We start from the raw sequence: 922,746 nt of genomic DNA, 5'->3' as shown, positions 1-922,746 counted from the left end.
TTTAACCAGCGGTCATTTTGCCAAAATTGACAAGTGGCGCGAGGATATGGCGTATGAACATACTAAAAATAGACGCCCGGATTTGCTAAATGAGTCATAAAGTCCAAAGTCTTAAAGTTATAAGTAAAAAACATTCGTAATCTTTCGACTTTCGACTTGTAACTTTCGACTTTTTTTGTATTTTTGCACCCGAATTAGACTAACCTCTGGCGAGATCCGTGAATGTTGCTCTATATAAAAACCATAATTATAAGATATCATGGCAGATTTAATGAAATTCGTTCAAACCGAATTAGTTGCTAAAAAAGATTTCCCTGTTTTCGGAGCTGGAGATACAATCACAGTTTACTACGAAATTAAAGAGGGTGAAAAAACAAGAACTCAGTTTTTTAAAGGAGTTGTTATTCAAAGAAGAGGTTCTGGTAACACAGAAACTTTTACTATTCGTAAAATGTCTGGAGCTATTGGTGTTGAGCGTATCTTCCCAGTAAACTTGCCAGCTTTGCAAAAAATTGAAATCAACAAAAAAGGAGCTGTACGTAGAGCTAGAATTTTCTACTTCAGAGAACTTACTGGTAAAAAAGCTAAGATTAAGGATAAAAGAAGATAATTTATTATCTCTTTGTTATAAAAAACTCGTCTCAAGTAATTTGAAACGAGTTTTTTTTTGTTCTTATAAGTTAAAATAATAAAACTGCAATTTTTTAATATCAAAACCACCGATTTGATAATTTTAAGTCGCCGAAATAACAATCTGCTAATTTGAGTATTTATCCGGAAAACTACACCGTTTTCGGACTGATTTTATTATATTTGCTCCGCTCATTCTGAGCCAAATATACCTTTTACATCGCTCACCCTTGGCGATACGATTATAAAAAAAAAAAAAAAAATGACACAGAATTCTAAAATTTATTACACCTTAACCGATGAGGCGCCATTGTTAGCGACTTATTCTTTTTTACCTATTGTACAAGCGTTTACAGCTACAGCTGGCATTGCAATCGAAACCAGAGATATCTCGATAGTAGGTAGAATTTTGTCCAATTTTCCTGAAGTTTTAACAGAAACTCAAAAAACGGGAGATGCTTTGGCAGAATTGGGCCAATTAGCGACACAACCTGAAGCTAACATCATTAAATTACCAAACGTTTCTGCATCAGTACCGCAATTAAAAGCGGCCATTGCAGAATTGCAATCTCACGGTTACAAAATTCCTGATTTTCCAGAAGAGCCTCAAAACGACGCTGAAAAGGAAATTAAGGCAAAATATGCTAAAGTTTTAGGTTCTGCTGTTAATCCGGTTTTACGTGAAGGAAACTCTGACCGTAGAGCGCCAAGAGCAGTAAAAAACTTTGCAAAAGCAAATCCTCACTCAATGGGTGCATGGTCTGCCGACTCAAAAACAAAAGTAGCTTCGATGCCAAACGGTGACTTTTACGCCAGTGAAAAATCGGTAACAGTAGTAGAAGCGAATGATGTAAAAATAGAGTTTGTTGCAAAAGACGGTACAACTACTGTTCTTAAAGCAAGTACGCCGCTTAAAGCAGGAGAAATTATTGATAGCTCTGTTTTAAGCGTAAAAAAATTAAAATCTTTTGCTGCTGGAGCAATCGCTGAAGCAAAAAAAGAAGGTGTTTTACTTTCTGTCCATTTGAAAGCGACGATGATGAAAGTGTCTGATCCAATTATTTTTGGTGCTATCGTTGAAGTTTATTTTGCTGATCTTTTCAAAAAATACGAAGCTTTATTCAATGAATTAAACATTGATACCAGAAATGGTTTGGGAGATATTTACGCAAAAATCGCTGGAAGACCTGAGCAGGCTGAAGTAGAAGCTGACATTACAAAAGCAATCGAAAACGGACCAGCACTGGCAATGGTTAATTCTGAAAAAGGAATTACAAACTTACACGTTCCATCTGATGTAATTGTTGATGCTTCTATGCCAGCAATGATTCGTACTTCTGGACAGATGTACAACAAAGAAGGAAAACAACAAGATACCATTGCTGTAATTCCAGATCGTGCTTATTCTGGAATTTATACGGCAACTATTGATTTCTGTAAAAAACATGGTGCTTTTGATCCAAAAACAATGGGAAGTGTTCCTAACGTAGGTTTGATGGCTCAAAAAGCTGAAGAATATGGTTCTCACGACAAAACTTTCCAAATGACCGGTGATGGCGTTGTGCGTGTAGTAGACAATAAAGGAACTGTTTTAATGGAGCAAAATGTTGAAACTAATGATATTTTTAGAATGTGCCAGGCTAAAGATGCTCCTATTCAGGATTGGGTAAAACTAGCCGTAAACAGAGCACGTTTGTCTGATACTCCTGCCGTTTTCTGGCTTGACGAAAACAGAGCGCACGACAGAGAATTGATTACCAAAGTTCAGAAATACCTAAAAGACTACAATACAACCAACCTCGACATACGTATCCTAAACCCAGTGGCTGCCACAGAATTTACTCTTGACAGAATTATTAAAGGTTTAGACACTATTTCTGTAACTGGAAACGTTCTGCGTGATTATTTAACCGATCTGTTCCCTATTTTAGAATTAGGAACTTCTGCAAAAATGCTTTCTATCGTTCCTTTAATGAATGGTGGTGGATTGTTTGAAACGGGTGCTGGAGGTTCTGCCCCTAAACACGTTGAGCAATTTACAGAAGAAGGTTATTTGCGTTGGGATTCATTAGGAGAATTTTTAGCTCTTGGCGCTTCATTAGAGCATTTAGGACAAAGTTTAAACAATTCTAAAGCAATTGTATTATCTGAAACTTTAGACGAAGCCAACGATAAATTCCTTGCAAATGATAAATCTCCAGCACGTAAAATAGGTCAGATTGACAACCGTGGGTCTCATTTTTACCTTGCTTTCTATTGGGCTCAAGCTTTGGCGGCTCAAAACAAAGATGCTGAATTGAAAGCCATTTTTACTCCAATTGCAGCTGAATTCGAAGCTAACGAAGCTAAAATTGATGCGGAATTAATTGGGGCTCAAGGAAAACCTCAGGAACTGGGTGGCTATTACCAGCCAAATCCTGAATTAGTAAGTAAGGCAATGCGTCCTAGCGCAACTTTTAATGCAATTCTTGCTGAAATTAAATAAATATCAACACGTGTTATTATACTACTTTAAGAAAGGCAACCCGCAATGGTTGCCTTTTTTTATCTTAACTAATGTTTAACAATTGATTTACGGAAATATTTAGTAAGAATTCTTAACTATGTCAATCAAAACCACGACAATGATAACAAACAAAATTGCCGCATTTCTTATTATTATTTTCACCACTGTGACTTCCTTTTCTCAGGAAAAATTCACTTTAAGTGGCACTATACAAGACTTTAAAAACAACGAAACCTTAATTGGTGTAAATGTTTACATTCCATCTCTAAAAATCGGTACTACAACCAATGAATACGGTTTTTATTCGCTTACTGTTCCAGCTGACGAATACCAGATCGAAATTAGCTATTTAGGGTATCAAACCATTCAAAAAACAATCATTTTAAATCAAAATACCAAGAATAATTTTGCTTTAAACGAAGGTGGTGAAGAATTGGAGGAAGTTGTTATTACCGATAATAAAGGTAAAATCAATATCAAATCGCCCGAAATGAGTATCAACAAACTCTCTATTTCGTCCATAAAAAAAATGCCTGTAGTGATGGGAGAAGTTGACGTTTTAAAATCAATTTTATTGCTTCCAGGCGTTACCAATGCTGGCGAAGGCGCATCAGGTTTTAATGTTCGTGGCGGTGGTGCAGACCAAAATTTAATTTTGCTGGACGAAGCTACAATCTTTAATTCTTCTCACGTATTTGGTTTTTTCTCAGTTTTTAACCCCGATGCCATCAAAGATTTAAAATTATATAAGGGTGGTATTCCTTCTCGCTATGGCGGAAGAGCTTCTTCTGTTTTGGATATTTACCAAAAAGACGGAAACAGCAAAGAATTCCATGTAAATGGTGGAATCGGATTGATTTCGAGCAGAATTCTTGCCGAAGGCCCTTTGGTAAAAGACAAAGGTTCTTTTTTAATTGGGGGAAGGGCTTCATACGCTCATTTGTTCTTGAAATTTTCTGAAGATCAAAAAGACAACTCGGCTTATTTTTATGATTTGAATACTAAGCTGAGTTACAAATTAAACGACAATAACAGTTTGTACTTATCGGGTTATTTTGGTCGCGATGTCTTTAGTTTAAATAAAAGTTTTACCAATATTTATGGAAATTCAACACTAAATTTACGTTGGAACCACTTATACTCAGACAAACTATTCTCGAATTTATCATTGATTTACAGTGATTATTATTACGGACTTGATCTGGATTTTGTGGGATTTACATGGGATTCGGGCATTAAAAACTACAACATCAAGTATGATTTTAAGAACTATATTTCGGATAAATTCAAATTAAATTATGGTCTAAATGGTATCTATTATGAATTTAATCCGGGGACTATCAAGCCTAGCAATGACGAATCTGGAATCAATCCCGATCAATTGGATAAAAAATATGCTTTTGAACCAGCGGTTTACATAGAAGCTGAAAATCAACTTTCGACCAAAATTACCGTTTCGTACGGACTGCGTTACAGCTTGTTTTATCGTCTGGGTGCTTCGACAATTAATTATTATGAAAACTATAGTCCGGTGACTTTCAACCCTGAACTTCAGATTTACGAAAAAGGAATTCCTACTTCTACTCAATATTTTAGTAAAAACAAATCGATAAAAAGTTACAATAACTTAGAACCCCGATTTTCAGTTTCATATCAGCTCAATGATGATCAGGCTTTAAAAGCCAGTTACAATAGAATGGCGCAATATCTTCAATTAATTTCGAATACCTCATCGCCTACTCCGCTTGATGTCTGGATGCCAAGTGATAATTATATAAAACCACAAATTGCAGATCAGGTAGCTTTTGGATACTTTAGAAACATCAATGACGGAGCCTATTCTATCGAAGCTGAAACCTATTACAAAAAAATTCAAAACCGACTTGATTATATCGATGGGGCCGATTTGATTGCAAATGATGCTATCGAACAAGTAATTTTAAACGGCAGAATGCGTTCTTATGGTTTAGAAATTATGTTTAAGAAAAATGAAGGCAAATTAAACGGATGGATTTCGTACACACTATCAAAATCTGAGCAGCAAACACCGGGAAGAACTCCGCAGGAAAGTGGCATCAACAACGGACAATGGTACAACTCTGCTTATGACAAAACCCACAACCTTGCCATAACATCCTCTTATAATTTGAACGAAAAATGGTCTTTTGGAGCCAATTTTGCTTTGCAATCGGGACAGCCTGTAACCTATCCGAACGGCCAATATGAATATTTAGGAATTACGGTGCCGAGTTATGGGTTGCGTAACGAAAATCGTTTGCCAGCCTATCATCATTTAGACGTTTCGGCTACCTTGACACCCAGAAAAAATAAGGGCAGAAATTGGAAGGGCGAATGGGTATTTAGTATCTATAACCTGTATAATAGACAAAATGCCGCTTCGATCAATTTTCGCCAGAACGTAGACACAGGTGATAATGAAGCCGTAAAAACATCTATTTTTGGTGTAGTTCCTGCCGTGAGTTATAACTTTAAATTCTAAAAAAACACTTTCTATCAAAAGAAAATAAATCATATTGTTATGAAAAAATTACACTTATTAATTGTGCTTTTTATGGCTCTTTTCTTTACCAATTGCGAAGAAGTAGTAGATATTGATCTGGATGCTGCTCCACCAAAATTGGTTATAGAAGCAGCAATCAACTGGGAAAAAGGAACGACAGGAACTCAACAAACCATAAAACTAACGACCACAGCTGATTATTTTGAAAACAAAGTTCCAACCGTTTCAGGAGCGACCGTTTTTGTCCGAAACAGCAGCAACCAACAATTCAATTTTACAGAAATACCCGAAACAGGACAATATGTATGCAATAATTTCATACCTGTAATTGGTCAGACGTATACGCTGACAGTGATTAGTAATGGCAATACTTACAATGCTTCTGAAACATTTAAAGCAGTTGCTCCTATTACCCGAATTGAACAAAATAACGAAGGTGGTTTTACTGGACAAGACATTGAGATAAAAACTTTTTACAATGATCCTGCCAACGAAAACAACTATTATTTGTATAAATATCTCTATTCTAACAAAGTAAAATCGAACTATTATGCAGATGAGGATAAGTTTTTTGAAGGCAACGAATTTTTTAGTATTTCTGATGACGAAGACTTAAAACCCGGCGATGTGATTGAGATAACACACATTGGTATTTCTAAACAATATTACAACTACATCACTATTTTGGTTAGTATTGCAGGCAATAGTTCAGGAGGCCCTTTTCAGTCGCCACCAGCAACGGTGCGAGGAAATATCATCAATACAACCGATTCTGCCAATTATCCGTTGGGTTATTTTTCGCTTAGCGAAACCGATTCCAGAAAGTACATCATAGAATAACAGAAGAAAAATGGAAGCCAGAATCGAAAAATTATACGAACAAAAGCTAATTGGGCAATACATTTCGATGAATTTTATAGAAAACAAAACTTTTCAGTTATGGAGTGGCTTTATGCCGAGAAGAAAAGAAATTAAAAACACCGTCAACTCCAATTTATATTCGCTTGAAGTATTTCCCGTTGGACATTTTGATCCTTTTGATCCTAACAATACTTTCCAAAAATGGGCGGCAGTTGCGGTTTCAGATTTTAACGAAGTTCCTTCAGAAATGCATACTTTAGTGATTCCGGAGGGCAACTACGCTGTTTTTACTCACAAAGGTTCTTCAAATGATGCTCAAAAAACCTACCAGGCTATTTTTACAAAATGGTTACCCAATTCTGCCTATATTGTTGACGAAAGGCCTCATTTTGCTGTGATGACTGATAAATACAAAAAAGACGACCCCAATGCCGAAGAGGATATTTGGATTCCGATAAAAAATAAAATTTAAGAATACTTATGTTAATCGAAACTCTAAAATCACTTTTTGACCGAGACCTTAACAAACTTAAAAGCGAAATCGAAGCCTATCAGGACGAAAGCAAAATTTGGGCAATCGATAAAAATATCGCCAATTCTGCAGGAAATATTTGCTTGCACCTCATCGGGAATATAAATGCCTATATTGGTGCAGAAATTGGTAAAACAGGTTACAATCGAAACAGGCCTTTAGAATTTTCATCAAAAGACATTCCCAAATCCGAATTAATACGTAAAATCGAAGATACTATTTCGGTAGTCAACAATGCGCTTGACAGCTTGACAGAAGCTGATTTAGCAGCTAGTTACCCGCAAATCGTTTTTGAAAAAGAAATGACAACAGGTTTTTTTCTGGTACATCTTTCTACACATCTCGCCTATCATTTAGGACAAATCAATTATCACCGAAGATTGGTTTAAGAGAGGTTCTGAGTTTCTGAGAGACTAAGGTTCTAAGTTTTTTTAAAAAAATTAAAGCTTGAAATCGCTTTTCACTGATCAACAATCTAAAATCAACAATCTAAAATCTAAAATCTAAAATCTAAAATCTAAAATCAGCATGTCATCACACCATATAGTTCGCGACGATCAGGAACCGGCCTTAATTATTGCTAATGGCGCGTCCTGCAATAATGAGTTGCTCGGACAGTTGCTCGAATGGTCGCCGTTGGTCATCGTACTCGATTCTGCTATCGAAAGAGTCATTAAACTCGACATCAAAATAGACGTGCTTTTGGGTGATTTTGACCGTGGTTTTGATCCGGAAACCTACAAAACCTCGCAATTTCCAATCGAAATCGTACACGCTCCCGATCAGGATAAAACCGATCTGGAAAAGGCTTTTGACTATCTTATCCAACGAAAAATCCCCGCTGTCAACGTTGTTTGGGCAACAGGAAGGCGTGCCGATCACACCATCACCAATCTTACCAACATTGTCCGATACAGAAATTTACTCAAAATTGTGATTCTCGATGATCACTCCAAAATATTTTTATTGCCTAAAAAATTCGAAAAATGGTACACCGCCAAAACCCCTATTTCTCTTATTCCGATTGGCGTAGTAAACGGTATTTCTTCGACCAATTTGCAATATCCTTTGCAAAATGACACCCTCACAATTGGCTATAGAACCGGCAGCAGCAACGCCGTCGCTCAGGACGGACTCGTAAGTATCTTCCACGAAGATGGCGATTTATTATTAATGGAATGTAATGATTAGAAGCTATTTCCTGCTGTCCGCTGTATCTTTTCCTGGCAAAAAAAGCCAGAAAAAGGATGCCGCTTCCATCACGGCTAGGGCAATCATTTTCATAAATACAATTTCCCAAAAAGGAATGACTATCTTTGCACCCAAATTGATAAAATAAAATGATAGACGATTCTGAAAAAACCAATTTACATCCACGAAATCTTCATCGTTCGCGATACGATTTTGCACAACTTATTTCAAATTGTCCCGAATTAAAAAAACATGTTGCCATCAACATTCACGGCATCGAAACAATAGATTTTAGTGATCCCGAAGCTGTAAAATTGCTCAACAAAGCATTGCTACAGACCTATTATAAAATTCAAAATTGGGACATCCCCAAAAAATACCTCTGCCCTCCTATTCCCGGAAGAGCAGATTACATTCATTATCTGGCCGATTTACTAACAGAAACCAATAACGGCATTCAGCCGGAAGGGGTAAATGTTTTAGGTCTGGATATAGGCACTGGCGCCAACTGTATTTATCCAATTTTAGGAAATGCACTTTACGACTGGAATTTTGTGGGCACCGATATTGACGAAGTTGCTATTGACAATTGTAGTACTATTATCGAAGCCAATCCACATTTAATTGACGCCATCAGTTTGCAACAACAAACAGAATCAAGATTTATTTTTAAAAACATCATTACTCCCGAAGATCGATTCACGTTTACAATGTGCAATCCACCGTTTCACGCTTCAGAAGCCGAAGCCAACAAAAGTACTGTTCGCAAGATTTCAAATTTAAATCCGAAAGAGAAAAAAACAATCAATCCAATTTTGAATTTCGGAGGCCACAATGCCGAATTATGGTGCAATGGCGGAGAAATTGGTTTTGTAACTCAAATGATTTACGAAAGCGCCAAGTATCCCATGCAATGTTTGTGGTTCACGACTTTAGTATCCAAGAAAGAAAACCTTTCGAGCATTTATAAAACTTTAAACAAAGTAAATACTTCCAAAATCAAGACCATTGATATGGCGCAAGGGCAAAAAACAAGTCGTATTGTTGCTTGGACTTTCTTAAGCGCTAATCAGCAAAAAGAGTGGAAGTTGTAATTTTAAATTCTAAAAACAATAAAAATAGAATCTTAAATTTCGAAAAAAACTATTTTTAATGCTTTTAAACTACCGTATACTTAAATAATCTAAAAAGTTTATATTTTTTTTACCTTGAGTAAGAATTTTAATATAAAATTATGTAGTTTTACCATTACAAGAAATTTATTTTTGATGTTTTACAATCTGGCGAACAATACCACTTTAATTTGCAAGCATAGTACAGCATCATCTTTTCCAATAAAGTCGCTATTACAAATGGTTCAGATTCTCATGCCTTAAAGATTCATACCAAAAACAAATTCAAAATCCTCTTCTGATTAATTTATTTATAGTGCCCAAAGCCTATTTTAAATTATTTTTTTGATTTCTATTATTTCAAAACCAAATTAATAACAAACCAAAATTATGAAAAAGGATCTATTCAAAAATGGAATGCTTTTACGACTCAAAAAGGTGTCGCTTTCGCCATTTGCATTAGCCATTATTCTCGCCAACAGTAACAATTTAAATGCAACTGATCTTAAAAACACACCAGAAAACACCGTTCGGATAACTCAAAACAATAAAATTGACCTTGTAAAAGGAAAAGTCGTAGATGAAACTGGAGCTTCCTTACCCGGGGTTAGCGTACTGGTAAAAGGTACACAACGAGGAGCAGTCACCGATATTGAAGGAAATTATACTATTGAAGCTAAAATTGGAGACGTACTGCAATTTTCGTATGTGGGGCTAGAAAGCAAAACTGTGACCGTTACCGGGCCTATTGTAAATGTTACTTTAGCAAGTGGAAGCGGCGAAACTTTGCAGGATGTGGTCATTATTGGGTCACGTAATCCAACCAGAACCGTTACAGAATCTGCCGTGCCAATAGATGTGATTGCGATGAAAGATATTGCCACTCAGGGCGCACAAACCAATTTAAATCAGATTTTGAATATGGTGGCACCTTCCTTTACCTCCAACACACAAACTGTAGCAGACGGAACAGATCACCTTGACCCTGCCCAATTGAGAGGTTTGGGACCCGATCAGGTTTTGGTTTTGCTAAATGGTAAAAGGAGACACACTTCATCATTAGTAAATATAAACGGAACTCCCGGAAGAGGATCGGTAGGAACAGATTTGAATGCTATTCCGTCCTTTGCTCTAGAAAAAATTGAAGTTTTAAGAGATGGAGCTTCTGCTCAATACGGCTCAGATGCTATTGCAGGAGTAATCAATTTAAATATAAAAAAAGACACTAAAAAACTCGATATTAATCTTTTTTCAGGAAGTAATTTCTCAAAAAATGCTAATGATCACAGAGGCGGAAATGATGGAAATCATTACCAATTGGACCTGAATTATGGTACAAATTTAGGCAAAGAGAAAAGTTTTATCAACGTAACAGGAAGTTTGCAATTGCGTGATGCCACAAGCAGAGCTAATGATGCAGCCGGTACTATTTACAATGCTTATAATGCTATTGAACAAAGAGCCTCTGAAGATGGCATCAACATCAATTCTTTGTTCGGAAATATAAGTAATACTCCAAATACAACACAAATAATCAATACGATAAAAGGATATGCGCCACAAGTGAGCTATTTTACAAGTGCTCAACAAACCGCCATAAGTAATGCTACCACTATCCCGCAGTTACAAACTGCATTAAATTTTGATGCAACCGACGGAGAACTGGCTTACAGAAATCTGGAAAGAAAAAATTTTAACATGCGTGTAGGACAATCTTCATTTGAAAGTGTTCAGTTCTTTCTGAATGCTGCTTACCCTATAAACGATAAATTAGAAGTGTATGTTTTTGGTGGTACAAGTTACAGAGAAGGAGAATCTGCTGGTTTTTTCAGAAGGCCCAATCAATCAAGATCCTACACAGGCTTGTATTTGAACGGCTTTTTACCTGAAATACATTCCACTATTAATGACCTTTCTGCTGCTGCAGGACTTAAAGGAACTATTTTTAAAGATTGGAATTTTGATCTGAGCAATACCTTTGGAAGAAATGCTTTTGATTACAACATAGAAAACACTGTAAATGCCACTTTAAGAGAAGGTTCTCCAACAGAATTTGATGCAGGAGGTTTGCGTTTTTCTCAAAACACAACCAATTTCGATTTGAGTAAAAAGTTCAATACTTTAAACGTAGCTTTCGGTGCTGAATATCGTTACGAAATGTATGGCATCAATGCCGGTGTCCCTGATTCGTACAGCCAGTATGACATTAACGGAAATGTCGTTACAGGAACAACACCTGCCAATATACGAGTGACCGATTTTTTTGGTGCCGCAAGACCTGGAGGAGCGCAAGTTTTTCCTGGATATAGAGCCGCTAATGCAAAAGACGAAAAAAGAAATAGCGTGGCCGTTTATACCGACTTAGAATTAGATGTTACTGGAAAATGGTTGCTAAACGGAGCCGTACGTTTTGAAAATTATTCAGATTTTGGAAGCACTACGAATTTTAAATTAGCCACACGTTACAAAATAACAGATAACATCAACTTGCGCGGTGCTTTCTCTACGGGTTTTAGAGCACCTTCTTTACATCAAATTTACTACGAATCGACCGCAACACAATTTACAGGAGGTGTACCTTTTGAAGTCGGAACATTCAGCAATGATTCTCAAATAGCAGGTTTATTGGGTATTCCAAAATTAAAACAAGAAGAATCCAGAAGTGCAAGTGCAGGATTTAGTGCCAAAATACCATCAGCTAATATTACGATCACGGCCGATGCTTATTACATAAAAATAAAAGATAGAGTGGTACTTACCGATCAATTTACTCCAACTCCTGTAACACAGTCGCTTTACGACCAAGCGGGCGCCAATGCAGCTACTTTCTTTGCTAATGCGATCGATACGGAATCAAAAGGAATCGATGTTGTGATTACGAACAAATTAAATTTAAATGAAAATTTGACCTTAAAAAATGATTTGTCAGGAACTTTTTCAAAAACACAGCAGGTAGGTAGTATTCACGCTTCACCAATTTTGGAAGCCGCCGGACAGGTAAATACTTATTACTCTGAATCCTCAAGAATATATCTGGAAGAAGCAGTGCCACGAATAAAAGTGAACTTAACAAATAATCTTACTTATAAAAAATTCGATTTCTTTTTAAGAAATGTATATTTTGGAGAAGTTACAGATCCAAACGTTGCGGATGTAAATGGTGACGGATTTGTGGGCGCCACGATTGTAAATGGTAGAGCTGTAGAAAATGAGCACCCAGTTTGGGGAGGAAAAGTAATTACTGATATGTCTGTAGGCTTTAAAATCACTGATTTTACTAAAATTGTAATTGGAGCTAACAATATTTTTGACATTTATCCTGATAAAAACTTAGGTCCGCAAACCGCCAGAAGAGCCAATGGTGTTGATGCAGGTGGAAACGTAACCTATGCGCCAACCGCAACCGCTATTGATTTGTCTAATCAAAATCAGTTTGTTTACTCACGAAATGTTTCACAATTTGGTCAAAACGGACGTTTTGTGTTTGCAAGATTGAGCTTTAGTTTCTAAGTTATCCCAGAATTAGTAAAATGGAATAACCGTCAGCATTTATTTGTTGGCGGTTTTCTTTTGGATTTTACTTTCGTATAAAAAGAAATCAAACTTGTATCTTTGTAAATAAGAACTTTTACTTTTTAAAATGGAATTTCAAGTAGCCTCAGATTACAGCCCTAAAGGAGATCAACCACAAGCGATAGAAAAATTAGCGCAAGGTGTTCGTGATGGCGAAAAGTACCAGACATTACTCGGTGTTACAGGTTCTGGAAAAACCTTTACCGTTGCCAATGTTATTCAGGAAGTTCAAAAACCGACATTGGTTTTGGCACATAACAAAACGTTAGCAGCGCAATTATATTCAGAATTCAAACAATTTTTTCCGAATAATGCGGTAGAATATTTTGTATCCTACTACGATTATTATCAACCAGAGGCTTTCATGCCTGTTACAGGTGTTTTTATAGAAAAAGATTTATCTATCAATGAAGAGCTCGAAAAGATGCGTTTGAGCACTACATCTTCTCTCCTATCAGGTCGTCGAGATATAATTGTTATTGCCTCTGTTTCTTGTTTATATGGTATTGGAAATCCTGTAGAATTTCAGAAAAATGTTATTGCTATCGAAAGAGATCAGGTGATTTCACGTACTAAATTATTACACAGTCTGGTACAAAGTTTATATGCCCGAACTGAAGCTGATTTTACTCCCGGAACCTTTAGAATCAAAGGTGATACTGTAGAAGTGTATCCAAGTTATGCTGATGATGCTTTTAGAATTCACTTTTTTGGAGACGAAATTGAAGAAATAGAATCTTTTGACGCTAAAACTTCATTAGTTATAGAAAAATTTAAAAAACTAACTATTTATCCGGCCAACATGTTTGTAACATCACCAGATGTTTTGCAAGGGGCAATTTGGGAAATTCAGCAAGATTTGGTCAAACAGGTTGATTATTTTAAGGAAATAGGCAAACATCTGGAAGCAAAACGATTAGAAGAGCGCACCAATTTTGACCTTGAAATGATTCGTGAACTAGGTTATTGTTCCGGAATTGAGAACTACTCACGTTATCTTGACGGAAGAGAAGCGGGCACGAGACCTTTCTGTTTGTTGGATTATTTTCCAAATGATTATTTAATGGTAGTTGACGAAAGTCACGTGACCATTTCGCAAGTACACGCTATGTATGGAGGCGATCGTAGTCGAAAAGAAAATCTGGTCGAGTATGGTTTTCGTTTACCTGCAGCTATGGACAATCGCCCTTTGAAATTTGAAGAATTTGAAGCCATGCAAAATCAGGTGATTTACGTATCTGCAACGCCCGCCGATTATGAATTGCAAAAATCAGACGGAATTTATGTTGAGCAAGTAATTCGCCCAACTGGTTTATTAGACCCAATTATAGAAATACGCCCAAGTTTGAACCAAATTGATGATTTAATTGAAGAAATACAGATTCGTTGTGAATTGGACGAAAGGGTTTTGGTTACCACTCTGACCAAAAGAATGGCGGAAGAATTGGCCAAATATTTAACCAAAGTGAGTATTCGCTGTCGTTACATTCACTCAGATGTCGATACTTTGGAGCGTATCGAAATTATGCAGGATTTACGTAAAGGTATTTTTGATGTCTTAATTGGAGTCAACCTGCTTCGTGAAGGTCTTGATTTACCGGAAGTTTCGTTGGTTGCAATTTTAGACGCCGACAAAGAAGGTTTTTTACGAAGCCACCGCTCGCTCACCCAAACTATTGGTCGGGCAGCTCGAAATCTAAACGGAAAAGCCATTATGTATGCCGATAAAATTACGGCAAGTATGCAAAAAACAATTGACGAAACCAATTATCGAAGAACCAAACAGATTAACTTTAATACGGAAAACGGCGTAACTCCTCAGGCTTTAAATAAAAAAATAGAAAGCGCCTTTACCAAAAATCCTTTGGTAGAATACGAACTAGGTCACACTTTGTCTGTTGCGGCAGAACCAGAAACGAAATATTTACCAAAAGCCGAATTAGAAAAAATGATTCGTGAGAAACGCAAATCAATGGAAAAAGCGGCGAAGGAACTTGACTTTTTACAGGCAGCAAAATTACGTGACGATATAAAAAAACTACAAGAACAATTGCCTTAATTATGCTGTTCCTGAAAAACTTTCAGTAAAAGTTTAGGATCGATGATTGCATTGGGTGCTTTTTTCATTAAATCCAAAATACGCTTGGTAGCCGCAGGATTGAGTCCCATTTGTATTGAAATTTGCTGAATCGCAATGGCTTCTTTTTCGTGCAAAACACCATCGCAATACATGATAAGCGCCAATCTGTAGAATTGTTGGATACGCTGAAACTCAGACTTGATCACTGTGGGTTTGATTTCCTGATGAAATAAATCCTGAAAGGTGACCACATCAATTTGCAGTTCCTGAGCCACTAACCACAAAAATTCGTGTTCTCTCTTATGCAACTTCCCATCAATTGTAGAGAAAGCAATCATTTCGAGAAGCAAACTTATTTTATCGGTTTGGGTATTCATCTGGTTTTTTTATTTTGGCTAAAATATTGTTTTTACTTTTAAAAGACAAATCTTTGAAACGTATATCAATAAAATAGGCAGTATAAAATTCTTAAACGAAAAACAAAAATCACAAAATACTGCATCAAACAACAGAGCTTCATTAAAATTAAATCATTTAACAATTTTAACTTCAATAATCGTTTTTTTTAACTAAAATTGCATTTCAATCTGATCTTTTCAATTCATAAATAGTTATATTTTCTTTTTCACTTTTTTAATATAATGAAAGTATCAACCTATAATCATACAAAAAATATAAAATTCTAAAGGAGATAAATTCTGTAAATAGAATTCTGAATCGGTTTTTAAATTTAAAAAAAATAAAAAATGCAACTAATATTAAGAGAATACAATCTAAAACTAAAACATACTTTTACGATATCAAGAGAATCTATCGATTTTCAGCCGTCGTTAATCGTGGAACTAAAAAGCGATGGATTTTCCGGATATGGAGAAGCCACATCAAACCCTTATTACAAGACGACGGTTCCCGTAATGATGGCAGATTTAGAAAAAATAAAACCTCTGATCGAAGCTACAGAAGACGAAACTCCCGAAGAATTCTGGTCTAAAATACATCCTCACCTAAAAGAAAATATGTTTACTTTGTGCGCTTTAGACCTGGCTTACAATGATTTGTATGCGCGGAAAAAAGGCAAAAAATTATACCAATTATGGAATTACACTACCGAAAACAATCCGATGACGGACTACACCATCGGAATTGCTTCTATAGAAAAAATGGTTTCTAAAATGCAGGAATTGCCCTGGCCTATTTATAAAATTAAATTAGGAACAAAAGAAGACATTGCCATTGTAAAAGAACTCAGAAAACATACCAACGCCATTTTTAGAATTGATGCCAACTGCGGATGGGGAGTTGAAGAAACGATTAATAATGCTGTTGAACTGAAAAAATTAGGCGTAGAATTTTTAGAACAACCTATGAAAGCTGACAATTGGGAGGCTCATAAAGAAGTTTTCAAACACTCGGTTTTGCCAATCGTTGCAGACGAAAGCTGTATCATTGAAGCGGATGTGGCGAAATGCTTCAATCATTTTCACGGAATAAACGTAAAACTGGTAAAATGTGGCGGTTTAACACCTGGAAAGCGCATGATTGAGGAAGCAAAAAAGTTAGGATTGAAAACGATGGTAGGTTGCATGACAGAATCAACCGTTGGAATTTCAGCTATTGCGCATTTGCTACCTCAATTGGATTATGTAGATATGGATGGTGCACTATTACTTGCCCAAGATATTGCAACGGGTGTGACCATAAAAGACGGCATCATTTATTATTCGGAACTTAACGGAACTGGCGTGACTTTACTTTAAATAATGATGAAAGTAACACAATTTCCAGATAGAATCATCGAAATCGACCAAGAACAATATTTGTATTTTGGAGGAACCGCCTATTTGGGATTGCCAAAAAACACCATGTTTCAGGAATTAGTGGTAAAAAACATCCTGAGATGGGGAACAACTTATGGAAGTTCCAGAAGTGCCAACATCAAACTTACTGCTTATGATGATGGTGAGCTTTTTTTGGCTCAACACGTAAAAGCCGCAGCAGCAGTTACCGTTTCTTCGGGAATGCTCGCAGGAAAACTCGTTATGGACGAATTACGAAAAGATACAGCTTGCTTTTTTCACTTGCAGGAGATTCACACTGCTATTAAAACCCCTAATAGTTTACCTGTTTTAATCAATGGTACATTAAATACTCGTTTGCTCGATAATGCTGTTGAAAAAATAACAATTCTTGCCGATGCCGTGCCTTCGCATCAAACAAAAGCAATTGATTTGAGTATTTTAAAAGAAATTTCAAGTTGTAAAGAAATCACTTTGGTTATTGATGAGTCGCATTCACTAGGCATATTGGGAGAAAAAGGCTCAGGAATATACTCCTCTATACACCTTCCTATTCAACGAAAAATTATGCTGGCATCGTTAGGTAAAGCATTTGGCTTGACTGGAGGCGTAATTGCTAGTGATACTTCTTTCATAGATAGAATAAAAAATCTGGATACTTTCGTTTCTGCTGCCGGAATGAATCCTGCTTTTGTGCAAACTTTGGCTGATGCAGAGGAGATTTACAAAATTCAACATCAAAAACTAACAGAGAACCTGAAGTATATAGATTCAAAACTAATCAAAAATGAGAACATTAAATTTGATAAAACGTATCCGCTGATTTATATCGAAATAGAAAGTATCACTGAAGTTCTCAAAGAAAACAACATTATTATTGCCAATTTCAGGTATCAGGAAAACTCCAAAGACATTAATAGAATTGTGGTTACGGCTAATCATCTTAAAGAAGATCTGGATAAATTGACAAACATCTTAAACGCCTTTAATTCGAAATAATGTAAAAGAGTCTACCATGAATTACACAAATTTTCACGGATTGTATTGTTTTTAGAATTTAATTAGCGAAAATTAGTGCGATTCGTAGCAAAAAACAGCTCCCTTGCTCAATAAAATGTAATCAAATTACTTTTAAAACGTACCTTTGTAAAAAATTAAACGATGACAAACAACGATATCTTAAAAAAACTTCGCGTGGCTTTGATGCTCCGTGATGACCAAATAGTTGAGATTTTAGAATTAGTAGATTTTCGAATTTCAAAATCTGAATTAGGCGCTTTTTTTAGAGCTGAAGATCATGAAAATTACATGGAATGTGGTGATCAAGTCTTGCGTAATTTCCTTAACGGATTGGTTATTCATTTGAGAGGAACGAAAGAAAATCCTAAAAACCCAAATGATGTTTTAGCGAAACATAAAGCTGAAATTCCAAAGAAAGAGAGCACAAAAGAAAGACCAGAATTTAAAGCGAGTACCAAAGATTCCGAAAAAGGAAGAGGCGACAAAGCGCCTTCAAAATCAGGGCCCGCAGCCAAAAAGCCTTTCAAGAAAAACAACTCAAAAGCTACTCCTAAAATTCAGGTTGTAGAAAAAGTTGTTTACAAAAACGGGAAGAATAAAAAATAAAGTTTTAACCGCAAAGAACGCTAGGATTTTAATCTGGCATTGAGCTAAACGCAAAGTTTTTTTAGCCACAGATTATCAGTATTAAAAGGATTATTTAAAATCTGCTTTAATCTGTGTAATCTGTGGCTAACTTTTTTCTAGAATCCTTGTATTTTTTTGCGGTTAAAATATTTCAAAAAAAAACCATCCTTTAAGGATGGTTTTATATATAATTGATTTCTTGTTTGATTAAGAAAGTGCAGCCTGAACCTGATCAGCAGCTTCTTGAAACTGAGTAGCTGATAAAATTGGCATACCTGAATTGTCAATCAATTCTTTTGCAATTTCAGCATTTGTTCCTTGCAAACGAACGATAATTGGCACTTTAATAGCATCACCCATATTTTTGTAAGCATCTACAACACCTTGAGCAACACGATCACAACGAACGATTCCTCCAAAAATATTAATCAAAATAGCTTTTACGTTAGGATCTTTTAAGATAATACGGAAAGCCGTTTCAACACGTTTTGCATCAGCAGTTCCTCCAACATCAAGGAAGTTTGCAGGTTCAAAACCAGCATACTTAATTAAGTCCATTGTCGCCATTGCAAGACCAGCTCCATTTACCATACATCCTACAGTACCGTCAAGATCTACGTAATTTAAACCTACTTCTTTAGCTTCAACCTCGATTGGATTCTCCTCACGGATATCTCTCATCTCAGCGTATTTTGGTTGTCTGTATAAAGCATTATCATCGATATTTACTTTAGCATCAACAGCCATAATTTTATTGTCTGAAGTTTTCAAAACTGGGTTGATTTCAAACATAGAAGCATCAGAACCAATGTAAGCATTGTATAATGAATCGATGAATTTAACCATTTCTTTGAAAGCATTTCCTGAAAGACCTAAGTTAAAAGCAATTCTTCTTGCTTGAAAACCTTGCAATCCAACAGAAGGATCTACTTCTTCAGTAAAAATTAAGTGTGGTGTGTGCTCCGCAACTTCTTCGATATCCATTCCACCTTCAGTAGAATACATGATCATGTTACGACCTGTAGCTCTATTCAATAAAACAGAAACATAAAATTCAGAAGTTTCACTTTCACCAGGATAGTATACGTCTTCTGCAACTAAAATTGTGCTTACTTTTTTACCTTCGGCAGAAGTTTGAGGTGTAATCAATTGCATTCCGATGATTTGTCCGGCAATTTCTTCAACTTGTTGTAAATTTTTAGCAAGCTTCACTCCACCACCTTTTCCACGTCCACCTGCATGAACCTGTGCTTTTATAACATGCCATCCTGTACCGGTTTCGGCAGTTAATTGTTTCGCAGCTTCAACAGCTTCAGCTGGACTATTAGCCACAATTCCGCGTTGAATGCGTACTCCGTAACTCGCTAAAATTTCTTTTCCTTGATATTCGTGTATGTTCATAATATAGAATTTGTCTGGTTCTGAAGTTAGTTCAGAATAAAAGTGGGACAAAAATAGCAAAATTCAACTTAAAAGTAAAATCTTTTTCAATTAAAAAAATCATCCTACTTCACATTAAAAGATAATTACTCTTTGAAGAAAATAAATAGTTAAACTATTGCATTCAAATTGTTAACTAAAAAACACTATTTCGTTTGAAATTTAACAAAAATACCAGTAATTTCAATACCTCAGAAAGGTATTTCATTAAAATAATTCAATACATATTGTGATTTTATCATTTCGCAATGCTTTCTACGAAATTATTATCATTTAAGAATCGTTTTTCTAATATTACTACAAAAATGTAAGCCGAATTACATTTTCAATACATTATATTTAACGAAATCTCTATTTTTGTAAAAAAAATATCAAGAATGAAAGTTAAAGAACAAGGGCTTTATCTGCCTGAATTTGAACACGACAACTGTGGTGCAGGATTTATTTGTAATTTGAATGGTATTAAGTCTAACGACATCATTCATAAGGCATTGGATATCTTAATTAAACTGGAACATCGTGGTGCAGTTAGTTCTGATGGAAGAACTGGAGACGGTGCTGGAATTTTATTTGACATCCCACATGCATTTTTTAAAAAAGTATGTGATTTTGAAATCCCTGAAACACGCGAATATGCAGCAGGAATGGTTTTTTTACCGAAAAGTAAAAATCAGGCTTCTTTTTGCATGAATGCTTTCGAATCTACCATTAAGGATCAAAACTTAAAAATTCTGGGTTGGAGAGATGTCCCTGTTGACGTTGAAAATTTAGGGCAAATCGCCGCAGAAAAAGAACCAACAGTTAAACAGGTTTTTGTTAGCAAAAACGGTCAGGAGTTAACAGAACAAGAGTTTAATGCAAAACTTTTTGCAGCTAGAAAAATTGCCGAACACGCTATAAGAGGCTCTAAAACCTCAGAAAGCCACATGTTTTATTTCTCTAGTTTATCGACTACAACTATTATATACAAAGGTCTTTTGATGCCAGAAGACATTAGTAGGTACTATATTGACTTAAAAGATCCGGATTTGGTGACGCGTTTGGCGTTAGTTCACCAACGTTTCTCAACCAATACTTTCCCGTCATGGGAGCTGGCGCAGCCCTTTCGATACATGTGTCACAATGGTGAAATTAATACTCTTCGCGGCAACGTAAGCAGAATGCGCGCCCGTGAAGAATTGATGGAAAGCAAAGTTTTTGGCGCCGATATCAAAAAATTGTTCCCTATTATCCTGGAAGGAAAATCAGATTCTGCTTCTATGGATATGGTGATCGAACTTTTACTAATGACGGGTCGTTCCTTGCCAGAAGCCATGATGATGGTCGTTCCGGAGGCTTGGGAAAAACACCAAACCATGTCTGCAGAGAAAAGAGCTTTCTACGAATTTAACTCTTGTATCATGGAGCCTTGGGATGGTCCTGCTTCTATTCCGTTTACAGACGGTAACGTGATTGGTGCATTATTAGATAGAAACGGATTGCGTCCTTCTCGCTATACCTTAACAAAAAGCGGTTTCGTGATCATGTCATCAGAAATTGGTGTTTTGGATGTAGAACCTGAAGATGTGGTGCAACACGGTCGTTTAGAGCCCGGAAAAATGTTCTTGGTTGACATGAACGAAGGTCGTATTATTGAAGATGACGAAATAAAAAAAGCTATTGTAACCAAGCGTCCATACAAAGAATGGATTGATGCTAATTTGTTACCGTTGGCTAAAATTCCATATACCAACAACCCTACTCCTGTTGAAAAACTTGATTTTCAAACCAGACAACGTTTGTTTGGTTATACTATAGAAGATTTAAAAACCATTATCAACCCAATGGGGAGTCAGGGTGGCGAGGCCATCAGTTCTATGGGTAATGATACACCACTGGCCGTTTTATCTGATCAGCCACAATTATTGTACAACTATTTCAAGCAATTATTTGCTCAGGTAACCAACCCGCCTCTGGATGGTATTCGTGAAGAAATTATTACCGATATCAGTTTAGCAATTGGTGGTGATTTTAATATTTTTGAAATTGAATCTAAACAATGTAAAAAATTAAAAATCCAAAATCCGGTAATTTCAAATGAAGATTTGGATAAAGTAAGAAACATTGACCACGTTGATTTTAAATCGGCTACTATTTCTACTTTATATAAAATAGAAAAAGGAGTTAATGGTTTGGAGCGCGCACTTGAAAAATGTGTTCAAGCCACTTTTAAAGCTGTTTCTGAAGGTTGCAATATTATTATACTTTCAGATAGGGGCGTGAGTGAAGAAATGGCTCCAATACCTATGTTATTGGCGTGTTCTTACATCCATCACTCTTTAAACTTTTTAAAAGTTCGCTCGAAATTCGGCATCATAATCGAATCTGCTGAACCGCGCGAGCCGCATCATTTCGCTTTATTGTTTGGATATGGAGCAAGTGCCATCAATCCTTACATGGTAAACGAAATCATTCACGATCAAGTAAACCAAGGATTTATAACGGGCGTAAAAGCAGATTATGCTATTGTAAATTACAACAAAGCAATAGCAAAAGGCATCCTTAAAATCATGAACAAAATTGGTATCTCTACGTTACATTCGTACAGAGCTGCTCAAATTTTTGAAATTTTAGGTCTCAATAAAACCTTTACAAATAAATATTTCCCATATACCCCTTCTAGAATCGAAGGAATTGGCTTGATGGAAGTAGAAAAAGAAGTGAAGAAACGTTTCCAAAAAGCATTTCCAAATTCTAAGATTGCCAACTTATTGCCTTTGGAAATAGGTGGAATTTACAGATGGAGACGTGGTGGCGAAAAACACATGTTTAACCCCACCACTATTGCAAAATTACAGCAGGCTGTTCGCTTAAACAGTCCGGAAAGTTATAAAGAATACTCTAACATGGTAAACGAGCAAAGCTCAAACCTAATGACTATTAGAGGTTTATTCGAATTTAATAATTTAGATCCAATTTCTATTGATGAAGTAGAACCTTGGACAGAAATTGTAAAAAAATTTAAAACTGGTGCGATGTCTTACGGCTCTATCAGTAGAGAAGCACATGAGAATTTGGCCATTGCCATGAACAGAATTGGCGGAAAAAGTAATTCTGGAGAAGGCGGAGAAGATCCTAAACGTTTCCAGAAAGAAATCAATGGAGATTCTAGAAATAGTGCCATCAAACAAGTTGCTTCTGGAAGATTTGGAGTTTCGATCAACTATTTGACGAATGCTAAAGAAATCCAAATCAAGATGGCTCAGGGTGCAAAACCTGGAGAAGGTGGTCAATTACCAGGAGAAAAAGTAGTGCCTTGGATTGCAGAAACCAGAAATTCTACGCCTTATGTAGGTTTGATTTCACCTCCACCGCACCACGATATTTATTCTATCGAGGATTTATCTCAGTTAATTTTCGACTTAAAAAATGCCAATCGTGAAGCACGTGTCAACGTAAAATTAGTTTCAGAAGTTGGGGTTGGAACCATTGCTGCTGGTGTCGCAAAAGCAAAAGCAGATGTGATTTTGATTTCAGGTTATGACGGAGGAACTGGTGCAGCGCCCTTAACATCATTGCAACACACTGGTATTCCTTGGGAACTTGGCTTAGCCGAAGCACAACAAACTCTAATCTTAAATGATTTAAGAAGCCGTGTGGTTTTAGAATGTGACGGACAGTTGAAAACAGGTCGTGACGTTGCCATTGCCGCTTTATTAGGAGCCGAAGAATTTGGTTTCGCTACTGCTCCTCTTGTTGCTTCTGGCTGTATTATGATGAGAGCTTGTCACTTAAATACGTGTCCTGTGGGTATCGCTACTCAGGATCCTGAATTGAGAAAAAATTTCAAGGGAACTCCAGAGCACGTGATCAACTTTATGTATTTTATTGCTGAGGAATTAAGAGAAATCATGGCACAATTAGGTTTTAGAACCTTAAAAGAAATGGTGGGACAATCGCAAAAATTAAATGTAAACAAAGCGATTAAACATTATAAAGCCAATGGTTTAGACTTATCTTCTATTTTATACAAACCGGAAAAAGCAAAAACGGTTCCGAATCACAATACGACTACGCAAGATCATCATTTAGAAAACGTATTGGATTTTGATATTATAAAAGAAGCGATTCCTTCTATTTACAGAAAGGAAAAAACAAGAGTTACCTTTAAAATTAAAAATACAGACCGCTCGGTAGGGGCTATTTTGAGTAATGAAATCTCAAAAATCTATGGCGCTCAAGGTTTGCCTGAAGACACTATTTTGGTTGATTTTGAAGGTTCTGCAGGACAAAGTTTTGGTGCATTTGCTACCAATGGTTTGTCGTTTAAAATTCACGGAAACTGTAATGATTATTTAGGAAAAGGCCTTTCCGGAGGAAAATTGATTATCAAAGTTCCTCCTACAGCTACCTTCAAACCTGAAGAAAACATCATTATCGGGAACGTTGCCCTTTACGGAGCTATTACCGGAGAGGCTTATATTAATGGAATGGCCGGAGAGCGTTTTTGTGTTAGAAATTCTGGAGCAACTGCGGTTGTAGAAGGAATTGGAGATCACGGATGCGAGTACATGACAGGTGGTACTGTCGTTGTTTTAGGAAAAACAGGAAGAAACTTTGCTGCGGGTATGAGCGGTGGTGTGGCTTATGTTTATGATCCAAATCAAAAATTTGATGCGACTTTATGCAACATGGAAATGGTTGCCTTTGATCCTATCGAAGAAGAAGATGTGACAAAACTAAGAAAACTGATCAAAAACCACTCTTTGTACACCAACAGTCCATTAGCAAAACGAATTTTAGCAGACTGGGAAAATCAACAAAACCATTTCGTAAAAGTAATGCCAACTGATTACAAAAAAGCATTACAAAGAATTGCTGAAGAGAAAAAAATAGAAGAATTAATAGCAGATTAGGAGGTTCTGAGTTACAAAGATACAGAGGTACTAAGTTTGAGCTTTTCAACTTACTTCTCATATCTCATATCTCACAACGAAATTTAATTAAAATGTCATGGGTAAAATAGGCGGATTTAAAGAATATAACAGAGCCGACGAAAGTAATATTGAGGTTATAGAACGTGTTTCGAACTATAATGAATTTACGATTCCGTTAGCAAAAGATAAAATAAAAGAACAAGGATCGAGATGTATGGATTGTGGTATTCCTTTTTGCCACAGTGCTTGTCCGTTAGGAAATTTAATTCCTGATTTTAACGACATGGTGCATCAGGAAGAATGGCAAAGCGCTTTAGAAATTCTGCAATCTACCAACAACTTTCCAGAATTCACAGGTCGATTATGCCCTGCTCCATGTGAGAAATCATGTGTATTGGGAATCATAAAAGAGCCTGTTGCGATCGAAAATATCGAGAAAAACATTATCGAAAGAGGTTTTGCAGAAGGTTGGATCAAACCACAAACTCCCTTAACCAGAACAGGCAAAACTGTTGCTGTTATTGGTTCAGGACCTGCTGGTTTGGCAGCTGCTCAACAATTAAACAGAGCGGGTCATACCGTAACTGTTTTTGAAAGAGATAATGCTATTGGAGGTTTATTGCGTTACGGAATTCCGAATTTCAAATTAGAAAAAGGAATCATCGACAGACGTGTCGCTATTCTGGAAGCAGAAGGAATCACTTTTAAAACCAATGTAAATGTTGGGGTTAACTTTAGCGTAAGCGAATTAAATGCTTTCGATTCTATCGTATTGTGCGGTGGAGCAACAGAAAGAAGAAGTTTGCCAACGAAAGGAATCGAAAGCAAAGGCGTTGTGCAGGCAATGGATTTCCTGACACAGCAAACCAAAGTTTTATACGGAGAATCTATTCCTGATCAGGTAAAAGCGACTGGTAAAGATGTTATTGTAATTGGTGGCGGAGACACAGGGTCTGACTGCGTGGGAACCTCTAACAGACATGGAGCAAAATCTGTAACTAATTTTGAGATTTTACCAAAACCTCCTGTTGGAAGAAGCGAAACTACGCCTTGGCCTTTCTGGCCATTGCAGCTCAAAACGTCTTCTTCTCACGAAGAAGGTTGCGACAGAAACTGGTTAATCAATACAAAAGAATTTATTTCGAATGAAAGCGGCCAATTAGTTGGATTAAAAACTGTTGAAGTACAATGGAAAATGACTCCAGGACAACGACCTGAATTAATCGAAAAAGAAGGCTCTGAAAAAATATGGCCTTGCGACTTGGCTTTATTGGCTTTAGGATTTACTGGTCCTGAGAAAACTTTGAGCGAGCAATTAGGTCTGGAGGTTGACATGAGAAGCAACTATAAAGCAAACAATTATCAAACCAATATTCCTCATATTTTTACGGCTGGTGATATGCGAAGAGGACAATCCTTAATCGTTTGGGCTATTTCTGAAGGCCGCGAAGCTGCACGAGAAGTAGATCTATTCCTGATGGGATCAACCAATTTGCCAACCAAAGGAAATGGAGATCTTCCGAGTTTGTGATTTTTTTAAGGTTCTAAGATACTGAGTCGCTAAGGTTCTGAGTTTTATTTTAAATACTTTAGAATCTTAGCGACTTTTTTTATGCCACAGATTTCGCAGATTAAAATGATTTCTTTGCCACGAATTGCACTAATTTCACTAATGTAGATTGAGTTGATTTTTATGTACCGTAATTAATTCGGGCGATTCGTGGAATTTGTGGGGAAAAATGAAACAATTTTTAACAAAAAACTTAGCAAATCAAAACGCTAGCCGCTTTTTTATGTCACAGATTTCAAGGATTGCAAAGATTTTTTTGCCACGAATTACACTAATTTTCACTTATTACAGAAACGTTAACTAAAAATAAAAATTCGAGTAATTTGTGTAATTCGTGGCGAAAAACTTATTAGCTTAAAACATCAGCAGCTCCTTTTATACCACTAATTACACTAATTACAAAAACGCATAACTCAACTTTAAAATAAAAGTTCGCATAAATTCATGTCATTCGTGGCAAAAAACTTAGTAACTTAGATTCTTAGCAACTTAGCCCCTCAAAAAAAGATTTACAAAAATCTTTTTTAACCAACTTTTTGTTCAAAATTAAACAATTTGTTATAATTTGTTATTTTTCTACAATTAATTTGCAGTTAGTCAAAAGAGTAATAAATTTGTCAAAAATACTTTAACAATGCAAGCAAAAGATTTACTGCAATTAGCAGATCAATTTGGAAGTCCATTATATGTTTATGATGCCGAAAAAATCCAATCTCAATATAACAGATTAACAAAAGCTTTCTCTAAAGTAGAAAACTTAAGAGTTAATTATGCCATGAAGGCTTTATCAAATGTTGCGATTCTTCAATTGTTAAAGAACATGGGGTCTGGATTAGATACTGTATCTATTCAAGAAGTCTTATTAGGTCTTCATGCTGGCTACGAACCAGACAGAATCTTTTTTACTCCAAACGGAGTTTCATTAGAAGAAATTGAAGAAGTTGCCGCAATGGGCGTTCAAATCAATATTGATAACTTGTCTATTCTGGAGCAATTCGGAACTAAATATCCTCAAATTCCAGTATGTATCCGTATCAACCCACACGTTATGGCGGGTGGAAATGCCAACATTTCGGTAGGACATATCGATAGTAAATTCGGTATTTCGGTACATCAACTGCCGCATATCTTGCGAATTGTCGAGAATACCAAAATGAGTATCGTCGGGATTCACATGCACACAGGATCTGATATTCTGGATATCGAAGTATTCTTATACGCAGCCGAAATTTTGTTTGATACAGCAAAACACTTCAAAGAACTAGAATTTTTAGACTTCGGAAGCGGTTTTAAAGTACCTTACAAAAAAGACGATATCGAAACTGACATCGAAGAATTAGGTAAAAAACTATCCAAAAGATTCAACTCTTTTTGTACAGAATACGGCAAAGATCTAACCCTAATTTTCGAACCTGGAAAATTCCTAGTGAGCGAAGCTGGTTTCTTTCTAGCCAAAGTAAACGTAGTAAAACAAACGACCTCAACGGTTTTTGCCGGAATCGATAGTGGTTTCAATCACCTAATCCGTCCAATGTTTTATGGTTCGCAACATCATATCGAAAACATCTCGAACCCAAAAGGAAAAGAGCGTTTTTACTCTGTAGTGGGCTACATTTGCGAGACCGATACTTTTGCAAACAACCGCAGAATCCCCGAAATTACCGAGGGCGATATTCTGGCTTTTAGAAACGCAGGAGCATACTGTTTTTCTATGGCTTCTAATTACAATTCGAGATACAAACCAGCAGAAGTATTATGGATGAACGGTGAGGGAATCCTAATTCGTGCCCACGAAACTTTTGAAGATTTGCTTAAAAATCAAATTCCGTTGCCAGAAACGGCAACAGTTTAAAAATAAAAGAAAAAAGAATATCAATTGTAAAAATCCTGTTTCAACTTGAGACAGGATTTTTTTTGTTTAAAAAATATCTTTATTCCTTTTACCCTTCGTCATCCTAAACATTTTACAATTTTTCTTCATTAGAAATCACGCAAAATCTTCGATCGAAATCCTCAAGATCAACTACTTCAAAACCAATACTATTTTTTTGAGCGTATCCCTCCGGGTCGGGCTTTCGGCTTTATCTTTTGCCTTACTTCGGCGGCAAAAGGATACCGCCTCTATCCCTTACGCGGCAATCGTTTTCATAACGATATAAAATTTCATCAGTTAATTTATTACAAAAAAATAGTACTTTAGTAAAGATAAAATGTATAATTTTTTAATCCAAAGCCAGCAAATTTGGACTATTATGAGCCATTGCATAGTTTATATATACAAGTTAATCATAATTTTATAACGCTACCAAAAACCCAAAAGACAAAAAATGAGTGACCATAGTATTTCGATAGTTCCAAGGCAATCCAGTTATCCAGACAAAAACATCAAAGCACAAGAAATTTTGACTTGGCTGATTTCGCAGGATATTGTCAAACCAACCCTTTCAGATTGTATTTTAAGCAGCAATAATGGTTATTCAATCTCTCATGGTGCAAAACAAGTAACCAATCTTCCAGATGAATTACCGTTTAACCTAATCACCAATGGTTTGGAAATTATTACTGAAAGAAATGTTTTTCATGCGGGTGAAACCGGTATAGACGAATGCATTTGCCCGAACTGCAAACAAAACATTGCATCTGAAGATTGGGACTTCTTAAATGACTGGGCCGAAAATAAAAGCGATACGCTAACGTGTCCTTTGTGCAAGGTTGCGACTGATATTCAGAAATTTTCCTTTTTACCCGTTTGGGCATTTAGTGACTTGGGGTTTACCTTCTGGAATTGGCCGAACTTTACAGACGAGTTTCTTACGGCGTTTCGACATAAATTAAGTGGCGAAATCTTGATAGTACATACCCATATTTGATAGGATCTTAAATGTACAAACATCTCGCAATAAACAGTGACTTACGTAATAGCATTATTTAACTTAACAGGAGTAATTAAGCCTTTTAAAGTCTTTTTTAGGTCTAATCATGAAGTTTTTAGGTTGTTTACCCAAACGTTTAGGTCGAAAGGGTAAACGTTTAGGTTGGGAACCTAAAACTTTAGGTTCAGCACTTAAAATTTTAAGTCCAAGACCTAAAAATTTAGGTTTAAGACCTAAAAACTTCAGTAACGAACCTAAAAATTGGGTGATAACGCCGAAACATTGGGGTAAAATACCTCTTAGCAAAGCACCTCTACCCTTATGAAAACGAGACTTCTAAACTGAGCCCCGATGGCAGCGATATCCTTTTGTGGCGGGGTTCGCCATAAAAGATTTAGCGTACAGCGGGACGAGACGTCATTATGGAAATAAAATTTGTGCTCCTGAAACTTAAAATCATGAGGCAGTTGTATCTCAATTGATCTAAAACTGATATATTTACAGCATTAAAAGTTCCAGTTATGCAAAAAATTACTTTACTATTTTCTATATTATTTTTAACGCTTTATTCTTGTGGGGTAAAAACCACTCAATCACTATTGAGCGATGGTAATTATGACGGTGCTATAGATCGCGCTGTAGAGGCATTGCGCACCAAAAAAGAGTCGAAAGGAAAGCAAGATTATGTGTATTTGCTAGAAGAAGCGTTGGCTAAAGCAAAAGATCGGGATTTGCGCAATCTGGATATGATGGTAAAAGAGGCGAATCCTGCCAATTCAGAACGTATCTACAACACTTACTTGCAATTGAACAACCGTCAGGAGAAAATAAGGCCTTTATTGCCGTTGCCTTTATTGAAGCAGGGAAAAAATGCATATTTTCCGTTTGATAATTATTCAGATCAGATTGTAAGCAGCAGAAACGCGCTTTCTAAATATTTGTATGAGAATGCGTCGGCGCTTTTGAAGTCTAATAATAAGATGGATTTTAGAAAAGCGTATGATGATTTTGCTTATTTAGAAGGTATAAATCCGGGCTATAAAAACACTAAAAAACTCATGGACGATGCGCAGTTTAAAGGAACTGACTTTGTAAATGTGTATGCGAAGAACGAAACCAATATGGTGATTCCGAAGCAGCTGCAGGATGATTTATTAGACTTTAAAACCTACGGACTAAACGATAAATGGACGGTTTACCACAGTGCTAAACAAAAAAATGTTACGTACGACTATAGTATGGTGATCAATTTTAGGCAAATTAATATTTCGCCTGAGCAGATTAAAGAAAAAGAATTTATAAAAGAAAAGCAGGTTAAAGACGGTCTAAAAACACTTCTGGACAGCCGTGGAAAACCTGTAAAAGATAGTTTGGGCAAAGAAATAAAAGTAGATAACTTTAGATTACTACGTGCCAATATTTATGAGTTCAGACAGTTTAAATCGTGCCAGATCACGGCCAAAGTAGATTTTATTGATGTAAGAAGAAACGAGATGCAACAATCGTTTCCCGTCGTGAGCGAATATGTTTTTGAGAATATTTATTCGACTTACAAAGGAGATAAAAGTGCTTGCGAAGACAATTATATGACGTATTTTGACAAACGTTCGGTGCCTTTTCCTAACAACGAGCAAATGGTGTATGATACCGGCGAAGATCTGAAAGCCAAACTAAAAGATATTATTGTTCGCAATAGATTTCGAGACTAAACAGATGCCCCATATTACCCCAAAACCTAAAAAATCATGAAAAAATCATTTCTACTTGCAGCATTCTTACTGCTTATAAGTACTCCTTTGTTTAGCCAGACGATTGCAGACTTAAAATTGAAACCTAAAGAAATTCCGAAGTCTTATGCATTAAGCGATGGGCACAATTGCGTTTCTATTCAGGCGTGTTCTTTTTATAATGATGTCGCCACTTATAACACGCTCGTGGGCACCGTGAAGAAAAAGGAAATTCAGAGTTTTAAGAGCAAGGGCGACAGCGGTACGATAATGTATTTTGAATTTGAAAACCGATTTAAAGGGGATGCTTTTCTGCAAGGACTCCTTTGGGGCAGAGACAAAGAACCAACAGACGCACACCCTGAAGAATACTTGGCCAAAGGAAAGTTTCTGATCATCTGGAGTTTTCACCCGGACAGTCCCATCAAAGAAAAATCGGAAGAAAAAATAGAAGCACTTTTGCAGTAAGTAGTTCAGAACAAAGCAAAAGCTCATAAAAGAACAATAGTGCTTTTTGGGGCGTGCCCCTCCGTAAACTGCGGGTCAGGCTGTCTGCTAAATCTTTTGCTCCAGAAACATCGGTGTACAACAGTAATTGCAGGGTGTCGCAAAAGGATATCGCGCCCATCCTTCACGCGCACTTGGTTTCAGAAGGAATCCAAGGTTATTATTACATCAAACCTGAAAGACCCAAATTTTTATCCCAACCAACCATCACGATCCAAACTCCTGTACTGAATCGCCTCTGCAATATGTGACGAAATGATTTCGGGAGCGGCATCTAAGTCGGCTATAGTTCTGGAAACTTTCAAAATTCTGTCGTACGCCCTTGCCGAAAGATTGAGTCGTTCCATAGCCGTTTTCAGTAATTGTTTTGATGGCTCATCGAGAGCACAAAATTGACGAATTTGCTTGGTGTTCATTTGGGCATTGTAATGAATGTTGGTCAGTTCTTCAAATCGCTGCGACTGCAATTCGCGAGCCGCAGTAACACGCTTTCTAATTTCTACACTACTTTCGGCTTTATTATCATCGGACAATTTCTCAAAAGGTACCGGTGTCACTTCGATGTGTATATCGATTCGGTCTAGCAATGGTCCCGAAATTTTACTCAAATACCGCTGCATTTCGTGTGGTGATGATGTATTGGGTACGCTCGGATCATTAAAAAAGCCACTCGGGCTCGGGTTCATACTCGCTACCAACATAAAAGACGAAGGATAGGTTACCGTAAATTTGGCCCTAGAAATCGTCACTTCTCGATCTTCCAAAGGCTGACGCATAACTTCTAAAACATCCCGTTTGAACTCCGGCAGTTCATCCAGAAACAAAACACCATTGTGTGCCATAGAGATTTCACCCGGTTGCGGATAACTTCCGCCACCCACCAAAGCTACATTCGAAATTGTATGATGCGGGCTCCTAAAAGGTCTTTGATTCATGAGTCCGACTTCTTTTAATTTTCCTGCTACACTATGAATTTTAGTTGTCTCTAATGCTTCCCGCAACGTCATTGGGGGCAAAATACTAGGCAATCTTTTGGCCAACATTGTTTTTCCTGCGCCAGGAGGCCCAATTAAAATAATATTATGACCACCAGCAGCTGCGATCTCCATGCAACGCTTGATACTCTCCTGCCCACGAACATCAGAAAAATCAAATTCGGGAAAATCTAATGTTTTATAAAACTCGGCTCGGGTATCAATTGTAGTAGGTTCTAGCGTGCCCTTCCCTTCAAAAAAATCAATAACTTCTTGTACATTCTCAACGCCATACACGTCCAATCCCGCTACGATTGCAGCTTCTTTTACATTTTGTTTCGGAAGAAAAAATCCTTTATACCCTTCTTCTTTTGCTTTAATGGCAATAGGCAAAGCCCCAGTTATAGACTGCAAACTCCCGTCTAATGAAAGTTCGCCCATAATAATATATTGATCAACTTCTGCCGCTTTTATTTGGTCGGACGCCACAAGAATACCAATTGCTAAAGGCAGATCATAGGCAGAACCTTCCTTTCTTAAATCGGCAGGCGCCATATTGATTGTGATTTTTTTGCCGGGCAAACTATAACCGTTATTTTTAAGTGCTGCCGCGATGCGATAACTGCTTTCTTTTATAGCGTTATCGGGCAATCCTACCAAATGATACCCAATTCCTTTGTCCATATTGACTTCGACGGTAATTGTAGTCGCTTCTACCCCAAAAACAGCACTTCCGTAAACTTTTACTAACATAAAATCTTTTTCATTAAATATTTCTAAATCTAATGAAAAATAATTAAATATAAATAAAATACTACATTTTTAATTCAAAGAATTTATAATCCTACATCTTATACCAAAATCTAAGTTATCACAAACCCACAAAAATATCATTACTTAAACAACTATTAAAAAATAAAAAAGCACAATAATATTGGTTTTTAAATTACCAAACATTATATATTTTTCATATTTTTATCAAAAATTTATTTATTTATATATGAAAAAAGCCCTACTCTTATTGTTTTTGAGCGTTTTTTTAACAAAAATGCACGCTCAAGACTATTTTCCTATTAACGAAAGTGTACACAATAAAAACAGTAATTATACTGCTTTTACCAATGCCACGATCTACGTTACTCCAAATCAAAAGATTGAAAAAGGAACACTACTAATTCAGGATGGTAAAGTTGTTTCGGTTGGAACCAATATCGCAATTCCTAAAAATTCAATTACCATCAATCTGGAAGGAAAAACAATTTACCCTTCTTTTATTGATTTATACACCACTTTTGGAATAGAAAAACCAAAAAGAAATTTAACTGGTGGCCGAAGAGATGCCTCTTACGACACCAAACGAGTTGGATTTTACTGGAACGAAAGTATTCGTCCCGAAACAAATAGTTACGAAAGTTTTACTTATGATCAACCCAAAGCAGACGAATTGCTCAAAGCAGGTTTTGGTGTCGTAAGTACCCATATTCCTGACGGAGTTGCTCAGGGAACAGGCGCTTTGATTGCCCTAAACAATTTTGAAAATAAAGATAGAATTATCTCTAATAAATTGACGAATCATTTTGCATTTACTAAAAGTGCCTTGACCAATCAAGCTTATCCTAGCTCATTAATGGGGATGATGGCCTTATTGCGTCAGATGTATCTGGACCTTGACTGGTACAAAAAAGGAAATGCTGAAAACAAAGATTTGTCTTTGGAAGCTTTGGCTAATAATGAAAAATTAATTCAAATTTTTGCAACCGAAGACAAACTAAACAGCTTAAGAGCCGCTAAAATTGCCAAAGAATTTGGTTTGAATTATATCTTGAAAGGGAGCGGAAATGAGTTTGAAAGAATTGAGGAAATTAAAAACACGAACGCAAAATTCATTATCCCAATCAGTTTTCCAGAGGCTTATGATGTTTCCAATCCTTATCAATCCAACCAAATAGAATTGGCAGATATGCGTTTCTGGAATCAGGCACCAACGAATCTTAAAGTGCTTTCGGACAACGGTGTCGTTTTTGCTTTGACAACTGATAAATTAAAGAAAATAGAAGATTTTAGAACCAATCTTTTAAAAGCCATTAAACTTGGATTTGACAAAACCAAAGCCTTAGAGGCATTGACTACTATTCCGGCTTCTATCTTAGGAAAAAGCAATGAAATAGGAAGTTTAAAAGCGGGTAGTTTTGCGAATTTTGTAATTACTTCTGGAGAATTTTTTGACGAAAAAACGGTTTTATTCGAAAACTGGGTACAAGGAAGCAAATTTGTCATTAATGATATCAACGGAAAAGATATTCGCGGTAATTATGATTTAACAATCGGAAAAGATACCTATAAATGGAAAATAGAAGGAACGGCAGAAGCTCCAAAATCTGACCTTACCACTGCAGATGCTAAAAAAATAAAAAGTACTTTTTCGGTTGCTAAAAACTGGATTTCACTTTTAGTTAAACCTGCTGACACTATAAAATCAAACTACACTCGTTTAACAGGTTTTATAGAAAAACCAGAAATATTGTCTGGAAAAGCCGTTTTATCCAATGGAGAAGAAACCCAATGGACAGCTGTAAGAACCAGTGCTTTTATGGCGATTAAAGATACTTTAAAACCAGAAAAACCGATTGCAATCATGCCAACTACCTACCCTAACGTAGCTTTTGGTGATTCGAAAAAATTAACGGCTCAAACTTTATTATTTAAAAATGCTACCGTTTGGACCAACGAAAAAGAAGGAATCCTTACCGAGACCGATGTATTAATCAAAAACGGAAAAATTGCTGCTGTTGGTAAAAATCTTTCAGACGCAACTGCTACTGTAGTTGATGCAAAAGGCAAACATATCACAAGCGGAATCATTGATGAGCATTCGCACATTGCTATTTCTAAAGGGGTAAACGAAAGCGGTCACAACTCTACCGCCGAAGTTACGATACAAGATGTTGTAAACTCTGAAGATATCAATATTTACAGAGATTTGGCTGGTGGTGTTACTATCTCACAATTATTACACGGTTCTGCCAACCCAATTGGTGGTCGTTCTGCCATTGTAAAATGGAAATGGGGTGCTGCTCCTGAGGATATGTTGTACAAAAACCAACCTAAATTTATCAAGTTTGCATTGGGTGAAAACGTAAAACAAGCCAACTGGGGAATTGATAATCCTACTCGTTTTCCTCAGACAAGAATGGGAGTTGAGCAGGTTTTTATCGATTACTTTCAACGTGCCAAAGAATATGATGAAAGCTGGAAAAAATTCAAAGCCAATTCTAAAAAAGAAAAAGCGCCAAGAGTTGATTTAGAAATGGAGACTTTGGCCGAAATTTTAAATAAAGAGCGTTTTATTACGTGTCACTCTTATGTAGAGTCTGAAATTTTGATGTTAATGAACGTTGCCGAGAAATTTAATTTTAATGTAAATACGTTCACCCATATTCTTGAAGGATACAAAGTGGCCGACAAAATGAAAGCGCACGGCGTTGGAGCTTCGACTTTCTCTGATTGGTGGGCCTATAAATTTGAAGTAAACGATGCTATTCCGTTTAACGGGCCTATTATGCACAATGCTGGAGTAGTGGTTGCGTACAACTCTGATGATGCCGAAATGTCAAGAAGACTAAATCAGGAAGCTGCAAAAGCAGTAAAATACGGTAATATCTCTGAAGAAGAAGCATGGAAATTTGTAACTCTTAACCCAGCAAAATTATTACACATCGACGATAAAGTAGGAAGTATAAAAATGGGTAAAGATGGCGATGTGGTACTATGGAGCGACAATCCTTTGTCTATTTATGCAAAAGCCGAAAAAACTATCATTGAAGGTGTAGTCTATTTTGACATTGAAAAAGATGCCGAAAAACAGGCTGCTATCACCAAAGAAAGAAATATTTTGATCGGACAGATGTTGCAGGAAAAAAATAAAGGTGGCCAAACGCAAACCCCTACTAAAAAAGAGAAAAAAGAGTATCACTGTGACACTCTGGAAGAGTAGAAATTTTATAAAGTCAAAAAAAGATATTATGATAAATAAAAACATATATAATTTGCTGCTCGTATTTTGTGCTTCGGTACAACTAAATGCCCAGCAAATACCCGCTCAGAAACAGACCAAATCGGTTTTGATATTAAATGCAACAGCACATTTAGGCAACGGAAAAGTGATCGAAAATAGTGCTATTGGTTTTAAAGATGGGAAATTAACATTAGTCGCAGATGCCACGATCATCAGGTTGGCGGATAATGCTTTTGACACCACGATTAATGCTGCTGGAAAACATGTTTACCCGGGATTTATTTCTCCAAATTCAACTTTAGGATTGGTCGAAATAGACGCTGTAAAATCATCTGATGACGAAGCAGAAATTGGTGATTTTAATCCAAATGTAAGAAGTATTATCGCTTATAATTCTGAATCGAAAGTAATCGAAACAGTTCGCCCCAATGGTGTTTTGATTGCTCAAATTACGCCTCGCGGCGGAAGCATTTCGGGTACTTCCTCTGTTGTGCAGTTAGATGCGTGGAGTTGGAGTGATGCTATTTTAAAAGAAAATGACGGTATCCATTTAAACTTTCCTGCTACTTTTAAAAGAGGTGGCAATTGGTTTGAACCAGGGATTATCGAACCTAACAAAGATTATATCAAACAAGTTGAAGAAGTAAATACTTTTTTAATAAATGCCAAAGCGTATTCTGGTGCTGCTCCTAAAGAAAGAAACCTGGTTTTGGAAGCAACAAAAGGTCTTTTTGATGGAACTCAGATTTTGTATATTCATGCAGATGAAGAAAAACAAATTATTGATGCTATACAATTGGCAAAAGATAATGGTATACAAAAACTAGTTGTTGTAGGAGGATTTGAAGCTTACAAATCGGCAGATCTCTTAAAAAAGAACAATGTAGGGGTTTTACTAAGACGTGTACACGACATGCCAACAAGCGATGATGAAGACGTGAATTTACCTTATAAAATGGCAAAAATATTGACAGACAAAGGTATTGTGGTCGGACTAGAAAATAGCGGTGATCATGAGCGTATGAGCGTGAGAAATCTTCCGTTTTTAGCAGGAACTTGCGCCGCTTTTGGTTTGGATAAAGAAACAGCTTTGCAGTTGATCACTTCAAATACTGCCCAATTATTAGGGATAGATGCTCTATGTGGTACTTTGGAAACAGGAAAAGACGCTACTTTGTTTATTTCTGAAGGAGATGCTCTAGACATGAGAACCAATCAATTGTCTACCGCTTTTATTCAAGGAAGAGAAATTAACCTTGAAACGCATCAGACTAAACTAAACAAAAAATTTAAGCAAAAATTCAACCAGCAATAGTAGAATTTTTATCTTCTCAAAAAGGCATCATTTGAAAATTTCATCTGATGCTTTTTTTTTGCTTTAATTTCAATAAAAAACAAAATACAACACAAATAAAACTTAAATTAATCTTAAAACTATCAATTATTAGCACAATTAAACCTTAAAACTATTAATAAAATGCATTTTTAGATAAAATGAGATTCACAAAACGCAAAATTTACATCTATTTTAATAATTAGATTCAAAATAGAGGGGTTTAAATTAAAATATTAATAAAAATTAAGGTTAATACCTTAATTTTTATAGGGGTATTGAATGATTTTATATTTTTATCAAAAATTTAAAACTAAATAACTATGCGAAAAATTATTTTAAGCGTGATATTAATCACAGTTTTGTTACTATCTATTTTTTCTATCTCCTTTATTACTGAATCAAAAACATTGGGTCCTCACATCGTCGAATTAAAACTGGACACGGGTGATACTGCATGGATGATTGTTGCAACAGCTCTTGTATTATTAATGACTCCCGGATTAGGTTTTTTCTACGGAGGAATGGTAGGTAAAAAAAATGTAATCAGTACCATGCTGCAAAGTTTTATGGCCATGGTAATTGTTACGGTACTTTGGGTAGTAGTTGGGTTTGGATTGTGTTTTGGCCCATCACTGGGCGGATTCATAGGAGATCCTTCCTCTAATATATTTTTTCAAGGAGTAAGCGCCAACACCGCATGGGAATTAGCGCCGACAATCCCGATGATTCTTTTCGCTTTATTTCAAGCCAAATTTGCTATTATCACACCTGCTTTAATAACAGGAGCTTTTGCAGAACGTGTACGTTTCTGGGCTTATTTGTTATTTATGGTGTTGTTTATATTATTTATTTACGCTCCATTATGCCACATGACGTGGCATCCTGATGGATTATTCTTCGGATGGGGAGTTTTAGACTTTGCTGGAGGAACGGTTGTACACATGAGTGCTGGTTGGGCTGCTTTGGCTGGAGCAATTTTCTTAGGCAAACGTAAAGTTCAAAAAGTAAATCCTGCAAGAATCACTTATGTATTATTAGGTACAGGTTTATTATGGTTTGGATGGTTTGGTTTTAATGCAGGTTCTGCAGTTGGAGCTGGAAGTCTTGCCACACAAGCTTTAGGAACCACTACTATTGCAGCAGCTTCTGCAGCTATGGCTTGGGTTTTCCTTGATAAAATTTTAGGTCACAAATTATCTGCTATGGGTGCTTGTATTGGTGCTGTGGTAGGTTTGGTAGCGATTACTCCAGCTGCTGGTTTCGTAAGTATCCCTCACGCTTTGGCCATTGGAATTATCGCTAGTGTTATCAGTAACCTTGTTGTAAGTAAATTTCCTAAAGGAAAAATTGACGATGCTTTAGACGTTTTTGCTTGTCATGGTGTCGGAGGAATGGTAGGAATGCTACTAACAGGAGTTTTTGCTTCAAATTCTGTCAATTCAATTGTTGGTAAAAACCAAGGACTTATTTTTGGTGATGCTACTCTATTCTTAATACAATTAAAAGCCTTGGTTCTTGTTTCTATCTTTGCATTTGTAAGTTCATACATTTTATTCTTTGTTGTTAATAAAATCACTCCTCTAAGAGTTACCGAAGAAAAAGAAGAATTAGGTTTGGATATCTCTCAACACGGAGAATTCTTATAGAAATAATTTTCGACTTTGCCCTTAATAAAAAAGCACTCTAAATTTCTTTAGAGTGCTTTTTGTTTGAATTAATTTCAACCTTATCTATATTTTTTTCTTCTAAAATTATTCTGAATTATTACAAAAGTAATAACGATTACTTTTAAATTTTATTTTGAAATAATTTATTTAAACTTTGAAATTCCCGTTTTTAACCAGTTTAAATATTCCTCAACTCCAACATAACTGATGGTTGGCGTTGTTACATTTAAACTCTTTCCTTCTAAATCTGTCAAAACGTACAAAGGCTGTGTATTGGTTTTGTATCTGGTAATCATAAAATCGGTCCATTTATCGCCAATAGTTTCTATTTTGTCTCCAGCAGAAGTCACAAATTGCTTCTCTGCAGGCAATGGTCGCTTATCATCTACAAACAAAGAAATGAGCACCACATCATTTTTCAAAATGGATAAAACAGCAGGATCTGACCAAACATTATTCTCCATTTTTCTGCAATTTACACAAGCATGTCCCGTAAAATCGAGCATAATAGGTTTATTAATTGATTTTGCATGCGCCAAACCATCTTCATAATCTGTAAAAACCATAATCCCGTGTGGTCCCAATTCTGCTCCTTTTGGCAAACCTTCTGATGAAGTTACACTTGCAGACGAACCTCCAACCCCAAAAGGACTTTCGCTATATTGTGGCGGTGGCGGAAACGCACTGATTAACTTCAAAGGTGCTCCCCAAAGTCCCGGAATCAGGTACACTGTAAAGGCCAAAGTAACCAAACCTAAATACAATCGACCTACAGAAATATGTGGTAAAGGACTATCATGCGGCAACGTAATTTTTCCGAATAAATACAATGCCAAAGCACCAAAAATAGCAATCCAGATTACTAAGAAAACTTCTCTTTCTAAGAAATGTAATTGCAAAACTAAGTCGGCATTAGATAAAAATTTGAATGCAAAAGCGAGTTCCAAAAATCCTAAAAACACTTTTACTGTATTCAGCCATCCTCCTGATTTTGGCAACGAATTTAACCAACCCGGAAACATTGCAAAAAGCATAAAAGGCAGAGCCAATGCTAACGAAAATCCAAACATTCCTACTATGGGACCAATAACACCATTGGTTGCCGCTTCAAACAAAAGCGATCCTACAATGGGTCCTGTGCACGAAAAAGAGACAATTGCTAAGGCCAAAGCCATAAATAATATTCCAACAATGCCGCCTTTATCTGCTTGCTGATCTACTTTATTTGCCCAAGAATTAGGCAACATTATTTCGAATCCTCCCAAAAATGACGTTGCAAAAATGACTAACAGAACAAAGAATCCAACGTTAAACCAAACATTGGTAGCCAATGAATTTAGGGCATCTGCACCAAAAATCCAAGACACTAAAAATCCTAATGTCACATAGATTCCGATAATCGAAATTCCATAAATAATAGCATTTCTAATTCCATCTGCTTTGGTTTTACTTTGCTTGGTAAAAAAGCTTACCGTCATTGGAATCATCGGAAAAACACAAGGTGTCAGTAACGCTGTAAATCCAAACAAGAAAGCCACAAAAAACACCGACCACAAACTTCTTGGTGAAGCCGGAGAAGCTATTTCAGACTCTGTTGTTGCATTTTCTGCCGTCGCTTTTTCAGGTGTTTTTACAACTGTTTTAGTGGTCGTATTTAAAGTATCTACTACTAAATCTACCGTTTTTGTTCCGTCTGCTTTTGCTTCTGAAACCGTGGTAACTGCATTCATTTTAAATGAAGCAGGGATTGCAATCGAGAATTTTTTATTTAAATTGATACACACTTCTTTACAAACCTGAAAATCAAATTCAACTTCTACAGCTTTCAAATCAGGGTTAGTAATGATGATCTCCTGTTCGATATGAGCCTTATTTTCAAAGTACGTTTCATTTACTCCAAAAACATCATTAAAAGTGGTTTTGGTTTTGCCTTCTTTGGCTTTTCCTACCAAATTATAACTCCCTTTTTGATTTTTAAACACAATTTCTAGCGGAAGAGGCCCCCCATCTGGTGTAAATTGCGAGTACAAATGCCAATCTTTTTCCAGAATACCATCAAAAATCAAAACAGCATTGGTATTCGATTTTTTTTCAATTTTAGCAGTCCATTTAACAGGTTCTAAAATTTGAGCATTTCCTTTTATGACAAAGAAAAATAATAAGAGCACAAAATATCTATTCCAGTTATTTCTCAGTAACACAGCGGAGTATTGATTAAATTTCATTATTGTAATTCTATTTTTAAGATTCTATTTGTACTATTTTCAATTTTAAAACGCTCGTCTTGCCTCATACCAACCACCCAAACTATTTGCTCATTAGAACACAAAAGCCAAGTATTTTCTTTTTCTATTAATGATAATTTTTCATCTTTAAAAAATTTACTGATTTTTTTAGACTTTCCATGCATTCCCAAAGGATGAAAAAAATCACCTTCTTTCCATCTACGTAAAACTAGTGGGTAAGAGATTTTTTCTTCGTCAACAAAGATAACTGTATTTGATTCTAGTGTAATGTCATCTACCTGACCAAACCATAATTTTAAGGGAAAATTAACTTGTGCATCCCCTTCACTAATCTGAAATTCTTCTTTTTCTGACATTTCAGAAATTGGACTCAAAATCAAGCTGTTTCTGTTTTTTAATAATCTAAACTCTGCCGACAGTACCTGTTTCCCAGATTGCCCATCTACTAAATCATAAATATCATTCCAAGCCACGAAACCAAATTCATTGAGCCATTGGTACAAATAAGATTGATAATTGGGCAGTTTTTTTAATTGATTTAAATCGAAATGAATGACATCGCCGACTTCTTTTGCAACTTGCTGATACACCATAATCGTTGCATCTTCGACCATTTCCTGCGATTGCTGCAAATACGATTGAGTTTTCTCAAAAGCTGCCAAAAAATTTGGGTTGATCTCTTTTAGAATCGGAACCAAATCATGACGAATTTTATTCCGAAGGTATTTATTAGAGGCATTGCTGCTGTCTTCTCGCCATTCGACATTATTATCCTGAGCATACGACAAAATTTCAGCTCTGGAGAAAGGCAATAATGGTCTAACAATTCGATCATTTTGCTCGGGAATCCCAACTAATCCTTCTAAACCCGTGCCTCTGCTAAGATTAATAATAAAGGTTTCGAGATTATCATCGGCGTGATGAGCTGTTAGAACATAACCGAAATTCTTGGTTTCCAGAAGCTCATAAAACCAACTGTATCGCAACTCACGAGCAGCAACCTGAGTGGATAATTTATAATCTTTTGCAAAAGATTTGGTATCAAATTGGGTAATAAAAACAGAAATATTGTGGTCATCACAATACGTTTCAATAAAATTTTGGTCACCAAAACTTTCCAATCCTCTCAACTGAAAATTACAATGCAAAACAGCAATTTCATAAGGCAATTGCTGAAATAAATGCAGTAAAACCATACTGTCTAATCCCCCACTTACGGCCAGAAATAGTTTTTGATCCTCCAAAAAAGGAAATCTGTTTACGATGTGATCTTGAAATTTTGAAAGCATTTGATAAATGTAAAAAATTAAATTCGATCTATATTTAAATGAAATGTTAAGCGTGTTGTTTTTTTGCCACAGATTAAAAGATTTACACAGATTTTTTAATCATTTTAATCGTTTAATCTGTGGCTAACTTTTTTTACTGTAAAACCTCATGCATCGCTTTTGCCTTCAATAAACATTCTTCGTATTCATTTTCCGGTATAGATTGAGTGGTGATGGCACTTCCCACAGAAAACGAAACGTATTTATTTTCTTGATTGTACAAAATACTGCGAATGACAACATTAAAATCAAAATCACCTTCCGGCGTAAAATACCCTACCGATCCGCTGTATAAGCCACGTTTTGTTTCTTCCAAATTTTCGATAATTTTCATCACAGAAATTTTTGGGGCACCCGTCATACTTCCCATCGGGAAAGTCGTTCTTAAAACATCAACTGCCGAATATTGTGGATCTAGCTTTGATGTAACCGTAGAAATCATTTGATGCACTTGCAAAAAAGAATAAATTTTACAAAGTTCCGTTACTTTTACAGAGCCTTTTTGCGCAGTTCGCGATAAATCATTGCGAACCAAATCTGTAATCATGATATTTTCGGCTCTTTCTTTTGCATCTGTTTCCAGAATTTTTTTAGATTGTTCGTCTTCAACTGCATTAAAAAAACGTTTCGAAGTTCCTTTTATAGGTTGCGAAATAATATTTCCGCCAGTCTTTTTTATATACCTTTCCGGAGATGCAGAAAGCAAAAAATGCTTATTATTTTTGAAGAAAACCGAAAAAGGTGCCTGAGAAATGGTATTTAATTTTTGAAATTTTTCTACAGGATTTAGTATCACATTTTCGGCAAAAAATTCCATACAAAAATTAGCTTCATACATGTCACCTGCGTGAATGTGATCCAGCATTTTTGAAACTTTTTCTACATAAGATGCCTTAGAAATTCTTTGCTGCACGATAATCGGATTTACAGTTTCAAAAACATCAGAATGATATTGCATAATTTCTTCAAAATCATCTTCAATCTCATCATCACAAAGCAATAAATACTGTATCTCCAACTGATTTTCTTTCAATAAAAATATTTTTTTTGGCTGGAAGAAAAACAAATCTGCAAAATGCAATCCATCATAATTTGAAGATGTCAAGCGCTCTAAATCATTTTTCAGATCATAAGAAAGATAACCAAAAAGCCAATCTTTGGTCGTTTGCTGGTATTGTTTTAAATCTTCAAAAGCATTGTAAAAATCGGTTTTGAGAGCTGTAAAAGCATCTACTGCAAGGATGCAATCAAAACTTGAATAATCTTGCGGATAGGAATTGCTGTCTAAAAAAATGGCTTCACGAAATTGTTGTGACCACATTAAAAGTTGCTGTTTGAACTGCTCGGGATTCGAAATATGCTTATGAATGGAAACTCTCAAGAATAAATAAATTTTAGACCTCAAAATTACGACAAATATTTTCCTTCGTTAAAGTAATCTCAAAAAATCTTGGCACACTTTTTAGTATATCGAATTAATGCCAAATCCTAAAACCAATTTTATCATTTAATTAAAAAATTACTCCTTCTGTCTGATAAAAAATATTTATAAATCACCTAAAAAAACCCTTTTACTAATCCAATTTTAAAACTTTTATGAAAACATTTGCAAAGTTAGGCTTCACTGCCTTGATCATTATCACATTATTATTTTCCTGTAAAAAAGCAGATACCGCCACAGCCGAAGAAAGCGCAGATATCGCTGACGCCATCACGGATAGCACTATAGTTTCTTCCTCGGCCGCAGTGGAAAAAAAGGACAGCAAGCAAAAATTTATTCGTACCGCCGATATTAAATTTAAGGTTAAAAATGTAGCAAAATCAACGTACGCCATAGAAAATGTGGTGCACAAATTTGGTGGTTTTGTTACGTATACCAACCTTCAAAGCACCATTCATGATCAAATAAAAACCAAAATTAGCCAGGACAGCACACTCGAAACCTTGAAATACAGTGTCGAAAATAATATCACGATTCGTGTGCCCAATACACAACTTGATACGGTTATAAAAAGTATTGCCAAACAAATTGATTTTCTGGACTTCAGGGTCATCAAAGCAGATGATGTTTCGCTGAAGTTGTTATCGAATCAACTTTCGCAAAAAAGAAGCGTAGTTACAGCAAAAAGAGTCGAAAAAGCTATTGATACTAAAGGCAAAAAAATAAAAGATATCATGGAAGCCGAAAACACTTTGGCCCGCCAAAAAGAAGAAAACGATACCCGAAAAATAACAGATTTGGAAATGCAGGATCAAATTAACTTTAGTACTGTGACGTTGCAATTGTACCAAAAAGAAACGATTAAACAAGAAATTACGGCCAGCGAAAAAGATAGCGACGACTATAAACCGAATCTAGGCATCCAAATTATAGATGCTTTAAAAAGTGGCTGGTACATTCTTGAAGCCATTTTGGTCGCATTAGTACATCTTTGGCCTTTTCTGTTATTAGGTTTTGGAGGTTTCTTCCTTTATAAAAAGTATGTAAAAAAATAAGCAAAAGTGTTAATAAAGCAGTATTTTTATAGGAAAAAATTCGTTATATTTGATATAGAATTCAATTAATCCTAAAATAGGATTACGCAGATTGTAAAATTCTTAATAAACTGGTTTCAAAAAATGATTTTCATTTTATTAGGAATTTAGGGAATAACGCTTTTCAAAACAGTGCTTTTTAACTTATCTAAAAACCCCAATACTATGAAAATTGCTACAATTGTTGTCCGAGTTTTAATTGGTCTTTTATTATTATTTGCTTCTATTACTTTTTTCTTCAAACTGGCGCCTGAGCCTGAAGCTACAGGAAATTTTAAAGCATTTAATATGGGTCTAGTCGCCTCAACTTACTTATTGCCATTAGCCAAATCAATCGAATTGCTGTGTGGTGTTGCTTTTTTGACAGGGCGTTATGTAACACTCGCTAATATTTTAATTCTACCTATTACGATTAATATTTTGTTTATTAATTATTTTTTGGCTCCAGAAGGATTGCCTATTGCAGCTTTATTATTTTTAGCCAATTTATTTTTAATTTACAGATATTGGGGTAATTACAAAAGTGTCTTTACAGCTTAAATTGTTTCAATTTCAGACATAAAAACCCGACATCAAGAAATGTCGGGTTTCTTGTTTATTGCGCTTTATCATGTTGTACCCAAACAAGATCTGAAACATTATAACCTATAACCTGAGCTTTTATAAGAAAATCTGCTTTTACACTTTCAGGCATTGTCGTTTCACGCGACAAAATCCACATGTATTTTAGATTTTCGCCTACCACCAAGGCATATTTATAATTCTCATCAACAGCAATTACATTATAACCAGCGTAAAAAGGACCAAAAAATGAGACTTTCAGCATACCTACATTGTCTTTTTTGACAAATTTGGCTTTTCCTATGCTTTGTTCCCACTTGTCTTTTCTGACATCATAGCCCTTGTTATCAACTTTTAATGTACCATTATCGTTCAGAGAATACTCGGCAGTTACATTGTTTAATCCTTTTTCGAATTTAAAATCTAGTCTGGCGATTTCATACCATTTACCTAAATATTTAGAGGTATCAAAATTAGTAACTGCGACCGCTTTTTTGGGTATAGTCGTTCCACAAGAATAGAGTGCAATAGCGACTCCTGCTCCTAATAATACAGGAACTATATATCTATTTTTCATAACATTTTCTTTTATTCTAATAAAGGTACCACCTTACTAAAAGAAATATTTTACAGAATTATTTTTATTTTTTACATATTTAAATGCACAAAAAAAACCGCTGGAAAAAATACTTCCAGCGGTTTAAAAATATGATTTAACGTCTATTACACGTGTAAAGCTCTGTTATCTGTTGCAGCCAATGCCGCTTCTTTTACCGCTTCCGCAAAAGTTGGGTGTGCGTGGCTCATTCTTGAAATATCTTCTGCAGATGCTTTAAATTCCATTGCAGTCACAGCTTCAGCAATCAAATCAGCGGTACGGGCACCAATCATGTGAACACCTAAAACCTCATCTGTTTTTGTATCAGCAATGATTTTTACGAATCCGTCTAAATCTCCACTAGCTCTTGCGCGACCCAAAGCTTTAAAAGGAAAGCTTCCTACTTTATATTCTGTTCCGGAAGCTTTTACCTGCTCTTCAGTTTGTCCAACTGCAGCAACTTCTGGCCAAGTATAAACTACACCAGGAATCAAATTATAATCGATATGTGGTTTTTGACCTGCTAAGATTTCAGCAACCATCGTTCCTTCTTCTTCGGCTTTGTGCGCCAGCATTGCTCCACGAACAACGTCTCCTATCGCATAAATATTCGGAACATTGGTTTGCAAATGATCGTTTACTTCTACTTGTCCTCTGTCTGAAATTTTTACTCCAGCTTTGTCAGCATTTAATCCGTCTGTGTAAGGACGACGACCAACAGAAACTAATGAATAATCTCCTTCAAGAGTGATTGTTTCTCCTTTTGCATTTTCAGCCTGAACCACAACAGCATCACCGTTTCTTTCTACTGATTTTACTTTGTGGGAAACATAAAATTTCATTCCTTGTTTTTTCAATACTTTTGTCAATTCTTTAGACAAAGCACTATCCATTCCGGGAATAATTCTATCCATAAATTCTACTACAGAAACTTGCGCTCCCAAACGTAAATATACTTGTCCAAGCTCGATTCCGATAACGCCTCCACCAATAATTACAAGGTGTTTTGGTACTTCTTTTAAGGCCAAAGCTTCTGTAGAAGTAATAATTCTTTCTTTATCAATTTTAATAAAAGGCAAAGAAGATGGTTTAGAACCTGTAGCAATTACAGCATATTTAGTTTCGATAGTTTCCGAAGTTCCATCTGCTTTTGCAACTGCAATGTGTGTTGCATCTACGAAAGAACCTAAACCTGTAAAAACAGTAATTTTATTTTTATCCATTAAGTAGTTGATTCCACCAACGGTTTGATCTACAACCGCTTGCTTACGTGCGATCATTTTCTCTAAATTGATTTTTACATCTCCCGAAACTTCAATTCCGTGGTCTGCAAAATGTGCAATTTCGGCATAATGATGAGAAGAAGATAACAATGCTTTTGAAGGAATACAACCTACGTTAAGGCACGTTCCTCCCAGCGAGTTATACTTTTCTACAATGGCTGTTTTGAAACCTAATTGTGCGCAACGAATTGCTGATACATATCCGCCTGGGCCTGAACCTATAATGACTACGTCAAATGAACTCATAGTTTGTCTATTTTATTTTTAGCGATACAAAATTAAGGAATAAAGTTTTGTTTAAAGTTTAAATCTCAATGTTTTTTGTATGAAATTTTGGTTGGAAGTTTTATAGTAAAGTATAAAAAGGTTTGCTAGGGTTTGTTTTCTGCCACAAAGACTCAAAGGCACAAAGTTTTATTTTGATTTTGAATATTATGAAAGAAGTTTTCACACAGATTTTGCGGATTAAGCAGATTTTTTTGTAAGAAAAATTTATACACAAACTTATCGTCATGAGGAACGAAGGACATCAACAAGTAAATCTACAAAGATTGGTAACATTCTTTTTAGAGCTTCTGGCGAAGATCCTTCGTTCCTCAGGATGACAAAAAGGGCGAAAAAAAAACTTTGAGACTTTGTGGCTGAGAATCTTTGCAGCAAAACCTCAAAAACTTAGCAACTCAGAACCTCCACAACTTAAAAAATAACCGTAGAATTCTTCACTTCATTAATCATAAACATGCTTTGTGTGCTTCCAATGTGTTGTAAGGTCGTGAGCTTGGTTACCAAAAATTCTCTGTAGGCTTCCATGTCTTTTACCAAAACTTTGAGGATATAATCATAGTCGCCGCTTACGTGATGACATTCTAAAACTTCGTTGAGCTGAATGACTTCGCTCTCGAATTTGGTCAGGAATTCTTTGGTATGCTGAATGAGTTTTAGATGACAGAACACGACAAAACCTCTTTCGATTTTGGTTTTATCGACCAGCGCTACATAGTTTTTGATGATGCCTTCTCGCTCTAACTTCTTGATTCGCTCATACACTGCAGTTACCGAAAGATTGAGTTTTAAGGACAATTCTTTGGTAGTTTTTTTGCTGTCGGTTTGCAGTAAAACCAGAAGTTTTTTATCGGTGGCGTCTAAAGTCATTTTTTGAAGTTGTGAGATGAAAGAAAATCTATTTATTGATTTTTTATAGAGTAAATTTAGAATAATAATCTAAACCATTTACTTTTTATTGTTTTAAAATCTAAATATAAAACATCTAGTTGATTATTTTTCTAATATAATGTTATTTTGAATGGATTTTGTTTTGAAAACAAGTGCCCTAGCCCTGATAGTAGTGGAAATCCTTTTGCTTTTTTCTTTAAAAAGCAAAAGATTGAAACGGATAGCAGGAAATAGCTTCTAAAAATTATAAATACTAACCTGAGGATGAGTTAGCTTAGGCTCAGTTCGCTGCGCTCGAGTGCTTCGTTCCTCGCAATGACATAAAAATGAAAGACTTTAACCCAGCAGATAAAATCCAGGATCTGCAATACTTTGGCGAATTTGGTGGTGTAAATCCGTCGATTTCTGATTCTTCGACCTATACTTTTCTATCGGCCAAAACCATGTTTGACACTTTTGAAGGCAACATGGAGGGCTGTTATTTGTATTCGCGCCATTCGTCGCCGAGTAATTTATACTTAGACCAGGCTTTAGCAGCGATGGAAGGCACAGAAACGGCGAATGTTTCGGCCTCTGGAATGGGTGCCATTACGCCTACTCTATTGCAACTTTGCAGCGCAGGCGATCATATTATCTCGAGCCGTACAATTTATGGAGGAACGTATGCTTTTTTGAAGAATTTCACACCTCGTTTCGGAATTGCAACCACGTTTGTAGACATTACAAAATTAGAGGTTGTAGAAGCGGCAATTACCGCTAAAACAAAGGTTTTATATTGCGAAACGGTGAGTAACCCGCTACTGGAAGTGGCTGATATTGCTGGATTGGCAAAGATTGCTAAAAAACATAATTTGAAGTTGGTTGTTGACAATACATTTTCGCCATTGTCTGTTTCGCCAGCCAAATTAGGCGCAGATATTGTGATTCATAGTTTGACAAAATACATTAACGGCAGCAGCGATACGGTTGGTGGTGTAACGTGTGCATCAAAAGATTTTATCAATTCGCTAAAAAATGTAAATTCTGGCGCAAGCATGCTTTTGGGCCCTACAATGGACAGTTTACGTTCTGCGAGTGTGATGAAAAATCTTCGTACGTTGCATATTCGTATCAAGCAACACAGTCATAACGCGCATTTTCTAGCGGATCAATTTGAAAAAGAGGGTCTAAAAACCGTTTATCCGGGACTAAAAAGCCATCCAAGCCACGAACTTTACAAAACAATGATCAATCCGGAATATGGTTTTGGCGGAATGCTGACTATTGACGTTGGAACTTTGGCTAAAGCCAATGAATTGATGGAATTGATGCAAGCCAAAAATTTAGGGTATTTGGCGGTGAGTTTAGGTTTCTACAAAACATTGTTCAGCGCTCCCGGAACTTCTACTTCTAGCGAGATCCCGATGGAAGAACAAAAGGAGATGGGACTGACCGATGGTTTGATTCGTTTTTCTATTGGTTTGGATAATGACATTCAGCGCACTTACGAGATGATGAAAGCTTGTATGATAGAATTGGGGATTTTAAATTAGACTAACTTAGATTTTAGACATCTTAGATTACTAAATTACAATTTTTCACCACGAATTGACAAATTTTTAAAACAAATTAATTTGTGAATTCGTGGTAATTTTTTTTACGAAATCAATATTGTACACCAATTTGTCATTTTGACAAAGGAGAAATCACACAAAATACGAAAAAACATAAAAAAACCGTTCTGATCAATCTCAGAACGGTTTTTTACATATAACTTTTTAGATATAACTTTTAACTTTCAACCTCTTCAACGAAGTTTAATTTACTGTTTTTTCTACTGTAAGTGAAGTAAATAAACAGACCAATTAATAGCCAGATTGTAAAGTAAATCCAGTTCCAAACGCTTAATTCGGCCATCATGTATAGGCAGCAGATAAGTCCTAAAAGTGGAATTAATGACAGGTTTTTTCTAAAAGCCCAAACGGCTAATCCAACCAAAACGATTAAGAAAATCCACATTGGAATTTTGTGTTTGAATAAACTGAACCCTGATTCGTATTTTAGCGAATCATTAATTGGCAATCCATTTACAACCTCAGCATATTTTGCGTCATCATCTTGATATTGACTCAATAAATGCTCTAAATCTGACGTTTCCGAAGTTTTTTTCTGAACGTTGATACTTTGCAAATAATCAAAAACTTTAGTCGATTCTTCTTTATTTAATGATGTTATAATCGTTGTGGCATCGTTGGTCTGTGCTTCATTATTTATAAAAGCCATAGTAGCTTTATTATTATAAGCAAAAGCATAATACAAACCCGCAATCATAAGGACTGGCATGATAAATTTTGAATTTACATACGGTGTTTTGAATTTTCCTCTCGGAATTTCAGGCTTATTTTGCAGTACTAAAACTCCCGCACATACCAACACAAAGGCAAATAAAGTCCCGATACTACATAAATCGGTTACCATTGTTAAATTTAAAAATAAAGCAGGAACCGCTACTACAAAACCTGTTACAATTGTAGCAAATGAGGGCGTTTTGTATTTTGGATGCACCGTAGAAAATTTCTTAGGCAAAAGACCATCTCGGCTCATACTCATCCAAATACGAGGTTGTCCCATTTGAAAAACCAACAAAACGCTCGCCATAGCAATTACGGCACTTACGGCAATAATTCCTGACATCCATTTTAAGTCTAATTTTTCAAAAACAAAAGCCAAAGGATCACCCACATTTAATTGGTTATAAGACACCATTCCGGTCAGAACTAATGCAATGGCAATATATAAAATCGTGCAAATAATAATCGCCCACATCATTCCGCGTGGTAAATCTCGTTGCGGATTTTTACATTCTTCGGCGGTTGTAGAGATAGCATCAAAACCTATATAAGCAAAGAAAACTGCCGAAACCCCTTTTAAAACGCCACTAACACCATTTGGCGCAAAGGGATCCCAATTGGCGGTATCTACATAAAACACACCCACCGCAATCACCAAAAGTACAATACATAGTTTGACAACGACCATTACATTACTGGCATTACGAGATTCTTTCATACCTCTGTAAACCAAAGCTGTAATCAAAACAATGATGAACAAAGCTGGCAAATCAGCCACAAAATGAAAAGAACCAATTGTTGGTGCCGTTGTCCAGGCAGTATAGGAGGCTTGCAAAGAAGCACTTAAATTTTCAAAAGCTTTACCACCCTGCATTAAAGAGGTTGCATCATTATAACCGTTTGAGGCCGTTAAATAATCCATCTGGATCCATTGCGGGAGATGAATTCCACCACTCTGGAGCAGTCCCGTAAAATAATCACTCCAAGATATGGCTACGGTAATGTTTCCTACGGCATATTCCATAATTAAAGCCCAACCGATAATCCATGCTATTATTTCACCAAATGCAACATACGAATACGTGTAGGCACTTCCTGAAACCGGAACCATCGAAGCAAATTCGGCGTAAGCAAAAGCAGCGAAACTACATGCTAAAGCCGTAAACAAAAACAAAAAAATAACCGCCGGACCACCGTCTGCACTAGCTTTTCCGATGGTACTAAAAATACCAGCTCCTACGATAGCCGCAATTCCAAATGCAGTTAAATCTCTCGTTGTCAGGTGTTTTCCTAACACATTATGACCATCTGCTTCGTTCTTTGCAACTTGTTTGAGAATATCTTGTACCGTTTTTTTTCGGAATAAACCTGATAATGCCATGTGTGGTTTTGCTTTTAAAATTAATTTATTTCGGTCTTTAGGGTTTTATTTTGCAAATAATGCAAAAATTATCCTGATTTCAAATATATAAAACGATTTTGTTTTATTCGAATATTTTTTTGATCATAAATTTAACTGATGAAACGGATTAAAACTGATTTTTCGTCACAAAGATTTAAGAAAGAACTGTACAAATTTATTTACTTCAATATTAATGAAGAGTTTACAGATATAAAATGTAACATTTCTCACAAATTGTTTACTAACATTTTAGTATTTAATCTAAAAGGTAAATTTATGAAAAAAATTTCAAGACGTTCATTTGTAAATAAATTTGGAGTTGGAGTTGGTGCTTCGGTTATTATGACAACCCTCCCTTCTTTTTTATCAGAATCGAAAAAAACTACAATCCCTTACACTGGAAAAAAATTAAATATAGCTCTTTGCGGCCTCGGAAATTATGCCACAATGCTAGCAGAAGGAATTCAAGCTTCTAAATATTGTCATCTTGCAGGAATAATAACAGGCACTACTGCAAAAGGTGAAAAATGGAAAACGCAATACGACATACCCGAAAAGAACATCTATAATTATCAAAATTTTGATGAGATTGTAAAAAACAAAGAAATAGACTTGGTTTATGTTGTTGTACCTAATGGTTTGCACAAAGAATTTGTAATTCGTGCTGCAAAAGCAGGAAAACATGTTATTACTGAAAAACCAATGGCGGTTACTGTCAATGATTGTGAAGAAATGATAAATGCTTGTAATCAAAATAATGTTCAATTGGCAATTGGATATCGTTTACATTATGAACCAACTCATCTTGAAATTAAACGATTAGGACAGGAAAAAGTTTTTGGGAAAATCAGATTTATAGAAGCTTCACTCGGTTATAAAACGTATGATAATCTTGACACCAAAACCATTGTAGATAAAAATGACAGAAACGAATGGCGTTTAAACAAAAAATTATCTGGTGGCGGCCCTTTGATGGATTTAGGCATTTATTGTATTCAAGCGAGTCGTTATATTTTAGGAGAAGAACCAATTGCAGTTACGGCTCAATTTGGTACTGTTAATGATAAAAATAGATTTTCTGAAACTGAGGAAAGTATTTCTTGGCAAATGGAATTTCCGAGTGGAGCGGTTGCAAATTGCAATACATCTTGCGGTTACAATATAGACAGACTTTATGCTTCTGCCGATGAAGGTTCCTTTGAATTAACCCCTGCTTTGAGTTACGGACCGTTTGAAGGAAAAACATCAAATGGAGTATTGAAATTTCCTGTAATAAATCAGCAACAAACTCAAATGGATGAAATTTGCAAATTACTCTTAGAAAATAAAAAATTGCCAAATCATATTACTGGCGAGGAAGGAATTAAAGACATTAAAGTAATTAATGCAATATATAAGTCTGCTGAGAGTGGAGAGAAAGTTTTTATAAAATGATTTTTACACAGATCAGAAGATTAAACAAATTACACAAATAGATTATTTTACGCTGATTTAGCAAATAATCTATTTGTATAAATTCGTTTTTTTTTACCTCATCTGCTTACCATTTATCACTTCAAACAACTTCTCAAAATAGTTACAGGATGTTGTGCCTCTCTGCTTGTTCCGTCATAAATTTGATGGCGGCAACTGGTTCCGGCAGCGGCTATTTTTATATTTTCGGCAGTGGCTCTCACTTTTGGAAATAAAGTGTCCTCACCCATTTGCATGCTTACACCATAATGTTCTTTTTCGTAACCAAAAGAACCCGCCATTCCGCAACATCCTGAATTATAAATGGTAACAACATTATTTATTGGCAAGTTCAACATAGCAAAAGTTGCCTCGATAGCACTTAATGATTTTTGATGACAATGACCATGAATTTTAATTTCTTTTTTTTCTGTCGAAAATGAATCTGCTGTAATATTGCCTGAAGTAATTTCGTTTTTGAAAAATTCTTCTATCGTAAAAGTACTTTTTGCTATTTTTTCAGCGGAAGCTTTATCATCTGCCAAACGTAAATACTCGTCTCTGAAGGTTAAGATTGCCGAAGGTTCTATTCCTATCAAAGGAACTTCTGAAGAAACCAGATCTTTAAAAATTTGAATATTTGTGTTGGCAATTTTTTTTGCCTGTTCTAAAAATCCTTTCGATAAATAGGCTCTTCCGCTTTCTTCGTGAGATATAACCAAAACTTCGTAACCCAAGTGAGATAATAACTCAAAAGCATCAATCCCGATATTTACGTCATAATAATTGGTAAATTCATCCACAAATAAATACACTCGCCCATTGGTAAAATTAGTGTTCTTATCCTTTGATTGAAAAGCAGCATGCCACTTCCTAAACGTTTTCCTGGCCAGCAAAGGAACCTCTCTTTCGGGTGCGATTCCCATCGTTTTTTTGACCAAAGACTGATTCGAAATAAAATTTGTAATTGAAGGAAACAAACTTCCCATTTTATTTAGTTTGGCGTTGTGAGCAAAAATTTTATTTCGGGTCGAGAATCCGTTTGCCTTTTGATATTGATATAAAAATTCAGCTTTCAGCGTTGCAACATCCACATTACTCGGGCATTCGCTCGCACAAGCTTTGCAACTCACACACAACTCAAAAACTTCATATAATTCTTTTTGGTCAAATTTATTTTCTTTTTCAGAATATGTCAAATATTCGCGCAACGCATTGGCTCTTGCACGGGTCGTTTCTTTTTCGTTTTTGGTAGCGCGATAACTCGGACACATCGCTCCTCCTGCCGATGGTAATTTTCTGCAATCGCCAGAACCGTTGCATTTTTCGGCGGCACGCAAAATCCCTAAACTATCAGAGAAATCCTGAAACGTTTTAATATTTGGTTCTACTCTACCGGATATCACACGATGGTTTTCATCCATTTTTAAGGCATTGACAATCTTCCCGATATTCAAAGCCGAGTTGGGATCGAATGCCAATTTAATTCGTTTTAATAATTCATAATTGGTGTCGCCAATCATAAACGGAATAAATTCGCCACGTACAATTCCGTCGCCGTGTTCACCGCTCAAAGAGCCACGGTATTTTTTGACCAAAATTGCCACATCGGTAGCAATAGTTCTAAATAATTTGAGATCGGATGTTTTCTTTAAATTCAAAACAGGTCGCAAGTGCAACTCGCCAGCCCCAGCATGCGCATAATAAATCGCTTCTTGACCATGCCGCAGCATCATCGCAGAGAATTCGGCAATATAATTGGGTAAATCACTCAATTCTACCGCTGTATCTTCAATAGAATCGGCCGCTTTATTGTCGCCCACAATGCTCCCTAAAAGTCCGAGACCTGCTTTACGAAGTTCATTGACTTTATCAATATCAGGACCGTAAATTTTTACCAGCGCATAACCAAAATTATTTTTTTCCAGATCTTCAATCAGAGCATTGGCTTGATTTTCGGCATCTTGCCTATCATGAGAAGCGACTTCAAACATCATAATTGCTTTTGGTTCTCCGACCAAAAAAAATCTATTTTTAAATTGCTCACGATTGGTTTTGGTACAATCTAAAATCGTATCATCGATCATTTCGCAAGTGTACAAATGATGTTTCATTGCCACTACCACAGATTCCAGCGATTCTTGAATGCTATGATAATGTGCCACCACCATAATATTATGGGCAGGTGGCAAATCATCTACTTTTAAGGTAACTTCGGTGGTAAAAGCAAGTGTTCCTTCGCTTCCACAAAGTAATTTACCTAAATTTATTGTTGGTTCGGTTCCTCCAAACAAATCCGATTTTAATAAAATATCGACCGCATAACCCGTATTTCTCCTGTGAATTTCGGGCTTAGGAAACTCTTTTATAATTTCTTCCTGCGTAGCTTTATTAGAAAGCTCTTCGTAAATGCTTTTGTAAATTTTATTTTCTAAAGTATCTCCTTTGGTTTTTTCGATAAATTCTTCCGAAGTCAACTCATTAAAAACAACTTCAGAACCATCACTCAAAATGGCTTTTATGGCAACAATTTTATCTCGGGTTACGCCGTAACGAATTGAAGTTGTTCCCGATGAATTATTTCCGACCATACCGCCAATCATACAACGATTAGAAGTCGAAGTATTAGGACCAAAAAAAACGCCATAAGGTTTTAAGAATAAATTTAGCTCATCGCGAATCACTCCGGGTTGTACCGTCACGGTTTTGTTTTCGAGATTGAAAGAAAGTATTTTAGTGAAATTTTTAGAAACATCTACCACAATTCCGTCGCCAACCGTCTGTCCCGCTAAAGAAGTTCCTGCTGTTCGTGGCGTAACCGAAACATGGTGTTTTGCGGCAAACCGAATCAGTTTACTAATATCTTCATTGGTTTTTGGTATGGCAACCGCTTTGGGCTTTATTCTATACACCGAGGCATCGGTAGAATATAGGGTTTTATGTAGGTCATCGTATAAAAGTGTTCCTTCTAAAGATGCTGATAATTGCTGTAACTCCTTATTTATTGACATTATATACTAAATTTATTGCCTAAAACTGGTTAAATACTTGTATTACGAGTACAAAAATACTGTAATTTCAATTGTTAATTGATACTTCATAAAGATTAAAAAAATAACGTTTAAATCCTTTTAAAACCGTAAATTTCGTTAAACTCAAATCTTTAATTTTATCCTGTATCTTTTATTTAGATTTCCAGCATTTAGCTCAAATGCTGTACGATTGTCTCGCATAAACCAACATCTCACTAATGCAACGATCACTTGGTTTTCAATCCTAAATAAATAAAATAGATCCTTTTTACTGAACTTGTTTTTCTATTCACTAATTGCAGAAAAACGCACTTTATCTAGTTTTTTAAATTTCCTTTGATAATAATACCTTTTTTACTTTAAATATTACTACACAAAGACAGATTTACATCTTAAACAATAGCAATCCTGATAGTTATCTGAAGCCATTTGATATGATTATTCTAATTAAAATTTGTCCATATATTAAAAAAAAAGCGTTTAATTCTCTTATAATCGAATGTTATTTTTTACGTAATTATACTGAATAATAATTATTTAAAGTTTAAAAAACAGCTTTTTTATTCTTTTTTTACTTGTCGAAAATGAAATAGGCTATTTTAATTACTCATAATACTCAACTTGTATCTGAATTTTAAAAAAGATACAATAAATTTTAAAAATTTAAGATCCTCAAATCACTATTACTTTTATACAAACAACAATTCTAATTTTAAAAGTATTGTTAATTTATATTGAAAAAAGGCAAATATACTATAAAAATTAAATTTTAATGCAAATAAATGCGTTTTTTAAGCTAATTAAAATAAAATAAAGCACAATAACGCAATTAAGCCTCCAAATTAAGTCATTCTAAAAATTTTAACAATTATAATTTAGTGTTTATTTTTTAAATGCATTTTTTTGCATTATTTAATATTTAAAACAAAAATATTGCATAAAATCGCATTTTATTAAAATTATCTATATATTTGCTTACTAACCATAAATAACTAACATCTTATGAAAAAAATTCTCCTCTTTTCATTGTTGTTTTTTCTCGTACAAATAACATTTGCGCAAACAAAGACAATCTCTGGAATCGTTAAAAACAAGGCCGATGGGATCCCTATACCCGGTGTTACCATATTGATAAAAGGCACAAAGACAAGTGCTGTCACTGATTTTGATGGTAAATATTCGATAAACGCTAACCTAACAGATATCCTTATCATTAGCTATATCGGATTTGAAACAAAAGAAATTAAAGCAACCGATCCAGCATCCAACATCTCCTTATCAGAAAGTATTGAAACTCTGAATAATGTTACTGTTGTGGGCTCGATGGGTATCGTACGTAACAAATCTTCGCTTGGATATTCTGTGCAGGAAGTAAAAGGCAAAGATATTGCAGACACACAACGTCCTAACTTTGCTAATGCTTTGCAAGGTCGTATTGCAGGTCTTACCGTAACGAGTTCGACTGGTGCTCCCGGCGCTTCGGCAGCAATTCAGTTAAGAGGTGTAAACTCATTAAGCGGCAACAACTCTCCTCTGTATGTAGTGGATGGTTTACCCGTAAATAACGAAACATTGAGTCAAGAGTTATTGATTTCTAACGCTCCAAACAGAAATCAGGATTATACTAATAGGGGCGCAGACATAAATCCTGAAGATATTGAATCTGTGGTAATACTTAAAGGCCCAGAGGCAGCAGCACTTTATGGTATGCAAGCGGGTAACGGAGCTATTGTAATTACCACCAAAAAAGGTAAAAACGGAACCGGCAGACTGACCTACTCTAACAACACCCGATTTGAAACGTTGTATCGTTTTCCGGACATTCAAACAACTTATCAGCGAGGTGGTGACGGAATAACCAATACTGATTACCGAAGACAATTTGGCGCCCCTTATGAACCGGGAACACAATTTTATAATAATGTTGAGAATTTCTTCAAAACCGGAGTTTCAAAAACACATAATATTTCTTTTGAAGCTGGTACGGAGACAACATCATACCGATTATCTGTTTCTAATTTAGAACAGGAAGGCGTTACTCCTAATACAGGATACAGTCGCTTGACAGCAAATTTAAATGCTTCTGCAAAAATATCTTCAAAATTAAAATCAGAAGGCACATTCAATTTTACAAAATCAGACAACCAAAAAGCATCCAAAGGAGGAGCCGGAGGCCTTGCTTCAAGTTTTACTACGGGATATTTATTATCACTATTGACTTGGCCTGCCAATGATAATGCTCAAAATTATTTGAATCCCGACGGAAGCAGGCGAAAAATCACTTCCGGTACATTAGATACTGAGACAGATAACCCTTTTTGGGATGTAAATAAAAATCTGGCAGAAGACTTTAACAATCGTTTTATTACCAATGTTGGCTTGATTTATGACCCGTATTCGTGGCTTAACTTAACCGGTCGTGTAGGTTGGGATGTCAATTCTGCTCAGGGTTACAGATCTATTCACCCAGAATCTGCCGCAGGTATTACTCCCGGTGGTTTTATCGAAAGTTATTACGCCAATACCAGTAACCTAAACACCACTTTTTTAGCAACAGGTAAAGCATCCTTTGGTAAATTTAATACCAAATTAATGATCGGTAATGCCATTAATGACAATTATTACAGAATTTTATCTACAACAGGAACCAAGTTTTTTGATCCTAACTTTAATTCTATCAATAATACCGACGCCACTACCCAAAGATCACAGGAAAGAATTATTCAGAGTCGCGTTATTGGTTTTTTCTCCGAATTTAATTTAGATTATAATAAAATTGCTTTTTTAAACTTAACAGGCCGTAAAGACTGGACTTCTGTACTAAAAGATCCTTTTTTCTACCCTTCTGTCTCAAGTAGTTTTGTCTTTACTAACTTACCCGTTTTAAAAGGAAAAGAAATCTTATCCTATGGTAAATTGAGAGCTTCCTATGCAGAAGCAGCCAATATTCCTTCACCGTATTCTTCTGAGCCTGTTTTTACTCCCCAAGGAACCACAGACGGCGGTTATGGGTATGGCGTAACAGGTGCCAACCCAAATTTAGTTCCTGAGTTTCGTTTGGCTTATGAATTTGGTGCCGAATTAAAATTCTTAAACGATCGTATAGGATTAGACGTTACGGTTTACAGCACCAAAACGGTTGACCCGATTTTAAAAAATATGCGTTTGAGTTACGGAACCGGATTTGTTCTTACTTCGGCTAATTTCGGAGATTTAAGAAATGAAGGTTTAGAGATTACCCTGAATGCCTCTCCTGTAAAAGGTGAAAAATTTTCTTGGGATGTAATGGCTAATTTTAATAAAACCCGTTCAAAGGTACTAAACCTTCCTGCTGTTGTTTCAGAATACTATGTATCAGACACATGGCTTTACGGAAACGTACGTGGCGGAGTAGTAGTCGGCGGGCCAACAACTACGCTGACTGGTGTTGATTATTTACGAAATAATGCCGGACAGCCTCTTATTGATCCTAACACAGGTTTTGCTCTTAAAGATCCAAATTTTAAAGTTGTAGGTGATCGAAATCCTGATTTTGTGATTGGCCTTCAAAACACTTTTACTTACAAAAACCTGAGCTTATCTTTTCTATTAGACATTCGAAAAGGCGGCGATGTCTTTAATGGAACAGAGTTTTACTTGTACCAAAACGGATTATCTACCCGAACTTTAAACAGAGATCAAACTATTGTAGTACAGGGAATCCTGAGAGATGGTCTGGAAAATACTGCTAATCCAACGCAAAATAATATTCCGATTAGGCCTATCGTTCAAAACGAATATTACAGATCAGGTGGTGTAGATGCCGATTTTATAGAAAAAGACATCAATTGGCTGCGCATGAGAGACATTACGTTGAGCTACCAAATGCCGTCAGAAGTACTAAAGAAAACATTTATTAACTCACTTTCTTTAAATTTAACCATGACCGACTTGTTTATGATAACAAATTACACAGGCGCAGACCCTGCGGTAAACGGAACAAATGCCTCTACAGGAGGTGCCGGCGGTACTGGTTTTGATTATGGAGCAATTTCGACTCCAAGAGGTATAAACTTAGGATTGAGAATTGGACTTTAATAACTAAAATGATGAAAAACATAAAAAAATATATTGCTGCGTTTGGGCTTATGGCCACAATCGTTTCTTGCGAAAACTTAGAAGAGTTAAACGTAAACCCAAGTTTTCCTGTAGATGTATCTGCAACAGCTTTGATGCCGCCAATCGAGCAACAAATGGCGGTAGGTTTGCAATTTGACAACCGTATTTTAGGAAGATATATACAAAATTTTAGTATTGCAACTGTTAATACGGCGGGATCTCAATGGGACCAATACGGCTATCAGGCCAATAGTGATGTTGGAGGAGAAATCTGGAAAATGGCCTATTTTTCGATAGGACTTAACCTAAGCAAACTTCAGGAAAAAGCCATTGCCGAAGAGCGTCATGACATTACAGGAATTTCAAAAATTATTAGGGCATGGTCGTGGCAGGTGGCCACCGATTATCATTCAGAATTAATAGATTTTGATCAGGTGTTTACGCAACGCCTTTCTTTTGATTATGTAGGTCAAGAAAAAGTATATGCAGAAGTCGTTCGTCTTTTAAATGAGGGTGTATCAGATTTGGCACGTACAGATGGAAATGTTTCGCAAACGTATACCGCCGGTGGAGATAAAATGTACGGTGGAGACAGATCGAAATGGGTGAAATTTGCTTATGGAGTTTTGGCCCGTAACTTAAACAACCAAATTAACAAAGCAAGCTATAATCCTGATAAAGTAATCGAATATTGCGATAAATCTTTGGCTTCAAACGCAGATAATGCTTTAATTAGATACAATGGTACAATAGCTGCCGATATCAATTTTTACGGTCCAGGAAGAAGCAATTTTAATACTTTTCGCCAAACTGATTTTGCCGTAAGAACTATGAACGGAATCATTTTTGGTGGAGCGGTAGATCCGCGTATGTCAAGAGTTTTAGTACCTTCTGTAGGCGCTTCTGAAACGGCGCCTGCATCTGCTACAGCTCCCGATCCTACAAAATATACTTTTAATGGAAATCCTTTAAACACGACCGCTTCTACAGCTGCTACCAACGTGAGTAGGATTCCGAACTTCTGGGGTACTTATACAGTGGGAACTCAAGCTAATCCGGGAAGATATTTATTTAGAGACAAAGCCAATTTCCCTTTAATGACGTATGCCGAAATTCAGTTTATAAAAGCCGAAGCCGCTTTTATAAAAGGTGATAAAGCATTAGCCATAGACGCATACAAAAAAGGAATAGATGCCAGTATCGATTTTGTAAATGCTAATACCGTTGTGAGTACTACTTTCCCTATCACAACAACTATATCCGCTACAGAAAAATCTAATTTTTTAGCGAATACAAATATTGTTCCGTTGGCAAATGATTTGACTTTAAGTCATATTATGCTTCAAAAATATGTGGCCTTATTTGGTTTCGGAATGTTAGAAACCTGGACAGACATGCGCAAATATCATTACGACAACCAAAACATTTACAAAACAATGAGTTACACTCCAAACGGAGGATTATTTGTTGATAATGGAGGTAAAATGCCTTATAGAGTTCGTCCGAGATTCAACTCAGAATATGTTTGGAACTTTGAAGCACTAAAAGCTATTGGCGCTGATAAAGTAGATTATCACACTTTAGAAATGTGGTTCTCGAAACCATAATTCATTAAAAATTTAAACTTTGAATCAATGAAAAATATAGTTAACATCATAAAAAAATCGATCCTTCCACTTCTTGGATTTGTATTGCTTACGGCATGCGATGACGAACACGACTTTACTCCCTATGAAAATTCTGAAATCCCTGCAAATTCTGCCAATGTAAAATTTATTCATGCTGTGGTGGGCCCCAACGGAACCAATTTTTCGGTAAATTATTTCTTAGGTGCAGACAAAATTTCGGGTGCGATGGCTTCTGGAGCTCAATATCCAATACCTGCCAATTATGCTTTGGTAAAATCTGGCACACAACCTTTGAGTGTGCGGACTACAGCCACAACGCCAGTAACGGTTTTTGAAGGAAGCCTTACTACAGAACTCGGAAAATATTACAGTAATTTTCTAGTGGCAACCCCACCATCCGTTACGCCTCCTGTGTATTCTACTTATCAAATTAATGATGATTTATCTGTAGCCAACCTAGACAAAACCAAAGCCTATATTCGTTTTATCAACGTAATAAGCAATACGCCTGCAGCTGGTTACGATTTAGGACTTATTAAAGAAACTTCTCTCGCGGGAACTGCAGCAGGTGCTATCACGACAAAAGAAGTGTACACCTACAGAAATGTAACTTTTAAAGGTGGTGACGAAAAATTTGTTGCCATAGAAGCACAAGTAGGAACTGATAGCAGAGGGTACCAAATACAACTTCGTACAGCTGGCGCTCCTGCCAATCTTCCCGGAGCCACCGTTGTAGCCAATCAAGCCAACTCGGGAACAGGCATTTTTGTGCCGAGAGCAGGTAGAATTTATACCATTTATTGCCGAGGGATTGTCGATGGTTTACCTGCAGGTTCTACAACAAACAAGCCTACCATAAGTTGGTACACCAATAAATAATTGATATCAAAAAGTAAGATTCTCTCTAGAAACTCCTAAAGAGAATCTTAACTTTATATTTTACAAATGTTTAGATTTTCGATTACCAAACCATCACTAAACTTTTCTATCATGTTTCGAATTTTAAAAAAAATCACTCCCCTATTTTTATTATTTCCTATTCTATTATTTTCAAATTTACTACGGCCATCCGAAAATAATAGTATTAGTCCAAATACTGAAATTAAAACGGGTGCTGATCATTTTGAAAAATACCTGCCTTTATTAAAAGACAAAAAAGTTGGAATCGTGACCAATCAAACAGGTCTTTTATCTACAAAAATTCATTTGGTCGATTTTTTATTAGAGCAAAACATAACCATTCAGACCATTTTTGCTCCAGAACATGGCTTTAGAGGAACTGCAGATGCCGGCGAAGAAGTCGTTGACGGAAAAGACACCAAAACTGGCCTGAATATTATTTCTCTTTACGGAGACAACAAAAAACCAAAACCTGAACAATTAAAAAACATTGATATAATTGTTTTTGATATCCAAGATGTGGGTGCCCGATTCTACACTTACATTTCTTCTCTTCATTATGTGATGGAGGCTTGCGCCGAAAATAACATTCCGATGATCATTCTCGACAGACCCAATCCCAACAGAAGCATTATCGATGGACCGACTTTAGAAAAAGAATATACCAGTTTTGTAGGCATGCATCCGATTCCGGTGTTGCACGGCATGACGATTGGCGAATACGGTCAAATGATCAACGGCGAAAAATGGCTGAAAAATGGTGTAAATTGCCCACTTACCGTGATTCCGTGTTCCAATTATAATCGAAAAATGAGTTACCGTTTATTAGCAAAACCATCCCCAAACTTGCCAAATGATCAATCGATAAATCTATATGCCAGTTTGTGTTTTTTTGAAGGAACCAATGTGAGCGTTGGCCGCGGTACCGAAAAACAATTTCAAATTTACGGCTCTCCCTTTTTACCAAAAAGTGGTTTCATTTTTACGCCCAAACCTAATTTTGGTTCTAAAACGCCACCTTATAATGGAGAAATTTGTTTTGGAAAAGATTTATCAAAAACACCAAAACTAACCCGCTTAGAACTTAAATGGCTAATCGAAGCCTATCAAAAATCATCTGATCAATTGAAGTTTTTTACACCCTTTTTTACAAAACTTGCAGGAACAAAAAAATTGCAGGAACAAATTGAGAAAGGAGTTTCAGAAGCCGAAATTCGCAATAGCTGGAAGAATGATTTAGAACAATTTAAGAAAAAAAGAGCCCCTTATTTACTGTACGACTAAACCTTTTTTAGAGTAAAAAACAATGCAAATCATTTTCTTTTTTGGTGAAAAAATACCAGAAAAGCTGACAAACTCGAACCCTAATGAAAAATTATTTTATAAAAATTGTCTTGTCATTCCTGGTACTTTCTTTAGTGATTAACTGTAAAAGTTTCAAAAAAACTATTTCAGATGCTGATCTTGAGAAAGAGATTTTATCAAGAAATCAGGAAATATATACCCAAAAAACAAAGGCCGAAAAAGTTGCTTTTTTTAAAGATACGGATTCTGAAAAAAAGTGGGCAGACAGTATTTATCAACAAATGACACTGGATGAGAAAGTGGGTCAGTTGTTCATGGTTTCGGCATATTCAAACAAAGACAGCCTTCATAGTCAGAAAATCGATAAACTTATTGAAGATTTCAAAATCGGAGCTCTGATTTTCTTTCAAGGCGGGCCGGTTCGTCAGGCAAAATTGACCAACAGATACCAATCCAAGTCAAAAATCCCTTTGTTTATAGGCATTGATGCAGAATGGGGACTAAGCATGCGCCTTGATTCTACCTACCGATATCCCTGGAATATGACTTTGGGAGCTATTCAGGATCTAAAATTATTAGAAGAAGTTGGCCAGCACATGGGCAGCGAAAGCAAACGCCTGGGTGTACACTTTAATTTTGCCCCAGTTCTGGATATTAATACCAATCCTGAAAATCCTATTATTGGCAATCGCTCTTTTGGAGAAACAAAAAGCAATGTCGCCAACAAAGCCATTGCATTGATGAAAGGTGCTCAAACTCATGGTGTATTTTCGACAGGAAAACATTTTCCGGGACATGGAGACACCTCAACAGATTCGCATAAAACCTTACCAACTGTCGCTTTTACAAAAGAGCGAATTGATCTGGTCGAATTATATCCTTTTAAGCGTCTGTTTGATGAAGGAATGGCTTCTGTAATGGTCGGACATCTCAATATTCCGAGTTTAGAAACCACTGAAAACATGCCTACTTCGGCTTCGTATAATGTCGTGACCACCTTACTGCAAAAGCAATTAGGTTTTGAAGGACTTATTATTACCGATGGTTTGGGCATGAAAGGTGCTGCGAACTTCAAAGGGCCGGGAGATCTTGATCTTGCTGCTTTTCTTGCAGGTAATGACATCCTGCTTTGCCCCGAAGATGTGCCATTGGCGGTACAAAAGATAAAGACGGCCTATCATGACAGAATTGTTACTGAAGATCGTTTGGCACATTCGGTTAAAAAAATATTGCATTATAAGTATAAAATTGGGCTACATAACTTTAAACCCATCGGCACCAAAACTTTATATGCTGATCTGAATGCGCCCGAAAATGATGCTTTGCAATATAAATTATTCGAAAATGCCATAACGGTTTTAAAAAATAAATCTGAAATACTTCCGATACAAAATCTAAATCAAAAAATTGCTTACGTAAAATTAGGTGATGATACCAATAGTGCTTTTGTCTCAACGCTAAAAAAATATACAAATGTCACCGAAGTCTCGAATACCAATGTAGATTCTTTAAACCTCGAATTAAAAAAATACAAAACCGTAATTGTCGGTTTCCACAAATTGGACAAAGCATGGGAAAAACACGATTTTAGTGAAATTGAATTGTTTTGGTTGAAAAAAATCGCTGAACAAAACGATGTTATTTTAGATGTTTTTACCAAACCGTATTCTTTATTGTCGATTCCGAATTTTGATGATATAGAAGGGGTGGTAGTTTCGTACCAAAATTCAAATATTAGTCAAATTGTTTCGGCAGAATTGATTTTTGGAGCTGTTAGTGCAAAAGGAAAACTGCCCGTTTCTATCCATAATTTTTTTGATGTGAATGATGGCATAACGAACAAAAAAATAAATCGATTGGGCTTTACATCTCCCGAAAATGAAAACATGAGTTCTGCTACTTTGTCCAAAATTGATGCGATTGCATCAAAAGCGATACAAGGTAAAATGGCACCCGGAATGCAAGTGCTTGTCGCTAGAAGAGGAAAAGTAATTTTTCAGAAATCATACGGAAATCAAACGTATGATAACTCGCCAAAAGTAACCGATACCGATTTGTATGATGTGGCATCCATCTCAAAAATTATTGCCACACTTCCGAATGTAATGCAACTTTATGATCAGAAAAAAGTACAACTGGATACACCGCTCAAAACGATGTTACCTTATTTTTCAGGTAGTAACAAAGAAAATATTCCTTTTAAAAACCTACTTTCGCACTACGCCGGTCTTCAGGCCTGGATTCCGTTTTACAAAGCTACTTTGGATAAAAATAATAATCCGCTGACGAAATATTATAGCAAAACAGCCACTGCTGCATTTTCTACAAAAGTAGCCGATAGTCTTTTTATTCGAAATGATTATCATGATACGATTATGAAGATCATCAAAGACACGCCTTTATCACTAAAAAAAGAATACCGATATAGTGATTTTACCTTTATTATTTTAAAAGAATATTTAGAGCATCAAACTAAAAAAAGCCTGCAATCGTTGACTCAGGAACATTTTTACAATACTCTCGGAATGAATTATACCACCTACAATCCGTTAGAAAAGTTTGATAAAAAGGTAATTGCGCCAAGCGAAATAGACAACTATTACAGACACCAAACGGTTCAAGGCTATGTGCACGATATGGCAGCCGCTATGGAAGGCGGAATTGCAGGACATGCAGGAGTTTTTTCGAATGCGATGGATGTTGCCAAAATGATGCAATTGTTTTTGCAAAAAGGAAATTACGGTGGAATTAACTATTTTTCGCCCGAAACTTTTGATGTTTTCAACACCTGCCATTTTTGTTCTGAAGGAGTCGAAAGAGGTTTAGGTTTTGATAAAAGATTAGGAAAAGACGGCCCAACTTGTCAATGCGTTTCTAAGTCAAGTTTTGGCCACACTGGTTTTACAGGTAATATGGTTTGGGTTGACCCGGAAACAGAAATCGTGTATGTGTTTTTATCAAACAGGACGTATCCCGAAGTTTCCGCCGCTGGAAACACATTGGCCAAAGAAAAGATTAGAGAAGATATACAACAAATTATTCAGGACGCTATTCTGAAATAATCTAAAATATAGTCTAAAACAAGTCGCCATTTATCTTTTTAAACTGATGAATGGCGAACTTGTTTTATAAAACGTTTAACCCCGCATCAACAAAATTCTTGACTTTAGGACTTTTAGGGTTCAAGTCTGTAATTACGGCATGCAACTGCTCTAATCCGCAGACTTTATGCATCATTTTTCCGTTTATTTTATCAGATGTTGCCATCGCAATTACTTTTCCGGAAGCTTTGATCATTTCCTTTTTTACCACAGAAACTTCATAGCCCATCTCTGTAAGCCCTTGATTTTCATCAATACTACTTACTCCCAAAAAGCAAATATCGGCTTTGATTTTTGATAAAACCTGAACCACATCGATACCAATGGTTACCATTGCTTTTTTTTGCAGTTTTCCACCAATAAAAATGAGTTCAATATTGGGATGTTGGGATAACTGCATCGCAATTGGCAAACTGTATGTATAGATTGTAGCCGAAAAATCAATCGGAATCAATTTACAGAAAGATAAATTGGTTGTTCCACCACTCATAATAATTACCTGGCCATCACTTAAAAAAGAAAGCGCTTTTTGACCCACAATAATCTTTTTATCTTCGTTAATTATATTAATATCAAAAACATTTTTGGATTTATCTTTTACTAAAAAAGCACCCCCATATACTTTGTTTATCAGTCCTTTATTGTTTAATTCGTTAAAATCTCTTCGGATTGTGTCTTCAGAAATTTCTAACTCTAGAGCAAGATCAATAGTGTTGATTTTTTCAACTTCTTGAAATTTATTCATGATGTACTGATGTCTCTCGCGTTTCAACATTTATTATAATTTTTTTTCAAATATAAAACTTAATGCGTTATTCTGCACTTTTTAAGAAAGCTATTTTGGCGTAAATTAGCTTCGCCAAAAGTACTAAAAATCGAGCAACATCAATGCGTTTTTATGCATTTTTATATTATTATTTATAATTTTATGCATAAATTTGCAAATTAGTAATAAAGTTTATATATTTCCATTCTCTAACCAATCAAATATTTTTTAATATGAAAAAACTATTATTTATTTTATTTGGAATTATTTTGTTTGCGCAGCCCATTTTTGCACAGACAAAAACGATAACCGGAACGATTATAAGTACGACAGACAATCTCCCTTTGCCAGGAGTTTCGGTTCTTATTGAAGGAACTTCAAAGAGTACGGTAACAGATTTAGACGGAAACTTTAGCATTGCAGCAAACGAAAACGACAACCTGATTTTTAGTTTTATCGGGTTTGCTTCAAAAAAAATTAAAGTTACACAAAATACAGGTTTGCTGAACATTCAAATGAAAGAAGAACTTAACACGCTTTCTGAAGTTGTCGTTCTGGGTTCTACGGTAAGAGCTACCCGAAAAGAGCTAGGAAACGCCGTAACCAGTATCAAAGCAGAAGATTTGGTCAAAGCGCAACCTGGGGGTTTATCCACAGCTTTACAAGGAAAAATTGCTGGAGCACAAGTTTCTCAAAACTCGGGAGATCCCGCAGGAGGTTTTAGCATAAAACTTAGAGGAACATCTTCTATCTTAGGCTCATCCGACCCATTGTATGTTATTGATGGTGTTGTTTTGAACAATGCTACCACAAATGTAACCAACTTGAATGTGTCTACAGGAAACTCAAATATGCAGATTGGTCAAAACAGATCGGCAGATATCAATCCGAACGATATTCAAAGCATTGAAGTTTTAAACGGAGGAGCCGCAGCTGCCATTTACGGATCAAGAGCGGCCAATGGTGTCGTTTTGATTACGACCAAAAAAGGAGTTGCTGGCGAGACAAAATATACTTTTTCGACGAGTATGACGTCTAATAGCATTCGTAAAAAAGTTGATGTAAACCGGTCTAATAAACAATTTATAAGTACTTCTCCTGCCCTATTCCCTATTCAGGGAAATCCTGCAAGTCCAACTACTGTAAATGTCCTAGGAAGAGATCTTGAAACGCGAACGATAGACGTACAACGTTACGATTATCAGGATGCTATTTTTACAACCGGAATTGGTACAGATACTTATTTCTCTGCCCAAGGCGGTGATGAAAAAACCAAATATTTTGCTTCGCTTGGTTATTTGGTAAACGAAGGAATTGTAAAAAATACCGATTTTAAAAGAGCCGGAGCAAAAATTAGACTGAAACATGATTTTAATGACAAACTCTCGGCTACGATGGGACTGAATTATGTAAATTCCAGTTCTAACGAAAAACCAGACGGAAACGTTTTTTGGAGCCCAATAAACGCTATCAATATTACCAATAATACCTATAATATCAGTGCAAGAGACGCTAATGGTAATTTGTTGGCTGTGGATCCCAATAGAATCAATCCTTTGTCAATTATTGAAACATTCAAAATAAAACAAAATACAGACCGCATTATCTCGGATTTACAATTGAATTATACTCCTTTTAAAAACTTCAATGCCGACCTCATTTTTGGTATCGACAATTACAATCAGAGAGGAAACGTTTACATCCCGAGATACCCGTACGCGCCTGTTAACCCTACTTATTACAACGACGGTTATGTTTCTGAAGCAACCAACAGAGTGGTTCAGTTTAATAATGATTTGAATTTAAGATACCTTTGGAATATCAATTCTAACTGGAAAGCCACAACCTTTGGGGGCTACAACATCCAGACCTACCGAGATAATTTTGCCGCTATTGAAGGCCGAAATCTAAAACCTTTTGTCGAAACTATTAATGCTTTTAATACTTTGATTCCGGGTTCGCCAAGTGCCAGCCAATCTAAGTATAATTTATGGGGTTATTATTTGCAGGAAACCATCGGATTTAAAGAAAAATTATATGTTACCATTGCCGGAAGACAAGATGCTTCTACTATTTTTTCCAAAGATAATAGGTCGCAGTTTTACCCAAAAGCAAGTGTGAGTTACGTTCTTTCAGACGAACCATTTATGCAAAACATTGACAATGTATTGAGCACAGCTCGTCTGAGAGGTTCATGGGGAAAATCCGGTAGTTTAACTGCCATTAAACCTTATGCCCGTTTTACAAACTATTCAACAGGAACGCTGCTTGGCAACACCACTTTTACCATAGAAGGCTTTAAACAAGGAAACTTAGACTTAAAACCAGAAAGAAGCGCAACGTACGAAATTGGTGGTGATTTTGGTTTTATAAAAGATCGACTCAATCTATCTTTTAGCTACTACAATGCCGATATCGAAGACTTGTTATTACCAGTACAATTGGCGGCTTCTCAAGGCGCAACCAATACCATTCAAAATATTGGTCAGATGAATAACAAAGGATTTGAATTTAATTTGAAATATGCTTTAATTCAAAAAGAAAAAGTAAATCTTGATGTTTTTGTAAACTATAGTTCCAACAGAAACAAAGTCACAGGATTACCTCAACAACGTTTCAAACTTGACAGTAATCTTGCGGGAGCACCTGTATTTGTTGAGAGAGACCGACCAATTGGTATTTTTTACGGAACTTATTTTGCCCGAAATTCTGATGGCAGCCTGCTTTTAACTCCAACCGGATATCCTCAAACCGAAAAAGGTGATGTAAATACAGGAACACCGCAAAGAGATGCTTCGGGACAACCAACAGGAACGATTCTGAACAAAGAAATCGGAAACCCAAACCCGGATTATATTATTTCGTTTGGAGCTAATTTTAATTATAAAAAATTCGGATTATCGATTCTTTTTGATGGTGTGCAAGGCGTAGACGTTTTTGATGCAGATTACAGAACCAGACAAGGAGTCGGGTCAGGAACAATTGTGGCGCAAGAACTTAACGGTGAGTTGCCTCGCGGTTATATCTGGTCTGTTTATAACGTAGAAGAATTTAGAGTTGTTGACGGAAGTTATCTTAAATTAAGAGAAATTTCACTTAATTATTCTTTCGGAAAATTAAATAGCTTTTTTGATGATTTGACAGTTACAGCTAGTGGCAGAAACTTAATTTCTTGGGATAATTTTACCAGTTTTGATCCAGAAACGAACTCTGGCGGACAATCTTCGGTAGCCAAATATAACTTTGGTACTGTACCAATTCCGAGTTCGTATTCTGTAGCATTGAAATTTCAATTTTAATTTAAAAAGAAAAAAATCATGAAAAAGATATTGATCCCTATATTGAGTGTTACGTTACTTTTTGCTGGCTGCAGCGAAGATTATTTAGACCCAACAAAACCATCACAAGAGTTGGTTATAGGCACAAGAGACGGCATTATTGGTGTCGCAAACGGTTTGCAACAACTTTGGAGTGTAGACAGAATTAGCCCCGTTTATACGACCATTACAGGAAACGGATTTACGACAAAAGAATTGCGATTACTTAATGCCGGAAACGTAGACGAGGGAGAACTTTCTGTGGGAGGCCAAGTATTATCTACCAAAAATGGTGTAGTCAACAACTTGTGGTCACAATGTTTGATTATAAATTCTGAATCTCAAAAAGTACTTGACAATATCAATATCCTGACTGTAGAAAACGAAAAAGCAAGTGTATTTGCTCATGCCTCGATTTTTAAAGCCTTGGCTCTTTCTACTTTAGTCCAGTATTTTGAAAGTGTTCCATTAAAAACAGCAAAAAATGCCTCTTTTAATACGAGAGCTGAAGTTTTGAATACTGCAATCGAAACTCTAAAAGCAACCGAATCTTCTCTTGATAAAGCAACAGGTTTTACAGGATTGGCCAACAGCCTTAATTACAAAAATACCGTTTATGCACTTTTGGCAAGAATCTATTTGATAGCAGGAGATCATGATAACGCCCTAAAATATGCCAATTTAGTAGATTTGAATGTAAAATCTGTTTTTGGTTATGATCAAATTGGTGTAAACCCAATTGCATTTGTGTCGATCACCACCAACAATGTTTTTCAACCGATTGATTTGACTTTGGGATTACCAACTGCTCTGACTCCTGATTCTTCAGACGGAAGATTGAATTTTTACATCAAACCGGGTTCTAATCCTACCACAGCGACAGGTTTTTTTGATACAAATATTAAGTCGATTCCTGTCTATTTACCCGGAGAAATAATGTTGATAAAAGCAGAAGCTTATGCCCGAAAAGACAATGTTCCTCAAGCTATTATAGAACTCAATAAAGTATTGACCAAAACTGCTGCGACAGATGTTTATGGCATTGGCGCCAACCTTCCTCCTTATGCAGGAATAGTTACAAAAGAGGCAGTTTTGGAACAAATTTATAGAAATCGTTGTATCGAAATGTACATGTCCGGTTTAAAACTCGAAGACAGCCGAAGATTTAATCGTCCTGGCGCAGGAGTTACAGGAGCAGAAAGAAACCGTAACTGGTATCCTTATCCGGATTCTGAGAGAAATAACAATACTAATACACCTGCTGATCCATCAGTATAACTCCCATAAAATTGGGGTGGTACACGATTAATCACCCCGGTTTTTTACATTAATAACAATTCATCTATCATGAAAAACCAACATCCTGAAACTGAACAAGAATCTTTGTACAAAGATTTAGATCAAATGAGCGTTCTGGACCTTCTGACTAACATTAATAAAGAAGATCAAAAAGTACCACAAATCATCGAAAAACAAATCCCGAAGATTGAAAAATTGGTAAAAGCAATTGTAAAAAAAATGCAGCTTGGAGGAAGATTGTTTTACATAGGAGCCGGAACTTCAGGCAGAATCGGCATTCTCGATGCTTCAGAATGTCCTCCGACTTTTGGTGTTCCGGATGACATGATTATTGGTATTATTGCGGGTGGCGATACTGCGATTAGAAAGGCTGTAGAAAACGCCGAAGATGATGTGGAGCAAGCCTGGAGAGACTTAGAGAAACACCAGATTTCTAGTTTAGATTTTATTATCGGGATTGCTGCATCTGGAAATACTCCTTATGTATTGGGCGGCCTTAAAAAAGCCAAAGAACACAACATCAAAACAGGCAGTATTTCCTGCAACAGTTCAGGGCTGATTGCTCAGGTGGCAGATCATCCGATAGAACTTGTTGTAGGGCCAGAATTCCTTACGGGAAGTACGCGCATGAAAGCGGGAACTGCCCAAAAACTAGCACTAAACATGATTTCTACGTCGGTTATGATCAAGTTAGGAAAAGTAAAAGGCAACAAAATGGTCGATATGCAATTGTCTAACGAAAAGTTAGTCAAAAGAGCAATAAAAATGATTATGGAAGAACTGCATGTCGAACAAAATCTGGCTGCCGAATTGCTTGAAAAACACAAAAGCGTACGAGCTGTTTTGTTAGAAATGAACAAAAAATAGTAATTTTATAACCACCAATACCCTAAAAATGTCATCAAGTACAATTCTAATTTTTATTGTTGTTTACTTCGGCCTTTTGCTTTTTATATCACACATAATTGGCAAAAAAGGACAAGACAATGATTCTTTTTTTAAAGCAAATAAAAACTCCAAATGGTACTTAGTGGCTTTCGGAATGATTGGTACTGCACTTTCTGGTGTGACTTTTATTTCTGTTCCAGGAGAAGTGGGATCGCCAAACGGAGAACAATTTAAATACTTTCAATTTGTCTTAGGCAATGCAATTGGCTTTATAGTGGTAGCTACAGTTTTGCTTCCTTTATATTATCGAATGAATCTGACCTCTATTTACAGCTATATCGAGAAAAGAATGGGCACAAAAAGTTATAAAACTGCTGCCTCTATTTTTCTGGTAAGTCGCACGGTTAGTTCGGCATTTAGACTGTATCTCGTTATTATTGTTTTGCAACGTTATGTTTTTGATTATTATGGAATTCCGTTTCCGATGACAGTGTTTTTTGCCCTCGCACTTATCTTTTTATACACCTACAAAAGTGGTCTCAAAACCATTATTATTACCGATACTTTACAAACATTCTTTCTCGTAACTTCTGTTTTTATAACCATTTATTTTGTTTGCGACAGCTTGAATCTGAGCGTAATTGAATCTATTTCGACCATAAAAGAAAGCAATTATTCTAAAGTATTTTTCTTTGATGATTTCTTTACAAGCAGGTACCATTTTGTCAAACAAATTTTGGGCGGAATTTTTGTTACCATAGCAATGGTAGGGCTTGACCAGGATTTAATGCAAAAAAACATCAGCTGCAAAAACATCAAAGAAGCACAAAAAAACATGTTTACTTTTACCGCCATTTTTGTTATTATCAATATTATTTTCTTGAGCTTAGGAGCGTTATTGTACATTTATGCCAACCAAAAAGGCATCCAGACACCGATTGATTTTGTATCGGGAAAACCCCGAACAGATTTACTTTTTCCTGAAATCGCTTTAAATCATTTATCAATTGTACCTGCTTTTGTTTTTTTACTAGGAATTATTGCTGCTACTTTTGCCACAACCGACTCGGCTTTGACGGCTCTGACAACCTCTTTCTGCGTTGACTTTTTAGGGATGGACAAATCCGAAAACCTTTCAAATCCTAACAATGTCAAAAAAAGACATTGGGTACATCTCGCTTTTTCAGGATTACTGTTTTTGGTGATTATTGTATTGAACTCTTTTAACGATAGCTCGGTGGTAGCATTGATTTTTAGGGCTGCATCCTACACGTATGGGCCGCTATTAGGTTTGTATGCTTTTGGTTTAATACAAAAATCAAGAACGGTCAACGACAAATTGGTTCCTTATATCTGCATTATTTCCCCTATTCTGACTTATTTTTTAAGTGAAAATTCGAATGCTCTTTTCGGATATATTTTTGATAATGAATTAATAATCATCAATGCATTATTTACCTATATCAGTTTGTTTTTGACCAGTAAAACTTCGAATGAAAAAATATATTTTTAAATCGATTTACGTCTAAAATAATCTATTTTTAACATTTCCAAAATTTCATCTAAAAAGCGATTGCATCAAATTTAATTTCCATGAATAAAAATATTAGCCATCTTTATCAAATTGCGCAAAAAGAATCCCGTAAGATTATCGGACTCATGTCGGGAACATCTCTCGATGGCCTTGATATTGCCTTGTGCGAAATTTCAGGATCTGGACAAAATACAGCCGTAAAACTCCTCGAATTTGAAACGATAATTTATTCTGAAGACATAAAAATTGAAATTCGAAAAGTATTTGCTAAAAAAAATATTGATTTTGAGCAGCTGGTTGTCCTCAACGAATGGATAGGAATTTTGCACGCCAACATGATCAATGATGCTCTGAAAAAATGGAACATTCCTGCATGCGAAGTCGATTTAATTGCTTCACACGGTCAAACGGTATTGCATGCTCCAAAATTTTTGCATCAACTAGAAAAATTTCCAAATGCTACACTGCAAATTGGCGATGGTGACCATATTGCTGTAAAAACAGGTATCGTCACACTCTCTGACTTTAGGCAAAAACACATTGCTGCAGGTGGCGAAGGCGCTCCTCTGGCCGTTTACGGCGATTATTTTATTTTTGGCAAAAAAGGAGAAAATCGCATCATGCTCAACATGGGCGGAATCGCCAATTTTACCTATTTACCAGCATCGTTAAACCCCGAAGAAACTTTTGTTACTGATACCGGAACTGGAAACACTTTAATCGATCTCTTTGTAAAACATAATTTTCCCGAAAAAAGTTACGACAAAGATGCCGAAATTGCTAAAAATGGTAAAGTAAACCAAATTCTTCTTTATCACTTAAAAGACCATGATTTTTTTAGACAAAGCTTTCCTAAAACTATTGGTCCGGAACTTTTTGGCCACGAATATGTACAAAATGCAATGCTAAAAAGCAGTCAAAATTCGATTTCTGTTGAAGATTTATTGGCCACTTTAACTCGTTTTAGTGCTGAAACCATTGCTGAGGCGATTCAGCTAGCGGTAAAAAACACTTCGTATAAAATAGAAGATTTCAAAATTTACATCTCAGGCGGAGGAGCTAATAATCCGTTATTAGTGCGTTGGCTCAAAGAATTATTGCCCTGTCATTTTTATAAAAGTGATGATTTAGGCATTTCCAGCGATGCCAAAGAAGCTGTTTTATTTGCAATTTTAGCCAATGAAACGGTTTCCGGAGGAGCTTTTAATTTTGGAACCAAAAAAGGAATTCCATCTGTCACAATGGGCAAAATTTCACTGCCTGATTAAACAAAACTACTAAAAACTACTTCTAACCACCCAAACCAAACCACAATGAAAGACCGTATCATTTCGATAGATGTTTTAAGAGGACTTACTGTTATTATGATGACTATTGTCAATAATCCCGGCAGTTGGTCGCATGTTTTTCCGCCATTGCTTCATGCCGAATGGAATGGCTGCACACCTACCGACCTCGTATTTCCTTTTTTCGTTTTCATCATGGGAGCCGCGATTCCATTGGCTATTCCGTATAAAAAATTTGATGCCGAAGTTTTTGGAAAAATACTGGTACGATCATTACGAATTATTTGCTTAGGTCTTTATCTGAATTTCTTTAATCGAATTGATATTTTTGAACTCTCAGGAATTCCTTTATTACTAGCCAAATTAGTTTTGACTTTTGCAGTCGGCTATGCCTTGATGGGTAGTTTTCCACAAAAAATAAAAATATTGCTAGTTACTATAATTTTTTCCGGCTTTATAATATTGGCTTACAGCGGTATCGAAGCCTACCAAGACGTTAGGCTTCCCGGTGTTTTACAACGTATCGGAATCGTTTATTTTTTCTCTGCTATCATTTATCTACAAACTTCTATAAGAATGCAATTTATTATTGTTGCGGGATTACTTTTGGGCTATTGGGCACTCATGACCCTTATTCCTGTGCCTAATATTGGGTATGCCAATCTTGACCCCGGAACCAATTTATCGGCTTGGTTAGACCACCTAATTCTCGAGAATCACATGTATATCGAAACTAAAACCTGGGATCCGGAAGGGCTGTTAAGCACCATTCCCGCCATTGGAACGGGTTTACTGGGTGTAATCATAGGTCAAACATTTAACAGCAGTGCATCGCCAACAGAAAAAGCAAAAAAAATGGCGATAATAAGTATAATTTTAATCGTTTTAGGACTACTATGGTCAATGGTTTTCCCAATAAACAAATCCATCTGGACAAGTTCGTATGTTTTATTTGCCGCTGGATTTACAACTCTGTTTCTAACTTTTTTTTATTATATAATTGATATTAAAAACAGGCAAAAAGGAACCCAGCTTTTTGTAATTTGGGGTGTTAATCCTATGATTGTTTTCTTTGGTTCCGGAATCATTCCGCGCATGCTCTCGATGATTACCTTCGAAAATCCGAAGGAAATTGACGCTACCATCAATCTCCAGAATTATCTTTATCAATATTGGATAGTACCTTTTTTTACCAATCCAATGATGGCATCTCTGGCGGGAGCGCTAGTGTACGTGCTGATTTGGTTCGGAATCTTATGGGTTTTCTATAAAAACAAACTCATTTTTAAAGTATAATTATTCACAAAAAAAGAAGAAAAATATTTCAAAATTATAATTTCTTATAGTCCGCTAAAAAAACTATTTTTGATTTCAGTTTAAATAAAGATTACAATGCATAAAAATCAATACCTAATACCTCTAATTCTGCTTTTATTATCCTTTGGATGGAACGTCAATTCGCAAGATAAAAACAGGCATCCTAAAAACGAATTTAGAGGAGTCTGGATTGCCACTGTCGTGAATATTGACTGGCCAAAAACCAATGCTGATGGTGTTGAAAAAGAAAAAGCCGACTATCTGGAAATTCTAGAAACGTATAAAAAACTCAATTATAACGCTGTAATTGTACAAATTAGAAGCGTTGGTGATGCTTTTTACGCATCTGACCTTGCTCCGTGGTCGCGTTTCCTTACTGGAAAAGAAGGACAGGCGCCTAACCCAAATTATGACACACTGGCCTGGATGATTGAGCAGGCTCACGTGAGAGGTTTTGAGTTTCATGCCTGGATGAATCCGTATCGTGCTACTTTCGACTTAAATAAACAACTTTTAAGCGCGAATCATGACGCCAATAAACATCCCGAATGGATGATTGAATACGCCGGAAAAATTTATTACGATCCCGCTTTGCCCGAAGTTCAGGAACATTTAACCAAAATTGTTAAGGAAGTAGTCGACAAATATGATGTGGATGCAATTCATTTTGACGATTATTTTTATCCTTATACCGTACCCGGAAAACAATTTAACGACAGCAACTCATTCAAAAAATACGGAAACGGAATGACTATTGGGGATTTTCGTCGAGCGAATGTGAGCAACTTTGTACACACAATTGCGACAACGATAAAAGCATCAAAACCCTGGGTACAATTTGGCATCAGCCCGTTTGGTGTTTGGCGCAATAAAACGATGGATCCTAAAGGTTCAGACACACAATCGGGACAAACAAATTATGATGATTTGTATGCCGATCCTCTTTTATGGATGGACCAAAAGTGGATTGACTACATTGTGCCACAGTTGTACTGGAGCATTGCACATCCAAAAGTTTCGTATGCAAAATTGCTGAAATGGTGGTCTGAAAACTCCAATAATACTGCTATTTATATCGGAAATAGTTCTTATAAAGTGAGGGCTGACAGCGATAAAAGCTGGAACTTTTTAACCGAAATACCAAACCAAATTGATTTGACCAGAACCTATCCAAATGTGCAAGGAAATGCTTTTTTTAGCGCCAAATCTTTTGTCAACAAAAATTTTGATGTGGTACGTCATTTAGAAGAAAATCAATATAAATATCCTGCATTGCCGACTGCTGTACCCAACTTAAAACAGGTTATTATTGATACTCCATTAGTAAATGAATTTGTCAAAGACAGCACTTATTATACTTTCAACATCAAATATCCTTTTAACACAAAAGTGCGTTATATGGTCGTTTATGGAGCCGAAGATGCTTCAAAACTTGATGTAAATGATGCATCGCAAATTGTTTCCAAAATATTAGTTTATGAAAACACGGGTACTATTTCGTTTTCTTTACCAAAAGAAAAAATGAATCTCTATAAAGTTTGTGCTGTCACATTTATTGATTATTTTGCAAACGAAAGTAGCCCAACTGTTATTGATTTGAACACACCTTTTAAAATAAACCTACCTGTACAAACTGATGAAAACAGATAATCAACCGTGGTTTTGGATTCCGTTGCTCAATTTTGCCTCTGGATTTCCTTATATCATCATAACATCGGTATCGGTATTGATGTACAAAAAATTAGGCATCAATAATGAAGATATTGGCGCTTACACCAGTTTATTGTATCTTCCGTGGGTGATCAAACCGCTGTGGAGTCCTTTTATCGACTTACACGGAACTAAAAGAAAATGGTTTTTGTCAATGCAGTTGTTTATTTCCATCGCCTTTTTAGTAGTTGGCATCACCATTCCGCTCAACTACTTTTTTTTCTTGACTTTAGCGATTTTTTCGGTTGCTGCTTTTGCTTCTGCCTCTAATGATGTTGCAACGGATGGTTTTTATTTATTAGCTTTAAAAAAAGAACAACAATCCCTTTTTCTCGGCATTAGAAATACCTGCTACCGATTAGCGATGCTTACAGGTCAAGGACTTATTGTGCTTTTGGCCGGGTATCTGGAGCATAAATATGGTGACAATACAAAAGCATGGTCGTACACCATGATTGTGGTGAGTATCGTGATGATTTTCCTGACCGTATACAATTTCTTTTCGACACCAAAAATTGAAGAAAACACACTAGCGACAAAGAGTGCAGACGAACAAAAAAACTTTATTTCGGTATTTGCGAGTTTCTTCAAAAAGAAACAAATTGGTTTGGTTTTGGCGTTTATACTTGTTTTTAGATTGGGAGAATCCCAATTGCTTAAAATGTTAACTCCGTTTTTAGTCGATCCAAAAAGTGCCGGCGGAATGGGTTTAGACACCGAAGATGTTGGAGTAATTTACGGTACTTTTGGCTTAATAGCCTTATTGGCAGGCGGCGTTTTAGGCGGGATCGCTATTTCTAAACAAGGTCTTACAAAATGGTTTTTACCGATGATACTTACGATGCACTTACCCATTCTGGGATTTGTTTTATTGTCTCATTTTCATCCCGAATCAATTTATTATATTTACGCAGTAGTTATTTTAGAACAATTTGGTTACGGTTTTGGCTTTGCCTCTTTTATGATGTTCTTAATTTATGTAGCCGAAGGAGAATCAAAAACATCACATTATTCAATAGCAACAGGTTTTATGGCATTAGGAATGATGCTTCCGGGAATGTTAAGTGGTTACATACAGCAATATTTAGGATACGGAAATTTCTTTATCTGGGTATTTCTAGCCACAATTCCGGGTATTATCTTATCACGTTTTTTAATTTTTCCGAAAGATTACGGAAAAAAATCTGAAGAAGTTTAACCCCAAATCAAACATCTCATATTATGGAAATCAACGAAAATTTGCAGGCCGAACGAAACCTAAAAGGAACAGAGTTCGAAAAAACAGGAAATTTTGAAAAAGCAATTGAATTATATGAGGAAAATGTCAGGGAAGGCTTTAAAGGAAATCATCCTTATGATCGATTGGCAACACTTTATAAAAACCAAAACGATATCGATAACGAAATCCGAATCTTAGAAAAAGCCATTATTGTCTACGAAGAAATTACCATCGAAGACAGGATCGAAGGACTGCCAAAACTCTTTCGATTCAAAAACAGATTAGAAAAAGCAATACACACCAGAAGTTTACTATTGAAACAAAAGAAAAGTAAACTCAAATAAAAGACCGTTAGCATATCCTTATCATGATCAATCAAACAGTAGCCCAAAAAGTTGGACAATTTTTTTTTCCGGCTGTTTTTATAAACGATACCGAAGAGCATATTCAGGAAACTGAACGTTTAATTGCAACGCACAATATTGGTGGGCTCACTTTTTTTCATAGTCGTGCAAGTGCCGCTACAAATTACGAAAGCAAGAAAAAAATAGTTTTTAATGACGATAGTTATCAAAAAATAAAAGAACTGATTGTTCGCTATCAAAAGTGTGCTCCTACTCCGCTTTTGATCAGCATTGATGCCGAATGGGGACTAGCGATGCGTATCGAAAAAACGCCTCAATATCCTTACGCAATCACGTTGGGTGCTTTACCCGAGAAAAAATCAAACTTGGTTTATGAGGTAGGAAAACAAATTGGTCTGGACCTAAAAGCGGCCGGAATACACTACAATTTATCGCCTTTGGCAGACATAAACAACAACCCCAACAATCCAGTAATTGGTTATCGCTCGTTTGGCGAAAACAAAGAAAAAGTAGCCAATTTTGCTGTTGAATATTTACGTGGAATGTCGGATGCTGGTATTTTGGGATGCTTGAAACACTTTCCCGGACACGGAAACACCAATGTCGATTCTCACCTGGGATTACCTGTTTTGAATGAAACTTTGGATGAATTAATGCACAACGAATTGTATCCTTTCATTAAAGGAATAGAAAACAATGTCGACTCTATTATGATCGGTCATCTGGCTGTTCCGAGTTTGAATGACGGCAAAAACACATCGGCAACTTTATCACAAAATGTTATCCAGCATCTTTTGCGCGAGCAATTAGGCTATGACGGATTAGTGATTTCTGATGCTCTGAATATGCACAGCGTTTCGATGTTATACCCGACCAAAGGGCAATTAGAATGGGAAGCTTTTAATGCCGGAAACGATGTTTTATGCTTTGCTGAAAATGTCGCCGAAGGAATCGAAGAAATCCTTAAAAATGCAACTGTGGAACGTATCGAGGAAAGCTTCAAAAGAATCTTAAAATGCAAAGAAAAAGTTGGTCTAATAAACGGTACTTTTAGAGCTTCGGGAGAATTAAATTTTGATAATGCTTCTGCTTTAAACCTAGAAATTGCAGCAAATTCAATTACAAAAATAATTGATAACGCAAATCATGATGTTGTTTTTGAGGCACAGAAAAACAATCAATTAGCCAAACTAAGTTTGTACAAAAATATCGAAAATACGTTTTTTGCCACTTTAAACTCCAACTTAAAATCACCGGAATTTGCCTTCGAAAACCTTGAGAAAACTACTGTTTCCAGTATCGAAAAGAATTTAGAAAACTTCGAAACTATTATTATTTCTTTGTTTGTTCCAAAAGCAAAACCCATGAATAATTTCGAAATTGATGATGACGTTGTAAAGCTGCTTTCCAAATTATTACAAACCAAAAAATGCATTGTCTACGTGTTTGGTAATCCGTATGTTTTACCAATTATTCCAAATCTTAACAAAGCTTCCGGACTGATAGAAGTTTATCAGGATTTTGAAGAATTTCAAAAAAATGCGGCAATACAACTTTTAGAAAACAAAAATTGTTTCGGAAAATTACCCGTAATAATTAACATTCAATAAGTTACAAAGCCAACCTTCTTTAACATAGATACAAACTATCATTGAATAAGTATTAATAATCACACACTATTAGAAGTAAGCCTTCTTGTGAACTACTTTTGTACCATATTAAATTTTAACTTAAAACGAAAAATATGTCTTTAGTAGGAAAAAAATTCCCAAGTATTGCAGTAGATGCTATCTCAGAAATGGGTGACAACTTAAAAATCAATATTTTTGAAGAAGCAGTAAACAACAACAAAAAAGTCCTATTGTTCTGGTATCCAAAAGATTTTACTTTTGTATGTCCAACTGAATTACACGCCTTTCAAGCTGCATTACCTGAATTTGAAAAAAGAAATACAATCGTAATCGGAGCTTCATGTGATACCAACGAAGTACATTTTGCTTGGTTAAACACTCCAAAAAACAATGGTGGAATCGAAGGTGTAACCTACCCAATTTTGGCCGATACCAACCGTAACTTAGCTAACATTTTAGGTATTCTTGACATTGAGGCTACCAGCTATAGCGAAGAAACTGATTCTGTAATCATCGAAGGTTCAAATGTAACTTACAGAGCAACTTACCTTATTGACGAAACTGGAAAAATTTTCCACGAAAGTGTAAACGATATGCCACTAGGTCGTAACGTAAACGAATACTTGCGTATGGTGGATGCTTACACACACATCCAGGTAAAAGGCGAAGTTTGTCCTGCAAACTGGGAAGCTGGTAAAGAAGCAATGAGCGCTGATAGAATTAGTACTGCTGAGTACTTGAGCGCAAACTAGCCTTTTATAAAAGGTACAAAGGTTCATTGGTACATAGTAGCAAAGGTTTTTTACTACTATTTACAAAGTTTAAAAACTTTGTTCCCATGAACCTTTGATACTTAAAAACTCCTTAAAAATATGGTAAAGATCAAACAACAAAGTTTTTTTGTTGCGACATTTTACGAAGTTTTAAAAACTTTGTCTCTCTGAACCTTTGCCGCTTTGAACCTTTAAAAAAAAAACAAATGTTAATCGACTTAAACGAAGATACGTTAGCAGATTTAGTTGCTAAAAACGAAAAAGTAGTAGTACAATATTCAGCTTCATGGTGCGGAAATTGTCGTATTATGAAACCAAAATTCAAAAAATTAGCGACAGAAAATGAAGCGATCACTTTTGTTTTGGTTGATGCTGAAAACTCTCCTGAATCCAGAAAATTAGCCAATGTAAGCAACTTGCCTACTTTTGCTACTTTCGTGAATGGAAAACTGGTTGGCGAAACGCAAACCAACAAACAAGAAGTTTTAACCGACTTGGTAAACGCAATTGCTTAATAAATATTCAATATGAAATTACCAGTAATAAAGCAATTGACTCAATTTATCGAAGAAAACGATCAGGATTACATCATAGAAACCATCGAAGTTCTTGAAGCAATGACCGAAATTCCTTCTCTAAAAGACGAAGAATTAGACGTTATCGGCGAATTGATCTCGAACATGTACGGTGCGCTTGAAGTACACAAGATGGTCGTTCAGGGTATAGACAAAAAAGAAGCTCTAAATGCGTTTATGAAACGTGTTTTAGGCGCTATCGATAAATAATTGAGCACTACAAAACATGACCTTATAAAGCGTTTCTTCATCTAGAAACGCTTTTTTTTTATATCTTAAAATCATACTTTGGGCGAGCCACCATTAGAAAAAGGGGCCAATCTACTTTGTCTTCATTCGCCCCTTTCCCTAATGCTGTCGGGCTGTTTGCGCTACTTCGGTAGCCAGCGTCCATCCCTCTCGCAGTCAAAAGCGAGAAGTAAAAACTTTGCAACAAAAACTGTAATGATACATTTTCTCTTTCACCTCAAAAATAACCCGAAACTTTAGGACGACAAAATTTCAATAGATTTTAATTATTAGATTAGAACAAAACCTACACAATTTAAAGGAAATAAATCCGTTTAAATTCATGAAATTAACGTGCCCAGAACCTGTATCAAGACTAATCTTAAAACTCTACTAATTCTGCGCACAACCGCTAATAAATACTTTTAGATTCAAATATTAATCCTTACTTTTGAACCTCATAAAAAAACAAACAAAATGGCTTCAATAACTTTAGGAGGAAATCCTATTCATACTTCTGGCGAATTACCAACTGTAGGTTCTCAACTTGCTGATTTTAAATTAGTACAAAACGACTTATCAACAGCTTCTTTGAGCACTTTTGCAGGCAAAAAATTAGTTTTAAATATATTTCCAAGCGTTGATACAGGAACTTGTGCCGCTTCTGTTAGAAAATTCAACGAAAGTGCAAGTAAGTTAGAAAATACAACTGTTTTGTGTATTTCTAGAGATTTACCTTTTGCTCAAAAACGTTTTTGTGGTGCAGAAGGACTAGAAAATGTAGTAAACCTATCTGATTTTAAAGAAGGATCTTTCGGTAAAACCAATGGTTTAGAAATTCTAGACGGTCCTTTGGCCGGATTGCATTCAAGAGTTGTAATTGTTGTTGATAGTGATGGAAAAATACTTCATGCCGAACAAGTTGCAGAAATTGCAAATGAGCCTAATTACGAAGCAGCTTTGGCTGTGCTCTAAAACCCAATAAATGGAGTTTAAAAAAGACAATACATTTGTTACAGGACGATTAAAAAGCATGACATATGCGTTTAATGGGGCTGTAAAATTGATACGAACAGAACACAGCATCATGGTACAATTCTCACTGGGAATTTTCATGACCATTGCTGGGTTCTATTTTCATATTTCTCAAACTGAATGGCTGTGTCAAACATTGGCTATCGGCTTAGTAATGAGCATTGAAGGATTGAATACAGCGGTAGAAAAAATTGCCGATTTTATACATCCTAATTACCATGAAAGAATTGGATTTATTAAAGATATTGCTGCAGGAGCAGTATTTTTTGCCGCAATGACAGCGATAGCAATAGGTTTGATAATATATATCCCAAAATTTGTATAGGCAAAAGTAAACGCAAGAATGGCAAAAACAACCAAAAAAGAAACTAACAATAAAAAAAACGAACCAAAAGTTGAGGGTCAAAGATCCTGGAAGCTAACCAAACAACACAAATTTGTTGTAGGTTGTCTTTTGGTCCTTTTTTCAGTAGCATTATTAGTTGCATTTATTTCCTTTTATATCAACGGGCAATCTGATCAAAGCGTTGTAAACGAACTTGGAGATCGTTCTCAAACGGTGCAAAATTGGCTCGGAAAATTTGGAGCTTTTCTTGCGGATGGTATCGTATACAAAGGCTTCGGGATTGCTTCCTTTATTTTGGTGCGACTATTTTTCCTTACGGGAATGTTTTTAGCACTGGAACTTTCGACCAAAAAATTAAAAAATATTTGGTTCTGGGATTTATTTGCCATCATTGTTGTTTCTATATTATTTGGATTTTTCGCCACATCTGCTCCCGAACTAGGCGGAACCATAGGTTATGAACTCAATTTATTCTCGCAAGATTACATCGGAAAAACGGGCACTTTATTACTGTTACTTTTTGGTTTGATTGTCTATTTGATCTTTAAAATCAAATTATCTCCCGAGAAAATTCAGTCCTATTTTGATTCAACCAAGAAAGAATTAAAATCAGAATTGAGTGGTTTAAAAACGGCTCCACCAACAGATAGCGCCTATAACTTAGAAGAATTTGCTGTAGAAGACCAGCAGGATGAAGAACTGGACAATATACACCTAAAAACTGATGATACACAATTTGAAATCAATAAAGAAGCTTTAAAACCAACCATTTCAAATTCATCAGAAATTGATTTAAATCCTGTTTTAAAACCGCTTCAAATGAGCATCAATCCTGTAACAGAAACTCCCGTACACACGGAAGAATTTGTTATTGAGAAAAATGAAGAAGAAGATATTATCGAAGAAAATCTTGCTTCACGTTTGGTTGCTGATTTTGGATTATTTGACCCAACTTTGGATTTATCCAACTATAAATTTCCAACATTAGATTTATTAAAAGAATATTCTACTGGCGGAATTACCATCAATCAAGAAGAATTAGAAGAGAATAAAAACAGAATTGTAGATACGCTTCGTAACTATAAAATTGAGATTGCGCAAATAAAAGCCACGGTTGGGCCTTCGGTTACATTGTATGAAATTGTTCCAGAAGCTGGAATTAGAATTTCAAAAATAAAAAGCCTGGAAGACGATATTGCGTTATCACTTTCTGCATTAGGAATTCGTATTATTGCGCCAATTCCGGGCAAAGGAACAATTGGTATTGAGGTTCCGAACAAGAATCCTACAATGGTTTCGATGAAAAGCGTTATTGGTTCGGCAAAATTTCAGGAAGCTGAAATGGAGTTACCAATTGCTCTAGGAAAAACAATTTCGAATGAAACTTTTGTTGTCGATTTGGCCAAAATGCCTCACCTTTTGATGGCTGGAGCTACAGGACAAGGAAAATCTGTTGGTTTGAATGCTGTTTTGACCTCTCTTTTATACAAAAAACATCCTGCCGAAGTAAAATTTGTTTTGGTCGATCCGAAAAAAGTAGAGCTAACACTTTTTAATAAAATTGAAAGACATTATCTAGCCAAACTTCCTGATACAGAAGACGCTATTATTACCGACAATGCAAAAGTTGTCAATACTTTGAATTCGCTTTGTGTTGAAATGGACAATCGTTATTCGTTATTGAAAGATGCGATGGTACGTAACATTAAGGAATACAACGACAAATTCAAATCAAGAAAATTAAACCCTGAGGCCGGCCACCGATTTCTTCCTTATATTATTTTGGTTGTCGATGAGTTTGCCGATTTGATTATGACCGCCGGAAAAGAAGTAGAAGTTCCTATTGCGCGTTTGGCTCAGCTGGCTCGTGCTATTGGTATTCACTTGATTATTGCAACACAAAGGCCGTCTGTAAACGTAATTACGGGTTTGATTAAAGCCAATTTCCCTGCGAGAATTGCTTTTAGAGTAACCTCAAAAATTGACTCGAGAACTATTTTAGACACGCAAGGTGCTGATCAATTGATAGGGCGAGGAGATTTATTATATACTAATGGTAATGATGTAGTGCGTGTACAGTGCGCTTTTATTGATACTCCAGAGGTAGAAAAAATTACTGATTTTATTGGTTCACAAAAAGCGTATGCAACCGCTTATTTGCTTCCTGAGTTCGTTGGGGAAGAAAATGGCATCAATCTTGATATAGATATTTCTGAAAGAGATACTCTGTTTAGAGAAGCAGCCGAAATTATTGTAAATGCACAACAAGGATCGGCATCGCTACTGCAAAGAAAGTTAAAATTGGGCTACAACAGAGCCGGTCGATTGATTGACCAGCTTGAAGCTGCAGGAATTGTTGGCCCTTTTGAGGGTAGCAAGGCTCGTAGTGTAAACATTCTAGACATGAATGCTCTTGATCAATTTTTTAACAATGAACAAAATTAACACCATCATGAAATTAAAAATTCAAGAAATCAAAAACAATTCTATCGCAAACATGACCAAAAAATGTTTTCAAATGGCAATTTTGCTTCTTTTAAGCTTTGGCACGATTCAGGCTCAAGATAAAAAAGCTAAAGATTTATTGGACCAAGTAACTACTAAAATAAAAAGCTACAATAACATTGTTATCGATTTTAAATATACCTTGAACAATGCCAAAGAAAACATCAATCAGGATAGCAAAGGAAATGTTACTATGAAAGGCAATCAATATTTATTGAATTTTATGGGTGTAACCAAAATATTTGATGGACAAAAAACATACACAATCGTTCCTGAGGATGAGGAAGTTACCATCTCTAAAGTAAACGAAAAAGATGATAATGCCATTACACCATCAAAAATGCTTACTTTTTTTAATTCTGGTTACAAATTCAATATGGATATTGTACAAAATGTTAAAGGAAGAAAAATTCAATACATAAAATTAACTCCTACAAGCGCCAAAGATCAAAGAAAAGAAATCCTTTTGGGAATTGATGTGCAAACCAAACACATCTATAATTTGATTGAAACCGGAAAAAATGGTACAAAAACCACTTTAACCGTTAATTCTTTTAAAACCAATCAACCTTTATCAAAAAATCAATTTACCTTTGTAGCGAGTAAATATCCAAAGTACTACATCAATAAATTAGATTAATTACAAGGTTGAAAATTTTAGACAAATACTTACTAAAAACATTTCTGATTACATTTACTACGGTATTTGTAATCCTTTTTTTTATATTCATACTACAGACCGTTTGGCTCTTTATCTCAGAACTTGCGGGTAAAGACCTAGACCTAATACTAGTGGTAAAATTCCTGCTGTTCTCGATGCCTCGAATTATTCCGCTGGTATTACCGCTTTCGGTATTATTGGCCTCTATCATGACTTTTGGAGATTTATCTGAAAATTATGAATTTGCAGCAATGAAATCTTCTGGAATATCACTTCAGAGAGCCATGCGAGTGTTAATTGCTTTTATATTTATTTTAAGCATTGTCGCTTTTTGGTTTTCAAATAATGTGATTCCGTACGCCGAATATAAATTTACCAATTTTAGAAAAAATATTGCTCAGGCAAAGCCAGCTATGGCAATCGCCGAGGGACAATTTAATGATGTTGGCTTCTATAACATTAAAGTAAATAAAAAATCTGGTGAAAACGGTAATATTTTAACGGGAGTTACAATACACGAAAAAGCCAATAACAACGGTGAGAACAAAACCGTTATTAAATCAAAAGATGGCAAACTAGTAAGTAGTGAAAAGTCCAGCATTTTAAAACTAGAACTCAACAATGGTTATTATTACCAAGATGTTACTCCAAAAAAGTACGAAGACCGTGCAAAACTTCCTTTTATAAAAGGTGCCTTTAAAAAACATATTATCAATATTGATTTGTCTGAATTGAATAAAGTAGACGAAAGCAAAGAAAACATTAATGGAACAAGTGCCATGCTTAATGTTAACGAATTAGGGTATACTTTAGATTCATTAAATAAAAGTTTCAAGAATGAAGTGCTTTCCTTTTCAGAAAACATCAATCAACGTGTTGGAATTTCAAAAACCACACGCTCTTTTGCAAAAGATAAGAAGAAAAAATCACTACCAAACAATCTTTTGTCACTTTACAGTAATAGAGAAAAATTGGAAATCATAAAAATGGCTTCCAGTAATATTACCAGTACCGTCTACTCTATAGAATCGACTCAGAAAGATTTAAAAGATAAACAACGCGAGATAAATAAACACCTCACGGCCTTGTACGAGAAATTTGTAATTGCATTTGCTTGTTTTTTAATGTTTTTTATTGGTGCTCCGTTGGGTGCTATCATTAGAAAAGGCGGACTTGGTTTACCGATTGTATTTGCTGTACTGATTTTTATTACATTTCACTTTATCAATACATTTGGAAAAAGACTTTCGCAAGAAGGCGGTATGAGCCCTTTTATGGGTGCATGGATGTCTTCAATTATTTTGTCTCCATTGGCCATTTTACTTACGTATCGTGCCACCAACGATAACGGATTGATTAATTTTGATGCGTTGACGACTCCTATTCACAATTTATTTCAAAAAATTTCCAAAAGGTTTTTTCCTTCTCAAAATCCATAAATAATTATGTCAACAAATAAAATACAACTTAACACCATTGAAGAAGCTATAGAAGATATTCGTCAAGGGAAAGTAATCATCGTAGTCGATGATGAAGACCGCGAAAACGAAGGTGATTTTTTGGCTGCAGCCGAAAAAGTAACCCCAGAGATGATCAATTTTATGGCAACACACGGAAGAGGTTTAATTTGTACACCACTAACAGAAAGCCGTTGTAAAGAACTTGATTTGCGACCAATGGTAACCAATAATACCGATCACATGGAGACTGCCTTTACTGTTTCTATAGATTTGAAAGGAAATGGCGTTACTACCGGAATCTCTGCATCAGACAGATACAAAACAGTTTTGGCTTTGACGGATGAAAATACGAAACCACATGATTTAGCGCGCCCTGGACATATTTTTCCTTTGGTAGCTAAACAAGGCGGTGTGTTAAGAAGAACAGGTCATACAGAAGCTGCAATTGACTTCGCAAGACTTGCCGGTTTTAAATCTGCTGGTGTTATTTGTGAAATTCTAAATGAAGACGGAACAATGGCTCGTTTGCCACAACTTATAAAAGTAGCTAAGAAATTTGATTTAAAATTAGTTTCTATTGAAGATTTAGTGGCTTATCGCATGCAACACGACAGTTTGATTGTCAAAAAAGAAGATTTTGATATCGAAACGCGATTTGGAATTTTTAGGCTAAGAGCTTACGAACAAACGACTAATAAACAAATACATATTGCCCTGACAAAAGGCACTTGGAATAACGGAGAGGCTATCTTAACGAGAATTCATTCTTCTCAGGTAAATAATGATTTATTGGGTACTTTGACCAATAATGCTGAGCAACAACTTGACGATATGTTTAAGGTGATTAATGAAAATGGTAAAGGTGCAGTAATATTCATCAATCAGGACATGCAGGCCGTTAATTTACTGAATAGAATTGCAGAACTAAAAACACTTCAGGCTAGTGGCACTATGCAAGCTCCAAAAGTAGTTATCGACACTAAAGATTACGGTATTGGAGCACAAATTTTGCACGATATCGATATTTCGAAAATCAGATTAGTATCCAATACAGAACAAACCAAACGTGTCGGAATGATTGGCTATGGTTTAGAAATTACAGAATACGTTAACTATTAAGATATGGGGACTTTAGAAGAAAGAATTATAAAATCGGAGACACATATTTTTAAAGCTGTTTTCCCGAGTACTACCAATCATTATGATACTTTATTTGGGGGTACTGCACTCCATCTTATGGATGAAGTTGCTTTTATTTGCGCTACACGATTCAGCCGAAAAAAAGTAGTGACGATATCAACCGGTCAAATTGATTTTAAAAAAGCAATTCCAGCTGGAACATTAATCGAATTAGTGGCAAAAGTAGTGAGTGTAGGTAGAACAAGTTGTAAAATTCACGTTGATATTTTTATGGAGCAAATGTACTCAGAGTTGCGCGAAACAGTAGTTTCAGGAACTTTTTCTTTTGTTGCAGTCGATGAAAACAAAAAACCAGTACCTATTTTAGACGAATTATAGTTACGTAGCATCTATAAGAACTAAATGTAGGAATTTAAGGTTTCTATCGCTTCTGTTTTTATTAAAACATGATGAGTTAGTAACATTGTAAATTTGGATATGCAAACAAAAAGTAGAGAAAAAGTTAAGCTACATTTTTGTACTTAATTAAATTCTTCAATAGTTTTAAGGGTGCATTTTTGCACCCTTAAATTGTTCCTGTTTTACTATTCTTGAAAATTCAAAGAAACTTTTACCCTTGCCCTCACACGATAACCTTAGTGCTCAGCAGGCAACCATTTAGGAGAATTCTCAATGATTTTCTTTCTTAAAAGCTATCACCACATATTCATTGAACTTTTTTTCTCCATCTTGAAATTCAGGCTTTACTTGGACTTCTTGATTGTCGTAAATTTTTTTTTGAATATGGCTTAATGGTTCATTAGTTTGAGAAAATAAAACTTGGATGAACAAAAAACTTACAAGCAAAATTATCTTTTTCATTTTTATCTAGTATTATTTTTTTTAAAACTATTATTCTAATTTATTTAAAGAAAATCCTGCATTCACAATTTCTGTCGAATCTGTCACTTCTTTAGAAAAATCCACAACAATTTTACTAAAATCCTTTGAGGAATAATAAACCCTAAAGTATTTGTTAATCTTTTTCTCCGAATCTTTAGAGCAATGACGATAACTATTTCTATACCAATTATTGTCAATTTTATATGTGAAAAAACTTTCTGTTGTCTTGGGGAAAGTTTTACACAATAGATATTTACAAACAGTCTGTTTTTGATTTTCTTTTATTTCTTTTTGATTTAAGTATCCTTTTACAAATAAGACCAAAAGCCTCAAAATCATACAACCTAGAAGAAATCTATAAAAAATTTTCATATTTAAATTTTATTTACTTTATTTTTTCTCTGGCAATAAACTAGGCGCGACATTCGAAGCAGTTTCTACAGAAAACTTTGCCATTTCACCATACGTTTTTGCTGCCCCTTTAGCAAAAATAGAGCTTGCATTAATTTTGTTACCAAAGCTATTACTTATTAATACTCCTCCTATTTGCAGAGTTGCTTGCTCTAAGCTTTCGGGAGTCAACGGTTTAAAATTTCCCTTTAAAACATCACCAACAGTTAAACTAAAACTCTCGCCAATAATTGCTGGACCTATTCCAGGAAATGCTGATGCCCCAGCCTCAATTACATTAACCTTTGAAAAATCACTTTTATTCGCTATACCTTGTGATACAGTATTTGATACAACTCCAAAAGCAGCTTCACCTACAGTATTGACCCGAAAGCCCATGTAAGACCACCTGTAACTCCTAACGCTGGCAAAGCTAGAATTCCTACAGCCATTGCGACATCTTTTGAGTCTTTTGATGGCCCGTATTCTCCTGAAGAAACATGCTTAGGTAAATTGTTAAATGTTTCGCCTCCCGACAGCACATTTTCATAACGATAAGAGTTATGATTAAACTCTGCCCTAGCTTCTTGCAAAAACATTCCTGTATAATTGGCAAGACTCTGAGCAGTATCTACTTTGTCTGCAAACAAAGTACCAGCACCATCTCTGTGCCAATCAGGAGCCATTCCATCAGGATCAATAAATCTTATAGGATTATTAAATACTTAATTATAAAGGGTTTGTCTTCTCTTTTTTTCTACCAACGGATCAATATTCATCCATCTTCCAATTGCAGGATCATAATTTCGTGCCCCATATTCGTAAAAGTTAAGCCCCAGCTCGTCCTGCACTTCTTTTCCGTTATACTTATACTTGTAAGATCTTACAACTATTTTTACAAGTTTTTACCTGTTAAATATAAAATTTCAATAACATAATTTTAAAGGATAAACTTACTATTTTATTACTCAAATCCTAAAATAAATCTTTAAAACAGCAGTAAAAACAACTAAACTTTTACTGAAACAGATTGTCCGTCTGTTGGGTCTTTTCAGATGGGTTCTGAGTGTCAGATTCTTACTTTCAATATGATTAGTGCCAAAACATTTTACGGAATATAATTTCTCATCAATAAAGTATCTATAGTTTTTCAATCTGTCTGTAAATATCTTTTTAGCCTCAGATAGTTTTAGAGTTTCCAGAACACGGTTCAGCGTTTTATTGGTTCGTTTTCCAACATTAAAACTCACCACATTTTTAGAATTCTTTTCCAATGCATAAACCAGCCAGATATAATTTTTCTTGTGTCTGATATAACTGTACAGCTCATCGACTTCATAATTTTTGCCTTTGCTGATAATAGGTTTGGAAATATTCCTGCAATTGAAACGATTCTTTTCAATAATGTTGTGGCTGATATTTTCAGTATTCTTGCTGTGCTTCTTATTCCTAATCCTTCTTTAGTTAATTGAATAATATTCTGGTTTATATCTCCTTTATAAGCCAGATATGCATAATTTTCAACTCTGGTTTTCCCAAATACTCTGCAAATATATCTTTGATTACCAGACTTTGTCTTTACATACTTTATCATCTTTCGAATATCACCAACACATCTGTAACACCTAGTCTGGTTTGACTCCATTTTTTTCGATTTAAGGCTTTATAAAATAAAAAAACAGCCCAAAGGCTGTTTTAATTTTTATGCGATATTAATATAAATCATTGATAATCTGTAAATATTTTATGTAATAATTAAGCACCAACATATCTGACACATTACCAATTTTACATTCTTTTTCAGTTTGTTACGTCGCTATTTTATAAAAACACCTAATCTGTAACACTACCTAAATTTATAAAAATCTAAGCTGTATAAAGCAAACTTGTAGCGCCCAATAAAGCTGCGATTTCATTATCGGTAGAAACAGAAACCGTTACATTGCTTCCTGATTCTTTTATTTTTTTATTGAAAATAGGCAAGAAAAACTCGCTTGCGTTTGCGATTTTCCCTCCAATGATAAAAGTATCAGTTGCGAATTTTTCTAACCAAGGCATTACAATTTCGGCTAAATCTTCTCCCATTTCTTCAAATGCTTTCATTGCCATTTGATCTTCGGCTTTAGCCAAATTAAAAAGTTCGAGACAATTGTTTAACTTTTTTCCGCTTAAAGCGAAATACTTAGCCAAAAGTCCGCGTGCCGAAACGTAATCTTCGGCAATTCCGTCTTTAAAAGGGAGATTATAAATTTCTCCGTCAGTAGGAACTAATTCACCGGATGCAATAGAAATTCCTTTGTCAATAAAGCAAGCTCCAAGTCCTGTGCCAATTGTGATTGCCATTACTTTTTTAGAAAGATTATCTGAATCTTTAAAAACTTCTCCTTTACCAAAACAAACGGCATCGTTTTCAAAAAGAATTGGAAAATCTGCAGAAAGATTAAGTTTGTTCTGAAATAAATCCCGAACGTTCAAACCATAAAAATGCTCGTATTTGGATTGCCCTTTGATCCAACAAACACCCGCAGTATAATCGAATGGTCCTGGCATACAAACGGCCAATCCTGTAGTTTTTTCTACTTTAGAATTCTCGATAGAAGTTCGAATTGCTTTTTCCCAAATAGTCATCACTTCTGCAACTGGCAAATTAGAATCAAATGACTCTTTGTGCAACGAAAAATCAATCATTTTCATCGCTACTATATCGATAATCGCTGCTGTAATATGTGTGCCTCCAATATCCAATCCAACGGCATATTCTGTATTCATTCTTTTATTTTTTGAATCCTTAAGAAATTTTAAAAAAAGCAACGCTACTTAATTGAAATACTTTCTTAGTGGATTATTTTTTAGTTTTTTACTATTAAATATTTTTATCCTTTAAAATTTCAGGATAGTGAATGCTGGTATGAACAATCATTTCTCCAAATAATGTATTGGCCCAGGCAAACCACTTTCGGGTAAATTTGGTTACATCATCTTTATGGAAAGACTCGTGCATAAATCCTGTATCAGCATTTGTTTTGATCAAATTACTGATACACGCTTTTATTTCTGTTTCATCAACACTTGTAATTGCTCGTAAAACAATACTCATAGGCCAGATCGTATCGGTTCCCGTATGTGGTCCGCCAACGCCCTCGCCTGCTTTTCCTTTATAGAAAAACGGATTATTTTCTGAAAGAACTACTTTTCTGGTATTCAAATAAAGTGGACTATCCGGTTCAATTGCTCCTAAATACGGTAATGACAATAACGAAGGAACATTGGCATCATCCATCATGTGGAAACTTCCGTATCCGTTGACTTCAAAAGCAATGATTTTTCCGAATTTCGGATGTTCGATGATTCCGTTTTCTTCTAATCCTTTTTGAACTTGTCCTTGTAATTCTTTTGCTTTAGCTACTAAATTATCATCTTTTAATGCTGGTAAAGAGAAAATCTCCTGAAGATATCCTAACACTTCAATAGCAAACATATTGCTTGGAATTAAATATCCGAACAGCGTACTATCGTCACTTGGTCTAAAAGTCGAAACGATTAATCCGCATGGTTTTACAGGATAACCATAACCACCCAGAGGCACACCATCAGTTGCCCAACCCGTTACTCTCTGGAAATTATAGGGCCCTTTATCCGTCCAGCGTTGTTGCTCTTTGAAAGTCTGTAAGACCAAAAGCATTGCTTCTTTCCACTTACTGTCGAATAAACTAATATCACCAGTTTCCTTCCAATATCCGTGTGCCAATCGTATTGGGTAACATAAACTATCGATCTCCCACTTGCGCTCGTGAATTCCGGGCTGCATTTTGGTCATGTCGTTTTTCCATTCACTTACCTGATTAAAATCTTTGTAAAAAGCATTTGCATAAGGATCTAGTAAAATACATTTTGCCTGACGATTGATTACTCCTTTTACCAATTCGGCAAGCTTTTTATCTTCTTTTACAAACGGAATATACGGCCATATTTGTGCTGTACTATCGCGCAGCCACATCGCATCAATATCACCCGTAATTACATAGGTATCCGGTTTTCCGTCGATGATTTCAAAATCTACGGTGGTATCTAATGTGTTTGGAAAACAATTTTCGAACAACCACGCCAATTCCGGATTTGCGATTTGTTTTTTGATTCTTACAATAGCGGCTTCGACTGCTTTACTAGTAAATTTTCGTTCGGCTAATGGAGGTCTTTTGCTTACAAAATCTTTAATCGAAAAATTGAAAGTATCTGATTTCATTGCAAAAACATCGGTCTGAAGTGCCAGTAATCCTGCTGAAAAAATCCCTGTGTTTTTTATAAATTTTCTACGTGATTGCATAGTTTTATTTTGAAGTTGAATATGAATATGGATAGGCGCTCGCTGAAGTTCCTCTTTGTAAATTAGGGGAACTAATCATATCAAAATTTAATTCGCCACCTTTTAATACATCAAAATGATTGATATAATTCTTTGTAAATATTACATTATCCCATTTTAATTCCTGAACATATTTGCTCGTTTCTGAATTATTTGGAGCATTTATGACCAGTTGTTTCCCGCTTTCTAATTGTAAAGTAAGTTTCTTAAATAATGGCGCTCCAAGTACATACTCTTCTGTTCCAGGACAAACTGGGTAAAATCCCATTGCCGAGAAAACATACCATGCCGATGTTTGCCCGTTATCTTCGTCTCCGCAATATCCGTCTGGCGTTGGTTTATACAAACGATTCATGACTTCTCTCGACCAATATTGTGTTTTCCACGGTTCTCCTGCATAATTATACAAGTAAATCATGTGTTGAATGGGCTGATTTCCGTGCGCATATTGTCCCATATTCATGATTTGCATTTCACGTATTTCGTGAATAACAGATCCGTAATAACTATCATCAAAAACTGGTGGAGTCGTAAAAACAGCGTCTAATTTTGCGGTGAAATTTTTCTCGCCGCCCATTAAATCAATCAAACCATGTACATCATGAAAAACACTCCAGCTATAATGCATCGCATTTCCTTCGGTAAACGCATCGCCCCATTTAAATGGATTAAAATTTTTCGGAAAGCTTCCGTCTTTATTTCGACCACTCATAAAACCAATTTCAGGATTATAAAGATTCTTATAATTCATCATTCGCTTTTCGTATAAACTAATTTCTTTTTTAGGACGGTTTAAAGCTTTTGCCAATTTCCAGATCGCAAAATCGTCATAAGCATATTCTAATGTTCTGGCGGCATTTTCATTAATCTGTACATCATAAGGAACATAACCTAAAGTATTGTAATACTGCACTCCTTTTCTACCTACTGCATCCAAAGGGCCTTCATTATTTGCTGCCTTTAATATAGCCTCGTACAATTTATTGATATCATAACCACGTAAACCTTTGATATAGGCATCAGCAACTACAGATGCCGAGTTATTACCCACCATTACATTTCTAAACCCAGGGCTTGACCATTCTGGCAAGAAACCGCCTTCTTTATAATCGTTAATTAATCCTTCCTGCATTTCTTTATTTATCGAAGGATAAACTAAATTCAGTAAAGGATACAAAGCTCTAAAAGTGTCCCAAAATCCAGTTCCTGCAAACATATAACCTGGCAAAACTTGTCCGTTATAAGGGCTATAATGTACAATTTCGCCTTTTGCATTTACTTCGTATTGTTTTTGCGGAAAACAAGCGGTGCGGTATAAACAAGAATAAAATGTTTTTAATTGTTCATCGGTTCCACCTTCGGCAGTTAATTTTCCAAGAACTTTATTCCATTCTTTTTTAGATTCGGCAACGGTTTCATTAAAAGAAGAGGCTCCTAATTCATTCTTCAAATTCAATTCTGCTTGTTCAGAGCTAATAAATGAAGACGAAACTTTTACGTTTACTATTTCTCCCTTTTTGGTTTTAAAACCAACTATTGCACCTACATGATTGTCTTTTAATTCTAATTTGTCTTTTTCTAAAACTTTATCATGCCATGTATAATTTGTCGCAAATGGTTTATCAAATTGTAATACAAAATAGTTTTTGAAATTCTCTGGAACTCCGCCACTGTTGCGGGCTGTATAACCAATAATTTTATTTTCTGATGGAATAATTTTAATATAAGAACCTTTATCAAAAGCATCGATTACAATAGAAGATTGCTCGTTTTCAGGAAATGTAATCTGAAAATGTGCTGCTCTTTCTGTTGCAGTAATTTCGGTAGTTACATCATAATCGGCAAGATATACGCTATAATAATATGGTTTCGAAACCTCAGCTTTGTGGCTGAACCAACTTGCTCTTTCTGTTTCGTCAAAAACTAATTTTCCCGTTACAGGCATAATCGAAAACTGTCCGTAATCATTCATCCAGGGCGAAGGCTGATGTGTTTGTTTGAATCCTCTGATTTTTTCAGCCGTATAAATATAAGCCCATCCGTCGCCCATTTTACCCGTTTGTGGCGTCCAGAAATTCATTCCCCATGGTCGACAAATGGCCGGATAGGTATTTCCATTTGAAAGACTATGCAAAGATTGGGTTCCCATCAAAGGATTTACGTATTCTACAGGATCCAAAGTTTTGACTTGTGCATTTACAAAAACGCAACATTGCATTATCCCTAAAAAAATTAAACTCTTTATTTTCATATTCTTATTTGTTATCTTAACAGGCTTTTAAAACCTGTTAGGTATTATGTATTTATTTTGAATTGTTGGCTTTAAAAGCTTTGTCATAGCTTAGTAAGCCTCACCAATCTTTGTCGAGCTGCTTGCGAAGATACCTCGTTCCTCGGGATGACAAAAATGCGCACACTAACTTCTAAAATCTATATTCTAAACTCTATATTCTAAAATCTTAAATCTACTGAGGTCTATCTTCCTTCTTCACTCCAAAAGTTGTCGATGGTTTGTTCCCCATATACAATTTCAACTCTCCGCCTTTTACAATCATATCGTGTGTGATGAAAGATTTTGTATACGGTTTTCCGTTGTACTCTGCTTTTTGGATATAGATATTTGTTTTGCTATTATTTACAGCATTCAATGTAAATGAAATTCCTTCTTTATGATGAATCGTTGCTGTATTGACTAACGGACTTCCTAAAACGTAAATTCCGTTTGCTGGATTAACCGAATAAAATCCCATTGAGGAGAAAACATACCAAGCCGACATCTGCCCTAAATCCTCGTTTCCGCAAAGTCCGTCTGGCTTTGTAGAATAAAATTTATCATCGATTTCACGGATTAGCTTTGCTGTTTTCCAAGGTTGTCCTGCAAAAGCATAAAGATAAGGAATATGATGATTTGGCTCATTTCCTTGTGCATATTGACCGATTAAACCACTAATATCTGGAGAAACTTCTTCGCCTTCGACTTTGTCTGTTAGTAAGAAAAGTGAATCTAATTTGGCTAAAAATTTATCTTCGCTTCCAAATAAATCAATTAAACCGTAAGGATCCTGGGGAACAAGCCATGTGTATTGCCATGCATTTCCCTCAACATAATCATCTTTACGATGCGCCGATGAAAGCGGATTAAATGGTGTTCTCCAATTTCCATCCGTTAATTTTCCTCTCATGAAAGTGGTTTCTTTATCGAAATATAACTTGTACAAATTGGCTCTTTTGGTAAAATAATTATAATCATCTGTTTTGCCTAAAGAATTTGCCATTTGTGCAACGCAATAATCGTCGATAGCATATTCTAATGCGTTCCCAACCGTTTCGAGCATTTTATCGGCTGGAATATATTCTAATTTTTGCACATAATCCATTCCATCACGCGTTTGCATCGCAGTTTTTTTGATGGCTTCGTAAGCCAATGCGGTATCATAATCTCTATAGCCTTTTAAGTAAGCGTCTACAATAACAGCGATAGAATGATTACCATTCATAGTATTGGTTTCATTGCCCATTAAGTGCCAAACTGGTAATCGGCCTTGTTGCTCGTAGATTGCTAAAAATGATTTTACGATATCATTGATTTTATCTGGCTGTGTGATGGTGTATAAAGGATGAAGTGCGCGATACGTATCCCAAAGAGAAAAAGTGGTGTAGTTGGTGAAATTTGCTTTTTCGTATACTTTTTTATCTGTTCCTCTATAATCTCCGTTTGCATCATTAAAAATTGATGGCGCAAACATGGTATGATACAGTGCAGTATAAAAAACTTTCATCGTTTTGTCATCTGCTTTGATCTGAATTTTGTTCAGTGCTGCGTTCCATTTTGAAGTGGCACTTTTTACAACTCCATCAAAATCCCAATTCGGAATTTCGGCTTTAATATTCGCGGAAGCGTTCTCATAACTTACTGGAGAAATTCCAACTTTTACCAAAACCTGTTTGTTTTTTAAAGTTGTAAAATCCAGAACGGCTTTCATTTTTAAGCCTTCACCTTCAATTCCTTTTACTACAGTTTTATCATCATATAGGACAATATTTGAAATTGGTTCAGAAAATTCCATCGTAAAAAAGATACGCTGATCAGCTGCCCAACCTGCAGAATATCTGTACCCAACCAAAGTGGTTTCATTTATTTTTTTGATGAAGGTTTTTACGGGTTTGTCCCATCCTATTCCGTCTGCTAAATCTAATAATATATGATTATCAGTAGTAGAATTGAAAGTATATTTATGAAAACCTACTCTTTCGCTAGCGGTTAGCTCGGCTTTAATTTTATATTTATCAAGCAAAACACTGTAATATCCTGGCTTGGTAACTTCATTTTTATGTAAAAAATAAGAGCCGTAACCTGTAACCATATCTTCTTTTGTACCTTTGATAAGCGGTACTTTTCCAGAGACTGGTAATAACAAAATATCATTTAAATCACCAATTCCAGTTCCGCTTAAATGCGTGTGTGTAAATCCTAGAATTGTATTACTTGCATAATTGTATCCGCTGCACCAATCCCAACCTTCAAAAACATTTACAGGACCTAATTGTACTGCTCCAAAAGGAACATTGGCGCCCACAAAAACGTGTCCGTGACCTGCTGAACCGATATACGGATTTACATATTGGGTATACTCTAAACTATTTTGTTTTACTTTCTTTTGCTGGGAAATGGCTGGATTAGTTAAAAACAAGTTTAAAGCTAAGATTCCGATAAAAGTTATTTTGTTGTATTTTATAAACATATTCTATTTTTTTATTTTACTAGCGTGAATGACCACGGATGGCAAGGGTTAATCAGATTTATACGGATTTTAAAAAAATTAACCGCACAGCGCACAATGACTTACACAAGATTCATAAAGTTTTCACTTTGAACCGTTGAGCCTTTGCTTCTTTGAACCTTTACTTGTACCTTCCTAAAACATCATATAGAGAATAAACTCTAACTTCTGGTTTGATTATCTTCCCTTCGAAGGAAATTGTTTTTTCTTCACCAGCTTTCAAATCCATATAATTATCGCTCCATTTTCCTGTATATCCTTTTATAGAAACATTGACGTATTTAGCGAATTTTGACGCTTTTAAAATCAGTTTGTTTCCTTTTACTTCCCAAGTGATTTTTGGGTCTTCAAGTTTTAAATCTATCGGACGTGTCAAATCAATTTCGGGAGTTTTATCATCCCGATAGGCTTCCTTCATGGCATACCAAGCTGCTTTGGGCTGTCGGTCATAATAATCGGTGACACTCCAACTTGATACTGGCCAGCAATCGTTCAATTGCCAAACTAATGTTCCCATGTTATAAGGCGCTTTTGAACGATGGATTCCTATAATATTTTTCAAAGAATAATACTGCAAACATTGTGTGAGATAGGTATAATCCTCAACGCTCATGCTTTTTATTTTTTCTGATTTAATGAAATAGCGATTCAAATAGGAATCTAATTTCATGAACCCTTTCCCCGCTTTTTGATGTGCCTCTAAAATATCAGAATACAAATATCGATCTTCTGGCAAAGTAAATTTTTCGATAGAAGAATAGGTTGGCATTGCCTGCATTCCGTATTCACTCACAAAACGCCCGGTTTTTTTCTGTACAGCTTCAACATCTTGTAGTCCCCACCAAGTTCCCCAATAATGGCTGTCTCCTTCTGTTATGCTTTTTTCTTTGGACCAATGAAATAATGGAGATGAGCTAATATATGGTCGCTTATTATCTACTTCTTTTACCCATTTTGGAATTGAATCCTGAAATAAACGAACATAATCTTTCCATAATTTAGTTGAATCCTGCTTGGACATTTTCATGCTTTTCTGCCATCCCCAATCTTTAAATGCTTCATCGATTTCATTGTTTCCACACCACAAAACAATACTTTTATGATTACGTAAGCGTTTTACCTGATACTGAACTTCTTTTTTTACATTATCAAAAAAAGCATCATCTCCCGGCACCATTGTTCCTGCAAACATAAAATCCTGCCAAACATAGATTCCGTTTTTATCGCATAAATCGTAAAAATAATCATCTTCGTATATTCCTCCACCCCAAACGCGAAGCATATTCATATTGGCATCTTTGGCCATGCCTATTACTTTTTCGTATTCTTTTTTGGTTACTCTTGAAAGAAATGCATCTGACGGAATATAATTTGCCCCTTTCATATAAACCGGTTTCCCATCTATTTTAAAATAGAATGTTTTACCAAGATTATCAGGTTCTTGTACCAGTTCTATTTTGCGATCGAGCACATACGGTTTTTCAGGAGTTTTTTCGTCATAAGCTTCTAATCGAGGTGTTTTCCAAATGCCGCAAGTCGTAAATTTTGGTCCCCAATCCCAGCCAAAATGATATTGCGCTTTACGTACATAAGCACGCGGATTGTCTGGAATTACAAATGGAAAATCTTTATTGGCAAGCGAATCGACTACATTTTGTGCCGATTGAAATACTATTACCAAATCATTATTACCTGATTTGATTATTTTTTTGACATCTACCCGCCATTGACGAAACATATTATCGGCTTTTAAAACCAACTGATTGTTCAGGTAAACAGTCGCATAAGTATCTAATCCGTCAAAAACTAATTCTGTGTTTTTTTTATTTAGCGTAGCGGGACTTACTTTAAAAGTAGTTTTATATTCCCAATCTTTCTTTTCGATCCAAGCTAACTTTTTTTCATTGTCTCTAAAAAAGGGATCGGGTATCAATTTATTGTTTAATAAATCTGTATGTATTTCTCCCGGAACTGTTGCAGGATACCATTTTACCGTTTTAGTTTCGCGATATTCCCAACCTTTTTGTATCGCAATATTTTGAGCAATTGCCGTAAATGACAAAAAGGCAAAACAAACACATAAAAACCAGTACCTCTTTTTTGTATACTTCATTGTAACTGAATAATAAATATATTTTTTATCGTTTGGCAGTTGGAGAAGGAAAATTGATTTTTACCAGTATCCCCCCTTTCCTTCTCTTTAGGTTTTTATTACAGAATAAAAGTAACTAACAAAATATCCAGAAATGATTTCCCTTTTTTACAGCTGCCTAACTTAATTGTAGATTGTAGATGCTATTGATACTTGAAAAAATTAAAAAAATCCATCACTTTATATGTTCTTTTATAAATAATTCCATCTTTTTCAGCAAAAGCAATTTTATCTTTTACGAAAAAAAGGGGTTTAAAAACATCTGAACATTTTTCTGATATAAACTTCTAATTTAATGAAAATCAAAATAGAAAATAAGCCGGGTGACAGGTATAGCACCCGACTTACTTAAAACTAATCTAACCAAATTAATTATTGTTTATCCCACCAAATTCTGGTTGTCATTAAATCCAACCCTTGGCGTGATATTGCTTCTTTATAATTAGCCGCATTGGTAATCAATTCTGACTGATCATAAATTAATCTTCTTGGTACCGTTCCTTTTGTTTCTCCCGTAGGATCATTTACAGGAACGATAGCCGGATATCCTGTTCTTCTGTATTCTGAAAATGCTTCAAAACCGTTGAACAACAATACTACCCATTTTTGAGTAATGATTTGCTCAATTTTTTCAGCTTCAGTTCCTGCCGTTTTAAAAGGGTGAGCGGCAATATAGGTGTTGTATTCAGTTGTTGTAACTGCTGGTACTTTATCTCCAAAAATAGTTAAGATATTCATTGCTGCTTTTACTCCATCTTCATAATATGTTTGAGCTGATCCGCCAACATTCCAGCCTTTTACAGCTGCTTCTGCCAATATAAATTTTACCTCAGCATAAGACATAATCAAAGTAGGGGCATCTAAACGCAAAACAGTAGACGTATTAGGATCTGAGAACATTTTTTTGTCTCCTCCTGGAAATTCTTTTGCATCATTTGCAAGACCTTGCTGACTTGCTGGCGAGTTGTCTCCTGTAGCTTCTAATTTTGCATAGATTCTCAAACGAGGATCATTGTTGTTTTTCAGAAAATCAATATATGTTTTACTGAATTTTACATTTCCATCTCCTCCGTTCAAATCATTTCTAACCCATGAAGAAGTGATTGGGTTTGTTTTAACTCCTTGTGGACCTGCATCATGTTTTAAAACAAGGCTATCGTCATTTGATGTAAAAACTCCTTTTGCAACAGCTTTTTCAACATATTGCTTTGCTTTTGCAGGATTTACTTTTGATAAACGCATTGCAACTCTCAACATTAAAGAATTTGCTAATTTTTTCCATTTAGTAACATCACTTTGGTAGTACAAATCGGCGTTACCTACAAACGGTTTATTAGCATCTAAAGCATCACCAGCTTCATCTAATTCTTTTAAAAGATCATTATAGATCGCTTCTTGTGTGTCGTATTTTGGAGAAAAAACATTTCCGTTATATCCTTTTCCTGCTTCGAAATAAGGAATTTCACCATAAGTATCTGTTAGTTTTTGAAACATGAATACTTTCATGATTCTTAGAGACTGAATCATATTTGCATTTTCTGGTGTATCTTTTACAACAGAAAGTAACTGAAAAATCTGATTCAATCCTTTACCGTATGATTCCCCAAAAAGAGAACCTGAATATTCAGAAGAATAGGTGTATTTTGAACCAGGACCTCCTAATGAAGAAAATTGCTGTACGATTTGAGCTGCGTAATAATTATTTCCTCTAGTATTAGAAAAATCTTGTCCATCTACATAAATCTCCGCAAGTGTAAACATTGATTTTACAGCTGGATCTGTCAAAGCATTTGGATTCGTATTCAATTCCTCAAATCCCTTATCGCATGAAGTTAATGTCATTGCACCAACAATTGCGATACAAAATATTTTTATAAATTTATTTTTCATTTTTTAATTATTAAAATTTGACATTCAGCGTTACACCATAATTTCTTGTCAAAGGCATAGAGGCTCTTTCAAGACCTTGTGCATTACTATTTGAATAGTTTGACTCTGGGTCAATGTTAGGCACTTTATCATAAATTGTCCATAAATTATGTGCAGAAAATGCAAGACTAATTGATTGAAAAGGCGTTTTTGACAAATATGTTTTTGGAAAATTATAGCTAAAAGAAACGGCTCTTAACTTCACAAAATCAGCATCATATACAAAATTTGATGTTACATCGCTGTAACTTCTCCAGTAATCATAAGCCGAAACGGTTGTGTTTACCGGATTACCACTTACATCTGTACCTGATACGGCGATTCCTCCTTCACGACCTGGAAGTGTAATTTCAGACAATCCGTAACGCGCTCCTAACTGGTTGGTAGCCGAATATATTTCTCCTCCAAATTTAGCATCAACGAAGATTGAAAGTGTGAAATTTTTATAAGAAAAATCATTTGTAAGTCCCATAGATGTTGGAGCAACACCTTGTCCGGCAATAATTAAATTTCCTCTCATGAATCTACCATTTGTATCGATTACAATATTTCCTTGTGCATCTCTTAAATAATCATAAGCTTTAATTACTCCAAACGGCTGTCCTTTTTCTAAAACTACAGAAGCTCTTGCATCTCTGTTTCCTTCTAATGATTTGGTTGTAATTTTATCTGAAAGACTAATCACTTCACTATCATTATATGCAATATTGTAGCCAACATTCCAAGAGAAATTTGGCGTTTTAACCGCTTTTACATTCACAGCAAATTCAACTCCTTTATTCAAGATTTCTCCAACATTGATTTTGGTCGTTCTGTAACCTGAAGCTTGAGATATATCAGCATCTGTAATATCATTAGTTGTTCTTTTGCTGTAGAAAGTCAAATCTGTACTCAATCTATTATTGAAAAATGTATTTTCGAAACCAAATTCGATTGTACTTACATTGTATGGTTTTAAAGTTCTGTTAGGAACCGTTTCGCCATTAACACCTAAAATTGGTTGTCCCTGGGCATCTGTTTGTCCGTCTGGTGCTGTGTAAGTCAATGACAATGCATAAGCATCTGGCAAGGCCCCTCCTACGTTACCCCAACCTGCTCTTAATTTACCGTAAGACATCCATTCTGGTAAACCAATTACTTCAGAATAGATAAAACTTGTACTTACAGATGGGTAAAAAGTACTATTGTTTGCTGGATCTAAAGTAGAAAACCAATCTTCACGTCCCGTTAGATTTACAAACAAAAAATCTTTATATCCTAAATCAGCCGAATAGAAAAGAGAGTTTACTTCACTTTCTGAAAATAATTTTTCTGTTTTGTCTGGTTGTGTATTTCCGTAGAAATATTTGAATGGAACAATAAAATTATTTCCTCTCATTTTAATTCCGCTATATCTGTTGTGTTGACGGTTAGCACCAATGAAAGCATCTAAAGAAAGGTTTTTAGCGATATCTCCCTTGTACCCTAAATAAGCAGAAGCATTGTATTCTGAACGACTTTCTACTCTGTTTTCATAAGATCCTCCAGGATTGTAGTTGATCCCTGTAGGCTCGATTTCTGTATATTCGTAGTTAATGTCATCAATACCAATTACTCCTTTTGCGTAAATTTTATCTGTAATGTTGTAATTTACTTTTGCAGAACCTATAAAACGTTTTCTAAGATCGTGATTCAAATCTTGTTGCGTAGCAAAATAAGGATTGGTTTGATAAGTATTTGCACCAAAATAATCTGATTCGCCACCGTTTTGATCGTATGCATTATTCAACCATCTGATATCTGTTCCCGGAGTTAAAAATGTAGTAGGAAAAGAGGCATTTCTAGGAGAGTCATTCAAGTAAGGTCTGTTCTGACTTTTCTCTGTTATGTACTGCGCATTTGTCTCAATACTTATTTTTTTGTTTACTGCCGAATTTAAACTCAAAGACACATTATTTCTGCCAAAGTTAGTTCCTGGCATAATTGACTCGTCTTTTGTGTTTCCGAAAGATAATCTAAAATTAGTCGATTCATTTCCACCAGAAATAGCTAAAGTATTGCTGTAAGAAAATCCTGTTCTGTAGAAATTTTCAACATTATCTTTCCCGTATGCTCTGTATGGTTTGGTTGTTCCATCGATTGCAAGCGAGGGAGTTCCGTCGTATTTATCTCCCCACGCAAAATAATACGAATCTCTTAGTTCTTGCAAATTAGTAAATCTTGTAGCTACACCATTTACAGGTGCTCCCGCTCCGTATTGATCTTGCCAATTTAAAAGACTTGCAGGTGTATTAAAAGTAGAGTTTGTACTAAAATCTACACCAATTCCTGTTCCGCTTTTACCTTTTTTTGTCGTAATCAAGATAACACCATTTGATCCTCTGTACCCGTAAAGAGCAGAAGCAGCACTACCTTTTAGTACCGACATAGAGGCAATATCATCTGGATTAAAAGAAGACATTCCATCTCCTTTATCTGCTCCTCCGTAAAGACCTGCATTTCCTTGCTGACTGTTATCAATCGGAATACCATCTACAACATACAAAGGCTGATTAAGACCCGAAGCCGAAGTAGCTCCACGAATTACAACACGGCTAGAACCAGATGGCCCTGAGACTGGTGCAGAAACGTTGACCCCAGCAATTTTACCCTGAAGAGCATTTCCTAAGTTAATTTCTTTGTTTTTTGTTAGTTCGTCTCCTTTTATCTCTCCAACGGCATATCCTAAACCTCTCTTTTGTTTTTTAACACCAAAAGAAGTTACGACAACATCCTTTAATTCCTGAGTATTTTCTACCAATACCACCGAAATTTTGTTTTCATTTTGCTGAAGTACTATTGATTTTGGTGCAAAACCTATAGAAGATACATTTAATGTAACTGGACCTTCAGGCACATTCATTTTAAATCGACCTTCTGCGTCTGTAATTGCGCTAAATGGTTTTCCCTGAACCTCGATTGATGCAGCAACAATTCCCTTGTTCTCTGCATCTGCCACTATGCCTGTTATTAATCGGTTTTGTGCAACAGCTCCCAGGCTGCTAAACAATACCATTCCTAACACTGCTAAAATTCGTTTCATAAGCAATTTTTTTTGGTTTATTTGTGTTAAATTGTGTTTTAACGTGATTGTTTTTAATAATTAGTAATAAAATTTGAACTCAGTTTAATATGGTATCTAAAAATCTCCTCCTCTAAATACTATGACTTAACAGCAACGTAAACATTTTTCCTAATTTTAAGAAATCGATCTATTGAACGCGTTAAAAAAATAACTGGTTATCAGTTTAGTCTTTTAAAACTTACTAAAACGATTTAGTAAAATGACTAAAAAAAACGAAACGTTTTTTTTATTTTGCCCTTAGAATCAAACAGATTCCCGGATTATTAATCTGCCTTTTTTAAGGCTTTTTTCAATTTCATATTTCTCCATATCTGTCATCTGACTCATTAATAACTGTATGGATTTTACAGCGATATCTTCAATAGGCTGCCCAATAACAGTGATGGATGGTGTATGTAACTTAAAACTGTCATGATCATCAAAACTAATAACCGAAATATCTTCCGGAATTTTGATTCCCATTTTTCTAAAAGCCTGAAGTCCTGCCAATCCCAAGTAATTGGTTAAGAACAAAACAGCATCAATATTTGGATTTTTTTCAAAAAAACTTACCAATGCCGATATTCTTGTTTCTTCATTACTATGGTATTCCATATGAACTACAAGTGACTCATCATAAATTCCTTTTTCTTTTAAGGCATCTCGATAACCGTCTTCTCTTAATTTCATCTGAACCATTTCAGAAGTACTATTTACGACAGCTATATTTTTACAGCCTTTATTGATCAAAAAATTTGTGGCTGTATTAGATGCTTCATAGTTATCCATCACAACATGACTTACTCTTTGACCCGGAAAATACCTATCGATTAATACAACAGGTTTTTTCAATTTTAAAAGAAGATCTATTTTCTCTTTAAGATTTTGCGTTGGCGTAATAATAAAACCATCCACATTTGCTTGCAAAAGACTATTTATCAACTCCTCAGAACGTTCATCATCTCCACCAGTACTACAATAAAAAACTCTGTAATCTATGCTTTTAGCTTCATCTTCTATAACCCTGGCAAGATCTGCAAAAAACTGATTCGAAATATCTTCCACAATAAGTCCGATAGATCTTGTCTTTCCAGTTCTAAGGCTGGTTGCAATCATGCTGGGTCTGTAGTTAAGCTTTTCAGCAACTTCCTGCACTTTTTTGATTACTGCAGGGCTGATTCCCATTTTCTCGCCTTTATCATTAATGACAAAAGATACAGTAGATATAGACACTTGCGCCTCTGTGGCAATATCCTTAATAGTAATCTTCTTCATTTAGCGAATTAATTTTTTATTAAGTTGTTGTTAATTGTATCACAAATATATATATAAAAATAGTTACTAAAACGATTTTGTAATTATTTTTTTGAACAAATCATTTTTTTTGAACTAATTAAAGATGTAATCCTCAGTAATTATACGTTTTTATTTATTAATCCTTTATTGTGTTCTGTCGCATCTGTGAGAATTAAATATAAGAATTTAAGTAGTTTAAAAGTTAGCTTGCCAATTTACAGAATGATTTAAACATAGACATCCCTGTTCCAACCATTGGATTCTTTCTCAGCATATGCAAAACTTCAATTCCACTTAACGTCCGTTTGGCTGATTCAAAACTTTTAAAACCTAATCCGTTTTGGATGCGCCACTTGATGAAGCGATGGTTCTGTTCGACAATATTGTTGCCATATTTACACTACCGAATTTTAATCTTTGAGAAAGAACGCGTGTTATAAATTTTAATTGCTGCGGTATTAGAACCGCTTTTATCAATGTTTATTAATCGGGGCTGGCTATTATTGATAATTGCTTTAATTAGAAAAGACTGAGCGTTCATTCTTTGTCTTTTTCTGGTCAAAAGAAAGTCAACCGTATTGCCTGATTTATCTACTGCCCTATATAAATAACACCAAATTCCTTTTAATTTTTATAGGTTTCATCCATTCTCCAACTTGCCCCCACTTTGCCTTTTCTCTTCTTCATCTCTGCCTCAATGAAAGGCGTAAACTTATAAACCCAGCGTTGGATCGTGGCATTATTAACAATTACACCCTTAATCTTCATTATTTCTTCAACGTCACGATTGCTAAGAGTAAATCTTAATTTAAAATACACTGCCTGAAGAATGATATATTTTGGATAACAATGACCTTTAGTATTCATTTTTTATTAGTTTTAAAAACCAAAGATAAAACGTAGTCATAGATGCAACAGAGCCGTTATTTTGAAGGAAGTTACCTAGCCCTTGCTATTGTTAACAATTGTCAACTTTTGGTACCCTGTGAGGATACCTAAAACTATAGGGTACCAAATAGGGTACTTGTCGAACCAGATTTAAGGGATAAAATGAAAATAGAATTCATTTGCGAATTGAGTCAACATCAGAGCTTAGGTGTGCTGTAAAATATAAGATTTTGTAAAAAAAGGAAAGTATTGAAATGTAAAAAGCACCTCAATGAGGTGCTTTTCGCGGAGAAAGAGGGATTCGAACCCCCGGACCTGTTACAGTCAACAGTTTTCAAGACTGCCGCATTCGACCGCTCTGCCATTTCTCCAGTATGTTGCTATCATTTTGTGATTGCGAGTGCAAATATAGGGCGCTTTTTCGATTATAAAAATTTTTTTAATGCTTTTTTGAATAAATTTTTAAATAAATTTTCAAGTACTTAATAATCAGTAATTACTAAAAGAATATTTTTGTGTTAAATATTATAATTAGGGTTCTATCGCATTTAGAATACCTTTTATCTTTGGTCTTTTAAAACTAACAAATTTTCACCTTTCATTGAGTCGGAGATGAAGAAGAGCAAGAGCAAAGTGGGGAAAAGTTATAGATTGGATGAAACCTGAAGTATCTAAATCGGTATCCTGACTATAGACTCTAAAAGCAATATTTTCTGAATTTTCATCTACAATTTTTGCTTCAGCAATGATCTCTGCCATTTCAGTGTTTGCTCTTGATGCTAATGCAGGAAAAGCAGAAACTCTGTTTAGAATTCTCAGACGCAAAGAATTGCAATAGTTTTTCCAGCTGACTAAGTCTCCCTAGATAAATATTTGAAGTAACAGTGTATATTCTATTTTCTGTCTGTTCAGCGGGAGACAAAGATGCCATTACTTTTTCTAACTCTCTGTACTGCGTAATAAATTTATAATATCTGCCCCACCTGTCATTTACAGCAGCTCCCGGCACATAACGCCCTGTTGTATTTGTAAATCCATGAGCATGAGTGTAATTTAGAGAAGTTGTTCTTATTACCGTAAAATAATTCCAGTAGGACAAGTCATTTTTTTAAACTTAATGCTGTTATGGAATTATCTTATCATTTCTAAGCTGTGCAAATAACTCAAAAAAAGAATCTTTTGTAGCTTTATAAACTGAAAAGCCCAGCTTTCTACTTCTGGACATATCTGTCATAACTTCTAAAGGGCGGCCAAGGTCCAGATCTGTATGCCACGCTGATGCTAACTGATTTATGTCTTCTTCTATTAATTGCTTATTTTGCGCAATTTCTCTCCAAACGACATCTTTTTTGTCGAGAATGGTTTGCAGTGGTTTTATGGTTCCGTTATAACCTTCAAAATCAATCTCAAACCATTCAGCTATTTTTGGCCACAACCATTTCCATCGAAAAACATCACCATTTGTGATATTAAAAGCCAGATTATAAGCTTCAGAACTAGTTGCAGCCCAGATGATTTGATCTGCCAAAACTTTAGCATCAGTTACATCAGATAAGCCGTTCCACTGTGCTTCAGAACCCGGCCATATAAACGGCAATCCTTCTTTTTTGCAAATACTGGCATACACAGCCAAAGTCGTCCCCATGTTCATTGCGTTTCCTATCGTTTTGCCAATTAAAGTATGAGGTCTGTGTATGTTCCAGGTAAAACCATCTCTGGCTGCAGCAGTATAAACCTCATCTTCCTGCGCATAATAGAAATTCTTTATGTCTAGTCGAGGCTGCTCTTCTCGTAAGGGTGTGTCCGGTAAAGTTCCAGTTGTAGCATAAGCGTCAAAAGGTCCCAAATAATGCTTTAAACCCGTTACGAGCGAAACATGCATTATCGTTTTTTTTATTGATAATACATCTAACAAATTTCGAATCATAGCACTATTAACTCGTATATTTTCGTCTTCTGTATCGTTGCGCATCCAAGTGGTAAAAAATACGTGTGTGGGAGAAATTTCTTTTAATGCCGCCGTCAGCGACTCAATACTTAGTAAATCAGCTGCAATTGTTTGCAATCCCTCAATATCATTTTTTGGTTTTCGCGAAAGCCCGTATACTTTCCATCCGTTTTCTATAAGTTTTGAAGCAAGATTACTTCCGGAAATACCTGTAGCACCTACAACAAGTGCTGTTTTATTAATCAATGTTTGTTGTGAATACATAGTCTGAATTTTTATTCAAATGTAAGACCAACTTACCCATCTTACAGATGATCTAAAACAAGAAATTCAGTTGATAGAGATCAATTATTTGGCAAAAACGATAACATTTTTTTTAAGACGACTTAGGGTTTCAGGCGTAAGTCCAAGAAATGAAGCCAACAGATTCTGAGGAACACGCTTCACCAGATCAGGATTATTAGCCATAATGTATTTGTATTTCTCCTCGGCACTATGAGTATGTGAACTAATTAATCTTCTTTCTTTACTAATCAAACTATTTTGAAACAATAGACGAAAATAGCGATCCATTATAGGAACTTGCAAAGTAAGTTTCTCAAAATCTTCACTGGTGATCAGCAAAACATCGGTCTCTTCGAGTGCATCAATGGTATAAAATGCAGCTTCACCACTAAAAAAACTACTCATATCTGAACTCCACCATCCTTCCAGAGCAAATTGATTGATGTGCTCATTGCCTTTCTCATCGACATTATACGACTTCAAAAGACCTTTGCTTACAAAAGCCAAATATTTACACACATCGCCTTCAACCAAGAGAAATTGTTTTTTCTTTAATTTTTTATGTTTAAAAAAAGTCTTTATTAGCTCTTTTTCCGATGGAGTTAAAGCGACTTTTTCTTCAAGGTGTTTAAAAATGATATCGTACATTATCGTAAATCTTTCTTCATAAATTGATAGCACATAAATGTATGAAAATTATTTTTAAACTGTAAGCTGCAATAATACCACAATTAGCAATTCATCCTGTAGAGCAAAACTAAAACCTATAACCTGCGTTAAAAAATTCTCTGATTCAAAAAGTATTTTTAGAGAATTAAACAATACTCTTTTTTTTATCAATAAGTAATTAAAATTAATTTTTTAATGATAAAAATCATTTATAAAGTAATTGATAATGAGTATCTTTACTAAAGAACCTCCTCACGAATAAAAATAAACAAACGATTTTAACAGAAGCTACAGAAGCCATCAATCAGGAATAAATTTTGAAAATTGATCGCTTATTAAAACCTACAACACCATTTCTCTAATAGTAAATACAGATTTTAGTTGCAAAAAATGAGGTAAATGATTGCTTCATTTTTAATAACTAACGATTTAAAAAAATTACAACTGATACTACTAAATAATCAACTCAACCGAAGATGAAAAAATCAAACGTATTCATTCCTATCATTTTTATAATCTCTGCAGTTATAATTTTGCTCAACAGATATACTGCCTTTTATATCAGTGACTATAGGGTACATTTTTTCTTTTTATTCTTTATGGTATCCTCATTTGTAATCATGATAGGACAATTTTTAAAAAAATTACAAACCAATTGGTCAATCATTTTAGTTTTCATCATTATCGGAATCTTATGTGGGCTCAAGGCTTTTTTTACGTGGGGAGGAGATTGGAAAACACAAACTGTATTGTACAGAAATATTGATAACAAAAACAAAACGATCAATTTTCAGTTGCGAGCAGACCGATTTGCATTCGGCTATAAAAAACGTATTGTAGGCATCTATCATCTAGCGCCATTTATGGAATGGACAACAGATGTAGATACTCTTTATTTGGATCAATCAAAGTGGGAGAAAGTAAATCTACAGCTCAATAAAATGAAACTTAAATAGAAAGTACAAAACTGTTTTAAAAATTACAAAATATTTAATATCAAACAATTAATAAAAAAAATACCCAGACAAACCAAAATACATTTCCCTTTTAAAACAATTACCATGAAAAAAATACTCGTTACCACAGACTTTTCGAATATCTCAAAAGCAGCGATACGATTTGCTATTCAATTTGCTTCTCAGACACCTTGTGAACTTCTATTTTATAATGCAGACAACTCAAGCCACAGTGATCATAAAAAAAACGAGCAAGAAAATAAGCTCAAAAAATTCATACTCTCCATTTACAAAACAACTAAAAAACAAGCGGACAAAGTTCGATTTATAGTAGAAAATCACGTTCATGTAGACAAAGGTATTATTGCATACGCGCAAAAATGCAATGCCGATTTTATTTGTATTAATACGTCGGGCCCGGGAATATTTAATCATTTAATTGGCACTACAGCTTCCAAACTGATTACCACTTCACCGATTCCGCTTCTGGTAATTCCTTATACTTATCGAATGAAACCCATCGATCTTTTATTATATGCATCAGATATTACGAGGATCGGAGTTGAACTTCCATCGGTAAAAAAAATTGCAGCACTTTTTGATGCCAATATAACGATTCACCATTACAATGAATTTATTGATCAAGGTGATTTTAAAAATGATTTTAATATTATATCTCAAAACTATCAGTCAGATAAAGTCTCTTTTTACTTTAAAAAATTAAATATTGAATTTTCCTTACTTAATCATTTGCAGGTAGATCTCCGAAAATTAAAACCATCAATCCTGGTGATGTTTACCAAACAAAACCGCGACTGGTTTGAACGTCATTTCTTATCGAGTAAAACTAAAGAGTTTGGTTTTGACACCAATGTTCCGATACTTGTTTTTAGAAAATAAAGACAAATAAAACAAGCAACACAAATGACCGAAAAAAAGTTTAATACCGATGGCCTGACAACGACTCAAGTACTTGCGGCAAGGAAGAAATATGGCCCGAACATATCTTCTTATAAAAAAACGAACCGCTATACAACTGCTATAATTCGGATGATAAAAGAGCCTATGATGATTTTATTATTAATCGCATCAAGTATTTATTTTATCAGCGGAAAAACTGCGGATGGCTTTTTTTTAACCTCGGCTATTATTTTAATTTCGGCTATATCCTCTTATCAAAATGCACGAAGCCACAATGCTTTGGAGCAATTAAAGGATCTTACAAAACCCAAATGCAAAGTCATTAGAAATGGTCTTGATATTGAAATCAAAACAGAAGAAATTGTGATGGGAGATAGCCTTTTAGTAGAAGAAGGAGTTCTGATTTCTGCCGATGGAATAATTGAACATTCTAATGATTTTTCTGTAAACGAATCGATTCTAACCGGAGAATCTATGGCACTTAGCAAAGATAAATCGACCAAAGACAATGCTATTTATCAAGGAACAACCGTCGCCAGCGGACTAGCTATTGCAACGGTTATCGCTATTGGCAGTGCCACCAAACTAGGAAAAATTGGCAAAAGTCTGGAAGCGATAAAAGAAGAAAAAACGCCATTGGAAATGCAAATTGGCAATTTTGTAAAAAAAATGGCTATTGCTGGTACAGTAGTTTTTTTAATGGTTTGGGCGATAAATTATTTTCATTCCTTTAAAATTTTCGACAGTTTACTCAAAGCCCTTACGCTGGCTATGAGTATTCTCCCGGAAGAGATTCCGATTGCTTTTACCACTTTTATGGCCATTGGTGCCTGGCGAATGATGAAGGAAGGAATTATTGTGAAACAAATGAAGACCGTTGAAACACTTGGCAGTGCCACAGTGATTTGCATTGATAAAACGGGAACCATTACCCAAAACCAAATGAGTCTGGCTAAGATTTTTTCTTTAAAATCGAAAAAAATTACAACGCTGGATGAACCACTGTCTGAGGATGAAAAAAAATTGATTACGCTGTCAATGTGGGCAAGCGAACCCATTCCGTTTGACCCAATGGAAATTGCTTTGCACGAAGCGTACACAAAAATCATCCAAGAAGACGAGCGACCCAATTATAAATTGGTTCATGAATATCCATTGTCCGGCAAACCTCCCATGATGACGCATCTTTTTGAGAATAAATCGGGCACTACCATCATTGCTGCTAAAGGTGGTGCAGAAGCTTTAATGAATATTGCTCCTCTTTCTAAAGAAGAAAAAGAAGAAATTGCAAAAGCCATAGAGGAATTATCGCTGCAAGGTTATCGCATTTTGGCGGTAGGCGAAAGTCATCACTCCGGAAATTATCCCAAAACACAGCAGGAATTTACATTTGACTTTATCGGACTATTGGCTTTTTATGATCCTCCGAAAAAAAATATCAAATTGGTTTTAGAACATTTTTATAAAGCAGGAATAGAGGTAAAAATCATTACGGGCGATAATGCCCTCACCACTTCATCGATCGCTAAAGAAATAGATTTTAAAGGTTATAATAAAAGTATCTCGGGCGATGAGCTCATGAAACTAAGCGATAAAGAACTTAAAAAACGGGTAAAAGAAATTAATTTATTTACCCGAATGTTCCCCGAGGCCAAACTAAAAATCATCAATGCATTAAAATCAAATAAAGAAATTGTTGCCATGACAGGTGATGGCGTAAATGACGGGCCTGCACTAAAAGCATCACACATAGGCATTGCAATGGGTAAAAAAGGTACAGAAATTGCCAAACAGGCTGCCTCTCTCATACTGATAAATGATGACCTTTCAAAGATGGTTCATGCAATAGCGATGGGAAGAAAAATTTATGCTAACATCAAAAAATCGGTTCAATTTATCATTTCTATACATATTCCGATCATCTTTACGGTTTTTATTCCGCTGGCATTAGGTTGGATATATCCCAATATCTTCTCCCCTATTCATATTATTTTTCTTGAATTGGTTATGGGGCCTACGTGTTCGATTGTTTATGAAAATGAACCTATGGAAAAAAATACCATGACGCAAAAACCGAGACCTTTTACCTCAACTTTTTTCAGCTGGAAAGAACTTTCTACCAGTATTATTCAAGGGATAATCATAACAATCGGAACCTTGTTTGTTTACCAATATTGCATCTATCTTGGGTACAATGAAAAAAGTACCCGAACAATGGTTTTTGTTGTTTTGGTATCGGCCAATATATTTTTGACATTGATGAACCGTTCTTTTTATTACTCGATTTTTACCACCTTGCGCTACAAAAATAATTTGGTACCTATAATAATCGCAATAACTGTTTTTATTACCGGTCTTTTACTTTACATAAAGCCATTTGCGGAATTTTTTGCCTTCGAACCTCTAAAAGCATTACCCTTATCTATGGCTATAGGAGTTGGGTTTGTGTCTGTAATGTGGTATGAATTGGTGAAGTTGTGGAAAAGAAATACTAAAGTATCTTCGTAATGATGCGCCTTTTGTAGAATAATTATTCAAAAACAAATTGTTTTATTTTTAGATGTAAAAGGAACATAACTTTTCTAAAATCTTCTGGTACCTATTTGTTTTTGTGTTGTAATGGGCGACCGTACTTTCTTTCTAATAAAAAAATATTAAATCTAATCCAGTTATAAAAGAGCCCTAAAAGCAAAGCCGCAACTCCGATTAATAATACAGACAATCCTAAATGCGAATAAAAAATTCCGCTTACAATTCCGCCAATAAAAAAAAAGCTAATAATACTCAATCGCAACTTTATAGAAACAAACAGCTTTTTTCTATACAGCTTCTCATGATAAAAAAACAATTGCGACAATTCGATTCCGAGATCTGTAAAAAGCCCCGTCAGGTGGGTTGTTCTCACGGTAGCATTAGAGATTTTTGTCACCAGAGAATTCTGTAAACCCATTGCAAACAACAAGATGTAAGCCAAAACATTAGGGCTATCTGCCATCAAACGTGTCCCAAAGACTGCGACTGCAAACAAAATTGCGCTTTCAATAGCGGTTGGAATTACATAACTGTATTTTTCGTTTCTTCGCAAGAGAGACTCTACTATTAGACTTGAAAAAAACGATCCCAGAAAAAAGAAGAAAATATATAAAAAATAAATAAATCCCTGTCTGAAGTCAAGTTTGAAAATTTCATCTACAAAAAAAGCAAAATGTCCCGTAACATTTGTCGTTAATTTTTGAACGGCCAAAAAACCAGCAACATTAACCAAACCCGCAACAAACGATAACAAAGAGGCAATTTTAAGATTGTGCCTCAAATTTCTTTTGTTTCCCTGATGTTTGAACATATTTTTATAATTCTTAATTTGTAATTATTTCCGAATTATAACATACTTCTTCAAACAGAAAACACACAAAGCAGTAGCAAAAAATAATAATGTAACAACTCCCTGACGATCTTAGATTATTTTCTAAAAATTGTTATGGTATCTGTTAAATTTTCTTTGTTAATGAATGCTGTAATAAATTCCTGCACTTCATTGGTAGTCTCAAGAGGTGTTTCAAAAGAGTTGATATGAAATTCATCGTCCTGATCCAAAATATGTATAATTTCTGTATATCCCCTAGAAATTAAACTGCCTTTCAATTTAATTATATTTTGCTGTTGCTGAGCATTTAATTCCTTACGAACTTTTAGTTTTATAGCTTTATCCATAAGAAAAAATTTAAATTAATACCTTTAATTGATTATCAAATGTAGAAATTAATTAAGAGAAAAATCGCATAAAAATCGCTGATTAATATTTTTTTATTAACATTCAAAAAAACATGGAAGCATACTGTCAATTAAACAAAAATAGAGATGATTTTCCTGTGTAAACTATCGATTTTATAAATCAAATGTGCTTCAGCTTTATCCTTTATTTCTAATACTTGCTTTAGTAACAAAATTAATGAGCGTGATCCATATATTCCTGAAATGATTTATTAGGGTCAGAAGTGGCGTATTCATTTTCCGGTTCAGGAATTACATGAATTTTTGAATCGCTTAAAGCAACGATAGCAGAACAAACGTACACCCCAATCATGCCGTCACTATATTTAAAATCTAACAATGTCAATTTTACAATTTCATTGATAGACAATTCATAATAATTGCCGTAGCGGATAATTTTAAAATAAATCTGACTGTTTTCTACTATCTCAAATTGATTGGTTTGAATGTTTTCAAAAACAAAATTATTTTTTACGTCTTTTTCATTAAATCCCCATGCTCTAAATTGAACAAAACCATTCACAAAATCAATTGAGATATAATAACCGGTTCCTTCTTTATCACATTCAATGACAAAACCTGTTTTACCCATTCCTTCAACAGCCAATGTCCCTTCCCAAACAAAATTACTTGACGGTTTTTGAAAACAAAAAACTTCGTAACCGCTACGGCAACCAAATTTCCATTTATTTTCGTTTTCTAATGTAAAATTTGCCGAAGGATTCCCTAATATAGGTACTGGAACGGGCAAGTTTTTTTGAAGAATGGTTCTCTGATACAAAGTTTTCCAATGATGGTAGGTTTTTAACAAAAGCCTACCCGTACTGTCAACTTCCAGCTGTTTTGGCGGAGGTATTACGCGAAGTGTATTGACATTTCCTCCCACAAAATAAAAATTATAAATGAGATAATGTTCTCCCTCTTTTACAATTCTGGCGGCATAATTACCTTGCGGCATCAGCACATTATTATGAAAAGCATGATATTCTCCTTTAAAATCGGGAGCAAACCAATATCGAACTTTAATATCTTCGCGGATAGAACCCAGCAGATAATGCATGCCTTTTATTTCAACCACACAAGGGCACTCAATATCATCGTACACATACGAAACATGCAACGGTTTTTGAAGAACAAATCCTTTTGCCTCACGCTTTGCAACGCCAATACAACCTCTTCTGTAAGTTGGACCTATGGCACTTCGGGCACAAATTAACAAATAATCTTCCCCTTCAAACTGGTATTTATAAGGGTCTCTAAAACTGAGCCACTCGCGAGGATTGTTATCTGAATTTTCATAATAAGGCGCCTGACTTTTTAAAGGCAGACCATATTGATTTTCTTTTGTCCAGTGAATTAAGTCCGGAGAAACTGCTCTTCCAATTTTTTGCATAATTCCTTTATCCTGACGCTTTAGACCCGTATAATACATTTCGTAACCTTCGCCATCCGATTTTTTACTCACATGCATGGTCCAGAGCATATCATCATCCCACTCGCCCGGATCCCCAACAAACAAAGCGTTTTTTACTCTTCTCCAAGACAAGCCGTCTTTTGATATTGCATGTGCAATATAATCGTGATTTGGAATGATCAAATGAAATAAATGATGAACACCGTTTTCATCGATAAATACATCTACATCGCCTATTTCCCAATTACTAAACCCTGAACCTGAATACATATTACTTAATTATTTTATAATGTTTTAATCCTTCTAAAATCCCTGCAGATGCTGCACTTTTTGCTACATAAACACTTTTGGTGGTTACGTAGTCCGCCAATTCTACACTTCTATTTCCTACGATGATACCTTTTACAGCACCTCTAAACATGTCTATGTCGTTTCCTGAGTCGCCGGCCGCAACGACATTTGATAAAGGAATTGCCCATTTACGGCATAAAAATTTTACAGCATTTCCTTTTGAAGCTCTTTTGGGAATAAAATCAATAAACTCCTCATGACTCGGAATAATATTTACTTTGTACCAGCCGGTCCCGAGAACTTCTATTAATTGGGCATGATCGTATTTTTCTTTATCATAATAATACGAAATCTTATATGGATTCTGCGCTTCTTCTTCTTGGATCCGAAGCCAGGGAACGGCTTTTAAACGACTAACAATATCTTCTCTCTTCCAGCGGCCTGACAAAAACTTCGACCAGCCTTTGTCTAGAATATAATCCTTACCGTTTGTATAATAAATTTCGGTTCCTACAGAGCAAATAATAAAATCCGGCAAAGGAAGTTGCTCTTCTTTTATTACTTTTTTAACCAGCCTCAAATTTCTTCCTGATGCGAGAGCAAATGCCATTTTCTCAGAACGATTGATCAAATGCGCTTTTAATTCTTCTAATCCAGGATTACTAAGTTTCGGTTCGATCAGCGTTCCGTCAATATCTGAAACCAATAAATTTTCAACTTTTCTTTTTAATCGTTCAATATTAATATTAGGATAATGCTGTTTTTTGATGCCCGAACCAGAGGATAATGATAAATTTTCATTAACCAAATCTACATAATGATTGACATGTGTGAGCCAACTGTAATGTTTCTGAATATTGATTGCGCCGTTGTTAGAATAATAGCGCCATTGATTCTCATCTGTCAAGATATTGCGCAATGCCTTTTTAATTTGATTCTCGTTTTGTGGGTCTACTAATTCTCCGTTCTGACAGGTCGGAATAATTTCTGACGGCCCTCCGTTTTTAGTAACAACCACAGGAAGACCAGAACTTGCGGACTCAATGACTGTTAATCCGAAATTTTCATGAAGTGCCAGGTTTACAAATACGCCTCTTTTTTCTGCTGCATAACGGTAAATAATAGAGACTTCATTCTCTACATCATGCTTTTTAGGAATTGCCATTTTTCCGTACAAATCATATTTGTCCATCAATAGCAATAAATCTGTTAAAACGTCTTTTTCAGATTCTGGCATTTTGGAAATATCTTTTCGGATGCCAGCAAAAATGACCAAATTGGCGATGCTTTGCAGTTCCTTGTCTTTGCCGTAAACTTCTATGAGTGTATGCAAATTTTTATGACGATCTGGCCTAGAAAGCGCCAGAATAAAAGGCTTGTGCGGATTTATTAAAAATTTAGAAATCGTTTCTGCAACCCAATATTTTCTTTGCTGTTCCTCCATCTGCTTATCCGAATCCTGCTCCTGATGGTAATAAGGAACAAATTTTCTGGTGTCAATTCCCGGAGAAATGGCGTGATATTTCGCCAAATCAAAATTCTTGTACGGTTTATACGTTTCAATTTCCTGCTCTGTAGAAGTCACTATAAACTCTGATAATTCTAAAGTCTTTTCTTCAGCAGCAATTCTCGTAGCAAACTTAAATTTCTTTTCGATTTCCTCTTCGTTCATGTCGCTTTCCAGTAATTTTTTCTGTTTGTGAAAACCCAAAGAATGTCCCGTATGAGCAAAAGGAACATTTAAGATCGTTGATAATTCACTGGCCACATATCCGGCATCACCGTAATGAGAATGTATCCAATTCGGAAAAATATCATGCAATTTGATGTGTTGCACCATACCATTCACGAAAGTGTCCAAACCTTCCCATAACTGCTCCTTTGCTTTGTATTTTTTTCCCAGGAAAGGGATTCTTCTTATGTCTAATTTGTCATTAATAATTTCGACAGGAACGGCATATTCTGAGGAAAGATTTTCATCGTCAATCAATCTGGTAAATAAATGAACATGCTCTACATCTTTATGTTGCGATAAAAATTCAGCAAGCTCATAAACATACTTGGTCTGTCCGCCATTATCTGCATCTCTACCAATCTCTAAACCCGAACCTTTCAAGAGTCCATGAATGTTGATCAATGAAATTCGTAATTTTGTCATCTTCCTTATTTATTTGTTATAATTTTTAAGGTAAGAAAAATAATCGAGAATTACGGTAACGAGCACTTTAAAATTAGCATTACATTAACATTTAAAACCCTTTTAAAACAACTATTTAAAGTGATGATTTTCTGTTTTTGCCTGTTAAAAGTTTTTTAGTTTTTGCAAGAAAAATTTTTTTCAATACACTAATTCATTATTTTTTAGTTGTAATTATATCCTTTCGTACAAACAATTCCTAAAATTAATTTTAACTTAGCTTCAAAAGCTAAAAATACAAATCCGTACATCTCAATTTTAAAGGCTATGAAACAGATTACAGACATCCTTAACCTTAGAGAAGGAGAAGACGACAGAGCAAAAACATTAGAAACGGTCAAAAAAAACATTACGTTTAAAGGAGCCAATCTTTGGATATTGGCGTGTGCCATTATTGTGGCTTCGGTGGGTCTAAATGTAAACTCAACAGCCGTTATTATTGGGGCTATGCTAATTTCGCCACTTATGGGGCCAATCGTTGGTGCCGGATTTGCTCTGGGTATTTATGACTTTTCATTGCTTAAAAAATCCCTCAAAAATCTCCTTACTGCTACTGTTGTCAGTCTGGTGGTCTCAACTTTGTATTTTTACCTAAGCCCTTTTAAGGATGTTCAATCTGAATTATTAGCGAGAACTTCTCCTAATATCTACGACATCCTGATCGCTTTTTTTGGAGGCGTAGTAGGCGTTATTGCTGTAACGCGATCTGAAAAAGGAAATCCGATACCGGGAGTTGCCATTGCCACAGCGCTCATGCCTCCTTTGTGTACAGCAGGTTACGGGCTCGCTACAGCACAATGGACCTTTTTCTTGGGTGCTTTTTATTTGTATTGTATCAACTGTGTGTTTATAGGCATTGCGACATTTTTGATTATAAAATATCTGAATTATCCCGCTGTCAAACAGATCAATGAAAAACATCAAAAACGCGTAAAATACATCATTCCCTTCTTAATCATGATCATGCTGATACCAAGCAGTTATCTTGCCTATTCGCTCTACAGAGAACAACAATTTAAAAAAAATATCACTCTTTTTATCGAAAATGAATTTAGTGAAAAAGGATATACTGTTGTTTATAAAAAAACCGATTTTAATTCTAAAGGTAAAAAACTCGAACTGGCTTTCCTTGATAAGCGATTTTCATTAGTAGAAATAAAGGAGCTAAAAAATAAAATTAGTCATAATAAATACCTTTTGGGCACACAATTACTAATTCGCCAAGACAGTACCGATCGTTTTAACGCCATAAAAGGAGATATCCTGAATCAAATTAAAAGCAGTGAAAATGAAATGAGTCTCAAAGATGTAAAGATCATTAAACTCGAGAAAGAACTGAATAAAAATAAATTTGACAGTCGCCAAATTCTAAAAGAAACCAGTGTTTTATTTCCCAGCATCAACTCTATTTCCATATCCAAGACCGCATTAATCAATAAAAAAGACAGCCTTACCACTATAACAGCCGTTATTTATGATAGCAATAAGTCGTTGAATACGGCCGATAATGAAAAGTTAAAAAAATGGCTAAATGAACGCTTATCTGTAAAAGATGTAGCCCTTTACAAAAAATAATAATGCTCTTAAATTTTTTGTTTTTGTCTTTTGTTATAAAGATTTAAAACGCAAAATCCTGCAATCCCCGCTATTGTTGAAGCTATTAGAATAGCAAACTTCGCTTCATTTTGATGCAAAGGATCTTGAAATGACAGTAGAGCGATAAAAATAGACATCGTAAATCCGATTCCTCCCAGAAGTCCAAGTCCTAAAACATGAAACCAAGTGGTCGATTCGGGAAGTGCTGCAATCTTCAATTTTACAGACAACCATGACATTATAAAAATACCAATTGGCTTTCCTAAAAATAATCCCAAAATAATTCCAAGTCCCAAATTACTGGTTAGCCCATCAATCATAACAGATTCAAAAGTAATATTAGTATTGACAAGGGCAAAAATTGGCATTATAATAAAATTTACAGGACTTGTGAGGGCATGTTCTAATTTTTCGAGTGGCGAATCTGTATCATCTTCATTCGTAGGTAAAGTAATGGCTACAAGCACACCAGCTATGGTAGCATGAATTCCGGAATGATGAATAAAATACCAAATGAAAACCCCGGGTATTAAGTAAAAAAGCAAATTTTTAAACCCCATTCGGTTAAAAATGATTAATAAAACAAATAATGCTCCTGCATAACCTAAATAAAGAAAATGTAAATCTGAAGAATAAAATATAGCAATTACTAAAATTGCGATCAAATCGTCAACAATAGCCAAAGCGGCAAGAAATATTTTTAGCCCCGAAGGGACCTTATTGCCCAAAAGAGACAAAATTCCCAAAGCAAAAGCAATGTCTGTCGCCATCGGAATTCCCCAGCCCTTAGAAGTAAGAAAATCTCCGTTATTAAAAAATAAATAAATTAAAGCGGGTACCAAAACTCCACCAATAGCTGCCAATACAGGCAAAGCCGCCTGGGCAAATGAAGCTAGCTCTCCTTCGACTATTTCTCTTTTTATTTCTAATCCAACCAGAAGAAAAAACACGGCCATCAATCCATCATTGACCCAAAGCAAAATAGGATATTTAAGATGTATCGTACTGGTATTAAAACCCAATTCAAAATTGAGAATCTCCTTAAAACCTTCTGACCATTGCGAATTGGCAATAAGAAGCGAGATAAGAACACAAATTAATAAAAAAATTCCTCCTGCCGAAGACGAGCGGAAGAAGTGAGAAAATATCTTAAGATTGATTAGTTTTGCCATAATTACAAATTTAGTTTTTCAAAAGCATCTTTCCAAACATTACTGCGTGTAATGAAAACCATAACAATAAATTGATTGAAGGAGTACGATAATTTTGTTTAAAATTCGGCCGTTTTGATTCTCTGGAAAAAATCAATATTCCTTCGACTAAAGCATTTTTATTATCAAAGTTTAAAATTGAATAAAAATCGTATTTTAGTTCTGTAAAAATTCAAATAAAAACTTTTATTCTCAAAAAACATGAATCGAATTCTTTTATTACTTTCTGTTTTATTATTGGTTTCCTGCCAAAAACAAACCAACTCTACTACTGCTTTGGTAGATTATTTTAGTTATGACGATTCGACTACTGTTGAATCAGCTGGGGTAAAAATGATTCCGATAAAAACTCCTGTAGGCGATTTTAAAGTCTGGACAAAACGCTTTGGAAGTAATCCGAAAATAAAAATACTACTTCTTCACGGCGGTCCGGCCATGACTCATGAATATATGGAGTGTTTTGAAACATTCTTTCAGCGAGAAGGTTTTGAATTTTACGAATACGACCAACTGGGTTCTTATTACAGCGATCAGCCCAAAGACAGTACTCTCTGGACAACTGAACGTTTTGTAGAAGAAGTAGAACAGGTTCGTAAAGCTATTGGTGCCAATAAGTCTAATTTTTATGTTTTAGGAAATTCTTGGGGTGGAATTCTAGCGATGGAATATGCCTTAAAATATCAAAAAAACCTTAAAGGATTATTAGTTTCTAATATGATGGCGAGCGCTCCAGAATATGGAAAATATGCTGATGAAGTATTGGCAAAGCAAATGAAACCCGAAATTCTGGCCGAAATCAGAGCGCTTGAAGCGAAGAAAGATTTTGCCAATCCGAGATATATGGAATTGCTGATACCGAATTTTTATCACGAACACTTGTGTCGTTTAAAAGAATGGCCTGACGGTCTGAATCGTGCCAGCAAACACGTAAATGGAGAAGTGTACACGATGATGCAAGGTCCGAGTGAGTTTGGGATAAGCGGTCGTTTGAAACATTGGGACATTAAAAACAGATTGAAAGAAATCGCAGTTCCAACCCTGATGATTGGCGCTAAATACGACACCATGGACCCAAAAGCGATGGAAGAACAAAGCAAGCTCGTGCAAAAAGGGCGTTATTTATATTGCCCGAACGGAAGCCATCTGGCCATGTGGGACGATCAAAAAGTGTTTATGAAAGGCGTGATTGAATTTGTGAAAGATGTAGATTCAGGAGGGTTTTAAACTCTTAAATTATAAAATAAAATCGCTATGAAACAAATATCTAACAGCATTCACAAGAGCAAATAAGAGATTCTATTTCGACAACTAAAAAGGATACCATTGCTGGTATCCTTTAATGTAATGTAAGATGTGAAACATTTAGTTTAGCAATAAATAAATAAATTAAGTTAATTACATAATTTGATAAAAACCTTAATACCTCCTTTATTCAAAACATTGAAAGCAGTTATTTTATCATTTTCAATTAAAAAATAAAATAATATCTTTTGCTTTTCTTTTAAAACGAATATTTTTGAAAAATCAGTTTCTAAAAATTCTTTTTGAACTTTTATATCGTTCGATGCTTTTACTATACTTAATTTTGACAAATCCTTCGATTGAATTTCCTCTCTTATGGAAGAAATTCCGTCCTCTATAAATTTATCCAAAGCAGTTTTTTTGTCTACGTTGTCTTTGTTTTCACAAATGTATTGTTCTCTTACAGTAGCTAGTTCAATATTTTTATCCTTGCAAGAAGTAATAAAGTTTCGAATTAATTTATCCTCCTGACCTCGAACATTACAGCTTATAAGGAAAATCATTAAAAATGGTATCATTAAAAATTTCATAATTGGTTTAGTTTGCGTTAGAAAGTGCTATTCCCCCCGTAGTTTTTATAGTAGCCCCTGAAGGTAGTGACATATTTCGAATATCTTGTCCTAAATTACCGGGATTAGTTCCACCACCACCTGGCCACGAACCATCTGTGTTAGGCAAATTTAAACCACCTGCTGCTGAAACTTGTTGGGCAAAATCACTGCAGTTGTTCGTATTTAGATTATATTGAGCTGAATAACTTGTAATTTTTGAAATCACATTTGAGAATTGCGACGCATCTAATGTTTTAGATATTCTAACATCGTACGGGTGTGCGCTATCATTAATAAATGCAGGACTTGCACCTGGAGAAGTGAAAGGGTTTACAGCAGCAGAGGGATAAAAACCGACAACTCTAACAATTCCGTTTTGTTCAATAGCAATAAATGTATGTCCAACATCAGGATTGACTACACCACTATAAGCTGCAGAACCATTTGCAACTGGCTGATCAACATAGACATGAAGTGATCCGCCCGCATTTAAATTAAAACTTTTTAAGTAATCCTGCCTGTCTAATATCTTTTTGGCTTGATCAGGCGCGTTTAATAGGGTATTGGCGGACCATAGAAACATTGGACCTGATATACCTGGCATATATCCAGGTGGCAAAGTTCCTCCCGGCGTGTAATCAGGATACCATGTCCAAGAACTGCAAGTCGTATAAGGACCTACTGTAACCCAATAGGTGCATACATCTCTCTTGGTTCTATTTTGCAGAGGATCAAAATTATGCAAGTTTATTTGTTTTCCATTTTCATATTCACCTGAATACATAACTTTATTTTTATCATTTTGAACCGTTATATATCCCGAATATTCGGTACCGGTTTTATAAAGATTAAATTCCTTATTATTTTTATCAAAAAATTTATTTTTGGTAGTATAATCAACAGCAAATACTTTATACGTTCCTTCTTGACCTTCAATTAAAAGCAATCTCATGTAGGTCTTATATTCTTTGTCCACAACTACGTTTGAAGAGACATCATCTGTCATAAAAAGAGGCACCTCAATTGCTTTTCTGCCTTCTTCATTGATTACAAGTGCATTATCCCAATCTATCAGTTCTGTGTATTGCAATACATCTAAACTGGAATTATTAGACTGAAACCATTTTTTTGCATTTGCAACAGATAGATTTTCACTGTTTGAATTACTTTCTTCCGTTTGGCATTTTGAAAATAGGAAAACCGCGCTCATAAAAAGAGAAAAAGAAACAATTTTTTTTAATTTGTACATCATAGATTTAAATTAATATTTATTAGTCATTTATATGATGCGGTATAAATATGTTTGTCAATTAAGCTTATTATAAACAACAACCTACATCAATGATGAAATGTTACTTATTTATTCTTACAAAAAAAAGATAAATTGTATTTATTTTTAATTAGTATAAATAAACTTAATTTTTTTTACTTATACATTTGTATTAAAGCAAGTTCAATATTATAATACTCTTTATTTTTTTTGAAATTTAATATAGTTGAGTTCTATTAATGAATTTTCCACACATTTTTATTTATGATCTTCTTAACGGAAGGCACTTGACAACGTGGGACAACCAAAAAGTATTTATGAAAAGTGAGTTGTTCCTACATAAACCAATTGCCCTAGCCCCGATAGAAATGGAAATCCTTTTGTGCCGGGGTTCGGGACAAAAGATTGAAATGAATAGCGGGAATTAGCTCCTGAAAAAACTAAAACTTATTTCAATTTATCCATTCAAACCATCAATAACTTCTTTTGCAAGCTGAATACTCTTCAGTTTCGCCTGATGATCAAAAATTGGGCTGGTCGCCATAAGCTCATCAATTCTGGCATATTCAATGAATTTTTTAAGATCAATTGCCAGTTGTTCCGGGCTTCCGGCGAAAGTACAAGCGGTCATCTGATCGACGTGAAAACGTTCTTCTTCGCTCATAATATCGTCTAAAGAAGACACAGGAGGTTGTAAACCTTTACGATCGTTTCGAATTAAATTCAAAAACATTTGATACAAACTCGTTGATAAAAACTGTGCTTCTTCATTCGTATCTGCTGCGATAATATTAACGCAAGCCATTGTTTTTGGTTTTTCTAAAGTGGCAGAAGCCTGAAAATTTTCACGGTAAAACTCAAAAGCCTGAATCATTTGGCGTGGGGCAAAATGCCCCGCAAAAGCATACGGCAATCCATAAGCAGCGGCGAGCGCGGCACTTTCCATACTAGAACCTAAAATCCAAATCGGAACATTAGTGCCTTCTGCAGGAAAAGCGCGCACTTTGGCAGTGGCATTTTCGGCAGAAAAATAATCCTGAAGTTTGGTCACGTTTTGAGGGAAACGCTGTGCTTGCTCAAAAAAGTCCTTTCGTATCGCTTCTGCTGTGGGCTGATCGGTTCCTGGAGCTCTTCCTAAACCCAAATCGATACGGTTCGGATAGAGCGTTTCTAGTGTTCCAAATTGCTCAGCAACAATTAGCGGTGAGTGATTCGGCAACATAATACCTCCAGAACCCACCCTGATTTTTTGTGTTTGACTAGCAATATAACCAATCAAAACTACTGTCGCTGTACTCGCAACATGTGCCATATTATGATGCTCTGCCAACCAAAATCGCTTGTAACCTAGTTCATCTGCGAGCTGAGCTAATTCTTTTGTTTTCTGAAAAGTTGCTGCAGCATTACTATCCTGAGCAATAATAGCGAGTTCTAATATAGAGATTGAAATTGGGTCTTTCATGTTCTGTTTTTCTTTGATACAAAATTAATTCATTTCTGTCGAAGCCTTTTCTTTTGGCTTGTTAATAGATTTATAATGTTTTGAACCCATTCACTCAAAAAGAACAACAATATTATTTTGAAAATCAAATTTTCACAAGAATTTATAAGCAATAAGAAAGTGAAATGATTTTAACCCTAAATTTGTACTTCGAAAGATACATTCGATTTTAGCCTTTCCCTCAAATGATACACAAAATTTTAATAATAGACGACGAAGAAAAACTCAGAAGTCTGCTGGCACGCATTATAAAATCGGAAGGTTTTGAAGTAATGGAAGCCAAAGATTTGAAATCAGGCTTTAAGAAACTTGAACAAACAGATATTGATGTCGTTTTGTGTGATGTGAAATTACCCGACGGAAATGGTGTTGACTTTCTTCAAAACATAAAAACCAGTTTTCCTCTTATCGAAGTTATTTTACTAACTGCTTTCGGAAATATTGCCGATGGCGTTCAAGCTATGAAAAATGGTGCTTTTGATTATATTGTAAAAGGAGATGACAATGATAAAATTATTCCGCTTTTGTACAAAGCGGTCGAAAAAGTACAGTTGCAAAAAAAGGTACAACAGCTCGAAAAACGCATTGGCGATAAATATTCTTTTACGACCATTATCGGAAAATCAAAAGGAATTGAACAAGTGATCGATCTTGCTAAAAAAGTCGCCAAAACCGATTCGACCGTTTTGCTCACCGGCGAAACTGGAACCGGAAAAGAGGTTTTTGCCCAGGCTATTCATGAAAATAGTACGCGTTCTGGTAAATCTTTTGTCGCACTCAATTGCAGTACATTTAGCAAAGAAATTCTGGAAAGCGAGCTTTTCGGACACAAACAAGGTGCTTTTACCGGAGCTTTAAAAGACAAAAAAGGTTTTATCGAAGAAGCCAATGGCGGTACTTTATTTCTGGATGAAATTGGCGAAATGCCGATCGAATTGCAGGCCAAATTATTACGTGTTTTAGAAACCAGCGAATACATTCCGATTGGTGATACGACTCCAAAAAAATCCAATTTTAGGTTGATTGCCGCCACCAATCGGGATCTAAAAACAGAAAGTGACGAACACCGTTTTCGATCGGACTTATATTTTCGATTGAATATCTTTGAAATAAAACTTCCTCCGTTACGCGAAAGAATCAAAGATATTGCTCCTATAACACACTATTTTGTCAAACAATTTTCTGAAAAAACGAATAAAAAAACTTTAACTGTTGAGAGTAATTTTCTTCAAAAACTAGAAAATTATTCGTGGCCGGGTAATATTCGAGAACTCAAAAATGTGATAGAACGCTCGGTTATTCTATGCAATGGCGATGTTTTGACAGCTGATGTTTTGCCCTACGAAATGCAATTTCAGCCTGAAAAAGCAACCAAATCGATGTCGGCATTTTCTATGCAAAGTATCGAAAAATTGCATATTCAAAAGGTTTTAAATTATACAAAAGGAAATAAAGCCGAAAGTGCGCGTCTTCTCGAAATTGGAATTGCTACATTGTATCGAAAGCTGGAAGAATACGGAATTCAATGGTAATCTAAAAATCCAATTACAAAACATTTTACTGATTACATTTTACAATTCAATAACCTTATCATTTCAATAAAAGCTTATCATTTTGATAGGCTTTTTTTATGCCTAATTTTTGGCGCAAAACATCAACCCCTTTATAAACAACACCTTACCCATCACTACCCTTTTTCGGTCTGACTTTTGGCATAAGAGAGAAGAACATAAAAATTCATTCTCATGAAAAATCAAGTCACCTCAATCTACAAACAAGCCGAGCGCTTTGCCGAAATTACCAAAAAATCGATTATTTCAGGTAACATCGTTAGGGCAAAAAAATGTTTGGCACTTGCTGAGCGTTTGTTCATTAACGGAAGTTTCGAAACTAAAAATGCCATTTCGAATGTGTATATTTTTTCAGTTTCTTCTTTTATGGAAATGCGTCACTGCAATATTTCACATCTTTTTCCGCAATCGCTTAAAGCAGAATATATCAAGCAGATTAATACTTCGGGCGTCTAATTAGTAAGATGTTTTCTGCAATATGTTAGATGTCATTTCCTTTTACAAATTACATTTCGCCTCTCACATTATACATTTCACATTTCACTAAAATAAAAATCTATGTTAATTACCATTCTTTTACTCGCATTGGCAGTTTTGCTCTTTGCAATTTGTTTTAAATCAGTTGAATTTTTTGAAAAAATCTAAATCATGATCGCACTATTTATTGTTTCTATCGCTGTTTTCTCCTATTTGGTTTACGTATTAATCAAACCCGAAAAATTTTAAATCTTGTAAAAAGTTATAAGTGAGATGTTGAATGTTACATGTCGGTCTCATTTTACCTCTCACATTTTACAATTAACAAATCACATAATATGAACACAGAATTATTTGGCATCATTAGTATTTTTATCGTTACGGTAGTTTTAGCAATTCCGATAGGAAAATATATTGCTAAAGTTTATTTAAATAACAAAACCTTTCTTGATCCTATTTTCAATCCAATTGAAAAATTTATTTTTAAAATTAGTGGCATCAATTCCACTGAAGAAATGAACTGGAAACAGCACTTAAAAGCACTTTTAAGTGTCAATATGGTTTGGTTTTTCATTTGCTTTTTTATTTTACTTTTTCAAGGATCTTTATTTTTAAATCCTGATAACAATCCATCAATGTCTCCCGATTTAGCTTTTAATACCGCTATTTCATTTTTGGTCAATTGCAATTTACAGCATTATTCAGGTGAAACCGGTGTTTCTTACCTATCTCAAATGTTCCTTATGTTCCTGCAATTTGTTTCTGCTGGTGTGGGGATGGCCGCTGCTGCAATGGTTTTTACAGCTATGAAAGAAAGAACAACCGACAAATTAGGTAATTTCTACAATTATTTTATCAAAAGCTGTACACGTATTTTATTGCCACTTTCGGCTATTGTGGCTGTTGCCCTGCTGTTTAGCGGCACACCCATGACTTTTGAAGGAAAAGATGCTATTACTACCTTACAAGGAGATCATGTCCAAGTTTCCCGAGGCCCTGCTGCTGCTTTTATCGCCATTAAACATATTGGTACAAACGGTGGAGGTTTTTTTGGAGTTAACTCTGCACATCCATTAGAAAATCCTACTTATTTTACGAATGCTGTCGAATTGTGGGCGCAATTAATTATTCCGTTTGCTATGATTTTTGCTTTAGGTTTTTATCTAAAGAAAACAAAATTTGCTTACGTTGTTTTTGGTGTAATGACGGTTGGTTTTTTACTTCTGGTAGTCCCAACGGTGATAAGCGAAATTAACGGTAATCCCGCCATAGAAAAAATGGGAATTGCTCAAACAACTGGATCTATGGAGGGCAAAGAAGTTCGGTTTGGCCCTGCCATTTCAGGCTTTTGGAGTATTGCCACCACGGTAATTTCTACCGGTTCTGTAAACAGTATGCACGACAGTTCGATGCCCGTTTCTGGCACTATGGAATTGCTTGCCATGATGGTCAATGCCTTTTATGGCGGTTGCGGTGTTGGTTTCTTAAACTTTTATATTTTTATCATTCTGGCAGTATTTATTTCTGGTTTGATGGTAGGTCGAACACCTGAATTTTTAGGTAAAAAAATCGAAGCTCGAGAAGTAAAGATTGCTGCTTTTATTGCTATTCTTCATCCCTTATTAATATTATCAGGAACTGCTTTGGCTTCTTATTTTGCTGCAAATGATACCGCAATGGGGTATTGGTTTAGCGGAAACGCTACAGGTTGGTTGAATAATCCTGGACATCATGGATTTTCGGAAATGTTATATGAGTTTACTTCTAGTGCTGCCAATAATGGTTCTGGTTTTGAAGGTTTGGGTGATAACAATCCGTTTTGGAATATTACAACAGGAATTGTATTGCTATTGAGCCGTTTCATTCCAATTATTGGACCATTGGCGATAGCTGGATTACTCGCTAATAAAAAATATATCCCAGAAAGCGCAGGAACATTAAAAACAGATACTACCATTTTTGGAATAATGGTTTTTGCTGTAATCGCCATTATTGCCGCCTTATCATTCTTTCCAGCGTTGGCTTTAGGTCCATTGGCAGAATATTTTACTTTAAAATAATATAAAAGAAAAATGACAACTAATAAATCTACTTCATTGTTTGAAAGTAAGCAGGTAAAAGAAGCCTTAGTGCAATCTTTTGTAAAGCTTAACCCTAAAATAATGTTCAAAAATCCGGTAATGTTTACCGTAGAAATAGGAACTGCAATTATGTTTGTTGTATGTGCCGCCATTTTATTTGGAGCACAAGATCAAGGTAGCTTTGCCTATAATTTTATTGTATTTTTGATTTTACTAGCAACGCTTTTGTTTGCCAATTTTGCCGAAGCTATTGCCGAAGCCAGAGGAAAAGCACAAGCTGATAGTTTAAGAAAAACACGTGAAGAAACTCCTGCTAGACAAATTTTACCCAACGGAGAAATCAAAAATATCAGTTCATCAGAATTAAAAAAAGGAGATGTTTTTGTTTGCGAAGCAGGAGATTTAATTGCTACTGATGGTGAAATTATCGAAGGTTTAGCCACTATCGACGAAAGTGCTATCACAGGAGAAAGTGCTCCAGTAATTCGGGAAGCGGGTGGTGACAAATCATCGGTAACTGGAGGAACAAAAGTGTTGTCTGACAAAATCAAAGTAATTGTAACCTCTGAACCTGGCGAAAGCTTTTTGGACAAAATGATCGCTTTGGTTGAAGGAGCAAGTCGCCAGAAAACTCCAAACGAAATTGCGCTAACTATTTTATTAGCCGCATTTACATTAATCTTCGTAATTGTGTGTGTTACACTAAAACCATTTGCCGACTATGCCAATGCACCTATAACAATCGCTGCTTTTATTGCGCTTTTTGTATGTTTGATTCCAACCACAATTGGTGGCTTACTTTCTGCCATTGGAATTGCGGGAATGGACAGAGCGTTGCGCGCCAACGTCATTACAAAATCAGGAAAAGCAGTTGAAACTGCTGGAGACATTGACGTTTTGCTTTTGGATAAAACTGGAACAATCACTATTGGAAACAGAAAAGCAACGAATTTTTATCCTGCAAAAGGCGTTTCAGAAGAAGATTTTATTAAGTCTGCGGTATTGAGTTCCCTAGCAGATGACACTCCGGAAGGAAAAAGCATACTTGAATTAAGTGAAATATTAGATGTAAAAGGTACCCTAAAAGAAAGCATTTCACATCTTACAGATCACATTTCACAAACTATAAAATTTACCGCAGAAACCCGAACTTCAGGAGTTATTTTAAAAGACGGAACCAATATTAGAAAAGGGGCGCAGGACGCTGCCAAAAATATTGCATTGCAGGCAGGAAATAATTTCCCTGAAGATACTGCACAAAAGGTAATCGATATTTCATCTAAAGGTGGAACACCACTAGTTGTAATTAAAAACAATCAGGTTCAAGGTGTAATTGAATTGCAGGATATCATTAAAACTGGAATGAAAGAACGTTTTGAACGCTTACGCAAAATGGGTGTAAAAACGGTGATGGTTACCGGAGATAATCCGCTTACGGCAAAGTTTATCGCAGAAGCTGCTGGTGTAGATGATTTTATTGCCGAAGCAAAACCGGAGGATAAAATGAACTACATCAAAAACGAACAAAATCTAGGTAAACTTGTTGCCATGATGGGTGACGGAACCAATGACGCTCCTGCCCTAGCGCAAGCCAATGTGGGTGTTGCCATGAATAGCGGAACTCAGGCAGCGAAAGAAGCTGGAAACATGGTCGATCTTGACAATGACCCCACAAAATTGATCGAGATTATCGAAATCGGAAAACAGTTGTTGATGACTCGAGGAACTTTAACGACGTTCTCGATTGCTAATGATGTTGCTAAATATTTTGCTATTGTTCCTGCGCTTTTTATTACCGCAATTCCTGCGCTTGAAGGCTTGAATATCATGCGTTTGCACAGTCCAGAAAGTGCGATTCTATCAGCTGTGATTTTTAATGCCATTATTATTCCGATATTGATTCCACTAGCATTGAGAGGTGTTGATTATAAACCAATTGGTGCAAGTGCCATCCTAAAAAGAAACCTATTGATTTATGGATTAGGTGGTTTGATTGTTCCTTTTATCGGAATTAAATTAATCGATTTACTTGTAACACTATTTATGTAAATAAGTCACTAAGGCGCTGAGGCGCTAAGCTGCTAAGTTTTTTCTTAGTGTCTTAGAAACTTAGTTCCTTAGTAGCTCAGTAACTTAGAAACTTAAAAAAAATGAAAAACATATTTTCAATGATAAAATTCACTCTTTTAATAGTGGTTTTATTCGCAGTAATTTATCCTTTGGCAGTTTACGGAATTGCTCAATTTGCTCCCAATCAAGGAAAAGGAGAAACCATTTCGGTTAACGGAAAAGTAGTTGGTTACCAAAAAATTGGTCAGAAATTTGATCAATCGAATTATTTCTGGGGACGACCTTCGGCGGTAGATTATAATGCTGCGGGAAGCGGAGGAAGTAACAAAGGAGCTAGTAATAAAGAGTATCTTGCTTTGGTTCAAAAAAGAATTGATACTTTTTTAATTGTGCATCCTTACTTGAAAAAATCGGAGATTCCTGCAGAAATGGTTACCGCTTCGGGAAGCGGATTGGATCCGAATATTTCGCCAGAAGGCGCTTTGATTCAGGTAAAACGTGTGGCCAAAGAAAGAAAATTAGCTGAAGCTAAAGTAAAAGCTTTGGTAGAGTCTAAAATTAATACACCAACAGTTATGGGAACTCCAATAATAAATGTTTTGGAATTGAATGTGGCTTTGGATCAATTGAAGTAATTTTTAAGTTACTGAGATTCTAAGTCTACAAGACTCTGATTTTTTTATATACGCATTTTTGTCATCCCTCGTTCCTCGGGATGACAAGCAGACTGGAAAATTGAAATCGAAAAATCAAACTTTAAAATTAATACCTAACAGGTTTTAGAAACCTGTTAGGAAAATAAAAGTACTTTTGCCCCGAGTTTTCTAGCCCCGATAGTAGTGGAAATCCTTTTACTTTTTTCTTTAAAAAGTAAAAGATTGAAACGAATAGTGGGAAATAGCTTCTAAAAAACATACTGATAAAAACTAATGAGGATGAGATTACTTCGTTCCTCGCAATGATCTAAAAATGAAAAAAATAATACTTACTGCTTTAATCGCTTTTGGTTTTAGCAATTTACAAGCACAAGAAGAATCAAAAAATGTCCTTACTTTTTCGGGATATGTAGATACTTACTACAGTTATGATTTTGGAAAACCAGACAATCATGCGCGTCCGGGATTTTTTTACAATTATAATAAAAGCAACGAAGTCAACCTAAATTTGGGGCTGGCAAAAGTGAATTACTCAAAAGATAATATTCGTGGAAATTTTGCTTTGATGGCAGGAACTTATGCAGAATACAACATGGCGGCCGAGCAAGGTTTGTTGAAAAACGTTTACGAAGCCAATGTAGGCGTGAAGATTTCGCAACGCCATAATTTATGGATTGATGCCGGAATTATGCCTTCGCATATTGGTTTTGAAAGCGCAATTGGCAAAGATTGCCAGACTCTAACCCGAAGTATTCTGGCCGAAAACTCGCCTTATTATGAAGCGGGAGTGAAAATTGGTTACACATCAGCATCCGGAAAATGGTACCTGGCTGGAATGTATTTGAATGGCTGGCAACGAATTCAGAAAATAGAAGGCAATCATACTCCTGCTTTTGGGACGCAGATTACTTATAAACCTTCGGACAAAATTGTGTTGAACTGGAGTACTTATGCTGGAAACGAGCAAGCTGATATTGATAAAAAATGGCGCTACTTTAATGACTTTTACGGACAATTAAAATTAACCGATAAAACAAATATTACGGCTGGTGTTGATGTTGGCTCGCAACAATCGGCTAAAAATAGTAACAAATATGATACTTGGTTTTCGCCAGTTCTGATTCTACAATACAAACCAACAGATAAAATTCAGCTGGCAGCTCGCGGCGAATATTACAGTGATGAAAAAGGTGTGATTATCCCAACTGAAACTCCAAACGGTTTTAAAACTTACGGATTTTCAGCTAATTTTGATTACTTAGTTACTGATAATGTTATGTTTAGAATTGAAGCCAGAAATCTTTCGAGCAAAGATGAAATATTTACAAAAGACAATCTTCCAGCAAATACCAATACATTTGTAACGACTTCGTTGGCGATTTCATTTTAATATAGTGAAATGTTTTTTGTAAAATGTAAAATGTCTTCAATACATCTTACATTTTACAAAAAACATCTTACCTCGTAAAATATGGAACAGAAAAATAACGCACAGCACTTTCTCGATTTGATTCAGAAATCAAGAAAAGGAAAGTTTAAAGTTTACATTGGGATGAGTGCTGGTGTGGGCAAGACTTTTCGGATGCTGCAAGAAGCACATTCGCTATTAAAAAACGGAATCGATGTGAAAATTGGTTACATCGAAACACATATGCGCAAGGAAACCCACGAGCTCTTGTTTGGTTTACCTGTGATTCCGCGGAGGACTATTTTCTATAAAGGAAAAGAATTGGAAGAACTCGATGTACAAGCCATTATAAATCTGAGACCTGAAGTGGTAATAGTTGATGAATTGGCGCATACCAACGTTGAGGGAAGCAAAAACGAGAAACGCTGGCAGGATGTTTTAGAAATTCTGGAAGCAGGAATCAACGTGATTTCGGCGGTAAATATTCAGCATATTGAGAGTTTAAACCAGGACGTAAAACGCATTACGGGCATTGATGTTCAGGAGCGAATTCCGGATAATGTGTTGCGCTTGGCGGATGAAGTGGTTAATATAGATTTGACTTCGGAGGATTTGATTGCCCGTTTAAAAGAAGGAAAAATTTATACAGCAGACAAAATTCAGACCGCATTAACTAATTTTTTTAAGTCGGAACAAATTTTACAATTACGAGAATTGGCATTGAAAGAAGTAGCGAGCCAAGTCGTTCGAAAAGTAGAAAATGAAGTTCCTAAGCTCCAAGCCTTAAAGCACGAAAAGCTTCTGGCTTGCATTAGTAGCAATGATAAAACAGCCAAAATAGTCATCAGAAAAGCGGCACGTCTGGCGAGTTATTACAACGGAATGTGGTATGTTTTGTATGTTGAAACGCCACAGGAAAGCAGTACCAAAATAGCATTAGACAAACAGCGTCATTTGATTAATAATTTTAAATTGGCCGTACAATTAGGCGCAGAAGTCATTAAAATAGAAAACAAAAACATTGCAGATGCTATTTTAATGACCGTAGAAGAAAAACAAATTACAACGGTTTGCATCGGAAAACCACATTTGAATTTATTTAAAGTAATTTTGTCTACAACTATTTTTAGAAGGCTTTTAAATCGGCTTTCTTTATCAAATGTTGATCTTGTTATACTTTCGTGAAATGAAAAATGACGTATGTGAGATGTAATATGTTAAATGTAAAATAGATTTTTTAATACCATCTCACATTTTACAAATAACATTTTACACTAATAATAATTAAATTTAGAGGATGAGGTTGCTTCGTTCCTCGCAATGATATCATGAGAATTAAGACCAAATTGAATCTGGGCGTTGGATTGTTATTTATTTTAATAATAATTCTTTCATTAGTGAGTGCTTTTTATATTTTTTCGATAAAAAAAGACACTGAGAATATTCTTAAAGCCAATTACAATACACTGGAATATTCCAGAAATATGCTTTTGTCTTTGGACGAGATTAGAACCAACACAGATAATGATACTGCCATTCGTACTTTTAAAGAAAATCTCCAGAAACAAACGCAAAACATAACCGAAACAGGTGAGCAAAAAGTAACGGATAATGTGAAGGTAAATTTTGCTCTTTTAGAAAAAAATAGGTCGAGCGAAGTTGCTAAAACCCAAATTAGACAAGATATTTTTGCGATTATGAAACTCAATATGAATGCCATAAAGCAAAAGAGCGATATTGCCAAACATACTGCCGAAACAGCCAATTTATGGATTGCTATTGTAGGTACTTTATGCTTTTTGATCGCCTTTAATTTATTGATTAATTTACCGCATAACATTGCCAATCCGATTAAAGAACTGACTTTAAGCATCAAGGAAATTGCCAATAAAAATTATTCGGAGCGCGTGCATTTTACCAATCATAACGAATATGGCGATCTAGCCAAATCGTTTAATACCATGGCACAAAAACTCGAAGAATACAATAGTAGCAATTTGTACAAACTGTTTTTTGAAAAAAAACGCCTCGAAACGCTTATCAATAATATGCACGATCCTATTATTGGTTTAGACAATCAGGGTATTATTTTATTTGTGAATGATGAAGCACTAAAAATTATTGGCCTGAAATCGGAAGATGTTATCGGAAAATCGGCTTCTCAACTGGCTTTATCAAATGATTTGATTCGTTCTCTAATTTTGAAAGAACTTGCAACCGATGCTCAGAAAAAACAACCCATGAAAATTTTTGCCAATGAAAAAGAAAGTTATTTTGACAAAGAAACACTCAATATCACGATAACTCCAACGGGCGAAGAAAATGAAATTAACATTGGGGACGTGATTATTTTGCGAAATATTACCTTATTTAAAGAACTTGATTTTGCCAAAACCAATTTTATCGCAACGGTTTCGCACGAATTAAAAACCCCAATTGCTTCTATCAAATTAAGCCTTCAATTGCTTGAAAATGCCAAAACTGGCGAGATGAATGATGACCAAAAACAATTGGTAGAAAGTATCAAAGATGACAGCCAAAGATTGCTTAAAATTACTGGCGAATTACTGAATTTATCACAATTAGAGACAGGAAATATCCAGCTGAATATAGAAAAAAGTAATCCGTACGCCATTGTCAATTATGCTACCGAAGCGGTAAAAGTGCAAGCCGATCAAAAGCAAATAAAACTCATCATTGATGCTCCTGAACACCTGTCTCAAGTAAAAGCAGACAGCGAAAAAACAGGCTGGGTTTTGATTAATTATTTGTCGAATGCCATTACTTATTCATCTGAAAAAAGCACAATTATCATCCGATTAAAAGAAGAAAACAATCAGATTGTATTTCAAGTAATTGATACCGGAAAAGGAATTGACGCACGTTATAAAGACAAAGTTTTTGATAAATATTTTCAGATTCCGGGAAGTCAAAAATCAGGAACAGGATTAGGTTTGGCGATCAGCAAAGAATTTATCGAAGCCCAAAACGGAACTATTGGTGTAGAAAGCAATTTAGGATTGGGAAGTACTTTTTGGTTTGCACTGAAAATGGAATAAAAATTGATGATTTTGATAAATGAAAGACTAAAATAGAACTCAATTCGTCCCCGAAGTATTATTCTTGATCTCCATCACTTCTCTTTTTACTTCCAAAAGCAAATCTTTCATGCTTTGCGATTCTGTCAATTCGTGTCGTTTATCGCTACGCCCTATATTGCATTCGTATTCCCAAATTTCTAAAATATCCGAAGCTTTCACTTCATAATTAGGATAAAACCGATTGTCTGATTCTAACACCAAAGCATTTTTTTTGTTTTTATTGAGGCGTTTGTATACCATTCCTTCATTTTTGGTAATCAAGATATATGTTTTACCATCCATGACCTCTCCTAACCTTTCGACATAACGCCCGATAATAATACTTCCGTCTTCATGAGGTGGCATCGAATCGCCTTCTACAGGAAATCCTCGGTGTTTGCCCGGTCCTAAAAACGGCAACGAAATTTGCTGTAAACTTTCAATATATTCTGGATCGGCATATCCGTTGAGGTAACCTGCTTTTGCTTTTTGAGATACAATTTCGATATAATTTTCTCCAAATTGATCCACTTGTATTGGCAGAATGAGTCGGTTGCCTTCTAGTTTAATCAAGTTTTCTATATTGATTTTGCGTATATCAACAGACAATAATAAATCGATACTCATGTGAAAATATAAGGCGATTTGCTTTAAAATGTCGTACGGCGCTTCGGAAGTTCCATCTTCGTATTTTACGTATCTTCCTCGGGTAATCTTCAGGTTTCCAGCTAATTTCTCTTGTGATATTTTATGCTTAACCCTCAATGCTCTGATATTGTCTGAAAATAAGGACATAATTAATTTGTTATAATTTGGAACATCAAATATACAAAAAAATGTTACCGTCTGTGTTAATTTTGTAATGTTAAAAAAACTTTTTTTTGAAGTGATTATGAAATTGAGAAGTATAAATACCACAGCATCAATAAAATTATACATTCCGGATGTCAGTTCGGAAGTAAAACTGCCTTTTTTTGACGTTGGTATCAGCGCAGGATTTCCTTCGCCTGCAGATGACTTTATCGAATTATCGATTGATCTCAACAAAGAATTCATCAAACACAAATACACTACTTATTTTGCCCGGGTAAAAGGACATTCGATGAAAAATGCTGGTATCAATGATGGTGATTTGTTGATAATTGATAAAAGTCTGGAACCACAAAACAATAAGATTGCCGTCTGTCAAATTGATGGCGAATTTACCGTAAAACGCATCAGAATAGAAAAAGATATCATCTGGCTTATTGCCGAAAATGAAGATTATCAGCCTATAAAAGTGACTCCCGAAAATAATTTTGTGATTTGGGGAATTGTGATTCATAGTATTAAATCTTTTTAAATAGAAATAAAAAACACGTTTATAAATGTTTGCTTTAGTCGATTGTAACAATTTTTATGCTTCTTGCCAAAGAGTATTTGAGCCGCGTTTAAGAGGAAAACCTATCGTTATTCTTTCTAACAATGATGGCTGTGTTATTTCGCGCTCTGATGAAGCCCGGGCTATGGACGTACCAATGGGTGTACCTGCTTTTAAGTATGAAGCTATTTTTAAAGAAAAAAACATTTTTGTCTTTTCTTCTAATTATCCATTATACGGCGATATGAGCAATCGGGTAATGAACCTGCTTCAAACATATACTCCCGAAATTGAAATTTACAGTATTGATGAAGCTTTCTTGAAATTTTCAGGATACGATTTATTTGATCTGAATACGTTGGGTTTAAAAATGCGAAAAGAAGTAACACAAGGAACAGGCATTCCGGTTAGTATAGGTTTTGCACCTACTAAAGCTTTGGCCAAAGTAGCGAATAAAATTGCCCGAAAATTTGCAGATCGTACTCAGGGTGTTTATTGCATTGATTCTGAAGAAAAAAGAATTAAAGCATTAAAGTGGACTAAAATTGAAGATGTTTGGGGAATTGGAAGAAAACATGCCAAACGTCTGAAATTAAAAAAAATTAATACCGCTTATGAATTTACCCAATTTCCGGATGCCTGGGTAAGAAAAGAAATGTCTGTAGTTGGGCTTCGATTAAAACATGAATTAGAAGGGAAACCGACTTTGGGATTAGAAGATGCCAAAGACCGAAAAATGATCGCCACTACCAGATCTTTCGAAAAAAGGTATACTACTTATGAAGAGATCTCAGAACGAATCAGCACATTTACAGCTTCTTGTGCTGAGAAATTAAGGCGCCAAGATTGTCATTGTAATATGGTAACTGTTTTTATACAAACTAGTTTTTTAAAGAACGAGGAATCACACTATTCGCGAAGTATTACGATCACTACTGATTTTCCAACCAACTCGACAATAGAGCTTAATGAGGCCGCACAAAAAGGATTTAAAGCTATTTTTAAAAAAGGCTATCGTTATAAAAAAGCGGGTGTTATTGTAATGGGTTTGACACCAAATAACGAAACACAGCTTAGTTTATTCGAAGCTTCAAATCCTAAACATCAGCCTTTAATGAGGGCGATTGATAAAATGAACCAAAATTATGGTAACAATAAAATTAAATTCGGTGTGCAATCTTTGGGACGTCAATGGAAAATGAAGCAGAATAGATTGTCTCCCAAGTTTTCTACTTCCCTAAAAGATGTTATTACCGTTAAGGCTTAATCAGAAAAACAATGTATTTCACATTCTACAAATAAGATGAAAAAGCAAGAATATGCCATAGTAGATATCGAAACCACCGGTGGTAACGCTGGTGGCAGCCGCATTACAGAAATTGCCATTGTCATTCACGACGGAACAAGTGTCATCGATCGTTTTGAGACACTTGTTAATCCGGAGAAAGAGATTCCGGCGTCTATTTTTGCATTAACAGGCATTAATAACAAAATGGTATCTAATGCCCCCATCTTTGATACTATTTCAGACAAAGTGTTAGAAATGCTTACCGACCGTATTTTCGTTGCACACAATGTTAATTTTGATTATTCGTTTGTACGTCATCAACTGGAACAAGCGGGATTTAAGTGGACAGCCCGAAAACTTTGCACCGTTCGTGCCGCTAGAAAAATCAAGCCTGGTTTGGGATCTTACAGCTTAGGAAACCTTTGCGGAGCATTAGATATTCCTTTAGAAAATCGGCACCGCGCCGGCGGAGATGCAGATGCTACTGCACTGTTATTTTCCCGATTACTCGAATGGGATAAGGAAGGCGAAATCGAAAAAATGATCAAGAAAACGGCACAAGATCAACGCTTGCCACCAAATTTACCACCCAGCGATTTTGATCAATTGCCAGAGAAACCAGGAGTGTATTATTTTTATAATGAAGTCAAAAAAGTAATTTACATCGGCAAAGCGATCAACTTAAAAAAACGCGTAGCATCTCATTTTACCGGCCATAAAATCAATCCTCAAAGGCAAAATTTTTTAAGAGACATTTACGGAATCTCTTTTGAAATTTGTGCTACCGAATTGATGGCGCTGCTACTAGAATGTGTAGAAATCAAACAGCTCTGGCCAACATACAACAGAGCATTAAAACGCTTTGAACCCAAATACGGACTCTACCAATACGAAGCTCGTAGTGGGTATAAATATTTGGGCATTGGAAAACTGAGTAAATTTCAAACATGTATCGAATCTTTCAATAGTTTGTACGAGGGGATCAATGTACTGCGCAACTTAGCCCAGCAGTTTGAAATTGATCATCGATTCTGCAAATATTGTGTAGCGACAGAAGGGGAAAATATCTTAAACAATACTCTTACCGATTTGCCAGATGCGACACTTCATAACGGAAAAATCGAAAGTGCCATTGATTTTTTAGTAAGCAACAGACCCGATTTTGCTATCATTGACAAAGGAAGATCAGCAGAAGAACGCAGTTGCATTTGGGTAGAAAAAGGGCATTTTTATGGTATGGGCTATTTTACAACCGATGTTGCTCTTACCGATCCATCGGAGGTAAAAAACTACGTTACGCCCTACAGAAGTAACCAATACATCATGCATTTAATCTACACTTATGCGGAAAAATATCCGGGTAAAGTTTTTTTCAACAAACCATTGACAAAAAATAAAGGGAATAATGAAACTATTTAACGACACCGAATTATTTGCGACAGGATTAGGAGGCAAAAAAACATTTGATCTTCCTGATACCGAACTAATTTTGATCGATAATTTCTTTAGCAAAGAAGAGTCTGATCATTATTATGAAATGTTGCTCCATAAAACTAAATGGAGAGAATATGAAATGGAAATCTTTGATAAAACCGTTACTGCGCCAAGAATGATCGCTTGGTATGAGGATAAAGACAATCCGGGAGCAGATCAAAATGGCCCTGATTGGACGTATGAACTCCTTACAATTAGAAGTCGGGTAGAAAAAGAAACACAAGTTGATTTTAACAGTGTCTTGCTTAATTTGTACCGAAACGGCAAAGATGGTGTGGCCTGGCACAGCGATAAAGAGCACAACACAGGCCCCAACCCTATTATTGCCTCGGTCACTTTTGGAGAAACCAGAATGTTCCGGTTGCGCCACAAGTTTCGCAAAGAAATTCCGCAAGTCGAGATTCCTCTGCACCACGGCTCTTTTTTGCTGATGGCAGGAACTACCAATAGTTTTTGGCAACATCAGGTGCCTAAAACGGCACGAAATGTTTTGCCAAGAATCAATCTAACTTTTAGAAACGTTGACAGAAAAGAATAATTTTACTTGTTTTGGTTTTAAAATATTATCTCTACTGCTGTTTCTTTCTGCATGAAGATAAAGTAGAATTTTTCTTCTGCAAAAAGTTAAAATACTCACAGTATGAAGCTTTGATTAGGTAGGCCTTATCTTTTTTACTACTTTTGCAACCCTTTTTTAAAAACACAATACCACAATGACGTACTCAAATAATGATTTAATGCGTTTTTTAGATGCACAAAATAAACTTTATCTTACTGCTTTTTCTGAAATTAAAAAAGGTAAAAAAGAAACCCATTGGATGTGGTTTATCTTTCCTCAGATAAAAGGTTTGGGGAGTAGTGACCATGCTAATTATTATGCGATCGCAGATCTGAAAGAAGCCTCGGAGTTTTTAGAACATCCTATATTGGGTAAACACCTAATAGAGATTTCTGAGTTGCTTTTGACTTTTAAGAGAAAGTCTGCTGATGGTATTTTGGGCGATTTGGATGCACGAAAGTTACGCTCTTCGATGACGCTCTTTTCGTTGGTTGACAATACGAATCCGATCTTTAAAGAAATACTGGAAGCGTTTTTTTCTGGTGAAGAAGACCCACTCACTTTGTCTATTATTAATTCGACTATACCTTCTTCTGCTGAGACTGTGAATATTTAATTTATTCGTTTTTCTCTACATAAGATCTACAAAAAAAGACACTACCTTTTTGCTCTTTGCAAATCTAGTAGTGTCTTTTTTTTGTAAAATAGTATAATGAAAACGAATATCATAGCCCTGATAGAAGGGAAAATCCTTTTTTATTGCTTTTTCTGCAATAAAAAAGATTGGAATGATAGCAGGAAATAGCTCCTGAACAATCTGCCTAAGTACCCGAAAACGTTATTTATTGATTTTCTTTGGGTTTTGTAACATAATATACCGGAATCCCGATGAGCATGATTAAAATTCCCCAACCACAGGTCGAGAATTTGGTGATGAGCAACGAAATGCTGATAGCAGTTGCGACGATGATGTACAATAATGGCAAAAAGGGATATCCGAAGGCTTTGTAAGGTCGTTCTGCGTTGGGCATTTTTTTACGTAAAATGAAGATGCCGTAGATGGTTAAGATGTAAAAAATAAGTACGATAATAATTACAAAATCTAACAAATCGCCATATTTGCCGGTTAGACACAAGGCCGAAGCCCAAATGCATTGAGCCCAAAGTGCCCATTCTGGTACGCTTGCTTTGTTGAGTACTGCTGCTTTTTTGAAAAATAAACCATCGTTTGCCATGGTATAATATACTCTTGCGCCCGCCATGATTAATCCGTTGTTGCAGGCAAAAGTAGAAATCATGATCATTAAGGCAATGATTAGGGTTCCGATATCTCCAAAAATATATTGTGAGGCTACGACAGCTACCCGATCTGATTTTGCTGTGGCGATTTCGTCCAGCGGAATCACGGCCAAATACATTAAATTGGTCAATACGTAAATAATTGTCACGATAAAAGTGCCCAGAAACAAACTGAAGCCTACGTTACGTTTTGGATTCTTGATTTCGCCTGCGATAAAAGTCACGCCATTCCAGGCGTCGCTTGAGAATAAAGATCCTACCATAGCGGCAGAAATTCCGGTGATCAACGCTTTTCCGCTAATGGGCAACCACGAACTGCTGTCGACATTATATGAGCGCGGTGTCCAGGCATTGGCCCAATTGGCATCCCAAACAGTTGCTTTTGCTGCAAGTGTTAGTCCAAAAACAATAAGACCTAACAGTGATAAAATTTTTATGATGGTAAGCACAGTTTGCAAAATTTTTCCGTTTTTGACCCCGCGACTGTTGATGTATGTTAATAAAATAATGGTTAAAATAGACACAATCTGAGCGGCATTGAGTTTGAAAGATCCTAACTGAAATAGTACATTCTCGTCACTTAAAGGTTCGTAAATATAAGCCGCAAACTTTGAGAAAGCGACACCCACGGCGGCGATAGTACCAGTTTGAATTACGGCAAAAAAGCTCCATCCGTACAAAAAGGCAATGAGTTTATTGTACGCTTCTTTAAGGTACACATACTGCCCGCCTGCTTTAGGAAACATGGCACTAAGCTCGCCATAGCTCACGGCAGCAATAACGGTAATGAGTCCTGAGACCAACCAAATAAGGGTGAGCCATCCTGCCGAACCTACTTGTCGGGCAATATCGGCACTCACGATAAAAATACCTGAGCCAATCATAGAACCTACAACAAGCATGGTTCCGTCTAGTAATCCGAGTTCTCTTTTAAAATTGTCTTGGTCGTTTTCTTGCATTTTTCTGGTTTTGGGTTGGTTAAAGATATACTTTTTTTAGAAATTTTAGAAAATATTGTAGTTTTTGACTCTCACGCATCAGATGCAATTGGATTTGTTTGCCTCTGAAGTTACTTTCTAAAAAATATTGGTCACTTCTTTATCGTCACATCTCACTTCTTTATCTTCATGCGACAACTCTTCATAGAGCAGCAGTACGATTTAGAAGTATTGTTTTACAAATTTGAGGCAACACCTAAAGAATGACAACATCACCTAGAATAAAATTGAGGTAGTTAAACGCACTTTCTTTGCTGAAATGTTAAAAAAATGTCTTCTTTTTACAATTGTTTGTTGTTTTTATGCTTTCAAATTTTAATTAAAATAAAAGTAAAAAAAAATAGTTCACCACTTGTAAATGTCCACCCATAACTCTTTATATTTGATAATCAAAAACTTAAAAACATATTCTTATAAAAAAACATTACCCCAAAAACAAATAACCTCCAAATACCCCTCATTATGGAAACCTACACCACAGAATCACGAGTAATCGTAAACCAGCTTCATCAGTATGCCTCTCAACTTATGGTGCGTGAAAACAAATCGGCTTATGAAGCCAAAGCAGCATTAGTAGACAAAGGAATAAGACCCGAAAATGCAAGAATCCTTGTAGAAAATCTAGAAAACCAACTCAGGGAAGTCAAATACGAAAGAGCAAGAAAGAATATGATTTTTGGCGTTATCTGGTTTGCAAGCGGCACTATTGCAACTGTATCTGGTATTGGTTTAATATTCTGGGGAGCCATTTTATTTGGTAGCCTTCAGTTCTATAGGGGTGTTATTAACATGAATTATTAACGAACATAAATAATATAAAAACTTAAAATCAAAAGCTACAAGCCATACTATTTGTGGCTTTTTTTTGTTTAAAATGTTTGGTGTTTTAGTAAGATTATTCTAAGGCAACCCATTATATTTGTGCTTATAAATTAACAAGTAACTACTTTTATGATAAAAATTTTAAAACACATTGTACCAGTTCTGAAACCAAAAATGCTATTTTTTTATTTTCTTTTAGCAACAAATACTTCACTATTTGCGCAAAAAGAACCAGAATTTACTGTGGCTTTTCTAGACAATGATAAGATAGCAAGTGTAAATATTGATGAAAAAAAGTTTTTAGAATCTATCAATGCCATTATTGAAATTTCGAAAAAAGAATTTGCTACTATTGCTGAAAGTCAAAAACTGGCATTTGTACTAGTTGCTCATAAAACGGGGAAACCCACTATGAAATTGTACTCTAATCCTCAAATAAACAACGTTCTTGAAACAAAATTTTTAAACGAAATAAGTAGTTTAATTATAGCAAACACGAAATTGGTTGATTTTCCTATTTTAATATCAATTAACTCTAAATTTGAGGAAACCAACGTTGATTTTAAAGACATTGATCTTCCAAATCAAAAGGTTGTTTCGGAGTATCAAAAAGCAGATTTGAAAACCAAATTGGCTCTTAATAAAAGTTATGCAATCAATGAAGTTTTACCTGTTTTGGCAGCTTATCAAACCATAGTGGATCCGAAATTTGAAGGTGTGAGAAATTTTGGGAATCTAATTGCAACTACTGATTTTAATGCTCCACAAGATGTTATCAAACTAACAGGAAACAACCCCGATTACTGGAGAGCAACAATGGAAATGGAACTCGAAAATCAATTGATTCCTGTGACTAAAATATTCATGTTTATTTCTCAGGGCGAACTAGATTATGCGCTAAAGTATATCGAAATCGTAAGTATGTTCTCAAAACCTGAAACCTATGCCAATGATTATTTAAACGAAATCAAAGGCCGTTTACAATTGTTTCAAGAACAGCTTAATGCTGAAATAAACAAAGGGATTGCCGAACATGACAAAGGAGAATTTGAGAAAGCAGTTACTATTTACAATGGCATTTTAGAGGAATACCCTAACTCTTCTTGGGCAAATTTTGAAAATTTTTACTCGCAAAGTGAGTTAAATAAAAAAACAGGAAATGCAGCTCTAAACAGTATTGAAAATTGGAATCTTAAAAAAGGAAAAGTATTAGATCATAATCCGTTTTATGGTTTACCAATTGGTCCACAAAGCGCCGAAGATGCTTATCTGCTTTATCGAAGAAATTCCTTGAATCAATTGTTTAGAGATAAAGATCAACAACTAAAAGATGTTGACTTATACGCGGATATTGCAATGGACTTGAAAATTTATGATTTTGCGGCGCAACTTTATTGGTTTACATCTAGTTTTAGCGATAAAAAAAACAATTCAATTTATAAATATCTATATTGTTTAGAAAAATTGGGGGTATCTAATTTGAAACAAAATTTTAAAGGTAACTTTGAGAAAGAATTCAAAGCCATTGAAAAAAATAAAGAAAAAGAAATGGTGGGTAGTGCGGCTTTTAAATCGTACTAGACTTAATTTTCTAAAATGATCAACATGAAAAAAACACTCTTTACAGTACTGATTTTGGTAACAAGTGCAGTGGTAACCGCTCAGGAATACAAAAAAGCTATCGAAAAAAGTTTTACCGAATACCTCAATGCGATTGCAAATAAGGAATTTGAGAAATCTCTAGACTTTGTCGTGCCTGAGTTTTTTGACATTTATCCCAAAGGGCAAATGATAGCGGTTATGGAGCAAACCTTTAATAATCCTGCCATTAAATTCGAACTTAAAGATCCTAAAATACTAAAGATTAACGATGCGAAGAAAATCGAAAATAAGTATTATTCGCTGCTGTCGTATTCACATCAAATGAATATGAAGGTAAATGAGGGTGCAGAACAGTCGGAAGAAGAAAAAAAAGCACAAAACAGCTTAATTGCCACTTCGCTAAAAGAAGAATTTGGTGAAGGAAATGTAAAATACAATGATACAACTGGTTTTTTTGAGATTCAGATCGAAAAACAAGTCTATACTATCTCAAAAAATAGCCAAACCGACTGGAAATTTCTGGTTATTGAGAAAAAACAAAAAGCCTTTTTAGAAAAATTATTACCTAAAGAATTGCTTGACACGATTTAAATTTTAAAAACAATGTAATAGTTTTTTACACAACATTCCATTAGAAATATTAAAGAGAAATAATGCTTAATATCGTATTAAGTTATGACACTGTCCTAAAAAGTGTGTAAGTTTAAAAATAACGGGGTTTGACTTTTTAATTAAAGTTGAACCCTTTTTTCAAATATAGTTAAGAACTGATTGAGTATTAATCCCCAATTATGGATTGGCATTGTCCATTTTTTGGTAGCTTCTCTTAAAGCCAAATATACAGATTTTAAAACTGCTTCATCGGTTGGGAATGATAATTTATTTTTGGTGTATTTTCTAATCTTACCGTTTAGATTTTCGATTAGATTAGTGGTATAAATTATTTTTCTAATCTCAACGGGGAAGTCAAAGAATACGGTAAGTTCTTCCCAATTGTCTTCCCATGATTTTACAGCATATGGATATTTACTATTCCATTTATTAGCAAAATCTTCAAGAGAAGCCCTGGCAGCCTGTTTGGTTGGAGCATCATAAATCTGCTTCATATCTTTAGAGAATTCCTTCTTATCTTTCCACACTACATAACGCGCTGAGTTGCGTATTTGGTGCACTACACAGATTTGAGTCTGTGATTCAGGAAATACATTTTTAATGGTTTGAGTAAAGCCGTTTAGGTTATCTGTAGCAGTAATTAATATATCTTCAACACCTCTGGCTTTTAAATCGGTTAAAACTCCCAACCAAAAACTGGAACTTTCATTCTTGCCCAGCCACATACCTAAAACTTCTTTTTTTCCATCTCGATTCAGGCCTACAGCTAAATAAATAGTTTTGTTAATGACCTTAGAGTTTTCTCGAACTTTAAATACAATCCCGTCCATCCAAACAATTAAATAAACAGCTTCTAGTGGGCGATTTTGCCAAGCTATTACATCATTAGAAACAGATTCAGTAATTCTAGAAATAGTGGAGGTTGAGATATCAAATTTATAGACTTCTCTTATTTGTTCTTCAATATCACTAACGGTCATTCCTTTGGCATAAAGAGAGACAATAACATTCTCTAATCCATCAACCATATTTTGACGTTTTGGAATAATCATGGGATTAAAAGAAGCTTCTCTGTCCCTTGGAACCTGGATGTTTGATTCTCCAAATGAAGTTTTTATCTTCTTGTTTGAAAAACCATTACGAGAATTACTTGAAGGCGTCTTTTCGTGTTTCTCATAACCTAGATGAGAATCTAACTCTCCTGATAGAATAGCTTCTATTCCTCGTTTTTGTAATTGGGCAAGAAAACCATTTAGGTCTTCGCCTGTTTTGAATTGTTTTAAAAATTCATCTGATAATAAATCTTCTTTTTTCATAAGACTGTGTAAAAGTTAAAGTTAAAAAAAAATGATGAGTGATTTTAAACCCCATCATTTTTTAACTTACACAGTTAGTGAGACACTACCTAAGTTATTGTAATACGCGGTTTACCTGCGAAAAGTTTCTTTGGTAATACCCTTCTTTAGTTGAAGAAATAATGACGCCACCATGAGTGGATGCGTGTACAAATTTTATTTCGTCTTCCAGAACTTCGATCACCATACCTACGTGGTTAATTTGGCGTCTTCCGTTGGTTTTAAAGAATATTAGATCGCCTTTTTGAGCTTGCTCCGGTTCTATTTTTAAACCTATTCGCGACTGCTCTATAGAAGTTCGTGGTAATTTGATATCAAAATTGCCAAACGTACTGCACATTAATCCAGAGCAATCAAAACCCGCTTTTGAGGTGCCACCTGAACGATAACGAACGCCAATATTATCGGTTGCCTGCCCTACCAATTGCTCTATTAATTCGGAGCTGTTTGAAAATTTATAAATGGTTGTAGAATCTGAATTTTTTTCTGCAGTCTGAGCGATTTCAACTGGTTTGTTTAGAGTGTTTTTTATTTCTTCAGCAGGTTTTGAAGCATTGAAAACATCTGCTTTTTCTTTTGAAGTTTTAATTTTTAAGATGTAACCTACCGGCAATTTCGCCTTTATTTCAGGGTTTTGCTTTTCTAATTCGGCAACTGTCATACCAAATTCTTTGGCAATTTTGTATTTTGTTTCTTTTGGCAACACTTCTCTGGAAACCTCAACATCTTCTGTCTGAGGCTCTATTTTTGTTTTTAAATCGTCTGCATACGTTGTTGGTTTGTCTGAAATTACAACCGCATTTGATGGAATGTTGATTTGCTGTCCCGGTTTTAGACCTTCTGTTTCTATGATTGGATTTGCCTTTTTTAAATCATCAACTGCTACTTTGTATTTTTTGGATATTCCCCAGAGTGTTTCTTTTGCTAAAACCTCATGTGTAGATGGGTTGACTACGGGAATAACATTTTCTCTTGTGGGAGTCAAAACAGTTTGTTGCGTAGTAGGAATTAGTAAAACCGAATGTAATTTCAGAATTTTTGGGCTATTGGGATTTGCCTCAATAATTGCTTTGGGTTTTACACCATATTTTTTTGCAATTACTGTGATATTTTCACCTTTTGAAACAGTATGCTTTGTGAAATTTTCTTGTGAAAACATACTAAAGCTGATAAGAAACAACGTGACGATTAATCTAAAAATCATTTTTTGGGGAAATTTTTTATTATCTAATTTGTGTCATTTATAAACTCAAAAAAGACAATCGTATTACTTGCAGAGCGAATTTAACTTTTTAAAGTAAAAAAACCGATTTTTTTAACACCTTTTTGCCTTAAAATTGCCATTATCGAAACAATGACGTTCATGAGACGTACTGTTTTTAATAAATAATAAGATTTTTTTGACTTTAAAAAAGCTAGTAAGAATTGGAACTAATTTTTGCTGAACAATAAAACTTCTACTGATGGAAGAGTTACTATTGAAAAGCAAAATCCCTAGCCCAGATAGAAGGGAAAATCCTTTTTTATTGTTTTTTCTACAATAAAAAAGATTGGAATGATAGCTGGAAATAGCTTCTAATACAAAACGCCCTGTTTTCACAGAGCGTTTTGAGTATCATTGGATCTTAAAAATTAAGCTTTTCCAGCAGCTATTAGGTTTAATGCTGAACCTGCAACGAACCAGCCAATTTGACCTGCGTTGTAAGTATGGTTGGCCAAAATAATGTCTTTGGTACCATTTGCATGAACAAATTCTAACGATAACGGTTTTCCGGGAGCAAAATCTACTAAATCAATGAAGTTGATCGTGTCATCTTCCTGAATTTTATCGTAATCTGCTTCGTTAGCGAAAGTCAGTCCTAAAAGGCCTTGTTTTTTAAGATTGGTTTCGTGTATACGGGCAAAAGATTTTACCAATACCGCTTTTACGCCCAAGAAACGAGGCTCCATTGCAGCGTGCTCACGAGAAGAACCTTCACCATAGTTATGATCTCCCACAACAATAGATGGCACTCCAGCCGCTTTGTACGCGCGAGCTACCGCAGGAACGGCATCGTAAGAACCTGTTAATTGATTTTTTACCGCATTTGTTTTTTGGTTGAATGCGTTTACAGCACCAATTAACATGTTGTTTGAGATATTATCTAAATGCCCGCGGAAACGTAACCATGGTCCAGCCATAGAAATGTGATCTGTGGTACATTTTCCGAAAGCTTTGATTAATAATTTGGCACCTGTAATGTTTTTGCCATCCCAAGCATCAAACGGAGCCAATAATTGCAAACGCTCAGATGTTGGACTTACCGCAACCTGAACTCCTGAACCATCTTCGGCAGGAGCTTGAAAACCTGGATCTTCTGCGTAAAACCCTTTTGATGGTAATTCGTCACCTGTTGGAGCATCAAGCATTACTTCTTCTCCATCTTCGTTGATTAAGGTATCTGTCAACGGATTGAAACCTAAATCTCCTGCGATTGCCATAGCGGTAACCAATTCTGGCGAACCCACAAAAGCCAAAGTATTTGGGTTACCGTCTGCACGTTTTGAGAAGTTACGGTTGAAAGAGTGCACAATTGTATTTCTTTCTTCTTTTTCTGCACCTTCTCTGTCCCACATACCAATACATGGTCCGCAGGCATTTGCAAAAACGGTTGCACCAATTTTATCAAAAGTATCAATAAAACCATCTCTCTCGATAGTAGAACGTACTACTTCTGAGCCCGGAGTAATCGTAAACTCCGATTTTATTTTTAAGTTTTTAGCCGTCACTTGTTTTGCTAATGAAGCTGCACGAGCAATATCTTCGTAAGAAGAGTTGGTACATGAACCTATTAGACCAACCTGAATTTGTAATGGCCAGTTATTTTTGATCGCTTCTTCTTTCATTTTAGAAATTGGAGTAGCCAAATCTGGTGTAAAAGGACCGTTTAAGTGTGGCTCTAATTCGGATAAATTAATTTCGATAACCTGATCAAAATAGTGTTCCGGATTCGCATATACTTCAGGGTCACCTGTTAAATAAGAGGCTACTTTGTCTGCAGCGTCGGCAACATCTGCTCTATTGGTAGAACGTAGGTAACGACTCATAGAATCATCGTAACCAAAAGTTGAAGTTGTAGCTCCAATTTCGGCACCCATATTACAAATAGTTCCTTTACCCGTACAAGACATCGCAGTTGCGCCTTCGCCAAAATATTCGACAATCGCGCCAGTACCGCCTTTTACAGTTAAGATACCCGCCACTTTTAGGATAACATCTTTAGGAGCAGTCCAACCTGATAATTTACCCGTTAATTTTACTCCAATTAATTTAGGGAATTTCAATTCCCAAGCCATACCAGACATAACATCTACTGCATCAGCTCCACCAACGCCAATAGCTACCATTCCTAAACCACCTGCATTTACAGTGTGAGAATCGGTACCAATCATCATTCCGCCAGGAAAAGCATAATTTTCAAGTACTACTTGATGAATAATTCCAGCTCCCGGTTTCCAGAAACCAATTCCGTATTTATTAGAAACTGAAGAAAGGAAATCGAAAACCTCATTGCTTTGTGTTTTTGCTCTGGCCAAATCGGTTGCAGCATCAACTTTTGCCTGAATCAGGTGATCACAGTGTACTGTTGTTGGAACTGCTACTGTTTTCTTTCCGGCGTGCATAAATTGAAGTAATGCCATTTGAGCCGTTGCATCCTGACAGGCTACACGATCCGGTGCAAAATCAACATAATCAATACCTCTGCCAAACGCCTGTGTTGGGTTTCCATCCCAAAGGTGATTGTACAAAATTTTCTCTGTTAAAGTAAGTGGACGACCAACTATCTCTCGTGCTTTATCAACACGACCAGGCATGTTGGCATACACTTTTTTAATCATTTCTATATCAAAAGCCATAAGATTTATGTAATTGTTTTTTATTATTTTTTTTAATCACCACAAGATACAAAAAAATAGAGAAGCTATTAAAAAAAAGCCCAAGTTTATCACTTGGGCTTTTGAATTATAATTTGACTAATGCTGTACTTATTTGACTAGTAACTTGTGAGAAGGTGCAAACTTAGTTAAGTTAATACCTTCTACCGCAGCCACATATTCGTTAATTGTAGGTGTTCTGCCCAATATTGTAGAAAGTACAACAACCGGTGTAGACGAAAGCAATGATTCTCCTTTTTTACTTGCAGAATCTTCTACAACTCTTCCTTGGAAAAGACGTGTTGAAGTTGCCATTACTGTATCTCCTTTTGCTGCTTTTTCCTGATTACCCATACAAAGGTTACATCCGGGACGCTCTAAGTATAACATATTTTCGTATTCTGTACGTGCTGCACCTTTAGGCAAGCTATCATCAAACTCGAAACCAGAATATTTTTGTAAAACTTCCCAATCACCTTCAGCTTTGAGTTCATCTACGATGTTATAAGTAGGAGGTGCCACTACAAGAGGTGCTTTAAACGCTACTTTACCTTGTTGCGCTTCTATATTTTTAAGCATTTGAGCCAAAATTTTCATATCGCCTTTGTGAACCATACAAGAACCAATAAATCCAAGATCTACTTTTTTGTCTCCTCCATAAAACGATAACGGTCTAATGGTATCGTGTGTGTATCGTTTAGAAACATCATTATTATTTACGTCTGGATCTGCAATCATCGGCTCTGCAATTAGATCAAGATCTACCACAACTTCGGCAAAATATTTAGCATTTGCATCTGGAGTTAAGGCTGGTTTCTCCCCTGATTTAATCTCTGCAATTCTCTTATCTGCTTTGTTAATCAATCCTTGTAGAACATGTTTATCATTGTCCATACCTTTATCAATCATGATCTTGATTCGACCTTTTGCAATCTCTAACGATTCGACTAAAGTATCATCTTCAGAAATACAGATAGAAGCTTTTGCTTTCATTTCTGCCGTCCAGTCGGTAAATGTGAAGGCTTGGTCGGCGGTAAGAGTTCCTAAGTGAACCTCAATAATGCGGCCTTGGAATACATTCTCCCCTCCAAATTGATGAAGCATCTGAGCTTGTGTAGCATGAACCACATCACGGAAGTCCATGTAACTTTTCATTTCTCCTTTGAATGTTACCTTAACAGATTCAGGAATCGGCATAGAAGCTTCTCCAGTAGCAAGAGCAAGAGCCACTGTTCCTGAGTCAGCACCAAAAGCAACACCTTTAGACATTCTGGTATGAGAGTCACCACCAATGATGATGGCCCACTCGTCTATTGTAATATCGTTAAGTACCTTGTGAATTACATCGGTCATAGCGTGATAAACACCTTTTGGATCACGAGCTGTAATTAAACCGAAGTCGTTCATAAATTTCATCAATTTTGGAATATTTGCTTGCGCTTTTTTATCCCAAACCGAAGCAGTGTGACAACCTGATTGGTAGGCGCCATCAACTATTGGCGAAATTACTGTAGCAGCCATAGACTCTAACTCCTGAGCAGTCATAAGACCTGTAGTGTCTTGCGAACCTACAATATTAACTTCTACACGAACATCAGATCCGGCGTGTAACACTTTACCTTGCGTAATACCCACAGCATTTTTGTTGAAGATTTTTTCTACTGCTGTCAGACCTTGTCCTTCGATAGAAACCTCTTTTGATGGAGCAAATACGGTAGGAGTATCGATACCTAGAAGTTTACATGCAAATGTTTGTATTTTTTTACCAAAAACAATTGCATAAGAACCACCAGCCTTGATAAATTCCATTTTCTGAGGTGTGAATGCCTTAGAAATATCTATTAGCTCCTGATCGCCATTATAAAGTTTTTTCTTTTTGGTATTGATTGTAAGAACAGTTCCTGTTGCAACAGAATAGGTTTCTTCCAGAATAGGATCACCGCTTTCATTACGAATAGGGTTACCTTCTGCATCTAATTTTTTAACCCAGTTTTTAAGGTCAATACCTATTCCACCCGTAACATCAACAGTGGTAAGGAAGATCGGAGAAATACCGTTTGTACCTCCAACAATTGGCGCAATATTTACAAATGGAATATAAGGACTTGCTTTTTTACCTGTCCAAAGCGCCACGTTGTTTACTCCTGACATTCTTGATGATCCAACACCCATCGTACCTCTTTCTGCAATTAACATCACACTTTTATCAGGATGTTGTGCTTGAAGTGCTTTAATTTCGTCTTGAACTTCAGGTGTAATCATACATTTACCATGCAATTCACGATCTGAACGTGAGTGAGCCTGATTACCCGGAGATAATAAATCTGTAGAAATATCTCCCACACCTGCAATAAATGTAACTACCTTAATTTCTTCTGCTACATCCGGTAATTTGGTAAAGAACTCAGCTTGTGCATAACTTTCAATAATTTCTTTGGCGATTGTATTACCGCTTTCAAATGCTTCTTTAAGACGATCTGTATCTGCATCATAAAGGTAAACTTGTGTTTTTAGCACTTTTGCCGCTTCTTTCGCAATAGCGATATCATTGGCTAAAGCTAGATCAAGCAATACCTCTATAGAAGGACCACCTTTCATATGCGATAATAATTCAAACGCAAAAGCAGGAGTAATTTCTTTTACTACCGATTCGCCAAGAATAATTTGCTTTAAAAATTTAGCTTTTTCACCAGCAGCACTTGTCGTTCCTGGTATCGTGTTATAAATAAAAAACTGAAGAGAATCTTCTCTGTATTCATTATTCACATCTTTAATTTGAGCAATAATTACACTTAACAATTCGGCACCATCAATTGGTTTCGGGTTAAGTCCTTGTTCTTTTCGCTCTTCAATTTCTTTAATATAATCTTTGTAAATAGTATCAAAAGCCATAGTAAATAGGTGTTTTTATTTTTTTGTTGGCAAATTTAGGAATTAAACCCGACAATTAAAAAGAATATAACAGAACCGAGCTTTTCAAAAATTATTATTATAAAAAAATGAATTTGACTGCGCAATATTACCAAAACCTCAAATTTGTATTAAAAAAATGAATTATTACTAATTTAAAATCTTTTAATTAATAAAGTCGGAATTACAAGTTTTTACCGAAGTAAGAATTTACCTCTATTTACACAAAGAACCTTTCTAAATAATAATTTACAACGTTATAGTTACTCCAAAATCGACTCTTTTTTGCTTTTTCTTTAAGGTAAATAAAACTGTTTACTTGTAAATTTTATTCAAAAAAAGAAAATAAAAAATTGATTTTTAAATTATTCTTATAACTTTGTACTTCAAAGTACTTATAAATACAAATAACTATGAAGAGCAAAATTAAATTTTTTAAAGAATACACGCAACAACCAGGGGTAAAAATAAGTCTTGTATTGAGCATCCTAAGTTCATTCATCCTGATCATTGCTTTGATCGGAAAAAATTTCCTACTCCGTCAATTAGATTCCTTTGGAGCACTTAGTCTGATAATCGAATTTATTTACGGAACCGTACTCACTTTTTTGATTCTAAGAAAAAAGGATAAATATCTGCATCTCGTTCCTTTTCTAATATTAAATTGGTTTATTGGATGTTTTTGTACAAATACTATTATTCCGATTTTCGAAAACCTTTCGGTTTGGGTGTACCTAATAACATTTGCTTTTTGTCTTTCTAATTTTTTTATTTATCGAGATGTCAAAGAAAAATACATTTCTAAAATTTCATATTTTATAAATGGATTATCTTTTACTTTAATACTCTATTTTGCTGTATATCTTATTCCCATTATTCATTATTCATTTATTGGAATGCTTGCCTTAGGATTAGGATTTTATGGCTTGGTTCCTGCAATTGTTTTGGTGCTTCACTCTTATATCATTCTTGGATTTTTTCAAAAAAACAAAAAACATTTTCTTTCTTTCATTGCAGGGTTTTCAATTTTACTAATCAGTTTAGCAGGATTTGCATTTAAATTAAATGCTGAAAGCAATAAAATATCACAAAATACTATTACCCAATCATTTGAAAACAATGATGATTTACCCAATTACATCAAGGTTTCACAAAATTTGAAGCCTAATTTTTTTAATGAAATTCTACTCAAAAAAGATGTCGTTTATATTGGTTCCGAGAACTTTTTTTTATTTGAAGGTTTTAATTCATTTGGAAGCAAAGAATTCAACGAAAAGAAATTACACAATCCGTTTATTAATATTGCCTACTTCTTCTGTAAGGATATCAATTTAAATTATGATGACAGAATAAATATTCTAAAATCAAATTTTGACAAAAGACTTGAAACAGAAGAGCAATTATGGAGTGGCGAAGATTTATTTACAAAAAACATCAAGGAAGACATCAAAATATATCCCAACTCAAGACTTGCCTATACAGAGCTTACCATAGATATTGCCTGCGATAAAGAATCCTGGCAAGACAAGGAAGCTATTTATTCTTTTCAGTTACCTGAAGGTTCTGTTGCCACTTCACTATCACTTTGGGTTAACGGTATCGAACGAAAAGGAGTTTTGACAACCAAAGAAAAAGCGGCTAATGCTTACAAACAAATTGTTGGCGTAGAAAATCGTGACCCGTCATTAATGCAATGGAAAGAAGGAAACAAGGTTGTGGTTAGAATCTTTCCGATCAATATCAAAATGCCAAGAACCTTCAAATGTGGATTTACAACTCCTTTAAAAGTTGAAGACAACCTAATGAAATATCAAAGTCTATCCATAAAAGGTCCTAGTATTGCTAGTGCAGAAACACTGTCCAGAATTCAGATTGTTGGTAATACAAAAATAGAAACCAGTAAAGATTTTGAATTGAACAACAACTACTTCATCAATAAATCTAAGGGATTAGATCGCTGGGAAGCCACAATACCCTTAAATAAAAACCGAATTCAGGATTCTTTCGTTTGGAAGAATAAAGTTTACGAAGTGAAAGACATTCAAAAAACAACTATTCCATTTAAACCTTCTGAAGTTATTCTAGACCTGAATAGTAACTGGACTACTCAAGAAATAAAATCGTTGCTTCATCTTTCTCAGAAAAAATTTTACGTAATCATTGATAAGAAGAAGCAAATTATCAACAAAGAAAATTTCGAATCTATCCAGTTACAATTTAAGAACTTACATTACTCATTATTGCCTCTTTATAAATTAAACAAAAACACTTTAATTGTTACTAAAAGCGGAACCTTTTCTGCCAACTTTGAAGAACTCGAAGATTCTAATTATTTAAAAAAAATAAAATCCCGAACTAAACAGCAGTACCTAAAAGTAATTAATATGTCAGCTGAAATTAATCCGTTTTGGCAAACCATCAAAGAACAAAAATATGTGCATTTCTATCAAACGAGCTTCAAAAACACTTTGCAATTAATAGAAAAGAATCAATTTGTTTTATTTCAATCAGAAAAAAAATCAATAAACATTGAGCCAGCAAACATTTCTATTAAGGAGAATCCAAAAAAACCATCATCAAAAAGCACAGGTTCTAACCACATTTACAGAATGTATGCTTTTGGAAAAGTTCTCGAAGAACAAATTAAAATTCAAAACGACACATTAGCTCAAAATCAATATACAACACTTGCAAAAGATGCCAATATTGTAACGCCTATTTCCTCTTTAATTGTTCTCGAAACTGATGCAGATTATAAAAACAATGGTATAGAAAAAAATATTGACACACTAGGAAATGCCACTATAAACAATGACGGATCAGTTCCGGAACCACACGAATGGTTACTCATTATTATTGGACTAACCACTCTGTTTTTCTATTATCAAAGAAGCAAAAAACAAACTAACTAATGACAATTTCACCGTTAAATAATAAAAAAGCAATTGCTGTATTAGTTTTGGCTTGCCTATTAGTGATGAACTATCAAATCATAGCAACTAGACTTGACAACAACTTTTTTGGTATATTCTTTTCTCTAATATTATTTGTTACAGCGAGTAGGCAAACAACTTTAAAAATGAGCTACCCGCTTTTAGCAGTAATTTTAGGATTAGAATTTATCAGTTACAGATTGCATACCAAAACATTACATTTTCAGGCTTTATCATTATTTATCTGTTTACTTTATTATAGCTTTACCAGAAAATTTTCATTTATAGCCTTTATTTGTCTCTTTTTGTTTTCCTCTATTTTTGACCAATTATTCAATTATTTAACCGTAGAAATCAAACAAGGACTTTGTTATAGTGTTTTTGTAACTTTGAAAAATTTTATTCCGATAAGTAAAATCGAAGGCGTCAATTTTTTTATTGATAATACAAAAGTCACCGTAGATAGTGCTTGTATGGGGCTTTCTATGTTTAAAACAGGATTGCTTACAGGAGCATTTTTACTGACTTTGGAAGAACGAAAACAGCAAAAACATTTCACTATCATTCAAATTTTGCTATTTTGCTGCCTCTTGGTTGTGCTGAATATTATTTCGAATTATTTCAGAATCATCACACTTATTTTGTTTAATTGTACCGAAGAAAATATGCTGCATCACACAATCGGCATCATTTGTTTTGTGTTTTACCAAGTTATCCCGATGTTGTTATTAATTCGATTCTTCAAACCCAAAAGAGAGAAAATCATCAATAACTTATTTTATCCAAAAGTATTACCCATTATCATTACTGGCGGAATACTATTTATTACGAGTTTAGAAATAAAAAATGAGCAAAATCATAACTTACTTGAAAACCTAAATCCAAAATATAAGGCCCAAAAAGGGAGCTGGGTAAACAACGAAGTTTATAAAATTGCAACTCCTGAAAAACTGATATACATTAAAACTCCTATTCACAAACCTTTAATTTGCTGGACAGGAAATGGATATAAAATAATTGAATCGAAAATAGTCACACAAAACAACGAACAAATATGGTTTGTAAAAATGGAGAAAAACAACATTGAATATTATTCTCAATGGTGGTATGAATGCGGTAATAAAAAATATACTTCACTTGTAGAAGTATTGCTAATTAAACTTTTTTACAATAAGCCCGTACGCTTGATTAACGAAACAAGTAGAACATGATTGAATAAAAAAAACCTAACAAAATTTAAAATCTGTTAGGCTTTTCTGCAATGATATATAAGTTATTTTACATCAGTTTCTGGATGATGATTTCCTCCGTAATTCCTTCGGCATCTGCTTTGTAGTTCTTAATAATTCTGTGACGCAAAATTCCGGTTGCGACTGCTTTTACATCTTCGATATCTGGTGAAAACTTACCATTAAACGCTGCATGTGCTTTGGCTGCTAAAATCAAGTTTTGAGAAGCTCTTGGACCTGCGCCCCAATCAAGGTAGTTTTTTACAAATTCATTTGATAATGCATTATCAGGACGTGTTTTGCTTACCAACGTCACAGCATATTCAATAACATTATCTGCCACAGGTATTCTGCGTATCAAATGTTGGAAATCTATAATTTCCTGCGCAGTAAACAACGGATTTATAGTTGTTTTTATATCAGAAGTGGTTTGTTTTACGACCTGAACTTCTTCCTGAAAAGTAGGATATTCTAATTTTACGGCAAACATAAAACGGTCTAATTGAGCTTCTGGCAAAGGATAAGTTCCTTCCTGCTCAATTGGATTCTGTGTTGCAAGTACGAAATAGGGCAAATCTAATTTATGATTTTCTCCCGCAATTGTCACCGAACGTTCCTGCATCGCTTCAAGTAAAGCTGCCTGCGTTTTAGGCGGCGTTCTATTGATTTCATCGGCTAGGATGATATTCGAAAAAATTGGCCCTTTTATAAATTTAAACTGGCGATTTTCATCCAGAATTTCACTTCCTAAAATATCCGAAGGCATTAAATCCGGCGTAAACTGAATTCTTTTAAAATCTAACCCCAAAGCCTGAGACAAGGTATTTATCATTAAAGTTTTAGCCAAGCCCGGCACTCCTATCAAAAGAGCGTGCCCTCCGGAAAAGATACACAGTAGAATTTGGTCTACCACTGCGTCCTGGCCTACAATAATTTTGGCTATTTCAGTTTTTAATTCGTTTCGCTTTTGTACTAAATTATGAATTGCTGCTACGTCAGACATTTAAGTATGTTTTAAAATTAAAAAAGAGTTAGCGCTATGAAATCATAAAACTAACTCTTTTTATTTATTTTATAAAAATTATTTTTTCAACCAATTGTTTGTAAAATTACAGGTTTTATATTCGGCGATGATTTTGATATAAGTATCTTTAATTTTATCATCAAACCATTTTCCAATGGCTTTAATTTGCTTTTCTTTTAAGGCCAACTCTTTAATTTTAGTATAATCTTTAGCGTAATCTGCTGTATGTTCGTCGATTCTGTTGGTCACAGTAATCAGTTTATACGTTTTTTTACCTTTATCATCCGTATTCAAAAGCGGTTGCGAAACAGCATCATCTTTCAAATTAGAAACCTGACTGTATAATGTAGGATCCATTTTGGTCAACTCAAAACGTGTATCTTGTGTGTTTGGGTTGATTAAAGTTCCTCCGTTGGCTCTCGTTTCTTTTTCATCAGATTCTGTTCTGGCAGCATCTGCAAAAGTAATTTGTTTGCTTTCTATTTTTGCTCTAATATTGGTAATTCTTTCTTTTGCTTCTTTCAGTGCGTCTTCAGATACCGTTGGAGAAATTAAAATATGGCGCAATTCTACCTCTTGTCCTTTTATTTTATCAATCATGATAATATGAAATCCAAAAGTCGTTTCAAATGGTTCCGAAATCTCACCTTCTGCCAGACTAAATGCAACATCTTTAAATTCTTTTACAAAAGGAGTTTTACGGGTCATTTTATAAAAACCTCCTGTTGGCGACGAGCCTGGATCTTGCGAATACAAAACCGCTTTGGTGGCAAAACTAGAACCCTCTAAAACATCTTTTCTAATACTATTTAAGCGATCAATAACTTTCTGTTTATCCTCTTTGGATACTTTTGGCTCAACCACAATCTGAGCTACTTCCATTTCGGCACCAAATGTTGGCAATTCTTCTTTGGGAATACTTTTAAAAAAATTACGAACTTCCTCAGGTGTAATTTCTACTGCACCAATGATTTTGTCCCTCATTTCTGAAGCTAATTTTTGTTCTTTTAAAATATCTGAAAAATACGTTTTAAATTCTTCTACCGAATTTTTTTTATAAAATGCTACAATTTTATTGATGTCACCACCCGCTTGCTGCATCATATAATTCAGCCTTTCGTCCATCATACCTCTAATCTCGGCATCACTTACTACAATACTATCCTGAATAGCCTGATGCGCATACAATTTATCTTCCAATAACTTGCCTAGCATCTGACATCTTGTAATATCTTTTACAGAACCTCCTTGAGAACTGATTTCTAAAAATCCTTTGTCAATATCAGAATCCAAAACAATATAATCTCCAACTGTAGCAATAATACCGTCAATTTTTTGCCTTTGCCCTGAAGGAATTTCAACAGGTACTTGAGCCACAACAGAATCTTTAATGATCTCCTGAGCAGAAATAATTGAGTTGAAAAAAAGTAAAAAACATATTGTTAGTACAAACTTATAATCAATAGTTTTTAGCTGTAGTTTTTTTGATAACATTATTTTAAATTTAATTTGAATGTAAAGTCCTTATGATGAGCCAAATTGATTTTTATTTTATGAATGTAAACAAACTTCTTTTTTTTGACTTATTGCGAACAAAAATAACAATTCAAACACATAATACAACAATCCAGAATAGTATTAACAAAAAATTATATAGAAGTAAGCAAATTCAACAATCTGCAAAGGCTTTAATTGCAAAAACTTCGGAAATTAATCTAAAATTTATTTTATTTTCTGCAAAATAATTTATCATTTATCTCTTTCATAAAATCAAATAATCCCTATTTGATAATCAATTGGCTTTTCATTAAAAATAAAAAACTTTTCAACACTACAACGTTTTCGTAAAGAAAATATTTTCTTACAATTAATACAAATTGAAAAATTAACTACTTTAGTTTTTGATTTGTGATTTATATGTCAAAATAATGATTATTCGTCATTTTTAAGAAATGATAATTATCAAAATCATAATTCAGCCATTAATACCTTTACTAACTTAACCAAACATTATTATGAAAAAACCAAATTTTAGATTTTTTGTATTCGGCGCAGCTCTTGCATTTTTCTATTCGTGCGAAACCAATGAAAGTACAGATATTGACACCAGAGCTCAAAGCGAACAATTTGAAGTTATCAATGTTACCACACATGATGGTCAACCATTTAGCACTGGAACAAAATCGTCATCAACAGGCAAATATGTAGCCAATCCTGGTGGTGGCGTTATGATGCAGGCCTTTTATTGGGATGTTCCCGCAGGAGGAAATTGGTGGAATACCGTAAATACCAAACTAACAGACTGGTCAAATGCCGGAATCGGATCTGTATGGTTGCCGCCTGTCTCTAAAGCGCAAAACGGCCCCTTTTCTATGGGTTACGATCCTACCGATTATTTTGATTTTGGAGATTATAATCAAAACGGAACAACAGAAACCCGTTTTGGTTCTAAAACAGAGTTGGTGAGCTTAATTACAAAAGCACACGCTGAAAACATGCAGGTTTATGCAGATATTGTAATCAACCACAACAGTGGCGGACAATCTGAAGCGAATCCTTTTACAGGAACTAATACTTGGACAAATTTTACGGGTATCTCTTCGGGCAAATTCAAACGTTCTGCTGCTAATTTTTATAAAAACAGTTTCGGAAACAATGACGAAGGAGCTTTTGGAGGATTTCCAGATTTATGTCACGCCGATCCTTATGTGAAGGACTGGTTATGGTTAAGAGCGGACGGAGTTGGGAAATATTATAAAAATACCATGAAATTTGATGGCTGGAGATTTGATTACGTAAAAGGTTTTGGGCCGTGGGTTGTAAATGCTTGGAATGCTAATGTAGGCGGTTTTTCTGTCGGAGAATATTGGGATGCCAATGTAAACACACTTGAATGGTGGGCTAATAACGCCAATAGTTCGGTATTTGATTTTGCCTGTTACTATAAAATGAATGATGCTTTTGATGGTAACAATTTAAATGTACTGAATGATGACATGATGTGGAAAAGAAATCCTTACAAAGCTGTAACTTTTGTTTCGAACCACGATACTGATGAAATCTCAGGTAAGATGTTGGCCTATGCCTATATTTTGACTCATGAAGGTTATCCGACTATTTTCTACAGAGATTATGAAGAATGGCTGAATAAATCAAAACTAAATAACTTGATCTGGATTCACAACAACAAAGCGACAGGAAACACCTCTATTTTGTATACGGATAATGATGAGTATATCGCTAGAAGAAATGGTTATAACGGAAATCCGGGACTGGTAGTGTACCTCAATAATTCTGACACTTGGCAAGAAAGATGGATTCAGACAAACTGGGCCAATACTCAAATTAAAGATTTTACAGGAAATTCAACTTGGTACCCTACAACTCAGGGAGACAAATGGGTCAAAATTCAATGTCCACCGAGAGGATATTCGGTTTGGTCAATCAATCAATAATTTAAAAAAAACATAATCTAAGGCTGTCCTCAAAAGACAGCCTTATTTTTTTTAGTATAAAGGATCATTTGTATAAAACAGGGACCTTTAAATTTAAGAAGTGAATATTTTTATTAGCCCGTAATTAATAGTACTTTTGCAACCTATTGATACAAAATATGAGCTTTTTAAAAGAAATACAACGCAGAAGAACCTTCGGAATTATATCGCATCCAGATGCAGGTAAGACAACATTAACTGAAAAATTGTTGCTTTTTGGAGGAGCGATTCAGGAAGCAGGTGCCGTAAAAAACAATAAAATTAAAAAAGGAGCAACGAGTGACTTTATGGAAATCGAACGCCAAAGAGGTATTTCGGTTTCTACTTCTGTACTTGCTTTTAATTATAAAGAAAAAAAAATCAACATTCTTGATACACCAGGACACAAGGATTTTGCCGAAGATACTTTTAGAACTTTAACCGCCGTAGACAGTGTTATTGTAGTGATTGACGTTGCAAAAGGGGTAGAGGAACAAACTGAAAAATTGGTTGCAGTTTGCAGAATGCGTAATATTCCTATTATCGTTTTCATCAATAAATTGGACCGTGAAGGAAAAGATGCTTTTGACCTTATGGACGAGGTTGAACAAAAACTAGGTCTTACGGTAACTCCTTTGAGTTTCCCGATCGGAATGGGGTATGATTTTCAGGGAATTTACAATTTGTGGGAACAAAACATCAATCTTTTTAGTGGTGACAGCCGCAAAAACATCGAGGAAACAATTGCTTTTTCTGATGTTCAAAGTCCTGAACTGGAAAAAATTATTGGTCAAAAACCAGCCGACAAATTACGAGAAGAATTAGAATTGATTGATGAAGTTTACCCAAAATTTGATCGTCAGGATTATTTAGACGGGAAACTTCAACCTGTGTTTTTTGGTTCTGCTTTGAATAATTTTGGGGTTAGAGAATTATTAGACTGCTTTGTAACGATTGCTCCGTCTCCGAGACCCAAAGATTCTGAAACTCGTCTTGTAGATCCTGCTGAAGAAAAAATGTCTGGATTTGTTTTTAAAATTCATGCTAACATGGATCCAAAACACCGAGACCGTTTAGCTTTTATCAAGATCGTCTCTGGTACTTTTGAAAGAAATAAGCCTTATTACCATGTGCGCCAGAAGAAAAACTTAAAATTCTCAAGTCCAAACGCTTTTTTTGCTGAGAAAAAAGAAATTGTTGACATTTCATATCCCGGTGACATTGTTGGGTTACACGATACTGGAAACTTTAAAATTGGTGATACCTTAACTGAAGGAGAAATTATGAGTTTTAAAGGAATTCCGAGTTTCTCACCAGAACATTTTAGATACATTAACAATGCAGACCCAATGAAAGCCAAGCAATTGGACAAAGGTGTCGATCAGTTAATGGATGAAGGTGTTGCACAGTTGTTTACCTTAGAAATGAATAATCGTAAAATTATTGGTACAGTTGGTGCTCTACAATACGAGGTGATTCAATATCGATTAGAACATGAATATGGTGCCAAATGTACCTATGAAAACTTCCCTGTTCATAAAGCATGCTGGGTAAAGCCAGACGATGCCAAAAATAATGAGTTTAAAGAGTTTAAACGTATCAAACAAAAATTCTTGGCGCATGATAAATACGGTCAGTTAGTCTTTCTTGCTGATTCTGATTTTACCATTCAAATGACACAAAGTAAATATCCAACGGTTAAGTTATTTTTTACTTCAGAATTTGAATAAATCTATTTTAAAAGGAAATAAAAAAAGCGCTAATTTTTAAAATTAGCGCTTTTTTTTAGTTTGAATCAATAAACCTTACTAAGTCATCATATTTCAAAAATCAATCTTTTTTAGGTTTGTCTAAAGTAACTCCAAATGGTTGTCTATTAAAATTTATTCGATAAAATGAATTAAAATCGGACTAAGTACATAATATCTCTATTAATTCTCCTTTGGATGCTTTATAAAGCTATTATTAATTAAAAAGAGTAGTACCCGCATTTAATTAGAAAGTAAAAAATCATCATTTTATAGACATAAAAAAAGCCCCATTTCTGGAGCTTTAATTTTTTATGCTTGTCCTGCCGGACCAAAATTAAGCGGTATTGGCGCCTGTTCCGTTTCTTTGATTTCACCATGGGTGGCTTCAAATCTATGAATATTTTCACCAATTGCTCTTAATAATCTTTTAGCATGTTGTGGTGTCAAGACAATTCTCGATTTCACTTTGGCTTTAGGAGTTCCGGGCATTATATTCACAAAATCTAAAACAAATTCAGAAGATGAATGATTTATAATTGCAAGGTTAGAATAAATTCCTTCCGCAATAGTCTCGTCTAACTCGATATTTATTTGCTCTTGTTGTTGTTTCGGATTACTCATAATTTTATTTTTATTCTAAATTCCCTCTTCTCTTAAAGAAAAGAGGGATTTAGATAAGAATTAATAGATATATTCTTCTTTATTAGCCATCATTTCGTTGTAATCGTCTTTAGATCCTACAATAGTATTATCGTATTCTCTCATACCAGTTCCCGCAGGAATTCTATGTCCAACAATTACATTTTCCTTCAATCCTTCTAGATCATCAACTTTTCCAGCTACTGCAGCCTCGTTAAGTACTTTTGTTGTTTCTTGGAAAGAAGCAGCAGAAATAAATGATTTAGTTTGTAGCGAAGCTCTTGTGATACCTTGTAAAACTGGCGTTGCCGTTGCAGTAATTACATCTCTTGCTACTACAAGATTTTTATCGTTACGTTTTAGTAATGAATTTTCATCACGTAAGTCACGAGGTGTAATAATCTGACCTGGTTTTAATACAGCAGAATCTCCAGCATCTTCAACTACTTTCATACCATATAATTTATCGTTTTGAACGATAAAGTCTTTAGTATGAATTAATTGATCTTCTAAGAATAATGTATCTCCTGGATCTTGAACTCTAACCTTACGCATCATTTGACGAATAACTACCTCAAAGTGCTTGTCATTGATTTTTACCCCTTGCAAACGGTATACCTCTTGAATTTCATTTACCAAATACTGTTGAACAGCAGCCGGACCTTGAATTCTTAAAATATCATCTGGTGTAATTGCACCGTCAGACAATGGTACTCCCGCTCTTACGAAGTCATTTTCTTGTACTAGAATTTGGCTTGAAAGTTTAACTAAATACTTTTTAATCTCACCAAATTTAGATTCGATAACAATTTCACGGTTACCTCTTTTGATTTTTCCAAAAGATACAACACCGTCAATTTCAGAAACAACAGCTGGGTTTGAAGGGTTACGAGCCTCAAGCAACTCGGTAATTCTTGGTAAACCTCCTGTAATATCTCCTGCTTTAGAAGAACGACGTGGGATTTTTACTAATACTTTACCTGCTTTAATTTTCTCACCATTCTCAACCATAAGGTGTGCCCCTACCGGTAAGTTATACGAACGAATCAATTCGCCTTCTTTACCATAAACCAATAAAGTTGGAATTAATTTTTTGTTTCTAGCTTCAGAAATTACTTTTTCCTGGAAACCTGTTTGCTCATCAATTTCGACCATGAATGATTGTCCTTGTTCTAAATCCTCGTAAGCAATCTTACCAGTAAACTCAGAAACAATTACACCATTATATGGATCCCATTTACAGATCACAGATCCTTTAGTAACTACCTCACCATCCTTAACAAAGATACTAGATCCGTAAGGAATATTGTGTGTATTTAAGACGATTCCAGTTTTCTCGTCAACCAATTTTAATTCAGTTGAACGCGATACTACGATATCTACCGCATTACCTTCGCTGTCTTCACCCTTAACGGTTTTTAAATCTTCAATCTCAAGTCTACCGTTAAATCTTGTAACAATACTAGATTCTTCAGAGATACCTCCAGCAACCCCTCCAACGTGGAACGTACGAAGTGTTAACTGTGTACCTGGCTCTCCAATAGACTGAGCTGCAATAACTCCTACTGCTTCACCTCTTTGTGTCATTTTTCCGGTAGCTAAATTTCTACCATAACATTTAGCACAAATACCTTTTAAAGCCTCACAAGTTAATGGCGATCTTACTTCTACTTTTTCAATAGGTGAAGCTTCGATAACTCTCATTATTGCTTCAGTAATTTGGTGACCAGACTGAACTAATACTTCATTCGTAAGAGGATTTATAACATCTTGCAATGCAACACGTCCTAAAATTCTTTCTCCTAAAGATTCAACAATTTCCTCATTTTTCTTCAAAGCAGAAACTTCAACACCTCTTAAAGTTCCACAATCTTCGATGTTTACAATAACATCTTGTGAAACGTCATGAAGTCTTCTTGTTAAGTACCCAGCATCGGCAGTTTTAAGAGCCGTATCCGCAAGTCCTTTACGAGCACCGTGAGTAGAAATGAAATACTCAAGAATCGAAAGACCTTCCTTAAAGTTAGAAAGAATCGGATTTTCAATAATTTCTCCACCACCAGCAGTAGATTTTTTAGGCTTAGCCATCAAACCACGCATACCGGTTAACTGACGAATTTGTTCTTTAGAACCCCTCGCCCCAGAGTCAAGCATCATATATACTGAGTTGAAACCTTGTTGGTCTTCTCTAATATTTTTCATTGCTAATTCTGTCAACTGAGCATTTGCAGAAGTCCAAACATCAATAACTTGGTTGTAACGCTCGTTATTGGTAATAAGACCCATGTTATAATTTACAGAAATACCGTCAACTTGCTCTCTGGCATCTGCAATTAATTTAGTTTTTTGTTCTGGAATTCTAATATCACCAAGAGAGAATGATAAACCTCCTCTAAAGGCAAATTTATAACCCATATCTTTCATATTATCCAAGAAAGCAGCAGTAGTAGGTACGTTAGTCACACTTAAAATGTGTCCAATAATATCTCTAAGGTTTTTCTTAGTCAATACATCATTGATATATCCAGCTGCTTCAGGTACTACTTCGTTAAATAATACACGTCCTGCAGTTGTTTGGATAATTTTATACACCAATTCTCCAGCTTCATTAAAATCTTTTGCTCTAATTTTTACACGAGCATTCAATTCTAATTTTCCTTCGTTTAATGCAATATTTACTTCTTCAGCAGAATAGAAAGTTAAGTCTTGACCTAAAATTACATGTTCTGGTGTCGAGATACGTTCTTTGGTCATATAATATAGACCCAAAACCATATCCTGAGAAGGTACTGTAATTGGAGCACCGTTTGCCGGGTTCAAGATATTGTGAGAAGCCAACATTAATAATTGTGCCTCTAAAATAGCCTCTGGTCCTAACGGCAAGTGAACTGCCATCTGATCCCCATCAAAATCGGCGTTGAAAGCCGTACATACTAATGGGTGCAATTGGATCGCTTTTCCTTCAATTAATTTTGGCTGGAAAGCTTGAATACCCAATCTGTGTAACGTAGGAGCACGGTTAAGTAATACTGGGTGTCCTTTAATTACGTTTTCAAGGATATCCCAAACTACAGGCTCTTTTTTGTCTATGATTTTCTTAGCAGATTTTACTGTTTTTACAATACCTCTTTCAATCAATTTACGGATAACGAAAGGTTTGTATAATTCAGATGCCATATCTTTTGGCAATCCGCATTCGAATAATTTCAATTCAGGACCAACAACAATTACCGAACGAGCAGAATAATCCACACGTTTTCCAAGTAAGTTTTGACGGAAACGTCCTTGCTTACCTTTTAAGGAATCAGATAATGATTTTAATGGTCTGTTAGATTCTGTTTTAACAGCAGAAGCTTTACGTGTGTTATCAAACAATGAATCTACAGATTCCTGCAACATACGTTTTTCGTTTCTCAAGATTACTTCAGGAGCTTTAATCTCCATTAATCTTTTCAAACGGTTATTACGGATGATCACACGACGGTATAAGTCATTTAAATCTGAAGTTGCAAAACGACCTCCATCAAGCGGTACAAGCGGACGTAATTCTGGTGGAATAACAGGAACCACTTTCATAATCATCCATTCAGGACGATTTTCGCGATTTAAATTAGACTCACGGAAAGACTCTACAACTTGTAATCTTTTTAAAGCCTCAGTTTTACGTTGTTTAGAGGTTTCATTGTTAGCACTGTGTCTTAGTTGGTAAGATAACTCATCTAAGTCAATACGCGCCAATAAATCCATAATACACTCTGCTCCCATTTTGGCAACAAATTTATTAGGATCAAAATCATCTAAATATTGGTTTTCCTGTGGAAGAGTATCTAAAATATTCAAATATTCTTCTTCAGTTAAGAAATCTAGTCTTTGTAATGATTCTCCATCTGCATTTTTAGCAATACCAGCCTGAATTACTACATATCTTTCGTAGTAAATAATCATATCTAATTTCTTAGACGGAAGACCAAGGATATAACCAATTTTGTTTGGAAGAGAACGGAAATACCAGATATGAGCAATTGGCACAACCAGATTGATGTGTCCTACTCTATCACGACGTACTTTTTTCTCTGTAACTTCAACACCACAACGGTCACAGATGATACCTTTGTAACGAATTCTTTTATATTTACCACAAGCACACTCAAAATCTTTAACAGGTCCGAAGATTCTTTCGCAGAAAAGGCCATCACGCTCAGGTTTGTGCGTTCTGTAGTTGATTGTTTCTGGTTTTAAAACCTCTCCTCTTGATTCTTTTAAAATAGACTCAGGCGAAGCTAATCCAATAGAGATTTTGTTAAATCTTTTTACCGGATTTTTATCCTTATTATTATTTCTATTATTCATCATAGTTTTTACTATTGATTTATTTGCAATTAAAAAATTGATTCTCGTTTTAGTCGAAAGTTTAAAAGTCGAAAGTTAAAAGTCATTTGAGACTTTTAAACTTTAATACATTTGACTTTATGACTTAAACATTACCTCGAGTTACTTCTCTAAACTTCAAACCTTTATTATTTTGAAGTGCTAATTATAAAACATGTAGTTTTTATAAAAAATCGGAACGGTTTACGGGTATAAATCCTAAAAACTCTTTTAAAAAAGTGTTCAGTATTCAGAATTTAGTGTTCAGTTTATCACTGATTACTAAATACTGAACACTGAATACTAAAATACTATTCTTCTAAACGAATGTCAAGTCCAAGACCTTTCAATTCATGCATCAATACATTGAATGATTCAGGTAATCCTGGTTCTGGCATAGACTCACCCTTAACGATAGCTTCGTAAGTTTTTGCTCTACCAATAACGTCATCCGACTTAACTGTTAAGATTTCACGTAGCGTACTTGATGCTCCATAAGCCTCAAGTGCCCAAACCTCCATCTCTCCAAAACGCTGACCTCCAAATTGAGCTTTACCTCCAAGTGGCTGTTGAGTGATCAACGAGTATGGTCCGATAGAACGTGCGTGCATCTTATCATCAACCATGTGTCCTAATTTAAGCATGTAAATTACACCCACTGTTGCTGCTTGATGGAAACGCTCTCCAGTACCACCATCATAAAGGTATGTATGTCCAAAACGTGGCACTCCTGCTTCATCAGTTAATTCATTAATTTGGTCTAAAGAAGCACCATCAAAAATTGGAGTAGCAAATTTTCTACCTAAATTTTGTCCAGCCCATCCAAGTACCGTTTCATAAATCTGACCAATGTTCATACGTGAAGGTACCCCAAGTGGATTCAATACGATATCTACCGGTGTTCCGTCTTCAAGGAAAGGCATATCTTCATGACGAACGATTCTTGCAACAATACCTTTGTTACCGTGACGTCCTGCCATTTTATCCCCTACTTTCAGTTTACGTTTTTTAGCGATGTAAATTTTCGCTAATTTCAAGATTCCAGATGGTAATTCATCTCCAACTGTAATAGTGAATTTCTCTCTTCTTAAAGATCCTTGTAAGTCGTTAAGCTTAATTTTATAGTTATGAATTAAATCATTCACCATTTTATTTGTAGCGTCATCAGCAACCCATTGACCTTTGCTTAAGTGAGCAAAATCTTCTACTGCGTAAAGCATTTTCTGAGTATATTTTTTACCTTTTGGTAAAACTTCTTCACCCAAATCATTCATTACACCCTGAGATGTTTTTCCGTTAACGATCAGGAACAATTTCTCTACCAATCTGTCTTTTAATTCAACAAATTTAGTTTCAAACTCCATTTCTAAAGCCCCTAAAGCATCTTTATCCTGAGTACGTTTACGTTTATCTTTTACGGCTCTTGCAAATAATTTTTTGTCAAGAACTACACCATGTAAAGATGGAGACGCTTTTAATGAAGCATCTTTTACATCACCAGCTTTATCCCCAAAGATTGCACGAAGCAATTTCTCTTCAGGAGTAGGATCTGATTCTCCTTTTGGTGTAATTTTTCCGATCAAAATGTCGCCAGGTTTAACCTCTGCTCCAATTCTGATCATACCATTTTCATCTAAATCTTTGGTAGCTTCTTCTGAAACATTAGGAATATCGTTTGTTAACTCTTCATTTCCTAACTTTGTATCTCTAACCTCTAATGAATAATCATCAACGTGGATAGAAGTAAAAATATCATCACGAACTACTTTCTCAGAAATTACAATCGCATCCTCAAAGTTATACCCTTTCCATGGCATGAACGCAACTTTTAGGTTTCTACCTAAAGCCAATTCACCATTTTGAGTCGCATATCCTTCTGATAATACTTGACCAAGAACTACTCTGTCTCCCTTTCTTACGATTGGTTTTAAGTTGATACTTGTTCCTTGATTGGTTTTTCTAAATTTAATTAAGTTATATGTTTTCTCATCAGCATCAAAACTTACCATTCTTTCTTCCTCAGTACGGTCGTATTTGATAGTGATAATATTGGCATCCACATATTCTACAGTTCCATCTCCTTCAGCATTAATCAATACTCTGGAATCTGAAGCCACCTGACGCTCTAAACCTGTACCCACAATTGGCGCTTCCGGACGGATCAAAGGAACCGCCTGACGCATCATGTTAGATCCCATCAACGCACGGTTCGCATCATCATGCTCCAAGAAAGGAATCAATGAAGCCGAAATCGAAGCGATCTGGTTCGGTGCAACGTCTGTATAATGTACTGCAGAAGGCTCAACAACTGGGAAGTCACCTTCCTCACGAGCAATAACATTGCTTGCTGTAATTTTACCTGTTGCATCCATTTCAATGTTTGCCTGAGCAATCATTTTTCCTTCTTCTTCTTCAGCACTTAAATATATAGGAGTACTTTCTAAATCAACTACACCATTTGTAACTTTACGGTAAGGTGTTTCGATGAAACCCATTCCGTTCACTTTAGCATAAACACCAAGAGAAGAAATCAAACCAATGTTTGGTCCCTCTGGAGTTTCAATCGGACATAAACGACCATAGTGTGTATAGTGAACGTCACGAACCTCAAATCCAGCTCTCTCTCTCGAAAGTCCACCAGGTCCAAGTGCAGATAATCTTCTTTTGTGTGTAATCTCAGCTAATGGATTCGTTTGATCCATAAATTGAGATAACTGGTTCGTACCAAAGAAAGAGTTGATAACCGATGATAATGTTTTAGCATTGATCAAATCGATTGGTGTAAACACCTCGTTATCTCTAACGTTCATTCTCTCACGAATAGTTCTCGCCATACGTGCTAAACCAACACCGAATTGTTGAGACAATTGTTCTCCAACTGTTCTAACACGACGGTTTGATAAGTGATCGATATCATCAATCTCTGCTTTAGAGTTGATCAACTCGATCAAATATTTTACAATGGTAATAATATCTTCTTTGGTAAGCACTTGCTTCTCCATTGGGATATCCAAACCAAGTTTTTTGTTCATTCTGTAACGACCAACTTCACCTAAATTATAACGTTGATCAGAGAAGAACAATTTATCTATAATACCACGAGCAGTTTCCTCATCAGGCGGTTCAGCGTTACGCAACTGACGGTAAATGTGCTCTACAGCTTCTTTTTCAGAGTTTGTTGGATCTTTTTGTAACGTATTGTGAATAATAGCATAATCTGCTTGATTATTATCCTCTTTGTGCAACAAAATAGATTTTACGTTAGAATCAATGATTTCTTCTACATTATCTTTGTCGATAATAGTATCTCTATCAAGGATAATTTCGTTACGTTCGATAGAAACTACCTCTCCGGTATCTTCATCTACGAAATCCTCGTGCCAAGTGTTTAATACACGTGCAGCAAGTCTTCTTCCAATATATTTTTTAATTCCCGTTTTAGAAACTTTAATTTCTTCAGCAAGGTCAAAAATTTCAAGGATATCCTTGTCTCTCTCGAATCCAATTGCACGGAATAAAGTTGTAACCGGTAATTTTTTCTTTCTATCGATATAAGCATACATTACGCTGTTAATATCTGTAGAAAATTCTATCCAAGAACCTTTAAAAGGAATTACTCTGGCAGAATAAAGTTTTGTTCCATTTGCATGGAATGATTGTCCAAAGAAAACTCCAGGAGAACGGTGTAGTTGAGATACTACTACACGCTCAGCACCGTTGATAACAAAAGTACCGCTTGGCGTCATATAAGGTATTGTTCCAAGATAAACATCTTGCACAATAGTTTCAAAATCTTCGTGTTCTGGGTCAGTACAATATAGTTTCAACCTGGCTTTTAAAGGCACACTATAGGTAAGACCTCTCTCTATACATTCTTGAATTGTATAACGTGGTGGATCAACAAAATAATCTAGGAACTCCAATACAAAGTTATTTCTTGTATCTGTAATTGGAAAATTTTCCATGAAGGTATTGTATAACCCTTCGTTGCCTCTTTCGTCAGATTTCGTTTCTAATTGAAAGAAATCTTTAAAAGATTTAACCTGAACATCTAGAAAATCTGGATAGTCAGGAATATTTTTTGTAGAGGCAAAATTCAATCTTTCAGTCTGATTTGTTATCATCAATGGACAAAATTTTGATTAAAAAAAAGTAATTTTTTGTGTAAAAACACAATGTTTAATAGATACCTTCTTTTTAAAATCAACACATCTTTAAAAATGAATCTGTAAAAACCGGTTCAATTTTTTTCTTCGTATTGATCAAAAACTTTTTCGTATTTTAAACTATGTGATAATAAAACTTGTAATATTTTATTATACGAAAAATGGTTTAGGTCATTGAGCGTTCACTCAAGACCTAAACCTAGTTCTTAAAACCGAGTAAACTTATTTAAGTTCAACTACAGCTCCAGCTTCTTCTAATGATTTTTTAAGACCTTCAGCCTCTTCTTTAGAAACACCTTCTTTAACGTTACTTGGAGCACCGTCAACTACATCTTTAGCTTCTTTAAGACCTAAACCTGTAAGTTCTTTAACTAATTTTACAACAGCTAATTTAGAAGCTCCAGCTTCTTTCAATACTACTGTAAATTCAGTTTGTGCTTCTTCAGCAGCACCTTCTCCACCACCAGCAGCAACTACTACAGCTGCAGCAGCAGGCTCGATACCATACTCATCTTTTAATATTGTTGCTAATTCGTTAACTTCTTTAACTGTTAAGTTAACTAATTGTTCTGCGAATTGTTTCAAATCTGCCATTTTTTCTATCGTTTAAAATGATTTGTAAAATTATATTTTGTTTATTGTGCGCTATTTAAGCTGCAAGGAAAATAAATTCCTTACAATAATTATTATGCTTCAGTTTCTTCTTCGCTACCTGCGAATTTATTTTGTAAAGCAGAGATAATTCTTTGAGCTGGTGATTGTAACAATCCAATAAGTTCTCCAAGAAGTTCTTCTTTAGATTTAATAGTTGCTAACGCATCTAATTGATCATCACCAATATAAATTTCAGAGTTAATATAAGCTCCTTTTAATAAAGGTTTAGCTGATTTTTTTCTGAAATCTTTAATTATTTTTCCAGGTGCATTTGCCACATCTGAAATAAATATAGCACTATTACCAGTCAATACTGAAGGTAAATCACCATAGTCATTAGCAGAAGCTTCCATTGCTTTTGCAAGCAAAGTATTTTTTACAACCTCTAATTTAATACCTGCTTTAAAACAAGCTCTTCTCAAGTTTGAAGTTGTTTCTGCGTTTAATCCAGAAATATCAGATACATAAATAATATTTGTACCAGCTAACTGTGCAGTTAAATCTTCAATCGCGATTGATTTTTCTTCTCTAGTCATACTAAAAATTATTAACTACCAATTATACTGCTTTAGGGTCCAATGCAATTGCAGGACTCATAGTGCTTGTAAGGTGAATACCTTTAATATAGGTACCTTTAGCAGCAGTTGGTTTAAGTTTGATTAATGTTTGAATAATTTCGTGTGCATTGTCATAAATTTGCTCCGCTCCAAAAGAAACTTTACCAATTCCTGCATGTACGATACCAGTTTTATCAACTTTAAAGTCAATTTTACCAGCTTTAACCTCTGCAACAGCTTTTGCAACATCCATAGTTACAGTACCTGTTTTAGGGTTTGGCATTAAACCTCTAGGTCCTAAAATACGACCTAATGGACCTAATTTACCCATAACAGCTGGCATCGTGATAATTACATCAACATCTGTCCAACCGTCTTTAATTTTTTGTAAATAATCGTCAAGACCTACATAATCAGCTCCAGCTTCTTTAGCTTCCGCTTCTTTATCTGGAGTAACCAATGCTAATACTTTAACGTCTTTACCTGTTCCGTGAGGTAATGTAACCACACCTCTAACCATTTGATTCGCTTTTCTTGGATCTACACCCAAACGAACTGCGATATCAACTGACTCATCAAATTTTGCAGAAGCTATAACTTTAATTAATGCAGCTGCATCTTTTAAAGAGTATAGTTTGTTCTTTTCAATTTTTGAAGCAGCCTCTTTTTGCTTTTTTGTTAATTTTGCCATTTCTTTCTCTTAATTAAAAAGGAGCATCTCCTGATACAGTTATACCCATAGATCTAGCAGTTCCAGCGATCATGCTCATAGCAGATTCGATTGTAAATGCATTTAAATCTACCATTTTATCTTCAGCAATTGCTTTGATAACGTCCCAAGTAACACTAGCTACTTTTTTACGATTTGGTTCACCTGATCCAGACTTTAGCTTTGCAGCTTCCAATAATTGGACAGCGGCTGGAGGAGTTTTTACAACAAAATCAAATGATTTGTCTTTATACACAGTAATTTGTACTGGGCATATTTTGCCGGGTTTATCTTGTGTTCTAGCATTAAACTGCTTACAGAACTCCATGATATTAACTCCAGCAGCTCCTAAAGCAGGTCCAACCGGTGGCGATGGATTCGCAGCACCTCCCTTAACTTGTAGTTTAACTACCTTACTAATTTCTTTAGCCATTTTTTAAAAAATTTAACACTATAATTATTGGAAGCAATTATAGTGGTTATTATAGATGTAACAAAAATTATACTTTTTCAACCTGCATAAAACTCAATTCTAATGGCGTTTTTCTTCCGAAAATCTTCACCATTACTTCAAGTTTACGCTTTTCTTCATTGATTTTTTCAACCGTTCCGTTAAACCCATTAAAAGGACCATCGATCACTTTTACAGTTTCACCTAAGTTGAAAGGAATAGCGCGAGTATCTGTATTTACAGCTAACTCATCCACTTTACCTAACATTCTATTTACTTCAGAAAGTCTCAAAGGAACAGGTTCTCCACCTTTGATCTCACCTAAAAAACCAATCACACTAGTAATAGACTTGATAATATGAGGTATCTCACCAACTAAGTTAGCTTCGATCATAACATATCCAGGAAAATAGACTTTATCCTTAGACATTTTCTTTCCCTCTTTTACAGTAACTACTTTTTCTGTAGGCACCAAAACTTGGGAAACATAATCGCCCATACCTAATCTGGCAATCTCAGTTTCGATGTAAGCTTTGACTTTGTTTTCCTGTCCGCTTACCGCTCTAACTACGTACCATTTTTTTACATTATTATCTGCCATCACAAAAAAATTATCCTTTTAACCAGTTAAAAAATCCAGCCAAAGCTTTTGCAAAAAATTCGTCTACTCCCCAAGTCGCCAAAGCGAATAAGATTGAAAACACAGCCACAACAATTGTCAATTTTTGAACCTCAGCCCATTCAGGCCAAGTAACATTTGACTTTAACTCTTCGAAAGCCTCTGATAAATAATTAGTAACTTTTGTCATTTGATATATTTTTTATTGCACGGGCGGAGGGATTCGAACCCCCATCAACGGTTTTGGAGACCGCTATTCTACCCTTGAACTACGCCCGTAATTAAAAGCCAGTGATTTCAGTTATGAAAATCAACTGGCTTTTTATAATTTTATAGGATTAACCTACGATTTCAGTCACCTGACCAGCTCCTACTGTTCTACCACCTTCACGGATAGCAAAACGTAAACCTACGCTCATTGCGATTGGGCTTAATAAAGAAACATTGATAGTCAAGTTATCTCCTGGCATTACCATCTCTACACCTTCTGGTAAAGTAATAACTCCTGTTACGTCAGTTGTACGAACGTAGAACTGTGGACGGTAGTTATTATGGAATGGAGTATGACGTCCACCTTCTTCTTTTTTCAAGATATAAACTTCAGCTTTGAAAGTAGCGTGTGGTTTTACTGATCCTGGCTTAATGATAACCATTCCTCTTTTGATAGATTCTTTATCAACACCTCTTAACAATAAACCTACGTTATCTCCAGCTTCTCCTCTGTCAAGGATTTTACGGAACATCTCAACTCCTGTAATAGTAGAAGTTAATTTATCAGCTCCCATTCCAATGATTTCAACAGCATCTCCTGTATTAGCAATACCAGTTTCGATACGACCTGTAGCAACAGTTCCACGACCAGTAATTGTAAATACATCCTCAACTGGCATCAAGAATGGTTTTGCAGTATCACGAATTGGCTCTTCGATCCAATTATCAACAGCTTCCATTAATTCAATGATTTTAGGAACCCAAGCAGGATCATTATTCAATCCTCCTAAAGCAGAACCTTGAACAACAGGACCATTATCTCCATCATATTCGTAGAAAGACAATAAATCTCTAATTTCCATTTCAACAAGCTCTAACAACTCAGCGTCGTCAACCATATCTACTTTGTTCATGAAAACAACCATTCTAGGAATACCAACCTGGCGACCTAAAAGGATGTGCTCACGAGTTTGTGGCATTGGACCATCTGTAGCAGCAACTACCAAGATAGCACCATCCATTTGAGCAGCACCAGTAACCATGTTTTTTACGTAATCCGCGTGACCTGGACAGTCAACGTGAGCGTAGTGACGGTTAGCTGTTTCATACTCTACGTGCGATGTATTAATAGTAATACCTCTTTCTTTCTCCTCTGGAGCGTTATCGATTTGATCAAACGATTTTGCTTGACAGTAACCAGCATCAGACAATACTTTTGTAATTGCTGCAGTTAATGTAGTTTTTCCGTGATCCACGTGTCCAATTGTACCTATGTTTAAGTGCGGTTTGGAACGATTAAAATTCTCCTTTGCCATTTTACTTAATTTTTAATCTTAGTTATATATTAATTCAATTTCCTACTTACTTGAGCCAATGTCGGGAATTGAACCCGAGACCTCTTCCTTACCAAGGAAGCACTCTACCCCTGAGCTACACCGGCAGAGAGTTCTGATTTTAGATTTTTTGAATTTAGATTTCAGTTTTTTTTTTAAAACCCAAAACCTACAATCCGAAATCTCAACTTCTTCTTTTTGTGGGGAGAGCAGGATTCGAACCTGCGAAGTTCACACAGCAGATTTACAGTCTGCCCTCGTTGGCCGCTTGAGTATCTCCCCTACTTTTTTTATTAAAACTCTATGCCTCTTGAGCCGGCGGAGGGACTCGAACCCACGACCTGCTGATTACAAATCAGCTGCTCTAGCCAACTGAGCTACGCTGGCATTATTTGATAAAAAAAGTCCGCTATTTCTAACGGACTGCAAATGTAGTTATTTTATCCTTGAATCAAAACATTTTTTAAAAAAAATTTCAATTATATGTGCGCTCTTATTTTTTCTTTCCTTTTTACCAGTAAACGTTCTAACGATTCTGCCGAAAGCTCTACAGCTTCTTCAAATGTTTTACATTGTTTTTTAACTAAAAAATCATCCCCAGGAACATTAATCTTTATCTCTACAAATTTATTCTCCTTGTCACTCGTCTTCTCAACCTTTAAATACACATCTGACGAAACAACTCGGTCATAATATTTTTCTAATTTGTCCATTCTTTCCTGAACGAAATCGACTAACTTTCTGTCAACATTAAAGTTAACTGCATGAACATTTACCTTCATAATACTAATTTTAGGGTTAAACATTTCAGAATTACTATTTATTTCGAGGATGAGCATTCGCATACACCTTTTTAAGCTCTGCTAAACTATTATGAGTATAAACCTGTGTCGAAGCCAAACTCGAATGTCCTAATAATTCTTTCACTGAATTTAAATCTGCTCCGTTATTTAATAGATGAGTCGCAAAAGTATGCCGAAGCACATGCGGACTCTTCTTTACTTTTTCAGAGACCCTACTAAAGTAAGAATTTATTAATCGATACACAAAAGATTCACTCAATTTTAACCCTTTTTGAGAAATAAAAAAATATTCGTCGTCGATTATATTTTCCATATTCAACCGCTCTCCTAAATATACATTAATCTGCTGCACTATAATTGGCAAAATAGGTATAATTCGCTCCTTGTTTCTTTTTCCTAGAACTTTTATCACACTTGAAGACAAATCGACATTCTGCACGTGAAGCTGAATAAGTTCTGCTCGTCTTATTCCTGTTGTGTACAACAAATCTATTATTAGTTTATCACGTACTTCTTCAAAACCAGAAGGATTATTTATCGTTTGCATTAAATCTGCAAGCTCCTTTTCTGAAAACGGAATTTGAATTGTCTTGGGAGTTTTTAGCGATTTATGTTTCAGCATCGGACTCACTTCTATTTGTTTTGTTTTCAAAAGAAATTTATAAAAAGACTTCAAAGAAGCCATTTTTCTATTTACCGAAACATTCGAAATTTCAGCATCAACAAGCGAAACAATCCAGCTTCTTATTTGGCTATAATTTACTTTTTCGATGTTTTCCTGCTCAAAACAAACCTTATTAAACTCCTCAAAAGCCAGAACATCCGCCAAATAACCATTTACGGTATGGTCGGAATATTTTTTTTCTAATTGAAGATAATCACGAAAAGCTTCTTTATTTGTTTTCATCAAAAGACAGGATTTTTTTTAACAAAGCATCTCTTTACATCTAAATTATCATTCATTAAATTTAAAAAAAAGACATAAAAAAACCGCTAGCATCAAAGTTATAACTTTATGATGACTAACGGTAATTATTTTTGAAAAGCTAGTATTAACTTTCTAAACCATCTCTCATGTTTTGAATGTAAGCCGCTTTTTGAATTTGAGCTCTTTTGATTACAGAAGGCTTAATAAAAGCAGTACGTGCTCTTAATTGACGAACAGTTCCTGTTTTATCAAATTTTCTTTTGTAGCGCTTTAATGCTCTATCGATATTTTCTCCGTCTTTAATTGGTATAATTAACATAATATTGACACCTCCTCTCGTTAAGGGTGCAAAAGTAACTATTAATTATGAATAATGAATAATAAATTTTATTTTTTTTAATGAAATGAGATAAGTAAAAAGTGAGATGATTTAAAAATCATTTTATTACTTTTCACATTTTTACATTTTAAATTTCAATATTACATTATTTTAACAAATTTCTAGAAATTACTAATTTTTGAATTTCAGTAGTTCCTTCGCCTATCGTACACAATTTTGCATCTCTGTAAAACTTCTCAACCGGAAAGTCTTTTGTATAACCATAACCTCCATGTATCTGAATAGCTTCGTTAGCCACCTTTACACATACTTCTGAAGCATACATTTTGGCCATTGCACCCAATGTTGTAACTGGTTTATGTTGCTGCTTTAAAAACGCTGCTTTGTGCAACAACAACTCCGAAGCTTCAATTTCTGTGGCCATGTCTGCCAATTTAAAAGAAATCCCCTGAAAATTACTGATCGGTTGCCCGAACTGGTATCTTTCTTTAGAATATTTCAACGCCGCTTCATACGCTCCTTTTGCAATTCCTAATGATAATGCACCGATAGAAATTCTGCCTCCATCTAATATTTTCATGGCCTGAATAAAACCTTGTCCCACTTCGCCCAACCTGTTGGCATCTGGTACGCGACAACCATCAAAAACCAATTCGGCTGTTTCACTGGCACGCATTCCTAATTTATTTTCTTTTTTTCCTGATGAAAATCCCGGCATCCCTTTTTCGAAAACAAAAGCCGTCATACCTTTTGAATCTCCTTTTTCACCAGTTCGCACAATTACCACTGCAATATCACCAGAGATAGCATGTGTAATAAAATTTTTAGCTCCGTTTACAATCCACGAATCGCCATCTCGTACCGCAGTCGTATTCATTCCGCCTGCATCAGAACCCGTATTATGTTCGGTTAAACCCCAAGCACCAATATGCTCAGCTGTTGCTAATTTCGGAATCCATTTTTTCTTTTGTTCTTCATTTCCAAAAGTCAAAATATGATTAGTGCATAAAGAATTATGGGCCGCGACAGACAATCCGATAGACGGATCTACCTTAGAAATCTCTTCTATAATTGTTATATATTCGTGATATCCCAACCCAGAACCTCCATATTCCTCAGGAACAAGAACTCCCATAAATCCCATCTCTCCTAATTTTTTAAATAAAGGAATCGGGAAAATTTGAGCTTCATCCCACTCCATTATATTAGGTCTTATATTTTTCTCAGCAAAATCTTTTATTGATTCAGCAATCATTGATTGCGTTTCGTTGTAGTCAAAATTCATTTTTCAGATGTTTTTTTTTAGAACTCCAAATATAAACTAATTATTTTTGCTTTTTCAACAGGAAAAGCTTTAATTTTTACCAAATCCTCAATATTTGTGATTTTTCCGTTCATACTTCGATACGTTACTATTTGTTTTGCCAAAGCATATCTAAAATAGGGAAACTGAGACAATTCCTTTAAAGAAGCATCATTTATAGCTATTTTTTTAAATTTTGGAATAGCTGAAACTTTAAAATGTAGATTCAATTCAACTACTACTTCGGGAGAAAGCCCCCAAATATCATTCATCTGTTCCATCGAAACAAAACCTCCAAAACTTTCTTTTTGTTTTAAAATACGAATAGATAATGCTTCTCCTATTCCATAAATTTTCATCAAATCTTCCTGTGTCGCCTGATTAATATCTAAAGTTACTATTTTTTCTTTTTTTAAAAATATCTTCTGATTTGAATCCTTTTTAAACTTTTTTGCTGCATTTCCTTTAGTTACCCAATCAGGAAATTTAAAATAAGGAGAAATTGCAAGAAGTAAAGAATCCGAAACTTTGGTCACTTCTTGAAACTCTTTGGCAGAATTAACATATTTATTTTCTTTTCTAAAGGCTAATAGTCTGTCAATTTCCTGAACTGACATTCCGAGTTTGTATCCTTTATAATCAGAGATAAAATTAGGATTAAAAGTAAATACTTTTGGCTTTTGATTGTATTTCAAACTCTTTAAAACATCAATCTGGTGTTGCAAAGTCATCCATTTTTGCTCATCTGGTGTGATTTTTTCTTTGCCATTAAAATCAACAAAAAAATAAACCAACTGTAAAGAAACGATAACTACCAAAAATAAAAATATTCCTGTACGTTGCTGATTTGTAAACCTAAAATACTGTACTAACGATCTGAAATTCATCTTAAACTACTCTATTATAATTTATTTAAAAATATAAATTAAGAGAAAAAATATTGATTTATTAAGAAAATTAGTAAAAAAATTCACTTTATCATAATTATTTATTCCACCATTAAAGTGAAATTAATTTGATGAATTACAGTACTTAAAGAATATTCTCTATCCTTATTCATTAAAATTTGAACTTTTTATCACTTAAAACGAAATAATTGTTTTTATTTTTTACAAAAAACGATACATTTGGAGCTTAATAACAATAAACCACTATAATAGTATGTCAATAATGCGAGTTAAACCAATATCTGCTTTTGAAGCCGATATGAAGAAAAGTGATTTAAAAAGGGTTTTAGGAAAATGGAGCCTTACTGCCATTGGAGTTGGCGCAATTATTGGTGGAGGAATTTTTGTTCTTACTGGTACAGGTGCATATTATCATGCAGGTCCGGCATTAGCACTTTCTTTCATTATTGCAGGTATTGCCTGTGTATTTGCAGCTCTTTGTTATTCTGAGTTTGCATCGATTTTACCTGTTGAAGGTTCTGCTTATGCATACGCCTATGGTACAATTGGTGAAATTTTTGCTTGGATTATCGGATGGGGCCTTATCCTAGAATATGCGATGGGATCGATGACCGTAGCAGTATCCTGGTCCGGATATTTTAATAAATTGCTTAAAATGTTTCACATTCACCTCCCAGAATATCTTACCACTGATCCTGCTAGTTATACAGGAGAAGGTTTTTCTATGAATCTACCTGCTTTTTGTATCGTTCTTTTAGTTATTTCATTACTTATAAAAGGAACAAAAAGCGCTGCGAAAGCTAATAATATGATCGTGATTCTTAAAGTTTCTGCCGTTATATTTGTAATTATTGCAGGTCTTTTCTTCATTAATACAGCAAACTGGCATCCATTTATTCCAGAAGCTACTCAAATTGTCGAAAAAGAAACTACACACAATGCATACGGGATAGCCGGAATTGTATCAGGAGCAGCAGCTATTTTCTTTGCTTACGTAGGGTTTGATGCCGTTTCTACGCAAGCTGGAGAAGCTATTAATCCTAAAAAAGACGTTCCGTTTGCAATCATTGCTTCTCTACTAATCTGTACTGTACTGTATATCCTTGTTTCTTTAGTACTAACGGGAATGATGAATTACAAAGATTTTAACCCACTAGGAAAATATCCTGAAGCTATAAAAGCTCCTGTTGCATACGCCTTTGATATTGCTGGACAAAACTGGGCCGGTTTTATAATCACTATTGCTGCAACTATTGGTTTGGTTTCGGTATTAATGGTAATGATTATGGGACAGTCAAGAATTTTCCTTGGTATGTCTAAAGACGGTTTAATTCCTGCTGTTTTTTCTAAAGTAAATCCAATTTCAGGAACACCAAAAACCAATTTAATGATCTTGGGCTTTATTATTGCCGTAGTGGCAGCCTTTACGCCGATCAACAAATTAGCAGATATGACAAGTTTTGGAACCCTGTTTGCTTTTACAATGGTTTGTATTGCCGTGTGGATTTTAAGAGTAAAACAACCTCAATTAACTCGTACATTTAAAGTGCCTGCACTACCAATAATTGCAGTTTGTGGCATTTCTATCAACACTTATCTGATGATCAATTTGAGTAAAGATGCCCAATTACTATCACTTGGTTGGTTGCTAATTGGTGTAATTGTATATTTTGGATATAGCAAAAAGAGATCAAGACTTAATAAAACCGAAACTGAAGAATAGTTTCTAAAGATATCATAAAAAACTCCAAATACACATTTGGAGTTTTTTTATAGATCAAAAACTGAAGTTCGTTTTGCACGAATCAAATCTTTAAGGCGAATCCAAAAGGCTAATGTCAGGTAGACACCAAAACCTAAACCTACCGTTACAAACGAAATATAAATAAAAAACAGTCGTACGCTGGTAACCCTCATACCCAACCTGTCTGCCAAACGAGACGATACGTGAAAACCATATTTTTCGAAAAAAAATTTAAGCCGAAGAATTGCAGACATTTTTATAATTTGTAATAAATACAAAAATACAAAATTATCTGATGCTTTATTTACTTATTATTTTTTAAAAGCTCCATTCCTACCACACACTTTAAGCACGCACTTTTATTACAATATTCATTTTTAAGCTGTAATAATGACTGCGTTTCAAAAGCATTTTTAGACTTTATTCCAAATGAATTAAATTTTTCTATAATTGAATTTTTTTCGGGTGCCACTTCATCCAAAAGCATGATCAAATCCTCAGAAATTGAGTCGCCCATTACTTTTGCAAAAGTAAATTGAACAGGAATAATAGTATTGATAACCAATAAATCTATAAATGACTTTGAAAGAAATTTAGCTTTTTTAGGACTTTGTTTATCAAACTGAAAATGATTTTGCCAGTACGATCCGGCCGAAACTTCAAAGACATTATAAATTTCTTTTAAAGACTTTAAAGCTGTAATTTTCGAAAATAAATTTTGCTGTTTATGATACAAATTTACTAATTGCGAAAGGCGAATGGTTGGAAAATTATCGGGACGATGCTTAAAAAACTGGACTGGTTCTACATATACTTTTTCTAATTGGTACTTGTGAATTAGATAAAAATAGCTAAATTTTAAATCTTTAAAATAGACATCTTCTTTCTCTGAATCTAACAAACCTGCAACTCCAAAGAGCAATGATTCGAGATTAACCAGTTCGAAACTTTCTTTTCGGATCATAGAAAATGGAAGGGCTTTTGCAATCTGAAAAAAGGAATTTCCATTGGTATTCAGACCGAAATTCTTAGCCAATAAGCAAAACAAAACGGCTTCCCAATCCTGATTTGTTTCTTTCAACAAATCATAAATAGGTTTTGATTTTCGCTCTAATCGCTCAAAAAACAAACGTTCCAACCAACTTTTAAACACAAATTCATCAATTTGACTAATTTGTTTTTCGCAAAATATCCATGATTTTGGAGTAATTAAAGCCTGATAATTTGAAATAATTTCTGGAGCAACATAATTTTTTAAAACCAAAACTGGAATTTCAGTATTATTTTGCCTAAAAATTTCAGTATCGTGCTCCCAAACAACATGTAAAATTACGCTTTCATAAGCGGTGTCTCGTTCATGATGATGCAAATACCAATCGGAAGATTTTATATGAATTTCAATATTTCCAGCCCATTTCTGATTACCAATATTTATTTGAGCATTAAAAAAGTCTGGTCCGGCGAGTTCTAAGTAGTCCCCTGTTTTAATAATAGTTACCTGCTCATCTTGAGTAGTTCTTAAATTTAAAGTATCAAACTTCTTGAATCTCCAGAGATAGTGAAGAAAATCTTCTTTCATATTATGTTTTATATCCGTTTATAAAACATAAATATAGTAAATTTAATCCTACAAAATTATTTCAACATGTATAATTTTGCACAAGCCCTAGCATCTGATAAAGCCTCGTGATGATTCAATTGTATGTTCATTTCGCGACAGCAATCGCTCAATTTTGTGGGGTTTAAACCTTTAGCCTTGTATATTTTTACGGTACATTCCCAACGTGCAGGAATATGCAAATCTTCATAATGCAAACCATAAAGTGCCATTGATTTACTCAAAACATTTCGATCAAAACTTTCGTTATGTGCCACTACGATTCTATTTTTTAATCTTTTTTCGATTTCCGGATATACCTGCAAAAATGATTTTGCGTTTACCGTATGACTCGGGTAAATACCGTGAACCTGAATCGTAAATGGCGAATAAATATTATTGGGCGGTTTAATTAAGGAAACAAATTCATCAACTATAATTCCGTTTTCTACGGTAACAATACCAACAGAACACGGATGATAAGCCGTTGCGGTTTCAAAATCTATGGCGGTAAAATTCATTCTTTTTTCTTTAAAATAAAAATCCACAAACCCAACTTATACATCAGATTTATGGATTTTAAAGTTACAAATTATGATTTTATTTTATCGATCCAATAATATCATATTTGGTAATAATATGGTGATTTCCGTTTTCTAAGTCTACCAAAACGGCATCGTTTTCTTTGGTAAATAATTTAGAAACTTCTTCGATAGGCGTAGCCAATTTTACAATTGGAAAAGGTTTTCCCATCACCTCTTTTATCGGTTTTTCGGCTACATTTTTGTCGGCTACATAACTTCTGAATAAATCTGTTTCATCTACAGATCCTACAAAACCGTTAATATCTACAACAGGAATTTGCGAAATTTTATATTTACGCATGCGCTCAATCGCGTGCGAAACCAGCTCTTCTGTACGAACAACAATTAATTGTTTGTCTATATGGTCTTTAATAACATCCTCGGCTTTGGTAATATTTTCGTCCAAGAAACCACGCTCACGCATCCAATCGTCATTAAACATTTTACCTACATAACGACTTCCAGAATCATGAAACAAAACAACAACTACATCTTCCGGCTTAAAATGTTCTTTCAACTGATGCAATCCTTTGATACACGCACCAGCAGAATTACCTACAAAAATAGCTTCTTCTAGCGCAATTTTTCGGGTATAAACCGCTGCGTCTTTATCGGTAACTTTTGTAAATCCGTCAATAAGAGAAAAATCAACATTTTTAGGCAAAATATCTTCCCCAATACCTTCTGTAATATAAGAGTAAATTTCGTTTTCATCAAAAATTCCGGTTTCATGGTATTTTTTAAAAACAGAACCGTAAGTATCGATCCCCCAGATTTTAATATTTGGATTTTTTTCTTTTAAATATCTGCCTACTCCAGAAATCGTTCCTCCTGTCCCTACTCCAACCACAAAATGAGTAATTTTTCCATCTGTTTGTTCCCAAATTTCCGGTCCGGTTTGCTCATAATGCGCCAAAGAATTTGACATATTATCGTATTGATTTACATACCACGAATTAGGAGTTTCTGAAGCCAGACGCTTTGAAACCGAATAATAAGAACGTGGATCTGTTGGCTCAACATCGGTTGGACAAACGACAACTTTTGCTCCTACAGCGCGCAAAATATCCATTTTTTCCTTGGATTGTTTGTCAGAGATTACACAAATTAATTTATAACCTTTTATGATCGCTACAAGTGCTAATCCCATACCTGTATTTCCAGAAGTTCCTTCTATAATGGTTCCGCCCGGCTGCAAACGTCCGTCTGCCTCAGCATCTTCGATCATTTTTACGGCCATTCTGTCTTTTACAGAATTTCCGGGATTAAAAGTCTCCACTTTTGCTAATACCAAAGCATCGATTCCCTCGACAATTTTGTTGAGTTTTACTAATGGTGTGTTACCAATTGTTTCTAATATGTTTTTTGAAAACTTCATTTTTTTGAATTTGAAAAATTAACTTTTGAATATTTATTGGAAGAAATTCCAAACCAAACCAAATTGAATTGTAAAATCACGATATGGATTGTTTGGAGCAGAATAATAGTCATCCTGAGAAAAAATAGCATTAAAATGTTCTGCTTTTAAATAAATTCTGGTCTGACGAATTCTTCCATTAACAAAGAAATCAAAGGTTGGATAACCACCAATTTCTTTTCTATTCTGAACGAAAGCTTCGCCTACAACAGGATTATAATCGTTAGCATAATATTTAGTGAAATAATTAAAGATGATTCCAGTTTGTAAATAAAGTGCTTTATTAAAGAAATAATTAGAATAATAAAGTGTATTTCTGGTCACTAAATCGGGCAGATTTAGAATCAATTCAGACTGATCTACTTTTTGATACAACACTGTATTATCTAATGCAAAGCGACCCATTTTAAATTCTCTGCTCGCCTTTACAGACAAATAATTAATTGCATTTGCGTACTGAGCTGGCGCAATAATTTGTGTTTTTGCTAAATCTTCAGCCGCTGTAGAAACATCTGCAAAATACAAATGATCCTTTAGCACCGAATATTGCACCTCTGCATTTAACCAAGGCGTAAAAACATTGGCACTAAGCGTATTGATTTTTTCATTCTTAAAATTATTCGACCAATTATAAGAAACATAACTACTTTGATAGAGATTATAGTTATTATTGGGTAATTTGTTGATATTTCTGTATCTGAAATCAAATTTTATTTTTTCAGTCAAATTATACTTTAATTTAGCATCTAAGTCAGAAAGTGACTGATTTGTAATGGATCTGGTGTATAATAAACGTCCAATCCATTTGTTTTTTTGATATTCGTATTGCCCGCCAACATTATTAATTTGCTGAAACAAATTGTCTGAAACCGATGTACCATCTTCGTTTATAATAATTCGGTCGTACTTATAATTTGACCTGTAATCATCAATAAAAAAATTAAATTTTCCTAAAAGTAAATTTTCATAAGTCAGTCCAGCTTTGTTGTACAATTTTTCAAATTTAGTCTGATCATTAATTGCACTCGCTACGTAAGATTCTCCAAATCGTTGTACCAATCTTGCATCAACAGTTGAAAGTACGGTAGGTTGATTGTATTCAAAAAATTTATTTTCATAATTAAATTGATGCGTTACATACAAATTATTGTTTCCTTGCTTTGGATTTACTCGAAAGGCATGGTCAAAAAACAACCGTTTTCCTTTAAGAAAAGACTGAGCATCGGTAAGATATACTTGTAATCGTTGACGATTATTAAAATCTGCATTTCCACTTTCAAAATCTTCAGGAGTCGTAATTCCTCCGTTTTCTTCATTCAAAATATCCTGATACGCATAATGCGCATTCAAAACATAACGCAAATCGGTAGTAAAATAACTGGTAGTAAATCTAAAATTTCCGGTACTTGCTAATTGATTGATATACTTTCCTTCAGAACGCAAGCCTCTGTAAGCCATTGAAAAGTTAAGATTTTTGGATGTATTCAAGGTAATAAACGAATCTACATTTTGTCCTTTTCCTACTGATGTATTAAAAAACAACTCTGTTAAAGGTGTCGCCGCCGAGTAATAATTAATTTGATTGGCTTCCAGAAAATTAAAGTGCTTGCCTTTGAAACCAATTTCAGGATACGGCGAAAAATCAGTCAAACTGTATTGTAAGATAGTATAGGTCTGTCCAACATTTGAAAAAGGCATTAATCCAAAATTATCCTTTCTCAGATAGTTTTGTCTGTAAGCACTTTTTATCGTCAAAGAAGTATCTACATAAGTAGTATCATGATCTAATGTGATAATCTGATACTGCTCAATTTTTGCCACTAAACTTTTTTTCTTCTTAACAGTATCGGTTATACTCGAATACTGCGTTTTCATATCTAAATTATTTTTAGAAGTTTTTTTTTCCTGAGAGAATAATATAGTAGGAACGGCTAATAGATATAGAAGAAAAAGAATTCTCATTTGACAGCTTTATGTATAGATATTAATTTTAATAAAATTGATGAGGCAAAGGTAAATTATAAAAACGTATAAACGAAAAAAAACAAAATGTTAGTACAAAAAAGTCCCAATTGCTAAAGCAATTGGGACTCTAAAAAATAATATAATATTTATTTTGTATTACCAGTTAGGATTTTGTCCTAGACCTGGGTTTGTATTTAACTCAATTTGTGGTATTGGCCATAAAAACTTATAATCAGTACCTGGAATAGCCGCAACCGGAGTTGTGACAACAAAACTATTTCCTAATACAAAGGCAGCCGCTGCAGGAGTAGCACCACTAGCATATTTTGCAGGAATTCCGTCTATAGCAACAGATGCAATTGGGTCTCCTTGTAATCTATGAATATCTGTCCACCTACGACCTTCTTGTAAAAACTCGATTCTTCTTTCTTTTAGTATAGCCGCCACCATAGTAGCATCTGTAGTGAAAGAAGCAGCTGTATAAGCCTGAGTCGCTGGATTAGCCAAAGATCTATTTCTTACAGAATTCAATAAATTCAATGCAGTAGATAAATTTGACAAACGCGCGTGAGCTTCTGCCATATTCAAAACCACTTCAGCATATCTAATAACCGGAGCAGCATCTGTCCTGTTAGTAACATCTGTATACTTATTAGTATATTTTATACCTGAAGCAGTGTAGATGAATTTTCCATCTTCTCTTCTTTTATCGTCGGCTAACCACCATGTTGTATCTCTCCAAAGAATTGGACTAATACAAACTAAAGCTCTATCTCTTAGCATACTTGGCAAAGCTCCATTTACAGTAGGATTAGCTGTAGCAGAATGTTGAATAGAAAAAATAGACTCTGAATTACTAGTTGCAACAGCACTACTTCCCTGAAACGGAGCATAAGGGTCAGCTGTTAAAGCGAAAGCTCCCGATAACTTATTACCTTCAACAATTACATTTGCCCAATCTCTTTTTTGAAGATAAAGTCTTGTTTTAAAAGCAATTGCAGCCCACTTAGAAGCTCTTCCAACAAGCCTTGATGAAAATGTAGTTGAACTACCTGTCGTTATTAAAGTTTCTGCATCATTTAAATCGGCCAAAACTTTATCATAAACTTCAGCAACAGTGTTTCTTGGTTTAAGTGACTCAGATGTAATTTCTGCACTTGTATTAACACCAACTTCTCTGTAAGGAATTCCAGGATGAGTAGCACCAGCTGTAAAATTATATGGCCTAGCAAAATAAGTAAGCAATTCTAAATGCGTAATTGCTCTTAAAAACTTGGCTTGTCCGATATAATTATCACCAACAGCTTTAGTAATAACTCCTTTAGCAACAGCATCTGTCGTTCCCTCAATCATAATATTACATCTGTTGATCAATCTGTAACCATCAACCCAATAATAAACATTATTAGCTGTTGTTGGATCATAAGTTGCAGTATATGTCAACTCATAAAAAGTAGCCATATTAACAACATCTTCTCCTCTAGTCTCCCCTTGTTGTACAAAGGCAGCTCCCCAAACGTAACCTCTACCACCATTTGGACTATTCGGCGCTGCATTGTATTGTCCAATCGCTGCAGCATTATAAACACCATTCATGTATGTAGCAATCAACGTAGGAGTTGTAAAAGCATCCGGACTTAGAATATTGTTTACTGGTTTTAAATCCAATATTTTTTCTTCTGTACATGAACTCATCCCGAGTACAACTACAGAAAGTAGAATTGTTTTTATTATATTTTTCATATGTTCTTTTTATAAACTTACATTTAATCCAATTGATATCACTTTAGCACGTGGTGTTCCATTAATATCTACTCCAGACGTTTCCATTTCAGGATTTATACCTTTATAGTCAGAAATCAACCAGATATTTTGTCCTTGAGCAAAAATTCTAAAGTTATCTACTCCAATTTTATCCATCAACATTTTAGGCAATGTATAACCTATACTTATGTTATCAAGTGAGATGAAATCACCTTTCTCAACAAAACGAGTACTTGCACTTCCAGTAAGATTTGTAAATGTATTAGTACTTGCATACAATCTTGGTGTCCATCCATCTCCAGGATTGTCAACACTTTGCCATCTTCCTAAAATCTCTGTTCCATTGTTATTAAAGTTTTGATTCATTAACTCTCTTCTAGTAGCGTTGAAAATTTTATTTCCTCCACTAAATCTAAACATGAAACCAAAATCAAGACTTTTGTATTTCATATTAGATGATACAGAACCAAAATAAGTTGGCAAAGTATTTCCTAATATTTTCTTGTCAGCAGTCACTAAAGAAGAGGCACTTGCAGTATTCATAGCAGCCGCAGGATTATTTGGATCGAATGTAAAGTAAGTTTGTGTATTAAGATTACCTTGTACTAAACTACCATTCGCTTTATAATAAACCGGGTTACCGTTTGCAGGGTTAGTTCCCCAATATTCGAATCCGTATAAAGAGTTAATTGACTCTCCTTGTTGTATAATGATATTAGGGGCAATATTGGTGTCTGTAGAAGAACCTCCTACGATAGGCTGTCCTTGATACAAAGCAGTAACTTCGTTTTTAGTAAGTGTCAAGTTAGAAGACAGATCCCATGTAAAGTTTGGAGTATTGATCGCTTTAAAACTTACAGCAAACTCATACCCCTTGTTGTACATTTTACCAACGTTTTGGTTGATTGTATTGTTAGGAATACCAATAGATGGAGGAGTTGGCGCAGCCAAAACTAAGTCATCAATATCATTTTGAAAATAATCAAAAGCAACAGTTAAACGGTTGTTGAACAATCCTAAATCTACACCAAGATCCACTTTAGTAGACGTTTCCCATTGCAATAAAGGATTTCCAAATTGAAAATAACCAATACCATTTGAAGGGCCGTAAGGAGAACCAATTGTAAGGTCTTTTGAAGGATAAGATGCTTGATTTAATACATCAACATTACCAACCTCCGAATAAGAAGCTCTGAATTTCAGATCAGAAACAGTATTACTGATTCCTTGCATAAAGCTTTCTTTAGAAACTGTCCAACCTGCAGAAACTCCAGGAAAATTATAGTATCTAACATCTGATTCAAATTGTGAAATTCCGTCACGTCTAAGAGATCCTTGAATAAAATATTTCTCTCTGAAATTATATGTAAAACGACCTAAATAAGAAATAATACCTTTTTCAGTAATTCCACCACCTGTGTCTTTAGTATTATAACTATTAGTAACAAGATTCTGATCGAAGAAATCACTAATAATATCACTTCCCTGACCCCATAACAATTTATCTCTTGATTTTTGATATTCAGCAACTCCTGTTAAACCAATATTATGATCTTCAGCAAAAGTATGCTTGTAATTCAAGATATTTTGCCAGTTCCATCTTAAAAGATTTCTATTCTCTTGATATAAAATTCCGTTTGAACCACGACCATCTCCATGTACAGGATTCCAATATTGGAAACCATCTGTCATAGCATTATCGGCACTTACTTGTAATTTATAACTCAAGTCAGAAGTAATTTTTGCATTTGCAAAGGCACTTGCAATGATTCTTGTTGTCGTTGATTTGTATTTATTATTATCAAGAGCATAAATAATATTTGTAATATTATCTCCTACTGGAGCTAAATTATCCCATTGACCAACGTTTGCATTATTTGGTGAAAGGTTATAACCTGTTGGATCAGCTGGATCATAAATTGGTGTATTCGGCAATTGTCTAATCGTGTTAAAAATATTACCTGATAAACCACTTGCATTACTATTCAATCCATCATACTCTGTTCTATTAACATTGATATTCGTACCAATACTCAACCATTTATTGATATCTTGATCAATATTAGCTCTAATAGAATATTTTTTCATACTATTTGCTAAGTTGATCCCATCAAAATCAGAAATACCTAAAGATAAATAATATTTTGTTTTCTCAGAACCACCACTAAAATTAAGATTATGAGTAGTTTGAGAAGCATTTCTCAAAACAGCATCTTGCCAATCTGTATTAAATGTATTTCCAACAGCCCATGCTGCTTGATTTCTGTTAGTTCTTTTCTCATTAGAAATAGTCAAGAAATCAGGAGTCTCTAAAAGATCATATTTTTTAGCAGCACTAGCTACACCAAAAACACTTGAATAACTCACTTTTAAAGTTCCTCTTTTTCCACTTTTAGTAGTAATTAAGATTACACCATTTGCAGCTCTAGAACCATAAATAGCTGTCGCAGCACCATCTTTTAAAACATCAAAAGACTCAATATCCTCTGGATTGATATCTGCCAAACCATTTGTAGCTGACACACCACCTACATCACCTGAATAAATAGGAATACCATCTACAACAATTAATGGCTCAGTACTACCAGAAATAGATCCAATACCTCTAATTCTAATTCTTGGAGCAGCTCCAAGAAGACCTGTATTCGTTAATACTTGTACCCCAGTAGCTCTTCCTGCCAAAACACCCTCAAAACTCGGAGTTACTAAATTAGAGATATCTTTTCCTGAAATTTTAGAAATCGACCCTGTAACCTCTTTTCTCTTTTGTACACCATAACCTACAACCACAACCTCGTTCATAATTTGGGCTGCAGATTCCATAGTAAGACTAACAGTGTTCGAAGTACCAACAGTCATTTGTTTGTCACTCATACCAACATAAGTAAAAACCAAAACATCTCCTGTTTTTGCTTTTATTGAGTAACTACCATCAAAGTCTGTATAAGTACTGACCTTTGTTCCTTTTACCACAACGTTAACACCTGGAACAACTCCTGTGCCATCAGAAACAAACCCTGAAATAGTTCGTTCTTGAGCAAAAGAAAACTGCATAGACAACGCTACCAGCAGCGTAAAAATCCATTGTAATTTTAATTTCATTTTAAGTTATTTTGAATTAGTATTCCACAAACATCTTAATTATTTCTTAAATTAACAAACATTTTTAACTTAATTTTTAATAAACTTAAATGGATTCTTTTAGCATATTAATAGAAAGATGGTGTTATTTTTCATTTTAAAGTAGTTTTACTTGTTAAAAAAGACAAATACTCATTTATTTTATTTTTCTTAATCACTCTTTTTTAACATTTAATAAAAATAATAATGAACTTCATAAAAAATAACCTTCTAATTACTAAGAAGATAAAAAAACTACATCTATTTTATTTTTATGATAATTCTTAAACTTTAATAAAAACAAAATAAAAAAATTAGAAAATTTTACAATCTTTGTCTGTAAAAACAAAAAAAGTGCTACAAAAAAAATTTTCGGGATACCTTTTAGAAAGCGGTACTGACGAAGCAGGTCGTGGCTGCCTTGCTGGACCTGTGACTGCAGCTGCCATAATTTTGACTCAAGATTTTGAAAATACAATACTCAATGACAGCAAACAACTTTCTGAGAAAACAAGAGAACTTTTAAAACCTATTATAGAAGAGAATGCTATTTGTTATGCTGTTACCCATTTACATCCTGAGGAAATTGATGAAATAAACATTCTCAACGCTTCGATGAAAGGGATGCAAGAATGCATTTTAAAGCTAAACCAAATTCCTGAATTTATTATTGTAGACGGCAACCGATCTTTAAATGCAAAATTAGGCCTTAAAAACACCTTTGGGAAACAATTTTCTGCGGCTGAAATAGAATTATTAAAATCTATCCCTAACCAAAGCATAATAAAAGGAGATGCTAAATTCCTTAGCATTGCTGCGGCTTCTGTCTTGGCCAAAACCTATCGCGATGAATATATGAATAAAATACATGAAGAATTCCCGATGTACAATTGGAAAAAAAACAAAGGCTATCCAACAAAAGAACATCGCGAAGCCATTCGGCTATATGGCACAACCAAATACCATCGAATGAGTTTTAGACTTTTACCAGAACAATTAAAGTTAGATTTTTAATTTTCTACATTTTCTTTTTTGAAGAGAAATTTAATTTTTTCCTCCCAATCCGAAATACTCTCTTGAGAAGGTCTGTCTGCTCTATCAAAATAAAAATGTTGATTGATCTGTAAGCCACAGTACTTAAAAATTCCAATATCCGAAGTTAGAATCAAAGCTTTATCCATTTCTAAGGTTTCATATTCTGCCTTTGATTTGCCGTGCGAATTAATAATGATGGTTTGTTTGCCAGCTAACAAACCTTTTTGAACCCCTTGATCGTATCGATAAGCAAAGCCGTAACTCATGACACGGTCAATATATCCTTTCATAATGGCCGGCATTCCTGTCCACCAAATTGGGTAAATAAAAATAATCTGATCTGCCCAACTTATAAAATCCTGCTCGATCTTTACATCATTGCTCACCTGCCCTATTCGCTGACCATTCATATCGGCTAAACATAGAATAGGATCAAAATTGATCTCATATAAATCTCTAACGATCACTTCTTGTCCTAATTCCTGCAAATTTTCAACAACAATTTGTTTGAATAAATGATTTAAACTATTTGAATTTGGGTGTGCGTAAATAACTAAATTTTTCATGTTTTCTATTTTTTAAAGATTCAACATAACAAATGTATATCACATCATTTAGGCAAAATTGTAAGAAAACGAAAATGCCTTTCATAAAAAATAGTAAAAATCTAATGGAATCATTTTTGTTAAGTATATCTTACGAAGATCCTGACAACTAAATGGAGTTAAACATTTAAATTCCTTGAATACAAAACCTCTAATCATTCGATAAAGCGGGTAAAAACTATAAATTACAAAATTCGGGATATTAGAAACCTTTAGCAACACAAATATCCTTTTGAAATTTTAAAAACTTCGTTGGAGAAATATTCATGTAATATTTAAAATCATGAATGAGCTGACTTTGATCATAAAAACCACACTGATTGACAATAGCCAACCAATCTGTTTTAGAACCGTTTATGATATTTTTTTGAATTTGTTCCGTTGCTTTCAAAAAGCGTTCATACCGATTAAGCTCTTTAATACTGTAGCCAAAAAACTTCTTTTGATGAAGCTGAATATTCCTCTCACTCTGCTGAGTTGAAGCCGCAATTGCTTTAATAGGATCTAAAGCATCGTCCTTAAAATTCGTCAAAAGTTGTGTTAACCGATTTTGATCTCGTAAATAAGGTTTGCAAAAGTCTAATAAAAAATATACCCTATCCTTTGTTTCAGATATTTTTTTGAGTTCTCCCCATAAAATGGTGAAGCAATTTTCGGGAATTAGCGCATCAGGATGAATGGGCAATGAATGTGTTAAAAGCGCATTACCAAAAAATCTATAAAAAGCATCTTCTTTAAAATTGACTACCAAAATTTGAGAATCCGGTGGCAAAGTATAATCAAATGCCTGCTTTATGGGTCCTAAAACCATACATTTCTCGATTTCGAGAATTGTCTTTTGTTGCGATTGTATCACTACTTTTGTTCCAAAACTAAATACCAAAATCGTCTGGAAACTTGGCAATAATGTTTTTGTTATTGAAGAAAGCGTTTTATTTTCGGCATAATAAAAATGCGAAAAAACAGCTCCAAATTCTGAGGGAACAGCCATTCTATAATTGTTATTTTCTGCCTCGCTTAGCATACTTTTTAAACAAATTCTGCTTCAAACAAATTGGTCAAATGCTTAACAATCTTAACTTTTACTTCCTCTTCATCTACTCTTTCTACACCTAATTCTACTTGTAAAGAAGTCACCGCTTTACCGCGTATACCACACGGAATGATATTATCAAAATACCCTAAATCTACATTCACATTTAGTGCAAATCCGTGCATGGTTACCCAACGCGAAGCTCGCACACCAAGCGCACAAATCTTTCTGGCAAAAGGGGTTCCTACACCTAACCAAACACCCGTTTCACCATCACTGCGCCCACAATCAAGGCCGTATTCTGCTAGTGTAAGGATAATAGATTCTTCGAGAAAACGTAAATATTTATGAATATCTGTAAAGAAATTTTCTAGGTCTAGAATCGGATACCCCACAATCTGACCAGGACCATGATAGGTAATATCGCCACCACGATTGATTTTATAGAAGGATGCACCTTTGGCTTCAAGTTGCTTTTCGTTTAATAATAAATTTTCTAAATCGCCACTTTTCCCTAAAGTATATACATGAGGATGCTCGACCAATAGTAGGTGATTTGGGGTTGGTAAATCGAGTTCTTCTCTTCTGTTTCTTATTTTTAAATCGACTATGTTTTTAAAAAGTTCTTCCTGATATTCCCAAGTAACTTTATAATCTTTTTGGCCTAAGTCTTGAAGTTGAATTTTTTTATTCATTTTAATTATTTTTCAAACTCTACTTCCAAGTTTAGTTTATCCGGCGTTTCCATGTACTCTGTAAAAGGATATTGTATGGTAATTATTTTTCGATCTTCGCTAAATAAAGCGTTTGGATGCGAGACTTTTTTAACCGCTTTCGGAAAATGGTATTTTAGGGTATAACTTGAAGAAGCAAAGATCATTTTAGACATATCGGCAGTGCTATCGACAGGTTTTTCTACTTTTTTCTGCGTATCGATAACCGCTTTTCGTGTAAACTTCTTTCCGTTGTAACTATAACTTAATTTACTAGCATTATTTCCTAAATTTCCGCCAAAAGGCATTGCTGCACTACCTCCTTTTTCGAGTCTTTGCATGGCATTCAAAGCCTGGAGCACATCTTGCAATTCGTTTACATTTTTAAAATCGGTTGAAAGCGTCATTAAAAACTCCTTTTTTTCTGCATTCATTTTGGTATTGACTACAAAATTCTCCAATTTTTTAAGTTCGGCTTGAGCTTCCGGAGAGAGTTTGGCAATGCTGTCTTTTTTTTCTTCGAATAATTGTTTAAAAGTAAACGTTGAGTCAATATTTTTCTTGGCATCTGCTCCCATTTGATTGCCCAACTGATCGCCTGCCATTGCCATTAGAGAAGAACCATCCATATCAACCGATAATTTACCTGTTCCGTCTTTGTTTACATAAATATTTTCGGTAAACGTGCAGCTTGTTAGCGATACGATTGCTAATAACAAACCCAGTACTTTATATAATTTCATAGTTTATTTAATTTTTATACAAATATACGAACTCTATTTCTAATTGCTCAATCGTTGATTTGTTTAATCGATTAATGCTTTTTAAAAAACTATTCTAAAACCACTTCTAAATTAGTGCTTTCAGGATTTTGCATGCACTCCGAAAGTTGAAACTCCAGTTGTAATGACTTTTTATCCATACTTATAACAGCTTTATGATTTGAAACTACTTTTATTTTTCGTGGAAAATGATAATTTAAGACATATTTTTGAACCAATTTTAAAGATTTATACTTTGGATCCATATCGTTAAATTCGTCTTTGCTTTTTTGAAGCAGCTCCTGACTTGTAATCAAAACTGTTCGCTTAAAAACTAATCCATCAAAATCATAGGCTACTTTCCAGTACTCTTTTTCGGCTGTTAAAGCATAATTAAATTTAATGTCATCTGCGTAGTTTTCTGTTTTATATAAATCTGGAATATCAGTGACTTTATTAAATTTTAAAGTAACTGTTTTTCTAAATTCTTTCTCGAAAGAGCTCTTTTTTATATGCACTTTTGTATCGGCATATTTTTGAAACAGCTCTTGCTCCGCTGGCAAATATTTAGAAAAATTTTCCTTGTACTTTATCATGTACTCTTTAAAAACAAAGGTAGTATCCTTAAATTCTTCTTCTTTTGAATAATTTTCACCTGCCAATTGCATATAACTATTTTCATCCCGAAGCTCTGTAATCTCTATCTTTCCCGTTCCATCTGGATTGATATTTATCGTTTCGGTGATCTGGCAACTTGTGAGGAGCATTAGAATTATAAAAGATGGTATGAATTTCATTCTTTTGAAGGTTCTGAAGTTGTGAGTTGCTAAGATATGGAGGTTTTTGTTTTGATTCTACATTTTTTTAAGTCCTGTCTTTGCGAGGAACGAAGTAATCTCACTACTAAAAGACACTTTGCGGATACAGCAATTGAGATTGCTTCGTTCCTCGCAAAGACAAAACACACTTCGATCAAAAAGTCTAATAAAAAACAAAATCTCTACTCTAGCCCCGATAGCAGCGGTATCCTTTTTTGCTTTTTCAGTAAAAAAGATACAAGTGAATAGCGGGACTAAAGGCAATTGAAAACACGAAAATTACTGCTACAAAAAATCTAAAATCTGCATTCTAAAATCTACATTCTTTTCTTTATCTTTGCACTCTTAAAAAAGAGCACAAAATGGCATTATCAGAACAAGAAATCATCCGAAGAGAAAAACTTCAAAACTTACGCAACTTAGGAATCAATCCTTATCCTGCTAATCTTTTTCCAGTAAATCATACTTCAAAGCAAATTAAGGAGTCTTTCGAAGAGGGTAAAAAGGTAGTTGTTGCTGGACGTTTGATGAGTGTGAGAGATCAGGGAAAAGCTTGTTTTGCCGAGCTGCAAGATAGCGAAGGACGTATTCAATTGTATGTGAATCGCGATGTTTTGTGCGAAGGTGACGATAAAACTTTGTACAACACAGTATTTAAAAAATTGACCGATTTGGGTGACTTTATTGGTATTGAAGGTGAATTGTTTACCACAAAAGTTGGAGCACAATGTCTTCGCGTAGACCAATTTACTTTTTTAAGTAAATCTTTGCGTCCGCTGCCTTTGCCAAAAGTAGATGAGGACGGCAAGGTGCACGATGCTTTTAATGACTCTGAATTGCGTTACAGAATGCGTTATGTAGATTTGACGGTGAATGAGCACGTAAAAGAGACCTTTATCAAGAGAACAAAATTGTTTACTGCAATGCGTAAATTCTTTAACGACAGAGGTTATCTTGAGGTGGAAACTCCGGTTTTGCAACCTATTCCGGGTGGAGCTGCAGCGCGCCCTTTTATCACACATCATAATTCGCTTGATATTCCGCTTTACATGCGTATTGCAAACGAATTGTACTTAAAAAGACTTATTGTTGGTGGTTTTGAAGGTGTTTATGAGTTCTCTAAAAACTTTAGAAATGAAGGAATGGACAGAACCCATAATCCTGAATTTACTGCTATGGAAATATATGTAGCCTACAAAGACTACAACTGGATGATGGAATTTGCCGAAGACTTGCTGGAACAATGTGCGATTGCCGTAAACGGAACAAGCGAAGCGACATTTGGTGAACATAAAATTAATTTTAAAGCGCCCTATGCTCGCGTGACGATGACCGATTCTATCAAACATTTTACTGGTTTTGATATTTCTGGAAAAAGCGAAGACGAATTGTTTGAAGCTGCCAGAGGAATGGGAATCGATGTTGATAAAACAATGGGGAAAGGAAAATTGATTGATGAGATTTTTGGAGCGAAATGTGAAGGAAATTATATTCAGCCAACTTTTATTACCGATTATCCTAAAGAAATGTCGCCTTTATGTAAAGAACACCGCGACAATCCTGAGCTTACAGAGCGTTTTGAACTGATGGTTTGTGGTAAAGAAATAGCAAATGCTTATTCTGAATTGAATGACCCAATTGATCAGCGTGAGCGTTTTGAAGATCAAATGCGTTTGTCTGAAAAAGGTGATGATGAAGCAAATGGCGTTATCGATGAAGACTTCTTGAGAGCTTTGGAATATGGTATGCCACCAACATCTGGAATGGGAATTGGTATGGATCGTTTGATCATGTATCTTACTAACAATGCTTCTATTCAGGAAGTTTTATTGTTCCCGCAAATGCGTCCGGAGAAAAAACAAGCATCGATTGAACTTTCTGATGAAGAAAAATTTATCGTAGATTTATTGAAAGGAAATGAAAATAAAATGGATCTTCAGCAATTAAAAATTACGGCTAATTTAAGTGGTAAAAAATGGGATGCGTCCATGAAAAATTTATCTAAACATGGTTTGACCAAAGTTGCTGTTGAAGGTGATTTTAAAATGGTTGAACTTTTGGGGTAATTTATTGTCCTTTAATGATATTTAGAACCCGCCAAATTTTAAAAAATTTGGCGGGTTTTTCATTTAATTTACATAAATTTGATCATACAAAATCATATTATTATGAGCACTTTAGAAATTAAATTAGAAATATTCGATAAGCTCAAAAACATTGAAGATTTAAGTTTACTTGAGAGAATTATAGATTTATTAAAAAATGCAGAAACTTCGGAAGTATATCAATTTGAACAATACGAATTGGATATGCTAAAAGAAAGTGAAGAAGATATAAAATATGGCAGAGTCATTTCTCAGGAAGATTTAGATAAAGAAGATTTAGAATGGCTGTCAAAATAATTTGGACCAAAACTGCAGCAATTCAAAGAAGAAAAATACTAAGTTATTGGACTAAAAGAAACAAATCAGCCACATATCCAAAAAAGTTGGTTATTGAAATCGCACAACGAGTTCATTTTCTTTCTAACAATCCTCATGTTTATATTAAAACAAACTTTTCTGATATCCGAGCCTCAACATTGGGTCATTATAACATTTTCTATAAGACAACCTCAACTGAATTAATTATTATGGCATTTTGGGATAATCGTCAAAATCCTAAGACACTTTCTGAAATTTTAGAAAATAAAACATAGCTATTTACACCAACAAAGCCGCCTTATTATCAATATCATTCCTTGCCAATAAAGATTTTATATTAGCAAAAGTAACCAAAGCAATTTGCGTTAGCGCTTCGTTGGTAAAAAACGCCTGATGCGCCGTTACCAGAACATTCGGAAAACTCATGAGACACTGAATAGCATCGTCCTGAATAATATCATCGGACAAATCTTTAAAAAACAATTTTTCCTCTTGTTCATAAACATCAATGCCTAAATAACCGATTTTCTCCTCTTTTAAGCCTTCAATTACAGAATTGGTTTCTATTAATGCTCCTCTGCTTGTATTGATGATCATGACGTTTTTTTTCATCAAATCAATCGTTTTTTTGTTGATGATATGTTTGGTTTGCTCGTTTAAAGGGCAATGTAGCGAAATGATATCACTTGTTTTAAAAATCACTTCTAAGCTCACAAAAGTTACTCCTAATTGCTCCATTTCGGGATTGGCAGCAACATCATATGCTAACACTTTACACCCAAAACCAAGAGCGATTTTAGCAAATGCTTTACCAATATTTCCAGTACCGATGATTCCAATGGTTTTTCCGAATAAGTCAAAACCTAATAATCCGTTTAAAGAAAAATTTTGTTCGCGAACTCTGTTGTAGGCTTTATGGGTTTTTCTATTTAATGTCAAAATCATTGCCATAGCATGTTCGGCAACAGCCTGAGGCGAATAGGCAGGCACGCGACACACTTTCATTTGGTACTTTTTTGCCGCTTCCAGATCGACATTATTAAAACCTGCACAGCGTAAAGCAATTATTTTTACTCCCTTTTCTGCCAATTGCTTTATAACGGCCTCATTGACAATGTCGTTTACAAATACACATACGGTGGTAGCTTTTTCGATTAAAATAACCGTTTGAGAGTTCAATTGGGTTTCAAAAAACTCTAGTTCAAAACCAAAATCATCATTATATTGGTCGAAAAAAGTTTTATCATAGGGTTGCGTCGAAAAAAAAACAATTTTATTAGGATCTGATAGTGCACTCATAATGATGTTTTGTGGGTTTTCATAATCCATTAAAGTTAAAGCAATTTATTTAAAAAACACCATTCTAATAAAAACTTACCAGATTCGCAGTCAATTTGTTAAAAAAAATACAATTCTGACATATCCATTAAACCAAATGATTTTTATAACATCTAACTGGTATAATCTTAAAAAAACAAATCATGAAAAAATTATTTATTGCAGCTTTACTTTTTGTTGGAATTGCAAGTTTTGCACAAGATACTGATATGGATCAAAAATCAAATAGCGAACCAAGAGAAAGACTGACTCCAGAACAGCGCAACGAGAAACATCTTAAAAAGCTTACTTCAGAATTGAGTCTAGATGCCAAACAACAGGAACAAGTAAAACAATTACTTGCTGAAAAAAGTGCAAAAGCAGAAAAATTCAGGGAAGCGAGAAAAGACCAGAAAGAAGCGGGTACCAAACTTACTACTGACCAAAAGAAAGCTTTAAAAGATGAAATGGTAGCCGAAAAAGAGGCAAATGACGCTAAAATGAAAGGAATTCTAACAGCAGACCAATACACCAAATGGAAAGCCAATCAGGACGAAAACAAGGATAAAATGAAAGAGAAAATCAAAGAGCGCAGAAAAGAAAAAATTTAATACATGGCAATAAAAAAGAGGCACAAAGGCCTCTTTTCTGTTTTTATTCATTTCCCTATTTCGGATTAAGAATTAAATCTATTCTTTTGATAGCATCCTCATAATGGTATTTTGTTTCGGCATTTACAGGTCTTGTTTTGGCAATAGCAAGTGTTGCTTTTAAAGCCGTCAGTTCGCCACGAACCAACGCCCTGATATCCGACTGCGCCACATTATAATATATTGTAGAGCGATCTGTAGGCTTAATTTCCTCGGTCATTAAAAAAGCCATTCTGTCTATATAAGCTCTTTGCAAATTTCTTCTGTAAATCGTTACATTAGAAGGAATACCGGCTTCTTTCCAGATTCCTTTTCGGGTATCTTTTAATAAATCTAGGGCTTTATAATTGTCAGTACCCAGTATTTCAGCATCCATCAACCTGCCGATGCGTCCAAAACTCAATAAGTTATTCAAATGTCTCACTTGTAAACTTCTGAATTTTTCTGTGTAACCTGAAAAATCTGTATTTCTTAGTGTTTTAGTATTTACAATCCAAGTTGGAGAGGCAAAAGCATTGGTTTGCAACCAATTCATCGCTTCGATTTGTTTGGCTTTTGGCACTACATCATACACCGTTCCTGCTTGATTTGGGTTTTTAATATTCTCGTAAACTCCTCCAACGTTGGTCACTACATGCCCTACATACCTACTCCAAACCTCCAATAATTCTCCGTATAATTCGTGCAAATCTCCATAGTCATTTGTCACATCACTTGTCCATTCCGGTAAATGACCTGCGACATACTCTAAGTTTTTAAGTCCATACGAACTTGCTTTCATCGAGTTGTTGCTAATATCTTCTGTTTGTGAAGAAGGATCGAAAGCACTGCTTTGTTTTCCGAATTTATACATCGGATTTGCAGCATTATCCAAAATCCATTTGTCTAAAGTTGGCTTCTCATCCTGTGCAGATTTTGCATTTGGAATCACCCTGTATCCCCAATTGACTGCATATTTATCATAAGCACCCATTTTTCGAATAAAACGAATATTTTTATCTCCGGGTTGTGCAATATAATTAAAACGGGCATAATCCATTATACTTGCCGAAATTCCGTTTTGCTGTGTAAAGTCGCCATTTCTGTAACTTTCTACATCATAAGCGCAGCTAGCACCCATGTTATGAGGAAAACCAAGCGCATGACCCACTTCGTGAGCAATTACCATGCGCATCATATCTCCCATTTCTTCATCGCTCGTTTTTAAAGTTCTGGCAGATGGATTTGCAGCGCCCGTTTCCAGCAAATATCTGTTTCTGTAGGAACGCAAATGGTTGTGATACCATATAACATCACTTTCGATAATTTCGCCTGTTCTAGGGTCTGAAACACTAGGACCAACAGCATTTCTGGTCGTACTGGCCACGTAACGTATTACTGAGTATCGAATATCCTCAGGACTAAAATCAGGATCTTCCTCCTTGGTTGGGGCGTCTTTGGCAAGAATAGCGTTTTTAAAACCGGCAGCTTCAAATGGTTTTTGCCATTCTTCAATACCTAATTTTATGTATTTTCTAAGTTTTTCAGGCGTTGCAGGGTCTAAATAGTACACAATTGGTTTTATCGGTTCTACCAATTCTCCTCTTGCATAAGCATCAGGATCTTTTGGCTCTAATCTCCAACGGCGAATGTAGGTTTTAAGATCTGATTTTAATTCGTTGCTGCCATAATCGTACTGGCTTACCGTAAACCATCCCACTCGAGGGTCTGCTAATCGAGGCTGCATCATTTTTTCCGGCAACAAAACCATCGATTGGTTCATTTGAATGCTAATTGATTCACTCTCCTCTAACATCGAGGGTTTTGAAGCATTGTATGTCATATCCTGAATGACCTCAATATTCATCGGAAAACTTTTTATTCCGTTGATAAAACTTCTTGAATCATCCAAACCTTTTACTTTGTATAATTCGCGCATTTCTGCCGATATTCCGCTGATGGCCTTTACATCTGAACTGTAAAATTTAGTCACATCGATCACCGTATTGGCAGAATCTTTACTAAAAGCAACTATATCAAAAGCAAATAATGTAGGCTCATAATTATTGGCTTTTACCGAAATACTTATTGGCAATGTATCATTTGCAACAGCATTGTATGCTTTTGATTTGATGAGAATTTTGTCCTGAAAACGTTGCCAAACGATTAATTGCTCATTGGTTTCGGAACCCGCATTTACGTAGCCACCTCCTAAATTTGATGGTAATTTAGACAATCGGCTAACGAGCAGCATGTCTTTGTTTAATAACTTATTTGGAATCTCAAAATAGTACTTTTTATCGACTTTATGCACGGTAAAAAGTCCATCGTCAGAAACGGCATCTTTTGTAATTACTTTGCTATATTCTTTGATTGTACCTTCTGGCTTTTTTTCAGGAGCTGCCTGAGTTACAGCTTCATCTTTTTTGGATTTTTTCTTTTTGGATTGGGCAAATTGAGTAGCAGGCAATAGCAAACATGTTGTTATTGCAGTACAAATGAAAAATTTCTTCATTCAGTGGTATTTTAGTAGTTAATTGATAAGCAAAAATAATTTTTGATGCCTATTCTCTACCAAACTGAACTTTTTTTTAACTTTAAATTAACGAATAAAAAAACGGCAATTACAAAAAAGAGGCAATTTCTTGGTAAAGTTTAACGTTGGATCTACTTGAAGATTTTTTACATTTATGTGTTAGCCAATAACCTGTTTATTTTTTAGAACCTTCAGAACTATTTCCTATCAAACAAAAAAATATTATAAAAGGTTTTTAAAATTTACGCAAAGCACTCATAAAAATCTGTTTTACAGCACTAACTTCATACGCATACCATTCTATTTCATACCACTTACCATTTGGAAGAATAACATTCACAGTAAGGGTTTCAGTAAGGGTCGTGGTCCAGTAGGTAATATCATTAAGATCGACACCTTGATTGGCATTTGCAGCAATTGTAGCTTGCACTGCATATCTATTCTCTATAGTTGCCCCTTTACAAGCAGAAGTAAAAGTAACTTTTATAGGATTAGCTGATAAATTAAAGATATAAGGTTTATAATAATTAACATCAACCTTATTGAGTCCTACTCTTATAAGGCCATCTAGTTCTATTAAGCCTGTTGAAGGCAAGTCAGTTGCGTTTGGAACCGTATTGGCCATTGTTTTATAAACGCTCACCCTTTGACCCACGTTTAAGTTAGTACTTTTAACAAAACTTACGTAAGAGCTACCATTCCATATCCAGATGGAGGCGTCAAGACCAAAATAAATATATTGTGTATTTTGAGTCAGTGCACTATCATTGGTAACTGCTGGTAGTTCATCATCAAAAATAGTCGCACTATTGGGATTATCATTATTACAAAAAACATTTTGCCCCGAAAAGTTAGAGACTAGTGCTATCCATTTATTGATATTAAAATTAAAAACATACAAACCGCTTGCTGTCACATCAATTACCTGACCTGAAGGCGAAAAAGACGGTTGTGTTACGTATACAATGGTTCCGTTTTGCGAAGCGCCGTAGCTCTTGGCTTTTAGCTCGTCACCCGTTAATCTGGGGGGCAAAATACCATCTAATTTTGTAGGTACATTAGGTTCACCGGTAACATCAAGAGTGACCTTGGGGTCGGTCGTGCTTATACCAACTTGAGCAGGAGATACAGTTACTATTAACAGTGTAATTAAAAATATAAAAAATTTCATACTGTAAATAATTTATGTTAAACAAAACAACGCTAACAACATCAGAACTGTTTAATAATGAATACGTTACGAAGCTGTTTTATTACTTACAACAAATGTAATTAAAATTTTGTTAAAGTGATTAAAATCTCCAATTTTAACAAAAAATAATAAATTACTTACAGTTTAAATACAAATAATTTCTTCTGCATTTGCCGTGAAATTTGCAAAGGCATTACCTAAAAAAAATCTGCTATGAAAAATATCTAAAGATAATTTTCATAGCAGATTCAACTTATTTTTTATGTTTTTTAAAACGTTTTAGAAACTTTATCAATTGCGTTAATGGTATAATCTAAGTCTTCGTAAGTCAAAGCATCTGTGATAAACCAAGTTTCATAAGCCGATGGCGCTATGTAAATACCCTCTTGCAATAATCCATGAAAGAATTTTTTGAAGGTCTCGTTATCGCCTTTTGCAGCAGTCTGAAAATCTACTACCGGATTTTCATCAAAATGTACCGAAATCATTGAGCCGACGCGATTAATCGTAAAAATTACGTTATTAGCTTTCAAAACCCTGTCGATTCCTGCTGCCAGATAGGCTGTTTTTTCTTCTAAACGGTCAAAAATTGCGGGTTCGTTATTTAGCGCTTTCAACATCGCCAAACCTGCCGCCATAGCCAACGGATTTCCAGATAATGTTCCTGCCTGATAGACGGGACCTAGTGGTGCCAAATAATTCATAATCTCTTCGCGAGCAGCAAAAGCACCCACTGGCAAGCCTCCACCAATGACTTTTCCAAAGGTTACAATATCTGCATTGACATTAAATAATTCCTGAACTCCGCCACGAGCCAAACGAAAACCGGTCATTACCTCATCAAAAATCAATAAAATTCCGTTTGCGGTACACAAATCTCTCAATCCCTGTAAAAATCCTTTTTGAGGTACAATACAACCCATATTACCAGCAACTGGCTCGACAATAATGGCGGCGATTTCGTTTTTGTTGGCTTCAATTAAAGTCGCAACATTATCCAAATCATTGTATTTGGCTAACAAAGTATCTTTTGCGGTTCCCTCAGTAACTCCGGGGCTGTTTGGCGAACCAAAAGTAACAGCACCACTTCCGGCCTGGATCAAAAATGAATCGGAATGTCCGTGGTAACAACCTGCAAATTTGATGATTTTGTCTCTTTTTGTAAATCCACGCGCCAAACGAATGGCACTCATACAAGCTTCTGTACCCGAATTTACAAATCTAATTTTATCAATATTAGGCACCATAGAAACCGCCAAAGCTGCAATCTCTGTCTCCAATTCTGTGGGCATACCAAACGAAGTTCCAAGTTTTGCTTTTTCAATCACAGCATCCACAACCGGCTGATAGGCATGACCCAAAACCATTGGCCCCCATGAGTTGATATAATCGATTAATTTATTCCCATCCTCATCCAAAAGATAGGCCCCTTTTGCACTTTTTACAAAAATTGGAGTTCCTCCTACCGCTTTGAAGGCTCTTACTGGAGAATTTACTCCTCCTGGAATGACTTTTTCTGCTTCAGCAAAAAGCTGGCTACTTCTTTTATATATCATTTTTATATTAGATTTTTGAGCTCTGATTTTAGACTTAAATTATCTACTTAAACCTTGATCTTTTATAAACTCATTAAAATATTTTTGTTCGATTTGTTTTTCTTTTGATAGTTTTTCGATATTCGTATTACTCTGGCCTATTGGCGAATAAAACTGCCATTTCCAAATTGGCCGATGTTTGATAAAAAGATTTCTTTCTAAAAATTCATCATGAACATAAACTCCACAAAATAACCTACCAGCTAAAACCGCTGTAAAAGTAAATATTACAATTGAAATTTTCTTTTTCATGAATGATATTTAACTCGAAATTTTAAAAAAATTAAAAACTAATTTAAAATTAAAAATTACTTGACAATCAGCTTCTGCCCGACTGAAAGTGTAGTATCCGAAAGGTTATTTTTCTGCTTCAAATCATCTACCAACAGATTAAATTTTTTAGAAATCGAATACAAAGTATCTCCTTTTTCTACCTGATACAAAGACGGATCATTACTATTAGATTTTGGACTTGCTGCTGCTGACATTGACTTTTCAAAAGGCTTGTACTCTTTTCCTGTAACCTGACAATCATATTGATGTAAATTGTATCGCTCAATATAACTTATCAATTTATCAGGATATTTGGGATCTGTAGCATAACCTGCTGCTCGCAAACCTTTTGCCCATGCTTTATAATCGTCTTTTTCATAGGTAAACAAAGTGGCATATCTGTTTTTTCCAGCCAAAAACAAAGCATGATCACGATACGATTCTGAGGCTTCTGAATACTTTCTAAAACATTCCTGCGCTTCATCGTCATCATGGCGAACACTTTCTCCTAGCCAATCTTTGTGGCACTTTATACCAAAATGATTGTTGGCCGCAACAGCCAAATCACCTCTTCCTGCACCCGATTCTAAAATACCTTGTGCCAAAATAACACTCGCAGGAATACCATATTTTTTCATGTTTCCCATAGCAATATCCTTATATTGATCTACGTAACCCGTAATCAGATCGGCTGTTACAAGTGTTTTTGAAGTTGATTCTATTACCTCTGTCGTATTATTTAGGGTAGAAGTTCTCGTAACTTTTGCAGTAGGTTTGGTATAAACCGGTTTTTTGGTTGTACGCACTACTTTTGGCTGCTGAACGGGAGCCGTCTTTCTGGTTGTTATTGCCGTAGGTTTACTGGCAGAACAACTTACCAAAATGATGATTGTAAAGAGTGCTATTATTTTTTTAAACATTGCTTTTGAGTATTGGTAATTTCTTATTCTTCAATTTTATGTTCATCCCTTCAATCCCTTGCAAACCGCCTGTGTGAATGAGTAAAATATTCGAATGTTCCGGAAAATATTTCTTGCCTATTAAATTCATAACGCCAAAAACCATCTTTCCAGTATAAATAGGGTCTAAAGGCACTTTGTTTTCTTCAAAAAAAGTATTAATAAATTCAATTAATTCTAAATTTACCTTGCCGTAACCGCCAAAATGATACTCTGTAATCAGATTCCAGTTTTCATTTTCAGCAAAAATACGAATTTCATCTTGTAAAAAATCACCTTTTAATGCCGGAAATCCTAAAATTTTCTGCTTTGGCAACGCGCTGTTTATCAATCCGGCAATGGTTCCGCCGGTCCCTACTGCACAACAAACGTAGTCAAAAACCGCATCTTCGGGCGTCAAAATCTCCTGACAGCCTTTTACCGCCAACTCATTTGTGCCGCCTTCGGGAATCAAATAAAAATCGCCAAACTTCTCTTTTAGTTTTTCTAAAAAAGCTTTTTCGCTTTTTTGCCGATACTTTTCTCTGGAAATAAATTCAAACTCCATTCCGTTTTCCTGAGCAAATTTCAACGTTGGGTTTTCTTCAATTTTACTCAAAATTTCCTCACCTCGAATGATTCCGATAGTTTTAAAACCGTGTTCTTTGCCCGCAAAAGCTACCGCCGCAATATGGTTCGAAAATGCACCTCCAAAAGTCAATAAAACTTTTTTATCTTCGGCTTTCGCCTGAATTAAATTGTATTTAAGTTTTCTAAATTTATTTCCGGAAACAAACGGATGAATCAAATCTTCGCGCTTTATCGTAACCGAAATATTGTTGGGAAGAATAACAGGAAGCTGCTGGTTCAAAATTATTTTTGTTTTGATGTTATATAATTTAAAAACCGAAAAAAAGAACGGTTTTTGAGATAAGAAAGATTGTTTTCATTAGCGTAAGCTTCTCTTTCAAAACTAATGTTACGATAGGCCAAATCCGCTTTTTTGTATTGAATGAAACGAATTAGATATTCTAAAAAATACCAGACAAAAAAAGGAAAAACAAACATTTCGAGTTGTTGTCTCAAATGAATTTTCTCGTGGTTCAAAAGCGTTTTATTTGTGGTATCCAAATCATATTTTACCAGCACAAACGGAAATAGTGTCAAGCCTCGATATCCTTTCGGGATTAAATATTTAGCAACAATCAGAAACATTAGCTGTAAAATTTATAAATTTGTAGAAGCAAAATTGTTTTATTTCACTAAAATAACAATCTATCTGTTATTTATTTTTTAATACAAAAATAGACATTGCACCCCAAAAGGATTATGAAAGAGCAAAGTAATGAAAATAAATTAATCGAAGGAGAAGATTTTTACTATACGCCCGAGGGTTATAAATGTTTTACCGAAAAACATCACCTAAAACGAGGTTACTGCTGTAAAAGTGGTTGCCGCCATTGTCCTTACGGATTTGACAAACGAACAGGTGAAATGAAGAAAATAAAATAATTTGATAATGAGTCAATTTGATCATTTACAAATCTAAAATCAGCAATCTAAAATTATAAATGGATATCCAATCAAGAAAATTCAGGATTAAAATCCACAAGTCTTATCACAGGTCGGATATCCGTTATCCCTAGTTCATTTTTTTAACAGAAATAATCAGATAAAGATTTTCATTAAAGAAGAAAACCTTAGAATCTTAGCAACTTATAACCTTAAAAAAAAATGACTTTCAAAGAACAAATACAACAAGGAATTCCAACAATATTGCCTCCGAAGGCAGCATACGATTTGGCTATTAATCACGCACCAAAACGAAAAGAAATTCTTTCGGCAGAAGAAAAAAAATTAGCTTTAAAAAATGCTTTACGTTATTTTGAAGCTAAACATCACGCCGAATTACTTCCGGAATTTTCAGCTGAATTAGAAACTTATGGACGTATTTACATGTATCGCCTGCGTCCCGATTATAAAATGTATGCGCGACCAATTGACGAATATCCAGGAAAATCATTGCAGGCAAAAGCCATTATGCACATGATTCAGAATAATTTGGATTATGCCGTAGCGCAGCATCCACATGAGTTGATTACGTATGGTGGCAATGGTGCTGTTTTTCAGAACTGGGCACAATATTTATTGACCATGCAATATTTGTCTGAAATGACAGACGAGCAAACCTTAACAATGTATTCTGGACATCCGATGGGTCTGTTTCCTTCGCATAAAGAAGCGCCAAGAGTAGTCGTTACAAACGGAATGGTGATTCCGAATTATTCTAAACCAGATGATTGGGAAAAAATGAATGCTTTGGGCGTTTCGCAATACGGGCAAATGACGGCTGGAAGTTATATGTACATCGGTCCACAAGGAATTGTACACGGAACTACGATTACAGTTTTGAATGGCTTTAGAAAAATAAAGAAAAGTCCTGAAGGTAGTTTATTTGTAACTTCTGGGCTTGGCGGAATGTCGGGCGCACAACCAAAAGCAGGAAATATTGCGGGTTGTATCACAGTCTGCGCTGAAGTAAATCCTAAAATTACCAAAATTCGTCACGAACAAGGCTGGATTAACGAAGTCGTAACTTCGACAGCAGAATTGGTTAAAAGGGTCAATTCGGCGAAAGCCAATAAAGAAGTGGTTTCGATTGCTTATTTAGGGAATGCCGTAGACGTTTGGGAATGTTTCGATAAAGAAAACATTCAAATTGATTTAGGTTCAGACCAAACTTCACTTCATAATCCTTGGGCGGGCGGTTATTATCCTGTTGGAATTTCATTTGATGAAGCCAACGAAATGATGTCTAAAAATCCTGAATTATTCAAAGAAAAAGTACAGGAAACCTTGCGCAGACATGCCGATGCTATCAACAAACATACCGCAAAAGGAACGTACTTTTTTGATTACGGAAATGCCTTTTTACTTGAATCTTCGCGGGCTGGTGCAGCTGTAATGGCAGAAAATAAAATCGATTTTAAATATCCTAGTTACGTGCAGGACATTATGGGACCCATGTGCTTTGATTATGGTTTTGGCCCTTTTAGATGGGTTTGCGCTTCTGGAAAACCCGAAGATTTGCAAAAAACAGATGCTATCGCTAGCCAAGTTTTAGAAGAAATGGCAAAAACGGCTCCAGATGAAATTCAGCAGCAAATGCAGGACAACATCAAATGGATTAAAGGCGCGCAGGAAAATAAATTGGTTGTGGGTTCTCAAGCCAGAATATTATATGCTGATGCAGAAGGACGCATAAAAATCGCAGAAGCGTTTAATCAAGCTATCGCCAAAGGAGAAATTGGAACTGTGGTTTTGGGCCGCGATCATCATGATGTTTCGGGTACCGATTCTCCGTACAGAGAAACTTCTAATATCTACGACGGTTCGCGTTTTACAGCCGATATGGCCATTCAAAACGTTATTGGAGATAGCTTTAGAGGTGCTACTTGGGTTTCTATTCATAACGGCGGCGGTGTTGGCTGGGGCGAGGTAATAAACGGTGGATTTGGTATGGTTCTTGATGGATCTAAAGAAGCGTCAAGGCGTTTAGCATCAATGCTTTTTTGGGATGTGAATAACGGAATTTCGAGAAGAAGCTGGGCTAGAAATCCGGAAGCTGTTTTTGCTATCAAAAGAGCGATGCATGCAGAACCTTTGATAAAAGTAACACTACCAAATGTGGTAGACGAAAGTTTATTTTCATAGGGCATTGTTTATTTAAAATTAGAACATTAAAACTTTAAAAATATGAAAATCTTAAAATTAGTACCGTTTTTTTTACTTTTAATACTAACGTCATGCAGCACTGTTAGTGTTTATTCTGATTACGATAAAAAGGTAGATTTTGCACCTTATAAAACGTATGCTTTTTTTAAATCAGGAATTGACAAAGTCGAAATTTCTGATCTAGACAAAAGACGCATCCTTCGCGCTATTGATGACCAAATGCAGGCCAAAGGTTTTACAAAAAGCGAAAATCCTGATCTTTTAATAAATATTTTTACCAAATCAAGAGAACAAGTTGATGTCAACCAATTTAATGCTGGCTGGGGTTATGGTTGGGGCTTTGGATGGAATCCTTTTATGATGTACGGAGGACAAACTACTGTTTCTACTTCTACTGAAGGTACTTTATTTATTGATTTTATTGATGCTAAAAAGAAAGAAATGATCTGGCAAGGGGAAGGAATTGGTACTTTGACAAAAAACGTTGACAAAAAAGATGAAAAAGTAGCCGAATTTGTAACCAAAATTTTGGCACAATATCCTCCGGTTAAAAAACAATAAGATTGCGAGATTTTATACTACATAAACCGAAATACAATACTATAAAACCTTCCGAATTGGAAGGTTTTTTTATTATTGATTAACCTCAAATTTTTTCCCTTTTGAATACTAAATTTAGTGCCAATTTGAAGAATTCAAGGCAAAAAAAAGACTGCGAGAATATCACGCAGTCTTTTAAAATCAAAAATAAAATTACTAATTAAATTTCCAATTTTCTATTATTGTTTCATAACTTTTTTAGAATAAGATCTTTTACTATCATTGACTTTCACAACATAAAGTCCTTTTGGTAATTTTGAAATTTCCACTTCAGTTTCATTTCCTTCAACAAAGTCAATTGCTCTTTTGAGAACACTCTGACCTGCTACCGAATAAATCTCAACCTGACCAGAACCTGAATTTGGAGTATTGATTTTTAAATAATCATTCGTTGCATTTATATACAAAGAAAAATCAGATGAAGCATTTGCGTCTTCTATCGCAACTTTTTTAGCCGTAGATTCTACCTGTGCCAATTGCCATTGTTGGTTTAACCCGCCTGTATATGACCATACCTGAATATTAGCGCCGTTTGCCGTTGAAACATTTTCTACATCTAATGATTTTCCGCTATTTAAATTAATAATTTTATAATAACCTCCGCCAAGACTGGTAACTATCCATTTAAACTCATTTGAAGCTGAAAATGTTCTTTGCTGTACTTTTACGCCATCAGCAGTGCTGTTATTTTCAGTGGCCAAATACAATCCGCTTGATTTTACAATGATGTAATGATTGCCATTTCCGTCAGGAACAAACTTCCAGCGCTGATTATTTCCTCCTCCGTTGGCAATATCATACTGCTGAATGCGACCTCCACTGGCAGTAGAATAATCTGCAACATCTAATCCTTTGTTGCTGTTTCTTGAAATTATATTATAGTAACCCGGCAAATTTACGACCGGATTTCCCGCTGACCAGTTAAATGTCACCGCAGATGACGCAGGAACTGAATACTCAAATGCTGATGCTCCAGAAACAACTCTAATTGTATTTGCAGATCCTCCCGAATTGTAAACAACAAGTGCAATAGAACCGTCAGGATTTTTAAATCCAGCTGAAACAATTGATCCGTTTGTGCTTGAAGATGAAATTCTTAAAGCCCCTGGTTTGACAAATTTTGAGATTTGACCAATAATATAATAAGCCACATTTTTAGTATAACTTGTACTATTATTAACTGTTACAGCTCCTAAACATGTACTGCATCCGCCAGGAGTACGAGGTCCTAAACTTGGATTGTTCGCTGCATTCCATTCTAAAAGGGTTTTTGCCCAGTTATTGGCTCCTCCAATAACAACATTTTGCATGTGCCATCCAAAATCACCGCTAAAACTTCCTCCAGCGCCCGTATATTGTTCTGTAAAATACACATTTTTATTAGTTGCATTTCGCACCGTTGACATCGCCGAAATACTTCCAGAATACAAATGAAATGCAGCGCCATCAACATAACTGCTGTTATTTAAAACATCAATAGGATAGGCGGTATTATCACAATTATGATCAAACGCTATGATTTTTATATTAGCATAACCAGCAGCTGCCATTTGAGGTCCAAGTTGCGTATTGATAAAATTCTTTTGCTCTGTAGAATTCATTAACATGCTTGGTTCGTTATAAGGGTTTTCAGGTTCATTTTGAGGCGTAATTCCCCAAATTGAAATTCCCTGTGCTTGCATGGCAGCAAAGTATTTTACAAAATATTTGGCATAAGCAGCATAATATTGTGTTTGCAAACTTCCGCCAACCCAAGAATTATTCGTTTTCATCCATCGTGGTGCAGACCATGGAGTAGCTAATATCTTGATATTTGGATTGATAAGTTGTATTTTTTTTATAATTGGAATCAAGTACGTAAGATCTGGTCCGTTGAGACTAAAATTATTCATATTAACATCTCCCGAAGTTTCATTATAACTGTATGAAGAACTACTCAAATCAGAAGCTGCAATACTTATACGAACTACGCTGGCATTCAAACCGGTAATTGGGTTATATAAATCATTTAACAATTGGTTCTGCTGCGTAGCCGCCATTGCGCTAATGACTTCGCAACTTCCTTCAGTAAGTGTGTAGCCAAATCCATCCATAGTTTGATAAGTTGTGGCTGGATTAATCGTAATTGTGGAAGGATTACTTCCTGAATTGGCTCCAAAGCTAACATTAGCCTGTTGCTGCAACAATTTTGTTTGATCTCCAGTCGTCATCCAAGGCGTTACTGTTTGGGCAATGGTTTGAATCGAAAACGAAATCATCATAATGAAATACATTATTCTTTTAAATTTCGTTTGTTTTTGGTTTTTTGGGGTAATTTTGATCATAGTTTTACAATTTTAGATAATTAAATTTTTCTTATTTTTTAAGATTAATTTTATTAATTCACCTCAATATTATGAGAAATTTAATTAAATATGTATTTTTACAACTTAACAAATACACATCATTTTAAAATTTTACCTGTACAAAAACTTATCTAAATATTTTTCAAATAATTGATTTTCAATGTTATAAAAATTAAAAATAGCACAAAAACCTTACCTTATTTTTTTACTATATTCTAAAAAGTTTTTACATCTTTTTTATATCAAAAAAAACAATTTTAGCTCTTAAATTTATTGGTTTTTAAACTTATCTAATTAATATAAAAAGGATACTTATCATTCTGCAAACAGATCGTTAAAGCGTACTTTTGTAACTGATATTAAAACTTCAAAACATGCAACTACAAGATATTGGCAATCTCGAAGACATCACTCTTTTAGTAAATACATTTTATGAAAAAGTACAGAAAGACGATCTCATTGGTCCTATTTTCAATCAGAAAATGATCGGAAGATGGCCAGAACATCTCGAGAAAATGTATCGTTTTTGGCAAACCATTTTATTAGAAGAACATACTTATTCCGGTAGTCCTTTTCCTCCGCACAAACATTTGCCTGTAAATCAAGTTCATTTTGACCGTTGGATGGAACTTTTTACTACTACCGTAGATACGTTATTTACTGGAAAATTAGCCGAAGAAGCCAAAGTGCGAGCTGCAAACATGGCTTATATGTTTCATTATAAAATTGAATATTTTAGAAATCAGGAAAAATAACTTTTTTTACTTATTGCTTAAAGAGGAAATCGCCTTTCCGTCTTTATATCGATTTTGTCCATCTTCCCATACATCATATTCAGAAGCAGATTGGAATGTTTCGGGATTTGCTCCTTTAACAATAGCATTCCGGAAATAAACATTTTTTGTGTCTATGGAGTATTTGTCAGAAATAATTTTGAAACTTGAATACTCCACACCAACGATTTTTTTACAACAATAATAAATGCTATTCTTATCTCTTGAAAAATCATTTTCTATGATTTCAAAACTTTCTGCATCAATTTCAGGATATAAAACGCCTTTATTAATCAAAATATGATCTACAATTACGTTCCAGTAATCAATTTTTCTAATTCTTTTGATAGTATCGAAAGTATGAATTTCAAATTCGGCATTCGTAAAAGCAGAAACAACAGCATTACCAATCTGAGCATAAGACTCATTTATAGGATGAATTTCGCCTTCAATCATTTTGTGTTTTTGGATCACTTCATTTACCTCCAACATTTCTTGTCCCTCGCCTCTGTAACTAATGATAGCATAAATAAAATTGGCATCCACAGCAATCATATCATTTACGGGATGGAAAGTTTTAGGATCACCTTCAATTTTTTTATTTTTATAATAAACCGCATGAGCATCTTTAAACCAATTATTGCGACGATAATCCTTTAAAGACGCATCTAATAATTGATACGTTTTAGGATCAGCACCATCGATGATCTCCAATAAATCAAAGCTCTTCCCATTTGTAATGTAAACATGATCTTTATCTTTAATAATATAAGAATCATCTATTTCAAAAGTATCGTAATCAACAGATTGCTTTCTTCCTTTCCAGAAAATATTGTTTTTATCTTTTCCGAAATCTATATTTATGGGCTGAAAAGTCGCAACATCTGCATCAGATTCAAAATAACCCAATTCAAACCAATTGCCCATAGGCGAATAAACGATCAGGTTTTTTCTGTAATGATGAAAATAGGAATTTGACACTTTTGCATTTATAGGATCTCCAATTTTAAACAAAAAATACCTGATCCCTAAGAGAAATAAAATAATAATTGCCGAAACGATTAAGAAAACTTTCATGATTCTATATTTGTTGTAATGGATACGACTTGTAAAACTACTTATTTTGTTTTATTCTAATACCAATTTTTAATAGAAGAAAAATCTATATTTGATTTTTATCATAAATTAGAGATTGCGCAATAGAATGATCTTATTTTTAAAAATCTATTTTAAAAAAGTTTATTTTAGTACTTGAAATTCGTAATTTTACATTCTCATCCTACAACGATTTCGAAATGAATGCAACTATTGAAACAAATCCGTTATTAGAAAGATTGCCAAAACATTTAAAGCAATTTATCAAACCGCAAGATTATAGCGATTATACGCCAATTAATCAGGCCGTTTGGCGTTATGTAATGCGCAAAAATGTGGATTATTTATCAAAAGTGGCGCATCATTCATACTTGGATGGTTTGCAAAAAACGGGAATCCAGATTGATTCTATACCGAGTATGTATGGCATGAATCGTATCCTGACCGAGATTGGATGGGCTGCTGTTGCGGTTGACGGATTTATTCCGCCGAATGCTTTTATGGAATTTCAGGCTTACAATGTTCTGGTGATTGCTTCCGACATTCGACAGTTGGAACATATAGAATATACGCCAGCTCCAGATATCATTCACGAAGGTGCGGGACATGCGCCTATTATTGCAAATCCTGAATATGCCGAATATTTGCGCCGTTTTGGAGAAATTGGTTGTAAAGCAATTTCATCGCACAAAGATTATCAAATGTACGAGGCAATTCGACTGCTTTCTATCCTGAAAGAAGCCGAAGATACTCCTCAAGAAAAAATAGATGAAGCCGAAAAAGCAGTTGCCTACCTGCAAAATAACATGGGGGAATTGTCTGAAATGGCTCAAATTCGAAATTTGCATTGGTGGACGGTCGAGTACGGTTTAATCGGGACTGTTGAAAACCCTAAAATATATGGCGCTGGATTATTGTCTTCTATAGGGGAAAGTGCATGGTGTATGACGGATAACGTGAAGAAAATCCCTTATGATATATCGGCTGCAAACCAGAATTTTGATATTACACAACTGCAACCTCAACTTTATGTAACGCCTAATTTTTCTCATCTCAGTTTGATTTTGGAAGAATTTGCTAATAAAATGGCTTTGCGTACAGGAGGACTTTCAGGAATTCAGAAACTCATTCATTCTAACGCTTTAGGCACTATCGAATTGAGTACGGGATTACAAATTTCTGGCGTTTTTACCAATGTTATCGAAGAGGAAGGAAAACCTGTTTATATCCAGACAACGGGCAAAACTGCTTTGTCTTACCGTGAAAAAGAATTAGTAAGCCACGGAACTTTGACCCATCCAGACGGATTTGGGAGCCCTATTGGGAAGTTAAAAGGTTTTAATCTCGCAATTGAAGACATGAGCCCGAAAGATTTACAAGCCTACAGTATCGTAGAAAGTAAAACCGTAAAACTAGAATTTGAAGGCAATATTATTGTTGAAGGAGAAATTATTACAGGTTCCAGAAATTTGCATGGCGAAATTATCCTGATTAGCTTTAGAAATTGTACCGTAACTCATGGCGAAAGCATTTTGTTTCAGCCTGAATGGGGTAATTATGATATGGCGATTGGTAAAAAAGTGGTTTCTGCCTTTTCAGGACCTGCTGATGTAAATAGTTTTGACCTAGTAAATGCCGTTCCAAAAACAACAACAATAAAAGCAAAACATACACCGGAACGCGATGATTTGGAAGTTTTATACCATACGGTTCGCCTGATGAGAGAAAGTAAAGATTCTAGATCTCAACTAAAAACTGTTTTCGAAAAACTACAAAATAATCATCCTAACGATTGGTTATTGGCTGTTGAAATTACTGAGCTTTTGAAAGATGCGGATGAGAAACAACTATTGCAGGAAGTATTGGTTTACCTTGATCAATTAAAACAAAAACGTCCGGAAGTAGCGCATTTAATCGCTGGCGGATTGGATTTGATTTTTGACAAGGAAGCTGTTTAAAGCTATAACTTTCATTTCGACAAAGAAGAAATCTTTGCGAGAAGTTCTAAAAAGATTGGACTTTCGTTGCGGAGTTAATAGTGGAGATTTCCTTCGTCGAAATGAAAAGATTGTGTGTAAAAAACCTTTGAGCCTTTGTCACTATGAAGCTTTGTGTCTCTTCTTTTACAATTTTAAATCGGCACTTAATTCTTTTTCTGTTTCGATCACTTTTCCGTTATATTGCAGTTTCCAACCCATTGTATTGGTTAAAATTAAAATTTTTGATAATTCGGTAATTAATCGATTTTGAGCATTGGTTTTTAAAGATGACTTTTCGATTTTCTTAGCCAGATTGGCTTTTACCGATTTGTTGATTTTATTGTAATCTTCTCCAGTAAAAGGATTTAGCTTACTCTGCTCTACATCATAAAACTGAATATCCGGATTAATGCTAATTTCTTCTTTTGGAATATTTAAAATCGTTATCGTTTTATTTTTTTCATCAATATCGTATTTCATTTTATGCAAATCATACGCAACAGTAACTTTTACATTGACCACTATTAATGCTTTTTTTTCAAAAGAAAGCATGTCCATCAAATACTTGGCCTGGTTTTTATAGGTGAGCACTTCAGAAAAATGACCTTCGGTGACAACCAATTTACCAACATTCAGAATTTGTTGCTGAATTAAATTGGTGTTATAATCAATGGTTGAATCGTCTTCTTTTTTGAATTCACAATATTTGAAAGCAAAGACAATACCGACTATAATTACGATTACAACTAAGATTCTTTTGAGCATATTTTGCATTCGATTCAATTTTTAAACTAATTTACTTCTTTTTTAAAGCTAAATGAAGTGTTTTTTAAAATATTCTAAAAAGGATATCCAATGGCGATATTGAGCATTAAGTTTTCTTTTCGCCAAGGGCCACTTCCAAAATCAATGGCATCGATCACCCATCTTTCCCCTTGTGGCAAATACGGTTTTCTTAGCGGGAATGCAAGATCTGTTCTTAAAACCAGGAATGACAAATCAAAACGCAAACCGGCACCTACTCCTACTGCAATATCTTTAATGAAATCTTTAGAAATTTCACCTCCGATTTTATTAGGATCTGCATTCAAAAGCCAAATATTTCCTGCATCTATAAACAAAGCTCCTCTCACGATACTGAACAATTTTGCCCTATATTCTGTATTGAACTCTAATTTTAAATCGCCAGATTGGTCCGGCAAATAATTGTTTACAGTAGGAACATTGAAATAACTTCCAGGCCCCAATGTTCTTGCTCTAAAAGCTCGTATACTATTGGTTCCTCCCACAACAAATTGTTTAGAAGTAGGCAAAACACTCGAATTTCCGTATGTAAACCCTGCTCCTAAAATGATTCTGCTTGCCAGTTCGCTTTCTTTGCCTAGTTTAAGATAATGCCTAAAATCAGCTTTAAGCTTTACAAATTGACTAAAAGGAACATCGAATATTTTTATTGTATCCTGCTTTTTGATATTTGCTCCTGTTACCAAACCTGTAATATTTCCTGCCAAGTCTAATTCGCCATTAAAGTAGAAGGTATTTTTTCTACGTTTTTGCATCGTGTTGGTGTATGTATAAGAATAGGTTGGGCCAAAAATCAATTGTTTTTCTATTATTCTTTTTAAGGATTCATCGGTTTTAGCATCTTCCAAATAGGCAGCGGTGACATTATTTGGACTCACATACGTAATATCGACGACATTCAATTGATGTTCTTTTCTACTGTTTTCTTTCCAAATATACCCAAAAGAGGTTTTGAATGAATTTAAAGCATACAGTTGGGTTCTGTTTTGATATTCGTAACGCAATGAAGCTTTGGTTCTTGGCACAAATTCACTGGAACCTTCCCAATTAAATGGCGAAATAAATCTTGGCCATACCAAACTGGTTTCTGCTCCCAGTCTATAGATATTTTGCCCGTTGTTTTGTCCAGAAAGCTGAAAATCTGCGCCTCCAAAAACGGATACAGTCAGCAATTCTGCGCCTCTAAGCAAATTTCTATTGTTCCAATTGACATTGATTTCTGTTCCCGTATAACTCGCCGAATTCGTTTTTCCTAAAACTTCTACACGAATGAATTTTTTAGGCAAAAGAGTCAGATAATAATAAGAATCTAAGGTGTTCTTCAAACTATCAGAAGTTTTAAATTCATTTTTCACAAAGCTGAATGTTCCCAGATTCACAAAACGATTCAACGTAAGATTATGATCCTTTCGATTATAATAATCTCCTTTTTTAAAGTAAATTGCCCTGTCAAAAACTCGTGGTTTAAAAGTAGCTGCCGTATCGATGATGGTGAAATCTTTATACAACACAACATCTTCTTTTTTATATTTAAGACTGTCTTTTGAAATTGAAAAATTAGGGTAGACAACGACTTTATCAATCTTATAAGCAATAGTCGCTTTTTCCGGTGTCTGCTCTTTTATTTTTAATTTAATGTGTACTTCATAATCGCCTTTTGCGCTATCCACCTGTGCCAAAATATAATCGGGATTAAAATAGTAGAATCCTTTTTCTTTTAATCGGGAATCAATACGCTCGCGCTCAGCTTTTATGACAGTTAGATCGTACGGATTTCCTTCTTTAAGCAAGCTTCTGCGACTTGTTCTGGCTATAGCTTTCCCTAAAGCCGAGGAATCTTCGGGAAACTTGACGCTTTTTATTTTGTATTGTTTTTTGGGCCAAACTAGATATTCTGCTGTAACTCTTTTGTTTTTTGCAGTAGAATCGGCACTGACTCTCGCTTTAAAATAACCTCGGTTTTCTACAAAATTTCGCAGTATTGAGGAGTTATAATCCAGATCAACTTTACTAAAAAGTACAGGCTCTTCACCCACTTTATTTCGTAACCAATAACGAAACCCTTTTTCTTTTTTGGGTTCTCCTGCCAAATTGTAGATCCATAATTTTGGGCGTAATCCTAAAATTTGTTTGTTAGGCAAGGGGCGCAACAAATCCTCTAACTCTTTCTCAAGTGCTTTTCTGTCTCTCTTTTTGATAATAGAATCCTTTACTGTCACAGAAGCTCCCGTGTACAACAATTCGCCTTCAGGCAAATATTTTACATTGCTGCATCCAAAAGCAAAAAATACCAATAGTGCGATACAGTATTTTATAAATTTAAATTCCATATTACTATGTTTTTTGCTCATTTCCTTCAATTTGATCTTCTTTATTTTCTTGCGTTTTTTCTTTTAGTTTTCTTTTTTGTTTCTGCAATTTTTCTTGCCTGATCATTTCTTTTTCTGCCTCACTTCTATGAAAAAGTTCACTAAATTTATTGTAACTCATTGTAATAATAAAAGCAACACCAGTCTCTACAACTTGTCCTTCTACTGCTACCTGATACTCGTTTTTTCGATACGCACGAACCATATAACGCCCATCTTTGGTAAGTTGATAATCTAGGGCCACATCGCCCGCAATATTGGTACTTTGCTCATTGGCACGCTCCTGACCTTCGACTCCAAAACTGCTTCCAACGGTCACTTTCAATCTGTCATTTAAGAGTTTCTTAGAAACACCAACATTCAGATCTGTTCTGTTTTCTCGGGAACCCGACGTGTAATCCTCTGTAGATTCTAAATCAAATTCCAGCTGAACCCCTTTTATTAATTCACCTGCAAAATCATTTAATTGCTGCGAAAGTATTTTACTCACACTTTGTCTCGCCAAAGATTCTGCGCTAGTTCCTCCGCTTTCACTCGCAAACGGATTTTCTCCAATAAATCGATTCAATAACAAAAGTGCAAAAACCTGTTTATTCATTTCTGCCGGCTCCTGACGCAATTGCTCTAATTTTATTCGTGACATATCTACCACATTGGATGCAACGCCATAATTGCCGTCGGGAAGCACAATATCAAAAGTGATTTCGGGTTTCAAAAGTTCTCCGTTCATCTTCAGATGTGTCTGAAACGGAATTTTTTGCTTAAAGGTGTTTTTTTCTGTTGGACTCATGGTGCCCAACTGGTTTCCTAGTAAATCTATTGGCGCTGCTCCTACTTTGTAGATGGCCGTAATATTTAGGTTTGCCATTGTCGGCTCGCCATTCCAGATAATATAACTTCCTTTCTGAATGTCAAATTTGCGACGAATCATATTAAAATTCATCTCATAAGCTCCTTCAGAAAACTCATATTTACCTGTCAAAGTTGTTTTTCCTGAAGGATCGATTCCTCCAGTCAGCTCAGCTTCTCCCTTTAAATTCAAGTAATCACCATTCCCTTTATCAATAACCAAAGTAAGTTCGGCCTCTTTATCTATCGAAATAGCCACACTCACATCCATCCCTTTTAGCTCTGACTGATTGAGTTTATTCTGCATATCGACAGTTTGCTTGAGATAGATATTATCTTCATCAACAAACTCAACAATTCCTTCTCTGTCGGCAATCGACGGATCTGATTGTGGCAACACAACTGTAAATTTGGTCTCCTTATTTATCTTGATCGTTCCCCCTATTACAGGACTTTCTAAAGTTCCTTTTATATTGAGTTTTGTATCTAAAAATAAATCGCCATAAAACAAATCATTATCGGCTGCTTTAGAATGAATCGCTCTAAAATCGTTTCCTTCAACGAGCAATGCAAAATTAAAATTTCTAAAATCAGAAGAACCAATCGTTCCGTTTACGAATAATTCATTATCGTTCTCGTCATAAAACGAAAATTTATCAAACGAAATTACATCGTTTCTAAAAGTGATTTTTTCTTTATTGGTTTTTAGATAAGAGTTAAGTTGCGTAATTCTAAAACCGGCATCATTAAACTGTAATTCTCCCGCTACTTTTGGAGCTGCCGCGTTTCCTGTAACTTTAAAATTTCCAGACAAAAATCCTGATCCTTCTTTGATATTGTCCATACTAAAACCCTGAATACTTTTAATATTCAGATGACTAATATCCAGATTCAAGTCAAAATTACCGGTATCAATTTTATAATCTCCAAGCAGGTTTACATCATTTCCTTCTCCGCTTAAATTAACATTTGCTGCGAGAGTATTGTTTGTTTTATTGTCTACTTTTACCGTTATATTTCCTACGGGTTCGCCTTTAAAAGCAAATTCATCAATTTTTAAATCTGAAGTAAAAGTGGGTTTTGTCAGCACGTTTTCGGCCAAAACAGAGCCGTTTATCAGACCTTGCATTAACAATTTCTCTTTTTTAACCATATTCAAAATGGTTTCAATTTTAAAATTGACAAAATCAATCTGAAGCGGGGCATTATCCTGATTTCCCTGCGATTGTATTTTGAGTTCATTACCCGAATGATCCAGATACAATTTATTAATATACAATCTTTTACCTCCAAATTCAATCGAATTATCAGCATTCAGATTCCATTTGTCATAATTAAGGACAAAATTCTGAGCATCAAATTTTACTGTATTTTTTGCTTTATCACGAAGCAATTCTCCAGCAATAAAATACTGTTGCTGCTCTTTTGTATCTTTCACTTCCAACGCATACGTCAGCTCATTGTTTGCTGCTTTTCCTGTCAGACTTGTATACGGAATTTTTAGAGAACCGCTCTCAATCGTAGCCACACTTAGCTGATAATTTATAGCATCTTCCTTTACTTCTACCTTCATTTTTCCGTCAGAAATAGTAGTATTGGCGTAAACAATTCTGGGAAATGCTCCTTTAATTTCTAAAGAATCTGCCACACTATTGTATTTTCCTGTAATTTTAATAGGTTCCAAACTGGTTAGATTTGGAATTAGTCGAAACAATATCGGATCATTTTCAACACTCAAATTCAACGTTATATTTTGATCGTCTGCAACTGTTTTAGATTTTGGAGTTCCTAAATCAATATACTTTGAAAGCGATTTTTGCAAGCTATTCGAAAGCGTTGTCAATTTGTATTTTCCATCCAATTCAGCCTTTAAAAACTGAGAACTAACTTTGATATTGTTGTGATTATCATCAGCAACGGCAATTATTTTCACCGAATCTAAAACGATGGGTGCTGCGCTTTGCAAAATCTGAATATTAGACAAAAATACTTTTCCGTTAAGAAAATCAGGATTGCTATTGGTAATATCCGCGTCTATGTTTCCGCGAAGTTTCATTGGCCCAGCATGAAGATGCAACTTTTCGAGGTCGGCAATGTCAAGATTGAGCTTCATTTTTCCTGACGGATATTTCTCTTTTGTGTTTCCGCTAGCCACCAAATCAAAATGCAAATTCGGATCCTTCATTCCAGATTTTACTTCAAAAGCACCATTCGCAATGCTTCCTTTTACAGCCAAATCTCGATACGTATATTTGTTAAAAACTGCTTTCTGAACCAAACCATCTAATTCTGCCTGAGCCGTTTTCGGGTCTAAACCTTTCCCTTTCACTTTCGCTTTAAGCGAAATTTTTCCAATAGAATCGTTTTTGATTAATTTTCCCAAATCAAAGTCGAGCAAATAAACGGTTGCGTCATATTTTTCATTTTTCTTGATGCGCTGATCAAACAAAGCATCGACTTTTGCATATCCAAAACTACTGTTTAAAGTCAGATTGGTTTTGAAGTTTTGAATACCGCCTTTCAATTTTCCTTGTAAATTAAATTGAGCTGGCAACTGAATATTGTCCGGAATTGTTCCTTTCGGCACAAAAGAAGTGACATCTTTGGCGGAACTTTGTAACTTTTTAATATTCAAGTCGAAATATGCCTTTTCAATATCTGGCATTCCTTTTATTTTTCCGGAAAGCGAAACTCTGGTGGTTCCAATGCCTTTCATTTCAAATTGCTGAATGTTCAAATCACTGACTTTTCCGCTCAGACGACTATCCAAAAACAAAATTGCATTAGGATTACTCCTGAAAATATCTTGCTTTTGCAAATCCGGAACAAACAATAAAACATCTTTGAAACCTATTTTTGATTGTTTTAAATTGGCGTCTAAAACAAGTTTATCTATGTTTTTAGAAATCGTAGTGATCGACTGGTAACGCAATTTAATATTATCTCTTAACAGCGTTTGAGGTGTACGCAAATACAAATTGTTTAAATACGCATTTTTGGGCCCGTAAAAAAAATCTGTTTTGAGCGACTGAATCGCCAAACCGCTCTTTTCATTTACTGTAAGAGATTTGATATTTCCGGAAATTGTATCATTGCCGTAATATAATTTTTCAGCTTTAAAATTAAATTTATGCAAATCAAGATGACTATAATCTATCCCTTTTTGAGCGGGTTTTGAGTGCATATCATCAAATTTAAAGGCAATGTTTTCTAATTCTGCCTTATTCAATTTTACTTTCCAACCCACCTGCTTAATCGAAGTCGAATCTAAATTGGGCGTTCTTATTTGCTTGTCTTTGGTTCCTAAACGAAGGTTTCCTTTTAGATTTTTTAGTTCGAAAACATCAAAATCCAACAGTTGATTATTCAGATCGATTTTATTAACGGCTACATCAAGATTACCCAATTTTATTCCTGAATCTAATTTTGAATCTTTGTTATCATAAGTAATATCAATTTTGGACAAACTTATTTTGCCTAGTTTTAAATTGAAATCTTTTCTTTTAGAAATGGTATCAACCGCATTAACAGACGCTTCGGCAATTTTCTCGACAGCATCTTGATCCAGAACCAACTGTAACCCGTTTAGATTAATATTCGGGATATCAAAACTCATTTTGTCTAAATCAAATTTCTGGAATTTGGTATCAAAATGTCTTAATTTGACCTTGATATCATTTTTAGAAAAATCGTCTTTAAAATTAAATTTTATATTGTCCAGATTTACATTGACAACCGAAATTGTAAACGGTTTACTGTCCGGATCTTTTTCTTTTTGTTCCTTCGATTCAAATGCTTTTATAATATAATCAAAGTTGAAAACTCCGTCTTTATTTCTGGAAATATTTGCTGTAGTATTTTGCAGGGATATCGAATTTATCTCGAGTTCACTACTAATCAATTTAAACAAATCAATATCGAGTTCCAATGTTTTGCCACTTAAAAGTGTATCTTTATTTTGATCTTCAAAATAAAATCCTTCCAGCACAACTTCTTTCGGAAAATGAATAGCAATTCGATCTAAAGAAACTTTGGTTTTTATCTTTTTTTGCAAATAAGTAATGGCTTTGTCTTTGGCATAATTTTGAATCGACGGAACCTGAATTAAGATCGTTAAAAGTAATAAAAGTGCCGTGATCGAAGCCAAGCACCAAAGTAGCACACGTACTGTTTTTTTTAAATAATGAACTGATTTGCTATTCATACGTGAACAAAAAACATTTAGATTAACGTAAAAGAGTACTGAAAGTACAGTCTTATACAATTTACAAAATTGTAAAAAATAAAATGAAACCTTTTACGTAATTACACTAAGTTGTTTCAAAATTACAATCAAATATAAGAATAATTTTACTTTTAAAATAGTTTAAAATAGTTGTCTAAAATTTGATGTGTGGCCATTGTTCTTCTACTGCACTTATTTTTAAACGCAGTTTTGATAAAAATGCCTGGTGCTGTTCAGAATTCGGGTTAAAACTTCTGTGCGTGAGCCCTTTTTGTATTTCTAAAATTTGGTTCATCGTTGTAAAGGCCGTTTCATCAATAAAGCTTTCGCTGAAACGTTGCCAGATATAATTAATTGCAAGCTGGTTAGGATGCAACATGTCTTCGGCATAAAAACGATAATCACGAAGTTCATCCATCATAATTTCGTATGAAGGAAAATAGTTGAAAGTCGAAAGTTGAAAGTCGAAAGTTTGGTGCAAAGCCGCAAACAAATGCGACTTGCTGCGCTGATTTTCGACAAAACCATCTTTTATATGACGCACAGGTGAAATTGTAAAAATAAAAGTAATATTTGGGTTTAAAGTCCGAATTAAACCAACTGTATTTTGAATACTTTTTTGAATATCATTTACCGATAATAATTCTTTAGAAAATTGTTTTTGCGGTACTTTGTGACAGTTCGCAACGATATTATTGCTTTCTATGTTTCTATAAATCCATGATGTTCCGTACGTGATAATAAGGTGTGTAGCCGAAGATAATTCCGAAGTTATCGCCTTAATTATTTGATTTAAATTCTCTAAGAAATGATCTTTATTAGGATCAGACAACTCAGAATGTACTTCGTAGCAATGCCATAAATCATTGTGAAAAAAAATATCTTTTTCACTAAAAAAATCCTGTTCAATTACTCTTCGAATAATATTCTCTATCGAAACTGAATTGAAGATAATTCCGAAAGGATTTGTAGCATTTTGAAACTTAAAATAGTCAAACTTATCAGCCATATTTTCTGCAAAACAAGAACCAATAGAAACAATTTTTGAATTATAATCAATTGGATTATTCGCTTTAGAAATTGGGATTTGGGTTCTGAATTGCATAAGATTATTTTCTGCAAATTTCGGTTTTTTTTAGAAACAAAAACAGCCGATTAAAATGTAAAACGCATTACTACACTATTTTCCTAATGTATTTAATTTTGAACGTTTTTTTCGGATAAAGCATTACCAAAATCTACTTGCGAAAAATTACATTATTAATAACAATAAATCAACTTCACAAAGCAAAACTATTCACTACTTTTGCATCTTCTATTTTTTTTTATTATACTTGATATGAAATTACTATATTCCTACATAATCAAACATAAAATGTTATTGTTTTTTGCCTTAATTATGGCTACAATCAATATTTGTTTCAGCTTGTCAGACTCTATAATTACAGGTAAATTAATGCAAGATTGCGGCGTTGGACTGCATAAATACAAAGGGAACGAAATGGGTTTTATCAAATCCCTTGCTTTCTGGCTCGGTCTTTCTCTTGGTGCTGCAATGATTTCTAGAATTACCAAAAACTTTCAGGATTATTTTACCAATGTAGTCATTCAGCGGACTGGCGCTCAGATGTATACTGACGGAATCAAAAAATCATTGGATTTGCCTTATGCCGAATTCGAAGACCAACGCAGTGGTGAAACGTTAAGCAAATTGACCAAAGTACGATCTGATTCAGAAAAACTAATTACACTTTCTATTTCACTTGTATTTCAAACGGTTATCGGATTTGTATTCGTCATTCTGTACGTTGCCCGAATTGATTATCGCATTTCGATTATCTTTCTGATAACAGCCCCTATTATCGCTTTAATCAGTTCTTACCTGGGTAAAAAAATAAAAGTGGTTTCTCGAAAAATCGTCAATCAAACCAATGCTTTGGCAGGTTCTACCACCGAAAGTTTGAGAAATATAGAACTTGTAAAAAGTTTGGGATTGACCTATCAGGAAGAGAAACGTCTTAATTTAAACACTTTTAAAATTCTACAACTCGAATTGCAAAAAATTCGTTTTATTAGAAGTTTAAGTTTCATTCAAGGTACAACCGTTCATTTTTTAAGAACTTGTGTGGTTTTTGCTCTGTATTATTTCTTGTTTGGCAACAAAATTATAGTAGGGGATTTACTGACTATGGTCTTTTTTACCTTTTTTATTTTTGGCCCTTTACAAGAGTTAGGCAATTTTATTATTACGCTTAATGAGACCAAAGTTTCAATGGAAAACTTTAAAACCTTGTTGAGCGCTCCAAAAGAATTTCGTCCTAAGAACCCAAAACATGTAGGCGCCATTCAATCGTTACTTTTTTCAAATGTCAGTTTCCAGCATAAAACAGCAAAATTTAAAGCGGTAGAGAATATTAACTTTGAAATTAAACAAGGTGAAACCGTTGCTTTTGTTGGTCCTTCCGGTTCAGGAAAAACAACTCTAGTAAAATTATTAGTGGGATTATATACGCCCGCTGAAGGTCAGGTTCTTTACAACAAGATTGATTCGACCGAAATTGATTTATTAGATCTAAGAAAACAATTAGGATTCGTTACACAAGATGCGCAATTATTCTCCGGAACAATTCGTGAAAATTTATTGTTTGTAAAACCCAATGCAACAGACGAAGATGTATACGACGCTCTAAAAAGAGCCAGTTGTGAAAAATTATTAAAACGTGCCGAAGATGGCTTGAATACTACAATTGGCGAAGGCGGAATTAAAGTTTCAGGTGGCGAAAAACAACGTTTATCAATTGCTCGTGCCATTTTAAGAAATCCGAATTTATTGATTTTTGACGAAGCAACTTCGGCATTAGATTCTATCACAGAAGAGGAAATCAATGCCACTATCCGAAATATATCCGACAAAAACAGAATTACCGTTTTGATCGCTCACCGACTATCTACTGTTATGCATGCTGATAAAATATTTGTTTTGGAACAAGGAAAGATAATCGAGCAAGGCAAACACGAAGATTTAATTCTCGAAAAAGGTTTGTATTACGCAATGTGGAGGCAACAGATTGGAGAGCGCAAGTAGTTTTAGCTTCTAAGTTACTGAGAATATAAGTTGATACGTTTAAACAAACAATTAAACGTACTATTTGTCATTTCGACGAAGGAGAAATCTCCACGAGAAGCTCTACAAAGATTGGATACTCATTGCGAAGATTTCTCCTTCATCGAAATAAAATAAAAAAATTACTTATAAACAAAAACCCGACAAATTTTAAAAATCTGTCGGGTTTATTGTTTAAAATCTTCTAAAGAAATCTCATACTTTTGTAAATCGACCCCCTAGATATTCTTATTTAATAGGTGTACTCGTAAGTCTCGTTTCCACTTACTGATTTAATCAGGTAGTTATCACTATTATAAGAATTTGTATAAGTCGTTGTCCCCTCAATAACAGCTCCTGATTTTTCTATTACTTTTGCAATATTGTTAACTGAGTTAACATCTTTGTCAAAAATATCAGAATCCAATAATGAAGTAAATCCTAAAACATTTCTGAAAGGATTATTCTTAGTATCATATTCAATTATAGTAGTTAAATCGTTAAATTCTGCTTTAACAATATTTCCACTAGCATCTAAAGTAAGTGTACTAGAAGAATCTTGAGTCTCTAATTGCGTTGTAGGATTAATCAAAACAGTAACTGTTGAAATTGTTCCGTTTGCATTATACGTGTATGTTCTTCTTTTATTTAAAGAGTTTGCTGAGCCAACCTGAAAAGAAGACTTTAATTTACCATTATCATAAGTAAAAGTGGTTGTGAAAATACGCATCGCACCTTCGTAGGTTTCCGTATAAACTGCTTTTGTAATTAAATTTTCAGTATAGGTAAATACTGTTTTTTCACCTGTATTGTAAGTCAAACTCACTATTTTGTTTCCATCATAAGAATAAGTAACGATGCTGTTTTCCTGAGGATTAGTCGCATAGGTATACTTTTCTGTTTTAGGTAACAAAACCACATTTTCTTCAGATGAAGTTTTATCGTCATCACTAGAACAAGAAGTTAGCATTAGTGCCACAGCACCAAAAAGGCATAGAATTTTTTTCATTTTTATTAATTTAGTCCTTATTAATTATTGTGCAAATAAAACAAAATCATAACTAAAAACCTACACTAATTGCATATAAAAGCCCGAATAATTATCAAAATAATATATTCGGGCTTTCGTAATTAATGTTTTCTAAATATAAATTTTAGAAATGCATTTATTTAAAAACTTACTTCACAAACTCAACTGCCTTAGCCAAAGCCTCAGCAATTCCTGCAGCATTTTTACCTTTTCCAGATGCGAAGAAAGGCTGTCCTCCCCCATTTCCTTCAATATATTTACCTAATTCTTTGATAACAGCATTTGCGTTTAGGCTTTTGCTTGCTACTAATTCTTTTGCGATATAACAGTGAATGTTTGGCAAATCCTCTTCAATAGATGCTAGAAATACAAAAGAATCTGCTTTTGAACTTCCTAAAGCAGAAGCTAAATCTTTTGTTGAGGCCATACTTAAATCTACTTGTTTTGCAAGGAAATTTACGCCGTTTACTTCCTTAAAATCTTTCTCCAATTCTGATTTCAAAGCGCCTACTTTTTCTTTTAATAATTGCTCTATTTGTTTTTTCAACTTTGCATTATCGTCTTGCAATGAGGCCACAGATTTTAAAACATCTTGCGGATTCTTCAAAGTTTCCTTGATTTCAGCTAATGTATTTTCTTGATTTTGATAGAAATTTTTCACTGCATCACCCGTAATCGCTTCAATACGACGAATTCCAGCTGCAACCGCACCTTCTGAAATGATTTTGAAATGCCAGATTTCTGCCGTGTTTTTCACGTGAATTCCACCACATAATTCTTTGCTTTCGCCAAATTCAATCATACGCACAGAATCACCGTATTTTTCTCCAAACAACGCCATAGCGCCTTTATCCAACGCTTCTTTAATTGGAATATTTCTATGTTCTACCAATTGCAATTGCGATTCAATTTGTGCATTTACACTTGCTTCTACCTGACGTAATTCTTCATCAGAAACTTTAGAAAAATGTGAAAAGTCAAAACGAAGATAATTTGGATTTACCAAAGACCCTTTTTGTTCCACATGAGTTCCAAGAAGGTTTCTCAAAGCCAAATGCATTAAATGCGTCGCAGAGTGATTTTTAGAAGTTGATGTTCTTAAATCAGTATTGACTTTTGCTACAAAACCAGCTTCTATATTTTCTGGTAATTGTTTTGCGAAATGCAAAATCAAGTTGTTTTCTTTTTTTGTATCGATGATTTCGATGGTCTCGTTTGCAGAAACCAACGTTCCTTTATCACCTACTTGTCCTCCACCTTCTGGATAAAACGGTGTATTGTCTAAAACAATTTGGTATAAAACACCATCTTTTTTAGAATCTACTTTACGAATACGTGTAATTTTTACTTCGTTTTCTGTTTTATCATAACCTACAAATGTTTCTACATTTCCTGGTGTTAACACCGACCAATCTTCTGTTGAAACTTCGGATGCTGCGCGCGAACGGTTTTTTTGTTCCTGCATTGAGGCATCAAATTCTGCTTCATTGAAAGACATTCCTTTTTCTTTCAAAATCAAAGCAGTTAAATCTTTAGGAAAACCAAAAGTATCATACAACTCAAATGCTTTTACTCCAGAAACTTCAGTTCCTTTGGTTTGTGCAATTACATTATCTAATAACTGTAAACCTTGATCTAAAGTTCTTAAAAAGGAAGCTTCTTCTTCACGGATTACATTGGTAACCAATTGTTGCTGCGATTTGATTTCTGGAAAAAATTCTCCCATTTGATTCGCTAAAACTTCTACCAATTTATTGATAAAAGGCTCTTTGGTATCTAAAAATGTAAAGCCATAACGAATAGCTCGACGCAAAATTCTGCGAATAACATAACCCGCTCCCGTGTTTGATGGCAGCTGCCCATCTGCAATTGCAAACGCAACCGCACGAACGTGATCTACCACAACTCGAATTGCAATATTGGTTTTGTTTTGTTCTTCGCTGATGTTTTTTACCTCATCAGATGTGTATTTTAAACCCGTAATTTGTTCAACTTTCGCGATAAGCGGTGTAAAAACATCCGTATCATAATTGGATGTTTTGCCTTGCAAAGCCATACACAAACGTTCAAATCCCATTCCGGTATCTACGTGTTGCGCAGGCAGTTTTTCTAAAGATCCATCGGCTTTACGATTGAATTCCATGAATACATTATTCCAGATTTCTACCACTTGCGGATGATCGTTGTTGACCAAACTTTTTCCTGTAACTAATGCTTTTTCAGCTGTTGAACGTAAATCAACATGAATTTCTGAACAAGGTCCACAAGGTCCTTGATCGCCCATCTCCCAGAAATTATCTTTTTTATTTCCAAGGATAATTCTATCTTCATCAATTAATGTTTTCCAAATATCCCAAGCCTCCTGATCAAACGGAACATTATCTTCTTTGCTTCCTTCAAAAACAGAAACATACAGATTTTCTTTTGGAATTTTATACACTTCTGTCAATAAAGTCCATGCCCAATTGATGGCTTCTTTTTTGAAATAATCGCCAAAAGACCAGTTACCCAACATCTCAAACATCGTATGGTGATAGGTATCAAAACCTACATCTTCAAGATCATTATGCTTTCCTGAAACACGAAGACATTTTTGTGTATCGGCGATTCTAGGACTTTTTGGTGTTCCGTTTCCTAAAAAATATTCCTTAAACTGGGCCATTCCCGAGTTATTGAACATAAGCGTTGGATCGTCTTTAAGAACGATAGGAGCCGAAGGAACAATTAAGTGCCCATTGCTTTTAAAAAAGTCTAAAAATTGTTTACGTACGTCTTGTGATTTCATATTTTAATTAGAAATGTGATAATTTGATAATGTGTCAATTAGAGAATTTACTACGCCTGAAAATACGATAATGATACTTTTTTAGTGGAAATTTATACTTCAATACAATAAACTTCACTTTTAAGACATTATCTAATTATCAAGTTGGCACATTATCTAATTTGTTTAATTCTTAAAAAAAAGCGGCGAACATCTGAAACATTTCTTAAATTTGTTCGACTAACTATTTTAACGAGCTGCAAAAATAGGGTATTTTAAAATATGGCGAAAGTAAAATATTATTACGACTCAGAAAATCTGGCTTATACAAAAATAAAAACCAGAAAGAGAGCTAAAATTGGCTACGGGTTATTGTTTTTATTGGCTTCGGCCTTGTTTGGATTTTTGGTTTTTGTACTTTTAATTAACACTCCTTATTTTGAAACGCCAAAAGATCGTTTGCAAACGCGAGAACTTGAAAATTTGAAATTGCAATATGCTATTTTGAATAAAAAAATGGATGAAATTGACGATGTGACAGAGGCAATTGCAAATCGTGACAATAATATTTATCGGGTGTATTTTAATAAAACTGAAATTCCTGATTCGATTAGAAAAGCTGGTTTTAAGGACATCAATAGATACAAAGTATTAGAAGGATACAACAACTCGCAATTGGTTATTAATACGACAAAGCGAATTGATCAATTGTCAAAGCAATTGGCGATTCAATCTAAATCTTTGGATGAAATTTTGAAATTATCGGGTACAAAATCACATTTATTGCTGGCAATTCCGGCGATTCAGCCTGTTCAGAATGAAAATCTGAAACGCATGGCGTCTGGGTTTGGATACCGAACCGATCCTTTCACGAAAGTGAAAAAAATGCACAATGGAATGGATTTTGCTGCCAAGACTGGCGCTCCGATTTATGCAACTGGTGACGGCGTTATTGCAAGAGCTGATAATTCGGCCTCGGGATACGGAAATCATATCGTAATCAGGCATGGTTTTGGATATGAAAGTTTATATGCACATTTGAGCAAATACAACTGTCGGGCAGGACAACATGTCAAACGCGGAGACGTTATTGGTTATGTGGGAAGTACAGGAAGATCAGAAGGACCACATTGCCATTACGAAGTACACAAGGACGGTAAAGTAGTGAATCCGCTGAATTTTTACTACGGAAATATCTCGGCGGTAGAATATGTGGCGATTGCGCAATTGGCAAATCAGGAAAATCAGTCATTAGATTAATACAAAAAAAAACGTTCTCTTTATAAGTGGTGGCGAAAAGAAAAAGAAAAGATAAATGCATATAGAGTTAAAAGAAGGCAAAAGATATTACAGCATTGGCGAGGTGGCCAAAGCATTTGATGTTAATGCTTCGCTGATACGTTTTTGGGACAGCGAATTTGATATTCTGAAGCCAAAAAAGAATGCAAAAGGCAACAGAATGTTTACGCCCGAAGATATTACCAACCTTCAATTGATTTATCATTTGGTTAAAGAAAGAGGTTTTACCCTAGAAGGCGCCAAAACACATTTGAAAGAAGGACAAAAGAAAACATTAGATAAATTCGAAATAATACGTAAATTAGAGACGATAAAAACACAATTAACAGAAATTAAAAACGAATTATAATACTTTAAAATCAATTACATAAAAATAAACTTAAATTAAGCAAACATGAAAAAATGGTTAATCCCTGTAGGAATTATTATAGCACTTATCGCTATTATTGCATTTTGGTCAATCGGAATTAAAAACACAGGTTTAAAATACAATCAGGCTGTCAATAAAGAATGGGGAAATGTGCAAACAGCTTATCAAAGACGTAATGATTTAATTCCAAACTTAGTTAATACGGTTAAAGGAACCGCAGATTTCGAAAAATCAACGTTGACTGCGGTTATTGAAGCTCGTGCAAAAGCTACAGCAGTAACAATTGATCCGAGCAATGTTACACCAGAACAATTAGCTCAGTTTAACCAGGCGCAAAGCGGTGTATCGTCATCATTATCAAGATTATTGGTATCTGTTGAACAATATCCAACGCTAAAAGCAAATGAAAGCTTCTTGAAATTGCAAGACGAATTGGCAAGTACAGAAAATCAAATTTTAACTGGTAGAACTCGTTTTAATGAGGCTGTGCAAGAATACAACGGTTACATTCTTTCTATTCCGAACAAATGGTTCTTAGACTACAAAGAAAAACCCTATTTTGAAGCTGTTACAGGAGCAGACAAACCCGTTGAAGTAAAATTCTAAAAAAAGATTTAATATTTTTGATTAACGATTTTTAATTACAGATATTAATCTGAATCTAAAGTCGTTAATCTTCATTTAAAAATAATTTCAATGTCAAAAGTAGAAGATTTTTTATCCAAAGAAGAAGAACAGGAAATTGTTGAAGCTATTCGTGTGGCCGAAAAAAATACTTCTGGCGAAATTAGAGTGCATATAGAAAAAACAACTTCCAAGGTTCCTTTTGACAGGGCTTTAGAAGTTTTTCATGAATTAAAAATGGATGAAACTCAATTGCAAAACGGAGTTTTATTTTACTTTGCAGTTGCCGATAAAAACTTTATTATCTGTGGCGACAAAGGCATCAATGATCTCGTAGCGGATGATTTTTGGGATTGTACCAAAGATAAAATGAGCGCACAATTTAAATTAGGAAATTTTAAGCAAGGTATTGTAGAAGGTATTTTAAACGCCGGCGAACAACTGAAAAAACATTTCCCATGGTCTACTGATGACACCAACGAATTATCAAACGAAATCTCAAAAGGATAAATAATGAAAATTTCAAAAAACCTCCTATCAAATTCCAAAGGAATTTTTCAGTTTATCTTTTTATTACTTGCGTTTTTTAACAGTAATGGTATTGTGGCGCAATTTACTATTCCGGAAAAACCAAGTTTTCAGACGTCTGTTTACGATTATGCAAATGTTTTGAGTGCATCTGAAAAATCGCAATTGGAAGAAAAACTAATTCGTTATTCAGATTCGACTACAACTCAAATTGTTGTGATTACGATTGAGACTTTAAAAGGCGAAGACATTGGTATTCTCGCACCAAAATGGGGTCAGGAATGGGGAATTGGAGGCACTTCTAAAGACGATAATGGTGTCATTATTTTATTGGCTAAAGCCGAAAAGAAAATATGGATTTCTCCCGGTTACGGACTGGAAGATCGTCTTACAGCTGGAATTGGCGGTGAAATTATTAGAAATATTATTATTCCTGAATTTAAAGGAGGAAGCTATTACAAAGGCCTTGACAAAGGAGCAGATGCTATTTTTGATGTTTTTAAAGGAAAATACAAAGGAGAGCGCAAACAAACCAAAGGAAAAAAATTCCCAATACTTCCCTTTATTTTTATAGTCGTTATTGTACTGATTTTAATCTCCAGAAACAAACGTGGCGGAGGCGGAAATTCTGGTAATAATAATGGCGGAGGTCCTAGCCTTATGGATGTAATTCTTCTAAGCAGTCTTGGTAGAAGCAGCGGAGGCGGTTTTGGAGGCTTCGGAGGCGGATCATCTGGTGGCGGAGGTGGCTTCGGTGGTGGTTTTGGCGGAGGCGGATTCTCTGGTGGTGGTTCTGGCGGAAGCTGGTAACAAAGTTTTGTTTCTGGTTTCTTTTGTTTCAAGTTTTTTAGTTTCGGGTTTTTTTGATCCTCATTTTTAATTTTTACTATGTTATCACATAAAGCAAAATATGCTCTTAAAGCCTTACTTTATCTCGCTGAGCAAGACGAAAATCACATTTCTAGAACCATAGAAATTGCTGATGGCGCCAACATTCCAAAAAAGTTTTTAGAGCAAATTTTATTAGATCTTAAACGAGGCCGTTTTGTGAGCAGTAAGCAAGGAAAATTTGGTGGATATTATCTGATAAAATCTAAAAACGATATTACGTTGGCCGAAATTCATCGTTTGTTTGACGGTGCAATTGCGCTTCTGCCCTGCGCTTCATTAAACTTTTATGAGCCATGTTCTGATTGTAAAACTGAGTCTGAATGCAGTCTGCGTCACGGATTACTGCTTATTCGTGACAAAACTTTGAAAGCAATGGAAGGCATTACAATAGCTTCATTGGTAAAGAAATAAAAAAATATTTTTTTATATTCTACTATTTTTATAGAATTTATATATATTTGCAAAAATAATCAACAGCTATTTATAAATTCAAACTTATGAAAGTACATTACAGTCCATCAGGTGTCTTAAAAAATCTTTTAAAAAAAAATCAAAACAATAATTTGACTCTTGTCAAAAACAATTCATTTATGATGTGTATGTGTTGGTAAAAAAATTTATTTAAAATTCTACTAATTACATATACTTAATATAAAATGAAAACATCTATAAAAAACATATTTACAACTGTTTTATTTTTAACCTTTTCAATTGCATTCGCACAAAATATTGAAGGAGTTGTAACCAATAGCGAAAATCAACCTTTATTAGCCGCAAACATTGTTATTAAAGGAACTACAATAAGTACTATAAGCGATGAAAACGGAAAATTTAGTATCGATACAAAAGGAAAACTTCCGCTAACTATTTTAGTACAATACATAGGATATAAAACTTTAGAAATAGAAGTTACAGCAATCACCACAATTCCTGTTCAAGTAATTTTAGTAGAAGAAAACCAATTGGTAGAAGTAGTCGTTTCTTCCAGAAGACGCATCGAAAAAGTACAAGACGTTCCGATTGCGGTATCTGTTATTACAGGGAAGCAAGCCGAACAAGCAGGAGCTTTTAACGTAAACCGTATTAAAGAACTGGTTCCGTCAGTACAGCTCTATTCATCAAATCCGAGAAATACAGGAATTAATATTCGTAGTTTAGGCTCTCCTTTTGGACTAACCAATGACGGAATTGACCCTGGAGTTGGTTTTTATGTGGATGGTGTTTATTATGCCCGTCCAGCGGCAACTACTCTTGATTTTATTGATGTAGAACAAATTGAAGTACTTCGCGGACCACAAGGATCTTTGTTTGGTAAAAACACGACTTCGGGTGCTTTTAATATCACTACACGCAAACCAAGTTTTAAGTCTGGTGCAGATTTTGAAGTAAGCTACGGAAATTATGCTTTTCTACAGGCAAAAGCTTCTATCACAGGAGCAATTAGTAAAAAACTGGCGGGCCGTATCTCTTTTTCGGGTACTCAACGCGATGGTTTGATTGATAATGTTGCAACAGGCAGAGCGACTAACACGCTAAATAATCAAGGAATTAGAGGACAATTGTTGTACACTCCATCAGAAATAACCAATATATTGTTTGCTGCAGATATTACCACGCAACGCCCTGATGGTTACGCTCAGGTTGTCGCAGGTGTTGCGCCTACAAAAAGAGCTGCATACCGTCAATTTGATGCCATTATTAAAGATTTGAATTACCAACTACCGAGTCAGAATGCATTTGATCGTAAAATTGACCATGATACTCCTTGGCGCTCCGGACAAGATTTGGGCGGTTTATCCCTTACTATTGATACCAAAATTGGAAACGGAACACTGACCTCAACAACAGCATGGCGTTTTTGGAATTGGGATCCATCAAACGATAGAGATTTTACAGGTCTGCAAGTGTTGGCAAAATCACAAAACCCTACAAGACAGACACAAACAACACAAGAAGTGCGTTTTGCGGGTCAAGTAACTTCTACATTAAGTGGTGTTGTAGGTGCCTTTTTTATTGATCAAACATCAACAACAAATGGTACTGAAGAATCAGGTAATGCACAGCGGAGGTTCTCTCAAAGTACAACCAGTAATCAATGGAGTACACCTGGCCTTTTTGAAGGTTATGGCATAAAAACAGATGCCAGCATCAGATCTTCTAGTGCTGCTGTATTTGGTCAATTGGACTGGGCGATAACAGAACGCTTGCATATTTTGCCGGGTGTACGCTATAACTTTGATAAGAAAGATGCAGATTACAAACGCACCACATACGGAGGGCTACAAACTACAGATCCCGCCTTACTTGCCTTAAAAAAATTAGTATATACCGATCAGGCTTTTACATCAAGTACTGATAATACAGACTTTTCTGGAAATTTAACCATCTCTTTCAAAGCCACTGATAAAATCAATGTTTATGCGACATACGCAAAAAGCTACAAACCAGTGGGAGTAAATGTGGCAGGACTTCCGAGTAATTCAGCGGGGCTTCCACTATTAGAACTTGCTGTAATTAAGCCTGAAAAAGTAAATCATTACGAGTTAGGTGTAAAAACGTCTCCTTTTAAAAATTCTATATTCAATTTGACATTCTTTAATACTGATATCACAGATTTTCAAACCAATGTTCAAGCAGCTGAATTGGGTGTAAACCGAGGCTATCTTGCCAATGCCGACAAAGTTCAGGTAAAAGGTGCAGAATTGGATGCCAGCTTTGTAATTAGCTCGCATCTAACAATAAACGGAGCAGTAACTTACGCAGATGGTAAGTATGTAAAATTTACCAATGCACCACTTCCATTAGAAGAAACTGGGTCTGCTGTATCGTTTAAAGACGTTTCTGGATCTGCTTTACCGGGTGCTTCAAAATGGGCAGGATCTTTAGGAGGTGAGCTGTCTGACCAAGCAAGATTCTTTGGTAACTCAGGAAAAATTTTCCTTGCCATAGATTCTTATGCCCGTTCTGAATTCTCTTCAAGTCCTTCTGCTTCAAAATATTTGGTGGTAGATGGTTATGCCTTATTTAATGCCCGTTTGGGGTTCCGTGCCACCGAAGGATTATCGGTTCAGTTCTGGGGACGCAATATTTTTGACAAAGATTATTACGAACAATTATTACCCGCAGGCGGAAATACCGGCCAATACGCAGGTGTATTGGGAGATCAAAGAACTTATGGAATTACCTTAAAATATGTGCTATAAACAATAAAAAAATAGTGTAATTAAGTTAGTGATTAAACGAGATTTGTTATCAGAACATATCTCGTTTTTTTATTATAAAATCACAAAATAAAACTCAAAGTAATTTTAAAAACGCCTTTTGTTTTAGAAATAACATTCTGATTTGCCTATATTCGCAGCTTAAAATGAATTTATTTCTGAATGAAATTTCTTAAAATAATTATTCTCATAATAAGCACGGCTACTTTTTTATCAGCGCAAGCCCAGAAAAAAGTTGATCAACAAACTCTAACATGGATACGTTATTACGCTGTTTTTCCTTTAAATGTTAAGTGGGCGATTCACTCGGAAATTGACAACAGAAATTTTGTCGATCCTATTCGGGAAAATCTTTGGGTACTTAGAATACAAGGAAGATACCGAGCAAATAAAACTATAGAAATGGGTGCGGGAATAACTTATTTTAATGTAAATACACAAGATCCGCATACCGATTTAGATTTTTCTATACCCGAATATCGGGCACAACAAGACGCTACTTTTAATACTGATTTTGCAAAAATTACATTTCACAATCGTTTTCAATTGGAGGAACGTTTTATTCAAAAAGCCAATAAAATGGAGTTACTTGATGATTTTTCATTTTCTTTTCGAATGAGATACCGTTTGCAATCTATTTTTACTCTTTTTGAAAAAGAAAACCAAAACTTAAAAGGCATTATTTCAGATGAAATTATGTTTAATTTTGGAAAAACAAACAAAAGAAATACCTTCGATCAAAACCGAATTTATACTGCATTCCGGTATCAATTAAATCCTAATATTGGTTTAGAATTAGGATACCTGAAAAACTTTCAAAGACGAGCAAGCGGCGTTGATTTTTATGATCGGGATATTATTCGTTTTACGATTCATCATAAAATAAATCGTAAAATTGTAAAAAAATAAACATAAAAAGTGAAACATAAAAACTATTCTTCTCTTTGTTTTCTTTTCCTCCCTTTCTCAGTACCAGCAAAGTTTCCTATTTTATAAGCAAGAGAAAACATCATATATCGTTTAAGTACTGTATTTTCTTCGTCACGAATTGAGGTCGCAGAAATGGTTCTTGTTGCGCTCTGATTCTGATTTAAAACATCATATACCTTTACTTTTAAGAAGATTTTTTTATCGAAAAAACCATAAGACAAACTGGTGTTCCATAGATAAAAATCTTTTTTGAAATCACTTGAAATACTAGAATTAAAAGTATAGCCAAAATCATTGCCAAAAATTAAATTCTCAGGCCAATAGGTTGTAGTTTGCAGATTGATCCTGTGCATAACATTAGAACTTGCATCTCTTGTATAATTTTGATATTTAGTCTCATTGTACGACAAACTATAAGATGGCGAAATGGTGAGCAAATCGCCATATTCGTAGGTAAAATAAGCCTTCGGCACAATCGCAATCGATTGGGCGGTGTATAAAACTGCGTTCGTAAATCCTTTATCGAAAGAATAATTTGCGCTTATCGCCAAACCATATCTCAAAACATGAGCCTCTCGTTTTAAAGATTGATTCCAGTTACCGCCAACAGAAGCCGAGTAAACTCCCGAAATATTGGCATAAGTCGTTGTTCTTTTTCCGCTATCATCATAAATCGAAGTCGAAATCACATCATTAGTATAGTAATCTCCTCTAACATAAACACTATAGCCCGAGCGCGTGCGAAAATCAAATTTTCTAAAATTGAAGTTAGCACTGTTCTTTTCAATCGGATTAAGATTTGGATTTCCAGTTATGGTATTCAGAGGATTCGTCAAATCTAGGACCGGCATTAACTGTTCTGAGGTAGGAAGTGAAGTGCTGTAATCGTATTTAAAGGTCAAAAACTTAGAACGACTAAATTTGTATCGTATCTGGGCGTTCCAAAATGGCAAAGCATACTTTTTATTGAGATCGGTCACATTATTTAAGTATAGCGAATGATTTTCAAAATCAATAATAGAAGTTTTACTGTTAAGATTAAAAGTAAATTTACTTTTCTGCCATGAAATACCCACTTTTGGACTTACCGCATTTTGCTGAGAAATCATGTAATTAGTCAAAGATGCATTGAGATCAGAATACGATTGTGTGGCATCATCAAAATTAAAAGTCTTTTGATCCTTTATTTCATTAGACCAATCAAAATCAGAACCAAATCTTATCCTCAAAGAATCTGTTATTGGCTCTGTATACTCCAAATCCAGAGTATAAGAATCGGAAATATTTCTATTTTTGACATTTTGATTCCGCTCGTCATTCGGCTTATTGTCCTGATAAAAAATAGTCTGCGAAAAATTAAAACCGTCCGTGTCATTTTTTGAATTACTATTCAAAAAAACAAGACTAAAATTACGTGCCTTTTTCTCAAAAGCCTTATTAAAATTAATACTGTTACTAAAACTACTGTTTTTTCCTTCTCTGTAAGATTTTGAGCTGCTTTCATTCAATGCATCACCGTTTTCATCCTCAGAAAAACTAGAAGATAAAGACATATTATTAGAACGAGATTCATTTATTTTTGGAGAAAAGAGAAGCGTTGTCTTGGGATCAATTTTATATTCTAATTCAAAATTTGCGTTATTTCCTGTGTTTTCATTTCGGGAACCTACATCAGAATTGTTTACAATATTTCCTGTTGGCAAAAAACTCACCTGATTTGATTTACTATCGTTTTTAGTAATGGTATTCGAGAAATTATAACTTCCCATCGCCAATAAATCCTTAGTCCAATCATCAGAATAATTTAGACCGAGCAAATTAGACTGTGTGATTCCTTTTCCGCTTCCAGAATTTTTAGTATCATTTTTTGTGTTTCTTCCACCAGACATATTATCAAACACCTCATCCATAGAAAAACCTGTGGCATTGATATTATTTGAAGACCCCAAAACACTGATCTTTTGCTTATTATTGAAAAAATTCATAATCAGGCTGCTTTCATATCGGTCATCAGAACCATATCCGGCTAGCATTTTTCCAAAATATCCTTTATTTTTTTTCTCGTCAATCGTGATATTTATCGAAGAATAATCAGAGGTAGATTCTTGCTTTGAAAGTTCCTCCTTTTTAGTTTTAAAATCAGAAACCTGAATCTTTTTTATAATTTCTGCTGGTAAGTTTTTGAGAGCGATGGCGCCGTCTTTGTCAAAAAAGGTCTTTCCGTTTACCAAAAACTGCGTTACTTCCCTCCCATTTACGGTAACTTTACCCTGATCATCAATATCAAAACCGGGCAACTGTTTCAATAACGTTTCTACATTAGAATCCGGGCGTACTTTATAAGAAGCAGCATTAAACTCAAGAGTATCTTTTTTTATCGTGATTGGAGGAGCTTCACTTTTGATCACTACGCCTGCCAAAGCATTTACATTTTCTAACAAATATATTTTACCGAAATCCTTACTCTCCAAAAGCTGTTTTTGCTCTTCAAAATAAGGCTGATACCCCATATAGTTGATCTTTAAAAAAAGAGGTTTGTCGTATTTTTTGGTTGTTATTCTAAAAGCGCCGTTTTTATCGGTAGTCGCATATTCGATAACGGTAGAATCTTTAACGGTGGTAAAATAAACAGTCGCCAATTCCAGTGGTAACTGTGTATTGATGTCAAGTACCGTTCCTTTGATCACAATCTCATTTTGTGCGTGAGCAGAACAGAGAATAAGACAAAAAGATACGCAAAAATATAATTTGGTCATAAAATGGTTAGTTGTCACTCGTTAAGACCCTAATTACAGTAAAAGGTTTAATTGCATTCTAAAGTTGTACAAAACCTACCATCTATTGTGTCGAAGCAAATTATGATAAGCAAAAAAAATCCCCGACCAGCGGGGATTGTAATTTTATTTTTCTCTAATATAAATATTTATAACTAATAATCAATTAGTTATAAAAATACGGTACAAATAAGGTACAAAAAGATACAAAAAGATAAATTCTTGAAAAGTAATTTAAATGTTGAAAAATGAACCCTAAAAACTTAAAAAAATCCTCGTGCGCGCGTATTGTTTTACTTTTGTTAATTACCCACCCTGCACATACGTTAACAGATAGGAATGAACTTTTAATTTACTGTAGAATATCGCACTATAATTAATTCCTGCACGCGCGAACAGATAGTAAAGAAGTATCTCTTTTTGGTTGTTGCATTTGGCTTAAATCTCAAATTAAAACCAAATTAAACTACATTTTGAACAGATACCCACGAACCATAAAAAAACCGCTCATCTCTGAACGGTTTTAATCAATTATTTAAAATTGTGTAATTATTTTATCTTTTGAATTAAAATTAAATTGATTTCATTATTACACCCCCAATAGACTTGATACTTATCATTTGTTCTCCACGCCATTTTTATAATTGACCATTCTATCAATAATGAGTTACTTAAATTTTGAAAATCACGTAAACCCTCTACACTTTTATCAATCAAAGATTCATCAACCTCAGCCTCCATAATACTTAAATTATAGTGAGATAGTACATTTTTTAACTCATCATAAGATTGCTTGTAGCCAACTGGAGTTTGTTTAGTGGTAAATGTTTCTATTCCCTTATTCAAATACCAGCCATTTAAAATAATTGTAGTTCTTTTTAGTCCTTTATTATAAGAGCTTATCTGACCATTAATTATTCCACAACATAAAAAAAACAGAATTAATAGCGTGATTTTCATTTTTAAAATTTAAAACCACACAAATATAAACTAATTTAAATTAAATTAATAAGGTTTTCCGTAATCAAATAATATTACATCATCAATAACCTTTGAATTATATCGGCTGGAAATTTATCGGCAAGGTTAATTTTATTCATTAGTTTTTGATACCGTTTTGTAGGCTTTCCGTTGTAGTGAGTTTTGAAATGCTTTTTATACTGCTCCTCATAAACCTCATCTTTTAAAAATGCCTTGTCAAAAACCGAATGTAATTCACGTGTCTTTTTAGATTCAATTTGTTTTTCGTAATACAGATAACTAAAAGCCTCACGGTGTAAAAAGTATTTTGAACAATGATATAATTTTCTACAACGTTTACCCGTATTAGGACAAACAAAATACAAAACCTCTCCTTTGCCTAAATTCGAGGGAACAGAAACAAGATGTACATTATAACTTATACTTTCCCCGTCTTGTGTATAGTCAAGTGTTATAAACTTCCTGTATTGACTAATATTTGATTTTATACTAATTCTTGAAGTAATTTCGCCCGAAATACTCCAAGTGATAACGCCCGATTTTATGCCATTATCCAAATAACCCCACTCTTTTAGTTTGGTTAAGCTTACTGTTTTACAACTCTCTATACTCATTTTGCTTTGAATTATGACCTAAATTATTAAGGAACATTAATACTACTTTAAACTACTTTAGTATTTTGTTATAGTTTTTAAAAGTCTATTTTAATCTACTTTAGATAAAAACTCATAGTGCTACCATTGGAAAAAAAGAGCATCAAAGTAAAATACTCTTTATCCCTGTTACGCGTTTCGAATTGTATTATACTCTCTTTAAATTGGTTTTTTTGTAATTTGTTGATTTATTAATCTATTTCCGTTTTTCTTATACTTACCCTTTAGGCTTTTGCTTCTTTTTTTCATTTTATTAGTTTTATGTGTGTTAGTACACAGATACTACACAGTCAAAAACACAGATAACTACCTAATAATCAACAAAAAAACACATAACACAGTTAGAAAGTAAGCCATACTATACAAGAAAATAAATACTGTTTTATTACTAACTTTTTTATTCACGTACGTACTTTAATTTTAAGTGTGTTATCTGTGTTATTGTAGTGTTTTCAAGGGTTGCAAGTGTGTTTGTATGTGTGTTGCATCTGTGTTAACTGTGTTATTTATTTACTTTAATCCATTTTCTTCTATTATTGTACTCAAAATAATAGTCTTTGTTTTCAGTGTTAAATTTACCAACCCACGCATCTATTAATTTTTTAGTGTTTTTTGTGGTAAACATTTTTTCAAATCGCAAAGGATTTTCTTTATCGTTGTACACTCTTAAAAAGTCGGATACTGTAAACTCAAAAGGTGTAGTTCCACTCATTAAAACCGTTATACAATTATGAAATTCATTATGAATTGCATCGTTACTGAAATAAGCCTTATAATTGTCGTTTGTCTTATTGTATTCTGTCTTTATGATTCCCTTTTGCAAATACAGTATAACACATCTAAAAACAAACGAATAAAAACGATTCCATTCGTCAGAGTTCCAATCTTGAAAAAAAGCACACTTAAATTCGTCTTTTGGTGTATGTCTTGTATTATAATAGTTCGTGAATTTGTATTCAATAAAACGCCCATTTGTAGAAGCGTTTTTCTCATCATAAGGAACAACCCAATTTGAAGTAATTACAAACTTTGGAGCATCTTGAAATTTAATTGCTTCAGCTTTCAAACCTTTTCTTTGACAAGATATGTCACCCAAAATATTGGTGTACAAATCATCATATTTAAACCCTGCGGGTACGTCGTCAATAATATAAACATTATGTTTCTTTTCGAGGTCTGCAAATACGTGAGTATAACCGCTGTCAAATTCTTTACCTCCCTTAATTATTGATTCCTGTACTTCTTGAACTGCTTTTGATATTAATGTTTTGCCTCGTCGCCCGTTTCGGGTTTCGTCGTCTGCATCCATATCAGTAAGAACAATACACGGGTTTTTTGTAGCATCTTTGTAATTGTGGCACAGATAACCAAACATAGTCTTAAAACTCTCGATAATGTTTTTATGGTCTTGTATTTCGGGTTCTTTTAACCCTATGGATACCCTAATTAAAAACTGCTCAAACATTCCAACCTCATCGGTATATTTAAACTCTCGGCTTTGTATTTCGTGAGGTGCAAAAAATCCCTTTACATCGGTGTACTCTTTTCGTTTTAATATTCCTTTGTCATTTATTTCGAAATAATAGAAACCGTTTTTAAAAGGCAATCCGAAAGTGTTTTTTGTATCTGTATAGTATTGTAATTCTATGGAGGGAATTAATAAAAAACCCTGCTTAATAACACTAAAATTTTCCCTTGCTATTGTGTCGGCTACTGCATCAAACGAATTACCAAACTCGATAATATTCTCTTTTAAAAATCCAACTATATCGGTGTTATGATTGAAAAAATTAACCACATTATTAGTATCTTTCAATAAAAATATTTTGTCGTCGGGTGTCGAAATTCGCAAAAAATTCTCTTGAATAAAAAAGTCGGCGTACATAGTCGGCGAAGTATAAACTTTGTTGTTTTGGTCTATGGTGTAAAAGTTTACTATTTCATTTTCAATCGGTGGTTTTATACATTCCTTAATTGAAAATTCCACTTTCTCAAATACAGTAGTTTTACATTCCGTTTCTTGTAACACAAAAACGCCGTCGTGTAATCGCACGTAATGAGCTAAATTGTTTTCAACTACAAATCTTTCGATATACTCCTTTTCGTATTTAGAAAAGTCTAAAAATGCACCTCCTTTGGTTTGAAACCTTTCGAGGGTACAAACTTTATCCGAATCATTGCCGTAAATCTTTGATATTTCTTTTAAAATTGTGTTTCGGTCTGCTCCTCCATTGGTAGCGTTTGAATTAAGCAAATAAGCAAACGTTTTTTTGTTGAGAGTATCATAAATATTCGCTCGGTGGTTCGTGTTCAATTCAATATCAATAAACGTCGGGAACGCTCTTTTAATATCGTATTCTTTTACTTCAAAAGGCAATTCCCCACGCAATACGGACGGTATATTTGTTAAGGGGTTGTATTCCCTATGTCCGACGGTTTGCACTCCAAAAGCCTCATCTAAATCGCTTGTATATTCCCCTCTAAATTTCAAAACCATAAACAAAACATATCTTTTGTATGCTTTAATACTAAACGGGTTGAATGTTTCTCCTTTTGCGTTTGCCTCATCTACTTTTTTATAGTATTCCTTTAACTTCTTGAGGTTGTTTCTAAAGTATTTTACATTTAGTTTATACCCTGTGGTAATGTAACACGAAACAAACTTTACATAATCGTTATTTTTTAACGGTTCACTATTTAAAAATGAAACAACCGACAAAAATACTTTATCCCGTTTAGTGTGATGGTTTTCTTTTTTAATCGCATCATAAAACGTAAATGTTTCTTTACGGCTTTTGCTTTCGGTTTGGACTCTCTTTGTAAATTCGGCTTTCCAGTCGCTCATTACATCGGCTTTGTTTTTATCCTCCATAACCTAAAACATTTTTAATTGGCTCGAGTTTGGTAATAAAAAGGCATCATTCCACATACGCGGATTAGTTGACAAAAATTGTACATTTTTAGAATTGGTTACAGGACAATTACCCAAACCAACAACTTTTAAAAGTTTCTTGTTTTCATAATAGGCTTTACATTCACAAAGGTATTTTTGCGGTATTAAAGTGTGCTTTGTAACATTTGCACAAGTCGTAACGTTTTCGAAAAGAAAATCATAAAAACGTTTTCTGTATTCATCTCGAAATACATTTTTTAAATAAGGCAATCCAAAACTTTGGCAAACTTTTATTTGTTCGAGTGGTTCAATATATTTAGATTGACTAACATACTGTTTTAGTTGACTTAATTTTTCATTATATTTGCCCTGTCCGTTTCCGTTCGGGTTAAGGCTGTGTGTATCTGCTGTACTCATAGCCTTTATTGATTTTTAAGATATTGTTCCGCTTTCAAAGATGATTCTACAAGTGTCATTTTTCTTCCTTGCTTTAACCATTCATCAATTTCAGATTTTAAAAATCTTAATTTTTTACCTCCCTTGTTAACTGGAATTTTAGAAGCAAATACCCATCCGTAAACTGTGGCTGGTTTCGGCTTGTCAGGGTGGTAATTACATAATTCATTTAGGTCAAACCATTGGTCAGCTGTTGACTGTGGTTGTCGATTTTTTTGAATTAATAAGGTTTTGAGTTCTTTTACCTCATCGAGTAAGTGCATAAACGCTTTAGGTAGCGTTTCAAGTGTAATCTGTTGTAACTGTTCCATCTTGTTCTATTTAGAATTTGATACAAGAGTAGAAAGTGTCTTTGGTGGGTATCAATGGGGTAGATTAAAACCCCATTTAAACCCCCCAAAAATTTAACATATTTGTTTATATTATCGGATTTTTACAAAGTTGCTCTTTACTTGAAAGTGTTTTTTCAACTGTTTTAGGGGTAAAATTCTTTTGGGTTTTTCCATTAATATATTTGAAATTATCTACTATCCAGTTTTTTAAAACCGTTTTATTACATCCTACAATTATGTCGCTTTCGATTAGTCTTTTAAAATAATCTGTCAATCTGTTTGAGTTGTCTCTGAACAATAATTTTTCTTTAGCTTTACCTCCTGTTTCAATTATTCGCTTTAATTCAGCGTGTTGGGTTGCATCGAAAAAAACATTTAAAGTATCAGTAATACTTTGAATTGATTCAGCTTTAAAACAAGGTTTTGGGGTGTATAGATTTTCGCTTTTGGGGGGGTGTTGAGGTGTATCGGATGTATTGGTTTCTAAATCTTTTATAATTTTTAGCTCATAAAAATTAATTGAACTTTCCAAAGATGTTTTAATATTTTCAAAGTGAGTTTTCAAAGGACTTTTATAAATATCAATAAATAAAACATCATTGAGATTATAAACACAATTATCAAATAATGCAATGCAATAATCTTTAATATCATTTGCTTTTTGAAATTGTTTATTTCTAATGTAATGTTTAACTATTTCGGAATAAAACTTAATTGATTCTAACCTTTGTAAAGCCTTATTTTCTTGTATGTGTATTGATGTAATATAACCTCTGTTATTTGTTTTTTCATAACCGCTTACTGCTTTGTATAACCCAATTAAATCTTCTGCCAAAAAGAGTAAATATTTATTATAAGTACTTAATTTATCTTGTATTTCAGCATCATAACTTTTATTAGCTAAAAGGTTTCGATCTATATTGGTTAACCATTCATTAAAATTATTACCTAAATAAATATTATTAGGCGTTCCGTCTTCATTTCGTTTAATTATTACTTCATCAAAATGATATTGATCGTATGATTTCAAATAAATTTCAATCTCTTTGTTTTGTTGTGAAACTTCGGTTTCAGGTTGTAGGGATTGAGGTGGCAAAGGTTCAATATTATTTTGTTGCTGAATATTTGAGGGGTTTAATAATGTGTACGGCAAAGTAAATTTTGTATGTCCTTGCTTAAAACCTTTAATTGCTTCTTCAATGCTATTAACGTGTATGTCTTTGGTTTCAAAGGACTTAAATTCATTATATTCTGTTTCTTTGAAATAGTCAAAAAGGCTTTTGGTAATTTTGTCTAATTCGTCAAAGAAAAACTGTAAGGATAAAAATGTTTTATGTGTGCTGGTTCTGTATTTAAGATATTGGCTTTTATACTTAAATATTTCGGGTAAATCCTTATTTAAAAAGTTCTCTTTAAGTTGCCGTATTTCTTCTTGAACTCCATTAAAACTATAATTCGGTTCATTATCAAAATTACATACATTCAACTCCTTTGCTTTGGCTTTTATAAGGCTTGCTGTATTGTCCTGTAATATTTTAAACTTCGTTTCTATTTCAGCTTGTACCTCATCATATTTCAATTTATCTTTGAATGTGTTTTTGTGGTTTACTTTTTGGCGTTCCTCATTCAGTAATTCCAGTTCCTTTATTAAATCATTGTTCAGGTTGAAATTATCAATGTTTGAATGTAGGTATTCAATTAATTTAAATAGGGCTTTTATTTTCGGTATTTTTTCATTCGCCTTTTGTTCGAGGAATTTCTTACGCTTATCAATACTATTGATTAAGTTCCTTTTGAAGTCGCAAGGTTCATCTAAAACCTCTTTAAATAGACTAATTTCGTTATAAATAGGTTTCATTAATTCCGAAATTAGATTATCGCAAAGAGTTAATTCTGCTTTAATAAAATCCCGTTCGTTCGTATCAATATTAGAGGATAAATAACCATTAAGTAAAATACTGTACTTATTTTCGTATTCTGAAAAAGTCAATATGTTTTTATGCTTTCTACTATTATATTCCTCTAATAAGGACAGTTGTAAGTATGCTAAAATCATTGAACAATTATAAATACTTACTTTTAAAGGCTTAAACACATCAAAGCCTAAAAACTCCTCAAAAGCCCTTTGAATAGTTAAAGATTTAGTCAGCCGAATATTTTTTGCAACATCAATTTTAGTTCCTAAATAATCAGATATTGAATTAATTTTTTTTCCTTCTAATTGATCTAACATTTCGCATTGAATAGTAAAAAATGTCAAACTAATTTCTTTTGATAAACCAAAAACATTTTGGTTGTTAATTATCCAGTCTTCTTTTATTTGTTGCTTCATTCTGTTTTTTTATGCTTTAAATAGTTACATTTCAAGTTTAATTCTATTTGATGCCGTTCTTTTGGTTTCGTCAATTATTTTAGCGTAAATCTGTGTAGTATTCAAATCCTTATGCCCTAACATTTTTGAAACTGTATAAATATCTGTTCCCATTGATAATTGCAAGGTTGCAAATGTATGTCTGAAACAATGAAACGTTATTTTTTTGCTTATACCAGCATCCAAAATCCATTTTGTTAAATATCTATTATCTCTTTGATTCGTTGCCTGTATAAGGGTAAAAACTGCATCAGTTGGTTGTTTCCTTTCTCCTAACAATTTAAAAGCTTGCTCCGTTATTGGCAAAGTTTCTGAACCTCCAGTTTTCTTTTGCATAAATCTAATTAGATAACCGCTACCCTCAACGTGTTGCACCTCTCCCCAAATCAGTTTTTGAATATCGGAACGCCTTAAACCTGTAAGAGCTGAAAACAAAGCTTGTTTTTTAATTTCAGCACTTTTGCAGTCTGTTTTAACCAGCGTATTAAGTTCTTCAAGTGTTAAGTAGTTTCTTTGTGTTTCTGCTTGTTTAACTGCATTAGTTTTCTCTGCTATATTTTCAGATAAATAACCATCTTTATAAGCTTGTTTTAAAGCTGAACGAAATTTATCATAATATGTCTTAATTGAATTTTCAGACAATTGAACCTTATCACTTTTTTTACTTTTTGTAGTTTCTAAAAATTCTTTAAACCGATCGCAAAACTCGGGGTCAATATCTGAAAATTTTAAACCATTTTTTTTAAAGAGTTTTAAAAAATCACAACTTCCTAACCAAATAAAACGGTTAGACTGATTTTTCTTTTCAGCAAGTTTTTTAAAATAGACTATAAAATCCCCATCCTGTTTTTTATTCTTTTTAATTTGCTCCTGTTCCAGCGTGCTGTATATTTCAGGCTTATTAAATTCACTTTCTTTTTTTTGCCTTATTTGTTCGGCTGTATTCAAAGTATCGGTATTGTGAATTTTATCGAGGGGGTTTCTTGTATTATCAAAAATATACATTCCTAAATATTCCCTACGTGTTAACTCCCCATTTTCTGGGTTTATAACTGCTGGATAAAAATCGAGGTACAAACTTTGACGCCCTCCTGTTATCTTTCTTTTGCGAAGCTTCACTTTTATTGCCATTGTCGAATATTTTTGCGGTACAAATACGGTACAAATATAAACAAAACAAACAAATAGCAACCATTAATAACCAAAACACAAAGCAACAAAAAACCCTTATAATCTTACTGATTACAAGGGTTTAATAAGTTTTGGTATTTATATGTTTTTGTGTGTTATTTTTCTCTAATATAAATATCAATTGGCACTCCTGAAAAATCCCAATTTTCTCTAATTTTATTTTCAAGATATCTTTTGTATGGTTCTTTTACATACTGTGGCATGTTGGCAAAAAACACAAACTGAGGGGTTAGGGTTGGCAACTGCATACAATATTTAATTTTTACATATTTACCTTTTGTTGCTGGTGGCGGATAAGCTTCGATCACTTTCAACATAAATTCATTGAATTTAGAGGTCGGAATTCTTTGTTTTCTGCTTTCGAAAACCTGAACCGTAGCTTCTAAAGCTTTCAACAAACGTTGTTTGGTCAATGCCGAAACAAACAAAATTGGCACATCAGTAAAAGGCATTAATTCTTCTCTAATTTTTGCTTCGTAATCACGTGTAGACATCGTATCTTTTTCTACCAAATCCCACTTGTTTACTAATATCACAACACCTTTCCGGTTTTTCTCTGCCAACCAAAAAATACTTTGATCCTGACCTTCAAAACCACGAGTAGCGTCAATAATCAAAATACAAATATCAGCATGCTCAATCGCACGTACCGAACGCATTACCGAATAAAATTCTAAATCTTCCTTAACCTTAGCCTTACGACGGATTCCTGCCGTATCTACCAGATTAAATTCAAAACCAAAACGGTCAAATTTAGTATCAATGGCGTCACGGGTAGTTCCCGCTATGTCTGTTACCATAAAACGCTCTTTACCAATTAAGGCATTGATAAAACTAGATTTTCCAGCATTTGGACGTCCTACAACTGCAAAACGAGGTAAAACTACTTCTTCCTGAACTGGTTCTGGTTTTACTGGAAAAGATTCGATTAAAGCATCTAATAAATCTCCTGTTCCACTTCCAGAAATACTGGCAAAGGTGTAATATTCGCCCAAACCAAGGTTATAAAACTCCAATGCATCTTTCTCACGCATCGCATTATCTACCTTATTTACAGCCAATAAAACAGGCTTCGTCACTTTACGCAACAAACGCGCCACAACGTCATCCATTGGTGTAATACCTTCTTCTACATCTACCACAAAAATAATAACATCGGCCTCATCGATAGCAAGCTCTACTTGTTTACGAATTTCACCTTCAAATACGTCATCACTTCCGCGAACATATCCTCCGGTATCAATTACAGAAAACTCTTTTCCGTTCCACTCGCTTTTACCGTAGTTTCTATCTCTGGTAACTCCAGAAACCGAATCTACAATAGCTTCTCTTCTTTGTATCAGCCTATTAAAAAGGGTTGATTTCCCTACATTAGGTCTTCCTACTATCGCAACAATGTTATTCATTTTTTTGAATTTTAGATTCTAGACTCAAGGTTTTAGATTTTTAGTTCCCTAATAGCCTAATCACTTGTAATCCAAAATGCTTAATTTTAATTTTTTGCAAAGGTAGGTAAAAAAGTGGCTAAGTCGCTAAGTTTCTAAGTACCTAAGTTTTTTATTGTTTTTATGATTATTTTAAGGAGCTATTTCCAGCTGTCCGCTATATCTTTTCCTGGCTAAAGGAGCCAGAAAAAGGATGTCGCTTCCATCTGGGCTAGGGCTTCAAGGGTTCAAGAATAGTTTAGTTTAAAATTTAAATTTATTTCTCTTTTCTTAACCTGCCCAATATCCTATTTATTTTATAATTTTCTTTTAGTGCTGTTTGCGTGAGGGATAGCAGTGGAAATCCTTTTGTGTAATGAAATGGAACAAAAGATTGCAACGAATAGCCCGACCCGCAGGGGCACGCCCAAACTATATTACTGATTATATCCGAAACGCTTTAACATATTGGCGTTGCTTCTCCAGTTTTTGTTGACTTTTACAACGAGTTCAATGTGAATTTGTTTCCCGAAGAATTTCTCTAAATCGGCGCGGGCATCCATACCTACTTTTTTTAGAGCGGCACCTTTATGACCAATAATGATTCCTTTTTGGGTTTCGCGCTCTACCATGATAATAGAACGGATTCTGATGATATTTTCGTCTTCAAAAAACTCTTCTGTCACGATTTCGACCGCATACGGAATCTCTTTGCTGTAATTCAACAGGATTTTCTCGCGAATGGTTTCGTTTACAAAAAAGCGTTCTGGTTTGTCTGTAAGCTGATCTTTTGGGTAATAGGCTGGGGATTCTGGTAACAACGAAATGATTCTACTGAAAACCTCTGGCACATTAAAATTCTGCAAAGCCGAGATCGGGAAAATTTCTGCGTTGGGTACTTTTGCTGTCCAAAACGCTACTTGTTCTTCTAATTGCTCTTGGTTTGAATTGTCAATTTTATTCAACAATAGTAAAACTGGAATTTTAGCATGAATGATTTTATTAAAGAAAGCTTCGTCTTTTAAGTCCTGCTCGCCTATTTCGACCATGTAAACTAGTATATCAGCATCCTCAAAAGCCGATTTTACAAAGTTCATCATCGATTCCTGCATTTCATAAGCGGGTTTGATGATTCCGGGTGTATCCGATAATATAAGTTGAAAATCCTCGCCATTTACGATTCCAAGAATACGATGACGGGTTGTTTGTGCTTTTGAGGTGATAATGGATAATCTTTCTCCAACAAAGGCGTTCATCAATGTTGATTTTCCAACGTTTGGATTCCCGATGATGTTTACAAAACCTGCTTTATGTGACATTTTAGTATTATTTAATTTGCAAAGGTAGTCATATCAACTCAATACAGAAAATAAAACATTTTTTAATCTTTTGGTTGGATTTCTAGAAAAACGACGTATATTTGCACCCGAAACAACGCGGGATAGAGCAGTAGGCAGCTCGTCGGGCTCATAACCCGAAGGTCACAGGTTCGAGTCCTGTTCCCGCTACTAAGAATTTTATTGAAAATACAAACGCACATCGCGGGATAGAGCAGTAGGCAGCTCGTCGGGCTCATAACCCGAAGGTCACAGGTTCGAGTCCTGTTCCCGCTACTAAGAAAGCTTCAGAGAAATCTGAAGCTTTTTTTGTTTAAGGTAAAAACGTAAAAAATTGGGAGGCTTACTCTGGGGGTTCGATACGTGCTTCCGTCTAAAAGCAGTTTTTCGGGATATATCGAACCTATAACTTGTCGCTTAGTCTCTATATCTCCTTTTTTATAAACGTTTGACAACTTAGAAAACATCTTTAATGCATCTTCAAGATTTCTTGGAGTTGCTACATTTACAGGGACATAAATTTTAAAACTGTTTAAATAAAAATAAACATCTTAGAATTATGAAAAAACGAGTTTACAGTGCTGATTTTAAATCATCAGCAGTACGATTAAGTTACGAGCGAGAAAATATCAAAGAATTAGCAGATGAACTAGGTATCCAGGTAGAGCGTATTTATAAGTGGAGATCCTCTCAAAAGACATTTACTAATCCAAAACCAATTATTCCTAAAAAAACAGAAATAGATTCTTTAGAAGTAAACTTAAAAGACGCTTTAAAGTGACCACAGCTTCTAATCATCGATATCGAGTGTGCAGTAATTATCTCAATAGCAATTTTGCATTAAAATCATTCAATTAGGTTTGGGTGTCTGATATAACCTATACAAGAACAGCTGCCGGTTGGTTTTATCTTACTACATGCTTCGATAGAATTCAGAAAATTGATTACTAAAAATACTATAATCACGCAAAGTATGAGTAGAAAAGCTAATTGTTGGGATAATGCTGTAGCTGAAAGTTTTTTCAAGACCATTAAAGCAGAACTTATCTATCAGCATAAATTCACAACCATTGAGGAGGCTAAATTAGTAGTCTTTGAATATATAGAAGTATGGTATAATAGAAAACGTCTGCATTCTTCTTTGGGATATAAAACACTTAAAAAAATGGAACTAGAATTTTATAAAATCAAAATTGTAGCATAGGTCTTAGAAAATTTGTCCGACTTTTTGTTGCAAGTCCACAAATCTGAATGGTTTATCTTGAAAACAGTATTAAAAATATTTTTTATTTTCCGCAATCCATCAATAAGAGATTATTCTTCCGGATTTATTTCTTTATTAATGAAACAAGACTATTTAAAGCGTACGATTATTCTTAATGGAAGACATAGGCTTTTATTTTTCCTTTTCATGTTTGTGTATTCCATTAATTTAGATATCTTTATTTTCTTAGTTTTTATAAAATCATTTTTGTGAGTACCACTATATGTGCCCCTTTTTTTGGAGAGTTTGGAAATCCTTATTATCAAAGGGCTTAAAATAAGGGTTCGGGATGAGGTGCTTTTTACAGTTCAATACTTTCCTTAAGTTATAAAATTTTTATTTTATTTTAACAATTACTTTTTAAAATAAAAATCCCCAATATTCAAAATAAATCCCCACAACCAATAACGAAAATAAGATTGTTGCATTAACGCTTGTATTTGAAATCGTCTGAATTTTAAGAATAAAATAAAGTATGGAAAGTATTGTAAATAGTATAAAAACCCATTGCATTATAAAGAGATAATTAAATTGATTGAATATTCCGAAAGCAAGTATGTAAAAATTATCCTGAGCCGTGGTATTTACAGCCAAAATAAGTCCGATAATGGTAAAAAAATTTAACAAGGAAGTTATTACAATTAAATACTTTAAAAATTTATTTTGATTTTTATCTTTTCTTTTTGCAATTAGATCATAACAAAAAATGAAAATTGTAACGAATAAAATAACTAGTGCTATAAAAAGCGGGCCAAAAAATAGTAGGTTAAATTCGTTAAGACTTTTGGCGAAACTAGAAATTCCTGCATTAATTTTTACATCTGTAACAAAATGAACTTTATTATCTGATTCTAATTCTTTTGCATCCGGTCTTTGATTTGGATTTTTTACAAATTCTGCAGCAATTTGAACCCCAAGTTTTGAAAAAGCAGGCGTATGACCTGAAATTGGAGCGTTTACCAGAAATCCGTTTTTGAATCTCGCTGCTGTAATTTTACCATTTGAAGCTGGAGTTATAGGATCAAAATTCCCTGCAAATACTAATACTGGTGCCGTTAATGCTGAAAGGTTTGATAAATCATTTACCAATAATTGCTTATTAGCTCCTAAATTCCATTTATTACAAACTATAAAATCTGATTTGTAAAACGAAAGTCCACCTTTTAATTTTTTGTAATCAAGTGCATCTTTATTAAATTCTGAAACAGAATTATTTGGTACAGCCTCATTACAGCTTACACAATAATACTGACCATAATCTAAACCCAAAGCTCCTGAAAAAGCAGCAACCAAAGAACTCAATGTACTTTTATTTCCTTTATTAAATTCAGTTATCAATAACGGTATTACTTCTATTAATCTTTTCTGATATAGTGATTGCTGAATAGCAATTTTAAAATCTTCAGCATTATAGGTAAACTTTCCGCTTGGAATTATTTTATTGTCAACCTTAACTGTAATTGGCTTTTTTTCTAATTTTTCTATGGTTTCAAAATACGTGTTTTCCAGATTTGGATATTGCTTATTACATTTAGGATCATTTTCACAGGAGCTAAAAACCTTTTTAAGACTATTCATATAATTCTCCGTATTATGATTATAATATTGGGCAATATCTGAAATCGAAGAATCGAGAATTAGTGATTTAATATCGTTAGGAAAATCATTTGCATAAACCTGAGCGGTATAAGTTCCATAAGAAACAGCATAAACATTCCACTTATCGTATTTTAAGGCAATTTTTAAAGCATTTAAATCCTTAACAATTGATTTACTGTTATAGGCATTTATATCAATACCTCTGTTTAATAAATCTTGTTTACAGGCTATTGAAGCAATTGTTTTTTGTTGCTCATCTTGCGTACTATTCTGATTTTTTGCTAATATTTCCAAAAATGTTTTTCCTAAGTCCGGGCAAAATTTTGGCAAAGAATTTCCGGTTCCTCTCACATCAAATAAAACAATATCACTGCTTTTCCTTAATGGATGAACCAGCCACGGCCATATTCCTGCAACACCTCCAGATCCTGGGCCACCGTCAATATAAACAACAGGATTTGAATTTGTATTTTTTGAAGTGCTTTTTAAAACTGCCACAGCAATTTTAATGGTTTTTCCTGTTGGTTTATCCCAGTTTTCAGGAACGGTTAAGTACCACCATTTTATATTTTCCTGAGCGAGGGTTTTATCTCCTGGAAAAAAAGTAGTTCTTTTTTCTAATTTAAAGGTATTTGTTTGCGCAAACAAACAAGTTGATGACATAGATAACAATAAAAACAGGATTATTAATTTTTTCATTTTGGTTGAATTAAATTATGGTTTTAAAAGGTGATTTTTTTGAGGTAAATTTCACTAATATCGTTTTTCAGTGAGAGGTAACATTTGTATTTTTCATCTATTTTCACTTCAGTCAAATAGTATTTCTCTTCATTGATTTTAGTGGTATTATCTAAAATTTCAAATGATTTTAAGGGAATTATCAATCCGTGTCCCTGGGCTTTTAAGACCGCTTCTTTTTGAGTCCAATAATCAAAAAAGGCTTCTTTTTTATTCGAAGACAAAACAATTTTATCCCACTCTTTTTGGGTCATTTGAGATTTAAAATCAGCTGTTTCAATGTTCGTTATAATTTCAACATCAATCCCGATTTCATGTTCGTCGCTTAAGGCACAAACCACAATTTCGCCTGAATGTGAAATATTAAAAAGAACTGAATTATCTTCAAAATAGGGTTTATTATACAAGGTTTGTATGATCTCTTTGGCTTCAGGTTTCTGCTTGTAGGTTTCTTTTACTCCTTTAAACAGCAATATTCGTCCCAGAAGCGATAATTGTGCATCTTGCCACCTTTGAAATCGTTTGATTTTCTCTTGGTAATCAGCGGGAAATTGAGGTAAATCATTTTTCAATAAACTTTCATGATTTTCCTCGGACAGGTAAGAATAATAAATGTAAATCAAAAGATATTTTTTAGAGATTAAAATCAAATAATAGAACAAAGTATTTATAAATACTAAAAATTAAAGTCAAAATTGATTTCTTCCAGCTTATTGGTTATTGTTAGCGGATATTCAATTTCTGATATTTTAATCGAAGGTTTTTCTATTATTTGAGATAATATTTTTTTAAAAGTTGTTACCAGAAACGCGATTGTGATTTCTTCGTATTTGTTGTTATATGAAACATTGACTTTGAGATTGTCATTGCTTTCAAAAAAATTAAATAATAAAGGTAATCTGCTGTAATTTGTATCTGCGGGTATATATTTTAGTTCAGCATGATCCATTTTTATAGTTTCCTGAAATGAAAAATCCGGATTTTGATACGTTACCAAAACATCGAACAAAGTTTCTTTTTTGAGTTGCCATGGAAAATCCTGGTAAGCATCCATTAAAAGCATGTTTTTTTGAACCTGATCTAACATACTTAAAAAATCCATACTTTCTTTTAACTGAACACGAAGAGGCAGCGTTTTTACAAACATTCCTATCATTTCAGCAATATCAGATACATTTCTTCCTGAATTGACTGTTCCTATTACAATATCGTTGTGATCGCTAATTTTATAAACAAGCACATTTAAAACAGAAATTACAATATTATGCGGTGTACTTTTTTGTTGCTGAGCAAACTGTTTCAGTACTTTTGTTTCTTCTTTTGTAAATTCCTCATAAAAATGTGATCCATTTTGAAGTTTCTCATCAAGATTAAAATCACTTGTAATCGTTTCTTTTATAACATAACCCGTTAAGTATTTTTCCCAAAAGTGTAAAGCTGCAGTATTTTCTTTATTAGATGATAACCAGGCTGCATAATCTTTAAACTGAATATCTTCTTTTTTAATTAAAATACTCGAATACTCATAATTATGGACAAATTGTTTGGTTATAAATTCTAATGAAACACCATCCATAATAATATGATGTGTACAAAATACTAATGTTGATGTTGTGTCACTGGTGTGTATAAGCATCATTTTTAAAAGCAAATCATGTTCTAAATCAAAAGGAGTTTCTATATAATCCTGAATAATTTGTGCTGCCTTTTCTTTTGTAGTTTGTACTTCAGTTATTGTAAAAGCAGCGGTTTCCTCTTGTTTTATTTTTTGAAAAACATGTCCTTTACTTTCTACAAAATTGGTTCTAAGTATTTCATTTTCGATAATTAATTGTGATAAGACATGATTTATTTTATCAGGAAAAACAGTTCCGTTGATTTCAAAAACAGCTACCATATTATAAGCAATTGACTTTTGAGAATCCTGACAGGCAATCCACAATTCATGTTGCGAAGGCGTTATGCCAAAATCTGTTTTTAGAGACGTAAAAGAAACAATGGTTTTATGATTCGGTTTTAAAGTCGCTAAATAATTCGTCATTAATTCAATAGTAGGATAATCGAAAATCGTTTTTAAAGTAACTTCGAGCAAAAGATTTTTGGCTATTAATCCCGTTAGTTTAACTGCATTTAATGAATGTCCGCCAAGAGCAAAAAAATTATCATTTACACTTATTGCTTTTTTACTGTTTAGCACTTCTGCGTAATATTGAGAAAGTATTTTTTCTAAATCTGAATTTGGCGCTTTAAAATCATCTTCAATTTTATCATGTTCAATGGTTCTTTTTGCTAAATTTTTTCGATCAATTTTTTGATTTGGTGTTAACGGAAACTCGTCTAAAAGAATAATGGTATTCGGAATCATATAATAGGGAAGATTCATTTTTAATACATCCAAAATTTCTTTTGTATCAATTTCTTCTTCCGTTTTTAAAACATACGCAACTAAAAAAGCGTCTTGCTGATTTCCTTTTTTGGCAATAACAACAGCTTCTCTAATTCCGAAAATCTCATTTAAATGTGATTCTATATCTCCTAGTTCAATTCGATAGCCTCTAATTTTAACCTGATTGTCATTTCTTCCTAAAAATTCTATTTCGCCTTTTTCATTCCATTTACCAACATCTCCGGTTTCGTACAGTAAAGTTGTTGCATCAAATGGGTTTTTAATAAATTTCTCTTTAGTTAATGGCTCATTTTTATAATACCCTTTTGCTAATCCGTCGCCGGCGATGTAAATGGCTCCGGAAGTTCCTATTGGCTTTGGCGTTAAAAATGAATCTAGTATGTAGATTTGTGTATTGTGCATGGGTTTTCCAATGTTTGATGCTTCTTTGGAGTCCTGCAGTTTTTTTTGGCTTGACCAAATCGTAGTTTCTGTTGGACCATACATATTCCAGACTTCTAAACTATTGTCTATTAATTTTTCGGCTAGTGCTTCACTTAATAAATCGCCTCCGCAAAGTATTTTTAATCGTTTATCTCCAACCCAATCAGCATTAAACAACATTTGATAAAAACTTGGCGTGGCCTGGATTATGGTAGTCTGTATCTCTCCTATTTTTTGAATAATAGCATTTGGATCTGCTAAAATTTCCTGATTTGCAATGTATAAGGTTGCTCCGGAAATTAAGGGCACAAAAAACTCCAGAATCGAAATATCAAAAGAATAAGTGGTTACCGAAAAAAACACATCTTTTGACTGAACTCCGGGTTCTTTTTGAATACTGATCAAAAAATTAAGCAATGACTGATGTCCAATTTCAACACCTTTTGGGTTTCCGGTTGAACCTGAGGTGTAAATGATATAAGCGGTATCCTGAGGTGAAATTGTTACAGATTGATTTCCTTCAAATGCTTTTATTTCTTCTAAAATAGTTTCTAACGATATGGTTTGTACCTCATCGCTTGTATTTAAGGAATGTTCTTTTTCATTTATAAGAACTTTAATTTGACTATTGTCTATAATGTAATTCAATCTATCCTCAGGGAATGTTGGGTCTAAAGGAATATAGGATCTTCCGGACTTTAGTATTCCTAATAAAACAATGACAATATTGGCCGAACGCCCTAATAAAACCGCAATGGGAGATTTATCCTCTTCGCCATAAGTCGTTATAAAATATGCTGCTATTTGGTTAGATAATTTATGAAGTTCCGAATAAGAATAGGTTTTGTAATCGTCTTTTAAAGCTTCTTTGGAACTAAAATTTTCAACTTGTTTTTCAAATAAATCAAGGAATGTTTTCTCTTTTTGATAATCCGCTTTTGTATTATTAAATGTTTCTAAAACCTCCTTTTTTTCCTCTTTTCCTAAATAATCCAATTCTTTTAATATTTGATTTGGAGTATCTAAAATGGCATGAATTAAATTTTCAAAATGCTGTACCACTTGCGTAATTTGTACCTCATTAAAATAACTTAAATTATAATCAAAATCAATTTTTACATCTTCCTGTTCGTCAAATTCTCTTATATAAAGGGCCAAAGCAACTCGTTCTGATTTATGGGTTAACGGAATTACCTGAGTTTGTGTATTAAGAAAATCATTAGAATAATTTTGTTTTTCGTACGAAAGTGTGATATTGAATAATCTTTCTTTCTCACTAAAAATCTGAAGTTCCTGAATTAGTTTTCCTAACGGAAATCGCTGATGACGATAATCATTTCTTAAGGTATTTTTTATCTCAACAATTAAATCCTGAAAAGAAGCATTAAAGTCTATAGAGATTCTTAAAGGCGAAATCCCCATGAAAAGCCCAACTGTTTTCTTGTAAATTGATTTGCTTCTGTTTAAAACAGGTAAACCTATTGCAAAATTATTATTCTGGTGTTTTCTGCCAAAATAGGCATATAAAATTGCTAGAATTACATTAAACGTTGAACATTTATAAGTTGTTGCCAACTGATTTAACTGATTATAAACTTCTCTTTTAAGAATCAGTTCTTTACGATCACTTTTATTGGTTTGAAAATTATATTCTATTTTATCAAATAAATTTTCAGGTAAAGATTGAAATTTTTTAACCCAATATTTTTTATCCTCATCATAAGACTCAGATTCCTGATAAGCCGCATCATCTTCTGCAAAATCTTTATAACTAAAAGGATAGATTGTTTTAATTTCTTCGTACTCAAGAATCTCGTTGTAATTTTGAACTAATCTCTGAAACATCAGTGACGTTCCCCAGCCATCTGTTATAATATGATGATACACAGAAAATAAGTAATGATAATTTTCCCCGACTTTAACAAGAGTAAAAACATGTAAAAGATGTTCTCCTAACAAATCAAAAGGTTTAGCAAACTCCTCCTGCATATAAGAACTTGCTGCTTCGTAAGGCTTCTGATATTGAGAAAAATCGACAAAACCTAATTCTGAATAATGTTCGTCGACTATTTTTATAGTAACATTTTCCTGTTCATTAATAAGCACACTTCTGTACGCATCATGCTGATTAATAAGTGCATTGTATGCTTTTTTAAAGACTTCTGCATTTATTTCTCCTTTAATTTTAATCTTAGCGCCAATATTATATATGGCTTCGTTAGGATATAATAACTGCTCGAAATAAACATCTTGTTGAGGAAGGGTCAGTTTCATTTTAAAATATTTTTACGTAGAAACAACTAAGCGAAAGAAGTTTCGCTTAGTTGTAAGGAATTGAAGAAATAAGTTTTTTTTTGATTAGATAGTGCTAAAGAAATGCTCTATGCCCAGAATAATTCTTTATTGTATTCTTTTGTTTTATCCACTTTTACTTCGGTATCAATTTTACCGTAGTTAAATTTTATAATTCTGTCTGCCAGATGAAAATAGGCATCATCGTGTGTAACAGCTATAATTGTTTTTCCTTCTGCTTTTAATTTTGGAATGAGTTCTTCGTAGAAAAATTTCCTGAAATAAGGATCCTGATCGGCAGCCCATTCATCTAAAACGAGGATTGGTTTTTTTTCCATTAAAGCAAAAATCAGAGACATTCTTTTCCCTTGTCCTTTAGAAAATTTTCTTCTCGCAGAACTTTCTTTATCATCTGTAATTACTTTATCCAGTTTCATCATTTCCAGTAATTGCCTGTATTCCGGATTATTCTCCACCGTATATTCTTCATAATTATGAGAAAATATATGATCGTCTGTAAATACTGCAGCTATTAAATTTTGATTTTCCTGACTGGATTGGATTTCTTTTCCGTTTAAGAGTATTTCACCTTTAGATGGCGTGTACAAACCTGTAAATGTGTTGATAAAAGTGCTTTTTCCTGAACCGTTTCCACCAACAATAAAGATGATTTCGCCTTCATTTACGGTTAGATTTACAGGGCCTAAAGCAAAAGCTGTATCGTTAAGATTATTGTTGTATGAAAAATGGATGTCTTTGAATTCGATACTTTCAAAGGGCGTATTCGTTACTTCGATTTGTGGTTTTATATCTTCATGTACTTCAAAATCTTTTAAGAAATCCTTGATTCTTTGGTGAGCAACAATAAAACGGGTGTATGTTTGCTGCAGGTTAATCAGGTTGTTTATTGGGCCCGATATGAATAAAACGATCACAACATAAGCAATAACATCTGCCTGATCAAGCAATCCCCATCCTGGTAATAAAAACAAAATTGTCGCAATAATAGCATACAAACCGTATTGGCTAATAAGATTAATAGACAAAAAGGTGTAACTAATTTTAAAGTCTAATTCTCCGGCCTGATCTCGGTTTGGTTTTAAAAATTTATTCATCAAATTTTCAGTTCTGAAGAAACTCAATTTCAATTTCTTAAATCCTTTCATTACATCATCTACATACTTATAATAGTCATCATTGTATTCTCTAAGGCTTACTACTTTTTTAGACATCGAATTGATTACAAACAGATAACACGCTGCAACGGCAATAATTAACACGACAACTATAAGAGCAGAAGTTACAGAAATCGTAAACATGTAGATCAAACAAAGAACCAGCATTAAGACAGAATTTACCGTATGCGTTATTGTATAAGGCAAAAGCCCGAATACTCTTAAATCTTCGACAACGGTAAAGAAACGCTGAGATCCTAAATTTTCTAATTTTATAAGTGATGCCTGAAGAATTTTTGAGAATATCAGTTTTTCATTATCATATAACATTTTAAATGAAAATTCATTTAGTCCTTTCTGGAAAATGATGTTTAACAAATAGGTATACACAATAATGGCGAAAAAAACCATTCCGGTGTAGTCTTGCATAAATGTCTTATTACCAGATAAAGTATTGTTTATAATGTAAACTATTCCGAAGCTAAGAATGGTATTTGGCAATGCATATGCAGCCAGAAAAAGAATATTTTTTACTGATATTTTAAACATCTTAAAAGTTTTTTGTGGTTTATAAAGTTTAAGGAATAGAGATACCTCATTCAAAATGGAGATTCTAAATTCTACTGAAAATGAATCTCCATTTTAAAATTATGAGGAAAAATAAATGTGGATTATTGGGTAAGAATAAAAAAATTTCGAATTACTTAATTCTGCTTTTTTCGTTATCTATACTTGTATTTTCTTTTTCTTGCTTAGAGACTTTATCTCCAAAATTATACGTAAAAGATACTCTAAGCTGTCTCGAATTGGTTAACGTTTTGTAGTCTGCATTTGTATTGACAAGATTGTTGATTACCCCTTTGTTGATGTAGGTTCTAAAAACATCTGTACAAACTACTTTTAATAAACTTCTGCTGGAAAGTTTTTTACTCAGCGTTATATCCAGAAACCAATACGGATCTGTTGTAAACTGAGCCACATATGCTTTGCCTACATAGCGGCCAAAAAGCTCAATCTTGTAATCGTTCTTTAGCTTTACTTGCAATACGGGATCAATTCTGAAATTATAGCCATACGTATGCAATTTGCCATCAAAGAAATTACTTTTAGTATCTGTATAAGATAATTGCACATTGCCGCTAAAGGTTAACCAGCTGGTAAGATTAAAAGTAGAGCTAACACTAAGATTCGTTACTTTTGTGTTTCCTATATTTCCGGGTACGCTGTAATATATGTTGTTTACAATTTCTATCGTTTCCTGAATCTGATCGTCAATTTCACTGTATGCCAAACTAACATTCAGGAGACTTTTATGTCCGTATGAAGCTTCTATAGAATTAGTTATAGAAGGTTTCAAATAGGGATTTCCTTTGTAGAATGTTACTTTATCTACCTGAATAACAACCGGATTTAAATCCTGATAAAAAGGTCTGTCGATTCTTTTTCCGTAATTAATTCCGATCGTATTATTTGCTAGCGAATCTAGTTTATAAGACAGATATAGCGTCGGGAAAAAATTATCATAATCCGTTTTATTCTTAGTTCTGGGTTTTATTTCGTTTCCTAACTGATCACCTTCAATTTTTACGGTTTCATATCTAAGTCCGAGCTGCATAGAAAGTCTTTCAAAACTTGTGTTTGAACTAACATATAATGCTGTAATATTTTCTTTGTATAAAAACTTATTGTTCTGATTGAGGTTTGGAGTTGTAATGTCATTTACGATATCAAAATAAGTACTCTCATTATCTGTTTTGATATAACTGTGTTTAAATCCTGTCTGAAAATTTGTTTTTTTAGTAATCTGATTAGAGTAGTCTAACTTTCCGGCGTAGATATTCACATTAGAAGTTGAACCTCCTACGAGCATATCCGAATAATTTTTGCTTGCATCCGGAAAAAGTATTGAGTTTTTGTATCTCTGATAAGGATCTGAATCGTACAGTAAGTAATCTAAATTGGCAGTAATGTCGCTCTTTTCATTAAATTTATGATTGACGTTTAAATTTATGCCACTGTTAATGAACTTATTACCTGAATCTCCTATTGTTTTTATAATCGAATCGTTGACTTGGGCTGAACTGTTAATGTAATTTCGGCTATCATCTTTATCATTTCCGTTCCAGATCAAACCATTGGTAGAAATTCCGATCACTGTATTTTTTGAAAGATTATAGTCGGCACCAAACTTAATATTTGTCAGTATACCATCTCCAACATTATTCGTTTCCTGTCTGCTGGTACTGCCGGTATCGGTATAATCTCTATTGATATAAAGATCCTGAAAGCGCTTTTTGTAAGCAATGTTTCCTGTCAAAAATATATTATAATTCTCTTTTTTCTTGTTGAAATTAAAAGTGGTATTGTACTCTGTATATTTGTGTTGTCTTACACCCAAAACGATACTTCCGTTTTCTCCTTCTTTTTTACTCTTTTTAAGTTTAATGTTGATGACTCCTCCATTTCCTGCTGCTTCATATTTAGCAGGCGGATTGGTCATGATTTCGATTTTATCTATGTTATCTGAAGATAATCCGCTTAAAAAACTTTCCAGTTGAGCACCAGATAAATACGTTGGGCGATCGTCAATAAAAATGGTTGCATTTGCTTTTCCGTTTAAGCTTACAACACCCTGATCACTTATACTTGTTCCGGGAGCTTTTTTTAATAATTCTAAAGCCGTTATTCCAGTATTAGATTCCAAAGCATCTACATTCAAAATAGTGCGGTCAATTTTGCTCTCGATAAACTTTTTCTGTTTGTATACAATTACTTCGTTTAAACTTTCTTTTTTTATCGATTTAAGAACATCTATAGGCGATAATACTTTTTGTTCGTCTTCTTTTATCGTAATAATTTCCGTCTTAAACGTATTATAGTCGTCATGGACAACTTTAATTTTATAAGTACCGCTTTTCAGGTTTTTAAAACTAAAATCTCCTTTATCCTGAGATAGTTCACTTTTTATTAGCGTTTCCTGTTTATCATTCATCAAAAGAATTGTCGCAAAAATAACGGGCTCTTTATTCTCTGCATCAATAACGTTTCCTGAAATTGATGCATTCGAATTTTGTGCATACGTTGGATTACACAGAAAAATAAGCAGGCATAACAAAGTGATATAATGTATAGGCATATAATTATATTTCATTATTTTTTAAATATATTGAATAAAATCCCTATGAGAATGCAATGAAGCAAACTCAGAATCTATTAGGTTGATAAAATTTAAAGGATATAAAAGATTAGGCTTTGAAAGTATTGAACTATATATCAAGCGCTATAATAAGGAGTATACTAAAGAAAGAAGCTTTAGTACAGAATAAAGACTTTGGTTATTATGCTTTATAGTTTTTGCAAATGTTCCAGTCTGTGTGGTTCTTGATATATTGTTTTTTATATCTCAAATGTACTTCTTCTGTTTGCGTAACTCCGTTTATTATAAATTCCTTATTGTTAAGAATATAGGACAAATCACTAGTGTTTGTAGTTACCAGTTTTTCTTTTAAAATTTGATTACTGATATCATTAATTAGTTTTGTCATACTCTTTTCATTAGGAGATCCTTTTATAGATTTTCCGGTGATGCCCGTAATCGTCAATGGATTTTCTGCTTTCTCCTTTTGATTGCTTTGGGCCATGCATGCACCCGAGATAAAGATCAGAGAAGCAGCAATTAATGCTTTAGTCTTTTTCATAATGTATTAATTTTAGAATTATTATTTTAGTAGTATTCCTGAAAGAATTATTACTTTTTTACTTTAAAATTATAGCAGATACGCCAATCGCTCTTTTCTATGTATTTGCTTTGGTATTTATTAAAAATCTGCGAAGGCTGAATTTTCCCATTAATAACTAACTGATTATCATCTAACATAAATGATAAGTCTTTATCATTGGTTACAATAAGCTTTTCATCAATCATCTGATCGATCATTACATTTAAGGTGGATACTATTTTCTCACCTTCCTTTTCAGACATGGCATTGGCCGTAATTCCTGTAATAGTATAATAACCTTTATCATTTGAACTTTTTGCAGTTTCATTTATTGAAGTTGTATTTATCGAAGTTCCAGGCAAAAGATTAAATGTATTACGAATTTTTAACTGACCAATTGCACCTATTATTAACAAGACAAAAAGAAATACTCCGAAGAAGTGAAATTTTGTTAAATTAATTTTGCTGATATCGTTTTGATCTTCTAATAAAATTCTTTCCACTCTTTCTAATAATACTTCACGATTACCCGAAAAACCTAATGATAAAGCCGGATTTTCTACGTCTATTGCAGCACAATAATACAATGCACTTACATAGTCTTTTTTGTTATGGGTAATTTCTAATACTGCATCATCACAACATTTTTCTCTTTCATTTTTAATGAGATTAGAAAACCAGATAAATGGCAGATTGAAAAAGAAAATGGCTTCTAAGAAATTCTGAACCAAGTTTACAATAGAATCATACCTTTTTATGTGCATCAATTCATGATAAATTACAACTTCGAGCTGATCTTGAGACAATCCTGTTGTGAGTTGAATTGGCACTAAAACAATTGGTCTGAAAAAGCCCAAAACAACCGGTGAAGTAATGGCAGATGAAAGATATACTTTGATATTTTTTTTGATTCCTACTTTGCCGCAAAACTGTAGTATTTTTTGATTCCAGTCTCCGTTTAATTCTATTTTGTTTTTGAGAATGAGTCTTTTTATATTTCGAACTCCCCAAAATAATTTAATCATTTTATAACAAAATATCAAACACCATACTAAGGTTATTTCTAAAGCAAAATCATAGATTTTTACATATAGATTTTCTAAAAACAAGAGTACTTTTGAAATTTGAATGGGTTGAGAACTTAAATTTTCTATTTTCTGAGCCAAATCAGGCAACAGAATGTATTTGTTACTACTAATTCCTTCGTAAAAAGTACTTAAATGACTAATTCCAAAAAAAAGAATTACGGCAACAAATACAAACAACATTAATACTAATACATTATATCTTATCTGCGCTTTAAAATGCGAAGTAAAATGCATAAAAATATAAGCTGCAACTGCCAATAGCATACCAAATACAAAAGAGCTGATAAATATATCGAGTAGTGTTTTATAAAAAGCTTCCATTTTCTCCTATTTAAGTTTATTCCATTTTATCTAATAAATCCTTAATCTTTGACAGTTCTTCTTTTGAAGTTTTTTTGTTTCCCAAAAGCTGGATCATCAAATTTTCCACAGAACCGTCAAATATTCTGTTTAAGAATTTTTCAAGCAAAAAAGTTTTGGTTTCTTCCTGGTTTTCGACTACATGATATACATGCTGCATATTGCTTTTATCTCTGGACAAAATACCTTTGTCATTCATAATCTGCATTAGCTTTAGCGTCGTGGTATATTTAACAGGTCGTTCTTCATTTAATTTATCATTTACAAAACGAACACTTGATTCACCGTATTTCCAAAGAATGCTGAGGATTTCTATTTCTGACTTAGTTAGTTCATTATCTTTACTTTCCATGACTTTTTTATTTTGCTTTATCAAAGGTACGTTTTTTTTCGTACCTACAAACATTCTTATAAAAAAAATTACATTTTGTTGTTATTTTTTTTAGACGCCCTTATTTTACTATAGTTCAGCATTCTATTTAAAATGAAATAATTATTGTTTAAGGCTGGCACAATCGTTAAAACTGGTATCAAAAATTTCAATCAGCCGCTCAACATTATTATGTATAAAAAAATGGTGCCCTTTTAACACATAAGGTTTAAACTCAGAGAGCGTATGTTTTTTCCAGTTGTTAATCTGATCTACATATTTTTCCAAATTTCCCATTACAGCTACAATAGGAGCATTGACAATGATGTTTTCGGCATAAAAATGCTCTTCAACAATTTCAAAATCTGCTCTGAGTATGGGTATTACAAAATCTAATAACTCATCGCTTTGTAATAATTCTTCGGGTAATCCTCCTAATTCATTGAGCATTGCTATAAAATCGGTTCTTTCTAAATCAGATCTTTTCGTACTTGGTATAAGTCCCGGTCCGGCATTTCCGCTTACAATAAGACATTGCGGAGGCGTATTGTTTTTTTCTAATAAATCTGTAACTCCCAATCCTAAAGATGACCCTAAACTATGTCCGTAAATAATAAAAGGTTCTCCGTTAAGTTTATCCGTTATTTGAGAAAAAATATCATTAATAGCCTCTTTATAAGAAGTTAATAATTTTTCTTTCACCCTTTTTCCTCTGCCGGGAAGTTCTACCGGTACCATTTCAAAATCTATATAATGAGACCTTAAGAATTCAAAAGAATAGATACTCCCTCCCGCAAAGTGCAATAAGAATAGTTGCTTTTTTTTCATTTTATTATTTGTATTATTTGTTAGTAAAACCTTGTTTTATATACTAAAACAAGGTTTTACATCAACTAATTTACTAATAGCTTTTAAATTAATTATCTACTAATTCACTTTTTAACTCATAATCATATAGCAATTCTTTTTCTCCAAATAATCTTTCAGCGATAATTCCATTTTCTTTACAGCTGTTTATTAATCTGTTTGATTCTATAATTGCCAAAGATTCTTCGGTATATTTAATACTGCTTATAAATTCTAACCAGGGCTCCATTCCCATTGCGTAGACATAAGCTTCTTTTGGATTAAAAATATCGACCAATGATAAACCTCTGTCGCTATCGCAACCCGCCAAACGTCTTGACTGATCGTCTTCTCTATTGATGTTTTCTGTCATCAAACAGCCATAAAGCCAGCTCAAAGGTGCTCCTGCGCACTCCATACCTAAAAAGAGCACATCTACATCTCCTTTAACACGCTGAATATGCTCGTATAATCGAGGTTCCATTACACGTGAATCTGCTACAAACAAAAAGCTTAATTCATTGATGGCAACGTGGTAACAAGATTTCGCTCTGATATTAAGATCACTATGTTCACCTGTAAACGGAAGTCCGGTAATGGTACAGTTTTCAAATTTTATTTCTTCTAGTTCATCTATTTCAATGACATTTTTAAATCCGATGCTTTGAAACGCCAGTTTGATACTCGGATCTTGAAGTGCGCCGCTTGTTGTTACAGGAACTATGATATTTTTAATTTTATGTCTAAGCGGTAAAAGTGTTTCTAATACAATATGATCCTGATGATTGTGTGTGATCAAAACATAATCAATAACGTCTGGCAGGTCAATATCAGAGAAATGTTCTACCGTAGATTCATAGCCATAATAACTGATTAATGGATCTACAAGAATACTAACATCTTTGGTTTCTATTAAAATACAGGCATGACCCAAATAGCGCATTCTCGCTTTATCTCCGGTATATTTTTTATACGTTGGATGTTCTTTTTTGGTAAAAAAAGTTTTGAATAACTCCATTTGATCTTCTCTAACGCCAAGTTTTTCTGCAACGTCTTCAATAGATCCTGGATTTCTTTTCATTCTGCTTAAGGTATCAATTCCTTTATGATCAAACGGAATATCCAACTGCAATACCTTAGGATCTTCCAATTGTGGTGTGCTTAAACAAAAAGGACGTTCATCATTCAAGGTTTCCCATAAGGAAATAGATTGCGATTGTTTTGAATAAAAAGGGCTGCTATATAATAATGATTCGAAAAAACGAAACGAAACGTTGTTATTTAAATCATAAACCAATTCTACATATCCTTTTAAGATCTCCGGAACTTCTTTGTATAGCGGTTCCAGTGAGGCTCCTTTGGCTTTGGTTTTAAGCATTCTGTCCAATTCTTTTATGGCATCAGATAATGCTATGGCGTTTGCCTGTTTGTCAAGAATATCGGCTTTTAGTTCTTTCACTTCCTCTACTCTTCTTGTTTCGTAGTCCATAAAAGGACCTCCGAGCATTTTAGGGTTTTTAACAGCTGCTTCGTGAATCATAGGAGCCTGAATATAGGAATTCATTATTTTCAAATGTCGCTCTACAATATTCATCGCTGCTGTTGCAGGTGATATTAGATGTGTCCATGCATACCATTTGTCTACTAATGGTCCAATAATAATATTCGGTTTGAAATAATACTGATCTTTGATTTCCATTTTTTTACTAATTTATTTTTTAAGTTGGTTTGATATTAAATTGTTTCTATACTCGTTTTTTCATAAATATTTCTGAATAATTCCAGATAACCTTCAAAATTTTGTTCAGAGAATGCATCCCAATGCGTGCCCGATAAATAATGATGTTTTAAACTTCCGTTTGTGTAATGCTGCCAGTTCTGCATATTGCCTTTATATTGATTATCGGCAGCTTCAAAAGCATAGATGTTGCTGGAAATTTTCCCCTGAAGTTGATACAAATTATTAAGCACCAAATTGTTTTTAAGAAAAGACAAAACATGTTTCTCTTGTTCTTCATCCAGATTTATGACCTTTTTATATTCTAACAGTAACCAATCTGCCTGATGATCCATGTTTTGTAACTCGAGCTGGTCTCCTTCTATAAAAGTAGGTCTGTCTACAAGAATTAAATCTATGTTGCTGTAGTGTTTTTCGATTTCTTTTACTATTTCAAATGCAATGGCAGCTCCCATAGAATAACCAAATACTACAAATGGTTCATCAGTTTGATGTTTACTTTTAATCTCATCGATGAAACATTTTGCCATTTCTTCGATAGATGTACAGAATTCTTCCTGATGCTCTAAACCTTTGTATTGCAGTCCGATTGAATCAAATTCGTTGCTTAAAGCTTTGGCTAAAGGATGATACAAAATCGAACTACCTGTAAATGGCGGAATGAAATAAATTGTGTTATTACGGTTATTAACCTGTAAGTCTATAAGTAACGAATTTGATCTTTCTCCGTCTGCGGCCAGTCTTTTTATGGTTGCTCTGTTATAAATGTCTTTTATAGAAAGATTCAGATCCAGTTTTCTTTTTAGCATCGACTGTAATTTGATTGCTCTTAAACTATGACCTCCAATTTCAAAAAAGTTAGCTGTAACGCTTATTTCTTCTTTAGATAAAATTTCTTTCCATATTTGAAGAATCTTGTCTTCTAAATCATTCTCAGGTTTTACTATTTCAACAGCCTGTGTATCTGAATCTGTAGAAATGGCCAATAATTTTTTTCTATCGAGTTTACCATTTAGCGTAACCGGCAATGTTTCAAGCTTCACAAAATGATTCGGAACCATATATTCAGGAAGTTTCTTTTTTAGAGCTTCTTTAATTCCTTTTACATCCAACTCAAAATTACTCACTACATAAGCAACAAGATCTATCTCATTTGATACCGATTTTCTGGCTAATACCGTTGCAGAATCCAACGTTTCGATTTCTAATAAACATTGCTCAATTTCTCCCAGCTCAATTCTAAATCCTCTAATTTTAAGCTGATTGTCATTTCTTCCTACATAAATGATATTTCCTTCAGAAGTCCATTTTCCTATGTCTCCTGTTTTATACATTTTTTCGCCAGGAGCAAAAGGGTTTGCTACAAATTTTTCTGCTGTTAATTCTGGACGGTTGAGATATCCTCTTGCCAATCCAGTTCCTGCTAAATAAATTTCGCCTGAACATCCTATAGGAACAAGATTATTATTTGCATCCAAAATGTAGATAGAAGTATTCCAAACCGGTTTACCAATTGGAATAACTATATCCTGTTTTGAAGTCATATAATATGTCACATCAATAGAAGCTTCCGTTGGTCCGTATAAATTTTGTATTGGAGTTTCCAGTTTTTCATACCATTTTTTAACGGTATTTAATTGTAAAGCTTCTCCGCTGGTAATAACCTGTTTTAAACTGCTTAGGTTACTAAAATCATACGATTCATCAAATAAACTGTCAATAAAAACATCCAGCATACTTGGTACAAAATGCAGACAGGTTACTTTATGATTTTTTATTAAGGCTTCGATGTTTTGAGGAATATTCACATCTTCATCAGAACATAATACCATTTTGGTTCCCCAGCACAATGGCATGAAAATTTCCCAAACCGAAACATCAAAAGTGAATGTTGTTTTCTGTAAAATGACATCCTGATTGGTGTAATCAAATGCTTCCCACATCCACTGAATTCTGTTTACAACTCCACTGTGTTCCAGTATACATCCTTTAGGGTTTCCTGTAGAGCCTGATGTATAAAGTACATAAGCAATATCTGTAGGCTTATTGATTAATATCAGATTCTCTTTTGAATAATTTTCAGCTAAAGCCTGAAATTCTCCTAGTACTTTTGCATCTATAATCAAAGCACTCGAACTGTCCTGAACGATGTAATCAATACGATCCTGAGGATGTTTAGGATCTATTGGCACATAAGCCCCGCCTATTTTGTGTATCGCTAAAATGGCTGTAATCATCCACTCACTTCTAGGCAATGCTACCGCTATTAAGTCATTTGCACCTAAAGTGTAATTGGCTTTCAGATAATGTGCTAATTGATTTGATTTTTCATTTAGTTCAGAGAATGTGAATTCTTTTTGTTGAAATACCAAGGCAATTTTATTAGGCGAATTTTCTACCTGTTTTGCAAATAAAGCTCCTAGCGTTGTTTCTGAAGGAAATTCATGCTTGGTATCATTAAACTCATGCAGCAAAGTGTGTTTTTCTTTTGCACCTAAATAGTCAACTGATTTTAGTAATTTGTTTGGAGAAGCTATAAATGATCTTAATATCGAAAAGTATAAATCATTTACTTGTTCTACACTTAATCCTGATTTCAGTTTTTTGGTTAATGAAAGACTTGCGTGATACAGATCACCTGTTGTGTTTACATTAAAATCTAAAAATGTATTTGTTTTATTGGCTCCTATTAACGAAACCCTTTCTTCTTCTTTATCGAGATTGTTGTTTTCTTTTATATCGTTTTTTATCATATCGTAAGTATAAAAATCAACGTAGTTAAAATAAACATCAAAAAACGGATTCTCATTACTTTGCTGATTATCAGATAAACTTGCTATTTGTAATAAACTAAGTCTTTCATATTTCTTTAAAGCGATTAGTTTATTTTGAACTTCAATGATAAAATCTTTCACAGTTACTTCATAATCAATAGCAAAGCGAAGCGGAATGGTGTTTAAAAAACATCCTAAAATTTTATCTCCATCTTCGCAGCCTGGCCTGTTGTTGGTTACTAAACCTGTCACAACATCCGGATCAGCATTTAAGATACTTAACATATACAAGTAAGCGCTCAAGGAAACCTCTTTTACAGTTGTACCAAAATTAGATGCCAGCGATTTTAATTCACTTACTTCATTTTCAGACAATATATTTCCGTAAATGCTGCTTACAGGAGTATTGGTAAAGATGTTGAGTTTATTTGAATCTTGTAATTCTTCTTTCCAAAATGACTGAATTTCAGTATCTTTTTTATCGATTTCGTGTTCGATTACATAGTTTTTATAACTGGCTTTTATTTTTTCCGGTCTAAAAGTGATGTCTTCTAAAAGATTGAGATATAAGTTATTTAATTCTGTTAGAAGCATCGAGTCACTCCAACCATCAATAATAGCGTGGTGACATTGAGAAATAAAAACAATAGTATCATTACCAATATTAAAAGAGGCCATTCTGAATAAAGGTGCGCTAGTTACATCAAACGGATTTCCTAATTCTGACTGAAGAAATGTGCCAATAACTTTTTCTTTTTCTTTCAGGGAATTCAGATGAGATAAATCCTGATAAACCACCGGAACCTCAACATTTTTATACACGATTTGAACTTCCTGCTCATAATCCTGCATATTAAAACCTGCTCTTAGAATCTCATGTTTGTCTACCATTAATTGCATGGCCAGCCTGAAAACCGAAATGTCAAAATTGATGAATTGTCTCTGATTAATGATTTGATCGTGATAGATACTGGTTCCTTCATACAATAAGGATTCGTAAACCATTCCTTTCTGAATGTCACTCATTGGGTACAAATCTTCTATTGCTTCAGATTTATTTTCATCTAAAGATTCTAAAACACTGTTTTTTATAGCATCAATATATTCTACAACGTCTTTTCTTGCTTCTATACCATCTGCTTTTCTACTATCAAGTGATTTTTTATTATTGATGATAAAATCAGCTAATTTTGAAATATTATCGTAGGTATAGATATCTGAAATACTGATTTCTAATTGCATTTCGTTATAAATACCGTTAACAATTTTTAATACCTTAATAGAGTCACCTCCTAAATCAAAAAATCGATCGTTTACGCCTATTTTTTCTTTGTCCAAAACGGTTTGCCAAATATTGACTAAGGCAATTTCTTCTTCGGATTGTGGCGCTACATATTCTTCTCCGGTTCTGTTTTCTGTATCACCAATTTCTAATAATGCTTTGATATCAATTTTTCCGTTTGGTGTTGCAGGAAAATTGGTCAGCATAATAAAGTGAGTAGGAACGGCATAACCCGGCAACAAATCTTTTAAATACTGTTTTAAATCTGAAGTGTTTAATGCTTCGTCTGCAACCAGATAAGCATACAATTCATTATCGCCTGATTTGTTTTCTTTTGTTAAAACTACAGCCGATTGTACAAAGCCAGATTGCTCGATAGCATATTGTACTTCGTTTAATTCTATACGATATCCTCTTACTTTTACCTGATTGTCTTTTCGTCCCAGAAATTCAATTTCACCTTCTGAATTCCATCTTCCTAAATCGCCGGTTTTATACATAAGTCCCGATTTCTGAAACGGATCTTTTACAAATTTTTGATTCGTTAATTCCGGATTATTCAAATATCCTTTGGTAACACCATTACCGCCAATGTGCAATTCGCCAATGACACCTACGGGAACCAAATCTTCTTTATCGTTTAAGATATAAATATGTGTATTGGCAATTGGTTTTCCGATGGTTGCCGTTACCGGTTTTCCTTCTTCGTATTTGTGAACACTACTCCAAACCGAACATTCAGTAGGGCCATATTCATTAAATAACTGACAGCCTGCCTGTCCTATTTTACTCTTAAAATGATCTTCAATCAGGCTTATTGGGCAGGTTTCTCCGGCTACTGTAACTTCTTCCAGAGCGGTTTCTTTGCCTTGTAAACCCGTCAAAAGCAATTTATAGTAAGAAGGAACCGTTAATAAATGACTCACTTTTTCAGCAACAATATAATCAGCAATAAAGCTTACATTCGCAATATTGGCATTAGTAGTGATCGCTAATTTTCCTCCGTTTGTTAAAGTGCTGAATATTCCGGCTACTGAACTGTCAAAAGCAAAAGATGACAATAATAAGAAACATTTTACAGGAACATATACCTCATTTCTTGGTGCTAACGAATGCTGTAAATTAGCATGAGTTACTACAACTCCTTTCGGATTTCCTGTAGATCCTGACGTATAAATAATATAAGCCAAGTGTTCCGGTAAAACGTTTATTTCTGGATTAGTTACCGGATCTGCTAAAGTATCCAGCTGCAAATCCATGGCAAATATTTCTCCTTGATAATACGCTAAATCAAAAATATAATCTGATTGTGTCAGGAATACTTTTACGTTGGTATCTTTTAGAATAAATTCTTTTCTTGAAACCGGATAATCAGGATCTATAGGCACATAAGCAGCTCCTGCTTTTAATATTCCTAAAATCCCAATGAACATCAAATCAGAGCGATCCATCATTATACCCACAAAATCATTAGGTTCTATCGTATAATTTTCAAGTAAAAAATGAGCCAGCTGATTCGAGCGTTGGTGTAATTCAAAATAAGTAATCTGAGTTCCTTCAAAAGCAATTGCTATGGCTTCAGGATTTTTGTTCACCTGCTCATTTACCATTTCTAAGACCGTTTTTGATTGGTCATAGTGCATTTGTTTCGAATTAAAACTTAGTAAATGCTGTTTTTCTTCTTCAGATAACCATTTTACTTCTTCTATTGGCAATTCTGTATCCTGTAATAAAGCAGCCAATAAATATTCAAGATGGCTGGCAAATTGTTCAATTTTTTCTGAATCAAATACATCACTATTGTAAATAATACTTGTCGCTAAACCATTTTCAGATTCAACAAAATTAAATACCAAATCAAATACGCTAGAGTGAGGCAATTCGCCCTGGTAAGCGGTAACAGTTAAGTTTTTTAATTCTGTATTAGCAGTATCCTCATTATTCTGAACAATAACCTGCACATCAAATAACGGATTACGACTCATATCCCTTGTAATATTCAGGGATGAAACTAATTCATCAAAAGGATATAACTGATGTTCGTGAGCGCCTAAAACAACTTCTTTTACTTTAGCTAAAACTGTTTTGAAAGTATCATTTTTCGAAAAATTGGTTCTCAACGCCAGCGTATTGACATAAAAACCAATTTGGTTTTCTAAATCGGTGTGGTCCCTGCCTGCGATTGGACTTCCAATTGTAATGTCTTCCTGATTGGTGTAATGGTAAAACAATACATTAACCGCACTTAACAATCCCATAAACAAAGTGGTTTCTTCTGTTTTAAGAAATTCTGCCAATTTATTACTTACTTCGCCTGAAATTATTTTATTATAAACGCCTCCATTATATGTTTTTGTAATTGGGCGCTGTTTTCCTCCTGATAAATCTAAAACAGGCAAATCTCCTTTAAACTGATTTATCCAATAACCTTTATGAAATTCTAATCTGGAATCGCTTAACTCTTTAAGTTGCCATGATGAATAATCTTTGTACTGAACATTTAGCGGAGTCAATGTTACTGATTCTCCGGTTAGGAGTGTATTGTACAGGTATAATAATTCATTTACAATTATACCTAAAGACCAGCCATCACTAATAATGTGATGAATGACATTGCTAAAAATCCAACGATTTTCTGATATTCTGTAGATACTTGCTTTTAATAATTTTCCTGAAGATAAATCAAACGGAGCCATTAAATCTTCAGACAGATATTTATCAAGAACTGATTTCTCTGTTCCTCTCAAATCTATATTTTTTATGGTAAAAAAAACATTTTCAGGCTCAGTAACATACTGCAGTATTTCTCTGTTAGCATCTTCTTTAAAGCTTGTTCGCAGGATTTCATGACGCTTGATCAATTGTATAAACGCTTCTTCTAAAATATCAACATTTAAATCGCCTTCAAAAACATAAGCTCCAGACATGTTGTAGGCAATATTTGCTGCCTTATGCTGGCTTAGTATCCATAAACGGCGTTGCATAAGTGACAGCGGATAGCCATTTTGTTTGGCCAATACGGGAATTTTGCTGTAGCCAGAATGTTGTGCTTCGGCTATTAATTTGCATTGAGATTGCAGACTGGCATGAACAAATAAATCCTTTAGTTTCAGTTTTACCTGAAATTCTTTGTGAATTTTACTGATTAGTTTAGTCGCTTTTAAACTATGTCCGCCTATATCAAAAAAGTTGTCCTCCAACCCTACTTTTGAAATGCCTAAAACGTCTTCCCATATTTTTGCTAAAGATTTTTCAAGTGCTGTAGCAGGCTCTGTATACACTTCTCTTTCATCAAAATTCATTGATTCCGGTAAAGGCAATTTAGACCTGTCTACTTTTCCATTTACATTTAATGGAAAAATATCCAGCACTTCCAGATAATTAGGCACCATATAATAAGGCAGACGTTCTGAAAGCCATTGCTTTAAATTTGAAATATTTACTGGCGCATTTACGGTAATGTAAGCAACCAGTACCTTTTCATTTTCATTGTCCTGATGAACCATCACCAACGAAGAATTTATAGCTTCGTGCTGTGATAATACACTTTCGATTTCTCCTAATTCTATTCTGTAACCACGTAATTTTATTTGGTTGTCTTTTCTGCCTAAAAACTCTACGGTTCCATCTTTAAGCCATCTTCCTAAATCTCCGGTTTTGTACAAACGCTTGTTTCCTTTAAAAGGATGCAATACAAATTTTTCGCGAGTTAGTTTTGGCTGATTAAGATATCCTCTTGATAATCCAGCGCCACCTAAACAAATTTCGCCCATTACTCCTTTTGGTACCAGATTATCATTTTTATCCAGTATATAAATGGTACTATTCGTTATCGGTTTTCCGATAGGAATATTGGTATTATTTAAAGTTCCTATTTTATGAGTCAAAGAAAAAGTCGTATTTTCAGTTGGTCCATATCCGTTTATAATTTCCAAGTGTGGATAAGAACGCTGTAATCGATAAATATGCGCAAAGGATAGTTTATCTCCTCCCGCCAGTATTGTATCTAATCCTTCAAACAATTCTATATTATCATCTATAATCTGATTTAATAATCCCACTGTAAACCACATGATAGTGATCCCTTCTTCTTTGATTATTTTTGATAAATCATGAGGTGACAGTAAGGTATTTTCATCACACAAAACTAATTTTCCGCCATTAAGTAACATGCTCCAATATTCAAAAGTTGTCGCATCAAAAGAAAATGAACCTGTAGATAACAGTGCTTCTTTTCCTGTTAGCTGAACGTAATTATTTTCTTTTACCAAACGAATTACTCCGCCATGTTCTATCAACGCTCCTTTAGGAACTCCCGTAGAACCAGAAGTATACATAACGTAAGCCAAATGAGATGGACTTAACGGGCTACTTATTTTAACATCCGAATATTCAGCCTGCACATTCAAAAAGTTAGCAATCTCTTCTTCTGTTATGACCAATTTACATTTGGTATCTTCTAAAATAAAATGAATTCTATTTTCCGGATAATCTGAAGCTATTGGCACATAAGCACATTTCGCTTTTAAAATGGCTAAAATAGCTATAATCTGCCATTCACTTTTTGGTAATAAAATGGCAATAAAATCTTCATTATCTAATAGATATTGCTTTTCTAAGTAATGAGACAATTGGTTTGAAACCGCATCTAATTCTGAATAGGTAAAAGATACATCTTTATAAACCAGCGCTGTATTTTGAGGCGTTTTTTGAACTTGTTCTGTAAAAAAACTTACAATAGAACTCGTGTCCGGATACTGTTTTTCTGTATTATTGAAATTTTCCAGAAGTTCAAATTGTTCCTCAGAATCCAGGCAATTGATCGATTTTATTTCTTCTGAAGGATTTTTGAGAACTTCAACCAACAGGTTTTCTAAATGATATAAAAGTGTCGAAGCAGTTTCTTTTGAAAAAATATCCCTGTTATACTCTAATTCAACTGTAAATGATGCTGCTTTTTCTACAAATGTAAAAGTCAAATCATATTTACTAACTCTTCTGTCAAGAAACTCATTATACGATAAATCATCTGCTTTTTGATTGAGTTGATTTTCATTTTGTACCGAAATCATAACATCAAATAGCGGGCTACGGCTTAGGTCTCTTTTCACGTTCAGATTATCCAATAATTCATCAAAAGGATAATTCTGATTTTCTATAGCATTCAGGGTGCCAATTTTATTTTGCTGAAAAATTTCTTTAAAAGAATTATTTCCTTCCAATTGCGTTCTAAGCGCCACTGTATTGACATAAAACCCAATTTGATCTGCCAAATCTTTGTGTGTTCTGCCAGAAACCGGACTTCCGATAATAAAGTCTTCCTGTTCTGTATATTTATGCAGCAATACATTTAAAATACTCAGACAGCCCATAAACAGCGTACCTTCCTGCTCCTGGCAAAAAGACTTAAATTGCTGAATTAAAAGATTCTCTATAGTACGTTTTACAACACTTCCGTTGTAAGTCATAATAGCTGGGCGTGGATTGTCTCCAAAATGAGCAAGCGTTGGTAAATCGCCTTCAAGATTGGTTAGCCAATAATTTCTTTCTTTATCAAATTCTTTATCGGCCAATCGCTGCTGCTGCCATACTGCATAATCTTTGTAATGAATTTTTAATGGAAGACCTGAAACGAATTCTCCTTTTCTTCTAAGAATATAATTGTTCAGCAATTCATTAATCATGATATCCATCGACCAGCCATCGCTGATAATGTGGTGCATATTATATGAAAACACCCATTTATTATCTGTAACTCTTACCAGAACTCCTTTAAAAAGAGGTCCTTTTTCCAGATCAAAAATGGTGTTTTTTACTTCTGCCAGAATTGTATTTAATTTAACCTCATCATTATCAACATCAATTTGCTGAAAAGGAAATTCAAAATCTTCAGCAGCTATTATAAACTGTCTAACATCTTCATTTTCTAAAGACTTAAAAACAGTTCTTAAAATCTCGTGATGGTTAAACAAATCCTGAGTCGCCAGCATAAATGCATTGGCATCTAATACTTCTTCAATAACTTGCAGACCTGGTATATTGTATGAGAAATTTGCCATATCAATCTGGCTTAGAACCCACAATCTTTTTTGAGATGACGATAACGGATAATGTTCGCTACTTGGTGCAACAGGAATTTGATTTTTCTCATTAGCCTTATCTTTAGTGTATTTACTAATCAGATTGATTAAATCTTCTTTTTTGGTTTTAATTTCAATTAGTAATTCTTCATTTAAAACACCTTTGGGAGCTTTAATATCAAGTTGCCCGTCTGTTACTTTTACAGTAACATTAAGTTTTTTAAGCTTTGTAAATAAATCGTAGCCCATAATTATGTTTTTTGGTTTAAACTGAATTTTATTGTTAGATAAATTTTAATTTATGCGTTAATGCTTATCAAATAATTCTTTGATATCAGGCATTCTGTTATTTGATTTTATAATTTTCGAGAAAAAATACAAGATTAATTAACTGCTGAATTTTACATATTCAACCTCATCAGCATTATCATCGTAGTTCAATAATTTTTCGATCTCAATAGAAAAAGATTCTATGGTAAGATCGTGCAATAAGGTTAAAGAGGTCGGTTCTATACCAAACTTTTTATAAATCTCATTCTTCATTTTTGCCAATTTCAGACTATTTCCGCCAAGAAAAAAGAAATTATCCTTTACACTTACTTCTTCCAGCATTAATAACTTTTTCCAGATTTCAGTAAGTTTGCCTTCGGTTTCATTTCTTGGTGCGATAAACGTATTTTGAGTCGTCACTTTATCATTCTCCAGCAGGCGTAATTTTTTCGTATCTGTTTTTCCGTTTATCGTTACCGGAATTTCCTTTATGGTCACAAATTTTTCAGGAATCATATAGTCCGGCAAATAACTTCTTAGAAATTCTCTTAGTAAAACAAAATCTATTTTTTCATCAGTATTCAGATAAACTGTAAGTTCTTTTTCTGCCTGTCTAGATTCATTCAGTAACAGAATCGCTTTTTTTACCGATGAATATTGTTCTAATACATTTTCGATTTCTTTTAAATCAATACGATAACCTCTTATTTTTATCTGACTGTTTTTTCTGCCTATATATTTTAAAGTTCCATCTGGCAGCCATTTTGCTAAATCACCCGTTTTATATAACAAAGATCCCGTCTCCGGATCTACAGTATTCGCCACAAATACGCTAGCTGAAAGTACAGGATCGTTAAAATATCCTAAAGCAAGACCACTACCTGCTATATAAAGTTCACCCACAGCACCTTCAGGCATTAACATTTTTTCTTCAGATAAAATATATAATCCTGTTTTATCAATTGATTTTCCTATGCTTACGATATCTTCTTCTTCTAAAAATTGCAAGCTTGAGATAATGGTTGTTTCTGTTGGTCCGTAAAGATTCCAGATTCCTTTGCCATTCAATTTTACCAATTTGTTTTTTAGCTGCTGATCCAGATCTTCTCCCGCAGCCAGAACAACAAGATTTTCTGTGTTTTTCCAGCCTGTATCTAAAAGCATTTTCCATCTTGAAGGCGTAGTAAGCATATGACTTACTGTATTATTTTTAAGAAATTTATTGAGATGGTAAATATCATTTCCTTTATTTTCACTAGTCATTACAACCTGCCCTCCAGTTGACAAAGGCAATAAAACTTCTAATAAGGATATATCAAATATCAGAGGCGTCACTGCAACAAACTTTGTAGTATGATCTAATCCTAATTTCTGAATTAATGACCGTATTACATTTTCGAGTGCATGATGACTTATCATCACACCTTTTGGTTTTCCTGTTGATCCCGAAGTAAACATGACATAAGCTAAATCCTGAGCGTTGATTTCTACGTCTTCGATAGTATCTTCAACAATAGGGAAATTATAAATATCTATTTTTTCGATATCCGGCCAGAAAAGAGACATATGTTCCTCTTGAGATACCAGTAATTCAGGATTTATTTCTTCTATAATTTGATTAATTCTTCTTTTTGGAAAACTGGAATCTATAGGTAAAAAGGCTGCTCCGGTTAACATAATTCCGAGAACTCCCACCAATTGATCTACAGAACGATTTACACATAAAGGAATAATCATTCCTTTTTTTGCTCTTTTTAGCTTTAAATACCGGGCAAAGTTTTCTGCTTTATAGTAAAGTTCTTCATAGGTTAAAGAACTATCAGCATCTGAAACTGCAATATTGTTGGGGTGCAAAAGAGATTGTTCCTTAAAAAGATGTACTATTGAATGCTCATTTCTTTTAGCCGAAACTCCATTTTTAATTTCGTTAAAACTATCCTTCAATTGTGTAATTCTTGGTAATGCTTCAAGCACAGCTGTTTTATCTATACCAAAATCTACGAGACAGGCAATTTCGTCTACTCCTGATTGTACTGCTTTATTTAGTATCGAAAAACTACTTTCAATATTTCCAATAAGGCTGTTTTCTTTCAGGTATTTATTAACCGAAAACAGTAATAATTCTTCGACTGTTTTTGGGTTTATACTTTCAATTAATTGGCCATTTCCATATTCTGAAGCTAATTTACCGCTCATTTCCAAAGACTTTAAAAGGTATTTTTTCATTGATGGTCTTGCCTTTTCGTGCGCTTTTTCTATCGTTTCATCCAGAAAAGTATGTAGCATGAGAACCACTTTATCGCCGTCTTTTTTATGATTGTTCTTTTTATAAGCCTTTCTGTAGACCGCAATTTTTTCTTCTAATTCGCTAAAATTGCCATTAAATAAGCCTGTTAAAATTCCTACACCAATTGCTCCTGCTTTTTCATAAGTTTCTGTAGATCCTCCACAAGCAATCCAGACAGGAAGCTCTTTTTGAATTGGTTTGGGTAATATCCTAAATGGTTTTTCTATAGTATCACTTCCTTTAAAATTTACCGAATCTCCTTTCCACAATGAGCGAACCGCTTTTATACTATCGAATAAAATATTTTTTCGATTATTAAAATTTTCAGGATAGAAAACAAAATCATTCGGATTCCATCCTGATGCAAAACAAAGACCTGCTCTTCCACCGGAAATATTGTCAACTACAGACCATTCTTCTGCAATTCTTATCGGATGATGAAGTCCTGCAACGACGCTTCCAGCTCTTATACTTATATTTAGAGTTTTTGCTGCTATTGCCGCACCTAATACACTTGGGTTTGGGAATGGCCCTCCAAATTCATTAAAATGACGCTCAGGTGTCCAGATAGCACTGTATCCATTATTATCTGCATAAACGGCTCCTTCCAGTAATATCTGATATTGATTTTCTTCTGTTCCGGTGTTTCCAAAATAATAAAGACCGAAATCTAACGTTCCACGATTATTACATAGTGATTTAGTATCTGATTCGTTTCTGCTCCAATCTAATATCTTTTTGCGTTCCGAAGGATTCACGAACTCCATACGTTTTATGGCAATAGCATCATTTGCCAAAATTTGATCCATTAAATATTCTAAATGATCGCCTAAACGTTTTACTGTTTCTTCACGATAGATTCCTAAATTATATTCTATTTCATAAAAAAGGCTGCCATCTTGTAATTCTGAAAAATTGAAAGTAAAGTCATAAGCCGCGTAACCTTCACGGTTTTTTGTAAATTCATTCACCTTTAATCCTCCCTGCAGAAAATCATCTTCTAAGGAGTATGCATTAAAATTTTGCAGGATCACAAATACATCAAATATGGTGTTTCGGCTAGGATCTCTTTCTGCATTAAGCTGATTTACGATTTCTTCAAAAGGATATTCTCTGTGTTCGTAGGCCTCAAAAGAACGAGTATTTACATTATTAAATAATTCTTTAAAAGTATTATTTTCTGAAAAACGGGTTCTTAAAGCAATCGTATCGGCATAAAATCCTACCTGATCTTCTAATTCAGAAAAATCCCTTCCGTATACCGGAAATCCCAAAATAATATCTTTTTGTCCACTGTATTTATAAAACAGTAAATTAAACAAAGTCATCAATCCCGTAAACAAAGTTCCGCCTTCATTTCTGCAGTATGCTTTAAATTGTTTTGCTTTTTTTGCGTCGATATAGCGCCTTTGCATTCCTACTTCAGATTTTCTAACCGCTGGTCTGTTATAATCTTCCGGTAATTGCAGGAGCGGCAATTCGCCACCTAATTGATTTAGCCAATATGCTTTTTCTTTACTTAAATCTAAATCCTGAAGGCGTTTGCTTTTCCATACGGCTACATCTTTATATTGTAATCGAAGTTCCGGCAGCAAATTATTTATTTGCAAAACTTCTTCTTTATAAAAAAAGAGTAAATCACGTATCAGAATATTTAATGATCTGCTATCGCAAATGATGTGATGTATAATAATAAAAAACAACCATTCATCAGTATCCAAACGTATGAGGGAAGCTTTAAAAATAGGACCGGTTTTTAAATTAAATGGTTTTCCTCTCTCTTCTTTTATGAAAGCGCTTAACCTTTGTTCTGATGTATCTTCGTTATTAAAATCAATATGTTTTATAGAAAATTTTAATGCTTCGGCACTTTTGATCCATTGACTTATTTCTCCGTAATCATTTTCTGCAAACACAGTTCTAAGACTTTCATGTCTGACAATCAATTTATGACAGGCTTTATCCAGTGCAGTAACGTCTAAATTTCCTTTAAACCTAAATGCTTTAAACATATTATATGCATAATTATCTCCAGAATTTTGACTTACAATCCATGATCTTGATTGTGATGGCGTTAACGGATAATTATCCCAGTCTTTTGGTGCTAAAGGTATGTTTGTAGTATTTGCATTTTCATGATTATCATCTTGTTTTAAGAAATCAATAATCTCAGATTTACGCTTTTTTATTTCCTGTATCGTAACAGCCGAAATTTCCTCAGTAGCGTAGGAAATTTCTAAATTATCCTCAGATAATTGGATTCTAATATTTTCTTCAGCTAAATAATTTAAAAATTGTAGTGTATCCATACATTAGGTTTCTATAATAGAATAGTAATCCAGAGAATGTTTTTACTATTCTTTAGGTGAAAAATATGAGGCTAAATTTGTTAAAGATGATTTTTATGACAGCATTACATCAGATCATTTAAAAAACTGGCAATCTTACTATTAAAGCACTAAATGGTAATTGTTTTTATTTTTTTATATTGCTTGTTTTTAATCGCTTCGATGGTTTCTATAACCTCTCTAACTGAACTATGTTCCATAAAATCCATAAGCGATAATTCGATCTGCAATTCATTTTTAATTTTATTCAGTACTAACATTCCTTTAAGGGAATCACAGCCAATTTCAAAAAGATCCTTATCTATATCTACTTTTTCTAATCCAAGAAATTCAACAAATACAGACTTAATAACGGCCGAAGTGTTCTCGTTTTTTTTGCTTGCGACAGGCGCTTTTACTTCCGTATTTATTTTTTCATTAGTCTTTTTAATAAAATTAAGACTTTCGGCTGCGAGATTAATAATATGTGGATATTGATTTTTTTCGAATTCATAAACGGGCAGTGAAGTTATTGCCGGATGATTGGCATCATAATTTTTTTTCCAGTTTATATTTTCTCCTTCGAGCCAGAGTTTTTTTAGTATATTTTTTAAAATAAAAGACGCTTTGTCTGTTTTGTCTTTTGATGATAAAGAAATAGAAACATATTTTTCTTTTGTAAAATTCAGAACCGATGCTGTCTTTAAAAACGCTACTAAATTATTACTATCACCTATTTCGAGAATTACAGATGGATTTTGCTGAACAATTTCACTAAATGATTTTGAGGCATTAATGATTAAACTTCTTCTATTTACCCAATATTTTATCGGAGTTAAAATCCCTTCTTTTATAATGACATCTTTAGCCGCTTGTATAAAAGGAATTTGTGCGGCTTTTATTTTCATTTCTTTTTCATCATAAAGTATCATACTGATCACTTCTTCTATTTGTAATATGCCTGAAACACAAGCTGCCGTATATTCTCCTATTCCTGTACCAGAAGTAAAATCGATACATGTTCCGTATGTTTTCAACAGGTTTGCAAAAGTATAAGCTGATAATAATACAAACACTTTGGCCAGGACTTTATCTTCAGATTTAGTGAAAACAGTTGTTTCATTAATCCATTTTTTAAGATTATAACCGCTTAACTCCAGTGCAGCAATATGTTTATCTATTTGATTTCTGTAGTCTTCTTTTTCTTGATACAGATTTCTATAGAATGTGATGTCATTATCATTCATGTCAGGAAAAAACAAGAGTACTGTTTTTTTGTCTTCCGTAATTTTCTCTACATTTTCTTTATCGATTAAAATATCTAAATGCATGATGAGTTCCTCTTTGTTTTTACAGGATATTGCCGCTCTGTAATCAAAATGTTTTCTTCCAGTTTGTAGGGTATAAGCCACTTCATTTAGTGAAACATCTTTTTGATTTTTTAAAAACGCTTTAAATTTTAAAAGATAGTTTTGAAGTGAATCCTTCGATCTGGCGGAAAAAAGAAAAAGTTCTGATGCTTCTTTTTTCACATTTTTATTTTTTTCAGGAGCTTCTTCCAAAACCAAATGAACATTCGTACCTCCTATTCCAAAAGAACTTACTCCTGCTCTAAGAGGATTTTTATTTGTAGATTTCCATTCATGAATTTCTTTTTTCACATAAAAAGGACCTTCGTTAAAATTTATTTTAGGGTTTGGAGTACTAAAATTTATAGTTCCTGGAATTTGGCGATATTTAAGGCTAAGCGCTGTTTTTATAAGGCCTATAACTCCCGCGGCTGTATCGGTATGTCCTATATTATTTTTTACAGATCCAAGTAAACATTTATGGTTAGTATCATTTTCAAAAGCCCTGTTCAGTGCTTCTACTTCAATTGGGTCACCTAATGTTGTTCCTGTTCCGTGCGCTTCTACATAACTCACGCTATCAGCATCTATACCAGCAATTTTATGCGCCATTCTAATACATTCCATTTCTCCTTCGACACTTGGGGCTGTGTAACCTACTTTTCTGTTGCCGTCATTATTGGCTGCACTTCCCTTGATTACCGCATAAATATGGTCATTATCTTTTACAGCATCTTCGAGTCTCTTGAGTATTACAATGCCCAGGCCTTCACTCCCAATGGTTCCTGTTGCTCCTTTATCAAATGCCTTGCAATGTCCGTCTTTAGAATAAATTGATCCTTCTTTAAATTCATAACCTGCCTTATGCTCTAATACTAAAGAAATTCCTCCTGTTAAAGCTAATTTCGCTTCTCCAAATAAAAGTCCTCTGCAAGCCAAATGAATAGCAGAAAGCGAAGATGAGCAAGCTGTATTAATAGAAAATGAGGGTCCTTTAAGATTTAGTTTATAAGAAGTTAAAGTAGGCAGATGATCTTTATTGGTAATAAAATCAAGTGTATGACTATCTAATTTCGTAACATTGTTATTGAGCATAATGTGGGCTTTCCAGGGCGTATCATCTCCACTGCCTACATAAATACTTATTTCTTCTTCTCTGTCTGGAGATGCATACCCGGCATCTTCCAAAGCTTCCCAAGCCGATTGAAGAAACATGCGATGTACAGGACTCATTATAGAAGCTTCGTAGGACGTAAATCCAAAAAATGCTGCATCAAAATTGCCTTTATCCTCTAACTCTGCCACAACAGGAACATGCGTGTTATTGTTCGATTCTTTGAAAAGAAAACCTCTTTTTAAAAGTTCTTGTTCAGACAATTTAGTAATTGATTCTTCACCGTTTAAAAGATTATCCCAAAACATTCTCCAGTCATTTGCTCCCGGTACACGACATGAAATTCCAATTATCGCAATTTCTAAACCTGTATTATTGTTTGCTGCCATATTAAATTACTGTTTAGATTTTCTTAGCTTATTGTCTGTTTGTTTTTTAAAATTGACATGGTTTGATTTACTATATCAACAGACTTGGTGTTTTTTTCGTCTACTTTCTCCAGACCGGGTTCTATATCTTCTTTAATATGGCTTGTAAGTGTTTCTATGTTCGTAAACTGATAAGCGTTTAATACTTTTAGATTTATATTTAATTCTTTATTGATAAGACCTACCATTTTCATCAGACTAATGGAATTGCCTCCTATTTCAAAAAAATTATCTTGTATTCCTATCACTTCTTTTTGGAGTATTATTTTCCATATGCTGAGTATTTTTGTTTCTAACTCATTTCTGGGTAAACTATACGCTGCATTTTTGGTAGTCTCCTGTGCTAAAGCGATTAAGGATTCTTCATTTATTTTTCCGTTACTCAGCATTGGAAATTCTTCGACCTCAATTAATTTTGAAGGAATCATGTAAGAAGGCATTTTTTTTACCAGATAAGCTCTTACTTGTTTTTCCGTTAGTCTTTCGTAGCTCGTGTAAAAGGCAAATAATTTTTCCTGATTCTTCTTATGATCAAACAGAACTATGGCGCTTTTAATTTTTTCATACTGCTGAAGTGCATTTTCAATTTCACTAAGTTCAATACGATAACCCTGCCATTTAATCTCACTGTCTTTGGTTTCTACAGGATCCAGAATTTCTTTAATTTCAGAAAATAAACTATCCGGATTTTCAAGAATTTTACTGTATATGCGTTCAAAATGATTTTTTATTTCTACTATAAAATCATGATCATATTTTTGAGCGTTGTAACTAAACCTTATTACGGTATCATTACCAGGAAGAACCATTAGTACAAAATCATAATTGGATTGCTCGTATGTTTTTACAGCCATTATTCTTAAGGCATCCAGAGAGGAATTATCTAATTCATTTATTAAATTTTCCTGAATAGGATAATTTTCATAAACCATAATGGTATCAAAAAGCTGATGTGTCAAATTACTTTTACATTGTATTTCTGCTAATTGAATGTAATGGTTTGGAATTCCATTGATATATGCTTTTTGATTTTCAATTAAAATATCTTTTATGGCTTTTTTTGAATCAAACTTTATGCGAACAGGAATTGTGTTAATAAAAAGTCCCAGCATTTCTTCTATTCCATCAATTTCAGAAGGTCTTCCGGAAACTACACTTCCAAAAACAACATCATCGGTATTGTTGTATTTAGCGAGTACTATTGCCCAAACCGTTTGCATAAAGATATTTTCGGTAATTCCGGTTTTTTGGCAAAGGGCTTTAAGGGCTTCTTTGTTTTTTTCTGATATTTTATGAAAAATTTCTCCTTCTGTTACTTCACTATTTTGATTCTCAGGATTAAAATGCGGTAATCCTGTATGGGCATTAAATCCTGATAGATATTGCTCCCAGTAAGAAGCCATATTTTCTTTATCTACTTTCATCAGCCATTTTATATATTCTGAATAGCTGGGCGGCGGAGATAATGTAAAAGGTTTATTTTCCAGCAAAGATCTGTAGACATAAAAAAACTCATTGATTAATATCCCTACGCTCCACCCGTCTAAAATAATATGATGGTGACTCCAGATAAACTCAAAAGTATTTTCTCCTAATTTTAGAACCGTTAACCGTATTTGTGAACCTTTGTAAAGATTAAATCCTCTTTCTTTATCTGCTTTTTTAAAATTTTCCAGCGAAAAAGTTTTATTCGCACTTTCATCCTGATACCTAAACCCCGAACGAGTACTTTCTACTACAACCTGCAGGATATGATTTCCTATCGTATTATTAAAACAGGTTCTAAGAGCATCATGTCTGGAAACTATAAAATCAAATGCTTTATGAAGCAATTCTACTTTTACTTCGCCGGAAACCTGATAGCTGGACTGCTCAAAATAAACATTTTTTGAAACATGCCAGTAAAAAAAGATACCCTCCTGCAATGGAGTTAATGGATATATGTCTTTTATTTTCATAGAATAAATACTGTTCGTTTAAGAATGAAACCTATTAGAGTTAGTAATTTGAATAGAAGATTTTCGTTAGATCGTTATGTTGTCACTTTCAACATCTTCCGGCTCTTCTTTATTCGCCCAAATCATGTTATCTATTTCATTAGCCAAACTCTCTAATGTTGGATTGTTAAATAAATCGGTTATCATAATTCTAACATCAAACTGATTATTGATGAGATTAAACATTTTTACTGCTTTTAAACTATGTCCGCCAATCTCAAAAAAGTTATCCTGTAAGCCTATTTTTTCGATTCCTAAAACATTTTCCCAAATCTCCGCCAATGCTTTTTGCGTAGTTGTTTGCGGCAAAATGTATTCTTTTCTGTCTGCCAGTGAGAATTCAATTTCAGGAAGTTTATTTCGATCTATTTTCCCGTTTATATTTAATGGGAATTCATTTAAAAAGACAAAATGACTCGGAATCATATAGTTTGGAACACGAATTCTTAACCAGTCTTTTATAACATGACTTTCGGTGTTTTGATCGGAAACCACATAGGCAATTATGCTTTTTTCGCCTGTTAAATCATCCTTTATGACCACAAGAGCAGAAGTTATAGAATCATGCGTACATAAAATATTTTCAATTTCTCCCAATTCTATTCGATAACCACGCACTTTCACCTGATTGTCTATTCTGCCAATAAATTCTATTGTATTATCGTTTGACCATTTTCCTAAATCGCCTGTTTTGTATAATCTTTCTTCTGAATTGTACGGGTTGTTTAAAAATTTGGCATTTGTTAATTCAGGATTGTTTAGATATCCTCTTGCAATACCATCGCCGCCAACATATATTTCGCCAATAACACCTTTGGGTACCAAACAATGATTTTTATCCATGATATAAACGCTACTATTGCTTATCGGAACACCTATGGGAACAGAGGATTCTATTGGCAAATTGATGGTATGGGTGATAGAAAATGTAGTATTTTCAGTAGGCCCGTAACCATTGATAATGACCAATTCAGGATAAGTGGTTTTTAGTTTCATAATATGATATGGAGATAAAACATCACCACCGCACAATATTGTTTTCAGATTTTGAAACAACGAAATATTTTCGTCTACCAATTGATGCAACCAGCCAGCCGTTAGCCACATTATAGTTACATTTTCGCATACAATTACTTCAGACATATCGTTTGTTGACAATAAGGTATTCTCGTCGCACATCACTAATGTTCCTCCATTTAAAAGCATTCCCCAATACTCAAAAGTAGTTGCATCAAAAGAAAACGAACCTGTAGCTAATAATATTTCTTCTCCTGTAAGATTGATGAATTTGGTGTTTTTTACCAATCTTACTACACTTTGCTGTTCTATTAAAACCCCTTTTGGTTCTCCGGTAGAACCTGATGTATACATGACATAAGCCAAATCATTTGCTTTTGCATATTGAGTTTCAAACTGAGACGAATAGTTTTGCTGTATTTTTACAAATTCTTCAATTAAAGCAACATCAACCAGACATTCGGTATTAGAATCTTTAATAATATAATTAATTCTTTCCTGAGGATAATCTGTCGAAACAGGAACGTAAGCACATCCGCATTTCAACACTGCCAAAATGCTTATCATTTGCCATTCGCTTTTTGGCAAAATAATAGCCGCAAAATCGCCGGTTGTATTCGTATGCTCTTTTAAAAAATTGGCCAGTTGGTTCGCGATCTCATTCAGTTTTTGATAGTTGTAATTTTGGTTTTGGTTTACAAGAGCTGTTTTCTGAGGTGTTAATGCCGCTTGTTTTTCGAACAATTCTATAATAGAAAGCTCTCTCGGATACTCTGTTTGATGACCACTTAGTTCTTCTAATAAATATTTTTTTTCTGATAATGTTAAACAATCAACAGCACTTATTTTCTGATTATTTTTACTGACAACCTGTAATAATATCTGCTCTAAATGATGTAGCAGCGAAGTGATTTTTTGATCAGAAAACACATCTGTATTATATTGCAATGTTATCGTTAGTTGATCTTCCACCATTAAAAAATCTAATGTCAGGTCAAATTTAGAATTGGTGTTATTACCTGTAGCATCATAAGGATTAAGGTCGGATGTTTTTTTGTTTTCTTCCCTAATTGTAACTACTAAATCAAATAGAGGATTTCGGCTGGCATCGTATTTAATATCCAAAGCATTTATTAATTCATCCATTGGAAATTTCTGATGCTCCATTGCCTTCAACACATTGTCTTTAACTTGTGCTAAAATTTCTAAAAACGACGCATTTTCATCAAAACGTGTACGCAATGCAATTGTATTGGCATAGAAACCAATTTGATCAAACAATTCAGGATAATCTCTGTTAAATATCGGACTTCCTATAATAACATCTTCGTAACCTGTATTTTTATTGACCAAAACGTTTGTTATGGCTAAAAAGAACATAAAAAGTGATGCTTCCTGATTGGCGCATAACATTTTTAATTCTTTCAATACCTCTCCTTCTAAAACATTGGAAATTACAGCACCATTATAGGTTCTGATTTTGGGTCTTTTTTTATCTCCCAATTCATTTAAAATTGGTAAATCACCTTCAAATTGCTGCAACCAATACTCTTTGTGAGATTTTAAATCTCCGCTTTTAATTAAATTTTGTTCCCATACAGCATAATCCTTATACTGTATTTCTAAAGGATCAAAATCAGGTTCTTTACCTTCATAATGCTTTTCATATAAAGTATAAAGTTCGTTTACAAAAACATCTGTTGACCATCCGTCAAAAACTAAATGGTGAAAAAGAGCGCTAATAATCCATTGATTATCTTTAAGGCTTATCAATTCAATTTTAATTAACTGACCTTCTTCTAAGTCAAAAGAAACATCACCGCTTTCTTCAATAGCCAGCTGCAAATTTTTTTCTACATCCTGACTTTGTCGCAGATCCTTATGATGAATTTTTAATGGTTTAACTTTTTCTGCCGGAATGATAATTTGTCTTGGTTCTCCGCTTTTTTCGGTAACAAATGCTGTTCTTAAAATCTCATGTCTTAGTATCAGGCTATGCAATGCTTTCGCTAAAATATCTTTGTCTATAAAAATATTTTTAATATCTATTAATCGAATATTGTATGCTTTATTGGCTTCGTCATTTAGTGTACAGATATTCCAGATTCTGTATTGAGAAGAAGATAAAGGATAACTGGCTGCACTTATTGCTTTAGGAATGGAAGTTGTGTTTTTGTTTAATGCCCCATCAATAAATGCAGCTTGTTGTTTTATGGTATGATGTGCATAAATTTCTTTTACAGAAATATGTACATTAAAAGTCGCCAAAATTTGGTTAGAGAGTTTTATCATTTTTAAACTATGCCCGCCCAAATGGAAAAAATTATCATTAACGCCTGTTATTTCCCTGTTCAGAATACGTTTCCATATCGCGGCCAATTTTATTTCTACTTCTGTTTTAGGTTCAACAGATTCTTCTTTTGCATTATTGGTAATTACCGGATAGGGCAATTTTTTAAAATCTACTTTTCCGTTAATCATTAATGGAATTTCGTCTAATTGTATGTAATAATCCGGAACCATAAATGGTGGCACTATTTCCTGAAGAAAAAGAACAATTTCTTCTGTACTTATTGGTTTTACAGCTTTTATGTAAGCTGCAATTTGCTTTTCGTTTTCTGATAGTGCAATTGTTCTTGCAATGGCAAACTCTATATCTTTATGAGATAATAAAGCTTTTTCTATGGCTTCTAATTCTATTTTATATCCTTTAACTTTAACCTGATTGTCTTTTCTGCCTACAAACTCTAGTTTTCCGTTTGGAAGTTTTCTAACCAAATCTCCCGTTTTAAAAAGCTTTAAATTAGGTTTAAAAGGGTTTTTTATAAACTTTTCAGCCGTTATTTCGGGTTTGTTTAAATATCCTTGCGCTATCTGATTTCCTGAAATGCATAACTCACCAATACTGTAAAAAGGACATATTTTTATATTGTCGTCTAATACATAAGCGGCATTATAAACATTGGTTTCGCCTATTACAGCATTTTGAAATTGTTTTACGCCTGGCTGATAAGTTTGGGTGGTGATAAAAACAGACCCTTCCGTTTGTCCGTACAGTACGTGTATGGCGGCGTTAGAAAATACGGTTCTTATTTCTTCTAAAAGCCCCGTAGGTATTTTATCTCCTCCAATAAATATGGCGTTTATATGATTGTATGTATTTTCGTTTTTATTGGTTTTAATATCATCAATGATAGTTTTCATCAAAGTTGGTACTGCATGAAAACTATTGATTAGAGTGAGTTTTTTTGTAAGCTCTGGTATGTCTTTAATTTCTTTGTTAGATAATACAACTGCTTTTCCTTTAGACAATAAAGGATAAAACAATTCAAAAAGAAAAATATCTGATGAACTGGAAGCAAGCAAAGGCATCACAGGTTCCTGATTTAATGAAAAATTTATTTTTGCATTGTTAAACAAAGCGCAAATGTTTCTATGCTCTACAAGTACTCCTTTTGGTTTTCCGGCAGAACCCGAAGTATACATGACGTATGCCAGATCTGAAGGTAAAATATCTATATTGGAAAGAATTAAATCTGTTTTTGGATAGTTTTTAAAACGATTAATCAGTTCTTCGTTGATTACAATACTGCAATTTGCATCCATCAAAATATAATTGACTCTGTCTAACGGCAAATTAACATCTAAAGGAACGCAAACTCCTCCTGCTTTTAAAACGCCCAAAAGCGCGATAACAAGCAAATCGCTTCTCTCTGATTGTATCGCTATAAAATCTCCTAAACGCACTTTACACTGCTTTTTTAGAAAATGTGCAAACTGATCGGCGATTGCATTTAGTTCTGCAAAATTATATTGGTTTTCACCGAAAGTTAAAGCTGTGTGACCTGGTTTTTCTGCTGCTGCAGTTTCAAACATTTCTACTAAAGTATATTCCTGACAATCTATCAAAGAAGCGTGTCCGGACCATAAAAGTAAACTTTCCTTTTCTGATTCATTTAAAAGTTCAATTTCAGAAACAGGTTTTTCGAAATTTTCTACTGCCTGATGTAAAAGATATTCAAAATGTTTTTTTAATGATTCAATATCGTTTTGAATGTATTTTGCGGCATTATAAGTAAAGCGAACTAACGTTTCTTTTCCCGGAACTACAACAAGCGAAAAGTCATATCCTTCGCCTTCGTAAGAGTCGGTTTCTAATAGTTTGATGTTTGCTTTTTTATTTTCAGATGAAAGTTCGCCCGCGATCATTTCTTCAACAGGATAATTTTCAAAAACCATAATATGATCAAATAGCTGTTGGTTTCTGTTGGCATTTAACTGTATCTCTGCAATAGACTGATAATGATACGGTAAACTTTCAATAGATTTTTGCTGCACATTTAGCAAAATTTGTTTTACGGTAGCTTCTTTTTCAAAAAGTACCCTAAGCGGAATCGTATTTATAAAAAGACCAATAATATTTTCTACACCCTGAATTTCTGCCGGTCTTCCTGAAACAATACCTCCAAAAACAACATCGTTAGTATTATTGTATTTTGCCAGTAAAATACCCCAGATGGTTTGAAAAAACACATTTTCGGTAACATTGTTTTGCTGACAAAAGGCCGTTAATTTTTCTCTTAAATCTTTATTTATGGTATAAAAAACTTCTCCCGGTTTATAGGCATTTGTGTCTTGTTTTTGAAAAGGCAAACCTGCTTTTCCCTGAAATCCATCCAAATAATTATTCCAGTATTGTACTGCTTTTTCTTTGTCATTTTTCATTAACCATTTCGCATAGTCTGCATAAGGTTTTATTTTTGGCAAAACATCTTTTTTTCCCTGAAGCAAGCCTTCGTAAATGGTAAAAAATTCTTTGATCAAAATCCCTATACACCAGCCATCCATTACAATATGATGATGACTCCAGATAAATTCATAAATATCTTCATCTGTTTTTACTACCATAAGACGCATTTGCGATCCTTTGGTAAGATCAAAATCATTTGATATATCCTCCTGTTTTAGTGAATCTATGGTATGAAGCGGATTTTCTGTTATATCCAGATATTGAAAATTGGAAGGAACTTCATTTTGAACTACTTGTAAAATATCTTCTCCCACGTTGTCTAAAAAGCAGGTTCTAAGCACATCATGTCTTGCAATCAGTTGGTCATAACTTTCTTTGATAAAATTGATGTCAAGTTCACCTTGTATTTTATAAGATGACTGCTCAAAATACATTGATTTAGAAATTTTCCAATGGAAATAAATTCCTTCCTGTAAGGGAGTAAGAGGATATATGTCTTTAATTTTCATAGCTTTTTTACTAGTATGTTATAGCATTTTATTTAATTCTTCCAAACTACTTATATCTAAACCTTTGTATGTAAAATCAACCGGAGTTAAATGGGTTTCTTTTTCTTCAGAAAGACAGGAAATCAAATATTCTAGTTCTTTTTTATAGCTTTCTTTTAAATTTTCTATGGTTTCATTTTTAAAATAATGTGTATTAAACGAAAGCATAATTTGCAGCTGACCATTAATTAAAATTCCTGATACATCAAGTGTTCCTGTTCTTTCAATGTTGACAGCTATTTCTTTTCCTTTATACTCATCTGTAAATTGAAATATTTGCTCGTCTTTCTTCGATTTTCCTAAATCAAAATCTCCCAGATAATTAAAAGAAACATCTGCTTTTATATTAAAGTCGCATTCTTTTAAGTATTTTAAAATACCAAATCCGATACCTTTATTGGGAATTCTGTGCAGGGTTTCTTTGACTTCGATTAATTGACTGATGTTGTCTTTATTCTTTTTCAGCGCTATCAAAACCGGATAAATTGTGGTAAACCACCCCACTGTTCTGGTTACATCTATCTCTGAATTGATATCTTCTCTTCCGTGTCCTTCCAATTGAATGGTCACATCGTTTACATCGAAATTTTTGCCTATTGCCACAGACAAAGCGGTAATTAAAACATCATTTATGTTGGTTTTGTAGGCTTTGTGTGATTCTGTAAGTAATTTTTCAGTCGTTGAGTGGTCTAGCTGAAAAAGTTTTGTTTCAAAATCTTTATACAGATTATCGCCTTGATAATCAAAGTCTTTAGGCAATTCAGATGTACTAAAACGTACCGTTTCATCCATAGAAGACCAATAAACTTCTTCTTCGATCATGTTCAACGAATTAGCATATTCTAATTGTTTTTCTTGCCAATATTTTAAAGAGTGTGTTTTTAATGGTAATTCTAATTCGTTTCCGGCCTCGTATTGCCCATACAATGTCACTAAATCTTCTAAGATAATTCTCCATGAAACCCCGTCAATAACCAGGTGATGAGAAAGAAGCAACAAATAGTCGATATTTTCTTTTTTCAGTAAAACGGCTTTAAACAATGGTCCTTCTTCTAAGTCGAAAGAAGATTGGTAATCGTCGCAAATTGTATTGAATTGAGTATCATTAACATTCGAATGAACATTCAGCTTGAATTCAAACCCTTCGTTTTTAATTTTCTGAATCCAGGAATTTCCTTCTTCTTTAAATACCGCTCTTAAAGCATCATGATGATCGATTAGTTTTTGAAAAATTTGTGTTAGTCCTTCTTCAGATAACCGCTTCGATGATTTTAACAATACGGATTGGTTAAAATGATTTTGGTCTTGTGAAGTCACTTCGAAGAAATATTTCTGAATTGGCGTAAGTGAAATGATTCCGGTTACAGCATTTTGATCTATTTCCTGTTTCACCAATTTTACATGCAATGCTAATTCCTGTATATTGTCAAACTGCATAATATCTTGAACTGTAAGTGTAAAATCTTTTTGTTTTAGTTTGGATATTATTTGTATTGCTTTTATAGAATCTCCTCCCAAAGCAAAAAAATTATCTTTTATTCCTATGTTTTCTTTTTGCAGTATTTCATGAAATACATTTACCAGAGTAGCTTCTACCTCATTGGTTGGAGCCACATAAGCATCATTGTTTAAGGAATGTTCGTTGGCTAAAAGTAGTAATGCTTTTTTATCAACCTTACCATTTGGCAATAATGGAAATTCATTTGAAATCGTATAATTGCCCGGTAATGCAAATACCGGTAATTGTTCTTTAAGATGTTTTTTCAGGTCTTCGAGATTTATGGCAGAACTGGTTAAAAGGTGTGCTGTTAAAGTACCTTCGCTGTACGTTACTACTGCTCCATCAATACCATTAAAATTTAAAATTGCATTTTCAATTTCTCCCAGTTCCAGACGATTTCCTCTAATTTTGATTTGATTGTCTTTTCTGCCTAAAAACTCCATATTTCCATCTGAAAATCTTTTGGCTAAATCTCCTGTTTTGTACATTTTAGTTCCAAGCTCAAAAGGATTGTCAATAAATTTTTCTTTTGAGAGTTCAGGATTGTTCAGATATCCGCTTGATAAACCTTTGCCTGCAATATGAATTTCTCCAATAAGTCCATCAACAGAAAGTTCGTTATTGTCATTTAAAATATAAACAGCACTATTGGCAATTGCTTTTCCGATAGAAGGAATAAACTCCTGTGTTGGCTCATATACATAATAACTTGCCCAAACGGTACATTCAGTTGGTCCGTATTCATTAAAAAGTTTCGCCTTTTTTAGAGTCGCTGTATTTTGATGCAAATCGACCAATAATTTGGTACATTCTTCGCCTGCAACAATAACATTTCTTAGTCTATTATCGCGCTCACTTAATTCGTTAATCAGTAGTTGATAATAGGAAGGAACTGTCAGTAAGTGAGATACTTCTTCTTCTATAATAATATCAACAATAGTATCAATGTCTGAAACCCTGATTTTAGGGGCAAAAACTAATTTTCCTCCTCCTGTTATAGTTCCAAAAATCCCAGCAATAGAGCTATCAAATGATATTGATGAAAGCAATAAAAAAGCATCAACATCAGGATAAGTATCAAGTCTTGCAATGGTCGAAAACATTAAATTTTCATGATCTATAACTACACCTTTTGCATTGCCTGTTGATCCTGAAGTATAAATTATATACGCAATAGCATCTGGTGTAACCTGAGCCTCAAATTGCGTGCTTTCTGTCGCAAGAGAATCCATTTGAATATCTGTGGCGAAAATTTCTCCCGAATAAAAATCCAGATCAAAAATATAATCTGATTGTGTGATCAGCACTTTTAGCTGCGTATCCTGAATAATATGCTGAATTCTTTGTTTTGGATATTCAGGATCTATAGGTATATAAGCACTTCCGGTTTTTAAAATTCCTAAAATACAAACTAATACATTTTCAGAATTGTTAATCATTAACCCTATAAAATCATTTTTTTTGAGGTCATAATTTGCTGATAAATAATTTGCAAACCTATTCGATTCTTCCTCTAATTCTTTGTAGGTCGACTTTTTATCTTTAAAGGCCAAAGCTATGGCGTTGGGCGTTTTTTGTACGTGTTCCTTAAACAAATCCAATATGGTTTGTTCGGTATTAAAAGAAAGAAAATCCCCTTTAGAAATTTGCAATAGGTGCTGTTTTTGCTGGTCTGAAATATGTTCTAATTTATAAATTTGCTCACTAGGATTATCTACAATTGAAGTCATTATAACAGAAACATGATCTGCAATCTGATGTACTATTTTTTCTGAAAAAACATCTGTATTGTATTGAATGTTTACAACTAAATGATTGTCTTCTTTATAAAAACTAAAAACCATATCGAAGCGACTGGTGCTTAATTTTTCTTCAAATTCATAAGCCCAAACTTTAAGACCTTCTAAACTTTCGCTTTTTTTATGATTATCATTTTCTCCGTAAATAACCTGAACATCAAAAAGCGGATTTCTGCTTGGATCTCTTCTTAATTGTAACTCTTTTACCAATGTCGCAAAAGGAAACATTTGATGCTCATAAGCACCAAGCACTTGCTTTTTGGTATACTCTAATAATTCAAAAAAAGTGTTTTCTTTTTTAAACTGCATGCGCATGGCAAGCGTATTTCCGTAATACCCTATTTGGTTTTGCAAATCATCATCTTCTCTTCCCGAAACAGGAGTTCCGATTATGATATCTTCCTGAGTTGAGAATTTATATAATAGAGTATTGATTACAGTGGTCAATCCCATAAACATGGTGGCTCCATTATCTCTTATCAGCTTTTCAATGGCTTCAGATAATTTCAACTCTATTTTTTTTTCTACTGTACCCCCGTTGAATGTTTGCAGAATAGGTCTTTTTTTATCGACAGGCATAATTAGAACCGGCAATTCTCCGGTAAATTGATTGAGCCAATATGCTTTAAGTTCCTCATACTTTTTACCTTTAAGCTGCTGGTTTTCCCAGTCAGCATAATCTTTATATTGTATTCTTAAAACATTTAGTTTGCTTGCTCTGTTTTGCTTTTTAGAGTTGTATTGCTCCAGGATTTCGGTAATGAATATATTCATAGACACAGCATCTACAATAATGTGATGAATGGTGTAAATAAATGCCCATTTGTTGTACTCTAGTTGATAAAGCTTTGTTTTAAAAAGTGGTCCTTTTGATAAATCAAAAGGAATTACAGAATCTTTAGCAATTTGCTCTTTTAAGATTTCTTCAGCATGAGCTGTATTTTGCAAATCACAATTTTCGATAGAAAAATCAATAATTTCAATTTCTTTAACAACCTGATTGACATTCCCGTTTACATCTTCTTGAAAAACAGTTCTCAAACTTTCATGTCTTAAAACTACTTCATTTAAGGCTTCGTTTAAGGCTTTATAATCTAATGTTCCTTCAAAAATATATCCTCCAACAGAATTATAGGCTACATTTCCTTTTTCGGATTGACATAAGATCCAAAGTCTTAACTGTGATGAAGACAAAGGATATTTTGCATCTGAACTTACGGTAACTTTTGGAATGATGCTCCCTTTGTCATACTTGTATTGATTGATAAAACTAATTAAATCAGCTTTGTTTCTTTTAATTTCATCAATTATGTCTTTTGTTAATACACCAGCGGGTGCCTTAATGTCAAGATTATCGTCTTTTATGTCAATATGAATGTTCTGTTCTTTTAGTTTTAAATATAAATCTGATATCATAGGATGAATTATTAAAGGAAATAAATTGATATTAGTCTTGTGTTGTGAAGGATTTAATAGGAATTAATACGTTAGCACATTTTGCTTAAATAATTCTTTTTCAGCAAATAATCGTTCTGCTACAATACCTCTGTTTCTGCAATCTTTCATCAGCATATTCGATTGTACGATTGGGTTCGATTCGTCTGTGTATTCAACATCAAGAATGTGTCTTACCCAAGGCTCTTCTCCCATGGCATATACATAAACTTCTTTGACATTAAAACAGTTTACCATCTTGATTCCTTCGTCATAATTACTGCCTCTTCCTCTACGACTAAAGTCTTTTTCGCGTTCTTGTTTGGTAGTAAAAATGGGTCCGTAAACCCATGAAGCAGGTGCGCCGTCACATTCCATTCCCATAAACAAAACATCTACATCGCCAATAATTTCATGAACATGTTCGTACAATTCCGGCGATTGATTGCAGGAATCAGCTACAGCTAACAGAGAATATCCATCTAATTCTACGTGATATGAAAGTTTACTGTTGATATGAATATCATGGTGTTCACCAATAAATGGAATTCCTGTAATTTTAATACCATCGATTGCTGTTACGGTTTGTAATTCTTCTAATTCGATAATATTTTCGAATCCAAGATTTCTTAATAATAAGTTTAATGATGGATCTTGTATGGCTCCTCCAATGCTTTTTCCGACAATTATGTTTTTTACTTTATGTCGTATTTGCAGCATGGTTTCCATCAATATATGGTCGTGATGTCCGTGTGTAATTAATACATAATCTATTTCATCAGGCAAATCATCATACGTATATCTTGACACATCAGACTCGTAGGTATAACTCAAAACAGGATCCAGAACTATAGAATGTTCTTTGGTTTCGATTAAGATACAGGCATGACCAAAGTATCTGATACGCATACTGTCTCCGGTATATTTTTCATACTTTTTAGGTGCTGAAGTAGTAAATAAATCTTTAAATAATACCTCATCATTTTTATCAATATTCAAAAGGTTTGCAATGTACTCAAAGGTTTGAGGCTCGCGTTTCATTTTAAACAATTCGTCAATTTTATTAGATTTAAAAGGCAATTTAAGCTCCAGTGCCGCCTCTAGGTTGGATAATCTTGGCGTAGAAAAAATAAAAGGCCTGTCGGCATCTTTATTAATTAAAGACAGCTTTACAGATTGAAAAGATTCTATATAATATGGGCTTGCATAGATCAAAGGTTCGTAAAACCTGAAGTCAGGTCTGTGATGTCTGTCATAATACAATTCTACATAGCCTCTAATTGCCGAAGGAACCTCTTTATAAAGTGGCTGCATCAAATATCCAGAAGCCTTTTTCTTCAATAATTTGTCTAGCTCTTTTACGGCATCAACAAATTCAAAAAGAGGATCTGCTAATTTTTTAGTGTTGATTAAAAGCGCTTCAACTTCAGCAACGTGCTTTTTGTCTAAATCTATAAAAGGGCCACCTCTAAAAGCAGGATCTTTTACGGCTGCCTCGTGTATACTTGGATCGTTTATATACGATTCCATGATAGGAATGTATCTGTTTACTACATTAAAACCCGTCAGAATTGGCGGGATAATATGATGCCAAGCATACCAATTTGAAATCAAAGGCTCTACTTGTACGTTGTTTTTCAGATATATTTTTTGAGTACCCATTTTAGAGATGTTTTATAGTTTTAAAAAAATATGATTAAATTATACAGAGATATTTTCGAAGTCATCGCTGATAGCAACCTCAGCGTTAACGATTTGTGCTTTCTTTATTTCAGCGCTCATTTCTTCCAGAGTTGCATTATTAAAAATCGAAATAAGATCGAGCTTTACGTTAAATTCAGCTTTTATTCTTGTAATCAAATAAGTGGCTTTTAAACTGTGCCCTCCTATTTTAAAGAAGTCATCCAGCAAACCTATTTTATCGATTTCCAGTACTTCTTCCCATAAAGCTGCTAACTGAATTTCAACTTCGTCTCTTGGTGCGAGATAGTTTCTAGAATAATTTTCGGTTATAGATTTATTCTGTAAAAGTTTCTTTTTGTCTATTTTTCCATTTATGGTAAGCGGAAATTCTTTTAAGCTTATAAAATGTGACGGAATCATATATTCAGGAAGTTTATCTTCTAAAAACTCTTTGATTTCATCTGTATCTGCAGCTGCATTCAAAACAAAAAATGCAATGGTTTCCTTAATTCCTAAACTGTCTTCTTTGACTACCACAACCGCATCTTCAATCACTTCATGCTGTTTGATAACCGTTTCTATTTCGCCCAGTTCAATTCTAAATCCTCTCACTTTTACCTGATCGTCATTTCGTCCGGCATATTCAATGGTTCCGTTAGTTAACCATTTTCCTAAATCTCCGGTTTTGTATAATTTTTCACCTTTAGTAAATGGATTATCTATAAATTTCTGATTTGTCATTTCAGTATTGTTTAAATATCCATCAGCTAAACCGGTGCCGCTTATGTAAATTTCACCTATAGCTCCAAGCGGAAGCAATTTTTCATTTGCTCCAAGAATGTAAGTTCTGGTATTTGCAATTGGAGATCCTATTGGGATATTTGAAAGTTCAGAAAGCTGATTATTATCTGTAATTTTATAGATAGTAGCACAAATACTAGTTTCTGTTGGACCATAAGCATTAAAACAAGTTCCGCCAAAATCAAGATATTTCCTAACATCTTCACTCACAGCCGGTTCTCCCGCAGTTACTAACTTTTTTAAATTTTTGATTTTATCAAGCTTTAATAACTTTAAATAAGATGGCGAAATGGTAGCAAAATTAATCCCGTGCTCTTCAATATAGTTTTCCAGTTCTTCGGTGTCTTTTTTCACATCGTCTGTTATGATATGCAATTCTCCACCGGAAGCCAATACGGTAAATATTTCTGAAATAGAAGCATCAAAAGAAAACGAGGCTAACTGAAGGGCTTTTTCTTTATTTTCATTCTCGAAAATTTCTATTTGCGATAGAATGGTATTTGAAATAGCGCCATGTTTTACAGGAACTCCTTTGGGAAGACCTGTTGAACCTGAGGTGTAAATCAAATAAGCCAAATGATCTGCTTTGACAGAAGATGAATCTAAGATATTACTGTACAGTTTTTCCATTGATCTGAAATCATAAATTTCATCAGAATCGATTACTAATTTGCAATCGCTGTTTTCAATTATGTAATCAATCCTTTCCTCAGGATATGCTATGTCAATTGGTACATAAACGCCTCCGCTTTTTAAAACTCCAAGTAACGAAATGACATTCCATTCGCTTCTGTTTAATTTAACTCCAACGAATTGATTTGTTTTTATACCGTATTTTTTCTTTAAATAATTCCCCAGTTTATTTGATAATTCATCTAGTTCCTGATAGCTTATTTTTTTGTCTTCAAAAACAATTGCGGTTTGTTCCGGTGTTTTTGCTGCCTGTTTTACAAAAAGATCAAGTAAAGTATCCGGATAGGTACTGTAATCTTTTGTTGTATTATTGAATACATTTAAGATTAAATTTTTTTCTTCAGAATTCAGGAATGGTAATGCAACCAGAGTTTTATCAGCACTTAATATTATCTGAGTTAGAAGTATTTTTAAATTTGATATTATTCGTACAATCGTTTCCTGAATATATAATCCAGATTTGTACTGAATTTGCCCTTCTAATTGCCCTTCGTTTTCTATGAAGTTGAATACTAAATCAAACAAGCATTTTTTTAGGGTTACATTATCGTATTCAGCAATTTGCAGGTTTTCTATTTCAAGTGCTTTTTTATCAGCTTCTATAGAATTGTCTCTTAATACAAACCAAACATCAAATAAGGGATGCCTGTTGCGACTCATTTTAAGATCTAAATTGAGAACAAGTTCATCAAAGGCAACCATTTGATTCTCTTGTGCATTTATAACACTTTGCTCTACTTTATGAAGTAAACTTATAAAATCACTGTTTTCATCGAATACAGTACGCAAAGGAACCGTATTGATATAAAGTCCGATTTGGTCTTCAAGATCTGTATGTATTCTTCCTCCAATTGGTGTACCAATAGTGATATCCTGTTGGTTGGTATATTTGTATAATAATGTTTTAACCAAAGATAAAAGTCCAGTAAAAACCGTAACAGAATGGCTTTCACAAAATTTTTTGAATTTTGAGAAAGTTTCTTTTTCTATTATAAAATCAACCGAATCTCCCTGATAGGCATTAATTAATGCTCTAGATTTATCTGTTGGAAAGTCTAATACTGGCACTTCTCCTTCAAACTTTTTCAGCCAATGCTGCAGCTGATTTTTATAATCGTCTGTTTGAAACTGATCTGTTTGCCATTGCGCGTAATCTTTATACTGAATTTTTAAATCTGCAGTGGCTAATGCATTATTTCCTTTGACCAAGGTTTGATAATTTGATACAAATTCTTTTGTCAAAACATTCATAGACAATCCGTCGCTGATGATATGATGCATCACGAAAGAAAACATCCATTGATCGTCTTTTATTTGGTATAACTTTAATCGCAGTAAAGAATCTTCTTCCAGATTAAAAGGCTGATCTATTTCCTGACCAATCTTAGCATCGATAACATCTTGAGAATATTGATTTTGTCTAAAATCTACAATCTCCAGGTTCAGTAAACTTTGATTAAAATCTTTGATATATTGTTTAACAATTCCGTTTTCATCTAATCTAAAAACAGTTCTTAAGCTTTCGTGTCTTTTTATTACTGCGAGAAAAGCTTCTCTAAATACAGAAATATTTAAAATTCCGTTAAACGTAAATACTTTATACATGTTCAAAGCCACACTAGCATCGTCTAAGTGAGACAACAACCATAATCTTTTTTGTCCTGACGAAAGCAGGTAATTATTGTTTTCCGGAACTTTTTTAATTTCCTGAAATATGGTGGTATTAGCCTCAGCTATTTTTTTTGCTAGACTTTGGATGTTTCTGTTTTCAAAAATATCTCTCAGGTTAATTTTTACATTGAACTCTTTGTTGATGATATTAGATAAATGTGTCGCACTAAGACTGTGACCGCCAAGTGTGAAAAAATCTTCTACAATACCAATCTTAGAATTGTTTAGCATTTCTTGCCAAATAGCAACGAGTTTTTGCTCTGTATCATTTTGAGGAGCAACATAAGGAACTGTTGTTTTGATACTTATTCCTTCAATACTGCGTAATTTGTTTCTATCAACTTTGCCGCTATTGGTTAACAGAATTTCATCTACCACAACAAAATGAGACGGAATCATATAAACAGGAAGTTTATTTCCTAACCATAAATTAAGTTCTTCCTTAACCAGTTCAGCATTTGCAACAATATATGCTACAAGATATTTATCACCGTTGGTTTCGTGTGTATGATCTAAAACTACCGAATTTGTAATTTGAGGATGCTTGTTTAACGCTGTTTCTATTTCTTCGAGTTCGATTCTAAATCCTCTAATTTTTACCTGAAAATCTTTTCTGCCCAGGTATATTATATTTCCATCTGGAGACCACATTCCAAGGTCTCCGGTTTTGTACATTTTTTCTCCCGCATGAAACGGATTCGCTACAAATTTTTGATTAGTTAACTCCGGATTGTTTAAATAACCAAGAGCCAGTCCTTTTCCGGCAATGCAAATTTCTCCTGTTAAACCAATTCCCTGAATTTCTCCCGAATCACTTAAAATATAAATCTGCGTATTCCAGATAGGTTTCCCGATTGGGATAATTTCGTTGCCTTTTGCCGTATTGAAATACGTAACATCTATAGAAGCTTCTGTTGGTCCATAAAGGTTATAAATTGGTGCGGCAGTTATTTTTGTATACCAATCATTGACTGTTGTTGGGGTTAAAGCTTCACCACTGGCTATAACTGCACGTAGACTCAACAATTTATTTGCTGTTTTTTCGGTATTGGCTAAAGAAGCTATAAATGCATTAAGCATGCTTGGCACAAAATGCAGAGAGGTTACAGCATGAGTTTCTATTAAATTTAAGATGCGGATCGGAGATGAAATATCCTCCTGCTCGCAAAGTACCATTTTGGTTCCCCAGCACAAAGGCATAAAGATTTCCCACACCGAAACATCAAAAGTAAAAGTGGTTTTTTGTAAAATAACGTCGTTAGAAGAATAGTTATATTCGTTCCACATCCAATCTATTCTATTGGTAACACCTTCATGCGTAATCATACAGCCTTTCGGATTTCCGGTAGATCCTGACGTATATAGTACGTAGGCTAAATCAGTAATCTTATTGGTATTCTCAGGATTATTTTTTGGAAAAGAAGCCAATTCTTCTGAAATGTTTTCTAAAGCATCTTCATCAATTAAAAACTTGCATTTACTGTCTGCTATAATGAAATTTATTCTTTCTTCCGGATATTGTGATTCTACGGGAATATAAGTTCCTCCTGCTTTGATTATCGCCATAATCGCAATAATCATGTTTTCGCTTCTTGGTAGTTTAACCACTACAAAATCACCTTGGGTAATATTTTTTACTTCACGTAAATAATACGTGAGCTGATTTACTTTTTCGTTTAATTGTGTAAACGTAAATTCTTTGTCTTTGAAACAAAGTGCGGTTTGGTTGGCTAACTTTTCTGCTTGTTTTTCAAACAAAACATTTAAAGGAGCACAAACCTGATTATCGTATTGAGTGTCGTTAAAATCTACAATCAGTTTTTTCTTTTCTTCCTGATTTAGAAGAAAAAGGTTTTCTATTGTCTCCGTTGGAACAGTCACAATTAAATTTAATAAATGCTCAAAGTGAACTGTCATTTGGTCAATAAAAAAGGCATCGTATAAATCTGTATTGTAAACGATGCTTAATTCTAAATTTTCATCAACCTCAACAAAGTTGAATAGTAAATCAAACTTACTGGTTTTGTTTTCTGTTTCTAAAGCATCAACTGTTAGATTATCTCCAATGGTTTTTACGTTTACATTTTCAGTATTTTGTAAAATCAGGAAGATATCAAATAATGGATTTCTGCTTAAGTCTGTTTCGAGTTTTGCATCTTCTATTAATTTATCAAAAGGATACGATTGATAATTATAAGCTTTGAGCGTTGTGTCTTTGATTTTCTTTAAAAACGATTCAAAATTATCTTTGGGATCTATATTAGAGCGTAATGCAATGGTATTTAAGTACAATCCTAATTGATTGTGAAGCACTTGTGTCTCACGTCCGGCAATAGGAGAACCAACAATAAAATCTGTTTGACTGGTATATTTATAAAGTAATATTTTTAAGGCTGTCAACAACCCCATAAATAATGTACTTTCGTTATCAACACAAATTTTCAGGAACTTCGCACTAACATTTTTGTCTATTTTTCTATAAACCGTGTCGCCGTTATAGGTTTTTAATACAGGTCTTGTTTTACTAAAAGGGAAATCAAGTTTTGGAATTTCTCCAGAAATCTGCGATGTCCAGTATTCTTTATGTGCTGCAAAGTAATCGTCATTGAGTAATTTTTGCTGCCATATTGCATAGTCTTTGTATTGTATGCTTAATGGTTCTTTAGTAATTGTATTTCCTTTTTCTAATGCTATATAATTTTCTAATAATTCGCTTATTAGTACGCCCATAGACCAGCCATCGCTAATAATATGATGAATCATAAAAAAGAAAATCCATTTATGATCAGCGATTTGATAGACGATACTTTTTAGGAGAAAATCTTTTTCTAAATCAAAAGAATAAGACAGTTCGTGTTGTATTAATTCGTTTACGTTTGTTACTGCATTTCTAATATCTATGTTGGCTACCTGAAATTTTACTTCTCCAAAAGGAATTATTTTTTGTGCAACGGTGTTTTCATTGTTTACAAACTGTGTTCTTAAAATTTCATGACGTTCTATAACAAGCTGAAATGCATTTTCTAAAGTTTTTACATTCAGATTGCCTTCAAAAGTATATATAGCCGGGACATTGTACGCTAAATTAGATTCCTGCATCTGACTTAAAATCCACATTCTGTATTGCGAAGAAGATAATGGATAGCATTCTAAATCGGCTGATTTTAAGATTTCCGGCAACGCAGGTTTTAATGACTGCAGGTTTTTATTGCTAAGCAAAAACGCTGTCAGTTCTTCTTTATGCTTTTTTATTTCTTCAATGAGACTATTGTCTATCGTAGATTTTTCTGCAAAAACTTTCAGCTTATGGTCAACTATTTCAAGTAAAATTCCTTCTCCCTGTAATTTATCAATTAATTTTTTCATTGTTTTATTTTAATTTTCAGAGGATAATTTTTCAATTTTAAAGTATAATGTAGGGTGTGACTATCGGGCTTTATATTCTCGAAAGACAGTATTACAGGTCGATATCTATTTCCTGAAGATCTTTTTTGTTTGCCGTTAACTGCTCTTGTTTTTGAATGAAATTAAGTTGTTCGGCCATTGTTTCGATAGTTCTAAATTGAAATACATGTCCGATACTTATTTCAATACCAAAACTTTCCTGAATCATATTGGCTAATTTTACGGCTCTTAAACTATGTCCGCCTATTTCAAAGAAATCATCTGTTATGCTGATTTTTTCGATACCTAGAACTTCTGTCCAAATTTCAGACAGTGTTTTTTCGATTTCGTTTCTGTACGATACATATTCCCTTTCTAGTTGTGCTAAATCAAAATCCGGAAGAAGGTCTTTATCAATTTTTCCGTTTTTATTTAAAATGAAATCATGTACCTGAATAAAATAGGTTGGAATCATATAAAAAGGAAGCCTGTCGCTCAGATAGGTTTTAAGGTCTTTTTTATTTATTTCATCATTTGCCTTTACGTAAGCAATGATAAATTTCTCTTCGACTGCTTCAGCTACTTGTTTTAAAACCACTACAGCTCCGTTTATATCCGGATGAGTGCCTAAGGTTTTCTCAATGTCATTCAATTCAATTCTATATCCGCGAAGTTTTACCTGACTGTCTTTTCTTCCAAAAAATTTAATATTACCGTCTGGCAGCCATAATCCTAAATCGCCTGTTTTATAAACCCTTTCATTGTTTAAACTATCCGGATTAAGGAATTTTTCATGATTTAATTCTTCTGCATTTAAATAGCCTAAAGACAAACCATCACCTGCCAGATATATTTCTCCAATAACTCCTAAAGGGCATAAATGCAAATTCTGGTCTAAAATATAAGCCTTAGAATTGTTGATTGGTTTGCCAATCGGAATATCATCTTCTACTGGCGATGTGATTTTGTATGTTGCCGAAAACGTCGTGTTTTCTGTAGGTCCATAACCGTTAATTAGGTTTACTGCAGGGAAAGTTTGGAGTAATTTACTAATGTGTTTAGATGATAATTTTTCGCCTCCTGCAAGTATATTCGTCAGGTCTTCAAAAAGCATTATATCCTGATCTGCAAACTGGTTTAATAATCCAGCTGTAAACCACATCGTATCTACTTTTTCTGCTTTTATTAATGTCGAAAGTTTTTTTGTATTTAATAAATCTTCTTTATCACATAAGACTAACTTTTTACCATTCAGCAAGGCTCCCCAAAATTCGAATGTAGAGGCATCAAAAGATACAGAGCCTGTGGACAATATGGCGTTTACGGTATTAAAATCAATATAATTGGTGTTTTTAACCAGTCTGGTAACACCTTTATGTGATACTAAAACCCCTTTTGGATTTCCTGTAGAACCGGAAGTATACATTATATAAGCAGGATCTTCAGGCTGATTTTTATTTTGCTGAAATACAGCACTTTCTAAAAAATCTAACTGAACGTCTATCGCGACAATATTTCCATCAAAAAAATCAAGATCAAACATATACTCCATTTGAGTAATGATTGTGTTGGTATCAATATCGTTTGCAATAAATTGTTTTCTAATCTGAGGGCTTTCTACATCAATAGGAACATATATGGCACCTGCTTTTAAAACGCCAAGTATGGTCGCAATAAAAAGCTCTGATTTATCTAAGATGATTCCGATTTTGTCTCCCTTTTTTACTCCATATTCTGTACTTAATAAATGAGCTACTTTATCAGAATTATTGTTTAATTCCTGATAGGTTAATTGTGAGTTTTTATACACAACTGCGATATGATCAGGAGTCTTATTTACCTGCTCCTGAAACGCATCAACAATATCCAGACAAACTTCAGGGTTAAAAACTCCGGAACTAAAGTTTGATGAAAGAAGATTTGTTTCGCCAATTGATAAATACGGAATCGCTGCAATTGTGTGATTTGGATTAACTGCTGCTGCTGCCAATAAGCTTTCAAAATGTTTTTGAATTTGATGAATAAAAACTTCATCAAAAATATCTGTGTTGTAAACTAAAGTAAACTCCAGCCCATTTATTGTTTCTACAAAATTGAAAGAAATATCAAATCGGCTAACAGATGCTTTAATTTTTTCATACAATGCTATTTCAAGACCTTCATTACTTAAAGCATTTATTTTTTTATCTAAATCGGCATTTTGCAAAACAACGGTTGAATCAAACAAAGGATTTCTGCTGATATCATGTGTCAGGTCAAGATCTCCAATTAATTTATCGAAAGGATAAATTTGATGTTCGTATGCTTCCTGAGTCAGCTTTTTTACATTTCGGAATATGTTTACTAAAGAATCTTCCCCTGAAAACTGGCAACGCAATGGCAGTATATTAATAAAACATCCAATTTGTTTTTCTAAGTCGGCATGATTTCTTCCTGTAATCGAACTTCCCAGAATAATATCTTCCTGATTGGTATATTTATAAATCAATACATTTACCATAGATACGAGTCCCATAAACAAAGTCAGGTTTTCGCTATTTAATACATTCTTGAAATTTTGTAAAGTTGTATGGTCAATATTTACAGTAAGACTATCACCATTATAAGTTTTAATTTTAGGACGAATTTTACTTTTTTGAAGATTTAAAACCGGTAACTCGCCAGAGAATTTTTCGATCCAGTAAGCTTTATGAACCTGTAAAGTTTCATCCTTTAATTCTTCATTTTGCCACGCTGCAAAATCTTTGTACTGTATTCTCAGAGGTTTTAAATTTGTTGGAGTATTATTTTTATGAGCCTGATATAAATGCAACAGTTCTTCAATAAAAACCTCCATAGATAATCCGTCACTAATAATGTGATGCATAACGCATACCAAAATCCATTTGGAATCCTGCACTTGCACTAAAGTCACTTTTAAAAGCGGTCCTTCTGATAAATTAAAAACTACCTGAATTAAATTACGAATTGTATTTTCTAATTCATTTTCTGTACGATCTCGCAAATCAATGCAATCAATAGTAAAATTACCATTTTCATGTGATATAATTTGTCTTAACTCCTGGTTTTCATTTTCTTTAAAAGAGGTTCTAAAACTCTCATGTCGTGCTACTATTGTTTTAAAAGCAAAAAATAAGGCAGACTTGTCCAGATTTCCTTCAAAAACATAAGTACTCGGAATTGTATAGGCTTTGTTGGCTTCCTGAAATTGACTTAATGCCCAAAAACGTTGTTGAGATGATGAAACCGAATAACTTAGCTGCTCCTGTAAAGCTTCTATTTCTTTAAAATAACTTTCCTTGGCTAATAATATGGTTTCTGAAATTGCTTTAATATTTCTGTCTTCAAAAACATTACCGATATCAATTTTTACATCCAGGTTTTTATGGATCATTGATACCAGATTCATCGCTTTGATACTATGTCCGCCAATATCAAAAAAATCATCTGTAATGCTTATATACTCTTTATCAAATAGTTCTGTCCATATTTGATATACAGCTTTTTCAATTTCAGTTGTAGGCAAAACCAATTCTCTTGTTACTTCTTTCTTAGATTTTGCCAGTTTGACTAATTCTTTTTCATCTGTTTTCCCGTTTCTGTTTAATGGTATTTGCGGCACTTGGGTAAGATGCGACGGAACCATATATTTAGGAAGTTTTTGAATTAGATAAGAATGAAGTTCATCGGGACTGATATTAATATCTGCAACAAAAAAAGCACTCAAAAATTTAACATCATGAAGGTCTTTGTTTACCAAAATCACAGCTTCGCAAATGGTGCTAAAACTCGTTATTTTACGTTCTATTTCTCCTAATTCTATTCTGAAACCTCTAATTTTTACCTGGTTATCTCTTCTACCTAAGATTTCTATACTACCATTTGAAAGCCATTTGCAGATATCTCCTGTTTTATACAATAAAGATTTTTTTGAATACGGATTTTCGATAAAACTTTTTGATGTAAGTTCTTCTTTATTTAAATATCCCGCTGCAACTCCTTCTCCGGAAACATAAAGTTCACCTGAAATACCAATAGGCTGCAATTTCAAACTTTCATTAAGAATATAACATTGTGTATACGAAATTGGTTTTCCTATCGGAATGTTTTGTGCTTCTTCCAAAACTTCATCTACAGGGTGAAATGTTGAGAAAGTGGTATTTTCGGTAGGACCATAAACGTGTATTAATTTTCCACTTCCGTTATGATTGATGAATTTTCGAACATGCGATACAGAAACCATTTCTCCGCCAAAAAGAATTTTTCTCAATTTACTAAGACTTTCAATATCAGTATCAACCATAGAATTGAACAAGGCAGTAGTCATAAAAACAACCGATATTTCGTTTTGTGTAATGGCCTGAAACAGTAACTCAAAATTTAATACCAGATCTTTCTCCGGAATGTGTAAAGTAGCTCCATTTAATAATACGCCCCAAATATCAAATGTAGAACCATCAAAAGCAGGATTTGAAATGGCCAAAATACGATCCTGAGATTCAATTTTGATGTAATTGGTTTCTTTTACCAGTCTTACAATGCTTTTCTCTTTTACCACAACACCTTTAGGCACTCCCGTTGATCCTGATGTGTACATGATGTAGGCAATGTCTCCTTTAACATTTATGTTTTCCTGATTTGTGTTGGGAATATTTTCTTCATTTAGCATCACATCTGCACTAAATAAAGGAATTGAATAATTAATGATATGGCTTAGATATTCTAATTGAGTTATGATAACTTTAGGCTGGGTATCAGACAACATATAATCCAGTCTTTCTTCTGTAAGATTATAATCTAAAGGCAAATACCCCGCACCGAGTTTTAAGGCAGCAATAAAAGCGAGGATTGTATAATCTGAGTAATCTGTCATTACTCCAATAATATCACCAGATTTAATTCCGTAATCTTCCTGCAGACAATAAGCCAAATGATTGGCTTTGTGGTTCAACTCTGCATAAGTATATTTTTTTCCTTTATGTACTAAGGCTATATTACTTGGCGTTGCCAAAACCTGCTGGTGAAAAACAGTTATAACACTTTCTTCAATTCTTTTTTCAGATTCTCCGGAAAATTCAAGTAATTGCTGTTTTTCAAAAGCTGTAATAAATTCAATTCCACTGATTTTAGTATCAATTATATCGCTTATATTTTCAAGTATATAATTGTAATGATGTGTTAGGTTCTCGATAAAAAAACTGTCGTATTTTGCAGTATCGTAATGGATTGTTATTGATAATCCCTTAACATTTTTATCATCTATTTCCAGGCAAAGTCTTGCCTGAGCCGTTAGCGTATTTTTATTGTTTAGTTCTTTATAGATAAAGGCATAATGAAGATATTCTTCCTGAGTTACTTCAATATTCGAAAATTCATTATGAATTAATTCAAAGGAAATAGCATCATAAAGCAGCGTTTCTTCAATTTCTTTTTTGGTCGCATTTACAATATCTTTTAGCGAATTTTCATTAGATACCGGTGTATGAAAAAATACTACTGTATCTTTTTCGTGTTGTATTTTCTGTAAATGAAAAGGAGATGAAGCCACCCAGATTAGCTCATTATTGGTATATCTTTTTAGTAAAGCATTAAAAACAGACAAATAAATGGTACCAGCTGCAATAGTGTTTCCTCCTGATAATTTATTGACTTTATCTAAACATCGGTCATTTAAAAAAATACTATACTTACCAGAAGGTGTTTGCTCATATTGGCTAAGTAAATGATTGGTATCATTACTGTATTGCTTTATTTTATTAAACCAATAATCTTGTATGATCTTTTTATCTTTCATGATGTCGTATTATTAATGGAATTAAAAACAAAAGGTTTGTTAGATATATTAAATGAGGTAACGATGCTCTAAAAATTTATTTCGATATTTATTCTGGAAGATTCTAATTGCTTTTCGCTTTGGGTTTTAAAACTGTATGAGACTATTTCTCCTGCTGTGTTTTTTGATAATGCTTCTAAAAACACTAAATATCGCTCTACAAGCAAGTCTATCCTATCTCTGCTAAAAAGATCTTTTCTGTATTCAAGGATAAAATTTGAACCGTTTGATATTATCCACAAATCGTATTTAACCTGTTCTGTAGGTATGTTTTGAACTTTTGCAGTAAGATTTTCGTTGATTCTAAATTCATCATGGGCAAGGTCATTCCAGGTAAAACCGGTATTGATAAAATTGGCTCCTCTTTCTCCCCTTTCGAATTCTAAATCTTTTAAAATTAAATCGATAGGATACATTTGATTTTCAAAAGCATTTGATAATTTATCCTGAACCATCTTAATTATAGTCTCGAAATTTTCATTTTGATGAAGATGTAATCTTATCGGTAACAGATTTACATAATAGCCCAATTGATCTTCTAAATTGGCATGAGCACGACCCGCAAACGGAACACCTAATATGATATCTGTTTCTGCTGTTTGTAAGTTTAAAAAGCTAAAAAATGCCGCTAAATGAAATGTAAATTCAGTAACATTGAGTTTTTTAGCGATTTTTTTGATAGACAAATTAGCTTCCGTATTCAGGAAAAAATCTACTTTGCTGCCCTGATTATTAGCGTTCGTTTGTGGCAAATAATCATAATTAAGTTTTAATGGTCTTAAATATCCCTGCAATTCATTCATCCAATAAGTATTGGTAATCGCATTTGTTTTTATTTCATTCTTCAACCAATGACTATACTCTTTATATTGAATAGCCAATGGAGAAGAATCCACAACTTGTTTTTTTAATATTGAATTATAATTAGCACTTATTTCTTCTATCAGAAGCTGTAGTGACCACGCGTCTGATATTATGTGATGGATGACGAATAAAAAGGTATAATGTTCATCACTTAAACGGACTAATTTTGCTTTGAATAATGGTACTTTGAATAGATCGAATGCAAAACCGATTGTTTGCTGAATTTCATTTTCTAATACTAATTCTTTATCCGTATTAGTACTAAAATCTTCATATCCTACTGAAAATTGAAATGCTGAAGATGGAATAATAAACTGTTTGATGTTTTTTTCTTCATCTTCTTTAAAAACGGTTCTCAATATTTCATGTTTTTGGATAACGAGATGAAATGCTTCTTTAAAAGCCTCAATATCAAACTTTCCATAAAAATGATATACTGCCGGAATATTATAAGCGATCTCTTTTCCTTTAAACTGACTCACCATCCAAAGGCTCTTTTGAGCATATGACATTTCATAGGAAGTCGCATTTGGCACAGCATCAATAGACGTGTAATTATTTGAAAACGAATTTTTTATCAGTTCAGCCTGATCTTTTAAAACCGAGTATTCAAATAATTTTTCGAAAGAAACAGCAATCTGAAATTGTTCATTTATTTTATTTATTAACTTACCTAATTTAAGGCTGTGTCCACCTAAATTAAAAAAATCATCTGCTGAACTTATGGTTTCAAGTTCTAAAACATCTTTCCAGATAAGGGCCAATGTTTTTTCGATTCTTCCTGTTGGTGCAATAAGTCCATTATTGATTTCTGTATTTCCATCAATGTCCGGAAGTGCTTCTTTGTCTGTTTTTCCGTTTGGCGAAAGCGGAATAAACGGAACTCCAACATAATATTGTGGAATCATATAGCCAGGCAATATATTTTGCAGGTATTCTTTAAAATCATTTTTAGAAATACCTTCACCTCCGGTGTAATAAGCCGCTAGGATATCAGTGCCTTTAAAATGTTTTACAACAACGACAACTTGTTTTACAGTGTCTGAAATATTTAATAAACTATTTTCTATTTCCTCCAGTTCTATTCTGTATCCTCTTAATTTTACCTGATGATCTTTTCTGCCCAAATATTCGATATTTCCGTTAGGAAACCATTTTACCAGATCGCCTGTATCATACATGATACTGTCTTTGATAAATGGATTTTTTATAAATTTAGTAGCGCTAAGTTCTTTTTTGTTAAGATAGCCGAGCGCAATTCCTTTACCTGATAAATATAATTTACCAACAATACCAAGAGGTGTTAACTGCAAATTTTCATCTAATACATAAGCCTGTGTATTAGCAATAGGTTTGCCTATAGGGATTGATTTATATTTTTTATCTTTTTCTAATTTATAATATGTACTGTATGTTGTATCTTCAGAAGGCCCGTAGAGGTTTCTAATTTCTGCCCTAGTATTTAATAATTCTCTAGCGATATCTACAGGAAATGGTTCTCCTGCTAGATTGATAATGCTTGCATTTTCTAAAGCTGAAAAATCTTCCTCAATCAGACTTCTGATGCTTGAAGGAACTGTGTTGATTAAAACTCTTTTATCCTTTTTTAATTCTTTGCTTATTTCCAGAGCATTGCCTAATATTTTTATCGTTTTTCCAACAGATAAAGTAAAAAACATTTCATAGGCAGAAAGGTCAAAACAATGTGATGTGGCAGCATAAACGATATCAAAACTACCGGTATTAAATTCTTTTTTGGCCCAGTGTAAAAATGCTGTAACATTTTTATGGGTAATAAGAACTCCTTTTGGTTTACCGGTAGTTCCCGAAGTATAAATAACATAAGCCAAATCTTCGGCTTTGTTTATTTTTTGAAGATTTTCTTTGGCGGAATTTTTCTTTTTTAGAAGAAACTCATCCAATTCTTTTTCATCAATTACGACTTTGCAATTGCTGTCTTCTATAATATAATTGATGCGTTCAATCGGATAATTAACATCTATTGGCACATAGGCTGCTCCTGATTTAAGAACCGCTAAAATGACAATTACTAAATATTCATCTCTTTTTAAACGTACTCCTACTAAATCATTTGGTATGATATCATAATTTTCTCGAAGATAATGCGCCAATTGATTTGATTGCTCATGAACTTCTTTGTATGTCAATTGTACATTATTAAAAATCAAGGCACAATCATCTGGCGTTTTATCTGCCTGTAATTCTAACAAATCGACAATAGTAGCTTCTTTTGGAAAATAGATTTCATTTTTGTTGAATGTCTTTAGCAACAATTCTTTTTCACTTTCCTCTAAATATTCTATGGTATCAATCGTAACATTGTCGTCGTTAAAGACAATACTTAAAAGGTTTTCAAAATGTTTGAATATGGCATTAATCCAAAACTCATCGTATATATCTGTATTGTATTCAAGGCTTAAAAGCAGTTCTTCTTTTTTCTCTGTAAAAACAAAACTAAGATCAAACTGAGATGTATTTCTTTTAATTTCAAATGGCTCTACAGCAACTCCTTCCATCGGAGCATTTGCATGTATAGTTTTTAATTGTTCTTGATTTTGCAATACGACCAACACATCAAACAAGGCCGATCTTGAAGCATCTCTTTTTAGATTAAGCTTATTTACTAAACTGCTAAAAGCATAATTTTGATGTTCGTATGCATCGATTAACGTTTTTCTTTGTACTTCTAATAATGCCGAAAAGCTGTCAGTTCCTGTTATTTTGGTTTTAATAGCCAAAGTGTTTAAAAATAAACCAAGCTGATTTTCCAGATCTGGATGTTCTCTTCCTGCTATTGGAGTTCCCAAAATAATATTATTTTGATTGGTATAACGGTATAATAAAGCGTTGACTCCAGCCATTAAAGTCATAAAAGGCGTTACGTTATTCGTTTTAGAAAATTGCTTTAATTTTGATAAAAAAGCTTCTGAAAAGGAATATGTTAGCGTATTACCACTATAGGTTTGTTTTGCTGGACGGCTCTTATAACTTGGTAATTCTAAAACAGGAATTTGTCCTTTAAACACAGATAACCAATATTCTTCTGAATCTAAAACTGATTTTTCGTTTTCCTGAGATTGCATCCATACGGCGTAATCTTTGTATTGAATTGTTATTGAAAAATCAATTGTATTTCCCTGAATCAGATTATTGTAAGTCGTAACAATCTCAGAAATTAATAATTCTAGAGACCAGCCATCTCCAATAATATGCTGCATCACCAAAGAAAGGATATGTTCGTTTTCTTCGGTTTTTAAAAGAGCTGCTTTTAATAATGGCGCATTTGTTAAATTAAAAATGGTAGCTTGTTGCTCATTTAAATATTGAGAAAGTTCTTCTTTACTCTTATTTGAATAATTTTCCTGAATCAGGTTAAATTTCCATTGCCCTTCTTCTAAAATATATTGGCTTATTTCGCCGTCATGACCTGCTTTAAAGTAGGTTCTTAAAATTTCGTATTTAGCAATCAAAAAATTAAAAGCTTTTTCGAGTTTTAAAACATCTACATCGCCTTTTAATTTTACGGCACCATGCATATTATAAGCACTATTACCACCTTCAAACTGACTCAAAACCCACATTTTATGTTGTGACGCTGTTAGCGGATAATAGTTTTGAACCTCGGTTTTAGGAATTGACTGATAGTTTTCTTTTCTTATTTTTTGACTTATTTGTGCAATAGTAGGCGCAAGAAAAAGCTCTTTATAAGAAATCGTACCGTTAAGTCTTTTGTAAATATTGTTGATCACCTGCCCTATCATTAAGCTGTGACCTCCTAAATCAAAAAAGTTATCTTCGATTCCTATTTTTTTAATACCCAGAATTTCCTGCCAAATAGCGACTAATGTCTTTTCTATTTCATTTCCCGGAGCTACATAATTAGCATTTGATAGCTGATGAAGCGGCAAATTTTCGAGAACTTTTCGATCTGTTTTTCCGTTTGGTGTTAACGGAATTTTATCTAAAGCGATAAAATAGTTCGGCACCATATAAGCAGGCAGTTTTTCTTTCAGATAACTTTTTAGTATTTCTTCATCAATACTTTTGTTTTTAGTGAAATAAGCAACTAAGTTTTGTACTGCATTATTTTGCAATACCAGAACAACAACCTGAGTTACGTTTTCTGAAAAAGATAGAATTGCATTTTCAATTTCTCCAAGTTCAACGCGATATCCTCTTAGTTTTACCTGATAATCTTTTCTTCCTAAAAAGTCAATAGTACCATCTGGAAGCCATTTGGCCATATCTCCAGTATCGTACATTAAAACGCTGTCACTAAAAGGATTTAGTATAAATTTTTCTGCCGTTAATTCAGCACGATTAAGATATCCTTTTGATAAACCATCTCCTGAGATGTATAATTTTCCGGCTATACCAACAGGCAATAATTCCAGATTTTTATCTAATATATAAACCTTCGTGTTCGATATGGCTTTACCTATCGAAACAGATGTCGTATATTCTTTTTGTGCAGATAATTTATATGCAGTACTGTAAGTCGTATCTTCAGATGGTCCATATAGATTTCTTATTTCAGCATTTGTATCCAGTAATTTTTTGGAAAGATCAACTGGAAATGGTTCTCCTGCTAAGTTGATTATAGTAGTATTTTTTAAACTATATCCGCTTTCAATAATATGCCTAATACTTGAAGGAACCGTATTGACCAATACTTTTTTATCATGCTGAAGCGCTTCTCCTATTTCTAAAGCATTTTCAAGAATTCTTATTTTTTTTCCGATAGATAAAGGATAAAACAATTCATAAACAGAAAGATCAAAACAATACGAAGTTGCCGCATAAACCATCTCAAAAGCATCTGCATTATATTCTTCCTGAGACCAGTAAATCAAAACAACCGCATTTTGATGCGATATCATAACTCCTTTTGGATTTCCGGTTGTGCCAGAAGTGTAAATAATATAAGCTAAATCTGTGTGATGATTTATTAGTTTAGGATTATCTGTGTTATTAGAATGGTCTGTATCATTAAGATAATTTCTTAAATGATTTTCATCGATCACCAGTTTACACTGACTGTCTTTTTCTATGTATTGAATGCGTTCTTCAGGATAATTAATTTCAATAGGCACATAAGCAGCTCCCGATTTAAGTATTCCTAATAAAACTATTGGTATAAATTCGTTTCGCTCTAATTTTATTCCTACCAGGTCATTCGGCTGAATACTGTATTTTTTTCTTAAATAATGCGCTAATTGATTGGCTCTTTCATTAAGTTCTTTATAAGTCAGTTCTTTATTTTTAAAAATAATAGCCGTATTATCAGGTGTTTTTACTGCTTGTTCTTCAAATAATTCAACTAAAGTTTTATTGGCATAATCTTTCGCAGCAGGATTAAAATCATGAAGTAATTGCTCTTTTTCTAATAACGAAACAATGGCTATTTTATCAACAGTTTCGTTAATATAAAGATCCAGATGCAATAACCAATTTGCATAAGAATTTAAAAAATGATCTGCTATACTTTCTTCTACGAATGAAGAATCATACGAAATATTTAATTCTAATGCTTTATCATTTTTAGTTACTGATAATGAAAACGGAAAATTGTGGTTTGCTTGCGCAGTTTTCGAATTATAGAAAAAACCAAAAAGCGCATATTTAGAAAAGGGAAAATTTTCCTGTAATTTATCTTCGTATTCTGAATAGGAGTATACTTCCTGAACTTCTTTTTTAATTTCCTGCAAATAATACTTAAATGACTTGCCAGACGTTTCAGCATTTTTATACAATAAAGTTATTCCATCGTTATTTACCTTCGATGAAAAAATAAAACTTTCAATTTCAAAATAGCGTTGTAATAAAGCATTAAAAACGGTCAGTAAAACAGTTAATTCTGCTATATTATTTTCATTAGTAAGCTTGCTGAAAAATGAAATACTATTACGATCAACTTGTATACTCTTAATTTTTGGGTTTTCTATCTCAACACTATTAACCAGAGGACTATTTTTAACTTTTTTTATCCAATAGTTCGAAATGCTTTTTTGTTCTATGGTTGTCATTTAAAAATCTTATAATTAGATAAACATTCAACTTCTTCAAAATCTTATGAAGGAATTATTGCAGTACATTTTTGTTGTAAAAAATATTTTCTTTAAAAAATAACTGAAAAACGTGTAATGGTTTTAAAGTCGATTACTTACATAGAAAATATAGATATTCTAAATAGTTCTTTTCTATAAAATAGTAAGTCCCTAAAAATTAATTTGATAAAATTTTATCTACAGTTCTAAAGCTTGTTTTACTAGCTTTAATTTTGTAAATAATAGGAAGGAATGGTAGCGGTGATATTTTTTTGTAGCGAATCGATTCTAACAACAATTTTATTGATATTATTTGTATTTAAAACCTGACATTCTAATCCGCTTAATGCACCGTAAGAGATTGTTTTAAAGTCTCCAACTCTAAAATTTTCAACATTTGTTTCAATCTCAGTTAAATCATTACCTAATAAAATAAGTTGAATTTTTTTAATTTCTTCGTCACTTACTTTAGCATAATCCATTCCAAAACGTATGTACATGCATGCTCCATTAACCGAAAGTGTTTTGTAAAAGTCTAGTGAAGAATTAATCTTTACAAAAATATAAGACGGAAAAAGTAATTTCTGAATATTCTTTTTTCTGTCTGTACGCTTACTCTGAACCTCAATTGTGGGTAAAAAAGCCTTAATAGACAACTGTCCAAGTACATCAAATACTTTTTTTTCATGATGGCATTTTACATATAAAACATACCAACCATTTTGAGCTGATTTCATAAATATTAAGGTTTCTTTAATAGCTACGCTGTTCTCGGTTACGAGAATCTTTATCTAATTACTGGTTTGAAAAACTAAAAAACGCATTAGATTTATCGCTAAATTAATAGGACTCTAAACATAAAAATTACGGACTTTTCAGATAAAAACTACGGACTTTAAATAAAAAACATAAAATATTGATAATGAAATAAATAAACGTGTTATTTTAATATAAAAGAGAATGTTTTAAATTAAAATAATATAAAGATTAACACGGATCCCGTTCTAAATAAGACATAAAAATTTATATCTTTTTAGATCAGTTAATTTCAATAAAACATGTGAAGTTTACAAATTAAAAATTACCGCAGAGAACGTTACGTTTTTTTACTTTTAACTTTTATAAAAAGGCAAAGTTCGCAAAGCTTTGTATTGATATAGCTTTGCGAACTTTATCCTTTTCGAGGGAAAAATAATTAGTAATTATATTTTTTCATGTTTCTCTATAACATTTAGTATTGATCCCAAATTAAGTTAGTTCCTCAAGATTAAATATAACTTCGATTTTTGTTCCTTTTCCTATTTCTGATTCGATATTAAAATAACCTTTTAATGAGTTTGCCCGCTCTCTCATATTACTTAACCCAATACCCTCTTTTTTGCTTTTTATATCAAAACCTTGTCCATCATCAATAATCGACATTTTTAAAAGTCCATTTTTTTCTGATTGAATTTTTACTTCGCAATTTAAAGCACCTGCATATTTGTTTACATTTAAAGTAGCCTCCTGGATAATGCGATATAAATTGATCTTATATACATTTTGAATAATTGACCATTCTAGGTTTTCATCGATTAAATATGTAAATTGAGTATTACCTGTAACGTTTTGATTTTCTACTAAAGTTGATAGCAGAATATTAAAATCATTACAATCTAAAAAAGAATTACGGCTTAAGTCATGTGATATCGTTCTGATTTCATTTTCTATATTCTGAAGTTCAAAAATATATTCTTTTCTTTTTTCGATTATTTCATTTTCTACTTTCGAATTAAAAAATCCCAGATTCATTCGAACACCATAAATTCTATTCATTATTCCGTCATGAAGTTCTTTTGCTATTTTGGATTTTTCATTCTCTTTTGCATTATTTATTTTTTCATGCTGCTCCATTAACAGCAAGTAAATTTCCTCGTTTGCCGATTTCTGTTTCTTTAAAAACTGTAGTTCTTTATTTTTATATTTCGAATATCGCAATATAACAATGATCAGCAATAGAAAAACTAATGCAAATGAAATGGTTAAAATATAGAAGTTTTTCGTCGTCAAAATTTTATTTTCATCTTGAATTCTTGAAGTTTCGTATTCGATTCTTGCATATTTATTATGTGCATTTTTTTGAACAATATTAATACTGTCACTCAAATTAATGTATTCATTTGCATAATAAAAACTATTCTTTTTATCTAATGTATAAAGCAGTTTTAATGACGTTAAAATTTCATTACTATTCTTAATTCGGTTTGCCAGAACATTGGCTTCCTTAAGAATATTAATTGCTCTAAAAGTATCTTTTTGTGTTAAGAAATATTCGCCAATATGGATTTTTTTGTATAGAATATCTGATTCATTTCCGTTGTTTTTTAAAATTTCTAATGATTTTGAAAACATCGCGTAAACATTTCGATAGTCTCCATTTTTCATCTTAGAATACGCTAGATTACTAAGAACATTGGCATATAATCTAGGCCATTTTTCTTCTAAATTATTAGAAAGCAAACCTTGTAATTTTGCGATAGATTTTGAGTATTCCCCTTTTAAATCATAAAGATTACAGATATTGATACTTGATGCGATATAATAATTATTTTCTTCATCTTTATCAATACCTGTAATCTTCATTTTTTCTAAATTATTCAAAGCTTGCTGGTGATACCACAACGCCTTGTCATAATTGGCCAGCTTTTCTAAACATGTCCCCATTAATGTATTGCAGGAATAGATTAACCTCTGATCCTTAGAATCTCTTAAATAATGCAGGGCCTTAGAAATTTCAACTTCGCATTCTGTATAATTTCCGTCATAAAACAAAACATACGCTTTATTAAATAACATTCGTGCCATATTACTATAATCAGATAACTTATAATATAATTTTTCTGCCTGTAAATAATAAAAATAGGCGCTGTCTTTTTTTACACTTCCATAACTATCTCCGATATAATAGAATGCTTTGGCCATTCCCTCTTTATCATTAACCTGTCTTGATAATTTAAGAACCAATAAGCTTACATTCAAAGATTTTTTCAGATTGTTATTATAGTAATACTCAGTAGATAACTTAAAATAAAAGTTTCTAATAACAGAATCATTTTCCTGAACCCGCAATACATTAAATATTGAATCTAAGTATTTTTCTTTTTTTTTGCTTTCTAAATGATTATTGTCAAATGAAAGAGTTGTTTTAATTTTTGAACTCGTTAATGCTGTTTTCTTACATGAAAAAAACATCAGTACCAGAATTAAACAAATTATTTTATAAAGTTTCGTCAAAAGTTTAAGTATTATTTTACAATTTCAAATATAGCGTTTTGAAATAAAAAGACTATAAAATTTAAAAATAATAAAACACTAGTTCTTAAAAATAATATGACAATTAATCTTTTCTTGGTGGTCTTGGAATAATAGGATCTCCCTCAGTAAGATTATTTACTTGCGGAATCGTGTCGTTGCTGATTGAGTCTCTAACTTTTGTAGTTGCATTCAATTTTTGTAATTGGTCTTTTGTTACCGTTTTTGATTGATTGCCGCTATTTGTTTCAACTTGGTAATCATCATTTGTGCATGAAAAAGTTAACAATGCAATAGAAATAATTAAACCTGGAATAAATAATTTGTTTTTCATAAAAATAATTTTAATTTATTGTTAAGACAAAAAAACAACTTACTCCGAATTAAAATGTACGGTAAATCCGTAATATTTCGTTTATTCTATAATAAAAGTAGGATTTCAATTAGCTGTAATTCAACACATAAACTTCATTGTAAAACAATTAAATCCCTATTACGGAAAATCCGTAATATTTCTTACATTTGTTTCAAATCGAATTTAAATAAATTATGAATCTTAATATTTTGATCGTCGATGACCACCCGATGACGGTAGATAGTTATGTTAACCTTTTATCTGATGGGGAGTTTCAAGAAAATATTCCAAACTTTATAAAGAGTCATAATTGTGAAGATGCTTATAATAAAATTATATTTCACCTCAAGCAAAATATTAATATTGATCTTGCTCTTCTTGATATTAATTTACCTCCTTATAAACCATTAAATATCAATAATGGTATTGATTTGGCATTTCTACTTAAAGAAAAACTACCCAATTGTAAAATAGTACTTCTTACAATGCGTAGTGAACCATTGACAGTAGATAAAATAATAAAAGGTATACAGCCTGAAGGTTTTATATCAAAAAGTGATATCAATTTTGAATTATTCCCCGTAATCTGTAAAAACATCATTAATGGTGAAATATTCAGAAGTAATACAATAGTAGAATCACAAAGAGAGCTATTTAAGAAAAATATAAATTGGGATAATCATGACAATCAAATTTTAATCTTAATTTCTGAAGGTGTAAAAACGGTAAACCTTCCTGATTATATACCTCTTTCTATGAGTGCAATTGAAAAAAGAAAAGCAAACATAAAAGATCAGTTACTAAAAGGAAAAGGAAGTGATAAAGATTTAATTGAAAAAGCGAAAGATTTAGGATTATTGTAATTTGTTTTTTATGTGTAAAACTCAGTGATGTTGATGCTGACGTCACCATGAAGCTTAATAAGAAGTGCATTGCCTACATCACAGAATAGCCACCAACCTTCAAAAATGCCGACGCAGTCCTTTTAGAATTTAGGACGCAGTCAAAATAAATAGGATACATATAAAAAGTCCCAATCTCAAAATTTCCGGATTGGGACTTTTTTTGGTAATAATTCCGTTAAGGCATCTTTAACTAATCAACTTTACAGAACGAAACTAAATCTTCATAAGTTCCTACTCTGCGGTAAAATCTTACCTGTCAATAGTTTTTTGACATATCATTTAATTAAAAGATTGGTCTAACTACAGGTGTATATTGATATGTTGCTTAAACATTTATTAAAGATGCAGGGCTTCCTTCAATTCCCACACCAATTTGTCCTCCGACCGAAGTAAATCCCTCAGCAGACAAATTATCTGAATCAACAGTAATTAGTAGTAATTCACGAACTTTGTCATTTAGCACATAATAATAATAATAATAAGGAATTCTATAATTTACAAATACATTATCTCCCAATTGAGAAAAATGGGAAGAAAAATCAGAACACGCTCTTTCATAATTTTAGCTTAGGAATATTCAGTAAACGTTCCAAATCCTTCAAAAAAAAGTTCGACATTTGCTCCGTCGAGGCTTCTAGAAAAGCTTCAGAGAAATCTGAAGCTTTTTTTGTTTAAGGTAAAAACGTAAAAAATTAGGAGGCTTTTATATAATTTACAATTTCTAAGCAACCAAAAAAATGCGCAAAGTTTACAGGAAACTTTGCGCATTTTTTGATAGTAACACTTATAATAACCAGCGCATTACCAAATTGTTATTCTGTCTTTCTTCGGCAAAAACATTTTATCTTTAGGTTGTATATTAAATGCTTCGTAAAAAGGTGAAGTATTCATCAGCGGACCATTAACACGCCAATTTGGTGGAGAATGCGGATTGTTGTTAATCCATAAACGCAGAAACTCGTCTTTCATTTTTACTCTCCATATTTTGGCTATGGAAATAAAAAAGCGTTGGTCTGGAGTAAAACCATCAATTTTTGTATTTCCTTTTCCTTGTTCGGTCATTTTAAAAGCATCATAGGCAACTGCTATTCCGGCAATATCTGCCGTATTCTCGCCAACTGTCATGGCCCCATTAATGTGCAGATCGCCTAAAACAGTGTATGTGCTGTACAAATTGATTACCTGTTGTATTCTTGACTTAAACTGTGCATAATCCTCTTTTGTCCACCAGTCTTTTAAGTTGCCATCCTTGTCATATTGAGCACCCTGATCATCAAAGGTATGGGTTATTTCGTGACCTATAACCATTCCGATACCTCCATAATTAAGTGCATCATCTGCATTATTATCAAAGTATGGAGGTTGTAAAATACCTGCTGGAAACACAATTTCATTGGCAGTAGGATTATTATATGCCGTAACGGTTGGAACCGTTGCATACCATTCTGATTTATCGACTGGTTTGTCCAATTTTGCCAATTCAAATTGACATGCAGCTGTAGCCGCCGAAACCATATTCTCAAAATAGGTATCTCTGGCTATCTGTACACTGCTATAGTCTTTCCATTTGTCTGGATACCCTATTTTCTTAGTCATGGCTGCCAATTTCTCTTTTGCTTTTTGTTTGGTACTTTGACTCATCCATTCCAATTTATCAATTCTCTTGGTATACGCTTTTTGCAAATTATTCACGAGGATTAACATACGTTTTTTGGCATCTTCTGAAAAATATTTCTTTACATACAATTGACCCAATGCTTCGCCTAAGTAATTGTCAACGACATTAGCCATTTTTTCGCCACGTGATTTTTGAACAGCTTGACCAGAAAGCACTTTGGTATACTCAAATGAGGCCTCTACAAAAGGTTTACTTAAATCATCTGCATATCTTTCTAGAGAATTTGCTTTCAGGTAAATTTTCCAATTACTAATAGGGATGGTTTTCAAAAGCTTATTAAGGGCATCATAATAAGCAGGCTGGCCTACATTAATAAAATCGGTTTTAGCACCTAACTTATTTAAAAAAGTAGTCCAGTCTATGTTGGGATGCCTTTTTACAAGATCTGTCACAGCCATTTTATTATAATTTGCCTGCACATCCCGAAGTGCAACTTTTGTTCTATGCGAAACGGCGAGTTGTTTGTCAATATCGTAAACCAAATTAGCATTCTTTTTTGCCTCTATGGCATTGCTGCCTATTTGTTGAAATAATGTCGTAAGGTATTTTTTGTACGCTTCCTGTATCGCAACAGTCGATGAATCTGATTTGAAATAATAATCTCTATCAGGCAAACCAATACCCGTTTGATAGATTTGGGCAATGTTCATACTGCTATTTTTTTCATCGGGTGACACTCCAAAACCTATCATAGAAGGGTTATTCACTTTTACTTCATTCACTACAAAGTTCATTAAAGAAGGTAAATCGCTAATGGCTTCAATTTTGGCAAGTAAGGGTTTAATAGGTGTATAACCGCGTTTGTCAATGGTTACAGTATCCATACCAGATGCATAAAAGTCTCCTACCTTTTGTGCTATACTCCCCTCTGGATTCTTGCTTTTCGAAATACTGTCTAATATTCCTTGCAGGCGCATTCGTTGTGGGTAATTCATAAACATATACGCACCAACTCCAGCTTGAGAGGCAGGTATTGCTACAGAATCATACCATTTGCCATTTACATATTTAAAAAAATCATCACCAGGCCGCAACGTAGAATCTATTCCTGTGATAGCACTATTTTTTTTTCCTTCATGTTTTGAGCACGCTGTAAAAGCTAAGAATGCAATGAAGAGCATTAATGAATTTCTCATAATCTAAATGATTTGTATTAAAATGAACTGAAAAACGTTTGAAAGCAGATATTTTAAAATGTATATCCTTGACATATCTAATTTTAGCAGAACAATATACGAATTCAGTTTTTAATTCTAAAGTTTATCTACTCTATTGTTATAGTGATGAAAGCGTTCTTTTTATCTATCACTCTAGATAAGATTACTCCTCACTTTTTTATATGCCCGACAAACTACACAAAGGCACCCAATCGGGTTACATATACTTGATAAGTCTTCTATTTTTTTTCTACCAATCATTAAGAGGCGCATACAATAATCATATAAAAATCTTTAATACATTGATTCGGTATTGAGATGCATAGCATGACTAAAACAAAACTTCAGAGAAATCTCGAACTTTTATTATTTATGTAGATTTACAAAATAATATCTAATTGAGATTGCGGGTGCGAAGTCAGTAAACATTTGCATAGCTTGCGTGAGAACTCTTTGGGAGCGGGTGTTAAGATCCAGGCATCAACAAATCCTGAGGGCTCAGTAAGATATACTGCCGTTTTTACGTAACTAATAAATAAGCGAAAATGAAAAATACAATTAAAATAATAGCCGCATTTCTATTTTTGATAAGCACTAGCTGTAAAGCACAGCAGATGGTTCAAATACCTGAGGACACCTATAAATTAAAAGCAAATGAGCAGCAGTTCATCAATAAACCTTTGAAAGATTTGTTGAAAGAAATAAAGCCCGAAATAAAATTGGTAATGGGTACAATAGATTCTCCATCTTATTTTTCTTTCCGTTTCCAAAGCAGAGAAGAATTAAATAAAAAGCCATTGGACGGAACTACAATTGGACTATTTGTATATGTAAAAGAACCTTTAGACTGGAATTTTGATAAAAGATCTAAAGGGAAGGAATATGAATGGTCAAAAGAAGATGTCGAAAAATATGGTAATCTTACTGTAATTCGAATTAAAGTAACTGGCAATAAAAAATAGTTTTACCAATCCTCAGTCAGAAAAAAACGACTGAGGATTTTTTATTATATGAAACCCTTCATTTAAATAATGAATATCCTAATCAAAAATACAGACGGAGGTCAAAAAACAGGTCGTTTGGGGTTCCAAGCCCCATCGATGGCGTCATGAGGCCCAAATTTGGGGTGTCGAGCCCCATCGATGGGGTTCCAGACGTCAAAAATGAGGTTCCAGACGTCAAATTTGACGTCCTTGGGGGTCAAATTTGACGTTCCGAACGTCAAATTTGGGGTTCCGAACCCCATCCGAGCACCTCAGCACCCCAAACGAGGGGTTCCGAACCTCAACAGCGGGGTTCGCAACCCCAAAGTTTAGGTACTAGACCCAAACGTTTAGGTAAACAACCCAAAAACTTCATGATTAAACCTAAAAACTATAGCAAAAACACTAAAAACTTAATCACAAAACCGTAACACTTGATCAAAACAGGTATAAATACCTGCTGCCCACTTTTTATTTAGTGGTATACTTGTCTCCAAATAAATAATCAACCATTATGGTTTCTCTCAGAGATGATGATGCAAGAATTGTTATATTTGTTTTGTAAGTAATGAGGTAACTGTGTTGCTTTATTATTAAAACGGAAACATACTATAAAACAAAACTTCGTATATACGCCTTAATTAGAGTAGATTGGAGCCATTTTATGGCTGGTATAAACAAGTTAACTGTTATTTTGAAAAACCGAAATCAATGAGCCAATCGACAACAATTTATAGTATTTCAAAAGAACTTTTCGATGAATTAAAAAATTCTGAAAACAGAAAAGAAATTAAAATACATAATCGAGTAAAAGATTATTATACGTTTCAAAACTCATTTATGGGGATTGAATTTGTTTTGACAAAAGACAAATCTGAAACAACTAAAAATATACTTAACCAAATATTTAATCCGACAGAATATTTAGGAGATTTTGACTTTGAAAATCCAGATTTTGAGGAAATGATGGATTTTATGGAAAGCGGAAATTATTTTCCATATTTAAGTAACGAAAAAGTAACTGAAATTAGTGAAATTATATCTGAAATTAATGAATCAGAATTGAAAGATAAATATAACGCAACTGAACTAAATGAAAACGATATTTATCCAAATGAATGGACTGATGAAAATATCGAAGGAGAATCAAATAATCTAAATCATTTAATAGAAGATTTTTCAAAATTGAAAAAAATTATAACTCAAGCGAGTAAGGAAGAAAATTATTTATTAATCTGTTCTGGTTAAAATAGAAACCGAAGAAAAACAACAGTTAACAGCTAGTAAGCAATAGTCGGGAATTAGGCTTAAAGGAAAAATGGTTTTGTATTTGGGAAATTAGTGATAATCCGAAATAATTGCTTTATTTAGCCCGACCATCGCCTACTAGCAAGACGTTACCAGCAATTTAAAAGACAGACTATAAAATGATAAACATTTCAATAAAGATTAAAATTCCAGAACTATGGAAAGAGGCAGAGTTTAACAAAACTGATTGGGGAACTATTAATCTAATAGTTGGACCAAATGGAACAGGAAAATCATTATTTGCTGACAAATTGCAGGCTGAACTTAACAGACATGGCTATAAAGCAAGAATGTTAAACGCCGAGCGCCTGAGTGGTTTTGAAAAAAGAAGTTATAGTCACTTTGGTTCAAGTAGACTAACTGCTGGGATTAATATATCAGAATTTAAAACCCTTAAAAGTGAAGGAGAACAATTTGGTTTATCATCTTCTGCATTCGTTCTTCTTAAAGAGCATTTAGATATTAGAATAAAAATTGAAGCTTTGCTTTCGGATATTTTTAACAAAACTATTCGCTTAGTTGAAGAAGGTGGTTATTTAAAACCAAAAATACAAGATAACTTAGGAGGTGCTGAATTTGGTTTACAACAAAATGAGTGTCACGGTTTAAAGGAACTAATAACTTTATTAACGTTTTTATATGATGATAGTAAAAACTGTTTAATCTTGGATGAACCTGAGCTCCATCTTCACCCACAGTATCAATCGTTTTTTCTTAGTGAAATTCGCAAATTTGCTGGAGATCCCAAGATCGACCCTTCTAAGAAACTTTTTTTTATAATTACACACTCACCTTACTTTTTAGACCTACGAAGTATTGACGATTTAAAAAGCATCTTAGTTTGCCATTATAATCAACCACCTGACTTTATTGACTCATTGGTCGCACAAGATGAATATATATTAAAAAAATTCTTGCCTCGGTTTAATACATATCACAAGCAGTTTTTCTTTTCACCAAACCCTGTATTTGTTGAAGGATATACCGACCAACAAATTATCACATTACTTTTTGATAAGTTAGATTATAACATTAGCGCATCAGGTTCGAGTATAATTGATGTCGGTGGAAAGGATGAATTAGCAGTATTTTTTCGCCTTTGTAAAAAGTTAAATATTAAAGCTAGAATAATAGCAGACCTAGACGCTTTTTTCAAAGGGAAATTAAGGGAAGTAGCACAAGAGGATGAAAATTGCAATAAATATATTCAAGACAGTGGCTTAGGAACAGACTTATCTACTTTAATTGGCGAATTAGACCGGAAGTTAAAAGAAGTTGCAGATGATTTAGTTACAAAAACTGCAACAGACTCAGATTTAATTCAACTAATAGAATTTCTAAAACCACTTATTTCTGTTCCTGATAAGAGAAATACTGTTATTTTTTCGCAACTAATAGCGCTCCAAAAATTTAAAGAAAAGATTTATTCTGCCGTATCAGCTCAACAACAGACAAATATAAACTACATACTGCCTAAGTTTTCTTTGTTATTAAAGGCCTTCGAGTCCGCTAATATTTTTATTTTTCCAAAAGGCGAAATAGAGCATTATTACACACAATCAGCAATTGACTACTTAAATTTTACTGACAAAGAAAAGAGCACATCTTTTCATTTAGAACGTGATTATATTTTATCAGAACCAGACATCACACAACTTGAAAGTAAATATGCCGACCTGATTTTAATTTTAAAATCTTCAGTTCCCCAAATAAAAGTTGACTTAAGCAAACATCTTAAATTCCAAATAGTCGAGTGGTTACAGACAGTCCAAAGAGCTATTTCAAAAGGAGACATAGCTAACATTAATGGTCTAAAAACTCATGCGAAAATTGATTATAAATTATTCAATCAAATTCTAGAAGTGACGGATTTACAAATTCAAGCCGACAAAAGGTTTGTTTGTAAAATTAAAATAAGTAAATCACTAACAAGCCTAGACAAGGAGATTGATTTTAATGAAATGACAATACCTCATGACTTTCAATTCGAAATATAAACTGCTGGTAACAGCCGTTTCACGCAATTGCGAATTTTGGGTAAGTTCACGTTTACGTTTCGCAAGAATTTTTATCTTTAACGGAAAATAAAAAGTTCCGAAGTTCGCAACTGCGTGAAGCGGCAGAACGTAAGGCTTTTTAATGAACTCCATCGTGAAAAACAGAAAAAATATAATTCGTTTTTTAGCAAGCTTAAGTATGCTGATTTTCTTCTCACCTTTTTTCCAAATGTGTTCTGATAAAAGCATTAAAAGAAGTTCGAGTTTTATTAAATCATATCATAATGCTGAAACAGCGAAAGAAAAAGAAATAGCTTTCGAAAAGGCAAAAAAGGACTTTTCTTTGAGTGGTTATGATTTAGCGATGTCTTTCGAACCCGTTTTATTAAGCTTTACACTCATTATGTTTCTGAACATAACTTTATTAGTTTGTTTTATTAGAAAGCATTACAACCAATTATTTCTATGTTTTTTGAATTTATCTGCTATCCTTTTGTCATTTATTGTTTTAATATTCACATTACCGAATTTGGGACAAATTAGATATGGAATATTTCTATGTTTGATTAACTCAATGTTACTATTTTACTTTGTCTATAAGGAACAGGAAAATGGCACAAAAAAATCTGAATCAGAAAAGTAGAAGAATGAAAATTTAAAATGCTAAAATTCACAAACTGATAATAAAAAAACTATTACAATTACAACGAATTTAAGCAATTGGCTTAATGGAAAGTTCGTTTTGTTGTTGGGATGATTTACTTCGTCAGTTTACTATGACTCGAGCGGCAAATCACTTGTAGAGCCAAAACTTTACTAAAATGTATCCGTTTAAAACTTTCTAGTGTGCTCTTTAGCATATTAAGTACAAATACCTCGTCGCTAAAAGCTAAAAGCCGCAAAGAAACTTTGCGGCTTTTACTAAAATTGCAATTGGGTTTATTATTTTATCGAGACAATTATAAATTCACTTCGTCTATTGGCCTGATGTTCTGCTTCGGTACAAGATACATTGTCTGAACATTGGTTTATAAGTTGGCTCTCACCATATCCTCTGCCTGTTAAGCGACCTGAAGCAATGCCTTTTTTCACAAGCCATGCAATCGTAGATCGAGCCCTTCTTTCTGATAATTCCAAATTGTACTTGGCCGTTTGACGACTGTCAGTATGCGAACGAACATCGACTATCATTTCTGGGTACTGCATCATTACCTCATAGATTTTCTCTAGTTCAAAGGCTGCTTTTTGGGTTATTGTTGCTTTGTCTAAGTCAAAATAAATAGAAGCAATATCCATTGTTTTGGCCAAATCTGTATCAATGGTAACGGGTTTAACTCTTTTTTCGAGCAGAATGTCCAAACTTGTCGTACCAGACTCCCGCTTAATGTTTATAGGGGTTTCTTTGGTTTCATAATCATCTTTTGCGGCTCTTACAGCGTATTTTTTTCCACAATCTACGGTAAATTGGTAAGTTCCGTCAATTCCTGTTATGACTTCCCCTATTATTTTAAACTGATCATCAAGCAGGTTTACTTTGACATTTTCCAGTACTATTTGGCTATCCAAATCACGGATAGTGCCCGATATAGTTTGATCACATTTTAATTTTCTAGTTTCAGTAAATCGATAAATATCATCATAACCAAGTCCGCCCTCTCTGTTTGAAGAGAAAAAACCACTTCTGCTTTTGCCGTTTAACACATATCCAAAATCATCATCTTTACTGTTTACCGGCTCTCCAATGTTTTCTATGGTCCCCAAAGAAGCATCAGTATTCATCTTCGTTACAAATATATCCAGCCCGCCTAATCCTGGCTGACCATCACTAGCAAAATACAATTCGTTGTCTCCAGATACAAAAGGAAATGTTTCGCGTCCCTCGGTATTTATTGCTTGTCCTAAATTTTTTGGCGTACCAAAACTACCATCAGAATTAATAGAAACATTGTACAAATCTGACTGGCCAAAACCTCCCGGGATATCCGAAGCAAAATATAATGTCTTTTCATCTGAGCTTAAAGCCGGATGCGCCACACTATATTCGTCACTATTAAAAGGCAGCTCCATTACATTACTCCATTTTCCGTCAATCAGAGTCGCTTTATATAATTTTAACAGCGTAATTTTCTCGCTGTTTTTCCCTTTCTTTCCGTCTAAAAAATTGTTTCTGGTAAAATACATTGTTTTACCATCCTGTGTAAAAATCGCACTGGATTCGTTAAACTTCGAATTTATACTTTTTTCAAATCTCCTCGCCTCTTCCGGACTACCGTCTGTCTTCCATTCGACTGCATATAAATTGGTAAACGACTGATTGGTCCATTTGAATACTCTTTTACCTATGCCTCCCGTATCTCTGGCGGAAGTAAATACTACTTTATTGTTTAAAAATGCAACTCCATAATCTGAATATATTGAATTGATTCCTGCATCCTCCACTTCAAATCTTCCCGAATTTGCTTTTATCTGCTCCCGATAGTTGGTGTTTTTATTATATAAAACACCTCTCTGATCACTCCCTGCTTTTTTATAAAACTTATCCATGATCTGGTCTGCTTTACTATAATCATTCACCGATTTTAGTGTTTGCGCGTATCGATAGTAATATTCTGGTTCCTGCTGATCATTCATCTCAAACAAAGCTTCATACCATTTTTTGGCTTTTGATAATGCTCCATTAAAATAATAGGCATTACCTAATCTTTGAAACATTTTTTCATCTTTATAGCCTTTATCTGCTACCTTTTCATAAATGGTAATCGCATCGATATAAGCGTACTTATCGTAATTTTTATCAGCATTGGCTATACGCTCTTTTTGCGCAACTCCCTTGATCGTAAAAAGCACTAAAAAAACGGTACAAAGTAATTTTTTAATTTTCATAATCGGAGTATTAAAAGAATCTAGGTGAAGTTATTCGACTGTATTTATTGAGGAATTCAAAACGCAGAAATATTTCATGCGACCCTGAATTAAATCTTCTTAAACTGGTGGTTTCATGATCATATCCATAGCCTATATACAAACCATCTGTAATTTGAAATCCGGCCAAGACACTTACTGCTGCACTCCATCGATATGCAAGCCCAACCACAAATTTGTCATTAAACATAAAATTCCCCGAGAGATCTACTTGTAAAGGAGCTCCTTTGACCATTTTAGTTAATAGAGCGGGTTTGAATTTTATGGAAGGTTCGATATCAATTACATAACCTGCAATGAAATAATAGTTTATTTTATCTTTGTAAATAGCAACATCATTGTCGCTGTATCTATTGGTTTCGATAAAATTTGGAATAGACAATCCCACATAAGCTTTGTCTGAATGCCAATAAACACCCGCTCCGATATTAGGTGAAATTTTAGAATTTAAGCCCTGAAACTGTGGATCTCCTTGATTTTCAGGATTTAGTTTATCAATATCTAAGTTGAATAAATTCGCTGTTCCCTTGATACCAAATGAAAGTTTGAAAGTCTCAGAAGTAGGTACTGTGTATGACAAATCTACTGATAAGCCAGTCTCATTTGTTGGACCTATTTTATCGCTCAACAACGAAACACCTAATCCTAAATTGGTATTGTTTAATGGAGTATTTAATGAAAAACTGCTTGTTTCTGGAGCTCCATCAAGCCCAATCCACTGGGTACGATACAATCCGAAAATGCTCATAGCGCCTCTTGAACCAGCATAAGCAGGATTTACGCTGATAGTATTGTACATGTATTGTGTAAACTGAGCGTCTTGCTGAGCATAACTGCTGATTGATGCAAAAATCACTATCCATACTATTATTCTTGTTCTCATGTGTTTTAGTTTTATATTCCCGGTAGAATAATCCCCAAGAAATTAAATTTATCGGGTTAAGTACAAATAGCCAGATTTCTCTTGTGTTGCACAGTTATTTACATCTTTATATTTTATGATATAAAAATAGGTTCCGGCAGGTAATCCGCTAGACTGACTTATCGTAGCCCGACCTTCGGAAATCCCTTTAAATACTCGATCTACATTATTATAACGGTCTCTTTCAAATACCAAAACTCCCCAACGATTGTAAATTTCTACCGTATTATCAGGATAACATTCAAGACCACCAATGTAAAAAGCATCGTTTAGACCATCATCATTAGGCGAAATTGCATTAGAAACTTTGATTACACATTTTGTAATATCCAGTACTGTGGGTTTGTCTTCTGAAAGAGAGCTGTCATCTGATATATCCGTGACAATTGTATTAAAAGGAGTTGTTCCCTTGACAGTCGCCTGATTTATCACTTTGCCCAGGTTAATATCAGCTTGTGTCAGTTTGTAAATTCCTTTAAATTCAGTCGTATTCGTTTCTGCCACTCCCAAATTAATTGGATCTCCCGTTAGAATTAAACCATCCTTACTATCTGTTACGCTTACATTTGTTAGCGGAACATCACCAAAATTTGTAATTTCAAAACGATAACTCACCGTTTCTCCTACTTGCGCATAACCATCCTTATTATTATCATCAAAAACTACTTTTTTAATCAATCCTATTGAGCAATTATATAATGTTAGCGTTACTGGAGTTCTTACCAAGCTGTTACATCCTGAAGCCAAATCAACAGTTTCTGCATAATAAGTAACTGATCCAACTGAATTTAATATTGGTGAAGCGACTATATTTCCAGCAATAGGAGCATCATACCAAATTACTTGTTTCCCAGCAGGGACAGTAACTGCAGCGGTTAAGGTTTGAATGCTTTTTAAGGCACACTCTGTTTGATCTCCTGCACTAATTGGAGCCTCGATCACATTATTAAGTATCACATTTTGATTTGCTCTGATTACGTTTCCGTGACCATCATCAAAAACCCATGTAACCACAGTGGTTCCTTCTTGTATGATTGGAAAAACAGTTGTAGTAGTTCCTGTTATGGTTCCTGTGCAACCCTTATTAATTATTGGTGCTACCGGCGTTCCACTACATCCTTCAAGTAATAGATCAGCTAAAACGGGTATTGTTGTAGTGCCAGTATTTTTAACAGTTATGGTTTGTATTAGATTAGTAACTAATCCACTGCAATCTTTTAAGGTATAGGTCCTTTTTAGGATATATGGATCATTAATTCCGCCAGATCCGCCATTATTTGAATCTGAAACCGTTACCGTAACACCTCCATTACAATTATCAGCTACATCTGTAATCAAATTTACATCTGCTGTAGGGATTTCAGCAATACATTGTAACGTCACATCAGCAGGAGCTGTTCCTGTTGGAGCTACCGTATCATCAATTGTATACGTGTAAACCCAATTACGAGTATGTCCACTACAATCTGTAAATGTATAAGTGTACGTCACTTCGCCTTCGCATGATGGTGTTGCAGAAACAATTGGCATACTTGGGGTTAAAACATTTCCACAATAATCCTTTACTATTGGAACTATAGGCGCTACGATATCGGAAGCACATTCGACCGTAGCACTTTGATGAGGCGGAATCACAAAATCTAAGCTTTGGATTGTAAATGTCTGGATGAAATCAACCGTATTTAAAATCATATCCTCATCTGCATCCCTCACCTTGTTATTGTTGGTGTCTGCGTATTCTGTTACCGTGTAAGTTCGGATTACATTTCCGTCACAACCCGTATTGGGCGCATTAGAAGCTGTAATTACAATTACACCACAAGATGAGTTTCCTATCACTCCATCAGCGTTTCCTAAAAGCTCGAATTCAAGTTTAGTTAATGATTTGGCCGCTGGCAGTTGCTCATAACATGAAATAGTTGTTGATGAAAATGTTGGATTAGTAACTTTGAATGTACAGCAAACTGGTGCTACTCCTGAAACCACAACACTATTGCAGGCATTAGCATCTTGAATACTCACATTATAATTAGTTCCAGCGGTAATTGTATTTGAAGTCCAATTGTTTCCTGACCATGTACCTGGCGCACCAGTCCCGGTGACTAGATAAGGTGCCGTACCATTTACTACTAGATTTAATGTATACCCTGAACCATCAGTATTACAAGAAGAGTCTAGTGTTCCAACCTGTTTCAAAGCTGCTTTGGCAACCACTGTTGCGTTATTAGAAACATTTCCTGCTGAATCTCGAGCGTTATATTGTATTGCTTTTGGATTTAATATTGTATTGGATAAAAGTGTAAAAGTTATTTCTCCAGAGGTTTCATTCACACTCCAAGTCCCTTCAGAATCAATAGTCATACTAATACTATCTCCATCACTATCTGTAACAATTCCTGTTGCGCCCAGAGGTACAACCAAGTTAACTGTAGATGGAATTATACTTTTTCCTGTCGTATCATTCGATACTACATTTAGTGTTGTTGAAATTGCTCCTTGCTCATAACAATATGAATCGTTAGTAGCGATAGGTAACGGATCTGATGTTTTCGAAACCGTTTCACAAATACAATTATTATCTGTAGAAATAACAGCTATTATTTTTCCTTGTCCGCAAGCGCTTGCTCCAGAAAACGTATAATTCTCTGTTACGGTTGCACCTGCCGCAATTGAATTTGTCATTGTATAGGTAGCCAATAACGATCCGGTTGAATTTCCTGATACATCGGCACAATAAAACCCTATTTTAAGAGGAATATCATTGGTTTGATTACTTGTACTTGTATTGTTAATGGTAATTGAACCTGAGTAATTGTCTGCATTATAAGTTCCTTTAAAACTTGTAATGGCAAATGTGGGATTCGAAATTGTATATTCATACGAGGCACTTCCCGTTTGTATGGCAATATTAGAACAAGCTCCTCCGGGAGCTGAACTACAGCCTACATCTGCAACTTTATCAATTGTCTGTAATAATACCCTATAATTGGAACAAGCTACAGAACTAATTTTTTCGATAGCAAATGAATAATTAAATGTATTACCAGAGGTCATTCCGGCTGGGATCGCTAAATCTATATAACTCTGACCAGCTCCGTTGATAAAAACACCTTTTGATGTCGCGCAGTGAAACGAAGCATTGCAGGCATAAGAGCCGGTGACATATCCATAACCAGGAGGTAAAATAATACGGGCTGAACCTGTTGAACCTGTTGCCATCGATGACACTATTGTGTGTGTTGCATTAAAAACCAAAGGACTGCTGCAATTATTGAAGGACCCGGAAGCCAGTGCCAAATTACTCACCACCAAATAATCCGGAACCACTCCAATTGCATTTATTGGCAATGAGGCAGAACCTACCCCATCGTCTGTGTAAGGCACACCGCAGGAACCATTTGCATTAGCAAAAATATTTATGTTTGAACCCGCCACGAAATCACAATTGGTATTTAGTGAAAAACGCATTCCTATCAATCGTAAATTACTATTTCCTCCGTCATTCAATGTGCCCGGTAAACCTTCAGCAGGATAATCCGGATAAGAACTTAAATATACTGTGGTTCGGGTACCTGCCGTTTTAAAAACAACTGGTTTCCAGTTACCTGAACCAGCCGGATATTCTGCTTGGATAGAACCACTTTCATATGACATTCCAACCGGTAAATCGATAACAAATTTATTATTTACCGTATTTCCTGCACCTGCGGAATTCATCCTATACTCAAATGGTATAGATGTACATAAATTTATTGGTGTCGTAGGTTGCTGGATATTTATAATTTGTATCTCGGCAGTCTGTGGAATAAATGGTAAAGCAATTGTATTGCGATCACAAGTGTACTCGGTCGGGTCTGTTGGAAAAGAAGTACAATTCCAACCTGCATCAACGTTGATCGTTGTGGGAACGCAAGTTGTATAATTAAAGTCTATACGATAATTATTAGTCGCAGCCGTTGCCAAACCTGCCGTACTTAATTTATACCATGTTCCTCCTGAATAATTTATTGAGGTTAAAGCGGTATTGGTTGTCAAATCGACCACCTGAGTAATGGTAACACCTGACACATTAGGAATTGACATCCAAGTATATGGTGCTGTCGTTGTACCCGTGTTAGCTAAACGAACTGTAAAACTTTCTGTTGGTTTTGATACTTGTAATGTCCCCGTTTGATTTGTGAAGGTAACTGATGGTTTTGTTGCTGTATTATAAGGAACAGTCACCGTAAAAGTTTCCGATTTGGCATCTGGATTTGATGAACTCAAATCTTTATAATGATAATAAAAATCTTGAAATTCTCCTGTAATGGTATAATTTTCCGAAGAAGCTGTTGCACAAGTTGGCGACATATCTGCATAATACGACTGATAGTTTAATGAAGGGCGCAGATCATTTACTACAACCGGAAGTTCATATCGATATTGATTCCCTGTTACAGAAGTTGGTATTAAATAAGGTGATCCATCCTGAGCATTTCTAAATCCGACCATAGTATAACCAGCCGGAAGTGTTACTGTATAGGCCGTAATAATAAGTCCGGGACGAATTTCATTTTTATAAAAATTCCCCGAAGGCGCATATTGCCTGTAAATAGTACTTTGAGAAGAAGCAATTCCGCACGCATTTGTAACATTTTGCGAGTAAGGGTTCAAATTAAAGATGGTCCCAACAAGATAAAGTTCAGGAACTCTACTGCCACATGAAATTTCATTATTGTTAATGTCTACATTATAGAAATAAATAGCATTTCCTGTTTGCACATCATTACTTGGTAAAGCATTTGTCGAAACCGTATAATGCGCAACTGTTTCGTACGTATCCCCAGCTAATAATCCACCTGCTGGTAATGTTGCAGTTAAATTCCATCGTATAGCCTGAATACCGTATAAAGGCAAAACTCCTGCAGTGGTAGTTCCTATAGTTGTAAACACAGAACTTGTTCCTGTAGCAACTATCACTCCTGCTCTTTTAATGATTACATCGATACTTAAAGGAGTTAGTTTATCTCCATTACCTCCGTACTTATTAATTGCTGTATAAAGAAATAAATTCGTAGCTGCAATACCATTCTGAACACCAGTAGCCGTAATATCAATTTGATCAAGATATAAAGCTTTTGATAGATCGTAGGTAGAAATAGCGCTTCTTACCTGATGAGTAGACAAGGTATTATCTGTCCATCCTAAAGAATTATCCGCTCGTTCTACTTTTATACTTTTAATATTTGCTCCGCCAACAGTGCATGCATCAGGACAAACAACATTTTTTATAGTGTAGCTGTCGCAAAATACAGCGTTATTACAATTACAACCTGCTTTATTATCGTTGACATATTCAAAATTATAGGGTATTATTAATGAGGCTCCACAAGAGGTACTACAATCAACAATCAAGTCAAGATAGACCATCCCTGGCAAAACATCGGGAGAGACTACTGTCACCACATTACCTACTTGGGTTACTGTTGGTGTTAAAAAAGTAGTCGCATTGATATCTTTCCCATTATTCCATTTTGGATTACCAGTGCCAGAAACAAGAACTCCCGCTGGCAGTGTGATTTTGTAAACCCACTTTTGATTAACATTATAGTTAATAGGATCCATCGCATACCAATTTACAGAAAATCGCATACGAAAAGGTACTCCGCAATCTACATTTGAAGGCGCATAACTATTATCCGCAGTTTGTAAGTTTTCTCCAAAAAAAGTAGATAAAGCAGTATCTCTATCTTTTTCGTAAAGTGAATCTCTAATAAAATTGCTGGTAATTACTGCACTACTGCATATCGTATTATATAAAATTGTGCCGCAAAAGCCATAGTACAACGAACGGCTAATGTTGCATGTTGCATTACAATTCATTGCAGCTGCAATATCAAATGTTATGGAAGCACCAGCTGGTAAATCATCATAAAAACCATCGCCGTCAAGATCGTCAACACCAACTCCCGCCCCATCAGGATCTGAAGTGAATAAATCTTTAAGATTCATACTATAAATACTCGTTCCTACTCCGCCACTATGCGGCACACTATTACCATTGAGTACCGCTGCATTTAAATTTAAGCTTTGAAAATTCATTGCTTGTAATTGCGATCCATCCTCTACACCCTGCCCAATCTCAAAAGCAGCATTATACATTGCTGCAGCGATAGGATTACCGGTTCCAGAATTTTTATAAACAATTTTAAACGAAAACGGCGTACAGTCATTTACATAACCAACTTTAGAAACCGTAAACTGATCGTAATTTGACACGCCCGAAACCATCGTAATACCAACACTGCCTGTTGCCGTTTGACACCAATCTGCCGCAGCAGAACCGCATCCCCATCCTGTAGCATAATTGGTAATAGCATCGCATGTTTTTACAACATAGGTTTCTGTAAAAATTAGTGTCTCACCAAAACAAAAATCACCACCAGATAATTCAGTTGCATTTATTGTATAATAAGAGGTTGTACCGATAGTAGACACTGGCATTATTGCAACACCTCCCAGAGTTAAACTTGTTTGTTTTATTCCGCCGGAAGGATAATCAATAGTAAAATTTACTTCTTTTGTACACCCGTTACCACCATTCGTAATTGTAAAAGATCTGGAATAAGTTTGACCTATAACAGCATTAATTTGTGTTGCAGGTTGCGTAAAACTAAATACAGGATAGAAAACCTGATAAGCAGGGGAAGTACCTATACTCGGTGTCTCGCCCGCAATTGTAGCAGTCACTACATCTTTAAATATAGTTCCTGATAATGCAGTTGTTCTTGCCGCGCAAGTTGCTTTTTTTTCTATGGTAAAAACAATATAATCTCCCGTAGTCAATTGATTGGGTCCTACTATAAATTTTGGCGCATTTGCTGTACCTCCATTTTCTGCAATAGTCAGTCCTAAACTTCCATCGCTTTTCAAAATACTGCCCGAGACATATTCAATACCTACTGGCAATTGAAGGGTCACATTAGCACCAGTAGTAGCTGTAGTTGCAACATCAAGTCGAACTTGTAGTAAGGAAGATGAATTACAAACTGTTAAATTTTGTGGATTCTGTGTGGGTGCGGTTGCATGATTGGGAAAACTAATCAGGAAAGATTGCGCGTTAACATTTACACATCCTAACCAAAATAGTATCAGTAAAGTAATTATAGCTTTCATATTGTGTTGCTTTTTGACTTTAATTTTAGACCTATATAATTCTACTAGTTTTAACCTAATAGAATTGATAATCGTAAGATGAAATCAGAGGAATTTTTATATGCTCAGATTAATAATCAAATCAATTAAAAAATCTTAATTAGAAAAAAAATATCCTACAAAAGTAATTTTATCGAAATCAAAAAAATGTAGGACGCACAAGCCTTCTATGTAGAACTATTTCTACATAAAAACAAAATAAAGAGGAGTGTTTTTTAAGCTATTCGCAGATCATCCAGAATAGAAAATATGGTTGTCGAATCTTTCAGAAAGTAAGGAATGAAGATCCATAAAAAATAAAGGCTACCCGAGATCGAGTAGCCTTTATTTTTCTATAAAAACGGTAATTTACGCCATAAACAATGAGTATTTATTGTAGTTGAATAAAACCTGGTCATACGGAACTAATTTTGGCGCCACTTTTTCTGACGAAGCATCAAATTTGATTCCGTTGTATTTACTAAATAAGTAGATTTCCTTCAAGCAATTGGACAAACTCTGATGAATTGACGTCGAAAATGTTGGTAATTGCTTGTCGCCTATTAACAAGTCTATTTGATAATTTGAACTGCTTTTGGAAAGATTATTTCCAATGATTCTTATCGTAAATTTTGTCGGTTTGCCATGTTGCTCGCCTTGATACTGTACTACCATACTATTATTATTAAAAATATTAATACATTAAATTTTAAAGTCTTTACTCCTATTTTCGCTAAATTCTACCTTAAAGTTATTAAAAAAAAGCAAACTGTTAAAATAGAGAACGTAAAATTATATTATTTTTTAATATGTAATGCAAACGGCCTTACTTTAAAAAATAAAAAAACTCAATTAATCAAGTGATTTTGCACACTTTCTTCTAACATTTGATGAATTGCTTTCGCTAAAAATAATATGTATTACTTCACATTATCAATTTTGAATAATGCTTTAAGATTCATTTTCTAAACTAAAAAATATAATTGGTGAGACATATACAGTAAGTGTTTTTTTTTGTAATCATTTTACTATTTAATAAAACACAGAATTACAACGCTTTTTTTATTAAATTTGAATAGCTAATTATAAAAACCTGATTTTATGGAAATTAACTTTATTGCACTGTTCCTAGCTGCTATTGTAACACTAGTAGTAGGATTTATTTGGTATCATCCAAAAGTTTTTGGAACGATCTGGATGAGAGAAAACAATTTTACCGAGGAAGATCTTAAAAAAGGAAACATGCTCAAGATTTTTGGGCTTACGTATCTTTTCTCCTTAATGATTGCGATGATGATTATTTCATTAGCAGTTCATCAATCCGGAGCTATCGGAATGATTGGCGGCCCAATGATGGTTGAGGGTGCCAAACCTTCTTTTTCAGCTTTTATGGCAGATTACGGAATGGCTTTTCGTACCTTTAAACATGGCGCTCTTCACGGATGCATGGCGGGTCTGTTTCTTGCACTTCCAATTGTTGGAATAAATGGTTTGTTTGAAAGAAAATCATGGAAATATATTCTCATCCATGCCGGATTCTGGATAGTGTGCCTAACGCTAATGGGAGGAATTATTTGTGCTTTAGTATAAAAATAAAACAGTAGAAATCCGTTTGAGAACAATGCTCAAACGGATTTTTCTTAATAATAACTTAAATCAAATGAGTTCTTGCAAATATTATCTAATTTTGAAAAAATTAGCATACATAACCTCTTGAGCACAACTTACTCTTTTAACATATACAATAGCGCTGCATTACTCCCTGTGGACTGGAATTTACTGGCTTCAAGGAATATTTTTATGACTCGAGAATACCTGGAAGTCCTTGAAAAATCGGCTCCTGTAAACATGACTTGCCATTTTATTGGTATTTTCGAGAACGAAAATCTTATCGGAATTGCCTTGGCGCAATTTTTATTTTCAGAAAAATTACAATCTTTTGGAGAACGTGATAAATGCCTCAAAACTTCTGTGCGTAATTTTGCTTTCAAGAACTTTGCTTCACATGTTTTGTTCGTTGGCAACAATATGTTAACTGGCCAAAATGCTTTTTCTATAGCCGAAACCGCTAATAAACCACAAGCCGTAAAAGTGCTTCATAAAGCTATTCATTTCTTAAAAAAAGACTTTAAATCTAAAGGAAAGAAAGTACATATTACCAGTATCAAGGATTTCTCTGCTGCTGAAATTGATTTGCTAAAAGATGAATTTAAAAATAATTACATCTTCTCCACTCAGCCCAATATGATTTTTGAAATTAATGAGAACTGGAACACTGAGCAGGATTATATAGAGGCATTATCTAAAAAATACCGTGACCAATACAAACGAGCCCGCAAAAAATCGGATGGAGTAGAAAAACGAAAAATGTCTTTGGAGGAAATAATTGAGCATGAAAACACTATTTATGATTTGTATTTTCATGTTGCCAAAAATGCTCCGTTTAACACTTTTTTTCTAGCCAAAAATCATTTTAGAACTTTTAAAGAAATACTAAAAGACAAGTTCTTATTTTATGGTTATTTTATTGAAGAAAAGCTAATAGGTTTTAATACGCTAATCAAGAACGGAAACGATATGGACACCTATTTTTTAGGTTATGACGAAAGCATTCAGCGCGAAAAAATGCTGTACCTCAATATGTTATACGACATGATCGCCTATTCTATCAACCAAGGTTTTAGAACTATTGTTTTTGCCAGAACCGCATTAGAAATAAAAAGTTCTGTGGGTGCAAAACCTGTCAAAATGTACGGTTTAATTACCCACAGCAACCCATTTATTAATAAAAAGATGGGCAAAATATTCGATTATCTTGAACCTAAAATAGAATGGCAGGAACGAAATCCTTTTAAATAATTTGTTTGTTAAGGAACCGCAATTTTCATCTGTTTGTGCAAAATATTGATTTCCAAATTGGTTTGTGCGCCACAATACTCGCCATCAATTTGAAAATTGACCGGATTATCTGTTTTTATGGTGGCCTGTTTTGTCGAGATAATTACAATATCATCAGAGTCGATTGGCATATTTCCTGTTATGATTCTTCCCAGCAAAAGCAAATCCAGACTTTTTAAAATAACCAACTCAAATTGTCCATCATTCATTGCGCCATTCGGATTGATAATAACGCCTGTACCATATTTTTGAGAATTGGCAACAACAATCATTCTGGCAGTATGCTCTACTGTTTCGTTATTCGCAACGATCGTTGCCTGAAAAGGTTCTGCAGCATCTTTAAGCGTTGTATAGGCCTGCAAAGCATAACCCCAAAATCCGCGCAGATTGCTTTCTTCATAATTTTTAACCAGATCGGCATTGAGTCCAAGATCACTCAGATGAATACTTTTTTTGCCGTTGATACAAATCATATCTATTTCGATATAATGATGTAGAAAAGCAATTGTTAAGTTCTCTTCAATCGTAACAGGCAGATTCAGGTCTACAGACAATCCATTGGCAGAACCTGCGGGCAAAACACCAATAATTACATCGTGCTCTTCCATGGCTTCAGCCACCATTTTTATGGTTCCGTCACCGCCAGCCACTACAATTCGTGACGGTTGATATTGATCATAAAGTGCTTTTATTTCTTCTAAATCCTGCTCTCCCGAAGTCTCATACACTATCAGGTTGAAATTGTGCGTTACAGCGAATTCGTTTACCGATTCGATCAATTCGGATTTATCCAGATCACCGGAAATAGGATTTACTACAAAAATGATATTCTTTTTCAAAATTTTATGTTTAAAACCGATTAAAATAATTAATTTACAATCTCTATAAAAGTACGTAATTAATGAAACCAATTTTACAATTATATCGCGGTTATGCTAATGGACAAGAATTAATTGTAATGGGACATGTTTTTAAAACCGATTACAGCTATGATTTTCAGAAGAAAAATTTTAAAAATGCTACTTCGGTCATCAATCAATTTAGGATAAAAACGATTAAAAACTTTGATCTTTATCTTCATTATGACGGACAAGAGATTCATACTAAAACCTTAGATGATGGTCATTTTAAATTTTGCATCCCGATTGAAAATGAGTCTCAGTTTGGATGGAATGAATATGAAGTGAGTATGAAATATGAAGAGGAAACAATTAGCTCCACTGGAAGTTTTATCAGGCCTCACAAAGGAAATCTGGGGATTATCTCTGACATAGACGATACTTTTTTGATTTCGCACACCCATAATTTTTTTAAAAAAATCTACATTCTTTTGTTTAAAAATGTGAATGACAGAAAGGTTTTTAAAGATGTTGTCCCCTATTATCAAGCGTTGAGCTCTGCCGGAAGAAACAATCAAGACGAACAAAATGCCTTTTTTTATATTTCGAGCAGCGAATGGAATTTGTATCGTTTTATTGTAGAGTTTACCAAAATTCATGAGTTGCCGAGAGCTGTTATTTTGTTGAAAGATATTAAGCGAGGCATCACCGATTTTTTTATGAGCGGAAGAGGCAATCACGATCATAAATTTGAAAAAATTAAGCATGTTTTAGAATTTTACCCCAATCTTAAATATATTTTATTGGGAGATGACTCGCAACACGATCCGATGTTGTATGAGCGAACTTGCAAAATTTTTCCCTTGACCGTAAAAGCAGTTTATATTAGGCAAACTGGCAAATACCAGAAAGAAGCTATTAAAGTTATTATGAGCAATCTGGAAAGCCTAAACATTTCGGTTTGCTATTTTAAAGAAAGCAGTGAAGCGATTATGCACTCTAAATCGATTGGAATTATTAAATAATTTTTTTTGTGAAAGGCTTTTTTGTGAAAGGCTTTTTTGTGAAATGTAAAATGTTATGGAAACGAAACTTGAAACTTCCTTCTCTAGCCCAGATTGAAAAGGAAAGCCCGGAGCAAAAAAACCTGTATTTCTTGTTGTAAAAAAGCGACTGAAAGAAGCTCTTTTTGCGACATTGGAAATACAGGTTTTTTTGTGAGGACTTGGAATGAAAAGCTGGAAATAGCTCCTGAAAATATTATGCGTTGAGATTATCTATTTCTTCCTGAACGATTTCCCAGTCGAGAAGCAATTGATCCAGATCTTCTTTCTTTTTGTTGTATGCCTTAAAAAATGAGGCATCCTCGATATGTTTGTTGTAATTAGAAGTTAACATTTTATCGTCGTGCTGAATGTCTTTTTCTAATTGTTTGATTTGACTTTCGATTTTACTCAGTCGGTTTTGCAACGACTTTCCTTTTTTCTGATCTTCGTAGGAAGTTTTATTGCTTTCTTTGGGACCCGTTGCTTTGGCGACGTCTTTTTTCTCTACTTCACGCATATTCTCGAGGTTGCGTTGTTCTAAGAAATAGTTGATATCGCCCAAATATTCTTTGATTTTCTGATCTTTAAATTCGTAAACGATATTCGACATTCCCTGAAGAAAATCCCTGTCGTGAGAAACCAACAATAGGGTTCCTCCAAATTTTTGCAATGCAGCCTTTAAAACGTTCTTAGATTTGATATCTAAGTGGTTGGTAGGCTCATCCATCAGTAAAACGTTTATGGGTTGTAAAAGCAGCTTACAAAGTGCCAAACGATTGCGCTCGCCTCCCGAAAGTACCTTTACTTTTTTCTCAACGTCGTCTCCGCGGAACAAAAATGATCCTAACATGTCGCGAACTTTAGAGCGATTTGTGTCCATTGCCGCATCTTCCATGGTTTGCAACAAAGTAATTTCGCCATCAAGATATTCTGCCTGATTTTGCGCAAAGTAACCTAACTGTACATTATGCCCTAGTTTGATACTTCCCTGATACTCAAATTCGTCAACAATTGCTTTGATAAAAGTTGATTTTCCCTGACCATTTTGCCCGACAAAAGCAATTTTACTCCCGCGCTCTACCAATAAATTGATGTCTTTCAGGATGGTTTTGTCGCCATAGGCTTTGGTTACATTTTCTGCTTCTACTACTACTCTGCCCGGTTCTTTTGAAACTGGGAAAGAGATATTCATTACCGAATTGTCGTCTTCATCGACTTCAATTCGCTCGACTTTATCTAATTTTTTAATCAGGGATTGTGCCATTGAAGCTTTTGAAGCTTTTGCACGGAATTTCTCGATCAGTTTTTCTGTTTCCTCAATTTTCTTAGCCTGATTTTTTTGAGTGGCCAATTGTTTTTCGCGAATTTCATGACGCAATTCCAAATATTGAGAATATGGTTTGTTGAAATCGTACGCTTTTCCTAACGAAATTTCGATGGTACGATTGGTCACGTTATCCAAAAACATCTTATCGTGCGAAACAATCACCACAACACCAGGATAATTGCGAAGAAAACTTTCTAACCAGATGATACTCTCGATATCTAAGTGGTTGGTCGGCTCATCCAGCAACAACACATCATTGGACTGCAATAATAATTTTGCCAACTCGATACGCATTCTCCATCCTCCCGAAAAAGTCTCTGTTTGGCTGTTAAAAACCTCTCTTTTAAAACCTAATCCTAAAAGAATTTTCTCTGTATCGCCCACATAATTGTATCCTCCTAAAAGCTCAAAACGATGCGTGTAATCAGACAAGTCTTCTATAATCTGGCTGTACTCCTCACTTTCATAATCGGTTCTGGTTACCAACTGATGATTGATTTGTTCTAATTTTTTCTCAACAACCTTAATATCAGTAAACGCTTCGTACGCCTCTTCTAAAACAGTTCTTCCTTGTTCAAAATCAATATCCTGACGAAGGAAACCCATTCGAACTTCTTTTTCGGTGGCTATTTGTCCTGAATCTGGTTTGAAATCACCCGCCAAAATTTTTAACATGGTTGACTTTCCTGCCCCATTTTTACCAACAAGTCCAACTCGATCACCAGCACCTAAACGAAAAGTTACTTCTTCGAACAAATAAGAACCTCCAAAAGAAACCGATAAATTATGTATATTAAGCATTATAATTATTTTTTTACGTTTAAAGTTTCAGGCTTAGATACCTTAAACAGAGAATGAAAATCGTAAATTTGCTTTATCGAAATAACGATAAATTAAATTTTTTGCAAATGTTAAAAAAAGGATCCAAACTAAATAGTATTTTAACAGGAAGTTGTCCAAAATGTCAAAATGAGAGCATGTATTCGGACAAAAACCCCCTTCATTTGACTAAGGTTCTCAAAATGAATGATAATTGTAGCCATTGTGGCTTTAAATATCAAATTGAACCTTCCTTTTTTTATGGAGCAATGTATGTAAGTTACGGATTGAATGTTGCTGTAGGCGTTGCCGCTTTTATTGTATCTTTTGTATTCTTTGGCGCTAGTATCGGATACGCATTTGTGACCATAATTGCAACCTTGGTTGTTTTATTACCTTTTATTTTACGATTGTCCAGAAACATCTATATCAATATGTTTGTTTCTTACGATCCTAAAGCGGGTCATAAATAACATTCTTCTGGTATTTTTTATGAAATCTCCTAATATCAATTTCAGGGTCTAAAGAAACATTATTTTCAATACTTTCAAACAAAGCTTTTGCCATAGCAGGCCCGAGCATTACCCCACGCGTTCCTAATCCGTTAAGGATGTGAAGTGATTGATGATCGTGATGTGTACCAATGAGAGGTCTCCTGTCTTTTACTGTTGGACGGACTCCTGCAAAATGTTTTACGATCTCAAAATCACACATTAAAATTTCTTTGATACGATCTATAAGTTCCTGCTTTCCTTCTTCGGTAGGTACATCTGTTTTATCTTTCCAATTGTAGGTTGCGCCCACTTTAAATAAGTCATCTCCTAAAGGCAGAATAAAAACACTAGTATTAACGATAACATCTAATTTTAATTCCGGTGCTTTGATAACAAAAAGTTCTCCTTTTGTACCGTCAAGAGGTAAATAATTAAAAAAAGGATTCTTATGCAATCCAAAACCTTCGGCAAAAATGATATGGCGTGCCTTGATCTTTTTGTATTGAATTCCGATATCTAACAATTCAATACAACTACTGTCAAAAAACTCTTGTAACAACAAATTATTAAGCTGTAAGTAATGTTTATAGCTATCTAAAAGCAAAGCTGTATCTACATATCCTGTATGTAAAACTTCTCCGTAATCATGAGGAGAATCAATGCCTTGAAATTTTTTGGAAATTAATTTTGTAGCTAAAAAAGGAGCTAAATTTACTTTATCAGAAGCTGCAAACCAGTTATTTTGCTCTTCGATAGAAAAAAACTTTCTTAGGATGGGAAGTTTAAAATTGAACTTTTTGTTTAATTTATTTTCGATATGATGATAAAAATCGTTCATTATTACCAATTGTTCCTCTGCTTTCCAAACTTCGCTAAAACGTTTTAAAATAACAGGATTATACAACCCGCCAGCAATTCTAGAAGAATTCTGAGACTCATCATCTAAGACTAAAATGGTTTTATTGTTTTTGAGAGCAACTTCCGCAAAAGAAATTCCGGCTAACCCAGACCCGATAATAAGATAATCAATCATTTGTGTAAATAGGTAAAAATAAAAAACTCTTACTACAAAGGTAGTAAGAGTTTTTGTTATTATGTGTTATGAGCAACTTAGTAGTTCCACATATCTTGTTCGAAATTACGAATCTTCTCTTTTACTCTTTCAGATTCTAACAACTGATTTTGTGCATTGTCTTTCATGTACTCTTTAATCTCACGATCACCGTACAAGTTTTCTTCTTTGTAAAGAATTGCATTAAAACGTCTAGAATTTAATATCTGATCGAATGAAATTGGTAATGCTGAATTACTGTCGTTAAAAGCTTTTGCTTCGTGTAAAGCCTCTCTCGCATTTGGAAAGAAAACCCAAAACAACTCGATATAATCCTTTTCGTCACTATTCATTGTATAAACGTCAGGTGTAACAGGACAAATTCCAAGCAAACGATACTTCAATTCACTTTGACGTTTGTCAAAATACCAGTATCCTTTAATTTTGTACTGACTAACATCCTGAGCAGTAAGATCCTGTTTCAAAATGTACTCAGAAGGAACAGTTCTTGTAGCAGCTACAGTTTCATCAACATAAGTAACAACTTTCTTTTTACCAGTACCTGTAACTACTTTTTTCTTCACAACATGTGTTTTGTAGTCATCCGGATATTGATTAATTAGTTCTCTACCAGCATCTGTTGTATCAACACGAGATAATGAACCCTCGATGTCTTTCATAGATTTTTTAGTATTGAAATAACTATCAGTGTATACTTCAGTTATTTTTCCCTTTTTAAGGGCTTTCGTCAAAACGTCATAAAGAGAACGTCTGTCAGAACCAATATTAGCTGTATCTATTGGGAAATATAATGGGAAATTGATTTTTTCATTCAAATCAATGATTTCCCAAGTTGTTTTCCCCATTAAGATATCTCTATCATCTACATAACCGTAAGCCAATGGTCGATCATTGTCTGATATAAGTTGTGCAGGAGTCTTAAGTCCTATCTGAGCAGGTGTTTTTGCATTTAGCAAATTAGATTGCGCATGAGACGCAAAACCTCCAGCGATAGAAACAATAGCTATTAAAAAATTTCTTACTTTCATCATGATATCATTATAAGATATTGAACGTAGTTTTACCTACTTTATTATTGTATTTCGTAAATTACCGGAGCAGTTCTTGGTAATAAATAACTACCAGCTCCAACAAGTTTAGTTTTGATTTCAGAAATAGTAACTTGATCTCCTCTACCTGCTTTTGAAAGTACTGATTTACATTGTGCATTCAATCTGTTACCATTAACAACAACTGTAGGCTGTCCAGCGATTTTCAAATTAAATCCAACAACATCTAAACCAACTTCAAAATCAAAATCAAGTAATTTAGCACCAATAGTAGCAATCTCTAAGTTTGATTTAGGTCCTTTTACAACACCCATTTCTCCTCTGATTGTTCCAGTTGGACCAGGAATACCTTTAATTCTGAATGTTTTCTTATCCGTAACTTTATCTCCATTTGGCAAAGTTCCTGTTACAGAAATTGTAGTTTCTGTACCTGAACCCGGACTCATGTTATATTTTCCTGGTTTACCAGCAGAATTTAAACCTGGAGCACTTGCAACGATCTTATTAGCATCAACTCCTGCAAAAGATACAGAGATAGGGTTAACAACACCTCTATACACAACATTCATTTTGTCTGCAGAAATTGTAGCAGAGTTTGGTCTTGGAACTACAACATACTTACCAGCAAATTTAAGTGGAATATTTTTTCCATCTTCTAAGAACGTAAACTGACCATTAATATCTTGTTCTCCAACTCCTCCAGCGGTCAAAGAGATAACAGCTTGTCCGTTAACAATTTGTCCTGGTCCTTGAAATGAAGTAGGTTTTGTATTTTCGTCATAACGACCCAAAACCACTTTACCTGTAACTTTTTCTCCTTGAAAATAAGCGTTTTTATCCAAAACTACAATTGCCTGATAATTGCTATAAGATGCAGCAGCAACAGCCGCTTTACCTAATGCACTATTGTAAACATCTGTTTCAGCTTTTTTAACATCATTTTGCCAAGTTGAAAGTTTTGCAGCCGAAGCAATTGCAGGGAAACCTTTAAAGTGGTAATCTAAGTATTTTTGTTTTACACCTTCTTTGTTTTTTACATCAGAAACATCAAATTTCTTTTCAATCTCTGCTATAATGTTAGCATATTTTTTGTCTGTTCCTAAAGCAGCTTTCATGTCTGCTTTGTATTTTTGAATCGTAGCAATAATATCGTTACCTTTTTTAGTGTAACCGTCTCCTGTAAACCAGTCGTCGATATTATCACCTCTATCCATTGCCTCATAAGGTAATTTTCCAGTCTCTTTTTCAACTTCAAATCCTTTGATAGATTGAGCTTTTAAAGTACCAATATAATCATAAAATCCTTTTGAGATAGCTTCTACTTTATGAGCAGTTTGTGAAGCAATAATAAATTCTCCTTTTGCTTCAGCAGCTTTTTGATCTAAAGATGTCAATAATGAAGTGTTTGTTGCAATTGAAGAAGTATTAGCATCTTCAAATTTTTCGTTCATCAAACCAAAAGCAGAAATCACTTCTTTCGATACGTTCATTGCTAACATCGCGATGAAAACCAGATACATCAGGTTAATCATCTTCTGTCTAGGGGTTAATTTTCCTCCTGCCATTTTATTTTGTAATTAGTTCTTATTAATAAATTTACTATAATAGTTAAAAACTAATTATCCTTTGTTACTCATTGCAGAAAGCATTCCACCGTAAACACTGTTTAAAGAAGCAATGTTTGCAGTCATTGATTGCATTTGTTCTTTCAATTTAGCAGCATTATCAGCAATTTCACTGTTTGCCTGTGCGTTTCTTGAAGCACTTTCTAATTGAACTTTGTATAAACTGTTTAATGATTCCATTTGTGCAGCAGCCATAGACATTTCTTCAGCATATTTCTTTTGTCCTGCAATAGAATCTACTGTTGGAGAAATTGCTTTTGCAGCTCCTTCAAAGTTTTTGATGCTGTTTCCTAAGCTTGACATTAATTCTCCGTCAATTTTAGCTTCTTTCAACATTGCATCCAATTTTTGAGATAATAATCCCTGAGCATCTCCAGTTTCAACTTTGTCTTCTTTTTTTCTAGCCTGTCCGTTTGCTAATTCTGGGTACACAAGTGTCCAGTCTAGCTCCTCGTCTACTGGTTCAAAAGCAGAAAGAGCAAAAATTAACGCCTCCGTTAACAATCCTACTGAAAGCATAACTGTACCTGTCAAAGGTCCTAGTTCGAAGTGAGTAATTTTGAATAATGCTCCAACAATTACAACTGCTGCTCCCATACCATAAGCGAAATTCATTGCTTTTTTACTTAATAATGCCATAATAATAACTTTTTTTTAGGTTTAATAGATTCTTTTGATTTGGTGGTATTTACGATTTAATTTAGACTTTTATTATATTATTTTTTAGATCCTGTAACTTGAGTACCCATGTAATCTTGTACTGTTCTAAAACCAATGTAACTTCTTGCAGAATCTGCATATTCATGGTCACGAGTACTTACCTGTAGGAAGTAAGCAACGTCTTTCCAAGAACCTCCACGAACCACTTTACGTTGGTTGTTTCCGTCGATAACATTAGGATTCATTGTAGACACATATTCGTAAGCATTAGGATTGTAAGCAGAATCAGTCCACTCAGCCACATTTCCAGCCATATTATATAAGTTGTATCCGTTTGGATCGTATGATTTTGCCTCTACTGTATACAAAGCTTCATCAGCAGCGTAATCTCCTCTGCTTGGCTTAAAGTTAGCCAAGAAACAACCTCTATCACTTTTAGTGTAAGGTCCTCCCCAAGGGTAAGTAGCAGACTCAAGACCTCCTCTGGCAGCATATTCCCATTCTGCTTCAGTTGGTAATCTAAAAGCATTTACAAGGTCACGCCCTTTTTTCTTAGATTTGATATAAGAATTTTTATTTAATGTTCTCCAAGCGCAAAATGCTTTAGCTTGCTTCCATGTAACTCCCACTACTGGATAATCACCGTAAGCTTTGTGCCAGAAATAATCATTGTGCATTGGCTCATTATAGGAATAAGCAAAATCTTTAATCCAAACTGTAGTATCAGGATAAATTGGCACTTGCTCAGTCTTTACAAAGTCTTTTCTTTTTCCAACTTTAGCTTTTGCTGCAGCTTGAATATCCATCCAAGAATAACGGAATTTTAATTTATTTACATCAATTGTTCTTAAACCATTGTATGATTCTTCAATTGGCAAATACATAGAGTCCATTACCTCTGTGTAATATTCATCTGGATACGCTTTTGTATCCTTAATCAATTTTACTTTTTTGTTTAGTTTTCTACCAGCATACGGATCATCTTTTGTACCAACACTATAATAGTTATCGTACATATACTTATCGTAAGCGGTCATTTTTTCAGGATCAGAATCATTAAATGCATAATCAGAAATACTACCTGCATTTTTTCCTTTTCCATCAGCTGGAGCTTTTTGACCTGTTTCATCAGCCAAAATCGCCAAACGAACTCTCATTGTAGAATCTTTTACCCATTCTACAAACTGACGGTACTCACTATTAGTGATCTCAGTTTCATCCATATAAAACGAACGAACCGTTACCGTTTTGGTTGGAGCGTCTTCTACGGCAGCTAAATCAGCGTCTGATTTACCCATGATAAAAGATCCACCTGGGACCAATGTCATTCCATAAGGCTTCTCAGGATGCCATTTGCCTCCTGTAACACCAACTAACTCACCTTTATCACCTGATTTACCACAGCCGATAACCAGTGTTAACATTGCCGCAAATGCAATAAACTTCTTCATATAAATTTGGATTATCTATTCATTATTATAAGTTTGTAAACGTATTTATTATTTACCTAAAAAACAACACTGTTCACAAAATTTATTTCACCGTTCAAAAATAATGTTAAATAAAATAAAAAAAAAATATTTTGTCGATAAACTACCTTTAAAAATCGGTGTAAAACGTTAAATTTTATATTTTGTAATACTTTGTTTACTAAATTATTTTTTGATTTTTTTTAGTCTTCAAAAAAGCAAGATTATACCTATCTTATCTTCATAAAGAATTTTTTCTTTGTGCCTTCCACCATCTTTCTGGCAACTCTTGATTACATGCACTCAGATATTCATCATAAGAACAAGGTAATAACGTGTTTCTTTTCAATTTATTATGACCGTTTGACTCAAAAGGGATCTCAATCCACCATCGGTCTGTCTTGTCACTTTTATAAAATATCAATTCTTCTTCATCTAAAGGAACAATGTACTTTAAATACGTTGCTCGACTACCAAACGGATATTCCTTCGATCGATAATGATATCCTTCGATAAAATACCAAACCATTTGCGAAATAATCACTGTTTCTGGAATAGTACTATTATGATTAAAAATTCCGAAAGCCGAAACTTTATCACTAATTCCTGCATACCTAGCCAAAGAACATATTTCTTTTCCGTTGAAACCATTTGGCTCAAAAGTAATATAATTTCCTGAATCTGATGACTTTACAGCATTTAAATCGACACTAACCAAATCAGCATCTCTAAAAACTGGTTCTGCTAAGGCTATTTTATTGGATATTTCTCCCAAACGATACGCATCAAAAAACAACTTTTCGATCAAATCTATTTCTTCCTGCGAATTATAATAAGTTTGATAACCTATATTACAGTAATTAAAAAGATTATTAGGCTCGTCTATTATAATTTTTGTCAGGTATGAATTGGCCGAAACTGTCTCATTCTCTTTACCAAAATCAAACCTATTGTCTACCGCAACTAAGTTAACCATTTGCTCCAGATCGTCGTAAGCGCGATACATAGCATACGTTAAATCCTGAGAACCTCCTATAACTATAGGAATCACTTTGTTTTTTATCAAAGTACTGGTTACTTTTTTTAATGCAAAATAAGTGTCTTCAACAGAATCCCCTGCCAAAATATCACCCAAATCTGCAATTGAAGCATCCCAGTTTCCCGGAAACATACTGTAAATTTTTTTACGAAAACCATTCAGATTTACTTCATTTACCATGTCGATGTTCCTGCGATCCTCTAAAACTCCTACTATAGCAATATTTATTTTGCTAATATCTGGAAATTGATCCTGCGTATGAAATACAATTTTGCTACCTAACTCTTGTGAAGAAAGCGAATTGATGAATTTTAGAATCCCATCATCTACTGGTTTTAGAAAATCAAATTCCATTTCTTATTTCTTTTTAGCGACTGGCTTCTTAGCGGGAGCTTTTTTAGTTGCTGCTGCTTTTTTGGCTGGTGTTTTTTTCGCCGGTGTCTTTTCTGCTATCATCTTTTGAACTTGATCTAACGTCAACTTTGTCGCATCGACATCTTTACTCAATTCAATTTTGATTTTGCCTTTTGTGATCACCGAACGGCCCCAACGCGCTTTTTCTACCAAAATACCTTCGTCTTCCCAATTGTGAAGCACTTTATCTATATTTTTTTGCAATTTATCTTCAATCAAATCCTGAACATCTTGCTGGGATAAATTGTCAAAATTGTATTTTTTACTTACGTTAATAAAAATTCCATTCCATTTTATGAAAGGACCAAAACGCCCTACACCTTTCTGAACTGACTCTCCTTTGTAAACAGCAATCGGAGCATCTGCAAGCGCTTTTTCATCAATTAATTCTTTTGCTCTTTCTTCAGAAACCCCTAAAGGATCTTCTCCTCTCGGCAAGGATATAAAAACACTTCCGTGACGTACATAAGGACCATAACGCCCGTTGCTTACTTCTACTTCTTCTCCTTTATATTCACCTAAACTTTTAGGCAATAAAAATAAATTCAGAGCGTCTTCTAAAGTGATGTTACCAATATTTTGATCTGCCATTAAACTGGCAAATTTTTTATCCTCATCGTCTGCTTCTCCAATCTGAGCCATCGGCCCAAATTTTCCTAAACGAACAGAAACTTGTCTTCCTTCTGCATTTTTTCCAAGAATTCTCTCTCCGCTTTCGCGCTCAGCATTGGCTTCTACTTCTTTTACATTAGGGTGAAATTTATTGTAGAAATCCTGCATCATAACTGCCCAGTCAATATTTCCTTCGGCAATTTCATCAAAATCCTGCTCTACTTTTGCAGTAAAATTATAATCTAGAATATTTCCAAAATTCTTAACCAGGAAATCTGTCACAATCGTCCCAATATCGGTTGGTACCAATTTACCTTTATCAGAGCCTGTATTTTCTTTCAGCAACTTCTCTCCTACTTTACTGGCTTGCAAAGTAAGTTGTGTATAATTACGCTCCTGCCCTTCAAGAGTTCCTTTTTCGACATAATTTCTATTGATAATCGTAGAAATAGTAGGTGCATACGTAGACGGACGGCCAATTCCTAATTCCTCCAATTTTTTTACCAAAGAAGCTTCGGTGTAACGAGCTGGCGGTCTTGAATATCTTTCGGTTGCTGTAATATAGTTGTTTGCAAGTTTTTCGTGTACTTTCATCGCAGGCAACATTCCTTCTTGTTCTTCTTCATCATCATCGTGCCCTTCAAGATACACTTTAAGAAATCCTTCAAAAAGCAAAACTTCTCCAGAAGCAGTAAATAATTCGCTGTGATTATTGGCTTCAATTTTTACGTTTGTTCTTTCTAACTGTGCATCACTCATTTGTGAGGCCAAGGTTCTTTTCCAGATCAAATCATACAAACGAGCCTGATCACGATCTATATCTACTGTATGACGCGACATATCTGTTGGACGAATTGCTTCGTGCGCTTCTTGTGCTCCTTTGCTTTTATTGGCAAAAGTTCGAGGTTTTGAAAACTCTTTTCCGTACGATTTTATGATTTCGGCTTCAGCAGCGTCCATCGCATCTTTAGAAAGATTGACACTATCGGTTCTCATATAAGTAATAAGTCCCGCTTCGTACAAACGTTGAGCAAGCTGCATCGTAATTCCTACCGGCAAATACAATTTTCTAGCTGCTTCTTGTTGAAGCGTAGAGGTTGTAAAAGGGCCTGTTGGTGATTTTTTGGTTGGTTTGGTTTCTAAATCCGAAACTTTATATTGTGAACCGATGTTTTGTTTTAAAAAATCTTCGGCTTCTTTTTTGGTATTGAAATTTTTTGGCAATTTTGCTTTGAATGCCTTTCCGGCTTCATTTACAAATTCTGCTACTACAGAATAACTGGCTACTGCATTAAAGTTCTGAATTTCACGCTCGCGCTCTACAATCAAACGAACAGAAACTGATTGGACACGACCCGCAGACAAACCTCCTTTAATTTTTCTCCATAAAACAGGAGACAATTCGTAACCCACTAAACGGTCTAAAACACGACGCGCTTGTTGTGCATTTACTAAATTATAATCAATTTCTCTCGGATTATCGATTGCTTTAAGAATCGCCGATTTGGTAATTTCATGAAAGACAATTCTTTTTGTTTTTTTTATATCTAATTTTAGTTCTTCCGCAAGATGCCATGAAATAGCTTCTCCCTCGCGGTCCTCATCACTTGCCAACCAAACCATTTCGGCATTTTTGGATAGTGTTTTCAGTTTACTTACCAAAGCTTTTTTATCTGGAGAAACTTCGTATTTAGGTTTAAAACCATTTTCTACATCTACCCCAATTTCCTTTGATGGTAAGTCGGCGATATGCCCATAACTTGATTCAACCTGAAAATCACTTCCTAGAAATTTCTCTATCGTTTTCGCCTTCGCAGGTGATTCCACTATTACTAAATTCTTTGCCATTGCTCTATTTTTCTGCAACAAAAGTATCTATTTTTTTTAAATTTTGGGTTTTTTTAAATTTTAAAAGTCAAGTAATAGTCGATTTACAAGTTTTGAATACTAATAATCTTATTGTTTTAAAAAAAATATTCTAATTAGTTCTTTCAAATCCAGTACAAAGCAAACCTCTATTTTCAAAGCAAAAAATTAGAGACCATTAGAACTTCTATAATCACTTGATTAAGATGCGCTTTCAATGCATTAGTAAAACTCAGCCACAATCGAGATGAAGTACCATACGTTTTCAAAACCAATTTATTACAGGGAAACTGCCTGAAAATAGATTTTGCAATTGGCCTGATAACCGAGCTTAAATGATCTCGAATAATTCGATCTACTATAAGGTATCAATCTTTGCTTCTTTAGATACCTTTAGAAAAACATTTAAGGACCTGGGAGCACTAATAAATATTCGAGACTGAACCTAAATATAACGCAATCATGATGACTAATATATTTTAAAACTTCTTTGGTTTTGTTATTTTTTTCAACCTGTAGGCCTTCATTATGATTTGTGTCCCTATCTAAAGAACCACTAGACTGCTTACTAACTCCATTCTATAAATGGTTTAAAATTCAATAATAAAAGTACTATATCTGTTTTTATTTAGTTTCTTTATGTTTGTTAAAAGATAAAAAGGTTTTCAAAAAGATAAAAAATAATAAATGAACCGAAAAGAACAATTATCAAAATTAAACAAAACTACAGAATGGGATGTAATCGTAATTGGCGGAGGAGCAAGCGGACTGGGTACAGCACTTGACGCAGCCAGCAGAGGTTACAAAACAATTTTGGTTGAAGCAGTAGATTTTGCTAAAGGAACTTCTAGCCGAAGTACCAAATTAGTTCATGGCGGCGTGCGTTATTTAGAGCAAGGAAATATTTCATTAGTAAAAGAAGCCTTAAAAGAAAGAGGACTAATGGCGAAAAACGCCAGTCATTTAATTAAAAACCAATCTTTTGTAATCCCAAACTACAACTGGTGGGGCGGTTATTTTTACACCATCGGACTCACTATTTACGATCTGTTAGCCGGGAGACTCAGCTTGGGGCGATCAAAATACATTTCAAAGAAAAAAACGATTGAACTACTTCCAACCGTTGAGACAAAAGGCTTGGTAAGCGGCGTAATCTATCATGACGGCCAATTTGATGACTCTCGTTTAGCGATTAACCTGGCACAAACTGCAGTAGAAAAAGGTGCCTGCCTTCTGAATTATACCAAAGTGATAAATTTATTAAAAGACGACAAAAATCAGGTAACCGGAGTTACGGTAAAAGACCAAGAATCTGGAGAGACATATAATATAAAAGGAACTGCAGTCATAAACGCGACAGGTGTTTTTACTAATGCAATCATGAAATTAAACGATACTGTCTATAAAAAATACATTGTTCCCAGTCAAGGAATTCACCTCGTCTTCGACAAATCTTTCTTACCAAGCGACCACGCCTTGATGATTCCAAAAACAAGTGACGGAAGAGTATTATTTGCAGTGCCTTGGCATAATAAAATCGTGGTGGGAACAACAGATACTTTGATAAAAAAACAGAGTCTGGAACCCATTGCGCTGGAAAGCGAAATTGAATTTGTTTTAGAAACAGCACAACGATTCTTGGCAAAAAAACCAACCAGAACTGATGTCTTATCTGTTTTTGCGGGTTTACGACCTTTAGCAGCACCAAAAGAAGAAGGCAAAAGTACCAAGGAAGTTTCAAGAAGCCATAAAATAATTGTTTCTGAAACAGGTTTAATAACCATCACCGGAGGAAAATGGACTACCTACCGAAAAATCGCTGAAGACATTATAGACAAAGCGATTACTGTGCATCATTTACCTAAAAAACAATGTACAACAGAACACATTCCCATTCATGGAAATAAGGCAACAGACACATCAGACCGAGAAAACCATCTATATATTTATGGTTCTGATATTCCTAAATTATTAGAATTACAGAATAACGAAGTCGAATTAAAAGAAAAACTTCATCCCGACTATGATTACACTATGGCAGAAGTCGCCTGGGCAATCCGTCACGAAATGGCCAGAACTATAGACGATATTCTGGCAAGACGCGTTCGTTTATTATTTTTAGACGCAACTGCGGCTATAGCTTCCTCAGAAAAAGTAGCTCAATTATTAGCTAAAGAATTAGGCCATGACAGAACTTGGATTAAAAAACAAGTATCTGAATTTAAAACACTTGCAAAAGGATATCTTTTGAGTGAATTTGAATAAAATACAAAATACTGTTAATTCTTTTTCTGCCATCTTGTCACATTTATAGGTTTTACATTATCTTTGCACTCTGAAATTACATGATGGAAAAGATTATTGAAGAAAGTAAACAAGGCGAAAGTCTTGTTTTGGAAAATAAACCCGAGAATACTAAAAAACTTTTTATAGAAAGTTACGGCTGTGCGATGAATTTTTCGGACAGCGAAATCGTTGCTTCTATTTTATCGATAAACGGATACAATACAACACAAACCCTTGAAGATGCAGATCTGGTTTTGGTAAACACGTGCTCTATTCGCGACAAAGCAGAGCAAACAATCCGTAAACGTCTTGAGAAATACAACGCTGTAAAACGCATTAATCCGAAAATGAAAGTAGGCGTTTTGGGCTGTATGGCCGAGCGTTTGAAAAGTCAGTTTTTGGAAGAAGAAAAAATAGTCGATCTTGTTGTTGGGCCAGACGCCTACAAAGATTTACCTAATTTATTAGCTGAAGTAGAAGAAGGCCGAGACGCTATTAATGTAATTTTATCGAAAGAGGAAACCTACGGAGATATTTCGCCTGTTCGTTTAATGAGTAACGGAATCACAGCTTTGGTTTCGATCACCCGTGGTTGCGATAACATGTGTACTTTTTGCGTAGTTCCTTTTACACGCGGGCGTGAGCGTAGCCGTGAGCCACAAAGTATTATGAAAGAAATTCAGGATTTGTGGGACAAAGGTTTTAAAGAAATCACACTTTTAGGTCAAAATGTAGACAGTTACCTCTGGTACGGCGGTGGTTTGAAAAAAGATTTCGAAAACGCTTCGGAGATGCAAAAAGCAACTGCTGTTGATTTTGATCAATTGCTTGAAATGGTTGCAGTTGGTTTTCCTAAAATGCGCATTCGATTTTCAACTTCAAATCCGCAGGATATGCACGAAAGTGTATTGCATGTAATTGCCAAACACCCCAATATCTGCAAACACATTCACCTTCCTGTTCAGTCTGGAAGTAACCGAATTCTTAAAGAAATGAATCGCTTGCATACGCGCGAAGAATACATGGCGCTGATTGATAAAATTAGAACTATTATTCCGAATGCCTCGATTTCGCAAGATATGATCGCAGGTTTCCCAACAGAAACAGAAGAAGATCATCAGGATACCATGAGTTTGATGGAATATGTAAAATATAATTTCGGTTATATGTATTCGTATTCAGAACGTCCGGGAACTTTGGCCGGAAGAAAAATGGAAGATGATGTTCCCGAAGAAACTAAAGCCAGAAGATTGCAGGAAATTGTCGATCTACAGCAAAAACACGCCTGGTTTCGCAGTGAAGAATTTGTGGGACAAGTTGTTGAAGTTTTAATCGAAAAAGTGTCTAAAAAATCGACAGAAGAATTCTCTGGAAGAAATTCGCAAAGCATTACGGTAGTTTTCCCAAAAGAAAATTATAAAATCGGTGATTTTGTAAATGTAAAGATCACAAGTTGCACCAGCGGAACTTTGAAAGGAGAGGCAGTGGGATTAAGTGAAATGAATTAATTTTTTTTGCCACAGATTAATAAGATTAAAAATGATTTTTTTGTGTTATTTTTCTTATTTTTAAAAACTGTAGTAAAATAAATAATTTATGCAACATTATAGAGAAGCTGAAACGTATACGATTATCGGTATATGCATGGAAGTACACCGAAATCTTGGGCCAGGCTTATTAGAAATAATTTACAAAGACGCTTTAGAAATAGAATTTAAGGAAAATAATATTCTCTTTGAAAGAGAAAAAGAATATTCAATTGAATACAAAGGCAAAATTTTACCTCATAAATTTTGTGCAGATTTTGTACTTAATGAAGACATAATTTTAGAAGTAAAAGCAGTTAAAGAATTTTCAAATGAACATATTGCTCAGATTTTAAATTATATAAAATTATCTAATTCAGAAGTAGGATTGCTTGTCAATTTTCAAACAAAATCACTTCAATATAAAAGATACGTTTGATGAAATTTTAAAAAATCTGTGCTAATGATTTTAATCTGTGGCAAAAAAATTAATACATGGAAACAGTTCAAGCAATAAAACAGCGATTTGAGATTATTGGTAATGATCCGAAATTAAATCGCGCCATCGAAAAAGCCATTCAGGTTGCTCCTACTGATATCTCGGTAATGGTAACGGGAGAAAGCGGTGTTGGTAAAGAAAATATCCCTAGAATTATTCATTCGCTTTCGCACAGAAAACACGGAAAGTATATTGCTGTAAACTGCGGGGCCATTCCGGAGGGAACTATTGACAGTGAACTTTTTGGTCACGAAAAAGGTGCTTTTACAGGCGCTACAAGTACGCGTGAGGGCTATTTTGAAGTGGCTGATGGCGGAACCATCTTTCTTGACGAAGTTGGAGAGTTGCCTTTGACAACACAAGTGAGACTGCTTCGTGTACTTGAAAATGGCGAATTTATAAAAGTAGGTTCATCTCAGGTTCAGAAAACCAACGTTCGTATTGTGGCTGCAACAAATGTCAATTTATTCAACGCCATCGAAAAAGGAAAATTCCGTGAGGATTTGTATTATCGTTTGACTACGGTCGAAATCACACTGCCGCCTTTGCGTGAGAGAAACGAAGACATTCATTTATTGTTTAGAAAATTTGTTGCCGATTTTGCACACAAGTACAAAATGCCACCTTTAAAACTAGACGATAATGCCGTTCAATTGTTACAAAAATTCAGATGGAACGGAAATATTCGTCAATTGCGAAATGTAGCCGAACAAATTTCGGTTCTAGAGACCAATCGTGATATTTCGTTAGCAACTTTACAATCGTATTTGCCTACCGAAGGGTCTAATTTACCTTCTGTAATTAGTGATAAGAAGAAAGAAAGTGATTTTAGCACCGAAAGAGATATTTTGTACAAAGTACTTTTTGATATGAAAAGTGACTTGAATGATTTGAAAAAACTTACTTTAGAATTGATGAAAAACGGCTCATCAAAAGTACAGGATATTAATCCAAATTTAATTCAAAAAATATACGGCTCACAGCAAAACGACAGTGAAATAGATTTTGAAGAAGAGCCAAGAACAGCGGTTATGACGCCGGCGGTTCGCGAAGAAAAGTATCAAAGCGTAGATGATAATAATTATCTTTTTGCAGAGACGATCGAAGAAGAAGAAATTTTACGCTTGGAACAAAAAGAAATCGAAATGATCAAAAAATCATTAGAAAAAAACAAAGGAAAACGAAAAGCTGCTGCTGATGAACTGGGTATTTCAGAGAGAACTTTGTATAGAAAAATCAAGCAATTCGATCTTTAAAAAGAAAAAAACAATATTAAAATCCCAAATTTCAAATTTACTATCTTTGAACGACTTTTTGAAATTCGAATATTGAGATTTGGAGTTTAAAAAAGTAGATTTTACTACAGATTTTTATGAAAAAAATATATTCTCTTATCGCGATTGTTTGCCTATTGATGTTTAACAGTTGCTCTGTTTACAACTTTACAGGCGCTACTCCTATTGATGCCGAAACGTTTCAGGTTAACTTTTTTCAGAACAATGCTGATTTGATTGAACCCGGAATTGATAGAGATTTTACATTGGCTTTACAGGATTTGATCATGAATCAAACCAACCTGAATCTGGTAAGTACTAATGGTGATTTGGTTTATGAAGGCGAAATTGTAGATTACAGAGTAACGCCAATGACAGCAACTGCCGATCAGCAAGCGGCACAAAACCGTTTGACGATTCGTGTAAATGTTCGTTTTAGCAACAGAAAAAAAGAAACCGATGATTTTGAAAAAACTTTCGAATTTTATTATGACTTTGAAGGCACCTCTTTACCAACGGGAAGTGTATTAAACGAAGCCATCAGAACTATTTTTGAAAGAATTACTCAGGATATTTTCAATGATTCACTTGCAAAATGGTAGTTTTAGTTTAACCGATACATCGTTTAGTCGCTGAAGCGAAAAAACATATCAACTATTAAACAAGTAAACAATTTCAACGATTAAACAAAAAGTAATGACTGTAAACGATTATACATACCTAATTAACAAACCTGATACTATTACAGAAATACAGGCGGATGCGTTAGGCACTGTTTTGAATGAGTTTCCGTATTTTCAGAGTGCAAGAGCATTACGATTAAAAGGACTTTACAATCAAAAAAGTTTTAAGTATAATTATGCATTAAAAGTTACCGCTGCACACACTACTGACAGAGCTGTTTTATTCGACTTTATTACTTCTGAAAGTTTTGCCGCTATTCAAAAAGATTATTACGACAAAAAACTAAAAGCTCTTTTAAACATTACTGTTTTTGATAGTACAATTATTTCGCCTGAAGAAATAAAAGAAGTGACCGAAGTACGTATCGATCCTATTGAGCAATCTATTTTAACGTCTATAAAAGAAGCCAACAATACTATTTTTGAAGAAATTGCTGATTCTGTTTCTGAAGAACCGCTGAATAGTACTGAAGAAACAACCTCTGAAGAAGTAAAACCTGAAGAAATAGAGGAGATTGAAGAGACAAAAGCAATTGAAGAATCAGTAAAAATTGCCGAAGAACATCTGGAAATAGGGAAACCTCTGGATTTTACGGTAAACGAAAAACACTCTTTTCAGGAATGGCTGCAATTATCAAGAACACAACCTATTGACCGAACAAAGGAAACCTCAATAAAACAGGAAGCAGCAATTAAACAAATAATATTGCCGGCTGCCATACCTGATATCGAAAAAATTGCAAAACAAATTGCGGACCCTGAAATACTAGATGAGGAGAAAAAGAAAAAAGCAGAAATAATAAACAAATTTATCGAAACCAATCCGAAGATTTCGCCTATTAAGTCCGGCTCACCTACTGTTCCGATTCAATTTGATATTAATAAAGATGACAATTCGTATTTGATGACCGAGACATTGGCCAGAGTGTATTTAGAACAAAAGAAATATACAAAAGCAATACAAGCATATCAAATATTAATTTTGAAATATCCAGAAAAAATTAGTTTCTTTGCAGACCGCATCGCGGATATAAAGATTTTACAACAAAATAACAATAATAATTAAACAATGAGCACATTTTCAATTTTTTTAGTTTTAATCACAATAGTTTGCTTTCTATTGATCGTAGTAATCATGGTACAAAACCCTAAAGGCGGAGGATTATCTTCTACTATTAGCGGAACACAAATGTTAGGTGGCGTACAAAAAACAACAGACTTTTTAGACAAAAGTACTTGGACTTTGGCTACTATCCTAATTGCTTTAATTTTACTTTCAAGCTTAAGTTTTACAGGAACTTTAAGTGATACTGACTCTAAAATTATTGAAAAAACGGAAGCTCCTGCAGCGAATACACCAGCGGCTCCGGTACAACAAGCTCCTGCTCCGGCAACTCCAGCAGCCAAATAATCATCTTACTATAAAATTTAAATGCCAGCCTGTCAAAGCTGGCATTTTTTTTAGGAAAAAATGTCAGTTAAAACAGCATGGCACAATTTCTGAAAGCTAAATAGAGCATTAAAAAACGTATAACTATAATAATATAAAATCATGGCCTTAAACATTAAACCGCTTTCAGATCGCGTACTTATCGAGCCTGTTGCTGCCGAAACCAAAACTGCGTCAGGTATTTTTATTCCGGATACCGCAAAAGAAAAACCACAAAAAGGAACTGTAGTTGCTGTAGGAAACGGATCAAAAGACCATACAATGACCGTAAAAGTTGGTGACACTGTGCTTTATGGAAAATATGCCGGAACAGAATTAAAACTGGAAGGAACTGATTATTTGATCATGCGTGAAGATGATATCTTAGCGATAATCTAAAACAATACGTATTAAGTACTCGGTATTAAGAATTAAGACTATAGTAACTTGAAACAAATTAAACATTAAACAAAAATTAAAATGGCAAAAGATATAAAATTTGATATTGAAGCACGTGACGGATTAAAACGCGGTGTTGATGCATTAGCAAATGCTGTAAAAGTAACTCTTGGACCAAAAGGTCGTAACGTAATCATCGGAAAATCATTTGGTGGACCAACGGTCACTAAAGATGGTGTTTCGGTTGCAAAAGAAATCGAATTAAAAGACCCATTAGAAAACATGGGGGCACAAATGGTGAAGGAAGTAGCTTCTAAAACCAATGATTTAGCAGGAGACGGAACTACGACTGCTACAGTTTTAGCGCAAGCTATCGTAAAAGAAGGTTTGAAAAACGTTGCTGCAGGTGCAAACCCAATGGACTTGAAACGTGGTATCGATAAAGCCGTTGAAGCAATCGTTGCTGACTTGGCCAAACAAGCCAAAGTAGTAGGAAGTGATTCTGATAAAATCAAACAAATTGCTTCTATCTCTGCCAATAACGACGAAGTGATTGGTGAGTTAATTGCTACTGCTTTCGCGAAAGTAGGTAAAGAAGGTGTTATCACGGTTGAAGAAGCCAAAGGAACAGACACTTTCGTGGATGTTGTTGAAGGTATGCAGTTTGACAGAGGATATCTTTCTCCTTACTTCGTAACAAACCCTGAGAAAATGGAAGTGGAATTAGATTCTCCATATATCTTATTATACGACAAAAAAGTTTCTTCTTTAAAAGAATTACTACCTGTTTTAGAGCCGGTGGCACAATCAGGAAAACCATTATTGATTATTGCTGAGGATGTTGATGGAGAAGCTTTATCAACGTTGGTTGTAAACAAATTAAGAGGTGCTCTTAAAATTGCTGCTGTAAAAGCGCCTGGTTTTGGAGACAGAAGAAAAGCAATGCTAGAAGATATCGCAATCTTAACTGGTGGAACTGTAATTTCTGAAGAAAGAGGTTATACTTTAGAAAATACTACTATCGAAATGTTAGGAACTGCTAAAAGAGTTGCTATCGATAAAGACAACACTACAATTGTAAGTGGTGCTGGTGAAGCTGACATGATCAAAAATCGTGTGAATCAAATTAAAGGTCAAATGGAAGCGACAACTTCTGATTATGACAAAGAAAAATTACAAGAGCGCTTGGCTAAATTAGCCGGTGGTGTTGCTGTTCTTTACGTTGGTGCTGCTTCTGAAGTAGAAATGAAAGAGAAAAAAGACAGAGTAGACGATGCTTTGCACGCAACCCGTGCAGCTGTAGAAGAAGGAATTGTTGCTGGTGGTGGTGTTGCTTTATTAAGAGCAAAAGGTGCATTAGCAGGAATTAAAGCTGACAACGCTGACGAGGCAACCGGAATCCAGATTGTGGCTCGTGCTATTGAGTCTCCTTTGAGAACGATTGTTGAAAATGCTGGCCTTGAAGGTTCTGTTGTTGTGGCTAAAGTTGCCGAAGGTTCTGGTGATTTTGGATACAACGCAAAAACTGACGAATATGTAGACATGCTGAAAGCAGGAATCATCGATCCTAAAAAAGTAACTCGTGTAGCACTTGAGAATGCTGCTTCTGTTGCTGGAATGATCCTGACTACAGAATGTGCCTTGATTGATATTAAAGAAGAAAACGGAGGCGGAATGCCAATGGGTGGCGGTATGCCAGGAATCATGTAATCGTTCTTAACTTCTTATACTATAAACGCCAAGCAGAGAATTCTGTTTGGCGTTTTTTTTATTTTGCCACAGATTAAAAGATTACAAAGATTTGTTTGTCACAAATTCCCCAAATTTCTGCGAATTAATTTCCTGGCAACTGTGCTTAAAAATTTGTGCTAATTTCTGAAATTTGTGGTAAACTTTATTAAGCTATTTTCATTAACAGATTAAAAAAATCTCACAGATTAATCCATTTAATCCTTTAATCTGTGGCAACCTTGTCTTTAGTTTAACATTCTCTTTTTTATTAAAAATTAGTTTATCAATATCTTTACGGCTTTATTAAAATTACAAAATGAGAAAATTTACCACGCAACTTTTATCTTTTACCTTTTTACTTCTTTCCACCCTTTCGTATTCTCAAAGCAGCAAAAATTCTTATGTAGTTTTGGTTTCGATGGACGGGTTTCGTTGGGATTATGCAAAAAAGTTTCATCTTCAAAATTTAAAACAGATGGCGCAACTAGGTGTTCATGCCAAGTCGATGCGTCCTTCTTATCCCAGCAAAACATTCCCGAATCATTATGCGATGGTGACAGGGCTTTATCCCGATCATCATGGCATTATAAACAATGTTTTTTATGATGCCGCTCTCAACGATTCGTTCTCGTTATCGTCCAAAGCAAAAAACGACTCTCGCTTTTATGGCGGCAACCCAATCTGGAATGTTGCCGAACAACAAGGCGTGAAAGCAGCTTCTTTTTTTTGGCCAGGCTCAGATCTTGACCAAAAAAGACCTAGTATTTACAAAAATTATGATGGTAAAATTCCATATGAAACCCGAATAGACACGATTGTAAAATGGCTCAGCCTTCCCGAAAAAGAACGTCCTCACCTTGTTACTTTATATTTTGACGAACCCGATCATACTGGACATACTTACAGCCCACTTTCTCCCGAGAATAAAAAAATGATCCTCAAAATGGATAGTATTATCGGGCAATTGACCTCTAAACTAGATCGACTAGCGATCGGGAAAGAAATTAATTTAATTATTGTTTCAGATCACGGAATGGCAGATATCAGCAATGATAAAAAAGTAGCGGTTCTGGATTACCTAAAACCGAGTTGGCTGGGTTACAAAACCGTTATCAACCCGATTATGAGTTTGCAGGCAAAAGCAGGTTGCCAGGATTCTATTGCCAAAGCACTAAAAAAAGTACCACATATTAAGTTCTGGAGAGCCAGCCAACTCCCAAAGCGACTGCATTATGGTACCAATCCTCGTGTGCATGATTTTGTTATCGAAGCTCAAAAAGGATATAGTTTGGTTAGTAAAAATACCCAGAATATAAAAGGAGGAACACATGGTTACGACAACAAGCAAAAAGAAATGCAAGCCATTTTTTATGCCAAAGGCCCTGCCTTTAAAGTCGATAAAGAAATCAATAGTTTTCAGAATGTTGCAATCTACCCTCTTATCGCTCATATTTTAGGTTTGAAAATTGAGCCCGTTGATGGGCAATTAAGCGAAGTACAACAACTACTCAAAGAATAAGATCACACTTTATAGTCCAGTAATGCTTGATAAGGGTTTCCTTCTAATCCCAGAAGCTTGCCAAAAGCAGGTTCTGTTTTATAGCCTTGCTGTTTTAGTTTAATGATTTCTAATCTAAAATTATCTCCTTTTTTCTTTAGAATTTCATGCTCGATGATCATGTGGCGATAACCATTTTGCTTTTTGACCGGAATGTTTTGACCAAAAATTTCAATTTGAAAATTGGCAATAAAGAAGTTAGCAATCACCGACTCTATATTGTCTATTAACGCTTCGCGAATCGTATAATGACTTTTGGTGCTAAAATTATCCTGCAGCTGGGTTATAAAATCGGTTTTGGATTTGTAGCAGCAAATGATATCGAGATCGCTGTTGTCGGTATCGATATTGATCGGGATGGTGCCTACCAAGAGCGGATCAAAGTTAGAGAGAAGTACTAAAACCTGATGTTGAGTCAGGACTTCGAACGCTTTTTGTTGTTTAAAATTTCCGTCTTTTAAGTAATCGATGGTACTAAAATCTATCATGCTACTGCTTTTTAAGCAAAAATATGCGTAAGTCGCTTATGTTGGTCACCGAAAATATTCTTATGAAAATAATTGCCCTAGCCCAGACAGGAGCGGCATCCTTTTGCTGCCTTCTTTAGGCAGGAAAAGATAGAGCGGATGGCTGGATTGGCTACAAATAAAAATATTGCTTTATAATCCAGCACCTATCGCTTGCTATTCTTATATCATAAAATATCTAAAAAACCTTCTTTTTTTAGGTCGAAAAACCAAGGCTCTTGGCTTTAAAACTAGCAAACAGTACCTGACGCGCACTGCTAATTGTTTCTTCGGTGCGGTAGATGCTGCACCAGAATTTTATTTGCAATTTGTATTTTCCATCAGAAATGGCAGTGTAAAAAATTTGCGGTGCTCTTGTATTGTTGATCGACGGCAGGCTTTCGAGGGCTTCTATCACGATGGTATTAATTTCGTCCGGAGTGACTTCACCTGTTATTTCGATGGCTATTTCAACGAGTTTAAAATTGTCGGTATACGTCCAGTTAGTGATGCTTTGTGAGAGTAAATTCCCGTTCGGAATAATGATTTCGGCTCCATTGGGCGCATTGATTTTTGTGGTTCGCAATCCCATCGATTTGACGCGACCTGATTCTGAGCTTATTTCGATAACATCTCCGATCTGAATGGGTTTATCAAAAATTAAAATCACACCCGAAACAAAATTGTTTACAACATTTTGCAACCCAAGTCCAACCCCGACACCTAAGGCTCCTAAAAGGATGCTTAGTTTGTCTAATGGCATTCCGGATGCCGCTACTGCGAGCAAATATCCTGCAGTAAGCACGACAAGCCTGGTAACAAGCAGTTTAGAATGTTGTCGTTTATTAATGTTCTCTTCATTCTCATCATCGATTTCGCCAAAAAAGTATGCAACGTATTTTTGCAGCAGATGCGCTACCCAAATGATGATAAAAAACAGCACAATATTTCCTAATGTAAAGGTGATGCTTCCGATAGAATTAGGACGATTCAGCAGCGATTGAAAAGAAGATCGCAGCGATTCCCAAATATTAAGATTGGAGGCAATTACCACAATCCACATGTAGGTAATCACAATAATAAAAGGTTTTTTGAGGGTATCTGAAAGGCTTTCGTGGTCAAAAATCTTCTCGAGTCCACGTTTTATTCTTGTGGTATAAATTTGCAAAAGAATAATTTCTAAGATTATTTTCAGCAGGACACTAAGCGCGATAATCTGCGTTAAGGCAATAAAAGAGGTCAGGCTAAGCATGTTAGAAAGAGACACTCTTCCAAAAATATTAAAAAGGATTGCCAAACCATTTAGGCCTATAAAAAGGATGCTGGCCCACTTAAAGAATCCTTTGATATAAAGTTCTTCTTTGATCGTTTTTAATTGTACCCAACCATAACGAACACCCAAAATATTGATGATAATCATGATGCAACGCTGCAAAAAACCGATTCCGATAAAGAGATCAACGAAGCAAAGCGTACCAAATAACGCCAAAAGAAAACCCCAGTTTCGGATGGCTACCTTTGACCAATTGTTTTTGAATAAAAGGGTGAGAATTCCCAACAGAAAGAGCTGCAGGAGCTCTATAAACAACGCCGGCGCATATAAATTGCTCACTACTGCAATATTAAGACCAATTACCAATACGGGCAGTAAAACGCCTTTGTTGAGATAAGTAAAACTAAAATGAGACAGATTTTCGTCCAGGCCTTTTGTTTTCAGGTATTTGATGTTGCGCAAAATATACCAAACCAGCAGTCCCATAAAAAAGACCAAAGCCATCAAACCTCCTGCTCGGTAACTGAGGTAATAGACTGCAATATTTTCTTCTATAATTATTTTTGCTTTCAGATTTTGAGTAACTGCTTTGTTAGGAACAGCGTCGCTCGTATTCCATAAAAACGGATATTCTTTTTTAACCATACTTATTCCGGATTTTTCGAGCCTGTTTTCTACCATTACCAGTGCATTAGACACAGCAATCCTTCTTTGTACTGTGAGTCTTTTTTTAGCATTTAAAAGACCCTGATTGTGGGTCATCAGGCTATCTGTACTGAGATATTTACTTTTAAGATTGGCAAATTCTTTTTTGAATTGCTTGCGGCGAATAGTATCTTTTAAGAGACCGATCAGGGTTTTGTCTTTGCGTAGGTCAATTACTCGCTTTTTTATTTTTTCGAGTTTTGTATTGTGCTCGTTAATAGCATTGTTTTGCTCGTCTAGTTCCTGCTGAATCTCGTTGAGCACGATTCGGTACATTTGCTGATTGCGCACATTGGGGTTGGCACCTTTTAGACTCCCAAAAATCTGGTCGAGTTTGCTCTGCGTTCTTTTAATTTCTCCAAACAAACGATACGTTTCCCTCTGAAAATCGGCATCCTTATACGCCGATTCCATTACCTCATCGGCTTTTTCTATGGCAATAAGATATGCACTGTCGGTGGCGGTAGTATCGTTAAATAATTTTGGGCGACTTTCTGTCTTTGGCTTTGTCTGCGAATACGTTATTTGCGCAGCAGGCAATACAACCAGCAAAAGCAGCAAGAGGATGGGTTTTATTTTAAAAATCATATTTTAGAATGTATTAGGGGCCCTCAAATTTATTTATTTCTACCCAATACAACACTAAAATAGGAAATGAATTATTAGGAAAAATAATTTAATTGTAAACATTCTTCCGCTACAGCGAAATCAATAAAATTCAAGAAGCCTGCTGTATCAGGAAAACTGTTCCAGCAACAACACCATACATACTAGTACAAACTTTATCATACCCATTAATCTAAAACAGCACAGCTGTACCCCAGATGATTTAAATACTCTATAATACTTGCTGGCTCCAAATCACTCGCTTCTACACGCAATATTTTATCACAATCTTCTAAATCAAAATTGATTTTATACATCGGGAATTGCCTTTTGATAATTGCGATAATAAAATTTGTATCTTTTTCTTTCTCAACATTTGTTTTAAATACTTCGACCATAATTAATTGTTTTATGATTTTATGATAAATGAAATTTGAAATCACTCTGATAACCAATTACACTAAAACGGATTGTAAGAGAGCCCAAACCTAAAATAACCCTGAGCATCTTCTTTTTGATCGTAAATGTATTTGTTGGTTCGCTCACCTCTTTCGGTGATTCGTGTATTCAAAACATTATTCACACCTGCTTTTAAGGTCCCTATTAATCCTGGCAGGATATGATATTCGTACGTGATACCCGACTTTAGCTCCAACTGGTTCAACTCATAAATTCCGTTGATTGTGGGGCCGTTCAGATTCAGGTAAAAGTTCTCGCTATTGAGTTCTGTACCCAATCCGATGCGGCCATTTTCTAGCAATTGCCTTCTGAATAAAAGTCGTTGCGGGAGAATAAAATCAACGTCCCATTTACTGTTTTCAAATTTATGATTATAAGTAAAAAGCGGTGTAACCGGAATAATTGCCGAAGGATCCAGCATGGCCAGAGCCCCCACTGTAATGGTGGTATTCTGAGTTTTCCTGAGTACCAGATTGGCTGTAAAAAAACCTTTTATACGCTGTACATTTTCGTCATTTCCATCTGCTGTCACGGTTGCATTGTAAACAATCGGTTTGCGAAAAAGTGTTGCCATATACGTAGCGCTCAAAGCGGCCGCCAGATAATGAATATTTTGTATGCCTCTGGAATAAGCAACTGTAGAACCGGCGCTGTAGGTTTCTCCAAAATCGTAGCTTTCGTATTTATAACGCAACGAACCCGTTGCGATAAACCGTTTAGAGTTGGATACATAAAACGGCATGTTAAAAGCTGCTTTAAAGCGTGTATGGCGCTCTATTCTGCCTCTCTCGAATGGTTCGCCAAATAATTTTGAACTAAAATTAGAAGGCCCAAGTTGCTCGTACTGCACATCAAAAGTTCTGGTATTGGGGAACTTATCGGTTATCGCTTTACCAAAAGTTTTCATGGTAGTCTCTTTGTCCTGTGCCACTACAGGCAAAGACAGGCAAACGAAAAATATAATACTAACTTTTACTCTCATAGATGGATAAAAATGGATTTTGATGATGATTGAAACTCCGGACAAATGTAGTCGGCAAGCCTTTATTACAATAGCTATTTTATACTAGTGGCGTATTTTTTATACCAATGGCGTTTGCATAATTGTAAGCGCCAAATGACTATAAATTATAATATTACCTTAATTTTGCCGTTATGACGATTCTTAAAATTTATCAGAACTTTTTCCTCAGAAACCTCATCGTAAACCTGCTTGTCATCGGTATTATCTTTGTTTGTATTTATGATGAAATGAATTATGCCGAAAAAGACTCTCTTGTTTTATTACAAAAAATTTGTATGGGCTACATTCCCATGTATTGTGGCGTAGCCTTTAGTAATCTGTTCATCATCCATAAATTTCTTTTTAGAAAAAAGTACCAAATTTTCTGGGTAGTGTTTATCCTCTACTGGATTTGCTTTTATAGTTTAATGACCCATTACTTTTTTTATGTAGGCTTAGGGAAAACAAAAACATTGTCTATAATATCGCTCATTTTCAACGGTACCTGCTTGTATTTCCTTCATGTTGTGATCATGAAAAAAGTCTCGCAAACAAACAAAGACATCATCAACTTTAAGTCGGAACTATCTTTTTTGAAGCAGCAATTAAACCCGCATTTTTTGCTCAATGCCATGAACAACCTTTACGGAGAAGCCTTGGCAGAACCCGACAAAGTACCCGATAGAATCCTGAATTTATCAGACATGCTTCGGTATCAGATCGAGGCCACCAAAAAAGATTATGTCCTGATAGAAGAAGAAATCGACTTTATCAAAAAATACATCGACTATTATACTTTTCAGAACGAGCGCCTTGCTATTGCCCAGGATTATGAAGGTTCGTTTGACCACATCGAAATTCCGCCGCTATTCTTTTTGCCTTTGGTAGAAAACGCTGTAAAATTCTCTGCCGAAACCACAAATCCTTTTATCACAGTGCATCTAAAAGTAAAAGGCAACGATTTGTCTTTTACCCTAAAGAACAACTTCTTGGTATGTGGCTCGAGACTTTCGAGTACCGGAATCGGAATAGGCAATCTAAAAAGACGTCTGGAAGTACACGGTTTGCATCACGAACTAAGCTGCAAAAAAGATAAAAATACCTTTATCGTAAAACTAAATATATGGGACTTACCTACCGCTGTCTGATCATTGATGATGAGTCGCCGGCGCACAAGGCTCTGGCATCGCATATTTCTAAATTTGAAGATCTGGAGCACTCCGGAAGTGCTTTTAGCGGTATGGAAGCTGTAAAAATGCTCAACGAAAACAAGTACGACATTATTTTTCTCGACATCAATATGCCCTTGATTTCGGGCGTAGAACTTATGGAACTGCAGCCCAACAGACCGCTTACCATTGTTACAACCGCGTATTCAGATTATGCGCTTTCGGCTTATCAAAATGATGCTATTGATTATTTGCTGAAACCTATTTCGCTAGAAAAATTTACAAAAGCCATCACAAAAGCCAAGACTTTTTTCTCTGGCAATTCCTTAAAAAAAGAAAACACAGACGATTTACAATCACTCTCGTACCGCATAAATGGTCAGATGACAGAGATGCTCCTAAGTGATATTATTTTTATCGAAAGTTTGGGCAACTACCTCAAACTTTACAGTACCATACTACGCTCTCCGGCCATTATTTACGGCTCCTTGTCTAGTATTGCCACCGAGATCAACCATGCCCATTTTGTTCAGGTACATCGCTCGTACCTTGTTAATACCCGCAAAATATTGTCGGTAAATGCTAAAACGTTGACCATGTGCAACAGCAAAATTATACCTGTGGGAAGAAAATACGAAATCTTACTCGATAATATTTTTAGACCGTAATCAACCAACCAATTACAAACACAACCCCTACTCCGAAACCACTTTGTACGTAGGATCTTCTATCACGTTTACTGCAATGACAGCCTCGGCATTTTTAAGCAATGCTCTACAGTCTGGACTCAGATGTTGTAGTTCGATTACTTTATTAAGCGCACTGTATTTCTTGGTTAGATTGCTGAGTGCTTCTATGGCCGACATGTCTGAAACGCGACTTTCTTTAAAATCTATAATTACATGATTGGGGTCGTTCTGGATATCAAATTTCTCCATAAATACCGCTATCGAACCAAAGAATAATGGCCCATAAATTTCATAATGTTTACTCCCTTGCTCGTCTATAAAATGTCTCGCACGAATTCTCTTGGCACTTTCCCAGGCAAAAACCAAAGCCGAGATAATCACACCAATTAACACAGCCAACGCTAGGTTGTGCAATAAAATGGTAACCACCGCCACCAATATACCCACAAAAATATCGTGTTTGGGCATTTTGTTGATGATGCGAAAACTCGCCCACTCAAAAGTAGTAATCGCCACCATAATCATGACCCCTACCAAAGCTGCCATGGGCAATTTGCCAATAACGGGAGCACCAAAAAGAATGATGAGCAAAATGGTGAGCGCAGCAACAATACCTGAAAGTCGTGCTCTGGAACCTGCCGAAATATTGACCAGCGTTTGCGCAATCATGGGGCAGCCTCCCATACCAAAAAAGAAACCGTTTAGAATATTCGATCCCCCTTGCGCAATACACTCGCGATTGCTATTGCCTCGCGTGCCTGTAATTTCGTCTACAAGATTGAGCGTCAGGAGCCCTTCTGTAAGCCCTACCGCTGCTACTATTATAGAATAAGGCAGTATGATTTTTAAGGCCTCGAAAGAAACGGGAATATTGGGTATATGAAACGGCGGAAGCCCTCCTTGTACAGAGGCAATATCCTGAACCGTTTTGGTGTCTATATTAAAAACCAATACCAGCGCAAAAACCACCACTATAGCCACTAAAGAAGCCGGAATTGTCTTGGTTATTTTAGGCAAAAGAACCACAATACCTATCGTGACCAGCACCAAACCTGCCATGATAGACAATGGCGTTCCTTGCAGCCAAACCGATTGCCCGTTGACGACTGTTTTGAACTGCTCTAACTGCGACAGAAAGATCACCACAGCGAGCCCATTGACAAACCCAAACATTACAGGTTGTGGTACCAACCGAATGAATTTGCCCCATTTAAAAAGTCCCACAATTATTTGTACTACGCCCGCCAGAGCCACGGCAGCAAATACATATTCTATGCCGTGCGACTGCATCAAGGCAATTAAAACAATAACCGTTGCGCCTGCTCCGCCCGAGATCATTCCGGGTCTTCCGCCAAAGATAGCGGTAAACAAACCTGCAATAAACGCCGCATACAAGCCTACCAAGGGCGGTAATCCTGCCAGAATAGCAAACGATAACGATTCGGGAATCATGGTCATGGCTACTGTTAAACCCGCTAGAATTTCGTTTTTATAATTGACTTTTTGACTAAAATCAAACAGTGGGAAGGCTTTTTTCATAAGACTGTAAATTTAAAAAAAAATATCCTTAAAAACTTTTATAAAACAGTCGCGAGCGAGTAGCCATTTCTCACAAAATATTTGTCTTTTTTGTCATAGCATCCTTTAGTAAAGGAGTACTGATTATCAGTATGTTAAAAAATGAATTCTTACATAAACATTAACAAAAAGTAAGTAAAATAATATAAAAAATGTTTTAATTTTAAACTTTTAAATTTAATAGTAACCTTAAAACATTAAAAACCATGTCTTTAGAAAATTTAAACGGATTACACTACACTGCTGCAGAAAAAGCAGCTATTTTAGCAAGCGTGAGTGCTTTAGAAACCACATTGGCACCCAAATTCAAGAACCTTTCGCCAGAAGAAAGAGCCAAGTACGGCAGTGTCAACGAGCAGAACAAACTCCTGATTAACAAAATCAAGGATTTTAGAACCAGCCAGCCCACGATGAGTAGCCCCGATATCGACTGGATCGAGTTTCAGAACGATTATGACTCGAGAGAGTTTCTGCAAAACATGATCATGCGACTAGAAGGCATTATACAAAGCCTTAAAAACAACAAAATCCTGCACGATTACGACAATTATCAAATGGCGCTCACCGATTATGATTATAGCAAATACAAATCGAGCACCAAAACAGCAGGTTTTGAAGTAAAAGCAAACGAGTTGTCGCAGTTTTTTAATCGAACCGCAACTTCTAAAAAAACCGAAGACCCTACTGAATAAGTACAACCTACATTTATTATTATAAAGCCTTTTGAAATTTGATTTTCGAAAGGCTTTTTTTTTGAATGAATGTTAAAAAAATAGGTCGTTTGGGGTTCCGAACTCCATCGATGGGGTTCTAAGCCCCAAATTTGACGTCCCGAGCCCCATTTTTGGGGTTCCGAACGTCAAAAATGGGGTTCCAGACGTCAAAAATGACGTCCTTGGGGGCCAAATTTGGGGTTCCGAACGTCATTTTTGACGTCTGGAACCCCATCCGAGGAGTTCAGAACCCCAAACGAGGGGTAAATTCGACCATTACTGCATGACAAAACCCCAATGCTCCACCAAAACACGTATAAATACCTGCTTCCCAGTTTTTATTTATCGCTATACTTGCTTAAAATAAATACTACCCCATTATGGTTTCCCGTAAAATTCATAATTACAGATGGTTGATATTTGTTTTTGAAATTAATAAAATCAAACCCTCAATAATGCAGAAAATAATTTTAGCCTTAGTACTACTACTTCTTTTCAATTTATCATCTTGTGGAAATTCGAACGAAAAAAAAATAATTGAAGAACAAAAAGAATTAATAATTTCTATTAAATCTTTGATTGGAAAGAATAAAATTGAAATCGAAAAAATTCTTGGAAAAGCGGAGAGAACTGAAAAAGTAAAGCCTAGCAGAACTCCTTGCTTAGAATCACCTTGTGATAAGTCTTATTATGAATCTGATAAATTTGAAATTGTATTTATAAATAACAAAGCAGACTGGATAACAATCAATGAAGTTTCTAATATTGATAATGAGAAAGATAATATTATACTTTTAGGTTTAGTAGAAAGTGAGCCAAGTTATCAAGGTACCGATAATACATTAAGATGGAAGAATATTGAAAACATAAAAGAAATAACCTTTTTTGATAACGGCTCCGGCAAAATAGACTACATCTACATAAAAGCAGAAACTGAATAAGTTTTTGTGCTTGGGGAATTGTACTATATAGGAAGGATTCTCAATGTGTGTAAACGCCGATAATAAATAATTAAAAAGAGCACACTGAATTTATTGTCTGAGTGCAAACTAAAAATCTGTAATGTTTTTAAAAAATAGACTCTTATATGGAAGAAATAATTAAAGAAATTAGTGGAAATGCCGTTATTCCATTACTAAATGTTTCAAAAAATGGACCAAAAAGAATGGAAGTATTCCATATTAATTGTTGTGAATTAGAAGATTACAATGATATTGATATTCGAGATTCAGAAAAATATAGATCAATGTTTACTGAACTGAAAGAAATGACTGGGCCTTGTTTGTATTACTTTGAAATTACTTCAGACAATTTAACCTCTGAAATAATTAGTAAAATAAAGGACTACTCAAGCACAGAAAATTCAAAATCAATTCCTGCAATAAAAAGTAAAATTCAAGAAAGCAAAATACTTTACGTTGGAAAAGTTAAACGCCATTTTTGGGGAAGACTTATCCAACATTTAGGTTACTATAAAGTAGATAGAACTCAAGGTTTGCAACTTTTTCATTGGTCAAAAGAACTTAACTTAAATATGAAATTAACTGTTTTAGAATTTGAACCCGAAATGATTAATTTAATGGAAGTTTTAGAAAACGAATTAGCCAAGCAATTAAAACCTATTTTAGGAAAACATAAATAACTTAAAAAAAACAGATGGCACAGATTAAAGAGGCAGCGGTGATGGTTTATTATTAAAATAGAAACATACTATAAAACGACACTAAACCTCGCATATACACCACAATATGGATAGATAAATTAAACTTTGTTGCGGGTATATGCAAGTTAGTGAAAATCATAGCGCAGAATCAAGAATCTAATACAATTATAATCGTTTAAAATTAATAATATCAGAAAGAAATTATGTTGAAAAAAATTTGGAGTGATCCTGTCTGGAGTAAAGTGATATCAGCTGTTATACTAGCAGTTGGTGGATTCATTGTTACTGTTATTTATAGCGCAGTAACAAAATTGCCATTAGAACAATCTATAGAATATCTTTGGCAATATAAAATCGAACTTGGTCGAACAGTTATTGGTATTATTCTAATTCTTTTGGTGCTAGCAATAATTCAAAAAATTGCCGAAAAAAGCCCTTCAAAAAGAGAAAAAATGGCATCAAAATTTCATCAAAAATATAAAAAATTTGACGAACCTACTCTACCAATAACTTACAGATTTAATGCATATATTAGTAACTTAACTAATTTTCCTTTTATTTCGGAACTTCGTGTTTATTGTACTAATCATAATGGTAGAGAAAGTCTAATGACTTCATATAATGGATGTCCTGACCGAAATTGCACAAATCATGGACAAACATTCTCAGAAAGTTTATTAAAAAGCCAAATTGAAACTGACCTATTGAAAGAATGGGAAAATATGAACAAATAATAATGACATCAATTAACAGCCATTTTGAGCTAGCTAGAATTTGGTGGAATTAACGTCTCGCGTCAAGTTTTCGTTAAGTCGAAAATTAAAATATCACAAGCCATTAACCACTCAAAACAGCATAACATTGTGCAATATTTTTACGCAAAATCAATAAAGAACTAAATAGTATATAATGGAAAATTTCAAAGCACTCTTTGACTTAACAAAATTACCTGTAAAATTTTTCTTTTTATTTGCAGTTATATCAGGCTTTATTTTATTTGCTGATCAACAACTGCTAAAAAATATTCATTTAGAAAAAATGAATGAATCTTATGGCTGGATTATCGGTTTAGTCTTTATATCTGCATCCGGACTGATCATAGTGAATTTTACAATCTGGTTATTCAATAAAATAAATTATAAAATAAAATTTTTCAAAGTAAAAAAAGAATTTATAGAAAGTTTAAGAACTTTAGATTTACACGAAAAAGCTGTCCTAAGAGAATTTCTTATAAATCAGAAAACATCACTTGATGTACCAATAGATGATCCAACTATTTCTGGTTTAATAAGAAAGAAGATTTTGTTTATTAATCAACCATTTGGAAATGCATTTATTATAAGCGGAATGAATACATCAGTTTCTATTAGCAAATTTGTTGATAAAAACTTAACTCTCAAAGATGTAGATTTTTCAGAAAACCCAACCAAAGAGGAAATATTTTTTTTAGAGTCAAATAGACCTTCTTGGATTGAGAGAAGACCATGGCGAAATTAAAATGTTATAAAAATAACCACAATAGCACAGATTTGCGATCCTTGCCTGCAACAATAAGAACTACTTAAAAAAGTATACTTTAGTTATTGTGAGGACACGAATTGCAACCCTGTTCTAGGTATTTATAAAAACAAAATTATTAACCAAATAAAACAAAAAAAGATGGCAAAATCAAGCGGATTACAAAATGCTCCAAGTTCGACCGGAAATAAATCTGGTGGCAATCGCTCTAATAATCCACCAAGTAAATCTAATGGAAGTTCTGGCAATTCGTCTGGTTCTAAAAATACTTCTAAAAAATAAAACTATTAAAGAGAAATGCCAGGTAGACTTCGGAGAATAATCAATTATTGCAAATAAACTTGATAGCGAGTATTTGCAATAATTCTTTATTTACTAAAATCTTGGTTTTAATTCGTATTTTCGTTTTCGGTACTTTACCCTTATTTTATTATCAACCAAAACCTACCGAACATGATAGACCAACACGAAATAGTTGATCCTGATGATATTGATATTTTTTCGTACAGAAGCATCAGGCGCGCCATTGGTTACTTGGCGATTAGCTTGCCGATACTTTTGCTGAGTTTGTCTTTTATTGCCTTTTTTGATACCGAACCGCAGCACTCGATCAGTCATTATTACTATACCAATTTGAGGGAAATCTTTACCGGAACGTTGTGTGCCGTAGGTTTGTTCCTGATACGCTACAGAGGGCACGATAATGCTTCGTTCTGGAAAAACGACAAGCAACTTACCAATATTGCGGGCATTATGGCTTTGGGTGTGGCCTTTTTTCCGACTACTCCAGATTGCCCTTCGCAAAAAATATATACGCTTATACCCTACAATGCCAACTGGCTCGGAGGATTGCATTATGGTTTTGCAGCCGTCTTGTTTTTGATACTGGCTTTACTGGCAATTAATGTTTTTACGATAGGCCAGAACAACCAAGCCAATGTCCCGAAGAGCATGATTGACGAAAATAATATTTATCGCTTTTGCGGGTATTCGATATTGGTATTTATCGTTGCCATTCCGTTTAAGTTGTTCGATTATGCGACCTTGGTTTTTGAGGCGCTTTCGCTATTTGTTTTCGGTATTGCCTGGCTCGTAAAAGGCCGCGCTTTAGGACAAGTGCTTAAAAAAGAATTGTACCGTGAAAACGTTACTTCAGAAAGGGTATTTGAAGAATAATTTTTAAACAAAAAGAAACTTAGTAGCTCTAAACAGATTATAAACCCTCAACAAAAAAAGCGGCTATTACACGAATTGTGCAATAAGCCGCTTTACTTTTTTAGCGCTTGGATTTTTGTATTGAATCGTACGCTTGGAATGTTTTAGCGGAAAGCAAATCTAAGTTTCAAACCATACGAAACCAATCGCACATCGTTGGCATACGAAGACGAAAGTACCGTATTGTAATCTAACTGCACGGGCTGTTCTGCATTATACTGCACCAGATTTTTGTCGCTGGCTTTGTCATAGATATTGTTCAGTCCGTAGTCTAAATAGAGTCCGATATAAACCGAATTACGGTCGCCAAGGCTTTGCTTTAAACCAGTCTCGAAAGTAGCCGAATACGCTACCTCGGTCGTGAGGTCTTGCTTGGCTGTTTTAAAATTATTGGTACTTGCAAAACCAGCAAACGCTGGACTAAACAACTCGACATTGTATTGCGGATAGTAACCGCTTGTCGTAAGGTTTGACATGGTTGTTTCGTAAGTCCCACTTGTTGCAAAACCTACTTTGGCACCTGCAGCAAGGTATAATTTTGTGGTTCCCGGAGTTTCAAACTGAATTCCGATCGGAATATTGACATATCCTAACTTTTGATCCTCTCTAAAATTGGTTCCTTTGTATCTAAACTGAAACGATTCGTTTTCGTCATCAACAGCGTTGTACTGCCCGTTGATTGCTCCAAATTTTGAAGTAGAACGGTACGTTTGGTATTCTACACCCAGATTAATACTTATGGTTTCGGACAAGTAATAAGCGTAGCGAAGTCCGGCATTAAAGCCATTTCCGTTTACGATTTCTCCCGGTGTATTATACTGTAGAAAAGAAAACGGACCCCCAACGGCAATAGAAAACTCTTGCTTTTTATCCTGACCATAACTGTTCAGGGAAGTTCCTAAAAGTATCGTAATCATGGATATTGATGCTATATAGTGTGTTATATATTTTTTCATCTTACTTTTTATTATGCCAGTACTGCTCAAAAAGCAGTACTGGCAGATTTTATTTATTAACAATTACTTTTAGTGTTTTCGTGATGTTGGCAGTTTCTACCACTACTACATACATATTGCCATCGGCAGGAGGTAATTGTATCTCTGTTTTTACGCTAGAAGATTGTACTGTTTTTATCAATTGACCCGACACCGTATAAAGACTGATGTGCATGTTCTCTAATTCTTCTTCAGGGAAATCTGCTTCTACAGTAATCATTTTTCCTGCCTGACTTGGGTTAGGATAAAGTTTGGCACCAACTGATTTTTGCAACGTGATTTTTGTAGCACACGTTTGCAGCACTTTTCCGTCTTTAGTAGTCATTTTTACACTATAATCTGCAGTAGGATCCAATGTATTGCTAACATCATCTCCAACTGAATAGTATTGTCCTGTTCCTACTAACTGTCCGTTTTTAAACCATTGGTAAGCCACAAATTGGTAACCACCATTGGTTTGAGGATTGTTATTGACAAGAAGCACGTTATTAAATTTCTGCTTCACAATATCAAAGAAGCCAAACGGTTTTTCGACAGTCAAAGTATAGTTTGCAGTTGCTGATCCGTCCTGAGAAGTAACCGCTACATTTTGCGTATAAATTCCCGGTTTAGGAGGCGTAATCATAAAATTAGCTGATGGCGTAATCGTTGCGCCCGTTTGGTTTACAATCGCAATATCCACATTGGTTTCTCCGCATTCCATTACGTACGTTAAACTCGTTGCAGGATTTACATACGTTTGATCACCAATTGTAATTTCCATTACAGATACATCATTATTCTTGATCACGAGGACTTGCGAAACATCTGGTGCTGGAAGATAATTGGCATTACCATCCTGATGCGCCGTAATTGTTATTTGACCCGATGTTAACATCGTAACCAAACCACTTGTAGAAACAGTAGCAGCCGGTGAACCCGAAGTATAAGTATACGTGTAACGTACTGGCAAACCTGAATTAGAAGTAGCATTTAAATTAAAAGTATTGGCTACTCCAAGAGTTCTATCTGCTAGAGGCCCGAAAGTAATTTGTTGCGCTGCTTTATTGATCGTAAGATTTGCAGTAAGCGTAATTGGCGCACAATTTGGCGTACTCACAGACGGAGATACAGTTGCTGTAAGGGTATAAGTACCTGCGTTTGTAGCGCCATTTGCTGTACCTGTTGCAGGAGTTGTGGTATAATTTACGCTAGCTCCGGCAGGAAGGTTGGCTACTTGTACTGTGTGAATAGTTCCATCATAAGTACGGGTAGCATTTCCAAAAGTAACCTGATCTAAAGGAGAAGCAACAATATTGATCGTTTGATTTTGTGTGGTTACATTTCCGTTTCCATCATTATAACTCCAGGTAATTACATAAGTACCTACAGCGTTATAATTTAAAGGACTAACAGTGGTAGCCGATATACTTCCGATACAATTATCAGTTGCAGTAGGAACAGGAATTTCTGTTGATACAATACCGCAAGAGCTGGTAATCGCTGGTAGATTGGTTACATCCGGCACTGGTGCTGTTGTATCCGGAGTCGTTACTATTGTTACTGATTTTGTTACCTGACATCCGTTAGCATCAGTAATGACAACCGTATAAGTACCTGCTGCCAAACCTGTAGCTGTAGCCGAATTTCCGCCAGACGGAGACCATGCATACGTGTAAGCACCAGTTCCTCCTGTTGCAAGAGCAGTAGCAGATCCGTTAGTTTCGCCAGGACATGTTACATTAACCTGTGTTGTTGTAGCATCCAAAATTGAAGGCTCAGTAATAACAATATTTTGAGTCGTAATACAGCCGTTAGCATCTGTAATCGTTACGGTATACGTTCCTGCACTCAATCCTGTGGCTGTAGCAGCAGTTCCTCCTGTTGGAGACCATGAATACGTATACGCACTTGTTCCTCCTGATACGCTTACAGTAGCAGATCCATTGCTTCCTCCAAAACAACTTACATTGGTTTGTGAAGCTATGGTAGTAGTAAGAACATTAGGTTCTGTTAAAACAAAACTTTGAGTAGCCGTACAACCGTTTGCATCTGTAACCGTTACGGTATACGTTCCTGCTGATAATCCTGAGGCTGTAGCAGCAGTTCCTCCTGATGGAGACCATGCATACGTATAAGCACTTGTTCCTCCTGATACGCTTACAGTAGCAGATCCGTTACTTCCTCCAAAACAACTTACATTGGTTTGTGAAGCAGGCGTTGCTACAAGAGCAGATGGTTGAGTCACGGTAAAACTTTGAGTGGCAGTACAGCCATTGGCATCGGTAACCGTTACAGTATACGTTCCTGCAATCAATCCTGTTACAGATGTAGTTCCGTCACCTGTTGGTGTTCCCGGACTCCAATCGTACGTATATCCACCGACACCGCCTGTTGGAGTATTGATAGCAGCAGCACCAGTTGAACCTCCATTACAAGCGATATTCGTTTGTGAAGCAGGCGTTACTGAAAGAGCAGCTGGTTGTGTGATCGTAAAACTTTGAGTAGTGGTACATGAGTTAGCATCGGTAACCGTTACGGTATACGTTCCTGCACTCAATCCTGAAGCTGTAGCAGCAGTTCCTCCTGATGGAGACCATGCATACGTATACGCACTTATACCTCCTGATACACTTACAGTAGCAGATCCGTTACTTCCTCCAAAACAACTTACATTGGTTTGCGAGGCTGGTGTTACGGCTAGAACAGGTGGTTCCGTGATCGTAAAACTTTGAGTAGCGATACATGCGTTAGCATCGGTAACCGTTACGGTATACGTACCTGCACTCAATCCTGAAGCTGTAGCAGCAGTTCCTCCTGATGGAGACCATGCATACGTATACGCACTTGTTCCTCCTGATACGCTTACAGTAGCAGATCCATTGCTTCCTCCAAAACAACTTACATTGGTTTGTGAAGCTGGTGTTACGGCTAGAGCTGATGGTTGTGTGATCGTAAAACTTTGAGTAGCGGTACATGCATTAGCATCGGTAACCGTTACAGTATACGTTCCTGCAATCAATCCTGAAGCTGTAGCAGCAGTTCCTCCTGATGGAGACCATGCATACGTATAAGCACTTGTTCCTCCTGATACACTTACCGTAGCAGATCCGTTACTTCCTCCAAAACAACTTACATTGGTTTGTGAAGCAGGCGTTGCTACAAGAGCAGATGGTTGAGTAACGGTAAAACTTTGAGTAGCGATACAACCGTTGGCATCGGTAACCGTTACAGTATACGTTCCTGCACTCAATCCTGTTACAGATGTAGTTCCGTCACCTGTTGGTGTTCCCGGAGTCCAATCGTACGTATATCCACCAACACCACCTGTTGGAGTATTGATAGCAGCAGCACCAGTTGAACCTCCATTACAAGCGATATTCGTTTGTGAAGCAGGCGTTACTGAAAGAGCAGCTGGTTGTGTGATCGTAAAACTTTGAGTAGTGGTACATGAGTTAGCATCGGTAACCGTTACGGTATACGTTCCTGCACTCAATCCTGAAGCTGTAGCAGCAGTTCCTCCTGATGGAGACCATGCATAGGTATAAGCACTTATCCCTCCTGATACACTTACCGTAGCAGATCCGTTACTTCCTCCAAAACAACTTACGTTGGTTTGTGAAGCTGGTGTTACGGCTAGAACAGATGGTTCCGTGATCGTAAAACTTTGAGTAGCGGTACATGCGTTAGCATCGGTAACCGTTACGGTATACGTTCCTGCACTCAATCCTGAAGCTGTAGCAGCAGTTCCTCCTGATGGAGACCATGCATAGGTATACGCACTTGTTCCTCCTGATACACTTACTGTAGCAGATCCATTGCTTCCTCCAAAACAACTTACATTGGTTTGTGAAGCTGGTGTTACGGCTAGAGCAGCTGGCTGAGTCACCGTAAAACTTTGAGTAGCGGTACAACCGTTGGCATCGGTAACCGTTACAGTATACGTTCCTGCACTCAATCCTGTTACAGATGTAGTTCCGTCACCTGTTGGTGTTCCCGGAGTCCAATCGTACGTATATCCACCGGCACCACCTGTTGGAGTATTAATAGCAGCGGCACCAGTTGAACCTCCATTACAAGCGATATTCGTTTGTGATGCAGGCGTTACTGAAATAGCAGATGGTTGTGTCACCGTAAAATTTTGCGTTCTGGTACAACCATTAGCATCGGTCACAGTACATGTCCAAGTTCCTGCTGTTAAACCTGTAACAGAAGTAGTTCCGTCACCTGTTGGGTTACCCGGCGTCCAGTTGTAGGTATATCCACCAGCCCCTCCTGTTGGAGTATTGATAGCGGCGGCACCATTTGAACCTCCAAAACAACTTACATTCGTTTGTGATGAAGGCGTTACTGTAATAACAGGTGTTTGTGTCACTGTAAAATTTTGCGTTCTGGTACAACCGTTAGCATCGGTCACAGTACATGTCCAGGTTCCTGCTGTCAAGCCAGTAACAGAAGTAGTTCCGTCACCCGTTGGGTTACCCGGCGTCCAGTTGTAGGTATAACCACCAGCTCCTCCTGTTGGAGTATTGATAGCAGCGGCACCATTTGAACCTCCAAAACAACTTACATTCGTTTGTGATAAAGGCGTTACTGTAATAGCAGATGGTTGGGTCACTGTAAAATTTTGCGTTCTGGTACAACCATTAGCATCCGTCACAGTACATGTCCAAGTTCCTGGTGTTAAGCCAGTCACTGATGTGGTTCCGTCACCTGTTGGAGTTCCCGGAGTCCAGTCGTATGTGTACCCACCAGCTCCTCCTGTTGGAGTATTGATAGCAGCGGCACCATTTGAACCTCCAAAACAACTTACATTCGTTTGTGATGAAGGCGTTACTGTAATAGCAGAAGGTTGAGTAACTGTAAAATTTTGCGTTCTGGTACAACCATTGGCATCCGTCACAGTACATGTCCAAGTTCCTGCAGTTAAGCCAGTCACTGATGTAGTTCCGTCACCTGTTGGTGTTCCCGGAGTCCAGTCGTATGTGTACCCACCAGCACCGCCAGTTGGCGTATTGATAGCAGCGGCACCATTTGAACCTCCAAAACAACTTACATTCGTTTGTGATGAAGGCGTTACTGTAATAGCAGATGGTTGGGTTACTGTAAAACTTTGAGTAGTAGTACAACTGTTAGCATCGGTAACAGTACATGTCCAAGTTCCTGCTGTTAAACCTGTAACAGAAGTAGTTCCGTCACCTGTTGGTGTTCCCGGAGTCCAGTTGTATGTGTACCCACCAGCTCCTCCTGTTGGCGTATTGATAGCAGCGGCACCATTTGAACCTCCAAAACAAGATACATTGGTTTGTGTAGCGGGCGTTACCGAAAGAGCTGTTGGTTGAGTGATCGTAAAACTTTGAGTAGCGGTACATGAGTTAGCATCCGTTACAGTTACGGTATACGTTCCTTGGCTAAGTCCTGTAGCTGTAGCAGCAGTTCCTCCAGACGGAGACCATGCATAGCTATAACCCGGTGTACCCCCTGTTGGAGCAACGGTAGCTGTACCATTTGAACCTCCAAAACAAGATACATTGGTTTGTGAAGCAGGCGTTGCTACAAGAACATTTACAGGTTCTGTAATGATAACTGTGTGTGTTGTCGTACAGGCAATATTGTCTGTAACTGTAACTGTATACGTTTGTGCACTAAGACCACTAGCACTTGATGCTGTACCCCCAGAAGGAGACCATGAATAGGTATAAGGTGCTATCCCGCCAGAAGCCGATAGGATTGCAGAACCATTACTGCCTCCCTTACAGGAAACATTGGTTTGAGAAGTTGTAGTAACAATTGTATTAGAAACTGTTAGTGTTCCTGCATTTGAAGTAGCAGAACCTGCACCAGTAGCAACACAGCGATATAAATAACCACTCATTCCAGCGGTTGCCGCTGTAATAGTTAAAGTAGTTGTAGTAGCGCCAGAATAAGGCGCAGCATTTGAAATATTTGTAAATCCGCTACCTGTATTTACCTGCCATTGGTAACTAGTAGCATCATTTGCTGAAATAGAAAAGGTAGTATTACTCCCAACACAAATTGTTCTGTTGGGTGGATTAGCTGTAATGGTTGGCGCTACACCCAGAAAAGCAGCACCTGAAGGCATTGAAAGCGCTGGAGTAGTATTTGAAAGTGTCCAGTTTGCCTGATTCATTACACCAGCTCTTATTCCGGCTGCGTTAGCAAATGGTGCTCCCGTTCCGTTAAATTTACCTGATGTACCTAAAACATTTCCTGCTAAGGTTCCTGTGTAAAAAGAGCTCGTTCCTCCTACCAGACCTACAGGTATTACAGAAGAGTTTGGTCCGTCGGCGCAAGCCAAATCGTCCCAGCTTGCCTGAGATGTTCCAGTACCAGAACTACAATAAAAATAATGCAGTCCAGATATAAAAGTCACACCACTACTTTCAGGAATACCAGTTCCTCCCTGAAAAGCGATAATCTGATCTCCTACAGTCGATAAAGATAATCCGTTTGCAGGAGTACCCTCTGTTAAAGTAACCGTTCCGTTTGTAGTTAATGCAGCGGTATTTGGATCATAAGTAGAGGCCGTAAGACCTTTTATCATAATTTCTGTACCAACTGGAATAGCTGTTCCTGATGTCCAACTAACGGTAGCTTCTGTAGAGAGGGCTGTTTGCCAGACACCAGCTCCAAAATAACCACGGTCTGTAAAACTAATTACTGTACCCGCCGAAATATTGGTAAGAAGCACAAAGGAATAGACATCTCCCGCAGCGGGACTTGGATTGGAATCGTATCCAGTGAAGATAATATCTCCAGCTGACAGAGTCGTTTGAGAGTTAACAATGTAACTCTGTAAAAATATCCCCAGAAACAAGGCGATATTTATAAAATTCTTAATTTGAGCGTAAAAATGTTTCATAGTTAAATAGTTAAATTATAAAGAGGCAAACTGCTCGCCATTTTTTATACCAAAAGCGAGCAACTTGTACCCACTCATAAAACCTTCATCTGTATAAACAGTATTTATACGAAGCTGTGTATTATTGTAACATTGTATAATTAATCCCTTGTTTTCATTTATTTCTAAAATGGTCCCCGGGGAATGTGAATGTTTTGTAACATTTTTAGTAGGAGACACTTCAAGAATACGCATATTCCATCCGCTCCATTGGGTGTAAGCCCCTTTATTCCAAGGATTACAGGCGTTTACTAATGCTTGTATTGATTTTGCATCCTGAGTTTCCCATCGAATACATACATCGCCTGCAGCTGCTTTTTTATAGTAATTTGCGTCTGTCTCGTCTTGAGGCACTCCCTTAAAATTGGTTTGTAACAGTGCTACTGCTTCGGGCACCATTTGCGCTCCCAGATAAGATAAGCTGGTGCAAAGCATTCCGTGAGTGACATTAGCAGCTATTGGCAGCACACGTTTTAGCACTATATTACCGGTATCAATCTCTTTTTCGATCGTATGAACAGTAATTCCAGTTTCTTGCTTTTGTTGACGAATCGATTCAAAAACAGGATCACAACCACGCATTTCAGGTAAAAGTCCGTAATGAAAATTATAAAACAGGTTAGGATATTGTTCTATAATTTTTTCGGATAATTTCCAGGGAAACGTCATTGTAAAAACATACTTGATCTCACTGCTTTCAAGTAATCCCTGTAACTGATTTTCTACTTTTTCTTTTTCAAGCAATATTAAATTGACCCCTGTTTGACATGCAAAAGCCGAACAAAAAGACAGTACCTCATCGTTACCAACAGGTACTCCAATGGTGTGCAATTTATTCAGTCCATATAAGGTTTGCATCGCAGGAAAAGCCATGCGGTTATTACACAAAATAACGATGTCGCGTTGCATGCTCATGATTCGAGACAAGCATAGGCATTAAACCATGAGTTGGACGTTACATTCTGAACCGCCAGAATATGATGTTGCAAACGACTGCGTTCTTCGTCTAGATTTTCGGCTTCTGTGATATGCTCTAACTGACAGTTGCCTGTTTCTTTGTTTTTTGTAACTGTCGCGTAATAAATAGGTGCTGTCGAAAAACCTGTATCAGGATTCATATAGACTTTTCCTCTTGGCGAGTTGATTGTAACAGCGTCTAATGATTTTTCATTTGCAACTTCTATAAACAGAGCAGCTTCCCAGCCTAAAAGCGAGAATATATTGGCTTTGTTTTGTCGGATATTCTCCATGGTTGCAACAAAATCTTTATTTTCTTCGCTAACAATTTTTAGTGACCAAGGAATAGAAGAACTCCAATCATATCCCGGATGAGGTATCTTACTTAGCCAAAATTCTTCTGCTGTAAAACCGCTTCCGTAAATTTTACTGGATATTATACTCTTAAATTTAGATGATTCTCTAAAAAAATCTTCTGCCATATCTCCGCAAAAAGAAGTCAAAAGGGCCGCATCTTTGTTTTCTTCAAGATAACCCGCCAATGGTTCCAAACTAAAATCTGAGCGTTTCAAAGGCGTAATATGATTGTATGTAATAGATCCTCCTTTATCTTCAACTGAAGTTGAATAGGTATAAGGAGGACGATAACCTGCATCGTAAAAAGAACAGGTAAAAGCAAAATCCTTTAGCCCTTCTTCTGCTGCTTTACGAACAATCGCACGGGAACACAGATTACCTTCTAAAGAAATAAAATGAGCGTTTGATAATTTTTGTTGAAAGTTTGGAAAATGATAACCACTATCTAAGACGATCAGTAACTTTCCGGAATTTTCAAAAAGAGGATGAATAAATTCTGCTGTAATAGGATTTATATAAGCAATAATTATATCTGTATTATTGAGTAATAATTGTTCGCAGCAAATATAAATTTCTTCATTTTTGCCGGCCACACCTATGTTCGATGATACGATTTCGTGTTTGCCGTCTACTCCTAATTTTTTTAGAGAAGATTTAAAACCATCCATGATATCAAAAGCCATTGAAGGATAGATTACGGAACGCGTTAAGAGTAAAGCTATTTTCATAAACAATAATTAAAGATGTTTTACAACAAGGCAAATAACCCATTGGAAACATCCAATGGGTACATAAAATTAGTTTCTTGAAGGAAAAATTCCCATCAGGCATATTATATAATTCATCCCTAAATACGGCTGCTGAACTGGTATTGGCTGATTGCCTCCATTAATACCGATGGTAATGGATGCATTGATAGGTCTTAAAGACGTATCAGGTGTTTTTGTAGAATATAGGCCCGCTAAAGCCGCCAAACTATTTCCTGACGGAGATCCGTTATCTCCCTCATCTGAATAAGCCAAAATGGTATAAGAACCGGTTCCCACATGTGTATGCGATGGCAAGTTTGCAATAGTTGCCGTTATATTATTAGACCCTGAAATTTGACCCAATTGATATTGATTGACAGTTCCTACACCTGTACCCATAGGAACACGACCTCGCAAATCCGGCAGTGCAAATGTTTGTACACCATTGCCTCCGTAGGTTGTTCCTAAAAGACTAAATAAGGCTTGGTTTGTATTTATAGCAAGTAGTTGCCCTGCGCAAAAGGCCCAATATTTAGGCTCGAAATTGGGAGCAAATAAGCGAATTTCTGACATTGTTCCTTCCATGATTGATAGTTTTTAGGTTAGTTTCTAGTTGGAAAAATACCCTCAACGCAAATAATATAATTTGCAGATGTATAAGGTTGTATAATACTAAATGGAATTCCCTGACCAGCAGCTGCCAGATTTACAGTTGAAGTTTCAGGTTTTAGACTGGTATCTGCTGTCTCGGTAGAGTAAGCTCCGGTTAAGCCAGCTAATTCGGCATTGGTTGGAGAACCTGCTGTATCTGCCAGACTATAAGCCGGAATTGAAACGGTACCGGTTCCCATGTGGGTGTGTGCGGGCATTTGATTACTGGACATTACAGCAGTTTCTGCACCCCCAACCTGACCCAATATCATTTGCGGAAGTCCAGGTCCTTGACCCGTACCAACCGGAATACGGCTGCGAAGATCAGGAACCTTAAATGTTTGTACTCCGTCGCCCCCATAAGTAGTGCCAATTAGAGTATATAGAGCTTCATTACCTGAAATGCTTAACGTACTGCCATCGCAAAATGACCAAGCCAATGGCGCAAAATTCCCTGCAAAAATGCGGATTTCTCCTATAGTTCCTTCCATAATAATCTTTTAAAGTTTATGATAAATTTGTATGTGTCTACTACTGGCGAGACGGAAATATTCCAAACATGCAAATAATGTAATTCAAACCAAGTGAAGGTTGGTTAAGAGGTAGTGGCTGGCTACTTCCTGCAACACTAACTGCCACACTAAAAGGAGCAGCTTTCATTGCTGTATCCCCTGCAATAGTACTATACATAGCAGCTTTTGCCGCTAAAACATTTCCGGTTGGGGAATTTGAATCTCCCTCATCTGAATAAGCCGAAATTGTAACATTACTTGTACAAACGTGAGTATGCGAAGGAAGCTGAGCATTGGTTAGCGTTACATTGTTTACCCCCGATTTTTGGCCTAAAGCATAATAAGACAGACCCGGTCCCTGACCTGTTCCTAAAGCGGTACGCCCTCTAAGATCGGGTAAAGCAAATGTGTTTTGCCCATCACCACCATAATTAGTTCCTAAAATAGAAAAGAGAGCAGTATTGCTTCTTATTTGAATGAGAGACCCATCGCAATACGACCAATCTCTAGGTGCAAATGTTGCTGCGAAAAGACGAATTTCTCCTATAGTTCCTTCCATAATTTATTCTTTAAATATTAATATTCAATTATTCAAAAGGTAGTTTTTTGTCACATTATTTTTACTATATATACTATGACAGATTTTTAACACAAGACCAAGTTACTTTAAATAAACGGTTCGAAACCAAGGGTATTTACCTGTTTTAAAATGATATATCAAAAAAATTCTTTCATTTGGTTTGTAAAGTTGCTTGCTTCTTCCTGCATTTAGAACTAAAAATACAGATCTAATTGCTCGTGAATGAATAATATGTCACAGAATGGATTTTTCTTGTCATGAGATTGTTCTTTAAAATAATTAAACATGAATAAATAGCGCTTTTACTTTTTGCTGACTACTTTTTCTTTTGATGAAATAATTATTCTATTTGAATAAAAAGGAAAAATAATTGACGTAAATCGGGAAGTAGTAATTCTTTGTTAAGGATATTGTAGTTGGCTAAAAATTATTAAGATCGAAACATTCATATTTCTGAAAAAGCGTACAGGAGGAATAATTGATAAAAGTCGATGCAACTTTCAACAATAAAAAAAGGCTTTATACATCGTTTTACAACTTAGTTGCAATTGGATGGATAAAATCTTAGAAGGATTTAAAAAAAATCAGTAAAAAAAATAGCTCTTAAACAGCTTTTGCTACATTCTGTGTACAAGTATTCTACAAAGGCGCAAAGCAGAAATTCATACAAGAAAATTCGAACGTAATCTAAAAAATACTCATGTTTTCAGGCTTGATCACAAATCCCAAACGTAACATGCTCGTGTGTTTGTTGTAATCAATCAGACTTTCTGTGTAGCCCACAAACCATTGAAGCGTGAGATAATAATTCTGATTTTGGTAAGGCTTCCAGTTGACCTGTGTTTGCAAAGACCCATAATTAAGAAGGCCGCTTCCTTTTCTGAAAACAATATCTGCACTCCACCGTCCCGGAGTGATCTGATAAGTGGTACTCGCTTCGCCATACCCCACATATTTGGTAAGATCTGGATTGTCCTCCTTATCAACAATAGGAATCCATCCTCTCAGCCCCACTGTCCATCGAGGCGAAAGCTGTGATTTTAGTGAAAAAGCAAGCATGTTCCATGTTTTGGAATAAATAGAATCCCTACCGTTTGATTCGTGTTGAAACGAAATCGTTCCATACGTGAGTCTTCCGCCTTTTATATAAAACGGACGGACAATGGCAATACCTGGATTAAAATTAATTTCTGAAAATGGTTTTGAACTTGCATAAATATCCCAAAACGCTTTTTGAGTATACATTATATAAGGAAAAAAACCACCCAATAAAGGCTTTGAACTCAATCGCTGCTTAAAACTTACCTGATATTTTACATCAGCAGATTGGCGATTAATATCTGTATTAAGGGGAACCCCTGTTAGAAAATAATTTTCTTTATGAACAGAAAAACTAGCTTCTGTAAGTAAAGAATCTGCCGCTCTAAAATTTTTGTCATGTTCTAAAAACTGTGAATTTGCTTTCATTGAAAACAAAATACAAAAAACAAATAGGTATTTGAAATACATTTTTACAATTTAAATGAAAGCTTTTTGTAGCTTTTATACTAAGATACGTTATTTTAATGAATAAAAGATCTTAATGACTTCCTATTTGACATTTCAAAATATTTGAAAACATCAAGTACCATATCGAGCTCATTAATTATTTTATATTTAATCAAGAATGCTTATTACCTAACAAAAATATTTAGCAAAAATTATTTTAATAGCAGTAGAATTTAAAAAAAAGAGGAATCATCAAAAAAATAGTGACTAAGATTTAAGTAAATAAAAACCTATTTTCTATTAGATGTTTTTGCATAAAGATGTTAGGATATTTAGTTAATACAAAAAAACACCTGAATATACAGATGTTTTTTGTAATATCATTTTTTAACTTACGCAGTTAGTGAGGCACATAATAATTGATTTTAATTTATTTAATACTAATTCCTGCTTTTAATTATGAAACTATTGAAGAATTAATCAATCAAATTCAATACAAAAATATAGGTTAACTTTTTCTCTACTTTTTGTTTGCATATCCACTTTTCAACTTACACACTTTTTGGGACAGAGTCGCATATTTAAAAAAGCCATTCGAATTTCTTTAAAAAAAATCGGGATTTATTTTTCAAAAAGAATTTCTTTTTCTCCTTCTTTTCCTAATATTTTGACAACCTTTATTATTTCAGCTGTAGAATCATCTATTTCAATCATATACATTCCTAAATTATCTTTATATTTTCCTCTATAAATTAAACTCCATTTCGCTTTTTTTGTTTCCTGTTCATATGATCTATTTATAGAAGTGAAACTTGAAAATAACTCGGCCTCATTATTTTTAAGATATTCAATTATGTCTTCAATTGCAATTTTGAAAGGTTTATCTAAATCAAGTTCCTTAATTAACTTTCCACTTTCGTCAAAATCATACCAAATACCAATCTCACAATCATCTTTAAACATTGGTCCTTTCGACTTTATGTGAGAATTAGTGTGAAACACTTTAGCTATTGTAAATAAAGAGTTTTTTATTTTTGTTTCACTATAATATCCACTTTCTTGATCTCCAAATTCTCTAATAATTAAACCATTAGGCAGTTCATAATTATAATCTTCAGCTTCGTTTTTACTTTCATCAAACCGTTTAATATTAAACGTTTCGGATTCACCTTGTACTAAATTGTTATATTGGTGCTTGTTATCCATTTTATAGTGTTGTTTAATCTTTTCTATTTCCTTTTGATCTTCATTTTGTGATTTACAACTATGAATTACAAAAGCTAAATATATAAATAATACTTTTTTCATTTTTATATTTCTTTTATCGCTCTATCCCATAATTTACTCCATTGCCAATGATACAGACTTATTACTGGAGTATAAGGTGCATAAGCGTCTGAATAATCCATAATATTATCTGTTTTACAAAACTCTAATGTAAAGTCACTATTATTATCAAAAGAATGATATAGTCCCATAGAGTGTAATGTTTCATGCGCTACTGTACTATCTGCAAATCCTATTTTATAAACTAAAATCGTTCTAAAGTCATCAGCTTTATTTATTGATCTACCTATACCGTATAATCCATTTGCATCTTCATTTATAAAATAAACTTTAAAATAATTTTGATACTTTTTATAACTATATGTTTTATATAATTCTGTATTTAAAAATTGATAAATATTATTAATTGAACCGTCAGGAATATTTGGATTAACGCCACCTATGGCATTTGAAACATTATTGAAATTTGTTTTTCTATTTGTAGTTTTTTTAGTCAACGGATTAATATCAGAATCTAATTTTAGTGTAACTGTTTCAAAACGAGGATCAATTAAAGCTTGATTTAGGTATTTTTTTAATTCAACATCTCTTCCTATAGGATTGGATTTCTTTGGTTTTTTCCCACCATTTATATTAGTCCAAACATTAACGAAAAGAACATCTACTTTATATCTGTCTTTGTTTTTAAGTACTTTTAATTTTCCTGCCAGAGACTTCTCTAATTTGCCTTTCGCATCTTTATAGGTTGCAACTACTTTGATAGGTTGGTCAGTACTAAATTCTTTCAGACAGGTTATAGTCATCTCTATTTCGTGTTTACCTACTGCTAATGGAAAAACAGGATTAGATATTTTAAACAATTTAGTATCGTAATCTAATTCTAATTTTTCTGGTTTTTTATCTATTGCTATAACAGTTCTTAATATTGCAACAGTATTCTTAAATCCTGATTTTACTTCTGTTGGTTTTATCGTTCCATCTTTTTGTTTAACCTGTTTTATTATATTTTGAGGATACAAACATAGCCAAGGCACACAATAATTTACCCCTTTCTTTTTTCCGTTTTTATCTTTAACAAAAAAGGTGTGAGGATTAAATTTAGACATTAATTTTTTAAATTCACTATCACTTTGCGCAAGTACACCTCCTTGTGATGCGTATACGCTACCATACTTGCCAATTATTTTTTTATAATATGTGTCTCCAGGGATTTTTGTATCGCCAGTTCTTACCCAATCAAATCCGTAATTGTCACCATTCCAATTATCCTTAGGTCTAAACTAACTAAACATTTTTCATTAATATAAATTGGAACCATTTTAGGCTTGTTAAAGGTTACTCCTTTTTGAGCTCCAGTTACTTTAATAGTCTTCGCAGAATTAATTTCAATATTCTCTTTTGCATAGGATTTTATATCTCCTTCTGCTTTAACAATTAATTTTCCTCCTATATTAGATGTATATGACATGACTAAAAGAAATTAGATTTTTCTGCACTATTTAACTTTACTTCTTTTTGAGAATGCTTTTGTATTTCGCCATTTGATGAATATTCCATACCTTTTTGGCTATTGAATGTTATTTCTTTTTCTGTATTCAATTCTTTATTCCCCTTAATATTCTCCATAAAACTACCCATAACGTTAAGCATACTATCACCCCCAACAGTAGTGTTGAGCATCATCCCAACCATACTTGTTTTATCTGCTCCCGCACTTTCAGTAATATTTATTCTCGCTGAAGTACTAATACTTTGCGAAGCATTAAAATTAATGTTTTCAGCGTTCACAGTAAAATTCTTAATAGCATCGGTTGTAATATTACCTTGCCCATCTTGAAAAATAATACTTCCTGCTTTGTCCTGTGTCAATATAGAACCATCGGCATCGTTGATAACAATTTTACATCCGCTTCGGGTTTGAATTACTTTAATATCGTTTTGTGGCGAGCCATAACCCGAAGATCCATTACCATTGTATTGTGTTCCCATAACATAAGGATTTTGCACATTGTTGCCTTCAAAGCCTATTAAGACTTCTTCGCCTATTTCTGGAATAAAATAAAATCCTTTACCTGCACCTGAATGTGGCTGGATCATGCGTATCCACTCACTTACAATATTGCTGCTTACTCCGTAAAACTGTACTTTTATACGTCCTAATCCTTCGGGATCATTGTTGTCTTTTACTTGAGCAGGCTGGTTTTCTGCTTTTTGCTTATTTCAAGCATTTTTGTTAAATACTCTTTTAGTATTGTATCATTTTCCGGAATATCATACTCAAAATCTTATTTTACACCAAGAGCTTGCTTATAATCTGCATAAAAACGCACTCCATTATCTATTATCACATACATAAGTACCAAGCTGTATTCATTAGATATTGCCTACTAGCGCAATTTTTTAATATTATTTTTCATTATAGTTTACATTTAATAAAAAATATTAATGCAAATCTTTTTGATTAAGAACTAAAATTTCAAGAATTTCATCAACATTTTTAGGCTTTTGGTCGCTAATGGAAAATTTCAGCTTGGATTGATATTTAACATAATTATACATGGTGGCATTAGAAAATATCTCTCTCGTTCCTATGACTGAATCAAATAAAGTTTTCTTGTTTTTGTATAAATATTCATTATCTAAAGCTCTCTCATTTATAGACCTATCTACATTATATATAATATATTTATTGTTCTCCTTGACAAATTTTTTATTAAAGCTATTTTCTCCTAAAATATTCTCCAAAATTCCATTTTCATTATAGTTATAAATAAAATTATAATTAAAAAACTGGTTATCAGTCTGATAGTTTTTGTTTTTTATTTTGGCTTTAATAATTCTATGTGTCGGATTTTCTTTTTGATTTCTCCAATTTTTATTTAATGTTTCTAATGTTTGAGAATAATCGCCATAACCATCTTTTAAAAAGAAAGCTAAATCTAGTATCGATTTTTCATTAAAAATTTTTTGTTTTAAAAAGACGTAATATTGGTTGTTTACTGTATAAATATCATTATTAACAATTATAGTATTCTGTTTGGCAAAAGTAACCTTAACCAAATCACCTTCTGAGCTAAAGAAAGTTATCAATTCTTTATTGCTTTTTTTAGACCAAAAAGAAAACTTTTCAGGTTTTTCTTTTAAATCTTCTTTTAGCTTATAAATTATTATAGTATCATTGCTTTCAGGGAAAATACCAATAAAGTTCATTACACTACTACCATCTCCTGCCAGAGAATCAGTATTATCCATACCATTCTCAACTTCTGATAGTTTGTCTTTATATTTATCCTGAACAAAAGCTATGATAAATTTGCTTTTATTTTTTGATTGATTGTTGCAGAAAGAAAATAATAAACAACTACATACAGCAATATAAAATATATATTTCATTATTGTTTTTTTTCAAGTGTTTCACTAGTTAATCTTGTTTTAGTTCTTTTCCAAAAAATACTTTTACCTGCGTTTATTGTCCCTGAAATGCCATAAGTCTGTTTTACACCAGTATCATAGTAAAAACTACCTGATTTCCAATAGTCTTGATTTTCAAAATCAGCTGCAGGAATTGCATACTTTATTTCTCCAATAATCTTTTTTTGTAAATAGAAGAAATATATTTTTCAATTTCTTTCCATTCAAAGTGAACAATAAATTCTTCATATCCACTATTCCTGTAATTTTCAGTATCAAAAATTGAGAAATCAATCCCAGAAATATTTTCGTTTTTGTTTGCAATTATTTTAAAATTTAATAAAACCGTTGGGTTTATTGACAAAATTATATCCTGATCTTTTAATTTACTTTTAATTTTTTTTAAAAGCATTTGTTGATTTACAAACAAACTTATCCCAATTCTTTTACCATTGTTTAAATCAAAACAATAATATTGAATCGCTTCCCATGGAGAACCATATGATTGAAGACTTATCGATATATTAATAATATTATTTTTATCATAATAAATTTCATAGTGTTCGAATCCTGAATTGGTTTCTCTCAAAGCATCTTTTAAAACACGATTTGACAACGTGTCTTTTTTAGCCTTAATTCTTTGCTCAGGCAAGCATAGTAATGGTTTTTCAAATATTTCATAAGTACTTTGAGTAATAGAATATATTTTATTCTTTACTTTTTCATTATTTAAATTAATTTTCAATTCTTCAATTCTCATAAAATTAGAATCTATGAATATAGAATCCTTTAAAATTTTAAGGTTTTGAGAATATGCTGTAATTGAAAAAAATATAAATAGTACTATTTTAAATTTATTTCTCATTTATTTATAGGTTTTGTCTCTTCTTTTTTTGCAGGATTCTTTTTTTCGTCGTCTTCTAAAATTTTTATTGCTTCTTTATCTTTTAAACCTTTTCTCATTTCTAAATATTCTCTAGCTTCTTTTTTCTGCTTGTCATCACCATTTTCTAGCATCAGCTTATAATGCCTATTAATATCAAACACCCCTTCATTTCTAGCTCTATTATAATTTGCTTCCCTTTTCGGCAATGCATTTTTATCATACCTATTTATTGCTTTAGAAACAGAATCAACATCATCTTTATCTGCATGCTCTTTAGCTGATTTTTTATTGTACTTTGTTCCATCATTCCAAAACCACAATGCAGATTGTGTTGCATACATAGCGTCATCTGATAGCTTAAGATAATTCCCTTTCAATTCAGATCCTTCTTTTTCTTTTGTAAAATCTATTTGTCCTGTAGTATCATCATTGAAAGAATTCTTATTTCTATATTTTGCAAAATTTTCGTAATTTCCTCTGCCGGTAACTTGTTTTAATCCTCTACCTTTAAATTTCCATCCATCTCTACTTAATTCATCTCCATTTCCTAAGCCTCTAGTGTCTCCGGTATATGGAGCATATGCACGTGACATTAAAGGAACACCAAAACAAGAATGCGCTTTTAAATAGATTTTATAATCAATTGTTTTGTCAGCTTTTAACACTTCTTTTAACAATTTATCATTTCTTTTCTTTTTATCTTGAGCATCCTTCTCTCCTTTATACTTTCCATAAAGTTCACTATCAATTACATTAGGCTTCTCATTCAAAAGGAAAGTTTTAAGTTCATCGTTTGTTTTGACTATTTCAATTCCTTTACTATCTACAATTTTAAATATTAAAGTCAATTTATCCTTTAATGAATTAACTATGGTAGAATTAATTACTATTTCTGAAGAACTGAAAACACCCAATGTTATACTTGATGAATATTCTTCGCCTTCTTCAAAAGTTGTAAAACTCGCAGATTCAAGTGCAATTTGTGAAACAAAATGAGCCTTCCTTAAACAAGTGTCTAATCCAAAATCTTTTCGGTATTTATTTAAATATGGTAAAAATGAATCTATTATAGTTTTTTGTTTTGTTGATAATGATTTAACCCCAATCGTTTTTCTAAATAATTCAGCAGTAAACTCTTCTTCACAATGAGTACATTTATAAGTTGATGCTTCACTTGTTGGAGGGCTGTCTGGCTCTCCAACACTTACCCCGTTTTTTGCCGTGATGGTGATTTTTTTTGCAGAATTTATTTCAATATTCTCTTTTGCATAGGATTTTATATCTCCTTCTACTTTAACAATTAATTTTCCTCCTATATTAGATGTATATGACATGACTAAAAGAAATTAGATTTTTCTGCACTATTTAACTTTACTTCTTTTTGAGAATGTTTTTGTATTTCGCCATTTGATGAATATTCCATACCTTTTTGGCTATTGAATGTTATTTCTTTTTCTGTATTCAATTCTTTATTCCCTTCAATATTTTCCATAAAATTACCGGTAACATTGAACATACTATCGCCTCCAACATGAGTACTATGCAACATTCCTACAGTAGTAGATTTATCTGCTCCAGCACTTTCAGTGATATTTACTCCCGCTGCGGTACTGATACTTTGCGAAGCATTAAAATTAATGTTTTCAGCGTTCACAGTAAAATTCTTAATGGCATCGGTTGTAATATTACCTTGCCCATCTTGAAAAATAGTACTTCCTGCTTTGTCCTGTGTCAATATAGAACCATCGGCATCGTTGATAACAATTTTACATCCGCTTCGGGTTTGAATTACTTTTATATCGTTTTGTGGCGAGCCATAACCCGAAGATTCGTTACCATTGTATTGTGTCCCCATTACATAAGGATTTTGCACATTGTTGCCTTCAAAACCTACTAAGACTTCTTCTCCTATTTCTGGAATAAAATAAAATCCTTTGCCTGCGCCTGAATGTGGCTGAATCATACGTATCCACTCACTTACAATATTGCTGCTTACTCCGTAAAACTGTACTTTTATGCGTCCTAATCCTTCGGGATCATTGTTGTCTTTTACTTGAGCAGGCTGGTTTTCTGCTTTTGCAAAAACATGTACATCGGTATAATGTGGCGCCGCAACATCTGCCGGGATTGCCTTAAACTCGCAAGAATAGTTTCCGTGTACCTCAGAATGATGTGTTACCTCAATAGCTATTAACTCATGTTGTACCGTTTGATTTTGTATCGTAAATACTTGACCAAGTCCTATCGGGAAATACGATATTCCGCTATAATACACACTATTGGCATCATTACCTGCAGTTTGCAGTTGGATCATCTCGTCAATTTCCTCCTTGTTTTGGGCATTTACCGTATACACACCACTGCTTAACTCAGCGTTTGTAACCGTTCCTTGATTGTAATTCACATTGGATGCAAAACTATCTTTACTCCCTACAGTGGTTTTTGTTGCTGCGTTCTGAATATTGGACGCATTATTATAATCATAACCTGCTAAGGCTATTTTATGCGAAACCATGTTGGCCTGTATCTTAAAGCTATGAAGTGATGCTCCGTTAATCAGCACTGTTTTGCTGGTTTTGGTCTGGCCGTATTGCATGCGCATACCATCAAAATAAAACCACTGTCCGTAACGTGTTGCCAGTCTTTTTAAAAACTCAAAACTGGTTTCATTGTATTGCAAAATATTCGGAAACTCTTTAAGGTACGTTGATTTTATAGAATCTCTTTGGTAAAATTCTCCTGGACCTTCGGCAAAAATACTGAGTACGATATCATCCATACTACGCTCTTTAAAGGCCCTAGCTTTTTTTATGTCATTGATCACAATACTATGACTAACTCCCGAAACATGCAAGCCTACTGCGCTCCCATGAAGATCAACAGACGAAAGCTCGGTAATAATACCTTTACTCATCAATCTAATTCCGGTTAGACTCTTAAAAGTAAAAATGACTTCATCGCCTAAATAACTTCTCAAGGCTTTTGCCTGATCAGCAGGATTGATGATGGCTTTTCCTGTATATTGCCAAACGAATGAAAAATGATGATGATCAGCCATTTTTTGCGATAGCTTTAAATCATAATACACAACGTTTTGGGTAAAACTGCCTATACTTATATGTACTTGTTCTGAAAAATGTGCCATTTTAATACGGTTTTTTAATTAGCTTTTTTACAATTTAATCTAAAGCGATCCAGTTGTTAGAGAATTTTGCATCTCCAAATGTCAATTCTTTCGCCACCAATTCCATGGTTATTTTCATCGGAACCTCTGTAGTACTTGTAAATTGCTCATCGTAACCCACACAAAATGCTTTTGAAAAAGTAAGTTCTTTCATTTTGCTTAAAGCATCTCTTCTGTAAAAAACTATTTTGCCGTCTTTTGTTAAATCTCCATTTAACATCCATGACAAGAAATGGCTGTTTTGACTTGCCTCAATGATCATTCTTATGATACCGCCCTTCGCATTTCCAGTAGGTTTGCTTGTGGTATCTATTTCTTGTTTGAAACTAATATTAAATTCAAGAACATTATATTCTTCGCCGTCTATATGTAATTTAGATAAAAAACTCATGTGTAGATGTATTAGATTGTTATAAAATTTGACTCCTGCTTATTTGATGTAATCTTTAGCTATAAAACAAAAAAGGAAGTCCAATAAATGGACTTCCTTAATAGTTCAAGCTTAATAAAGTTTGATAAAGTCCAAAGGATTACACCCAAGCATTATCAAATTCTCCTCCACCCATCGAAATTTTACGCGCAGAGATCATAAAAGTTTCCGTTAAAGGATTTTCGCTGTTATGATCAAAGTTTTCTTTGTACTTAACCATGTAAGCTTCTGTAAACTTTAGCTCTTTTAAAGTAGCGTTTGAGTCACGTTTGATGAATTTTACTGAACCATCTTTTCTTTCGAAATTGTTGGTCATCCACTCAAACAATTCAGTACCACCAGTTGATTCTACCTGAATCATAATTCTTCCTCCACGTGTTACCGTAGACGGACGCCCAGAAGCATCTGTTTCTTGAGCCAAATCATAACTCACGTTTAATACTCTGTAATCTTTACCTGCTACTGTTAATGATGTTAAAAACGACATAATGATCTTTATTTAATTATTAATTTATGTCGCAAATATATAAATAAAATCTTATAAATATTATTTTTTTAATAAAATTAAAATTGCATTTTACAAAGCATGCATTATTAAAGAATTAAAAAGGTTTATATTTTGGTTTTAGTACTATTATATTGAAAAAGGATAAAATGAGAGGTGTTTTTTATGGCTATCCTTAAAAATTATACCAAAATTAGAGGCTAATATATGAAAAAACTTCATAAAAATATTTGTAAGAATAAAATTAAATGATATCTCTTTAAAAGTAAACGACTACCAATTGTTTGTAGAGGATGTTTTTAATGGTATCGCAGAAAGAACTTAGAACGAGAACAGTTACCAATGAGCGATTACCTTTAAGATGTTTTTTTATAAATGCCTTAAATATCATTCTATGTTAACGGCTAATATTTCTAAGGTAAGAAATAATTTCTACTCTTATTATCACTGTCGAAAAGGTTGTAGTTATAGCATAAATTCAATACTGGTAAATAACATCTTTTTAAAGAATTTGAAAATTGATATCCTTAAAGTTGAATTTGAAAACCTCAATGTTGGGATTACATCTGATGGTCTTTAGGAAAACACAAAAGAAAGTAGAGATTAGACCCAAATAAAAATGGGACGAAGAAGTGTATGTCTTCTTTGTCCCATCTAGTGACCGCGGAGGGGTTCGAACCCCCAACCCTCAGAGCCGAAATCTGATATTCTATCCAGTTGAACTACGCGGTCAATTTATTCTAAATTTATGATTTTAGAATTCAGATTTGAATTAAATCTGAACTCTGAAACCTATTTTTATACAAGCAATTTCTTAACTATTGTAGAAATGGTTTTTCCTTCGGCAGTTCCACCCAACTGTGCAGACGCCAATCCCATTACTTTACCCATAGATGCTATTCCAGAAGCTCCTGTTTCTGCAATAATTTTTGCAATTACAGCTTCTACTTCAGCTTCGCTTAATTGTGCTGGCAAAAACTTCTCAATTACCGCAATTTGTGCTAATTCTGGTTCTGCCAAATCGGGACGATTTTGCTCTGTAAAGATTCTGGCACTTTCTTTACGAGTCTTTACCAATCTTTGCAATAATTTTATTTCGTCATCTTCTGTAAGTTCTTCTTTAGATCCTGATGCAGTTGCTGCCAATAACATTTCAGATTTGATTGCTCTTAATGCTTCCAGTGCTACGGTATCTTTTGCTCTCATGGCGGTTTTAATTTCGTCCATGATCTGTATTTGTAAACTCATTTTAGTATTATTTAAATAAGCGATGCTTATCGATTAATAGTGTTTTTTGAATATTCTTTAAAAAAAGAAATTCTTTTATTTCTTCATTAGAAAGTCAAATTCTGAAATTCTGTGCGAAGATAAAAAAAATAACCCGAAAATTAAATCCAATTTTCGGGCTATCTCTATTTTGATGAAAGTAAAATTAATCTACGTTGTCGTGCAAAAATGAATTATTTGAACGTAATTGCAAATCGTTATTACTATCTGTCCCTACTGAAATTCTAGAATTAGTTGGCCCTGACTGCGAATTAGACAAATCAATGCCTAATCTTTTGTAAGCAGGCTCTTTTTCGAGCTCATCAATTCTGGAAACATTATTATGAAATTTATAATTAAATTCTTTTAGTTTCTTTCTTCTTTCCTCGGCTCTTAATCTCAAAGTTTCTTCAATCGTCAATTCCATCGGAGAAATGTTTTCAGATGTGTTAGAAGCAACTTCCTGAGCAAAATCGATCTTTGGTTTAAGCGTGATATTGAGTTCTGCCGGAATTACCTCTTCAATAGGTTTTTCAACTGGCTTTGAAGCGATCAGATCGTTCTCTACTTCCATGTACTCTTCCAAAGAATATTTGATTATTCCGTTTTCAGAAAGTTCAGTAACCGGAACAAACTGTACAGGATCGTTTACTTTTATATTACGCGTTTCGTTTGTTAATTCGAATAAAATTTTATTTTCTTCCTCAACAACAGGCTGTTTTTTTACTTCCGGCTCTTGTCTGAAAAGTGGTAAATCAAAAGAAAAAGTAGTTTGTTCTTCTCTTTCCATAAAACGATGTTGCACTGGTTTTACCTCTTCTACTTTGGTTGTTTCGGCAGCTGAAATGGTAAAATCGATATCGGTGATTGGGGAAACAATTTCGAAAGTTACATCCAGATTTTTAATAAATTCAGACATTACCACTAACTCTTCCTGATTGATCACTGGAGCAACAGCAACCGGAGTAGGTATTGTAGGAGCAAACGGTTCTTCCATCAAATCAAAAACAATTTTATCTTCAGATTTAGCAGTAGTTGTCTCTGCGTTCAAATCAAAAGAAGTTAGTGTTTTATTGGTAAGATTATGAACACTTCTTTGTTCATCTTCTAAGGTATGAATGATTTTTTTAGGTTCTGTATTTACAATTTCGTTTTGTTGTTCTACATCAAAACCAGTCGCAATAATGGTTACAGCAATAGCATCACCAAGAGTATCATCTTCACCAACTCCCATGATAATATTAGCATTAAACCCAGCCTCTGCCTGAATGTGGTCGTTGATTTCGCCAATTTCATCCAAGGTAATTTCGTTTGATCCAGAAACGATAAGCAACAATACGTTTTTGGCTCCTGTAATTTTGTTATCATTTAATAACGGAGAATCCAACGCAGATACAATGGCTTCTTTTGCTCTGTTTTCACCAGCCGCAACAGAAGAACCCATAATCGCAGTTCCGCTATTAGACAATACGGTTTTGGCATCACGTAAATCGATATTTTGCGTATAGTGATGCGTTATAACTTCGGCAATACCTCTTGATGCGGTTGCCAAAACTTCGTCGGCTTTCGAGAATCCTGCTTTAAAACCAAGATTTCCGTAAACTTCTCTTAATTTATTATTGTTAATTACAATTAGAGAATCTACTTGCTTACGCAACTTCTCGATTCCTAAAAGTGCTTGCTCCTGACGCACTTTTCCTTCAAACTGAAAAGGGATCGTAACGATACCTACTGTCAGAATCTCTCTTTCTTTGGCCAATTGAGCAATAACCGGAGCAGCACCTGTTCCTGTTCCGCCACCCATACCGGCAGTAATAAAAACCATTTTGGTATTGCGATCCAACATTTTTTCGATATCAGCAATACTTTCGATAGCAGATTGCTGTCCTACATCTGGATTTGCACCAGCGCCAAGACCTTCTGTTAAATTAACCCCTAATTGAATCTTATTCGGAACGGCACTGTTTTGAAGTGCTTGCGAGTCTGTATTACAAACGATAAAATCTACCCCTTTAATACCTTGCTTAAACATGTGGTTGATAGCGTTACTACCACCTCCACCTACACCTATAACTTTTATAACATTTGATTGGTTTTTTGGTAAATCAAATGAAATGCTTCCAAATTCTGAGTTGCTCATCATGTTTTGGTTTTGAAATTCTTATTTAATACATTTTTTACTTCTTGACTTGGGGCAAAAAGTAATCCTTTTCTTTTTTTATTCTAATTTATTCTGCGTTGTCTAAAAAATCTTTGATTTTATCGACATAACGATCAAAAAATGATCTTCTTATTTTGGTCTCCGTAGATTCTTCTTTAACCACATTATTTCTAATTTCTCGTGGCGTTTCTTCGATAATTTCTACTCTTTCAACGTAATTTTCTTCTACTTCGTATCGTTGTTGCTGCACGGGTGGAGCATTTCTGTACACCACTTTTGTCTTCTCATTTACAACTTGCATTTGCACAGCACTTTGTGTACTATTTTCGATACTATTCATTACAAGACCAACCGCCGTTGCAAACAATGGACTAGAGATTTCTTCACTAGAATTACCCGCCAAATGCTCGTTTGGATATCCAATTCTGGTATCCATCCCCGTAATGTACTCTACCAATTGCTTAACATGCTTTAGTTGAGCGCCGCCACCTGTAAGTACAATTCCAGCAATCAATTTTTTGCGCGGATCTTCATGTCCGTATGCTTTTATTTCTGTAAAAACCTGTTCTATAATTTCAACCACACGAGCGTGAATGATTTTAGATAAGTTTTTAAGTGAAATTTCCTTAGGTTCTCTGCCTCTTAGACCCGGAATAGAAACGATCTCATTATCTTTATTTTCTCCCGGCCATGCAGATCCGAATTTTATTTTTAAAAGCTCTGCTTGTTTTTCGATAATTGAACACCCCTCTTTAATATCCTCTGTAATAACATTTCCTCCGAAAGGAATTACAGCGGTATGACGAATAATTCCGTCCTTAAAAATGGCTAAATCTGTTGTTCCTCCACCGATATCAATTAGCGCTACACCTGCTTCTTTTTCTTCCTGACTTAAAACTGCATCTGCCGAAGCTAAAGGTTCTAATGTTAAACCCGACAATTCGATTCCTGAACTCTGAATACATCTTCCGACATTTCTGATAGAAGAAGCCTGACCAACCACTACGTGAAAACTAGACTCTAATCTTCCACCATACATCCCGATTGGCTCTTTTATCTCAGATTGACCATCAATTTTAAATTCTTGGGGCAAAACATGAATAATTTCTTCTCCTGGTAACATAGCAAGTTTATTAACCTGATCGATCAAAAGTTGAATATCATTTTCGCCAATTACTTCTTCCGGATTACTCCTGCTGATGTAATCTGTATGCTGAATACTTCTGATGTGTTGCCCTGCAATACCCACAACGACATCTTTTATTTTGTAACCTGAATTATTTTCTGCTTCAAGTATCGCTTGTTGAATTGACTGAATAGTTTGCGTAATGTTGTTTACAACTCCTCTGGCAACACCCAAACTTTTGGATTTTCCAATTCCTAAAATTTCCAACTTACCATACTCATTCTTCTTGCCTATCATGGCAACTATTTTGGTTGTTCCAATATCTAGACCTACTGCAATGTTATCTTTTCCCATTTTCTATTATTTTGTGCAAACTACTTGTTCCGTAAACCTTAAATCAATCTTTTTATATTTATAAAGCGAACTATCTAAAACAGCTTTCTGAAAAAAGGCTTTATAATTTTCAAATTTTCGTTCAACATTTATCGTTCTTCCAAAATCAATGAAGTAATTATAATTTCTGTTAAACATTTTTAAGCTACCATTAGGCATAATTTGTATTGCAATGATGTTTTTCTTCAAAAACACATCGTCATAAATTAAGCGAAATAAAGTAGCTAAATCTTCGTTATTTTTTTCATTTATGGTTCCCGAAACAAGAGGAACTCTGGCTGTAAAATTATCAGAAAGCGGCATTCTACCACCCTTATAATCAATATAAAACGACCTCTGCCCGTCAAAAAAACGAGCTACAGGAGTCTTCTGTTTTACCACCGCTTTAAGAACCCCATCGATACTTACAAATACATCTGACTTTTCAATCATCTCTTGCGTATCAAGGGTTTTCTCTATTTTATTCAAATCTACTTCATCTTTTCTAATACTTGAAGCATCTCTTTTATTTTCTATCAACAATTTATTAACCGTTTCGGGAGTGACAAAAATTGTATTTTCTCCTACAAAAACTACCGTAGATTTTTTCAATTTCCGATCTCCATTTCGATGTTGAGCAAACGAATACAAAAAAAGTACAAGCCCAAAAATGAGCAGTAATCGAATGTTTGTCCAATTAAATAGTTTCATTTAACAATTTTTTGATTGACGGAACCATTTCTCCAATATCACCAGCTCCTATCGTAACAATTATTGGCGCATCGCTAGCTTTGATGGACGCTAATAAATCTTCTTTTGCAACGATTTTTTTGTTCGAATTTGTCATTTTCCCCAACAACCATTCCGATGTCACACCTTCCATTGGTAATTCGCGTGCGGGATAAATATCCATCAAAAGTACTTCATCAAAAGCAGACAGACTTTCGGCAAAACCATCTATAAAATCTTTTGTTCTGCTAAATAAATGTGGCTGAAAAACAGCTAAAACTTTTTGGTCAGGATATAATTCTCTAACCGCCTGATGCACTGCATTTATTTCTGTTGGATGATGTGCATAATCATCAATATAAACTAATTTTTCGGTCTTAATCTGATACGAAAAACGTCTTCTGATTCCTCTGAATGAAGCAATAGCTTTTGCAATGGATTCTGTCGGTGTGCCAAACGTTTTCGCCATCGCAATAGCCATTAGTCCATTCATTAAATTGTGTTTTCCCGGCAAACCAAAATGCAAATCTTTGATAATTTCTGACGGCGTTTGCACATCAAAAACATAACTTGCGTTTTCTATACGAACATTAAAAGCTTTGTAAACGGCTTCTTCATTTATCGCACACTGAATGCCTTCTAACGGTAATTCTTTGGTTATAAAAAGATTATTCTTATCTTCTACTTTCGATGCAAATTCAACAAAAGAGGCTTCTATAGCTTCACTTGTTCCGTAAATATCCAAATGATCTGCATCCATAGAAGTGATACACGCAATATTGGGATGCAAATGCAAAAACGAACGATCAAATTCATCTGCCTCAACAACCGTTACGGTTTTTCCGCTTCCAATTAAATTCGAATTATAATTCTCTACAATTCCGCCCACAAAAGCGGTAACATCAGCGCCACTTTCAAATAAAATATGCCCTAAAATACTTGAAGTAGTGGTCTTTCCGTGCGTACCTGCAACTGCAAAACAAAACGTATCTTTTGTAATAATACCTAAAACCTCAGCTCTTTTTTTGACCTGATATTCTCTTTCCAGAAAATAATTCCATTCTGAATGCGATATCGGAACCGCAGGCGTAATAATCACCAATGTATTCTCTACGAAATAATCACTTGGAATTAAATTAATATTATCTTCAAAATGAATGTTAATACCGCTTTCAATCAGCTCATTTGTAAGCATTGAAGGTGTTTTATCATAACCAGAAACCTGTTTCCCTATGTTTTTAAAATAGCGGGCCAGTGCACTCATTCCGATGCCTCCGATACCAATAAAATAAACGTTATGTATCTGATTTAAATTCATTTTATTTTTATTTATAAGCGTCTAACTTTCGTTTTTATTTTATAAAAAACTAACTGTTAACCCTTTGTCTTTTTACTTGTTTTTACGTTCAAGAAGCCCTAAAATAAGCTTCTGTTTTTTGATGTCGTTTTATAATTTCGATTAAAACTTACATTATAACAACTTTATAATCTGCGCTACAATATCTTTGGTAGCATTTGGCTTGGCCAACTTTTTTATATTGGTACTCAACTGTTTTTGTTTGCCGTCATCTTTCAACAGGGCTTCAAAAACAATACTAAATTGGCTTTCTAATTCTGATTCTTTCAATAAAATAGCCCCTTTTTCATCTACAATTGCCTGAGCATTTTTTGTTTGATGATCTTCTGCAACATTCGGTGATGGAATAAAAACAACAGGCTTCCCTACAATACATAATTCTGAAACCGATGAGGCTCCGGCGCGCGAAATGATCACATCCGCTGCAGCGTAGACAAAATCCATTCTTTCAATAAAATCAACGACTCTTATATTTTGCTGACTGTGTTTTTTATACTCTTCAAAATACAATTTCCCACATTGCCAGATAATTTGAACATCCAGAGAAAGTAAAGTAAGCAATTCCTTTTCGATTAATTGGTTTACCCTTCTAGCCCCCAAACTTCCGCCTAAAACCAAAAGTGTTTTTTTATTTGGATCTAAGCCATAAAAAGCAATTGCTTCATCTGTTTTACTGTCAATATCTATTAAATCCTGACGAACCGGATTACCCGTTAAAACCATTTTTTCTTTTGGAAAAAAGCGCTCTAAATTCTCGTAAGCAACACAGATTTTATTGGCTCTTCTGCTCAATAATTTATTGGTTATCCCAGGAAACGAGTTCTGTTCCTGAATAACTGTCGGGATTCCTGCTCCTCCTGCTGCCTGCAATAATGGCCCACTGGCAAAACCACCTGTGCCTATCACTACATTAGGCTTAAATTGTTTGATGATGCGTCTTGACTCCAGCAAACTTGTTGCCAATTTTAATGGAAACATCAAATTTTGCAGGGTTAATTTTCTCTGTAAACCAGCAATCCAAAGACCTTTTATTTCGTATCCCGCCTGTGGTACTTTTTGCATCTCCATTTTATCTTTGGCCCCCACAAAAAGAAACTCTGCATCCGGAAATTGTAGTTTTAATTCGTTTGCAATAGCAATCGCAGGATAGATATGTCCTCCTGTACCGCCACCGCTTAATATGAATTTATACTTAGTCATATTTTTTAAAATTATAACGCTTTAAAAACTATCTTTTTTATTTATTTAAAACTGCGTTCATCGGATTTTTAGAAGTATCTTCAATAGAATACATTTCTTCTTCCTGATCGCTTGGTAAATCTTCTTCGCTTAATTCTCTGTCAATTAATCGTTGAAGTGCTTCTTTGCGTTTTTCCTTTTCTATCTGCTCTTCGACAATTTCCTCGTCTTTTTTAGTCACGCTAATTATAATTCCGAGTGAAAAACAGGTCATCCAAATAGAACTACCACCACTACTTATCAGCGGAAGCGTTTGTCCTGTTACAGGCAATAATTCTACCGCTACTGCCATATTAATCATCGCCTGAAATATCATCGGAAACCCGAGGCCGACGACGACTAATTTTCCGAATAATGTATTGGCTTTGTGCGAGGCAATTACAAATCGAAACAAAAGCAATAAATACAAAAGCAAGATCGAAACTCCGCCAACAAGACCGTATTCTTCTACAATAATGGCGTAAATAAAATCGGAAGAGGATTGTGGCAAAAAGTTCTTCTGAACACTTTTACCTGGTCCTAAGCCTCCAAATCTTCCTGACGCAATAGCAATTTTTGCTTTTTCTATTTGATAATCATCTTCGTCTGGTTTGTCTGTGGTAAAATTTTCTATACGGCTTCCCCAGGTTCCTACCCTGCTAAAAAAACGTGATTCGGGAAATGCTTTCGCGATAAGCAAAAAGAAAACCAGCATAACAACACCTGAACCAATAATGAAACTAATATATTTTAAAGGATATTTACCAATAAATGTTAACATAATTACCATTGAAAAAATCAACGCTGTTGTCGAAAAGTTAGCGGGTAAAATAAGTGCTAATGTGATAAAAACCGGTACCCACAACTGAATTAGTGAAGCCTGGAAGGGCTCATTTTCTTCTTTTGTTTTAGACAAATAACGAGCCACAAATATAAACAGCACAATAGCCGCCATTGTAGAAGTCTGAAAAGTGATTCCGATAAACGGCACCTGAATCCAACGACTCGCATTAGCGCCCGCAATTACAGTTCCTTTTAGTAATGTATAAAGCAATAATATCCAAACGATAGGCAATGCAATTTTTGAAATCGCCCTAAAATAATGGTACGGCACTTTATGCACCCAATAAATGATCATGAAACCAATACAAATATGTGCCAAATGTTTGACCAAATAACCTAGTGTATTTCCTGTACCGTGACCTATGTAGGCCAAATTACTACTCGCACTAAAAACAGGCATAAACGAAAACAACGCCAATAAAGCCACGAATGACCATATTACCCTATCTCCTTTTAATTTGTTTACGAGTTGTTTCATTTTAGATTTCTGATTTTAGATTTTAGATTTTTTTAAACCTTCGGTTTTATATTTTTATTAATTCTGTTATTTACTGTTTTTAAACTACTAACGAAAATAGCTGTTAACTGATTTCCTTCTTTCCAAATTATTTCTAACTCTGACTTGTCACTCCAATCTTTTTCTTTTATAATTTCCAACCAAAACAAAGTTTCATCTGCTTCCTCTAAAACGATATTCATTTTAGCAATAAATTCTTTATCACTTCTTGCTCGACAAACTGCTCTATAATTTGCTCCAACAGATGTACCACTTCTTACGATCTGATTTGCAATTACTTTTACAATATATGTTGTCGGTAATTTTTCTGCTAAATCTATTATTGTCAAAGAAAACTTTTTTGTTCTCAACTTCATTTCATCCGTCGTCATAACCCAAAGAACTTACTATATTTTGAATTCAAAGTTTAGAGAAATCTAAAATCTGAACTCTAAAATCTAAAATTATAAATTTTGCACCGCTTGTTTAAACTGCTTTCCTCTGTCTTCGTAATTTTCGAATAAGTCGAAACTTGCGCAAGCCGGTGATAATAAAACCGCATCACCTTTTTCGGTTAAGCGTTGTGCTGTTTTTACAGCATCTTTCATATTATTGACTTCAACCATGATATCTACAACATCACCAAAAGCACTTATAATTTTATGATTATCAACACCAAGGCAGATAATTGCCTTTACTTTTTCGCGAACCAATGACATCAATTCGTTGTAATCATTTCCTTTATCAACACCACCTACAATCCAGACCGTTGGCACATTCATACTATCTAAAGCAAAGAAAGTAGCGTTTACATTCGTAGCTTTTGAATCGTTGATATATTGCACATTCTGAATTTTCAGTACTTTTTCTAAACGGTGTTCAGCACCTTGAAAATTAGATAAACTTTCGCGAATTGTTGCATTTCTAATTTGCATCAATTTTGCTACAGAGCTTGCTGCCATTGCGTTTTTCATATTATGTTTTCCTTCTAACGCAATGTATTCTGTTTCCATTGTAAACTCTTCTTGGTTAATCTTTATTTCCATTTTATTGTCTTTTATAGAAGCCCCTTCATTGAATTCTTTAGACAATGAAAAAGGGATTAATTTTGCTTTTGTTTTGTTACTCTGTAACCATCCTGCGATTGCCTCATCATCTGCATCATAAATAAGGTAGTCGCTCTCCGTCTGATTCATCGTTATTCTAAATTTAGAATTGATGTAATTTTCATATTTGTATTCGTACCGGTCTAAATGATCCGGACTAATATTGGTAATAATGGCAATATCCGGTCTGTAATCTATGATTCCGTCCAGCTGGAAACTGCTTAACTCAAGCACATAGGCATCGTATTTGTCTTCGGCCACTTGCCATGCAAAACTTTTTCCGATGTTTCCTCCCAGCGCTACATTTAGCCCAGCGGATTTTAACAGATGATGGGTAAGCATTGTGGTGGTGGTTTTACCGTTACTACCCGTTATTCCTATTGTTAAAGCTTTGGTAAAAGATTTTGCAAATTCGATTTCCGAAATCACTTTTATTCCAGCGGCAATAAGCTTTTTTACTATCGGAGATTTCTCTGGAATCCCTGGACTTTTCATGACAACATCGGCATTCAAAATCAGGTCTTCGGTATGTTTTTCTTCCTCCCAGTCAATTCCATTAATAATAAGAACTTCTTTATAACTTTCTTTTATCTTTCCAAAATCCGATACAAAAACATCGTATCCTTTTTTCTTTCCCAGAATAGCAGTACCTACACCGCTTTCTCCTCCACCTAAAATAACCAGCCTCATCTATCGTAGTTTTAAGGTCACAATTGATAATATGGCCAACATGATAGCAACAATCCAAAAACGGGTTACGATTTTACTTTCATGGTATCCTTTCTTCTGATAATGGTGATGTAAAGGCGACATCAAGAAAATTCTTCTGCCCTCTCCGAAACGTTTTTTGGTGTATTTAAAGTAAGCCACCTGTAGAATTACAGAAGCGCTTTCTGCCAAAAAGATTCCTCCAAAGAGAACAATTAATATTTCTTTTCGAACTGCAATTGCCAAAACTGCAATGATTCCGCCGATAGTTAAACTTCCTGTATCTCCCATAAAAACTGATGCCGGAAACGAATTGTACCACAGAAATCCGATTAGCGCACCAACAAAAGCAGATATAAAAACCGTCATTTCTCCAGAATTGGGGATATACATTATATTCAGATAATTAGAAAAAATAATATTTCCCGAAACGAAGGTAAAAATCCCGAGCGCGAGGACCGATATTGCAGATGTTCCTGCTGCGAGACCATCGATACCGTCTGTTAAATTAGCTCCATTTGAAACCGCTGTTATGATAAAAATTACTACCGGAATAAAAATTAGCCAAGCCCATTTTTCGTATCCTTCACCTGTAAAAGCCAATATTTCAGCATAATCAAATTCGTTGTTTTTTACAAAAGGAATGGTCGTCGCTGTCGATTTTTCTTCTACAGGAGCAGGCAAAACCACCGTTGTATTGGTTGTTTTATAAATATCTGATCTTCCTGTATCGGTTCTAACAGTCACTGCGGGATTAAAATAAAGCACCGTTCCTACTATTATTCCCAAACCAACTTGTCCGATTACCTTAAAAATTCCTTTAAGTCCTTGTTTGTCTTTTTTGAATATTTTGATATAATCGTCAATAAAACCAATCGTTCCCATCCAAAGAGTGGTAACAATAAGCAATACGATATAGATATTATGCAAACGGGCAAATAACAAAACAGGTACCAGCGTTGCAAAAATGATGATCAGTCCCCCCATTGTTGGTGTTCCTGCTTTTTCATTTTGACCTGCAAGACCAAGCTCACGAACAGTCTCACCAACTTGCTGACTTCTCAAAAAATTGATAATTCTTTTTCCGTAAATCGTTGACAAAAGCAATGAGAGCATCAATGCCAGTGCCGATCTAAAAGTGATGTACTGAAAAACTCCCGTTCCTGGCAGGTCTAATGTTTTGTCTAAATATTCAAATAAATAGTATAACATATATCTTGGTTTATCTGGTTAATCGTTAATTTGTTTATTCGCAAGTTTTTGATTTAATAATTATTCGACTAAACGAATAATCAATTAACCGATTAAACTTTTTTATTTTCCTAATTGTTCTAAAATTTCTTTCACCGTTTCCATATCATCAAAATGATGGCGAACTCCGTTTACTTCCTGATAGGTCTCGTGTCCTTTGCCTGCAATCAGAATAATATCGTTAGACTGTGCCAATTGGCAAGCTGTTTTTATGGCTTGTTTTCGATCGGTGATTCTCAGCATTTTTTTGTAATTCTGCGGTTCTACTCCCATTTCCATTTCATCCAAAATGACTTCCGGATTTTCGTTTCTCGGATTATCCGAAGTTAAAATCGCTTTATCGCTAAGATCTGTAGCAATTTTGGACATTATAGGACGCTTTGTTTTGTCTCTGTTTCCTCCGCATCCCACAACCGTTATCAATTGCTCGTTTTTGGTACGGACATCTTCGATGGTTTTCAAAACATTCTCTAGCGCATCCGGAGTATGAGCATAATCAACGATTGCCGTAATATTACTCTCGGAAATTATATACTGAAAACGCCCTGAAACACTCTCCAAATCAGATAACAATCGCAAAGCCTCAAGGCTATCCATTCCTAATTCTATCGCAGTTCCGTAGATAGCTAACACATTGTATGCATTAAAAGTCCCGATTAGTTTTACCCAAACTTCGTTCTCGTTTACCTTCAATAACAAACCAGACATTTGGCTTTCTAAAATAATGGCTTTAAAATCTGCATAGGTTTTAAGCGCATACGTACGTTTTCTGGCTACAGTATTTTGCAACATTACCGCTCCATTTTTATCATCACTATTCGATAACGCAAAAGCAGTTTTAGGCAACGAATCAAAAAATGATTTTTTTACATCTCTGTATTCTGCAAATGTGGGATGGTAATCTAAATGGTCATGCGACAGATTTGTAAAAATCCCGCCAACAAAATGCAACGCTTCTGTTCTTTTTTGATGAATCCCGTGTGAACTCACTTCCATAAAACAATGTGTTACGCCAGCTTTGACCATTTCATTCAAATAATAATTGATCGTAATAGAATCCGGCGTAGTATGTGTCGCTTTATATTCTATCTTATCGACCATGATTTTTACAGTTGACAGCAAACCAACTTTAAAACCAGCGTTTTCAAACAATTGAAACAATAATGACGCAATAGTTGTCTTTCCGTTTGTCCCCGTTACACCTACCAATTTTAACTTTTCAGAAGGATTTTCAAAAAAATTAGCCGCCATAAAAGCCAATGCAGCATTGGTATCTTGTACTTTTATATAGGTAATTCCTTTTTCTAATTTTTCCGGCAAAGTATCGCAAATAATCGCAGTTGCACCTAACTGAATCGCTTTTTCGATAAAATCATGCCCATCAGAAAGTGATCCGCGAATGGCAACAAAAAGATCGTTTTCTTCTATTTTTCTCGAATCAAAATCAATTTTATGAATGGCAATATCCGTCGAACCCGTTACAGATTCGATAGCTACTTTATATAATATGTCTTTTAATATTTTCACGATAATTCTAAAACTATGGTTGTATTTTTTACAATATTTTGTCCCGCCTGAATCGATTGATTCTTCACTTTTCCTACGCCGTTTACTTTTACCTTTAAACCTAAATTTTCAAGCAAAGCAATAGCATCCATGCCAGGCATTCCTTTTAAATTGGGAATACTCTTGTGTTTTTTATTGACTTGCGCAGTGTAATTATCATAACTATTATCCTGCTTTGGGATTCTTTTTTCTAAATTTTTTATCTGATTTGTCGATGGTGCATCAGTAAATATTTTTTGGGCAATACGCTTAAAAACCGGCCCGGCGACATCTGCTCCGTAATAATTGTTTTTTGCCGTATTAGGTTTATGTACCACCACAATACAAGAATATTTGGGATGATCTGCCGGAAAATACCCCACGAAAGAGGACGCATAATACAAGCCTTCTTTACCTGCTTTTCCGTAATTTACCTGAACTGTCCCTGTTTTTCCTGCCATCGAAAAATCTTTCGAGTATAATTTAGAACCAGTACCTTTCTTAACCACATTTAACAGTACTGCTTTTAATTTTTTGATGGTTTCCGGCGAACAAACCTTTGGGTTAATAACCTCTACATCAAACTTTTTAATGGTTTTATTCCACTCTTTGATTTCTGAAACAAATTGTGGTTTTACCATTACACCATTATTCGCTACCGAATTATAAAAAGTCAAGGTTTGCATTGGTGTTACCGAAACTTCATAACCAAAAGCCATCCACGGAAGTGAAATACCAGACCAACCTTTTTCTCCCGGATACGGAATTACCGCTTTTCCTTCACCTTTAAAATGTAATCCTAAAGTTTTATTCAACCCAAAACTTCTAATATGATCTACAAATTTCTTCGGATTATTTTTATAGTTTTGATAAACTGCCTGGGCCATTACCGTATTTGAAGAAAGTTCGAATCCTCTTGCCAACGATATTTTTCCGTAACCTCCTATGTGCGAATCACGAACAGACCTTCCGTAATACTTAACTACTCCTCCATGTGTATCATAAACAGTACTTGTATCTGCTACTTTATCTTCTAAAATAGCCATTAAATCGACTAATTTAAAAGTAGAACCCGGCTCATGAGATTCTGCTACCGCATAATTGGTCGTTTCATAATAAGAGCCGTCATCTGCTCTTCCTAGATTAGCAATTGCCTTTACATGACCTGTTTCGGTTTCCATCACCACAACACAACCGTGATCGGCTTCATATTCTTGCAATTGTTTCAAGAGTGCATGGTGTGCGATATCCTGAATAAATACATCAAGAGTCGAAATCACATCAAAACCATCCTGAGGATCTACTTCGTTTACATCACGAATAGGTTTCCATTGCCCTTTGGCTATTTTTTGTTTTAAAATTTTACCGTCTTTTCCGTTCAAATAACTTTTAAAAGCCCACTCGATTCCTTTTCCAACCTCTACTCCAGTTGCCGGATCAACTCGATCGTAACCAATTGTTCTCTCAGCAATTTTTCCTATTGGATGCTCTCTTACCGTTTCTTGCTCAATGATTACACCGCCTTTGAATGCCCCTAATTTGAACAATGGAAAACCTTTTATTTTTACATATTCTGTGTAACTTAAATTCCTAGCAATCAAATAATAACGATTTTTATTTGCTCGGGCTTTTCTTAATTCATTCTGAAAATAACTACTTGATTTTCCTAAAACAGATGTCAAAGAATCTGCCAATGGTTTTACATTTTTCTCAAAAGTCTCTGTTTTTGGCGCTTGCGAATCAAAACGAATTTCATAATTTGGAATCGAAGTTGCCAGCAAACTTCCATCTGCCGAATAAATATTTCCTTTATTAGCTGGAATTACAAAATTTCTAACCGTACGCTGTTTGGCTAATTTTCTGTAATAATCTCCCTCAATCCACTGAATATTGGTCAATTTAACGACAATAGCAATTGCCATCACAAAGATGAAAACTGCTACGAGGTAAATTCTGTAGGATATATGTTTATCGTCTACTGCCATATTCTTTTAAAGAAACTTTTTTCTTCTTCTTTTTTAACTTCTATTTTTACAGGAGGCACTGTTGATGGAAAAATTTGCTTTTCGAGCATTTTATCCGATATGGTTGACTCCATTTTTAATTTCATTAATTCAGAGCGTCGGTCTACAAATTCTGACCGCAATTCTTTTACTTCATTGTTCAGTTTGGCTATTTCAAAAACCTTTTGCTCGTATCGCTGCGTATTGGCAATCATTATTATAGCAAGCAGGATGATAAAAACAATGAAACGCCAGTTTTTTACCGCATCATCATTGATAAGAAATCTGGCTTTTAAGATGTCAAATACTCCGCTCTTCATTACAAACTATTTATATTTTTTCGGCAATTCTCAATTTTGCACTTCTTGCTCTGTTATTCATTTTGATTTCGGCATCATCCGGAACAATTAATTTTCCGATGGTTTTAAACGGAACCGAAAAATTCCCATAAAAATCGCGCTCTGGTTCCCCTTCAAACATTCCGTTTTTGATAAATCTTTTTACCAGTCGATCTTCCAAAGAATGATACGAAATCACCGAAAACCTCCCTCCTGGATTTAAAATCTCAAGGGATTGCTCGATAAACTCTTTCAGCACATCCATTTCCTGATTTACCTCGATACGAATCGCCTGATAAATTTGAGCCAATATTTTATTTCGAACCCTTTCCGGTAAGAATTTCGCTAATACATCTTTCAATTCATCTGTGGTTTTGATAGGATGATTTTCTCTTGCTTCTATAATTGTTCTTGACAAAACGGGTGCGTTTTTCAATTCCCCGTAATCCAAAAACACTCTTCTTAAGTTGGCTTCATCATATTCGTTAACCACTCGATAGGCATTTAAATCATTTTTCTGACTCATGCGCATGTCCAAATCGGCATCAAAACGGGTCGAAAAACCTCTTTCAGGAACATCAAACTGATGCGATGAAACACCTAAATCGGCCAAAATTCCGTCAACACTTTTTATTCCGTGAAAACGTAAAAATCTTTTTATAAATCTAAAATTATCATTAATTAAGGTGAACCTTTCATCTGGGAGTGCATTGGCAAGCGCATCTTCATCCTGATCAAAAGCAAATAATTTTCCGTTTGGCCCCAATCTTTTCAAAATTTCTTTTGAATGACCTCCGCCGCCAAACGTTACATCTACATAAATACCGTCGGGTTTAATATTTAAACCATCAACTGTAGGATGAAGTAAAACCGGATTATGATATTCCATTGTCGTCGTCATTAATATTTCCCATTACTTCTTCGGCCAGATCTGCAAAATCCATATCTTCGCCGCTTATTGATTTTTCGTATAAATCTTTATCCCAAATTTCGACAATATTAACTGCAGATGAAAAAACCACATCTTTCGAGATACCCGAAAATGCTACCAAATCCTTCGGAACCAACAATCTTCCTAATGCATCAATTTCTACCACTTTTACACCAGCCGTAAATCTTCGGATAAAGTCATTGTTCTTTTTTACAAAGCGATTTAGCTTGTTGATTTTTTGCATCATCAAGTTCCATTCTTCCATTGGATACAATTCTAAACAAGGCTGAAAAACAGAGCGCTTCAAGACGAATCCGTCCTGAAGAGAAGAAGCCAATTGCTTTTTTAGGGGCGCTGGCATTAGCAGCCTCCCTTTAGCATCAACTTTACACTCGTATGTTCCTACAATTGTGTTCAAGAAAATGTATTAAAATGTTATACAGCAAAAATATAAAAAATATTACCACATTTTACCACTATATACCACTTTGTTAATAAGTTTAACCACTTTTACCCCCAGAATCCTAATTTTTGGACAATCAGAACATTAGCCAATTATTAGTTTATACTATGAATTGCTTAAATAATCGAAAAAAGCTTTCTATATTCTCTTAAAAAAATTAATTTTTGATTATTATTTTAACAGTAAAGAATACTATTCAAAAGTCAAAACACAACTGATTTTTAAGCATTTAATGATCGATAAAAAATTATGTAGTTAAAAAAGGTTTTCAAAAATTCATTTTTATGTATTAAACCCTATATTTGTCGAAATTGAAATTGGCATTAAATTAAATGGATAAACATTACAAAAAAGAAGGTAAATACAGCTATTATGAAGCTGGAGAGGGAACTCCTATCGTTATTTTACACGGCCTAATGGGAGGTCTTAGTAATTTTGACGCAGTTGCCGCCTATTTTCCAACGAAAGGATACAAAGTTGTGATTCCGGATTTGCCAATTTACACCCAGAGCATCTTAAAAACCAACGTAAAAAGCTTTGCGAAATACGTAAAAGATTTTATTACTTTTAAAGGTTTCGACAGAGTGATTTTGTTAGGAAACTCTTTAGGAGGTCATATCGCTCTTTATCATACTAAATTGTACCCAGAGAAAGTTGCAGGACTTATAATTACCGGAAGCTCTGGCCTTTACGAGAGTGCGATGGGCGACAGCTACCCAAAAAGAGGGGATTACGAATACATAAAAAAGAAAGCTGAAGCCGTATTTTACGATCCTAAAATAGCGACTCCGGAACTTATAGATGAAGTATATGCTACGGTAAACGACCGTATTAAACTAATCAAAACACTTACTATTGCCAAAAGTGCAATACGTCATAATATGGCCAAAGATTTGCCAAAAATGACTGTAGATACTTGTATTATTTGGGGTAAAAACGATGCTGTTACGCCTCCAAATGTGGCCGAAGATTTTAATAAATTATTACCTAATTCAACATTATATTGGATAGACAAATGTGGACATGCCGCTATGATGGAACACCCTCAGGAATTTAATACTATTCTTGAAGAATGGCTTACTAAGACCAATTTATAGCATTCAACTTTCGACTTAAGGAGGTTTTAAAACCAAAAAACATGAAAATTAATACCGCCGAATTTATCATTAGTAATTCTGATGTGTCAAAATGTCCCAAAGATTTTTTGCCGGAATATGCTTTTATTGGAAGGTCAAATGTAGGTAAGTCGTCATTGATCAATATGATTACCAACCATAAAAGTTTGGCCAAAACTTCTGGCCGACCTGGAAAAACACAATTGATCAATCACTTTAAAATAAATAACAATTGGTTTTTGGTCGATTTGCCGGGTTATGGATATGCCAAGGTTTCAAAAAAGACAAAATCAGTTTTTCAACAATTTATTACCGATTATTTTGAAACCAGAGAACAATTGGTTTGTGCTTTTGTTTTAATTGATATTCGACACGAGGCACAAAATATAGACATCGAATTTATGTCGTATATGGGCGAAAGCGAGATTCCGTTTTGTATCATTTTTACCAAAGCCGACAAAATTAGCAAGACTAAAGTTGACTCGCATATTGCAGCCTACAAGAAACAAATGATGGCCAACAACTGGGAAGAGATGCCCCAGTACTTTGTAACTTCTTCTACAGAAGGCACTGGAAAAGAAGCTCTTTTAAGCTATATAGACGAAGTAAATCAAGACGTTTTTAAGAATAATAGCGAGTTTTAAATTTTAAAACATCAATAAAAAATCCCAAATTTCAAGCTTTAAAACTGGAATTTGGGATTTTTTAATTATACTAAACTTTGCTTCCTCCAAAGATCAAAATACTTTTCTTTTTTCTCCAAAAGCAAATGATGATTTCCAGATTGTGATATCAATTGAAGTATAGAAGAATTTTGTAGAAAAAAATTTACAGCCTTTTCATTTTACACCATTTTTTATTTATTGAATTTAATACTATAAGAATTGACCACAATAATGTAAACTCCTGATTGACTAAAAGTTAAATTAACTTCTTTTGAATTATTTGTCCCTTTTTGAATTAATTTACCAGACATATCATATATTTTATAGTTACCAATCGTTTTGTTGCTGATTAATTTGTTATCATTTTTAGAATAACCAATAACGAATTTACTATCAGCTTTTTGTTCGTTAGTACTTAAAATAGTTGAAGGTTTTAAAGTTACTTTGTAATCTTCAACCTGACCATAGGCGGGAGTAGTACATGCTCCAGTTTCTTCACTTGCTCTTACTCTGAATCTCAAAGGAGTATTAAGTATTGCTGTTGCAGGTGGAATAATATTCGCAGCCCAAGTAGTGTTTTTAGGTACTTTGGTAACAGAATTTGCTACGAGTTCAGAAGCTTCAAAAGTACCACTGTTGTCATAGTCTATCCAGGCTTGGATATATTGAGAATTTACTTCTATACTAACTTGTAAGGTATAAGTTTGTGCTACCGTAAGATCAGTATATACAGAAGGATTAATACAATTTTGAGAAGAATAATCAATATAAAACTTATGATTAGAAACGCTTCTTGATTCACTCGTATTATTTATACTTCCTAACGAAACTAATTTAGGTCCTTCTGCATAATTAAAAGAAGTAATTGGATCGACAATTATACAAGTTGTAGCTTTCAGCGTCCCTCCGCCAGAATTATCTGCTAAAGGAGTAGCCCCTAAAGATTTGGTTAGATTTTCTCTGTTGGTTAAAAATTGCAAAAGAGCTCTATCTCTTTGTCCTGGAGTAAATTTACTGTTTTGATTGTAGCTCATCATATTGTATTGTATTCCATCATAATTACTTCCTGTACAAGGATTAATAATGGTATTATCTGGAAGAGGATTGAGATAAGCAGTATTAGGAGAGGTATCACAAACTTTGTCATTATCTGTAGTACAATCGTTATTAACAGGACAAACTTTAACCGTAGCATTAGGATCACTTCCCTCAAAAGTATGAATTAAACCTATTGAATGTCCCAATTCATGAGGAAAAATTCCAATATTAAAAAAATCAGTACTAGTAGCTACTTTATAAGTCATAAAGGCATGATAGCCACTATCAGAAGAAAATGGAAAACCCGCAAACCCCGTTCCTCCGTCACCAATAGTATTTACAATATATATGTTATAATATGATGATTCTTTCCAATGTGGAGCAAAAGCAGTAATTTGACTTGCAGTTACACCAGTATCTCTAACACCATTGGCTGAATAATTTGGAAGCTCAGCTGTTGTAGGATAATACCTTTCAATTCCTGTAGTCGCATTACATGTTTCGGTTCTTTTAGCCAATACCAATTGAAAAGGCATTACTGTACCCGCATTAGGTCCTGTTCCTTCTGGAAAAATAGTTCCTCCATACGTTGTAGCCAAGATATTATTGGTATTATCAATCCATGTTTGGACTTGTGCATCCGAAGGATTAAACTGTGTGCCAATGGCCTCGTTGTTAGGAACTATAATGTGTACAACCACAGGAATGGTGTAAATTGTTCCAGTATATTTTCCATTTGCCTCAACTGTAGCACCTTTTGATTTTAAGAACTTTCGGGAATCAACAGAGCGCAATTTGGCTTCATTGGCTTCTCTTTTTTCTTTTAATGAAGGATCTTTTGTTTCTTGTTCTTTTTGCACTTGATCAGTAAGGCAAAAGTTTTTTTGCGCATTGGAGAAAAAAAATGTTCCAAAAGCAATAATGAGTAAATATTTTTTCATGATAATAAATTATAAAAGTCCATAATGAAGTTACTCAAACCCTAATAAAAATAAGAGTTCTTACAAAATTAGTGTTTTTTAATCTAAATTTATAATCTTAAACTTACAAACAAAGATAAGATAAAAAATTGAATTTGATTTTTTTTTGTAGTTAAAATCTTCAAGAAAATAGTGGCAATAAATTAAAACAAAACTTTTTTAAACTACATTTGAAGCCAATCAAATACAATGTATGAAGCATTTAAGACCCGTCCTATTTCTTTTTCTCTTAATTCTATCCTCTTGCCAATCATCAAGCTACATGTTCATGACCGGACAAAGAACAGGAGTTGATTTTTCATCGGGAAAGTGGCTTTTGAATGAATTAGATTGTCCCAAAAATTCTAAAGATAAAATGACTTCAGAATCTTTAGCGTTTTTTAGAAAAAGCTTAGGAGACAGATTGTTTTATATTAATGACGTCAATGGATTATTGGTGACACGAAAAATTCATTTGAATCCTAATCGTGTCAAGCTAAAAGAACTTAAAGACGGAACTGGTTTTGACTTTTTTATTAATATCTCAACCAAGAAAAATAAAAGTGACTTTTCTACCATAGAGCTTTATCAGGATGATAGTGAGTCAGGGAAAAATGAGGCCGTTGTAATTTTGGAAATTTACGATTTGAACTTGCAGCAAATCATTTATTCCCAAAATGTAGTAGGTATCACTCACAAAGGAAATACAAAATCAATGTGGGAAACAGAAAAATCAAGCAAGCTTATAGACAATGTAACATTCTACAAAAATGCAAATAAGTTGATGCTGGGAGCTTTAAAACGAATTTTTAAAGACCTGAAGAAAAGATCGATTAAATAACAAAATAGAAAAATCCAAATTCCAGATTATTTAAGTTGGAATTTGAATTTTTTTTATTTGATTTTAAATTACTTCGTCAGTTCTAATTTTTCAGCGAAATAATCACAAAAATCTTTCATGGTATCCGACATTTTTTCGTCATCGGTAGCACGTCTAAAAGTGTCCGACATAGCAACCAAGGTCTGATGAAAGAAAATTTTCATTTCGTCTACAGGCATATCTTTCGTCCACAAGTCAATACGCATGGTTTCTTTGGCTCTGCTATCCCAAATTGAGAGCATAATCGCTTTGGCTTCTTCAGCTTCTACTCCGCCGTCCTGCGCACTCCACGATAATTTTTCCGGAACGCGGTTTTCGTCTAATTCTATATTGAATCTAATTTCTGAGTTTCTGGTATCTGACATTACTTTTTAGGTTTGTATTTTGATTTTTCAAATATTTCTTTTGCGTTGGTTTTTAACAATTCTGGCAAGGTAGCATTAGTATTTTTCATGTAAGAACGCACAATTTGCCATCCAATCCAGGCGCCAACTCTTCCCGGACTATCATTGTCTATTTCTAAATAAAACTTAGAAAACGGTGCCGGAGTCATAAATCGGGTCGTTAATTTAGGATCTGCGCTAAACAACATTTCACTTTCTATAAAATAACGCCACATATACGATTCATTTTCTTCGCACCACTTTATTTGCTCGGGCGTGTAACCCATTTTTTCTGCATCTGTATACGAAGGCAACAATAAATCTTTGGTATACAATTGTTTTCCTTCAAAAATCATTTGAGACAGCAAAGTCTTATCAGGAAAAGGAGGAATATTTCTGAATGCAAAACTGGCAACCACATCGGGCATGATCTGTCTTTCTTCAAAATTTTGCTTCAAATAATTCGGAAATTCATAAAATTTATGTTCTTTTCCTAAATACAATTCCAATGCAATTACCACAAGATCATCTGCATAAATAGCTTTGGTATTATAATCCATCTCGCCAATAACGGTGATTACTTTTGGCGTTTTGGTTTTTGGAAAATAATATTTCATATGCTGAAACAAGGCATTGAATTCCTGACGAACCGGTTCGAAATTATTGTATTTTTTTTGCACTTCGGTATACACTTCTCTCCAAAGCGGATCCTGCATTTTACTTAGCCACACCGCATCCTCATTTCCCGGAGGAAAAAAGATAGGATATTGTTTTTTTACTTTGGCTAAATCTTCTGGCTTAGCTTCAAAAAAAACTTTATCAAACCGTTCTACTTTAATATCAACCGGAATTTCTTCTACTGCTTTTTCTACTTTAGTTTTTTGATCACAGGACAAAAAAAACAAGCACAGAACCACTACAAAGCGATAAATTTTCATTTTATTTTAATTAGATTTGTGTTGCTATATTGTTAAGTAATTGAATACTTAAAATATTTTTGCAAATATACATCCCTGCATCTTAAAACATGAATTATTATGGCTAAAAAAAGTACTATTCAGACAGAAAAAGTAAATACTCACATTGTAGAGTGGTTAAAAAATTATGCTAACAATGCAAAAGTGAATGGTTTTGTGATCGGAATTTCTGGCGGAGTTGACTCTGCTGTTACTTCTACTTTATGCGCGCAAACAGGTTTTAAGGTTTTATGCGTAGAAATGCCCATCCACCAGGCCGAAAGCCATGTAACAAGAGCAAAAGAGCACATTGAACAATTGAAACAGCGTTTTCCGAACGTTTCGAGTATAGAAACAGATCTAACGGCCGCTTTTGGAGCTTTTAAGGACACAATGCCCGTTACGACTGATGAAGCCAAGATGCATCTGTCTTTGGCCAATACAAGAGCCCGTTTAAGAATGACTTCTTTATATTACTTAGCAGGAATTCATGGTCTTTTGGTAGCCGGAACTGGAAACAAAGTAGAAGATTTTGGTGTTGGTTTTTATACTAAATATGGAGATGGAGGTGTCGATTTGAGTCCGATTGCTGACTTAATGAAATCAGATGTGTATGCTTTAGGAGCTTTTTTGGAGGTTCCGAAATCAATTTTAACAGCAGCTCCTACAGATGGATTATTTGGTGACCACAGAACCGATGAAGAACAATTAGGAGCCAGTTATGATGAACTTGAATGGGCAATGCTTGCCTCGGAGTCAGGAAACACAGCATCTGACTATAAAGAGAGAGAAAAAACTGTCTTTGAAATTTATAAACGTTTAAACACCAACAACAAGCATAAAATGGAGCCAATACCCGTTTGTTTGATACCAAAAACGTTAAAATAATATTTTTAACACTTTTAGAGAATTAATTACAGAATTTATTTATTAATTTTACAGCTCCAAAAACATGATTAATTCTAAAAAAGGTAAAAACTATGATTAAAGTATGTCTAGCAGACAACCATCCTGTGACTCACTTTGGCGTAAAGTCGTATTTTAAAGACCACGATCAGATTTCGATCGTTGCCAACGTAGGAAATTTTTCAATGGTAAAAGATATTCTTCAAACGAAGGAGATCGATATCCTAATTCTAGATCTGGAATTAGAAGGTCTTTCGAGTATATTTGAAGTAAAATCTGTACTGAAAAGCTTTCCAAAAACAAAAATTGTAATTTTCAGTGATCTTGCCGAGCAAATGTACGCTCCCAATGCCATTAAAGCTGGTGTATCAGGATACGTGCACAAAACTGAAAAATTAGAAACCTTAGGTATTTCAATTATCAAGGTTCAAGAAGGAAAAATTATCATCAACGAGACCGTTCGCAAAAACATGGCCCTTATTGCTAAACAAAGCAAGAGCGAACGTTTGTACAGAAAACTTTCTAATCGCGAGATTGAAGTTTTACGTTACCTAAGTGATGGTAAAAAGAACAATGAGATTTCTAAAATCTTAAGTTTAAACGAAAAAACAATCAGTACGTACAAGTTACGATTGTTGACTAAATTGAATGTTACTAACTTAGTAGATTTAGTAAATAAAGCAAAGACTTTAGAGATTATTTAATGGTATCGCGACATTACTCTTCCTAGTTTTTTCGAAAAAGAATTGACTAATTTTGAGTAATCAACAACCATAGACAAAAGCTCTGTATTATCTGAATTATCAGGTTGTATAGAGCTTTTTAATTCTTCGATAATTCGATCGACCAAAAACCATCGCATAGACAAAATCGTCTCAGAAACATACTGACCAATAGAAGCTTGTTTGTCTTTTGCAAAAATATTCTGCCCTTCCCAATTGTGTAACGATACTTTTTCGTCTTCCATCAAAATATCGGTTACTTCCTGAGCAAAATCAGGTTGCAAACGCATTAAATACTGCTCTAAACTAAATTTTTCACTTTGGTTGTAAAACCCAATCAAATCGGTAAAAATATCCCTAAATAAAGCATTCGAAAGCTCTACCTCATCTTCTTGCAAACTCAGATAAATTCTTTCAAAAACTTTATACTCTTTTTTTTCGGTAATAAATTCAATTTCGCCTTCTTCGTTTGCTTTCAAAAGTACGTCTTCAAATTCCTCGGTTTTATCTCCGTAAAGGAGTAATATTTCGATTACTTTTCGTTCTAAACGATATAAAATATCAACTTTTTCTGCGGGTTCTTTTATATACCCAGACTCTCCCGGATAATCTTCCGGCGGCCCTACTCTTGGATCGTCAGGATCTCCTCCAGAAAAACCAGTATTTTTTGGTTTTTGATTTCTATGAACTTCAAAAGGTTTTTGATCCTGCTTTTGCTTTTTATTTGCTTCTGCAATATCTTTTTGAATCAGCTGCGCCAAAGTACTCATCAAAACCTGCTCAGAAATATCCATAATTCTGGCACATTCCTGAATATAAATTTCGCGTTGAATACGATCTGGAATTTTAGAAATACTATTGACCATATCGCGAATCAAATCGGCTTTTTTTATAGGATCGTTTTTAGCATCTCCCATCAAGATAGAAGCTTTAAACTGTATAAAATCTTTACTATTTTCTTCTAAATAAGCTACTAAATCATCATGAGAATTTTTTCTAGCAAAACTGTCCGGGTCTTCTCCATCAGGAAAACTGCAAACTCTTACGTTCATTCCTTCTTCAAGAATCAAATCAATTCCCCGTATAGAAGCACGCAGTCCTGCAGCGTCACCGTCAAAAAGTACGGTTATATTTCTTGTCAGACGATTGATTAACCTAATCTGATCTGGTGTTAAAGCAGTTCCTGAAGACGCTACCACATTCTCAATTCCGGCCTGGTTAAACTGAATGACATCGGTGTAACCTTCTACCAAATAACAATTATTTTGTTTGGCTATTGATTGTTTGGCCTGAAAAATTCCGTAAAGCACTTTACTTTTATGGTAAATATCACTTTCCGGAGAATTGAGGTATTTGGCCGCTTTTTTATCATTGGTTAAAATACGACCTCCAAAACCCAAAACGCGGCCAGACATACTCTGTATAGGAAACATGACACGTCCTTTGAAACGATCAAACGGACGATCTTCTCTCGCAATGGTTAATCCTGTACTTTCTAAAAACTCTAATTGATAGCCTTTTCCTAATGCTTCTTTTGTAAAAGCATCCCAAGTTTCAGGAGAATATCCTAAGCCAAATTTTTTGATGGTTTCGTTGGTAAAACCTCTTTCTTTAAAATAAGAATAACCAATTGCCTTGCCTTCTTCAGAATTTAAAAGGACATCCTGAAAATATTTGGCAGCAAATTCAGAAACCAGATACATGCTTTCACGCACATCTGTTATGGCTTTTTCTTCGTCTGTTTGTTCGGTTTCTTCAATTTCGATATTGTATTTTTTGGCCAGATATCGAATGGCTTCTGGATAGGTAAACTGCGAATGCTCCATTAGGAATTTAACAGAATTTCCTCCTTTTCCAGTACTAAAATCTTTCCAGATTTGCTTGACAGGCGAAACCATAAACGATGGCGAACGCTCATCAGAGAACGGACTCAATCCCTTGAAATTACTTCCTGCTCGTTTTAAATTGACAAAATCACCAATAACCTCCTCTACTCGAGCAGTTTCAAAAACAGTATCAATTGTATTTTGTGAAATCAAAACGTAAAATATTTATTAAAATTGAAAGCCTGCAAAAATACGCAAATCCTTCTTGAAAATTGGAGGATTTTAAATAAAAAAAGTGCCTCTTTTGAAGCACTTTTACAATTAACTAATTCAAACTTGTTTTTTAATTCAAGTCGAAACGAATTCCTAACGAAATATTTTTTTCGTCTACCAGATTATCTTTAAACACAGGATTCAAATCATATTTTAAATACAAACTTGTTGATCCGTACCCGATATACGAACTCAGGCCATAGATAAAATTATTGACATTAAAATCTCCTTTTGTTTTCTCTGTACTTTTCAAATCGCCAGATTCATATTCTAAAATTTGCTTTGATTTTACATTGATTCCCGCGTAACCTCCAAACCCCATTCTAAATCCCTGATGCGTTCTAAAATAGCGCTTATCGCCATTGTGTCCGTCTTTCGAAAAATCAAATTCTAAATGTACCGGCGCAACCAAATACACATTTCTAAAACGAGATTCTTTAAGATGTACAGGGTTTGTAAGCAAATCTGTCTGATCGCCATTGACTACAAAACTTTTATTATCTGTTGGGCGAATATTATTGTACATCACCGAAAGTCCGTATTTGGCATGCAACAAATTATTTTCTTTCAAAATCCTCGAATTGTAAGTCAGCCCCCACTCATAAAAATGTGAACCTGTAAAACGGTACTTAGCATCCTGAAGCTTTCCGTCGACCATCATATTGTTTAAACCTGCCGCAAATACAAATTGCGAAGTAGTTCTGCGCTCGCCACGTATCGAATCGTTGTCTCTATTTTTACTGTTCCAGTTGAAGGTGTAGGAATGTTTTCCATCTTCTGATTTAATTTTTCCCTCTACTTTTTGCTGTACCAAATCGCTGAGTTCGTTTTGCGCCAGCGTAACTTTTTCCTCGATAATAACGGCTCTGGCCTCTGCCAATTCTTTTTTACGCTTATCCGCTTGCTCTTTTGTGATTTTTCCTTCAGACAACTGAACATTGACAGCTTCTACTTCTTCTTTTAATGTTTCTTTCTCTTCTTTGGTAATTTTCTCTATTTTATCGCCAATTTTTTTTGCTTTGGATTCAAATGTTTCCTGACCTAACACTTTACTGACAAATAAAAAAACTAAAATAACGAGGTAAATGGTAAAATTTTTCACGATTGATTTTTTAATGATTGTTGATGATTTGATGATTGTTTGTTCTAATTCTAATTAAAATTGATGTCTAAATTTATTCTTGTTGATTTCTATTGGCCAGCGCTACTTTTACCGTTTGGTAATTTTTATTGACTTTGGTAATTATTTTTTCTCTAAACGAAAGCTCCAATTCGCCATCTACCTGATCGAGTAAATCGTTAGCATTAATTTTTATTTTCGTTTTTGGTTTAGCCAAATGCTCTACCACCATAGGCTCTTTGGCTGAGGATAACAACTGATCTTCACTTTCACTTTTTGAAGTTTCGACCATTGAATTTTGATTGTTAATGGATTGTTTTTCTTGATTGTTTTTGATGATTGAAGACTCCGCTACTTGATTTTGCTCTTTTTTTATTGATTGATTTGAATTTTGGTTTTCTTTTTGACTTGATTTTTTTTCGAATGCCTCTTCTCTGCTCGCTATTGAAATTTTATCTGAATCATTTGTATATAAAACTGGTTTAATAACCGAATCATTTTGACTATTTTCTTCAACAGCGACATTGTTTTTTGGTATTTCTACTGCATCTTTTTTTTGTTGAAAGAAGAAAGTTCCAAGCAATAAAAACCCAACAAGGCTGGCAGCTACATAAAGCCCCCTTTTTTTCGCAGTTGGAAATGATCGAACTGGCGATTTTTTTTCTTCGACAATACTCAACATTGCATCTAGTCGGTCCCAGGCTTTATCGCTAGGTGCTATTGTGCGTTGATTTAGTTTTTTACGGAAATCCTTTTCAAAATTATTCGGTTCCATTATCTTGTTTTTTTAAAATAGTAATTTGTGTTTGCAGCATTTTGCGTGCGTGCGATAATTGCGATTTTGATGTTCCTTCATTGATTCCTAACATCTTGGCAATTTCATTGTGTTTGTAACCTTCAATAGCGTATAAATTGAAAACCATTTTATATCCGTCTGGCAAAGCATCAATTAAAAACTGAATTTGATCTATCGTAAACTGGCTGTCAATTTCATTAAAACTTTCTTCTGTATAAATTTCATCTTCAGCAAATTTTACTTTCTTCTGAACTCTTAAATACGATATACATTCGTTAACCATAATTCTGCGAATCCAGCCTTCAAAACTTCCTTTGTTTTCGAATTTGTTTAAATTGGTAAACACCTTCATAAAAGCCGTAATCATAACATCTTCGGCCAACTGAATGTCTTTTATATATTGTCGGCAAACACTCAGCATCTTCGGAGAAAACCTACTATAAATCTGCTGTTGTGCTTGTCGGTTATTTTCGACAGCCAACTTTATAAGTTCGGTTTCTTGTTGATGTAAATGAATAATTTTCATTAATAAGCGTTCTGGTTTTGGTTTAGTAACAGACTTCTATTAGCATAGACGATTGAAGTTGTAAAATGGTTGCATCTGGATGAAAAAAAATCAATAAAAAATTCAAAAATTCAACTAAAAAAAACACAATACATTGATTTTAAATTAATTAAATCCTTAATTTTAATTTAAAAAAAAACAGCATTCAACTATAACAGAGAAAAAACACAATAAAAAAACCTTGCTATAAAACTATTGCAAGGTCTTTTTACTTAAAATATTTTTAAAAAACAGTCATTTCGAGACGAGTTTTACCATCCGCCACCACCACCGCCGCCACCGCCACCGCCAGAACTTCCTCCACCAGAGCTTCCGCTGCTCCAGCTTCCACTACTACCAGAAGAAGAGGATGAACTTGATGTGCTCGAAGACGTAGGATCAACTCCTGCAGCCTGTACAGAACTTCCAAAGCCTGATAAAAACATTGTTGGTCGCCTATAAAAGTCATCATCATTGCCCTGATACCACTCTGGATTGTATTTTGCTAACTCTAAAACTTCTTCAAATTGTTTTCCCCACTCTAATTCTACTCCTAAAGCTATTGCATAGGGAAATAATTTTTCAAATAATTGTGGTGTCAATTCAGGCGGATTCAACATATTCATTCTATCTTTTTCTGCCGTTTCAAGATAAAGTTTAAATCCTTCTAATCTTTCAAGTGCTTCTGCCCCTTTTTCTGTAAATTTTCCTAAATTCCATACATAAAAGATATACAGCAAGATAACAACAAGCATCACAAAAAATTGAATTGTTTCTAAAAAACCAAGTGACATAAAAAATAGTGCAACTGCTGGTATAAAAATAAAGAAAGCCAAAAGACCTCTTAAAATTTGTACACCTACCGATTCTACTTTTATCGAAAACCAATAAGTCAATCCAGACAATGCGGTAATCAATCCAATATAAAAACCATAATTGATGTATCCTTTGTTTTTAGAAAACATCTCATAAGCCAATCCTGCAATTAATAAGATGGCAAAACCAATCCATTTTTTTCGCGTGTTGTTTTGATAATATTCTTCTAGATTTATCTGCTTCTTTACCGTTTTGAGCCATTTAGAATACGCCCTATCAAAAATCTTATAATTGGAATCCTGAACTTTTATTTTATTTTTTTGCGAAAAACCGACTATTATATCTGATTCCTCTTCACTTAATGTTTTTACTTCTTTATCTAAAATTTCGATTTCATATTTTTTACTGTTAGTAAATATGCCACTTTCTAAAGTCGAAGAAAGTCTAATCGCTCCTTTTACCGCCGTATTTATAAGTGATGCCATGTATATCTTATCCTTCGCTTCTTTAAAATACACATATCCTACTAAAGCAGGTGACCAATTAAAAGGAGGCACAAATTCGGGAATCACCGTTTTTTTAGAGGGATCTTTTCCATGTTTTCTCCAATTAAAAAAGAAAAAAAGCGACATCCCAATTACAAAAACAACCGACCACAGATACATTTTTATCAGTTTGTAATAAGAAGCTGATTTTTGAGTAAAAGTTGGCGGATCTACAATTCCTTTTTCAAATGAGGCGGCAACGGTAAGACCTTCATTTTGTCTAAGATTTACCGCCGAAAAAGTAACAATCGAATTATTTGAATTTAAAGAACCAATACAATTTGAAGCTGTAGATCCTACTGAACCCGTATAACAATGTAAATTTTCGAATTTATTATTTTCTGATGGGAGATACAATTGACACGTTACTTTATCAATAGGAAGATCCCAGCGATTTCCAGTTACATTCCAATACAGCTCATCATAATGATCGAAATATCCAATTTGAAAAGGAACATTATAACTAATTTGATACTTATAAATTCCATTTTCTAATTCAACATCCTTATTTCCGATATAAATTTTCCAATTACCTCCTTCTTCTTTTGTGAAATAATCTTCGATCGACCCATCTTTTTTAATAGAATTTATTGAATATTTTACATCAATTTGATTGCCATCTTTGTCTGGACGAGTGAGTGGAAAAAACCTCAAAAGACCATGTCTGAAAACATTTCCTTCTGCTTTTATGGTTATATTCTCAATAACCTGAATATATCCGGATTTCTCAATTTGAACTTTAACATCAAAATCTAAAATTCTTTCCTGCGCTTGAGACTGATAAAGTATAAATGAAAATAAAACAAAAAATATTTTTTTCAGGAACATATATACAATAATTTAGAACTGAACTTTAGGAGTTTCTCTTTGAGATTCATCTTGTAACTCGAGGAAATTTTTCTTAGGAAAACCAAAAGAATTAGCAACCAAATTACCTGGAAAAGATTCAACAGCGATATTGTATTCTCTTACAGTACCATTATAATAGCGTTTTGAACGTTCGATTTCAGTTTCAATTTCGCTCAATTCTGATTGTAAACTAAGAAAATTTGTGTTGGCTTTTAGGTCAGGATAACTTTCTGCAAGAGCAAAAATTGTTCCCACGGCATTATTAAGTTGTTTGTCTAATTGTAATTTTTCATCAGGATTCTTAACACCCAAAGCTTGATTACGAAGATTTACAATATTACTGAGCGTTTCTTTTTCGTGATTTAAGTATCCTTTTACAGATTCTATGAGGTTTGGAATTAAGTCAAATCGTTTTTTTAAGATAACGTCAATACCGCTCAAAGCTTCTTCGACTTTATTTCTTTTTGCTACAAAACTATTGTAGATCACTATCAGATAAGCAGCAAAAACTACTAGAACAGCAACTATTACAAGTAAAATGGTCATATTTTATTATTAAATTAAAATCAAATTTAACAATAAAAATATTAAATATCAGAATTATTTTTTTCTTTCGATTACGTAGTTGACCATCAAAATAAGAGAGTTCTTAAATTCAGAATCTGGATAATGCTCTAAAAGTGAAAGTGCTTCTTGCTGAAATTCGACCATTTTATTTTCGGCGTAAGCCAAACCATTATGGTCTTTTACAAAAGCAATGACTTCTTTGACGCGTTTTTTATCTTTATTATGGTTTTTGATCGAGTTGATCAGCCACTTTTTTTCCTGCGGCGTACACGTATTTAAAACATGAATTAAAGGCAAAGTCATTTTTTGCTCTTTTATGTCGATTCCGGTTGGTTTACCGATGGCTTCCTCGCTGTAGTCGAATAAGTCATCTTTGATTTGAAAAGCCATTCCGATCAGCTCGCCAAATTTACGCATATTCTCTACCTGAACCTCATCTTCAATGACCGATTTTGCTCCTAAAGCACAACAAGCTGCTATAAGTGTCGCTGTTTTTTTTCGGATGATTTCGTAATAGATATCTTCGGTAATATCAAGTCTTCTAGCTTTTTCTATTTGAAGCAATTCACCTTCACTCATTTCTCGAACAGCCACCGAAATGATTCGAAGTAAATCAAAGTCGCCATTATCTATCGAAAGCAATAATCCTTTCGATAATAAATAATCGCCTACCAGAACCGCTATTTTGTTTTTCCAAAGCGCATTTATAGAAAAAAATCCGCGGCGGCGATTACTATCATCCACTACATCATCGTGTACCAAAGTCGCAGTATGAATAAGCTCAATCACCGAAGAACCACGATAAGTACGTTCGTTTACAATTCCCGAAGAAACCATTTTTGCTGTTAAAAAAACAAACATCGGACGCATTTGTTTTCCTTTTCTGTTGACTATATAATAAGTAATGCGGTTTAACAAAGCCACTTTTGAAGTCATTGACTCGTGGAACTTTTTTTCAAAAAGTTCCATCTCGTTAAAGATGGGCTGTTTTATTTGAGAAGTAATATTCATTTCGGCTTCAAATGTACTACATTAAATAAAAAAACGGTATCTATTTAAGGTTAGTATAACAGTATTTTATGTACTAATATAAAAAAAATTAGTCGCGATTAGTTTGTAAAAAAGCATTACAAACAAGATCGAGACTAGTTCGTAATGCTTTTTTTATCTAAAAATAAAATTATCCTTCTTTATTGGCCAATTGCCCGCAAGCAGCATCTATATCTTTTCCGCGACTGCGACGCACTTTTACTACCACACCAATGTTCTCTAAAGCTTTGATGTAAGCCGAAATAGATTCTTCTGACGCTTGTTGAAACTCGCCATCATCAATTGGGTTGTACTCTATCAGATTGACTTTACAAGGTACATATTTGCAAAACTTAACCAAGGCATCAATCGATGCTTTATCATCGTTAATTCCTTTCCAGACAACGTATTCGTACGAAATTTTATTTTTTGTTTTTTTATACCAATATTCTAAGGCTTCACGCAGTTCTGCCAAAGGGAAGTTTTTGCTAAAAGGCATAATACGCGCACGAATTTCATCGATTGCCGAATGCAAAGAAACCGCCAGTTTGAATTTGACATCATCATCGGCCATTTTTTTTATCATTTTTGGAATTCCCGAAGTCGAAACCATAATTCGTTTAGGAGACATTCCTAAACCTTCCGGCGATGTAATCATGTCGATTGCTTTGATGACATTATTGTAGTTCATCAAAGGTTCACCCATTCCCATAAAAACAATATTCGATAGCGGATGATTGTGATACAAGCGACTTTCTTTGTCAATTGCAATTACTTGGTCGTAAATTTCACCCGGCTCCAGGTTTCGCATACGCTTTAATCGCGAAGTGGCACAAAAGTTACAATCTAGACTACAACCAACCTGGCTCGAAACACAAGCTGTGGTTCTGGTTTCTGTCGGAATTAAAACCGACTCGACTACTAAACCATCATGCAGACGAACGGCATTTTTTACGGTTCCGTCACTGCTTCGCTGCATGGTGTCTACCTTAATATGGTTGATCACAAAATTATTCTCGAGCATTGCCCTTGTGGACTTTGCTACATTGGTCATATCCTCAAAACTGTGAGCACCCTTGCTCCAAAGCCATTCATACACTTGATTACCACGGAAAGGCTGATCTCCATTGGTAACAAAAAAATCACGCAATTGCTCTTTTGACAAGGCTCTAATATCTTTTTTCTCGGTTTGCATGGTGCAAAGTTACAAGTATTTATGGAAACCTTTTTGTTTCTGAAAAAACTTTACAATCAATCTTTATCAATTTGAAAATTTGGCACGAGAATTGTCTTTCAATCAAAAGATAAATAATCTTACAAGTAGCGCTTCAATTTAAATTTTGTATTTTTATTTCTCACCTTAATAACCTTTATATTTTATCAACTAAAAACATTTAATTTATCATGAAAAAACAAATTTTAAGCGTAGCTGTTCTTGCATTATTAGCTTTAGGTCTTCAATCTTGTGGAGACAAAAAAGAAACAAAACCTGAAGACGAATTGACTATTGGGAACAAAGTAGATACTTTGGCAACAGATATCGAAGAAGCTAAAGACACAGCGGTAACCAAAGTAAAAGATGCAGCTGATGACGTAAAAGATGCAACTAAAAAAGCCGCAGATGATGTAGAAAGCGCTGCAAAAAAAGGAGCTGAAAAAGTAGAAAATGCAGCCAAAGCTGTAAAAGACGGAACTGTAAAAACAGCCAAAGAAGTGGATGCTGCTTTGAAAAAATAATTTTTTGAAATCATTATCTGAAACCATTCGTTACGGCGAATGGTTTTTTTTATGGAAAAAAGTGAGCCTATATTTTGTATTTTTGCTTTTCAAAATTTAGAAGATACTACTCATGCATTTTATATCACAAGATCTCGAAGATTATATCGAACAACATTCTGAAAACGAACCCGAATTATTGGCTCGACTGAACAAAGAAACGTATCAAAAAATTCTTTTACCCCGCATGCTGAGCGGGCATTTTCAAGGGCGGGTTTTAAGTATGCTGTCTAAATTGATTCGTCCTGTAAATATTCTTGAAATCGGGACCTATACCGGTTATGCAGCTTTGTGCTTGTGCGAAGGCATGCAGGAAAATGGACAACTCCACACGATTGATATTAAGGAGGAGCTGGTAGATTTTCAGCGAAAATATTTTGATCAATCTCCATGGGGGAATCAAATTTTTCAACATTTGGGCGAAGCGGTACATATTATTCCGAATCTGGATGTGAAATTTGATTTGGTTTTTATTGATGCCGACAAAGAAAACTACCTTAATTATTGGGAAATGATTGTCCCGAAAATGAACAAAGGCGGCATTATTTTGTCTGATAATGTTTTGTGGAGCGGTAAAATCCTCGAACCTGTACACCCAAATGATATAAGTACTAAAGTACTGTTGGAATACAATTTACTTCTAAAAAATGATCCAAGAGTAGAAACGGTTTTACTGCCTATTCGTGATGGTTTGACGGTGAGTAGGGTGCTGTAAAAGTTTCTGAGAAGCTGAGATTCTAAGTTTTTTTATTTTTTTTAATATTTATAAAAGATAACACTGATCTAAAAATGACTGATTTAAACCAAATAAACGCTGAAGGTTTTGCCATTATTAATTCCGTTTACACTGAAAATGAAATAGAAAAACTGATTTCGTTAATTGAAAGTGTTACCGAAAATAATATTGAAAATAATACTAAAAATACCACTTTTAGAAAATCTCAGGACTTATTTGCAATCAGGCAATTTCATAAAGAACTACCTCAAACGTTACCTTTTATTTTTAATCAAAAATTAAAAAGTATAATAACTGAGAATTTTGGAGAAGGCTATTTTATTACCAAATCGATCTATTTTGACAAACCAGAAAAATCAAATTGGTTTGTAGCGTATCATCAGGATTTGACGATTTCGGTGAATCAAAAATTAGAAGTGAAGAATTTTAAAAACTGGACTGTAAAGCAAAACCAATTTGCCGTTCAACCTCCCACGGCAATTTTAGAAAATAATTTTACTATCAGAATTCATCTTGATACAACGACAAAAGATAACGGAGCGCTGAAAATAATCAATAATTCGCATTCAAAAGGCGTTTATAAAGTTGATGATTTAGCAATAGAAAACGAAACAATTTGCGAAGTTGAAAAAGGAGGAATCATGATGATGAAACCATTACTTTTTCATGCTTCAAATAAAACCACGAACAACGAAAGAAGACGCGTCATCCATATCGAATTTAGCAATCAACAACTTCCAAATGGCTTAGAATGGAGCGAGAAAACGGTTCTGAAAAACTGATTTTTATTTTGAAACCTAAAGCCCTAGCCCAGATGGGAGCGGCATCCTTTTGTTTTTTTCTTAAAAAAAACAAAAGATACAGCGGACAGCTGGAAATAGCTCCTGATAATTATCCCGGAAAGTAACGAGGCTTTAGTTTTTGATAAATTTTGAAAAGTGTAAAACCAAAAAGAGCTCCGAAGAAATAACCTGTAAGAATGTCTCCCGGATAATGCAAACCTAAATAAATTCGGCTATAAGCGAAGATCAATGGCCATAAAAATAAGAATCCCAAATACTTGAATTGGTGTCTAAAGATTAAATACAAAAAGGTAGCCACTGCCATAGTGTTGGCGGCGTGACCCGAGAAAAAACTAAAGGAATTTCTAACCTGAACTACTCGGATAATCTTGTTGATATCTGTATTATTACACGGACGTAGACGCTCGAAGGTGTGTTTGAAAAGATTGGTGATTTGATCTGTAAAAGTAAGCAAAACGGCTACGAAAAGCACAATAAACAACAGTTGTTTGGCGCCTACTTTTTTATAAATTACATAAAACATGAGCAAAAAAAAGGGTGTCCAATTGAGCTGACTCGTGATAATGAGCCATAATTGATCGTATTTTTCAGCACCTAAACCATTAAGAAATATCAGTAAACTTGTATCTAATTCTTGTATTTTTTCGAGCATTACATTTGGCGTTTTACAGGTCCTGAGATACTATCTATGTCTTCTTTTACTTGATTGATTTCTGTGGCCGTATCGCCCAAAAGACTGTTGCTATCTCCTAACAAATTTATTTTGGCATTATTGATTTCGGCATTGATATTTCCGGTGATATCGGTCAAAGATCTAGTATCAAGTCCGTTTGATTCGGCTCCTTTTTGTATTTCGCTTTTAATATCATTGGTGGCATTTTTAAGCTGTGCCATTGCCTTACCCATAGTACGTGCAATTTCCGGCACTTTGTCTGAGCCAAAAAGCATGAGTACTACAAACAGTATGAAAACTAATTCTCCTCCTCCTATACCGAACATATCGTTTTTATTTTATGTGTTACAAAGATATTAAATTTTGTTTCCGAGAGTTTTAAAATTTACTTAAAAAAAAAGACTCTTTTCAGAGTCTTTCTAGTGTTATGGTTAGTCAAATTTTGACTTTTCTTCTACTTTAGGCCAAGCGTTGTTGGTTACATCAATATCGGCAGTCATCAATTTTGGATCAATCTGAATGCTCTTAATTGCTTTTGAAGTAGCGTATACTTTTCTGGCAGTGTCATTGTTTTTTCTCCAGATTTGTGCCGGATACTGGAAGTTTTCTTTTGTACCGTCTTCATAAGTAAGCTCTACCAAAATTGGCATAATCATGCCGCCTGGTTTATTAAACTCTACTTCGTAGAAGTATTTTGGCGATTTTAAAGCTGCTTTTTCTTCGGCAGTAAAAGTTTGATTTATATAATCAGACAATGGCTTCAAATCATCTATTTTTAAGGCTTTTTTGTTTGATGCACTCACCTCTGCATTGTCTCCGGAAACTAAATACACAAAAGGGCCTTTGTCAAATCCGAAACGTCCTTTTCTTACTTTTACATCTTTAAGATCAGCAGTTGGAGTTTCAGCAACATAATATTGTTTTACCTCTTTGATGCCTATGTCTACAAAATCTGTTGAATAAAACCATCCTCTAAAAAACCAGTCTAAATCTACGGCCGAAGCATCTTCCATCGTTCTGAAGAAATCTTCTGGAGTTGGATGTTTGAATTTCCAACGGTTTGCATACGTTCTAAAAGCATAATCGAATAACTCCCTGCCCATCACCACTTCTCTCAAAATATTAAGACCTGTAGCGGGTTTTCCGTAAGCATTGTTACCAAATTGTAGAATAGTTTCAGAGTTTGACATAATAGGCTCTAAAAACTTTTGGTCACCACTCATATACGGTACAATATTTTTTGCAGGTCCGCGTCTTGAAGGAAAATTGGTTCCTAATTCCTGCTCTGCCATGTACTCCATAAACGAATTCAAACCTTCATCCATCCATGTCCATTGACGCTCATCTGAGTTAACTATCATAGGAAAAAAAGTATGTCCTACTTCGTGAATCACCACGCCTATCATTCCGTTTTTTACTTGCTCACTAGTCACTCCATTTTCATCAGGACGACCAAAATTCCAGCAAATCATCGGATATTCCATTCCCTGATCTTCTGCAGAAACAGATACCGCTTTTGGATAAGGATAATCAAATGTATGCGAAGAATAACTTTTTAAAGTATGTGCAACTGTCATCGTAGAAGTTTCTCCCCAAAGCGGATTGGCTTCTTTTGGATAAAGTGATTCTGCCATTACTACTTTGCCACCTAATTTTACAGCCATTGCATCATAAATGAATTTTCGTGAAGATGCAATACCGAAATCACGTACATTTTTGGCGCTAAATTTCCATGTTTTTTTCTTTTCAGAGAAACCTTTTTCAGTAACTTCGGCTTCGGCTTGTGTAACGATCACAACTGGTTTATCAAACGATTTCTGAGCTTGCTCATAACGTTTTACCTGTTCTGCTGTAAAAACCTCACTCCTATTTGTTAATTCTCCTGTTGCGTCTACTACGTGATCTGCTGGAGCCGTAAAATTGACATCAAAATTTCCAAAAGGCAAAGCAAACTCTCCGCTTCCCCAGAATTGCATATTTTGCCATCCTTCGACATCATTATACACTGCCATTCTTGGGTAGAACTGAGCAATTACATATAATTTATTACCTTCTTTTTCGAATAATTCGTAACCAGAACGTCCGCCTTCATTTCTATAATTATTAATGTTGTACCACCATTTTATAGCTAAAGAAATTTTCTCTCCTGCTTTTAATGGAGTAGCCAAATTGATACGCATCATCGTTTCGTTGATGGTATACGACATCGGATTGCCTTTTGCGTCTTTTACATATTCGATATTAAAACCACGCTCTAAATCTTTTTTCAAATATTCGCTTGAAAATTTGTCAAGAGGTAAAACCTGATTGATTTTTTCGCTTTCTACCAAACTTGATTGTGTATTGGCTTTGGCTTGGTTTTGGTCTAACTGAATCCATAGATACTCCAGATTATCCGGAGAATTGTTTGAATAAGTAATGATTTCTGAACCATATAATTTTGAGTTTTTATCATCCAGCTCCACATCAATCTTGTAATCTGCTTGTTGCTGATAATAGGCTGGACCTGGTGCTCCAGAGGCCGTACGAAACATATTTGGGGTTGCCAACAAATCATACATTTGACTAAATTTGTTGGTATCATATTTACCTTGTTGTTTTGGGGCAACAGCAGTATTTTTTTCCTGAGCCAGAAGCATAGCAGGAAAAATTAGTAGTAACGAAAGCTTTTTCATAAAAAGTTTTTGGATTTTTTTGAGGCTGTGAAAATAGCAATTAAAATAATAATTTTAACGATTTATTAGTACTTTAACACTTCTTTCCTTGAAGATTCCGTAAACAGAACCGTCTTTTTACCTCCGAAGGCAGTAATATGTGTAATATTCTGTTGTTCAGCATTCCAATCTAGTAAAATAGTATTCGAAATTTCTAAGATATTGAATTTATCAACCGCCGTAATTCTGGCATAACAAACCAAAACATCATCGGCTTCTAATTCTTTCGAGAGAAAGATAACAGATTTTGTTTGCCCGTTTATTTTTATGGCAAAATTTTCTGAAAGATATTTTTTCAACAATTCAACATCGGCATCAGTTTCTTTTTCTGTGCCCAAAAATGTCTTTTTATTGTATTTTTTTTCTATTCCTTTACGCAAATCATCTACAAAAATTCTGGACGTAATTTGAAGCATTTTTTTCTCAGAGGCATAATTAATCTGAAAAACACCCATATAAAATTTATGAAACGAAAAAGCTGAAAACAAAAAAAAGCATAAAATTAGTAAGGGGTAAAAAACAATTTTTCTCATTTTCCCTCAAGTGTAACTTTTTTAAACTCTTGATTTTTGGTAATCATAAAATCCATCAAGTGAAACTGATCCTCAGGCTTTAAATATTTTTTTGACGCAACATCATTCGAACAAAACAATAAAAACAAATCTATTTCATCCTTTTTTAGATTTAATGTTTTACTGTAAAAATCTGATGTAAAATTAAGTTTTGCATATTCAATAAAAGCAACATCACTCATTTCTTCTTCTTTCAGATCTTCACTTTCTTTTTTATGCAAAAGCTTTTTTACATCTTTAAAAATTCGAACAAAATCGGTTCCGTATTTAATGGTCTGATCGGATAACATGGCTATATTTTTGGCCGTCGATTGTTTATCATCTTCAAACTGCGTGTCTATTATACCCTGCGAACCTCCTCTGAATGCTTTTACTTTTAATTCTTTGCCAATAATTACTTCTTTCAGTTTATTATTGACAATGTCCAAATGCACTAAAAAAAGACGATCATCACAATTTTTCTGGGTTAATACAATTTTTTTAGATTGAAAAGCCAAACTCGAAAAAAGCAATGTATCATTGGGTTGAGCCATTATATCAAATAATCCGTTGGAGTTGATAAATGTTTTAATGTTTGCATTAATATTCAGTACATAACCGCTTTCTAAAACGATAGAGTCGTTTACCACTTGCCCGTGCAATGGTTTTCTAGAATTAGTTTGCCCTAATGCAAATTGACATAACATACACAAAAAGAGTACTCCTATTTTATTTTTCATTTTCAATAATTTTAAGATATTGTTGGGCCAAACCTGTAATCAAAAACATACTCATCGTTTTGTTCTTAGTATCCAAAGATACGGCAAATTCAGGATCATTGACACAATAAATTTGAAAGCCTTTTATATAATTTACATTAATTTTAAGTCTTTCTGTATAATATGCCTCATCAAAAAGATACTCTAATTTATGAAAAAGTGCTTCTTTTTTTTCTACTGCAATTTCTTTTTTAAGCATTGATTTGCGTCCAGAAATACTGTTGAGCAAACCATCAATACCGTTTCCGGAAGTGGCTGTGTACAACTTTCGCTCAGCAGGCGTATACGTTTTTTGACCTCTGGGAACAATACCCAAATTTTCGGCATTGATATCTGCATTTTCGTTTACAATAACCTCTTTCAACTCAATTTCTTTAGCTGTCATTTTTATTTGAAAAGAGGTCGCATTTAGATCTTCGGCAGATATTCTGCGCTTAAACGGCTCCAGATTGACAGCAGAAAAAACCAAAACATCGCCTTCCCTGACCAAAATCGAAAACATTCCGTTTGCATCAGAAACGGTAGTATGTTGTGTATTATTATTGATGATATTTACGCCTTCAACCGAAGTAGATTGTTCTAAAATTTGCCCAAAAATTTCTTTGGAATTCGCAGTCTGCCCCAATGAAATTTGAAAAAAAAGTAAAAGTAAAACCAGTAATGTATTATTATTTTTCAATGGCAAGTATTTCTTTGTATTTGACCGCTAATTCTCCGAGCAAAAACTCTGTTGATGTTTTGTTTTTTGAATTCAAAATTACTGTAAACTTATCATTTTCAACAACAAAATATTCAAAGCCTTTTACATATTCGAGAGGAATTTTTAGTACATCTACAAAATGTTCTGTAGAAAACATTTTCTCCAGCAGCTTCATATCAAACTGTTTTTTCTCTACTTTTAATTCTTTTTTAAGCATTGCTGTTCTTCCAGAAAGGAGATTCAAAAAAGAATCTGCAGAGATCGAACCACCCGCCATTCCTCCTATTGATGCTTTTGCATCTAAATCTGTCGCTGTAAATAATTTTCGTTCTGCTTCTGTGTATGTTTTTTGTCCTTTGGGAACAATTCCCAACGAAACGGCATTGATGTTATCATATCTCTTGATAATCACTTCCTGCAGTTGATGAATGACAGGACTTAGTTTTACAATAAAATTCAAATCTGAAAAACTGTCAGGTGTTAGTAAAATTCGGGATTCTTTAAATTGAATCGAAGAAAAAACAAGTGTATCACCCACTTTTGCAGCTATCGAAAAAGCACCAGAAGCATCTGTTATACCCATGACTTCAGTTTGCACGTTTACCACGTAAACCCCTTCTAAATCACCATAATTGGCACTAATTTTTCCCTCAATCACTTCTTGTCCCAACACTAACTGAGTCAATCCTAAAAACAAAACACAAGCAACTTTATTTATCAAAATATAAAAAAATTAGATTTTCTCTTAAAGTTGTAAAAATATCCTAATATCTTCCAAATTTAGTATTAAGAACATGGTAAAAAAATGTTAATTCGTTTTGTTATGCATTTAAAGCAAGTTAAAATTATAAAATAATTCTTATAAAAGGAACAATTGGCATATAAATTGTAAGAAATGAATTATAATAATTTAAATAAAAGAAACAATGAAAAAGACAATTTTATTATTTAGCATTTTAGCTTCCAGTATGATTTTTGCACAGGAGGAAATTAATTCTACCAATTCATGGTTAAAAGCTGGATTGAATGTTGGGATGCCCGTTGGTGATTTACATGATTTCTCATCGGTGGCAGTTGGAGCAGATTTAAGAGGTCAATATTTGGTAACACCGCATTTTGGAATTGGAGGTGCTACCGGTTACACTCATTTTTTTGGGAAAAACGGTGGCGACGATTTTGGCTTAATTCCGGTGGCAGCTTTTGCCCGTTATTACTTTCAGACTGAAGGGGTATTTATTGGCGCAGATTTAGGCTACGGATTTCTTACAAATGCACAAGACAACGCTGGTGGATTGTATGTAAATCCTCAGATTGGTTACCATAACTCTAAATGGAATATTTATGGTTTTTTTCAAAACACATTTGCAGAAAATGATGTAAATATTCAGAATGTAGGTATTGGAGCGACTTATAATTTAAAATTCTAAAATTTCTAAAATTAAAATTCTAAAGGCTGTATCCATTCGATACAGCTTTTTTTATTCCCTCTAATCAAAATTCACGATTCATGTTTTAGTATCTTTGTTTTCGTATTTTACTTAAACCAATTTATACCAGAACATGAAAAGTATTATCATTGCTAGCACATCTACGCTACATGGAGGAAGTTATTTAGAGTATCTTTTACCTACTTTACAACAACATTTTAAAGATTGCAAAACCATTCTTTTTATTCCTTATGCCCGTCCAAGCGGAATTTCTCACGAAGAATATACACAAAAAGTGATAGCCGCTTTTGCGAAAATTAATATCGAGGTAAAAGGAATCCATGAATTTGAAAATCCTCAATCTGCCATAAAAAATGCTGAAGGAATTTTTACCGGAGGCGGAAATACCTTTTTATTAGTTACTCAGTTGTATAAAAATGACTTGATGCAAATTTTATCTGAAACCGTAAAAAAAGGAAAACCTTATTTAGGAACCAGCGCAGGAAGCAATATATGTGGACTTTCGATGCAAACCACCAACGACATGCCTATTATTTATCCGCCAAGTTTTCAAACACTAGGTTTAATTTCTTTTAATTTGAATCCGCATTATTTGGATCCGGAAAATCAGTCTACACACATGGGCGAAACTCGCGAAACCAGAATAAAAGAATTTCATGCGTTTAATGCTATTCCGGTTTTGGGCCTTAGAGAAGGAAGCTGGCTGGAGGTAAAAGGAGAAAAAATCACGTTGAAAGGCGACTTAAAAGCACGTTTATTTTTGCAAAACAAAACTCCCGAAGAATTAGAAACCGGAAGTGATTTAAGTGCTTTAAACTAAAACAAACTCTAAAAGTTATAAAAACAAAAAAGCCTTAAACTAAAGTTTAAGGCTTTTTGAAGAGCGAAAGACGAGGCTCGAACTCGCGACAACCAGCTTGGAAGGCTGGAGCTCTACCAACTGAGCTACTTTCGCATTAACAGGGTGCAAAGATAAATAATAAAATCAATTAAAAAAATAAATTAATTAAAAATCTAGCAAAATTTCAAATTTTATAAAAAAACCGAAACATTTAAGTTCCGGTTTTTAGAGCGAAAGACGAGGCTCGAACTCGCGACAACCAGCTTGGAAGGCTGGAGCTCTACCAACTGAGCTACTTTCGCATTACTGGTGCAAATATAAAAAATAAGTTAAGTTTAAAACAAGCTTTTCAGGTAAAAAATTCAAATAAACTGCGCTATTTTTTATAATCTATTTAAAACTAAAAAGTTATCGCTTATTTTTTTCTCGTCAATTATGAATAATATTAAAGAAATTACCCCAAAAGAAACACATATTGTACGTCATTCTGTTTTAAGAAAAGGAAAACCGATAGAAAGTTGTCACTTTGATGGTGACGATTTAAACACTACACATCATTTTGGTTTGTTTTCTGAAGAAAATCTTACAGGAATTATTTCGTTATTTTCAACTAGCAATGCTATATTTGCAACTCAAAAACAAGCTCAGATTCGAGGAATGGCGGTTTTAGAAACGCATCAAAAAAGAGGAATTGGCGAAGCTTTGGTGAAGCATGCAGAAAAACATTGTATTGAAAATCAAGTAAATACAATATGGTTTAATGCTCGAACAGCAGCAGTAAAATTTTATGAAAAATTAGGCTATCAGGTAGTTGGCAAACCTTTTGATATCAAAGAAGTCGGGGAACACTATTTAATGTATAAAGAATTAAAATATGAATAAACTTTACTTTTGCTTATTACTTTTAGCCATTACCAATTGTAAAAAGGAAGAACCTGTTACAAAAAAAGCACCTTCTATTATTTTAAGTGATGAAAGAAAAGTCCTTATTGATACTGCTGTAATTAACTCTTTTAAAAACGAAAACGTAAAACTTTTTTATCTTTCTTCTGAGAATAAAACAGTTTGGGGAAATCTTAAAAAAAGAAAATTTGTTTTAAATCAGTTAAAAAAATCTGAAAAATTAGGATTAAATCCTGATGATTATCACGTACCGAAACTTATTCAGTACGAAAAAAATATCAGCGGTCTTAATGACAAACAATTAGCTCATTACGACGTTATGCTGACCTATAATTTTGAAAAATACCTGACTCATTTATACAAAGGAAAATTAAACCCTAAATTGCTTTACAGAGATTGGGCACTGGAAGAAAAATCTTTTGATGTGAATACTGTTCTGATAAAAGATTTCAACCAAAATCATCTGGACAGTCTTGTAGAAAAAATTCAACCTAAAACACTTACTTACAAACAATTATTAAAGTCTTTACAGTTAATAGATCAATTTCCTGACGATAACATCAAAAAAATTGAATCGGCAGAAAAAATAACGTTAAACGATACCAATCCAGCATTAATAAACATCAAAAAAAGGCTTTTTTACTGGAAAGATCTCACAGGCCGAAAAGATAGTCTGACTAAAATCTACGACACTAAAACATTCGAATCTATAAAAAGATTTCAGAAAAGACATGGTCTTGCTGCTGATGGTGTGATTGGCGCAGGAACTTTGAATGCTTTGAATTTTACTAAAAAACAAAGAAAACAACAAATTATAGCCAATTTAGAACGCTGGAGATGGTATGCCAATGATTTTTCGAAAAACTATTTTATTATCAATATTCCGAACTACAGTTTAAATGTTGTCGAGAATAATGATACAACTGTGGTACGAAATGTTGTTGTTGGCACCTATAAAAGAAGAACTCCGATTTTAACATCAAGACTAAAGACTGTCGTTTTTAATCCCACCTGGACTGTTCCTCCTACTATTTTAAGAGAAGATGTTGTGCCTGCAATGCTGCGCAACAGAAACTACTTATCACGTAAAAATATTACCATTTACAATAGCGCCGGAGACATTGTAGATCCTTTTGAATGGAATCCTAAAAAACCACATAGTTATCGCTATGTACAAAGTCCCGGCTACAATAATTCTCTGGGATTAATGAAGATATTATTTCCTAATAATTATAGCGTTTATCTGCACGACACCAATCATCGTGACTATTTTGGCAGACATAATCGCTCTTTGAGTTCTGGTTGTGTACGTGTAGAAAATCCGTTGGAATTGGCGCAACACATCCTAAATGACAGCTTAAACAATTGGCCAAAACAAAAAATAGATTCGATTATAACTACCAAAAAAACGACAAATATAAAAATTGCTAAAAAATACAAATTATACCAATGGTACTGGACCGCTTGGAGCGAGAAAGATAAATTGATTTTTAGAAATGATATTTACAATCTTGACGCCGATTTGTACAGCAAACTACGAAATTAATTTCTCTTCTGAAACAAAACTTCTTGACGGATGGTAAATAAACAAACAAGATTTGTTTTTTATTACCTCGATAATTGCATTCGTTAATTCTACAGGAAGAGCCGGGCAACCCTGACTTCTTCCTAAACGTTTGTTACCTCTTATAAAAGATTCAGAGACATAATCAGCGCCATGAATAACGATAGCTCTTTCGCGGGCATTATCATTTACACCTTTTTCTAAACCATCCAAACGAAGCGAAAGTCCGTGTTTCCCTTGGTAAACTTCTCCTGTTGCATAAAAACCTAAACTACTTTTGTTTGATGAATTTTGGTTCGAAAAAACAGAAGCAATTTCGTCTCCGGTATTTTTGCCATGTGCTACAAGCGAGTGAAAAAGAATTTTGTTTGCTACTAAATCGATCACCCAAAGGCGTTTTGTATTTGAGGAAAGACTAAAATCTACCAAAGTGAGAATATCTTTTTGGATAAGACCTTTTTCTTTCAATAAATAAAAACCTTTTAAGGCTTCCGAAAAAGATTTCATTTCAGGAAGTACAAAATGATTAGAATCCATCATGTGATAAATACTTTCGATCTTAGCATCAATTGTCAAATTATCAACTTTTGCGAAGGTATTAGTTTCTAATTTTTTGCTCTCAGAAGTATTTTTAGAATCTGTACCAAACGACAAAAACAAAAATAATAGCGCGGGATAAATCTTATAAATCATTGAATTTCTTTAGGTTAATCTTAGGTTGGGGTTTGGCAAAAGTATAAAAAAAATATAGCCAGCAAAATTAATGACACAAAAAGTGCCCTTTTTTATGAATTTTTAACAATTCAGTAATATAATGAGCTAATTTTATGCTTTTAATAATTGCCTTTGGTGTAATTTTAACAAGCAAAAACTTCCAACAATTTGATTTACAATTAATTAATACAAAAAATCAACTTTATAAATCAACTTTAAAAAGTGCGCCAATTGCTTGCAGATAAAATTCTTCCTTTTCAGCTCTCGTGATGAGTAAAACAATGATCACAATGGTCTCAAAAAAATTTGTTCTTAAGGCTTTAGTTTATTCGTTTTTTTCGTGATAAAAACAGAAAATCAATATCGGATCATTAGCCAATAGAATCTTTAAAATACATTTTTTTGATTTGTCTAAAATATTTCACGATACGAATACCTTCAAAAACAGGATTACAAACAGTATTATCTATGAATAAATTTTAAAAAACAAACACTTCTACAATTAAATTAATATTTTTTATAGGGCTAAATTTCATAAAACATAATTGTCAAAATGCTTTCCTTCACGTTTTATAAATGGCTTATCTTTGTAAAAACTAAAAACTAATGAACAAGAAAGTAATCCTTATGATTTTGGATGGTTGGGGAAAATCTCCTGACCCTAAAGTATCTGCAATAGACAATGCAAATGTTCCTTTTATAAACAGCCTGTACAAAAATTACCCAAGCGCTCAACTTCGCACCGATGGATTAAACGTTGGTTTGCCGGAAGGACAGATGGGTAATAGCGAGGTAGGTCACATGAATCTTGGTGCCGGGAGAATTGTGTACCAGGATTTGGCCAAAATAAATCTTGCGGTAGCCCATAAAACGCTCGCAAAAGAACAAGTGCTTATTGATGCTTTTACTTATGCCAAAGACAACCATAAAAAGGTACATTTTGTGGGATTAGTTTCGGATGGAGGTGTTCACTCACATACGTCTCATCTACGCGGATTAATTGACGCTTCGCAAGAATATGGTTTACAAAATGTTTTTGTTCACGCTTTTACAGACGGTCGTGATGTTGATCCTAAATCAGGCGCCAAGTACATTCATGATTTAGAAGATTATATTAAAGATACTCCTGTAAAAATTGCTTCGATCATTGGTCGTTATTATGCCATGGATCGCGACAAACGTTGGGAGCGCGTAAAATTGGCGTATGATTTGATCGTAAATGCAATCGGAACTCCATCAAAAAATGCGGTCGCAAGTGTCCTTGAAAGTTATGCCAATCAAGTAACGGATGAGTTTATTGAACCGATCATAATGGTCGATGAAAATGAAATTCCGCTGGCTACGATTGTAGAAGGAGATGTTGTGATCTTTTTTAATTTCAGAACAGACAGAGGCCGTGAACTTACTGAAGCACTTTCGCAACAGGATTTTCACGAGCAAAACATGCACAAGCTCAACTTGTATTATGTAACGCTAACCAACTACGACGAAACGTACCAAAACGTAAAAGTAGTTTACAACAAAGATAATATTACTGAAACTTTGGGCGAAGTTTTAGAAAAAGCAGGCAAAAAACAAATACGCATTGCCGAAACAGAGAAATATCCGCACGTGACATTTTTCTTTTCTGGTGGTCGAGAAACTCCTTTTGAAGGTGAATCCCGTATTTTAAGAAATTCTCCAAAAGTGGCAACATACGATTTACAACCCGAAATGAGTGCGTTTGAACTTACAGCTGCCCTTGTTCCGGAACTCAATAAAGGAGAAGTAGATTTTGTATGTCTGAATTTTGCCAATGGCGATATGGTAGGACATACGGGAATCATGAGCGCCGCAATTTTGGCTTGTGAAGCTGTTGATGCATGCGTTAAACAGGTTATAGAAGCCGCTCTTGAAAACGATTATACGACTATCGTAATTGCCGATCACGGAAATTGCGAAACCATGATTAATCCTGATGGTAGCCCAAATACAGCGCATACAACAAATCCGGTGCCGATTATTTTGATCGACAAACACTTAAAAAACATTCAGAATGGCGTGCTAGGTGACATCGCTCCAACTATTTTAGAATTGATGGGGATTCCGCAACCTAATGCTATGACATGTCATTCATTATTGTAGAAAAATCTTTTTTTTTAGATACTTTAAATGAGCTGCTTTTACTATAAGAGCAGCTTATTTTTTACCTAAATAAAAGTTAAAATTTCTATATTGATAGTAATACTATTATATTTGCACTTTAAATAACTTTTATGGAGATTATACTATCAAATTTAAAAATGCAAGTCAACGAAAAGATCTATGTAAAAGATCCCGAAACATCTGCATTGGGAAAAAAAATTCTCGAGCAAAGTATTCTCCTCATTGACGAGATTGGTTTTGATAATTTCACATTTAAAAAATTAGGAGAAAAAATAGGATCTAACGAAAGTTCTATTTACCGCTATTTCGAAAACAAACACAAGCTACTAGTCTATTTATCTTCATGGTATTGGAGCTGGATGGAATATAAATTGGTCTTTAGCACCACAAATATTTTAGATAAAAAAGAAAAACTAAAAAAAGCCATTACCATAGTTACAGAAAAAATAACGCATGATGCCTTAGCAGATCACATTAACGAAGCCATCCTGAATAAAATAATAATTGCAGAATTTACAAAAACACTGCATACTAAAGAAGTTGATCAGGAAAACAAAGAAGGCTTTTTTTTAATATACAAAAGAGTTATCAATCGAATTGTTTTGATTGTCAAGGAAGTAAATCCCGAATATCCGTTTGCAAGATCATTAGTTTCAACTATTGTAGAAGGAAGTTTGCACCAACATTTTCTAACAGATCATCTCAAAACAATTACAGATTGCAATGAAACTGTGACAACAACTCAATTTTACCTCAACCTTGCAGAAAACGCTTTGCGCTAATTATAAAAACAATATGACACCACTAAAAAGATTTTACAACTTACTAAGGCTAGACAAAAAAGATATTTATCAGATTTTTTTCTATGCTATTTTTGCTGGATTAATCAGTTTATCGCTTCCGCTGGGAATTCAGGCAATTATTACTTTTATACAATCCGGAAGAGTTAGTGCCTCTTGGATTGTGCTAATTGTACTTGTTGTTGCCGGGGTTGCGCTTGTAGGCGTTCTCTCTTTGATGCAATTACGAATCACAGAAAACCTACAGCAAAAAATATTTGTGCGTTCCTCTTTTGAGTTTGCTGGTCGTTTGCCAAAAATAAAATCAGTCGAATTATATGGCACTTATTTACCAGAATTAACGAATCGTTTTTTTGACACTATGACCATCCAAAAAGGAACTTCAAAATTATTAATTGATTTTTCGGCTGCTTTACTGCAAATTACTTTCGGAATCATATTACTGTCGCTGTACCATCCTTATTTTATTGTCTTTGGACTTTTATTATTCTTGCTCTTGTACTTTATTTTTAAATTTTCGTACAGATCTGGTTTAGAAACCAGTTTGAAAGAATCTAAATTCAAATATAAAGTGGCAGGTTGGCTACAGGAAATGGCCCGCAATAATTTTAGTTTCAGAAATGAATTAAACTATGATTTTGCCCTTCAGAAAAACAATTCTTTAGTAACTGACTATATCAATTATAGAGAGAAACATTTTAATGTCATCAAAAAGCAATTTACACAACTAATCATCTTCAAGATTATCATTACGGCGGGTTTATTGTCTATTGGAGGATATTTGGTATTGAGCCAGCAGATGAATATTGGGCAGTTTGTAGCCGCAGAAATCATCATTTTATTGGTCATTAATTCTGTTGAAAAGATTATCCTTGGCCTTGAGAGCTTTTATGACGTTTTGACTTCTGTTGAAAAAATAGGCCAGGTAACGGATTTAGAATTAGAAGAAAATACCGATTTGCAAAACGAAATTTGCTACAACAACATCACTTTAGAAACTGAAAATTTAAAATTTAAGTTTCCGGATTCTCCAACCAACACGCTGGATTCTATCACTCTTAAAATAGAACAAGGTGAAAGAATTGTAATTGAAGGGGAAAATGGTTCGGGAAAAACAACACTCATCCGATTATTATCAGGTTTATTAAAACAGAATTCGGGTGCTTTTTATATCAACGATGATACTTTTAGAAAAATAAGTTTAAAACAATATCGCTCGCAAATTGGAAGTATCATTCATAATGAAACCCCGTTTGAAGGAACAATTATAGAAAACATCACTTTTAATAACCCGGCAATACGTTCTGAAGACTTAAAATGGGCCCTTGATGGCGTTCAACTAAGCTCATTTATAAAATTACAGCCAAAAGGTTTAGAAACCTATATTTATCCAGAAGGGAAACAATTATCTTCTTCTAATGCTCAGAAAATCCTGCTGGCACGAAGTATTATTCATAAGCCAAAAGTGCTTTTTTATGAAGATCCGACAGACACGATGGATGAAAACACTGCTAATGAAATTATTGATTTTATCACTTCTGATAAAAACAAATGGACGATTATTGTTTCCTCTAAAAACCCGTATTGGAAAACAAAAGCGACACGAAAAATAACGATGAAGAACGGCATTATATTACTTGATCAAAAAAACAATACGCCATGTTAAACATATCTGACAACAAAACAAAACTACAGCCACTTGATCACTACGAGACTGTAAAAAACCTCAGCAACAGGCCTCATTTCAGAATTTTAAATAAAATAATAATAGGCACATCTATTTTAGGAATCGTTGCTCTTTTCCTGCCATGGACACAAAATATCTCGGGATCGGGTTCTGTGACGACTTTAAAACCTAACCAAAGACCACAATCGATACAGAGTGTTATTTCGGGCAGAATTGAAAAATGGTACGTACAAGAAGGCGATTTTGTAAAAAAAGGTGATACCATTTTGTTTATTTCTGAAATAAAAGAGGATTACATGGATCCTAATTTGGTTGCAAATACCAAAAATCAGGTTGATGCAAAAAAGAATTCGCTGGAATCTTATGATGATAAAGTGAATACGCTTTCGACTCAAATTCAATCTATAGAAAACGAAAAAATATTAAAACTTGAGCAAGCCCGAAACAAGGTCAAACAATCACTCTTAAAAATAAAAAGTGACAGCATGGATCTTGTGGCTGCAAAAACACAATTGAGAATTGCGAACACACAATACAACCGTTCTGTACAACTGAATAAAGAAGGTTTGAAACCGCTGACCGATGTCGAGGAAAAACGATTGAAACTGCAGGATGTTGATGCCAAAATTATTACGCAGGAAAACAAATATCTCACCAGCAAAAATGAATTTATCAATGCTCAAGTTGAAATCAACCGAATTGGCGCAGAATATGCTGAAAAAATATCCAAAGCAAAAAGCGATCAGTTTACCACTTTGAGTAATAAATTTGATACAGAAGCTCAGGTGAGTAAATTAGAAAATCAGTACGCCAATTACAGTTTACGTAACGGAATGTACTACATCAGAGCCGTTCAAAGTGGCTATATCAACCGAGCATTGCAGGCAGGTTTGGGCGAAACTATAAAAGAAGGAACACCAATTGTAACCATTATGCCGTCTCAGTACGATATTGCGGTAGAAACTTTTATCAACCCGATTGATTTACCTCTAATTAAAAAAGGTGAAAAAATACGTATTTGGTTCGACGGTTGGCCTACTATTGTATTTTCAGGATGGCCGGATATTTCCTATGGTACTTTTGGAGGAAAAGTGGTTGCTATTGAAAATTTTATAAGTGAAAATGGTAAATACAGAATCTTAATTGCCCCAGATCCAAACGAAGCACATTGGCCAAAACAATTGAGCATTGGCTCTGGTGCTCAAACAATTGCACTATTGGATACGGTACCAATTTGGTTTGAAATTTGGAGAACCTTAAACGGATTTCCTCCTAATTATTATAAAAGTGGAGAAAAAGTAACTAAAGAAAAAAAATAATGAAACCAATATGTATCGCTTTTCTTTTTTTGGCTTGTACCGTTTTTGGCCAGCAACCCATTTCTAAAGAACTTACCTACAATGAGTTTCTTGGATATGTAAAAAAATACCATCCTTTGGTAAAAAATGCTAATTTAGAAATAAGTAAAGCACAAGCCAATTTGATGATGGCCCGAGGTGGTTTTGACCCCAAAATTGAAGTCGATTTTAGTCAAAAACAATTTAAGGATAAAGAATATTATTCTATTCTAAACAGTAGTTTTAAAATACCAACATGGTACGGAATTGAGTTAAAAGCAGGTTTTGATAATAACGAAGGTGTTTATCTAAATCCTGAAAATACGACACCAAATCAAGGATTAACCTCTTTTGGAATCAGCGTTCCGATTGGACAGGGATTATTAATCAACCAGAGAATGGCTGATGTTCGCAAAGCAAAAATTCAAATAAAACTAAGTGATGCTGAAAGAAAACTGCAAGCCGTAAGCGTTTTGTATGATGCTTCGATTGCTTATTTCAACTGGAAGAAGAACTTTGAGGAAATGAAGCTTTACGATACTTACAACAAGAATGCTGAAATACGTCTGCAAGGAATAAAATCCTTAATTACGCAAGGCGATAAACCTGCCATAGATAGCATTGAAGCGGGAATAATAGTAAAAAATCGAGCATTAAGTCTAGAAGATTCTAAATTAAAACTAGCCAAAGCAAAACTAGAATTGTCTAATTTTATGTGGCTGGAAAACAATATTCCGTTAGAAATTTCTGAAGAACTGGTGCCGGAAACTGCGCTCGAAGCCACATTGCAGGAAACATTAAAAACAAATGATTTATTGCAAAACGATTTTAATCCGGAAACACATCCAAAATTAAATGCTTTGCAAAACAAAATAGACATTTTGAATGTAGAAAAAGATCTGAAGCAAAATATGCTTTTGCCGAAAATCAATGTAGGTTACTCCTATTTATCAGAACCAAGCTACATCGACAATTATCGTTTTGATGATTATAAAATTGGCTTAGAATTTTACTTCCCTTTATTTTTAAGAAAAGAACGAGGAAGTTTGAAATTGGCAAAATATAAAGTTCAAGAAAGCCAATTTGCTCTAGCTTTAGAGAAAACTCAGCTGACCAATAAAATAAATGCCCAAAAAACTGAAATTAATTCGCTGTTAAAGCAAAAAAAGTTAGCAAAAGATCTGGTAGAAAATAATATTACCATGCTGGACTCAGAGGAACGTCTATTTTCGTTTGGAGAAAGTTCTTTGTTTTTAATTAACACGCGAGAGAACAACCTTGTAAGTGCAAAACTGGCTTCTATTGCGCTCGAAAACAGATTTTACATGTCCAATTCAGAGCTTTTTAAAATCATGGCAAATCCTGATTAAAGGTTGCTGTTATTCTCATGAGTGATATGGGTTTATCATAACTCATATCACTTTTGGGATTAAAATACAAAGTGATGATAGACGGACTCGAAAGCATAAATTACGAGCCCGATTAGCCCGCCAACAAGCGTTCCGTTGATTCTGATGTACTGTAAATCCTTCCCTATTTCTAATTCTAATTTTTCAGAAACTTCTTTTCCATCCCAACTTTTTACGGTTGAAGCAATCAAATCTCCAATTACTTTTTTATTATTGATGAGTATCGAAAGCACATCATTTTTAATAAAATTATTGATCTTATGCAGCATCGCTTGATCTTCTTTAATGCCTTTCCCGAAACTCTGAATCAGATTGGAAATATTATTTTTTATAGAAGACTGATCTCCTTTATCTAAATCATCGCTAATAGAAAGTTTTATTTCGTCCCAAATTCCGTTAATGTAATCCTGAACTTCTTTTTTTCCGGCAAAACCTAAAATTACATTATTGATTTTACCCCTCATTTCCTCAGAGTTTTTTACTTTATCGAGAAAATCATACACATATTGGTCAATCTTGGCGCGTATATCGCTTTCTGGATTTTTAGTTTCATTCAAGAAATCATACAAACCATTAAAAACACCTTCTGAAATGCTTTTATCGGCTAAGCCAAAGGTCAAAATTGGCGTTGATTCTTTTACTTTTTTTCGAATTAAATCTTTATTATCGATGAGTTCGTTGCACAAAACATCTATAATATTGGTTAGCATTTGTTCTTTCAATTGTCCTTTTTGCAACGGTTCTAATGACAAAGCTACCCAATCTCCAAAATTAATTGCCTCGAGTTTTTCTTTAAATTGAATTTGAATAAAACGCTTGATATCTTCGTCGTTGATGGTTTTTAAAATACCCGGAATAATATTGACTGCGACCAGATTGGCAATTTTAACAGCATTTTCTTTTTCTGATAACCACTCTGAAGCTTTTGTTGCAAAATTAAATTCTTCTAATTTGATTTCTAATTTTTCACGATTTAGAAATTCTTCCGAAACGAAACTGCCTAGGTTTTCGCCAATTTCGTTTTTCTTTAAAGGAATAATCGCCGTGTGCCAAATCGGGATTCCCAATGGATGGCGAAACAGTGCAACCACCGCAAACCAATCTGCAATTCCACCTACCATTGCAGCTTCGCTAAAAGCCTGTAGCATCGGAATTTTAAAATAAATAGCTACTATAAAAAGCAATACGGCAACGCCTAAAAGCGCCAAGGCATTGTTTTTCATTTTATTCAAAGCCTTTTGTTTGGATATAATTTCGTGATCTGTAGTGGTTTTCATAATTAAAAAATTCATTCTTTCGCTAATTTACGGCTTTTCTGCCAATTAAAATTTGAAAACACTTTTGAGCCGAATGGAATACGTAACATTTAGCGGTTTTTAAAAATTATTTGTTGAAATTAAATTCAAAATCAAAAACAAAAAGAATAATATTAAAATTGTACTTTTGCCAACTGAAAATCCGAAATTATGATTATTGTAAAATCACGTGAAGAAATCGAGTTGATGCGCGAAAGTGCGTTGATCGTTTCTAAAACTTTAGGTATGATTGCTTCTGAGATAAAAGAAGGAGTTACCACATTATATCTGGACAAACTGGCCGAGGAATTTATTCGTGACCACGGAGCGGTACCTAGTTTTCTGGGGTTGTATGACTTCCCAAATTCGCTTTGCATGAGCCCAAACGCCCAAGTTGTACACGGAATTCCGAACAATACACCTTTAAAAAGTGGCGATGTGATCTCTGTAGATTGTGGCGCTTATAAAAACGGATATCACGGTGATCACGCTTACAGTTTTGAAATTGGAGAAGTTGCTCCTGAAACCAAAAAACTATTGCAGGTAACCAAAGAATCTTTGTACGTAGGAATTAGAGAATTTAAAGCCGGAAATCGTGTGGAAGATGTTGGAAATGCGATTCAGAAATACACAGAATCTCACGGTTACGGAGTTGTACGTGAATTAGTAGGGCACGGTTTAGGGCAAAAAATGCACGAAGAACCAGAAATGCCAAACTACGGAAAAAAAGGTCGCGGAAAACTTTTTGTTGAAGGTATGGTGGTTGCGATTGAACCGATGATAAACATGGGAACCAGAAACATCAAACAACTAAAAGACGGCTGGACAATCCTGACTGCCGACGGAAAACCTAGTGCCCATTTTGAACATGACGTTGCTTTAGTAGACGGTAAACCAGAAATTTTATCGACTTTTTACTATATCTATAAAGCATTAGGAATCGAAAGCAACGAAGAAGATGAATTTAGAAAAGTGCCTTTAGTACTATAAATAAAAAACCGAATCTAATCCTGTGAAAAAACTTTTCAAATTAGTACTTAACACTATTCCACGCCCATTATTAATTCGGTTGAGTTATGTCGCTCGTCCGATTTTGGCTCTTTCATTAAAAGGAAGCAAATATACTGACCCAATTGACGGAAAAAGTTTCAGAAGTTTTTTGCCTTACGGATACGGAAAACAGCGTAACAATGTACTTTCGCCAAGCACGCTTTCGCTGGAGAGGCATCGTTTGCTTTGGTTGTACTTAAACGATCAAACCGATTTTTTTACAGCACCCAAAAAAGTACTCCATTTTGCGCCCGAACAAGCTTTTTACAAATTATTTCGAAAGCAAAAAAACCTGGATTACACTACAACCGATTTGCTTTCGCCTTTGGCAGATGTAAAAGCCGATATTTGCAATTTGCCTTTTAAAGATAATGAATATGATGTGATTTTGTGTAATCACGTTTTAGAACACATTCCGGATGATACAAAAGCCATGCAAGAATTGTTTCGTGTTTTAAAACCGGGCGGAATGGCCGTTTTGCAAATTCCACAGGATTTATCACGAGAAGTAACTTTTGCAGATGATACCATTACAGACCAAAAAGAACGTGCTAAAATATTCGGACAATACGATCACGTTCGCATCTACGGTCGGGATTATTTTGACAAGTTAAGAAGCATTGGTTTTATTGTTATTGAAGAAGATTACACCAACAAGATGACGCCTGAAATGGTTGAAAAATACTGTTTGGCAAAAGGTGAAATTATTCCGCTATGCTTTAAACCGGAAAATTAAACACTATTTTCATCCTATAAATAATATAAGTTCATTTAAAAAGTTTTCAATTTATTGCTATTTTGAAAACTTTTTAATTTTAGATAATTTCCTAAATCACCCCCCAACCAAATCTCTCAACTTGGAACCTTCGAAATCATTTCAATTTTGTTTTGACATCGGTTTAGATAAAAACCTGGATACTTATATTCCAACCGCTTACATTCTTGAACATACTGATGAAATTAAATATTTAAATAAAAAAGCAAGTCCGGATGTACTGGAAAGTTTTGGAATTGTTTTTGAAAATTTAGATGCCAGTACAAAAAAAATACTCACTGTTTGCGAGTCTTTAAAATCTGAGTTTATTTTCAAGAAATTCAATGTAAAAATGAAATCGGCAAAAACAATTGCTGATTTGCAAAAAGATGCCAAAATTGAGTTTGCCATTCGCCAGCATTTAAAAACAAATTTGAACATATTTTACACTCTGATTGTAGAAGAAAAATTTCCATTGTCTGTCAATATGGGCGTTGAAAAGGATTTTTATCGATCCCGAGTTGCTACAGCTGCGCTTTATTTAGAACCTCAAATTCAATTCGAAAAACATTCCGAAGGAATTACATACACACTTTCTTTAAAAGAAAACCAAACGTTATTTTCGCCAATGGATAGCAGCATAACTATTCTTTTGGATGAACCTGGCTGGTTGATTATCGACAAGAAATTAGGGCAATTAAAAGACCTTAATGCTAAAAAACTCTCGCCTTTTTTAAAGAAAAAATCAATTGAAATACCCTCAAAACTAGTTGATACTTATTTTAAAAATTTTATTCCAGAAATTGCCAAAAAAATAGACATCGAAGCCACCGGTTTTGAAATCGAGCATCGCGATAAAATTACTTCGTGTACGCTGCAATCTGTTTATGATTTCTTTAAAAACTGTTATTATATCACGCTTTGTTTTGATTATGATGGCTATTTATTTGATGGCAATAAAACAAAAACAAAACATACTTTTGTTGATTTTAGTATTCCAAATGAACCCAGAATAATTCAACACAAAAGAAATTCTGATGAAAATTTGTACACCAACAAATTACTCGAAATCGGACTATCAAAAATTAAAAATGAATTGTTTGGTTGCAGTCGTGATGAAGAAATTCATGATCCGTACGCCAATATTCATTTTATTATTAATCATAAAGAAGCGCTAAAAAATCTGGGATTTACAATAGAAAATTTAAAACTCGAAAGTAAAGAAATCAGTACAGAAAAGGCTATTATTTCCTCTTCTACAGCAACAACAAAAGAAGATTGGTTTGATGTAAAAATAATCATTACCAGCGGTACATTTAGTTTTAGCTTTAGCGAAATTATCACAAACATAAAAAGCAAAGAAAGACTCTTTTTGTTGCCTGACGGCAGTTATTTTCTGATCCCTTTAGAATGGCTCACCAAATACAGTTCGCTAGCCAAATTAGCCAAAACTGAAAATGGAAACCTTCTTTTGCGTAAAAATAATTTTGCAGTTTTGGATGCATTTCCGGAACTAAAAACGACCTCAACTCCAATTTATAATGCAGAATATACTGCCTCTGAATTGCTAAAAGCGACTTTAAGACCGTATCAAATTGAGGGTGTAAAATGGCTTTTAGGACATTTTAACTCGAATTTGGGGGCTTGCCTGGCCGATGATATGGGACTTGGAAAGACATTACAAACCTTAGCCGTTCTGGTTGCCGTGCAAGAGCAATTAGGCTTTACAACGAAGACAACAAACTTTGATTTGTTTCAAAATGAAACTGTTGTAGAAAGAGAACCTCTAAAAACCTTAATCGTTTTACCTTCGTCACTTGTTTTCAACTGGTACAACGAAGCTCAAAAGTTTACGCCGCATTTTTCAAAAATGCAATATGTTGGCAATGACAGAAAACTATTGTCGCATAAGTTGGCTTCATCAGATTTGATTTTTACCAGCTACAATATTGTTCACCGCGATATTGCAATTTTAGAAAAATATAATTTCCGTTATTTAATTTTAGACGAAAGTCAATACATTAAAAACAAAAATTCTAAAATTTTTAAAGCGATTAATCAAATAAATACGGCTCATAAGATTGCATTGAGCGGTACACCAATCGAAAATTCCTTAGACGATTTGTGGTCGCAAATGCAATTTATCAATCCGGATATTTTGGGGAGTTATGCTTTTTTTACAGAAAATTTTAAAATTCCGATCGAAAAAAAGCAGGACGAGAATAGTTTGGCTGAATTAAGAACACTTATTCAGCCTTACATTTTAAGAAGAACCAAAGAACAGGTTTTGAAGGATTTACCAGAACTATCAGAACAAATTTACTATTGTAATATGGATCCTGAGCAGGAGAAATTATACGAAAAAGAAAAATCAAAAGCCCGGAATTTTTTATTAAAAACAGACGGTTCCAGCCCTGACAAAATTAGCATTATCAACACTTTGATGAAGTTGAGACAACTAAGCAATCACCCGAAAATGATCGATAACGAGTCTGAAATTGATTCTGGAAAATATATTGCAGTCACCAATTATCTAGAAAATCTGGTGAAAGGAAAACAAAAAACCATCATTTTTAGCTCCTTTGTTACTAATTTGAGTTTTTACACTTCTTGGTGCAAAGAAAACAAAATTGATTTTTGCGAAATCACAGGGGAAACCAATACCAAAAAAAGAGAGCAGCAAGTAAACCAGTTTCAGGAAAACGAAAATACTTTATTCTTTTTTATCTCGCTAAAAGCTGGCGGCGTTGGACTGAATATTACCAAAGCATCGTATGTTTTGTTTTTAGACCCTTGGTGGAATCCTTTTGCTGAAAAACAAGGAGTTGCCAGAGCGCACCGAATTGGACAATTAAACAAGGTCAATGTTATTCGTTTTATCTCTAAAAATACGGTCGAAGAAAAGATAATCAAATTACAGGAAAACAAAAAGCTGCTTTCGGATTCGCTTTTAGAAGAAAGCTACATCAGCAACGAGATAGAAGCCAATTTAGAATATATTTTAAGCTCTTAATACATTTTATTTTTGAAAGCATTAAAACGCAGCCTCTTCTTACGTTACATAAAATTGTTATATTTACAATCTTACAACATAATATGATGGTAAAATTTTTGTATCAAAAAATACTGCTGCTTTTTATTTTTTCTTCGGCTACTGCTCAGGTAATACAGACCGAAGTTGCTCCACCATACAATATCAAAACAGTGACATTTGTTCAAAACGGCAATAATGTTGTGCCTATTTTTGAGTTAGGTTCTGAATTTGAATTGCAATTTGATGATTTATTTGGCAATGAGGCTAATTATTATTTTGAAATCATTCATTGCGACTATAACTGGAAACCAACCGATATTCTGAAGAATGATTACATCGCAGGAATGGATAATCAAAGGATTATGAATTATTTGAATTCATTCAATACGCTTCAAAATTATTCACATTACAAACTATCTTTTCCTAATCAATTTACGACTCAATTGCGTATTTCGGGTAACTATATGCTGAAGATCTTAAACGAAGACAGAGAAGTTGTTTTTTCGAGAAAGTTATTATTGTACGAAAATCGTGCAACGGTTAGCGCTCAGGTCAAACGAAGTCGAAACCTTAGTAATATTGATCATAAACATAATCTTGATTTTACCGTAAATTCTAACGATATTGTCTTTCAAAATCCTATAAAAAGTATAAAAATATTTTTGATGCAAAATGGAGACTTCAGTACTTCTATAAAAAATATCGTTCCACAATATACTTTAGGCAATCAATTGGTTTATAAATATGATGCCGAAACACAATTCTGGGCCGGAAATGAATATTTATACTTTGAGAACAAAGACATTCGTGCAGTTAGCAATAACATTGGAAAAGTGGGTTTGAATAGTGACATTTACAGCTCTTTTTTATTCACAAGTCCAGCCAGAGCAAACCTTATTTATACCTTAAACCAAGATATAAATGGAAATTTTTTGGTTAAAAACATCAACGGCTCTGATAACGCTATCGAAGCGGATTATGCGTGGGTTTACTTTAGTCTCTCGGCACCCGCTTTTAGACTCAACAAAGACATTTATATCACCGGAATGTTTAATAATTACAATTTGACACCCGAGTACAAGATGGATTACAACTCAGAAAAAGGCAACTACGAAAAAGCAGTCATGATCAAACAAGGTTTTACTAATTTTCAGTTTACGATAGCGGATAAAAATGGACAAGTTGATTACGAAAATGCCATTGACGGAAACTTTTACCAAACCGAAAATGAGTACACTATTTTGGTGTATTACAGAGAAAGTAATGACCGATATGAGCGCATTATTGGAAAAGGGAATGCTAACTCGATCAATATCATCAATTAAAACATTGTTAAAAGGATTTCGATCGAATCATTTTTTTTTGTAAATTTGCAGTTATAACGCACACATATATACTACATTAGTATGGTTTCTCAAATTACAAGAGGCATAAAGATATCGGTTCTAACTAGTTTTGAAGGTACTTACTTCAAGAACTACAAGATTCATTTTGCCTTTAGTTATGTGGTTACCATAGAAAACCACAGCAAAGATTCGGTACAACTAACTTCTCGTCACTGGGAAATTTTCGATTCCTTAAACGACCTAGAAGTCGTTGACGGAGAAGGAGTTATCGGTAAAAAACCCGTTCTTAAACCGGGAGAAAATCATACTTACAGTTCAGGTTGCCTCTTATCATCTCCTTATGGCGCAATGAAAGGTCATTTTAATATGATTAATTTTACGACCACCAAAATCTTTAAGGTAATTGTTCCTACCTTTAGAATGTGTGCTCCTTTTGCCATAAACTAAGGCTTTATTCAAAAACTATCTTTTTTATCGTTATCTTAATCATAAAATTGTCAAATTATTAATTTGTACTTTGTACTTTTGTGCTGCATTAGATTTTTCGTAACAAAACGAATCCTCTTGCTCATAAATTGTCTAATTATCTAATTTTAATAACATGCTAAAAGGATTCTTTCATGTACCAAAAGCGGTAAACGAGCCTGTAAAAAGTTACGCACCGAATTCACCAGAAAAAGCCGCTGTTCAGGCAGCCTATACTTCCATGTGGAACTCTACAATAGATGTTCCTTTGTACATTGGTAGTGAAGAAATTAAAACTGGAAACACTAAAACAATTTCAGCTCCGCACGATCACAAACACATTGTGGGAACCTACCACTTAGCTGAAAAACAACATATTGAAAAAGCAATTGCAAACGCACTTGATTCAAGAAAAGCATGGGCAAATATGGCATGGGAACAACGTGCTGCTATTTTCTTAAAAGCGGCCGAACTTATTGCTGGCCCTTACAGAGCCCGCATTAATGCAGCGACTATGATTGGTCAGTCTAAAAATATTCATCAGGCAGAAATTGACGCTTCTTGCGAATTGATCGACTTTTTACGTTATAACGTAGAATTTATGACTCAAATTTACGGAGACCAGCCGAAATCTGACTCTACAACATGGAATCGTTTAGAATACAGACCTCTTGAGGGTTTTGTTTACGCTATTACGCCTTTTAACTTTACCGCTATTGCAGCAAATCTTCCAGCAAGCGCAGCAATGATGGGGAACGTGGTCGTTTGGAAACCAAGTGACAGTCAAGTTTTTTCTGCAAAAATTATTATTGAAGTTTTTAAAGAAGCAGGTGTTCCTGATGGCGTTATCAACGTTGTTTTTGGAGACGCTCTAATGATTACAGATACTGTTTTGGCAAGTCGCGATTTTGCGGGAGTTCACTTTACAGGATCAACTCACGTATTCAAAGACATTTGGGCAAAAATTGGAGCCAATATTCATCATTATAAAACATATCCAAGAATCGTTGGTGAGACTGGTGGTAAAGATTTTATCATTGCACACCCAAGCGCAAATGTAAAACAAGTGACAACAGGAATTACTCGTGGTGCATTTGAATTTCAAGGTCAAAAATGTTCTGCAGCCTCAAGAGCTTACATTCCGCAAAGTTTATGGCCAGCTGTAAAAGAACAATTGATTACAGATGTAAAATCAATGAAAATGGGTTCTCCAGAAGATTTTGGAAACTTTATTACAGCGGTTATTCACGAAGGTTCTTTTGATAAATTGGCCGGTTTTATTGATCAGGCTAAAAAAGATGCTGACGCAGAGATCATCATCGGAGGGAATTATGATAAATCTGTAGGTTATTTTATTGAACCAACGGTTATTGTAACAACCAACCCAAAATATACTACCATGGAAACCGAATTATTCGGCCCTGTTATTACCATCTACGTATACGAAGATGCAAAATGGGAAGAGACTTTAGAATTGGTAGATACTACTTCTGAGTATGCTTTAACGGGAGCTGTTTTCAGTCAGGATCGTTATGCAATTGAGGTAGCTACAACCAAATTGCAAAATGCTGCGGGTAACTTCTACATCAATGACAAACCAACAGGAGCTGTTGTAGGAATGCAGCCTTTTGGTGGTGCCAGAGCTTCAGGAACTAACGATAAAGCAGGTTCTGCATTGAACTTATTGCGTTGGGCTTCGCCTAGAACAATAAAAGAGACTTTTGTAACTCCGGAAGATTACAGATATCCGTTTTTAGGTTAGTCTTAATGTCAAAAGTCTTAAACTGACTTTGTCAATATACAAAAGCCGAATCTTAATTAAAGATTCGGCTTTTTACTTCATTACTTTCGACTTTAAAACTATCTTTTCTAAGCCTGAAACTTCAATGGCAAATGCACAACTTTTTTAGTTTCAAAAAATTCATCTTCAAAAATTGTTGACAGATCATATAAAGTAGCTTTAGGAAAAGAGGCCAATTCTTCGGTTAAATCTCCTCCTTTTAGGTATAAAATTCCATTTTTTAGGGTATGTTTGTGTTGCTTTTTGATTTTATCATGAATCCAGGAAACAAAATCAGGCATATTGGTCACAGCCCGACTAACTATAAAATCAAAATCTCCTTTTACCAATTCGGCACGTTTTTGCTCAGCTTTTATATTTTTCAATTCTAAGGCATCTACTACGCCCTGAACCACTTTTATTTTTTTTGCAATTACATCAATTAAGTAAAAACGGGTTTCGGGAAACAAAATGGCCAGCGGAATTCCCGGAAAACCACCGCCAGTTCCTACGTCAAGAACAGTAGCTCCTGGCTCAAACTTCATTATTTTTGCAATTCCAAGTGAATGCAAAATGTGTTTGGTATATAAGGCATCAATATCTTTACGTGAAATAACATTTATCTTTTCATTCCAATCATGGTATAAAAAATCTAATTTTTGAAATTGTTCGATTTGAATGTCGTTCAAATCAGGAAAATATTTCAGAATCTCGTCCATTGCTCTATTTTTTTAACAAAAGTACTACTTTACTATTAAAATATTTAACTCAATTTTGTAAATTGAAAATTTATAATAATTACCTTTGAAAACTATTTAATTTTTTTATGAATAATACGGCACCAACATTTGCAAAGCAAGACAATCTAAAGTTTTTCAGAACACTTAACTCTCGAGTAAACAATTACTTTAAGGAAAATAACATCCAAAAAACCGGAAATTGGAAACTTCACCTTAAAGCAGTGATTTTGTTTGCTATTTTCTTAACACCTTATTTTTTAATCCTTACACTTGATATGCCTTTTTGGGGCCAACTATTACTGAATATTTTAATGGGAATTGGAATGGCAGGAATAGGCATGAACGTAATGCATGACGGTAATCACGGCTCTTATTCTTCTAAATCATGGATTAACAAAATCATGGGAGGAAGCATCTATATTTTGGCCGGAAATGTACACAACTGGCAAGTACAACATAATGTTCTGCACCACACCTACACCAACATACACGGTCATGATGAAGACTTAGACGCAGGAAGAATCATTCGTTTTACACAAAATGCCGAATGGCATCGTTTTCATAAATTTCAACATTATTATTCTTTCTTTTTATACGGATTATTGACTTTTAACTGGTCTTTGACTACCGATTTTAAACAAATGAAAAATTATTTAAAAAGAAAATTATCATACGGAACGCCACAAAGTCCTGCCAAATTATGGACAGTTTTGGTGATCACAAAGATTATCTACGCAGTAATCTGGATGGTATTACCAATGGCTTTAGGAGTCTATTGGTGGAAAGTTGTAATCGGATTTTTTGTAATGCATTACACAGCCGGACTGATTTTAAGTATTGTTTTTCAATTGGCACACGTTGTGGAGGAAACCTCTAATCCGGTTCCGAACGAAAATGGAGAAATCGAAAACACCTGGGCAATTCACCAATTGTACACGACAGCTAATTTTGCACCAAAAAACAAAATTGTAAACTGGTTTACTGGTGGATTAAATCATCAAATTGAGCATCATATCTTTCCAAATATTAGTCATGTTCACTACGGGAAAATTGCAGAAATTGTAAAAGAAACTGCACAAGAATGCAACTTGCCTTATTATGAGTTCAAGACCATGAGAAGCGCTATTGTAGCACATTACAAGCATTTGAAAGATCTTGGAATGAAACCTGAACTAGCGTAATTTATCATGACAAAATAGTGTATTGTAGCGATGCATAATTATGCTTTGCTACAAATACATTCAACACAATATTAAACCGCAATTAACTACAAAATGAATCACATTCTTTCGGACAGAATCAACAACTTAGCGACTTCACAAACATTAGCAATGGCTGCTTTAGCGCGCGAATTAAAAGCACAAGGAAAAGATATTATCAGTTTAAGTTTAGGCGAGCCCGACTTTAATACGCCTGATTTTATAAAAGAAGCTGCAAAAAAAGCTATTGACGAAAACTACAGTACTTATTCTCCAGTTGATGGATATCAGGACCTAAAAGAAGCTATCTGTAGAAAATTTAAAAGAGACAACGGATTAGAATACAAACCAACCCAAATCGTAGTTTCTACAGGAGCAAAGCAATCCTTATACAACATTGCGCAAGTAATGCTAAACGATGGTGACGAAGTTATTTTGCCAGCACCTTACTGGGTTTCTTATTTCGAAATCGTAAAACTCTCAGGAGGAGTTCCGTTGGAAGTGCCAACATCTGTAGAAACAGATTTCAAAATTACACCAGAACAATTAGAAGCTGCCATTACACCAAAAACCAAAATGATGTGGTTTAGCTCTCCTTGCAACCCTTCTGGGTCTGTTTACAGCAGAGAAGAGCTTACTGCACTTGCAAAAGTTTTAGAAAAATATCCAAACATATATGTAGTTGCAGACGAAATCTACGAACACATCAATTTCTCAGGAACTTTCTGCAGCATCGGTTCTATCCCGGGAATGCTGGAAAAAACAATCACTGTAAACGGTGTAGCAAAAGCTTTTGCTATGACGGGATGGAGAATTGGTTACATTGGAGCTCCGGAATTTATTGCAAAAGCATGTACAAAAATTCAGGGACAAGTAACCTCAGGAGCCAATTCTATCGCACAACGCGCTACCATTACTGCTGTCGATGCAGACCCAAGCGTATTAAACGAAATGGTTCAGGCGTTTCACAGCCGTAGAGATTTAGTCGTGGGATTATTAAAAGAAATTCCTGGTGTAAAAATCAACGTTCCAGAAGGCGCTTTTTACGTTTTTCCAGACGTTTCTTCTTTCTTCGGAAAAACACTAAGAGGAACCGAAATTAAAGATGCCAACGATTTATCAATGTATCTTTTAGCAGAAGCCAACGTTGCAACTGTAACAGGCGACGCTTTCGGAAATCCAAATTGCATTCGTTTCTCTTACGCAACAAGCAACGACATCTTAAAAGAAGCATTACGCAGAATCAAAGAAGCTTTGGTTGCATAACAACTTACATAACTTTTCTACAAACGGCTTAAGATATAGAGTTTCATCACTTTATACTTTAAGCCGTTTTTTTATGGGGTTGCCTCCGGCCGGGCTGTCCGCTATATCTTTTCCTGGCTAAAAAGCCAGAAAAAGGATACCGCTCCCATCCCTAACCCGAACCAACTTATAAGACATATCCCTCAAAAAGAGATATTGAGTTTCAAAATTTCCATTCTATAATCTTATAAATCAACATTGTAATTCTATAATAAACCAGCCTCCATAAAACCTCATCTTTGTAATAACATTAATTTAAAATTAGTATTATGATACATACAGAGGAAACTACAAAAGAAACAGTGAGCACATTAAACGGATTAATTGCAATACTGGAAGATGGAAAATTAGGTTATACAAATGCTGCCGAACAAGTAAGTAGCCCAGCTATAAAAACCGACTTTTTAGAGTATGCTCGTGAGCGCGCACTTTTTATTGTAGAATTGCAAGACGAAATTAACAAATTAGGAAAATCAACAGACACTGCAGGTGGCGGACCACTAGGAGCTCTACACCGTGCCTGGATCGATATCAAATCTTCTTTTACAAGTGGTGATACCGAGGCCATTATCAATGCTTGTATTACAGGCGAAGAAGCAGCTATCGAAAAATACAAAATGGTTTTAGAAGAAAAAGATCTTCCGACTGGGCAAATTGCAATTGTTTCAAAACAATTAAACAGCATTCAAAATACTTTGATCAAAATTAAAGCAAAAAAATTGCTATCCTAAATCAGTTTTCTGAAACGGTAAAAAACTACTTGATAAACAAATGGATATCAAGTAGTTTTTTTGGCTTACCACTTATTTTCAGTGATAGAAACATACAAAAATAACCTATAATTAATTGAAAATAAATCAGTTAAAAACACAATTCACAAAAATAAAAAATCATGGATAAAAAATACAGCACCACAAACAATGACGAAAAAAGTCAGAAAGAGCGTTTGGGCGACAATGACAATGCGACACAAAAAGACGCTTCAACAACTCCTGATAAAAAAGAATTCCCTATTCCAACCGATTTGATCGAGGATCTGGATAAAGGAAAAATTGATCCTTTGACTGAAGGCAATACCAATTTAGGTTATGAAGAAAAATCGCCACGAAAAAAAGAATTAGACCAAAAAGAACATCTGGATAGAGACGATAAATAATGTGCTTCTATTTTGTGCTTCTATTTTATACAACTATTTCAAAAAAAGTCACTTCAGCATTAGCAAACTCAAATAAATTATAAGAACTTTGCACACTTTTTTCGTGCATTCGCGAAAAGCTAAAGTTTTAAAAATGAAGAAGAAAATTGAGATATTAGCTCCAGCTAAAGATTTGATTCAGGGAATCGCTGCCATAAATAGTGGTGCAGATGCACTCTATATTGGCGCTCCGCAGTTTGGCGCACGGTCTAATGCCACCAATTCTATCGAAGATATTGCCTCTTTGGTACAATATGCACACTTATTCAACGCTCAGGTTTTTGTGGTAATGAATACGATTTTGTACGACAACGAACTCGAAACCTGTCGCCAAATGATTTATCAGTTGTATGATATTGGCGTAGATGCCTTGATTATTCAGGACATGGCAATCATGGAAATGGACTTGCCTCCTATCGTACTTCATGCTAGTACCCAGGCCAACAATCGTGATGCCGACAAAATTAAATTCCTGAAAGATGCCGGAATCAAACGTGTGGTTTTGGCCCGCGAACTCAACTTACACCAAATAAAACAAATAAGCGATTACGCAGATGTTGAACTAGAATTTTTTGTCACAGGCGCTTTGTGTGTGTCGTTTAGCGGAAATTGCTACATGAGTGTCGCTAATGGAGAACGCAGTGCCAATCGCGGTTCTTGTGCTCAAAACTGCCGTTTACCTTACAACTTAATCGATGGAAACGGAGAAACATTAATCAAAAATAGCCACTTACTTTCGATAAAAGATTTAGATATTTCAGACCAAATTCCGAATCTAATCGAAGCTGGAATTTGCTCTTTTAAAATTGAAGGCCGACTAAAGGATATTGTATACGTAAAAAATAATGTCTCGTATCTGCGTCAAAAATTAGATAGCTTTCTAGAAGGAGAAGGAAGCGAAAAATACACAAAAGCTTCTTCCGGAAAATGTACTTTTACCTTCGATTCTTCTTTAAACAGAACTTTTAATCGTGGTTACACCGATTATTTTGTAAACGATAGGCACAACTCTATCGGCTCTTGGGAAAGCCCAAAATCAAAAGGCCAATATATTGGAAAATTGATCCAAACTACCGGAAATGCTTACGAAATAGAAAACGGCGAGTTATTAAACAACGGTGACGGACTTTGTTTTATCAATGAAAATAACGAAGCAGACGGAATTTACGTCAACAAAGCCGAAAACGGTAAAATATATCCAAACGTTTTAAAAGAAATACAACCAGGCACTTTTATTTACCGAAATAACGATGCTGCTTTCATCAAAATTGTAGAAAGAGAAGACAGCGCAGTTCGAAAAATTAGCACAACTTTAGCGTTAACCGAAAACGAAACTGGTTTCGAACTTACTGCAACCGATGAAGACGGAAATATAAGCATCGTGACTTTAGAACATTCAAAAGAACAAACTAAAACCGGCGAATCAATCGAAGAAAACATCAAAATACAACTGGCAAAAACAGGTTTTACACCTTACACTGCCGATGAAATCAATGTGATGTTTTCTCAAAACTGGTTCCTTCCTATTTCAAAAATCAACGAAATGAGAAGAACAGTTTACGATCAACTTACCCAAGTTCGTTTGGCCAACTACAAACGCGAAGAGCACCAATTAGTCAAAACTTCACATCCTTACCCAGAAACCAAATTAGATTTTATGTACAACGTTTCCAACAAAACGGCACGTAAATTCTACGAGCGTCACGGTGTAACCGAAATCGAAAAAGCTTTTGAACTGCAATGGGATCCGGGAAAATCGCGTGTAATGACAACGAAATATTGCATTAAATACGAATTAAAAAAATGCCCTATACACCAAAAAGACATAGTTGGTGTCAAAGTAAAAGAACCGTTGGTACTGAAACAAGGCGAATTAGAATACAAATTAAAATTCAACTGCAAACCTTGCGAAATGGAGATTTGGGAAAAAGATGCAGAATTTGAAATTGAAGAAGATCATCTTCATTAAAATACAAAACCGATACTTTTATAAAGTGTCGGTTTTTTTATTTTGGGCGTGACCACAAGGGTCGGGCTATCCGCTACAAGTCCTAGCTCTTCCTTCGTCAGGCTGTGGGCTTTCCGCTTCTATCCCTCACGCAAACAGCTTAACAAGAACTTTTATTCATAATTACATTTATACAATATTGTCATTTCGACGAAGGAGAAATCTCCACAAGTAACTCCGCAACGAGAATCCAATCTTTGTCGAGCTTCTCACGAAGATTTCTCCTTCGTCGAAATGACAAACTATATGATTACTTCATCTAAAATTAAAGTTGCTATTAAATAAAAATCCGCCGAATCTGCAAAATCTGCGTGAGAATAAATTTCGTTTTTTTATCTTTACTCACAAAACTAAAATCAAATGGGACCGGAAAATAGCATAGCCATATACTCAATTATTGCCGGCGTTTTGGTTTGCTCTATTTTTCCATTTTTAATTTTTTCTAATGCTTTTTTTATCTTACCATTAGAATTGATAGCTGACTTTGGCATTAATGGCAGCACTATTTTCTGGGGAATTATATTTCCATCCTTTATAGTTTTTATATTTTGGAAATCAGGCAAAAATATAAGTTCTTCAATAACTCAAACAACTAAATATGAAGCTTGCTCACAATTTACATTTGAAGTAAGTTCCAAAATAATCATAGCTCTTTTTACAATTTATATTATTGGATCATTACTTAATGGAACGTCAGTTGCTTTGCATTCACAATTTTATTATGAAATTCTATTTTCATTAATAATGATTTTATCCGTGTCGGTTACATTAATTGTATTAACCATTTTTAGTAGTATCATAATTGTAAAACAAAGCTTAAAATCTCAATATTAAACTAAACAAAATGAAAATACTACTTCTAGGTTCAGGCGAATTAGGCAAAGAATTTGTCATTGCCGCACAACGAATCGGACAAACCATAATTGCGGTTGATAGTTACGAAAATGCTCCCGCAATGCAGGTTGCGCACGGTTTTGAAGTCATTAACATGCTCGATGGGGAAGCTCTTGACCGAATTGTTGCCAAACATAAACCCGATTTTATCGTTCCCGAAATAGAAGCCATTCGCACCGAACGATTTTATGATTACGAAAAACAAGGCATTACCGTAGTCCCTTCAGCGAAAGCGGCAAACTTTACCATGAATCGTAAAGCCATTCGTGATTTGGCAGCCAAAGAATTAGGTTTAAAAACAGCCAAATACCAATACGCAACTTCTGCCGAAGAATTGCAAAAAGCCGTGCAGGAAGTCGGAATACCATGTGTGGCAAAACCTTTAATGTCTTCTTCCGGAAAAGGACAATCAACCATTAAAACAGAAAGCGATATCGAGAAAGCGTGGCAATATGCTGTAGCAGGCTCTCGTGGCGATGTAATTGAAGTAATTGTTGAAGCTTTTGTAAATTTTCATTCAGAAATTACACTTTTGACCATTACCCAAAACAATAATCCAACCTTATTTTGTGCTCCCATTGGGCACAGACAAGAACGTGGCGATTACCAAGAAAGCTGGCAGCCTGCAAAAGTCTCTGATGCCGATTTGTATGAGGCGCAGGATATGGCCGAAAAAATTACCGAAGCTTTGGGAGGTGCAGGACTTTTTGGGGTAGAATTTTTCCTGACTGACGAAGGCGTTTATTTCTCTGAACTCTCCCCTCGACCGCACGACACCGGAATGGTTACTTTGGCGGGAACGCAAAATTTTAACGAATTTGAGCTGCATCTGCGCGCCATTTTGAAGTTGCCTATTTTTGAGATTACACTTGAAAAAGCTGGAGCAAGTGCCGTAATTTTAGCATCTGAAGATTCTAATAATCCTACTTTTACCGGAATCGAAAAAGTAGCCGCTTTACCCAAAACCGACTTTAGAATTTTTGGAAAACCAACCTCAAGACCTTACCGCAGAATGGGCGTTGTATTAAGTCATGATACTTTGGGTACTCCAATCGAAAATGTGGTAGAGCGCGCCAAAACAGCTTCAAAATTAATAACCGTAAATTCATAAAAAATGAAAAAAACACTCTTTGTACTATTCCTTTTTATCGGAATTGCAACTAAGGCACAAGACAATAAAACAAAAGAAAAACCTCAAATCGTAGAAGCAGCTTGCGGCGAATGTCAATTTGGTATGAAAGGCAATGGTTGTGATTTAGCCGTTCGCATCAATGGAGAGTCTTATTTTGTTGATGGTACAAAAATCGATCAACATGGTGATGCACATGCGAAAGATGGTTTTTGCAATGCCATTAGCAAAGCTTCTGTTACCGGAAAAATCGAAAACAATCGCTTCAAAGCAACTTCATTTACCTTGATAAAAGAAAAATAATGGCTTTAATTCTCGAAAATATTGCTAAACTAGTTTCGCTAACTCCAGAAGAACAAGCACTTTTTATATCAAAAACTGAAACACATTTTTACAAAGCAAAAACCATTTTACTAAACGCTGGTGAAGTATGCAAACACTCGTATTTTGTGAATTCTGGTATTTTGAGAAGCTTCAATATCAATGATAATATTGTAGAGCATGTTCTTGCCTTTTCTTGCCAAGGATGGTGGATGAGCGACATGTACAGCTATTTTTCGCAAAAACCTGGGCAACTTTTTATCGAAGTTTTAGAAGATGCCGAAGTGGTTTCTATTTCTAAAGAAAATCAGGAACAGCTGTATCTTGAGATTCCAAAATTAGAGCGTTTTTTTAGAATTTTAATCGAAAATTCTTTGGTTGCCAATCAGCAGCGCTTAATGGATAATTTAAGTTTACCTGCTGAAGAAAGATTTGAGAAATTTTGCTCCAAATACGGAACGCTGGTCCATAAAGTACCTCAAAAGCAAATTGCATCTTTCATTGGTGTTACACCCGAATTTTTTAGTAAAATGAAAGCGCGACTTTTGAAGAAATAAAGTTTTGTTTATTTGCCACGAATTTCACAAATTTCCACGAATTATATTGACTCACAGATTGAATTAAAATTCGTGTGAATTCTTGAAATTCGTGGCAACATTTTTTTAATCCTTTTAATCTGTGAAATCTGTGGCAAAAAAAAACACGGCTAAACAGCCGTGCTCTTTATGAATTAAAATTGTTCCACCTCTGTAGAATGCTTCATTGCCGTGGTTGTCGATTTTCCTATAGTTACCGTATTTTGTACAGCATCAAAGTATGATGTCCCAACAAAAGCTTGGTGTTTTACCGCTCTGAATCCGTTTTTCTGCAACGCAAATTCTCTTTCCTGCAATTCAGAATAACCCGCCATTCCGCGCTCTTTGTAAGCTTTAGACAATTCGAACATACTGGTATTTAAAGCATGGAATCCTGCCAAAGTGATGAATTGAAATTTGTATCCCATAGCCGCCAAATCTTCTCTAAAAGTTTCCATTTCTGCCACTGATAATTTTGCCGCCCAGTTAAAAGAAGGCGAACAATTGTAAGCCAACATTTTATCAGGAAACTCTTTTTTCATAGCATCAGCAAACTTTTTTGCATATACCAAATCAGGATTACTGGTTTCCATCCAGATCAAATCGGCATAAGGTGCATAACTCAAACCTCTTGCAATTCCTTGTTCGATACCGCTTTTTACATAGAAAAACCCTTCGTTGGTTTTTTCTCCCGTAATAAATTTAGTGTCTCTTGGATCAGCATCGCTTGTCAATAAATTGGCTGCATCAGCATCTGTTCTTGCTACAATCAATGTCGAAACTCCCATAACATCTGCCGCCAATCGAGCTGCAATCAATTTATTAATCGCCTCTTGTGTTGGTACCAAAACTTTGCCTCCTAAATGCCCACATTTTTTTGCAGAACTCAATTGATCTTCAAAATGAACACCAGACGCTCCTGCTTCTATCATCGATTTCATTAATTCAAAAGCATTTAAATTACCTCCAAAACCAGCTTCGGCATCCGCCACAATCGGAACCAGATAATCTTTTTTATCTTCAACCTCGTTTACTACCTGAATCTGATCTGCTCGCAACAAGGCACTATTTATTTTCTTTACGACCATCGGCACACTATTTACTGGGTATAACGATTGATCTGGATACATTTCTCCCGCCAAATTAGCGTCGGCGGCTACTTGCCATCCACTTAAATAAATCGCTTCCAGGCCAGCATCAACTTCCTGAATGGCCTGATTTCCAGTTAAAGCACCCAAACCAGCAACATAATCCTGACTTTTTAACTTTCTCCATAATTTTTGCGCTCCCATTTTGGCAATAGAATGCTCAATTTGATACGATCCCTGAAGTTTCACTACTTCTGTAGCCGTATAGGGACGTTCAACACCTTTCCATCTCGGGTTCGTAATCCAATCGTTAATCAATTCCTGAATTCTGTCTTCTGTTGTTTTCATAAATAATATAGTTAAGTTGATTAGTAAAGCATTTTTATAAATATTTGTAACAGGGAATCGTCAAAAAGTCAACAAAATCAGTATTTACGACTAATCTTTCTAAAACTTTTTCGGCCAAAGGAAACTGTCTTTTTTCGTAAATTTCCTCACCCCATTCGTCTTTAATTTTCTTAAATTCATCCAAGGCCAATTCGTGATAATACGCCAAATCCAATTTTTGACCATTTTCTAAAACCACATTATTTTGAAGCCATTGCCACAATTGCGATCTCGAAATTTCGGCAGTTGCTGCGTCTTCCATCAAATTGTGTAATGCTGCTGCGCCTTGCCCATTTAGCCAAGAAGCCAAATACAAAACGCCCACATTGATGTTTTTGCGAACGCCATTTTCGGTTATAATTCCAATCGGTGGCTCGATCAAATCTGCTTCAGTAATTTTGCGGTGTTCTCTTTTGATGTGAATTTGATTCGGACTTGGCATTCCAGCATCAAAGATCTCTTTTGCCAATGGCACTAAATCCGGATGCGCGACCCACGTGCCGTCGTGGCCATTGCGAACTTCACGTTCCTTATCGGTTTTCACTTTCGCGAAAGCGACAGCATTAGCCTCTTCATTATTTTTTATCGGAATTTGAGCCGCCATCCCACCAATAGCGTGAATCCCACGTTTGTGACACCTCTGAATTACCAGATTCGAATACGCATTCATAAACGGTGAAGTCATATTAACCTGATCGCGATCAGGAACGATAAACTTCGGATTTTTACGAAATTTTTTGATGTATGAAAAAATGTAATCCCAACGACCACAATTCAATCCTACGATATGTTCTTTTAATTCGTAGATAATTTCATCCAGCTGAAAACTCGCTGTAATGGTTTCTATTAAAACCGTTACTTTGATTGTTCCTCGTTCTAATTTTAAGTAATCCTCGGTAAAATCAATCACCGTATTCCACCAACGCGCTTCTAAATAATGTTCTAGCTTTGGAATATAGAAATACGGCCCAGAATTGTTTTCGAGCAATTTTTTATGATTATGAAAAACATACAAACCAAAATCTACCAGCGAACCCGAAACCGGATTTCCATCAATTAGAAGATGCTTTTCTAAAAGGTGCAAACCTCTTGGGCGCACAATTAAAGTGGCAATTTTATCTTTTAATTCATACGCCTTGTTTTTAACGGCATCTGTATAAGAAATCGTTTTGTTTACCGCATCTATAAGATTCAATTGTCCATCCATCAAATTTTGCCAGGTTGGTGAAGTACTGTCTTCAAAATCGGCCATAAAGGTTTTGGCTCCTGAATTTAATGCATTGATGATCATTTTACGATCAACAGGTCCTGTAATCTCAACTCTTCTATCTAACAAATCTTTCGGAATTTGCCTCGCTACCCAATTACTTTCTCTGATCGTTTTGGTTTCTGAAGGAAAAGTTGGCATCACCCCTTTATCAAACTCGACTTGCTTTTGATCACGTTGTAACAACAACAATTTGCGTTGCGATTCGAATTTTCGATGCAAATCGATAATAAAAGAAATGGCTTCATCTGTCCAGATTGCTGAATAAGAAAGCTTCTTTTCGGCTAAAAATTCCATTGCCGTGTCGGTAATCTCTAATTGGTTTTTCATAGCGGTTGATTTATCTGTTTCAATAATTTTAATAGAAAATTGATGTTCAATACTTTCGACACCACAATATTAGAAAAAAGTTTTTTACAAAACAAGCGAACGTTCGCTAAATGTGTAAAATAATTTTTTGGCGATTATTTTTTTAATGCTTATATTTGATTTATGGACATCGAAAAAGACTATATAAAGCTGATATTTGGGCTCAAACTCAAGCAAATTAGAACGCAAAAAAATCTTTCTCTTTTTGGCTTAGCCAAATTGACAAATCTTTCAAAATCGTATCTGAACGAGATTGAAAAGGGAAAAAAATATCCAAAAACCGATAAAATTTTGCTTTTGTGTGAACATTTGGAGACGAGTTACGACCAAATGGTTTCCCTCAAACTCGACAATAACCTCGCTCCGATTGGCGAAATCTTAAAATCAGGAATTTTGAAAGAGATTCCGCTAGAGCTTTTTGGTATTCAGGAAGCCGATTTGATCGATATTATTGCCAATGCACCTGCAAAAGTCAATGCTTTTATTAGTACCATTATCGAAATTGCACAACACTATAATTTAAGTCGCGAAAGTTTTTTTCTGGCTGCTTTACGTTCGTATCAGGAAGCGCACAGTAATTATTTTGAAGATTTAGAACAGAAAGTAATTGAATTTTCGAATTCCTTTCAAATTAATTTAAATTCGAAAATTAGCATTGAGGAATTAGAAGCTATTCTAAAAGAAGAATACGATTATACCATTAAAGAAATTGCTTTTAAAGATCAGGAAGCTTTGGGCGATTTGCGCTCGATTTATGTACCAAAAAGCAAGACTTTATTGCTTTCTACAGAAATCGACGCGCCTCAGAAAGCCTTTGTTTTAGCCAAAGAAATTGCTTATAATTACCTGCAATTATCAGATCGTTTATTAACGTTTAGCTGGATAAAATTTGACAATTTTGATCAGGTTTTGCATAATTTTTACGCTTCTTACTTTGCAGGAGCACTACTCTTGCCAAGACAATTAGTAGTAGAAAAGATTAATAATTTTTTGAATAATGAAAAACCAAATCCAGAGGAATTTGTTGCTCTTATAGCAAGTTTTGAAGTTTCTCCAGAATCTTTTTACCAGAGGTTGACCAATTTATTACCGAAAGATTTTCATTTGAAAAATTTATTCTTTTTGAGAATGTCTCACAAAATTGGTTCGGATAAATACCGAATAAAAAAAGAGTTGCATATTACCAACCAACAAGAACCGCATGCCAATGAAACCAACGAGCATTATTGCAGAAGATGGGTTTCTACAAAAACCATAGATGAGGCCATTAGGCAAAACAAACCACACTTTTTTGACGCTCAGATTTCGAGTTATGAAAACAGTGGCAATGAATATTTGGTCTTTTCATCGGCTACAAAAGATCCTTTTGTAGAAAATTGCATCAGAAGTATTTCTGTCGGGATTTTGATTAATGCCGCTATGAAAAAGAAATTCAAATTTATTGAAGGGAAACCTTTGGTAAAAAGAATTGTGGGTGTTACCTGCGAAACCTGCGCGGTGAAAGATTGTTTAGAAAGAGCTGCTCCGCCGATTGCGCTCGAAAAGAAAAAACGCCATGAAGATACTGATGCTGTGGTACAACAGTATATTACGCAGTATAGTTAAGGTTTTTGATTTTAGATTTTTGATTGCTGATTGCTGATTTTGTGCGCAATCTTGTCATTCCGAGGAACGAGGAATCTCCGCGAGTAGCTCGACAAAGATTGGCGATTTACGTTATGGAGTTACTTGTGGAGATCCCTCCTTCGTCGGGATGACAGACTGTGTGGTTACTTTGTCTTTTAGTCAATGCAAAGCAACGTTTTTAAAACATTTGCTACTTTGTTACTTTGCTACTTTGTTACTTTGTTACTTTGTACCTTAACCCCTTAGCACCTTTTCTCACATGACTAATTATGAAAATAAAATTTCTAGTGTAGCCCTGATAGCAGCGGCATCCTATTGTTGCGGGGTTCGCAACAATAGATATAGCGGATAGCAGGACGAGAAGTCTTTTGAAACTAAAATTACTGCTCCTGAAAAAATCTTCAACGCAAGACCTCAGCAACTTTCTTAATCTAGGTTAAGTGCCTTTTATTGCTGTTGGTCGTAAATTTGTATCATAAATAATATAAAATACAACATCATGGAAAATATAGTCGTACACAAAGCAGCAACAAGAGGAAATGCCAACCACGGATGGCTTAACGCTTACCACAGTTTTAGTTTTGCAAGCTGGTACAACCCAGAAAGAATTCAGTTTGGAGCACTTCGTGTTTTAAACGATGATACGATTGCGGGCGGAATGGGTTTTGGGACACATCCTCATGACAATATGGAGATCATTACGATTCCGCTTGAAGGAGATTTAGCCCACAAAGACAACATGGGAAACACCGAAATCATCAAAAATGGTGATATTCAGGTAATGAGTGCCGGAACTGGGGTACAGCACAGCGAGTTTAACCCGAATGCCGATCAGCAAACAAAATTGTTGCAAATTTGGTTGTTTCCGAACAAAAGAAATGTAACACCTCGTTACCAACAAATAACATTAGACGTAGCAGACAGACACAACAAATTTTCGCAAATTTTGTCTCCAAATGCAGACGATGAAGGAGTTTGGATTCATCAAGATGCCTGGTTTAATATGGGTAATTTTGATGCAGGTTTGACATCTGAATACAAAATAAAAAAAGAAGGCAATGGTGTTTATGCATTCGTTTTAAAAGGAAATGTAACCATCAACGGTCAGGAATTAAACACTCGTGATGCCATAGGAATTTCTGAAACTGACGTTTTGAACATCAAAGCCAATACAGACGCTGAGTTGTTATTAATGGATATTCCGATGAATTATTAAGTAGCAAAACAACACCTACTTTTTTCTGAAGAAACGATAAATTGCCTGATTTTACAGGTATTTATCGTTTCTTTTTTTATTCCGCTTTCGCTAAAACGACCGAAGAATCCTAAACAACACCGAAACTTTGCATCACGGACGTGAAACTTTACGTCAAGGACGTGAAATTTGGCATCACAGACGTGAAATTTGACGTCACGGACGTGAAATTTTACATCATGGACGTGAAATTTGGCATCACAGACGTGAAATTTGACGTCACGGACGTGAAATTTGGCATCACGGACGTGAAATTTGACATCACAGACGTGAAATTTGGCATCACGGACGTGAAATTTGACATCACAGACGTGAAATTTCACGTAAATTGACACTGTTTCTTTCTATAATGTATCTTACTTCGTTTGTCTCCTATTCAAGCTCATAAAAAAAACTCAGAATTGCTTCAGATAACATACACCCTTTTATTTCTTAATCTAGGTTAAGTGCGTTTCGAATACTCTGATCGTAACTTTGTCCTATCAAAATGAAATAACTATTTAAAAATAAAAATTATGGCAACTACAAAATGGGCAATTGACCCAACACACTCAGAAATTGGTTTTAAAGTTAAACACATGATGTTTACAAATGTTTCAGGAAAATTCGGAACTTACGATGCAACAATCACTACAGATGGTGATAATTTTGAAAATGCTGCTATCGAATTCTCTGGTGATATCGCCTCTATCGACACTGCTAATGCAGACAGAGATGGTCACTTAAGAAGCGCCGATTTCTTTGATGTTGAAAACAATCCAAAACTGACTTTCAAAGCTTCATCATTCAAAAAAATTGATGCAGGAGATTATGAAATAACTGGAGATTTAACTATCAAAGGCATTTCTAAATCAGTAACTTTTCCTGTAGATTTTAGCGGAATCATGACTGATCCGTGGGGAAATACAAAAGTGGGATTGAGCATCGAAGGAAAAATCAATCGTAAAGATTGGGGCTTAAACTGGAACTCAGTGCTTGAAACTGGTGGTGTTTTGGTTGGCGAAGAAGTAAAATTGCACATCGAATTACAATTTGCAAAACAAGCATAATACGCATAATAATAGGTTTAATTTGGTTGGTTAAAAAGCCTGCACTTTTTAGGAAGTGCAGGCTTTTTTTGTTTGCCGTCTTGTCCTAAAAAAAGTTTACCTCGAATTACACAAATTTTCACTAATTTTTTTCTGTAAAAAACGGGATCTTTTCCTGTCCCAGATTAGAAGATTTTTACAGATTCAAAATCAAAATAATCCTTTAATCTGTGGCAAAAAAGTTAAACTAATAAATCGTGGAAATTTTTGTAATTAGTGGCAAAGTTATCTTGAAGTATTTCGAAATTCGGTGGGAGACATTCCGGTTTGTTTTTGAAAAGTGCAGGCATTTTTTTTTAGTTTGCCACAGATTAAACGATTCTATAGATTTAAATCTGTGAAAATCTTTTTAATCTATGGCATAAAAATATTTTAGTCAATAAACGAAAAAATAATTCATGGAAATTTGTGCAATTAGTGGCAAAGTTATCTTGAAATATTTCGAAATTCGGTGGGAGACATTCCGGTTTGTTTTTGAAAAGTGCAGGCATTTTTTTTTAGTTTGCCACAGATTAAACGATTCTATAGATTTAAATCTGTGAAAATCTTTTTAATCTGTGGCATAAAAATATTTTAGTCAATAAACGAAAAAATAATTCGTGGAAATTTGTGTAATTAGTGGCAAAATCATCTTGGAGTATTTCGAAATTCGGTGGGAGACATTCCGGTTTGTTTTTTAAAAAATCTGGAGAAATATGAATAATCTTCGTACCCAACTTTAAAAGCCACTTCATTAACCGCTAATTCTTTGTCGATCAACATTCTTTTTATTTCGAGAATAACACGATCTACGATTACTTCGGTTGCGGTTTTTTGTAAAATTTCGTTGCAGATTCTATTCAGATGTTTCAATGTAATATTTAATTTTTCGGCATAAAAAGAAGGCAGTTTTTCTATTGTGAAATACTGCTCTAAAAGCAATTCAAACATGTTGATTTTAATGTTATACGAATGTACCTGATGCGAATAAGTCTCACTGTATTTACGCGAAATTTCGATATTGATGCAATCTAATAAATTTAGCATCATGTCTACCTGCAATTTGTTGTTTTGAAGATTCTCCTGAATTAACAAGTCAAAATACGGCAAAATTTTAGGTATTTCATTTTTCTTAAAAACAATTTCAGGGCGATTATGTACCGAATGATAAAAATTATAATCGTTGATTTTTTTCTGTCCGAAGTATAAATTATAAAGTTCCTGCGAAAAAATAATTACAAAACCCTCAATATCTTCTGATAAACTCCAGTGATGAATTTGTCCGGGCTGCAACACAAATAAGCTTCCTTGTTTTATTTCGAACTTATCAAAGTCAATTTCGTGTATTCCTGAACCATCCGTAAAAAAAACCATTACATACGAGTCGTGGCGGTGGGGTTCTTCGACAAAACGATGATTTTTTAGATGCTCTTTAAAAGTATTTATATAAAAATCCCGCTGAATATCATTGCAACTGAAATTTTGAAGACTATAAACCGGATACTTTTTCATGAGAATGTCTTTATTGTCCTATAATTAGCGAAGATATAAAAAAGGTTTCAAAGAAATGCTAAATACCTTTGTATAAATAAAATCAACAACATCATGTCGAACGCACTCAGCCATATTTTAAAAAACGAATGTCCTAATTGTCATAAAGGAAAAGTATTTAAAGACAAAAACATCTTCCTTAATTTTGGTCTGCCAAAAATGAACGAGACGTGCAGTCATTGCCACTATAAATTTCAAAAAGAGCCTGGTTATTTTTTTGGTGCCATGTACGTAAATTACGGACTAACCGTTGCGCAAGGTATTGCTACTTATTGTATTGCACAATTTTTTTTCGAAAAAACTTTCGATCTACGAATCATTCCAATTATTGCCGTTGTAATTATCTTACTCACTTCTTTCAATCTCCGATTTTCAAGATTAGCATGGATTTACATGTTTAAGGATTATACGAGCTAAAAAAATACTATTTTTGCCTTTCAATTGAAGCTAATTTTTCAATTATAAAAAATTCAATCTTTAAATTAGACAAATGAAAGCATACGTATTTCCGGGTCAGGGCGCACAATTTACAGGAATGGGCAAAGACTTATATGAAACATCGGCTTTGGCCAAAGAATTATTCGAAAAAGCCAATGAAATTTTAGGTTTTAGAATTACAGATATCATGTTTGAAGGTACTGCCGAAGAACTAAAAGAAACAAAAGTTACACAACCAGCAGTATTTTTACACTCAGTTATTTTAGCCAAAACTTTAGGAGAAGATTTTAAGCCCGAAATGGTTGCAGGACATTCGTTAGGCGAATTTTCGGCATTAGTTGCCAACGGAACTTTGTCTTTTGAAGACGCTTTACAACTAGTTTCAAAACGTGCTTTGGCGATGCAAAAAGCCTGCGAAATTACACCTTCGACAATGGCTGCCGTTTTAGGATTGGCAGATAATGTAGTAGAAGAAGTTTGTGCCTCTATTGATGGTGTTGTGGTTGCAGCCAACTACAACTGCCCGGGACAATTAGTAATTTCTGGAGAGACAACTGCAGTTGAAAAAGCTTGTGAAGCCATGAAAGCAGCAGGGGCAAAACGTGCTTTGATTTTGCCTGTTGGAGGAGCTTTTCACTCACCCATGATGGAGCCTGCAAGAGAAGAATTGGCCGCCGCAATAGAAGCCACTACATTCTCCACACCTATTTGTCCTGTATATCAAAACGTAACAGCAAGTGCTGTTTCTGATGCAAACGAGATCAAAAAGAATTTAATTATTCAGCTGACTGCGCCTGTAAAATGGACTCAATCTGTACAACAAATGATCGCTGATGGCGCTACTTTATTTACAGAAGTTGGACCAGGAAAAGTATTAACAGGCCTTATTGGAAAAATTGATAAAGAAGCGGTTACTGCTAATGCATAATTTGCAGACAAAAACTAGTTTTTCATAGAAAATCTACATAAAGCAAAGTCCTCATAAACTAAATAAGTTTGTGAGGATTTTTTATTTCAGAGCTCTTTTGCTTCGATACAGTAATTATTAATAATACCCGTTATCAAATAATTGTGATCTCTTTTTTCAAAGAAAATATACCAAGTTGTTCGTGTATTCGTTTTATAAAAAACATATTGAGAACCTAAATATTGTAGTGAATGCGGTGATTTTTTGTGAGGAATCTTTTTTACTCTTTCAGGAATTGCATCATAAATATCAGAAACATATTCTTCCGCAGATTCTACAAAACCAAAATATTCTTTTTTATATAAAACTCTAACCAAATCATCAAGATACCGAATAACATCTGGGGTAAAGAAAACTACTATTTTCCCCACCATTCTCTGATTCTTTTAATAGATTCCTCTTTTGCTTCCTCTGGAGTCAATCCTTTAGCAAACTCAGCATCAAAATCAAAAGTATCTGGGTCTATGCCTTTAAATTTTGGTTGTCGAGAATCATATTGTAGTGCAGGTTCTTCAACTTTATTGTTATTATTTTCTTTCTTCTCGTTCATAATCCGTTTCTTTAGATAACGAATTTACAATAAATTCATTACAACAAAAAATCCCAAATAATCAAATGATCATTTGGGATTTTATTTTTTATCTAAAAAGTGCTATTGCAACTCAGACTAAGAGCGAACCTTTTGCTCCCATTTCCAAGCGCTTGCCATTGCTTCGTCTAATGTTAACTCTGCTTTCCAACCTAAAACAGTATTGGCTTTATCTGTATTTGCATACGCTTCAGTGATATCGCCTTCGCGACGTGGCATAAATTGGTAAGGTATTTTCTTTTCGCTTACCTTTTCAAAACTAGTAATAACCTCCAAAACAGAACTTCCTTTCCCTGTTCCTAAATTGAAAGTCTCTACTTTGTGCAAATTCTTTTTATTCAGCAAGCGTTGCAATGCTATTACATGCGCTTTCGCTAAATCGACAACATGAATGTAATCACGAATCGCAGTTCCATCAGGTGTTGGATAATCATTTCCAAAAACAGATAATTCTTTTCGTAATCCTATTCCGGTCTGGGTAATAAACGGAACCAAATTTTGAGGAACACCTAATGGTAATTCTCCAATTTCAGTAGTTTCATGAGCTCCCACCGGGTTAAAATAACGCAACAAAATTGCTCTGATATTAGTAACTTTTGCCGTATCAGTAATTATTTCTTCTCCTATTTGTTTGGTATTTCCATAAGGAGACATTGCAACCTGTACAGGAGCATCTTCTGTAATTGGCATCTTTTCGGCTTGACCGTACACTGTACAAGAAGAGCTAAAAATAAAGCTTGCCTCTGTTTTTTGCTGTAATTCTTGCAACAGATACACTAATGAGCTAATATTGTTTTCATAGTACAACAAAGGGTTTTCGACACTTTCTCCCACCGCTTTTGAAGCTGCAAAGTGAATGACTCCGGCAACATCACTGTGTATCTTAAAGAAATTCTGAACCGCTGCCTTTTCTCTTAAATCTAACTTTTCAAATAAAGGCTCTTTTCCTGTTATTTTAACAATCCCTTTCAAAACATCTTCAGAAGAATTTGAGAGGTTATCGATTATCACCACCTCAAAGCCTTCATTTTGCAGTTCGACTACTGTATGCGAACCAATAAATCCTAATCCTCCTGTTACTAATATTTTCATTTTTAATTATTTAAAAACTCTAAAACAGAATCGGTAATAAACTTAATTTGCTCGTCATCTAACTCGGTGTGCATAGGCAATGCAATTACTTCTTTACAGAGCTGATTGGTTACTGGAAAATCTTCTTCTTTATATCGAGGACTAGCGTACGCTTTTTGGCTATGCAACGGAATCGGGTAATAAATGGCACATGGAATGCCTTTTTCCTGCAAATGCGCTAATAATCCGTCACGTTGTCCATTCAAGATTCTTATCACATATTGATGAAAAACGTGGCAATCACAACTTTCACAAATGGTTGGCGCCCAAATATTTGGATTCACACTCAAAGCCAAGCTGTATTTTCTTGCTGCATCTTGTCGTGCTTTATTATAAGCATCTAAATTAGGCAATTTAGCTTTTAAAACTCCGGCCTGAATACTATCTAAACGCGAATTTACGCCTACTACATCATGATGGTACCTTTCGTACATTCCATGATTTACAATACCTCGCAAGATGTGCGCCAATTTATCATCGTTGGTGAAAATTGCACCTCCATCTCCATAACAACCTAAATTTTTAGAAGGAAAAAAAGAAGTTGCGCCCACGTGACCAATTGTTCCTACCTTCTTTTTAGAACCATCTTTTAAGTTATAATCGGCTCCAATTGCTTGTGCATTATCTTCAATTACATAGAGATTATGCTCGTTGGCAATTGCCATAATGGCATCCATATTGGCTGCACGACCAAATAAATGTACAGGAACAATTGCCTTGGTTTTTGGCGTAATCGCTTTTCTAATTCCGTCAAGCGAAATATTCATATTATTCATATCAACATCCACCAAAACTGGCGTAAGTTGAAGCAAAGCGATAACCTCTACAGTTGCTGCAAATGTAAAATCTGCCGTGATTACCTCATCGCCGGGTTTCAGATCAAGCCCCATCATAGCAATTTGCAAAGCATCAGTTCCGTTTGCACACGGAATAACATGTTTAACACCTAAATATTGCTCTAAATCAGCTTGAAATTGATGAACTAAAGGCCCATTAATATAAGTATTGGTTTCTAAAACCTCTTGGATTGAAGCGTCTACAGTTGCTTTTATTTTTTCGTATTGACCTTTTAAGTCAACCATTTGAATTTTTTTCATTTATCTTTCTTTAATTTAAAACTTTAAGATTTGATTTTACAACCGAATCATTAAAACAAAGAACAAAAATAGTTATTTAATACCTTCAAACAATGAAAATAATCGAAAGAAACGTATTTTAGCCCCAAAAATAAACTCATGCTTTTTCTCTATAATTTAGTTGTTTCTATTGCGTCGTTTTTTCTAAAAATCATCGTACTTTTTAGCCCAAAAATTAAACTTTTTGTTGAAGGCCGAAAAAATGTATTTGCCATTTTGGAAGAAAAAATAAAACCTTTAGATAAGACGATCTGGTTTCATGCAGCTTCACTTGGCGAATACGAACAAGGTCTGCCAGTGATAGAAAAAATAAAAGAAAAACATCCTTCTCACAAAATTATCATTACTTTTTTTTCGCCTTCAGGTTATGAGGTAAGAAAAAACAATACTGTTGCCGATGTCACTGTTTACCTGCCTTTAGATACCAAAAACAATGCAAGCAAATTTTTAAAATTGGCACATCCGGAAATGGTTTTCTTCATAAAATACGAATTTTGGCTGAACTATCTCAACGAATTAAAAAAACTAAAAACACCTACTTATTTGATCTCAGGAATTTTTAGAGACAATCAAATGTTTTTTAAATGGTATGGCGGATTTTATCGAAAAGCGCTTGAAACTTTTACGTGTTTTTTTGTTCAGAATCAAAGTTCGAAAGAAAAAATTGAAGCAATTGGCTTTCATAACGTAATTATTTCTGGCGATACCCGATTTGACCGCGTGGCAGCAATTCTGGAACGAGACAATCATATAGATTTTATATCCGGTTTTACAAACAACAAACCCACTGTAATCATCGGAAGCTCTTGGCCAAAAGACGAAACCCTGCTAATTGAATACATCAACCAAGCTCCCGAAAATATAAAATTTATCATTGCTCCTCATAATATAAAAACAGAACAAATTGCCAATCTTAAAGCTCAAATCACAAAACCAACCGTATTGTTCTCAGATAAAGAAAATAAAAATTTAGCCGATTATACAGTTTTTATTATTGATACCGTTGGGTTATTGACCAAAATCTACAGCTACGGAACGATTGCTTATGTAGGCGGAGGCTTTGGAAATCCTGGTATTCACAACATATTAGAACCCGCAACATTTGGAATTCCGATTGTGATTGGACCAAATTATTCTAATTTTGCAGAAGCCGTTCAATTGGTAGCTATAGGAGGCTGTATGGTTATTGCTAACAAAGAAGAGTTAAATTCTACTTTTGATAGACTGCTTACAGATGAAAGTTTTCTGAAAGAAAAAGGTACAATTTGTAAGTCGTACATTCAAGACAACAAAGGAGCAACAGAATGCATATTAAAAACGATATCCTGAGCATTCTAAAACACCAATACATAGTTTTGATACTAATTTTACAAAAAAAATGCTTTAAAGGAGCTTATTTTAGCTTTTGCGGCTTACCGAATAATCAATCAAAAGGAAAATAAACCGCAACTAAACAAATCAAAAAAGCCAATTGTTTTTTAAAAATTCAACAAAAAATAAATAATACAAAAAATACAATAATATATTGCAATATTGTAGTTTTGGCATATTTATTGATAAATAAGATAATCGTGAGCAACGAAAATATTTTAAAAAAAATATGAAAAAATATTTTACATATTAAAAAATTTATATCTTTGCCACGAATTAATAATTAACCTTTTATAATAAAGTAAGATGAAAAAAGTATTTTTAAGTTTAGCTGTTGTTGCTGTTTTAACTGTTGTATCTTGTAAAAAAGCTGACGCTGCAGCTACTGAAGCTGTAGATTCTACTGCTGTAACTGTTGATTCTGCTGCTGCTGTAGTTGATTCTGCTGCTGCTACTGTAGATTCAGCTGCTGCTACTGTTGATTCAGCTGCTGCAAAAGTTGAAGAAGCTGCTAAAGAAGTAAAAAAATAATTAGAACTTAGTTCTAACGATTTTAAAACCATCCATTGTGATGGTTTTTTTTTATTTGATTAAATCTTAAATTTTAATCAGTTGCAATAAAAAAAGCGTTTTGAAATATTCAGAACGCTTTTTTTTATTCAATCACCTCTTCACCTACCATCTCATCTTCAAAAATCGAATCATTAGAAGAGAAATCCAAAATCTCTGCCTTAGACCCATATTGCACAATTTCTTTTATACCTTTTTGCAAAAGTAATTCTGTTGTGTATTTTCGACTTGTAGCAAAGTGATCGCTACCTAACATCAATTTAAAGAAATATTTCCCTCCTGAGCCTTTAAACTTTAAAAAGCTAGCCGTTTCGATACTTGCTTTAAATCTTTCAATATCCTCTTCACATTCAAACTTCAATTCATAACTCAAACTTGTAAAAATCACTTTTCCTTTCCGAGAAGTAAATACAAATTTATATTCATCATTAAACCTTTTACTAATTACAAAAGCACCCATTTACAGTTGATTGTTGATTGTTGATTGTTGATTGTTGATTGTTGATTGTTGATTGTTGATTGTTGATCCGCGAAATAAATTTACTTCGCAAATTTATTTTTACTAACAACTAAGTTTACACCATAAAAAAAGCCCCTTCAAAAGAAGAGGCTTTAGTACTCAGAGCGGGACTTGAACCCGCACGAACATTGCTGTTCACTGGATTTTAAGTCCAGCGTGTCTACCAATTTCACCATCCGAGCATTGTATGGTTTTGAGCGAAAAACGGGGCTCGAACCCGCGACCTCGACCTTGGCAAGGTCGCGCTCTACCAACTGAGCTATTTTCGCGTTTCAAATTCTAGTAAGAACTGCAACACCAGAGTTGTTCTGTATTGCGGATGCAAATTTAGGACATTTATTCAATTAAACAAGCCTTTTTTCAAAAAAAATTACACTTATTTTATAACCTTCTGATAACCTAAACTTTAAACACTAAAATTATTTCCTAACCAACATTCTTTTTATCTCATTAAGCTTCATCAGTGCTTCTACAGGCGTAATTGCATTGATATCTAAGCTTAAAATCTCCTCTTTTATCTGCTCTAACAACGGATCATCCAAATTAAAGAAACTCATTTGCATCTCGTCATTTGCAGATTTGATTCCGTTTAAAGCATCACTGGAATGATTTTTCTCTAATTTCTTTAAAAGTTTTTGTGCTTTCAAAATAACCGTTTGTGGCATTCCGGCCATTTTTGCCACATGTATACCAAAACTATGCGCACTTCCTCCTTTTACCAGTTTTCTAATAAAAAGAACCGTATCTTTCAATTCTTTTACAGCCACATTATAATTCTGAATTCTTGGCAATGATTCTGTCATTTCATTCAGCTCGTGATAATGTGTCGCAAACAACGTTTTTGCTCTTCCCGGATGCTCATGTAAAAATTCGGCAATAGCCCAGGCAATCGAAATTCCGTCATAAGTACTCGTTCCTCTTCCTATTTCGTCTAATAAAACCAAACTTCTGTCTGAAATATTATTCAAAATTGATGCGGTTTCATTCATTTCGACCATAAAAGTAGACTCTCCCATCGAAATATTGTCCGATGCACCTACTCTGGTAAAGATTTTGTCTACAATACCCATTCTAACGCTGTCTGCCGGAACAAAACTTCCCATTTGAGCCAGTAATACAATGAGAGCCGTTTGACGCAAAATAGCCGACTTCCCCGACATATTAGGCCCTGTGATCATGATAATCTGCTGGCTTTCTCTGTCCAGATAAACGTCGTTGGCGATATAAGGAGTACCAACGGGCAATTGTTTTTCGATAACGGGATGACGCCCATTTTTAATTTCAAGTTCGAAAGTATCATCAATTTCGGGACACACATATTTATTTTCGACCGCCAATTGCGTAAAGGAGCACAAACAATCCAATTGCGCAACCAAATAAGCATTCATTTGAACGGGTTTAATATATGTCGCAATCCAAGCCACTAATTGCTCAAAAAGTTCCGATTCTATTTTCTGGATTTTTTCTTCGGCACCCAAAATTTTAGTTTCGTATTCTTTTAATTCTTCGGTAATGTAACGTTCTGCATTTACTAAAGTTTGCTTCCGAATCCATTCTGCCGGCACTTTGTCTTTATGGGTATTTCGAACTTCAATATAATACCCAAAAACATTATTGAAAGATATTTTTAAAGAAGAAATCCCTGTACGCTCCGATTCTCTTTTTTCTATGCCTTCTAAATATTCTTTTCCTGAAGAAGAAATAGCCCTCAAATCGTCTAATTCTTCATTAATTCCTTTCGCAATGGCATTACCTTTTGCAACTGCAACTGGCGCATCCTGATTAAGCGTTGTTTTGATTTTCTCTCTCAGCAAATCACAACTGTGCAAACTGTCTCCAATAACTCTAACAGCTTCTTGCGGACTCTCGAGTGCCAATGTTTTTATCGGAATGATAGCATCTAATGATTCTTTTAGATACACTATTTCGCGTGGAGAAACTTTCCCTGCTGCGATTTTAGAAATCAAACGTTCTAAATCTGAAATTTGCTTGATTTGATATTGAATATTATGCAGGATTTCAGGATTTGATTTCAGATACGAAACTACATCGTGACGTCCTTTTATTTTATTCGCGTCTTTTAGTGGCAATGCCAACCAACGCTTTAGGAGACGACCACCCATTGGCGACAGCGTTCTATCAATAACATCTAAAAGTGTTACAGCATTTGGATTGTAACTGTGATATAGCTCCAAGTTTCGAATCGTAAAACGATCCATCCAAACATAAGCATCCTCGGCTATGCGCTGAATTGCCGTAATATGCTGCACACGATTGTGTTGCGTTTCGGAGAGATAATACAAAATGGCGCCAGAGGCAATAATACCGTCTTTTAAATCCTCTACTCCAAAACCTTTTAAAGAAATAGTTTGAAAATGCTTGGTGATGATTTCTAAAGCGTAATCTTCTTTGTATATCCAATCTTCGAGGTAAAAACTATGAAAATCTTCTCCAAAAGCTTCTTTAAAATCATTTTTATTGTTTTTTGGAACCAGAATTTCACTTGGATTAAAATTCTGCAGCAATTTATCTATGTACTCTGCATTCCCCTGAGCTGTCAAAAATTCGCCCGTCGAAACATCCAAAAAAGAAACTCCGATACTTTTATTCGCAAAATAAACAGATGCTAAAAAGTTATTGGTCTTGGATTGCAACACTTCATCGTTTAAAGAAACTCCGGGCGTTACCAATTCTGTAACACCGCGCTTTACGATAGTTTTTGTCATTTTGGGATCTTCTAATTGATCACAAATTGCGACACGAAGTCCTGCTTTTACCAATTTCGGCAAATACGTATTGATAGAATGATGCGGAAAACCAGCTAAGGCCGTCTCTGTCTCCGAACCAGCCCCTCTCTTGGTCAAGGTTATTCCGAGAATTTTTGAAGCACGAATTGCATCTTCACCAAAGGTTTCATAAAAATCCCCTACTCTAAAAAGCAGACATGCATCAGGATATTTTCTCTTGATATCGTTATACTGTTTCATTAGAGGTGTTTCTTTTACCACTTTTTCTTTCGCTGCCAAATCTTTGTTTTTTTAATTGAAAAATCAGATAGCGAATTTATGCTATTTTGAAGGAATAATAAACTGCTTCAAAAATTAAAATTTTTAAGGAAAATTTAAGTTCATATTTAAGAATTTTACATAGCTTTGTTGTTAATTAAAATAAAGATTCTAAAAGATGAAAAAAATAATTTTATTTGCTATGATAGCAGTATTAGGAGTAACCACTGCTAATGCTCAAGCTACTAAAAAAACTAAAGTTGCTAAAGTTGAAGGAGCTGGAATGGCTTTTGAAACAGAAACTATCGATTACGGAACTATTGCTCACAATGCTGATGGTAAACGTGAATTTGTTTTTGTAAACAATGGAACTAAACCATTAATTATTACTAACACGCAAGGATCTTGTGGCTGTACAGTACCAACAACTCCAAAAGAACCAATCGCTCCAGGAGCAAAAGGTATTATTGGTGTAAAATATGCTACTGACAGAGTGGGTGCTTTTACAAAAACAGTAACTGTAACTTCAAATGCCCAAGGTCAACCAACAAAAATATTGACCATTAAAGGTACTGTTTTACCAGATCCAGTGAAAAGCTAATCTGAAAGCGCTATAAAAAAACCGAAAAGCTTCCTTATCTTTGGAAGCTTTTTTTTATGACTTGAATGCAACCCCATGAGAAAACTTGAAAACAGTGAACTGGACCGAAAGTCGGTTGAGGATTTTAAAAAATCGACAAAAACACCTCTAATTTTAGTATTAGACGACATTCGCAGTTTGCATAATATTGGTTCTGTTTTTAGAACTGCTGATGCTTTTTTAATCGAAAAAATAATCTTGTGCGGGATCACGGCTACGCCTCCAAACAAAGAAATTCATAAAACTGCTCTTGGCGCCACCGAAACTGTTGCTTGGGAACACCACGAAAATGTTTTGGAGGTTATTGAAAATCTTAAAAAAGAAAACGTTATCACACTAGCCATTGAACAAGTCGAAAGCTCGGTTTTTCTTCAGGATTTTACTGTCGAGAAAAACCAAAAGTACGCTCTTGTTTTCGGAAATGAAGTCTATGGAGTGGCACAGGAAGCCGTTGCTCTTTGTGATGGTTGTATCGAAATTCCACAATTGGGCACCAAACATTCTCTAAATATTGCTGTAAGTGCCGGAATTGTAGTTTGGGATTTGTTTCAAAAACTCAGTTGGCCTAAATAAGAATGTGTTAATTGGATAATTCAAAAAATTATCTAATCGTCATATCAGCCAATTACCTTTTGAATTTCCTCCAAAATAAAAAGATAATCCTCGTGTTTTTTTACAAAATCACGATCTGAAACATCAATGATCAGTACATTCAAGTCGGTTTGGGATTTAATGTATTCTAAATAGCCGTTATTGATTTTATCTAAATAATCGGCTGCTATATTTTGCTCATAATGGCGTCCTCGTTTTTTAATATTTTGCAATAATCGCTCTGTATTTTGATACAAATAAATGTACAAATCTGGCTTTGGCATTTCTTTATAAATAATATCAAATAAGTTGCGGTACAAACGATATTCGTCTTCTGCCAGTGTGATTTTAGCAAAAATTAAGGATTTGAAAATATGATAATCGGCTACAATAAAATCCTTAAACAAATCAAATTGCGCCAAATCATCTGATAACTGCTGATAACGATCGGCCAAAAAAGACATTTCGAGCGGAAAAGCATATCGGTTTTGGTCTTTATAAAATTTGGGTAAAAAAGGATTATCTGCAAAACGTTCTAAAACGGTTTTAGCATTAAAATCTTCGGCGATTTTGTGTGCCAAAGTCGTTTTTCCCGCACCAATATTGCCTTCAAAAGCAATATAATTGAAGGTTTCTAACGGAATTTCCTTTAGCGGGTCTTTCAAATTCTGCACCACACTGCAACTACTATCGTCTGGTGTGATAGCAATCAACTCGGAGACTGTTTTTTGAAAAATAGGATGTTTCCAATCCAATTTTAAATCCTGCATGGGCAGCAAAACAAAATTTCGATTTTGCATCAAAGGATGCGGCACTTTTAATTTCTCCGATTCTATAATTTCGTCATCAAAAGCAATCAAATCAACATCAATAATTCTAGATTGGTAACCTTGTTCGCCCGAACGAATTCTGCCCAGTTGCTTTTCAATTTTCAGAACCTGACTCAATATTTTTTGTGCCGATGCATAACTATGTACAACCAACGCACAATTATAAAATGCATCACTCTCAAAACCCCAGGCTGGTGTTTCGTAAAGCTTAGAAACCTTAATTACAGTTCCCACTCCCTGATGTATCAAATTGATACACGTTTGGATGTTTTCTAACCGATTTCCCTGATTGCTGCCTATTGATAAAACGACCTGATGCTGTGATTTCATAATTAATGCAAATTAACTAAAACTATTTTAGAATTGATCGTATTATTTACTGAGATAGTGATGTATCAACACAAGAAGACCATCGAGCAAGTTGTTTTTATCAGACCAAAAAATATACTTTTATACAAATTATCCGCACTACTAACTTTATTTTCAAGAGAATAGTTCTTGTCTCGAATTAGTCATTCACATTCAAATAACATGTATGGTTCGAAATAATGACTTGTTTTTTACGGTTAAAAATTTCAACATTTTTAGATTATATTTGTAACGAACCAACCTTTTTTGATACTTATTAAAAAAATATATTTATGAAATTTCTTGGAAATATAATCGCCACAGTTATTGGCATTTTTGTTTTTATTATGTTATCCTTTTTTGGTATAGTCCTTATAGGAGCAATTTTTGGAGGAGATGATAAAGTCTCTGTTAAAGCAGATTCTGTGATAGAACTGGATTTAAAGAACATTCAAAATGACTATGCCGGAAAATACAAAGATCCTTGGGTAACGGTTTTCTCCGGCCAAAAAGGAGTTGGTGTAACCGATGTAATCAATGCTATCGAAGCCGCAAAAAAAGATGAAAAAATAAAAGGAATATCAATTCTAAATGACCAATCATCATTAGGCTTAGCGCAATATAAAGACTTGAGAAATGCTTTGGAAAGCTTCAAAAAATCGGGCAAATTTGTTTGGGCGTATGCCAATACTTATTCCCAAAAAGAGTATTATTTAAACTCCGTTGCCAACACTATTTATCTGAATCCGGCGGGAGATTTAGACTTTAAAGGACTTTCTTCTGAAGTGATGTTTTTTAAAGATTTTCAAGAAAAATCAGGTATTCACATGGAAGTTATTCGCCACGGAAAATACAAAAGTGCGGTAGAACCTTTCTTAGAAAATAAAATGAGCGATGCCAATAGAGAACAAATTACGGCACTTCTCAACTCACTTTGGAGTACTGTTGCCAGCGATATTGCAAAAAGTCGTAATATTCCGCTACCAAAACTTAACGAAATCGCCAACGGATTGTTAGCTAGAACGCCCGAAATGGCAAAAGCACAACATTTGGTAGATATCGTAGCTTATGAAGATGTGTATCATAATGACATCAAAAAAGCTTTAAAAGTGACAGGAGATGACGATTACAATAAAATTTCGATCTCAGATTATACTCAAAATAATGTAACAACTGCTTTAACGGATATTTCAAGCGATCAAATTGCGATTATTTACGCTCAAGGCGAAATTGAAAGTGGCGAAGGAGATGTAACCGTGATCGGAGAAGGTGCAATGCGTCGCTCATTGCAGGAAGCCAGAAAAAATGAAGACGTAAAAGCAATTGTGCTGAGAATTGATAGTCCAGGCGGAAGCGCTCTGACTTCAGACTTGATCTGGAGAGAAATTGAAATTACCAAAAAAATCAAACCAGTAGTGGTTTCTATGGGTAACTACGCTGCCTCTGGTGGGTATTATATTGCTTGTAATGCCAACAAAATTTTTGCAGAAAACAATACTATAACGGGTTCTATAGGGGTTTTTGGAGTATTGCCCAACTTTACTTCACTGGCTACTAAATTAGGCGTTAATACGGAACAAGTAAAAACACATGAAAACGCAGCAAATTACAGCCCTTTTGTGCCTGTTGATGAAAAGTTTAAAGCCTTTACACTAGAAGGAGTTGAAAACATTTATAAGACTTTTGTAATGCATGTAGCTGAAGGCCGAAAAATGACTTTTGCACAAGTAGATGCCATAGCGCAAGGAAGAGTTTGGTCAGGTTCTGAAGCCTTAAAGATAGGATTGGTAGATAAAATTGGAGGATTAAATGATGCCATTGCAGAAGCTGCAAAAATAGCAAAAATCAAAAACTATAGTACACAAAATTATCCTGAATACGAGAAAAACTTAGATGATCTTTTGTCTAATTTGTCTTTTGCAAAATCTAAAGAAGCATTTATAAAAGAAGAAATTGGCGAAGAAAATTATATTTTGATAGAGCAAATAAAGAGGTATCAAAACAAAAAAGGCGTTCAGGCCATGATGCCATTTGGACTAAAAATTCAGTAAAATAACATAAAATCATTTATAATCCGTTTGAGTATCAATTCAAACGGATTTTTTTTATTTAACAAAAATAAAATATTTCTTACTTTTTTGTGAAAATTTTATCTTGGAACTCCCGTAAAAAAAGTTATTTTTGTATGCATTAGTATCCATTTAAAACCCCAAAATCCAATATAAATTATGTTTAAAAAAGTTTTAAAAATCGCCGGAATCGTCATAGTGGTGCTTATTGCTGCTTTACTTGCTATTCCATATTTTTTCAAGGATGAAATAAAAGCAAAAATTACAGAAGCCATTAACGAAAGTGTCGATGCCAAAGTAAGTTTTGCAGATGCTGATCTAAGTTTGTTCAAGAACTTTCCAAATGCAACTGTTTCTATCGAAAAATTAGCCATTATAAACAAAGCTCCTTTTGAAGGTGATACTTTGGTTTCATTAGGCGAATTGAATTTAAAGATGAGTATTAAAGAGCTTTTCAAAGGAAAAGAAGAGCCTTTAAATATTCAGGGAATTACCTCCGAAAAGGGTTTGATCAATATTATCTTTAATAAAGATGGTGTTGGAAACTTTGATATTGCGCTAAAAGACCAAGAAAAAACAGCGAAAGAAGAAGAAAGCAAACCTCTTTCATTAAAAATTCAAAATTATAAAATTGAGAATTTTACTTTTAGGTATTTTGATGAAAGTTCTAAGATAAAAATGGTAATTGACAGCCTTAACCACGAAGGAACTGGTGATTTTACCAATTCCAAATTAGACCTGAATACCAAAACGACAGCAAAAGTTTCGCTGGACATGGACAAAGTCAATTATATGAAAAAAATAGCATTGACTCTGGATGCCGTTTTAGGAATAGATTTAGAGCAAAGCAAATATACTTTTAAAGAGAACAAAGCCTTGATAAATCAGTTGCCGCTAGAATTTGATGGTTTTATTCAGATGGTAGAAGCAGGTCAGGTTTATGATTTGAAATTTAAAACGCCAACTTCATCGTTTACCAACTTCTTAGGTTTGATTCCTTCGGCCTATGCCTCAAGTTTAGATGGGGTAAAAACCACTGGTGATTTTACAATTGTTGGTTTTGCAAAAGGACAATTGACAGATACAACGGTTCCTAAATTTAATATTGCGATTGCTTCACATAATGCCTCTTTTCAATATCCGAACTTACCAAAATCGGTTGAGAATATTGTAATTGACACTAAAATCATTAACGAAACAGGAATCCTAAATGATACTTATGTTAATTTGGATAAACTTTCGTTTAAAATTGATCAGGATGTTTTTAGCGCCAAAGCGAATGTTAAAAACATTACGGTTAATCCTTACGTAAAAGCAGCTCTAAAAGGGACGATCAATTTGGCTAACCTTTCTAAAGCTTACCCAATAAAAATGGACAAACCGTTGGCAGGTATTTTGAAGGCAGATGTTACAACAGAATTTGACATGGCTTCGGTAGAAAAAAGCCAATATGAAAACATCAAAAATGCGGGAACAATGAGTTTGTCCGGCTTTAAATACACCGATGAAAACAACAAATCGATGAACATCAGCATTGCTGAAGTTGCATTTGATCCTGCAAAAATTAATTTAAAGAAATTTAATGCTACTACAGGAAAAAGTGATATTGCCATCAATGGGGTATTAGAAAATTTCTATGGTTTTATGTTTAAAAAACAAGAGCTAAAAGGTAACTTTAATATGAGTTCTAACCAATTGGCGGTGGACGATTTTATGACTACCGGAGAACCAGCAACCGAAAAAACAGAGGCCAAGCCTACAGAAGCCATGAAAATTCCGGCTTTTTTAAACTGTACTTTAAATGCTAAAGCTACTACTGTTTTATATGATAATTTAAAGCTAAAAGATGTATCGGGAAGATTGCTTATAAAAGATGAAAAAGCAACCTTAGAAAACTTTAAAACTTCTATTTTTGGAGGAACAATTGGTTTGAACGGAGCTGTTTCTACCAAAACTAAAGTACCGACTTTTGACATGAGTTTAGGATTTAATCAAGTAGATATTGCACAAACTTTTACGCAATTGGATATGATGAAAAAAATCGCTCCGATAGCAGGAATCATTAATGGAAAATTAAATTCGACTATAAAACTAAATGGAAATTTAGATGCTAAGGAGTTAACTCCCGACTTAAAATCGATTTCTGGAGATTTACTTGGGCAATTGCTTTCAACGACTGTAAATGCTAAAAATTCTACCTTGTTGAGTGCTTTAGGATCGAATATCAAATTTCTTGACGTGAATAAATTGAATCTTAACGACCTGAAAATGGCTTTGACTTTTGATAACGGAAAAGTAAACGTAAAACCATTTGACATCAAATACCAAGATATTAAAGCAACCATTGGAGGAACTCACGGTTTTGATCAGACGATGAATTACAATTTAAAACTGGATGTTCCAGCCAAATATTTAGGATCTGAAGCAAATGCTTTTATTGCTAAAATGTCACCTGCCGATGCTGCGAAACTAGAAAACATTCCAGTAAACGCATTGATTACAGGTAATTTTTCGACTCCAAAAATTAGTACAGACATGAAGAGTGCGGTTAGCAGTTTGGCCAGTCAGGTCGCTAATCAGCAAAAACAAAAGCTGACTCAAAAAGGCACCTCAGCCCTGACAGACTTGATCAATAAAAACACCAAAACCAAAGACACCACAAAAGGTGCGGCAACAGAAAAAGAAAAAAAGACCGAGGAAGTAACCAAAAAAGCTGGGGACTTACTAAACGGACTGTTTAAGAAGAAGAAATAAAATAAGCAGGATTAAAAGTAAAAGGCCAATCAAATTTGATTGGCCTTTCTTTTTTAAGTATTAGCTGAAAAGATAATTTGATAGTTTTTTAATTATTCTTTCGTATTTCCATGAATGATCTACTTTCTATACTGCTTTAGAATAGTATTTTAATTTGCCGTTATTCAAAATAGAATCGATAATTTTAAAATAATCTTCCAGAAGAACTGTATTGGTATCAATTCCGATGCTGCAATTATCATACGGCTCGTATTTTTTAAGATTGGATACTGAAAACAATCCTACTGTAGGCGTATGAACTGCGCTTGCCAGATGCATGATCCCGCTATCTGCGCCAATAAACAAGTCGGCATTTGCAATAACACTGCCTATCTCACGAATATCTTTACTATAAAATGTGGGCGCCTGAAAAGCAATTTGCGATACATTTTCGACAGGTAAAATTTCTATGATATTATAAGTATTGTATTCTTTTTTTAATGCTGCATAAAAATCCTCCCACCAATTCTCCGAGAAACATTTAGTACCTGTGGCATAAGTAAAAATACAAATGGTCTTTTTAGATTCGTCTGTCATACTAGCGAGCAACTTTTTTCCTTCTAATAGCTCAGAGGTACTTAATTTTAGATCTAAAGGAGCAATTATCTTATTACTCGTTTTAAGTCCTAATTTTGACAGGTAGTTTCTGAAATTATACACTGGATATTTTGCAATATGATCATAATCACTTTTAGGAGATTCTTCTTCATTGATCAAATCACCGTAAAATTTGTATTTGGCATTAGAAAATTGTGTGGCCAGTCTTCCGGATGAAGAGTTTTGATCTACATTTATTGCCACATCGTATTTTTGTCTTTTTAATGAAATCCAAACACTAAAATATTCTCCTAAACTTTTAAAAGGTTTTTTAGGCAAGTGAATTGTTTTGGCAACATGATCATAATTTTCAAATATAATAGGTGCTAATGTTCCCTTAACAAACAAATCTATTTTACAATTTGGAAACATTTCGCTTACTTCCTGAACAAGAGGCGTAATCAAAAGAAGGTTTCCTAATCGCCCGTTAGGTCTGCAAATCAAGACTCTTTTAACGTCGTTTTTATCGACCAAAAAAATACTTCCATCCAATTTTGATTTCCCAATATTCTTGGTCAGATTGCGCATTACACCTCTTCTAAAATGATTTATTTTGCCTAAAACACTCATCTGTTAAACGATTTTAAAGAATTATATACTCTCTTTTTAAATTTAAAAAAAATAAAATTTAACCTACACAAAGCTAGACTCTTTTTTTTTCTAAAATTAAATTCTTCTAACAAGCAATTATTACAAAATTGTAATCAAATGTATCAATATTTACATTTTCTTATTATTGAAAAGTTAAAAATACGATAATTATCATCGTAACCCAAAAAATATTAGACCGTTAGAAGTAAACAGACGACCATTTACTGATAAAACTAGATGTTGATCGTCACAATATATCCTTCGGAACCACGAATATTAAAAACGGTACCATTTTCAAAAATTAAATATTGCCCTTTAATACCTACCAGTTTTCCCTGAAAAGAAGGTGTTTTGTCTAAATTTAAACTCGCCACTTTACTAGGATAGTTTAAAACCGGATAATGCAATTGGTATACATCCTCTTTTTGGGCATAAAAATATTCCTGAACTTCTGACGGGATCAAGCGTTCTACTTTTGCTTTTTCTTCCAATAAATCAAAAGTTTCAGCGGTATTCTGAAGCATTTTTCTCCAATTGGTTTTATCTGCATAATGCTCCTTGAGTGCTACCTCGGTAATTCCTGCCAAGTAGCGGTTTGGCACCTCAACGATTGCAATTGCCTGAGTGGCTCCCTGATCAATCCATCGAGTGGGCACTTGTGTTTTGCGCGTTACACCTACTTTTATTTCGCTTGACGAAGCCAAATATACCACATGGGGCTGCAGTTGCACTTTTTCTTCGTAAACCAAATCTCGATCTGCAATACCCAAATGTGCAGTACTTAATTCGGGTCTCATAATCCAGTCGCCTACCGCCGGGCTTGAATAAAAACAATCGTAGCAAAAACCTTGTCTGAATATTTTTTTCTTTTTATTGCAATTTAGGCATTGGTAACCCACAAAATTTATTTCGATTTCCTTACTCAATAACTGATTCATATTCAAAAAACTATCTTCGAAAACAAGGTAATATTGAATAGGATCGCCAATTTCGGTTTGCATTTTTGTAAGTACGCCTTGGTATGTCATCTGATTTTAAATTGTTGAATATGAATTTTAGATTCTTCTTCCTGCCTTGAATTTATAAGAATTAATTTCGCTTTTGAATTGGAATCTTTACTAAAATTAAATTGTTTTTTGTAAAAAAATACTATTTTTGATACAATCACAAAGTTAGTATTTGTATATCGATATTCAAATTTTAAATTTCTGGCTTTACTACCTATAATTGAATCAGAAATCTAAAATCTAAAATTTATAATAATCCATGCCTTTATCTATAATCAACTCATTTGCATCTTGGGTTCTCAAACAACGAATTCATCAAATAGAGCTTTTTCTAAAATATCCTAATGAAGTTCAGGAAGAGCTGCTGCATAATTTAGTGCAGTCTGCTGAACACACCATATTTGGAAAACAATATGAATTTTCTTCAATTAAATCGTATGCCACCTTTGCCGAAAGAGTACCTATTGCCACTTACGAAGAATTGCAACCTTTGATCGAGCGTACGCGTCAGGGTGAGCAAAATGTAATTTGGGAAACTCCGATAAAATGGTTTGCCAAATCCAGCGGAACCACCAATGCCAAAAGTAAATTTATACCTGTAAGTAATGAGGCTCTGGAAGATTGCCATTATAAAGGCAGCAAAGATTTGCTTTGTTTGTATTTGAATAATAACGAAGATTCGGAATTGTTTTTAGGCAAAAGTCTTCGCTTGGGCGGAAGCTCTCAAATTTACGAGAACAACAATACTTTCTTTGGCGATTTATCTGCAATTCTGATTGAAAACATGCCTATTTGGGCCGAATTTAGCAGTACTCCGAGTAATAAGACTTCGTTGATGACCGAATGGGAATCAAAAATTGCGGCGATTATCAATGAAACGAAAAATGAAAATGTGACCAGTTTTGCGGGTGTTCCATCCTGGATGCTTGTGCTTATGAATAAGGTGCTAGAAAATACAGGCAAAAGCAACTTATTGGAACTCTGGCCCAATTTGGAAGTTTATTTTCATGGTGGTGTGAGTTTTTCTCCGTACAAAGAACAATACAAAAAAATATTACCAAGCAAAGATTTCAGATACTACGAAATTTATAATGCCTCTGAAGGTTTTTTTGCCATTCAGGACCTTAATAACTCCTGTGATTTATTGCTGATGCTGGATTACGGGATTTTCTACGAATTTATTTCGATGGATACTTTTGAAACTCCAAACCAAAAGATAGTGCGTCTGGCCGATGTAGAGCTCAATAAAAACTACGCGATTGTGATTACAACCAATTCTGGATTGTGGCGTTATTTGATAGGCGACACGATACGTTTTACATCTTTAAACCCTTACAGAATCAGGGTTACAGGCAGAACCAAACATCATATTAATGTGTTTGGAGAAGAATTAATGGTCGAAAATACCGATCAGGCGATCGCCAAAACCTGCGAAATTACCCAAACCGAAGTGATTGATTATACCGTTGCCCCTATTTTTATGCAAGACAAAGAAAAAGGCGCTCACGAATGGATGATCGAATTTAAGAAAAAACCAGCTGATGTTGGGCTTTTCCAGAAAGTATTGGATGAAACTTTGCAAACCTTAAACTCTGATTACGAAGCCAAACGCTACAACAATATGACGCTAAACCCTTTGGTGATTAATGTGGCGCGCGAAAATTTATTTTATGATTGGCTAAAGGAAAGAGACAAACTAGGCGGACAACACAAAATTCCGAGACTCTCGAACCAAAGAGATTATTTGGAGCAGTTGAAGGAGATGTAGGCATACAACTCCACTAACTGTATTATTTAAAAAACTAACGTAAGAGACTAAAAAGGCATAGCACAGTATTGTATTCTTTTGTGCTGTAGCAAAACTGCTAACCCTTTTCAATAACTCTTTATCTCAACAGATTTATAGGCCAAATTTGGCGTCAGCGATGTGAAGTTTCACGTCTGTGATGTGAAATTTGGCGTCTTTGACGTGAAGTTTTACGTCCGTGATGTGAAATTTGGCGTCTTTGACGTGAAGTTTTACGTCTGTGATGTGAAATTTCACGTTTGTGATGTGAAATTTGGCGTGTTGAACAAAAAATGGTGTTATGAATACGAGATCGCATGAGGGATAGGAGTGAAAATCCTTTTGTGCCGGGGTTCGGCACAAAAGATTGTAACGGATAGCCCGACCCGCTTTTTCTGCGGGGCATGCCCATAAAAAAACCTTAGACCTAAAACGATCTAAGGTTTTTGTATTTGATTGTCAAGCTACTTGCGGAGATTCTTCGTCTCTCAGCATGACGTAATTTGTATTATTTAATGCCTTTACATCATGTCGATGTATCGGTCGTGGTAGCCCAATAGGTACAAAACGCCATCGAGACCGAGGCTAGAGATCGAGCTTGCAGCGTTTTCTTTTACTTTTGGTTTGGCGTGAAAAGCGATGCCGAGACCTGCTAAATTGAGCATTGGCAAATCGTTGGCGCCGTCACCAACGGCAATGGTTTGATTGATGTGAATGCCTTCTTTTTCGGCAATTGCTTTTAGGTGTTCGGCTTTTTTAAGGCCGTCTACGATGTCGCCCAAATATTTGCCAGTTAGTTTGCCATCTTTAATTTCAAGTTGGTTGGCATGCACATAATCGATGCCCAGCTCTTTTTGCAAATAGTGTCCAAAATAGGTGAATCCTCCCGATAAAATGGCAGTTTTATAGCCGTAATATTTTAAGGCTTTCATCAAGCGGTGTGCGCCTTTTGTAATAGGAAGATTTTCGGCAACGGTTTGCAACACGTCTTCGCTAAGACCTTCTAGCAGGGCCATGCGTTTTTTGAAACTTTCGTTAAAATCAATTTCGCCATTCATTGCCGCTTCCGTAATTGCTTTTACCTGCTCGCCTACTCCATGCAGCTCGGCAAGTTCGTCAATTACTTCTGCCTGAATTAGGGTAGAATCCATGTCAAAACAAACCAAACGTCTGTTTCTGCGGTAAATATTGTCTTCCTGAAAAGAAATATCGACGTCTAAAGTTCTGGAAATTTCCATAAAACTTGCCGTCATGGCGATCTTGTCTACAATATTTCCTGTTACCGATAATTGTATGCAGGAACGTGGATATTGCTCGATTTCTACCACAGAAGTTCTGCCGGTTAATCGTATAATAGAGTTAATATTCAGGTTCTGATCTGATACTATTTTGGTTACGCCAGCCAGTTGTGAAGCGGCTAATTTTTCGCCCAAAACGGTTATAATATAGCGTTGTGTCGACTGCGATTTTACCCACTTTTCGTAATCATCAATAGAAACTGGAATAAATTTTACTTTAATTTCTAGTTCGTACGCCTTAAACAACAGGTCTTTTAAGACTGGTCCTGAAGTAGAGCCAGCCTGAATTTCGAACAAAATTCCCAACGAAAGTGTGTCATGAATATCGGCCTGACCGATATCTAAAATAATAGCGTCATACGTTGCCAATACGGATGTTAAACCCGCAGTTACCCCTGGTTTGTCGTGACCTGAAACTTTTAGTAAAATAATCTCTTTATCTTCTATCGCCATTTTAGCTGTATTGATTTTTGAAGCGACAAAAATCGACAATCTATTGTTGATAAAAAAGTATATCCTTTGTTTTTTTGTAAACAAAAAGCACCTAAAGATGTACTTTTTGAATTAATTTAACAATTATGTTTCTGTATTAGAATAACATAACTTTTAGATTATTGGTTGGGCTCGTTTTCATCGAAATTAACCATCCAGTTGATTCCGAATTTGTCTTTAAACATTCCGAAATAAGCACCCCAGAACGTTTTATTCATCGGCATTTCGACTTTACCTCCAGCTGAAAGTCCGTTGAAAATTCTGTCTGCTTCATCGGTACTTTCGGTATTGATAGAAACTGAAAAATTATCTCCAAAACCTACTTCTCCAAATTTTGGATGACTGTCACTGCCCATTAAAATTGTATTTCCGACAGGCAGCGAAACGTGCATAATTCTGTTTGAATCTTCCTCAGAAAGTGCTTCATCTCCTTCTTCTGCTGGTGCGTCTTTGAATTTACCGATATACGGAAATTCTCCTCCAAAAACTGATTTGTAAAATAGAAATGCTTCTTCGCATTTTCCGTTAAAAATTAAATAAGGGTTTACTGTTGTTGCCATGATTTGATATTTTTTTAGTTTTTGAATTGTTTTTTACGCTTCTGAAAGTTGTTTTACTATTTCTAATCCTTTTGGAAAAGCTTCTTTAAAATAGTCCATGTATTTTTCTACCACATCCACCTGCGCTATCAAAACAGTAAACTCGCCATCAGGAATCAATCGATAGGTTTCTCTTGCACCACTCCATTTTTTGGTCTCTTCATCGATTGGCAGTTCTTTAAAATCTTTGATTTCGCCAATATGCTTAAAAGCCATGTACTCATTATGGTTTTTCGTTTCTATAATACTATACATTCCTCTTCCGTCTGGAGACATGAAATATATTGTATTGCCTTCATTCCAATCGCTCACTGCGTAAGATCCTTCGCAAAAAGATGTTGTCCATTTTTTGTAGGTCTCATCCTCCCATAAAACTGACCAGACTTTTTCTACTGTGGCCTTGATTCTAATTGTAAAATCTAATGTTTCCATATCTAATTTATTTAGGTATTTTATCAAAATCCATGAATAATATGTTCCAGCGATGCCCTATAATACAATTTAAGTTTAGCTCTAAAAATTCATTACCTCTTTAAAAAACTAATTATTCTCAACGTAGTTTTTAAAATTATCCAAAATAGACTGCCATCCTGAGCGTTGCATTTCTTCCGAATTTTCGGTTTCAGGATCAAATCGCTCTATTATTTCTACTCCATCTGGAGTCTCTTTAAAGGTAATTTCAACTTTTCTTCCGTCGTCTATTCTATACTGAATGGCTTCGTTTTGTTTTACCAACGTATATTCTCCCTCAAAGTCAAAACTCATACTGCCATCTTTAGCAGCCATGTTGGTGGTGAATTTTCCTCCAACCCTCAAATCATTTTCTGCATATTGACTATGCCAGTCGGGAGAAGCAAAACTCCATTTTGTAATATGTTCTGGCAATGTCCAGAACTGCCAAACCTTTTCTATTGGTGCATTAATCGTTGTTTTTATTGTAATCATATTATTTCTATTTAAAAGATTTATTTATTTTTTCGTGGCATTTATCCATTCGTTTATAATTTTTTCTAGCGCTGCTTTTCCACTTTCAATGTCCTGACTGTTTTTAAAAGTGATGATGGCTCTGTCATTTTCTTTCCAGACTAACATTTTACTGTTATTGGCAATCAATTTGCCCTTCGGCTGTTCTTGCTTTTTTGCTCCTCTATGAAAAATCAATTGAATTTGAGTGCTTACAGGCTTTATCTTCATTGTAATTCGGTCATCTTTTTCAAAGCAATAATTTGGTGCATTCCATTTTATATTTTCAGTCAACTTTTTATTTGATGCTAAAATGATCTTTCTTAATTCCTCTATTTCTTCTCTAAGCGGATGGTTAAGTTGGTCTAGAAATTCAGTTACTTCGCCACTTTTAGTGATTTGTTGTGTTAGCGAACTTGCTTCAACATACTTTTTGAAATTATCAATAACTCCCTGGCAAAATTGCTCTTGCTCACTTTCAGGATTTTCTTTATTGGGTTCAAATATTTCTGTGATTTTTACCTGATCCTTTTGGCTTTCAAAGCGAATACTCCCTATTCTGTTGTCGTGAAGTTTGTATGTTATAAGAGAAAGATGTTCGACTTTAGTATAAATCCCTTCATAATCAAAAGAGATCCTTTTATCTTTGGTAGCCATCGTGTATTTGAATTTCCCTTCTGGCCTCAAATCGTTCTCTATGTATGGCGTATGCCAATCATCAGTGGGATTATTCCATTTCTGAATATGTTCCGGAATTGTCCAGTATTCCCAAACTATATCAATCTGGGCATTTACAGTAGTTTGTACAGTTATCATACTTTAAATTTCTTGTTTAAAAAAACACTAATTCATCTGTGGCATCTGAGTTTCATCCATAAAGAAAACCTCCCAATGATGACCATCCATATCCAGAAAAGTGCGATGATACATCCAGCCATAATCCTGCACTTTCATGTATTCTGAACCACCGGCCTTGATAACTTTTTCGATCATTTCATCTACTTGTTCGCGAGTTTCAACAGCTATCGAAATAATAACTTCGCTTGTGGTAGCGGTATTACAAATTTCCTTTTTAGTAAAGGTTTTGTAAAACTCTTCAACCAAAAGCATTACATTACTGTTTTCGCCAATAACCAAACAAGTGCCTTTTTCGTTAGTAAATTTTGGATTGAACGAAAATCCTAATTGGGTAAAAAATGCAATTGACCGATTTAAATCTTTAAAAGGAAGGTTCAGGAAAATTTTTGTTGCCATTTTTAATAAAATTACAAATTATTCAAGACAAATTTAAAATTTCAAAACCGACATTAAACTACATAAAAAGTCAACTTTAGGGTCATTTAAGACAAAATTTATATCTTCGTTACATTCTAAAAACTAAAATCATGAGTAAGAAAGTAGGTTTAATTATTCCGCACGACTATAAATTATTGAGTATTGCAGCCATTTTAGAGGTTTTTGAAACGGCTAATAAACTACATAACGAAAACGAAAAGCCTTTTGAAATAATGACTTTTCAATCGGCTGAGCAAATTAGTCAAAAACAACTCTTTGGATATGAAGTGCAGTCCATTCAGGATTCAGATATAAATTTAGACCTCATTTTGATTCCCGCTTTTACCACCGACAATATGAGTGAGATGATTGCCAAGAATAAAATGTTTATTCCTTGGTTACAAAAGCAACATCGGTCTGGAGCAGAACTGGCGAGTTTTTGTACTGGCGCTTTTTTGTTTGCCGCTTCTGGACTACTTAACGAGAAACTCGCTACTACACATGTTGATGCCTGTAGTGCCTTTACAAAAGCTTTTCCGTTAGTAAAATTAAAATCGGAAGAAACATTAACGGCAGATGGAAGTTTATATACCAGTGGCGGCTCGACCTCAACGTTTCATTTACTGATTTTGCTGGTTCAGAAATATTGCGGAAACGGAATTGCCGTTCAGATTGCAAAGATTTTCTCTATTGATTTAAACCGCTACAAGCAAAGCTATTTCAGTACTTTTAGACCCAATCATTTGCACAACGACAATCTGGTAGCCATGCTGCAGCAAAAAATCGAAAATCAATACAGCACTATTGAAAAACTGGAGGAAATTACCAAAGACATTCCCGCCAGTACCCGAAACATGACCCGACGATTTAAGCAAGTTACCGGAATTCCTCCTATTGAATATTTACAAAATATACGCGTAGAAAGTTCTAAAAAATATCTCGAACAAACCCATCTTTCGATTTCTGAGATCATCGAAAAAATAGGTTACACTGACCCAAAAGCATTCCGAAAGGTTTTTTATAAAATGGTCGGAATGAAACCCATTGAATATCGGGATAAGTTCAGGGTGCAGTAATTTTTTTAGGAGCACATCACCTGGTTTTCAGTAGTACGACCCCTCCTGCTCTTCACTGTATCTATTGTTGCGAACCCCGCAACAATAGGATGCCGTTACGATCAGGGCTAAAGAGAACATTTAGTTTTCATGATTTGTAAAACTAAGAGAAAAGTAGGAAGACGTTTCAATAAAAGACAAAAAATCCTAAAAGCAATACTAACTTCGGCTCTCTTATTTTTCAACTATTCTTTTTTTAACTAATGCAATCACACCTATTGATGATAATATAAAAATTAAAAAAACAAAAAGAAACAAAAAATTAATTCTTTCATAATTGGCTATTAATCCAGTTGTAAACATTGATGAAATTAACAAAATTAAAAAGCAAAAAAACAAAATTTTATAATTTTTACTAATAAAAAAAATAGCTAAAGTAACTAATATAGGTACTACAAGAAATCCTTGCCAAAATATCGAAGTTGAATTACTAAATAGATCAGTAATAAATTGGAGTAAACAGAATAATAAAAAGCCAAAATGTGGAACTCCATTTTCATGAAGTCCTGGTAGCATTAAAAATGAAATTATCGCTATAATTTTTAAAATCTTAATAGTTAAGGACATGTTCTTTTGGTTTTTGGTGCATAATTTGAGTTAGAAGTGTGATTTGGTAATTTTTGTAATATGTTTGAAACTGTTGCTGGAGTGTCGATCCAATTATCACTAACAACTCCCACAGCATTCAATACATCAGTTGCAAAATCTGAACAATTATTAGCATTTAAATCGTACCAACTACTTTGATATTTTTCTGACAAAGAAATAATTTTCTGCAATTGTTGTGGAGAAATTTGCCCTATGCTTCCTTACACATCATAAGCATGTCCACCATTTTCACCCATTATTCCTTGCCCAGAAAATGATTTATCAAATCCATTTTCTGGATAAAATCCATAAAACATTACATTATCACCTTGCGAAATAGATATAAAAGCATGACCTACGTTACCATTTATTAAATTAGTTCTTTCTGCAAAAACAGTTAAGTTTACATTTGGAGATGTGTTTAAGCAGCTTAATAATTTTTTATTTGTCTGTATTTTATGTAATAAAAAATAGTGCCAATTATCAAAAGTGATAAAACAAAATAGTAGTAATTTACAAAATAAAAATTCCCCTTAAAACGAAGTATATAAAAATTTTCAAAAATGTAAAAATAGATAAATGACAAAACACAGATTGTAGCGAAAACTAAATAGTTACTTGTTATTCTTCTTATTTTTAGAAATGAATTTGGTATTAAAGTTTTTATTAAATAAAAAATAGTCGCGATAATAAGGACATGTATTACAAAAAAGAAAGAACTTATAAGATAATAAGTATCGTACAAGTTTATTGTATAAAAATATTGATTAAAGTAAAGGTAGACAAACGACAGAATGCAGATTCTCACAAAAATAAAGGTAGTGTCTCACTAACTGTGTAAGTTAAAAAATGATGGGGTTTAAAATCACCCATCATTTTTTTTTAACTTTAACTTTTACACAGTCTTATGAAAAAAGAAGATTTATTATCAGATGAATTTTTAAAACAATTCAAAACAGGCGAAGACCTAAATGGTTTTCTTGCTCAATTACAAAAACGAGGGATAGAAGCTATTTTATCAGGAGAGTTAGATTCTCATCTAGGATATGAGAAACACGAAAAGACGCCTTCAACTAATTCTCGTAATGGTTTTTCCAATAAGAAGATAAAAACTTCATTTGGAGAATCAGACATTCAGGTTCCAAGGGACAGAGAATCTTCTTTTAATCCCATGATTATTCCAAAACGTCAAAATATGGTTGATGGATTAGAGAATGTAATTATTTCTCTTTATGCCAAAGGAATGACCGTTAGTGATATTGAAGAACAAATAAGAGAAGTCTATAAATTTGATATCTCAACCTCCACTATTTCTAGAATTACTGAATCTGTTTCTAATGATGTAATAGCTTGGCAAAATCGCCCACTAGAAGCTGTTTATTTAATTGTTTGGATGGACGGGATTGTATTTAAAGTTCGAGAAAACTCTAAGGTCATTAACAAAACTATTTATTTAGCTGTAGGCCTGAATCGAGATGGAAAAAAGAAGTTTTAGGTATGTGGCTGGGCAAGAATGAAAGTTCCAGTTTTTGGTTGGGAGTTTTAACCGATTTAAAAGCCAGAGGTGTTGAAGATATATTAATTACTGCTACAGATAACCTAAACGGCTTTACTCAAACCATTAAAAATGTATTTCCTGAATCACAGACTCAAATCTGTGTAGTGCACCAAATACGCAACTCAGCGCGTTATGTAGTGTGGAAAGATAAGAAGGAATTCTCTAAAGATATGAAGCAGATTTATGATGCTCCAACCAAACAGGCTGCCAGGGCTTCTCTTGAAGATTTTGCTAATAAATGGAATAGTAAATATCTATATGCTGTAAAATCATGGCAAGACAATTGGGAAGAGCTTACCGTATTCTTTGACTTCCCCGTTGAGATTAGAAAAATAATTTATACCACTAATCTAATCGAAAATCTAAACGGTAAGATTAGAAAATACACCAAAAATAAATTATCATTCCCAACCGATGAAGCAGTTTTAAAATCTGTATATTTGGCTTTAAGAGAAGCTACCAAAAAATGGACAATGCCAATCCATAATTGGGGATTAATACTCAATCAGTTCTTAACTATATTTGAAAAAAGGGTTCAACTTTAATTAAAAAGTCAAACCCCATTATTTTTAAACTTACACACTTTTTAGGACAGTGTCTTGGTTGGGGGTAGCTGATTATCTGTGTTATTTCAATATGGTTAGGAGGGGTTAATAAAATAATTCTAAAGCTAACATTTTTCACCAAAGCTTCTTGCCAATTTGCTCCATTTTTTCTAACAAAACTAAAACTTTCACAACTAGGAGGAGAAATGTTAGAGGCATTTGGAACTCCATTGGAACCATCTTTATACGTGTATAGTTCTAATCTTTGATTTAAGATATCATTTTTATCATATACACCATCACACGGAAAAGGCATAATAGTAGTTGTTCTTGTTGTCGTAGTACCAAGATAATTAATTGCCACTATTTTTTCTCCAACAGTCCAGACATCAAAGCGAGAAATAGTTTGATCAATAAATACCGTATAATTTCCTCCGCACTGGGGTATTTTATTTGCGCTATCAGATCTAGTCACAAAGGCATTAATACTTTCTGTCAAAACATTCAAATCATCATTTTTGGAAATATTTCTGGCTCGTCCATTATATATTGCTACTAATCCCAAATTTTCTCCGTATTTTTTAAGATGGTCGTCATGAAACCATCAATATGGGAAAGTTTGGGATTCAATAATTTTTTTAATAATAGAATCTTAGTCAGTGATTCTTTTTACAGTTGTCTTTTGAGCTAATATTATCACCCCTATTGATGATAGTATAAAAAGTAGAAACGTAAATAAAAACCAAAAATTGATTCTGGAATAGTTCGTTATTAAGCCGCTTGCATATGTCAATGGTATTAACAAAACTAAAAAGCAAAAAAACAAAATTTTATAACTTTTACTAATAAAGAAGACAATTAAAGCAGCTATTATAGGTATTATAATAAATCCTTCCCAAAATATTACTGTAGAAGCATTACATATGTCATAAAAAAATTGATACAAACAAAGCATCATAAAGGCTAAATTTGGAGTTCCATTTTCATCAAGACCTGGTATAATTAAAAATGAAATGATCGCAATAATTTTTAAAATTTTGATAGTTATTGACATGTTCTTTTGGTTTTTGGTGCATAATTTGCGTTAGATGTGTGGTTAGGTAACTTTAATAATATATCTGCTACAGTATTCGGAGTATCCATATAACCTGTAGTAGAAACTCCTGTTATTTCTAATACTTCTGTTGCAAAATCTGAACAATTATTAAAACCTAAATCGTAGGTGTCATTTTGATATTTTTGTGATAAGTTAATAATTTGTTGCAACTTTTGTCCAGTGATTTCCATCTTTGCAGAAACATCATAATAATGTCCCCCATTTTCGCCCATTGTGCCTGGTCCAGTTATCGATTTTACATTTCCATTTTGTGGATAATACCCAAAGACCATTGTATTATCACCTTGTGAAATAGAAATAAATGCATGACCTACATTTTTATCTAAAATATTTATTCTTTCTGCAAATACAGTTAGGTTCGCGTTTGCAGATGTGTTTAAGCAACTTAAGAATTTTATAATATCTGAAATTGGTATGTCTGGTGGAGGAGGCATTAAGTTTATTCCAGGATTATTTCCACCTCCACTACCTTCTTTATAATTATAAAATTCTAATCTTTGATTTAATATATCTTCTTTATCATAAACGCCATCACAAGGGTAAGGCATAATACTAGTTGTCCTTGTTGTTGTATCACCCAAGTATTTAATTAATATAATTTCATTTCCAACTGACCAAATATCAAAACGTGATGTAGTTTGATCGATAATTACCGTATAATTTCCTCCGCATTGCGGCATTTTATTGGTAGCACCAGATTTGGTCATAAATACATTAATGCTTTCAGTCAAGACATTAAGATGATCGTTTTCTGAAATATTTTTAGCTCTTCCGTTATATATAGCTACTGATCCTAAATTTACACCATTTAAAAGAAATACATTTAATGTTCCTGTAAAATCATTTAGTTTTGTAATGGTTTCGGGATAAGCATTACTCCCTTTATTAGTATATACTTCTAAAAAATAAGAATATAATTTTCCTTGTGACTCGATTGTCGCAATCTGGTATTTTATATGGTTCTCCAGAAAATTAGATTCCAGCGTACTTGCTCTTTTTTCATGAACTTGAATCTCAGCAATTTTAAAATTTCCTATCTGTGTTTCCTTTATAGTTTCCCAATCTACCGCTAGATTTTCAGCAATATTTACGTTAGAAAATTTATTAAAATCTAAATCTTTTTTGGCTTGACTTAGATTGACACTTGTATTTTTATTTGCTAGCTCTTCGTTATTACAAGAAAGTATAAAGAGTGATACTAAAAAACAAATTGCATACTTTAAAATCTGGCTCATACTAATATTAATTATTATTGGTCCAAATATATCAATTTATTCTTGATAAAATAATTTAAAGTAAGAAAAGTTTTATTACAGTAACTAAGCCTGCTCCAATAAAGGAACAGGTTCTTCTAATTATAGTTCTAATTGCTAATTACGAAGCAATTTCCATTCTTTTTAGTAAATTTTTACTTAAAGTTGCGACATGTACTCTGTCTCTCTTGTAAAACTTGGTATTAGTAAATTGTTACTCTTAGTCTTCAATTACAACTGAGGGTTCTACTTTTATATATTCATTTTTGTTGTTAACTAAGAAGATAACATAATCTTGAAGATATTTCATAAAATAAATTTTATTTAATTTTGTTGTTCGATTTTCATTATAAAATCTTGACGATTTTACGTAATCTCGAAGAGAAAGTATTTTTTTTGATTTCAAACTTTTTATTATTTCTAATTCTCTCAAAGAAAAAACTTCACTACTTTCAATATTCTCGTTAACTAAATAAACTTTAGGTGCATATTTTGATTCATATACATAATCATTATCTAGCTTAAAAAAGAGTGTGTCTTTTATTTTATTTTGAATAACTTTATCACCTTCTCTTATTGGATAATATGAATAATATTCTAATACTCTGGGACTAATAAATTCATCCCCATTGATGAAAAATATTTTATATTTATCTGTTAGTGAATCTTTCAATTTTCCATCATCTATTATTTTATTATATTTTCCATCGAGATAAAATTTTCTATTTTCAACATAATCTTTAATAGATAAAACTTTTTTAGGTTTTAATCCTTTAGTTAAAATTCCATCTCCTATAAAATAGACATATCCATTCGTCTTGGTATTAGTCATTAACTGTTTTTGGAATTCGACAATTTCTAAATAAGTTTTGTTTGTAAGATTTGAAGTAATAGTAGGTGATATCGTATAATATTTGTCTATATTAAAAAAAAGGGTGTCTTTATCTCTTTCTTGAGCTTTCATGATCGTCAAAGAAAAGAAATATATTATTAAAAAAATAGATTTATTCATAGTTAGATATTTAAATATTAATTAGCACAAGGGGTTATTCTGCTTAGCATGGCAGCTCTATTGGCAAGATTTATTATTGATGTTTTTTTATCAGCTGGCAAATCGGTCCAAGTATTAACATCATTATCTCTAAGCCCACCCCATGCTAAAGCTTCATAAAAAGCATCACTAGGAACTTCTCCATAATAGGCAATATATTTATTATAATCATCTATAAGTATTGTTTTATGAAACTCTTTTAAAGCTTGCTTCATGCTATTTAGATATACTGAAGCCATTTGGGCATGTTGATTTGCATACATTTCGGACACTAATTTGAAACCCGTTTCTCCTTTATAATATTCGGTAAAGGTTTTACTATGTAGATCAGCATGGATATACTCGTGTAAAATAGTCCTAACAACATCTAAAGCAGAATTTTCATTTGCTTTAGATGTACTGATTTCTATAACTATTAAATTATCTTTCGGAGGTAGAGTTTGCCCGTTAATTTCCAAACCAGTTTTTTCGGAAATCACTTTGTCTTTGGAAACAAGTTTAACATTAAAAGTTGATTTGCCTTCAAAATTAACTAATATTTTTTGCACAAAAGAATTTCCATTTTTAGTGAGTAAATCATTTAAGCATTTTGCTTTCCCTGTTAGCTCATTAAAAATTTGAGGTGCAGCAATTTCTCCATTAGTGCCTCCCGAACTAGCTTTAAAATTATACGATTCTAATCTTTGATTTAAGATATCATTTTTATCATAAACGCCATCACACGGAAAAGGCATAATACTACTTGTCCTTGTTGTTGTAGTACCAAGATAATTAATTGCCACTATTTTTTCTCCAACAGTCCAGACATCGAAGCGAGAAATAGTTTGATCAATAAATACCGTATAATTTCCTCCGCACTGGGGTATTTTATTTGCGCTATCAGATCTAGTCACAAAGGCATTAATACTTTCTGCCAAAACATTCAGAGTATCATTCTCTGAAATATTTCGGGCTCTTCCGTTATATAGTGCTACCGAGCCCAAATTTTGACCATTTAAAAGAAATACATTTAAAGTACCTGTAAAATCATTCAGTTTAGTAATACTTTCGGGATAAATAGTGCTCCCTTTATTGGTATAGGCTTCTATAAAATAAGTATTTAATCGTCCTTCTGACTCGATTGTCGCAATCTGGTATTTTATATGATTGTCCAGAAAATTAGATTCCAGCGTACTTGCTCTTTTTTCATGAACTTGAATCTCAGCAATTTTAAAATTCCCTATCTGTGTTTCCTTTATAGTTTCCCAATCTACCGCTAGATTTTCAGCAATATTTACGTTAGAAAATTTATTAAAATATAAATCTTTTTTGACTTGACTTAGATTGACACTTGTATTTTTATTTGCTACCTCTTCATTATTACAAGAAAGTATAAAGAGTGATACTAAAAAACAAATTGCATACTTTAAAATCTGGCTCATAGTAATATTAATTATTACAATTTCAAATATATCAATTTAATCTTGATAAAATAATTTAAAGTAAGAAAATATTTATTTTAATTCCAATAAAAAAACCTGCTCCAATAAAGGAACAGGTTCTTCTAATTATAGTTGTAATTGCTAATTACGAAGCAATTTCCATTCTTTTTAGTAAATTTTTACTCAAAGTATGTTCAGCATATTCTCTGTCAATTGTTAGTACTTTATCATCTGAACTTGGCAATTCGTACATGGCGTCTGTCAAAATTGCTTCGCATAACGAACGCAATCCACGAGCTCCTAATTTGTATTCTAACGCTTTGTCTACAATAAAATCTAATGCTTCATCGGTAATGCTAAATTCTACTTCATCCATCAAAAACAACTTTTGATATTGTTTGATCAGAGCATTTTTAGGCTGTGTCAGGATGGCACGCAATGTTTCTCTGTCTAAGGGATCCATGTGTGTCAAAACTGGCAAACGCCCAATAATCTCAGGGATTAATCCGAAATCTTTAATGTCTTTCGGAATAATATATTGCAATAAATTGTCTTTATCAATATTGTCTACGTTTTTAGAAGTAGAATACCCAACAGCCTGACGATTAAGACGTTTAGAAATAATACGCTCTACTCCGTCAAAAGCACCACCTGCAATAAACAAAATGTTTTGCGTGTTTACCTCAACAAACTTTTGGTCTGGATGTTTACGGCCTCCTTTTGGTGGCACGTTTACCACTGTTCCTTCTAATAATTTCAATAATGCTTGTTGCACACCTTCTCCCGAAACATCACGTGTTATCGATGGATTATCACTCTTGCGGGCGATTTTATCAATTTCATCAATAAAAACGATTCCTCTTTCGGCTTTGGTTACATCATAATCAGCAGCCTGCAGCAAACGTGTCAAAATACTTTCGACATCTTCGCCCACATAACCTGCTTCTGTAAGTACCGTTGCATCAACAATAGCCAAAGGAACATCTAACATTTTTGCGATCGTTTTAGCGACCAATGTTTTTCCGGTTCCGGTTTGTCCCACCATGATGATGTTGCTTTTTTCAATCTCTACTTCGTCGTCTAATTGCTGCTGCATTAAACGTTTGTAGTGATTGTAAACCGCAACCGACATTACTTTTTTGGTCTGATCCTGACCAATAACGTATTGATCTAAGAAAGCTCTAATTTCTTTTGGTTTCTTTAATATTAAGTCTCCAACTAATTTTGCGCTTCCGCTTGATTTTAATTCTTCTAATACAATTCCGTGTGCTTGCTCAATACACTTATCACAAATATGTGCATTAATCCCTGCAATTAATAAATTGGTTTCTGGCTTCTTTCTTCCACAAAACGAACATTCTAATACTACTTTAGCCATTCTTTTTTAGTTACTAAGTTGCTAAGCTACTAAGTTTCTAAGATTTTTTTCTAATCCCAGAAACTTAGCCTCTTTACACTTTTTATTTTTATATTCTTTTTTAATCTCAAAGAAGAAGCACTCAGAACCTCAGTGCCTTTGTAACTTTGAACCTTAAAAAATTATCCTCTTCTCAACACTTCGTCAATCATTCCGTATTCTTTTGCTTCGTCAGCTTTCATCCAGTAATCACGTTCACTGTCTTTGTGCACTCTGTCAAAAGTTTGTCCTGAATGGTGCGAAATAATATTGTACAACTCATCTTTCAGTTTCAACATTTCACGTAAGTTGATTTCCATGTCAGTCGCAACTCCTTGTGCTCCTCCTGATGGTTGGTGAATCATTACTCTTGAATGTGGTAAAGCCGAACGTTTTCCTGCCGCTCCTGCACACAATAAAACAGCTCCCATTGAGGCTGCCATACCTGTACAAATTGTAGCCACATCTGGCTTGATGTATTGCATCGTGTCATAAATTCCTAATCCTGCGTAAACGCTTCCTCCCGGAGAATTTAGATATATTTGAATGTCTTTTGAGGCATCGGCACTTTCTAAAAATAATAATTGCGCCTGAACGATATTGGCGATTTGATCGTCGATACCAGTCCCTAAAAAGATAATTCTGTCCATCATTAATCGTGAAAAAACATCCAATTGAGAAATATTCAACTGACGCTCTTCGATAATGTAAGGAGTCATATTGGTAGGATTCATCGCTGCTACGATCTTATCGTAGTACATAGCGTTTACTCCTTGGTGCTTTGTAGCAAATTTTTTAAATTCTTTACCGTAGTTCATATTTTTAGTTTAAAAGTTTGAAAGTCCAAAGTCTCAAAAGAGACTTAAACCTATCAAACAAAGTTCATACCTTTTTACACGAGGATGTCAATTTGTCTTCTTTTTTGTTTCATTTTTAAAGTTGCTTTGCTTTTCCAAATAAAACAAAAACTATAAAAGCCTGAAACAAAAAAATGAGCGTCAAAGGAAAATTTCTCTTGACGCTCAAATATAACTATTTTTTATCTTTCAGTATCTGTAATAAAATCTTAAAATTTCAAATAAAAACAACTAAAGTTTTCGTCTGTATTTTTTGACTTTACTACTTTCTTCTGACCTTTATTCAAAATTATTCTCCGTAAGAAGCGGCAATAAATTCTTCATAAGTAACTTCTTTTGTTGTTGGGTTTGCTTTTTCTTTAAAAACTTCCAACAATTTCTCAGCTACAACTTGCTCAGAAAGTCTTTTTACTTCTTCTTGGTTAGACAAAACTCTAGCCACGATTCCTTGTACTTCTTCGTCAGTTGGGTTTGTTTGACCAAATTGAGCCATTTGTTGTTTGATTGCGTTTGTTGTAAATGCTTTCAAATCTTCAAATGTAATTTGGATATTGCTTTGCGCCATTGCTTTCCCTTCAATCAATTGAAAACGCAATCCTTTTTCAGATCTTGCGTATTCTACTTCAGCTTCTTCAGCAGAAAGTTTTTTCTCTCCAACTGTTTGTAACCATTTTTTAAGGAATTCTGCCGGTAAATCAAATTTTGTGCTTTCAATCAGAAAATCCTGAACGTCTAACAATAATTTTTGATCTGCTTGCTGTGCAAATTGCGCTTCAGCATCTTCTTTAATTTTAGCTTTCAAGTCTTCTAATGAAGCTACTTTTCCTTCGCCAAAAAGTTTATCAAACAACTCTTGGTTCAATTCAGCCAATTCAGCTCCGTTGATAGCCTCGATAGTAAAGTTAACTTCAACATCTAAACCATGAACATCATCATGAGCTACTTTTAAGTAATCCATTAATTGGTGATCGTCTTCAAATAAACCTTTTGTGCTTACAGCCACTACATCCCCAACTTTTTTACCTATAAATTGATCTCCGGCAGCTTTGTTGAAAGTTGAAACCGAAATTGTAGTTGTATTATTGATGCCTTTTTCTTCGTTTGAGAAAGTGCCTGTCAAATCTGAATCTGCAGCTACCACTTCTTGTGGAATTGCTTTTCCAAATTGTTTTTGTATGCGCTCTACCTGTCCGTCAATTAATTTATCATCAGCAGTAACGATATATTTTACGATATTATTCTCTGCTTCCAAATTGATTTCGAAGTTAGGAACCAAACCAATTTCGTACTCAAAAGTTAACTCTTCAGCATCCCAATCAAAGTTTTCGTTTTCTTTAGGAAGAGGAGTTCCTAAAAGATTTAGTCTTTCAGATTGAATAAAACGCTCCAAAGCCAAATCAACTACTTTCTTAACTTCTTCTTGTTTAATGGCCTTTCCGTATTGTTTTTCAACAAGATCTTTTGGCACTTGTCCTTTTCTAAAACCTTTAACAGTAGCCAAAGGCATTTTTTCGTTTATTCTTTTTGCTACTTGACCTTTATAATCCATGTGAACAACTGTCATTACAATCGTTTCAGTCACAGCGTCTGTTGCTACTCTTTTAATATCCATCTTCTTCTTTAATTTACATAATAAAATTGGGTTGCAAAATTATAAAATTTTTGCAACCCAACCAAGTTTTTAACCTATTGTATTTGAAGACGTTTAAAACGTGCTTTCTATTTTTAAATTCTTAATCTTCTCCGATAATTGCATTCGCAATCGACTGAAGTACAGACAACACCACACTAAAGATCAATGCCGTCAGGAATGTATCGACATGAAATCCTCCTACGATATGTGTACAAAGCAAAATTATAATCGCATTAATCACCAGTAAAAACAAACCTAAAGTAATGACCGTTACCGGCAAAGTCAAAATAACTAATATTGGTTTTATAAAAAGATTGAGTAATCCTAAAACAATTGCCACAATGATCGCCGTAGTAAAACTAACGACATGAACACCAGGCAAAAAATGACCTATTAGTAAAACCAAAAGCGCCGTAACAACAAGTCTAATCAATAATTTCATATTTTTTTTATTTTAAATTTTTAATAAATGTAATAAAATTTTTAAAAAACAAACTACTCTTTTAAAAACTCTGTGGTTAATTCAAAAAACATTTTAGGATTTTCGGCATGAAGCCAATGACCCGCATTTGGAATCGTTTCGAATTTTGCTTTTGGAAAATGTTGACGAATCGCATCAAAATCAGAATCTGCAATATATCCTGAATTTCCTCCTCTGATGAATAATGTTTCTTTGTCAAAAACCAAACCTTCTGCCAATGCTTTTCCGATAGCCTCTAAATTATTATTAAAAACAGGCAAATTAAATCTAAAAGCCAATTGTCCGGGTTCTTTCCAATATAAATTTTTCATCAAAAACTGACGCGTTCCAAAATCAGGAACATATTGAGTCAAAATAGCTTCAACATCATTCCGGCTAGGTTGTACAGAAAAATCAACGGCATTCAATCCCGCCAAAATATCCTGATGATGTGGTTTATAAAATCTCGGGCCAATATCAGCCACAATCAATTTATCTACAATATCTGAATGTGTCGTTGCAAAAAGCATCGCCACTTTACCGCCCATAGAATGACCAAGAATATCAATTTTTGTTAGTTGATGAGCCTGACAATACTCGAATACATCCTGCACCATCGCCTCATACGACCATTCATCCGAATGAAAACTGCGTCCATGATTGCGTAAATCTAACAAATGAACCTGAAATCCTGCATCAACATATTGCCCTGCAAGGGTTTTCCAATTATCAGACATTCCCAGAAACCCATGCATGATTATAAATGGCTTTCCTTTGCCTTCTATTTTTGAGTAGAGCATAATTACTTTAATTTATTTTAAACTTATCACAAAGGTAAAAAACTTATCCTTGAATATAAGTACGATAATTTTCATCAAATCATTTTATTAAAAAAAAGTCTACATTTTTATGGTTTCCCGTAAATAAAATACAATCGTAAATTGTATATTCGCGTTTTGAAACAAAAAATTCATTTATTTAAAAACCAACCCATGATTAAAAAATTATTTTTATTCTCATTAATTATTTCTCAACTAGCAATTTCATGCTCAAGTGAAGACAGTCCAGAAACTACTCCTACTGACGAAACTTTAGCAGAACAAATTGCTACTATTATGAAACAACCTTACTCAAAATTAACTCCTGCTGAGCAAAAAGTAAAATTAGAAGCAGAAGCTAATGAAATGTTAGTTCAATTAGACAAAACAAAAAGCTCTAGTGCCATTGACGCAATAGAAAATTTAAACACATTATTGGATATTAGCTCTGTTGATATTTTTAACGGAAAAAATGACAATGAAGTTGAAGACATCATCAATGTATCAGGTGTTTATGGTGTTTACACGTGGAATAACGCAGGACAAAAATGGGACAAAACAGCTTCAACTACAGAATTGAAATTTGTTTTCCCTGCTAAAGAATCTCAAACTTCGAATAACGCTACATTTTCAACAAATAGTGTTTCTTCTGACATAAAAGTTGACATTTCAGATAGCTACAATTGGGAAACAAACGTTGAAACAAATGATCATATCTTTTTACCAATATCAGCAGATGCTGTTTTAACGATTGATAATAAAGAAGCTGCAACTTTTAAACAAACTGCAAAATACACTAACGGGAAAGAAGTTCCGAATGAGTTTACATACAAGATGACCTTAAACGACGGTTATACCTGGGAAATGAGTGGTTCAAAAGCTACAGAAAACATTTCAAAAGCTTCTCTTACTTTCAACGGAAAAAATTTAATTTCTTTTAATTCTGGAAGTACTGCAAACATTGATGGTTTAATTGACAACGATGAACTTGTTCAATACAGAGGTAAGGCTAACGGATTGATCCAATTAATGGAGAATTTTGTTATCGTTGCTGATATGGATTTAGCTACTGAAGCAAGTGAAGAAGCTGCATTAGAAAAAAGCTTGCCTAAAGTTGACTATCAAACAAAAACTTATTTTACAGATATCAATGCATACCAGATTAAACTTGCACAAGGAAATGTAGCTAATTTTAATAAAAACTTTAAGTTAATTTTAGTTTCTAAAAAAGATGGTACAAAAATAGCAGATTTAGTTAAAAGAGCAGAAAAAGGATATTCTTATAAATTAATGAGTGATATATGGACAGTAGACCCATCTTACACAAATGGTGGATATTGGAGTTATAACCAAAACGGAGGTACTGTAATTCAATATTATGACGAAAATTTATATTTGAAATTCAGTGACAACACAGAAGTAGAAATGAGTGCTTATTTCTCAGAGGGATTCAGTACTTTTGAAACTAAATTTGAGGATTTCATAAAAGCTTTTGAAAAATAAAAACTTTTAAAAACAACTGTAAAGCCGATTTGATCAAATTCAAATCGGCTTTATTTTTTTGGAGGCGTTTTTACTGTCAAAGTACTTTGTCCATAACCAGCCCAAATTCCAATACCACCTTCTATATTAGACTTTAGACTCGTATTAGATGGATAAATCGGATTTCTACTATTTACAATTTCGTTTTGCCAACTGTTCCAAAAATCTAGAGCATCTTTATTTTGGGTCCTTAATTTTACAAAAATCAAATCTCCATCTGCAAAATAGGGGGTAAACTTGGTTTTAGGAAAAAGCAAGATACCTCTATTTATTTGTGCAGAAACAAAAGCTGTCTGAAAGTTTTTATCATCTAAATTACCATAAAATGAAGGAACAAAAATCGGCTCTTCAACATCAATTTTTGTGGCAATCTGATAATAGTTTTTTTCGTTCATCGGGTCATCAAATTTTACAAAAATATAACCTGTTGTGTCTGTCAGATTTCTTTTAATATACTCGGCACTTTTAAGCTCGACGCTTTTAGGTATAGTGGTAATGGCTTGAACCACTCGATTTAAATATTCTATTTTTAATGAATATTCTTTTCCTGCCTCGCCTTTTAAACTTGTACCAAAATAAACAAACGGCGGCACTCTATTTTTATCGTTCTTGACCCTCAAAACCTCTGAAGTCTCACCGTCAGAAATAGTAATTTTTGCAGATCGAATAACATGATCCAAAACATTTGTAGAATCAACTACATCCGTAATAGGAATACTACTTGACAACAAGACTTGAGCGAAATCGCCTTCCTCAATCCATCCTTCTACCACAATTTTTGATTCATGGCTTAACTGTTGACTAAAATCATCTTTAGAACAACTTATTACTAAAACAAAAAGAAATAATAAATATTTTTTCATCTTTTAAAATTTAAACCTCCAACTTATCGAAGGTAATATTCTGTACAAAACCTTCTTTTCTTGTTTTACAATTACACTGTCTTTATTCTCATTTACCTGAATATTCAAAACAACATAAATCGGATTATCAATATTAAAAGTATTGTAAATCGAAAAATTTAAAGCACTTTCTTTTTTATTTGTTTTGAGAAAAAAGTAATTGACCGAAAGATCTGTTCGGATATAATTTGGCATCTGTGCATTATTATATTCTGAATATTCTTTGACAGGATTATTATTAACAAAATACCAAGAAGTGGGCATTGTAAAACGATTTCCAGAACTAAATATTTGAGTAACACCAAAATTCCATTTTGCGTTAAAATCATACATACCAACTAATGAAATATTATGACGCCTGTCGTATTTAGCAAAATAAGTCTTTCCGTTATTAAGTTCCTCAAAATTTCGATCAGACCAACTTAAAGTATAACTAAGCCAGCCTGTAAGTTTTTTACTGTTTTTTCGAAGCATCATTTCGATACCGTATGCTTTTCCTTTTCCAACAAGTAAATCATTTTTTAGCGTCGTAGTCTCGTTAAACTGCGTTATTCCATAGGGATATTCCAGTAAATCTTTCATAGAACGATAAAAACCTCCCAAAGAAGAAACTAAACTTTTTGATATATTCTGGTTAGAACCAATAGAAAATTCGTTGGAAGACTGTGGTTTTATTCCGTTGGAACTCGCAATCCAAAAATCAGTTGGAATTCCTACACTTGAAGTTGTTATTAAACTCAAATATTGATATTGTTTATTGTAAGATGCATAAAAAGAATAATCATCATTTGCCGCATAATTTAGTATGATACGAGGCTGAAAGTGCAAATAAGAATCTTTAGATCCTGAAGTGTAATAATTAATTCTCAATCCTAATTCTGCAGATAAATTATCCGTTAACTTTGGCTTAATAGTTGAAAAAACAGCCGCTTCATTAGCCTTAATTTTGCTACTCTGAAAAGTATTATTAACATCGGTTAAATTCTCAACATTTATTTTTTGAGGTTGTAAATCATGATGTACATATTGCAATCCAGATTCAGCTGGCATTCCTGCAATTAAATATTGAATTGCATTTTTAAATCCAAAATCTTTAACATAAGAAGCAACTCCAAACTGAATTGTAGCCTGTTCCATACTTAATTCATTTGAATATTGACTGAAATAAAACGAATTCGACATAGTGGTTTTAGACGACAAAGTAGTCTCTAAAGCTGGCGAAACTGTAAAATTACTCCACTTTAATTGAGTATCTAGAGCGAGGTTAGGATCCTTTATTTTTAAAACGTCAGTACTTACAAACGATTCTATTGAGAATAAATTGTTTTTAGAAATTTGAGACATAAAAGATATATTTCCGTCTGAAAAACCATATTTCATATCCTGAACATCATTGTTTTTAGACCCCGAATTCAAAAAGGGGGCAACAATTTCATCAATATACGTTTTTCTTCCTGAAATATACAGTCCTGTTTTTTTAGAAATTGGTACCGCCAAAGTTAATTGAGAAGCTAAAATACCCAAATTGCCTTGGATCATGAATTCCGAAGGTATTTTTTTATTTGGAATCAGTAAGGTTGTAGAACTTAAGCGACCACCATACTTGGCATTTGAACTCGATTTATCAAATTCTACCTTATTAATATGATCCGCATTATAAAAAGGAAAAAAACCTAACAAATGCGACATTCCATAGATCGGAGTTCCATCATAAAGTATGGCATTATGTCCCGGATCTCCTCCTCTAACATATAAATAACCATTTGCATCACCTGAATTTTGAACACCAGGTGTTAGTTGCAAAAGTTTGATAATATCGGTCGTCCCTAACACTGTAGGCACAGATGTCAAGTCTTTTAAATTGAAAGATAATTTGCCTCCAGATAAAGCTGTTATTCCTTTCTTCTTATCGCTAGAAATAACAACTTCTTTTAAAACTGAAACATCATTTTCTAATACAATTGAAATTACTGTATCTTTTTTACAATTAAAATAAATGGTCTTTTGATAATAATCTAAATAGTTTACTATCATTTTAGTATCTCCAAACGGAATGCTTGTTGAAAAATTACCTAAAGTATCTGTAGAGACTGCATAATGTTGATGATGGATATCGAAAGAAATACTTACTCCGACCAGATTTTCGTTTTCATTCGAACGTACATTCCCAATAATACTGGCCTTAGATTGTGAAAACAAACTGGAAGTGCACAGCAAAAAAAAAAGTATAATAGACTTCGACACTTATATTTAAATAATAAAAGTGCGAAAGTAAACAATTATAACCCAAATACATTAGGTTATAATTGTTTTAATTTTACTTCAATTTATTTAAATACATATTCACTACATTATCCAAACCGAGATAAAGAGCCTCTGAAATAAGAGCATGACCAATAGAAACCTCCAATAAACCCGGAATATTTTGTTTAAAAAACTGAATGTTATCTAAGCTCAAGTCATGACCTGCGTTGATTCCTAAACCTAACTCATTTGCCAATTGGGCAGCAGCTACATAAGGATAAATTCCGGCTTTATTTCCTAAAGCATATTCGTGTGCAAAAGCTTCTGTGTACAATTCTATTCTGTCTGTACCTGTTTTTTTAGCTCCTTCAATCATATTCTGAATCGGATCAACAAAAATTGACGTTCTAATACCGTTTCGTTGAAATTCCTGAATAACCTCAGTCAGATAGGATTGATTTTTTACAGTATCCCAACCTGCAGAAGAAGTAATAGCCCCAATGGCATCAGGAACCAATGTCACCTGTGTTGGCTTGCATTCTAAAACCAAATCAATAAAATTATGCTGTGGATTCCCTTCTATATTATATTCTGTATGAACGATCGCTTTTAAATCTCGCGCATCCTGATAGCGAATATGACGCTCATCGGGACGCGGATGAATCGTGATTCCCTGACCTCCAAAATTCTGAATGTCGATCGCAACTTTTAATAAATCTGGCACATTTCCGCCACGAGCATTTCGTAAAGTTGCAATTTTATTGATATTTACACTTAACTTTGTCATATAAGTAGATAATTAATTCTAGTAACATTATATTTGTAACCACAAAAATACAAAGTAAAACGTAGCAGTTTTTGCTATTTTTTGATTATTTTGCATGAAATATCTTCAACCGCTTTATGACAGAAATTACCAATTATATTACCAACGATCTAAGAGCCATTGACAGCCAGGAAACAATAGAGGTTATTCAGGACTTTTTTACCGACGTGAATTTTTCGCATTTTCCAGTTTTGGAGAACGGAATTTTTATTGGAAGTATCGCCGCCGATGATATTGAGACTTTTGATACCGACAAAAAAACCATTGATTACAAATATACACTTGAACGTTTTTTTGCCCGAAATTCGATGATTTGGCTGGATGTTTTAGAAGTTTTTGCAAAAAACCACACCAATACTGTTCCCGTTCTTGACGAAAACAATAATTACATAGGCTATTATGAAATGGAAGATATTATGAAATTTTTTCATGAAACCCCATTTTTAAAGGAGCAAGGCGGAATTATTATCGTTCAAAAAGGAATTTTAGACTATTCGATGAGCGAAATAACACAGATTGTAGAAAGTAATAACGGCAAGATTTTAGGTTGCTTTGTTTCTGAAGCCGATTTAGAAAAAGTACAAATTACTGTAAAAATTGGCTTGGGACCAATGAATGAAATTATTCAGACTTACAGGCGATACAATTACGAAATCATATCCGAACATCAGGAAGATTCCTATATCAACAGTCTAAAAGAACGTTCAGATTACCTAGACAAATACCTTAATATATAATGTTATTTGTTGAATCGGTTAATTGTTTAATCGTTTTGGCAAAAAAGATTACCGATTACACAATTAAACAAAAAAATCGATTAAACATCAGATGAAAGTAGCTATTTACGGACAGTATTATCAAAACAGCACCGAACCCATTATCAAAGATATTTTTCTGTTTTTTAAGACTAATAATGTCGAAATGGTAATAGAAGAAAACTTTCTAAAAATGCTTTACGAAAAAGACCTCGTACAAAAAGAATACAAAACTTTTTCAGCAAGCACTTCGTTAGATAACAGTTTCGAAATGCTGATTAGTATTGGCGGTGACGGAACTATTTTGAGAGCAGCTACTCTGGTGCGGAATTCCGGAGTTCCTATTTTAGGAATTAATGCCGGAAGACTCGGTTTTTTGGCGACAGTACAAAAAGAAAACATTGACATATTTTTGCAGTTTGTCGTTGATAAAAATTACACAACTTCTGAAAGAACGTTATTAAGCCTTACTTGTGAACCCAAAAACGAAGCTATCGAAGAAGGCCTCAACTTTGCGATGAATGAGGTTACAGTAAGCCGAAAAGATACCACATCGATGATTACCGTTGAAACTTATCTGAACAATGAATATTTAAACTCCTATTGGGCAGATGGCCTAATTATCTCTACACCTACTGGCTCTACCGGATATTCTTTGAGCTGCGGCGGACCATTGCTAACTCCGGAAGTAAAAAGCTTAGTCATTACCCCTATTGCGCCTCATAATTTAACAGCAAGACCACTTGTTATTCCGGATAATACGGAAATAAAACTTCGTGTTTCAGGACGAGAAGATCATTATCTGGTTTCTTTAGATTCAAGGATTGCTTCTATAAAAAACGAATCTATTTTAACTATCAAAAAAACAAATTTTAAAATAAAAATGGTCGAAATTCCGGGCGAAACTTTCTTAAAAACACTAAGAAACAAATTGCTTTGGGGAGAAGACAAAAGAAATTAGCCTCTTTTCTATTTAAGCACTTATACGATAATACCCTATTTTCTCGTTCTGCATATATCGAATCAATATTAAATGCCTCAAAATCATATTATAAATTGAAAAAAAAGCACATTTAACCAAAGGAACTTTGATTCGAATCGATAATTATTATATTTGCACGCAATTTTGAATTAAATGAAGAAAATTTTTAATTTATTGTTATGTTTTTTCCCCTTTATCACACTTCAGGCTCAAATCAATGAGATCGGTGTGTTTCTTGGTGGAAGTAACTACGTTGGTGATGTGGGAAGCACCACTTATATCGCGCCGGAAAAATTAGCTTTTGGTATTTTGTATAAATGGAATAAGAGTCCACGTCACTCCTATCGTTTTTCATACACGCAATCCAAAATTTCTGCCAATGACTTAGATTCTAAAGAAACGAGCAGAAATAGAAGAGGTTTTCGATTTGATAATGACATTAAAGAATTATCAGCCGGGCTGGAGTTTAATTTCTTCGATTTTAATTTACACGATGAAAAACCAAAAATCACACCTTATATATATTCAGGATTAAGTGTTTTTAGATACAATGAATTGTACATCACAAGCGGACAGACAAAAATCGATCAAAAATCGACTTCACTTGCTATTCCGATAACTTTAGGAATAAAATCAAATATTAGTCGTGATTTTGTTTTAGGTTTGGAAGTCGGAGCCCGATATACCTTTACGGATAATTTAGACGGAAGCAACCCGAAGAATGATTTTATGGCAGGTAATCGTTTTGGAAACTTAAATAATAATGATTGGTATGTCTTTTCAGGACTTACCTTAACCTACACCTTTGGGGAAAAACCTTGCTACTGCGCAGAATAAAAAATGGATTTAATAGAATCAATAGATAAAACAAACTTACCTAAACACCTTGCTATTATAATGGATGGCAACGGGCGATGGGCAAAACAACAAGGCTTTTTGAGGGCATTTGGCCATGAAAACGGAACAAAGTCTGTAAAAAAAACAATTACTACTTGTGCCAAATTGGGTATTGAGTTCTTAACACTCTACGCTTTTTCGACAGAAAACTGGAATCGGCCAAAATTAGAAGTCGAAGCTTTAATGAAGATTTTGATCAATTCATTAAAAAAAGAGCTCCCAACTTTGATAGAAAACAATATAAGACTTAATGCCATTGGAAATATTGATAAATTGCCAAAAAATGCACAAAAAGAGCTGTTGGATGTTATCGAGAAAACAAAACACAATACAAGACTTACCTTAACACTGGCTTTAAGTTACGGATCACGAGAAGAATTGGTAAATGCAGTGAGAATCATCAGTGATAAAGTTAAAAATAATATAATTTCAATAGACAATATTGACGATTCAATTATAAATGAGCATCTTTACACGCAAAATTTACCCGACGTAGATTTATTAATACGAACAAGTGGAGAACATAGAATAAGTAACTTTTTGCTGTGGCAGATTGCCTATGCAGAATTATATTTTACTAATGTCTTGTGGCCAGACTTTAAAGATCAAGATTTATATGAGGCTATTATTAGTTATCAAAAAAGAGAACGTAGATTTGGAAAAACCAGTGAACAAATTAAATAATTTTTTAGTGTTACAAAAAAGAATACAAATAGTCCTTACCCTAGCTCTTTTGGGTAGTTTTTCACAAATAAAAGCACAAGATAGACTTCCTTTCGATCAAGGGAAAAAATACATTCTTGCAAAAGTTTCTGTTGTTGGTAAAATAAGCTTCAATGAACAAACTGTTGTCACATTTTCCGGACTTCAAAAAGGACAGGAAATTGCAGTTCCCGGAGAAGAAATCAGCGGAGCCATCAAGAAATTAGGCAAACTTGGTCTCTTTGATGAAATCTCTTTTTATGTAAATAAAATTGAGAATGATAGTATTTATCTTGACCTAAACATTGTTGAGCTTCCAAAGTTGAATGAAGTAAAAATGGTTGGAGTTAAGAAAAGTAAAATTGAAGGTCTTATTAAAGACAATAGTTTGACTAAAAACAAGATTGTAAACGAAAACCTGATTACTACGACAAAAAACTACATTGAAAATAAATACAAAAAAGATGGTTTTTACAACACCAAAGTTGTCATAACCACTACTCCTGATACTACTTCTGGAAACCAGGTAAACATGCTCGTACGCATTGACAAAGGCTCTAAAGTAAAAATAAAGAGCATCGATTTTGAAGGAAATACCCAACTTAGCGATAATAAATTGCGAGGTGCGATGAAAGACACGAAACAGAAAAATGTTTTCCGTGTTTTGAAAGCTTCAAAAATGATTCCTGAAAAATACAAAGCAGATTTAGAAAAAGTAATCGACACTTACAAAGAAAAAGGATATAGAGACGCTCGTATTATTTACGATTCTGTATCTTATTTGAAAGATAAAAACATGCTTGCCATAAAAATCAAAGTAGAAGAAGGTAATAAATACTACTTTGGAAACATTAAATTCTTAGGAAATACTGTTTATCCTGACCAATTATTACAACGTTATTTAGGTATAAAAAAAGGCGAGGTTTACAATGGTGTTTTGCTTCAAAAAAGAATTGCAGACAACACAAAACCTGATGCAGATGACATTACCAATTTATACCAAAACAATGGTTATTTATTTTCAAAAATCAACTCTGTAGAGGTAAAAACCGAAAATGATACCATCGATTTTGAAATTAGAGTTACAGAAGGCCCTATAGCTTATTTCAATAAAATATATGTTACAGGAAATGACAAAACAAATGATCATGTTATTTACCGTGAATTACGAACTAAACCAGGAGAAAAATACAGTAAAGAGCAATTAGTACGAACTATTCGTGAGATTGGCCAGTTAGGTTTCTTTGATCCTGAATCTATTAAACCAGAATTTAGAAATGTAGATGCATCTGCTGGAACAGTTGATATTGAATATCAATTGGTAGAAAAAGGTTCCAGCCAAGTTGAGTTGCAAGGTGGTTACGGTGGTGGCGGATTCATTGGTACATTAGGTTTATCTTTTAATAACTTCTCTGCGAGAAAATTATTTGACAAAGAAGCTTACAAACCATTACCAATGGGAGATGGTCAAAAAGTATCTTTACGTTTACAAGGAAGCACGTATTTCCAGACCTATAGTGTGTCGTTTTCAGAGCCATGGTTTGGAGGAAAAAAACCAGTACAGTTTAGTTCTTCTATCTCATACAGTAAACAGTTTCTAAATAATTTTGTTACAAGAGATGTAGACAAAAGTAAAAGTTTTAATATTTTTACTATACAAGTTGGTCTTGCTAAAAGACTTACAGTACCGGATGATTTCTTTGTGCTTTCTCAATCAATCAGTTACCAGCACTATGATTTAAATAATTACAACACAGGATTGTTTACTTTTGGAAATGGAGCTTCAAGAAACTTAGCTTATACTATTGGATTATCAAGAAGTAATAAAGGTATCAACCCGATTTTCCCGACTTATGGTTCAGAATTTAGTATTTCGGCAAAACTAACACCTCCTTATTCATTATTAAATGGTGTTGATTACGGAAGTTTGGGAGACAAACAAGAATACAAAGCAAAAGCAACCAGTTCTTATGAAGATAATAATGGTGTAGTTGTAAATTCTGGCGATTACATTGACACTAACGGGAACAAAGTAAGTACTTTTCAAGAAGCCGCAGCAGATCCTGCAAAGGTCGATCAGAAGAAATATAACTGGTTAGAATATTATAAAGTAAAATTTAAAGCTGATTGGTATACTAAAGTGTATGGAAAATTAGTTTTAAGAACATTAACCGAATTTGGTTTCTTAGGAGCATACAATCAAGAACGTGGTGTTGTACCTTTTGAACGTTTTTATTTGGGTGGAGATGGAATGGCAAACTTTTCAATGGATGGTAGAGAAACTATTCAGTTGAGAGGATACCCTAACAACTCATTAACACCTATCAATACTAATGGTGAGCAAATTGGAGCAACAATTTATAACAAGTTCTCTATGGAATTACGTTATCCGATTACATTAAAACCTTCTGCATCCATCTATGCATTGACATTTGTAGAAGCAGGATCATCGTACCCAGATTTTAAATCTTACAATCCATTTGATTTGAATCGTTCAGCAGGGGCAGGTTTACGTGTATTTATGCCGGCATTTGGTTTATTAGGAATTGATTTCGGATATGGTTTTGACGCCCTTCCAGGATCTGTAACGAATAAAGCTAATGGGTGGGAAACACACTTTATTATTGGGCAACAATTCTAATAATATATTTGGTTAAAAATCATCAAATAAAGTAATGTTATGATAAGACAGTTTTTATTTATATTTTTAGCCTTGATTGTAGCAAATACAAGTCAGGCTCAAACAAGAACGACTAGAATCGGCTACATCGATATGGAATATATCTTGGAAAATGTTTCTGATTACAAAGAAGCAAAAGCACAATTGGAGCTAAAAGCCCAAAAGTGGAAACAAGATGTAGAATCCAAAAAAATTGACATCAATAAGCTGAAAGAAAATTTAAAAGCTGAAAGAGCTTTATTGACAAAAGAGCTTATTGAAGAAAAAGAAACAGAAATTAAATTTCTGGAAACAGAAATGTTAGACTATCAGCAAAAACAATTTGGAGCTGATGGGAATTTAATGAGACAAAAAGCAGCGCTATCAAAACCAATACAAGATCAGGTTTTTACAGCTGTGCAAGATATTGCCGAGGCCAAAAATTATGATTTTATTTTTGATAAGTCATCAGATCTTACAATGCTTTTTAGCAATAAAAGATTCGACATTAGTGATCAGGTAATTCGTTCTTTAAACCGAACTGAGAAAAGAGAGCAACTCTCGAAAAAAGAATTGAAAGAGCAGGAGAAAAAAGAAAATCTGGAGAATGAGTTGGATGAAAATCCAGCAATGGCAGACAGACAAAAAGCACTGGATCAAAAAAGAGCCGCAAGAGAAAAATTGATTCTGGATCGCAAACTGGAACAAGAAGCGAAGAAAAAAGAATACGAAGACAGAAGAAATGCAATAGCAGCAGAAAGAGAAGCGAAGAAAAATGGCACGGTTTCTGAAACAACTAAACCAGAAACAACAAAAACGGATGCGATCGCAAATCCAGATGCAAAAACAACAAATACGGAGCCAGTAGTAAACAAAGCAGAAGAAAGACAAAGACTTTATGAGCAGCGTAAAAAAGAACTGGAAGAACGTAAAAAGAAAATAATAGAAGAAAGAGAAGCGGCCAAAAAAGCAAAAGAGGCCGAAACACAAAAACCTAATACGACCAATAATTAATTAATATTTTAAATGATGATGAAACAAATCAAAACTTTACTAATTGCTGCAGTACTTATTTTATCTGCAAACAATACAATGAATGCTCAGGCTAAAATAGCCCATGTTGATGTAAGCGAGATCATGTCGAAAATGCCTGCAATGCTAGATGCTCAAAACCAATTACAAAAATTAAGCGGTACATACGATGCAGAATACAAAAAAATGGTGGAAGAATACCAAGTAAAAATTAAAAAATACGAAGCTGAAGCTGCAACTGTAACTGAAGCTGTAAATGGAGAGCGTTCTAAAGAAGTGCAAGACATGCAAAAAAGAATTGTTGATTACAGAGACAATGCTCAAAAAGAATTACAACAAAAAGAAAATGATATCGTAAAACCTTTAATGGAAAAAGTTAGAGCTTCTATTCAAAAAGTTGGAAAAGCTAAAGGTTTCCAATACGTAGTAGACGGTTCTTCTCTTTTATTAGCTGATGGTCCAAACCTTACTGCTGATGTAAAAAAAGATTTAGGATTTTAATAAAAGCTTCTTAAATACTGAAAATGGCTCAATACTGATATAGTTTTGGGCCATTTTTTATTTCTATAATTTGATTATTTACTATGCTAAAAAAATAGTTGTATACGAATGCAAACAGCATTGGACTTTTAATTAAATCATGTTTTGTTTATTTTTTCTAAGTACTGCCTTTGAACGACTATAAAATAGTCAAAACAAACATTTTACACATTATATTTTCCTTTTAAAAAAATCAAAATATTGCAATAGAAAAATTAGGATTATTTTATAAAATAATCAATGATTACAATAACTGTAGATTCTTAAAAAGATGTAAATTTGTTCTATGACAAACAACAATCCTATAGGCGTTTTTGATTCCGGGATAGGCGGAACTTCGATATGGAGCGCCATACATGAGTTACTTCCTAACGAAAAAACAATTTATTTAGCCGATAGCAAAAATGCTCCCTACGGTCAAAAAACCAAAAAGGAAATTGTTGCACTCAGCAAAAAAAATGTTGATTTTCTAATCGGTATGAATTGCAAATTAATTGTGGTGGCGTGCAATACTGCTACCACAAATGCGATTAGAGAACTTCGTGCCGATTATGACATTCCGTTTGTAGGTATTGAACCAGCCATAAAACCGGCAGCAACTAAATCTAAAACACAAGTAATTGGAATTTTAGCCACTAAAGGAACACTAAACAGTGAGTTGTTTAACAAAACTGCCGAAATGTTTCAGGAAACCAAAATTATCGAACAGGTAGGTCACGGTTTGGTTCAGCTAATAGAAGACGGGAATCTGTACTCGCCAGAGATGACTCAATTACTAGAATCGTATTTGAAACCCATGATTGATGCTAATATTGATTATCTGGTTTTGGGCTGCAGTCACTATCCGTATTTGATTCCGCAGATAAAAAAAATACTACCAGAACATATTCAAATAATAGATTCAGGTGAAGCAGTAGCACGCCAGACTCAAACTCTTTTGCGCGAAAAAGTTGGGTCTTCTGCTAAAGCAAAAAATGAACCCGTTTTTTACACGAATTCAAATCCTACTGTTTTAAGCGCTATTTTAGACCACAAATATCAGGTAACAGAAAAAGATTTTTAAACGATTATTCTATTTTTCGCTTGACGAACCAAATTCCGTCTAAAGATAAATTAAGAGAGAGTTTATGATAATTTTCTTTGATCAGATTATCCGAAACCGCTCCTTTTTGTCCGTAAGAATACGAAATATTCAAGGCCGAATATGTGTTTTCTATTGGTAGAGTTATTCCAAAAGAAATCGCTGCATTGTTAACTCTTTTCCCATCAACTTCTAGGTAACCCGTATCAAAACTCACACCTGTTCCATATCGAATTCTGTCCCAATAGCTTCTAACATTTTTCTTAGATTTATAACTCAATCCTAAAGCAAACCGGTCTTGATTCACAAAATTACCATACAATTCAGATTGTCTGGTATCATTCCATAAGCTTTTTTCGTAATCGAAAGTTAGATTCAAATTATTTTTGAACCTTTTACTAATACCCACTCCTATTTCTAAGGGCAGATAATAATTGTCGGTATCAGAAACCAAGTCAGATTCTATAACGGTCTCCACTTCATTTGCAATTGTTTGCACATCTTGCACTTTTGACGCACTAATTCGGGCAGGCAACTTAAAAGTAGAGGCGATCGTAAAAGTCGAATCCATTTTGTACTGAGAACCAATAGTAGCCCTTAAACCGTTATAATTTGTTTCCTTACTAATGGTTGTTATCGAATTGGATATTAGATAACTTCTGTCATCAGTTGTATTTCCGAAAAGTAATGAGGCTGATAAACCAACCGCTAATTTTTTATTTAAACGATATCCATACGAAAAATCAAAATTGTTCAATCCGCCGGAACCTGCTGCAGTCAGATAGTAAAATTCCTCACTATTTTGTATGGGCAATTTTAAATTTGAAATTTTAAATGCTGAACTCGAATAAGGCCGCAAAGCCGCACTAAAGCCAGATTTTTTGGTAACTGGAAATGCAAATGCAATATGAGAAAACTGAAAATTATTACGTTTTTCGCTCCTAGAACCGCTTTCGTATGTGGTCGCAATTGCTTTTCCTCCAACATCAAACATAAAATGATTGAGCGGCAAATAGGCCAGAGATGCAGGATTTAAATTATTTAAAGAAACATCAGAGGGCAAAGCGATTCCGGAAGATCCAATGGCGGGAATTGAGCCATAATCAGCATCGTATAAACTCCCCACACCGTATAATGAATAAGGTGAACTTGAAATACTTTGTGAAAATGAGTTTGTAAACATCAAAATGAGACCACTCACGAATGCTATTTTATTTTTCATTTAATAAGAGATGTAATAAATTTTCAATTGAATTTTGTTATTAAGATGTTTCTGATCACCCAGAACAAGTCGGTTTACGCCTTTTGATATCGTTGGCAATGTTAGAATAAGTGAAGCTCTGGAATCTGATTTTTTTAGCATTTCTTTTTGTAGAAAGCTTCCAATACTTATAGAATATTTTACATTTTCATTAAACTCATCCGTCTTTTTGTTTAATACTCCAAAAACTGATTTACCTGCAGAATTAAGTAAATTACCTCCAATTCTATTTAAATTATCAGCGGTGTAAACCCGCAAAGAATCTGATAGCGGATATTGATCTGAATATGAGTTATTAACAGGTTTCAAAATTAATTCGGCATCAACAATAGCACCGTTTTCAGCAATTTGCTTGAGTTGTTTGATGTTTGGAAAATCAATTCGACAAGCTACTCCACTACCCGACTGAATAAATCCCTGATTGCTCGTAAGCCTACTCGATAATTTACTACTGGAAACCGGTAAATTCTGTATTAAAGTTCCCGTTTTATCTAAGGAGATAGAGTTGAATTGTCTCGCCGGAACCAAAATCTCAAAATCTTTGATCAATGATTCTTCTGCACCACTCTGATATTTAGAATAATACATTCTGAGTCTACTGGTTAGATTAAAACCTATAACACTCGAAGAATTTGCCGTAGCAGGCACGATAACAAGCCCTTTGAGGTATTCTGCAAAACTATCAAAATCGGTTATTTCTCTTTTTTTGAATTTTTGAAAAAGTGCTTCACCAAAATCACGATTCATTTTTATATTAATAGAATCTTTTTCTGTTGGGCGTGGTTTATACGAAATTGTTCCTAAACTTTCAGTATCATAAGTGAGCGTCGAATTATTGTAGAATTGATCATCATCTATATTGGGTTTTACTTTTTGAGTCAATCGATGAATATCAAAAGTTTGCACTTTGGTTGTATCTCCGTAATAATAATTATCGTATCTGAGAATCATCGAAATAGAATCTAAAACATAATTGGTAGCCTCCGTATCAGAACCGCTGCCAATATTCAAATTATAAGTATCTGTCGACAACTGAAAATAACTCAATGACTTCACCTTTCCGAAAATAGGGTCATCATAATTTCCAACGAGAATTCGGCTTTGATTTGATGTAACCAGCGAATCAAAATTAATGGTAGACATCTCAACCGTCATGGTATCTATTAAAACCACTTTGTTATTAATCGCCAAATAATCAGATCCCACAACAAACTCTCCAGCATCAGTATCTGTGCCACATGACACTATTGTAAATGCAAAAAACAACATCCATAAAAACTTGTGCATAATCTCCTTTTTTAAACAAATATAAAAGGCACAATTTCGGGCAACACTATAACATATACAGCTACGCCTATTTTGACTATTAACAGACAAAACTCATCTACAACGAGGCTTTGGGAACAAATAACAGACTCAACGCCAAAAAGAGCCATTCTGTCTATCAAATAGCGTCATATATATATCTTCTTTTTTTAAAGAAGACAACCCCACTACTTTTGAAACAATAAAAAATTCGTTTCAGAAATAAATCTAATACACTTATGAATAATTTAAAAAAAGGAATATTATTTGCCTCACTATTTTCCAGTCTGTTTTTTATAGGCTGTAGCAATGATGATGAAGAGGATTTAGTAGGAAACTGGATTAAAAAATCGGCATTTGATGGTCCTGCACGATCTAGTGCTACCAGCTTTGTTATCGGAGATTACGCTTACATAACAACCGGTTATACTGGTGATGTTTATTTAAAAGATTTATGGGCGTACAATTCAAACGGTGATTATTGGGAACAAAAAGCTGATTTTACAGGTATTGGAAGAAGCGCAGCCTCAAGTTTTGAACTAAATGGAAAAGGGTATGTAGGCCTTGGTTATGACGGAACAAACAAGCTGAAAGATTTTTTTCAGTATGATCCGGTTGCCAATTCTTGGTCTCAAAAAACAGATTTTGGAGGAACAGCACGTTATTCTGCAGTTGGTTTTCAAGTAGGCGGAAAAGCTTTTTTTGGTACGGGTTATGATGGAAATTATTTAAAAGATTTTTATCAGTATGATGACAATGCCAACACCTGGACATTGGTAAGTGGTTTCAGCGGAAACAAAAGACGTAACGCAACCGTTTTTGTTATTAATGACAAAGCATATTTAGGAACTGGGGTTAATAACGGAATCAATCAGGAAGATTTTTGGGAATTTGATCCCTCGACAGATGTTTGGACAAGAAAGCGAGACATTGACCAAGATGACGATGACGATTACAGCTACAATGATGATTATGCTATTACTCGCTCGAATGCATCTAGTTTTACAATGAGCGGTTTAGGATATATAGTAGGTGGTGAAGGTCTAAAAACAGTTTGGGAGTACAATCCTACGACCGATTTATGGGAGGAAAGAACAGCTATGGAAGGTGCTGCCAGAACAGATGCTGTTGGATTTAGCATCAACAATAGAGGTTTTTACATGTTGGGCAGAACCGGAACGACTTATTTTGATGATGCATGGGAATTTAAACCACAGGAAGAGCAAAATGATGATGATAATTAATGTAAAAAAACAATTCTTCTGGACAAAAATCCAGAAGAATTTATTCGTTTTATTGGCTGTTTTAGCTTTCGCAGCTTGCTCGAAAAAAGAACCACTACAAATTGCATCTTTTCAAACTCTAACCGGTTGGGGTTATACTATTTCAAATGATAATAAAATTTTAATCAAACAATCTATCATTCCTGTTATTAGTGAGGTTAAGAGTTTTGAATCTGAAGAAGACGCACTCAAAGTTGCCAATCTTGTTGCCGAAAAACTCTCTCAAAACATATCGCCATCGGTAACAAAAAATGATTTAATTTTATTAAAAATAAAATTATAAAATGAACATCGGCACTATTAAAAATACCAGTTCTCATAAAATTCTTTTTCATAGCATTATCTGGGCTTTTTTCATACTGACTTCGTTGATTCAGTTTTACGAAAGTCCCTTTAGAATCAATACTGATTTTTATGCACAATGGATCACTGGAATTTTACTGTTTTATCTGAATTATTTTTATTTGGTACCCGCTTTACTTTTAGAAAAAAAATACTTTCTATATTTTGCTTTTGCATTCTCTTTAATCATGCTTTTTATGATCATCAGGATTAATTATTTTTTTCCTGAATTTAGGCATATCAGACCTCCAAATGCATTGCCTCCCGCAGATATCCAGCGTGTTTTAAAAAAGGCCGGAGTAAGAGCCGTAATGTCGACACAGCCAGTTTTTATTAAGATTGCGCCATCTTTTTTCTATATTTTGATTTTGACGATAAGTGCAATTATCAGAACATTGACCGAGTTTTACAACAATCAACAAAACAAACTGATTGCAGAAACACACAGAACCAATACCGAATTGATTTATTTAAGAAAACAAACCAACCCGCATTTTTTGTTCAATTCTTTGAATAGTATCTATTCTCTAGCACATAAAAAATCAGACTTGGTTCCTGATGCTATCGTCACTTTGTCTGAACTGATGCGTTATATGCTGTACGAAACCGATAATAAAACGGTTGATTTAGAGAAAGAAATCAATTATATACAGAATTATATTGAGTTGCAAAAACTCAGACTTAATAATATTGAAGATATTGTAATTAATGTTCACGGCGATACCCGAAATAAATTTATAGAACCTCTGTTATTGATTTCGTTTGTAGAGAACGCTTTCAAATACGGAACGGATTATAAAGGAGCCGCTCACGTAAAAATTAAGATTTTTATTCTCGATAATACACTCGATTTTTGGATAGAAAATACAATTGAAAGTTACGTGAAAGATCCCGAAAACTCAGGAATAGGATTGGCCAACATTCAGAGCAGACTGGATTTGCTTTATCCTAATGCACACGAACTTACCATTACACAAGATAACCATTATTACAGGGTGCATTTAAACTTAAAATTAGATAAAATTAAAACTTCAATAGATTAAATTACGGAGAGAAATAAAATCTTTGGAACAGTATTTTATGAAAATTTTAGAACTTAATTTACTGATTTCAAACTACTTTTGACCGCGAAAACAAATTTTAACACTTTAATCCAAAACACATGAAGTGCGTAATTATAGACGATGAACCTTTAGCAGTTGAGTTACTGGAAGATTTTGTTGGAAAAGTTGATTCACTAGAGTTGATTCGCACTTTCAATAATGCTATTGATGCAGTCTCATTTATCAATCAAACCAATATCGATTTGATTTTCTTAGACATTCAAATGCCACATTTCTCCGGAATCGAATTTTTGAATACCGTCGAAAAAAAACCTTTGATCATCTTTACAACTGCTTATTCTGATTATGCTGTTGAAGGGTTTAATTTAGGGGCCGTTGACTATTTGGTAAAACCAATTCCGTTTCATCGTTTTTTAAAATCGGTTGTGAGAGCACAACAAACCTTCAATCCAGCGAATGTTCAGGCTATTTCAGAAAGCACTACTGCTCCCGAAATTGACCAGGATTTTATGTTTGTGAGAGCAGAATACGAAAACGTAAAAATGAATTTTTCGGATATTTTATTTATCGAAGGTCTGAAAGACTACGTAAAAATTTATACCACAGATAACAAATTTACACTTACGCTAATCAGTTTGATAAAATTAGAAAATTTGCTTTCCTGCAAAGGATTTTCGAGAATTCACAGATCGTATATTATCAACATCAAACATGTAAAATCCATTCAAAAAAATAAAGTTTTAATTAGCGATAAACGGATTCCAATAAGTGAAAGTTATAAAAATGCTTTTTTCGAAAGAATCAATTTATAGTAATTTAAACTCCAAAATAAAAATTACAAATCCCAATAATGTTTAATTTTTATTGGAATTTGTAATTTTTATTATTTGGGATTCCTTGACTTTATTCTTTAAACCAGCCCGAATACATTACATAATTGTTAGAAATACGCTCGATCTCCCCTGCAAAATCAGATTGATCAATGTCTTTTACTTTTTTGGCCGGAACACCTGCGTAAATACTGCCCGAAGTTACAATCGTATTCTGTGTTACAACAGCTCCCGCAGCCACAATAGCATTGCTTTCTACTACACAATTATCCATGACGATGGCACCCATTCCGATCAATACATTGTCATGAATGGTACAGCCATGTACGATTGCATTATGACCAATTGAAACATTATTTCCAATAACAGTCGGGTGCTTTTGATACGTACAATGTATGATCGCTCCGTCCTGAATATTTACTTTGTTTCCTATCTTAATAAAATTTACATCGCCGCGAATTACGGCGTTAAACCAAACACTACAGGAATTTCCAAAAGTAACATCACCCACAATTGTAGCATTTTCGGCAACATAACAATCCTCTGGAATAAGAGGTGATTTTCCGTTTACAGATTTAATTAGCATATTCTAAAAAATTAATTAATGGCGGGACAATTACAATCGTAACGCTCTTTGGTACAAAATAAATTGATTCCTAAAGTTAATTGATGGTAACCTCCCGTATCAAATTTAACATCTCCCGTAACATTTGAATACGTGTAAGCAAACATAAAATTTTTATAATTTACACCCACTAAAGGGGTAATATATTGCAATTTTTGAGCCGCAACACCACTTCCGGATCTATATTGTGCGCCATCAAAACTTCGTCTGTAAGACAATCCGGCCCAAAGGCTTCCAAAGTTCATGTTTTTGTATGCCTTTAAATTTACATCAAGTGACTTCTCCTTGGTTGTATCAAACAACTGAAATAAAACAGAAGGTTCCCAGGTAATATTTTCTCTTTTACCAAAAACATAACCTGCACTTACTAAAAACTTGCGTACATTATCAGTTTCATAATCTGTATATAACTCTCTTCTGGTCTCTACAAGTCCCTGAATGGTGGCATGGGCATAAAAATCTAGAAAATTATAAGAAGCTCCAAAATCTACATTAAAATAAGAATCTTTTTGGATTGATCCATAAACAATCGGGTCAAAAGTTCCTCCAAAACTGGTTTCATCCAATTGACTCTGGATGATGCCACCACTAATACCAAACGACAGTTGATTTAAATCTATTGCATCACGAGAGAACATAATATGATGTGCGTACGTAACTTTAAATCCTTTTTGCGAATGATACCCGTTTTTATCATTAAAAACAATAATTCCAGCACCCGATCTTTCTCCTAATCTTCCATTAAAACTTAATGTTTGTAAACTGGGTGCATCATCCTGACCAAACCATTGTTTTCTGGCTGTCAATCGAATTTTTGCGCAATTCGCTGCTCCTGCCATCGAGGGATGAATCAAATAATAGTTGTCTGACAAATAATCTGAATATACCGGAATTCCTTCTTGAGAAAAAGAATAATATGATGTAATTAAAAAAATTACGATGAGATTGATTCTAAATTTCATAAAAGAACTTTGTTTGATTCTATTTTTAAACGCTACGAATTAATTTGTCTCGATTAAAGACAAAATCTTAAATATTTTATTAAAAAATCAAATATAGCTATTAGTAGAAAATAACTTTAGTAAATTTGTAAAAAATTACATATCATGACAAAAATCACTATAAAAGAAACTCAAAATCCAACAATACTAAAGTTTGAATTTGAGGATTTTATCACTCAAAATCAGAATTTTGAATTCAAAAATATTGATGAAGCACAAGCATCTCCATTGGCACAACAATTATTCTATCTTCCTTTTGTAAAAACGGTTTATATCTCAGGAAATTTTATTGCCATCGAAAGATTTAGCATTGTAGAATGGGACGATGTAAAAGATGCCGTTGCTGAGCAAATTGAAGCTTTTGTAGACAAAGGCGGTGTTATTATAAAATTGGACGAAACCAAAGCCAAAAAACAACCTATTACGGTTTATGGCGAGACCACTCCAAATCCTTCTGCTTTAAAATTTGTGGTAAGCAGAATGCTCACAAAAAACGCCATCGAATACAAAAATATCGATCAGACAGCTTCTTCGCCTTTGGCAAAAGAATTATTTAAATTTCCTTATGTAAAAGAAGTTTTTATTGATGAAAATTATATTTCGGTAACCAAATACGATGTAAACGAGTGGCAGGAAATAACCCTTGAATTGCGAACTTTCATCAAACAGTTTATCGAAAATGGCGGAACTGTTCTGGATGAAACTTTGATTGAGGTAGCCACCAAAAACGATATTACCAAAGACGAAGCTTTTGATAAACTGGATGTAACCTCGCAACAAATCATCAACATCTTAGAAGAATACGTAAAACCGGCAGTGGCAGCAGATGGAGGAAACATTGCCTTTGATTCATTTAATGAAGAAAACAAAGTGGTAAAAGTAATTTTGCAGGGAGCTTGCAGTGGTTGTCCGTCTTCTACTTTTACTTTAAAAAGCGGAATTGAAAATATGCTGAAAAGCATGTTGAATGACGAAAAAATCACCGTAGAAGCTTTAAATGCTTAAAAAATTCAAAATAAATAGTAAAAAGCGTCTTTATAAGGCGCTTTTTTCATTTATTCATATCTTGCTAATTTTCAATAATTTATTACTCTCATAGTGTCGCAATTTTATAAAAAAATAGCTAATATTGTATTCAAAACCAAAATACTAAAACCATGGGATTATCATCATTTTTTAAAAATTTATTTGGCACAGCCAAAGAAACTGCTACAGATGTAGCACATCAGGCCGAAAATAGCTTTGAAGAAGCAAAAGAGGCAGCTGCACCTTATATTGACAAAGCTGAAGCTTTTGCCGAAGAAACTTTTGCTAAAGCCAAAAAAGCCTCAGAACCCTTATTAGACAGCGCGGTAGAATATGCAAGTCATGCCAAAGATGTCGTAAGCGAATACGTTGAAAAAGCGACAGACTCTATAAGTGATGTTATTGACTCTTTTAAAGATAAAACGACAGAAATTGCAACTGAAACTGCAACAGTTACCAAAGAAACTGTTGCTGACGCAGCAGAAAAAACCGATGAAGCTGCGGACAAAGTTATCGACGAAACAACCGATAAAGAATAAACGCATTATTGTTTCTTATAAAAGAATTGTTTTTATATTTGCAAAACAAATCCAGACCTTCTCTTTTGAGAAGGTTTTTTTATTCTAAATATGTTAAACATCAATCCTAGCCAACTCACCAATTACGCTGATAAATTTATCAATGTGTTAATTGATTATTCTCCTAAATTAATTTCTGCTTTTCTAATATTATTTGTGGGTCTCTATACCATCCGATTAATAAACAGAATTATCAGGAAACTAATGATCAAAAGGAATTTAGACCCTACCCTAACCAAATTCTTGGCCGACATACTGCTTTGGGCACTGCGCATTTTATTATTTGTCACTTTTATTTCGAAACTTGGAATTGAAACTTCTTCGTTTGTGGCGATTTTGGGAGCAATGGGACTAGCAGTTGGCCTGTCTTTGCAAGGATCACTGTCTAATTTTGCTGGAGGAATGCTAATTATTCTTTTCAAGCCATTTAAAGTGGGAGATACCATCGAGGCACAGGGCGTTATAGCAACCGTAAGCGAAATTCAGATTTTTGTAACCAAAATGCTAACAGCCAACAACCAGACGGTTTTTGTACCCAATGGTGCTTTATCAAACGGGAATATCATCAACTATTCTATGCAAGGCGAGAGAAGGGCCGACCTGACTTTTTCTATCTCTTACGATTCTGATATCAAAAAGGCAAAAGACATTTTACTCGAGGTTTTACTTCAAAATCCTAAAGTCTTAAAAGTACCCGCTCCGGAAGTTTTTGTAAAAAACCTTTCTGCCAGTTCTGTCGATTTTGCTGTTAGGCCTTGGGCCAAAAACGAGAATTTTGCAGCTGTGTTTTCACTAACTTTAGAAAATTGCAAAACAGCCTTAGACGAAGCAGGAATAGAGGTACAGCCTTTTACTGTAGGTATGAATAAAACGGTATAAATTATTTTTTTGATGAAGTAGTCATCATAAAATCTTTTAAATAATACGGTTCAAAATAAGCGACATCTACAGTGTCGCTTATTTTGTATTTTTCATAACTGATTTTACTCATTTCTCTGGCAGATGGATACTTGAACTCTTCCAGAAATATAAAATTATCTTTTACTAAAAAAGGTTTGCATTTTTCGGCACAATCACCAACAAAGTAAAGTGTTTCTTCAAAATCACTAAAAGAATTTTCTGTGATAATTTCAGCCTGAACTGCTCTTTCTTTCTCTAAATTCGAATTAAAAATGGCATTGTAAACTTCCATTCGGCGTGCATCCAGCATCGGGATAATTTTTCCCTCGCTAATATTCGCTTTGGAAGCTAAAGTTTGCAAAGTATCTACCGCAATTAGCGGAATATTTAGCGCAAAACACAATCCTTTTGCAGCCGAAACTCCAATTCTGAGACCTGTGTAAGAACCAGGACCCTGACTTACCGCAATGGCAACTAAATCATGCATAGAAATGGCTGCTTCTTTGACTATATCTTCAATAAAAACATGCAATTTTTCGGCATGCGAATAACCTTCTTCTGCAATTTCTTTACATAAAATAGTATCGCCATTTTTGGCAATAGACACAGAACAGTTTTTGGTGGCAGTTTCGATGTTTAGAATAAACGACAATGTATTTATTTTTAGAATTATTGATTTAAAAGCAAACTACTTCTTAGGCGTTTCTGCTTTTTTAAGTTTTACTTTATCTCCTGAGTTAAGATCTTTAGAAACTGTGGTATAAGGCCCAGTAATCACTACATCTCCCGGTTGTAATCCTGACATGACCTCAATATTGGTATCGTCCTGAATTCCGGTTTTGATAATTCTGATTTTGGCTTTATCTCCTACTTTTACAAAAACACATTCGAACTTTTTATCACTTTTCGGAGCTGTCTTTTTATCTTCATCAAGATTGTCAACTTTAAAATCTTTTACCGACGCTGTATCAGCTTTTACAACAACAGAACTAATTGGCACAGCCAAAACATTTGCTCTAGTTTTGGTTATAATATCAACTGTAGCAGTCATTCCAGGTCTAAAAGGAGAATATGTAGACGGTTTTCCTTCTAATAAATCTAAGTAAGATTCTTTTAAAATCCTCACTTTTACCTTAAAATTAGTCACCTGATCAGATGTCAATGTACTGCTTGCCGAATTTGAAATACTGGTAACAATTCCTTTAAATTGTTTTTTCAGATAAGCATCTACTTCAACATTGGCTTCGTCACCGATTTTTATCTTTACAATGTCATTTTCGTTTACATCAACCTCAACCTCCATATTGTTTAGGTTGGCCACTCTCAAAAGCTCTGTTCCTGCCATTTGCTGCGTTCCTAAAACTCGTTCTCCCAGTTCTACATTCAGCACCGAAATAGTACCATCTGCAGGAGCATAAATAGTGGTACGTCCCAAATTGTCTTTTGCCTCTTTTACCGAAGCCGAAGCACTTTGTACTGTGTAATACGCATTTTGCTGAGTCGCTTTTGCTACTTCAAAAGAAGCAATTGCTTTGTCCCAATCTGCTTTTGAGATTACACCTTTATCATACAACGTTTTATTTCGTTCGTAGTTGGCTTTTGCTTCTTTAAAACTTGCTTGAGATTGGGTAAGTCCGGCTCTTGTTCCTGACAAATTAGAAACAGAACGATTGTAACTTGAGGTATATAAATCAGGGTTTATCTTTACTAATAAATCTCCTTTTTTTACAACTTGCCCTTCTTTTACATTTAATAAAGTGATCTCGCCCGAAACTTCCGGCGAAATTTTTACCTCAATTTCCGGCTGAATTTTACCTGTTGCCGAAACTGTTTCAACAATAGTTGAAGCTATTACCTTAGAAACCTCTACTTCTTTTCCTTCATCCTTATTTCCTATCACTCCGGCTTTTGACAAACCAATTAAAGCTACAATAAGGACTACTGCACCCCCGACTAAGAAATAAATTGTTTTTTTTGACATAATAAATTATTTTGTGATAATAGGTACAATTGGAATTCCGAAGTAGAATTCGAGTATTTTAATTTTAAAAATATAATCGTATTTGGTTCTTATAACATCTGATTGCGCATTGGTCAGCAATGTTTGTGCTTGTGTAAAATCAAACGAATTCATTAACCCTACATCATATTTTTCTTTAGCATAATTATAGGCCTGTTGCCTTGCTTCTAGAGTTATCGTTGATGACTCATAAGTATTTAACGCTCCTTTTGCATTTGTAAAAGCAGTATAAACGTTACGTTGCAAATCTAAACTTTTTTGCTCTAAATCTATTTTAGATTTTTCTAAACTTACTTTATTACGCTCTACGTTATTTCGAACTGAGAAACCATTAAAAATTGGAACATTCAACTGAAACCCGAAATTATGCCCTTTATTATCACTAAATTGTTGAAAAACAGGATCTGGACCTCCTAAAATTGGATCGCCATTAGCGTCTACTCCAACAACTTTATCACTATAACTAGCTCTAGTATTAAAACCGTAAAAACCAGAAAGCGTAGGCTGATAAGCACCTTTTGCAATAGCTACATTTTTCTCCGCAATTTCAAGATTAGTCTGTGCCAGTTTTAATTCTGTTCTTGTTTCTCTTGCCTTATTGTAAATATCAATCGGGCTTTGGGCCATGATATTATTTTCATCTTTGGCATTGGTATCATCAATAACATCAAAATCTGCAAATTCTTTTAATTGTAAAAGCTGTGCTAAACTTAACTTTGAGATCAGTAAATTATTTTCTGAAACAGTAATTGCCTGCTGATCTGTTGCAATAGTAGCTTTTAGATCATACAAATCTCCACGTGGAATTGTTCCGGCATTTACCATTTCTTCAGAACGCTTAAATCGTTTTTCATCGATTGACAATTGTTCTTTTTTTACTTTTAACTCTTCTTTATAAGATAAAATTTGAAGAAATGCATTCGCTACATTAAGTGAAATATCTTCCTGCATTTTCAGCAATTGATATTGTGATGCTATAATAGAAAGTTTAGCTCTTCTATAAGTATTTTGAATCTGTAAGCCTTTGTAAATATCAACTCCAGCATTTAAACCTACTGATGAATATTGTGTTGTCTGATTACGCAAAAGACCTGTAGTAACATCCTGATTCAGACCAATATTCCAGGAGTGTGAAGCATTTCCGTTTACAGACGGAAGGTAATTGCCAAAAGCATCTTTTTTATCAATATCAGCATTCTTTACATCTAATTCTGATAATTTTATTGTGATATTATTTTCTATTGCATATCGTACACATTCTTCTAGTGTCCATTGTTTTGTTTGTGCCTGACTCGATAATCCAAACCCAAATAACAGGGCAAAAACAAGACTATTATATTTATTTATTTTCATATATTTTGAATGAAAGCGCAGTAAAAAATACCACACAAATTTAACATTTTTTAAACCAAAAACTCTTTTACAAACCAATTATTTCTTCTCTTCGCCTTCGTTTATCAATCCCTGATTCCAGATTTTAATTTTATCCGAAGCCTTGATTCCGCTTTTAACCTGAACGTAAATTCCGTCGCTAACTCCCAACAGCACATCTTTTCTCTGAAATTTTTGTGGAGCCGTTTCTACTTCCACATAAGGTTTTTGAGTTTTTTTATCAAACTGTATCAATGATTCTTTTATCGCCAAGACTTTGTCTGCTCTTTCTAAAATAATAGAAGCATTTGCACTTAATCCTGCTCTAATAAAAGTGGCGTCTTTATTTTCTAAAGAGGCTTTAATTTCAAATTGTATGGCTCCGTTTTCGGTAACGCCTTTTGGAGCGATATAAGTCAAAACGGCATCAAATTTTTTGTTTTCGATCGCACCAACGGTAATTTCGATTGGCATTTTTTCCTTGATTTTACCAACTTCCGATTCATCAATTTTTCCAATAAAAATCATTCGCCCTACATCCGCAACACTTGCGATGGTGGTTCCTTCATTAAAATTATTACTTTCGATCACCTGATTACCCACTTTTACAGGAACAGCCAAAACCATCCCGTTTACGGTAGAACGAATTAAGGTATTCGCATAACTTCCTAACGAAGAAGTTGTACCTGTTTTTACGATATCTAAGCTTTGTTTGGCCGCTACATAATTTTGTTTGGCTTGTGTATACGCCAATTGTGCAGCATCAAAATCATTGGCAGAAATAACATCTTTCTCAAACAATGTTTTTTGCCTTTTATAAATTTTTTCTTGATTATCTAAAGCAATTTTTGCTGTCTGCACCTGATTTTGTGTAGTACTTACATTGGATACATTGGCAACGACTCTAATTTTGGCTATCATATCGCCAGCCTTGATCTTCTCGCCCGCTTTGATGTACACTTGCTCAATAATTCCTGATATATTTGGTTTGATTAGGACTTCTTCATCAGGTTGAATATTACCAGTAGCAATAGTATTTTTTACAATCGTTTTAGTCTCCGCTTTTTCAGTTTTAAAGACAATTGGCGACTCTTGATTTTTAGCGTACAAATAATACAGCGCGCCACAAAAAACTATCGCGATAAAAATTAAAATGGTTACAGTTATTCCTTTTTTCATTTTGTTTTTGGTTTAATCGATTATTTTTGATTGATAATTTATTCAGTACGTAAAGCGTCAACCGGCTTTACATTAATTGCGGTTTGAGCTGGAATAAATCCTGCCAGCAAACCTGAACCCACTAATATTAGTAACGCCACAAATACAACTCCCAAATCTACACTTGGATTCGCAAACATGGTATTGCTATTGGGGGGCATCGAATCTAGAACCATATTTAAAACAGCAATAATTCCAGTAGCAACGGCAATACCTAACATGCCCGAAATAATGGTTAAAAATATAGATTCTGATAATATTTGTCCACGAATTGCTCCTGGAGTAGCTCCAAGAGCTCTCCTTATTCCTATTTCCTTTGTACGCTCTTTAACTACAATGAGCATAATATTAGAAATCCCGATCACTCCCGAAATCAATACTAATGTTCCTACAAAGTAAGCAATGATTTTTAGAATATTAAACAAACTTTGCACTTTATTAAATTGTTCATACAAATCAAAGTTCCCTACCGCTCTATCATCTTGTGGATTGATAGAATGAAGTGCTTTTATTAATTCTAAAATTTTAGGTTTTAATTCGGTAATAGATTTTTCGTCCTTTGCGGTTAGCGCCATCCAACCTACTTTATCTCCAAAATTAAAAGCTTGCTGGAAAGTAGTAAACGGAATAAAGATGTTTTTTTGCTCCTGCTCAGCATTTCCACCTTGTTGCTTAGAATTGTAAACACCAACCACCATAAAATTGATTCCGTTGATTTTTACATAAGTTCCTACCGCTTCTTCTTCTTTTCCATAAAGCTCTGTGATGACTCCTTTTCCTATTACTGCGACTTTTCTCCTATCAATAATATCTTGTTGATTGACAAAACGTCCTTTTATGATATCCATTGGTTGCTGCTTTATTAGCTCAGGATAATCGCCATATACTGTAAATGCAGCCGTTTTTGTACCACGAACCACATTATTAGTACCATTAAAATCTCCTAGTTGATTTCTTGGCGATACATATAATAAATCTGGCAAAGCTGCTTTTAAAGCTGCCACATCGCTATTTCTAAACTCATAACGACGGGTTTTAGGCAAACCTTTATAGGCTTTTGATGTAGTTTGGCTCCACATAAACATTGTATTGGTTGCGATGCCATCAAAGCCTTTTTTTACACCGTTTTCGAGACCTTTTCCTGCAGCGAGCAAAATCACCAAAATAAATATTCCCCAAAACACACCAAATGCAGTTAATACAGTTCTAAAAACATTGGCCGTTAAAGCCTGTAAAATCTCATCCCAATTATCTTTTTTAAACATAATTATTCGTCTCTAAGTGCTACAATAGGTTTTATTTTTGCTGCTCTGTAGGCAGGGAAAAATCCCGCCATAGCTCCTGCAAAAACGAGTAAAACTAGCGTTGTAAGTGCTACGCTAAAATCGACTTCAGGATTTCTAAAAAATTCGCTTTGCACCATCGGACCGACGAATTCTAACAACAACAAACTGGCCAAAAGACCCACAAAACCAGCAATAGTAGTGATAAAAATTGACTCATGCAGTATCATTCCGATGATAGAAACAGGGGATGCTCCCAATGCTTTTCGAATCCCAATTTCTTTGGTTCTTTCTTTTACAATAATGAGCATGATATTACTTACACCAACAACTCCAGCGATAATGGTACAAATCCCTACCCACCAGAAAAATAGTCTAATATAAAGATTCAAATCATAAAATTGTTTAGCATCTTCTACAGAATTATAAACTCCTATCGCACTATCATCATTGGGTGCAATAATATTTTTACTTTTCAAAAGCTCTTTTACACTATTTGTAAAATTCTTGGACTGTGCCAAAGCTTCGTCATAATTTGCTTTTTTGTTTAGGACAAACATCATTCCGTTTATCTTATCACCTGCGCCATAAGCACGCTGAATGGTCGTCACTGGCATATACAATCTGGTTTCTTCTCTTTCTCCCGAAGGGTCTGTAAAAACACCAACTACTTTAAAATTAATACCATTAACCAAGACTTCTTTTCCAATAGCTTTTCCATCTTTAAATAAATCTTGCTTGACTTTTAAACCAATTGCAACAACTTTTTCGTTGTTTTTTAAGTCGTTATCATTAATAAATCTACCCTCGATAACGGTTCCATTTTCTATAGATAAATAATCAGGACTTACTCCTCGATATTGATAGCTTCCCGCTTCTTTTCCGTAGGTAACGCTGGCTCCCCAAGTAATATTTGTAGACGATTTTCTGTCAATTTGGTCATCGAATTTCTTTACAGGAAGATCATAATCACTATTTCTAAACTGAATTATCCTTCCAGGATTCAGTCCTTTGTATTCTTTTGTAGTCGTATTTGACCAAATTTCGATAATTCCTTCGGCATCGTTTTCAAATTGTTTTTCAATCCCGTTCTGAAGTCCTTTTCCTGCTCCTAGTAAAATTACCAAAATAAAAATTCCAGAAGCCACAGAAATCCCTGTCAAGAAAGTTCTTAATTTATTTTTGGCAATGGCCTCAAAAATTTCCTGCCAGCGTTCGATATTAAACATAAGATGAGGCTCTAACTTGTTCTACCATTTTATCATCAATGATTAGTCCGTCTTTTAAGACTACGTTTCTTTTACACATTGCAGCAATATCAGGCTCGTGTGTTACGATCAAAATTGTTTTTCCCTCGTCATTAATTCCCTGAATCAATTCCATAACTTCATAAGAAGTCTTGGTATCCAAAGCACCTGTAGGCTCATCAGCCAATAAAACTTTCGGATTAGAGGCCAAAGCTCTGGCAATGGCTACACGTTGTTTTTGCCCCCCGGAAAGTTCGTTTGGCAAATGGTGACTATGCGAACCTAAACCTACTTTCTCGAGATATTTCATCGCAATCTCATAACGTTCCTTTCTTTTAACACCTTGGTAATACAGAGGCATGGCAACATTATCAAGTGCTGTTTTGTAATTTATTAAATTGAAAGATTGAAAAACGAATCCCAAAAACTTATTTCTATATTTAGAAGCGATGGTTTCGTTTAATTTCTTAATGGGTGTTTTATCTAAAATATAACTACCAGAATCGGCTTCGTCCAAAATTCCTAAAATATTGAGAAGCGTAGACTTTCCAGATCCTGATGAACCCATGATAGCTACTAATTCGCCCTCTTCAATATTAAAATTAATGCCCTTTAACACATGTAATTCTGAACTACCCATTTTATAGGATTTGTGCAAGTCTTTGATTTCGATCATGGTTTTGTTAAATTTTGAAACAATAATAACATATTAATTAAGAAAAATATGATAACAAAACGTTAATAGTTTTGGAATCTTTAACAATAAGACTACTACTTTGCCAAAATGTTACACTTTATTTAGATGATATATTAATTTTCTTATTTTTGCCTCATCTAAATTATATTCAAAATGTTAAAATATTTTTCATTTTTATCTGTTTTCCTAGTATTCACGATACTTACAGGCTGCTCTACCTCTCAAAAAATCGCAACTTTAAAACCCGAACCAGACGATGCTAGTCCTTTGATATACGACAGTAATCCGTCTTTTATCAATTTACCTATTACCGTAAAACTAAAAGATATTGAAAACCAAACCAACACCATCCTAAACGGATTAATTTATGAAGATAAAAACATAGAAGACGATGATATCGAAATAAAAATTTGGAAATTGGCACCAATCAAAATAGAAAACGACCCTGCCAATCCGAATAAAAAAATAAAAACCATTCTACCGCTAAAAGCCAATATCAAATATAGAATTGGTACCAAAAAATTGGGAATCGCACTTTATGATACCCGTGAGTTTAACCTTAATGGAGTAATTACACTTTCGAGCGAAGTAGCCTTGACCAACTGGAAATTGAACACCAAAACTGTGTTTAAATCTTTGGATTGGAATGAAAGTCCGACCATGACCATATTTGGGAAAAATATGCCTATCACCTATTTAGTAAATCCTGCGATATCTATTTTTAAATCGAAAATTGAAAAACAAATCGATGATGCGATCGAGAAATCAATGGATTTTAAACCGAATGTTTTGTCGGCTTTAGAAAAAATATGTACGCCATTTAAAATGAATGATACTTTTGAGACCTGGCTCCGAATTGTACCTCTCGAAGTATACTCTACAAACGTAAAACTAAAAAATGACTTGTTTTTATTGGACATGGGTATGAAATGCAACATGGAAACTATCGTTGGCAAACAACCCGAGTCTAAATATAACGCTCATAAAATAATTCTAAAACCAATCGATAAAATTCCGAATCAAATTGCCGCGAACATTGCCGCTATATCAACTTACGCAGATGCTTCGAAAATCATGACTCAAAATTTTGCAGGACAGGAATTTGGTTCAGGTAATAAAAAAGTAACCGTACAAAATGTAGCAATTTGGCACAAAGACAGCAAAATGATCATCGCTTTGGATATGATGGGAACGGTAAACGGTACTGTATACCTAACAGGTTTTCCTCAATACAATCCTAAAACTAAAGAAATTTATTTTGACAAATTAGATTATGTTTTGGATACTAAAAGCAAACTACAACGCACAGCGAGCTGGTTAGCTCAAGGTTATATTATCAAAAAAATGGAAGAAAGCTGTCGTTATTCTATTCAGCCGAATTTAGAAGAAGGTAAAAAAAGTATGGCTACTTATCTTAAAAACTACTCACCAATGCCAGGCGTTTTTGTAAATGGAAAAATGGAAGATATTGTTTTTGATAAAATTCAATTGACCAATCAGGCTATTATTGCTTTCATCAAAATAAACGGCACTGTAAATGTGTCTGTTGATGGATTGAAATAAAAATTTAAAGTAGAATTTACTTGAAAAATTTAAATGAAAGAAAACATACTGCTTTTGCTTCAGATAATAACTGTTGATTTTTTTACAGCGTTTGGTCTGTATTCTCTGTTTTTTTTACTCTTATCCATATTTATAAAAAATGTTGTTTTATATAAAATAGATAATGAAGCGATAAAATTTATCTCTTTTGTTGGCGTTGTTTACTTTATAGTGTGGATTATAGGATTATTTGTTTTTTATGCAGAAAGCAACACCGAGGAACAAAACATTATGCTTAACAGAATGTTTGGAAAGTATTGGTTTGGAATTTGGACGCAACCCATTTTATGGTTTTTAGTAACCCAATTATTAAGAGTAAAAAGAATCTACAAAAACATTTTCTTACGGATTTTATTCAGCTTTATGCTTATTATTTCAATCGAAAGATTTATATTACTAACAATATCTTTTCATCGTGATTATCTCCCAAGCTCTTGGACCATATATAATGATTTAGATATTTATCCGTCAAACTTCATTCTTGCTGTGTTTTGCAAAATAATTGTATTCTTTTTCTTTGCTGGAATATATTATGCCATAACAAGCCAATTCAAAATGTTTCAAAAGAAAAAAGCGGAATAAAATTATTCCGCTTTTTTCTTTTTTGATTGGTACATTCTATAAATCAAAACACCTATAACTGCAACAAGCAAATACGGAATCGCCATTAAATATAAAATTCCGTCATTGACTGCTTCTGCTTTTTTTACATTAGAGTCTCCCGCCAGTGAGGCGCGACACATCGCACACTGAGCATTTGATGAAATTGCGAAAAGGAAAATACAAATTCCAAAAAATAACTTTTGAAACTTGAAACTTAAAACCTGAAATCTGTTTTTATTTTTAGTGCGCATAATAAGGAGAGATCATTAAGTAAACCACAACGCCTGTCACTGCAACATATAACCAAAGCGGAAATGTAATTTTTGCAATTTTTTTATGTCTATCAAATCGCTGCGCCAAGGCTCTTACATACGTCACCAATACTAACGGAATGATCGCAATAGACAATAAAATATGAGTAATTAAAATAAAAAAATACACATAGCGAACGCTTCCTATTTTAGCAGTTTCGATTTGATCAAGGGTTCCGTCATGATTCAAATCACCTAACTTAGTCGAATCTGCCGTCATGTGATACGCTACATACATAACCAAAAAAGCAACCGAAAGCGCAATTGCAAAAGTCATGAGATTCTCGTGTAATTTACGATTGCCTCTTTTTATTGCCATTACAGCCCCGACTAAAAAAATTGCAGTTAAACCATTTGTAGCGGCATAAATTGGAGGCAAAAATGATAGCGGCTCAACCTGAATTCCAAAATCTTTTAGTTTTACAGTAAACAAAACAGCTACCACAACTGGTATCAAAATTGAAACTGCGATAATAAATCCATTAAACTTTTTTTCAAGTGAATTATCTTCCATCTTATTCTTGTAATAATATTTTTATATCCTGCTGAATATCTCTTACTCCCTTTTTATCCAAACCGTCATAATACAAAATCGGATTTCCAAAATCATCTTTTCTACAACGAATTTTCCCTTCTTTATCTACCAATGCAAAAAGACCAGAATGCTCGAAACCACCATTTACTTTTGCATTTTCACCAGCATAAAGGTTAAATCCTTTATTTGATAAATCCATAATTTTAGCTTTGTCACCTGTTAAGAAACTCCAATTAGAAGACTTCACACCTAATAATTTTGCATGATCTTTAAGGACCTGCGGCGTATCATGGCTAGGATCAATTGTTATAGAAACAATTCCGAAGTTTGGATTTCCAAAAAAAGTCTTTTCGATTTCCAACATGCTTACATTCATTTTTGGACATATCGAAGGGCAAGTTGTAAAGAAAAACTCCAAAACATATACTTTCCCTTTCAGGCTCTCACTAGAGAATTTAACATTGTTTTGATTCGTTAGTTCAAATTTTGGAGCTGGACCAATTGTCAATAATTTAGCTTCTTCATTTGAGTTTTTAGAATTAACATTATCAAGACGGCTGCCTTTTACAACTTCCCCTTCTTTTACTCTGTCTATAATTTTTGGCACCGCATAAATTCCGAAAATCAAAACGATAAACGAAATCCCGATATAGGATTTATTTTTAAACATTTAATTAAAATTTAAAGTTGCTTTGTAGCATTATGATTCTTTTTCAGGGCTGCACGATATTCATAAAGGATAATTTTGAAATCGTCCAGCATTTCGTTGCTCAACTCAGATGGATGAAATGTATCATACCCCTCTTTATATTCATCTTTTTTGTCTTTATTCTGTTTGTTTGCGCCTTTTCTTCCACGAACATTACGTTCCTTATCTACAATATAAACATAAGAAGTCCCAAGTTTTTGGTTTAATTTGCCTTTTAAATGCAATTGATTATAAAAAGTTTTGATTTCGTCAGGCGAAGCAAAAACAAAATTCCAACCAGAAACATCTGTAAAAGGCGCTAATGCATCAATTACTTTTTGAGCTTGCAGCTCAGAGCCCAAAGGAGCTACTACAACAAACTGAAGGTCTTCAAAACCATGATAACGTTTATAAATTTTTTCGTTTAAATTGAAATAATTACCTCTATTGTCCAAAACATTCGAACCTGAGAATCCAAGAACAGTAATTTTTTTATTCAGCGAGACTTTTTTTCCATCTAATGATTTCCAGTTGCTAAAATCAGCCACTTTTGGCGTTATTACGGGAAGTTTTGTAAAACTATTAACTCCAGAAGCAAAAAACAAATAGGCTACAATTGGAAGTATAAAAAGCGAAAAAAGGACAATATTTTTTTTCATTGTTCTGAGGAAAGATTTGAAATACAAAAATAAAAAAAGCTCCGTTAAACGGAGCCTTTTTTTGAATTAATATCATGTTAAAAATTCCACTTGATGGTAGAATCTTTAAAAACCCCATAAATATAATGCCCTTCTGTTAACAGAATAAACAATAAATATAAAACTAGGAAGATAACCGGCAATACAACAGACCATCTAAGGCCACTTGTTTCGCCTTCCATGTGCATAAATGCCCATACAATATAATACGCTTTGAAAATAGTCAGGATATAAAAAATCCAGTTTAGTAAATTCAAACCAACAAAATGATTAAAGACCAATGATTCAGGCTTATAAATACCCAAAATAACTTCTACTACAGTAACTGCTGAAAGTAATGCAAAAACAAACCAGATTCTTTTTGTATTTGATACGTGCTCGTGTGACATAATAAATAAATAAAAATTAAACTAAGTAGAAAACTGTAAATACAAATACCCAAACTAAGTCGACAAAGTGCCAGTATAAACCAACTTTCTCCACCATCTCGTAACTTTTTCTTTTCTCGTAAGTTCCTAATAATACATTAAAGAAAATAATGATATTGATAATAACACCAGAAAATACGTGGAATCCGTGGAAACCTGTAATAAAGAAAAAGAAATCAGCAAACAACTTACTTCCGTATTCATTTCTAGTTAGGTTTGCTCCTTCTACAACATATTTTGCCTGACTTAAACGAGCTTCAGAATCAGCTCTATTTAAGATCGTTTTTTGTTTCTTTGCAGTAAGAACTTCTGTTCGTATTAGTAATTCTGGATGTGCTTTAAAACCTGCCTGAACTTCTGCAACAGAATATGTTGGTTGCGTTTCGGCATCTTCCATAAACCAAGTACCATGACTTCTTGTCAAGGACTCTCTTTGCTCTGGTAATTTTACTGCAAATTTCTCAATAGCAACTCTATTTCCTGATGCATCAACAAATTGCAACAAACTTCCTCCTGCTGTTTCAATTGCTCCATATTCTCCTTTTATGAAGTTTTTCCACTCCCAAGCTTGTGAGCCAACGAAGATTAAACCTCCAATAATAGTAAGAAACATATAGATGGCTACTTTTGTTTTTTTCATGTGATGTCCTGCATCAACCGCCAAAACCATTGTTACAGATGAAAAAATCAAAATAAAAGTCATCAAGGCCACATAAAGCATTGGTTGCGGACTTCCGTGCATAAACGGAAAGTGCGTAAACACCTCATCAGCAATTGGCCAAGTTTCGATAAATTTAAATCTAGAAAAACCATAAGCAGCCAAGAATCCAGAGAATGTCAAGGCATCAGACACGATAAAAAACCACATCATCATTTTACCATAACTTGCTCTTAATGGCTCATTGCCGCCTCCCCAAGTTTTTTCTTCGTTATTTGCAGTAGTAACTGTCGCTTCCATAAAAGATATTCGTTAAAAAGTTCCCAAATTTACGTTTTTTTCTTATTTAAAGAAATATAAAAATAAAAATAAATAAACCCACAATAAATCTAGAAAGTGCCAATACATTGCACCTAGTTCTATACCAAGAGTTTGAGTTGAATTGTATTTTTGTTTAAAATGATTATAAATTACAATTAAAAGAGAAATTAATCCTCCAGCTAAGTGTAATAAGTGCGTAACCGTCACTACGTAAAGAAAAGTTGTAGTAATCGAACTACCCTGACCCGTAAAATAATAACCGCTTTTTACAATTTGTCCAAAACCTACAAATTGTAAAATCACAAATAAAATCCCTAAAGCCAAAGTTCCCAAAAGAAATCCTGTGGTAGCACTCCTCTGGTCTTTTTGAATTGCTTTTTTGGCCAAATAAAATGTAACACTACATCCTATAATAACCAATGTACTCCAGTAAAAAGCAGTTGGCAATTCGAAATTTTTCAACCAATCTGCTCGTGACTTGCTTACTACAAATGCGCTTGTAAGCCCAGCAAACATCATGGTCATACTTACCATGGCGAATAACAAAATCAGCTTTGCTGACTTTGCTTTTCTCACTTGTTCCTCACCTGTTGTCATTGTCATTTCCATAACTATCTTAAAAATTTATCTACTATATATACTATTTGCAATAGCGAAATATACGAAACACTCACCAGCATTAATGTTCTTGCCGCTTTTGACGTTTTTAACTGATACAAACGAACTGCGTAAAATAACATCCATAAGCCCAATAAAAAAACCAAAACAGCTGCAACTGGCGAAATAAATAATTGCCCTGTATAACCTAAAACCGGCAATAAAGAAGCGATTATCAACCAAACCGTATATAAAATAACCTGCAAAGCGGTTCCTTTATCTTTTTTTCCTGTGGGAAGCATAAAAATATTAGCTTTTTCATAATCTTCAAACAAAAACCAGCCAATAGCCCAAAAATGAGGAAACTGCCAAAAAAACTGAATCAGAAATAAAGTTCCTGCTTCAATACCAAATTCCCCCGTAGCTGCAACCCATCCTAACATAAATGGAATAGCGCCAGGAAAAGCGCCCACAAAAACTGACAACGAAGTTACTGTTTTTAATGGTGTATAAATGCTTGTGTATAAAAATATAGAAATTGCAGCAAACATTGCCGACTTTGCATTGATTGTATAAAGAAGTGAAATACCGATAACAGTAAGCAAAATTGCCACAAATAAAGCAATATTTGAAGACATTCTGCCTGAAGGAACAGGGCGATTTTTGGTTCTGTCCATCAAAATATCGATGTCTTTTTCGATCACCTGATTGAATGCATTTGAAGCACCAACCATACAATACCCACCCACCATCAAAACTACTAAAACGCCCCACTGAAAGGGATTCTCTTCATTGACACCCAATAAATATCCCGCAATCGAAGAAAACAAAACACTAATAGCTAAACCTGCCTTAGTGATTTCTTTGAAATCGTTAAAAATTGATTTTATTGAAATTGTATTTTGCAAAGTATCCAATACGGTGATGATTTGTATGTTTTTTTGTGGTGCAAAGGTACAAATTAGATTAGAGAAATTCGAGCTATAACTTTAGATTTTTTCTAATAAAACCATCACAAAATAAGAACTTGCCAATCTTTAACACAATTATTTAGAAAAATCTTATTAATATAGACTAATAATCAAAATACCAATTGAAAATATCAGAGCGAAACCCTAAATTAAACCATGTGGTGTTTTGTTTAAAAGTTGTTGCAGTCTGCTGCATTGGGTCGAAATTTCTGTAAATAAAACTTCCAAATAATTTTAAATTCGTTGCCGGATTGATCAAATAACCTGCCTGAACATCGGCTATAAAAATATTTGCTTTATTTCCTTGCCCAACTTTTACTCCTGTATCACGCGGACGTTTTTCATCATAATCTTTATAAATATTTCCTCCGTAATTAAAACTATCTTCTGTCGTATCAAAATCCAAACCTCTGGTTCCAACGGTTAATTTAGCATCGGCAAAATACCTGCCTTTATGATATCTAGCAATAGTTACCAGTTCTTTAAAATTACCACCCCACTGATGTCCTAAACTTTGATTATTATGTGCATAATTGGTAATTACTGCACTGTGCGAATACACATACGGGCGTACATGATTGTACTCTAGTTGTAACAAAAGGTCTTTTACATTAAAAGCATTAAAATACTTTGCTCCTAATTGATATCCGTACTTATTTTTCCAGCTGTTATCACCTGCTTTTATGTCTCCGAACGAAAATTCATCAATTAAAAGTTGCGCATAAAGATTAACATTATTATTCCATTTGTATTTTGACGAAATTCCTAAAAGCGCATTACCACTTCGTGAAGAAGATGCAAATTCAACAGAACGATAAAAAATAATGGGATTTACAAAGTTAACATCAAATCCTCTATTGTTTTGATTGGACCAAACTACCGATTCAAAAAAGCCTAAATTTAGCTTGTTCGAAACATTCCAGCTCAAATAATGATTGGCCATAAATTTTGTTGCATAAGTTCTCTCTACTGTAACATCTGGACGAACATCTTTAAGCCACATATACGTATTGGTGTATTTTATTTTCCAAAAAGTAGTATTGATTTTAAAATACGGATAAGGACTCGCTCCGTCACTTTCTAACAAAGAGCGGTATCCATCACCAATAAAATTCCTTCCGTAACCCAACTGCAAATCAAAAGCTTTACTCGGAGCAAAAGTAATATTGGCTTCTGCCAAAGGAAAATCGTACGAATCGGTTTTAAATTGTTTTGCAATTCCCATTCCTGGAATTATAGCCGGATTTCCTCCAGAAGGCTTAATCGATTCGGCATAATCATTAAAATATCCTGCAAATCGGCCTTGACTTTCAAAAATAGTGGTAGTAAAATTAATTTGTTTTCCAATTCCTCCTCTAAAATTAAGAGCGCGTGTATTTACATACGTCGAAGCATCAATATCAGAAGCTTTACCCATTTGCAAATCAAAAATAGGATTCAGCGTCAGCCAATAATCTTCACCCTCGATCTGCACCATATTCTCGTTCCAGAATTTTCTTCCTAACCAACCCGAAGTCTTTTTTTGAAGAGACTCATTAACCGCTTTCAAATTATAATATTTAGAAACTTCCGCATAAGTATAAGGCTTAGAAGCCGTATGATTATTGCTCCCAACCTGATTCATAGCTCCATCAAACTGGGCATAATAACTGTGCGAAAAAGGGATATTCAAATGACTTTCAAATTCCAGATTGGTATATTTCTTGTAAACCAGACTATCCAATTCTGTCATGGGTTTCTCTAGTGGTTTTTCTATCAAAGAAGCTGCCAACGCTTCTGCCGCAATTTGTTCGGCACTTTTAAGAGGCAACTCTATCGAAATAGTATATTTTGAGTATGTCGGTTTTCCGTTATAGGTAGAAGGTTTAATTTTTGGAAAATTTCCAAAAACACGTTTTGCTTCTTCGGCTAAGGCATCATTTGCGGCATTGACATAAATCACTTTAAACTCGCCATTGACATCGACCTCAAAAAGCACTTTTACTTCTCCTTTATAATCTGCTTGTTTTAAATTATCAGGTATTTGAAAATTATGATATACAAAATCCTGAACTTCTTTATAAAAGCAATTTTCCAAATTCTTAGCCTGCAAATTCTCGCAATTAGAGAAAACCGGAAATTGCTCCGAGGTAAAACCAGGCTGTATTGCAGTATTATTTTTTTCCTGCGAAAAAGTAACTGTAGAAAACAGTAGCAGAATAGAAGCAAAAAAAATCTTATTCATGTAAAAATAGGTATTTATTTAATAGGTATTTGTGGCATTGCCCCCACTGGCTATTGCTTTTGCCGCAGAAGTTCCAATTCGCTTTACTCCAAGGCGAATCATACCGATCGCTTCTTCGTATGAGCGAACTCCTCCAGCCGCTTTTACAGGCAAAGGAGAGGCATTCTCTAACATCATAATTATCGTTGGAACAGTCGCTCCATTTGGCATTCCGCTTTGAGTTTCATAAAATCCAGTGGAGGATTTCACAAAAACTGAAGCATAATTTTCTTCTTTAAAATTTGAAATTACTACATTTTTAATCAACGCAGACAACTGAATAATTTCTTTATCAGTCAACGCAGCCACTTCAATAATCCATTTTACGGTTTTATTGTTGGCCAATCCAATTTGAGTACAAATTAAAATTTCTTGCTTTACTAAAGCGATATCCCCATTTTTGAAAGCCTCATAATTACAAACAAAATCCAGATCATCGGCGTCGTTTTCGATGGCTTCGTTAGCTTCCTTGATTTTCGTCTCAAGATCAGATTTGCCTTCTGGAAAATCAATTACAGTTCCTACCAATACAGATGAATTTGCTTTTAAAATCATTTCTTTGGCCAAAGTCACTTTGTCAGGCCGAACCATGACCAACTTAAAACCCTCGCTGATAGCCTCCCCAACAGCAGCCTTCACAACAGCAGTATTTTCTGCTTCGGTAAGACCAGCCTGAAAAGCAGTTTTTAAGTATGTTGAATCTAAATATGATTTGACATTCATGATTTTGAAATTACATGCAACTGGCACAAAAATACATTTTAAATCGTAAAAAACACCGATTCTAAAACTAGAATTTACGCCAACAAAAAACCCACCGAAGTGGGTATTTGTTTTATATTTTGTTTAGTTGCTTTTTGAAAATGATCGCTACAAAAATAGCACACATTGCTCCTAAAGTATTCGCCAAAACATCTGTTACATCTGAAGCTCTTGTTGTGGTGTATACACCTTGCATGATTTCGATCGTTATCCCAAATAAAACCGAGAATATAAACGAAACCAAAAAGGCTTTTGCATCGTCAGCGCCTTTTAATTCCTTTTTAAAAAACAAAATCCATGAAATTGTAAATCCAAAATGAAAACAAAAATGCACAATTTTGTCAATGCTGGGGATATTAACCGCAGGAATATTACTTGAATCTGTCAAACAAAAATAAGCGATAACTCCCGAGACAATTAATGCCCAACACAGGAGGAATAATTTATGCACCGATTAGCGTTTTGTAAGCCTCATCAGATAACAAAGAATCGATTTCAGATGCGTCTGCAATTTTTACCTTAATCATCCATCCTGCTCCGTAAGGATCAGAATTTACAGTTTCAGGCGCGCTTTCTAAACTGTCATTAAAAGCAATAATTTCTCCGGTTAAAGGTAAAAACAAATCTGAAACTGTTTTTACAGCTTCAACTGTTCCAAAAACTTCATCTTTATCAAGTTTCTGATCTAAAGTTTCTACTTCAACATATACTATATCTCCTAACTCTTTTTGAGCAAAATGAGTAATTCCTATAGTTGCAACGTCTCCTTCGATGCTAACCCATTCGTGATCTTTTGTGTACTTTAAATTTGATGGTATGCTCATAATAGTATGTTTGAAAATTGATAATTTAAATTTTAAGCCACAAATGTAATAATCTTCTAATGAAATTTACTTTAGAAAATCAAAATTAATTTCCGAAATTATAGCGAAGTGTAAATCCAGCTCGAATGTTGGTCAACGGAAAGGAAGTTGAGATTACAGCTTTTGAAAACGAATGATCATAATAAAATATGGCGGTTAGATTTTTACTAAAAGAATAATCTGCCGTAAGTTTTAGTGACCAAATATTTTGTCCTGCCGCCAACTGATTGTTATTATAGTCTAAATATCGCACCAGAGTTTGATTATTTCGATAGGAAAAATCAGCTTTTATATTAATATCACTTTTTATAATTCCGGTTGGATTATCTGCCAAACGCGAAGAAAAAATCACATCTTTAAAACGATATCCAAGCCCCACGATATACTCAAGCCCTTTTACTTCGGTCAATAAATTATTATCAAAACTCATTGATAAAGCTCTATCTTTTTTCACTTCTGTCAAAATTCTTAAAGAACCTTTTAGCTCCAAATCTACTCGAAGCAGCGGACTAAATTGTTCTACCAGATTGACATTTGACATGATTGTTTTATTATAAAAATTATAATTTACGTCCTGATTAGTTGGTTTTCCAACATTTTCATCATAATCAAAATTAGACCTAAATTGATTAATTGTATAGGATGCTCTGTAATTGTGCTGCAATGAAAAACGCTTAAATCGATCTTTGAAAAATTTATAACGCATCAATCCGTTGTATTTTATACTCCAGTTAGGAATAGGAAAACTTTTAAAAATTCCTGTTGAAGCACTAGAAGCGCTACTTCCCGAATAAGCTGCCAAAAAAGACGGCAATAAAACGGCCTGATTGCTTTTTCCAAAACCTACTGGATATCCTTCGTTAGAAGAATAAACCTCTCTTTTCTTTTTATCTGGATCATTATTTGGATCGACAGGATCTGCTGGAATTGGGTTTGCAGCATCACCATATCTCGGAATTGGATTACCCGTACCATAATAATCTTCGGCCAAACGATTTGCAATTACTAGGCGATTTTGTCTAAAATCATCAAATGCCGCCGATTGAATTTCATCACTTTTAGAAAATGCCGTTTTGATCAATACCGTCGAGATAGAAAACATTCCATATGTATACGGCGACAACGGAAGATATTCGCCATTTATGACACTATATTGCTCAGATGAATTTTGAGAATACGTCCTATCCATCGTCAAATCGACTTTAAAATCCGGAAACAGATCTATGTTGGTCGTTACTTTTAACAACTTATTATTAACCTGCGTAAAATTCTGATTGAAATTTTCATAATTCGTCAGCCAGCCATTTTTAGCCGCTTCGTAACGCACATCGTCCTGACTGCCAAAAACAAATCCTAAATTAGGTTTTGATGTCCCTAAAAAACCTACACCCGGGATATAACCCGGCAAAACTGTTCCGCTATTTTCGGTATAATTTACTTGAATGCTTTTTATACTAGTCAAGACACCAATCACACCATCATAAAATGGGCTCTTTTTGGCCACAATATTATTATTTGTATTCACCACTTTTTCTCCTGGTTTTGGAGGTGCGGTAGGTTTTGGTTTTGCCGCTTTTTTCTGTCCAGGTGTCAAACCCAAATATTTGTACAACGTATTCATATTTAAAGTAGTTGTCAATGTATTGGAATTGGCATTCTGAATCGTATTCCCTAAGTTGTAAGCTGTCCCATTTTCATCAACAAACTCTGATAAAGCTGATGATGATCGTTGCCAATTATAATCTGCCGTATATGAATAGGTTGCTTTTACAAAATTAAAAATTGGAATTTTATTAATTGGAATTTCATAATTCAGAATCAATTGTTGGGTATGCTGATTAGGAGTTCCGATATCCCAGTAATCATCCCAAATATTAAAATCTTCTTTTGGAGTATTATCATCATTCAAATAATTTTTCACAATATTATTAGATGCTGCGGTATAGTTTAATTTTAAAGATTTAGTCAGATTAAAACCAAAGCCATATTGATAATTAAAAGCAAAATTTCGGCGGTAAAGCGGATCAAGACCAATTCCCTGCACGTCTTCAACCTGTCTAAATTGCTGACGATTGCTTTGTCTTAAAATATTTGTATTGAATGATATATTTGAAGGCAAATAATTGATATTAAAATCACTCAGCATTTTCCAATACTCGCTTTTCTTCATGAATTTAGTTTCTTTAAAAGGAGCTATTTCTTTTGGCTGAAACGTATATGCATAATTTACTGCCGAATTGGATTGCTCGTCTTCGTAGTTTTCTACTTCATAATCATGGCGCTCAACCTGATTATACGATTGAGAAAAAGTAAAATTCTCAACATCGTAAACATGTGGTTTTTGTTCTGGCGCTCTGTCTTTTCTAACCCCTATAAAATTGATGCTTTTACGTTTGGTATAATCAATTGCTCTGGTTCTGATGTTGTCTTTTTCTGCCTCATCTGTAGTTTCTCTCAACAACTGCTTAAGCTTGATATCCTGATTAAAAGGATCGTATTCCGGCGTTATAATCTCTTCTCCAATAGCATAATTAAACGGCAAATTGATCCCCCATTTTTGAGGCAGCAATTTTCCTAAATTCATATTGGTTACAATGTTGTATTGTTGAATATCTTCACGATCTCTTTCATTTGCACCTTGCTCCAAAGATCCGAAACCAATAGTGCTTTTTTTACCTGTAGCAGAAACAGTTGCAAAATCGGCCATATTGGTATCGATATTCAAAATAGCAGCCATACCGCCTTTGTTTTCCATGTCGGCCAGACGAAGTTCGTTAAACCAAACCTCCCCTTTTATATCTTTATGGTCTACATTACTTTTTATTCCGACCATTAAATTTCGAACCAGACCAAAATTTGGATTTCCTTTTATACCCAGTCTCAATTTATCATCTCCGTCAGATCCTGTGTCGTCTGGATAATAAATTCCGTCAAGCGGAAGTGTACTAGGATCAATACTCATTGCCTGAATTTTCATTTTGGTTAATAACTCCAAAAGCAAATTTATTTCGTTTTCTTCTGGCCACACCTGCTCCGCACTAATATTACATGCGCCACCTGTAGAAGTCATTTTTAATGGAATTTCGACTTGATAGAAATTCTGTGTAAAATCATTACCAAAACGAATAAAACCGACCATTTCATTATCACCAACAGCAGCTTCTCCTGCTAATGATTCTGCGTGTAAAAACATTTTTAGTTTTTTGTACTGACGCATATCAATACTTACATTTTTAAAAACTGCTCTGGAATCCTGAGGTTGCAGACCATTTCCGGCAACTCTCAAGGCCAATGACTGCTCGTTTTGATTGATTATTGTGTTATTATTATACAATTGTTCTCTTTGTACTCCCGGAGGCGTAACATAGTTTACAGGACATTTTGTATTGTTCTCCTGAATATTTACTGCTTGTACATCAAAATCGGTGTCGTCATCATCTTGATTTACATCCGAAGGATCAAGAGCAGTAGTATATCTTCTCCACTCGCCTCTTACCAGATCTAATGCTCCAAAACGGGCGGTTACCTGCTCAGTAAATCCTGTCATAAACATTCTCATGAATCGAATAGACCTAAAATCTGATATATTTCCAATGACATTCTGAGGTTGCGAAACAGGAATTTTAAATTGAATCCATCTTGCGGTAGTGGTATTTCCGTTAGGCAATTCTACGTCTGAAACTTCTCTGATATCAGTAATATAATTTTGCCCCACATTCATACCTGGTCTCAAATCAATACTATACTCATAATACGCATTGATTGTATTCATTGTATTATCGCGATTAATATCTTCAACATCAGGTAAAGTCGTTGCACCTCTGTTGGCCGCATTTATATCTACAGCAGAGTTGCCATCAAGACCATTATAATTTTTATAGCGCTCCTGAACTCCTCCGTTAGCATTCAAATAATACGTATAATCATCACCTGCGGGATCTGGATCAGAGGCGTAATTACTGTAAACAGCTGCTTCTTTAGCATTAGGCAAACCATCAAGTCCGACATCCTGATTGGATCTGTTGCCCGCATTATTATCAAATGCATAAATTAAAGATTGCGAAGCAGGAACATCTCCCCAAAGTGGCCGAGGCGTTACCAATAACTGATCGGGTCCCAGACCGTTCTCGTATTGCTTTCTTCCATCTTTTAAAATATCTTCGGAAACTTCACCTAAATTAAAATAAATTTTACCTGTATTGGATGGCTCAGTAGCACCGTTTCCTACATAAGGATCTAAAACCCAAAACTGAATATATTCAACATTACTTTGCTCAAAATTAGTCGAATTTAAAGCTCTCATAATACCACCATATTTTGAAGTAGCCGTTTCACTGCCAAAATTAGGATTATCATTATAAGGCCCTCTGTCTGAAGGATAATAACTCAGATCAAGGGTATTTATAACTTGTATTTGTCCTTGTGCAATGTCTGTATTTGGATATAGTTCCCTGCTGTAAACCCTTCTGGTTGTATTGAATGACAAGTCATCATTTGTAATTCCGGATGGTTTACTGGTATAAAATACAGGATCTATAGAATACCAAGCCAATTTTGCTCTTTTATACCCGTACTCTAAAGTTTCGGATTGCGCATTAAAAGTATTATCTCCAACAGAATTAATATAAGGTGTTGATGCCAGACTCCAGGCAAAAGCAGATCGCATATCGATAGTCGATTGTGAACCCTCAAAATCATCTACATAAATAGTAGATTCTCCCTGAAAATCTGCTGCTTTTGGGGCGTCTGGTTTTAAGAATGCTATTTCTCCTCTTATCGAAAGATTAGAAGGAACATCAGTATCTATATTTGGTAATTTATTAACCAATCTTGTCAAAAACGGAACCTCTGTAGAGTAATTTCCATTAAAACCAAAAATAGTATTATTTACAGATTCCTGTCCATAACTTGATTTTTGGGTAAAAGGTTTTTCGGTCATTTTTAAATACGTACCACCAATAACAAAATTATCAGAAATTTTATGTTCGATGTTAAAACCCATAAATCTTCGGGTTTGTTGTCCGAAGATAGAATTATTTTCTAACGAAACCTCTATAGGAGTATTAGACGCCTGAAGTGCAGGATCTAATATCTGAACTCTTCCTAATTGATAATTTACGCTATAATCAACTCCTTCAACCAAAACTCTTCCGCCGGCAGTAACTACAACAGACCCTTGTGGCACGTTGAAAGCTCCAATTGGAATCCCGTCACTGCCCGTTGACTTGTATTTACCTCTTAATAAAAATTTATTTTTATCACTATCCTGCAGCGCTCCGGATTGTGTGTTTTTGTACATGTTTCTAAACACATACTTTCTTTGGTTAGCATTATAGGTTGTTGGATCGCTGTAGTTTTCCCCCATTCCGGAGTTCTGCAATTTTTCGAATAATAATTCTCCAAAAGGTTCTTTTCGGGTAAAAATAATTCGCCCATTCTGAGCGTCTACTGTGATCCCCGGAAGATAATCAAAGAAACCGTCTCCCCCAACTTGTGGATCGTTATTGAAATTTAATTTATCCAAATTAAAAACTTTCAATAAGGGCGTTTCTTCTACTTTATTATCTGGCGTTGGGTTTGCCGGAAAAGGACTTCCTGCTACCGGACTAATGTAATTGATAGGAGAGGGATCACTGTAAAGAATATTAAACCTAAAATCTTCGGGTTTGATTTGATACGCTCCCGGGATTTGATAAATATTTTTCATCATCAAATTCCAAACTGGATTTTTGACATTGGTCAAACTGCTTTTAAGCATTTTTAAAATCAAACTCTGCGTAATTACCGCTTGATTATTATTAGCCGTATTTCCTGTTACAACCGTTGCATCAACTCCATCACTACCAAACTCTCCCACCTGAAAAACTTCTCCGCCAATAGTATATTCATACGCAACTGCAAGGATTTCATCATTCGCCAAGCGTTGTTGCAGCGAAACATATCCTAACTGAGGATTAAAAGTAAATTCGTTTGAAGTTAATTTTCTGGCATTTTCTAAGATAGAATAATCGGTTCCTTCGTTAACATTACCATTTGTAAAACCACTTTTTGCGGTCACAATTTCTCGAATGTTGGCATTCAGAAAACCTCCATTCCCTATTAAATCAGGGTCGTATTTATTATTCGAATTGTCTGTAGGAGAACTAACCGGTTTATTAAAAAACCCTGTAGACGGATTAATAACTACTACTTCTTCATCTGGAACTCCAGTATATTGTGCCTCACCCAAATCCTGAAGAGCAATAATATTACGTAAATTATTACTGGTTGTACTTACCCTATTTTGTTTATTGGTCACCCAAACTTCTATTCTGGTAATCTGAACGCGGCTGTCTATAAAAGGATAATTCTTGAGCGATGCATCGTACTTATTTCTAAAATATTGTGATAAGAAAAAGTGTCGATCATTATCATAATCAAGAGCAAATAAATCAAAATTCTGAATTGTACCGCCTCCTTCTGCAACTACACTTTTGGTCTGTGATTTTTGCTCCGAAAATACTCCTGTAACGGTAGTTCGGCCAAATTGCAACTGGGTTTTTACCCCAAATAAGCTTTGTGCGCCTCGAATCAAGGTACTGTTCAAAGGCATACTCACATTTCCAACTTCTACTTTCTGAATAATATCATCCTCAGAAGGTGTATATTCTAATTTAAAAAGGTTTTGAAATGCAAAAGTGGATTGTGTATCATAATTAGCATTTACTGCCAATCGAGTTCCAACTTTACCCATTAAACTCATACTGATTCTTTGATCAAAATCAAAAGTAAAACTAGAGCGATTTCTTGGAGAAAAAGCGGGATTGTCTTGCTTGGTATAACGCATTCCTAAATCCATTTCAACAGAACCGGTAGGTTTTACATCAATAGTGTTGCTCCCAAAAATACTTTCAAAAAGACTGGAATTGATATAATATCGTGGCAATAAATCTTTTTTCGCGTCTTTACTCGCTAATTTTTTACCATCGATTGCGTCTGCTTTTTTTCTAAAATAATCTCTTCGGGATTCTTTCAAAACCAAATCTTCATATTCTTTTGGAGTTAGAATAAGAGGGTAATCTATAGAAAAACCATCAACAGTCGTCGAGTAAATATAACGGTCTGTGATAGGGTCATATTTGTATGCCGAAAGAACACTTTCCGGATTTTTCAATTCAATCTTCCCGACAGAAAACGTTGTTTTTGTTGTATCCTGAGCTGCTTGATTTACTTGTGCCTGCGATGCAAATCCACAAAATAAAAACAACAAGCAAATACAAATTTTATTCATACAAATTTTGTTTCTAAATGATCGTTATAAACTTTTCAAGGCTTTTTTAATGATAGATTCAACCGTAGCTTCTGGATCTTCTTTTACGATTTTCTCTACCACTTTTTCAGAAGTTTTTCTAATAAATCCTAAAACTTCTAAAGCAGATAACGCTTCATCTCTATTTGTATTGTTTTGAACTACAGAAACTTCGTCTAAATCATATAATTTTAAAACTTTTTCTTTTAAATCAAGGATAACTCGCTGTGCAGTTTTGTTGCCGATGCCTTTGATAGATTGAATTACACCTACATCTCCTGATGCAATGGCGTTGATAATTTGTTTTGGCTCCAGCGATGACAACATCGTTCTGGCAATATTGGCTCCGATGCCCGAAACAGAGAGTAACATTCTAAATATCTCTCTTTCAGATTTTTCGACAAAACCAAATAAAGTATGCGCATCCTCTTTTATTAGAAGATGCGTATACAATTTTATAAAATCCGTTTTAGGGATTAAGGAAAAGGTGTGTAAAGATATATTTATGTGATATCCCACTCCTCCACAGTCTATTACAACTTCTGTGGGATTTTTTTCTACCAATTTCCCCTGCAAATGTGCTATCATAGTATAATTTATAGTACCAAATATAATAAAATTGATGTATAATACCACAATTTCATCCGATACTTCGCAGAACTATCCTATTTGGTTGCTTTAATTCTCTTGCTTTCTTTTTCCTGTGCATCAATTACAGCAATAGCAGCCATATTTACCATTTCTTCAACGCTTGCACCCAATTGAAAAACGTGAACTGGTTTGCCCATTCCCATCATGATTGGTCCGATAGAATCTACTTTATAAAGCTCTTTTAGCAATTTATAAGTAATATTTGCAGACTCTAAATTAGGAAAAATCAAGGTATTTACTTTTTTTCCTGCCAATTTAGAAAAAGGGAATTTTTCTTGTAACATCTCTGGATTCAAAGCAAAATCTGCCTGAATTTCTCCATCAACAATCAGTTCAGGATGATTTTTATGTAAATAAGATACTGCTTCTCTTACTTTTGCTGCTCCTTCGTGTGTTGAAGATCCAAAATTAGAAAAAGAAACCATTGCCATTACAGGTTCAACACCAAACATTTTAGCTGTTTTAGCGGTCATCAAAGCAATATTGACCAACTCTTGTGAAGATGGATTAATATTGATTGCAGTATCTGATAAAAACATTGGCCCTCTGGCCGTCATCATCATATTTGCTGTGGCAACAATTGAAGCTCCACTTGCTTTCTCTATCAGCTGCAACATTGGTTTTACTACCGAAGGGTAACTTCTGGAATGCCCTGTAACCAATGCATCCGCTTCTCCTTCGTTTACCATCATCGCTGCAAAATAATTACGCTCACGCATTATCTTTTGTGAGTCAAGCAACGAAATTCCGCGTCTTTCTCTTGTTTTCCAGTATGAATTGGCAAATCTGTTTCTTCTATCTTCTTCTTCTTTAGTTTTAGGATCAATAATCTCAATATCGGCCTCAAAACCTAACTCTTCTTTAAGCTCCAGAATGATTTCTTTATTTCCTAATAAAATAGGGAATCCGATACCTTCTTCATACACAATTTGAGCAGCTTTCAATACATTCAAATGATCGGCCTCAGCAAAAACAATTTTCTTAGGATCCATTTTTGCACGATTTGTAATCAATCGAACCATTTTATTATCGTTTCCTAAACGCTCCAAAAGCTTGTCTTCGTAAGCTGCCCAATCTGTAATAGGATTTTTTGCAACTCCGGAATCCATAGCTGCTTTTGCAACTGCAGGCGCTACCACCGTAATCAATCTTGGATCAAATGGTTTTGGAATAATGTATTGTCTTCCGAAACCTAATTTTGTTGCTCCATACGCCACATTTACTTGCTCCGGAACTGGTTCTTTTGCTAAAATTGCCAAAGCTTTTACCGCGGCCATTTTCATAGCTTCGTTAATTTTTGTCGCTCTAACATCTAACGCACCTCTAAAAATATATGGAAAACCAAGAACGTTATTCACCTGATTAGGATAATCAGAACGGCCTGTAGCCATAATAACGTCATCACGGGTCGCTATGGCCAGATTATAATCGATTTCAGGATTTGGATTGGCCATTGCAAAAACAATAGGATTATCCGCCATACCTAATAACATTTCTGGAGACATGATATCTCCAGAAGATAATCCTAAGAAAATATCTGCGCCTTTTAATGCTTCTTTCAAATCAACCGAAGGAATATCAACAGCATATTTTAACTGCATTTCTGACAGCGAAGGATTATTTTTTGTCAAAAGTCCTTTGCTGTTAAACATTAAAATATTTTCAACTTTTACGCCTAATAACACATACAAATCAGCACAAGCCAAAGCAGCCGAACCTGCACCGGAAACCACCATTTTTACGTCTTCGGCTTTTTTACCGGCCAATTCAAGAGCGTTTATTAAAGCTGCCGAAGAAATAATTGCCGTACCATGTTGATCGTCATGCATCACCGGAATATCCAGTTCTTCTACCAGTCTTCTTTCAATTTCAAAAGATTCCGGAGCTTTGATATCCTCCAGATTAATACCTCCAAAAGTAGGTGCAATATTTTTTACTGTTTGAATAAATTCTTCAACATCTTTGGTATTTATTTCGATATCAAAAACATCTATATCAGAGAAAATTTTAAACAACAAGCCTTTTCCTTCCATCACTGGTTTAGAAGCTTCAGGACCAATATCACCAAGTCCTAACACTGCTGTACCGTTCGAAATTACGGCAACCAAATTGCCTTTGGCTGTATATTTGTAAACATCATCAATGTTTTTTGCAATCTCTAAACATGGCTCTGCAACACCTGGCGAATAAGCCAATGATAAGTCTCTTTGGGTTGCGTATTTTTTTGTTGGAACTACCTGAATTTTCCCTGGAGTTGGTTCTGAATGATACAGTAACGCTTCTCTTTTTTTATTGTCTTTACTCATTCGTTTTTAGCTTTTATTCTAGCTTACAAAGATAGAAGTCTTGGTTTAAAATGACATGATTTTATACATTTCTTTTCTCAAAAATAACTTTTTAACAAACGAGCAAAAAAAATAGCCCAACATATTTTAGGCTATTTCATACATTTTATTTTTACTTTAATTTATTGTGAAATATAAGAGTTTAGATGGTTTATGGTATCTTTTTGAATTTCGATGATCGCTTTTACCACATCACTTATAGAGATGATTCCGACTACGGTTTCTTCATCTTTTACGGGCAAATGTCGAATTCTTTTTGTACTCATAATTTCCATGCAAGTATCAATATTATCCGTAGATTTTATAGTAAAAACATTGCTTTCCATGATTTCACTCACCAAAGTTTCCTTTGATGATTTGTCTTTCAAAACAATTTTTCGAGCATAATCTCTTTCCGATAATATTCCTTTTAGATCAGTACCTTCTATTACTAATATGGCTCCAATATTCTTTTCTCCCATCACCTTCAAGGCTTCATATACAGTTGTCGTTGGCAGTACCGAAAAAACATCTCTTCCTTTTGTGCTTAATATTTGATTTACAGTCATATTTGAAAAATTTTAGAAAGCTAAAGTTAAGAAAAATACCATAAAGAAAACAACCAAAAACTATTAAATAGTTGTTTTTGAATATAATACATCATTTTAGAGAGACAAAAAACATTCTTTTATCAAAAGAAATAAATTTGACTGCTTTTTTAATTAAATCTCAGACTTTTTGACTTTTTTCTAAAACATATACTACTTACAACTACCACTTAGCAAACTATGCCTTAACTACTTGTCCAGATTTAGTGACAGCTTTTAAGATGCATAATTACAGACATTGCAGAAACAAATAACCTAAATAAATGCGTTTTTAAGAGTAAAGTTTTGCATACGCCGCCTTGATTTGTGGAATACCACTATTGTAAAGAGATTGCTTCGAATTGAAAATTATCAGCAGAAATAAATTGAGCGAAATGAGGTAGAGATAGATAAAGAGCTCTGAAATGAAGCTTTCGAAATTGATATAAAAAAAATATAAAGTGTAGACCATAGGTATATAGGTTCTAAGATTATGCTTACGCTTAAATTTGGTAGTTTTGGATGTGCTAAAGTATACAAAGACTTAACTAATCACTACATTAGTCGATAAAAAGCCTAATTAAACGTTGAATTACAGGTTTTAAGGAGTGTAAAGCAGGTATTTGTGGAAAAAACATAATTTTTTACTAACAAATGACCAAAAAAAGTCTTACAAATTCTTAATATCTCATCATTTGGTTTTATTTCTTATTAAAAATGTATTTTATGTAAAATTAACGCCTTTTTTAATATAAATAATAAGATAACATATTTAAAGTAATGAAAAAATATTAAACTAATATCTTAAAAAGTAGATTTCAAAAATGTAATATTGCGTTTCAGTCCCTCATATTTGGTTCTTTTGATGGGAGAATTTTTAAAAACAGCTCGAAAAGTTTCTTCCGTAATTTCTTCCCAGTCTTTTTTTGTAAAGGAGAGCAAATCTTGATTTGTATTGAATAAAGGTTCTGAATGAGGTTTTGAAAATCGGTTCCACGGGCAAACATCCTGACAGGTATCACAACCAAACATCCAGTCATCAAATTGTCCTTTCATCTCATAGGGAATATTCTCTTTGAGTTCGATCGTAAAATAAGAAATGCATTTACTACCATCAACCACATATGGAGCTACAATGGCTTGCGTTGGACATGCGTCTATGCAGGCCGTGCAGGAACCGCAATGATCTGTAGTAGCATGGTCGTATTCTAAATCTAAATCTATAATTAGCTCTGCTATAAAATAAAAAGAGCCTACTTTTTGGGTCAATAAATTACTGTTTTTACCTCTCCAACCCAAGCCACTTTTGGCCGCCCAGGCCTTGTCTAAAACGGGTGCAGAATCAACAAAAGCACGCCCGGAAACTTCACCAATATTTTCATTAATAGAATGCAGAAATTCTTTTAATTTTTCTTTGATAACAAAATGATAATCCTGCCCGTAAGCATATTTTGAAATCTTAAAACTCTCTTCATTTTGCATCTCTGATGGATAATAATTCAGCAAAAGTGAAACCACACTTTTAGCATCATCAACAAGCAAAGTTGGATCTAAACGTTTATCAAAATTATTTTCCATGTAAGTCATTTGGCCGTGATAATTATTATTGAGCCATTTTTCTAAACGTGGTGCTTCTTCCTCTAAAAAGCCAGCTTTCGATATCCCACAAGAAAGAAAACCAAGTCTTTTTGCCTCGGATTTTATGAATTTTGAATGATCACTTTTTTGGGAAATGAGGGTCATCTTTTAGAAAATATAACTTGTGCTCCTACCGGCTTTAAAGTTATCAAAGGATTAAGTTGAAGATCGGCACCTGTAGCCTTTATTTCGTAATTTTTTACAAGATAGGAAAGTGTCAAACACATTTCGTAAATAGCAAATCCAACTCCGATGCACATTCTGGGACCTGCACCAAAAGGATAAAAATATTGCATCGATTCCTTTTTTTGCTCTCCCAAAAATCGTTCTGGATTAAATTCCTGCGGGTTTTTCCAGTATTTAGGATTTCTGTGTAATTCATAAAAAGAAACACCAATCAAAGTTCCTTTTAATAAATTATAATCTCCAATACTATCATCAGAAACATTCTCCCTATCCACAATCCAGGCAGGCGGATACAACCTCATAGATTCGTTTAAAACAGCATTTATATACGTCATTTTTTGCAATCTGTCGAAAACATTATCTGTTTCTGCTTCTATTTGATGGATTTCCTGTAAAATTTTATGCTGAATTTCCGGATGCTTAGCCAAAAGATAAAGCGTAAAAGTCATCGCATTGGCAGTTGTCTCGTGACCGGCTATAAACAAAATTTTGATTTCATCAATCAATTGATTTACCGACATTCCTTCGCCTGTATCTTCATATCGAGTTTCTAAAAGCATATTCAGCAAATCATTTACTTCTTGTTTTGAGGCTACTCTTTCCTCTACAATTTCCTTAATAATCTTATTGCTTTCTAAAGCCAGTAAACGATGTTTCTTTACCTGACCACTTAATGAAAACCACCACGCTTTATGAGGAAGACGTATTTCTTTGACTAAGAAATTTTGAACTTCTTCGATAATAAATTTTAATCGATCAAACTTGTTTTCTGCTGTCGAAATTTTAAATAAAGACTTTGCCACAACATCAAAAGCCAATTGACTCATTATAACAAAAAGATCAACAGGCTCATCCTTTGTCAAAAATGCTAATTCATTAGCAATGATAACTTCCATATTTTCGACTAGCTGATTCATTTTCTGTTTATGAAAAGCAGGCTGAATCAAACGTCTTTGTTTTAACCAGAAGTCACCATTGGCGGTCAAAAGCCCTTGTCCTAAATATTTTGAAAGATAAACCGTCTGGATTTGAGATTTCTGATAATTTTTTTGATTTTTTTGTAAAATATATTGGGCAACATCATTATCTCTTGATAATATTACATGTTTCGTTCTCCCTATTTTTATAGAAAAGGAATCACCCAATTTATCGAAATACTTTTTATGATATGGAATTGGATTACGACGAATTCCTTCTGCATCTAAAAAGAATTTAGCTATTGAAAGTTTAGGCGGATACGTATATTTTTTATTTTCTAACATTTTAAATTATTAAAATAACCCGCCTTGAATATTGGTGTTTATTTTGCCCAAATGTTTATAAGCTTTATCGGTAACTTCTCGTCCTCGGGGCGTTCGCATAATAAATCCCTCCTGAATTAAGAATGGTTCATAAACTTCTTCTATAGTTTCGCTACTCTCAGAAACTGCTGTTGCCAAAGTAGAAAGTCCAACAGGACCACCTTTAAACTTATTAATAATCGTTAATAAAATTTTATTATCCATTTCGTCAAGACCGTGCGCATCTACATTAAGCGCTTTTAAAGCATAACGTGCAATCTCGATATCTATTGTTCCATTTCCTTTAATTTGTGCGAAATCACGTACTCTTCGCAACAATGCATTAGCAATACGAGGTGTTCCACGGCTGCGTCCTGCAATTTCGATAGCAGCATCAAGTGAAATCGGCATTTTTAGTATGGATGCACTTCTTTCTACAATTGTAGTTAGAAGCTCTGTAGTGTAATATTGCAAACGTGAAGAAATACCAAAACGCGCACGCATAGGAGCAGTTAACAATCCCGAACGAGTTGTTGCCCCAATAAGTGTAAAAGGATTTAAGTTAATTTGAACGGTTCTGGCATTAGGCCCAGATTCGATCATAATATCAATTTTAAAATCTTCCATTGCAGAATATAAATATTCTTCTACAATAGGACTTAAACGATGAATCTCGTCTATAAATAATACATCTCTCTCTTCAAGATTAGTCAGTAATCCTGCTAAATCACCGGGTTTATCTAAAACAGGACCAGAAGTAATTTTAATTCCAACTTCAAGTTCATTGGCCAAAATATTAGCCAAAGTCGTTTTTCCTAAACCAGGAGGCCCATGAAACAAAGTGTGATCAAGCGCTTCACCACGTTGATTGGCTGCTGCTACAAAAACTTTCAAATTCTCCAAAACCTGATCTTGCCCTGCAAAATCATCAAATGATAGTGGACGTAATCTTTTTTCGAGATCTAATTCTTCCGGATTGTATCCTTTTGCAGTAGGATCTAGATTTTCATTCATCTTACAAAGATATACAAACTAATCAGTTTGTAAAACATGAAATTTAGACATCGTAAACTTTAACTAAAACAAAAAAGACTATCATTACTGACAGTCTTTTCTATATTTTTTTTAGTGATGTAAAACTTCTTCACCTTCTTTCATTGGTACATTTTGCGGTACAAAATCTACATCATGATTTGGATTACTATAATCGTAAGGCCAACGGTGTACGTGAGGAATTTCTCCCGGCCAGTTACCGTGAATGTGCTCTACAGGAGTAGTCCATTCCAAAGTTGTAGATCTCCAAGGATTTTGAACTGCTTTTTTACCATAGAAAATACTACTGAAAAAGTTGTACAAAAATACTAATTGGAAAGCTCCACCGATTAAAGCAAATGTAGTAATTAAAACATTCACATTTTGTAAATCATCAAATAATGGGAAGTTTGTATTGGTATAGTAACGTCTTGGTAAACCAGCTAATCCGATAAAGTGCATTGGAAAAAATACTCCGTAAGCACAAACTGCTGTTACCCAAAAGTGAATATAACCTAGATTCTTATTCAACATTCTTCCGTACATTTTAGGAAACCAATGGTAAATTCCACCAAACATTCCGTAAAGTGCAGAGATACCCATTACTAGGTGAAAGTGAGCAATTACAAAATAAGTATCATGAACATTAATATCTAAAGTACTATCTCCTAAAATGATTCCAGTTAACCCTCCAGTGATGAAAGTTGAAACCATTCCGATTGAGAATAACATAGCAGGATTGAATTGTAGGTTACCCTTCCATAAAGTTGTAATCCAGTTGAACGCTTTTACAGCAGACGGGATTGCAATCAATAAAGTAGTAAAAGTAAATACAGATCCTAAGAAAGGATTCATACCTGAAATAAACATGTGGTGACCCCAAACAATTGTAGATAAAAATGCAATTGCAAGAACCGACATGATCATCGCTCTATATCCGAAAATTGGTTTACGAGAATTCGTAGCCATAATCTCAGAAACTAGACCCATTGCTGGCAAAATTACGATATAAACCTCAGGATGTCCTAAGAACCAGAATAAGTGTTCAAATAAAACTGGCGAACCACCTTGGTAGTGTAAAACCTCTCCTGCAATATAAATATCAGATAAGAAGAAAGAAGTACCAAAACTTCTGTCAAAAATCAATAATAAGGCAGCAGACAATAAAACCGGGAACGAAATAACACCAATAATAGCAGTTACAAAAAACGTCCAGATTGTTAATGGAAGTCTGGTCATAGACATTCCTTTAGTTCTTAAATTGATAACCGTAACAATGTAATTTAAAGATCCCATTAATGAAGATGCAATAAAGATAGCCATCGAAACTAACCATAAAGTCATACCAGTTCCAGAACCTGGAATTGCTTGTGGTAAAGCACTTAAAGGAGGATAAATTGTCCAACCCGCAGAAGCCGGTCCTGCTTCGACAAACAATGAAGCCACCATGATAACAGCAGATAAGAAAAATAACCAATATGAAATCATGTTCATGAAACCTGATGCCATATCTCGTGCTCCAATTTGAAGAGGAATAAGCAAATTACTAAAAGTACCACTTAGACCAGCAGTCAATACAAAGAATACCATGATGGTACCATGTATTGTAACCAAAGCCAAATAAATATCGTTGGCCATTACACCATTTGGTGCAAATTTATCTCCTAATAATACATTAAAAATTTTGAAAGACTCTTCAGGCCAAGCCAATTGCATTCTAAAAAGCAAAGACATTGCAATACCTATGATTCCCATAATAATACCTGTAATCAAGTATTGTTTAGCAATCATTTTGTGATCAATACTAAAGATATATTTAGTAATGAAAGTCTCTTTATGATGATGTTCGTGCTCGTGATCGTGTCCGTGATCGTGTGCTTCTGCTGACATATATGTATACTTTAAATTTTCTTAATAAATATTATTTCATAGCTACTTTAGCCACAACTGCCTTAACAGTATCGATAACTGCTTTTACAGTATCGTTTACAGCACTAGTACTATCTTTGGTTGCTTCAGCTCCTTCAGCTGTTTTTTCTGCAGCTGCTGCAGCTTTGATATCCTGAGATAATGTAGTTTTCTCGCTCAACCATTTTTTGTATTCTGCCGGAGAATCAACCACAATTTTCATTTGCATGTTGTAATGCGATGCACCACAAATTTTATTACATAATAATAAATAATCAAATGTATAAGGATCTAAAGCCGTTCCGCCTTGTGCAACTAATTCAGCACTTTTTAAAGCTCTAATTTTGTTGATGTTTGCTATTTTTTCAACCATAAAAGGCAACTCTCTGTATTCTGCAGTTGTATAAGTTGGAATAAAAGCAAATTCAGTTACCATACCAGGAACACAGTTCATTTGCGCTCTAAAATGAGGCATGTAAGCTGAGTGCAATACATCTTGAGAACGCATTTTGAAATGTACTTTTTTTCCTTTCGGAATATGCAATTCAGAAACAATTATATCATCCTGAGCGTTAGGATCAGACATATCAACACCTAAAGTATTAATACCTTCAATCAAACGAACATTTGCTTTTCCTAATACGTTATCTTGACCTGCATATCTTGCTGTCCATTTAAATTGTTGTGCGTATAATTCGATTTCAATAACATCTTCATCTTTATCAACAAACATAATGTTATTCCAAGCATATAGCCCGTAAAGAATCAAAACTGCTAAAACAACTGAAGGGATAATACTCCAAATTGCTTCTAATTTATTACTATCAGCAAAAAACAATGCTTTTTTATCTTTATTCCCTTTATATTTAAAAGAAAACCAATATAGTAAACCTTGCGTAATAATTTGAACTGTAAAGATTAATACCCAAGTAATGTTCATCAAACTGTCTACTAAAGAACCATGCTCTGAAGCTGGAGTATGAAGTGCTAAATTACCCCATTTTAATAAACCATAAATTGTAAATATATATATAAAGGCCAAAAACCCGAACATAATATATCCCTGAACATTATTATCATTATCTGATGCAACTTGTGAATCGTCCGAAGAAGATCCTACTTGAGTAAGATCAAAAATCTTGGTCAATTGCCACAAAGCAACTGCTAATAAAACTAAAACTATAATTACCAACAAACTTGTCATCTGTTTATTTCTTTAAATATTAATAATGAAAATGTTTACTTTCTTCTATAAAAGGATTTCTTTTTGCCAACAAAGGAGATTTAGTCAATGCTGTGAAAACAACAAAAATAAACAAACCTAGGAAGAAAAGAATAGATGCAATTTCAGAAACTCCAATGAACCATTTATCTCCAACTGTACCCGGCATAATCATATTAAAGAAATCAACATAATGACCTAATAGAATAACAATACCAGCCATTACAATAACCCAACTAATACGTTTGAAATCTGTGTTAATTAATATCAATAATGGGAATACAAAATTCATCACGACAGCACCAAAGAAAGGCAAGTTGTATAATTGAATTCTTGTGACAAAATAAGTAACCTCTTCAGGAATATTTGCGTACCAGATCAACATAAATTGAGAGAACCATAAATATGTCCAAAATACACTAATCCCAAACATAAATTTTGCTAAATCGTGAATGTGACTTGTATTTACATATTCTAAATATCCTTTAGATTTTAAGTATATAGTAACCAAAGCGATTGTCGTAATACCACTTACAAAGAAAGAAGCAAATACATACCAACCAAATAATGTACTGAACCAATGTGGATCAAAAGACATAATCCAGTCCCAAGACATAATAGATTCAGAAACAATAAAGAAAACTAAAAATCCAGCAGATTGTTTGAAATTCTTTTTATAGTTTAAATCGTCATTAGCTTCATCCTGAGCCAAACAATTTTTTCTAGAATAGTAACGATATAAGTTCCATCCTAATAAAAATATTGCAGCTCTAGCGATCCAAAACGGAAAATTTAAATAACCCGCTTTACCAGCAATAATAGCATCATAATGCTCACTCTTAGGATCTGTAACTTCTTCACCCAACCAAACAAAAATATGATTGAAATGCAATCCGCAAAGGACCAAAATAATAAAGAAAATTACAGAACCAACAGGCAAATAAGCCGTTATACCCTGCATAACTCTAAAAAGTACCGGAGACCAGCCTGCTTGAGCTACTTGCTGAATAGCATAAAATGCCAAAACACCCATAGAAAGCAACAAGAAGAAAATACAAGCAACGTACAACGCAGACCAAGGCTTGTTTTGTAATTGGTGTAAAACGTGAGTTAAATGTTCTTTGTTTTCATCCTTAGCGCCAACTTTTGCGTGCTCTCCACCTTCGTGTGATTCATGCTCAGTAACAGCAACTTCGTGATGACCTGCTTCTTTATGCGAAGTCTCTGCTGTCTCTCCGTGAGCAGCACCGTGTCCGCCATTTGCATCTGCAGCTAGTAATTTTTCAACTTCTTGAATATCTTTAGGAGCACTTAAAAAACCATACCCAATTCCTAATATACCAACGGCCATTAGAATGATAGAAAAAGTTTTTAATTTACTTGAAAATGTATACATATCTATTACGATCAGTTTGTTCAACAATTATAATTGGCTTTTTAGTTTTAGAACATAGTCAGCAACTAACCAACGTTCGTGGGCACTTAATTGATTTGCATGGGAACCCATTGAATTTAAACCATAAGTTACAACATGAAAGACACTCCCTTCAGTAATAACTCTGTCTTTATAACTAGGTACTCCAAGAAATTTTTCTCTCTCAACCAATTTACCTTTACCGTTTCCAGATGCACCATGACAACTGATACAATAAATTTCAAAAAGTTCTTTACCTTTTTCAGAATTTCTTTCAGCAGGAGCCAAAGGTGACATTAAATTAGCTTTAGCCAATTCATAACCTTCAGTGGTATTTGGGTATTCATAAGGCACAAAACCTCTATTGATAGTTCCTTCTGCAGGAAGTTGTCCTTCTTTTCCTCCCTTAAATACTTTTGCTTCTGAATAAGTTTCATACCCTACAGATTCATACATATTTGGGAAATACTGATAGTTTGGTGCCGAATTATTGTGGCAAGATGAAACTAAAATAGTTATACCAACTAAAAGTGTTATTTTATATATCCTTTTCATAGCTACAATTAATTCTTTTCAATTACTTTAACTTCAACAGCTCCTGTACCTTCGAAAAAAGAAACTAGTTCTGCTTCGTTATTGTTTACAGCAACTTCCATTAAAAAATGGTCATCTGTTGTTCTTACATCAGGATTTTCAGCTTCTTTAAATGGCCATAATCTACTTCTCATATAGAAAGTTATTACCATTAAGTGGGCAGCAAAAAATACTGTCATCTCAAACATAATAGGCACAAATGCTGGCATATTCTGAATGAAACTAAAACTTGGTTTTCCACCAATATCCTGAGGCCAGTCATGAATCATTATATAACTCATCATAGTTGTTGCAACAGAAATACCAACACAACCATATAAGAAAGCACAAATAGCTAATCTTGTTGGTGCTAAACCCATAGCTTTATCCAAACCGTGAACAGGGAATGGAGTAAAAACTTCTTCAATATGATGATGCGCAGCTCTGGTTTTCTTTACTGCATCCATCAAAATATCATCGTCATTATAAATGGCGTATATTACTTTATTACTCATGATGTGAATCTTTATTTGCTCTTTCTCTAATATAGTTATCTCCTGTTCCTTTCAAAATTGTTTTTACCTCTGCCTGAGCAATTACAGGGAATGTTCTTGAGTACAGTAAAAATAATACAAAGAAGAAACCAATTGTTCCGATGAAAATTCCAATATCAACAAATGTTGGTGAAAACATTGTCCAAGAAGATGGAAGATAATCTCTATGTAAAGAAGTAACGATAATTACGAATCTTTCAAACCACATTCCGATGTTTACCACAATCGAAATAATAAATGAAAACATGATACTTGTTCTTAGTTTTTTGAACCACATAAATTGTGGAGAAAAAACGTTACAAGTCATCATTGACCAATATGCCCACCAGTAAGGTCCGGTAGCTCTGTTTAAGAAAGCGTATTGCTCATATTCAACTCCTGAATACCATGCTACGAATAACTCGGTAATATAAGCGACTCCAACAATAGAACCAGTAATCATGATTACTATATTCATCAATTCTATGTGTTGTAAAGTAATATAAGCTTCAAGATTAGAAACTTTTCTCATAACGATAAGCAAGGTATTTACCATGGCAAATCCTGAGAATACCGCTCCAGCAACGAAGTACGGAGGAAAAATTGTAGTATGCCATCCTGGAATTACAGAAGTAGCAAAGTCCATCGATACAATAGTATGTACAGAAAGTACAAGTGGTGTAGCCAAACCTGCAAGTACCAAAGATACTTCTTCAAAACGTTGCCAGTCTTTTGCTCTTCCACTCCATCCAAAACTAAGGATAGAATATACTTTTTTTGTAAAAGGTGTAACTGCTCTATCACGTAACATTGCAAAATCAGGAAGTAAACCAGTCCACCAGAAAACTAATGATACCGAAAGATACGTTGAAATTGCGAATACATCCCAAAGTAATGGCGAGTTAAAGTTTACCCAAAGAGATCCAAACTGATTTGGAATAGGTAAAACCCAATACGCTAACCATGGACGACCCATGTGAATGATTGGAAATAAACCAGCCTGAACTACCGAGAAAATAGTCATTGCTTCTGCAGAACGGTTAATCGCCATTCTCCAACGTTGACGGAAAAGTAATAATACCGCAGAAATCAATGTTCCGGCGTGACCAATACCAACCCACCAAACGAAGTTCGTGATATCCCAAGCCCAACCAACTGTTTTATTTAATCCCCAAGTTCCGATACCGGTAGATACGGTGTATATTATACAGCCTAATCCCCAAAGGAAGGCTATTAATGCGATTGAAAATACAATCCACCAATGTTTATTTGCAGGACCTTCAACAGGCGCAGCTACATCTACTGTTACGTCGTGATAAGATTTATCACCTATAACTAAAGGTTTTCTAATGGGTGCTTCGTAATGAGACGACATAATCCTTTATATTGTTTCTTAATTAATAATTTTTTGTACTACGTATTTCTAACTTTAACATGGTAAACCACATTAGGTTTTGTTCCAACATGTTCCAACAAGTGATATGATCTTTCGTCAGCAGCCAACTTAGCCACTTTACTTTCTTTATCATTAACATCACCAAATATCATCGCTCCAGAAGAACAAGCACTTGAACATGCTGTTTGGAATTCTCCGTCAACAACTGGGCGACCTTCTTTTTTAGCTTTTAATATAGTAGCTTGTGTCATTTGAATACACATAGAACATTTCTCCATAACTCCACGAGAACGAACATTTACGTCTGGGTTTAATACCATACGACCTAAATCATCATTCATGTGATAATCAAATTCACTGTTTTTGTTGTACAAGAACCAGTTAAAACGACGTACTTTATAAGGACAGTTGTTGGCACAATAACGAGTACCTACACATCTGTTGTATGCCATGTGGTTTTGACCTTGACGACTGTGAGATGTTGCAGCAACAGGACAAACAGTTTCACACGGTGCGTGGTTACAATGTTGACACATTACAGGCTGGAAAGCAACTTGAGGATTATCTCCTGCTTTTTCCATCTCATTAAAAGTAGACAATGAACTAGATAAACCAGCAATATTCTCTTTTCTTTCATTATCGCCTTCAAAAGTACTTTCTGAAGAGTAATATCTGTCAATACGCAACCAGTGCATATCACGACTTCTTCTTACCTCTGCTTTTCCAACAACAGGAACATTGTTTTCAGCATGACAAGCAATAACACATGCTCCACAACCTGTACAAGCGTTCAAATCTATAGAAAGATTAAAGTGATGTCCTGTAGAACGATCAAATGATTCCCATAAATCAACTGTTGTAGCTTTAACTTCTTCGTGATCTAAAGATACCATTGGTTGTTCGTTCCAATATTCTGCATCTTTTTCATTGAAAATCTTAAGAGTAGTTTCTTTAATGATATCTCCTCTACCCATTAATGTTTTCTGCCCTTGAACACAAGCAAACTCATGCTCTCCATTTGCTTTCGCAATAGAAACAGATTGAACACTATTAAAATTTTTATATAAAGCGTAAGCGTTTAAACCTACCTGCATTTCGTCTTTTAAAGCAGCCTTACGACCATAACCAACAGCTAAACCTAGTGTACCAACAGCTTGTCCTGGTTGAACAATTACAGGTACATTTTCGAGTTTTAAACCGTCAGCAGTAGTAATTGTAGCATAGCTTCCGTTTAAACCACCGTTTGCAACAATTTCATTAGATAATCCAAGTTTTTTGGCATCTGCATTCGAAACGGTTACGTAATTATCCCAAGAAACTCTTGTAATTGGATCTGGAAACTCTTGCAACCAAGGATTGTTTGCTTGTTGCCCGTCACCTAAACCAGTTTTTGTGTACAATACTAACTCAAAATCACCAATAGATTTTGATTTAGACAAGGCACTAGCAGCAGCAGAATAGTCATAAGAACCTCCTGTTAAAGCTGTAGATCCTAACACAAAAACACCATCATGCAAAACTTGATTCCAAGAAGAACCTGCAATAATACCACCCGAATTGGCTTTGATATAATCGTAAAAAGTTCCAGGAGTTCCGTTTAATGATAGTAAAACATCTTGAAATTGTTTTGTATTGAAAATAGGACGAATGGTTGGCTGAGTCAAGCTATACGTTCCTTTTGTAATCATAACATCACCCCAAGCTTCTAAATAATGAGGAGCTGGAGCAGCAATAGTAGTAAGTAAAGCGGTCTCATCTTCTTTTAAAGAAAATGCAACAGAAGTTTTTACTTTTTTCAATCCAGCTTCAAAAGAAGCAGCATCTGCCAAAGTATACACTGGATTAACTCCACTCATAATTAAAGTATGAACACTTCCTGCGTTCATGTCTTTTAATAGTTGTGCAACTGTAGCGTTAGAACCTTTTCTAATTTGTCTTGTACCAGCAGTATTAAAAGCTTCGCTAGCCAATACCTGATTGATAGCCAAAACTAATAATTGTGCATTTTTATCTTCTAAGCCCGATACTAAAACTCCTTTAGAACCGGCAGCTTTAAGCTGTTGAGCAGCTTTTACAACTTCGTTTTTAAAGGCAGCCTCTAAAGAGACAGCAACATTAGCACCTACAACTATATTATATATTTGAACTAGAGCTTGCTTTTGATTAGATATAGTCATTGGAACACGCTTATCAGCAGCAGCTCCAGATAATGTCATATTTGATTCGAACTGAAAATGACGAGACATTTTTCCGTTTTGAGGAATACGTCCTTTGGCATAACCAGCATCGTATCCACCACCTTGCCAATCTCCTAAGAAATCAGCTCCAACAGAAACAATTAAAGAAGCTTTTGAAAAATCATAATCAACCAAAGCTCTTTCTCCGTAAACAGTTTCGAATGCATCTAAAGCTTCCGAAGAAGAAACAGCATCGTAAACGACATGTTTTGCATTTGGATTTTTAGCAATAAATTCACCAATTAATTTCTCAGTTGATGGACTTGCCAAAGTATTAGTCAACAATACAACTTGTCCTCCTTTTGCTTTTGCGTCAGCAATACTTGATTTAATTTTCAAATCAACTGCAGACCAAGTAGTATCTTTTCCTTCCAACTTAGGTTCTTTCAAACGCATACTATCGTATAATGACAGGATAGACGCATGAATTCTAGCATTGGCAGAAAACTTAGCTCCAGAAATAGTATTGTTATCAATCTTAATTGGACGACCTTCGCGAGTTTTTACCAAAAGGTTGGCAAAATCAAAACCATCAAAAACAGTAGTTGCATAATAATCTGCAACACCAGGAATGATTTGTTCTGGTTGCAACACATAAGGTATCGACTTGTGAACAGGACCTTCGCAAGCAGCAAGAGTTACGGCCGCAGTACTAAATCCTACGTACTTTAAAAAGTCACGACGTGAAGTTCCAGATGTAGCTAAAGCATCTGCATTCCCTAAGAATTCATCAGTAGGAATTTCTTCAACAAATTCGTTATTTCTAAGCGCCTCAACAATAGAACTATTTTCTAGTTCTTCAACACTTTTCCAGTATTTTTTGTTTGATGACATTTTATATAAATATTAAAATCTTAATAATTCGATTAATAGTGGCATTTGCCGCATTCTAAACCTCCCATTTGCGCTGCAGTCAATTTTTCTACACCGTATTTTTTAGAAAGTTCAGCATGAATTTTATCATAGTATGCATTTCCTTCCATCTTAACATCGGTTTTTCTATGGCAATCAATACACCATCCCATTGTTAATTTAGAATATTGCTTCATGATTTCAAACTCTTCAACCGGACCGTGACAAGTCTGACATTCAACACCTGCAACAGATACGTGTTGTGAGTGGTTAAAATATACGAAATCAGGCAAATTATGAATACGAACCCATTTTACAGGCTGTGTTTTTCCGGTATAAGTTTGTGTTGCCTTATCCCATCCAACAGCATCATATAATTTTTGAATTTCACCATCATAGAATGCTTTACTGTACTCAGGAGTAGCAGTAGTTTCAGCAACCTCAGCAATGTTTTTATGACAGTTCATACAAATATTCAAAGAAGGAATACCAGCATTTTTACTAACACGAGCAGCAGAGTGACAATACTTACAATTGATCTCGTTGTCACCAGCGTGAATCTTGTGAGAATAATGAATTGGCTGAATTGGCTCATAATTCTGATCTACACCCACTTGCATCAAGTATCCATAAACAAAATACCCACTAGCAAGAAGCAAAAATATAGATGTTACCAGTACTAAAAATTGATTTCTAGCAAAAGCTTTCCAAATTGGAGTTGTAGGCGCTTTGGGAGCAACCTCAATACCATTTTTACTCGCAACCTTAGTTAAAACTTTGTTCACCATGAACAACATCACAACCAAAATAGCCATCACAAGCGCCAGAGCACCTAAAATAATATTATTTGAGACACCACCACCTTCAACTTTAGTATTTGGAGGCGAAGCTGGTGACATTGCAACAGGTTCAGCTTTGACTTCAGAAGTATAAGCGATAATATTATCAATATCACCTTCAGACAATTGAGGAAAAGCAGTCATGACAGACTTGTTATATTCCTCAAACAATTTTACTGCAACAGCGTCTCCTGACTTAATCATTTCAGAGCTGTTGTGAACCCACTTGTAGATCCACGCCATATCATGCTTAGCAGCAACTCCTCTTAAAGCAGGACCTGTTGATTTGGCATCTAATTTGTGACATGCAGCGCAATTTGCATTAAAAAGTTCTTTCCCTTTTACTGGATCACCACCTGTAGTTGCAGCAGGAGCAGCAGCATCAGGTGCTGCCGGAGCAGCAGCTTCTTGAGCAAATGAAGTTAGGGAGAAAATAAACGTTAGCGATAAGCTAAGCAGCAATTTTCTTGAGATCGAATTATGGTTACCCACCTTTTTCATATAGTATAAAATTATCTACTAATTTTTGGTATGATTTTTTCTGTAACAAATGAACAAAAAAACAATACCTTCTTTTAAAACTTGGACAAAAATACGACTTATGAACTATTCTTAAAACCTTAAAATACTCTTAAATATCAATTTATATTAATTCTAAATAATATTAAAATTTTACAAACAGACTTTAAATACTATTTTTGCATAAAAACCATCACATTATGAGAATTTTAACCCCATCTAGTAGAGTTTTCTTTACATTAACAATGTTCACTTTAGCATACAATATTAATGCACAAGACCAAAATTTAACAGTAAACCAAGATCCTAAATTTGAACAATTATTGAATGATAAACGCAAAATTAACACGTCAATAAATACAAATGAAACATATAAAATTCAAATATTTAGTGGCAAAAGCGAGGAAGCAAAAAAAACGTTAGCAGACTTTAAAAGAGAATTTAGCGATATCGATGGAACAATAATTTTTAATACTCCGAACTATAAAGTTATGGTGGGGAATTTTAAAACCCGAATCGAAGCCGAACGTAATTTAATCGAAATTAAAAAAAGATACAAAAGTGTTTTTCTTCTAAAGCCTTCAAAATAAAATCCTCATAGCAGAAAAAAATGCCACTTTTATGAGTGGCATTTTTTATATGCAGAATTTCAGCTTTTTAGAACCTAAACCAATTTATTTATCTTAAAGTTACTTAACTCTTTCTGTATTCGCTTGTGCCTTTCACTCCCTTTTTCTACACGATCAAACAGAGGTTTTGCACCCATTATTAAATAAGAATCTACTTTTTCCTTTTTTATCCTAAATAGCAATATAATCTGTCTCAACTGTCAAATACGGAAATACAACTGCTTTAATATAAAATGAATCGCATTCTAGATTTCAGGTTCTAAAAGACTAGTATTCTTCATCTGTTGTAAAAAATTTAAAATAAAAACTAAAACGATAAATTTATATTTTTTTATAATAATTAAATTTAACATCCTGCTCTTTTATCATTTGATATATGACAGAATTAATCTTTCTTTTAATTCAAAAAAGATAATTTCTTCATTTTTAATATGATTCAAGAGTCAAACAAATGCGCATTTAATTGTATCATTTTTCTTATTTCATAAATCGATGAAATTACTAAACTTCGAAAATGATCGATTTACTTTAAAGCAAAAAAAGCCCCAACTTTTGTTGAGACTTTATGTTATAATTTTTAAAGTAGCTATCTTTTCAGCAAACTTAATTTACCACTTTAATTCCATCCGCCAGAAAACTAATTTCTTCTTTTGGAGCCGTAATAGCATCTATTTCTGCCTTTGTTTTTTTAGCATCTTTTGCATAATGTTTCAATTCTTTAACAGAGGTAATTTTCTTCTCAGCAACACCTTCTAAAACAACATGTTTTCCTTTTAAAGCCGTTGGAACAAAAAAAGCATAATCCTTCATTTTTACAAAGAAAGGAGAACCGTCTTCTGTCTTAATAGTGAGCCAACATCCTTTCTTAGGACAAACATCGGTCACCAGACCTTTTACCACAACATTTTCTGCTTTACTGGTACTTTCTAGCTTACTTTCTAACTTTTCGACAGAGATTGCTTTCTCTTCAGATACTTTGTTAACATTGGCACCGTAATAATCACCAACCAAAGCATTACCCGCTGGCGGAGCAACTTTTATATCTTCACCTTCTTGCGAGAAGGAAACAGTTGACATACAGATCGACAAAAGAAATGAGTATAGGAATGGTTTCATAAGCAAATATTTTTTATCAAAAATAATATAAAATTTAAAACAAATAACATATTATTTCAACCACCATCAACAAAGGAAACTGAAATTTTTATCGTGTATCCCAATAAAAAAAGTCCCAACTTTCGATGGGACTTTAAAATATAAATATTGAATTTTATTTCAATTTCTTTTTGATAGCAACTTCGTGATAAGCTTCAATAACATCTCTTTCTTCAATGTCGTTGTAACCTTTTATTTGAATACCACAATCGTAACCTTTAGAAACTTCTTTTACGTCGTCTTTGAAACGTTTTAAAGCAATAAGGTCTCCAGTATGCACTACAACTCCTTCTCTAATAACTCTAATTTTAGAAGTTCTCATAATCTTACCATCCATCACCATACATCCGGCAATAGAACCTACTTTAGAAATTTTGAAAATCTCACGAATTTCAGCAGTTCCAAGAATTTCTTCTTTCATCTCTGGAGCTAACATTCCTTCCATCGCATCTTTTAAGTCATCGATAGCCGCGTAGATAATAGAATAATAACGGATATCGATTTCTTCTTTATCTGCCAATTGTCTGGCATTACCAGCAGGACGAACGTTAAATCCGATAATAATCGCATCAGAGGCAGAAGCCAACATAACGTCAGTCTCTGTAATTGCTCCAACACCTTTGTGTATGATATTAATTTGAATTTCTTCTGTAGAAAGTTTAGAGAACGAATCTGATAATGCTTCTACAGATCCATCAACGTCTCCTTTAAGGATTACGTTCAACTCTTTAAACTGACCAAGTGCAATACGACGACCAATTTCATCAAGCGTAATATGACGTTGTGTACGTACGGATTGCTCACGCATTAATTGAGAACGTTTAGATGCAATTTGTTTCGCTTCTTTTTCGTCTTCAAAAACATTAAATTTATCTCCCGCTGTTGCAGCACCATCTAAACCTAAAACAGATACCGGAGTCGAAGGACCAGCTTGAAGAACTATATGCCCTCTTTCGTCATGCATCGCTTTGATTTTACCATGATGTTTCCCTGCCAACATGTAATCTCCAACTTTTAAAGTACCATGTTGTACTAAAATAGTAGACACATATCCTTTTCCTTTATCCAAGAAAGCCTCAACAACTGTTCCTTGAGCCGCTTTATTTGGATTCGATTTTAAATCTAAAATTTCAGCTTCTAATAATACTTTTTCTAATAATTCTTTCACACCCGTTCCTACTTTTGCAGAAATATCATGCGATTGAATTTTTCCACCCCAATCCTCAACAAGTAAATTCATACCTGCCAATTTCTCTTTTATCTTTTCAACGTTAGAGTTTGGTTTATCAATTTTGTTGATGGCAAAAATAATTGGAACGCCAGCTGCTTGAGCATGACTTATAGCCTCCTTTGTTTGTGGCATGATATCATCATCCGCAGCAATTACAATAATGGCAATATCGGTAACTTGTGCCCCACGTGCACGCATCGCTGTAAACGCTTCGTGACCCGGTGTATCTAAAAATGCTATTTTTTGACCGTTATCCAAAGTTACTCCGTAAGCTCCAATGTGTTGTGTAATACCTCCCGACTCACCAGCGATAACATTTTCTTTACGAATATAATCCAGTAAAGATGTTTTACCGTGATCGACGTGACCCATTACAGTAACAATTGGTGCTCTAAATACTAAATCTTCTTCTTTATCAGCAACAACTTCGATAGCTTCTTCGATATCTACAGTTATAAACTCAACTTCGTAACCAAATTCATCCGCTACAATAGTTAACGTTTCTGCATCCAAACGTTGGTTCATGGTAACCATGATTCCAAGTGACATACAAGTTCCAATCACTTTCGTAATTGGCACATCCATCATGATAGCAATTTCACCTACTGTAACAAATTCTGTAACTTTAATAGTTTTACTTCCTTCATCAAGTGCTCTTTGCTCTTCATCAGATTTCTGACGGTGTGTATCTCTTTTATCTCTTCTGTATTTGGCCGCTTTTGATTTACCGCCTTTACCTTGAAGTTTTTCAAGAGTTTCTCTAATTTGGTTTTTTACTTCCTCTTCGGTAGGCTCTACTTTTGCAACAATTGCAGGACGGTTTCCTTTTACAAAACCAGGTCTTGCACTTCTATTAGCATTAAAACCACCTCCACCTGTATTTGGTGTAATTTTATTTGGGTTTGGAGTTCCCGGCGCATTTGCTGTCGCAGGTTTTGGCGCGCCCGGAGCGCCTGGCTTAGGAGCAATTCTTTTACGCTTATTTTTGTTAGCGTTATTGTTTGCACCTTGTGCTCCAGGTTTATTTGGAGTTATCTTTGGATCTTCTTTCTTTTTCTTAGGTTTATTAAATTGAGATAAATCAATTGTTTGTCCCGTAAGAGTAGTTCCAGATAATTTTTGATATTGCGTAGTGATCGTTTCTTCTGCAGTTCCTGGATCAGTTGACACAACAGGTTCAGGAGCTACTTTTGGAGACGCCACTTTTACTTCTTTTTTCTCAGTAATAATAGGTTTTTCTACTTTGTCTTGAGGAGTCACAGGAACTTCTGCTTTTACCTCTTCTTTTTGAACAGGCTTTTCGACTTCTGGCTGAATCACAACTTTTGGTTCTTCAACCTTGGCTGGTTCTTGGGCAGCCGCAACAGCAACTGCAGGTTTTTTTGGATTTAGATCAATCTTACCTACTTGAACAGGTCCTGTTACAACGGCTCTCGCTTTTATAACTTCTTGCTGCTTCTGACGTTCTTCGTCTTGTCTGCGTTTGTCCTCAATTTCTTTCTCACGTTCAACACGTAATGCTTCTTTCTCTTTTCTCTTCTCTTCTCCAACTTCTTTAGAAGCTTCCTTATTCCCCTTATCGCCCGCAAATTGGCTTTGTAGGATATTAAATTCGCTATCAGAAATTTTTGCATTTGGATTTGCGTCAATAGCAATTCCCTTATCTTTTAGATAATCAACAGCTCTTTCTAACGAAATATTTAATTCCCTTAAAACCTTGTTTATTCTTATTACTCTCTCTTCAGACATATAACCTTTTTATTATTACCTTTTTCGTTGTGTTGTTAGAGCAGATAACTAGCTATCAAACTCTTCTTTTAGTATTTTCATAACATCAAGAATAGTTTCCTCTTCTAAATCTGTTCTTCTTACTAAATCTTCTACTTCTTGTTTTAGGATACTTCTAGCTGTATCCAAACCTATTTTTGCAAACTCTTCGATCACCCAGCCTTCAATTTCATCAGAAAACTCAGTTAATTCAACGTCGTCGTCCTCGCCACTAGCAACATCACCTTCTCTGATAACATCTAACTCGTAACCTGTTAGCTGACCCGCTAATTTTATATTGTGACCTCCTCTACCAATTGCTTTAGAAACTTCTTCTAATTTCAAGAAAACTTCCGCTCTTTTATTTTCCTCATCAATTTTGATTGAAGAAACTTTGGCAGGGCTTAAAGCTCTTGTAATAAACAATTGAATATTGCTGGTATAATTGATGACATCGATATTTTCGTTTCCTAACTCACGAACAATTCCGTGAATACGTGATCCTTTCATACCTACACAAGCTCCAACAGGATCAATTCTATCATCATAAGAATCGACTGCTACTTTTGCTTTCTCGCCAGGAATACGCACTACATTTTTTACAGTAATCAAACCGTCAAATACTTCCGGGATTTCTTGTTCAAATAATTTCTCTAAGAACTTTTCTGAAGTTCTAGACATAATAATCTGAGGTTTGTTTCCTTTTAACTCTACGCTTTCGATGATTCCGCGAACGTTATCTCCTTTACGGAAAAAGTCAGATGGAATTTGTTTCTCCTTTGGAAGCACAATTTCGTTTCCTTCATCATCTACCAAGATAACTACTCTAGGACGTACGTGGTGTACTTCGGCAGTATAAATATCACCGATAATGTCTTTAAATTGTTTGTAAAGATTGGTGTTATCGTGTTCGTGAATTTTAGATATTAAGTTTTGACGCAAAGCCAAAATAGCTCTTCTTCCTAAATCAATCAATTTTACCTCTTCAGAAACTTCTTCACCGATTTCAAAATCAGCTTCGATCATTCTTGCCTCTGTTAAAGTAATTTCTTCATTTTCAAAATCAAGATCTTCGTCAGCAACGATTACTCTTCGTCTCCAAATCTCCATATCTCCTTTATCAGGATTTATGATAATATCGAAGTTATCATCAGAACCGTATTTTTTCTTTAATGCATTTCTAAACACGTCCTCTAAAATTGCCATAAGCGTTACACGATCAATAAGTTTATTATCTTTAAACTCTGAGAATGAATCGATTAATGCTAAATTTTCCATGCGAATTCTTTAATTAAAATGTTACTGTAACAATTGCCTCTTTAATTTCTGTATAAGGTATTTGTTGCTTTTTTTGAACTGTTTCTTTTCCTTTTCCAACTTTTTTCGGTTCTCTTGCTTCCCAAGACAAAATTATAAAAACATCGTTAGCTTCTACCAATTCTGCTTCAATTTTTTCACTATTTGTAGTAACAATCAATGTTCTACCAATATTTTTGATGTATTGTCTTGTAAATTTCAATGGAGACCCTACTCCAACAGATGCTACTTCAAGAGAAAAATCCTGCTCTTCACGATCCAGATTATTCTCGATGGCACGACTGATGTCAATGCAATCCTGCAGCGCCACTCCTTCATCTCCGTCTAACCCCACACTGATCTTGAATGAGTCTGAAATACTCAAATCAATCAAAAAGATCGATGGCTTTTCTAAAAGAGCCTCAGTTATTAATGTGTTTACTTTTTCTTTAAATGTCATAATTTTATAAAAAGAGGGGACACTTAGTCCCCTCATTATTTAGATTTTAATAAATAACGGTGCAAATATAGTGTTTTTTTTATAAATCAAAATAAATAGATTGCTCTAAAAATATTTCTTATCTTTATAGTAGCATTAAAACAAAAGATTTTTTATTATTTAACCCCAAAAACCATGAAACGAATTCTAGTACCCACTGACTTCTCAAAACACGCAGAAGACGCTTTAAAAGTAGCCGCACAAATTGCAAAAAAAAACGATGCAGAAATCGTTATTTTACACATTCTTGAATTACCTAGTCAAATGAACGATGCAATCCTGGGTGGCGCAAGCATTCCAGAAACCATGCTTTTTATGAAAAAAGCCAACGAAACACTGGACGAAATTGCATCCAAAACATTCTTAGACGGCATTCCTGTAACAGAAATTGCAAAAATAGACAAACCTATTCATGGAATCACTCAAATTAGCAAAGAGCACAATATCGATTTGATTGTAATGGGATCTCACGGCTCTTCTGGACTTGAAGAATTACTCATCGGATCGAATACTGAGAAAGTAGTTCGAAATTCAGATATACCAGTTCTAGTGATCAAAAAAGACATTGCAAACTTTGATCCAAAGAATGTTGTTTTCGCATCTGATTTTACAGAAGAAACCAAAAAACCATTTGAAAAACTATTAAAATTCACAAAATTATTCAACACAAAACTACATTTAGTGATGATTTGCACACCTAACAGCTTCAAACCAACACATGTGGCAGAGAAAGCAATGAATGATTTTGTTTCAGAATTTAATTTAACCAATTATTCAACGCAAATCTATAACGATACCAATATCGAAAAAGGAATTTTAAATTTTTCGAACAGCATCAATGCAGATATAATCGGGATGTCCACACACGGAAGAACCGGTTTTGCACACTTTTTTAACGGAAGCATTAGCGAAGGACTGGTAAATCATGCTGTAAGACCCGTTATTACTGTCAAAATTTAAATAGAAAATTTTTGATTTTGTAATTATCGAAAATTTATTGCATAAAAAAAGCCTCTCGATTGAGAGGCTTTTATGTTGGTCTACAAGGACTCGAACCTTGAAAGACTGCACCAAAAACAGTTGTGTTACCATTACACCATAGACCATCAGTGCGGTTAAGCGAGTGCAAATTTAAAGCTTTTTTTAGTTTGCGCAAACTTTTTGATAAAAAAATTTGATTTTTTTTTAATTTTTTTTCTTCTCAACCTCCAATATCTTCGCAAGTATTTCACAAACAATACATTACTTTTATCAAATAGTTTTATAGAATTTTTTGTTAATGCTCGTTTCTTTAAACAAAAAAACATTTTCTTTGTAGGATAGAAAACATACAAAATTTTAACACCAAAATATGGCACAATTCAATTTCAATAAATGGAATACAATTATTGGTTGGTTTGCATTTGCAATCGCTTTAATTACTTACACACTAACTGTTGAACCCACCATGAGTTTTTGGGATTGTGGCGAATACATTGCCACAGCAGCCAAACTTGAAGTAGGACATCCCCCGGGAGCTCCTTTGTACCAAATGATGGGTGCCTTTTTTGCTATGTTTGCCGTAGATGACCAACACATTGCCTTAATGGTAAACATGATGTCTGTTTTTTCTAGCGCATTTACCATTCTATTTTTGTTCTGGTCTTCTTCTATGGTTCTGAAAAAAATCTTAGCTCGCTTTGCAAATATTGACCAAAATAATTCGATTGTAATACTAGGAAGCTCTTTAGTTGGCGCGCTTGCTTATACTTTCTCAGACAGTTTTTGGTTTAATGCCGTAGAAGCCGAAGTATACGCGATGGCCTCACTATTAATTGCATTGCTTTTTTGGCTTGGACTTCGTTGGGAACAAGACATGGATACACCTAAAGGAAACAGATGGTTGTTGATTATTTCGCTCGTGATCGGACTCTCATTTGGTGTTCACTTCATGGCATTATTAACAATTCCTGCCATTGGATTCTTGTATTATTTTAAACATTACGAAAAAGTAACGATAAAAAACTTCATCATTGCCAATGTTGTAGTAATCTCTATTTTATTGTTTATCTTTAAATTGCTGCTACCACTAACGATGGCTTCTTTTGGAAAAACAGAAGTTTTTATGGTAAACAGTATGGGACTTCCTTTTAATTCAGGAACTATTTTTGTTGCCTTGGTACTGATTGCTTTCTTTTATTTTGGATTAAAATATACTAAACAAAAAGGACTCGTTTTTTACAACACTATCATTCTTTGTGTGTTATTTATTTTAATTGGTTTCTCGACCTGGTTTATGTTGCCTGTGCGCGCGAACGCCAATACCGTAATCAACGAGAACAAACCATCGGATGCCGCAGAGGTTCTTGCGTATTATAATCGTGAACAATACGGCGTAAACCCATTGTTTTACGGACCTCAATACACAGAAGTTTTTGCCGGACTTGATGCCAAAACTCCTTATTTAGACAAAAACCCTAACTACGAAAGAGATTACAAAACCGGTAAATATATTATTACCAACAATTATAAAAACGCAGAACAAAATTCTGATGATAATCAAAAAACGATTCTGCCGAGAATGTGGAGTACCGAATCGGGACACATCGAAAACTATATCAATTTTTCTAATCCTCCTCAGTTTAAGATAAATCCGAATTATAATTATGATGATGATTTGGCCAAATACGGAATTGATCCGACACAACTAAGTGAGGAAGAGTACGCAGCAGCAACCGCTCAGGTACGCAACGAGATCGAAAAAGTAGTTTCTCAATTTAGACAAGCTTATGCGCAAAAACAAATTGACAACGAAGGTTATGTAAAATTTTTAAAAAGTTACGGCGACTATTTAATCATAGAAAAACCAACAACTGTAGACAATTTTAGTTTTATGTTCGAATATCAGTTTGGATATATGTACTGGAGGTATTTGATGTGGAATTTTGTAGGACGCCAAAACGACATTCAAGGAAAATACGACAACTTGGACGGTAACTGGATCAGTGGAATCAAATTTATGGATTCGCTACACCTCGGTTCTCAAGACAATTTACCAACCGATGTTTTGAATAATAAAGGACGAAATGTTTATTTTTTCCTGCCTTTCATCTTAGGACTAATCGGTTTGATGTGGCATGCAAATAAAGATCTTAAAAGTTTTTATGTATTATTGGCCTTGTTTTTATTCACCGGAATTGCCTTAAAAATATACTTAAATGAAAGACCTTTTGAGCCTCGAGAAAGAGATTATGCGCTGGTCGGATCATTTTATGTGTTCGCCATTTGGATTGGTTTTGGCGTTTATTCGCTTTACGAAACCATTCAAAAATACATCACTCCAAAAATTGCAGGACCCGTTATTATTGTCGCAAGTTTATTGGCTGCTCCTGTTTTAATGGCTTCTCAGAACTGGGATGATCATGACAGATCCAACAAATATACTGCTGTTGCAATGGCAAAAGCGTATCTGAATTCTTGCGATAAAAATGCTATTCTATTCACTATTGGAGATAATGACACTTTCCCTCTTTGGTATGCTCAAGAAATTGAACACATTCGTACAGACGTAAAAATTGTCAATACGAGTCTTTTCATGACCGATTGGTATATTGACCAAATGAAAGCCAAATCATACGAATCTGAGCCTTTACCAATCTCTTTTACACATGCTGATTACGTTGGAGATAAATTAGATTATGTAGCCTATATTCCTAAAGTAGAAACACGTTGGGACATTAATGATTTCTTGAAATTTATCAAGCATCCAAAATCTACAGTTGGTCTGCAAAACGGGCAAACCATTCATTTTTATCCAACAAATAAAATTAGGCTAACCATCGATAAAAACAAGATCATCCAAAACAAGGTAGTCAATCCTCAATACAATGATTCTATTGTTCCTTATATGGATATCAATATCAAAGGCAGTGCTTTGTACAAAAACCGCCTGATGATGCTTGATATCCTAGCCAATAATGACTGGAAAAGACCGATCTATTTTAGCGGAGGAGCTTTTGATGACGAAGATTATCTTTGGCTAAAAGATTATTTGCAATTGGACGGAATGGTTTACAAATTGGTTCCGATTAAAAATACGCCTTCTAAAGATGGCGGACCAATGGATATGGGGCAGATTGATGCCGATAAAATGTATGACATTGTCATGAAATGGGACTGGGGCAACAGCAATGGAGACATTTATCATGATCCAGAAACCAGAAGAAACAGTATTACTTACCGTACCAATCTTTCTCGATTGATGAATCAATTAATTGCAGAAGGAAAAATAGATAAAGCCAAAAATGTGATCAATCTGGCGATGACAAAATTACCTCTTGACAAATATGGTTATTACTCATTGGTTGAGTCTTTTGCAGACGGCTATTATAAAGTTGGTGAAAAAGCAAAAGCGCAGGATTTGCTAAAAAAATTGGTCAAAAAATACACAGAGAACCTAAATTATTACAGCAAATTAACCTCTGGAGACCAATCTGATCTGGCAATGGATATCATTACCGATATCGAGCGTTACAGAAGTCTTTTACAAGTTATGAAAGACAATCATGACCAAGCACTCTATGAGAATCAAAAAACAACATTTAACACTTACGTGAATGTTTTTGAACGATTTGGCAGAGAAAAAGAATAATTTTTTGAATAAAAAATAATAAAAAATAGCGCTACCAATGGATAGCGCTATTTTTTTATCTCCTATTTTTTTTGGTGAAGAGACTGCAAAACACCTTTTCATTTCTCTTTTATCAAAAAAGCTACAACATATATCCTTTATTTTTGAATTTTCTCTTTCGAATAATTAAAAAAAATCGTAACTTTAATTAAGTCAAATGTCTTTAAATTATTCGAAAAAAAATGAGTTTCTACTGGATAAAAACAAACGCATTCATCAAAAGGATATTTTCTAAATATTGCTGGGACATTCCTAACAATGAAAAGAAAATATACTTGACTTTTGATGATGGACCAACTCCTGAAGTAACCAATTGGGTTCTCGATGAATTAAAAAAATACGAAGCAAAAGCTACTTTCTTTTGCATCGGAAAGAACATCAACTCCAATCCCGAATTATTTTCAAAAATAAAGAGTGAGAATCATTCTATCGGAAACCACACCTTCAACCATCTTAATGGTTGGAAAAGTGATACTAAAGACTATGTGAAAAATATTGAAGATTGTGCTGAAATTTTAAAAGCAAAAAAAAACACAACACCTCTGTTATTTCGTCCTCCTTATGGAAAAATAAAAAAAGGGCAATCTAGAATTTTGCGAAATCTAGGCTACAAAATCATCATGTGGGACGTTTTAAGTGCCGATTTTGACCAAAATATAACACCTCAAAAATGTCTTGAAAATGTAGTGAAAAACGTAAAATCAGGAAGCGTAATTGTCTTTCATGACAGCAAAAAAGCAGCGCAAAATTTAAAATTTGCTTTACCCAGAACCCTACATTATTTAAAAGAAAAAGGATTTGTTTTTGAAAGTATTCAGTAAACTTTAAAACTGTTCCTGAACGATTCCGATAATAGTATTGGCGTCAAGTTCTCCAGATTGTCTCCAGATCATCTGCCCTTCTTTATAAATCATCAGCGTAGGAAGGCCTTTGATTCTGAGTGCGTCTGCCAGTTCTTGATTTTTATCTACATCAATTTTAATCACTTTTGCTTTATCACCAAGCGCAGCGGCAACATCCTTAATAACAGGATGCATAGATATTGACGATTCATTCCAGTCTGTGTAAAAATCTATTAACACAGGAACTTGGGCATTTATTAATTCTCCAAATTTTGACATAAAACCAAAAATTTAAATTTTTTTAAATCTACTAAAAGAGATAAATATTATACAAATGTAGCATTTTTACCGAATTAAGCCACATTGTTCCCTTTTTTTAGTTCAATCACCGTTATTTCTGGCATAATTCCCACACGACCAGGATAGGCGTGAAAACCAAAACCACGATTTACATACACATAGCGACCAGCGTTCTCGTACAATCCTGCCCATTGTTTATAAATATATTGCGCCAAGCTCCACTTGAAATAGCCCGGAATTTCTATTCCAAACTGCATTCCGTGGGTATGACCCGAAAGTGTCAAATGAAAGTTTTTAGGATGCTCCTTTATTTCATACTCCCAATGACTTGGATCGTGGCTCATTACAATCTTAAAATCGTCTGGAGCCAGATTTTGAGAGGCTTTATTCAAATCTCCCGCTTTTTTAAAATTTTGCCCCCAATTTTCTACACCAACCAAGGCTATTTTATCTTCCCCTTTTTGAATATAAGTATGCTCATTTAGCATAAGATTGAAACCAATTTGACTGTATAATTTTTTGATTTCCTCAAAATTTTCATTTTTTTCCTTTTCAGATGGCCAAGTCACATATTCACCATAATCATGATTACCAAGCACCGAAAATTTTCCGTATTTGTAATTTTTTATTCTTTTAAAAGTCGTCAGCCACGGATGCATTTCTTTGGCATGTGTGTTGACAATATCTCCTGTAAACAAAATCATATCAGCTTCCTGCTCGTTTATCAAATCTATGGCATAATTGATTTTTTCAGGATTATCAAAACTACCACTATGTACATCAGAAATCTGAGTAATTTTAAATCCGTCAAAAGCATCTGGCAAATCTGGAAAAAATATGGTTTGTTTAATCACTTTATAATTGTACTTCCCTTCAAAAATTCCATAAATTAAAGACAAAAACGGCACTGCAGCTAATCCTAATGCTATTTGACTGATAAACTTTCGTCTGTCCGGCATCATCTCTCTACGAGGGGCATTGTACATCAAATAATTTAGAATGCTAGCTCCTATTCTAAAGACATCTTCGCCAAGTAAAATAACTGCGATTACTATTTTAGGAACATACACCAACAGCATCATACCCATCGTAAACATGGTTTGTTTTGTTTGCCCAATAGAACGATCGAATTGCGTAAAAGAATAAACAATAAAAATTAAAACAAGCAAGCTTATCACTTGATAACTCACCAAAACCCATCTAATTTTGATTAAAGTTCGGAGAGCCTGATAAGAATATATTTCTACGAATAAAAAAAGAGCACAAAGAATTAGAAAACGAAAGATCATGTGTTAAAAATTTTGAACAAAGTAACAAAGAATGAAAATTTTATGGCTTTTTATTATCAAAATTTTAACTAGAAATCATGCATTTTTTGGTAAATTCAAATTGGTTTTTGAATTAACCCTAAAGTGCTACATAATTTCAAACAAGAAATTAGTTTTTAAAACCCAATTGTTTATTTTTACCGACTAATATTTTTTTTATGTCTACTCAAAAACGTCTTTTTCTTCTTGATGCCTACGCCTTAATTTTTCGTGGTTATTATGCTTTTATAAAAAACCCAAGAATCAATTCTAAAGGAATGGATACCTCTGCGATTATGGGTTTCATGAATTCGCTTTTAGATGTTATTAAACGCGAAAGACCGGATCACTTGGCAGTAGCCTTCGACAAAGGCGGAAGTCAATTACGTAACGAAATATTTCCCGAATACAAGGCCAACCGCGACGAAACGCCCGAAGCCATAAAAATTGCGGTTCCTTATATATGCGAATTGCTAAAAGCAATGCACATTCCGATTATAGAAGTAGCAGGTTTTGAAGCTGATGACTTAATTGGAACGATTGCCAAACAAGCAGAAAAAGAAAATTACCAAGTTTTTATGGTAACTCCAGATAAGGATTTTGCACAATTGGTTTCTGAAAATATCTTCATGTACAAACCTGCCCGAATGGGGAACGGCATCGAAATTTGGGGTGTACCCGAAGTGCTGGCAAAATTTGAAATCGAAAGACCTGAACAAGTGATCGATTTTCTTGGCATGATGGGTGATGCCGCCGATAACATTCCGGGACTTCCTGGTGTGGGGGAAGTAACAGCAAAAAAATTACTCAAAGAGTTTGGCTCTATGGAAAACCTTCTAGCAAATACCGATAAGCTGAAAGGAAAAATGAAAGAAAATATCGAGGCCAATAAAGAAAAAGGGATTCTTTCTAAAACGCTCGCCACTATCCTATTAGACTGTCCAGTAACTTTTAACGAAACTGACTACGAATTAACACGTCCTGATATCGAGAAAACCGATGCCCTTTTTAATGAATTAGAGTTTAGAAGGATGGCCGAACAATTTGATAATCTATTCAACCCGGACAAAGTACCAACTGCAAGTACAACAGGAACTGCTGATGCCAAATTGTACAAAAAACCACAACCTAAAAACGAAGATCAATTTGACCTTTTTGGAGGAGGAACTGCCGATGAAAACACTGAAGATGCCCGAACTTCGTTTTACAATACATTAGACAACACACCACACTCCTATCAGGCTGTAGAAGGTGACTTAGGTATAAAATTGCTGCTGCAAAATTTACAAAAACAAACCTCTGTTTGCTTTGATACCGAAACGACCGGCTTAGATGCTTTGCACGCTGAATTGGTTGGGATCTCTTTCTCTTATGAAAAAGGAAAAGGATATTATGTTCCGTTTCCGGAAAGTCAGGAAGAAGCTCAGGTTTTGATCAACAAATTTCTTCCGTTTTTTGAGAATGAAAACATCGAAAAAGTGGGTCAGAATCTAAAGTATGATTTGAAAATTCTTTCTAATTATGGTGTTACCGTAAAAGGAAAACTTTTTGACACCATGATTGCGCATTATTTGATCAATCCGGATATGCGTCATAATATGGATATTTTAGCAGAAACATATTTGAAATATTCTCCTAAATCTATTGAAACTTTAATTGGAAAAAAAGGTAAAAACCAAATGACGATGCGTGACGTTGCATTAGAAGAAATCAAAGAATATGCCGCCGAAGACGCTGATGTAACACTACAATTAAAAGAAATTTTTACCACAGAATTAGACAAAACCGAGACTAAAAAACTATTTGATGAAATCGAAATTCCGCTGGTAAGTGTTTTGGCCGACATGGAAACTGAGGGAATCAGACTAGATGTTGACTTCTTAAAACAGATGTCAACAGAAATTGTTGTCGAGATTAAATCTTTAGAACAAAAAATATACGAAACCGCTGGTGAGAAATTTAATTTGGCATCTCCGAAACAATTGGGAGACATTTTATTTGACAAACTAAAAATTGGTGGAGCAAAGCAAAAGAAAACCAAAACTGGCCAATATGCTACTGGGGAAGAAGTTTTATCGTATTTAGCCAACGACCACCCAATAGTAAAAGAAATTCTCGATTGGCGTCAAATGGTAAAATTGCAGAGCACTTATATTTTGGCTTTGCCAGAACAAGTAGACAAAAAAACATTGCGCGTTCACACCGATTACATGCAGACTGTAGCCGCAACAGGTCGTTTGAGCTCAAATAATCCGAACTTGCAAAATATTCCGATTCGTACCGAAAGAGGCCGTCAGATTCGTAAAGCTTTTGTAGCTCGCGATGAAAACCATACCTTAATTTCTGCGGATTACTCACAAATAGAATTAAGAATTATTGCCGCTTTAAGCGGAGAAGAAAATATGATTGCCGCCTTCAAAAACGGAGAAGACATTCACAAAGCTACGGCTGCAAAAGTTTTTGATGTTCCTTTGGAAGAAGTTTCTAGAGAACAAAGAAGCAATGCAAAAACAGTCAATTTTGGAATTATATACGGTGTTTCTGCTTTTGGATTGAGCAACCAAACCTCGATGTCACGCAGTGAAAGTGCCGCTTTGATCGAGGCATATTACAAAACGTATCCGAGATTGAAATCGTACATTCAGGAACAAATTGAGTTTGCGCGCGAAAAAGGATATGTGCACACCATTTTGGGTCGTCGACGTTATTTGAAAGATATCAACTCGGCAAATGCTGTAGTGAGAAGTGCTGCTGAACGTAATGCTGTAAATGCTCCGATTCAAGGAAGTGCTGCTGATGTTATTAAAATTGCGATGATCAACATTCATAAAAAATTAAAAGAAGAAAACTGGAAGTCTAAAATGTTGCTTCAGGTTCATGATGAGCTTGTATTTGATGTACACAACGACGAATTAGAAAAAATTCAGCCCATGATCAAACACGAAATGGAAAATGCTTTTATGATGAGCGTTCCTCTGGATGTTGAACTTGGTTTGGGTAAAGATTGGTTGGAAGCGCATTAAGCAATTTTAGATTTTAGATTTGTCGATACTAAAAAATAAAAAAACCTCGAAGTAAAATTTCGAGGTTTTTTTTAGATTTTTATTTTTTACGAGTTGATTCTCGTTCTTTCAGTTTTGTTTTGATGACGATGGTTTCGTAATTCGAAGTTTCATCTTCTGATTCTTCCAATCTTTCGATTAATTTTTTGGCAGCCACTTCTCCAATTTCAATTCCGTGTTGACTTACGGTTGTTAAACTGGGAGACAAACGTCTTGAAGCTAAAATTCCATCCGCAAAACCAATAATAGAAATATCTTCGGGTACTTTAAATCCTTTTTTCAAACTCATTCGCAATGCAGCAACTGAGTCATTTTCCTCCAAAGCAAAAATTCCATCAATTTTATGATCAAAAATGGCGTCAATTTTACTTTTCATATCTTCCTCAGAATCCGTACGGATGATGATGTTGTCGTTTACCGGAATGCTATTATCTTTAAGTGCTTTCAAATAGCCATCGGCTCTCAGTTTTCCAACACTCAAATTATCAACAGAAGAAATTAAGGCAATATTTTTACAACCTAAATCAATTAAATGCTGCGTAGAGTTAAGTGCCGAATCAAAATCATCCACAACTACTTTATCACATTCTACTTCGTCAGCAATACGATCAAACATTACAATTGGCGTTCCGTCATTGATAATGGCCGAAAAATGGCTGTAATCCTGAAGCTTCTGTGCCTCTTCTGAAACCGAAAGAATAAATCCGTCAATGGTTCCGTTGCTTAACATTTCGAGTGTATGAATTTCTTTTTCTAAAGATTCATTCGAAATACAAGTGATAACATTGTATCCTTTTTTGTCGGCTACTTTTTCGATACCGCTAAAAACCTTCGCAAAAAATGAGTTTAATATATTAGGTATAATAACTCCAATCGTTTTGGTTTTACGATTTTTTAAATTCAGACCAATAACATTCGGCTTATAATTTTTGAGTTTAGCATACTCCTTAATCTTCACCTTTGTTTGCTCACTAATTTCTGGGCTATCATTCAATGCCTTAGACACCGTAGATACAGAAACGTTAAGTTCCTTCGCAATTTGCTTTAGAGTTGCTTTTGCTTTCATTTAAAAATATTTTTTATCTAATTAATACAAATATAGTAGAATTAGTGATAATAAAACAAAAATGTAGCGCAGGTAGTCGAAAACGTTTTCATAATTTTGAAAGTTACCCTACACTGAATTGTTTTCTAAAATCTATATTACTAAATAACTAAACGTACTTTGCTTTATTGTGAAGGTAATTTTTTTTATTGTTTTAAATAAAAAACTGATGTGCTGATTTTCAGCTTATAAAATAATCTTTAAGGTATTTGGTTTTAAAATAATTAATTGTACTTTTGCATCCCCTTTATTGGGGATGGAATGTTTAATTAAAATAATATTATGGACGCATTAAGCTACAAGACAATTTCAGCTAGCAAAGCCACTGTAACGAAAGAGTGGATCGTTGTAGACGCTGAAGGTCATAACTTAGGTCGTCTTGCTTCAAAGGTTGCAATGATCTTAAGAGGTAAGTACAAACCAAGTTACACACCGCACGTTGACTGTGGAGATAACGTAATTGTTATCAACTCAGAAAAAATTAACCTTACAGGTACAAAAATGAATGACAAAATTTACATGCGTCATACAGGTTACCCAGGAGGACAAAGAACTTTAACTGCTAAAGTATTGCAATCTAAAAACCCTGCATTATTAGTAGAAAAAGCTGTAAAAGGAATGTTACCTAAAAACAAATTAGGAGCTGAACTTTTTAGAAATCTAAATGTTGTTGTAGGAGCTGAGCACAAACAAGGCGCTCAAAAACCTAGAACTGTTAACCTAAACGATCTTAAGTAATGGGAGTTATTCACAAAATCGGTAGAAGAAAAACCGCTGTTGCACGTGTATATGTTTCTGAAGGAACAGGAAAAATCACTGTAAACAAAAAAGAATTCGCAACTTACTTTCCAACTGCAACTTTACAATACAAAGTTTTACAACCAATGTCTATGACAGAAAATGTAAACAACTTTGATGTAAAAGTAAACGTTTACGGAGGTGGTTCAACTGGTCAGGCAGAAGCTGTAAGAATGGCATTGGCACGCGTTATGTGTGAAGTAAATGCTGAAAACAGAGCAATCCTTAAACCAGAAGGTTTATTAACAAGAGATCCAAGAATGGTTGAGCGTAAGAAATTCGGTCAGAAGAAAGCTCGTAAGAGATTCCAATTCTCTAAACGTTAATATTACCTGTCTTGTGCGTATGGTACAAGACATCATCAATTTATTGAAATTAAAAAACACAGTTGTTGTTGCTCTCCTACCGAGGTAGGAAATAGTTTAGCATCTAAATGTATAAAGCCTGGGAAACCGCCATTTATACATTGCTAATCAACAGAACGTAAACTAGTACAAAAATGGCAAACAAAATAGAAGTAAAAGACTTACTAGAAGCAGGTGTTCACTTTGGACACATGACTAGAAAATGGGATCCAAATATGGCCCCTTACATTTATATGGAGCGTAATGGTATTCACATTATCAATCTATATAAAACTGCAGCAAAAATTGAAGAAGCTAATGAAGCTTTGAAAAAAATCGCTGCATCAGGTAGAAAAATCTTATTCGTAGCTACCAAAAAACAAGCGAAAGACATCGTTGCTGAAAAAGCAAAAGCTGCAAACATGCCTTACATCACTGAAAGATGGCCTGGTGGAATGCTAACTAACTTTGTAACTATCAGAAAAGCCGTTAAAAAAATGTCTTCTATTGATAAAATGAAGAAAGATGGTACTTTCATGACGTTATCTAAAAAAGAGCGTTTGCAAGTTGATCGTCTACGTGCTAAATTAGAGAAAAACTTAGGTTCAATCGCTGACATGTCTAGACTACCAGCTGCATTGTTCGTAGTAGATATCAAAGCTGAACATATCGCAATAAAAGAAGCACAAAAATTAAACATTCCAGTTTTCGCAATGGTTGATACGAATTCTGACCCAAGAGAGGTTGATTACGTTATTCCTGCAAATGATGATGCTTCTAAATCAATTGACAAAATTTTATCTTTAGTTACTGCTGCTGTAATCGACGGTCTTTCTGACAGAGGTTCTGACAAAGAAACTGAAGTATTTACAGAAGAAGCTGCTGCTGAAGCTGCTCCTGCTGTAGAGGCTACACCAGCTGCTGAAGCTGCTGCTGCTCCTGCAACTGAAGAATAAATAAATAATTTAAATTCCAAATTTTAAATTCCAAAATCCAAGAATAATTAAAAACATAATGTTGATAATTTATTAAAATTGGAGTTTGGGATTTAAGAGTTGGAATTTTTACTTTTAACATTAAAATTCAAAATATTATGGCAACAATTACTGCTGCAGACGTAAATAAATTAAGACAAACTACAGGTGCCGGAATGATGGACTGTAAAAAAGCTTTAGTTGAAGCTGAAGGAGATTTCGATAAAGCTATACAAGTCCTTAGAGAAAAAGGCCAAAAAGTTGCTGCTAACCGTTCTGACCGTGAGTCTTCTGAAGGAGCTGCTGTTTCTTTTATCAATGCTGACAATACTAAAGGAGCTATCATCACTTTAAACTGCGAAACTGATTTCGTAGGTAAAAATGAGGCTTTCGTAACTTTAGCTAAAGAATTAGTAGAAAAAGCTATCAATTTCTCTTCTAAAGAAGAATTCTTAGCGTCAGATTTCAACGGAATTACTGTTGCTGAAAAATTGATCGAGCAAACTGGTGTTATCGGTGAAAAAATCGAAATCGGTGGTTTTGAAATTTTAGAGGGTGCTTTTGTTGGATCTTATGTTCACGTTAACAAAATTGCTGCATTAACTGCAATTTCTGCTGCAATTCCTAACGCTGACGTTTTAACTAAAGATGTTTCTATGCAAGTTGCTTCTATGGGAGCTGATACATTATCTTACAAAGATTTTGATCCTGCTTTCGTTGAATCTGAACTTGCTGCTCGTATTGCTGTAATCGAAAAGGATAATGAAGAAGCAAAACGTTTAGGAAAAACTTTAAAAAATGTTCCTAAATACATTTCTTTCTCTCAATTGACTGAAGAAGTTTTAAAACAAGCTGAAGAGGATGCTAAAGCTGAATTAAAAGCGGAAGGTAAACCAGAACAAATTTGGGATAAAATTATTCCAGGAAAAGTGCAACGTTTCATCTCTGATAATACTACTTTAGACCAAGAGAAAGCTTTATTAGATCAAAACTTTATCAAAGATGATAGTAAAAAAGTTGGTGATTATGTTAAAGGATTCAACGTTGAAATTTCAGGTTTCAAAAGAGTTACTTTAGGTTAATATATTATTTCAATATAAAAAGCCCGAATATTTATTTATTCGGGCTTTTTTATTTCCAGTAGTACTGCTTTTATTTTTTTATCGGAAAATTTCTAGCACGCATTAACGCATCAGATTTAGGAGCTCTTCCTCTAAAATTTTCATACGCTTTTTCCTGATCGATAGTATTACCTACACTAAAAACAGTTTCATACAAACGTTTTGCTATCTCTTTATCATAAGGGCCTTTTCCTTCTGTAAAAGCTTCATAGGCATCTGCATTGATCACATCTGCCCATAAGTAACTGTAATAACCTGCCGCATAACCATCACTTGAGAAAATGTGCCCAAATTGAGGAATTCTGTGACGCATTACAATTTCTGATGGCATGTGTAATTTATCTAAAGTCTTTTTTTCAAATTTATGCGGATCAATAGTCTCCGTTGTCAAATGCAATTTCATATCAATTAAAGAACTTGAAATTGTTTCTACAGTAGCAAAACCTTCTCCAAAATTACCCGCTCTTTCTATTCTTTCTACCAAGGTTTTTGGCAATGGCTCGTTTGTTTTATAATGCAAAGCAAATTTATTTAGAACCTCTGGAGTCGCTAACCAATGCTCCAACAACTGTGATGGAAACTCTACATAATCTCTTGCAACAGCCGTTCCTGCCAAAGTAGGATAGGTAACATTTGAACACAAACCGTGAAGCGCGTGACCAAACTCGTGAAACAAAGTCGAGGCATCTTCCCAAGAAATTAAAATAGGCTCATTATCTGCTCCTTTGATAAAATTACAGTTATTAGACACAATTGTAAGTACATCTCCATCTAATTTTTGTTGCTCTCTGTACGAATTCATCCAAGCGCCAGAACGTTTTCCTGCACGTGCATAAGGATCAAAATACCAAAGACCAACCAGCTTTCCAGTTACTTTATTACTTACTTCCCAAACACGTACATCAGGATGATAAACCGGAACATTCGTAATTTGTTTGAAATTTAAATCAAACAATTCGCCAGCAACCCAAAACATTCCCTCACGCAGTTTTTCCAGCTGCAAATATTGTTTTACTTCATTCTGATCTAAGTCGTATTTTGCTTTTCTAACTTTTTCAGCATAATAACGGTAATCCCAAGGCTCAATTTTAAATTTTCCTCCTTCGGCATCTACTATTTTTTGCATTTCTTCAACATCTTCCTTCACTTTTGCAACTGCCGGTTCCCAAACAGACTCCATTAAATCTAATGTCTTTTGTGGATCTTTTGCCATTTTATTAGATAAATTCCAATGTGCAAATGTAGGGAAACCAAGTAATTTTGCTTTCTCCTGACGCAATTGTAAAATCTTTACCAACGTTGCATTATTATCATTTGCGTTACCGTTATCGCCGCGTTTTACAAAAATATCAAAAGCTTTTTCTCTTAAATCTCTACGGGTAGAAAAGGTTAAAAATGGCTCAATAGACGAACGCGTGTTGGCCACACAACCTAAAACATCCAATTTTCTGGTTTTTGCTTCGGCGATCGCGGCATTTTTTACTTCGTTTGGCAATCCTGCAAAATCTGCTTCTGTTGTTAACGCAACATATTGGTTATGCTCTTCGGCTAATAAATTTTGACTGAATTTGGTAAATAGAGAAGCCAATTCCTGATTAATGGCACTTACTTTCGACTTTGTAGCATCATCTAATTTTGCTCCTTCACGAACCAAACGCGTATAATACAACCAAATTAAACGTTGTTGCTCGCTGGTTAGTTTTTTGCTTTCTTTAGCATTATACAAAGTTTCAATTCGGGCAAAAAGCTTTCTGTTTTGATTGATTTTATCATTAAAAGCAGACAATTTCGGAGACATCTCAGTGTCGATTTTATTAAATTCTGGACTGCTCAAATTGGATCTGTAAATACCATAAACTGTAAAAATTTTCGAAATCGTTTTACCTGAAAGCTCAAGCGCAGCAATGGTATTATCAAAAGTTGGTGTTTTCGAATTATTGGCAATCGCATCTATTTCGCTTAATTTCTCCTGAATCGCAAACTCAATCGCTGGTTTAAAATCCGAAATTTTATAGGCGTCAAAAGCAGGAACACCGCCATAAGGACCTTCCCATTTTTTGAGCAAAGGGTTATCTGCATTGGTTTGCGCATTTGCCGCAAAAATTGTTGTGCTCATGATAAAAATCGTTATTAATTTCTTCATATTAGTAATTTGATTTAATGATCAATTAAATTTGTTATTCTGTAAAAGTAACCAAAAAAGACAAATTTAACCCTACTACGATTTGCATAAAAAGCAACAAAAGCTCCAATTTTACATCATTTAAATCTAATTTACTATTCTTAAGAAAATCCTTTATAATAAATTTAGAAAAACTAAAAATCCTCAACGGATTGATTAATTTCTATTCTATATTTGTTTATCCAATCCAAAAACCTAATCCTTTGAAAAAATTACTTTTTATATTGTTTTTTATAACTTCCTTTTTGCAAGCACAAGACAATAGTTTATTTTGGGAAATATCCGGAAATGGCCTAGCCAAAAATTCCTACTTATATGGCACAATGCACGTTAGTGAGAAAGTCTCTTTTCACTTATCCGATTTGTTTTTTAAAAATCTCTTAGCCTCAGATATTGTCGCAAATGAGAGCAATCCCGAGACCTGGAGTGACTTGAATGATTTAATGAAAAACAATTACGATAACACGTATTTAAATTACAAAAATAATAGCCAATACTCAGATTTCTATCTGTTCCCTACTGATAAAGAAACGATTAAAACAATATTTGTAAATGACAATAGTTTTTTTAGAAATATGCTTTCGGGTGTTGAAGGTGATCAAGCCGATTTTCAGGAAAACACGGTTTTGGACATGTTTATCTACCAAACAGGAAGAAAATATAAAAAAAGAATAACTGGCCTTGAAGATGCAAAAGAATCGATGCTTTCGTTACTTCAAATAATGGATGATGGTGCAAAACCGAAAGAGGAGAATCGTCTTCTTTTGATGAAAATCGTCAAAAACAGAAATCCAACCGAGGTCATGAAAGAATTTTACAGAGAAAAAGACATCGTGATGCTGGACTCCATTTATAAATTGATGTTTTCAAAAAAAGCACATGATTTATTAATTGTCAATCGCAATAAAATAATGACCAAAAGTATTGATTCTATTGCAAAAACGGGTAGTTTGTTCTCTGCCGTAGGCGCAGCGCACTTAGCGGGAAAAGAAGGCATAATAGAATTGCTGAGACAAAAAGGATACACTGTAAAACCTTTGATTGATGTATTTACAGAGAAAGGAAAAAACCAAAAAAAAGACATCGAGGCCTATTTTCCTAATCCTAATTTTGTCACTGCAAGCACCAGCGATGGAATGATAACGCTTCCGTTGTACAAAAAAACCATTGAAGAAAATCAAAACGTAGGATCGCCTGATTTTACCAATGGCGGGGCGATCAATATCAAAAGAATTCCTCTCAATCAATTTCTAAAAAAAGATAATGAAGTTTATAAAGCGACATCGCTGGACAGCCTGTTTTTTGAAAAAATTGCAGGTGACATTATTCAGAAGAAATATTTTGAACAAGAGAATTTCTCGGGTTACGACATTAAAAACATCACAAAAACCGGCAACAATCAACGTTCGAGATTTTACATAACGCCTTTAGAAATTATCTCGATTTCGATGACGGGTCCGACAAATTATGTGCGTCAATATGAAAGTGAAGTTTTCGAAAACATTAAAATAAAATCATTTAAAACAAATTGGGAAAAAATTAAACCCAAAAAAGGTGGGTTCGAAATAGAATTGCCAGCTTTTAATTTTGTTTCCGGAAATACTCCCGAAAAACCAAATGATATTGAAATGCAAGCGTACGACCATCAGGAAAAAGGATACTATTTTCTAACCGAAAAAACGGTAAACGACACCAATATTCTAGAAAATTCAGAATACGAGCACAAGCAAATTCATTATCAGTTTTATCTGCAACATGATATTGATTCTACACAGACAAAGCTTGATAAATACAAAAACTCGTATGCTTCTGCTTCAAAATTAGGCCAAAAAGAAATAAATCTTAAATCGTATATCGTAGGCAACAAATATTACCTGCTTGGCACTGTTAATGCTTCGAGCGCCAACTCGCAACGTTTTTTTAATTCATTTTCTGCAGCACCTTATCTGTATCAGTCAAAAACCAGAATACTTACTGATAGTCTGGCAGGTTTTAGTATTGAAATTCCCGAAAAACAAAATGAAAAACTTTTTTTAAACATTAAAAAAGACAAAATAACTTCTAAAAACACGTTTGAAGATTCCAGCAAGTTTTACTCTTTTGATTCTGAATCGAAAAAAACTGTGGATATGCAATATTATAAATACTCCAAGTACGAGAGCACCGTTAGCAATGATACTGTGTATGCCAGATTTAAAAAAACATTCCTAAATTTTAGAGACAATAGAGAAGAGGACTTTGATGATGAAGAGTTTAACGAAGACTATTCAGAAAACCAAAGCAACACTACTTCTCTATTAAACAGTACTTTATATTCTAAAAAAGGATTTTCAAAATCGTCATGGAATAAAAATTTACAAGATAAAAATAATGATTATGAATTTGTAAAAGAGACCACTTCGTTTGATAAGGACAAGAACATCTATACTTATGATGCTTTAGTCTCCAGACCAAACACTTCTCAATCTGTAAAGTATAAAATGATTTATCATGACAACTCTTATTATTTATTGAGCAGCCTAGTAGAAAAAAACAATCCTGATAAAGATACTTTTATAGAAAAAACATATCAAACATTGCGTTTGAAACAAACACAGAAAAAAGAGTTGACTGAAGATAAAGTATCACTTTTTATCGAAGATGCTAAAAGTGAAAAAGACACTATTCGCTACTCTGCACTTAAATCTGTTGGGGCATTAAAAATAGAAAAAAAGGATTTAGATCAAGTAACCAACTTTCTGAATACTTTTAATTTTAAAGACAACGAAACAGATGCTATCTCGACCTTACTTGAAAAAGTAGGCAGTATTGAAGATCCAAAAGTGATTCCGTTTCTGGATCGCTTTTACAAAAACGAAAACACCAAAACAACCGTAAGAATTAGTATTCTAAAAGCACTTTCTAAGCAAAAATCTAAAAACGGTTACAAAAAAATAAACGAATTACTTGATTTTGATTTACCACTTCCGGACAATCAGTATGAGATAACCGGTCTTTTTTACACCTTTCAAAATGATGCAACAAACAGTAAAGATTTGTTTCCCGATATTTTTCAATATTACAGCATTACAGAATACAATAAACCTATTTTAGATTTTACAAATGACTTATTAGAGAAAAACCTCATTCCAGCCAAGAAGCTAAATGCATTTAAGAAAATCATTTTGACCAACGCTAAATTAGAATACAAAAGGGTTTTAAGCTGGAACCAGAAAAAGAAAATAGATTCAGAAGATGGTGAAGATTCTACAGAAATGTATAACGATTATGAAGTGACAAATTCATTAGAAAACATCATCAATTATATTGATTTGCTTTCTAATTTTGGTAACAATGACAGTACTACAAAGGAATTATTTGATAAAATTAAAAAATTAGATATCCTTGAACTTAATGTCGAATTAATGCGACTCGGAATCATACAAAATACCGTGTCACAGCAGGAAATCAAAGTCTCTTTAGACAATCCTAAAACAAGATTCCTTACGATCAATTTGTTACTGAATGCAGGAAAAAGAGAGTTAATTCTTTTTTCTGATGATGAAATCGCAGAATCGGCAGTACTTAATTTTATCAATCCTGCACCCAAAGATTCTATTCAGTTGCTGCACAAAAAAATCGTTGAAAATAACGGAAAACAAATTACCTATTACTTTTATCAAATATCAAAAAAAGACAAAGATTCTGAAATCACTAAAAAACAATTGTCCGCCATCGCTTTTATTAACCAAAACAACAGGATTAATCCGCTGGCTTATGCTGCATTATCACTAAAAGAAATGATTGAGGAGGAAAGCTTGGAAGACGAATATCAGTTAATTATCAATCAATCTCTCAATGACCATCATCCGAGAGCGAGCTTTGTAAAAGTAAAAAACAATAAAGAAAACAATATCGATTTTGGATTTTAAAACTCCAGTAAGATTAATTAACTTTAACACTTAAAAATAATAAACAGATTATATGTTCAAAACCAAGAAAGAAATTGTTTTTGTAGTCCTTGCTGGTATCTTTATAACCAATGCTGTAGTGGCAGAACTCATTGGAGGAAAATTAATTCAGGTTGGCCCTTTTGTCATGAGTATCGGTATTTTGCCTTGGCCGGTTGTATTTCTAACTACCGATTTGATCAATGAATATTTTGGAGAAAAAGGAGTTAGAAAACTTTCTTTTATAACAGCGTGCCTGATTGCCTATGCTTTTGTCATTTTAATTATGGCGATGATAGTGCCCGCCGCAAAAGGAATTAGCCCGGTAAATGACGAACAATTTCAGGTCGTGTTTGGCCAAAGTATGTGGATCATTGTTGGTAGTATAATTGCATTTATGGTCTCTCAATTGATTGACGTCAGCGTTTTTTGGTTCTTTAAAAACAAAACAGGCGACAAAAAAATATGGCTGAGAACAACTGGTTCTACTGTAATTTCGCAACTTTTTGATTCGTTTATTGTTCTCGGAATTGCATTTTGGCTTCCGGGAAAAATAAATTTCGACACCTTTATATCCTCTGCATTGACAGGCTATGTTTTTAAACTTTCGGTGGCCGTTTTACTAACTCCGTTAATTTATGTCGGACATCATCTCATTAAAAAATATTTAGACGACAACAATTCGGATAAAGATTAAATTTGACTAGAAATGAATACCTGCAAAACCTCAAACCTAAACCATTTGAGGTTTTTTTATATATTTGAAATAAAAAAATGGAACTCAACCGATGTGGCTGGTGCTCAGCAAGCGATTTATACAAAAAATATCATGACGAAGAATGGGGTGTTCCTGTCTATGACGATGCTTCGCTATTTGAATTCCTAATTCTTGAAACTTTTCAAGCAGGCCTCAGCTGGATTACCATTTTAAACAAAAGAGAAAATTTTAGAAACGCTTTCGATTCTTTCGATTATAAAAAAATAGCACAATATCCTGAAGAAAAAATCGAATCTTTACTCGAAGACACCGGAATTATTCGCAACAAACTCAAAATAAGATCTGCTGTAACCAATGCTCAAGCTTTTATAAAAATACAGGAAGAATTTGGCAGTTTTTCCAATTACATCTGGAAATTTACCCATGGAAAACCGATCGACAATAAACCAAAAACGCTAAAAGACGTTCCCGCTACCACCGCCCTTTCTGATGAGATTAGCAAAGATTTAAAAAAAAGAGGCTTCAAATTTGTAGGGTCAACCGTCATTTACGCGCACATGCAAGCAACGGGAATGGTCAACGATCATGTCGAAGATTGCTGGACAAGAACACAATAAACATTCGTAATTTTCAGTTTTCCAAATCCTAAAACTGGATTTTTTTTTAACTTTCAAATATTTTTTACTTACATTTGTTTCACACTTTAGGGGTGTCTACAATTAGTAGGCTGAGATTTTACCCTCTGAACCTGATCTAGTTCATACTAGCGTAGGGAAAAGTAAGATGACTTCCGATCGCATTTTTGTGCGTAATTGTAGCCATTCCTAAGGTAAAGATTTATAATCATGAATCTTTAAATAAATTTAAAATTTATAAAGGAATGGAACTAAAAATCAACCACCAAATCAAACAATTCAGTGCCGAAACGCTCAGCGTGCAGTCATTGCTTGATCTCGAAATCCCCAACAAACAAACCGGAATCGCCGTCGCCATTAACAATACCGTTGTTCCAAAAATCAATTGGAACCAACATCTCGTACAAGAAACTGACGAAATACTCATTATTTCTGCCACGCAAGGAGGATAATTGGGCTGCTCGAGCGGGCTATCCGTTCCAAGTCCGCAGTCGTCAACCAAAAAAACACAGTCACAAAAAAGCTTCCGCCGGTCGCTTCTTTGCTCCTTGTTTTTATACGGTTTTCTCCTTTACGGGCTTTCCACTTCTATCCCTAGCAGAAAAAAATCAAATTTCACTATCAATTATAAAAAACACTTAAGAAACACCTAGAAAAAAGGCACCGCTGTCTGGCTCTAAAGAAAATCTAAGACTTTAAACAAAAAAACTTTAAACTTCCCTTTATGACTAACGAAGAACAAATATCCCGAACGCCTTTTTCAAACTCAAAAAAAATTTACGTAAACGGCGAAATTCATCCTATAAAAGTCGCTATGCGTGAAGTAGTCTTAAGCGACACCAAACTCTCCAACGGTGGTATCGAAAAAAATCCTCCCGTTACTATTTACGACACTTCTGGGCCTTACACCGATCCAAACATCACTATCGATATCCGAAAAGGACTTCCCCGCCTGCGCGAAGAATGGATTTTGAACAGAAACGATGTCGAAATTCTAGAAGAAATCAGCTCAGATTACGGGCAAACCCGCCTAAAAGATGAAAGCTTAAATCACCTTCGATTTGAATATTTACACCAACCCAAAAGAGCCAAAAAAGGAGCCAATGTAACACAATTGTATTACGCCAAAAAAGGTATCATAACTCCCGAAATGGAGTATATCGCTATTCGTGAAAATCAACGAATTGAGTTGTTAAACGAGCAAACTCCTGTTATGCAATGCCAGCACGCAGGCCATAGCTTTGGAGCTAATACGCCAAAAAGCAAAATCACTCCCGAATTTGTGCGCAGCGAAGTTGCTTGCGGAAGAGCTATTATTCCAAACAATATCAACCATCCGGAAAGCGAACCCATGATTATTGGGCGCAATTTTTTAGTAAAAATAAATGCTAATATTGGCAATAGTGCTGTGACTTCAAGCATCGAAGAAGAGGTAGAAAAAGCCGTTTGGGCCTGCCGATGGGGTGCCGACACGATTATGGATTTATCCACAGGAAAAAACATTCACGAAACCAGAGAATGGATTATCCGCAATTCCCCAGTACCCATCGGAACTGTACCCATTTACCAAGCCTTAGAAAAAGTAAAAGGAATTGCAGAAGATTTAACTTGGGAAATTTTTCGTGATACTTTAATCGAGCAAGCTGAACAGGGCGTCTCCTATTTTACTATTCATGCTGGCGTACTTTTACGCTACATCCATTTGACCGCCAATCGTGTCACAGGAATCGTTTCGCGCGGTGGTTCTATTATGGCAAAATGGTGTCTATTTCATCATAAAGAGAACTTTTTATATACGCATTTTGAGGAAATCTGCGAAATCATGAAACAATATGACGTTGCCTTTTCATTGGGCGATGGGCTTCGTCCGGGTTCTATCGCAGATGCCAATGATGCAGCACAATTTGCCGAATTAGAAACCTTGGGAGAATTGACAAAGATTGCCTGGAAACACGATGTTCAGGTATTTATAGAAGGCCCAGGTCACGTTCCGATGCACATGATAAAAGAAAATATGGACAAACAATTGGAGCATTGTCATGAAGCGCCTTTTTATACACTAGGCCCTTTAACGACTGACATTGCACCGGGTTACGACCACATCACTTCCGCCATTGGAGCCGCCATGATTGGCTGGTACGGCTGTGCGATGCTGTGTTATGTAACACCTAAAGAACATCTGGGTTTGCCCAACAAAAAAGATGTAAAAGATGGCGTAATTACGTATAAAATAGCAGCACACGCAGCCGATTTAGCCAAAGGCCATCCTGGAGCACAATATCGTGACAATGCGCTAAGCAAGGCTCGTTTTGAATTCCGTTGGGAAGATCAGTTTAATTTATCGTTAGATCCCGATACAGCAAGAGAATTTCATGACGAAACCCTTCCTGCTGATGGCGCCAAAGTTGCTCACTTTTGCTCGATGTGTGGTCCTAAATTTTGCTCTATGAAAATATCACAGGAAATTAGAGATGTGGCTGCCGCCGAAAAAGGCATGCAGGATAAATCTGCCGAGTTTATTGAGCAGGGCAAAGAAATCTATATCTAAGATGAGATGTTAACTGTAAAATGTGAGATGCAAACCATTTTACATTTCACATCTCACATTTTACAGTTAACATTTCACATTTTACAAGTAAAAAAATGATCGTAATTTCAAATCCAATAGCAATCGCCAACGAAATTAGTCTTATCCATTCTCTTTTTGAAGCAGGATTAGCATTATTTCATGTGCGCAAACCTGATTTTTCAGAGATTGAAATGGCGCAATTCGTTCATCAGATAAAAATGGATTATCGAAAGAATTTGGTTCTACACAGTCATCATGAATTAGCAGATGAGTTTGGAATCAATCGTATTCATTTTTCAGAAAGAGAGCGCAATAATGGTATTGGAAATAATTTTCAAAAAAAGATAATTTCGACATCAACACATGCTATCGAAGATTTTAATGCTTTGGATACTACTTTTGAATATGCTTTTTTAAGCCCTGTTTTTAAAAGTATTTCGAAAGAAAACTATCTACCTGAAATCGATCTTTTTGAAGCTCTGAAATTACGAACCAACTTTAAAACTAAAGTCATCGGTCTGGGCGGAATACAAGCTGATAACATTACCGAAACGCTTCAAAATGGTTTTGATGATATTGCGCTATTGGGAACTATCTGGAATAATGAAAACCTTTTAAAACAATTTGAAATATGTCAAAAAATCGTCCTCACGTGCTCTCCATAGCGGGTCTAGATCCTTCTGGCGGCGCAGGCATTTTGGCAGATGTCAAAACATTTGAGCAGCATCAGGTGACCGGTTTTGCCATATCGACCGCCAACACAATTCAGACTGAAAATCGCTTTTATGAAATTCTATGGACTGACTTAGATTTTGTAATTCGTTCGATCGAAACTTTATTTGGGAACTATAAAATTGAAGCTGTAAAAATTGGGATCATCCCTTCGTTGTCTTATCTCAACTCCATTGTTTCGACAATAAAACAGCTTTCACCAAACACAAAAATCGTATGGGATACTGTCTTAAAATCCTCTACTGAATTTGATTTTATTTCGATTAAAAACCAAGAATTATTAGAAGCCATTTTATCCAAAATAGATTTGATAACACCAAATTATAACGAAATAAGACAACTTTTTCCTGACTTCCTTTCGGGTAATTTTGAGGCAAAAAAAGATAGTACTACCCCAATTTTATTAAAAGGAGGACACAATGCTGAAGAAGTTGGAACCGATTATTTGTATCTAGAAAATCAAACCCATAAACTCCTGCCCTCTGCTACTATTTGTTACGAGAAGCACGGTTCAGGTTGTGTACTTTCTTCCGCTATCACAGCCAATTTAGCACTCGGTCAATCTGTTGAAAAAGCATGTAAAAACGCCAAAATTTATATCGAAAAATACTTAAGTTCTACTACAACTTTAATCGGATACCATTATGTACCCTAAATTACAATACATATCACAAGGAAAAAAAATCGAAGAACAATTGTATAATATTCATCAAGCATTGGATGCTGGATGCGATTGGATACAACTGCGATTTAAAAATCAAACCGAAAAAAACACTTTTGCTTTAGCAGAAGCTGTAAAATTTTTATGCGAAGAATATCTCGCCCATTTTATTGTTAACGACAACGTACATCTTACCCAACAAATTGCTGCTGATGGTGTTCATTTGGGTTTAACCGACATGAAAATTACAGAAGCACGAACTATTTTAGGAACCACCAAAATTATCGGCGCCACAGCCAACACCTTTGAAGATATTGTTTTTCAGACACAAAATGGTTGCGATTATATCGGTTTAGGGCCTTTTCAATTTACAGAAACCAAGGAAAAACTGAGTCCCGTTTTAGGAGTTGAAGGTTATGCTGCTATTTTGAATAAATTGAAAGCAGAAGATATCCAGATCCCTATTTATGCTATTGGTGGGATTACTTTTGAAAATATAGAATGCCTCATTAGCACTGGAATTCATGGTGTTGCCGTTTCCGGAATGATCACAAAAAGCTCTCAAAAAGAAAAACTGATTCAACAACTTAACGAAAAATTATATGCAAACATCATTGTTTAATATTGGAGACAAAACCTTAACCTCTCGCCTATTTTTAGGAACAGGAAAATTTGGTTCGAATAAAGAAATGGAAGAAGCCATTTTGGCATCCGGAAGTGAGTTGGTAACGGTGGCCCTAAAACGAATCGATCTTGAAACTGAAACAGATGTCATTTTATCACATTTGCAACATCCTAACATTCATTTATTACCAAACACTTCGGGAGCCAGAAATGCCAAAGAAGCTATTTTTGCGGCACAATTGGCTCGCGAAGCCCTCGAAACCAACTGGGTAAAACTGGAGATTCATCCTGACCCAAAATATTTGATGCCCGACCCTATAGAAACCCTAAAAGCCACAGAAGAACTGGCCAAACTTGGTTTTTTTGTCTTACCCTACATTCATGCAGACCCTGTTTTATGCAAACATTTAGAAAATGCCGGAACAACAGCAGTAATGCCATTGGGATCTCCTATTGGCAGTAATAAAGGTCTAAAAACATTAGATTTTTTAGAAATTATTATCGAACAAAGTAAAGTTCCTGTGATTGTAGATGCAGGAATTGGCGCTCCTTCTGATGCTGCAAAAGCAATGGAAATAGGTGCTGATGCCGTTTTGGTAAATACCGCCATTGCCATTGCTGGGAATCCAAAACTTATGGCAGAAGCGTTTAAAGAAGCCGTGATTGCTGGCAGAAAAGCATTTGAAGCTAAACTGGCCAATCAGCAAAATCAGGCTATCGCTTCTAGTCCATTGACGGCATTTTTGTATGAATAATGTTTTATGCAGATTTAGCAGATCTTTAAATTTATTGATAAAATTGTAAGAAAATTATTTAAATTTAGCCTTTGAAAATAAAAAAAGAATATGACAAAAAATGAAATATCCTATAAAATAAGAGGCTAAATTTTTAAAGTTTACAATGCTTTAGGTCCTGGACTATTAGAATCTATTTATGAAAGTGCTCTTTACTATCAATTAAAAAAAGATGGATTAAATGTCTATAAACAAGTTGAAATACCTGTAAAATATGATGATATCTTATTAGATATTACATTCAAATTAGATCTGGTAGTGGAAGATAAAGTAATTGTTGAATTAAAATCTGTAGAAGAACTGAAGTCTATACATTTCAAACAACTAACAACTTATTTAAAATTAACAAATAAAAAACTGGGATTACTGGTTAATTTCAATAGCCTAAATACTCTAGAAAATATTCATAGAATTGTAAATAAAATTTAATCTGCGCAATCTGCTAAATCTGCATGAAAAACAAAAAAATGAAAACATTCAAATCGGTCTTTGATCAGTATAATTGGGATGCTGTTCAGAAAAAAATATACCAAACATCGCCACAAGATGTCGAATTTTCTTTATCAAAAGTTAAAAGAAATCTCGATGATTTTTTAAACTTAATTTCTCCCGCTGCGCAACCGTATCTGGAGCAAATGGCGCAAGAATGTCACGAAATAACCAAAAAACGTTTTGGCAAAACGATTCAGATGTATGCACCGCTTTATTTAAGTAATGAATGTCAAAATATTTGTACCTATTGTGGCTTTAGTTTAGACAATAAAATCAAACGAAAAACACTTTCTGAAGCGGAAATCGAACTTGAAATGGCAGCTCTAAAAACAGCAGGTTTTGATCATGTTTTGTTGGTGACTGGCGAGGCAAATTATACCGTTAATATTCAGTATTTTTTGAAAGCTATCAACCAAATTAAAGATACTTTTTCCCTAATTTCTGTAGAAGTACAGCCTCTTTCTACCGAAGAATATGAGCAATTGCATCAGGCGGGCGTGTACTCAGTTTTGGTTTATCAGGAAACCTATCATAAGGAGGTCTACAAAAAATACCACACAAAAGGTAAAAAATCAAACTTCGATTTTCGCCTCGAAACACCTGACAGGATTGGAACTGCAGGAATTCATAAAATAGGTTTAGGGGTTTTATTAGGACTGGAAGATTGGCGTACCGATAGTTTCTTTAATGCTTTACATTTAGATTATTTGCAAAAAGAATATTGGCAAACCAAATACGCTGTCTCGTTTCCGAGATTACGCCCAGCAGAAGGTATTATTGAACCCAACTTTATTATGGATGATAAAGATTTAACGCAACTTATTTGTGCCTATCGCCTGTGGAATGAAGATTTAGAGATTTCGATTTCTACCCGAGAGAATGAAAAATTCAGAAATAATATTATTCCAATTGGAGTTACGAGCATGAGTGCTGGCTCTAAAACAAATCCGGGTGGCTACGTTGTAGACCCACAATCTTTGGAACAATTTGAAATTAGCGATGAGCGTTCAGCACAAGAAATTGCAAAAATCATTACTCAAAAAGGCTATGAACCTGTTTGGAAAGATTGGACCAAGAGTTTCTTCCAACAAATCTAACCTCTTACATTTCATAAAATACATTTTACCAAAATGAGTATTATTCAAGAATTTTTGCGTTATAATCGACAAACCATACTGCCCGAAATTGGAGAGGAAGGCCAAGAAAAACTCAAAAAATCCAGTGTTTTGGTCATTGGCGCTGGTGGGCTTGGTTGTCCGATCTTGCAATATATAGCCACCGCAGGTGTTGGTTGTATAGGCATTATGGATTTTGACAGTATCGAAATTCATAATCTGCACCGACAAATTTTGTATACTGAGAATGAAGTTGGAGCGTTGAAAGCCATTGTCGCAAAAGCAAAAACTGCGACGCTCAATCCGTTGATTGAAGTCGTAGCCATTCCTGCAAAATTAACGGCTCAAAATGCTGGCCAAATTATGCAACAATACGATGTAATTGTTGATGGTTCTGATAATTTTGCTACACGTTATTTGGTTAACGATACTTGTGTAAAATTACAAAAGCCATTAGTTTATGGAAGTATTTTAAAATTTGAAGGTCAGGTAGCTGTTTTTAATCACCATGGAAGTAAAAATCTTCGCGATCTATTTCCTGAAATGCCAGATCCGAAAGAAGTTCCGAATTGTAATTTGAATGGCGTTTTAGGAACTTTACCCGGAATTATTGGCACCATGATGGCACATGAAACATTAAAATTAATTTTGGAATTACCAACTTTAAAAAACGAATTAGTGCTTTTTAATACGATGAATTGGAGTTTTAGAAAATTAAATTTTTAACAAAAAACAATACAGTTGATCTTTAAAATGCCTTCTTATTTTCTAAAATAGACATAAACTCCTCACGCTCAATTTCGCGGCAGCCTAAACTTTCTAAATGAGGATTGTAAACCTGACAATCCAACAATTTGTAATTCTTTTTTTTTAAATGTTCAACCAAGGCAATAAAAGCCACTTTTGAAGCATTCGACACTTTAGAAAACATACTTTCACCGCAAAAAACAACTCCTAAATCTATGCCGTACAAACCTCCAACCAGAACGTCATCCTGCCAAACCTCAACCGATTTCGCAAGGCCTTGCACGTTTAATTGACAGTAGGCATCAATCATTTTGTTTGAAATCCAGGTTCCGTTTTGACCGTCCCGTTTTATTTTCTGGCAGTTTGAAATAACAGCTGCAAAATTTTGATTAAAAGTCACCTTAAACTGATTACTTTTTAGAATTTTTCGCATACTTTTTGACACGATCAATTCATCAAAAAACAATACCATTCGGGGATCTGGTGCCCACCAAAGAATGGGTTCTCCCTCATTAAACCAGGGAAAAATACCATTTTTATATGCCAATTCTAAACGTGCAGGAGACAAATCACCACCGACAGCAAGAATACCGTCCTCATCGGCTTCTGATACTGGTGGAAAAAACAACTCTTCAAATATATAATGCATCTTTTAAAAAAATAACCGTAGAAATTCCAAATTTTAAAATGTGTTTACTTAATTTTCAAAACAAAAATTCCAAATCCCAAATGCACTTGTAATGATTTGGAATTTGGAATTTATTATTTGAGGTTTAATCTTTTTTAGAAAGGTAAATCGTCTGGCTCATCTTCATTTAAATTCGTAGCAGGTGCAAAAGCTTCTGCTGCTGGCATTGGTGGCGTCTGAGCAGGACCTTCCGGTGCCAATCTTTCGATTCTCCACCCTTGAATACTATTAAAATACCTTGTTTCTCCCTGTGGATTTACCCACTCTCTTCCTCTTAAATTAATAGAAACTTTTACTGCTTCACCTTGTTTGTAGCTACTTAATAAATCACATTTATCCTGAGTAAATTCGATTAAGATATGTTGAGGATATTGCTCGTCTGTTGTAACAACCAACTCTCTTTTTTTGAATGCAGCGCTAACTTGTTGCTCTGGATTAACCACTTTTACTTTTCCTGTAACTTCCATCTTCTTCTTTATTTATTATTGTTTCTTTTCTTATTTTTTGGCTAAAAGCACTTTCCAAGCCGATGAAATATCGTCTTTATTGAGATATTTTTTTGCTTCTAAATGAATTTTTTCCTGATCATCTGAACTTAAAACTCCTTTTACAGAAAAATTTTCTTTCACAAATATACTAACTTCTTCTGTTGTAGGCAAGGCTTCAATATTTCCTAATTTTCCGAGATCATTACCATTAAAAACCGTACTTTCTTTGATAAAATTTGGAATCGCATCTACCCCAACACCCAAAGTAGTAAGTGGTTTTGGAACTTCAAAAAGCCCTTGATTAGACCTTGAGTACCAATTACTTCCTAATCTCGAAACCAAATCTATCTTGTATTGATCAATAGCGCCGTTTTCGTCTAAAATCGATTCATGAATATGAATTTTTACCACTTCGCATAAAATTAAATTTCCCGCTCCGCCTTCTGTTCCAAGCGGAATAATTTGCGTGACTTTGCACTCAAACTGTACTGGAGATTCCTTAACTCTGTATGGTTTTACCAAATCAGACGGAATTTGTGTAAGACCCGCTTTCAAAAACTCATTCACTCCGTCACCATATTCAGTGCTTGCCAACGAGGTTTGTTGTACCAAATCATAATTGACCACATTTATCACAACTTCGCCAGTAGCTTCGGCATTGATTAAAGTATGTTTAATCGTATTGTCACGCACGCGGCGCGATGGAGAAAAAACTAAAATTGGCGGATTGGCGCTAAACACATTAAAGAAACTAAACGGTGACAAATTAGGAATCCCTTTTGCGCTTATAGTACTTGCAAAAGCAATAGGTCTGGGCCCAATAGCACTTTGTAGGTAACCTTGTAATTTTGCGGTCGGAATTTCTTTTGGATTAATGCTAATCATATTTTTGTTGGTTTTAACCGAATCTCATTTGATAACTGCAAAAATAGATAAATCGTTTAAGTCAGAGAAATAGTTTTAGATTTAAAAGCAAAAAATGTTTAGATGCCCATAAAATATTTGCTGTGTTTAATTCGTTATATTTATACCTCAAAATTAGTTTATGCAATTTTCTGAACCAAGAAATACCACCCGTTGGATCATTATTTTTATATCCTTTTCAATCATTTCTCTGATTCTCTGGAACACTTATATCTTTTTTCAAATTTTTAAAAATGAAGAACGTGTAAAAATGAAGCTTTTGGCGAATGCCCAAATTGCCTTAATTAACGCCGACGAAAATACCGATCTTGATCTACCTCTCCAAATTTCGAGTAACAACACCTCTATTCCTGTCATTTTGACGATGTACGGAAAGATTTTAAGTACCCGAAATGTTCCTGAAGAAATTCTGAAAGATGAAAAAAAAACCATGTCGTTTTTGAAAAGTTTAAAAAACGAAAACACTCCAATTGTAATCGAATATGCCCCTGGAAAATATCAGGAATTGTATTATGGAAACTCGGAGTTACTTAATAAATTAAAATATTATCCAATAGCCTTGCTGCTGATTATCTTTTTATTTATTGCTTTGATTTACAATTTTTATAAAAGCACCAAAATGGCTACTCAGAACAAACTTTGGGCCGGAATGGCAAAAGAAACAGCCCATCAAATTGGGACACCTTTATCCTCTCTTATCGGATGGGTAGAATTGTTAAAATCAGAAAACATAGATGAGTCAATCACTTTAGAAATCGAGAAAGATATTGAAAGACTGCAAACCATTACGGATCGTTTTTCTAAAATAGGATCTGTTCCTGTACTTGAATTACAGGATATTATTGCTGTGACTTTAAACACTTTTAACTATTTGCAATCTCGTTTTTCTAAGCAAGTTAATTTTTCTTATCACACGCCAAAAGAACCTGTTTTTGCCATGATAAACCCAATATTACACAGCTGGACGATAGAAAATTTGGTAAAAAATGCAATTGATGCCATGAAAGGAAAAGGAACACTTGATCTTCAAATTGAGCAAGACCACCATCATGTAAAAATTAATATAAAAGATTCGGGAACGGGAATTTCAAAAAAGCAATTCAAAACCATATTTGAACCTGGCTTTACCACCAAAAAACGTGGCTGGGGACTGGGTCTTTCTCTGACAAAACGAATCGTTGAAGAATATCATAACGGAAAAATAAAAGTACTACATTCTGAGATTGGAAAAGGAACTACTTTTCAGATTCAGCTAAATAAAAAAGTGTAGTAAAATTACTTTCACTACACTTTTTATTTCTTTTATTTTGAATACGATTTTTACAAATTTGCCTGAATATTTTTAGCTAAAATTTCAAATTCTTCTTTAGAAAGTGATACTTTATTTTGAAAACGCATCTCGTCCATTTCGTTCAACGGAATTAGATGTACGTGGGCATGTGGCACTTCAAGACCTACAACTGCCATACCTACACGTTTGCATGGAACTGTTTTCTCTAACGCTACTGCAATTTTTTTGGCAAACGCCATTAGACCTAAATATAAATCGTCTTCGATATCAAAAATTTTATCAATTTCTTGTTTAGGAATGCACAAGGTATGTCCTTTTGCATTTGGATTTACATCCAGAAAAGCCAGAAAATTATCATCTTCAGCTATTTTATAACTTGGAATCTCTCCGTTTACTATTTTGGTAAATATGCTGCTCATTGTTTATTTTTAAAAATCTTAATAGTGAGATTGCTTCGTTCCTCGCAATAACTTAGTCTCTTGAGATTTCAAGAATTTCAAACTTCAAAATACCGTTCGGAACCGTAATTTCAGCTACTTCACCAACAGATTTCCCTAATAAACCTTTCCCGATAGGAGAAGTAACCGATATTTTTCCTGTTTTTAAATCTGCTTCACTTTCCGCAACCAAAGTATAAGTCATTTCCATTCCGTTGCTTTGATTCTTAATTTTTACATTAGAAAGCACCAACGCTTTAGAAACATCTAATTGCGATTCATCAATCAATCGTGCGTTCGAATACACCTCTTCCAGCTTCGAAATTCTCATTTCAAGCAATCCCTGTGCTTCTTTGGCTGCATCATATTCTGCATTTTCAGACAAATCACCTTTATCTCTTGCCTCTGCAATATCTTGAGAAGCCTTAGGACGCATCACACTTTTTAAGTGCTCCAATTCATCTTTTAATTTTTTTAACCCTTCTGCTGTATAATAAGATACTTTACTCATAACTTCATCGTTTATATAAATACAAAAAATCCCATCAGGACGGGATTTCTTATTACAAATATACTATTATTTTTAATAGTACATAATTATATGTTAATCATATAGATTTCAAAGCCAAATAATTTAATTTCGTTTCACTAATACACTAAAAAATAATGAAAAAAACCTATCTTTTCCTACTGCTTGCTGTTATATTTTTTTCTTGTGGCGATGGCGAAAGGAGCAATAACAATCCTAATATACCCAATTATACCGTAAATTTTTCGGTAGACATGAATTTGCCTGCTTATTCTAACTTAAAATTTGTAAGCAATGCTGTCATTGTACCTAATTACGGCGCAAAAGGTGTTATAATTTTTAATACCGGAAGCGGTTACAATGCTTTTGATGCGGCTTGTCCCAACCAATCCTTAAATTCGTGTGTTGCCATGACGATCAACGGCATCAATGCAGTTTGTTCCTGCGATAAAGAAGAATACAGCCTTTTTACGGGCCTTGGCAAAAAAGAGTATCCCTTAAAACAATATCGCGTTTCGGTAAACGGAACTTTGATCAATGTTTATAACTAAAAACAAGCCTGAAAACATAGACTTTCAGGCTTGTTTTAATAAATTAGAATTTCAATGTCAATCCCATTAAGAAATTGGTTCCTGCTTGCGGATAATAACCCGCCTCTTCGATCGTTGTAATCGCTGGAGGATTAGAGTAATCATCATCGTACGTATAGAAAAATCCGTTGCTTTCGTACTTTAGATCAAAAATATTATTGACTAAAGCCGATAGCAGTATTGATTTAAAAATGGTTTTGGGTTTAAATTCGTAAGAAACATTTAGATCATTTACAAAATAACTATCGAGTTTTGAAACATTAGAATCTATATTACCCATAAATTGTTCTCCAACGAATTTTGATAGCAACGACAATTGCAGACTTTTAATTGGCATAAAAGTCAAACGATTTCCTGCGATAATTTCTGGCGAAAAAGCAATATTGGTCGCTCCTAAATTCTGCAAAACACCATCTCTTGTAAAATAAAAATCCTTGTTCTTGTTTTGACTTAACGTAACGTTAGGCTGTAAAAACCATTTTTCAGAAAGCTGAAGCGTGGCATCGATCTCAATTCCTAATCTATAACTGTCGCCACTGTTGGCACGCAATGGCGAACCCACATCGTTTAATTCTCCGGTAAGAACCAACTGGTCTTTGTATGCCATGTAATAGAAATTGGTATTCAATTGTAGTTTTTCTGTAACGAGTCTCCAACCTAATTCAAAATCGTTTAGCTTTTCTGGTTTTACATTTCCGCCTTCATAATCGGTTCTGTTAGGCTCACGATTGGCTCTGGCATACGAAAAATAAAGTGTGTTTTTTTGATTCAATTCGTAATTCAATCCCGCTTTTGGATTGAAGAAATTAAAACTGTCATCAACAAGACCTGTTTCTACACTATTTGCTTTGTATTGTACATTTCTATATTGCAAATCACCGTAAAAGCTTAATTTTTCTGTGAATTGATAATTCGCTTTGGCAAAAATATTCCCATCGTTTTTGGTCGAAAAATCATCGTAATAATAATCCCCTAACTCCGATTGTGAAGCGTATCTTGCCCAAATTACTTTTCCAAAATGATCGCCTTCGTATTTGTTCCAACCACCTCCTAAAATTACATCCAGTTTTTCATTTTTATATTTTAATGAAAAAGTGGTTCCGTAAAAATCATTGTCCAACCACTTCTGACGCACCAAATCGGTGGTAGTGACCAAGCCTACTGGCTGCAAATTATAATGAGCCATATCGGCATCTTCTTTATAATTTTCGTAAAATCCTTTTCCTTTGGTATAATGAAAGGCCAAATTACTGCTCCAATTATCCGAAATCGATTCGCTCCAATGCAATTGATAATGATCTTGCTGGTAATTATCGGTTTCGTTATCATAGAAACGAATATTTCCAGCCTCATCTGTAAATTTTCCAGCAGAATTAAAAGTTCTGTTTTCTGCTAACGTTTTAGCATCAATTCCGTTCCAGGACTGATACGTTTTTTCGGTTCCTCCAAAAACTAATGCTTTTATCAAAGTCGTTTTACCAACGTAAGTTCCTTGCAAAAAATACGATTTCAAATCAGAACTTGCTCTGTCGATGTAACCATCTGATTTTAGGTTTGAAAAGCGACCTGCCAACTCAAAATGATCATTTAGCAAACCAGTGCTAAATTTCACGGTGTGTTTTCGAGAATTAAAACTCCCAAAAGAATTGGAGATTTCACCATTGGCTTTCGTCGCATAATTATCGGTCAACATATTCAAACTAGCTCCAAAAGCACCCGAACCATTGGTAGAAGTTCCAACTCCTCGTTGCAATTGCAAACTCTCTAAAGAAGAAGCAAAATCGGGCATATTTACCCAAAAAGTTCCCTGACTTTCGGCATCATTATACGGAATTCCGTTTATCGTAACATTGACTCTTGTAGCATCGCTACCACGCACTCGAATTCCGGTGTATCCAAAACCATTTCCGGCGTCAGAAGTAGTGACTACAGACGGCAGATAATTCATTAGAATTGGAATATCCTGACCTAAGTTTCTGGATTTGATGTCTTTTTTATCTAAATTACTGAAACTAACCGGCGTTTTGATCGTTACACGAACGGCAGAAACCAATACCTCATCCAGAGAATTAACTTTGGTTGAATCCTGCTCTTGAGCAAAAGAAAAAAGAGAATAAAAAATAGAAGAAAGAAGAAAGAGAATAGATTTAAGATTTACAACCTTAGAACCTTTGTAACTTTGTGCCTTAGCACCTAAAAAAAAAGTTTTCATCCGTAAAAAATTACGAATAAAAGGGGGAATTATTCTTTTGTTAAATTAATAAATGTGTTTCACGACATAGTAAGTTTCTACACTATAATTTGTCGTTTTTTCCCTTAGCAACATTACTCGCTCAGGTTCTTTGGGTATGATCTCAGCTCGTTATTTAGAGCACCCCTTTGAGACGGTGCAAATGTAGTGTTAAAAAACAAATTCCAAAAATTAAATTCCAAATTCCAAAAAAAACTAACTTCATATAGGTTTCAATTCGAATTTGGAATTAATAAATTTGAATTTAATCTAAGTTCGGTTTTCGGCGTGATTGTTTAATATCCGAATTGTTTTTTTTGTCTTTGATACGCTTTCTAATCGCAGCTTTAGGAACCTTAGTTGCTTTTCTGACTTTAGGTACAAACAATCCTTTTTTAATGATATCCAGAAAACGTTTTACGACAATCTCTTTATTTTTAAGCTGACTCCTTTCTTAGTCACAATTTAAAATTAGAATGTTTTCCATTGTCAAACGTGGCGCTATATTGATTAAAAGAAGTGCTTTTTCCAGGTCAGTTAGTGCTTGCGAAGCATTCACATCAAAAGTCAAAACTACTTTTGAGGAAACTTTGTTTACATTCTGTCCTCCAGCCCCACTGCTTCTAACGGCTTTAAAACTCAATTCTGATATAATTTTCTCGATATCCATTAGTGAGGTTGATGAGCAGGTTTTAATAAATCGTTTACTGTTTTTACGGGATTAAAAGTCGTCAGCGGAACCGCCGCAAAAACCGTCAGCCAATTGGCCATTGCGCCATTCCACAGTCCTGGTAATTCATAACTTTTTACTGTTCTGCCTTCAACACTTTTTTCAACAATAAAACCAGTTGTATGATCTACAAACTGAGTCAAATCAAACTTTTGTTTTTTATAGTTTTTGATTCCACAAACCAAATCAACTGGGTTAAAATGTGTCGCTGAGACTAAAATCGACTGTTGTCTCTTGTTTGCTAAATCTACTTGTGAAGTCTCTACGATTTGTAGCGACATTTTACCTTCTTCATTTTGAACCCAAAACGGTCCGCCTCCCGGTTCTCCCTCATTTTTTACCATTCCGCAAACACGAATGGGTCTGTCCAAAATCTCTTTGATTACATTAATTTTATTGTCAAAAGTAAATTTATAAAAATAAGTCGTTATTTCGATATTCAGTTTTTCTTTCAAAAATAAAAGAATATCCGCTATATCATTTTCGGTTATTTTATTGTTTTCGATACGGTGCAAATAACTAAAAATCTGTTGCTGCAACTCAAGCAAAATTCCTGCTAAAGCTTTTTTATACAAGGCTATCACTTCTACATCTCCCTGTATAACGTTGTCTATATTTTTAACAAAAATAACATCCGCATCAAGTTTATTCAGGTTTTCAATAAGAGCTCCATGGCCACCCGGTCTAAAAATTAATGCCCCATTTTTATTACGGACAAAATTATTCTCTTTGTCTACTGTAACAGAATCTGTGCCTCTATTTTGGTACGAATAACTGATCTCCATTTTGATTTTTGATGCGGCTTCAATTTCGCTTTTTACAGCGGCAATCGCTTCTTCAAACTGATTTTGATGTGCTTCTGAAACTGTAAAGTGTAAATTCGAAACTTGATTAGCACTTGCATAATAAACACACTCGTTTAAATGTTCCTCAATTGGATTCGCAAGATGATCATCATACAAATGAAATGGCAATACTGCTTTTGGTTTATTGGCAAAATCGAAATAATCAGAAGACAACAATATTTTTATAAAATAATAATTTTTAGTATCTCTTTTGAGATTCTCAAAATCAGGATAAATCTCATGAAGCTTTTTGTTTACTGCATCAAAAAAAGGAAATTTCTCCATTGCTACAATAAACATGGGCAATTCGGTGTCTTTTTTTCTATTAATGTAAGCATTAATCGTTTCTTTCTTGCTGTTAAAATCCTCCAAAAAAACACTTAAAAACTTAAACATCCTGCTCGCAGCGCCAGAAGCAGGAACAAATTTTTGAAGTTTCAAATTCTTCTTTTTATCATCAAAAAAGGTAGCTTTTTCTTGAAACTCAACTTCAGACAAACTCAAAATTCCGTTACCTATAGTAGCCGGACTTATTAATTTGCTTTTAGCGATTCCTTTTTGAAATATGTTTAATTGTTTTTGTATCGAATCTAAAGAAATTCCATGCTCATAAATCTGAACAAAATCGGCAGATGAAAGTTCAAGTTTTTTTGCTTTGGCCAAACCTTCTACACAGTGAATTGCTTTTTCTAACCGTGTTTCTTTATTACCTGAAATTGTAATAAAAGGAATGTTTTTATCTACCAAGGTTTGCTTAAAAACCGAAAAAAAAGTATCTCTTTTTACAGGATCATCTCTCAAATCATCCTTCTCCCAAGGCACATCAATATCGGTCAAAAAATACAAATCATATTCGTGTTCGACAGCGGCTTCGTTGAGTAAAGGATCACAAAAATCATAATAAATCTCTGAAAAAACTTTAGTAAGCATCAAATTGGTATCACAAAACAAAAAGTCTTTTGCCGTTGCTAACTTTTCATTTTCTAATGCTACTTGCCCGTATGCGATAGGCATCAAATCCTCAAGAACACAGGTTTGCTTACTCTCTTCCCACTTTTTTTGCAAATAATCACGCGCAAACTCAGGAACCCACTGCGTTTTATAGTGTGCAGCAAGCTGTTTTGCCAATGTCGTTTTCCCTGTACTTTCAGGGCCAAATAAAGCAATTTTTAGGATATTTGTTTTTTGCTGTCTAAGGTTTTTTTCCATTCTAAATAGCCAAAAATGGCAATAATTGTAAATACTAAGTACTGAAAACTGGTAAAAGTAACTCCTTTAGCAAAATATAAAGGAATCGAAATTATATCTCCTATAATCCATAATATCCAATTCTCAATTTTTCTTTTGGCCATAAGCCACATTCCTACGAAAAAAATACCCGTAAGGAATGTATCAACATACGAATACCAATTGGTAAACTTATTAAAAAAATGATAGATCAGAGCCACAAATATAAAAGTTGCACTAAAAATACCGATCCCAATAATCAATTCCTTTTTAGTCGCCCTGGAAATAGGAAACGCCACAACATCGCCTTTTTTTCTTGTCCAGTGATAGAGACCGTAAATACTCATTACAAAATAATATCCGTTGATCATCATATCGCCCCACAAAGTCCATTTCCAAAGCAAATACACATAAATCAATGTGCTAACAATACCAGTTGGAAATACCAGAATATTATCTTTCTTGGCATACCAGACACTCAGCAAACCAAAGATTACGGCCACAATTTCCAGCACTATATCAAACGTGGGATACTCTCTATATTGGGCAAAAAAATATTCAAACATTTATACTTTTTTAAGTTCTTCTAATCAAAAAAATGAATATTATTTTCAAAAGCGGTTCCTATAACTACCAAATCTGCACCTGCTTCATACGCATTTTGAATTCCTTGCAAATCTACAATTCCTCCACCAACAATGACAGGGATTTTAAGATTTTGAGCAACCAACTGAACAATGTTCAAAGGAACTGCCTTTTTAGCGCCGCTACCTGCTTCTAAATACATTAATTTATTGCCTAACATTTCTCCAGCTTGTGCCGTAGCTAAAACCAAATCTACATTTTCTGTTTGTAAAGGTTGTGTTTTACTTACTCTGGCAACGGCCGTTTCGGTGCCACTTTCTATCAAAATATATCCTGTAGAAATAATTTCCAGATTGGTACTTTTTAAAATTGGCGCCGCCTGAACATGATATTCAATTAAGTAATCCGGATTTCTACCAGACAATAAAGATAAGAATAAAATAGCATCTGCCTGAGGAGAGATTTGAGTGGGATCGCCAGGAAAGAGCACAATAGGTAATTTTACTTTTTGTTTTAGCTTAGTAATTAATTCTTCTAAAATAGTTGATTGAACAATACTTCCCCCTACAAAAATATGAGTAGCTGGCGATGTATTTATTTTTAATACTAACTGATCTAATTTTTCTAAATCGATTTTATCTGGATCCAAAAGAATCGCGAGTAACTTTTGACCATCGCACTTCGCCTGGATAATTTGCTGATAAATATTGGGTAATTTTTGTTGCATATTAGGCGTAAAAGTAAAAGTTTTTTTAATGCAATTTTATTAAAAACTAAAACGATTCACGCTTCTCAAAAGCATAGACTAAAGTAAAATTCTCTATTTCTACATAATTGACTTCAAAATCTTTGATCAAACCTTCAAAATGAAGGCTGGCGTGAGTTTGATTTTCATCTAAAGAAAAAGCTTCAACCTGAATGTGATCCTTAAAACTGATTCCTTTTTCGTTTCTTATTTTAAAAATAGCTTCTTTGGCTCCCCAAATCACGGTAAGTTCCCGAACATAATCAGCAACAGGGGTTGTGTTGAGATAACTTGTTTCAGTCTCTACAAATTTATCAGCAATACGAAGAATTTTGTCACGCTGTAATTCTATATCGATCCCTACTGTTTCCAGACTAATAATAATGGCCGCAAAATGATGCGAATGTGTAATCGAAATATGATGTTGACAATCAAAATGAGGTTTCCCAAATTCATCATAATGCAAATCGTGGTCGGTAAAACCCACTTCCTGAATCAGCATGCGAACACTCAAAAAAGCACGTTGGTGCAGCTCAGACTTCATGCCGCTAAGTCTAAGTTGCGTTTTTTCTTTTAGCGTTACCTTACTGAATAACTCCTCGTACGATTCGGTTATTTTCCAAACTAGAATTTTGGTGGTTGCGTTACACTGTATGGTTTGATATAAAGGCATTCTTTTTCTAATTATGAATTATAGCTGTCTACTGAAAGTATTTTGAAACCAAAAGTTCTCGTACATTTTAATTTTTAGCCCTGATGGGAGCGGCATCCTTTTTCTGGCTTCTTTAGCCAGGAAAAGATACAGCGGACAGCAGGATTAGCTTCTTAGTCTGAATATGAGTAGTACAACAATCAAATATTTATCTAAGATGCAAAAGATTAAGTGATTAAACATTTCACAAATCTTAAAGAAAGTAGCCAAAATTAAAAAGCTATTCCGTAAATTTGCAAAAATTTTACAATATACAAATATACTATATAATGAGTACTACAACAACGCCTTATGTGGCTTTCAAAGTAAAAGACATCTCTCTAGCGGCTTGGGGAAGAAAAGAAATTGAACTAGCTGAAGCTGAAATGCCAGGTTTAATGGCACTTCGTGCTGAATATAAAGACGAACAGCCTCTTGCAGGTGCTCGTATCGCCGGATGTTTGCACATGACTATCCAGACTGCAGTTTTGATCGAAACTTTAATCGCTCTTGGTGCAGAAGTTACTTGGTCTTCTTGTAACATTTTCTCTACACAAGATCAGGCTGCTGCTGCTATTGCTGCTGCAGGTATCCAAGTATATGCTTGGAAAGGTCTTGACGAAGAATCGTTTGACTGGTGTATCGAGCAAACTTTATTCTTTGGTGAAGACAGAAAACCATTGAACATGATCCTTGATGATGGTGGAGATTTAACCAACATGGTGATCGATCGTTTCCCGGAATTGGTTCCTGGAATCAAAGGATTGTCTGAAGAAACTACAACTGGTGTTCACCGTTTGTACGAAAGAGTAAAAGCGGGAACATTGCCAATGCCGGCTATCAATGTAAATGACTCTGTTACTAAATCTAAATTTGATAACAAATACGGTTGTAAAGAATCTGCTGTTGATGCTGTACGTCGTGCAACTGACTTAATGTTAGCCGGAAAAAGAGTAATCGTTTGCGGATATGGTGACGTTGGAAAAGGAACTGCTGCTTCTTTTAGAGGTGCTGGATCTATTGTAACCGTTACAGAAATCGACCCAATTTGTGCTTTACAAGCTGCAATGGACGGTTTTGAAGTAAAAAAACTAAACACTGTTATTGCAACTGCCGATATTATCGTAACCACAACCGGAAACAAAGACATCGTTCTAGGTTCTCACTTCGAGCAAATGAAAGACAAAACCGTTGTTTGTAACATCGGACACTTTGATAACGAAATTGATATGGCTTGGTTAAACAAAAACCACGGTGCATCAAAAATCGAAATCAAACCACAAGTAGACAAATATACTATCGCTGGAAAAGACATCATCATTCTTGCCGAAGGTCGTTTGGTAAACCTTGGCTGTGCTACAGGTCACCCAAGTTTTGTAATGAGTAACTCATTTACCAACCAAACTTTGGCTCAAATTGAGTTATGGAAAAACAGTGCTGCTTACAAAAACGAAGTTTACATGTTACCAAAACATTTAGATGAAAAAGTAGCTGCTTTGCACCTAGCAAAATTAGGCGTTGAGTTAGAAACGTTACGCGACGATCAAGCTGCCTACATTGGTGTAGAAGTTCAAGGTCCATTCAAACCAGAATACTACAGATACTAAATAATTGTAGATTGAAGATTTCTGATTTTAGATTTCTTCGATTGTCTATATCAAACCCGACAAGTTTTAAAAACCTGTCGGGTTTTGTTTTTTAATCTAAAATCTAAACTCAGAAATCTAAAATAATCTGGGCGTGCCACCCTTTAAAAAACGGCCCAATATCCTTTGCGCTCATTGGGCCATTTCTCAAAGGCTGTCGGGCTATCCGCGCTACTTCGGTAGCTTGCTGCTATCCCTCACGCACACAACCACAAAGAAACGCTAAGATTAATTGAGATATTTTAATACTTTTATAAACTTAAAATTGTAACCCCAACTGACTTTAAAAACGTCTCGCATTAGATTCAAATTTTATATCATGAAACAACTCACACTATTCTGTCTAATACTTTTTACAAACTGCTTGTTATTTGCCCAAAACAAAGACACCTGGATTGCTTTTCAGAATGCAGATTCTACACTCACAGGCTTTAAGGACAGCAAAGGCAACATCAAAATAGCACCAAAGTTTATGGGCATGAGTATCGCTCATAAATTTGACGATATTATGGTGGTTACGGAGGAAACTAACGCAACCTGGAAAAGTTATTACCTGACAAAATCGGGCAAAATAGTGGGTCGCGATAGCTTGTACATTTATGACAATAGTCCCGATTGCGAAAACGAAGGTTTTATTCGTTTTAAAGATTACAAAACAGACAAAATGGGCTTGTTTAATAGCGATGGAAAAATTGTAATCCCAGCCCAATACAGTGGTATAACAAGGGTTAGAAACGGAATGATCATCGCCCTAAAAGATGCTGTAAAAATACAAGATGGAGAGCATTATTTCTGGTCTGGCGGCAAAGAATATCTTATTGACACCACGAACAAAGTATTAGTTGAAAATTTTGCCTGCACTGATGAACTCAATTTTTATTCTTTAGAAAAATCAAAAGAACAAAATCCAGATCCTATAAGAGATCATTTCATTGGCGTTGACGGACTCTATTATTCGTTCATCAATTTTGATAAGGAGTTTAAAGCATGGCTCAAAAACAATTTACTCTCGGATGTATCCAAAGACAATTTAATAAAAAATTCTTTTGAAAAAATTACCTATTGGAAAGAGCCAAATGGATGGGTAACTGCATCCAAAACTAAATTCATCGGCCAGAATTATACTTTTATAAAACTAAAATTACAGGAACTAAATGCTGCAAAAACAGATTATTTTGTTTCCTCAGATCGATTAAATAAATTTATTTTCGAAACCAGCGAATACAAAATGTATTTCAATAATTGCAATGAACCAAAAGATTGGCAATATCCGGTTAAAAACATCGTCATTTCATCTAAAAACAAATCAGATTTCGGACAGGATCATTTGCAATTTTTGAAAACTGAAAACGGATACAAGTTGATCAGTGTTTCGTCGGGAAAAGAGGAACTTAAATAAAAGTTTTATTGGCAAATTTTTATTTTAAACTCCCTAATCTTTGCCGATTTACTTGCGAAGATCCTTCCTCCGTCAGGATGACAAAAATGACCACCCCGTTTACCTATTTGTGACTTTGCATGCAAAATATAGCCAACTTTGCGTAAATCCTAGCACTCTTCTCGGTTAAAGAACTCAGCAAGTTTCGGATTTTATAACCAGAGAAACCAATCGATCTTTGCTTTATAAAATGGAAAGAAAATGAACACACAGGAAAACATCAATTACAATCGCATTGCTGCTGCTATCGAGTACATCAAGACGCACTTTAAAACGCAACCCAATCTAGATGAGGTGGCAGAAAAAGTACATTTGAGTCCGTTTCACTTTCAGCGTTTGTTTACCGAGTGGGCTGGCACGAGTCCGAAGAAGTTTTTGCAGTACATTAGTGTCGAGCATGCCAAAAAAATACTCAAAGACAATCAGCAAGCCACCTTATTTGATGCCGCTTTTGATACGGGTCTTTCGGGCACCAGCCGCCTTCATGATTTATTTATTAAGATCGAAGGCATGACACCTGCCGAATATAAAAATAGCGGCAAAAATCTGTCTATCCGCTATAGTTTTGCCCAAAGCCCTTTCGGGAATATTATCGTGGCTTCTACCTCAAAAGGTATTTGTTTTATGGCTTTCGCCGAAGATGAAATCGCGGGACTAATCGCATTACAACAACAGTTTTCTAATGCAACATTCGAACAAAAATCAGATGGGGTACAACAAAATGCCCTCGCTATTTTCCAGAATGACTGGAGTACATTATCTGAAATAAAACTACACTTAAAAGGAACCGATTTTCAGTTGAAAGTTTGGGAAACCTTGCTAAAAATACCCATGGGGCAGCTTGCTACTTATGGTACTATTGCACAAAAAATAGCAAAACCCAATGCCTCACGAGCGGTGGGCACGGCAATTGGCAGCAATCCTGTCGCATTTTTAATTCCGTGTCATCGTGTGATTCAATCTACGGGTACTTTTGGCGGATACATGTGGGGAAACACCCGAAAAACCGCTATAATTGGGTGGGAAGGCGCTCAGTCTGATCTGGACGTAGGTGCTTTTTCTCCTTAAAGGCAATCTTGGAATGGTATTTTTAATGCCAGCCACCCCATTTTTAAGTCAAATCATCAAGTTTTACCCTTCTGAACCTAAAATTTGGGGTTCCGAACCCCGTCGTTGGGGTTCCAGACCTCGTCATTGAGGTTCCGAACCCCGTCATTGAGGTTCTAGACCCCATCATTGAGGTTCCGAACCCCGTCGTTGGGGTTCCAGACCCCGTCGTTGAGGTTTTGAACCACGTCGTTGAGGTTCTAGACCTCATCGTTGGGGTTCTAAGCTCCTCCAGCGGGGTTGTAAGACCCGTAGCTTTAGTTCAGAACCCCGTGAGTTAGGTTCTAAACCCCGTGGCTGGGGTTCTGAACCTCATCATTGCGGTTCAGAACCCCATAGGAGGAGCTCAGAACCCCAACCGACCTTGATAGAACCCCAACGGTAGGGTTCTAGACTTCAACAATGCTATCCAAAACCGCAACCAAGCTTGTAAATATTCCATCAGTTTATCTCAGAATTATTCCGATGCTATACATAACCCCTCCAATGGGTCATAGAAACTCATTCGAACCATAAACAACTCCGCTGTATCATTATTTTATACCTTTTAATTCATTATTTAAAACTACTACCATGCAAAAAACCTCTCAAAAGATAGCTGCCCTTCATTGGGAAACCATCACCGAAGACCTGCACCAAAAAGGATTTGCACTAGTCTCTAATTTGATCACTGATGAACAATGCGAAACCTTAAAAACCAATTATGCTACCCCAACTTTGTACCGAAAAACAGTTGTAATGGAGCGTTACCGTTTTGGTTTGGGTGAATACAAATATTTTGATTATCCGCTACCCGATCTGATTCAGACTCTTCGAACATCGCTTTATCCTAAACTGGCACCCATTGCCAATGCATGGATGAAAGCGTTAAACATTGACACTGTTTTTCCTGCCACACACAAAGAATTACTACAGCAATGCCATGCCAATAATCAACAGAAAGCAACGGTTCTAATTTTAAAATATGGTAAAGGTGGTTTTAATACGCTGCATCAGGATTTGTACGGAGCGGTTTATTTCCCCATTCAAACAGTGCTTTTCTTAAACAAACCCGATGAAGATTTTACGGGAGGCCAATTTGTATTGACCGAACAAACGCCCCGTGCACAGTCTAAAGCGATTGTATTGCAACCCAAAAAGGGAGATCTTTTGATTTTTACCACCAATTTCAGACCTGTAAAAGGCACAAAAGGCTATTATCGTGTAAATATGAAACATGGCGTGAGTGAAATACACAGTGGCGAACGACATACTTTGGGAATTATTTTTCATGATGCGTTGTCTTGATTTAAGGGACTGGGTTACTAAGGTACTGAGTTACTAAGATGCTGAGGCGCTAAGTTACTGAGGCACTAGGATAATCCGCTAAGAAGAGTCAAACAGCTCTATTTTTTAACCTTAGTACCTTAGTAACTCGCACCTTTATAACTTAAAAAAAAATGATTGAACACTATAAAATTTCGGACTCCGAATTACATCATAAAATTAAAAATCACGAAATTTGCTTCGGTGGCAATCGAAAACTAAAAATCTACGGAATACTAAAATGTGCTTCTGGCAAAAGAATGAAACGTGAAAACCGGGTTTTCTTTTTGTCTGAAAATGAAGCCAGACAAAGCGGCTTTAGACCTTGTGGACACTGTATGAAAACCGAATACCTAAACTGGAAAAATGGACTTATTTAACCCCGAAACCGATCCAACAACGAACTTACTTCCGAAAGACGGTACCGTAAATTATTACGGAAAACTATTTGACAGAGCATCTTCTGATCATTATTGTGATGTTTTGCTGAATACTATCGAATGGAAAAATGACGAAGCAGTGATCTTTGGAAAACTCATTATTACCAAAAGAAAAGTGGCGTGGTACGGCGATGTAGGTTTTGAATATACCTACTCTAACACTACCAAAAAAGCCCTGCCTTGGACGGCGGACTTACTAGAGTTGAAAGCGATTATAGAGGAAAAAACAGGAGAAACATTCAACTCGTGTTTGCTTAATTTGTACCATTCTGGCGAGGAAGGCATGGCGTGGCACAGTGATGCAGAGAAAGATTTAAAGAAAAATGGTGCCATTGCCTCGGTAAGTTTTGGCGCCGAGCGCAAGTTTGCTTTCAAACATAAAGAGAGCAAAGAAACCGTTTCTTTAGTACTAGAACATGGCAGTGTGCTGGTCATGAAAGACACCACACAAACGCATTGGCTGCATCGCTTGCCTCCCACCAAAACCATTTTTAAACCCAGAGTAAACCTGACTTTTCGAACAATTGTAGACTACCAACCCTGATTCAATCCGTTTTTAAGGACTTCTTGGTATTTTTCTTTGTCAAAAGTGTACAAATTAGGAGCCTTGTGGGCAACGTTGCTTTTCTTTTCGTCAAGCTTGTTCAAGATACCGATATTGGTTATTTTTCGGAGAAAATTTCTTCTGTCTAACTTTCGATCCAAAATAGTTTCGTACAACTTCTGGAGTTCGGGAATCGTAAATTTTTCGGGCAATAGATTATAGCCAATAGGCATTAAATTGAGCTCTGCACGGAGGGTTTCGAGTGCTTTGTCGAGAATTTCTTTATGATCTAATATGAGTTCGGGCATTTCTTTATGATCAATCCACTCGATGATTTCCTGATGATTGCCTTTCTGAGGAACCGCTTTCAGAAAATCGACTAAGGCGTAATACCCAATAGTTATAAATCGCTGAGTAAACCATTTAACTTCTTGTTGAGGAATTTTAAGGTAGTCTAAAACAGTATCATTAAAATGTTTGTCATTGCGTTTTACTTTTCCAAAAGTAGCAAATTGCCTCAAAAAAATACCTTCCATGCCTGTGCGCACATTCAGAACCGTTACGGCGGCGGTATCGATGTCTTCATCAATTGGCACAAAACCACCAGGCAAAGACCATTTGCTTTCAAAAGGCGTTTTGAGTAGTAAAACTTTAAGCTGATTGTGATGAAAGCCAAAAATGACACAATCTATAGAAAGTCCGGGTTGGTAATTTGCATTGTTTTCTATCACTCCTTGTAACATTGTTTTTTTGTTTACTGCCAGAATTTCTGACTGCTCTTTGAAGATGCAATTTAACTTAATTTTCTACAATCGGGATCGCTTTTAGAAACAAGCTACTTATTATTGTAATTTAAAAAAAAAGTTTGCTGTGATCACAATTTTTACTTAAAATTAAATTCGAATTAAAAAAATAAGTACATTGCGTCATAATAACGCATTTGAAAGAAAAATGGTTGTTATCTGATGAAAAAACACACGAAAGTCAATGAAAGCGATATGATTAGCAATTTTACAAAAAAAATAAATCAGAAAATCACCACCAAAATTCTCACCTCTTTTGGCTATGTTTCTAAAACTTATCTCTTAGAAGCTTCGATGAAATATAGCGAAGAACAGGAGCGCATTTTTAACGAAATGATCGTTGAGAATGAGAACAAAGATAAAAAAGCAAAACGCGAGGCTTTTGACAAAGCCCTTTTTGCTTCTTATAAAGGAATTGGCGCTATCGATTTTATACACAATGTACTAAAATAGCACCTTTATAAAATCGATAACGCCAATTACCTCTTACTTTTACTCTACTAACTCAAAGTCAGATTTAAGTTTACTATCTGCAGACGAGGTGCCAATCATCAGCTCGAAATCTCCAGCTTCTGGCCCCCATTCTAATTTATTGTTATAAAAAGATAACTTTTCTTTGTCAATTGTAAATTCGATCGTTTTAGATTCTCCTGCATTTAATTTTACTTTTTGAAAATCTTTCAGTTCTAAAACAGGCCTTACCACAGAACCAAATTTGTCTTTCAGATACAATTGTACTACTTCTTCTCCGGCTACTTTTCCAACATTCGATAATTGAAAAGAAACTTTAATGGTTTGGTCTCTCTTCATTTTTACCGAAGATAATTTTAAACCTGAATAATTGAATTTAGTGTAACTTAACCCATAACCAAAAGGAAATTTAGGCGAGTTTTTTAGATCAATATACGAAGAAACATAGCCTTTTGCGTTTTCATCAGCGGGTGGTCTTCCTGTACTAAAATGATTGTAATAAATAGGAATCTGCCCTACTTCTCTTGGGAAAGTCATAGGCAATTTCCCCGACGGATTGTAATCTCCAAACAATACATCTGCGATTGCATTTCCGGCTTCTGTACCCAGCCACCATGTATACACAACGGCAGGAACATTGTCTGCGGTCCAGTTGAAGATAAGCGGTCTTCCAGCATTGATCAGAACTACAACTGGCTTTCCTGTTGCAGCAATGGCTTTTACCAAATCTTCCTGAACACCAGGCAAATGAAGGTCGCTTCTGCTTTTTGCCTCACCACTCATATCGTGTCTTTCTCCGATACTCAAAACCACAACATCGGCCTGTTGGGCGATTGCGACAGCTTCGGCAAAACCGCTTTTGTTATCGCCCTCGACCTCGCAGCCTTTCGCATAAAGGAGCTTGGTATTTTTACCTACTTTATTTTGGAAACCATCCCATTGCGAAACGATCCATTTATTGTAATCTACCTCAGGTAAATCAACTGCCCAAAAACCCATATTGGCTTTGTATTCTTTGACCATTGGGCCGATGAAAGCGATCGTTTTCAGGTTTTTAGAAAGTGGCAACGTCTCCTTTTCATTTTTTAATAAAACGATACTTTTCTTCGCCATTTCGCGAGCTGCTACTCTATTCTCTGGATCGTTTAATGCTTTTTCGGCTCTCTGAGCATCCGAATAACGGTAAGGATCATCAAAGAGACCCAACTCAAATTTTTTGCGAAGAATTCTTCGTACAGCATCATCAATCAAATCAATCGAAACCTTATTTTCTTTTACAAGATTGGCCAAATTATAGCGATAAGCATTGCTTTCCATATCCATATCGCTTCCTGCTGTAATGGCAGCAAGAGCAGCTGATTTAAGATCTTTTGAATAACCGTGAGCAACCATCTCTCCTATAGAACCCCAGTCTGATACCACAAACCCTTGAAAGTTCCATTTACCTTTTAAGATATCTCTTTGCAAGTGCACGTTTCCGGTTGCAGGAATTCCGTTAAGGTCATTAAAAGAATTCATAAACGTAGCGGCACCGGCATCTAAGGCCGCTTTAAAAGGCGGCAAATACGTTTCGAACAACATTCTTTCGCTCATATCAACCGAGTTATAATCTCTTCCGCCTGTTGCTGCTCCATAAGCTGCAAAATGTTTTACACACGCCATAACCGAGTTTAAATCGCCCAACTTATTGCCTTGAAAGCCTTTTACTCGTGCGTACGCAATTTTAGAACCCAAATAAGTATCTTCTCCAGCACCTTCCATCACGCGTCCCCAACGAGGGTCACGACCAATATCTACCATAGGCGCAAATGTCCAGTGAATTCCGCTGGCAGAAGCTTCTGTGGCAGCAACTCTTGCCGCCAATTCTATGGCTTGCAAATCCCAACTGGCAGCTTCTGCAAGCGGAATTGGAAATGTAGTTTTATAACCATGAATCACATCCTGACCAAATAACATCGGGATTTTAAGGCGGGATTGCATCGCTAATTCCTGATATTTTCTGGTGTAAGTTGTTCCGATGACATTGAGCATCGAGCCCACCAAACCTCCTTTTATTTCGGCTTGTTTGTTTGGATTTATGGTAATAGGCCCCGTAGCCGAGTTGTCTCCCGTGTACTGATTGAGTTGGCCTATTTTCTCTTCAATAGTCATTTTCTTCAATAAAGTATTCACTTTTTGATCTATTGTTTCTTGCTGCGCAGTGGCAAATAAGGACACCATCAACAGGGTCATTGTGGTTATTCTCTTCATTTTCAATTTAATTAATTTCGATAAAAACCGGTAAGTGATCCGAAGGGTATTTTAGATCAATCGCGTCACTTAAAACGGCATGCTTTTGAACTTTTAGTTCACTATTTTTTGAAATAAAAATATAATCTATTTCTAATTTTACTGGTTTGTTGTGCTCAAAATTATTAAAAGTTCCGACAGGACCAAATGGTTTTTCTACTGAAACCTCTTTTGTATCATTCATTACTTTTTTGATTGCGGCAATTTGTGGCGTATTAGGTTCTGAATTAAGATCACCCATTAAAAACACCGGATAATTTTTAGTGTTTAAAGCTGTAATTTTTGAAAGAATCAATTCTACTCCTTTGATTCTAGCTTCATTGCCAACATGGTCTAAATGTGTATTAAAAACCCAAAATAGTTTTTTGGTTTTTACATCTTTAAACAACCCATACGTGCAAACTCGATGACAAGCCGCATCCCAGCCCATCGATATTTTATCAGGCGTTTCAGAAAGCCAAAACGTATTGGAATCCTGCACCTGAAAACGGTCTTTTTTATAATAAATCGTACTTGCCTCTCCTTTCCCCTCACCCTCTCTTGCCATTCCAAATTTAGTATAATTGGGCAACGAAGCAGCAATTTCGGTAACTTGACCAGGTGTTGCTTCTTGAACACCCAAAATATCGGGGCTGTAAAATTGTATTTGAGAAATAAAAAAATCTTTTCGATTAGGCCATGCATTTTCGCCATCTGAAGCAACATTAAGACGAATATTATAGGTCATCATTTTGAGATTTTGACCATAATTTGAAATGCTAACCAAAAATAGCATCATAAAAAAAAGCAACGTTTTCTTTGTTTTCATATTGTACATAATTTTAATGGTAAAGCTTCTTTATTTATCCTGCTTTACGGAAAAACTAATGTAATAAAATAATTAGTTACCCTCTTTAACTTACCGTGAACATTGCTTTTTTTTTAACACAATCAAATTATTCTGAACCTGTTATTTTTGAGTTTTAAAATCCAGACAATTCAAATTGAAACCCCCTTTTTCGAAAACGATCTTTATTTTATTGATTCCGGCATTTAGCTGAAGTCCTGATAATGTGATCGTTTTCCAATTAGTATCTGAGCCGGTTGCACGAAGTGTGATACTTTTTGATCTTTTTCCCTTCTCTGTTTCTAAATAAATTTGTCCTTTACTTTTTGCACTCGAATACCTAATTGCAACTTTGTATGTTTGTGTTTTTGAAACTTCTGTTGTAAACTGCAACCATTCTCCGTCTTCGATAAAAGAAACCTGATATCCATTTGAACCTGAATCCTTGCAAGGCAGAATATCAACACCATCATTTCGCATCGTGTTTCCTTTATTCCACTCCTCAAAATTACCTGTTTCTACTCGATAATTTACAAAATCCTTATCAGAATAGGCCATTTCATTGGTTCCCAAATCATATTCTGTTGCGGCTATTTTACCCGGAATAAAATGTTTTTTGTATGCTTTTGTATCATTAGATTGCACTTGTCTGAACATCGCATCAATAACATCTGGTTTTACGGTCAGGTTTTCCATTTTGTAATTATCGGCCATTTTTAGCAATGCTTTTTTGGCGAAATCAACAGATGGTTTTGTACCGCCCTCTTTCCAATACTTTAATAAAACATCGTATTCCGGAATTTTAGTTACTGACGTTACGCCTGCAATATTTTCTATTTTCTTCATCGGCCAAAAAGCCCAGCCAATATTATTATTTTCGACAAGCGAAATGGCTTCTTTAAACCAAACATTGGAGTTCTCACCGCTTTCACCCAACCAAATCGGAACATTATATTGTTTTCTGTAATCGAGCATTTTCTGGATAGAACCTGTTGTATTGTAGTTCCAATATTTATGAAAACTCAACGCCATATTTTCATCCCATAAAGGAAAAATTCCGTTGTAATTGTTACCCCAGCAATTTCCTTCGATAAAGATTAAATGATTCGTATCTACTTCGCGAATGGCCTTAGTAACGGCTATCATCAATTCTCTTAAAGGCCCGTTGGCGTTTTCATCGCAGCCATTTTTATTGGTTCCTGTAAAATTCCAGTTGGGTTCGTTGATGATGTCGTAGCCACCGATCCACGGATTATTTTTGTATCGAGAAGCTAACTTCTTCCATAAAGCAATCATTTTTTTCTGATTGGCTTCACTTTCCCAAAGCGATGGTTTTGTAGTATCATAATCCGAAATCGCAGCATCATTTCCTTGTCCGCCCGGAGCAGCGTGCAAATCTAGAATAAGGTACATTTTGTTTTCGGCACACCATTTTAGCAAATTATCGGTCATGGTAAAACCTTCTTCGAGCCAAGTTATTTGACCATTTTTCTCGGCTTCAACTGGAGGCGTGTATAAATTATAGTGCATTGGCAATCGAACCGAATTAAACCCCCAAACTGCCAGCGAGTCAATATCTCTCTTTGTAATTCCGTTTGCTTTGTAGGCCGTATAAAATTCTTTTGTTCCTTCTTCTCCAATAACATCCTGAATTTTCTGCCTGATAACATATTGCGGACTAGCGAAAGACTGCGTTTGCAGCATGTAGCCTTCCTGAACCATCCATCCTCCTAGTCCGAGACCTCTTAATACTACATTTTTTCCGTTGCCATCAACAATATTTTGACCGTCTCTATGCAAAAAACCTTGCGCAAAAGACGCGATCGAAATCAATAGTTGCAGTATAAAAATTAGTTTCTTCATTTTATGTATTTAAAAACGGAACTTTATTGGCATTCAAATTAAAACCTCCAAAGTTTTGAGAAAACTTTGGAGGAATAGTTATGATTTATTTTAATAAAAAATCTTTTTTCAAGTCTGAGATCTGAATCGTAAAGGTTCCTTTTTCAGCAATCCATTTTAAGTCCTGATTGACAAATTGAAGATCTTTTTGGTTCAATGTAAACTTTACTGTTTTGGTTTCGTTTGGCTCTAAACTAATTTTTTCGAATCTTTTTAACGCTTTTACTTCTGGTGTAATCGAAGCAAAATTATCAGACAAATAGAGTAAAACCGACTCTTTACCTGCTCTTTTCCCTGAGTTTGTAACATCAACCGAAACCTGAATTTCGTCCGTATTACTGATTTCTGTTTTATCAATTTTTAAATTTGAATAAGCAAAAGTCGTGTAAGACAATCCAGTTCCGAATTCAAACTGAGGCAAATAGCTTTTTTCGTATTTGGCATCGTTATTTTGCTCATTTTCAGAAATGCTTTCTGTATATTTTCGATTGTATTTTTCTAATGAATTAGGATATCTCGGGTAGTTATAAGGCAATCTTCCACTCGGATTTACATCTCCGTACAAAATATCAACTAATGCTCGTCCTCCTTCATTTCCTGGTAAATAACATTGTACTACGGCACTCATTTTGTCTTCAAAATCACTGATTAATCTTGGTCTTCCTTCGTTTAAAACCAAAACAATCGGCTTATTTAATTTGGATAAAGCCAACGCTAATTTAATTTGTGACTTACTGATGTAAATATCACTGATGTCTCCCGGAGTCTCTGTATAATTTTTCTCTCCCAAACACAATACTATTTTGGATGCATTTTTGGCCAATTCAACTGCTTTTGCAATTTCGGCATCGTCTTCTTTTTCTAAATCAGCGCCGGGAGTGTACAATACATTTTCTTTGCCTAATTTATTTTGAAATGCTTCCAGAATAGTCGATTTATCAGCAGCGTATACATCAGAGTTTTCGCCTTGCCAATTGTAAGACCAGCCTCCATTTAAGTATTTCATACTGTTGGCTGTTGCTCCCGTTACCAGAATTTTATCCGTTTTGTTTAAAGGCAAAACAGCATCCTTGTTTTTTAATAAAGTAATCGATTCGGCAGCGGTTTTGTAAGCTTCCAAAATGTGTTCCTCAGAACCAAATTTTGGATAATCTTTTAGATTCGCTACCGTATTCTCGAACAAATTCAATTCGAACTTCATTCTTAAAATACGCGTTACAGCATCATCAATTCGGGACATTGGCACCTCTCCTTTTTGAACCAAATCAACCAAATCGGTGTAGAAAGAAAACTCTTCTGGCACCATGCTCATATCAATTCCTGCCATTACCGCAATACGAACAGCGTCTCTTTTGGTTTCGGCAACTTTGTGTCGTGTATTGAGGTAAATAATATCTTTCCAGTCGGTTACGACAACCCCTTTAAAACCCAATTCGTTTTTTAGAATATCGGTAAGCAAATGTTTACTAGAATGCACTGGTGTGCCATTAATTTCGCCCGAACTCACCATCACACTTTTTGCTCCGGCTTTTATTGCCGCCTCATAAATGGTTAAATCGTACTGTCTCAAAATACGTTCTGGGATAATACTTGGCGTCCTGTCTTTTCCTGTTGTAGTGCTTCCATAACCAATGTAATGTTTCATACATGAGGCAACACTATATTTTGATCCTACATCATTTCTCTCAAAACCGTCCACCAAAGCCACGGCCATCTGAGCAGATAAATAGGCATCCTCGCCAAAAGATTCCCACATTCTTGACCAAGCTGGATTTCTAGGAAAATCTAAATCTGGGGAAAAAACCCAAGGAATAGAAGATGCTCTGGTCTCGTAAGCAGAGATTTCGGCACCACGTTTTACCAAATTAGTATTAAAAGTTGCTGCCAACCCAATTTGCTGAGGAAATAAAGTGGCTCCGGCCGTATAACTGGCACCATGAATAGCATCTATACCATACAAAACCGGAATTTTAAGCCTCGTTTTATTGGCTTCATTAGTTATCGCAGTCATGGTTTCCTGCCATCTTTTAGTCGTTGGCGCACCAGGATTTGGCACATTCAGAATAGAACCAATATGATAATCCTGAATTCCTTGTTTTAGTTTTGCAGCATCAAAATAACCGGGTTTTGCGGGATCTTCAAAAACGGTAACCGTAATTTGAGTCATCTGTCCCACTTTTTCTTCTAATGTCATTTTTGATAATAATGATGCAACTTTAGCATCAATATCTGATTTTTTGTTTTTGGTTTCCTGGCTCCATCCTGCTCCACAAATTAGGAAAGCAGAAAGGAGTAAAATAGCATTTTTCATTTTAAACTTTTAAATTAATATGATAATAAAAAACTCTAATAAACAAGAGTTTGCATGGCATGCGCCGGTATTGTAATTGTATTTTTTTGCGAATCAGAAACTAGTTCATAAACCACTTCTTTATCTGATTGATTCATGACAACAGTTACCTTTTTTCCATCTGAGTTTTTAAATGACGTACTTAATAATGAAGTATCACTCAATTTTTGGCTAATTCTTTTGGCACCTGGACGAATAAATTTTGAAAAATGTCCGATATAATAATACATCGGAGTGAAAATTAATTCTCCCGAATTGGTATCGGCATGTATAGGAGCAAAACAAAAATTGCCAACATGATTGGGGCCGCCGTTTTGGTCTAATAAAACATTCCAATCTGTCCAGCCTACTGTTCCATTATTAAAATCATTAATCATGTTGAGACCGTAGCGCTCAGCATTTCCCCAAAATTGATATTTGGCAGTATCAAATCGCTCTACGCAACCTTCGGTAAAAATTAAATTTTTAGTTGGAAAAGCTTCATAAACCTTCGCTACAGATTCGAATTTTGGTGGCCCGCCATTCCATGTTTCATACCAGTGAAATCCAATTCCCCAAGCATATTTTGAAGCTTCAGGATCTGAAAAAACAAGTTGCGCTCTTTTCTCTAGCATTTCGCCACGATTATGATCCCAGATAATTATTTTTTTAGAACCAAGTCCTTGATTGGCTAAAGTTGGCCCCAGAAAATTTTTCAAGAAATCTCTCTCGGCTTCAGGAGTATAAATACAAGACTCCCAACGCTGACTTGCCATTGGTTCGTTTTGGATGGTTAATCCCCAGATTGGGATTCCTTCTTTTTCGTATTCTTTTATAAATTTAGCATAATAATTTGCCCATGATTGAGCAAACTCAGGCAACAAAACCCCACCATGCAAAATATCATTATTGTCTTTCATAAAGGCTGGAGGACTCCAGGGACTCACGAATAAAGTTAGCTTGCCACCAGCAGCTTGAATTGCTTTTTTAAGTAATGGAATTCTATATTTTCTATCGTGATCAATATTGAAGGTTTTCAAATCTTTATCGCCTTCCTGAACATAAGTATAACTCTGGCTGCTAAAATCGCAACTATGAATATTGGTTCTCGCCAACGAGTAACCAATTCCTTTGTTTTTATCGTAATAAGCTGTTAAAAATTCCTGCTGTTTTTCTAACGGTAATTTGGCAAAAACTTCGGCACTTGCATCTGTAATAGCGCCTCCGATACCCAGAAAAGTTTGAAACGTTTTTGCGTCATCTAATGTAATCGAGACTGTCGGTTTTTTTGACTCTGGAGATACTTTCGAAATAAAATCATTCGATAAAGACAACCTTAAATTTGAATTTTCGGCTGTTGTATACACCTGAATTTTTTTATTCGGATCGAATGAAAAAGCTCCAGAAGAACCCTCATCTTTTGATGAAGACCAACTTAATTGTAGCAATACTACTGGAATTATTAAAATGCTATAGATTGATTTCATTGTATTTTAAAAAACTTTTAAACTGATTCGATCATATAACTATTTAGTAAACTAATGTTTGAATTGCGTGTGCAGGAATCTTGACAATTGTTTTTTCTGCTGCGATAATAAAATTGTATGTAATTTCATTATCGGTATGATTCATTACAACTGTTGCCATTTTACCATCGGTATTCAAAAAAGAAGTACTTATCAAATAACTTCTGCTCACTGATGTGCTTACTCTAACTGCATTTGGGCGAATAAATTTTGAGAAATGCCCAATATAATAATAAGATGGTGTGTAAATAAGCTCTCCTGTTGTTGTGTCAGCATGTATAGGCGCGAAACAAAAATTGCCTACATGATTTGGTCCTCCAAATTGATCTAAGAGAATATTCCAATCTGTCCATCCCACGGTTCCGTTATTAAAATCATTGATCATCGAAGTTCCGTATCTTTCGGCATTGGGCCAAAACTGGTATTTTGCAGGATCAAATTTCTCGATGCAACCTTCTGTAAAAAGTAATTTTTTATCGGGATAAGACTCATGTACTTTTGCCACATTTTCGAACATGGGTTGTGCTCCAGTCCAAGTTTCATACCAATGAAAACCCATTCCCCAAACATATTTTGAAGCTTCCGGATCAGAAAAAATGACGTTGGCTCTTTGCACCATCAAATCACGATTATGATCCCAAGCAATAATTTTCACATTTCCTAAACCTTCTTTTTTAAGCGTTGGCCCAAGGTAATTTTTCAAGAAATCTCTTTCGGCATCGGCTGTATACAAGCACGATTCCCACTTTTGAGTAGCCATTGGCTCGTTTTGAACAGATGTTCCCCAGATCGGAATTCCTTCTTTATTGTATTCTTTTATAAATTTGGCATAAAAATTTGCCCAAGGTTGAAAAAACTCTGGCAACAATGTTCCGCCCTGTAGCACATTTTTATTACTTTTCATGAAAGCGTTTGGCGACCAAGGTGCTGCGTAAGTAACTAACTTTCCACCAGCCGTTTTAATAGCCGCTTTAATCATCGGAATGCGGTATTTGCGATCATGCTCAATAGAGAAAGTCTTTAAATCTTTATCACCTTCTTCGATATAAGAATAGCTTCCGCTGCTAAAATCAGAACTTTGAATAGTTGTTCTTAGCAATGAATATCCGATTCCTTTTTGGGTATCGTAATAAGCGTTTAAAAATTCGGTTTGTTTTTCTTTTGATAAGTTTGCAAAAATTTCGGCACTTGCATCGGTAATCGCGCCACCTATTCCTAGAAAACTCTGAAATTGTTTTGAAGGTTCTACAAAAACAGAAATTTCTGTTTCTGTGGGTTGCTGCGAGGCTGTAAAACTTAAATTATCTGTAGGGGTTAACCTTAATTTCGTATCTGCTGCTGTAGTATAAACAGTGATTTTTTTGTTGGTTGTTGTAAATTTCTGTAAATGCTTTTGGCTTTTTTGCTGTGAAAAAACAGCCAAAGAAAAACATAAACAAGTAGTAATTATAAAGCCAATTTTTTTCATTGTGCATTTTTTAATAATAAGACTTTTCTACAAATCTCTTTTTTTTGAACTTATCCGACTTGATTTAAAAATAGCCCATAATCTAAAGAATATGGGCTATTCTACTAACCAAACTTAAACTCAAACTAACATCTTGATCGAATTTATTCCGGAAGATCAAAATTTTCAAATTGGTCTTTCAAATAAATTCATTTGGGACTATTAACTTAATATTTCTTAATTTTTAATATTGATCGTTTTGAACCATTTTGGTATTATTGAACTCACTATATGGAATTGGGAATGCTTCATTTTTACCTGCAGTAAAACCTTTGAATGCCAATTTACTGGCAGCCTGACCTGTTCTTACCAAGTCATACCAACGGTGACCTTCTCCAGCCAATTCTAACCTTCTTTCTGCATATATTGCAGTTAAAGATACTGGTACAGATGGTAAACCAACTCTAGCTCTCACAGCATCTAAAAGCGCCTGAGCTCTTGCTCCTGTTCCGCCTAATGCTTCAGCTTCTAACAAATAGGTGTCAGCTAAACGAATGATATAGGTATTGATAGCAAAATTAAGGAAAGGATTCGTCGCTTTGATATCGGCATTTACTGCTGCATATTTTATAAAATGATATCCTGTTTCGTTATAACTATCTGTAAATGTTATACGTCCAGCAGCTTTTTCTGCATTAGCATCAAAAATTGTAGAAGCAAAACGTGGATCTGTACTTAATGCATTTGCCAAATCGGTTGTAACTACCATGAAGCCCCAACCATTGATATAATCAGGCAAACCAGCTGTAACTCCTGTAGCTGTTCTGGCATAATCTCTCATACCCATTAATTGAGCGGCAACATTTCCTTCATCATTACCAGTCTCAAAATTACCCCAATCAGCATTTGATTTATCTGAATAAGCAATCTCGAAAATAGATTCTGTATTAAATTTATTAGCATGATTCCATAAGTCAGCAAAAGCTGGCATTAATTTATAACCATAACTGCTCATTTGGCCCGGAGTACCATTTACTTTTGCCAATTCAGCAGCAGCTTCAGCTTTTTTATTATCGTACAAATAAACTTTTCCTAAAAGTGCTATAGCAGCTCCTTGTGAAAAACGTCCTGATTCACTCGCTGGAATTGTAATTGGTAAATCTGCAATAGCTTCATTTAAATCTTTTTCAATTTGCGCATAAACATCTGCCGGTTTTGCCTGCAAAACGTTAGGAACTTCTGCTTTACTAAGCGGTACTAAGATCAAAGGAACGTTCTTGAACATTCTAACAATGTCAAAATAATAATAAGCACGTAATGTTTTTACTTCGGCCATGAATCTTGCTTTTTTAGCGGCATCCATAGGAACTCCAGGAAGTTTTTGAATCATAACATTACATCTAAAAACACCTTGGTAATAGTTAGACCAGATTGCTGGGGGAATATTACTAGGGCTTACCGTATAATTTGAAGCCACCTGAAGACCAGGTTGGTCACCTGAATTACCTCCACCTGCATAAAAATCATCTGAAGCAGAATTTAAGAATAACAAAGGAGCAGTTTCCATAGATCCGGCAAATTTACCTACTTTATCATAGGCCGCCACCAAGCCAGAATAAGCTTCTGTTTCGTTTCTATAAAAATCAGTTTCTAATACTACTCCATCTCCTTTTACCTCTAATTTTTCGTCGGTATCACACGATCCAAGTGTTAATAACACTCCAAAAGCGACTAACGATTGTTTAAAACTTATCAGTTTCATAATATTTTATTTTTTAATTAAAATTGCAAATTAACACCTAACATATACGATTTTGCTTGAGGATAGTAACCTCTGTCAACACCTTGTACATTATCCATTCCTGACGCTGTAGGGCCTCCAACTTCTGGATCAAAACCATTATATTTTGTGATTGTGAAAAGGTTTTCACCTGTTAAATAAAATCTAACTTTTTGCAAAGAGATTTTATTGATCAAATCAGACGGAAGAGAATATCCAACCTGAATCGTTTTGAATCTAAAGAAATCACCTTTCTGTAAATTAAAATCTGATGGATTACTGAAGTTTTTGTTTGTATCATCAGTAGTCACTCTTGGATAACTGTTTGTTGATCCCGGTCCTGTCCAACGACCTAAAACTTCTGTTTGGTAATTGGCATTAATGATATCTAACCTTCTTAAACCTTGGTAAATTTTATTTCCACCTGCTCCTTGACCAAAAACTAATAAATCAATTCCTTTGTAATCTAAGTTCAAAGTAAGACCATAAGTATATTTAGGCAACGAAGTCCCTAAGAAAGTTCTATCTTCTGCTGCAATTTTACCATCTCCGTTTAGATCTTGCCAACGGAAATCTCCCGGTTTAGCATTTGGCTGAATGACTACTCCTGCAGCATTTTGATAGGAATCAATTTCTGCCTGAGTTTGAAAAATACCATTTGTTTTAAACCCGTAGAATGAATTGTAGGCCTGACCTACTTGTGTTCTGTTTATTTCGTAAGAACTAGATTGTACGGTCTCATCACCAGCTATAAAATTAACACCCTTGTCAAGATAAGTGATTTCATTTTTGATGTAAGAGAAGTTACCATTAACCGAAAGATTCAAAGCACCAATTTTTTTACGGTACCCTAATTCAACATCAATACCTTTATTTTCCATACTAGCTAAGTTAGCATAAGAATCTCCTGACGCTCCAACATAACCAGGATTAGGAACTGGCATAATAATACCATCAGTTTTTTTGTTGAATAAATCTACCGTTAAGTTAAAATCACGTAAGAAACTCATCTCAAACCCAATATTGGCTTGTTTTGTTTCTTCCCATTTTAAATCAGGGTTAGGAATTGCGTTTGGACTTTGTCCCGGAATTGGTGTTCCTCCAATTGTATAGTTTCTCTTAATTCCAACAGTAGAAATATATAAGAAATCAGGAGAAGAGTCATTTCCAGTTACACCGTAACCTCCTCTAATTTTTAACGAAGTGATCGCATTATTTTCTCCCCAGAATCCTTCTTTAGATGGTACCCAACCTGCAGATACAGAAGGGAAAGTTCCGTATTTATGATTTGGTCCAAATCTAGTAGAACCGTCACGACGGATAATTCCGGTAAAAATATATTTCTCTTTATAATCGTAATTTAATCTTCCAAACAAAGACTCTACTCTGTGCTCATACGCTTGTGAGCTATACGCATTAGCAATTTTATCTGTAATAGGAACTTCAACGTTAAAAGAAGCCTCAGCATGCGTTGTTGCAGGCACTCCTTGATAAGTTACATCGTTACCAGATGAAATATTGTCTACGTATGTACCTTTACCAAGTAAAACACTAAAGTTATGATCACCTAATTTCTTAGCATAATTTAAAGTATTCTCCCAGTTCCAGCTAAAAGATTTTTTGTATGATCTGAACAATTCATTTTTATCTCTTTTAGTAGCTCCGTTTAAGAAAAACACTGGAGTAAAGTTATCAGAACCAAAAAAAGCTAATTTACCACCTGCTGCAGATTTAAATTTTAAACCTGGTAAAATTTCAACCTCACCAAAAACATTACCAACAAAATTATCAGCAAAATCATTATTACCCAATCTTGTTTGTGTATATGCCAATGGGTTAGTATTTTCTTGCGTTACAATTGTCGAAATGCCATAGTAATTTCCGTTTGCGTCTTTAAGAGCATTCGGATTATTTTGATAGATCGGTTGATTTGGATTTGTCTCGATAATTGGAGTCAATGGATCTAAGTTAATCGCTGAAGACAAAGGCCCACCAAACTCATCATTTGTGTTTCCAACACCAATCGTTTTTTCATGAGAGTAACCTAAAGTCTGACCAACTTTAAAATATTTTCCTAATTTATGAGTCGAGTTTAAACGAATGTTTTTTCTAGTATAATTTGAAATTTCAGAGGTTACGATCCCTTCTTGGTCTAATAATCCGAAAGACATATAGAATGTTGAAGTATCATTTCCTCCACTAAAACTTAATTCGTGAGAAGTACGCTGCGCATTGTTATTAAAAATAGCATCTTGCCAGTTAGTACCTTTACCGTAATTAGTAGTTGTAGAATAAGGCGCCGGTCTTCCACCGTTCGTGTAAGCCTCATTCATGATGGTAACATACTGTGATGCATCAAGCAAATCAATTTTCTTTGCCGCTTGAGATACTCCTGAAAAACCTGTATAATTTACAGAAATCTTTCCTGATTTACCTTTTTTGGTTGTTACCAAGATAACCCCCGCAGCAGCACGAGAACCGTAAATTGCTCCCGAAGCACCATCTTTTAGCACCTCGATAGATTCAATATCAGATTGATTCAAGTACCCAATACCACCGTTGTCGATCATTACACCGTCAACTACCCATAAAGGATCGTTATTATTAAGAGTAGTAAAACCACGAATCCTGATTGTAGAAGCCGATCCTGGCTGACCTGCATTTGCAGCAATAGAAACCCCTGAAACCCTTCCTTGTAGAGATTGTTCGATTCTTGTGATAGGTAAACTTTCTAAATCTTTTGCTTTTACACTAGAAATTGCTCCCGTTACAACACTTTTCTTTTGCGTACCGTATCCAACAACAACAACCTCGTTTAAGCTTTGAGATTCTGGCCTTAATTGAAAGGTAATTTTAGTCCTTCCGTCTACAGCTTCATTAATCGTATTATATCCTACAAAACTAATTGTCAATGTACCATTAGATGGAACATTTATTTGAAATTTTCCATCGAAGTCAGAAGCAGTTGCTTTAGTTGTTCCTTTGATTAAAATTGTTGCCCCAGGGACGGGTAAGCCACTTTCGTCATTTATAATTCCATTTACCGTAACATCCTGTGCTACTGCGACAACAGAAAACAATAGAGACGAAATACAAAAAATAAGTAATTTTGTTAATTTCATTTTTCTAAAAATTTTGGTTAATTAATTAGTAATTTGATGCAATAATAAACTTAAATTTTTATTATTTATAATTAATTTTCATTACAAAAACACATCAAACGTAATATTAATACGCTACAAAAACACATCAATTTTTTTATAAATATTTATAAATCAATATTTTAATTATATTTTTATATTGTTAGAAAAATGTTAAGTCAACAAAATAAACACTACATCAAACAATTATGTTTATTTTTATCTAAAAAAAGTACATCTACATCGAAATAGTAGACATATAATCAAACTATATGCCTAAAAATAAGCTAATTACAATAAAAAACATCAAATACCTTGAAAAAATTATGAAAATGATAAAATCATATTTTATTATTGGTTTTTTTACACTATTCTCAGTTGCCCTTTTTGGCCAAGTGAAAGATATTGGACTTCCTGCCATCAAAAACTACAAAAGAACCGACTATAAAGGCGGAACTCAAAACTGGAATATAGATCAAGACACAAATGGGAACCTATATTTTGCAAATAATAGTGGTTTAATAAAGTTTGACGGATCTACTTGGCACAAATATTCACTCCCGAATAGCACCGCAATTAGAAGTTTGAAAATTGATGACTCAGGAAAAATATTTGTAGGAGGTAATAACGAATTTGGTTTTTTTAAAAGCAACGAAAAAGGAGAATTAAAGTATTTTTCTTTATCAAATTTAATCAGTAAGAAAGACAGCAAAAATATTAACCTAATTTGGAGAATACACATATATAAAGGCGAAGTCATCTTTCAATCTTTCACGAAAGTGTTTTTTTATAAAAATGAGAAACTTCGTTTCATCGATGCCCCAAAGAAATTTCAATTTTCATTTTTAATCAATAAGAGACTTTACTTTCAGGACAAATCACTAGGGATTCTGGAATACAAAAATGGCAAATTAATCGCAGTGCCAGGATCTGCATTTTTTAACGATAAAGAAATTTGGGCAGTATTTCCTCTTTCTACTAATAAATTGATTCTTGCCACTCTCGAAAAAGGACTTTTTATAAGTGATGGCAAATCTATAAAATCATGGGAGACAGAAGCCAATAGCTTTATTAAAAAAAACACCTCGCTTGGCGGATCTATCATAAAAAACAAATTTATTGTGCTTAATACAGTACTCAATGGCATCATAATTTGTGATTTAAACGGAAAGATTATTCAACACTTAAACAGACAAAAAGGACTTCAAAATAATACGGTGCTTACTTCCTTCGTAGACAACAAAAACAATGTCTGGCTGGGACTTGATAACGGAATCACTTTTATTAACGAAAACTCCCCTTTTACCTATTTTGATTATAGTTATAACATCGGTACCGTTTATGCTTCTGTCGTGCATAATAACAACTTGTATGTGGCCACAAATCAGGGTTTATTTTACCACCCGTGGAGCAAATCATTTAAGGACGAGCCTTTTTATCGCATAGAAGGGACAATTGCACAGGCCTGGAACATACAGGTGATCAACAATACTTTACTGTGTGCCAGTAACAATGGTGCGCTAGTGATAGAACAAAACAGAGTTGCCAAAATACTGGACAGCAAAGGGTATTTTGGTTTTAAAGCGATCCCTAAGCGTCCCGGTTATATTATTGGAGAAAGCTATAATGGCTTTTCGGTATTTAAAAGTGCTCCCGATGGGATCAATTATGTCAATCAAGTGGCCGGATTTGACCAAACTACCAATACGTTTGAAATTGAACTTGATGAGAATTATTTATGGCTCAAGAAAGATAATTATTTGTACCAAATGACCCTTTCGGAGGACTTAAAGAGTTTTGAATTTATTAAAAAACATACTGGAATTTCTTCACAACGCAAAGGAATCGGTAGCTTACAATCTATCAATAATAAGGTTTATTTTCAAACTAAAAACCACTTTTACAGATATAGTAAAGAGCAGGAAGGCTTTTTTGAAGACAAAAAAATATCTGCTTTGTTCACAAAAACACCTACGTTAAAAGCTTTGATTGAGGATGCTTATGGTAATTTATGGTATGCCTATAATGAGTCACTGGGCGTTTTAGAAAAAAACTTAGATGGAACGTATCATCAAAAGGAAGCTCCTTTTTCTAACTTAACCGGCAATTTGGTAAACAATTACATTTCTATAAATGCAATTGATCCTAATAATATTTTTATAGGATTAACGGATGGATTAACACATTATGACTCAAAAATTTCAAATAGTTTTATAACCAAACCTAGGGCTTTTATCGAAAGTTTTTCGTTCCCAGAAGATACTATTATAACAGGGAATCTTACCACCGATAAAGAAGAATTTGAATTACCTTACAGCTCTAATCACGTAAAATTTACCTTTTCGTCTCCCACTTTCGAAAATCAGGAAAACGTTATGTACTCTTATAAACTAGAACCATTTGAGGAAAACTGGCGCAATTGGTCTACTGTTTCGATTAAAGAATACACTAACTTGAGAGAAGGAAATTACACTATGAAAATTAAGGCAAAAAACAGTTATGGTGTAGAGTCTAACGTTTCAGAAATTAATTTCACTATTTCGCCGCCGTGGTACAGACATTTTCTAGCTTATCTAACTTATTTTATATTGATTTTAGCGGCAATCTATTATACTACCAATCGAATAAAAGTAAAAATCAGAACCAATAAATATTACGAGACCATTGAGCAAAGAAGGCTTTATTTGGAAAAAGAATCCAAAATTAGACATGAACAACATGAACTGGAAAAAGAGATTGAAAAACTTAAAAATGACAAGCTTCAAATAAAAATCCTTGCTAAAGACAAAGAATTGGTTAACAATTCTTTACAGGTTGTAAAAAAGAACAAAGTATTAAACGGTATTATTCAGAAAATAAAAGATATCGACACACACAACTTAGATGACAGCACAAAATCTGAGTTTAATAAATTACATAAAAGCATTGTAAAGGAGGTAAATACCGATAAAAGCTGGAAAGATCTAGAAAAACACATCAAAAATGTACATTTTGATTTCCTAAAAAGACTCAAAGAAAAATACCCAACAATCTCGCCACGAGAGCTCGATTTGTCAACGTATTTATTAATGAATATGTCTACCAAGGAAATTGCCGAAATTATGAATATCTCGACCGGAGGCGTTGAATTGGCTCGATATCGATTAAGAAAAAAACTTGGTCTTAATAAAAAGGAAAACTTAATTGGTTTTTTAATGAGTATCTAATAGAAAAGCCATCCTGAAAAAAACAAGATGGCTTTTCTTTTGGACACTGTCCTAAAAAGTGTGTAAGTTTAAAAATAACGGGGTTTGACTTTTTAATTAAAGTTGAACCCTTTTTTCAAATATAGTTAAGAACTGATTGAGTATTAATCCCCAATTATGGATTGGCATTGTCCATTTTTTGGTAGCTTCTCTTAAAGCCAAATATACAGATTTTAAAACTGCTTCATCGGTTGGGAATGATAATTTATTTTTGGTGTATTTTCTAATCTTACCGTTTAGATTTTCGATTAGATTAGTGGTATAAATTATTTTTCTAATCTCAACGGGGAAGTCAAAGAATACGGTAAGTTCTTCCCAATTGTCTTCCCATGATTTTACAGCATATGGATATTTACTATTCCATTTATTAGCAAAATCTTCAAGAGAAGCCCTGGCAGCCTGTTTGGTTGGAGCATCATAAATCTGCTTCATATCTTTAGAGAATTCCTTCTTATCTTTCCACACTACATAACGCGCTGAGTTGCGTATTTGGTGCACTACACAGATTTGAGTCTGTGATTCAGGAAATACATTTTTAATGGTTTGAGTAAAGCCGTTTAGGTTATCTGTAGCAGTAATTAATATATCTTCAACACCTCTGGCTTTTAAATCGGTTAAAACTCCCAACCAAAAACTGGAACTTTCATTCTTGCCCAGCCACATACCTAAAACTTCTTTTTTTCCATCTCGATTCAGGCCTACAGCTAAATAAATAGTTTTGTTAATGACCTTAGAGTTTTCTCGAACTTTAAATACAATCCCGTCCATCCAAACAATTAAATAAACAGCTTCTAGTGGGCGATTTTGCCAAGCTATTACATCATTAGAAACAGATTCAGTAATTCTAGAAATAGTGGAGGTTGAGATATCAAATTTATAGACTTCTCTTATTTGTTCTTCAATATCACTAACGGTCATTCCTTTGGCATAAAGAGAGACAATAACATTCTCTAATCCATCAACCATATTTTGACGTTTTGGAATAATCATGGGATTAAAAGAAGCTTCTCTGTCCCTTGGAACCTGGATGTTTGATTCTCCAAATGAAGTTTTTATCTTCTTGTTTGAAAAACCATTACGAGAATTACTTGAAGGCGTCTTTTCGTGTTTCTCATAACCTAGATGAGAATCTAACTCTCCTGATAGAATAGCTTCTATTCCTCGTTTTTGTAATTGGGCAAGAAAACCATTTAGGTCTTCGCCTGTTTTGAATTGTTTTAAAAATTCATCTGATAATAAATCTTCTTTTTTCATAAGACTGTGTAAAAGTTAAAGTTAAAAAAAAATGATGAGTGATTTTAAACCCCATCATTTTTTAACTTACACAGTTAGTGAGACACTACCTTCTTTTGCGTTATTTTTAGCATTATGCGACATATTCTAATGTTCTTTCCAGAGCCATACCTCTTGAACCTTTAATTAGAATTGTATTTTCACTAAAATTAATAGTTTTTAGATAGGTCGCAAAAGACTCAAAAGTTTCAAAAAAATAAAGTGTATCGCTTGAAATTTTATTCTCAAAAAAAGCTTTACCAATAAAATAACATACAGATTTTTCTTGATTTGATACTGAATCTACAATAGCTTTGTGCTCTTGATGACTCTCTTCACCGAGTTCAAACATATCGCCCAAAATCATTATTTTATTCTGGCTCTCCAATTGTAAAAAGTTAGCAATTGCTACTGCCATACTGCTCGGATTGGCATTGTACGCATCAAGAATTATTTCGTTACTGCCTTTTTTAAGCATCTGAGATCTATTATTTTCTGGAATATATCCTTCTATCGCCGATTGTATAGATGCGTTGTCTACCTCAAAAAAATGCCCAATTGTTACCGCAGCATTGATATTATTTGAATTGTAAAGACCTATCAAGTGAGACTTTACAGCAAAATCATTGTAGTCTATGACAACAAAAGGATTTGCCGCAACTTTTTTGATATTTACATCAGCATGCTCATTATTGATTCCGAAAGTAAAAGATTGTATATCATGCGATTTTTCTATCTGAATCGGGTCTTCAAGATTTACGAAAGCCATTTTTTTGCTATTCCTAAGATATTGGTACATCTCACTTTTTCCAATTATTACGCCTTCAACGCCTCCGAAACCTTCTAAATGGGCCTTTCCAAAATTGGTGATATAGCCGTAATCAGGTTGTGCAATTTCACATAAAAACTCAATTTCTTTTTTATGATTTGCACCCATCTCTACAATACCTATCTCTGTTTCTGATGTAAATGATAATAAAGTAAGCGGAACTCCAATATGATTATTTAAGTTGCCTACAGTTGCTTTGGTCTTGTATTTTTTAGCCAAAACTACATTAATAAGCTCTTTGGTTGTGGTTTTACCATTACTACCTGTTAAAGCAATGATAGGCAATTTTAAAAACAAACGATGAAATTTTGCCAATTCTTGTAATGTCTCTAAACTGTTCTGAACCAAAATAGTTCTCTGATCTATAAAATAAGCAGGGTTATCGATAATAACATATAAAGCGCCTCGGTCTAGTGCTTCTTGAGCAAAAGTATTAGCATCAAAGTTTTCTCCTTTAATAGCGCAAAACATTGAGTCTTTCTCTATTTTTCGCGTATCTATTGATATCGATTTGCATTTTAGAAACAGGTTATGAATTTCTTGAATATTCATTTATAAAGATTTTTTATGGAATGTAAAAATAGAAAAGTTTCTATAAAAAAAATCCAAATTCCTGACTGAAATATTCAGTCCAGGAATTTGGATTTACTATTTTTTTGGAATTTTAAAAAACTTAATTCCTTGGTGATTTTCTTTTTTCAGATTTTGAACCTACTCTAGACATTGCACATCTAAATCCGATATAATCAGTAGCCATATCTTGAGGGAAATATCTTCTTTGAGCTGGATCTAACCAATAGGCTCTATCTCTCCAAGAACCTCCTTTGTAGACTCTTACATTATCATCGATCAAAGTAGTACGCTTGCTTGATTTGTCGTACTTTCTAATCATTGTACCTAAACTGTCTGTAGTTACATTGTGTTTTGGCGAGTTATACATCGCTTGATCTGCTTTGTTTTCTGCTTCATCTCCAAAATCAAAATACTTAGATGATTGTTTATCACCATCTCTATAATTGATATTATCACTTGTACTAAAGTTTTGTCTCAAATATGTTTCCTGCTCATCAACTGGTACTTGAACAATTTCACCCGGAAGGTTTCTTGCTACAATCTTACCATTGCTTAAAGTATCATATTTAATATTATCTTTTGTAACAATTTCAATTTTTCCGTCTTTACCAATTTTATTTTTACCGTAAAGGTTACCTCTAAAGTAGTTAAAATCATTCGCCTCGTTATCGATCATAGGTCTGTAAACGTCTTGTACCCATTCTGCAACGTTACCTGCCATATCGTATAATCCGAAATCATTAGGAGCATAACTTTTTACACCGTTAGTGATATCAGCTCCATCGTCAGACCAACCTGCAATTCCACCGTAATCACCGTTTCCTTGTTTAAAGTTAGCCAATTGATCTCCTTTATTTTTACGTTTTGACGAACGTGTATAATCTCCAGACCAAGGATATTTCTTTTGTCCTTTGTAGATATTATATTCTCTTTGTCCAACATCTGCGGCAGCGGCATATTCCCACTCAGCTTCTGTAGGCAATCTATATTCCGGCAAGATAACTCCTGAAGAACGTTGTGCGTACACATTCTTTTCTTCTACACCATCTTTTCCAGCCTTAGGTCTTTTTCCTCTTTGATTTTTCTTCAAAACAAGCTCTTCGTTTCCTCCGTAAGTACTTGTTGGAGACGCAACGTAAGTTTCAGTATTAAAAATACTTTCAGCAGTTACATCTTGTGTTTTAGCCCCTTTCTTAAGATAGCCATTTTTTTCTAAAACTGCTTCGTTTACACGGTCAGTTCTCCATTTACTAAACTCAGTTGCCTGAATCCAGTTTACACCTACAACAGGATAGTTGGCATAAGAAGGATGTCTCAAATAGTTATTTGTCATCGTTTCGTTATAACCTAATCTGTTTCTCCATACTAAAGTATCCGGAGAAGCTCCTTCGTAAATGTTTTTGTAATTTTCTTCTGTTGGTGGAAAAACTTTCTTTAACCATTCCAGGTACTCAAGATACATACCATTGGTTACTTCTGTTTCATCCATGTAAAATGATTGAACGTGCTGTTGAGTTGGTGTGTTATTCCAATCATGCATAACATCATCCTGTACTTTACCCATAGTAAATGTACCTCCTTCAACAAAAACTAAACCAGGACCAGCCTGTTGTTTTTTTCCTGCATTTCTAGCAGCAGTTCCATTTTGACTGTCAACGTCCCAACCAGTTGCTCTAGAAGCATTGCTAGAACTTGATTTTTTGCTACAACTAGCCGTGCCCAACATCAATACCATTGACATCATAAATTGCAAGGCCACAATTTTGTTTACTTTCATACTCATTCGTAGGTGATAAATTTAGGTGCTGCAATATAATAATTAACATTTAATTAGCAACACCTGTTCTAATTAATTTTATTTAACTGTTTTTTGCAGAAAAATAACCTATAGTTACGAACGCAAAAATATACTTTTTATTATTTACTATAACATGAAATACTATATTTTTACTTACTTAAATTAATTTAAATTATTTTTGTTTTCTTTGAATATGAAACAAGCCTTAATCTTATACTTTTTTCTCCTCCCAATTATCTCATTTTCCCAGATAAATGGCGCTTTTACAATAGATTGGCAAACCAAAAGAGAAATGGGGTTTGGAGAATCAAAATTTACTATTCCGTACTTTTCTGGGAGCGGCTTTAGGTTCGATACTACAAAAAAAAACATAATATTACTGCTAAAAGTAGAAGAAGCCAACTATAATAACAGCAGCACAATCGAAATTTCGAATATTTTATACGAATCAATTCCTGTAGCTGAATTAGGAGATTTATCTCGTGAAAATATTCCTAAAAGTGTTAATGAAACGCTCAAAACGGTAAATTCCAGAGATAAAAAACAAACTTTTATATCCTTATCACCAATTATCTCTGACGGAAATGGTTTTAAAAAAGTAAAATCTTTCTCGTATACTATCAATAATTCTAATGCAAGAAACAGCAACAATTCTTCTTTTCAAAAAACGGCTCTCATCACAAATTCTGTTTTAGCTTCTGGAGATTGGTATCGTTTTTATGTTGAAAAATCGGGTGTTTATAAAATTTCCAGACAATTTCTGCAAAGTTTAGGTTTTGATGTTACAAAATCTGACCCAAGAAGAATAAAAATCTATGGAAATGGCGGAAAAATGCTTCCGTTGGCAAACAGCAGCTTTTATCCCGAGGATTTAACGGAAAATGCGATTCAAATAATGGGCGAAAGTGACGGCAATTTTGGCAATGACGACTTTATTCTTTTTTACGCAGAAGGCATTGACACCTGGAGCGATGAAAATCAAACCAACATCAATTTATACGACACCAAATCTTATTATTACATTACAACACAAGGTGGTGACGGGAAGCGAATTGCCGCAAATATCCAACCAACCGGAAACGCCACTCTGGAACTCAATACGTTCGACGACCATCAATATCACGAAATTGACCTTACCAATATTGCACATCTGGGACGCCAATGGCTTGGAGAATCCTTTGACATCAATCAAGAGCAGGAATTTGACTTTAATTTTCCAAACATAGACCTCACCGTGCCTGTTAAAATAGCTGTAACAGCGGCTTCGGCGGCTTTTACGCCAACTTCTTTTACTGTTTCATCAAATGGACAAACCATTGGAAACATCTCTTTTAATGCCTTAACAACAAATTCAGAGACAAAGTATTTCTCTGGAAAACTTAATCCAAACAGCACTTTTAAAGGTAGCGAAAATCTAAAAATAAAATTATCATACAATAATAATGGAGTTCCGGGATCAAAAGGATATTTAGATTTTATCAATTTAATTGCCAAAAGAAGATTACTAGGCACTGGAAAACAATTTCAATTTCAATACGATTTAGCAGGTTCAACAGCAGGAATTGCAAATTATACAATTGGAAACGCCACTTCAATCGCTCAAATTTGGGACATTACAGACCTATATAATGTATCTTCTTTTCAGAACAGCAATCAGGCAAGTTTTAGCTTTAAAGCAAATTTGGGAGAAATTAGAAAATATGTCACCATTGATCCGAGTGATTATTATACTCCTTTAAAAGAAAATCAATCAAAAATTACCAACCAAAATCTAAAAGGAACACTTTTTAAAAACAATCAAAACGCCAGTCAGGATATTGATTATCTTATCGTAACACCCAAATTTTTACTTTCGCAAGCTGAAAAATTGGCCGCTTTTCATCGAAATTATTCTAACCTGAGTGTAAAAGTGGTCACTTTAGAAAACATCTACCAGGAGTTTTCGTCAGGAAAGCAAGATATCGCAGCCATCAGAAATTGCGTTAGATATCTATATGACAACGCTTCTTCTCCTGAAAAAAGAATCAAATACCTGAATCTTTTTGGAGACGCCTCGTACGATTATAAGAATAGAATTTCGAATAATACCAACATTGTACCGATCTATCATTCCTTAAATAGCAATACCATCGGAGAAAGCTCTTTTGCTTCTGATGATTTTTATGGTTTAATGGATGCTGATGAAGGCATTATAACTTCTTTTTTTGGAGGAATCGATATTGCAGTGGGCAGAATGTTAGCTTCGGATAATGCTCAAGCCGAACAACTGGTCAATAAAGTTCTGGAATACCACGACATTAAATCGTATGGTAACTGGCGCAATAATTTTGTTCTTGTAAGCGATGATTCCGACATAAATTCGGATGCCTCGTTGCAAAGCCGCCAAAATGCTCTTGCTGATGCTATCACAACTGAAAAGCCTTTTTTAAATGTAGACAAAATAATTCTGGACGCCTACACACAGGAAGCTTCTGCAGGAGGATCAAGATACCCTAAAGCCCGAACCGATTTTTTTAATGCTTTCGAAAAAGGTGCGCTCGTTTTTAACTATTTAGGTCATGGCGGCGAAGATGGATTAGCAGCCGAACGCATTTGGGAAAAATCAGATGGGCAAAACTTAAACAATCAGTTCAAATATCCTTTATTTATAACGATTACCTGCGATTTTTCACGTTTTGACGATCCGAGTCGCCCAACAGCAGGAGAATATACATTCTGGAATCCGAAAGGAGGAGCCATTGCCATGATTACTACGATTCGCGAAATTGGTCAGTTTAATGCTGAAAACTTTAATGACATTTTGGGTAAAAACCTGCTTTCTTATGGCTCAAATCAATACACAACAATTGCAGAATCGCTTCGACTTTCTAAAAATGAAAATCCGAGCTCTTCAAGTAATGTTGTTTTTTATATTGGTGATCCTGCCCTGATGCTTGCGATTGCTAAACCTAAAATTATTTTAACTAAAGTGAATGATATTCCCATTTCACAACCCATTCCGGATTTTAAATCATTGGCCAAAATGAAAATCACGGGAGAAATCACAGATGAAAACAATAATTTATTGAGCAATTACAACGGAGAATTAGCTACTGCTATTTTTGATAAATTAATTACCACCAGCACTTTAAACAACGACGGAAATAGTCCTTCTATACAATTAAAAACTTTGGGAGAAACTATTTTTAGAGGAAATGCTTCTGTAACCAATGGTGTTTTCGAATTTAGTTTTATCGTTCCGAGAGATATTAGAATTCCACTTGATAATGGAAAAATTAGTTTTTATTCGAAAAAAAATCAACTTTTTGAGAATCAGTCTGGGCACAACAACCTCATTAAAATAGGCGGAATTAACGAAAATGCACCTCAAGACAATATTAGTCCAAAAGTGAAGTTATATATGAATGATGAAACTTTTGTTTCGGGAGGAATCACAAACGAATCTCCGTTTCTGTTAGCGTTTCTTGAAGACGAAAACGGAATCAATACTGCAAGTGGTATCGGTCATGATATTGTAGCTATAGTAGACGGAGACACTAGTAATCCTTATATTTTGAATGATTATTATCAAACAAAATTAGACGATTACACCAATGGAAATTTACGTTTCCCGCTAAGAAATTTAGCAGCAGGAATACACACTATAAGTTTTACAGCTTGGGATGTTTATAACAATCCGGTAACAAGTGAGATACAATTTGTAGTCGTTGGCGATGATTCTCTTACATTGACAAATGTTCTTAATTATCCAAATCCATTTTCTACTTACACCCAATTTTGGTTTTCGCACAACAGACCCTACGAACCACTGGATGTTCAGGTTCAGGTGATGACCATAACCGGAAAAGTAGTCTGGACAAAAAACCAAGTTATTACAACCGAAGGATTTTTATCGAGAGAAATAACCTGGGACGGCAAAGATGATTTTGGAGACCGCATAGGCAAAGGAGTTTATATTTATAAACTCACCGTTAAATCAAATTTAACAAATAAAAAAGCAGAAAAGTACGAAAAACTTGTCATATTATAATAATATATATATTTTTACCATAAAAAACCCTAAGTCTACAAATGAAAAAAATATCTCTACTTTTAATTTGTTTTACAATTCTTTTTAAAGTAAAGGCTCAAGATAATCGACCTATTACGACAGGAGTTCCGTTTTTATTAGTGGCAGCAGACGCCAGAGCAGCCGGTTTAGGCGATCAGGGTGTGGCTACATCTGCAGACGTATTTTCGCAACAATGGAACCCAGCAAAATATGCTTTTTCGGTAGATAAGCAAGGATTTTCTGTTAGTTACACTCCTTATTTAACAGATTTAGCAAATGATATTTCGCTAGGTCAGGTAACCTATTACAACAAAATAAACGAAAAAAGTGCTTTTGCAGCAAGTTTGCGTTATTTTGGTTTTGGAGATATTGAGTTACGAACAACTGGAGACCCAAATGAAGCTGCAAGAACAGTTTCTCCAAATGAATTTGCTCTTGATGGTTCGTACTCTTTAAAACTAAGCGAAAAATTCTCTATGGCAGTTGGCGGAAGATACATCCGATCAAACCTAAAAATCCCTTCAGAAGATACTGATGCCTCTGCAGCAGGTTCTTTTGCCGTAGATGTTGCAGGATTTTATCAATCTGAAGAAATTGCTTACACAAGTTTTAATGGAAGATGGAGAGCTGGTTTTAATATGCAAAATTTAGGTCCAAAAATTAGCTATGACAATGACGATTTTAGCTCTAATTTTTTGCCTGCTAATTTAAGACTGGGAGCTGGTTTTGACTTTATTCTGGATGAATACAACACTGTTGGAGTTAGTGTAGAATTTGCAAAACTTCTTGTACCAACGCCTCCGGGAACTGGAACTCCTGTAGACACTAATAATGATGGAGATTTTACTGACCCTGAAGATATTACACAGCAGGAAGCCGACACCAACAACTACAATGATTACAAAAACATTGGCTGGGTTTCGGGAATCTTTAAATCATTTGGAGACGCTCCAAATGGGTCTAGCGAAGAATTAAAAGAAATCACCTACAGTGTGGGAGCAGAATATACGTATCAAGATGCATTTTCTATGCGTGCGGGATATTTTCATGAAAGCCCTGAAAAAGGAGCGAGAAAATTTTTCTCACTAGGAGCCGGCTTCAAATATAATGTTGTAAAAGTTGATGTTTCTTATTTATTTTCTGCATCTAAAATCAGAAATCCTTTAGAAAACACTCTTCGCTTCTCTTTAACCTTTAACTTTGGAGACAAATACGAAGTTTATTAAAAACACAAAACAGTAAAACATATACATCCAAATTTCTAGAAATTAGAAATTTGGATTTTTTTTCCCTTAAAAAACAATGAAAGAAATAAGTATTACATCATCATTTTTGGTATTTGATACCTTAAATGAATTATCAAATGACATTCAAGATTTAATGAATGAAGCCGTTGAAATTCGAAAAAAGGCATACGCACCCTACTCTCAATTTAGAGTTGGTGCTGCACTACTTTTAGATAACGGAAAAATAGTTGTAGGATCTAATCAAGAGAATGCCGCGTATCCATCGGGTTTATGTGCAGAAAGAGTCGCTATTTTTTATGCTGGAGCCGTTTATCCAGAAGCGAAAATTTTGAAAATGGCAATTACAGCAGCATCAGATACTAACCCAACCACAGCTCCAATTCCGCCTTGCGGTTCTTGCCGACAATCGATAGCAGAATACGAAATCAAGCAGGACAACCCTATCGAAATCTATTTTATGGGCGAAATTGGTCAGGTTTACAAATCGGCATCCCTAAAAAATCTACTCCCTTTTATGTTTGATAAAAAGTTCTTGTAAAAAAAAGCCAAAAAGTACCTTTTAAATTTTAGTTCTTAAACGGAATGTCTTATTTTTGCATCCCGACCTTTCGGGCGCAAATTTGTGGGAGGAAACTATTTTGCGTTATAGGCAACAATTGATAACACAAACAACTTTAGCAAAAGAAAGAATTCAGATGAAAGAAGTTACAAAAGAAGTATATTTAAAGTGGTACGAAGACATGCTGCTTTGGAGAAAGTTTGAAGACAAACTTGCAGCATTATACATTCAACAAAAAGTTAGAGGTTTTCTCCATTTATATAATGGTCAAGAGGCCGTTTTAGCGGGTGCTTTGCACGCTATGGATTTGACCAAAGACAAAATGATTACTGCATACAGAAATCACGTGCAGCCAATTGGTATGGGAGTTGATCCTAGACGTGTAATGGCAGAACTTTTGGGAAAAGCTACAGGAACTTCTAAAGGTATGGGAGGTTCTATGCACATTTTCTCTAAAGAGCACCGTTTTTACGGAGGCCACGGTATCGTAGGTGGACAAATTCCTGTAGGAGCTGGTTTAGCTTTTGCTGACAAATATTTTGAAACTGGTGGCGTAACCATGACTTATTTTGGTGATGGAGCAGCAAGACAAGGTTCTTTACACGAAGCCTTTAACATGGCAATGTTATGGAAACTTCCTGTGGTTTTTATCGTTGAAAACAACGGTTATGCGATGGGAACTTCTGTAGAAAGAACTGCCAACCATACTGATATCTGGAAACTTGGTTTAGGATATGAAATGCCTTGCGGACCAGTTGACGGAATGAATCCTGTAAAAGTAGCCGAAGCCATGACAGAAGCTATTGATAGAGCTCGTCGCGGTGATGGACCAACTTTTCTTGAAATGAAAACATACCGTTACAGAGGACACTCAATGTCTGATGCACAATTGTACCGTTCTAAGGAAGAGGTAGAAGAATACAAAAAAATTGACCCAATTACACAAGTTTTGGATGTGATTATGGATCAAAAATATGCTACAGAAGAAGAAATCGAAGTAATTGACCAAAGAGTTAAAGATCTGGTTGAAGAATGCGTGAAATTTGCCGAAGAATCTCCATATCCAGAATTACAACAACTATATGACGTAGTATACGCACAAGAAGACTATCCATTCACACCTCATAAACTATAAAATATTATGGCGATAAAAGTAACAATGCCTCGTTTGAGCGATACTATGACGGAAGGAACGGTAGCGACTTGGTTAAAAAAAGTAGGCGACAAAATCAGCGAAGGTGACATCCTTGCTGAAATTGAAACAGATAAAGCAACAATGGAATTTGAGTCTTTCAACAAAGGAACTCTCTTACATATCGGAATTCAGGCTGGAGAAACTGCGCCTGTTGATTCATTATTAGCTATAATTGGTAGCGAAGGAGAAGATATTTCAGCATTATTAGCTGGTGGAGATGCTCCTGCTGCCGAAGCTCCAAAAGCAGAAACTAAAGAAGCTCCTGCTGCTGAAGCTAAAACAGAAACTGCTGCTCCTGCAAAAGCAGCAACTGAATTACCAAAAGGTGTTATAGTTGTAACTATGCCTCGTTTGAGTGATACAATGACTGAAGGAACTGTAGCAACCTGGTTGAAAAAAGAAGGAGATGCTGTAGCTGAAGGTGATATTTTAGCTGAAATTGAAACAGACAAAGCGACTATGGAGTTTGAGTCTTTCAATGCCGGAACATTATTATACATCGGAATTAAAGAAGGAAACACTGCTCCTGTTGATAGTTTATTAGCTATTATCGGGCCAGCAGGAACTGATATTTCTGGAATTGCCGACAATTATACTGCCGGAGGAACTGCAACTGCAAGTACTCCTGCAACAGAAGAAAAAGCAGCTCCTGCTGCTGAAAAAGCAACCGAAGCAACTACTGACTCTTCATCAAATGGAGGAAGAATTTTAGCTTCGCCTTTGGCTAAAAAAATTGCTTCTGATAAAGGAATTCAATTAACTCAGGTGAAAGGATCTGGAGAAAACGGACGTATCGTAAAAAGTGATATCGAAAACTTTACTCCTTCTGCACAAGCTCAGCCTGCTGCAACTTCTGGTACTAAACCACAAGAAACTGCTGCTGCACCAAAAGTATTTGTTCCTGCCGGAGAAGTTTTTACAGAAGAGATCAAAAACTCTCAAATGCGTAAAATTATCGCAAAACGTTTGGCAGAATCATTGTTTACTGCTCCTCACTACAATTTAGTGATCGAGGTAAGCATGGATGAAGCAATGCAGGCAAGAGCGACAATCAATACTGTTCCTGAAACAAAAGTTTCTTTTAACGATATGGTCATTAAAGCTTGTGCTTTAGCTTTGAAAAAACATCCAAAAATTAACTCTCAGTGGAAAGAAGATGCTATCATCATCAATCACCACGTTAATATTGGTGTTGCTGTTGCTGTTGAAGACGGATTAGTAGTTCCTGTATTGAAATTTACAGATGCTATGAGTTTATCTCAAATTGGTGCATCAGTTAGAGATTTAGCAGGAAGAGCTAAAAACAAAAAATTAGGACCTCAAGAAATGGAAGGAAGTACTTTTACAGTATCTAACCTTGGAATGTTTGGTATTACTGAATTCAATTCAATTATCAACCAACCAAATTCTGCTATTCTTTCTGTAGGTGCGATTGTTGAAAAACCGGTAGTTAAAAACGGTCAGATTGTAGTTGGAAACACCATGATGTTATCATTAGCGTGTGACCACAGAACAATTGATGGTGCAACTGGCGCTCAATTTTTACAAACATTAAAACAATTCATCGAAAGCCCTGTTACTATGTTGGCATAATCGGTTGTTTTATATATTTAAATCCCGTTTTGTTTATTCAAAACGGGATTTTTTGTTTAATTTTCATTCTCAAATTCAATCTTCATAAAATGAAAAAAATAGTTCTACTCACTTTATTTTTGGCCGCTTTATCCTGCCAGAAAAAAGACAACACACAAAAAACAGCAAAAGTTAATGATGAACACACCTTCTCTAAACCTGAACTTGCCGTTGTAAAACATTTAGATCTTGATATCAAAGTTGATTTTGATACACAAACGATTTCAGGAAAAGCTTCTTGGGAAATTGACAATATCAGTAAAGGAAACGAAATTATCTTTGATGAAAACACTTTAAATATTACCAAAGTCACCTTAGGAGACGAAGAAAAAGAAACGAAATTTGAACTTGGAACTGAAGTTGAATTTCATGGAAAACCTCTTAAAATTACAATTGAACCCAATACAACCAAAGTCAATATTTATTATACAACGACAAGAGATGCTGTTGCATTGCAATGGTTAACTCCAGAACAAACTGCCGACAAAAAGAAGCCGTTCCTTTTTTCTCAGGGTGAAAGTATTTGGTCACGCACCTGGATTCCGTGTCAGGATTCACCGGGAGTTCGTTTTACCTACAATGCAAAAGTTACAGTACCAAAAGATTTGATGGCCGTAATGAGCGCCGTAAATCCTCAGGAGAAAAATGATAATGGAATCTATACTTTTAAACAAGACAAAGCAATTCCGTCTTATTTGATGGCAATTGCTGTTGGAGATATAGAATTTCAATCTATCGACAACAGAACCGGTGTTTATGCAGAACCATCAATGTTAAAAAAATCAGCTTGGGAATTTGCTGAACTGGGAAAAATGGTTTTAGCTGCCGAAAAACTTTACGGTCCTTACCGTTGGGGACGTTACGATGTACTGGTTTTACCGCCGAGTTTTCCTTATGGCGGAATGGAAAACCCAAACTTAACCTTCTTAACACCCGGAGTTATTGCAGGTGATCGTTCGCTGACAAGCTTATTGGCTCACGAATTGGGACACAGCTGGAGCGGAAACTTAGTGACCAATGCAACTTGGGATGATATTTGGCTAAACGAAGGTTTTACAACTTACGTTGAACATAGAATTGGCGAGGCAATTTTTGGTAAAAAAGAAGCTGAAATGCAAGACGTTCTCACTCGTGCAGACCTAGATGCTAATGTAGCAGAATATGGCGCTACAAACCCCGACACACGCCTAAAAGTTAGCCTTACCAATAGAAACCCTGATGATGGAATAAGCGAAATTCCTTATGTAAAAGGATACAACTTTTTAAAAGTAATTGAACAAACAGTGGGACGTGAAAAATTTGATATTTTTATTAAAAACTATTTTGATGCCCACGCTTTTCAATCGATCACAACAGAAGATTTTGTGAAATACTTAAACGAAAACCTCATAAAAGGAAACAAAGCAATTGCTGATAAAATAAAACTGGAAGATTGGATTTACAAACCAGGAATTCCGTCTAACATTACGGCAGTTCATTCTGATGATTTTGCTGCAATAGATACCATCCAGCAAAACTGGAGAAAAACAGGCATGAAAGGATTAAGTCAAAAAATAACCTCTACAACTGGAAAACAACATTTTATAGATCATCTTCCAGAAGACATAACAACAAAAGAAATGGCTGCTATTGATGCTGAATTTAATTTTACCAAAGGCGGAAATTTTGTGATCAAACGTCAATGGTTTGTACCTGCCATCCGTCATCATTATACTGTAGCCTATCCTGCAATCGAGCAATTTATGATTGCAACGAGCAGAACCGGCTCCTTAATGACGCTTTATAAAGAAATGGTAAAAACTCCTGAAGGGAAAGTTCGGGCAAAACAAATTTTTGAAAAAGCCAAATCAGGCTACCATCAAACAACGATTCAAAGTGTTGAAGGTCTGTTGAAATAATTAGACAAAAAAACAAGCCAAAGACCTCGATTAACATATAATCGGGGTCTTTTTTTTACTCAAAAATCAATTAGGGAAAATTGTCCATCACATAGCGTAAATTCTCCATGTTGTAAAATATAGTATCGTCGCATCTTTGTAGTGTCAAAAGACAATAACTATAAATAACTTTAAAAAATTAAATACGATGACACGATTAACAGCATTAAACCCAGAAGAAGCAACTGGAAAAACTAAAGATTTATTCAATGCAGTACAAGCAAAATTAGGAGCCGTTCCGAACATGATGAGAACCTTGGGGAATTCTCCAGCGGCATTAGAAGGTTACTTGAACCTAAGCGGTGCTTTGAGCCACGGAAAATTAAGTGCCAAAACAGGTGAACTACTAGCATTGGCAATTTCAGAAAGCAATTCATGTGATTATTGTTTAGCAGCCCACACTTATATTGGAGAAAAATTGATAAAAGCCGATCCCGCAATTTTACATGCTGCGAGAATAGGAAATTCTGAAGATTCTAAAACGGCCGCAATTTTAAAATTTGCGAAAACTTTGATTAGCAAAAACGGCTTAGTAAATAACGAAGATGTAAATGCAATTAAAAATGCAGGAGTTTCAGAAGCTGAAATTGCAGAAACGGTAGCTCATGTAGCTTTGAATGTTTTAACCAACTATTTTAATAATACGGCCAATACTGAAATTGATTTTCCAGTTGTTGAAAGTATCGCATCACAAAACTAATTCATCAAAAAAAAGAATACCTAACGATAGTCATGATTTATTTCATGACTATCTTAGTATAAAAAATTAAGTATGGAAACAGCAAGACACCCCCTTCCTCCGTTTACAATGGAAACTGCATTACAGAAAGTACAAATAGCTGAAGATGCATGGAATACAAAAGATCCTGAAAAAGTAGCCTTGGCCTACACTATTGATACCGAATGGAGAAACAGAACTGATTTTATCAATGGTCGTGAAGAAGTAAAGCAATTTTTAACCAAAAAATGGGAGAAGGAATTGCATTATAAACTTAAAAAAGAATTGTGGGGCTTTAAAGAAAACAGAATGGCTGTTCGTTTTGAATATGAATGGCAAGATCATTCAGGACAATGGTTTCGCAGCTACGGAAATGAACTCTGGGAATTTGATGAACTGGGTTATATGCAAAAAAGATTTGCTAGCATCAATGATTTTGCCATAGCCGAATCTGATCGTAAACTCTAATCTTCTTTAAATTTATGTCACATCAGCACGTACATACGCTTATCAATCCACAAAACGGGAATCTTGCTTTCAAACTACTTTCATTTGAGAATAATAGTCATTTTGATCATCTACAACGCAATAATTATTTTTCTCTGATATGGGTTACCAAAGGAAGAGGCAAAGTAAAAGCTGATTTTGCCGAACATCATTTTGAAGAAAACTCACTCCTAGCCTTTTCTCCCTATCAGCCTTTTATGCTTTGCGTAAGCGAACCAATTGAAGGAATTGCGATTCAATTTCATCCTGATTTTTACTGTATTCACATGCATCAGAAAGAAGTTGCATGCAATGGTGTATTATTTAACAACATATACCAGCCACCCTTTACCGCGATTACAGAGGAAGCTTCAGTAGTTTTCAAAATGGTTTTAGATCAGATGAAAACTGAAATTCAAAACGCTGAATTGGCACAATATGAATTGTTAATATCATATCTCAAAATATTTTTAATTACTGCTTCGAGATTAAAAAACCAGCAATTAGAAGAGATGAAGTCCATACCCAATTCTAAAGAACCTTTTATACTTCAGAACCTAAAAGACGCCATTGAAATGAATTTCAAAACCAAACATTCTGCGGGAAACTATGCCGAATTACTTAATATTTCGGCAAAGGCCTTAGCTAAATTGTCTAAACATTATTTCAATAAAACCCTGACTGATCTTATTTCAGAAAGAATTATCATCGAAGCCAAAAGAGAATTGTACATGACCAACAAAACCGTCAAAGAGATTGCTTATGAACTAGGTTATGATGATGAGCATTATTTCAGTCGATTTTTTAAAACCAATGCAGACGTTTCGCCGCAAATATACCGAGAAACAGTAGGTTTTGGAAAAATGGAAGCCTAGTTTTTATTCTTGGCTTCAATCCATTTAGACATGTATTTAGTACTTTTTAAGGTATGATGATGCAACAAACTTCCCATGAAATTTTGAAGACGATGACTTTCAAGCTGATTTGATAAAGTGTGAATTGCATCTATTAATTGACTCGAAAATTGACTTTTTTGAAAACATTCGTTCACGATCGCAATTCCGTTTTTTTGAGACTGTCGCCACAGATTTTCATTTTGGTACAATTCAATTGCATAGTTTGCAAATTCCTCAACTTCATCCGAAATAAAACCATTCCAAAACAAATTCCCATGCATGGCCTCAGCTCCGATTGATGTAGTAACACTTGGAGTGCCACATTGCATGGCTTCTAATAATTTTCCTTTTAAACCTGCTCCAAAACGAATTGGTGCCAAAACCACCTTAGCTTTTTTCACGACTTCGCACGCGTTTGCGGCTCTTCCCATAATAAAAAAACCTTCTTTTGGCTGATGCAGTTGCAGTACTTTTTGTGACGGATAGGCGCCATAAACCTCTAAAACAGCTTCAGGAAATCCTTTTTTTATCAAAGGCCAAATTGCTTCTTTTAGATATTGAACAGTATTCCAATTGGGTTCATGAAGAAAATTTCCTATGAACACAAAATGCTTTCTTTCTTCAAAAGAAGGTAATTTTTCCAAATCAATTTCAAACATTTCATCCACCAGAAAAGGCAAATAATATAACAAACTCGTATTGATTTTAAAAACATCTTCTAAAATCTTCATCTCAAATTCAGAAATAATAAAAGACAAGTCACATCTTAAAATACTCGCAATTTCGCGTTTTGCTACTTCTTCAACCAATAAATCATTTAATTGAAAGGGGCTGTTTTCTTTGAAAGCTTTGTGTCTTGCCGTTCTCAAGCAATGCAAATCTTCTGTATCTAATAATCGAATGGCTTGTGGACAATTTTCGGCAACGCGCCACCCGAATTGCTCTTCAATCATGAAACGATCAAACAAAACCACGTCGGGATTTAGTTTGATAATAAAGTCATCAAAACTAGTATTATTCAATTCGATAGTAACTTTTTCAACACCAAAACTAGCCAAATCAACCATGAATTCGCTATCTAAAGCCGGACTTGCAAATGTTATTTCAAATTGATTTGCAGCAAAAATAGCAATCAGTTGCATCATCCTGCTTCCCGCTGCGGAAGAATTTGGCTCAGGCCAGACAAAACCAATAATTAATAGTTTTTTTATTTGATTCATTTTAATTGTTTCAAGATACAAAATAATGCTTTTTTAGGCGGATTTACACACTATTTAGTGATTTTCGGTTGTAAAAATGACTAATTTTGCAGCATACCATTTTTCAATACCATTATGTTAGGATTAAAATTAGCGACCGACCCGCGTTGGGTGAATATAGTAGAATCGAATATCGAAGAAATCTTAACCGACCACGCTTGGTGCGAGCAAAAAGCAGCGTCGAACGCCATTAGCTTGGTTACCTATAATTCTGAGTTAGAAGAACTGGTAACCGAAATGCTTGTCATCGCCCGTGAAGAGCTGGAACATTTACAAATGGTCCATGATCTTATCAAAAAAAGAGGATTGAAACTGGGGCGCGAACGAAAAGATCATTATGTGAATGAACTTTTTAAATTTATGAAAAAAGATGGCAGCCGAAAAGATGCACTTTGCGATCGTCTGTTGTTCTCTGCCATGATTGAAGCGAGAAGTTGTGAGCGTTTTAAAGTACTTTCGGAAAACATAAAAGACGAAGAATTGGCTAAATTTTATCGTGATTTAATGATTTCTGAAGCAGGTCATTATACCACATTTTTAGGATTTGCCCGAAAATATACTGACAACATAGACATTGATAAACGCTGGAAAGAATGGATCGAATTTGAAGGATCTATTATTACCAATTATGGAAAGAACGAAACAGTTCATGGCTAATTACCATAAAACAGTAACAATTTCTAATTTTTTTTACTCCTAAAATTTTATAATGTTTATTAAAACTAAGTCGATTGTATTAAAAACGGCAAAATATCTCGGAATCACTTTTGCTGTATTTTTAGGATTACTTTTTTTAACTCCAATTATTTTTGAAGATCAAATAAAGAATCAAATAAAAAAGACGGCTAATGAAAAACTGAGTGCCGAACTCAATTATAAAGATGTTTCAGTCTCTTTTTTTCATCATTTTCCATCTTTAACACTTACCTTAACCGGCTTGCACCTTAACGGTTCTGCACCCTACAAAAACGAAAAATTCATTACCGCAAAGGAAGTTTCTTTTGGAATTGATGTTGCAAGTTTGGTTTTTAGCAAAACGGTAAAAATTGATCAGATTTATTTATCTAATGCTTTTATTAATGTAAAAGTAAATGCTAATGGAGAGGCAAATTATAATATTTATAAATCCTCAACACCTTCAAAAAAATCAAAAGATAGTACCGAAACTGCTTTGAAACTAGAACGTATCGAAATTTTAAACAGCAAAGTCAGATACGATGACCAATCCACAAAAGTACTTCTTGATATTGCAGGATTTGATTATTTAGGAAAAGGCGATCTGAATAAGGAAATTTTTGATCTGAACTCGAAAGCAAAAATTGAAAAGTTAAATATTGTATATGAAAATGAGCCGTATTTGATAAATAAAAAAATCAATGCCGATCTGATTACCAAGGTAAATATAAATTCGCTTTCCTTCTTTTTCCAGCAAAACAACTTAAAAATCAATGATCTTTTGGTCGATTTCATTGGGAAATTTGATATCTTAAAAGAAGGCTACAATATGGATTTTGTACTAAAATCAAGCAACAGCGACCTTCATGATGTATTTACGGCGTTTCCGCCAAAATATATTACATGGCTTTCTAAAGCAGATTTAAAAGGAAACACCAATTTGCAATTAACACTCAAAGGAAAATACATTACTTCGCAAAAACTGGCTCCTGATTTAAATTTAGACTTAAAAATAGAAAACGGATTTGTAAACTATAACCAAAGTGCTTTTCCAGTTTCTAACTTCAATATGGAATTTAAAACCAAACTTCCGGCTTTAAATCCGGAACTTGCGATTATAGATGCCAGAAATTTATCTTTAAACATTCATCAAGATTATTTAAAATCGAATTTTTACATCAAAGGCATCAATTCTCCTGAGATTAAAGGTAATTTTAAAGCTAAAATTGACCTTCAAAAACTAAATAAAGCTCTCGGAATCCCTGATTTAGAATTAAAAGGAAGTTTGACCGGAGACATAAAAGTAGATGGAAAATTTGATCAAAAAAAGCATATTTTCCCAATAACCAAAGGCTTTGTAAATTTGAATAACGGTTATTTGAAAACCAAATATTACCCAAATCCGATAACGAATATCACTGTAAACTCAAGAATCGACAACCAAAAAGGAACTTTTCAGGATTTAAAAGTAAGTCTAAAGCCAACTCATTTTATTTTTGAAGGAAAACCTGTTTTTGTCACCGCAGATTTGAGCAATTTTGATGATTTAAATTATGATATTAAAGCCAAAGGCGAATTAGACATCAATAAAATATATAAAGTTTTTTCGCAAAAAGGTCTCGATTTGGATGGTTTTGTAAAAGCTGATTTGGTTTTGAAAGGAAAACAAAGCGATGCCGAAAAAGGCAATTACAGCAAACTGTACAATAAAGGAACGCTTGAATTGAGAAATATTGGAATCACTTCTGAGAATCTTCCGAAAAAATTCATCATTAAGGAAGGCATTTTCAAAATCAATCAGGACAAAATGTCTTTTAATAGTTTCCTTGCCGAATACGGTCAATCCGACTTTAAAATGAACGGATATTTACAAAATGTATTCAATTATGCTACTTCTGCAAAAGGAGTTTTACGCGGCGCTTTTACGATTACCGCAAAATATATTAATGTGGATGAATTTATGTCGAATATATCGTCTAATACTTCTGAAACACAAACAACAACAGAAAGTACGGCTGCTAATGCTGAAAAGGGACAAACAGGAGTGATTGTGATTCCGTCTAATCTCAATTTGCAATTCAGAGCCAATGCACAAAAAGTAAATTTTGACCAGTTAGCTTTAAATAACGCAACGGGAAGCCTGAAAATAAACCAAGGAAAACTCAGCATGCAAAACACAGGTTTCAATCTAATTGGATGCAATGTTGCTATGAACGCCAATTATCAAGCGGCAACGGCTCAAAAAGCAACCTTTGACTACACTATAAAAGCTTCTGATTTTGATATTAAAAGAGCCTATAATGAAATTGCAGTTTTTAGAAAAATGGTCAGCGCAGCCGAAAAAGCACAAGGAATTGTGTCTCTGGATTATCAACTAAAAGGAAGATTAAACAGCAAGATGGAACCCGTTTACCCTTCGCTTGTTGGAGGCGGAATACTTTCTGTGAAAGATGTAAAAGTAAGGGGCTTGAAAATGTTTAATGCTGTAAGCAAACAGACCAGTTCTGAGGCAATGAAAAATCCAGACATATCAAAAGTAGAAATCAAAACTACTGTCAAAAACAATATCATGACGCTAGAGAGCTTCAAATTCAAATTTGCGGGCTTTAGACCCAGAATTGAAGGCACAACAAGTTTAGACGGAAAACTTAACCTAAAAATGCGCCTGGGACTACCGCCTCTCGGTATTTTAGGAATTCCGCTTACCATTACAGGAACACAGAATAATCCGAAAATAAAAGTGGGAAGAAAAACCGAAAATCTGGAAGAAACTAAAGATAATGAGTAAGAATCCAAATTCTAATTTATTTGCAAGAAATACAAAACCTGTTCATAATCGAGCAGGTTTTTTTTATGAATTTAGCTTTAGATAATCTTGTCATACCGAGGCACGAGTGATCACACAAGAAACTAACACAAAGAATTACTTAGATTGTCGAGCTACTTACGGAGATCCCTAGTGCCTCGTGATAAAAAAGAAACATTACACATAAAAATCAAACTTAAATTCTCTTATACAACTTATATGGTTTAAATTTCTTCAAATGGTTTAGCCTAAAAACAAAAAACCCGTTCTTTTCAGAACGGGTTTTGTAATAAGTAATCTAATGATTATGCTTCGAATGGAAGGATAGATACATAAGATTTGTTATCTCTTTTCTTTTGGAACTTAACAACACCAGCTACTCTTGCGTGTAGTGTGTGATCTTTACTGATGTAAACATTTTCACCTGGATTGTGTTTTGAACCTCTTTGTCTAACGATGATGTTCCCAGCAATAGCAGCTTGACCTCCAAAAATCTTCACGCCTAAACGTTTTGATTCTGATTCTCTACCATTCTTCGAACTACCGACACCTTTCTTGTGAGCCATGACGTATGAGTTTAAATATTGTTATTATTCTTTAGTAGCTTCTTTTTTTGCTTTTGGAGCTGCTTTTTTTGCTTTTGGAGCTTCTACTTCTTCAGTAGCTGCTTCTTCTGCTACAACTGCTTTTTTAGCTGCTGCTTTTTTAGTTCCTCCTGCTGCAGTAATACCTTCAATTACAATTTGAGTAAGATATTGTCTGTGACCATTTCTCTTTTTGTATCCTTTTCTTCTTTTCTTTTTGAAAACGATAACTTTATCTCCTTTTAAGTGTTGTAACACTTTAGCTTCTACTGAAGCACCTTCTATAGCTGGGGCGCCTAAAGTTACGTTACCGTTATCGTCTAATAAAAGAACTTTGTCAAAAGAAATTTTTGAACCTTCTTCGTTAGTCAAACGGTTAACATAAACCTTTAAGTCTTTGCTTACTTTAAATTGTTGCCCTGCTATCTCTACGATTGCATACATACCAAATTGATTTATTGATTTTTAAGGTTGCAAATATACAATTAATAATTTACTGTGCAATCTCTTACTTCAAATTTATTTTTTTCTCTTTAAGCGCTGTTTTTCAAGCTTTCTAACCACTATCAAAATCACGTTTCGAAGTAAAAGATTGTTAAAATACTCAAAAAACGAGTAGCATTCTTTAAATAATAATTAAAAAAACTTATTTTTGATGTAACTATAACCCACTATTGGCTACCTATTGTCAGGTAACTAAAAATTATTAATCTTTTATGAAAAATTCAATAATGATGTTAAGTGCTGCACTCATGCTCGGCGGAGTAGCCAATGCTCAAAAAGTAGTTTTTGACGAATACAATCTAGACAATGGCATGCATGTTATTTTCCACAACGATCCATCTGCTCCGGTAGTAATTACCTCTGTAATGTATCATGTGGGCTCAAAAGACGAGCGTCCGGACAGAACTGGTTTTGCACATTTCTTTGAACATTTATTATTTGAAGGAACTCAAAACATAAAACGTGGCGAATGGTTTAAGATCGTAACAGCTAATGGAGGAGTAAATAATGCCAACACTTCAGATGACAGAACCTATTATTACGAAGTTTTCCCATCAAATAGTTTAGAGCTTGGCCTTTGGATGGAATCGGAGCGATTGCTACATCCGGTGATCAACAAAATTGGTGTTGATACTCAAAATGAAGTTGTTAAAGAAGAAAAAAGAACACGTTACGACAATCAGCCTTACGGGAATATTTTGCCGGTTGTAAAAGAAAACATGTTCAAAAAACACCCTTATCGTTGGACCACTATTGGTTCTATGAAAGATTTGGATGCTGCAACTCTGGAAGAATTTCAAGCCTTTAATAAAAAATTCTACACACCTAATAATGCAGTTTTGGTAGTAGCAGGTGATTTTGATAAAGGAAAAGCCAAAGAATGGATTCAGAAATATTTTGGTTCAATTCCGAGAGGAGAAGAAGTTAAAAAACAAACTTTCGTAGAAGAACCCATTACGCAAACCATAAAAGCCACTTACGAAGATCCTAATATTCAAATTCCAATGGTCATAGCTTCTTACAGAACACCATCCATGAAAACAAGAGATGCCAGAGTTTTGGATTTAATCTCTTCTTATTTGAGTGATGGAAAAAGCTCTAAATTGTACAAAAAAATAGTTGATGATAAAAAAATGGCGCTTCAAATTGGAGCCGTCGGATTTAGTCAGGAAGACTACGGAATGTACATTTTATACGGTTTACCAATGGGAACCTACACATCATCAGACCTTTTGAAAGAAATGGATGAAGAAATTGTAAAAATTCAAACCGATTTGATTTCTGAAAAAGATTACGAAAAATTACAAAACAAATTTGATAATAATTTTGTGAATGCAAACTCTACAGTAGAAGGAATTGCAGAAAATCTAGCTTCTTTTTATATGCTTTATGGCGACGTAAACCTCATCAATACAGAGATTGATATGTATCATTCTATTACAAGAGAAGAGATTAGAGAAGTTGCCAAGAAGTACTTAAACCCTAATCAGCGTTTAATTTTAGATTATGTTCCTTCAAAAAAAGTTCAAAACTAAGAGTATCGAATCATGAAAAAAATACACACAATTTTAATCCTTTTATTCGTAACAGGAAGTATGCTAGCACAAGATCGTCCGCAACCTAAACCAGGAAATTCTCCCGTGGTCAACATCAAAAAACCACAAACTTTTGTTTTGGCAAACGGCATGAAAGTCCTGATAGTTGAAAACCATAAATTACCACGAGTAAGCTTTAATCTTTCTCTGGACAACGCACCTTTTACAGAAGGAAATAAAAAAGGAGTTGATGAACTGACCAGCAGCCTTATTGGCAATGGAACAAAAAAAACACCTAAAGAAACCTTCAACGAAGAGATTGATTTCTACGGGGCAAACATCAATTTTAGCTCTAATGGAGCTTTTGCCAGTTCGCTTTCTAAATATTCTGGTCGTGTTTTAGAACTTTTAGCCGAAGGAGCTTTGCAGCCTAATTTCACGCAAGTAGAATTTGATAAAGAAAAAGCCAAATTAATTGAAGGACTAAAAGCAGACGAAAAAAGCGTTCCTGCAATTGCCAATCGCGTTGTAGACGTTTTGGCTTTTGGAAAAAATCATCCATCTGGAGAATTTATATCGGAAGAAACCTTAAAAAATGTTACTCTTGCTGATGTTGAAGCAAATTATAACAACTATTTTGTTCCCGAAAACGCTTATTTGGTGGTTATTGGAGACATTAAATTTAAAGAAACAAAAGCAGCTGTAGAAAAACTTTTTAGTGGATGGAAAAAACAAACTGCCCCAAAAAGCACGTATCCAAATCCTGAAAATGTATCCAAACTTCAGATTGATTTTGTCGATGTTCCAAACGCTGTGCAGTCTGAGATTACATTGGTTAATACTGTAAATTTAAAAATGAGCGATCCTGATTTTTTTCCTGCTGTAATTGCAAATCAAATTTTGGGTGGTGATTTTAATAGTTATTTGAACATGAATTTACGCGAAAAGCACGCCTGGACGTACGGAGCAAGATCCAGCATAGGAAGCGGAAAATATGTGACTACTTTTAAAGCAACTTCTGCCGTGAGAAACGCCGTTACAGACAGTGCAGTAGTTGAATTTGTAAAAGAAATCAAACGCATTAGAACGGACAAAGTTGACCCAGAAGTTTTGAAAAATGTAAAAGCTGGTTACATTGGAAGATTTGTGATGCAAGTTGAAAAACCACAAACTGTTGCGCGTTATGCCCTTAACATTGAAACAGAAAAACTTCCGGCAGATTTTTACGAAAAATACATTCAGACCGTAAATAATGTAACTCCTGAGGACATTTATCGCGTGGCCAACAAGTATTTCTTACTGGACAATATAAGAATTGTAATTGCAGGAAAAGGTTCAGAAGTAATTGCCGGTTTGGAGAAAACTCAAATTCCATTGTTCTTTTTCGATAAATACGGAAACCCTGTAGAAAAACCAGTGACCAAAAAAGAACTTCCTGCGGGAATAACTGCAAAAAGCGTAATAGACAATTACATCAAAGCAATTGGCGGAGAAAAAGCGGTTTCGGCTGCCAAAACATTGTCAATGACAGGTTCTACTACAATTCCGCAAGCACCTACTCCTTTGAGTTTTGTTTCTAAATTAGATTCGAAAGGAAAAATGATGATCTCACTTTCTATGGGCACTATGGCTTTGATGAAACAAGTGGTAAACGAAAAAGGTGCTTATATTGAGCAGCAGGGACAACGCAAAAACTTAGAAGGAGCTGATCTTGCCGAAATGAAAGCCAGCGCCACTCCATTTGAAGAATTACAATTAAGTAAAAGAACCGACCTGAAAGTAGACAGAATCGAAGCGGTAAACGGCAATGATGCGTATGTTATTAAAGATGGCAAAACGGCTTATTTTTATGATGTAAAATCAGGTTTAAAAGTTGCCGAGTCGAAAGTAAGAGAACAAGGCGGACAATCGATGACTCAAATCACCAACTTCAATGATTACAAAGAGGTAAAAGGAGTAAAAGTTCCTTTTAATATTGTACAAAATGTAGGTTTTGAATTGGATATTAAAATGTCTGATATCAAAATCAACGAAGGGGTTTCGGATGCCGATTTTCAATAATAAAATATTTCTAAAATAAATGAAGGCTATCGTAATTGATAGCCTTCATTATTTAAAAAAACAAAAATTAAAATAAAAAAACTAAATTTCTACTGTATTTTCAACATAAGTCTCATCTGCTGCGCCGCAGCAACCATTTCTACCAAAGCTTTTTTGGTTTCCTCCCAGTGGCGTGTTTTCAATCCGCAATCTGGATTTACCCATAACTGATCGACAGGAACAACCGCCGAAGCTTTTTCTAACAATCGCACCATTTCCTGGCTCGAAGGAACACGAGGCGAGTGAATATCATACACTCCTGGGCCAATTTCGTTTGGATATTTAAAATTCGCAAAAGCGTCTAACAATTCCATTTGAGAACGCGAGCACTCAATCGTGATCACGTCAGCATCCATATCGGCAATATTCTGAATGATATCATTAAATTCGCTGTAACACATGTGCGTATGGATTTGCGTATCATCTTTTACACCTGAAGCCGAAATCCTGAAAGCTTTTACCGCCCAATCCAAATAATTGGCCCATTCTTCTTTGCGCAATGGCAATCCTTCTCGAATCGCTGGCTCATCAATCTGAATGATTTTAATTCCGGCTTTTTCCAGATCCACCACTTCATCACGAATCGCCAAAGCAATTTGAGTACACGTTACCGAACGCGGCTGATCGTTACGTACAAACGACCATTGCAAAATAGTTACTGGCCCAGTAAGCATTCCTTTTACCCACTTATTTGTCAAAGATTGTGCATACTCAGACCATTTTACTGTCATTGGGTTTGGTCGCGAAACATCTCCATAAATTACGGGCGGTTTTACACAACGACTACCATAACTTTGTACCCATCCATTTTTGGTAAACGTAAAACCAGCCAATTGCTCACCAAAATATTCTACCATATCGTTGCGTTCAAATTCGCCATGAACCAAAACATCAATACCTGTTTCTTCCTGAAAACGAATTGTAGCTTCGGTTTCTTTTTTAATCAAATCATTGTATTCCTGTGTCGTTAATTCTCCCTTTTTTAATTTTGCACGCCAGCTTCTTACCTCTGCAGTTTGCGGAAAAGAGCCTATTGTTGTAGTTGGAAACAACGGTAGATTAAGAACTTCTGCCTGAGTTTTTCTTCGAACAGCAAAAACATTTTTTCGCTGATCATCAGCAGAAGTAACTCCCGCAACACGATTTTTTACTTCATTATTATGAATTAATTTCGAAGTCTTACGATTCTCATTAGCAACGGTATTCTCTTCAAAATCAGCAGATGTTTTAGTAGCTACTTCATTAGACGCAAATTGCTTCAATAACACTATTTCGTTTATTTTTTGTTTCGCAAAAGCCAACCATTGCTTAATTTCAGGAGTCAATGTGGCCTCATTGGTTTCTAAGTCCAAATCACACGGACTATGAATTAAAGAACATGATGGCGCCACCAAAATTCTGTTTTCACCCAAAGCTGCTGTTGCTTTTTGGATCAATGCTAATGAATGCTTAAAGTCATTTTTCCAAATATTTCTACCATCCACAACTCCTAAAGAAAGACTCACAGACGGAGCCAATTGTCCCGATTCTAAAATATCATCTAATTGCGCAGGACAACGTACCAAATCTAAGTGTAAAGTATGCACTGGAAGAGCCAAAACAGTTTCTAAATTTTCACCAAAACAATCAAAATAATTGGCAAGAATGATTTTAATTCTTGGGAAACGTATGTTAATTTCGTTATACACTTCCGTGAAAGTTTTTCTTTCTTTATCCGTTAAATTTAAAGCCAAAAACGGCTCATCTAGCTGAATGTACTCGACATTCTGTGCTTGTAATTTTTCGAAAATTTCAAAATAAACAGGAAGTAGTTTGTCAATAAGATCAATTCTATCAAAACCTTCTTCTTTTTCTTTTCCTAACAACAAATACGAAATTGGACCAATCAAAACTGGCTTTGTGGCAATTCCCAAATCATTTGCTTCCTTAAATTCGTTGATTATTTTTTCTGAAAATAGCGCAAACTTCTGATTTTTGGTGAACTCGGGTACGATATAATGATAATTGGTGTCAAACCATTTGGTCATTTCCATAGCCACAACGTCCTGACCGTTTTTTTGAGCACCTCTCGCCATTGCAAAATACAAATCTAGAGACGAATTTGTATTGGCAAATTCGTTGTAACGCTCAGGAATTGCTCCCAAAGTCAAAGTCAGGTCAAGTACCTGATCGTAGAATGAAAAATCATTAGACGGAATTAAATCTACTCCTGCCAATGATTGCAATTGCCAGTTCTGACGGCGAATTTCTTTTCCAACTTCAACAAGTTCTTCTGCTGAAATTTCTCCTGCCCAGTACAATTCACTGGCTTTTTTCAACTCTCTGTTGCTTCCAATTCTAGGGTAGCCTAAATTATTCGTTTTCATCTTTATCACAGTATTTTTTACTGAACAAATTTATCTCTTTAGATTATAAAACTTATATTTGACTATTATTTAAGTAATTAAACTTATAAAAACACTTATATAAAGTTTATTATACTGACAATTGTTCTTAAAATGATATTCAACCGTAAAAAATACTATGGAAAACTTAGACAACACCGATTTAGAGATACTAAAACACCTTCAGGAGAACTCAAATATCAACACAAAAGACCTTGCGAGTAAATTATTTCTAACGGTTACACCTGTTTACGAGCGTATCAAAAAACTCGAACGCGATGGATATATCACCAAATACGTAGCTTTGTTAGATAAGAAAAAAATGAATCGCGGCATGACTGTATTTTGCAATGTTCGTCTAAAAGAACACGCCAAAAATGTGGGAAGCAACTTTGTAAAAGACATTGTTGCACTGCCCGAAATCATAGAATGCTACAATATTGCCGGTGATTATGATTTCATGCTCAAAATTTTGGTGGCAGACATGACCAGTTATCAGGATTTTGTCATGAATAAATTATCGACCATCGAAAACATAGGAAATACGAACAGTATTTTTGTCATGGGCGAAATTAAACACAGTACAGCATTGGCATTTTAGATTTTTAATTGCCTATAAACACTAAATAAAATGTATTTTTGATTCTTCTAAAATCATAATTCTAAAATCTAAAATCACCAATCTAAAATCATAATGAACTGGGAACAACTTTTATCACTCAAACGACAAGGCGACACAAGCAAAAGATTACGTATCGAACAAGACGATACCCGATTAGGTTTTGAGGTTGATTATGATCGAATTATATTTTCGTCAGCATTTCGATCGTTGCAGGATAAAACACAAGTGATTCCGCTTTCTAAAACCGATTTTGTTCACACCCGACTCACCCATAGTTTGGAAGTTTCGGTGGTGGGACGCTCTCTTGGACGTTTGGTGGGAAAAAAAATCATCGAAAAATATCCTTATTTAAAAGAAGTGCACGGTTATCACATGAATGATTTTGGCGCTATCGTTGCGGCTGCTTCTTTGGCTCACGACATTGGGAATCCTCCTTTTGGGCATTCGGGTGAAAAAGCCATCGGAGAATACTTTTCTATAGGAAACGGACAACAATTTAAAGATCAACTAACCGATAAACAGTGGCAGGATTTAATAGATTTTGAAGGAAACGCCAACGGATTTTCGGTCTTAACCGCAAGCCGTCCCGGAATAGAAGGTGGACTTCGCATTTCGTACGCCACTTTGGGTGCTTTTATGAAATATCCAAAAGAAAGTTTGCCTAAAAAACCAACCAATAATATTGCCGACAAAAAATATGGTTTTTTCCAGACCGATAAAGCTTTTTTTGAAGAAGTTGCTAAAGACATGGGTATGATTGCCAACAAATCAGGTGATGATATTGGTTTTGAAAGACATCCGCTGGCTTATTTGGTCGAGGCGGCAGATGATATTTGCTATACCATAATCGATTTTGAAGACGGTATCAATCTTGGTTTAGTTTCGGAAGATTATGCTTTAGAATACCTTATTAAACTCGTAAAAGATACTATTGGGGTTGCCAAATACAAAACTTTAACTACCAAAGAAGACCGAATTAGTTATTTACGTGCTTTGGCTATTGGGAATTTGATCAACGATGCGGTGCGAGTTTTTATCGAAAACGAAGAAGCTATTCTGGCTGGAAAATTTCCTTTTGCCTTAACAGATAAAAGCAAATACAAAGCACAAATGGATGACATCATTAACCTTAGTGTTAAAAAAATCTATCAGAGCCGCGAAGTAATAGAGAAAGAAATAGTGGGTTACGAAATCATTCAAACCTTATTAAACAAATTCATCATCGCTTTCAATAACCAATATGAAGGAAATGCTTCGAACTATGACAAGCTAATTTTGAAAATGTTGCCTGAAAAACATCATTTAGACAAAACCAATTTGTACGAGCGTCTGTTGCATATTTGTCACTATATTTCGCTATTAACCGATGGAAATGCGTTAGAATTATTCGAAACTATTAATGGCCGAAAAAAGAATTAAAACCTTAGAAAGCATAAACAATCCCAACGCCTAAAACCTGCTTCAATTGTAATCGCGGACCATCATTAACCTGAGTGGTGGTTCCTGCATCATCAACAACATCTTTTTTGGTCTTGATGTCATCATCATAAATTAGATGAACGCCAACATTGGCCTTCACATAAGCATTTACAACCAAATCCAGACGGGTATCATAATCAACATCAACATTACCAAACTTATTTAAGTAATCTGTGTAAAGGTTCAGCCTGTTCTCAAAAAAGATGTTTTTGTATATTTCGCTTTTCATATAACCGGTAAACAAAATACCAAATTCTGCCTTTACCTGTTCTCCTTCTTCTACAATAATCTGGGCCGTCGGATCGTTTGGATCTGCCATATAAACTGCTTTTTTAACACCAAAAGCACCTTGATTAGCCAAATACTGATCTAAAACCAGAGTAGTTTTTAAAGTAATTGGAGAGAAATAAAAAGTCCTGTTTTTTTCTTTATTCGAATTCTCAGCTCCCGCTCCTAAGAAAATATAAGCGGGTGCAAATGGTTTCGAAATTGCAATGTCCTTATTTGGATAATTATAACCGTTTGTAAATTGGGTATTGAAGTTGAATTTGGCAGAATAAAACCAATTCGAGGTAGTATCTTTCCTAAAACCATAGGTCGAGTTAAGCGCCATCGCATCATCAGTTTTACGAAGCTCTATACCGTCTTGCTTATTTAAACCATATTTAAGAAGAAGCTCGTTTGACCATCTATGATTTCCTTTATTATAAACTCTTGAAAATTCGCCCTTAAAAAGTCCTGAAATCGAACTTGTTCCCCCGGCACTCCAGTTTACAAAAGCAATCTCAGAAATATCAAAGCCTAATTTATTCTTTTTGGTCCAATTTGAAGGTGGCGGTGGTAATTGATTTGGACTTAGTGTGGTCTGAATAATACTTTGGGCGGATACATTTAAAGCAATCGAAAAAAGAAGCAATAAAAGAGTGAATCGAAATGATCTCATTAGGCTGATTTTTGGTTTTTTTGGTTGCGCAAAATAATTATTTTCAATGATTTGAAAAAAGATTTACCAAACTTTTAACGTCTAATTTGCATAATTGTTGTAGCTGGTTCACAGTTCCATGCTCTATAAATGCATCTGGAATTCCCAAAATTGTAATCTTATTACTAAAGTTATTTGCTGCAGCAAACTCTAAAATTGCGCTTCCAAAACCGCCACTTATTACCCCATCTTCAATAGTAATAATCGATTTAAACTTCATAAAAATTTCATTCAAAACATTGTAATCCAAAGGTTTAACAAAACAAAAATCATAATGCGCAATCTCATCCGCATTACTACATTCTTTGATAGCCAATGCCACATTATTACCAATTGTTCCTGTTGATAAAACAGCAAATTTTGAGCCTTCCTTTAATTGATTAGCAACTCCAATCTCGATACATTCATAATGTCCGAAATTTGCTACTTGCCAATTTGGCAAAACACCACGACCTCTCGGATATCGAATTGCAATTGGATTTTCTAACCCCAATTGGGCGGTATATAAAATGTTTTGCAGCGCAATTTCGTTCATTGGCGCATAAACAATCATATTGGGGATCAACCTTAAATACGCGATATCAAAAACACCATGATGTGTCGCACCGTCCTCACCTACCAGACCTGCACGATCCAAACAAAAAATAACAGGCAAGTTTTGCAAGGCCACGTCGTGAATCACCTGATCATAAGCGCGCTGCAGAAAAGTCGAGTAGATATTGCAAAAAACAACCATACCCTGCGTCGCCATTCCTGCCGCCAAAGTTACCGCGTGTTGCTCGGCGATACCTACATCAAAAGCACGTTCTGGGATTTCCTCCATCATAAATTTTAAGGAGCTTCCGGAAGGCATGGCGGGCGTGATCCCGATAATTTTGTTGTTCTTTTTGGCCAAATCTAATACCGTCAAGCCAAAAACATCCTGATATTTGGGCGGTAAATTTTCTTCAGATTTTAAGTGAATTTCACCCGTAGCAGCGTCAAACTTTCCGGGCGCATGATACACCACCTGATTTTCTTCGGCTTGCTGCAACCCCTTGCCTTTGGTGGTAACAATATGAAGAAACTTTGGCCCTTTTATCTTTTTTAATCGATTTAATTCTTTGACCAAAGCAGGAAGATCGTGCCCATCAATAGGGCCTGAATAATCAAAATTTAATGATTTGATCATGTTATTCTGCTTCGGGTTCTTTCCATTTTTAACGGCCGTTAAATATTTTTTCAGCGCCCCCACACTAGGATCAATCCCGATGGCGTTGTCGTTTAAGATGACCAAAATATTCGCATCGGTTACGCCTGCGTGGTTCAAACCTTCAAACGCCATACCCGACGCTATCGAGGCATCGCCAATAACCGCAATATGCTGTTTGTCTCTTTCTCCCTTTAATTGAGAAGCAATCGCCATCCCGAGAGCGGCAGAAATTGAGGTAGATGAATGCCCGACACCAAAGGCATCGTAGCTACTTTCGCTTCTTTTAGGAAAACCAGAAATTCCTCCGATTTGTCTGTTGGTATGAAAATTTTCTCTTCGTTCGGTTAGTATTTTATGACCATAGGCTTGATGCCCTACATCCCAAACGAGTAAATCTTCGGGGGTATTAAAAACATAATGCAACGCAATCGTCAACTCAATCACACCCAAGCTAGCGCCCAAATGCCCTTCTTTTACAGACACCACATCTATAATAAATTGACGCAGTTCCTGAGCAACCTGCGGAAGTTGCGTCTGGTCTAGTAATCGTAAATCTGCCGGATTGAATATGTTTGAAAGTAAGTTGCTTTTCATTGTAAGATAAAAAACAAATTTACGGTTTTAAATTTAATTTTCTATTCTAGATTACAGCCTCGATATAAGAGAATGCTATTGATTATTGATTTGATATTTTGAGAACTCCCCCTTGCAAACTTATTGGCAAAACATATTGTATTCGTATTTTTCTTCCGTTAGATTCTCCAGGATGCCATTTAGGAGATAATTTTAAAACTCTTTCAATCTCTTCGTCTACTTTATACCCAATCTCCTCCGAAGGTCTCCTATAAATTAAAGAGCCGTCTTTTTCGACTATAAAAGTAACACGCATCTTACTTGTTAATTGCGCTGCATCTTCAGGAATATGGAACTCATTTATAAAAAAATCGTAAAATTTTTCTATGCCACCATCAAATTCAGGTTGTATTTCAAAGGATACACCTCCGTTATATATTGGTTCTTCTTCTTTAATATTTTTATGAACTACCGTTTCGCCACAACTAATTTTAGTAGGTTTAAAATGTTTCGCATTATTTATTTTAGCCTTCCCTTTCACAAATTTCTCTTGATCCACTTTTGGAGGTGGTGGAGGTGACAGCACACTGTCTTTCGAAACATTTTTTGCAGGCAAAGTCATTCCAACCGTCATAGATTGTTTCTTTGCACTATCATCAACTACTTCTACGTTATCAATTTTTTGTTTCTTCCCATCTTTATCTGCGCAACTAAACAAAGTGGTACCCATAGCAATAAACAACGCCAGCAAAAACATTTTATGATATTGTGTTTGCGTATGCAAAACACGTATCGGAATCTGGATCGATATCGTATCTAATTGTGATGCTTTAAACCTACCGCAAATATTTTGGTTTTGATTTTGAATAAAAAATTGCTGCACTTCAGCTGGCAACATCACACTAAAATCGACAACTGTCTTGACACAACTAGCACAAAAACGACCGTTTTCAGCGGGCGTCATCTTGTTCCAGTCTTCGCTGCAAGGCTCAGGAATCGCGAGTTTAAATTTTCTTTCCATTAAATAATTGTAATTGGTAAAGTATAAGAGGAACGAACGATAGCATTATTCCGTTTTCCAGGTATCCAATTTGGAGACGTCTTCAAAACTCTAATAGCCTCTTCTCCTATTACTTTGGGGGTATTCTTAATGATATTAAAATTACTCAAACTGCCATCTTCTTCGATAACAAATAAAATGAATATTTTTCCTTTAAACTTTTCTGTCTTGTTTGGGGCTACATAATTTTTGGAGAAAAAATCGTAGAATTTTTTCATCCCACTTTCTGGAACAGGCAAAACATCCAAATCGGTTGAATTATATACAACGTGATACTTAAAACTACCTGTTTCAATAGTATTAGGTGCAACCAACACTCCTACAGTAAACCCATGACTGGGTTGTTTCTTTTCTATTTTAGATTCAACTTGATGACCATAACATGACGAAACGGCCTCGCTTTCATCTTCACTTTGCGCTGTATCGCCAACAATCTCAATTTTATCAATGCTATTTTTGTTACCATCTTTATCTGCGCAACTAAACAAAGTGGTACCCATAGCAATAAACAGCGCCAGCAAAAACATTTTATGATATTGTGTTTGCGTATGCAAAACACGTATCGGAATCTGGATCGATATTGTATCTAATTGTGATGCTTTAAACCTGCCGCAAATAGTTTGGTTTTGATTTTGAATAAAAAATTGCTGCACTTCAGCTGGCAACATCGCACTAAAATCGACAACTGTCTTGACACAGCTGGCACAAAAACGACCGTTTTCAGTGGGCGTCATCTGGTTCCAGTCTTCGCTGCAAGGCTCAGGAATCGCGAGTTTAAATTTTCTTTCCATGGTTCTGAATAGCAATATTTAAATGTAATAAAAATAATTACTTCCCTAACGCAAAAAACTTTTTTTGTCCTTTCTCTCCTTAAATCCTGCCTAATTAATGGTAATAATAAATTTAAACCCCAATATTGGCGTCTTCGATGTAAAATTTCACGTCACTTACGTGAAAGTTGACATGCTGGATGTGAAATTTGGCGTCACTTACGTGAAATTTGACGTCTTTAACGTAAAATTTGGCGTCTTCGATGTGAAGTTTCACGTCACTTACGTGAAAGTTGACGTGCTTGACGTGAAATTTCACGTCTCTGGTGTAAAATTTGGCGTCTTCGATGTAAACTTTCACGTCACTTACGTGAAATTTGACGTCTTTGATGTGAAATTTGGCGTCACTTACGTGAAAGTTGACGTGCTTGACGTGAAATTTGGCGTCCTTGATGTGAAATTTGGCGTCTCTTTATAAAATGACAGATCATTACTATCCTAAAGAGATCCAATGCTTATGACGGGTGTTGGTGTCGAGAGGACTTTATTAATTCGGAAGAAGAGGGTTATTATACCGTGTAAAATATTATTTTTGCGGTTATGATAAATCCTTTCACCGACGATTATTTTATGAAAAAGGCTTTGCAGGAAGCCGAAATGGCTTTTGAAAAAGGCGAGATTCCAGTGGGAGCCGTGATTGTTGTAGCCGACAAAGTCATTGCCAGAAGCCACAACTTGACCGAATTGCTGCATGATGTTACGGCTCATGCCGAAATGCAAGCCATAACAGCCGCTGCCAATTTTCTAGGCGGAAAATACCTGAAAGATTGCACCCTATATGTTACCCTAGAGCCTTGCCAAATGTGTGCAGGAGCTTTGTATTGGAGTCAGATTTCGAAAATTGTTTTTGGTGCCCGCGATGAGCAACGCGGTTTTATGACTATGGGTACAAAACTGCACCCAAAAACTACTGTAGTAAGCGGAATTATGGCCAACGAAGCCGCTCAACTCATGACTCGCTTTTTTGCTGAAAGACGTAAATAAAGGTATTAAAGCAAAATTTACTCGGGACACTCCTTTATAAATTTACCCCCTTAAAAGTTCTTCTACCGCATGGCTTCAACTTTGCCTGTACAATAGTGAAGTAGTTCTTAAAAACAGATTTTCTACTGAAAACCAGCGCCCTAGCCCTGATGGAAGCGGTATCCTTTTTATTTTTTCTTTAAAAATAAAAAGATACAAGCGGACAGCAGGAAATAGCTCGTGATACTTTTTATTTTGAAGGGTAATTATTCTCGAAATTGCCTGTTTTACTGGGTTTGGATTGCGAAAATAAAAATATTTTAGCCTACCGAATTTTCCTCTTAAAAAAATCAATAAAATATTCTACATTTACTACAATATAATGTGCCCTTCGCTAGTTATCGTCTTAACTGTAAAGGCCAAATGTTCTGATATTTTTTTAAGTTCGTAACCCATTAACTCTAAATAAAAGTGAAAGCAAAAGGATTGTTTCTCGTTTTTTGTATGTTTTTTATTTTTCAAGCGTGTAATAAGAAGTCAGCCGCAGATTTCAATTCCGATTTTTCATTATTTAAAGAGTATATAGTCAGTTTTACGGGGGGAATCGTCTCCTCGGAATCCGATATTAGGGTAGTTTTGGCTTTTGATAAAAAAGAATGGAAAGCCAATCAGGTTTTAGACAGTGATTTGTTTGCTATTTCTCCGAGTATAGACGGAAAAGTCGTGGCGCTTTCGAGTAATACGATTGCTTTTATTCCCGAAAAAAAGCTAGATCCTGGCACAGAATATCAGGTTACTTTAAACCTGGATAAAATTATTAGTCTACCGAAAGAGAAAGAAGAAACGCTTTCTAAATTTAATTTTACCATTAAAACAATCAAGCAGGATTTTGTGATCAATACTGCCGATTTACAGTCGTATAGTAAAGAATTTCAATATCTGAATTGCGTGCTTAAAACAGCCGATAATATTGATATTGAAACTGCTAAGCAATTGGTTTTGGCACAACAGAAAGGAAATAACCTGAAAATTAAGTTTGAAAAAATAGCAGGTTCTGGCAAAGAATTTAATTTTATTATTGATAGTATTCAACGATTTTCTGCACCTTCTGAAGTAGAAATCGCCTATGACGGCAATGATGTTGATATTGATCGAAAAGGCAAAACGATTTACCCCGTTTCGGCTTTAAATGAATTTAAAATTATTACTGTTGAAACGCCTGAAGACAGCAACCAATCGATTTTGATTAATTTTTCGGAGCCCTTAGAAAAAGGACAAGATTTTAAGGGTTTGGTTTCGCTTGAGAATGCCAATAACTTAAAATTTTCGACTCAGGGAAATGTTTTGAAGGTTTATTTTAGCAACGAAACTCCGGCACGTCAGCCTGAGCCTACCGTAACAGAAGTAGCAACTGTTACTACCGTCATAGATTCTGCGTCTGCCATTGTTGATAGTGCTGCAACAGTAGAAGTAGAAGCTGAAGTTACTGCCCCGCCGCCTCCTGCCGAGGAAGCACCAACCGTTGCCGAGCAAATTTTATCGGGCGAATTATTGCTGGAAGTTTTTCAGGGAATTGAAAGTCAAGATGGGCAAAAACTAAAAAATAATTTTGCTCAGAAAATCTCATTCGACCAAATAAAACCTAACATTAAATTTGTAAAAAACGGTACTATTTTACCAAGTTCTAACAATTTAAAACTAAATTTTGAAGCCGTAAATTTGAATGCTGTCGATGTAAAAGTGTATAAAATTTACAAAAACAACATCCTACAATTTCTTCAGTACAATGAATTGAATGGCAATCAAAATCTTAAGAGAGTTGCGCAGCCAATTGCAAAAACAACCCTCAACTTAAAGGAAAACACCTTACTCAATCTAGGCAAATGGAACACTTTTGCTTTGGATTTATCTAAAATTATTACGCCAGAACCAGGCGCAATTTATAGAGTAGAATTTGTTTATAAGAAGAAATATTCTTTGTACAAATGCGAAACAACCGAAGAAGACTCATCTGATGAGGAGGAAGAAGATGTTGATGAAAACGATGTGAATTACAGCGGAAACGCCTATGACGACTATTATTATGATGATTATGAATGGAGAGAAAGTCAAGATCCTTGCTCGGGTTCTTATTTTTACAACGCAAAAATAGCCACTAATATTCTGGCGACCGATTTGGGTGTGATTGCCAAAAGAGGCGAAAACAAATCGTATTTGTTTGCTGTAAACAATATCGTTACAACCGAACCTGTTTCTAACGCGAGAGTGGATTTGTACACGTTTCAACAACAAAAAATTACTACTGGAACGACCAGTAGCGAAGGAATAGCATCGTTTCAGCTGGATAAATTTGCCTATTTTGCAATTGTTACTTTGGGCGATCAGTCTACTTATGTAAAACTAGACGACGGAACTTCTTTGTCAGTCAGTAATTTTGATGTTGCTGGTGAGACACTTCAAAAGGGATTAAAAGGCTTTTTGTATGGGGAACGTGGCGTTTGGCGCCCAGGAGACAATTTGTATTTGTCTTTTATTTTGAATGATGCTTCGAATAAATTACCCGAAGCGCATCCGATAAAATTTAGATTGACAGACCCGAACGGAAAAATAACGTATCAAACGATACAAAAGATAAACTCTTTAAATCATTATGCTTTTACGGTTCCTACAAGTGCTGATGCGCCTACCGGAAACTGGGAGGCGATGGTGAGCGTGGGAGGTGCCAAATTTTATAAAAGCATTAAAATTGAAACGATCAAACCGAATCGTTTGAAAATAAAAAATAACTTTTCAAAAAAAACACTTTCGTCTTCCTATTCTAACACAAGCAACCTTGAAGTAACTTGGCTTCACGGAGCAATTGCTAAGAATTTGAATGTAGAAATGCAAGCGAAATTTTCGCAACAAACTACTACTTTTAAAGGCTTTGAGAAATATACTTTTGATGATGAAGTACGTCAATTTAGTACTGAAGAAATTAATATCTTCTCTGGGAAATTAAACGAAAACGGAAAGGCTGCTGTACCCATTAACCCCGAATTACAAGGACAGGCTCCGGGAATGTTGCGTGCTGCTTTTATAACAAAAGTATATGAAGAAGGCGGTGATTTTAGTGCCGATGTGATCTCGACGACTTACTCGCCTTACAGCACGTATGTGGGTATAAAGTCGCCTGAGCCGAATAAATACGGAATGCTGGAAACCAGAACCATGAACCGATTTGATATTGTTACGGTGGATGAAAATGGAAAGCCAAAAGCTGTCAAAAATCTGGAGGTTAAAGTCTATAAAATCGAATGGCGCTGGTGGTGGGATGCTTCTAGCGATAATTTATCCAACTATAATTCGTCTGACGCTACCACATCGTACAAAACCTATCGAATAAATACTGATGCCAGCGGAAAAGGAAGCATTGCATTTTCTCTAACCGATGAAGAATGGGGACGCTATTTGATAAGAGCCTCTGATAACACAGGCGGTCACGCAACTGCTTTGACGGTAAACATCGACTGGCCTATTTGGTCAGGAAAAACACGAAACAGAGATGCTTCTACGGCCAATATGTTAATCTTTTCGACAGATAAGAAAAATTATGCTGTGGGCGAAAAAGCGCAGATCTCTTTCCCGTCAAGCGAAGGTGGACGCGCTTTTATCTCGATAGAAAATGGTTCTAAAGTTGTGCAGACACTTTGGGCAAAAACCCAAAAAGGAGAGACTAAAATCGATATTCCGATCACAGCGGCGATGGCTCCAAATGTGTATTTTAATATTACACTTTTACAGCCGCATGCTTCGACCAAAAATGACTCCCCGATAAGGATGTATGGTATTGTTCCTATTGAAGTTGTGGATAAGAACACCATTTTGGCTCCTACCCTTTCAATGCCTGATGTCTTAAAACCCGAACAAACCTTTAGTGTAAAAGTAGGCGAAAAAACAGGCAAAGAAATGACGTATACTATTGCCGTAGTAGACGAAGGTTTATTAGATTTAACTCGATTTAAAACACCAAATGCTTGGGAAAGTTTTTATGTTCGTGAAGCTTTGGGCGTTAAAACATGGGACATTTATGATGATGTTATTGGCGCTTATGGCGGAAAAATAAATCAAATTTTCAGTATTGGTGGTGACCAGGATTTAGGTGGCGGAAAAGCAAAAAAAGCCAACCGTTTTAAACCTGTTGTGCTTTATTTTGGCCCTTTTAGACTAGAAAAAGGAGCTAGTAAAACGCATCAATTAAAATTGCCAAAATACATCGGTTCTGTTCGCACTATGATCGTGGCTGGTGATGCCGCAACCAGCGCCTACGGAAGTGTAGAAAAAGCAACTCCTGTTCGTAGTCCTTTGATGGTCTTGGCTTCATTGCCGAGAAAAATTTCGCCATCAGAGAAAGTGACCATTCCTGTGACGATTTTTGCGACAGAAAAAAATATCAAAAATGTTAGCATTCAAATCAAAACCAATAACGGATTAAAAGTAGTAGGAAGTGCAACTCAAAAACTAACCTTTACAGAACCTGATGAAAAAATGGCGTACTTTAATTTGGTCGTTGGTTCTGCAACGGGAATAGGGAAAGTGCAAATTATTGCAACCTCAGGAAGTCAAAAGTCGGTTTATGATGTTGAAATTGATATGACGAATCCAAATCCGGTAACGAATACCTTTACCGATGTGATTTTGGGACCTAACAGCACCAAGACCATTTCGTGGAAAACGTTTGGAATTTCAGGAAGCAACAAAGCAAGAATAGAGGTTTCTTCTATGCCGATGATCAATTTAAACGGAAGATTGCAATATCTTATTCAATACCCGCACGGTTGTGTAGAGCAAACCACTTCTTCTGTTTTTCCGCAATTGTACTTAAATGATGTGGCCGATCTGAATCAAAACCGTAAAGAATTAATTCAAAAAAATATTACTGCAGGCATTGCAAGATTGGGAAGTTTTCAATTAGCAAATGGAGGATTATCCTACTGGCAAGGCAACACTACAGCCGATGATTGGGGTAGTTCGTATGCGGGACACTTTTTGATCGAAGCAGAGAAAAAAGGGTACGTTTTGCCTATTAACTTTAAATCGAAATGGGTTTCTTATCAAAAAAGAGAAGCTAAACAATGGCGTTTTGAACCGCTTTATGGCAATGATCTGGCACAATCGTACCGATTATATACTTTGGCGTTATCAGGCAATGCTGATTTATCTTCTATGAACAGATTGCGCGAAACAAAAAGTATTTCTAACGAAAGTATGCTGCGTTTGGCTGCTGCCTATGTTTTGGCAGGACAAAAATCGGCAGGACAAAATTTACTTTTACACACTAAAATTGACAATGAGTCAAGCAATTATAATTATTACAATTATGGTTCTAGCGAGCGAAACAGAGCCATGGCACTAGAAACCATGTTGTTGCTCGGGCAAAAACAAAAAGCGTTTGTTATGGCAACAAAATTAGCCAAAGCAATGGCGAGCAATCAATGGATGAGTACTCAAACAACCGCTTATTGCTTGTATGCCATGTCTAAATTTGCTTTGAATAATGGCCCAAAAGGAATCGAAGTTCAGTTTAATAAAGACGGAAAAGGAGAAACAATTTCTTCGGCAAAAACAATTGCAGACCATAATCTTAGCGTTACAACAGGTTCGAATAGCCTTACGATAAAAAACAATAAAAAGAATACACTGTATGTTCGCATACTCAACACTGGTATATTGCCAATTGGTCAGGAAAAAGCAATACAAAGTGATGTTTCGGCGGCCATAGTATTCAAAAACAGAAAAGGGGCTACGCTCAATGTTTCGAAAATTAGCCAGGGAACTGAGTTTATTGCCGAAGTGACGATTAGAAATCAAAGAAATGAAAATGTAGAAAATGTAGCCTTGTCGCAAATTTTGCCTTCTGGCTTTGAAATTGTCAATACTCGTTTTACAGATTATGGCGATGCCACCAACAATATTGCCGATTATATCGACATTCGAGATGACAGGACTAATTTTTATTTTAGAATGAAAGCAGGTGAAACCAAAACCTTCAAAATTTTACTCAACGCCTCCTATTTAGGAAAATATTATTTGCCTGGATTGCAATGCGAAGCGATGTATGACAATACTTTCTTAGCCCGAACAAAAGGATTTTGGGTCGAAGTTGTGAAGTAGAATTTAAAAAAACTACTGGTTATTTTTATATACTAACAGGTTTTAAAAACCTGTTAGTAGTTTTTATTAATTATTCCTAAAATAGTAATACTTAACAGGTTTTGAAAACCTATTAGGATATTAAAAAACTTTCGAATTACTTTGAAAAACAAATTACAAGCCGTTTTAAAACGCATTTTTAACTGGATAAAAAAGAACAAAATAAAATCAGCAATTGTAGCTGTGCTGTTGCTGGTTTATTATTTTTCGCTACCTCGAACCATATTTCAAGAGCCATATTCTACAGTTATTGAAAGCAAAGAGGGCGAATTATTAGGCGCAAAAATTGCTCGTGACGGTCAATGGAGATTTCCGGCTCAGGATAGTGTCCCAGACAAATTCAAAAAATGTATTGTCTATTTTGAAGACGAATATTTCTACAAACATCCTGGTTTTAATCCGGTGGCTATGGTCAACGCCATCAAACAAAACCGAAAAGCAGGAAAAGTGGTTCGAGGAGGAAGTACCATCACCCAACAAGTAATTCGATTGTCTCGAAAGGGAAAAGGAAGAACATATTTTGAAAAATTGATCGAAATTATACTTGCAACACGCTTAGAATTAGGTTATTCAAAAAATAAAATTTTGGAATTATATGCTGCTCATGCGCCTTTTGGCGGCAATGTGGTGGGGCTAGAAATGGCTTCATGGCGTTATTTTGGCGTACAATCGAATCAGTTGTCGTGGGCCGAAAATGCTACTTTGGCAGTTTTACCAAATGCGCCAAGTTTGATTTATCCCGGTAAAAACCAGATTAAATTATTGAAGAAACGCAACCGACTTTTATTAAAATTACATCAGGAAGGTGTTATAGACGAACAAACTTACGAGCTTTCTATTGACGAACCTTTGCCGCAAAAACCCTATGATTTGCCACAAATTGCGCCTCATTTATTACAACGAGTTGCCAAAAATGAAGAAGGAACCCGCATAAAAACCACTGTAGAATATGCCTTGCAAAACAGGGTCAACCAAATTGCAAAATATTATTACAACCAGTACAAACAAAACGAAGTGCACAATTTGGCTATTTTGGTCATCGACGTTTCCAATCGGAACGTGATGAGTTATGTTGGGAATTCATCAACAGACGCCAACCATCAAAAAGATGTTGATATTATTGATGCTCCCAGAAGTACTGGAAGTATTCTAAAACCTTTGTTGTATGGCGCAATGCTGGATGATGGTGAATTATTGCCTAATACTTTGGTCGCTGATATTCCCACACAAATTGCGGGTTATACACCACAGAATTTCAATTTAACTTTTGATGGTGCTGTCCCTGCGCATCGTGCGTTGTCACGTTCGTTAAATATTCCGGCTGTGTTGATGCTACAGGATTTTGGAGTACATAAATTTTATGAAGAATTGCAAAAGTTTAAACTGAGAGACATTAATAAAACTCCAGATCACTACGGATTATCTCTTATTTTGGGAGGAGCCGAAAGTAATTTGTGGGATTTATGTCGAACATACGCCAGCATGTCCTCAACTGTGAATTATTTTAATCGAAATCAAGGAAAATACCGTACCAAAGAATTTACAGAACTGAATTATAAAAATGATTTTGAACCTGATTTTGGATCAGAAAGTGATCAGAAAAACATTCTGGGTGCGGGTTCAATTTGGCTGACTTACAATGCCATGGAACAGGTCAACAGGCCCGAAGGAGACGAAGCCTGGAAATTTTATGACAGTTCGCTAAAAATTGCCTGGAAAACCGGAACCAGTTTTGGTAATCGTGATGCTTGGGCTATTGGCACAAATTCCCGATATGTGGTAGGTGTTTGGGTTGGAAACGCAACTGGAGAAGGCCGACCGACCTTAACGGGCGTAACAAGTGCTGCGCCTATTTTGTTTGATATTTTTAATGTATTGCCCCGACAAAGATGGTTTGCAACACCTTATAAAGATCTGGAAGCAGTAGAAATTTGCAAATTAAGTGGTTATTTGGCCAAAGAAGATTGTCCTAAAAGCATGGAATGGGTTCCGAAAAAGGGCAAATCTACCAAAGTTTGTCCGTATCATAAAATGGTACATCTGGACAAAACAGAACGGTTTCAGGTCAATAGCAGTTGCGAAAGCATTGACAATATTGTGACCAAAAACTGGTTTATACTCCCGCCTGTTATGGCTTGGTATTACAAAAGTCAGCATATTGAGTACTTGCCTCTGCCTGCTTTTAAAGAAGGTTGCGAAGGAATTCAATCTAAAACGATGGATTTTATTTACCCAAAGAGCAACAGCAAAATTTATTTGACAAAGAATTTTAATAGTGAAGTGCAACCTGTGATTCTCAAAGTGGCTTATTCTGAAAGAGATAAGGAATTGTTCTGGTATGTTGATCATGTTTTTAAAGCGAAGACAAAAACTTTTCACGAATTGCCTATTACACCAACTTCGGGAGTACATTATATAACGGTAGTGGATGCTTATGGAAATGAAATTAGAAGGAAAATTGAAATTATTAGGGAATAGGGAGTTAAAATAAATTCGAAAGTTTTGAAATTCCAAATACCAAATACCAAATTTCTGAAATTATAAATTCTAATTTTAAAGAAAATATTCTTATGAAAATGAGTGCCCTAGCCCAGATAGAAGTGAAAATCCTTTTGTTTTTTTCTTTAAAAAAATAAAAGATTGTAACGAATAGCTGGAAATAGCTCCTGAAGAAAATTAAATTTCAATTATTCTAAAATCTAAAATTTGATAGTGAGATTGCTTCGTTCCTCGCAATGACGCATAAAAAAACCGCCAATCTTTCGAGAGGCGGTTTCTTTTTATTCTGAAATAGCATTTCCTTTTGTATCGTAGAAATGGTATTCTAAGTACGTGTAAGCGTCACGAGGTATGATTTTCACCCATTTTTTATGCTCAAAAAACCATTTTGAACGTAATGATGGAAAACCTTTACTGAGGTATGCAGCCACAAACGGATGTGTGTTAAGCACAACTTTTTTGTGGATTTTTAAAATTCTTTCTAAATCCAGCGCAATTTTGTCAATGATCTGAATTGGCGCTTCAATTTCGCCATGTTCATTGTTTGGATCTTCTTCTCTGGTTTTAATATTTACTTCTGGCCTTACGCGCTGTCTGGTAATTTGAACCAAGCCAAATTTACTAGGCGGTAAGATTTTGTGTTTGGCTTTATCATCGCTCATTTCTTCTCGTAAGAACTCGAACAAAACCTTCCTGTTTTCAGGATTTGACATATCGATAAAATCTACTACGATTATTCCGCCCATATCACGCAAACGCAATTGTCTGGCAATTTCGGCTGCGGCAATCATATTTACTTCCATGGCGGTATCTTCTTGATTGGTCGCTTTATTAGAACGATTTCCGCTATTCACGTCTATAACGTGCAAAGCTTCAGTATGTTCGATAATAAGATAAGCGCCTTTGCTCATAGAAACCGTTCTCCCGAAGGAAGTCTTGATTTGTCTCTCTATATTGTATTTCTCAAAAATTGGAGTATCGTTTGATTGATAAAACTTCACAATTGATTGTTTTGAAGGTGCAATTTCTTGCAGATATTCCTTCGTTTGATGGTACAACTCTTCATCATCTATTTGGATACCACTAAAGGTATCATTAAACACATCTCTTAATATCGAAGAAGCTCTATTAAGCTCTCCTAATACTTTTGATGGATGATGAGCAGTTGGTAATTTTTTACACATTGCAGTCCATCTGCCAAGCAGGTTCTGCAAATCTTTTTCTAATTCGGCTGTATTTTTGCCTTCGGCTACTGTACGAACAATAACACCAAATCCTTTTGGTTTGATAGATAATACAAGTTTTTTTAGACGATCCTTTTCTTTTTTGTCTTCTATCTTTTGAGAAATAGAAACACGGTCAGAAAACGGAACGAGAACAATAAATCTTCCTGCCAATGAAAGCTCAGCGCTTATCCTTGGACCTTTGGTAGATATAGGTTCTTTTACAACTTGTACTAAAACAGATTGATTGGCACTTAAAATATCAGTAATGATGCCATCTTTGTCAATCTCTTTTTCAAACTGAAAGGTTTTTAGGGAGAAATCTTTTATTTTACCTGCGCTTACAAGTTTTATGAATTTCAGTTGGGAAGATAAGTTAGGCCCTAAATCGTGATAATGTAAAAAAGCATCTTTTTCGAAGCCTACATTTACAAAAGCAGCGTTAAGTCCAGCAACAGGTTTTCTAATTTTGGCAATAAAAATATCACCAACCTGAAAGTTGCTTTTCTCTTCTTCTTTGTGCAATTCAATTAGTTTTCCATCTTTTAATAAGGCAAAATCTACGGCTTCAGAACTAGATCTAATGATTAATTCTTTATTCACACTGTAAATTTTTATCTGTTTTTTCAGAAAATAGAGCATAGAGAGAAGAACATAGATTATAAAAATCTAAAATCTAAAATCCAAAATCTAAAATCTTATCTACAGATGGATTAAACAATATTTTTAACAGGTATTGAACCCGGGGAGATTTCAAATTTTAGATTTCTGATTTTAGATTTTAGATTTTTAGAAAATCTGCAATCATAAATCATCAACCAGCAATCATAAATCTCAATTTCAATGAACTTTTAAAAAGAAAAAAGTAGTTTAAAACTACTTTTTCTTTTTGTGACGGTTAGCTCTCGCTCTTTTCTTTCTTTTGTGAGTAGCTACCTTATGTCTCTTTCTTTTTTTACCACTTGGCATATCGTGTCGATTTTATGATTAATTAATAGTATTATTTTGCTTCGTTGTTTGTTTTTACTCCTTCTACAAATACTTTTGCAGGTTTAAAAGCAGGAATGTTGTGTGCTGGAATTTTGATAGTAGTGTTTTTAGAAATGTTTCTACCTGTTTTTTCAGCTCTAGTTTTTACGATAAAACTGCCAAAACCTCTTAAGTAAACGTTGTCTCCAGTTTCTAATGAAGTTTTAACTTCTTCCATAAAAGTTTCTACTGTTGCTTGAACATCTCCTTTTTCAAGACCTAGTTTCTCTGAAATTTTCGCTACGATATCTGCTTTCGTCATTTTCTTACCTATTTTATTTTATAAATGATGTACTGTTTTTTTGAGTTTGCAAATATAGGAATTAAAAAAATAATTAATCAAGCTAATTCGTTAAATTTTAATTACATAAAGAATTACTTTTGTTTTCTAAGTTTTTTGCAATGAAATTTCATAACCTACTGACAGATTGGTATTTAAAAACAAAAAGAGATTTACCTTGGCGAAATACAACCAATCCGTACGCTATTTGGCTCTCAGAAATAATGCTGCAACAGACACGAGTTGCTCAGGGAACGCCCTATTTTTTAACTTTTACAAAGGAATTTCCTACTGTCTTTGATTTGGCAAATGCCGATGAAGAAAAAGTTTTAAAACTTTGGCAAGGATTAGGATATTATTCTCGTGCACGAAATCTGTACAAAACCGCCCAACACGTTGCTCATGACCTAAAAGGTGTTTTTCCTCCTACTTATAATGAGTTACTAAAATTAAAAGGTGTGGGAGAATATACCGCCGCCGCAATTGCCTCTTTTGCTTACAACGAAGCTGTTCCTGTTGTTGACGGAAATGTTTTTCGGGTATTATCGCGTTATTTTGATATCGAATCAGATATTTCGTTGCCAGCGACAAAAAAAGAATTTACGGCTTTGGCCCATGAATTAATGCCTAAAGACAACCCCGCAATCTTTAATCAGGCGATTATGGAGTTTGGAGCTTTACAATGCGTGCCTAAAAATCCTGATTGTACAACTTGTGTTTTCAATACTAGCTGTGCCGCACTTCAAAAGAAAAAAGTAAACGTTTTGCCTTTTAAATCTAAAAAATTAAAAGTCACCAATCGATTTTTTAATTATCTGATTTTGGAAGATATTTTAGGAAATACTCTAATTCAAAAACGAACGGCAAAAGGCATCTGGCATAATTTATATGAATTTCCGCTTTTGGAAACTTCTACGATTGCAGATTTTGAATTTGTTTCTAATGCAGTACAAAATGATTTTTTTGGGCAGTATACCATTATAAGTATCGAAGAATGCAGCGATGCAACGGTTCTTCACAAGTTATCGCACCAACATTTGCACATTCAGTTCTGGAAAATAAAAATTAAGGAACAAATTGAAAACGGCATCAATCAAACCAATTTAAAAACATTTCCGTTTCCGATTGTGATTTATAATTTTATCGATAAGAAAGAATTAAATTATTAAAAAAAACTTATCTTTGATATAAATACCACTATCAAACCATGAACGGAACATTAAATAAAGTGATGCTAATTGGCCATTTAGGCGATGATGTAAAAATGCATTATTTTGATGGAGGCAATTGTATAGGTCGCTTCCAATTGGCTACGAATGAAATTTACATCAACAAAACCACAAATGAAAAAATAGCCTCAACAGAATGGCATAATCTGGTAGTACGCAACAAAGCTGCCGAAATTTGTGAAAAATACCTTTCTAAAGGAGATAAAATATATGTTGAAGGCCGCATAAAATCACGTCAGTGGCAAGCCGAAGATGGGACTACAAAACATACCACCGAAATTCAGGTAACCGAATTTACTTTTTTGACTACCAAAAAAGAAACCGAACAACACAAACAAAATCAGGCAGCCGAATCGACAAAAAACACTAACTTTGAAGCTCCCAACGAAGGTTTACCTATAAACGATTTACCTTTTTGATTGTTTAACTAATATTATATAATTTGGACTCAGAGCCCAGTTTATTTTTTACTACAACTATTATAGACACCAATTTGATTATTGGTTGTGTCGCCATCTTTATCTTGCTTTTTTTGTCGGCCATTGTCTCAGGTGCAGAAGTTGCGCTTTTTTCTTTATCGCAAAAAGATATTAACGAGACTTTGCAAGAAAACCAATCTAAAGGAAAGATTATCTCTAACCTATTAGACAAACCCAAAAAACTCCTTGCGACACTGCTCGTCGCCAATAATTTTTTTAACATCGGAGTGGTAATTCTATTTTCATTTGTTGGAGACAATTTTTTTGCAAATATTGATTCTCCCGTCTTAAAGTTTATTCTGGAAGTCATTGTCATTACTTTTCTAATTTTATTGTTTGGAGAAGTTTTGCCAAAAGTGTACGCCAGCAGAAACAACATAAAATTTGCCAAACAAATCGCGTATCCTCTCGCATTTTTAGACAAATTGCTTTCGCCAGTAAGTTTGCCAATGCGATCGGTTACCTTATATTTGCACAATAAATTAGGGAAACAAAAAAATAATTTTTCGGTAGATCAACTTTCGCAAGCCTTAGAACTAACTGATTCTGAAGGAACATCGAGCGAAGAACAAAAGATTCTGGAAGGAATTGTTTCTTTTGGAAATACCGATACCAAGCAAGTTATGAGTCCGAGGATTGATATTTTTGCTCTAGAAATAACCGAATCCTTTGCTGCAATTTATCCGAAAATTATTGAGAAAGGCTTTTCGAGAATTCCGGTTTATCGCGACAATATTGACCAAATAGAAGGTGTTTTATTTGTAAAAGATTTATTGCCTCATATTGAAAAAGAAGAATTCGATTGGACTTCTTTAATGAGAGAAGCCTTTTTTGTTCCGGAGAATAAAAAATTAGACAATCTCTTAAAAGATTTTCAAGGCCTTAAAAGCCATTTGGCGATAGTTGTTGATGAATACGGAGGGACTTCTGGATTAGTATCTCTTGAAGATGTGATCGAAGAAATAGTAGGCGATATCAGCGACGAATTTGATGATGAAAATTTAAATTTTTCTCAAATCGATGATAACAATTTTCTCTTTGAAGGAAAAATAAACCTAAAGGATTTTTACAGAATTATTGATGTAAAGGAAGATCTTTTTGAATCCAGCAAAGGCGAAGCGGAAACATTGGCGGGTTTTATTTTAGAAATTCTTGGCAATTTCCCTAAAAAAGGACAAAAAATCGCTTTTGAAAACTGTGTTTTCACCATCGAAACTGTTGACAACAAGCGCATAAAACAAATAAAAGTAACAATAGAATAAAATGTTTAAAAGAATACTTTCGATAGCAGTCCTCTTACTTGCCTTAACTTTTTTGAGTTGCAAAGATGATGTGCTTCCAAAACCGGCAAGCTTTTTACGATTAGATTACCCAGAAGCAAAATATGTCAATTTTGAGAATACTTGTCCTTTTTCTTTTGAAATGAATGAAAACGCTATCATAAAAGGAGAGCAAAATTGCGGTTTTGCCATTACGTATCCGAAAATGAAAGCGACCATTTACCTAACTTACAAACCGGTAAATAACGATATTGAAAAATTACTAAAAGATGCACAAAAACTGACCTATGAACATGTTATTAAAGCAGACGACATCTTAGAACAGCCCTATTTGAATCCTAAGAAAAAAGTTTACGGAATGTTTTATCAGGTAGATGGAAATGCGGCTACCAACTCACAATTTTATGTCACAGATAGTACCAAACATTTTATTACGGGTTCTGTTTATTTTTATGCAAAACCCAACTTCGACTCTATTATGCCGGCAGCCAGTTATGTAAAAAACGACATGCAGCGACTGATGGAAACCCTGAAATGGAAATAGAACAAAAAAAGGCGTCTAAATTAAATCTAGACGCCTTTTTTACTATTAATTCTTTCGAATTACGATTTCATATTTGACACTTTGTATGTCTTTCCGTCTCCGGTTTCCTGAACGACTTTGGTCAGACTTTCCGGATTTTGAACTGTTTTATCAAAAGTAACGGTTGCTGTTTTTTTCTCAAAATCAACAGCTGCTTTTTCAACACCATTCAAGTCAGATAATTTTTGCTCGATCGTTTTTGCACAGCCTTCCGGACATGTCATACCATCCACTGTAAAGCTTGCCGTTTGTACATTTTCAGCAGCAATAGGCTGTTTTACTTTTGGCGCATTTGTTTCTGTATTTGCTTCTGTTAAGCTTTCAGTAGTGTTTTTTTTACAGCTCACCAAGACCAAAGTAGCAATAGCAATAGACGCTATAATTTTTGTAAATTTCATTATATTTTTATTTAAGAATTACTGACAAATGATTTTTACAAAATTAATAAAAAACCAAAGGTCAATTCATAAAATTATTACAAATTTGCATCAAAATAATAGTGATGGAAACAAAACGACTTAAATGGGTTTATTTATTAATCCTTTCTCTAATCTGGGGGAGTTCTTTTATATTAATCAAAAGAGGTTTAGTAGGCTTGACTGCCATCCAAGTGGGTTCGTTTAGAATTATTTTTGCTGCTTTGTTCCTTTTAATTATTGGATTTAAAAGTTTAAAAAAAATCCCAGCTCATAAATGGAAAATCATTGCGTTAACCTCTCTTTTCGGCACATTTATTCCTGCTTACTTTTTTGCTATAGCAGAAACAGAAGTCGATAGTTCTATAGTTGCGATTCTTAATGCACTTACTCCTTTAAATACATTAGTTTTAGGCGCGATTCTTTTTGGAATTCAATTTCAAAAGAGACAGTTTTTGGGCGTTTTTATTGGATTGATCGGCTGTCTTATACTCGTTTTTAACGGTGCCGAAAATCATCCTAATCAAAATTATTATTACACCATATTAGTCGTAATTGCTACCATCTGTTATGCCATAAATGTCAATTTAATCAAAAAATATCTATCCGATTTAAGTTCGTTAAGTATTACGACAGGAAATTTTGCCGTTTTACTTTTGCCTTCTTTAATTATTTTGTCCACTACCGATATTACACAAAGAATGCATCTGGAAGCGACTCAAACTTCTATTTTATTTGTATTGATTTTGGGCGTAATCGGAACCGGAATTGCAAATGTTTTATTTTTTAAACTAATACAAATGTCCTCTCCTGTTTTTGCGACCTCCGTAACTTATTTAATTCCTATCGTTGCCTTTTTTTGGGGATTATTAGATAACGAAATGCTAACGCAAATACAGTTTTTAGGGGCTTTGATTGTTCTGGTTGGTGTTTACTTATCGGCCAAAAAATAGCTATCTTTTTTATGCAATAATGGCAAGAATTAAGTTTTTCATAAAGCCAAACTCTGGGAAAAAGCATGCTGCAAACAATAAATATTTAAATTTCGTCCATCATCAAATTGTGTTTGGATAAAAATAAATATTTCATAAACAAAAAAAGCACCCCAATTGGAGTGCTTTTTGAAATTGAACTATATTCAAGATTAGAAATTTTTAGAAACTCCAATGTTAAATGCTTTTCCAAAATTAAAATCAAAACTTTTAAATTCTGGACCATTGTTATCATAGTTAATAGTATTGTAACCTAGACCACCAATGTTGAAGTTTAGACCAAAACCTTTGTTCATATCGATAAAAAGAGCTGGTGTTATTCCAACATATAAACCATCACCTTTGGCAGTAGTAGTAATTGGACCTGTATAGGTTTTATCCTTTTCGCTCTGGAAACCAGCTCCTAATTCAGCATAGAAAGCAAAAGTTTGGTTCAAAGGCATGGTGTAACGTAAGAAAGCACCCAGTTTAGTAGTATTGAATCTTTCCTCGTTTGTTCCTTGTTTTGTTTTTGAAGAACCAAAAGAAGCTTCACCTCCTACAGTCCAGTTTTGATGAAATTGGTAACCCACTTTAGGAGAAAACTCAAATTCATTGTTTTTAACTTCATTGTTACCAAGCGTTCTAGTGTCTGAAGTATAACCAATACTACCCATTACTAAAACTGAACCTTTTTGAGCATTTGCAAAGCTGAACATAGCCAATGCAAGAACAACTAACATTTTTTTCATTTGTATTATTTTTTAAATTTTATATTCTCTTAGCAACAACAATGCCGTGACTAATGTTAAAATTTAAATTTTTATAAATTCTTTAAAAAACAAATTTTAGCAATCCAGCGTATTTCTGTTTACTTTTGTAGCAAATAAAAAGTCATGTCGATAGAAGTAAACAACATATCAAAAAGTTACGGAACTCAAAAAGCCTTAAATGAAATTTCGTTTTCTATTCAGAAAGGAGAAATCGTCGGATTTCTTGGTCCAAATGGTGCAGGAAAATCGACATTGATGAAAATTTTGACTACTTATTTACTTGCAGATGGAGGCTCAGCGCTTGTAAATGGTCACGATGTCATGACAAATGCAAAAGCGGTTCAGCTTTCTATAGGGTATTTGCCAGAGCATAATCCGTTGTATTTGGATCTGTATGTTCGTGAGTATTTGGCTTTTAATGCCGATTTTTATAAAGTTGCCACATCACGAATTGAAGAAGTCATACAACTGACAGGCCTGTCACCTGAAAGTCATAAAAAAATAAGTCAGTTATCAAAAGGATATCGTCAGCGCGTGGGACTTGCCAACGCATTACTGCACAATCCAGATGTTTTGATTTTGGATGAGCCCACTACAGGTCTGGATCCCAATCAATTGATGGAAATTCGAAATGTAATCAAGAATGTAGGGAAAGACAAAACCGTTTTTCTTTCTACGCACATTATGCAAGAAGTAGAAGCTATTTGCGACCGTGTCATTATTATTGACAAAGGACAAATTGTAGCGGATAAAAAATTAGACAAATTAATTTCTGCTGATGCTGAGCAAGTAATCGAAGTAGAATTTGACTATAAAATAGAAGAACAGGTAATCGCTAAACTAGAAAACTTAACTTCATACAAAAACACCCATGATATGACTTGGGAGCTGACTTTTATAGCTGACAAAGACATGCGTCCGGCCATCTTTGATTTTGCCAACGAAAATGGCTTAAAAACGCTTCAGCTGAATCAGAAGAACAAAAATCTCGAAGCTGTATTTAGAGAAATTACAAAATAATTTTTCGCCCTGATTTTTTAGATCAAAAAAGAGCTCGTTTATAATTGTTAAACGAGCTCCTTTTTTTATTTCATCAATGATTTCAGGTACATTGTAAATAATAATGACAGGATTACCGCAGAAGACCTCAACACATTTTTTACAAAAAGACTTTTACTACTGAGCGTTGGTAAACTACTTTTGGTTTTTAGAAAAAATTCGATCCATTTTTTATGCTCCAGAATTATTAAAAATGTAACTCCAATTAATAAAAGTATCGACTGCATAAGAGCTCCAGCGTTCATTTGATAAAAAATATTAATCAAAGTTAAATTCAGAAGTAAAGAAAACAGTATTAATGCGCCGATAAATAATGTTTTTCTGGACAATAATAAATATCCTCCAACAATTTGCATTACTGCGATTATGATTCCAAAACCATGCGAATATCCAAAATAAAACCAGGTTAGCCATTCGCCCGACTGCTGATTCATTGGCATATTGGAGATTCCTGTAGGCACAATAAATTGAAGTCCATAAAATTTTTTCCACCCAAAAGCAGCCATGTTGAATGCAATACAATAGCGAATTGCGCTATAAAGAAATCCATAAACTTTTGCAGAATCAATTTTTTGTTTTCGATCTAAATAATGCCACACAAACGGAAAGAATAGTGCACTTACTAGCGAAACACCAATTAAGGAAAAAACCAATATAGGCGGCATCCATTTGATATTTCCGCCGTTGCCCAGTAGTAATAATAAGGCCGAAACTTCTAAGCAAAAAATTAATGATGCGCTAATTTTTTTTCCAATTGAATTTGGAACTTGTAAAACGGATTGTTCTAACATCGTGTTTTTATTTAAATTAATAGTCGAACAAAATTGAATATTAATTAAACAAGGATCGTTCCGATGTATGCATTCGAACATATTTTAAGGCTCTTTTTCGGTTTGAATTTTATTTAGTTTCACAAATTCTGTCGGAGAAAGACCTGTATGTTTTTTGAAAGTCGTATTAAAAGTAGTTTTAGAATTAAATCCCGCTTCGTAAGCAATTCCTAAAATATTTAACTGACTGTATGCTTCTGATAACAAGAGCTTTTTGGCTTCTTCAATTCGATATCTATTTATAAAATTATAAAAATTATCATGATATAATTCGTTGATAACAAAAGAAGTTTCATTGCAACTTGCGCCAATTTTGGCTGCTAATATTGGCAGGCTCAAATCGTTATTCAAATATACTTTTTCAGAATTGATACTAAAATACAACTTTTGATCCAGTTCATTCAACCTGATTTCAGAAACTCTTTTCGGAGCTTCTTTTTTATTCTCTTTGATTGCTGACAAGTCATTTAATTCGCTTTTACTAAAGTCAAAAATTTCTTTTTGCTGCAAAGAAAAATATGCCAGAAAAAACACGCTAACTAAATACACCAATGGCGTAAATTTTATTAAACCGTTCAAATTAAAAAACAAAAGATTTAGCCATCCCACTAAAATAAATAACAAAACCAATAAAAAGTATTTCAACCAAGAGAGATCGATTTCTTGGGCAGATGATGAAATTTCACGCACGTTTGTCAGGTGTTTTTGTAATCTTCTAAACGACAAACACCAATAAACTATAGTCTGAAGCGGCAATGATACTTTTAGAATAAAAAATACGACCCTACCAGTTTCGTAACTAAACTCAAAGTTTTTTCCTGTAATAAAAAAAGGAAATCTAAAAATCAAGAAAAGCAGAAAAGGTAAAAAATGCCATAAATTTTGCTTTTCGAATTTTTTATTAAATGATGTAAAATACAAAATACTAATGTATAAAAATGGAGCCGTCAAAAATCTGATCAGGCCGATAATCTCGAAAAGATTAGGATATTCTAAGTATATTTTTTGATAAAACAAAGGGATTTCAATCATAGCAAACCCGAGTACAAGGGCAAATAAGCCTAAATATCGATTTGCAATCAGGTTAACTTTTCTCGAATTGGAAAGAAGCAAAAAGCCTAGTAAAAATGAAGCTCCCGAAGTAATACCCATTATGATTGGAAAATTCATCATATAAAAAGATATTTTTTATTTTTTTAAGAAACGATCTACAGCAGAATTACATTTTCAGATCAACAAGTACTGCTTTCATTTCTTCGATCACAATTGCAATATCATTCTCTTTTGTTCGCCAATTTACAAAAGAGGCTCTAATTCCTTTTCGTCCATTATAGAAAGTCGGAGTCATAAAAACTTTTCCTCTATCATTTAAACGTCTTAAAAACTCCGTAACTTTTTCCTCATTATGATCTCCTTTCAATGTAAAACAGACATTATTGAGGCGAATGGGTGCCAAAAGCTCAAAAACATCTTCTTCAATTAATGCGTTCCCAAAATGCAAAGCCAATGCAACACTGTTTTCTACAACATCTTTAAAACCCTCTTTTCCATAAGCTAATAAAGAAAACCAGACAGGCAAAGCTCTCAGACGTCTCGAGTTTTCTGGCAATACATTTAAATAATTGAAATTTTCTAACGGATTTCCTAAATAAGGCGCATTGGAATTCTGAAACGTCTCTATCTGTAGATCTGCATGCTCTTTTTTAATCAAATAGAAAGCGCTATCATACGGCACATTCAGCCATTTATGGCAATCTACTGTAATACTATCTGCTTCTTCCCATCCTTTTACAAGATGCTTAAATTTATCCGAAACTGCTGCAAAACCTCCAAAAGCAGCATCAATATGCCACCAGAAAGTATGTTTTTGTCTTAGATTTGCAATGGCTTCAAAATCATCAAAATCTGCAGTATTTACAGTCCCGGCACTTGAAATCAACAAGAAAGGTTGTCCGTTTAAAGCAGCAATAGTTTTTTCTAAATCGGCGATATCAATAGCTTCACGATTTCCTTCAATTGTTTTGACTGTTGTATAATTTTGACTTCCAATTCCTAACATGGATAATGTTTTTACAGAAGAGGAATGTGGTGTTGCCGTTAGTATATTTATTGTTTCAGATATTCCTTTTTTAGCAAAATCTTTCCCAAACTGCTTTCCAAACCATTGTCTTGCCACGCCCAAACAAGTAAAATTAGACATGGTTGCACCAGTTACAAATCCGCCTAAAAACGAATTTGGCAGATCTAATAATTGCAATAATAAATTGATGGTTTCAAATTCTATTAAAGCCGAAGCGCCACCTTGTGCTTTTATCGATTGCGTATTTTGGTCGTAAACAGCTGCAAGCCAATCTCCCACTATTGAGGCCGGAGTTGATCCGCCAGTTACAAACCCCCAATATCGTGGCCCAGATGAGGAGACTATTAAAGGCGCCAATCTTTCATTAAATTCCTTTAAAGCGTCCAAGGATCCCAAACCCAGCTCGTTTAACGCACGATTAGGATCAATTGATACTGTGTTGGAGGTGGGAATATTTTCGATATTATTTAAGAAATCAATTCCTTGTTGTTTTGTTTTTTCTAAAATATTTTCGAACGTATTTAGGTCTTGCTGTACTATTGCATTCATTTCACTTTTGTTAATTAGGTTTTTGCTACTGATGTAGATTTTGTACCGATTTGATCTTTTTTAGAATAGAAAAATACCAAAGCTACCATTTGGTTTTTTCGGAAAATCTTGCCACCATCATCGAACAAATTAGGTCTCCATTTGCGTTTAATAACGTTGCAACAGGATCTACAAGAGTACCCAGAATCATGGCTACCGGCAAAGCCTGCTCCATAGGCAAACCGTATACCGTAATGGCCAAAATTTCTCCGATGTATCCCCCATTCGGAATTCCGCCTTCTACAATAGAAACAATTACCGTAATGCCCAACGCCAAAAGAATCGTACTTGGCTCCGTAAAATCTTTTCCAAACATGGCAAAAAGAACGGTGATTTTTAAGATTGAAGACATACTTGAACCATCTTTGTGCAAAGGGCCTCCCAGCGGAATGACCAAATTTCTGACATGATTGGGTATCTTCATTTTTTCTGCCGCTTCAAGATTGGCCGGAATAGTGGCAATGCTACTGCAAGTACCAACTGCCGTTAGCGAAGGTGTAATATTATTGCTCCAAAACACTATAAAAGCTCTCTTTCCTCCTGCAAGAAAAGCGTAGAGGCTAAAAAACACAAAGAAATAAAAAATACAAGCTCCATAATAAACGCCCAATGGTTTGGCATAAGCACCAAATAATTGTGGTCCAAAAACCCCGACCTGATAAGCAAAATAAGCGCCCAAACCTATTGGAGCCAATTTCATAATCATGGTTAATAATTGTTTCATGACTTCGTTTCCTGAGTCTAAAAAACTTCTAAAAGAACTTCCTTTTTCTCCAGATTGCAGACTTGCAAAACCAATTAAAAACGAAAAGATAATAAGTGCCAACATGCTTTTTCGAGACAATAATTCGAAAAAATCGTTTACTGTAACCAACTGCGCTATTTGGTCTCCTATACTTCCTGAGGCAATATTTTCGAGAGGAACTTTAGAAATAATTATACTTTGATGAATGGGAAAAATATATACTGCCAAAATCATTACAATGGCCGAGATTAGAAGCGTTCCTAAAAAGACAGCGATCATAATCAAAAAAAGCTTCCCTAATTTTTCTGTTTTCTCTAAATTGGCAATCGAAGACGCAATCGTAAAGAAAATAAGGGGAATAATAGCCGTAAAAAGCAAATTTAGAAATATGTCCCCTAACGGTTTTATGACGCCTACTTTTTCACCGAAAACTAAACCGAGGATACTACCCAGAATGATACCTCCCAGAAGCAAGAGAATACTACTGTAATTTTGTAGAAAATTGATTTTTTTGACCTCCATAGTTTAAAAGTATTTAGCGTTTAGAATGATACACACGAAATAAAAATCAATTAAATTACTCAAAAAAACAGTATTAAAAACTGTATCGTTGGAATTTTGCTACTTTTCTAAAACCAAAGTAGTAAAAGCCCTTTCGACTAACTCGCCTGTCTTGTTTTTTATTTTTTCTGTCGAAATCTCTTTTTTTATTACTTTGAAAGGAGTTTTTTGAATTAATTCCTGAGCTTTTTCAGTACTGTAGAGCTCAAACTCATATCTTGTAAAAGGAAGTTGTTTCATAAAACTTTCTTCTGCAAATGTTAAGCTGAAGACTCCTTTTTCTTTCAGAACCTTGTAAATTTCGAGTAAGAATTTTTCAGGTTCTTTCCAAAAGTAAAGGGTATTTACCGTAAATATTTTATCGAAAAAAGCATCCTGAAACGGAATGTGATTTCCGTCATAAAGAAAAAAAGAAGCTTTTTTATTGGCTACAAAATGGTTGTTGATTTGCTGAGCTTCATAAAACATCAGATCAGAGATTTCGAGTCCGTAATAGGTGAGATCATCTGTTTGTTGAAATAAATGTGATACATGTCGTGCATTTCCGTGCCCTAATTCCAGGACTTTATTTCCCTTTGCCAAATTCAGGTTTTGAATCGAATGAAGGGTCATATTGATGTTCGTCTCATGCATCATATTGGCCATTTCTATTCCTTTTTCTCCTGTCGGATGTTTTAATTGAGATGCTATGGCTTGTAATTCTACATTTTTCATAAAATTTTTAATTCCAGTTAAAAAAATCCAAATTCCAAGCTGTTTTGGTCATTGCGAGGAACGAAGCAATCACACTAGCATAACCGTTAAAGACATGCTGTATGAGATTGCTTCGTTCCTCGCAAAGACCCAGTGGGCTTAAAAAACCTGTTTTGCAATTTGTCGGATATTTTCAGACTTCCCCATAGAATAATAATGTAAAACAGGAACTCCGGCGGCTTTTAATTCTAATGATTGTTGAATCGCCCATTCGATTCCGACTTGTTTTATTTGAGCGTTGTCCTTGCATTTATCGACAGCGTGGATCAAATCTTCTGGCAAATCGATACGAAAAATTTGTGGTAAAACCTGTAAATGTCTCTGTACTGCGATTGGTTTTATCCCCGGAATAATCGGAATTGTAATGCCCATTTCTCTTGCTTTTTCTACAAATTTGAAATATTTTGAGTTGTCGAAAAACATTTGTGTTACGACATAATCAGCTCCGGCATCTACTTTTTCTTTTAGTCTTTTTAAGTCTGACTGCAACGAAGGTGACTCTAAATGTTTCTCTGGGTAACCTGCAACTCCGATACAAAAATCGGCCTTATTATCGATATCCATCACTTCATGAAGGTACTTTCCCTGATTCAGCAAACTGATTTGTTTTACGAGATCAATCGCATAATTGTTTCCTCCTGCTTTCGGAATAAAATATTGTTCGTCTTTCATAGCATCGCCACGCAAAGCCATGATATTATCAATTCCTAGGTAATTACAATCTACCAAAAGATATTCGGTTTCTTCTTTGGTAAAACCTCCGCAAAGTACGTGCGGTACGGTATCTACATTGTATTTGTGTTTTATAGAAGCACAAATTCCGAGTGTTCCCGGACGCATTCGAGTGAGTTTTTTGTCTAAAAGCCCGTTGCCTTTATCAATATAAATATACTCTTCACGAGACGTCGTTACATCAATAAACGGTGGTTGAAACTCCATCAACGGATCAATATTGTCATACAATTCCTGAATACTTTTGCCCTTTTGAGGCGGAATAATTTCGAATGAGAATAATGTATTTCCTTTTGCGTTTTCTATATGGTCTGTTACTTTCATTGTAAGTCTTAAAGTTTGAATGTCGAAAGTCAAAAGTCATGCCCCTTAAGACTTTGTGACTTTTGACTTTATGACTAATTTAGTCTGCTATATTAGGATTTAACCATTTGCTTGCATATTCAGTTGAAACATTACGACGTTTGGCGTAGTCTATTACCTGATCTTCTTTTATTTTTCCGAGGCCAAAATATTTACTTTCCGGATTTCCAAAATAATATCCTGACACAGAGGAAGCAGGCCACATGGCCATACTTTCTGTCAGCGTTACACCGATTTCTTTTTCTACATTTAAAAGTTTCCAGATAGTTGGTTTTTCTAAATGGTCGGGACAAGCCGGATAACCTGGTGCAGGACGAATTCCTTTATAATCTTCAGAAATCATTTGTTCTGCGCTTAGATTTTCATCTGATGCATATCCCCAAATTTCTTTACGGATTCTTTCGTGCAAATATTCGGCGAAAGCCTCAGCAAAACGATCCGCAAGTGCTTTCACCATAATCGAATTGTAATCGTCAAGATCTTTTTCAAATTCGGCAGCCCATTCGTCTACACCAAAACCTGTGGTGACACAAAATGCGCCCATATAATCTGTTTTTCCGCTGTCTTTTGGAGCAATAAAATCGGCCAATGCAATATTAGGTGCTCCTTTTGTTTTTTGTGATTGCTGACGAAGTGTTAAGAATTTCTCCAAAACTTTTCCGTTTTCATCACGCAATTCGATATCGTCATCATCAACTTGATTCGCTGGAAAAATGCCGTAAATTCCTTTTGCAGATAATTTTTTCTCTTCCAAAATCACTTTTAACATCGCTTGCGCATCAGCAAAAACAGCAGTTGCCTGTTCGCCCACCACCTCATCGGTTAGAATTGCGGGATATTTCCCGAACAATTCCCAAGTTCTAAAAAATGGTGTCCAGTCGATATACGGAACCAAATCGTCCAATTCTACTTCGACTATCTGTTCTCCAATTATGTTTGGTTTCACTGGAGTGAAATTGTCCCAATCCAATTGTAATTTGTTTTTACGAGCCTGCTCAATCGTCAAGAAATTTTTATCTCTAGAGCGGTTCAAAAAAGTTTCTCTAAAAGCATCATATTCTGCACGAATATCGCTTGCATATATTTTTCGGTTATGATCTAATAGATTTCCTGCAACCGTTACGGCTCTCGAAGCATCATTTACGTGAATGACAGTTTCTCTGTATTGCGGAGCGATTTTCACGGCTGTATGTGCACGCGAAGTCGTTGCTCCACCAATCATAATCGGAATCTTAATATTTTGTTTGTCTAATTCTTTGGCTAGATACACCATTTCGTCAAGCGAAGGCGTAATTAGTCCGCTTAAACCAATGATATCGACATTGTGCTCGATCGCTGCCGCAATAATTTTTTCGGGAGGCACCATAACGCCAAGATCTACAATCTCATAATTATTACACGCCAAAACTACCGAAACGATGTTTTTACCAATATCATGAACGTCTCCTTTTACTGTCGCCATCAATATTTTTCCATTCCCTTGTTTATCACCGGCCTGTTTACTAGCTTCAATAAATGGCAACAAATACGCCACCGCTTTTTTCATCACACGTGCCGATTTTACTACCTGAGGCAGAAACATTTTTCCGCTTCCAAATAAATCTCCAACGACATTCATTCCCGTCATCAAATTGATTTCGATCACTTCAATGGGTTTTGTTGCCGCAAGGCGTGCTTCTTCTACATCAATTTCGATAAAAGCATCAACTCCTTTTACCAACGAATGCGTAATACGTTCCTGAACCGTTCCTAGACGCCATTCCTGAACCGCTTTTTCATCGCTCTTTACTTCGCCTTTTACGTTTTCTGCAAAATCGAGAAGTCTTTCGGTTGCATCGTCACGTCTGTTTAAAATTACGTCTTCAACGTGTTCTAATAAATCTTTCGGAATATCATCGTAAATAGAAAGCATCTCCGGATTTACGATTCCCATCGTCATTCCGTTCTGAATTGCGTGATACAAAAATACCGAGTGCATCGCTTCACGAACCGTATCATTTCCTCTAAAAGAGAACGAAACATTACTCACACCACCACTAATATGGGCATGTGGCAGGTTTTCACGAACCCATTTTGTACCTCTAAAAAAATCCAATGCATTCAAACGATGTTCTTCCATTCCGGTTGCCACGGGAAAAATATTCAAATCGAAAATAATATCCTGCGGCGGAAAACCAACTTTATTAACTAAAATATCATACGAACGCTGACAAATTTCGACTCTACGCTCAAAATTATCAGCCTGACCTACTTCGTCAAAAGCCATAATGATAGCCGCTGCTCCGTAACGTTTGATTAATTTGGCGTGGTGAATAAACGCTTCTTCTCCTTCTTTTAGCGAAATCGAGTTAACAACGCTTTTTCCCTGTACTACTTTCAGACCAGCTTCGATGATTTCCCACTTCGAACTGTCGATCATAATCGGCACTCTCGAAATATCAGGTTCTGATGCAATTAAATTCAAAAATTTTGTCATTGCCTGAACACCGTCAAGCATTCCTTCATCCATATTAATATCGATGATCTGTGCTCCTCCTTCTACTTGTTGTCTTGCAATATCAAGTGCCTCGTCATATTTTTCTTCCTTGATTAAGCGCAGGAATTTTCTCGAACCCGTTACATTCGTACGCTCCCCAATGTTTACAAAAACACTTTCGGGCGTAATAATCAGCGGTTCTAATCCTGCTAATACAAGGTCTCTTCTTTTTTCAGCCATTTTCTTTACGTTACTAAGGTCCTAAGTTGCTTAGGTTCTGAGTTTTTTTATTCTTTATCTTTATTCAACGTCTTACTTGTCTTTGCGAGGAACGAAGCAATCTCATCCTCTTTTCAATATCTTATTTTGGGCGTGTCCCAAGGGCCGGGCTATCCGTTCTTAGTCCTCGCACTTCCTTCGTCAGGCTATGGGCTAACCACTTCTATCCCTCACGCAAATTTGGTTTCATCAGATATTTTATGTTTCCACGATTTCAATTATCGTTTTCAAATCTTTGAACCTAATATATATTTCGTTCCTAAAGAGCTTTTATTCTTTGTTCATCCTGCAAGGTTTTCGAAACCTTGTAGGTTTAGTTTTTTATTCGGTGACAAATTTATACCCACAAGGTTTCGAAAACCTTGCAGGAAAACATTACGCAAAAACCGGCGCTACTCTAGGCTTATAATCCTTAGCAACCTCAGCAATTAACCTGATATGATCCGGAGTTGTACCGCAACAGCCTCCAATGATATTGATTAAATTATCGTCTAAATATTCTTTGATAAATGCCTGCATTTGCTCAGGTGTTTCGTCATATTGTCCGAATGCGTTGGGCAATCCAGCGTTCGGATGTGCCGAAACATTAAACTGTGTATGTTGCGATAATGTTTTTAGGTACGGCTTTAACAAATCGGCTCCAAGAGCACAATTGAAACCTACACTCAACAGGGGAATATGTGATACCGAAATCAAAAACGCTTCTACAGTCTGACCCGAAAGTGTTCTTCCCGATGCATCGGTAATCGTTCCTGAAACCATGATTGGAATATCGATATTGCGCTCGTCTTTTACTTCTTCGATCGCAAAAAGTGCGGCTTTGGCATTTAAAGTATCAAAGATGGTTTCTACCAAAAGCAAATCACAACCGCCATCCATTAAAGCTTCTACTTGTTGTTTGTACGCAATGCGCAAATCATCAAACGTTACGGCTCTATAACCCGGATCATTTACGTCTGGTGACATGCTTGCGGTTCTGTTAGTTGGTCCGATTGAACCCGCTACAAAACGAGGTTTTTCAGGGTTTTTGGCTGTAAATTCATCGGCTACTTCTCGGGCAATTTTTGCCGATTCGTAGTTTAATTCGTAAACTAGATCTTCCAGAAAGTAATCGGCCATACCGATTGTCGTTCCTGAGAAAGTGTTTGTTTCTACGATGTCTGCGCCTGCTTCGTAATAAGCAGCGTGAACATCCCGAATGGCTTTTGGCTGTGTTATGGATAGTAAATCGTTATTTCCTTTTAATGGATGCGCGAAATCTTTGAAACGCTCTCCTCTAAAGTCTTCTTCTGAGAAATTATAGCGCTGCAACATGGTTCCCATTGCTCCATCTAGGATTAGGATGTTTTTTTTTATTGCTTCTTGAATTGTTATTGACATGTTTTTTTTCTTTTAGCTGCTAAGACACTGAGGTTCTAAGATGCTAAGTTTTTATTTAATTTTTTTATTATCGTCAACAAACCTAACAGGTTTTAAAAACCTGTTAGGTTTCGACCGTTTGATTTACTTTAATTCCAAAAATTCACTATTGTTGGCTAATTAGCCCCGATTGAGCCGGTATCCTCGTAGTGAAACGTAGAGATAAAGGCGAAAGCGGGAACGATGACAGCAAAAATGCGCCAATGATTCGCTCTTGATACTGAAGTTTATTCAGTAAAAAATAGTATACGTTGTCAGGAAGAGTTTTGAGAAATACTTGATGTATTTGTGTTATCTATCTTTGATACTAAGAATAGTATAAAGTAGAATGTAGCACCTTCTTTATGATAAAGGGTTGCTAAGGTTTCAATGGGTCTTTCCCTCCGCCTTTCGTGATAACTTTCAATAATTTTAAGAACAGTGCAAAGTAAAGACATAGCGTTTACAATTGCAAGTTTTTTTTAAGGTTCTAAGAGGATTAGCTGCTAAGATCCTAAGTTTAAATAAAGCTAATGTTTAGTTCTTTGCTTTGTTCCTCTAAAGTTGATGATTTCAACAATTTTAGACTCTTTATTTAACTTGTAAACTAGATAATTATTTTTATCTACAATGGCTTTGTATAAGGATTCACTTTTTTTAGATTTTGGAAATTGTTCCGGATTAAGATTAATTTGATTGATAACCTGTTGGATTTTATTTTCTAAGTTTAAAATTTCTTTTGTCGTCCATTTCGCTTCTAAATAATCAATGACCTTATTAAAACCTTTTACAGCTTGTGAAGTCCAAATAAATTTTAATGTCATTTTGAAAATCTTTTCATAACATCTTCATGACTTGTAAATTCGCCTTTTTCAGCCTGATCTAATCCGACTTGAATTTCAATTTGTTCCGATTCCGATAATTCATCAAACCAATCTCCTTGATTAGCTTTCAAAACCAGTTCCAATTTTTCTAAAACACTCTCGTCATCGACCTTAACCAATTGTTGAATAAACTGATACTTTCTAGCTTCTAAATCCATGATAATTAAAATTTATATAGTACAAAGATACGAATAAAAAAAGCCCAAACTATATTACACGTTTGAGCCTTATATAAAAATCTCAGCAACTTAGACAATCGCTTTCACAACCGCTTTTGGTGCTTCTTTTCTAGTTCCGTCGAAACCGTCGACACCCGAAACTGTTGTATATTTCAGTACATATTTTTTGCCCGGATTGATGATTTGGTAAGCCGCCTGACACATTAAAGTCGCCTCGTGGAAACCACAAAGAATTAATTTTAATTTTCCCGGATATGTATTTACATCGCCAATAGCAAAGATTCCCGGAATATTGGTTTGGTAGTCTAAGGCATTATTTACCTTAATAGCATTTTTCTCAATCTCTAATCCCCAGTCACCAATTGGACCTAATTTTGGTGTTAGTCCGAAAAGCGGAATAAAGAAATCTGTTTCGATTTTGCGTTGAGCTCCGTTTTCTTCAATTATTAAAGATTCAACGTGTTCAGCACCATCAATTCCGATTACCTCTGCTGGAGTGATGAGCTTGATTTTTCCCGCTGTTTTTAATTCCTGTACTTTTTCTACAGAGTCTAAAGCACCTCTAAATTCGTTTCTACGATGAATTAAAGTTACTTCTGAAGCTACATTTGCCAAGAAAATACTCCAGTCTAATGCAGAATCTCCACCACCAGCAATTACGACTCTTTTGTCTCTAAATTTCTCCGGATTTTTAATAAAATATTTTACTCCTTTATTTTCATAAAACTCAATATCTTCAATCAGTGGTTTACGTGGTTCAAAACTTCCTAAACCTCCCGCAATAGCAATCACTGGCGCATGAAATTTGGTCCCTTTGTTTGATGTAACAATAAAACTTCCGTCTTCTTGTTTTTCGATAGTTTCAGCACGTTCTCCTAAAGTATAACCAGGCTCAAACTGTTTAATTTGCTCTTGTAAATTGTCTATTAAATCTCCTGCTAATACTTCTGGAAATCCAGGAATATCATAAATAGGTTTTTTAGGATATAATTCTGATAGTTGCCCGCCTGCTTGTGGCAACGCATCTAAAATATGGCATTTTAATTTTAATAATCCTGCCTCGAATACAGCAAATAAACCAGTTGGTCCTGCTCCAATTATAAGTATATCTGTTTTAATCATTATGTTGTTGTTTATAATCATTCTTAATAATACAAAGAAACGAATAATTTATTCTAATTTCTATGATTTTTATCATTCCTTTTCTTTTCGTTTTTTACTCTTTATTTTTAAGCGAAGCGGTAATTTCATTCATCTTTTTTACCTTATCCTCAAAGTCACCTTTTAATGTTTTTCTGTATTCATTAAGGTTTTCTACCATTTGATTAATATCTTCGGGAATCACTTCTTCAAAAAACTCTCGCAATCTTTTGGCGGTTGTTGGTGATTTTCCGTTGGTCGAAATGGCGATTTTTACATTTCCCTTGGTTACGATTCCGCCCAAGTAATAATCACACAAATCTGGCGTATCGGCAATATTACAAATCAAATAGCGCTTTCGGCATAGATCGAATACTCTTTTATTCACTTTTAAATCATCTGTACAAGCTATAACCATGTGGCGCTTTTTGAGCATTTTTTTCTTAAACTTAGCTTCGGTCAATTTAATCGAAGGATGGTTTTCTGCTAGTACTTTAATTTCCAGATGAAAATGCGGTGCCACAACCTCAACATTGGCATTGGGACTCGACTTTAATAAAAAAGAAAGCTTCTCTAATCCTACATTTCCACCGCCTACAATCAATACCTTTAGATTGTGCAGTTTTAAAAATACAGGATATAATTCGTTTTGTTCCATTTTAATTTATTTTCATCTCACCAAAAATAGATGATTTTTATTTTATCGAATAATTTCTTTTGACAGAAATTCTTCGTAAAATCCTTTTAATTTATTGCTTTCGCGAACTACTTCTCCCAAAACGATAATCGCAGGTGAACTCAGTTTTTGCTCTTTTACAATATCCAGAATCGAATTGACTGTTCCAACGCCTACTTTTTCTTCCGAGGTCGTTCCGTTTTGAATGATCGCAACAGGTAATTTTCCTTTATTTTCTTTTTGAAACAATTCGATAATTTGAGGCAATTTGTGCATTCCCATCAAAATTACCACAGTCGCAGATGATTGTGCCGCCAAAGCAACATCCGAAGATAATTTTCTGTCAGAAGTTGTGCCTGTAATGGCCCAAAAACTTTCTGAAACACCTCTTTTTGTAATCGAAATTCCCTGACTCGCTGGTACCGCCACTACTGATGAAATTCCGGGTATAACAACCGTTTCAATTCCAAAACTTTCTACATATTCTATCTCTTCACTTCCACGCCCGAAAATAAAAGGGTCACCTCCTTTTAAACGCACTACATTTCCGTACGTTAACGCATTATCAACAATCAACTGATTGATTTGGTCTTGCGAGTAAGCGTGATTCCCTATTTTTTTTCCAACAAAGATTTTGATCGCTTTTTTGGGAGCGTATGCCAATATTTGTTCGTTTGCCAAAGCATCATACAAAACCACATTTGCGACAGCGAGTGCTTTCACCGCTTTTAATGTCAGCAAATCCGGATCACCGGGACCTGCTCCCACTAAAGTTACTTTAGGTTTTATCGTATTACGCATCTGCTAAATCTTTGGCTCTGAATGTTTCAATTTTATCAAAGAAAACAACTGCTTCTGCAATATATTTTTTTGCAAATGCTTCCGATGGTTCATTTTTATTGATTTGATATACCAACTCTTTAAAACTAGAATTTAATTGAATTTTACCACTTTCGATAAAAACAGTATCAAACAAATCTACGATTCCCGCATGGTGATTTGTTTTTTGGTTTTCTGCTAATAAAATAGCTTTAGCTCCGTTGACAAATCCTGCATACGCCTGATAAATCGCATCTGCCCATTTTTTATCCTCAAAAGATTCCTGAGCAAGTGTGATTTTTTCTTTGGCTTCTAATAATAATGTAGCTACCAAATCGATTACAACACCAGCACATTCTCCTATTCCTACTGCTTTTACATAATTGTCTGCATTGCCCCAATCTACAAAATCATCTTCTGTAAGGTTGGTCACATCTGCAAGAGGTTTCAAAATTTCATAAAAATATTTCTCTCCTTTTGCATCATAATAATCCAGAAATGAAGCTCCGTTTGCGTTTGACTCAAAATCATTTAAAATAAAACGCAATGCATCGGGACCTCTACGACTCGGAATTTTTATTACTTTATCCGAAAATCTTCCGTTTCCGTTTCCTAGAGCGCCTCCTCCTAACAACACCTGAAGTGCCGGAGCCACCAATTTTCCTGAATTGATAGACATTCCCTGAAAACCAATAGCAGACATATTGTGCTGCCCACAAGCATTCATACAACCGCTAATTTTAATTTCGATTTCACGATTGTTATTATATTTTGGATATTCTGTTGCCAAAACCCTTTCTAGTTCTACAGCAATTCCAGTACTGCTTGCAATCCCCAAATTGCAAGTATCAGTACCCGGACATGCTGTAATATCTGAAGTTGAGTTGTATCCTAAAGTTACAAAATCTAACTTGGCGAGTTCTTGGTAAAAGAAAGGTAAATTTTCTTCTTTGATATGACGAAGCACAATATTTTGGCGTAATGAAAAACGCAATTCATTTGCACCATAATTCTTAATTAATGCTGCCAAAGCTCTTGCTTTATCGGTATAAAAATCACCCAAAGCCACTTTGATGCCGATCGCTACATATCCTTCTTGCTTTTGCTGAATAACATTTGATTGTTTCCATGCTTCAAATGCTGCTGTATCTTCAATGATAACTTGAGGAGCTTCTAATAATGGAGATGCTATAGGCCCATCAAAATCAGTAGTATCAATCTCGTAAGATTGCACTGCCAAGGCTTTTTTCTCGTCTTCAACCAATTGCAAAAAGGCATCACGCCCAATATCTTTTATCAAAAACTTCATTCGCGCTTTTAATCTTTTGGCTCTTTCTCCATAACGGTCAAAAATTCTTAGAACGCCTTCTGCCGTTGGGATAATCTGATTTACCGGAATAAAATCTGAAAGCAATTCGGCATGGCTCGGTTGCGAACCTAAACCTCCGCCCAACATTACTTTAAAACCTCTTTTACCGTCTACAATTTTTGGAATAAATCCTAAATCGTGCAAGTAGCTTAACGCTGTATCTTGGTCTGAGGATGAGAACGAAATTTTGACTTTACGCCCCATTTCCTGACAAATTGGGTTTCTAAGCAAATATTGAAACAAAGCATGTGCGTAAGGCGAAACATCAAAAGGTTCGTTAACGTCTACACCAGCCAATTCGCTTGCTGTAATGTTACGAACAGTGTTTCCGCACGCTTCTCTGAGCGTTACATCGTCTTTGGCCAATTCTGCCCAAAGTTCAGGAGTTCTATCCAAACTTACATAGTGAATCTGGATATCCTGACGCGTTGTAATGTGCAAACGCCCTGTCGAATATTCGTCAGAAACTTTTGTAATTCGCACTAATTGCTCACTGGTAACTCTTCCAAACGGAATTTTGATACGAATCATTTGAACGCCTTCCTGACGCTGGCCGTAAACGCCTCGTGCCAAACGAAGGCTACGAAAACGCTCATCATCAATTTTTCCGTCGCGGAACAACGCAATTTTTTTTTCTAAATCGATAATTTCCTTTTGTACAATCGGATTTTCTATTTCTGTTCTAAAACTTTCCATATTTTTACGCTTTAGGCTTTAAGCTTTACGCTCTAGGCTTTTTTAACTTTGTGTTTTTTGCTTAAGGCTTATTGCTTAAAGCCTAATGCATTTATCGAATGAATCCCACTCCTGCTGTTGTGTTGGTTGCTGTATCGATTAGGATAAAAGCACCATTTGATTTATTATCATTATAGGCATCAAAATATAAAGGTTTACTGAGTTTGATGCTCACTTCCCCTATTTCGTTGATCGCTAATTGCGAAGCTTCTGTAGTTCCCGAATAATCTGTGGCAATTGTATTTTTGATAGCTTCAATTTTGGCTAGAACGCTGTTGGTATTGTGCTGTACGATGTATTTTGTACCTGCAACCAACTTTTTACTGTCCATCCAACAAATTGTTGTACTAATTTCTTTTTCAATTTTTGGCAATTCTGATGATTTTACGATCATGTCGCCTCTTGTTACATTGATATCGTTTTCTAATTCGATTGTGATCGAAGAACCTGCAGCGGCTTCGTCAAATGTTTTATCGAAAAAGTGAATTTTAGTTACTTTTGATTCGGTTAAAGAAGGCAAAACGGTTACAGCATCGCCTACTTTTATTGAATTTCCGTATAATTTTCCAGCGTAACCTCTAAAATCATGGTATTCTTCTGTTTTTGGGCGAATAACTGTTTGAACCGGGAAACGCGCCTTACCTGTTTCAAAAACATCTGAAGAATGCAATCCTTCCAGATGTTCTAAAACGGTTTGACCGTCGTACCATTTCATGTTTTCAGATTTATCTACTACGTTTCCACCATTGATGGCGCTTAACGGAATGTAACTTACATTTTGCTCTTTAAAAGTACTTTTAGCATTTAAAGCCTGAAAATCGGCTTTGATTTTATTGAATACTTCTTCCGAATAATCTACCAAATCCATTTTGTTGATGGCTACAATCACCTCTTTTACTCTTAATAAATTATTGATAAAAAAGTGACGGTACGTTTGCTCGATAACGCCTTTTCTGGCATCAATTAAAATAATAGAAACCTGCGAAGTAGAGGCTCCTGTCACCATGTTTCTGGTGTATTCTACGTGTCCCGGAGTATCGGCAATAATATAACTTTTCTTTGCTGTAGAAAAATAAATATGCGCCACATCAATCGTGATTCCCTGCTCTCTTTCGGCAACCAAACCATCAGTAGCCAAAGAAAAATCAAGATAATCGTATCCTTTTTGTTTGCTGCTTTTTTCGATTGCTTCGATTTTATCTGTAGTCAATGATTTTGTATCGTACAATAATCTTCCGATTAAAGTACTTTTCCCGTCATCTACGCTTCCTGCTGTTGCTATTTTTAAAACTTCCATCTTAATATTTGTTTCAGGTTTCATTTTTTTGTTTCATGTTTCCTGTTTTTGAAACACGCTCAAAAAATTTAAATCTGTTTGTTTTTTGTGATTCTTACTTTTTACAATTTACTTTTTACAAATATTAAAAGTACCCTTGTTGTTTTCTCTTTTCCATCGCGGCTTCAGAACGTTTGTCATCAATTCTGGCACCTCTTTCAGAAATAGTAGATTCTCTTATTTCTCCCACTACTTCCTCAATAGTTGCTGCATAAGAATCAACCGCAGCCGTACACGTCATATCTCCGACGGTTCTAAAACGAACAATTCGTTCTTCGATTTGTTCGTCTTCTTCTTGGTACACAAAAGGAGAATGCGACCAGATTAAACCGTCTCTCAAAAAAACTTTTCTTTTATGCGAAAAATAAATCGATGGAATCTCGATATGTTCTTTTTCGATATAACTCCAAACATCTAATTCTGTCCAGTTTGAAATCGGGAAAACACGAACGTTTTGACCGTTTTCTATTTTTCCATTCAAAATATCAAATAATTCAGGACGTTGATTTTTCTCATCCCACTGACCAAAGTCGTCACGAACAGAAAAAATACGTTCTTTGGCTCTTGCTTTTTCCTCATCACGACGTGCTCCGCCAATACAAGCATCAAATTTAAATTCTTCAATTGCATCTAAAAGTGTTATGGTCTGTAAGCTGTTTCTGCTGGAATATTTACCAGTTTCCTCAACCACTTTCCCTTCGTCAATGGCATCCTGAACATTTCGAACGATTAATTCTAATCCTAATTCTTCTACCAATTTATCTCTAAAAGCAATGGTTTCAGGAAAATTATGTCCTGTATCAACATGCAAAAGCGGAAAAGGAATTTTTGCTGGAAAAAATGCTTTTTGTGCCAAACGCACTAATGTTATCGAATCTTTTCCTCCAGAAAAAAGCAAAACAGGTTTGTCAAACTGCGAAATTACTTCTCTGAAAATGTATATTGCTTCACTCTCTAAAGCATTTGTTTTTAATACTGAACTCATTTTTATTTGTTTAAAAAGTTTCAAGTTTCAGGTTTGCTTCGCCTATTCGAGCAAAGCTCTCGAGTAAGGTTTTTTCTGCTGATCTAAATCTCTCCGCTACTATTTTATTATCTTGATTCTTTATTCTATTCTCTTTTTACTCTTTCTTGGCTCCATGCAAACCACATTCTTTATGGCTTGACTCCCACCACCATCTTCCCGCTCTAATATCCTCACCTTGGAGAATCGCTCTTGTACAAGGTGCGCAACCTATGCTTACGAATCCTTGTTTATGCAAGGCATTTTGAGGAACATTATTTTCTTGCAAATATGTTTCGACCTCCGCCAACGACCATTTAAGCAAGGGATTAAATTTTATTATTTCGAAATTTCCATCGTATTCAAATAACTGTAAATCGTTTCTGTTTTCTGATTGTTCGGCTCTTAATCCTGTAATCCACACCGAATTTCCAGCCAAAGCTTTTCGTAGCGGCACTACTTTTCGAATAAAACAGCACTCTTTTCTATTCTCTACCGATTCATAAAAACTATTAGGTCCTTTTTGTTTCAGTAAATTTTCAACCGCCGCTGCTTCCGGAAAATAAACCTCGATTTGCTTTTTGTATTTTTTTAATGTTTTGTGAAAAACATCATAAGTTTCCTGAAATAATCTTCCCGTGTCCAAAGTAAAAATGGTAATATCCGAATTACTTTTCGCAATAAAATCTGTAATTACCTGATCTTCTTGCCCAAAAGAAGTCGAAAAAACGACTTTTCCCTGATATTCATTAGACAAAAAAAACAAAGTCTCTTCTAACGAAAAATCTTTTGTTTTATCTAATAAGGAAGTTGCAACTGTTGTATCCATTTTATTTTTATTTATCTGAAAACCATTACCCTATCGGCTTAATAGATTACTTTGCAAAAATAGCACTTATTTCTAAATAACAAAACAATATTATTATTTTTTACACTATTAAACAGGAGATTATATTTCGAAACTTAAATACTTTTAAAGTAATTAATATGGATGCTTTACAATATTAACAAACAAATAATTTGACACCTTATTTTTAGTGCATAACTAAATATAGCTGCTATTTAAAAATTTGGAAATATATTTTCAATAGTCTACCAAATCTATAGGATTATTATAAAATACTTATTACTTTTGTAAAAAAAAGTCTTTATGGATTTTCAGATAGGTCTTGTAGTTGCAGGGTTAGTGGTAGGATTTGTGGTAGGATTAACAGGTGTTGGCGGTGGTTCTTTGATGACGCCTATTTTATTATGGTTCGGGATTCCTCCAACAACAGCAGTAGGTACCGACTTACTATATGCCGCTTTTACCAAAATGGGAGGTGTATTTGTGCATCATAAAAAAGGCAATATAAACTGGACAATCACTGGCTGGCTCACCTTAGGAAGTGTCCCTGCTGCTCTAATAACTTTATGGATCTTAAACAGCATAAAGACCGATATTAGCACTATAAATGCAGTCATAAAATACAGTTTGGGATGGGCATTGCTTTTAACATCTGTTGCAATTCTATTCAAAAAGAAACTGTTGGTACTTTCTCAAAGACATGCCGGCGATAAATTTCATAGCGAAAGTCATACTCAAAATATGTTGACCATTGCAATTGGTATATTGTTAGGAGCAACTGTTACGCTAACTTCAATTGGCGCTGGTGCTTTAGGTACAGTAACTTTATTTTTCCTCTACCCGTTATTGCCAACGCCACGTTTAGTAGGAACAGAAATTGCACATGCTGTTCCTTTAACCTTGGTTGCTGGAATAGGACATGCTTCTATGGGAAATTTGGATTTGTTTTTGTTAGCTCAATTATTAATGGGGTCTCTTCCGGGAATTTTTATAGGAAGTATGTTAAGTGGAAAAGTTCCTGACTTACTCCTTAGAAATGCCATTGCAATAATGCTTTTTTTCGTAGGATATAAATTAATTTTTTAAACATCTTCCTAAAAGAGATTTCTTTTGGAAGTCAGAAAAAATGTGCAGTTGCAATATTACTTAAAACGCAATATCTGCCAGAGAGTTACTTTCTAATATTTTGAGTGTATTGTCCCTAACCTCAGTCATTAAGCGACGTGCTGCACAATTAGATTCGTCATCACAATCATCACATTTTTCATAAAAATTGTGACTTGCGCACGGAAGAAGCGCAATCGGCCCCTCAAGAATGCGGTATACTTTGGCCATACTGATATCTTTAGGATCTTTTATCAGATAATAACCACCACCTTTTCCTTTTTTTGCTCCCAGAAATCCTGAATTTCTAAGTAACAACAAAATACTTTCTAAAAATTTAATCGAAATATGCTCACTTCTTGCGATTTCGGCAATTTGCACAGGCTCGTTATTCTCACGCCTGGCCAAATAAGTTAAAGCTTTGATTCCGTATTTTGTTTTCTTTGAAAGCACTTATATAAATATTTTAGATTTTAGATTGCTGATTTTAGATTACTAGCTAAGATAACAGCTGAATATTTTTCTGCAACAAAAATACGCTTTTTGAACGAGAAAAATAATACCCCGAATTACTAAATTCTACCAAATTAGTCTAGTTTATTTAACTTGCTTCCTCAACACCAATTAATTTAAAATCATGAAACATTTTTATACTTTCTTCTAACGCTTTTTTCTCTACCACATAAGTATCTGTAATAGAATCATGCCAACCTCTACTACCAAAAAAAGACAGACCATCAAACGGAATCAAGCGACAAAGGCTTCTTTTAAGGGCAGAACCAAAATTTATTTTTTCTCCATTTTCATCCACCACAACAGTACCTGTAATAAATTTTCCTACTGATCTGCCAAAAAAACCTTCTGTAAGAGTATAGTACACTAATAAAATTGTTATACCAATCAAATTCCAACCAAGATCTCCTAAACCTTGCATCCAAAACGATACACCTTCAAACCCTAATGCAATTAAAATGCCTAAAAACAAGCCAAACAAGTACATTGCGATTACAAAAAAAATCATATCAATAATGTAGTTTAGGAATCTTTTTCCGCTAGAAGCCACTAATGCATCATCGAGAATATAAATAGAATCATTCATTTTACAACAGATTTAAGTTTAAGATTAATATTTTTTGCATTAGTTTTCAAACAAAAATATACTTTTTACTTTAACAACCGCTAAAAAAATAACGCTTTTTAACGGTACAAAAGTTACAGTTAAAAAACGTCATTAAATTATAATCTTCAATCTAAAATCTACTAAGAAAGCGCCTGCTCTAAATCGGCTATTACATCTTGTACGGTTTCTAAACCTACTGAAACGCGCACCAAACCTTGCGTGATACCAACCGCTAACTGATCTTCTTCAGACAATTTACTGTGTGTCGTTGAAGCAGGATGGGTAACAATAGACCTCGTATCGCCAATATTGGCCGATAGGGAGCAAAGTTTTATTTTATCTAAAAATTTCCTTCCAGCCTCTATTCCTCCTTTGATTTCAAACGCAATAATATTACCGCCTAACTTCATCTGTTTTTTGGCAATTTCATATTGTGGATGCGATTTTAAAAAAGGATATTTCACACTATTTACATTTGGATGCGCTTCTAAAAACTCAGCAACTTTCAACGCATTTTCACAGTGTTTCTCAACACGTATCGCTAAAGTTTCTAAACTTTTTGATAAAATCCACGCATTAAAAGGGGATAAAGCTGGACCCGTATTTCTTGAAAACAAATAAATTTGTCTAATCAATTCTTCACTACCAACCGTAACTCCTCCTAGAACGCGACCTTGACCGTCAATTAGTTTTGTTGCCGAATGAACGACCAAATGCGCACCAAATTTTATGGGCTGTTGTAGATATGGCGTTGCAAAACAGTTGTCGATAATCAATATCAAGTTGTGTTTTTTGGCAATGTCACCTAACAATTGCAAATCGATTACATCTACACCTGGGTTTGTAGGCGATTCAGCGTAGAGTATTTTTGTGTTCGGTTGAATGAAACTCTCAATCGTTTCTGGCTTATTGATATCAAAATAAGAGGTTTCAATATTCCACTTTGGAAAATAGGTTTTAAATAATGCGTGAGTCGAACCAAAAACGCTGCTTGCAGACACAATGTGATCTCCAGCATTTAACAAAGCTGCAAATGTAGAGTAAACCGCCGCCATTCCGGTTGCAAAAGCGTAACCCGCTTCGGCACCTTCCATCTTGCAAATTTTATCTACAAATTCGGTCGTATTTGGGTTACTAAAACGACTGTAAATATTGCGTTCTTTTTCTTCTGTAAAAGAAGCTCGCATGTCTTCGGCATCTTCAAATACAAAGCTTGACGATAAGTATAATGGCACTGAATGCTCTAAATACTGAGATCTTTCTAATTGTGTTCTGATGGCTTGCGTTTCGAAACCAAATTCTTGTTCGTTCATTTTTTTGTTTTTCTTGTTTCATGTTTCAAGTTCCTGGTCAATGTGATAATCAAAACTGGTACTTGAATTTTAAATTTACATGAGTCATTATTTACTAATTAGTCTAAAGAATTATCTAATTCTCTACTTGACTAATTTCCTAATTCTGTATTATTCAAGACAACTTTATATTTTATAGTAGCTGTCGGTTCAACCGTTTTAGCCACAGAGCAGTATTTCTCAAAAGAAAGTTCTGCTGCACGTTGTGCTTTTTCGGGATTAATATCTCCTTCTAAATAAAAAACCACAAAGATTTCTTTAAAAGGTTTTGCCTCGCCTACTTGTACACGTTCGCCTTCTACCTCAGCACTAAAAGAGGTGATTTCCTGACGTTGTTTTTTTAAGATCGAAATCATATCAATCGCGCTACAACCTGCAACTCCCATCAAAACCAATTCCATCGGACTTGCACCCAAATCGCTTCCGCCAAATTCGGCTCTGCTATCAACATCTACAATATGACCACGCTCATTTTTTAATTTAAAATGAAAAGCGTCATTCACTCTGTTTAAGGTTACTTTCATGTTATTTTCTTTTTTATTTTTTGTTTGATTTGAAAATATAAACTTCAAAATCTGCAATCTAAATTTTTATTCTTTATCCGATAATCTCAAAATATCTCCAAAAACACCTCTGGCCGTTACGGCAGATCCTGCACCGGCTCCCTGAATTACGATTGGTCGATCTCCGTATGATTCGGTATAAATTTCGAAGAAAGAATCAGAACCTTTCAAACCTCCTAAAGCTGTATCTGATGGCACCGAAACCAATTTTACTTCGAGATTTCCTTTATCATTCTGCAAATCTCCCGACAATTCACCAATATATCGCAACACATGATTTGGTTTTTGCTCTTGCTTTATTTTTTCATAAATTGGATCAAATTCTTTCAATTTAGTTAAAAAATCAGTCACATTTCCTTCACGTAAATGTTCCGGAATAAGATTTTGAATATCAATTTCTTCAAACTCATTTTGAAGGTCTAATTCTCTTGCTAATATCAATAATTTTCTTCCAACATCATTTCCGCATAAATCCTCGCGCGGGTCTGGCTCGGTGTAACCATTGTCAATTGCTTCCTGCAAAATTTCGCTAAACGGCACTTCTTTTGCAGAGAAATTATTAAATAAATAACTCAATGTCCCCGAGAAAACACCTTTTATTTTTGTGATATTTTCGCCCGAAAGATGCAATAATTTTATCGTATCAATCAGTGGCAAACCTGCACCAACATTGGTTTCGTACAAATAATTCTTTTGATTTTCTGCCAATGATTTTCTTATCTGCTTATAAAAGCCATAACTTAACGTATTGGCTACTTTATTAGAAGAAATCAAATCAAAACTGCTCTCGATAAGCGGAATATAATTCTCAACAAAGGGAGCACTTGCCGTGTTGTCTATCGCAATTAGATTTTCTAAATGATGCTGATTGGCATATTCAATAATATCGTTTATGGTGTAAGCAGCGCCTTCTTTCTGAATGTCATTTTTCCAGTCTGAAGTTACGCCGTTTTTATTTAAAAGCAATTTTTTAGAATTGGCAATAGCAAAAACATTCAGCTTAATATCTTTTCGTTTTTCAATCGCCGAAGCTGATTCTAATATCTGATTGATTAAAGTTCCACCAACCAAACCGTGGCCAAAAATAGCAATATTGATTTTTTTAGAAACTCCAAAAATCTCTCCGTGAATGACGTTTAAAGCCTTATTCAGTTCTGATTTTTTAACTACCAAACTCACGTTTTTACCCGTAACGGTGTTGTTAAACAATATCGGAATAATTTTATTTTTGATTAAAGCCGTGTAAGGTTTGTGAAAAGTACTTAGATCCTGACCGATAATAGAAATCACCGAAACATTATCGGTTACCGTAATTTGATTGACATCTTTTGAATAAAAATCATTTTCGAACTCTTTTTCGAGTTCCACCATAGCCGTTGTTGCCTGGTCTGTGGCAACCACCAAGCCAATTCCTCTTTCTGAAGAACCTTGAGAAATGATACTCACACTAATATTATGATCGCCCATTACCTTAAAAATTCGGGCATCAACTCCCGCTTTTCCTAATAATCCTCGTCCTTCCAGGTTTACCAAAGAAACATTCTCTAGAACTGAAAGCGTTTTAATTCCTTCTTTTGAAGAATCTGAAGTGATTAAAGTACCTCGGTTTTCATGATTAAACGTATTTAAGATACGAAGCGGAATGTTTTTTTCTAATAAAGGAATGATCGTTTTGGCATGCAAAATCGTCGCTCCAAAATTGGCCAGCTCATTGGCTTCATTAAATGATAAAAATTCAATTTTTTTAGCATCGGCTACTAAATCTGGATTTGCGGTATAAATTCCGTCAACGTGCGTAAAATTCTGAAGCTCTTCGGCATTTAAGTAATTAGCAATTAGCGAAGCGGTATAATTACTGCCGTTTCTACCCAAAGTGGTGGTATCATTATTATTGTTTGAACCAATAAAACCGGTTACGACATTGACAGTTGAACCTTTGTGTTCTTTAAAATAATTGATAACATTCTTCTTCGAAAGCTGTTCTAAAGGTTGCGCATCACCAAATTTTGAATCTGTTTTTAGCAATTCTCTTGAATCTGCAAAATTGGCCTGAACTCCCTTTTCGATCAAAATAGCAGTCAATAATTTGGCAGAAAGTAATTCTCCTTTAGACAAAATCTGATCTTTAATTTTGTTACTGTAATCACCAATCAAACTTACGCCTTCAAAAAGTTTATCCAAAATAGTAAACTCCTCAGACAAATCAACGTGCTGAAAATCTGCGGTCTGATACTCTTTAAAGCTTTCTAATAAGGGTTTATAATCTCCGTTTTTAGCTGCAACCTTTAAAATATATTCTAGTTCATCTGTAGCGTTTCCTCGTGCCGAAACGACAACCGCAATTTGTTCGCCTTGGTTTACTTTATCCAAAATAATCGAAACGACTTTTTTTAATCCTTCTCCGTTTGATAACGATTTGCCTCCAAATTTTAATATTTTCATTTTATTCTTCTATTGTTTCTGCCTTAAAAACTGTGGCAAGTAAATGATCTAATTGTTTGTACTCTATTAAAAAAGCGTCATGCCCGTGCACAGAATCTATTTCGCTGTAAAAAACATTGTCTTTAAACTTCTTTAATTCATTATAAGTGTCCAGATTTTCTTTTGGTATAAAAAACAAATCCGAATTGATTGCGATGATATGAATAGAAGCTTCTGTTTTGCCGACTAAAGTTTCCAAGTCACCGCCATTTCTAGTAATATCAATAGTTTTTAGCAATTGGTTCATCAATTTATAAGACGATAATTGATATCTCTTTTGTAATTTTTCGCCATGATGTGCCAGCCAGCTTTCTATGTTAAATATCTTGAGATTGTCGTTTATCGTTCTCTTAAATTTTTCTTTGAATGATTCGGGGGAACGGTAACACAACATAGCGTGAATCCTCGCATCTTCGACAGGTTTTGATGAATTATTGAGAATTTGTTCTTGTAAATAACAGTTGGCTATCATCCAGTCTGTCGATTTCCAATCGGTTGCAATAGGTATCAAATGTTGGGTACAATTGGGTGCTAAGGCCAACATCTCCCATGCAATTCCTCCCCCAACAGAACCTCCAATGATGGCAAATGTCTTCTGGATATGCAGCGCTTTAATTCCCTCTAAGAAAATTCTAGCAATGTCTCTGGTGGTAAAATCTTGATACTTTTCGATGATAAAAGAATCATTACCGTTACCCGGAACGTTAAATGCTAGGATGGTGTATTTATTAATATCAATTGTTTTTCCTAGACCAATTAAATCACTCCACCAGCCATTTTCTCCCGTAACCTGAGCATTTCCAGTCAAAGCATGATTGACCAGAATAACGGGTGCAGTATGCAAAGTCAAGCCAAAAAGTGAATAACTTAAAGGTAACGAATGATATAAAACACCACTTTCTGTAGTGAAATTTTGTATGTTGATAAGGTTTTGTATATTTTCCAATTTCAAATCTGTTGTATTATTGATTTGTATGTGGAAATATTAGAAAGAAAGTCTAGAGTATATTACTAGAAAAATTCTTGTTGTTATCTTTCCACGTTTGGGCGTGGTAGAATGCAGCACCTTCTTCGCTTTAACGAAGGGTTGCTAAGGATTCATCGGGTCTAATCCCTCGTCCTTTCTTTATAACATTTCAATACGTTTCTGAACTTAAAGGCACAAATTAACTACTAATTTCTTAAACAAACAAATTTATCTCAAGAGATTCTCTTGTTTACTACTTATTATTTTACTGTAAAATTATGGCATACAAAAATTTACCGAACAAAATGCCCAGTAAATTCAGGTAGGTATAACCCTATTTTAAAATACTCTTTAATTTAAATAAAAAGTGTTTCATTTTCTTTCGAATACATCAAAAAAAGTAATGAATTTGGTGCTTTCTTTTGGTTCTGAGTATCCTCAGAAGCGGTTAATCCAAATCTTGGATGAACCAATTCATTTGTTAATGGCGTTAAACTATTTCTTTTTGCCCTTAATCTCCTGAGAGCAGAAAATGTTCTTGTTAAGTAGTTTATTGTTTTCATAATTATGCTAGTTTATGATGTTTATAAATGTGCTATTTTTATATTAAGTTCAGTATTACTGTATTTTTTTTGTTTTGACAAATTGATAAAATAAAAAAACCCTTTTGGATTGAGATACCAAAAGGGTTTAAGTTGTTACAACTTATATACTTTCGAATATCAATAGATAACTATACAAATAGGTGCGACATTGACCATCTTGTATATCTGGAAATTATTCATCTGCGATTTATATTTTATTTTAAAAAATTCTTGCATTGTTTTAAATTTAAAAAGCCCCCCATTTGTTTTTTGAGAGGCTTTGCTATAGTATATTGTTTTTTACAATTTTAACCACAAAACGTCCCAACGGTTTTATCCGAAATGGCATAACACATCTTATCGACAATTAAATTCATCTTAGTAGTTTTTGGGTTTAACAAATATGCGAATATTATTTTATTTATACAAATGAAAATCAATAAATTAATCAGAAAAAACGATAAAAACTTACAATTTTTCAATATTAAACATCTTACAAAAAAATTGTTCAAAAAAAACAGCGTAAAAACTTACAAGATTGCCTTTTACAAACAGAACAATGTTTATTTTAGGCTTTAATATACCGTATCTATTAAATAAATTCTTAAAAAAAACCACCTTTAGCAAAACTCACATTACTAAAGGCAATTTTTCAAACAAAAAACAAAAAACTAATTTTTCTTAAGACCGTATTGAGATTCTGTAACGCTGGCAAAAACGTTTTTTAAATCCTCTATCAAATCTTCGATATCTTCGATCCCTACAGAAAGTCGAATCAAATCTTTTGAAACGCCTGTCTCTAATTGCTCCTCATCAGACAATTGTTGATGCGTGGTACTTGCGGGATGAATAATGAGTGATTTGGTATCGCCAATATTGGCCAAAAGAGAGAATAATTGGGTTTCATCTGCTACTTTTTTGGCCGCTTCAAAACCACCTTTCAAACCAAAAGTTATAATTCCGCTTTGACCTTCTGGTAAATATTCCTGCGCTAAATCATAATATTTACTCGATTTTAAACCTGGATAATTTACCCAGACAACTTCTTCCTGTTTTTCTAACCAGGTCGCCAAAGCCAGCGCATTTTCGCTGTGTTTTTTGATTCGGATGGGTAATGTTTCTAATCCCTGAATGATTTGAAAAGCATTAAACGGACTCAAAGCTGATCCAAAATCTCTCAATCCTTCGATTCTAGCTTTAGCAATAAACGCTGCATTTCCTAAAGCTTCATGGTACACCAACCCGTGATATCCTGCGGAAGGTGTTGTAAATTCCGGGAATTTTCCGTTGGACCAATCAAAAGTTCCGGCGTCAACGATCACACCTCCTAGAGAAGTTCCGTTTCCTGAAATATATTTGGTAAGAGAATGAATCACGATGTTGGCTCCGTGCTCAATCGGATTTAATAAATAGGGCGTGGCTACTGTATTATCAACGATCAAAGGAACCTTGAAGTTTTTGGCTTGCGCCGAAATGGCTTTCACATCTAAAACATCCAATTTTGGATTCCCCAACGATTCAATAAAAAAAGCTCGGGTATTTTCTTGGGCTGCTTTTGTAAAATTTTCTGGTTTTGAAGGATCTACAAAGGTTGTCGTAATTCCTAATCGAGGCAAAGTTACCTTTAATAGATTATAGGTTCCGCCATACAGACTATTTGATGCTACGATATGATCGCCCGCTTTTAGCAAAGTCAGAAAAGTAGTCGAAATAGCGGCGGCTCCAGATGCTGTAACTACCGCTCCGATTCCGCCTTCTAGGGCTGCCAATCGTTGTTCGAGGACATCATTTGTAGGATTATTTAATCGTGTGTAAATAAATCCCGCCTCGGCCAGACCAAATAAATTGGCCGCATGCTCTGAATTATTAAAAACGTACGATGACGTTTGGTAGATAGGAACTGCTCGTGTTCCTCCATTTTTAGTAACATCGTGTCCTGCATGTAATGCGTTTGTTGCAAATTTTTGTGTGCTCATGATTTCTTGGTTTTTTGATAAGATTAATAATTTGATGCGTATTGATACATTTTTTTTAGACAAAAAACATTTCATTATCAGATAAATACATTTGCAAATGCAATGAATTCAGTTCATCCGAATACAGTACTCCTTTAAGTATATTTAGTTTTATAGTCTGACTTCTAACGGCACTGATTACTTTTTTTGATGTCAGTATTTTTATGATTCTAAAGAATGTTTTCATGATTTTTAATTTTAATTAATGGAAATTAAAAAGCCCTTTCGGATGGCTTACCAAAAGGGCTTATAGTTGAACTATAACAAAGATTACTCTTTCACTTTTGGCAATAGCAAATTGGGATGCACATCGACATCTTACAACACATCATCATTTTTTTTACTATAGAATTATTCATTTTCTTAATTTTTATTTTTGATCGTAAGTAATGGACTTCCATTAAAATTTTACTAACTCAAAACTTATATGATTTAAACTCTTTTTCAATTTAAATCAAAAAAAAACCTCCGCAATTGGCAGAGGTCTTATTGTTATTTTTAGATTTAAGTACTAAACAATAGCGAGCTCTGCGGTAGTTTCCGACATCATACAGCACATATTTTTAATAATCAAATTCATTTTCTAATTTGTTTTGTTTGGCAAATTTGAGAACTTTTTTTCACACCACCAAACAAAAAGCAAAATAATTTCTATTATCCTATCAAATTAGTATGATATGTTAAATTTATGTTTATAAAATTAAAAAAAGCAGAACTTTAATTTGCAAATCAAAATGGTTTTATACCTTTGCACTCGAATACAGAGGAAAAATTTGAACTGATTGCAACCTCTTCATAATGAAAGGTTTCATTATGAATGCTGAAAGATTTAGATTTCAGTAGTAAAAAATGCTAAAGCAGAAACTCTCCTTTAGCCTTACTACCCACCTGTATTCCCTCAAATTAATTTTAATTTAATAAATTATTATGGCTTATTTATTTACGTCAGAATCTGTTAGTGAAGGGCATCCAGACAAAGTTGCAGATCAAATTTCGGATGCATTAATTGACAACTTTTTGGCATTTGATGCTGACTCAAAAGTAGCTTGTGAAACTTTGGTTACCACTGGTCAAGTAATTTTGGCAGGAGAAGTAAAATCAAATACGTATCTTGATGTGCAGCAAATCGCTCGTGATGTAATTCGTAAAATCGGTTACACCAAAAGCGAATATATGTTTGAAGCAAATTCTTGTGGAATCTTGTCTGCAATTCACGAACAATCAGCAGATATTAATCAAGGTGTTGACAGAGCTAAGCCAGAAGAGCAAGGTGCGGGTGATCAAGGAATGATGTTTGGTTACGCTACTAATGAAACCGAAAATTTTATGCCGCTTGCGCTTGATTTATCACATAAATTATTGCAGGAACTGGCTATTTTAAGACGTGAAAACAAAGAGATTACCTATTTACGTCCTGATGCAAAATCACAAGTAACTTTAGAATATAGCGACGACAACAAACCAACTCGTATTGATGCGATTGTAATTTCGACTCAGCATGATGATTTTGATGAAGAAGCGACCATGTTGGCAAAAATTAAAAAGGATATCATCGAAATTTTGATTCCTAGAATCATTGCAAAAAATCCAACTCACGCTCATTTATTCAATGATAAAATCAACTACCACATCAACCCAACAGGAAAATTCGTTATCGGAGGACCTCACGGAGATACTGGTTTAACAGGAAGAAAAATTATTGTGGATACTTATGGAGGAAAAGGTGCTCACGGTGGTGGTGCTTTTTCAGGAAAAGATCCAAGTAAGGTAGATAGAAGTGCTGCGTATGCAACACGTCATATCGCTAAAAACTTAGTGGCTGCCGGTGTTGCTGAGGAAATCTTGGTGCAGGTTTCTTATGCTATTGGAGTTGCAGAACCAATGGGTATTTTTATTGATACTTACGGAACTTCTAAAGTAAATTTGACTAACGGTGAAATCGCTAAAAAAGTAGAAGCAATATTTGATATGCGTCCTTACTTTATCGAACAACGCTTGAAATTAAGAAACCCTATTTACAGCGAAACTGCTGCTTACGGACACATGGGACGCAAACCAGAAACCGTAACTAAAACTTTTTCTGCTCCTGGAGGAAACGAAAAAACAGTTATTGTAGAGTTGTTTACATGGGAAAAACTTGATTTTGTTGACCAAGTAAAAACTGCTTTTGGATTGTAAATTCATCTACAATATACCTAACAAAAAGGCTTTCTACACGTGTAGAAAGCCTTTTTTATTTTGATCAAAACAGCTGATTTAAAATTATTTCAATCTGTTTTTTTGTGTTTTCACGAAAGTAAAAATGCACACAAAACTGATTTTTTCTTACTTTAACATCTTGCAAGTTCTATCGCTCCAATTTTACGTTAGGCAATGTTTTAGGGCGATTGGCATCATTTGATAAAATCCAACCTGTGCGGTACATCCACTCAGTCATTTTGTGCAATTTTTTATAATCAATATTCTCAGACTCATCCATTGGAGTATGGTATTGACTATGCAAGACACTGGTAAAAAACACAGACGGAATGCCTTTACGCGCATAAGGCAAATGATCCGAACGAAAGTAAAAATACTCTGGATGCTCTGGTTTATCCCAAAGTTTGTCGAGATCAAATTTTGGCCCTTCATCGTTTGCTTTTTTAGCAATAGCCACCAAATCCGAAGAGTTTTCATGAGGAGAACTAGAACCTAACAAAGCCGCTTGATTGACATCATTTCTTCCAATCATATCACCATTTAAAACCGCTACAATAGAGGCCTCCGGCACTGTTGGATGAGCTGCATACCATCTTGAACCTAACAAACCTCGCTCTTCAGAACCGTGAAAAACAAATAATGCACTTCTTTTTCCTGGTTGTATTTTATAGGCCCTTGCAATAGCCAACATGGCAACGCAAGTACTGGCATTGTCATCAGCTCCATTATAAATAGAATCCTGACCGTATTTTTGTCTCACACCATCGTGATCCTGATGGCCACTAAAAAGCACATTTTCACTTTTCAATTTGGCATCTGTTCCGTCAATTCGCCCCACCACATTTACCGATGGATATTTATAAGTTTCTGTAAACACTTCTGTTGAAAGAAGTTCTTTTGTGTTTTTTAGAAATTCTAACTGATCTTTATGTAACCAAAAAACGGGCATTGTAACAGCCACTTTATCACGAAAACCTTCGATACCGTAAATACCTCTTGTCATTTGAGGCTCTACCTGAGACCAGCTTTGTTCTGCTAAATCATCTGTAATAAAGATTAATGCTGCCGCTCCTTTTTTTACCAAAAGGTCATAATATTTAGTTCTTACAAGTCCCGGATAACGTCTGTCAAAAAGCGAAATATCATCTGCTATACCCTCTTTAGATGCTAATAAAACAACTGCTTTTCCGCTAACATCTGTCTTTTCGATTTCTTCTTTTGTTGCGGCACCTAAATACAATAACGAAGCTTCAACTTTTGTATTGGTCGCTTCGGCAACCAAAACTTCGCTCCATAATTTATATTCTTTTTTACCAATTTTAAATTTTGTATTAGGCGAAACCTGATGTCTGTACAAATCAAAAAATTGGAAATAAGTTCCGTCATCACCTGCGGGAGCCATTCCTGCTTCTTTTGCTTTATTGGCTAACCACATCGAAACCTTTAATTCGTCTAATGTTCCCGCTTCGCGACCGTTAAAATGATCACCTGCCATTTGATACATATCGGTTTTAAGATCTTTTTCTGTAATGGCAGCAACCAGAGGCTTTTTGATTCCTTGCGCAGCAACAATACCTGCACTAAGCAGTAATCCTAAAATTATTTTATTTTTCATGTTTTGAAATTTAGTTCTTCAAACTTAACAATTAATACAGAAATACTTGCTTCAATTCTTCCTTTTTATACCGATTTAGAATTGAATTTCAATTAAAAAAAAAAAACACTATAAAAAAAGAAACCCGAAAAGTTGCTACACTTATCGGGTTTTGTATTTACTTTCTCAGATCTCTTAGTACGTTCCGTTTTGCATTTTATTTAAGACTTCTTTTAATTCTGCTGCTGTTTCTTCTTCGATTTTTGTCGAATATTTTACTGCTTGTTTTTGAGTTGCAATGGCTTTTTCTTTTTGACCCTCTTTGTAATACAACTGTGCCAGAGTGTCTAAATAGTACGCATTATTTTTACTGATAATCAAACTATATTCTGACCATGTAATCGCATTTTTAAGAAAGTCTACGTTTTCAGAATTTTTTACTACAGACCATGCAGCATCGTTACAGGCATTAGAACAATACTCTTTAAAAGCCTTCCAGCCACCATAATATCCTTCAGAACTTTCTTCTACACTATCGTACATTTTATCTAGTTGTTCTAATGCATTTGATTTCTCAGGCGACAAATAAGTATTAAAAAAAGAATCAAACTCTTTTAAATAACGAGCATCAATGTCACCCGATGGAGATGTCGATTTTAAATAATCAAAATAATATTTATACGAATCGTAGTTTCCTTTACCACTGGAAATGAGTTTTTTGTAAACTGAAATTACTTTTTCTTCACTGAAATTTCCTTTTGCGGCTCCGCCATCAATACTCAAATAATTACTCTGAGACAATGCATTAGGAATCTCAGAACTTATATTCCCGATTAAATGCACTTCATTTTCTGTAGCATTAAATGTTGCTCTTTCTGTCTCAATTGCGTCGGCATGTTTTATGACATAATCAATTGCAAGAAAATCTGTGTCATTTAGTGTTTTTTCTTCATTAAAAAACTGCTTTGTAAAACCTACGTTTTTAATTTCTCTTAAGATCGTTTCGACAAGATACATATTCGGTTTTGCATCTTTTTGATGGGAAACAATTAAACTATTCCATGTTTGATCAATTTGCTTTTTATCAAATTTTGGATAATCAATTTTAAATTCTTTAGGGTTTTGATCTGTATAATAAGGATCGTAATCGTAAGGCACGTCAAGTCCCGCTATTTTATTGAATGCCAAAATTAAGTTATCATCATTCGGTTTTTTACTCGAAATAAGCTTTTTAAAAGTATAAAAAGCTTGGGCTTTTTCCAGATTTTTGCACAAAGGATCATAATAATTCAGCTGGTAACTTTTGTCTATAAGTCCAGATTGGGCAGTTGCCAGCACAGTACCATCATTGTCTAGAACGACAATAGCAGGATCACCTTCTATTTTATTGTTTTTTAACCACTTATCATCACTTTTAGAAGTGAGATAAAAATTAAAACGATCAAATTCAGGTTTATAAGCATCATAAAAATAATAGCCCACTGTAATTTGCTGGTCCTTTATAAAAGCATCAAAATCTGCTTTTGCCGAAGGATTTTTACTATCCTTATAAACTATCAAAAATTTATTAGGTGCCTTTTGAGTCGTTGCAATTGCATCTTTTAAGTTATTTTCTACTTTAAATTTAAAGTCAACTTTTGGCAATTCAGAATCAGCCATTGGCGGATCTACCTTCCAATCTCCATCTGCTGCTGTAGTATCTACGGGTTCTCCTATCACAATATCCTCGGTCAATAAAGGCTCTTTGCCCGGATATGTAAAATAGGGAATAATCAAAGACTCTACTGGTGTGATTTTCGAATTAGAACCAGCAACAATGGCATTTTTTTCAGATTGAAAAACTAGAGGATTCTTGCCTAATTTATCTCCAAGTATTAATTCATTTGTTTTTGGATCAAAATAACCGCTAATATTTAGATCGCCCATAACATCCGGCGAATATTTTACCACAACCTGATTGATCTCTTTTGGCAATGCATATTTACAAACGCTACTTTTGCCATCATAACCCTCGTAAACTAAATACATAAAATCGGGTTGATCGATTTCAACCTCAACATCTGTTTGGCTTGGATTAGAATCATAATCAATTTTAATCTTTTGATATACTACATCCTGAGCGCCACTTTGGGTTCCTAAGTAAAAAGAATTATAAGCATCTAAAAACTTAACTTTTACCTTTTTTGATTTTATGTTTTTCTCTTTTGAATATTCCAAATCAAAAACATCTGCCAGTTTATCTGGTTTTTTAAACAATAATGAATCACCCTTTACTTCGTAGTCTCCTGAATAAAACACCAACTCGTACTTGTCATTATCAAGCAAATTCAGTTTAATTTTTTGTCCTTTATTCGTAGAAAGGTAGGTTCCTTTTTCTATAGATTTTGTTTGGGAATAAGAAGTAAAAGCGACACATACAAAGGCACATAAACTCCACATTACATTTTTCATGGTGATAGGATTGGCGGTTAATTATGAAACAAAGATATTTTATTCTTGCTAGAAACCAACACAAAAAGTAATGCTTTCGCACATAAAATCTTATAAATTATATTTCATAGAAAAGATAATATAACGAGGCTGAACCGTGTATTGCGAAACTCTTGTTGAAAACTGCGAGAAGCTGTCATCATTAAGATACGTCGTGTTTAATAAATTGGTAGCCGACACTTTGTACTCCCATTTACTGTCTTTCTTTTGATATATCAAGCTAGCACTCAAAAAATCGTACTCATTGTCAACCGATTTGTCAGTCCTGTAATAATGATAAAATTCGTATTCAGAAACAAAAGAAAAACTATCCAAAAAATAATAATCCAAACGCACAAAGGGTTTGTCTGTATAATAAGTTGAACCGCTATATTTATTGATTAAAGCATTATATCCCAACTCAATATTAGACATGTTTTTGAAATTTGTTGACGCTTTTAATGTATAATTCTGGCTAAAACTTTCGGTCGTAGCGAGCTCGTCATTCTGAATATTATTAAATTTAGACCAATTGAAATTAGCGCTAAAAGAAGCTTTATAATTTTTTAAAAAAGAGCGCCCATAACTTCCCACCCCTGTGAAAGTTTCATCTGCCAAATTTGAATTATAGGGCTCTGAGGACTGATTAATACCATTAAATTTAGCTATCGTTTTGATGGCATCTACTTTTTTTGTGTAAGTAGCAAAAGCAAAAATATTCTCAAAATTAAACATATTGTACTTAAAATAACGCAACGAATGTACTTGCGAAGTTGCATTTTCTAAGAAACGATTCCCTCTGAATAAGCTACTGTAATCAGACAACACATATCCCCCAGCCAACTGATTGACATCTGTAAAATCGTTGGATAGCGAGAAATTATACGTCAAAGTTTCGGCTTTTTTTATTTGATATAACGCAAAAAAGTCCGGTAAAATCTTTGTAAAATTTTGCGAATAATCTGTACCCAACTGAGTGTTGGTCATGGCATAAGAATGCACACTAAAACCAGGCGTTAAAGTAAATTTTCCAGAAAGTATTTTATAATGAAAGCCTAAAAAAGCATCATCAAATCGATAATTTACCTGATTATTATTTTCTGAATCATTTAAATCGTTTTGATCCCCATTATCCAAAATTTGAAAAATATGCGAATTAAAATTTTGATACGAATAGGTATTTCCTACCGTAATATTGATATTGCTTTTTGGCGTAACCATGTAGTAATAATCTAATTTTGCATCGAGTTTATTCGTCTTTACAAAGCGATCCTGATTCAAATCATTTCGGTTTTGTCCCGGAATATAACCTGACAAAAGAAAAGGTTGCGACTGCAAATTGGCATTGTAAAAAGGATTTTCGTCCTGATACAAATGCTGCATTTCAAAAGCAAAAATATTTTTATCACTTTGCGTATAATACAAACTCAAATTCTGATTTATCGAGGTCGGATCTTGCTTCTTTTTGGTAAAAATATTCTCTGCAGAAGTCAAGTTTCCCACTACCGATTCTCGCAACAAACTCGTCTCTTCGTCTTGCTTTGTCAGTTTAGTCAAAACGTCGTAGTCAAATTGAAGTTTGGCATTTGGCTTGTAACTAGAACTTAATTTAAAAAGTCCCAAGTTGTTTTTTTGATGTGCTAATTCGTCTCTTTTTTGCTGATTACCAGAATCTAAAATCGTAGTTTGAGATTTGGTTTCCAGATCTGTTTTGGAGTATGAAAGAATTCCAAAACCACTAAGATTCCAGTTTTTTGTTACCGAATAGGCAAAATTCGTAGCGCCAAATTTGGTTTCAATTTCCTTGGCGCGATTGTTTCTTAAAAGTGAAATACCAATATCATTAGAAGAAATATTAAAGTTACTTCCGCCTTTTTTCATCAAATTTTTAAAACCACCCGTAAACTTAAAATAGTCCTGAGCTGTAAGTGGCAATTCCCCAATATTATTAAAATTAGTAATCAGGTTAATACTGTATTTTGGGCTGTAATAAAACAATTTTGGATTGATAATATACCGACTATCAAGTTCTCCAACACCTGTTCCTGCGGTCATATCACCAAACCAAAAATTCTTTTTCCCCTCTTTTAGTTTGATATTCATCGCCACATTCTCTTGGTCATTTTCCAGACCTTTCAATGCTCCTACTTCATTATAATTTCTTAAAACTTGTATTTTATCAATTGCATCGGCAGGAATATTTTTGACTCCTAGTTTGGTATCACCATCAAAAAAGTCTTTCCCTTCTACCATCAATTTGCTTACTTTTTTACCCTCAACTTCTATTTCTCCATCAGCGTTTACCTCAACTCCCGGTAATTTTTTCAGAACATCTTCCAACTTCCTTTCGGTTCCAGATTTAAAAGAATCTGCATTGTACACAATCGTGTCTCCTTTGATTGAAACTGGCATTTCGCGCACAATTTCTACACCTTCGAGCTCGATTCCGGCATCATCCATTACGATTGTTTGCGACAGATTTACCGCCTGAGTGGTAATCGCAAGTTCTTTCGACTTCATTCCCAGGTAACTAATCTTAATAGAATAGGCAGTATTAGGCTTTAGTATCAACTGGAATTTACCTTTATCATTGGTGATGCCGTAAGAATCCATTGCTTTTGTCGCATTGTTTACGGCCATAATATTGGCCATTTCTAAGGGATTTTTTTGCTCGTCCTGAATAAATCCGTCAAAACGAATACTTTGAGAAAACGAAAAAGAGTTAATTAAAAAAACTAGGAATAAAAATGTATTTTTCATTAAAAAAATCTAAAATTGAAGTGCTAAAAAGTTATTGTCTAATCATTGGTGGCCCACCATTTGCACCACGTCCGCGATTCATTTCTCTAAACTCTTCCATTTTTTTAATAACGGTTTCGTCATATTCTTTCTGTGTCACTTCTTTTCCTTTTGCAGGTGCTTTTATCACGACTTTATCTTTGGCATTCAAGACAATTTTAGAACATAAAATAACGGTTTTTCCGTCGTTTATTTCCAAAATCAAACCTGGCAATCCCCAATAGTTTTCTGGCCCTTGATTAATTGGAATTTCAGGCGAGTACCAAGCCGTGATTACAATTTCTTTTGGAATCTCAAAACTATCTTCAAAATTGGTTGTCTTTTCAGTAGTTGTTTTTTTGGCATCGTCCTTTTTATTGTCCTGATTTTTTGGCCTGAAATTTCTAAAATCAGTTTTACTTGCTTCTCGAACTGCCGTAGCCTTGTAGCAATTATAACCACCAATTTGCTTGGTTTCTGACTCTAATTTCCAGTTGAATTTCGGTAACGAATCAATAACCAAAAACTCTTTGCCCATAAATTCCTTATCGACTGTATATTTTTTGGTTTTTACATCTTTATAAAAAGTGCCTCCACCGCCCATAAATGAGTTCATCATAATGCGCATTCCTCCATTTTGCTGCCCTGGAGCATCTAATTTTTCCTCTTCTTTGTATGTAGAAGTAGATTTATCAAAATTTAAAACAAATGTTTTTTCCAACATTGTCTTCATTCGCTCTTCCATGGTTTTTTGCATTTCCGGCGTAATATCACGATTGCCCGCTCGCAAACCATCCATTTTTGGAGCCTGAGTTTTTGACTCGTAAACGGCCATTCCCTGAAAGTCTTTTTGAGCTTGTACTTTTACAAAAACCAGCATCAAAAGCATATAAAATAGTGTCTTTTTCATTTTTATAATTTTGTTTTTTTTGAAATCGGATAAAACCTACACTCAAATGTATTATTAATTTCACAACATTAAAAATTAAATAGATGAATCTGGTCAAACTATAGACCAAAATAAGTCTTTTGCAACTATTTATCAATAAAATGAATTTTCTCAACTAAAAAATAATTTAAGCCATTACTAATCCTGTTTTTTTGTAATTTGGCTCTTTATCAATCTCAAATTTCATAAATCGGATGCTATCTAAAACCTTCATTTTCCTTTTTTTTAGTAGTTTTTCATTTTCAATAGTTGTTGCTCAAAACCTAACTCCTACTTCTTTTTCGCAACTCGCATTTAATGGCGAAGAATTTCTTGGTTATGATTCTTTTGGCTATTATTATCAGATAAAAAATAATGTTTTTAGCAAAATAAAAGAAACCGAAATTTTTGAATACAAAAATGTTTCTTTAGGAAAAATCACAAAAGTCGATTTGCAAAATCCCTTAAAAATAGTTTTATTTTATGAAGATTTTAATACCGTTATTTTACTTGATAATCAACTGAATGAGACTTCTCGAATTAATTTTTCTCAAAATACAGAACCCATTGTCGCAACAGCGGTTGGGATGTCCTCACAAAATCAACTGTGGGTTTATAATTCTCTAAACCAGCAAATTGGTCTGTTTGATTATTTGAAAAACGAATACAAAACGGTTTCTACACCATTTGCAGAAAACATTAAATATTATCAGACCGATTTTAATACTTTTTACTGGATTGATGAAAAAAATAATTGGTTCTCCTGTACTATTTTCGGAAAAACCACAACATTAGGAAAGATTCCCCGTTTTGATGAAGTTGCTCTTTTAAACTCAAATCAATTTCTGTTTAGCAAGGCTAATTTATTGTATTTGAAAGATAATAGAGACGTAAATTCGGAAGCGGTTTCAGAAATTAAAATTTCAGAAAAAACGTTTACAAAATTCCGTTACAAAGACCAAATTTTATCTATTTTTACACCCAAAGAAATTACAAATTATAAAATCGTAATACCGTAATGCACATAGCAATAGCAGGAAATATAGGCGCAGGAAAGACCACTTTGACCAAATTATTAGCTAAACATTTTAAATGGGAACCCCATTATGAAGATGTGGTGGATAATCCGTATTTAGATGATTTTTACCACCAAATGGAACGTTGGTCGTTTAATTTACAAATTTATTTCCTTAATAGTCGTTTCCGTCAGGTGTTACAAATTCGCGAAAGCGGAAAAAAAATTGTTCAAGACAGAACGATCTACGAAGATGCGCATATTTTTGCTCCCAACTTATACTCAATGGGATTGATGACGAGCCGTGATTTTGAGAACTACACTTCGCTTTTTGAATTGATGGAATCGCTGGTAAAAGCTCCAGATTTATTGATTTATTTGAGGAGTTCTATCCCTAATCTCGTGGGACAAATTCACAAACGCGGACGCGAATACGAGAACTCTATTTCTATAGAATATTTGAGTCGCCTGAATGAGCGATACGAAGCTTGGGTACAGACTTACACTAAAGGAAAATTACTAATAATTGATGTAGACAATATTAATTTTGTTGATAATCCTGAAGATTTAGGAAATATCATTAATAGAATTGATGCCGAACTAAACGGATTGTTTTAACATTAACAGATAAGAAATAAAAATGTCTCTAACATACCTAGAGACATTTTTTATTTATCTAAATTATAGATCACTGCACTATTTTGCAGCTTCTATTTTTGCTTTTACTTCTTCTTCTGTGCCTTCAAAAACCTCAGTCGTTGTCTTTCCGTTGGCTGTTTTTGTTACCGTTCCCACAGTTACACCATTTGTAGTAGACAAACTAACTTTTACTGTATTTTTATTGTATTTACTAGTGTCAAAACAATCTGTTTTTTGATGGATGTATTTTCCGTTAGCATCATAATTGGCTATACATTTTGCCGTTTCTTCTGGTGTGCAACCTTTTTCTTTGCACATTAGAACACATTCTTCTTTGGTCATAGTAGACAAATCTCCACATTTAGAACCAATACTAGCATGCATTTCCATTTTGGCACAACAGGCACTTTTTTGAGTCATTGCTGTAGCCGAATGCCCTTCTCCTAAAATAGGCGCAATTACCAAACCTATCAAACAGGTAAGTTTAATCAAAATATTCATTGATGGCCCAGAAGTATCCTTGAAAGGATCTCCAACAGTATCACCAGTTACAGCAGCTTTGTGTGCATCAGAACCTTTGTAAGTCATTTGTCCGTTGATCATTACTCCTGCTTCAAATGATTTTTTGGCATTGTCCCAAGCGCCTCCCGCATTGTTTTGGAAAACTGCCCACAATACTCCGGAAACAGTAACTCCAGCCATATAACCACCCAACATTTCGGCTATTAATTGATTGTTATCAGAATACACTAATTTTCCTAAAAGCACAATAGCAATAGGGAAACCAATGGTCAAAATTCCGGGTAACATCATTTCGCGTAAAGCGGCTTTAGTAGAAATTTCGACACATTTTCCGTATTCAGGTTTTCCTGTCCCTTCCATAATTCCTGGAATTTCCTTAAACTGACGACGTACTTCATATACCATATCCATAGCTGCTTTCCCAACAGAATTCATCGCTAAAGCTGAAAAAACTACCGGAATCATTCCGCCCACGAATAACATTGCTAGAACTGGGGCTTTAAAAATATTGATTCCGTCAATTCCTGTAAAAGTAACATAAGCTGCAAACAAAGCCAATGACGTTAATGCTGCAGATGCGATAGCAAAGCCTTTTCCGGTTGCTGCAGTTGTATTTCCTACAGAATCCAGAATATCGGTTCTGGTGCGCACTTCTTTTGGCAATTCGCTCATTTCGGCAATACCTCCTGCGTTGTCAGAGATGGGTCCAAAAGCATCAATTGCCAATTGCATGGCTGTAGTTGCCATCATAGCTGATGCTGCTAAAGCAACACCATAAAATCCAGCCAAAGCATACGAGATCCAGATGGCAGCGGCAAACAATAAAACTGTTGGAAAAGTCGAAATCATTCCTGTTGCCAAACCAGCAATAACGTTTGTTCCTGCTCCTGTTGAAGATTTTTGCACAATTGCCATAACGGGTTTTGTGCCCAAACCTGTATAATATTCGGTTACGGATGAAATAGCTCCTCCCACAACCAGACCCACTAAAGTCGCATAAAAAACACGCATTGATGAGATATCTTTAGCACCTTCTCCAAAAAAGCTCATTTGCATGATTTCTGGCAACATATATTGTACGAGAAAAAAACATGCAACTGCAGTTAAAACAATAGATACCCAGTTTCCTATATTCAATGCTTTTTGCACTTGTGCTTCTTTGGCATTATCATCTGATATCTTTACTAACATAGTCCCGATAATCGAAAATATAATTCCGAAACCAGCAATTGCCATCGGTAATAAAATAGGCCCTATTCCGCCAAAAGCATCCTGAATATTTCCTCCCATATCTTTGATAACGTAATTCCCGAGGACCATCGCCGCTAAAACAGTTGCTACATACGAACCAAACAAATCGGCGCCCATACCAGCCACATCACCCACATTATCACCAACGTTATCAGCAATTGTAGCGGGATTACGAGGATCGTCTTCGGGGATCCCGGCTTCTACCTTGCCTACTAAATCGGCACCAACATCGGCCGCTTTTGTGTAAATTCCGCCACCTACTCTGGCAAACAAAGCGATAGACTCAGCACCAAGCGAAAATCCTGCTAAGGTTTCCAGTACAATAGTCATCGTTTCTGTATCTTTCCAGACACCACCGGAGAGGAGCTGAAAGAAAATGATAAAAAATCCTGTCAAACCCAAAACAGCTAAACCTGCAACACCAAGCCCCATTACGGTTCCTCCGCCAAAAGATACTTTTAATGCTTGTGGCAAACTTGTACGGGCGGCCTGAGTAGTTCTAACGTTTGTTTTGGTCGCAATTTTCATACCGATATTCCCTGCATAAGCCGAAAATAATGCCCCAAAAATGAAGGCAACAACTATTAATAAATGTGTTTTGACACCCGGAATAAAAGTGATTCCCGCCAAAGCTATACTGGCAATAATTACAAAAATCGTCAATAATTTGTATTCAGCCTTTAAAAATGCGAGTGCGCCTTCATAAATGTAATCTGAAATCTCTTTCATCTTACCGTCTCCTGCGTCTTGTTTCAACACCCAACTCCTTTTTATTCCCATGAAAAGTAACCCAATAATTGCCATGACAATTGGCAAATAAATCATAAATGCATTCATAATGTTTTAATGGTTTTGGTTAATAGTCAATAAACTAACTAAACGAATTTAAACAAAAAAGCAATACTCCTAACGGAATATTGCTTTTTTTATAAATTAGTAGGGCAAAAATTATTTAATACTAAATAATCCTGCCGGTTTGTTTTCTATATCATCAAAACGCTTTGTGCATTCTGCAATAATTGCAAAAGCTTCGTTTACGTCTCCCCAACCTTCTACATCTACTTTTTTGTTCTCAAGATCTTTGTAAACCTGGAAGAAATGTTCGATTTCTTTCAATAAGTGTCCGTTAATATCTGAAAGATCGTTTAATGAATTCCAGATTGGATCTGAAACTGGTACACAAATAATTTTTTCGTCTGGTCCTTTATCATCTGCCATGTGAAAAACACCAATTGGTTTTACTTCCATAACACATCCAGGGAAAGTTGGCTCGTTTACCAAAACCAATACATCCAGAGGATCACCATCAAGAGCCAAAGTTTCTGGAATAAATCCGTAATCTGCTGGGTACATCATTGACGAGAACAACATTCTATCAAAACGCATTCTTTTAATCTCAAAATCGTACTCGTATTTATTTCTACTTCCTCTTGGTATTTCGATCAACACATCGAAAGTCTTTAGTTTGTCTGCAGTCATTTTCTTTTTTTATTATATCTATAATTTCGATTGCAAAAGTAACTAAAGAATCCTTTTTTACAATAAAAAACCACATTAATCTGTGCACTTTTCTTTTAAAAACAGCTACTTAATACGTTATTTTTCGATTTCGTTTGCTAAGGTAATAATGCCAAAGCAAATAGGTTGCATAAGAGCGGTGCGGACTCCATTGCTGCGCATGAATTTCCATCTCTTTTTTGTCGTGAATATCCAGCAATTCTTTGATCGTATTGACGACCGCAATATCGCCAAGCGGAATCAAATCGGGCTCCTGAAGACAAAACATTAAGTAAATGTCGATCGTCCAATTTCCGATTCCTTTGAGCTGTATGAGCTCTTTGCGAACTTCTTCTGCCGATTTTACAGCCAAACTTTCTATATCGAGTTTTTTGCTTAAAATCGCTTCCGCTAAAATTTTGATGTATTGTGTTTTCTGCCGGCTGACTCCCAAAATTCTAAATTCTTCATCGGGTAAAATGGATAAAGTTTCCGGATTGCAAACGGTATGTGATTTGATTTTTAGAAAAGTAGCTTTCGCCGAATCTACAGAGACTTGCTGCTCTAATATTAGCAGTACCAAAGTTTCAAAACCTTGTGGGCGTTTGGGAATTTGAGGTAATCCATATTTTTTGATTATCTCTAGAAATATCGGATTTTTGGATGTTAGATAATCGATTGCTTCTTGCATACCTGAGAGTTTTTTAGCCCCGATAGCAGTGGAAATCCTTTTTCGTCCTTCCCGATAGCTATCGGGAAGGACGAAAAAGATTGGAACGGATAGCGGGATTAGCTTCTAAAATTAATTAAAAATCTCGCAAAGAAGCAGAAGATTTACAACTTGGCATCTTTGCGAGATTTAAATAGGCTTTTATTTCGCTTAACCTGACATATTAATTTATTAGAAATAGAATCCGAAAGATCCTTTTATCGCAAATTTATTAGCCTCAGGCGTATTTAGGTAACTACCTCTCCAAGAAAAATCGATTCTGAATACTTTGAAGATATTTCCTATTCCTACATTGTACTCCCAGTACACATTTTCGGGAGCAACATACGGCTGCGTCGATGCGTTGATGGCACGATTTTCATCAGAGATAGTTCCGTAAACTCCTCTTACTCCCACATATTCTCGCCAATTCAATTTTCGCATGAGCGGAATTCTGGAAAATAATCTACCTCCAAAATCGTGATTCCATTGAAAAGTGGTATATTGATCTGTGATAAATTCGTAGAAATTTAGATTACTAAAAGTATTTTCTATCGTAAAATAGGTTTGGTTACCCGGAATCACACTCATCAGACCTAACGGAATTGTTCCGAAAGTTTTTCCTGTTTCAATAATAACATTAGATCTTCCTAAAGGCCCTATAATAATTGGTTGTTTGTAGAACAATTGAACTTTTTCATAGGCAAAATCACTGTCTAAAACACCTTTTAAACCATAACTAAAATTAACAAAAAAGCGACTGTACGGGCTGTCAACATCGGTTCTTTCTACTCCGTAGCCAATTGTTTTGCGTTTTGGTGTGTATTCAAATTGAATATTTGCTTCTGATTGTTTTACATCGCTTTTGACTACTCCCGAAGGATTTTGAGCCGTTGGCAAAGTCGTATAATAATCTAAACTAAATACACTTGAAGCCGATTCTAATGTCCTGTAAGAGAGTCCTACCAGCACATTAAAGTTTTTCATAGGCTCCATTTCTATGGCCACATTGGTCAAATTAATATTGGTTAATTTTCCGTTGCTTCCAGTTGTAAATAATGCAGAAGAAGCAAAACTTCTGCCCAAAACATCATTGGTGGTTGTTAAACTTGCTCCAATTTGCTCGATATCACGCCTATTTCCTCCAGAAATGATGAGTCGGTTTTTCTTGTCGACCATCCATTTTCCTGAAATTCCGTACTTAAATTTATTATCATCAAATCCGTAGGCCGTATATCCTTGCAAACGCCAAGGGTCGTTTCGTCCAAAATAGGTTCTTCCTCCTAATCGCAATCGTAGTCCTTCGACTTCGTTGTAACCAAAAGTTGAAAATATTGGCCCAAAATCAAATTTATTAAACTCAACATATCCGCTTCCTAAAATAGAGGCCACGCTGTACAATTGCTTAAAACGCTTGACATTTTGCAGCGTATCGAGCATTTTATAAATACCTTTTTCGTCTTTATTTAGGTTTTCAAAACGGTTTTCCTCCCAAAATTCATCGGTTTTGGCATAAACTTCGTTGTCTATATAATTGACTTCCTGTTTATAAAAACTTTCTGGCTTTTGAATATTAAACTTATGATCCTTAAATAAAGTGGTTCGTTTTCCATACACTCCTTTTGATTTTTCTTTTTTATTTAAAGCAAAATCAGACATCATGTAATCACGGGTTAGCAGAAAAACAGAATCATTGGTCACCTCAAATTCCTGCTCGATATAGATATCTTTTACCCAGTTGATATTGGCACTTTTAGTAACGCCCATATTTATTTTTTTGATCGCAAAAGTGGTGTCATTTACCCAAAAATCTCCTTTAAAAGTCAATTCGTTTTTGCGTCTCGGATAAAATACAATATTATAACACCATTTTTTATCGATATAAGCACTGTCTTTCAGTACATAATTGTATACATCAATCCCGGTTCTTGAAAGCGGACTGGTAAAGCTTTTATCAAAAAACTTTAGGTGATTGTCATAAATATTATAATCAGAATATAAATCTTTTACAAAAGCCAAAACCTGCTGATTGCCATTAAACCCTGACGTTTTATTGGCCTGCATGTTCTCTTTTGTCTTTTTTAATTTATTATCACCGTAAACATCGTACAGTGATTCACTTATAAATATTGGTAAATAAGTTTTTCCTGTTACATCTGAAGTATCAACATGATTAAATATAAACTCCATTCCTTTAAAGAGTTTACTTTTCATAAAAGCACTGTCAATCGTATTCATATCAAACTCGACTTTCTCGTACTTTTTCATCTGATATTGATTGAAAATATACAAGCCATTTTTACGTTTTCTTTCCCAAATTTTTCTCAAAATATCCAATGCAGGATTATTTTTTTTGGATGTTTTCCCGGTAAAAATCACGACTTCATTTAGCGCTTCAGGTTCGCTTAAAACAATTTTAAATTCATAATTTACTGCTTTTTCCAAACTAACTTCTTTATCTGAAAATCCAGCAGAACTTACTAATAAGGCCGTATAATTATTAGGAGATTCGAGGTAAAAACGTCCATCCTCATTAGAAACTATTCCTGTATTCGAGCCTTTAAAAACCACATTTGCAAAAGGAATTGGCTGGTTTGATTTGTCCAGAACAACGCCACTCACTTTAGTTTGTGCAATAATACTATTTGCAAATGCAAATACAAAAAATAGACTTACTACAATTATTTTTTTCATGATCTCCAAAAAAAAACTTCATCAATTAATATGACTGATGAAGTTTTATGAGTATTGTTTAATTTACTATTTGTACATTACTTTCTTTACTGCTTTTACCACATCGGCTGCATTTGGCAACCAATCCTTTAGCAAAACAGGAGAGTAAGGCGCTGGTGTATCGGCAGTTGTAATACGTTGAATTGGCGCATCAAGAAAGTCAAAAGCCTGTTCTTGAACGATATATGTGATTTCTGAAGAAATACTTGCAAATGGCCACGCTTCTTCTAAAATTACCAAACGATTTGTTTTTTTAACCGATTTTAGGATGGCTTCGTTATCCATAGGACGAACGGTTCTTAAATCGATAATTTCGCATGAAATTCCTTCTTTGGCCAATTCATCTGCTGCAATAAAAGCTTCTTTGATGATTTTACCAAATGATACGATTGTAACATCTGTTCCTTCACGTTTTACATCTGCAACTCCAAGTGGAATTGTATATTCTCCGTCTGGAACTTCACCTTTATCACCGTACATTTGCTCAGATTCCATAAAAATTACAGGATCATTATCACGAATAGCTGCTTTTAAAAGCCCTTTTGCATCATAAGGTGTAGAAGGAACTACTACTTTAAGACCCGGTGTGTTGGCAAACCAGTTTTCTAAAGCTTGTGAGTGCGTTGCTCCTAATTGCCCTGCAGAAGCAGTTGGTCCACGAAAAACGATCGGTACATTAAACTGTCCTCCCGTCATTTGACGCATTTTAGCAGCATTATTTATAATTTGATCAATACCAACTAAACAGAAGTTGAATGTCATGTATTCTACAATAGGACGACAGCCGTTCATCGCTGATCCTACTGCAATTCCTGTAAAACCAAGCTCAGCAATTGGAGTATCGATTACTCTTTTTTCGCCAAATTCAGCAAGCATTCCTTTTGAAGCCTTGTAAGCTCCGTTGTATTCTGCAACTTCTTCGCCCATTAAATATATGGATTCATCGTGACGCATTTCTTCGCTCATCGCTTCGCAAATGGCCTCTCTAAATTGTATTGTTCTCATATTTATATTGTATGTTGAATTTTCTGAAAGCAAAAATAAATATTTTAAATAACTTAAAAGCATAAATTGAGTTTAAAATCACATCAACATGATCCTCGTATTTAGGTTTTAACTTTTAAAAATTTATTGTAGTATTTACGAAATCGATGTAATAAAGACTATTCGTTCAATAAACTACATTTTTCAGACCAACTTATCACTTTTCTTTTAATTCTGAAGCAACAAAATTATTTCCTAAGAACGTAATATTTGAAAAAGCAGTATGAATCACCTTAAAGTTTAACAGTTTTTATAACATGAGACACAACAAAATTGGCAAAAATTATAGCTAATGATCAAATTTTGTTTTCGTTTTGCTGTAAAAAGTCTTCAAAAATAAGCAATCTTCGAAAACGTAATAGTTTTTAAAAAATATTATGCATGCATAGTATATTATTCCAATTTTAATTCTAAATTTGTGATAATGAATTTTTAGAAATATAAAAATAGATATACTTATGAAAATATTAGTTTGCATCAGTCATGTACCTGATACCACTTCAAAAATTAACTTTACCAACGGTGATTCAGAGTTTGATACTAATGGCGTACAATATGTGATTAATCCTAATGATGAATTTGGTCTAACAAGAGCAATTTGGTTTCAAGAACAACAAGGTGCTACCGTAACTGTAGTAAATGTTGGAGGCCCGGACACTGAGCCTACTTTACGTAAAGCATTGGCTATTGGCGCAAACGAAGCAATTCGTGTAAATGCTACTCCAACCGATGGTTTTTTTGTTGCTAAACAATTGGCAGAAGTTATCAAAAATGGCGGTTACGACCTGGTAATTGCTGGAAAAGAATCTCTGGATTATAATGGTGGAATGGTTCCTGGAATGATCGCTGGAATTTTAGGTTCTAACTTCTTAAACTCTTGTACATCGCTAACAGTTGATGGAAATAATGTAAAAGCTGTTCGCGAAATCGATGGTGGAAAAGAAACTGTAGCTACTACTTTACCTTTAATTATCGGAGGTCAAAAAGGTCTTGTTGAGGAAAAAGATTTACGCATCCCGAACATGAGAGGAATTATGACCGCAAGAACAAAAGCGTTAACTATTCTGGAACCAGTAGACGCTGCAGTAAACACAAAGGCAGTAAAATTTGAAAAACCAGCTCCTAAATCAGCAGTAAAATTGGTTTCAGCTGATAATTTAGATGAGTTAGTAAATTTATTACACAACGAAGCGAAAGTGATTTAAGATTGTAGAGTTTAGATTTTAAATTGCTGATTGCAACACGAAATCTAAAAATTCAACATTTGATTCACTTCAAAATCTAAAATCAATAATCATTTTAGATTTCAATTTTAAAAAATCTGAAATCTAAAATCTAAAATCCAAAATTATTATGTCAATATTAATATATGCAGAATCTGCAGAAGGAAAATTTAAAAAAGTGGCTTTTGAATTGGCTTCATACGCTAAAAAAGTAGCCGAAACATTAGGAACAACTGTTACCGCATTGACCGTAAACATTAGCGATGTAAGCGAATTGTCTAAATACGGAGTTGATAAAGTTCTAAAAGTAAACAACGATAAATTAGCTGGTTTTACCGCTAAGGCTTACGCCGATGTGATCAAACAAGCTGCTCAAAAAGAAGGCACAAAATTAGTTTTGCTTTCTTCTACAACAGACAGTATTTACCTTTCTTCGTTAGTGGCAGTAGCCTTAGAAGCTGGTTTTGCTTCAAATGTGGTAGGATTACCAGTAAGCACTTCTCCTTTTCAGGTAAAAAGAAATGCTTTCTCAAACAAAGCTTTTAATATTACTGAAATCAGCACAGATGTAAAAGTTCTTGGCCTTGCTAAAAACTCTTATGGAATTTTTGAAAGTGCAGGATCTGCTACTGAAGAAGATTTTAACCCAACTACTGGTGACAATGATTTTGGCGTAAAAGTAGAATCTGTAGAAAAAGGTAGCGGAAAAGTATCTATCGCCGATGCCGATATCGTGGTTTCGGGTGGCCGCGGACTAAAAGGTCCTGAAAACTGGGGACTGATCGAAGAACTTGCTTCTGTACTTGGTGCAGCGACTGCTTGTTCTAAACCCGTTTCAGATTTAGGATGGAGACCTCATAGCGAACACGTGGGTCAGACAGGAAAACCAGTTGCAACCAACCTTTACATTGCTATTGGAATCTCTGGAGCTATCCAGCATATCGCAGGAATCAACTCATCTAAAGTAAAAGTAGTAATCAACAGCGATGCTGAAGCGCCTTTCTTTAAAGTTGCTGATTACGGAATCGTAGGTGATGCATTTGAAATTGTACCAAAATTAATTGAGAAAATGAAAGCTTTTAAAGCGCAACATTCTTAATTTAAAATTCTCTATAAAAATATAGCTACCTAAAAACAAGATAATCGTATCTTTGCTTTAGGTAGCTTTTTTGTTCGATAAATTTTGATTAAAATTGCACCTTTATTTTTTAATCCAAAAAAGTATTAAAATGAGGCAATAATTGCCCTTTTTTACCCACATATATGAGTCTAGTAAAATTATCCATAAAAGGAATATCATACAGCCAAACTCAAAATGGCGCGTATGCTCTAATTTTGAACGAAGTTGATGGCGAAAGAAAATTACCCATTGTCATTGGTGCATTTGAGGCACAATCGATTGCTATCGCATTAGAAAAAGAAATAAAACCTCCTCGCCCATTAACGCACGATTTGTTCAAGAACTTTGCCGAGCGATTTGATATTGTGGTCAAACAGGTCATTATACACAAATTGGTCGATGGTGTTTTTTATTCGAGTTTAATCTGCGAAAGAGACAAAATTGAGGAAATTATAGACGCCAGAACTTCTGATGCGATCGCATTGGCGCTGCGTTTTAACGCACCTATTTTTACCTATAAAAACATTTTAGACAAGGCAGGTATTTATTTAAAATCAAATACTGCTGAGACCGATCAGGGCGCTCAGGAAATTGACGATGTACTCTCTAATCCTGAAACTTTCGGACAGGAAGAAGAAACAAATCAGTCGGGTGATGTGTACGCCAAGCATTCTCTACAAGAGCTAAACGAACTTCTGGATCAGGCTGTATCGCAAGAAGATTACGAAAAAGCTGCCAAAATTAGAGACGAAATCTCAAAAAGATAATTCTTATTGTTTAATCGTGAATTTGTTTATTCGGTTAATCGATTAAACAATCAAACGAGTAACCGAATAAACAACTATGAAACAATATTTAGACTTAGTGCAACATGTTTTAGAAAACGGTTGTCAAAAAGGAGATAGAACGGGAACAGGAACAAAAAGTGTTTTTGGTTACCAAATGCGGTTTAATTTGAATGAAGGTTTCCCGATGGTGACCACCAAAAAATTACATTTAAAATCTATTATTTACGAATTGCTTTGGTTCTTAAAAGGCGACACAAATATTCAGTATCTTCAGGAAAATGGCGTAAAGATTTGGGATGCCTGGGCTGATTCTAACGGAAACCTGGGGCCTGTTTACGGACACCAATGGCGCAATTGGAACAGTGAAGAAATTGACCAAATTTCTGAATTGATTACAGAATTAAAAACAAATCCTAATAGTAGAAGAATGTTGGTTTCTGCCTGGAATCCTTCGGTTTTGCCAGACAATAAAAAATCGTTTGAAGAAAATGTAGCCAATAATAAAGCGGCTTTGCCTCCATGTCATGCTTTTTTTCAATTTTATGTAAGTAGCCCTGACCTCGAAAAAGGAGAAACAAAAGGAAAACTTTCCTGCCAATTGTATCAACGAAGTGCAGACATATTTTTAGGGGTTCCTTTTAATATTGCTTCTTATGCACTTTTGACGATGATGATTGCACAAGTTTGCGATCTGGGCGTTGGAGAGTTTATTCACACCTTTGGAGATGCGCACATTTACAATAATCACTTTGAACAATTGGAGTTGCAATTGACCCGCGATCCAAAACCATTGCCAAAAATGATTTTAAATCCTGAGATTAAAAACATATTTGATTTTGACTACAACGATTTTACACTTTTAGATTACGAGCCACACGCAGGCATAAAAGGAAGTGTTGCAGTATAAAAAAATCCGCTTGAGCGGTTTTTTTTATACTACAACAACACTATTTTCACTTCCTGCAAAATCATTCCATTTGTATGAATCTGCTTCGGGATCATTAATATATGTGCCATCAATTATATATTTAAATTCATAAATGGCATCTTTAACCAAATCATAAGTAGCTTTAAATGTTCCATTTTTCAACTTACTCAAAGTTCCTTCTTCGGGATTCCAATTATTAAAATCTCCCACAACAGCGGCAGAATTTGCATCTTTCGCTTCAACTGCAAAAGTTACTTTGCAAACTGGTTTTGTTTTTATAAATTGCTTCTTTAAAGACATAACTATTTGTTTTTTAGTTTAATATAATACAAAGTACGTAAATTCTTTCGAGAAAATGATGCCGTAACAGACGATTTAAGATAATATCAAAAATGGCATTCTTTTTTAGCCATATTACTAATTTAGAATACTATAAATTTAAGAATCAAAATCCGAAACCCGTTTCGTAATAAATATTCTACATTTTAAACTGTTGAAATTTCAAAATAAATCCTAACTTTATCATCTCAACTTTTAAGATATGGAAAAAGAAACATACGACCTATACGAATATGCCAGAAAAAGAATTAAGCAGAAAAAAGGCCTTTATTTTCATTTTGTGCTTTTTCTTCTGGGCGGTTTGTTTTTATTTGTTGCCAATCGATTTTTTGACTTCGGAAATGGTATAAATCAAAATTGGTGCATCTGGGGAATTTCAATTTGGCTCTTTATTTTTATTCTACACTTTATAAAAGTTTATATTACAGATCGTTTTATGAATAAAAACTGGGAAAAAGAACAAATTGACAGACTTGTTGGTCTACAGCAAAAAAGAATTGCTCAATTAGAGTCTAAAACAAATGATATTACTGAAAAATAAACTTTAGTTTTAAACAAAATGATTATAATGATAGCGGCTGTTGCCACAAATAATGCGCTTGGAAAGAACAACGAACTTGTTTGGCATTTATCAAATGATTTTAAACGTTTTAAAGAACTAACAAGCCATCATCATATCATAATGGGAAGAAAAACTTTTGAAAGCTTTCCCAAACCATTACCCAACAGAACTCATATTGTTATTACAAGGCAAAAAAATTATAATCCCGAAGGATGTATTGTAGTGGACAGTCTGGAAAAAGCAATTGCACTCTGCCCCGAAAACGAAGACTCCTATATAATTGGAGGTGGTGAAATTTATAATTTAGGAATGACTTATACAGACATCATAGAAATAACACGTGTTCATCATGAATTTGATGCCGATACTTTTTTTCCGGTGATTAATGACGAAGATTGGCTATTAGTCGAATCTGAACCGAATTTTAAAGATGACAAACATCTTTATGATTATACATATGAGACTTACATTAGGAGATAAATAAAAAACATCCCCGAAAGAGGATGTTTTTTTTTCAATGATGTAGAACAATGACCTATTCTTGAAACAGTATTTGATAACATAAAATAAAAATTACAAACATTAAAAACACACCACTAATGATGGTGATAACATTTGAAGTTTTTTGAGAGTATCTCTCAAAAAACCCTTTAATACCAAATACCACGAAGGTACTAAAGGAAAAGAAAATTAAAATTTCCAAAAACAAATTTAATCCTAAGAACGTATTTTGCGTTTTTAACTCAGTGCCATTCTCAAAGACAACACTTTCAAAACTGCTTACAAGAACAAATGAAATCACCAACGCAAACAGCAACCATTTGATTTGGGTCATTGTATCTCTAACTATCATTGAAAAAATATCAACATTTTTACATTACAAATGTGGTCAATATATAAACCTCCCACAATACCAATATTTAGTGATTTTTAAAAATCATTTTATAGAATAAATTCTACATTGCCAGTATTTTAGTTCTACAAACAACTTATTTAGAAACTTTAATTCACTATTTTAAAAACTGAATTACAGTTCAATAAGTTTGTATTATATTTGCTGAAATAAAAAAAATGGCTGATAAAATAACTCCGTATAAAAATTCGTCTTTAGGCAAAAAAGAACAAGTTGCTCAAATGTTTGACACTATCTCAGGAAATTACGACAACTTAAATCGCGTAATTTCGTTTGGTATTGACATCAAATGGCGCAAAAAAGTATTAAAAATCGTTTCTGATTCTCAACCTGCTAACATCCTTGATATTGCAACAGGCACAGGTGACCTGGCGATTTTGATGGCTGAAACCAAGGCCGAGAAAATTATCGGTCTGGATATTTCTGCAGGAATGCTAGAAGTAGGACAGAAAAAAATTGAAGACAAAAAACTAACAAACAGGATCAATCTGGTTTTGGGTGATTCTGAAAAAATTCCATTCGAGGATAATTATTTTGATGCAATAACAGTTAGTTTTGGAGTTCGAAATTTTGAAAATCTGGAAAAAGGTTTTTCTGAAATTTTAAGAGTACTAAAACCCAACGGAGTGTTCGTGATTCTTGAAACTTCGGTTCCAGACAAAACACCTTATAAACAAGGATATCGTTTTTACAGCAAAAACATCCTTCCTATTATTGGAAAACTGTTTTCTAAAGACAATTCTGCATACGGTTATTTGTCTGAATCTGCCGCAGCTTTTCCTTATGGTGAAGCGTTGAACAATATTTTGAGAAAAATTGGGTTTATAGATGTTGTGGCCATGCCTCAAACTTTTGGAGTTGCAACCATTTATTCTGCTTCTAAAAAATAGTATGAAAAAAACAGTAGTCTTACTTTTATTAGTCTTAACGACACAAGGATATTCGCAATTTGCTAAAAGCATGTTTAGCAAAGATCCTATTATTAACCTTGAAAACTGGCAAAAACAACGCCTTTACTTTGGCTATTATCTGGGTTTTAATAGTTTTGATTTTAAATTTGACTACAAAGATGTGGTTACCGAAGACATTCAGGTAAAAAAAACAACAGGCTTTAATGTAGGTGTAGTAGCCGATTTAAGACTGCAAGAATATATAAATCTTCGTTTTGAACCAGGTTTGTATTATACCAAAAGAGATTTATATTATCCGAATTTTGAATCTAAAAACGACTTCTTCAGAGAAGTAAACAGTACTTACATTCATTTTCCGTTATTATTAAAATTTTCTTCCCTGCGTACCGGAAACATTCGCCCTTTTTTAGTTGGCGGACTTTCTACAACTTTAAATTTATCCAGTAATTCTAAATCGAAAGATGACAACTTTCAACAAAAATTTAGAGTAAAATCATGGACAAATGCTTACGAACTAGGTTTTGGTATTGATCTTTTCTCTGAATACTTTATTTTCTCTCCTTCTATTAGAGGTGTCTTTGGTATAGGTGACGAATTAATTCGTGACAATGTAACGGCAGAAAACCCAAATAGCCCGTGGACAGGCAATATCGATTCTATGAAATCGAGAGCTATTTTGATAAATTTTACTTTTCATTAAAACAAAATCCTAACTATTTCGTTTAAACTCACTCAAAACAATTGCAGTGGCAGTGGCGACATTTAGACTTTCTGTTTTTTGCAAATCGCCAAATCTTGGAATTGTGAGTCGGTTGGTTACTATTTTTTCAATTTCGGCGGTAATACCATTGGCTTCATTACCCATAATAATGATTCCGTTTTGTGGTAAAACCGTTTGATAAATATTTTCCCCATTCATGAAGGTCCCAAAAACAGGCACTTTTGTATGAATCAGAAAGTCTTTCAAATCGACATAATTAACATTTACTCTGGCAATAGAACCCATTGTGGCTTGCACTACTTTTGGATTGTAAATATCAACTGTTTCTTTTGAGCAAATGATTTGTTTGACACCAAACCAGTCGCAAAGTCGCAAAATGGTACCTAAATTTCCGGGATCACGAATATCGTCTAAAGCCACGATTAGTCCTGAGTCAATTATGTTGTTTTCGGCAGGGATTTTGAACACAGCCAAACAACTATTGGGTGTTGATAAAGCACTTATTTTTTTAAGTTCTGAATCGTTAATAAGCATCCGTTTGGAAGGCGGAACCTGTTCGAAATCATCTTGAGTGGTGTACAAATGCTCTAATTCAAAATTGGATTGCAACAATTCTTGAATTACTTTTACTCCCTCGGCAAAAAACAATTGATTTGCAAAACGCTGCTTTTTTTGATGTAAACTTGAGATAAGCTTTATTTGGTTTTTACTAACCATAAAATAATGTACTTTTGAATTAAATATTTAAGAACACTTGAAAAAGAATTTCACAAAAATACTAGCATTTATTCTAATAGCAATATTTATTTGTGCATGTAATGCCGTAAAAAGAGTTCCCGACGGAAAAAACCTTCTTACCAAAAATGATATTATCGTAAACGGGAAGTCATCTGGCGATGAAGAAGCTTCAAATCAGATGTATCAAAAGCCTAATGCGAATCTTTTGGGCTATAAGCTACGCCTCAATTTGTATAATTTGGCAAAATTAAATCCAGATTCGACTTATCAAGCAAAATTTAAAAACAATCCTGAGAAATATGATCGTCAGGCCAAACTATTATCTGCAAAACAAGTCGATCGATTGGGACAGTCTTTTATGTATAAAGGAATTCACGAGTTCTTAAAATCTACAGGAGAAGCTCCAGTTATTATCGATACAGCCAAAGCAAAAAAATCGGCACAACGTTTAAAATATTATTACTTCAATAACGGTTTTTTTAATGTAAAGACAGATTTTGAAGTAGATAGCGTGGGTTTTAAGAGAGCCAAAATAAAATACAATATTACAACAGGTCCAGGCTATAAACTAGATTCTATTAGAACCAGCATCCTTAGTCCTGCCTTAGACTCGTTGCACAAAACCAATGCCGAACCATCTCTTCTAAAATCTGGAAACCAATACAAAACATCTGATTTTGAAGATGAAAAAAACCGAATTACCACGTATTTTAGAAATCATGGCGCTTACACTTTTCAGCCTACTTATATCAATTTTGATATTGATACTATCGGCAAAAAAAACGAAGCAGATGTCAATTTAATTATTAAAAATTATACCATTCAGGAAAAAGATTCTAACCGAACAGAGCCTTTTAAGCTTTACAAAATCAGCGATGTAAACATTTATACAGACTATTCGTCTGCCAATGCCAAACTCCCCATAAGTGACAGTACGAGTTACAAAAACTTTAATTTATACAGCTATAAAAAACTCAAATATAAGCCTCGTGCTATTACAGATGCTATTTTTATAACGAAAGGAACTGATTTTGCCGATTACAAAACGACTCTTACCTCCCGATATTTAAACAATCTTAAGATTTTTAATTATCCTTCGATTCAGTATGAGGTAGACAAACGTGATCCAACGGCTCAATCTTTGATTGCAAATGTTTTCCTAACTCCAAGAAAAAAATACAGTTTTGGAACCAGTTTAGATTTTACCCACTCTAATATTCAGGATTTTGGTATCGAGGCCAGTATTTCAGAAACCATTCGAAATATTTTTAACAGAGCAGAAACTTTAGAGATTTCAACCCGTGTAAACATTGGTTCATCAAAAGATATGGCCAATCCGAACAATAACTTTTTTAATGTATCAGAATATGGTCTTGATTTAAAATTAAACTTCCCAAGAGTATTATTACCGTTCGGTACAGAGAAAATTATTCCAAAAAGAATGATTCCTTCGACCACAATTGCCGCAGGTTTTTCTAAACAAAGAAATATCGGTTTAGACAAAGAAAACTTTACAGGAGGTATTGCTTATAATTGGACACCAAAGCGTTTTAATACTGCAAAATTTGATTTACTGAACATCCAATTTGTTCGAAATCTAAATCCCGCTAATTACTTCAACGTTTATAGCTCATCCTATAATTCATTAAATGATATCGGAAAAATCTACAACATAGATTCCGCTAATTATGATAGTGCTGAGACTAAAAATTTAATCATTAATAAAGGTACAACAGGATTTACAAATGATGTTTTGTCTGGAATCACTTCTTTAGTACCATCAGATGATGCTTATCAAGAAGTAGAAAGTATTGAAGAGCGCAGAAGACGTCTGACTGAAAATGATTTTATTCTGGCTACAAGTTATACTTTTAGCAAAACCACAAAAAAAGATTTGACCGACAATAACTTTTATTTATTTAAAACAAAAGTAGAATCTGCGGGCACTTTGCTAACACTGGTTTCAAATGTTGGAAATTTACAAAAAAATGCCAATGGCAGTTATGAAATTTTTAATTTGGAGTATTCTGAGTATGCAAAAGCTGAATTTGATTTTATCAAACATTGGGACTTTGGAAAAGAAAAAGTATTGGCCGTTCGGAGCTTCTTTGGGATCGCGATTCCGTTTGGAAACTCAGATTATATTCCGTTTTCACGAAGTTACTACGGAGGAGGCTCCAATGATAACAGGGCTTGGCAACCTTATGATTTAGGTCCCGGAAGGACTGGTTCTGTAAATGATTTTAATGAGGCCAACATGAAGATTCATTTAAGTGGTGAGTTTCGATTTAAAATATTCGGTGATGTAAAAGGAGCTCTTTTTGCAGATGCAGGCAATATCTGGAATGTTATGGACAATGTGACCGATGAGAAAGCAAGATTTGACGGTTTAGCAGATTTAAAAGAACTTGCTCTTGGAACTGGGTTTGGTATTCGTTATGATTTAAGTTTTTTTGTAATACGCCTAGATATGGGCTTTAAGACTTATAATCCAGCGTATGAAGTTGGAGATCGCTGGTTCAAAGAATACAATTTTGGGCACTCGGTTTTAAATTTTGGAATAAATTATCCGTTCTAATGCTAATTAATTCTTATTTTTGCAACCTAAAAACTAAAAACAACTATAAAAAAAATTACAATGGCACACAATATCAAACCCGGAGTTGCTACAGGAGATCAAGTACAGGAAATTTTTAATTATGCAAAAGAAAAAGGATTTGCACTCCCTGCGGTAAACGTAACGGGGTCAAGTACTATCAATGGAGTTCTTGAAACTGCAGCAAAACTAAACGCGCCAGTTATCATTCAATTTTCAAACGGAGGAGCACAATTTAACGCTGGAAAAGGATTATCTAATGCAGGTGAAAAATCAGCAATCGCTGGTGGAATCGCTGGAGCATTACACATTCATACATTAGCGGAAGCTTACGGAGCAACCGTTATTTTGCATACTGACCACTGTGCAAAAAAATTATTACCTTGGATTGATGGTTTATTAGATGCATCTGAAAAACATTTTGCTGCAACAGGAAAACCATTATTTAGTTCTCATATGATCGATTTGTCTGAGGAGCCAATCGAAGAAAACATCGAAATTTGCAAAGGATATTTGGCCAGAATGAGCAAGATGGGAATGACATTAGAAATCGAACTTGGTATTACAGGTGGTGAAGAAGATGGTGTTGACAATTCTGATGTTGACAGTTCAAAATTATACACGCAGCCAGAAGAAGTAGCGTATGCTTATGAAGAATTATCTAAAATAAGCCCTAAATTTACTATTGCTGCTGCTTTTGGAAACGTTCACGGTGTTTACAAACCAGGAAACGTAAAATTGACTCCAAAAATCTTAAAAAATTCTCAGGATTTCGTTCAAAACAAATTCAATACAGGACATAATCCAGTAGATTTTGTTTTCCACGGAGGTTCAGGTTCTACACTTGAAGAAATCAGAGAAGGAATTAGCTACGGCGTTATCAAAATGAATATTGATACCGATTTGCAATTTGCATACACTGAAGGAATTCGTGATTATATGGTTAAAAACATTGACTATTTAAAAACACAAATTGGTAACCCAGAAGGTGCTGATGTTCCTAACAAAAAATATTATGACCCAAGAAAATGGGTACGTGAAAGCGAAGTGACATTCAACACAAGACTTGAGCAAGCTTTTGCAGACTTGAACAACGTAAATACACTATAAATTTTAGATTTATGATTTTAGATTTTAGATTTCTCGAAGTCTAAAATCTAAAATCTAAAGTCTAAGATCTAAAATCTAAAAAAATGGCTTGGTTTAAAAGACACGAAAAAGGGATTACCACCGCTACAGAAGATAAAATGGACGTTCCGAAAGGATTGTGGTACAAATCTCCTACCGGAAAAATTATTGATGCTGACGAATTGGCCAGAAACTTATTCGTTAGTCCTGAAGATGATTTTCATGTTCGAATTGGAAGCGCAACCTATTTTGAAATTTTATTCGATAATAATGAATTTATCGAATTGGATAAAAACATGACTTCGAAAGATCCTTTGCATTTTGTAGATACAAAAAAATATGCAGAGCGATTGAAAGATGTGATGGAAAAAACCAACTTAAAAGACGCTGTGCGCACTGGAGTTGGAAAATCTAAAGGAAAAGAGCTTGTAATTTGCGCTATGGACTTTGCCTTTATTGGTGGTTCTATGGGAGCTGTTGTAGGTGAAAAAATCGCAAGAGGTATTGATCACGCAATCAAAAACAAATTGCCTTTTGTCATGATTTCAAAATCTGGCGGAGCCCGTATGATGGAAGCTGCTTATTCCTTGATGCAATTGGCAAAAACATCTGTAAAATTGGCCCAACTTGCCGAAGCAGGATTACCTTATATATCATTGTGTACAGACCCAACTACTGGAGGAACAACCGCATCCTACGCCATGTTAGGAGACATTAACATTTCTGAGCCAGGTGCTTTGATTGGTTTTGCGGGGCCTCGTGTAGTACGTGATACGACAGGAAAAGATTTACCTGAAGGTTTCCAGACTGCCGAGTTTCTTTTAGAGCACGGTTTCCTTGACTTTATCACGCCTAGAAAAGAATTGAAAGACAAAATTAATTTGTATATCGATTTAATTCAGAATAATGAAATTAGATAGTTTTCGAACTTCTTAACATATATAAAATCCCATTAGTTGAAAAGCTAATGGGATTTTTTTTTATTTTTTTATTCCCAAATTATAATCTCACAAAATTGGGAAGACACAAAGTTTCAAAACCTTTGAACCCTTTGTAAATCTGAACGTTTGAGCCTATTTAAGCGAAGCCATGTCAATTACAAAACGATATTTTACATCACTTTTATTCATACGATCGTACGCTTCATTAATATACGACATATCAATAATTTCAACATCTGAAGTAATATTATGCTCCGCACAATAATCTAACATTTCTTGCGTCTCTTTTATACCGCCAATTAAACTTCCCATAATGCTTCTTCTTTTCATAATCAAAGTAAAAACAGGGATTTCTGCAGGTGCTGGAGGAGCTCCAACTACGACCATTGTTCCGTTTTTTTGGAGTAAATTAAGGTAAGCATCATGATCGTGTTTTGCCGAAACAGTATTGATAATAAAATCGAAGGTATTCGCCAAAGATTGCATCGTTTCAGGATTTGAAGTCAAGGCAAAATGATGCGCTCCCAGTTTCTTAGCATCTGCTTCTTTAGACGGCGAATGACTTAACATGGTCACTTCGGCACCAAAAGAGACAGCAAATTTTACCGCCATGTGCCCTAAACCTCCAAGACCTAAGACTCCAACTTTATGACCTTTGCCCACTTTTAAATAACGCAATGGAGAATACGTGGTAATTCCAGCACATAATAGTGGTGCTACACCTTTTATATCTAATTTTTCTGAGACGTGAAGTGTATAACTTTCATCAACAATAATGCTGGTTGAATAACCACCACGAGTCGGAATATCGGTTCCTCGTTCGACACTATTGTAAGTGCCTGTCATGCCTTCATCACAAAATTGCTCCTCTCCTGACTGACAACTCGGACACGTTCTGCATGAATCTACAAAACAGCCTACTCCTGCCAATTCTCCTATTTTAAATTTGGATACATTACTCCCAACAGCAACAATACGGCCTACGATTTCATGCCCAGGAACCAATGGGTAATTTACAGGTCCCCAATCGCCTTTGGCTGTATGAATATCTGAGTGGCAAACTCCACTATAAAGAATCTCGATCTGCACTTGGTTTGCACCCACTTCTTTTCTTTCGAAGGTGTAGGCTTTTAAAGGATTTTCGGCATCATATGCCGCGTATGCTTTTACTTCTATCATGATTTTAGTGTATTTTATTTAGAATACTAAAATTACAATAAAATTTTTGAAGAAAAACAAAAATTAAACTTGGAAAAAACCAAATTTTACATTCCCGTTCTGATAGCTTCAACAGGGTCTAATTTTGAAGCTGAAATAGCAGGTAAAATACCCGAAATTAAGCCTACAATAATTGACAAACCCGCCCCAATTATTACATTCCAAAAACTAAGGACAAAATCAAATTCCAGAAGACTGGTCAATAAAAGAGAAAGAAGCCAAACCATTATCATCCCGATTGCTCCTCCTATGAGGCAAAGTGTAATGGCTTCAAAAAGGAACTGAAACAATATAAATCTGTTTTTGGCTCCTAAAGATTTTTGAATTCCGATAAGATTTGTACGTTCTTTTACCGATACAAACATGATATTGGCGATCCCAAAACCACCAACCAAAAAAGAGAAAAAGCTAATAAAAAGTCCGCCCATGCGAAGCCCTCCTAAAATTCCATCAATAAAATCGGTAAATCCAGAAAGAACATTTACAAAAAAATTGTCTATTTCTCCCGCTTTCATCCCTCGAAAAGACCTCAATTTGTACGCTACCTCTGCCTTATAAGCGTCCATGTCAATCCCTTTCTTGGGTTTTAGAACAATAACAGGCGTCATCGCGTCATTGTCACCGTACATTCGACGCAAAAAATTAGCAGGCAAATAAACCGAGGTATCATTACTGTTTCCAAAAAAGCCGGCTCCTTGTTTTTCTATGACACCAATTACTGTAAACCGCTGGCCGTACAATCTAATATTTTTTCCGATGGGATCACTACTCCCAAAAAGCCCTTCGGCAATGTCGTATCCTAAAACAATCACGGCTGTTCCCGAATTCGATTCAGCTTCATTATAAAATCTTCCTTTATCAAAACTCAAACCGTCAATATCGACCATTTCAAAAGAAGAAGGAACAATATTAACATCTGTAACCGTTTTAGAGTCGTACTTTAAACTCTCACGATTAACAAATAACTGGTAGCCAACCTGCTCTGTATTGTTAAGTGAATTTTTTAAATTAATATATTCATCATATTTCACATTCGGAAATTGTTCTCTTTTCCATTGTGGAATTTCAGATGGCCCGAAGCAAAACTTCATCAAATAAATCGTGTTTTTATCTAAACTGCTTAAATCTTTAGAGATTTTTTTATCTAAAGAATCTACGGCTGCCAAAACCGCTATAATCGAAAAAATACCAATAGTCACGCCCAGCAATGACAACAAAGTTCGCAATTTATTATTGCGTAAAGCATTTATGGCAAAGCTTAAACTTTCTTTTAATAATCGCAGATAAACTATCATATATTCTTATTTTTTTCGAAAAAGTAAAATTCAATAAATTTAAGTCAAATTCCTAATAAAAGTTAACTTACTCATCAGTAGATTTTTTTAAGATAATGTTACAATAATTTCTTTAAAATAATATTTAAAAAAACTACTTTTGCAGTCTGAAAATCACAACTACACAATGAGTACAACAAAAAAAATTCAATCAGCATTAATATCCGTATTTTCAAAAGATGGTTTAGAGCCAATTGTTAGAAAATTACACGAGCAAAATGTTACGCTTTATTCGACTGGAGGAACAGAAGATTTTATAAAAAACCTAGGAATTCCTGTAGTTCCCGTTGAAGATATTACTTCTTTTCCAGAAATTTTAGGAGGAAGAGTAAAAACATTGCACCCAAAAATTTTTGGCGGAATTTTGAACCGTCAGGATAACGAAAGTGATGTGATGCAAATGAAGGAATTTGATATTCCTCAGATTGATTTGGTCATTGTGGATTTGTATCCTTTTGAAAAAACAGTTGCTTCTGGCGCAAGCGAGCAAGATATTATTGAAAAAATTGATATTGGCGGAATTTCATTGATTCGTGCCGGTGCCAAAAATTTTAAAGACACCGTAATTGTAGCCTCGGTAAAAGAGTACAGCTTACTTTTGGACTTGATTACAGCACAAAACGGATCAACAACTCTTGAAAACAGAAGATTGCTTGCTACAAAAGCATTTCACGTTTCTTCGCATTACGATGGTGCGATTTTTAATTATTTCAATACCGACGAAACGATTTATAAAGAAAGTATTGCAGATGGCCAAGTTTTACGATATGGTGAAAATCCACATCAAAAAGGTTTCTTTTTTGGCGATTTTGATTCCATGTTCAAAAAAGTCAACGGAAAAGAATTATCATACAACAACCTTTTGGATGTAGATGCAGCAGTAAATTTAATCAATGAATTTAAAACTGACGGACCAACATTTGCGATCCTAAAACACAATAATGCCTGTGGTTTGGCATCAAGAAAAACTATTAACGAAGCGTATTTAGCTGCTCTCGCATGCGACCCAACATCTGCATTTGGCGGTGTTTTGATCGCTAACACCAAAATTGACTTGGCTACAGCACAGGAAATCAACAAATTATTCTGCGAAGTTGTAATTGCACCAAATTATGATGATGACGCAATTGCCATTTTGCAAGAAAAGAAAAATAGAATTATTTTAATCCAAAATGAAGTTGATTTACCTTCAAGACAAGTAAGGACATGTCTTAATGGTTTGTTAATTCAGGACAGAAATAACATTACAGATACTAAAGAGCATTTAAAAACCGTTACCACTAAAGAGCCAACTGCACAAGAAGTAGAGGATTTAATATTTGCATCGAAAATTTGCAAGAATACTAAGTCAAATACGATTGTTTTTGCAAAAAACGGAACATTAATCGCCTCTGGAACTGGACAAACGTCAAGAGTAGATGCCTTAATGCAAGCCGTTGATAAAGCAAAAGCGTTTGGTTTTGATCTTACTGGTGCTTCAATGGCGAGTGATGCATTTTTCCCTTTTCCGGATTGTGTAGAATTGGCCAAAAAAGCAGGAATTACAGCTGTAATTCAGCCAGGAGGATCTATAAAAGACGAATTAAGCATAAATTATTGCAATGCAAATAATCTTGCAATGGTATTTACAGGAACACGTCATTTTAAACATTAATTTGTTTAACTTTGTTCGATAATTATTTATAACATTTTAAACCCCTAAAAAACTTATGGGATTTTTTGATTTCATGACCGAGGATATTGCGATAGACCTTGGTACCGCAAACACTTTAATCATACATAATGATAAAGTTGTTATTGATAGTCCATCAATCGTTGCACGTGATAGAGTATCAGGCAAAATCATTGCTGTTGGTAAGGAAGCCAATATGATGCAAGGTAAAACGCATGAAAACATCAAGACCATAAGGCCTTTGAAAGATGGTGTAATTGCCGATTTTGATGCTTCGGAGAAAATGATCAATATGTTCATTAAAAGTATTCCTGCATTAAAGAAAAGAATGTTTACCCCGGCATTGCGTATGGTGGTTTGTATTCCTTCCGGAATTACAGAAGTAGAGATGAGAGCCGTTAAAGAATCTTGCGAAAGAGTAAACGGTAAAGAAGTATATTTGATTCACGAACCAATGGCTGCGGCAATTGGTATTGGTATCGATATCATGCAGCCAAAAGGAAACATGATCGTAGATATTGGTGGTGGAACAACTGAGATTGCTGTTATCGCTTTGGGCGGAATTGTTTGCGACAAATCTGTAAAAATTGCAGGTGACGTTTTTACCAACGATATCGTTTATTATATGCGTACACAGCACAATCTTTTTGTGGGAGAAAGTACTGCTGAAAAAATAAAAATTCAGATTGGAGCTGCTATCGAAGACTTGGATGGACCACCGGAAGACATGTCTGTTCAGGGTAGAGATTTACTTACCGGGAAACCAAAACAAGTGGATGTTTCTTACCGTGAAATTGCAAAAGCATTAGACAAATCGATTCAACGTATTGAAGATGCTGTTATGGAAACTTTATCTCAAACACCTCCTGAATTGGCAGCCGATATCTACAACACTGGTATTTATCTTGCTGGTGGAGGATCGATGTTAAGAGGTCTTGACAAACGTATTTCTCAAAAAACAGATTTACCTGTTTATATTGCAGAAGATCCTTTAAGAGCCGTAGTACGTGGAACCGGAATGGCGCTTAAAAACATTGCAAAATTCAAAAGTATCTTAATCAAATAAGAATCAAAATAATAATTAATATATATTTTTATTAGAGTTAAAAAATTAGTCTTTTTAACTCTAATAAAATTTGAAAACAAAAGCATATCCTGAAACAAAATAACCACAACAAGAAATGCAGCAAATTTTTAATTTCATTATAAAGAACAGCCATCGATTGCTGTTTTTGTTGCTTTTAGTTATTTCGTTGGGACTCACAATTCAATCTCACTCGTTTCATAGAAGCAGAGTAATCAGTTCTGCTAATTTTTTAAGCGGAGGTGTTTACGAAAAAATCAATAGTTTTAATGAGTATTTGAATTTAAGAACCGAAAATGACGAATTGGTACTTGAAAACGCAAGACTTAAAAGCCAGCTCTTTGGTATACAAGACACTACCAAACCACCAATGATTGACAGCCTAAAAGGTGTTAAACCTAAAGACATTATCATTTCTAAAGTTATTCATAACACTTACAATACACACGAAAATTATATTACTTTAAACTCAGGCGAGAAAGAAGGCGTAAAACCCGACATGGGCGTTATTAATAGTTTGGGGATTATTGGTATTGTAGATAAAACGTCACCAAATTATTCGACTGTGGTGAGTATTTTGAATATGAAATCTCAAATTAATGCAAAAGTTAAAAAATCAAATCACTTTGGTTCTTTAACATGGAACGGAAAAAGTACTGGATATGTGCAGTTAATTGATGTTCCTAGACTAGCCTCTGTGCGAAAAGGAGATACAATTGTTACGGGTGGACAGTCTGTAATTTTCCCTGAGAACATTAATATAGGGACAATTGATAAAATTTACACCGACACAAAAACTACTTTCTACACCATCAATGTTAAGTTATTTAACGACATGACCAATTTAGGACATGTTTATATTATTAAAAGTAAGGATAGAGAAGAACTTATTAATTTAGAAAAAAAGGAAAAAGAAGATGAATAGCACATTGTTAGTCAATATCTTTCGTTTTATTATGTTACTAGCAATTCAGATTGTTATTTTTAATAATATGAATTTTTTAGGGTACATCAGCCCTTTTCCGTACATTCTCTATATTATTCTTTATCCTGTAAACAGCAACAGATCAGGTTTAATTATTTCGAGTTTTTTACTCGGATTAACTATGGATATGTTTTGTAATTCTGGAGGAATTCATGCTACAGGATGTGTTCTACTTGCCTATTACAGGCCTTATATATTTAAATTTTCTTTTGGCTTAAGTTATGAATACCAAACGATAAAACTAAACGACTCACTGACTCCTGAACGGTTTTCATTTATTCTGGTGTCTGTTTTATTGCATCACATTGTTTTGTTTATTCTGGAAGCATTTCAATTTCGTTTTATTTGGGATATTTTGCTCAGAACGTTATTTAGCTCTATCTTTACTATAATCACTTCAATTATAATCATTTATCTTATTAAGCCGAATAAACGATGAGAAAAATTCTGCTGCCCACTTTAATTATAATTGCAGCATCTCTGCTAGTAATTCGAGTGTTTTATTTGCAAGTTGTAGATGACTCTTTTGCGACCAAATCAGATAATAATGCCATCAAAAAGCAATACGATTATCCTGAAAGAGGCTACATCTATGATCGCTATGGAAAATTATTGGTAGCCAATCAGTCCTCTTATGATATCATGGTTATTCCTAGAGAGATCAAGAAAGACCTTAATATTACTGAATTTTGCGACTTATTAAAAATCACTAAAGAAGAATATCAAAAAAGAGTCGCAAAAGCTACTGTTTATAGTCCACGATTACCTTCTGTTTTTTTATCACAGTTAAACAAAAGTGAATTTGCTGCTTTTCAGGAAAAAATCAGAAAATACGATGGTTTTTATTTCCAAAAACGTTCCCTTCGTGATTATGAAGTAGATTACGGTGCTAATATTTTTGGCTTCATCACCCAGGTGAATGAGCGTTTAATTGCCAAAAACCCTTATTACAATAGTGGCGACTTAATCGGAAAACAAGGTGTCGAAGAAAGCTATGAAGAAGTACTACGCGGAATTAAAGGAATAAAATACATTCAAAAAGACAAATATAACCGCGAAATTGGTTCGTATAAAAACGGAAAATACGATACAATAGCAGTACAAGGGGAAGACATCACACTGACTATCGATGCTGAACTTCAAAAATATGGGGAAGAATTAATGATCAATAAGCGAGGTGGAATTGTAGCTATCGAACCTAAAACAGGCGAAATTTTAGCACTTGTAACAGCTCCTTCTTACGATCCCGCTATTTTGGTAGGAAGAAAGCGCTCTAAAAATTATACACTTTTATATCACGATTCTATCGCAAAACCATTGTATGACAGAGGACTTTTGGCGGAATATCCTCCTGGATCCCCTTTCAAAATCCTGACTGGTTTAGTTGCTTTACAAGAGGGAGTTATCGATGAAAATATTTTCACAGTCTCTTGTCATCACGGATTTAGCTATGCGAGAGGCCGATTTATGAGATGCCACTGTGCCGGAGGTCAATTGCAATTGCATAGAGCTATTTATCAATCATGTAACAGTTATTTTGGAACTGCATATATGAAAACGATTAACAAATACCAAAGTCCAAGTGCGGCGGTAGATGTATGGAGCAATCACCTAAAAACTTTTGGTTTGGGACAATTCATGGGTTATGATTTACCGACAGGAAAAAAAGGAAAAATACCAAACTCCAAAACCTATAAACAAATGTATCCTAATGGAGGCTGGAGAAGTACTGCAATTGTGTCAAATGCTATTGGTCAGGGCGAAGTTGTAATGACACCTATACAATTGGCCAACATGATGGCAACAATTGCCAATCAGGGTTATTATTTTACACCTCATATCATCAAAAAAATTGAAAGTAAAAAAATAGATCCAAAGTTTTCCACAAAGCACACAACAAGTATCGACAAAAAATATTTCCCTCCAATCATTAGCGGGTTATTTGATGTTTATAATATGGGAACTGCCAGCAGACTTAAAGTTGAAGGTATTGATATTTGTGGTAAAACCGGAACGGCGGAGAACTATACAAAAATTAATGGTGTTAGAACAAAACTTAAAGATCACTCGATATTTGTAGCTTTTGCCCCTAAGGATAATCCAAAAATTGCCATTGCCATTATGATCGAAAATGGAGGATTTGGAGCTACTGTTGCAGGACCAATCGCTAGCTTGATGATTGAAAAATATCTAAAAAAGAAAATATCAAGAACAGATTTAGAGATTAGAGTTTTGAATAAAAGCTTAAAGGAAGAATATGCTAAATTAGGCGGAATCAGTGCAGCAGAGGCAATTGAATCTACTCCTAAAGATTCTATTCTTAAAGCAAAAATAATAGTTCCAAAAAAGATCACACCAAAAGCAGAAATCAAAAAAACAACTGTAGATACTACTAAAGACAATTAATAAGGATTATTTCAAATGAGAAATCAAAGCGTAAAAAATAATATTGATTGGATAAGTGTCTTTATCTATATTACCTTAGTAGTACTGGGATGGCTTAATATTTACTCGTCGTCGCTGCTATCTACAGATGGTACCTACCAAAAACAATTAATATTTATTGGCTGTACCATTCCACTAATACTTGTCGTGCTCTTTGTTGACGGTAAATTTTACGAAAAATATGCCAGTATTATTTTTGGCGTATCGCTACTATCATTAGCTGGGCTTTTTCTTTTTGGAAAAACAATCGCCGGGCAACGTTGCTGGTATGCGATTGGGAGTTTTACACTACAACCTTCAGAGTTTGCCAAAGCCGCTACCTCATTGGCTTTAGCCAAATATTTAAGTGATACTCAGATTAATTTGAAAGATTTTAACAGACAAATGCAAGCACTCGCAATTGTATTTCTGCCTGTTATTCTGATTTTGCCTCAACCTGATCCGGGAAGTGCCCTGATTTACAGTATTTTCATCATCGTTTTATATCGCGAAGGATTGCCTTCTTGGTATGTAGTAACAGGGTTTATTACTATACTTTTGTTTGTATTAACTCTTGTACTGGAGCCTTATGTAGTTATTCTAATTGCGGCAGTAGTGCTTGCAATTATCTATTTTAAAGGAAGAGTTGTTGACCGAAATATTATTTTAAGCGGAATGATTTTAGCAGCCGTTTCTGCCTTCGTCTTATCAGTAAACTATGTTTTCGAAAATGTATTTAAACAGCATCATAGAGACCGTTTTAATATTTTACTTGGAAAAAGTGTCGACATGAAAGGCATCGGATACAATACAAATCAATCAGAAATTGCTATTGGTTCTGGTGGTTGGATAGGAAAAGGTTTTCTAGAAGGAACTCAAACAAAAGGCGGGTTTGTTCCCGAGCAACACACCGATTACATCTTTACAACTGTTGGCGAAGAATGGGGGTTTGTAGGATCCCTCATTGTTATCTCTCTTTTTGTTGGATTATTTTTGCGTGTTATCTACTTGGCAGAAAGGCAAAAAACAAAATTCAGCAGGGTTTACGGGTATTGTGTTGCGGGAATATTATTTACTCACTTTTTTGTAAATATTGCAATGGTGGTTGGTATTTTTCCAACTATCGGAGTACCACTTCCCTTCTTCTCTTATGGCGGTTCTGGTCTATGGGGGTTTACAATTTTATTGTTTATATTCTTAAAAATGGATGCTAATAAGGTAAATGAATGGTAGTCTAAAAATGAGTTTAGCATTCACAGATTAATCAAAAAAGAAAACACAACGTTCTCGTCCAGTAGAGATGTTTCTTTTAAAAATAACTAAGAGTTGGTAAACAAATTTCGATTATTAAACACTATCATATAAAAGCAAAAAAAGCTGAAGTTTTCACTTCAGCTTTTTTTTATAGTTTTTCGGAAGGTCTCTTTTTTAGAATCTTTAAGAGTACTGGAAATGTAGAAATAATTACTATAATAATAATAATGTATTCTATATGCTCTTTTAAATCAATTCCCTCTTTTAAAAAGATTCCGTATAAATAATGTCCTGAAAATATTAGTAAAAAAGACCATAAAAAAGAACTTAGCACATTATAGAACATAAATTTCTGCTTATCCATAGAAACTATCCCTGCAATAATTGGCGCAAATGTTCTTAAGATTGGTAAAAATCGAGCGTAAATGATTGCCTTTCCACCATATTTTTCAAAAAAGTCTTTGGATTGCAGCAGGTATTTTTTCTTAAACCAAAAAGAATCTTCTTTTTTAAACAAATAATAACCACTTTTTGCTCCAAACCAATAACCGGTCATGTTTCCTAAAACACCCATAATGGCCACAAGCGTTGAAAGCAATAAAACATTAATGAAATCGCTGGGAATGAATGCTAAATTCTGAATTAAATCACGGCTGTAAATACCCGCTAAAAAAAGCAAACTATCGCCTGGCAGAAAGAATCCTGCAAAAAGACCCGTCTCTGCAAAAACAATAAATAAAACAATAAATAAACCAATCTGAATCCCACCAACAGTTAAAGTAATATAAAATTCGGGGTTGATCAATTGACTCCAATCAAAATTATTCATAAAAAAGGTTTACTATTACATTTATAAGGTCGTGAAAGTAAGAATAATTTATTTCAACCACAATAAAACGCAGCATTTTAAAGATTAATTAACGAATAGAAAAAGCCCAAGTAAGAAACTTGGGCTTGGGTTATTATTTTCTCTCGTATTTACAGCAAGAATGCAGATTTTGATAATCTGTCTCCGTAGCTTTTACAGCATCGGTATCGTGACCTACTTTTGCGATTGCTTTTTTCAAATCTTCAGGAGAACATTTCTCCTCATTCATAATCACCGTTAACTCATGTGTACCTACATCCCAAGTGGCTGTTTTTACGCCAGAAACTCCAAAAGCAGCTTTTTCGATGCGTTTTTTACATTGTTCGCAATTTCCATTTACTTCAGTAGTATATTTTAAATTTTTATTTTTTTTAGCTTGTGCTTGAGCAGAAAATCCTAAAAAAGTTACCAATACAATTAAAAGTATATTTTTCATTTTGTTTATTATTTATTAGTTATTAAAATTTATATCAATTTGTTATTTTATTTTAAATCGTAGCCCTGCATAATACATTTGTCCAAAAATCGGCGCATATGCTATAGAAGCATCAAAGTTAGAGCCAAAAGGATCATTGGCTCCTAAAATTGCCTTTTCTTGTTTATAGTTGCCAATGTTTTCACCGCCCACATAGACTTCAAAAACTGATGAGAAAACTCGTGTAACCTGAGCATTCATTACGGCGTAAGATGGCGAAAAATCAGGAAACTGATCTGCTTCAGGATTATAAGCCGTGTACGGCAATTGTTGTTTTCCTGACCAATTATAAGTAAAATCAAATTTCCATTGCTTATCATCATTCAAATTGGTTTCGTATTCTAAATTTCCTAAAAAACGATGTTTTGCCTGCAAAGGACGCTGAAAAGTGCCCGTTAAATAATCGGTTTGAATGTCGTAGTATTTGTATGCCGTACGTAAATTAAAGTTATGCAGCACTTCATAATTAAACTCCAACTGCAAACTATTGGCAAAAGAATTTCCTCTTAAATTGTAAAACGACACTTGTTGCGGACTCTGCATCAAATCTACAACAGCCTGGTTCTGAAAATCGGTTCTGTAGAAATCAAACCCTGCATCGGCATTTTTACCAAAAATTTTAAACTTTTGAGAAAAACTCCAACCATAATTCCATGCAATTTCAGGGTTTAAACCGTAAATTTTACCATTTGCATCTAAAATTTCAAAAGTACGGGAACTCGCAAAGAGTTGTTGATTTTCGGCAAAAATATTAGCCGAACGCTTGCCTCTTCCCGCAGAAAAACGAATTACTGCATCCTTCCAAGGATTGTATCGCATGTGCAAGCGAGGGGTTACAAAAAAGCCTAATCGGTTATGATTATCTACTCTTCCGCCCAAAATCAGACTAAAATTATCTGTATTATCATAGGTATATTCAAAAAAAGCACCTACCGAATTATCAATTCTGCTGTAATCGTTTACATTCACAAATTCCTGATATTCATCATACGTAAAATTCAATCCTGTAGAAAATTTATGCATGGTATTGTTGATAATCGAATTGAAAATCAAATTCGAATAATAACTATTTTGCTTGATGTCATACAGGTTTAAGCCAAAATAAGAATCCTGATTGTGGCTGTTGAAGGCATTTTGAAAACCGATACTTTGGTACGGCATATCTGGAAAAACGTACCCAACTTTGGCCGAAACCTCAAAACGCTCCGTATTGATTTCTGAGCCCCAGAAATTCGTCGTCCCACGATCTCTGTCTTTATCAAAATCAACTTGACCCGTTTGCTTTTTATCATTCATATACCTGAAATTGATAAAACTAACCAACCCACTTTCGGCATTATAATATTGATAACGATTTAGAATATTAATTTGTTTTCCTAACGGATTATCCAAAAAACCATCATCGTTCATGTCGTTTTTTGCTACGCGGGCGTTGCCATGAACAAATAAACTTGTCGCCCATTTGTCGGATAGTTTTTTATTAAAATGTGTATTGAGTTCAAAACGAGAATCGGTAGAACCATAAAAATTTAAGAAAAACGGAATATCATTTAACGGCTTTAAAAGCTCTGTATTGATTTGCCCTGAAATACTTTCGTATCCATTGATAACACTTCCAGCTCCTTTGGTAATCTGAACACTTTCTATCCAGGTTCCAGGCGTAAATGACAATCCGTAGGCTTGGGAAGCTCCTCGAACCGAAGGGATATTTTCCTCAGTAATCATCAAATATGGACTTGTTAAACCCAACATTTTTATTTGTTTGGTTCCCGTTAAAGCATCCGAGAAATTGACATCAATTGAAGGATTGGTCTCGAAACTTTCGGCCAGATTACAGCAGGCTGCTTTAAGCAATTCTTTACTTGTAATAACAGATGTATTGGCCGTTAAAGTATAGGATTTTTTAATTCCTTTTTGCTTTTTTGTGATTTTGACTTCTTCTAAATCTTCTTGCGAAAACACAGACACAGAAAGTAAAATCAGGACAAAAAGCATTCTAATTTTTTGCATAAAAAATGATTTTAATGTTAAGTAGAAAAACGCATTTTGAAAGTTTTAAAAGAAAAAACAATCAAAAATTACTTTACAAGCCAATATTGGCTTGAATCTAAACATTAAAATCAGGCGTAAAAAAGATATTGATGATATAATTTGAATAAAGGAGGCGCATTAGCATCAGAACAATACGCAATAATCTGATTGCTTTTAAAATTAGGAATTACTAAAAATGCAGTTGATTTGAATTCCTGAATTAAAGCGGGAAATTCAAGTTGAAAAAAGAAAATTTTAAAAGTAGCGTTATCCGATTTTTTTTCGAAATGAACTACTTTATCTTTACAACAAGATGATTTTTTTTCTGTTTTTGCACAACAACTCTTTTGGGGTGCGGCATCTACAGTCGTATTTAAAGAAACAGAAGCTATCTTACCGCCACAATAATGTACATCAAAAGCAAACCCAATGTTGGACACCAACAAAAGGAGCGCTAAAAACAATGTTGTACATCTCTTCCAATTCATGAAGCAAAATTATTAAAAAGAGAATGAAAAAGATTTAATAAAATGTTATTTTTTTGAATCTTGTTGCTGATAATAAAATGCTGGAATAAACAACAATACAAATATGGGCTGAATAAGAAATCTTCTAACGTAAAAAAGCAGCCAATTCTTTTCCGGAAAAAACAGTAAAACAAGGTAGAATAATACCGAAAGAAGCACTAAAAAAAAGAGATACAGAAAAATACTAAACCTTGTAATGTCTTTATCCCGAAAGAGAACCTCAATTAGAGCTACTGACAAAAAAGCATTTAATAAATAACGAAATAAAATTCCTAAAAAAAGCTTAAAACCGTTATAATCAGGTACAGGTAAATTTTTAAAATCTCCTTCGAAATATTTTAGAAAAGGATCATAGAAGAGTTGCTTTTCGAAAGCACGAACCACCGTAAAACAACAAATAATCAGGACAGCAAAAGCAATTCTGAACTTATTTTCTAGTAATTTATTTAGCATATTTTGAAAATTTATTCACCCAGATAATCCATAAAATAAAAACTACTCCATAAATAATCAAAGGAAAAAGAACACCGTGCAGAAACTGCTGATTTTCGGGAAAACGAAACAGCAAAACCGTGAGTAAAGCAATTCGAATGACATTCAAAATATAAATAAAAAAAACTCCAAAAAGTATAAAAAACACTGTTGACTTCCATTTTCCTGAAAAGGAAATAACAAACGAAATAAACAAAATAACAATACTTACAGCATTGCATCCTTCGACAATTCTGACGAAATAGACATTGTTATACCAAACTTCTAAAAAAGATTCCGAAACATTTTTTTCAATTCTAATATCAGCGCCAAATAACTGCATAATATATTTTACATGATCGCCTACAAGATTTGTAATCCCATCGACTTCGCTTTCTTCAAAAAGATTCAGATACGACTTATAAACTAAAGTTAGAAAAATATAAGTAGCAAAAAAGATGCTTATAAAAAGCAGAAAAGGTTTATACTGTACTAAATATTTTTTCAAAGTAATTTTTTTTCAAATTTATATATTTTTGAGACTAGCTTTAAATACTTTTGTATAAAATTTTATTATGATGACATTTCAAGAATTACAACCAAAAATAAGTGCTATTGTTGCAGACTCAACAAACAATAGAGATGCAAAATTATTGACTATCTGTCAATTATTGAACGAAAATGTAGAATATTATAATTGGGTTGGCTTTTATTTTGCCAATCATGATACCAAAACACTCCATTTAGGACCTTATGTAGGAGCCGAAACAGACCATACTGTAATTCCGTTTGGAAAAGGAATTTGCGGACAAGTAGCCGAAAGCAATGCCAATTTTGTGGTGCCTGACGTTGCGGCGCAAGACAACTATATCGCATGTAGCTTTACTGTAAAATCTGAAATCGTTGTGCCTTTATTTGTAAACGGACAAAATATTGGTCAAATTGACATTGATAGTCACGTTATCGATCCTTTTACCGCTGCTGACGAAAGATTTTTAGAATTTGTCAATCAAGAAGTTGCAAAATTATTCTAAAAATTAAGCTTTTAAAACGTTGTAAAAAGAATATTTTTGGTCATAATTGCTAAATCTTTAATCTTTTCAATCTTTAAATTTATTTTTTCGAAAAAAAAGTATTATTTTTGCACCGTCTTACAAAAGATGTATGACATACATAAAAATCATTAAATAATATTGGAATGTATTTAACTAAAGAAAAAAAGGAAGAAATTTTTGCACAACACGGTGAAGCAACAAACACTGGAAAAGCAGAAGGTCAGATTGCATTGTTCACTTACAGAATTTCACACTTAACTGAGCACTTGAAAAAAAATCGTCACGATTATAACACTGAGCGTTCACTTGTACTACTAGTAGGTAAAAGAAGAGCTTTGTTGGATTACTTGAAAAAGAAAGAGATCAACAGATATCGTGAGATTATCAAAGTATTGAATATCAGAAAATAATCAATATAAAAAAGAGGTGCGAGAGTGCCTCTTTTTGTTTTTACATTACAAGCATTTTATTAGAAAAAAGTTTGGTTTTTCATTGGGTTTTAGAAACAACAACTACACAACAACTACAACACAACTAAAACCCATTGTATAACCAATAAGGAAAAATTTATGATTCCACAATTATTTGTAGAAAGTATCGATTTAGGTGATGGCAGAAACATCACAATCGAGACAGGACGTTTGGCAAAACAAGCCGATGGTTCTGTAGTAGTAAGAATTGGAAAAACTGTCATTTTAGGTACAGTTGTTTCCGCAAGAAAAGCAAGTCCAGGTATCGATTTTTTACCACTAACGGTAGATTATCGCGAAAAATTTGCAGCAGCAGGTCGTTTCCCAGGAGGTTTCTTTAAGAGAGAAGCGCGTCCTAGTGATAGCGAAGTATTAACAATGAGATTAGTAGACCGTGTTTTACGTCCGCTTTTCCCAAGCGATTACCATGCAGAAGTTCAGGTTATGATTCAGTTAATGTCTCATGATGATGAAGTGATGCCGGATGCATTAGCAGGTTTGGCCGCTTCGGCAGCGCTTGCTTTGTCTGATATTCCTTTTGAAACATTGATTTCTGAAGCTAGAGTTGGAAGAATTGACGGTAAATTCATCATCAATCCATCTCGTGCACAATTAGAATTATCAGACATTGATATGATGATTGGAGCTTCTACTGATTCTATCGCAATGGTAGAAGGAGAGATGAAAGAAATCTCAGAAGCAGAAATGCTGGAAGCAATTAAATTTGCTCACGAACATATTAAAGTACAAATTGCTGCTCAAGAAAGATTGGCTGCTGCATTTGGAAAAAAAGAAGTTCGTACTTATGAAACTGAAAAAACAGATGATGCTATTTACGCAAAAGTAAAAGCAGCAGCTTACGATAAAATTTATGCTATTGCAAGTAAAGGTTCAGCGAAACACGAACGTTCAGCTGCATTTGATGCCGTAAAAGAAGAAGTAAAAGCATTATTTACAGAAGAAGAATTGGCAGAAAACGGAGATTTAGTTTCTAAATACTTCTACAAAACCAATAAAGAAGCAGTTCGTAATGTAACTTTAGATTTAGGAACTCGTCTTGACGGAAGAAAAACTACAGAAATCAGACCTATCTGGTGTGAAGTAGATTATTTACCATCGGTTCACGGTTCGGCATTGTTTACACGTGGAGAAACTCAAGCATTGGCTACGGCAACTTTAGGAACTTCTAGAGAAGCAAACCAAATTGATTCGCCATCTGAACAAGGAGAAGAAAAATTCTATTTACACTATAATTTCCCACCATTTTCTACAGGAGAAGCTCGTCCGTTAAGAGGAACTTCAAGAAGAGAAGTTGGACACGGAAACTTGGCACAAAGAGCATTGAAAAACATGATTCCTGCTGAAAATCCGTATACGATCAGAATTGTTTCTGAAGTATTAGAATCAAATGGTTCGTCTTCTATGGCTACCGTTTGTGCTGGAACATTGGCTTTAATGGATGCTGGTATTCAAATGATTCGTCCGGTTTCCGGAATTGCGATGGGATTAATTACAGACGGAGAACGTTTTGCCGTTTTATCTGATATTTTAGGTGATGAAGATCACTTAGGAGATATGGACTTCAAGGTAACTGGAACTTCCGAAGGTATTACAGCTTGTCAGATGGACATTAAAATTGACGGATTGAAATACGAAATCATGGAGCAGGCTTTGGCTCAAGCTCGTGATGGACGTTTGCATATTTTAGGAAAATTACTTGAAACTCTTGCTAAACCAAATGCAGATGTTAAAGCACATTCTCCAAAAATTATCACCAGAACTATTCCTGGAAGCTTTATTGGAGCATTGATCGGACCTGGTGGAAAAGTAATTCAGGAATTACAAAAAGCTACAGGAACAACTATTGTTATCAACGAAGTTAACGAAGAAGGTGTTATCGAAATTTTAGGTACTGATCCTGCAGGAATTGAAGCTGTATTAGCAAAAATTCAGTCTATTACTTTCAAACCTCAAATGGGAGAAGCTTATGAAGTTAAAGTAATTAAAATGCTTGATTTTGGAGCTGTAGTAGAATATACCGCTGCACCAGGAAACGAAGTATTGCTTCACGTATCTGAACTAGCTTGGGAACGCACAGAAAACGTTACAGACGTAGTGAACATGGGCGACGTTTTTCAGGTAAAATATCTTGGTCTTGACCCGAAAACAAGAAAAGAAAAAGTATCAAGAAAAGCACTTTTGCCAAGACCTCCGCGTGAAGAGAAAAAAGAGTAATCAGATCTTAGTTTACTAAAGGTTTATTTATAGAAAACCCCAATTCATGTACATGAATTGGGGTTTTTCGTTTAAAATGTTCAAACATTTCATTATATTTTAACATATAAAAAGGGTTTTACAATAATTTTTTGATACTTTTGAAAAAGCCAAACCAAAAACATCAAAACCACGAATCCTTTGAAAACATTTCAAAAAAAACTACATTTTATAATTTTATTTGGATTATTCCTAAGCATTTCTTCTATTTATAGCCAAACCAGCAATGAAGTTGCTACTTATAATTGGTTTGATAAAAATCTGGGTATCGAGTCTATGGATTTTAAAAATGGATCTGCCCATTTGAATTTTGACCAAACGGATAACAATGAAAATCGCTATTATTTTTCTGATGATTTCAGAACAGGAAGTCTAACTTATAATGGTCAGAACTACTTCGATTTATATTTAAAATATGATATCTATGCTGATGAATTAGTTATCAGACCTTATAATGAATCAAATACTACAAAAATAAATATCGTTAAAGAAAATGTCAGCTCTTTTAAAATCGGTAATGAAAAATTCGTCAACTTAAAAGAAGTAAATCTTCAACTCTTTAAAGGTGGTTATTATGAAGAAATAGCTGCCAGCAATACTACTATTCTCTACATAAAACATTACAAAGAGAAAAAAAAGATCCTGAAAGAAAATGTCTCCCTTCTTCAATTTGTACCGCAATATGAGTTTATTTTATTAAAGGATAATAAATTCATTTCAATAAATAATAAAAAAGAAATCATACAATTATATCCAAATCAAAAAAGAAAAATAAACGACTTCTATTTCCTGAACAAAGATTTAAGAAAAGAAAATCCATCATTATTTATGAAAAACATAATGAAGTACATTAACAATTTAAATCAATAGCATCGCCCAAATGAGAATATTTACTATTATTTTATTATTATTTGGTTTCAATCAATTAATGTACTCTCAAGACCAAAATTCCACCATTAACTTAAGTTTCAGTAATATTAATCGAATTGAAGTTCTAAAAAAAGTCGAAGCCTCTACCCATTATACATTTTATTTTCAGGAAGATTGGTTTGACAAAAACGTTTTAATATCAGGAAATTATTCTAATAAAACGATCCAAGAAGTACTCACCAAAGTCTTTGAAGACACCGAACTTAATTTTTATATAGATGCGAGAAAAATAATACTGACAAAAAATAGTATTATTTATGACAAATACCAAAGTAAAAACACCAAAGGCTCTGCAACTCATAATGCTCCAGTATTTTTTCAGCAATATGATTCTATTAAAAAAGATAAAACAAATACTGAAAACGCTATTGCATTAATAGGAAAGGAAGCTGTAGATTCTGACATTGATTTATACACACTTTCGGGATATATTAGAGATTTAAAAGATGACAAACCCCTTGCAGACATCAACGTTAAGGTAAAAAATACATCTATTAGCACGATTACTAATGCAGCCGGTTTTTACAGCTTAAAACTTCCTACCGGAATAAGTACTATCGAAATCGAATCATTATTTTACAAAAGCACTTCAAGAAAAATAATGATTTATAGTAATGGTACTTTAGATTTTACTACTACTGAAAAAATAAACCAACTGGATGAAGTTCTGGTAAAAGGAAAAGGAAGTCAAAATGTTAGAACCGCTATAACAGGTGTTACCACGATTGAAGCCGAAGGAGTAAAAACCATTCCTTTGGTTCTTGGCGAAAGAGACATTCTAAAAATTGCTTTGACTATTCCTGGGGTAAAAACCGCTGGAGAAGGTTCGTCCGGTTTTAATGTGCGCGGAGGAAAAGAAGATCAAAACCTTGTGTTATTAGACAATGCAACCCTCTACAACCCTACTCATTTATTTGGTTTTTTCTCTTCTATCAACCCTTATACGATCAACAAAGTAGACATTTATAAAGGAGGTATTCCGTCTGAATATGGAGGAAGATTGTCTTCTGTATTTGATATTATTTCTAAAAACGGAAATACAGAAAAATTTTCTGGAGAAGGAGGAGTTGGCCCCGTTACGAGCAATCTTACAGCTTCTATTCCGGTAGTAAAAGGAAAAGCAAGTCTACTAGTTGGGGGAAGAGCAACTTACTCTGATTGGATTTTAAAAACGCTGGACGATGAGAATCTGAAAAATAGTCAAGCCTCTTTTTATGATTTATTTGCAAAATACAATCATAAAATAAATAAAAGCAACTCTTTAGAAGGCACATTATATTACAGCAAAGATGCCTATACCATCACTCCGGATTCTTTATACAAATACAGTAACAGACTCATTTCTTTGAAATGGAAACATGCTTTTAATGAAAAAACAAATAGCGAATTTAACGTTACCAACAGTGAATATAAATTTAGCATTAACTACCAATCGACCAATCCTGATTCCTTTATTTTTAAGTACAAAATAGATGAGACTCAGGCCAGTTTAAAATTTAATACAATCTATAACAGCAAACATAAATTTACTTACGGCCTTTCGACAAAACTTTACAAGGTGAATCCCGGAGAAATAAGCCCTAACGGAGAATCCTCATTGGTAACACCTATAAATATTGATGACGAAAAGGGACTGGAATCTGCATTGTTTTTATCTGATAAGTTTGAAATCACCGAAAAATTATTACTGGACGTCGGAGCAAGATATTCCTTTTATGCCGCTTTGGGAGAAGCAACTCAAAAAGTTTATAAGGAAGGAGTTCCAATGACACCTTCAACTGTAATTGAAGAAAAGAAATATGGTAAGAATGAAGTCATCAATACTTCTGGAGGTTTTGAGCCCCGCATTGGTTTACGATACATTTTTGACGACAGTTTCTTTGTAAAAGCAGGATTCGACAAAAATTTTCAGTACATTCACTTACTTTCGAATAACACTACACAAGCACCAACAGACACCTGGAAATTATCTGACTTGAATGTGCAACCACAAAGCGGTTTGCAATATTCATTAGGACTTTTCAAAACATTAGATTACAAAGACATCGAATTAAGTTTAGAAGGCTATTATAAAACATCTAAAAATATTCTGGACTACAAAGTAGGAGCCAATATTCTCCTGAACCAAGATTTAGAAACCGAATTACTACAAGGAGAAGGAAAAGCATACGGAGTCGAATTTTTATTAAAAAAACCCTACGGAAGACTTAACGGCTGGATTGGCTATACTTATTCCAGGTCATTTATAAAGCTTGACAGTCAGTTTAATGATGAAAAAGTAAATAACGGAGATTATTTTCCTACGAATTTTGACAAACCTCACGATGTAAGCATTGTGATGAATTACAAATTTACGCACCGCTATAGTTTTTCTTCTAACTTTGTGTATCAAACCGGAAGGCCAATTACCTATCCGATAGGCAAATACACTTATAATGGAGCAGAATATACGCTTTATAGTGATCGAAATAAATTTAGAATACCCGATTATTACAGACTGGATATAGGTTTAAATATTGAAGGAAATCATAAAATAAAAAAATTAGCTCACAGTTTTTGGAACATTTCTATCTACAATGTATTAGGTAGAAACAATCCTTATTCTATATTTTTTGTTACAAAAGAAGGACAAATAAAAGCATATCAAACTTCTATTTTTGGTATGCCGATACCTACTATTACTTATAATTTTAAATTTTAAAAGGTGATGAAAAAGATCTTTCTCTATACGTTACTTACAATATTATTTTTAGCATCAATATTGGGATGCACAACACCATACGCATATCAAAACAATGGTTTTGAAGATGTTGTTGTAATAGAAGCAACATTAACAAACGAATATAAAACCCAAGAAGTAAAAATTTCAAGAACCTATTCTCTTGAAGAAAACTTTCCTCAATTTGAATCTCAAGCTGTCGTATACATAACCGACAATTTAGGAAACAAATATGAATTTGATCAAAATACTGCTTCGTATACATCTATCACGCCTTTTCAAGCGCTTCCCGATAGAGAATATCAATTACATATTCTTACCAAAAACGGAAAAACCTACGAGTCAAGTATAGAAAAATTAACTACTCCCAATCAAATATCAAGTGTTGTACCTACCGCAGTAACCAAAAACGGAATACTTGGCGTCGAGATCACAGTAAACAGCTCTGACCCGACAAACACATCTAAATATTACAGATATGAATATGACGAAACCTACAAAGTCGTTGCTCCTATGTGGCATCCTGATGAAGCTATTCCCGCAGGCAATGTAGTGACCCTGAGAAAAAGAACCACCGAGGCCAGAACTTGCTATTCAAATCAAAAATCGGAGGAAATATTATTAACCAATACCAACAACTTATCAGAGGATATTGTAAGCAACTTCCCTATTAAATTCATCAGCAGCAAAGACCCTATCATAAAAAACAGATACAGTATTTTGGTAAAACAATATGTACAAAGTCTGACAGCTCATACTTATTATGAAACACTAAAAGAAATTTCGAATAACGGAAATGTTTTGTCTCAAACTCAACCTGGTTTTTTGTACGGAAATATTAAATCGATTGATAGTCCGGGCGAAAAAGTAATTGGTTTTTTTGATGTTTCTTCTTATTCTGAAAAAAGACTTTTTTTTAATTTTACAGACCTTTTTCAGGGAGTACTACCGCCTAGTTATCCTTATTATTGTCCTGCACCGATTCCAGATAGTGATATCGCCGAATATTATTTCAACAATTGTTACAGTACCAATCCAAATTCAACCTGCCAAGGACCAACAATAGTACAATTAATCGAGAGCAGAATAAAAGTTTACTACCCAACTGAGGGGCCTCTCTATATATTATATCCTATAGAATGCGGAGATTGTACTTCTTTTTCATCAAATATAAAACCATCATTTTGGATAGATTAAAATATTTACTGGCCATAACTTTACTACTAAGTTATCAGCAATTTACATTGGCACAAAAAAATAATTCTGTTGCTGATCTTTACGAAGTTGATAAGAATTTAAACGAATCAATTTTTGTAACCACCAATACTAATTCTTTCGTTACCGGAGAGACTTTGTTGTACAAGATATTCTGCATCGACAAAACAACAAATACCCCTACAAAATATACCAAAATCGGTTACATTGCACTTATTGACAGCAATAAAAAAATCGTTTTTACACATAAATTGTTTCTTAAAAACGGAAGCAGCAATGGCGACTTTTTTATCCCGACAACATTAGAAACAGGAACGTACAAAATAATCGGATACACTAGCTGGATGCTGAACAAAAGTCCTGAAGAATATTTTAACACCGATATTTATATTGTAAATCCATATAATGAAAATCAGGTTAATACTTCCGCTGATTCGACAATTGATTCAAAAGAATTGACTTTTGCAGATGTCAACAATAATGATATTTCAATTGATTTAAAAAATAAAACATTTAATAATCGCGAACAAGTACAGTTGAAATTCAGCACTCTTTCTGAGGATTATTTGAAAGGAAATTACATGATTTCTATCCGAAAAACAGATGGCTTTTTAGCCCAAAACAAAATGGTTTTTTCAGAATATCGAAAAACGAATCAAAACACTGCTTTTAATTCTGAAATAACGAGCTCCAATTTTACATTACCTGAATTGCGAGGCGAAATAATTTCAGGCAGAATAACTTCTTCAACCGAAGAAATTAAGAATAAAAAAGTTGGACTTTCTATTATTGGAAGAAATTATGATTTGAAAATAGGAAAGACAGATGATCAAGGAAGGTTTCTTTTTAATATTGAAAATGCTAATCCAAACCCCAACATTACGGTTCAATTACTGGAATATAATAAAGAAAATTACACGATTAAAATTGACAGCCCGAAAGCAATAGAAGTTTCTAACTTAAATTTTTCTAAACTTCCATTCCATTCAGAATCTGCTAAAAATATTAGCGAAAGAGTCATTGCAAGTCAAATAGAAAACGCTTACTACAATGTCAAAAAAGACAGTTTAGTTGCCCCATCTGTATTTACTCCTTTTTACGGATCTGTATCTAAAGAGTATAAACTTGATGATTTTACGAGATTTCCAACCATGGAAGAAACCATTACCGAAGTCGTAAATGGAGTTGTTTTTAGAAAAGAAAACAAAAACTATTCTTTACAAGTATATGATTATGATGAAAACTATGAATTCTCGCTAGCACCATTAGTGCTTGTTGACGGACTTATACTTGAGAATTTGAATGAATTTTTTACGTACAACCCAAAGAATATTGATAAAGTAAATGTTGTAAAAGGCCTCTATTACTACGGAGCGAAATCATTTAATGGAATTGTGGCTTTTACCACCAAAAACGGTGATTATGAAACAAAACTCAATGGCAGTTTTATAATTCGACCAGAATTATTAAGACCACAAGGCAAAAAAGAATATTTTCAACCTGATTATTCAGACAATAAAAACCAAAGAATCCCAGATTACAGGCACCAGCTTTTATGGCTACCAAATATGGATCTAACGGCGGCCTCAACAATCACATTTTATACTTCTGATATTTCTGGACAATTTGAAGTAATCTTGGAAGGTTTTACTGCAAACGGAAAACCTGTTTTTATCAAAAAAATTATTGAGGTTAAAGACACAACCGCTCATTAAAACTTATGTAATGACATGTTGATGAATGAGTACTTTAATTAAAAAATAAAATATTTTTTAAAATAGTTGTAACTTTTTCGTTCTGCCTTACGTATAACTACTTGTACACTTTAAAATTGAGGAGACAAAAACATGAGACAACTTAAAATCACCAAGCAGGTAACCAATCGTGAAACTGCATCGCTAGACAAATACCTACAAGAAATTGGAAAAGTTGACCTAATTACCGCTGATGAAGAGGTAGAATTAGCACAAAGAATTAAGGCTGGTGATCAAAGAGCTTTAGAAAAACTAACAAAAGCCAACCTGCGTTTCGTAGTATCGGTTGCTAAACAATATCAAAATCAAGGATTAACTCTTCCTGATTTAATTAACGAAGGAAACTTAGGATTAATCAAAGCGGCGCAACGTTTTGATGAAACTCGTGGTTTCAAATTTATCTCTTACGCCGTTTGGTGGATTCGTCAATCGATTCTTCAAGCATTGGCAGAGCAATCACGTATTGTACGTTTGCCATTAAACAAAATTGGTTCTATCAATAAAATCAACAAGATGTACGCATTATTAGAGCAATCTAACGAGCGTCCACCTTCTGCTGAAGAAATTGCAAAAGAACTTGATATGACGGTAAATGATGTAAAAGAGTCTATGAAAAACTCTGGTCGTCACTTGTCTATGGATGCGCCTCTTGTAGAAGGAGAAGATTCTAATCTTTATGACGTTTTACGTTCTGGAGAGTCTCCAAACCCAGATAGAGAATTAATTCATGAATCATTGCGTACTGAAATTGAGCGCTCGCTAGAAACATTAACTCCAAGAGAGGCAGATGTTGTGCGTTTGTATTTTGGTTTAGGTGACCAACACCCAATGACTTTGGAAGAAATTGGAGAAACTTTCGACTTAACTCGTGAGCGTGTGCGTCAGATTAAAGAAAAAGCAATCCGCAGATTAAAACACACTTCAAGAAGTAAAATTCTAAAAACATATTTAGGCTAAAACTAGTCTTAAAGTTAGAAAGTTTATAAAGCCCAAAAGTCTCTTTTGACTTTTAGACATTTGACTTTCGACTAAACAGCAAACAACAGTTTGATTGACTGTTCGTTTTTTGATTGATGATTGAAACTCCGGCTGATTACCGGAGTTTTTTATTTTTTATAATTACCTTTGCCAAAAATAACACAACACACAATTACACAATGAAGAATACACTTATTGCGCCCTCTGTTCTAGCGGCTGATTTTGCCAATTTACAACGTGACATTGAAATGATCAATAATAGTCAGGCAGATTGGTTTCATATTGATATAATGGATGGGGTTTTTGTTCCGAATATCTCCTTTGGGATGCCCGTTTTGGAAGCTATTTCGAGACATGCAAAAAAAACAATCGATGTACATTTGATGATTATTGATCCTGATCGTTATATCAAAACTTTCGCAGATTTAGGAGCTAACATCTTAAGTGTGCACTACGAGGCCTGTACGCATCTGCACAGAACGTTACAAGCCATTAAAGCCGAAGGCATGAAAGCAGGTGTTGCCATTAATCCTCACACCAATATTGATTTGCTGGAAGATGTAATAAATGACATTGACTTAGTTTGTATTATGAGTGTGAATCCTGGTTTTGGAGGACAATCTTTTATCGAAAACACTTACGATAAGGTAAAAAAATTAAAAGCACTTATTACACGCAAAAACGCTTCAACAATTATCGAAATTGACGGTGGTGTAACCAATAAAAATGCCAAACAATTAGTAGAAGCTGGGGCTGATGTTTTGGTTGCAGGAAGTTTTGTTTTTAAAGCAGAAAATCCTACTCAAACTATTACTGATTTAAAAACTCTGACTACTTTTTAAGTTTTTCAAATTAGGAAAAAAATCTATTCCAGTCATTTTTTCGATTGACTCAATAGGAACTACAAAATCATAAATTGATTTGTCACTATCTTCATTCGGAACTAAAAAAGCAATTGCTTTGTACTCCTTACCAGACTTTGACAAAACAATTTTATAAAAATATTTAGGAACAGATACTTTTTCTGTTCCTATTTTTTTATCTAAATCATTCAGGACGCCGCCCGTTACGACATAAATATCTCGGTCACGAAGAGCCCAGTATCTCACTTTTTCCTCAATTCTATTCCAGATTCCACTATTAAAATCGCGTTTTTGAGGAGAAATATTAGATGTAAAGAATGTGTCATTATACGCTCTCTTATCAAATTCCATATCGGCTGCAGGGCAAAGATGCCCTTTATCATATCCTGATTTTTTATAATTCCGCCAATCTGCGGAGCCTGTTATTACGTTGGGGTCTTGCACAAAATAAGGCCTTTTAAAATCATTGTTTTTTACATATTCGGCCTTTAACTCGTAAGCAACCCATTCTGCTTGCTCAAAATTTTCATTATACGAAAGTGTATAATAATCATGTTTTACGATTTGTTTCGTTGTTGAAATAGGCAAATAAGCTTCAGAAAACCCTGAGACAGTATCAACTTGATTGGAAACTGCTGAGGAAATTTCTTCACGAGGTATTTTATTTTCAGTTCCAGATGTGCTTTCTTTTTTACATGAAAAAAGTAAAAAACCAACCCAAACGAGTATAAGATATTTTTTCATAAAAAGTTGTATTATTTCAAAATGAAAATTACAAAAAAAGCGTTTCTTAAATATTTAAGAAACGCTTTTTTTTACCAATTGATTTGCTTCAATTAAGATTTAACCAATTTATCTTTTTTCATTTTGCTCGAAACATTACTTTTTGAAATATTTTTAGATTGTAAATCATCCAAAACATTCAAAGCTTCTTCAACATAAACATCTTTGGCTAGTGCCTGATGCCAAGACTCTCTTTTTTCTTTTAAGCTCGCATCTTTAGACATTTCAAGATCTTCGTAAGGCAAAGATTTAAAAACCAAATTGTTTTTATAGTCTGTAATTGGTTTGTATTTTTTTCCTTCGCTTTCTACCTGAGCCTGAGTTTCTTTAAAATTTTTGATATTTAAGCTGTACGTATTCTCTTTGCTCTTAACATCAATCCATCTTGCATTATCTTCAATCAGCTTAAACTGGGCATTCTGTGCAATCCTAGCTTTACTATTGGCAATTGCCTGATTAAAATTTTCTGTTGACTTCCAAGCGCTATAATCAGCTGGATCAATCTTGTCCCAAGGCATTGCATTATCAACGTCACGTTCTCCCATTTTTAGATAAGCATAACGATCTGGCATTACAATATCACTTCTTACGCCTTCTAATTGCGTTGAACCTCCATTAATTCTGTAAAATTTCTGAGTAGTTGCTTTCAAAGCTCCCAAATCTCCATACTCTGTATTACGTACAAATTGGTTCAAGTCGATTACATTTTGTACTGTCCCTTTACCATAAGTTTGTTTGCTACCGATGATAACTCCACGTTTGTAATCCTGAATTGCAGCAGCCAAAATCTCAGAAGCAGAAGCAGAGAAACTATTTACCATGATAACCAATGGACCATCCCACTCTACTTTTTTATCTTTGTCGTATAAAACTTCTTTCTTTTTTCCCGCAGATTTAATCTGAACAATTGGTCCTTCTTCGATAAATAATCCGGCAATATCTACTACCGTAGAAAGAGAACCTCCACCATCATCACGCACATCAAGTACGATACCACTAACATTTTCTTTCTTTAATCGATCTACTTCAAGTGCAATATCTTTACCTGCATCTCTAGAGTCTTTGTTTTCAAAATCAATATAAAATTTAGGCAAATAAATCACTCCGTATTTCAATCCGTTTTTCTCAACAATACTTGATTTTGCGTACGTTTCTTCGATTTCTACAATATCTCTTATGATAGAAATCACCTTGATACTTCCATCAACTTTTTTAACTGTCAATTTAACTTCGGTTCCTTTATGACCTTTGATTTTTTTAACAACATCATCCAAACGCATCCCTACCACATCAACTGGCTCTGTATTGCCTTGTCCTACTTTTAAGATTAAATCTCCAGCTTCCAGCTGTTTACCTTTCCAAGCAGGTCCGCCAGAAATCAATTCATCAATTTGAGTAAAATCATTTTTCTTAGTCAAACGAGCACCAATTCCTTCTAGTTTACCACTGATATTTACATCAAACCGTTCTTTTTCTTCTGGTGCAAAATAACTCGTATGAGGGTCAAAACGAGACATAATCGAGTTTACATAGACTGAAAACCAATCACCTCTATTAAGGTCTTTTATTAAACTAAAATTATCATCTAAAGATTTTAAAGAACTTTCTCTTGTCTCTTTTTCTAAAGTTTCAAAAGATTTTACTTTATAAGAAGCATCCGTTTTCTTTTTGTCTTCTTCCAGCTTTTGTTTGGTAACCAATGAAGAAAGCGTCGATAATTTAATTTGTTTTCTCCATCTTTCATTTATTTCGACCGTGTTTTTTGCATACGGAAGTGTCTCATAATCTGCGTTGAAAGTCTCGTCAACATCATAATTAAATGGTTGCGCCAAGATCGTTTTGTAACGTTTTTTGCTTTCTTCCATACGCTTCATCAATCTCGCATAAGTAAGATTGAAGAACGTTAAATCTTTGTTCAAAAACTGATCATCCAGCATTAATTCATATTGTCTGAATTCATCGATGTCAGATTGAAGGAAAAATCGTTTTGAAGGATCCAACGCCTCAATATAATCTTTAAAAATTCCTTTCGAAAAGTCGTCATTTATAGCTGCAGGATTGTAATGCCCTTTTTCTATGACAAATGCAAGCAATTCTAAAAGAGTTTTATCTTTATTCGGATCCGGATCGATCGTCTTTTCTGCATTCATTTTGAAGGCAAAAAGCGTTACTGACAAGCATAATACGGCTATAAGTACTTTATAATTTCTTTTCATAAATTTAATAATAGCATTCATCAATTTTTTAATCTAAGTTACGGTAAAAACTGTGCCAATAAAGCCAAGCTCACTATAATTTTTTGTTAAAGATATGAAAATGTTTGACGTACTAAAACACTAAACAAGATAGTTGACAAAATTTATTTTATTTGTTACTATTCTACCAAAATCTGTCACTACATTTGCTTTTAAAATCCTACATTGATTCAAAAAACAAGTTTATTTTTTTATGAAAAACCAAAAACCATTAATACTAATCACCAATGACGACGGTGTTTCGGCTCCCGGAATAAGAGCTTTAATTGATACCATGAAAACCATCGGAGAAGTAATTGTTGTAGCGCCAGACAAACCACAAAGCGCAATGGGTCACGCTATTACCATAAACAATACTTTATATTTGAATAAAATTTCGAAGGAAAATGACACTGTAACCGAATACAGTTGCTCGGGCACTCCTGTTGATTGTGTAAAATTGGCGGTGAATGAAATTCTAAAAAGAAAACCGGATTTATGCGTTTCAGGAATTAATCATGGCTCAAATTCTTCTATAAACGTCATTTATTCCGGAACGATGAGTGCTGCGGTTGAAGCCGGAATCGAAGGAATTCCTGCCATAGGATTTTCTCTTCTGGATTATGATTGGAATGCAGATTTTCAGCAAATACAATCCTTTGTAAAAAAAATAGCCCTGGAAACACTGGAAAAAAAATTACCAAAAGGTGTCGTTTTAAATGTTAATTTTCCAAAACTTAAAGAAAAAGACATTAAAGGAATTAAAATTTGTCGTCAAGCGAAAGCGCTTTGGGTAGAAAAATTTGACAAACGAAAAACTCCTTTCGGAAAAGATTATTACTGGCTTTCCGGCGAATTTGTTAATCAGGACAAAGGAGAAGATACCGATGAATGGGCCCTTGAAAACGGATATATTTCGGTAGTTCCTGTTCAATTTGACTTAACTGCACATCACACCATACAAGAACTTAATACTTGGAATTTGAATGGATAAAAAAGATATTTTTATTGGTTTCCTTATCGGAATTTTAACCTCTTTACTCGGTAGTTTTCTGTTTATAGCCTTTTATATCAAATCTGATATTTTTTCGGGAATTCAAATCCTTAGAGAAAATGGTTATTTAGGGAAAGTTATTACGATAGGCACTATTTTAGACCTAATTGCTTTTGGAATTCTACTTAAAATAAACCGCGAATTAATGGCTCGTGGCGTTATTTTGGCAGTGATTGTTCTGGCACTTTCGACTTTATTTATTTAAACCTTATATTTGTGTTGCAAAATTTTTAGTTGTGTAAAGACAAAACACACTTTCAAAATAGTACTATGAAATATTACATAATAGCTGGCGAAGCCTCTGGAGACTTACACGGATCAAATTTAATGAAGGAACTTTTTAAGGAAGATCCTCAGGCAGAAATTCGTTTTTGGGGCGGTGATTTGATGCAAAAAGCGGGCGGAACTTTGGTAAAACACTATCGTGAACTGGCTTTTATGGGTTTTATCGAAGTTATTTTTAACTTAAAAACTATTTTAAGCAACATTGAGATTTGTAAAAAAGACATCACTCAGTTCCAACCTGATGTACTCATTTTTATTGATTATCCGGGCTTTAATATGCGCATTGCAAAATGGGCAAAAGCCTTAAACTATAAAACACATTATTATATTTCTCCACAAATCTGGGCTTGGAAAGAAAATCGAATCAAAGCCATCAAACAAGATGTTGATAAAATGTATGTGATTTTACCTTTTGAGAAAAGTTTCTACGAGGATAAACATCGCTTTCCTGTTGATTTTGTCGGACATCCTCTGATTGATGCAATACAAAACCAACCTCCTTTTGATGAAGCTATTTTTAGAAAAGAAAATCAACTAAGCGAAAAACCAATTATTGCTATTTTGCCAGGAAGTCGCAAACAAGAAATTACCAAAATGTTGAGTGTAATGCTTAGTGTTGTGGATGATTTTAAAGAATATCAATTTGTAATTGCTGGTGCTCCTAGTCAGGATTTTGAGTTTTATCAAAAATTTATCACCAATAAAAACATCAAATTTATTTCGAATAAAACATACGATTTATTGCGCTCTGCAACAGCCGCGTTGGTGACTTCCGGAACTGCAACTCTGGAAACGGCACTTTTTAAAGTTCCCGAAGTAGTTTGCTATAAAGGAAGCTGGGCATCCTACCAAATTGCCAAACGCATTATCACGCTCAAATATATCTCGCTGGTCAATTTGATAATGGATCAGGAAGTGGTAACCGAATTGATTCAGAATGAATGCAATACAAAACGCATCAAAGAAGAATTGCAAAAATTATTAGAACCAAATTACCGCGAAAAACTATTAAAAAATTATACTATTCTCGAACAAAAATTAGGTGGCATTGGCGCCAGTAAAAAAACAGCCAAGCTTATTGTAGAAGATTTAAAAACCATTTAAAAAAAATCTTTTTCTTGAAAAAACTATTATTTTTTTTGCTGGTAGTAACTATTTTTACGGCTTGCAAATCGACTTCAGTTACTTTAGATAAAAAAGAAAACAAGGTTGAAAAGAAATATATTGTCGATAATTTAATCAAGACAGCAACAGACAATATTGGTATTCGGTACAAAGCTGGCGGCAATACAAAAAATGGCTTTGATTGTTCTGGTTTGGTGTTTTTTACTTTTCAATCGGAGGATATAGTATTACCCAGAAGTTCTTTCGACCAATCAAAAATCGGGCAGGTTATACCATTTGATAAAGCCAAAAGAGGTGACTTAATTTTTTTTAAGACCAATAAAAGTCGTCAAATAAATCATGTTGGCTTGATTACCGAAGCCAATTCATTCGAAATAAAATTCGTTCATTCTTCTACTTCAAAAGGTGTCATTATTTCTTCGACTAAAGAAAAGTATTATCATGACTCATTTACGCAAATCAATCGAGTTCTAGAATAATTTATAAAAAAATAAATTATTTCTTACATTTTTTTAATACTTTTAATTCCTATGAAAGTATTAAACTTCCCATTGGCCAAAATTACCCTCAGCTTCGTTTTGGGCGTTATGGCTTGCTATTATCTAAAACCGTCACTTTATTTGGCTTTAGGCGCACTCGCTTTTTGTGTAACAATTTTGTTTTTTCTATATTTTTTAGTGAAGGACAAGAAGACCTTGCAAACTCATTTTGGCGTAAGTACCTATTTGACTTGCTTTTTTATCGGAATCACAACATTATTATTTCATAACGATTCGCAGCAAAAATCACATTATACTCATTGCAAAAAAGCTTTTGCAAAACCACAATTGATAACCATGACGGTGCGTGAAAAGTTAAAAAGTAATGACTACAACCAACGTTATATTGCCATAATAAAAAGGATAGAAAGCAACTATTATTCTGGTAGAATTATACTCAATATTCAAAAAGACAGCACGACAAACGAGTTGCAAATTGGAAATATAATTCAAATACAAACTACTCTGCACGCGCACAGTTTTCCTAAAAACCCCAATCAATTTGATTATGGTAGATACCTGATTGATAAGCAGATTTATGCACAAATTTACAGCGAAAAATCAGCCATAAAAATTAGTAAAACACTCCAAAAAGACATTTGGTATTATACCTCACAATTACATTCAAGGATCATTCATAATCTCGAAAAAAATCACTTTAGCACTCCGGAAATGAATGTAGCTTTGGCACTTATTTTAGGTCAGCGCCAAGAAATTGCTTCAGATATTATTCAGGATTATCAGTTTTCCGGAGCTACACATATTCTGTCTGTATCGGGTTTACATGTGGGCTTTATAATGCTTTTTATCACTTTTATTTTAAAACCAATTCCAAATAATCGAAAGGGATCTTTATTAAAATTAATTGCGATTATAGGCTCGCTAATCGTTTTCGCGGTTGTCTCAGGTCTTTCTCCATCTGTATTACGCTCGGTTGTTATGTTCTCCTTTCTGGCCATTGGAAATCACTTGCGCAGAAACGGAAACCTTTACCATACTTTACTGGTGTCTTTATTTTTGATTTTACTTTTTGAGCCTTATTTTTTATTTGATGTAGGTTTTCAATTGAGCTATTTAGCCTTGTTTTTTATTCTTTGGCTCCAACCTTTATTAAAACAATTTTGGAAGCCCAAAAACAAAATATCAGACTATATCTGGAATGTATTAACCGTTTCTATCGCCGCACAAATTGGTACTTTGCCGCTCTGTTTGTATTATTTTCATCAATTTCCAGGATTATTTTTTATCACAAATCTTGTGATTTCACCTTTTCTATCTTTTATAATGCTTGTTGGAATTGTGGTGGTTCTTCTAGCAGTCATTAACGCAAATCCGCTATTTTTGATTACAATTTTCGAAAAAAGCATTTATTGTTTAAATCAAATTATTCATTTTATTGCTTCATTTGATTTTTTTGTCATCCGTAATATTCATTTTAATTTATCTTATTTAATTATCTTTTACATCTTAATATTTGCCAGTATTCTTTGGCTTAAACAACCCACTTATACCAAATTATCGATGGTTTTATCTACTGTAATTGCATTGCAGATTGCTTTCATTCATACCAAAAAGAAAATAGATCAAACAGAAGAGATAATTGTTTACAACATAAAAAACAAAACCTTAATTTCTAAAAGAAACGGACATGAAATCACTCTCTTTGCAAGTGATTATTTCAGTAAAAAAGAATCTCAGGACAAAATTTTAAGCTCTTATTTAATTGAAAATTCAACTAAAGTAAAAGCAATTCATAAGATCAAAAATGCCTTGTTTTTTAAAAGCAGCAAGATTTTTATAATAGACAGTTCTGGCATTTATAAAAATAATATACAGCCTGACATCGTATTTTTGATACAATCCCCAAAAATAAATGTAGCGCGGATGTTACAAGATTTGCATCCAAAAATAATTATAGCCGACGCTTCTAATCGTTATGCTCTTCAAAAATACTGGAAGGCAACCTGCGCAAAAAAAAACATCCCTTTTCATGCAACTGTAGAAAAGGGATATTATAAAATTGAGTAGAACTTTCGTTTATTCCGGACGTAAAATAGCATTTGCTTCTATTATCCATGCTCGCACTCCACCTGAATTATACGGAACCTTGCCTAAAGCATTAAAAGTGGTTTTCATTTTTTTAATAGATGCAAGGGCTAGACATACTTGAGGCAATTCCTCTGTGCCAAAAGCATTTCTTATCTTAACGTTTTGTTCTCTCTCTGCATCAGAAATTGTAGTATTGGACAAATCAAGCTTTAATAAAATAACATTATCACGCGACCAAACAGCAAAATCTGGTGTTTTAAAAATATCATCTTCAAATTTTTGCGAGACACCGGCTGCAGTAAAATAAATGAGCAATGGTTTTTTTTGTTCATTACTTATTGCAATAGCATCGTTTAAGTTTGTTTTCCAAACCAAATTCTGCGACTTCATTACAAATGAACCGAAAAAAAACAGTAGAATGAGTAGTTTTTGAGTCATAAAAATAGGATTTGATTGTATTTATTTGGCCAAATTAACATAATATCCTCACTAAACAAATGAAATTAAGATTAAAATTTTAAAAAAAACACAATAAAAAGAAATTGATTAATAAAACAGCATAAAATTACTAAAATAAAAATAAAAGTTACTTTAAATAGCAAAACTATGATTATCCGATTATTTCAAAATAAAACCCTTTCTGCAACTTGTGCAAAAAGGGAGTCTACAAATTCAACTTAAAAACGTAATGTAATACTTATTCTGTATCGATAGGATGCAAAATAGAATTTGATTCGGATATCCAATATTTGGCGCCACCCGGTTTATAACCAATTTTTCCTAGAGCGGTAAAAGTGGTTTTGTTTTTTCGTACTGAAGCTCTCGCATAACAAACCTCGGGTAATTCATCTACTCCAAAGGCATTTTTTAATCTCAAATTTTGCTCTTTCGTTGTTTCGTCTGCATTAATATCTGATAAGTCAAGCTTTACAAGCACTACATTATCACGCGACCAGACAGCAAAGTCTGCGGTTTTAAATACTTCATTTTGCAAATCACTTGGGGCACTTGCGGCTGTAAATAAAATCAACATAGGTTTACCTTCTTCATTACTAATTGCCATTGCATCATCCATATTTGTTCTCCAAACTGGGCTTTGGGCATGCAGGCAGCAGGAGCCTAAAAAAAATAGTAGTATAAGTAATTTTTTAGTCATAACAATTTGGTTTTGGTTAGAATAGTTACAACGAAATTAACATTATATTTTAATTTTCCAAATTTATTTAGTATTAAAAATAAATTATATGTTTTTTTAAAGCTAAAAAAATATCAAAACAATAATTAAAGCACAATTAAACAACACTAATTATTCGAGTTTTCTTACGTAATGGGCAAAAAAAATCTCCTTATACTTTCATATAAGGAGATTTTTAAATTATGTATTTTTTTCTAAGATTTTTTTGGATGCACAATTTGCTCTGCTACTGTTAACCATGCTGCCGGTCCTCCTGACACATAACCTGTTTGCCCAAGACCTTTAAAATTTACCTTACCTTCTTTGCTTTCAGCACTAGTAAAATATATAGTAGGAAAACCCTGGATGCCAAAAGCTTGCTGCAATTCTGCATTTTGATTTTTAATTTCTGGTGTTTGGGCAGTTCTTCTTGGATAATCTAATTCTACCAAAATAACATTCTCACTTGCCCATTTAGAAAACTCCGGAGTCTTCAAAACTTCATTTTGCAAACGGATGCACCATCCACACCAATCACTTCCCGTAAAAAACAATAGTAAAGGTTTTTTTTCTTTATTACTTATTGCAACTGCTTCTTTTACATCTGTATGCCATTTTAACTCTTGCGCCTGCGCTACAAATGCTCCGACAAAAAACAATGTTATTAAAAATATTTTTTTCATAATCGTTTTAATTTTTTACAAATCTAAACAAAATTTGAATTGTAAAATGTCGTCTATTTTACTTCTTGCATTAATTTTCTAATAATTGGTGAAATTGCAATTAAAATTACTCCGGCAACAACAGAATAAATGGCGAGTTGATAATATCCTTCTGTGTAAGATTGCAGTTTAGAGACCAAAGTATCACCTGTATTTGATCTGGATATTTCGGCGCCTAGTTTTCCTGCGAACAATTGTCCGAACGCACTTGCCAAAAACCACAATCCCATCATCATACCAAATAACCTTTTTGGAGACAGCTTCGTGATAATTGACATTCCGATTGGGCCTAAACAAAGCTCCCCAATAGTGGTTATCAAATACGCAAAAGTAAATACGTTTAAAGAAGCGATACCCTCAGAATTTGCAAAGAACTTCGTGAGGTAGAAAATATAAAAAGAAGCTCCCAAAAACAAAAATCCAATTCCGAATTTGATTAAGGTATTAGGTTCTATCTTTTTCTTAGCCAGCCATAGCCACAACAAGCCAATCAGCGGACTGAAAACTACCACAAAAAACGTATTCGAACTATTGTTTACAATATTAGGATCTATGGTGAAAAATAACAATTGATTGCTCAGATTATCTTTCGCGAAAAGCGATAACGAACCACCGCTTTGCTCATAAATAGCATTGAATAAAAGGTAGAAAAACACAAACAAAAAGGCTGCAAAAAGCTTTTTCTGTAATCCTGTATCGCCCAATTTTATCAACTCGTAAGTAAAATACAGAACTGCAATTATTCCAATAGTGTACATGAAATAATCGGTGTAATCGGTATTTTTTACCATTATAAAAATAAACGGAATACTCAATAATGAGATTGCATAAACTGCAATTTCTCTGATTGTTCTTTTCTTAGCATCTAAGTTCAATAATGGAGAATCTCCAATTGGGCCAAGATGTTTTTTAGTGTATAAAAACGTAATTAGACCAAAAAACATCACTACAGCAGCCGATAAAAAGCATAATTGCCACGAATAATATTTTCCTAAATAAATACATAAAGCACCACCTAAAAGCCCTCCAACATTGATTCCGGCATAAAACATTCCGTAACCTGCGTCACGGCGACCGTCGCTTTCGTGATACAACTCTCCTACCATCGAGGAAACATTTGGCTTAAAAAAACCTGTCCCGATAATAGAAAAAGCAATTCCGTAGTAAAATAATTCTTGTGGAGAGAAAGCAATCAGAAGGTTACCTAAAATCATGACAATTCCTCCGAAGAATAAAGATTTTTTGAAACCCAAAACTTTATCAGCAAAAATTCCACCGATAAAGGTAAAGGCATATACAAAGGCCTGAATGGCTCCGTATTGTAGATTGGCCTGCTCATCTTTCAGAAAAAGCTGCTCTACCATAAAGAAAGTAAGTACGCCACGCATTCCGTAGAAGCAAAAGCGCTCCCACATTTCAACAAAAAACAAGTACCACAATTGTTTTGGGTACTTGCCTTTAAAATTTTGTATTTGTTCTAATGTTATATTGTTATCCATATTATCGAACTCCGTGCATCATTTTTTTCAAGAAAGGAGTCAAAGCGAATAAAACTATTGCTGCAAGACCTGTCAGAACAACAAAAACCATAAAAAATTCGTATAGATTGTGGATTGTAAAACCTGCGAATTCTGGATATGAAACTGTAATAACATTTTTTTCTTTAAGAATATCTAATTCTTTTACAGTAAACGTGGTGTCTTTTGCAGTAAAATTGTTTACAAATTTCACATTCGTCTTTTTAGCTACTTCTTTCTGACTTTTTATTTCAGCGATAGTTTCAATTTTTTTCTCTACATCTAAATTAAATTCTTTCGCTTTTTCCTTGTCAATTCTTGCTATCTGTAATTGCGCTAAAGCAAATAATTCGGCTCCATTTGCAACAGACTTGTTTTCTAATATCGATTCTAAATCTATATTTACTTTTTCAGCCGCTTTATATTTATCTCCAGTTGGAGGCAAAATAGAACCTAAAGTTCCACCCAAGGCATAACCTGAAGCATTAGACAAAAAGAAAACACCAAATAACAAAGAAGCAAAACGTTTTGGAGATAATTTACCTACCAACGACAACCCAATTGGCGACAAACACAACTCAGCGCAAGTATTTAGAAAGTATAATAAAATAAGCCATTTTACTAATAACAAACCTGAAGTTCCTATATAAGAAACCTGAGTAGCAATCATAAAGAAACTTACTGTAATAACTACTAAACCTATCGCTAATTTTACTGGTGATATCGGTTCTTTACTTTTTGCTCTTAAATAATCCCATAAAATACTAAAAGGAACCGCAAGAACAACTACAAATAAACCGTTGAAGATTTGAACCATTGACGGAGGCATTTGCCAGCCAAAGAAATTTCTATCGGTTTGGTTGTTGGCAATAAAAGTCAATGATGAACCCGCTTGCTCAAAAGCTGCCCAGAAGAAAATAATAAAAAACGAGACAATATAAATTACGATAATTCTATCTCTTTCGATTTTTGTTAAAGAAGAATCAGAAATGATCAATCCCGCCAACGCTAATCCGCTTGAGTAAATTAAAGTATAAATTAAATTTTGACCAACTACGTAGTGAAAAAACAAACCTAAAATAAAAAATGCAACTCCAGCCCCAATTAAAGCTCTATTAGAAAAATTGGCTTTCTGTGCCTCTCCTTCTTCAAAATCTTCGGCCACATTTTTAGAAGGCAATCCTCCTAATTCTCTTCCATCTGGCGAGACAACATATTTGTTTTTTAATACATAAAAAAGTAATGTACCTAAGAGCATTGCAACAGAAGCAGCCAAGAATCCCCATTTAAATGCATGAATATCTCTAATACCACCTGTATCAACAACATCACCTAATAAAGGACAAATAGACTGTCCTAAAAAAGCACCAATATTAATCCCCATATAGAAAATAGTAAAAGCGGTATCCAGTTTTGTCTTTTCCTGTTTTGGATACAAACTACCCACCATACTCGAAATGTTTGGCTTAAAGAATCCATTACCAAATACTATAGTTCCAAGTCCACAATACATGATAATCTTCGCTAAGCTTAAATTTGAATCAAAAATACTACCACTGGTAAACAACAATAATTGCCCGATCGCCATCAATAAACCGCCTAATAAGATACAATTTCTGTTTCCTAAAAAACGATCTGCTACAAAACCACCCAACATTGGTGTTAAATAACAAAGTCCCAAAAAACCTCCGTAAATCAGCGAAGCTTCTTCTTCTTTCATTAATAATGAATTCACAAGAAATAACGTCAATAAAGCTCGCATTCCATAAAAGTTGAATCGCTCCCACATCTCCGTTCCAAACAATACCCAAAGTCCTTTTGGATGCACCGTTTTTACTTGAGTTTCTTCCATATTATCATTATTTATTTAAGGTTAATTTAAAGTTTTATTATAGATTTTCTTTGATAAAGTTAGTCATTTTATTATAAAGCTGAATTCTCGTTGCTCCTCCATAAATTCCATGGTTTTTGTCAGGATATATCTGAGAGTCAAATTGTTTATTCGCTTGAATCAAAGCTTCCATCATTTGCATCGAATTTTGCACGTGAACATTATCATCACCAGATCCGTGAATCAATAAAAACTTCCCTTTCAATTTAGAAACATGATTTATTGGAGAATTCTGATCGTAACCGCTTGCATTTTCCTGTGGTGTCTGCATGTATCTTTCTGTGTAAACACTATCATAAAAACGCCAGTTGGTTACCGGAGCTACGGCAATCGCCATTTTGAAAACATCGTTTCCTTGAAAAATACAATTCGAAGCCATAAAACCTCCATAACTCCATCCGAAGATACCAATTCTAGAAGCATCAACATACGGATAAGCACCAATTACTTTTGCAGCATCAATTTGATCTTCTACTTCGTATTTCCCTAATTCTTTTTGAGTAACTTTTTTAAAATCGGCTCCCTTAAACCCCGTACCTCTACCATCTACACAAGCAACAATGTACCCTTGTTGTGTAAGTGACAAAAACCAGTAATCATCAGTATTATTCCAGTCATTATTAACTTGTTGAGACCCAGGGCCAGAATACTGGTACATGAAAACCGGATATTTTTTAGAAGGATCAAAATCTTTTGGTTTCAAAATCCATGCATTTAATTCGTTTCCTTTAGCCGTTTTTAAAACAAAAAATTCTTTAGATGGTAAGTTGTAATCTTTCAGTTGCGCTTTAAGTGCTTCGTTGTTTTCGATTACCTGTATCTCTTTTCCTGTCTTTGCTTCATTTAAAGTATAAGTTGTTGGTTGCGAAGCACTAGAAAAAGTATTAATGAAGAATTGGAAATTAGGACTAAAAGTAGCCACATTTGTTCCGGTGTTTTTAGACAAACGCACTTTGTTTTTTCCGTCTAAAGAAATGCTGTATATATCTCTGTTGATAGAACCATTTTCTGTAGATTGAAAGAAAATAGTTTTGTTTTTTTCGTCAAAACCATAATAGGAAGTTACTTCCCAATTGCCTTTTGTCACCTGGTTTTTAAGCTTTCCTGTTTTATCATACACATAAATATGGTTGAAACCGTCTTTTTCGCTTGTCCAAATAAAACTGTTGTCTTTTAAGAATGTCAAGTTGTCCGTAACGTCAACGTATGCCTTATCTTTTTCATTCAAAACCACTTTTACAGTAGCAGCATTTCCGTCAATAAACAACAAATCAAGATTGTCTTGGTGGCGATTTAAAACTTGAGCCGACAAAAAATTTGCGTCATTTGTCCATTGTAATCTTGCAATATAAAAATCGTTATAATTTCCTAAATCTACTTTTTTAGCAGTATTCGAAACCACATCATAAAGATGTAAAGACACTACTGAGTTTTTCTCGCCTGCTTTAGGATATTTGAAAGTTTCTACCGTTGGATACAAATCTTTATGAAACATTGACATCGAAAACTCAGGAACTTCACTCTCGTCAAAACGAATGTAAGCCAGTTTTTTACTGTCCTTACTCCAATCAAAAGCTCTTACAAAAGCAAACTCTTCTTCGTAAACCCAGTCGGTTATCCCGTTGATGATCGCATTTTTCTTTCCGTCTGTGGTAACGGCTGTCGATTTTTGCGAAGCCAGATCATACACATACAAGTTGTTTTCTTTAGCGTAAGCAATTTTTGTTCCGTCAGGCGAAAAAGTAGGCTCCTGAACCTGAAAATCAAAGAGCTTGGTTATTTTTTTTGAGACAATATCGTATAAAAAATAATCTGCGGTAAAAGAGTGACGGAAAATTTTATTTGAATTGCAGGCAATTAAAATCTTTTTTTCCGCTGCATCAAAAGCATAACTATCAATTCCGTTTTCTAGCTCTTTATAATTTTTACTGTCTACTAAATTGGTTACTTTTTTTAGTGTTGCAAAATCATACAAATCAATTTGCATGCTTCTGCTGGCCTGATCTACATTTAAAACAGTATACTGATTGGTGTTTTTTAACGATTGTAATTCGTCCATTCCTTTGGCACGAAATGCACCGCTATATATTTTTTCAACAGTAATTTTTTGTTGTCCAAAAACGGTAGCAACTAAAAATAAAAGTATTACAGTAATTTTACTTGTATTCATTTATGATTATTTTAAATATAAAAAAGAGTCCAATTTTACTAAAAAAATTAAACATAATACACATTTCAAGTGTTAAATGTTAAAAAAAATAACGATTGCGTACCTTTCAAAATTTAATATAATTACAAACAAAACCCTTAAATTGGTATCTTTGCGGCATCAATTCTATTTAAAATACTGAGAATGAACAACGCTGTTGCCGGATTTTCTAAATTATCCAAAAAAGAAAAAATAAGCTGGATTGCCAATGAGTACTTTTCAAACCCCGAAGAAGCACTGGCTATTATAAGAAATTACTGGAATTCAGACGAAAAACTCCAACAATTACACGATGAATTCATAGAAAACACAATCACCAATTTATACATTCCGCTGGGCGTGGCTCCTAACTTTTTGATCAACGGAAAATACAAAACCATTCCGATGGCCATCGAGGAAAGTTCGGTTGTGGCAGCCGCTTCAAAATCGGCCAAATATTGGGCAACACGTGGCGGATTTAAAGCGACTATAATCAACACTGAGAAAATCGGACAAGTACATTTTACATACAACGGTGATTCTCAAAAATTAGCAGATTTTTTCACTAACATTAAACCCAAATTTTTCTCAGACACGCAAAGCATTACCAAAAATATGCAACAACGAGGAGGAGGAATTCTGGATATCGAGCTTCGAGACAAACGAAATTTGCTCGAAAATTACTTTCAGCTTCATGCTACTTTCGAAACAAAAGATAGTATGGGCGCCAACTTTATTAACTCTTGCTTAGAGCAATTTGCCACTACTTTAAAAACAGAGGCACAAAATGCAGGTTTAGACCTTGAGGTCGTTATGAGCATTTTGTCCAATTATGTCCCTAATTGCATCGTAAGAGCCGAAGTTTCCTGCAATGTCGAGGATTTAACCGAAAAACACATTCCAAATCCACACGATTTTGCAGCGCGTTTTGTTCAAGCCGTACAAATTGCAGAAGTCGAGCCTTTTAGAGCCGTAACACATAACAAAGGCATTATGAATGGCGTTGATGCTGTAATTTTGGCTACCGGAAACGATTTTAGAGCTGTAGAAGCTGGCGTGCATGCGTATGCTGCCCGAAACGGTCAATATTCGAGTTTGTCGCACGCGAAAATTGAGAACGGAATTTTTACTTTCTCGCTCGAAATTCCGCTGGCATTGGGCACAGTTGGAGGCCTGACTTCATTGCATCCGTTGGTTAAATTATGTTTAGAAATTCTCGAAAAACCTTCTGCCGAAGAGTTAATGCAAATTGTTGCGGTTGCCGGTCTGGCGCAAAATTTTGCGGCTCTGCGCTCCCTAACGACCACCGGAATTCAGGAAGGCCACATGAAAATGCATCTCAATAACATCATCAACCAATTTGAAGCTACGGATGAAGAAAGAAATTTAATCAAATTACATTTCAAAAAAAATGTGGTTTCTCACAGCGCCGTAGTCGAATTTATTCAAAATTTACGAAAATAATTAGCCGAAGCTATTCCCGCTGTCCGTTATATCTTTTGTGGCTAACGCCGCCACAAAAGGATATCACTTCCATCGGGGCTAAAAAATAAAGCATGAAAAGAACATTTTACAGTAACGGAAAACTCTTAATTACAGGTGAATATCTAGTTTTAGATGGCGCCAGAGCTTTTGCCTTACCCACAAAATTTGGTCAGAATCTTGTGGTCGAAAATGGCTCAGAGAAACAAATACAATGGAAAAGTCACGATAGTGACGGAAAAATATGGTTTGAGGACACTATTTCATTCTCAGAAATAATTGATAATTCAAAATCAGAGGTTGAAACCGTAAAAACAACTTTAATCAACATTTTGCACGAGGCCTATCTTCTCCATCCTGATTTTATAAAAAATGCCGAAGGTTACAACATTACAACAGCACTTACTTTTCCAAAAAACTGGGGATTAGGCACTTCATCTACTTTACTTAACAACATAGCACAATGGTTAGCAATCGATGCTTATACACTGCTTAAAAACAGTTTTGGAGGCAGTGGCTATGATATTGCGTGCGCACAAAATAATACACCGATCGTTTATTATTTAGAAAACAATCTACCGGTAGTTGAAAAGGTCAATTTTGACCCTGAATTTACTAAAAACATATATTTTGTTTACCTCAATAAAAAACAAAGCAGCAAAGCCGCAATACATTCTTATTACACTCAGAAAAATAATAATTTAAAAGAAAAAATAATTGCTAACAACCAAATCACAACTGCTTTTTTAAGTGCAGAATCTTTAACGGAATTTAGAATTGCAATTGAGAATCACGAAATTCATTTGAGTACTATTCTACAAACAAAAACTATAAAAGAAAGCGAGTTCCCTGATTTTCCTGGAGCAATAAAAAGCCTGGGAGCTTGGGGTGGAGATTTTGTAATGGTTCTTTCTGATGAAAATCCAACTACGTACTTTATTTCAAAAGGGTACGAAACGATTATTTCGTACAACGAAATGATTTTAAAAAAATAAATTTAAGCAACATCAAGTACTGTTAAAAATTTACTCTTTTACCTTTTATAGGTTTAGGATCAAGGTGACGAATTTTTTGAGTTTCCTGACCGTTAGATTCAATAAGGGTATTGTGCAAACGTTCTGCCATTTTTTCTATACTATTGGTTATAGAATCATATACCAGTTCCATTCTTCGGTGTTTCTCTTCTTTTACTGCTTTTAAAACATCCTCAACAAAAAACTTGTCGTATTTCTCGGCTACAGAATCGCGAGTGTTAGTTAGTCGGATAACATAATCATTACTTAGTATCGTAACTTTAAAATGCTGTTCTTCGTTACTTAAATAATATTTACCTCCCAATTCATCAACATTGATGTCAGTACTACTAACTTTTAAAAGTTCCGTAATTATTCCAAAAATATGGTTCTCAATTTTGGAATATACTTTAGGTTTTCTTTTAAATAAATTAAACATAAAGTATATTAACTATTTGATTGTTAAAGTAATTTTTTACCATTCCCCAGTAATTTTTATATAATAATTTACACCAATCTTATCTGTTAAAATAAAAAGACTGGCAAATTAAACGCAATATTTTGGATATCACAAATTTTTTAAATTATATTTCTATTATTCCTATATAATTAGAGAAAAGGTATTGATATTTACTACAAAAAGAATTAAAAATATGATTTATTATAAACAAACAAAACCCGAAATGTTTTGAAAACATTTCGGGTTAAGCTATTGAAATTAAATTATATAACTAGTAATTAAATTGCAGTCTGTTATCTTCAATTTTTGCATTGTTTTTCAAAGCTGGCAACACTCTACTTGCATCAGAAGCACTTTGCGCTTTTAATTTATCAACGTATGGAGCATGATTAGCAATTGCTGGAGCCTTAACAGTACTAATGTTTTTTACAACATAAACACCTGTATTTCCTTCAATTGGGGCAGAAATCTTGTTAGCAGCCAAAGCAAACGCAGTTCCTACAACTTTAGGCTCTTGACCAACTCCACCTGGTAAAACAGCATTTTCTAACGTAACATTTGTCGCTTGCTGAACAGTTACACCAGCACTTTTAGCGATAGCTTCAAGACTAGAACCTGTCATTTTAGCTTTTAAAAGTTCTGCTTTTTTCTTGTTCTTCAAAATAGACTCTACATACGGTCTGGCCACTGTTACAGAAACCAAACCAGATTTGTTTTCACCTTTATATTGAGCGATTACATTTCCAACATTAGCGATTTCAAAACGCTTCACATCACCTTTACTGGTTTCTTTGTCAAATGCCCATCTTACAATAGCACGTTGGTTTCCTAATGGTCCAAATGCTTCATCCATTGCTTTTGCAGTTATCGGAGTAGCAACTTTTAAACCTAAAGCTTTTGCAGTAGCGTTAAAATCTTTATCAGCAGCATCCATTTCAAACTTAGTTGCCAATGCAAATAATTTATCAGAAGTTGCTTCTGAAGGCTCAATTTTTTGGGCAATTGTAGCCAAACGAATTCCGTCTTGCTTATCTGTAATTTTGATAATATGAAAACCAAAAGCAGTTTCAACTAAACCAACTTTTCCAATACCGTTTGCAAAAACAAAATCATTGAAAGGCTTTACCATTTGATTTGGTCCAAAATATCCTAAGTCACCACCTTGTTGTGCAGATGAATCATCAGAACTTGTAAAAGCCAACATCATAAAACTATCCGGATTAGCTTGTACTTGAGCAAGAATTTCTTCAGCTTTAGCTTTCGCTTCTTCTTTTGTTCTTTTTTCTTTTGCATTTGGTGTTTGAGAACCCTCATAACCAATTAAAATATGGCTTGCTTTTGCATTAACACCCGCTTTAAATCCTAGAGATTTAGAAATACAGTAGTATTTTCCAAAAACATAAGGACCATAAATAGCTCCAGGAGCCAAGCTAAACAATTTATCAGCATCAACAGCTGGTAAAGCATTTTTTGCTACATAAGTTGAATCATAAGGAACATCAGAATTTGCATTTACAAATTCAGCAATATTTTTGGCATTTCTAAAGCCAGGAACCGTATCGTTTTTACCCGTTTTAGCATTGTAAACAACACTTCCGTTTAATAATGACGTGATTCTAGATTTAATTTCTACTTCATCTTCTTTTGAAGGCTTGTCTTCAATTAAAACATAATTGATCTCACGAGTAGCATCCGCTTTGAATTTCTTCTCGTTTTTCTTCATGTAATCTACAATTTCATCATCTGAAATTTTTACATCACTATCTTTAATAGAAGAATACAATCCGGCAGCATAAGCAAAGTTTACTTTGTTAGCTTCCATTTCATATTTCAACTTTCCTTCACTAGCAGTTGTGTAAAGTCCAGATTTGATTAATGTAGTGTAGATTTGATATTTTGCGTTTAATGCAGCGTCTTTTTCTTTTTCAGTGATAAATTGAGCTGCTTCAGGATTTGCTTTAAAATAATCTTTGAATTTTGCAAGATCAAACAAACCAGCAGCGTTTAAGAACATTGGATTTTTTCCGATGTTTGGATCTGCCTTTAGTACTTCGACAAGGTGCTTTTCACCCACTCTTAATCCTAATTTATCAAATTGAGTTGATAATAAAGCGATAGAAACCTCTTGATCCCAAACTCTATTTGCAGCTTCTGTCGAGGTAATTCCTTGACCACTTTTTTCAACATTACTAACTTTAACTCTAAAGTCTTCAAATGAAATATCTTTTCCATCGATGCTTCCCACATCTTTTGAACTTTGACTAAAAGTACCGCTATTAAATAAATCTTGTATTATAAATGCAAATAATGCAAGTGCAATAACTCCTATCAATAATGCGGAACGCTGTCTAATTTTTGCTAAAACTGCCATTTTTATTATCGTTAATTTTATATTCAGTTTGCGAAAATACAATTATCTAGTTAATAACAATACAACTAGCCATTTATTTTACGCAATTTTTTTTATTAATAAAAAAAATCAGTCTTTTAAAGACATTTTCACTAATTCTATTTTCTTATTTGAGCATTCTTCGATCACAAAATGGTAATTTCCAATGGTAATTTCTTCTCCTTTTTGTGGGATTTCTTTTGTAAAATCAACAATAAAACCTCCTAATGTTCCGTACGAATCACTCTCCGGAATTCCTAATTTATAGGATTCATTTAAGTATTCAACGTCAAATCGTGCAGAAAAAAGATATTTTCCAGCACCCAGTTCCTGCTCGATTAATTCTTCGTCCAAATCATGTTCGTCTTCAATTTCACCAAACAACTCTTCGACAATATCCTCGATTGTTATGATCCCTGAAGTACCACCGTATTCATCCAAAACAACAGCTACATTTTTACGCTTTTTGATCAGCAAATTCAAGGCATCTTTTATCAAAATAGTTTGCGGCACAAACTCTACCGCCATTAAAACTGATTTTATAGTTTTTGGCTTTTTAAACAAATCAAAAGAATGCACGTAACCCACAATATCATCAAGTGAATTCTGACTGACAACGATTTTAGAATACCCAGTCTCTACAAACAAAGCTTTAAGATCTGCCACACTATCAAACAAATCTATGTCTACAATTTCGGTACGCGGCGTCATGATATCCCGCGCCTTTACTCCCGAAAACTCTAGTGCGTTCTGAAAAATCTGAATTTCAGAATCAATTTCTTCATTATCTTCTACCGACAGCATTTGTTCTGTTATGTAATTTCCAAGTTCAATTTTGCTAAAATAAAGTTGCACCTGATCTCCTTCGGTTTTAAAAAATTTTCTTAGAATAAAATCTGAAATCCAAATAAAAAAAGTAGAGATATAATAGAATAATCGATAAAAAAGATACGCTGGAATAGCAAAAAACTTAATTAATGAATTGGCGTAAATTTGAAAAAAAACTTTCGGAAAAAATTCAGCTGTTATCAAAACTATAAAAGTAGAAAGCAGCGTTTGAAAAAACAAAGTAGTATAATCTGAAAACTGAAAACCTAATCCCACAATCCATTTGAGGATTAAATCTCCCATAAAAAAACCATAAACTACAAGTGCCACATTGTTCCCAATAAGCATTGCTGCGATAAACTTTGATGGTTTTTCTGTAAGCTTGGTAAGTATTTGAGACAAAAAATTATCTTGTTTCTTTTCGATTTCAAGATAAATTTTATTCGAGGAAATAAAAGCTATTTCCATTCCTGAAAAAAAGGCCGATAGTATTAAACATAGTATTATAATACTAATTTCCATTTTTTATTGTTTTTTGTTATGATCGCTCATTTTTTTAAGAAATCTTCTCCTGAAGAAAAACATAAATATGGCCATTCCGGCAATAATAAAGCTTAACCACGGATTATTATTTGGATCGTTTACCTTTGTTATTCCATCATAAATAAAAAAACCTGCAAATAACAAGTAAACGAATTGTGTGTATTTCATGTAACCCATAATCTCTTTTTTTATTCTTCGGCTTCAATTTCACCGCTTATTCGTTGCGAATTAATCACTTTAAAATCTTTACTAAAATCTATCCCCTGACCGTTTGAAATTCCTTTTGCATCGGTAAGTTTGAACTTTCTTTCGGTGTAAAACCATTCGTTTTTCTGATCAAAATAAAGTTGCTCCGTTTCCAGCATCTGGCCCGCTTCTGTCCTGATTTTTACTTTCCCTTGCAGGTCAATAATTCCGGTATTTTTGTATGAAACAGCATAATTGGAAGTGATAAAAGTACGCTTTTGTTTTTTATCATAAAGTGTAACATCGATACCTTTTGGATATTCGGTAAACGGAAAATCAAGACTGGAATAATCAAGCATTTTTTTTCCTTTTAGAATACCTGTAATTCTACCTGAATCGGTATATCTAATATTGGCGTCATCCGTTTCTCCAGCAGGCACAAACTCTGAAAAGTTGATTTTCTGAACTTCTTTAAAATTACTTTCACAACCAAAAAACAGTGTCACAGCAAAAACTGTGACAGCGGTTATACTTTTATGTCTCTTTGGTACATTCATTTGCCAAATGTAGTAAATTGTAATGAGCTTAAAAAAACATCCAACTACGTTTAGTTGAATTTACTTTTCACGAACCATTTATCATTAAATGAGAAGCTCAGACTAAAATTAAGATAATTTTCCTGAACCAAGTTTGAAGATACTGTCCCTTTTTTTCCAAATTCAATTCCAAAGTTGACATTCGAAAAAGTTCCTGAGACTGGAAATCCAGCACCCAAATTCATTCCTAAGTCATTTATTGATTCATTATTAACGACCAAACCACTTTTCTCGTATTTTAAACCAGCTCTGTAGGTGATTCTACTAAAATAATTTGAAAATGAAGTGTATTTAGGTATAAAATAACCTCCAATAGCATATTTTGCATACTTTTCGTAACGCACATTTTCGCTTGTATTGTAGTAATTCTGAAACTGCCCATCTCCCTGAAAAGACAAACTTGTACCCAACAACCATTTTCTAACCTCTCCAATACCTACACCCATTGTAATCCTGTTCGGTAACTTTAGGTTATTCACACTTGGATCGTATGTTTTAGGATCAGGATCGCCATCTACCTGAATGCTTCTAACACTAGTAGATTTTAACGTACTAGAGAAGGTATAGTTTAAACTTGTAAATAAGCTTAGTTTTTTATCTAATTTTCGCTGATACATAGTACCAATATTAAAATTGGCACCCGATATTTCAGAATCGGTATTTTCTCTGGTTCCATTTTGAACTCCAGAAATAATCTGTATACTTGAGGTTTCAATTTTACCAAAATTATATTGTACATCAGCTCCAATATTCCAGTTTGGCATTATTTTATATCCAAGTCCAAAAAATACTTTGCTCAAGCCTCCTTTTCCTTCAAATTGACTACTTGTTGCACCTTCTGTCCCTGTATTGTTGTCTATAATCCTGTATCCCACAGAAGATAATGGAATCAAACCAAATGCAGCTCCAAATTTTCCAATTGGCAAACCAACCGCCAAATAATCAAATGTAGATCTTTGCGCTTTTGCAGATGCTGCATTTGTTTTTAAGGTCGAAGTTGCAAAAGTACCTCCAACAGTAAAAACGGTTTGTCTTAAATTGGCATAACTCGAAGGGTTTTCAATATTCATGTGAATACTATCTTGTTCTACAGAAACGCCTCCCATAGATCTGTTTTCAAGGGTTCCTTTGAATCTTACATCGCCAATTCCGTAAAAAGAATAAGGTGACGAAGTACCTTGCTGAGCAAATGAAACGAACGAGATAAGCAAACACGCGCTTATTATAATTTTTTTAATCATTGTTGATTTTATATTGAAATGTTTGGTTCAAACTCTCTAGCAAGAAATTTGAATTGGCAAATATGGTATTTTTTAATCGTTTAGCCAAAAAATCTGCATCGCCACCCGTTAAAATTATTATAAAATTTGAAAAATTCGCACGATATTCATCGATAAACCCGTCAATCTCATAGACGAAACCGTTTACAACTCCAGAATGTATCGCCTGCGCAGTGGTATTTCCTATATAAGATTGAGGCTCCTCTAAATCAAGCAAAGGCAGTCTGGCCGTGAAGTTATGCAATGATTCGTAACGCAATCTAAGGCCGGGAGCAATCGCTCCACCCAAATATTGATCATTTTCGTCGATGAAATCGTAGGTTATGCAAGTTCCCGCATCAATCACCAATCTGTTTTGGTTAGGATATTGTAATGTTGCTCCGGCAGCCAAAACCATACGATCGATCCCTAATGTTTTTGGTGTTGCATACTTATTTACAAAAGGAAAAACATCTTCATGACTTAAAAAATGAAGTTTTAACTGTTTTTCGAAAGCCAAAAAAGATTGTTTTTCGATAGTTCCGACCGATGCAACGACCAAATCGGAGCAATTTTGAAATTTTTTTAAAATTTTTTTAATTTTTTTTTCGAGTTCTTTTTTCTCAAAAACAAAACTTTCCAAAACAGTACTTCCCTCAAAGACAGCAGCTTTAATTCTAGTATTACCAACATCAACTGTTAAAACCATATTTCGATATTTACAAATGCGAAGGTACGAATTGATTTTTTTTAAAAAATGTTTTGGATAAACTAAAAATCATCCTATATTTGCACCCGCAAACACGTTCACACAAACATTACGAAAGTAATTACTGAGTAAACATTAAGCAAGGTACCTTAGCTCAGATGGTAGAGCAATGGACTGAAAATCCATGTGTCCCTGGTTCGATCCCTGGAGGTACCACAAAACCCGAATAGCAATATTCGGGTTTTTTGTTTTTATACATTTTACAGTCCTTCTTGTAAATTTTAAAAATCAAGTTTAAGTTTTTTCACTCGACTATATCCTACTTTAGTTTGAATGTATTTTTTAATATCCGCCTACAATGTTTCCTATTCGCAAAAGAATATCTCGAAAAAATAAAATTTCGTAAATTAATAGAAAAACCTCAACAAATACGGTTTAAAAATTTTATTCCTGCAAATTAAAGTTCTTTTATTTGCGTTATTCTCTTTATTATAATTGCTAATTTAGTATATTTATGCAAATTATATATACATGGAGATTTTATCATGCCCAAAGTGCCAGGATAATCATATCATAAAAAGTGGCATCATTAATAGTAAACAAAGGTATTTATGTAAAAAATGCAACTATTTTTTTACCGTTAATAAAATCGGAAAAAAGATAGATGATTACTATGTTTCCAAAGCATTGCAACTTTATCTTGAAGGCCTAAGTTTTCGTGAAATAGAACGCATTATTGGTGTTTCTCATGTTACGATAAGCAATTGGGTAAAAACCTTTAAGATAAAAAAACCTTCACACGCCAACTATCACCCTACTTATAAGATTTTAAGTCATTTAGAACTTATTGAATACCTTAAAAACAAAGCATTATTATCCGGAGCAGGAATGATTATTACAGAACTTGGAGACAAATTTATGCTGATAAAATGGGAAAGATTCAAGGACTAACTATACCTTTTACACAAAAATATATCTAAATTTTTTTTCCTGATAAAATAATAGAATTTGGTACTTTATTTACTAACGATCGTAACCAAAATTTTATTTATGAAAAAAATATTTTTTATCACGGCAATACTTTTAATGTCTGTGAAAAGTTTTTCACAAGGCTCTGTAGATTACGGTAGCGGAATGAAATTCAATTTGAACGAAGATGGTTCAAAATACATGCGATTTATTGTGTGGAACCAAATATGGTTTCGATCCGGAGAGATGAATGCCGGAACAATGATTGGAAATGAAGCAGCTACAACCGGAACCGATATCGGGAACCGACGATTACGTTTTCTGGCCTACTCTCAATTGTCTAAAAGATACATGATTGTAACGCACTTTGGTATCAACAACCAAACCTTTACCAATGGTGGCGCTGCCGGAACTACGGGAACTGGTGGATACGGTGCCGGAAAAAAACCTGGCCTGTTTTTTCATGATGCCTGGAATGAATACGCATTAGTATTACCCGAAAAAGATAAAAAATTTAGTTTATCACTTGGAGGAGGACTACATTATTATATGGGACTATCCAGATCAACAATGGCCTCTACCTTGAATTTCTTAACCATAGACGCCCCTATATTCAACTGGCCGTTAATAGAAAACTCAGATCAGTTTGCAAGACAAATGGGGTTGTTTGCAAAAGGTAAATTTGGTAAATTAGAATACCGTTTAAGCTACAACAAGCCTTACGCTACAAACTTGGTTCCGGCTAACGCAATTACCGCAGATGAGGCCGTAGCTGTTGACAATAGTGGGAATACAAAATGGTCAAAAGCTGGTTATTTTGAATATCAATTTTTAGATCAGGAATCCAATTTACTGCCTTACAAAGTAGGAAGCTATTTAGGAACCAAAAAAGTATTTAATATTGGAGCTGGTTTTTATACCGCGCCAGACGGAACAAGATCTTCGGTTAACAATACCATCAGTAAACATAACATCAATCTTTTTGCAGCAGACGTCTTTCTTGATTTGCCTCTTGGAAACAAAACAAACAAAATGGCTGTAACAGCCTACAGTGTTTTTTATGATTACGACTTTGGCCCTAATTATTTACGTAACGTAGGCATTATGAACATTGGTACTGCAGATCCGGGTTTTACTGGTAGCAGAGCATTGGCAGGAGCAGGAAACGCACAACCTTCTATTGGATCTGGAAACATCTGGTACACACAGGCGGGTGTTTTATTACCCAGCGCAGCAGAAAAACCAAAAGTACGGGTGCAGCCTTTTGGAGCTTTTACTTATAAAAGTTTTGATGCATTAGATAAATCAAGTACTCAATTTGATCTCGGAACCAACCTTTTCTTAGACGGTCAACACGCCAAAATAACGGCACAATATTCAACAAGACCTATTTATACCACACCTTCAACTACTTCAGGATCAAAAGGAGAATTTATACTGCAATTACAAATCTATCTATAAACTAACTAAAAAAAATAATTTATGAGTACTAAATCAACAAAAGGAATTTGGAAAGTCATTTCTGCATCCTCAATGGGAACCATGATAGAATGGTACGATTTTTACATCTTTGGAAGTTTGGCTGTTGTCATTTCCACTAAATTTTTTCCTTCAGATAATCCTACTGCAGCTTTCTTGTCTACGCTGGCAACATTTGCAGCAGGTTTTGTAGTTCGTCCTTTTGGAGCACTTTTCTTCGGTAGACTAGGTGATTTAATTGGTCGAAAATACACTTTTATGGTAACGTTACTTTTAATGGGTGGAGCCACCTTCTTGATTGGATGTATCCCCAGTTACGAAACCATTGGTTTTATGGCCCCTTTATTAGTTCTGATTCTTCGTTTGCTACAAGGTCTTGCTTTGGGAGGCGAATATGGCGGAGCAGCAACTTATGTCGCCGAGCATGCGCCAGTTGGACAAAGAGGATACTGGACTTCCTGGATTCAGACTACGGCAACGGTAGGATTATTTATTTCTTTGATGGTCATTTTAGCCACAAGAAACATTCTTACACCTGAACAATTTGATGAATGGGGATGGAGAGTGCCGTTTTGGGTTTCGATCATCATGGTTGGAGTTTCGTATATTATTCGAAAAAACATGCATGAATCTCCTGTTTTCGCTAAAGCGAAAAGTGAAGGAAAAACAAGTACCAATCCATTAAAGGAAAGTTTTGGAAATCGTTATAACTTAAAATTTGTATTGTTGGCTTTATTTGGAGCAACAATGGGACAAGGTGTTGTTTGGTATACCGGCCAATTTTATGCCATGAGTTTCATGAAAACCGTTATGTCTATCGACTCCTCTCAGGTAGATACTTTACTCGGAATCGCTCTGATTATCGGTACACCTTTCTTTATCGTTTTTGGATGGCTGAGTGACAAAGTGGGTAGAAAATACATCATGATGGGCGGAATGTTAATGGCCATTCTCTTGTACAGACCTATCTACAAACAAATGTACGAAACCACATCTGTGAAAAATAAAACTGAAATAGTCGAAAAAACCACACTACTTGCCGAATTAAAAGAAAACAAAAAACAAACATCAGACTCTATTTATACTACCAACAAAGAGTATACAGACGGAACAAAATTGGTAGAGATAAAAACGGTATCTTTAGAAAATGGTGTGGCTAAAATTGTCGATGGCAAACCAAAAATAGAAACCAAAACCACAATAAAGATTAACTCCAGTGACAATTGGGCTTTGATATTTTTAGTATTTGTACAAGTATTGTTTGTTACGATGGTATATGGGCCGATTGCAGCGTTTCTGGTAGAAATGTTTCCTGTAAAAATTAGATATACATCGATGTCTTTGCCTTATCACGTAGGAAACGGAATTTTTGGAGGATTACTGCCTGCTATTTCAACCTATTTTGTGACCAATGCAAAAGATTTAGGCCATACAGAATTCTATCTCGAAGGACTCTGGTATCCAATTATTATTGCTTCGGTATCCTTTATAATCGGAATGGTTTACATTAAAAACAAAGATAAAAACGCTCACGTATAAAAAACACAGCTATGAATCAGATAAAAAGAGTTTTAGGATTAGTTTGGATCGCATTAGCAGTAGCTGCAGCTTATTTTTGCATCTTTACTTTTGGATTACCCAAATTTATGTCAGGAAAACAAGAGGATTTAGTATTCGGAATTATTATCCTTTTTGTACTCACACCCTTAATCGTTTTAGGATTAGGAACCTTTGGCTATTATGCCTTAATGGGTGATTATGACGAAAAAAATAATTAAATTGCCCAATAGAACAGTCTCTGCCTATAGTGGTGGAGGCTGTCTATTTTTAAATAAAAAATACAGATTTAAGTAGATTATCTTTAAGAAACTAAGCAAATTTTGCTATCAAGCAAACAGCATCTTCTTATGAAAAAGAGACACGAACAAAAATTGGTTATCCTTTCACTGCTAATGTTATTAGCAATGAACGTACCGTTGTTGCTGCTATTTGATAGTTCAAAATCACTTTTTGGATTCCCAATCATCTATATTTACATCTTTTCGGCATGGATTTTTTCGATTGCCATATCTTACCTAATCATAAAGAGATATTATGAGTAGCATTGAACTTTTATTAATATTGATGCTCTATTTATCGATTCTTTTTTACATTGCATATTGGTCTGAAAAAAGAAGCCACTCTAAATGGACAAATAATGCCTATATCTACTCTTTTTCATTAGCGGTATATTGTACAGCCTGGACCTATTACGGAAGTATTGGTGTTGCTGCAGAATCTGGCTTGGGGTATTTACCCATTTATATAGGCCCCATTTTAGTGATACCCACCTGGATGATTATTCTCAAGAGAATTATACGAATTTCGAGAGTAAATAAAATTTCAAGCATTGCAGATTTTATTTCTTTACGATACGGAAACAGTAGATTTCTGGGAGCCTTGGTCACCATTATTTGCTTATTCGGAATCTTACCTTATATTTCTTTACAGCTAAAATCAATTTCTGACACCTTTTATATTGTTACTAAAACGCAGGCGAGTTCTAATATTTTTACAGATACGACCACCTATGTTTGTATTGCTTTGGCTTTATTTGCTTCCTATTATGGAACAAAATATGTAGACGCCTCAGAAAAAAGACGCGGTATCGTTACGGCAGTTGCCATAGAATCGATCCTAAAATTGATTTTCTTTTTGATAATTGGTACCTATATCACCTTTTTTGTTTTTGATGGATTTGACGATATTTACGACAAAGCATCTTTATTGGAAAATTTTGATAAAAAAAATACGATTGGAGGACTCTCGCAAGCCATTAACTGGTTCTTCCTTTGCATTTTGTCAATGTTTGCTATTTTTTTATTGCCAAGACAATTTCATACAGCGATTATTGAAAATAATAAAGAAAGACACATTCAGACCGCAATTTGGCTTTTTCCATTATACCTTTTATTGTTTAATATTTTTATTTACCCTATTGCGTGGGGAGGCAACATTCTTTTTGAAGGTAAAGGATTCAATTCAGATACTTATTCGTTGCTCATTCCGCAATATTTTAATAATAAATTCTTGACGGTATTGGTTTTTCTTGGCGGTTTTTCAGCAGCCATTTCTATGATTATTGTGTCTTCTATTTCATTGGCAACAATGCTGAGCAACAACCTTCTTATTCCGTATGGGTTTATAGGTTCACTAAAAGATATTTCTCAGGAAAAAAACAGCAAACGCATTGTAAACAGTAGAAAAATAGGGATTTTTTTACTGATAATTGTAGCGTATGCCATTTACAGAGGTTTCGTTCTGGATTATTCTTTGGTTTCCATTGGCTTGGTATCGTTTGTCGTCATTGCACAATTGGCTCCTTCCTTTTTTGGCGCACTATTCTGGCGAAGAGGTTCAAAAAAAGGAGCGGTAACCGGAATCATCTTAGGTTTTTTAGTCTGTCTTTACACCATATTGATTCCGTACGCCATTGGCATAACAAAATCGTCAAGCACTTTTATTCAATCAGGACCTTGGGGAATTACATTACTCAAACCATTTCATATTTTAGGATTGGATTATTTAGACCCTATCCAGCATGCTTTCTTCTGGAGTATGCTGGTAAACACCATGAGTTATTTAGCCGTTTCGGTAAGTTTGAGAGGCAATTACAGAGAACGTAATTATGCCGAAATGTTTGTAGATATTGACCAATACATCACCAATCACGAAAATGCTTTTGTATGGAAAGGAATTGCCTATATATCTGACATTCAGAAAGTTTTAGAGCGATTTCTAGGAGAGTCAAGAACAAGACGAGCGCTTACTATTTTTAACTTGAAATACAACATAGACAAAAATGATAATACTGCAGATGCGCGATTTATCAAATTTGCCGAAAACTTACTTACGGGTCATATTGGTACAGCTTCCGCTAAAATTTTAATAGCAAATGTCATACAGGAAGACAAAATTAGCCTGCCGGAAGTGCTTAGAATTCTGGAAGAATCGAAAGAAAATATTATTATTAATAAAAAGCTAACGGATACTTCAAGAGAATTAAAAACCATTTCTGAAAAATTAAAAGTAGCCAATGAGCAACTCATTAATAAAGACATTCAAAAAGATGAATTTCTGGACACTGTAACCCATGAATTACGAACGCCAATTACAGCCATTCGTGCTGCGAGCGAAATTTTGCATGACGATGATGAGATTCCGCAAGAAATAAGAAAGCAATTTTTAAAAAGCATTATTACCGAATCTGACCGACTGAATCGCCTGATTGACAAAATTTTAGACTTAGAGAAATTTGAAACAGGGAAACAAAAACTTCATCTTTCTAAAAATGATCTGTCAATAACAATTAAAAACACTTTGGCATCCCTTAACCAATTAATAAAAAATAAAAATATTAGTATTGAAGTAAAAGCTTCGTCAAGCGAAATAAAAGCTTTTTATGACGAAGAAAGAATTATTCAGGTTATTCATAATCTACTTTCAAATGCTATAAAATTTTGTTCGGAAAAGGAAGGAAAAATCACTATTAGCATACTTGGAAACACTCAGAATGTGGTGATTAAAATTCATAATAATGGAAAAGGAATTAAAAAAGAAGAAATGGAATCTATTTTTGACAAATTCTATCAATCGCGAGATCAAAATGTAAAAAAACCCATTGGAAGCGGGCTAGGACTTGCGATCTGCAAACAAATTATAGAACATCATAAAGGGAAAATCTGGACAGAAGACACCGATAATAATGGTGCTACATTTGTTTTTACATTACCTAATTACAAGACCACTGAAAGCATATCGATATGAAGAAAATTTTAATTGTAGATGACGAACCCAACATTGTAATGTCGCTTGAGTATACTTTTAAAAAAAATAATTTTGAAGTTTTTATTGCTCGTGACGGTCAGGAAGCACTTGATATTCTTGAAAAACAACTTCCGGATTTAATTATTTTGGATGTCATGATGCCAATGGTTGACGGATTCGCCACATTAGAAGAAATAAAAAAAGACAGCAGACTACAGCATTGCAAAGTCATCTTCCTTTCTGCAAAAAACAAACAAAAAAACATTGATAAAGGACTTGCATTAGGCGCCGACCTATATGTGGTAAAACCTTTTTCGATAAAAAAATTAGTAGAACAAGTAAACGAATTGATACAATAAATTTTAATAAAAACCAGAACGATTTTATAAAAAAAAAGCTGCCTTTTCAGGCAGCTTGAGAGAAAACGACAATTACTTCTTTTTTACAAATTTCATCACTTGAATTTGCTGGTCTTTATTAATAACTTTTATGATGTAAATACCATCTGACAAATCGCTAACATTATATTGGTAATCTTTAGAAAAATCATTGGAAAAACTCTTTACTAATTGCCCTGAAAAAGAATATACTTGGACACTAATGGCTTCCGTATTGACCATAAAATAACTGGATACCGGATTAGGATATACAAAAATACTGCCTCTGTTTTCATAATTAGCAATCGCTAAATTGGCCTGTTTATTTCCGTAAATTCTAAATTCTCCAGGAGGAAGATTTATAGGAGCCGCAATATCAGCAACGTTGATGGTAGTATTATTCATCAAATTGTACCAAGTTCCGACGTATGGGAATCCCGTTGGAACATTCTGCGCTGTAACATCAAAATTGGCCAAAATTAACACGTCTTTCAACTGAGTCGAAGCTAATGCGGCATTGGTTATTTTTATATTCTGAAGCAATGTATTTGCATTTACGATTGTAGCAGTACCCAGAAATACAGGTTCTACTGTTTTCATAGTAATCATTTTTGCCCAATCGTTATAAATTTTATTTCTATCTGAATTGCCTAACCAATTCCCTGTCCATTGTGGCTGTGGTTTTGTGTCTAATTTACAATCACCTGATGTTGCATCGCTACTTGTGTTTACAGTACCATTATTACAGGTAAAAATTGAAGATTCCCAGCCTAACTCTCCAAAATGCCAAATCATTTTTGGCCCGGGAACGAGTAATGATACTGCTCCAATAGCAGACATTCTTGACAAAGCTGTATTTAATGTTTTTACGTTATAGCTTCCGTAAGAATTTCCATATTGTACATTTTTATACATTAATCGTTCTTCATCATGACTCTCTGCATAACCCACTAAACGATTGGAAGTAAAACCATGAGCGCTACTTACCATTCTGGAAATATTACTATCAGACGCATAACCCATTGCCAACTGGTTATAAGCATTATTAAAGTTACCCCAAAGCATAATTCCTTTACTTGGAGATTCTCCAACTCTGTAATTGGCCCATTGCAATTCTTCGGCATCTGTACCTAAATGTTCGAAAATCGTATAATGTGTTGGGTCAAGATTCCAGGAATAATCTGCATACGATTTTAAAACATCTATTCTGTCCTGTTGCAAACTATTGGTACAAGCCTCATCGTTGGCAGTACAGTTTTGAGTAAAACCTTTGGTTAAATCCCAACGAAATCCATCAATTTTATATTCTTCTACCCATTGTTTGATCACTCTTTTTACATAATTCTGAGTTCTGATTTGTTGGTGATTAAAATCTTCTCCAACATTATAACTGTGTTTTGCAACTGTATTAAAATAAGGGTTTTCTACTGTTGACGAACCAAAACCATCACCATCTGGATCACTCATCCACATTCTAACCATGGGATTTCTTCCAAAAGCATGATTTAAAGCTACGTCCAGAATAACTGCAATTCCGTTTTGGTGACACAAGTCAATAAGTTCTTTTAATTTATTAGAAGTTCCGTAAAACTTATCCAAAGCCATGTGAAAAGAAGTATTGTAACCCCAGCTTTCATTCCCTTCAAACTCCATTACTGGCATTAGCTGAATGGCATTTATTTTTAAGTTTTTAAAATAATCTATTTTATCAATTAAACTTTGATAGCTTCTATTCGCATCAAAATCACGAACCAAAACTTCATAAATTACTAATTTTTCTTTCTCCGGTTTTGTAAAATTGGTCACTTGCCAATTGTATGGCGTTTCTCCTGTTTTAAGAACGGTAACTTCAAAATTTTGTCCCGCCGGATAAGCTGGCAAATTTGGATATGACGCGGCAGGAATCGAAGCGTCATCAAATGGAGATAATACTAAAGTTGAATATGGATCTGCTGTTTTTACTAATGAAGGAGAATTTGTTAATGGTGTTGCATCTACCACCCAATATTGGTAGGTATTGTTTACTCCCGAAACCAAACCATTTAATTCTAACCAGAATTTACCCGAAGCCGGATCTTTTTTCATAGCATACGTTATTGTTGGCTGCCAGTTGTTGAAACTTCCGGCCACATAAACAAAATCTTTTAAAGGCGCATCGAGAACCAATGTTGCTTTTGTGGCATCAGCAGCATGATAATTAATTCCATCAACCAAACCAGCTGGCATAGCTTCCATAACTGTATTAGGATTAACAACGACTGAGAACTTTTTTATAATGGTAACCGCTCCTTGTGTTGCAGACAATTCATAATTTTGATTGTTTACAATATTCGTAGCAATATAGGAGTAATTGGTTGTACTTGCATTGGTATTTATAACAACCCCGTTTGCTTTTAGACTATAATTTGCAGCGCCATTTGTGTTTGTAGCAGTAATATTAAAGCTGGCAGCAGACGCAATAATTGTAGCACTATTTTCGACTGGAGCGGCCAGATTAACCTGAAAAGTGCCCACCTCGACCAAAATGTCTTGTGATTTTTTATCGCCAGTTCCGTTTTTAGCTTTAATTAAAAAGCCAATTTTACCAATTCCTGCAGTATTATAATAAGTTGTTGGTGTGATTGTTTTTGTATAAGTATCTGTTCCACTGTTGTAGGTAAATCTGCTTGCCTCATCTGATGCCTCCCAAGTACCATTTAAAGGAGTGCCTTTTTGAGTGGTATCATTTAAATCAAAAGCCCAAGCCCACATATACAATGCATTTCCGACAACACCCCAAGTGGTTTCGTTAATACTACTTCCATTAATTGTGATTGTAACTGAAGCTGTTTCTTCAAAAGTAGTAGGACTTATAGAATAAATTACCGTTTGTTGCTGGGCAAAAAGAGATACTGATAATAAAAGAAATAGTGATAGTATGGTTTTTTTCATAATGTGGTTGGTTTGGTTAGTTTTATCAAAAAAGGGCTACCTTTTAGATAGCCCTTTTTCAGTTATTAACTGAAGTTTTTATTGATTTGGAATCATTAAATAGCTTCCGTCTAAATCATTAAAATAAATTACATATTTAGATTTTGCTACTGGAATATTATCTCCAGTTCCTCCACCAGAGAAAGCTGTTTTTCCACCCCATGAAACATCCCATGCATCATTTGCTCTAAATTTCATTTCACCATCATTTAGTGAAGTTACGCCAAGAGACCAAACATGAGCACTGAATGAAGATTTTACCATTGCAGTAGAAGCATCCCAACCTTTAGCAGTAGCACTTCCAATAATACCAACTGTTGAATATGTTACAGCTGCAGAAGCATTATATGGCACTAATGAATAGGTTAACTTTTGGACATCCATTGTAAAGGTGTAATAACCATCAGCAGGAATTTCAAAACTTGCAGGATCTGGATCAGAGTCGGTTCCTCTATAAGCAAGAGTACCCGCTGAACCACCATACATTGGAGCCCAGCTTCCTAAATTTTTAATTGCCTTGAAATACCCTTTTTTATAAAATCCTGTAAATTTATATTCATTAGCGTTTGTTCCACTTCTGAACAAAATTTGATTTCCTTTGTTATTATCCCAGCCAGAAACAGTTGCATCTCCAACTAAATACCAATCGTTAAAATCATAAGTCACTTTACCCGTGTAAGGAGTTACTGTAATAGTAATCAAACCTTTTGATACCTGAACAAATCCTCCTGAAACATTGGATGAAATTTTTACATCATACATCGCAGCAACTTCCGGTTTTCCGCCAAGATCAATTGCTGCCTGATTTAATTCTCTACTTAATATCGAAACCTCTTTAATACCATTTGTTGTAGCTTGAAGGGTTTTGGCAGCACTAAAATCACCGCCTTTTTTATCTATTAAGACAGTATACTTAATTGCTACGGAAGTAGAATATTCCGCAGCAGACCAAGTAACTTTAAGAGCTTCATCGGCAGCTTTATTAACATCAAGAACAATATTTTGTCCTGTCGCTGGTGCAGTAATTTCTGGTGTCGAAACATCATTAAGAATTGGTCGGTTATCTACATCATCAGCATTACATGATACCATCAACACGCCAATAAATGCGATTAAAATTTTATATATATTTTTCATTTTAATATTATATTAAGATGTTAGTAACCCGGATTTTGTTTCAAAGTTGGATTTGCCTGAATGTTTCTTGCAGGAATAGGCATTAAATCTCTGTAAGATTCTGTTGCACTTCCATTTACAGAACCGCCTTTCCATTGCCAGATTTTAGATCCGCCTGTAAATTTTCCAAAACGAATTAAATCTGTTCTTCTGTGACATTCCCAAAATAATTCTCTCCCTCTTTCATCTAGGATAAAGTCAAGAGTTAATTGTCCAGTATTGATTGGCGCAGCATCTGCTCTATCTCTGATTTGATTGATATAACCCAAAGCTGTAGTTATGTTTCCTGTAGTAGCTCCTCTAAGTGTTGCTTCAGCGTACATTAAATAAGCATCTGTTAATCTGAACATTGGAAAATCGATATCCGGGATATCATTTCTTTGTGCTGCAGAACCATCTGCATTTTTGTTGATGTATTTTGTTACAGCATAACCGTCTGTAAATGTTCCAACATTAGCGATGTCTTTTGCTTGACCTGCTGTATAAAAAGTACCTCTTTTATCAGCAGTTGCGGTTTCGTCAGAAAAAAGATTCACAAACTCTCTACGAGTTCTAATTCCTTGCCATCCACCGTCCATACCGCGTGAAGCAGCATCCATACTACCTCCGATAGAAGCGTGCATGATAAAACTCATTCCTGCGCCTGTAGCTCTAATAGCATTACCATCACTTACAATTGGAAAAATTACCTCACTTTGTGCACCGTTTCTATTATTATCTGCAGAGAACAAATAGGCGTAAGGTACATTAGCAAATGTATAACCAGAGTTATCAATAATATCTTTGCATAATGCTGCAGCCTCATTAAATTTAGGTGTTCCTACATATACATTAGCATTCAGATAAACCTGAGCTAATAAAAATTTAGCAGCAGCTTTATCCACTCTACCATATTCATTTGTTTTTGAAGCAACTAAGCTATTGTCTAAGTCTTTCAATTCAGATTCTACAAAAGCAAAAACTTCTGCTCTGGATTTTTGTGCTGGGTAAAAGAAACCTACAGGATCATTTTCTGTAGTGATTGGTACATTCCCGAACAAATCCATTAAGTTATAGTATGAAAATGCTCTCAAGAAACGAGCCTCAGCTCTAAAAGTAGCGATTTCAGCTTTTAAAGTAGCATCAACACCTCTTGCCGTTAATTTTTCATCTGTAGTTTGTCTTAAAAACTCATTAGCAACACTAATGTGATAAAAAGCTCTAGAAAATGTTCCTTCCAGAAATTCATTTGCAGGCGACCAAGTTTGAGCATTCAATGTTGGTAAAGTACCATCCGCCCAAGCGATAATTGCTTCATCAGTAGTAAACTCCTGTGTTACAAAAAGCAAACGCAAATAACTACTAAAATCCCCACTCAATCCAGCAATATCTGCAGAACCATCTCCATCATTTCCTCCTACATAAAGACCTGCATATAATTTTGCCAATACTTGCTTGTACGATGCGGGATCTTGAAAAAAGGTTTCAGATAAAAACTCATCATCATCCTTTGGCGTCACGTTTAGGTCGTCGGTACACGAAGTAAGCGTCATACTTAATCCTAAAATGAATAGGAAAAAATAAGATATATATTTAAATGATATTTTCATTTTGTTTATTTTTAAATTTTTGATTTCAGTCTACTATTAGAAATTGGCATTTACTCCAAACAAGAAAGTTCTGGCTCTTGGGTAAACATTATTATCAATTCCATTGAATCTTTCAGGATCTAAACCATTGTACTTCGTAAGAATGAAAACATTCTGAACACCAGCTGTAAATCTTAATGAAGCGGCTTTAATGATCGTTTTATCAAAAGTATACCCAAGCGTAACATTATCTAATTTTACAAAAGAAGCATCTTTTACAAAATAATCAGACAAATAACGTTGTGTTCCATTATCTTCAAAAGTAAAGCCTGTATTAAAGTAATCAGAACTTACGTTAGATAAATCCGTTTGTCTTCTTAATCCGGCATCAGAGTAACCTAAATTTGAACTTACGTTATCAAAAATTTTGTTTCCAACACTAGCTCTCCAGTTCATTGTAAAATCAAAATTTTTGTAGTTTAAAGTAGAAAACAATCCAAAAGTATAATCTGGAGCTGTTTTACCGGCTCTGTAACGATCACCTGCATCAATTTTTCCATCTGAATTTCTATCAACATAAGCTCCTGCTATAGGTCTTTTGTCAGCATCATATAATTGTTCGTAAACAAAGAATGAATTTGGTGCATATCCTACTGAGTTAATAAGAACTTTATTTCCATTTCCTCCAGCTATGTTGTCTCCTGCCAAATAACCTTGAAAACCAGGAACTGTAATTCCTAATTCTGAGATTTTTTGATCGATGTAAGTAGCATTAAAAGCTACATTCCAAGTTAGGTTATCGGTTTTAACTACATCCGACTGAACATTAAACTCAACCCCTTTTGTTCTTACACTACCAATATTAAAGAAACCTTGATTTCTAAGATTAGCACCATCAGGAACTGCAATATCTGCTAATAAATCTGTCGATTTCTTATCAAAATAGTTGATTGATCCTGTTATTCTTTCATTCAAAAATCCGTAATCAACACCTACGTTCATCTCTGCCAATTCTTCCCATTTGATATTTTCGTTATATCCTTCTGGTCTGGCAGTTGAATAAACAGTATTTCCAAAAATATACTGTGAATTAATTGTTCCTAAAGTTACTCTTCTCAAATAATCATACTGAGCAGAGATATCTTGTTGACCTGTAGTTCCGTAACCAACTCTTAATTTTAAAGTTGAAAGTGTAGCATTGTCTTTTAAAAATTCCTCTTCAGATACATTCCAAGCAAAAGCTCCTCCGGCAAAATTACCCCATCTGTTATCTTCAGAAAAACGTGAAGTCCCGTCTCTTCTGTAGTTTAAGGTCAATAAATATCTGCTGTCATAACCTAAATTCAAACGACCAAAGAAAGATTGTAAATTAACATCTGGATCCGTAGCAACATCTTCATTAGGATTTGGCTGTCTTATTTCACCAGATTGATATCTTTCTTTTTGAAACAATTGGTAGTTATAACCCGCTGTTGCGTCTACTTTAATTTTTCCTAAATCTTTGGTATAATTAAAATAAGCATTTAAGTTTTTGTTTTGAAGTGCATCAGTATAACTAGAATAGTTTCCTAAATTTACCCAGTTTCCTGAGCTAAATGGGTTTGGCTGATAACCCAACGCACTTTGAGTACTTACTTCTGTATATCCGCTACTATCAAATCTATCAATACCAGCTTCGGCTACAACTCTCAAATCTTCAAAGAAATGTAATTTATAGTCTAATCTAACATTACCCCATTTTCTGGTAGAAGTAGCTCTTCTATTATCCTGATTTAATCTTGCAACAGGATTTCTTGCCGGCAATAAAGGTAAATTTCCATTTGGTTCTAACCACTCATAATAACCTCCGTAACGTGAATTGGCATCGTAAACTGGTTGTGTAGGATCAAATCCGATAGCACTACCAATTACAGCTCCTTCATCCTGAAATTGATTTTTACCAAAAGATAAATTTCCGCTAATATCAATTTTTAAATGATTATCAAATAAAACCGGATTTAACGATAACGATGTCGTAGTTCTCTCAAAAGATGTATTTCTTAAGATTCCCGGATTATCAACATTTCCAACTGATAACCTAACTGGCAATTTATTAAATAAAGAGCCACTTACAGAAATATTGTTGTTTGTTGTAAGAGCAGTATGAAAAATTTCGTCCTGCCAGTTGGTATTTGCATTACCCAATAAAGCTTGTTGAGTTGCTGTTCCTTTTGTGTTTACTAAATCACGAAATTGGTCTGCACTCATTACGTCAACTGTGTTGGCCACTGTATTGATACCTACCTGAGAACTAAAATTAACTTTTACACCACCTTTTGATCCTTTTTTGGTTGTAATCACAATTACACCATTTGCTGCACGCGAACCATAAATAGCTGCTGCAGAAGCATCTTTAAGAACTGTAAAAGACTCAATATCGTTAGGATCAATAGTAGATAAAATACTTGTTGCTCCGCTAGGAACTGCATTACTTAAAGGCAATCCGTCTAAAACGATCAAAGGCTCATTTGAAGCATTTAAAGAAGAACCTCCACGAATACGGATATCTGCTTTTGCACCAGGAGCACCTCCTCCAACAACAGTTACACCCGAAATACGCCCACTAATTAAGCTTTCCGGAGTTACGTTGATTCCTTTATTAAATTCTTTTGAAGAGATTTGAGAAACAGAACCTGTAGCATCTTTTTTCTTAACAGTACCGTAACCTACTTGTACTACAACTTCTTTAAGTTGATTTGTATCTTCCTCTAAGGTAACATTTAGTGTCTTTTGTCCGGTGTAATCAATAGTTGCCGTTTTATATCCAATAAAAGATACGACAATTTTGTTACCATTTTTTACATTTGAAAGTTGGTAAACCCCATCAAATCCGGTAGATGCGCCGCTTGGAGCACCCTGTACATTTACATTTACTCCTGGTAATGGTTGTCCTGTTGCTTTATCAACAACGGTTCCGCTTAAAGTGCTTTGAGCTAACACCGAAAAAGGCAACAGCAGGAATAAAAATAACAACTTTTTATAAATTGCTTTCATACTTTTTGTTTAAATTAGTTTGAGTTTGTGATTGTTAGTTAAGTTTTTAATTTTACTTCGAATTTCAAAATTAGGAATTTATTAACATGCGCAACGAGTTACAATTTTTATTGGTTTACGAAAACGTGATAGTGTTGAAAACTTTCTATTTTTTGTAATCTTTTAAGTCAAAAATTATCAATTATCAAAATATACAATACCTTTATTAACAATTAGATTTTTTTCAAATTAATACTATGAAACGAAAAATAACCTTAAAACAAATTGCAAAGGAGCTTGACGTATCGATTTCAACTGTCTCAAAATCACTTAGAAACAGTCTCGAAATCGGTGAAGAAACACGTCTAAAAGTACAGGCCTTTGCAAAGTTTTACAACTATAAACCCAACAACATTGCTCTTAGTCTAAAAAATCGAAAAACCAAAAGTATTGGTATTATCATTCCGGAAATTGTACATTATTTTTTCTCTACTGTGATCAACGGTATTGAGCAGGTTGCGAACGAACACGGCTATAGTGTTGTAATTTGTCTGTCTGATGATTCTTTTGATAAAGAGGTCCTCAATATGGAGATGTTGGCCAACGGAAGCATTGACGGCTTTATCATGTCTCTCTCTAAAGAAACCCAGTACAAAGGCGATTTTCACCATATTACAGAAGTCATTAATCAAGGAATGCCAGTAGTAATGTTTGACCGTGTGACCAATGATATTTTGTGCGACAAAGTGATTATTGATGATAAATCTGCTGCTTACGAAGCCGTTCAAAGCTTAATCGATAATGGTCGAAAAAAGATTGCACTTGTGACAACGGTAGATTATGTAAGTGTCGGAAAATTAAGGACGGATGGCTACGAAAAAGCACTTCTGGACAACGGATTGCCTTTTAATGAAGACCTTATCATCAAAATTGAAGATGTAGACACCTGCGAAATCACCATTGGCCAACTCTTGCACGACAGGGCTTTTGATGCAGTTTTTGCGGTAAACGAACTTTTTGCGGTTACTATCATCAAAACAGCAAATAAGATGGGACTTAAAATTCCTGAAGACCTGGCTGTAATTGCTTTTACCGACGGAATTATCTCTAAATACTCCACTCCTACAATTACCACTGTAAGCCAAAGTGGCGAAAAAATGGGAAACAAAGCCGCCAAAATGCTAATTGAAAGACTGGAAGCCGCTCATGATGATGATGAAGAAAATGAAAATTACACCACAGAAGTCATTGAAACACATCTTATAAAAAGAGAATCTACTGACTAATTTTCTTAAAATCAACATATTCTAAAGCCATAAAAAACATTTATGGCTTTTTTGTTAGTATATATCTAAAAATAATTTATACTTTTACGGCCATCAAAGCTTTTACTTTTACTTCGAAAAAACAGTAAGTTTTGATAAGCATAGCGCTTATCGTCTAATTAATTTTTTAATTACGATAATGGAAAAGCGTAAATTAAGTTTCTGGGAAATTTGGAACATGAGTTTCGGTTTCTTAGGAATACAAATGGGGTTTGCACTACAGAATGCGAATGCCAGCAGAATTCTTCAAATTTTTGGTGCGGACATACATGAACTATCATGGTTTTGGATTATTGCCCCCCTTATGGGATTAATAGTTCAGCCTATTATTGGTCATTACAGCGATAAAACTTGGGGAAGATTCGGAAGAAGAAAACCCTTTTTTCTTGTAGGTGCTATTTTGGCTTCCGTTGGATTAATTTTAATGCCTCAAGCTAATATTTTTATTTCTGTTTTACCTGCTTTATGGGTTGGAGCCGGAATGTTGATGATCATGGATGCATCTTTCAATATCGCTATGGAGCCATTTCGTGCTTTGGTTGGAGACAATTTAAGAACAGATCAGCGTACTGCAGGTTTTAGTATTCAAACTTCGTTAATTGGTTTTGGAGCCGTTATTGGTTCCGCATTGCCGTATGTCCTGACAAAATATTTTGATGTTTCAAATAGTGCTGTTCCCGGAAGTGTTCCATTAAACCTGACCCTTTCTTTTATTATCGGTGCGGGAGTTTTAGTGGGCTCAATATTAGTAACACTCATTACAACAAAAGAATATACTCCGGAAGAACTGGCCAATTTTGAAGATCCTCAAAATCATGACGTTATTGTTTCTGAAGAAAAATCAAAACTAAGCGACATTTTTACCGATTTTGCAAAAATGCCAACTACTATGCGTCAGCTAAGTTGGGTACAATTTTTCTCATGGTTCGGATTATTTGGAATGTGGGTTTTTACAACTCCAGCTATTGCACATCACATTTACGGATTGCCTTTAGATGACACTTCAAGTCAGCAATATCAAGACGCTGGTGACTGGGTCGGAATATTGTTTGGAGTCTATAATTTGGTTTCTGCTATTATTGCCCTGTTTTTCCTGCCGTACATCGCTAAAAAAATCGGACGAAAATCAACACACGCCCTTTCTTTAATTATTGGAGGAATCGGATTAATATCTATTTATTTTATGCCCAATGAAGACTGGGTAGTACTTCCAATGATTTTAATTGGAGTGGCATGGGCAAGTATTTTGGCAATGCCTTACGCTATTCTTGCAGGATCAATTGCGCCAAAAAAGATGGGAGTTTACATGGGAATCTTCAACTTCTTTGTCGTTATTCCACAAATTGTAAATGCACTTATTGGAGGTCCAATTGTAAAATATCTTTACAATGGCGATGCAATCTATGCCTTAATTACCAGTGGAGTTAGTTTCTTAATTGCCGCTCTTTTAGTCTACAAAGTAAAAGATGTAGATGATACAATTCAAAAATCATAAATTAAGAATCCTACTTATAATGAACAAAAAAGCATTCATATTCGATCTTGATGGCGTAATCGTTGATACCGCAAAATATCATTTTTTGGCGTGGCAAAAAATCGCCAAAAGCCTCAATATTAATTTTACACACGAACACAACGAATTACTTAAAGGTGTAAGTCGCGTGCGCTCGCTCGATATAATTCTTGAACTAGGAAATGTTCAGGCTTCGCAAGAAGACAAAGACAAATGGTTAATTCAAAAAAACGAAGATTATTTAACCTATTTAGTTGACATGGATGAAAGCGAAATTCTTCCAGGCGTTTTTAAAATTCTACAACTATTAAAAGAAAAAAATCAAGCGATTGCACTGGGTTCTGCAAGTAAAAATGCAAGACCAATTTTAGAAAAAACCGGAATTCTGTCCTATTTTGATGTTGTTGTTGACGGAAATGACGTTACCAATGCCAAACCAGATCCGGAAGTTTTCCTGAAAGCGGCCCAATTATTACAAATTGACCAAAAAAATTCGATTGTTTTTGAAGACTCGGTAGCTGGAATACAAGCAGCAAATATTGCTACAATGACAAGTGTTGGAATTGGTGATAAAACAATCTTACATGAAGCCCAATACATCTTTAAAGATTTCACCGTAATAGACGAAAGCTTTATCGAGAAGTTAATTAATTAGAAAATTTGACAATTAGAAAATGAGATAATGTCCTAAGCTAGAATTATCTAATTGACTAATTTAAAATATGTCAATTTGATCATTATAAAATGAATAATTATCAAATTAAACAACTAATCAATCGTTACAAACCATCAATCAAAAAAAGTAAAACAATCAGCAATAAAGATAAAATCAAATTAGAAACGTCAACCCAATAATTATCTAATTACCAAATTGACACATTCTCTAATTATCTCATTGCCCAATTATCTAATTAAAGAAAAATGAATCAAGATTATATAAAACCAGACAATTGGTCCATCATAGAAGAAGGATTTGACGCAGAAAGAGTAAAATCTTCTGAAAGTCTTTTCAGTATTGGAAACGGTGCTATGGGACAACGTGCCAATTTTGAAGAAACTTATTCCGGTAAAACGTTTCAAGGAAGTTATATCGCCGGAATTTATTACCCTGACAAAACCAAAGTAGGCTGGTGGAAAAACGGCTATCCAAAATATTTTGCGAAAGTTTTAAATGCTCCCAACTGGATTGGAATTGATATTGAAATCAACGAAGAAAACTTTGATTTGAATAAATGTACTCAGGTTAAAAATTTCCGTAGAGAATTGAACATGAAAGAAGGTTGGTACAATCGCTCTTTTGAAGCAACTCTAAAAAACGGTACCCAAATCGCCGTAAATGTGCGTCGTTTTCTTTCTTTGGATTTAGACGAAGTGGGTATCATTAAATATGAAATCACACCTTTAAACAAGGATGCTAAAATTGTTTACAAACCATATATTGATGCTGGTGTAACCAATGAAGATGCCAACTGGGAAGAAAAATTCTGGGAACCATTGGAAGTAAAAAAAGCAACAAATGAAGCTTTTGTAACAGCACAAACTTTTAAAACGCATTTTAAAGTGACCACTTTTATGCACAACACGATTTTTGCAAACGGCGAAAACGTCAACATTTCTGCTTCTACAATAGATTCTACTTCAGACAAAGTACAGTTTCATTATGGGACGATTATTGCAAAAGGACAAACCTCAGCGATACAAAAAATAGGGGGCTACACGGTTTCTTTAAACCATGAAAATACTTTGGCTGCGGCCGAAAAATGCATCAAAAAAGCATTGAATTTAGGATACGATCAATTACTTCAAAATCAAATTGAGGCTTGGAGCAAAATTTGGGAAATGTCGGATATTACTATTGATGGCGACGTAAAAGCGCAACAGGGAATTCGTTTTAATATTTTTCAATTAAATCAAACGTATCTAGGAAAAGATTCTCGTCTTAATATTGGTCCAAAAGGCTTTACCGGAGAAAAATACGGAGGCTCTACTTATTGGGATACCGAGGCCTATTGCATCCCGTTTTACATGGCTACTAAAGATCAGCAGGTTGCGCGTAATTTATTAACATACCGTTTTAATCAGCTAGACAAAGCAATTGAAAATGCTAAAGACAATTTAGGTTTCAAAAACGGAGCAGCTTTGTACCCGATGGTAACCATGAATGGCGAAGAGTGTCATAACGAATGGGAAATCACGCACGAAGAAATTCATAGAAATGGCGCCATTGCTTTTGCCATTTTTAATTATCATCGTTTTACGGGAGATTACTCGTATATTCCTGAGAAAGGTTTAGAAGTTTTAATCGGGATTGCCCGTTTTTGGCACCAAAGAGCTTCTTTTTCTAAAGAAAAAAACCAATACGTGATTTTGGGAGTTACAGGTCCAAATGAATACGAAAACAATATCAATAATAATTTCTACACCAATTATATCGCAAAATGGTGTATCGATTATACCGCAGAACAAATTAAAAAAGTCGCTGCCGAGTATCCTGCAGATCACAAACGTGTGCTGGAAAAAGTAGTGCTTTCGGGAGCCGAAATTCAGCAATGGAAAAAAGTAGCCGATAATATGTATTTCCCAACTTCTAAAGAATTGGGTATTTATCTGCAGCAAGACGGTTTCTTAGACAAAGATTTGGTTCCCGTAAAAGATTTAGATCGCGCGCAAAGACCCATCAATCAAAAATGGTCTTGGGATCGCGTTTTACGTTCGCCTTACATCAAACAAGCCGATGTTTTGCAATGTTTTTATTTCTTCGAGGATCATTTTTCGAGAGAAGAATTACAACGCAATTTCGAATTTTACGAATCCTTTACCGTTCATGAAAGTTCACTTTCTCCTTGCGTTCACTCTATTCAGGCTGCTGTTTTAGACAAGATGGATATGGCCTATACTTTCTATCTAAGAACGTCTCGTTTAGACTTAGAAGATTATAATAAAGAGGTAGAAGAAGGTTGCCATATCACTTCGATGGCGGGAACTTGGATGAGTATTGTAGAAGGTTTTGGCGGTATGCGTGTTAAAAATGACCAACTGCATTTTTCTCCAAAAATCCCAAAAGAATGGAAGGCATATTCGTTTAAAATTAATTTTAGAAATCAAATTATAAAAGTAGCTGTCAATCATAACGAAACTACTTTTACAGTTGATGGCGACCAGGACTTAGCGATCAACGTAAACGGAAAAACAATAATGGCTACTCCATTAGCCACAGCATAAACAAAAGTGAATCACTTTTAAAAACTATCAAAATGAAAAAATTATTTTTTACAAGCTTAATTTTATTCGCCTTCAGCACTTTAGCAGAAGCGCAACAATTAAAATCACCCGAAGGAAAATTTGTTATGGAATTTTCGCTTCAAAATGACGGAACACCAACTTACAGTTTAAAATACAAAAACAAAGAAGTTGTAAAAACCAGTAAATTAGGACTTGAACTTAAAAATGATAAAAAATCACTTTTGAATGATTTTACCATTACCGATACAAAAACAGCAACTTTTGATGAAACTTGGAAACCAGTTTGGGGAGAAGTCGATAACATTAGAAATCATTACAATGAATTGGCCGTTACTTTAAACCAAAAAAGTACCGACAGACAAATCGTGATTCGTTTCCGTTTGTTTGATGATGGTTTAGGATTTCGTTACGAATTTCCTTCGCAAAAAAACTTAACCTATTTTGTAATTAAAGAAGAAAGAACACAATTTGCAATGACGGGCGACCACACTGCTTTTTGGATTCCGGGCGATTATGATACCCAAGAATACGATTATACCAAATCTAAATTATCGGAAATAAGAGGATTATCTGAGAAAGCCTATACCGCAAATGTCTCGCAAAAATCTTTTTCTAATACAGGCGTTCAGACTTCGTTGATGCTAAAAACCAATGATGGAATCTATATCAATTTACACGAAGCTGCTTTGATTGATTATTCTTGTATGCACCTGAATTTGGATGATAAAAACATGATTTTCGAATCTTGGTTAACACCAGATGCAAAAGGCGACAAAGGGTATATGCAGGCACCAAGCCACTCTCCTTGGAGAACAATTATGGTAAGTGATGATGCTCGCGAAATTTTGGCTTCAAAAATGACTTTGAACTTAAACGAGCCTTCAAAAATTGAGGATACTTCTTGGATAAAACCTGTGAAATATGTCGGTGTTTGGTGGGAAATGATTACAGGAAAAAGCTCTTGGTCGTACACAAACGATTTTCCAACGGTGCAATTGGGTGTTACCGATTTCTCGAAAGCAAAACCAAACGGAACGCATGGTGCCAACAATGCCAACGTAAAAAAATACATCGATTTTGCTGCTAAAAATGGTTTTGACGCTGTTTTGGTCGAAGGATGGAACGAAGGTTGGGAAGATTGGTTTGGTCATACTAAAGATTATGTATTTGACTTTGTGACGCCTTACCCAGATTTTGATGTAAAAGGTTTGCACGAATACGCAAAATCTAAAGGTATAAAAATCATAATGCACCACGAAACTTCAGGTTCTGTGCGCAACTACGAGCGCCACATGGATAAAGCCTACCAATTTATGAAAGACAACGGATACGATGCTGTAAAAAGCGGCTACGTTGGCGATATTTTGCCTCGCGGCGAAAATCATTATGATCAATGGATTGTAAACCACTATCAATATGCTATTGAAAAAGCTGCCGATTATAAAATCATGGTCAATGCGCACGAAGCAGTTCGCCCAACAGGAATTTGCAGAACCTATCCTAACTTAATTGGGAATGAAGCAGCAAGAGGAACAGAATATCAGGCTTTTGGAGGCTCTAAACCTAATCACGTTACTGTATTGCCATTTACACGCTTAATTGGGGGCCCAATGGATTATACTCCTGGGATTTTTGAAATGGATTTAACTAAAATGAATCCAGACAACAAATCGCATGTAAACAGTACGCTTGCCAACCAATTGGCTTTGTATGTTACCATGTACAGCCCATTGCAAATGGCGGCAGATACTCCAGAGAACTACAACCGTTTTCCAGATGCTTTTCAATTCATAAAAGATGTGGCGGTAGATTGGTCAGAAAGCAAATATATAGAAGCAGAACCAGGTGATTTTATTACGGTTGCCCGAAAAGCAAAAGGAACAAACAATTGGTTTGTTGGAAATGTAAACGGAGACAATTCCCGTACCTCAAATATCGATTTCAGTTTCCTTGAAAAAGGCAAAAAATACACCGCAACCCTTTATGCCGATTCAAAAGATGCGCATTACAAAACCAATCCGCAAGCGTATACCATCAAAAAAATGGTTGTAACCAATACATCAAAACTATCGCAGTTTTCTGCTCCAGGCGGAGGTTATGCGATTAGTATTATTGAAAATAAATAGTTTTTTAAGAGACAGGCGATTTTCCCCGAGATTGCTTGTCTTTTTTTTAACTGATATAGTAACCTGCAAGGTTTCCAAAACCTTGTAGGTTTTATAATCTACACAATCTATACCTATAAGATTTTGGAAACCTTACAGGAAACTAAAACTATAAATTATGAGACTTCAAACAAACCATTTTTTCAATAAATTAATTTTACTGATACTTTTGTTTTCCGCTTCAGCGAAAGCGCAAATACAAAAAGTAGAACCGCCATTTTGGTACGCAGGAATGAAAAATCCTGAACTGCAAATCATGTTCTACGGAAAAAACATTGCCCAATACGAAGCTTCGGTTTCTAATAATGTGATTATTAAAAATGTAGAAAAAACAGAAAATCCAAATTACCTTTTCGTAACGATTGATACGCAAAACTTAAAAGCATCTGAAATGGTTTTCTCTTTCAAAAGCAAAAACAAAGTCGCTTTTACTCAAAAATATTCCCTTAAAGAAAGAAAAACAAACTCGGCCGAAAGAAAAAGTTACGATGCATCAGATGTAATCTACTTAATCATGCCGGATCGGTTTGCCAATGGAAATCCTAAAAATGACAGCGATGCTTCTTTGGCAGAAAAAGGTAATCGCGCATTGCCAGGCGGTCGTCACGGCGGAGACATCGAAGGGATGATCAAAAACCTAGATTATATTGCTTCTTTGGGAGCAACCACTATCTGGAGTACTCCGTTATGCGAAGACAATGACAAAGAATACTCGTACCACACCTACGGACAATCTGATGTCTACAAAATCGATTCTCGCTACGGAACCAATGAAGACTACGTACGTTTATCGGCAGAAATGCATAAAAAAGACCTAAAACTGGTAATGGATTATGTGACCAATCACTGGGGAATTACCCACTGGATGATCAAAGATTTGCCAACAAAATCGTGGATCAATCAATTCGAAAATTATACCCAAACGCATCACAGACGTGAAGTTCTTACCGATATTCACGCCTCAAAATTAGATCAGGAAGTTTGTGTGGATGGATGGTTTGTTCCTTCTATGCCCGATCTGAATTTAAGAAATCCTTTTGTGGCAAAATACTTAACTCAAAACGCTATTTGGTGGATTGAATACGCAGATTTAGATGGTTTTAGAGTAGATACTTATAATTATTCTGATGCTAATGCGATGGCAAATTGGGCAAAATCAATTACAAATGAATATCCAAATTTTAATATTGTTGGAGAAATCTGGATGCACAATCAGGCCAATTTGGCCTACTGGCAAAAAGACAGTAAAATTGGTGCTATAGAAAACTACAATTCGAATTTACCAAGCGTCATGGATTTTACTTTACAGGATCAGATTGGTTCTGCATTTAATGAGGATAATGCTACCTGGGATAACGGAATGATTAAATTTTACAACAATTTTACCTTAGATTATTTATATCCAAATCCGAACAATATTTTGGTTTTTGCCGAAAATCACGATACAAACCGCATCAACGATGTATATAAATATGATTTTACAAAATACAAATTGGTCATGACTTTACTGGCGACAGTTCGTGGAATTCCACAGGTGTATTACGGCTCAGAAATTGGTATGGGCGGTGATAAAAGTAAAGGAGATGCAGGCATTCGTCAAGATTTTCCCGGCGGATGGAATGGCGACAAAAACAATGCTTTTACCAAAGAAGGGAGAACCGCAGAACAGTCCCAATATTTCGATTTTACGGCCAAATTATTCAACTGGAGAAAAACCAATGAAGCAGTTCATTTCGGAAAAATGACGCATTATATTCCAGAAAACAATATCTATGTTTATTTTAGATATACTGATGCAAAAACGGTAATGGTTGTTTTTAATAACAATTCGACAGAACAAACGATCAAAACCAATCGTTTTAAAGAAAATTGTAAAAACTTCAAATCTGGAAAGGATGCTCTAACCGGAAAAACATTTGATATTGCCTCTGAAATTAAGTTAGAGTCAAAATCGGCTTTAGTTTTAGAATTGGAATAAAAACCCATAATCCCCGTAGAAACGCACAGCAGTGTGTATTCTCAATAGAGTTTGCCACAGATTAAAGATAGTAACACAGATTTTCAAAAATCTTTTTAATACTTTAATCTGTGGCTATTATTTTTTTAAGGCTGTAAAGTTAAGAAACATTCGTTTTCTTTCTTTGCGCCTTTGTACCTTTGTATTTTAAAGATCATTAAAAAATGAATACATTTTTAAAAATTGCCCATCGCGGTGCCAAAGGTTACGAACCCGAAAACACCTTAAAAGCCTTTCAGAAAGCTTTAGATTTGAATGCTGACGGCATCGAACTTGATGTTCACTTGAGCGCAGACGGGCAAATTATTGTCATTCACGATGAAACCATAGACAGAATGACCAACGGAAAAGGTCTTGTGAATGCATTATCTTTGTCTGAATTGAAATCATTTTTGATTGACGGTCAATATGAAATTCCGACTTTAAGAGAAGTGTTTGATTTGGTCAATAAAAAATGCCTGATCAATATCGAATTAAAGAATTTTGAAACTTCAGAAAAAATTGTCACTTTAATCGAAGACTATATTGTAGAAAAAAATTGGAATTACGAGCATTTTATTGTCTCAAGTTTTGATTGGAATGCGCTTCAGAAAGTACATGATTTAAATTCAAAAATACAAATTGGCGTCTTAACCGAAGACGATCTGGATTTGGCTTTGGCTTTCGCCGAAAACATCCAGGCAAAAGCAATTCATCCGGATTATCTATTACTAAATTCAGAGAATGTCAAAAAAATGCAAGACAAAGGATTTCTGGTTTTACCTTGGACAGTAAACACGGAAGAAGAAATTCGAAAAATAAAAAGCTACAACGTAGACGGAATAATTTCTGATTTTCCAGATAAAATATAATAAAAAAAATAGCTTTAGATTTCACAGATTAATAGAGATTTTTTAGTCTTTTAAAATTGTAAAATCTGTTCTAAAAAATAACATGATAAAAAATTTCGATATCATCATTGTAGGCGGAGGCGCCGCAGGTTTTTTTACGGCGATTAATATTGCTGAGAAAAATTCAAAACTAAAAATTGCCATTTTAGAAAGAGGAAAAGAAGTGCTTTCTAAAGTTCGCATTTCTGGTGGCGGAAGATGCAACGTAACACACGCTTGTTTTGAACCCAACGAATTAGTCAAATTTTATCCACGTGGCGAAAAAGAACTACGCGGACCTTTTCATCAATTCTGTTCTGGTGATACTATCGAATGGTTTGAAAAACATGGCGTTGCACTCAAAATTGAAGATGATGGCAGAATGTTTCCCGTTTCTAATTCTTCTCAAACTATTATCGATTGTTTTATCGAAGCAACCCATAAATTAGGCATAAAAGTATTAACGGGACAAAGTGTTCAATCGATTTTTAAAGCCGAAAATCATTGGAAAATTGATACTCAGGATACCAATTATGCCACAGAAAAATTAGTTTTGGCCACGGGAAGCAATCCTAAAATCTGGGAAATGCTGCAAACACAAGGGCATGCGATTGTAAATCCCGTTCCTTCCCTATTTACGTTTAATATCAAAGATTCCCGTATTAAAGAATTGCCGGGCGTTGCAGCACAAGTTACGGTGAATGTAAAAGACACCAAACTCGAATCTACAGGACCATTGCTAATCACCCATTGGGGAATGAGCGGTCCAGCTATTTTAAAGCTTTCGGCTTGGGGAGCACGCGTTTTGCACGATAAAAATTATCAGTTTACCATTTTTGTGAATTGGCTAAACGATGTCGATACCAAGGATGCCGAAAAAATCCTAAAAGATTTAAAACAGGAACATGCCAAAAAAGCTGTTTCTAAAAAATCACCTTTCGAATTCCCAAATCGTTTGTGGGAAAGTTTAGTTGTAGCAGCAGGAATTGAATCTGAAACCAAATGGGCCGATTTATCTAAAAATCAATTGCAAAATTTAGCTTCACAACTCACCAAAGCACAGTTTCAAGTCAACGGAAAAAGTACTTTTAAAGAAGAATTTGTTACGGCTGGTGGAATAGATTTAAAAGAAATCAATTTTAAAACCATGGAAAGTAAATTGCATAAAAATCTTTATTTTGCTGGAGAAATTGTAAATATTGACGCCATAACGGGAGGTTTCAATTTCCAAAATGCCTGGACAAGTGGCTTTATTGTGGCGGATAATATTTAGAATTCTAAGAACTTATTTTATTAAAATTCAGAGCTTAATAAAAACTTTATCACTTAAAATAGTAATATCAAATTAACAAGAATTTACAGGTTTGATAAGTTTTCATTAAGACAATTCTAATAATTTTACTTTCAATTAATTACCTTATTATGAAAGTAAAACTACTTACTACAATTTCTTTATTTACCTATCAAGTTGGATTATCGCAGACAGAAAAATTACTCCACGGAAAAGTTATTTCTGGGATCCTAAAACTCAACAAAGTAGAGGTTATTAATAAAACGGCTAAAACCAGCACAAGGACAAATGATTTGGGAGAATTTTCGATCTTGGTACGTCCAAAAGATAGTTTGATCTTTTTCTCTAAAGATTATTTTTTTAAAAGACTTCAACTCACTCAAGAAAACATTATCGCTGATAATCTTGTCGTAAATATGGTTTTAAAACCCGAAGAATTGGATGAAGTTGTCATTACTACTATAAAATTTGAGCCTGTAAAATTCGATCAATCGGCAATTAATCAGATCGATATAGATAAAAGAGCCGCGAATCTGACTCGGTTTATTCCGGGTTATAAAGACGGAACCATTCCAAACGGAATGTCCTTATCAATACCCATTGGCCAGCGAAAAAAGCCCAAAAAAAATGAAAATGAATTTGACTTTAAGAAACTCATCGCAAAAACCTGTCCACCAGATTTTTTCTCTAAAGATTTAAAAATCAATACCGAAGAAAAAGATTTATTTATCGAATTCTGTGATGCCGACCCAAAGTCTAAAAAACTTTTAGAAAATAGCAATATCCTGTCTACAATGGATTTTTTATATGCCAAAAACGAGCAATTCAAAAAACTGCAAACGACTGAAAAAAATTAAACCTGAAAAAATCTATCTGTTTAGCCACCAAATACTTGCATTCAAAATCATTGCAAAACTCACCCAAGCCAAATACGGAACAAGCAAATAACCAGCTATTTTATTGATTTTGATGAATTTTAAATAGGTTTCATAAATCATTAACCACAAAAGTACAATTTCGATCAAAGCCAACATTGGATTTTTTAATCCGAAGAACAAATACGACCAAATAGCATTTAGAACCAACTGAATTAGAAAGAAACCTAAAGCTTTTTTTACGGCTTCGTTTTGTTCTTTTATTCTATCCCAAACCAGTCCCGCAGCAATTCCCATTAAAACAAAAAGTAAGGTCCAGACGGGAGCAAAAATCCAGTTGGGCGGGTTAAAACTGGGTTTCACGATCGTTGGATACCATGTTTCAACCCCAGCTCTTGTAACTTGTGAAGACGAATATCCAACTGCCAAGCAAAGGATTACGCCTATTATGATTCGAATTATTTTGTTCATTTTTTATCTTTTTGAGTCATAAAGATAAACATTTTTACAACCTGTAAAAAGTGTAAAAGGTATAAACCAAAAAAAGTATCTTTGTCTAAATTTTTATTGAATGTTTACAACGACAGATTTTATTCCAAAAAAATATACGGGCTCAATCGAGAGCGGAAACTTCGAATGGAGCGCTCCAAGCAACATTGCATTAGTAAAATATTGGGGGAAAAAAAACGACCAGATTCCGGCCAATCCTTCGGTGAGTTTTACACTAAATAATTGCAAAACGATTACCAAATTGGCTTTTGAAAAAAGATCAAATCAAAAGGTTTTTTCTTTTGATTTACTTTTTGAAGGAAAACCAAAAGAAGATTTTAAACCCAAAATTCAAAAATTCTTAGAAAGAGTCGAAGTTTATTTGCCTTTTTTAAAAGAGTATCATTTTACGATTGATACTCAAAACACCTTTCCGCACAGTTCGGGCATTGCTTCTTCTGCATCCGGAATGGCAGCTTTGGCAATGAACTTTATGAGTCTGGAAAAAGTTTTAAACCCAGAAATGACTGATGAATATTTTTATAAAAAAGCCTCTTTTCTAGCTCGTTTAGGTTCCGGAAGCGCATGCCGAAGCATCAGAGGAAATGTTGTCGTTTGGGGAAATCAAGAGAATATAAAAGACAGTTCGGATTTGTTTGGAGTTGAATTTCCGTATACAATTCACGAAAATTTCAAGAATTATCAAGATACCATTTTGTTGGTTGATAAAGGCGAGAAACAAGTTTCAAGCACCGTTGGTCACGATTTGATGCACGATCATCCTTATGCCGAAAGACGTTTTGCGCAGGCACATGAAAATCTGGATCAGCTTATTGGTATTTTTGAAAACGGAGATTTAGACGCATTTATAAAAGTAGTTGAAAGTGAAGCCTTGACATTGCACGCAATGATGATGACTTCTATGCCCTATTTTATTTTGATGAAACCAAACACATTGCAGATCATCAATGGTATTTGGAAATTTAGAAAAGAAACACAAATTCCGGTTTGTTTTACACTTGATGCGGGCGCAAATGTGCATGTTTTGTATCCTAAAAACGCTAAAGAAAAAGTACTGCAATTTATTCAGGCCGAATTAGTTGCATTTTGCCAGAATGGTCAGTACATTTGTGACGAAATTGGAGATGGTGCTATTGCATTGTAATTTTACGTATCTTTAATAAAAATTTAGGTTATGGACATTCAATTAGAAAAACTCGAGTTGATAAAGATGTTAGCTGAAACGGAAGATCCAGCGATAATTAAGTCTATTCAGAAGATTTTTAAAAAAGAAAAAAAAGATTGGTGGGATGATTTAAATGAATTTCAAAAAGAAGAGATTCGATTAGCAGAAAAACAGATTGAAAATGGAGAATACTCTGATTTTGAATCTTTCATTAAAAAATACATCTGAAATTAAATAATGAGAGAAATTATAATTTCAGACGATGCTAAAACCAAAATTAAAAATCTTTTAGAATATATAGAAAGTAAATGGTCTGATAGTGTTCGACGAAAATTTGCACAAAAATTATATTATTGTGTCAAAATTATAAGAGAGAATCCTGATGCATTTCCCAAATCTGAAAACAGTAAAAAAATACATAAATGTGTTATTACGAAACAAACAACATTATTTTATAGATTTAATGATAAAAGAGTTGAAATATTAACCATTTTTGACACACGACAAGACCCAAATAATATAAAGAAAGACATTAAATAAATATATGAAAGGACCATTATTTTACTCAAAAATATTACTTTTTGGAGAATACGGAATCATCCGTGACTCAAAAGGACTTTCTATTCCTTATAATTTTTATAATGGTGCCTTGAAGAAAGACGAAAATCCTTCTGTAGAAGCTATTGCATCCAATGCAAGTTTAAAAAGATTTGCAATCTACCTTGAAAAGCTACAATCTGAACAATCTGATTTGGTTGCTTTTGATTTATTGACTTTAAAAAACGATGTTGAAACCGGGATGTATTTTGACTCGAGTATTCCACAAGGATATGGAGTTGGCAGTAGTGGCGCATTGGTTGCGGCTATTTACGACAAATATGCTGTTGACAAAATCACCGTTTTAGAGAATTTAACTCGTGAAAAACTATTACAACTAAAAAATATTTTCTCTCAAATGGAGAGTTTTTTCCACGGAAAAAGTTCTGGTTTAGATCCTTTAAACAGCTATTTAAGCATTCCAATTTTAATTAATTCTAAAGACAATATTGAAGCAACTGGTATTCCGACTCAGAGTTTTGACGGAAAAGGCGCTGTGTTTTTATTAGATTCCGGAATTGTAGGCGAAACAGCTCCGATGGTCAACATTTTTATGGAAAACCTGAAAGACAAAGGTTTCCGTGCGATGCTTAAAAACCAGTTTGTAAAATATACTGATGCTTGCGTAGAGAACTTTTTACATGGCGACATGAAGTCACTATTTACCAATACCAAAAAACTTTCAAAAGTAGTTCTGAATAATTTTAAACCGATGATCCCTGAGCAATTTCACGGAATTTGGCAAAACGGAATCGATACCAACGATTATTACCTAAAACTTTGCGGTTCTGGCGGTGGTGGTTACATACTTGGTTTTACAGAAGATTTAGAACGTGCTAAAATATCGTTGAAAGACTACAAATTAGAAGTCGTTTACCAGTTCTAAAAAGCATTAAGAAAATCTTTTTTTTGCGTTTCTCTCGTTATTTTATTTTTTATTGAAAAAATAATTGGACAACAATTAACATTTAAGTGAAAGTCTGGGAAAACAATCCTAATTATTTATTGTTTTTTTAATATTCTCAGGTTCTATATGATTCTATGGAAAAAAGTTTGAACCATATTTAGGAATTATGATCTGATTGTAAAGTCATGTTAAAAAAAATGCTTTTGATACATTTTAAAATAAATAACCTTTAAATTTCGGCCTACTAATTATAATCACGATCAAAAAATGTTAAGCAGACAGCACAAACTTTTAGTAATGAAAATTGTTAGTTTGTTCTCTGTGGTAAGAGGCTACAACATTCCGATTATTGTACTGGCACAGTATTTATCTGCTATTTTTATACTGGCTCCAGAAAAAAGAGCATTGGATATTTTACTGGATTTTAATTTATTTTTGATTGTCTTTGCATCAGCAATTACGATTGCTTCGGGTTATATTATCAATAATTTTTACGACAGCCAGAAGGACTTAATCAACAGGCCCAATAAGTCGATGTTGGACAGATTGGTGAGCCAAAAAACAAAACTTTCGGTTTATTTTACCTTAAATTTTATCGCGGCTCTCATGGCACTGATTGTTTCTTGGCGTGCTTTTTTATTCTTTTCTGCTTATATTTTCCTGATATGGTTTTACTCGCATAAAATAAAAAAACATGTTATTATAGGCAATTTGACCGCTTCTTTGCTTGCGGTTGTTCCTTTTTTTGCCATTCTGCTATATTTTTACAATAAAATTTCGTTTGAAGAAATCGAAAATCACAGAAGTCATTTTGCGGTGATTTCTGCACATGCTGTTTTCTTATTTCTTTTATTGTTGATTCGCGAAATGATAAAAGATTTAGAGAATCTAAAAGGCGATTTAGTAAATAATTACAAAACGATACCGATTTTATATGGTGAGGCCGCTTCTAAACAAATGATTACTTTCTTGACGATTCTTACGACCTTTCCTGTATATGTTTTGATTAACATTTATGATGTGGGTTTTATGGATCTCTACTTTTATATTTGTTTTACTGTAATGATTTTTTTCTTGTTATATCTATGGAAATCAAACTCTAAGAAGCAATACTTAGTACTTCATAACGTCTTGAAATTCTTAATTGTTTCGGGTGTTTTTTGCATTGTTCTAATTAATCCGAGTGTGTTGTGGCATGGCAAGAATTTGCTGTTAAAATAAAATCTTGTGCAAATTCTAATTTCTTTTTGATGTTATCTGGGAATTTCTCTGGCAGTTTTATGCAGTTTTTCCTTTTTTTGAAAATGTTTAATGAAAGGCCAAATGTGTTTTCTAGCCCCGATTGGCGAGAAAATCCTTTTGTGGCGGGGTTCGCCACAAAAGATTGGAACAAAAAGCGGGACAATTGCCTGAAAGAAAGCCTAATGTTGTGCTTCTAAAAAAACTAAAATTTACACCTATTAATCTAAGAACAATGAACTTAAGATTATTTGGGAAGAATAAACTATCTTTGCACAAATTACAGAATTTATGAACAAGAAGGAAGGCAATAATAAGGGAGGTAGCTCTAGGCCAAATAGCTCTAGATCAAACTCTAACAAGCCAAAACCTGCCATGCAAAAGCGTGCTCAAGGGCCGAAAAAAGTGAAGCCAGCTGTGAAAGCAGCAGAAGAGGAAGCGGCACAAAAACTTAAAAAACAGAATCAGGCTCCAAAAAGACAAAAAGCTGCAGACGAGATTCGTTTGAACAAATTCATCTCAAATTCAGGAGTTTGCTCGCGTCGTGATGCCGATATATACATTCAGTCAGGAAACGTAAAAGTAAATGGCGTTCCAGTTACTGAAATGGGTTATTTAGTAAAACTTACCGATGTTATTAATTTTGATGGTGCTATTTTGACTCCGGAAAAGAAAGAATACATCTTGTTGAACAAACCTAAAAACTTTACCACAGCGCTTGATGAAGGTCAGGAGTTTCGTAATGTTTTAGAACTAGTTCGTGGTTCTACGACTTCAAAAATTGCTCCGATTGGCAGAATGGATAAAAACACTACTGGATTGTTGTTGTTTACAAACGATACGGATATGATTCGTAAATTTACTTTACCGAGTCAAAAATCTTCAAAAATTTATCAGGTTTCGTTAGATAAAAACTTAAAATTTGAGGATTTAGAAAAAATCAGCAAAGGTTTGGTTCTTGACGGACACCGCGTATTTGTTGAAGAAGTAAGCTATATTGATGGTGAAGCTAAGAGCGAAGTAGGTCTTAAATTGCGTTCATCAAACGTAAAAGTTGTTCGTGCTATCTTTGAACATTTTGATTATGATGTTCTGCGTATCGACCGTGTATCATTTGCTGGTTTGACCAAAAAGAACTTACCGAGAGGCAATTGGAGATTCTTAACAGAGCAAGAAATTATCAATTTGAAAAACGTTTAATACCGTTTGAAATTCGACATAGGAATCCTGTTTTACTTTGTAAAGCGGGATTTTTTATTGCTATGAAAATCGAAAAACTAAAAGAAATTATGTCCAAAAAGAGTAAAAAGCGATCTTCCTAAATTGGCTTGATTTTTTTCTTCAACTGATTCGTAACAAGAAAATCCAAGTATAATTTTGATACCAGGAGGAATACTGTTGAGAATATCTCTTTTTTGATCTTCTAAAAGTAATTTTAAACTAGATAATAATTGAAGATTGTTTTTGAGATAAGAAGTTACCAATAAGGCAGAAAAATTAAGTACTTCACGTGCTGTTTCGCTTTTAATGCCGACTTCGTTTGAAATCATTTCGGAAATTCTTCCTTTTTTGTTGGTAAAAGTTTGTTTTAAAATTGGATTCCCTTCCATTGCATAACAATCATCGACTGATAAAATTCTGCCGGCTTCAAAATCAACCTCTGAATAAAATCTGGAATTATCGACTTTTTCTATTATTTCATCAAAAAAAGTAGCTTCGTCAATCTTATTATACATACCCATCAAAATAGTTCCAATTGAAACATCGATAGCTTTGATGAGTAAAGCATCATTTTCAAAATAAAATTTATTCAATTTTGATACAACATTAGAAGAAATAAAACGTCTAAGTTCAATTTGTAGGTTGGGAGTCATAATTTTATTGTTTTTGGTTATTTTAAAATTATTCTAAATAATCGACAAAACGGGGTTTTTTGACGATTATCCGTATAAAAATATAAAATAAATTAACAATCCCAAAAAAATAGTTAAATATTTTACACTGAATTTTAACATTAATTTGTTCTAAAATTAGCGCAAACCAACAAACATAACCCTTTTAAAATCAAATGGAAGGAAAAAAAAATTTAACATTTTTTGTATAAAATAAGAAAAATAAGAAAAAGCTTAAAAGTGTGATATACATTTAAAATAATAGGATTCTGTTTTGCCACACAATGGTAAGAAAAACACCTAAAAAAACGATACAGAACAAAAAATTGACAAATCCAGAAGCTAAAAAGCCCAACAAAGAACCGGTTGCTGCTTTTAGCGCACGACGATGATCTTTAGCATCAAAAATTAATTCGCCGACTAAAGCCCCCACAAACGGACCAATGATAACTCCAAAAGGTATCGGAGCAATAATTCCGATTATCAAACCAATATTTGTACCCCAAACGCCATAAGAACTACCTCCAAAACGCTTTGTGCCTTGTGCCGGGATAACATAATCAAGAATCGTAATGACTATCATAATTACAAAGGTGATGCCCAAAACCCAATAATTATTTTTTACGGCATCTGTTAAATACAGCAACAATAAACCTATCCAACAAGAGGATAATCCCGGTAAAACGGGTAGAAAGCTACCCAAAATTCCAACAATGACGCAGATCAAACCTAGTATTAATAAAAGTAAATCCATAACTATTTTTTTGTAAATTTGTCCTTACAAATCACCCACAATGTCGAGATATGCAAAGGATCAAGCTGTTTTTTATTTTTCTCTCGCTGGCAATGGTTATTGCGGTTTGTAATATTACGTACGGTCAAGCCAAACAATTATCAGCAGACGATAAACTTCTCCAAGATAGCATTTATAAAGTAAATAAAGAAAAGGTCATGGATTTTTCTATGAAAGATTTTGAAGAACTTTTTCTGAATTATTTTCTCAAGAGAAATGACACAAAGAATGTATTGACAAAGACTGATTTCTATACTTATACGGTACAAATTTCAATGTATTACGATCGTTTGGGAATCTTATATCCGGGACAAAAGCAAGTAGTCGAAGAAAACAAAGAACGCTGGCTCGCAAAAAGCTACGAAGATTATTTGCAATACAAACAATCCCAAAAAAAATAATCGTATTTTTATACCATAAATTAGTCCAATACAACGTCAGAATCTTGAAGCATTTTTCTCTTTTTTTAGCCTTTTTACTGTTTAATTCTTGTCAATATTTTGAGAAGCAGGTTCCTTCTGAAAAAGAATTACTTCAAAAAGAATTAAAATCCATTAACTGGAAAGAAGTCGATGAATATCCATCGGTAGTAGATTGCGAAAAAATCGGTAATAAACAAAAACGCAGAGAATGTTTTTTTGAAATTATGGCGCAGCTTATTCAAGAAAAACTAGACATTGATTCTTTATCCATTTTATATCCCGAGCTAGACACAATACAGGTAAAAGTAACTGTATTTCCGGATGCGACGATGAAATTTGAACCCCAATTTTCTAAGGATTCTGTGGCATATGACACGATAAAAATTGATAGTATTTTACACGCTCGTTTGGTTGATTTTCCAAAAGTAAATCCTGCTATCAAACGCGGGATTCCGGTCAAAACACAATTTATTTTACCTGTAATTCTAAAAGCGAAAGAATAATAATAATAATTTTAGACTATATTAAAACATTATTTTTCAAAACGTCTTTCTTTCCATTCGTAAGATCCAAACAAACTGTAAAAAGCAACGCCTGAACTGAAAAAAGGATAGAATAAACTGCTCAATAACAGACTTTTTACACCTGTTTTTGTTAAAAATTGATTGGTGATGTAAAGTAAAACGAAATCAACTATAAATTTTAAAAAGGCAAACAAAATAAAAAATGGCCAAAGCCAGATTCCGAGCAATAAAAAGAAAAACCCAATTACAAAACTGAGGTTGGCCAAGAAAACAGTTATTCCTAAAAATTTTCCGAAATTACTTTGATAAGAACTTGTTTTAGCTGCCCAACGCACACGCTGATTAAACAATGACTTCCAATTTTCGCTGGGTTTTGTAATCACAATTGCTTGCTCAGATTTTAAATAATGTACCTCATCAGAAAATTTGTTTACCGCTTTTTGCAATAAAAACACATCATCGCCGCTGGCAATTTTATTATTTCCTTCAAAACCATTTAGCTTTTCGAATAAGGATTTAGTATAAGCAAAATTGGCTCCATTGCACATAAATACTTTCTGAATACCAAAACTTCCAATGGTAGCACCCTGCAAACTCGTGAAATCTAATTGCTGAAAATGATGTAAAAAAGAGTTTTCACATTCGTAAGAAACTGCTCCCGCCAACATCGAAACCTGATGTTCCTGAATATAATTATCAAAAACCAAAAGCCAATTTTTGCCAACCAAACAATCAGCATCGGTTGTAATCACCCATTGGGTTTTTACATGTTGAATGGCAGTGGTAATAGCATCCTTTTTTGGAGAATTAGAAACCCGAATGCTTTCTATAATAGTAACCCGGAATTTAGAACTTGGAACTTGAAATTTTTCTTTTGAGCCGTCATCAACCAAAATCAATTCGAACAAATCATGTGGGTAATTCAGGGTATTTAAACTTTCAAGAAGTTTGGGCAAATTCTCAGTTTCATTACGAAACGGAACTATAATGGTAAAATTTGTTCGTGGTTTTAAATCTGTTTTTTCATGCTTTTTTACCTTCAAAAAGCCATAAATAAGCACTTTAATACTGATCAAATAAATGGCTAATATGACAAATAAAGCAAAAATCATATTGCCTTTTTTGTTTTAAAATTCAATACATAATAACTTCCTAAAATTACTGGTAATACGACATTCAAAAACCACATTAGTGTACTGATAAACGCCACAATCCATTCGTTTACATGCAAAATTCCGAAGAAATAAATAGCCACGCTTCCCTTTACAGCAAAATCTAAAAACTGAAAAGTAGGCAATGAAGAAGCTAAAAAATAAACTACTGCAATCGTAGCAATCAAAGTAAAATAAGGCAGTTGTACATCAAAAGCCAGAAATAAAAAATAATACTGATGAGAGAAAACAAGGTAACGCAAAATACCTAAAAAAATATTTTTTTGATGAATGGGTTTCGGAATCTCATTGATTTTATGAAGCAATTTTTCGATAGAATATCCTTTGATGGTAATTTTCTTAAAAAAGAATAAAATCACAAAAAAGAAAACAAAAATTGCGAATAAAATTCCAACCGTTTTTGCCGTAATGACTTCATATTTTGAATTAAAATACAACAATCCGAAAAGACCAAAAATTACCGTCAAAATCATCTGAATTCCATTGCAAATCAAGTTGAGAAATACCACTTTTTTGACCTCTGATTTAGGATAGTACAATGCTTTTCCTGCATACTCTCCTACTCCATTTGGTGTGAAAATTCCAGCCGTAAGTGCTGCTAAAACTTGTTTTGTCGCTTCTCCGAGCGAAATTTCGTGAATTACTTTGGCTAAATTTTGCCACTTTAGAATCTCAAAATAGCGATTCAAAACACTTAACAGTAAAATAAATGCAATCCCTAAAACGGATTGATTTTTACGAAATACGGTGATGAATTTCTGCCAATCGAGCTTATCATTATGAACCAACTGATCGTAAATAAAATAAAATGCACCACCTACAATCAAAAGTTTGACTAGAAGAACGAGGAATTGTTTAGCTTTGTGAGGAATTGAAATCATGCCGCAAAAGTAATCAATTTGAAAATGTGGGCATTTGAAAATTAGCAATGAATTTTTGCTTTTCAAGAAACTTGAAACTTCAAACCTGAAATAAAAAATCACTTGACAAAAGAACGCATCATATTAGGTATTGACCCGGGAACGACCATCATGGGTTTTGGATTGATAAAAGTCATCAATAAAAAAATGGAATTCTTGCAATTGAACGAATTGCAACTTTCTAAATACGACAATCATTATCAAAAGCTAAAAATAATTTTTGAACGTACCATTGAATTAATTGAGACGCATCATCCTGACGAAATTGCGATCGAAGCTCCTTTCTTTGGTAAAAACGTGCAATCGATGTTGAAATTGGGTCGAGCACAAGGCGTTGCAATGGCAGCGGGACTTTCGAGAGATATTCCGATTACGGAATACGAACCCAAAAAGATAAAAATGGCCATCACCGGAAACGGAAATGCCAGTAAAGAACAAGTTGCCAAAATGTTACAACAGCTTTTAGGACTGAAAGAATTGCCTAAAAATCTAGATTCAACCGATGGTTTGGCTGCGGCTGTTTGCCATTTTTTTAATTCTGGAAAAGTAATAGGTGATAAAAGTTATACGGGTTGGGATGCTTTTGTGAAACAAAATGAGGAACGAGTTAAGAAATAGTAGTCAGTGGTCAGTTTTTTAGTAATCAGTCCTTTAGTAAAACGTTCCGTTTTAAGTTTTTCAAATTTTATGGCACGTTTTCCGTTATGATATAAAAAACACAATGAGATTTCAAGATTTATTAGCATACAAAAAATCATTTTCTTTAGCGATGAAAATATTCGAGATTACAAAATCATTTCCAAAAGAAGAAACTTATTCTTTAACAGATCAAATTAGACGCTCATCAAGAAGTGTACCCGTAACGATAGCTGAAGCATATAGAAAAAGAATTTATCCAAAACATTTTTATAGCAAATTAACTGATTCTGATGGAGAAAATTCCGAAACACAAGTTTGGTTAGAATTCGCCTTTGCTTGTAATTACATATCCAATACTTTATATCAGGAACTTCTTGGTGAAAGTCTGGAGATAGGGAAATTAATAAATTATATGCTTTTAAATCCCGAAAAATTTGGAGCTAAAAGAAGTGACCAATAACTCGTTTTTAGCATTTAATGGCTTTAAATAATTTAAAAATTGACTACCTAAAATCGAATATTAGTACTAACTGAACACTAAAAAAATGAATACTGAACACTAAAAAACATGAGCGGTATCTACATCCATATTCCTTTTTGCAAGCAGGCTTGCCACTATTGTGACTTTCATTTTTCTACTTCGATGAAAAAGAAAGACGAGATCATTTTGGCTTTGGCCAAAGAAATTTGCCTACGCAAAATTGAATTTGAAAATGACGTTGTAGAAACCATTTATTTCGGTGGAGGAACTCCTTCTGTTTTAAACACTGATGAAATAAATTTTCTGATTAATACGGTTTACGAAAACTATCAAGTTGCTGAAAATCCCGAAATTACACTTGAAGCCAATCCGGATGACTTATCGACAGAGCGAATTCTGGAGTTGTCTAAAAGCGCTGTCAATCGTTTAAGCATCGGAATTCAGTCTTTTTTTGAAGATGATTTGAAAATGATGAACCGCGCTCACAATTCGGCGGAAGCTATAAAATGTTTACAGGAAGCCACTCACTATTTTGATAATATTTCGCTTGATTTAATTTATGGTATTCCAGGTTTAACCGACGAAATGTGGCGTCAAAATATTGAAACAGCACTAAGTTTTGGTGTTCCGCACATCTCGAGTTATGCTTTGACTGTGGAACCGAAAACGGCTTTAAAAAAATTAATCGATACTGGAAAAATTGCCGAACCACAAGACGAAGTGGCATCCAATCATTTTATGATTTTGGTTGATATGCTCCAAAAAAATGATTTTATTCATTACGAATTATCAAATTTTGGCAAGGAGAATTATTTTTCCAAAAACAATTCTGCTTATTGGCTGGGAAAAAAATACATCGGAATTGGCCCTTCGGCACATAGTTATGATGGTAAAAAAAGGGGCTGGAATATTGCCAACAATTCACTTTATCTAAAATCTATTCAGGAAAGTATTTTACCCTTAGAAACTGAAACTCTATCGCAATCCGATCGTTATAACGAATATATTATGACTGGATTGCGAACCATTTGGGGTGTTTCTTTACAGCGAATTGAAGAAGAATTTGGTTGGGAATATTTGAATTATTTAAAGAAACAATCTCAAAAATTCTTAGATGATGAATTGGTTTTTATTGAAAATAATATTTTGAAACCTACTGCAAAAGGAAAATTTTTGACAGATGGAATCGCAAGTGAACTCTTTTACTTAAATTTGGAATGAGAGTTTAACCGCAAGGTTCGCTAAGTTTTACGCAAAAAACGCTAGTTTTTATTTGTAAGAATAAATTTATATTAAATAAATTTAAAACGTAGATTTGAGTTTAATTTTATTTTTAATTACTCATGTCAGAAAATGAATTATCACGAATTGTATTTAATTGTGCTTTAAAAGTTCATCAATCCTTAGGACCCGGGCTGCTAGAAAATGCTTATGAAGAATGTCTTTTTTATGAACTAAAAAAGTTAGGTCTAGAAATTGAAAAACAGAAAGCTTTACCTTTACTTTACGAAGAGATAAAACTAGATATTGGTTATCGACTAGATATTATAGTTGAAAATAAATTAATTTTGGAAATAAAATCTGTTGATGATTTAAATGAAGTTCATTTTGCTCAATTATTAACCTATTTAAAATTAACAAATTGCAAATTAGGCTTATTGATCAATTTCAATGTAGCTTTAATAAAAAACGGCATTAGAAGAATTGTAAACAATCTTTAAAAAACTTTGCGCCCTTTGCGTAAACCTTAGCGAACCTCGCGGTTAGAATCATGATAGCAAAAATCCATAATTTTCAAATTGACTTATCAAAACCTATTGATATTTCGATTCCATTGACAAATACAGACGAAAATCCGATTGCTTGGTACATCGAAAAACCAGTTATCGAGCCTGTCGTTTTTGGTGATTGGATTGGGAAAGTTTCTGAAGGAAAATCTTCGACCAATTTTAATACTATTTCTTTTAATCCGCACGGACATGGTACTCACACCGAATGTTTAGGACATATTACAAATGATTTTTACAGCATCAATCAATCGCTAAAGCAATTTTTCTTTATTGCAAAATTAATTACAATTGAACCTGAAATTATCGGAGAAGATCTGGTAATTACAAAAATTCAGGTTAAAAATGCGATCGCTTCCTCTTTAGCAGGAAAGACAATCGAGGCTTTGATCATTAGAACACTTCCGAACCAAAAAGATAAAAAATCAAGAAAATATTCTCATACCAATCCGCCCTATTTGTCTGAAGAAGCTGCGGTTTTCATCCGCGAAAGCAAAATTCAACATTTGCTAATTGATCTACCAAGTGTTGACAAAGAACATGACGAAGGTAAGTTATTGGCACACAAAGCTTTTTGGAATGTAACAAATACGGTTCATCTAAATTCTGATGCTCGATTATACGCTACCATTACTGAAATGATTTTTGTTCCTGATGAAATTGAAGATGGAAATTACATACTAAATCTCCAGATTGTTTCGTTTGAAAATGATGCGAGTCCGAGCAAACCAATATTATATAAAATTGCAGATTTTAGATTGTAGATTCTACAATGCTGCAAAAATCTAAAATCTGAACTCTAAAATCTAAAATTAAAATGATCACCGTTTCAACAGATAAAACTAAACTTGATGTCCCGTTTATTCAAAATTTTTTGAAAGATATTTATTGGGCCGCAGGACGTACAATCGAAGAGGTTCAAACAACAATTGACGCTTCTGTTTGTTTTGGAATTTATCTGAACGACCAACAAATTGGTTTTGCAAGAGTGATCACGGATTACGTGGTTTTTGGCTATGTAATGGATGTTTTTATAACCGAACAACATCGTGGAAAAGGGTATTCATCGATTTTGATTGAAAAGATGATGAATGAACCTCAGCTTCAAAAAATACAAATTTGGAGATTAGCGACTACAGATGCTCATTTTCTGTACCAAAAATTTGGCTTCAAAGCACTTGAGCATCCCGAAAAATTAATGGAAAAGAAGATACTATGAAACGAATCCTTAAACTAGAATCCTTAGGTTTATTTATACTCGGAATTTATTTGTTTAGCCTCTTAAACTATGATTGGTGGTGGTTTTTAATTTTAATTTTAGGACCGGACATCTCGATTTTAGGATATGTTTTTGGTAACAAAACTGGCGCTTGTTCTTATAACTTTTTCCATCATCAAGGCATCGCAATTTTATTATATTTGTTGGGAATTTTTTTCGCTAATTTATCACTTCAATTGCTCGGAATAATAATGTTTTCTCATTCTGCAATGGATCGTTTTTTTGGCTATGGCCTTAAATTAAGAAAAGGATTTAAATTTACACACTTAGGCGAAATTGGTAAATAATATTTGATATGAATTTAGAAACCTATTATGAATATTGTCTTTCAAAAAAAGGAGTTTGTGAACATTTCCCTTTTGACGAAGATACTTTAGTCTTTAAAGTTGGAGGAAAAATGTTTGCGTTATCTTCTTTATCCAATTGGGAAAAGAACGAACCTGCTGTAAACCTGAAGTGTGATCCGGAAAGGGCTCAGGAGCTACGAGCTGAATACGAGGAGATAAAACCAGGGTTTCACATGAGCAAAGTACATTGGAATACCATTGCTGTCAACGGAAATCTACCCACTAATTTTATCAAAGAATTGATCGATCACTCGTATGAATTGGTTTTCAAAAGTTTGACGAAGAAAATTCAGAATGAAATTATTAAATTAGAAAATTAGGCATTACATTTGCGACGTAGGATAAAAAAACTTAGCAACTCAGTTACTTTGTAACTTAGCAACTTATCAAATATGAAAGAACAATTTAAAAAATTTCTGAACGAAGAACAAGACCCAAAAGCGATTGAAAAAATCACTTCTAAACTCAATGATTTATTGATGAAAAACGAAGAAATAGGGTATATTGCGGTTCAAAAAAAGCCTGCCATTACTGTTTTCCCAGATAGTCTTGTACTTACAAACAAAAGGATTATCATTTGTAAACCTAAAAATTTAGGCCTATCAATGGATTTTATAGATTATACTTGGGATGATATTGTTGGTGCTTTTGTAAAAGAAAATATTTTAGGATCTGAGTTTTCGTTTAATACCACTACCGATTTACAGATTTCGATAGATTATATTCCGAAAATTCAAGCTCGAAAAATATATACTTACGCCAAAGAACAATTGGATTTATTAAAAAATCCAGTTATAATCGAAACTCCTTTTGTTGAAGCTCCAAAACCTATTGAAGAAGCAACTAATTTTGAAGCCCAAGAAATCATCGAAGAAATTGAAACAGAAGAAGTAACAAATTTTGCAGAAATCATGCCTACTGTTACACCTTCTTATACAGAAACATACGAGCCGATTCAACAAAATCAAACTACTACTGGCGAACGTAAATTAAGCGAATTATCAAAAGAAGAACTTTTTGACAAATTACAGAATTATAAAAAACTTTTAGACAATGGTTTAATTCTTCAAGGAGAATATGACACCTATAAAAAAGAGATATTGAGCTATATGTAATTTTTTAGTTTTAGTCTAAAACTCTAAAGTTTATAAAACTTAAAAAGCCAGAAATAGAAATTCTATTTCTGGCTTTTATTTTGATGTAATAAAACATTTAAGTTACTTTAAGACTTTAGACTCTGAAGCTTTTAGACTATAATGTCGCTTTTTGTTTTTCTACAAAATTATGCGCTTGTAATTCTAAAAGTTCTATGGCTTTTTTACGCTGTAAATCGTATAGATTTTTATCCTGAGCAATATCTGCATAAACTTTGTCGTGCATCTCCGCACTGGTTTTAACTAACAAATCGCGCTGGTATTTGTTTTGTGTCAAAGTAGCTTTCATAGCTGTTTCTGCCTCTTCCTGCTTGAAATCAAATTCGCCTTTTGGCGCTAATAATTTTGCAATTATTGGAGAAGTTTCGATAGCCAAAAACAATAACATTATAAAAAATGATGGCAACCAAGGCAGTTTATCCAAAGCATTGATTCTAGCCATTAGACCATCAAAACCCTCAATAATAGGTTGGGTTTGGGTTACTTTTTTGTCTAAATCAGCCTGCAATTGCTTGGCTGTTTTTTCTTTTTCGGCAATTTTAATTTCGTTAGCCGCTTTTAAGGTTGCATATTCTTTTAAAGCAGCATCATGTTTCTCTCGTTTTTCTTTATAAACAGGACCTTTTCCTAATTTTTTAGTTCCGGTAGTCCCTTCGGCTTCGGTGATGTAAGTGGCATACAAAGCGTTTACTTCTTTTTCTTTTTTTAGAATGTCACTTTTCAAAGCAGCGATTTCGGCTTTATTTTTATCCAAATCAGATTTGAAATAGTTGCCTACTTGCTTTTTATTAGCCAGCTCCATTTCATTTTTTTCCTTCAATAAAACAGTGTTGATTTCTTTTTCGAAAATTTTAATTTCTAAAGGTTTTGAGATCACGATGGCAATAATGATCGCCAGCGCAATACGAGGAGTCGCCTGAAGAAATTCGTCTGAAAAACGATCTCTTTTTTTGATAGTAGCAACAATAAATCGATCTAAATTAAAGATGAGTAAACTCCAAACAAATCCAAAAATTAAAGCTGGATAAATAGAGTCGAAAACGGTAAAAAGAGCATAAGTGCCGGCCAAGAAAGCCATAACCGCAGTAAAAAAAACGGTTGCTCCAATACCAACATATTTGGTTTGTTCGCCATCTGAACAACCCTCGAGGAGATCCTTATCGGCTCCAGAACACAGGATAAAAAATTGTTTTAACATGATTGATGATTTTTGATTGATGATTACTTCGTCAGTTCGCCCTACGGGCTCGTGTGATAAGGCAAATTTAACGCCAAAATTTCAATTCTGACCTAAATAGTTGATTTGTTTTTAATTGCAGATTATTCTTTTATGATTTTCATGTTATTTAAAGATTAATTCATTTTGTTTTTACCCCTCCAATCATAACAATCTGTTAATTTTTTTAACAAAGTTTAATAATATTAAGGCTATAGTTTTGCCTCAAAATCAAATAAAAAAATGAAAAAAATTTATCTATTGGTTATCTTCCTTTCATTGGCACTTTCAAGCTATGCGCAAAAAGCCATAATTTCAGGAAAAGTTTTAGATGCAGATGACAAACTTCCTTTGCCTGGAGCCATGATTCAAATTGTTGGTGAAAACAAATACACCGTTTCCGATTATAATGGTCGTTTTGAATTACTTAACATCAATCCTGGAACTTACCAAATACAAATAAAATATATTGGTTATACTTCCTTAACGCATGACATTACTGTTGAAGAAGGCAAAAATAATGTTCTGGACTTTTCGCTAAAAACTTCAGGAACCGAATTAAATGAGGTAATCGTTGGAGACATTTTAAAAGGTCAGGCAAAAGCATTAAATCAACAAAAAAACAGCAAAAACATTGGAAATGTGATTTCGTCTGATCAAGTAGGTCGCTTTCCTGATGCCAATGTTGGGGATGCCCTAAAACGTGTTCCGGGTATCACCATGCAAAATGATCAGGGTGAGGCTCGAAATATTATTATCAGAGGTTTGGCACCGTCACTAAACTCCGTAACTCTTAATGGCGATCGAATTCCGTCTGCGGAAGGTGATAACAGAAACGTACAAATGGATTTGATTCCGTCTGATATGATTTCGACCATCGAAGTCAATAAAACATTAACTTCTGATATGGATGCTGATGCTATCGGAGGATCTGTAAATTTGGTTACAAGAGCGACCCCAAACGGAGAAAGAATCTCGGCAACTATTGCCGGTGGTTACTTGCCCATTCGAGAAAATCCTTCTTATACTGCAGGTTTAGTATATGGAAATCGTTTTTTTGACAACAAATTTGGATTCGTTTTTAGTGGTTCTTATAATAATGTAGATTATGGCTCTGACAACGTTGAGAACGAATGGGTAAAGGATGAATTTGGGAATGAATTTTTGCAAGCTGCCGAAATTAGAAAATATGATGTGCAACGCATTCGCCGCAGTGGTTCTATCGCTTTAGATTATAAATTTGACGAAAATAACAGCCTTTTTGCCAATGCAATTTACAATTGGAGAGATGATAGAGAAAATCGTTTTAGAAAGACGTACGATGATATTGAAGCAATTTATAATGGCGAAGAAATTACTGGTTTTGAAGGTCGTGTAAAACGCGAAACCAAAGGTGGCGTTGACAATAGTCGTAATAAAAGCAGACGTCTTGAAGACCAGCGCGTACAAAATTATTCGCTTCGCGGAGAACATTTAATCAACTCAAAATTAGATCTTGATTGGTCGGCAAATTATGCAAAAGCTCGCGAATATCGACCAGGAGAACGTTACATAGAATACCGTCAGGAAGGACTAGTAATTAACCAGGATTTCTCCGAAAATAAATTTCCTTTGGTAACATCAGTTGGAGAAGCTTTAGATGAATTAGAATTTAACTCTGTTTCTGAAAATACAGATGATACCAGCGAAAGTGAATTTGGTGCAAAAGTCAATATTCGTTTCCCTTTTTCTATTATTCCTTCTGAAAAAGGAAGACTTAGAACAGGTCTTAGACTTAGAATGAAAGAAAAAGAAAGAAATAATGTTTTCTATTCTTACGAGCCAATCAATGATGGAATGGGATTGTTATCTGAAATTCCAACAAGTTATTTTGATGGAAAAAACTTTAATCCCGGAAGCAAATATATCGCAGGAAATTTTGCTTCGGCGAATTTCTTAGGAAATCTTGATTTGAATAACGCTTCATTATTTGATAAAGAAACAGACCCATCAGAATATTTGGCCGTAAATTATACCGCAAAAGAAAATATTTATGCTGCTTACGTAAGATGGGATCAGGATTTTAATGATAAGTTATCAATGGTTTTGGGTTTCCGCTTAGAAAGCACAAACATTGATTACACCGGAAACCGTGTTTTAGACGAAGAAGAATTAGAAAGTACAATCAATACTACAAACTCGTATACGAACTTATTGCCAAGTATTTCATTTCAATATAATGCTACCAAAGATTTAGTTTTAAGAGCAGCTGCCACAACTGCTTTGGCCCGACCAAACTATTATGCACTGGCTCCGTACGTAAACAATATTGCTTCTGATAAAGAAATCACAGCTGGAAACCCAGAGCTTGACGCCACTTACTCGTACAATTATGATTTTATGGCCGAAAATTATTTCAAATCAGTGGGACTTATTTCTGGAGGTTTTTTCTATAAAAAATTAAATGATTTTATCTACACTTACAGCGATGGTCAATATTCTGCAGAAAAATTTGCTGCTGATTTTCCTAATCAAGCCAACCCAATTCCGGCGGGAGAAAACTGGGAATTTATTCAATCTAGAAATGGAGACAAAGTAGATGCTTATGGTTTTGAAGTAGCATTTCAACGTCAGTTAGATTTCTTACCTGGAAAATTTTTAAAGGGTTTTGGTATTTATTTGAATTATACCTACACTAAATCTAAAGCAAAAGGAATTGCCGATGAAGATGGAAACGAAAGAAACAACATAAGCCTTCCTGGTACAACACCACACATGTTTAACGGTTCGCTATCATGGGAAAACAAACGTTTTTCAGCGAGAATTTCGACCAACTTTACCTCTGATTATTTAGACGAATTAGGTTCAGAAGCGTATAATGATAGTTATTATGACAAACAGTTTTTCTTAGATGCAAATGCTTCTTACAAAATAACGCCAAAACTTCGTGTTTTTGCCGAAGCTAATAACCTGACCAATCAACCGTTGCGTTATTACCAAGGAGTTGAATCGCACACAAAACAAGTAGAATATTATCAGGCTCGTTATAATTTTGGTTTGAAACTTGACTTATAATAAAATCTATTTAAAAATTCATAAATTAGACAGAATGGTAACGTCCTGTCTAATTTTATTAAAAATAAATTCAAAATGAAATACCAAAATACAGTTATAATTTTTCTTTCAAGCGTTTTATTAATTGCTTGTAAAGACCAATTGGCGCCAATTCCTGAAAATGCACTACAACCAACGGCTGTGACCGAAGCTCTGCCACATGATACCGATGACCCTTCTATTTGGATACATCCAACAGATGCCACTAAAAGCATTATTGTTGGAACTGATAAAGATACAGACGGAGGATTATATGCTTTTGATTTAAAAGGTAAAATTGTAGCAAAATCGGAAGTTTTAAAACGCCCCAACAATGTTGATATCGCTTATGGTTTAATAATTGATGGAAAAAAAGTAGACGTTGCTGTAACAACAGAACGCGAAAGCAATAAAATAAGAGTTTTTAGTTTACCCGATTTGAAAGCAATTGACAACGGCGGAATTCCTGTTTTTGAAGCAGAAACATTGCGTGACCCAATGGGAATTGCCCTGTACACGCGCTCAAGCGACAAAAAGATTTTTGCTATTGTGGGAAGAAAATCAGGCCCTTGCGGAAGTTATTTGTGGCAATACGAACTCTCTGGTTCAGGAAAATGGGCAACTGCAAAAGTGGTAAGAAAATTTGGTTTTTACAGTGGTAAAAAAGAAATTGAAGCTATTGCCGTCGACAACGAATTGGGAATGATTTATTATTGCGATGAACAATTTGGTATAAGAAAATATAAAGCAGATCCAGCTTTGAACGATAATAAAGAAGTGGCGCTTTTTGGCAAAACGGATTTTAAAGCGGATAATGAAGGAATTGCCATTTACAAAAAAACAGATTCTACCGGTTATATTTTAGTATCAAATCAGCAAGCCAATACTTTTATGGTGTATCCTAGAGAAGGTGCAAACGGAAATCCAAACAATTATCCTTTATTGGCTGAGATTCCGACTTCAACAATAGAGTGTGACGGTGCCGATGTAACAAATGTAAATTTAGGGAAAAACTATAAAAATGGTCTTTTTGTAGCAATGAGCAACGGAATGACTTTTCATTATTATACATGGGATTTGATTCAGAAAAGTATTGATGAACAAAGAAAAAAATAAATTTTCAATCATAATCAATCATAGTTTTTAGTTGTTTATAATTGAACCCTTTTATTCAAAAAAATTGAATCATTTGGTTATTCATCAAAAATATACAACTAAAAACAAAAAGAATTCTTGTCATACTAAGTAGAGTCTAAACAACTTATGACTCTGCGTATTCTACTCCGAAACCCCGGGATTTCTTAGGATGACAAAAGCAAAAAAAGCTGTTCATGACGAACAGCTTTTTTTAGTTTGAATTAGTAATTTCCTTATTCTGTAATAGGAGCACCAGCCAAAATCTCGGCATTGGCAAACTCTTCAAATTTGGCAAAATTAGCTTTGAATTTCTGCGCTAATTCGATTGCTTTTTTATCATATAACTCAGGATCTTCCCAAGTATTTCTCGGATTCAAAATCTCGCTCGGAACATTCGGGCAAGATTGTGGTTTTGCGATTCCAAACACAGCGTGATTTTCATACGCTACATTGTCTAATTCTCCTTTTAATGCAGCGGTAATCATCGCACGGGTATATTTTAGTTTCATACGGCTTCCTGTTCCGTATGCCCCTCCTGTCCAACCAGTATTGATTAACCAAACTTTTACGTCAGCGTCTTTCATTTTTTTGGTTAACATTTCTGCGTAGCGCGTTGGATGCAGCGGCATAAAAGGCGCTCCAAAACATGCTGAAAAATTAGGTTGCGGTTCTGTAACTCCGGCTTCAGTACCTGCAACTTTTGCCGTATATCCTGAGATAAAGTGGTAAGCTGCCTGACCTGGAGTTAATTTTGAAATTGGAGGCAAAATTCCAAACGAGTCTGCCGTCAAGAAAAATATATTTTTAGGATTGTGACCAATAGAACCTGGCTGAATATTATCGATGTGCGAAATTGGATAGCTCACACGTGTGTTTTGTGTGATCGAAACATCATCAAAATCTACTTCGTTTGTTCCTGCTTTAAAAACCACATTTTCTAAAAGAGCTCCTTTTTTGATGGCTCTGAAAATATCCGGCTCATTTTCTTCTGATAAATTAATCACTTTTGCGTAACAGCCTCCTTCAAAGTTAAAAACAGTGTTTTCGCTTGTCCAGCCATGCTCATCATCTCCAATTAATTTACGATCAGGATCTGCTGACAACGTTGTTTTTCCAGTTCCTGATAATCCAAAGAAAATAGCCGTATCTCCTGATTCGCCCACATTGGCACTGCAATGCATTGGTAAAGTATTTTCAAAAACAGGTAAAATAAAATTCAAGGCAGAAAAAATGCCTTTTTTCATTTCTCCGGTATATCCTGTTCCGCCAATAAGTGCTACTTTTTTGGTAAAATCTAAAATAGCAAAATTAGGCTGGCGTGTTCCGTCAATTTCAGGAATGGCCATAAAACTTGGCGCACAAATTACCGTCCATTCTGGAGTAAAATTTGCCAACTCAGAAACCTCAGGTCTTAAAAACATATTGTAACAAAATAAGTTTGACCAAGCTGTTTCTGTTACTACGCGAACATTTAATCGGTAATTTTTATCCGAACAAACATAAGAGTCACGTACAAAAACTTCTTTATTGGATAAAAACTGTGTTACTTTATTATATAATTTTTCAAACGCTTCCGATTCAAAAGGGATGTTTACATTTCCCCACCAAACTTGATTCTCTGTAATACTGTCTTTCACGATAAAACGATCTTGAGGAGAACGCCCTGTAAATTCACCCGTATTAATTGCTAATGCTCCTGTCGAGCTCTCAACACCTTGGCCTGATTGCAAAGTAATCGCATGCAATTCGTCTGCAGATAATTGATAACGAACTGTTGCATTTTCAATTCCTAATTCTTTTAACGAAATCGATTGCGAGAAAAGTGTGTTTGTGTCCATAAATTTGTTGTTGTGTGTTGGTATTTAGTGCACAAATATAATATTCCCTTTTTATAAGCATGAAAATTCAAACTTTCTGGAATTGTTATATTTTTTATTAAAACTGATACAAAAATAGCAAAAACTCACATAAGCAAGATTATATGTTATTTATTTATGACAAAATTAAAGATTAATTTTTAGATAGAATTTTTTATTCGGTATTTTATGATTTTTGCCTCAAAATAGTAAAGAATAAATAGCCCCAAGCAACAATTAATAGCAAACCTCCTAAAGGTGTTGCGAATCCGATAATTTTAAAATCAAAAACAGTAAGGTGATTTGTGGCTAATAGATAAATTGAACCACTGAAAAGAATTACTCCACCAACAACTAAATTGTAGATTGTTTTCAAAACATTTAGCGCAATTTCTTTTCTGGTAGACAGAAAAAACAGAAAAAAAGCATGATACATCTGATAACGAACACCCACTTCAAAAGTATTTAATTGCTCGATAGAGAGCCATTTTTTTAGTAAATGTGCTCCAAATGCTCCAAGAACAATGGACAACATTCCTAAAAAAGCACCAGTCAAAACTATTCGTCTTTTCATATCATATGGTTTTCAGGTTTTAAGCAAAAGTACCTTAATAGTCTCAAAATTACATTCTGTTTTAAAAAAATCTATCAAAAAATTGAAATTATATTTTAAGATACTTTATTTGAAAAAAATTAATTTTATTATTATTTCAATTGTTATGTTTGTAACATTTTAATATATTTGTGTTATAAATATAAAAAATGAGACGCATTTTAATAATAGGTGCAGGAAGATCAGCTTCCTCATTGATTCGATATTTACTTTCAAAATCTGAAAAAGAAAATCTACATCTTATTGTAGCAGATTTGTCTTTGGCTTTGGCCCAAAAAAAGACGCAACATCATCCTAACGCAACTCCTATTGCCTTAGATATTTTTGATGTTGAAGAACGAAAAGCTGCGATAGAGAAAGCAACTATAGTAATATCGATGCTTCCTGCTCATTTGCATATCGAAATTGCCAAGGATTGTCTAGAATTTAAAAAACACCTTGTTACCGCATCATACATTAGCGACGCCATGCAGGCATTGGATGAAGAGGCAAAAAAGAACAATTTGATCTTTATGAACGAAATTGGCCTCGATCCCGGAATTGACCACATGAGTGCCATGAAAGTGATTGACGAGATTAGAGCAAAAGGAGGTAAAATGCTCCTTTTTGAATCATTTTGCGGCGGATTAGTAGCTCCTGAGTCGGATAACAATTTATGGAATTACAAATTTACTTGGGCACCCAGAAATGTTGTTCTGGCTGGACAAGGTGGCGCAGCAAAGTTTATCCAGGAAGGCACTTATAAATACATTCCGTATGGCGCTTTATTTCGCAGAACTGAGTTTCTAGAAGTAGAAGGTTACGGCAAGTTTGAAGCTTACTCCAACCGAGATTCTCTTAAATACAGATCCATTTATGGTTTAGACAATATCTTGACTTTGTACCGCGGAACAATACGTAGAGTTGGCTTCTCTAAAGCATGGAATATGTTTGTGCAATTGGGTATGACAGACGACAGCTACATTATGGAAGGTTCTGAAAACATGAGTTACCGCCAATTTATAAATTCGTTTTTACCTTATCACCCAACCGATTCTGCCGAGATAAAAACACGATTGTTGTTGAAAATTGATCAGGATGATATTATGTGGGACAAACTTCTGGAACTGGATTTATTTAATGCAGACAAAAAAGTGAATTTGCCTAATGCTACACCTGCTCAAATTTTAGAAAAAATACTTTCTGACAGTTGGACATTGGAGCCCGAAGACAAAGACATGATTGTGATGTATCATAAATTTGGTTACGAACTAAACGGTGTGAAATCACAAATTGATTCGAAAATGGTTTGTATCGGAGACGATCAAACCTACACCGCAATGGCCAAAACAGTCGGATTGCCCGTTGCTATTGCCACTTTATTGATTTTGAATGAAAAAATTACAACTCCCGGGGTGCAACTCCCTATAAACAGAGAAGTTTATCTGCCAATTCTGGAGGAGTTAGAAGAATATGGTGTTGTTTTTAACGAGCAAACCATGCCTTATTTTGGATACAATCCGGACTTATTTTAGTCTTAAATTTTTTTTAATTTTTATTTAAATTTTTTTTAGTTTTTAATTGTTATCCGCTTCCTCAAAGAAGCGGTTTTTTTATGTTTTTTTGAATCAATTACTTGCTTATTTAATTTCTTTCTCTGAAATCAGTTGGCCATTATTGTATTTTCTTATGTCTGTTAATCTTCCTTTGTCTGAATAAAATTTCCACTCTCCGAAATAAAACCAATGCGTTTCTAAAGAATCGATTTCAACTTTCGTTTTTCCTTTTGATTGAAGCTTTCCGTTTTTGTAGTAATTTTTTACGGTACAAATTCCATTTTTGTATTTTTCGGTTTTATAAATTGTTCCGTTAATATACGTTTTCCACTTTTTTACGGGCTGATCATTTTTGTATTGCTCAACCGATTTGTAAATGACACTATCCTGTTCATAATTTTCTATCCAGATTCCTTCTTTCTTCTTGTCAACCATCCGATTGATTGGTTTGCTTTTGCATCCTGAAATTAATATTCCACAAAATAATATTATATAAAATTGACGCATATTTGTTTTTGTTTGAGTTTTTGTACTGCAAACGTAGCCTTTAAATTTTAAAATGTAAGAAAAAATACTTCATAGAAATTATTATTCAGGTGACAATTGAAATACGAAGATTTCTGACTAACGAGAATTGCGTTAGGGATGGGAGCGGCATCTCCCGATTTAGAAAAACAAGGCTTTTTTTGCCGTAGTTTTTGTTAATTGGGAATACAGCGGACAGCCCGACCCTTGGGGAACGCCCATAAAAAAATCCGCTCATTACTGAACGGATTTTGCGTTTTATTTTGATTGAATTACTTGGAAAGTTCTACAAAATACTTGTAAAACAATGGAATTGTTTCGATTCCTTTGAGGTAGTTGAAGATTCCGAAATGCTCGTTTGGCGAGTGGATGGCATCGCTATCTAAGCCGAAGCCCATTAAAATTGTCTTGCTTTTTAATTCTTTTTCAAACAAGGCTACAATTGGAATACTACCACCAGAACGCACGGGTATAGCAGGAACTCCAAAAGTTTCGGTGTACGCCATGTTTGCAGCCTGATAACCAATACTATCAATTGGAGTCACGTAACCCTGACCACCATGATGCGGTGTTACTTTTACAGTAACTCCCGCTGGGGCAATACTGGTAAAATGTTTAACAAAAAGTTCGGTGATTTCTTCCCAGTCCTGGTTGGGAACCAAACGCATGGAGATTTTTGCGAAAGCTTTGCTTGCAATAACCGTTTTGGCTCCTTCGCCTTGATATCCGCCCCAGATTCCGTTTACATCTAATGTAGGACGAATTGAGTTACGTTCGTTGGTTACATAGCCTTTTTCGCCATAAACATCGTTTAAGTCCAGTGCTTTTTTATATTTTTCTAAACTAAAAGGTGCTTTTGCCATTTCGGCTCTTTCTTCCAGCGATAATTCTTCGACTTTATCATAGAATCCTGGAATCGTAATATGATTGTTCTCGTCATGAAGCGAAGCGATCATTTTTGCCAGAACATTGATTGGGTTTGCCACTGCGCCACCGTATAATCCTGAATGCAAATCGCGATTTGGACCTGTAACTTCAACCTCAACATAACTCAAACCACGTAATCCTGTGGTGATAGAAGGTTGTTGGTTGGAAATCATTCCGGTATCTGAAATCAAAATCACATCATTTTTTAATTTTTCGTGATTGCGTTCTACAAACCAGCCCAAACTTTTAGAGCCAACTTCTTCTTCTCCTTCAATCATAAATTTTACATTGCAAGGCAGCGTATTACTTTGCACCATATATTCTAATGCTTTTACATGCATGTACATCTGACCTTTGTCATCGCAGGCTCCGCGAGCAAAAATGGCTCCTTCGGGATGAATTTCGGTTTTTTTGATCACGGGTTCAAACGGAGGCGATGTCCATAATTCCATCGGATCCGGCGGTTGCACATCATAATGCCCATATACCAAAACAGTAGGCAAATTAGGGTCGATAATTTTCTCCCCATAAACAATTGGATAGCCCGGAGTATCGCAAATTTCTACAAAATCGCATCCTGCTTTTGATAAACTTTCTTTTACAGCGTCGGCTGTATCGATAACATCTTGCGAATAGGCAGTGTCTGCACTTACCGAAGGAATCTTTAATAATTCGATCAATTCGTTGATAAACCGATCTTTATGTTGTTGAACGTAAGCTTTTATATCTTCCATTTAAATGATTTTTTATAGTGTCTCAAAAATACAAAAAAGAGAATTAATATTTTTTTGATAAATTGCTTTGAAAATTAGAACTTATGATTATCTTTGCACCCACAAACACTAGTTCAATGAACTCCTCTTTACAATAAGAGCCAGGTGAATTAATTGAGCGGATATGGTGAAATTGGTAGACATGCCAGACTTAGGATCTGGTGCCGCAAGGCGTGTAGGTTCGAGTCCTATTATCCGCACTTTAAAAACCCTTTAAACGTTAATTCACAACGATTAAAGGGTTTTTTATTTCGCATTTCCCCCGTATTTCCCCCAAAACATTTTTAGAATTACTAAAAATCAACAATTAAAATTATGAAGCAACAATAATTTTAGGTCACATGCAAAAATTGCGTCTGACCCCACTTGACACCATCAAAAAAAAATAGTACCTTTGTATTAACTTTTGAAAGTTATACTATTACAGGTGTCGATAGTATAAAATATCTTCTTAGTGACCCGCTTCGGCAAATAACAGAGCACCTATACAATACCTTAATTAAAGAGGACAAAAAGAAGTCCTTACTTCAACAGATGTTATGCCAATACTATGTATTTGCCAAAAGACATCACTAAAAATAGAGAGCAAAGAAACCATGTTTATAGATTTTAGATTCTATATCATGTAACGTTATTATCCAAAAAGCGTTTGGGTCTCTAATAAAGCTCGAAGTTAAAAATCAAAATTAAATTTTAGAAAACAACAATCGGTAATCTTACGGGTTAGGCTTTTTCACGTCCTAATATTTAGGATTTACAATATAAACTGGTCGTTTATGATTGAAAAAAAAATATTTTATGTCCGAAGGAACTTTTCAACTTTTCGGAGATACTTATAATAAAATAACATATCCAAAGGGAATTTAAGCAGTTCCCTAATAGATATGATGCGTTTAATAAGAACAAAAATGCAACAAAATGAATACGTAACAGTAAAAGAAATTAGTACAAAATATGAAATGTGTACTAGAAATGTTAGAAGAATAATCAGTAACCTAACAGACAATTGTAGCGAAGCTATGCTATACAAGAATAAAAATGGTGAATGGATGGTTCACCATTTATTGGTGCCGAAGTTCAAACCTCAACGAACTAGAAAGAACAAATACTATGCTCTCAGCATCGACCCATGTATCGATTACAGCAAATCTGACATCGATGTGGTGATGAAATTTGCTTATGAACAAATGGGTGATGACGTGCTAGAGATTAATTATGTGGTCGAGCCAAAGAAGAGCAACAACCGAAACCATTTACATTGCTATGTAAAATGCTCAAATAAGAAGAAACTAATCAATTGTTTCAAATTAGGTTTCAGTCAAATAAGCTATCATGAGAGTGTTATCTTCGACTTAAACGGTTGGAAAGATTACATAAAAAAGGATGGTGGCCAGATAATAACATTAAAAAAATTAAACTAAGTATGATAGAAATTAAAGACTTTAAGTACAATCCAAAGCTTCGTAAGATGTTGGTGAATTACTGCGTTAGAACTTATGAAGAAGATGCGATTTTAGATGATTGGCATTTGATTCAGGAGTATAATCTTTTGAAAGAGAATAACGAACTCCATTTTCTTTTTGAAGAGGAGTATTTGATAAATTACCTTAAGGATGGAAACGATAGCAACGGATGATAAAATCAGGTTAAAGCAAATGCAAATCTCTATTGAGAACGAACCGCATCGAAAACAAGAGCTACAAAAACAGTTACAGAAGTTACAACTGGAAAAGGAAATTGAACAAATTAGAAAGAGAATTGAGCAGTTGGGTTAGTACTGCCTTCCTGTCCTCCCTCCTTTGGTTAAGAATTATGTTTATCTCGTTACCTTTGCGCTTTTTTGGGGGTGGACTTCCATAAAAAACCCGTATTCGAATAGCTAAGCGAGGTGGAACCAAAATTTTTTTTGGGATTTTTCGGGGACGTTATTTCTCCCAAATGTTCTTTTTGGTTGTCAAACGTGGGGGTATTTGCTATGTGGTCTATTTAAAAAAATGCCGTTTTAGAACTTAGAATCGAGTATAACATCCATGTGGTGCGTTCAATGTTTTAAAAATTAAGAATAAACTTTTTAAACAAATTAATAAACCCCTCTCGATCCGAGAGGGGTTTATTAATTTATATTATGCTACTAATTTTTTAATCTTTTGGATAGTACCACTACTTTTTCCTGTTAAGGTCATAGTATTGCGAACCGATTGACCTTGTTTTAAAAATTTTACAATATCTGAATGCTCTGTTAGCAATCTTTTTGGGTCTTTGCCTGAGCCTTTTTTCCTTCCTAGCGCTGACATACCATTTTCCCGAATAAACTTGTCACGTCCGCTATTTAAACGCTCCTTAATCATGGATAATTCTAAACTTGCGAAAGTGGATGCAATGCCAAGCATCGTTTGAACCATGCCGTTGATTTCACCCGACGGTAGAAGAGTATGCAGTTTGAAATTATCGATAATGATGTTGATTTTATTTTCATTGCATCTTTCTAAAAATAAGGCGAACGAAGAAATTTTTCTCGAAATTCTGGAAATCTCTAGGGATATGATGTGCTTCACACCATTTTTAATTGCATAGTCCAAAATTTCGGCATTTACTTCATCATTTTTGGTTCCAGACTTATAGTAAGTAAACTCTTTGACTATTTCATACTGATTTCCGTAACTAGAAATTAGCTCCTGAGACTGACGTGTGACGTCTTGACGGCTCTCATTAGTTGAACAACGGGATATGATAATTGCTTTTTCCATATTCCAAAAGTCCAGGTATTTCGGCACATGACAAAATAAATCAAAGAATATTTTTGATACAAAAAAATGTATCATTATAAGTCTCTACAGATTTATAATGATACATTCTTAATTTTAATACATTAAAAACCATGAAAGGTTTTATTCTACACCAATAATTATAAGTGGTACAGATGGATTTCCTCTACCTTGTCTCAAAATATGAGTTAGCGTTCTTTCGTAGTATCCAGGTCCGCTAGACATACTGGATTGTAAATTTTTAGTGGGAATTATTTCAATTCCTAAATCAATACCATCACCAATGAAAAACCCTAAATGCTTAACAAATAAATCAAACTCTATAAATGGATACTTACCAAATTGAACTTCAACTGATACTCTATTTTTCACAAAGTCAGTTTGATGATATGACGGTGTTGCAGTTAGACCTGCTTGTTCTATAATCCTTTTTTGCTCTTCACTAGGCAAATTAACCACTTGTCTTGTTATTTTATAATCATCGGTAACGTAATATGCATACCTTTCTTCTTTCCAACCACGTTGCTCAAATTGCAACTTTAAGTGCTGATTCATTTCAATTGGAGAATAAAGCATTTTATCTATTTTGGTCTTTTCCTTGCTTTGTTTATTTTTACATGATTCAGCATCTACTTGTGCAATTGCTTCAGTTATTTCAGCCCATAAGGCAGGATGATGATGATTCAGCCATTCAAAACCATTTAAATGTGAGTACATGAATTTTATTGTCATAGTTTTATATTTTTATTAAAGACATAGCCAGTTATTAATCCCGCTATAATTAGAGATTTATTATCAAACAGTTTATTGTTAAGATTCTTGCCTAATAGTAATTCAAAGTCTAAATCTGAAAATTCTATATCGACTATCTTGTCTTTAATCTGGATACCTAATGACGAAACAACATCTAAAACCTCAAAAGGATGTGTTCCGTTCTGATTTTCATGTATCCATCTTTTTTGTAATGATTCTGAAGAAACGCCGGAGGCGTATATTTCCAATGATTTAATTTCCTTTTTTATGTCAATTTTTTGACGTTTTAAAATTATTTGTAAATTATCAAAAAGCTCCTTATTTATTATCACTTCCATAATACGCTTAGAAGTTCCATAATAGAACTTGATAGACCATTTACAAATATCTTTAATAAAGTCATTTGATAACTCAAATCTAACTCCGCTACCAAACCTAAATTCTGGTATAGCGAGCCTAAATGACCTACTTTCTCTATATCTAAATTTTACCTTATCTGGAGGCGTAATAGGTATCGGTTCTGTAGGTGCTTTATGAGTGTAATTTTTCACTTCATCAATAAGCTTCAATTTCTTCGGCTGTACTTCTAACATGCTTTGAAAAATATAATAAGTTAGCACAGGCGGAATTGCATTACCAATCATCTTCAATTTAGAATTAAATGAGTTTCCATAAAATTGATAGGTTATCGGAAAACCCATTAAAGTAGCTCTCTCACGCACGGTCAACCTTCTGTATCCGTCTTTCGATTCAATCACTAAACTTTCCCTTGACACTCTCGTGCAAGTTGAAGTTATAGTACGTGAAGGCCTATTAAGTAGTTCAGGAAAAGACATTCCATTATAAATTGGATGATGCGTTTTTGATTCTTTATTTATCCTCAATTCTTCAAAATGAAGATTTTCCTCTAAAATATGGTCGGAAAGGTCTTTCGAATCCAACTTATACTTATAGGTAGGGTCAATAATTATCTCAGAATTTAGAGCGTTTATTACACTACCTAATGTATTTGGTTTTATTTGCACCTTATAACTTTCAAATAATTCGAAAGGAAAGTGTCCAGCAATCATTCGCATTCTTTTTTGGGGAGCACCATACTGGCTACAATCAACTACATCTATATAGTTAAACATTTCTTTAAACTCCATAAATTGAGGATTAGTATCTAAAATGCTTTTTAAGATATTTCTAACCCTGGGAACATTTTCCATTGCCCAATACTTCGGCTTTAGATATTGTACTACCTTTAAAAATTGATACATATCAATTAATCCATCTTCAATATTACCCCCTCCACCTTTATTGGCATATGAAAATTGTGTGCAAGGTGGACTCCCAACCACAAAATCAACACTCCCCACTTCTGGTAAATCTTCAAAATTTAATTTTCGTATATCTATCTCCTCAGTTGTCGTTCCAAAATTATAATTATGCGTTCTATTGGATTCCTTGTTCCATTCAAAAGATTTAAGATGTTTGATATCGTTGAGCTTCATACCTAAAGTCCAACCGCCTATCCCGCTATATAAATCGATACATGTTTTCTTATTCATAGTGTGTAAAAATACTAAAATATAATCTCGAAATAATGCAGAAAAAGAGATTATTTGAAGTGCTTTTATTCTACCAAATCTAATTATTAAAATCACTTTGATATATTCATATTGATCTTGCGGAGCAAGATTAACATGAATATTATATACAAAGGTTATAATCTAATATAAATTATCTATTCTGATTTGGTTGCATCTGCTAGACTAAAAGAGTACCTTTGTACATATAGCACTCTCAATGCTGTTTTCTAGTCAATTTGGGTTGATTCTTTATTTTGGCTACTAGTGAGAAGGTAATCTTCTCAAAACCTCAAATCGAGGAAAAATAACTCTCGCTACCTTTATAAAAAACTGAGATGTGGTAGCTGTGATTACATGTTAACTAGTAGTATTATTAACCAAGATGCGCTACAAGCGCAAATCAACAATGAAGTCGAAAGACTTACAGCAATAAGATTCGAAGAATTTAAGAATAATTTATTACAAGAAATATCGAAAAATTATTATTTCGATGATTGCTTACTTTCAAGAGAAGAAGTCGCTCAGAAACTAGGTGTTTCTATTGGTACAGTCGATAATTTAAGAAAGAGAGGAAAAATAAAAAACTCTAATATTGTGTCAGGAGTAAAATATAAAAAATCTGAAATTCTAAGATACATAAAAACCCTTTAGAAAACTTATTCAGCTTTTTGATATACTTTAGACCATAGCTCTTTCAACCTTATCGCATATTCCATAGGAGATATTTTAACATAGTCCAAAAATTGTTTTTCTGTTTTATGTCCTGTTATTTTCATGATAGTCAATGTGTCTATCGTACCATATACGTTTGTCGCAAAGGAACGTCTGCAGATGTGTGACGTTACTAATTCATATTTGTGATATTTTGCACGAACCTTTCTACTTACCTTTTTATTGTTACCATCCAATATTTTGACTGGCTTACTTCCTTCCACTTTTTCTGTAAATCCAACTTTTTCTGCGACTATTTTTATATAGTCGTTAAAATTTTGGTCTGAAATCTCTCTTGGTAAATTTCCACTTCGTTTATCTAAAACTGCTTGCACGTCACGGTGTATTGGTATTACAACTGGAATCCCTGTCTTAAAGTTATTATTCTGAATAAAACCATCATTATAATCCTCTCTTCTAAGTTGTAAAAAATCCGAGATTCGAAGGCCTGTCCATAGACCAATAATTAGCCAATCTCTGGCGTTATCTAAATACCCATCCAATTCAAATTCATGATTTTTTATCTTTTGGATTTCGGCCTCGTTGAAATAGATGTCAACCGTTTTAGATGATGGAGCCACAAATTCCCGTGACTTATAATCTTGGTTTACTTTGTATCCATACCTTTCAGCCGATTTTAGAAAGGCTTTGATATTT

The 922,746-nt window shown here is 34.5% G+C and carries 706 protein-coding genes, 15 tRNA genes, 6 pseudogenes and 3 riboswitches (2 of these 730 only partly in view); of the genes and pseudogenes, 327 read left to right on the top strand and 400 right to left on the bottom strand.

Annotated elements, in window-relative coordinates; all coding sequences use genetic code 11:
* The 11 genes from trmD to uvrB all read left to right on the top strand — a co-directional run.
* Positions 1 to 100, top strand: the final stretch of a protein-coding gene (gene trmD, locus LNP22_RS10265; RefSeq protein ID WP_210665558.1) for a tRNA (guanosine(37)-N1)-methyltransferase TrmD. The gene continues 581 nt to the left of window position 1, outside the view; only the last 100 of its 681 coding nucleotides appear in the window; the start codon falls outside the window, past its left edge; it ends in the stop codon at positions 98 to 100.
* Positions 101 to 259: 159 nt separating this feature from the next.
* Positions 260 to 610 (top strand): 50S ribosomal protein L19, encoded by a 351-nt coding sequence (rplS, locus tag LNP22_RS10260; protein ID WP_055098496.1) that lies wholly within the window; start codon positions 260 to 262, stop codon positions 608 to 610.
* Between the two features lie 282 nt (positions 611 to 892).
* The gene (locus LNP22_RS10255) at positions 893 to 3,115 is read left to right on the top strand and encodes an NADP-dependent isocitrate dehydrogenase (protein WP_229973374.1); all 2,223 of its coding nucleotides are present in this window, start codon (positions 893 to 895) and stop codon (positions 3,113 to 3,115) included.
* 139 nt (positions 3,116 to 3,254) lie between these two features.
* On the top strand, positions 3,255 to 5,636 hold the full coding sequence (locus tag LNP22_RS10250) for a TonB-dependent receptor (RefSeq protein WP_229973373.1): 2,382 nt from the start codon (positions 3,255 to 3,257) through the stop codon (positions 5,634 to 5,636).
* Positions 5,637 to 5,675: 39 nt separating this feature from the next.
* Positions 5,676 to 6,497: a DUF4249 domain-containing protein gene (locus LNP22_RS10245; protein ID WP_229973372.1), complete on the top strand. Its 822-nt coding sequence runs from the start codon at positions 5,676 to 5,678 to the stop codon at positions 6,495 to 6,497.
* Positions 6,498 to 6,507: 10 nt separating this feature from the next.
* Positions 6,508 to 6,990 carry a GyrI-like domain-containing protein gene (locus tag LNP22_RS10240; RefSeq protein ID WP_229973371.1) on the top strand — a complete coding sequence of 161 codons (483 nt, stop codon included), beginning with the start codon at positions 6,508 to 6,510 and terminating at the stop codon, positions 6,988 to 6,990.
* An 8-nt stretch (positions 6,991 to 6,998) separates the two neighbouring features.
* Complete coding sequence (locus LNP22_RS10235) at positions 6,999 to 7,439, top strand: DinB family protein (RefSeq protein ID WP_229973370.1); 441 nt, start codon at positions 6,999 to 7,001, stop codon at positions 7,437 to 7,439.
* A gap of 139 nt (positions 7,440 to 7,578) precedes the next feature.
* A complete protein-coding gene (locus LNP22_RS10230; protein ID WP_229973369.1) occupies positions 7,579 to 8,241 on the top strand; it encodes a thiamine diphosphokinase in 663 nt (220 codons plus the stop codon).
* 149 nt (positions 8,242 to 8,390) lie between these two features.
* Positions 8,391 to 9,335 carry a 23S rRNA (adenine(1618)-N(6))-methyltransferase RlmF gene (gene rlmF / locus LNP22_RS10225; RefSeq protein ID WP_229973368.1) on the top strand — a complete coding sequence of 315 codons (945 nt, stop codon included), beginning with the start codon at positions 8,391 to 8,393 and terminating at the stop codon, positions 9,333 to 9,335.
* Positions 9,336 to 9,743: 408 nt separating this feature from the next.
* Complete coding sequence (locus LNP22_RS10220; RefSeq protein WP_229973367.1) at positions 9,744 to 12,863, top strand: TonB-dependent receptor; 3,120 nt, start codon at positions 9,744 to 9,746, stop codon at positions 12,861 to 12,863.
* Between the two features lie 130 nt (positions 12,864 to 12,993).
* Positions 12,994 to 14,985 (top strand): excinuclease ABC subunit UvrB, encoded by a 1,992-nt coding sequence (gene uvrB, locus LNP22_RS10215; protein ID WP_229973366.1) that lies wholly within the window; start codon positions 12,994 to 12,996, stop codon positions 14,983 to 14,985.
* On the opposite strand, the gene LNP22_RS10210 is transcribed toward uvrB, so the two are convergent.
* The gene (locus tag LNP22_RS10210) at positions 14,982 to 15,383 is read right to left on the bottom strand and encodes an excinuclease ABC subunit B (RefSeq protein ID WP_229973365.1); all 402 of its coding nucleotides are present in this window, start codon (positions 15,381 to 15,383) and stop codon (positions 14,982 to 14,984) included. The genes uvrB and LNP22_RS10210 overlap by 4 nt on opposite strands.
* 369 nt (positions 15,384 to 15,752) lie before the next feature.
* On the opposite strand from LNP22_RS10210, the gene LNP22_RS10205 reads away from it, so the two are divergent.
* The 3 genes from LNP22_RS10205 (at position 15,753) to LNP22_RS10195 (ending at position 18,428) form a co-directional block, all read left to right on the top strand.
* Positions 15,753 to 16,763 (top strand): dipeptide epimerase, encoded by a 1,011-nt coding sequence (locus tag LNP22_RS10205; protein ID WP_229973364.1) that lies wholly within the window; start codon positions 15,753 to 15,755, stop codon positions 16,761 to 16,763.
* A 3-nt stretch (positions 16,764 to 16,766) separates the two neighbouring features.
* Entirely contained in the window at positions 16,767 to 17,801 is a 1,035-nt protein-coding gene (locus tag LNP22_RS10200; RefSeq protein ID WP_229973363.1) for an aminotransferase class I/II-fold pyridoxal phosphate-dependent enzyme, read from the top strand.
* A gap of 162 nt (positions 17,802 to 17,963) precedes the next feature.
* Positions 17,964 to 18,428, top strand: a complete 465-nt coding sequence (locus tag LNP22_RS10195; protein WP_229973362.1) for a DUF1456 family protein — start codon at positions 17,964 to 17,966, stop codon at positions 18,426 to 18,428.
* Between the two features lie 228 nt (positions 18,429 to 18,656).
* On the opposite strand, the gene sucC is transcribed toward LNP22_RS10195, so the two are convergent.
* Entirely contained in the window at positions 18,657 to 19,850 is a 1,194-nt protein-coding gene (gene sucC, locus LNP22_RS10190; RefSeq protein WP_210665546.1) for an ADP-forming succinate--CoA ligase subunit beta, read from the bottom strand.
* Positions 19,851 to 20,266: 416 nt separating this feature from the next.
* Between sucC and gltB the strand changes: the two genes are divergently transcribed.
* The 7 genes from gltB to LNP22_RS10155 all read left to right on the top strand — a co-directional run bounded on the left by gltB (position 20,267) and on the right by LNP22_RS10155 (position 31,443).
* Complete coding sequence (gltB, locus tag LNP22_RS10185; RefSeq protein ID WP_229973361.1) at positions 20,267 to 24,784, top strand: glutamate synthase large subunit; 4,518 nt, start codon at positions 20,267 to 20,269, stop codon at positions 24,782 to 24,784.
* A gap of 97 nt (positions 24,785 to 24,881) precedes the next feature.
* Entirely contained in the window at positions 24,882 to 26,336 is a 1,455-nt protein-coding gene (locus LNP22_RS10180; protein ID WP_229973360.1) for a glutamate synthase subunit beta, read from the top strand.
* 673 nt (positions 26,337 to 27,009) lie between these two features.
* The gene (lysA, locus tag LNP22_RS10175; RefSeq protein ID WP_229973359.1) at positions 27,010 to 28,227 is read left to right on the top strand and encodes a diaminopimelate decarboxylase; all 1,218 of its coding nucleotides are present in this window, start codon (positions 27,010 to 27,012) and stop codon (positions 28,225 to 28,227) included.
* Positions 28,228 to 28,702: 475 nt separating this feature from the next.
* Positions 28,703 to 29,245: a hypothetical protein gene (locus LNP22_RS10170; protein ID WP_229973358.1), complete on the top strand. Its 543-nt coding sequence runs from the start codon at positions 28,703 to 28,705 to the stop codon at positions 29,243 to 29,245.
* Positions 29,246 to 29,354: 109 nt separating this feature from the next.
* Complete coding sequence (locus LNP22_RS10165; RefSeq protein ID WP_229973357.1) at positions 29,355 to 29,573, top strand: hypothetical protein; 219 nt, start codon at positions 29,355 to 29,357, stop codon at positions 29,571 to 29,573.
* A 196-nt stretch (positions 29,574 to 29,769) separates the two neighbouring features.
* The gene (locus tag LNP22_RS10160) at positions 29,770 to 30,957 is read left to right on the top strand and encodes a hypothetical protein (RefSeq protein ID WP_229973356.1); all 1,188 of its coding nucleotides are present in this window, start codon (positions 29,770 to 29,772) and stop codon (positions 30,955 to 30,957) included.
* 36 nt (positions 30,958 to 30,993) lie between these two features.
* Positions 30,994 to 31,443, top strand: a complete 450-nt coding sequence (locus LNP22_RS10155) for a hypothetical protein (RefSeq protein ID WP_229973355.1) — start codon at positions 30,994 to 30,996, stop codon at positions 31,441 to 31,443.
* Between the two features lie 230 nt (positions 31,444 to 31,673).
* On the opposite strand, the gene LNP22_RS10150 is transcribed toward LNP22_RS10155, so the two are convergent.
* On the bottom strand, positions 31,674 to 33,209 hold the full coding sequence (locus LNP22_RS10150) for a YifB family Mg chelatase-like AAA ATPase (RefSeq protein WP_229973354.1): 1,536 nt from the start codon (positions 33,207 to 33,209) through the stop codon (positions 31,674 to 31,676).
* A gap of 247 nt (positions 33,210 to 33,456) precedes the next feature.
* On the opposite strand from LNP22_RS10150, the gene LNP22_RS10145 reads away from it, so the two are divergent.
* The 3 genes from LNP22_RS10145 to LNP22_RS10135 all read left to right on the top strand — a co-directional run bounded on the left by LNP22_RS10145 (position 33,457) and on the right by LNP22_RS10135 (position 39,453).
* Positions 33,457 to 36,450 (top strand): amidohydrolase family protein, encoded by a 2,994-nt coding sequence (locus LNP22_RS10145; protein WP_229973353.1) that lies wholly within the window; start codon positions 33,457 to 33,459, stop codon positions 36,448 to 36,450.
* Positions 36,451 to 36,478: 28 nt separating this feature from the next.
* On the top strand, positions 36,479 to 37,786 hold the full coding sequence (locus LNP22_RS10140) for an amidohydrolase family protein (protein ID WP_229973352.1): 1,308 nt from the start codon (positions 36,479 to 36,481) through the stop codon (positions 37,784 to 37,786).
* 341 nt (positions 37,787 to 38,127) lie between these two features.
* Positions 38,128 to 39,453 carry an ammonium transporter gene (locus tag LNP22_RS10135; RefSeq protein WP_229973351.1) on the top strand — a complete coding sequence of 442 codons (1,326 nt, stop codon included), beginning with the start codon at positions 38,128 to 38,130 and terminating at the stop codon, positions 39,451 to 39,453.
* 164 nt (positions 39,454 to 39,617) lie between these two features.
* Here LNP22_RS10135 and LNP22_RS10130 read toward each other — a convergent pair whose 3' ends face one another.
* The 3 genes from LNP22_RS10130 to LNP22_RS10120 all read right to left on the bottom strand — a co-directional run bounded on the left by LNP22_RS10130 (position 39,618) and on the right by LNP22_RS10120 (position 44,429).
* Complete coding sequence (locus LNP22_RS10130) at positions 39,618 to 41,699, bottom strand: protein-disulfide reductase DsbD family protein (RefSeq protein ID WP_229973350.1); 2,082 nt, start codon at positions 41,697 to 41,699, stop codon at positions 39,618 to 39,620.
* Positions 41,699 to 43,009 carry a tRNA lysidine(34) synthetase TilS gene (gene tilS, locus LNP22_RS10125; RefSeq protein ID WP_229973349.1) on the bottom strand — a complete coding sequence of 437 codons (1,311 nt, stop codon included), beginning with the start codon at positions 43,007 to 43,009 and terminating at the stop codon, positions 41,699 to 41,701. The genes LNP22_RS10130 and tilS overlap by 1 nt, the downstream gene beginning before the upstream one ends.
* Before the next feature lie 133 nt (positions 43,010 to 43,142).
* Entirely contained in the window at positions 43,143 to 44,429 is a 1,287-nt protein-coding gene (locus tag LNP22_RS10120) for an anthranilate synthase component I family protein (RefSeq protein WP_229973348.1), read from the bottom strand.
* Between the two features lie 215 nt (positions 44,430 to 44,644).
* Between LNP22_RS10120 and LNP22_RS10115 the strand changes: the two genes are divergently transcribed.
* The gene (locus tag LNP22_RS10115) at positions 44,645 to 45,544 is read left to right on the top strand and encodes a DUF4349 domain-containing protein (protein ID WP_229973347.1); all 900 of its coding nucleotides are present in this window, start codon (positions 44,645 to 44,647) and stop codon (positions 45,542 to 45,544) included.
* 204 nt (positions 45,545 to 45,748) lie between these two features.
* Entirely contained in the window at positions 45,749 to 46,123 is a 375-nt protein-coding gene (locus tag LNP22_RS10110) for a DoxX family membrane protein (RefSeq protein ID WP_210665531.1), read from the top strand.
* A 55-nt stretch (positions 46,124 to 46,178) separates the two neighbouring features.
* Here LNP22_RS10110 and LNP22_RS10105 read toward each other — a convergent pair whose 3' ends face one another.
* The 3 genes from LNP22_RS10105 to LNP22_RS10095 form a co-directional block, all read right to left on the bottom strand.
* The gene (locus LNP22_RS10105) at positions 46,179 to 46,721 is read right to left on the bottom strand and encodes a lipocalin family protein (protein ID WP_229973346.1); all 543 of its coding nucleotides are present in this window, start codon (positions 46,719 to 46,721) and stop codon (positions 46,179 to 46,181) included.
* A gap of 146 nt (positions 46,722 to 46,867) precedes the next feature.
* Entirely contained in the window at positions 46,868 to 48,271 is a 1,404-nt protein-coding gene (gene lpdA, locus LNP22_RS10100) for a dihydrolipoyl dehydrogenase (protein ID WP_229973345.1), read from the bottom strand.
* Between the two features lie 450 nt (positions 48,272 to 48,721).
* A complete protein-coding gene (locus LNP22_RS10095) occupies positions 48,722 to 49,177 on the bottom strand; it encodes an Lrp/AsnC family transcriptional regulator (protein ID WP_229973344.1) in 456 nt (151 codons plus the stop codon).
* A gap of 347 nt (positions 49,178 to 49,524) precedes the next feature.
* Between LNP22_RS10095 and LNP22_RS10090 the strand changes: the two genes are divergently transcribed.
* On the top strand, positions 49,525 to 50,730 hold the full coding sequence (locus LNP22_RS10090) for an aminotransferase class I/II-fold pyridoxal phosphate-dependent enzyme (RefSeq protein ID WP_229973343.1): 1,206 nt from the start codon (positions 49,525 to 49,527) through the stop codon (positions 50,728 to 50,730).
* 238 nt (positions 50,731 to 50,968) lie between these two features.
* On the opposite strand, the gene LNP22_RS10085 is transcribed toward LNP22_RS10090, so the two are convergent.
* Positions 50,969 to 52,909 carry an amino acid permease gene (locus tag LNP22_RS10085; RefSeq protein WP_229973342.1) on the bottom strand — a complete coding sequence of 647 codons (1,941 nt, stop codon included), beginning with the start codon at positions 52,907 to 52,909 and terminating at the stop codon, positions 50,969 to 50,971.
* A 297-nt stretch (positions 52,910 to 53,206) separates the two neighbouring features.
* Here LNP22_RS10085 and LNP22_RS10080 point away from each other — a divergent pair, with 297 nt between their 5' ends.
* Positions 53,207 to 54,364: a Gfo/Idh/MocA family protein gene (locus LNP22_RS10080; protein ID WP_229973341.1), complete on the top strand. Its 1,158-nt coding sequence runs from the start codon at positions 53,207 to 53,209 to the stop codon at positions 54,362 to 54,364.
* 116 nt (positions 54,365 to 54,480) lie between these two features.
* On the opposite strand, the gene LNP22_RS10075 is transcribed toward LNP22_RS10080, so the two are convergent.
* Complete coding sequence (locus tag LNP22_RS10075) at positions 54,481 to 57,393, bottom strand: FAD-binding and (Fe-S)-binding domain-containing protein (protein WP_229973340.1); 2,913 nt, start codon at positions 57,391 to 57,393, stop codon at positions 54,481 to 54,483.
* A 1,023-nt stretch (positions 57,394 to 58,416) separates the two neighbouring features.
* Between LNP22_RS10075 and LNP22_RS10070 the strand changes: the two genes are divergently transcribed.
* The 5 genes from LNP22_RS10070 (at position 58,417) to LNP22_RS10050 (ending at position 68,407) form a co-directional block, all read left to right on the top strand.
* Entirely contained in the window at positions 58,417 to 61,491 is a 3,075-nt protein-coding gene (locus tag LNP22_RS10070; RefSeq protein ID WP_229973339.1) for a SusC/RagA family TonB-linked outer membrane protein, read from the top strand.
* Between the two features lie 11 nt (positions 61,492 to 61,502).
* Positions 61,503 to 63,119: a SusD/RagB family nutrient-binding outer membrane lipoprotein gene (locus LNP22_RS10065; RefSeq protein ID WP_229973338.1), complete on the top strand. Its 1,617-nt coding sequence runs from the start codon at positions 61,503 to 61,505 to the stop codon at positions 63,117 to 63,119.
* Between the two features lie 27 nt (positions 63,120 to 63,146).
* On the top strand, positions 63,147 to 64,019 hold the full coding sequence (locus LNP22_RS10060; RefSeq protein WP_229973337.1) for a DUF4397 domain-containing protein: 873 nt from the start codon (positions 63,147 to 63,149) through the stop codon (positions 64,017 to 64,019).
* Between the two features lie 111 nt (positions 64,020 to 64,130).
* Complete coding sequence (locus LNP22_RS10055) at positions 64,131 to 65,324, top strand: exo-beta-N-acetylmuramidase NamZ family protein (protein ID WP_229973336.1); 1,194 nt, start codon at positions 64,131 to 64,133, stop codon at positions 65,322 to 65,324.
* 83 nt (positions 65,325 to 65,407) lie between these two features.
* A complete protein-coding gene (locus LNP22_RS10050) occupies positions 65,408 to 68,407 on the top strand; it encodes a serine hydrolase domain-containing protein (protein ID WP_229973335.1) in 3,000 nt (999 codons plus the stop codon).
* 64 nt (positions 68,408 to 68,471) lie between these two features.
* Here LNP22_RS10050 and LNP22_RS10045 read toward each other — a convergent pair whose 3' ends face one another.
* Positions 68,472 to 69,221 (bottom strand): DeoR/GlpR family DNA-binding transcription regulator, encoded by a 750-nt coding sequence (locus LNP22_RS10045; RefSeq protein ID WP_210665517.1) that lies wholly within the window; start codon positions 69,219 to 69,221, stop codon positions 68,472 to 68,474.
* 224 nt (positions 69,222 to 69,445) lie between these two features.
* Here LNP22_RS10045 and LNP22_RS10040 point away from each other — a divergent pair, with 224 nt between their 5' ends.
* The 20 genes from LNP22_RS10040 to LNP22_RS09945 all read left to right on the top strand — a co-directional run bounded on the left by LNP22_RS10040 (position 69,446) and on the right by LNP22_RS09945 (position 92,879).
* Positions 69,446 to 72,511, top strand: a complete 3,066-nt coding sequence (locus tag LNP22_RS10040; protein WP_229973334.1) for a SusC/RagA family TonB-linked outer membrane protein — start codon at positions 69,446 to 69,448, stop codon at positions 72,509 to 72,511.
* Between the two features lie 18 nt (positions 72,512 to 72,529).
* The gene (locus LNP22_RS10035) at positions 72,530 to 73,807 is read left to right on the top strand and encodes a RagB/SusD family nutrient uptake outer membrane protein (RefSeq protein ID WP_229973333.1); all 1,278 of its coding nucleotides are present in this window, start codon (positions 72,530 to 72,532) and stop codon (positions 73,805 to 73,807) included.
* 69 nt (positions 73,808 to 73,876) lie between these two features.
* Complete coding sequence (gene murQ / locus LNP22_RS10030; RefSeq protein ID WP_229973332.1) at positions 73,877 to 74,695, top strand: N-acetylmuramic acid 6-phosphate etherase; 819 nt, start codon at positions 73,877 to 73,879, stop codon at positions 74,693 to 74,695.
* Between the two features lie 28 nt (positions 74,696 to 74,723).
* The gene (locus LNP22_RS10025) at positions 74,724 to 76,229 is read left to right on the top strand and encodes a sodium:solute symporter (protein ID WP_229973331.1); all 1,506 of its coding nucleotides are present in this window, start codon (positions 74,724 to 74,726) and stop codon (positions 76,227 to 76,229) included.
* Positions 76,230 to 76,309: 80 nt separating this feature from the next.
* Entirely contained in the window at positions 76,310 to 77,518 is a 1,209-nt protein-coding gene (locus tag LNP22_RS10020) for an anhydro-N-acetylmuramic acid kinase (RefSeq protein WP_229973330.1), read from the top strand.
* A gap of 45 nt (positions 77,519 to 77,563) precedes the next feature.
* Positions 77,564 to 78,832 carry an acyltransferase family protein gene (locus LNP22_RS10015; RefSeq protein ID WP_229973329.1) on the top strand — a complete coding sequence of 423 codons (1,269 nt, stop codon included), beginning with the start codon at positions 77,564 to 77,566 and terminating at the stop codon, positions 78,830 to 78,832.
* A gap of 96 nt (positions 78,833 to 78,928) precedes the next feature.
* Positions 78,929 to 80,503: a glycoside hydrolase family 10-like protein gene (locus tag LNP22_RS10010; protein ID WP_229973328.1), complete on the top strand. Its 1,575-nt coding sequence runs from the start codon at positions 78,929 to 78,931 to the stop codon at positions 80,501 to 80,503.
* On the top strand, positions 80,490 to 81,761 hold the full coding sequence (locus LNP22_RS10005) for an MFS transporter (RefSeq protein WP_229973327.1): 1,272 nt from the start codon (positions 80,490 to 80,492) through the stop codon (positions 81,759 to 81,761). The genes LNP22_RS10010 and LNP22_RS10005 overlap by 14 nt, the downstream gene beginning before the upstream one ends.
* 23 nt (positions 81,762 to 81,784) lie before the next feature.
* Positions 81,785 to 82,126 (top strand): hypothetical protein, encoded by a 342-nt coding sequence (locus LNP22_RS10000; protein ID WP_210665508.1) that lies wholly within the window; start codon positions 81,785 to 81,787, stop codon positions 82,124 to 82,126.
* A 23-nt stretch (positions 82,127 to 82,149) separates the two neighbouring features.
* Positions 82,150 to 83,757 (top strand): glycoside hydrolase family 3 protein, encoded by a 1,608-nt coding sequence (locus tag LNP22_RS09995; RefSeq protein WP_229973326.1) that lies wholly within the window; start codon positions 82,150 to 82,152, stop codon positions 83,755 to 83,757.
* Positions 83,758 to 83,891: 134 nt separating this feature from the next.
* On the top strand, positions 83,892 to 84,530 hold the full coding sequence (locus LNP22_RS09990; protein WP_210665506.1) for a peroxiredoxin: 639 nt from the start codon (positions 83,892 to 83,894) through the stop codon (positions 84,528 to 84,530).
* 227 nt (positions 84,531 to 84,757) lie between these two features.
* Positions 84,758 to 85,066, top strand: a complete 309-nt coding sequence (locus tag LNP22_RS09985; protein ID WP_229973325.1) for a thioredoxin family protein — start codon at positions 84,758 to 84,760, stop codon at positions 85,064 to 85,066.
* 12 nt (positions 85,067 to 85,078) lie between these two features.
* Positions 85,079 to 85,336, top strand: a complete 258-nt coding sequence (locus LNP22_RS09980) for a DUF6952 family protein (protein WP_229973324.1) — start codon at positions 85,079 to 85,081, stop codon at positions 85,334 to 85,336.
* 495 nt (positions 85,337 to 85,831) lie between these two features.
* On the top strand, positions 85,832 to 86,329 hold the full coding sequence (gene tpx, locus LNP22_RS09975; RefSeq protein WP_229973323.1) for a thiol peroxidase: 498 nt from the start codon (positions 85,832 to 85,834) through the stop codon (positions 86,327 to 86,329).
* 10 nt (positions 86,330 to 86,339) lie between these two features.
* Positions 86,340 to 86,714 carry a diacylglycerol kinase family protein gene (locus LNP22_RS09970; RefSeq protein ID WP_210665503.1) on the top strand — a complete coding sequence of 125 codons (375 nt, stop codon included), beginning with the start codon at positions 86,340 to 86,342 and terminating at the stop codon, positions 86,712 to 86,714.
* Positions 86,715 to 86,732: 18 nt separating this feature from the next.
* A complete protein-coding gene (locus LNP22_RS09965; RefSeq protein ID WP_229973322.1) occupies positions 86,733 to 89,180 on the top strand; it encodes a DNA translocase FtsK in 2,448 nt (815 codons plus the stop codon).
* A gap of 52 nt (positions 89,181 to 89,232) precedes the next feature.
* Positions 89,233 to 89,880 (top strand): outer membrane lipoprotein periplasmic chaperone LolA1, encoded by a 648-nt coding sequence (gene lolA1, locus LNP22_RS09960; RefSeq protein WP_487320581.1) that lies wholly within the window; start codon positions 89,233 to 89,235, stop codon positions 89,878 to 89,880.
* A gap of 8 nt (positions 89,881 to 89,888) precedes the next feature.
* Positions 89,889 to 91,340: an LptF/LptG family permease gene (locus tag LNP22_RS09955; protein ID WP_229973320.1), complete on the top strand. Its 1,452-nt coding sequence runs from the start codon at positions 89,889 to 89,891 to the stop codon at positions 91,338 to 91,340.
* Between the two features lie 6 nt (positions 91,341 to 91,346).
* Complete coding sequence (gene ribB / locus LNP22_RS09950) at positions 91,347 to 92,480, top strand: 3,4-dihydroxy-2-butanone-4-phosphate synthase (protein ID WP_229973319.1); 1,134 nt, start codon at positions 91,347 to 91,349, stop codon at positions 92,478 to 92,480.
* A gap of 3 nt (positions 92,481 to 92,483) precedes the next feature.
* A complete protein-coding gene (locus LNP22_RS09945; RefSeq protein ID WP_210665499.1) occupies positions 92,484 to 92,879 on the top strand; it encodes an acyl-CoA thioesterase in 396 nt (131 codons plus the stop codon).
* A 291-nt stretch (positions 92,880 to 93,170) separates the two neighbouring features.
* On the opposite strand, the gene LNP22_RS09940 is transcribed toward LNP22_RS09945, so the two are convergent.
* From LNP22_RS09940 to LNP22_RS09845, 19 genes and pseudogenes are all read right to left on the bottom strand, one after another.
* Positions 93,171 to 93,362: a hypothetical protein gene (locus tag LNP22_RS09940; RefSeq protein WP_229973318.1), complete on the bottom strand. Its 192-nt coding sequence runs from the start codon at positions 93,360 to 93,362 to the stop codon at positions 93,171 to 93,173.
* Between the two features lie 30 nt (positions 93,363 to 93,392).
* On the bottom strand, positions 93,393 to 93,755 hold the full coding sequence (locus tag LNP22_RS09935; protein ID WP_229973317.1) for a hypothetical protein: 363 nt from the start codon (positions 93,753 to 93,755) through the stop codon (positions 93,393 to 93,395).
* A gap of 18 nt (positions 93,756 to 93,773) precedes the next feature.
* Complete coding sequence (locus LNP22_RS09930; protein ID WP_229973316.1) at positions 93,774 to 94,172, bottom strand: hypothetical protein; 399 nt, start codon at positions 94,170 to 94,172, stop codon at positions 93,774 to 93,776.
* The gene (locus LNP22_RS09925; protein ID WP_229973315.1) at positions 94,148 to 94,459 is read right to left on the bottom strand and encodes a hypothetical protein; all 312 of its coding nucleotides are present in this window, start codon (positions 94,457 to 94,459) and stop codon (positions 94,148 to 94,150) included. Before LNP22_RS09925 ends, LNP22_RS09930 begins: the two co-directional genes overlap by 25 nt.
* Before the next feature lie 39 nt (positions 94,460 to 94,498).
* Positions 94,499 to 94,666, bottom strand: coding sequence for an RHS repeat-associated core domain-containing protein (locus LNP22_RS09920; protein ID WP_255670793.1), 168 nt, complete (start codon positions 94,664 to 94,666; stop codon positions 94,499 to 94,501).
* Between the two features lie 75 nt (positions 94,667 to 94,741).
* Positions 94,742 to 95,418, bottom strand: a protein-coding gene (locus tag LNP22_RS18460) for an IS1 family transposase (RefSeq protein ID WP_429670520.1) whose coding sequence is annotated in 2 segments (ribosomal slippage) — positions 94,742 to 95,154 and positions 95,154 to 95,418 — 678 coding nt in all. Because the reading frame shifts where the segments join, the coding sequence is not laid out codon by codon here.
* 221 nt (positions 95,419 to 95,639) lie between these two features.
* On the bottom strand, positions 95,640 to 96,542 hold the full coding sequence (locus LNP22_RS09905; RefSeq protein ID WP_229973312.1) for an ROK family protein: 903 nt from the start codon (positions 96,540 to 96,542) through the stop codon (positions 95,640 to 95,642).
* A gap of 94 nt (positions 96,543 to 96,636) precedes the next feature.
* Entirely contained in the window at positions 96,637 to 98,097 is a 1,461-nt protein-coding gene (locus LNP22_RS09900) for a glycoside hydrolase family 125 protein (RefSeq protein WP_229973311.1), read from the bottom strand.
* Between the two features lie 4 nt (positions 98,098 to 98,101).
* Complete coding sequence (locus LNP22_RS09895; RefSeq protein ID WP_229973310.1) at positions 98,102 to 100,387, bottom strand: GH92 family glycosyl hydrolase; 2,286 nt, start codon at positions 100,385 to 100,387, stop codon at positions 98,102 to 98,104.
* 214 nt (positions 100,388 to 100,601) lie between these two features.
* Complete coding sequence (locus LNP22_RS09890; protein ID WP_229973309.1) at positions 100,602 to 102,878, bottom strand: GH92 family glycosyl hydrolase; 2,277 nt, start codon at positions 102,876 to 102,878, stop codon at positions 100,602 to 100,604.
* Positions 102,879 to 103,038: 160 nt separating this feature from the next.
* Entirely contained in the window at positions 103,039 to 105,030 is a 1,992-nt protein-coding gene (locus tag LNP22_RS09885; RefSeq protein WP_229973308.1) for a beta-mannosidase, read from the bottom strand.
* Between the two features lie 411 nt (positions 105,031 to 105,441).
* Positions 105,442 to 106,959 (bottom strand): SusD/RagB family nutrient-binding outer membrane lipoprotein, encoded by a 1,518-nt coding sequence (locus LNP22_RS09880; RefSeq protein WP_229973307.1) that lies wholly within the window; start codon positions 106,957 to 106,959, stop codon positions 105,442 to 105,444.
* Positions 106,960 to 106,969: 10 nt separating this feature from the next.
* Positions 106,970 to 110,059, bottom strand: a complete 3,090-nt coding sequence (locus tag LNP22_RS09875) for a SusC/RagA family TonB-linked outer membrane protein (RefSeq protein ID WP_229973306.1) — start codon at positions 110,057 to 110,059, stop codon at positions 106,970 to 106,972.
* Between the two features lie 285 nt (positions 110,060 to 110,344).
* Positions 110,345 to 111,355: a LacI family DNA-binding transcriptional regulator gene (locus tag LNP22_RS09870; RefSeq protein WP_229973305.1), complete on the bottom strand. Its 1,011-nt coding sequence runs from the start codon at positions 111,353 to 111,355 to the stop codon at positions 110,345 to 110,347.
* A 223-nt stretch (positions 111,356 to 111,578) separates the two neighbouring features.
* A pseudogene (locus LNP22_RS18455) lies at positions 111,579 to 112,243 on the bottom strand (IS6 family transposase).
* Between the two features lie 307 nt (positions 112,244 to 112,550).
* A tRNA-Ser gene (locus LNP22_RS09860) sits at positions 112,551 to 112,635 on the bottom strand.
* A 220-nt stretch (positions 112,636 to 112,855) separates the two neighbouring features.
* A pseudogene (locus tag LNP22_RS09855) lies at positions 112,856 to 113,113 on the bottom strand (SusD/RagB family nutrient-binding outer membrane lipoprotein); the annotation flags it as partial.
* A 274-nt stretch (positions 113,114 to 113,387) separates the two neighbouring features.
* Entirely contained in the window at positions 113,388 to 114,476 is a 1,089-nt protein-coding gene (locus tag LNP22_RS09850) for an SDR family oxidoreductase (RefSeq protein ID WP_229973302.1), read from the bottom strand.
* A gap of 84 nt (positions 114,477 to 114,560) precedes the next feature.
* On the bottom strand, positions 114,561 to 115,145 hold the full coding sequence (locus LNP22_RS09845) for a Crp/Fnr family transcriptional regulator (protein ID WP_229973301.1): 585 nt from the start codon (positions 115,143 to 115,145) through the stop codon (positions 114,561 to 114,563).
* Positions 115,146 to 115,786: 641 nt separating this feature from the next.
* Between LNP22_RS09845 and LNP22_RS09840 the strand changes: the two genes are divergently transcribed.
* From LNP22_RS09840 to LNP22_RS09830, 3 genes are all read left to right on the top strand, one after another.
* Positions 115,787 to 116,122, top strand: a complete 336-nt coding sequence (locus tag LNP22_RS09840; protein WP_229973300.1) for a hypothetical protein — start codon at positions 115,787 to 115,789, stop codon at positions 116,120 to 116,122.
* A gap of 105 nt (positions 116,123 to 116,227) precedes the next feature.
* Positions 116,228 to 117,022 (top strand): universal stress protein, encoded by a 795-nt coding sequence (locus LNP22_RS09835; protein WP_229973299.1) that lies wholly within the window; start codon positions 116,228 to 116,230, stop codon positions 117,020 to 117,022.
* 24 nt (positions 117,023 to 117,046) lie between these two features.
* The gene (locus tag LNP22_RS09830) at positions 117,047 to 119,551 is read left to right on the top strand and encodes a cation-translocating P-type ATPase (protein ID WP_229973298.1); all 2,505 of its coding nucleotides are present in this window, start codon (positions 117,047 to 117,049) and stop codon (positions 119,549 to 119,551) included.
* Between the two features lie 91 nt (positions 119,552 to 119,642).
* Here the strand turns inward: LNP22_RS09830 and LNP22_RS09825 are convergent, their stop codons facing one another.
* The 4 genes from LNP22_RS09825 to LNP22_RS09810 all read right to left on the bottom strand — a co-directional run bounded on the left by LNP22_RS09825 (position 119,643) and on the right by LNP22_RS09810 (position 124,677).
* Positions 119,643 to 120,386: a YoaK family protein gene (locus LNP22_RS09825; RefSeq protein ID WP_229973297.1), complete on the bottom strand. Its 744-nt coding sequence runs from the start codon at positions 120,384 to 120,386 to the stop codon at positions 119,643 to 119,645.
* Between the two features lie 116 nt (positions 120,387 to 120,502).
* On the bottom strand, positions 120,503 to 120,754 hold the full coding sequence (locus LNP22_RS09820; protein ID WP_210667174.1) for a hypothetical protein: 252 nt from the start codon (positions 120,752 to 120,754) through the stop codon (positions 120,503 to 120,505).
* Between the two features lie 235 nt (positions 120,755 to 120,989).
* Positions 120,990 to 122,498, bottom strand: a complete 1,509-nt coding sequence (locus LNP22_RS09815) for a glycoside hydrolase family protein (protein ID WP_229973296.1) — start codon at positions 122,496 to 122,498, stop codon at positions 120,990 to 120,992.
* A 1-nt stretch (position 122,499) separates the two neighbouring features.
* A complete protein-coding gene (locus tag LNP22_RS09810; protein ID WP_229973295.1) occupies positions 122,500 to 124,677 on the bottom strand; it encodes an HAD-IIB family hydrolase in 2,178 nt (725 codons plus the stop codon).
* 306 nt (positions 124,678 to 124,983) lie between these two features.
* Here LNP22_RS09810 and LNP22_RS09805 point away from each other — a divergent pair, with 306 nt between their 5' ends.
* Complete coding sequence (locus LNP22_RS09805; protein WP_229973294.1) at positions 124,984 to 126,291, top strand: DUF389 domain-containing protein; 1,308 nt, start codon at positions 124,984 to 124,986, stop codon at positions 126,289 to 126,291.
* 8 nt (positions 126,292 to 126,299) lie between these two features.
* Here the strand turns inward: LNP22_RS09805 and nhaA are convergent, their stop codons facing one another.
* On the bottom strand, positions 126,300 to 127,484 hold the full coding sequence (gene nhaA / locus LNP22_RS09800) for a Na+/H+ antiporter NhaA (RefSeq protein ID WP_229973293.1): 1,185 nt from the start codon (positions 127,482 to 127,484) through the stop codon (positions 126,300 to 126,302).
* A gap of 240 nt (positions 127,485 to 127,724) precedes the next feature.
* On the opposite strand from nhaA, the gene LNP22_RS09795 reads away from it, so the two are divergent.
* Positions 127,725 to 128,747, top strand: coding sequence for a proline-specific peptidase family protein (locus LNP22_RS09795; RefSeq protein WP_229973292.1), 1,023 nt, complete (start codon positions 127,725 to 127,727; stop codon positions 128,745 to 128,747).
* A gap of 167 nt (positions 128,748 to 128,914) precedes the next feature.
* On the opposite strand, the gene LNP22_RS09790 is transcribed toward LNP22_RS09795, so the two are convergent.
* The 3 genes from LNP22_RS09790 to LNP22_RS09780 form a co-directional block, all read right to left on the bottom strand.
* Positions 128,915 to 129,355, bottom strand: coding sequence for a hypothetical protein (locus tag LNP22_RS09790; protein WP_229973291.1), 441 nt, complete (start codon positions 129,353 to 129,355; stop codon positions 128,915 to 128,917).
* Positions 129,356 to 129,362: 7 nt separating this feature from the next.
* Positions 129,363 to 130,628, bottom strand: coding sequence for a hypothetical protein (locus LNP22_RS09785; protein WP_229973290.1), 1,266 nt, complete (start codon positions 130,626 to 130,628; stop codon positions 129,363 to 129,365).
* A 475-nt stretch (positions 130,629 to 131,103) separates the two neighbouring features.
* Positions 131,104 to 132,108: an LLM class flavin-dependent oxidoreductase gene (locus LNP22_RS09780; protein WP_229973289.1), complete on the bottom strand. Its 1,005-nt coding sequence runs from the start codon at positions 132,106 to 132,108 to the stop codon at positions 131,104 to 131,106.
* Between the two features lie 224 nt (positions 132,109 to 132,332).
* On the opposite strand from LNP22_RS09780, the gene LNP22_RS09775 reads away from it, so the two are divergent.
* The 9 genes from LNP22_RS09775 to LNP22_RS09735 all read left to right on the top strand — a co-directional run bounded on the left by LNP22_RS09775 (position 132,333) and on the right by LNP22_RS09735 (position 143,469).
* Positions 132,333 to 133,679: a sigma-54-dependent transcriptional regulator gene (locus LNP22_RS09775; protein WP_229973288.1), complete on the top strand. Its 1,347-nt coding sequence runs from the start codon at positions 132,333 to 132,335 to the stop codon at positions 133,677 to 133,679.
* A gap of 213 nt (positions 133,680 to 133,892) precedes the next feature.
* Positions 133,893 to 134,174, top strand: coding sequence for a DUF7674 family protein (locus LNP22_RS09770; protein ID WP_229973287.1), 282 nt, complete (start codon positions 133,893 to 133,895; stop codon positions 134,172 to 134,174).
* A 192-nt stretch (positions 134,175 to 134,366) separates the two neighbouring features.
* Positions 134,367 to 134,444: a K(+)-transporting ATPase subunit F gene (gene kdpF, locus LNP22_RS09765; RefSeq protein WP_229976373.1), complete on the top strand. Its 78-nt coding sequence runs from the start codon at positions 134,367 to 134,369 to the stop codon at positions 134,442 to 134,444.
* An 89-nt stretch (positions 134,445 to 134,533) separates the two neighbouring features.
* Positions 134,534 to 136,255, top strand: coding sequence for a potassium-transporting ATPase subunit KdpA (kdpA, locus tag LNP22_RS09760; protein WP_229973286.1), 1,722 nt, complete (start codon positions 134,534 to 134,536; stop codon positions 136,253 to 136,255).
* Between the two features lie 12 nt (positions 136,256 to 136,267).
* The gene (gene kdpB, locus LNP22_RS09755; RefSeq protein ID WP_229973285.1) at positions 136,268 to 138,325 is read left to right on the top strand and encodes a potassium-transporting ATPase subunit KdpB; all 2,058 of its coding nucleotides are present in this window, start codon (positions 136,268 to 136,270) and stop codon (positions 138,323 to 138,325) included.
* A 101-nt stretch (positions 138,326 to 138,426) separates the two neighbouring features.
* A complete protein-coding gene (locus LNP22_RS09750) occupies positions 138,427 to 138,981 on the top strand; it encodes a K(+)-transporting ATPase subunit C (protein ID WP_229973284.1) in 555 nt (184 codons plus the stop codon).
* A 334-nt stretch (positions 138,982 to 139,315) separates the two neighbouring features.
* A complete protein-coding gene (locus LNP22_RS09745) occupies positions 139,316 to 140,392 on the top strand; it encodes a porin (protein ID WP_229973283.1) in 1,077 nt (358 codons plus the stop codon).
* Positions 140,393 to 140,473: 81 nt separating this feature from the next.
* Positions 140,474 to 141,595 (top strand): sensor protein KdpD, encoded by a 1,122-nt coding sequence (locus tag LNP22_RS09740; RefSeq protein ID WP_229973282.1) that lies wholly within the window; start codon positions 140,474 to 140,476, stop codon positions 141,593 to 141,595.
* A 143-nt stretch (positions 141,596 to 141,738) separates the two neighbouring features.
* Positions 141,739 to 143,469: a HAMP domain-containing sensor histidine kinase gene (locus tag LNP22_RS09735; RefSeq protein ID WP_229973281.1), complete on the top strand. Its 1,731-nt coding sequence runs from the start codon at positions 141,739 to 141,741 to the stop codon at positions 143,467 to 143,469.
* A 39-nt stretch (positions 143,470 to 143,508) separates the two neighbouring features.
* Here the strand turns inward: LNP22_RS09735 and LNP22_RS09730 are convergent, their stop codons facing one another.
* Positions 143,509 to 144,285: an XRE family transcriptional regulator gene (locus tag LNP22_RS09730; RefSeq protein ID WP_210666860.1), complete on the bottom strand. Its 777-nt coding sequence runs from the start codon at positions 144,283 to 144,285 to the stop codon at positions 143,509 to 143,511.
* Positions 144,286 to 144,382: 97 nt separating this feature from the next.
* Here LNP22_RS09730 and LNP22_RS09725 point away from each other — a divergent pair, with 97 nt between their 5' ends.
* The 5 genes from LNP22_RS09725 to LNP22_RS09705 all read left to right on the top strand — a co-directional run bounded on the left by LNP22_RS09725 (position 144,383) and on the right by LNP22_RS09705 (position 148,807).
* On the top strand, positions 144,383 to 144,832 hold the full coding sequence (locus LNP22_RS09725) for a LexA family protein (protein ID WP_229973280.1): 450 nt from the start codon (positions 144,383 to 144,385) through the stop codon (positions 144,830 to 144,832).
* Between the two features lie 25 nt (positions 144,833 to 144,857).
* A complete protein-coding gene (locus LNP22_RS09720) occupies positions 144,858 to 146,117 on the top strand; it encodes a Y-family DNA polymerase (RefSeq protein WP_229973279.1) in 1,260 nt (419 codons plus the stop codon).
* A 36-nt stretch (positions 146,118 to 146,153) separates the two neighbouring features.
* On the top strand, positions 146,154 to 147,557 hold the full coding sequence (locus LNP22_RS09715) for an exonuclease domain-containing protein (protein ID WP_229973278.1): 1,404 nt from the start codon (positions 146,154 to 146,156) through the stop codon (positions 147,555 to 147,557).
* Positions 147,544 to 148,170 (top strand): alpha-ketoglutarate-dependent dioxygenase AlkB family protein, encoded by a 627-nt coding sequence (locus LNP22_RS09710; protein WP_210666863.1) that lies wholly within the window; start codon positions 147,544 to 147,546, stop codon positions 148,168 to 148,170. The genes LNP22_RS09715 and LNP22_RS09710 overlap by 14 nt, the downstream gene beginning before the upstream one ends.
* A gap of 175 nt (positions 148,171 to 148,345) precedes the next feature.
* Positions 148,346 to 148,807, top strand: a complete 462-nt coding sequence (locus LNP22_RS09705) for a DUF1810 domain-containing protein (protein WP_229973277.1) — start codon at positions 148,346 to 148,348, stop codon at positions 148,805 to 148,807.
* A 226-nt stretch (positions 148,808 to 149,033) separates the two neighbouring features.
* Here LNP22_RS09705 and LNP22_RS09700 read toward each other — a convergent pair whose 3' ends face one another.
* Positions 149,034 to 150,449 (bottom strand): APC family permease, encoded by a 1,416-nt coding sequence (locus tag LNP22_RS09700; RefSeq protein ID WP_229973276.1) that lies wholly within the window; start codon positions 150,447 to 150,449, stop codon positions 149,034 to 149,036.
* Positions 150,450 to 150,950: 501 nt separating this feature from the next.
* On the opposite strand from LNP22_RS09700, the gene LNP22_RS09695 reads away from it, so the two are divergent.
* The 3 genes from LNP22_RS09695 (at position 150,951) to LNP22_RS09685 (ending at position 153,503) form a co-directional block, all read left to right on the top strand.
* Positions 150,951 to 151,289 carry a hypothetical protein gene (locus LNP22_RS09695; protein ID WP_229973275.1) on the top strand — a complete coding sequence of 113 codons (339 nt, stop codon included), beginning with the start codon at positions 150,951 to 150,953 and terminating at the stop codon, positions 151,287 to 151,289.
* 195 nt (positions 151,290 to 151,484) lie between these two features.
* Positions 151,485 to 152,891, top strand: coding sequence for a hypothetical protein (locus LNP22_RS09690; protein ID WP_229973274.1), 1,407 nt, complete (start codon positions 151,485 to 151,487; stop codon positions 152,889 to 152,891).
* Between the two features lie 24 nt (positions 152,892 to 152,915).
* Positions 152,916 to 153,503 carry a hypothetical protein gene (locus LNP22_RS09685; RefSeq protein WP_229973273.1) on the top strand — a complete coding sequence of 196 codons (588 nt, stop codon included), beginning with the start codon at positions 152,916 to 152,918 and terminating at the stop codon, positions 153,501 to 153,503.
* A gap of 140 nt (positions 153,504 to 153,643) precedes the next feature.
* Here LNP22_RS09685 and LNP22_RS09680 read toward each other — a convergent pair whose 3' ends face one another.
* The 4 genes from LNP22_RS09680 to LNP22_RS09665 all read right to left on the bottom strand — a co-directional run bounded on the left by LNP22_RS09680 (position 153,644) and on the right by LNP22_RS09665 (position 161,686).
* Entirely contained in the window at positions 153,644 to 154,840 is a 1,197-nt protein-coding gene (locus LNP22_RS09680; protein WP_229973272.1) for an IS256 family transposase, read from the bottom strand.
* Positions 154,841 to 154,934: 94 nt separating this feature from the next.
* The gene (locus LNP22_RS09675; RefSeq protein WP_229973271.1) at positions 154,935 to 156,038 is read right to left on the bottom strand and encodes a C40 family peptidase; all 1,104 of its coding nucleotides are present in this window, start codon (positions 156,036 to 156,038) and stop codon (positions 154,935 to 154,937) included.
* Positions 156,039 to 156,511: 473 nt separating this feature from the next.
* Entirely contained in the window at positions 156,512 to 158,776 is a 2,265-nt protein-coding gene (locus LNP22_RS09670) for an aconitate hydratase (RefSeq protein WP_229973270.1), read from the bottom strand.
* A gap of 129 nt (positions 158,777 to 158,905) precedes the next feature.
* Entirely contained in the window at positions 158,906 to 161,686 is a 2,781-nt protein-coding gene (locus tag LNP22_RS09665) for a bifunctional aconitate hydratase 2/2-methylisocitrate dehydratase (RefSeq protein ID WP_229973269.1), read from the bottom strand.
* Between the two features lie 431 nt (positions 161,687 to 162,117).
* On the opposite strand from LNP22_RS09665, the gene LNP22_RS09660 reads away from it, so the two are divergent.
* Positions 162,118 to 164,616 carry an XrtN system VIT domain-containing protein gene (locus LNP22_RS09660; RefSeq protein WP_229973268.1) on the top strand — a complete coding sequence of 833 codons (2,499 nt, stop codon included), beginning with the start codon at positions 162,118 to 162,120 and terminating at the stop codon, positions 164,614 to 164,616.
* The gene (gene xrtN, locus LNP22_RS09655) at positions 164,616 to 165,848 is read left to right on the top strand and encodes an exosortase N (RefSeq protein ID WP_319616457.1); all 1,233 of its coding nucleotides are present in this window, start codon (positions 164,616 to 164,618) and stop codon (positions 165,846 to 165,848) included. Before LNP22_RS09660 ends, xrtN begins: the two co-directional genes overlap by 1 nt.
* 67 nt (positions 165,849 to 165,915) lie before the next feature.
* On the opposite strand, the gene LNP22_RS09650 is transcribed toward xrtN, so the two are convergent.
* Both LNP22_RS09650 and LNP22_RS09645 read right to left on the bottom strand, forming a co-directional pair.
* Positions 165,916 to 166,869, bottom strand: coding sequence for an AAA family ATPase (locus LNP22_RS09650; protein ID WP_229973267.1), 954 nt, complete (start codon positions 166,867 to 166,869; stop codon positions 165,916 to 165,918).
* Between the two features lie 78 nt (positions 166,870 to 166,947).
* Positions 166,948 to 168,384 carry a peptidylprolyl isomerase gene (locus LNP22_RS09645; protein WP_229973266.1) on the bottom strand — a complete coding sequence of 479 codons (1,437 nt, stop codon included), beginning with the start codon at positions 168,382 to 168,384 and terminating at the stop codon, positions 166,948 to 166,950.
* A 521-nt stretch (positions 168,385 to 168,905) separates the two neighbouring features.
* On the opposite strand from LNP22_RS09645, the gene LNP22_RS09640 reads away from it, so the two are divergent.
* Both LNP22_RS09640 and LNP22_RS09635 read left to right on the top strand, forming a co-directional pair.
* Positions 168,906 to 170,345, top strand: coding sequence for an alpha-amylase (locus LNP22_RS09640; protein WP_229973265.1), 1,440 nt, complete (start codon positions 168,906 to 168,908; stop codon positions 170,343 to 170,345).
* 158 nt (positions 170,346 to 170,503) lie between these two features.
* Complete coding sequence (locus LNP22_RS09635; protein WP_210666874.1) at positions 170,504 to 172,093, top strand: peptide chain release factor 3; 1,590 nt, start codon at positions 170,504 to 170,506, stop codon at positions 172,091 to 172,093.
* 330 nt (positions 172,094 to 172,423) lie between these two features.
* Here LNP22_RS09635 and LNP22_RS09630 read toward each other — a convergent pair whose 3' ends face one another.
* The 19 genes from LNP22_RS09630 to LNP22_RS09540 all read right to left on the bottom strand — a co-directional run bounded on the left by LNP22_RS09630 (position 172,424) and on the right by LNP22_RS09540 (position 190,082).
* Positions 172,424 to 172,735 (bottom strand): DUF3467 domain-containing protein, encoded by a 312-nt coding sequence (locus LNP22_RS09630; protein ID WP_210666875.1) that lies wholly within the window; start codon positions 172,733 to 172,735, stop codon positions 172,424 to 172,426.
* A 60-nt stretch (positions 172,736 to 172,795) separates the two neighbouring features.
* The gene (gene rpoC / locus LNP22_RS09625) at positions 172,796 to 177,106 is read right to left on the bottom strand and encodes a DNA-directed RNA polymerase subunit beta' (protein WP_210666912.1); all 4,311 of its coding nucleotides are present in this window, start codon (positions 177,104 to 177,106) and stop codon (positions 172,796 to 172,798) included.
* A gap of 326 nt (positions 177,107 to 177,432) precedes the next feature.
* Complete coding sequence (rpoB, locus tag LNP22_RS09620; protein ID WP_210666876.1) at positions 177,433 to 181,245, bottom strand: DNA-directed RNA polymerase subunit beta; 3,813 nt, start codon at positions 181,243 to 181,245, stop codon at positions 177,433 to 177,435.
* A 264-nt stretch (positions 181,246 to 181,509) separates the two neighbouring features.
* Complete coding sequence (rplL, locus tag LNP22_RS09615; RefSeq protein WP_007807437.1) at positions 181,510 to 181,881, bottom strand: 50S ribosomal protein L7/L12; 372 nt, start codon at positions 181,879 to 181,881, stop codon at positions 181,510 to 181,512.
* Between the two features lie 92 nt (positions 181,882 to 181,973).
* On the bottom strand, positions 181,974 to 182,477 hold the full coding sequence (gene rplJ, locus LNP22_RS09610) for a 50S ribosomal protein L10 (RefSeq protein ID WP_229973264.1): 504 nt from the start codon (positions 182,475 to 182,477) through the stop codon (positions 181,974 to 181,976).
* A gap of 22 nt (positions 182,478 to 182,499) precedes the next feature.
* The gene (gene rplA, locus LNP22_RS09605; RefSeq protein ID WP_007807440.1) at positions 182,500 to 183,189 is read right to left on the bottom strand and encodes a 50S ribosomal protein L1; all 690 of its coding nucleotides are present in this window, start codon (positions 183,187 to 183,189) and stop codon (positions 182,500 to 182,502) included.
* Between the two features lie 13 nt (positions 183,190 to 183,202).
* A complete protein-coding gene (gene rplK, locus LNP22_RS09600; RefSeq protein WP_007807442.1) occupies positions 183,203 to 183,640 on the bottom strand; it encodes a 50S ribosomal protein L11 in 438 nt (145 codons plus the stop codon).
* Positions 183,641 to 183,707: 67 nt separating this feature from the next.
* Positions 183,708 to 184,259, bottom strand: coding sequence for a transcription termination/antitermination protein NusG (gene nusG / locus LNP22_RS09595; RefSeq protein ID WP_029273444.1), 552 nt, complete (start codon positions 184,257 to 184,259; stop codon positions 183,708 to 183,710).
* Between the two features lie 10 nt (positions 184,260 to 184,269).
* Entirely contained in the window at positions 184,270 to 184,467 is a 198-nt protein-coding gene (gene secE / locus LNP22_RS09590) for a preprotein translocase subunit SecE (RefSeq protein WP_210666878.1), read from the bottom strand.
* A gap of 18 nt (positions 184,468 to 184,485) precedes the next feature.
* A tRNA-Trp gene (locus tag LNP22_RS09585) sits at positions 184,486 to 184,556 on the bottom strand.
* Between the two features lie 59 nt (positions 184,557 to 184,615).
* Positions 184,616 to 185,803 (bottom strand): elongation factor Tu, encoded by a 1,188-nt coding sequence (tuf, locus tag LNP22_RS09580; protein WP_059116012.1) that lies wholly within the window; start codon positions 185,801 to 185,803, stop codon positions 184,616 to 184,618.
* A 53-nt stretch (positions 185,804 to 185,856) separates the two neighbouring features.
* Positions 185,857 to 185,928: transfer RNA gene (locus LNP22_RS09575), tRNA-Thr, on the bottom strand.
* A gap of 94 nt (positions 185,929 to 186,022) precedes the next feature.
* Positions 186,023 to 186,103 (bottom strand) — tRNA-Tyr (locus tag LNP22_RS09570).
* A 31-nt stretch (positions 186,104 to 186,134) separates the two neighbouring features.
* A tRNA-Thr gene (locus LNP22_RS09565) sits at positions 186,135 to 186,208 on the bottom strand.
* Positions 186,209 to 186,300: 92 nt separating this feature from the next.
* Positions 186,301 to 186,603, bottom strand: a complete 303-nt coding sequence (gene hpf / locus LNP22_RS09560; RefSeq protein ID WP_210666879.1) for a ribosome hibernation-promoting factor, HPF/YfiA family — start codon at positions 186,601 to 186,603, stop codon at positions 186,301 to 186,303.
* A 34-nt stretch (positions 186,604 to 186,637) separates the two neighbouring features.
* Positions 186,638 to 187,531: a tyrosine-type recombinase/integrase gene (locus tag LNP22_RS09555; RefSeq protein WP_229976333.1), complete on the bottom strand. Its 894-nt coding sequence runs from the start codon at positions 187,529 to 187,531 to the stop codon at positions 186,638 to 186,640.
* Positions 187,532 to 187,676: 145 nt separating this feature from the next.
* Positions 187,677 to 187,871 carry a 30S ribosomal protein S21 gene (gene rpsU / locus LNP22_RS09550; RefSeq protein WP_026985791.1) on the bottom strand — a complete coding sequence of 65 codons (195 nt, stop codon included), beginning with the start codon at positions 187,869 to 187,871 and terminating at the stop codon, positions 187,677 to 187,679.
* Between the two features lie 166 nt (positions 187,872 to 188,037).
* Positions 188,038 to 189,177, bottom strand: coding sequence for an acyl-CoA dehydrogenase family protein (locus LNP22_RS09545; protein WP_229976332.1), 1,140 nt, complete (start codon positions 189,175 to 189,177; stop codon positions 188,038 to 188,040).
* Positions 189,178 to 189,194: 17 nt separating this feature from the next.
* Positions 189,195 to 190,082, bottom strand: a complete 888-nt coding sequence (locus LNP22_RS09540) for a ComEA family DNA-binding protein (RefSeq protein WP_229976331.1) — start codon at positions 190,080 to 190,082, stop codon at positions 189,195 to 189,197.
* 274 nt (positions 190,083 to 190,356) lie between these two features.
* Here LNP22_RS09540 and LNP22_RS09535 point away from each other — a divergent pair, with 274 nt between their 5' ends.
* Complete coding sequence (locus LNP22_RS09535) at positions 190,357 to 191,826, top strand: APC family permease (protein WP_210666885.1); 1,470 nt, start codon at positions 190,357 to 190,359, stop codon at positions 191,824 to 191,826.
* A 47-nt stretch (positions 191,827 to 191,873) separates the two neighbouring features.
* On the opposite strand, the gene LNP22_RS09530 is transcribed toward LNP22_RS09535, so the two are convergent.
* From LNP22_RS09530 to LNP22_RS09500, 7 genes are all read right to left on the bottom strand, one after another.
* Complete coding sequence (locus LNP22_RS09530; protein WP_229976330.1) at positions 191,874 to 192,101, bottom strand: PspC domain-containing protein; 228 nt, start codon at positions 192,099 to 192,101, stop codon at positions 191,874 to 191,876.
* Between the two features lie 50 nt (positions 192,102 to 192,151).
* Entirely contained in the window at positions 192,152 to 193,426 is a 1,275-nt protein-coding gene (locus LNP22_RS09525) for a DUF2851 family protein (protein WP_229976329.1), read from the bottom strand.
* A gap of 56 nt (positions 193,427 to 193,482) precedes the next feature.
* A complete protein-coding gene (locus tag LNP22_RS09520; RefSeq protein ID WP_229976328.1) occupies positions 193,483 to 193,965 on the bottom strand; it encodes a 3'-5' exonuclease in 483 nt (160 codons plus the stop codon).
* A gap of 79 nt (positions 193,966 to 194,044) precedes the next feature.
* The gene (locus LNP22_RS09515; RefSeq protein WP_210666888.1) at positions 194,045 to 195,406 is read right to left on the bottom strand and encodes a pyridoxal-phosphate dependent enzyme; all 1,362 of its coding nucleotides are present in this window, start codon (positions 195,404 to 195,406) and stop codon (positions 194,045 to 194,047) included.
* Positions 195,407 to 195,439: 33 nt separating this feature from the next.
* Positions 195,440 to 197,407, bottom strand: a complete 1,968-nt coding sequence (locus tag LNP22_RS09510) for a putative porin (RefSeq protein ID WP_229976327.1) — start codon at positions 197,405 to 197,407, stop codon at positions 195,440 to 195,442.
* A 159-nt stretch (positions 197,408 to 197,566) separates the two neighbouring features.
* Positions 197,567 to 199,153, bottom strand: a complete 1,587-nt coding sequence (locus LNP22_RS09505; RefSeq protein WP_229976326.1) for a RagB/SusD family nutrient uptake outer membrane protein — start codon at positions 199,151 to 199,153, stop codon at positions 197,567 to 197,569.
* Positions 199,154 to 199,162: 9 nt separating this feature from the next.
* A complete protein-coding gene (locus tag LNP22_RS09500) occupies positions 199,163 to 202,276 on the bottom strand; it encodes a SusC/RagA family TonB-linked outer membrane protein (RefSeq protein WP_229976325.1) in 3,114 nt (1,037 codons plus the stop codon).
* Between the two features lie 372 nt (positions 202,277 to 202,648).
* Between LNP22_RS09500 and rnhB the strand changes: the two genes are divergently transcribed.
* Complete coding sequence (rnhB, locus tag LNP22_RS09495; protein ID WP_229976324.1) at positions 202,649 to 203,308, top strand: ribonuclease HII; 660 nt, start codon at positions 202,649 to 202,651, stop codon at positions 203,306 to 203,308.
* Here the strand turns inward: rnhB and LNP22_RS09490 are convergent.
* The 5 genes from LNP22_RS09490 to LNP22_RS09470 all read right to left on the bottom strand — a co-directional run bounded on the left by LNP22_RS09490 (position 203,305) and on the right by LNP22_RS09470 (position 207,238).
* A complete protein-coding gene (locus LNP22_RS09490; protein ID WP_229976323.1) occupies positions 203,305 to 203,895 on the bottom strand; it encodes an NAD(P)H-dependent oxidoreductase in 591 nt (196 codons plus the stop codon). The two genes, rnhB and LNP22_RS09490, sit on opposite strands and share 4 nt — an antisense overlap.
* A gap of 241 nt (positions 203,896 to 204,136) precedes the next feature.
* Positions 204,137 to 204,958: a helix-turn-helix domain-containing protein gene (locus tag LNP22_RS09485; RefSeq protein ID WP_229976322.1), complete on the bottom strand. Its 822-nt coding sequence runs from the start codon at positions 204,956 to 204,958 to the stop codon at positions 204,137 to 204,139.
* A gap of 5 nt (positions 204,959 to 204,963) precedes the next feature.
* Complete coding sequence (lipB, locus tag LNP22_RS09480) at positions 204,964 to 205,662, bottom strand: lipoyl(octanoyl) transferase LipB (RefSeq protein WP_229976321.1); 699 nt, start codon at positions 205,660 to 205,662, stop codon at positions 204,964 to 204,966.
* Between the two features lie 5 nt (positions 205,663 to 205,667).
* A complete protein-coding gene (locus LNP22_RS09475; protein WP_229976320.1) occupies positions 205,668 to 206,423 on the bottom strand; it encodes a hypothetical protein in 756 nt (251 codons plus the stop codon).
* Positions 206,424 to 206,512: 89 nt separating this feature from the next.
* A complete protein-coding gene (locus LNP22_RS09470) occupies positions 206,513 to 207,238 on the bottom strand; it encodes a hypothetical protein (protein ID WP_229976319.1) in 726 nt (241 codons plus the stop codon).
* 383 nt (positions 207,239 to 207,621) lie between these two features.
* Here LNP22_RS09470 and lysS point away from each other — a divergent pair, with 383 nt between their 5' ends.
* From lysS to LNP22_RS09455, 3 genes are all read left to right on the top strand, one after another.
* Positions 207,622 to 209,325, top strand: coding sequence for a lysine--tRNA ligase (gene lysS / locus LNP22_RS09465; RefSeq protein WP_210666898.1), 1,704 nt, complete (start codon positions 207,622 to 207,624; stop codon positions 209,323 to 209,325).
* A gap of 102 nt (positions 209,326 to 209,427) precedes the next feature.
* Positions 209,428 to 209,661, top strand: coding sequence for a hypothetical protein (locus LNP22_RS09460; protein WP_229976318.1), 234 nt, complete (start codon positions 209,428 to 209,430; stop codon positions 209,659 to 209,661).
* Positions 209,646 to 209,957, top strand: a complete 312-nt coding sequence (locus tag LNP22_RS09455; RefSeq protein WP_229976317.1) for a type II toxin-antitoxin system RelE/ParE family toxin — start codon at positions 209,646 to 209,648, stop codon at positions 209,955 to 209,957. The genes LNP22_RS09460 and LNP22_RS09455 overlap by 16 nt, the downstream gene beginning before the upstream one ends.
* Positions 209,958 to 209,961: 4 nt before the next feature.
* Here the strand turns inward: LNP22_RS09455 and LNP22_RS09450 are convergent, their stop codons facing one another.
* On the bottom strand, positions 209,962 to 210,981 hold the full coding sequence (locus LNP22_RS09450; protein ID WP_229976316.1) for a 2-hydroxyacid dehydrogenase: 1,020 nt from the start codon (positions 210,979 to 210,981) through the stop codon (positions 209,962 to 209,964).
* Positions 210,982 to 211,163: 182 nt separating this feature from the next.
* Between LNP22_RS09450 and LNP22_RS09445 the strand changes: the two genes are divergently transcribed.
* Positions 211,164 to 211,610 (top strand): DUF4890 domain-containing protein, encoded by a 447-nt coding sequence (locus LNP22_RS09445; RefSeq protein WP_229976315.1) that lies wholly within the window; start codon positions 211,164 to 211,166, stop codon positions 211,608 to 211,610.
* A 55-nt stretch (positions 211,611 to 211,665) separates the two neighbouring features.
* On the opposite strand, the gene LNP22_RS09440 is transcribed toward LNP22_RS09445, so the two are convergent.
* From LNP22_RS09440 to LNP22_RS09410, 7 genes are all read right to left on the bottom strand, one after another.
* Positions 211,666 to 214,143, bottom strand: coding sequence for a zinc-dependent metalloprotease (locus LNP22_RS09440; RefSeq protein ID WP_229976314.1), 2,478 nt, complete (start codon positions 214,141 to 214,143; stop codon positions 211,666 to 211,668).
* A gap of 256 nt (positions 214,144 to 214,399) precedes the next feature.
* Positions 214,400 to 215,335, bottom strand: coding sequence for a hypothetical protein (locus LNP22_RS09435; protein ID WP_229976313.1), 936 nt, complete (start codon positions 215,333 to 215,335; stop codon positions 214,400 to 214,402).
* 290 nt (positions 215,336 to 215,625) lie between these two features.
* Positions 215,626 to 216,912, bottom strand: a complete 1,287-nt coding sequence (hemL, locus tag LNP22_RS09430) for a glutamate-1-semialdehyde 2,1-aminomutase (protein WP_229976312.1) — start codon at positions 216,910 to 216,912, stop codon at positions 215,626 to 215,628.
* 39 nt (positions 216,913 to 216,951) lie between these two features.
* Positions 216,952 to 217,203: a hypothetical protein gene (locus LNP22_RS09425; protein ID WP_229976311.1), complete on the bottom strand. Its 252-nt coding sequence runs from the start codon at positions 217,201 to 217,203 to the stop codon at positions 216,952 to 216,954.
* Positions 217,204 to 217,259: 56 nt separating this feature from the next.
* Complete coding sequence (locus tag LNP22_RS09420) at positions 217,260 to 218,144, bottom strand: glucosaminidase domain-containing protein (RefSeq protein ID WP_229976310.1); 885 nt, start codon at positions 218,142 to 218,144, stop codon at positions 217,260 to 217,262.
* Positions 218,137 to 219,033: a 1-aminocyclopropane-1-carboxylate deaminase/D-cysteine desulfhydrase gene (locus tag LNP22_RS09415; RefSeq protein WP_229976309.1), complete on the bottom strand. Its 897-nt coding sequence runs from the start codon at positions 219,031 to 219,033 to the stop codon at positions 218,137 to 218,139. The genes LNP22_RS09420 and LNP22_RS09415 overlap by 8 nt, the downstream gene beginning before the upstream one ends.
* Before the next feature lie 2 nt (positions 219,034 to 219,035).
* Positions 219,036 to 219,377, bottom strand: a complete 342-nt coding sequence (locus LNP22_RS09410) for a hypothetical protein (RefSeq protein ID WP_229976308.1) — start codon at positions 219,375 to 219,377, stop codon at positions 219,036 to 219,038.
* Positions 219,378 to 219,491: 114 nt separating this feature from the next.
* Here LNP22_RS09410 and LNP22_RS09405 point away from each other — a divergent pair, with 114 nt between their 5' ends.
* The 3 genes from LNP22_RS09405 (at position 219,492) to LNP22_RS09395 (ending at position 222,458) form a co-directional block, all read left to right on the top strand.
* Entirely contained in the window at positions 219,492 to 219,674 is a 183-nt protein-coding gene (locus tag LNP22_RS09405; protein ID WP_210666907.1) for a C1orf53 family protein, read from the top strand.
* 222 nt (positions 219,675 to 219,896) lie between these two features.
* Entirely contained in the window at positions 219,897 to 221,876 is a 1,980-nt protein-coding gene (hutU, locus tag LNP22_RS09400; protein ID WP_229976307.1) for a urocanate hydratase, read from the top strand.
* Positions 221,877 to 221,918: 42 nt separating this feature from the next.
* Entirely contained in the window at positions 221,919 to 222,458 is a 540-nt protein-coding gene (locus LNP22_RS09395; protein WP_229976306.1) for a DUF4136 domain-containing protein, read from the top strand.
* A 218-nt stretch (positions 222,459 to 222,676) separates the two neighbouring features.
* Here the strand turns inward: LNP22_RS09395 and LNP22_RS09390 are convergent, their stop codons facing one another.
* Positions 222,677 to 224,821 carry an RICIN domain-containing protein gene (locus LNP22_RS09390; protein ID WP_229976305.1) on the bottom strand — a complete coding sequence of 715 codons (2,145 nt, stop codon included), beginning with the start codon at positions 224,819 to 224,821 and terminating at the stop codon, positions 222,677 to 222,679.
* Between the two features lie 395 nt (positions 224,822 to 225,216).
* Here LNP22_RS09390 and LNP22_RS09385 point away from each other — a divergent pair, with 395 nt between their 5' ends.
* The gene (locus LNP22_RS09385; protein ID WP_229976304.1) at positions 225,217 to 225,597 is read left to right on the top strand and encodes a group III truncated hemoglobin; all 381 of its coding nucleotides are present in this window, start codon (positions 225,217 to 225,219) and stop codon (positions 225,595 to 225,597) included.
* Positions 225,598 to 225,603: 6 nt separating this feature from the next.
* On the opposite strand, the gene LNP22_RS09380 is transcribed toward LNP22_RS09385, so the two are convergent.
* Positions 225,604 to 226,692 carry a DKNYY domain-containing protein gene (locus LNP22_RS09380; RefSeq protein WP_229976303.1) on the bottom strand — a complete coding sequence of 363 codons (1,089 nt, stop codon included), beginning with the start codon at positions 226,690 to 226,692 and terminating at the stop codon, positions 225,604 to 225,606.
* 218 nt (positions 226,693 to 226,910) lie between these two features.
* Between LNP22_RS09380 and LNP22_RS09375 the strand changes: the two genes are divergently transcribed.
* Positions 226,911 to 228,668: an aromatic amino acid hydroxylase gene (locus tag LNP22_RS09375; RefSeq protein ID WP_229976302.1), complete on the top strand. Its 1,758-nt coding sequence runs from the start codon at positions 226,911 to 226,913 to the stop codon at positions 228,666 to 228,668.
* A gap of 165 nt (positions 228,669 to 228,833) precedes the next feature.
* On the opposite strand, the gene LNP22_RS09370 is transcribed toward LNP22_RS09375, so the two are convergent.
* The 4 genes from LNP22_RS09370 to LNP22_RS09355 form a co-directional block, all read right to left on the bottom strand.
* Complete coding sequence (locus LNP22_RS09370; protein ID WP_229976371.1) at positions 228,834 to 229,454, bottom strand: DUF4230 domain-containing protein; 621 nt, start codon at positions 229,452 to 229,454, stop codon at positions 228,834 to 228,836.
* Between the two features lie 74 nt (positions 229,455 to 229,528).
* Complete coding sequence (tamL, locus tag LNP22_RS09365) at positions 229,529 to 231,823, bottom strand: translocation and assembly module lipoprotein TamL (RefSeq protein ID WP_229976301.1); 2,295 nt, start codon at positions 231,821 to 231,823, stop codon at positions 229,529 to 229,531.
* Between the two features lie 4 nt (positions 231,824 to 231,827).
* Positions 231,828 to 236,915, bottom strand: coding sequence for a translocation/assembly module TamB domain-containing protein (locus tag LNP22_RS09360; protein WP_229976300.1), 5,088 nt, complete (start codon positions 236,913 to 236,915; stop codon positions 231,828 to 231,830).
* 175 nt (positions 236,916 to 237,090) lie between these two features.
* Entirely contained in the window at positions 237,091 to 238,041 is a 951-nt protein-coding gene (locus tag LNP22_RS09355; protein WP_229976299.1) for a GSCFA domain-containing protein, read from the bottom strand.
* A gap of 234 nt (positions 238,042 to 238,275) precedes the next feature.
* On the opposite strand from LNP22_RS09355, the gene LNP22_RS09350 reads away from it, so the two are divergent.
* On the top strand, positions 238,276 to 240,021 hold the full coding sequence (locus LNP22_RS09350) for an ABC transporter ATP-binding protein (RefSeq protein ID WP_229976298.1): 1,746 nt from the start codon (positions 238,276 to 238,278) through the stop codon (positions 240,019 to 240,021).
* Positions 240,022 to 240,292: 271 nt separating this feature from the next.
* Here the strand turns inward: LNP22_RS09350 and LNP22_RS09345 are convergent, their stop codons facing one another.
* Positions 240,293 to 241,048 carry a hypothetical protein gene (locus tag LNP22_RS09345; protein WP_229976297.1) on the bottom strand — a complete coding sequence of 252 codons (756 nt, stop codon included), beginning with the start codon at positions 241,046 to 241,048 and terminating at the stop codon, positions 240,293 to 240,295.
* Positions 241,049 to 241,217: 169 nt separating this feature from the next.
* The gene (gene alaS, locus LNP22_RS09340; protein WP_229976296.1) at positions 241,218 to 243,854 is read right to left on the bottom strand and encodes an alanine--tRNA ligase; all 2,637 of its coding nucleotides are present in this window, start codon (positions 243,852 to 243,854) and stop codon (positions 241,218 to 241,220) included.
* Positions 243,855 to 244,115: 261 nt separating this feature from the next.
* Here alaS and LNP22_RS09335 point away from each other — a divergent pair, with 261 nt between their 5' ends.
* The 8 genes from LNP22_RS09335 (at position 244,116) to LNP22_RS09300 (ending at position 251,675) form a co-directional block, all read left to right on the top strand.
* Complete coding sequence (locus LNP22_RS09335) at positions 244,116 to 245,093, top strand: M23 family metallopeptidase (protein ID WP_210667793.1); 978 nt, start codon at positions 244,116 to 244,118, stop codon at positions 245,091 to 245,093.
* 55 nt (positions 245,094 to 245,148) lie between these two features.
* Complete coding sequence (locus tag LNP22_RS09330; RefSeq protein WP_229976295.1) at positions 245,149 to 245,481, top strand: MerR family transcriptional regulator; 333 nt, start codon at positions 245,149 to 245,151, stop codon at positions 245,479 to 245,481.
* Between the two features lie 45 nt (positions 245,482 to 245,526).
* Positions 245,527 to 246,108 (top strand): LemA family protein, encoded by a 582-nt coding sequence (locus LNP22_RS09325; RefSeq protein ID WP_229976294.1) that lies wholly within the window; start codon positions 245,527 to 245,529, stop codon positions 246,106 to 246,108.
* A 90-nt stretch (positions 246,109 to 246,198) separates the two neighbouring features.
* Positions 246,199 to 246,636 (top strand): TPM domain-containing protein, encoded by a 438-nt coding sequence (locus LNP22_RS09320; RefSeq protein ID WP_229976293.1) that lies wholly within the window; start codon positions 246,199 to 246,201, stop codon positions 246,634 to 246,636.
* A 3-nt stretch (positions 246,637 to 246,639) separates the two neighbouring features.
* Positions 246,640 to 247,464: a TPM domain-containing protein gene (locus LNP22_RS09315; protein ID WP_229976292.1), complete on the top strand. Its 825-nt coding sequence runs from the start codon at positions 246,640 to 246,642 to the stop codon at positions 247,462 to 247,464.
* A 78-nt stretch (positions 247,465 to 247,542) separates the two neighbouring features.
* A complete protein-coding gene (locus tag LNP22_RS09310) occupies positions 247,543 to 247,956 on the top strand; it encodes an RrF2 family transcriptional regulator (RefSeq protein ID WP_072975146.1) in 414 nt (137 codons plus the stop codon).
* A gap of 245 nt (positions 247,957 to 248,201) precedes the next feature.
* The gene (locus LNP22_RS09305) at positions 248,202 to 250,748 is read left to right on the top strand and encodes a TonB-dependent receptor (protein WP_229976291.1); all 2,547 of its coding nucleotides are present in this window, start codon (positions 248,202 to 248,204) and stop codon (positions 250,746 to 250,748) included.
* A gap of 180 nt (positions 250,749 to 250,928) precedes the next feature.
* Positions 250,929 to 251,675: a DUF2490 domain-containing protein gene (locus tag LNP22_RS09300; protein WP_229976290.1), complete on the top strand. Its 747-nt coding sequence runs from the start codon at positions 250,929 to 250,931 to the stop codon at positions 251,673 to 251,675.
* A gap of 23 nt (positions 251,676 to 251,698) precedes the next feature.
* Here the strand turns inward: LNP22_RS09300 and LNP22_RS09295 are convergent, their stop codons facing one another.
* The 10 genes from LNP22_RS09295 to era form a co-directional block, all read right to left on the bottom strand.
* Positions 251,699 to 254,452: an outer membrane beta-barrel protein gene (locus LNP22_RS09295; protein WP_229976289.1), complete on the bottom strand. Its 2,754-nt coding sequence runs from the start codon at positions 254,450 to 254,452 to the stop codon at positions 251,699 to 251,701.
* A 567-nt stretch (positions 254,453 to 255,019) separates the two neighbouring features.
* The gene (locus LNP22_RS09290) at positions 255,020 to 255,430 is read right to left on the bottom strand and encodes a hypothetical protein (RefSeq protein WP_229976288.1); all 411 of its coding nucleotides are present in this window, start codon (positions 255,428 to 255,430) and stop codon (positions 255,020 to 255,022) included.
* A gap of 74 nt (positions 255,431 to 255,504) precedes the next feature.
* Positions 255,505 to 256,065, bottom strand: coding sequence for a hypothetical protein (locus LNP22_RS09285; protein WP_229976287.1), 561 nt, complete (start codon positions 256,063 to 256,065; stop codon positions 255,505 to 255,507).
* Between the two features lie 541 nt (positions 256,066 to 256,606).
* Entirely contained in the window at positions 256,607 to 258,976 is a 2,370-nt protein-coding gene (locus LNP22_RS09280; RefSeq protein WP_229976286.1) for a hypothetical protein, read from the bottom strand.
* Between the two features lie 3 nt (positions 258,977 to 258,979).
* A complete protein-coding gene (locus LNP22_RS09275) occupies positions 258,980 to 259,414 on the bottom strand; it encodes a hypothetical protein (RefSeq protein ID WP_229976285.1) in 435 nt (144 codons plus the stop codon).
* A gap of 5 nt (positions 259,415 to 259,419) precedes the next feature.
* Positions 259,420 to 259,764, bottom strand: a complete 345-nt coding sequence (locus LNP22_RS09270; RefSeq protein ID WP_229976284.1) for a helix-turn-helix domain-containing protein — start codon at positions 259,762 to 259,764, stop codon at positions 259,420 to 259,422.
* A gap of 106 nt (positions 259,765 to 259,870) precedes the next feature.
* Entirely contained in the window at positions 259,871 to 262,117 is a 2,247-nt protein-coding gene (locus LNP22_RS09265; RefSeq protein WP_229976283.1) for a hypothetical protein, read from the bottom strand.
* 24 nt (positions 262,118 to 262,141) lie between these two features.
* The gene (locus LNP22_RS09260; RefSeq protein ID WP_229976282.1) at positions 262,142 to 263,287 is read right to left on the bottom strand and encodes a tyrosine-type recombinase/integrase; all 1,146 of its coding nucleotides are present in this window, start codon (positions 263,285 to 263,287) and stop codon (positions 262,142 to 262,144) included.
* A gap of 155 nt (positions 263,288 to 263,442) precedes the next feature.
* The gene (der, locus tag LNP22_RS09255) at positions 263,443 to 264,753 is read right to left on the bottom strand and encodes a ribosome biogenesis GTPase Der (RefSeq protein ID WP_229976281.1); all 1,311 of its coding nucleotides are present in this window, start codon (positions 264,751 to 264,753) and stop codon (positions 263,443 to 263,445) included.
* A gap of 455 nt (positions 264,754 to 265,208) precedes the next feature.
* Positions 265,209 to 266,090 carry a GTPase Era gene (era, locus tag LNP22_RS09250; RefSeq protein ID WP_210667773.1) on the bottom strand — a complete coding sequence of 294 codons (882 nt, stop codon included), beginning with the start codon at positions 266,088 to 266,090 and terminating at the stop codon, positions 265,209 to 265,211.
* A 116-nt stretch (positions 266,091 to 266,206) separates the two neighbouring features.
* On the opposite strand from era, the gene LNP22_RS09245 reads away from it, so the two are divergent.
* The 4 genes and pseudogenes from LNP22_RS09245 to LNP22_RS09230 form a co-directional block, all read left to right on the top strand.
* A tRNA-Met gene (locus LNP22_RS09245) sits at positions 266,207 to 266,279 on the top strand.
* A 32-nt stretch (positions 266,280 to 266,311) separates the two neighbouring features.
* Positions 266,312 to 266,384 (top strand) — tRNA-Met (locus tag LNP22_RS09240).
* Between the two features lie 283 nt (positions 266,385 to 266,667).
* Positions 266,668 to 266,889, top strand: a complete 222-nt coding sequence (locus LNP22_RS09235) for a transposase (protein ID WP_229976280.1) — start codon at positions 266,668 to 266,670, stop codon at positions 266,887 to 266,889.
* 183 nt (positions 266,890 to 267,072) lie between these two features.
* Positions 267,073 to 267,312, top strand: a pseudogene (locus tag LNP22_RS09230) (integrase core domain-containing protein); the annotation flags it as partial.
* Between the two features lie 420 nt (positions 267,313 to 267,732).
* Here the strand turns inward: LNP22_RS09230 and LNP22_RS09225 are convergent.
* The 23 genes from LNP22_RS09225 to LNP22_RS09115 all read right to left on the bottom strand — a co-directional run bounded on the left by LNP22_RS09225 (position 267,733) and on the right by LNP22_RS09115 (position 339,706).
* Entirely contained in the window at positions 267,733 to 269,670 is a 1,938-nt protein-coding gene (locus LNP22_RS09225; RefSeq protein ID WP_229976278.1) for an alpha/beta fold hydrolase, read from the bottom strand.
* Between the two features lie 23 nt (positions 269,671 to 269,693).
* A complete protein-coding gene (locus tag LNP22_RS09220) occupies positions 269,694 to 270,332 on the bottom strand; it encodes a 4'-phosphopantetheinyl transferase family protein (RefSeq protein WP_229976277.1) in 639 nt (212 codons plus the stop codon).
* A 53-nt stretch (positions 270,333 to 270,385) separates the two neighbouring features.
* A complete protein-coding gene (locus tag LNP22_RS09215; protein ID WP_229976276.1) occupies positions 270,386 to 274,813 on the bottom strand; it encodes a non-ribosomal peptide synthetase in 4,428 nt (1,475 codons plus the stop codon).
* 107 nt (positions 274,814 to 274,920) lie between these two features.
* On the bottom strand, positions 274,921 to 276,555 hold the full coding sequence (locus LNP22_RS09210; RefSeq protein ID WP_229976275.1) for a cyclic peptide export ABC transporter: 1,635 nt from the start codon (positions 276,553 to 276,555) through the stop codon (positions 274,921 to 274,923).
* Between the two features lie 151 nt (positions 276,556 to 276,706).
* Positions 276,707 to 279,157 (bottom strand): TonB-dependent receptor, encoded by a 2,451-nt coding sequence (locus LNP22_RS09205; RefSeq protein ID WP_229976274.1) that lies wholly within the window; start codon positions 279,155 to 279,157, stop codon positions 276,707 to 276,709.
* A gap of 187 nt (positions 279,158 to 279,344) precedes the next feature.
* Positions 279,345 to 279,704, bottom strand: a complete 360-nt coding sequence (locus LNP22_RS09200) for a hypothetical protein (protein WP_229976273.1) — start codon at positions 279,702 to 279,704, stop codon at positions 279,345 to 279,347.
* A 50-nt stretch (positions 279,705 to 279,754) separates the two neighbouring features.
* Positions 279,755 to 281,134, bottom strand: coding sequence for a M56 family metallopeptidase (locus tag LNP22_RS09195; protein ID WP_229976272.1), 1,380 nt, complete (start codon positions 281,132 to 281,134; stop codon positions 279,755 to 279,757).
* A gap of 16 nt (positions 281,135 to 281,150) precedes the next feature.
* Complete coding sequence (locus LNP22_RS09190; RefSeq protein WP_229976271.1) at positions 281,151 to 281,525, bottom strand: BlaI/MecI/CopY family transcriptional regulator; 375 nt, start codon at positions 281,523 to 281,525, stop codon at positions 281,151 to 281,153.
* A gap of 141 nt (positions 281,526 to 281,666) precedes the next feature.
* A complete protein-coding gene (locus tag LNP22_RS09185) occupies positions 281,667 to 282,371 on the bottom strand; it encodes a thioesterase II family protein (RefSeq protein ID WP_229976270.1) in 705 nt (234 codons plus the stop codon).
* Between the two features lie 88 nt (positions 282,372 to 282,459).
* A complete protein-coding gene (locus tag LNP22_RS09180; protein WP_229976269.1) occupies positions 282,460 to 284,088 on the bottom strand; it encodes an MBL fold metallo-hydrolase in 1,629 nt (542 codons plus the stop codon).
* Positions 284,089 to 284,123: 35 nt separating this feature from the next.
* Complete coding sequence (locus LNP22_RS09175) at positions 284,124 to 294,512, bottom strand: non-ribosomal peptide synthetase (protein ID WP_229976268.1); 10,389 nt, start codon at positions 294,510 to 294,512, stop codon at positions 284,124 to 284,126.
* Between the two features lie 138 nt (positions 294,513 to 294,650).
* Positions 294,651 to 299,129 (bottom strand): non-ribosomal peptide synthetase, encoded by a 4,479-nt coding sequence (locus LNP22_RS09170; RefSeq protein WP_229976267.1) that lies wholly within the window; start codon positions 299,127 to 299,129, stop codon positions 294,651 to 294,653.
* A gap of 149 nt (positions 299,130 to 299,278) precedes the next feature.
* The gene (locus LNP22_RS09165; RefSeq protein ID WP_229976266.1) at positions 299,279 to 301,999 is read right to left on the bottom strand and encodes a beta-ketoacyl synthase N-terminal-like domain-containing protein; all 2,721 of its coding nucleotides are present in this window, start codon (positions 301,997 to 301,999) and stop codon (positions 299,279 to 299,281) included.
* Between the two features lie 23 nt (positions 302,000 to 302,022).
* On the bottom strand, positions 302,023 to 303,996 hold the full coding sequence (locus tag LNP22_RS09160) for a condensation domain-containing protein (protein WP_229976265.1): 1,974 nt from the start codon (positions 303,994 to 303,996) through the stop codon (positions 302,023 to 302,025).
* A 66-nt stretch (positions 303,997 to 304,062) separates the two neighbouring features.
* Entirely contained in the window at positions 304,063 to 310,311 is a 6,249-nt protein-coding gene (locus tag LNP22_RS09155; protein WP_229976264.1) for a non-ribosomal peptide synthetase, read from the bottom strand.
* A gap of 18 nt (positions 310,312 to 310,329) precedes the next feature.
* Positions 310,330 to 315,066: a non-ribosomal peptide synthetase gene (locus tag LNP22_RS09150; protein ID WP_229976263.1), complete on the bottom strand. Its 4,737-nt coding sequence runs from the start codon at positions 315,064 to 315,066 to the stop codon at positions 310,330 to 310,332.
* A 63-nt stretch (positions 315,067 to 315,129) separates the two neighbouring features.
* Entirely contained in the window at positions 315,130 to 316,746 is a 1,617-nt protein-coding gene (locus LNP22_RS09145; RefSeq protein ID WP_229976262.1) for an MBL fold metallo-hydrolase, read from the bottom strand.
* A gap of 39 nt (positions 316,747 to 316,785) precedes the next feature.
* On the bottom strand, positions 316,786 to 323,298 hold the full coding sequence (locus LNP22_RS09140) for a non-ribosomal peptide synthetase (RefSeq protein ID WP_229976261.1): 6,513 nt from the start codon (positions 323,296 to 323,298) through the stop codon (positions 316,786 to 316,788).
* Between the two features lie 91 nt (positions 323,299 to 323,389).
* Complete coding sequence (locus LNP22_RS09135) at positions 323,390 to 329,110, bottom strand: non-ribosomal peptide synthetase (protein WP_229976260.1); 5,721 nt, start codon at positions 329,108 to 329,110, stop codon at positions 323,390 to 323,392.
* A 68-nt stretch (positions 329,111 to 329,178) separates the two neighbouring features.
* Complete coding sequence (locus tag LNP22_RS09130) at positions 329,179 to 336,060, bottom strand: non-ribosomal peptide synthetase (RefSeq protein WP_229976259.1); 6,882 nt, start codon at positions 336,058 to 336,060, stop codon at positions 329,179 to 329,181.
* A gap of 248 nt (positions 336,061 to 336,308) precedes the next feature.
* The gene (locus tag LNP22_RS09125; protein WP_229976258.1) at positions 336,309 to 336,818 is read right to left on the bottom strand and encodes a UpxY family transcription antiterminator; all 510 of its coding nucleotides are present in this window, start codon (positions 336,816 to 336,818) and stop codon (positions 336,309 to 336,311) included.
* Positions 336,819 to 337,329: 511 nt separating this feature from the next.
* Positions 337,330 to 339,312, bottom strand: a complete 1,983-nt coding sequence (locus tag LNP22_RS09120; protein WP_229976257.1) for a tetratricopeptide repeat-containing sensor histidine kinase — start codon at positions 339,310 to 339,312, stop codon at positions 337,330 to 337,332.
* Positions 339,313 to 339,457: 145 nt separating this feature from the next.
* Positions 339,458 to 339,706 carry a hypothetical protein gene (locus tag LNP22_RS09115; RefSeq protein WP_229976256.1) on the bottom strand — a complete coding sequence of 83 codons (249 nt, stop codon included), beginning with the start codon at positions 339,704 to 339,706 and terminating at the stop codon, positions 339,458 to 339,460.
* 215 nt (positions 339,707 to 339,921) lie between these two features.
* Between LNP22_RS09115 and LNP22_RS09110 the strand changes: the two genes are divergently transcribed.
* Positions 339,922 to 340,590, top strand: a complete 669-nt coding sequence (locus tag LNP22_RS09110; RefSeq protein ID WP_229976255.1) for a response regulator — start codon at positions 339,922 to 339,924, stop codon at positions 340,588 to 340,590.
* Between the two features lie 367 nt (positions 340,591 to 340,957).
* On the opposite strand, the gene LNP22_RS09105 is transcribed toward LNP22_RS09110, so the two are convergent.
* Positions 340,958 to 341,149, bottom strand: coding sequence for a hypothetical protein (locus LNP22_RS09105; protein ID WP_229976254.1), 192 nt, complete (start codon positions 341,147 to 341,149; stop codon positions 340,958 to 340,960).
* Positions 341,150 to 341,433: 284 nt separating this feature from the next.
* Positions 341,434 to 343,446: a M13 family metallopeptidase gene (locus LNP22_RS09100; RefSeq protein WP_229976253.1), complete on the bottom strand. Its 2,013-nt coding sequence runs from the start codon at positions 343,444 to 343,446 to the stop codon at positions 341,434 to 341,436.
* A gap of 566 nt (positions 343,447 to 344,012) precedes the next feature.
* On the opposite strand from LNP22_RS09100, the gene LNP22_RS09095 reads away from it, so the two are divergent.
* From LNP22_RS09095 to LNP22_RS09080, 4 genes are all read left to right on the top strand, one after another.
* Positions 344,013 to 344,429, top strand: coding sequence for a hypothetical protein (locus LNP22_RS09095; protein ID WP_229976252.1), 417 nt, complete (start codon positions 344,013 to 344,015; stop codon positions 344,427 to 344,429).
* 732 nt (positions 344,430 to 345,161) lie between these two features.
* The gene (locus tag LNP22_RS09090; RefSeq protein ID WP_229976251.1) at positions 345,162 to 345,698 is read left to right on the top strand and encodes a DUF1877 family protein; all 537 of its coding nucleotides are present in this window, start codon (positions 345,162 to 345,164) and stop codon (positions 345,696 to 345,698) included.
* 179 nt (positions 345,699 to 345,877) lie between these two features.
* Positions 345,878 to 347,755, top strand: coding sequence for an ATP-dependent nuclease (locus tag LNP22_RS09085; RefSeq protein ID WP_229976250.1), 1,878 nt, complete (start codon positions 345,878 to 345,880; stop codon positions 347,753 to 347,755).
* Positions 347,756 to 347,909: 154 nt separating this feature from the next.
* Positions 347,910 to 348,398 (top strand): hypothetical protein, encoded by a 489-nt coding sequence (locus tag LNP22_RS09080; protein ID WP_229976249.1) that lies wholly within the window; start codon positions 347,910 to 347,912, stop codon positions 348,396 to 348,398.
* 299 nt (positions 348,399 to 348,697) lie between these two features.
* Here LNP22_RS09080 and LNP22_RS09075 read toward each other — a convergent pair whose 3' ends face one another.
* From LNP22_RS09075 to LNP22_RS09060, 4 genes are all read right to left on the bottom strand, one after another.
* Positions 348,698 to 350,638, bottom strand: a complete 1,941-nt coding sequence (locus LNP22_RS09075) for an OmpA family protein (protein WP_229976248.1) — start codon at positions 350,636 to 350,638, stop codon at positions 348,698 to 348,700.
* A gap of 10 nt (positions 350,639 to 350,648) precedes the next feature.
* Positions 350,649 to 351,560: a PorP/SprF family type IX secretion system membrane protein gene (locus tag LNP22_RS09070; RefSeq protein ID WP_229976247.1), complete on the bottom strand. Its 912-nt coding sequence runs from the start codon at positions 351,558 to 351,560 to the stop codon at positions 350,649 to 350,651.
* A gap of 48 nt (positions 351,561 to 351,608) precedes the next feature.
* Entirely contained in the window at positions 351,609 to 358,754 is a 7,146-nt protein-coding gene (locus LNP22_RS09065) for a T9SS type B sorting domain-containing protein (protein ID WP_229976246.1), read from the bottom strand.
* A gap of 387 nt (positions 358,755 to 359,141) precedes the next feature.
* Positions 359,142 to 359,447, bottom strand: a complete 306-nt coding sequence (locus tag LNP22_RS09060) for a hypothetical protein (protein WP_229976245.1) — start codon at positions 359,445 to 359,447, stop codon at positions 359,142 to 359,144.
* A 426-nt stretch (positions 359,448 to 359,873) separates the two neighbouring features.
* Here LNP22_RS09060 and LNP22_RS09055 point away from each other — a divergent pair, with 426 nt between their 5' ends.
* On the top strand, positions 359,874 to 360,362 hold the full coding sequence (locus LNP22_RS09055; protein WP_229976244.1) for a DUF1761 domain-containing protein: 489 nt from the start codon (positions 359,874 to 359,876) through the stop codon (positions 360,360 to 360,362).
* 123 nt (positions 360,363 to 360,485) lie between these two features.
* Positions 360,486 to 361,631: a peptidogalycan biosysnthesis protein gene (locus LNP22_RS09050; protein WP_229976243.1), complete on the top strand. Its 1,146-nt coding sequence runs from the start codon at positions 360,486 to 360,488 to the stop codon at positions 361,629 to 361,631.
* Positions 361,632 to 361,639: 8 nt separating this feature from the next.
* On the opposite strand, the gene LNP22_RS09045 is transcribed toward LNP22_RS09050, so the two are convergent.
* Entirely contained in the window at positions 361,640 to 362,509 is an 870-nt protein-coding gene (locus LNP22_RS09045) for a diacylglycerol/lipid kinase family protein (RefSeq protein WP_229976242.1), read from the bottom strand.
* Between the two features lie 62 nt (positions 362,510 to 362,571).
* Between LNP22_RS09045 and LNP22_RS09040 the strand changes: the two genes are divergently transcribed.
* Entirely contained in the window at positions 362,572 to 363,534 is a 963-nt protein-coding gene (locus LNP22_RS09040; protein WP_229976241.1) for an App1 family protein phosphatidate phosphatase, read from the top strand.
* 235 nt (positions 363,535 to 363,769) lie between these two features.
* On the opposite strand, the gene LNP22_RS09035 is transcribed toward LNP22_RS09040, so the two are convergent.
* The gene (locus LNP22_RS09035; protein WP_229976240.1) at positions 363,770 to 365,683 is read right to left on the bottom strand and encodes an ABC-F family ATP-binding cassette domain-containing protein; all 1,914 of its coding nucleotides are present in this window, start codon (positions 365,681 to 365,683) and stop codon (positions 363,770 to 363,772) included.
* Positions 365,684 to 365,790: 107 nt separating this feature from the next.
* Between LNP22_RS09035 and LNP22_RS09030 the strand changes: the two genes are divergently transcribed.
* Complete coding sequence (locus LNP22_RS09030; protein ID WP_210664769.1) at positions 365,791 to 366,174, top strand: DUF983 domain-containing protein; 384 nt, start codon at positions 365,791 to 365,793, stop codon at positions 366,172 to 366,174.
* Here the strand turns inward: LNP22_RS09030 and LNP22_RS09025 are convergent.
* The 7 genes from LNP22_RS09025 to topA form a co-directional block, all read right to left on the bottom strand.
* Positions 366,155 to 367,228, bottom strand: coding sequence for an NAD(P)/FAD-dependent oxidoreductase (locus tag LNP22_RS09025; RefSeq protein ID WP_229976239.1), 1,074 nt, complete (start codon positions 367,226 to 367,228; stop codon positions 366,155 to 366,157). The two genes, LNP22_RS09030 and LNP22_RS09025, sit on opposite strands and share 20 nt — an antisense overlap.
* Before the next feature lie 77 nt (positions 367,229 to 367,305).
* Positions 367,306 to 368,295, bottom strand: coding sequence for a type IX secretion system ring subunit PorN/GldN (gene porN, locus LNP22_RS09020; protein ID WP_229976370.1), 990 nt, complete (start codon positions 368,293 to 368,295; stop codon positions 367,306 to 367,308).
* A 44-nt stretch (positions 368,296 to 368,339) separates the two neighbouring features.
* The gene (porM, locus tag LNP22_RS09015) at positions 368,340 to 369,881 is read right to left on the bottom strand and encodes a type IX secretion system motor protein PorM/GldM (protein WP_229976238.1); all 1,542 of its coding nucleotides are present in this window, start codon (positions 369,879 to 369,881) and stop codon (positions 368,340 to 368,342) included.
* A gap of 54 nt (positions 369,882 to 369,935) precedes the next feature.
* The gene (porL, locus tag LNP22_RS09010; protein WP_210664766.1) at positions 369,936 to 370,580 is read right to left on the bottom strand and encodes a type IX secretion system motor protein PorL/GldL; all 645 of its coding nucleotides are present in this window, start codon (positions 370,578 to 370,580) and stop codon (positions 369,936 to 369,938) included.
* Between the two features lie 77 nt (positions 370,581 to 370,657).
* A complete protein-coding gene (gene porK / locus LNP22_RS09005; protein WP_210664765.1) occupies positions 370,658 to 372,052 on the bottom strand; it encodes a T9SS ring complex lipoprotein PorK/GldK in 1,395 nt (464 codons plus the stop codon).
* Between the two features lie 259 nt (positions 372,053 to 372,311).
* On the bottom strand, positions 372,312 to 373,463 hold the full coding sequence (locus LNP22_RS09000) for a formimidoylglutamase (protein ID WP_229976237.1): 1,152 nt from the start codon (positions 373,461 to 373,463) through the stop codon (positions 372,312 to 372,314).
* Between the two features lie 3 nt (positions 373,464 to 373,466).
* Positions 373,467 to 375,983 (bottom strand): type I DNA topoisomerase, encoded by a 2,517-nt coding sequence (topA, locus tag LNP22_RS08995; protein ID WP_229976236.1) that lies wholly within the window; start codon positions 375,981 to 375,983, stop codon positions 373,467 to 373,469.
* Between the two features lie 705 nt (positions 375,984 to 376,688).
* Here topA and LNP22_RS08990 point away from each other — a divergent pair.
* From LNP22_RS08990 to LNP22_RS08945, 10 genes are all read left to right on the top strand, one after another.
* Entirely contained in the window at positions 376,689 to 378,266 is a 1,578-nt protein-coding gene (locus tag LNP22_RS08990) for a glycerol-3-phosphate dehydrogenase/oxidase (RefSeq protein WP_229976235.1), read from the top strand.
* Positions 378,267 to 378,349: 83 nt separating this feature from the next.
* Entirely contained in the window at positions 378,350 to 379,795 is a 1,446-nt protein-coding gene (gene miaB / locus LNP22_RS08985; protein ID WP_229976234.1) for a tRNA (N6-isopentenyl adenosine(37)-C2)-methylthiotransferase MiaB, read from the top strand.
* Between the two features lie 88 nt (positions 379,796 to 379,883).
* Entirely contained in the window at positions 379,884 to 380,252 is a 369-nt protein-coding gene (locus LNP22_RS08980; RefSeq protein WP_210664760.1) for a GxxExxY protein, read from the top strand.
* A 56-nt stretch (positions 380,253 to 380,308) separates the two neighbouring features.
* The gene (locus tag LNP22_RS08975; protein ID WP_229976233.1) at positions 380,309 to 381,568 is read left to right on the top strand and encodes a sigma-54 interaction domain-containing protein; all 1,260 of its coding nucleotides are present in this window, start codon (positions 380,309 to 380,311) and stop codon (positions 381,566 to 381,568) included.
* A gap of 116 nt (positions 381,569 to 381,684) precedes the next feature.
* Entirely contained in the window at positions 381,685 to 382,188 is a 504-nt protein-coding gene (locus tag LNP22_RS08970) for an LptE family protein (RefSeq protein WP_210664758.1), read from the top strand.
* A 94-nt stretch (positions 382,189 to 382,282) separates the two neighbouring features.
* Positions 382,283 to 383,335, top strand: a complete 1,053-nt coding sequence (locus LNP22_RS08965; protein ID WP_229976232.1) for a tetratricopeptide repeat protein — start codon at positions 382,283 to 382,285, stop codon at positions 383,333 to 383,335.
* Positions 383,336 to 383,338: 3 nt separating this feature from the next.
* Positions 383,339 to 383,680, top strand: coding sequence for a preprotein translocase subunit SecG (gene secG, locus LNP22_RS08960; RefSeq protein WP_210664756.1), 342 nt, complete (start codon positions 383,339 to 383,341; stop codon positions 383,678 to 383,680).
* A 141-nt stretch (positions 383,681 to 383,821) separates the two neighbouring features.
* Entirely contained in the window at positions 383,822 to 384,097 is a 276-nt protein-coding gene (locus LNP22_RS08955; protein WP_012023920.1) for a co-chaperone GroES, read from the top strand.
* An 81-nt stretch (positions 384,098 to 384,178) separates the two neighbouring features.
* Positions 384,179 to 385,807: a chaperonin GroEL gene (gene groL, locus LNP22_RS08950; RefSeq protein WP_229976231.1), complete on the top strand. Its 1,629-nt coding sequence runs from the start codon at positions 384,179 to 384,181 to the stop codon at positions 385,805 to 385,807.
* 337 nt (positions 385,808 to 386,144) lie between these two features.
* On the top strand, positions 386,145 to 387,347 hold the full coding sequence (locus LNP22_RS08945; RefSeq protein WP_229976230.1) for an alkaline phosphatase family protein: 1,203 nt from the start codon (positions 386,145 to 386,147) through the stop codon (positions 387,345 to 387,347).
* A gap of 2 nt (positions 387,348 to 387,349) precedes the next feature.
* On the opposite strand, the gene LNP22_RS08940 is transcribed toward LNP22_RS08945, so the two are convergent.
* The 4 genes from LNP22_RS08940 to LNP22_RS08925 all read right to left on the bottom strand — a co-directional run bounded on the left by LNP22_RS08940 (position 387,350) and on the right by LNP22_RS08925 (position 391,917).
* A complete protein-coding gene (locus tag LNP22_RS08940) occupies positions 387,350 to 387,874 on the bottom strand; it encodes a DUF4269 domain-containing protein (RefSeq protein WP_229976229.1) in 525 nt (174 codons plus the stop codon).
* Between the two features lie 235 nt (positions 387,875 to 388,109).
* The gene (locus LNP22_RS08935) at positions 388,110 to 390,458 is read right to left on the bottom strand and encodes a mechanosensitive ion channel family protein (RefSeq protein WP_229976228.1); all 2,349 of its coding nucleotides are present in this window, start codon (positions 390,456 to 390,458) and stop codon (positions 388,110 to 388,112) included.
* A gap of 206 nt (positions 390,459 to 390,664) precedes the next feature.
* The gene (locus LNP22_RS08930) at positions 390,665 to 390,874 is read right to left on the bottom strand and encodes a hypothetical protein (protein ID WP_319616460.1); all 210 of its coding nucleotides are present in this window, start codon (positions 390,872 to 390,874) and stop codon (positions 390,665 to 390,667) included.
* A 62-nt stretch (positions 390,875 to 390,936) separates the two neighbouring features.
* Positions 390,937 to 391,917, bottom strand: coding sequence for a hypothetical protein (locus LNP22_RS08925; RefSeq protein ID WP_229976227.1), 981 nt, complete (start codon positions 391,915 to 391,917; stop codon positions 390,937 to 390,939).
* Between the two features lie 554 nt (positions 391,918 to 392,471).
* On the opposite strand from LNP22_RS08925, the gene LNP22_RS08920 reads away from it, so the two are divergent.
* Together LNP22_RS08920 and LNP22_RS08915 are read left to right on the top strand one after the other, a co-directional pair.
* Positions 392,472 to 393,086, top strand: coding sequence for a sensor histidine kinase (locus LNP22_RS08920; RefSeq protein WP_229976226.1), 615 nt, complete (start codon positions 392,472 to 392,474; stop codon positions 393,084 to 393,086).
* A complete protein-coding gene (locus LNP22_RS08915; RefSeq protein ID WP_229976225.1) occupies positions 393,062 to 393,775 on the top strand; it encodes a LytR/AlgR family response regulator transcription factor in 714 nt (237 codons plus the stop codon). Before LNP22_RS08920 ends, LNP22_RS08915 begins: the two co-directional genes overlap by 25 nt.
* Positions 393,776 to 393,802: 27 nt before the next feature.
* Here LNP22_RS08915 and LNP22_RS08910 read toward each other — a convergent pair whose 3' ends face one another.
* Entirely contained in the window at positions 393,803 to 395,335 is a 1,533-nt protein-coding gene (locus tag LNP22_RS08910) for a SulP family inorganic anion transporter (RefSeq protein WP_229976224.1), read from the bottom strand.
* Positions 395,336 to 395,580: 245 nt separating this feature from the next.
* Between LNP22_RS08910 and LNP22_RS08905 the strand changes: the two genes are divergently transcribed.
* The 7 genes from LNP22_RS08905 to LNP22_RS08875 all read left to right on the top strand — a co-directional run bounded on the left by LNP22_RS08905 (position 395,581) and on the right by LNP22_RS08875 (position 400,444).
* A complete protein-coding gene (locus LNP22_RS08905) occupies positions 395,581 to 396,066 on the top strand; it encodes a hypothetical protein (RefSeq protein ID WP_229976223.1) in 486 nt (161 codons plus the stop codon).
* 476 nt (positions 396,067 to 396,542) lie between these two features.
* On the top strand, positions 396,543 to 397,028 hold the full coding sequence (locus LNP22_RS08900) for a hypothetical protein (RefSeq protein WP_229976222.1): 486 nt from the start codon (positions 396,543 to 396,545) through the stop codon (positions 397,026 to 397,028).
* Positions 397,029 to 397,174: 146 nt separating this feature from the next.
* Positions 397,175 to 397,729, top strand: a complete 555-nt coding sequence (locus tag LNP22_RS08895) for a hypothetical protein (RefSeq protein ID WP_229976221.1) — start codon at positions 397,175 to 397,177, stop codon at positions 397,727 to 397,729.
* A gap of 224 nt (positions 397,730 to 397,953) precedes the next feature.
* Complete coding sequence (locus tag LNP22_RS08890; protein ID WP_229976220.1) at positions 397,954 to 398,484, top strand: hypothetical protein; 531 nt, start codon at positions 397,954 to 397,956, stop codon at positions 398,482 to 398,484.
* Between the two features lie 175 nt (positions 398,485 to 398,659).
* A complete protein-coding gene (locus LNP22_RS08885) occupies positions 398,660 to 399,247 on the top strand; it encodes a super-infection exclusion protein B (protein WP_229976219.1) in 588 nt (195 codons plus the stop codon).
* Between the two features lie 162 nt (positions 399,248 to 399,409).
* On the top strand, positions 399,410 to 399,550 hold the full coding sequence (locus tag LNP22_RS08880; RefSeq protein WP_229976218.1) for a hypothetical protein: 141 nt from the start codon (positions 399,410 to 399,412) through the stop codon (positions 399,548 to 399,550).
* 171 nt (positions 399,551 to 399,721) lie between these two features.
* Positions 399,722 to 400,444, top strand: coding sequence for a hypothetical protein (locus LNP22_RS08875; RefSeq protein ID WP_229976217.1), 723 nt, complete (start codon positions 399,722 to 399,724; stop codon positions 400,442 to 400,444).
* A gap of 143 nt (positions 400,445 to 400,587) precedes the next feature.
* On the opposite strand, the gene LNP22_RS08870 is transcribed toward LNP22_RS08875, so the two are convergent.
* From LNP22_RS08870 to LNP22_RS08705, 34 genes and pseudogenes are all read right to left on the bottom strand, one after another.
* Complete coding sequence (locus LNP22_RS08870) at positions 400,588 to 401,439, bottom strand: PorT family protein (RefSeq protein ID WP_229976216.1); 852 nt, start codon at positions 401,437 to 401,439, stop codon at positions 400,588 to 400,590.
* 49 nt (positions 401,440 to 401,488) lie between these two features.
* On the bottom strand, positions 401,489 to 408,340 hold the full coding sequence (locus LNP22_RS08865) for a T9SS type A sorting domain-containing protein (RefSeq protein WP_229976215.1): 6,852 nt from the start codon (positions 408,338 to 408,340) through the stop codon (positions 401,489 to 401,491).
* 15 nt (positions 408,341 to 408,355) lie between these two features.
* A complete protein-coding gene (locus LNP22_RS08860) occupies positions 408,356 to 409,294 on the bottom strand; it encodes a formyltransferase family protein (RefSeq protein ID WP_229976214.1) in 939 nt (312 codons plus the stop codon).
* Complete coding sequence (locus LNP22_RS08855) at positions 409,291 to 410,421, bottom strand: ABC transporter substrate-binding protein (protein WP_229976213.1); 1,131 nt, start codon at positions 410,419 to 410,421, stop codon at positions 409,291 to 409,293. The genes LNP22_RS08860 and LNP22_RS08855 overlap by 4 nt, the downstream gene beginning before the upstream one ends.
* 69 nt (positions 410,422 to 410,490) lie before the next feature.
* Positions 410,491 to 411,027: a phage tail protein gene (locus LNP22_RS08850; protein WP_229976212.1), complete on the bottom strand. Its 537-nt coding sequence runs from the start codon at positions 411,025 to 411,027 to the stop codon at positions 410,491 to 410,493.
* Positions 411,028 to 411,044: 17 nt separating this feature from the next.
* Positions 411,045 to 411,584, bottom strand: a complete 540-nt coding sequence (locus tag LNP22_RS08845; RefSeq protein ID WP_229976211.1) for a phage tail protein — start codon at positions 411,582 to 411,584, stop codon at positions 411,045 to 411,047.
* Between the two features lie 40 nt (positions 411,585 to 411,624).
* Positions 411,625 to 412,164, bottom strand: a complete 540-nt coding sequence (locus LNP22_RS08840) for a phage tail protein (RefSeq protein WP_229976210.1) — start codon at positions 412,162 to 412,164, stop codon at positions 411,625 to 411,627.
* Between the two features lie 708 nt (positions 412,165 to 412,872).
* Positions 412,873 to 413,652 (bottom strand): phospholipase A, encoded by a 780-nt coding sequence (locus tag LNP22_RS08835; protein WP_229976209.1) that lies wholly within the window; start codon positions 413,650 to 413,652, stop codon positions 412,873 to 412,875.
* Positions 413,653 to 414,294: 642 nt separating this feature from the next.
* Positions 414,295 to 414,981, bottom strand: a complete 687-nt coding sequence (locus tag LNP22_RS08830; protein ID WP_229976208.1) for a hypothetical protein — start codon at positions 414,979 to 414,981, stop codon at positions 414,295 to 414,297.
* 2 nt (positions 414,982 to 414,983) lie between these two features.
* Positions 414,984 to 416,066 carry a zinc metalloprotease gene (locus tag LNP22_RS08825; RefSeq protein WP_229976207.1) on the bottom strand — a complete coding sequence of 361 codons (1,083 nt, stop codon included), beginning with the start codon at positions 416,064 to 416,066 and terminating at the stop codon, positions 414,984 to 414,986.
* A 122-nt stretch (positions 416,067 to 416,188) separates the two neighbouring features.
* A complete protein-coding gene (locus tag LNP22_RS08820; protein WP_229976206.1) occupies positions 416,189 to 416,428 on the bottom strand; it encodes a hypothetical protein in 240 nt (79 codons plus the stop codon).
* A gap of 2 nt (positions 416,429 to 416,430) precedes the next feature.
* Positions 416,431 to 417,144 (bottom strand): annotated as a pseudogene (locus LNP22_RS08815) (phage baseplate assembly protein V); the annotation flags it as partial.
* Between the two features lie 258 nt (positions 417,145 to 417,402).
* On the bottom strand, positions 417,403 to 418,353 hold the full coding sequence (locus tag LNP22_RS08810; protein ID WP_229976205.1) for a hypothetical protein: 951 nt from the start codon (positions 418,351 to 418,353) through the stop codon (positions 417,403 to 417,405).
* Between the two features lie 181 nt (positions 418,354 to 418,534).
* Complete coding sequence (locus LNP22_RS08805; RefSeq protein WP_229976204.1) at positions 418,535 to 419,236, bottom strand: hypothetical protein; 702 nt, start codon at positions 419,234 to 419,236, stop codon at positions 418,535 to 418,537.
* Positions 419,233 to 420,591, bottom strand: coding sequence for a hypothetical protein (locus LNP22_RS08800; protein ID WP_229976203.1), 1,359 nt, complete (start codon positions 420,589 to 420,591; stop codon positions 419,233 to 419,235). The genes LNP22_RS08805 and LNP22_RS08800 overlap by 4 nt, the downstream gene beginning before the upstream one ends.
* A gap of 2 nt (positions 420,592 to 420,593) precedes the next feature.
* Complete coding sequence (locus LNP22_RS08795) at positions 420,594 to 422,402, bottom strand: type VI secretion system Vgr family protein (protein ID WP_229976202.1); 1,809 nt, start codon at positions 422,400 to 422,402, stop codon at positions 420,594 to 420,596.
* Positions 422,403 to 422,436: 34 nt separating this feature from the next.
* Entirely contained in the window at positions 422,437 to 422,832 is a 396-nt protein-coding gene (tssD, locus tag LNP22_RS08790; RefSeq protein ID WP_229975215.1) for a type VI secretion system tube protein TssD, read from the bottom strand.
* Between the two features lie 139 nt (positions 422,833 to 422,971).
* Positions 422,972 to 423,358, bottom strand: a complete 387-nt coding sequence (tssD, locus tag LNP22_RS08785; protein ID WP_229976201.1) for a type VI secretion system tube protein TssD — start codon at positions 423,356 to 423,358, stop codon at positions 422,972 to 422,974.
* Positions 423,359 to 424,034: 676 nt separating this feature from the next.
* Positions 424,035 to 424,108, bottom strand: a tRNA-Arg gene (locus LNP22_RS08780).
* Positions 424,109 to 424,174: 66 nt separating this feature from the next.
* The gene (locus tag LNP22_RS08775) at positions 424,175 to 424,624 is read right to left on the bottom strand and encodes a GatB/YqeY domain-containing protein (protein WP_229976200.1); all 450 of its coding nucleotides are present in this window, start codon (positions 424,622 to 424,624) and stop codon (positions 424,175 to 424,177) included.
* 184 nt (positions 424,625 to 424,808) lie between these two features.
* Positions 424,809 to 426,785 carry a cell division protein FtsZ gene (gene ftsZ / locus LNP22_RS08770; protein WP_229976199.1) on the bottom strand — a complete coding sequence of 659 codons (1,977 nt, stop codon included), beginning with the start codon at positions 426,783 to 426,785 and terminating at the stop codon, positions 424,809 to 424,811.
* Positions 426,786 to 426,870: 85 nt separating this feature from the next.
* The gene (ftsA, locus tag LNP22_RS08765) at positions 426,871 to 428,283 is read right to left on the bottom strand and encodes a cell division protein FtsA (protein ID WP_229976198.1); all 1,413 of its coding nucleotides are present in this window, start codon (positions 428,281 to 428,283) and stop codon (positions 426,871 to 426,873) included.
* A gap of 6 nt (positions 428,284 to 428,289) precedes the next feature.
* Positions 428,290 to 429,012, bottom strand: a complete 723-nt coding sequence (locus LNP22_RS08760; protein WP_210664727.1) for a cell division protein FtsQ/DivIB — start codon at positions 429,010 to 429,012, stop codon at positions 428,290 to 428,292.
* Positions 428,999 to 430,348 carry a UDP-N-acetylmuramate--L-alanine ligase gene (murC, locus tag LNP22_RS08755; protein WP_229976197.1) on the bottom strand — a complete coding sequence of 450 codons (1,350 nt, stop codon included), beginning with the start codon at positions 430,346 to 430,348 and terminating at the stop codon, positions 428,999 to 429,001. The genes LNP22_RS08760 and murC overlap by 14 nt, the downstream gene beginning before the upstream one ends.
* 153 nt (positions 430,349 to 430,501) lie before the next feature.
* Complete coding sequence (gene murG / locus LNP22_RS08750; protein WP_229976196.1) at positions 430,502 to 431,587, bottom strand: undecaprenyldiphospho-muramoylpentapeptide beta-N-acetylglucosaminyltransferase; 1,086 nt, start codon at positions 431,585 to 431,587, stop codon at positions 430,502 to 430,504.
* A gap of 37 nt (positions 431,588 to 431,624) precedes the next feature.
* The gene (locus tag LNP22_RS08745) at positions 431,625 to 432,926 is read right to left on the bottom strand and encodes an FtsW/RodA/SpoVE family cell cycle protein (RefSeq protein WP_229976195.1); all 1,302 of its coding nucleotides are present in this window, start codon (positions 432,924 to 432,926) and stop codon (positions 431,625 to 431,627) included.
* Between the two features lie 32 nt (positions 432,927 to 432,958).
* Positions 432,959 to 433,294 carry a four helix bundle protein gene (locus tag LNP22_RS08740; RefSeq protein ID WP_229976194.1) on the bottom strand — a complete coding sequence of 112 codons (336 nt, stop codon included), beginning with the start codon at positions 433,292 to 433,294 and terminating at the stop codon, positions 432,959 to 432,961.
* A gap of 114 nt (positions 433,295 to 433,408) precedes the next feature.
* On the bottom strand, positions 433,409 to 434,740 hold the full coding sequence (gene murD / locus LNP22_RS08735; protein ID WP_229976193.1) for a UDP-N-acetylmuramoyl-L-alanine--D-glutamate ligase: 1,332 nt from the start codon (positions 434,738 to 434,740) through the stop codon (positions 433,409 to 433,411).
* Positions 434,741 to 435,970, bottom strand: a complete 1,230-nt coding sequence (gene mraY / locus LNP22_RS08730) for a phospho-N-acetylmuramoyl-pentapeptide-transferase (RefSeq protein ID WP_229976192.1) — start codon at positions 435,968 to 435,970, stop codon at positions 434,741 to 434,743. It lies immediately after the preceding gene.
* A 102-nt stretch (positions 435,971 to 436,072) separates the two neighbouring features.
* On the bottom strand, positions 436,073 to 437,536 hold the full coding sequence (locus tag LNP22_RS08725) for a UDP-N-acetylmuramoyl-L-alanyl-D-glutamate--2,6-diaminopimelate ligase (RefSeq protein ID WP_229976191.1): 1,464 nt from the start codon (positions 437,534 to 437,536) through the stop codon (positions 436,073 to 436,075).
* Positions 437,533 to 439,539 (bottom strand): penicillin-binding protein, encoded by a 2,007-nt coding sequence (locus LNP22_RS08720; protein WP_229976190.1) that lies wholly within the window; start codon positions 439,537 to 439,539, stop codon positions 437,533 to 437,535. Before LNP22_RS08720 ends, LNP22_RS08725 begins: the two co-directional genes overlap by 4 nt.
* Positions 439,530 to 439,877 carry an FtsL-like putative cell division protein gene (locus LNP22_RS08715; protein ID WP_210664719.1) on the bottom strand — a complete coding sequence of 116 codons (348 nt, stop codon included), beginning with the start codon at positions 439,875 to 439,877 and terminating at the stop codon, positions 439,530 to 439,532. Before LNP22_RS08715 ends, LNP22_RS08720 begins: the two co-directional genes overlap by 10 nt.
* Positions 439,878 to 439,887: 10 nt before the next feature.
* On the bottom strand, positions 439,888 to 440,796 hold the full coding sequence (rsmH, locus tag LNP22_RS08710) for a 16S rRNA (cytosine(1402)-N(4))-methyltransferase RsmH (RefSeq protein WP_229976189.1): 909 nt from the start codon (positions 440,794 to 440,796) through the stop codon (positions 439,888 to 439,890).
* A complete protein-coding gene (locus LNP22_RS08705; RefSeq protein WP_210664717.1) occupies positions 440,771 to 441,244 on the bottom strand; it encodes a division/cell wall cluster transcriptional repressor MraZ in 474 nt (157 codons plus the stop codon). The genes rsmH and LNP22_RS08705 overlap by 26 nt, the downstream gene beginning before the upstream one ends.
* 377 nt (positions 441,245 to 441,621) lie before the next feature.
* Between LNP22_RS08705 and LNP22_RS08700 the strand changes: the two genes are divergently transcribed.
* Positions 441,622 to 442,386, top strand: coding sequence for an alpha/beta fold hydrolase (locus LNP22_RS08700; RefSeq protein ID WP_229976188.1), 765 nt, complete (start codon positions 441,622 to 441,624; stop codon positions 442,384 to 442,386).
* A gap of 41 nt (positions 442,387 to 442,427) precedes the next feature.
* Positions 442,428 to 443,048: a ribosome biogenesis GTP-binding protein YihA/YsxC gene (yihA, locus tag LNP22_RS08695; protein ID WP_210664715.1), complete on the top strand. Its 621-nt coding sequence runs from the start codon at positions 442,428 to 442,430 to the stop codon at positions 443,046 to 443,048.
* Between the two features lie 212 nt (positions 443,049 to 443,260).
* Here yihA and LNP22_RS08690 read toward each other — a convergent pair whose 3' ends face one another.
* Positions 443,261 to 445,048, bottom strand: a complete 1,788-nt coding sequence (locus LNP22_RS08690) for a M43 family zinc metalloprotease (protein WP_229976187.1) — start codon at positions 445,046 to 445,048, stop codon at positions 443,261 to 443,263.
* A 307-nt stretch (positions 445,049 to 445,355) separates the two neighbouring features.
* Here LNP22_RS08690 and LNP22_RS08685 point away from each other — a divergent pair, with 307 nt between their 5' ends.
* A complete protein-coding gene (locus tag LNP22_RS08685) occupies positions 445,356 to 445,907 on the top strand; it encodes a hypothetical protein (protein WP_229976186.1) in 552 nt (183 codons plus the stop codon).
* A 68-nt stretch (positions 445,908 to 445,975) separates the two neighbouring features.
* Here LNP22_RS08685 and gldC read toward each other — a convergent pair whose 3' ends face one another.
* Together gldC and gldB are read right to left on the bottom strand one after the other, a co-directional pair.
* Entirely contained in the window at positions 445,976 to 446,311 is a 336-nt protein-coding gene (gldC, locus tag LNP22_RS08680) for a gliding motility protein GldC (RefSeq protein WP_210664712.1), read from the bottom strand.
* Positions 446,311 to 447,267 carry a gliding motility lipoprotein GldB gene (gldB, locus tag LNP22_RS08675; protein WP_229976185.1) on the bottom strand — a complete coding sequence of 319 codons (957 nt, stop codon included), beginning with the start codon at positions 447,265 to 447,267 and terminating at the stop codon, positions 446,311 to 446,313. Before gldB ends, gldC begins: the two co-directional genes overlap by 1 nt.
* A gap of 99 nt (positions 447,268 to 447,366) precedes the next feature.
* Here gldB and nadE point away from each other — a divergent pair, with 99 nt between their 5' ends.
* A complete protein-coding gene (gene nadE / locus LNP22_RS08670; protein WP_229976184.1) occupies positions 447,367 to 448,173 on the top strand; it encodes an NAD(+) synthase in 807 nt (268 codons plus the stop codon).
* A 92-nt stretch (positions 448,174 to 448,265) separates the two neighbouring features.
* Positions 448,266 to 448,895 (top strand): response regulator transcription factor, encoded by a 630-nt coding sequence (locus LNP22_RS08665; RefSeq protein ID WP_210664709.1) that lies wholly within the window; start codon positions 448,266 to 448,268, stop codon positions 448,893 to 448,895.
* On the opposite strand, the gene dnaG is transcribed toward LNP22_RS08665, so the two are convergent.
* From dnaG to rlmN, 8 genes are all read right to left on the bottom strand, one after another.
* Complete coding sequence (gene dnaG / locus LNP22_RS08660) at positions 448,892 to 450,952, bottom strand: DNA primase (RefSeq protein WP_229976183.1); 2,061 nt, start codon at positions 450,950 to 450,952, stop codon at positions 448,892 to 448,894. The two genes, LNP22_RS08665 and dnaG, sit on opposite strands and share 4 nt — an antisense overlap.
* A 130-nt stretch (positions 450,953 to 451,082) precedes the next feature.
* The gene (locus LNP22_RS08655) at positions 451,083 to 452,114 is read right to left on the bottom strand and encodes a hypothetical protein (protein WP_229976182.1); all 1,032 of its coding nucleotides are present in this window, start codon (positions 452,112 to 452,114) and stop codon (positions 451,083 to 451,085) included.
* Between the two features lie 73 nt (positions 452,115 to 452,187).
* A complete protein-coding gene (locus tag LNP22_RS08650; RefSeq protein ID WP_229976181.1) occupies positions 452,188 to 452,907 on the bottom strand; it encodes a hypothetical protein in 720 nt (239 codons plus the stop codon).
* A complete protein-coding gene (locus LNP22_RS08645) occupies positions 452,894 to 453,454 on the bottom strand; it encodes an RNA polymerase sigma factor (protein WP_229976180.1) in 561 nt (186 codons plus the stop codon). The genes LNP22_RS08650 and LNP22_RS08645 overlap by 14 nt, the downstream gene beginning before the upstream one ends.
* 290 nt (positions 453,455 to 453,744) lie before the next feature.
* The gene (locus tag LNP22_RS08640; protein ID WP_229976179.1) at positions 453,745 to 455,661 is read right to left on the bottom strand and encodes a DUF2207 domain-containing protein; all 1,917 of its coding nucleotides are present in this window, start codon (positions 455,659 to 455,661) and stop codon (positions 453,745 to 453,747) included.
* Between the two features lie 12 nt (positions 455,662 to 455,673).
* Positions 455,674 to 456,228 (bottom strand): LemA family protein, encoded by a 555-nt coding sequence (locus tag LNP22_RS08635; protein WP_229976178.1) that lies wholly within the window; start codon positions 456,226 to 456,228, stop codon positions 455,674 to 455,676.
* Between the two features lie 54 nt (positions 456,229 to 456,282).
* Positions 456,283 to 457,260 (bottom strand): polyprenyl synthetase family protein, encoded by a 978-nt coding sequence (locus tag LNP22_RS08630; protein ID WP_229976177.1) that lies wholly within the window; start codon positions 457,258 to 457,260, stop codon positions 456,283 to 456,285.
* Positions 457,261 to 457,429: 169 nt separating this feature from the next.
* Positions 457,430 to 458,473 carry a dual-specificity RNA methyltransferase RlmN gene (gene rlmN, locus LNP22_RS08625; RefSeq protein WP_229976176.1) on the bottom strand — a complete coding sequence of 348 codons (1,044 nt, stop codon included), beginning with the start codon at positions 458,471 to 458,473 and terminating at the stop codon, positions 457,430 to 457,432.
* Between the two features lie 209 nt (positions 458,474 to 458,682).
* On the opposite strand from rlmN, the gene LNP22_RS08620 reads away from it, so the two are divergent.
* From LNP22_RS08620 to LNP22_RS08610, 3 genes are all read left to right on the top strand, one after another.
* Positions 458,683 to 459,015, top strand: a complete 333-nt coding sequence (locus LNP22_RS08620) for a hypothetical protein (RefSeq protein WP_210664702.1) — start codon at positions 458,683 to 458,685, stop codon at positions 459,013 to 459,015.
* Positions 459,016 to 459,127: 112 nt separating this feature from the next.
* Positions 459,128 to 459,769 carry an O-methyltransferase gene (locus LNP22_RS08615; RefSeq protein WP_229976175.1) on the top strand — a complete coding sequence of 214 codons (642 nt, stop codon included), beginning with the start codon at positions 459,128 to 459,130 and terminating at the stop codon, positions 459,767 to 459,769.
* Positions 459,770 to 459,843: 74 nt separating this feature from the next.
* Positions 459,844 to 460,572 (top strand): phytanoyl-CoA dioxygenase family protein, encoded by a 729-nt coding sequence (locus tag LNP22_RS08610; RefSeq protein WP_229976174.1) that lies wholly within the window; start codon positions 459,844 to 459,846, stop codon positions 460,570 to 460,572.
* A 109-nt stretch (positions 460,573 to 460,681) separates the two neighbouring features.
* Here LNP22_RS08610 and LNP22_RS08605 read toward each other — a convergent pair whose 3' ends face one another.
* The 7 genes from LNP22_RS08605 to LNP22_RS08575 form a co-directional block, all read right to left on the bottom strand.
* Complete coding sequence (locus tag LNP22_RS08605; protein WP_229976173.1) at positions 460,682 to 461,245, bottom strand: phosphatase PAP2 family protein; 564 nt, start codon at positions 461,243 to 461,245, stop codon at positions 460,682 to 460,684.
* A complete protein-coding gene (locus LNP22_RS08600; RefSeq protein WP_229976172.1) occupies positions 461,245 to 461,592 on the bottom strand; it encodes a Sec-independent protein translocase subunit TatA/TatB in 348 nt (115 codons plus the stop codon). Before LNP22_RS08600 ends, LNP22_RS08605 begins: the two co-directional genes overlap by 1 nt.
* Positions 461,593 to 461,697: 105 nt before the next feature.
* Positions 461,698 to 463,941 (bottom strand): M1 family metallopeptidase, encoded by a 2,244-nt coding sequence (locus LNP22_RS08595; protein WP_229976171.1) that lies wholly within the window; start codon positions 463,939 to 463,941, stop codon positions 461,698 to 461,700.
* A gap of 65 nt (positions 463,942 to 464,006) precedes the next feature.
* Positions 464,007 to 464,513 (bottom strand): DUF6702 family protein, encoded by a 507-nt coding sequence (locus tag LNP22_RS08590; RefSeq protein ID WP_229976170.1) that lies wholly within the window; start codon positions 464,511 to 464,513, stop codon positions 464,007 to 464,009.
* Complete coding sequence (bamP, locus tag LNP22_RS08585; protein WP_229976169.1) at positions 464,510 to 465,271, bottom strand: BamP family beta-barrel-assembly machinery protein; 762 nt, start codon at positions 465,269 to 465,271, stop codon at positions 464,510 to 464,512. Before bamP ends, LNP22_RS08590 begins: the two co-directional genes overlap by 4 nt.
* Entirely contained in the window at positions 465,261 to 465,989 is a 729-nt protein-coding gene (locus LNP22_RS08580) for a carboxypeptidase-like regulatory domain-containing protein (protein ID WP_229976168.1), read from the bottom strand. Before LNP22_RS08580 ends, bamP begins: the two co-directional genes overlap by 11 nt.
* Positions 465,979 to 466,731: a hypothetical protein gene (locus tag LNP22_RS08575; protein WP_229976167.1), complete on the bottom strand. Its 753-nt coding sequence runs from the start codon at positions 466,729 to 466,731 to the stop codon at positions 465,979 to 465,981. The genes LNP22_RS08580 and LNP22_RS08575 overlap by 11 nt, the downstream gene beginning before the upstream one ends.
* Before the next feature lie 205 nt (positions 466,732 to 466,936).
* Between LNP22_RS08575 and LNP22_RS08570 the strand changes: the two genes are divergently transcribed.
* The gene (locus LNP22_RS08570) at positions 466,937 to 467,437 is read left to right on the top strand and encodes a hypothetical protein (RefSeq protein WP_210664694.1); all 501 of its coding nucleotides are present in this window, start codon (positions 466,937 to 466,939) and stop codon (positions 467,435 to 467,437) included.
* Positions 467,438 to 467,570: 133 nt separating this feature from the next.
* On the top strand, positions 467,571 to 468,278 hold the full coding sequence (gene pepE / locus LNP22_RS08565; protein ID WP_229976166.1) for a dipeptidase PepE: 708 nt from the start codon (positions 467,571 to 467,573) through the stop codon (positions 468,276 to 468,278).
* 62 nt (positions 468,279 to 468,340) lie between these two features.
* Here the strand turns inward: pepE and LNP22_RS08560 are convergent.
* A tRNA-Gly gene (locus LNP22_RS08560) sits at positions 468,341 to 468,413 on the bottom strand.
* A gap of 115 nt (positions 468,414 to 468,528) precedes the next feature.
* A tRNA-Gly gene (locus tag LNP22_RS08555) sits at positions 468,529 to 468,601 on the bottom strand.
* Between the two features lie 133 nt (positions 468,602 to 468,734).
* Between LNP22_RS08555 and LNP22_RS08550 the strand changes: the two genes are divergently transcribed.
* Complete coding sequence (locus LNP22_RS08550) at positions 468,735 to 469,181, top strand: GNAT family N-acetyltransferase (RefSeq protein ID WP_229976165.1); 447 nt, start codon at positions 468,735 to 468,737, stop codon at positions 469,179 to 469,181.
* A complete protein-coding gene (locus LNP22_RS08545; protein ID WP_229976164.1) occupies positions 469,174 to 470,748 on the top strand; it encodes a L,D-transpeptidase family protein in 1,575 nt (524 codons plus the stop codon). The genes LNP22_RS08550 and LNP22_RS08545 overlap by 8 nt, the downstream gene beginning before the upstream one ends.
* On the opposite strand, the gene LNP22_RS08540 is transcribed toward LNP22_RS08545, so the two are convergent.
* Positions 470,737 to 471,459, bottom strand: coding sequence for a murein L,D-transpeptidase catalytic domain family protein (locus LNP22_RS08540; protein ID WP_229976163.1), 723 nt, complete (start codon positions 471,457 to 471,459; stop codon positions 470,737 to 470,739). The two genes, LNP22_RS08545 and LNP22_RS08540, sit on opposite strands and share 12 nt — an antisense overlap.
* Before the next feature lie 627 nt (positions 471,460 to 472,086).
* Here LNP22_RS08540 and gpmI point away from each other — a divergent pair.
* From gpmI to LNP22_RS08515, 5 genes are all read left to right on the top strand, one after another.
* On the top strand, positions 472,087 to 473,604 hold the full coding sequence (gpmI, locus tag LNP22_RS08535) for a 2,3-bisphosphoglycerate-independent phosphoglycerate mutase (RefSeq protein WP_229976162.1): 1,518 nt from the start codon (positions 472,087 to 472,089) through the stop codon (positions 473,602 to 473,604).
* Between the two features lie 131 nt (positions 473,605 to 473,735).
* Positions 473,736 to 474,407, top strand: coding sequence for a TetR/AcrR family transcriptional regulator (locus LNP22_RS08530; protein WP_210664688.1), 672 nt, complete (start codon positions 473,736 to 473,738; stop codon positions 474,405 to 474,407).
* A 13-nt stretch (positions 474,408 to 474,420) separates the two neighbouring features.
* Complete coding sequence (locus LNP22_RS08525; RefSeq protein WP_229976161.1) at positions 474,421 to 476,091, top strand: peptidase domain-containing ABC transporter; 1,671 nt, start codon at positions 474,421 to 474,423, stop codon at positions 476,089 to 476,091.
* Complete coding sequence (locus LNP22_RS08520; RefSeq protein WP_229976160.1) at positions 476,085 to 477,431, top strand: HlyD family secretion protein; 1,347 nt, start codon at positions 476,085 to 476,087, stop codon at positions 477,429 to 477,431. Before LNP22_RS08525 ends, LNP22_RS08520 begins: the two co-directional genes overlap by 7 nt.
* Positions 477,431 to 478,819, top strand: coding sequence for a TolC family protein (locus tag LNP22_RS08515; RefSeq protein ID WP_229976159.1), 1,389 nt, complete (start codon positions 477,431 to 477,433; stop codon positions 478,817 to 478,819). Before LNP22_RS08520 ends, LNP22_RS08515 begins: the two co-directional genes overlap by 1 nt.
* A gap of 59 nt (positions 478,820 to 478,878) precedes the next feature.
* On the opposite strand, the gene LNP22_RS08510 is transcribed toward LNP22_RS08515, so the two are convergent.
* Positions 478,879 to 480,150, bottom strand: coding sequence for a DUF445 domain-containing protein (locus LNP22_RS08510; RefSeq protein ID WP_229976158.1), 1,272 nt, complete (start codon positions 480,148 to 480,150; stop codon positions 478,879 to 478,881).
* A 174-nt stretch (positions 480,151 to 480,324) separates the two neighbouring features.
* On the opposite strand from LNP22_RS08510, the gene map reads away from it, so the two are divergent.
* The 6 genes from map to pruA all read left to right on the top strand — a co-directional run bounded on the left by map (position 480,325) and on the right by pruA (position 488,564).
* Positions 480,325 to 481,143, top strand: coding sequence for a type I methionyl aminopeptidase (gene map, locus LNP22_RS08505; RefSeq protein ID WP_229976157.1), 819 nt, complete (start codon positions 480,325 to 480,327; stop codon positions 481,141 to 481,143).
* A 22-nt stretch (positions 481,144 to 481,165) separates the two neighbouring features.
* Positions 481,166 to 481,939: a class I SAM-dependent methyltransferase gene (locus LNP22_RS08500; protein ID WP_229976156.1), complete on the top strand. Its 774-nt coding sequence runs from the start codon at positions 481,166 to 481,168 to the stop codon at positions 481,937 to 481,939.
* A gap of 121 nt (positions 481,940 to 482,060) precedes the next feature.
* Positions 482,061 to 484,970 (top strand): DEAD/DEAH box helicase, encoded by a 2,910-nt coding sequence (locus LNP22_RS08495; protein WP_229976155.1) that lies wholly within the window; start codon positions 482,061 to 482,063, stop codon positions 484,968 to 484,970.
* Positions 484,971 to 485,056: 86 nt separating this feature from the next.
* Positions 485,057 to 486,316, top strand: coding sequence for a type IX secretion system plug protein (locus LNP22_RS08490; RefSeq protein ID WP_229976367.1), 1,260 nt, complete (start codon positions 485,057 to 485,059; stop codon positions 486,314 to 486,316).
* Positions 486,317 to 486,397: 81 nt separating this feature from the next.
* Entirely contained in the window at positions 486,398 to 486,784 is a 387-nt protein-coding gene (gene apaG, locus LNP22_RS08485) for a Co2+/Mg2+ efflux protein ApaG (protein WP_210664681.1), read from the top strand.
* 154 nt (positions 486,785 to 486,938) lie between these two features.
* Positions 486,939 to 488,564 (top strand): L-glutamate gamma-semialdehyde dehydrogenase, encoded by a 1,626-nt coding sequence (gene pruA, locus LNP22_RS08480; RefSeq protein ID WP_229976154.1) that lies wholly within the window; start codon positions 486,939 to 486,941, stop codon positions 488,562 to 488,564.
* A gap of 107 nt (positions 488,565 to 488,671) precedes the next feature.
* Here pruA and rsmG read toward each other — a convergent pair whose 3' ends face one another.
* A complete protein-coding gene (rsmG, locus tag LNP22_RS08475; RefSeq protein ID WP_229976153.1) occupies positions 488,672 to 489,301 on the bottom strand; it encodes a 16S rRNA (guanine(527)-N(7))-methyltransferase RsmG in 630 nt (209 codons plus the stop codon).
* 107 nt (positions 489,302 to 489,408) lie between these two features.
* On the opposite strand from rsmG, the gene LNP22_RS08470 reads away from it, so the two are divergent.
* The 9 genes from LNP22_RS08470 (at position 489,409) to LNP22_RS08430 (ending at position 497,930) form a co-directional block, all read left to right on the top strand.
* Complete coding sequence (locus tag LNP22_RS08470; RefSeq protein ID WP_229976152.1) at positions 489,409 to 490,503, top strand: fatty acid desaturase family protein; 1,095 nt, start codon at positions 489,409 to 489,411, stop codon at positions 490,501 to 490,503.
* Between the two features lie 93 nt (positions 490,504 to 490,596).
* Positions 490,597 to 491,787 carry a pyridoxal phosphate-dependent aminotransferase gene (locus tag LNP22_RS08465; RefSeq protein ID WP_229976151.1) on the top strand — a complete coding sequence of 397 codons (1,191 nt, stop codon included), beginning with the start codon at positions 490,597 to 490,599 and terminating at the stop codon, positions 491,785 to 491,787.
* 308 nt (positions 491,788 to 492,095) lie between these two features.
* The gene (locus LNP22_RS08460; protein ID WP_229976150.1) at positions 492,096 to 492,557 is read left to right on the top strand and encodes a ferritin-like domain-containing protein; all 462 of its coding nucleotides are present in this window, start codon (positions 492,096 to 492,098) and stop codon (positions 492,555 to 492,557) included.
* Between the two features lie 161 nt (positions 492,558 to 492,718).
* Positions 492,719 to 492,982 carry a hypothetical protein gene (locus LNP22_RS08455; protein WP_229976149.1) on the top strand — a complete coding sequence of 88 codons (264 nt, stop codon included), beginning with the start codon at positions 492,719 to 492,721 and terminating at the stop codon, positions 492,980 to 492,982.
* A 133-nt stretch (positions 492,983 to 493,115) separates the two neighbouring features.
* On the top strand, positions 493,116 to 494,990 hold the full coding sequence (locus LNP22_RS08450; RefSeq protein ID WP_229976148.1) for a peptidase U32 family protein: 1,875 nt from the start codon (positions 493,116 to 493,118) through the stop codon (positions 494,988 to 494,990).
* Between the two features lie 399 nt (positions 494,991 to 495,389).
* Entirely contained in the window at positions 495,390 to 495,863 is a 474-nt protein-coding gene (locus tag LNP22_RS08445) for a hypothetical protein (protein ID WP_229976147.1), read from the top strand.
* A 10-nt stretch (positions 495,864 to 495,873) separates the two neighbouring features.
* Complete coding sequence (gene purT / locus LNP22_RS08440) at positions 495,874 to 497,034, top strand: formate-dependent phosphoribosylglycinamide formyltransferase (RefSeq protein WP_229976146.1); 1,161 nt, start codon at positions 495,874 to 495,876, stop codon at positions 497,032 to 497,034.
* A 3-nt stretch (positions 497,035 to 497,037) separates the two neighbouring features.
* Positions 497,038 to 497,355: a DUF6370 family protein gene (locus LNP22_RS08435; protein WP_229976145.1), complete on the top strand. Its 318-nt coding sequence runs from the start codon at positions 497,038 to 497,040 to the stop codon at positions 497,353 to 497,355.
* Entirely contained in the window at positions 497,355 to 497,930 is a 576-nt protein-coding gene (locus tag LNP22_RS08430) for a Crp/Fnr family transcriptional regulator (protein ID WP_229976144.1), read from the top strand. The genes LNP22_RS08435 and LNP22_RS08430 overlap by 1 nt, the downstream gene beginning before the upstream one ends.
* A 173-nt stretch (positions 497,931 to 498,103) precedes the next feature.
* Here LNP22_RS08430 and aceA read toward each other — a convergent pair whose 3' ends face one another.
* Both aceA and aceB read right to left on the bottom strand, forming a co-directional pair.
* On the bottom strand, positions 498,104 to 499,384 hold the full coding sequence (aceA, locus tag LNP22_RS08425; protein ID WP_229976143.1) for an isocitrate lyase: 1,281 nt from the start codon (positions 499,382 to 499,384) through the stop codon (positions 498,104 to 498,106).
* Between the two features lie 34 nt (positions 499,385 to 499,418).
* Positions 499,419 to 501,020, bottom strand: coding sequence for a malate synthase A (aceB, locus tag LNP22_RS08420; RefSeq protein WP_229976142.1), 1,602 nt, complete (start codon positions 501,018 to 501,020; stop codon positions 499,419 to 499,421).
* A 162-nt stretch (positions 501,021 to 501,182) separates the two neighbouring features.
* On the opposite strand from aceB, the gene LNP22_RS08415 reads away from it, so the two are divergent.
* The 3 genes from LNP22_RS08415 (at position 501,183) to LNP22_RS08405 (ending at position 504,989) form a co-directional block, all read left to right on the top strand.
* Positions 501,183 to 502,664, top strand: coding sequence for a helix-turn-helix domain-containing protein (locus tag LNP22_RS08415; RefSeq protein WP_210664668.1), 1,482 nt, complete (start codon positions 501,183 to 501,185; stop codon positions 502,662 to 502,664).
* A 520-nt stretch (positions 502,665 to 503,184) separates the two neighbouring features.
* The gene (locus tag LNP22_RS08410; RefSeq protein ID WP_229976141.1) at positions 503,185 to 503,901 is read left to right on the top strand and encodes a pirin family protein; all 717 of its coding nucleotides are present in this window, start codon (positions 503,185 to 503,187) and stop codon (positions 503,899 to 503,901) included.
* A 554-nt stretch (positions 503,902 to 504,455) separates the two neighbouring features.
* On the top strand, positions 504,456 to 504,989 hold the full coding sequence (locus LNP22_RS08405) for a YceI family protein (RefSeq protein ID WP_229976140.1): 534 nt from the start codon (positions 504,456 to 504,458) through the stop codon (positions 504,987 to 504,989).
* A gap of 666 nt (positions 504,990 to 505,655) precedes the next feature.
* On the opposite strand, the gene LNP22_RS08400 is transcribed toward LNP22_RS08405, so the two are convergent.
* A complete protein-coding gene (locus tag LNP22_RS08400) occupies positions 505,656 to 506,519 on the bottom strand; it encodes a helix-turn-helix domain-containing protein (RefSeq protein WP_229976139.1) in 864 nt (287 codons plus the stop codon).
* Between the two features lie 93 nt (positions 506,520 to 506,612).
* Between LNP22_RS08400 and LNP22_RS08395 the strand changes: the two genes are divergently transcribed.
* Positions 506,613 to 506,975: a DUF983 domain-containing protein gene (locus tag LNP22_RS08395; protein ID WP_229976138.1), complete on the top strand. Its 363-nt coding sequence runs from the start codon at positions 506,613 to 506,615 to the stop codon at positions 506,973 to 506,975.
* A gap of 73 nt (positions 506,976 to 507,048) precedes the next feature.
* On the top strand, positions 507,049 to 507,924 hold the full coding sequence (fabD, locus tag LNP22_RS08390; protein WP_229976137.1) for an ACP S-malonyltransferase: 876 nt from the start codon (positions 507,049 to 507,051) through the stop codon (positions 507,922 to 507,924).
* Between the two features lie 86 nt (positions 507,925 to 508,010).
* Here the strand turns inward: fabD and LNP22_RS08385 are convergent, their stop codons facing one another.
* The 4 genes from LNP22_RS08385 to LNP22_RS08370 form a co-directional block, all read right to left on the bottom strand.
* The gene (locus tag LNP22_RS08385; protein ID WP_229976136.1) at positions 508,011 to 508,337 is read right to left on the bottom strand and encodes a hypothetical protein; all 327 of its coding nucleotides are present in this window, start codon (positions 508,335 to 508,337) and stop codon (positions 508,011 to 508,013) included.
* Positions 508,322 to 508,513 carry a hypothetical protein gene (locus LNP22_RS08380; protein WP_229976135.1) on the bottom strand — a complete coding sequence of 64 codons (192 nt, stop codon included), beginning with the start codon at positions 508,511 to 508,513 and terminating at the stop codon, positions 508,322 to 508,324. The genes LNP22_RS08385 and LNP22_RS08380 overlap by 16 nt, the downstream gene beginning before the upstream one ends.
* 117 nt (positions 508,514 to 508,630) lie before the next feature.
* Positions 508,631 to 509,644, bottom strand: a complete 1,014-nt coding sequence (gene galE / locus LNP22_RS08375) for a UDP-glucose 4-epimerase GalE (RefSeq protein ID WP_229976134.1) — start codon at positions 509,642 to 509,644, stop codon at positions 508,631 to 508,633.
* A 2-nt stretch (positions 509,645 to 509,646) separates the two neighbouring features.
* Positions 509,647 to 510,780: a DegT/DnrJ/EryC1/StrS family aminotransferase gene (locus LNP22_RS08370; RefSeq protein WP_229976133.1), complete on the bottom strand. Its 1,134-nt coding sequence runs from the start codon at positions 510,778 to 510,780 to the stop codon at positions 509,647 to 509,649.
* A gap of 138 nt (positions 510,781 to 510,918) precedes the next feature.
* On the opposite strand from LNP22_RS08370, the gene LNP22_RS08365 reads away from it, so the two are divergent.
* Both LNP22_RS08365 and LNP22_RS08360 read left to right on the top strand, forming a co-directional pair.
* Positions 510,919 to 512,148, top strand: coding sequence for a 3-deoxy-D-manno-octulosonic acid transferase (locus LNP22_RS08365; RefSeq protein WP_229976132.1), 1,230 nt, complete (start codon positions 510,919 to 510,921; stop codon positions 512,146 to 512,148).
* Between the two features lie 348 nt (positions 512,149 to 512,496).
* Positions 512,497 to 512,721 (top strand): PG1828 family lipoprotein, encoded by a 225-nt coding sequence (locus tag LNP22_RS08360; protein WP_210664657.1) that lies wholly within the window; start codon positions 512,497 to 512,499, stop codon positions 512,719 to 512,721.
* A gap of 124 nt (positions 512,722 to 512,845) precedes the next feature.
* Here LNP22_RS08360 and LNP22_RS08355 read toward each other — a convergent pair whose 3' ends face one another.
* The 4 genes from LNP22_RS08355 to mutS form a co-directional block, all read right to left on the bottom strand.
* Positions 512,846 to 513,220: a DUF1508 domain-containing protein gene (locus tag LNP22_RS08355; protein ID WP_229976131.1), complete on the bottom strand. Its 375-nt coding sequence runs from the start codon at positions 513,218 to 513,220 to the stop codon at positions 512,846 to 512,848.
* A gap of 156 nt (positions 513,221 to 513,376) precedes the next feature.
* Positions 513,377 to 513,462: transfer RNA gene (locus LNP22_RS08350), tRNA-Leu, on the bottom strand.
* A gap of 14 nt (positions 513,463 to 513,476) precedes the next feature.
* Positions 513,477 to 513,549 (bottom strand) — tRNA-Gly (locus LNP22_RS08345).
* A gap of 150 nt (positions 513,550 to 513,699) precedes the next feature.
* Positions 513,700 to 516,306: a DNA mismatch repair protein MutS gene (gene mutS / locus LNP22_RS08340; protein ID WP_229976130.1), complete on the bottom strand. Its 2,607-nt coding sequence runs from the start codon at positions 516,304 to 516,306 to the stop codon at positions 513,700 to 513,702.
* 157 nt (positions 516,307 to 516,463) lie between these two features.
* Here mutS and LNP22_RS08335 point away from each other — a divergent pair, with 157 nt between their 5' ends.
* Both LNP22_RS08335 and LNP22_RS08330 read left to right on the top strand, forming a co-directional pair.
* Positions 516,464 to 516,886: a DUF1573 domain-containing protein gene (locus LNP22_RS08335; RefSeq protein ID WP_229976129.1), complete on the top strand. Its 423-nt coding sequence runs from the start codon at positions 516,464 to 516,466 to the stop codon at positions 516,884 to 516,886.
* 75 nt (positions 516,887 to 516,961) lie between these two features.
* Positions 516,962 to 517,498, top strand: coding sequence for an RNA methyltransferase (locus tag LNP22_RS08330; RefSeq protein WP_229976128.1), 537 nt, complete (start codon positions 516,962 to 516,964; stop codon positions 517,496 to 517,498).
* 44 nt (positions 517,499 to 517,542) lie between these two features.
* Here the strand turns inward: LNP22_RS08330 and folK are convergent, their stop codons facing one another.
* Positions 517,543 to 518,676 carry a 2-amino-4-hydroxy-6-hydroxymethyldihydropteridine diphosphokinase gene (gene folK / locus LNP22_RS08325; protein WP_229976127.1) on the bottom strand — a complete coding sequence of 378 codons (1,134 nt, stop codon included), beginning with the start codon at positions 518,674 to 518,676 and terminating at the stop codon, positions 517,543 to 517,545.
* Positions 518,677 to 518,987: 311 nt separating this feature from the next.
* Between folK and sppA the strand changes: the two genes are divergently transcribed.
* On the top strand, positions 518,988 to 520,745 hold the full coding sequence (gene sppA, locus LNP22_RS08320) for a signal peptide peptidase SppA (RefSeq protein WP_229976126.1): 1,758 nt from the start codon (positions 518,988 to 518,990) through the stop codon (positions 520,743 to 520,745).
* A 177-nt stretch (positions 520,746 to 520,922) separates the two neighbouring features.
* Positions 520,923 to 523,517, top strand: coding sequence for an AsmA-like C-terminal region-containing protein (locus LNP22_RS08315; protein ID WP_229976125.1), 2,595 nt, complete (start codon positions 520,923 to 520,925; stop codon positions 523,515 to 523,517).
* Positions 523,518 to 523,643: 126 nt separating this feature from the next.
* Here the strand turns inward: LNP22_RS08315 and LNP22_RS08310 are convergent, their stop codons facing one another.
* Together LNP22_RS08310 and LNP22_RS08305 are read right to left on the bottom strand one after the other, a co-directional pair.
* Positions 523,644 to 524,723, bottom strand: a complete 1,080-nt coding sequence (locus LNP22_RS08310; RefSeq protein WP_229976124.1) for a glycosyltransferase family 9 protein — start codon at positions 524,721 to 524,723, stop codon at positions 523,644 to 523,646.
* A gap of 254 nt (positions 524,724 to 524,977) precedes the next feature.
* Positions 524,978 to 525,772: a DUF2797 domain-containing protein gene (locus LNP22_RS08305; protein WP_229976123.1), complete on the bottom strand. Its 795-nt coding sequence runs from the start codon at positions 525,770 to 525,772 to the stop codon at positions 524,978 to 524,980.
* A gap of 238 nt (positions 525,773 to 526,010) precedes the next feature.
* On the opposite strand from LNP22_RS08305, the gene LNP22_RS08300 reads away from it, so the two are divergent.
* Positions 526,011 to 527,519, top strand: coding sequence for a GH3 auxin-responsive promoter family protein (locus LNP22_RS08300; protein WP_229976122.1), 1,509 nt, complete (start codon positions 526,011 to 526,013; stop codon positions 527,517 to 527,519).
* Between the two features lie 539 nt (positions 527,520 to 528,058).
* Here LNP22_RS08300 and serB read toward each other — a convergent pair.
* The 6 genes from serB to LNP22_RS08270 form a co-directional block, all read right to left on the bottom strand.
* Positions 528,059 to 529,288, bottom strand: coding sequence for a phosphoserine phosphatase SerB (gene serB / locus LNP22_RS08295; protein ID WP_229976121.1), 1,230 nt, complete (start codon positions 529,286 to 529,288; stop codon positions 528,059 to 528,061).
* Positions 529,289 to 529,446: 158 nt separating this feature from the next.
* Positions 529,447 to 529,887 carry a VOC family protein gene (locus LNP22_RS08290; protein ID WP_229976120.1) on the bottom strand — a complete coding sequence of 147 codons (441 nt, stop codon included), beginning with the start codon at positions 529,885 to 529,887 and terminating at the stop codon, positions 529,447 to 529,449.
* 33 nt (positions 529,888 to 529,920) lie between these two features.
* Entirely contained in the window at positions 529,921 to 530,358 is a 438-nt protein-coding gene (locus LNP22_RS08285) for an SRPBCC family protein (protein WP_229976119.1), read from the bottom strand.
* 108 nt (positions 530,359 to 530,466) lie between these two features.
* Positions 530,467 to 530,871 (bottom strand): SRPBCC family protein, encoded by a 405-nt coding sequence (locus LNP22_RS08280; RefSeq protein ID WP_229976118.1) that lies wholly within the window; start codon positions 530,869 to 530,871, stop codon positions 530,467 to 530,469.
* Between the two features lie 24 nt (positions 530,872 to 530,895).
* Complete coding sequence (locus LNP22_RS08275) at positions 530,896 to 531,705, bottom strand: DUF1801 domain-containing protein (RefSeq protein WP_229976117.1); 810 nt, start codon at positions 531,703 to 531,705, stop codon at positions 530,896 to 530,898.
* Positions 531,706 to 531,732: 27 nt separating this feature from the next.
* Positions 531,733 to 532,143 (bottom strand): VOC family protein, encoded by a 411-nt coding sequence (locus LNP22_RS08270; protein WP_229976116.1) that lies wholly within the window; start codon positions 532,141 to 532,143, stop codon positions 531,733 to 531,735.
* A gap of 131 nt (positions 532,144 to 532,274) precedes the next feature.
* On the opposite strand from LNP22_RS08270, the gene LNP22_RS08265 reads away from it, so the two are divergent.
* Entirely contained in the window at positions 532,275 to 533,240 is a 966-nt protein-coding gene (locus tag LNP22_RS08265; RefSeq protein ID WP_229976115.1) for a GlxA family transcriptional regulator, read from the top strand.
* A 213-nt stretch (positions 533,241 to 533,453) separates the two neighbouring features.
* Here the strand turns inward: LNP22_RS08265 and LNP22_RS08260 are convergent, their stop codons facing one another.
* Together LNP22_RS08260 and LNP22_RS08255 are read right to left on the bottom strand one after the other, a co-directional pair.
* On the bottom strand, positions 533,454 to 533,846 hold the full coding sequence (locus LNP22_RS08260; protein ID WP_229976114.1) for a hypothetical protein: 393 nt from the start codon (positions 533,844 to 533,846) through the stop codon (positions 533,454 to 533,456).
* Complete coding sequence (locus LNP22_RS08255) at positions 533,837 to 534,040, bottom strand: hypothetical protein (RefSeq protein WP_229976113.1); 204 nt, start codon at positions 534,038 to 534,040, stop codon at positions 533,837 to 533,839. Before LNP22_RS08255 ends, LNP22_RS08260 begins: the two co-directional genes overlap by 10 nt.
* A gap of 734 nt (positions 534,041 to 534,774) precedes the next feature.
* On the opposite strand from LNP22_RS08255, the pseudogene LNP22_RS08250 reads away from it, so the two are divergent.
* A pseudogene (locus LNP22_RS08250) lies at positions 534,775 to 535,970 on the top strand (IS256 family transposase).
* Here the strand turns inward: LNP22_RS08250 and LNP22_RS08245 are convergent.
* The 10 genes from LNP22_RS08245 to LNP22_RS08200 all read right to left on the bottom strand — a co-directional run bounded on the left by LNP22_RS08245 (position 535,942) and on the right by LNP22_RS08200 (position 545,958).
* Positions 535,942 to 536,535 (bottom strand): hypothetical protein, encoded by a 594-nt coding sequence (locus tag LNP22_RS08245; protein WP_229976112.1) that lies wholly within the window; start codon positions 536,533 to 536,535, stop codon positions 535,942 to 535,944. The pseudogene LNP22_RS08250 and the gene LNP22_RS08245 overlap by 29 nt on opposite strands.
* An 87-nt stretch (positions 536,536 to 536,622) precedes the next feature.
* On the bottom strand, positions 536,623 to 537,024 hold the full coding sequence (locus LNP22_RS08240) for a hypothetical protein (RefSeq protein WP_229976111.1): 402 nt from the start codon (positions 537,022 to 537,024) through the stop codon (positions 536,623 to 536,625).
* Positions 537,015 to 538,322 (bottom strand): hypothetical protein, encoded by a 1,308-nt coding sequence (locus LNP22_RS08235; RefSeq protein WP_229976110.1) that lies wholly within the window; start codon positions 538,320 to 538,322, stop codon positions 537,015 to 537,017. The genes LNP22_RS08240 and LNP22_RS08235 overlap by 10 nt, the downstream gene beginning before the upstream one ends.
* A gap of 238 nt (positions 538,323 to 538,560) precedes the next feature.
* Complete coding sequence (locus LNP22_RS08230; RefSeq protein ID WP_229976109.1) at positions 538,561 to 539,352, bottom strand: hypothetical protein; 792 nt, start codon at positions 539,350 to 539,352, stop codon at positions 538,561 to 538,563.
* 17 nt (positions 539,353 to 539,369) lie between these two features.
* Positions 539,370 to 540,812, bottom strand: coding sequence for a hypothetical protein (locus tag LNP22_RS08225; protein ID WP_229976108.1), 1,443 nt, complete (start codon positions 540,810 to 540,812; stop codon positions 539,370 to 539,372).
* Positions 540,813 to 540,957: 145 nt separating this feature from the next.
* The gene (gene clpX / locus LNP22_RS08220; protein WP_229976107.1) at positions 540,958 to 542,190 is read right to left on the bottom strand and encodes an ATP-dependent Clp protease ATP-binding subunit ClpX; all 1,233 of its coding nucleotides are present in this window, start codon (positions 542,188 to 542,190) and stop codon (positions 540,958 to 540,960) included.
* Between the two features lie 161 nt (positions 542,191 to 542,351).
* Positions 542,352 to 543,026, bottom strand: coding sequence for an ATP-dependent Clp endopeptidase proteolytic subunit ClpP (gene clpP, locus LNP22_RS08215; protein ID WP_210664638.1), 675 nt, complete (start codon positions 543,024 to 543,026; stop codon positions 542,352 to 542,354).
* Between the two features lie 328 nt (positions 543,027 to 543,354).
* Positions 543,355 to 544,677 (bottom strand): trigger factor, encoded by a 1,323-nt coding sequence (locus LNP22_RS08210; protein ID WP_229976106.1) that lies wholly within the window; start codon positions 544,675 to 544,677, stop codon positions 543,355 to 543,357.
* Between the two features lie 121 nt (positions 544,678 to 544,798).
* Positions 544,799 to 545,140: a phage holin family protein gene (locus tag LNP22_RS08205; protein WP_229976105.1), complete on the bottom strand. Its 342-nt coding sequence runs from the start codon at positions 545,138 to 545,140 to the stop codon at positions 544,799 to 544,801.
* Positions 545,141 to 545,193: 53 nt separating this feature from the next.
* Entirely contained in the window at positions 545,194 to 545,958 is a 765-nt protein-coding gene (locus tag LNP22_RS08200) for an alpha/beta fold hydrolase (protein WP_229976104.1), read from the bottom strand.
* Between the two features lie 192 nt (positions 545,959 to 546,150).
* On the opposite strand from LNP22_RS08200, the gene LNP22_RS08195 reads away from it, so the two are divergent.
* Entirely contained in the window at positions 546,151 to 547,479 is a 1,329-nt protein-coding gene (locus LNP22_RS08195; protein WP_229976103.1) for a hypothetical protein, read from the top strand.
* A gap of 50 nt (positions 547,480 to 547,529) precedes the next feature.
* Here LNP22_RS08195 and LNP22_RS08190 read toward each other — a convergent pair whose 3' ends face one another.
* The 3 genes from LNP22_RS08190 to LNP22_RS08180 form a co-directional block, all read right to left on the bottom strand.
* Positions 547,530 to 548,381 (bottom strand): DUF4249 domain-containing protein, encoded by an 852-nt coding sequence (locus tag LNP22_RS08190; RefSeq protein WP_229976102.1) that lies wholly within the window; start codon positions 548,379 to 548,381, stop codon positions 547,530 to 547,532.
* A 3-nt stretch (positions 548,382 to 548,384) separates the two neighbouring features.
* Positions 548,385 to 550,619, bottom strand: a complete 2,235-nt coding sequence (locus LNP22_RS08185; protein ID WP_229976101.1) for a TonB-dependent receptor plug domain-containing protein — start codon at positions 550,617 to 550,619, stop codon at positions 548,385 to 548,387.
* A gap of 118 nt (positions 550,620 to 550,737) precedes the next feature.
* A complete protein-coding gene (locus LNP22_RS08180; RefSeq protein ID WP_229976100.1) occupies positions 550,738 to 551,451 on the bottom strand; it encodes a pyridoxine 5'-phosphate synthase in 714 nt (237 codons plus the stop codon).
* Between the two features lie 116 nt (positions 551,452 to 551,567).
* Here LNP22_RS08180 and LNP22_RS08175 point away from each other — a divergent pair, with 116 nt between their 5' ends.
* The 8 genes from LNP22_RS08175 (at position 551,568) to murI (ending at position 560,120) form a co-directional block, all read left to right on the top strand.
* Positions 551,568 to 552,227 carry a CBS domain-containing protein gene (locus LNP22_RS08175; RefSeq protein WP_229976099.1) on the top strand — a complete coding sequence of 220 codons (660 nt, stop codon included), beginning with the start codon at positions 551,568 to 551,570 and terminating at the stop codon, positions 552,225 to 552,227.
* 91 nt (positions 552,228 to 552,318) lie between these two features.
* Positions 552,319 to 553,206 carry an NAD kinase gene (locus tag LNP22_RS08170; RefSeq protein ID WP_229976098.1) on the top strand — a complete coding sequence of 296 codons (888 nt, stop codon included), beginning with the start codon at positions 552,319 to 552,321 and terminating at the stop codon, positions 553,204 to 553,206.
* 174 nt (positions 553,207 to 553,380) lie between these two features.
* A complete protein-coding gene (gene porG, locus LNP22_RS08165) occupies positions 553,381 to 554,064 on the top strand; it encodes a type IX secretion system protein PorG (protein ID WP_229976097.1) in 684 nt (227 codons plus the stop codon).
* A 3-nt stretch (positions 554,065 to 554,067) separates the two neighbouring features.
* Complete coding sequence (uppS, locus tag LNP22_RS08160; RefSeq protein WP_229976096.1) at positions 554,068 to 554,808, top strand: undecaprenyl pyrophosphate synthase; 741 nt, start codon at positions 554,068 to 554,070, stop codon at positions 554,806 to 554,808.
* Positions 554,741 to 557,467 carry an outer membrane protein assembly factor BamA gene (gene bamA, locus LNP22_RS08155; RefSeq protein ID WP_229976095.1) on the top strand — a complete coding sequence of 909 codons (2,727 nt, stop codon included), beginning with the start codon at positions 554,741 to 554,743 and terminating at the stop codon, positions 557,465 to 557,467. The genes uppS and bamA overlap by 68 nt, the downstream gene beginning before the upstream one ends.
* A 39-nt stretch (positions 557,468 to 557,506) precedes the next feature.
* Positions 557,507 to 558,499, top strand: coding sequence for an OmpH/Skp family outer membrane protein (locus LNP22_RS08150; protein WP_210664625.1), 993 nt, complete (start codon positions 557,507 to 557,509; stop codon positions 558,497 to 558,499).
* A 15-nt stretch (positions 558,500 to 558,514) separates the two neighbouring features.
* Entirely contained in the window at positions 558,515 to 559,018 is a 504-nt protein-coding gene (locus LNP22_RS08145; RefSeq protein ID WP_210664799.1) for an OmpH/Skp family outer membrane protein, read from the top strand.
* 325 nt (positions 559,019 to 559,343) lie between these two features.
* Entirely contained in the window at positions 559,344 to 560,120 is a 777-nt protein-coding gene (gene murI / locus LNP22_RS08140) for a glutamate racemase (RefSeq protein ID WP_229976094.1), read from the top strand.
* 4 nt (positions 560,121 to 560,124) lie between these two features.
* Here the strand turns inward: murI and bamG (LNP22_RS08135) are convergent, their stop codons facing one another.
* A complete protein-coding gene (gene bamG / locus LNP22_RS08135) occupies positions 560,125 to 561,360 on the bottom strand; it encodes a BamG family beta-barrel-assembly machinery protein (RefSeq protein ID WP_229976093.1) in 1,236 nt (411 codons plus the stop codon).
* Complete coding sequence (locus tag LNP22_RS08130) at positions 561,361 to 562,686, bottom strand: DUF4270 family protein (protein ID WP_229976092.1); 1,326 nt, start codon at positions 562,684 to 562,686, stop codon at positions 561,361 to 561,363. It lies immediately after the preceding gene.
* Positions 562,687 to 562,943: 257 nt separating this feature from the next.
* Here LNP22_RS08130 and LNP22_RS08125 point away from each other — a divergent pair, with 257 nt between their 5' ends.
* The 4 genes from LNP22_RS08125 to LNP22_RS08110 all read left to right on the top strand — a co-directional run bounded on the left by LNP22_RS08125 (position 562,944) and on the right by LNP22_RS08110 (position 566,205).
* On the top strand, positions 562,944 to 563,948 hold the full coding sequence (locus LNP22_RS08125; protein WP_229976091.1) for a Kelch repeat-containing protein: 1,005 nt from the start codon (positions 562,944 to 562,946) through the stop codon (positions 563,946 to 563,948).
* Positions 563,935 to 564,270 (top strand): DUF4907 domain-containing protein, encoded by a 336-nt coding sequence (locus LNP22_RS08120; RefSeq protein WP_229976090.1) that lies wholly within the window; start codon positions 563,935 to 563,937, stop codon positions 564,268 to 564,270. The genes LNP22_RS08125 and LNP22_RS08120 overlap by 14 nt, the downstream gene beginning before the upstream one ends.
* 1 nt (position 564,271) lies before the next feature.
* Positions 564,272 to 565,372: a sensor histidine kinase gene (locus tag LNP22_RS08115; protein WP_229976089.1), complete on the top strand. Its 1,101-nt coding sequence runs from the start codon at positions 564,272 to 564,274 to the stop codon at positions 565,370 to 565,372.
* 119 nt (positions 565,373 to 565,491) lie between these two features.
* A complete protein-coding gene (locus tag LNP22_RS08110; protein WP_210664619.1) occupies positions 565,492 to 566,205 on the top strand; it encodes a LytR/AlgR family response regulator transcription factor in 714 nt (237 codons plus the stop codon).
* A gap of 91 nt (positions 566,206 to 566,296) precedes the next feature.
* Here LNP22_RS08110 and LNP22_RS08105 read toward each other — a convergent pair whose 3' ends face one another.
* Together LNP22_RS08105 and LNP22_RS08100 are read right to left on the bottom strand one after the other, a co-directional pair.
* The gene (locus LNP22_RS08105; protein ID WP_229976088.1) at positions 566,297 to 566,809 is read right to left on the bottom strand and encodes a gamma carbonic anhydrase family protein; all 513 of its coding nucleotides are present in this window, start codon (positions 566,807 to 566,809) and stop codon (positions 566,297 to 566,299) included.
* An 11-nt stretch (positions 566,810 to 566,820) separates the two neighbouring features.
* Positions 566,821 to 567,810 (bottom strand): PorP/SprF family type IX secretion system membrane protein, encoded by a 990-nt coding sequence (locus tag LNP22_RS08100; RefSeq protein ID WP_229976087.1) that lies wholly within the window; start codon positions 567,808 to 567,810, stop codon positions 566,821 to 566,823.
* Positions 567,811 to 567,954: 144 nt separating this feature from the next.
* On the opposite strand from LNP22_RS08100, the gene LNP22_RS08095 reads away from it, so the two are divergent.
* The 3 genes from LNP22_RS08095 (at position 567,955) to LNP22_RS08085 (ending at position 570,332) form a co-directional block, all read left to right on the top strand.
* Positions 567,955 to 568,854: a NifU family protein gene (locus LNP22_RS08095; protein WP_210664616.1), complete on the top strand. Its 900-nt coding sequence runs from the start codon at positions 567,955 to 567,957 to the stop codon at positions 568,852 to 568,854.
* Between the two features lie 152 nt (positions 568,855 to 569,006).
* On the top strand, positions 569,007 to 569,414 hold the full coding sequence (locus tag LNP22_RS08090; RefSeq protein ID WP_229976086.1) for a YtxH domain-containing protein: 408 nt from the start codon (positions 569,007 to 569,009) through the stop codon (positions 569,412 to 569,414).
* 90 nt (positions 569,415 to 569,504) lie between these two features.
* Positions 569,505 to 570,332: a mechanosensitive ion channel family protein gene (locus tag LNP22_RS08085; RefSeq protein WP_229976085.1), complete on the top strand. Its 828-nt coding sequence runs from the start codon at positions 569,505 to 569,507 to the stop codon at positions 570,330 to 570,332.
* Between the two features lies 1 nt (position 570,333).
* Here the strand turns inward: LNP22_RS08085 and tsaB are convergent, their stop codons facing one another.
* The 7 genes from tsaB to LNP22_RS08050 form a co-directional block, all read right to left on the bottom strand.
* A complete protein-coding gene (tsaB, locus tag LNP22_RS08080) occupies positions 570,334 to 571,005 on the bottom strand; it encodes a tRNA (adenosine(37)-N6)-threonylcarbamoyltransferase complex dimerization subunit type 1 TsaB (RefSeq protein WP_229976084.1) in 672 nt (223 codons plus the stop codon).
* Between the two features lie 36 nt (positions 571,006 to 571,041).
* Positions 571,042 to 572,334, bottom strand: a complete 1,293-nt coding sequence (locus tag LNP22_RS08075) for an efflux RND transporter periplasmic adaptor subunit (protein ID WP_229976083.1) — start codon at positions 572,332 to 572,334, stop codon at positions 571,042 to 571,044.
* A gap of 6 nt (positions 572,335 to 572,340) precedes the next feature.
* Positions 572,341 to 573,726, bottom strand: a complete 1,386-nt coding sequence (locus LNP22_RS08070; protein WP_229976082.1) for a TolC family protein — start codon at positions 573,724 to 573,726, stop codon at positions 572,341 to 572,343.
* A 78-nt stretch (positions 573,727 to 573,804) separates the two neighbouring features.
* A complete protein-coding gene (locus LNP22_RS08065) occupies positions 573,805 to 574,923 on the bottom strand; it encodes an efflux RND transporter periplasmic adaptor subunit (protein WP_229976081.1) in 1,119 nt (372 codons plus the stop codon).
* A 38-nt stretch (positions 574,924 to 574,961) separates the two neighbouring features.
* Complete coding sequence (locus tag LNP22_RS08060) at positions 574,962 to 576,227, bottom strand: ABC transporter permease (RefSeq protein WP_229976080.1); 1,266 nt, start codon at positions 576,225 to 576,227, stop codon at positions 574,962 to 574,964.
* A gap of 2 nt (positions 576,228 to 576,229) precedes the next feature.
* Positions 576,230 to 577,474 (bottom strand): ABC transporter permease, encoded by a 1,245-nt coding sequence (locus LNP22_RS08055; RefSeq protein ID WP_229976079.1) that lies wholly within the window; start codon positions 577,472 to 577,474, stop codon positions 576,230 to 576,232.
* Positions 577,467 to 578,168 carry an ABC transporter ATP-binding protein gene (locus LNP22_RS08050; protein WP_229976078.1) on the bottom strand — a complete coding sequence of 234 codons (702 nt, stop codon included), beginning with the start codon at positions 578,166 to 578,168 and terminating at the stop codon, positions 577,467 to 577,469. Before LNP22_RS08050 ends, LNP22_RS08055 begins: the two co-directional genes overlap by 8 nt.
* Before the next feature lie 174 nt (positions 578,169 to 578,342).
* Between LNP22_RS08050 and LNP22_RS08045 the strand changes: the two genes are divergently transcribed.
* Both LNP22_RS08045 and LNP22_RS08040 read left to right on the top strand, forming a co-directional pair.
* Positions 578,343 to 579,752 (top strand): DUF4403 family protein, encoded by a 1,410-nt coding sequence (locus LNP22_RS08045; protein ID WP_229976077.1) that lies wholly within the window; start codon positions 578,343 to 578,345, stop codon positions 579,750 to 579,752.
* Between the two features lie 33 nt (positions 579,753 to 579,785).
* Positions 579,786 to 580,373, top strand: coding sequence for a hypothetical protein (locus LNP22_RS08040; RefSeq protein WP_229976076.1), 588 nt, complete (start codon positions 579,786 to 579,788; stop codon positions 580,371 to 580,373).
* Between the two features lie 2 nt (positions 580,374 to 580,375).
* Here the strand turns inward: LNP22_RS08040 and LNP22_RS08035 are convergent, their stop codons facing one another.
* The 27 genes from LNP22_RS08035 to LNP22_RS07905 all read right to left on the bottom strand — a co-directional run bounded on the left by LNP22_RS08035 (position 580,376) and on the right by LNP22_RS07905 (position 615,950).
* Positions 580,376 to 580,645, bottom strand: a complete 270-nt coding sequence (locus LNP22_RS08035; RefSeq protein ID WP_229976075.1) for a hypothetical protein — start codon at positions 580,643 to 580,645, stop codon at positions 580,376 to 580,378.
* The gene (locus tag LNP22_RS08030) at positions 580,635 to 581,219 is read right to left on the bottom strand and encodes a DUF420 domain-containing protein (RefSeq protein ID WP_229976074.1); all 585 of its coding nucleotides are present in this window, start codon (positions 581,217 to 581,219) and stop codon (positions 580,635 to 580,637) included. The genes LNP22_RS08035 and LNP22_RS08030 overlap by 11 nt, the downstream gene beginning before the upstream one ends.
* Position 581,220: 1 nt before the next feature.
* Positions 581,221 to 581,910: an SCO family protein gene (locus LNP22_RS08025; protein ID WP_229976073.1), complete on the bottom strand. Its 690-nt coding sequence runs from the start codon at positions 581,908 to 581,910 to the stop codon at positions 581,221 to 581,223.
* 11 nt (positions 581,911 to 581,921) lie between these two features.
* Positions 581,922 to 582,587, bottom strand: a complete 666-nt coding sequence (locus LNP22_RS08020; RefSeq protein WP_229976072.1) for a hypothetical protein — start codon at positions 582,585 to 582,587, stop codon at positions 581,922 to 581,924.
* A gap of 77 nt (positions 582,588 to 582,664) precedes the next feature.
* Positions 582,665 to 583,015: a cytochrome C oxidase subunit IV family protein gene (locus tag LNP22_RS08015; RefSeq protein ID WP_229976071.1), complete on the bottom strand. Its 351-nt coding sequence runs from the start codon at positions 583,013 to 583,015 to the stop codon at positions 582,665 to 582,667.
* A 16-nt stretch (positions 583,016 to 583,031) separates the two neighbouring features.
* Entirely contained in the window at positions 583,032 to 584,012 is a 981-nt protein-coding gene (locus LNP22_RS08010) for a cytochrome c oxidase subunit 3 (RefSeq protein ID WP_229976070.1), read from the bottom strand.
* Positions 584,013 to 584,054: 42 nt separating this feature from the next.
* Positions 584,055 to 584,642, bottom strand: coding sequence for a cytochrome c oxidase subunit 3 (locus LNP22_RS08005; RefSeq protein WP_210664598.1), 588 nt, complete (start codon positions 584,640 to 584,642; stop codon positions 584,055 to 584,057).
* 2 nt (positions 584,643 to 584,644) lie between these two features.
* Positions 584,645 to 585,547, bottom strand: a complete 903-nt coding sequence (gene cyoE / locus LNP22_RS08000; protein ID WP_229976069.1) for a heme o synthase — start codon at positions 585,545 to 585,547, stop codon at positions 584,645 to 584,647.
* A 157-nt stretch (positions 585,548 to 585,704) separates the two neighbouring features.
* Positions 585,705 to 587,825: an energy transducer TonB gene (locus tag LNP22_RS07995; RefSeq protein WP_229976068.1), complete on the bottom strand. Its 2,121-nt coding sequence runs from the start codon at positions 587,823 to 587,825 to the stop codon at positions 585,705 to 585,707.
* Between the two features lie 18 nt (positions 587,826 to 587,843).
* Positions 587,844 to 588,587 (bottom strand): deoxyribose-phosphate aldolase, encoded by a 744-nt coding sequence (gene deoC / locus LNP22_RS07990; RefSeq protein ID WP_229976067.1) that lies wholly within the window; start codon positions 588,585 to 588,587, stop codon positions 587,844 to 587,846.
* Positions 588,588 to 588,699: 112 nt separating this feature from the next.
* Positions 588,700 to 589,077: a VanZ family protein gene (locus tag LNP22_RS07985; protein ID WP_210664594.1), complete on the bottom strand. Its 378-nt coding sequence runs from the start codon at positions 589,075 to 589,077 to the stop codon at positions 588,700 to 588,702.
* The gene (gene gcvH / locus LNP22_RS07980; RefSeq protein ID WP_210664593.1) at positions 589,070 to 589,450 is read right to left on the bottom strand and encodes a glycine cleavage system protein GcvH; all 381 of its coding nucleotides are present in this window, start codon (positions 589,448 to 589,450) and stop codon (positions 589,070 to 589,072) included. The genes LNP22_RS07985 and gcvH overlap by 8 nt, the downstream gene beginning before the upstream one ends.
* Before the next feature lie 85 nt (positions 589,451 to 589,535).
* Positions 589,536 to 596,759: a T9SS outer membrane translocon Sov/SprA gene (sov, locus tag LNP22_RS07975; protein ID WP_229976066.1), complete on the bottom strand. Its 7,224-nt coding sequence runs from the start codon at positions 596,757 to 596,759 to the stop codon at positions 589,536 to 589,538.
* 24 nt (positions 596,760 to 596,783) lie between these two features.
* Entirely contained in the window at positions 596,784 to 597,365 is a 582-nt protein-coding gene (gene ruvA / locus LNP22_RS07970) for a Holliday junction branch migration protein RuvA (RefSeq protein WP_210664591.1), read from the bottom strand.
* Positions 597,366 to 597,442: 77 nt separating this feature from the next.
* Positions 597,443 to 599,734, bottom strand: coding sequence for an NADP-dependent malic enzyme (locus tag LNP22_RS07965; RefSeq protein ID WP_229976065.1), 2,292 nt, complete (start codon positions 599,732 to 599,734; stop codon positions 597,443 to 597,445).
* A gap of 161 nt (positions 599,735 to 599,895) precedes the next feature.
* Complete coding sequence (locus tag LNP22_RS07960) at positions 599,896 to 600,321, bottom strand: CBS domain-containing protein (protein WP_210664589.1); 426 nt, start codon at positions 600,319 to 600,321, stop codon at positions 599,896 to 599,898.
* Between the two features lie 822 nt (positions 600,322 to 601,143).
* The gene (gene queG / locus LNP22_RS07955; RefSeq protein ID WP_210664588.1) at positions 601,144 to 602,082 is read right to left on the bottom strand and encodes a tRNA epoxyqueuosine(34) reductase QueG; all 939 of its coding nucleotides are present in this window, start codon (positions 602,080 to 602,082) and stop codon (positions 601,144 to 601,146) included.
* Positions 602,079 to 603,425 carry a cytochrome P450 gene (locus tag LNP22_RS07950; protein ID WP_229976064.1) on the bottom strand — a complete coding sequence of 449 codons (1,347 nt, stop codon included), beginning with the start codon at positions 603,423 to 603,425 and terminating at the stop codon, positions 602,079 to 602,081. The genes queG and LNP22_RS07950 overlap by 4 nt, the downstream gene beginning before the upstream one ends.
* Before the next feature lie 9 nt (positions 603,426 to 603,434).
* Positions 603,435 to 604,457, bottom strand: a complete 1,023-nt coding sequence (gene ruvB, locus LNP22_RS07945) for a Holliday junction branch migration DNA helicase RuvB (protein ID WP_210664586.1) — start codon at positions 604,455 to 604,457, stop codon at positions 603,435 to 603,437.
* A gap of 111 nt (positions 604,458 to 604,568) precedes the next feature.
* On the bottom strand, positions 604,569 to 606,365 hold the full coding sequence (locus tag LNP22_RS07940; protein WP_210664585.1) for a cytochrome c oxidase subunit I: 1,797 nt from the start codon (positions 606,363 to 606,365) through the stop codon (positions 604,569 to 604,571).
* Positions 606,366 to 606,396: 31 nt separating this feature from the next.
* Positions 606,397 to 607,587 carry a cytochrome c oxidase subunit II gene (locus LNP22_RS07935; protein WP_229976063.1) on the bottom strand — a complete coding sequence of 397 codons (1,191 nt, stop codon included), beginning with the start codon at positions 607,585 to 607,587 and terminating at the stop codon, positions 606,397 to 606,399.
* A 19-nt stretch (positions 607,588 to 607,606) separates the two neighbouring features.
* Positions 607,607 to 609,001 (bottom strand): cation-translocating P-type ATPase, encoded by a 1,395-nt coding sequence (locus LNP22_RS07930; protein WP_229976062.1) that lies wholly within the window; start codon positions 608,999 to 609,001, stop codon positions 607,607 to 607,609.
* Between the two features lie 27 nt (positions 609,002 to 609,028).
* Positions 609,029 to 609,574, bottom strand: coding sequence for a c-type cytochrome (locus LNP22_RS07925; protein ID WP_229976061.1), 546 nt, complete (start codon positions 609,572 to 609,574; stop codon positions 609,029 to 609,031).
* 8 nt (positions 609,575 to 609,582) lie between these two features.
* Entirely contained in the window at positions 609,583 to 610,107 is a 525-nt protein-coding gene (locus tag LNP22_RS07920; RefSeq protein ID WP_074660560.1) for a DUF3341 domain-containing protein, read from the bottom strand.
* Positions 610,100 to 611,500 carry an NrfD/PsrC family molybdoenzyme membrane anchor subunit gene (gene nrfD / locus LNP22_RS07915; RefSeq protein WP_210664581.1) on the bottom strand — a complete coding sequence of 467 codons (1,401 nt, stop codon included), beginning with the start codon at positions 611,498 to 611,500 and terminating at the stop codon, positions 610,100 to 610,102. The genes LNP22_RS07920 and nrfD overlap by 8 nt, the downstream gene beginning before the upstream one ends.
* A gap of 38 nt (positions 611,501 to 611,538) precedes the next feature.
* Positions 611,539 to 614,592: a TAT-variant-translocated molybdopterin oxidoreductase gene (locus LNP22_RS07910; RefSeq protein ID WP_229976060.1), complete on the bottom strand. Its 3,054-nt coding sequence runs from the start codon at positions 614,590 to 614,592 to the stop codon at positions 611,539 to 611,541.
* Positions 614,593 to 614,624: 32 nt separating this feature from the next.
* Positions 614,625 to 615,950, bottom strand: coding sequence for a c-type cytochrome (locus LNP22_RS07905; RefSeq protein ID WP_229976059.1), 1,326 nt, complete (start codon positions 615,948 to 615,950; stop codon positions 614,625 to 614,627).
* Between the two features lie 218 nt (positions 615,951 to 616,168).
* Here LNP22_RS07905 and LNP22_RS07900 point away from each other — a divergent pair, with 218 nt between their 5' ends.
* Positions 616,169 to 616,558, top strand: coding sequence for an SPOR domain-containing protein (locus LNP22_RS07900; RefSeq protein ID WP_210664578.1), 390 nt, complete (start codon positions 616,169 to 616,171; stop codon positions 616,556 to 616,558).
* Between the two features lie 642 nt (positions 616,559 to 617,200).
* On the opposite strand, the gene LNP22_RS07895 is transcribed toward LNP22_RS07900, so the two are convergent.
* The 4 genes from LNP22_RS07895 to rimP form a co-directional block, all read right to left on the bottom strand.
* Positions 617,201 to 617,713, bottom strand: coding sequence for a DUF4920 domain-containing protein (locus tag LNP22_RS07895; protein ID WP_229976058.1), 513 nt, complete (start codon positions 617,711 to 617,713; stop codon positions 617,201 to 617,203).
* 154 nt (positions 617,714 to 617,867) lie between these two features.
* Entirely contained in the window at positions 617,868 to 620,732 is a 2,865-nt protein-coding gene (gene infB, locus LNP22_RS07890; RefSeq protein WP_229976057.1) for a translation initiation factor IF-2, read from the bottom strand.
* 48 nt (positions 620,733 to 620,780) lie between these two features.
* Positions 620,781 to 622,028, bottom strand: coding sequence for a transcription termination factor NusA (gene nusA / locus LNP22_RS07885; RefSeq protein WP_041516381.1), 1,248 nt, complete (start codon positions 622,026 to 622,028; stop codon positions 620,781 to 620,783).
* Between the two features lie 13 nt (positions 622,029 to 622,041).
* Entirely contained in the window at positions 622,042 to 622,506 is a 465-nt protein-coding gene (gene rimP, locus LNP22_RS07880) for a ribosome assembly cofactor RimP (protein WP_210664575.1), read from the bottom strand.
* A 174-nt stretch (positions 622,507 to 622,680) separates the two neighbouring features.
* Between rimP and LNP22_RS07875 the strand changes: the two genes are divergently transcribed.
* Positions 622,681 to 623,505 carry a universal stress protein gene (locus LNP22_RS07875; protein ID WP_229976056.1) on the top strand — a complete coding sequence of 275 codons (825 nt, stop codon included), beginning with the start codon at positions 622,681 to 622,683 and terminating at the stop codon, positions 623,503 to 623,505.
* Between the two features lie 75 nt (positions 623,506 to 623,580).
* Here LNP22_RS07875 and LNP22_RS07870 read toward each other — a convergent pair.
* Positions 623,581 to 623,651, bottom strand: a tRNA-Gln gene (locus LNP22_RS07870).
* Between the two features lie 245 nt (positions 623,652 to 623,896).
* Here LNP22_RS07870 and LNP22_RS07865 point away from each other — a divergent pair.
* Positions 623,897 to 627,175: a glycosyltransferase family 117 protein gene (locus LNP22_RS07865; RefSeq protein WP_229976055.1), complete on the top strand. Its 3,279-nt coding sequence runs from the start codon at positions 623,897 to 623,899 to the stop codon at positions 627,173 to 627,175.
* 221 nt (positions 627,176 to 627,396) lie between these two features.
* Positions 627,397 to 628,035, top strand: coding sequence for a polysaccharide deacetylase family protein (locus LNP22_RS07860; RefSeq protein WP_229976054.1), 639 nt, complete (start codon positions 627,397 to 627,399; stop codon positions 628,033 to 628,035).
* A 3-nt stretch (positions 628,036 to 628,038) separates the two neighbouring features.
* On the opposite strand, the gene LNP22_RS07855 is transcribed toward LNP22_RS07860, so the two are convergent.
* Positions 628,039 to 628,335 carry a thioredoxin family protein gene (locus LNP22_RS07855; protein ID WP_210664571.1) on the bottom strand — a complete coding sequence of 99 codons (297 nt, stop codon included), beginning with the start codon at positions 628,333 to 628,335 and terminating at the stop codon, positions 628,039 to 628,041.
* A 74-nt stretch (positions 628,336 to 628,409) separates the two neighbouring features.
* Complete coding sequence (locus LNP22_RS07850) at positions 628,410 to 629,645, bottom strand: metallophosphoesterase (RefSeq protein ID WP_229976053.1); 1,236 nt, start codon at positions 629,643 to 629,645, stop codon at positions 628,410 to 628,412.
* A gap of 197 nt (positions 629,646 to 629,842) precedes the next feature.
* Here LNP22_RS07850 and polA point away from each other — a divergent pair, with 197 nt between their 5' ends.
* On the top strand, positions 629,843 to 632,686 hold the full coding sequence (gene polA, locus LNP22_RS07845; protein WP_229976052.1) for a DNA polymerase I: 2,844 nt from the start codon (positions 629,843 to 629,845) through the stop codon (positions 632,684 to 632,686).
* Between the two features lie 79 nt (positions 632,687 to 632,765).
* Here polA and LNP22_RS07840 read toward each other — a convergent pair whose 3' ends face one another.
* Entirely contained in the window at positions 632,766 to 633,791 is a 1,026-nt protein-coding gene (locus tag LNP22_RS07840; protein WP_229976051.1) for a LacI family DNA-binding transcriptional regulator, read from the bottom strand.
* A 321-nt stretch (positions 633,792 to 634,112) separates the two neighbouring features.
* On the opposite strand from LNP22_RS07840, the gene rplM reads away from it, so the two are divergent.
* The 4 genes from rplM to tsf all read left to right on the top strand — a co-directional run bounded on the left by rplM (position 634,113) and on the right by tsf (position 637,028).
* The gene (rplM, locus tag LNP22_RS07835; protein ID WP_229976050.1) at positions 634,113 to 634,568 is read left to right on the top strand and encodes a 50S ribosomal protein L13; all 456 of its coding nucleotides are present in this window, start codon (positions 634,113 to 634,115) and stop codon (positions 634,566 to 634,568) included.
* Positions 634,568 to 634,954: a 30S ribosomal protein S9 gene (gene rpsI / locus LNP22_RS07830; protein WP_007808909.1), complete on the top strand. Its 387-nt coding sequence runs from the start codon at positions 634,568 to 634,570 to the stop codon at positions 634,952 to 634,954. The genes rplM and rpsI overlap by 1 nt, the downstream gene beginning before the upstream one ends.
* A gap of 173 nt (positions 634,955 to 635,127) precedes the next feature.
* Positions 635,128 to 635,928 (top strand): 30S ribosomal protein S2, encoded by an 801-nt coding sequence (gene rpsB, locus LNP22_RS07825; RefSeq protein ID WP_229976049.1) that lies wholly within the window; start codon positions 635,128 to 635,130, stop codon positions 635,926 to 635,928.
* A gap of 137 nt (positions 635,929 to 636,065) precedes the next feature.
* Complete coding sequence (tsf, locus tag LNP22_RS07820) at positions 636,066 to 637,028, top strand: translation elongation factor Ts (RefSeq protein ID WP_210664566.1); 963 nt, start codon at positions 636,066 to 636,068, stop codon at positions 637,026 to 637,028.
* 70 nt (positions 637,029 to 637,098) lie between these two features.
* Here tsf and LNP22_RS07815 read toward each other — a convergent pair whose 3' ends face one another.
* A complete protein-coding gene (locus LNP22_RS07815) occupies positions 637,099 to 639,210 on the bottom strand; it encodes a M3 family metallopeptidase (RefSeq protein WP_229976048.1) in 2,112 nt (703 codons plus the stop codon).
* Positions 639,211 to 639,452: 242 nt separating this feature from the next.
* Here LNP22_RS07815 and LNP22_RS07810 point away from each other — a divergent pair, with 242 nt between their 5' ends.
* The 12 genes from LNP22_RS07810 to LNP22_RS07755 all read left to right on the top strand — a co-directional run bounded on the left by LNP22_RS07810 (position 639,453) and on the right by LNP22_RS07755 (position 652,244).
* The gene (locus tag LNP22_RS07810) at positions 639,453 to 643,160 is read left to right on the top strand and encodes a TraB/GumN family protein (RefSeq protein WP_229976047.1); all 3,708 of its coding nucleotides are present in this window, start codon (positions 639,453 to 639,455) and stop codon (positions 643,158 to 643,160) included.
* Positions 643,161 to 643,212: 52 nt separating this feature from the next.
* Positions 643,213 to 643,875: a queuosine precursor transporter gene (locus tag LNP22_RS07805; protein ID WP_229976046.1), complete on the top strand. Its 663-nt coding sequence runs from the start codon at positions 643,213 to 643,215 to the stop codon at positions 643,873 to 643,875.
* 77 nt (positions 643,876 to 643,952) lie between these two features.
* Positions 643,953 to 644,513: a DNA-3-methyladenine glycosylase I gene (locus LNP22_RS07800; protein ID WP_229976045.1), complete on the top strand. Its 561-nt coding sequence runs from the start codon at positions 643,953 to 643,955 to the stop codon at positions 644,511 to 644,513.
* A gap of 78 nt (positions 644,514 to 644,591) precedes the next feature.
* Positions 644,592 to 644,688, top strand: a riboswitch (TPP riboswitch).
* Between the two features lie 88 nt (positions 644,689 to 644,776).
* Positions 644,777 to 644,983: a sulfur carrier protein ThiS gene (gene thiS, locus LNP22_RS07795; RefSeq protein WP_229976044.1), complete on the top strand. Its 207-nt coding sequence runs from the start codon at positions 644,777 to 644,779 to the stop codon at positions 644,981 to 644,983.
* A gap of 272 nt (positions 644,984 to 645,255) precedes the next feature.
* Positions 645,256 to 647,079 (top strand): phosphomethylpyrimidine synthase ThiC, encoded by a 1,824-nt coding sequence (gene thiC / locus LNP22_RS07790; protein WP_229976043.1) that lies wholly within the window; start codon positions 645,256 to 645,258, stop codon positions 647,077 to 647,079.
* Between the two features lie 95 nt (positions 647,080 to 647,174).
* Complete coding sequence (locus LNP22_RS07785) at positions 647,175 to 647,765, top strand: thiamine phosphate synthase (protein ID WP_229976042.1); 591 nt, start codon at positions 647,175 to 647,177, stop codon at positions 647,763 to 647,765.
* A complete protein-coding gene (locus LNP22_RS07780; protein WP_229976041.1) occupies positions 647,732 to 648,487 on the top strand; it encodes a hydroxymethylpyrimidine/phosphomethylpyrimidine kinase in 756 nt (251 codons plus the stop codon). The genes LNP22_RS07785 and LNP22_RS07780 overlap by 34 nt, the downstream gene beginning before the upstream one ends.
* Positions 648,477 to 649,115, top strand: coding sequence for a thiamine phosphate synthase (locus tag LNP22_RS07775; RefSeq protein ID WP_229976040.1), 639 nt, complete (start codon positions 648,477 to 648,479; stop codon positions 649,113 to 649,115). Before LNP22_RS07780 ends, LNP22_RS07775 begins: the two co-directional genes overlap by 11 nt.
* Positions 649,096 to 649,872 (top strand): thiazole synthase, encoded by a 777-nt coding sequence (locus tag LNP22_RS07770; RefSeq protein WP_305070153.1) that lies wholly within the window; start codon positions 649,096 to 649,098, stop codon positions 649,870 to 649,872. The genes LNP22_RS07775 and LNP22_RS07770 overlap by 20 nt, the downstream gene beginning before the upstream one ends.
* A 129-nt stretch (positions 649,873 to 650,001) precedes the next feature.
* Complete coding sequence (locus LNP22_RS07765) at positions 650,002 to 650,340, top strand: GxxExxY protein (protein WP_229976365.1); 339 nt, start codon at positions 650,002 to 650,004, stop codon at positions 650,338 to 650,340.
* A gap of 38 nt (positions 650,341 to 650,378) precedes the next feature.
* Complete coding sequence (gene thiH / locus LNP22_RS07760; protein ID WP_229976039.1) at positions 650,379 to 651,500, top strand: 2-iminoacetate synthase ThiH; 1,122 nt, start codon at positions 650,379 to 650,381, stop codon at positions 651,498 to 651,500.
* Between the two features lie 33 nt (positions 651,501 to 651,533).
* On the top strand, positions 651,534 to 652,244 hold the full coding sequence (locus LNP22_RS07755; protein WP_229976038.1) for a HesA/MoeB/ThiF family protein: 711 nt from the start codon (positions 651,534 to 651,536) through the stop codon (positions 652,242 to 652,244).
* Between the two features lie 22 nt (positions 652,245 to 652,266).
* Here the strand turns inward: LNP22_RS07755 and aat are convergent, their stop codons facing one another.
* From aat to LNP22_RS07740, 3 genes are all read right to left on the bottom strand, one after another.
* Positions 652,267 to 652,914: a leucyl/phenylalanyl-tRNA--protein transferase gene (gene aat / locus LNP22_RS07750; protein WP_229976037.1), complete on the bottom strand. Its 648-nt coding sequence runs from the start codon at positions 652,912 to 652,914 to the stop codon at positions 652,267 to 652,269.
* 134 nt (positions 652,915 to 653,048) lie between these two features.
* Entirely contained in the window at positions 653,049 to 653,420 is a 372-nt protein-coding gene (locus LNP22_RS07745; protein ID WP_160375588.1) for a DUF3127 domain-containing protein, read from the bottom strand.
* Positions 653,421 to 653,450: 30 nt separating this feature from the next.
* Entirely contained in the window at positions 653,451 to 654,326 is an 876-nt protein-coding gene (locus LNP22_RS07740; RefSeq protein ID WP_229976036.1) for a flavin reductase family protein, read from the bottom strand.
* A gap of 160 nt (positions 654,327 to 654,486) precedes the next feature.
* On the opposite strand from LNP22_RS07740, the gene LNP22_RS07735 reads away from it, so the two are divergent.
* Positions 654,487 to 655,635 carry a sensor histidine kinase gene (locus tag LNP22_RS07735; RefSeq protein WP_229976035.1) on the top strand — a complete coding sequence of 383 codons (1,149 nt, stop codon included), beginning with the start codon at positions 654,487 to 654,489 and terminating at the stop codon, positions 655,633 to 655,635.
* Between the two features lie 50 nt (positions 655,636 to 655,685).
* On the opposite strand, the gene LNP22_RS07730 is transcribed toward LNP22_RS07735, so the two are convergent.
* On the bottom strand, positions 655,686 to 656,075 hold the full coding sequence (locus tag LNP22_RS07730; protein ID WP_210664549.1) for an HIT family protein: 390 nt from the start codon (positions 656,073 to 656,075) through the stop codon (positions 655,686 to 655,688).
* A 52-nt stretch (positions 656,076 to 656,127) separates the two neighbouring features.
* Positions 656,128 to 656,604 (bottom strand): transcription elongation factor GreA, encoded by a 477-nt coding sequence (greA, locus tag LNP22_RS07725; protein WP_210664548.1) that lies wholly within the window; start codon positions 656,602 to 656,604, stop codon positions 656,128 to 656,130.
* A 155-nt stretch (positions 656,605 to 656,759) separates the two neighbouring features.
* Here greA and LNP22_RS07720 point away from each other — a divergent pair, with 155 nt between their 5' ends.
* Positions 656,760 to 657,173, top strand: a complete 414-nt coding sequence (locus LNP22_RS07720) for a Rieske (2Fe-2S) protein (RefSeq protein WP_229976034.1) — start codon at positions 656,760 to 656,762, stop codon at positions 657,171 to 657,173.
* A 43-nt stretch (positions 657,174 to 657,216) separates the two neighbouring features.
* Here LNP22_RS07720 and LNP22_RS07715 read toward each other — a convergent pair whose 3' ends face one another.
* The 6 genes and pseudogenes from LNP22_RS07715 to LNP22_RS07690 form a co-directional block, all read right to left on the bottom strand.
* Positions 657,217 to 659,424: a TonB-dependent receptor gene (locus LNP22_RS07715; protein ID WP_229976033.1), complete on the bottom strand. Its 2,208-nt coding sequence runs from the start codon at positions 659,422 to 659,424 to the stop codon at positions 657,217 to 657,219.
* A 283-nt stretch (positions 659,425 to 659,707) separates the two neighbouring features.
* Positions 659,708 to 660,112 (bottom strand): annotated as a pseudogene (gene arfB / locus LNP22_RS07710) (alternative ribosome rescue aminoacyl-tRNA hydrolase ArfB).
* The gene (locus LNP22_RS07705) at positions 660,112 to 662,226 is read right to left on the bottom strand and encodes a DUF4301 family protein (RefSeq protein ID WP_229976032.1); all 2,115 of its coding nucleotides are present in this window, start codon (positions 662,224 to 662,226) and stop codon (positions 660,112 to 660,114) included. The pseudogene arfB and the gene LNP22_RS07705 overlap by 1 nt, the downstream one beginning before the upstream one ends.
* Complete coding sequence (pnuC, locus tag LNP22_RS07700; RefSeq protein WP_210664543.1) at positions 662,187 to 662,810, bottom strand: nicotinamide riboside transporter PnuC; 624 nt, start codon at positions 662,808 to 662,810, stop codon at positions 662,187 to 662,189. The genes LNP22_RS07705 and pnuC overlap by 40 nt, the downstream gene beginning before the upstream one ends.
* A 20-nt stretch (positions 662,811 to 662,830) precedes the next feature.
* Positions 662,831 to 663,556, bottom strand: a complete 726-nt coding sequence (locus LNP22_RS07695) for a phosphoglycerol geranylgeranyltransferase (RefSeq protein WP_229976031.1) — start codon at positions 663,554 to 663,556, stop codon at positions 662,831 to 662,833.
* Positions 663,557 to 663,602: 46 nt separating this feature from the next.
* Positions 663,603 to 664,247 (bottom strand): 4'-phosphopantetheinyl transferase family protein, encoded by a 645-nt coding sequence (locus LNP22_RS07690; protein ID WP_229976030.1) that lies wholly within the window; start codon positions 664,245 to 664,247, stop codon positions 663,603 to 663,605.
* 308 nt (positions 664,248 to 664,555) lie between these two features.
* On the opposite strand from LNP22_RS07690, the gene ahcY reads away from it, so the two are divergent.
* The 6 genes from ahcY (at position 664,556) to LNP22_RS07660 (ending at position 670,745) form a co-directional block, all read left to right on the top strand.
* Positions 664,556 to 665,872: an adenosylhomocysteinase gene (ahcY, locus tag LNP22_RS07685; RefSeq protein ID WP_210664540.1), complete on the top strand. Its 1,317-nt coding sequence runs from the start codon at positions 664,556 to 664,558 to the stop codon at positions 665,870 to 665,872.
* Between the two features lie 358 nt (positions 665,873 to 666,230).
* On the top strand, positions 666,231 to 667,310 hold the full coding sequence (locus tag LNP22_RS07680; RefSeq protein WP_229976029.1) for a WG repeat-containing protein: 1,080 nt from the start codon (positions 666,231 to 666,233) through the stop codon (positions 667,308 to 667,310).
* Positions 667,311 to 667,550: 240 nt separating this feature from the next.
* Positions 667,551 to 668,417: a methylated-DNA--[protein]-cysteine S-methyltransferase gene (locus LNP22_RS07675; protein WP_229976028.1), complete on the top strand. Its 867-nt coding sequence runs from the start codon at positions 667,551 to 667,553 to the stop codon at positions 668,415 to 668,417.
* 612 nt (positions 668,418 to 669,029) lie between these two features.
* Entirely contained in the window at positions 669,030 to 669,743 is a 714-nt protein-coding gene (locus tag LNP22_RS07670) for a 2OG-Fe(II) oxygenase (RefSeq protein WP_229976027.1), read from the top strand.
* 152 nt (positions 669,744 to 669,895) lie between these two features.
* On the top strand, positions 669,896 to 670,141 hold the full coding sequence (locus LNP22_RS07665) for an Ada metal-binding domain-containing protein (RefSeq protein ID WP_229976026.1): 246 nt from the start codon (positions 669,896 to 669,898) through the stop codon (positions 670,139 to 670,141).
* Entirely contained in the window at positions 670,128 to 670,745 is a 618-nt protein-coding gene (locus LNP22_RS07660) for an alpha-ketoglutarate-dependent dioxygenase AlkB family protein (RefSeq protein WP_229976025.1), read from the top strand. The genes LNP22_RS07665 and LNP22_RS07660 overlap by 14 nt, the downstream gene beginning before the upstream one ends.
* Here the strand turns inward: LNP22_RS07660 and LNP22_RS07655 are convergent.
* A complete protein-coding gene (locus LNP22_RS07655; RefSeq protein ID WP_229976024.1) occupies positions 670,733 to 671,488 on the bottom strand; it encodes an NUDIX hydrolase in 756 nt (251 codons plus the stop codon). The two genes, LNP22_RS07660 and LNP22_RS07655, sit on opposite strands and share 13 nt — an antisense overlap.
* A gap of 222 nt (positions 671,489 to 671,710) precedes the next feature.
* Between LNP22_RS07655 and LNP22_RS07650 the strand changes: the two genes are divergently transcribed.
* Positions 671,711 to 672,001: a hypothetical protein gene (locus tag LNP22_RS07650; protein ID WP_229976023.1), complete on the top strand. Its 291-nt coding sequence runs from the start codon at positions 671,711 to 671,713 to the stop codon at positions 671,999 to 672,001.
* Between the two features lie 39 nt (positions 672,002 to 672,040).
* Here the strand turns inward: LNP22_RS07650 and LNP22_RS07645 are convergent, their stop codons facing one another.
* The 8 genes from LNP22_RS07645 to LNP22_RS07610 form a co-directional block, all read right to left on the bottom strand.
* On the bottom strand, positions 672,041 to 674,269 hold the full coding sequence (locus LNP22_RS07645) for a glycoside hydrolase family 3 N-terminal domain-containing protein (RefSeq protein ID WP_229976022.1): 2,229 nt from the start codon (positions 674,267 to 674,269) through the stop codon (positions 672,041 to 672,043).
* 7 nt (positions 674,270 to 674,276) lie between these two features.
* Positions 674,277 to 675,116 (bottom strand): endonuclease/exonuclease/phosphatase family protein, encoded by an 840-nt coding sequence (locus tag LNP22_RS07640; protein WP_229976021.1) that lies wholly within the window; start codon positions 675,114 to 675,116, stop codon positions 674,277 to 674,279.
* A gap of 141 nt (positions 675,117 to 675,257) precedes the next feature.
* Positions 675,258 to 676,997: a cellulase family glycosylhydrolase gene (locus tag LNP22_RS07635; protein WP_229976020.1), complete on the bottom strand. Its 1,740-nt coding sequence runs from the start codon at positions 676,995 to 676,997 to the stop codon at positions 675,258 to 675,260.
* Positions 676,998 to 677,082: 85 nt separating this feature from the next.
* The gene (locus LNP22_RS07630; protein WP_229976019.1) at positions 677,083 to 679,347 is read right to left on the bottom strand and encodes a glycoside hydrolase family 3 N-terminal domain-containing protein; all 2,265 of its coding nucleotides are present in this window, start codon (positions 679,345 to 679,347) and stop codon (positions 677,083 to 677,085) included.
* 35 nt (positions 679,348 to 679,382) lie between these two features.
* On the bottom strand, positions 679,383 to 680,852 hold the full coding sequence (locus tag LNP22_RS07625) for a glycoside hydrolase family 30 protein (RefSeq protein ID WP_229976018.1): 1,470 nt from the start codon (positions 680,850 to 680,852) through the stop codon (positions 679,383 to 679,385).
* A 43-nt stretch (positions 680,853 to 680,895) separates the two neighbouring features.
* Positions 680,896 to 682,359 carry a glycoside hydrolase family 30 protein gene (locus tag LNP22_RS07620; protein WP_229976017.1) on the bottom strand — a complete coding sequence of 488 codons (1,464 nt, stop codon included), beginning with the start codon at positions 682,357 to 682,359 and terminating at the stop codon, positions 680,896 to 680,898.
* 223 nt (positions 682,360 to 682,582) lie between these two features.
* Positions 682,583 to 684,100: a RagB/SusD family nutrient uptake outer membrane protein gene (locus tag LNP22_RS07615; protein ID WP_229976016.1), complete on the bottom strand. Its 1,518-nt coding sequence runs from the start codon at positions 684,098 to 684,100 to the stop codon at positions 682,583 to 682,585.
* 17 nt (positions 684,101 to 684,117) lie between these two features.
* The gene (locus tag LNP22_RS07610) at positions 684,118 to 687,240 is read right to left on the bottom strand and encodes a SusC/RagA family TonB-linked outer membrane protein (protein WP_229976015.1); all 3,123 of its coding nucleotides are present in this window, start codon (positions 687,238 to 687,240) and stop codon (positions 684,118 to 684,120) included.
* A gap of 350 nt (positions 687,241 to 687,590) precedes the next feature.
* Here LNP22_RS07610 and LNP22_RS07605 point away from each other — a divergent pair, with 350 nt between their 5' ends.
* Positions 687,591 to 690,464: a triple tyrosine motif-containing protein gene (locus LNP22_RS07605; protein WP_229976014.1), complete on the top strand. Its 2,874-nt coding sequence runs from the start codon at positions 687,591 to 687,593 to the stop codon at positions 690,462 to 690,464.
* Positions 690,465 to 690,560: 96 nt separating this feature from the next.
* On the opposite strand, the gene LNP22_RS07600 is transcribed toward LNP22_RS07605, so the two are convergent.
* The 3 genes from LNP22_RS07600 to gldJ form a co-directional block, all read right to left on the bottom strand.
* On the bottom strand, positions 690,561 to 691,757 hold the full coding sequence (locus LNP22_RS07600) for an IS256 family transposase (protein WP_229973272.1): 1,197 nt from the start codon (positions 691,755 to 691,757) through the stop codon (positions 690,561 to 690,563).
* Between the two features lie 112 nt (positions 691,758 to 691,869).
* Positions 691,870 to 693,156 carry a UDP-N-acetylmuramoyl-tripeptide--D-alanyl-D-alanine ligase gene (locus LNP22_RS07595; RefSeq protein ID WP_229976013.1) on the bottom strand — a complete coding sequence of 429 codons (1,287 nt, stop codon included), beginning with the start codon at positions 693,154 to 693,156 and terminating at the stop codon, positions 691,870 to 691,872.
* Positions 693,157 to 693,277: 121 nt separating this feature from the next.
* Positions 693,278 to 694,954 carry a gliding motility lipoprotein GldJ gene (gldJ, locus tag LNP22_RS07590; protein WP_210664520.1) on the bottom strand — a complete coding sequence of 559 codons (1,677 nt, stop codon included), beginning with the start codon at positions 694,952 to 694,954 and terminating at the stop codon, positions 693,278 to 693,280.
* Positions 694,955 to 695,168: 214 nt separating this feature from the next.
* Between gldJ and porU the strand changes: the two genes are divergently transcribed.
* From porU to LNP22_RS07545, 9 genes are all read left to right on the top strand, one after another.
* On the top strand, positions 695,169 to 699,005 hold the full coding sequence (gene porU, locus LNP22_RS07585; protein WP_229976012.1) for a type IX secretion system sortase PorU: 3,837 nt from the start codon (positions 695,169 to 695,171) through the stop codon (positions 699,003 to 699,005).
* Positions 699,006 to 699,046: 41 nt separating this feature from the next.
* Positions 699,047 to 700,252 carry a type IX secretion system outer membrane channel protein PorV gene (gene porV, locus LNP22_RS07580; RefSeq protein WP_229976011.1) on the top strand — a complete coding sequence of 402 codons (1,206 nt, stop codon included), beginning with the start codon at positions 699,047 to 699,049 and terminating at the stop codon, positions 700,250 to 700,252.
* A 76-nt stretch (positions 700,253 to 700,328) separates the two neighbouring features.
* On the top strand, positions 700,329 to 700,811 hold the full coding sequence (cdd, locus tag LNP22_RS07575) for a cytidine deaminase (RefSeq protein WP_229976010.1): 483 nt from the start codon (positions 700,329 to 700,331) through the stop codon (positions 700,809 to 700,811).
* Positions 700,812 to 700,968: 157 nt separating this feature from the next.
* Complete coding sequence (gene pdhA / locus LNP22_RS07570; RefSeq protein WP_056190513.1) at positions 700,969 to 701,967, top strand: pyruvate dehydrogenase (acetyl-transferring) E1 component subunit alpha; 999 nt, start codon at positions 700,969 to 700,971, stop codon at positions 701,965 to 701,967.
* 6 nt (positions 701,968 to 701,973) lie between these two features.
* Complete coding sequence (locus tag LNP22_RS07565) at positions 701,974 to 703,620, top strand: dihydrolipoyl dehydrogenase family protein (protein ID WP_229976009.1); 1,647 nt, start codon at positions 701,974 to 701,976, stop codon at positions 703,618 to 703,620.
* 89 nt (positions 703,621 to 703,709) lie between these two features.
* Complete coding sequence (locus tag LNP22_RS07560) at positions 703,710 to 705,557, top strand: hydrolase/aminopeptidase (protein ID WP_229976008.1); 1,848 nt, start codon at positions 703,710 to 703,712, stop codon at positions 705,555 to 705,557.
* 187 nt (positions 705,558 to 705,744) lie between these two features.
* The gene (locus LNP22_RS07555; protein ID WP_229976007.1) at positions 705,745 to 706,296 is read left to right on the top strand and encodes a carboxymuconolactone decarboxylase family protein; all 552 of its coding nucleotides are present in this window, start codon (positions 705,745 to 705,747) and stop codon (positions 706,294 to 706,296) included.
* Between the two features lie 72 nt (positions 706,297 to 706,368).
* The gene (locus LNP22_RS07550) at positions 706,369 to 706,782 is read left to right on the top strand and encodes a nuclear transport factor 2 family protein (protein ID WP_229976006.1); all 414 of its coding nucleotides are present in this window, start codon (positions 706,369 to 706,371) and stop codon (positions 706,780 to 706,782) included.
* A gap of 14 nt (positions 706,783 to 706,796) precedes the next feature.
* The gene (locus LNP22_RS07545) at positions 706,797 to 707,675 is read left to right on the top strand and encodes a helix-turn-helix domain-containing protein (protein ID WP_229976005.1); all 879 of its coding nucleotides are present in this window, start codon (positions 706,797 to 706,799) and stop codon (positions 707,673 to 707,675) included.
* Here the strand turns inward: LNP22_RS07545 and LNP22_RS07540 are convergent.
* A complete protein-coding gene (locus tag LNP22_RS07540; protein ID WP_229976004.1) occupies positions 707,672 to 708,916 on the bottom strand; it encodes a glycosyltransferase in 1,245 nt (414 codons plus the stop codon). The genes LNP22_RS07545 and LNP22_RS07540 overlap by 4 nt on opposite strands.
* Positions 708,917 to 709,030: 114 nt before the next feature.
* On the opposite strand from LNP22_RS07540, the gene LNP22_RS07535 reads away from it, so the two are divergent.
* Together LNP22_RS07535 and LNP22_RS07530 are read left to right on the top strand one after the other, a co-directional pair.
* Positions 709,031 to 709,612, top strand: coding sequence for a MiaE family protein (locus tag LNP22_RS07535; protein ID WP_229976003.1), 582 nt, complete (start codon positions 709,031 to 709,033; stop codon positions 709,610 to 709,612).
* 52 nt (positions 709,613 to 709,664) lie between these two features.
* Entirely contained in the window at positions 709,665 to 712,418 is a 2,754-nt protein-coding gene (locus tag LNP22_RS07530) for an AsmA family protein (protein WP_229976002.1), read from the top strand.
* A 323-nt stretch (positions 712,419 to 712,741) separates the two neighbouring features.
* Here LNP22_RS07530 and rpmA read toward each other — a convergent pair whose 3' ends face one another.
* Both rpmA and rplU read right to left on the bottom strand, forming a co-directional pair.
* Positions 712,742 to 713,002 carry a 50S ribosomal protein L27 gene (gene rpmA, locus LNP22_RS07525; RefSeq protein ID WP_035685981.1) on the bottom strand — a complete coding sequence of 87 codons (261 nt, stop codon included), beginning with the start codon at positions 713,000 to 713,002 and terminating at the stop codon, positions 712,742 to 712,744.
* 24 nt (positions 713,003 to 713,026) lie between these two features.
* Positions 713,027 to 713,464, bottom strand: coding sequence for a 50S ribosomal protein L21 (gene rplU / locus LNP22_RS07520; protein WP_229976001.1), 438 nt, complete (start codon positions 713,462 to 713,464; stop codon positions 713,027 to 713,029).
* Positions 713,465 to 713,736: 272 nt separating this feature from the next.
* Here rplU and LNP22_RS07515 point away from each other — a divergent pair, with 272 nt between their 5' ends.
* Both LNP22_RS07515 and LNP22_RS07510 read left to right on the top strand, forming a co-directional pair.
* Positions 713,737 to 715,059 (top strand): M16 family metallopeptidase, encoded by a 1,323-nt coding sequence (locus tag LNP22_RS07515; protein WP_229976000.1) that lies wholly within the window; start codon positions 713,737 to 713,739, stop codon positions 715,057 to 715,059.
* Between the two features lie 12 nt (positions 715,060 to 715,071).
* Positions 715,072 to 717,120, top strand: coding sequence for an insulinase family protein (locus tag LNP22_RS07510; RefSeq protein WP_229975999.1), 2,049 nt, complete (start codon positions 715,072 to 715,074; stop codon positions 717,118 to 717,120).
* A gap of 89 nt (positions 717,121 to 717,209) precedes the next feature.
* Here the strand turns inward: LNP22_RS07510 and metE are convergent, their stop codons facing one another.
* Positions 717,210 to 719,525 carry a 5-methyltetrahydropteroyltriglutamate--homocysteine S-methyltransferase gene (gene metE / locus LNP22_RS07505; RefSeq protein WP_229975998.1) on the bottom strand — a complete coding sequence of 772 codons (2,316 nt, stop codon included), beginning with the start codon at positions 719,523 to 719,525 and terminating at the stop codon, positions 717,210 to 717,212.
* A 157-nt stretch (positions 719,526 to 719,682) separates the two neighbouring features.
* Here metE and LNP22_RS07500 point away from each other — a divergent pair, with 157 nt between their 5' ends.
* Entirely contained in the window at positions 719,683 to 720,144 is a 462-nt protein-coding gene (locus LNP22_RS07500; RefSeq protein ID WP_229975997.1) for an Lrp/AsnC family transcriptional regulator, read from the top strand.
* A 93-nt stretch (positions 720,145 to 720,237) separates the two neighbouring features.
* Positions 720,238 to 721,584 (top strand): deoxyguanosinetriphosphate triphosphohydrolase, encoded by a 1,347-nt coding sequence (locus tag LNP22_RS07495; RefSeq protein ID WP_229975996.1) that lies wholly within the window; start codon positions 720,238 to 720,240, stop codon positions 721,582 to 721,584.
* A 4-nt stretch (positions 721,585 to 721,588) separates the two neighbouring features.
* Here LNP22_RS07495 and LNP22_RS07490 read toward each other — a convergent pair whose 3' ends face one another.
* The 4 genes from LNP22_RS07490 to LNP22_RS07475 form a co-directional block, all read right to left on the bottom strand.
* Complete coding sequence (locus LNP22_RS07490) at positions 721,589 to 722,587, bottom strand: DUF3078 domain-containing protein (RefSeq protein WP_229975995.1); 999 nt, start codon at positions 722,585 to 722,587, stop codon at positions 721,589 to 721,591.
* A gap of 43 nt (positions 722,588 to 722,630) precedes the next feature.
* The gene (locus LNP22_RS07485; protein WP_229975994.1) at positions 722,631 to 724,412 is read right to left on the bottom strand and encodes a 1-deoxy-D-xylulose-5-phosphate synthase; all 1,782 of its coding nucleotides are present in this window, start codon (positions 724,410 to 724,412) and stop codon (positions 722,631 to 722,633) included.
* Between the two features lie 82 nt (positions 724,413 to 724,494).
* A complete protein-coding gene (locus LNP22_RS07480; RefSeq protein WP_229975993.1) occupies positions 724,495 to 725,412 on the bottom strand; it encodes an energy transducer TonB in 918 nt (305 codons plus the stop codon).
* On the bottom strand, positions 725,412 to 726,242 hold the full coding sequence (locus tag LNP22_RS07475; protein ID WP_229975992.1) for an energy transducer TonB: 831 nt from the start codon (positions 726,240 to 726,242) through the stop codon (positions 725,412 to 725,414). Before LNP22_RS07475 ends, LNP22_RS07480 begins: the two co-directional genes overlap by 1 nt.
* 97 nt (positions 726,243 to 726,339) lie before the next feature.
* Between LNP22_RS07475 and LNP22_RS07470 the strand changes: the two genes are divergently transcribed.
* From LNP22_RS07470 to pbpC, 4 genes are all read left to right on the top strand, one after another.
* Complete coding sequence (locus tag LNP22_RS07470; protein WP_229975991.1) at positions 726,340 to 726,699, top strand: hypothetical protein; 360 nt, start codon at positions 726,340 to 726,342, stop codon at positions 726,697 to 726,699.
* 122 nt (positions 726,700 to 726,821) lie between these two features.
* On the top strand, positions 726,822 to 727,265 hold the full coding sequence (locus LNP22_RS07465; RefSeq protein ID WP_229975990.1) for a nucleoside deaminase: 444 nt from the start codon (positions 726,822 to 726,824) through the stop codon (positions 727,263 to 727,265).
* Between the two features lie 450 nt (positions 727,266 to 727,715).
* Entirely contained in the window at positions 727,716 to 733,397 is a 5,682-nt protein-coding gene (locus LNP22_RS07460; protein ID WP_229975989.1) for an alpha-2-macroglobulin family protein, read from the top strand.
* 141 nt (positions 733,398 to 733,538) lie between these two features.
* Entirely contained in the window at positions 733,539 to 735,914 is a 2,376-nt protein-coding gene (gene pbpC, locus LNP22_RS07455; RefSeq protein WP_229975988.1) for a penicillin-binding protein 1C, read from the top strand.
* Positions 735,915 to 736,216: 302 nt separating this feature from the next.
* Here the strand turns inward: pbpC and LNP22_RS07450 are convergent, their stop codons facing one another.
* Together LNP22_RS07450 and LNP22_RS07445 are read right to left on the bottom strand one after the other, a co-directional pair.
* A complete protein-coding gene (locus LNP22_RS07450) occupies positions 736,217 to 737,761 on the bottom strand; it encodes an Rne/Rng family ribonuclease (RefSeq protein WP_210667424.1) in 1,545 nt (514 codons plus the stop codon).
* 397 nt (positions 737,762 to 738,158) lie between these two features.
* Complete coding sequence (locus LNP22_RS07445) at positions 738,159 to 738,449, bottom strand: HU family DNA-binding protein (protein WP_007805026.1); 291 nt, start codon at positions 738,447 to 738,449, stop codon at positions 738,159 to 738,161.
* Positions 738,450 to 738,589: 140 nt separating this feature from the next.
* Between LNP22_RS07445 and mutY the strand changes: the two genes are divergently transcribed.
* The 4 genes from mutY to gldD are packed head-to-tail and all read left to right on the top strand — an operon-like array spanning position 738,590 to position 741,999.
* Positions 738,590 to 739,636, top strand: a complete 1,047-nt coding sequence (mutY, locus tag LNP22_RS07440; RefSeq protein ID WP_229975987.1) for an A/G-specific adenine glycosylase — start codon at positions 738,590 to 738,592, stop codon at positions 739,634 to 739,636.
* Between the two features lie 38 nt (positions 739,637 to 739,674).
* Positions 739,675 to 740,115 (top strand): single-stranded DNA-binding protein, encoded by a 441-nt coding sequence (locus tag LNP22_RS07435; protein ID WP_210667422.1) that lies wholly within the window; start codon positions 739,675 to 739,677, stop codon positions 740,113 to 740,115.
* Positions 740,116 to 740,138: 23 nt separating this feature from the next.
* On the top strand, positions 740,139 to 741,437 hold the full coding sequence (locus LNP22_RS07430; RefSeq protein ID WP_229975986.1) for a gliding motility-associated protein GldE: 1,299 nt from the start codon (positions 740,139 to 740,141) through the stop codon (positions 741,435 to 741,437).
* Between the two features lies 1 nt (position 741,438).
* Positions 741,439 to 741,999 (top strand): gliding motility lipoprotein GldD, encoded by a 561-nt coding sequence (gene gldD, locus LNP22_RS07425; protein WP_210667420.1) that lies wholly within the window; start codon positions 741,439 to 741,441, stop codon positions 741,997 to 741,999.
* 59 nt (positions 742,000 to 742,058) lie between these two features.
* Here gldD and LNP22_RS07420 read toward each other — a convergent pair whose 3' ends face one another.
* Complete coding sequence (locus LNP22_RS07420) at positions 742,059 to 742,436, bottom strand: heavy-metal-associated domain-containing protein (RefSeq protein ID WP_229975985.1); 378 nt, start codon at positions 742,434 to 742,436, stop codon at positions 742,059 to 742,061.
* Between the two features lie 104 nt (positions 742,437 to 742,540).
* On the opposite strand from LNP22_RS07420, the gene LNP22_RS07415 reads away from it, so the two are divergent.
* On the top strand, positions 742,541 to 743,407 hold the full coding sequence (locus LNP22_RS07415; RefSeq protein WP_229975984.1) for a DMT family transporter: 867 nt from the start codon (positions 742,541 to 742,543) through the stop codon (positions 743,405 to 743,407).
* Between the two features lie 191 nt (positions 743,408 to 743,598).
* On the opposite strand, the gene LNP22_RS07410 is transcribed toward LNP22_RS07415, so the two are convergent.
* A complete protein-coding gene (locus LNP22_RS07410; RefSeq protein WP_229975983.1) occupies positions 743,599 to 744,177 on the bottom strand; it encodes an outer membrane beta-barrel protein in 579 nt (192 codons plus the stop codon).
* Positions 744,178 to 744,321: 144 nt separating this feature from the next.
* Here LNP22_RS07410 and gldA point away from each other — a divergent pair, with 144 nt between their 5' ends.
* Positions 744,322 to 745,218, top strand: a complete 897-nt coding sequence (gene gldA / locus LNP22_RS07405; protein ID WP_210667416.1) for a gliding motility-associated ABC transporter ATP-binding subunit GldA — start codon at positions 744,322 to 744,324, stop codon at positions 745,216 to 745,218.
* Positions 745,219 to 745,283: 65 nt separating this feature from the next.
* On the opposite strand, the gene LNP22_RS07400 is transcribed toward gldA, so the two are convergent.
* The 17 genes from LNP22_RS07400 to LNP22_RS07320 form a co-directional block, all read right to left on the bottom strand.
* Entirely contained in the window at positions 745,284 to 746,048 is a 765-nt protein-coding gene (locus tag LNP22_RS07400; RefSeq protein WP_229975982.1) for a hypothetical protein, read from the bottom strand.
* Between the two features lie 84 nt (positions 746,049 to 746,132).
* Positions 746,133 to 747,260: a helix-turn-helix domain-containing protein gene (locus tag LNP22_RS07395; protein WP_229975981.1), complete on the bottom strand. Its 1,128-nt coding sequence runs from the start codon at positions 747,258 to 747,260 to the stop codon at positions 746,133 to 746,135.
* A 46-nt stretch (positions 747,261 to 747,306) separates the two neighbouring features.
* A complete protein-coding gene (locus tag LNP22_RS07390; RefSeq protein ID WP_229975980.1) occupies positions 747,307 to 748,716 on the bottom strand; it encodes a pyridoxal phosphate-dependent decarboxylase family protein in 1,410 nt (469 codons plus the stop codon).
* Between the two features lie 82 nt (positions 748,717 to 748,798).
* Positions 748,799 to 750,022 (bottom strand): dicarboxylate/amino acid:cation symporter, encoded by a 1,224-nt coding sequence (locus tag LNP22_RS07385; RefSeq protein ID WP_229975979.1) that lies wholly within the window; start codon positions 750,020 to 750,022, stop codon positions 748,799 to 748,801.
* A 99-nt stretch (positions 750,023 to 750,121) separates the two neighbouring features.
* Entirely contained in the window at positions 750,122 to 750,775 is a 654-nt protein-coding gene (locus tag LNP22_RS07380) for a class I SAM-dependent methyltransferase (protein ID WP_229975978.1), read from the bottom strand.
* A gap of 138 nt (positions 750,776 to 750,913) precedes the next feature.
* Positions 750,914 to 751,870 carry a methylenetetrahydrofolate reductase [NAD(P)H] gene (gene metF, locus LNP22_RS07375; protein WP_229975977.1) on the bottom strand — a complete coding sequence of 319 codons (957 nt, stop codon included), beginning with the start codon at positions 751,868 to 751,870 and terminating at the stop codon, positions 750,914 to 750,916.
* Between the two features lie 79 nt (positions 751,871 to 751,949).
* The gene (gene metH / locus LNP22_RS07370; protein WP_229975976.1) at positions 751,950 to 754,625 is read right to left on the bottom strand and encodes a methionine synthase; all 2,676 of its coding nucleotides are present in this window, start codon (positions 754,623 to 754,625) and stop codon (positions 751,950 to 751,952) included.
* A 414-nt stretch (positions 754,626 to 755,039) separates the two neighbouring features.
* Entirely contained in the window at positions 755,040 to 756,044 is a 1,005-nt protein-coding gene (locus LNP22_RS07365) for a homocysteine S-methyltransferase family protein (RefSeq protein ID WP_229975975.1), read from the bottom strand.
* Between the two features lie 327 nt (positions 756,045 to 756,371).
* Positions 756,372 to 756,485: riboswitch (SAM riboswitch) on the bottom strand.
* A 107-nt stretch (positions 756,486 to 756,592) separates the two neighbouring features.
* Entirely contained in the window at positions 756,593 to 756,886 is a 294-nt protein-coding gene (locus LNP22_RS07360) for a type II toxin-antitoxin system RelE/ParE family toxin (protein WP_229975974.1), read from the bottom strand.
* Positions 756,883 to 757,104, bottom strand: coding sequence for a hypothetical protein (locus LNP22_RS07355; RefSeq protein WP_229975973.1), 222 nt, complete (start codon positions 757,102 to 757,104; stop codon positions 756,883 to 756,885). The genes LNP22_RS07360 and LNP22_RS07355 overlap by 4 nt, the downstream gene beginning before the upstream one ends.
* Before the next feature lie 90 nt (positions 757,105 to 757,194).
* Entirely contained in the window at positions 757,195 to 758,247 is a 1,053-nt protein-coding gene (locus LNP22_RS07350) for an NAD(P)/FAD-dependent oxidoreductase (RefSeq protein WP_210667405.1), read from the bottom strand.
* Positions 758,248 to 758,341: 94 nt separating this feature from the next.
* Positions 758,342 to 758,923, bottom strand: a complete 582-nt coding sequence (locus LNP22_RS07345; protein WP_229975972.1) for a precorrin-2 dehydrogenase/sirohydrochlorin ferrochelatase family protein — start codon at positions 758,921 to 758,923, stop codon at positions 758,342 to 758,344.
* 42 nt (positions 758,924 to 758,965) lie between these two features.
* Complete coding sequence (gene cobA, locus LNP22_RS07340; protein ID WP_229975971.1) at positions 758,966 to 759,742, bottom strand: uroporphyrinogen-III C-methyltransferase; 777 nt, start codon at positions 759,740 to 759,742, stop codon at positions 758,966 to 758,968.
* A complete protein-coding gene (locus LNP22_RS07335) occupies positions 759,735 to 761,825 on the bottom strand; it encodes a nitrite reductase (RefSeq protein ID WP_229975970.1) in 2,091 nt (696 codons plus the stop codon). The genes cobA and LNP22_RS07335 overlap by 8 nt, the downstream gene beginning before the upstream one ends.
* A 91-nt stretch (positions 761,826 to 761,916) precedes the next feature.
* Positions 761,917 to 763,161 (bottom strand): sulfate adenylyltransferase subunit 1, encoded by a 1,245-nt coding sequence (locus LNP22_RS07330; protein ID WP_229976364.1) that lies wholly within the window; start codon positions 763,159 to 763,161, stop codon positions 761,917 to 761,919.
* Between the two features lie 124 nt (positions 763,162 to 763,285).
* Entirely contained in the window at positions 763,286 to 764,185 is a 900-nt protein-coding gene (gene cysD, locus LNP22_RS07325) for a sulfate adenylyltransferase subunit CysD (RefSeq protein WP_210667400.1), read from the bottom strand.
* A gap of 136 nt (positions 764,186 to 764,321) precedes the next feature.
* Positions 764,322 to 765,032 (bottom strand): phosphoadenylyl-sulfate reductase, encoded by a 711-nt coding sequence (locus LNP22_RS07320; RefSeq protein ID WP_229975969.1) that lies wholly within the window; start codon positions 765,030 to 765,032, stop codon positions 764,322 to 764,324.
* Positions 765,033 to 765,353: 321 nt separating this feature from the next.
* On the opposite strand from LNP22_RS07320, the gene LNP22_RS07315 reads away from it, so the two are divergent.
* Complete coding sequence (locus LNP22_RS07315) at positions 765,354 to 766,136, top strand: sulfite exporter TauE/SafE family protein (RefSeq protein WP_210667398.1); 783 nt, start codon at positions 765,354 to 765,356, stop codon at positions 766,134 to 766,136.
* Positions 766,137 to 766,196: 60 nt separating this feature from the next.
* Here the strand turns inward: LNP22_RS07315 and LNP22_RS07310 are convergent, their stop codons facing one another.
* The 9 genes from LNP22_RS07310 to LNP22_RS07270 all read right to left on the bottom strand — a co-directional run bounded on the left by LNP22_RS07310 (position 766,197) and on the right by LNP22_RS07270 (position 775,423).
* Positions 766,197 to 766,607, bottom strand: a complete 411-nt coding sequence (locus LNP22_RS07310) for an RrF2 family transcriptional regulator (protein ID WP_210667397.1) — start codon at positions 766,605 to 766,607, stop codon at positions 766,197 to 766,199.
* Between the two features lie 148 nt (positions 766,608 to 766,755).
* Entirely contained in the window at positions 766,756 to 767,253 is a 498-nt protein-coding gene (locus tag LNP22_RS07305; RefSeq protein ID WP_229975968.1) for an RDD family protein, read from the bottom strand.
* 161 nt (positions 767,254 to 767,414) lie between these two features.
* Entirely contained in the window at positions 767,415 to 768,587 is a 1,173-nt protein-coding gene (locus tag LNP22_RS07300) for a trans-sulfuration enzyme family protein (RefSeq protein ID WP_229975967.1), read from the bottom strand.
* A gap of 131 nt (positions 768,588 to 768,718) precedes the next feature.
* Positions 768,719 to 769,150, bottom strand: coding sequence for an OsmC family protein (locus tag LNP22_RS07295; protein ID WP_229975966.1), 432 nt, complete (start codon positions 769,148 to 769,150; stop codon positions 768,719 to 768,721).
* Positions 769,151 to 769,216: 66 nt separating this feature from the next.
* The gene (thrA, locus tag LNP22_RS07290; protein WP_229975965.1) at positions 769,217 to 771,631 is read right to left on the bottom strand and encodes a bifunctional aspartate kinase/homoserine dehydrogenase I; all 2,415 of its coding nucleotides are present in this window, start codon (positions 771,629 to 771,631) and stop codon (positions 769,217 to 769,219) included.
* Position 771,632: 1 nt separating this feature from the next.
* On the bottom strand, positions 771,633 to 772,616 hold the full coding sequence (locus LNP22_RS07285) for an alpha/beta fold hydrolase (protein ID WP_229975964.1): 984 nt from the start codon (positions 772,614 to 772,616) through the stop codon (positions 771,633 to 771,635).
* An 80-nt stretch (positions 772,617 to 772,696) separates the two neighbouring features.
* A riboswitch (SAM riboswitch) is annotated at positions 772,697 to 772,805 on the bottom strand.
* A gap of 188 nt (positions 772,806 to 772,993) precedes the next feature.
* A complete protein-coding gene (locus tag LNP22_RS07280; RefSeq protein ID WP_210667391.1) occupies positions 772,994 to 773,200 on the bottom strand; it encodes a hypothetical protein in 207 nt (68 codons plus the stop codon).
* 692 nt (positions 773,201 to 773,892) lie between these two features.
* The gene (locus tag LNP22_RS07275; protein ID WP_229975963.1) at positions 773,893 to 775,197 is read right to left on the bottom strand and encodes an O-acetylhomoserine aminocarboxypropyltransferase/cysteine synthase family protein; all 1,305 of its coding nucleotides are present in this window, start codon (positions 775,195 to 775,197) and stop codon (positions 773,893 to 773,895) included.
* Positions 775,198 to 775,252: 55 nt separating this feature from the next.
* Positions 775,253 to 775,423: a hypothetical protein gene (locus tag LNP22_RS07270; protein ID WP_229975962.1), complete on the bottom strand. Its 171-nt coding sequence runs from the start codon at positions 775,421 to 775,423 to the stop codon at positions 775,253 to 775,255.
* 740 nt (positions 775,424 to 776,163) lie between these two features.
* Between LNP22_RS07270 and metK the strand changes: the two genes are divergently transcribed.
* Positions 776,164 to 777,414 carry a methionine adenosyltransferase gene (gene metK, locus LNP22_RS07265; protein WP_229975961.1) on the top strand — a complete coding sequence of 417 codons (1,251 nt, stop codon included), beginning with the start codon at positions 776,164 to 776,166 and terminating at the stop codon, positions 777,412 to 777,414.
* A gap of 169 nt (positions 777,415 to 777,583) precedes the next feature.
* Here metK and LNP22_RS07260 read toward each other — a convergent pair whose 3' ends face one another.
* From LNP22_RS07260 to LNP22_RS07245, 4 genes are all read right to left on the bottom strand, one after another.
* A complete protein-coding gene (locus LNP22_RS07260; protein ID WP_229975960.1) occupies positions 777,584 to 779,050 on the bottom strand; it encodes a M28 family metallopeptidase in 1,467 nt (488 codons plus the stop codon).
* A 174-nt stretch (positions 779,051 to 779,224) separates the two neighbouring features.
* Positions 779,225 to 781,480: a hypothetical protein gene (locus tag LNP22_RS07255; RefSeq protein WP_229975959.1), complete on the bottom strand. Its 2,256-nt coding sequence runs from the start codon at positions 781,478 to 781,480 to the stop codon at positions 779,225 to 779,227.
* A gap of 90 nt (positions 781,481 to 781,570) precedes the next feature.
* Positions 781,571 to 784,258 (bottom strand): carboxypeptidase-like regulatory domain-containing protein, encoded by a 2,688-nt coding sequence (locus LNP22_RS07250; RefSeq protein WP_229975958.1) that lies wholly within the window; start codon positions 784,256 to 784,258, stop codon positions 781,571 to 781,573.
* A 31-nt stretch (positions 784,259 to 784,289) separates the two neighbouring features.
* Positions 784,290 to 785,186 (bottom strand): GLPGLI family protein, encoded by an 897-nt coding sequence (locus tag LNP22_RS07245; RefSeq protein ID WP_229975957.1) that lies wholly within the window; start codon positions 785,184 to 785,186, stop codon positions 784,290 to 784,292.
* A gap of 233 nt (positions 785,187 to 785,419) precedes the next feature.
* On the opposite strand from LNP22_RS07245, the gene LNP22_RS07240 reads away from it, so the two are divergent.
* Positions 785,420 to 786,223, top strand: a complete 804-nt coding sequence (locus tag LNP22_RS07240; RefSeq protein WP_229975956.1) for a hypothetical protein — start codon at positions 785,420 to 785,422, stop codon at positions 786,221 to 786,223.
* Positions 786,223 to 786,837, top strand: a complete 615-nt coding sequence (locus LNP22_RS07235; protein WP_210667053.1) for a deoxynucleoside kinase — start codon at positions 786,223 to 786,225, stop codon at positions 786,835 to 786,837. The genes LNP22_RS07240 and LNP22_RS07235 overlap by 1 nt, the downstream gene beginning before the upstream one ends.
* Before the next feature lie 78 nt (positions 786,838 to 786,915).
* Here the strand turns inward: LNP22_RS07235 and LNP22_RS07230 are convergent, their stop codons facing one another.
* The 5 genes from LNP22_RS07230 to LNP22_RS07210 all read right to left on the bottom strand — a co-directional run bounded on the left by LNP22_RS07230 (position 786,916) and on the right by LNP22_RS07210 (position 794,575).
* Positions 786,916 to 789,468: a sodium-translocating pyrophosphatase gene (locus tag LNP22_RS07230; protein ID WP_229975955.1), complete on the bottom strand. Its 2,553-nt coding sequence runs from the start codon at positions 789,466 to 789,468 to the stop codon at positions 786,916 to 786,918.
* Positions 789,469 to 789,579: 111 nt separating this feature from the next.
* Positions 789,580 to 790,110, bottom strand: coding sequence for an inorganic diphosphatase (locus LNP22_RS07225; RefSeq protein ID WP_210667055.1), 531 nt, complete (start codon positions 790,108 to 790,110; stop codon positions 789,580 to 789,582).
* 109 nt (positions 790,111 to 790,219) lie between these two features.
* A complete protein-coding gene (locus LNP22_RS07220; protein WP_229975954.1) occupies positions 790,220 to 790,819 on the bottom strand; it encodes a DNA-3-methyladenine glycosylase family protein in 600 nt (199 codons plus the stop codon).
* Positions 790,820 to 791,029: 210 nt separating this feature from the next.
* Complete coding sequence (locus tag LNP22_RS07215; RefSeq protein WP_229975953.1) at positions 791,030 to 793,531, bottom strand: DUF5686 and carboxypeptidase-like regulatory domain-containing protein; 2,502 nt, start codon at positions 793,529 to 793,531, stop codon at positions 791,030 to 791,032.
* 66 nt (positions 793,532 to 793,597) lie between these two features.
* Complete coding sequence (locus LNP22_RS07210) at positions 793,598 to 794,575, bottom strand: pyruvate dehydrogenase complex E1 component subunit beta (protein ID WP_210667058.1); 978 nt, start codon at positions 794,573 to 794,575, stop codon at positions 793,598 to 793,600.
* A gap of 497 nt (positions 794,576 to 795,072) precedes the next feature.
* Here LNP22_RS07210 and LNP22_RS07205 point away from each other — a divergent pair, with 497 nt between their 5' ends.
* From LNP22_RS07205 to LNP22_RS07190, 4 genes are all read left to right on the top strand, one after another.
* Positions 795,073 to 795,819 (top strand): electron transfer flavoprotein subunit beta/FixA family protein, encoded by a 747-nt coding sequence (locus LNP22_RS07205; protein WP_210667059.1) that lies wholly within the window; start codon positions 795,073 to 795,075, stop codon positions 795,817 to 795,819.
* 148 nt (positions 795,820 to 795,967) lie between these two features.
* Entirely contained in the window at positions 795,968 to 796,936 is a 969-nt protein-coding gene (locus LNP22_RS07200) for an electron transfer flavoprotein subunit alpha/FixB family protein (RefSeq protein ID WP_229975952.1), read from the top strand.
* A gap of 164 nt (positions 796,937 to 797,100) precedes the next feature.
* On the top strand, positions 797,101 to 797,724 hold the full coding sequence (locus tag LNP22_RS07195; RefSeq protein ID WP_210667061.1) for a bifunctional nuclease family protein: 624 nt from the start codon (positions 797,101 to 797,103) through the stop codon (positions 797,722 to 797,724).
* A 76-nt stretch (positions 797,725 to 797,800) separates the two neighbouring features.
* Positions 797,801 to 798,652 carry a thymidylate synthase gene (locus LNP22_RS07190; RefSeq protein ID WP_229975951.1) on the top strand — a complete coding sequence of 284 codons (852 nt, stop codon included), beginning with the start codon at positions 797,801 to 797,803 and terminating at the stop codon, positions 798,650 to 798,652.
* Between the two features lie 24 nt (positions 798,653 to 798,676).
* Here LNP22_RS07190 and LNP22_RS07185 read toward each other — a convergent pair whose 3' ends face one another.
* Positions 798,677 to 798,973, bottom strand: a complete 297-nt coding sequence (locus LNP22_RS07185; RefSeq protein WP_210667063.1) for an isoamylase early set domain-containing protein — start codon at positions 798,971 to 798,973, stop codon at positions 798,677 to 798,679.
* Between the two features lie 241 nt (positions 798,974 to 799,214).
* Here LNP22_RS07185 and LNP22_RS07180 point away from each other — a divergent pair, with 241 nt between their 5' ends.
* Both LNP22_RS07180 and LNP22_RS07175 read left to right on the top strand, forming a co-directional pair.
* The gene (locus tag LNP22_RS07180) at positions 799,215 to 799,553 is read left to right on the top strand and encodes a 2TM domain-containing protein (RefSeq protein ID WP_210667064.1); all 339 of its coding nucleotides are present in this window, start codon (positions 799,215 to 799,217) and stop codon (positions 799,551 to 799,553) included.
* 18 nt (positions 799,554 to 799,571) lie between these two features.
* Positions 799,572 to 800,054 (top strand): dihydrofolate reductase, encoded by a 483-nt coding sequence (locus LNP22_RS07175; protein ID WP_229975950.1) that lies wholly within the window; start codon positions 799,572 to 799,574, stop codon positions 800,052 to 800,054.
* Between the two features lie 55 nt (positions 800,055 to 800,109).
* On the opposite strand, the gene LNP22_RS07170 is transcribed toward LNP22_RS07175, so the two are convergent.
* Positions 800,110 to 800,427: a hypothetical protein gene (locus LNP22_RS07170; RefSeq protein ID WP_229975949.1), complete on the bottom strand. Its 318-nt coding sequence runs from the start codon at positions 800,425 to 800,427 to the stop codon at positions 800,110 to 800,112.
* A gap of 218 nt (positions 800,428 to 800,645) precedes the next feature.
* On the opposite strand from LNP22_RS07170, the gene ubiE reads away from it, so the two are divergent.
* Both ubiE and porT read left to right on the top strand, forming a co-directional pair.
* Positions 800,646 to 801,377 (top strand): bifunctional demethylmenaquinone methyltransferase/2-methoxy-6-polyprenyl-1,4-benzoquinol methylase UbiE, encoded by a 732-nt coding sequence (ubiE, locus tag LNP22_RS07165; protein WP_229975948.1) that lies wholly within the window; start codon positions 800,646 to 800,648, stop codon positions 801,375 to 801,377.
* A 1-nt stretch (position 801,378) separates the two neighbouring features.
* On the top strand, positions 801,379 to 802,098 hold the full coding sequence (porT, locus tag LNP22_RS07160) for a type IX secretion/gliding motility protein PorT/SprT (protein WP_210667067.1): 720 nt from the start codon (positions 801,379 to 801,381) through the stop codon (positions 802,096 to 802,098).
* A 9-nt stretch (positions 802,099 to 802,107) separates the two neighbouring features.
* Here porT and LNP22_RS07155 read toward each other — a convergent pair whose 3' ends face one another.
* Positions 802,108 to 802,836: a TrmH family RNA methyltransferase gene (locus LNP22_RS07155; protein ID WP_210667068.1), complete on the bottom strand. Its 729-nt coding sequence runs from the start codon at positions 802,834 to 802,836 to the stop codon at positions 802,108 to 802,110.
* 37 nt (positions 802,837 to 802,873) lie between these two features.
* Between LNP22_RS07155 and tamL (LNP22_RS07150) the strand changes: the two genes are divergently transcribed.
* From tamL (LNP22_RS07150) to accD, 3 genes are all read left to right on the top strand, one after another.
* Complete coding sequence (gene tamL, locus LNP22_RS07150) at positions 802,874 to 805,435, top strand: translocation and assembly module lipoprotein TamL (RefSeq protein ID WP_229975947.1); 2,562 nt, start codon at positions 802,874 to 802,876, stop codon at positions 805,433 to 805,435.
* 60 nt (positions 805,436 to 805,495) lie between these two features.
* Positions 805,496 to 806,563 (top strand): class II fructose-bisphosphate aldolase, encoded by a 1,068-nt coding sequence (gene fbaA, locus LNP22_RS07145; protein ID WP_229975946.1) that lies wholly within the window; start codon positions 805,496 to 805,498, stop codon positions 806,561 to 806,563.
* A gap of 83 nt (positions 806,564 to 806,646) precedes the next feature.
* Entirely contained in the window at positions 806,647 to 807,501 is an 855-nt protein-coding gene (gene accD / locus LNP22_RS07140; protein WP_210667071.1) for an acetyl-CoA carboxylase, carboxyltransferase subunit beta, read from the top strand.
* Positions 807,502 to 807,654: 153 nt separating this feature from the next.
* Here the strand turns inward: accD and LNP22_RS07135 are convergent, their stop codons facing one another.
* A complete protein-coding gene (locus LNP22_RS07135; RefSeq protein WP_229975945.1) occupies positions 807,655 to 808,701 on the bottom strand; it encodes an NAD(P)-dependent alcohol dehydrogenase in 1,047 nt (348 codons plus the stop codon).
* Between the two features lie 86 nt (positions 808,702 to 808,787).
* The gene (locus tag LNP22_RS07130) at positions 808,788 to 810,035 is read right to left on the bottom strand and encodes an ABC transporter permease (protein WP_229975944.1); all 1,248 of its coding nucleotides are present in this window, start codon (positions 810,033 to 810,035) and stop codon (positions 808,788 to 808,790) included.
* Between the two features lie 166 nt (positions 810,036 to 810,201).
* Between LNP22_RS07130 and purH the strand changes: the two genes are divergently transcribed.
* From purH to rodA, 6 genes are all read left to right on the top strand, one after another.
* Complete coding sequence (gene purH / locus LNP22_RS07125) at positions 810,202 to 811,728, top strand: bifunctional phosphoribosylaminoimidazolecarboxamide formyltransferase/IMP cyclohydrolase (RefSeq protein ID WP_229975943.1); 1,527 nt, start codon at positions 810,202 to 810,204, stop codon at positions 811,726 to 811,728.
* A 55-nt stretch (positions 811,729 to 811,783) separates the two neighbouring features.
* Positions 811,784 to 812,812 (top strand): rod shape-determining protein, encoded by a 1,029-nt coding sequence (locus tag LNP22_RS07120; RefSeq protein WP_008466528.1) that lies wholly within the window; start codon positions 811,784 to 811,786, stop codon positions 812,810 to 812,812.
* A 115-nt stretch (positions 812,813 to 812,927) separates the two neighbouring features.
* A complete protein-coding gene (gene mreC, locus LNP22_RS07115; protein WP_229975942.1) occupies positions 812,928 to 813,755 on the top strand; it encodes a rod shape-determining protein MreC in 828 nt (275 codons plus the stop codon).
* On the top strand, positions 813,748 to 814,254 hold the full coding sequence (locus LNP22_RS07110; protein WP_210667075.1) for a rod shape-determining protein MreD: 507 nt from the start codon (positions 813,748 to 813,750) through the stop codon (positions 814,252 to 814,254). Before mreC ends, LNP22_RS07110 begins: the two co-directional genes overlap by 8 nt.
* Positions 814,251 to 816,221, top strand: coding sequence for a penicillin-binding protein 2 (gene mrdA, locus LNP22_RS07105; RefSeq protein WP_229975941.1), 1,971 nt, complete (start codon positions 814,251 to 814,253; stop codon positions 816,219 to 816,221). The genes LNP22_RS07110 and mrdA overlap by 4 nt, the downstream gene beginning before the upstream one ends.
* A gap of 15 nt (positions 816,222 to 816,236) precedes the next feature.
* Positions 816,237 to 817,472, top strand: coding sequence for a rod shape-determining protein RodA (gene rodA / locus LNP22_RS07100; protein ID WP_229975940.1), 1,236 nt, complete (start codon positions 816,237 to 816,239; stop codon positions 817,470 to 817,472).
* Positions 817,473 to 817,641: 169 nt separating this feature from the next.
* Here rodA and LNP22_RS07095 read toward each other — a convergent pair whose 3' ends face one another.
* The 6 genes from LNP22_RS07095 to xrtF all read right to left on the bottom strand — a co-directional run bounded on the left by LNP22_RS07095 (position 817,642) and on the right by xrtF (position 822,373).
* Positions 817,642 to 818,322, bottom strand: a complete 681-nt coding sequence (locus LNP22_RS07095; RefSeq protein WP_229975939.1) for a DedA family protein — start codon at positions 818,320 to 818,322, stop codon at positions 817,642 to 817,644.
* A 133-nt stretch (positions 818,323 to 818,455) separates the two neighbouring features.
* On the bottom strand, positions 818,456 to 818,797 hold the full coding sequence (locus tag LNP22_RS07090; protein ID WP_229975938.1) for a heavy-metal-associated domain-containing protein: 342 nt from the start codon (positions 818,795 to 818,797) through the stop codon (positions 818,456 to 818,458).
* Positions 818,798 to 818,839: 42 nt separating this feature from the next.
* On the bottom strand, positions 818,840 to 820,846 hold the full coding sequence (locus tag LNP22_RS07085; protein ID WP_229975937.1) for a TonB-dependent receptor plug domain-containing protein: 2,007 nt from the start codon (positions 820,844 to 820,846) through the stop codon (positions 818,840 to 818,842).
* 110 nt (positions 820,847 to 820,956) lie between these two features.
* Complete coding sequence (locus LNP22_RS07080) at positions 820,957 to 821,355, bottom strand: HYC_CC_PP family protein (protein ID WP_229975936.1); 399 nt, start codon at positions 821,353 to 821,355, stop codon at positions 820,957 to 820,959.
* 45 nt (positions 821,356 to 821,400) lie between these two features.
* Positions 821,401 to 821,847: an exosortase F system-associated membrane protein gene (locus tag LNP22_RS07075; protein WP_229975935.1), complete on the bottom strand. Its 447-nt coding sequence runs from the start codon at positions 821,845 to 821,847 to the stop codon at positions 821,401 to 821,403.
* A complete protein-coding gene (gene xrtF / locus LNP22_RS07070; protein WP_229975934.1) occupies positions 821,837 to 822,373 on the bottom strand; it encodes an exosortase family protein XrtF in 537 nt (178 codons plus the stop codon). Before xrtF ends, LNP22_RS07075 begins: the two co-directional genes overlap by 11 nt.
* Before the next feature lie 70 nt (positions 822,374 to 822,443).
* Here xrtF and LNP22_RS07065 point away from each other — a divergent pair, with 70 nt between their 5' ends.
* The 9 genes from LNP22_RS07065 (at position 822,444) to rpe (ending at position 834,102) form a co-directional block, all read left to right on the top strand.
* Positions 822,444 to 822,899: a GAF domain-containing protein gene (locus tag LNP22_RS07065; protein WP_210667112.1), complete on the top strand. Its 456-nt coding sequence runs from the start codon at positions 822,444 to 822,446 to the stop codon at positions 822,897 to 822,899.
* Positions 822,900 to 823,063: 164 nt separating this feature from the next.
* Positions 823,064 to 823,330, top strand: a complete 267-nt coding sequence (gene rpsO, locus LNP22_RS07060; RefSeq protein WP_055097227.1) for a 30S ribosomal protein S15 — start codon at positions 823,064 to 823,066, stop codon at positions 823,328 to 823,330.
* Positions 823,331 to 823,489: 159 nt separating this feature from the next.
* A complete protein-coding gene (locus LNP22_RS07055; protein WP_229975933.1) occupies positions 823,490 to 825,625 on the top strand; it encodes a polyribonucleotide nucleotidyltransferase in 2,136 nt (711 codons plus the stop codon).
* A 180-nt stretch (positions 825,626 to 825,805) separates the two neighbouring features.
* Positions 825,806 to 826,534 (top strand): hypothetical protein, encoded by a 729-nt coding sequence (locus tag LNP22_RS07050; protein ID WP_229975932.1) that lies wholly within the window; start codon positions 825,806 to 825,808, stop codon positions 826,532 to 826,534.
* Between the two features lie 10 nt (positions 826,535 to 826,544).
* A complete protein-coding gene (locus LNP22_RS07045) occupies positions 826,545 to 829,295 on the top strand; it encodes a TonB-dependent receptor (protein WP_229975931.1) in 2,751 nt (916 codons plus the stop codon).
* Positions 829,296 to 829,301: 6 nt separating this feature from the next.
* Positions 829,302 to 830,510, top strand: coding sequence for a DUF4249 domain-containing protein (locus LNP22_RS07040; RefSeq protein ID WP_229975930.1), 1,209 nt, complete (start codon positions 829,302 to 829,304; stop codon positions 830,508 to 830,510).
* Positions 830,498 to 832,243 (top strand): hypothetical protein, encoded by a 1,746-nt coding sequence (locus LNP22_RS07035; protein ID WP_229975929.1) that lies wholly within the window; start codon positions 830,498 to 830,500, stop codon positions 832,241 to 832,243. The genes LNP22_RS07040 and LNP22_RS07035 overlap by 13 nt, the downstream gene beginning before the upstream one ends.
* A 132-nt stretch (positions 832,244 to 832,375) precedes the next feature.
* Positions 832,376 to 833,239: a sigma-70 family RNA polymerase sigma factor gene (locus LNP22_RS07030; RefSeq protein WP_007804760.1), complete on the top strand. Its 864-nt coding sequence runs from the start codon at positions 832,376 to 832,378 to the stop codon at positions 833,237 to 833,239.
* A 200-nt stretch (positions 833,240 to 833,439) separates the two neighbouring features.
* Positions 833,440 to 834,102, top strand: coding sequence for a ribulose-phosphate 3-epimerase (rpe, locus tag LNP22_RS07025; RefSeq protein ID WP_229975928.1), 663 nt, complete (start codon positions 833,440 to 833,442; stop codon positions 834,100 to 834,102).
* Here rpe and LNP22_RS07020 read toward each other — a convergent pair.
* Together LNP22_RS07020 and LNP22_RS07015 are read right to left on the bottom strand one after the other, a co-directional pair.
* On the bottom strand, positions 834,079 to 834,867 hold the full coding sequence (locus LNP22_RS07020) for a DNA/RNA non-specific endonuclease (RefSeq protein WP_229975927.1): 789 nt from the start codon (positions 834,865 to 834,867) through the stop codon (positions 834,079 to 834,081). The two genes, rpe and LNP22_RS07020, sit on opposite strands and share 24 nt — an antisense overlap.
* 92 nt (positions 834,868 to 834,959) lie before the next feature.
* Positions 834,960 to 837,143 carry a carboxy terminal-processing peptidase gene (locus LNP22_RS07015; protein ID WP_229975926.1) on the bottom strand — a complete coding sequence of 728 codons (2,184 nt, stop codon included), beginning with the start codon at positions 837,141 to 837,143 and terminating at the stop codon, positions 834,960 to 834,962.
* 211 nt (positions 837,144 to 837,354) lie between these two features.
* On the opposite strand from LNP22_RS07015, the gene surE reads away from it, so the two are divergent.
* The 5 genes from surE to LNP22_RS06990 all read left to right on the top strand — a co-directional run bounded on the left by surE (position 837,355) and on the right by LNP22_RS06990 (position 842,171).
* A complete protein-coding gene (gene surE / locus LNP22_RS07010; protein WP_229975925.1) occupies positions 837,355 to 838,134 on the top strand; it encodes a 5'/3'-nucleotidase SurE in 780 nt (259 codons plus the stop codon).
* Entirely contained in the window at positions 838,127 to 838,399 is a 273-nt protein-coding gene (locus LNP22_RS07005; protein WP_229975924.1) for a hypothetical protein, read from the top strand. Before surE ends, LNP22_RS07005 begins: the two co-directional genes overlap by 8 nt.
* A gap of 65 nt (positions 838,400 to 838,464) precedes the next feature.
* On the top strand, positions 838,465 to 839,583 hold the full coding sequence (gene lpxB, locus LNP22_RS07000; protein ID WP_229975923.1) for a lipid-A-disaccharide synthase: 1,119 nt from the start codon (positions 838,465 to 838,467) through the stop codon (positions 839,581 to 839,583).
* Positions 839,584 to 839,597: 14 nt separating this feature from the next.
* Positions 839,598 to 840,083 (top strand): C40 family peptidase, encoded by a 486-nt coding sequence (locus LNP22_RS06995; protein ID WP_229975922.1) that lies wholly within the window; start codon positions 839,598 to 839,600, stop codon positions 840,081 to 840,083.
* 51 nt (positions 840,084 to 840,134) lie between these two features.
* Positions 840,135 to 842,171, top strand: a complete 2,037-nt coding sequence (locus tag LNP22_RS06990; RefSeq protein WP_229975921.1) for a ComEC/Rec2 family competence protein — start codon at positions 840,135 to 840,137, stop codon at positions 842,169 to 842,171.
* A gap of 9 nt (positions 842,172 to 842,180) precedes the next feature.
* Here the strand turns inward: LNP22_RS06990 and LNP22_RS06985 are convergent, their stop codons facing one another.
* The 6 genes from LNP22_RS06985 to LNP22_RS06960 form a co-directional block, all read right to left on the bottom strand.
* The gene (locus LNP22_RS06985) at positions 842,181 to 842,630 is read right to left on the bottom strand and encodes a thioredoxin family protein (protein WP_210667097.1); all 450 of its coding nucleotides are present in this window, start codon (positions 842,628 to 842,630) and stop codon (positions 842,181 to 842,183) included.
* Positions 842,631 to 842,889: 259 nt separating this feature from the next.
* On the bottom strand, positions 842,890 to 843,348 hold the full coding sequence (locus LNP22_RS06980) for a thioredoxin family protein (protein ID WP_229975920.1): 459 nt from the start codon (positions 843,346 to 843,348) through the stop codon (positions 842,890 to 842,892).
* Positions 843,349 to 843,581: 233 nt separating this feature from the next.
* Complete coding sequence (locus LNP22_RS06975; RefSeq protein WP_229975919.1) at positions 843,582 to 844,049, bottom strand: thioredoxin family protein; 468 nt, start codon at positions 844,047 to 844,049, stop codon at positions 843,582 to 843,584.
* Between the two features lie 53 nt (positions 844,050 to 844,102).
* Positions 844,103 to 845,587: a peptide MFS transporter gene (locus LNP22_RS06970; RefSeq protein WP_229975918.1), complete on the bottom strand. Its 1,485-nt coding sequence runs from the start codon at positions 845,585 to 845,587 to the stop codon at positions 844,103 to 844,105.
* Between the two features lies 1 nt (position 845,588).
* Complete coding sequence (locus LNP22_RS06965) at positions 845,589 to 847,457, bottom strand: peptide MFS transporter (protein WP_229975917.1); 1,869 nt, start codon at positions 847,455 to 847,457, stop codon at positions 845,589 to 845,591.
* Between the two features lie 37 nt (positions 847,458 to 847,494).
* Positions 847,495 to 849,666 carry a S9 family peptidase gene (locus LNP22_RS06960; protein WP_229975916.1) on the bottom strand — a complete coding sequence of 724 codons (2,172 nt, stop codon included), beginning with the start codon at positions 849,664 to 849,666 and terminating at the stop codon, positions 847,495 to 847,497.
* A gap of 183 nt (positions 849,667 to 849,849) precedes the next feature.
* Here LNP22_RS06960 and LNP22_RS06955 point away from each other — a divergent pair, with 183 nt between their 5' ends.
* A complete protein-coding gene (locus tag LNP22_RS06955) occupies positions 849,850 to 851,148 on the top strand; it encodes a hydroxymethylglutaryl-CoA reductase, degradative (protein ID WP_229975915.1) in 1,299 nt (432 codons plus the stop codon).
* Positions 851,149 to 851,240: 92 nt separating this feature from the next.
* Positions 851,241 to 852,161, top strand: coding sequence for a GYDIA family GHMP kinase (locus LNP22_RS06950; RefSeq protein ID WP_229975914.1), 921 nt, complete (start codon positions 851,241 to 851,243; stop codon positions 852,159 to 852,161).
* Positions 852,162 to 852,183: 22 nt separating this feature from the next.
* On the opposite strand, the gene LNP22_RS06945 is transcribed toward LNP22_RS06950, so the two are convergent.
* From LNP22_RS06945 to LNP22_RS06915, 7 genes are all read right to left on the bottom strand, one after another.
* Positions 852,184 to 852,618 carry a hypothetical protein gene (locus LNP22_RS06945; RefSeq protein ID WP_210667103.1) on the bottom strand — a complete coding sequence of 145 codons (435 nt, stop codon included), beginning with the start codon at positions 852,616 to 852,618 and terminating at the stop codon, positions 852,184 to 852,186.
* Between the two features lie 292 nt (positions 852,619 to 852,910).
* Positions 852,911 to 855,010, bottom strand: a complete 2,100-nt coding sequence (locus LNP22_RS06940) for a peptidylprolyl isomerase (protein ID WP_229975913.1) — start codon at positions 855,008 to 855,010, stop codon at positions 852,911 to 852,913.
* A 108-nt stretch (positions 855,011 to 855,118) separates the two neighbouring features.
* A complete protein-coding gene (locus tag LNP22_RS06935) occupies positions 855,119 to 856,378 on the bottom strand; it encodes a hemolysin family protein (protein ID WP_229975912.1) in 1,260 nt (419 codons plus the stop codon).
* Positions 856,379 to 856,381: 3 nt separating this feature from the next.
* Positions 856,382 to 856,576 (bottom strand): hypothetical protein, encoded by a 195-nt coding sequence (locus LNP22_RS06930; protein ID WP_210667106.1) that lies wholly within the window; start codon positions 856,574 to 856,576, stop codon positions 856,382 to 856,384.
* Positions 856,577 to 856,587: 11 nt separating this feature from the next.
* Positions 856,588 to 857,142 (bottom strand): LPS export ABC transporter periplasmic protein LptC, encoded by a 555-nt coding sequence (lptC, locus tag LNP22_RS06925; protein ID WP_210667107.1) that lies wholly within the window; start codon positions 857,140 to 857,142, stop codon positions 856,588 to 856,590.
* A gap of 50 nt (positions 857,143 to 857,192) precedes the next feature.
* Positions 857,193 to 858,422, bottom strand: a complete 1,230-nt coding sequence (gene bamG, locus LNP22_RS06920; RefSeq protein ID WP_229975911.1) for a BamG family beta-barrel-assembly machinery protein — start codon at positions 858,420 to 858,422, stop codon at positions 857,193 to 857,195.
* Positions 858,415 to 859,149 (bottom strand): type III pantothenate kinase, encoded by a 735-nt coding sequence (locus LNP22_RS06915; protein WP_210667109.1) that lies wholly within the window; start codon positions 859,147 to 859,149, stop codon positions 858,415 to 858,417. The genes bamG (LNP22_RS06920) and LNP22_RS06915 overlap by 8 nt, the downstream gene beginning before the upstream one ends.
* 143 nt (positions 859,150 to 859,292) lie before the next feature.
* Here LNP22_RS06915 and LNP22_RS06910 point away from each other — a divergent pair.
* From LNP22_RS06910 to LNP22_RS06875, 7 genes are all read left to right on the top strand, one after another.
* Positions 859,293 to 859,365, top strand: a tRNA-Phe gene (locus tag LNP22_RS06910).
* A 315-nt stretch (positions 859,366 to 859,680) separates the two neighbouring features.
* Complete coding sequence (locus tag LNP22_RS06905) at positions 859,681 to 860,100, top strand: IS1/IS1595 family N-terminal zinc-binding domain-containing protein (protein WP_229975910.1); 420 nt, start codon at positions 859,681 to 859,683, stop codon at positions 860,098 to 860,100.
* Between the two features lie 99 nt (positions 860,101 to 860,199).
* Positions 860,200 to 861,579, top strand: coding sequence for a porin (locus tag LNP22_RS06900; protein ID WP_229975909.1), 1,380 nt, complete (start codon positions 860,200 to 860,202; stop codon positions 861,577 to 861,579).
* Positions 861,580 to 861,600: 21 nt separating this feature from the next.
* Complete coding sequence (locus tag LNP22_RS06895) at positions 861,601 to 863,136, top strand: MFS transporter (RefSeq protein ID WP_210667532.1); 1,536 nt, start codon at positions 861,601 to 861,603, stop codon at positions 863,134 to 863,136.
* Positions 863,137 to 863,147: 11 nt separating this feature from the next.
* Entirely contained in the window at positions 863,148 to 863,375 is a 228-nt protein-coding gene (locus LNP22_RS06890; protein WP_210667531.1) for a DUF6814 family protein, read from the top strand.
* Positions 863,376 to 863,691: 316 nt separating this feature from the next.
* A complete protein-coding gene (locus tag LNP22_RS06880) occupies positions 863,692 to 866,403 on the top strand; it encodes a sensor histidine kinase (RefSeq protein WP_229975907.1) in 2,712 nt (903 codons plus the stop codon).
* Positions 866,400 to 866,762: a response regulator transcription factor gene (locus LNP22_RS06875; protein WP_229975906.1), complete on the top strand. Its 363-nt coding sequence runs from the start codon at positions 866,400 to 866,402 to the stop codon at positions 866,760 to 866,762. Before LNP22_RS06880 ends, LNP22_RS06875 begins: the two co-directional genes overlap by 4 nt.
* Before the next feature lie 72 nt (positions 866,763 to 866,834).
* On the opposite strand, the gene LNP22_RS06870 is transcribed toward LNP22_RS06875, so the two are convergent.
* From LNP22_RS06870 to LNP22_RS06855, 4 genes are all read right to left on the bottom strand, one after another.
* The gene (locus tag LNP22_RS06870; RefSeq protein ID WP_229975905.1) at positions 866,835 to 869,711 is read right to left on the bottom strand and encodes an alpha-amylase family glycosyl hydrolase; all 2,877 of its coding nucleotides are present in this window, start codon (positions 869,709 to 869,711) and stop codon (positions 866,835 to 866,837) included.
* Positions 869,712 to 869,789: 78 nt separating this feature from the next.
* Entirely contained in the window at positions 869,790 to 870,887 is a 1,098-nt protein-coding gene (locus LNP22_RS06865; protein ID WP_229975904.1) for a SusE domain-containing protein, read from the bottom strand.
* Positions 870,888 to 870,907: 20 nt separating this feature from the next.
* A complete protein-coding gene (locus tag LNP22_RS06860; RefSeq protein WP_229975903.1) occupies positions 870,908 to 872,515 on the bottom strand; it encodes a RagB/SusD family nutrient uptake outer membrane protein in 1,608 nt (535 codons plus the stop codon).
* A gap of 36 nt (positions 872,516 to 872,551) precedes the next feature.
* The gene (locus tag LNP22_RS06855) at positions 872,552 to 875,527 is read right to left on the bottom strand and encodes a SusC/RagA family TonB-linked outer membrane protein (RefSeq protein ID WP_229975902.1); all 2,976 of its coding nucleotides are present in this window, start codon (positions 875,525 to 875,527) and stop codon (positions 872,552 to 872,554) included.
* Positions 875,528 to 875,763: 236 nt separating this feature from the next.
* Between LNP22_RS06855 and LNP22_RS06850 the strand changes: the two genes are divergently transcribed.
* The 9 genes from LNP22_RS06850 to LNP22_RS06810 all read left to right on the top strand — a co-directional run bounded on the left by LNP22_RS06850 (position 875,764) and on the right by LNP22_RS06810 (position 888,786).
* A complete protein-coding gene (locus LNP22_RS06850) occupies positions 875,764 to 876,792 on the top strand; it encodes a LacI family DNA-binding transcriptional regulator (protein WP_229975901.1) in 1,029 nt (342 codons plus the stop codon).
* Between the two features lie 178 nt (positions 876,793 to 876,970).
* Positions 876,971 to 878,326, top strand: coding sequence for an MFS transporter (locus LNP22_RS06845; RefSeq protein ID WP_229975900.1), 1,356 nt, complete (start codon positions 876,971 to 876,973; stop codon positions 878,324 to 878,326).
* Between the two features lie 19 nt (positions 878,327 to 878,345).
* Positions 878,346 to 878,999, top strand: a complete 654-nt coding sequence (gene pgmB, locus LNP22_RS06840) for a beta-phosphoglucomutase (RefSeq protein ID WP_229975899.1) — start codon at positions 878,346 to 878,348, stop codon at positions 878,997 to 878,999.
* 266 nt (positions 879,000 to 879,265) lie between these two features.
* Positions 879,266 to 881,566: a glycoside hydrolase family 65 protein gene (locus LNP22_RS06835; RefSeq protein ID WP_229975898.1), complete on the top strand. Its 2,301-nt coding sequence runs from the start codon at positions 879,266 to 879,268 to the stop codon at positions 881,564 to 881,566.
* A gap of 32 nt (positions 881,567 to 881,598) precedes the next feature.
* Entirely contained in the window at positions 881,599 to 883,713 is a 2,115-nt protein-coding gene (locus tag LNP22_RS06830; RefSeq protein WP_229975897.1) for a glycoside hydrolase family 97 protein, read from the top strand.
* A gap of 157 nt (positions 883,714 to 883,870) precedes the next feature.
* The gene (locus tag LNP22_RS06825) at positions 883,871 to 885,730 is read left to right on the top strand and encodes a glycoside hydrolase family 13 protein (RefSeq protein WP_229975896.1); all 1,860 of its coding nucleotides are present in this window, start codon (positions 883,871 to 883,873) and stop codon (positions 885,728 to 885,730) included.
* A 203-nt stretch (positions 885,731 to 885,933) separates the two neighbouring features.
* Complete coding sequence (locus LNP22_RS06820) at positions 885,934 to 886,620, top strand: glycerophosphodiester phosphodiesterase (protein WP_229975895.1); 687 nt, start codon at positions 885,934 to 885,936, stop codon at positions 886,618 to 886,620.
* A gap of 82 nt (positions 886,621 to 886,702) precedes the next feature.
* On the top strand, positions 886,703 to 887,911 hold the full coding sequence (locus LNP22_RS06815) for a BaiN/RdsA family NAD(P)/FAD-dependent oxidoreductase (RefSeq protein ID WP_229975894.1): 1,209 nt from the start codon (positions 886,703 to 886,705) through the stop codon (positions 887,909 to 887,911).
* A 149-nt stretch (positions 887,912 to 888,060) separates the two neighbouring features.
* Positions 888,061 to 888,786, top strand: coding sequence for a hypothetical protein (locus LNP22_RS06810; RefSeq protein ID WP_229975893.1), 726 nt, complete (start codon positions 888,061 to 888,063; stop codon positions 888,784 to 888,786).
* Between the two features lie 12 nt (positions 888,787 to 888,798).
* Here the strand turns inward: LNP22_RS06810 and LNP22_RS06805 are convergent, their stop codons facing one another.
* Positions 888,799 to 889,275, bottom strand: a complete 477-nt coding sequence (locus LNP22_RS06805; protein ID WP_229975892.1) for a TspO/MBR family protein — start codon at positions 889,273 to 889,275, stop codon at positions 888,799 to 888,801.
* A gap of 100 nt (positions 889,276 to 889,375) precedes the next feature.
* Between LNP22_RS06805 and LNP22_RS06800 the strand changes: the two genes are divergently transcribed.
* The 6 genes from LNP22_RS06800 (at position 889,376) to LNP22_RS06775 (ending at position 894,422) form a co-directional block, all read left to right on the top strand.
* The gene (locus LNP22_RS06800; protein ID WP_229975891.1) at positions 889,376 to 890,458 is read left to right on the top strand and encodes a diphosphomevalonate decarboxylase; all 1,083 of its coding nucleotides are present in this window, start codon (positions 889,376 to 889,378) and stop codon (positions 890,456 to 890,458) included.
* A 30-nt stretch (positions 890,459 to 890,488) separates the two neighbouring features.
* A complete protein-coding gene (locus LNP22_RS06795) occupies positions 890,489 to 890,707 on the top strand; it encodes a hypothetical protein (protein ID WP_229975890.1) in 219 nt (72 codons plus the stop codon).
* A 9-nt stretch (positions 890,708 to 890,716) separates the two neighbouring features.
* Entirely contained in the window at positions 890,717 to 891,019 is a 303-nt protein-coding gene (locus LNP22_RS06790; RefSeq protein ID WP_229975889.1) for a type II toxin-antitoxin system RelE/ParE family toxin, read from the top strand.
* A 4-nt stretch (positions 891,020 to 891,023) separates the two neighbouring features.
* A complete protein-coding gene (locus LNP22_RS06785) occupies positions 891,024 to 891,962 on the top strand; it encodes a mevalonate kinase family protein (RefSeq protein ID WP_229975888.1) in 939 nt (312 codons plus the stop codon).
* A 288-nt stretch (positions 891,963 to 892,250) separates the two neighbouring features.
* The gene (locus LNP22_RS06780; RefSeq protein WP_229975887.1) at positions 892,251 to 893,204 is read left to right on the top strand and encodes a geranylgeranylglycerol-phosphate geranylgeranyltransferase; all 954 of its coding nucleotides are present in this window, start codon (positions 892,251 to 892,253) and stop codon (positions 893,202 to 893,204) included.
* A gap of 309 nt (positions 893,205 to 893,513) precedes the next feature.
* The gene (locus LNP22_RS06775; protein ID WP_229975886.1) at positions 893,514 to 894,422 is read left to right on the top strand and encodes a pseudouridine synthase; all 909 of its coding nucleotides are present in this window, start codon (positions 893,514 to 893,516) and stop codon (positions 894,420 to 894,422) included.
* A gap of 77 nt (positions 894,423 to 894,499) precedes the next feature.
* Here LNP22_RS06775 and LNP22_RS06770 read toward each other — a convergent pair whose 3' ends face one another.
* A complete protein-coding gene (locus LNP22_RS06770; RefSeq protein ID WP_229975885.1) occupies positions 894,500 to 895,096 on the bottom strand; it encodes a DUF937 domain-containing protein in 597 nt (198 codons plus the stop codon).
* A 271-nt stretch (positions 895,097 to 895,367) separates the two neighbouring features.
* On the bottom strand, positions 895,368 to 895,868 hold the full coding sequence (locus LNP22_RS06765) for a DUF456 domain-containing protein (protein ID WP_229975884.1): 501 nt from the start codon (positions 895,866 to 895,868) through the stop codon (positions 895,368 to 895,370).
* Between the two features lie 50 nt (positions 895,869 to 895,918).
* On the opposite strand from LNP22_RS06765, the gene LNP22_RS06760 reads away from it, so the two are divergent.
* The gene (locus LNP22_RS06760) at positions 895,919 to 896,308 is read left to right on the top strand and encodes a hypothetical protein (RefSeq protein WP_229975883.1); all 390 of its coding nucleotides are present in this window, start codon (positions 895,919 to 895,921) and stop codon (positions 896,306 to 896,308) included.
* A 44-nt stretch (positions 896,309 to 896,352) separates the two neighbouring features.
* Positions 896,353 to 896,832, top strand: coding sequence for a hypothetical protein (locus LNP22_RS06755; protein ID WP_229975882.1), 480 nt, complete (start codon positions 896,353 to 896,355; stop codon positions 896,830 to 896,832).
* Positions 896,833 to 896,861: 29 nt separating this feature from the next.
* Here the strand turns inward: LNP22_RS06755 and LNP22_RS06750 are convergent, their stop codons facing one another.
* Together LNP22_RS06750 and LNP22_RS06745 are read right to left on the bottom strand one after the other, a co-directional pair.
* Complete coding sequence (locus tag LNP22_RS06750) at positions 896,862 to 897,965, bottom strand: glycosyltransferase family 2 protein (RefSeq protein ID WP_229975881.1); 1,104 nt, start codon at positions 897,963 to 897,965, stop codon at positions 896,862 to 896,864.
* Complete coding sequence (locus tag LNP22_RS06745) at positions 897,962 to 898,906, bottom strand: lysylphosphatidylglycerol synthase domain-containing protein (RefSeq protein ID WP_229975880.1); 945 nt, start codon at positions 898,904 to 898,906, stop codon at positions 897,962 to 897,964. The genes LNP22_RS06750 and LNP22_RS06745 overlap by 4 nt, the downstream gene beginning before the upstream one ends.
* Positions 898,907 to 899,008: 102 nt before the next feature.
* On the opposite strand from LNP22_RS06745, the gene ruvC reads away from it, so the two are divergent.
* The 9 genes from ruvC to LNP22_RS06700 all read left to right on the top strand — a co-directional run bounded on the left by ruvC (position 899,009) and on the right by LNP22_RS06700 (position 904,593).
* Positions 899,009 to 899,563 (top strand): crossover junction endodeoxyribonuclease RuvC, encoded by a 555-nt coding sequence (gene ruvC / locus LNP22_RS06740; protein ID WP_229975879.1) that lies wholly within the window; start codon positions 899,009 to 899,011, stop codon positions 899,561 to 899,563.
* Positions 899,564 to 899,666: 103 nt separating this feature from the next.
* The gene (locus tag LNP22_RS06735) at positions 899,667 to 900,044 is read left to right on the top strand and encodes a four helix bundle protein (protein WP_229975878.1); all 378 of its coding nucleotides are present in this window, start codon (positions 899,667 to 899,669) and stop codon (positions 900,042 to 900,044) included.
* A gap of 108 nt (positions 900,045 to 900,152) precedes the next feature.
* A complete protein-coding gene (gene hemW / locus LNP22_RS06730) occupies positions 900,153 to 901,286 on the top strand; it encodes a radical SAM family heme chaperone HemW (RefSeq protein ID WP_229975877.1) in 1,134 nt (377 codons plus the stop codon).
* Between the two features lie 122 nt (positions 901,287 to 901,408).
* Entirely contained in the window at positions 901,409 to 901,786 is a 378-nt protein-coding gene (locus LNP22_RS06725; protein WP_229975876.1) for a GxxExxY protein, read from the top strand.
* A gap of 50 nt (positions 901,787 to 901,836) precedes the next feature.
* Positions 901,837 to 902,616: a cyclase family protein gene (locus tag LNP22_RS06720; RefSeq protein ID WP_229975875.1), complete on the top strand. Its 780-nt coding sequence runs from the start codon at positions 901,837 to 901,839 to the stop codon at positions 902,614 to 902,616.
* 53 nt (positions 902,617 to 902,669) lie between these two features.
* Entirely contained in the window at positions 902,670 to 903,071 is a 402-nt protein-coding gene (locus LNP22_RS06715) for a GNAT family N-acetyltransferase (protein WP_210667498.1), read from the top strand.
* Positions 903,068 to 903,418 (top strand): DUF4260 domain-containing protein, encoded by a 351-nt coding sequence (locus LNP22_RS06710; RefSeq protein WP_229975874.1) that lies wholly within the window; start codon positions 903,068 to 903,070, stop codon positions 903,416 to 903,418. Before LNP22_RS06715 ends, LNP22_RS06710 begins: the two co-directional genes overlap by 4 nt.
* An 8-nt stretch (positions 903,419 to 903,426) precedes the next feature.
* Positions 903,427 to 903,798 carry an MmcQ/YjbR family DNA-binding protein gene (locus tag LNP22_RS06705; protein WP_229975873.1) on the top strand — a complete coding sequence of 124 codons (372 nt, stop codon included), beginning with the start codon at positions 903,427 to 903,429 and terminating at the stop codon, positions 903,796 to 903,798.
* A gap of 72 nt (positions 903,799 to 903,870) precedes the next feature.
* Positions 903,871 to 904,593: a PH domain-containing protein gene (locus LNP22_RS06700; RefSeq protein WP_229975872.1), complete on the top strand. Its 723-nt coding sequence runs from the start codon at positions 903,871 to 903,873 to the stop codon at positions 904,591 to 904,593.
* A gap of 136 nt (positions 904,594 to 904,729) precedes the next feature.
* On the opposite strand, the gene LNP22_RS06695 is transcribed toward LNP22_RS06700, so the two are convergent.
* Complete coding sequence (locus tag LNP22_RS06695) at positions 904,730 to 905,830, bottom strand: DUF4407 domain-containing protein (protein WP_229975871.1); 1,101 nt, start codon at positions 905,828 to 905,830, stop codon at positions 904,730 to 904,732.
* A gap of 261 nt (positions 905,831 to 906,091) precedes the next feature.
* Between LNP22_RS06695 and LNP22_RS06690 the strand changes: the two genes are divergently transcribed.
* Positions 906,092 to 908,902, top strand: a complete 2,811-nt coding sequence (locus LNP22_RS06690) for a TonB-dependent receptor (RefSeq protein ID WP_229975870.1) — start codon at positions 906,092 to 906,094, stop codon at positions 908,900 to 908,902.
* 75 nt (positions 908,903 to 908,977) lie between these two features.
* Positions 908,978 to 910,036 (top strand): phytase, encoded by a 1,059-nt coding sequence (locus tag LNP22_RS06685; RefSeq protein ID WP_229975869.1) that lies wholly within the window; start codon positions 908,978 to 908,980, stop codon positions 910,034 to 910,036.
* Between the two features lie 254 nt (positions 910,037 to 910,290).
* Here the strand turns inward: LNP22_RS06685 and pckA are convergent, their stop codons facing one another.
* Together pckA and LNP22_RS06675 are read right to left on the bottom strand one after the other, a co-directional pair.
* A complete protein-coding gene (gene pckA / locus LNP22_RS06680; protein WP_229975868.1) occupies positions 910,291 to 911,895 on the bottom strand; it encodes a phosphoenolpyruvate carboxykinase (ATP) in 1,605 nt (534 codons plus the stop codon).
* A gap of 205 nt (positions 911,896 to 912,100) precedes the next feature.
* Positions 912,101 to 912,487, bottom strand: coding sequence for a DUF423 domain-containing protein (locus LNP22_RS06675; RefSeq protein WP_229975867.1), 387 nt, complete (start codon positions 912,485 to 912,487; stop codon positions 912,101 to 912,103).
* A gap of 188 nt (positions 912,488 to 912,675) precedes the next feature.
* Between LNP22_RS06675 and LNP22_RS06670 the strand changes: the two genes are divergently transcribed.
* Positions 912,676 to 914,040 carry a saccharopine dehydrogenase family protein gene (locus tag LNP22_RS06670; protein ID WP_210667489.1) on the top strand — a complete coding sequence of 455 codons (1,365 nt, stop codon included), beginning with the start codon at positions 912,676 to 912,678 and terminating at the stop codon, positions 914,038 to 914,040.
* 105 nt (positions 914,041 to 914,145) lie between these two features.
* On the opposite strand, the gene LNP22_RS06665 is transcribed toward LNP22_RS06670, so the two are convergent.
* Positions 914,146 to 914,496, bottom strand: a complete 351-nt coding sequence (locus tag LNP22_RS06665; protein ID WP_229975866.1) for a hypothetical protein — start codon at positions 914,494 to 914,496, stop codon at positions 914,146 to 914,148.
* 362 nt (positions 914,497 to 914,858) lie between these two features.
* Entirely contained in the window at positions 914,859 to 916,247 is a 1,389-nt protein-coding gene (locus tag LNP22_RS06660; RefSeq protein WP_229975865.1) for a dipeptidase, read from the bottom strand.
* Positions 916,248 to 916,404: 157 nt separating this feature from the next.
* Between LNP22_RS06660 and LNP22_RS06655 the strand changes: the two genes are divergently transcribed.
* Positions 916,405 to 916,486: transfer RNA gene (locus LNP22_RS06655), tRNA-Leu, on the top strand.
* A gap of 1,160 nt (positions 916,487 to 917,646) precedes the next feature.
* Positions 917,647 to 917,922, top strand: a complete 276-nt coding sequence (locus LNP22_RS06650; RefSeq protein WP_229975864.1) for a hypothetical protein — start codon at positions 917,647 to 917,649, stop codon at positions 917,920 to 917,922.
* 487 nt (positions 917,923 to 918,409) lie between these two features.
* Here the strand turns inward: LNP22_RS06650 and LNP22_RS06645 are convergent, their stop codons facing one another.
* The 3 genes from LNP22_RS06645 to LNP22_RS06635 all read right to left on the bottom strand — a co-directional run bounded on the left by LNP22_RS06645 (position 918,410) and on the right by LNP22_RS06635 (position 921,357).
* Entirely contained in the window at positions 918,410 to 919,033 is a 624-nt protein-coding gene (locus LNP22_RS06645; protein WP_229975863.1) for a recombinase family protein, read from the bottom strand.
* Positions 919,034 to 919,174: 141 nt separating this feature from the next.
* Positions 919,175 to 919,783: a BglII/BstYI family type II restriction endonuclease gene (locus tag LNP22_RS06640; RefSeq protein ID WP_229975862.1), complete on the bottom strand. Its 609-nt coding sequence runs from the start codon at positions 919,781 to 919,783 to the stop codon at positions 919,175 to 919,177.
* On the bottom strand, positions 919,780 to 921,357 hold the full coding sequence (locus tag LNP22_RS06635; RefSeq protein WP_229975861.1) for a DNA cytosine methyltransferase: 1,578 nt from the start codon (positions 921,355 to 921,357) through the stop codon (positions 919,780 to 919,782). Before LNP22_RS06635 ends, LNP22_RS06640 begins: the two co-directional genes overlap by 4 nt.
* 375 nt (positions 921,358 to 921,732) lie before the next feature.
* Here LNP22_RS06635 and LNP22_RS06630 point away from each other — a divergent pair, with 375 nt between their 5' ends.
* Positions 921,733 to 922,029 (top strand): helix-turn-helix domain-containing protein, encoded by a 297-nt coding sequence (locus LNP22_RS06630; protein ID WP_229975860.1) that lies wholly within the window; start codon positions 921,733 to 921,735, stop codon positions 922,027 to 922,029.
* A gap of 5 nt (positions 922,030 to 922,034) precedes the next feature.
* On the opposite strand, the gene LNP22_RS06625 is transcribed toward LNP22_RS06630, so the two are convergent.
* Positions 922,035 to 922,746: the 3' portion of a phage integrase SAM-like domain-containing protein gene (locus LNP22_RS06625; RefSeq protein ID WP_229975859.1), read on the bottom strand. The gene runs 587 nt beyond the window's last position; only the last 712 of its 1,299 coding nucleotides appear in the window; its start codon lies beyond the right edge, outside the window — the gene reads right to left on this strand; it ends in the stop codon at positions 922,035 to 922,037.

It is taken from the genome of Flavobacterium flavipigmentatum (assembly GCF_020911905.1).
Lineage (GTDB): Bacteria > Bacteroidota > Bacteroidia > Flavobacteriales > Flavobacteriaceae > Flavobacterium > Flavobacterium flavipigmentatum.
Note: the sequence above shows the minus strand (reverse complement) of the source record. Positions and strands in the feature narration are given on the sequence as shown.

Bases quoted from the DNA above. Each gene is read 5' to 3' on its own strand.
- LNP22_RS10085 (WP_229973342.1), bottom strand. From the start codon at position 52,909: ATGGCATTATCAGGTTTATTCCGAAAAAAAACGGTACAAGATATTCTC.
- serB (WP_229976121.1), bottom strand. From the start codon at position 529,288: ATGGCGATAGAAGATAAAGAGATTATTTTACTAAAAGTTTCAGGTCAC.
- LNP22_RS09405 (WP_210666907.1), top strand. From the start codon at position 219,492: ATGAAAGAGCAAAGTAATGAAAATAAATTAATCGAAGGAGAAGATTTT.
- LNP22_RS07220 (WP_229975954.1), bottom strand. From the start codon at position 790,819: ATGCAAGAAGCAATCGATTATCTAACATCCAAAAATCCGATATTTCTA.
- LNP22_RS08540 (WP_229976163.1), bottom strand. From the start codon at position 471,459: ATGATTTATAAGATTTATCCCGCGCTATTATTTTTGTTTTTGTCGTTT.
- LNP22_RS06810 (WP_229975893.1), top strand. From the start codon at position 888,061: ATGAAAGTAAAACTACTTACTACAATTTCTTTATTTACCTATCAAGTT.
- LNP22_RS07665 (WP_229976026.1), top strand. From the start codon at position 669,896: ATGATTGAACACTATAAAATTTCGGACTCCGAATTACATCATAAAATT.
- purT (WP_229976146.1), top strand. From the start codon at position 495,874: ATGAAAATACTACTTCTAGGTTCAGGCGAATTAGGCAAAGAATTTGTC.
- LNP22_RS08720 (WP_229976190.1), bottom strand. From the start codon at position 439,539: ATGGCAGTAGACGATAAACATATATCCTACAGAATTTACCTCGTAGCA.
- LNP22_RS06735 (WP_229975878.1), top strand. From the start codon at position 899,667: ATGAGATTTCAAGATTTATTAGCATACAAAAAATCATTTTCTTTAGCG.
- metF (WP_229975977.1), bottom strand. From the start codon at position 751,870: ATGAAAGTAACAGACCATATAGAAAACGCAAAAGGAAATACATTATTC.
- LNP22_RS08065 (WP_229976081.1), bottom strand. From the start codon at position 574,923: ATGAAAAAAGGAATAACTGTAACCATTTTAATTTTTATCGCGATAGTT.
- LNP22_RS09905 (WP_229973312.1), bottom strand. From the start codon at position 96,542: ATGAATACAGAATATGCCGTTGGATTGGATATTGGAGGCACACATATT.
- LNP22_RS07995 (WP_229976068.1), bottom strand. From the start codon at position 587,825: ATGAATAAGATTTTTTTTGCTTCTATTCTGCTACTGTTTTCTACAGTT.
- LNP22_RS09320 (WP_229976293.1), top strand. From the start codon at position 246,199: ATGTCAAAAGTAGAAGATTTTTTATCCAAAGAAGAAGAACAGGAAATT.
- LNP22_RS10050 (WP_229973335.1), top strand. From the start codon at position 65,408: ATGAAAAATTATTTTATAAAAATTGTCTTGTCATTCCTGGTACTTTCT.
- LNP22_RS06775 (WP_229975886.1), top strand. From the start codon at position 893,514: ATGAACAAGAAGGAAGGCAATAATAAGGGAGGTAGCTCTAGGCCAAAT.
- LNP22_RS09665 (WP_229973269.1), bottom strand. From the start codon at position 161,686: ATGGCTTTTGATACTATTTACAAAGATTATATTAAAGAAATTGAAGAG.
- LNP22_RS08415 (WP_210664668.1), top strand. From the start codon at position 501,183: ATGGACATCGAAAAAGACTATATAAAGCTGATATTTGGGCTCAAACTC.
- LNP22_RS08280 (WP_229976118.1), bottom strand. From the start codon at position 530,871: ATGATTACAATAAAAACAACGATTAATGCACCAATAGAAAAGGTTTGG.
- LNP22_RS08795 (WP_229976202.1), bottom strand. From the start codon at position 422,402: ATGGCACATTTTTCAGAACAAGTACATATAAGTATAGGCAGTTTTACC.
- LNP22_RS07475 (WP_229975992.1), bottom strand. From the start codon at position 726,242: ATGGAAAGAAAATTTAAACTCGCGATTCCTGAGCCTTGCAGCGAAGAC.
- LNP22_RS09540 (WP_229976331.1), bottom strand. From the start codon at position 190,082: ATGAATTTCAGATCGTTAGTACAGTATTTTAGGTTTACAAATCAGCAA.
- LNP22_RS09190 (WP_229976271.1), bottom strand. From the start codon at position 281,525: ATGGAAAGTAAAGATAATGAACTAACTAAGTCAGAAATAGAAATCCTC.
- LNP22_RS08570 (WP_210664694.1), top strand. From the start codon at position 466,937: ATGAAAAAGACAATTTTATTATTTAGCATTTTAGCTTCCAGTATGATT.
- LNP22_RS09825 (WP_229973297.1), bottom strand. From the start codon at position 120,386: ATGTTCAAACATCAGGGAAACAAAAGAAATTTGAGGCACAATCTTAAA.
- LNP22_RS09280 (WP_229976286.1), bottom strand. From the start codon at position 258,976: ATGGAGGATAAAAACAAAGCCGATGTAATGAGCGACTGGAAAGCCGAA.
- LNP22_RS07650 (WP_229976023.1), top strand. From the start codon at position 671,711: ATGAAAAAACACACGAAAGTCAATGAAAGCGATATGATTAGCAATTTT.
- LNP22_RS07360 (WP_229975974.1), bottom strand. From the start codon at position 756,886: ATGACATTAAAATTTATTTGGACTTCACAAGCTGTAAAAGGTTTTAAT.
- LNP22_RS08380 (WP_229976135.1), bottom strand. From the start codon at position 508,513: ATGAACGAGAAGAAAGAAAATAATAACAATAAAGTTGAAGAACCTGCA.
- LNP22_RS08880 (WP_229976218.1), top strand. From the start codon at position 399,410: ATGGCAAAATCAAGCGGATTACAAAATGCTCCAAGTTCGACCGGAAAT.
- LNP22_RS09450 (WP_229976316.1), bottom strand. From the start codon at position 210,981: ATGAGTGCACTATCAGATCCTAATAAAATTGTTTTTTTTTCGACGCAA.
- LNP22_RS09630 (WP_210666875.1), bottom strand. From the start codon at position 172,735: ATGAGTAATCCGAAACAACAACAAGAGCAAATAAATATCGAGTTAGAC.
- LNP22_RS08870 (WP_229976216.1), bottom strand. From the start codon at position 401,439: ATGAAAAAATATATAACACACTATATAGCATCAATATCCATGATTACG.
- LNP22_RS07855 (WP_210664571.1), bottom strand. From the start codon at position 628,335: ATGTCAAAATTTGGAGAATTAATAAATGCCCAAGTTCCTGTGTTAATA.
- rplL (WP_007807437.1), bottom strand. From the start codon at position 181,881: ATGGCAGATTTGAAACAATTCGCAGAACAATTAGTTAACTTAACAGTT.
- LNP22_RS09535 (WP_210666885.1), top strand. From the start codon at position 190,357: ATGTCAATAATGCGAGTTAAACCAATATCTGCTTTTGAAGCCGATATG.
- LNP22_RS09635 (WP_210666874.1), top strand. From the start codon at position 170,504: ATGAGCTTTTTAAAAGAAATACAACGCAGAAGAACCTTCGGAATTATA.
- LNP22_RS07500 (WP_229975997.1), top strand. From the start codon at position 719,683: ATGGAAAACTTAGACAACACCGATTTAGAGATACTAAAACACCTTCAG.
- LNP22_RS06860 (WP_229975903.1), bottom strand. From the start codon at position 872,515: ATGAAAATATCATTTAAATATATATCTTATTTTTTCCTATTCATTTTA.
- LNP22_RS09685 (WP_229973273.1), top strand. From the start codon at position 152,916: ATGAAAAAAACACTCTTTACAGTACTGATTTTGGTAACAAGTGCAGTG.
- LNP22_RS07435 (WP_210667422.1), top strand. From the start codon at position 739,675: ATGAACGGAACATTAAATAAAGTGATGCTAATTGGCCATTTAGGCGAT.
- LNP22_RS06795 (WP_229975890.1), top strand. From the start codon at position 890,489: ATGGACATTCAATTAGAAAAACTCGAGTTGATAAAGATGTTAGCTGAA.
- LNP22_RS10065 (WP_229973338.1), top strand. From the start codon at position 61,503: ATGAAAAACATAAAAAAATATATTGCTGCGTTTGGGCTTATGGCCACA.
- LNP22_RS07815 (WP_229976048.1), bottom strand. From the start codon at position 639,210: ATGAAGAAATTAATAACGATTTTTATCATGAGCACAACAATTTTTGCG.
- LNP22_RS07175 (WP_229975950.1), top strand. From the start codon at position 799,572: ATGATTATAATGATAGCGGCTGTTGCCACAAATAATGCGCTTGGAAAG.
- LNP22_RS06970 (WP_229975918.1), bottom strand. From the start codon at position 845,587: ATGGATAACAATATAACATTAGAACAAATACAAAATTTTAAAGGCAAG.
- thiC (WP_229976043.1), top strand. From the start codon at position 645,256: ATGACTAACGAAGAACAAATATCCCGAACGCCTTTTTCAAACTCAAAA.
- LNP22_RS07210 (WP_210667058.1), bottom strand. From the start codon at position 794,575: ATGAGAACAATACAATTTAGAGAGGCCATTTGCGAAGCGATGAGCGAA.
- map (WP_229976157.1), top strand. From the start codon at position 480,325: ATGATTATTGTAAAATCACGTGAAGAAATCGAGTTGATGCGCGAAAGT.
- LNP22_RS08030 (WP_229976074.1), bottom strand. From the start codon at position 581,219: ATGGAAGATAATTCACTTGAAAAAAAGTTTAATGGATTTATTATCGCA.
- LNP22_RS09120 (WP_229976257.1), bottom strand. From the start codon at position 339,312: ATGTTTTTTTCATGTAAGAAAACAGCATTAACGAGTTCAAAAATTAAA.
- LNP22_RS08835 (WP_229976209.1), bottom strand. From the start codon at position 413,652: ATGAAAGCAAATTCACAGTTTTTAGAACATGACAAAAATTTTAGAGCG.
- aat (WP_229976037.1), bottom strand. From the start codon at position 652,914: ATGCATTATATATTTGAAGAGTTGTTTTTTCCACCAGTATCAGAAGCC.
- LNP22_RS08225 (WP_229976108.1), bottom strand. From the start codon at position 540,812: ATGAGCCAGATTTTAAAGTATGCAATTTGTTTTTTAGTATCACTCTTT.
- pepE (WP_229976166.1), top strand. From the start codon at position 467,571: ATGAAAAGTATTATCATTGCTAGCACATCTACGCTACATGGAGGAAGT.
- LNP22_RS07120 (WP_008466528.1), top strand. From the start codon at position 811,784: ATGGGATTTTTTGATTTCATGACCGAGGATATTGCGATAGACCTTGGT.
- LNP22_RS07305 (WP_229975968.1), bottom strand. From the start codon at position 767,253: ATGAATGATTCTATTTATATTCTCGATGATGCATTAGTGGCTTCTAGC.
- nhaA (WP_229973293.1), bottom strand. From the start codon at position 127,484: ATGGCAAAACTAATCAATCTTAAGATATTTTCTCACTTCTTCCGCTCG.
- LNP22_RS07390 (WP_229975980.1), bottom strand. From the start codon at position 748,716: ATGAATGCAATAGTACAGCAAGACCTAAATACGTTCGAAAATATTTTA.
- LNP22_RS08075 (WP_229976083.1), bottom strand. From the start codon at position 572,334: ATGTCAAAAAAAACAATTTATTTCTTAGTCGGGGGTGCAGTAGTCCTT.
- LNP22_RS08275 (WP_229976117.1), bottom strand. From the start codon at position 531,705: ATGATAACTGTACAAACTACTGTAAATGCCCAGATTGATATAGTTTGG.
- nusA (WP_041516381.1), bottom strand. From the start codon at position 622,028: ATGGAAAATTTAGCATTAATCGATTCATTCTCAGAGTTTAAAGATAAT.
- LNP22_RS09785 (WP_229973290.1), bottom strand. From the start codon at position 130,628: ATGATGTACAAATTAAAAAAAATTGTTTCTTTTTCTCTTTTTATGAGC.
- LNP22_RS08800 (WP_229976203.1), bottom strand. From the start codon at position 420,591: ATGTCATATACATCTAATATAGGAGGAAAATTAATTGTTAAAGTAGAA.
- LNP22_RS07555 (WP_229976007.1), top strand. From the start codon at position 705,745: ATGACACGATTAACAGCATTAAACCCAGAAGAAGCAACTGGAAAAACT.
- LNP22_RS10000 (WP_210665508.1), top strand. From the start codon at position 81,785: ATGGAAATCAACGAAAATTTGCAGGCCGAACGAAACCTAAAAGGAACA.
- LNP22_RS09770 (WP_229973287.1), top strand. From the start codon at position 133,893: ATGAAAAATCAAGTCACCTCAATCTACAAACAAGCCGAGCGCTTTGCC.
- LNP22_RS09380 (WP_229976303.1), bottom strand. From the start codon at position 226,692: ATGAAAGTTTTCTTAATCGTTTCGGCAATTATTATTTTATTTCTCTTA.
- kdpA (WP_229973286.1), top strand. From the start codon at position 134,534: ATGAACACAGAATTATTTGGCATCATTAGTATTTTTATCGTTACGGTA.
- LNP22_RS07875 (WP_229976056.1), top strand. From the start codon at position 622,681: ATGAAACGAATTCTAGTACCCACTGACTTCTCAAAACACGCAGAAGAC.
- LNP22_RS10015 (WP_229973329.1), top strand. From the start codon at position 77,564: ATGAAAGACCGTATCATTTCGATAGATGTTTTAAGAGGACTTACTGTT.
- LNP22_RS09640 (WP_229973265.1), top strand. From the start codon at position 168,906: ATGAAAAAACCAAATTTTAGATTTTTTGTATTCGGCGCAGCTCTTGCA.
- LNP22_RS08200 (WP_229976104.1), bottom strand. From the start codon at position 545,958: ATGCTCTACTCAAAAATAGAAGGCAAAGGAAAGCCATTTATAATCATG.
- LNP22_RS10110 (WP_210665531.1), top strand. From the start codon at position 45,749: ATGAAAATTGCTACAATTGTTGTCCGAGTTTTAATTGGTCTTTTATTA.
- LNP22_RS09490 (WP_229976323.1), bottom strand. From the start codon at position 203,895: ATGAAAAATTTAGTTATTTACGCACACCCAAATTCAAATAGTTTAAAT.
- LNP22_RS08365 (WP_229976132.1), top strand. From the start codon at position 510,919: ATGCTTTTTCTCTATAATTTAGTTGTTTCTATTGCGTCGTTTTTTCTA.
- LNP22_RS08860 (WP_229976214.1), bottom strand. From the start codon at position 409,294: ATGAGCATGCAACGCGACATCGTTATTTTGTGTAATAACCGCATGGCT.
- aceA (WP_229976143.1), bottom strand. From the start codon at position 499,384: ATGAAAACAACAGAAGACAGAATTCAGGAATTGATTAACGATTGGATT.
- rlmN (WP_229976176.1), bottom strand. From the start codon at position 458,473: ATGCAAACCGAGAAAAAAGATATTAGAGCCTTGTCAAAAGAGCAATTG.
- LNP22_RS09360 (WP_229976300.1), bottom strand. From the start codon at position 236,915: ATGAATAGCAAATCAGTTCATTATTTAAAAAAAACAGTACGTGTGCTA.
- porK (WP_210664765.1), bottom strand. From the start codon at position 372,052: ATGAAGAAGTTTATTGCATTTGCGGCAATGTTAACACTGGTTATCGGC.
- LNP22_RS06785 (WP_229975888.1), top strand. From the start codon at position 891,024: ATGAAAGGACCATTATTTTACTCAAAAATATTACTTTTTGGAGAATAC.
- LNP22_RS08265 (WP_229976115.1), top strand. From the start codon at position 532,275: ATGAGTAAGAAAGTAGGTTTAATTATTCCGCACGACTATAAATTATTG.
- lolA1 (WP_487320581.1), top strand. From the start codon at position 89,233: ATGACCAAAAAATGTTTTCAAATGGCAATTTTGCTTCTTTTAAGCTTT.
- LNP22_RS10205 (WP_229973364.1), top strand. From the start codon at position 15,753: ATGCAACTAATATTAAGAGAATACAATCTAAAACTAAAACATACTTTT.
- metK (WP_229975961.1), top strand. From the start codon at position 776,164: ATGGCTTATTTATTTACGTCAGAATCTGTTAGTGAAGGGCATCCAGAC.
- LNP22_RS06700 (WP_229975872.1), top strand. From the start codon at position 903,871: ATGAAAGAACAATTTAAAAAATTTCTGAACGAAGAACAAGACCCAAAA.
- LNP22_RS10220 (WP_229973367.1), top strand. From the start codon at position 9,744: ATGAAAAAGGATCTATTCAAAAATGGAATGCTTTTACGACTCAAAAAG.
- LNP22_RS08865 (WP_229976215.1), bottom strand. From the start codon at position 408,340: ATGAAACATTTTTACGCTCAAATTAAGAATTTTATAAATATCGCCTTG.
- LNP22_RS06870 (WP_229975905.1), bottom strand. From the start codon at position 869,711: ATGAAAAAAACCATACTATCACTATTTCTTTTATTATCAGTATCTCTT.
- porG (WP_229976097.1), top strand. From the start codon at position 553,381: ATGAAGAAAATTTTTAATTTATTGTTATGTTTTTTCCCCTTTATCACA.
- LNP22_RS07320 (WP_229975969.1), bottom strand. From the start codon at position 765,032: ATGGATACAACAGTTGCAACTTCCTTATTAGATAAAACAAAAGATTTT.
- LNP22_RS09875 (WP_229973306.1), bottom strand. From the start codon at position 110,059: ATGAAACGAATTTTAGCAGTGTTAGGAATGGTATTGTTTAGCAGCCTG.
- LNP22_RS09065 (WP_229976246.1), bottom strand. From the start codon at position 358,754: ATGAAAGCTATAATTACTTTACTGATACTATTTTGGTTAGGATGTGTA.
- LNP22_RS07110 (WP_210667075.1), top strand. From the start codon at position 813,748: ATGAATAGCACATTGTTAGTCAATATCTTTCGTTTTATTATGTTACTA.
- LNP22_RS07690 (WP_229976030.1), bottom strand. From the start codon at position 664,247: ATGCCTTTATATCAAACCATACAGTGTAACGCAACCACCAAAATTCTA.
- mreC (WP_229975942.1), top strand. From the start codon at position 812,928: ATGCAGCAAATTTTTAATTTCATTATAAAGAACAGCCATCGATTGCTG.
- LNP22_RS09990 (WP_210665506.1), top strand. From the start codon at position 83,892: ATGTCTTTAGTAGGAAAAAAATTCCCAAGTATTGCAGTAGATGCTATC.
- LNP22_RS07235 (WP_210667053.1), top strand. From the start codon at position 786,223: ATGCACATAGCAATAGCAGGAAATATAGGCGCAGGAAAGACCACTTTG.
- LNP22_RS09460 (WP_229976318.1), top strand. From the start codon at position 209,428: ATGAGCACTTTAGAAATTAAATTAGAAATATTCGATAAGCTCAAAAAC.
- LNP22_RS07615 (WP_229976016.1), bottom strand. From the start codon at position 684,100: ATGAAACTGATAAGTTTTAAACAATCGTTAGTCGCTTTTGGAGTGTTA.
- LNP22_RS09690 (WP_229973274.1), top strand. From the start codon at position 151,485: ATGCTATTTTTTTATTTTCTTTTAGCAACAAATACTTCACTATTTGCG.
- LNP22_RS07805 (WP_229976046.1), top strand. From the start codon at position 643,213: ATGTTCAAAACCAAGAAAGAAATTGTTTTTGTAGTCCTTGCTGGTATC.
- LNP22_RS09965 (WP_229973322.1), top strand. From the start codon at position 86,733: ATGGCAAAAACAACCAAAAAAGAAACTAACAATAAAAAAAACGAACCA.
- LNP22_RS07865 (WP_229976055.1), top strand. From the start codon at position 623,897: ATGGCACAATTCAATTTCAATAAATGGAATACAATTATTGGTTGGTTT.
- LNP22_RS09180 (WP_229976269.1), bottom strand. From the start codon at position 284,088: ATGGAAATCAAAGATCAGTATTATTTCAAACCGAATATTATTATTGGA.
- LNP22_RS06985 (WP_210667097.1), bottom strand. From the start codon at position 842,630: ATGACTCAAAAACTACTCATTCTACTGTTTTTTTTCGGTTCATTTGTA.
- LNP22_RS09425 (WP_229976311.1), bottom strand. From the start codon at position 217,203: ATGAAAAAGAAAATTTCAATTGTAATATTTACTTTTACAGCGGTTTTA.
- ahcY (WP_210664540.1), top strand. From the start codon at position 664,556: ATGAGTACTACAACAACGCCTTATGTGGCTTTCAAAGTAAAAGACATC.
- murD (WP_229976193.1), bottom strand. From the start codon at position 434,740: ATGAGGCTGGTTATTTTAGGTGGAGGAGAAAGCGGTGTAGGTACTGCT.
- LNP22_RS08610 (WP_229976174.1), top strand. From the start codon at position 459,844: ATGACTGATTTAAACCAAATAAACGCTGAAGGTTTTGCCATTATTAAT.
- LNP22_RS06820 (WP_229975895.1), top strand. From the start codon at position 885,934: ATGAATACATTTTTAAAAATTGCCCATCGCGGTGCCAAAGGTTACGAA.
- LNP22_RS07355 (WP_229975973.1), bottom strand. From the start codon at position 757,104: ATGGATTTAGAAGCTAGAAAGTATCAGTTTATTCAACAATTGGTTAAG.
- nusG (WP_029273444.1), bottom strand. From the start codon at position 184,259: ATGGCAGATAATAATGTAAAAAAATGGTACGTAGTTAGAGCGGTAAGC.
- LNP22_RS08050 (WP_229976078.1), bottom strand. From the start codon at position 578,168: ATGATCGAAATCAAAGACTTGCACAAATCCTATAAAATGGGTAGTTCA.
- LNP22_RS06940 (WP_229975913.1), bottom strand. From the start codon at position 855,010: ATGGCAGTTTTAGCAAAAATTAGACAGCGTTCCGCATTATTGATAGGA.
- LNP22_RS08615 (WP_229976175.1), top strand. From the start codon at position 459,128: ATGCATTTTATATCACAAGATCTCGAAGATTATATCGAACAACATTCT.
- LNP22_RS08305 (WP_229976123.1), bottom strand. From the start codon at position 525,772: ATGACATACCAAGGCGTACTTACAAAAATGCAAACCGAAATTGGCGAT.
- LNP22_RS08395 (WP_229976138.1), top strand. From the start codon at position 506,613: ATGTCGAACGCACTCAGCCATATTTTAAAAAACGAATGTCCTAATTGT.
- LNP22_RS09315 (WP_229976292.1), top strand. From the start codon at position 246,640: ATGAAAATTTCAAAAAACCTCCTATCAAATTCCAAAGGAATTTTTCAG.
- LNP22_RS06990 (WP_229975921.1), top strand. From the start codon at position 840,135: ATGAAAGTATTAAACTTCCCATTGGCCAAAATTACCCTCAGCTTCGTT.
- LNP22_RS07740 (WP_229976036.1), bottom strand. From the start codon at position 654,326: ATGATTAGCATTAATCCAAAAGAAATTCCGACCGCAAAATTACAAGGT.
- LNP22_RS09195 (WP_229976272.1), bottom strand. From the start codon at position 281,134: ATGGAAGCTTTTTATAAAACACTACTCGATATATTTATCAGCTCTTTT.
- LNP22_RS09445 (WP_229976315.1), top strand. From the start codon at position 211,164: ATGAAAAAATTATTTATTGCAGCTTTACTTTTTGTTGGAATTGCAAGT.
- LNP22_RS08530 (WP_210664688.1), top strand. From the start codon at position 473,736: ATGGAGATTATACTATCAAATTTAAAAATGCAAGTCAACGAAAAGATC.
- LNP22_RS07170 (WP_229975949.1), bottom strand. From the start codon at position 800,427: ATGATAGTTAGAGATACAATGACCCAAATCAAATGGTTGCTGTTTGCG.
- sucC (WP_210665546.1), bottom strand. From the start codon at position 19,850: ATGAACATACACGAATATCAAGGAAAAGAAATTTTAGCGAGTTACGGA.
- bamG (WP_229976093.1), bottom strand. From the start codon at position 561,360: ATGAAAAATAAAATAGCATTCGTGAGTGGTCTCATTTTGATGTTTACA.
- LNP22_RS07550 (WP_229976006.1), top strand. From the start codon at position 706,369: ATGGAAACAGCAAGACACCCCCTTCCTCCGTTTACAATGGAAACTGCA.
- LNP22_RS08405 (WP_229976140.1), top strand. From the start codon at position 504,456: ATGGCAACTACAAAATGGGCAATTGACCCAACACACTCAGAAATTGGT.
- LNP22_RS09085 (WP_229976250.1), top strand. From the start codon at position 345,878: ATGATAAACATTTCAATAAAGATTAAAATTCCAGAACTATGGAAAGAG.
- LNP22_RS07600 (WP_229973272.1), bottom strand. From the start codon at position 691,757: ATGAAAAAAGAAGATTTATTATCAGATGAATTTTTAAAACAATTCAAA.
- rpoB (WP_210666876.1), bottom strand. From the start codon at position 181,245: ATGATAACAAATCAGACTGAAAGATTGAATTTTGCCTCTACAAAAAAT.
- LNP22_RS07495 (WP_229975996.1), top strand. From the start codon at position 720,238: ATGAACTGGGAACAACTTTTATCACTCAAACGACAAGGCGACACAAGC.
- LNP22_RS08545 (WP_229976164.1), top strand. From the start codon at position 469,174: ATGAATAAACTTTACTTTTGCTTATTACTTTTAGCCATTACCAATTGT.
- LNP22_RS06635 (WP_229975861.1), bottom strand. From the start codon at position 921,357: ATGAATAAGAAAACATGTATCGATTTATATAGCGGGATAGGCGGTTGG.
- LNP22_RS09090 (WP_229976251.1), top strand. From the start codon at position 345,162: ATGAGCCAATCGACAACAATTTATAGTATTTCAAAAGAACTTTTCGAT.
- LNP22_RS07250 (WP_229975958.1), bottom strand. From the start codon at position 784,258: ATGAAAAATACATTTTTATTCCTAGTTTTTTTAATTAACTCTTTTTCG.
- LNP22_RS06930 (WP_210667106.1), bottom strand. From the start codon at position 856,576: ATGGGTTACATGAAATACACACAATTCGTTTACTTGTTATTTGCAGGT.
- LNP22_RS09355 (WP_229976299.1), bottom strand. From the start codon at position 238,041: ATGCAATTCAGAACCCAAATCCCAATTTCTAAAGCGAATAATCCAATT.
- LNP22_RS09675 (WP_229973271.1), bottom strand. From the start codon at position 156,038: ATGTTTTCACAAGAAAATTTCACAAAGCATACTGTTTCAAAAGGTGAA.
- LNP22_RS09735 (WP_229973281.1), top strand. From the start codon at position 141,739: ATGAGAATTAAGACCAAATTGAATCTGGGCGTTGGATTGTTATTTATT.
- LNP22_RS07715 (WP_229976033.1), bottom strand. From the start codon at position 659,424: ATGAAAACTTTTTTTTTAGGTGCTAAGGCACAAAGTTACAAAGGTTCT.
- LNP22_RS09420 (WP_229976310.1), bottom strand. From the start codon at position 218,144: ATGTTTAAAAAAATAATAGCACTCTTTACAATCATCATTTTGGTAAGT.
- LNP22_RS07565 (WP_229976009.1), top strand. From the start codon at position 701,974: ATGGCGATAAAAGTAACAATGCCTCGTTTGAGCGATACTATGACGGAA.
- LNP22_RS09710 (WP_210666863.1), top strand. From the start codon at position 147,544: ATGAAACTATTTAACGACACCGAATTATTTGCGACAGGATTAGGAGGC.
- LNP22_RS06750 (WP_229975881.1), bottom strand. From the start codon at position 897,965: ATGATTTTTGCTTTATTTGTCATATTAGCCATTTATTTGATCAGTATT.
- era (WP_210667773.1), bottom strand. From the start codon at position 266,090: ATGTCACATAAAGCAGGTTTTGTAAACATCATCGGGAATCCAAACGTT.
- LNP22_RS09055 (WP_229976244.1), top strand. From the start codon at position 359,874: ATGGAAATTAACTTTATTGCACTGTTCCTAGCTGCTATTGTAACACTA.
- LNP22_RS07515 (WP_229976000.1), top strand. From the start codon at position 713,737: ATGAAAAATTCAATAATGATGTTAAGTGCTGCACTCATGCTCGGCGGA.
- LNP22_RS07610 (WP_229976015.1), bottom strand. From the start codon at position 687,240: ATGAAATTAACAAAATTACTTATTTTTTGTATTTCGTCTCTATTGTTT.
- LNP22_RS07965 (WP_229976065.1), bottom strand. From the start codon at position 599,734: ATGAGTAAAGACAATAAAAAAAGAGAAGCGTTACTGTATCATTCAGAA.
- topA (WP_229976236.1), bottom strand. From the start codon at position 375,983: ATGGCAAAGAATTTAGTAATAGTGGAATCACCTGCGAAGGCGAAAACG.
- LNP22_RS08385 (WP_229976136.1), bottom strand. From the start codon at position 508,337: ATGGTGGGGAAAATAGTAGTTTTCTTTACCCCAGATGTTATTCGGTAT.
- LNP22_RS06715 (WP_210667498.1), top strand. From the start codon at position 902,670: ATGATCACCGTTTCAACAGATAAAACTAAACTTGATGTCCCGTTTATT.
- LNP22_RS08885 (WP_229976219.1), top strand. From the start codon at position 398,660: ATGGAAAATTTCAAAGCACTCTTTGACTTAACAAAATTACCTGTAAAA.
- LNP22_RS08825 (WP_229976207.1), bottom strand. From the start codon at position 416,066: ATGTCTAAATTTAATCCTCACACCTTTTTTGTTAAAGATAAAAACGGA.
- rpmA (WP_035685981.1), bottom strand. From the start codon at position 713,002: ATGGCTCACAAGAAAGGTGTCGGTAGTTCGAAGAATGGTAGAGAATCA.
- LNP22_RS08930 (WP_319616460.1), bottom strand. From the start codon at position 390,874: ATGGTCGAAGTATTTAAAACAAATGTTGAGAAAGAAAAAGATACAAAT.
- LNP22_RS08410 (WP_229976141.1), top strand. From the start codon at position 503,185: ATGGAAAATATAGTCGTACACAAAGCAGCAACAAGAGGAAATGCCAAC.
- LNP22_RS09155 (WP_229976264.1), bottom strand. From the start codon at position 310,311: ATGAAAATTAAAGACATATATCCTCTTACTCCCTTACAGGAAGGAATT.
- LNP22_RS08690 (WP_229976187.1), bottom strand. From the start codon at position 445,048: ATGAAAAAATATTTACTCATTATTGCTTTTGGAACATTTTTTTTCTCC.
- LNP22_RS08095 (WP_210664616.1), top strand. From the start codon at position 567,955: ATGACAAAAATCACTATAAAAGAAACTCAAAATCCAACAATACTAAAG.
- LNP22_RS08600 (WP_229976172.1), bottom strand. From the start codon at position 461,592: ATGTTCGGTATAGGAGGAGGAGAATTAGTTTTCATACTGTTTGTAGTA.
- LNP22_RS09745 (WP_229973283.1), top strand. From the start codon at position 139,316: ATGAAAAAAATAATACTTACTGCTTTAATCGCTTTTGGTTTTAGCAAT.
- LNP22_RS09070 (WP_229976247.1), bottom strand. From the start codon at position 351,560: ATGAGAACAAGAATAATAGTATGGATAGTGATTTTTGCATCAATCAGC.
- LNP22_RS08975 (WP_229976233.1), top strand. From the start codon at position 380,309: ATGGAAACAGTTCAAGCAATAAAACAGCGATTTGAGATTATTGGTAAT.
- LNP22_RS09140 (WP_229976261.1), bottom strand. From the start codon at position 323,298: ATGAAAAAATTAATTGATAAATTACAGGGAGAAGGAATTTTACTTGAA.
- clpX (WP_229976107.1), bottom strand. From the start codon at position 542,190: ATGGCTAAAGTAGTATTAGAATGTTCGTTTTGTGGAAGAAAGAAGCCA.
- LNP22_RS09375 (WP_229976302.1), top strand. From the start codon at position 226,911: ATGAATGCAACTATTGAAACAAATCCGTTATTAGAAAGATTGCCAAAA.
- accD (WP_210667071.1), top strand. From the start codon at position 806,647: ATGGCTTGGTTTAAAAGACACGAAAAAGGGATTACCACCGCTACAGAA.
- hemL (WP_229976312.1), bottom strand. From the start codon at position 216,912: ATGATATATAAAAGAAGTAGCCAGCTTTTTGCTGAAGCAGAAAAAGTC.
- LNP22_RS10010 (WP_229973328.1), top strand. From the start codon at position 78,929: ATGCATAAAAATCAATACCTAATACCTCTAATTCTGCTTTTATTATCC.
- LNP22_RS08700 (WP_229976188.1), top strand. From the start codon at position 441,622: ATGGATAAACATTACAAAAAAGAAGGTAAATACAGCTATTATGAAGCT.
- LNP22_RS10115 (WP_229973347.1), top strand. From the start codon at position 44,645: ATGAAAACATTTGCAAAGTTAGGCTTCACTGCCTTGATCATTATCACA.
- cobA (WP_229975971.1), bottom strand. From the start codon at position 759,742: ATGCGTAATACGATAAAACCTAAAGTAACTTTAGTGGGAGCAGGTCCC.
- LNP22_RS09165 (WP_229976266.1), bottom strand. From the start codon at position 301,999: ATGGCAGCAAACAATAATACAGGTTTAGAAATTGCGATAATTGGAATT.
- LNP22_RS08090 (WP_229976086.1), top strand. From the start codon at position 569,007: ATGGGATTATCATCATTTTTTAAAAATTTATTTGGCACAGCCAAAGAA.
- LNP22_RS06640 (WP_229975862.1), bottom strand. From the start codon at position 919,783: ATGACAATAAAATTCATGTACTCACATTTAAATGGTTTTGAATGGCTG.
- ribB (WP_229973319.1), top strand. From the start codon at position 91,347: ATGTCAACAAATAAAATACAACTTAACACCATTGAAGAAGCTATAGAA.
- LNP22_RS07635 (WP_229976020.1), bottom strand. From the start codon at position 676,997: ATGAAGAAACTAATTTTTATACTGCAACTATTGATTTCGATCGCGTCT.
- LNP22_RS08180 (WP_229976100.1), bottom strand. From the start codon at position 551,451: ATGACAAAGTTAAGTGTAAATATCAATAAAATTGCAACTTTACGAAAT.
- LNP22_RS06645 (WP_229975863.1), bottom strand. From the start codon at position 919,033: ATGGAAAAAGCAATTATCATATCCCGTTGTTCAACTAATGAGAGCCGT.
- LNP22_RS10060 (WP_229973337.1), top strand. From the start codon at position 63,147: ATGAAAAATATAGTTAACATCATAAAAAAATCGATCCTTCCACTTCTT.
- nadE (WP_229976184.1), top strand. From the start codon at position 447,367: ATGGCTAAAAAAAGTACTATTCAGACAGAAAAAGTAAATACTCACATT.
- rsmH (WP_229976189.1), bottom strand. From the start codon at position 440,796: ATGACGACGACAATGGAATATCATAATCCGGTTTTACTTCATCCTACA.
- LNP22_RS10005 (WP_229973327.1), top strand. From the start codon at position 80,490: ATGAAAACAGATAATCAACCGTGGTTTTGGATTCCGTTGCTCAATTTT.
- LNP22_RS08465 (WP_229976151.1), top strand. From the start codon at position 490,597: ATGAATCACATTCTTTCGGACAGAATCAACAACTTAGCGACTTCACAA.
- LNP22_RS08205 (WP_229976105.1), bottom strand. From the start codon at position 545,140: ATGAAATTATTGATTAGACTTGTTGTTACGGCGCTTTTGGTTTTACTA.
- LNP22_RS08175 (WP_229976099.1), top strand. From the start codon at position 551,568: ATGACAGAAATTACCAATTATATTACCAACGATCTAAGAGCCATTGAC.
- porL (WP_210664766.1), bottom strand. From the start codon at position 370,580: ATGGCATTATTAAGTAAAAAAGCAATGAATTTCGCTTATGGTATGGGA.
- rlmF (WP_229973368.1), top strand. From the start codon at position 8,391: ATGATAGACGATTCTGAAAAAACCAATTTACATCCACGAAATCTTCAT.
- LNP22_RS08915 (WP_229976225.1), top strand. From the start codon at position 393,062: ATGGGACTTACCTACCGCTGTCTGATCATTGATGATGAGTCGCCGGCG.
- LNP22_RS08270 (WP_229976116.1), bottom strand. From the start codon at position 532,143: ATGGCAACAAAAATTTTCCTGAACCTTCCTTTTAAAGATTTAAATCGG.
- LNP22_RS07185 (WP_210667063.1), bottom strand. From the start codon at position 798,973: ATGTCTTTAAAGAAGCAATTTATAAAAACAAAACCAGTTTGCAAAGTA.
- secG (WP_210664756.1), top strand. From the start codon at position 383,339: ATGAGCACATTTTCAATTTTTTTAGTTTTAATCACAATAGTTTGCTTT.
- LNP22_RS08855 (WP_229976213.1), bottom strand. From the start codon at position 410,421: ATGAAAATAGCTTTACTCTTAACGCGTTCCGTAATCTATCCTTCAATG.
- mrdA (WP_229975941.1), top strand. From the start codon at position 814,251: ATGAGAAAAATTCTGCTGCCCACTTTAATTATAATTGCAGCATCTCTG.
- LNP22_RS08895 (WP_229976221.1), top strand. From the start codon at position 397,175: ATGGAAGAAATAATTAAAGAAATTAGTGGAAATGCCGTTATTCCATTA.
- LNP22_RS08665 (WP_210664709.1), top strand. From the start codon at position 448,266: ATGATTAAAGTATGTCTAGCAGACAACCATCCTGTGACTCACTTTGGC.
- LNP22_RS08290 (WP_229976120.1), bottom strand. From the start codon at position 529,887: ATGGCAACAACAGTAAACCCTTATTTAATTTTTAACGGAAAATGCGAA.
- LNP22_RS07605 (WP_229976014.1), top strand. From the start codon at position 687,591: ATGATAAAATCATATTTTATTATTGGTTTTTTTACACTATTCTCAGTT.
- LNP22_RS10150 (WP_229973354.1), bottom strand. From the start codon at position 33,209: ATGTTAGTAAAAGTTTACGGAAGTGCTGTTTTTGGGGTAGAAGCGACT.
- kdpF (WP_229976373.1), top strand. From the start codon at position 134,367: ATGATCGCACTATTTATTGTTTCTATCGCTGTTTTCTCCTATTTGGTT.
- LNP22_RS07135 (WP_229975945.1), bottom strand. From the start codon at position 808,701: ATGATAGAAGTAAAAGCATACGCGGCATATGATGCCGAAAATCCTTTA.
- LNP22_RS09890 (WP_229973309.1), bottom strand. From the start codon at position 102,878: ATGTTTATAAAATACAACAAAATAACTTTTATCGGAATCTTAGCTTTA.
- LNP22_RS06725 (WP_229975876.1), top strand. From the start codon at position 901,409: ATGTCAGAAAATGAATTATCACGAATTGTATTTAATTGTGCTTTAAAA.
- bamG (WP_229975911.1), bottom strand. From the start codon at position 858,422: ATGATTAAAAAAATTATAATAAGCGCGTGTTTGCTTATCTCGTTCGTT.
- LNP22_RS06880 (WP_229975907.1), top strand. From the start codon at position 863,692: ATGAGTAGCATTGAACTTTTATTAATATTGATGCTCTATTTATCGATT.
- LNP22_RS07380 (WP_229975978.1), bottom strand. From the start codon at position 750,775: ATGAAAAATGTAGAATTACAAGCCATAGCATCTCAATTAAAACATCCG.
- LNP22_RS08460 (WP_229976150.1), top strand. From the start codon at position 492,096: ATGATACATACAGAGGAAACTACAAAAGAAACAGTGAGCACATTAAAC.
- LNP22_RS09150 (WP_229976263.1), bottom strand. From the start codon at position 315,066: ATGATATCAGATTTATATTTAAAACTAAAAGAACAGAACATTCATATT.
- LNP22_RS07770 (WP_305070153.1), top strand. From the start codon at position 649,096: ATGCAAACATCATTGTTTAATATTGGAGACAAAACCTTAACCTCTCGC.
- LNP22_RS07445 (WP_007805026.1), bottom strand. From the start codon at position 738,449: ATGACGAAAGCAGATATCGTAGCGAAAATTTCAGAGAAACTAGGTCTT.
- LNP22_RS09350 (WP_229976298.1), top strand. From the start codon at position 238,276: ATGAAATTACTATATTCCTACATAATCAAACATAAAATGTTATTGTTT.
- tssD (WP_229976201.1), bottom strand. From the start codon at position 423,358: ATGTCGTTTTTAACATCATTAACAGTAGCAGGTAAAGATTACAGAGTA.
- LNP22_RS08650 (WP_229976181.1), bottom strand. From the start codon at position 452,907: ATGGAACCGAATAATTTTGAAAAGGATTTCCGTAAAAAACTAAATCAA.
- LNP22_RS07255 (WP_229975959.1), bottom strand. From the start codon at position 781,480: ATGAAAAATGTAATGTGGAGTTTATGTGCCTTTGTATGTGTCGCTTTT.
- LNP22_RS09270 (WP_229976284.1), bottom strand. From the start codon at position 259,764: ATGGAACAGTTACAACAGATTACACTTGAAACGCTACCTAAAGCGTTT.
- LNP22_RS09835 (WP_229973299.1), top strand. From the start codon at position 116,228: ATGAAAAAAATACTCGTTACCACAGACTTTTCGAATATCTCAAAAGCA.
- LNP22_RS07645 (WP_229976022.1), bottom strand. From the start codon at position 674,269: ATGAAGAGAATAACCACAATGACCCTGTTGATGGTGTCCTTATTTGCC.
- rplU (WP_229976001.1), bottom strand. From the start codon at position 713,464: ATGTATGCAATCGTAGAGATAGCAGGGCAACAATTTAAAGTAAGCAAA.
- LNP22_RS09545 (WP_229976332.1), bottom strand. From the start codon at position 189,177: ATGAATTTTGACTACAACGAAACGCAATCAATGATTGCTGAATCAATA.
- LNP22_RS09215 (WP_229976276.1), bottom strand. From the start codon at position 274,813: ATGAAACTGACCCTTCCTCAACAAGATGTTTATTTCGAGCAGTTATTA.
- LNP22_RS08890 (WP_229976220.1), top strand. From the start codon at position 397,954: ATGTTGAAAAAAATTTGGAGTGATCCTGTCTGGAGTAAAGTGATATCA.
- LNP22_RS09935 (WP_229973317.1), bottom strand. From the start codon at position 93,755: ATGAAAATTTTTTATAGATTTCTTCTAGGTTGTATGATTTTGAGGCTT.
- LNP22_RS07200 (WP_229975952.1), top strand. From the start codon at position 795,968: ATGTCAATATTAATATATGCAGAATCTGCAGAAGGAAAATTTAAAAAA.
- LNP22_RS07350 (WP_210667405.1), bottom strand. From the start codon at position 758,247: ATGATTAAAACAGATATACTTATAATTGGAGCAGGACCAACTGGTTTA.
- LNP22_RS06665 (WP_229975866.1), bottom strand. From the start codon at position 914,496: ATGGTTGACAAGAAGAAAGAAGGAATCTGGATAGAAAATTATGAACAG.
- rodA (WP_229975940.1), top strand. From the start codon at position 816,237: ATGAGAAATCAAAGCGTAAAAAATAATATTGATTGGATAAGTGTCTTT.
- LNP22_RS07085 (WP_229975937.1), bottom strand. From the start codon at position 820,846: ATGCAAAAAATTAGAATGCTTTTTGTCCTGATTTTACTTTCTGTGTCT.
- LNP22_RS09305 (WP_229976291.1), top strand. From the start codon at position 248,202: ATGAAAACATCTATAAAAAACATATTTACAACTGTTTTATTTTTAACC.
- sov (WP_229976066.1), bottom strand. From the start codon at position 596,759: ATGAATAAAATTTGTATTTGCTTGTTGTTTTTATTTTGTGGATTTGCA.
- LNP22_RS09940 (WP_229973318.1), bottom strand. From the start codon at position 93,362: ATGAAAAAGATAATTTTGCTTGTAAGTTTTTTGTTCATCCAAGTTTTA.
- LNP22_RS07190 (WP_229975951.1), top strand. From the start codon at position 797,801: ATGAAACAATATTTAGACTTAGTGCAACATGTTTTAGAAAACGGTTGT.
- LNP22_RS07195 (WP_210667061.1), top strand. From the start codon at position 797,101: ATGAGTCTAGTAAAATTATCCATAAAAGGAATATCATACAGCCAAACT.
- LNP22_RS07920 (WP_074660560.1), bottom strand. From the start codon at position 610,107: ATGAGTAATAAAGTAATATACGCCATTTATAATGACGATGATATTTTG.
- LNP22_RS09880 (WP_229973307.1), bottom strand. From the start codon at position 106,959: ATGAAAAATAAATTTATAAAAATATTTTGTATCGCAATTGTTGGTGCA.
- LNP22_RS07560 (WP_229976008.1), top strand. From the start codon at position 703,710: ATGAAAAAAATAGTTCTACTCACTTTATTTTTGGCCGCTTTATCCTGC.
- LNP22_RS08355 (WP_229976131.1), bottom strand. From the start codon at position 513,220: ATGGGTGCTTTTGTAATTAGTAAAAGGTTTAATGATGAATATAAATTT.
- LNP22_RS07005 (WP_229975924.1), top strand. From the start codon at position 838,127: ATGGATAAAAAAGATATTTTTATTGGTTTCCTTATCGGAATTTTAACC.
- cdd (WP_229976010.1), top strand. From the start codon at position 700,329: ATGAAAGAAATAAGTATTACATCATCATTTTTGGTATTTGATACCTTA.
- LNP22_RS09030 (WP_210664769.1), top strand. From the start codon at position 365,791: ATGTTAAAAAAAGGATCCAAACTAAATAGTATTTTAACAGGAAGTTGT.
- hutU (WP_229976307.1), top strand. From the start codon at position 219,897: ATGACTTTCAAAGAACAAATACAACAAGGAATTCCAACAATATTGCCT.
- LNP22_RS09075 (WP_229976248.1), bottom strand. From the start codon at position 350,638: ATGAAAATTAAAAAATTACTTTGTACCGTTTTTTTAGTGCTTTTTACG.
- LNP22_RS08470 (WP_229976152.1), top strand. From the start codon at position 489,409: ATGAATAATACGGCACCAACATTTGCAAAGCAAGACAATCTAAAGTTT.
- LNP22_RS06895 (WP_210667532.1), top strand. From the start codon at position 861,601: ATGAGTACTAAATCAACAAAAGGAATTTGGAAAGTCATTTCTGCATCC.
- LNP22_RS10090 (WP_229973343.1), top strand. From the start codon at position 49,525: ATGAAAGACTTTAACCCAGCAGATAAAATCCAGGATCTGCAATACTTT.
- LNP22_RS08120 (WP_229976090.1), top strand. From the start codon at position 563,935: ATGATGATAATTAATGTAAAAAAACAATTCTTCTGGACAAAAATCCAG.
- LNP22_RS07755 (WP_229976038.1), top strand. From the start codon at position 651,534: ATGAGTATTATTCAAGAATTTTTGCGTTATAATCGACAAACCATACTG.
- rpoC (WP_210666912.1), bottom strand. From the start codon at position 177,106: ATGATGAATAATAGAAATAATAATAAGGATAAAAATCCGGTAAAAAGA.
- LNP22_RS10235 (WP_229973370.1), top strand. From the start codon at position 6,999: ATGTTAATCGAAACTCTAAAATCACTTTTTGACCGAGACCTTAACAAA.
- LNP22_RS06705 (WP_229975873.1), top strand. From the start codon at position 903,427: ATGAATTTAGAAACCTATTATGAATATTGTCTTTCAAAAAAAGGAGTT.
- LNP22_RS07020 (WP_229975927.1), bottom strand. From the start codon at position 834,867: ATGAAAAAATATCTTATACTCGTTTGGGTTGGTTTTTTACTTTTTTCA.
- LNP22_RS09740 (WP_229973282.1), top strand. From the start codon at position 140,474: ATGGAACAGAAAAATAACGCACAGCACTTTCTCGATTTGATTCAGAAA.
- LNP22_RS09695 (WP_229973275.1), top strand. From the start codon at position 150,951: ATGGAAACCTACACCACAGAATCACGAGTAATCGTAAACCAGCTTCAT.
- LNP22_RS09395 (WP_229976306.1), top strand. From the start codon at position 221,919: ATGAAAATCTTAAAATTAGTACCGTTTTTTTTACTTTTAATACTAACG.
- LNP22_RS08335 (WP_229976129.1), top strand. From the start codon at position 516,464: ATGAAAAAAATAATTTTATTTGCTATGATAGCAGTATTAGGAGTAACC.
- thrA (WP_229975965.1), bottom strand. From the start codon at position 771,631: ATGAAAATATTAAAATTTGGAGGCAAATCGTTATCAAACGGAGAAGGA.
- lpxB (WP_229975923.1), top strand. From the start codon at position 838,465: ATGAAATATTACATAATAGCTGGCGAAGCCTCTGGAGACTTACACGGA.
- LNP22_RS07415 (WP_229975984.1), top strand. From the start codon at position 742,541: ATGGAAACAAAACGACTTAAATGGGTTTATTTATTAATCCTTTCTCTA.
- sppA (WP_229976126.1), top strand. From the start codon at position 518,988: ATGAAATTTCTTGGAAATATAATCGCCACAGTTATTGGCATTTTTGTT.
- LNP22_RS07080 (WP_229975936.1), bottom strand. From the start codon at position 821,355: ATGAATTGGAAGAGATGTACAACATTGTTTTTAGCGCTCCTTTTGTTG.
- murI (WP_229976094.1), top strand. From the start codon at position 559,344: ATGACAAACAACAATCCTATAGGCGTTTTTGATTCCGGGATAGGCGGA.
- LNP22_RS06900 (WP_229975909.1), top strand. From the start codon at position 860,200: ATGAAAAAAATATTTTTTATCACGGCAATACTTTTAATGTCTGTGAAA.
- LNP22_RS06945 (WP_210667103.1), bottom strand. From the start codon at position 852,618: ATGTTTAATTTATTTAAAAGAAAACCTAAAGTATATTCCAAAATTGAG.
- LNP22_RS09475 (WP_229976320.1), bottom strand. From the start codon at position 206,423: ATGAAATTATATAAAGTACTGGGTTTGTTATTAGCAATCGTATCGCTA.
- LNP22_RS09330 (WP_229976295.1), top strand. From the start codon at position 245,149: ATGCATATAGAGTTAAAAGAAGGCAAAAGATATTACAGCATTGGCGAG.
- LNP22_RS09515 (WP_210666888.1), bottom strand. From the start codon at position 195,406: ATGAAGTTTTCAAAAAACATATTAGAAACAATTGGTAACACACCATTA.
- LNP22_RS08850 (WP_229976212.1), bottom strand. From the start codon at position 411,027: ATGGAAGGAACAATGTCAGAAATTCGCTTATTTGCTCCCAATTTCGAG.
- LNP22_RS07225 (WP_210667055.1), bottom strand. From the start codon at position 790,110: ATGACTGCAGACAAACTAAAGACTTTCGATGTGTTGATCGAAATACCA.
- LNP22_RS06710 (WP_229975874.1), top strand. From the start codon at position 903,068: ATGAAACGAATCCTTAAACTAGAATCCTTAGGTTTATTTATACTCGGA.
- LNP22_RS06965 (WP_229975917.1), bottom strand. From the start codon at position 847,457: ATGGAAGAAACTCAAGTAAAAACGGTGCATCCAAAAGGACTTTGGGTA.
- LNP22_RS07895 (WP_229976058.1), bottom strand. From the start codon at position 617,713: ATGAAACCATTCCTATACTCATTTCTTTTGTCGATCTGTATGTCAACT.
- rplM (WP_229976050.1), top strand. From the start codon at position 634,113: ATGGACGCATTAAGCTACAAGACAATTTCAGCTAGCAAAGCCACTGTA.
- LNP22_RS07090 (WP_229975938.1), bottom strand. From the start codon at position 818,797: ATGAAAAATATACTTTTAATTGTATTGGTAACTTTTTTAGGATTTTCT.
- pruA (WP_229976154.1), top strand. From the start codon at position 486,939: ATGCTAAAAGGATTCTTTCATGTACCAAAAGCGGTAAACGAGCCTGTA.
- LNP22_RS08905 (WP_229976223.1), top strand. From the start codon at position 395,581: ATGTCTTTAGAAAATTTAAACGGATTACACTACACTGCTGCAGAAAAA.
- LNP22_RS08980 (WP_210664760.1), top strand. From the start codon at position 379,884: ATGCAACATTATAGAGAAGCTGAAACGTATACGATTATCGGTATATGC.
- LNP22_RS07095 (WP_229975939.1), bottom strand. From the start codon at position 818,322: ATGAATAATTTTGATTGGAGTCAATTGATCAACCCCGAATTTTATATT.
- LNP22_RS07470 (WP_229975991.1), top strand. From the start codon at position 726,340: ATGGTAATAATAAATTTAAACCCCAATATTGGCGTCTTCGATGTAAAA.
- LNP22_RS08370 (WP_229976133.1), bottom strand. From the start codon at position 510,780: ATGAAAAAAATTCAAATGGTTGACTTAAAAGGTCAATACGAAAAAATA.
- LNP22_RS10075 (WP_229973340.1), bottom strand. From the start codon at position 57,393: ATGTCAATAAATAAGGAGTTACAGCAATTATCAGCATCTTTAGAAGGA.
- LNP22_RS07925 (WP_229976061.1), bottom strand. From the start codon at position 609,574: ATGAAAAGGATATATAAAATAACACTTTTAGTTGGTATAACTATTTTA.
- LNP22_RS08040 (WP_229976076.1), top strand. From the start codon at position 579,786: ATGAAAGAAAACATACTGCTTTTGCTTCAGATAATAACTGTTGATTTT.
- LNP22_RS06830 (WP_229975897.1), top strand. From the start codon at position 881,599: ATGAAAAAATTATTTTTTACAAGCTTAATTTTATTCGCCTTCAGCACT.
- LNP22_RS08635 (WP_229976178.1), bottom strand. From the start codon at position 456,228: ATGACCATTTTACTTGTAATAGTTGCTGTTCTAGTAGTTTTTGCTGCT.
- LNP22_RS10135 (WP_229973351.1), top strand. From the start codon at position 38,128: ATGCGAAAAATTATTTTAAGCGTGATATTAATCACAGTTTTGTTACTA.
- LNP22_RS09455 (WP_229976317.1), top strand. From the start codon at position 209,646: ATGGCTGTCAAAATAATTTGGACCAAAACTGCAGCAATTCAAAGAAGA.
- LNP22_RS09145 (WP_229976262.1), bottom strand. From the start codon at position 316,746: ATGGGTACTCAAAAAATATATCTGAAAAACAACGTACAAGTAGAGCCT.
- LNP22_RS09265 (WP_229976283.1), bottom strand. From the start codon at position 262,117: ATGAAGCAACAAATAAAAGAAGACTGGATAATTAACAACCAAAATGTT.
- LNP22_RS09325 (WP_229976294.1), top strand. From the start codon at position 245,527: ATGAAAAAATGGTTAATCCCTGTAGGAATTATTATAGCACTTATCGCT.
- LNP22_RS09185 (WP_229976270.1), bottom strand. From the start codon at position 282,371: ATGAAAAAAAAGCAACTATTCTTATTGCACTTTGCGGGAGGGAGTATC.
- bamA (WP_229976095.1), top strand. From the start codon at position 554,741: ATGAGGCTATTATTAGTTATCAAAAAAGAGAACGTAGATTTGGAAAAA.
- LNP22_RS07660 (WP_229976025.1), top strand. From the start codon at position 670,128: ATGGACTTATTTAACCCCGAAACCGATCCAACAACGAACTTACTTCCG.
- LNP22_RS06815 (WP_229975894.1), top strand. From the start codon at position 886,703: ATGATAAAAAATTTCGATATCATCATTGTAGGCGGAGGCGCCGCAGGT.
- LNP22_RS09130 (WP_229976259.1), bottom strand. From the start codon at position 336,060: ATGACAACCATAGAACAAAAAAGCATTTCGAACTATTGGATAAAAAAA.
- LNP22_RS07695 (WP_229976031.1), bottom strand. From the start codon at position 663,556: ATGCAACAAAAATTACCCAATATTTATCAGCAAATTATCCAGGCGAAG.
- LNP22_RS10200 (WP_229973363.1), top strand. From the start codon at position 16,767: ATGATGAAAGTAACACAATTTCCAGATAGAATCATCGAAATCGACCAA.
- LNP22_RS10230 (WP_229973369.1), top strand. From the start codon at position 7,579: ATGTCATCACACCATATAGTTCGCGACGATCAGGAACCGGCCTTAATT.
- LNP22_RS10095 (WP_229973344.1), bottom strand. From the start codon at position 49,177: ATGACTTTAGACGCCACCGATAAAAAACTTCTGGTTTTACTGCAAACC.
- LNP22_RS06950 (WP_229975914.1), top strand. From the start codon at position 851,241: ATGAAAAGAACATTTTACAGTAACGGAAAACTCTTAATTACAGGTGAA.
- LNP22_RS09700 (WP_229973276.1), bottom strand. From the start codon at position 150,449: ATGCAAGAAAACGACCAAGACAATTTTAAAAGAGAACTCGGATTACTA.
- uppS (WP_229976096.1), top strand. From the start codon at position 554,068: ATGGATTTAATAGAATCAATAGATAAAACAAACTTACCTAAACACCTT.
- LNP22_RS07270 (WP_229975962.1), bottom strand. From the start codon at position 775,423: ATGAAAACATTCTTTAGAATCATAAAAATACTGACATCAAAAAAAGTA.
- lysS (WP_210666898.1), top strand. From the start codon at position 207,622: ATGGCATTATCAGAACAAGAAATCATCCGAAGAGAAAAACTTCAAAAC.
- LNP22_RS08285 (WP_229976119.1), bottom strand. From the start codon at position 530,358: ATGGAAACATTAGATTTTACAATTAGAATCAAGGCCACAGTAGAAAAA.
- LNP22_RS08820 (WP_229976206.1), bottom strand. From the start codon at position 416,428: ATGTCATATACATCTAATATAGGAGGAAAATTAATTGTTAAAGCAGAA.
- LNP22_RS09730 (WP_210666860.1), bottom strand. From the start codon at position 144,285: ATGTCCTTATTTTCAGACAATATCAGAGCATTGAGGGTTAAGCATAAA.
- pdhA (WP_056190513.1), top strand. From the start codon at position 700,969: ATGAAAGAAGTTACAAAAGAAGTATATTTAAAGTGGTACGAAGACATG.
- rsmG (WP_229976153.1), bottom strand. From the start codon at position 489,301: ATGGACGAGATTCTGAAATATTTTCCTGATTTGAACGACATTCAAATC.
- LNP22_RS06675 (WP_229975867.1), bottom strand. From the start codon at position 912,487: ATGAAAAGACGAATAGTTTTGACTGGTGCTTTTTTAGGAATGTTGTCC.
- LNP22_RS09895 (WP_229973310.1), bottom strand. From the start codon at position 100,387: ATGAAAATAAAGAGTTTAATTTTTTTAGGGATAATGCAATGTTGCGTT.
- LNP22_RS10130 (WP_229973350.1), bottom strand. From the start codon at position 41,699: ATGAAATTTAATCAATACTCCGCTGTGTTACTGAGAAATAACTGGAAT.
- LNP22_RS08605 (WP_229976173.1), bottom strand. From the start codon at position 461,245: ATGCTCGAAAAAATACAAGAATTAGATACAAGTTTACTGATATTTCTT.
- LNP22_RS09530 (WP_229976330.1), bottom strand. From the start codon at position 192,101: ATGTCTGCAATTCTTCGGCTTAAATTTTTTTTCGAAAAATATGGTTTT.
- LNP22_RS07040 (WP_229975930.1), top strand. From the start codon at position 829,302: ATGAAAAAGATCTTTCTCTATACGTTACTTACAATATTATTTTTAGCA.
- LNP22_RS08190 (WP_229976102.1), bottom strand. From the start codon at position 548,381: ATGAAAAAATATTTATTATTTCTTTTTGTTTTAGTAATAAGTTGTTCT.
- LNP22_RS07365 (WP_229975975.1), bottom strand. From the start codon at position 756,044: ATGTCAATAACAATTCAAGAAGCAATAAAAAAAAACATCCTAATCCTA.
- gltB (WP_229973361.1), top strand. From the start codon at position 20,267: ATGAAAGTTAAAGAACAAGGGCTTTATCTGCCTGAATTTGAACACGAC.
- LNP22_RS08920 (WP_229976226.1), top strand. From the start codon at position 392,472: ATGAAAAAAGTCTCGCAAACAAACAAAGACATCATCAACTTTAAGTCG.
- ubiE (WP_229975948.1), top strand. From the start codon at position 800,646: ATGGCTGATAAAATAACTCCGTATAAAAATTCGTCTTTAGGCAAAAAA.
- LNP22_RS07230 (WP_229975955.1), bottom strand. From the start codon at position 789,468: ATGAATGCATTTATGATTTATTTGCCAATTGTCATGGCAATTATTGGG.
- rplS (WP_055098496.1), top strand. From the start codon at position 260: ATGGCAGATTTAATGAAATTCGTTCAAACCGAATTAGTTGCTAAAAAA.
- LNP22_RS09110 (WP_229976255.1), top strand. From the start codon at position 339,922: ATGAATCTTAATATTTTGATCGTCGATGACCACCCGATGACGGTAGAT.
- LNP22_RS07240 (WP_229975956.1), top strand. From the start codon at position 785,420: ATGCTATCTAAAACCTTCATTTTCCTTTTTTTTAGTAGTTTTTCATTT.
- LNP22_RS06720 (WP_229975875.1), top strand. From the start codon at position 901,837: ATGATAGCAAAAATCCATAATTTTCAAATTGACTTATCAAAACCTATT.
- LNP22_RS08525 (WP_229976161.1), top strand. From the start codon at position 474,421: ATGACACCACTAAAAAGATTTTACAACTTACTAAGGCTAGACAAAAAA.
- rimP (WP_210664575.1), bottom strand. From the start codon at position 622,506: ATGACATTTAAAGAAAAAGTAAACACATTAATAACTGAGGCTCTTTTA.
- LNP22_RS06915 (WP_210667109.1), bottom strand. From the start codon at position 859,149: ATGGTTTTAACAGTTGATGTTGGTAATACTAGAATTAAAGCTGCTGTC.
- LNP22_RS08875 (WP_229976217.1), top strand. From the start codon at position 399,722: ATGATAGACCAACACGAAATAGTTGATCCTGATGATATTGATATTTTT.
- rplK (WP_007807442.1), bottom strand. From the start codon at position 183,640: ATGGCTAAAGAAATTAGTAAGGTAGTTAAACTACAAGTTAAGGGAGGT.
- LNP22_RS07130 (WP_229975944.1), bottom strand. From the start codon at position 810,035: ATGATAGTTTATCTGCGATTATTAAAAGAAAGTTTAAGCTTTGCCATA.
- fabD (WP_229976137.1), top strand. From the start codon at position 507,049: ATGAAAGCATACGTATTTCCGGGTCAGGGCGCACAATTTACAGGAATG.
- LNP22_RS06765 (WP_229975884.1), bottom strand. From the start codon at position 895,868: ATGGATTTACTTTTATTAATACTAGGTTTGATCTGCGTCATTGTTGGA.
- LNP22_RS09115 (WP_229976256.1), bottom strand. From the start codon at position 339,706: ATGAAAAACAAATTATTTATTCCAGGTTTAATTATTTCTATTGCATTG.
- LNP22_RS08940 (WP_229976229.1), bottom strand. From the start codon at position 387,874: ATGATAGATTTTAGTACCATCGATTACTTAAAAGACGGAAATTTTAAA.
- ruvA (WP_210664591.1), bottom strand. From the start codon at position 597,365: ATGATAGCACATTTGCAGGGGAAATTGGTAGAAAAAAATCCCACAGAA.
- LNP22_RS09945 (WP_210665499.1), top strand. From the start codon at position 92,484: ATGGGGACTTTAGAAGAAAGAATTATAAAATCGGAGACACATATTTTT.
- LNP22_RS06875 (WP_229975906.1), top strand. From the start codon at position 866,400: ATGAAGAAAATTTTAATTGTAGATGACGAACCCAACATTGTAATGTCG.
- LNP22_RS06955 (WP_229975915.1), top strand. From the start codon at position 849,850: ATGAACAACGCTGTTGCCGGATTTTCTAAATTATCCAAAAAAGAAAAA.
- LNP22_RS07215 (WP_229975953.1), bottom strand. From the start codon at position 793,531: ATGAAAAAAATAATTGTAGTAAGTCTATTTTTTGTATTTGCATTTGCA.
- LNP22_RS07045 (WP_229975931.1), top strand. From the start codon at position 826,545: ATGAGAATATTTACTATTATTTTATTATTATTTGGTTTCAATCAATTA.
- LNP22_RS07410 (WP_229975983.1), bottom strand. From the start codon at position 744,177: ATGAAAAAAATGTTAGTTGTTCTTGCATTGGCTATGTTCAGCTTTGCA.
- LNP22_RS08490 (WP_229976367.1), top strand. From the start codon at position 485,057: ATGGTAAAATTTTTGTATCAAAAAATACTGCTGCTTTTTATTTTTTCT.
- LNP22_RS06890 (WP_210667531.1), top strand. From the start codon at position 863,148: ATGAATCAGATAAAAAGAGTTTTAGGATTAGTTTGGATCGCATTAGCA.
- gldJ (WP_210664520.1), bottom strand. From the start codon at position 694,954: ATGAAAGTAAACAAAATTGTGGCCTTGCAATTTATGATGTCAATGGTA.
- miaB (WP_229976234.1), top strand. From the start codon at position 378,350: ATGGAAAAGATTATTGAAGAAAGTAAACAAGGCGAAAGTCTTGTTTTG.
- nrfD (WP_210664581.1), bottom strand. From the start codon at position 611,500: ATGTCGTCTCATTACGAAGCACCCATTAGAAAACCTTTAGTTATAGGT.
- LNP22_RS07280 (WP_210667391.1), bottom strand. From the start codon at position 773,200: ATGAAAACAATAAACTACTTAACAAGAACATTTTCTGCTCTCAGGAGA.
- LNP22_RS06805 (WP_229975892.1), bottom strand. From the start codon at position 889,275: ATGAACAAAATAATTCGAATCATAATAGGCGTAATCCTTTGCTTGGCA.
- LNP22_RS07205 (WP_210667059.1), top strand. From the start codon at position 795,073: ATGAAAATATTAGTTTGCATCAGTCATGTACCTGATACCACTTCAAAA.
- LNP22_RS07905 (WP_229976059.1), bottom strand. From the start codon at position 615,950: ATGAAAAAGGTGGGTAACCATAATTCGATCTCAAGAAAATTGCTGCTT.
- LNP22_RS08925 (WP_229976227.1), bottom strand. From the start codon at position 391,917: ATGAGAGTAAAAGTTAGTATTATATTTTTCGTTTGCCTGTCTTTGCCT.
- LNP22_RS09645 (WP_229973266.1), bottom strand. From the start codon at position 168,384: ATGTTATCAAAAAAACTACAGCTAAAAACTATTGATTATAAGTTTGTA.
- LNP22_RS07960 (WP_210664589.1), bottom strand. From the start codon at position 600,321: ATGACTGTAAATCAAATATTAAGCACAAAAGGAAGAGATGTTTTTTCG.
- LNP22_RS07935 (WP_229976063.1), bottom strand. From the start codon at position 607,587: ATGACAAGTTTGTTGGTAATTATAGTTTTAGTTTTATTAGCAGTTGCT.
- LNP22_RS10160 (WP_229973356.1), top strand. From the start codon at position 29,770: ATGCAAAAAATTACTTTACTATTTTCTATATTATTTTTAACGCTTTAT.
- LNP22_RS08330 (WP_229976128.1), top strand. From the start codon at position 516,962: ATGAGAAAACTTGAAAACAGTGAACTGGACCGAAAGTCGGTTGAGGAT.
- LNP22_RS08445 (WP_229976147.1), top strand. From the start codon at position 495,390: ATGGGACCGGAAAATAGCATAGCCATATACTCAATTATTGCCGGCGTT.
- ftsZ (WP_229976199.1), bottom strand. From the start codon at position 426,785: ATGATGAGCAACTCAGAATTTGGAAGCATTTCATTTGATTTACCAAAA.
- LNP22_RS09900 (WP_229973311.1), bottom strand. From the start codon at position 98,097: ATGCAATCACGTAGAAAATTTATAAAAAACACAGGGATTTTTTCAGCA.
- LNP22_RS07400 (WP_229975982.1), bottom strand. From the start codon at position 746,048: ATGTTAGAACAATCCGTTTTACAAGTTCCAAATTCAATTGGAAAAAAA.
- LNP22_RS08230 (WP_229976109.1), bottom strand. From the start codon at position 539,352: ATGAATAAATCTATTTTTTTAATAATATATTTCTTTTCTTTGACGATC.
- LNP22_RS09790 (WP_229973291.1), bottom strand. From the start codon at position 129,355: ATGAAATTTTTAATGATACCATTTTTAATGATTTTCCTTATAAGCTGT.
- LNP22_RS08620 (WP_210664702.1), top strand. From the start codon at position 458,683: ATGAAAAAACAAATTTTAAGCGTAGCTGTTCTTGCATTATTAGCTTTA.
- rpsI (WP_007808909.1), top strand. From the start codon at position 634,568: ATGGGAGTTATTCACAAAATCGGTAGAAGAAAAACCGCTGTTGCACGT.
- LNP22_RS08025 (WP_229976073.1), bottom strand. From the start codon at position 581,910: ATGTTTAAAAATAAATCCTATATCGGGATTTCGTTTATCGTTTTGATT.
- murC (WP_229976197.1), bottom strand. From the start codon at position 430,348: ATGAATTTAAATCAGATACATAACGTTTATTTTATTGGTATCGGAGGC.
- thiS (WP_229976044.1), top strand. From the start codon at position 644,777: ATGGAACTAAAAATCAACCACCAAATCAAACAATTCAGTGCCGAAACG.
- LNP22_RS08235 (WP_229976110.1), bottom strand. From the start codon at position 538,322: ATGAGCCAGATTTTAAAGTATGCAATTTGTTTTTTAGTATCACTCTTT.
- LNP22_RS08845 (WP_229976211.1), bottom strand. From the start codon at position 411,584: ATGGAAGGAACTATAGGAGAAATCCGCATTTTTGCAGGGAATTTTGCG.
- LNP22_RS09805 (WP_229973294.1), top strand. From the start codon at position 124,984: ATGAAACAGATTACAGACATCCTTAACCTTAGAGAAGGAGAAGACGAC.
- yihA (WP_210664715.1), top strand. From the start codon at position 442,428: ATGAAAATTAATACCGCCGAATTTATCATTAGTAATTCTGATGTGTCA.
- tilS (WP_229973349.1), bottom strand. From the start codon at position 43,009: ATGCTTTCAAAATTTCAAGATCACATCGTAAACAGATTTCCTTTTTTG.
- LNP22_RS08685 (WP_229976186.1), top strand. From the start codon at position 445,356: ATGACCGGACAAAGAACAGGAGTTGATTTTTCATCGGGAAAGTGGCTT.
- LNP22_RS09170 (WP_229976267.1), bottom strand. From the start codon at position 299,129: ATGGATACACTACAATTTTTAAATTATTTAGCTGAAGAAAATATTAGA.
- LNP22_RS07780 (WP_229976041.1), top strand. From the start codon at position 647,732: ATGTCAAAAAATCGTCCTCACGTGCTCTCCATAGCGGGTCTAGATCCT.
- LNP22_RS08310 (WP_229976124.1), bottom strand. From the start codon at position 524,723: ATGAGTGTTTTAGGCAAAATAAATCATTTTAGAAGAGGTGTAATGCGC.
- LNP22_RS08715 (WP_210664719.1), bottom strand. From the start codon at position 439,877: ATGAAGAGCGGAGTATTTGACATCTTAAAAGCCAGATTTCTTATCAAT.
- gldB (WP_229976185.1), bottom strand. From the start codon at position 447,267: ATGAAAATTTATCGCTTTGTAGTGGTTCTGTGCTTGTTTTTTTTGTCC.
- LNP22_RS09135 (WP_229976260.1), bottom strand. From the start codon at position 329,110: ATGAAAGATAAAAAGATCATACAAGATTATTGGTTTAATAAAATAAAG.
- LNP22_RS10155 (WP_229973355.1), top strand. From the start codon at position 30,994: ATGAAAAAATCATTTCTACTTGCAGCATTCTTACTGCTTATAAGTACT.
- LNP22_RS07940 (WP_210664585.1), bottom strand. From the start codon at position 606,365: ATGTCAGCAGAAGCACACGATCACGGACACGATCACGAGCACGAACAT.
- metH (WP_229975976.1), bottom strand. From the start codon at position 754,625: ATGGCTGAAAAAAGAAGAGACCTTGTATTAGCAGGATTAGAACCGCTG.
- LNP22_RS09290 (WP_229976288.1), bottom strand. From the start codon at position 255,430: ATGAAAATCACGCTATTAATTCTGTTTTTTTTATGTTGTGGAATAATT.
- LNP22_RS06745 (WP_229975880.1), bottom strand. From the start codon at position 898,906: ATGATTTCAATTCCTCACAAAGCTAAACAATTCCTCGTTCTTCTAGTC.
- LNP22_RS06850 (WP_229975901.1), top strand. From the start codon at position 875,764: ATGAAACGAAAAATAACCTTAAAACAAATTGCAAAGGAGCTTGACGTA.
- LNP22_RS09850 (WP_229973302.1), bottom strand. From the start codon at position 114,476: ATGTATTCACAACAAACATTGATTAATAAAACAGCACTTGTTGTAGGT.
- rpe (WP_229975928.1), top strand. From the start codon at position 833,440: ATGAAGAATACACTTATTGCGCCCTCTGTTCTAGCGGCTGATTTTGCC.
- metE (WP_229975998.1), bottom strand. From the start codon at position 719,525: ATGAAAACGAATAATTTAGGCTACCCTAGAATTGGAAGCAACAGAGAG.
- LNP22_RS09510 (WP_229976327.1), bottom strand. From the start codon at position 197,407: ATGAGAATTCTTTTTCTTCTATATCTATTAGCCGTTCCTACTATATTA.
- porT (WP_210667067.1), top strand. From the start codon at position 801,379: ATGAAAAAAACAGTAGTCTTACTTTTATTAGTCTTAACGACACAAGGA.
- LNP22_RS07030 (WP_007804760.1), top strand. From the start codon at position 832,376: ATGAGACAACTTAAAATCACCAAGCAGGTAACCAATCGTGAAACTGCA.
- LNP22_RS08300 (WP_229976122.1), top strand. From the start codon at position 526,011: ATGCCTTTATCTATAATCAACTCATTTGCATCTTGGGTTCTCAAACAA.
- LNP22_RS09980 (WP_229973324.1), top strand. From the start codon at position 85,079: ATGAAATTACCAGTAATAAAGCAATTGACTCAATTTATCGAAGAAAAC.
- LNP22_RS10195 (WP_229973362.1), top strand. From the start codon at position 17,964: ATGACAAACAACGATATCTTAAAAAAACTTCGCGTGGCTTTGATGCTC.
- LNP22_RS08210 (WP_229976106.1), bottom strand. From the start codon at position 544,677: ATGGATATTAAAAGAGTAGCAACAGACGCTGTGACTGAAACGATTGTA.
- surE (WP_229975925.1), top strand. From the start codon at position 837,355: ATGAAAAACCAAAAACCATTAATACTAATCACCAATGACGACGGTGTT.
- LNP22_RS06660 (WP_229975865.1), bottom strand. From the start codon at position 916,247: ATGGAAGATATAAAAGCTTACGTTCAACAACATAAAGATCGGTTTATC.
- LNP22_RS07535 (WP_229976003.1), top strand. From the start codon at position 709,031: ATGTTAGGATTAAAATTAGCGACCGACCCGCGTTGGGTGAATATAGTA.
- LNP22_RS09160 (WP_229976265.1), bottom strand. From the start codon at position 303,996: ATGAAAATAAAAGACATATATCCATTAACTCCATTGCAGGAGGGTATC.
- LNP22_RS06975 (WP_229975919.1), bottom strand. From the start codon at position 844,049: ATGAAAAAAATATTTTTAATAACATTGTTTTTTGTCGGAGCATTTGTA.
- LNP22_RS08170 (WP_229976098.1), top strand. From the start codon at position 552,319: ATGAAAGTAGCTATTTACGGACAGTATTATCAAAACAGCACCGAACCC.
- LNP22_RS09225 (WP_229976278.1), bottom strand. From the start codon at position 269,670: ATGAAAAAATTAATAATCCTGTTTTTATTGTTATCTATGTCATCAACT.
- LNP22_RS08510 (WP_229976158.1), bottom strand. From the start codon at position 480,150: ATGAATTTTTTAATTATGAAAACCACTACAGATCACGAAATTATATCC.
- LNP22_RS07900 (WP_210664578.1), top strand. From the start codon at position 616,169: ATGAGAATTTTAACCCCATCTAGTAGAGTTTTCTTTACATTAACAATG.
- LNP22_RS08115 (WP_229976089.1), top strand. From the start codon at position 564,272: ATGAACATCGGCACTATTAAAAATACCAGTTCTCATAAAATTCTTTTT.
- LNP22_RS06800 (WP_229975891.1), top strand. From the start codon at position 889,376: ATGTTTACAACGACAGATTTTATTCCAAAAAAATATACGGGCTCAATC.
- LNP22_RS09485 (WP_229976322.1), bottom strand. From the start codon at position 204,958: ATGCTAAGCGAGGCAGAAAATAACAATTATAGAATGGCTGTTCCCTCA.
- LNP22_RS08760 (WP_210664727.1), bottom strand. From the start codon at position 429,012: ATGAAACTATTTAATTGGACAAACATTCGATTACTGCTCATTTTTGGG.
- LNP22_RS07490 (WP_229975995.1), bottom strand. From the start codon at position 722,587: ATGAGATCATTTCGATTCACTCTTTTATTGCTTCTTTTTTCGATTGCT.
- LNP22_RS09040 (WP_229976241.1), top strand. From the start codon at position 362,572: ATGAAACCAATTTTACAATTATATCGCGGTTATGCTAATGGACAAGAA.
- LNP22_RS10180 (WP_229973360.1), top strand. From the start codon at position 24,882: ATGGGTAAAATAGGCGGATTTAAAGAATATAACAGAGCCGACGAAAGT.
- LNP22_RS10240 (WP_229973371.1), top strand. From the start codon at position 6,508: ATGGAAGCCAGAATCGAAAAATTATACGAACAAAAGCTAATTGGGCAA.
- LNP22_RS07625 (WP_229976018.1), bottom strand. From the start codon at position 680,852: ATGAAATCAATCTATAGCATTTTAATAATTCCAGTAGTATTGCTACAA.
- LNP22_RS09725 (WP_229973280.1), top strand. From the start codon at position 144,383: ATGAAATTGAGAAGTATAAATACCACAGCATCAATAAAATTATACATT.
- LNP22_RS07345 (WP_229975972.1), bottom strand. From the start codon at position 758,923: ATGGAACAAAACGAATTATATCCTGTATTTTTAAAACTGCACAATCTA.
- LNP22_RS06835 (WP_229975898.1), top strand. From the start codon at position 879,266: ATGAATCAAGATTATATAAAACCAGACAATTGGTCCATCATAGAAGAA.
- LNP22_RS07420 (WP_229975985.1), bottom strand. From the start codon at position 742,436: ATGAAATTTACAAAAATTATAGCGTCTATTGCTATTGCTACTTTGGTC.
- porV (WP_229976011.1), top strand. From the start codon at position 699,047: ATGAAAAAAATATCTCTACTTTTAATTTGTTTTACAATTCTTTTTAAA.
- pgmB (WP_229975899.1), top strand. From the start codon at position 878,346: ATGAACAAAAAAGCATTCATATTCGATCTTGATGGCGTAATCGTTGAT.
- LNP22_RS07545 (WP_229976005.1), top strand. From the start codon at position 706,797: ATGTCACATCAGCACGTACATACGCTTATCAATCCACAAAACGGGAAT.
- rpsB (WP_229976049.1), top strand. From the start codon at position 635,128: ATGGCAAACAAAATAGAAGTAAAAGACTTACTAGAAGCAGGTGTTCAC.
- thiH (WP_229976039.1), top strand. From the start codon at position 650,379: ATGAAAACATTCAAATCGGTCTTTGATCAGTATAATTGGGATGCTGTT.
- porN (WP_229976370.1), bottom strand. From the start codon at position 368,295: ATGAAAGTAAGAAATTTTTTAATAGCTATTGTTTCTATCGCTGGAGGT.
- LNP22_RS07950 (WP_229976064.1), bottom strand. From the start codon at position 603,425: ATGTTAGAAAATAAAAAATATACGTATCCGCCTAAACTTTCAATAGCT.
- LNP22_RS08830 (WP_229976208.1), bottom strand. From the start codon at position 414,981: ATGAAAAAAGTATTATTTATATATTTAGCTTTTGTAATTCATAGTTGT.
- ruvB (WP_210664586.1), bottom strand. From the start codon at position 604,457: ATGAATGAAAATCTAGATCCTACTGCAAAAGGATACAATCCGGAAGAA.
- LNP22_RS06695 (WP_229975871.1), bottom strand. From the start codon at position 905,830: ATGTTAAAACAATTTTTTATCCTGTGTTCTGGAGCCGATAAGGATCTC.
- LNP22_RS08805 (WP_229976204.1), bottom strand. From the start codon at position 419,236: ATGAGAAATAAATTTAAAATAGTACTATTTATATTTTTTTCAATTACA.
- xrtN (WP_319616457.1), top strand. From the start codon at position 164,616: ATGACAATTTCACCGTTAAATAATAAAAAAGCAATTGCTGTATTAGTT.
- LNP22_RS08990 (WP_229976235.1), top strand. From the start codon at position 376,689: ATGAACCGAAAAGAACAATTATCAAAATTAAACAAAACTACAGAATGG.
- LNP22_RS08550 (WP_229976165.1), top strand. From the start codon at position 468,735: ATGAATAATATTAAAGAAATTACCCCAAAAGAAACACATATTGTACGT.
- LNP22_RS06770 (WP_229975885.1), bottom strand. From the start codon at position 895,096: ATGACTCCCAACCTACAAATTGAACTTAGACGTTTTATTTCTTCTAAT.
- LNP22_RS06865 (WP_229975904.1), bottom strand. From the start codon at position 870,887: ATGAAAAATATATATAAAATTTTAATCGCATTTATTGGCGTGTTGATG.
- LNP22_RS09440 (WP_229976314.1), bottom strand. From the start codon at position 214,143: ATGAAGAAATTTTTCATTTGTACTGCAATAACAACATGTTTGCTATTG.
- cysD (WP_210667400.1), bottom strand. From the start codon at position 764,185: ATGAGTTCAGTATTAAAAACAAATGCTTTAGAGAGTGAAGCAATATAC.
- LNP22_RS09680 (WP_229973272.1), bottom strand. From the start codon at position 154,840: ATGAAAAAAGAAGATTTATTATCAGATGAATTTTTAAAACAATTCAAA.
- LNP22_RS08430 (WP_229976144.1), top strand. From the start codon at position 497,355: ATGGCTTTAATTCTCGAAAATATTGCTAAACTAGTTTCGCTAACTCCA.
- LNP22_RS09995 (WP_229973326.1), top strand. From the start codon at position 82,150: ATGATCAATCAAACAGTAGCCCAAAAAGTTGGACAATTTTTTTTTCCG.
- LNP22_RS08840 (WP_229976210.1), bottom strand. From the start codon at position 412,164: ATGGAAGGAACTATAGGAGAAATTCGTCTTTTCGCAGCAACATTTGCA.
- LNP22_RS09335 (WP_210667793.1), top strand. From the start codon at position 244,116: ATGGCGAAAGTAAAATATTATTACGACTCAGAAAATCTGGCTTATACA.
- gldD (WP_210667420.1), top strand. From the start codon at position 741,439: ATGTTTAAAAGAATACTTTCGATAGCAGTCCTCTTACTTGCCTTAACT.
- lipB (WP_229976321.1), bottom strand. From the start codon at position 205,662: ATGAATAAAAAAATTCAACTTCAAGACTTAGGCCAAAAAGATTATAAA.
- tssD (WP_229975215.1), bottom strand. From the start codon at position 422,832: ATGAGTTTTTTATCTAAATTACATATAGACGGCGAAGAATATAATGTT.
- LNP22_RS07245 (WP_229975957.1), bottom strand. From the start codon at position 785,186: ATGAAAAAGACACTATTTTATATGCTTTTGATGCTGGTTTTTGTAAAA.
- LNP22_RS08100 (WP_229976087.1), bottom strand. From the start codon at position 567,810: ATGAAATTTAGAATCAATCTCATCGTAATTTTTTTAATTACATCATAT.
- LNP22_RS09300 (WP_229976290.1), top strand. From the start codon at position 250,929: ATGAAATTTCTTAAAATAATTATTCTCATAATAAGCACGGCTACTTTT.
- LNP22_RS07530 (WP_229976002.1), top strand. From the start codon at position 709,665: ATGTTTATTAAAACTAAGTCGATTGTATTAAAAACGGCAAAATATCTC.
- LNP22_RS06980 (WP_229975920.1), bottom strand. From the start codon at position 843,348: ATGACTAAAAAATTACTTATACTACTATTTTTTTTAGGCTCCTGCTGC.
- LNP22_RS09715 (WP_229973278.1), top strand. From the start codon at position 146,154: ATGAAAAAGCAAGAATATGCCATAGTAGATATCGAAACCACCGGTGGT.
- LNP22_RS07595 (WP_229976013.1), bottom strand. From the start codon at position 693,156: ATGAATATTCAAGAAATTCATAACCTGTTTCTAAAATGCAAATCGATA.
- LNP22_RS07315 (WP_210667398.1), top strand. From the start codon at position 765,354: ATGGATTTTCAGATAGGTCTTGTAGTTGCAGGGTTAGTGGTAGGATTT.
- lpdA (WP_229973345.1), bottom strand. From the start codon at position 48,271: ATGAGTTCATTTGACGTAGTCATTATAGGTTCAGGCCCAGGCGGATAT.
- LNP22_RS06960 (WP_229975916.1), bottom strand. From the start codon at position 849,666: ATGAATACAAGTAAAATTACTGTAATACTTTTATTTTTAGTTGCTACC.
- LNP22_RS07065 (WP_210667112.1), top strand. From the start codon at position 822,444: ATGACATTTCAAGAATTACAACCAAAAATAAGTGCTATTGTTGCAGAC.
- infB (WP_229976057.1), bottom strand. From the start codon at position 620,732: ATGTCTGAAGAGAGAGTAATAAGAATAAACAAGGTTTTAAGGGAATTA.
- LNP22_RS09390 (WP_229976305.1), bottom strand. From the start codon at position 224,821: ATGATCAAAATTACCCCAAAAAACCAAAAACAAACGAAATTTAAAAGA.
- LNP22_RS08810 (WP_229976205.1), bottom strand. From the start codon at position 418,353: ATGAAATATATATTTTATATTGCTGTATGTAGTTGTTTATTATTTTCT.
- LNP22_RS08935 (WP_229976228.1), bottom strand. From the start codon at position 390,458: ATGATTTTTAAAATAAAACCCATCCTCTTGCTGCTTTTGCTGGTTGTA.
- murQ (WP_229973332.1), top strand. From the start codon at position 73,877: ATGAAAAACCAACATCCTGAAACTGAACAAGAATCTTTGTACAAAGAT.
- LNP22_RS09470 (WP_229976319.1), bottom strand. From the start codon at position 207,238: ATGAAATTCATACCATCTTTTATAATTCTAATGCTCCTCACAAGTTGC.
- LNP22_RS08400 (WP_229976139.1), bottom strand. From the start codon at position 506,519: ATGAAAAAGTATCCGGTTTATAGTCTTCAAAATTTCAGTTGCAATGAT.
- LNP22_RS06685 (WP_229975869.1), top strand. From the start codon at position 908,978: ATGAAATACCAAAATACAGTTATAATTTTTCTTTCAAGCGTTTTATTA.
- LNP22_RS09060 (WP_229976245.1), bottom strand. From the start codon at position 359,447: ATGGTAGTACAGTATCAAGGCGAGCAACATGGCAAACCGACAAAATTT.
- LNP22_RS08945 (WP_229976230.1), top strand. From the start codon at position 386,145: ATGAGAAAATTTACCACGCAACTTTTATCTTTTACCTTTTTACTTCTT.
- rpsO (WP_055097227.1), top strand. From the start codon at position 823,064: ATGTATTTAACTAAAGAAAAAAAGGAAGAAATTTTTGCACAACACGGT.
- gcvH (WP_210664593.1), bottom strand. From the start codon at position 589,450: ATGAGCATACCATCAAATTTAAAGTACACAAAAGATCACGAATGGGTT.
- LNP22_RS06790 (WP_229975889.1), top strand. From the start codon at position 890,717: ATGAGAGAAATTATAATTTCAGACGATGCTAAAACCAAAATTAAAAAT.
- tpx (WP_229973323.1), top strand. From the start codon at position 85,832: ATGGCTTCAATAACTTTAGGAGGAAATCCTATTCATACTTCTGGCGAA.
- LNP22_RS09000 (WP_229976237.1), bottom strand. From the start codon at position 373,463: ATGGAATTTGATTTTCTAAAACCAGTAGATGATGGGATTCTAAAATTC.
- LNP22_RS08910 (WP_229976224.1), bottom strand. From the start codon at position 395,335: ATGAAAAAAGCCTTCCCACTGTTTGATTTTAGTCAAAAAGTCAATTAT.
- LNP22_RS09285 (WP_229976287.1), bottom strand. From the start codon at position 256,065: ATGAGTATAGAGAGTTGTAAAACAGTAAGCTTAACCAAACTAAAAGAG.
- LNP22_RS08315 (WP_229976125.1), top strand. From the start codon at position 520,923: ATGTTTAAAAAAGTTTTAAAAATCGCCGGAATCGTCATAGTGGTGCTT.
- aceB (WP_229976142.1), bottom strand. From the start codon at position 501,020: ATGAAAAACCAATTAGAGATTACCGACACGGCAATGGAATTTTTAGCC.
- LNP22_RS09295 (WP_229976289.1), bottom strand. From the start codon at position 254,452: ATGACCAAATTATATTTTTGCGTATCTTTTTGTCTTATTCTCTGTTCT.
- LNP22_RS06780 (WP_229975887.1), top strand. From the start codon at position 892,251: ATGTTAAGCAGACAGCACAAACTTTTAGTAATGAAAATTGTTAGTTTG.
- LNP22_RS08110 (WP_210664619.1), top strand. From the start codon at position 565,492: ATGAAGTGCGTAATTATAGACGATGAACCTTTAGCAGTTGAGTTACTG.
- LNP22_RS08645 (WP_229976180.1), bottom strand. From the start codon at position 453,454: ATGAAAATTATTCATTTACATCAACAAGAAACCGAACTTATAAAGTTG.
- LNP22_RS07675 (WP_229976028.1), top strand. From the start codon at position 667,551: ATGAACACACAGGAAAACATCAATTACAATCGCATTGCTGCTGCTATC.
- hpf (WP_210666879.1), bottom strand. From the start codon at position 186,603: ATGAAGGTAAATGTTCATGCAGTTAACTTTAATGTTGACAGAAAGTTA.
- LNP22_RS08060 (WP_229976080.1), bottom strand. From the start codon at position 576,227: ATGTTTAAAAAAGATAATTGGGATGAGATTTTACAGGCTTTAACGGCC.
- hemW (WP_229975877.1), top strand. From the start codon at position 900,153: ATGAGCGGTATCTACATCCATATTCCTTTTTGCAAGCAGGCTTGCCAC.
- LNP22_RS08435 (WP_229976145.1), top strand. From the start codon at position 497,038: ATGAAAAAAACACTCTTTGTACTATTCCTTTTTATCGGAATTGCAACT.
- lptC (WP_210667107.1), bottom strand. From the start codon at position 857,142: ATGAATGTACCAAAGAGACATAAAAGTATAACCGCTGTCACAGTTTTT.
- mutY (WP_229975987.1), top strand. From the start codon at position 738,590: ATGAAATTTCATAACCTACTGACAGATTGGTATTTAAAAACAAAAAGA.
- LNP22_RS09705 (WP_229973277.1), top strand. From the start codon at position 148,346: ATGACGTACTCAAATAATGATTTAATGCGTTTTTTAGATGCACAAAAT.
- greA (WP_210664548.1), bottom strand. From the start codon at position 656,604: ATGAGTAAAGTATCTTATTATACAGCAGAAGGGTTAAAAAAATTAAAA.
- LNP22_RS07385 (WP_229975979.1), bottom strand. From the start codon at position 750,022: ATGGAGGTCAAAAAAATCAATTTTCTACAAAATTACAGTAGTATTCTC.
- LNP22_RS06935 (WP_229975912.1), bottom strand. From the start codon at position 856,378: ATGGAAATTAGTATTATAATACTATGTTTAATACTATCGGCCTTTTTT.
- LNP22_RS10245 (WP_229973372.1), top strand. From the start codon at position 5,676: ATGAAAAAATTACACTTATTAATTGTGCTTTTTATGGCTCTTTTCTTT.
- LNP22_RS07705 (WP_229976032.1), bottom strand. From the start codon at position 662,226: ATGGAAAAAAACCTTAGACAGCAAAAAACAAATATCCTAAAAATTGCT.
- LNP22_RS10105 (WP_229973346.1), bottom strand. From the start codon at position 46,721: ATGAAAAATAGATATATAGTTCCTGTATTATTAGGAGCAGGAGTCGCT.
- LNP22_RS10170 (WP_229973358.1), top strand. From the start codon at position 28,703: ATGAGTGACCATAGTATTTCGATAGTTCCAAGGCAATCCAGTTATCCA.
- LNP22_RS09660 (WP_229973268.1), top strand. From the start codon at position 162,118: ATGAAGAGCAAAATTAAATTTTTTAAAGAATACACGCAACAACCAGGG.
- LNP22_RS10145 (WP_229973353.1), top strand. From the start codon at position 33,457: ATGAAAAAAGCCCTACTCTTATTGTTTTTGAGCGTTTTTTTAACAAAA.
- LNP22_RS10080 (WP_229973341.1), top strand. From the start codon at position 53,207: ATGAAAAAAATTTCAAGACGTTCATTTGTAAATAAATTTGGAGTTGGA.
- LNP22_RS08125 (WP_229976091.1), top strand. From the start codon at position 562,944: ATGAATAATTTAAAAAAAGGAATATTATTTGCCTCACTATTTTCCAGT.
- LNP22_RS07510 (WP_229975999.1), top strand. From the start codon at position 715,072: ATGAAAAAAATACACACAATTTTAATCCTTTTATTCGTAACAGGAAGT.
- LNP22_RS09525 (WP_229976329.1), bottom strand. From the start codon at position 193,426: ATGAAAGAAGATTTTCTTCACTATCTCTGGAGATTCAAGAAGTTTGAT.
- fbaA (WP_229975946.1), top strand. From the start codon at position 805,496: ATGGCACACAATATCAAACCCGGAGTTGCTACAGGAGATCAAGTACAG.
- LNP22_RS10045 (WP_210665517.1), bottom strand. From the start codon at position 69,221: ATGTTGAAACGCGAGAGACATCAGTACATCATGAATAAATTTCAAGAA.
- queG (WP_210664588.1), bottom strand. From the start codon at position 602,082: ATGACCCTCATTTCCCAAAAAAGTGATCATTCAAAATTCATAAAATCC.
- LNP22_RS07670 (WP_229976027.1), top strand. From the start codon at position 669,030: ATGCAAAAAACCTCTCAAAAGATAGCTGCCCTTCATTGGGAAACCATC.
- LNP22_RS09970 (WP_210665503.1), top strand. From the start codon at position 86,340: ATGGAGTTTAAAAAAGACAATACATTTGTTACAGGACGATTAAAAAGC.
- LNP22_RS08595 (WP_229976171.1), bottom strand. From the start codon at position 463,941: ATGAAAAAGCTTTCGTTACTACTAATTTTTCCTGCTATGCTTCTGGCT.
- LNP22_RS10035 (WP_229973333.1), top strand. From the start codon at position 72,530: ATGAAAAAGATATTGATCCCTATATTGAGTGTTACGTTACTTTTTGCT.
- LNP22_RS07730 (WP_210664549.1), bottom strand. From the start codon at position 656,075: ATGAGCAGCATATTTACCAAAATAGTAAACGGAGAGATTCCAAGTTAT.
- gldC (WP_210664712.1), bottom strand. From the start codon at position 446,311: ATGTCAGATACCAGAAACTCAGAAATTAGATTCAATATAGAATTAGAC.
- LNP22_RS07850 (WP_229976053.1), bottom strand. From the start codon at position 629,645: ATGATCTTTCGTTTTCTAATTCTTTGTGCTCTTTTTTTATTCGTAGAA.
- LNP22_RS07800 (WP_229976045.1), top strand. From the start codon at position 643,953: ATGGAACTCAACCGATGTGGCTGGTGCTCAGCAAGCGATTTATACAAA.
- LNP22_RS08520 (WP_229976160.1), top strand. From the start codon at position 476,085: ATGTTAAACATATCTGACAACAAAACAAAACTACAGCCACTTGATCAC.
- galE (WP_229976134.1), bottom strand. From the start codon at position 509,644: ATGAAAATATTAGTAACAGGAGGATTAGGATTTATTGGTTCGCATACA.
- LNP22_RS08240 (WP_229976111.1), bottom strand. From the start codon at position 537,024: ATGTCAATAACTATCAAAATTTTAAAAATTATTGCGATCATTTCATTT.
- LNP22_RS10070 (WP_229973339.1), top strand. From the start codon at position 58,417: ATGAAAAAAATTCTCCTCTTTTCATTGTTGTTTTTTCTCGTACAAATA.
- LNP22_RS07275 (WP_229975963.1), bottom strand. From the start codon at position 775,197: ATGAGCACACAAAAATTTGCAACAAACGCATTACATGCAGGACACGAT.
- LNP22_RS09930 (WP_229973316.1), bottom strand. From the start codon at position 94,172: ATGGGCTTTCGGGTCAATACTGTAGGTGAAGCTGCTTTTGGAGTTGTA.
- LNP22_RS08070 (WP_229976082.1), bottom strand. From the start codon at position 573,726: ATGAAAATAAATAAATATAATAGTCTTGTTTTTGCCCTGTTATTTGGG.
- LNP22_RS10040 (WP_229973334.1), top strand. From the start codon at position 69,446: ATGAAAAAACTATTATTTATTTTATTTGGAATTATTTTGTTTGCGCAG.
- LNP22_RS07330 (WP_229976364.1), bottom strand. From the start codon at position 763,161: ATGGAAGTTTTAAAAATAGCAACAGCAGGAAGCGTAGATGACGGGAAA.
- LNP22_RS06905 (WP_229975910.1), top strand. From the start codon at position 859,681: ATGGAGATTTTATCATGCCCAAAGTGCCAGGATAATCATATCATAAAA.
- uvrB (WP_229973366.1), top strand. From the start codon at position 12,994: ATGGAATTTCAAGTAGCCTCAGATTACAGCCCTAAAGGAGATCAACCA.
- LNP22_RS07620 (WP_229976017.1), bottom strand. From the start codon at position 682,359: ATGAAAAAAATTGGCTTTATAATTACTACTTGTTTATGTTTTTCTTTG.
- LNP22_RS07735 (WP_229976035.1), top strand. From the start codon at position 654,487: ATGCAATTTTCTGAACCAAGAAATACCACCCGTTGGATCATTATTTTT.
- LNP22_RS08130 (WP_229976092.1), bottom strand. From the start codon at position 562,686: ATGCACAAGTTTTTATGGATGTTGTTTTTTGCATTTACAATAGTGTCA.
- LNP22_RS09235 (WP_229976280.1), top strand. From the start codon at position 266,668: ATGAAAAAACGAGTTTACAGTGCTGATTTTAAATCATCAGCAGTACGA.
- LNP22_RS09310 (WP_072975146.1), top strand. From the start codon at position 247,543: ATGTTATCACATAAAGCAAAATATGCTCTTAAAGCCTTACTTTATCTC.
- LNP22_RS08450 (WP_229976148.1), top strand. From the start codon at position 493,116: ATGAAGAAGAAAATTGAGATATTAGCTCCAGCTAAAGATTTGATTCAG.
- LNP22_RS07910 (WP_229976060.1), bottom strand. From the start codon at position 614,592: ATGTCATCAAACAAAAAATACTGGAAAAGTGTTGAAGAACTAGAAAAT.
- purH (WP_229975943.1), top strand. From the start codon at position 810,202: ATGAGTACAACAAAAAAAATTCAATCAGCATTAATATCCGTATTTTCA.
- LNP22_RS08775 (WP_229976200.1), bottom strand. From the start codon at position 424,624: ATGAGTTTACAAATACAGATCATGGACGAAATTAAAACCGCCATGAGA.
- LNP22_RS09095 (WP_229976252.1), top strand. From the start codon at position 344,013: ATGAAAAATACAATTAAAATAATAGCCGCATTTCTATTTTTGATAAGC.
- LNP22_RS09260 (WP_229976282.1), bottom strand. From the start codon at position 263,287: ATGGCAATAAAAGTGAAGCTTCGCAAAAGAAAGATAACAGGAGGGCGT.
- LNP22_RS09810 (WP_229973295.1), bottom strand. From the start codon at position 124,677: ATGACAAAATTACGAATTTCATTGATCAACATTCATGGACTCTTGAAA.
- LNP22_RS09370 (WP_229976371.1), bottom strand. From the start codon at position 229,454: ATGCTCAAAAGAATCTTAGTTGTAATCGTAATTATAGTCGGTATTGTC.
- LNP22_RS07395 (WP_229975981.1), bottom strand. From the start codon at position 747,260: ATGATGAATTTTCCAATCATAATGGGTATTACTTCGGGAGCTTCATTT.
- LNP22_RS09025 (WP_229976239.1), bottom strand. From the start codon at position 367,228: ATGATTGATTATCTTATTATCGGGTCTGGGTTAGCCGGAATTTCTTTT.
- polA (WP_229976052.1), top strand. From the start codon at position 629,843: ATGTCTACTCAAAAACGTCTTTTTCTTCTTGATGCCTACGCCTTAATT.
- tamL (WP_229976301.1), bottom strand. From the start codon at position 231,823: ATGGAATTTAAATTTATAAAATACTGTATCGCACTATTGGTATTTTTT.
- groL (WP_229976231.1), top strand. From the start codon at position 384,179: ATGGCAAAAGATATAAAATTTGATATTGAAGCACGTGACGGATTAAAA.
- folK (WP_229976127.1), bottom strand. From the start codon at position 518,676: ATGAAATCACAGCATCAGGTCGTTTTATCAATAGGCAGCAATCAGGGA.
- LNP22_RS06855 (WP_229975902.1), bottom strand. From the start codon at position 875,527: ATGAAAGCAATTTATAAAAAGTTGTTATTTTTATTCCTGCTGTTGCCT.
- LNP22_RS08900 (WP_229976222.1), top strand. From the start codon at position 396,543: ATGCAGAAAATAATTTTAGCCTTAGTACTACTACTTCTTTTCAATTTA.
- LNP22_RS07480 (WP_229975993.1), bottom strand. From the start codon at position 725,412: ATGGAAAGAAAATTTAAACTCGCGATTCCTGAGCCTTGCAGCGAAGAC.
- LNP22_RS08005 (WP_210664598.1), bottom strand. From the start codon at position 584,642: ATGGAAATGACAATGACAACAGGTGAGGAACAAGTGAGAAAAGCAAAG.
- LNP22_RS09520 (WP_229976328.1), bottom strand. From the start codon at position 193,965: ATGAATTTTACCGCCATAGATTTTGAAACCGCAACGGCTTATCATCCG.
- LNP22_RS07840 (WP_229976051.1), bottom strand. From the start codon at position 633,791: ATGAAAGCAAAAGCAACTCTAAAGCAAATTGCGAAGGAACTTAACGTT.
- LNP22_RS09795 (WP_229973292.1), top strand. From the start codon at position 127,725: ATGAATCGAATTCTTTTATTACTTTCTGTTTTATTATTGGTTTCCTGC.
- LNP22_RS07300 (WP_229975967.1), bottom strand. From the start codon at position 768,587: ATGAACGAACAAGAATTTGGTTTCGAAACGCAAGCCATCAGAACACAA.
- LNP22_RS06690 (WP_229975870.1), top strand. From the start codon at position 906,092: ATGAAAAAAATTTATCTATTGGTTATCTTCCTTTCATTGGCACTTTCA.
- bamP (WP_229976169.1), bottom strand. From the start codon at position 465,271: ATGAAAAATAAAATAGGAGTACTCTTTTTGTGTATGTTATGTCAATTT.
- LNP22_RS10255 (WP_229973374.1), top strand. From the start codon at position 893: ATGACACAGAATTCTAAAATTTATTACACCTTAACCGATGAGGCGCCA.
- LNP22_RS06630 (WP_229975860.1), top strand. From the start codon at position 921,733: ATGTTAACTAGTAGTATTATTAACCAAGATGCGCTACAAGCGCAAATC.
- LNP22_RS08955 (WP_012023920.1), top strand. From the start codon at position 383,822: ATGGCCTTAAACATTAAACCGCTTTCAGATCGCGTACTTATCGAGCCT.
- LNP22_RS08035 (WP_229976075.1), bottom strand. From the start codon at position 580,645: ATGCGCACTAAAAATAAAAACAGATTTCAGGTTTTAAGTTTCAAGTTT.
- LNP22_RS10165 (WP_229973357.1), top strand. From the start codon at position 29,355: ATGAAGTTTTTAGGTTGTTTACCCAAACGTTTAGGTCGAAAGGGTAAA.
- LNP22_RS08010 (WP_229976070.1), bottom strand. From the start codon at position 584,012: ATGGAAGCGACAGTTACTACTGCAAATAACGAAGAAAAAACTTGGGGA.
- LNP22_RS07335 (WP_229975970.1), bottom strand. From the start codon at position 761,825: ATGGAAAGTTTTAGAACAGAAATAGAAAATCCGATTGTACAAAAGGAA.
- clpP (WP_210664638.1), bottom strand. From the start codon at position 543,026: ATGAACTACGGTAAAGAATTTAAAAAATTTGCTACAAAGCACCAAGGA.
- LNP22_RS07655 (WP_229976024.1), bottom strand. From the start codon at position 671,488: ATGTTACAAGGAGTGATAGAAAACAATGCAAATTACCAACCCGGACTT.
- gpmI (WP_229976162.1), top strand. From the start codon at position 472,087: ATGAACAAGAAAGTAATCCTTATGATTTTGGATGGTTGGGGAAAATCT.
- LNP22_RS06760 (WP_229975883.1), top strand. From the start codon at position 895,919: ATGCAAAGGATCAAGCTGTTTTTTATTTTTCTCTCGCTGGCAATGGTT.
- LNP22_RS09210 (WP_229976275.1), bottom strand. From the start codon at position 276,555: ATGTTTAAAATATCAGTAAAAAATATTCTTTTTCTGGCTGCATATGCA.
- LNP22_RS08590 (WP_229976170.1), bottom strand. From the start codon at position 464,513: ATGAGAAAAATTGTTTTTTACCCCTTACTAATTTTATGCTTTTTTTTG.
- tuf (WP_059116012.1), bottom strand. From the start codon at position 185,803: ATGGCAAAGGAGAATTTTAATCGTTCCAAACCGCACTTAAACATAGGT.
- LNP22_RS06845 (WP_229975900.1), top strand. From the start codon at position 876,971: ATGGAAAAGCGTAAATTAAGTTTCTGGGAAATTTGGAACATGAGTTTC.
- LNP22_RS09555 (WP_229976333.1), bottom strand. From the start codon at position 187,531: ATGAAAACAAATAAAGAAGCTTTTCGTGATTATCTTCAATTAGAAAAA.
- deoC (WP_229976067.1), bottom strand. From the start codon at position 588,587: ATGAATGTCAAATCATATTTAGATTCAACATACTTAAAAACTGCTTTT.
- LNP22_RS07180 (WP_210667064.1), top strand. From the start codon at position 799,215: ATGGAAAAAGAAACATACGACCTATACGAATATGCCAGAAAAAGAATT.
- LNP22_RS07640 (WP_229976021.1), bottom strand. From the start codon at position 675,116: ATGAAAACAAAGAAAACGTTGCTTTTTTTTATGATGCTATTTTTGGTT.
- LNP22_RS09780 (WP_229973289.1), bottom strand. From the start codon at position 132,108: ATGAAAGACCCAATTTCAATCTCTATATTAGAACTCGCTATTATTGCT.
- LNP22_RS09500 (WP_229976325.1), bottom strand. From the start codon at position 202,276: ATGAAATTAAAATTACAATGGATTTTTACGCTGCTGGTAGCGTTGTCT.
- LNP22_RS07860 (WP_229976054.1), top strand. From the start codon at position 627,397: ATGAGTTTCTACTGGATAAAAACAAACGCATTCATCAAAAGGATATTT.
- LNP22_RS09345 (WP_229976297.1), bottom strand. From the start codon at position 241,048: ATGAAAAAAATTCTATGCCTTTTTGGTGCTGTGGCACTAATGCTAACT.
- LNP22_RS09035 (WP_229976240.1), bottom strand. From the start codon at position 365,683: ATGCTTAATATACATAATTTATCGGTTTCTTTTGGAGGTTCTTATTTG.
- LNP22_RS07015 (WP_229975926.1), bottom strand. From the start codon at position 837,143: ATGAATGCTATTATTAAATTTATGAAAAGAAATTATAAAGTACTTATA.
- LNP22_RS07775 (WP_229976040.1), top strand. From the start codon at position 648,477: ATGTACCCTAAATTACAATACATATCACAAGGAAAAAAAATCGAAGAA.
- LNP22_RS09650 (WP_229973267.1), bottom strand. From the start codon at position 166,869: ATGTCTGACGTAGCAGCAATTCATAATTTAGTACAAAAGCGAAACGAA.
- LNP22_RS09275 (WP_229976285.1), bottom strand. From the start codon at position 259,414: ATGAGTACAGCAGATACACACAGCCTTAACCCGAACGGAAACGGACAG.
- LNP22_RS09845 (WP_229973301.1), bottom strand. From the start codon at position 115,145: ATGTACGATATCATTTTTAAACACCTTGAAGAAAAAGTCGCTTTAACT.
- porM (WP_229976238.1), bottom strand. From the start codon at position 369,881: ATGGCAGGAGGAAAATTAACCCCTAGACAGAAGATGATTAACCTGATG.
- LNP22_RS07720 (WP_229976034.1), top strand. From the start codon at position 656,760: ATGAAAAAAACCTATCTTTTCCTACTGCTTGCTGTTATATTTTTTTCT.
- LNP22_RS10140 (WP_229973352.1), top strand. From the start codon at position 36,479: ATGATAAATAAAAACATATATAATTTGCTGCTCGTATTTTGTGCTTCG.
- LNP22_RS09885 (WP_229973308.1), bottom strand. From the start codon at position 105,030: ATGAAGTATACAAAAAAGAGGTACTGGTTTTTATGTGTTTGTTTTGCC.
- LNP22_RS07295 (WP_229975966.1), bottom strand. From the start codon at position 769,150: ATGAAAGTAACCTTAAACAGAGTGAATGACGCTTTTCATTTTAAATTA.
- rplA (WP_007807440.1), bottom strand. From the start codon at position 183,189: ATGGCAAAATTAACAAAAAAGCAAAAAGAGGCTGCTTCAAAAATTGAA.
- der (WP_229976281.1), bottom strand. From the start codon at position 264,753: ATGAATAACATTGTTGCGATAGTAGGAAGACCTAATGTAGGGAAATCA.
- LNP22_RS08020 (WP_229976072.1), bottom strand. From the start codon at position 582,587: ATGAAAAAAAATATTGTCCTTTTTTCGCTTTTTATACTTCCAATTGTA.
- LNP22_RS07540 (WP_229976004.1), bottom strand. From the start codon at position 708,916: ATGAATCAAATAAAAAAACTATTAATTATTGGTTTTGTCTGGCCTGAG.
- LNP22_RS07785 (WP_229976042.1), top strand. From the start codon at position 647,175: ATGATCGTAATTTCAAATCCAATAGCAATCGCCAACGAAATTAGTCTT.
- LNP22_RS08360 (WP_210664657.1), top strand. From the start codon at position 512,497: ATGAAAAAAGTATTTTTAAGTTTAGCTGTTGTTGCTGTTTTAACTGTT.
- LNP22_RS08515 (WP_229976159.1), top strand. From the start codon at position 477,431: ATGAAACCAATATGTATCGCTTTTCTTTTTTTGGCTTGTACCGTTTTT.
- LNP22_RS07745 (WP_160375588.1), bottom strand. From the start codon at position 653,420: ATGGAAGTTACAGGAAAAGTAAAAGTGGTTAATCCAGAGCAACAAGTT.
- LNP22_RS09775 (WP_229973288.1), top strand. From the start codon at position 132,333: ATGATACACAAAATTTTAATAATAGACGACGAAGAAAAACTCAGAAGT.
- LNP22_RS09815 (WP_229973296.1), bottom strand. From the start codon at position 122,498: ATGTATTCAGGTTCAGGGTTTAGTAATTGGGAAATAGGCGATGTAGAT.
- LNP22_RS08150 (WP_210664625.1), top strand. From the start codon at position 557,507: ATGATAAGACAGTTTTTATTTATATTTTTAGCCTTGATTGTAGCAAAT.
- LNP22_RS07075 (WP_229975935.1), bottom strand. From the start codon at position 821,847: ATGCTAAATAAATTACTAGAAAATAAGTTCAGAATTGCTTTTGCTGTC.
- apaG (WP_210664681.1), top strand. From the start codon at position 486,398: ATGGTTTCTCAAATTACAAGAGGCATAAAGATATCGGTTCTAACTAGT.
- LNP22_RS08260 (WP_229976114.1), bottom strand. From the start codon at position 533,846: ATGTCCTTAACTATTAAGATTTTAAAAATTATAGCGATAATTTCATTT.
- LNP22_RS10210 (WP_229973365.1), bottom strand. From the start codon at position 15,383: ATGAATACCCAAACCGATAAAATAAGTTTGCTTCTCGAAATGATTGCT.
- LNP22_RS09505 (WP_229976326.1), bottom strand. From the start codon at position 199,153: ATGAAAAATATAATAAAAACAATTCTACTTTCTGTAGTTGTACTCGGG.
- LNP22_RS08970 (WP_210664758.1), top strand. From the start codon at position 381,685: ATGAAAAAAATATATTCTCTTATCGCGATTGTTTGCCTATTGATGTTT.
- alaS (WP_229976296.1), bottom strand. From the start codon at position 243,854: ATGAAATCACAAGACGTACGTAAACAATTTTTAGACTTTTTTAAAAGC.
- LNP22_RS06670 (WP_210667489.1), top strand. From the start codon at position 912,676: ATGAGACGCATTTTAATAATAGGTGCAGGAAGATCAGCTTCCTCATTG.
- LNP22_RS09175 (WP_229976268.1), bottom strand. From the start codon at position 294,512: ATGGGCTACGATTTATTTACAAAGCTTAAAAAACTTAATGTTACTGTA.
- LNP22_RS09385 (WP_229976304.1), top strand. From the start codon at position 225,217: ATGCAACTACAAGATATTGGCAATCTCGAAGACATCACTCTTTTAGTA.
- LNP22_RS09200 (WP_229976273.1), bottom strand. From the start codon at position 279,704: ATGAAAAAGACTAAAGCATTAATTGCTGCTTCTCTGATCTTTATCTCG.
- LNP22_RS09435 (WP_229976313.1), bottom strand. From the start codon at position 215,335: ATGAAATTTTTTATATTTTTAATTACACTGTTAATAGTAACTGTATCT.
- LNP22_RS08195 (WP_229976103.1), top strand. From the start codon at position 546,151: ATGATTAAAAAATTATTTTTATTCTCATTAATTATTTCTCAACTAGCA.
- LNP22_RS10055 (WP_229973336.1), top strand. From the start codon at position 64,131: ATGTTTCGAATTTTAAAAAAAATCACTCCCCTATTTTTATTATTTCCT.
- LNP22_RS09820 (WP_210667174.1), bottom strand. From the start codon at position 120,754: ATGGATAAAGCTATAAAACTAAAAGTTCGTAAGGAATTAAATGCTCAG.
- tsf (WP_210664566.1), top strand. From the start codon at position 636,066: ATGGCAACAATTACTGCTGCAGACGTAAATAAATTAAGACAAACTACA.
- pnuC (WP_210664543.1), bottom strand. From the start codon at position 662,810: ATGTTTGAATATTTTTTTGCCCAATATAGAGAGTATCCCACGTTTGAT.
- LNP22_RS09985 (WP_229973325.1), top strand. From the start codon at position 84,758: ATGTTAATCGACTTAAACGAAGATACGTTAGCAGATTTAGTTGCTAAA.
- LNP22_RS09100 (WP_229976253.1), bottom strand. From the start codon at position 343,446: ATGAGAAATTCATTAATGCTCTTCATTGCATTCTTAGCTTTTACAGCG.
- LNP22_RS09870 (WP_229973305.1), bottom strand. From the start codon at position 111,355: ATGAAGAAGATTACTATTAAGGATATTGCCACAGAGGCGCAAGTGTCT.
- LNP22_RS10250 (WP_229973373.1), top strand. From the start codon at position 3,255: ATGATAACAAACAAAATTGCCGCATTTCTTATTATTATTTTCACCACT.
- LNP22_RS08965 (WP_229976232.1), top strand. From the start codon at position 382,283: ATGACTGTAAACGATTATACATACCTAATTAACAAACCTGATACTATT.
- LNP22_RS07630 (WP_229976019.1), bottom strand. From the start codon at position 679,347: ATGAAAAATGCTATTTTACTCCTTTCTGCTTTCCTAATTTGTGGAGCA.
- rplJ (WP_229973264.1), bottom strand. From the start codon at position 182,477: ATGACTAGAGAAGAAAAATCAATCGCGATTGAAGATTTAACTGCACAG.
- LNP22_RS08055 (WP_229976079.1), bottom strand. From the start codon at position 577,474: ATGTTTAATATCGAACGCTGGCAGGAAATTTTTGAGGCCATTGCCAAA.
- LNP22_RS07260 (WP_229975960.1), bottom strand. From the start codon at position 779,050: ATGAAAAATAAAATAATTTTAGGATTACTGCTTAGTGCAGGTATTGTT.
- LNP22_RS09840 (WP_229973300.1), top strand. From the start codon at position 115,787: ATGATAGGACAATTTTTAAAAAAATTACAAACCAATTGGTCAATCATT.
- LNP22_RS08045 (WP_229976077.1), top strand. From the start codon at position 578,343: ATGTTAAAATATTTTTCATTTTTATCTGTTTTCCTAGTATTCACGATA.
- LNP22_RS07465 (WP_229975990.1), top strand. From the start codon at position 726,822: ATGATAAATCCTTTCACCGACGATTATTTTATGAAAAAGGCTTTGCAG.
- LNP22_RS08630 (WP_229976177.1), bottom strand. From the start codon at position 457,260: ATGAATATTACTTCTCAAATAAAACAGCCCATCTTTAACGAGATGGAA.
- LNP22_RS09125 (WP_229976258.1), bottom strand. From the start codon at position 336,818: ATGAAATCAGCTCAAAATGGTTGGTATGTTTTATATGTAAAATGCCAT.
- lysA (WP_229973359.1), top strand. From the start codon at position 27,010: ATGCAAGCAAAAGATTTACTGCAATTAGCAGATCAATTTGGAAGTCCA.
- ftsA (WP_229976198.1), bottom strand. From the start codon at position 428,283: ATGGGAAAAGATAACATTGCAGTAGGTCTAGATATTGGAACAACCAAA.
- LNP22_RS07055 (WP_229975933.1), top strand. From the start codon at position 823,490: ATGATTCCACAATTATTTGTAGAAAGTATCGATTTAGGTGATGGCAGA.
- murG (WP_229976196.1), bottom strand. From the start codon at position 431,587: ATGACTAAGTATAAATTCATATTAAGCGGTGGCGGTACAGGAGGACAT.
- LNP22_RS08640 (WP_229976179.1), bottom strand. From the start codon at position 455,661: ATGTTCCTGAAAAAAATATTTTTTGTTTTATTTTCATTTATACTTTAT.
- gldA (WP_210667416.1), top strand. From the start codon at position 744,322: ATGTCGATAGAAGTAAACAACATATCAAAAAGTTACGGAACTCAAAAA.
- LNP22_RS09205 (WP_229976274.1), bottom strand. From the start codon at position 279,157: ATGAAATATAATTATATGCCTATACATTATATCACTTTGTTATGCCTG.
- LNP22_RS06825 (WP_229975896.1), top strand. From the start codon at position 883,871: ATGAGACTTCAAACAAACCATTTTTTCAATAAATTAATTTTACTGATA.
- LNP22_RS07930 (WP_229976062.1), bottom strand. From the start codon at position 609,001: ATGTATACATTTTCAAGTAAATTAAAAACTTTTTCTATCATTCTAATG.
- LNP22_RS08015 (WP_229976071.1), bottom strand. From the start codon at position 583,015: ATGTCACACGAGCACGTATCAAATACAAAAAGAATCTGGTTTGTTTTT.
- porU (WP_229976012.1), top strand. From the start codon at position 695,169: ATGAAACAAGCCTTAATCTTATACTTTTTTCTCCTCCCAATTATCTCA.
- LNP22_RS09670 (WP_229973270.1), bottom strand. From the start codon at position 158,776: ATGGCTTTTGATATAGAAATGATTAAAAAAGTGTATGCCAACATGCCT.
- mraY (WP_229976192.1), bottom strand. From the start codon at position 435,970: ATGTTATACTATTTATTTGAATATTTAGACAAAACATTAGACCTGCCA.
- LNP22_RS08145 (WP_210664799.1), top strand. From the start codon at position 558,515: ATGATGAAACAAATCAAAACTTTACTAATTGCTGCAGTACTTATTTTA.
- LNP22_RS07155 (WP_210667068.1), bottom strand. From the start codon at position 802,836: ATGGTTAGTAAAAACCAAATAAAGCTTATCTCAAGTTTACATCAAAAA.
- LNP22_RS09720 (WP_229973279.1), top strand. From the start codon at position 144,858: ATGTTTGCTTTAGTCGATTGTAACAATTTTTATGCTTCTTGCCAAAGA.
- LNP22_RS10020 (WP_229973330.1), top strand. From the start codon at position 76,310: ATGAATAAAAATATTAGCCATCTTTATCAAATTGCGCAAAAAGAATCC.
- LNP22_RS10025 (WP_229973331.1), top strand. From the start codon at position 74,724: ATGTCATCAAGTACAATTCTAATTTTTATTGTTGTTTACTTCGGCCTT.
- LNP22_RS09830 (WP_229973298.1), top strand. From the start codon at position 117,047: ATGACCGAAAAAAAGTTTAATACCGATGGCCTGACAACGACTCAAGTA.
- LNP22_RS07485 (WP_229975994.1), bottom strand. From the start codon at position 724,412: ATGAAAAGCAACTTACTTTCAAACATATTCAATCCGGCAGATTTACGA.
- rpsU (WP_026985791.1), bottom strand. From the start codon at position 187,871: ATGTTAATTATACCAATTAAAGACGGAGAAAATATCGATAGAGCATTA.
- LNP22_RS08105 (WP_229976088.1), bottom strand. From the start codon at position 566,809: ATGCTAATTAAATCTGTAAACGGAAAATCACCTCTTATTCCAGAGGAT.
- kdpB (WP_229973285.1), top strand. From the start codon at position 136,268: ATGACAACTAATAAATCTACTTCATTGTTTGAAAGTAAGCAGGTAAAA.
- LNP22_RS08455 (WP_229976149.1), top strand. From the start codon at position 492,719: ATGGATAAAAAATACAGCACCACAAACAATGACGAAAAAAGTCAGAAA.
- LNP22_RS07680 (WP_229976029.1), top strand. From the start codon at position 666,231: ATGAAACAACTCACACTATTCTGTCTAATACTTTTTACAAACTGCTTG.
- LNP22_RS08085 (WP_229976085.1), top strand. From the start codon at position 569,505: ATGTTAAACATCAATCCTAGCCAACTCACCAATTACGCTGATAAATTT.
- pckA (WP_229975868.1), bottom strand. From the start codon at position 911,895: ATGGACACAAACACACTTTTCTCGCAATCGATTTCGTTAAAAGAATTA.
- LNP22_RS09410 (WP_229976308.1), bottom strand. From the start codon at position 219,377: ATGTTTCTGATTGTTGCTAAATATTTAATCCCGAAAGGATATCGAGGC.
- LNP22_RS09750 (WP_229973284.1), top strand. From the start codon at position 138,427: ATGAAAAACATATTTTCAATGATAAAATTCACTCTTTTAATAGTGGTT.
- LNP22_RS09925 (WP_229973315.1), bottom strand. From the start codon at position 94,459: ATGGCTCCTGATTGGCACAGAGATGGTGCTGGTACTTTGTTTGCAGAC.
- secE (WP_210666878.1), bottom strand. From the start codon at position 184,467: ATGACAAAAGTTACTAATTATTTATCAGAGGCTTTCGAAGAGTTAAAG.
- LNP22_RS08745 (WP_229976195.1), bottom strand. From the start codon at position 432,926: ATGAAACAACTCGTAAACAAATTAAAAGGAGATAGGGTAATATGGTCA.